General features: G+C 54.3%; 814 protein-coding genes, 25 tRNA genes, 9 rRNA genes, 1 other RNA gene, 10 pseudogenes, 3 riboswitches and 1 other annotated feature (2 of these 863 running past the window's edge). Of the genes and pseudogenes, 459 read left to right on the top strand and 400 right to left on the bottom strand.

Going from position 1 to position 922,746, the window contains the following annotated elements:
* From CKO_RS14280 to folA, 7 genes are all read left to right on the top strand, one after another.
* A protein-coding gene (locus tag CKO_RS14280) for an FAD-dependent oxidoreductase (protein ID WP_012134125.1) crosses the window boundary here: on the top strand, positions 1–276 show its end. The gene continues 1,011 nt to the left of window position 1, outside the view; only the last 276 of its 1,287 coding nucleotides appear in the window; its start codon lies beyond the left edge, outside the window; it ends in the stop codon at positions 274–276.
* A complete protein-coding gene (gene fixX, locus CKO_RS14275; RefSeq protein ID WP_012134124.1) occupies positions 273–560 on the top strand; it encodes a ferredoxin-like protein FixX in 288 nt (95 codons plus the stop codon). The genes CKO_RS14280 and fixX overlap by 4 nt, the downstream gene beginning before the upstream one ends.
* Positions 561–677: 117 nt before the next feature.
* A complete protein-coding gene (locus CKO_RS14270) occupies positions 678–2,009 on the top strand; it encodes an MFS transporter (RefSeq protein WP_024130715.1) in 1,332 nt (443 codons plus the stop codon).
* Between the two features lie 102 nt (positions 2,010–2,111).
* Positions 2,112–2,345 carry a YgdI/YgdR family lipoprotein gene (locus CKO_RS14265; protein WP_012134122.1) on the top strand — a complete coding sequence of 78 codons (234 nt, stop codon included), beginning with the start codon at positions 2,112–2,114 and terminating at the stop codon, positions 2,343–2,345.
* A 104-nt stretch (positions 2,346–2,449) separates the two neighbouring features.
* Complete coding sequence (kefF, locus tag CKO_RS14260) at positions 2,450–2,980, top strand: glutathione-regulated potassium-efflux system oxidoreductase KefF (protein ID WP_012134121.1); 531 nt, start codon at positions 2,450–2,452, stop codon at positions 2,978–2,980.
* Positions 2,973–4,835 (top strand): glutathione-regulated potassium-efflux system protein KefC, encoded by a 1,863-nt coding sequence (gene kefC / locus CKO_RS14255; RefSeq protein WP_012134120.1) that lies wholly within the window; start codon positions 2,973–2,975, stop codon positions 4,833–4,835. Before kefF ends, kefC begins: the two co-directional genes overlap by 8 nt.
* 238 nt (positions 4,836–5,073) lie before the next feature.
* A complete protein-coding gene (folA, locus tag CKO_RS14250) occupies positions 5,074–5,553 on the top strand; it encodes a type 3 dihydrofolate reductase (protein ID WP_012134119.1) in 480 nt (159 codons plus the stop codon).
* A 116-nt stretch (positions 5,554–5,669) separates the two neighbouring features.
* On the opposite strand, the gene apaH is transcribed toward folA, so the two are convergent.
* Genes apaH through lptD form a run of 6 tightly spaced genes read right to left on the bottom strand, consistent with a single transcriptional unit; the run spans position 5,670 to position 12,407 of the window.
* Positions 5,670–6,518, bottom strand: a complete 849-nt coding sequence (gene apaH, locus CKO_RS14245) for a bis(5'-nucleosyl)-tetraphosphatase (symmetrical) ApaH (protein WP_012134118.1) — start codon at positions 6,516–6,518, stop codon at positions 5,670–5,672.
* A 10-nt stretch (positions 6,519–6,528) separates the two neighbouring features.
* Complete coding sequence (apaG, locus tag CKO_RS14240; RefSeq protein ID WP_012134116.1) at positions 6,529–6,906, bottom strand: Co2+/Mg2+ efflux protein ApaG; 378 nt, start codon at positions 6,904–6,906, stop codon at positions 6,529–6,531.
* Between the two features lie 2 nt (positions 6,907–6,908).
* Positions 6,909–7,730 (bottom strand): 16S rRNA (adenine(1518)-N(6)/adenine(1519)-N(6))-dimethyltransferase RsmA, encoded by an 822-nt coding sequence (rsmA, locus tag CKO_RS14235; protein ID WP_012134115.1) that lies wholly within the window; start codon positions 7,728–7,730, stop codon positions 6,909–6,911.
* Positions 7,727–8,716: a 4-hydroxythreonine-4-phosphate dehydrogenase PdxA gene (gene pdxA, locus CKO_RS14230; protein ID WP_012134114.1), complete on the bottom strand. Its 990-nt coding sequence runs from the start codon at positions 8,714–8,716 to the stop codon at positions 7,727–7,729. Before pdxA ends, rsmA begins: the two co-directional genes overlap by 4 nt.
* Entirely contained in the window at positions 8,716–10,002 is a 1,287-nt protein-coding gene (gene surA, locus CKO_RS14225) for a peptidylprolyl isomerase SurA (protein WP_012134113.1), read from the bottom strand. Before surA ends, pdxA begins: the two co-directional genes overlap by 1 nt.
* A gap of 53 nt (positions 10,003–10,055) precedes the next feature.
* Positions 10,056–12,407 (bottom strand): LPS assembly protein LptD, encoded by a 2,352-nt coding sequence (lptD, locus tag CKO_RS14220; RefSeq protein ID WP_012134112.1) that lies wholly within the window; start codon positions 12,405–12,407, stop codon positions 10,056–10,058.
* A gap of 376 nt (positions 12,408–12,783) precedes the next feature.
* On the opposite strand from lptD, the gene djlA reads away from it, so the two are divergent.
* On the top strand, positions 12,784–13,599 hold the full coding sequence (djlA, locus tag CKO_RS14215) for a co-chaperone DjlA (RefSeq protein ID WP_012134111.1): 816 nt from the start codon (positions 12,784–12,786) through the stop codon (positions 13,597–13,599).
* A gap of 99 nt (positions 13,600–13,698) precedes the next feature.
* On the opposite strand, the gene rluA is transcribed toward djlA, so the two are convergent.
* The 6 genes from rluA to araB all read right to left on the bottom strand — a co-directional run bounded on the left by rluA (position 13,699) and on the right by araB (position 23,873).
* The gene (gene rluA / locus CKO_RS14210; RefSeq protein ID WP_012134110.1) at positions 13,699–14,358 is read right to left on the bottom strand and encodes a bifunctional tRNA pseudouridine(32) synthase/23S rRNA pseudouridine(746) synthase RluA; all 660 of its coding nucleotides are present in this window, start codon (positions 14,356–14,358) and stop codon (positions 13,699–13,701) included.
* Positions 14,359–14,369: 11 nt separating this feature from the next.
* Complete coding sequence (rapA, locus tag CKO_RS14205) at positions 14,370–17,276, bottom strand: RNA polymerase-associated protein RapA (protein ID WP_012134109.1); 2,907 nt, start codon at positions 17,274–17,276, stop codon at positions 14,370–14,372.
* 131 nt (positions 17,277–17,407) lie between these two features.
* Complete coding sequence (gene polB, locus CKO_RS14200; protein WP_012134108.1) at positions 17,408–19,759, bottom strand: DNA polymerase II; 2,352 nt, start codon at positions 19,757–19,759, stop codon at positions 17,408–17,410.
* Between the two features lie 97 nt (positions 19,760–19,856).
* Entirely contained in the window at positions 19,857–20,552 is a 696-nt protein-coding gene (gene araD / locus CKO_RS14195) for an L-ribulose-5-phosphate 4-epimerase (RefSeq protein WP_012134107.1), read from the bottom strand.
* A gap of 98 nt (positions 20,553–20,650) precedes the next feature.
* Positions 20,651–22,153: an L-arabinose isomerase gene (araA, locus tag CKO_RS14190; protein WP_012134106.1), complete on the bottom strand. Its 1,503-nt coding sequence runs from the start codon at positions 22,151–22,153 to the stop codon at positions 20,651–20,653.
* A gap of 10 nt (positions 22,154–22,163) precedes the next feature.
* The gene (gene araB / locus CKO_RS14185; RefSeq protein ID WP_012134105.1) at positions 22,164–23,873 is read right to left on the bottom strand and encodes a ribulokinase; all 1,710 of its coding nucleotides are present in this window, start codon (positions 23,871–23,873) and stop codon (positions 22,164–22,166) included.
* A 340-nt stretch (positions 23,874–24,213) separates the two neighbouring features.
* Between araB and araC the strand changes: the two genes are divergently transcribed.
* Complete coding sequence (gene araC, locus CKO_RS14180) at positions 24,214–25,059, top strand: arabinose operon transcriptional regulator AraC (RefSeq protein ID WP_012134104.1); 846 nt, start codon at positions 24,214–24,216, stop codon at positions 25,057–25,059.
* Between the two features lie 119 nt (positions 25,060–25,178).
* Positions 25,179–25,946, top strand: coding sequence for a DedA family protein (locus CKO_RS14175; RefSeq protein WP_012134103.1), 768 nt, complete (start codon positions 25,179–25,181; stop codon positions 25,944–25,946).
* Positions 25,947–26,038: 92 nt separating this feature from the next.
* Here the strand turns inward: CKO_RS14175 and thiQ are convergent, their stop codons facing one another.
* The 4 genes from thiQ to sgrR all read right to left on the bottom strand — a co-directional run bounded on the left by thiQ (position 26,039) and on the right by sgrR (position 31,132).
* Positions 26,039–26,737 carry a thiamine ABC transporter ATP-binding protein ThiQ gene (gene thiQ, locus CKO_RS14170; RefSeq protein ID WP_012134102.1) on the bottom strand — a complete coding sequence of 233 codons (699 nt, stop codon included), beginning with the start codon at positions 26,735–26,737 and terminating at the stop codon, positions 26,039–26,041.
* Entirely contained in the window at positions 26,721–28,331 is a 1,611-nt protein-coding gene (gene thiP, locus CKO_RS14165) for a thiamine/thiamine pyrophosphate ABC transporter permease ThiP (RefSeq protein ID WP_012134101.1), read from the bottom strand. Before thiP ends, thiQ begins: the two co-directional genes overlap by 17 nt.
* Positions 28,307–29,290, bottom strand: coding sequence for a thiamine ABC transporter substrate binding subunit (gene thiB / locus CKO_RS14160; protein WP_024130714.1), 984 nt, complete (start codon positions 29,288–29,290; stop codon positions 28,307–28,309). The genes thiP and thiB overlap by 25 nt, the downstream gene beginning before the upstream one ends.
* Positions 29,291–29,321: 31 nt before the next feature.
* Positions 29,322–29,443, bottom strand: a riboswitch (TPP riboswitch).
* Between the two features lie 33 nt (positions 29,444–29,476).
* Positions 29,477–31,132 carry an HTH-type transcriptional regulator SgrR gene (sgrR, locus tag CKO_RS14155; RefSeq protein ID WP_012134099.1) on the bottom strand — a complete coding sequence of 552 codons (1,656 nt, stop codon included), beginning with the start codon at positions 31,130–31,132 and terminating at the stop codon, positions 29,477–29,479.
* A 93-nt stretch (positions 31,133–31,225) separates the two neighbouring features.
* Here sgrR and sgrT point away from each other — a divergent pair, with 93 nt between their 5' ends.
* Both sgrT and CKO_RS14145 read left to right on the top strand, forming a co-directional pair.
* Entirely contained in the window at positions 31,226–31,348 is a 123-nt protein-coding gene (gene sgrT, locus CKO_RS14150) for a glucose uptake inhibitor SgrT (protein WP_024130713.1), read from the top strand.
* 122 nt (positions 31,349–31,470) lie between these two features.
* Complete coding sequence (locus tag CKO_RS14145) at positions 31,471–32,649, top strand: sugar efflux transporter (protein WP_012134096.1); 1,179 nt, start codon at positions 31,471–31,473, stop codon at positions 32,647–32,649.
* 89 nt (positions 32,650–32,738) lie between these two features.
* On the opposite strand, the gene leuD is transcribed toward CKO_RS14145, so the two are convergent.
* The 5 genes from leuD to leuL all read right to left on the bottom strand — a co-directional run bounded on the left by leuD (position 32,739) and on the right by leuL (position 37,597).
* Positions 32,739–33,344, bottom strand: a complete 606-nt coding sequence (leuD, locus tag CKO_RS14140) for a 3-isopropylmalate dehydratase small subunit (protein WP_012134094.1) — start codon at positions 33,342–33,344, stop codon at positions 32,739–32,741.
* A 10-nt stretch (positions 33,345–33,354) separates the two neighbouring features.
* On the bottom strand, positions 33,355–34,755 hold the full coding sequence (gene leuC / locus CKO_RS14135) for a 3-isopropylmalate dehydratase large subunit (protein WP_012134093.1): 1,401 nt from the start codon (positions 34,753–34,755) through the stop codon (positions 33,355–33,357).
* Between the two features lie 2 nt (positions 34,756–34,757).
* Positions 34,758–35,849 carry a 3-isopropylmalate dehydrogenase gene (leuB, locus tag CKO_RS14130; RefSeq protein ID WP_012134092.1) on the bottom strand — a complete coding sequence of 364 codons (1,092 nt, stop codon included), beginning with the start codon at positions 35,847–35,849 and terminating at the stop codon, positions 34,758–34,760.
* Positions 35,849–37,420 (bottom strand): 2-isopropylmalate synthase, encoded by a 1,572-nt coding sequence (gene leuA / locus CKO_RS14125; protein WP_012134091.1) that lies wholly within the window; start codon positions 37,418–37,420, stop codon positions 35,849–35,851. Before leuA ends, leuB begins: the two co-directional genes overlap by 1 nt.
* Before the next feature lie 90 nt (positions 37,421–37,510).
* On the bottom strand, positions 37,511–37,597 hold the full coding sequence (leuL, locus tag CKO_RS23370; RefSeq protein WP_047458945.1) for a leu operon leader peptide: 87 nt from the start codon (positions 37,595–37,597) through the stop codon (positions 37,511–37,513).
* 659 nt (positions 37,598–38,256) lie between these two features.
* Between leuL and leuO the strand changes: the two genes are divergently transcribed.
* The 23 genes from leuO to mutT all read left to right on the top strand — a co-directional run bounded on the left by leuO (position 38,257) and on the right by mutT (position 65,615).
* The gene (gene leuO / locus CKO_RS14115) at positions 38,257–39,201 is read left to right on the top strand and encodes a transcriptional regulator LeuO (protein ID WP_012134089.1); all 945 of its coding nucleotides are present in this window, start codon (positions 38,257–38,259) and stop codon (positions 39,199–39,201) included.
* Positions 39,202–39,519: 318 nt separating this feature from the next.
* Positions 39,520–41,244 (top strand): acetolactate synthase 3 large subunit, encoded by a 1,725-nt coding sequence (gene ilvI / locus CKO_RS14110; RefSeq protein ID WP_012134088.1) that lies wholly within the window; start codon positions 39,520–39,522, stop codon positions 41,242–41,244.
* Positions 41,245–41,246: 2 nt separating this feature from the next.
* Complete coding sequence (gene ilvN / locus CKO_RS14105; protein ID WP_003829566.1) at positions 41,247–41,738, top strand: acetolactate synthase small subunit; 492 nt, start codon at positions 41,247–41,249, stop codon at positions 41,736–41,738.
* A 265-nt stretch (positions 41,739–42,003) separates the two neighbouring features.
* Positions 42,004–43,008 (top strand): catabolite repressor/activator, encoded by a 1,005-nt coding sequence (gene cra, locus CKO_RS14100; protein WP_024130712.1) that lies wholly within the window; start codon positions 42,004–42,006, stop codon positions 43,006–43,008.
* A 642-nt stretch (positions 43,009–43,650) separates the two neighbouring features.
* Positions 43,651–44,109: a division/cell wall cluster transcriptional repressor MraZ gene (mraZ, locus tag CKO_RS14095; RefSeq protein WP_012134081.1), complete on the top strand. Its 459-nt coding sequence runs from the start codon at positions 43,651–43,653 to the stop codon at positions 44,107–44,109.
* A 2-nt stretch (positions 44,110–44,111) separates the two neighbouring features.
* Positions 44,112–45,053 (top strand): 16S rRNA (cytosine(1402)-N(4))-methyltransferase RsmH, encoded by a 942-nt coding sequence (gene rsmH / locus CKO_RS14090; protein WP_024130711.1) that lies wholly within the window; start codon positions 44,112–44,114, stop codon positions 45,051–45,053.
* Positions 45,050–45,415, top strand: coding sequence for a cell division protein FtsL (gene ftsL / locus CKO_RS14085; RefSeq protein ID WP_012134079.1), 366 nt, complete (start codon positions 45,050–45,052; stop codon positions 45,413–45,415). The genes rsmH and ftsL overlap by 4 nt, the downstream gene beginning before the upstream one ends.
* 15 nt (positions 45,416–45,430) lie before the next feature.
* A complete protein-coding gene (ftsI, locus tag CKO_RS14080) occupies positions 45,431–47,197 on the top strand; it encodes a peptidoglycan glycosyltransferase FtsI (RefSeq protein WP_012134078.1) in 1,767 nt (588 codons plus the stop codon).
* On the top strand, positions 47,184–48,671 hold the full coding sequence (murE, locus tag CKO_RS14075; RefSeq protein WP_012134077.1) for a UDP-N-acetylmuramoyl-L-alanyl-D-glutamate--2,6-diaminopimelate ligase: 1,488 nt from the start codon (positions 47,184–47,186) through the stop codon (positions 48,669–48,671). The genes ftsI and murE overlap by 14 nt, the downstream gene beginning before the upstream one ends.
* Positions 48,668–50,026, top strand: coding sequence for a UDP-N-acetylmuramoyl-tripeptide--D-alanyl-D-alanine ligase (gene murF, locus CKO_RS14070; RefSeq protein ID WP_012134076.1), 1,359 nt, complete (start codon positions 48,668–48,670; stop codon positions 50,024–50,026). Before murE ends, murF begins: the two co-directional genes overlap by 4 nt.
* The gene (gene mraY / locus CKO_RS14065) at positions 50,020–51,102 is read left to right on the top strand and encodes a phospho-N-acetylmuramoyl-pentapeptide-transferase (protein ID WP_012134075.1); all 1,083 of its coding nucleotides are present in this window, start codon (positions 50,020–50,022) and stop codon (positions 51,100–51,102) included. Before murF ends, mraY begins: the two co-directional genes overlap by 7 nt.
* Before the next feature lie 2 nt (positions 51,103–51,104).
* On the top strand, positions 51,105–52,421 hold the full coding sequence (gene murD, locus CKO_RS14060) for a UDP-N-acetylmuramoyl-L-alanine--D-glutamate ligase (RefSeq protein WP_012134074.1): 1,317 nt from the start codon (positions 51,105–51,107) through the stop codon (positions 52,419–52,421).
* Positions 52,421–53,665 (top strand): cell division protein FtsW, encoded by a 1,245-nt coding sequence (gene ftsW, locus CKO_RS14055; protein WP_024130710.1) that lies wholly within the window; start codon positions 52,421–52,423, stop codon positions 53,663–53,665. The genes murD and ftsW overlap by 1 nt, the downstream gene beginning before the upstream one ends.
* Positions 53,662–54,729 (top strand): undecaprenyldiphospho-muramoylpentapeptide beta-N-acetylglucosaminyltransferase, encoded by a 1,068-nt coding sequence (murG, locus tag CKO_RS14050; RefSeq protein ID WP_012134072.1) that lies wholly within the window; start codon positions 53,662–53,664, stop codon positions 54,727–54,729. The genes ftsW and murG overlap by 4 nt, the downstream gene beginning before the upstream one ends.
* 52 nt (positions 54,730–54,781) lie before the next feature.
* Positions 54,782–56,257 carry a UDP-N-acetylmuramate--L-alanine ligase gene (gene murC, locus CKO_RS14045; protein WP_012134071.1) on the top strand — a complete coding sequence of 492 codons (1,476 nt, stop codon included), beginning with the start codon at positions 54,782–54,784 and terminating at the stop codon, positions 56,255–56,257.
* The gene (locus tag CKO_RS14040; protein WP_012134070.1) at positions 56,250–57,170 is read left to right on the top strand and encodes a D-alanine--D-alanine ligase; all 921 of its coding nucleotides are present in this window, start codon (positions 56,250–56,252) and stop codon (positions 57,168–57,170) included. The genes murC and CKO_RS14040 overlap by 8 nt, the downstream gene beginning before the upstream one ends.
* Before the next feature lies 1 nt (position 57,171).
* Entirely contained in the window at positions 57,172–58,002 is an 831-nt protein-coding gene (ftsQ, locus tag CKO_RS14035) for a cell division protein FtsQ (protein ID WP_012134069.1), read from the top strand.
* Positions 57,999–59,261, top strand: coding sequence for a cell division protein FtsA (ftsA, locus tag CKO_RS14030; RefSeq protein ID WP_003018755.1), 1,263 nt, complete (start codon positions 57,999–58,001; stop codon positions 59,259–59,261). The genes ftsQ and ftsA overlap by 4 nt, the downstream gene beginning before the upstream one ends.
* A 61-nt stretch (positions 59,262–59,322) precedes the next feature.
* Positions 59,323–60,474, top strand: a complete 1,152-nt coding sequence (gene ftsZ, locus CKO_RS14025; RefSeq protein WP_004857884.1) for a cell division protein FtsZ — start codon at positions 59,323–59,325, stop codon at positions 60,472–60,474.
* 100 nt (positions 60,475–60,574) lie between these two features.
* Positions 60,575–61,492, top strand: a complete 918-nt coding sequence (gene lpxC, locus CKO_RS14020; protein WP_012134068.1) for a UDP-3-O-acyl-N-acetylglucosamine deacetylase — start codon at positions 60,575–60,577, stop codon at positions 61,490–61,492.
* Positions 61,493–61,893: 401 nt separating this feature from the next.
* Positions 61,894–62,400: a secA translation cis-regulator SecM gene (gene secM / locus CKO_RS14015; RefSeq protein WP_024130709.1), complete on the top strand. Its 507-nt coding sequence runs from the start codon at positions 61,894–61,896 to the stop codon at positions 62,398–62,400.
* A gap of 61 nt (positions 62,401–62,461) precedes the next feature.
* Complete coding sequence (secA, locus tag CKO_RS14010) at positions 62,462–65,167, top strand: preprotein translocase subunit SecA (RefSeq protein WP_012134066.1); 2,706 nt, start codon at positions 62,462–62,464, stop codon at positions 65,165–65,167.
* 58 nt (positions 65,168–65,225) lie between these two features.
* The gene (gene mutT, locus CKO_RS14005; RefSeq protein WP_012134065.1) at positions 65,226–65,615 is read left to right on the top strand and encodes an 8-oxo-dGTP diphosphatase MutT; all 390 of its coding nucleotides are present in this window, start codon (positions 65,226–65,228) and stop codon (positions 65,613–65,615) included.
* A 95-nt stretch (positions 65,616–65,710) separates the two neighbouring features.
* Here the strand turns inward: mutT and yacG are convergent, their stop codons facing one another.
* From yacG to coaE, 3 genes are read right to left on the bottom strand one after another with little or no spacing between them, the layout of a single operon-like run.
* A complete protein-coding gene (gene yacG / locus CKO_RS14000) occupies positions 65,711–65,905 on the bottom strand; it encodes a DNA gyrase inhibitor YacG (RefSeq protein WP_012134064.1) in 195 nt (64 codons plus the stop codon).
* A gap of 9 nt (positions 65,906–65,914) precedes the next feature.
* Positions 65,915–66,658 carry a cell division protein ZapD gene (gene zapD / locus CKO_RS13995; RefSeq protein WP_012134063.1) on the bottom strand — a complete coding sequence of 248 codons (744 nt, stop codon included), beginning with the start codon at positions 66,656–66,658 and terminating at the stop codon, positions 65,915–65,917.
* Positions 66,658–67,278, bottom strand: a complete 621-nt coding sequence (gene coaE / locus CKO_RS13990) for a dephospho-CoA kinase (RefSeq protein WP_012134062.1) — start codon at positions 67,276–67,278, stop codon at positions 66,658–66,660. Before coaE ends, zapD begins: the two co-directional genes overlap by 1 nt.
* A gap of 225 nt (positions 67,279–67,503) precedes the next feature.
* Here coaE and CKO_RS13985 point away from each other — a divergent pair, with 225 nt between their 5' ends.
* Positions 67,504–68,547: a GMP reductase gene (locus CKO_RS13985; protein WP_012134060.1), complete on the top strand. Its 1,044-nt coding sequence runs from the start codon at positions 67,504–67,506 to the stop codon at positions 68,545–68,547.
* 33 nt (positions 68,548–68,580) lie between these two features.
* Here CKO_RS13985 and hofC read toward each other — a convergent pair whose 3' ends face one another.
* From hofC to nadC, 4 genes are all read right to left on the bottom strand, one after another.
* Positions 68,581–69,783: a protein transport protein HofC gene (hofC, locus tag CKO_RS13980; protein WP_012134059.1), complete on the bottom strand. Its 1,203-nt coding sequence runs from the start codon at positions 69,781–69,783 to the stop codon at positions 68,581–68,583.
* Positions 69,773–71,158, bottom strand: coding sequence for a type II secretion system protein GspE (gspE, locus tag CKO_RS13975; protein ID WP_024130708.1), 1,386 nt, complete (start codon positions 71,156–71,158; stop codon positions 69,773–69,775). Before gspE ends, hofC begins: the two co-directional genes overlap by 11 nt.
* A 10-nt stretch (positions 71,159–71,168) precedes the next feature.
* A complete protein-coding gene (ppdD, locus tag CKO_RS13970) occupies positions 71,169–71,606 on the bottom strand; it encodes a prepilin peptidase-dependent pilin (protein WP_012134057.1) in 438 nt (145 codons plus the stop codon).
* 244 nt (positions 71,607–71,850) lie between these two features.
* Positions 71,851–72,744, bottom strand: a complete 894-nt coding sequence (nadC, locus tag CKO_RS13965; protein WP_012134056.1) for a carboxylating nicotinate-nucleotide diphosphorylase — start codon at positions 72,742–72,744, stop codon at positions 71,851–71,853.
* 87 nt (positions 72,745–72,831) lie between these two features.
* Here nadC and ampD point away from each other — a divergent pair, with 87 nt between their 5' ends.
* Both ampD and ampE read left to right on the top strand, forming a co-directional pair.
* A complete protein-coding gene (gene ampD / locus CKO_RS13960; RefSeq protein ID WP_012134055.1) occupies positions 72,832–73,395 on the top strand; it encodes a 1,6-anhydro-N-acetylmuramyl-L-alanine amidase AmpD in 564 nt (187 codons plus the stop codon).
* On the top strand, positions 73,392–74,246 hold the full coding sequence (gene ampE / locus CKO_RS13955) for a beta-lactamase regulator AmpE (protein WP_012134054.1): 855 nt from the start codon (positions 73,392–73,394) through the stop codon (positions 74,244–74,246). The genes ampD and ampE overlap by 4 nt, the downstream gene beginning before the upstream one ends.
* 98 nt (positions 74,247–74,344) lie before the next feature.
* Here the strand turns inward: ampE and CKO_RS13950 are convergent, their stop codons facing one another.
* The 3 genes from CKO_RS13950 to aroP all read right to left on the bottom strand — a co-directional run bounded on the left by CKO_RS13950 (position 74,345) and on the right by aroP (position 78,230).
* Entirely contained in the window at positions 74,345–75,295 is a 951-nt protein-coding gene (locus CKO_RS13950; protein ID WP_012134053.1) for a glycoside hydrolase family 43 protein, read from the bottom strand.
* On the bottom strand, positions 75,295–76,701 hold the full coding sequence (locus CKO_RS13945) for a glycoside-pentoside-hexuronide (GPH):cation symporter (protein ID WP_024130707.1): 1,407 nt from the start codon (positions 76,699–76,701) through the stop codon (positions 75,295–75,297). The genes CKO_RS13950 and CKO_RS13945 overlap by 1 nt, the downstream gene beginning before the upstream one ends.
* Before the next feature lie 155 nt (positions 76,702–76,856).
* On the bottom strand, positions 76,857–78,230 hold the full coding sequence (gene aroP, locus CKO_RS13940; protein ID WP_012134051.1) for an aromatic amino acid transporter AroP: 1,374 nt from the start codon (positions 78,228–78,230) through the stop codon (positions 76,857–76,859).
* A gap of 539 nt (positions 78,231–78,769) precedes the next feature.
* Here aroP and pdhR point away from each other — a divergent pair.
* From pdhR to lpdA, 4 genes are all read left to right on the top strand, one after another.
* Positions 78,770–79,534 carry a pyruvate dehydrogenase complex transcriptional repressor PdhR gene (pdhR, locus tag CKO_RS13935; protein ID WP_012134049.1) on the top strand — a complete coding sequence of 255 codons (765 nt, stop codon included), beginning with the start codon at positions 78,770–78,772 and terminating at the stop codon, positions 79,532–79,534.
* Positions 79,535–79,697: 163 nt separating this feature from the next.
* Positions 79,698–82,361: a pyruvate dehydrogenase (acetyl-transferring), homodimeric type gene (gene aceE / locus CKO_RS13930; RefSeq protein WP_012134048.1), complete on the top strand. Its 2,664-nt coding sequence runs from the start codon at positions 79,698–79,700 to the stop codon at positions 82,359–82,361.
* A gap of 14 nt (positions 82,362–82,375) precedes the next feature.
* Positions 82,376–84,268, top strand: a complete 1,893-nt coding sequence (gene aceF / locus CKO_RS13925; protein WP_012134046.1) for a pyruvate dehydrogenase complex dihydrolipoyllysine-residue acetyltransferase — start codon at positions 82,376–82,378, stop codon at positions 84,266–84,268.
* Positions 84,269–84,470: 202 nt separating this feature from the next.
* Positions 84,471–85,895 (top strand): dihydrolipoyl dehydrogenase, encoded by a 1,425-nt coding sequence (gene lpdA, locus CKO_RS13920; RefSeq protein ID WP_024130705.1) that lies wholly within the window; start codon positions 84,471–84,473, stop codon positions 85,893–85,895.
* A 125-nt stretch (positions 85,896–86,020) separates the two neighbouring features.
* Here lpdA and CKO_RS13915 read toward each other — a convergent pair whose 3' ends face one another.
* Together CKO_RS13915 and CKO_RS13910 are read right to left on the bottom strand one after the other, a co-directional pair.
* The gene (locus CKO_RS13915) at positions 86,021–86,812 is read right to left on the bottom strand and encodes a DUF2950 family protein (protein ID WP_024130704.1); all 792 of its coding nucleotides are present in this window, start codon (positions 86,810–86,812) and stop codon (positions 86,021–86,023) included.
* A 12-nt stretch (positions 86,813–86,824) separates the two neighbouring features.
* The gene (locus CKO_RS13910) at positions 86,825–88,381 is read right to left on the bottom strand and encodes a DUF3300 domain-containing protein (RefSeq protein ID WP_012134043.1); all 1,557 of its coding nucleotides are present in this window, start codon (positions 88,379–88,381) and stop codon (positions 86,825–86,827) included.
* 400 nt (positions 88,382–88,781) lie between these two features.
* Here CKO_RS13910 and acnB point away from each other — a divergent pair, with 400 nt between their 5' ends.
* Positions 88,782–91,379, top strand: a complete 2,598-nt coding sequence (gene acnB / locus CKO_RS13905) for a bifunctional aconitate hydratase 2/2-methylisocitrate dehydratase (RefSeq protein WP_047458888.1) — start codon at positions 88,782–88,784, stop codon at positions 91,377–91,379.
* A gap of 176 nt (positions 91,380–91,555) precedes the next feature.
* The gene (gene yacL, locus CKO_RS13900; RefSeq protein WP_012134038.1) at positions 91,556–91,918 is read left to right on the top strand and encodes a protein YacL; all 363 of its coding nucleotides are present in this window, start codon (positions 91,556–91,558) and stop codon (positions 91,916–91,918) included.
* A 33-nt stretch (positions 91,919–91,951) separates the two neighbouring features.
* Here yacL and speD read toward each other — a convergent pair whose 3' ends face one another.
* From speD to CKO_RS13885, 3 genes are all read right to left on the bottom strand, one after another.
* Positions 91,952–92,746: an adenosylmethionine decarboxylase gene (gene speD, locus CKO_RS13895; RefSeq protein ID WP_012134037.1), complete on the bottom strand. Its 795-nt coding sequence runs from the start codon at positions 92,744–92,746 to the stop codon at positions 91,952–91,954.
* Positions 92,747–92,761: 15 nt separating this feature from the next.
* The gene (speE, locus tag CKO_RS13890) at positions 92,762–93,628 is read right to left on the bottom strand and encodes a polyamine aminopropyltransferase (RefSeq protein ID WP_012134036.1); all 867 of its coding nucleotides are present in this window, start codon (positions 93,626–93,628) and stop codon (positions 92,762–92,764) included.
* 118 nt (positions 93,629–93,746) lie between these two features.
* Complete coding sequence (locus tag CKO_RS13885) at positions 93,747–94,094, bottom strand: YacC family pilotin-like protein (protein WP_012134034.1); 348 nt, start codon at positions 94,092–94,094, stop codon at positions 93,747–93,749.
* Positions 94,095–94,261: 167 nt separating this feature from the next.
* Here CKO_RS13885 and cueO point away from each other — a divergent pair, with 167 nt between their 5' ends.
* Complete coding sequence (cueO, locus tag CKO_RS13880) at positions 94,262–95,827, top strand: multicopper oxidase CueO (protein ID WP_012134033.1); 1,566 nt, start codon at positions 94,262–94,264, stop codon at positions 95,825–95,827.
* A gap of 91 nt (positions 95,828–95,918) precedes the next feature.
* On the opposite strand, the gene CKO_RS13875 is transcribed toward cueO, so the two are convergent.
* Positions 95,919–98,309 (bottom strand): glucose/quinate/shikimate family membrane-bound PQQ-dependent dehydrogenase, encoded by a 2,391-nt coding sequence (locus tag CKO_RS13875; protein ID WP_012134032.1) that lies wholly within the window; start codon positions 98,307–98,309, stop codon positions 95,919–95,921.
* A gap of 205 nt (positions 98,310–98,514) precedes the next feature.
* On the opposite strand from CKO_RS13875, the gene hpt reads away from it, so the two are divergent.
* Complete coding sequence (gene hpt, locus CKO_RS13870; protein ID WP_024130701.1) at positions 98,515–99,051, top strand: hypoxanthine phosphoribosyltransferase; 537 nt, start codon at positions 98,515–98,517, stop codon at positions 99,049–99,051.
* 86 nt (positions 99,052–99,137) lie between these two features.
* Here hpt and can read toward each other — a convergent pair whose 3' ends face one another.
* Complete coding sequence (can, locus tag CKO_RS13865; RefSeq protein ID WP_012134030.1) at positions 99,138–99,800, bottom strand: carbonate dehydratase; 663 nt, start codon at positions 99,798–99,800, stop codon at positions 99,138–99,140.
* 232 nt (positions 99,801–100,032) lie between these two features.
* On the opposite strand from can, the gene CKO_RS13855 reads away from it, so the two are divergent.
* The 3 genes from CKO_RS13855 (at position 100,033) to CKO_RS13845 (ending at position 102,270) form a co-directional block, all read left to right on the top strand.
* Positions 100,033–100,959, top strand: coding sequence for an ABC transporter ATP-binding protein (locus tag CKO_RS13855; protein ID WP_012134029.1), 927 nt, complete (start codon positions 100,033–100,035; stop codon positions 100,957–100,959).
* Positions 100,956–101,726, top strand: a complete 771-nt coding sequence (locus tag CKO_RS13850) for an ABC transporter permease (RefSeq protein ID WP_012134028.1) — start codon at positions 100,956–100,958, stop codon at positions 101,724–101,726. Before CKO_RS13855 ends, CKO_RS13850 begins: the two co-directional genes overlap by 4 nt.
* Before the next feature lie 103 nt (positions 101,727–101,829).
* The gene (locus tag CKO_RS13845; RefSeq protein ID WP_012134027.1) at positions 101,830–102,270 is read left to right on the top strand and encodes a PTS sugar transporter subunit IIA; all 441 of its coding nucleotides are present in this window, start codon (positions 101,830–101,832) and stop codon (positions 102,268–102,270) included.
* 55 nt (positions 102,271–102,325) lie between these two features.
* Here CKO_RS13845 and CKO_RS13840 read toward each other — a convergent pair whose 3' ends face one another.
* From CKO_RS13840 to thpR, 16 genes are all read right to left on the bottom strand, one after another.
* A complete protein-coding gene (locus tag CKO_RS13840; RefSeq protein WP_012134026.1) occupies positions 102,326–103,441 on the bottom strand; it encodes a fimbrial protein in 1,116 nt (371 codons plus the stop codon).
* 8 nt (positions 103,442–103,449) lie between these two features.
* Positions 103,450–104,058, bottom strand: coding sequence for a fimbrial-like protein (locus CKO_RS13835; RefSeq protein ID WP_012134025.1), 609 nt, complete (start codon positions 104,056–104,058; stop codon positions 103,450–103,452).
* 18 nt (positions 104,059–104,076) lie between these two features.
* The gene (locus CKO_RS13830; protein WP_012134024.1) at positions 104,077–104,643 is read right to left on the bottom strand and encodes a fimbrial protein; all 567 of its coding nucleotides are present in this window, start codon (positions 104,641–104,643) and stop codon (positions 104,077–104,079) included.
* Between the two features lie 26 nt (positions 104,644–104,669).
* On the bottom strand, positions 104,670–105,302 hold the full coding sequence (locus CKO_RS13825) for a fimbrial protein (protein WP_024130699.1): 633 nt from the start codon (positions 105,300–105,302) through the stop codon (positions 104,670–104,672).
* A gap of 27 nt (positions 105,303–105,329) precedes the next feature.
* Positions 105,330–107,930, bottom strand: a complete 2,601-nt coding sequence (locus tag CKO_RS13820; RefSeq protein WP_024130698.1) for an outer membrane usher protein — start codon at positions 107,928–107,930, stop codon at positions 105,330–105,332.
* A gap of 64 nt (positions 107,931–107,994) precedes the next feature.
* The gene (locus CKO_RS13815; protein WP_012134021.1) at positions 107,995–108,738 is read right to left on the bottom strand and encodes a fimbrial chaperone; all 744 of its coding nucleotides are present in this window, start codon (positions 108,736–108,738) and stop codon (positions 107,995–107,997) included.
* A gap of 80 nt (positions 108,739–108,818) precedes the next feature.
* A complete protein-coding gene (locus CKO_RS13810) occupies positions 108,819–109,409 on the bottom strand; it encodes a fimbrial protein (protein ID WP_024130696.1) in 591 nt (196 codons plus the stop codon).
* A gap of 421 nt (positions 109,410–109,830) precedes the next feature.
* Entirely contained in the window at positions 109,831–110,211 is a 381-nt protein-coding gene (gene panD, locus CKO_RS13805) for an aspartate 1-decarboxylase (protein WP_012134019.1), read from the bottom strand.
* A 92-nt stretch (positions 110,212–110,303) separates the two neighbouring features.
* Entirely contained in the window at positions 110,304–111,158 is an 855-nt protein-coding gene (gene panC / locus CKO_RS13800) for a pantoate--beta-alanine ligase (RefSeq protein WP_024130695.1), read from the bottom strand.
* Positions 111,159–111,276: 118 nt separating this feature from the next.
* A complete protein-coding gene (gene panB, locus CKO_RS13795) occupies positions 111,277–112,068 on the bottom strand; it encodes a 3-methyl-2-oxobutanoate hydroxymethyltransferase (protein WP_012134017.1) in 792 nt (263 codons plus the stop codon).
* Positions 112,069–112,188: 120 nt separating this feature from the next.
* Positions 112,189–112,668, bottom strand: coding sequence for a 2-amino-4-hydroxy-6-hydroxymethyldihydropteridine diphosphokinase (gene folK / locus CKO_RS13790; RefSeq protein WP_012134016.1), 480 nt, complete (start codon positions 112,666–112,668; stop codon positions 112,189–112,191).
* A complete protein-coding gene (pcnB, locus tag CKO_RS13785) occupies positions 112,665–114,062 on the bottom strand; it encodes a polynucleotide adenylyltransferase PcnB (RefSeq protein ID WP_204267647.1) in 1,398 nt (465 codons plus the stop codon). Before pcnB ends, folK begins: the two co-directional genes overlap by 4 nt.
* Positions 114,063–114,131: 69 nt before the next feature.
* On the bottom strand, positions 114,132–115,028 hold the full coding sequence (gene gluQRS, locus CKO_RS13780) for a tRNA glutamyl-Q(34) synthetase GluQRS (RefSeq protein WP_012134014.1): 897 nt from the start codon (positions 115,026–115,028) through the stop codon (positions 114,132–114,134).
* A gap of 145 nt (positions 115,029–115,173) precedes the next feature.
* Positions 115,174–115,629 (bottom strand): RNA polymerase-binding protein DksA, encoded by a 456-nt coding sequence (gene dksA, locus CKO_RS13775; protein ID WP_001155232.1) that lies wholly within the window; start codon positions 115,627–115,629, stop codon positions 115,174–115,176.
* Between the two features lie 177 nt (positions 115,630–115,806).
* Entirely contained in the window at positions 115,807–116,511 is a 705-nt protein-coding gene (sfsA, locus tag CKO_RS13770) for a DNA/RNA nuclease SfsA (RefSeq protein WP_012134013.1), read from the bottom strand.
* 33 nt (positions 116,512–116,544) lie between these two features.
* The gene (gene thpR, locus CKO_RS13765; RefSeq protein WP_012134012.1) at positions 116,545–117,075 is read right to left on the bottom strand and encodes an RNA 2',3'-cyclic phosphodiesterase; all 531 of its coding nucleotides are present in this window, start codon (positions 117,073–117,075) and stop codon (positions 116,545–116,547) included.
* A 73-nt stretch (positions 117,076–117,148) separates the two neighbouring features.
* Between thpR and hrpB the strand changes: the two genes are divergently transcribed.
* From hrpB to fhuB, 6 genes are all read left to right on the top strand, one after another.
* Positions 117,149–119,578 (top strand): ATP-dependent helicase HrpB, encoded by a 2,430-nt coding sequence (gene hrpB / locus CKO_RS13760; protein ID WP_024130693.1) that lies wholly within the window; start codon positions 117,149–117,151, stop codon positions 119,576–119,578.
* 170 nt (positions 119,579–119,748) lie between these two features.
* Complete coding sequence (gene mrcB / locus CKO_RS13755; RefSeq protein ID WP_012134009.1) at positions 119,749–122,289, top strand: bifunctional glycosyl transferase/transpeptidase; 2,541 nt, start codon at positions 119,749–119,751, stop codon at positions 122,287–122,289.
* Between the two features lie 288 nt (positions 122,290–122,577).
* Positions 122,578–124,827 (top strand): ferrichrome porin FhuA, encoded by a 2,250-nt coding sequence (fhuA, locus tag CKO_RS13750; protein WP_012134008.1) that lies wholly within the window; start codon positions 122,578–122,580, stop codon positions 124,825–124,827.
* A 48-nt stretch (positions 124,828–124,875) separates the two neighbouring features.
* Positions 124,876–125,673 (top strand): Fe3+-hydroxamate ABC transporter ATP-binding protein FhuC, encoded by a 798-nt coding sequence (gene fhuC, locus CKO_RS13745; protein WP_012134007.1) that lies wholly within the window; start codon positions 124,876–124,878, stop codon positions 125,671–125,673.
* A complete protein-coding gene (fhuD, locus tag CKO_RS13740) occupies positions 125,673–126,563 on the top strand; it encodes a Fe(3+)-hydroxamate ABC transporter substrate-binding protein FhuD (protein ID WP_024130692.1) in 891 nt (296 codons plus the stop codon). Before fhuC ends, fhuD begins: the two co-directional genes overlap by 1 nt.
* Positions 126,560–128,542 (top strand): Fe(3+)-hydroxamate ABC transporter permease FhuB, encoded by a 1,983-nt coding sequence (fhuB, locus tag CKO_RS13735; protein WP_012134005.1) that lies wholly within the window; start codon positions 126,560–126,562, stop codon positions 128,540–128,542. Before fhuD ends, fhuB begins: the two co-directional genes overlap by 4 nt.
* A gap of 70 nt (positions 128,543–128,612) precedes the next feature.
* On the opposite strand, the gene hemL is transcribed toward fhuB, so the two are convergent.
* On the bottom strand, positions 128,613–129,893 hold the full coding sequence (hemL, locus tag CKO_RS13730) for a glutamate-1-semialdehyde 2,1-aminomutase (protein ID WP_024130691.1): 1,281 nt from the start codon (positions 129,891–129,893) through the stop codon (positions 128,613–128,615).
* Positions 129,894–130,063: 170 nt separating this feature from the next.
* Here hemL and clcA point away from each other — a divergent pair, with 170 nt between their 5' ends.
* The 3 genes and pseudogenes from clcA to erpA all read left to right on the top strand — a co-directional run bounded on the left by clcA (position 130,064) and on the right by erpA (position 131,910).
* The gene (gene clcA, locus CKO_RS13725) at positions 130,064–131,485 is read left to right on the top strand and encodes a H(+)/Cl(-) exchange transporter ClcA (protein ID WP_012134002.1); all 1,422 of its coding nucleotides are present in this window, start codon (positions 130,064–130,066) and stop codon (positions 131,483–131,485) included.
* 28 nt (positions 131,486–131,513) lie between these two features.
* Positions 131,514–131,573: pseudogene (gene yadW, locus CKO_RS23525) on the top strand (small protein YadW).
* Positions 131,566–131,910, top strand: coding sequence for an iron-sulfur cluster insertion protein ErpA (gene erpA, locus CKO_RS13720; RefSeq protein WP_012134001.1), 345 nt, complete (start codon positions 131,566–131,568; stop codon positions 131,908–131,910). The pseudogene yadW and the gene erpA overlap by 8 nt, the downstream one beginning before the upstream one ends.
* 105 nt (positions 131,911–132,015) lie before the next feature.
* Here the strand turns inward: erpA and CKO_RS13715 are convergent, their stop codons facing one another.
* Genes CKO_RS13715 through mtnN form a run of 3 tightly spaced genes read right to left on the bottom strand, consistent with a single transcriptional unit; the run spans position 132,016 to position 134,167 of the window.
* A complete protein-coding gene (locus tag CKO_RS13715; protein ID WP_012134000.1) occupies positions 132,016–132,639 on the bottom strand; it encodes a TRIC cation channel family protein in 624 nt (207 codons plus the stop codon).
* Between the two features lie 36 nt (positions 132,640–132,675).
* Positions 132,676–133,476 (bottom strand): vitamin B12 ABC transporter substrate-binding protein BtuF, encoded by an 801-nt coding sequence (gene btuF / locus CKO_RS13710; protein ID WP_012133999.1) that lies wholly within the window; start codon positions 133,474–133,476, stop codon positions 132,676–132,678.
* The gene (mtnN, locus tag CKO_RS13705; RefSeq protein WP_012133998.1) at positions 133,469–134,167 is read right to left on the bottom strand and encodes a 5'-methylthioadenosine/S-adenosylhomocysteine nucleosidase; all 699 of its coding nucleotides are present in this window, start codon (positions 134,165–134,167) and stop codon (positions 133,469–133,471) included. Before mtnN ends, btuF begins: the two co-directional genes overlap by 8 nt.
* Positions 134,168–134,250: 83 nt before the next feature.
* On the opposite strand from mtnN, the gene dgt reads away from it, so the two are divergent.
* The 3 genes from dgt (at position 134,251) to cdaR (ending at position 138,635) form a co-directional block, all read left to right on the top strand.
* On the top strand, positions 134,251–135,765 hold the full coding sequence (gene dgt, locus CKO_RS13700; protein WP_012133997.1) for a dGTPase: 1,515 nt from the start codon (positions 134,251–134,253) through the stop codon (positions 135,763–135,765).
* Positions 135,766–135,897: 132 nt separating this feature from the next.
* Positions 135,898–137,319, top strand: coding sequence for a serine endoprotease DegP (degP, locus tag CKO_RS13695; RefSeq protein ID WP_012133996.1), 1,422 nt, complete (start codon positions 135,898–135,900; stop codon positions 137,317–137,319).
* 158 nt (positions 137,320–137,477) lie between these two features.
* Positions 137,478–138,635, top strand: coding sequence for a DNA-binding transcriptional regulator CdaR (gene cdaR / locus CKO_RS13690; protein WP_024130690.1), 1,158 nt, complete (start codon positions 137,478–137,480; stop codon positions 138,633–138,635).
* A gap of 90 nt (positions 138,636–138,725) precedes the next feature.
* Here cdaR and CKO_RS13685 read toward each other — a convergent pair whose 3' ends face one another.
* The 4 genes from CKO_RS13685 to map form a co-directional block, all read right to left on the bottom strand.
* A complete protein-coding gene (locus CKO_RS13685) occupies positions 138,726–139,112 on the bottom strand; it encodes a DUF3461 family protein (RefSeq protein WP_024130689.1) in 387 nt (128 codons plus the stop codon).
* A 109-nt stretch (positions 139,113–139,221) separates the two neighbouring features.
* The gene (dapD, locus tag CKO_RS13680; RefSeq protein ID WP_012133993.1) at positions 139,222–140,046 is read right to left on the bottom strand and encodes a 2,3,4,5-tetrahydropyridine-2,6-dicarboxylate N-succinyltransferase; all 825 of its coding nucleotides are present in this window, start codon (positions 140,044–140,046) and stop codon (positions 139,222–139,224) included.
* Positions 140,047–140,076: 30 nt separating this feature from the next.
* On the bottom strand, positions 140,077–142,749 hold the full coding sequence (glnD, locus tag CKO_RS13675; RefSeq protein ID WP_012133992.1) for a bifunctional uridylyltransferase/uridylyl-removing protein GlnD: 2,673 nt from the start codon (positions 142,747–142,749) through the stop codon (positions 140,077–140,079).
* 106 nt (positions 142,750–142,855) lie between these two features.
* The gene (gene map, locus CKO_RS13670; protein WP_012133991.1) at positions 142,856–143,650 is read right to left on the bottom strand and encodes a type I methionyl aminopeptidase; all 795 of its coding nucleotides are present in this window, start codon (positions 143,648–143,650) and stop codon (positions 142,856–142,858) included.
* Positions 143,651–143,974: 324 nt separating this feature from the next.
* On the opposite strand from map, the gene rpsB reads away from it, so the two are divergent.
* The 20 genes from rpsB to tilS all read left to right on the top strand — a co-directional run bounded on the left by rpsB (position 143,975) and on the right by tilS (position 167,706).
* The gene (rpsB, locus tag CKO_RS13665) at positions 143,975–144,700 is read left to right on the top strand and encodes a 30S ribosomal protein S2 (RefSeq protein WP_012133990.1); all 726 of its coding nucleotides are present in this window, start codon (positions 143,975–143,977) and stop codon (positions 144,698–144,700) included.
* Between the two features lie 134 nt (positions 144,701–144,834).
* Positions 144,835–145,686 (top strand): translation elongation factor Ts, encoded by an 852-nt coding sequence (tsf, locus tag CKO_RS13660; RefSeq protein ID WP_024130688.1) that lies wholly within the window; start codon positions 144,835–144,837, stop codon positions 145,684–145,686.
* 147 nt (positions 145,687–145,833) lie between these two features.
* Positions 145,834–146,559 (top strand): UMP kinase, encoded by a 726-nt coding sequence (gene pyrH / locus CKO_RS13655; RefSeq protein WP_012133987.1) that lies wholly within the window; start codon positions 145,834–145,836, stop codon positions 146,557–146,559.
* A gap of 272 nt (positions 146,560–146,831) precedes the next feature.
* Positions 146,832–147,389 (top strand): ribosome recycling factor, encoded by a 558-nt coding sequence (frr, locus tag CKO_RS13650; protein WP_024130687.1) that lies wholly within the window; start codon positions 146,832–146,834, stop codon positions 147,387–147,389.
* A gap of 95 nt (positions 147,390–147,484) precedes the next feature.
* Positions 147,485–148,681, top strand: a complete 1,197-nt coding sequence (gene ispC, locus CKO_RS13645) for a 1-deoxy-D-xylulose-5-phosphate reductoisomerase (RefSeq protein ID WP_012133985.1) — start codon at positions 147,485–147,487, stop codon at positions 148,679–148,681.
* A 255-nt stretch (positions 148,682–148,936) separates the two neighbouring features.
* Positions 148,937–149,695 carry a (2E,6E)-farnesyl-diphosphate-specific ditrans,polycis-undecaprenyl-diphosphate synthase gene (ispU, locus tag CKO_RS13640; protein WP_024130686.1) on the top strand — a complete coding sequence of 253 codons (759 nt, stop codon included), beginning with the start codon at positions 148,937–148,939 and terminating at the stop codon, positions 149,693–149,695.
* 12 nt (positions 149,696–149,707) lie between these two features.
* Positions 149,708–150,565 (top strand): phosphatidate cytidylyltransferase, encoded by an 858-nt coding sequence (gene cdsA, locus CKO_RS13635; RefSeq protein ID WP_012133982.1) that lies wholly within the window; start codon positions 149,708–149,710, stop codon positions 150,563–150,565.
* Positions 150,566–150,576: 11 nt separating this feature from the next.
* Positions 150,577–151,929 (top strand): sigma E protease regulator RseP, encoded by a 1,353-nt coding sequence (gene rseP, locus CKO_RS13630; RefSeq protein WP_012133981.1) that lies wholly within the window; start codon positions 150,577–150,579, stop codon positions 151,927–151,929.
* A 31-nt stretch (positions 151,930–151,960) separates the two neighbouring features.
* On the top strand, positions 151,961–154,390 hold the full coding sequence (bamA, locus tag CKO_RS13625; protein WP_012133980.1) for an outer membrane protein assembly factor BamA: 2,430 nt from the start codon (positions 151,961–151,963) through the stop codon (positions 154,388–154,390).
* 122 nt (positions 154,391–154,512) lie between these two features.
* Positions 154,513–154,998: a molecular chaperone Skp gene (gene skp / locus CKO_RS13620; protein WP_024130685.1), complete on the top strand. Its 486-nt coding sequence runs from the start codon at positions 154,513–154,515 to the stop codon at positions 154,996–154,998.
* A gap of 3 nt (positions 154,999–155,001) precedes the next feature.
* Positions 155,002–156,027, top strand: coding sequence for a UDP-3-O-(3-hydroxymyristoyl)glucosamine N-acyltransferase (gene lpxD / locus CKO_RS13615; RefSeq protein ID WP_012133978.1), 1,026 nt, complete (start codon positions 155,002–155,004; stop codon positions 156,025–156,027).
* A gap of 103 nt (positions 156,028–156,130) precedes the next feature.
* Positions 156,131–156,586, top strand: a complete 456-nt coding sequence (gene fabZ / locus CKO_RS13610; RefSeq protein ID WP_003018528.1) for a 3-hydroxyacyl-ACP dehydratase FabZ — start codon at positions 156,131–156,133, stop codon at positions 156,584–156,586.
* Between the two features lie 3 nt (positions 156,587–156,589).
* Positions 156,590–157,378: an acyl-ACP--UDP-N-acetylglucosamine O-acyltransferase gene (gene lpxA, locus CKO_RS13605; protein WP_024130684.1), complete on the top strand. Its 789-nt coding sequence runs from the start codon at positions 156,590–156,592 to the stop codon at positions 157,376–157,378.
* Positions 157,378–158,526, top strand: coding sequence for a lipid-A-disaccharide synthase (gene lpxB / locus CKO_RS13600; RefSeq protein ID WP_012133975.1), 1,149 nt, complete (start codon positions 157,378–157,380; stop codon positions 158,524–158,526). Before lpxA ends, lpxB begins: the two co-directional genes overlap by 1 nt.
* Positions 158,523–159,119: a ribonuclease HII gene (gene rnhB, locus CKO_RS13595; RefSeq protein ID WP_012133974.1), complete on the top strand. Its 597-nt coding sequence runs from the start codon at positions 158,523–158,525 to the stop codon at positions 159,117–159,119. The genes lpxB and rnhB overlap by 4 nt, the downstream gene beginning before the upstream one ends.
* A 36-nt stretch (positions 159,120–159,155) precedes the next feature.
* Positions 159,156–162,638: a DNA polymerase III subunit alpha gene (gene dnaE, locus CKO_RS13590; RefSeq protein ID WP_024130683.1), complete on the top strand. Its 3,483-nt coding sequence runs from the start codon at positions 159,156–159,158 to the stop codon at positions 162,636–162,638.
* A gap of 12 nt (positions 162,639–162,650) precedes the next feature.
* Complete coding sequence (gene accA, locus CKO_RS13585) at positions 162,651–163,610, top strand: acetyl-CoA carboxylase carboxyl transferase subunit alpha (RefSeq protein ID WP_012133972.1); 960 nt, start codon at positions 162,651–162,653, stop codon at positions 163,608–163,610.
* 129 nt (positions 163,611–163,739) lie between these two features.
* Positions 163,740–165,878 carry a lysine decarboxylase LdcC gene (gene ldcC / locus CKO_RS13580; protein WP_012133971.1) on the top strand — a complete coding sequence of 713 codons (2,139 nt, stop codon included), beginning with the start codon at positions 163,740–163,742 and terminating at the stop codon, positions 165,876–165,878.
* Between the two features lie 59 nt (positions 165,879–165,937).
* The gene (locus CKO_RS13575; RefSeq protein WP_012133970.1) at positions 165,938–166,327 is read left to right on the top strand and encodes a VOC family protein; all 390 of its coding nucleotides are present in this window, start codon (positions 165,938–165,940) and stop codon (positions 166,325–166,327) included.
* Positions 166,328–166,389: 62 nt separating this feature from the next.
* Complete coding sequence (tilS, locus tag CKO_RS13570) at positions 166,390–167,706, top strand: tRNA lysidine(34) synthetase TilS (protein WP_024130682.1); 1,317 nt, start codon at positions 166,390–166,392, stop codon at positions 167,704–167,706.
* A gap of 83 nt (positions 167,707–167,789) precedes the next feature.
* On the opposite strand, the gene rof is transcribed toward tilS, so the two are convergent.
* The gene (gene rof / locus CKO_RS13565) at positions 167,790–168,050 is read right to left on the bottom strand and encodes a Rho-binding antiterminator (RefSeq protein ID WP_024130681.1); all 261 of its coding nucleotides are present in this window, start codon (positions 168,048–168,050) and stop codon (positions 167,790–167,792) included.
* Positions 168,037–168,237, bottom strand: coding sequence for a YaeP family protein (locus CKO_RS13560; protein ID WP_012133967.1), 201 nt, complete (start codon positions 168,235–168,237; stop codon positions 168,037–168,039). The genes rof and CKO_RS13560 overlap by 14 nt, the downstream gene beginning before the upstream one ends.
* 199 nt (positions 168,238–168,436) lie before the next feature.
* On the opposite strand from CKO_RS13560, the gene CKO_RS13555 reads away from it, so the two are divergent.
* Genes CKO_RS13555 through nlpE form a run of 3 tightly spaced genes read left to right on the top strand, consistent with a single transcriptional unit; the run spans position 168,437 to position 170,136 of the window.
* Complete coding sequence (locus tag CKO_RS13555) at positions 168,437–168,982, top strand: YaeQ family protein (RefSeq protein WP_012133966.1); 546 nt, start codon at positions 168,437–168,439, stop codon at positions 168,980–168,982.
* Positions 168,979–169,401, top strand: a complete 423-nt coding sequence (gene arfB / locus CKO_RS13550) for an alternative ribosome rescue aminoacyl-tRNA hydrolase ArfB (RefSeq protein WP_012133965.1) — start codon at positions 168,979–168,981, stop codon at positions 169,399–169,401. The genes CKO_RS13555 and arfB overlap by 4 nt, the downstream gene beginning before the upstream one ends.
* 30 nt (positions 169,402–169,431) lie before the next feature.
* Positions 169,432–170,136: an envelope stress response activation lipoprotein NlpE gene (gene nlpE, locus CKO_RS13545; RefSeq protein ID WP_012133964.1), complete on the top strand. Its 705-nt coding sequence runs from the start codon at positions 169,432–169,434 to the stop codon at positions 170,134–170,136.
* Positions 170,137–170,194: 58 nt separating this feature from the next.
* Here nlpE and proS read toward each other — a convergent pair whose 3' ends face one another.
* The 6 genes from proS to metN form a co-directional block, all read right to left on the bottom strand.
* Positions 170,195–171,913 (bottom strand): proline--tRNA ligase, encoded by a 1,719-nt coding sequence (gene proS / locus CKO_RS13540; protein WP_012133963.1) that lies wholly within the window; start codon positions 171,911–171,913, stop codon positions 170,195–170,197.
* A 110-nt stretch (positions 171,914–172,023) separates the two neighbouring features.
* Positions 172,024–172,731 (bottom strand): tRNA (N6-threonylcarbamoyladenosine(37)-N6)-methyltransferase TrmO, encoded by a 708-nt coding sequence (tsaA, locus tag CKO_RS13535; protein WP_024130680.1) that lies wholly within the window; start codon positions 172,729–172,731, stop codon positions 172,024–172,026.
* Positions 172,728–173,132, bottom strand: a complete 405-nt coding sequence (gene rcsF / locus CKO_RS13530; RefSeq protein WP_012133960.1) for an Rcs stress response system protein RcsF — start codon at positions 173,130–173,132, stop codon at positions 172,728–172,730. The genes tsaA and rcsF overlap by 4 nt, the downstream gene beginning before the upstream one ends.
* A gap of 118 nt (positions 173,133–173,250) precedes the next feature.
* Positions 173,251–174,066 carry a methionine ABC transporter substrate-binding lipoprotein MetQ gene (gene metQ, locus CKO_RS13525; protein WP_012133959.1) on the bottom strand — a complete coding sequence of 272 codons (816 nt, stop codon included), beginning with the start codon at positions 174,064–174,066 and terminating at the stop codon, positions 173,251–173,253.
* A 39-nt stretch (positions 174,067–174,105) separates the two neighbouring features.
* Complete coding sequence (locus CKO_RS13520; RefSeq protein ID WP_012133958.1) at positions 174,106–174,759, bottom strand: methionine ABC transporter permease MetI; 654 nt, start codon at positions 174,757–174,759, stop codon at positions 174,106–174,108.
* Positions 174,752–175,783 (bottom strand): methionine ABC transporter ATP-binding protein MetN, encoded by a 1,032-nt coding sequence (gene metN / locus CKO_RS13515; RefSeq protein WP_012133957.1) that lies wholly within the window; start codon positions 175,781–175,783, stop codon positions 174,752–174,754. The genes CKO_RS13520 and metN overlap by 8 nt, the downstream gene beginning before the upstream one ends.
* Positions 175,784–175,972: 189 nt before the next feature.
* Here metN and gmhB point away from each other — a divergent pair, with 189 nt between their 5' ends.
* From gmhB to rrf (CKO_RS13485), 6 genes are all read left to right on the top strand, one after another.
* Positions 175,973–176,539, top strand: coding sequence for a D-glycero-beta-D-manno-heptose 1,7-bisphosphate 7-phosphatase (gene gmhB / locus CKO_RS13510; protein WP_012133956.1), 567 nt, complete (start codon positions 175,973–175,975; stop codon positions 176,537–176,539).
* A gap of 366 nt (positions 176,540–176,905) precedes the next feature.
* A 16S ribosomal RNA gene (locus CKO_RS13505) occupies positions 176,906–178,447 on the top strand.
* A gap of 70 nt (positions 178,448–178,517) precedes the next feature.
* Positions 178,518–178,594: transfer RNA gene (locus CKO_RS13500), tRNA-Ile, on the top strand.
* Positions 178,595–178,707: 113 nt separating this feature from the next.
* Positions 178,708–178,783, top strand: a tRNA-Ala gene (locus CKO_RS13495).
* Positions 178,784–178,958: 175 nt separating this feature from the next.
* A 23S ribosomal RNA gene (locus CKO_RS13490) occupies positions 178,959–181,863 on the top strand.
* Between the two features lie 94 nt (positions 181,864–181,957).
* Positions 181,958–182,073: ribosomal RNA gene (gene rrf / locus CKO_RS13485) — 5S ribosomal RNA — on the top strand.
* Together the 16S, 23S and 5S rRNA genes with 2 tRNA genes alongside form the textbook arrangement of a ribosomal RNA operon.
* 113 nt (positions 182,074–182,186) lie before the next feature.
* Here the strand turns inward: rrf (CKO_RS13485) and mobB are convergent.
* On the bottom strand, positions 182,187–182,690 hold the full coding sequence (gene mobB, locus CKO_RS13480; RefSeq protein WP_012133954.1) for a molybdopterin-guanine dinucleotide biosynthesis protein MobB: 504 nt from the start codon (positions 182,688–182,690) through the stop codon (positions 182,187–182,189).
* Entirely contained in the window at positions 182,687–183,271 is a 585-nt protein-coding gene (gene mobA / locus CKO_RS13475; protein ID WP_012133953.1) for a molybdenum cofactor guanylyltransferase MobA, read from the bottom strand. The genes mobB and mobA overlap by 4 nt, the downstream gene beginning before the upstream one ends.
* Positions 183,272–183,339: 68 nt before the next feature.
* Between mobA and CKO_RS13470 the strand changes: the two genes are divergently transcribed.
* The 3 genes from CKO_RS13470 (at position 183,340) to dsbA (ending at position 185,322) form a co-directional block, all read left to right on the top strand.
* The gene (locus tag CKO_RS13470; RefSeq protein ID WP_012133952.1) at positions 183,340–183,609 is read left to right on the top strand and encodes a YihD family protein; all 270 of its coding nucleotides are present in this window, start codon (positions 183,340–183,342) and stop codon (positions 183,607–183,609) included.
* 76 nt (positions 183,610–183,685) lie between these two features.
* Positions 183,686–184,672, top strand: a complete 987-nt coding sequence (locus CKO_RS13465; protein ID WP_012133951.1) for a serine/threonine protein kinase — start codon at positions 183,686–183,688, stop codon at positions 184,670–184,672.
* 26 nt (positions 184,673–184,698) lie between these two features.
* The gene (dsbA, locus tag CKO_RS13460; protein WP_012133950.1) at positions 184,699–185,322 is read left to right on the top strand and encodes a thiol:disulfide interchange protein DsbA; all 624 of its coding nucleotides are present in this window, start codon (positions 184,699–184,701) and stop codon (positions 185,320–185,322) included.
* Between the two features lie 12 nt (positions 185,323–185,334).
* Here the strand turns inward: dsbA and CKO_RS13455 are convergent, their stop codons facing one another.
* Complete coding sequence (locus CKO_RS13455; RefSeq protein ID WP_012133949.1) at positions 185,335–186,270, bottom strand: acyltransferase; 936 nt, start codon at positions 186,268–186,270, stop codon at positions 185,335–185,337.
* A 363-nt stretch (positions 186,271–186,633) separates the two neighbouring features.
* Here CKO_RS13455 and polA point away from each other — a divergent pair, with 363 nt between their 5' ends.
* Together polA and spfP are read left to right on the top strand one after the other, a co-directional pair.
* Positions 186,634–189,420: a DNA polymerase I gene (gene polA / locus CKO_RS13450; protein ID WP_012133947.1), complete on the top strand. Its 2,787-nt coding sequence runs from the start codon at positions 186,634–186,636 to the stop codon at positions 189,418–189,420.
* 167 nt (positions 189,421–189,587) lie between these two features.
* A complete protein-coding gene (gene spfP / locus CKO_RS23860; protein WP_071892919.1) occupies positions 189,588–189,635 on the top strand; it encodes a small protein SpfP in 48 nt (15 codons plus the stop codon).
* A gap of 287 nt (positions 189,636–189,922) precedes the next feature.
* On the opposite strand, the gene yihA is transcribed toward spfP, so the two are convergent.
* Entirely contained in the window at positions 189,923–190,555 is a 633-nt protein-coding gene (yihA, locus tag CKO_RS13445; RefSeq protein WP_024130677.1) for a ribosome biogenesis GTP-binding protein YihA/YsxC, read from the bottom strand.
* A 241-nt stretch (positions 190,556–190,796) separates the two neighbouring features.
* Between yihA and CKO_RS13440 the strand changes: the two are divergent.
* The 3 genes and pseudogenes from CKO_RS13440 to hemN all read left to right on the top strand — a co-directional run bounded on the left by CKO_RS13440 (position 190,797) and on the right by hemN (position 193,271).
* A pseudogene (locus CKO_RS13440) lies at positions 190,797–191,021 on the top strand (hypothetical protein).
* Between the two features lie 178 nt (positions 191,022–191,199).
* Positions 191,200–191,709 carry a Der GTPase-activating protein YihI gene (gene yihI / locus CKO_RS13435; RefSeq protein WP_012133944.1) on the top strand — a complete coding sequence of 170 codons (510 nt, stop codon included), beginning with the start codon at positions 191,200–191,202 and terminating at the stop codon, positions 191,707–191,709.
* A gap of 188 nt (positions 191,710–191,897) precedes the next feature.
* Positions 191,898–193,271 (top strand): oxygen-independent coproporphyrinogen III oxidase, encoded by a 1,374-nt coding sequence (gene hemN, locus CKO_RS13430; RefSeq protein ID WP_012133943.1) that lies wholly within the window; start codon positions 191,898–191,900, stop codon positions 193,269–193,271.
* A 90-nt stretch (positions 193,272–193,361) separates the two neighbouring features.
* Here hemN and CKO_RS23365 read toward each other — a convergent pair whose 3' ends face one another.
* From CKO_RS23365 to glnA, 4 genes are all read right to left on the bottom strand, one after another.
* Entirely contained in the window at positions 193,362–193,472 is a 111-nt protein-coding gene (locus CKO_RS23365) for a YshB family small membrane protein (protein WP_096753919.1), read from the bottom strand.
* Positions 193,473–193,583: 111 nt separating this feature from the next.
* Positions 193,584–194,993, bottom strand: coding sequence for a nitrogen regulation protein NR(I) (gene glnG / locus CKO_RS13425; protein ID WP_012133942.1), 1,410 nt, complete (start codon positions 194,991–194,993; stop codon positions 193,584–193,586).
* A gap of 11 nt (positions 194,994–195,004) precedes the next feature.
* A complete protein-coding gene (glnL, locus tag CKO_RS13420) occupies positions 195,005–196,054 on the bottom strand; it encodes a nitrogen regulation protein NR(II) (protein ID WP_012133941.1) in 1,050 nt (349 codons plus the stop codon).
* A 279-nt stretch (positions 196,055–196,333) separates the two neighbouring features.
* The gene (gene glnA, locus CKO_RS13415) at positions 196,334–197,743 is read right to left on the bottom strand and encodes a glutamate--ammonia ligase (RefSeq protein ID WP_024130676.1); all 1,410 of its coding nucleotides are present in this window, start codon (positions 197,741–197,743) and stop codon (positions 196,334–196,336) included.
* A gap of 377 nt (positions 197,744–198,120) precedes the next feature.
* Between glnA and typA the strand changes: the two genes are divergently transcribed.
* Entirely contained in the window at positions 198,121–199,944 is a 1,824-nt protein-coding gene (gene typA / locus CKO_RS13410; RefSeq protein ID WP_012133937.1) for a ribosome-dependent GTPase TypA, read from the top strand.
* Between the two features lie 111 nt (positions 199,945–200,055).
* Here the strand turns inward: typA and ompL are convergent, their stop codons facing one another.
* The 7 genes and pseudogenes from ompL to yihU form a co-directional block, all read right to left on the bottom strand.
* The gene (ompL, locus tag CKO_RS13405) at positions 200,056–200,748 is read right to left on the bottom strand and encodes a porin OmpL (RefSeq protein ID WP_024130675.1); all 693 of its coding nucleotides are present in this window, start codon (positions 200,746–200,748) and stop codon (positions 200,056–200,058) included.
* Between the two features lie 88 nt (positions 200,749–200,836).
* Entirely contained in the window at positions 200,837–202,231 is a 1,395-nt protein-coding gene (locus CKO_RS13400; protein WP_012133935.1) for an MFS transporter, read from the bottom strand.
* 45 nt (positions 202,232–202,276) lie between these two features.
* The gene (locus tag CKO_RS13395) at positions 202,277–203,659 is read right to left on the bottom strand and encodes an MFS transporter (protein WP_012133934.1); all 1,383 of its coding nucleotides are present in this window, start codon (positions 203,657–203,659) and stop codon (positions 202,277–202,279) included.
* A 45-nt stretch (positions 203,660–203,704) separates the two neighbouring features.
* Positions 203,705–205,729 (bottom strand): annotated as a pseudogene (locus CKO_RS13390) (alpha-glucosidase).
* Positions 205,730–205,839: 110 nt separating this feature from the next.
* Complete coding sequence (gene yihS, locus CKO_RS13385; protein ID WP_012133931.1) at positions 205,840–207,081, bottom strand: sulfoquinovose isomerase; 1,242 nt, start codon at positions 207,079–207,081, stop codon at positions 205,840–205,842.
* A 15-nt stretch (positions 207,082–207,096) separates the two neighbouring features.
* Complete coding sequence (gene yihT / locus CKO_RS13380) at positions 207,097–207,975, bottom strand: sulfofructosephosphate aldolase (RefSeq protein WP_012133930.1); 879 nt, start codon at positions 207,973–207,975, stop codon at positions 207,097–207,099.
* 22 nt (positions 207,976–207,997) lie between these two features.
* A complete protein-coding gene (gene yihU, locus CKO_RS13375; RefSeq protein WP_024130674.1) occupies positions 207,998–208,894 on the bottom strand; it encodes a sulfolactaldehyde 3-reductase in 897 nt (298 codons plus the stop codon).
* 166 nt (positions 208,895–209,060) lie between these two features.
* On the opposite strand from yihU, the gene CKO_RS13370 reads away from it, so the two are divergent.
* From CKO_RS13370 to CKO_RS13330, 9 genes are all read left to right on the top strand, one after another.
* A complete protein-coding gene (locus CKO_RS13370) occupies positions 209,061–209,957 on the top strand; it encodes a sugar kinase (protein WP_024130673.1) in 897 nt (298 codons plus the stop codon).
* A gap of 32 nt (positions 209,958–209,989) precedes the next feature.
* Complete coding sequence (locus CKO_RS13365; protein ID WP_012133927.1) at positions 209,990–210,793, top strand: DeoR/GlpR family DNA-binding transcription regulator; 804 nt, start codon at positions 209,990–209,992, stop codon at positions 210,791–210,793.
* A 436-nt stretch (positions 210,794–211,229) separates the two neighbouring features.
* The gene (locus CKO_RS13360; protein WP_012133926.1) at positions 211,230–213,956 is read left to right on the top strand and encodes an autotransporter outer membrane beta-barrel domain-containing protein; all 2,727 of its coding nucleotides are present in this window, start codon (positions 211,230–211,232) and stop codon (positions 213,954–213,956) included.
* Positions 213,957–214,318: 362 nt separating this feature from the next.
* Positions 214,319–214,918, top strand: coding sequence for a glucose-1-phosphatase (yihX, locus tag CKO_RS13355; RefSeq protein WP_024130671.1), 600 nt, complete (start codon positions 214,319–214,321; stop codon positions 214,916–214,918).
* The gene (locus CKO_RS13350; RefSeq protein ID WP_012133924.1) at positions 214,912–215,784 is read left to right on the top strand and encodes a virulence factor BrkB family protein; all 873 of its coding nucleotides are present in this window, start codon (positions 214,912–214,914) and stop codon (positions 215,782–215,784) included. Before yihX ends, CKO_RS13350 begins: the two co-directional genes overlap by 7 nt.
* Positions 215,781–216,218: a D-aminoacyl-tRNA deacylase gene (gene dtd, locus CKO_RS13345; RefSeq protein ID WP_012133923.1), complete on the top strand. Its 438-nt coding sequence runs from the start codon at positions 215,781–215,783 to the stop codon at positions 216,216–216,218. Before CKO_RS13350 ends, dtd begins: the two co-directional genes overlap by 4 nt.
* 44 nt (positions 216,219–216,262) lie before the next feature.
* Entirely contained in the window at positions 216,263–217,204 is a 942-nt protein-coding gene (gene fabY / locus CKO_RS13340; protein WP_024130670.1) for a fatty acid biosynthesis protein FabY, read from the top strand.
* Positions 217,205–217,439: 235 nt separating this feature from the next.
* Positions 217,440–217,682: a ribbon-helix-helix domain-containing protein gene (locus CKO_RS13335; RefSeq protein ID WP_160880417.1), complete on the top strand. Its 243-nt coding sequence runs from the start codon at positions 217,440–217,442 to the stop codon at positions 217,680–217,682.
* Positions 217,682–218,056, top strand: coding sequence for a type II toxin-antitoxin system VapC family toxin (locus tag CKO_RS13330; protein ID WP_012133919.1), 375 nt, complete (start codon positions 217,682–217,684; stop codon positions 218,054–218,056). Before CKO_RS13335 ends, CKO_RS13330 begins: the two co-directional genes overlap by 1 nt.
* A 36-nt stretch (positions 218,057–218,092) precedes the next feature.
* Here CKO_RS13330 and fdhE read toward each other — a convergent pair whose 3' ends face one another.
* Genes fdhE through fdnG form a run of 4 tightly spaced genes read right to left on the bottom strand, consistent with a single transcriptional unit; the run spans position 218,093 to position 223,616 of the window.
* On the bottom strand, positions 218,093–219,022 hold the full coding sequence (gene fdhE, locus CKO_RS13325; RefSeq protein ID WP_012133918.1) for a formate dehydrogenase accessory protein FdhE: 930 nt from the start codon (positions 219,020–219,022) through the stop codon (positions 218,093–218,095).
* Positions 219,019–219,654 (bottom strand): formate dehydrogenase cytochrome b556 subunit, encoded by a 636-nt coding sequence (gene fdoI, locus CKO_RS13320; protein WP_012133917.1) that lies wholly within the window; start codon positions 219,652–219,654, stop codon positions 219,019–219,021. The genes fdhE and fdoI overlap by 4 nt, the downstream gene beginning before the upstream one ends.
* Positions 219,651–220,553, bottom strand: coding sequence for a formate dehydrogenase O subunit beta (fdoH, locus tag CKO_RS13315; RefSeq protein ID WP_012133916.1), 903 nt, complete (start codon positions 220,551–220,553; stop codon positions 219,651–219,653). Before fdoH ends, fdoI begins: the two co-directional genes overlap by 4 nt.
* A gap of 12 nt (positions 220,554–220,565) precedes the next feature.
* On the bottom strand, positions 220,566–223,616 hold the full coding sequence (fdnG, locus tag CKO_RS13310; RefSeq protein ID WP_146751618.1) for a formate dehydrogenase-N subunit alpha: 3,051 nt from the start codon (positions 223,614–223,616) through the stop codon (positions 220,566–220,568).
* A gap of 643 nt (positions 223,617–224,259) precedes the next feature.
* Here fdnG and CKO_RS13300 point away from each other — a divergent pair.
* From CKO_RS13300 to CKO_RS13275, 6 genes are all read left to right on the top strand, one after another.
* Positions 224,260–224,967, top strand: a complete 708-nt coding sequence (locus CKO_RS13300; RefSeq protein ID WP_012133913.1) for a DUF1120 domain-containing protein — start codon at positions 224,260–224,262, stop codon at positions 224,965–224,967.
* A 73-nt stretch (positions 224,968–225,040) separates the two neighbouring features.
* Positions 225,041–225,724 carry a fimbria/pilus chaperone family protein gene (locus tag CKO_RS13295; RefSeq protein WP_012133912.1) on the top strand — a complete coding sequence of 228 codons (684 nt, stop codon included), beginning with the start codon at positions 225,041–225,043 and terminating at the stop codon, positions 225,722–225,724.
* Positions 225,725–225,760: 36 nt separating this feature from the next.
* Positions 225,761–228,112 (top strand): fimbrial biogenesis outer membrane usher protein, encoded by a 2,352-nt coding sequence (locus CKO_RS13290; protein ID WP_012133911.1) that lies wholly within the window; start codon positions 225,761–225,763, stop codon positions 228,110–228,112.
* A gap of 64 nt (positions 228,113–228,176) precedes the next feature.
* A complete protein-coding gene (locus CKO_RS13285; RefSeq protein ID WP_012133910.1) occupies positions 228,177–228,788 on the top strand; it encodes a DUF1120 domain-containing protein in 612 nt (203 codons plus the stop codon).
* Between the two features lie 216 nt (positions 228,789–229,004).
* Positions 229,005–229,757: a formate dehydrogenase accessory sulfurtransferase FdhD gene (gene fdhD / locus CKO_RS13280; RefSeq protein WP_313847731.1), complete on the top strand. Its 753-nt coding sequence runs from the start codon at positions 229,005–229,007 to the stop codon at positions 229,755–229,757.
* A 128-nt stretch (positions 229,758–229,885) separates the two neighbouring features.
* Positions 229,886–230,098 carry a YdgH/BhsA/McbA-like domain containing protein gene (locus CKO_RS13275; RefSeq protein WP_012133908.1) on the top strand — a complete coding sequence of 71 codons (213 nt, stop codon included), beginning with the start codon at positions 229,886–229,888 and terminating at the stop codon, positions 230,096–230,098.
* A gap of 88 nt (positions 230,099–230,186) precedes the next feature.
* Here the strand turns inward: CKO_RS13275 and CKO_RS13270 are convergent, their stop codons facing one another.
* Both CKO_RS13270 and CKO_RS13265 read right to left on the bottom strand, forming a co-directional pair.
* The gene (locus CKO_RS13270) at positions 230,187–230,510 is read right to left on the bottom strand and encodes an AzlD domain-containing protein (protein WP_012133907.1); all 324 of its coding nucleotides are present in this window, start codon (positions 230,508–230,510) and stop codon (positions 230,187–230,189) included.
* A complete protein-coding gene (locus tag CKO_RS13265; RefSeq protein WP_012133906.1) occupies positions 230,510–231,169 on the bottom strand; it encodes an AzlC family ABC transporter permease in 660 nt (219 codons plus the stop codon). The genes CKO_RS13270 and CKO_RS13265 overlap by 1 nt, the downstream gene beginning before the upstream one ends.
* Positions 231,170–231,270: 101 nt before the next feature.
* Here CKO_RS13265 and CKO_RS13260 point away from each other — a divergent pair, with 101 nt between their 5' ends.
* A complete protein-coding gene (locus tag CKO_RS13260; RefSeq protein ID WP_012133905.1) occupies positions 231,271–231,819 on the top strand; it encodes a helix-turn-helix domain-containing protein in 549 nt (182 codons plus the stop codon).
* A gap of 138 nt (positions 231,820–231,957) precedes the next feature.
* On the opposite strand, the gene rhaM is transcribed toward CKO_RS13260, so the two are convergent.
* The 5 genes from rhaM to rhaB all read right to left on the bottom strand — a co-directional run bounded on the left by rhaM (position 231,958) and on the right by rhaB (position 237,232).
* Positions 231,958–232,272 (bottom strand): L-rhamnose mutarotase, encoded by a 315-nt coding sequence (gene rhaM / locus CKO_RS13255; RefSeq protein WP_012133904.1) that lies wholly within the window; start codon positions 232,270–232,272, stop codon positions 231,958–231,960.
* On the bottom strand, positions 232,269–233,417 hold the full coding sequence (gene fucO / locus CKO_RS13250) for a lactaldehyde reductase (RefSeq protein WP_012133903.1): 1,149 nt from the start codon (positions 233,415–233,417) through the stop codon (positions 232,269–232,271). Before fucO ends, rhaM begins: the two co-directional genes overlap by 4 nt.
* A 118-nt stretch (positions 233,418–233,535) precedes the next feature.
* Positions 233,536–234,363, bottom strand: a complete 828-nt coding sequence (gene rhaD, locus CKO_RS13245; protein ID WP_012133901.1) for a rhamnulose-1-phosphate aldolase — start codon at positions 234,361–234,363, stop codon at positions 233,536–233,538.
* 143 nt (positions 234,364–234,506) lie between these two features.
* On the bottom strand, positions 234,507–235,766 hold the full coding sequence (rhaA, locus tag CKO_RS13240) for an L-rhamnose isomerase (protein WP_012133900.1): 1,260 nt from the start codon (positions 235,764–235,766) through the stop codon (positions 234,507–234,509).
* Positions 235,763–237,232 carry a rhamnulokinase gene (gene rhaB, locus CKO_RS13235; protein ID WP_024130666.1) on the bottom strand — a complete coding sequence of 490 codons (1,470 nt, stop codon included), beginning with the start codon at positions 237,230–237,232 and terminating at the stop codon, positions 235,763–235,765. The genes rhaA and rhaB overlap by 4 nt, the downstream gene beginning before the upstream one ends.
* A gap of 300 nt (positions 237,233–237,532) precedes the next feature.
* Between rhaB and rhaS the strand changes: the two genes are divergently transcribed.
* Positions 237,533–238,369, top strand: a complete 837-nt coding sequence (rhaS, locus tag CKO_RS13230; protein ID WP_012133897.1) for an HTH-type transcriptional activator RhaS — start codon at positions 237,533–237,535, stop codon at positions 238,367–238,369.
* Between the two features lie 153 nt (positions 238,370–238,522).
* Positions 238,523–239,371, top strand: a complete 849-nt coding sequence (gene rhaR / locus CKO_RS13225) for an HTH-type transcriptional activator RhaR (protein ID WP_024130665.1) — start codon at positions 238,523–238,525, stop codon at positions 239,369–239,371.
* Here the strand turns inward: rhaR and rhaT are convergent.
* Positions 239,368–240,402, bottom strand: coding sequence for an L-rhamnose/proton symporter RhaT (gene rhaT / locus CKO_RS13220; RefSeq protein WP_012133892.1), 1,035 nt, complete (start codon positions 240,400–240,402; stop codon positions 239,368–239,370). The genes rhaR and rhaT overlap by 4 nt on opposite strands.
* A 288-nt stretch (positions 240,403–240,690) precedes the next feature.
* On the opposite strand from rhaT, the gene sodA reads away from it, so the two are divergent.
* Both sodA and kdgT read left to right on the top strand, forming a co-directional pair.
* On the top strand, positions 240,691–241,311 hold the full coding sequence (gene sodA, locus CKO_RS13215) for a superoxide dismutase [Mn] (RefSeq protein ID WP_024130664.1): 621 nt from the start codon (positions 240,691–240,693) through the stop codon (positions 241,309–241,311).
* 389 nt (positions 241,312–241,700) lie between these two features.
* Positions 241,701–242,684, top strand: a complete 984-nt coding sequence (gene kdgT, locus CKO_RS13210; RefSeq protein ID WP_012133890.1) for a 2-keto-3-deoxygluconate transporter — start codon at positions 241,701–241,703, stop codon at positions 242,682–242,684.
* Positions 242,685–242,736: 52 nt separating this feature from the next.
* Here kdgT and CKO_RS13205 read toward each other — a convergent pair whose 3' ends face one another.
* Entirely contained in the window at positions 242,737–243,627 is an 891-nt protein-coding gene (locus CKO_RS13205) for a dihydrodipicolinate synthase family protein (protein ID WP_024130663.1), read from the bottom strand.
* Positions 243,628–243,780: 153 nt separating this feature from the next.
* Between CKO_RS13205 and yiiM the strand changes: the two genes are divergently transcribed.
* Positions 243,781–244,452, top strand: a complete 672-nt coding sequence (yiiM, locus tag CKO_RS13200) for a 6-hydroxyaminopurine reductase (protein WP_012133888.1) — start codon at positions 243,781–243,783, stop codon at positions 244,450–244,452.
* A 99-nt stretch (positions 244,453–244,551) separates the two neighbouring features.
* Here the strand turns inward: yiiM and cpxA are convergent, their stop codons facing one another.
* The gene (gene cpxA / locus CKO_RS13195; RefSeq protein WP_012133887.1) at positions 244,552–245,925 is read right to left on the bottom strand and encodes an envelope stress sensor histidine kinase CpxA; all 1,374 of its coding nucleotides are present in this window, start codon (positions 245,923–245,925) and stop codon (positions 244,552–244,554) included.
* Entirely contained in the window at positions 245,922–246,620 is a 699-nt protein-coding gene (gene cpxR / locus CKO_RS13190; protein ID WP_012133886.1) for an envelope stress response regulator transcription factor CpxR, read from the bottom strand. Before cpxR ends, cpxA begins: the two co-directional genes overlap by 4 nt.
* A gap of 150 nt (positions 246,621–246,770) precedes the next feature.
* Between cpxR and cpxP the strand changes: the two genes are divergently transcribed.
* The 6 genes from cpxP (at position 246,771) to CKO_RS13160 (ending at position 252,903) form a co-directional block, all read left to right on the top strand.
* Positions 246,771–247,271, top strand: coding sequence for a cell-envelope stress modulator CpxP (gene cpxP / locus CKO_RS13185; RefSeq protein WP_012133885.1), 501 nt, complete (start codon positions 246,771–246,773; stop codon positions 247,269–247,271).
* A gap of 148 nt (positions 247,272–247,419) precedes the next feature.
* Positions 247,420–248,322, top strand: a complete 903-nt coding sequence (gene fieF / locus CKO_RS13180; protein ID WP_012133884.1) for a CDF family cation-efflux transporter FieF — start codon at positions 247,420–247,422, stop codon at positions 248,320–248,322.
* A 190-nt stretch (positions 248,323–248,512) separates the two neighbouring features.
* Positions 248,513–249,475, top strand: coding sequence for a 6-phosphofructokinase (gene pfkA, locus CKO_RS13175; protein WP_012133883.1), 963 nt, complete (start codon positions 248,513–248,515; stop codon positions 249,473–249,475).
* Positions 249,476–249,682: 207 nt separating this feature from the next.
* Positions 249,683–250,672: a sulfate/thiosulfate ABC transporter substrate-binding protein Sbp gene (sbp, locus tag CKO_RS13170; RefSeq protein WP_012133881.1), complete on the top strand. Its 990-nt coding sequence runs from the start codon at positions 249,683–249,685 to the stop codon at positions 250,670–250,672.
* A gap of 103 nt (positions 250,673–250,775) precedes the next feature.
* Positions 250,776–251,525, top strand: a complete 750-nt coding sequence (locus tag CKO_RS13165; protein ID WP_012133879.1) for a CDP-diacylglycerol diphosphatase — start codon at positions 250,776–250,778, stop codon at positions 251,523–251,525.
* A 73-nt stretch (positions 251,526–251,598) separates the two neighbouring features.
* Positions 251,599–252,903 (top strand): SLC13 family permease, encoded by a 1,305-nt coding sequence (locus tag CKO_RS13160; RefSeq protein WP_012133878.1) that lies wholly within the window; start codon positions 251,599–251,601, stop codon positions 252,901–252,903.
* 82 nt (positions 252,904–252,985) lie between these two features.
* On the opposite strand, the gene tpiA is transcribed toward CKO_RS13160, so the two are convergent.
* Both tpiA and CKO_RS13150 read right to left on the bottom strand, forming a co-directional pair.
* Complete coding sequence (gene tpiA, locus CKO_RS13155) at positions 252,986–253,753, bottom strand: triose-phosphate isomerase (RefSeq protein ID WP_024130662.1); 768 nt, start codon at positions 253,751–253,753, stop codon at positions 252,986–252,988.
* Between the two features lie 114 nt (positions 253,754–253,867).
* Positions 253,868–254,464, bottom strand: a complete 597-nt coding sequence (locus CKO_RS13150) for a YiiQ family protein (RefSeq protein ID WP_012133876.1) — start codon at positions 254,462–254,464, stop codon at positions 253,868–253,870.
* A gap of 100 nt (positions 254,465–254,564) precedes the next feature.
* Between CKO_RS13150 and CKO_RS13145 the strand changes: the two genes are divergently transcribed.
* On the top strand, positions 254,565–255,011 hold the full coding sequence (locus tag CKO_RS13145) for a DUF805 domain-containing protein (protein ID WP_012133875.1): 447 nt from the start codon (positions 254,565–254,567) through the stop codon (positions 255,009–255,011).
* Between the two features lie 75 nt (positions 255,012–255,086).
* Here the strand turns inward: CKO_RS13145 and fpr are convergent, their stop codons facing one another.
* Positions 255,087–255,833: a ferredoxin--NADP(+) reductase gene (fpr, locus tag CKO_RS13140; RefSeq protein WP_012133874.1), complete on the bottom strand. Its 747-nt coding sequence runs from the start codon at positions 255,831–255,833 to the stop codon at positions 255,087–255,089.
* A 95-nt stretch (positions 255,834–255,928) separates the two neighbouring features.
* Positions 255,929–256,939 carry a class II fructose-bisphosphatase gene (gene glpX / locus CKO_RS13135; RefSeq protein WP_012133873.1) on the bottom strand — a complete coding sequence of 337 codons (1,011 nt, stop codon included), beginning with the start codon at positions 256,937–256,939 and terminating at the stop codon, positions 255,929–255,931.
* Positions 256,940–257,079: 140 nt separating this feature from the next.
* Between glpX and CKO_RS13130 the strand changes: the two genes are divergently transcribed.
* Positions 257,080–257,388, top strand: a complete 309-nt coding sequence (locus CKO_RS13130) for a type II toxin-antitoxin system HigB family toxin (protein ID WP_012133872.1) — start codon at positions 257,080–257,082, stop codon at positions 257,386–257,388.
* Positions 257,388–257,807, top strand: coding sequence for a helix-turn-helix domain-containing protein (locus CKO_RS13125; protein ID WP_012133871.1), 420 nt, complete (start codon positions 257,388–257,390; stop codon positions 257,805–257,807). Before CKO_RS13130 ends, CKO_RS13125 begins: the two co-directional genes overlap by 1 nt.
* A gap of 117 nt (positions 257,808–257,924) precedes the next feature.
* Here the strand turns inward: CKO_RS13125 and glpK are convergent, their stop codons facing one another.
* Both glpK and CKO_RS13115 read right to left on the bottom strand, forming a co-directional pair.
* On the bottom strand, positions 257,925–259,433 hold the full coding sequence (gene glpK / locus CKO_RS13120; RefSeq protein WP_012133870.1) for a glycerol kinase GlpK: 1,509 nt from the start codon (positions 259,431–259,433) through the stop codon (positions 257,925–257,927).
* A gap of 23 nt (positions 259,434–259,456) precedes the next feature.
* The gene (locus CKO_RS13115) at positions 259,457–260,302 is read right to left on the bottom strand and encodes an MIP/aquaporin family protein (protein ID WP_012133869.1); all 846 of its coding nucleotides are present in this window, start codon (positions 260,300–260,302) and stop codon (positions 259,457–259,459) included.
* A gap of 390 nt (positions 260,303–260,692) precedes the next feature.
* Between CKO_RS13115 and zapB the strand changes: the two genes are divergently transcribed.
* Positions 260,693–260,938, top strand: a complete 246-nt coding sequence (zapB, locus tag CKO_RS13110; RefSeq protein WP_012133867.1) for a septal ring assembly protein ZapB — start codon at positions 260,693–260,695, stop codon at positions 260,936–260,938.
* A gap of 165 nt (positions 260,939–261,103) precedes the next feature.
* Here zapB and rraA read toward each other — a convergent pair whose 3' ends face one another.
* The 7 genes from rraA to priA all read right to left on the bottom strand — a co-directional run bounded on the left by rraA (position 261,104) and on the right by priA (position 269,111).
* Positions 261,104–261,589, bottom strand: a complete 486-nt coding sequence (rraA, locus tag CKO_RS13105; RefSeq protein ID WP_012133864.1) for a ribonuclease E activity regulator RraA — start codon at positions 261,587–261,589, stop codon at positions 261,104–261,106.
* 92 nt (positions 261,590–261,681) lie between these two features.
* Positions 261,682–262,611: a 1,4-dihydroxy-2-naphthoate polyprenyltransferase gene (gene menA, locus CKO_RS13100; protein ID WP_012133862.1), complete on the bottom strand. Its 930-nt coding sequence runs from the start codon at positions 262,609–262,611 to the stop codon at positions 261,682–261,684.
* Between the two features lie 66 nt (positions 262,612–262,677).
* Positions 262,678–264,009: an HslU--HslV peptidase ATPase subunit gene (gene hslU / locus CKO_RS13095; protein ID WP_012133861.1), complete on the bottom strand. Its 1,332-nt coding sequence runs from the start codon at positions 264,007–264,009 to the stop codon at positions 262,678–262,680.
* Between the two features lie 9 nt (positions 264,010–264,018).
* The gene (gene hslV / locus CKO_RS13090; protein WP_012133860.1) at positions 264,019–264,549 is read right to left on the bottom strand and encodes an ATP-dependent protease subunit HslV; all 531 of its coding nucleotides are present in this window, start codon (positions 264,547–264,549) and stop codon (positions 264,019–264,021) included.
* A 91-nt stretch (positions 264,550–264,640) separates the two neighbouring features.
* Positions 264,641–265,645 carry a cell division protein FtsN gene (gene ftsN / locus CKO_RS13085; RefSeq protein ID WP_024130660.1) on the bottom strand — a complete coding sequence of 335 codons (1,005 nt, stop codon included), beginning with the start codon at positions 265,643–265,645 and terminating at the stop codon, positions 264,641–264,643.
* An 86-nt stretch (positions 265,646–265,731) separates the two neighbouring features.
* Positions 265,732–266,757, bottom strand: coding sequence for a DNA-binding transcriptional regulator CytR (gene cytR, locus CKO_RS13080; RefSeq protein WP_012133858.1), 1,026 nt, complete (start codon positions 266,755–266,757; stop codon positions 265,732–265,734).
* A gap of 155 nt (positions 266,758–266,912) precedes the next feature.
* The gene (priA, locus tag CKO_RS13075; protein ID WP_012133857.1) at positions 266,913–269,111 is read right to left on the bottom strand and encodes a primosomal protein N'; all 2,199 of its coding nucleotides are present in this window, start codon (positions 269,109–269,111) and stop codon (positions 266,913–266,915) included.
* 206 nt (positions 269,112–269,317) lie between these two features.
* On the opposite strand from priA, the gene rpmE reads away from it, so the two are divergent.
* Positions 269,318–269,530 (top strand): 50S ribosomal protein L31, encoded by a 213-nt coding sequence (gene rpmE / locus CKO_RS13070; protein WP_024130659.1) that lies wholly within the window; start codon positions 269,318–269,320, stop codon positions 269,528–269,530.
* 117 nt (positions 269,531–269,647) lie between these two features.
* On the opposite strand, the gene metJ is transcribed toward rpmE, so the two are convergent.
* Positions 269,648–269,965, bottom strand: coding sequence for a met regulon transcriptional regulator MetJ (gene metJ / locus CKO_RS13065; protein WP_012133855.1), 318 nt, complete (start codon positions 269,963–269,965; stop codon positions 269,648–269,650).
* Positions 269,966–270,232: 267 nt separating this feature from the next.
* Between metJ and metB the strand changes: the two genes are divergently transcribed.
* Both metB and metL read left to right on the top strand, forming a co-directional pair.
* A complete protein-coding gene (gene metB, locus CKO_RS13060; protein WP_012133853.1) occupies positions 270,233–271,393 on the top strand; it encodes a cystathionine gamma-synthase in 1,161 nt (386 codons plus the stop codon).
* A gap of 2 nt (positions 271,394–271,395) precedes the next feature.
* Positions 271,396–273,828 carry a bifunctional aspartate kinase/homoserine dehydrogenase II gene (gene metL, locus CKO_RS13055; protein WP_012133852.1) on the top strand — a complete coding sequence of 811 codons (2,433 nt, stop codon included), beginning with the start codon at positions 271,396–271,398 and terminating at the stop codon, positions 273,826–273,828.
* A gap of 80 nt (positions 273,829–273,908) precedes the next feature.
* Here metL and CKO_RS13050 read toward each other — a convergent pair whose 3' ends face one another.
* Positions 273,909–274,280, bottom strand: a complete 372-nt coding sequence (locus CKO_RS13050; protein ID WP_012133851.1) for a carboxymuconolactone decarboxylase family protein — start codon at positions 274,278–274,280, stop codon at positions 273,909–273,911.
* Positions 274,281–274,371: 91 nt separating this feature from the next.
* Here CKO_RS13050 and CKO_RS13045 point away from each other — a divergent pair, with 91 nt between their 5' ends.
* From CKO_RS13045 to katG, 3 genes are all read left to right on the top strand, one after another.
* Positions 274,372–275,280 carry a LysR family transcriptional regulator gene (locus tag CKO_RS13045; RefSeq protein ID WP_012133850.1) on the top strand — a complete coding sequence of 303 codons (909 nt, stop codon included), beginning with the start codon at positions 274,372–274,374 and terminating at the stop codon, positions 275,278–275,280.
* 157 nt (positions 275,281–275,437) lie between these two features.
* Positions 275,438–276,328, top strand: a complete 891-nt coding sequence (gene metF / locus CKO_RS13040) for a methylenetetrahydrofolate reductase (RefSeq protein ID WP_012133849.1) — start codon at positions 275,438–275,440, stop codon at positions 276,326–276,328.
* Positions 276,329–276,490: 162 nt separating this feature from the next.
* Positions 276,491–278,671, top strand: coding sequence for a catalase/peroxidase HPI (katG, locus tag CKO_RS13035; RefSeq protein WP_012133848.1), 2,181 nt, complete (start codon positions 276,491–276,493; stop codon positions 278,669–278,671).
* Positions 278,672–278,769: 98 nt separating this feature from the next.
* On the opposite strand, the gene gldA is transcribed toward katG, so the two are convergent.
* From gldA to ptsP, 3 genes are read right to left on the bottom strand one after another with little or no spacing between them, the layout of a single operon-like run.
* Positions 278,770–279,873, bottom strand: a complete 1,104-nt coding sequence (gene gldA / locus CKO_RS13030; RefSeq protein ID WP_012133847.1) for a bifunctional L-1,2-propanediol dehydrogenase/glycerol dehydrogenase — start codon at positions 279,871–279,873, stop codon at positions 278,770–278,772.
* Between the two features lie 12 nt (positions 279,874–279,885).
* Positions 279,886–280,548 (bottom strand): fructose-6-phosphate aldolase, encoded by a 663-nt coding sequence (gene fsa, locus CKO_RS13025; RefSeq protein ID WP_012133846.1) that lies wholly within the window; start codon positions 280,546–280,548, stop codon positions 279,886–279,888.
* An 11-nt stretch (positions 280,549–280,559) separates the two neighbouring features.
* On the bottom strand, positions 280,560–283,061 hold the full coding sequence (ptsP, locus tag CKO_RS13020) for a phosphoenolpyruvate--protein phosphotransferase (protein ID WP_012133845.1): 2,502 nt from the start codon (positions 283,059–283,061) through the stop codon (positions 280,560–280,562).
* Positions 283,062–283,369: 308 nt separating this feature from the next.
* On the opposite strand from ptsP, the gene CKO_RS13015 reads away from it, so the two are divergent.
* The 5 genes from CKO_RS13015 to CKO_RS12995 all read left to right on the top strand — a co-directional run bounded on the left by CKO_RS13015 (position 283,370) and on the right by CKO_RS12995 (position 288,396).
* Entirely contained in the window at positions 283,370–284,449 is a 1,080-nt protein-coding gene (locus CKO_RS13015) for a PTS fructose transporter subunit EIIC (protein ID WP_012133843.1), read from the top strand.
* 14 nt (positions 284,450–284,463) lie between these two features.
* Positions 284,464–284,784 (top strand): PTS fructose-like transporter subunit IIB, encoded by a 321-nt coding sequence (locus CKO_RS13010; RefSeq protein WP_024130658.1) that lies wholly within the window; start codon positions 284,464–284,466, stop codon positions 284,782–284,784.
* Positions 284,785–284,896: 112 nt separating this feature from the next.
* Complete coding sequence (locus CKO_RS13005; RefSeq protein ID WP_012133841.1) at positions 284,897–287,194, top strand: formate C-acetyltransferase; 2,298 nt, start codon at positions 284,897–284,899, stop codon at positions 287,192–287,194.
* On the top strand, positions 287,160–288,038 hold the full coding sequence (locus CKO_RS13000) for a [formate-C-acetyltransferase]-activating enzyme (protein ID WP_024130657.1): 879 nt from the start codon (positions 287,160–287,162) through the stop codon (positions 288,036–288,038). The genes CKO_RS13005 and CKO_RS13000 overlap by 35 nt, the downstream gene beginning before the upstream one ends.
* Before the next feature lies 1 nt (position 288,039).
* Entirely contained in the window at positions 288,040–288,396 is a 357-nt protein-coding gene (locus CKO_RS12995) for a PTS fructose-like transporter subunit IIB (RefSeq protein ID WP_012133839.1), read from the top strand.
* On the opposite strand, the gene CKO_RS12990 is transcribed toward CKO_RS12995, so the two are convergent.
* The 4 genes from CKO_RS12990 to argE all read right to left on the bottom strand — a co-directional run bounded on the left by CKO_RS12990 (position 288,383) and on the right by argE (position 295,424).
* Entirely contained in the window at positions 288,383–289,243 is an 861-nt protein-coding gene (locus CKO_RS12990) for an AraC family transcriptional regulator (protein WP_012133838.1), read from the bottom strand. The two genes, CKO_RS12995 and CKO_RS12990, sit on opposite strands and share 14 nt — an antisense overlap.
* A gap of 138 nt (positions 289,244–289,381) precedes the next feature.
* Complete coding sequence (locus CKO_RS12985; RefSeq protein WP_012133837.1) at positions 289,382–291,115, bottom strand: phosphoethanolamine transferase CptA; 1,734 nt, start codon at positions 291,113–291,115, stop codon at positions 289,382–289,384.
* A 218-nt stretch (positions 291,116–291,333) separates the two neighbouring features.
* Entirely contained in the window at positions 291,334–293,985 is a 2,652-nt protein-coding gene (gene ppc / locus CKO_RS12980) for a phosphoenolpyruvate carboxylase (RefSeq protein ID WP_012133836.1), read from the bottom strand.
* Between the two features lie 287 nt (positions 293,986–294,272).
* Entirely contained in the window at positions 294,273–295,424 is a 1,152-nt protein-coding gene (argE, locus tag CKO_RS12975) for an acetylornithine deacetylase (protein WP_024130656.1), read from the bottom strand.
* Positions 295,425–295,578: 154 nt separating this feature from the next.
* On the opposite strand from argE, the gene argC reads away from it, so the two are divergent.
* The 4 genes from argC to oxyR all read left to right on the top strand — a co-directional run bounded on the left by argC (position 295,579) and on the right by oxyR (position 300,106).
* Positions 295,579–296,583 (top strand): N-acetyl-gamma-glutamyl-phosphate reductase, encoded by a 1,005-nt coding sequence (argC, locus tag CKO_RS12970; protein WP_012133834.1) that lies wholly within the window; start codon positions 295,579–295,581, stop codon positions 296,581–296,583.
* 7 nt (positions 296,584–296,590) lie between these two features.
* The gene (gene argB, locus CKO_RS12965; RefSeq protein WP_012133833.1) at positions 296,591–297,367 is read left to right on the top strand and encodes an acetylglutamate kinase; all 777 of its coding nucleotides are present in this window, start codon (positions 296,591–296,593) and stop codon (positions 297,365–297,367) included.
* Positions 297,368–297,483: 116 nt separating this feature from the next.
* Positions 297,484–298,857 (top strand): argininosuccinate lyase, encoded by a 1,374-nt coding sequence (gene argH, locus CKO_RS12960; RefSeq protein WP_012133832.1) that lies wholly within the window; start codon positions 297,484–297,486, stop codon positions 298,855–298,857.
* Between the two features lie 331 nt (positions 298,858–299,188).
* Positions 299,189–300,106, top strand: a complete 918-nt coding sequence (gene oxyR, locus CKO_RS12955) for a DNA-binding transcriptional regulator OxyR (RefSeq protein ID WP_012133831.1) — start codon at positions 299,189–299,191, stop codon at positions 300,104–300,106.
* Here the strand turns inward: oxyR and sthA are convergent.
* Positions 300,089–301,489, bottom strand: coding sequence for a Si-specific NAD(P)(+) transhydrogenase (gene sthA, locus CKO_RS12950; RefSeq protein ID WP_012133830.1), 1,401 nt, complete (start codon positions 301,487–301,489; stop codon positions 300,089–300,091). The genes oxyR and sthA overlap by 18 nt on opposite strands.
* Before the next feature lie 198 nt (positions 301,490–301,687).
* On the opposite strand from sthA, the gene fabR reads away from it, so the two are divergent.
* Positions 301,688–302,323 carry an HTH-type transcriptional repressor FabR gene (fabR, locus tag CKO_RS12945; RefSeq protein WP_047459767.1) on the top strand — a complete coding sequence of 212 codons (636 nt, stop codon included), beginning with the start codon at positions 301,688–301,690 and terminating at the stop codon, positions 302,321–302,323.
* Positions 302,324–302,338: 15 nt separating this feature from the next.
* Complete coding sequence (locus CKO_RS12940; RefSeq protein ID WP_012133827.1) at positions 302,339–302,698, top strand: YijD family membrane protein; 360 nt, start codon at positions 302,339–302,341, stop codon at positions 302,696–302,698.
* Positions 302,699–302,971: 273 nt separating this feature from the next.
* Here the strand turns inward: CKO_RS12940 and trmA are convergent, their stop codons facing one another.
* Positions 302,972–304,072, bottom strand: a complete 1,101-nt coding sequence (gene trmA, locus CKO_RS12935) for a tRNA (uridine(54)-C5)-methyltransferase TrmA (RefSeq protein ID WP_012133825.1) — start codon at positions 304,070–304,072, stop codon at positions 302,972–302,974.
* 114 nt (positions 304,073–304,186) lie between these two features.
* Positions 304,187–304,376: riboswitch (cobalamin riboswitch) on the top strand.
* A 65-nt stretch (positions 304,377–304,441) separates the two neighbouring features.
* Between trmA and btuB the strand changes: the two genes are divergently transcribed.
* The 9 genes from btuB to birA all read left to right on the top strand — a co-directional run bounded on the left by btuB (position 304,442) and on the right by birA (position 314,908).
* Positions 304,442–306,310: a TonB-dependent vitamin B12 receptor BtuB gene (gene btuB / locus CKO_RS12930; protein ID WP_012133824.1), complete on the top strand. Its 1,869-nt coding sequence runs from the start codon at positions 304,442–304,444 to the stop codon at positions 306,308–306,310.
* Positions 306,255–307,106: a glutamate racemase gene (gene murI / locus CKO_RS12925; RefSeq protein ID WP_024130654.1), complete on the top strand. Its 852-nt coding sequence runs from the start codon at positions 306,255–306,257 to the stop codon at positions 307,104–307,106. The genes btuB and murI overlap by 56 nt, the downstream gene beginning before the upstream one ends.
* A gap of 378 nt (positions 307,107–307,484) precedes the next feature.
* A 16S ribosomal RNA gene (locus CKO_RS12915) occupies positions 307,485–309,026 on the top strand.
* Between the two features lie 70 nt (positions 309,027–309,096).
* Positions 309,097–309,173, top strand: a tRNA-Ile gene (locus tag CKO_RS12910).
* Positions 309,174–309,286: 113 nt separating this feature from the next.
* A tRNA-Ala gene (locus CKO_RS12905) sits at positions 309,287–309,362 on the top strand.
* A 175-nt stretch (positions 309,363–309,537) separates the two neighbouring features.
* Positions 309,538–312,443: ribosomal RNA gene (locus CKO_RS12900) — 23S ribosomal RNA — on the top strand.
* A gap of 201 nt (positions 312,444–312,644) precedes the next feature.
* A 5S ribosomal RNA gene (gene rrf / locus CKO_RS12895) occupies positions 312,645–312,760 on the top strand.
* Positions 312,761–312,920: 160 nt separating this feature from the next.
* On the top strand, positions 312,921–313,949 hold the full coding sequence (gene murB / locus CKO_RS12890) for a UDP-N-acetylmuramate dehydrogenase (RefSeq protein ID WP_012133822.1): 1,029 nt from the start codon (positions 312,921–312,923) through the stop codon (positions 313,947–313,949).
* Entirely contained in the window at positions 313,946–314,908 is a 963-nt protein-coding gene (gene birA, locus CKO_RS12885) for a bifunctional biotin--[acetyl-CoA-carboxylase] ligase/biotin operon repressor BirA (protein WP_012133821.1), read from the top strand. Before murB ends, birA begins: the two co-directional genes overlap by 4 nt.
* Positions 314,909–314,938: 30 nt before the next feature.
* On the opposite strand, the gene coaA is transcribed toward birA, so the two are convergent.
* A complete protein-coding gene (coaA, locus tag CKO_RS12880) occupies positions 314,939–315,892 on the bottom strand; it encodes a type I pantothenate kinase (protein ID WP_024130653.1) in 954 nt (317 codons plus the stop codon).
* Between the two features lie 399 nt (positions 315,893–316,291).
* Here coaA and CKO_RS12870 point away from each other — a divergent pair.
* From CKO_RS12870 to rpoC, 13 genes are all read left to right on the top strand, one after another.
* Positions 316,292–316,367, top strand: a tRNA-Thr gene (locus CKO_RS12870).
* An 8-nt stretch (positions 316,368–316,375) separates the two neighbouring features.
* Positions 316,376–316,460 (top strand) — tRNA-Tyr (locus tag CKO_RS12865).
* Positions 316,461–316,577: 117 nt separating this feature from the next.
* A tRNA-Gly gene (locus tag CKO_RS12860) sits at positions 316,578–316,652 on the top strand.
* 5 nt (positions 316,653–316,657) lie between these two features.
* Positions 316,658–316,733, top strand: a tRNA-Thr gene (locus CKO_RS12855).
* Positions 316,734–316,849: 116 nt separating this feature from the next.
* Positions 316,850–318,034 (top strand): elongation factor Tu, encoded by a 1,185-nt coding sequence (gene tuf / locus CKO_RS12850; RefSeq protein ID WP_012133818.1) that lies wholly within the window; start codon positions 316,850–316,852, stop codon positions 318,032–318,034.
* A 231-nt stretch (positions 318,035–318,265) separates the two neighbouring features.
* A complete protein-coding gene (secE, locus tag CKO_RS12845) occupies positions 318,266–318,649 on the top strand; it encodes a preprotein translocase subunit SecE (RefSeq protein WP_012133816.1) in 384 nt (127 codons plus the stop codon).
* A gap of 1 nt (position 318,650) precedes the next feature.
* Positions 318,651–319,196, top strand: coding sequence for a transcription termination/antitermination protein NusG (gene nusG, locus CKO_RS12840; protein ID WP_003862341.1), 546 nt, complete (start codon positions 318,651–318,653; stop codon positions 319,194–319,196).
* Between the two features lie 157 nt (positions 319,197–319,353).
* A complete protein-coding gene (rplK, locus tag CKO_RS12835) occupies positions 319,354–319,782 on the top strand; it encodes a 50S ribosomal protein L11 (protein ID WP_012133815.1) in 429 nt (142 codons plus the stop codon).
* 3 nt (positions 319,783–319,785) lie between these two features.
* Positions 319,786–320,493 carry a 50S ribosomal protein L1 gene (gene rplA, locus CKO_RS12830; RefSeq protein WP_012133813.1) on the top strand — a complete coding sequence of 236 codons (708 nt, stop codon included), beginning with the start codon at positions 319,786–319,788 and terminating at the stop codon, positions 320,491–320,493.
* 355 nt (positions 320,494–320,848) lie between these two features.
* Entirely contained in the window at positions 320,849–321,346 is a 498-nt protein-coding gene (gene rplJ, locus CKO_RS12825) for a 50S ribosomal protein L10 (protein ID WP_004097644.1), read from the top strand.
* Positions 321,347–321,412: 66 nt separating this feature from the next.
* Positions 321,413–321,778 carry a 50S ribosomal protein L7/L12 gene (gene rplL, locus CKO_RS12820; RefSeq protein WP_012133812.1) on the top strand — a complete coding sequence of 122 codons (366 nt, stop codon included), beginning with the start codon at positions 321,413–321,415 and terminating at the stop codon, positions 321,776–321,778.
* Between the two features lie 319 nt (positions 321,779–322,097).
* On the top strand, positions 322,098–326,126 hold the full coding sequence (rpoB, locus tag CKO_RS12815; protein ID WP_024130652.1) for a DNA-directed RNA polymerase subunit beta: 4,029 nt from the start codon (positions 322,098–322,100) through the stop codon (positions 326,124–326,126).
* Positions 326,127–326,202: 76 nt separating this feature from the next.
* Entirely contained in the window at positions 326,203–330,426 is a 4,224-nt protein-coding gene (rpoC, locus tag CKO_RS12810) for a DNA-directed RNA polymerase subunit beta' (RefSeq protein WP_012133810.1), read from the top strand.
* A gap of 187 nt (positions 330,427–330,613) precedes the next feature.
* On the opposite strand, the gene CKO_RS12805 is transcribed toward rpoC, so the two are convergent.
* The 9 genes from CKO_RS12805 to CKO_RS12765 form a co-directional block, all read right to left on the bottom strand.
* Positions 330,614–330,931, bottom strand: a complete 318-nt coding sequence (locus tag CKO_RS12805; protein ID WP_012133809.1) for a PTS lactose/cellobiose transporter subunit IIA — start codon at positions 330,929–330,931, stop codon at positions 330,614–330,616.
* A gap of 4 nt (positions 330,932–330,935) precedes the next feature.
* A complete protein-coding gene (locus CKO_RS12800) occupies positions 330,936–331,241 on the bottom strand; it encodes a PTS sugar transporter subunit IIB (RefSeq protein ID WP_012133808.1) in 306 nt (101 codons plus the stop codon).
* A gap of 308 nt (positions 331,242–331,549) precedes the next feature.
* Positions 331,550–332,680, bottom strand: coding sequence for a 2-iminoacetate synthase ThiH (gene thiH, locus CKO_RS12795; protein WP_012133806.1), 1,131 nt, complete (start codon positions 332,678–332,680; stop codon positions 331,550–331,552).
* On the bottom strand, positions 332,677–333,447 hold the full coding sequence (gene thiG / locus CKO_RS12790; protein ID WP_012133805.1) for a thiazole synthase: 771 nt from the start codon (positions 333,445–333,447) through the stop codon (positions 332,677–332,679). The genes thiH and thiG overlap by 4 nt, the downstream gene beginning before the upstream one ends.
* Before the next feature lies 1 nt (position 333,448).
* The gene (gene thiS / locus CKO_RS12785) at positions 333,449–333,649 is read right to left on the bottom strand and encodes a sulfur carrier protein ThiS (RefSeq protein ID WP_012133804.1); all 201 of its coding nucleotides are present in this window, start codon (positions 333,647–333,649) and stop codon (positions 333,449–333,451) included.
* On the bottom strand, positions 333,630–334,388 hold the full coding sequence (thiF, locus tag CKO_RS12780; RefSeq protein ID WP_012133803.1) for a thiazole biosynthesis adenylyltransferase ThiF: 759 nt from the start codon (positions 334,386–334,388) through the stop codon (positions 333,630–333,632). The genes thiS and thiF overlap by 20 nt, the downstream gene beginning before the upstream one ends.
* Positions 334,381–335,016, bottom strand: coding sequence for a thiamine phosphate synthase (thiE, locus tag CKO_RS12775; protein ID WP_012133802.1), 636 nt, complete (start codon positions 335,014–335,016; stop codon positions 334,381–334,383). The genes thiF and thiE overlap by 8 nt, the downstream gene beginning before the upstream one ends.
* A complete protein-coding gene (gene thiC / locus CKO_RS12770; protein WP_012133801.1) occupies positions 335,016–336,911 on the bottom strand; it encodes a phosphomethylpyrimidine synthase ThiC in 1,896 nt (631 codons plus the stop codon). The genes thiE and thiC overlap by 1 nt, the downstream gene beginning before the upstream one ends.
* Positions 336,912–336,996: 85 nt before the next feature.
* Positions 336,997–337,106, bottom strand: a riboswitch (TPP riboswitch).
* 50 nt (positions 337,107–337,156) lie between these two features.
* Positions 337,157–337,660 carry an Rsd/AlgQ family anti-sigma factor gene (locus CKO_RS12765; RefSeq protein WP_012133800.1) on the bottom strand — a complete coding sequence of 168 codons (504 nt, stop codon included), beginning with the start codon at positions 337,658–337,660 and terminating at the stop codon, positions 337,157–337,159.
* Between the two features lie 96 nt (positions 337,661–337,756).
* On the opposite strand from CKO_RS12765, the gene nudC reads away from it, so the two are divergent.
* The 6 genes from nudC (at position 337,757) to CKO_RS12735 (ending at position 342,111) form a co-directional block, all read left to right on the top strand.
* Positions 337,757–338,530 (top strand): NAD(+) diphosphatase, encoded by a 774-nt coding sequence (gene nudC, locus CKO_RS12760; protein ID WP_012133799.1) that lies wholly within the window; start codon positions 337,757–337,759, stop codon positions 338,528–338,530.
* 39 nt (positions 338,531–338,569) lie between these two features.
* Positions 338,570–339,634 (top strand): uroporphyrinogen decarboxylase, encoded by a 1,065-nt coding sequence (gene hemE, locus CKO_RS12755; RefSeq protein WP_012133798.1) that lies wholly within the window; start codon positions 338,570–338,572, stop codon positions 339,632–339,634.
* Positions 339,635–339,643: 9 nt separating this feature from the next.
* The gene (gene nfi / locus CKO_RS12750; RefSeq protein ID WP_012133797.1) at positions 339,644–340,315 is read left to right on the top strand and encodes a deoxyribonuclease V; all 672 of its coding nucleotides are present in this window, start codon (positions 339,644–339,646) and stop codon (positions 340,313–340,315) included.
* A gap of 42 nt (positions 340,316–340,357) precedes the next feature.
* Positions 340,358–340,948, top strand: a complete 591-nt coding sequence (locus CKO_RS12745) for a YjaG family protein (protein WP_012133796.1) — start codon at positions 340,358–340,360, stop codon at positions 340,946–340,948.
* 186 nt (positions 340,949–341,134) lie between these two features.
* Entirely contained in the window at positions 341,135–341,407 is a 273-nt protein-coding gene (gene hupA / locus CKO_RS12740) for a nucleoid-associated protein HU-alpha (protein ID WP_001044509.1), read from the top strand.
* Positions 341,408–341,418: 11 nt separating this feature from the next.
* Positions 341,419–342,111, top strand: coding sequence for a DUF1481 domain-containing protein (locus tag CKO_RS12735; RefSeq protein WP_024130651.1), 693 nt, complete (start codon positions 341,419–341,421; stop codon positions 342,109–342,111).
* A 74-nt stretch (positions 342,112–342,185) separates the two neighbouring features.
* Here the strand turns inward: CKO_RS12735 and purD are convergent, their stop codons facing one another.
* Positions 342,186–343,475, bottom strand: coding sequence for a phosphoribosylamine--glycine ligase (gene purD, locus CKO_RS12730; protein ID WP_012133794.1), 1,290 nt, complete (start codon positions 343,473–343,475; stop codon positions 342,186–342,188).
* A 15-nt stretch (positions 343,476–343,490) separates the two neighbouring features.
* On the bottom strand, positions 343,491–345,080 hold the full coding sequence (purH, locus tag CKO_RS12725; protein ID WP_012133793.1) for a bifunctional phosphoribosylaminoimidazolecarboxamide formyltransferase/IMP cyclohydrolase: 1,590 nt from the start codon (positions 345,078–345,080) through the stop codon (positions 343,491–343,493).
* 622 nt (positions 345,081–345,702) lie between these two features.
* Between purH and CKO_RS12720 the strand changes: the two genes are divergently transcribed.
* From CKO_RS12720 to dkgB, 6 genes are all read left to right on the top strand, one after another.
* Positions 345,703–347,244, top strand: a 16S ribosomal RNA gene (locus CKO_RS12720).
* A gap of 85 nt (positions 347,245–347,329) precedes the next feature.
* Positions 347,330–347,405, top strand: a tRNA-Glu gene (locus tag CKO_RS12715).
* 187 nt (positions 347,406–347,592) lie between these two features.
* Positions 347,593–350,497 (top strand): 23S ribosomal RNA (locus CKO_RS12710).
* A 94-nt stretch (positions 350,498–350,591) separates the two neighbouring features.
* Positions 350,592–350,707, top strand: a 5S ribosomal RNA gene (rrf, locus tag CKO_RS12705).
* 53 nt (positions 350,708–350,760) lie between these two features.
* Positions 350,761–350,837: transfer RNA gene (locus CKO_RS12700), tRNA-Asp, on the top strand.
* Between the two features lie 162 nt (positions 350,838–350,999).
* The gene (gene dkgB / locus CKO_RS12695; protein ID WP_012133791.1) at positions 351,000–351,803 is read left to right on the top strand and encodes a 2,5-didehydrogluconate reductase DkgB; all 804 of its coding nucleotides are present in this window, start codon (positions 351,000–351,002) and stop codon (positions 351,801–351,803) included.
* A gap of 24 nt (positions 351,804–351,827) precedes the next feature.
* Here the strand turns inward: dkgB and yafC are convergent, their stop codons facing one another.
* Positions 351,828–352,742, bottom strand: coding sequence for a DNA-binding transcriptional regulator YafC (gene yafC / locus CKO_RS12690; RefSeq protein ID WP_012133790.1), 915 nt, complete (start codon positions 352,740–352,742; stop codon positions 351,828–351,830).
* A 299-nt stretch (positions 352,743–353,041) separates the two neighbouring features.
* Between yafC and CKO_RS12685 the strand changes: the two genes are divergently transcribed.
* Entirely contained in the window at positions 353,042–353,842 is an 801-nt protein-coding gene (locus tag CKO_RS12685; protein WP_024130650.1) for an endonuclease/exonuclease/phosphatase family protein, read from the top strand.
* 76 nt (positions 353,843–353,918) lie between these two features.
* Complete coding sequence (locus tag CKO_RS12680; RefSeq protein WP_012133788.1) at positions 353,919–354,689, top strand: class I SAM-dependent methyltransferase; 771 nt, start codon at positions 353,919–353,921, stop codon at positions 354,687–354,689.
* A 48-nt stretch (positions 354,690–354,737) separates the two neighbouring features.
* Here the strand turns inward: CKO_RS12680 and mltD are convergent, their stop codons facing one another.
* Both mltD and gloB read right to left on the bottom strand, forming a co-directional pair.
* On the bottom strand, positions 354,738–356,105 hold the full coding sequence (mltD, locus tag CKO_RS12675; RefSeq protein WP_012133787.1) for a murein transglycosylase D: 1,368 nt from the start codon (positions 356,103–356,105) through the stop codon (positions 354,738–354,740).
* 71 nt (positions 356,106–356,176) lie between these two features.
* The gene (gloB, locus tag CKO_RS12670; RefSeq protein ID WP_012133786.1) at positions 356,177–356,932 is read right to left on the bottom strand and encodes a hydroxyacylglutathione hydrolase; all 756 of its coding nucleotides are present in this window, start codon (positions 356,930–356,932) and stop codon (positions 356,177–356,179) included.
* A gap of 33 nt (positions 356,933–356,965) precedes the next feature.
* Here gloB and CKO_RS12665 point away from each other — a divergent pair, with 33 nt between their 5' ends.
* Positions 356,966–357,688 carry a class I SAM-dependent methyltransferase gene (locus tag CKO_RS12665; RefSeq protein WP_012133785.1) on the top strand — a complete coding sequence of 241 codons (723 nt, stop codon included), beginning with the start codon at positions 356,966–356,968 and terminating at the stop codon, positions 357,686–357,688.
* On the opposite strand, the gene rnhA is transcribed toward CKO_RS12665, so the two are convergent.
* On the bottom strand, positions 357,685–358,152 hold the full coding sequence (gene rnhA / locus CKO_RS12660) for a ribonuclease HI (protein ID WP_012133784.1): 468 nt from the start codon (positions 358,150–358,152) through the stop codon (positions 357,685–357,687). The genes CKO_RS12665 and rnhA overlap by 4 nt on opposite strands.
* 64 nt (positions 358,153–358,216) lie before the next feature.
* Between rnhA and dnaQ the strand changes: the two genes are divergently transcribed.
* Together dnaQ and CKO_RS12650 are read left to right on the top strand one after the other, a co-directional pair.
* Positions 358,217–358,948: a DNA polymerase III subunit epsilon gene (dnaQ, locus tag CKO_RS12655; RefSeq protein WP_024130648.1), complete on the top strand. Its 732-nt coding sequence runs from the start codon at positions 358,217–358,219 to the stop codon at positions 358,946–358,948.
* 133 nt (positions 358,949–359,081) lie between these two features.
* Positions 359,082–359,158, top strand: a tRNA-Asp gene (locus CKO_RS12650).
* A 115-nt stretch (positions 359,159–359,273) separates the two neighbouring features.
* Here CKO_RS12650 and CKO_RS12645 read toward each other — a convergent pair.
* Positions 359,274–360,044 (bottom strand): amidohydrolase, encoded by a 771-nt coding sequence (locus tag CKO_RS12645; protein WP_024130647.1) that lies wholly within the window; start codon positions 360,042–360,044, stop codon positions 359,274–359,276.
* A 107-nt stretch (positions 360,045–360,151) separates the two neighbouring features.
* A complete protein-coding gene (gene fadE / locus CKO_RS12640; protein ID WP_012133781.1) occupies positions 360,152–362,599 on the bottom strand; it encodes an acyl-CoA dehydrogenase FadE in 2,448 nt (815 codons plus the stop codon).
* A 238-nt stretch (positions 362,600–362,837) separates the two neighbouring features.
* Between fadE and lpcA the strand changes: the two genes are divergently transcribed.
* Together lpcA and CKO_RS12630 are read left to right on the top strand one after the other, a co-directional pair.
* Positions 362,838–363,416 (top strand): D-sedoheptulose 7-phosphate isomerase, encoded by a 579-nt coding sequence (lpcA, locus tag CKO_RS12635; RefSeq protein ID WP_024130646.1) that lies wholly within the window; start codon positions 362,838–362,840, stop codon positions 363,414–363,416.
* A 130-nt stretch (positions 363,417–363,546) separates the two neighbouring features.
* Entirely contained in the window at positions 363,547–364,314 is a 768-nt protein-coding gene (locus tag CKO_RS12630; protein ID WP_012133779.1) for a class II glutamine amidotransferase, read from the top strand.
* On the opposite strand, the gene dpaA is transcribed toward CKO_RS12630, so the two are convergent.
* Positions 364,285–365,025 carry a peptidoglycan meso-diaminopimelic acid protein amidase gene (gene dpaA, locus CKO_RS12625; protein ID WP_012133778.1) on the bottom strand — a complete coding sequence of 247 codons (741 nt, stop codon included), beginning with the start codon at positions 365,023–365,025 and terminating at the stop codon, positions 364,285–364,287. The two genes, CKO_RS12630 and dpaA, sit on opposite strands and share 30 nt — an antisense overlap.
* Before the next feature lie 271 nt (positions 365,026–365,296).
* Between dpaA and dinB the strand changes: the two genes are divergently transcribed.
* Entirely contained in the window at positions 365,297–366,352 is a 1,056-nt protein-coding gene (gene dinB, locus CKO_RS12620; RefSeq protein ID WP_012133777.1) for a DNA polymerase IV, read from the top strand.
* On the opposite strand, the pseudogene CKO_RS23805 reads toward dinB, so the two are convergent.
* A pseudogene (locus CKO_RS23805) lies at positions 366,308–366,457 on the bottom strand (hypothetical protein); the annotation flags it as partial. The gene dinB and the pseudogene CKO_RS23805 sit on opposite strands and share 45 nt — an antisense overlap.
* Before the next feature lie 13 nt (positions 366,458–366,470).
* Positions 366,471–367,928: a cytosol nonspecific dipeptidase gene (gene pepD, locus CKO_RS12615; protein WP_024130645.1), complete on the bottom strand. Its 1,458-nt coding sequence runs from the start codon at positions 367,926–367,928 to the stop codon at positions 366,471–366,473.
* Between the two features lie 257 nt (positions 367,929–368,185).
* On the opposite strand from pepD, the gene gpt reads away from it, so the two are divergent.
* The 3 genes from gpt to crl all read left to right on the top strand — a co-directional run bounded on the left by gpt (position 368,186) and on the right by crl (position 370,444).
* Positions 368,186–368,644: a xanthine phosphoribosyltransferase gene (gene gpt, locus CKO_RS12610; protein ID WP_006685917.1), complete on the top strand. Its 459-nt coding sequence runs from the start codon at positions 368,186–368,188 to the stop codon at positions 368,642–368,644.
* A gap of 99 nt (positions 368,645–368,743) precedes the next feature.
* Entirely contained in the window at positions 368,744–369,988 is a 1,245-nt protein-coding gene (frsA, locus tag CKO_RS12605; protein WP_012133775.1) for an esterase FrsA, read from the top strand.
* Between the two features lie 57 nt (positions 369,989–370,045).
* Positions 370,046–370,444 (top strand): sigma factor-binding protein Crl, encoded by a 399-nt coding sequence (crl, locus tag CKO_RS12600; RefSeq protein ID WP_012133774.1) that lies wholly within the window; start codon positions 370,046–370,048, stop codon positions 370,442–370,444.
* Between the two features lie 104 nt (positions 370,445–370,548).
* Here the strand turns inward: crl and phoE are convergent, their stop codons facing one another.
* Entirely contained in the window at positions 370,549–371,601 is a 1,053-nt protein-coding gene (phoE, locus tag CKO_RS12595; RefSeq protein ID WP_024130644.1) for a phosphoporin PhoE, read from the bottom strand.
* A gap of 289 nt (positions 371,602–371,890) precedes the next feature.
* On the opposite strand from phoE, the gene proB reads away from it, so the two are divergent.
* From proB to CKO_RS12575, 4 genes and pseudogenes are all read left to right on the top strand, one after another.
* Entirely contained in the window at positions 371,891–372,994 is a 1,104-nt protein-coding gene (gene proB / locus CKO_RS12590; protein WP_012133771.1) for a glutamate 5-kinase, read from the top strand.
* An 11-nt stretch (positions 372,995–373,005) separates the two neighbouring features.
* Complete coding sequence (proA, locus tag CKO_RS12585) at positions 373,006–374,259, top strand: glutamate-5-semialdehyde dehydrogenase (RefSeq protein ID WP_012133770.1); 1,254 nt, start codon at positions 373,006–373,008, stop codon at positions 374,257–374,259.
* A gap of 115 nt (positions 374,260–374,374) precedes the next feature.
* Positions 374,375–374,450, top strand: a tRNA-Thr gene (locus CKO_RS12580).
* A 221-nt stretch (positions 374,451–374,671) separates the two neighbouring features.
* Positions 374,672–374,988: pseudogene (locus tag CKO_RS12575) on the top strand (Arm DNA-binding domain-containing protein); the annotation flags it as partial.
* 630 nt (positions 374,989–375,618) lie between these two features.
* Here CKO_RS12575 and CKO_RS23040 read toward each other — a convergent pair.
* Positions 375,619–375,975 (bottom strand): annotated as a pseudogene (locus CKO_RS23040) (DUF4113 domain-containing protein); the annotation flags it as partial.
* Positions 375,976–376,075: 100 nt separating this feature from the next.
* Between CKO_RS23040 and CKO_RS12565 the strand changes: the two are divergent.
* From CKO_RS12565 to CKO_RS12545, 5 genes are all read left to right on the top strand, one after another.
* Positions 376,076–376,981, top strand: a complete 906-nt coding sequence (locus tag CKO_RS12565; RefSeq protein WP_012133766.1) for an aminoimidazole riboside kinase — start codon at positions 376,076–376,078, stop codon at positions 376,979–376,981.
* Between the two features lie 171 nt (positions 376,982–377,152).
* Positions 377,153–378,670: a carbohydrate porin gene (locus CKO_RS12560; RefSeq protein ID WP_012133765.1), complete on the top strand. Its 1,518-nt coding sequence runs from the start codon at positions 377,153–377,155 to the stop codon at positions 378,668–378,670.
* A 67-nt stretch (positions 378,671–378,737) separates the two neighbouring features.
* The gene (locus CKO_RS12555; RefSeq protein WP_012133764.1) at positions 378,738–380,108 is read left to right on the top strand and encodes a sucrose-specific PTS transporter subunit IIBC; all 1,371 of its coding nucleotides are present in this window, start codon (positions 378,738–378,740) and stop codon (positions 380,106–380,108) included.
* Positions 380,108–381,514, top strand: a complete 1,407-nt coding sequence (locus CKO_RS12550) for a sucrose-6-phosphate hydrolase (RefSeq protein WP_012133763.1) — start codon at positions 380,108–380,110, stop codon at positions 381,512–381,514. The genes CKO_RS12555 and CKO_RS12550 overlap by 1 nt, the downstream gene beginning before the upstream one ends.
* A gap of 28 nt (positions 381,515–381,542) precedes the next feature.
* Positions 381,543–382,568, top strand: coding sequence for a LacI family DNA-binding transcriptional regulator (locus CKO_RS12545; protein ID WP_012133762.1), 1,026 nt, complete (start codon positions 381,543–381,545; stop codon positions 382,566–382,568).
* A gap of 518 nt (positions 382,569–383,086) precedes the next feature.
* Here CKO_RS12545 and CKO_RS23355 read toward each other — a convergent pair.
* Entirely contained in the window at positions 383,087–383,455 is a 369-nt protein-coding gene (locus CKO_RS23355; RefSeq protein WP_024130640.1) for an outer membrane protein, read from the bottom strand.
* Between CKO_RS23355 and CKO_RS23615 the strand changes: the two genes are divergently transcribed.
* The gene (locus tag CKO_RS23615) at positions 383,447–383,626 is read left to right on the top strand and encodes an Hpt domain-containing protein (protein WP_024130639.1); all 180 of its coding nucleotides are present in this window, start codon (positions 383,447–383,449) and stop codon (positions 383,624–383,626) included. The two genes, CKO_RS23355 and CKO_RS23615, sit on opposite strands and share 9 nt — an antisense overlap.
* Before the next feature lie 143 nt (positions 383,627–383,769).
* Here CKO_RS23615 and CKO_RS12530 read toward each other — a convergent pair whose 3' ends face one another.
* From CKO_RS12530 to CKO_RS12490, 9 genes are all read right to left on the bottom strand, one after another.
* Positions 383,770–384,801 carry a methionine synthase gene (locus tag CKO_RS12530; protein ID WP_012133760.1) on the bottom strand — a complete coding sequence of 344 codons (1,032 nt, stop codon included), beginning with the start codon at positions 384,799–384,801 and terminating at the stop codon, positions 383,770–383,772.
* A 27-nt stretch (positions 384,802–384,828) separates the two neighbouring features.
* Positions 384,829–385,812 (bottom strand): DUF1852 domain-containing protein, encoded by a 984-nt coding sequence (locus CKO_RS12525; RefSeq protein ID WP_012133759.1) that lies wholly within the window; start codon positions 385,810–385,812, stop codon positions 384,829–384,831.
* Between the two features lie 269 nt (positions 385,813–386,081).
* Positions 386,082–387,305, bottom strand: coding sequence for a Zn-dependent hydrolase (locus CKO_RS12520; protein WP_012133758.1), 1,224 nt, complete (start codon positions 387,303–387,305; stop codon positions 386,082–386,084).
* Complete coding sequence (locus tag CKO_RS12515) at positions 387,302–387,784, bottom strand: L-2-amino-thiazoline-4-carboxylic acid hydrolase (RefSeq protein ID WP_012133757.1); 483 nt, start codon at positions 387,782–387,784, stop codon at positions 387,302–387,304. Before CKO_RS12515 ends, CKO_RS12520 begins: the two co-directional genes overlap by 4 nt.
* Before the next feature lie 17 nt (positions 387,785–387,801).
* Positions 387,802–388,959 (bottom strand): branched-chain amino acid ABC transporter substrate-binding protein, encoded by a 1,158-nt coding sequence (locus CKO_RS12510; protein ID WP_012133756.1) that lies wholly within the window; start codon positions 388,957–388,959, stop codon positions 387,802–387,804.
* Between the two features lie 27 nt (positions 388,960–388,986).
* A complete protein-coding gene (locus CKO_RS12505) occupies positions 388,987–389,706 on the bottom strand; it encodes an ABC transporter ATP-binding protein (protein ID WP_012133755.1) in 720 nt (239 codons plus the stop codon).
* Entirely contained in the window at positions 389,699–390,466 is a 768-nt protein-coding gene (locus CKO_RS12500) for an ABC transporter ATP-binding protein (RefSeq protein WP_012133754.1), read from the bottom strand. The genes CKO_RS12505 and CKO_RS12500 overlap by 8 nt, the downstream gene beginning before the upstream one ends.
* Positions 390,463–391,569, bottom strand: a complete 1,107-nt coding sequence (locus CKO_RS12495; RefSeq protein ID WP_012133753.1) for a branched-chain amino acid ABC transporter permease — start codon at positions 391,567–391,569, stop codon at positions 390,463–390,465. The genes CKO_RS12500 and CKO_RS12495 overlap by 4 nt, the downstream gene beginning before the upstream one ends.
* Positions 391,570–391,579: 10 nt before the next feature.
* Complete coding sequence (locus CKO_RS12490) at positions 391,580–392,530, bottom strand: branched-chain amino acid ABC transporter permease (RefSeq protein ID WP_024130638.1); 951 nt, start codon at positions 392,528–392,530, stop codon at positions 391,580–391,582.
* 171 nt (positions 392,531–392,701) lie between these two features.
* On the opposite strand from CKO_RS12490, the gene CKO_RS12485 reads away from it, so the two are divergent.
* Positions 392,702–393,634: a LysR substrate-binding domain-containing protein gene (locus CKO_RS12485; protein ID WP_012133751.1), complete on the top strand. Its 933-nt coding sequence runs from the start codon at positions 392,702–392,704 to the stop codon at positions 393,632–393,634.
* Positions 393,635–393,686: 52 nt separating this feature from the next.
* Here CKO_RS12485 and CKO_RS12480 read toward each other — a convergent pair whose 3' ends face one another.
* From CKO_RS12480 to CKO_RS12410, 16 genes and pseudogenes are all read right to left on the bottom strand, one after another.
* A complete protein-coding gene (locus CKO_RS12480) occupies positions 393,687–394,493 on the bottom strand; it encodes a phosphate/phosphite/phosphonate ABC transporter substrate-binding protein (RefSeq protein ID WP_012133750.1) in 807 nt (268 codons plus the stop codon).
* Positions 394,490–395,494: an ornithine cyclodeaminase family protein gene (locus CKO_RS12475; RefSeq protein WP_012133749.1), complete on the bottom strand. Its 1,005-nt coding sequence runs from the start codon at positions 395,492–395,494 to the stop codon at positions 394,490–394,492. Before CKO_RS12475 ends, CKO_RS12480 begins: the two co-directional genes overlap by 4 nt.
* Positions 395,491–396,462 carry an ABC transporter ATP-binding protein gene (locus tag CKO_RS12470; RefSeq protein ID WP_012133748.1) on the bottom strand — a complete coding sequence of 324 codons (972 nt, stop codon included), beginning with the start codon at positions 396,460–396,462 and terminating at the stop codon, positions 395,491–395,493. Before CKO_RS12470 ends, CKO_RS12475 begins: the two co-directional genes overlap by 4 nt.
* Before the next feature lie 12 nt (positions 396,463–396,474).
* Positions 396,475–397,107, bottom strand: coding sequence for an ABC transporter permease (locus tag CKO_RS12465; RefSeq protein WP_012133747.1), 633 nt, complete (start codon positions 397,105–397,107; stop codon positions 396,475–396,477).
* Entirely contained in the window at positions 397,104–397,727 is a 624-nt protein-coding gene (locus tag CKO_RS12460) for an ABC transporter permease (RefSeq protein WP_012133746.1), read from the bottom strand. Before CKO_RS12460 ends, CKO_RS12465 begins: the two co-directional genes overlap by 4 nt.
* Entirely contained in the window at positions 397,727–399,271 is a 1,545-nt protein-coding gene (locus tag CKO_RS12455) for an HAL/PAL/TAL family ammonia-lyase (RefSeq protein ID WP_012133745.1), read from the bottom strand. Before CKO_RS12455 ends, CKO_RS12460 begins: the two co-directional genes overlap by 1 nt.
* A 9-nt stretch (positions 399,272–399,280) precedes the next feature.
* Complete coding sequence (locus CKO_RS12450) at positions 399,281–400,162, bottom strand: glycine betaine ABC transporter substrate-binding protein (RefSeq protein WP_012133744.1); 882 nt, start codon at positions 400,160–400,162, stop codon at positions 399,281–399,283.
* Between the two features lie 179 nt (positions 400,163–400,341).
* A complete protein-coding gene (locus CKO_RS12445) occupies positions 400,342–400,929 on the bottom strand; it encodes a LuxR C-terminal-related transcriptional regulator (protein WP_012133743.1) in 588 nt (195 codons plus the stop codon).
* 45 nt (positions 400,930–400,974) lie between these two features.
* On the bottom strand, positions 400,975–401,640 hold the full coding sequence (locus CKO_RS12440; RefSeq protein ID WP_012133742.1) for an EAL domain-containing protein: 666 nt from the start codon (positions 401,638–401,640) through the stop codon (positions 400,975–400,977).
* A gap of 52 nt (positions 401,641–401,692) precedes the next feature.
* Complete coding sequence (locus CKO_RS12435) at positions 401,693–402,475, bottom strand: hypothetical protein (RefSeq protein WP_130029234.1); 783 nt, start codon at positions 402,473–402,475, stop codon at positions 401,693–401,695.
* A 317-nt stretch (positions 402,476–402,792) separates the two neighbouring features.
* Positions 402,793–403,884 carry a fimbrial protein gene (locus CKO_RS12430; RefSeq protein WP_012133739.1) on the bottom strand — a complete coding sequence of 364 codons (1,092 nt, stop codon included), beginning with the start codon at positions 403,882–403,884 and terminating at the stop codon, positions 402,793–402,795.
* A 15-nt stretch (positions 403,885–403,899) separates the two neighbouring features.
* Positions 403,900–405,870, bottom strand: coding sequence for a fimbria/pilus outer membrane usher protein (locus tag CKO_RS12425; RefSeq protein WP_012133738.1), 1,971 nt, complete (start codon positions 405,868–405,870; stop codon positions 403,900–403,902).
* Positions 405,871–405,906: 36 nt separating this feature from the next.
* Positions 405,907–406,212: pseudogene (locus CKO_RS23610) on the bottom strand (FimD/PapC N-terminal domain-containing protein); the annotation flags it as partial.
* Between the two features lie 157 nt (positions 406,213–406,369).
* Complete coding sequence (locus CKO_RS12420; RefSeq protein ID WP_012133736.1) at positions 406,370–407,068, bottom strand: fimbrial biogenesis chaperone; 699 nt, start codon at positions 407,066–407,068, stop codon at positions 406,370–406,372.
* A 181-nt stretch (positions 407,069–407,249) separates the two neighbouring features.
* The gene (locus CKO_RS12415; RefSeq protein WP_024130637.1) at positions 407,250–407,828 is read right to left on the bottom strand and encodes a fimbrial protein; all 579 of its coding nucleotides are present in this window, start codon (positions 407,826–407,828) and stop codon (positions 407,250–407,252) included.
* 773 nt (positions 407,829–408,601) lie between these two features.
* Positions 408,602–408,985, bottom strand: a complete 384-nt coding sequence (locus CKO_RS12410) for a nuclear transport factor 2 family protein (RefSeq protein WP_230032352.1) — start codon at positions 408,983–408,985, stop codon at positions 408,602–408,604.
* 106 nt (positions 408,986–409,091) lie between these two features.
* Between CKO_RS12410 and CKO_RS12405 the strand changes: the two genes are divergently transcribed.
* Positions 409,092–409,847, top strand: a complete 756-nt coding sequence (locus tag CKO_RS12405) for a helix-turn-helix domain-containing protein (protein ID WP_012133732.1) — start codon at positions 409,092–409,094, stop codon at positions 409,845–409,847.
* 691 nt (positions 409,848–410,538) lie between these two features.
* Positions 410,539–411,087: a copper-binding periplasmic metallochaperone CueP gene (gene cueP / locus CKO_RS12395; RefSeq protein ID WP_012133730.1), complete on the top strand. Its 549-nt coding sequence runs from the start codon at positions 410,539–410,541 to the stop codon at positions 411,085–411,087.
* Between the two features lie 115 nt (positions 411,088–411,202).
* Here the strand turns inward: cueP and CKO_RS12390 are convergent, their stop codons facing one another.
* The gene (locus CKO_RS12390) at positions 411,203–411,733 is read right to left on the bottom strand and encodes a hypothetical protein (RefSeq protein ID WP_012133729.1); all 531 of its coding nucleotides are present in this window, start codon (positions 411,731–411,733) and stop codon (positions 411,203–411,205) included.
* A 311-nt stretch (positions 411,734–412,044) separates the two neighbouring features.
* On the opposite strand from CKO_RS12390, the gene CKO_RS12385 reads away from it, so the two are divergent.
* On the top strand, positions 412,045–412,389 hold the full coding sequence (locus CKO_RS12385; RefSeq protein ID WP_012133728.1) for an anti-adapter protein IraM: 345 nt from the start codon (positions 412,045–412,047) through the stop codon (positions 412,387–412,389).
* Positions 412,390–412,621: 232 nt separating this feature from the next.
* Complete coding sequence (locus tag CKO_RS22015) at positions 412,622–414,082, top strand: EAL domain-containing protein (protein ID WP_158661222.1); 1,461 nt, start codon at positions 412,622–412,624, stop codon at positions 414,080–414,082.
* Positions 414,083–414,208: 126 nt separating this feature from the next.
* On the opposite strand, the gene CKO_RS12375 is transcribed toward CKO_RS22015, so the two are convergent.
* A complete protein-coding gene (locus tag CKO_RS12375; protein ID WP_024130634.1) occupies positions 414,209–414,466 on the bottom strand; it encodes a hypothetical protein in 258 nt (85 codons plus the stop codon).
* Positions 414,467–414,633: 167 nt separating this feature from the next.
* Between CKO_RS12375 and CKO_RS12370 the strand changes: the two genes are divergently transcribed.
* Positions 414,634–415,623 (top strand): lysozyme inhibitor LprI family protein, encoded by a 990-nt coding sequence (locus tag CKO_RS12370; RefSeq protein ID WP_012133726.1) that lies wholly within the window; start codon positions 414,634–414,636, stop codon positions 415,621–415,623.
* 60 nt (positions 415,624–415,683) lie between these two features.
* Here CKO_RS12370 and CKO_RS12365 read toward each other — a convergent pair whose 3' ends face one another.
* The 7 genes from CKO_RS12365 to CKO_RS12335 are packed head-to-tail and all read right to left on the bottom strand — an operon-like array spanning position 415,684 to position 421,979.
* On the bottom strand, positions 415,684–417,780 hold the full coding sequence (locus tag CKO_RS12365; RefSeq protein WP_012133725.1) for a flagellar biosynthesis protein FlhA: 2,097 nt from the start codon (positions 417,778–417,780) through the stop codon (positions 415,684–415,686).
* Complete coding sequence (flhB, locus tag CKO_RS12360) at positions 417,767–418,900, bottom strand: flagellar biosynthesis protein FlhB (protein ID WP_012133724.1); 1,134 nt, start codon at positions 418,898–418,900, stop codon at positions 417,767–417,769. Before flhB ends, CKO_RS12365 begins: the two co-directional genes overlap by 14 nt.
* Positions 418,900–419,673, bottom strand: a complete 774-nt coding sequence (fliR, locus tag CKO_RS12355; protein WP_012133723.1) for a flagellar biosynthetic protein FliR — start codon at positions 419,671–419,673, stop codon at positions 418,900–418,902. Before fliR ends, flhB begins: the two co-directional genes overlap by 1 nt.
* A gap of 6 nt (positions 419,674–419,679) precedes the next feature.
* Positions 419,680–419,952, bottom strand: coding sequence for a flagellar biosynthesis protein FliQ (gene fliQ, locus CKO_RS12350; RefSeq protein ID WP_012133722.1), 273 nt, complete (start codon positions 419,950–419,952; stop codon positions 419,680–419,682).
* Between the two features lie 2 nt (positions 419,953–419,954).
* The gene (gene fliP / locus CKO_RS12345; protein WP_012133721.1) at positions 419,955–420,707 is read right to left on the bottom strand and encodes a flagellar type III secretion system pore protein FliP; all 753 of its coding nucleotides are present in this window, start codon (positions 420,705–420,707) and stop codon (positions 419,955–419,957) included.
* Complete coding sequence (fliN, locus tag CKO_RS12340; RefSeq protein WP_012133720.1) at positions 420,704–421,102, bottom strand: flagellar motor switch protein FliN; 399 nt, start codon at positions 421,100–421,102, stop codon at positions 420,704–420,706. The genes fliP and fliN overlap by 4 nt, the downstream gene beginning before the upstream one ends.
* Positions 421,095–421,979 carry a FliM/FliN family flagellar motor switch protein gene (locus CKO_RS12335; protein ID WP_012133719.1) on the bottom strand — a complete coding sequence of 295 codons (885 nt, stop codon included), beginning with the start codon at positions 421,977–421,979 and terminating at the stop codon, positions 421,095–421,097. The genes fliN and CKO_RS12335 overlap by 8 nt, the downstream gene beginning before the upstream one ends.
* A gap of 510 nt (positions 421,980–422,489) precedes the next feature.
* Between CKO_RS12335 and CKO_RS12330 the strand changes: the two genes are divergently transcribed.
* From CKO_RS12330 to CKO_RS12285, 10 genes are all read left to right on the top strand, one after another.
* Positions 422,490–423,521 (top strand): sigma-54 interaction domain-containing protein, encoded by a 1,032-nt coding sequence (locus CKO_RS12330; RefSeq protein WP_012133718.1) that lies wholly within the window; start codon positions 422,490–422,492, stop codon positions 423,519–423,521.
* A gap of 19 nt (positions 423,522–423,540) precedes the next feature.
* A complete protein-coding gene (gene fliE, locus CKO_RS12325) occupies positions 423,541–423,909 on the top strand; it encodes a flagellar hook-basal body complex protein FliE (protein ID WP_012133717.1) in 369 nt (122 codons plus the stop codon).
* A 10-nt stretch (positions 423,910–423,919) separates the two neighbouring features.
* Positions 423,920–425,611: a flagellar basal-body MS-ring/collar protein FliF gene (gene fliF / locus CKO_RS12320; protein ID WP_024130632.1), complete on the top strand. Its 1,692-nt coding sequence runs from the start codon at positions 423,920–423,922 to the stop codon at positions 425,609–425,611.
* Entirely contained in the window at positions 425,583–426,620 is a 1,038-nt protein-coding gene (locus CKO_RS12315; RefSeq protein ID WP_012133715.1) for a flagellar motor switch protein FliG, read from the top strand. Before fliF ends, CKO_RS12315 begins: the two co-directional genes overlap by 29 nt.
* Before the next feature lie 3 nt (positions 426,621–426,623).
* Positions 426,624–427,382, top strand: coding sequence for a flagellar assembly protein FliH (fliH, locus tag CKO_RS12310; RefSeq protein WP_012133714.1), 759 nt, complete (start codon positions 426,624–426,626; stop codon positions 427,380–427,382).
* Positions 427,369–428,688, top strand: coding sequence for a flagellar protein export ATPase FliI (gene fliI, locus CKO_RS12305; RefSeq protein WP_012133713.1), 1,320 nt, complete (start codon positions 427,369–427,371; stop codon positions 428,686–428,688). The genes fliH and fliI overlap by 14 nt, the downstream gene beginning before the upstream one ends.
* 6 nt (positions 428,689–428,694) lie before the next feature.
* On the top strand, positions 428,695–429,138 hold the full coding sequence (gene fliJ, locus CKO_RS12300; RefSeq protein WP_012133712.1) for a flagellar export protein FliJ: 444 nt from the start codon (positions 428,695–428,697) through the stop codon (positions 429,136–429,138).
* A gap of 5 nt (positions 429,139–429,143) precedes the next feature.
* Positions 429,144–430,577 carry a glycosyltransferase family 2 protein gene (locus CKO_RS12295; protein ID WP_024130631.1) on the top strand — a complete coding sequence of 478 codons (1,434 nt, stop codon included), beginning with the start codon at positions 429,144–429,146 and terminating at the stop codon, positions 430,575–430,577.
* Between the two features lie 33 nt (positions 430,578–430,610).
* Entirely contained in the window at positions 430,611–431,552 is a 942-nt protein-coding gene (locus tag CKO_RS12290; RefSeq protein WP_012133710.1) for a hypothetical protein, read from the top strand.
* 110 nt (positions 431,553–431,662) lie between these two features.
* Positions 431,663–432,550, top strand: coding sequence for a glycosyltransferase family 9 protein (locus CKO_RS12285; protein WP_167316295.1), 888 nt, complete (start codon positions 431,663–431,665; stop codon positions 432,548–432,550).
* 99 nt (positions 432,551–432,649) lie between these two features.
* Here the strand turns inward: CKO_RS12285 and CKO_RS12280 are convergent, their stop codons facing one another.
* The 5 genes from CKO_RS12280 to flgA form a co-directional block, all read right to left on the bottom strand.
* Entirely contained in the window at positions 432,650–433,723 is a 1,074-nt protein-coding gene (locus CKO_RS12280) for a glycosyltransferase family 2 protein (protein ID WP_012133708.1), read from the bottom strand.
* Between the two features lie 18 nt (positions 433,724–433,741).
* A complete protein-coding gene (locus CKO_RS23030) occupies positions 433,742–434,989 on the bottom strand; it encodes a class I SAM-dependent methyltransferase (protein WP_012133707.1) in 1,248 nt (415 codons plus the stop codon).
* Between the two features lie 73 nt (positions 434,990–435,062).
* A complete protein-coding gene (locus tag CKO_RS12270) occupies positions 435,063–435,500 on the bottom strand; it encodes a flagella synthesis protein FlgN (protein ID WP_012133706.1) in 438 nt (145 codons plus the stop codon).
* 2 nt (positions 435,501–435,502) lie between these two features.
* Positions 435,503–435,775, bottom strand: a complete 273-nt coding sequence (flgM, locus tag CKO_RS12265) for a flagellar biosynthesis anti-sigma factor FlgM (protein WP_012133704.1) — start codon at positions 435,773–435,775, stop codon at positions 435,503–435,505.
* A 131-nt stretch (positions 435,776–435,906) separates the two neighbouring features.
* Positions 435,907–436,698 carry a flagellar basal body P-ring formation chaperone FlgA gene (gene flgA / locus CKO_RS12260; protein ID WP_012133702.1) on the bottom strand — a complete coding sequence of 264 codons (792 nt, stop codon included), beginning with the start codon at positions 436,696–436,698 and terminating at the stop codon, positions 435,907–435,909.
* 78 nt (positions 436,699–436,776) lie between these two features.
* On the opposite strand from flgA, the gene flgB reads away from it, so the two are divergent.
* From flgB to CKO_RS12200, 12 genes are read left to right on the top strand one after another with little or no spacing between them, the layout of a single operon-like run.
* Positions 436,777–437,127, top strand: coding sequence for a flagellar basal body rod protein FlgB (gene flgB / locus CKO_RS12255; RefSeq protein ID WP_012133701.1), 351 nt, complete (start codon positions 436,777–436,779; stop codon positions 437,125–437,127).
* A 23-nt stretch (positions 437,128–437,150) separates the two neighbouring features.
* Complete coding sequence (gene flgC, locus CKO_RS12250) at positions 437,151–437,576, top strand: flagellar basal body rod protein FlgC (protein ID WP_012133700.1); 426 nt, start codon at positions 437,151–437,153, stop codon at positions 437,574–437,576.
* Between the two features lie 2 nt (positions 437,577–437,578).
* Positions 437,579–438,262, top strand: a complete 684-nt coding sequence (gene flgD / locus CKO_RS12245; protein WP_012133699.1) for a flagellar hook assembly protein FlgD — start codon at positions 437,579–437,581, stop codon at positions 438,260–438,262.
* Positions 438,263–438,296: 34 nt separating this feature from the next.
* The gene (gene flgE / locus CKO_RS12240) at positions 438,297–439,487 is read left to right on the top strand and encodes a flagellar hook protein FlgE (RefSeq protein WP_012133698.1); all 1,191 of its coding nucleotides are present in this window, start codon (positions 438,297–438,299) and stop codon (positions 439,485–439,487) included.
* Positions 439,487–440,218, top strand: coding sequence for a flagellar basal body rod protein FlgF (locus CKO_RS12235; RefSeq protein WP_012133697.1), 732 nt, complete (start codon positions 439,487–439,489; stop codon positions 440,216–440,218). The genes flgE and CKO_RS12235 overlap by 1 nt, the downstream gene beginning before the upstream one ends.
* Positions 440,219–440,239: 21 nt before the next feature.
* A complete protein-coding gene (gene flgG, locus CKO_RS12230; RefSeq protein WP_012133696.1) occupies positions 440,240–441,025 on the top strand; it encodes a flagellar basal-body rod protein FlgG in 786 nt (261 codons plus the stop codon).
* A gap of 26 nt (positions 441,026–441,051) precedes the next feature.
* Positions 441,052–441,717 carry a flagellar basal body L-ring protein FlgH gene (gene flgH / locus CKO_RS12225; RefSeq protein ID WP_012133695.1) on the top strand — a complete coding sequence of 222 codons (666 nt, stop codon included), beginning with the start codon at positions 441,052–441,054 and terminating at the stop codon, positions 441,715–441,717.
* Positions 441,717–442,820 carry a flagellar basal body P-ring protein FlgI gene (locus tag CKO_RS12220; protein WP_012133694.1) on the top strand — a complete coding sequence of 368 codons (1,104 nt, stop codon included), beginning with the start codon at positions 441,717–441,719 and terminating at the stop codon, positions 442,818–442,820. Before flgH ends, CKO_RS12220 begins: the two co-directional genes overlap by 1 nt.
* 9 nt (positions 442,821–442,829) lie before the next feature.
* The gene (locus tag CKO_RS12215) at positions 442,830–443,219 is read left to right on the top strand and encodes a rod-binding protein (protein ID WP_012133693.1); all 390 of its coding nucleotides are present in this window, start codon (positions 442,830–442,832) and stop codon (positions 443,217–443,219) included.
* A gap of 3 nt (positions 443,220–443,222) precedes the next feature.
* The gene (gene flgK / locus CKO_RS12210; protein ID WP_012133692.1) at positions 443,223–444,608 is read left to right on the top strand and encodes a flagellar hook-associated protein FlgK; all 1,386 of its coding nucleotides are present in this window, start codon (positions 443,223–443,225) and stop codon (positions 444,606–444,608) included.
* A 22-nt stretch (positions 444,609–444,630) separates the two neighbouring features.
* Positions 444,631–445,548: a flagellar hook-associated protein FlgL gene (gene flgL, locus CKO_RS12205; protein WP_071818870.1), complete on the top strand. Its 918-nt coding sequence runs from the start codon at positions 444,631–444,633 to the stop codon at positions 445,546–445,548.
* A gap of 5 nt (positions 445,549–445,553) precedes the next feature.
* On the top strand, positions 445,554–446,558 hold the full coding sequence (locus CKO_RS12200) for a hypothetical protein (protein WP_012133690.1): 1,005 nt from the start codon (positions 445,554–445,556) through the stop codon (positions 446,556–446,558).
* Between the two features lie 40 nt (positions 446,559–446,598).
* On the opposite strand, the gene CKO_RS12195 is transcribed toward CKO_RS12200, so the two are convergent.
* Both CKO_RS12195 and CKO_RS12190 read right to left on the bottom strand, forming a co-directional pair.
* Positions 446,599–447,069, bottom strand: a complete 471-nt coding sequence (locus CKO_RS12195; RefSeq protein WP_012133689.1) for a hypothetical protein — start codon at positions 447,067–447,069, stop codon at positions 446,599–446,601.
* Positions 447,041–447,994: a winged helix-turn-helix domain-containing protein gene (locus CKO_RS12190; protein ID WP_012133688.1), complete on the bottom strand. Its 954-nt coding sequence runs from the start codon at positions 447,992–447,994 to the stop codon at positions 447,041–447,043. Before CKO_RS12190 ends, CKO_RS12195 begins: the two co-directional genes overlap by 29 nt.
* Positions 447,995–448,737: 743 nt before the next feature.
* On the opposite strand from CKO_RS12190, the gene CKO_RS12185 reads away from it, so the two are divergent.
* The 13 genes from CKO_RS12185 (at position 448,738) to CKO_RS12125 (ending at position 459,647) form a co-directional block, all read left to right on the top strand.
* Positions 448,738–449,616 (top strand): flagellin N-terminal helical domain-containing protein, encoded by an 879-nt coding sequence (locus CKO_RS12185; protein ID WP_024130628.1) that lies wholly within the window; start codon positions 448,738–448,740, stop codon positions 449,614–449,616.
* Between the two features lie 247 nt (positions 449,617–449,863).
* Positions 449,864–450,757, top strand: coding sequence for a flagellin N-terminal helical domain-containing protein (locus tag CKO_RS12180; RefSeq protein ID WP_024130627.1), 894 nt, complete (start codon positions 449,864–449,866; stop codon positions 450,755–450,757).
* 204 nt (positions 450,758–450,961) lie between these two features.
* Positions 450,962–452,290, top strand: coding sequence for a flagellar filament capping protein FliD (gene fliD / locus CKO_RS12175; protein WP_012133682.1), 1,329 nt, complete (start codon positions 450,962–450,964; stop codon positions 452,288–452,290).
* A 22-nt stretch (positions 452,291–452,312) separates the two neighbouring features.
* Entirely contained in the window at positions 452,313–452,705 is a 393-nt protein-coding gene (gene fliS / locus CKO_RS12170; protein WP_012133681.1) for a flagellar export chaperone FliS, read from the top strand.
* On the top strand, positions 452,702–453,007 hold the full coding sequence (locus CKO_RS12165; RefSeq protein WP_012133679.1) for a hypothetical protein: 306 nt from the start codon (positions 452,702–452,704) through the stop codon (positions 453,005–453,007). The genes fliS and CKO_RS12165 overlap by 4 nt, the downstream gene beginning before the upstream one ends.
* Positions 453,007–454,080 carry a flagellar hook-length control protein FliK gene (locus CKO_RS22010; RefSeq protein WP_012133678.1) on the top strand — a complete coding sequence of 358 codons (1,074 nt, stop codon included), beginning with the start codon at positions 453,007–453,009 and terminating at the stop codon, positions 454,078–454,080. Before CKO_RS12165 ends, CKO_RS22010 begins: the two co-directional genes overlap by 1 nt.
* 13 nt (positions 454,081–454,093) lie before the next feature.
* Positions 454,094–454,564 carry a flagellar basal body-associated FliL family protein gene (locus CKO_RS12155; RefSeq protein WP_012133676.1) on the top strand — a complete coding sequence of 157 codons (471 nt, stop codon included), beginning with the start codon at positions 454,094–454,096 and terminating at the stop codon, positions 454,562–454,564.
* Positions 454,565–454,583: 19 nt separating this feature from the next.
* Complete coding sequence (locus CKO_RS12150; protein WP_012133675.1) at positions 454,584–455,279, top strand: FliA/WhiG family RNA polymerase sigma factor; 696 nt, start codon at positions 454,584–454,586, stop codon at positions 455,277–455,279.
* Between the two features lie 7 nt (positions 455,280–455,286).
* Positions 455,287–456,150, top strand: a complete 864-nt coding sequence (motA, locus tag CKO_RS12145) for a flagellar motor stator protein MotA (protein WP_012133674.1) — start codon at positions 455,287–455,289, stop codon at positions 456,148–456,150.
* Positions 456,150–457,097 (top strand): putative lateral flagellar export/assembly protein LafU, encoded by a 948-nt coding sequence (lafU, locus tag CKO_RS12140; protein WP_012133673.1) that lies wholly within the window; start codon positions 456,150–456,152, stop codon positions 457,095–457,097. Before motA ends, lafU begins: the two co-directional genes overlap by 1 nt.
* A 16-nt stretch (positions 457,098–457,113) precedes the next feature.
* Entirely contained in the window at positions 457,114–457,926 is an 813-nt protein-coding gene (locus CKO_RS12135) for a C40 family peptidase (protein ID WP_024130624.1), read from the top strand.
* 43 nt (positions 457,927–457,969) lie between these two features.
* Complete coding sequence (parM, locus tag CKO_RS12130; protein ID WP_012133671.1) at positions 457,970–459,004, top strand: plasmid segregation protein ParM domain-containing protein; 1,035 nt, start codon at positions 457,970–457,972, stop codon at positions 459,002–459,004.
* Complete coding sequence (locus CKO_RS12125; protein ID WP_012133670.1) at positions 458,997–459,647, top strand: hypothetical protein; 651 nt, start codon at positions 458,997–458,999, stop codon at positions 459,645–459,647. Before parM ends, CKO_RS12125 begins: the two co-directional genes overlap by 8 nt.
* Positions 459,648–459,727: 80 nt before the next feature.
* On the opposite strand, the gene mtr is transcribed toward CKO_RS12125, so the two are convergent.
* The 4 genes from mtr to CKO_RS12105 form a co-directional block, all read right to left on the bottom strand.
* The gene (mtr, locus tag CKO_RS12120; protein ID WP_024130622.1) at positions 459,728–460,972 is read right to left on the bottom strand and encodes a tryptophan permease; all 1,245 of its coding nucleotides are present in this window, start codon (positions 460,970–460,972) and stop codon (positions 459,728–459,730) included.
* Positions 460,973–461,108: 136 nt separating this feature from the next.
* Positions 461,109–462,497 (bottom strand): tryptophanase, encoded by a 1,389-nt coding sequence (gene tnaA, locus CKO_RS12115; RefSeq protein ID WP_012133668.1) that lies wholly within the window; start codon positions 462,495–462,497, stop codon positions 461,109–461,111.
* A gap of 125 nt (positions 462,498–462,622) precedes the next feature.
* Entirely contained in the window at positions 462,623–462,718 is a 96-nt protein-coding gene (tnaC, locus tag CKO_RS12110; protein WP_024130621.1) for a tryptophanase leader peptide, read from the bottom strand.
* A 221-nt stretch (positions 462,719–462,939) separates the two neighbouring features.
* Complete coding sequence (locus CKO_RS12105; RefSeq protein ID WP_024130620.1) at positions 462,940–465,102, bottom strand: TonB-dependent siderophore receptor; 2,163 nt, start codon at positions 465,100–465,102, stop codon at positions 462,940–462,942.
* Positions 465,103–465,551: 449 nt separating this feature from the next.
* Here CKO_RS12105 and CKO_RS12100 point away from each other — a divergent pair, with 449 nt between their 5' ends.
* From CKO_RS12100 to CKO_RS12055, 10 genes are all read left to right on the top strand, one after another.
* A complete protein-coding gene (locus CKO_RS12100) occupies positions 465,552–466,379 on the top strand; it encodes an ABC transporter ATP-binding protein (protein ID WP_012133664.1) in 828 nt (275 codons plus the stop codon).
* Positions 466,376–467,389: a FecCD family ABC transporter permease gene (locus CKO_RS12095; protein ID WP_012133663.1), complete on the top strand. Its 1,014-nt coding sequence runs from the start codon at positions 466,376–466,378 to the stop codon at positions 467,387–467,389. Before CKO_RS12100 ends, CKO_RS12095 begins: the two co-directional genes overlap by 4 nt.
* Positions 467,386–468,438: a FecCD family ABC transporter permease gene (locus tag CKO_RS12090; protein ID WP_012133662.1), complete on the top strand. Its 1,053-nt coding sequence runs from the start codon at positions 467,386–467,388 to the stop codon at positions 468,436–468,438. Before CKO_RS12095 ends, CKO_RS12090 begins: the two co-directional genes overlap by 4 nt.
* Before the next feature lie 15 nt (positions 468,439–468,453).
* On the top strand, positions 468,454–469,401 hold the full coding sequence (locus tag CKO_RS12085) for an iron-siderophore ABC transporter substrate-binding protein (protein ID WP_012133661.1): 948 nt from the start codon (positions 468,454–468,456) through the stop codon (positions 469,399–469,401).
* A 2-nt stretch (positions 469,402–469,403) separates the two neighbouring features.
* A complete protein-coding gene (locus tag CKO_RS12080) occupies positions 469,404–470,297 on the top strand; it encodes a MurR/RpiR family transcriptional regulator (RefSeq protein WP_012133660.1) in 894 nt (297 codons plus the stop codon).
* Between the two features lie 188 nt (positions 470,298–470,485).
* Complete coding sequence (locus CKO_RS12075) at positions 470,486–471,052, top strand: TetR/AcrR family transcriptional regulator (RefSeq protein WP_012133657.1); 567 nt, start codon at positions 470,486–470,488, stop codon at positions 471,050–471,052.
* 160 nt (positions 471,053–471,212) lie between these two features.
* Positions 471,213–472,334, top strand: a complete 1,122-nt coding sequence (locus tag CKO_RS12070) for an efflux RND transporter periplasmic adaptor subunit (protein ID WP_012133656.1) — start codon at positions 471,213–471,215, stop codon at positions 472,332–472,334.
* A complete protein-coding gene (locus CKO_RS12065; RefSeq protein ID WP_012133655.1) occupies positions 472,334–475,441 on the top strand; it encodes an efflux RND transporter permease subunit in 3,108 nt (1,035 codons plus the stop codon). Before CKO_RS12070 ends, CKO_RS12065 begins: the two co-directional genes overlap by 1 nt.
* Before the next feature lie 3 nt (positions 475,442–475,444).
* Positions 475,445–476,809, top strand: a complete 1,365-nt coding sequence (locus CKO_RS12060; RefSeq protein ID WP_012133654.1) for an efflux transporter outer membrane subunit — start codon at positions 475,445–475,447, stop codon at positions 476,807–476,809.
* 18 nt (positions 476,810–476,827) lie between these two features.
* Positions 476,828–477,997 (top strand): multidrug effflux MFS transporter, encoded by a 1,170-nt coding sequence (locus CKO_RS12055; RefSeq protein WP_012133653.1) that lies wholly within the window; start codon positions 476,828–476,830, stop codon positions 477,995–477,997.
* Here the strand turns inward: CKO_RS12055 and CKO_RS12050 are convergent.
* A complete protein-coding gene (locus tag CKO_RS12050) occupies positions 477,963–478,595 on the bottom strand; it encodes a LysE family transporter (RefSeq protein ID WP_012133652.1) in 633 nt (210 codons plus the stop codon). The two genes, CKO_RS12055 and CKO_RS12050, sit on opposite strands and share 35 nt — an antisense overlap.
* Before the next feature lie 198 nt (positions 478,596–478,793).
* Between CKO_RS12050 and yahO the strand changes: the two genes are divergently transcribed.
* Complete coding sequence (gene yahO, locus CKO_RS12045) at positions 478,794–479,069, top strand: DUF1471 family periplasmic protein YahO (protein ID WP_012133651.1); 276 nt, start codon at positions 478,794–478,796, stop codon at positions 479,067–479,069.
* A gap of 159 nt (positions 479,070–479,228) precedes the next feature.
* Here the strand turns inward: yahO and prpR are convergent, their stop codons facing one another.
* Positions 479,229–480,815, bottom strand: coding sequence for a propionate catabolism operon regulatory protein PrpR (gene prpR / locus CKO_RS12040; RefSeq protein WP_012133650.1), 1,587 nt, complete (start codon positions 480,813–480,815; stop codon positions 479,229–479,231).
* 265 nt (positions 480,816–481,080) lie between these two features.
* Here prpR and prpB point away from each other — a divergent pair, with 265 nt between their 5' ends.
* From prpB to prpE, 4 genes are all read left to right on the top strand, one after another.
* Complete coding sequence (gene prpB / locus CKO_RS12035) at positions 481,081–481,959, top strand: methylisocitrate lyase (RefSeq protein WP_024130618.1); 879 nt, start codon at positions 481,081–481,083, stop codon at positions 481,957–481,959.
* 138 nt (positions 481,960–482,097) lie between these two features.
* Positions 482,098–483,267 (top strand): bifunctional 2-methylcitrate synthase/citrate synthase, encoded by a 1,170-nt coding sequence (prpC, locus tag CKO_RS12030; protein WP_024130617.1) that lies wholly within the window; start codon positions 482,098–482,100, stop codon positions 483,265–483,267.
* Positions 483,268–483,306: 39 nt separating this feature from the next.
* A complete protein-coding gene (locus CKO_RS12025) occupies positions 483,307–484,758 on the top strand; it encodes a bifunctional 2-methylcitrate dehydratase/aconitate hydratase (RefSeq protein ID WP_024130616.1) in 1,452 nt (483 codons plus the stop codon).
* A gap of 33 nt (positions 484,759–484,791) precedes the next feature.
* Entirely contained in the window at positions 484,792–486,678 is a 1,887-nt protein-coding gene (prpE, locus tag CKO_RS12020) for a propionate--CoA ligase (RefSeq protein ID WP_012133646.1), read from the top strand.
* A gap of 96 nt (positions 486,679–486,774) precedes the next feature.
* On the opposite strand, the gene CKO_RS12015 is transcribed toward prpE, so the two are convergent.
* Together CKO_RS12015 and CKO_RS12010 are read right to left on the bottom strand one after the other, a co-directional pair.
* Positions 486,775–489,852, bottom strand: coding sequence for a beta-galactosidase (locus CKO_RS12015; protein WP_012133644.1), 3,078 nt, complete (start codon positions 489,850–489,852; stop codon positions 486,775–486,777).
* A gap of 121 nt (positions 489,853–489,973) precedes the next feature.
* A complete protein-coding gene (locus CKO_RS12010) occupies positions 489,974–491,056 on the bottom strand; it encodes a LacI family DNA-binding transcriptional regulator (protein ID WP_024130615.1) in 1,083 nt (360 codons plus the stop codon).
* 421 nt (positions 491,057–491,477) lie between these two features.
* Here CKO_RS12010 and mmuM point away from each other — a divergent pair, with 421 nt between their 5' ends.
* Positions 491,478–492,410, top strand: coding sequence for a homocysteine S-methyltransferase (mmuM, locus tag CKO_RS12005; RefSeq protein WP_012133641.1), 933 nt, complete (start codon positions 491,478–491,480; stop codon positions 492,408–492,410).
* Positions 492,411–492,497: 87 nt separating this feature from the next.
* Here mmuM and fbpC read toward each other — a convergent pair whose 3' ends face one another.
* The 6 genes from fbpC to CKO_RS11975 all read right to left on the bottom strand — a co-directional run bounded on the left by fbpC (position 492,498) and on the right by CKO_RS11975 (position 500,291).
* The gene (fbpC, locus tag CKO_RS12000) at positions 492,498–493,544 is read right to left on the bottom strand and encodes a ferric ABC transporter ATP-binding protein (protein WP_024130614.1); all 1,047 of its coding nucleotides are present in this window, start codon (positions 493,542–493,544) and stop codon (positions 492,498–492,500) included.
* A gap of 11 nt (positions 493,545–493,555) precedes the next feature.
* Entirely contained in the window at positions 493,556–495,634 is a 2,079-nt protein-coding gene (locus CKO_RS11995; protein WP_012133639.1) for an ABC transporter permease, read from the bottom strand.
* Between the two features lie 68 nt (positions 495,635–495,702).
* Positions 495,703–496,734, bottom strand: a complete 1,032-nt coding sequence (locus CKO_RS11990) for an ABC transporter substrate-binding protein (RefSeq protein WP_012133638.1) — start codon at positions 496,732–496,734, stop codon at positions 495,703–495,705.
* Positions 496,731–498,035 (bottom strand): MFS transporter family glucose-6-phosphate receptor UhpC, encoded by a 1,305-nt coding sequence (uhpC, locus tag CKO_RS11985; protein ID WP_024130613.1) that lies wholly within the window; start codon positions 498,033–498,035, stop codon positions 496,731–496,733. The genes CKO_RS11990 and uhpC overlap by 4 nt, the downstream gene beginning before the upstream one ends.
* 85 nt (positions 498,036–498,120) lie before the next feature.
* Complete coding sequence (locus tag CKO_RS11980; RefSeq protein ID WP_012133636.1) at positions 498,121–499,662, bottom strand: MASE1 domain-containing sensor histidine kinase; 1,542 nt, start codon at positions 499,660–499,662, stop codon at positions 498,121–498,123.
* On the bottom strand, positions 499,662–500,291 hold the full coding sequence (locus CKO_RS11975) for a response regulator transcription factor (RefSeq protein ID WP_012133635.1): 630 nt from the start codon (positions 500,289–500,291) through the stop codon (positions 499,662–499,664). Before CKO_RS11975 ends, CKO_RS11980 begins: the two co-directional genes overlap by 1 nt.
* Positions 500,292–500,634: 343 nt before the next feature.
* Between CKO_RS11975 and tauA the strand changes: the two genes are divergently transcribed.
* The 4 genes from tauA to tauD are packed head-to-tail and all read left to right on the top strand — an operon-like array spanning position 500,635 to position 504,047.
* Complete coding sequence (gene tauA, locus CKO_RS11970) at positions 500,635–501,597, top strand: taurine ABC transporter substrate-binding protein (protein ID WP_012133631.1); 963 nt, start codon at positions 500,635–500,637, stop codon at positions 501,595–501,597.
* 10 nt (positions 501,598–501,607) lie between these two features.
* On the top strand, positions 501,608–502,375 hold the full coding sequence (gene tauB, locus CKO_RS11965) for a taurine ABC transporter ATP-binding subunit (protein ID WP_012133630.1): 768 nt from the start codon (positions 501,608–501,610) through the stop codon (positions 502,373–502,375).
* On the top strand, positions 502,372–503,199 hold the full coding sequence (gene tauC, locus CKO_RS11960; RefSeq protein WP_012133629.1) for a taurine ABC transporter permease TauC: 828 nt from the start codon (positions 502,372–502,374) through the stop codon (positions 503,197–503,199). The genes tauB and tauC overlap by 4 nt, the downstream gene beginning before the upstream one ends.
* Positions 503,196–504,047 carry a taurine dioxygenase gene (tauD, locus tag CKO_RS11955; RefSeq protein WP_012133628.1) on the top strand — a complete coding sequence of 284 codons (852 nt, stop codon included), beginning with the start codon at positions 503,196–503,198 and terminating at the stop codon, positions 504,045–504,047. Before tauC ends, tauD begins: the two co-directional genes overlap by 4 nt.
* A gap of 108 nt (positions 504,048–504,155) precedes the next feature.
* Here the strand turns inward: tauD and olsF are convergent, their stop codons facing one another.
* Together olsF and hemB are read right to left on the bottom strand one after the other, a co-directional pair.
* The gene (olsF, locus tag CKO_RS11950; RefSeq protein WP_012133627.1) at positions 504,156–505,871 is read right to left on the bottom strand and encodes a bifunctional ornithine lipid synthase OlsF; all 1,716 of its coding nucleotides are present in this window, start codon (positions 505,869–505,871) and stop codon (positions 504,156–504,158) included.
* 168 nt (positions 505,872–506,039) lie between these two features.
* The gene (gene hemB, locus CKO_RS11945) at positions 506,040–507,014 is read right to left on the bottom strand and encodes a porphobilinogen synthase (protein ID WP_012133626.1); all 975 of its coding nucleotides are present in this window, start codon (positions 507,012–507,014) and stop codon (positions 506,040–506,042) included.
* A gap of 494 nt (positions 507,015–507,508) precedes the next feature.
* Between hemB and ehaB the strand changes: the two genes are divergently transcribed.
* Together ehaB and iprA are read left to right on the top strand one after the other, a co-directional pair.
* Positions 507,509–510,430, top strand: a complete 2,922-nt coding sequence (gene ehaB, locus CKO_RS11940) for an autotransporter adhesin EhaB (protein ID WP_012133624.1) — start codon at positions 507,509–507,511, stop codon at positions 510,428–510,430.
* An 86-nt stretch (positions 510,431–510,516) separates the two neighbouring features.
* The gene (gene iprA, locus CKO_RS11935) at positions 510,517–511,140 is read left to right on the top strand and encodes a hydrogen peroxide resistance inhibitor IprA (RefSeq protein WP_012133623.1); all 624 of its coding nucleotides are present in this window, start codon (positions 510,517–510,519) and stop codon (positions 511,138–511,140) included.
* On the opposite strand, the gene ampH is transcribed toward iprA, so the two are convergent.
* The gene (gene ampH, locus CKO_RS11930; RefSeq protein WP_024130612.1) at positions 511,141–512,298 is read right to left on the bottom strand and encodes a D-alanyl-D-alanine-carboxypeptidase/endopeptidase AmpH; all 1,158 of its coding nucleotides are present in this window, start codon (positions 512,296–512,298) and stop codon (positions 511,141–511,143) included.
* Between the two features lie 393 nt (positions 512,299–512,691).
* On the opposite strand from ampH, the gene sbmA reads away from it, so the two are divergent.
* Together sbmA and CKO_RS11920 are read left to right on the top strand one after the other, a co-directional pair.
* Positions 512,692–513,912, top strand: a complete 1,221-nt coding sequence (sbmA, locus tag CKO_RS11925) for a peptide antibiotic transporter SbmA (protein WP_012133620.1) — start codon at positions 512,692–512,694, stop codon at positions 513,910–513,912.
* A gap of 18 nt (positions 513,913–513,930) precedes the next feature.
* Complete coding sequence (locus CKO_RS11920) at positions 513,931–515,025, top strand: DUF1615 domain-containing protein (protein WP_012133619.1); 1,095 nt, start codon at positions 513,931–513,933, stop codon at positions 515,023–515,025.
* A gap of 36 nt (positions 515,026–515,061) precedes the next feature.
* Here the strand turns inward: CKO_RS11920 and CKO_RS11915 are convergent, their stop codons facing one another.
* Positions 515,062–515,370, bottom strand: coding sequence for a YaiY family protein (locus CKO_RS11915; protein ID WP_024130611.1), 309 nt, complete (start codon positions 515,368–515,370; stop codon positions 515,062–515,064).
* Between the two features lie 267 nt (positions 515,371–515,637).
* Between CKO_RS11915 and CKO_RS11910 the strand changes: the two genes are divergently transcribed.
* The gene (locus tag CKO_RS11910) at positions 515,638–515,850 is read left to right on the top strand and encodes a DUF2754 family protein (protein WP_024130610.1); all 213 of its coding nucleotides are present in this window, start codon (positions 515,638–515,640) and stop codon (positions 515,848–515,850) included.
* 105 nt (positions 515,851–515,955) lie between these two features.
* Here CKO_RS11910 and ddlA read toward each other — a convergent pair whose 3' ends face one another.
* The gene (ddlA, locus tag CKO_RS11905) at positions 515,956–517,053 is read right to left on the bottom strand and encodes a D-alanine--D-alanine ligase (protein ID WP_024130609.1); all 1,098 of its coding nucleotides are present in this window, start codon (positions 517,051–517,053) and stop codon (positions 515,956–515,958) included.
* A gap of 106 nt (positions 517,054–517,159) precedes the next feature.
* On the opposite strand from ddlA, the gene CKO_RS11900 reads away from it, so the two are divergent.
* From CKO_RS11900 to adrA, 9 genes are all read left to right on the top strand, one after another.
* A complete protein-coding gene (locus CKO_RS11900) occupies positions 517,160–517,843 on the top strand; it encodes an extensin-like domain-containing protein (RefSeq protein WP_012133615.1) in 684 nt (227 codons plus the stop codon).
* 169 nt (positions 517,844–518,012) lie between these two features.
* Positions 518,013–519,206, top strand: a complete 1,194-nt coding sequence (locus CKO_RS11895) for a multidrug efflux MFS transporter (RefSeq protein ID WP_012133614.1) — start codon at positions 518,013–518,015, stop codon at positions 519,204–519,206.
* A 172-nt stretch (positions 519,207–519,378) separates the two neighbouring features.
* Positions 519,379–520,143: a gluconate 5-dehydrogenase gene (gene idnO / locus CKO_RS11890; RefSeq protein WP_012133612.1), complete on the top strand. Its 765-nt coding sequence runs from the start codon at positions 519,379–519,381 to the stop codon at positions 520,141–520,143.
* Positions 520,144–520,166: 23 nt separating this feature from the next.
* Entirely contained in the window at positions 520,167–521,456 is a 1,290-nt protein-coding gene (locus CKO_RS11885; RefSeq protein ID WP_024130608.1) for an MFS transporter, read from the top strand.
* 83 nt (positions 521,457–521,539) lie between these two features.
* Positions 521,540–522,532, top strand: coding sequence for a DNA-binding transcriptional regulator IdnR (idnR, locus tag CKO_RS11880; RefSeq protein WP_024130607.1), 993 nt, complete (start codon positions 521,540–521,542; stop codon positions 522,530–522,532).
* A gap of 230 nt (positions 522,533–522,762) precedes the next feature.
* Positions 522,763–523,023, top strand: a complete 261-nt coding sequence (iraP, locus tag CKO_RS11875) for an anti-adapter protein IraP (protein ID WP_012133608.1) — start codon at positions 522,763–522,765, stop codon at positions 523,021–523,023.
* Positions 523,024–523,182: 159 nt separating this feature from the next.
* A complete protein-coding gene (gene phoA, locus CKO_RS11870; protein ID WP_012133607.1) occupies positions 523,183–524,598 on the top strand; it encodes an alkaline phosphatase in 1,416 nt (471 codons plus the stop codon).
* A gap of 142 nt (positions 524,599–524,740) precedes the next feature.
* A complete protein-coding gene (gene psiF, locus CKO_RS11865) occupies positions 524,741–525,061 on the top strand; it encodes a phosphate starvation-inducible protein PsiF (RefSeq protein ID WP_012133606.1) in 321 nt (106 codons plus the stop codon).
* Positions 525,062–525,168: 107 nt separating this feature from the next.
* Positions 525,169–526,266 (top strand): diguanylate cyclase AdrA, encoded by a 1,098-nt coding sequence (gene adrA / locus CKO_RS11860; protein WP_012133605.1) that lies wholly within the window; start codon positions 525,169–525,171, stop codon positions 526,264–526,266.
* Between the two features lie 15 nt (positions 526,267–526,281).
* On the opposite strand, the gene proC is transcribed toward adrA, so the two are convergent.
* Complete coding sequence (gene proC, locus CKO_RS11855; protein ID WP_012133604.1) at positions 526,282–527,091, bottom strand: pyrroline-5-carboxylate reductase; 810 nt, start codon at positions 527,089–527,091, stop codon at positions 526,282–526,284.
* A gap of 138 nt (positions 527,092–527,229) precedes the next feature.
* Here proC and CKO_RS11850 point away from each other — a divergent pair, with 138 nt between their 5' ends.
* From CKO_RS11850 to ppnP, 5 genes are all read left to right on the top strand, one after another.
* On the top strand, positions 527,230–527,688 hold the full coding sequence (locus tag CKO_RS11850; protein ID WP_012133603.1) for a YaiI/YqxD family protein: 459 nt from the start codon (positions 527,230–527,232) through the stop codon (positions 527,686–527,688).
* 181 nt (positions 527,689–527,869) lie between these two features.
* The gene (gene aroL, locus CKO_RS11845) at positions 527,870–528,415 is read left to right on the top strand and encodes a shikimate kinase AroL (RefSeq protein WP_024130606.1); all 546 of its coding nucleotides are present in this window, start codon (positions 527,870–527,872) and stop codon (positions 528,413–528,415) included.
* A 26-nt stretch (positions 528,416–528,441) separates the two neighbouring features.
* Positions 528,442–528,633: a protein YaiA gene (gene yaiA / locus CKO_RS11840; RefSeq protein WP_012133601.1), complete on the top strand. Its 192-nt coding sequence runs from the start codon at positions 528,442–528,444 to the stop codon at positions 528,631–528,633.
* A 261-nt stretch (positions 528,634–528,894) separates the two neighbouring features.
* Positions 528,895–529,572: an AroM family protein gene (locus CKO_RS11835; protein ID WP_012133600.1), complete on the top strand. Its 678-nt coding sequence runs from the start codon at positions 528,895–528,897 to the stop codon at positions 529,570–529,572.
* 70 nt (positions 529,573–529,642) lie between these two features.
* Positions 529,643–529,927, top strand: a complete 285-nt coding sequence (ppnP, locus tag CKO_RS11830; protein ID WP_024130605.1) for a pyrimidine/purine nucleoside phosphorylase — start codon at positions 529,643–529,645, stop codon at positions 529,925–529,927.
* A gap of 37 nt (positions 529,928–529,964) precedes the next feature.
* Here ppnP and rdgC read toward each other — a convergent pair whose 3' ends face one another.
* Complete coding sequence (rdgC, locus tag CKO_RS11825) at positions 529,965–530,876, bottom strand: recombination-associated protein RdgC (RefSeq protein ID WP_024130604.1); 912 nt, start codon at positions 530,874–530,876, stop codon at positions 529,965–529,967.
* A 125-nt stretch (positions 530,877–531,001) separates the two neighbouring features.
* On the opposite strand from rdgC, the gene mak reads away from it, so the two are divergent.
* A complete protein-coding gene (gene mak, locus CKO_RS11820) occupies positions 531,002–531,910 on the top strand; it encodes a fructokinase (RefSeq protein ID WP_012133596.1) in 909 nt (302 codons plus the stop codon).
* 278 nt (positions 531,911–532,188) lie between these two features.
* On the opposite strand, the gene sbcC is transcribed toward mak, so the two are convergent.
* Positions 532,189–535,332 (bottom strand): exonuclease subunit SbcC, encoded by a 3,144-nt coding sequence (gene sbcC / locus CKO_RS11815; protein ID WP_012133593.1) that lies wholly within the window; start codon positions 535,330–535,332, stop codon positions 532,189–532,191.
* Positions 535,329–536,537, bottom strand: a complete 1,209-nt coding sequence (gene sbcD / locus CKO_RS11810; protein ID WP_024130603.1) for an exonuclease subunit SbcD — start codon at positions 536,535–536,537, stop codon at positions 535,329–535,331. The genes sbcC and sbcD overlap by 4 nt, the downstream gene beginning before the upstream one ends.
* 187 nt (positions 536,538–536,724) lie before the next feature.
* Here sbcD and phoB point away from each other — a divergent pair, with 187 nt between their 5' ends.
* The 5 genes from phoB to malZ all read left to right on the top strand — a co-directional run bounded on the left by phoB (position 536,725) and on the right by malZ (position 543,963).
* Positions 536,725–537,414 (top strand): phosphate response regulator transcription factor PhoB, encoded by a 690-nt coding sequence (gene phoB, locus CKO_RS11800; RefSeq protein WP_012133591.1) that lies wholly within the window; start codon positions 536,725–536,727, stop codon positions 537,412–537,414.
* Positions 537,415–537,481: 67 nt separating this feature from the next.
* The gene (phoR, locus tag CKO_RS11795; RefSeq protein ID WP_012133590.1) at positions 537,482–538,777 is read left to right on the top strand and encodes a phosphate regulon sensor histidine kinase PhoR; all 1,296 of its coding nucleotides are present in this window, start codon (positions 537,482–537,484) and stop codon (positions 538,775–538,777) included.
* Between the two features lie 408 nt (positions 538,778–539,185).
* Positions 539,186–540,505, top strand: a complete 1,320-nt coding sequence (brnQ, locus tag CKO_RS11790) for a branched-chain amino acid transporter carrier protein BrnQ (protein WP_012133587.1) — start codon at positions 539,186–539,188, stop codon at positions 540,503–540,505.
* Positions 540,506–540,581: 76 nt separating this feature from the next.
* On the top strand, positions 540,582–541,955 hold the full coding sequence (gene proY / locus CKO_RS11785) for a proline-specific permease ProY (RefSeq protein WP_024130602.1): 1,374 nt from the start codon (positions 540,582–540,584) through the stop codon (positions 541,953–541,955).
* A 190-nt stretch (positions 541,956–542,145) separates the two neighbouring features.
* Entirely contained in the window at positions 542,146–543,963 is a 1,818-nt protein-coding gene (gene malZ, locus CKO_RS11780; protein ID WP_048902404.1) for a maltodextrin glucosidase, read from the top strand.
* On the opposite strand, the gene CKO_RS11775 is transcribed toward malZ, so the two are convergent.
* Entirely contained in the window at positions 543,957–544,859 is a 903-nt protein-coding gene (locus CKO_RS11775) for a LysR family transcriptional regulator (RefSeq protein ID WP_024130600.1), read from the bottom strand. The genes malZ and CKO_RS11775 overlap by 7 nt on opposite strands.
* A 304-nt stretch (positions 544,860–545,163) precedes the next feature.
* Between CKO_RS11775 and CKO_RS11770 the strand changes: the two genes are divergently transcribed.
* Together CKO_RS11770 and CKO_RS11765 are read left to right on the top strand one after the other, a co-directional pair.
* Complete coding sequence (locus tag CKO_RS11770; protein WP_012133579.1) at positions 545,164–547,794, top strand: DUF2339 domain-containing protein; 2,631 nt, start codon at positions 545,164–545,166, stop codon at positions 547,792–547,794.
* Positions 547,791–549,185 (top strand): DUF3999 domain-containing protein, encoded by a 1,395-nt coding sequence (locus tag CKO_RS11765; RefSeq protein ID WP_012133578.1) that lies wholly within the window; start codon positions 547,791–547,793, stop codon positions 549,183–549,185. Before CKO_RS11770 ends, CKO_RS11765 begins: the two co-directional genes overlap by 4 nt.
* A gap of 151 nt (positions 549,186–549,336) precedes the next feature.
* Here CKO_RS11765 and CKO_RS11760 read toward each other — a convergent pair whose 3' ends face one another.
* Together CKO_RS11760 and acpH are read right to left on the bottom strand one after the other, a co-directional pair.
* Positions 549,337–549,939 (bottom strand): peroxiredoxin, encoded by a 603-nt coding sequence (locus tag CKO_RS11760; RefSeq protein ID WP_012133577.1) that lies wholly within the window; start codon positions 549,937–549,939, stop codon positions 549,337–549,339.
* Between the two features lie 149 nt (positions 549,940–550,088).
* Positions 550,089–550,670, bottom strand: a complete 582-nt coding sequence (gene acpH, locus CKO_RS11755; RefSeq protein WP_024130599.1) for an ACP phosphodiesterase — start codon at positions 550,668–550,670, stop codon at positions 550,089–550,091.
* A 236-nt stretch (positions 550,671–550,906) separates the two neighbouring features.
* Between acpH and queA the strand changes: the two genes are divergently transcribed.
* The 6 genes from queA to yajD all read left to right on the top strand — a co-directional run bounded on the left by queA (position 550,907) and on the right by yajD (position 556,883).
* Positions 550,907–551,977, top strand: a complete 1,071-nt coding sequence (gene queA, locus CKO_RS11750) for a tRNA preQ1(34) S-adenosylmethionine ribosyltransferase-isomerase QueA (protein WP_012133575.1) — start codon at positions 550,907–550,909, stop codon at positions 551,975–551,977.
* Positions 551,978–552,030: 53 nt separating this feature from the next.
* Positions 552,031–553,158 carry a tRNA guanosine(34) transglycosylase Tgt gene (gene tgt / locus CKO_RS11745; protein ID WP_012133574.1) on the top strand — a complete coding sequence of 376 codons (1,128 nt, stop codon included), beginning with the start codon at positions 552,031–552,033 and terminating at the stop codon, positions 553,156–553,158.
* A 22-nt stretch (positions 553,159–553,180) separates the two neighbouring features.
* Positions 553,181–553,513, top strand: a complete 333-nt coding sequence (gene yajC / locus CKO_RS11740; RefSeq protein ID WP_012133573.1) for a preprotein translocase subunit YajC — start codon at positions 553,181–553,183, stop codon at positions 553,511–553,513.
* 27 nt (positions 553,514–553,540) lie between these two features.
* Positions 553,541–555,388, top strand: a complete 1,848-nt coding sequence (gene secD / locus CKO_RS11735; protein ID WP_048902403.1) for a protein translocase subunit SecD — start codon at positions 553,541–553,543, stop codon at positions 555,386–555,388.
* Positions 555,389–555,398: 10 nt separating this feature from the next.
* Complete coding sequence (secF, locus tag CKO_RS11730) at positions 555,399–556,370, top strand: protein translocase subunit SecF (RefSeq protein ID WP_024130598.1); 972 nt, start codon at positions 555,399–555,401, stop codon at positions 556,368–556,370.
* A gap of 165 nt (positions 556,371–556,535) precedes the next feature.
* The gene (gene yajD / locus CKO_RS11725; protein ID WP_012133570.1) at positions 556,536–556,883 is read left to right on the top strand and encodes an HNH nuclease YajD; all 348 of its coding nucleotides are present in this window, start codon (positions 556,536–556,538) and stop codon (positions 556,881–556,883) included.
* A 76-nt stretch (positions 556,884–556,959) separates the two neighbouring features.
* On the opposite strand, the gene CKO_RS11720 is transcribed toward yajD, so the two are convergent.
* On the bottom strand, positions 556,960–557,814 hold the full coding sequence (locus tag CKO_RS11720; protein WP_012133569.1) for a nucleoside-specific channel-forming protein Tsx: 855 nt from the start codon (positions 557,812–557,814) through the stop codon (positions 556,960–556,962).
* A 300-nt stretch (positions 557,815–558,114) separates the two neighbouring features.
* Complete coding sequence (locus tag CKO_RS11715; RefSeq protein ID WP_024130597.1) at positions 558,115–558,654, bottom strand: SadB/YajI family lipoprotein; 540 nt, start codon at positions 558,652–558,654, stop codon at positions 558,115–558,117.
* Positions 558,655–558,806: 152 nt separating this feature from the next.
* Here CKO_RS11715 and nrdR point away from each other — a divergent pair, with 152 nt between their 5' ends.
* From nrdR to pgpA, 6 genes are all read left to right on the top strand, one after another.
* Entirely contained in the window at positions 558,807–559,256 is a 450-nt protein-coding gene (nrdR, locus tag CKO_RS11710; RefSeq protein ID WP_012904816.1) for a transcriptional regulator NrdR, read from the top strand.
* Between the two features lie 3 nt (positions 559,257–559,259).
* Positions 559,260–560,363 (top strand): bifunctional diaminohydroxyphosphoribosylaminopyrimidine deaminase/5-amino-6-(5-phosphoribosylamino)uracil reductase RibD, encoded by a 1,104-nt coding sequence (gene ribD / locus CKO_RS11705; RefSeq protein ID WP_012133566.1) that lies wholly within the window; start codon positions 559,260–559,262, stop codon positions 560,361–560,363.
* A gap of 85 nt (positions 560,364–560,448) precedes the next feature.
* Positions 560,449–560,919 carry a 6,7-dimethyl-8-ribityllumazine synthase gene (gene ribH / locus CKO_RS11700; RefSeq protein ID WP_001021161.1) on the top strand — a complete coding sequence of 157 codons (471 nt, stop codon included), beginning with the start codon at positions 560,449–560,451 and terminating at the stop codon, positions 560,917–560,919.
* A 19-nt stretch (positions 560,920–560,938) separates the two neighbouring features.
* Entirely contained in the window at positions 560,939–561,358 is a 420-nt protein-coding gene (gene nusB, locus CKO_RS11695) for a transcription antitermination factor NusB (RefSeq protein ID WP_000801129.1), read from the top strand.
* 75 nt (positions 561,359–561,433) lie between these two features.
* The gene (gene thiL, locus CKO_RS11690; RefSeq protein WP_012133565.1) at positions 561,434–562,411 is read left to right on the top strand and encodes a thiamine-phosphate kinase; all 978 of its coding nucleotides are present in this window, start codon (positions 561,434–561,436) and stop codon (positions 562,409–562,411) included.
* The gene (gene pgpA / locus CKO_RS11685) at positions 562,389–562,904 is read left to right on the top strand and encodes a phosphatidylglycerophosphatase A (RefSeq protein WP_012133564.1); all 516 of its coding nucleotides are present in this window, start codon (positions 562,389–562,391) and stop codon (positions 562,902–562,904) included. Before thiL ends, pgpA begins: the two co-directional genes overlap by 23 nt.
* Positions 562,905–562,964: 60 nt before the next feature.
* On the opposite strand, the gene yajO is transcribed toward pgpA, so the two are convergent.
* The 4 genes from yajO to xseB are packed head-to-tail and all read right to left on the bottom strand — an operon-like array spanning position 562,965 to position 567,033.
* On the bottom strand, positions 562,965–563,939 hold the full coding sequence (gene yajO / locus CKO_RS11680; protein ID WP_024130596.1) for a 1-deoxyxylulose-5-phosphate synthase YajO: 975 nt from the start codon (positions 563,937–563,939) through the stop codon (positions 562,965–562,967).
* A 56-nt stretch (positions 563,940–563,995) separates the two neighbouring features.
* Positions 563,996–565,858, bottom strand: a complete 1,863-nt coding sequence (dxs, locus tag CKO_RS11675; protein ID WP_012133562.1) for a 1-deoxy-D-xylulose-5-phosphate synthase — start codon at positions 565,856–565,858, stop codon at positions 563,996–563,998.
* Positions 565,859–565,890: 32 nt separating this feature from the next.
* Positions 565,891–566,790 (bottom strand): (2E,6E)-farnesyl diphosphate synthase, encoded by a 900-nt coding sequence (gene ispA, locus CKO_RS11670; protein WP_012133561.1) that lies wholly within the window; start codon positions 566,788–566,790, stop codon positions 565,891–565,893.
* Positions 566,791–567,033: an exodeoxyribonuclease VII small subunit gene (gene xseB / locus CKO_RS11665; protein ID WP_012133560.1), complete on the bottom strand. Its 243-nt coding sequence runs from the start codon at positions 567,031–567,033 to the stop codon at positions 566,791–566,793.
* 195 nt (positions 567,034–567,228) lie between these two features.
* On the opposite strand from xseB, the gene thiI reads away from it, so the two are divergent.
* Entirely contained in the window at positions 567,229–568,677 is a 1,449-nt protein-coding gene (gene thiI, locus CKO_RS11660) for a tRNA uracil 4-sulfurtransferase ThiI (protein ID WP_012133559.1), read from the top strand.
* A gap of 105 nt (positions 568,678–568,782) precedes the next feature.
* On the opposite strand, the gene yajL is transcribed toward thiI, so the two are convergent.
* Positions 568,783–569,373 carry a protein deglycase YajL gene (gene yajL / locus CKO_RS11655; RefSeq protein WP_012133558.1) on the bottom strand — a complete coding sequence of 197 codons (591 nt, stop codon included), beginning with the start codon at positions 569,371–569,373 and terminating at the stop codon, positions 568,783–568,785.
* Positions 569,336–570,247 carry a 2-dehydropantoate 2-reductase gene (panE, locus tag CKO_RS11650; RefSeq protein ID WP_012133557.1) on the bottom strand — a complete coding sequence of 304 codons (912 nt, stop codon included), beginning with the start codon at positions 570,245–570,247 and terminating at the stop codon, positions 569,336–569,338. The genes yajL and panE overlap by 38 nt, the downstream gene beginning before the upstream one ends.
* A gap of 124 nt (positions 570,248–570,371) precedes the next feature.
* Here panE and CKO_RS11645 point away from each other — a divergent pair, with 124 nt between their 5' ends.
* Entirely contained in the window at positions 570,372–570,863 is a 492-nt protein-coding gene (locus tag CKO_RS11645) for a YajQ family cyclic di-GMP-binding protein (protein WP_012133556.1), read from the top strand.
* A gap of 91 nt (positions 570,864–570,954) precedes the next feature.
* On the opposite strand, the gene CKO_RS11640 is transcribed toward CKO_RS11645, so the two are convergent.
* From CKO_RS11640 to CKO_RS11605, 8 genes are all read right to left on the bottom strand, one after another.
* The gene (locus CKO_RS11640) at positions 570,955–572,319 is read right to left on the bottom strand and encodes an MFS transporter (RefSeq protein ID WP_012133555.1); all 1,365 of its coding nucleotides are present in this window, start codon (positions 572,317–572,319) and stop codon (positions 570,955–570,957) included.
* 167 nt (positions 572,320–572,486) lie between these two features.
* Positions 572,487–573,377: a heme o synthase gene (gene cyoE / locus CKO_RS11635; protein WP_012133554.1), complete on the bottom strand. Its 891-nt coding sequence runs from the start codon at positions 573,375–573,377 to the stop codon at positions 572,487–572,489.
* A gap of 11 nt (positions 573,378–573,388) precedes the next feature.
* Positions 573,389–573,718 carry a cytochrome o ubiquinol oxidase subunit IV gene (locus CKO_RS11630; RefSeq protein WP_012133553.1) on the bottom strand — a complete coding sequence of 110 codons (330 nt, stop codon included), beginning with the start codon at positions 573,716–573,718 and terminating at the stop codon, positions 573,389–573,391.
* Positions 573,718–574,338: a cytochrome o ubiquinol oxidase subunit III gene (locus tag CKO_RS11625; RefSeq protein ID WP_012133552.1), complete on the bottom strand. Its 621-nt coding sequence runs from the start codon at positions 574,336–574,338 to the stop codon at positions 573,718–573,720. The genes CKO_RS11630 and CKO_RS11625 overlap by 1 nt, the downstream gene beginning before the upstream one ends.
* Positions 574,328–576,319 (bottom strand): cytochrome o ubiquinol oxidase subunit I, encoded by a 1,992-nt coding sequence (gene cyoB / locus CKO_RS11620; protein WP_012133551.1) that lies wholly within the window; start codon positions 576,317–576,319, stop codon positions 574,328–574,330. The genes CKO_RS11625 and cyoB overlap by 11 nt, the downstream gene beginning before the upstream one ends.
* Before the next feature lie 19 nt (positions 576,320–576,338).
* The gene (gene cyoA / locus CKO_RS11615; protein ID WP_012133550.1) at positions 576,339–577,286 is read right to left on the bottom strand and encodes a cytochrome o ubiquinol oxidase subunit II; all 948 of its coding nucleotides are present in this window, start codon (positions 577,284–577,286) and stop codon (positions 576,339–576,341) included.
* A 458-nt stretch (positions 577,287–577,744) separates the two neighbouring features.
* Entirely contained in the window at positions 577,745–579,220 is a 1,476-nt protein-coding gene (gene ampG / locus CKO_RS11610; protein ID WP_024130594.1) for a muropeptide MFS transporter AmpG, read from the bottom strand.
* Positions 579,221–579,264: 44 nt separating this feature from the next.
* Positions 579,265–579,843, bottom strand: coding sequence for a lipoprotein (locus CKO_RS11605; RefSeq protein ID WP_012133548.1), 579 nt, complete (start codon positions 579,841–579,843; stop codon positions 579,265–579,267).
* A gap of 304 nt (positions 579,844–580,147) precedes the next feature.
* Between CKO_RS11605 and bolA the strand changes: the two genes are divergently transcribed.
* The 9 genes from bolA to fadM all read left to right on the top strand — a co-directional run bounded on the left by bolA (position 580,148) and on the right by fadM (position 590,515).
* The gene (gene bolA / locus CKO_RS11600; protein ID WP_012133546.1) at positions 580,148–580,465 is read left to right on the top strand and encodes a transcriptional regulator BolA; all 318 of its coding nucleotides are present in this window, start codon (positions 580,148–580,150) and stop codon (positions 580,463–580,465) included.
* 347 nt (positions 580,466–580,812) lie between these two features.
* The gene (tig, locus tag CKO_RS11595) at positions 580,813–582,111 is read left to right on the top strand and encodes a trigger factor (RefSeq protein WP_012133545.1); all 1,299 of its coding nucleotides are present in this window, start codon (positions 580,813–580,815) and stop codon (positions 582,109–582,111) included.
* Positions 582,112–582,357: 246 nt separating this feature from the next.
* Positions 582,358–582,981, top strand: coding sequence for an ATP-dependent Clp endopeptidase proteolytic subunit ClpP (clpP, locus tag CKO_RS11590; RefSeq protein ID WP_003021624.1), 624 nt, complete (start codon positions 582,358–582,360; stop codon positions 582,979–582,981).
* Between the two features lie 129 nt (positions 582,982–583,110).
* Positions 583,111–584,385, top strand: coding sequence for an ATP-dependent protease ATP-binding subunit ClpX (gene clpX, locus CKO_RS11585; protein ID WP_012133543.1), 1,275 nt, complete (start codon positions 583,111–583,113; stop codon positions 584,383–584,385).
* Positions 584,386–584,568: 183 nt separating this feature from the next.
* Complete coding sequence (gene lon, locus CKO_RS11580; protein WP_012133542.1) at positions 584,569–586,923, top strand: endopeptidase La; 2,355 nt, start codon at positions 584,569–584,571, stop codon at positions 586,921–586,923.
* Positions 586,924–587,132: 209 nt separating this feature from the next.
* Entirely contained in the window at positions 587,133–587,405 is a 273-nt protein-coding gene (gene hupB, locus CKO_RS11575) for a nucleoid-associated protein HU-beta (protein ID WP_003021629.1), read from the top strand.
* Positions 587,406–587,628: 223 nt separating this feature from the next.
* Positions 587,629–589,500 (top strand): peptidylprolyl isomerase, encoded by a 1,872-nt coding sequence (gene ppiD, locus CKO_RS11570; RefSeq protein WP_012133541.1) that lies wholly within the window; start codon positions 587,629–587,631, stop codon positions 589,498–589,500.
* Positions 589,501–589,649: 149 nt separating this feature from the next.
* On the top strand, positions 589,650–590,024 hold the full coding sequence (locus tag CKO_RS11565) for a helix-hairpin-helix domain-containing protein (protein WP_012133540.1): 375 nt from the start codon (positions 589,650–589,652) through the stop codon (positions 590,022–590,024).
* 92 nt (positions 590,025–590,116) lie between these two features.
* Complete coding sequence (gene fadM, locus CKO_RS11560; protein WP_012133539.1) at positions 590,117–590,515, top strand: long-chain acyl-CoA thioesterase FadM; 399 nt, start codon at positions 590,117–590,119, stop codon at positions 590,513–590,515.
* 108 nt (positions 590,516–590,623) lie between these two features.
* Here fadM and queC read toward each other — a convergent pair whose 3' ends face one another.
* Complete coding sequence (queC, locus tag CKO_RS11555; RefSeq protein ID WP_012133538.1) at positions 590,624–591,319, bottom strand: 7-cyano-7-deazaguanine synthase QueC; 696 nt, start codon at positions 591,317–591,319, stop codon at positions 590,624–590,626.
* Between the two features lie 27 nt (positions 591,320–591,346).
* A complete protein-coding gene (locus CKO_RS11550; RefSeq protein WP_012133537.1) occupies positions 591,347–593,083 on the bottom strand; it encodes an SgrR family transcriptional regulator in 1,737 nt (578 codons plus the stop codon).
* Positions 593,084–593,183: 100 nt separating this feature from the next.
* Between CKO_RS11550 and cof the strand changes: the two genes are divergently transcribed.
* Positions 593,184–594,002, top strand: a complete 819-nt coding sequence (cof, locus tag CKO_RS11545; protein ID WP_024130593.1) for an HMP-PP phosphatase — start codon at positions 593,184–593,186, stop codon at positions 594,000–594,002.
* A gap of 52 nt (positions 594,003–594,054) precedes the next feature.
* Here the strand turns inward: cof and CKO_RS11540 are convergent, their stop codons facing one another.
* A complete protein-coding gene (locus CKO_RS11540; RefSeq protein WP_012133535.1) occupies positions 594,055–595,110 on the bottom strand; it encodes a PLP-dependent cysteine synthase family protein in 1,056 nt (351 codons plus the stop codon).
* Between the two features lie 112 nt (positions 595,111–595,222).
* On the opposite strand from CKO_RS11540, the gene decR reads away from it, so the two are divergent.
* The 5 genes from decR (at position 595,223) to amtB (ending at position 601,182) form a co-directional block, all read left to right on the top strand.
* Positions 595,223–595,681 (top strand): DNA-binding transcriptional regulator DecR, encoded by a 459-nt coding sequence (gene decR / locus CKO_RS11535; protein ID WP_012133534.1) that lies wholly within the window; start codon positions 595,223–595,225, stop codon positions 595,679–595,681.
* A 44-nt stretch (positions 595,682–595,725) separates the two neighbouring features.
* The gene (locus CKO_RS11530; protein WP_024130591.1) at positions 595,726–597,498 is read left to right on the top strand and encodes a SmdA family multidrug ABC transporter permease/ATP-binding protein; all 1,773 of its coding nucleotides are present in this window, start codon (positions 595,726–595,728) and stop codon (positions 597,496–597,498) included.
* Entirely contained in the window at positions 597,491–599,269 is a 1,779-nt protein-coding gene (locus CKO_RS11525; protein WP_012133532.1) for a SmdB family multidrug efflux ABC transporter permease/ATP-binding protein, read from the top strand. The genes CKO_RS11530 and CKO_RS11525 overlap by 8 nt, the downstream gene beginning before the upstream one ends.
* Positions 599,270–599,525: 256 nt before the next feature.
* Positions 599,526–599,864, top strand: a complete 339-nt coding sequence (gene glnK, locus CKO_RS11520; protein WP_012133530.1) for a P-II family nitrogen regulator — start codon at positions 599,526–599,528, stop codon at positions 599,862–599,864.
* Positions 599,865–599,895: 31 nt separating this feature from the next.
* Complete coding sequence (gene amtB / locus CKO_RS11515; RefSeq protein ID WP_024130590.1) at positions 599,896–601,182, top strand: ammonium transporter AmtB; 1,287 nt, start codon at positions 599,896–599,898, stop codon at positions 601,180–601,182.
* A gap of 49 nt (positions 601,183–601,231) precedes the next feature.
* Here the strand turns inward: amtB and tesB are convergent, their stop codons facing one another.
* Complete coding sequence (tesB, locus tag CKO_RS11510) at positions 601,232–602,092, bottom strand: acyl-CoA thioesterase II (RefSeq protein WP_012133528.1); 861 nt, start codon at positions 602,090–602,092, stop codon at positions 601,232–601,234.
* A gap of 215 nt (positions 602,093–602,307) precedes the next feature.
* Between tesB and CKO_RS11505 the strand changes: the two genes are divergently transcribed.
* Positions 602,308–602,877, top strand: a complete 570-nt coding sequence (locus CKO_RS11505; protein WP_012133527.1) for a YbaY family lipoprotein — start codon at positions 602,308–602,310, stop codon at positions 602,875–602,877.
* Between the two features lie 35 nt (positions 602,878–602,912).
* Here the strand turns inward: CKO_RS11505 and CKO_RS11500 are convergent.
* A pseudogene (locus CKO_RS11500) lies at positions 602,913–603,302 on the bottom strand (MGMT family protein).
* A gap of 84 nt (positions 603,303–603,386) precedes the next feature.
* Here CKO_RS11500 and ffs point away from each other — a divergent pair.
* From ffs to CKO_RS11490, 3 genes are all read left to right on the top strand, one after another.
* Positions 603,387–603,483, top strand: an RNA gene (gene ffs / locus CKO_RS22525) — signal recognition particle sRNA small type.
* Positions 603,484–603,676: 193 nt separating this feature from the next.
* Positions 603,677–603,928 carry a hypothetical protein gene (locus CKO_RS11495; RefSeq protein WP_012133525.1) on the top strand — a complete coding sequence of 84 codons (252 nt, stop codon included), beginning with the start codon at positions 603,677–603,679 and terminating at the stop codon, positions 603,926–603,928.
* Positions 603,925–604,140: a hypothetical protein gene (locus CKO_RS11490; RefSeq protein WP_012133524.1), complete on the top strand. Its 216-nt coding sequence runs from the start codon at positions 603,925–603,927 to the stop codon at positions 604,138–604,140. The genes CKO_RS11495 and CKO_RS11490 overlap by 4 nt, the downstream gene beginning before the upstream one ends.
* A gap of 20 nt (positions 604,141–604,160) precedes the next feature.
* Here the strand turns inward: CKO_RS11490 and yczR are convergent, their stop codons facing one another.
* Positions 604,161–605,588 (bottom strand): MocR-like transcription factor YczR, encoded by a 1,428-nt coding sequence (gene yczR / locus CKO_RS11485; protein ID WP_012133523.1) that lies wholly within the window; start codon positions 605,586–605,588, stop codon positions 604,161–604,163.
* 86 nt (positions 605,589–605,674) lie between these two features.
* Here yczR and yczE point away from each other — a divergent pair, with 86 nt between their 5' ends.
* Both yczE and CKO_RS11475 read left to right on the top strand, forming a co-directional pair.
* Positions 605,675–606,289 (top strand): membrane protein YczE, encoded by a 615-nt coding sequence (gene yczE / locus CKO_RS11480; RefSeq protein WP_012133522.1) that lies wholly within the window; start codon positions 605,675–605,677, stop codon positions 606,287–606,289.
* A 79-nt stretch (positions 606,290–606,368) separates the two neighbouring features.
* On the top strand, positions 606,369–606,722 hold the full coding sequence (locus CKO_RS11475; RefSeq protein ID WP_012133521.1) for a DUF1428 domain-containing protein: 354 nt from the start codon (positions 606,369–606,371) through the stop codon (positions 606,720–606,722).
* Between the two features lie 39 nt (positions 606,723–606,761).
* On the opposite strand, the gene CKO_RS11470 is transcribed toward CKO_RS11475, so the two are convergent.
* On the bottom strand, positions 606,762–608,312 hold the full coding sequence (locus tag CKO_RS11470) for an EAL domain-containing protein (protein ID WP_024130588.1): 1,551 nt from the start codon (positions 608,310–608,312) through the stop codon (positions 606,762–606,764).
* 225 nt (positions 608,313–608,537) lie between these two features.
* On the opposite strand from CKO_RS11470, the gene CKO_RS11465 reads away from it, so the two are divergent.
* Together CKO_RS11465 and ykgO are read left to right on the top strand one after the other, a co-directional pair.
* On the top strand, positions 608,538–608,798 hold the full coding sequence (locus CKO_RS11465; protein WP_012133519.1) for a type B 50S ribosomal protein L31: 261 nt from the start codon (positions 608,538–608,540) through the stop codon (positions 608,796–608,798).
* Position 608,799: 1 nt separating this feature from the next.
* Positions 608,800–608,940, top strand: coding sequence for a type B 50S ribosomal protein L36 (gene ykgO, locus CKO_RS11460; protein ID WP_003859006.1), 141 nt, complete (start codon positions 608,800–608,802; stop codon positions 608,938–608,940).
* Positions 608,941–609,017: 77 nt separating this feature from the next.
* On the opposite strand, the gene CKO_RS11455 is transcribed toward ykgO, so the two are convergent.
* The 6 genes from CKO_RS11455 to acrA all read right to left on the bottom strand — a co-directional run bounded on the left by CKO_RS11455 (position 609,018) and on the right by acrA (position 615,821).
* Positions 609,018–609,488 carry a YlaC family protein gene (locus CKO_RS11455; RefSeq protein ID WP_024130587.1) on the bottom strand — a complete coding sequence of 157 codons (471 nt, stop codon included), beginning with the start codon at positions 609,486–609,488 and terminating at the stop codon, positions 609,018–609,020.
* 113 nt (positions 609,489–609,601) lie between these two features.
* A complete protein-coding gene (maa, locus tag CKO_RS11450; protein WP_012133515.1) occupies positions 609,602–610,153 on the bottom strand; it encodes a maltose O-acetyltransferase in 552 nt (183 codons plus the stop codon).
* Positions 610,154–610,336: 183 nt separating this feature from the next.
* Positions 610,337–610,555 (bottom strand): HHA domain-containing protein, encoded by a 219-nt coding sequence (locus CKO_RS11445; protein ID WP_002892050.1) that lies wholly within the window; start codon positions 610,553–610,555, stop codon positions 610,337–610,339.
* A 27-nt stretch (positions 610,556–610,582) separates the two neighbouring features.
* Positions 610,583–610,957 carry an Hha toxicity modulator TomB gene (gene tomB / locus CKO_RS11440; protein ID WP_012133514.1) on the bottom strand — a complete coding sequence of 125 codons (375 nt, stop codon included), beginning with the start codon at positions 610,955–610,957 and terminating at the stop codon, positions 610,583–610,585.
* Positions 610,958–611,458: 501 nt separating this feature from the next.
* Positions 611,459–614,605, bottom strand: a complete 3,147-nt coding sequence (gene acrB, locus CKO_RS11435; protein ID WP_012133513.1) for an efflux RND transporter permease AcrB — start codon at positions 614,603–614,605, stop codon at positions 611,459–611,461.
* A 22-nt stretch (positions 614,606–614,627) separates the two neighbouring features.
* The gene (gene acrA / locus CKO_RS11430) at positions 614,628–615,821 is read right to left on the bottom strand and encodes a multidrug efflux RND transporter periplasmic adaptor subunit AcrA (protein ID WP_012133512.1); all 1,194 of its coding nucleotides are present in this window, start codon (positions 615,819–615,821) and stop codon (positions 614,628–614,630) included.
* 141 nt (positions 615,822–615,962) lie between these two features.
* On the opposite strand from acrA, the gene acrR reads away from it, so the two are divergent.
* Both acrR and mscK read left to right on the top strand, forming a co-directional pair.
* A complete protein-coding gene (acrR, locus tag CKO_RS11425; protein WP_012133511.1) occupies positions 615,963–616,616 on the top strand; it encodes a multidrug efflux transporter transcriptional repressor AcrR in 654 nt (217 codons plus the stop codon).
* Between the two features lie 119 nt (positions 616,617–616,735).
* A complete protein-coding gene (gene mscK / locus CKO_RS11420; RefSeq protein WP_012133510.1) occupies positions 616,736–620,098 on the top strand; it encodes a mechanosensitive channel MscK in 3,363 nt (1,120 codons plus the stop codon).
* 36 nt (positions 620,099–620,134) lie between these two features.
* On the opposite strand, the gene CKO_RS11415 is transcribed toward mscK, so the two are convergent.
* The 3 genes from CKO_RS11415 to priC all read right to left on the bottom strand — a co-directional run bounded on the left by CKO_RS11415 (position 620,135) and on the right by priC (position 621,861).
* Positions 620,135–621,082, bottom strand: coding sequence for an Rpn family recombination-promoting nuclease/putative transposase (locus tag CKO_RS11415; RefSeq protein ID WP_024130586.1), 948 nt, complete (start codon positions 621,080–621,082; stop codon positions 620,135–620,137).
* Between the two features lie 69 nt (positions 621,083–621,151).
* Complete coding sequence (rsmS, locus tag CKO_RS11410; RefSeq protein ID WP_012133507.1) at positions 621,152–621,319, bottom strand: pleiotropic regulatory protein RsmS; 168 nt, start codon at positions 621,317–621,319, stop codon at positions 621,152–621,154.
* A gap of 14 nt (positions 621,320–621,333) precedes the next feature.
* Positions 621,334–621,861, bottom strand: coding sequence for a primosomal replication protein N'' (gene priC / locus CKO_RS11405; protein WP_024130585.1), 528 nt, complete (start codon positions 621,859–621,861; stop codon positions 621,334–621,336).
* 69 nt (positions 621,862–621,930) lie between these two features.
* Here priC and CKO_RS11400 point away from each other — a divergent pair, with 69 nt between their 5' ends.
* From CKO_RS11400 to hemH, 8 genes are all read left to right on the top strand, one after another.
* Positions 621,931–622,308 carry a DUF454 family protein gene (locus CKO_RS11400; protein ID WP_012133505.1) on the top strand — a complete coding sequence of 126 codons (378 nt, stop codon included), beginning with the start codon at positions 621,931–621,933 and terminating at the stop codon, positions 622,306–622,308.
* A 150-nt stretch (positions 622,309–622,458) separates the two neighbouring features.
* On the top strand, positions 622,459–623,010 hold the full coding sequence (gene apt / locus CKO_RS11395) for an adenine phosphoribosyltransferase (protein ID WP_012133504.1): 552 nt from the start codon (positions 622,459–622,461) through the stop codon (positions 623,008–623,010).
* Positions 623,011–623,199: 189 nt separating this feature from the next.
* Positions 623,200–625,125 (top strand): DNA polymerase III subunit gamma/tau, encoded by a 1,926-nt coding sequence (dnaX, locus tag CKO_RS11390; protein ID WP_012133503.1) that lies wholly within the window; start codon positions 623,200–623,202, stop codon positions 625,123–625,125.
* Positions 624,458–624,522, top strand: a sequence feature (DnaX frameshifting element). It overlaps the preceding gene by 65 nt.
* A gap of 45 nt (positions 625,126–625,170) precedes the next feature.
* Positions 625,171–625,500 (top strand): YbaB/EbfC family nucleoid-associated protein, encoded by a 330-nt coding sequence (locus tag CKO_RS11385; protein ID WP_001515903.1) that lies wholly within the window; start codon positions 625,171–625,173, stop codon positions 625,498–625,500.
* A complete protein-coding gene (gene recR, locus CKO_RS11380) occupies positions 625,500–626,105 on the top strand; it encodes a recombination mediator RecR (RefSeq protein ID WP_012133502.1) in 606 nt (201 codons plus the stop codon). The genes CKO_RS11385 and recR overlap by 1 nt, the downstream gene beginning before the upstream one ends.
* Positions 626,106–626,214: 109 nt before the next feature.
* Entirely contained in the window at positions 626,215–628,089 is a 1,875-nt protein-coding gene (htpG, locus tag CKO_RS11375; RefSeq protein WP_012133501.1) for a molecular chaperone HtpG, read from the top strand.
* A gap of 237 nt (positions 628,090–628,326) precedes the next feature.
* The gene (gene adk, locus CKO_RS11370) at positions 628,327–628,971 is read left to right on the top strand and encodes an adenylate kinase (protein ID WP_012133500.1); all 645 of its coding nucleotides are present in this window, start codon (positions 628,327–628,329) and stop codon (positions 628,969–628,971) included.
* Positions 628,972–629,097: 126 nt separating this feature from the next.
* Positions 629,098–630,060, top strand: coding sequence for a ferrochelatase (gene hemH, locus CKO_RS11365; protein ID WP_048902402.1), 963 nt, complete (start codon positions 629,098–629,100; stop codon positions 630,058–630,060).
* Positions 630,061–630,062: 2 nt separating this feature from the next.
* Here hemH and aes read toward each other — a convergent pair whose 3' ends face one another.
* Positions 630,063–631,022: an acetyl esterase gene (gene aes, locus CKO_RS11360; protein ID WP_024130584.1), complete on the bottom strand. Its 960-nt coding sequence runs from the start codon at positions 631,020–631,022 to the stop codon at positions 630,063–630,065.
* A gap of 152 nt (positions 631,023–631,174) precedes the next feature.
* On the opposite strand from aes, the gene gsk reads away from it, so the two are divergent.
* Entirely contained in the window at positions 631,175–632,479 is a 1,305-nt protein-coding gene (gsk, locus tag CKO_RS11355) for an inosine/guanosine kinase (protein WP_012133497.1), read from the top strand.
* Between the two features lie 90 nt (positions 632,480–632,569).
* On the opposite strand, the gene ybaL is transcribed toward gsk, so the two are convergent.
* A complete protein-coding gene (gene ybaL / locus CKO_RS11350) occupies positions 632,570–634,246 on the bottom strand; it encodes a YbaL family putative K(+) efflux transporter (protein ID WP_012133496.1) in 1,677 nt (558 codons plus the stop codon).
* 279 nt (positions 634,247–634,525) lie between these two features.
* The gene (fsr, locus tag CKO_RS11345) at positions 634,526–635,746 is read right to left on the bottom strand and encodes a fosmidomycin MFS transporter (RefSeq protein WP_012133495.1); all 1,221 of its coding nucleotides are present in this window, start codon (positions 635,744–635,746) and stop codon (positions 634,526–634,528) included.
* Between the two features lie 174 nt (positions 635,747–635,920).
* On the opposite strand from fsr, the gene ushA reads away from it, so the two are divergent.
* Positions 635,921–637,573, top strand: coding sequence for a bifunctional UDP-sugar hydrolase/5'-nucleotidase UshA (ushA, locus tag CKO_RS11340; RefSeq protein ID WP_012133494.1), 1,653 nt, complete (start codon positions 635,921–635,923; stop codon positions 637,571–637,573).
* Positions 637,574–637,654: 81 nt separating this feature from the next.
* Here ushA and ybaK read toward each other — a convergent pair whose 3' ends face one another.
* The 14 genes and pseudogenes from ybaK to CKO_RS11270 form a co-directional block, all read right to left on the bottom strand.
* Entirely contained in the window at positions 637,655–638,134 is a 480-nt protein-coding gene (gene ybaK / locus CKO_RS11335; RefSeq protein WP_012133493.1) for a Cys-tRNA(Pro)/Cys-tRNA(Cys) deacylase YbaK, read from the bottom strand.
* A gap of 200 nt (positions 638,135–638,334) precedes the next feature.
* Positions 638,335–639,128 (bottom strand): annotated as a pseudogene (locus CKO_RS11330) (TraB/GumN family protein).
* Positions 639,129–639,271: 143 nt separating this feature from the next.
* Positions 639,272–641,773, bottom strand: coding sequence for a copper-exporting P-type ATPase CopA (gene copA, locus CKO_RS11325; protein ID WP_012133491.1), 2,502 nt, complete (start codon positions 641,771–641,773; stop codon positions 639,272–639,274).
* Positions 641,774–641,868: 95 nt separating this feature from the next.
* Positions 641,869–642,582 (bottom strand): MgtC/SapB family protein, encoded by a 714-nt coding sequence (locus CKO_RS11320; protein WP_012133490.1) that lies wholly within the window; start codon positions 642,580–642,582, stop codon positions 641,869–641,871.
* A 64-nt stretch (positions 642,583–642,646) separates the two neighbouring features.
* Positions 642,647–643,630: a nucleoside hydrolase gene (locus CKO_RS11315; RefSeq protein ID WP_111925761.1), complete on the bottom strand. Its 984-nt coding sequence runs from the start codon at positions 643,628–643,630 to the stop codon at positions 642,647–642,649.
* Positions 643,631–643,640: 10 nt separating this feature from the next.
* Positions 643,641–644,672 carry a LacI family DNA-binding transcriptional regulator gene (locus CKO_RS11310; RefSeq protein WP_024130582.1) on the bottom strand — a complete coding sequence of 344 codons (1,032 nt, stop codon included), beginning with the start codon at positions 644,670–644,672 and terminating at the stop codon, positions 643,641–643,643.
* Between the two features lie 106 nt (positions 644,673–644,778).
* Complete coding sequence (locus CKO_RS11305) at positions 644,779–646,173, bottom strand: MFS transporter (protein WP_024130581.1); 1,395 nt, start codon at positions 646,171–646,173, stop codon at positions 644,779–644,781.
* 207 nt (positions 646,174–646,380) lie between these two features.
* Positions 646,381–647,151, bottom strand: a complete 771-nt coding sequence (locus CKO_RS11300) for a heme ABC transporter ATP-binding protein (RefSeq protein WP_012133486.1) — start codon at positions 647,149–647,151, stop codon at positions 646,381–646,383.
* Positions 647,148–648,140, bottom strand: a complete 993-nt coding sequence (locus tag CKO_RS11295; protein ID WP_024130580.1) for a FecCD family ABC transporter permease — start codon at positions 648,138–648,140, stop codon at positions 647,148–647,150. Before CKO_RS11295 ends, CKO_RS11300 begins: the two co-directional genes overlap by 4 nt.
* 50 nt (positions 648,141–648,190) lie before the next feature.
* Positions 648,191–648,814 (bottom strand): anaerobilin reductase, encoded by a 624-nt coding sequence (gene chuY, locus CKO_RS11290; RefSeq protein ID WP_012133484.1) that lies wholly within the window; start codon positions 648,812–648,814, stop codon positions 648,191–648,193.
* On the bottom strand, positions 648,814–649,308 hold the full coding sequence (hutX, locus tag CKO_RS11285; RefSeq protein ID WP_012133483.1) for a heme utilization cystosolic carrier protein HutX: 495 nt from the start codon (positions 649,306–649,308) through the stop codon (positions 648,814–648,816). The genes chuY and hutX overlap by 1 nt, the downstream gene beginning before the upstream one ends.
* A 12-nt stretch (positions 649,309–649,320) precedes the next feature.
* Positions 649,321–650,658: a heme anaerobic degradation radical SAM methyltransferase ChuW/HutW gene (hutW, locus tag CKO_RS11280; RefSeq protein ID WP_012133482.1), complete on the bottom strand. Its 1,338-nt coding sequence runs from the start codon at positions 650,656–650,658 to the stop codon at positions 649,321–649,323.
* 20 nt (positions 650,659–650,678) lie between these two features.
* Positions 650,679–651,503, bottom strand: a complete 825-nt coding sequence (locus CKO_RS11275; RefSeq protein ID WP_012133481.1) for a heme/hemin ABC transporter substrate-binding protein — start codon at positions 651,501–651,503, stop codon at positions 650,679–650,681.
* A 2-nt stretch (positions 651,504–651,505) separates the two neighbouring features.
* Positions 651,506–653,632, bottom strand: coding sequence for a TonB-dependent receptor (locus CKO_RS11270; RefSeq protein ID WP_012133480.1), 2,127 nt, complete (start codon positions 653,630–653,632; stop codon positions 651,506–651,508).
* 282 nt (positions 653,633–653,914) lie between these two features.
* Here CKO_RS11270 and cueR point away from each other — a divergent pair, with 282 nt between their 5' ends.
* Complete coding sequence (gene cueR, locus CKO_RS11265) at positions 653,915–654,331, top strand: Cu(I)-responsive transcriptional regulator (protein WP_012133479.1); 417 nt, start codon at positions 653,915–653,917, stop codon at positions 654,329–654,331.
* On the opposite strand, the gene CKO_RS11260 is transcribed toward cueR, so the two are convergent.
* Together CKO_RS11260 and CKO_RS11255 are read right to left on the bottom strand one after the other, a co-directional pair.
* Positions 654,332–654,784 (bottom strand): NfeD family protein, encoded by a 453-nt coding sequence (locus CKO_RS11260; protein WP_012133478.1) that lies wholly within the window; start codon positions 654,782–654,784, stop codon positions 654,332–654,334.
* Positions 654,781–655,698 carry an SPFH domain-containing protein gene (locus CKO_RS11255; protein ID WP_012133477.1) on the bottom strand — a complete coding sequence of 306 codons (918 nt, stop codon included), beginning with the start codon at positions 655,696–655,698 and terminating at the stop codon, positions 654,781–654,783. The genes CKO_RS11260 and CKO_RS11255 overlap by 4 nt, the downstream gene beginning before the upstream one ends.
* 149 nt (positions 655,699–655,847) lie before the next feature.
* Between CKO_RS11255 and fetA the strand changes: the two genes are divergently transcribed.
* Complete coding sequence (gene fetA, locus CKO_RS11250) at positions 655,848–656,525, top strand: iron efflux ABC transporter ATP-binding subunit FetA (RefSeq protein ID WP_012133476.1); 678 nt, start codon at positions 655,848–655,850, stop codon at positions 656,523–656,525.
* Positions 656,512–657,291, top strand: a complete 780-nt coding sequence (gene fetB, locus CKO_RS11245; protein ID WP_012133475.1) for an iron efflux ABC transporter permease subunit FetB — start codon at positions 656,512–656,514, stop codon at positions 657,289–657,291. The genes fetA and fetB overlap by 14 nt, the downstream gene beginning before the upstream one ends.
* A 72-nt stretch (positions 657,292–657,363) precedes the next feature.
* Here fetB and CKO_RS11240 read toward each other — a convergent pair whose 3' ends face one another.
* From CKO_RS11240 to tesA, 3 genes are read right to left on the bottom strand one after another with little or no spacing between them, the layout of a single operon-like run.
* The gene (locus CKO_RS11240; RefSeq protein ID WP_012133474.1) at positions 657,364–658,218 is read right to left on the bottom strand and encodes a co-chaperone YbbN; all 855 of its coding nucleotides are present in this window, start codon (positions 658,216–658,218) and stop codon (positions 657,364–657,366) included.
* 60 nt (positions 658,219–658,278) lie between these two features.
* On the bottom strand, positions 658,279–659,049 hold the full coding sequence (locus tag CKO_RS11235; protein WP_012133473.1) for an SDR family oxidoreductase: 771 nt from the start codon (positions 659,047–659,049) through the stop codon (positions 658,279–658,281).
* A gap of 28 nt (positions 659,050–659,077) precedes the next feature.
* Entirely contained in the window at positions 659,078–659,701 is a 624-nt protein-coding gene (tesA, locus tag CKO_RS11230; protein ID WP_024130579.1) for a multifunctional acyl-CoA thioesterase I/protease I/lysophospholipase L1, read from the bottom strand.
* On the opposite strand from tesA, the gene ybbA reads away from it, so the two are divergent.
* The 6 genes from ybbA to CKO_RS11200 all read left to right on the top strand — a co-directional run bounded on the left by ybbA (position 659,672) and on the right by CKO_RS11200 (position 667,070).
* Positions 659,672–660,358 (top strand): putative ABC transporter ATP-binding protein YbbA, encoded by a 687-nt coding sequence (gene ybbA, locus CKO_RS11225; RefSeq protein ID WP_012133471.1) that lies wholly within the window; start codon positions 659,672–659,674, stop codon positions 660,356–660,358. The genes tesA and ybbA overlap by 30 nt on opposite strands.
* Positions 660,355–662,769 (top strand): putative ABC transporter permease subunit YbbP, encoded by a 2,415-nt coding sequence (gene ybbP, locus CKO_RS11220; protein ID WP_012133470.1) that lies wholly within the window; start codon positions 660,355–660,357, stop codon positions 662,767–662,769. Before ybbA ends, ybbP begins: the two co-directional genes overlap by 4 nt.
* A gap of 302 nt (positions 662,770–663,071) precedes the next feature.
* Complete coding sequence (locus tag CKO_RS11215; RefSeq protein ID WP_024130578.1) at positions 663,072–664,214, top strand: porin; 1,143 nt, start codon at positions 663,072–663,074, stop codon at positions 664,212–664,214.
* A gap of 294 nt (positions 664,215–664,508) precedes the next feature.
* Entirely contained in the window at positions 664,509–665,339 is an 831-nt protein-coding gene (locus tag CKO_RS11210) for a MetQ/NlpA family ABC transporter substrate-binding protein (RefSeq protein WP_012133466.1), read from the top strand.
* A 62-nt stretch (positions 665,340–665,401) separates the two neighbouring features.
* A complete protein-coding gene (gene sfbB, locus CKO_RS11205) occupies positions 665,402–666,418 on the top strand; it encodes a virulence-associated ABC transporter ATP-binding protein SfbB (protein ID WP_012133465.1) in 1,017 nt (338 codons plus the stop codon).
* The gene (locus tag CKO_RS11200) at positions 666,411–667,070 is read left to right on the top strand and encodes a methionine ABC transporter permease (protein ID WP_012133464.1); all 660 of its coding nucleotides are present in this window, start codon (positions 666,411–666,413) and stop codon (positions 667,068–667,070) included. The genes sfbB and CKO_RS11200 overlap by 8 nt, the downstream gene beginning before the upstream one ends.
* 61 nt (positions 667,071–667,131) lie before the next feature.
* Here CKO_RS11200 and mnmH read toward each other — a convergent pair whose 3' ends face one another.
* From mnmH to ppiB, 5 genes are all read right to left on the bottom strand, one after another.
* Entirely contained in the window at positions 667,132–668,214 is a 1,083-nt protein-coding gene (mnmH, locus tag CKO_RS11195; protein WP_012133463.1) for a tRNA 2-selenouridine(34) synthase MnmH, read from the bottom strand.
* A 99-nt stretch (positions 668,215–668,313) separates the two neighbouring features.
* The gene (gene purK / locus CKO_RS11190) at positions 668,314–669,381 is read right to left on the bottom strand and encodes a 5-(carboxyamino)imidazole ribonucleotide synthase (RefSeq protein WP_012133462.1); all 1,068 of its coding nucleotides are present in this window, start codon (positions 669,379–669,381) and stop codon (positions 668,314–668,316) included.
* Complete coding sequence (gene purE, locus CKO_RS11185; protein ID WP_012133461.1) at positions 669,378–669,887, bottom strand: 5-(carboxyamino)imidazole ribonucleotide mutase; 510 nt, start codon at positions 669,885–669,887, stop codon at positions 669,378–669,380. Before purE ends, purK begins: the two co-directional genes overlap by 4 nt.
* Before the next feature lie 118 nt (positions 669,888–670,005).
* Positions 670,006–670,728 carry a UDP-2,3-diacylglucosamine diphosphatase gene (gene lpxH / locus CKO_RS11180; protein ID WP_012133460.1) on the bottom strand — a complete coding sequence of 241 codons (723 nt, stop codon included), beginning with the start codon at positions 670,726–670,728 and terminating at the stop codon, positions 670,006–670,008.
* Positions 670,729–670,730: 2 nt separating this feature from the next.
* The gene (gene ppiB, locus CKO_RS11175) at positions 670,731–671,225 is read right to left on the bottom strand and encodes a peptidylprolyl isomerase B (protein ID WP_003021875.1); all 495 of its coding nucleotides are present in this window, start codon (positions 671,223–671,225) and stop codon (positions 670,731–670,733) included.
* Between the two features lie 173 nt (positions 671,226–671,398).
* Here ppiB and cysS point away from each other — a divergent pair, with 173 nt between their 5' ends.
* Positions 671,399–672,784, top strand: a complete 1,386-nt coding sequence (cysS, locus tag CKO_RS11170; RefSeq protein ID WP_012133458.1) for a cysteine--tRNA ligase — start codon at positions 671,399–671,401, stop codon at positions 672,782–672,784.
* 98 nt (positions 672,785–672,882) lie between these two features.
* Here the strand turns inward: cysS and ybcJ are convergent, their stop codons facing one another.
* Together ybcJ and folD are read right to left on the bottom strand one after the other, a co-directional pair.
* Positions 672,883–673,095 carry a ribosome-associated protein YbcJ gene (gene ybcJ, locus CKO_RS11165; RefSeq protein WP_012133457.1) on the bottom strand — a complete coding sequence of 71 codons (213 nt, stop codon included), beginning with the start codon at positions 673,093–673,095 and terminating at the stop codon, positions 672,883–672,885.
* Between the two features lies 1 nt (position 673,096).
* Positions 673,097–673,963: a bifunctional methylenetetrahydrofolate dehydrogenase/methenyltetrahydrofolate cyclohydrolase FolD gene (gene folD, locus CKO_RS11160; RefSeq protein WP_012133456.1), complete on the bottom strand. Its 867-nt coding sequence runs from the start codon at positions 673,961–673,963 to the stop codon at positions 673,097–673,099.
* Between the two features lie 576 nt (positions 673,964–674,539).
* Between folD and fimA the strand changes: the two genes are divergently transcribed.
* The 6 genes from fimA (at position 674,540) to sfmF (ending at position 680,630) form a co-directional block, all read left to right on the top strand.
* Positions 674,540–675,091, top strand: a complete 552-nt coding sequence (gene fimA, locus CKO_RS11155) for a type 1 fimbrial major subunit FimA (RefSeq protein WP_024130577.1) — start codon at positions 674,540–674,542, stop codon at positions 675,089–675,091.
* 75 nt (positions 675,092–675,166) lie between these two features.
* Positions 675,167–675,700 (top strand): type 1 fimbrial protein subunit FimI, encoded by a 534-nt coding sequence (fimI, locus tag CKO_RS11150; RefSeq protein WP_012133454.1) that lies wholly within the window; start codon positions 675,167–675,169, stop codon positions 675,698–675,700.
* 44 nt (positions 675,701–675,744) lie between these two features.
* Positions 675,745–676,437, top strand: a complete 693-nt coding sequence (gene fimC, locus CKO_RS11145; RefSeq protein WP_012133453.1) for a type 1 fimbria chaperone FimC — start codon at positions 675,745–675,747, stop codon at positions 676,435–676,437.
* A gap of 31 nt (positions 676,438–676,468) precedes the next feature.
* Positions 676,469–679,081, top strand: a complete 2,613-nt coding sequence (locus tag CKO_RS11140; protein ID WP_012133452.1) for a fimbrial biogenesis usher protein — start codon at positions 676,469–676,471, stop codon at positions 679,079–679,081.
* A 13-nt stretch (positions 679,082–679,094) separates the two neighbouring features.
* A complete protein-coding gene (gene fimH, locus CKO_RS11135; protein WP_012133451.1) occupies positions 679,095–680,102 on the top strand; it encodes a type 1 fimbria D-mannose specific adhesin FimH in 1,008 nt (335 codons plus the stop codon).
* Between the two features lie 15 nt (positions 680,103–680,117).
* Positions 680,118–680,630 carry a fimbria assembly protein gene (gene sfmF / locus CKO_RS11130; RefSeq protein ID WP_012133450.1) on the top strand — a complete coding sequence of 171 codons (513 nt, stop codon included), beginning with the start codon at positions 680,118–680,120 and terminating at the stop codon, positions 680,628–680,630.
* Positions 680,631–680,685: 55 nt separating this feature from the next.
* Here the strand turns inward: sfmF and fimZ are convergent, their stop codons facing one another.
* The 4 genes from fimZ to fimW all read right to left on the bottom strand — a co-directional run bounded on the left by fimZ (position 680,686) and on the right by fimW (position 684,160).
* Entirely contained in the window at positions 680,686–681,318 is a 633-nt protein-coding gene (gene fimZ / locus CKO_RS11125; protein WP_012133449.1) for a fimbria biosynthesis transcriptional regulator FimZ, read from the bottom strand.
* A gap of 602 nt (positions 681,319–681,920) precedes the next feature.
* A complete protein-coding gene (gene fimY / locus CKO_RS11120; RefSeq protein WP_012133448.1) occupies positions 681,921–682,643 on the bottom strand; it encodes a fimbria biosynthesis regulator FimY in 723 nt (240 codons plus the stop codon).
* A gap of 19 nt (positions 682,644–682,662) precedes the next feature.
* Positions 682,663–683,388, bottom strand: a complete 726-nt coding sequence (locus tag CKO_RS11115) for an EAL domain-containing protein (protein WP_024130575.1) — start codon at positions 683,386–683,388, stop codon at positions 682,663–682,665.
* 178 nt (positions 683,389–683,566) lie between these two features.
* Positions 683,567–684,160: a fimbria biosynthesis transcriptional regulator FimW gene (fimW, locus tag CKO_RS11110; RefSeq protein WP_012133446.1), complete on the bottom strand. Its 594-nt coding sequence runs from the start codon at positions 684,158–684,160 to the stop codon at positions 683,567–683,569.
* Between the two features lie 257 nt (positions 684,161–684,417).
* Between fimW and CKO_RS11105 the strand changes: the two genes are divergently transcribed.
* A tRNA-Arg gene (locus CKO_RS11105) sits at positions 684,418–684,494 on the top strand.
* A 57-nt stretch (positions 684,495–684,551) separates the two neighbouring features.
* On the opposite strand, the gene CKO_RS11100 is transcribed toward CKO_RS11105, so the two are convergent.
* Both CKO_RS11100 and cusR read right to left on the bottom strand, forming a co-directional pair.
* Entirely contained in the window at positions 684,552–686,003 is a 1,452-nt protein-coding gene (locus CKO_RS11100; RefSeq protein ID WP_012133444.1) for a Cu(+)/Ag(+) sensor histidine kinase, read from the bottom strand.
* Positions 685,993–686,676: a copper response regulator transcription factor CusR gene (gene cusR / locus CKO_RS11095; RefSeq protein ID WP_024130574.1), complete on the bottom strand. Its 684-nt coding sequence runs from the start codon at positions 686,674–686,676 to the stop codon at positions 685,993–685,995. The genes CKO_RS11100 and cusR overlap by 11 nt, the downstream gene beginning before the upstream one ends.
* A gap of 194 nt (positions 686,677–686,870) precedes the next feature.
* Here cusR and CKO_RS11090 point away from each other — a divergent pair, with 194 nt between their 5' ends.
* The 5 genes from CKO_RS11090 to CKO_RS11070 all read left to right on the top strand — a co-directional run bounded on the left by CKO_RS11090 (position 686,871) and on the right by CKO_RS11070 (position 694,489).
* Positions 686,871–688,253, top strand: a complete 1,383-nt coding sequence (locus tag CKO_RS11090) for an efflux transporter outer membrane subunit (protein WP_024130572.1) — start codon at positions 686,871–686,873, stop codon at positions 688,251–688,253.
* Between the two features lie 31 nt (positions 688,254–688,284).
* Positions 688,285–688,632: a cation efflux system protein CusF gene (cusF, locus tag CKO_RS11085; RefSeq protein WP_024130571.1), complete on the top strand. Its 348-nt coding sequence runs from the start codon at positions 688,285–688,287 to the stop codon at positions 688,630–688,632.
* Positions 688,633–688,730: 98 nt separating this feature from the next.
* A complete protein-coding gene (locus CKO_RS11080; protein ID WP_024130570.1) occupies positions 688,731–690,008 on the top strand; it encodes an efflux RND transporter periplasmic adaptor subunit in 1,278 nt (425 codons plus the stop codon).
* Between the two features lie 11 nt (positions 690,009–690,019).
* Entirely contained in the window at positions 690,020–693,166 is a 3,147-nt protein-coding gene (locus CKO_RS11075; protein WP_012133439.1) for a CusA/CzcA family heavy metal efflux RND transporter, read from the top strand.
* Between the two features lie 627 nt (positions 693,167–693,793).
* On the top strand, positions 693,794–694,489 hold the full coding sequence (locus tag CKO_RS11070; protein WP_012133436.1) for a flagellar brake protein: 696 nt from the start codon (positions 693,794–693,796) through the stop codon (positions 694,487–694,489).
* A gap of 53 nt (positions 694,490–694,542) precedes the next feature.
* On the opposite strand, the gene CKO_RS11065 is transcribed toward CKO_RS11070, so the two are convergent.
* Positions 694,543–695,718, bottom strand: a complete 1,176-nt coding sequence (locus CKO_RS11065; RefSeq protein ID WP_012133435.1) for a coiled-coil domain-containing protein — start codon at positions 695,716–695,718, stop codon at positions 694,543–694,545.
* 407 nt (positions 695,719–696,125) lie between these two features.
* Here CKO_RS11065 and CKO_RS11060 point away from each other — a divergent pair, with 407 nt between their 5' ends.
* From CKO_RS11060 to CKO_RS11035, 6 genes are all read left to right on the top strand, one after another.
* A complete protein-coding gene (locus CKO_RS11060; RefSeq protein ID WP_024130569.1) occupies positions 696,126–697,211 on the top strand; it encodes a YncE family protein in 1,086 nt (361 codons plus the stop codon).
* Positions 697,212–697,336: 125 nt separating this feature from the next.
* Positions 697,337–698,731: a phenylalanine transporter gene (pheP, locus tag CKO_RS11055; RefSeq protein ID WP_024130568.1), complete on the top strand. Its 1,395-nt coding sequence runs from the start codon at positions 697,337–697,339 to the stop codon at positions 698,729–698,731.
* A 198-nt stretch (positions 698,732–698,929) separates the two neighbouring features.
* Positions 698,930–700,171: an MFS transporter gene (locus CKO_RS11050; protein ID WP_012133431.1), complete on the top strand. Its 1,242-nt coding sequence runs from the start codon at positions 698,930–698,932 to the stop codon at positions 700,169–700,171.
* A gap of 15 nt (positions 700,172–700,186) precedes the next feature.
* Entirely contained in the window at positions 700,187–701,215 is a 1,029-nt protein-coding gene (locus tag CKO_RS11045; RefSeq protein ID WP_012133430.1) for a sugar phosphate isomerase/epimerase family protein, read from the top strand.
* Entirely contained in the window at positions 701,212–702,363 is a 1,152-nt protein-coding gene (locus CKO_RS11040) for a Gfo/Idh/MocA family protein (protein ID WP_012133429.1), read from the top strand. Before CKO_RS11045 ends, CKO_RS11040 begins: the two co-directional genes overlap by 4 nt.
* 77 nt (positions 702,364–702,440) lie before the next feature.
* Entirely contained in the window at positions 702,441–703,421 is a 981-nt protein-coding gene (locus tag CKO_RS11035) for a LacI family DNA-binding transcriptional regulator (protein ID WP_012133428.1), read from the top strand.
* A 2-nt stretch (positions 703,422–703,423) separates the two neighbouring features.
* Here CKO_RS11035 and CKO_RS11030 read toward each other — a convergent pair whose 3' ends face one another.
* Both CKO_RS11030 and CKO_RS11025 read right to left on the bottom strand, forming a co-directional pair.
* Complete coding sequence (locus CKO_RS11030) at positions 703,424–704,668, bottom strand: mechanosensitive ion channel family protein (protein ID WP_012133427.1); 1,245 nt, start codon at positions 704,666–704,668, stop codon at positions 703,424–703,426.
* A gap of 74 nt (positions 704,669–704,742) precedes the next feature.
* On the bottom strand, positions 704,743–706,179 hold the full coding sequence (locus CKO_RS11025; RefSeq protein WP_024130567.1) for an MFS transporter: 1,437 nt from the start codon (positions 706,177–706,179) through the stop codon (positions 704,743–704,745).
* 107 nt (positions 706,180–706,286) lie between these two features.
* On the opposite strand from CKO_RS11025, the gene CKO_RS11020 reads away from it, so the two are divergent.
* On the top strand, positions 706,287–707,153 hold the full coding sequence (locus tag CKO_RS11020) for a helix-turn-helix transcriptional regulator (protein WP_012133425.1): 867 nt from the start codon (positions 706,287–706,289) through the stop codon (positions 707,151–707,153).
* 239 nt (positions 707,154–707,392) lie between these two features.
* Here the strand turns inward: CKO_RS11020 and nfsB are convergent, their stop codons facing one another.
* From nfsB to CKO_RS11005, 3 genes are all read right to left on the bottom strand, one after another.
* Positions 707,393–708,046, bottom strand: a complete 654-nt coding sequence (gene nfsB / locus CKO_RS11015; RefSeq protein WP_012133424.1) for an oxygen-insensitive NAD(P)H nitroreductase — start codon at positions 708,044–708,046, stop codon at positions 707,393–707,395.
* Between the two features lie 120 nt (positions 708,047–708,166).
* Positions 708,167–708,535: an MmcQ/YjbR family DNA-binding protein gene (locus CKO_RS11010; RefSeq protein WP_012133422.1), complete on the bottom strand. Its 369-nt coding sequence runs from the start codon at positions 708,533–708,535 to the stop codon at positions 708,167–708,169.
* A complete protein-coding gene (locus CKO_RS11005) occupies positions 708,535–709,116 on the bottom strand; it encodes a TetR/AcrR family transcriptional regulator (RefSeq protein WP_012133421.1) in 582 nt (193 codons plus the stop codon). The genes CKO_RS11010 and CKO_RS11005 overlap by 1 nt, the downstream gene beginning before the upstream one ends.
* 190 nt (positions 709,117–709,306) lie before the next feature.
* Here CKO_RS11005 and CKO_RS11000 point away from each other — a divergent pair, with 190 nt between their 5' ends.
* Positions 709,307–710,407 carry an MBL fold metallo-hydrolase gene (locus CKO_RS11000; RefSeq protein ID WP_012133420.1) on the top strand — a complete coding sequence of 367 codons (1,101 nt, stop codon included), beginning with the start codon at positions 709,307–709,309 and terminating at the stop codon, positions 710,405–710,407.
* A 29-nt stretch (positions 710,408–710,436) separates the two neighbouring features.
* On the top strand, positions 710,437–710,778 hold the full coding sequence (locus CKO_RS10995; RefSeq protein WP_024130566.1) for a RamA family antibiotic efflux transcriptional regulator: 342 nt from the start codon (positions 710,437–710,439) through the stop codon (positions 710,776–710,778).
* Between the two features lie 36 nt (positions 710,779–710,814).
* Here CKO_RS10995 and CKO_RS10990 read toward each other — a convergent pair whose 3' ends face one another.
* Positions 710,815–712,959, bottom strand: a complete 2,145-nt coding sequence (locus CKO_RS10990) for a TonB-dependent siderophore receptor (RefSeq protein ID WP_024130565.1) — start codon at positions 712,957–712,959, stop codon at positions 710,815–710,817.
* Positions 712,960–713,116: 157 nt separating this feature from the next.
* On the opposite strand from CKO_RS10990, the gene CKO_RS10985 reads away from it, so the two are divergent.
* Positions 713,117–714,742: an alpha/beta hydrolase-fold protein gene (locus CKO_RS10985; RefSeq protein WP_012133416.1), complete on the top strand. Its 1,626-nt coding sequence runs from the start codon at positions 713,117–713,119 to the stop codon at positions 714,740–714,742.
* Here the strand turns inward: CKO_RS10985 and CKO_RS10980 are convergent.
* The 5 genes from CKO_RS10980 to betI form a co-directional block, all read right to left on the bottom strand.
* Entirely contained in the window at positions 714,671–714,919 is a 249-nt protein-coding gene (locus CKO_RS10980) for a DUF1158 domain-containing protein (protein ID WP_012133415.1), read from the bottom strand. The two genes, CKO_RS10985 and CKO_RS10980, sit on opposite strands and share 72 nt — an antisense overlap.
* Before the next feature lie 65 nt (positions 714,920–714,984).
* Positions 714,985–716,103 (bottom strand): YbdK family carboxylate-amine ligase, encoded by a 1,119-nt coding sequence (locus CKO_RS10975; protein WP_012133413.1) that lies wholly within the window; start codon positions 716,101–716,103, stop codon positions 714,985–714,987.
* A 105-nt stretch (positions 716,104–716,208) separates the two neighbouring features.
* The gene (gene betA / locus CKO_RS10970) at positions 716,209–717,885 is read right to left on the bottom strand and encodes a choline dehydrogenase (RefSeq protein WP_012133412.1); all 1,677 of its coding nucleotides are present in this window, start codon (positions 717,883–717,885) and stop codon (positions 716,209–716,211) included.
* 13 nt (positions 717,886–717,898) lie between these two features.
* Entirely contained in the window at positions 717,899–719,371 is a 1,473-nt protein-coding gene (gene betB / locus CKO_RS10965) for a betaine-aldehyde dehydrogenase (protein ID WP_024130563.1), read from the bottom strand.
* Between the two features lie 13 nt (positions 719,372–719,384).
* Complete coding sequence (gene betI, locus CKO_RS10960; RefSeq protein ID WP_024130562.1) at positions 719,385–719,978, bottom strand: transcriptional regulator BetI; 594 nt, start codon at positions 719,976–719,978, stop codon at positions 719,385–719,387.
* 282 nt (positions 719,979–720,260) lie between these two features.
* Here betI and CKO_RS10955 point away from each other — a divergent pair, with 282 nt between their 5' ends.
* The gene (locus tag CKO_RS10955; protein ID WP_012133409.1) at positions 720,261–722,294 is read left to right on the top strand and encodes a choline transporter; all 2,034 of its coding nucleotides are present in this window, start codon (positions 720,261–720,263) and stop codon (positions 722,292–722,294) included.
* 169 nt (positions 722,295–722,463) lie between these two features.
* Here CKO_RS10955 and entD read toward each other — a convergent pair whose 3' ends face one another.
* Both entD and CKO_RS10945 read right to left on the bottom strand, forming a co-directional pair.
* Positions 722,464–723,126, bottom strand: coding sequence for an enterobactin synthase subunit EntD (entD, locus tag CKO_RS10950; protein WP_012133408.1), 663 nt, complete (start codon positions 723,124–723,126; stop codon positions 722,464–722,466).
* A gap of 38 nt (positions 723,127–723,164) precedes the next feature.
* The gene (locus CKO_RS10945) at positions 723,165–725,408 is read right to left on the bottom strand and encodes a TonB-dependent siderophore receptor (RefSeq protein ID WP_012133407.1); all 2,244 of its coding nucleotides are present in this window, start codon (positions 725,406–725,408) and stop codon (positions 723,165–723,167) included.
* Between the two features lie 305 nt (positions 725,409–725,713).
* Here CKO_RS10945 and fes point away from each other — a divergent pair, with 305 nt between their 5' ends.
* The 4 genes from fes to wzz(fepE) all read left to right on the top strand — a co-directional run bounded on the left by fes (position 725,714) and on the right by wzz(fepE) (position 732,445).
* Positions 725,714–726,928, top strand: a complete 1,215-nt coding sequence (fes, locus tag CKO_RS10940) for an enterochelin esterase (protein WP_012133405.1) — start codon at positions 725,714–725,716, stop codon at positions 726,926–726,928.
* A 29-nt stretch (positions 726,929–726,957) separates the two neighbouring features.
* Positions 726,958–727,176, top strand: a complete 219-nt coding sequence (locus CKO_RS10935) for an MbtH family protein (RefSeq protein WP_012133404.1) — start codon at positions 726,958–726,960, stop codon at positions 727,174–727,176.
* Positions 727,173–731,057 carry an enterobactin non-ribosomal peptide synthetase EntF gene (entF, locus tag CKO_RS10930; protein WP_012133403.1) on the top strand — a complete coding sequence of 1,295 codons (3,885 nt, stop codon included), beginning with the start codon at positions 727,173–727,175 and terminating at the stop codon, positions 731,055–731,057. Before CKO_RS10935 ends, entF begins: the two co-directional genes overlap by 4 nt.
* Before the next feature lie 251 nt (positions 731,058–731,308).
* A complete protein-coding gene (gene wzz(fepE), locus CKO_RS10925) occupies positions 731,309–732,445 on the top strand; it encodes an LPS O-antigen length regulator Wzz(fepE) (protein ID WP_024130560.1) in 1,137 nt (378 codons plus the stop codon).
* A gap of 72 nt (positions 732,446–732,517) precedes the next feature.
* Here wzz(fepE) and fepC read toward each other — a convergent pair whose 3' ends face one another.
* From fepC to fepD, 3 genes are read right to left on the bottom strand one after another with little or no spacing between them, the layout of a single operon-like run.
* Complete coding sequence (gene fepC / locus CKO_RS10920) at positions 732,518–733,315, bottom strand: iron-enterobactin ABC transporter ATP-binding protein (RefSeq protein WP_012133401.1); 798 nt, start codon at positions 733,313–733,315, stop codon at positions 732,518–732,520.
* The gene (fepG, locus tag CKO_RS10915; RefSeq protein WP_012133400.1) at positions 733,312–734,304 is read right to left on the bottom strand and encodes an iron-enterobactin ABC transporter permease; all 993 of its coding nucleotides are present in this window, start codon (positions 734,302–734,304) and stop codon (positions 733,312–733,314) included. The genes fepC and fepG overlap by 4 nt, the downstream gene beginning before the upstream one ends.
* Positions 734,301–735,308 (bottom strand): Fe(3+)-siderophore ABC transporter permease, encoded by a 1,008-nt coding sequence (gene fepD / locus CKO_RS10910; protein WP_012133399.1) that lies wholly within the window; start codon positions 735,306–735,308, stop codon positions 734,301–734,303. Before fepD ends, fepG begins: the two co-directional genes overlap by 4 nt.
* Before the next feature lie 111 nt (positions 735,309–735,419).
* Here fepD and entS point away from each other — a divergent pair, with 111 nt between their 5' ends.
* Complete coding sequence (entS, locus tag CKO_RS10905) at positions 735,420–736,670, top strand: enterobactin transporter EntS (RefSeq protein ID WP_012133398.1); 1,251 nt, start codon at positions 735,420–735,422, stop codon at positions 736,668–736,670.
* A gap of 43 nt (positions 736,671–736,713) precedes the next feature.
* On the opposite strand, the gene fepB is transcribed toward entS, so the two are convergent.
* Positions 736,714–737,670 (bottom strand): Fe2+-enterobactin ABC transporter substrate-binding protein, encoded by a 957-nt coding sequence (gene fepB, locus CKO_RS10900; protein WP_024130559.1) that lies wholly within the window; start codon positions 737,668–737,670, stop codon positions 736,714–736,716.
* A 187-nt stretch (positions 737,671–737,857) separates the two neighbouring features.
* On the opposite strand from fepB, the gene entC reads away from it, so the two are divergent.
* From entC to CKO_RS10865, 7 genes are all read left to right on the top strand, one after another.
* The gene (gene entC / locus CKO_RS10895) at positions 737,858–739,033 is read left to right on the top strand and encodes an isochorismate synthase EntC (protein ID WP_012133396.1); all 1,176 of its coding nucleotides are present in this window, start codon (positions 737,858–737,860) and stop codon (positions 739,031–739,033) included.
* Positions 739,034–739,042: 9 nt separating this feature from the next.
* Complete coding sequence (gene entE / locus CKO_RS10890) at positions 739,043–740,653, top strand: (2,3-dihydroxybenzoyl)adenylate synthase EntE (protein WP_024130558.1); 1,611 nt, start codon at positions 739,043–739,045, stop codon at positions 740,651–740,653.
* 13 nt (positions 740,654–740,666) lie between these two features.
* Positions 740,667–741,524 carry an isochorismatase gene (locus tag CKO_RS10885; RefSeq protein ID WP_012133394.1) on the top strand — a complete coding sequence of 286 codons (858 nt, stop codon included), beginning with the start codon at positions 740,667–740,669 and terminating at the stop codon, positions 741,522–741,524.
* Complete coding sequence (gene entA / locus CKO_RS10880; RefSeq protein WP_012133393.1) at positions 741,524–742,279, top strand: 2,3-dihydro-2,3-dihydroxybenzoate dehydrogenase EntA; 756 nt, start codon at positions 741,524–741,526, stop codon at positions 742,277–742,279. The genes CKO_RS10885 and entA overlap by 1 nt, the downstream gene beginning before the upstream one ends.
* A 2-nt stretch (positions 742,280–742,281) precedes the next feature.
* Complete coding sequence (gene entH, locus CKO_RS10875) at positions 742,282–742,695, top strand: proofreading thioesterase EntH (RefSeq protein ID WP_012133392.1); 414 nt, start codon at positions 742,282–742,284, stop codon at positions 742,693–742,695.
* A 175-nt stretch (positions 742,696–742,870) separates the two neighbouring features.
* Positions 742,871–744,976 (top strand): pyruvate/proton symporter CstA, encoded by a 2,106-nt coding sequence (cstA, locus tag CKO_RS10870; protein ID WP_012133391.1) that lies wholly within the window; start codon positions 742,871–742,873, stop codon positions 744,974–744,976.
* A gap of 60 nt (positions 744,977–745,036) precedes the next feature.
* On the top strand, positions 745,037–745,234 hold the full coding sequence (locus CKO_RS10865) for a YbdD/YjiX family protein (protein ID WP_012133390.1): 198 nt from the start codon (positions 745,037–745,039) through the stop codon (positions 745,232–745,234).
* 92 nt (positions 745,235–745,326) lie between these two features.
* On the opposite strand, the gene CKO_RS10860 is transcribed toward CKO_RS10865, so the two are convergent.
* Positions 745,327–746,415 carry an oxidoreductase gene (locus CKO_RS10860; protein WP_012133388.1) on the bottom strand — a complete coding sequence of 363 codons (1,089 nt, stop codon included), beginning with the start codon at positions 746,413–746,415 and terminating at the stop codon, positions 745,327–745,329.
* A 130-nt stretch (positions 746,416–746,545) separates the two neighbouring features.
* Between CKO_RS10860 and CKO_RS10855 the strand changes: the two genes are divergently transcribed.
* Entirely contained in the window at positions 746,546–747,706 is a 1,161-nt protein-coding gene (locus tag CKO_RS10855; protein WP_024130556.1) for a pyridoxal phosphate-dependent aminotransferase, read from the top strand.
* On the opposite strand, the gene CKO_RS10850 is transcribed toward CKO_RS10855, so the two are convergent.
* The 4 genes from CKO_RS10850 to dsbG all read right to left on the bottom strand — a co-directional run bounded on the left by CKO_RS10850 (position 747,707) and on the right by dsbG (position 751,578).
* Positions 747,707–748,324 carry an IbrB-like domain-containing protein gene (locus CKO_RS10850; protein WP_012133386.1) on the bottom strand — a complete coding sequence of 206 codons (618 nt, stop codon included), beginning with the start codon at positions 748,322–748,324 and terminating at the stop codon, positions 747,707–747,709.
* Entirely contained in the window at positions 748,297–749,532 is a 1,236-nt protein-coding gene (locus tag CKO_RS10845) for a phosphoadenosine phosphosulfate reductase (RefSeq protein ID WP_012133385.1), read from the bottom strand. The genes CKO_RS10850 and CKO_RS10845 overlap by 28 nt, the downstream gene beginning before the upstream one ends.
* A gap of 182 nt (positions 749,533–749,714) precedes the next feature.
* Positions 749,715–750,617 (bottom strand): DNA-binding transcriptional repressor CitR, encoded by a 903-nt coding sequence (gene citR, locus CKO_RS10840; RefSeq protein ID WP_024130554.1) that lies wholly within the window; start codon positions 750,615–750,617, stop codon positions 749,715–749,717.
* A gap of 214 nt (positions 750,618–750,831) precedes the next feature.
* The gene (gene dsbG / locus CKO_RS10835) at positions 750,832–751,578 is read right to left on the bottom strand and encodes a thiol:disulfide interchange protein DsbG (RefSeq protein WP_012133383.1); all 747 of its coding nucleotides are present in this window, start codon (positions 751,576–751,578) and stop codon (positions 750,832–750,834) included.
* A gap of 374 nt (positions 751,579–751,952) precedes the next feature.
* On the opposite strand from dsbG, the gene ahpC reads away from it, so the two are divergent.
* Together ahpC and ahpF are read left to right on the top strand one after the other, a co-directional pair.
* A complete protein-coding gene (ahpC, locus tag CKO_RS10830) occupies positions 751,953–752,516 on the top strand; it encodes an alkyl hydroperoxide reductase subunit C (protein WP_012133381.1) in 564 nt (187 codons plus the stop codon).
* Positions 752,517–752,755: 239 nt separating this feature from the next.
* On the top strand, positions 752,756–754,321 hold the full coding sequence (gene ahpF / locus CKO_RS10820) for an alkyl hydroperoxide reductase subunit F (protein ID WP_012133379.1): 1,566 nt from the start codon (positions 752,756–752,758) through the stop codon (positions 754,319–754,321).
* A gap of 76 nt (positions 754,322–754,397) precedes the next feature.
* Here the strand turns inward: ahpF and uspG are convergent, their stop codons facing one another.
* The 11 genes from uspG to citC all read right to left on the bottom strand — a co-directional run bounded on the left by uspG (position 754,398) and on the right by citC (position 763,485).
* Positions 754,398–754,826 carry a universal stress protein UspG gene (uspG, locus tag CKO_RS10815; RefSeq protein WP_024130553.1) on the bottom strand — a complete coding sequence of 143 codons (429 nt, stop codon included), beginning with the start codon at positions 754,824–754,826 and terminating at the stop codon, positions 754,398–754,400.
* Positions 754,827–754,954: 128 nt separating this feature from the next.
* Entirely contained in the window at positions 754,955–755,044 is a 90-nt protein-coding gene (gene yldA / locus CKO_RS23695; protein ID WP_275148965.1) for a small membrane protein YldA, read from the bottom strand.
* Between the two features lie 137 nt (positions 755,045–755,181).
* Positions 755,182–755,592, bottom strand: a complete 411-nt coding sequence (gene rnk, locus CKO_RS10810) for a nucleoside diphosphate kinase regulator (RefSeq protein ID WP_012133377.1) — start codon at positions 755,590–755,592, stop codon at positions 755,182–755,184.
* Positions 755,593–755,810: 218 nt separating this feature from the next.
* The gene (gene rna, locus CKO_RS10805) at positions 755,811–756,617 is read right to left on the bottom strand and encodes a ribonuclease I (protein ID WP_012133376.1); all 807 of its coding nucleotides are present in this window, start codon (positions 756,615–756,617) and stop codon (positions 755,811–755,813) included.
* A 128-nt stretch (positions 756,618–756,745) separates the two neighbouring features.
* Positions 756,746–758,209: a citrate/succinate antiporter CitT gene (citT, locus tag CKO_RS10800; protein WP_012133375.1), complete on the bottom strand. Its 1,464-nt coding sequence runs from the start codon at positions 758,207–758,209 to the stop codon at positions 756,746–756,748.
* Positions 758,210–758,233: 24 nt separating this feature from the next.
* The gene (citG, locus tag CKO_RS10795; protein ID WP_012133374.1) at positions 758,234–759,142 is read right to left on the bottom strand and encodes a triphosphoribosyl-dephospho-CoA synthase CitG; all 909 of its coding nucleotides are present in this window, start codon (positions 759,140–759,142) and stop codon (positions 758,234–758,236) included.
* A complete protein-coding gene (gene citX, locus CKO_RS10790) occupies positions 759,114–759,665 on the bottom strand; it encodes a citrate lyase holo-[acyl-carrier protein] synthase (RefSeq protein ID WP_012133373.1) in 552 nt (183 codons plus the stop codon). Before citX ends, citG begins: the two co-directional genes overlap by 29 nt.
* A gap of 3 nt (positions 759,666–759,668) precedes the next feature.
* Positions 759,669–761,201, bottom strand: coding sequence for a citrate lyase subunit alpha (gene citF / locus CKO_RS10785; protein WP_012133372.1), 1,533 nt, complete (start codon positions 761,199–761,201; stop codon positions 759,669–759,671).
* Between the two features lie 9 nt (positions 761,202–761,210).
* Positions 761,211–762,119 carry an aldolase/citrate lyase family protein gene (locus tag CKO_RS10780; protein ID WP_024130551.1) on the bottom strand — a complete coding sequence of 303 codons (909 nt, stop codon included), beginning with the start codon at positions 762,117–762,119 and terminating at the stop codon, positions 761,211–761,213.
* Positions 762,116–762,412: a citrate lyase acyl carrier protein gene (gene citD / locus CKO_RS10775; RefSeq protein ID WP_012133370.1), complete on the bottom strand. Its 297-nt coding sequence runs from the start codon at positions 762,410–762,412 to the stop codon at positions 762,116–762,118. Before citD ends, CKO_RS10780 begins: the two co-directional genes overlap by 4 nt.
* Positions 762,409–763,485 (bottom strand): [citrate (pro-3S)-lyase] ligase, encoded by a 1,077-nt coding sequence (gene citC / locus CKO_RS10770; RefSeq protein ID WP_012133369.1) that lies wholly within the window; start codon positions 763,483–763,485, stop codon positions 762,409–762,411. The genes citD and citC overlap by 4 nt, the downstream gene beginning before the upstream one ends.
* 386 nt (positions 763,486–763,871) lie before the next feature.
* Here citC and dpiB point away from each other — a divergent pair, with 386 nt between their 5' ends.
* Positions 763,872–765,533, top strand: a complete 1,662-nt coding sequence (gene dpiB / locus CKO_RS10765; protein ID WP_012133368.1) for a sensor histidine kinase DpiB — start codon at positions 763,872–763,874, stop codon at positions 765,531–765,533.
* On the top strand, positions 765,502–766,179 hold the full coding sequence (dpiA, locus tag CKO_RS10760; RefSeq protein WP_012133367.1) for a two-component response regulator DpiA: 678 nt from the start codon (positions 765,502–765,504) through the stop codon (positions 766,177–766,179). The genes dpiB and dpiA overlap by 32 nt, the downstream gene beginning before the upstream one ends.
* A 276-nt stretch (positions 766,180–766,455) precedes the next feature.
* Here the strand turns inward: dpiA and dcuC are convergent, their stop codons facing one another.
* Positions 766,456–767,841 carry an anaerobic C4-dicarboxylate transporter DcuC gene (dcuC, locus tag CKO_RS10755; protein WP_012133365.1) on the bottom strand — a complete coding sequence of 462 codons (1,386 nt, stop codon included), beginning with the start codon at positions 767,839–767,841 and terminating at the stop codon, positions 766,456–766,458.
* A 459-nt stretch (positions 767,842–768,300) separates the two neighbouring features.
* Between dcuC and pagP the strand changes: the two genes are divergently transcribed.
* Entirely contained in the window at positions 768,301–768,864 is a 564-nt protein-coding gene (gene pagP / locus CKO_RS10750; RefSeq protein WP_012133363.1) for a lipid IV(A) palmitoyltransferase PagP, read from the top strand.
* Positions 768,865–769,051: 187 nt separating this feature from the next.
* Positions 769,052–769,261 (top strand): transcription antiterminator/RNA stability regulator CspE, encoded by a 210-nt coding sequence (gene cspE, locus CKO_RS10745; RefSeq protein ID WP_000034825.1) that lies wholly within the window; start codon positions 769,052–769,054, stop codon positions 769,259–769,261.
* Positions 769,262–769,315: 54 nt separating this feature from the next.
* On the opposite strand, the gene crcB is transcribed toward cspE, so the two are convergent.
* Positions 769,316–769,699 carry a fluoride efflux transporter CrcB gene (gene crcB / locus CKO_RS10740; protein WP_024130549.1) on the bottom strand — a complete coding sequence of 128 codons (384 nt, stop codon included), beginning with the start codon at positions 769,697–769,699 and terminating at the stop codon, positions 769,316–769,318.
* Between the two features lie 91 nt (positions 769,700–769,790).
* On the opposite strand from crcB, the gene CKO_RS10735 reads away from it, so the two are divergent.
* Positions 769,791–770,579 carry a deaminated glutathione amidase gene (locus CKO_RS10735; protein WP_012133360.1) on the top strand — a complete coding sequence of 263 codons (789 nt, stop codon included), beginning with the start codon at positions 769,791–769,793 and terminating at the stop codon, positions 770,577–770,579.
* Positions 770,580–770,708: 129 nt separating this feature from the next.
* Positions 770,709–770,912 carry a twin-arginine translocase subunit TatE gene (tatE, locus tag CKO_RS10730; protein ID WP_012133359.1) on the top strand — a complete coding sequence of 68 codons (204 nt, stop codon included), beginning with the start codon at positions 770,709–770,711 and terminating at the stop codon, positions 770,910–770,912.
* A gap of 100 nt (positions 770,913–771,012) precedes the next feature.
* Here the strand turns inward: tatE and lipA are convergent, their stop codons facing one another.
* From lipA to CKO_RS10670, 11 genes are all read right to left on the bottom strand, one after another.
* Entirely contained in the window at positions 771,013–771,978 is a 966-nt protein-coding gene (gene lipA, locus CKO_RS10725) for a lipoyl synthase (protein WP_012133358.1), read from the bottom strand.
* Positions 771,979–772,165: 187 nt separating this feature from the next.
* Entirely contained in the window at positions 772,166–773,140 is a 975-nt protein-coding gene (locus CKO_RS10720; protein ID WP_012133357.1) for a YbeF family transcriptional regulator, read from the bottom strand.
* Between the two features lie 300 nt (positions 773,141–773,440).
* Entirely contained in the window at positions 773,441–774,082 is a 642-nt protein-coding gene (gene lipB / locus CKO_RS10715) for a lipoyl(octanoyl) transferase LipB (RefSeq protein ID WP_024130548.1), read from the bottom strand.
* 97 nt (positions 774,083–774,179) lie between these two features.
* Entirely contained in the window at positions 774,180–774,443 is a 264-nt protein-coding gene (gene ybeD, locus CKO_RS10710) for a DUF493 family protein YbeD (protein ID WP_000850547.1), read from the bottom strand.
* A gap of 106 nt (positions 774,444–774,549) precedes the next feature.
* Positions 774,550–775,761 carry a D-alanyl-D-alanine carboxypeptidase DacA gene (dacA, locus tag CKO_RS10705; RefSeq protein WP_012133355.1) on the bottom strand — a complete coding sequence of 404 codons (1,212 nt, stop codon included), beginning with the start codon at positions 775,759–775,761 and terminating at the stop codon, positions 774,550–774,552.
* A gap of 139 nt (positions 775,762–775,900) precedes the next feature.
* Positions 775,901–777,025, bottom strand: coding sequence for an endolytic peptidoglycan transglycosylase RlpA (gene rlpA, locus CKO_RS10700; RefSeq protein WP_012133353.1), 1,125 nt, complete (start codon positions 777,023–777,025; stop codon positions 775,901–775,903).
* Between the two features lie 10 nt (positions 777,026–777,035).
* Positions 777,036–778,148 carry a peptidoglycan glycosyltransferase MrdB gene (gene mrdB, locus CKO_RS10695; protein WP_012133352.1) on the bottom strand — a complete coding sequence of 371 codons (1,113 nt, stop codon included), beginning with the start codon at positions 778,146–778,148 and terminating at the stop codon, positions 777,036–777,038.
* Between the two features lie 2 nt (positions 778,149–778,150).
* On the bottom strand, positions 778,151–780,052 hold the full coding sequence (gene mrdA / locus CKO_RS10690) for a peptidoglycan DD-transpeptidase MrdA (protein WP_012133351.1): 1,902 nt from the start codon (positions 780,050–780,052) through the stop codon (positions 778,151–778,153).
* A gap of 30 nt (positions 780,053–780,082) precedes the next feature.
* Positions 780,083–780,550, bottom strand: coding sequence for a 23S rRNA (pseudouridine(1915)-N(3))-methyltransferase RlmH (gene rlmH, locus CKO_RS10685; RefSeq protein ID WP_003022725.1), 468 nt, complete (start codon positions 780,548–780,550; stop codon positions 780,083–780,085).
* Positions 780,551–780,553: 3 nt separating this feature from the next.
* Positions 780,554–780,871, bottom strand: a complete 318-nt coding sequence (gene rsfS, locus CKO_RS10680) for a ribosome silencing factor (protein ID WP_012133350.1) — start codon at positions 780,869–780,871, stop codon at positions 780,554–780,556.
* 258 nt (positions 780,872–781,129) lie between these two features.
* A complete protein-coding gene (locus CKO_RS10670; RefSeq protein ID WP_012133349.1) occupies positions 781,130–781,741 on the bottom strand; it encodes an adenosylcobalamin/alpha-ribazole phosphatase in 612 nt (203 codons plus the stop codon).
* Between the two features lie 94 nt (positions 781,742–781,835).
* Here CKO_RS10670 and cobD point away from each other — a divergent pair, with 94 nt between their 5' ends.
* On the top strand, positions 781,836–782,930 hold the full coding sequence (gene cobD / locus CKO_RS10665) for a threonine-phosphate decarboxylase CobD (protein ID WP_012133348.1): 1,095 nt from the start codon (positions 781,836–781,838) through the stop codon (positions 782,928–782,930).
* On the opposite strand, the gene nadD is transcribed toward cobD, so the two are convergent.
* The 4 genes from nadD to leuS are packed head-to-tail and all read right to left on the bottom strand — an operon-like array spanning position 782,905 to position 787,769.
* Positions 782,905–783,546, bottom strand: coding sequence for a nicotinate-nucleotide adenylyltransferase (gene nadD, locus CKO_RS10660; protein WP_024130547.1), 642 nt, complete (start codon positions 783,544–783,546; stop codon positions 782,905–782,907). The two genes, cobD and nadD, sit on opposite strands and share 26 nt — an antisense overlap.
* Position 783,547: 1 nt before the next feature.
* Positions 783,548–784,579, bottom strand: a complete 1,032-nt coding sequence (gene holA, locus CKO_RS10655) for a DNA polymerase III subunit delta (RefSeq protein WP_012133346.1) — start codon at positions 784,577–784,579, stop codon at positions 783,548–783,550.
* Positions 784,579–785,172: an LPS assembly lipoprotein LptE gene (lptE, locus tag CKO_RS10650; RefSeq protein ID WP_024130546.1), complete on the bottom strand. Its 594-nt coding sequence runs from the start codon at positions 785,170–785,172 to the stop codon at positions 784,579–784,581. The genes holA and lptE overlap by 1 nt, the downstream gene beginning before the upstream one ends.
* Positions 785,173–785,186: 14 nt before the next feature.
* Positions 785,187–787,769, bottom strand: a complete 2,583-nt coding sequence (leuS, locus tag CKO_RS10645; protein ID WP_024130545.1) for a leucine--tRNA ligase — start codon at positions 787,767–787,769, stop codon at positions 785,187–785,189.
* A 235-nt stretch (positions 787,770–788,004) separates the two neighbouring features.
* Between leuS and CKO_RS10640 the strand changes: the two genes are divergently transcribed.
* Complete coding sequence (locus CKO_RS10640; RefSeq protein WP_012133343.1) at positions 788,005–788,487, top strand: zinc ribbon-containing protein; 483 nt, start codon at positions 788,005–788,007, stop codon at positions 788,485–788,487.
* 93 nt (positions 788,488–788,580) lie between these two features.
* Here the strand turns inward: CKO_RS10640 and rihA are convergent, their stop codons facing one another.
* The 10 genes from rihA to miaB form a co-directional block, all read right to left on the bottom strand.
* Positions 788,581–789,519, bottom strand: a complete 939-nt coding sequence (gene rihA, locus CKO_RS10635) for a pyrimidine-specific ribonucleoside hydrolase RihA (RefSeq protein WP_012133342.1) — start codon at positions 789,517–789,519, stop codon at positions 788,581–788,583.
* Between the two features lie 116 nt (positions 789,520–789,635).
* Positions 789,636–790,361, bottom strand: a complete 726-nt coding sequence (gltL, locus tag CKO_RS10630) for a glutamate/aspartate ABC transporter ATP-binding protein GltL (RefSeq protein WP_012133341.1) — start codon at positions 790,359–790,361, stop codon at positions 789,636–789,638.
* The gene (gene gltK / locus CKO_RS10625; protein WP_012133340.1) at positions 790,361–791,035 is read right to left on the bottom strand and encodes a glutamate/aspartate ABC transporter permease GltK; all 675 of its coding nucleotides are present in this window, start codon (positions 791,033–791,035) and stop codon (positions 790,361–790,363) included. The genes gltL and gltK overlap by 1 nt, the downstream gene beginning before the upstream one ends.
* On the bottom strand, positions 791,035–791,775 hold the full coding sequence (gltJ, locus tag CKO_RS10620) for a glutamate/aspartate ABC transporter permease GltJ (RefSeq protein ID WP_012133339.1): 741 nt from the start codon (positions 791,773–791,775) through the stop codon (positions 791,035–791,037). The genes gltK and gltJ overlap by 1 nt, the downstream gene beginning before the upstream one ends.
* Positions 791,776–791,937: 162 nt before the next feature.
* Positions 791,938–792,846, bottom strand: a complete 909-nt coding sequence (locus CKO_RS10615; protein WP_024130543.1) for an amino acid ABC transporter substrate-binding protein — start codon at positions 792,844–792,846, stop codon at positions 791,938–791,940.
* Between the two features lie 360 nt (positions 792,847–793,206).
* On the bottom strand, positions 793,207–794,745 hold the full coding sequence (gene lnt, locus CKO_RS10610) for an apolipoprotein N-acyltransferase (protein WP_012133337.1): 1,539 nt from the start codon (positions 794,743–794,745) through the stop codon (positions 793,207–793,209).
* A gap of 24 nt (positions 794,746–794,769) precedes the next feature.
* The gene (corC, locus tag CKO_RS10605; protein ID WP_024130542.1) at positions 794,770–795,648 is read right to left on the bottom strand and encodes a CNNM family magnesium/cobalt transport protein CorC; all 879 of its coding nucleotides are present in this window, start codon (positions 795,646–795,648) and stop codon (positions 794,770–794,772) included.
* 84 nt (positions 795,649–795,732) lie between these two features.
* Positions 795,733–796,200 carry an rRNA maturation RNase YbeY gene (gene ybeY / locus CKO_RS10600; protein WP_012133335.1) on the bottom strand — a complete coding sequence of 156 codons (468 nt, stop codon included), beginning with the start codon at positions 796,198–796,200 and terminating at the stop codon, positions 795,733–795,735.
* Complete coding sequence (locus CKO_RS10595) at positions 796,197–797,243, bottom strand: PhoH family protein (RefSeq protein ID WP_012133334.1); 1,047 nt, start codon at positions 797,241–797,243, stop codon at positions 796,197–796,199. Before CKO_RS10595 ends, ybeY begins: the two co-directional genes overlap by 4 nt.
* A gap of 243 nt (positions 797,244–797,486) precedes the next feature.
* Positions 797,487–798,911: a tRNA (N6-isopentenyl adenosine(37)-C2)-methylthiotransferase MiaB gene (gene miaB / locus CKO_RS10590; RefSeq protein WP_024130541.1), complete on the bottom strand. Its 1,425-nt coding sequence runs from the start codon at positions 798,909–798,911 to the stop codon at positions 797,487–797,489.
* Positions 798,912–799,056: 145 nt separating this feature from the next.
* On the opposite strand from miaB, the gene ubiF reads away from it, so the two are divergent.
* Positions 799,057–800,232, top strand: a complete 1,176-nt coding sequence (gene ubiF / locus CKO_RS10585; protein ID WP_012133332.1) for a 3-demethoxyubiquinol 3-hydroxylase — start codon at positions 799,057–799,059, stop codon at positions 800,230–800,232.
* 101 nt (positions 800,233–800,333) lie between these two features.
* Here the strand turns inward: ubiF and CKO_RS10580 are convergent.
* The 12 genes from CKO_RS10580 to nagB all read right to left on the bottom strand — a co-directional run bounded on the left by CKO_RS10580 (position 800,334) and on the right by nagB (position 807,205).
* Positions 800,334–800,408: transfer RNA gene (locus tag CKO_RS10580), tRNA-Gln, on the bottom strand.
* 42 nt (positions 800,409–800,450) lie between these two features.
* Positions 800,451–800,525 (bottom strand) — tRNA-Gln (locus CKO_RS10575).
* A gap of 6 nt (positions 800,526–800,531) precedes the next feature.
* Positions 800,532–800,608: transfer RNA gene (locus CKO_RS10570), tRNA-Met, on the bottom strand.
* Between the two features lie 16 nt (positions 800,609–800,624).
* A tRNA-Gln gene (locus CKO_RS10565) sits at positions 800,625–800,699 on the bottom strand.
* 36 nt (positions 800,700–800,735) lie between these two features.
* A tRNA-Gln gene (locus tag CKO_RS10560) sits at positions 800,736–800,810 on the bottom strand.
* A 23-nt stretch (positions 800,811–800,833) separates the two neighbouring features.
* Positions 800,834–800,918: transfer RNA gene (locus CKO_RS10555), tRNA-Leu, on the bottom strand.
* Between the two features lie 8 nt (positions 800,919–800,926).
* Positions 800,927–801,003 (bottom strand) — tRNA-Met (locus tag CKO_RS10550).
* A gap of 222 nt (positions 801,004–801,225) precedes the next feature.
* Positions 801,226–802,890 carry an asparagine synthase B gene (gene asnB / locus CKO_RS10545; protein ID WP_024130540.1) on the bottom strand — a complete coding sequence of 555 codons (1,665 nt, stop codon included), beginning with the start codon at positions 802,888–802,890 and terminating at the stop codon, positions 801,226–801,228.
* A 279-nt stretch (positions 802,891–803,169) separates the two neighbouring features.
* Complete coding sequence (nagD, locus tag CKO_RS10540) at positions 803,170–803,922, bottom strand: ribonucleotide monophosphatase NagD (protein WP_012133329.1); 753 nt, start codon at positions 803,920–803,922, stop codon at positions 803,170–803,172.
* Between the two features lie 46 nt (positions 803,923–803,968).
* The gene (gene nagC, locus CKO_RS10535; protein ID WP_012133328.1) at positions 803,969–805,189 is read right to left on the bottom strand and encodes a DNA-binding transcriptional regulator NagC; all 1,221 of its coding nucleotides are present in this window, start codon (positions 805,187–805,189) and stop codon (positions 803,969–803,971) included.
* Positions 805,190–805,197: 8 nt separating this feature from the next.
* Entirely contained in the window at positions 805,198–806,346 is a 1,149-nt protein-coding gene (nagA, locus tag CKO_RS10530; RefSeq protein WP_012133327.1) for an N-acetylglucosamine-6-phosphate deacetylase, read from the bottom strand.
* A 58-nt stretch (positions 806,347–806,404) separates the two neighbouring features.
* The gene (gene nagB / locus CKO_RS10525; protein WP_012133326.1) at positions 806,405–807,205 is read right to left on the bottom strand and encodes a glucosamine-6-phosphate deaminase; all 801 of its coding nucleotides are present in this window, start codon (positions 807,203–807,205) and stop codon (positions 806,405–806,407) included.
* 343 nt (positions 807,206–807,548) lie between these two features.
* Here nagB and nagE point away from each other — a divergent pair, with 343 nt between their 5' ends.
* The 4 genes from nagE (at position 807,549) to chiQ (ending at position 813,731) form a co-directional block, all read left to right on the top strand.
* A complete protein-coding gene (gene nagE, locus CKO_RS10520) occupies positions 807,549–809,498 on the top strand; it encodes a PTS N-acetyl glucosamine transporter subunit IIABC (RefSeq protein ID WP_012133325.1) in 1,950 nt (649 codons plus the stop codon).
* A 333-nt stretch (positions 809,499–809,831) separates the two neighbouring features.
* On the top strand, positions 809,832–811,499 hold the full coding sequence (glnS, locus tag CKO_RS10515) for a glutamine--tRNA ligase (RefSeq protein WP_012133322.1): 1,668 nt from the start codon (positions 809,832–809,834) through the stop codon (positions 811,497–811,499).
* 443 nt (positions 811,500–811,942) lie between these two features.
* Complete coding sequence (gene chiP, locus CKO_RS10510) at positions 811,943–813,349, top strand: chitoporin ChiP (protein ID WP_012133319.1); 1,407 nt, start codon at positions 811,943–811,945, stop codon at positions 813,347–813,349.
* Between the two features lie 49 nt (positions 813,350–813,398).
* Positions 813,399–813,731 carry a ChiQ/YbfN family lipoprotein gene (chiQ, locus tag CKO_RS10505; RefSeq protein WP_012133318.1) on the top strand — a complete coding sequence of 111 codons (333 nt, stop codon included), beginning with the start codon at positions 813,399–813,401 and terminating at the stop codon, positions 813,729–813,731.
* A gap of 123 nt (positions 813,732–813,854) precedes the next feature.
* On the opposite strand, the gene fur is transcribed toward chiQ, so the two are convergent.
* The 4 genes from fur to ybfF all read right to left on the bottom strand — a co-directional run bounded on the left by fur (position 813,855) and on the right by ybfF (position 816,467).
* Positions 813,855–814,301, bottom strand: coding sequence for a ferric iron uptake transcriptional regulator (gene fur, locus CKO_RS10500; RefSeq protein WP_007373881.1), 447 nt, complete (start codon positions 814,299–814,301; stop codon positions 813,855–813,857).
* 289 nt (positions 814,302–814,590) lie between these two features.
* Positions 814,591–815,121 carry a flavodoxin FldA gene (gene fldA / locus CKO_RS10495; RefSeq protein ID WP_012133317.1) on the bottom strand — a complete coding sequence of 177 codons (531 nt, stop codon included), beginning with the start codon at positions 815,119–815,121 and terminating at the stop codon, positions 814,591–814,593.
* Positions 815,122–815,271: 150 nt separating this feature from the next.
* A complete protein-coding gene (gene ybfE / locus CKO_RS10490) occupies positions 815,272–815,565 on the bottom strand; it encodes a LexA regulated protein (protein WP_012133315.1) in 294 nt (97 codons plus the stop codon).
* 128 nt (positions 815,566–815,693) lie between these two features.
* Positions 815,694–816,467 (bottom strand): esterase, encoded by a 774-nt coding sequence (gene ybfF / locus CKO_RS10485; protein ID WP_012133314.1) that lies wholly within the window; start codon positions 816,465–816,467, stop codon positions 815,694–815,696.
* Positions 816,468–816,664: 197 nt separating this feature from the next.
* Here ybfF and seqA point away from each other — a divergent pair, with 197 nt between their 5' ends.
* Both seqA and pgm read left to right on the top strand, forming a co-directional pair.
* Positions 816,665–817,210 carry a replication initiation negative regulator SeqA gene (gene seqA / locus CKO_RS23340; protein WP_012133313.1) on the top strand — a complete coding sequence of 182 codons (546 nt, stop codon included), beginning with the start codon at positions 816,665–816,667 and terminating at the stop codon, positions 817,208–817,210.
* A gap of 24 nt (positions 817,211–817,234) precedes the next feature.
* A complete protein-coding gene (gene pgm / locus CKO_RS10475; RefSeq protein WP_012133312.1) occupies positions 817,235–818,875 on the top strand; it encodes a phosphoglucomutase (alpha-D-glucose-1,6-bisphosphate-dependent) in 1,641 nt (546 codons plus the stop codon).
* A gap of 89 nt (positions 818,876–818,964) precedes the next feature.
* On the opposite strand, the gene potE is transcribed toward pgm, so the two are convergent.
* The 9 genes from potE to kdpF form a co-directional block, all read right to left on the bottom strand.
* Positions 818,965–820,284, bottom strand: coding sequence for a putrescine-ornithine antiporter (gene potE / locus CKO_RS10470; protein WP_012133311.1), 1,320 nt, complete (start codon positions 820,282–820,284; stop codon positions 818,965–818,967).
* Positions 820,281–822,479: an ornithine decarboxylase SpeF gene (gene speF, locus CKO_RS10465; protein ID WP_024130539.1), complete on the bottom strand. Its 2,199-nt coding sequence runs from the start codon at positions 822,477–822,479 to the stop codon at positions 820,281–820,283. The genes potE and speF overlap by 4 nt, the downstream gene beginning before the upstream one ends.
* Before the next feature lie 256 nt (positions 822,480–822,735).
* Positions 822,736–822,840 (bottom strand): leader peptide SpeFL, encoded by a 105-nt coding sequence (speFL, locus tag CKO_RS23335; protein WP_114149115.1) that lies wholly within the window; start codon positions 822,838–822,840, stop codon positions 822,736–822,738.
* Positions 822,841–823,118: 278 nt separating this feature from the next.
* The gene (gene kdpE / locus CKO_RS10455) at positions 823,119–823,796 is read right to left on the bottom strand and encodes a two-component system response regulator KdpE (RefSeq protein ID WP_012133308.1); all 678 of its coding nucleotides are present in this window, start codon (positions 823,794–823,796) and stop codon (positions 823,119–823,121) included.
* Positions 823,793–826,480, bottom strand: coding sequence for a two-component system sensor histidine kinase KdpD (kdpD, locus tag CKO_RS10450; RefSeq protein WP_012133307.1), 2,688 nt, complete (start codon positions 826,478–826,480; stop codon positions 823,793–823,795). The genes kdpE and kdpD overlap by 4 nt, the downstream gene beginning before the upstream one ends.
* Positions 826,480–827,046 carry a potassium-transporting ATPase subunit KdpC gene (gene kdpC / locus CKO_RS10445; protein ID WP_024130537.1) on the bottom strand — a complete coding sequence of 189 codons (567 nt, stop codon included), beginning with the start codon at positions 827,044–827,046 and terminating at the stop codon, positions 826,480–826,482. The genes kdpD and kdpC overlap by 1 nt, the downstream gene beginning before the upstream one ends.
* Before the next feature lie 8 nt (positions 827,047–827,054).
* Positions 827,055–829,103, bottom strand: a complete 2,049-nt coding sequence (gene kdpB, locus CKO_RS10440; RefSeq protein WP_024130536.1) for a potassium-transporting ATPase subunit KdpB — start codon at positions 829,101–829,103, stop codon at positions 827,055–827,057.
* A gap of 20 nt (positions 829,104–829,123) precedes the next feature.
* Positions 829,124–830,803: a potassium-transporting ATPase subunit KdpA gene (gene kdpA / locus CKO_RS10435; protein ID WP_012133304.1), complete on the bottom strand. Its 1,680-nt coding sequence runs from the start codon at positions 830,801–830,803 to the stop codon at positions 829,124–829,126.
* Entirely contained in the window at positions 830,803–830,892 is a 90-nt protein-coding gene (gene kdpF, locus CKO_RS10430) for a K(+)-transporting ATPase subunit F (protein WP_048902400.1), read from the bottom strand. The genes kdpA and kdpF overlap by 1 nt, the downstream gene beginning before the upstream one ends.
* A gap of 309 nt (positions 830,893–831,201) precedes the next feature.
* Between kdpF and CKO_RS10425 the strand changes: the two genes are divergently transcribed.
* Positions 831,202–831,408, top strand: coding sequence for a YbfA family protein (locus CKO_RS10425; protein ID WP_024130535.1), 207 nt, complete (start codon positions 831,202–831,204; stop codon positions 831,406–831,408).
* Positions 831,409–831,555: 147 nt separating this feature from the next.
* On the opposite strand, the gene CKO_RS10420 is transcribed toward CKO_RS10425, so the two are convergent.
* A complete protein-coding gene (locus CKO_RS10420) occupies positions 831,556–833,037 on the bottom strand; it encodes an MFS transporter (RefSeq protein WP_012133300.1) in 1,482 nt (493 codons plus the stop codon).
* 266 nt (positions 833,038–833,303) lie between these two features.
* On the opposite strand from CKO_RS10420, the gene ybgI reads away from it, so the two are divergent.
* The 8 genes from ybgI (at position 833,304) to nei (ending at position 839,636) form a co-directional block, all read left to right on the top strand.
* Positions 833,304–834,047: a radiation resistance protein YbgI gene (gene ybgI / locus CKO_RS10415; RefSeq protein WP_024130534.1), complete on the top strand. Its 744-nt coding sequence runs from the start codon at positions 833,304–833,306 to the stop codon at positions 834,045–834,047.
* A gap of 25 nt (positions 834,048–834,072) precedes the next feature.
* Positions 834,073–834,729, top strand: a complete 657-nt coding sequence (gene pxpB / locus CKO_RS10410) for a 5-oxoprolinase subunit PxpB (protein WP_024130533.1) — start codon at positions 834,073–834,075, stop codon at positions 834,727–834,729.
* Positions 834,723–835,655 (top strand): 5-oxoprolinase subunit PxpC, encoded by a 933-nt coding sequence (pxpC, locus tag CKO_RS10405; RefSeq protein ID WP_012133297.1) that lies wholly within the window; start codon positions 834,723–834,725, stop codon positions 835,653–835,655. Before pxpB ends, pxpC begins: the two co-directional genes overlap by 7 nt.
* Positions 835,645–836,379, top strand: coding sequence for a 5-oxoprolinase subunit PxpA (pxpA, locus tag CKO_RS10400; protein ID WP_012133296.1), 735 nt, complete (start codon positions 835,645–835,647; stop codon positions 836,377–836,379). The genes pxpC and pxpA overlap by 11 nt, the downstream gene beginning before the upstream one ends.
* 79 nt (positions 836,380–836,458) lie before the next feature.
* Positions 836,459–837,184, top strand: a complete 726-nt coding sequence (locus CKO_RS10395) for a DUF969 domain-containing protein (protein ID WP_012133295.1) — start codon at positions 836,459–836,461, stop codon at positions 837,182–837,184.
* A complete protein-coding gene (locus CKO_RS10390) occupies positions 837,181–838,176 on the top strand; it encodes a DUF979 domain-containing protein (RefSeq protein ID WP_012133294.1) in 996 nt (331 codons plus the stop codon). Before CKO_RS10395 ends, CKO_RS10390 begins: the two co-directional genes overlap by 4 nt.
* 9 nt (positions 838,177–838,185) lie before the next feature.
* A complete protein-coding gene (gene pcp / locus CKO_RS10385; protein WP_012133293.1) occupies positions 838,186–838,830 on the top strand; it encodes a pyroglutamyl-peptidase I in 645 nt (214 codons plus the stop codon).
* A gap of 14 nt (positions 838,831–838,844) precedes the next feature.
* On the top strand, positions 838,845–839,636 hold the full coding sequence (nei, locus tag CKO_RS10380) for an endonuclease VIII (RefSeq protein ID WP_012133292.1): 792 nt from the start codon (positions 838,845–838,847) through the stop codon (positions 839,634–839,636).
* A gap of 67 nt (positions 839,637–839,703) precedes the next feature.
* On the opposite strand, the gene CKO_RS10375 is transcribed toward nei, so the two are convergent.
* A complete protein-coding gene (locus CKO_RS10375; RefSeq protein ID WP_012133291.1) occupies positions 839,704–840,552 on the bottom strand; it encodes an AraC family transcriptional regulator in 849 nt (282 codons plus the stop codon).
* A 193-nt stretch (positions 840,553–840,745) separates the two neighbouring features.
* Between CKO_RS10375 and CKO_RS10370 the strand changes: the two genes are divergently transcribed.
* From CKO_RS10370 to CKO_RS10355, 4 genes are all read left to right on the top strand, one after another.
* Positions 840,746–842,527, top strand: coding sequence for a DUF2264 domain-containing protein (locus CKO_RS10370; RefSeq protein ID WP_024130531.1), 1,782 nt, complete (start codon positions 840,746–840,748; stop codon positions 842,525–842,527).
* 23 nt (positions 842,528–842,550) lie between these two features.
* Positions 842,551–843,816: an oligosaccharide MFS transporter gene (locus tag CKO_RS10365; RefSeq protein ID WP_012133289.1), complete on the top strand. Its 1,266-nt coding sequence runs from the start codon at positions 842,551–842,553 to the stop codon at positions 843,814–843,816.
* A gap of 21 nt (positions 843,817–843,837) precedes the next feature.
* The gene (locus tag CKO_RS10360; RefSeq protein WP_012133288.1) at positions 843,838–845,028 is read left to right on the top strand and encodes a glycoside hydrolase family 88 protein; all 1,191 of its coding nucleotides are present in this window, start codon (positions 843,838–843,840) and stop codon (positions 845,026–845,028) included.
* 81 nt (positions 845,029–845,109) lie between these two features.
* The gene (locus tag CKO_RS10355; protein ID WP_012133287.1) at positions 845,110–845,901 is read left to right on the top strand and encodes an oligogalacturonate-specific porin KdgM family protein; all 792 of its coding nucleotides are present in this window, start codon (positions 845,110–845,112) and stop codon (positions 845,899–845,901) included.
* Positions 845,902–845,906: 5 nt separating this feature from the next.
* Here CKO_RS10355 and CKO_RS10350 read toward each other — a convergent pair whose 3' ends face one another.
* The 8 genes from CKO_RS10350 to CKO_RS23800 all read right to left on the bottom strand — a co-directional run bounded on the left by CKO_RS10350 (position 845,907) and on the right by CKO_RS23800 (position 852,370).
* Positions 845,907–846,956 carry an AbrB family transcriptional regulator gene (locus CKO_RS10350; protein ID WP_012133286.1) on the bottom strand — a complete coding sequence of 350 codons (1,050 nt, stop codon included), beginning with the start codon at positions 846,954–846,956 and terminating at the stop codon, positions 845,907–845,909.
* Positions 846,957–847,175: 219 nt separating this feature from the next.
* Positions 847,176–847,721 carry a hypothetical protein gene (locus CKO_RS10345; RefSeq protein ID WP_024130529.1) on the bottom strand — a complete coding sequence of 182 codons (546 nt, stop codon included), beginning with the start codon at positions 847,719–847,721 and terminating at the stop codon, positions 847,176–847,178.
* Positions 847,708–848,001 carry a bacteriocin immunity protein gene (locus CKO_RS10340; protein ID WP_012133284.1) on the bottom strand — a complete coding sequence of 98 codons (294 nt, stop codon included), beginning with the start codon at positions 847,999–848,001 and terminating at the stop codon, positions 847,708–847,710. Before CKO_RS10340 ends, CKO_RS10345 begins: the two co-directional genes overlap by 14 nt.
* Positions 848,002–848,062: 61 nt before the next feature.
* Positions 848,063–848,506 (bottom strand): bacteriocin immunity protein, encoded by a 444-nt coding sequence (locus CKO_RS10335; RefSeq protein WP_232626237.1) that lies wholly within the window; start codon positions 848,504–848,506, stop codon positions 848,063–848,065.
* Positions 848,507–848,529: 23 nt separating this feature from the next.
* Complete coding sequence (locus CKO_RS10330) at positions 848,530–848,814, bottom strand: bacteriocin immunity protein (RefSeq protein ID WP_012133282.1); 285 nt, start codon at positions 848,812–848,814, stop codon at positions 848,530–848,532.
* Entirely contained in the window at positions 848,801–850,543 is a 1,743-nt protein-coding gene (tssD, locus tag CKO_RS10325) for a type VI secretion system tube protein TssD (RefSeq protein ID WP_012133281.1), read from the bottom strand. The genes CKO_RS10330 and tssD overlap by 14 nt, the downstream gene beginning before the upstream one ends.
* Positions 850,544–850,773: 230 nt before the next feature.
* Entirely contained in the window at positions 850,774–852,057 is a 1,284-nt protein-coding gene (locus CKO_RS10320; protein ID WP_012133280.1) for a citrate synthase, read from the bottom strand.
* A gap of 205 nt (positions 852,058–852,262) precedes the next feature.
* Positions 852,263–852,370 (bottom strand): hypothetical protein, encoded by a 108-nt coding sequence (locus tag CKO_RS23800; RefSeq protein WP_418222314.1) that lies wholly within the window; start codon positions 852,368–852,370, stop codon positions 852,263–852,265.
* A gap of 383 nt (positions 852,371–852,753) precedes the next feature.
* Here CKO_RS23800 and sdhC point away from each other — a divergent pair, with 383 nt between their 5' ends.
* The 9 genes from sdhC to CKO_RS10265 all read left to right on the top strand — a co-directional run bounded on the left by sdhC (position 852,754) and on the right by CKO_RS10265 (position 863,990).
* Positions 852,754–853,158 carry a succinate dehydrogenase cytochrome b556 subunit gene (sdhC, locus tag CKO_RS10310; protein ID WP_012133279.1) on the top strand — a complete coding sequence of 135 codons (405 nt, stop codon included), beginning with the start codon at positions 852,754–852,756 and terminating at the stop codon, positions 853,156–853,158.
* Entirely contained in the window at positions 853,152–853,499 is a 348-nt protein-coding gene (sdhD, locus tag CKO_RS10305; protein WP_012133278.1) for a succinate dehydrogenase membrane anchor subunit, read from the top strand. Before sdhC ends, sdhD begins: the two co-directional genes overlap by 7 nt.
* Positions 853,499–855,265, top strand: coding sequence for a succinate dehydrogenase flavoprotein subunit (sdhA, locus tag CKO_RS10300; protein ID WP_012133277.1), 1,767 nt, complete (start codon positions 853,499–853,501; stop codon positions 855,263–855,265). The genes sdhD and sdhA overlap by 1 nt, the downstream gene beginning before the upstream one ends.
* Positions 855,266–855,280: 15 nt before the next feature.
* A complete protein-coding gene (gene sdhB, locus CKO_RS10295) occupies positions 855,281–855,997 on the top strand; it encodes a succinate dehydrogenase iron-sulfur subunit SdhB (RefSeq protein WP_012133276.1) in 717 nt (238 codons plus the stop codon).
* A gap of 293 nt (positions 855,998–856,290) precedes the next feature.
* On the top strand, positions 856,291–859,092 hold the full coding sequence (sucA, locus tag CKO_RS10290; protein ID WP_012133275.1) for a 2-oxoglutarate dehydrogenase E1 component: 2,802 nt from the start codon (positions 856,291–856,293) through the stop codon (positions 859,090–859,092).
* A 14-nt stretch (positions 859,093–859,106) separates the two neighbouring features.
* Entirely contained in the window at positions 859,107–860,327 is a 1,221-nt protein-coding gene (gene odhB, locus CKO_RS10285) for a 2-oxoglutarate dehydrogenase complex dihydrolipoyllysine-residue succinyltransferase (protein ID WP_012133274.1), read from the top strand.
* A 129-nt stretch (positions 860,328–860,456) separates the two neighbouring features.
* Positions 860,457–861,623: an ADP-forming succinate--CoA ligase subunit beta gene (sucC, locus tag CKO_RS10280; RefSeq protein ID WP_012133271.1), complete on the top strand. Its 1,167-nt coding sequence runs from the start codon at positions 860,457–860,459 to the stop codon at positions 861,621–861,623.
* Positions 861,623–862,492, top strand: a complete 870-nt coding sequence (gene sucD, locus CKO_RS10275; RefSeq protein ID WP_012133270.1) for a succinate--CoA ligase subunit alpha — start codon at positions 861,623–861,625, stop codon at positions 862,490–862,492. The genes sucC and sucD overlap by 1 nt, the downstream gene beginning before the upstream one ends.
* Before the next feature lie 589 nt (positions 862,493–863,081).
* Positions 863,082–863,990, top strand: a complete 909-nt coding sequence (locus tag CKO_RS10265; protein WP_024130527.1) for a LysR family transcriptional regulator — start codon at positions 863,082–863,084, stop codon at positions 863,988–863,990.
* 283 nt (positions 863,991–864,273) lie between these two features.
* Here CKO_RS10265 and cobO read toward each other — a convergent pair whose 3' ends face one another.
* The 10 genes from cobO to CKO_RS10215 form a co-directional block, all read right to left on the bottom strand.
* Positions 864,274–864,876 (bottom strand): cob(I)yrinic acid a,c-diamide adenosyltransferase, encoded by a 603-nt coding sequence (gene cobO / locus CKO_RS10260; RefSeq protein ID WP_012133266.1) that lies wholly within the window; start codon positions 864,874–864,876, stop codon positions 864,274–864,276.
* A gap of 9 nt (positions 864,877–864,885) precedes the next feature.
* A complete protein-coding gene (locus CKO_RS10255) occupies positions 864,886–866,538 on the bottom strand; it encodes a class I fumarate hydratase (RefSeq protein ID WP_012133265.1) in 1,653 nt (550 codons plus the stop codon).
* A gap of 108 nt (positions 866,539–866,646) precedes the next feature.
* A complete protein-coding gene (locus CKO_RS10250) occupies positions 866,647–867,954 on the bottom strand; it encodes a dicarboxylate/amino acid:cation symporter (protein WP_012133264.1) in 1,308 nt (435 codons plus the stop codon).
* Between the two features lie 167 nt (positions 867,955–868,121).
* Complete coding sequence (locus tag CKO_RS10245) at positions 868,122–868,439, bottom strand: DUF4387 domain-containing protein (protein WP_012133262.1); 318 nt, start codon at positions 868,437–868,439, stop codon at positions 868,122–868,124.
* Positions 868,436–869,806, bottom strand: a complete 1,371-nt coding sequence (locus CKO_RS10240) for an acyclic terpene utilization AtuA family protein (RefSeq protein ID WP_012133261.1) — start codon at positions 869,804–869,806, stop codon at positions 868,436–868,438. The genes CKO_RS10245 and CKO_RS10240 overlap by 4 nt, the downstream gene beginning before the upstream one ends.
* Positions 869,807–869,809: 3 nt before the next feature.
* The gene (locus CKO_RS10235) at positions 869,810–871,051 is read right to left on the bottom strand and encodes a methylaspartate ammonia-lyase (RefSeq protein WP_012133260.1); all 1,242 of its coding nucleotides are present in this window, start codon (positions 871,049–871,051) and stop codon (positions 869,810–869,812) included.
* Positions 871,051–872,496, bottom strand: a complete 1,446-nt coding sequence (locus tag CKO_RS10230; protein WP_012133259.1) for a methylaspartate mutase subunit E — start codon at positions 872,494–872,496, stop codon at positions 871,051–871,053. Before CKO_RS10230 ends, CKO_RS10235 begins: the two co-directional genes overlap by 1 nt.
* A gap of 18 nt (positions 872,497–872,514) precedes the next feature.
* Positions 872,515–873,903 (bottom strand): methylaspartate mutase accessory protein GlmL, encoded by a 1,389-nt coding sequence (gene glmL / locus CKO_RS10225; RefSeq protein WP_012133258.1) that lies wholly within the window; start codon positions 873,901–873,903, stop codon positions 872,515–872,517.
* Complete coding sequence (glmS, locus tag CKO_RS10220; RefSeq protein WP_012133257.1) at positions 873,903–874,352, bottom strand: methylaspartate mutase subunit S; 450 nt, start codon at positions 874,350–874,352, stop codon at positions 873,903–873,905. Before glmS ends, glmL begins: the two co-directional genes overlap by 1 nt.
* Before the next feature lie 490 nt (positions 874,353–874,842).
* Positions 874,843–875,562, bottom strand: a complete 720-nt coding sequence (locus CKO_RS10215) for a GntR family transcriptional regulator (RefSeq protein ID WP_012133256.1) — start codon at positions 875,560–875,562, stop codon at positions 874,843–874,845.
* A 177-nt stretch (positions 875,563–875,739) separates the two neighbouring features.
* On the opposite strand from CKO_RS10215, the gene mngA reads away from it, so the two are divergent.
* The 20 genes and pseudogenes from mngA (at position 875,740) to pnuC (ending at position 892,919) form a co-directional block, all read left to right on the top strand.
* Positions 875,740–877,656: a PTS 2-O-a-mannosyl-D-glycerate transporter subunit IIABC gene (gene mngA / locus CKO_RS10210; protein ID WP_024130526.1), complete on the top strand. Its 1,917-nt coding sequence runs from the start codon at positions 875,740–875,742 to the stop codon at positions 877,654–877,656.
* 21 nt (positions 877,657–877,677) lie between these two features.
* Positions 877,678–880,311, top strand: a complete 2,634-nt coding sequence (gene mngB, locus CKO_RS10205; RefSeq protein ID WP_048902398.1) for a mannosylglycerate hydrolase — start codon at positions 877,678–877,680, stop codon at positions 880,309–880,311.
* Positions 880,312–880,993: 682 nt separating this feature from the next.
* Positions 880,994–882,562, top strand: a complete 1,569-nt coding sequence (gene cydA / locus CKO_RS10200; RefSeq protein ID WP_024130525.1) for a cytochrome ubiquinol oxidase subunit I — start codon at positions 880,994–880,996, stop codon at positions 882,560–882,562.
* A 15-nt stretch (positions 882,563–882,577) separates the two neighbouring features.
* Complete coding sequence (gene cydB / locus CKO_RS10195) at positions 882,578–883,717, top strand: cytochrome d ubiquinol oxidase subunit II (protein ID WP_012133250.1); 1,140 nt, start codon at positions 882,578–882,580, stop codon at positions 883,715–883,717.
* Positions 883,718–883,731: 14 nt separating this feature from the next.
* Positions 883,732–883,845 carry a cytochrome bd-I oxidase subunit CydX gene (gene cydX / locus CKO_RS10190; protein WP_003022970.1) on the top strand — a complete coding sequence of 38 codons (114 nt, stop codon included), beginning with the start codon at positions 883,732–883,734 and terminating at the stop codon, positions 883,843–883,845.
* Entirely contained in the window at positions 883,845–884,138 is a 294-nt protein-coding gene (gene ybgE / locus CKO_RS10185; protein WP_012133248.1) for a cyd operon protein YbgE, read from the top strand. Before cydX ends, ybgE begins: the two co-directional genes overlap by 1 nt.
* Before the next feature lie 149 nt (positions 884,139–884,287).
* Entirely contained in the window at positions 884,288–884,686 is a 399-nt protein-coding gene (ybgC, locus tag CKO_RS10180; protein WP_012133247.1) for a tol-pal system-associated acyl-CoA thioesterase, read from the top strand.
* A complete protein-coding gene (gene tolQ / locus CKO_RS10175; RefSeq protein WP_024130524.1) occupies positions 884,683–885,375 on the top strand; it encodes a Tol-Pal system protein TolQ in 693 nt (230 codons plus the stop codon). Before ybgC ends, tolQ begins: the two co-directional genes overlap by 4 nt.
* 3 nt (positions 885,376–885,378) lie before the next feature.
* Positions 885,379–885,807: a colicin uptake protein TolR gene (gene tolR / locus CKO_RS10170; protein WP_012133245.1), complete on the top strand. Its 429-nt coding sequence runs from the start codon at positions 885,379–885,381 to the stop codon at positions 885,805–885,807.
* Between the two features lie 63 nt (positions 885,808–885,870).
* Positions 885,871–887,098 (top strand): annotated as a pseudogene (gene tolA, locus CKO_RS10165) (cell envelope integrity protein TolA).
* 132 nt (positions 887,099–887,230) lie between these two features.
* Positions 887,231–888,523 carry a Tol-Pal system beta propeller repeat protein TolB gene (tolB, locus tag CKO_RS10160; protein ID WP_024130523.1) on the top strand — a complete coding sequence of 431 codons (1,293 nt, stop codon included), beginning with the start codon at positions 887,231–887,233 and terminating at the stop codon, positions 888,521–888,523.
* Positions 888,524–888,557: 34 nt separating this feature from the next.
* Positions 888,558–889,076 carry a peptidoglycan-associated lipoprotein Pal gene (gene pal, locus CKO_RS10155; protein WP_003022983.1) on the top strand — a complete coding sequence of 173 codons (519 nt, stop codon included), beginning with the start codon at positions 888,558–888,560 and terminating at the stop codon, positions 889,074–889,076.
* Positions 889,077–889,085: 9 nt separating this feature from the next.
* Positions 889,086–889,874 carry a cell division protein CpoB gene (gene cpoB, locus CKO_RS10150; RefSeq protein WP_012133241.1) on the top strand — a complete coding sequence of 263 codons (789 nt, stop codon included), beginning with the start codon at positions 889,086–889,088 and terminating at the stop codon, positions 889,872–889,874.
* 164 nt (positions 889,875–890,038) lie between these two features.
* Positions 890,039–890,114: transfer RNA gene (locus CKO_RS10145), tRNA-Lys, on the top strand.
* A 36-nt stretch (positions 890,115–890,150) separates the two neighbouring features.
* Positions 890,151–890,226, top strand: a tRNA-Val gene (locus CKO_RS10140).
* 3 nt (positions 890,227–890,229) lie between these two features.
* Positions 890,230–890,305 (top strand) — tRNA-Lys (locus tag CKO_RS10135).
* 145 nt (positions 890,306–890,450) lie between these two features.
* A tRNA-Lys gene (locus CKO_RS10130) sits at positions 890,451–890,526 on the top strand.
* A 132-nt stretch (positions 890,527–890,658) separates the two neighbouring features.
* Positions 890,659–890,734: transfer RNA gene (locus CKO_RS10125), tRNA-Lys, on the top strand.
* A 397-nt stretch (positions 890,735–891,131) separates the two neighbouring features.
* Positions 891,132–892,175, top strand: a complete 1,044-nt coding sequence (nadA, locus tag CKO_RS10120) for a quinolinate synthase NadA (protein WP_024130522.1) — start codon at positions 891,132–891,134, stop codon at positions 892,173–892,175.
* Between the two features lie 24 nt (positions 892,176–892,199).
* Complete coding sequence (pnuC, locus tag CKO_RS10115) at positions 892,200–892,919, top strand: nicotinamide riboside transporter PnuC (protein WP_012133238.1); 720 nt, start codon at positions 892,200–892,202, stop codon at positions 892,917–892,919.
* On the opposite strand, the gene zitB is transcribed toward pnuC, so the two are convergent.
* Both zitB and CKO_RS10105 read right to left on the bottom strand, forming a co-directional pair.
* Entirely contained in the window at positions 892,916–893,857 is a 942-nt protein-coding gene (zitB, locus tag CKO_RS10110; protein WP_024130521.1) for a CDF family zinc transporter ZitB, read from the bottom strand. The two genes, pnuC and zitB, sit on opposite strands and share 4 nt — an antisense overlap.
* 112 nt (positions 893,858–893,969) lie before the next feature.
* The gene (locus CKO_RS10105) at positions 893,970–894,344 is read right to left on the bottom strand and encodes a YbgS-like family protein (RefSeq protein ID WP_012133236.1); all 375 of its coding nucleotides are present in this window, start codon (positions 894,342–894,344) and stop codon (positions 893,970–893,972) included.
* 315 nt (positions 894,345–894,659) lie between these two features.
* Between CKO_RS10105 and aroG the strand changes: the two genes are divergently transcribed.
* The 5 genes from aroG to CKO_RS10080 all read left to right on the top strand — a co-directional run bounded on the left by aroG (position 894,660) and on the right by CKO_RS10080 (position 900,914).
* Positions 894,660–895,712 carry a 3-deoxy-7-phosphoheptulonate synthase AroG gene (gene aroG, locus CKO_RS10100; protein WP_012133235.1) on the top strand — a complete coding sequence of 351 codons (1,053 nt, stop codon included), beginning with the start codon at positions 894,660–894,662 and terminating at the stop codon, positions 895,710–895,712.
* Between the two features lie 183 nt (positions 895,713–895,895).
* On the top strand, positions 895,896–898,064 hold the full coding sequence (locus CKO_RS10095) for a TonB-dependent receptor (protein WP_012133234.1): 2,169 nt from the start codon (positions 895,896–895,898) through the stop codon (positions 898,062–898,064).
* Positions 898,065–898,075: 11 nt separating this feature from the next.
* Positions 898,076–899,062, top strand: a complete 987-nt coding sequence (locus CKO_RS10090; RefSeq protein WP_012133233.1) for an ABC transporter substrate-binding protein — start codon at positions 898,076–898,078, stop codon at positions 899,060–899,062.
* Entirely contained in the window at positions 899,059–900,141 is a 1,083-nt protein-coding gene (locus CKO_RS10085) for a FecCD family ABC transporter permease (protein ID WP_012133232.1), read from the top strand. Before CKO_RS10090 ends, CKO_RS10085 begins: the two co-directional genes overlap by 4 nt.
* Complete coding sequence (locus tag CKO_RS10080) at positions 900,138–900,914, top strand: ABC transporter ATP-binding protein (RefSeq protein ID WP_012133231.1); 777 nt, start codon at positions 900,138–900,140, stop codon at positions 900,912–900,914. Before CKO_RS10085 ends, CKO_RS10080 begins: the two co-directional genes overlap by 4 nt.
* Before the next feature lie 102 nt (positions 900,915–901,016).
* Here CKO_RS10080 and gpmA read toward each other — a convergent pair whose 3' ends face one another.
* The 7 genes from gpmA to modE all read right to left on the bottom strand — a co-directional run bounded on the left by gpmA (position 901,017) and on the right by modE (position 908,796).
* Positions 901,017–901,769, bottom strand: a complete 753-nt coding sequence (gene gpmA, locus CKO_RS10075) for a 2,3-diphosphoglycerate-dependent phosphoglycerate mutase (protein ID WP_012133230.1) — start codon at positions 901,767–901,769, stop codon at positions 901,017–901,019.
* A gap of 221 nt (positions 901,770–901,990) precedes the next feature.
* A complete protein-coding gene (gene galM / locus CKO_RS10070) occupies positions 901,991–903,031 on the bottom strand; it encodes a galactose-1-epimerase (RefSeq protein WP_012133228.1) in 1,041 nt (346 codons plus the stop codon).
* Positions 903,025–904,173, bottom strand: coding sequence for a galactokinase (galK, locus tag CKO_RS10065; RefSeq protein ID WP_012133227.1), 1,149 nt, complete (start codon positions 904,171–904,173; stop codon positions 903,025–903,027). The genes galM and galK overlap by 7 nt, the downstream gene beginning before the upstream one ends.
* A 3-nt stretch (positions 904,174–904,176) precedes the next feature.
* Positions 904,177–905,223, bottom strand: a complete 1,047-nt coding sequence (gene galT, locus CKO_RS10060) for a galactose-1-phosphate uridylyltransferase (RefSeq protein WP_012133226.1) — start codon at positions 905,221–905,223, stop codon at positions 904,177–904,179.
* A 9-nt stretch (positions 905,224–905,232) separates the two neighbouring features.
* Positions 905,233–906,249 carry a UDP-glucose 4-epimerase GalE gene (galE, locus tag CKO_RS10055; protein WP_024130520.1) on the bottom strand — a complete coding sequence of 339 codons (1,017 nt, stop codon included), beginning with the start codon at positions 906,247–906,249 and terminating at the stop codon, positions 905,233–905,235.
* Positions 906,250–906,467: 218 nt separating this feature from the next.
* Positions 906,468–907,940 carry a molybdate ABC transporter ATP-binding protein ModF gene (gene modF / locus CKO_RS10050; RefSeq protein ID WP_024130519.1) on the bottom strand — a complete coding sequence of 491 codons (1,473 nt, stop codon included), beginning with the start codon at positions 907,938–907,940 and terminating at the stop codon, positions 906,468–906,470.
* A 67-nt stretch (positions 907,941–908,007) separates the two neighbouring features.
* Positions 908,008–908,796, bottom strand: coding sequence for a molybdenum-dependent transcriptional regulator (gene modE, locus CKO_RS10045; protein WP_012133223.1), 789 nt, complete (start codon positions 908,794–908,796; stop codon positions 908,008–908,010).
* A gap of 128 nt (positions 908,797–908,924) precedes the next feature.
* Here modE and CKO_RS10040 point away from each other — a divergent pair, with 128 nt between their 5' ends.
* From CKO_RS10040 to modC, 4 genes are all read left to right on the top strand, one after another.
* A complete protein-coding gene (locus CKO_RS10040) occupies positions 908,925–909,074 on the top strand; it encodes an AcrZ family multidrug efflux pump-associated protein (RefSeq protein ID WP_024130518.1) in 150 nt (49 codons plus the stop codon).
* Positions 909,075–909,314: 240 nt separating this feature from the next.
* Positions 909,315–910,088, top strand: a complete 774-nt coding sequence (gene modA, locus CKO_RS10035) for a molybdate ABC transporter substrate-binding protein (RefSeq protein WP_012133221.1) — start codon at positions 909,315–909,317, stop codon at positions 910,086–910,088.
* Complete coding sequence (gene modB, locus CKO_RS10030; protein ID WP_012133220.1) at positions 910,088–910,777, top strand: molybdate ABC transporter permease subunit; 690 nt, start codon at positions 910,088–910,090, stop codon at positions 910,775–910,777. Before modA ends, modB begins: the two co-directional genes overlap by 1 nt.
* 2 nt (positions 910,778–910,779) lie before the next feature.
* Entirely contained in the window at positions 910,780–911,838 is a 1,059-nt protein-coding gene (modC, locus tag CKO_RS10025; protein ID WP_012133219.1) for a molybdenum ABC transporter ATP-binding protein ModC, read from the top strand.
* Here the strand turns inward: modC and CKO_RS10020 are convergent, their stop codons facing one another.
* A complete protein-coding gene (locus tag CKO_RS10020) occupies positions 911,839–912,657 on the bottom strand; it encodes a pyridoxal phosphatase (protein WP_012133218.1) in 819 nt (272 codons plus the stop codon).
* Positions 912,658–912,820: 163 nt separating this feature from the next.
* Here CKO_RS10020 and pgl point away from each other — a divergent pair, with 163 nt between their 5' ends.
* Positions 912,821–913,816, top strand: coding sequence for a 6-phosphogluconolactonase (pgl, locus tag CKO_RS10015; protein ID WP_024130516.1), 996 nt, complete (start codon positions 912,821–912,823; stop codon positions 913,814–913,816).
* 58 nt (positions 913,817–913,874) lie between these two features.
* Here the strand turns inward: pgl and CKO_RS10010 are convergent, their stop codons facing one another.
* Positions 913,875–914,813, bottom strand: coding sequence for a LysR family transcriptional regulator (locus CKO_RS10010; RefSeq protein ID WP_024130515.1), 939 nt, complete (start codon positions 914,811–914,813; stop codon positions 913,875–913,877).
* A 198-nt stretch (positions 914,814–915,011) separates the two neighbouring features.
* On the opposite strand from CKO_RS10010, the gene CKO_RS10005 reads away from it, so the two are divergent.
* From CKO_RS10005 to CKO_RS09995, 3 genes are all read left to right on the top strand, one after another.
* Complete coding sequence (locus CKO_RS10005) at positions 915,012–916,067, top strand: 4-oxalomesaconate tautomerase (RefSeq protein WP_012133215.1); 1,056 nt, start codon at positions 915,012–915,014, stop codon at positions 916,065–916,067.
* 84 nt (positions 916,068–916,151) lie between these two features.
* Positions 916,152–917,585, top strand: a complete 1,434-nt coding sequence (locus tag CKO_RS10000; RefSeq protein ID WP_012133213.1) for an anion permease — start codon at positions 916,152–916,154, stop codon at positions 917,583–917,585.
* An 84-nt stretch (positions 917,586–917,669) separates the two neighbouring features.
* A complete protein-coding gene (locus CKO_RS09995; RefSeq protein WP_012133212.1) occupies positions 917,670–919,928 on the top strand; it encodes a hydratase in 2,259 nt (752 codons plus the stop codon).
* Between the two features lie 72 nt (positions 919,929–920,000).
* Here CKO_RS09995 and CKO_RS09990 read toward each other — a convergent pair whose 3' ends face one another.
* Positions 920,001–921,284: a putative acyl-CoA thioester hydrolase gene (locus tag CKO_RS09990; protein ID WP_012133211.1), complete on the bottom strand. Its 1,284-nt coding sequence runs from the start codon at positions 921,282–921,284 to the stop codon at positions 920,001–920,003.
* A gap of 231 nt (positions 921,285–921,515) precedes the next feature.
* Here CKO_RS09990 and hutI point away from each other — a divergent pair, with 231 nt between their 5' ends.
* The gene (gene hutI, locus CKO_RS09985) at positions 921,516–922,739 is read left to right on the top strand and encodes an imidazolonepropionase (RefSeq protein WP_024130514.1); all 1,224 of its coding nucleotides are present in this window, start codon (positions 921,516–921,518) and stop codon (positions 922,737–922,739) included.
* Positions 922,736–922,746, top strand: the beginning of a protein-coding gene (gene hutG / locus CKO_RS09980) for a formimidoylglutamase (protein WP_012133208.1). 931 nt of this gene lie beyond the right edge of the window; the window shows 11 of its 942 coding nt (coding positions 1–11); its start codon is at positions 922,736–922,738; the stop codon falls past the right edge of the window. Before hutI ends, hutG begins: the two co-directional genes overlap by 4 nt.

The following is a 922,746-nucleotide window of genomic DNA, read 5'->3' as shown; positions in this document are numbered from 1 at the left end:
AACGATTTCAGCCGACAGGGGCTGGCGGAATATCGACAGCATCTCGACAACGGGCCGATGCGGGATATGCGTATGTACCAGCGCTTACCGGCGTTTCTGGACAACCCGCGTATGTTCACGCGCTACCCTGAAATGGCGGTGGGCATTGCCCGCGATCTGTTTACCGTCGATGGCAGCGCGCCCGTCCCTGTGCGTAAAAAAATCCTGCGCCACGCGAAGAAAGTGGGCTTCATCAACCTGATGAAGGATGGCATCAAAGGAGTGACCGTATTATGACTTCTCCCGTCAATGTGGACGTCAAACTGGGCGTCAATAAATTCAATGTGGATGAAGACAATCCGCACATCATCCTGAAAACCGAACCGGATAAGCAGGCGCTGGAAGTGCTGATCAAGGCGTGCCCGGCCGGGTTGTATAAAAAGCAGGACGACGGCAGCGTGCGCTTTGATTACGCCGGGTGCCTGGAGTGCGGCACCTGTCGAATTCTCGGGTTGGGGACGGCGCTGGAGAAATGGGAATACCCGCGCGGCACCTTTGGCGTGGAATTTCGCTACGGCTGAGGTTGATGCCGGATGGCGTCGCTGACGCGTCTTATCCGGCCTACAAAATACGTGATTCGTAGGCCTGATAAGCGTAGCGCCATCAGGCATCAAGTGAAAACAAAACAGGACGCGGCTATGCAGCAGCCCAGGAACTTTGACGACATTAAATTCTCCTCTATTCACCGCAGAATTATGCTGTGGGGAAGCGGCGGGCCGTTCCTGGACGGTTACGTACTGGTCATGATTGGCGTGGCGCTGGAGCAGCTCACGCCTGCGCTGAAGCTGGATGCGCAGTGGCTGGGGTTACTGGGGGCAGGCACGCTGGCCGGGCTGTTTGTCGGTACGTCGCTGTTCGGCTATATCTCAGACAAAGTGGGGCGACGTAAAATGTTCCTCATCGATATCATCGCCATTGGGGTGATATCGGTAGCGACGATGTTTGTCTCATCGCCGATGGAGTTGCTCGTCATGCGCGTGCTGATTGGGGTGGTGATTGGCGCGGATTATCCTATCGCTACCTCGATGATCACCGAGTTTTCCAACACCCGCCAGCGCGCCTTCTCGATCAGTTTTATTGCCGCGATGTGGTACGTCGGCGCCACCTGCGCCGATCTGGTCGGCTACTGGTTGTACGATGTGGCGGGCGGATGGCGCTGGATGCTGGGGAGCGCGGCAATTCCCTGCATTATGATCCTGATCGGACGCTTCGATCTTCCCGAATCACCGCGCTGGCTGTTGCGTAAGGGGCGGGTGAAAGAGTGCGAGGAGATGATGATTAAACTGTTTGGCGAGCCGGTGGCGTTCGATGAAGAACCGCCCCAGGAGACGCGCTTCTTACAGCTGTTTAATCGCCGTCACTTCCCGTTTGTTTTGTTTGTCGCCGCCATCTGGACCTGCCAGGTCATCCCGATGTTCGCCATCTATACCTTTGGCCCGCAGATTGTCGGCCTGCTGGGGCTGGGCGTCGGGAAAAGCGCGGCGCTGGGCAATGTGGTGATCAGTTTGTTCTTTATGCTGGGCTGTATTCCGCCGATGTACTGGCTGAACAGCATAGGGCGACGGCCATTGCTGATCGGCAGCTTTGTCATGATGACGCTGGCGCTGGCTGTGCTGGGGTTGATCCCAGAAATGGGGATCTGGCTGGTGGTTGCGGCCTTTGCGGTGTACGCCTTTTTCTCCGGCGGCCCGGGGAACCTTCAGTGGCTCTACCCGAATGAGCTGTTCCCGACGGATATTCGCGCGTCTGCCGTGGGCGTCATTATGTCCCTGAGTCGAATTGGCACCATCCTTTCAACGTGGGCGCTGCCGATCTTCATCACCAGATATGGGATCAGCTACGTCATGCTGATGGGGGCGGGAATTTCACTTATCGGTCTGCTTATTTCCATCGCTTTTGCGCCGGAGACGCGTGGACTGACGCTTGCCCAGACGAGCAGTATGACGATTCGCAACAAGCCTCTGTGCTAGGGGATATCTTCAGAGTGTTCTGTATTTTCTTTTAAGGTCAGTCAGTTAGTCTATAGTTAATGGGTATACCACTGAAAATGACTGAAAAGCAGGGAGAACACCATGCAAAAACAACTTCTTATTGCGTCTCTTTTTGCCGCTGCGACGGTATTTACCGTAGCGGGCTGTTCATCAAACCAGGCCATAAAAACCACCGACGGCAAAACGATCGTCACCGATGGTAAACCACAGGTCGATGATGATACTGGACTGGTGTCCTACAAAAACGCAGAAACCGGTAAAACGGAACAGATCAACCGCGATCAGGTGAAGAACATGAGCGAACTGGATAATTAATTCAGTTTTATCCATTTAGCTGCTCAATAATATTCACTATTAGCCTGTTAAATTACTGACTACACTCTGTGATAAAACAGAGATGTAAAATAACAGGCTACTTCATGATCCTCATTATTTATGCCCATCCGTATCCGCAGCACTCGCATGCGAATAAACGGATGCTGGAACAGGCAAGGACGCTGGATGGCGTCGAAATTCGCTCGCTCTATCAGCTTTACCCTGACTTCAATATTGATGTTGCCGCCGAGCAGCAGGCGCTGGCGCGCGCGCGTCTTATCATCTGGCAGCATCCAATGCAGTGGTACAGCGTTCCCCCTTTACTCAAACTCTGGATGGACAAAGTCCTCGCGCATGGCTGGGCCTACGGGCATGGCGGCACGGCGCTCCGGGACAAAGATCTGATGTGGGCCGTGACGACTGGCGGAGGCGAAAGCCACTTCGCTATTGGCGCCTATCCGGGCTTTGACGTGCTCTCGCAGCCGTTACAGGCTACTGCGCTCTATTGTGGGCTCAACTGGCTGCCGCCTTTTGCGATGCACTGTACGTTTGTCTGTGATGACGAAACGCTCCAGGCGCAGGCGCGCCACTACAAGCAACGTTTGCTGGCGTGGCAGGAGGCAAATCATGGATAGCCATACGCTGATACAGGCGCTGATTTACCTGGGGTCGGCCGCGCTGATTGTGCCGATTGCCGTCCGGCTGGGCTTAGGGTCGGTGCTGGGCTACCTCATTGCCGGGTGTATTATCGGCCCGTGGGGGCTGCGTCTGGTGACGGACGCTGAAGCTATTCTCCATTTCGCCGAAATTGGCGTGGTGCTGATGCTGTTTGTGATTGGGCTGGAGCTGGACCCGCAGCGTTTGTGGAAACTGCGTGCGTCGGTTTTTGGCGGCGGCGCGTTGCAGATGGTGGTATGCGGTGGGTTGATTGGCCTGTTCTGTATGTTCCTCGGTCTGCGCTGGCAGGTGGCGGAGCTGATCGGCATGACGCTGGCGCTCTCTTCCACGGCGATTGCGATGCAGGCGATGGATGAGCGTAACCTGACCGTCTCGCAAATGGGCCGTAGCACATTCGCCGTGCTGCTGTTTCAGGATATTGCCGCTATTCCGCTGGTGGCGATGATCCCCTTGCTGGCCGCCAGCAGCGCCTCAACGACGCTGGGCGTCTTTGCGCTGTCTGCGTTAAAAGTGGCAGGGGCGCTGGCGCTGGTGGTGCTGTTAGGGCGCTATGTCACGCGCCCGGCGCTGCGTTTTGTCGCGCGTTCCGGTTTGCGTGAAGTGTTCAGCGCCGTGGCCCTGTTTCTGGTCTTTGGCTTCGGCTTGCTGCTGGAAGAAGTGGGGCTGTCGATGGCGATGGGGGCGTTTCTGGCGGGCGTGTTGCTGGCAAGCTCGGAATACCGGCATGCGCTGGAAAGCGACATAGAACCGTTTAAAGGGCTGCTGCTGGGGCTGTTCTTTATCGGCGTCGGCATGTCTATCGACTTTGGCACGCTGATCGATAATCCGTTACGCATTCTTATCCTGCTGGTCGGTTTCCTGGTAATTAAAACGGTAATGCTGTGGCTGGTCGCCAGGCCGCTACGGGTGCCGAATAAGCAACGTCTCTGGTTTGCCGTATTATTAGGACAGGGGAGTGAGTTTGCCTTTGTGGTATTCGGCGCGGCGCAAATGGCCAATGTACTCGACCCGGAATGGGCGAAGGCGCTGACGCTCACCGTTGCGCTCTCAATGGCGGCGACGCCCATTTTTCTGGTGCTCCTGAGCCGTCTGGAAAAATCCGCAACCGGCGAAGCGCGTGAAGCGGATGAGATCGATGCGGAGCAACCGCGCGTGATCATCGCCGGATTTGGCCGTTTTGGGCAGATTACGGGGCGTTTGCTGCTGTCGAGCGGGGTAAAAATGGTGGTTCTCGACCATGACCCGGATCATATTGAAACGCTGCGCAAATTTGGCATGAAGGTCTTTTACGGGGACGCGACGCGCATGGATCTGCTGGAGTCTGCCGGTGCGGCGAAAGCGGAAGTGCTGATCAACGTGATTGACGATCCGCAAACCAGTTTACAACTGACAGAAATGGTAAAAGCCCATTTCCCCGACCTGCAAATTATTGCCCGCGCCCGCGATGTCGATCACTACATCCGTCTGCGACAGGCCGGTGTTGAGATGCCGGAGCGTGAAACATTTGAAGGCGCGTTAAAAACAGGGCGTCAGGCGCTGGAAAAATTAGGGCTGGGACGCTACGAGGCGCGCGAGCGTGCCGATCTGTTCCGTCGTTTTAATACGCAGATGGTGGAAGAGATGGCGAAAGGGGAAAACGATCCAACGTCCCGCGCGGCTGTCTATAAACGCACCAGCGCTATGTTGAGCGAGATTATTACTGAAGACCGTGAACATTTATCGTTAATTCAACGCCACGGCTGGCAAGGCACGGATGAAGGTAAACATACGGGTGACGCAGCTGATGAGCCGGAAGTGAAACCGTCAACGTAGGCAGGATAAGGCATTTACGCCGCCATCCGGCAATTTGCCCGGTGGCGCTGCGCTTACCGGGCCTACAAACCATCGTAGGCCGGATGGCGCGTCTGATTGCTGCGAGCTGACACCGCTTTAAATAAGTCGGGTTGCCAGCAGAACGGAAAATTTTCGTGCTATTCCTCTTTTCGTTAGTCGACGAAAGATTGCTCTTTCCGTATAGTGGCGACAATTTTTTGTATCCAGGAAATATTCAATGATCAGTCTGATTGCGGCGTTAGCGGTAGATCGCGTTATCGGCATGGAAAACGCCATGCCGTGGAACCTGCCTGCCGATCTCGCCTGGTTTAAACGTAACACCTTAAACAAGCCTGTGGTTATGGGGCGCCATACCTGGGAATCCATCGGACGACCGCTGCCGGGGCGTAAAAACATCGTCATCAGCAGCCAGCCTGGCACTGACGATCGCGTGCAGTGGGTGAAATCGGTCGATGAAGCGATTGCCGCCTGCGGCGATGCGCCAGAGATTATGGTGATTGGCGGCGGACGCGTGTACGAACAGTTCTTGCCGAAAGCGCAGAAACTGTATTTGACGCATATTGATGCCGAAGTGGAAGGGGACACCCATTTCCCGGACTACGAACCGGATGACTGGGAATCGGTCTTCAGCGAGTTCCACGACGCCGATGAGCAGAATTCTCACAGCTACTGCTTCGAGATTCTGGAGCGTCGTTAATCCGGCATGTTGTAATGCGGATTTGTAGGCCTGATAAGCGAAGCGCCATCAGGCAATAATGTGGCGTGAATGCCGGATAGCGGCGTAAACGCCTTATCCGGCCTACAAAATAACGCTCAGGCGTTTACCGCCTCGCCTTTGCCTGAATCAAGATGACGATTCGACGGCTGCACGAAGTAGCGCTTATCTTCCCAACGCAGGCAGGTTAAATCCCCGCCCCAGCAGCAGCCTGTATCCAGACCATAAATGCCTTCCGGCGTCCCTTTACCTTCCAGCGACGCCCAGTGACCAAAGACAATGCTGTATGCTTCGCTAACCGGTCCCGGAATGGCGAACCAGGGTTTCAGCGGCGCAGGGGCGTTTTCCGGCGACTCTTTGCTGTACATATCCAGTTGGCCGTTCGGGAAACAGTAACGCATACGGGTGAAGGCATTCGTGATAAAACGCAGCCGCGCCAGACCCGTTAGCTCCGGCGTCCAGTTGTTCGGCATATCGCCGTACATCGCGTCGAGGAAGAAGGGATAGGAGTCGCTCGACAGCACGGCTTCAACATCGCGCGCGCAGTCTTTCGCTGTCTGTAAATCCCACTGCGGCGTAATGCCCGCATGCGCCATCACCAGCTTCTTCTCTTCGTCGACCTGCAACAGCGGCTGACGGCGCAGCCAGTTGAGCAGTTCGTCGGCGTCTGGCGCCTCCAGCAGCGGAGTCAGCCTGTCTTTCGGCTTATTGCGGCTAATGCCCGCAAAGACGGCCAACAGATGTAAATCGTGATTGCCAAGCACCAGACGCACGCAGTCGCCCAGTGATTTCACGTAGCGGAGCACTTCCAGAGAACCAGGGCCGCGAGCGACCAGATCGCCGGTAAGCCACAGGGTATCTGAACCGGGGGTAAATTCCACCTGGTGTAACAATGCGATCAGTTCGTCGTAGCAACCGTGAACGTCGCCAATGAGGTATGTTGCCATTGCTTTAGTTTTAATGAATAAGTGTTGGAACGGCGAGTCGGAACACGGGAATATCGATAGTAAAGGCGACGCCTTTTTCATCGATCATTTCGTAGTGACCCTGCATGGTGCCCAGCGGCGTTTCAATAACGGCGCCGCTGGTGTACTGGTACTCTTCTCCGGGCGCGATGTGCGGCTGTACGCCAACCACACCTTCGCCCTGTACTTCGGTTTCGCGGCCATGACCATTGGTTATCAGCCAATAACGCCCCAACAACTGCACTGGCGCTCGCCCCAAATTGCGGATGGTTACCGTGTATGCGAATACGTAACGTTCATCATCAGGTGAAGATTGCGCTTCAATGTAGACGCTCTGAACCTGAATACACACTCGGGGCGAATTGATCATGCTTAACTCTCCTTCGAAGGCGCGTTTTCTGACAGATAGTTCGCCATCTGGCAATATTGCGCGACAGAGATATTTTCCGCTCGCAATGCCGGGTCAATGCCCAGTTCCGTCAGCACCTCGACGCTGAACAGATTGCCGAGGCTGTTGCGAATCGTTTTACGACGCTGGTTAAACGCCTCGGTGGTGATGCGGCTCAACACGCGTATGTCTTTCACCGGATACGGCATCGTCGTGTGAGGCACCAGACGCACAACGGCGGAATCGACTTTAGGCGGCGGCGTGAAGGCGGATGGTGGCACTTCCAGCACCGGGATCACCTGGCAATAATATTGCGCCATGACGCTTAATCGACCATACGCCTTACTGTTTGGCCCTGCAACCAGACGATTGACCACTTCTTTTTGCAACATAAAGTGCATGTCGGCAATGGCATCAGTATAGCTAAAGAGGTGGAACATCAACGGGGTGGAGATGTTGTAGGGCAAGTTGCCGAATACGCGCAGCGGCTGACCTATCTTCTCAGACAGCTCGCCAAAGTTCATGGTCATGGCATCTTGCTGATAAATCGTCAGTTTCGGCCCCAAAAACGGGTGCGTTTGCAGACGCGCGGCCAGATCGCGGTCAAGTTCGATCACCGTGAGCTGGTCCAGACGTTCGCCGACAGGCTCCGTCAGCGCCGCCAGACCGGGGCCGATTTCGACCATTGCCTGACCCTTTTGCGGGTTAATGGCGGAGACAATACTGTCGATCACAAACTGATCGTTGAGAAAGTTTTGCCCGAAACGTTTACGGGCTAAGTGGCCCTGATGGACTCGATTATTCATTGGGTATTAACAATCATTTTGATGGCGAGATTAAGCGCCGTAATAAAACTGCCGACATCCGCTTGCCCCCGACCCGCCAGTTCAAGCGCGGTGCCGTGGTCTACGGATGTTCGAATAAAAGGCAGGCCCAGCGTGATATTCACGCCGCGACCAAATCCCTGGTATTTTAGCACGGGGAGACCCTGATCGTGGTACATCGCCAGCACGGCATCGGCATGATCGAGATATTTAGGCTGGAAAAGCGTGTCGGCGGGCAAAGGGCCGCTTAAGCGCATCCCCTGAGCGCGCAGATCATCCAGTACCGGAACGATCGTGTCGATCTCTTCGGTTCCCATATGGCCGCCTTCACCCGCATGCGGATTTAGCCCGCACACCAGAATATGCGGATCGGCAAGGCCGAATTTCGTGCGTAAATCATGATGCAGAATGCCGATCACCTCATGCAGCAAAGCGGGCGTAATGGCGTCGGCAACCGCTCTTAACGGCAGGTGCGTTGTCGCCAGCGCGACCCGCAGCTCCTCGGTGGCCAGCATCATCACCACTTTCTTCGCCTGCGAACGCGCTTCAAAAAACTCCGTGTGTCCGGTAAACGGTACGCCAGCGTCATTGATGACGCCTTTGTGAACCGGCCCGGTGATCAGCGCCGCAAATTCCCCTTGCAGACAACCGTCGCAGGCGCGCGCCAGCGTATCCACCACATACTGCCCATTCTCAACGCTGAGTTGACCTGGGGTGACAGGAGCGCGAAGCGCTGTCGGCAACAGGGTCAGCGTGCCGGCGGATTGCGGTTTTGCAGGGTGATTTGGCGAGTAGGGAAGAAGCGAGAGGGGCAAACCGAGCAACGCGGCCCGGTCGGTTAACAGACGGGCATCTGCACAGACGACGAGTTCGACCGGCCACTCACGCTGTGCGAGCTGAACGACTAAGTCAGGACCAATCCCGGCGGGTTCGCCGGGAGTGATAACAACGCGTTGAACAGTAGCCATTAATTGCTCAGGATTTTAACGTAAGCGCTGGCGCGTTGTTCCTGCATCCAGGTCGCCGCTTCCTCCGAGAACTTACGGTTCATCAGCATACGGTAAGCTCTGTCTTTCTGCGCCGCGTCGGTTTTATCAACGTTACGCGTATCCAGCAGTTCGATCAGGTGCCAGCCAAAGGAAGAGTGCACCGGGGCGCTCATCTGGCCTTTGTTGAGGCGGGTCAGCGCGTCGCGGAAGGCAGGATCGAAAATATCCGCTGCCGCCCAGCCCAGATCGCCGCCCTGGTTGGCAGAACCTGGGTCCTGTGAAAACTCTTTCGCTGCGGCAGCAAAGGTCGTTTTGCCGCTCTTAATGTCTGCTGCGATCTCTTCCAGTTTCAGGCGCGCCTGCTGATCGGTCATGATCGGCGAGGGTTTCAGCAGAATATGGCGAGCATGAACTTCAGTGACGGAGATGCTCTGGCTCTGGCCGCGCAGATCGTTCACTTTCAGAATGTGGAAGCCAACGCCGGAACGAATCGGGCCAACGATGTCGCCTTTTTTCGCCGTGCTCAGCGCCTGCGCGAAAATGCCCGGCAGCTCCTGAATACGTCCCCAGCCCATCTGGCCACCTTTCAGCGCCTGCTGGTCGGCGGAGTAGGTGATCGCCAGTTTGCCGAAATCACTGCCGTTACGCGCTTCATCAACAATCGAACGCGCCCGGGCTTCCGCTTCGCTTACCTGATCCGACGTCGGGTTTTCCGGCAGCGGGATCAGAATGTGGCTCAGGTTCAGCTCTGTGCTGGCATCGTTCTGGTTACCGACCTGTTGGGCCAGCGCATCCACTTCCTGCGGCAGGATGGTGACGCGACGACGCACTTCGTTGTTACGCACTTCGGAGATGATCATCTCTTTGCGGATCTGGCTACGGTAGGTTGAGTAGCTCAGACCATCGTAAGCCAGACGGCTGCGCATCTGGTCCAGCGTCATGTTGTTCTGTTTAGCGATATTGGCGATAGCCTGATCCAGCTGTTCATCAGAGATTTTCACCCCCATCTTCTGACCCATCTGGAGAACGATTTGATCCATGATCAAACGTTCCAGGATCTGATGACGTAGCGTGGCATCATCAGGAAGCTGCTGACCAGCCTGACCCGCATTAAGTTTTACTGATTGCATTAAGCCATCAACGTCGCTTTCCAGCACGACGCCGTTATTGACGACGGCTGCGACTTTATCGACCACCTGCGGGGCAGCGAAACTGGTATTCGCGATCATGGCGATACCGAGAAGCAGCGTTTTCCAGTTCTTCATACTTTTTCCATTTCAATTAACCGCAATGCGGATTACGTGGTAAATCAATCAAATCACAGAGAGCTTTGATACGGCAAAATGTTCGAACGCAACATCTCTTTGGTGCCGAGACCGTAGTTGGAGCTCAGACCACGCAATTCAATGTTAAAGCCGATCACGTTGTCATAAACAGCGTGTTCTTTATCGTTATCCCAACCGTTCAGCTTACGCTCATAACCGAAGCGAATCGCATAGCAGCAGGAGTTGTACTGCACGCCGAGCATCTGGTCGGCAGGCTTATTCACATTGGTATCAAAGTAGTAAGCGCCTACGATAGACCAACGATCGGCAATCGGCCAACTGGCAACGCCCCCGACCTGGGAAATCCCGTTTTTATACTGCTCCGCAGTGGAATAAGACGGCAGCGTAGCCTGAATATATTCCGCGCTGGCATAACGGTAGTTCAACTGTAAGAGACGATTTTCATCGCGACGGTATTCGATCGTACTGCTGCTGGTCGCGACGCTGTCCAGACGCGTGTCGTACTGAATACCGCTACGCAGTCCCCAGCGGTCGGAGATACGCCAGTAGGTGTCGCCCGCCCAAACCAGTGAGCCCGTTTTGTCGTCATTCTCCCAGGTTATGTTGTCATCGCCGGTGCGAGACTCCGTGAAATAGTAGATTTGACCCACGGAAACATTAAAACGTTCAATTGCGGCATCATCATAAATACGCGATGTGACGCCGGTCGTGACCTGGTTTGCGGAGGCGATACGGTCCAGACCGCCATATGTGCGGTCGCGGAACAGGCCGCTGTAGTCGGACTGCAATAATGAGGAGTCGTAGTTATAGATTTTGCTCTGGTCGCGGTATGGCACGTACAGATACTGCGCGCGCGGCTCCAGCGTCTGGGTGTAACCCGGCGCAAGCATATTCATATCGCGTTCAAATACCATCCTGCCGTCGACTTTGAACTGCGGCATCACGCGGTTGGCAGAATCATCCAGTTTGGTACTGTTTCGCGAGTTGTACCAGTCCAGATTGGTTTGCTGGTAGTGCGTCGCCAGCAGCTTCGCTTCAGTATTGATGCTGCCCCACTGATTCGATAACGGCAGGTTGATGGTCGGCTCCAGGTGAACGCGAGTCGCTTCCGGCATGTTGTCTCGGGTGTTCACAAACTTCACGGCCTGGCCGTAAATACGCGTATCGAATGGACCGACGTCATTCTGGTAGAAGTTAACGTCTAACTGCGGCTCAGCGGAGTAACTGCTGGTATTCTGATCGCTGAACACCTGGAACTGTTTGGTCGACACCGTGGCATCAAAGTTCTGCACGGCATAGCCGACGCTGAATTTCTGCGTGGCGTAACCGTCGGTACTGGAACCGTACTTATTGTCAAAGTCATTGAAGTAGCTGGAGTCGCTGACCTTGGTATAGTCGACATTAAAGCGCCATACCTGATCCATCACGCCACTATGGCGCCAGTAGAACAACCAGCGACGGGAGTTGCTGTCGTTCGGATGATCATCGTCGTAAACGCGATCGGAATTCAGATAGTCGAACTCCATTAAACCCGCGCCCGCCTGGCTGAGGTAGCGGAACTCATTCTCCCACATGACACCGCCACGACGGTGCATATAATGCGGCGTAATGGTGGCGTCCATATTGGGCGCGATGTTCCAGTAATACGGCAGGTAGAACTCAAAATAGTTCTTGGTGGTGTACTTCGCGTTCGGGATCAGGAAACCGGAGCGGCGTTTGTCACCGACCGGCAGCTGTAAATAAGGGCTGTAAAAGACGGGAAGCGGACCCAGTTTAAAACGGGCGTTCCAGATTTCCGCTACCTGTTCTTCACGATCGTGAATCACTTCGCTGCCCACAACGCTCCAGGTATCGGAGCCTGGCAGACAGGAGGTAAAGCTGCCATTTTCCAGAATGGTGTAGCGGTTTTCGCCACGCTGCTTCATCAGATCCGCTTTCCCGCGCCCCTGACGGCCGACCATCTGGTAGTCGCCTTCCCACACGTTTGTGTCTTTGGTGTTCAGGTTCGCCCAGCCTTTCGGCCCCTTCAGAATAACCTGATTGTCGTCATAATGGACGTTGCCGAGCGCATCGACGGTACGCACCGGTTCCGGCTGGCCTGGCGCCTCTTTTTGATGGAGTTGCACCTCGTCAGCTTGCAGGCGACTGTTACCCTGGTTGATATCGACATTACCGGTGAATACCGCGTCGTCCGGGTAGTTCCCTTTCGCGTGATCGGCGTTGATCGTCACGGGTAATTCGTTCGTCTCGCCTTTCACCAGAGGACGGTCGTAGCTTGGCACACCCAACATGCACTGCGAGGCAAGGTCGGCGGCCAGGCCCTGCTGACTATAAAGGGCGCTGGCGATCATGGTGGCCAGGAAAGTGGGAATACGTTTTTTCATACGTTGTATTTATTGTTCCATCATCAGTAGCGTTGCGCGTGACAAACGGTCAGAGACTAACGTACTCATCTTCACTACGCTAGTGTTAATCCTGTCCCTTTTCTACCCGTCGTCTTTCAGGTTGCGCTTTCGTGGACGTTATTCGCACGCCCCCGGCGACTTGCCTGGATAAGCGTCTGGCGGCTGTGCGGCGGTCTTGCTGCAACGTGAAATCCAATGGGTATGTGTCTGTGGTGTTAGGCACGGCATTGAATGACAGGTATGATAATGCAAATTATAGGCGATGTCCCACAATTGACCGCAGCCTTCATTCCAGGAAAAGCACTCTATATTGTGGGACATAGCCTCACTGTCAGCGTAAAGATTTGGGGAGTCTATGCAGTACTGGGGAAAGATTGTAGGTGTCGCAGTGGCGCTGATGATGGGAGGCGGCTTCTGGGGCGTGGTATTAGGTCTGCTGATAGGCCACATGTTCGACAAAGCCCGCAGCCGCAAAATGGCATGGTTCGCCAATCAGCGTGAACGGCAGGCACTGTTTTTCGCCACCACTTTTGAGGTCATGGGGCATTTAACCAAATCGAAAGGGCGCGTGACGGAAGCGGATATCCATATTGCCAGCCAGTTGATGGACCGGATGAACTTACACGGCGAATCACGTACCGCCGCCCAACACGCGTTTCGCGTGGGAAAATCGGATAATTACCCGTTACGTGAAAAAATGCGCCAGTTTCGCAGCGTCTGCTTTGGGCGGTTTGATCTGATACGGATGTTTCTGGAAATTCAGATTCAGGCGGCGTTTGCGGATGGAACGCTCCATCCGAACGAGCGGGAAGTGCTGTACGTTATCGCCGAGGAGCTGGGGATTTCCCGCGCTCAGTTCGATCAGTTCTTGCGCATGATGCAGGGCGGGGCGCAGTTTGGCGGCGGTTATCAGCAACAGCAGTCCGGCGGCGGCTGGCAGCAGGCGCAGCGTGGCCCTACGCTGGAAGATGCCTGCAACGTGCTGGGGGTTAAGCCGACAGATGATGCGACAACCATTAAACGCGCGTACCGCAGACTGATGAGCGAGCACCACCCGGACAAACTGGTCGCGAAAGGGTTGCCGCCGGAGATGATGGAGATGGCGAAGCAAAAAGCGCAGGAAATTCAGAAAGCGTATGAAATGATTAAAGAGCAGAAAGGTTTTAAATAATGGTTTTGCCGGATGGCGACGTAAAGCGTCTTATCCGGCCTACGTTGAGAACGGTAGGCCGGGCAAGCGAAGCGCCCCCGGCACAAATGGGCACAGAATTTAAAAATCTACCGGGGCTTTAAAGGTCATACTGTTGCCATACGCGGGATGGGTGATGGTTAGCGTTTCGGCATGCAGCAACAGACGCGGTGCCATCGCCAGCGCTTCTGGCGACGCGTAGAAGCGATCGCCGAGAATGGGGTGTCCCAACGCCAGCATATGCACACGCAGCTGATGAGAACGCCCGGTAATCGGTTTAAGCACCACCCGTGCGGTGTTATCCGCAGCGAAGTCCACCACCTCATACCCGGTTTGCGCAGGCTTACCTGTCTCATAGCACACTTTCTGTTTCGGCCTGTTCGGCCAGTCGCAGATCAGCGGTAAATCAACCAGCCCTTCGGCAGGGGCTGGATGCCCCCACACGCGCGCAACGTACTGTTTTTTCGGTTCACGCTCGCGGAACTGGCGTTTCAGTTCCCGTTCCGCCGCTTTGGTCAGCGCCACTACAATCACGCCGCTGGTCGCCATATCCAGACGATGCACCGACTCCGCCTGCGGATAATCGCGTTGAATACGCGTCATCACGCTATCTTTGTGCTCCTCAAGGCGACCCGGCACGGACAACAAGCCGCTGGGCTTGTTGACCACCATAATGTGCTCATCCTGATACAGGATAATCAGCCAGGGCTCCTGCGGCGGATTGTAGTTTTCCATCCCCATTTTTTGCTCCGTTACTGATGCGTGACGACGATAAGACGCAAGGCATCCAGACGCCAGTTGGCCTGATCCAGGCTTTCCATTACCTGCTGACGGTTGCTGTCGATCGCCGCAAGTTCATCATCACGGATGTTCGGGTTAACGGCGCGCAGCGCTTCCAGACGCGACAGTTCGGCAGACAGTTTTTCATCCGCTTCGCTACGCGCGGCGTCGATCAGCGCCCGGGCCGATTTCTCCGCCTGCGCTTCGCCCAGTTGCAGAATCGCGTGTACGTCCTGTTGCACCGCGTTGACCAGCTTGCTGCCGGTATGACGGTTAACGGCGCTCAGCTGGCGGTTGAAGGTTTCAAACTCCACCTGCGCGGCCAGGTTATTGCCGTTTTTATCCAGCAGCATGCGCACCGGCGTCGGCGGTAGGAAACGGTTAAGCTGTAAATGTTTCGGTGCCTGCGCTTCAACGACATACACCAGTTCCACCAGCAGCGTTCCCACCGGCAACGCTTTGTTTTTCAACAGCGAAATCGTGCTGCTGCCGGTATCGCCAGACAGAATCAGATCCAGGCCGTTGCGAATCAGCGGATGTTCCCAGGTAACAAACTGCGCATCTTCACGCGACAGCGCCACATCACGCTCGAACGTAATGGTGCAGCCATCTTCCGGCAGGCCAGGGAAGTCCGGCACCAGCATATGATCGGAAGGCGTCAGCACAATCAGGTTCTCACCACGGTCATCCTGGTTAATCCCGACGATATCAAACAGGTTCATGGCGAAGGCGATCAGGCTGGTGTCGTCATCCTGTTCTTCAATGCTCTCTGCCAGCGCCTGCGCTTTCTCGCCGCCGTTAGAGTGGATCTCCAGCAGACGGTCGCGCCCTTGCTCCAGCTGCGCCTTCAGCGCTTCGTGCTGCTCGCGGCAGGTTTTGATCAGCGCGTCAAAACCGTCGGTATTTTCAGGCGTCGCCAGGTAAGCGATCAGATCGTGATACACCGTATCGTAGATGGCGCGACCGGTCGGGCAGGTGTGCTCAAAGGCATCCAGCCCTTCGTGATACCAGCGAACCAGCACGGACTGCGCGGTTTTTTCCAGATACGGAACGTGGATCTGAATATCGTGCGCCTGACCGATACGGTCCAGACGGCCAATACGCTGCTCCAGCAAATCCGGGTTAAACGGCAGGTCAAACATCACCAGGTTGCTGGCGAACTGGAAGTTACGGCCTTCAGAACCGATTTCCGAGCACAGCAGAACCTGCGCGCCGCTGTCTTCTTCGCTAAACCACGCGGCGGCGCGGTCGCGTTCAATAATGGACATGCCTTCATGGAATACGGCGGCGCGGATGCCTTCGCGCTCGCGCAGCACCTGCTCCAGTTGCAGCGCGGTGGCGGCTTTCGCGCAGATCACCAGCACTTTCTGCGAGCGGTGGCTGGTCAGATGCCCCATCAGCCACTCCACGCGCGGGTCGAAGTTCCACCAGGTGCCGCTATCCCCTTCGAATTCCTGATAAATCTGCTCCGGGTAGAGCATATCGCGCGCTCTGTCCTCCGCGCTTTTACGCGCGCCCATAATGCCGGAGACTTTAATCGCCGTCTGATATTGCGTTGGCAGCGGCAGCTTGATGGTGTGCAGCTCGCGTTTCGGGAAGCCTTTGACGCCGTTACGGGTGTTGCGGAACAGTACGCGGCTGGTGCCGTGTCTGTCCATCAGCATGGAGACCAGCTCCTGGCGGGCATTCTGCGCGCCATCGCGGTCGCTGTTCGCCGTTTGCAGCAGCGGTTCGATGTCCTGCTCGCCAATCAGGTCGCCGAGCATGTTCAGCTCTTCGTTGCTCAGCTTGTTGCCTGCCAGCAGCATGGCGACGGCGTCGGCGACCGGGCGGTAATTTTTCTGCTCTTCGACAAATTGTTCGAAGTCGTGGAAACGGCTCGGGTCGAGCAGACGCAGACGGGCGAAGTGGCTTTCCATTCCCAGCTGTTCCGGCGTTGCGGTCAGCAGCAGGACGCCAGGCACGCGTTCCGCCAGTTGTTCAATCGCCATATATTCGCGGCTTGGCGCGTCTTCGCTCCACACCAGGTGGTGAGCTTCATCGACGACCAGCAGGTCCCATTGTGCATCGCACAGATGTTCCAGACGCTGTTTGTTGCGACGCGCGAAGTCCAGCGAGCAGATAACCAGTTGCTCGGTTTCAAACGGGTTGTAGGCATCGTGCTGGGCTTCGGTGTAACGCTCGTCGTCGAACAGCGCGAAGCGCAGGTTGAAGCGGCGCAGCATTTCAACCAGCCACTGATGCTGCAAAGTTTCCGGGACGATGATCAGCACGCGTTCCGCCGCGCCAGACAGCAGCTGTTGGTGCAGGATCATCCCGGCTTCGATGGTTTTTCCTAAGCCCACTTCATCCGCCAGCAGGACGCGCGGCGCGTGGCGGCGACCGACATCATGGGCAATGTTGAGCTGGTGGGGAATCAGGCTGGTGCGCTGACCGCGCAGGCCGCTCCACGGCATGCGGTACTGCTCGCTCTGAAATTTACGTGCGCGGTAGCGCAGAGCGAATCGGTCCATCCGGTCGATTTGCCCGGCGAACAGGCGATCCTGCGGTTTACTGAAAACCAGCTTGCTGTCGAGCAGGACTTCACGCAGCGTGACGGCGGTTTCTTCGGTATCAAGGCGGGTGCCAGTATAGGCAAGCAGACCGTTTTCTTCTTTTACTTCATCGATTTGTAGCTGCCAGCCTTCATGGCTTGTAATCGTATCACCAGGGTTAAACATCACGCGGGTCACGGGGGAGTCACTGCGCGCATACAGACGGTTTTCACCTGTCGCCGGGAAAAGTAAGGTGACAGTTCGCGCATCCATCGCGACGACGGTTCCAAGTCCCAGTTCGCTTTCTGTATCGCTGATCCAGCGTTGACCAAGTGTAAAAGGCATATATGTTCGGCTCTATATCTTTAATTGCAGGCAATAATCACCCGCTACCAAAATAGAATGGCAGCAGTGTTAATTGGGTCCAGGAATGGAAAGGGCGCTATGGTAATGGATGGCGGCGCATTCGTCACGCGTCAAAATAACCCCAGTTGTCCTGTGAGTAGTGTAGCAAAATTATCATCGATGAAGGGAAGTATTCCCTCTGCGACTGGCTGTAGCTGGCGGGTTAAATAGTGCTCGTAATCCAGCGGTGAATGCCGGTAATCCAGCGGCTCAGGGCCGTTAGTCGTCCACACGTATTTGATCGTGCCTCGGTTCTGATACTGCGCCGGGCGCCCCAGTTTGATGTTTTGTTCATCGGCGAGCCGGGCGGCGCGAACGTGCGGCGGAACGTTACGCTGATATTCGCTCAACGGGCGGCGCAGTCGCTTGCGGTAAACCAGCTGTTCATCCAGCTTGCCCGTCATCAGGTTATCGATGGTTTCCCGGACATACTCCTGATAGGGCTCCTGGCGGAAGATACGCAGGTAAAGCTCCTGCTGGAATCGTTGCGCCAGCGGCGTCCAGTCGGTGCGCACGGTCTCCAGCCCTTTAAATACCATTCGCTGCTTCTCGCCTTCCTGAATCAGCCCGGCATAGCGCTTTTTGCTGCCGGTGTCCGCCCCGCGAATGGTCGGCATCAGAAAGCGGCGGAAGTGGGTTTCAAACTCTAATTCCAGCGCGCTGGTCAGCTTTTGCTGTTGCAGGGATTGCGTCCACCAGTCATTCACATGACGCACCAGCTCGCGGCCAATCCTTGCCGCCTCGTCTTCAGAATGTGCGCCTTTCAGCCAGACGAAAGTGGAATCCGTATCGCCGTAGATCACGTCATAACCCTGCGCCTCGATCAGCGCTTTGGTCTGACGCATGATCGCGTGGCCGCGCATGGTGATCGACGAGGCCAGTCGGGGATCGAAAAAGCGGCAGGCCGTCGTCCCGAGCACGCCGTAAAACGCATTCATGATGATCTTCAGCGCCTGGGACAGCGGTTTATTGCCGTGGCGTTTGGCCTCATCGCGCCCGTGCCAGATCTGCGTGACGATCTCCGGGAGACAGTGCGTTTCTCGCGAGAACCAGGCGTCAAGAAAGCCTTCGGTGCTGTGTGTCGGGTCCGGTTGCGCCATCCCTTCCACCAGCCCAACCGGGTCGATCAGGAACGTGCGAATGATCGACGGGTACAGGCTCTTATAATCCAGCACCAGTACGGAGTCATACAGGCCAGGGCGCGAGTCCATCACGTAACCGCCAGGGCTGGCATGCGGCGGGACTTCACCGAGATTCGGCGCAACGTAACCGGCGCGATGCATACGGGGAAAATAGAGATGACCGAAGGCGGCGACAGAACCGCCGTGGCGGTCAGCGGGCAGACCGTTAACGGTGGCGCGCTCCAGTAAAAACGGCATGATCTCCGTCTTATGAAAAATCTGCGTCACCAGTTCGCAGTCCTTGAGGTTATACGTGGCGAGCGCGGGCTTATCTTCGGCGAAACGGCGGTCAATTTCGTCCATTCTGTCCCAGGGATTATCGATTGATTTCCCTTCGCCAAGCAGCTCCTGGGCCACGGTTTCCAGTGAAAATGATGAGAAATTCCAGAACGCGGATTTGAGCGCCTCAATGCCGTCAATAATCAACCGCCCTTTGGCCTGGGCGAAAAACACGCCGTTCTTGAAACCGTGCTCGCGCCATTCCAGCTCGGTGTTGTCGCGCCCCAGACGTAGAGGGATACGATAGCGCTCGGCATGTTTTTGCAGGACGCGTAAATCAAACTGCACCACGTTCCAGCCGATGATCACATCGGGATCGTGCCGGGCAAACCAGTCGTTGAGTTTTTCCAGCAGCAGCGGGCGGCTCGCCGCATACTCAAGCTGGAAATCCAGCGCCGAGGCATCGCCATTCGCCGGGCCGAGCATAAAAACGACGCGTTGCCCGCAGCCTTGCAGGCCAATGCAGTACAGCTCGCCGTGTCGGGTGGTTTCAATATCCAGCGATACCCATTTCAGCGGGGGACGGTAGTCTGGGTGCGGTTTCAGGCGGGCATTGACGATCGCGCCGTCTTTTGTGTCGCCCTCCAGCCAAACGGGAGCGGTGATAAACCGCTCCATCAGGTAACGTTCCGGTGGGCGCACATCGGCTTCATAGACCGTTACGCCCTGTTCTTTCAGCTGTTTTTCCAGACGCATCAGCTGTCGGTGAGAGCGGCAGTACAACCCCGAGACGGGCTGGCGATGAAAATCCTGCAAATTGAGCGGCGTCAGGCGATAGCCGTTTTCTGTGCGCAGCAGCGAGGTGACGCGGGCGGCCTGATGCGTAGGGATAAACGCGACCGACTCCTGCGGCGCGAGCGTGACCTGCAAAGGACCGGTGTCCGTTGCCAGCCAGAATGAGACCTCCGTTCCTTGCGGGGTATCCCGCCAGTGCCGGGTTAAAATAAAACCTGCCTGCGCCACGCTGCGTACTCATTAAAAAACCAGGCATGATTATAGCCTGGTTTGGAACGTTTTGCTGTGGTTTTATACAGGTGTGGTTGCGCCGTCGGGCTATCCATTACTGCCCGTAATAGGCCTTCGCCCCGTGTTTGCGCAGGTAGTGCTTATCCAGCAACGTTTGCTGCATATCCGGCAACTGTGGCGCAAGCTGGCGGCAGAAGATGCCCATACAGGCGACCTCCTCCAGCACAATGGCGTTATGCACCGCGTCTTCGGCGTTTTTGCCCCAGGTGAATGGACCGTGTGAATGCACCAGCACGCCCGGCATCTGCGCGGCATCGATACCCTGTTTTTCAAAGGTTTCGACGATGACGTTGCCCGTTTCCCATTCATATTCGCCGTTGATCTCCGCATCGGTCATTTTGCGCGTGCAGGGGATCGTGCCGTAAAAATAGTCCGCATGGGTCGTCCCCGTCGCCGGAATGGATTGCCCGGCCTGCGCCCAGATGGTCGCGTGGCGCGAATGGGTGTGGACGATGCCGCCAATCGACGGGAAAGACTGATACAACAGACGGTGGGTCGGCGTATCGGAGGAGGGTTTTTTCGTTCCTTCCACCACTTCACCCGTGGCAATGCTGACCACCACCATATCCTCTGCGCTCATCACGCTGTAGTCGACGCCGGAAGGTTTAATGATGAAGACGCCGCGCTCGCGATCGACGGCGCTGACGTTCCCCCAGGTGAGAGTCACCAGATTGTGTTTTGGCAGCGCCAGATTGGCTTCCAGTACCTGACGTTTGAGATCTTCTAACATAGCTGTCTCCACGCCGGATGGCGCTGCGCTTATCCGGCCTACAAGGTTGGTGCGACCTGTAGGCCGGATAAGGCATTTACGCCGCCATCCGGCAACTGTTAACGTTTGAAACCGTAATAAACTTCGTTCCAGCGCAGCGCGTCTTTAAAGGCGGGCAGGCGGGTATCGTTATCGATGACGGTGATTTCAATATCGTGCATCTCTGCGAACTGGCGCATATCGTTCAGATCCAGCGCATGGCTGAAGACGGTGTGGTGCGCGCCACCGGCGAGAATCCACGCTTCGGATGCGATGGTCAGATCCGGCTGGGCTTTCCACAGCGCGTTGGCGACCGGCAGCTTCGGCAGGTCATGCGGCGTTTTTACGGTGTCGATGCAGTTGACCAGCAGACGATAGCGATCGCCGAGGTCGATCAGGCTGGCGACGATCGCCGGGCCGGTTTGGGTGTTGAAGATCAGACGTGCGGGCGCGTCTTTACCTCCGATGCCGAGGTGCTGCACGTCGAGGATCGGTTTTTCTTCCACCGCGATAGACGGGCATACTTCCAGCATGTGCGAGCCGAGCACCAGATCGTTGCCCTTCTCAAAGTGGTAGGTGTAATCCTCCATAAATGAGGTGCCGCCCGGCAAACCGCCAGACATCACTTTCATGATGCGAAGCAGCGCGGCGGTTTTCCAGTCGCCTTCGCCAGCGAAACCGTAGCCCTGTTGCATCAGGCGCTGTACGGCCAGCCCTGGAAGCTGCTTCAGGCCGTGCAAATCTTCAAACGTCGTGGTGAACGCGTGGAAGCCGCCCTGTTCCAGAAAGCGCTTCATGCCCAGTTCAATACGCGCGGCTTCCAGCACGTTCTGCCGCTTGTCGCCGTGAATTTGCGTCGCGGGCGTCAGGGTATAGTGGCTTTCGTATTCATCCACCAGCGCGTTAATGTCGCCGTCGCTAACCGCATTCACGACCTGCACCAGGTCGCCCACTGCCCAGGTATTCACCGAGAAGCCGAACTTGATCTGCGCCGCCACTTTATCGCCGTCGGTCACGGCCACTTCACGCATGTTGTCGCCAAAGCGGCACACTTTCAGGTGGCGGGTGTCCTGTCTGGAGACCGCCTGGCGCATCCATGAGCCGATACGCGCGTGCGCGTGTTTATCCTGCCAGTGACCGGTCACTACCGCGTGCTGCTGGCGCATACGCGCGCCGATAAAACCAAACTCGCGTCCGCCATGTGCGGTCTGATTCAGGTTCATAAAGTCCATGTCGATGCTGTCCCACGGCAGGGCGGCATTGAACTGGGTGTGGAACTGCAACAGCGGCTTGTTGAGAATACTCAGCCCGTTAATCCACATTTTCGCGGGCGAGAAGGTGTGCAGCCAGACCACCAGGCCCGCACAGCGATCGTCATAACTGGCGTCACGACAAATCGCGGTGATCTCGTCAGGTGACGTCCCCAGCGGTTTCAGCACCAGTTTGCAGGGCAGTTTCGCTTCGGTATTCAGCGCCTTTACCACATGTTCGGCATGCTGAGTAACCTGGCGCAGCGTTTCAGAGCCATACAAATGCTGGCTGCCAATCACAAACCACACTTCATAGTTGTCAAAAATCGTCATTGTCGTGTCCTTAATGGGTCAGGGTTGCCTGGCTGACCGGGGTTTTTGGCGCCGGGGTGGCAGTCGGAAGATAGTGTTGTTCAGCGCTGACCGCCCACTGCCGGTAGCGCTGATAAAGCTGTTCGAAGCGTTGAGCCTGTTCCGGGCGCGGTTGCAGGGTGTTCTCTACGGCGCTGGCCATTTTTTGTTGTGCGGCAGGGATATCGACATGCGCTTTTGCGGCGACGGCGGCAAAAATGGCGGCGCCTAACGCGCAGCACTGGTCTGAGGCGACAATCTGTAGCGGGCGGTTGAGCACGTCGCAGCAGGCCTGCATGATCACCTGATTCTTACGGGCGATGCCGCCCAGCGCCATCACGTTGTTGACGGCAATGCCCTGTTCGGTAAAGCATTCCTGAATGGCGCGTGCGCCGAAGGCAGTGGCGGCGATCAGCCCGCCAAACAGCGCTGGCGCATCGGTGGCGAGATTCAGATCGCTAATCACCCCTTTCAGACGCTGATTAGCGTTCGGCGTGCGGCGACCGTTAAACCAGTCGAGCACCACGGGCAGATGATCCAGCGATGGATTCTTCGCCCACGCCTCGGTCAGCGTCGGGAGTAGCTGCTTTTGGCTGATGGCGATTTGGTCTTTCAGTTCAGGATGCTGCGCCGCAAGCTGCTCCAGCGGCCAGCCGAGAATGCGGCCAAACCAGGCATAGATATCGCCGAATGCCGACTGTCCCGCTTCCAGGCCAATAAAATCAGGCACGACGCTGCCGTCTACCTGGCCGCAAATGCCTTTCACCGCGCGGTCGCCGACGCTCTGCTTGTCGGCAATCAGAATGTCGCAGGTCGATGTGCCGATCACTTTCACCAGCGCATTCGGCTGCGCGCCCGCGCCAACCGCGCCCATATGGCAGTCAAACGCGCCGCCAGAGATGACCACGCTTTCCGGCAGGCCGAGGCGTTGCGCCCACTCCGCGCACAGCGTGCCAACTGGCAGATCGGCAGTGAAGGTATCGGTAAACAGCGGCCAGGCGAGGTGGCGGTTGATGATGGGATCGAGGTCATCGAAGAAACTGGCGGGCGGCAAACCGCCCCAGCTCTCATGCCACAGCGATTTATGTCCGGCGCTACAGCGACCACGGCGAATATCCTGCGGGCGCGTGGTGCCGGAGAGCAGGGCAGGCACCCAGTCGCACAGCTCAATCCAGGAGGCGGCGGCCTGCGCGACGGCGCTGTCCTGACGCGTAACGTGCAGAATTTTCGCCCAGAACCATTCGCTGGAGTAAATGCCGCCGATGTAGCGGGAATAATCGGTTTTGCCCGGCGTATGGCACAGGCGGGTGATGGCTTCCGCTTCTTCGACCGAGGTGTGATCTTTCCACAGGACGAACATCGCATTCGGGTTTTCGGCGAACTCAGGACGCAGCGCCAGTACGTGGCCGTCGACATCAATGGGGGCAGGGGTGGAGCCGGTGCTGTCGACGCCGATGCCGACCACCTCGCCACGCTGTGACGCACTCAGGGTCGTGAGGACGTTTTTCAACGCGGCTTCCATTGACTCTATGTAGTCGCGTGGATGATGGCGGAACTGGTTGTTCGGGGCGTCGCAATAGCACCCTTCCTGCCAGCGGGGATACCACTCTACGCAGGTGGCGATCTCTTCCCCGGTGGCGCAATCCACCGCCAGAGCACGAACTGAATCACTGCCAAAATCGAGGCCAATTGCAATCGCCATCGTCTTACTCCAATCGAAAAAAACAGGTATGGAGAAACAGTAGATAGCGGGGATAAAAACCGTCAGGCAGGATCCGCTAATCTTATGGATTAAAATGCTATGGCATTGCAAAGTGTGACGCCGTGCAAATATTCAATGTGGACATTTCTGTCGTAGTTATAGACACTTTTGTTACCCGTTTTTATCGCCTTCGCAATCGGCCTTTGTTACAAATCTCTTTTCGCAAGCGGGGTTGATGGTCCGTAACCGCAATGACGGCGGGGCGCAGAGGGGAAGGTGAAGATGTCTCACTCAATATGGACAATTGGTTTCTTCTCAGAACGCCGGGAGTATTGAATTTATGGCTGAAACGCAAAATGATCCCCTGCTGCCGGGTTATTCGTTTAATGCGCATCTGGTTGCCGGGCTGACGCCTATTGAGGCGAACGGCTATCTGGATTTTTTTATCGACCGCCCGCTGGGGATGAAGGGGTATATCCTTAATCTTACGATTCGCGGGGAAGGGGTGATCAATAACCACGGCAAACAGTTTGTCTGCCGTCCGGGGGATATTTTGCTGTTTCCGCCTGGTGAGGTACACCACTACGGTCGCCATCCCAATGCGAGCGAATGGTATCACCAGTGGGTGTACTTCCGACCGCGCGCCTACTGGCAGGAGTGGCTCACCTGGCCGACGATTTTTGCGCAGACCGGTTTTTTCCGCCCTGACGAAGCGCACCAGCCGCGCTTTAATGAGCTTTTTGGTCAAATCATCAATGCCGGGCAGGGGGAAGGGCGCTACTCTGAACTGCTGGCGATTAACCTGCTGGAGCAGCTTCTGCTGCGACGTATGGAGGCGATCAATGAATCGTTGCATCCGCCGATGGACAGCCGAGTGCGCGACGCCTGTCAGTACATCAGCGATCATCTGGCGGACAGCCAGTTTGATATTGCCAGCGTGGCGCAGCACGTCTGTCTGTCGCCGTCCCGCCTGTCGCACCTGTTCCGCCAACAGTTAGGCATTAGCGTACTGAGCTGGCGCGAGGATCAGCGTATCAGCCAGGCGAAGCTGCTGCTCAGCACGACGCGGATGCCGATAGCCACCGTCGGGCGCAATGTCGGGTTTGACGATCAGCTTTATTTCTCTCGCGTCTTTAAAAAATGTACCGGGGCCAGCCCGAGCGAGTTCCGCGCTGGTTGTGAATAAAAAGTGAATGATGTGTCTGCAAAGATGTCATAACGCGTAATCTATTCAGACAATTGGCGACTTGACGAAGCGAGTGAGGGTTAGCAGAATCGCTGCTTCGTAAATCTGACGGACACATTATGCAAGCATTGCTGGAACACTTTATTCTCCAATCCGCTCTGTACTCGCTAATTGCGGTGGCGCTGGTGGCCTTTCTGGAGTCGCTGGCGTTGGTCGGTCTGATTCTGCCCGGTACGGTGATGATGGCGGGGCTGGGGGCGCTTATCGGCAGCGGTGAGCTGAATTTCTGGCATGCGTGGCTGGCGGGCATTATCGGTTGCCTGCTGGGGGACTGGATCTCCTTCTGGTTGGGCTGGCGCTTCAAAAAGCCGCTGCATCGCTGGTCTTTTATGAAAAAGAACAAAGCGCTGCTGGACAAAACCGAACACGCGCTGCATCAACACAGCATGTTCACTATTCTGGTCGGGCGTTTTGTCGGCCCGACGCGGCCGCTGGTGCCGATGGTGGCGGGGATGCTGGATCTGCCCGTCGCGAAATTTATCGTGCCGAATATTATTGGCTGCGTGCTGTGGCCGCCGTTCTATTTCTTGCCGGGGATTCTGGCGGGCGCTGCGATCGACATTCCGGCCGATATGCAGAGCGGCTATTTCAAATGGCTGTTGTTGGCAACGGCGCTGCTGCTGTGGCTGGCGGCCTGGCTGTGCTGGCGGTTATGGCGTAGCGGTAAGGCTGCCGCCGATCGCTTAACGCCGTTTTTACCGCGAGGCCGCCTGTTATGGCTGGCGCCGGTGATGCTCGGCGCGGGCATTGTCGCGCTGGTGATGCTGCTTCGTCATCCGCTGATGCCGGTGTATATCGATATTCTGCGTAAAGTTGTGGGTTACTGAGGAATCTTTTGCCGGATGGCGCTGACGCTTATCCGGCCTACAACGGATGCCTGTCCGTAGGCCCGGTAAGCGCAGCGCCACCGGGCACCCCATTACGCTTTAATGCCCAGCAATGCTGAGGCGCTGGCCTGACCGCTTAATAACTCATCCGTTTTGCCCTGCCATGCGATACGCCCGTCGGCCACGACAATCGAGCGTGACGCAATGCGCGCGGCATCCTCCACGCTATGTGACACCATCAGCAGGGTTAATTGCTGGTCGCGGCAGACGTCGCTGACCAGCGTCAGCATCTCCTGACGCAGGGCGGGATCGAGAGCGGAAAACGGCTCGTCGAGCAGCAATACCGGTTGTTCGCGCACCAGGCAGCGCGCAAGCGCCACGCGTTGACGTTGCCCGCCGGAAAGCTCGCCCGGCAGGCGCTCCAGCAGATTTTCGATCCCCATCTGGCGTGCAATATGATGCAGCTTCTCCCGCTGAGCCGCGTTCAGCTTTAGCCCAGGGTTTAACCCCAGCCCGATGTTCTGCCGCACGTTGAGGTGGCTGAACAGATTATTTTCCTGAAACAGCATGGAAACGGGACGGCGGGAGGGCGGTGTCGTGGTGTGATCCTGACCTTCAATCATTATTGTGCCGCTGGCCGGTGTCAGAAACCCGGCGATTAAATTCAGCAACGTACTTTTCCCGGCGCCGCTTGGCCCGAGAACTGCCACCTGTTCACCGCGCGCTACCGACAGTGTAAAGCGCATGGGCAAATGGTGATAAAGCCAGGTGATATCAGTCAGTTTTAACATTTCGCCCCGGTAATTTTTCGATAACGGTAAACAGCATAAAGCAGAGCATCAGCAGTAATAATGCGGTAACCGCGCCGTCCTGGCTGCGATAGGAGCCAATTTGCTGATACAGATAAAACGGCAGCGTGCGGAAATCGTCGTTGCCAAACAGCGCCACCACGCCAAAATCACCGATGGAGAGCACGCAGGCAAAGGCCAGCGCCTGCGCCAGAGGGCGTTTCAGGGCGCGCAGTTCCACCACCTTCAGTCGCGACCATCCCTCAATGCCCAATGACTGACACAGCATACTGTAGCGTGCGGTCACGTCGCGCATGGGGTTTTCCAGCACTTTTAGCGCATAGGGAATCGCCATTAGCGCGTTGGTGAAAATCACAATACCGTCAGCCGACTCCGGTAGTCCAATGCTGTTGTTGAGCAGTAAAAAGAAGCCGGTCGCCAGCACGATGCCGGGCATAGCAAGGATCAACATCCCGCTCAGTTCCAGCGCCTGGCCTGCCAGTACCTGCTGGCGGGCGCGCAGTTCGCGGCTGCTCCATAAAAGCATCATCGTCAGGATGACGCACAGCACTCCCGCCGCCAGCGCAATGCGCAGAGAGGTCCACAGCGCCTGCCACAAAATGGGTTGCGCCAGCACGTCCAGCAGGCTGCGATTGACGCCATCAATAATAACCGCCAGCAGCGGCGGGAGAAGCAACAGCAGCGCCAGGGCGATCAGCAGGCTGTCCGTCAGGCGGCTGTGGAGCCGATCGTCAGGGTCGCGCCAGCCTTGCACCAGCGTGACGCCGGGGGCAATGGCTTTACTCAGCCGCTGGCTCAGCAGCACCAGCGCCAGACAACATATCATCTGGATCAGCGCCAGCATGGCCGCACGGGCAGGATCGTAGTCGTAGCTCAGCGCCTGATAGATGGCCAGCTCGATAGTGGTAGCCTGCGGGCCGCCGCCAAGTGACAACACGGTGGCGAAACTGGCGAAACAGAGCATAAAAATCAGCGCCGCCACCGGCGGGATTTGACGACGCATCCACGGCCATTCAACAAAGCGGAAGAAGTGCCAGCCGCGCATACCTAGCTGCGCGGCGAGCTGTCGCTGTTCGCCGGGAATGTTTTCCAGCGCCTGAAGCAGCAGGCGGCTTGCCATCGGCAGGTTAAAAAAGACGTGCGCCAGTAAAATCCCCTGCAAGCCGTAGGGCGAGAAATGCCACTCCAGCCCCAGCGTATGCCACAGCGAGGCCAGCCAGCCCTGACGACCGTAGACGCTGAGGATACCGAAAACGGCGACCAGCACCGGTAAAATCAGCGTCATGGCGCACAGGCGCAATAACGCAAGACGTCCGGGAAAACGGCGACGATAGAGCGCTCTGGCGAGGAAAATCGCCGGGATGACGGAGAGCAGCGCCGACAGGAACGCCTGCCAGAACGAGAAACGCACGACGTGCCACAGGTAGCTGTCCTGCCACAGCGACGACCATTCACCCTGCGGCGCGTTAAGCCATAGCGCCAGAAATGCCGCCAGAGCCACTGCCACCATCAGCGCGGCGGCAGAAAGCCCGGGTATCAGCCAGCCGGGAATTAGTGGCTGACGGCGCGTTGCCATTCGCTAATCCATGCCTGACGCTGGGATGCCACTTCCGCAGGCGTAAATTCCAGCGTGGTGGATGGCTTCGTCAGTTGTTCAAATCCTGCGGGCAGGGCGACGTCAGCGACCGGATACATCCAGTTGCCGGTGGGAATGGCGTTCTGGAATGCTGGTGAAACCATAAACTTGAGGAATTTTTCTGCCAGTTCCGGCTGTTTGCTGGCGGCAGTGCGCGCAGCTACTTCCACTTGCAGGTAATGACCTTCGCTGAAGCTGGCGGCGGCGTAGTTATCTTTCTTCTCTTCGATGATGTGATACGCCGGAGAGGTGGTGTAGCTCAGCACCAGATCGCTTTCGCCTTTCAGGAACAGGCCGTAGGATTCGCTCCAGCCTTTGGTAACGGTGACCGTTTTGGCCGCCAGTTTTTGCCAGGCTTCCGGCGCGTTATCGCCGTAGACTTTCTGCATCCACAGCAGCAGACCCAGCCCCGGTGTACTGGTACGCGGGTCCTGATAAATCACGCGCCATTTCCGATCGCTCTCTACCAGTTCTTTCAGGCTTTTCGGTGGGTTTTTCAGTTTGTTTTTGTCATAGATGAAGGCGAAGTAGCCATAATCAAACGGCACGAATGTGTCGTTATGCCAGCCGCCTGGCACGTTAACCGCATCAGGCGCAATGCCGCTTTTCGCGAACAGGCGGGTTTGCGTGGCGGCTTCCAGCAGGTTGTTGTCCAGGCCAAGCACCACGTCGGCTTTGCTGTTTTTCCCTTCCATTCGCAGGCGGTTGAGCAGCGACACGCCATCTTCCAGCGCCACCAGCTTCAGTTCGCAATCACAGTCAGCTTCAAAGGCTTTTTTGATTGTCGGGCCAGGCCCCCAGTCGGCCGCGAAGGAGTCATAGGTATAGACGGTCAGAACAGGTTTGGCGAAGGCAGGCGCTGCGCACAGGAGTAGCAAGGGAAGACATTTTTTTAACACTTTGCACCTCATAAAGTGGGTGGCAAAGGACTTGAGAAGCAGTCTCAAATCCCTTCGCCGGCGTTATCCGGATCAGGTTCGACGGGTATTTTCTCAGCCCATACACTTCACGAATGGTTTTGCGTATGTTTATCAGCACCCCGTTGAGGACGGCGTTAGTGTAGTGATTTTGTTGCTAAGCGGCAATCATGGGTCGGGTGGCGCAAACCATGCCGATTTAAAGTCAAACCAGCCAAGGGTGTTCATACGTAGCCCGCGCATACTGCGCTGCCCCTGGATAATCAGCCAGTGGTGGATCAGCGGGACGATCGCTTTACTGGCGAGCAATTGCTGGCACCACACTGCCAGGTTCATCTCGCCGTTTCGCCACTGCGCGGCGTCGCCCTCCCAGTCCAGCGGGATGCAATGCTGCAACAGCGGGACTTCGCACAGGTGCGCAAACAGGGAAAAATCGAGCGGTAGCGTAAAGTTGGCGCTGTTGAGCCAGATGTCGCTTGTGACCTCCCCCGCATGCCATTGATCGTAGTCGATCTCATGGATATCCAGATGTACCTGATGTTCAGCCAGCAGCTGGCTCATGATCTGCGCGATCACCCGATGTTCAATGTGGTCGTGGTAGTAGGTCAGCGTGATCGTCTCCAGCCCGGCGGGTTTTTCGCCGTGTCCCGGGCGGGCATGGTGCCAGCGGGGCAGTAATCCGTAAGCCGGGAACCAGTGGCGCTGGTATTGCTCGTCGGCATAGAAGAGCAAATTGCTGGGGGAGAGCACGCGGCTTATCCACTCTCTGACTTCCTGATTCGCGCCGCGATTCGTCCGGGCGTCGAACAGCATATAGTAGCAGCCCTCTTCCAGCCGGCTTTCGATGGCTTTTTCATCTTCGGTCGGCCCTTTTAACGTCAGACCGCCGTTCGGCTCGTCGCCAATGTCCGGCAATACCCAGACGTTCACTTCATCAATCAGCGCCCGATAGCCGAAGAAATCATCAAAGGCGTGGATTTTTAACTGGTTGCGCGTATTACGCATCACCGCGTAAGGGCCGGTGCCGATCGGATGGCTGGAGAAATTATTCAGCGTTTCCCACTCCCGCGGCAGGATCATCGCCGGAACCTGACCCAGCAGCCACGGCAGCCAGCGATCCGGCTGCGACAGGTGAATATCCAGCGTCCAGGCGGTGGGGGAGACTATCTCGGTAATGTGCGAGTAGAGCGGCAGGGCGTTGATGCGCGTCAGTGAGGCAATGACATCCTCCATCTCCAGCTCACGTCCGTGATGGAAGTGAATCCCCGGACGAAGAAAAAAACGCCACTGCAAAGGGGAAATCTGTTGCCAGTGGTGAGCAATATCGGCTTCCAGTTCCCCATTTTCCTCATTTACGCGCGTCAGTGCGCTGAAAATTTGCCGGGCGATATGGGTTTCTGAACGACGCAATGCGGTGCCAGGCAGCAGGTTGTGCATTGGACGATAGTAGAGCACGCGCAGAATATGCCGCCCCTGGCGAAAGCTGCGCCCCAGGTGGGACACCAGCATTTGCCGCACGGCGGTTTTGTCGCCCACCAGCTGTACCAGCTGGTCGATGCGATCTTGCTCCAGCAGGTCTTCCGCCCGCTGCTGCTGTAGCGCCAGCCCGGTATAGAGGAAGGTCAGACGGGAGCGTTTCCCGCGTCCGACCTCCGCCTCCCACGTCAACCAGCCACGTTCCTGCATGGTATTCAGCAGCGTACGCATATGGCGGCGGGAGCAGCTCAGCAGGTCCGCCAGCTCGTTGAGCGTGGTGTCTTGCGTTTTGCCGTCGCAGCATTGCCACAGACGGATGAACTGTTGTTGCAGACGACCTGAAGACATAAAAGGGGAACTCCTGCGCAAAACTCAGCAATTTTACTATCCCCATATTAGGTCAATAATGGATTCCGATGAAGCAATATGGAGAGGTCTTCGATGCGTCAGTTTTATTTGAAGTACTTTACCGCGACAGAAGGGTTGTCCTGGTTGGCTTGTCCGAGCGCGCCGCAGCGCTTAAAGATGCTTGAAGAACTGATGCAGTGGGAGGTGACTGCCTGACCTCGGATTTCCGAATTGCAGACATCATGTGTGACTGAGTATTGGTGTTTATCGCCGCGCCAGCAGATAATTCCTGCTGGCTTTTTTCGTTTCGGCTGCGTTTAGACATAAAAAGGGAAAGTATGCTCTGGTTAATGACGATGGGACGGCGCCTCAACGGTGTTTATGCCGCTTTTATGCTGGTTGCCTTTATGATGGGCGTGGCGGGAGCGTTGCAGGCACCGACGCTGAGCCTGTTTTTGAGTCGTGAAGTCGGTGCGCAGCCGTTCTGGGTCGGCCTTTTTTACACGGTCAACGCGATTGCCGGGATTCTGGTCAGCCTTGCATTAGCAAAACGCTCGGACAGTAAAGGCGATCGCCGTAAGCTGATTATGTTCTGCTGCCTGATGGCGATTGGCAACGCGCTACTGTTCGCCTTCAATCGCCATTATCTCACCCTGATCACCTGCGGCGTGTTATTCGCGTCGCTGGCCAATACCGCCATGCCGCAGCTATTTGCGTTGGCGCGGGAATATGCCGATAACTCCGCGCGTGAAGTGGTGATGTTCAGCTCGGTAATGCGTGCGCAGCTTTCACTGGCATGGGTGATTGGCCCGCCGCTGGCTTTTATGCTGGCGCTGAACTATGGCTTCACGGCGATGTTTTCCATTGCCGCCGGCATATTCGCCATCAGCCTGGCGTTGATTGCTTTTATTCTGCCCTCGGTGGCGCGCGTTGAGCAGCCTGCCGATGTTCCGGTCACGGAAGCGGGCGGCTGGCAGGATAAAAACGTCCGTATGCTGTTTATCGCCTCCACGCTGATGTGGACCTGCAACACCATGTACATCATTGATATGCCGCTATGGATAAGCCTTGAGCTGGGTTTACCGGATAAACTGGCCGGAATATTGATGGGAACCGCAGCAGGTCTGGAGATCCCGGCGATGATTCTGGCTGGCTACTCGGTGAAGCGCTTCGGTAAGCGGCGGATGATGGTTATCGCCGTGGCTGCGGGGGTACTGTTTTATCTCGGCCTGATTTTCTTTCACAGCCAGACGGCGTTGCTTATCCTGCAACTGTTTAACGCGGTGTTTATCGGCATTGTGGCGGGGATTGGTATGCTGTGGTTTCAGGATTTAATGCCTGGCCGCGCCGGTTCAGCTACCACGCTGTTTACCAACAGTATCTCCACGGGAGTGATTCTGGCGGGGGTGATTCAGGGCGCGGTCGCGCAAAGCTACGGGCATTTCGCTGTTTACTGGGTGATAGCGGCGATTTCGCTGGTGGCGCTGGTGATGACCGGGCGGGTGAAGGATGTGTAAAAAATGCCGGATGACGGCTTCGCCTTATCCGGCCTACACAGAGTGACAGGCCGGATAAACGAAGTGCTATCCGGCAGGTATGCTGAGAATCAGCGCATAAACGACGGTTGTTTCTCTTCGTATGCCGCAATTGCGCTTTCGTGTTGCAACGTCAGGCCGATGCTGTCCAGACCGTTCAACATGCAGTGGCGGCGGAAGTCGTCGATTTTAAAGCTGTAGGTCTTATCGCCCGCTTTTACTACCTGCGCTTCCAGATCCACTTCAAATTTAATCCCCGGATTGGCTTTCACCAGGGCGAACAGTTCATCGACCTCTTCATCGCTCAGTTTTACCGGCAGCAGCTGGTTGTTAAAGCTGTTGCCATAGAAGATATCCGCGAAGCTCGGCGCGATGACCACTTTAAAGCCGTAATCAGTCAGCGCCCACGGCGCGTGCTCGCGCGATGAACCGCAGCCGAAGTTTTCCCGCGCCAGCAGAATCGATGCGCCTTTATATTCCGGGAAGTTCAGCACGAACTCCGGGTTCGGCTGCTGACCCTTTTCATCCAGAAAACGCCAGTCATTGAACAGATGCGCGCCAAAACCGGTGCGGGTGACTTTCTGTAAAAACTGTTTCGGTATAATCGCGTCGGTATCGACGTTAGCAGCATCCAGCGGGACGACCAGGCCGGTGTGTTGGGTAAATTTCTCTGCCATGGTGTGCTCCTTATTTGATGCTGCGAATATCGGCGAAATGACCGGTGACGGCGGCAGCGGCAGCCATCGCCGGGCTAACCAGATGCGTGCGTCCGCCGCGCCCCTGACGACCTTCAAAGTTACGGTTGCTGGTGGAGGCGCAGCGCTCGCCCGGATTCAGACGGTCGTTGTTCATCGCCAGACACATGGAACAGCCTGGTAAACGCCATTCAAAACCGGCTTCGATAAAGATCTTATCCAGACCTTCCGCCTCTGCCTGCGCTTTTACCGGGCCGGAGCCGGGAACCACCAGAGCCTGAACGCCCGGTGCAACTTTACGCCCTTTGGCGATTTCCGCCGCCGCGCGTAAATCTTCAATACGCGAGTTGGTGCAGGAACCGATAAACACTTTGTCGATCGCCACGTCGGTTAACGGAATGCCCGGTTTCAGCCCCATATAGGCCAGCGCTTTTTCGGCGCTTGCGCGCTCGACAGGATCGGCAAACGAGGCCGGATCGGGGATATTGTCGTTGACGGAGATAACCTGACCCGGGTTGGTTCCCCAGGTAACCTGCGGCGCAATGTCTTCCGCTTGCAGGGTCACGACGGTATCGAACGTTGCGCCGTCGTCGGTTTTCAGGGTTTTCCAGTATGCGACGGCATCGTCAAAATCGCTGCCTTTCGGGGCGTGCAGACGCCCTTTTACGTAGTTGAAGGTGGTGTCATCCGGCGCGACCAGACCGGCTTTGGCGCCCATCTCGATCGCCATGTTGCACAGGGTCATACGACCTTCCATGCTCAGATTGCGAATTGCTTCGCCGCAGAACTCGACCACATGGCCCGTACCGCCCGCGCTGCCGGTTTTACCGATAATCGCCAGCACGATATCTTTCGCCGTAATGCCCGGCGCAGCCGTGCCTTTCACCTCAATCTTCATGGTTTTTGCGCGGCCCTGTTTCAGGGTCTGCGTCGCCAGAACGTGTTCAACTTCGGAGGTGCCGATGCCAAACGCCAGCGCGCCGAATGCGCCGTGCGTGGCGGTATGGGAATCGCCGCAAACAATGGTCATCCCCGGTAAGGTCACGCCCTGTTCCGGCCCCATTACGTGGACGATCCCCTGATACGGGTGGTTCAGGTCATACAGCTCCACGCCGAACGCTTTGCAGTTTTTGATCAACTCCTGCATCTGAATCCGCGCCATCTCGCCAGAGGCGTTGATGTCTTTGGTTTGCGTAGAGACGTTATGATCCATCGTCGCGAAGGTTTTACCGGGCTGGCGAACCGGGCGGCCGTGGGCGCGCAGGCCGTCAAACGCCTGCGGAGAGGTCACTTCATGCACCAGATGCCTGTCGATGTACAGCAGCGGGGTTTCGTTCTGCGCCTCATAAACCACATGCGCATCGAACAATTTTTCATACAACGTTTTAGCCATGATTACACCCCTTCGGCGACATAACGGGCAATGATGTCGCCCATCTCATCAGTACTGACAGCGGCAGCGCCACGGGCTAAATCACCGGTGCGAATACCTTCTTCTAATGCGCGGTTAATAGCGCTTTCAATGGCCGTTGCCGCATCGTCGGCATCCAGGCTGTAACGCAGCAGTAACGCCAGCGACAGGATCTGCGCGATCGGGTTGGCGATGTTTTTCCCGGCGATATCCGGCGCAGAACCGCCCGCAGGTTCATACAGGCCGAAACCCTGCTCGTTCAGGCTGGCGGAAGGCAACATCCCCATTGAGCCGGTGATCATCGCGCATTCGTCAGACAGAATGTCGCCAAACAGGTTGGAGCACAGCAGCACGTCAAACTGAGAGGGATCTTTAATCAACTGCATCGTGGCATTGTCGATGTACATGTGCGCCAGTTCGACATCCGGGTACGCTTTGGCGACCTCATTGACGATCTCGCGCCACAGAATGGATGTTTGCAGGACGTTGGCTTTGTCGATCGACGTAACCTTACGGCGACGTTTACGCGCCGATTCGAAGGCGATGCGCGCAATACGTTCGATTTCAAAACGGTGATACACCTCGGTATCGAAGGCTTTTTCATGTTGCCCGCTACCTTCGCGGCCTTTCGGCTGACCAAAATAGATCCCGCCGGTCAATTCACGCACGCACAGGATGTCGAAACCGTTGGCCGCGATGTCGGCGCGCAGCGGACAGAAGGCTTCCAGCCCCTGGTACAGCTTTGCCGGACGCAGGTTGCTAAACAATTTGAAGTGTTTACGCAGCGGCAGCAATGCGCCGCGTTCCGGTTGGCTGTCCGGCGGCAGATTTTCCCATTTCGGGCCGCCGACGGAGCCAAACAGAATGGCATCCGCCTGTTCACAGCCTTCAACGGTCGCCTTCGGCAGCGGTTGACCATGGTTGTCGATAGCGGCGCCGCCGACATCGTAATGGCTGGTGGTAATGCGCATGGCAAAACGACTGCGAACGGCTTCCAGGACTTTCAGGGCTTGCGCCATCACTTCCGGGCCAATACCGTCACCCGGCAAAACAGCAATATGGTAATTCTTCGACATCACACGGTTTCCTTATTGTTCTCTTTATTCTGAGCTTTGCGTTGCAATTCTTTTTCGACTTCGGCGGCGCGCCAGATGTTGTTCAGGACATGCACCATCGCTTTCGCGGAGGATTCGACGATATCGGTCGCCAGACCGACCCCGTGGAAGCGACGGCCGTTATAGTTGGCGACGATATCCACCTGGCCCAGCGCATCTTTGCCGTGGCCTTTCGCCGACAGGCTGTATTTCACCAGTTCGATGTTGTAATCGGTGATGCGGTTGATGGCCTGGTAAATGGCATCGACCGGGCCGTTGCCGTTCGCGGCTTCCGCTTTGATGTCGTCGCCGCAGGCCAGTTTGACGGAGGCCGTGGCGATATCGTTAGAGCCGGACTGCACGCTGAAATAGTCCAGACGGAAATGCTCTGGCTCTTCCTGTTGTTTATTGATGAAGGCCAGCGCCTCCAGGTCGTAATCGAATACCTGACCTTTTTTATCCGCCAGCTTCAGGAAAGCGTCGTACAGGTTATCCAGATTGTATTCACTCTCTTTATAGCCCATCTCGTCCATACGGTGTTTTACGGCCGCACGCCCGGAGCGAGAGGTCAGGTTCAACTGGATCTGGTTCAGGCCGATAGACTCTGGCGTCATGATTTCGTAGTTTTCACGGTTTTTCAGCACGCCGTCCTGGTGAATGCCGGAGGAGTGGGCGAATGCGCCGCTGCCGACAATCGCTTTGTTCGCCGGGATTGGCATGTTGCAGATCTGACTGACCAACTGGCTGGTGCGCCAGATCTCCTGGTGATTGATGCGGGTATGCACATTCAGAATGTCCTGGCGTACCTTGATCGCCATGATGACTTCTTCCAGCGAGCAGTTACCGGCACGTTCGCCGATACCGTTCATGGCGCCTTCAACCTGACGCGCGCCCGCGTGGACAGCCGCCAGCGCGTTGCCGACGCCCAGACCTAAATCATCATGGGTATGTACGGAGATGATGGCCTTGTCGATATTCGGTACGCGCTCATACAGCCCGGAAATAATACCGCCGAACTCGAAGGGCATGGTGTAGCCCACAGTATCGGGAATGTTGATTGTTTTCGCGCCCGCATTGATCGCCGCTTCCACGACGCGAGCGAGATCGTCAATCGGGGTACGGCCTGCGTCTTCACATGAGAACTCCACGTCATCAGTGTAATTACGTGCACGCTTAACCATATAGATAGCACGCTCAATCACTTCATCCAGCGTGCTGCGCAGCTTGGTGGCGATATGCATCGGCGAGGTGGCGATAAAGGTATGGATGCGGAAAGCGTCCGCGACCTTCAGTGATTCTGCCGCGACGTCGATATCTTTTTCCACGCAGCGGGCTAACGCGCAAACGCGGCTGTTTTTGACCTGGCGGGCGATAGTCTGTACCGACTCAAAATCGCCAGGTGAAGAGACGGGAAAACCCACTTCCATCACATCGACGCCCATACGTTCAAGGGCCAGGGCAATTTGCAGCTTTTCTTTCACACTCAGGCTAGCCTGTAACGCCTGTTCACCGTCGCGTAAAGTGGTATCGAAAATAATGACTTGCTGGCTCATGGTTTAGGTCCTTGTCTCTTTAGGGCGCCTTGCTTCGAGCATAAAAAAACCCGCGCAACGGCGCGGGTTTTTAATCTTACTGATGCTGACTTAATGCTGAATGTCGCTCACCAGTCTACCGCGCAACGAAGATGCGTTTAGTAGTAGTAGACCGTTAAAGCGAGCGATACGAATCATTAAATCAACTCCAGATGAATGCGATATGCTTTTAGTGGTACTGGATACGCTGCGCGATGTCAACCCTGTTGCAGATAAACCCTCCCATGCAGAGGGGATCTTGCGTTCTGTACTTTAGCTAATTGTGCTGAACTTTCAGGCGAATGCAAAATAAATCGACAGGAGGTGCGTACATACTTTTCACTGTTTGACATATTTGAGCATGTTTATTTGCAACTACAGCAAGCTGAAAGGGGGGTAAAGGTATTGCAAAGGTCGTACTTATCTTTTTGATTTTATTTATTTTTATATCTTTCGTGAATAAATTAATGAATCCGTTGCACTCGTTATTGATAAATTATTGTTAAGAGTAAAAGCACAACTAATATAAACAATTAATTAAAACTTAATTTATTATTCACCAAAAGCATGATTGTATATTCGCCACGCTTATGTTTATATTGCTTTTGTAATTTAAACATTATGAATCATCGTGCTGTGGCCTCTGCCGTATTGTACTGGCATGGGCTTTCGCCTTTTCCTGAACGATGCCTTTATGTTTTCCTAATTTTTATGTTTTCTCTTTTTCTTATTTTATATGCATGATAAATCATATTTCCTGAGATTATTTCTGCATTTCGTCAAGAAAAAGGGAGTTTAGTGTGACAGTGGAGTTAACTATGCCAGAGATAGAAATAGATAAACCGCATCCGATAGAAATGGTTAAGCCTCAGCTTCGTATGGTTGATCTGAATTTACTGACCGTCTTTGACGCCGTGATGCAAGAGCAGAATATCACGCGGGCGGCCCACTCCCTGGGGATGTCGCAGCCTGCCGTCAGTAATGCGGTGGCGCGTCTGAAAGTCATGTTTAATGACGAGCTGTTTGTCCGGTACGGACGCGGTATCCAGCCAACGGCGCGCGCTTATCAGCTATTTGGTTCCGTTCGCCAGGCGTTACAGTTGGTGCAAAATGAGTTGCCCGGTTCAGGTTTTGAACCCGCCAGCAGCGAGCGTGTATTCCATCTTTGCGTGTGCAGCCCGCTGGATAATATTCTGACGTCGCTTATTTATAATCGCGTTGAAAAGATTGCGCCGAATATTCATGTCGTTTTTAAATCATCGTTAAATCAAAATACGGAACATCAGCTGCGTTATCAGGAAACGGAATTTGTTATTGGGTATGAAGAGTTTCGCCGTCCTGAGTTTACCAGCGTATCGTTATTTAAAGATGAAATGGTGCTGGTCGCCAGCAGAAAACATCCGCGTATCAGCGGTCCGTTGCTGGAGAGCGATGTTTATAATGAACAACATGCGGTCGTTTCACTCGATCGTTATGCCTCGTTTAGCCAGCCGTGGTATGACACGCCAGACAGACAAAGCTGCATCGCTTATCAGGGAATGGCATTGATCAGCGTGCTTAATGTTGTCTCTCAAACGCAACTGGTGGCAGTTGCGCCGCGTTGGTTAGCCGATGAATTTGCCGAGTCATTAGCGTTACAGATATTACCGTTGCCTTTAAAACTGAATAGCCGGACCTGTTATCTTTCCTGGCATGATGCCGCGGGTCGGGATAAGGGTCATCAATGGATGGAAGAGTTATTGGTTTCTGTCTGTCAAAAGTGAATACGGGCGGAATAAATCAGAGTGAAATATCTGGTTTATTCTGCTTTTTCGTCTGTGTGTGAAATTTTATACTGAATTGTGCATTCAGGCGCTTTACGCATATCGCAAAAAATGGCGATATTGCTGTAAGTCCCCATTTTTAAGCGATTATTTATCATCACATCTGCTTATCCTGGTGTAATTCGCCGTTTCTTCTGCGCTTTCATCTCATTTATTCTTATTTATCTTCGAACGACGACATCAGCCTGAATTGCCTGCGTCATGGTGAGCAGTTAATGTGTTAGCAAAAGGTAAATCATCATAATAGTGGAGCAAGCCATGGAGATGTTGTCTGGAGCCGAGATGGTCGTCCGATCGCTCATCGATCAGGGCGTGAAGCAGGTATTCGGTTATCCCGGGGGCGCGGTCCTCGATATTTATGATGCGCTGCACACGGTCGGTGGTATCGATCATGTGCTTGTCCGTCATGAACAAGCGGCTGTGCATATGGCGGATGGCCTGGCACGGGCAACAGGTGAAGTCGGGGTCGTTCTGGTCACTTCCGGGCCAGGCGCCACGAATGCGATCACCGGTATTGCCACGGCCTATATGGACTCCATTCCTCTGGTCATCCTTTCCGGGCAAGTGGCGACGTCGTTGATTGGCTATGACGCCTTTCAGGAATGCGACATGGTGGGGATCTCACGTCCGGTGGTGAAACACAGCTTCCTCGTTAAACAGACGGAAGACATCCCGCAGGTGCTGAAAAAAGCGTTCTGGCTGGCGGCAAGCGGGCGTCCTGGACCCGTGGTCGTGGACCTCCCGAAAGATATTCTGAATCCGGCGAAAAAGTTGCCTTACGTCTGGCCGGAGTCGGTCAGTATGCGCTCTTATAACCCGACCACGACAGGGCATAAAGGGCAGATTAAGCGCGCGCTGCAAACGCTGGCGGCGGCAAAAAAACCGGTGGTCTACGTCGGCGGCGGTGCAGTGAATGCGGGTTGTCATGAACAACTGCGGCAAACCATTGAAGCGCTCAACCTGCCGGTCGTCTCGTCGCTGATGGGGCTGGGCGCATTCCCGGCCACGCATCGTCAGTCGTTAGGGATGCTGGGGATGCACGGCACCTATGAAGCCAACATGACCATGCATCATTCCGATGTGATTTTTGCCGTCGGGGTGCGTTTTGACGATCGCACGACCAATAATCTGGCGAAATACTGCCCGAATGCGACCGTGCTGCATATCGATATCGATCCGACCTCTATCTCTAAAACCGTGACGGCGGATATTCCCATTGTGGGCGATGCGCGCCTGGTTCTGGAGCAAATGCTGGAATTACTGCCGCAGGAAGTCGCGCAGCAGCCGCTGGATGATATTCGCGACTGGTGGCAACACATTGAACGCTGGCGCGCCCGTCAGTGCCTGAAATATGACACCCAAAGCGAGAGCATTAAACCGCAGGCGGTGATCGAGGCTATCTGGCGTCTGACGAAAGGCGATGCGTATGTCACTTCTGATGTCGGTCAGCACCAGATGTTCGCCGCGCTCTACTACCCCTTTGATAAGCCGCGTCGCTGGATTAACTCCGGCGGTCTCGGCACGATGGGCTTTGGCCTGCCAGCGGCCCTGGGCGTGAAGATGGCGCTGCCGGATGAAACGGTGGTGTGCGTCACGGGAGATGGCAGCATTCAGATGAACATTCAGGAGCTGTCGACGGCGCTGCAATATGAACTGCCGGTGCTGGTGCTCAACCTTAACAACCGCTATCTCGGCATGGTCAAACAGTGGCAGGACATGATCTACTCCGGGCGCCACTCCCAGTCTTACATGCAGTCGCTGCCCGATTTTGTACGCCTTGCCGAGGCTTATGGGCATATCGGTATCCAGATTAATCATCCAGATGAACTGGAGAGCAAGCTGGGCGAAGCGCTGGAACATGTGCGTAACCATCGTCTGGTGTTTGTCGATGTCACCGTCGATGGCAGTGAGCATGTCTACCCGATGCAGATTCGTGGGGGCGGGATGGATGAAATGTGGTTAAGCAAAACGGAGAGGACCTGATTATGCGCCGGATATTATCAGTATTGCTGGAAAACGAGTCGGGTGCATTGTCGCGTGTGATTGGCCTCTTCGCCCAGCGTGGATACAACATTGAAAGCCTTACCGTCGCGCCGACCGACGATCCGACGTTATCGCGTATGACCATCCAGACGGTTGGCGATGAGAAAGTTCTGGAGCAAATTGAAAAGCAACTGCACAAGCTGGTGGATGTTCTGCGCGTAAGCGAACTTGGGCAGGGCGCGCACGTTGAGCGAGAAATCATGCTGGTGAAGATTCAGGCCAGCGGATACGGAAGGGAAGAGGTGAAGCGCAACACGGAGATTTTCCGTGGGCAGATTATTGATGTCACGCCTTCTATTTATACCGTCCAGCTGGCAGGCACCAGCGATAAGCTGGACGCGTTTCTGGCGACGCTGCGTGAAGTGGCGAAAATTGTTGAAGTTGCTCGTTCCGGCGTCGTCGGGCTTTCGCGCGGCGACAAGATCATGCGTTAGTCATTGTGTTGTCTTTCAATTGTAGGCCTGATAAGCGAAGCGCCATCAGGCCATTATACCCTGCCGGATGGCGCTAATGCTTATCCGGCCTACAGGCGACGTCTCAACCTCCGCCGACGCTACCCGTTGGCTTTTTTTTGCGAAATCAGTGGTAACCCGGAATAAAAGCGGTTGCCGCAGTCACTATTCTGCGCTTAGATGTTAAGAAATTTAACCCATGCCGTCACAATGGTTATGGTTTGTACATTTTACGCAAGGGGCAATTGTGAAACTGGATGAAATCGCTCGGCTGGCCGGTGTATCGCGAACGACTGCAAGCTACGTTATTAACGGAAAAGCAAAGCAATACCGCGTGAGCGACAAGACCGTCGAGAAAGTCATGGCGGTGGTGCGTGAGCATAATTACCACCCGAATGCTGTGGCCGCCGGGCTGCGTGCTGGACGCACACGTTCTATCGGACTGGTCATTCCCGATCTGGAGAACACGAGTTATACCCGTATCGCAAACTACCTGGAGCGCCAGGCGCGCCAGCGAGGTTATCAACTGCTGATTGCCTGCTCAGAAGATCAGCCGGATAACGAAATGCGGTGTATCGAACATCTTCTACAACGCCAGGTGGATGCGATCATTGTATCGACCTCGTTACCGCCGGAGCATCCGTTCTACCAGCGCTGGGCCAATGGTTCCTTCCCCATCGTGGCGCTGGATCGCGCGCTGGATCGCGAACATTTCACCAGCGTTGTCGGGGCGGATCAGGATGATGCGGAAATGCTGGCGGCAGAGTTACGTAAATTCCCGGCGGAAACGGTGCTTTACCTGGGCGCGTTGCCGGAGCTGTCCGTCAGTTTCCTGCGCGAGCAGGGGTTCCGTACCGCATGGAAAGACGATCCGCGCGAAGTACACTATCTGTATGCCAACAGCTACGAGCGGGAAGCGGCGGCGCAGCTGTTCGAAAAATGGCTGGAAACTCACCCGATGCCGCAGGCGCTGTTTACCACGTCGTTTGCGCTCTTGCAGGGCGTGATGGATGTAACGTTACGTCGTGACGGGAAGCTGCCTTCCAACCTGGCGATCGCCACCTTTGGCGATAATGAGCTGCTCGACTTCTTGCAGTGTCCGGTTCTGGCGGTCGCACAGCGTCATCGTGATGTTGCTGAACGCGTCCTGGAGATCGTCCTGGCCAGCCTGGATGAGCCGCGTAAACCGAAGCCAGGTTTAACGCGAATCAAACGTAATTTGTACCGTCGCGGTATTCTTAGCCGCAGTTAGTCCATTTCTGTATGCCGGATAAGGCGGTTATGCCGCCATCTGGCAAATCGCCCGGCGCGTTGTCGCTGACCGGGCAAATATTCACCTGCCAACAATACTCACACCATAATTAAGATTATTCCTTAGAATTATCCGACTTATCTTTCAAATATGCTGATTTTAAACCTGTCGATACCGACTTCAGGTTTATTGAGACGTCGTATTGAACCCGTTTTGTATTATTTTGTTACATGCGGGCGACGAATTGCCGAATTAACAAACACTTTTTTTCGATGTGGCCTCTACGTCGCGGCTGGCTTGTCGGTGCGGGGCGTAGAGAGCGATAAACAGGTACTGTTATCTCGCTGCATATTGTCCTAAAATGCCGCTCGCGTCGCAAACTGACACTTTATATTTTTATCAGATGATATTGAGTCGTTTTAAACGGTGATGAGTTTTTGGATCTTTTTTCTTACAAATATTCATGACGTTAATTTGCTTCGCTCGTTGGACGGAATTTAATCAACGCTGATATTAGCCGTATACATTGGGTTTTTTACTCCGGTAAGCGTCCTGACTTGCTTGACAAGCTTTTCCTCCGCTCCGTAAACTCCTTTAAGTGGGAATTTGTGGGGCAAAGTGGTAATAAGGGGTGAGGCTGGCATGTTCCGGGGAGCAACGTTAGTCAATCTCGACAGTAAGGGGCGCTTATCTGTGCCCACCCGTTACCGGGATCAACTGATCGAGAACGCTACCGGTCAAATGGTTTGTACCATTGACATCCATCACCCGTGCCTGCTGCTTTACCCCCTGCCTGAATGGGAAATTATCGAGCAAAAATTATCGCGTCTGTCGAGCATGAACCCGGTTGAGCGCCGCGTGCAGCGTTTACTGTTGGGGCATGCCAGCGAATGTCAGATGGATAGCGCGGGTCGCTTATTGATCGCGCCGATTCTGCGGCAACATGCCGGGCTGACGAAAGAAGTGATGCTGGTTGGACAGTTCAATAAGTTTGAACTGTGGGATGAAACGACCTGGTATCAACAGGTCAAGGAAGATATCGACGCTGAGCAGTCAGTAACCGAAACCTTGTCGGAACGACTGCAGGACTTGTCTCTATAATGATGATGGAAAATTTTAAACACACTACGGTGCTGTTGGACGAGGCCGTAAACGGTCTGAACATTCGCCCTGACGGCATCTACATTGATGGGACATTTGGTCGCGGCGGCCACTCACGTCTGATCCTCTCCCGGCTTGGCGAAGAGGGACGTTTGCTGGCGATCGATCGCGATCCGCAGGCTATTGCCGAAGCCCAGGCCATCAATGATCCTCGCTTCTCCATCATTCATGGACCTTTCTCTGCGCTTGCTGATTATGTAAGTGAGCGCGAACTTATCGGCAAGATCGACGGGATTCTCCTTGATCTTGGCGTCTCTTCACCGCAACTCGATGATGCCGAACGTGGTTTTTCTTTTATGCGCGATGGCCCGCTGGATATGCGTATGGACCCAACGCGCGGTCAGTCTGCCGCAGAATGGCTGCAAACCGCGGAAGAAGCCGATATTGCCTGGGTGCTGAAAACCTTTGGCGAAGAGCGTTTTGCGAAACGTATTGCCCGCGCCATTGTGGAGCGCAACCGCGAACAGCCCATGACCCGCACCAAAGAACTGGCGGAAGTGGTCGCAGCGGCGACGCCGGTGAAGGACAAATTCAAACATCCCGCGACCCGTACCTTCCAGGCGGTGCGCATTTGGGTGAACAGTGAACTGGAGGAGATAGAGCAGGCGCTAAAAAGCTCGCTCAGCGTGCTGGCCCCGGGTGGGCGGCTTTCCATTATCAGTTTCCACTCGCTGGAAGACCGTATTGTGAAGCGCTTTATGCGTGAGCAAAGCCGCGGTCCACAGGTTCCAGCAGGGTTGCCGATGACGGAAGAGCAGCTCAAAAAACTGGGCGGTCGTGAGCTAAGAGCATTAGGCAAGTTGATGCCGGGCGAAGAAGAAGTGGCGGAAAATCCACGCGCCCGTAGTTCAGTTCTGCGTATTGCAGAGAGGACGAACGCATGATCAGCAGAGTGACAGAAGCCCTGAGCAAAGTGAAGGGATCGACGGGAATCACCAATCGCCATGCTTTGCCTGGCGTGATCGGTGACGATCTTTTGCGATTTGGGAAGCTGCCACTCTGCCTGTTCATTTGCATTATTTTAACGGCGGTCACCGTCGTGACAACGGCGCACCATACGCGCCTGTTAACCGCGCAGCGCGAGCAACTGGTGCTGGAGCGTGATGCGCTGGATATCGAATGGCGCAACCTGATTCTTGAAGAAAACGCGCTCGGCGATCATAGCCGGGTAGAACGGATCGCAACGGAAAAGTTGCAGATGCAGCATGTCGATCCCTCACAAGAAAATATCGTAGTGCAAAAATAAGGATAAACGCGACGCATGAAAGCAGCGGCAAAGACGCTCAAACCAAAACGCCAGGAAGAACAAGCCAACTTTGTCAGTTGGCGTTTTGCGTTGCTGTGCGGCTGCATTCTGCTGGCGCTGGGGTTCCTGCTGGGGCGCGTGGCCTGGCTGCAAATTATTGCGCCTGACATGTTAGTGCGTCAGGGCGACATGCGCTCCCTGCGTGTACAGGAAGTCTCCACCTCTCGCGGCATGATCACCGACCGCTCAGGTCGCCCACTGGCGGTGAGCGTGCCGGTAAAAGCCATCTGGGCGGACCCGAAAGAGCTGCATGATGCAGGCGGGATCACGCTGGACAACCGCTGGAAAGCGCTGGCGGACGCGCTGAAAATGCCGCTCGACCAACTGGCGGCTCGCGTTAATGCGAACCCGAAAGGCCGCTTTATCTATCTGGCGCGTCAGGTTAACCCGGATCTCGGCGACTACATCAAAAAACTGAAGCTGCCAGGCATTCATCTGCGCGAAGAGTCCCGCCGTTACTATCCTTCCGGGGAAGTGACCGCTCACCTTATCGGTTTTACCAACGTTGACAGCCAGGGGATCGAAGGGGTTGAGAAGAGCTTTGATAAATGGCTGACCGGCCAGCCTGGCGAACGTATTGTACGTAAAGACCGCTATGGCCGGGTTATTGAAGATATCTCTTCTACCGACAGCCAGGCCGCGCACAATCTGGCGCTGAGCATTGATGAGCGCCTGCAAGCGTTGGTCTATCGCGAACTGAACAACGCCGTGGCCTTCAACAAAGCGGAGTCAGGCAGCGCCGTGCTGGTGGATGTCAATACTGGCGAAGTGCTGGCAATGGCGAACAGCCCGTCCTACAACCCGAATAACCTGACCGGTACGCCGAAAGACGCCATGCGTAACCGCACCATCACGGACGTGTTTGAACCCGGTTCAACCGTCAAACCGATGGTGGTGATGACCGCGTTACAGCGCGGGGTTGTGCGTGAAAACACCGTGCTGAACACGGTGCCATATCGAATTAATGGTCACGAAATCAAAGACGTGGCGCGTTACAGCGAATTGACCCTGACCGGGGTTTTACAGAAGTCGAGTAACGTCGGCGTTTCTAAGCTGGCGTTAGCGATGCCGTCCTCAGCGTTAGTAGATACTTACTCACGTTTTGGGCTAGGAAAGGCGACCAATTTGGGGTTGGTCGGAGAACGCAGTGGCTTATATCCTCAAAAACAACGGTGGTCTGACATAGAGAGGGCCACCTTCTCTTTCGGCTATGGGCTAATGGTAACCCCGTTACAGTTAGCGCGAGTCTACGCAACGATTGGCAGCTACGGCGTTTATCGTCCGCTGTCGATTACCAAAGTTGATCCTCCTGTACCGGGCGAGCGCGTCTTCCCGGAAGCGACCGTTCGTACCGTCGTCCACATGATGGAAAGCGTGGCGCTGCCGGGCGGCGGCGGCGTGAAGGCGGCGATCAAAGGTTATCGCATCGCCATTAAAACCGGTACGGCGAAAAAAGTGGGGCCGGATGGCCGCTACATCAACAAATACATTGCTTATACCGCAGGCGTTGCGCCTGCGAGTCAGCCGCGCTTCGCGCTGGTGGTTGTTATCAACGATCCGCAGGCGGGTAAATACTACGGCGGCGCCGTTTCCGCGCCGGTATTCGGTGCCATTATGGGCGGCGTACTGCGCACCATGAACATCGAACCGGATGCGCTGGCAACGGGCGAAAAAAGTGAATTTGTAATTAACCAAGGCGAGGGAACAGGTGGCAGATCGTAATTTGCGCGACCTTCTCGCTCCGTGGGTGCCTGGCGCACCGGAGCGAGCACTGCGGGAGATGACACTTGACAGCCGTGTGGCTGCATCGGGCGATCTCTTTGTGGCAGTGGTGGGTCATCAGGCGGACGGGCGTCGATATATCCCGCAGGCGATAGCGCAAGGTGTGGCTGCCATTATTGCAGAGGCCAAAGATGAGGCGACCGACGGGGAAATCCGTGAAATGCACGGTGTGCCGGTTATCTATCTGAGCCAGCTCAACGAGCGTTTATCTGCACTGGCGGGCCGCTTCTACCACGAGCCATCTGAACATATGCGTCTGGTCGGCGTGACCGGAACGAACGGAAAAACCACCACCACGCAACTGCTGGCGCAGTGGAGCCAACTGCTTGGCGAAACCAGCGCGGTAATGGGAACGGTGGGTAATGGCCTGTTGGGCAAAGTGATCCCGACGGAGAACACAACCGGTTCCGCCGTTGACGTACAGCATGTGCTGGCCGGTCTGGTTGAGCAGGGCGCAACATTTGGCGCAATGGAAGTCTCTTCCCACGGCCTGGTGCAGCACCGGGTCGCCGCGCTGAAATTTGCCGCCTCTGTTTTCACGAATTTAAGCCGCGATCACCTTGATTATCACGGTGACATGGAACATTACGAAGCGGCGAAATGGACGCTCTATTCAACGCACCATTACGGCGAGGCTATCGTCAATGCCGATGATGAAGTCGGACGCCGATGGCTGGTGAGGTTGCCGGATGCCGTTGCGGTCTCGATGGAGGATCATATCAACCCGAACTGCCACGGACGTTGGCTGAAAGCGGTTGAGGTGAAGTACCACGATAGCGGCGCGACGATCCGTTTCGACTCCAGTTGGGGCGAAGGCGAGATTGAAAGCCGTCTGATGGGCGCGTTTAACGTCAGCAACCTGCTGCTGGCGCTGGCAACGTTGCTGGCGCTTGGCTACCCCCTGGCGGATCTGCTGAAAACCGCCCCTCGACTGCAACCGGTTTGCGGGCGGATGGAGGTGTTCAGCGCGCCGGGCAAAACCACGGTGGTGGTCGATTACGCCCACACGCCGGATGCGCTGGAAAAAGCGTTGCAGGCTGCGCGGTTGCACTGTACTGGTCAACTGTGGTGCGTCTTTGGCTGCGGCGGCGATCGCGATAAAGGTAAACGTCCGCTGATGGGGGCGATTGCCGAAGAGTTCGCGGACGTGGTGGTCGTGACAGACGATAACCCACGCACCGAAGAGCCGCGCGCGATCATTAACGACATTCTGGCGGGTATGCTGGATGCCGGGCACGCGAAAGTGATGGAAGGCCGCGCGGAGGCGGTGACCTGCGCCATTATGCAGGCGAAAGAAAACGACGTGGTTCTGGTCGCGGGTAAAGGGCATGAGGATTACCAGATTGTCGGTACTCAGCGCCTTGATTACTCCGACCGCGTGACGGCTGCGCGTCTGCTGGGGGTGATTGCATGATTAGCGTAACGCTCAGCCAACTGGCCGGTATTCTGCACGGCGAATTACAGGGCGCAGACCTGACGATTGACGCGGTCACGACTGATACGCGTAAAGTGACGCCGGGCTGCCTGTTTGTGGCGCTGAAAGGCGAGCGTTTCGACGCCCATGATTTTGCGGATAACGCGAAAGAGGGCGGCGCCGGTGCGCTGCTGGTGAGTCGCCCGCTGGATTGCGATCTGCCGCAGCTGATCGTCAAAGATACGCGGCTGGCCTTCGGCGAACTGGCCGCATGGGTTCGGGCGCAGGTTCCCGCTCGCGTCGTGGCGTTAACCGGCTCCTCCGGCAAAACATCCGTTAAAGAGATGACCGCCGCCATTCTGAGTCAGTGTGGCAACACCTTATACACCGCGGGCAACCTGAATAACGATATCGGCGTACCGATGACGTTGCTGCGGTTAAACAACGATTATGACTATGCCGTCATTGAGTTAGGCGCCAATCACCAGGGCGAAATTGCCTGGACCGTCGGCCTGACGCGTCCTGAAGCGGCACTGGTTAATAATCTGGCGGCAGCGCACCTGGAAGGATTCGGTTCGCTGGCGGGCGTGGCGAAAGCGAAAGGCGAAATCTATACCGGCTTGCCGGTGAATGGGATCGCCATTATGAACGCCGATAACAACGACTGGCTGAACTGGCAGGGCATTATTGGCGATCGCAAAGTGTGGCGTTTTTCACCGAATGCCGCCAACAGCGATTTTACCGCGACCAATATCCATGTGACCTCGCACGGTACGGAATTCACGCTGCAAACGCCGACGGGCGACATTGACGTCCTGCTGCCGCTTCCTGGTCGTCACAATATTGCAAACGCGCTGGCGGCGGCTGCGCTGTCGATGGCGGTAGGGGCGACCCTTGACGCCATTAAAACCGGTCTGGCGAACCTGAAAGCCGTGCCGGGGCGCCTGTTCCCCATCCAGTTGAATGACAACCAGCTGTTACTTGATGACTCCTATAACGCCAACGTCGGTTCGATGACCGCCGCTGTGCAGGTGCTGTCTGAAATGCCAGGCTACCGGGTGCTGGTGGTTGGCGATATGGCGGAGCTGGGCGCGGAAAGCGAAGCATGCCATGTTCAGGTCGGTGAAGCGGCAAAAGCGGCGGGTATCGACAGCGTGCTGAGTACAGGAAAACTGAGTCAGGCGATCGGCAATGCCAGCGGCGTTGGCGAACATTTTGCGGATAAATCGGCTCTGGTCGCGCGTCTTAACACGCTGATTGCGGAGCATCAGATTATTACCATTTTAGTGAAGGGTTCACGTAGTGCCGCCATGGAAGAGGTAGTACGCGCATTACAGGAGAATGGAACATGTTAGTTTGGCTGGCCGAACATTTGGTCAAATATTATTCCGGCTTTAACGTCTTTTCCTATCTGACGTTTCGCGCCATCGTCAGCCTGCTGACCGCGCTGTTCATCTCCTTGTGGATGGGCCCGCGTATGATTGCCCGCTTACAAAAATTGTCTTTTGGCCAGGTCGTGCGTAATGACGGCCCGGAATCGCACTTTAGCAAGCGCGGTACGCCAACAATGGGCGGGATTATGATTCTGACGGCGATTGTGGTCTCCGTCCTGCTGTGGGCTTACCCGTCTAACCCGTACGTCTGGTGCGTGCTGGTGGTGCTGGTGGGCTACGGCATTATTGGTTTTGTCGATGATTACCGCAAAGTGGTGCGTAAAGACACCAAAGGGCTGATCGCTCGCTGGAAATATTTCTGGATGTCGGTGATTGCGCTGGGCGTGGCGTTCGCGCTGTATCTGGCGGGGAAAGACACGCCGGCCACCGAACTGGTGGTGCCGTTCTTTAAAGACGTGATGCCGCAACTGGGTCTGTTCTACGTGCTGCTGGCGTACTTCGTGATCGTCGGAACGGGCAACGCGGTTAACCTGACCGATGGCCTGGACGGCCTGGCGATTATGCCGACCGTATTCGTCGCCGCCGGTTTTGCGCTGGTGGCGTGGGCAACCGGCAACATGAATTTCGCCAACTACCTGCATATTCCGTACTTACGTCATGCCGGTGAACTGGTGATTGTCTGTACGGCGATTGTCGGCGCGGGCTTAGGCTTCCTGTGGTTTAACACCTATCCGGCGCAGGTCTTTATGGGAGACGTCGGGTCGCTGGCGCTGGGCGGCGCGCTGGGCATCATCGCGGTGCTGCTGCGTCAGGAGTTTTTGCTGGTGATTATGGGCGGCGTGTTTGTCGTGGAAACCCTGTCAGTCATTTTGCAGGTCGGTTCCTTTAAATTGCGCGGGCAGCGCATCTTCCGCATGGCGCCGATTCACCATCACTATGAACTGAAAGGCTGGCCGGAACCGCGCGTTATCGTGCGCTTCTGGATTATTTCGCTGATGCTGGTCCTGATTGGCCTGGCAACGCTGAAGGTACGTTAATCATGGCTGATTACCAGGGTAAAAAAGTCGTCATTATTGGTCTGGGATTGACCGGACTTTCCTGCGTGGACTTTTTCCTGGCGCGCGGTGTAACGCCGCGCGTAATGGATACCCGTGCGACGCCGCCGGGTCTGGACAAATTACCGGAAGCGGTAGAGCGTCACGTCGGCAGCCTGAATGATGACTGGCTACTGGCGGCGGATCTGATTGTCGCCAGCCCTGGTATTGCTCTGGCGCATCCTTCACTGAGCGCTGCCGCCGATGCGGGTATTGAGATTGTCGGCGATATCGAACTGTTCTGTCGCGAAGCGCAGGCGCCGATCGTGGCGATCACCGGATCGAACGGTAAAAGCACCGTGACCACGCTGGTAGGCGAGATGGCGAAAGCGGCGGGCGTGAACGTGGGCGTTGGCGGTAACATTGGTCTGCCTGCGTTGATGCTGCTGGACGCCGCTCGCGAGCTGTACGTACTGGAGCTTTCCAGCTTCCAGCTGGAAACGACATCCAGCCTACAGGCCGTTGCCGCAACCATCCTGAACGTTACCGAAGACCATATGGACCGATATCCGTTTGGTCTGCAACAGTATCGCGCGGCAAAACTGCGCGTGTATGAGAATGCGAAAGTTTGTGTGGTGAATGCTGATGACGCGCTGACCATGCCGGTACGCGGCGCGGATGCGCGTTGCGTCAGTTTTGGCGTCAACATGGGGGATTATCACCTCAATCGCCAGCAGGGCGAGACCTGGCTGCGGGTGAAGGGGGAAAAAGTGTTGAACGTGAAAGAGATGAAGCTTTCCGGCCAGCACAACTACACCAATGCGCTGGCGGCGCTGGCGCTGGCCGATGCAGCGGGTTTACCGCGCGCCAGCAGCCTGAAAGCGTTGACGACCTTTACCGGCCTGGCGCATCGCTTCCAGCTGGCGCTGGAGCATAACGGCGTGCGCTGGATTAACGATTCCAAAGCCACCAACGTAGGCAGCACGGAAGCGGCGCTGAATGGCCTGCACGTAGACGGTACGCTGCACCTGCTGCTCGGCGGCGATGGTAAATCGGCGGATTTCTCTTCGCTCACCCGTTATTTGGGCGGCGATCGCGTTCGCCTGTACTGCTTTGGTCGTGATGGCGCGCAGCTGGCGGCGCTGCGCCCGGAAATCGCAGAACAAACTGAGACGATGGAAGAGGCGATGCGTCTGCTGGCGCCGCGTTTGCAACCGGGCGATATGGTTCTGTTGTCTCCGGCCTGCGCCAGCCTCGATCAGTTTAAGAATTTTGAGCAACGGGGCGATGTCTTTACCCGTCTGGCGAAGGAGTTAGGTTGATGCGTTTATCTCTCCCTCGCCTGAGAATGCCGCGCCTGCCGGGATTTGGAATCCTGGTATGGGTCTTTACGGCGCTTAAAGGCTGGGTGATGGCGTCGCGCGATAAAGACGACGATAGCCTGATCATGTACGACCGCACGTTGCTCTGGCTGACATTTGGCCTGGCGGCGATCGGTTTCATCATGGTGACGTCGGCGTCAATGCCTGTCGGACAACGTCTGGCGAACGATCCTTTCCTGTTTGCCAAGCGTGACGCGCTGTACATACTCCTGGCGTTTTGCCTGGCGATGATCACGCTGCGTTTACCGATGGAATTCTGGCAAAAGTACAGCACCACGATGCTGATCGCGTCGATCATCATGTTGTTGATCGTGCTGGTGGTGGGTAGCTCAGTTAACGGGGCATCGCGTTGGATTGCGCTGGGGCCGCTGCGTATTCAGCCTGCGGAATTTACCAAACTGTCGCTGTTTTGCTACCTCGCCAACTATCTGGTGCGCAAAGTTGATGAAGTGCGTAATAACCTGCGCGGCTTCTTAAAACCGATGGGCGTGATTCTGGTGCTGGCGATTTTGCTGCTGGCGCAGCCCGATCTCGGGACGGTGGTGGTGCTGTTCGTTACCACGCTGGCGATGCTGTTTCTCGCCGGGGCGAAGTTATGGCAGTTCATTGCCATCATCGGCATGGGGATATCGGCGGTGATCCTGCTGATCCTCGCCGAACCGTATCGTATTCGCCGTGTGACCTCTTTCTGGAACCCCTGGGAAGATCCGTTTGGCAGCGGCTACCAGCTGACGCAATCCCTGATGGCATTTGGCCGTGGTGAGATGTGGGGGCAGGGGCTGGGGAACTCGGTACAAAAACTGGAGTATCTGCCGGAAGCGCATACTGACTTCATCTTCGCCATTATTGGGGAAGAACTGGGTTATATCGGTGTGGTACTGGCGCTTTTAATGGTATTCTTCGTCGCTTTTCGCGCGATGTCGATTGGCCGTAAGGCGCTGGAGATTGATCACCGTTTTTCAGGGTTCCTGGCCTGCTCGATTGGAATCTGGTTCAGCTTCCAGGCGCTGGTCAACGTCGGCGCGGCGGCAGGCATGCTGCCAACGAAGGGGCTGACGCTGCCGCTGATCAGTTATGGTGGTTCCAGTTTGCTGATCATGTCGACGGCCATCATGTTTTTGTTACGTATTGATTATGAAACGCGTCTGGAAAAAGCGCAGGCGTTTACACGAGGTTCACGATGAGTGGTCAACCGAAGCGGTTAATGGTGATGGCGGGCGGTACTGGCGGACATGTGTTCCCGGGACTGGCCGTCGCGCACCATTTAATGGACCAGGGCTGGCAAGTACGCTGGCTCGGAACCGCCGATCGTATGGAAGCGGATTTAGTGCCGAAGCATGGCATTGAGATTGATTTTATTCGCATTTCCGGTTTGCGCGGAAAAGGCGTGAAAGCGCTGCTAGCGGCACCGCTGCGTATTTTTAACGCCTGGCGCCAGGCGCGGGCGATCATGAAGCAGTTTAAGCCTGATGTGGTGCTCGGCATGGGCGGCTATGTCTCTGGCCCCGGCGGTCTGGCGGCGTGGTCGCTGGGTATTCCGGTTGTGCTGCATGAGCAAAACGGCATTGCAGGGTTGACCAATAAGTGGCTGGCGAAAATCGCCACGACGGTGATGCAGGCTTTTCCCGGCGCGTTTCCGAAAGCGGACGTGGTCGGAAACCCGGTACGTACTGACGTACTGGCGCTCCCCTTGCCGCAAGAACGCCTGGCCGGACGTGAAGGGCCGATTCGCGTGCTGGTGGTGGGCGGCTCTCAGGGGGCGCGGGTATTGAACCAGACGCTGCCGCAGGTCGCGGCAAAACTGGGCGATACGGTCACTATCTGGCATCAAAGCGGTAAAGGCGCGCAGCAGACCGTAGAGCAGGCTTATGCCGGGGCGGGGCAACCGCAGCATAAGGTGACGGAATTTATTGATGACATGGCCGCAGCCTATGCGTGGGCGGATGTTGTCGTTTGCCGCTCTGGCGCGTTAACGGTGAGTGAAATCGCCGCCGCCGGTTTGCCCGCGCTGTTTGTGCCGTTTCAGCATAAAGACCGGCAGCAGTACTGGAATGCCCTGCCGCTGGAGAAAGCGGGGGCCGCCAAAATTTTTGAGCAGCCGCAGTTTACTGTGGATGCCGTCGCCAGCACCCTGTCCGGGTGGTCGCGAGAAACGTTATTAACCATGGCAGAACGTGCCCGCGCTGCATCTATTCCAGATGCCACCGAGCGTGTTGCAAATGAAGTGAGCCGGGCTGCCCGGGCGTAATTGTGGCGGTGCCTTTTGCACCGCATGAATTGAGAAGTGAATGGCGTAAAGAATGAATACACAACAACTGGCAAAACTGCGTTCCATCGTGCCCGAAATGCGTCGCGTTCGGCACATCCACTTTGTCGGCATCGGTGGTGCCGGTATGGGCGGTATTGCCGAAGTTCTGGCCAATGAAGGGTATCAGATCAGTGGTTCTGATTTAGCGCCGAATCCGGTTACGCAGCAACTGGCGAGCCTCGGCGCCACCATTTTCTTCAATCATCGCCCGGAAAACGTGCGCGATGCGAGCGTGGTGGTGGTTTCCAGCGCGATCTCTGCGGATAACCCGGAGATTGTCGCGGCGCATGAAGCGCGTATTCCGGTGATCCGCCGCGCGGAGATGCTGGCGGAATTAATGCGTTTTCGTCACGGCATCGCCATTGCCGGGACGCACGGTAAAACTACGACCACCGCGATGGTCTCCAGCATTTACGCGGAAGCGGGACTGGATCCGACCTTCGTCAACGGTGGGCTGGTGAAAGCGGCGGGCGTGCATGCGCGTTTAGGCCACAGCCGTTATCTGATTGCGGAAGCGGATGAGAGCGATGCGTCGTTCCTGCATCTGCAACCGATGGTGGCGATTGTCACCAATATTGAAGCCGACCATATGGATACTTACCAGGGCGACTTCGAAAATTTGAAGCAGACCTTTATTAATTTCCTGCACAATTTGCCGTTTTATGGTCGTGCAGTGATGTGTGTTGACGATCCGGTGATCCGCGAGCTGCTGCCGCGCGTGGGCCGTCAGACCACAACTTATGGTTTTAGCGACGACGCTGACGTGCGTGTGGAAGAGTACCAGCAGGTTGGGCCGCAGGGGCATTTTACGCTGCTGCGTCAGGATAAACCTGCAATGCAGGTGACGCTGAATGCGCCGGGCCGCCACAATGCGCTGAACGCGGCGGCAGCCGTGGCGGTGGCGACCGAAGAAGGGATTGACGACGAGGCGATTCTGCGCGCGCTGGAAAGCTTCCAGGGTACCGGGCGTCGCTTCGATTTCCTCGGCGAATTCCCGCTTGAGCCGGTAAACGGTAAAGCAGGGACGGCGATGCTGGTCGATGATTACGGCCATCATCCAACGGAAGTTGACGCCACCATTAAGGCCGCGCGTGCAGGCTGGCCGGATAAAAATCTGGTGATGGTTTTCCAGCCGCACCGCTTCACGCGTACGCGCGATCTGTACGACGATTTCGCCAACGTGCTGACGCAGGTTGACGCGCTGTTAATGCTGGATGTTTACGCCGCAGGCGAAGCGCCAATTCCGGGAGCGGACAGCCGTTCGCTGTGCCGTACGATTCGCGGTCGCGGTAAAATTGACCCGATTCTGGTCTCCGATCCGGCGCAGGTTGCGCAAATGCTGGCGCCGGTATTAACCGGTAATGATTTGATTTTGGTGCAAGGCGCGGGAAATATCGGCAAAATTGCGCGCACCTTAGCTGAAATTAAACTGAAGCCGCAAACCCAGGAGGAGGAGCAACATGGCTGATAAAATCGCGGTCCTGTTGGGTGGAACCTCCGCCGAACGTGATGTTTCGCTGAATTCCGGCGCGGCGGTGCTGGCCGGGTTACGCGAAGGCGGCGTGGATGCGCATCCGATCGACCCGAAAGAGGTTGATGTCACCCTGCTGAAATCAATGGGTTTTCAGAAGGTGTTTATTGCGTTGCATGGTCGCGGCGGCGAAGATGGCACGCTGCAAGGGATGCTGGATCTGATTGGCCTGCCCTATACCGGCAGCGGGGTGATGGCTTCAGCAATCTCAATGGATAAACTGCGCAGCAAATTGCTGTGGCAGGGCGCCGGATTACCGGTTGCGCCGTGGGTGGCATTGACGCGCGCTGAGTTTGAAAAAGGGCTTAGCGACGACGCGCTAACGCGAATTTCTGCGCTGGGTTTGCCGCTGATTGTGAAGCCGAGCCGTGAAGGTTCCAGCGTCGGCATGTCGAAAGTGGTAGAAGAAAATGCTTTGCAGGCAGCATTAGCATTGGCTTTTCAGCATGATGAAGAAGTACTGATTGAGAAATGGCTCAGTGGCCCGGAATTTACGGTTGCGATACTCGGTGAAGAAATTTTACCGTCAATTCGTATCCAACCCGCCGGAACCTTCTATGATTATGAGGCGAAGTATCTCTCTGATGAGACACAATATTTCTGCCCGGCAGGTCTGGAAGAGGAACAAGAGGCTATTTTGCAGACATTGGTCCTGAAAGCGTGGACCGCGTTGGGTTGCAAAGGATGGGGCCGCATCGACGTCATGCTGGACAGCGATGGCCAGTTTTATCTGCTGGAAGCGAATACCTCGCCGGGTATGACCAGCCACAGTCTGGTGCCGATGGCGGCGCGTCAGGCGGGCATGAGCTTCTCGCAGTTGGTGGTACGAATTCTGGAGTTGGCGGACTGATATGTCGCAGGCTGCGCTGAACACGCGAAACAGTGATGAAGAGGTGTCTTCTTCACGGCGCAATAATGGAACGCGTCTTGCAGGAATACTGTTCCTGCTGACGGTGCTCTGCACCGTGTTTGTCAGCGGCTGGGTTGTGTTGGGCTGGATGGAAGATGCGCAGCGTTTGCCGTTGTCGAAACTGGTGTTGACCGGCGAGCGGCATTACACGCGCAATGATGACATCCGCCAGTCGATTCTGGCGTTGGGCGCGCCGGGTACGTTTATGACTCAGGATGTGAACATTATCCAGAGCCAGATAGAGCGTTTACCGTGGATTAAACAGGCCAGCGTCAGAAAGCAATGGCCTGATGAATTGAAGATTCATCTGGTTGAATATGTGCCGATTGCGCGTTGGAATGATCAGCATATGGTTGATGCCGAAGGCAATACCTTCAGCGTACCGGCAGAGCGAACCAGTAAACAGGTATTACCCATGTTGTATGGCCCGGAAGGCAGCGCGAGTGAAGTGTTGCAGGGGTATCGCGATATGGGGCAGGTGCTGGCTAAGGACAGATTCACCCTGAAGGAAGCGGCAATGACCGCGCGTCGTTCCTGGCAGTTGACGCTGAATAACGATATTAAGCTCAACCTCGGCAGGGGCGATACGATGAAACGTTTGGCTCGCTTTGTAGAACTTTATCCGGTTTTACAGCAGCAGGCGCAAACCGATGGCAAACGGATAAGCTACGTTGATTTGCGTTATGACTCGGGGGCGGCAGTAGGGTGGGCACCCTTACCTCCAGAGGAATCTAATCAGCAACAGAATCAGGCACAGGCAGAACAACAATGATCAAGGCGACGGACAGAAAACTGGTAGTAGGACTGGAGATTGGCACCGCGAAGGTTGCCGCTTTAGTAGGGGAAGTTCTGCCCGACGGTATGGTCAATATCATTGGCGTGGGCAGTTGCCCGTCGCGAGGTATGGATAAAGGCGGGGTGAACGACCTCGAGTCAGTGGTGAAGTGCGTACAGCGCGCCATTGACCAGGCGGAGCTGATGGCGGATTGCCAGATCTCCTCGGTGTATCTGGCGCTTTCTGGCAAGCACATTAGCTGTCAGAATGAAATTGGTATGGTGCCGATCTCCGAAGAAGAAGTGACGCAGGAAGATGTGGAAAACGTCGTGCATACCGCGAAGTCGGTGCGCGTGCGTGATGAGCATCGTGTACTGCATGTCATTCCGCAGGAATATGCGATCGATTACCAGGAAGGCATTAAGAATCCGGTTGGCCTTTCCGGCGTGCGTATGCAGGCAAAAGTGCACTTGATCACATGCCACAACGACATGGCGAAAAACATCGTTAAAGCGGTGGAACGTTGTGGCCTGAAAGTTGACCAACTCATATTTGCCGGGTTAGCGGCCAGTTACTCCGTTTTAACGGAAGATGAACGTGAACTGGGCGTCTGCGTGGTTGATATCGGTGGTGGTACAATGGATATCGCCGTTTATACTGGCGGGGCGTTGCGCCATACCAAGGTAATCCCTTACGCAGGGAATGTCGTGACCAGCGATATCGCGTATGCCTTCGGTACGCCGCCGAGCGATGCTGAAGCCATCAAAGTGCGTCACGGCTGCGCGCTGGGCTCTATCGTCGGCAAAGACGAAAGCGTTGAAGTGCCGAGCGTGGGCGGTCGTCCGCCGCGTAGCCTGCAACGTCAGACGCTTGCGGAGGTGATTGAGCCGCGTTACACCGAGCTTCTCAACCTGGTCAACGAAGAGATTTTGCAATTACAGGAACAGCTTCGCCAGCAGGGTGTGAAACATCATCTGGCGGCGGGGATTGTATTAACCGGCGGCGCGGCGCAAATTGAAGGTCTTGCTGCCTGTGCTCAGCGCGTGTTCCATACGCAAGTGCGTATTGGCGCGCCGCTGAATATTACCGGACTGACGGATTATGCCCAGGAGCCGTACTACTCAACGGCGGTGGGGCTGCTTCACTACGGGAAAGAGTCCCACTTAAGTGGCGAAGCGGAAGTGGAAAAACGTGTTACGGCATCAGTTGGCTCGTGGATCAAGCGACTTAATAGCTGGCTGCGAAAAGAGTTTTAATTTTTATGAGACCGGCGACTATTAACGGTCTCAGGCGACAGGCACAAAACGGAGAGAAACTATGTTTGAACCTATGGAACTGACCAACGACGCGGTGATTAAAGTCATCGGCGTCGGTGGCGGCGGCGGTAATGCCGTTGAACACATGGTGCGCGAGCGCATCGAAGGTGTTGAATTCTTCGCGGTGAATACCGACGCTCAGGCGTTGCGTAAGACTGCGGTTGGGCAGACCATTCAGATTGGTAGCGGCATCACCAAAGGTCTGGGCGCGGGTGCAAACCCGGAAGTCGGTCGCAATGCGGCGGACGAAGATCGTGAAGCACTGCGTGCAGCGCTTGACGGCGCAGACATGGTGTTTATCGCAGCAGGCATGGGCGGCGGTACCGGTACCGGTGCAGCGCCAGTGGTTGCGGAAGTGGCAAAAGATTTAGGTATCCTGACCGTTGCCGTGGTGACGAAGCCTTTCAACTTCGAAGGCAAGAAGCGCATGGCATTTGCGGAGCAGGGTATTACTGAGCTGTCCAAACATGTGGACTCGCTGATCACCATCCCGAACGACAAACTGCTGAAAGTGCTGGGACGCGGTATCTCCCTGCTGGATGCGTTTGGCGCGGCGAACGACGTGCTGAAAGGCGCGGTGCAGGGTATCGCTGAGCTGATTACCCGCCCGGGTCTGATGAACGTCGACTTTGCAGACGTGCGCACCGTGATGTCCGAAATGGGCTACGCGATGATGGGCTCCGGCGTGGCAAGCGGTGAAGACCGTGCGGAAGAAGCGGCAGAAATGGCGATCTCTTCTCCGCTGCTGGAAGATATCGATCTGTCTGGCGCGCGCGGCGTGCTGGTTAACATCACTGCGGGCTTCGACCTGCGTCTGGATGAGTTCGAAACCGTCGGTAACACCATCCGTGCTTTTGCGTCGGATAACGCGACCGTGGTTATCGGTACTTCTCTGGACCCGGATATGAACGACGAACTGCGCGTCACCGTTGTGGCAACCGGTATTGGTATGGACAAGCGTCCTGAAATCACCCTGGTGACCAACAAACAGGTACAGCAGCCGGTGATGGATCGTTACCAGCAGCACGGCATGGCGCCGCTGACGCAAGAGCAGAAGCCGGTCGCAAAAGTGGTGAACGACAATACGCCGCAAACGGCAAAAGAACCGGATTATCTGGATATCCCTGCGTTCCTGCGTAAGCAAGCCGATTAAGAATTGGCTGGAATTTGGGATTCACGGCTCTTTGTGCTAAACTGGCCCACCGAATGTATAGTACACTTCGGTTGGATAGGTAATTTGGCGAGATTATACGATGATCAAACAAAGGACACTTAAACGTATCGTTCAGGCGACAGGTGTCGGTTTACATACCGGCAAGAAAGTCACCCTGACCTTACGCCCTGCGCCGGCCAACACCGGGGTCATCTATCGTCGCACCGACTTGAATCCACCGGTAGATTTCCCGGCCGATGCCAAATCTGTGCGTGATACCATGCTCTGTACGTGTCTGGTCAACGAGCATGATGTACGGATTTCAACCGTAGAGCACCTTAACGCTGCTCTGGCGGGTCTGGGTATCGATAATATCGTTATCGAAGTCGATGCGCCGGAAATCCCGATCATGGATGGCAGTGCTGCTCCGTTTGTCTACCTGCTGCTTGATGCGGGTATTGATGAGCTGAACTGCGCCAAAAAATTTGTACGCATCAAAGAGACGGTTCGCGTCGAAGATGGCGATAAGTGGGCTGAATTTAAGCCGTACAATGGTTTTACGTTGGATTTCACCATCGACTTTAACCATCCGGCGATTGATTCCAGCAGCCAGCGCTATGCGATGAACTTCTCTGCGGACGCGTTCATGCGCCAGATCAGCCGTGCGCGTACCTTCGGTTTCATGCGTGATATCGAATATTTGCAGTCCCGTGGCCTGTGCCTGGGCGGCAGCTTCGATTGTGCCATCGTTGTTGACGATTATCGCGTACTGAACGAAGACGGTCTGCGTTTTGAAGACGAATTTGTTCGTCACAAAATGCTCGACGCGATCGGTGACTTGTTCATGTGCGGTCACAACATTATTGGTGCGTTTACCGCGTATAAGTCCGGTCACGCATTGAATAACAAACTGTTGCAGGCTGTCCTGGCGAAACAGGAAGCCTGGGAATATGTGACCTTCCAGGACGACGCAGAACTGCCGTTGGCTTTCAAAGCGCCTTCGACTGTACTGGCATAATAGCTATACACAAAATCATTCAAGTTGCATCAAGACGGCAACTGAGCGAATTCCCAGGAGTGTACAACCAGTACGTGACTGGGGTGAGAGAAGGCAGCCAACAAAGAGGCAGCTTGAAGGATGAAGTGTATACCTGTCGCATAAATTCGACTGGTTAATCTGGCACCCTCTCCGGCCAGGTAAGCCAGTCGTTTTTTTATCTCTTCCGTCCGGCGTTTGCCTTCGCCTTTTTCTCTGCCTCTGAACCGAAATACAGTGCGTTCGCTGCTTTCTTAAGCATTTTTATCCTCAGCGCCATGTCATTACTGCTGTAGAGCGTACGCTTTAATGGTAAGATTTGTGCGCAAAAAACGTTTTGAATTCGTAAGCCCACATGCCGGGCATATCAGGGTGGCAATGACGTGAGTGGAATACTGACGCGCTGGCGACAGTTAGGTAGACGGTACTTCTGGCCGCATCTCTTATTGGGGATGGTCGCGGCTAGCTTTGGTCTGCCCGCTCTCAGTAACGCAGCCGAGCCTAATACGCCGGCGAAAGCGACCGCCAGTAATCACGATCAATCCGTTAAGGTTAACTTCAGCCAGCTCGCGCTGCTGGAGGCGAGTAACCGCCGCCCGAATTTTACCGTCGACTACTGGCATCAGCATGCGATTCGCACGGTTATCCGCCATCTCTCTTTTGCCATGGCGCCGCAAACGCTGCCGGTTGTTGAAGAGTCTTCGCCACTTCAGGCGCACCATATTGCGTTACTGAACACGCTCAGCGCGATGCTGACGCAGGAAGGCACACCGCCAACGATTGTACGTCGCGTCGCCCGTGCGCACTTTACGCCTCAGGCCTCATTTAGCGTTCCCGCCTGGATAAGTCAGGCGCAGGGAATCCGCGCTGGCCCTCAACGCCTCAGCTAAAAACAAAAAACCTTCAACTAATTATAGAGACTCCGCATCGCGGGGCGTTTGAGATTTTATTATGCTAATCAAATTGTTAACCAAAGTATTCGGTAGTCGTAACGATCGTACCTTGCGTCGTATGCGTAAAGCGGTCGGCATCATCAATGCCATGGAACCGGAGATGGAAAAACTCTCCGATGACGAACTGAAAGGGAAAACGGCAGAGTTTCGCGTGCGTCTGGAGAAAGGCGAAAGCGTTGAAAGCCTGATCCCGGAAGCGTTCGCCGTGGTTCGTGAAGCGAGTAAGCGCGTATTCGGCATGCGTCACTTTGACGTCCAGTTGCTGGGCGGTATGGTGCTGAACGATCGCTGTATCGCGGAAATGCGTACCGGTGAAGGTAAAACCCTGACCGCAACGCTGCCTGCTTACCTGAACGCGTTAAGCGGTAAGGGCGTACACGTCGTCACAGTGAACGACTATCTGGCGCAACGTGATGCTGAAAACAACCGCCCGCTGTTTGAATTCCTCGGGATGAGCGTCGGTATTAACCTGCCGGGCATGCCTGCCCCAGCAAAACGTGAAGCTTACGCCGCCGACATCACTTACGGCACCAACAACGAATACGGCTTTGACTACCTGCGCGATAACATGGCGTTCAGCCCGGAAGAGCGCGTACAGCGTAAACTGCACTATGCGCTGGTGGATGAGGTCGACTCCATCCTGATCGATGAAGCGCGTACGCCGCTGATCATTTCCGGCCCGGCTGAAGACAGCTCGGAAATGTACAAGAAAGTAAACAAGATCATCCCGCACCTGATTCGCCAGGAGAAAGAAGACTCTGATACTTTCCAGGGTGAAGGCCACTTCTCCGTTGATGAGAAAGCGCGTCAGGTCAACCTGACGGAACGCGGTCTGGTGCTGATCGAAGAACTGCTGGTGAAAGAAGGCATTATGGATGAAGGCGAGTCCCTGTACTCTCCGGGCAACATCATGCTGATGCACCACGTAACCGCCGCGCTGCGTGCGCACGCGCTGTTTACCCGCGATGTGGATTACATCGTTAAAGATGGCGAAGTGATCATCGTTGACGAACACACCGGTCGTACCATGCAGGGTCGCCGCTGGTCCGACGGTCTGCACCAGGCTGTGGAAGCGAAAGAAGGCGTGGAAATCCAGAACGAGAACCAGACGCTGGCGTCCATCACCTTCCAGAACTACTTCCGTCTGTATGAGAAACTGGCCGGTATGACCGGTACCGCAGATACCGAAGCGTTCGAATTCAGCTCCATCTATAAGCTGGATACCGTTGTGGTTCCGACCAACCGTCCGATGATCCGTAAGGATATGCCGGATCTGGTCTACATGACCGAAGCGGAAAAAATTCAGGCGATCATTGAAGACATCAAAGAGCGTACCGCGAACGGCCAGCCGGTACTGGTGGGTACGATCTCGATCGAAAAATCTGAAGTGGTCTCTAATGAGCTGACCAAAGCGGGCATCAAGCATAACGTTCTGAACGCCAAATTCCACGCCAACGAAGCGGCGATTGTTGCACAGGCGGGCTACCCGGCTGCGGTCACTATCGCCACCAACATGGCCGGTCGTGGTACGGACATCGTGCTGGGCGGTAGCTGGCAGGCTGAAGTGGCGGAGCTGGAAAACCCAACGCCAGAGCAGATCGCGCAGATCAAAGCGGACTGGCAGGTTCGTCATGAGGCGGTGCTGGCGTCTGGCGGTCTGCACATCATCGGTACTGAGCGCCACGAATCTCGCCGTATCGACAACCAGTTGCGTGGTCGTTCCGGTCGTCAGGGTGATGCGGGCTCTTCCCGTTTCTATCTGTCAATGGAAGATGCGCTGATGCGTATTTTTGCCTCTGACCGTGTGTCGGGCATGATGCGTAAACTGGGTATGAAACCAGGTGAAGCCATTGAGCACCCGTGGGTGACTAAAGCGATTGCCAATGCGCAGCGTAAAGTTGAAAGCCGCAACTTCGATATTCGTAAGCAACTGCTGGAATACGATGATGTCGCGAACGATCAGCGTCGCGCTATTTACACCCAGCGTAACGAACTGCTGGATGTCAGCGATGTCAGCGAAACCATCAACAGCATTCGTGAAGACGTCTTTAAAGTGACGATCGATGCGTACATTCCGCCGCAGTCGCTGGAAGAGATGTGGGATATTCCGGGTTTGCAGGAACGTCTGAAAAACGACTTCGATCTGGATATGCCAATTGCCGAGTGGCTGGATAAAGAGCCGGAGCTGCACGAAGAGACGCTGCGTGAGCGTATTCTGGCGCACTCAATCGAAGTGTATCAGCGTAAAGAAGAAGTGGTTGGCGCAGAGATGATGCGTCACTTCGAAAAAGGCGTCATGCTGCAAACTCTCGATTCGCTGTGGAAAGAGCACCTGGCGGCGATGGATTACCTGCGTCAGGGTATCCACCTACGTGGTTATGCGCAGAAAGATCCGAAGCAGGAATACAAACGCGAGTCCTTCTCCATGTTTGCAGCAATGCTGGAATCGCTGAAGTATGAAGTGGTCAGTACGCTGAGCAAAGTTCAGGTTCGTATGCCTGAAGAAGTGGAAGCGATGGAACAACAGCGCCGCGAAGAAGCCGAGCGTTTAGCGCAGATGCAGCAGCTCAGTCATCAGGATGACGACAGCGCAGCGGCGGCCGCTCTGGCAGCGCAAACGGGCGATCGTAAAGTGGGTCGTAACGATCCTTGCCCTTGCGGTTCCGGTAAAAAATACAAACAGTGCCACGGCCGTCTGAGCTAAGGTCTGAATAAAGACAATGAGGCGCAGGTGACTGCGCCTTTTTTATGGATGTAACCGTATGAAAAAACTGCAAATCGCTGTCGGGATTATTCGCAACCCGAACCACGAAGTTTTTATTACCCAACGTGCGGCCGATGCCCATATGGCCAACAAACTGGAGTTTCCCGGCGGGAAAATCGAAGCGGGCGAAACGCCGGAGCAGGCGCTGATCCGGGAGTTGCAGGAAGAAGTGGGGATTACCCCGCGTGAAGCGACGCTATTTGAAAAGCTGGAATATCAGTTCCCGGACAGGCACATCACACTGTGGTTCTGGTTAGTTGATCACTGGGAAGGGGAGCCGTGGGGAAAAGAGGGGCAACCGGGGCGGTGGATTGCGCAAGATGCTCTGAATGCGGAAGATTTCCCGCCCGCGAATGCGCCAGTAATTGAAAAGCTGATTGCTGGCTAATGGTGTTCGTAGTTCGTAGGCCGGATAAGGCAACGCCGCCATCCGGCAAATTATGGCGGGGGCGCTGCGCTTGCCCGCCCTACGTTTTAGTTGAATTACTTCTGCTCTTCACTCCAGTCGTCGCTTTCTGACAAGTCGCCAGAGCTTGGAATACGCTTCTCTTCAGCGGCCCACTCGCCGAGATCGATCAACTGGCAGCGTTTAGAACAAAATGGACGGAACGGACTCACTTCGCCCCAGACAACGGTTTTCCCGCAGGTTGGGCAGTTAACGGTGATAGTTTCTGACATCTTTACTCCTTAACAACATGCCAGTTCGAAATCGAGGCGCTCAGGCACCAGGCCATTTTCGCTATCCAGCGGCATAAAGCGAATCGCAAAGCGGCTCTTATGCCCGGAAATTTGCGGATAGAGCTGTGAATCAAGCGCCAGTTGCAAACGCAGCAGGTCGGCATCATCGCCATTGTCCTGATAAAAACCATTCAGGCTGGTTTGCTTACGGAACGGCGAGGAATTACGAATCAAATCCAGGATCAGCGTTAATGCCTGATTGAGCGGATTCAGGCTGGCGATCCAGGTTTCAACCTGCGCATCACGCTGTTCCTGCGGCAAATGCAGCCAGATATGCAGGGTCGGCAAATCAAAACTACAACAACCGCCCGGAATACTCAGGCGCTGACGAACCAGAGCAATCAGGCGATCTTCACGTAGCTGCTGTCCGATACGCGGAGCAGAAATCAGAATGCTGCCCGCCGTCTTCAATTGCTGGCGCAGAGCCTCAATTCGACTCTGGTCAACCCCCGGCACTTCAACCCAGGCCTGAAGTTTGCGCTGCTGACGCTCAAGCTCTTTTAGCAACTCGGTCCGCACTTCGCCACGTTCGAACACATCCAGCAAATCCCCAATGTTACGGAAAAAATGCAGGGCGTCCGCATGATCTGCGAGGGGCAAATTGACGGAGAGTTGCTGAATCAGAAACTCAATGCGCAGCCATGTACGCATCTTCTCATTGAGAGGGTGTTCAAAAAGGACCTGGGTGTGCATTACGGTTTTTCCTGTGAGACAAACTGCGACGCAAGCTGTAAATAGCGCGCGTGCAGGCGGGCGACATCCGACGCGATAGCGTCCGGTGCGCCATTATTATCAATAACATCATCTGCCACGGCAAGGCGTGCTTCACGCGTTGCCTGGGCAGCCAGAATTTGTTCAGCATGTTCACGCGTCACATCATCGCGCTGCATGGTTCGCAAGAGCTGCGTTTCGGGCGTCACGTCGACCACCAGAACGCGATTGGCTTGTTTATACAGCGCATTTTCGACGAGCAGGGGCACAACCCATAGCACGTAAGGGGACGTTGCCTGCTGAAACTGACGCCGGGTTTCCTGCTGAATTAACGGATGGAGCAGGGCATTCAGCCAGGATTTCTCTTCAGGACTGGCAAAGATACGTTCGCGCAACATCCGGCGTTGTAGCGAACCGTCTGGCGCGATAAGTGCAGAACCAAAATGTTCAGCGATCGCCATAAGGGCGGGTTGACCGGGTTCAACCACCTGACGCGCAATAATATCGGCGTCGATAACGTTTATTCCGAGGTCAGCGAATGCATTCGCAACGGTGCTTTTACCACTGCCAATGCCGCCGGTTAAGGCTACTGTATACCTCATAAGTCCAGATCCTGGGATTTAGGTTTGATAATCAAATGGTTAAAAGTTGAGCGCGCGAAGGCGATATTACTGTAGGCATTATCTACTATTCGCCAGGTAAATTTATGGGATTGTAGCGTAAAAAAAGAGAATTTCGCAGTCTTGCGCAAGCCTGATTAGTGCGTATGATAACGTCACTGGAGTTGTGAGTTTCGCTTTTTTGCCATTAACCCCAGGAATCCGCACATGCGTATCGAAGAAGATCTGAAATTAGGTTTCAAAGACGTTCTTATCCGCCCTAAACGCTCTACCCTCAAAAGTCGTTCTGATGTTGAACTGGAACGTCAATTCACCTTTAAACATTCAGGTCAGACCTGGTCCGGCGTGCCGATTATCGCGGCCAATATGGACACCGTCGGGACTTTCGAGATGGCAAGCGCTCTGGCATCGTTCGACATTCTGACTGCCGTACATAAGCACTATTCCGTTGAGGACTGGAACGCCTTCACCAGTACCGCCTCTGAGGATGTTCTCAGGCATGTGATGGTTTCAACAGGCACCTCCGATGCTGATTTCGAAAAAACCAAACAGATTCTGGCGCAGAGCCCGGCACTGAACTTTGTTTGTATTGATGTGGCAAATGGTTACTCCGAACACTTCGTGCAGTTTGTTTCAAAGGCGCGTGAAGCATGGCCGACAAAAACCATTTGTGCCGGTAACGTGGTGACCGGTGAAATGTGTGAAGAGTTGGTTCTCTCCGGCGCGGATATTGTAAAAGTCGGGATTGGTCCTGGATCCGTATGTACCACGCGTGTGAAAACCGGCGTGGGCTATCCGCAGCTTTCTGCGGTGATTGAATGCGCCGATGCCGCGCATGGTCTGGGCGGTATGATTGTCAGCGATGGCGGTTGCACCATGCCTGGCGATGTCGCAAAAGCGTTCGGCGGCGGCGCGGATTTCGTGATGCTGGGCGGTATGCTGGCAGGCCATGAAGAAAGCGGCGGTAAAATTGTTGAAGAGAATGGCGAGAAATTTATGCTGTTCTATGGCATGAGTTCTGAATCCGCTATGACCCGTCACGTTGGCGGCGTTGCGCAATATCGTGCAGCAGAAGGGAAAACCGTTAAGCTGCCGCTGCGTGGCCCGGTGGAATACACCGCGCGTGATATCCTCGGCGGCCTGCGTTCAGCCTGTACCTACGTTGGCGCCTCCCGTTTGAAAGAGCTGACGAAACGCACGACGTTTATTCGGGTACAGGAACAAGAAAACCGCGTTTTCAATAGCCTGTAATCCCCTGCGCTGGCGCAGCACAATGCGCCAGCATTATCCCATACCGCTCATTGCATCCCCCAGATGGAAAACGGGCAAATACATTGCCACGACCAACGTACCAATAATGACCCCTGTGATAACAAGCAAGGCGGGTTCCAGTAGCGCCGCCAGGTTATCCGCCAGCGATAGCGTATTCTCACCGTGGTGCCGGGCAAGGTTATGTAACATTGCATCCAGCGCGCCGGAAGTTTCACCGGTCATGACCAACTGTATGCACAATGGGCTGAACTCACCGGCATTTTTAAGCGCCTGCCAGACCGGCTTTCCGGCATGAATATCGCGATGAACCTGAGCTAAACGCTGAGACCAGTAAGGGCAATTCAGGGTTTCTGCGATACTTTCCAGCCCTTGTGAAAAGGGGATTCCGGCGCGTTGCGTTAATGCCAGGATGGTGAAAATCTGCGTGAGTTTTTGGCCTCTGACCAGGCGTGCAATAACGGGACAGCGCAGCAGCAGACGCTGGCGTTGAATCTGCCAGTACGGTTTTTTTATTATCAAACCGTAGATTACCCCCGTTGCGATACCGAGCAGCGCCATCAGCCAGCCCCATTGGGCACTCCACTGCGCCAGTGTGATGATGCCCTGCGTCAGTGCCGGTAACGGCGTATTGAATGTCCGGTAGATAGCGGCAAACTCTGGCAGGACAAAGTGCAGCATGGCGAAAACAACCATCACGGCCATCGTCAGAATTATGATGGGATAACGCAGCGCTTTTTTGACTTTGTCAGCAAGCTGTTTTTGGGCATTTTGCTGACGCGCCAGCTCAAAGCAGCATTCATCGAGTTTTCCGGTAAGTTCCCCGGTACGGATCATCGCCTGATAGAGTGGAGGAAAGACCTGCGGCCATTGCGCCAGCGCGGAAGAAAGCGGGGCGCCTTGCTCCAGGTTATGGGCCAGCGTTTGCAGCAGCGCCTGCCATTGTCGACTGGGATGCTGCCCGGCAAGCAATGTCAGTCCTTCGGAAAGCGTAAGCCCCGCTTTGAGAAGCGTCGCCAGTTGGTGGACGATCTCCGCGCTTTGCTCTGCGCGCCAGTGTGCCGCTTTAATGCTCAAGCGTTTTGCGCGTATCGGCATGATGTGCTGATGTTCCAGAGCAACGAGCAGTGCGGCACGATCGTCAGCCCATAAGGCCCCTTCTTCCGAATGGCCCGTGGCGTTAATCCCTTGCCAGCGCCAAAGCTGTTTAGCCGACATGGGGTAGCCCCAGAACGCGCAGGAGTTCTTCAAAGGTCGTCAATCCTTGTTCAACCGCATGACAGCCGTTCTCAAAAAGCGTACTCATCCCTTCCTGTCGGGCGCAGGACTCCAGCGCCTCAACGGTTGCATTGTTGATAAGCAACTGTCGCAATGCGGGCGTAACAGGTAAAACCTCGAAGAGTGCGGTACGCCCATAAAATCCGTGGTAGCAACGTTCGCAACCGGGTGCTTGCCAGCGGGGAAGCGTGGTAGGCCATAGCGCGGCGGGAAGTGAGACAGACTCTGCGGCAAGATGACGGCAGTACGGACATAATTTTCTGACCAGTCGCTGGGCGACGACCAGCGTCAGGGCGGATGAGATCATCCAACGCGCGACGCCCATCTGTTGTAAACGTATCAGCGTTTCACTGGTGGAGTTGGTGTGCAGCGTGGACAGCACCAGGTGGCCGGTTTGCGCGGCTTTAATCGCAATTTCTGCCGTTTCGCCATCACGGATTTCGCCCACCATTATAATGTCGGGGTCCTGACGCAGCAGCGCGCGTAATACGCTCTGAAAAGTAAGTCCGGCGCGCGGATGAATTTGTGTCTGATTAAGGCCCTCGACAGGGATTTCGACCGGGTCTTCTACGCTACAGAGATTCACATCCTGGGTGTTGCGCGCCTGTAGCGCGCTGTAGAGCGTTACGGTTTTTCCACTGCCGGTAGGGCCAGTTACCAGAACCAGTCCCTGCGGTTGCCGTAGTGCCTGCATGAACAGGGCGAGTTGCGTATCAGGCATGCCTAACGCGTTGAGATCAAGCGCCTGCTCGACCTGGTGAAGTAACCGCAGCACCACTTTCTCACCGTCCCGGCAGGGGAGGACCGCGACACGAAATGAAACCGCATTGCCCGCAAGCGTCACGGTAAATTGCCCGTCTTGCGGGAGTCGATGTTCGGCAATATCCAGATTGCCCAGTACCTTTAACCTTGCCGTCAGTGCCGCGCCGGTGACGGATGACACGCCGGGCAAGGCATGAAGTACGCCATCCACGCGCAGCCTGATTCGGTAGTGGTTTTCCGCAGGTTCAATGTGGATGTCGGAAGCGCGTTTTGCCAGAGCGGATTCCAGCGTCTGCTGCAAAAGTTCCGCCGCCGTGCGGCTATCGTCGGCGATGACGGCCGGGAGCATTTTTCGGGGCTTATGCATATGGCCTTCCATTTGTTGACGAGTCCAGCAGACAATGTCGATCCGCTTTGTTGTGGCAAAGTGCAGGGCGTCCAGCAGTTCATGGGACGGTGAATCCACGACAGCGACGTGAACCACCTCGTTATCGGCATCGAGCAATATTCCCTGATGACGCAGGCACAGCGCCGTAAGTTGCGTGATGTTCATCGCGTTCTCCTTAGCTGGCGTCAAAGCGGAAAACATCTTCACAAGCCTGTTGCAGCGCGCTGTCGCTCTGGATGTTGCAACTGCGCGTCCAGCCGGTGATGCCGTTGGCGTTATCCCAGTTGGGCGTCATGGTGATGCTCAGGCCGTTGAGACTCTCCTGCCCGGTGAGCATTACCACGCCTTTTTCTATGCTCATGCCAGAGACATAGCGGGTGGTGGTCGGAGAGGGGATGCCGTTGCTGCTGGCGTCGCAGGTTGTAATGCCGCCGTGTTCCAGCGCGCAGAGTTCGACGGCGGTGCGGTAAGGAACGAATGTCTGCAACATATCCGTCAGTGCGGCTTTGCGCAGGTAGTTCTGGTAGGCCGGAATGCCGATGGCGCTCAGGATGGCGATAATGCCGATCACCACCATCAGTTCGATAAGCGTAAATCCGCGTTGTTTGTCCATTGTCTGCTCCTTGAGTTAACAGGCGCTACTTTGACAAACGTAGGGGATAATTCGCGAGCGGCAAAAATCGAAACGGGAAAGAGGATTCAGAAGATTGTTAGCGGGTTGCATAGCAAGGCAACAGGTTTGCGAGGCCGCTCGAAAAAATGTGCCGGATGGCGGCGTAAACGCCTTATCCGGCCTACGGATTTACATCGTTTGTAGGCCCGATAAGCGGAGCGCCATCGGGCATAACCATCCGGCGTTAGCGAAAACGCATGGAGAGATCGAGCGCTCTCACATGTTTGGTCAGCGCGCCAACGGAGATAAAATCCACGCCGGTTTCGGCAAATTCGCGCAGGGTTTCATCAGTGACATTGCCGGAAACTTCCAGCCGCGCCTGTCCGTTGGTGCGTTTCACCGCTTCACGCATCTGATCCGTTTCGAAGTTATCCAGCATGATGATGTCTGCGCCCGCTTTCAGCGCGTCGTCCAGCTCATCCAGATTCTCAACTTCAACTTCAACCGGCACATCAGGATGCAGCCAGAAGGCTTTCTCGACCGCCTGGCGCACTGAGCCGGAAGCGATGATGTGGTTCTCTTTAATCAGAAAGGCGTCGGAAAGCCCCAGACGGTGATTCGCGCCGCCGCCGCACAATACGGCGTATTTTAATGCGGTTCGCAGACCCGGCAGGGTTTTGCGGGTGTCCAGCAGTTGCGTTTTTGTCCCCGCCAGTAAATCAACGTATTTACGGACTTCGCTTGCGACGCCGGAAAGCGTCTGAACAAAGTTCAACGCGGTGCGCTCGCCGGTCAGCAGGATGCGAGACGGTCCGTCCAGTTCAAACAGCGGCTGGTTGGCTTTAATGCTGTCGCCGTCCTGTACGCGCCAGGTGATGCTGACATCATCGCCGGCCAGTTGAATAAAGACCTCTTCTACCCAACGTTTTCCGCAGAATACGCCATCTTCACGGGTAATCACCGTGGCGTGAGAACGGGTGTTCTCCGGTAAAAGCTGCGCGGTAATATCGTTATTTGCGTCAACTTCTCCGCCTAAATCTTCACGCAGCGCCTGGGCGACAGCGGTGGGGATATCCAGATTTATGCGTTCCAACAGCGCGTCACGTCGGTAGTCAGGGTTGTAGCGGCGAGGCGGCATGATAAAACTCCAAATTGGTAACGAATCATAAGGTAGAAACATGCTACTCTGAACCGGATAACTGCACCATATAAAAGGAGGTTCTGTATGCTGTTAGACAAGGGCTGGCTGGCGGAGGCGCGACGCGTCCCCTCTCCCCATTTTGACTGCCGCCCGGATGACGAAACCCCTTCTTTGCTGGTGGTGCACAATATCAGCCTGCCGCCGGGCGAGTTTGGCGGTCCGTGGATTGATGCGCTATTCACCGGAACACTCGATCCCGCTGCCCATCCTTTTTTTGCCGAGATTGCCCATTTGCGCGTTTCGGCACATTGTCTGATTCGCCGTGATGGCGAAATTGTGCAGTATGTCCCTTTCGATAAACGTGCCTGGCATGCGGGCGTGTCGAACTATCAGGGGCGTGAGCGCTGTAATGATTTTTCCATTGGTATCGAGCTGGAGGGAACGGACACGCTGGCTTATACCGATGCGCAGTATCAGCAACTGGCCGCCGTGACGCGCACGCTGATTGCGCTTTACCCGGCGATAGCCGACAACATGACCGGACACTGCAATATTGCGCCTGAGCGTAAAACCGATCCCGGTCCGTCTTTCGACTGGGCGAAGTTTCGCGCGCTGGTCACCGCCTCGTCACACAAGGAGATGACATGACGCTGTTTACGACATTACTGGTGCTGATTGTTGAGCGCCTGTTCAAGCTGGGTGAGCACTGGCACCTCGACCACCGACTGGAGGTCCTGTTCCGCCGGACGACGCATTTTTCGATGGTGCGTACGCTGGGGATGACGATTGTTGCGATGGCGGTGACGTTCCTGCTGCTGCGTGCGCTGGAAGGTTTACTGTTTAACGCTCCCACGCTGGTGGTCTGGATACTGATTGGTGTGTTGTGTATTGGCGCAGGGAAGGTTCGTCTGCATTATCACGCGTACCTGAACGCGGCTTCCCGTAACGATGCCCATGCCCGTGAAGCGATGGCTAACGAACTGACGCTGATCCACGGCGTGCCGCCAGACTGCAATGAACGGGAGTTTTTGCGCGAGCTGCAAAATGCGCTGCTCTGGATAAATTTCCGCTTCTATCTGGCGCCGCTGTTCTGGTTTATTGTCGGCGGCCCGTGGGGGCCGGTGACGCTGGTCGGCTATGCGTTTCTGCGCGCCTGGCAGTCCTGGCTGGCGCGTTATCAAACGCCGCATCAACGTTTGCAGTCCGGCATCGACGCGATTCTTCATGTTCTGGACTGGATTCCGGTGCGTCTGGCTGGCGTGGTTTATGCGCTGCTGGGGCATGGCGAGAAGGCGCTGCCCGCCTGGTTTGTTTCGCTGGCGGATCTGCGCACGTCTCAGTACCAGGTGTTGACGCGTCTGGCACAGTTCTCGCTGGCCCGCGAGCCGCACACGGATAAGGTCGAAACGCCGAAAGCCGCTGTTTCAATGGCGAAGAAAACGTCTCTGGCGGTGGTGGTGGCGATCGCATTTCTGACCATTTACGGAGCGCTGGTGTAATGTCGTTTTGCCGGATGGCGCTGCGCTTATCCGGCCTACGGCATCACTCATTTATAGGTTTATAGGCCCGGTAAGCGCAGCGCCGCCGGGCAACGTGCTCAGACGGTATCCGCAGGCGGGATGCCAAAATCTGGCATTCCGTTTTCGTCCCAGCGAATCAGCTTCAGGCGGGTATGACGGTTCGGATCGTACAGCGGATCGCCTTCAATCTCCGTATAATTTCGCGCATGGTAGACCAGTACATCATCGCCTTCCGGCGTTTGGGTAAAGCTGTTGTGCCCTGGCCCATACTGGCAGTTTTCATTGCTGGTGGTAAAGACCGGACGCGGTGATTTGTGCCAGTTTGCCGGGTTTTGCGGATCGGCATGCATATCAATCCACAGCAGACCCATACAGTAGTTTTCGTCGGTGGCGCTGGCGGAATAGCTGATAAACAGCTTATCGCCGTGCGTTATAACCGCAGGCCCTTCATTGACGCGAAAACCCCGGCACTCCCAGTCGTATTCCGGCTTGCTGAGCATCACCGGCGCGCCTTTGATCGTCCACGGATTTTCCAGCCCGGCAAGATAGATATTGGAATTTCCGGCGATATCCGGCGCTTTCTGCGCCCACAAATACCACTGTTTTCCCTGATGGCTAAAAGTCGTGGCATCCAGCGCGAAGGTATCAAATGGTGTTTTGACCTGACCTTTTTCTTCCCAGACGCCGCTGAGTGGGTCGGCATCTGTACACTCCAGGACAAACATGCGGTGCTGGAACATTCCCAGTTTGTCGAGCGCCTGGGTATGCGCGGCGGCGAAATAGATGTACCACTTGCCGTCGATGCGGTGAATCTCTGGCGCCCAGATAAGCTCGCACATCGGGCCGCTTTCAGGTTTACGCCAGACGACGACAGGGGAGGCGGTGCGTAAGTTTTCCAGCGAGTTTGCCCGACGGATCTCCAGCCGGTCATACTCCGGTACCGAGGCGATAAAGTAATAATGGTTGCCGTCGCGAAGGATAAACGGATCGGCGCGTTGTTCAATAAACGGGTTGGGCCAGTTTTGCATCAGGCTTTCCTTACTGTTTCAGCGACGTTAAATTGCGGGTCATCGTTGAGCTCGCGGTAGTTGGCGCGGCGTTTTTCCAGGTCCTTCTGAATCTGTTTCATCAGTTCGCGATCCACTTTCAGCAGGCGAACCACGCCGGCGGTGATCAGATAGCCGACGCCGGGGATCACCGTGAAGAGCAGAACAATACCGCCGATTGCCGTGTCGCTCTGCGCTTTGGCGCCAGCGTCGTAGCCATACCAGGATAACAGGAAACCGACCATTGCTCCGGCAATCGCCAGACCCAGTTTCAGGAAGAACAGGTTGCCGGAAAAGCTGATGCCGGTGATGCGCTTGCCGGTTTTCCATTCGCCGTAGTCATCGACGTCTGCCATCAGCGACCAGTGCAGCGGGGAAGGGATCTGATGCAGGATGTTTAGCAGGAAGTAGAGCACCACGATAAGCGTAGTGGCTTTTGGATCGAAGAAGTAAAAGGCGCAGGAGAACAGCGCCAGCGCGATATTGGTCCAGAAGAAGACCTTCAGTTTGCACCAGCGGTCGGTCAGCACTTTCGCCAGCATACTGCCGATCATCATTCCCACCACGCCAAGGCTAATGAAAAGGGTGGCGAAGTGAGTGCTTTGCCCCATTACCCAGGTCACGTAATACATGGTTGCCGCCATGCGGATAAAACCCGGACAGACGTTGCACAATGTCAGCAGCAGGATGCGCACCCATTGATCGTTTTTCCATACGTCTTTGAAATCGTTCTTCATGTCATCATGGGTAGGAACGGCGGGACGAATGCGTTCACGAACGGTGGCAAAGCAGAACAGGAACATGCACATGCCGATAATCGCCAGTACGGTCATCGCCATCTGGTAGCCTTTGGCTTTATTATCGCCGCCAAGCCACTCCACCATCGGCAGCAGCGTTAATGACAACAGCAGAGTGGCAATCCCGACCAGCACAAAACGGTATGACTGGCAGGCCACGCGCTCTTGCGGATCGTTGGTGATGACGCCGCCTAATGAGCAGTAGGGAATATTGATGGCGGTGTAGGTAATCGACAGCAGAAAATAGGTGACAAACGCATAGATAACCTTGCTGTTATATGTCCATTCCGGGGTGGTGAACATCAGGATGCTGAACAGCGCATAAGGGAAGGCAATCCACAGCAGCCAGGGACGAAATCGCCCGTATTTGCTTTGGGTACGATCGGCGATTGCGCCCATAATCGGGTCGGTAACGGCATCAATCACGCGAACGGAGAGGAGTAATACACCGACCAGAGCGGGAGCCAGCCCAAAAATATCTGTATAAAAATAGTTAACAAACAGCATTATGGCGCCAAAGATGATGTTGCATCCGGCGTCACCCATGCCATAGCCGATTTTTTCTTTTATCGACAGCTTACCCTTTTCCATTGAAACGTCTCCCATCAGATGATATAGAGAATTATTCTGCGCAAGCGAAGTAATTGCGTTGTAGGATAACGCCGCTGATATGGATAAAATGGCTATACAGAGGAAAATGTGAGGCAGGTTGCAACCCTCACTCTTGCGAGTGAGGGCTGTGGGGATTAATGCGCTTTAACGGTTTTTGCGGTTTTCTGTTTACACAGATAGCCAACGCCCAGAATGACAATCCACACCGGAATCAGGTAGACCGAGATGGCCATGCCTGGCGTCATCAGCATAATGACCAGCACCGCCGCCATAAACAGCAGGCAGACCCAGTTACCCAGCGGGTAGAACAGCGCCGGGAAGCGAGTTTTCACTCCCTGCTGCTGTTTGGCGCGACGGAACTTTATGTGCGCGAGGCTGATCATTGCCCAGTTGATCACCAGAGCAGAGACCACCAGCGCCATCAGCAAGCCGAATGCCGAGTCCGGCGCCATATAGTTAATCAGCACGCAGAGCGCGGTAACCAGTGCGGAAACCAGAATGGTGTTCACCGGTACGCCGCGTTTATCCACGCTTAAAAACACTTTCGGCGCGTTGCCCTGCTGAGCCAGGCCGAACAGCATACGGCTGTTGCAGTATACGCAGCTGTTATAGACGGACAGCGCCGCAGTCAGTACCACGATATTCAGCGCGTTGGCTACGAGGGTATCGCCCAGTTCGTGGAAGATCAGGACGAACGGGCTGGTATCAGCCGTTACGCGCGTCCACGGCAGCAGAGAAAGCAGCACCGCCAGCGAACCAATATAGAAAATCAAAATACGGTAGATAACCTGGTTCGTCGCTTTCGGAATGCTTTGCTCCGGGTTGTCCGCTTCCGCCGCCGTGATCCCGACCAGCTCCAGTCCACCGAAGGAGAACATGATAATCGCCATCATCATGACCAGCCCGGTGAAACCATGCGGCAGAAAGCCGCCCTGTTCCCACAGGTTACGCACGGTTGCCTGCGGGCCGCCGTTGCCGCTAAACAACAGCCAGCCGCCGAAGAGGATCATCGCCACCACTGCGATAACTTTAATGATGGCAAACCAGAATTCCATCTCACCAAACACTTTCACGTTGGTCAGGTTGATGGCGTTGATGAGCACAAAGAAGGCCGCAGCGGAGACCCAGGTGGGGATTTCAGGCCACCAGAACTGAATGTATTTCCCGACCGCCGTCAGTTCCGCCATCGCAACCAGCACATACAGCACCCAATAGTTCCAGCCGGAAGCGAAGCCTGCAAATCCGCCCCAGTATTTATAGGCAAAGTGGCTGAACGAACCGGCAACCGGCTCTTCAACCACCATTTCACCTAACTGACGCATGATCAGAAAAGCGATAAAGCCCGCGATGGCATAACCCAGAATAATCCCTGGCCCTGCTGACTGGATAACGGATGCACTGCCCAGAAACAGCCCGGTACCGATTGCGCCCCCCAGGGCGATTAGCTGGATATGGCGGTTTTTAAGACCGCGCTTTAGCTGCTCGCCATGCTGTTGACCTTCCATCATGAAACCTCGTGTGTGGTTATTTTTGAACTACGCAGTGACGCGTGTGTAAGTTTGCAATTCCATTTGTTGTATTAATATGTTTACGCTGATGAAATCTTAATTGTTACCGAAAGTCTTTCGTCGGCTAAAGAATAATGGTATGCGGGCGTTAATGCACCTGCTTTATGAAGGGACGATGACGAGTTGAATAAAAAGAAACCATTTGTAAATACCACCTCTCCCACCTCAAATTTTAGCTGATAAATATTTATTCATTATTTGTGAATATAAAATCATTAAATAAGCGGTTGAATCGGTTCAGATAAAATTTTTCCTCGTTTCAATTACGTTAAATCTACTCCCAGGGGAGTAAATTTAACATTTGTGCATAGTTACATCTTTGAAACGTTATTTCTGTAATCTTGTTAAAATGTGCGTGGTTTACTGATTTCAATCAAAACCTGTATGGACAGAAGGTGAATACTTTGTTACTTTAGCGTCACGAACGTGAAATTGGTAAGACCAATTGACTCCGGGCAAATGGCTTAAGACAGGAAATCATGGCCTACAGCAAAATCCGCCAACCAAAACTATCCGATGTGATTGAGCAGCAGCTGGAGTTTTTAATTCTTGAGGGGACTTTGCGCCCCGGCGAAAAACTCCCACCGGAACGTGAACTGGCTAAACAGTTCGACGTCTCCCGCCCCTCTTTACGCGAGGCGATCCAACGTCTCGAAGCGAAGGGTTTGCTGCTTCGTCGCCAGGGCGGCGGAACTTTTGTGCAGAGCAGTCTGTGGCAGAGCTTTAGCGACCCACTGGTAGAACTGCTCTCCGATCATCCTGAATCCCAATTTGACCTGCTTGAGACGCGCCATGCGTTGGAAGGCATTGCCGCTTATTACGCGGCATTGCGTAGCACGGATGAAGACAAAACCCGCATTCGTGAACTCCATCATGCCATCGAGCTTGCACAACAGTCCGGCGATCTGGATGCCGAATCCGACGCGGTTCTCCAGTATCAAATCGCTGTCACCGAAGCGGCGCACAATGTGGTGCTGCTCCATCTGCTAAGGTGTATGGAGCCGATGCTGGCGCAAAACGTTCGTCAGAACTTTGAATTGCTGTATGCGCGCCGGGAGATGCTTCCGCTGGTGAGCAGTCATCGCACCCGTATTTTTGAAGCGATCATCGCCGGTAACCCGATCGATGCGCGTGAAGCGTCGCATCGTCACCTGGCGTTTATCGAAGAGATTCTCCTGGACAGAAGCCGTGAGGAAAGCCGTCGTGAACGCGCCTTACGCCGTCTGGAGCAACGAAAGAATTAGTGATTTTTCTGGCAGAACGTTAACCAGAAGATGTTGTAAATCAAGCGCAAATTATAGCGCGCGGCAACTAAACGCAGAACCTGTCTTATTGCGCTTTCTGGCGAAAGCTCAATGGGACAGGTTCCAGACAAATCAACGTATTAGATAGATAAGGAATACCCCCATGTCAGAACGTTTCCCAAATGACGTGGATCCGATCGAAACTCGCGACTGGCTACAGGCGATCGAATCGGTCATCCGTGAAGAAGGTGTTGAGCGTGCTCAGTATCTGATTGACCAGCTTCTTTCTGAAGCCCGCAAAGGCGGCGTGAAAGTAGCGGCAGGTGCAGGGGCTAGCAACTATGTAAACACTATTGCCGTTGAAGATGAACCGGAATACCCGGGCAATCTGGAACTGGAGCGTCGTATCCGTTCAGCTATCCGCTGGAACGCCATCATGACCGTACTGCGTGCGTCTAAAAAAGACCTCGAACTGGGTGGCCACATGGCTTCCTTCCAGTCTTCCGCAACTGTTTATGATGTTTGCTTCAACCACTTCTTCCGCGCACGCAATGAGCAGGATGGCGGCGACCTGGTATACTTCCAGGGCCACATCTCCCCGGGCGTGTATGCACGCGCATTCCTGGAAGGCCGTCTGACTGAAGAACAGATGGACAACTTCCGTCAGGAAGTTCATGGCAAAGGCCTCTCTTCCTACCCGCACCCGAAACTGATGCCGGAATTCTGGCAGTTCCCGACCGTATCTATGGGTCTGGGCCCAATCGGTGCGATCTACCAGGCTAAATTCCTGAAATATCTGGAACACCGTGGTCTGAAAGACACGTCCAAACAGACCGTTTACGCTTTCCTGGGCGACGGCGAGATGGACGAGCCGGAATCCAAAGGGGCTATCACCATCGCCACCCGTGAGAAACTGGACAACCTGGTCTTCATCATCAACTGTAACCTGCAACGTCTGGACGGCCCGGTAACCGGTAACGGCAAGATCGTTAACGAACTGGAAGGCATCTTTGACGGCGCTGGCTGGAACGTGATCAAAGTGATGTGGGGCGGTCGTTGGGATGAGCTGCTGCGTAAAGACACCAGCGGTAAACTGATCCAACTGATGAACGAAACCGTTGACGGCGACTACCAGACCTTCAAATCCAAAGATGGCGCTTACGTACGTGAGCACTTCTTCGGTAAATATCCAGAAACCGCAGCCCTGGTTGCTGACTGGACTGATGAGCAGATCTGGGCACTGAACCGTGGTGGTCACGATCCGAAGAAAGTCTACGCTGCACTGAAAAAAGCGCAGGAAACCAAAGGCAAAGCAACGGTAATCCTGGCCCATACCATCAAAGGTTATGGCATGGGTGACACTGCCGAAGGTAAAAACATCGCGCACCAGGTTAAGAAAATGAACATGGACGGCGTTCGTTACGTCCGCGATCGTTTCAATGTGCCGGTATCCGATGCTGACATCGAAAAACTGCCGTACATTACCTTCCCGGAAGGTTCTGAAGAGCACACTTATCTGCACGCACAGCGTCAGAAACTGCACGGCTACCTGCCGAGCCGCCAGCCGAACTTCACTGAGAAGCTGGAACTGCCGACCCTGGAAGACTTCGGCGCGCTGCTGGAAGAGCAGAACAAAGAGATCTCCACCACTATCGCTTTCGTTCGTGCCCTGAACGTGATGCTGAAGAACAAGTCGATCAAAGATCGTCTGGTTCCGATCATCGCTGACGAAGCGCGTACTTTCGGTATGGAAGGTCTGTTCCGTCAGATCGGTATTTACAGCCCGAACGGCCAGCAGTACACCCCGCAGGACCGTGAGCAGGTTGCTTACTACAAAGAAGACGAGAAAGGTCAGATTTTGCAGGAAGGCATCAACGAGCTGGGCGCAGGTTCTTCCTGGCTGGCCGCTGCGACCTCTTACAGCACCAACAACCTGCCGATGATCCCGTTCTACATCTACTACTCCATGTTCGGGTTCCAGCGTATCGGCGACCTGTGCTGGGCAGCAGGTGACCAACAGGCGCGCGGCTTCCTGATCGGTGGTACTTCCGGTCGTACGACGCTGAACGGCGAAGGTTTGCAGCACGAAGATGGCCACAGCCATATTCAGTCTCTGACTATCCCGAACTGTATCTCTTACGATCCGTCTTACGCGTACGAAGTTGCGGTCATCATGCACGATGGTCTGGAGCGTATGTACGGTGAGAAACAAGAGAACGTTTACTACTACATCACCACGCTGAACGAAAACTACCACATGCCAGCCATGCCGGAAGGTGCTGAGGAAGGTATCCGTAAAGGTATCTACAAACTCGAAACCCTCGAAGGTAAGAAAGGTAAAGTTCAGCTGCTGGGCTCCGGTTCTATCCTGCGTCACGTTCGTGAAGCAGCAGAGATCCTGGCGAAAGATTACGGCGTAGGTTCTGACGTTTACAGCGTCACCTCCTTCACTGAACTGGCGCGTGATGGCCAGGATTGTGAGCGCTGGAACATGCTGCACCCGCTGGAAACTCCACGCGTTCCGTACATTGCTCAGGTAATGAACGACGCGCCGGCAGTGGCATCGACTGACTATATGAAACTGTTCGCCGAGCAGGTTCGTACTTATGTACCGGCTGATGATTACCGCGTACTGGGTACTGACGGTTTCGGCCGCTCTGACAGCCGTGAGAACCTGCGTCACCACTTCGAAGTGGATGCATCTTATGTGGTTGTTGCGGCTCTGGGCGAGCTGGCTAAACGTGGCGAAATCGATAAGAAAGTGGTAGCGGAAGCCATCACCAAATTCAACATCGATGCAGATAAAGTTAACCCGCGTCTGGCGTAAGAGGTAAAAGAATAATGGCTATCGAAATCAACGTACCGGACATCGGGGCTGATGAAGTTGAAATCACCGAGATCCTGGTCAAAGTGGGCGACAAAGTTGAAGCTGAACAGTCGCTGATCACCGTAGAAGGCGACAAGGCCTCTATGGAAGTTCCATCGCCGCAGGCGGGCGTCGTTAAAGAGATTAAAGTCTCTGTTGGCGACAAAACCGCGACGGGCGCACTTATCATGATTTTCGATTCCGCCGACGGTGCAGCTGACGCTGCGCCTGCTCCGGCAGAAGAGAAGAAAGAAGCCGCTCCGGCAGCCGCTCCTGCTGCTGCGGCAGCGAAAGACGTACACGTACCAGATATCGGCGGCGACGAAGTTGAAGTCACCGAGATCCTGGTCAAAGTGGGCGACACCGTTGCGGCTGAGCAGTCGCTGATCACCGTAGAAGGCGACAAAGCTTCTATGGAAGTGCCGGCGCCGTTCGCGGGTACGGTTAAAGAGATCAAAGTCAACGCTGGCGATAAAGTGTCTACCGGCTCTCTGATCATGGTCTTCGAAGTGGCGGGCGCTGCGCCTGCTGCTGCGCCCGCTCAGGCGGCAGCACCAGCAGCGGCGGCTCCGGCAGCAGCGGCTGGCGCGAAAGACGTTAACGTACCGGACATCGGCGGCGACGAAGTTGAAGTCACCGAAGTGATGGTTAAAGTCGGCGATAAAGTTGAAGCCGAACAGTCGCTGATCACCGTAGAAGGCGACAAAGCCTCTATGGAAGTGCCGGCGCCGTTCGCGGGCGTGGTTAAAGAGCTGAAAGTTAACGTTGGCGACAAAGTGTCTACCGGCTCTCTGATTATGGTCTTCGAAGTGGAAGGCGCTGCCCCTGCCGCGGCTCCGGCTGCTGCTGCTCCGGCACCTGCCGCTGCACCTGCTCAGGCCGCTAAACCGGCTGCTGCGCCTGCGGCAAAAGCGGAAGGCAAATCTGAGTTTGCTGAAAATGACGCTTACGTTCACGCGACCCCGCTGATTCGCCGCCTGGCGCGCGAGTTCGGCGTTAACCTGGCGAAAGTGAAGGGTACTGGCCGTAAAGGTCGTATCCTGCGCGAAGACGTTCAGGCTTACGTGAAAGACGCTATCAAGCGCGCTGAATCCGCGCCAGCGGGCGCAACCGGCGGTTCTCTGCCAGGTCTTCTGCCGTGGCCGAAAGTGGACTTCAGCAAGTTTGGTGAAGTGGAAGAAGTTGAACTGGGCCGCATCCAGAAAATCTCTGGTGCTAACCTGAGCCGTAACTGGGTGATGATCCCGCACGTTACGCACTTCGACAAAACGGATATCACCGATCTGGAAGCGTTCCGTAAGCAGCAGAATGCGGAAGCTGAAAAACGTAAGCTGGACGTGAAATTCACGCCAGTGGTCTTCATCATGAAAGCCGTTGCCGCTGCTCTGGAACAGATGCCGCGCTTCAACAGCTCTCTGTCTGAAGACGGTCAGCGCCTGACGTTGAAGAAGTACATCAACATTGGTGTCGCGGTCGACACGCCGAACGGTCTGGTTGTTCCGGTGTTCAAAGATGTGAACAAGAAGAGCATTACTGAGCTGTCCCGTGAACTGACGACCATCTCTAAGAAAGCGCGTGATGGTAAGCTGACCGCTGGCGAAATGCAGGGCGGTTGCTTCACTATCTCCAGCATCGGCGGCCTGGGCACCACCCACTTCGCGCCGATTGTGAACGCGCCGGAAGTGGCTATCCTCGGCGTTTCTAAGTCCGCAATGGAACCGGTGTGGAATGGTAAAGAGTTTACTCCGCGTCTGATGATGCCGATTTCTCTCTCCTTCGACCACCGCGTGATTGACGGTGCTGATGGTGCTCGCTTTATCACCATCATCAACAACACGCTGTCTGACATTCGCCGTCTGGTGATGTAAGCAAGCAAAAAAGTCGGCCTGACGGCCGGCTTTTTTCTGGTAATCTCATGAAGTGAGTGAGGTTATCGTGCGAAAGACAAATCGGTTGCCGTTTGTTGTTTCAAAATTGTTAACAATTTTGTAAAATACGGGCGGATAGAACGACCCGGTGGATGATGGGCGACAAGACCAGGGATCGCCGGGAATAAATTAAGAGGTCATGATGAGTACTGAAATCAAAACTCAGGTCGTGGTACTTGGGGCAGGCCCGGCAGGTTACTCTGCTGCCTTCCGTTGCGCTGATTTAGGTCTGGAAACCGTAATCGTAGAACGTTACAACACCCTCGGCGGTGTTTGTCTGAACGTCGGCTGTATCCCTTCTAAAGCTCTTCTGCACGTAGCAAAAGTTATCGAAGAAGCCAAAGCACTGGCTGAACACGGTATCGTTTTTGGCGAGCCGAAAACCGATATCGACAAAATTCGTACCTGGAAAGAGAAAGTTATCACTCAGCTGACCGGCGGTCTGGCTGGTATGGCGAAAGGCCGTAAAGTGAAAGTGGTAAACGGTCTGGGTAAATTCACCGGGGCCAACACCCTGGAAGTGGAAGGCGAGAACGGCAAAACCGTGATCAACTTCGACAACGCGATTATCGCAGCAGGTTCCCGTCCGATCCAACTGCCGTTTATTCCGCACGAAGATCCGCGCGTCTGGGACTCCACCGACGCACTGGAACTGAAATCCGTACCGAAACGTCTGCTGGTTATGGGTGGCGGTATCATCGGTCTGGAAATGGGTACGGTGTACCATGCGCTGGGTTCAGAGATCGACGTGGTTGAAATGTTCGACCAGGTTATCCCGGCGGCTGACAAAGACATCGTTAAAGTCTTCACCAAACGCATCAGCAAGAAATTCAACCTGATGCTGGAAACCAAAGTGACTGCCGTTGAAGCGAAAGAAGACGGTATTTACGTTTCTATGGAAGGCAAAAAAGCACCAGCAGAAGCACAGCGTTACGATGCGGTGCTGGTGGCTATCGGCCGTGTGCCGAACGGTAAAAACCTCGATGCTGGCAAGGCTGGCGTAGAAGTTGACGACCGTGGCTTCATCCGCGTAGACAAACAGCTGCGCACTAACGTACCGCACATCTTTGCTATCGGCGATATCGTCGGTCAGCCGATGCTGGCGCACAAAGGTGTTCACGAAGGTCACGTTGCCGCTGAAGTTATCGCCGGTAAGAAACACTACTTCGATCCGAAAGTTATTCCGTCCATCGCCTACACTGAGCCAGAAGTTGCATGGGTAGGTCTGACGGAGAAAGAAGCGAAAGAGAAAGGCATCAGCTACGAAACCGCCACCTTCCCGTGGGCTGCATCTGGCCGTGCTATCGCTTCTGACTGCGCAGACGGTATGACCAAGCTGATTTTCGACAAAGAGTCTCACCGTGTTATCGGTGGTGCGATTGTCGGCACCAACGGCGGCGAGCTGCTGGGCGAAATCGGTCTGGCGATCGAGATGGGCTGTGATGCTGAAGACATCGCGCTGACTATCCACGCTCACCCGACTCTGCATGAGTCCGTTGGCCTGGCAGCCGAAGTGTTCGAAGGCAGCATCACCGACCTGCCGAACCCGAAAGCGAAGAAGAAATAATCTTCTGAGTGGATAAAGAAAAAGCGGCTTAGCGGCCGCTTTTTTATTGGGGTAAATCCTGACCCGGGTTTTGCCGGATGGCGGCATCAACGCCTTATCCGGCCTGTAATCTTTGATAACCGCTTTTACTCAACGGTCTGCCAGTGGGCATCGGCATTGAATTTATTGATTGTCGCGACGTTCTTTTCCGTCTCTCTTCCCAGGTTCGCCTGATACACCTTATCGTCCTGATTCACCATAAAGCTCATGACGCCCGTCTTCCCCCAAATTACCGGCCAGGCCAGCAGGGCGAAACCGTCCTTTTCGCTATCGGGAATAATGCGGAAATGGTAGCCGTGATAACCCTCACCGGGTGCCGAAGGACTGAATGCCGGGCCTAACGGGCTGGGCATCTCGCCGGGTTGTACCGGCCAGTACAGTCCATCCTGCTGACCTTTGCTACTGATGAGTTTTGTCGCGAACCTCTGTTTGCGTTGCCAGTAATCGTATTGGGCATCCACATAGGCGCGCATCGCTTCTATCGCCGACAGTTCATTGCGGCCAATGGCGCGGGTGAGGATCTCGTCCTGAGCGGCCGCCATATCAAAATGCCAGCCATCAGCATCTTTCATCATCGGTACAGGCAGTTGCCACTCGTCGCGCCCGACGTTCAGGTGCGCGGTATCGCCTTGCTGCACGATACGGTGGCTGATTTTCCAGTCGCGGTTAAAGCGAGCAACGGCTTCGGGGTCGGCGCCTTCCTGCGGCAGAAACTGTCGCCAGTTGTCGCCCAATAGCGCAGTCAACTGCGCCTCGTTTTGCGTGGCGACTGCGGTCGCGAACGCCGTTGCCGCGTCGTCAGGCGAAGGGAAGCGTTGTTGCGCGTAGCTCAACAACGGCAGCGACAGCAGCAGGGTGCTTAACAGGATTTTTTTCATCATCGACTCCGGTTAACGACGGCGAAATTCATGGCGCTCGGAAAGGTGTTCACGCGCAGCGGCACGCTGTTCAGTATTGAGATTGCCGACGTGACGACTCTGCTGGCCGCGCTGCTGCTGAGATTGCCAGGAGGGCGAACGGCTGTCGTTACCGCTGAACACATTGGCATGGTTCTGCCGGAAGGTCTGACGCTGCTGCGGCGTGGCGGATGCGACGCGCTGGTGAACGGTCTCCCGTTGCTGCTGTGACAGTGAATGTGACTGAACCGACTCCCTGTGAACGCTGTTTTGCCGGGTGTCGTAGCCGCGATAGTTATTCCGCTGGGCAATCTGGTTTAGCTGCTGCGAGGCCGCTTTGCGCTGGGCATCGCGGGACGTCGCGCCAGGTGGTTGGGTTCGCGTGGCGGGAGACGCGTGGCTGTGCTGCTGGAATTGCGCCATCGCCGCCTGACGCTGGCCGTCGCGGGAGGCTGGCGTCTGTTGAGTGGCGCTTAACCCGCCGCTGACATCGGTTTGATGAAAACGTTGGGACACCGCGTTGTTCTGATAGGGCACGCCGTTGCGATACGCCGGGTTGTGCTGCCAGGTCATTGTCTGCCCTTTGAGATTTTGCCCGGTAATGTGATTGAAGTTATTCACATTGATATTGATGTTATCCCCGTTGTGCTGGTAGCCATTGCCGCCGTGATGGTCGTTATCATCGTGGTGGTGATAGTCATCGTCGTGGTGATGATGATCGTCGTCCCAGTCGATGCTGCTGAACAACGCGTAGGTGGTGGCGACGCCGAGGCTATAACCAAAGCCTTTCACGAAACTGTCGGCGAATTGCTGTCCGGGAGGCGGCGGCAGATACACGGGCGGGTAAGCGGTGTTCGGCCAGGCGCCGTAAACGGTCGCGGGATTATAGTTGGGAACATAGACGACCTGTGGATCGGCGGGCTCAATTTTGATCACCGTCGGCGTCGTGCTTTGTACGTTAGCGGCGGCGGTCGCCTGCGTAGCTGCGGCGCTCTGCTTCGGCGTGCTGCTAACCGTTTGCTGCGGCGTGGATTTCAGCGAGCCGGTTTGCTGCGCCAGTAAACGCAACCGTTGCACCGCGTCCATGACGTCCTGCGGCTGGGCCAGAAAAGCGTCGCCAAGGTTTTGCACCCACGTTGGGTTTTCGCCCATCAGCGCCATCAACTGGGGAAACGCCAACAGTGATTTCACGCTCGGGTCCCAGGGCTGACCGGAGACGGCCTGTATTGCCGCATCGCCTTGCAGGGTTGGGTTGTCATGCGACCACTGCACTGCCTGAACCACGTTCGCCGGATAGGTGGCGGCCATCAGCACCTGAGAAAGCAGCGAGTCAGGGTAGAGCGCTATCGGGGCGACCCATTGATCGATTTGCGCTGCGGTAAACGCGGCTTTTGCTTCAGGTTCCGCGGCGGCGGTCGGCTGCACGGCGACGGGCGCGGGTTGAAGCGGGGCTTCGGGCGTGCGGCTTTTTACATACAACACACCCGAAGCGGCAAATAACCCTGCGCTGCATACCAGCGCAATTACATGGGGCTTAAAGGGCAACGTCATTTTATCTCTCCCGATTCCTGAAGAATCGTCATGGTCATTATGCCTGCCGCCAGCGGGTGCGGTGTTGCGTGAGTATAGGGCGGCGGGAGTTTAATTTTTGACTAATATTGGGATCGCTACCGTCAGGTGATGATTAGCGTTCGAAATAATGTGAGCAAACGTTGCAGGGGAAAATGTCTCTTTCCTGGAAAGGCGAAGGGCAATAGACCATGCGTAACGATTCAGCCACTTTTTTATGTTGCTTTTTTGTAAACAGATTAACACCCCACTAAAATCCTGCTATTCTGCCCGTTGCGGTATCGGGCATTTACCCTACAAACTGCTGTCTCACAGGAGCGTGAAGAGAATCGCCCATATACAAAAGCGCCGCACTATGACAATGAGAGCGAGGAGAACCGTCGTGCTAGAAGAATACCGTAAGCACGTAGCTGAGCGTGCCGCCCTTGGGATTGTGCCCAAACCCTTAGATGCAACCCAAATGGCCGCACTTGTCGAGCTGCTGAAGACCCCGCCTGTGGGCGAAGAAGAATTCCTGTTAGACCTGTTAATCAACCGTGTTCCCCCTGGCGTCGATGAAGCCGCCTATGTAAAAGCGGGCTTTCTCGCTGCCGTCGCGAAAGGCGACACCACCTCCCCGCTGGTTACTCCAGAAAAAGCCATTGAACTGCTGGGCACCATGCAGGGTGGTTACAACATTCATCCGCTGATTGACGCGCTGGACGATGCCAAACTGGCGCCGATTGCCGCCAAAGCGTTGTCTCATACCCTGCTGATGTTCGACAACTTCTACGATGTAGAAGAAAAAGCCAAAGCGGGCAACGAATATGCGAAGCAGGTGATGCAGTCCTGGGCCGATGCCGAATGGTTCCTGAACCGTCCTGCTCTGGCTGAAAAAATCACCGTTACCGTCTTTAAAGTGACCGGTGAAACCAACACCGACGACCTTTCTCCGGCGCCAGATGCCTGGTCCCGCCCGGACATTCCGCTGCACGCGCTGGCGATGCTGAAAAACGCCCGTGAAGGTATTGAGCCGGATCAGCCTGGCGTGGTGGGGCCGATCAAACAGATCGAAGCGTTGCAGCAAAAAGGCTATCCGTTAGCCTACGTGGGCGACGTTGTCGGCACCGGTTCTTCGCGTAAATCCGCCACCAACTCCGTGTTGTGGTTCATGGGCGATGACATCCCGAATGTGCCGAACAAACGCGGCGGCGGTCTGTGTCTTGGCGGCAAAATTGCGCCTATCTTCTTTAACACGATGGAAGATGCGGGCGCGCTGCCCATTGAAGTGGACGTGAATAACCTGAACATGGGTGATGTGATTGACGTTTACCCGTACAAAGGTGAAGTCCGCCATCACGAAACCGGCGAACTGCTGGCGAGCTTTGAACTGAAAACCGACGTGCTGATCGACGAAGTGCGCGCGGGCGGTCGTATTCCGTTGATCATCGGTCGCGGCCTGACCACCAAAGCGCGTGAAGCGCTGGGTCTGCCGCACAGCGATGTGTTCCGTCAGGCGAAAGACGTGGCGGAAAGCGCTCGCGGCTACTCGCTGGCGCAGAAGATGGTGGGCCGCGCCTGCGGCGTTGCCGGTATCCGTCCGGGCGCTTACTGCGAACCGAAAATGACCTCCGTAGGTTCTCAGGATACCACTGGCCCAATGACCCGTGACGAACTGAAAGACCTGGCGTGCCTGGGCTTCTCGTCTGACTTGGTGATGCAGTCTTTCTGCCATACCGCAGCGTATCCGAAACCGGTTGACGTAACTACGCACCACACGCTGCCGGATTTCATCATGAACCGTGGCGGCGTCTCTCTGCGTCCGGGCGATGGCGTAATCCACTCCTGGCTGAACCGTATGCTGCTGCCGGATACCGTTGGTACCGGCGGCGACTCCCATACCCGTTTCCCGATTGGCATCTCCTTCCCGGCGGGTTCTGGCCTGGTGGCGTTTGCGGCGGCGACCGGCGTCATGCCGCTGGATATGCCGGAATCAGTGCTGGTGCGCTTCAAAGGCAAAATGCAGCCGGGTATCACCCTGCGCGATCTGGTACACGCGATCCCGCTGTACGCGATCAAACAGGGTCTGCTGACCGTTGAGAAGAAAGGTAAGAAAAACATCTTCTCCGGCCGTATTCTGGAAATCGAAGGGTTGCCGGACCTGAAAGTGGAACAGGCGTTTGAGCTGACCGATGCCTCTGCGGAGCGTTCTGCGGCAGGCTGTACCATTAAGCTCAACAAAGAGCCGATTATCGAGTACCTGAACTCCAACATCGTTCTGCTGAAGTGGATGATTGCGGAAGGTTACGGCGATCGCCGCACCCTGGAGCGCCGTATTCAGGGCATGGAAAAATGGCTGGCGGACCCGCAGTTGCTGGAAGCGGACGCGGATGCCGATTATGCGGCGGTGATCGAGATCGATCTGGCTGATATCAAAGAGCCGATCCTCTGCGCGCCGAACGATCCTGACGATGCGCGTCTGCTGTCTGATGTGCAGGGCGAGAAGATTGACGAAGTCTTTATCGGTTCCTGTATGACCAACATCGGTCACTTCCGTGCGGCAGGTAAACTGCTGGATGCGCACAAAGGCCAGCTGCCGACCCGCCTGTGGGTGGCGCCGCCAACCCGTATGGATGCCGCGCAGTTGACCGAAGAGGGCTACTATAGCGTCTTTGGTAAGAGCGGCGCGCGGATTGAAATTCCAGGCTGTTCACTGTGCATGGGGAACCAGGCGCGTGTGGCTGACGGGGCGACGGTTGTTTCTACCTCAACCCGTAACTTCCCGAACCGTCTGGGAACCGGGGCGAACGTCTATCTGGCTTCTGCGGAACTGGCGGCGGTTGCGGCGCTGATCGGCAAACTGCCGACGCCGGAAGAGTACCAGACCTACGTTGCGCAGGTGGATAAAACCGCCGTGGATACCTACCGTTATCTGAACTTCGATCAGCTTTCCCAGTACACCGAGAAAGCCGACGGCGTGATTTTCCAGACCGCGGTGTAACGGCTCCGACCTGTTCTGCGTAAAAACGCATCAATGCCCGGTGAACCTTGCGTCACCGGGCATTTTTATTTCTATTCCTTCCGCCCGTTCCGCTTTTTTTCTTCCGTTGTGCTGCGATAATTACAGCATGGGCGCAATGCGGTAATGGCGCATTGCCGGGAGCAGAGGAACACATTATGGATTACGAATTTCTGCGCGATATTACCGGAGTGGTAAAAGTGCGAATGTCCATGGGCCACGAGGTGGTGGGGCACTGGTTTAACGAAGAAGTGAAAGAGAACCTGGCCTTGCTTGATGAAGTGGAACAAGCGGCGCGTGCGCTAAAGGGCAGTGAGCGTTCCTGGCAACGGGCGGGACATGAATATACGCTCTGGATGGATGGCGAAGAGGTGATGGTTCGCGCTAATCAACTGGAGTTTACCGGCGACGAAATGGAAGAGGGGATGAACTACTACGACGAAGAGAGCTTATCGCTCTGCGGCGTGGAGGACTTTCTTCAGGTTGTTGCGGCTTACCGTCATTTCATTCAACAACGCTAAATACGGTGGAGCCTCCGTGCTCCGCCGTTACGCTTATACCGCAGGGATATTGCGGCCGTAGTAAATCTCGCGCATCTCTTTCCACAGCGCAGCGGTAATCTCTTTGCGCTCGGTTTCCGTCAGATCTTCCGGTTTAGTGTGGAACATGTAGTGCTTAAGATCGAACTCTTTAAGCAGCATCTTGGTATGGAAGATATTTTCCTGATACACGTTCACATCCACCATGTCATACAGCGACTTCATGTCGTCGGACATAAAGTTCTGAATGGAATTAATCTCATGATCGATAAAGTGTTTCATGCCGTTGACGTCGCGGGTAAACCCACGCACGCGGTAGTCGATGGTGACGATATCGGACTCTAACTGGTGGATCAGGTAATTCAGCGCCTTCAGCGGGGAAATCACGCCGCAGGTCGAAACTTCAATGTCGGCGCGGAAGGTGCACAATCCGCCTTCCGGGTGGCTTTCCGGGTAGGTATGCACGCAGATATGGCTCTTATCCAGATGGGCGACGACGGCCTCGGGCAGCGGGCCGGGATGCTCTGTTTTGTCGATAAGCTGCGGGTCGACCGGCTCTTCGCTTACCAGAATAGTGACGCTGGCGCCCTGGGGTTCATAATCCTGGCGGGCGATATTCAGGATATTCGCGCCGATGATGGAGCACGTCTCTGACAGAATTTCCGTCAGGCGATTGGCGTTATAGAGTTCATCGATATAGGCAATGTAACCATCGCGCTCTTCTGCGGTTTTGGCGTAGCAGATATCGTAAATACAAAAACTCAGACTTTTGGTCAGATTATTAAAGCCATGCAGTTTCAGTTTTTTCAATTTCTTATCTTCTCCTTAGGACGACGGTGTTGCGAGCGCGTCTTGCAAATACTGAGGTAAGGCAAAAGCTGCCGTGTGAACAGACGGATTGTAGTAACGGCATTTCAGGCCGGAGGTATGGAAACGCGCCTGAATAATCTCGGTCGACAGGTGGCGCAGCGCGTCATTGTCCGTCGCCCACGCGAAGGTCATAATGCCGCCGTAGTAGGTCGGAATGGCTGCCTGGTAGAAGCTGACATCGCCAAAGTAATGGCTGAGCTTGCGGTGGCTGTCAATGGCTTCATCCTGTTGCAGGAAGCAGACGCCGTTCTGTGCGACAAAGATCCCGCCAGGATTCAGACAGCGCTTGCAACCTTCATAGAAGGTTGAGGTGAACAGACTCTCGCCGGGGCCGATCGGATCGGTACAGTCGGAGATGATCACATCAAAGGTCTGGCTGGTCTGATTCACGAAGTTAACGCCATCGTCGATCACCAGATTAAAACGCGGATCGTCATAGCTGCCTGCGTTGTGATTCGGCAGATACTGACGGCAGAAAGAGACCACGCCTGCGTCGATCTCCACCATCGTGATGGTTTCGACATTTTTATGCCGTGTCACTTCACGCAGCATTGCGCCGTCGCCGCCGCCGATGATCAGCACATGTTTCGCGTGGCCGTGTGCCAGCAGCGGAACGTGGGTCATCATCTCGTGATAGATAAACTCATCGCGCTCGGTGGTTTGCACCACGCCGTCCAGCGCCATTACGCGGCCAAACGCGGCGTTCTCGAAAATAATCAGATCCTGGTGATCGGTTTTCTCGTGATACAGCACGTTGTCCACGGCAAAGTACTGACCAAACTGGTCGTGTAGCGTTTCATGCCACTTCGTATTTTCGGCCATTGGCTGATACCTCCATTGTTAACACCCGTAAAAAATGGGCGCAACATAATAGCTAACAATGACCGATGATGCACGGTCATTATTTCAGCAATAAGGTATCCGTTGGGTATAACGCGAGTTATTTTACGTAGGCCAGCAAACTCAGGGAATCGCGCGCCAGCGCTTTGCATTTTTTGGCGACGGGAATACCGATGCCGCTCAGATCGCGGTAGCTGTCTTCACCGAGGGATTTCATGTCGAAGGAGTCGTAATTGCTGAGGTCCCACTGGTTTTGCTGAGCAAAAAAGACCAGTGCGCGACGAATCTGACCGTTCGGGAGATTCTGGTAGCCGCAGTCATTTTTCAGAAAGACGAACACCGCCGTTAAATCTGCCATATCTTCGGCTTCGGATTCACTGAGCGCATAGCTGTTTGCGCATACGGCCATCAGGCTGCCGAACAACACTGTTCTGAAAAACGTCTTCATTGCTTCTACCACTGCATCACGGAAATTAAACGTTAGCACACTGCGGGCGAGGCGACGACATTTATTATTGTATCCGACGGGCGTCTGTGACTTGACCTTCCCGTAAGGGGAGGGTCTATGCTCAAAGGTCAGACTGCGTCCCGCCGGTTGAAAATAAGGAAGTGATTATGCAACGTCGTGATTTCTTAAAATATTCTGTGGCGCTTGGGGTCGTATCGGCACTGCCGTTGTGGAGCCGCGCCGTGTTTGCTGCGGAACGTCCCGCGTTACCCATTCCCGATCTTTTAACCGCCGACGCGCGCAATCACATTTCGCTGATTGTCAAAGCCGGACAGTCGACCTTCGCGGGTAAAACGGCAACGACCTGGGGCTACAACGGCACGCTACTCGGGCCGGCGCTAAAACTGCGCAAAGGTCAGCGTATTACCGTGGATATTCATAACCAGCTTGCCGAGGAGACGACGCTGCACTGGCATGGGCTGGAAGTTCCCGGCGAGGTGGACGGCGGCCCGCAGGGGGTGATTGCGGCGGGCGGCAAGCGCTCCGTCACCTTCACGCCTGAACAGCGTGCGGCAACCTGCTGGTTCCACCCTCATCAGCATGGGAAAACCGGTCGTCAGGTGGCGATGGGACTGGCGGGCCTGGTACTGATTGAAGATGAAGACATTGGCAAACTGCTCCTGCCAAAACAGTGGGGGATAGACGATGTGCCGGTGATTATTCAGGACAAACAGTTTTCCCCTGACGGACAAATCAATTATCAGCTGGATATGATGACCGCCGCCGTCGGGTGGTTTGGCGACACGCTGCTGACTAACGGGGCGATTTATCCGCAACATGCTGCGCCAAAAGGCTGGCTGCGTCTGCGCCTGCTGAATGGCTGCAACGCGCGTTCACTGAACATCGCCACCAGCGACAACCGTCCGCTGTATGTTATCGCCAGCGATGGCGGCCTGCTGGCGGAGCCGGTGAAGGTAAACGCACTGCCCATGTTAATGGGGGAGCGTTTCGAAGTGCTTATCGACATCAGCGACGGCAAAGCGTTTGAGTTGATGACGCTGCCCGTCAGCCAGATGGGGATGACGATCGCGCCGTTTGATAAACCGCACCCGGTTATGCATATTCAGCCGCTGGCGGTCACGGCCTCCGGCACTTTGCCGGATACGCTGACCACGATGCCTGCATTGCCTTCTCTTGATGGCCTGACGCAGCGAAAACTGCAACTGTCGATGGACCCGATGCTCGACATGATGGGTATGCAGATGCTGATGCAAAAGTATGGCGACCGGGCGATGGCGGGAATGAATCATGGGCAGATGATGGGGCATATGAATCATGGCTCAATGAATCACGGTAGTGGTGGACATATGAACCACGGCGGGAAGTTCGATTTCCACAATGCCAATAAGATCAACGGCCAGGCGTTTGATATGACGACACCGATGTTTGCCGCCGCCAAAGGGCAGTATGAGCGCTGGGTTATTTCCGGCGAAGGCGACATGATGCTGCATCCGTTCCATATTCATGGTACGCAGTTCCGCATCCTGTCGGAAAACGGCAGCGCTCCGGCGGCGCATCGCGCAGGCTGGAAGGATACGGTGCGGGTTGAAGGCGGGATCAGCGAGGTGCTGGTGAAGTTTGATCACGATGCATCGCAAGAACATGCTTACATGGCGCACTGCCATCTGCTGGAGCATGAAGATACAGGCATGATGCTTGGCTTTACGGTATAAACATGCCGGATGGCGCTGGCGCTTATCCGGCCTACAGTAAAGTGAGCATCCTGTAGGCCGGATAAGGCGAAGCCGCCATCCGGCATAAACGTTACTGCGCGTCGTCAGGCAGAGCGTACGCGACAATATAGTCGCCCATCTTCGTCCCGAACGAACCGTGACCCCCGGCGGAAATCACGACGTACTGCTTACCGTTGACTTCATACGTCATCGGCGTTGCCTGACCGCCTGCGGGCAGACGGCCTTCCCACAGTTTTTCACCATTGCTCATGTTGTAAGCGCGCAGGTAGTTATCTGCGGTCGCGGCAATAAACAGCACGTTGCCAGCGGTAGAGATTGGGCCGCCCAGCATTGGCATCCCCATATTGAACGGCACTTTAAACGGCATCGGGAACGGCATGCTGTCCTGCGGCGTACCAATACGTTTTTTCCAGACAACTTCGTTGGTTTTCAGATCCAGCGCGGAGATGTAACCCCAGGCAGGCTGTTTACACGGTAGACCAAACGGCGACAGGAACGGGTTCAGCGTCACGCCATACGGTACGCCATACTGCGGCTGAATACCCGATTCCGAACCGGTGCCTTTGGCATCTTCCGGCGGCTCCATCGGATTACCCGGGCCGCGTGGGATCAGTTTAGAGACAAACGGCAGCGCCATCGGGTTGGCAATCGCCACCTGACGGTTCGGATCGACGGAAATGCCGCCCCATTCGAACATACCGAGGTTGCCCGGGAAGACCAACGTGCCTTTTTCTGATGGCGGGGTAAAGATCCCTTCATAACGCATCTGGTGGAACATCACGCGGCACACCAGCTGATCGAACATGGTGGCGCCCCACATATCCGCACCGGTCAAGTCTTTCGTCGGACGGAAGCTCAAATCAGAGAACGGCTGCGTTTTGGTGACGTAATCCCCTTTGGCCGCGCCCTGCGGCACCGGTTTTTCCGGGGCAGGCACCACAAGTTGACCATTGCGACGGTCCAGCACGAAAATATTGCCGGTTTTTGCCGGAGCGTAGATGACCGGAACGGTTTGCCCTTTCACGGTGATATCCGCCAGCGTCGGCTGGGACGGCATATCCATATCCCACAGATCGTGATGAACGGTCTGATAGCTCCAGGCCAGTTTACCGGTCGTTGCATTGAGCGCCAGGATCGAGCTGGCATAGCGCTCCTGCTCTGGCGTACGGTTGCCGCCCCAGATATCCGGGGTGGTGACGCCCATCGGCAGATAGACCAGATCCAGCTTTGCGTCATACGCGGCTGGCGCCCAGGAGTTTGGCGAGTTTGGCGTGAAGTGGTGCTCATCCGACGGGATCGCGTTCGGGTCTTTCGCACCGGGATCGAATGCCCACAGCAGTTTACCGCTGTTCACGTCAAAGCCGCGAATAACCCCGGACGGCTCGCGGGTAGAGAAGTTATCGGTGACGGCGCCTGCAATGACGATCACCTTGTCGGTCACGATCGGCGGTGACGTGGGTTCATACATGCCCGGCGTAGTGACCGGCATATTGGTTTGCAGGTTCAGAATGCCGTTGTTGGCAAAGGATTCGCACAGCTTGCCGTTGTCTGCGTTGAGGGCGAAAATACGGCCATCGTTCACCGGCAGAATAATGCGGCGTGGGCAGTCTGAAACGACATCCGGCGAGGCGTTATCGGCCGTGGCTTCATGATAGGAGACGCCACGACAGGTGACATGCTGGAAGCTGGGATCGGTATTGAGTTGCGGGTCGAAATGCCACTTCTCTTTCCCGCTCGCCGCGTCCAGCGCGAACAAACGCTGGTGGGCGGTACACAGATACAGCGTATTGCCGACTTTAATCGGGGTCACTTCGTTGGTGATTTCACCCGGATCGTTCGGCTGCTTCAGATCGCCGGTACGGAACACCCACGCCTCTTTCAGGTTGTGGACGTTATCAGCAGTGATCTGCTTCAGCGGAGAGTAGCGCTGCCCTTCCTGATTGCGGCCATAGGCAGGCCAGTCCTGGTCCGCAACCGGAGAGATCGGTTCGGCAGGCACCGCGTCCGCGCTTAGCGTACCGTTGATCTCTTGCGGGTCGTTGAAGCCAGCCCAGGTGAGGATGCCGCCGCTTATCAGCAGGGCAACCACCAGTGCGCTGACAGCGCCGCTGGAAGGGACGCTCAGGCGATGCCAGACAAACGGTAAAATCAGCCAGATGCCGAAGAAGACCAGAATGTCGCTACGCGGGGTTAGCGCCCAGAAGTCGAAGCCGACTTCCCACACGCCCCAGATCATAGTGGCGAGGAGCAGGGCGGCATACAGCCACAGCGCGGAACGCTTGCTGCGCCATAATAGCCCGGCGACGCCAAGCATGACGATGCCCGCAATCGGGTAGTACCAGGAGCCGCCGATGGCGACCAGCCAGCCGCCGCCGATCAGCAGATACAGCCCGCAGAGTGCAGCGAAGAGGGCTGTCAGCGTCACGAGAAGCCGTGGCGCTTTTGCGTTGTTATTTGCCATAAAAAGATACCATCTCAATTTGTTAATTTTTTAGTAGCAATTAATTATAGGATTTAACAAGTGTGATCGTCATCACAAAATGAGCTTTATTAACAGATGCCGCGAATAAATACTTTTGCTGGTATACTGCGTGCCTTGCGCTTCGATGCTGTCTTATCAAGAGCAGGCATGAAGTGATTTGTTTTTAAATCATATGGTTAGAGATATGAAACATACTGTAGAAGTAATGATCCCCGAAGCGGAGATCAAAGCGCGCATTGCCGAACTGGGTCGTCAAATTACTGAACGTTATAAAGACAGCGGCAGTGACATGGTGCTGGTAGGTCTGCTGCGTGGCTCATTTATGTTTATGGCGGATCTGTGCCGTGAGGTACAGGTGTCTCATGAAGTCGATTTTATGACCGCCTCCAGCTACGGTAGCGGCATGTCCACCACTCGCGATGTGAAAATTCTCAAAGACCTGGATGAAGATATCCGTGGCAAGGATGTGCTGATTGTCGAAGATATTATCGATTCCGGGAATACGCTGTCGAAAGTGCGGGAAATCCTGAGCCTGCGTGAGCCAAAGTCTCTGGCGATTTGTACGCTGCTGGATAAGCCGTCTCGCCGTGAGGTTGACGTCCCGGTTGAGTTTATCGGTTTCTCGATCCCGGATGAGTTCGTTGTGGGTTACGGCATTGACTATGCCCAGCGTTATCGCCATCTGCCGTATGTTGGTAAAGTGGTGCTGCTGGACGAGTAAGAACGTTGTGCCGGATGGCGCTACAGGTGCTATGTCCGTAGAAATGTAGGCCGGGTAAGGCGTAGCCGCCACCCGGCAATACACGTTTACTTGTGGTTAATATGCTTTTTGCTGAGGTTTGAAACCCCCCGACGATAGCGCTGTTCCAGCGTTTCACGGTTGGTCGCCGTGACTTCCAGATCGCGCAGCAGGCCGTCGTGAATACCGTAGGCCCAGCCGTGAATCGTCACTTTCTGACCGCGTTTCCACGCGGACTGCATGATGGTTGAGTGGCCCAGGTTGTATACCTGTTCCATCACGTTCAGCTCGCACAGGGTATCGATTCGACGCTCCTGCGGCATTTCTCCGAGTAATGAGCTATGTTTGAACCAGATATCGCGAATGTGCAGCAACCAGTTGTTAATTAACCCCAGTTCCGGGTTTTCAACAGCCGCCTGGACGCCGCCACAACCGTAGTGACCACAAATAATAATGTGTTCAACTTCCAGTACATCGACGGCATACTGCACCACGGAGAGGCAGTTGAGATCGGTGTGAATGACCAGGTTGGCAACATTGCGGTGAACAAATAATTCGCCCGGCTCAAGGCCGGTTAAACGTTCTGCGGGAACGCGGCTGTCGGAACATCCAATCCATAGAAAGCGCGGTTTTTGCGCTTGCGCCAGTTTCTCAAAAAATCCGGGATCCTCTTCCACCAGCATTTTTGACCATAGTGCATTGTTGCTGATGAGTGTATCTATGTCTTTCATGGAGGTTAACGACCTGTAACCAAATAAGTGCGTTGGGCTAATATAGGGCAACTCCGGGATTATTTAAACCATATACTCGTCATTCTTCACGTTGCAGGTGCGTTGGCTTCCTCGCTCACCCCGGTCACTTACTGGTGTAAGCTTCCGGGGATTCACTGCGTTGCCGCCTTCCTGCAACTCGAATTATTTAGAGTGTAAATAAAGTGTAAGAACGTAAGGTAAGTAAAAATTCATGACCATTGCACTGGAACTTCAGCAACTTAAAAAAACGTATCCGGGCGGCGTTCAGGCGCTCCGTGGGATCGATTTGCAGGTTGAGGCGGGTGATTTTTATGCGCTTCTGGGGCCAAACGGGGCGGGGAAATCAACCACCATTGGCATTATCAGCTCGCTGGTTAACAAAACCTCCGGGCGCGTCTGCGTCTTTGGTTACGACCTTGAAAAAGATGTGGTCAACGCCAAACGCCAGCTTGGCCTGGTGCCGCAGGAATTTAACTTCAACCCGTTTGAAACCGTCCAGCAGATCGTCGTCAATCAGGCGGGGTACTACGGCGTTGAGCGTAAAGAAGCCGTTGCGCGCAGCGAAAAGTACCTGAAACAACTCGATCTGTGGGAAAAACGTAACGAACGCGCGCGTATGCTCTCCGGCGGGATGAAGCGTCGTTTGATGATCGCCAGGGCGCTGATGCATGAGCCGAAACTGTTGATTCTGGATGAACCCACCGCAGGGGTGGATATTGAACTTCGCCGCTCAATGTGGGGCTTTTTGAAGGATTTAAACGACAAAGGCACCACGATTATCCTGACGACGCACTATCTTGAAGAAGCGGAAATGCTGTGTCGCAACATCGGTATCATTCAGCACGGCGCGCTGGTGGAAAACACCTCGATGAAAAATCTGCTCTCTAAGCTGAAATCCGAGACGTTTATTCTCGATCTGGCGGCGAAAAGCCCGCTGCCGAGGCTGGAAGGCTATCAGTACCGTCTGGTGGATACCTCGACGCTGGAGGTCGAAGTATTGCGGGAACAGGGCATCAATAGCGTCTTTTCGCAACTGAGCAGCCAGGGCGTTCAGGTTCTCAGTATGCGTAACAAGGCAAACCGCCTGGAAGAACTGTTTGTCTCTCTGGTGCATGATAAAAAAGGAGATCGCGGATGATGCAGCTGTATTGGGTCGCGCTGAAAAGCATCTGGGCGAAAGAGATTAACCGCTTTATGCGTATCTGGGTGCAGACGCTGGTGCCGCCGGTCATCACCATGACGCTCTATTTTATTATCTTCGGTAATCTGATCGGCTCACGCATTGGCGAGATGCACGGTTTTAGCTATATGCAATTTATCGTGCCGGGCTTAATCATGATGGCGGTGATCACCAACGCGTATGCCAATGTGGCCTCATCCTTCTTTAGCGCCAAATTCCAGCGCAACATTGAAGAACTGCTGGTGGCGCCTGTCCCGACGCACGTCATTATCGTCGGATATATTGGCGGCGGCGTGGCGCGCGGGCTGTGCGTAGGGGTTCTGGTTACGGTAATTTCGCTGTTCTTTGTGCCGTTCCAGGTACACTCCTGGGTGTTCGTGGCGTTAACGCTGGTGCTGACGGCGGTGCTGTTTTCGCTGGCAGGGCTGCTGAACTCGGTCTTTGCGAAGACCTTTGATGATATCAGCCTGATCCCGACGTTCGTGCTGACGCCGCTCACTTACCTGGGCGGGGTGTTTTATTCCCTGACGCTGCTACCGCCGTTCTGGCAAGGATTGTCGCATCTGAACCCGATTGTCTACATGATCAGCGGCTTCCGCTATGGTTTCCTGGGCATTCACGACGTACCGCTGGTCACTACGTTCGGCGTTCTGGCCGTGTTTATCCTGGCGTTTTACCTGCTGTGCTGGTACTTAATTCAGCGCGGACGCGGCTTGCGCACGTAATGTTTTTCCTCTCCTCCGCCGGGGGGAGGGGCAGACTTTGACGTTTATCACCCTTACTCATTTATCACACTGATAAACTACTTGCTTGCTAAGGAGGTAGGCTATGTTGGGTTGGGTGATTACCTGTCATGACGATCGCGCGCAGGAGCTACAGGATCGTCTGGAAGAAAAACATGGCCCGCTGGCGCAGTGCCGGGCGGTGAACTTCTGGCGCGGCCTGAGTACTAATATGCTCAGCCGTATGATGTGTGAAGCATTACACCAGGCGGATTCCGGCGATGGGGTGATCTTTTTAACGGACACATCCGGCGCCGCGCCTTATCGTGTGGCGTCGCTGATGAGCCATAAACATTCCGGCTGCGAAGTGATTGCCGGTGTGACGTATTCATTGCTTGAAGAAATGCTTGCCGCGCGGGAATCCATGAGCAGCGCGGCGTTCCGTGACACCATTGTTTCCCTCGGCGCGCCCGATGTCACCAGTCTCTGGCATCAACAGCAAAAAAATCCGCCTTTTGTGCTGAAGCATGATTTGTACGCGTACTGACGGTCAATTCGTGGAGGCGATGATGCGGCTGACAGGCAGTCAGCCGCAGGGAACGTTATTCGTAGCTGAGGGTGAAAGTACCGACGGTTTCAAAAGTGCCGGCTTTAATTGTACCGATTTTGATTAACTGCCCGGTGAAATCCAGACCAATAGATTCATGATACCACTCACGATTTCCGCTGTAGGTGATACCGACACGCTCCGAACCGTCTACCTTCATTGTTTGTGTGTTGTTATTGATAATGGAACGAATTTTTACGCCCACGCCCTCGGCGCTCCCTGAAAAGTTGGTGAGAATCGTATTGTCTGCGCCATGATTGCCGGTCAGGGTGACAGTAACGGTCGTCAATGAGCAGCGGAATAAGTTAAACGTAAACGGCTTTTCTACCGACTCGCCCGTTTTTTCGAAATCGGAACGGTAAAAGTCGCCAAAATCCACGTCCCGATCGTATTCGTCATTATTTATCCCCATTCCCTGGCAGGTCGGCTCCATGACGGAAAACGCCATCGATGCTCCACTCATCATAAGGTCGAGATCGTTTTGCCCGGCATCTCCTATGTGCAGAGTACCGATTTTCCCTGGCAGCGCGTTCCCGTCCGTCTGACCATTTCGGGGGTGGTAGTCTGGCGTCTGATACATCGTGACGAAGATATCCCAGTTGCGTGTTGCGCTCGGCCCCGTCCAGGGGGCATCGCCATGGCTTGGGAAGGTTGACGTTCCTCCGGGCAGCGGCAGGTTTAAATCCAGATCGTTAGTGTTGTTGCCGTTGTGGCAGTTCCCGATACACCTCACGGAATAGGTGTAAACAATGCCGGGAATCGAGGTTTTGAGCAGCCCGGTAGGGCCATCTGACCCCTGAGTGGTATATTGATCCCACAAATTGGCGTCGGTAGGGCCGGTCAACGTTACGGCATTGCTCCCATTACCTCCGCATGTGATGGGCGCCGCTCCCTGGAATAAAGGGAAATCACCCTCCATAGACTGAGGGTTCATAATGATGAGCGGCGTATCGATGCCTCCGATGGGGCCAATGAGCGTTCTGGCAGTCCAGAAAGCAGGGATACTGGCCTGCTGTGTCGTAAAATGACATGCGGTGTCTGCTAACGCTTGCCTGGCGAAAATGGAGAGCACGCAAAATAATAGCGGCAGTAAATAGCGTAATTTCATCATAAATCCCTTTACTGATAGGTTACATTGACCACCACATTGCTGGTCACCAGTCCGTTGCCGACATCGCCCGTGTTCTGATAGCGGGCGTAAAACACATAATCTGCTGGAAAGAGCGGTGCCGCTTGCCCGCTAAGGTCATACGCTACGTCGGAACTGCCATCGCTATTCAATACGTTCGTGTGGTGTGTGGCGGAAAAAACAACCACACCGACATTTCTGGCCTGATCGCTGACCGCGTTATTGATAAATACCTGGCTGTTGTCGGGGTTTATACCGAATTGCGGTTCAAATCGAAAATGAAGCTGCTGGCTTCCTTCGCTTCCTGCTGGCGGCACGTCGCAGTTGACAACCTGAATGGTAAACGTTGTACCGCCAGCGTCCGTTTCCGGCCGCAGGCGATCGCTGTTGTCCGTATTGTAAAACCAACTGCGCGTGACGGTTGGCAACTCGACATTACCGCCATTTTCCAGGCTTACTTGGCAGGTATTGGCCAGAATCTTCGCCTTAAAATTGACGTCCATTCCGCTGTCGTCAGCCTGACTGACGACAGGCCACAGTCCTGCCAGGCCCACCAGCAGGGCGAAAGTAAATCGCATAAAAAATAGTGTCTGTCGCATAGTTGCCCGCTGGCTACATTACTGGTAGGTGACTAAAAAGGTGATAAGCGACGTCGCTTCACCTGTTGTGATATCAGCGGCTGTTTTACCGTTCGCAACGACCCAGCGAGCCACCAGAGGATAGGTGTAGCTCTGGTTCATATTCTTCGAACCAAACGAATGCGTCAGTACATTCGAAGGGTTGCCCGTCTGGCAGGCTAACTGGGTGCCTGAGTCTGCGGCGGTTTCCCAAATCTCAACGGCGGTATTCGTGGCACCTGTTGTCGCGTAGGAGTCGCCGGAACAGGTATTGCCCGCCCCTGGCTGAGCCGCCACGGTTGTGGTCAACACGCCCGCGCATTCGGTCAGTGCGATATTAAAGGATTCGGTACGCGTACCGACTTCGTTCTTATACAGATCGCCGAAGTCAATCGTGCTGGTCGGGCCATCTGCATCCGTCACCTGGGTGTTACAGGTGCCGGGGAGGATCTCAGTGGTAAAGATAGCCTGCAACTGATTGGTGCCTGTCACCGGGGCGGCGTGGGTCAGGCCGCTGAATAATCCACCAGCTACCGCCAGCGCGAGAAAAAGAGAATTAGATTTCATTATGATGCTCCGTTATATCGCAGGAATTATTCATAGCTAAAGTTAAAGGTTGCTGTTGCCTGGAAGGCGCCAACCGCCGGGGTTGTACCGGAGATCCTTGTCGTCACCAGACGCGCCACAAGGTCGACCTGTTTGCTGTCTATTTCAGCAGGACTCCATTTAATCACCTCGGCATCGTTATCTGAGGTCTCCGTTTCGTTGGCAAAAATAGCAAAATAGCTGGTTGGCGCACTGACACGAGAGAATTTCAGGCCAATCCCGGTGGGGCCTGTCTCACCCGTACCGGGGAGGAGGATGGTTTTCGGCGTACCGCCGTCGTAACCGGAGGTCGTGCCGCTGATGGAGGCTTTCATTCCGGTTACGGATTCCGGGCAGTTTTTAATTTTCAGGGCGAATTGCGCCATCGTTGGTCCTGACGCTGCCTCGCTGGTCTGGTATTTAATGATATCGCCCAGCGACACTTTGCCGTCGGCGCCGATGATGATGGTGGAGCTACTGTCCGAGTCATTAATCGTCATATCACAGGTTGTGTCCCGGATATTGGCTCGGAAGGTAATGTCGATGCTGTCGCCGTTGTCTGCATGAACGGATGAACACACCGCCAGCGCTAACATAGCGACAGGTAAACTGCGGAGATATTTATTACTTTTTAAAGTCATTAAGGGAACTCCCTGTAGAAAAATAACTTATTGCATATGACAGAGTTGATTGTTCAGGATTGTGGTTAATCCTGCCTTTTGTGCGCTGTCGGTAATGTGATAATTCACCGTACAGGCGCTACCTGCTTCTTTACCCCAGACAACTCGCAGGGTGCCCTGATCTTCTACGCCGCGCACATAAGCCTGCCCGGCCTGACCGACGGCGCCGACCAGCTCACCTTTATCGGTCAGGACGTCTGCGCCGAGTGGAATAAAGCCTTTATCGTTGCGTAGAAGTTCAAGGATGAGAGAACGACCTTCGTCGGTTTCGAAGTTGACCAGCACCACGGCGCCATCACGCGGGACGATGGTTTCACTGGTGTTTTTGACCTCGACGTCGGCGTCCAGAGAACTGATATTCAGCCCAACGCGGTTCTCACGGTAAGCCGAGGCATACGGCATAATCGCGTATCCTGAACGACCTATTTCACCTTTGCCGTAACCGAGCTGCGCGCCTTTTGCGCCGCTGGCATGAACCAGAATGATGGGGCCGGTGTCACTTAATGTTCCTGGCGCCATCGTCAGGCCGCCAGTGTGAACCACCATGCCGCCGCTATAGTTGGCGGAATATTGTTTGCTGCTGTCATCGCTAAAAGAGGTAGAGACTGACAGGGGGCCATACGGACTGCTCCACGAGCCGTAACCGCTGATCTGATTCAAATCGCCATAATCACCGGTATTGCTTGCCGTACTGATGGAGTAGTTAATCTTACCGTCTTCAGTATTACCGCTGGCGGTGTTGTTAAAGTTGGCGCTGCCTTCCATATCCGTACGCGCGCTCATATTGACGTTGTTAAAACCGGCAATATTTTTACGTTCACTGGAGAACGTGCTTAACGGAATGCTGACGTTGAGATAAACGCTGTCATCTTTTTCGCCATCTTCATCATAGGTACGCTGGAGCGAGATGCTGTAGCTGCCATAGCGGAAGTCATTGCTGTAACCTGCGCTGTAGTTTGAGGTGGAGCCACTCTCATTCCAGTAGTCTTCCCAGGTGCCGGTGACATAGAGCGAGCCGTAGTTTTCACCATTGAACGCCAGCGGTTGACTGACGCTAATCTGAAACTGGTTTTTCATACGCTGATAGTCAGAATAGAGTTCGTCGCTGGACTCATATGACTGATTCTTATAGCTGCCGTATTTCACGTCGTCCTGTAGCGCGGCGGCGTCCCGCAAGCTGAGGTAGTCTTCCGTCGAGAAACGGTATGCCGCCACATTGAATGAGGTGTCGGTGGTTTCGATGACCTTGCTGTACGTCAGGCGATAGCTTTGGCCGGTCAGCGTCCCCAGCTCGTCAATTTGTGCATGTGACTGCGTGACGTCTAACGCGAAGGCGCCGATCGCGGTGTTCATCGCCACGCCAAGCAAACCGGCGTAAAAATCCATGTCGCTGTACTGCACGCCCGCGTAGCCGGTAAAGGTGTTGTTGAGACCGTAATACCAGGTGGCGTAACCAATGTTCGGTCTGTCATGCAGCGAATCGTCGTTCAGTTCGCCCGCGCCAAACTCCCAGCGTGAGGTTCCCGGACGCATCATCTGCGTAACCGAGGAAAAAGGAACCGTGAAGGTTCTCTTGCTGCCGTCAGACTCTTCTACAGTCACCTGTAGATCGTTACCGTAGCCGGTGGTGCTGAGATCGCTCAGTTCAAACGGGCCTGGCGGTACGGTGGTTTCATAAATTTTGCTGCCGCTTTGCATGACGGTGACTTTGGCGTTGCTGTTAGCGACGCCACGAATGACCGGTGAGTAGTTGGTACGGCCTTCCGGGCGCATGCGATCGTCGCTGTACAGGCGCATCCCGCGCAGGCTGACGGAGTCGAAGGTATCGCCGTTGGTGTAGGTTTCGCCCGCCACAACCTGCGCGGTTAACGCCGGAATGTCGCGCTGGAGGTAAATGTCCTGGCTGGAGTAATCCGAACCGTTGTCTTTATCCCAGTTGTAGGTGCCGCGGGAGCGCAGCCGCCATGCGCCCAAATTCAGCCCATATTGCAGACCGGCGTAAGCCGTGTCGGAATTATTGCCATCGCTTTCGCTATGCCAGGCGTTGAGGTTGTACGACAGCAACGCCGCCGGAATACCTGCATCCCATAATGATGGATCGACATATCCCGCCGGGCGTTTGAGAACGTAAAGCTGCGGCATCGTCAATTCCAGGGTGAGTTTTGAGGTATCGAAATTCACCGACGAGTGGGGGTAATATTTTTTGATATCAATACAGGTTGTATCATCGTCGGAAATAGTATTCCCCAGCACGCTACTATCAACGCCCGCTTGTTTCAGCAACAATGCGGTAATACACGGCGTGGCGCGTGGCGTTCCGTTATCTTTAAATTCGATGTTTTGCGTCGATTTATTTTCACCGTTCAGGCTTATTTTCGCCCGGTAGGTTCCCGGTAATATTGGATTACCCTGAGCATAACGGCTTACATCGACTGCACTCCCCATATTCAGCAGGAATTGATCGTTAAACTCTACCATTTCCTCTGAGTCGGGAGCAGAGGACTGTGCAGGCGTATTTCCCGTCGCATGAACAGAGAACGGCAATGCCGCACTAATGGCGAGACATAATAGAGATCGTCGAAAAATCATAACAAGTCCAGTCGATTAAAGCGGGTTGCCGTTATATAAGAAGAAAAAATATATTTTTAATTTATTAATTAACGTTGGCGGTGAGTTTTTCCGTTCCGCCAAAATCATTGATAGCGATATACACCACTTCTCCGCTGGCGCTATTCGTTAATCCTTTAACCGTCATGGTTTCGCTGGAGAATGGCTTAATCGACTTACTGTCAATTTCATACTCTTTGGCGCCGACCTTAAACGTTGCGCTGGAGAGTGAAACGTTATAGGGCGAGTCGTTACGGCCAACTAAAGACAGGGTGTTGCCCTGGCGCGTTTGCGACCATTTAACCTGCTTCATCGCCTCACCCGGGGTGCCTTTTAAGCCGTCCGGGCGGAAAAATAGCTTAATACGGGTACGGAAAGCGAGTTGCAGTTGGTTCTGGCTTTCGCCGTCTTTCGCCGTTGCTTTTTTGGGAATTTCCAGCACGTTAAACCAGAATAAGGATTCCCGATCCTGCGGCAGCGGCTGCTGTAAATATGTCACACGCACAGACTGGCCTTTCCCTGGATCGATGCGTGAAATGGGCGGGGTAATGACAAAAGGCAGTTTTAATTCCTGCGGGTTAACGTTCGGGCTCCCGTCATCCAGCCAGATCTGAAGTAACAGCGGGTTTTTGCCTCGGTTATCCAGGTTCACAATCACATCTTTCATGGATTGTTGATATACGATGCGTGTGCCGGAGATAACCACGTCGGCGCATGCCTGAAACGAGGCGACGCCGATCATGGCGGCGGTGAGGGTTTTTAATCCGGTTTTTAACGTCAGGCTGAACATAATGCTATCCACTCCCTGTTGGATGTAACGAAAACATCCTCTGGCTTAAGCCAGAGGATGAAGAACAACAGTCCTGTTGCTTATTGGTAGTTCATGGTGAAGGCAACCTGTGCCTGCACGGAACCGCTGGTTACGCCAGTAGCCGGGCCCATATAAGCGACGGTGTAGTTCAGTTCGCCTTTGCCATCAGTCAGCGTGGTTGACTGAGTGTTGTTAGGATGATCGATTTTGATCAGATCGGTCTTCGTGTTGCCATCGTTGTGCAGAACCAGGCTTACGTTGGTTGCTGAACCTTGCAGGCCAGTTGGTGGAACCAGTGCGCCTTCGTTGTTTGCGGAAGAACCGCCCCAGGAATCAAACTGCGCATCAGCAGACTGCAACTCAGTATCCGCACAGGAAATAGACAGCGCGAATTTAGCCTGGCCCAGGGTACTGTTAACGTCGGCAGCAGTACCTGGGGTGAAGTCTTCTACTGACACGGTCGGCAGAGTGACGTTGAAGTCTTTAGTTGTCTGGGAACTCAGTGGATCATCTTTCAGCGTGATGTTACAGGTATTCGGGGTGACCAGGCCGTGGAAGGTGATGGTGCCACGATCCGCGTCTGCTGCGAATGCTGAACTGGAAATAGTTGCCAGAACTGCCGCAGCTAATGCGTATTTTTTCAATGCCATTTTGATAAACATCCGTATTAGATAATAAGTGTACTTTACGTTTTTAGAAAAAGTACTTCGTCTGTTAAGCGTAAAGGCCGGCCGGGGAATTACATTAACTTTGCGGAGTATAGGAAAATATTTATTGATAATTGTAATTATCTTTACTTAAATGGTGTTTAAGTAAACTTAACTGATGGTTATTTTGTTGAAAGGTAAGTGTTTTTATTTTTGGTTATTCATCTGATGAATTTGTGAGGAAAAGAATTTAATGATATAAATAAATATAACGATGGATTGTTGAACGTTTGTTTAAATTTTCTGATAACGCCTCAACTAATAATATTAGTTGTCCTGATAAGAAAGGCTGGAATTATTTAAAATAAAAGGAGCTGAAGTTTTTCGGCTCCTTTTATTAATATAATAATATATTTTGGAAATATCAGGCAACCTGTACCGGGATCGCTTTCGCGGTGCGCTTCATTTCATTATCGCCTTCAAAATAGGCGACGTTGGGCTGCCAGCGACGCGCTTCTTCGTCTGACATGGTAACGAAACTTGCGATGATCACGATATCGCCCACCGCAGCGCAGTGCGCCGCTGCGCCGTTCACGGAGATGATTCTGGAACCACGCTCGGCGGCAATCGCATAGGTTGAGAAGCGCTTGCCGTTAGTCACGTTCCAGATATCAATGGCTTCGTTTTCAAGAATACCGGCTGCATCCAGAAAATCTTGATCAATGGCGCAGGAACCTTCGTAGTGCAGGTCCGCCTGAGTCACTTTCACGCGGTGGAGTTTGCCCTGCAGCATAGTGCGAATCATAACTTCTACCTTTAAATCTTAGCGATAACGAAGCAGGCGTCGCCTGCTTTGAGGAAATTCTCAGGCAGTATTGCCTGATTTTTAACCCCTGTCTACTGGGTTAATGTAACGGACTGATTGTCGATCAGGCGAGCCTGACCCAGCCATGCCGCCATCAGGATCACCGCGCGTTTGCTACTATCGGTGAGTTCCAGCAGCGTGTCCGCGTCGCGAATCTGAATGTCATCGGCGCGGAAGCCTTTCTCATTCAGCTCCTGCTCGGCGACGGCGATCATCTCTTCCAGATCGCGATTACCCGCCAGCAATTTCTCGGCGACGCTGTTCATCACCTTATTTAAGCCGGGAGCAATTTTGCGCTGTTCGGCGGTCAGGTAACCGTTACGCGAACTCAGCGCTAAACCATCTTTGGCGCGAATAATCGGTACGCCGACGATCTCGATGTCGTAGCCCATATCGGCCACCATCTTGCGGATTAAAGCCAGTTGCTGGAAGTCCTTTTCGCCAAAGCAGGCGATGTCCGGCTGGACGAGATTGAAGAGTTTGCTGACGATGGTGGAAACACCACGGAAATGGCCCGGACGGCTGGCGCCTTCCAGCATGGTGGACAGCCCGGGAACATCAACGTAAGTCTGGCCGTCGGTGCCTTGCGGGTAAATTTCCGCGGGTGCCGGCGCGAACACGAAATCCACTTTGCGTTTGTTCAGCTTTTCGCAATCTTCCTGCAACGTTCGTGGGTAGCGTACCAGATCGTCCGGGCGGTCAAACTGCATTGGGTTCACGAAAATACTGACCACCACGACGTCAGCGCGCGCTTTCGCTTCCTCTACCAGTTTCATATGACCATCGTGCAGGTTGCCCATCGTTGGCACCAGCGCAATGCGTTTACCGTCCTGGCGCAGGCGGCGAATATGCTGTCGCAGCAGCGGCAGGGTTTCAATAATTAGCACAACAAGACTCCTTAAGTTGCCTGATGGACCGTGGTTTGTAGGCCTGATAAGCGTAGCGCCATCAGGCATTTTGCCGGATGGCGACGCAGGGCGTTTTATCCGGCCTACAAGCACCCCATTAATGGAAGCTGTGTTCTTCGCCCGGATAGACGCTGGACTCAACCTCGGCAATATACTGCCGCACGGCGGCGCGCATGTCGCCTGCTTCCGCCAGGAAATTTTTAGCAAATTTCGGAATGTGGCCGCCGGTAATGCCGAAGGCGTCGTGCATCACCAGGATCTGACCGTCGGTTACGTTGCCTGCGCCAATGCCGATGACCGGAATAGAGAGCGCTTCGGTGACGCGTTTAGCAAGCTCAACCGGCACGCATTCCAGCACCAGCAACTGCGCGCCTGCCGCTTCCAGCGCCAGCGCATCATCCAGCAGTACCTGCCCCGCATCGCCGCGCCCCTGGATCTTATAGCCGCCAAAGATATTGACGGACTGCGGCGTCAGTCCCAGATGGCCGCACACCGGCACCGCGCGTTCGGTGAGCATTTTTACCGTATCGACCAGCCAGGCGCCGCCTTCGATTTTGACCATATTCGCCCCTGCGCGCATCACCACGGCGGCGTTTTCAAACGCCTGCTCCGGGGTGGCATAGGCCATAAACGGCAGGTCGGAGAGCAGGAGACAGTTAGGCGCGCCACGGCGCACCGCACGCGTGTGGTAAGCGATATCTTCTACGGTAACAGGCAGGGTGGAATCGTGTCCCTGAACCGTCATGCCCAGCGAGTCGCCTACCAGCATCACGTTGATACCCTCGTCAGCGAAGAGTCTGGCAAAGCTGTAATCGTAGGCGGTGATAGTCGCGAAGCGCTTTTTCTCTTGCTTACATTTTTGCAGCAAGGCGATAGTCGTCGGTTTCATAACGTTTCCTGATGGTGGAGGTCATATTAACCGGCATTTTAACAGCAGCATTGATGGGGGCAATGGATTTAAGCAATCGATTAACCCGAAAGCAGTAAACGCTAAAGAGGGGCGGGCAATTTACCAGTAGGCAGGTTTTTCTGCTGCGAGGCGTGTGAGGTAATGATGCAGCGTAACGCCGTCCGGGAACACCAGGTCGGGGGCGATTTCAAAGAGCGGCCACAGCATAAAACCGCGATTTTTCATGTCGTAGTGCGGTATCGTCAGGCGGGGCGTGTTTATTACGTCATCACCAAACAGCATGATGTCGAGATCGAGCGTGCGCGGCCCCCAGCGTTCGGCTTTGCGAACGCGGCCCTGTTGTAACTCAATACGCTGCGTGTGGTTGAGCAGTTCTTCCGGCGCCAGTTGGGTTTCCAGCGCAACGGCGGCGTTCAGGTAGTCCGGCTGATCCTGCGGGCCTAGCGGGGGAGTGCGGTAAAACGAGGAAACGGCAACAATACGGCTGTCCGGGATGTCGCCGATAGCCTTCACGGCAGCATTAACCTGCTCCAGCGGAGAGGCTAAGTTGCTGCCGAGCGCGATATAGGCAACCGTCACGCGGTTCCCTCGCGGCGTGGCGCGCGTTTGCGCGGACGACGATGGCGGCGGCGCGGCGCGGGGTCTTCATCCAGTTCATTCAGCATGCCTTTCTGATCGGGCGGCGCTGAAACCTGGAACTCGCCCCACCACTGCGCCAGACGTTGCAGTTCAGCGTTGTTTTCTACCTCGGCGCGCAACGCCAGCAGATCGTATGCGGCGCGGAATTTCGGATGCTCCAGCAGCTTCCAGGCGCGTTTGCCCTGGCGGCGGGACATCCGCAACTGGAGTTGCCAGATATCACGGGTTAACGTGGTGAGGCGTTTCGGGATCGCCAGCGAACGGCACGCTTCGTCCAGCACCTCGTTCATGGCCAGCGCAAAGGCGTCGTAATAGGCCAGGCCGCTCTCCTGAGCGATTTTCTGCGCCATTTCCAGCAACGGATACCAGAACATGGCGGCAAACAAGAACGCCGGGTTAACGCGCATGTCGTTATGGATGCGGTTATCGGTATTTTTCAGCACCTGCGCAATGATGCGCTCCATCGCGCTGTCGCCGTTTTCGGTGAAATAACGCGTAATGGTGGGGAACAGGGGCTGGAACAGGCTGTATTCCCGCAGCTTTTTGTAGGTTTCGAAACCATATCCCGCTTGCAGAAGTTTCAGGGACTCTTCAAACAGACGCGCGGGCGGAATATCGTTGAGTAAGGTCGCCAGGCGCGGAATCGGCTCTGCGGTTTCCGGGCTGATGCGCATATCGAGTTTTGCGGCGAAACGGACTGCACGCAGCATTCGCACCGGATCTTCGCGGTAACGCGTTTCAGGGTTGCCGATCAGGCGAATCACGCCATCTTTCAGATCCTGCATACCGCCGACATAGTCGCGCACGGTGAAATCCGCCACGCTGTAATAGAGGCTGTTAATGGTGAAGTCGCGACGCTGGGCGTCTTCTTCAATGGAGCCGAAGATGTTATCGCGCAACAGCATGCCGTTTTGCCCGCGCTGGGAGGTGGCGCGGTCGCTGTCGTTGCCTTCATGGTGACCACGGAATGTCGCCACTTCGATAATCTCCGGGCCGAACATGACGTGCGCCAGACGGAAACGGCGACCCACCAGACGACAGTTACGGAACAACTTCCGCACCTGATCCGGCGTTGCGTTGGTGGTGACATCGAAATCTTTCGGTTTTTTGCCGAGCAGAAGATCGCGCACGCCGCCGCCAACCAGCCAGGCCTCATATCCCGCTTTATTGAGCCTGTACATTACTTTCAGAGCATTTTCACTGATATCTTTGCGGGAAATAGCGTGCTGCTCACGCGGGATTACCGTCATATGTGGACGGGCGACGGCAAGCTCAGCCTCGCTCTCCTCGCGGTTTAGCACCTTGCGGCAAAAATTAGCGACTCGGGTAAAAATAGTGCACCTCGGTAGTGTCAAACATCAATCAGGACAAGTTACTGCGTAAAAATAGCGGCTAATCATAGCTCAGCAAGACGCATTTGAGAATGCTGGATTTACACTTGCCGATTCCGGCACCGTCGTAAGCGTCCAGTTATCCACCGCATACTGCAATAATTCGTCGGTATGCATATCCTGCCATTGCGCCGTGGCGTTCTGGCCCAGAAAGCGCAGCGCGGCAATGAGTACGGGGCGTGGATCGCCCTCCGGCAAGGCTGGGGCATGATTCTGTTTGGAAAGTTTAGCGCCTTGTTCGTTGAGCGCCAACGGCAGATGAATATAGTCCGGCGCGCGCCAGCCGAACTGCTGGTACAACGAAATTTGCCGTACCGTGGGTTCGATTAAATCCGCGCCGCGCACGATTTCCGTGACGCCCTGAAAATGATCGTCCACGACCACCGCCAGGTTATAGGCGAACAGACCATCGCGGCGATGAATAATAAAATCCTCGCGCGCCAGCAGCGGGTCGGCCTGGATATCACCGCGCAGCACGTCATGAAATTGCATCACCGGGCTGAACTGTTTAATCCGCACGGCGGCATTTTCCGGCCCATGCTGCAAGGTTCGGCAATGGCCGTCGTAAACGCCGCCGATGCGTTGAATACGCGCGCGCGGGCAGGTGCAGTAGTAGCTTAAATTCTGCTGGCGCAGCCAGGCGAGCGCGTCGCGGTAGGCGTCATGGCGTTGGGACTGCCACAATATATCGCCATCCCAGTGCAGGCCGTAATGTTCCAGCTGACGCAGAATTGTCTCTGCGGCACCGGGAACTTCACGAGGGGGATCGATATCTTCAATGCGTACTCGCCAGATCCCATGCTGAGAGCGGGCTCGCAGGTAACTACCGAGGGCGGCGATCAGTGAACCAAAGTGCAGCTCGCCAGAGGGGGACGGGGCGAAGCGGCCAATATAGTGTGCGTTGGTCATACCGGTGGACAATATAAAAGAATAAGGCGGGAGATAACCCCGCCCGGATTTTGCCGGATGGCGGCGCAAACCCTTCATCCGGCCTATGAATTGTTGCCAGGCAGGATAAGCGTAGCGCCATCCGGCGTTCTACGGTCTGACGGGATTAGCCCGCCATTTGTTTTTCGCGGATCTCAGCCAGCGTTTTGCAGTCGATGCACAGATCGGCTGTTGGACGCGCTTCCAGACGGCGAATACCAATTTCGACACCGCAGGATTCGCAGTAGCCAAAATCTTCGTCTTCCACTTTCTTCAGCGTTTTCTCGATCTTTTTGATCAGTTTGCGCTCACGGTCGCGGTTACGCAGCTCAAGGCTAAATTCTTCTTCCTGCGCGGCACGGTCAACCGGATCAGGGAAGTTAGCCGCTTCGTCCTGCATATGAGTCACAGTGCGATCGACTTCATCCCTGAGTTGATTACGCCATGCTTCAAGAATACGCTTGAAGTGCGACAGCTGGGCTTCGTTCATATACTCTTCGCCCGGTTTCTCCTGGTACGGCTCCACCCCAGCGATGGCGAGAATACTCAGGGACGATGTTTTACGGTTTTGCCCTTCTTGCATGTTGCTTCTCCTTAACACGCACTATCGATCCCCATTGTCGGGGGAAAAATCAGGTCGCTATAAATAGCAGATGCTTTTCAGGATAGCAATTATCTAAACGTAACACTTGACAACCCTGTGAGGAAAAGCGTATTTGCGTACGCGACCAGAATACTAATTAACCGATTGTTTACGCCATTATAAAGTCATGGGTAACGGTTCTTTTAGAGTCATACCTTCGGCAGAAAGTTCGGCTTTATAAACCAGAATTTCTACCCCCTTTAGCTGTGCTTCAATCAATAGTTGCGCATATTTTGCATCGATATGCCGCGCGGGTGAAAACCGTGTAATGGCTGAATGCAGCACCGCGAATAACACCACGGCGCGATGGCCTTCAGCCGCTACGCTCATCAGTTCCCGAAGGTGTTTTTGTCCCCGTAAGGTGACGGCATCGGGAAAATAACCATACTCTTGTTCCGCTAATGTGACCGATTTCACTTCAATATAGCAGTCGGGTCGGGAATCTGCCTGTAACATGAAATCAATACGGCTGCGTTCCGCGCCGTATTTTACTTCGCTTTTTAACAGGCTGTAGCCTGAAAGTTCTGAAAGCTGCTCATTCTGAATCGCTTCCTTCGTTAATCTGTTTGCCCACAGGGTGTTAACGCAGATAAGTGCGCCTGTCCGGGTTTGCGTTAATTCCCAGGTGTGCGGATATTTGCGTTTAGTATTTTCTGATGTCGAATACCAGACGGTATCGCCCGGCGTGGCGCATCCGGTCATCGCACCGGTATTTGGGCAGTGTAACGTTAATTCCGTGCCGTCCGGCGTAATGACATCGGCTAAAAAACGTTTGTAGCGCTGAATTAAGGTGGCGCGCTGCAATGGCGGAGAGAACTGCATGTGATTTCCTTAAAGCCTGCTTTGCAGACTATTTTATTCGGCAAGCGTCCAGCGCTGTAGTTGTGTGTAACGTGTGCGGCCGCGTTCGAACGACGAGGCATAAAGCGCAAATTCATTGACCGGAAACGACCAGCAAAAACCCGGCGCTGGAATGGCGACCGCATGGCTGGCGTCGCGCAGCAGCGTAATATGCGGATGAAAAGGCTGCGGGCTTTGATAACAACCGCTACGCGCCGCCTGGGCACGTAACATGTTCGCCAGTTGCAGCAGCCCGCGCGGCGGCTGTCGCATCCCCAGCCAGACGACCCGCGAACGTAGCCACTGGCCCGCGTCATCCAGCCTGAGCGTAAAGCTCGGCTGACGGATGCGTCCGGCAAGCTGTGATAACGCCTGTTGCTTGCTCGCGCTCACCTCGCCTAAAAACGCCAGCGTCAGGTGCAAATTCGCTGCGGCGACCGGCCTGCCGTCGTCCGGGGAAAAATGACCGGCGCGCCAGGCGATGATCTGCTCACGAACCTCGTCGGGCAATTCAATGGCAAAGAACAGCCTTTTCGGCTCAGACATGATGGGTACTCGGTTATGAATTAACGCGATGCTACAATGCAGCGCGAAGAATGTTAACCCTCTGGAGCCATTTGTGACGTCGTTGCCCGTTGCCGCCATACTGCCCGAATTACTTGCCGCGCTTGAAGGCGCGCCCCAGGTTTTGCTCACCGCCCCAACCGGCGCGGGGAAATCGACCTGGCTGCCGTTGCAGTTTCTGACGCATAAAGGCATTCAGGGGCGAATTATTCTGCTGGAGCCGCGCCGCCTGGCGGCACGTAATGTGGCGCAGCGGCTGGCGGAACTCCTGAACGAGAAGCCCGGCGAGACGGTTGGTTATCGGATGCGCGCGCAAAGCTGTGTTGGCCCGCAGACGCGGCTTGAAGTAGTGACGGAAGGGGTGCTGACAAGAATGATCCAGCGCGATCCCGAGCTGAACGGCATCGGGCTGGTGATCCTCGATGAATTTCATGAGCGTAGTTTGCAGGCGGATCTGGCGCTGGCCCTGCTGCTGGACGTGCAGCAAGGGCTGCGTGACGATCTGAAACTGCTGATCATGTCTGCGACGCTGGACAACGGGAAGCTGCAACAGCGCCTTCCTGATGCGCCACAGGTGGTGTCTGAGGGGCGTGCCTGGCCCGTTGAGCGTCGCTACCAGTCACTTCCGGCCCAACTGCGTTTTGATGAGGCGGTGGCCATCGCCACGGCAGATTTGCTGCGTCACGAAACCGGCTCTCTGCTGCTGTTTTTACCGGGCGTTGGGGAAATCCTGCGCGTACAGGAACACCTGGCCGCGCGCGTGGCGGATGATGTGCTGTTATGCCCGCTGTATGGCGCGTTGTCTCTGGAGGCGCAGCGTAAAGCGATACTGCCTGCGCCGCGCGGGATGCGCAAAGTCGTGCTGGCGACCAATATTGCCGAAACCAGTTTAACCATCGAGGGTATCCGTCTGGTGGTGGACAGCGCGCAGGAGCGCGTGGCGCGCTATGACGTGCGAACCGGCCTGACGCGGCTGATTACCCAGCGCGTCAGTCAGGCCTCCATGACGCAGCGAGCCGGACGCGCCGGGCGTCTGGAACCGGGCGTGTGTGTTCACCTGCTGGCGAAAGAGCAGGCGGAAAGGGCGGCGGCGCAAAGCGAGCCGGAGATTTTACAAAGCGATCTGTCCGGTTTATTGCTGGAGCTGCTGCAATGGGGATGCAGCGATCCCGCGCAGCTAAACTGGCTGGACCTTCCCCCGTCTGCCAACGTGCAGGCAGCCCGGCGGCTGTTGCAGATGCTGAATGCGCTGGATGGCGAGCGGCTGAGCGCGACGGGGCAGAAAATGGCGCGGCTTGGCAACGACCCTCGTCTGGCGGCGATGCTGGTCAGCGCCGGTAATGACAGCGAAAAGGCGACAGCGGCGAAACTGGCGGCGATTCTGGAGGAACCGCCGCGCGCGGGCAATACCGACCTCAGCGTGGCGCTTTCGCGCCAGCAACCGGGCTGGCAGCAGCGTAGCCAGCAGCTCCTGAAACGGCTCAACGGGCGAGGCGGCGAAGTGGACGGCACGATGCTGGCGCCGCTGCTTGCGCAGGCGTTTGCCGATCGTATCGCGCGTCGACGCGGTCAGGAAGGGCGCTATCAACTGGCGAATGGCATGGGCGCGGTGCTCGACGCCGATGACGCGCTGGGTCGCCATGAGTGGCTTATCGCACCGTTGCTGTTGCAGGGGAGCGCGTCGCCGGATGCCCGTATTCTGCTGGCTTTACCGCTGGATATTGAGGCGCTTATTCAGGCATGTCCGGCGCTGTTGCAGCAGTCCGACACGGTAGAGTGGGACGACGCGCAGGGAACGTTAAAGGCGCTGCGCCGAATGCGCATCGGGCAACTGACGGTAAAAGTTCAGCCGCTGGCTAAGCCTTCGGAAGAGGAACTGCACCAGGCGATGCTCAATGGCATTCGCGATAAAGGGCTAAGTGTGCTCAACTGGACGCCGGAGGCTGAACAGTTCCGCCTGCGTCTGCTGTGCGCGGCGCAATGGTTGCCGGAGTACGACTGGCCCGCCGTTGATGACGCTTCTCTTCTGGCGACGCTGGAAAGCTGGCTGCTGCCGCACATGACGGGCGTTCATACGCTGCGCGCCCTGAAAGCCCTGAATATTACCCAGGCGTTACGTGGCCTGCTGGACTGGTCTATGCTGCAACGTCTGGATAGTGAGCTGCCCGCGCATTACACTGTGCCGACGGGAAGCCGGATAGCCATTCGTTATCACGAAGATAACCCGCCAGCGCTGGCGGTCAGAATGCAGGAGATGTTTGGCGAAGCGAATACGCCTGCTATCGCGCAGGGGCGCGTGCCGCTGGTGCTGGAGTTGCTCTCACCAGCTCAACGCCCGCTACAGATTACGCGCGATTTAAGCGCGTTCTGGCAGGGAGCGTACCGCGAGGTACAAAAAGAGATGAAAGGGCGTTATCCCAAACATGTCTGGCCGGACGATCCGGCGAATACCGCGCCAACGCGGCGCACGAAGAAGTATTCATGACTGCCGGATGGCGCTGTGCTTATCAGGCCTGCTCGCTCAAATGTAGGCCGGATAAGGCGAAGCCGCCATCCGGCATAAACATGGCAGAAAATTGAGAGATTTCTTCTTCTGTCGACTGACGGAAGAACAGAGAATCGGGCCTTTGCGCCTGTATGTTGCGGAGAAAAAGCATGGCCGGGAATGACCGCGAGCCAATTGGACGCAAAGGGAAACCACCGCGTCCGGTGAAACAAAAGGTAAGCCGTCGTCGACTCAGAGATGAAGAGTACGACGACGATTATGATGATGACTATGAGGATGAAGAACCGATGCCGCGTAACGGTAAGGGCAAAGGGCGTAAGCCTCGTGGCAAACGTGGCTGGCTCTGGCTACTGCTAAAACTGTCGATTGTTTTTGTCGTGCTGATTGCGATCTACGGCGTCTATCTGGATCAAAAAATCCGTAGCCGTATTGATGGCAAAGTCTGGCAGCTTCCTGCGGCGGTATATGGCCGGATGGTTAACCTTGAGCCGGAAATGCCCGTCAGCAAGAATGAAATGGTGAAATTGCTGGAGGCCACCCAGTACCGTCAGGTGACGAAAATGACGCGTCCCGGCGAGTTTACCGTGCAGGCGAACAGCATCGAGATGATCCGCCGTCCGTTTGACTTCCCGGACAGCAAAGAAGGGCAGGTGCGTGCGCGTCTGACCTTTGACGGCGGCCACCTGGATACGATCGTGAATATGGATAACAACCGCCAGTTTGGTTTCTTCCGTCTCGATCCGCGCCTGATCACCATGCTCTCTTCGCCGAATGGCGAACAGCGCCTGTTCGTGCCGCGCAGCGGTTTCCCGGATCTGCTGGTGGATACGCTGCTGGCGACGGAAGACCGTCATTTCTATGAGCACGATGGCGTTAGCCTGTATTCCATCGGTCGTGCGGTGCTGGCGAACCTTACCGCCGGGCGCACGGTTCAGGGGGCGAGTACGCTGACGCAACAGCTGGTGAAAAACCTGTTCCTCACCAGCGAACGCTCCTACTGGCGTAAAGCGAACGAAGCTTACATGGCGCTGCTGATGGATGCGCGCTACAGCAAGGACAGGATCCTTGAGCTGTACATGAACGAAGTCTATCTCGGCCAGAGCGGCGATAACGAGATTCGCGGCTTCCCGTTGGCGAGCCTGTACTACTTTGGCCGCCCGGTTGAAGAGTTGAGTCTCGATCAGCAGGCGCTGCTGGTGGGGATGGTGAAAGGGGCGTCAATCTACAACCCGTGGCGTAACCCGAAACTGGCGCTGGAGCGTCGTAATCTGGTGCTACGTCTGCTGCAACAACAGCAGGTGATCGACCAGGAGCTGTACGACATGCTGAGTGCGCGTCCGCTGGGCGTGCAGCCGCGCGGCGGGGTGATCTCGCCACAGCCAGCCTTTATGCAGATGGTGCGTCAGGAGTTGCAGGCGAAGCTCGGCGACAAAGTGAAAGACCTTTCTGGCGTGAAGATCTTCACCACCTTCGATTCCGTGGCGCAGGATGCGGCTGAAAAAGCGGCCGTTGAGGGCATTCCGGCGCTGAAGAAACAGCGTAATCTGAGCGATCTGGAAACCGCGATTGTGGTGGTAGACCGCTTCAGCGGCGAGGTGCGTGCGATGGTCGGCGGGGCGGAGCCGCAGTTCGCCGGGTACAACCGTGCGATGCAGGCGCGCCGTTCTATCGGCTCTCTGGCAAAACCGGCGACCTATCTGACGGCGTTAAGCCAGCCGAAGCTGTATCGCCTGAACACCTGGATTGCCGACGCGCCGATCGCGCTTCGTCAGCCGAACGGGCAGGTCTGGTCTCCGCAGAACGATGACCGTCGTTACAGCGAAAGTGGCAAAGTGATGCTGGTGGACGCGCTGACGCGCTCCATGAACGTACCGACGGTGAATCTGGGGATGGCGCTGGGGCTTCCTGCCGTCACCGATACCTGGATGAAGCTGGGCGTGCCGAAAGATCAGCTGCATCCGGTTCCGGCCATGCTGCTGGGGGCGCTGAACCTGACGCCAATCGAAGTGGCGCAAGCGTTCCAGACTATCGCCAGCGGCGGCAACCGGGCGCCGTTGTCAGCATTGCGTTCGGTGATTGCGGAAGACGGTACGGTGCTGTATCAGAGCTTCCCGCAGGCTGAGCGCGCGGTTCCGGCGCAGGCGGCGTATATGACGTTGTGGACGATGCAGCAGGTTGTGCAGCGCGGCACCGGGCGTCAGCTGGGCGCGAAATATCCGGGCCTGCATCTGGCGGGTAAAACCGGGACTACCAACAACAATGTCGATACCTGGTTTGCAGGGATTGATGGCAGCCAGGTGACGATTACCTGGGTGGGTCGCGATAATAACCAGCCGACGAAACTGTACGGCGCCAGCGGCGCGATGTCGATTTATCAGCGTTATCTGGCGAACCAAACGCCAACGCCGCTGACGCTGACGCCGCCGGAAGATGTGGTGGATATGGGCGTCGATTACGACGGTAATTTCGTCTGTAGCGGTGGAATGCGTGCGCTGCCGGTCTGGACGACCGACCCGGACGCGCTGTGCCAGCAGGGCGAAATGATGCAACAGCAGCAGCCGACCGGGAATCCGTTCGATCAGTCTTCTTCGCAGCAACAGCAGCCTCAACAGCAGCAACCGGCGCAGCAGGAGAAGAAAGACAGCGACGGCGTGGCGGGGTGGATCAAGGATATGTTTGGTAGTAACTAACCGTTGCGCCTGATGGCGCTGTGCTTATCAGGCCTACAGAACCAATAAACGCATTGGATCTTGTAGGCCGGATAAGACGCGCCAGCGTCGCCATCCGGCAAATTTCCGCAGAATAACATTCCAGCCTAAATCATTAACCCTTCCTTTTCATCTGGTTATTTCTTAACCCCTTAGTTTTGATAGGGGCGCGTATTGCTTGCTATCGCGCCAACGTTTCGAATATTATGCTGCGGTCATAAGAATAATTCTCGTTTACGTTATCATTCACTTTTCATTAGAGATATACCAATGGCGCGTCTTAAAACTGCTCAGCCAAACTCTTCGCTGCGTAAAATCGCAGTCGTAGTAGCCACAGCGGTTAGCGGCATGTCTGTCTATGCACAGGCGGCGGTTGAACCGAAAGAAGAAACTATCACCGTAACCGCTGCACCTGCCCAGCAGGAAAGTGCCTGGGGGCCGGCGGCGACCATCGCGGCCAGACAATCCGCCACAGCGACCAAAACGGATACCCCCATTCAAAAGGTGCCACAGTCTATTTCTGTGGTAACTGCCGAGGAGATGGCGCTGCATCAGCCTAAATCTGTGAAAGAGGCGCTCAGCTACACTCCTGGTGTTGCCGTGGGCACCCGTGGCGCGTCTAACACTTATGATTACCTGATCATCCGCGGTTTCGCCGCTGACGGCCAAAGTCAGAACAACTATCTGAATGGCCTGAAGATGCAGGGTAACTTTTACAATGATGCGGTGATTGACCCTTATATGCTGGAGCGCGCTGAAGTCATGCGCGGCCCGGTTTCCGTTCTCTACGGAAAAAGCAACCCTGGTGGTTTGTTGAATATGGTCAGCAAGCGTCCAACCACGGAACCGCTGAAAGAAGTTCAGTTCAAGATGGGCACCGACAGCCTGTTCCAGACCGGTTTTGACTTTAGTGATGCTCTGGATGACGATGGTGTTTACTCTTATCGCTTAACCGGCCTTGCGCGTTCTGCGAATGCCCAGCAGCAAGGTGCAGAAGAACAGCGTTATGCCATTGCGCCATCTTTCAGCTGGCGTCCGAATGATAAAACCAACTTTACCTTCTTGTCTTATTTCCAGAATGAACCGGAAACAGGTTATTACGGCTGGCTGCCGAAAGAAGGGACAGTGACTAAGTTACCGAACGGTAAGCGTCTCTCTACCGATTTCAACGAAGGTGCGAACAACAATACCTATTCTCGTAACGAGAAGATGGTGGGCTACAGCTTCGACCACGAATTTAACGACACCTTTACCGTGCGTCAGAACCTGCGTTACGCGCAAAATAAAGTCTCGCAGAACAGCGTGTATGGCTACGGTATGTGCTCCGATCCGCTCTATACAAAGGATCCGGCTAATAGTCCTTGCGCCAGCGTTCCTCAGTCAGATTGGGGTCATACGCTGACTCGTCAGTACGTTATCGATAATGAGAAATTGCAGAACTTCGCTGTCGATACCCAACTGCAAAGCAAGTTTGCAACGGCCGATGTGGATCACACGCTGCTGACCGGCGTTGACTTTATGCGTATGCGTAACGATATTGACTCCTGGTTTGGCTATGCTGGTTCTGTAACGCCGTCCGACATCTATAACCTTGATCGCAGTGACTTCGATTTTGGCTCACACCCTGGCCCTTCAGGCCCTTACAAAGTGCTGAACAAGCAGAAGCAGACTGGCTTGTACGTGCAGGATCAGATGCAATGGGATAAGGTGCTGGTTACCCTGGGTGGTCGTTATGACTGGGCTGACCAGGAGTCCTTCAACCGTGTTTACGGTACTACCGATAAGCGCGATGACAAACAGTTCACCTGGCGTGGCGGTGTTAACTACCTGTTCGACAATGGCGTAACCCCGTATTTCAGCTATAGCGAGTCGTTTGAACCGGCTTCGCAGACGGGGGAAAGCGGTAATATCTTTGCTCCATCCAAAGGTAAGCAGTACGAAGCTGGCGTGAAATACGTGCCGAGCGATCGTCCGATCGTGATTACCGGTGCAGTGTATCAGCTCACCAAAACCAACAATCTGATGCCCGACCCGAATGGATCGTCCTGGTCAGTCGAAGGCGGTGAAATTCGTTCACGTGGTGTGGAAATTGAAGCGAAAGCCGCGCTGTCTGCAAGCGTCAACGTGGTTGGTTCTTATACCTATACCGATGCGGAATACACTACCGACACCAGCTACAAAGGCAACACGCCTGCTCAGGTGCCTAAACATATGGCATCATTGTGGGGTGATTACACCCTCTATGACGGCGCGCTTTCCGGGCTGACGTTGGGTACGGGTGTTCGTTATACTGGCTCCAGCTATGGCGATCCGGCAAACTCCTTCAAAGTGGGGAGCTATACGCTGGTGGATGCGTTAGTACGTTACGATCTGGCGCGCGTTGGTATGGCTGGGTCTAACGTGGCGCTGCATGTGAACAACTTGTTTGACCGTGAGTACGTCGCAAGCTGCTTTAACACCTATGGCTGCTTCTGGGGCGCGGAGCGTCAGGTCGTTGCAACCGCAACCTTCCGTTTCTAATTTCTCTTTGGGCACGGTTCGCCGTGCCCGCTTTACAAGTTGGCCGCTATGCAGGAAAACATAACCCGTCCCGACACGACTTTCGCCCTACGTAATGTCTCCTTTCGTGTGCCTGGCCGCACGCTTCTACATCCTCTTTCGCTGACCTTTCCGGTGGGTAAAGTTACCGGGCTTATTGGTCACAACGGTTCAGGTAAATCAACCTTACTGAAAATGCTGGGGCGGCATCAACCGCCGTCGGAAGGCGACGTGTTGCTCGACGATCAGCCGTTGAACAGCTGGAACAGTAAAGCGTTTGCCCGCAAGGTCGCCTATCTGCCGCAGCAGCTTCCGCAGGCGGAAGGGATGACGGTGCGCGAGCTGGTGGCGATTGGGCGTTATCCGTGGCACGGCGCGTTGGGTCGTTTTGGCGTAACCGACAGAGAAAAAGTGGAAGAGGCGATTACGCTGGTGGGACTAAAACCACTGGCGCACCGTCTGGTGGACAGCCTCTCCGGCGGGGAACGTCAGCGGGCGTGGATCGCCATGCTGGTGGCCCAGGATAGCCGCTGTTTGCTACTCGACGAACCCACCTCCGCGCTGGATATCGCGCATCAGGTTGATGTGCTGGCGCTGGTGCACCGCTTAAGCCAGCAGCGTGGGCTGACGGTGATTGCCGTTTTGCACGACATCAACATGGCGGCCCGCTACTGTGATTATCTGGTGGCGCTGCGCGGTGGCGAAATGATTGCCCAGGGAACGCCAGCAGAGTTGATGCGTGGTGAAACGCTGGAGCTGATTTATGGCATCCCGATGGGAATTTTGCCGCATCCGGCTGGCGCCGCACCCGTGAGTTTTGTCTATTAATGAGCGGTTTACATTCTATTACCCGACGTCGATTGTTAACGGCGATGGCGCTTTCTCCTCTGCTCTGGCAAATGGGGCAAGCCCGGGCCGCAACCGTCGATCCTCATCGTATTGTCGCCCTGGAGTGGTTGCCGGTAGAGCTGCTGTTAGCGCTCGGCATCATGCCTTACGGCGTGGCGGATATTCCCAATTATCGCCTGTGGGTTAACGAGCCGGCATTGCCGGAGTCGGTCATTGACGTTGGGCTGCGTACCGAACCTAATCTGGAACTGCTGACCGAAATGAAGCCCTCATTTATGGTCTGGTCGGCAGGCTATGGCCCTTCGCCTGAAAAGCTGGCGCGTATCGCGCCGGGGCGCGGTTTTAGCTTCAGCGACGGCAAAAAACCGTTAGCGGTAGCGCGTCAGTCGTTAATTGAAATGGCGCAACTGCTTAATCTTGAGTCTGCGGCCAGCCGCCATCTGGCGGAATACGATAGCTTTATCGACAGCCAGAAACCGCGCTTTGCCCGGCGTGGCGACCGGCCTCTGCTGCTGATGACGTTGCTCGATCCGCGCCATATGCTGGTTTTCGGCCCGAACTGCTTATTCCAGGAGACGCTGGACGCGTTCGGCATTCGCAATGCCTGGCAGGGGGAAACCAATTTCTGGGGCAGCACTGCGGTTGGTATCGACCGGCTGGCGGCCTATAAAGACGCTGACGTCCTCTGTTTTGATCACGGCAATAACCCGGATATGGCTGCGCTGATGGCGACGCCGCTGTGGCAGGCGATGCCGTTTGTGCGCGCCGGACGTTTTCAGCGCGTGCCTGCCGTCTGGTTTTATGGCGCGACGCTGTCGAGCATGCGTTTCGTGCGCATTCTGGATAATGCGCTGGGAGGTAAAGCGTGAGCCGACGTATTGCGCTATTTCCGGCGTTGCTGCTGGCGGTGTTATTTATCGCCGCTGCCTGGCTGACCTGGTTTAACTTCTCCATCGCATTGCCGCGCAGCCAGTGGCAGCAAGCGTTCTGGTCGCCGGATATCGACAGCATTGAGCAAATGATTTTCCACTATAGCCTATTGCCGCGTCTGGCGATCGCCTTGCTGGTCGGGGCCGGACTTGGGCTGGTGGGCGTATTGTTCCAGCAGGTGCTGCGTAACCCGCTGGCGGAGCCAACGACGCTCGGCGTGGCGACAGGGGCGCAGCTCGGGATTACTGTAACGACGCTATGGGCGATTCCCGGCGCGATGGCCACGCAATTTGCGGCGCTGGCAGGCGCGTGCGTGGTGGGGGCGCTGGTGTTTGGCGTCGCCTGGGGAAAACGCCTGTCACCGGTTACGCTGATTCTCGCCGGTCTGGTGGTGAGCCTGTATTGCGGGGCGATTAACCAGCTGATGGTGATTTTCCACCACGACCAGTTGCAAAGCATGTTCCTGTGGAGCACCGGAACGCTGACGCAAACCGACTGGAGCGGGGTGCAGAGGCTGTGGCCGCAGCTGCTGGGCGGCGTGATGCTCACCTTGCTATTGCTGCGTCCGATGACCCTGATGGGGCTGGATGACGGCGTGGCGCGCAATCTGGGGCTGGCCTTGTCGCTGGCGCGTCTGGCGGCTTTATCGCTGGCGATCGTGCTTAGCGCGATGCTGGTTAACGCTGTTGGGATTATCGGCTTTATCGGCCTGTTCGCCCCGCTGCTGGCGAAAATGCTTGGGGCGCGTCGCTTACTGGCGCGCCTGATGCTGGCGCCGCTGATTGGCGCGCTGATCCTCTGGCTTTCCGATCAGACCATTTTGTGGCTGACCCGCGTCTGGATGGAGGTCTCCACGGGTTCCGTGACGGCGCTGATTGGCGCGCCGCTGTTGCTGTGGCTGCTGCCGCGTCTGCGCAGCATGAGCGCGCCGGCAATGAACGCCAATGACCGCGTAGCGGCGGAACGCCAGCATGTGCTGAGTTTTGCGCTGGCAGGCGGTGTCGTGCTGCTGTTAGCGGTGTTCGTGGCGCTCTCTTTTGGCCGTGACGCGCACGGCTGGAACTGGGCGAGCGGCGCGCTGCTGGATGAACTGATGCCCTGGCGCTGGCCGCGTATTCTGGCGGCATTGATTGCGGGCGTGATGCTGGCGGTAGCGGGGTGCATTATTCAACGCCTGACCGGAAACCCGATGGCCAGCCCGGAAGTGCTGGGTATCAGCTCCGGCGCGGCGTTCGGCGTGGTGCTGATGCTGTTCCTGGTGCCGGGTAACGCTTTTGGCTGGCTGCTGCCTGCCGGGAGCATCGGCGCGGCGGCGACGTTGCTGATCATCATGGTCGCGGCAGGACGCGGGGGCTTTTCTCCGCACCGTATGCTGCTGGCGGGGATGGCGCTCAGTACGGCGTTTACGATGCTGTTGATGATGTTACAGGCGAGCGGCGATCCGCGCATGGCGGGAGTGCTGACCTGGATCTCCGGTTCGACCTACAACGCGTCGGAAGAACAGGTGGTACGCACCGGCATTGTGATGGTGATTCTGCTGGCGATTACGCCGCTGTGTCGTCGCTGGTTAACCATTTTACCGCTGGGCGGCGAGACGGCGCGGGCGGTGGGTATCGCGTTGACGCCATCGCGTGTTGGGCTGTTGTTGCTGGCGGCCTGTCTGACGGCGACCGCGACGATGACCATTGGGCCGCTGAGCTTCGTTGGGCTGATGGCGCCGCATATCGCGCGGATGCTCGGTTTTCGCCGCACGATGCCGCATATGATTATGTCGGCGCTGGCGGGGGGAATACTGCTGGTTTTTGCCGACTGGTGCGGCAGAATGGTGTTGTTCCCGTATCAGATCCCGGCGGGATTGCTCTCGACGTTTATCGGCGCGCCGTATTTTATTTATTTGTTACGCAAGCAGAGCCGGTAATGGTGCCTTACCCGGCCTACGGCGCCATATGTAGGCCGGGTAAGCGTAAGCGCCACCCGGCAATGACGATTTACAGCTTCGCAAATACCCGACGCGCGGCATCGATGGTGTTGTTGATATCGTCCATGCTGTGCGCCACGGACATAAAACCTGCCTCGAAGGCGGACGGCGCCAGGTAAACGCCTTCATCCAGCATCATGTGGAAGAAACGTTTGAAGCGCTCAACGTCGCATGCCATTACATCCTGATAGCAGTTTACGGATTCCGCATCGGTAAAGAAGATGCCGAACATACCGCCGACGTGATTCACCACCAGTGGAATATCGGCTTCCTGCGCGGCGTCCAGCAGGCCTTCTGCCAGTCGGGTCGTCAGTTCGTCCAGCGTCTCGTGAATCCCCGGCTGGGCGACTTCGGTCAGGCAGGCGAAACCCGCCGCCATGGCAATCGGGTTGCCGGAAAGCGTTCCCGCCTGGTAAACCGGGCCAGTCGGCGCCAGTGCGTCCATCACATCGCGGCGTCCGCCAAATGCGCCTACCGGCATGCCGCCGCCGATGATTTTGCCCAGACAGGTCAGATCCGGCACTACGCCGTAATAATCCTGTGCGCCCGCCAGCGCCACGCGGAAACCGGTCATCACTTCGTCGATGATCAGCAGCGCGCCGAATTCGTCGCACAGGGCGCGCAGGCCCGGCAGGAATTCCGGCTGCGGAGGGATGCAGTTCATATTGCCCGCCACCGGCTCGACGATAATACAGGCAATCTCTTGCGGATATTGTTCGAACGCCGCGCGTACAGAAGCCAGATCGTTATAGGTGCAGGTCAGGGTATGTCTGGCGAAATCAGCCGGAACGCCCGGTGAGTTCGGCTGGCCCAGCGTCAGTGCGCCGGAACCCGCTTTCACCAGCAGGCAGTCGGCGTGGCCGTGGTAGCAGCCTTCAAATTTGATGATCTTGTCGCGACCGGTGAAGCCGCGCGCCAGGCGAATCGCACTCATTGTGGCTTCGGTGCCGGAGTTCACCATCCGCACCATGTCCATAGTCGGCACCAGTTCGGTGACCAGCTCCGCCATTTTAACTTCCATCTCGGTCGGCGCGCCGAAGCTCAGCCCGCGCGCAGCGGCTTCAATCACTGCATTACGGATGGCGGGGTGGTTATGGCCCAGCACCATCGGACCCCAGGAGCCGACGTAATCGATGTACGCTTTGCCATCGACATCATACAGATACGCGCCGTCTGCTTTTTCGATAAACAGCGGGGTGCCGCCCACGCCAGTGAAGGCGCGAACAGGGGAGTTGACGCCGCCGGGGATAAGCTCGCGCGCTGCGCTGTAGAGGTTTTCAGACTTGCTCATGGATGGGGTTCCTGGTTCGTAGAAAAAGTGAATGCCCTTTATTCTAAGTTATTCACAGAAGGTTATGAACATTTTGCGCATTTGAAACATGACGATTTACAGGGGATTTTCCCGAAACAGGCGGGTACAATGCCGCTTCTGTATTTGTATTACCAATTAATGATCATCTGATGAACACAGACACTCCCACTTTCGAAGCACAGCAAGTTGTGCGCTTACGGCGCGGGGATCTGATCCGCAGACTACTTCAGCGGGATAAAACACCGCTGGCCATCTTATTAACGGCGGCGGTGGTCGGCACCGTCACGGGTCTTATTGGCGTTGCGTTTGAGAAAGCCGTGACCTGGGTGCAGAACTTACGCATCGGCGCGCTCGTTCAGACGGCCGATTACGCGATTCTGGTCTGGCCGCTGGCCTTTATCCTCTCTGCGCTGCTGGCGATGGTCGGTTATTTTCTGGTGCGTAAGTTTGCGCCGGAAGCCGGTGGGTCGGGCATCCCGGAAATAGAAGGCGCGCTGGAAGAGTTGCGTCCTGTTCGCTGGTGGCGCGTGCTGCCGGTGAAATTTGTGGGCGGTATGGGAACGCTGGGCGCTGGCATGGTGCTGGGGCGGGAAGGGCCGACGGTACAAATCGGGGGCAATATCGGGCGGATGGTGCTGGATCTCTTCCGTATGCGTAGCGCCGAGGCGCGTCACACCTTACTGGCAACCGGCGCGGCCGCAGGGTTATCGGCAGCCTTTAACGCGCCGCTGGCGGGGATCTTATTTATCATCGAAGAGATGCGCCCGCAGTTTCGCTACAATTTAATTTCGATCAAAGCCGTGTTTACGGGCGTGATCATGTCGAGCATTGTGTTTCGTATTTTTAACGGTGAAGCGCCGATTATTGAGGTCGGGAAGCTCTCAAACGCACCGGTTAATACGCTATGGTTATATTTAATCCTCGGCATGATTTTTGGCTGCGTCGGGCCGCTGTTCAATCACCTGGTATTGCGCACTCAGGATATGTTCCAGCGTTTTCACGGCGGCGAAATCAAAAAGTGGGTTCTGATGGGCGGCGCGATCGGCGGCCTGTGCGGTATTCTCGGCTTAATTGAGCCGGAAGCGGCGGGCGGTGGATTTAATTTGATCCCCATTGCGGCGGCGGGGAATTACAGCGTAGGCCTGCTGCTGTTTATTTTTATCGCCCGCGTCCTTACCACGCTGCTTTGTTTCTCATCCGGCGCGCCGGGCGGAATTTTTGCGCCAATGCTGGCGCTGGGGACGTTGCTCGGCACCGCATTTGGTATGGCGGCTGCGGCGTGTTTTCCGCAGTACCATCTGGAAGCCGGAACATTCGCGATTGCCGGAATGGGCGCGTTGCTGGCGGCGTCGGTGCGTGCGCCTTTAACGGGAATCGTGTTAGTGCTGGAGATGACCGATAACTATCAGCTCATTTTGCCAATGATTATTACCTGTCTTGGCGCAACACTATTAGCACAATTTATGGGCGGAAAACCGCTATACTCCACCATCCTTGCGCGCACGCTGGCGAAACAGGATGCGGAGCAGGCGGCAAAAAGCCAGCGGTCGGTCGCTGGTGAGAATACTTGAATGAAATACCAGGGTATTAGATAATGCCATAACGATTGGGTTATAATTTGCCCAATTGCCAATGTCGTTTGGAGCAAAAAATGAGTGATGACGTAGCGCTGCCACTGCAATTTACTGAAGCAGCAGCCAAGAAAGTAAAAAGCCTGATCGCTGACGAAGATAACCCGAATCTGAAACTGCGCGTGTATATCACCGGCGGTGGTTGCAGCGGTTTCCAGTACGGTTTTACCTTTGATGATCAGGTGAACGAAGGTGATATGACCATCGAGAAGCAGGGTGTTGGCCTGGTGGTTGACCCGATGAGCTTGCAATATCTGGTAGGCGGCGCTGTCGATTACACCGAAGGTCTGGAAGGTTCCCGCTTTGTGGTCACCAACCCGAATGCGAAAAGCACCTGCGGGTGTGGTTCGTCCTTTAGTATCTGATGTATTGCCGGATGGCGACGCAGGGCGTCTTATCCGGCCTACGGTGCGTGTTGCTGCGTTCCTGAATGTAGGCCCGATAAGCGTCAGCGCCATCGGGCAGTGAAATCAACGCCCGTTCTCATCCAGAGCAAACGTCGGTAATTTTAAATGCCAACGAATTGCGGCCAGACGAATCATTAACGTCACAACCATCCCCATCATACTGGCGCTTTCCAGCGGCACGGAAAAGGTATAAAACGCCGTCGCATGCACGATGCCGCCGATAATACAGGCCGTGGCATAAATCTCCGTGCGCAAGATCATCGGCACTTCACGCGCCAGCACGTCGCGGATAATCCCGCCGCCGACGCCGGTAATCACGCCCATACAGATGGCGACCAGCGGGCCTGTTTCAGCAAGGAACGCCTTATTGACGCCGATACCGACGAACACCGCGAGGCCGACGGCATCCAGCACGGGAAGCATCCATTTAGGCAATCGTCTCGGCTGGCGCACCAGCAAAATGGTGAGCATGCTGGTGACCATCGCCACTACCAGGTCGGTCGGATCTTTGACCCAAAAGACGGGCCCGTTATCCAGCGCCATATCGCGGATCGTCCCGCCGCCCACTGCGGTCACGACGCCCAACACCAGTACGCCAAACGGGTCCATACGCAACTTTCCGGCCAGCAATACGCCAGAGATAGCAAAGACAGCTGTGCCTACAATATCCAGCCAATAGACGAGCATTATCGAATCCCCACTGAGAACCTGACTGCGCAGGTTCTATTCTACTTGTGAAAGCGCATTACAGAGTTGTTTTGCGGCGAGGATGATACGCGGGCTCGCGCGTTCAAACCAGTCACCATTCAGCGGTATAACCGGGATTTTTAGCTGGTTTTGCCAGTATTGTTCGATTTTAGGAATTTCGCCCGCATCGCCGGTAACGACAATCGCCTGCGGATGTCGGGCCAGCACCTGCTCGCGGCTGACCTGCGGCCAGGGGACGCGACTGCCCGCAAAAATATTTTCTCCGCCGCAGACCTCAAGAACCTGGTGCTGGATGGAGCCTTTTCCGCTGGTGAATAACGGATTCGCGCCAAACTGGAGAAAAACGCGTTTTTTCGGTTTATCAGCGTACTGCGACTTTAGCGCGGCATACTCGTCCAGCAGCGTTTGCGCCGCGCGTCTGGCTTTTTCTGGCTCAGGACTCCATGCGGCAAGCTGGCGCAGTGCGTCGGCGACCTGCTCAATGGTTACAGCATCCACCCACATGATTTTAATGCCCAGGGACGCCAGCTGGTTAACCTGCCGTTCAGCATTGCCCCCTCGCCAGGCGATGACCAGGTCGGGTTTGAGCGCCACAATACGTTCCAGATTCATCCCTTGCCAGGTGGAGACTTCTTCGATGTTTTTCGCTTGCGGGGGATAGTCGGAATAACTGCTGACGCCAACGGGCGTGATCCCTGCGGCAAAGGCAAGTTCGGTGTTGGAAGGGGAGAGGGAAACGACGCGCGGTGCGGCGCAAAGCCACAGCGGAAGGGCTAAAAGCAGGGCGGCCAGCGCCCTGGAGAATAATTTAGCCATGCGCCAGTTTCTGCACCAGCGTTTCAACCATCAGACTGGACTGCTTCGCGGCTACGGCCAGGAATTCGTCAAAGCTGAGGTGGGATTGCTGATCGGCCACATCAGAGATGGCGCGAACCACCACGAAAGGCACGTTGAAGTTATGGCAGACATGCGCGATCGCGGTCGCTTCCATTTCTACGGCAATCGCCTGCGGGAAATTGTGGCGGATTTTCGCCAGGCCCACGGAACCGTTAATGAAAGCGTCGCCGCTGACGATCAGTCCGCGAACCGCATTCAGGTTGAGTTTTGCGATGCAGGATTCCGCCGCTGCGATCAGCGCATCGTCGGCTTTAAAACCTGCCGGGCAGCCAGGGAGCTGACCAAATTCATAACCAAACGCGGTAACGTCGGCATCGTGATAACGCGCTTCATCGGAAACGACGATATCGCCGACTGTCAGCGTCGGGGCCAGACCGCCAGCGGAACCGGTATTAATAATGACATCCGGCTTGCAACGTTCCAGCAGCAACGTTGCGCCCAGCGCCGCCGCGACTTTACCGATGCCGGATTTCAGCAGCGCAATCTCGGTCCCGTTCAGTTGGCCGGTGTAAATTTCACAACCGCCCAGGGTGATCGTCTGACGGTTTTCGATTTTGTCACGCAGCAGCGTAACTTCTTCTTCCATTGCACCAATGATGCCGATTTTCATAGATTTACTCGCGATAAGCCAGATTTGAGGGCATAGTCTATCATGCGCTTAAGGGGAAGCGCATTTCTCAGGCGGGAGAGGACATGGCACAGATCGATTTCCGAAATAAAATTAACTGGCATCGTCGTTATCGTTCACCGCAGGGTGTGAAGACCGAACATGAGATCCTGCGGATCTTTGAAAGCGATCGTGGACGCATCATCAATTCCCCGGCGATCCGTCGGCTTCAGCAAAAAACGCAGGTCTTTCCACTGGAGCGTAACGCCGCCGTTCGGACGCGGTTGACGCATTCTATGGAGGTGCAGCAGGTCGGACGTTATATCGCGAAAGAGATCCTGAGCCGGTTAAAAGAGTTAAAGCTGCTGGAACAATACGGTCTGGATGAACTGACCGGCCCCTTTGAGAGCATTGTGGAAATGTCCTGCCTGATGCATGACATTGGCAATCCGCCGTTTGGTCATTTCGGCGAGGCGGCGATCAATGACTGGTTTCGCCAGCGCCTGCACCCGGCGGATGCGGAAAGCCAGCCGCTTAGCGACGATCGCTGCGCGGTGGCGGCGCTGCGTCTGCGTGAAGGCGAGGAGTCTTTGAATGATATTCGTCGCAAGGTGCGTCAGGATTTATGTCATTTCGAGGGCAACGCGCAGGGCATCCGCCTGGTGCATACATTAATGCGCATGAATCTGACCTGGGCGCAGGTGGGCGGCATTTTAAAATACACTCGCCCGGCATGGTGGCGAGGAGAAACGCCCGCGACGCACCGTTATTTAATGAAAAAGCCGGGGTATTATCTCTCTGAAGCGCCGTATATTGAGAGGTTACGTAAAGAACTTGCGTTAGCGCCTTACAGCCGCTTCCCATTAACATGGATTATGGAGGCCGCCGATGATATCTCTTATTGCGTGGCCGATCTGGAAGATGCCGTCGAGAAAAGAATCTTCAGCGTTGAGCAGTTATATCACCATCTTTACGAAGCATGGGGCCACCATGAAAAAGGATCGCTGTTTACTCAGGTTGTTGAGAATGCCTGGGAAAAGTCTCGTTCAAATTCGCTAAGTCGCAGTACGGAAGATCAGTTCTTTATGTATTTGCGCGTGAATACGCTAAATAAACTGGTGCCCTACGCGGCTCAGCGTTTTATTGATAACCTGCCGCAAATCTTTGACGGCAGTTTCAATCATGCGCTGCTGGAAGACGCCAGCAGCTTCAGCCAGTTGCTTGAGTTATATAAAAATGTGGCGATAAAACATGTGTTTAGCCACCCGGATGTTGAACAACTGGAATTACAGGGCTACCGCGTCATCAGCGGGTTATTAGAAATTTATCAACCGTTATTACGTATGTCCCTGGTAGATTTCAGGGAACTGGTTGAAAAAGAGCGGGTGAAGCGTTTTCCAATAGAATCTCGTTTATTCCAGAAGCTCTCTACGCGCCATCGCCTGGCTTACGTGGAGGCCGTCAGTAAATTATCGCCGGAGGCGCCGGAGTATCCCACGCTGGAATATTATTATCGCTGCCGTTTGATCCAGGATTATATCAGTGGGATGACGGATCTGTACGCCTGGGATGAATACCGGCGTCTGATGGCGGTTGAATAATAAATACGCTTTTGTAAAGATGGACAATAAATTTTTACTTTTTCCAGAAACTTTATTCTGGAACTTCGCGCTATAAAACGAATCTGACGTACACAGCAATTTTGCGTTATCTGTTAATCGAGATTGAAACACATGAAAAAAACCACATTAGCAATGAGTGCACTGGCTCTGAGTTTAGGTTTGGCGCTGTCCCCCCTGTCTGCAACGGCGGCTGAGACGGCGTCTTCGGCAACGACTGCCCAGCAGATGCCAAGTCTGGCACCGATGCTCGAAAAAGTGATGCCATCGGTGGTGAGTATCAACGTGGAAGGTAGCACAACCGTCAACACGCCGCGTATGCCGCGTAATTTCCAGCAGTTCTTTGGCGATGATTCGCCATTCTGCCAGGACGGTTCGCCGTTCCAGAGTTCTCCGTTCTGCCAGGGCGGGGGTCAGGGCGGCGGTCAGCAACAGAAATTTATGGCGCTGGGCTCCGGCGTCATTATTGATGCCGCAAAAGGTTATGTCGTCACCAACAACCATGTGGTGGATAACGCGACGGTCATCAAAGTTCAACTGAGCGATGGCCGTAAATTTGACGCTAAGGTCGTCGGTAAAGATCCGCGCTCTGATATCGCGCTGGTTCAAATTCAGGACCCGAAAAATCTGACGGCCATTAAGCTGGCGGATTCCGACGCGCTGCGCGTGGGGGATTATACCGTCGCTATCGGCAACCCGTTTGGTCTGGGCGAAACGGTGACTTCCGGTATCGTCTCCGCACTGGGTCGTAGCGGTCTGAACGCGGAAAACTACGAAAACTTTATCCAGACGGATGCCGCCATCAACCGTGGTAACTCCGGTGGCGCGCTGGTGAACCTGAACGGCGAGCTGATCGGGATTAACACCGCGATTCTTGCGCCGGACGGCGGCAACATCGGTATTGGTTTTGCTATCCCCAGCAACATGGTGAAAAACCTGACCTCCCAGATGGTGGAGTATGGCCAGGTTAAACGCGGTGAGTTGGGTATCATGGGGACGGAGCTAAACTCTGAACTGGCGAAGGCGATGAAAGTTGATGCCCAGCGCGGCGCGTTTGTCAGCCAGGTGATGGCGAACTCTTCTGCGGCGAAAGCCGGTATTAAAGCCGGGGATGTGATCACGTCCCTGAACGGTAAGCCGATCAGCAGCTTTGCCGCGCTGCGCGCCCAGGTGGGTACGATGCCGGTAGGCAGCAAAATCAGCCTTGGTCTGCTGCGTGATGGCAAGCCGGTGACTGTCAACCTGGAACTGCAACAGAGCAGCCAGAATCAGGTTGATTCCAGCTCCATCTTCAATGGTATTGAAGGCGCGGAAATGAGCAACAAAGGCCAGGATAAAGGCGTTGTTGTCAGCAACGTGAAGCCGAATACGCCGGCTGCGCAGATTGGCCTGAAGAAAGGGGATGTGATTGTGGGGGCCAACCAGCAGGCGATTAAGAACATCGCTGAGCTGCGTAAAATCCTCGACAGCAAACCTTCTGTTCTGGCGCTGAATATTCAGCGCGGCGATAGCACCATCTATCTGCTGATGCAGTAATTTCCTCTCTTGCCCTTTTCCTGTCCGGGAAAAGGGCATTTCTCACATTCTGTGAGGCCTCCCACAACTCCATACTTCTCTGCTTTAGTTTGTGCAGATGCACAATGATGCAGGTTAGCATCTTCCCTATGCTTGAGCTCTGCTCACAGGAGGGGATTATGGCTGGCTGGCATCTTGATACCAAAATGGCACAGGATATTGTGGCGCGCACAATGCGCATCATCGATACCAATATCAACGTAATGGATGCCCGTGGGCGTATTATCGGTAGCGGCGATCGGGAGCGTATTGGTGAATTGCACGAAGGCGCGCTGTTGGTGCTGTCGCAGGGGCGCGTGGTCGATATTGATGATGCGGTGGCGCGGCATCTTCACGGCGTGCGCCAGGGGATCAATCTGCCGTTGCGCCTGGAAGGGGAGATCGTCGGCGTTATTGGTTTAACCGGTGAGCCGCAACACCTGCGAAAATACGGTGAGCTGGTCTGTATGACGGCCGAAATGATGCTGGAGCAGTCGCGGCTGATGCATCTGCTGGCCCAGGACAGTCGTCTGCGTGAAGAACTGGTGATGAACCTGATTCAGGCTGAGGAAAATACGCCAGCGTTGACGGAGTGGGCGCAGCGGCTGGGTATCGACCTGAACCAACCGCGTGTGGCTGCCGTGGTTGAAGTGGACAGCGGGCAGCTTGGCGTTGACAGCGCGATGGAGGAGTTGCAGCAGTTGCAAAATGCGTTAACGACGCCTGAACGCAACAATTTGATTGCTATCGTTTCTTTGACGGAAATGGTTGTGCTGAAACCGGCGCTGAATCAGTTTGGGCGCTGGGATGCGGACGACCATCGCAAGCGTATTGAGCAGTTGATTTCCCGGATGAAAGAGAACGGGCAATTGCGCTTTCGGGTCGCACTGGGGAACTATTTTACCGGCCCGGGCAGTATCGCCCGTTCCTGGCGCACTGCGCGTACCACCATGATGGTGGGCAAGCAGCGTATGCCGGAGCAACGCAGCTACTTTTACCAGGATTTGATGCTGCCAGTGCTGCTGGACAGCCTGCGTGGTGGCTGGCAGGCCAATGAGCTGGCGCGCCCGCTCTCAAAGCTGAAGGCGATGGATAATAATGGGCTGTTACGCCGGACGCTGGCCGCGTGGTTTCGCCATAACGTGCAGCCGTTGGCAACGTCGAAGGCGCTCTTTATTCACCGTAATACGCTGGAATACCGTCTGAACCGCATCTCTGAGTTGACGGGGCTGGATTTGGGCAATTTTGATGATCGGCTGTTGCTGTATGTCGCGTTGCAACTGGACGAGCAGCATTGATTGCCTGATGGCGCGACGCTTATCAGGCCTACCGGGAGTTACCTGTAGGCCGGATAAGGCGTAACACGCCGCCATCCGGCAACACACAGCTTACTTACGCGTTAGTTTTTCCAGATCCGCTTCAATTTCGTTGATCTTGTTGGCGACCACGCTTTCCAGATGACGTAAATCATCCAGGATCTTACGTTTGAGATCGACTTCCGTGCGATCGCGCTGGCAGATCTGATCCAGTTCATCGATCACATAGCGCAGGTTAGGACTGATCTCCTGCACCTCTTTGTAACCTTGCCCGATACCATCGGCGACGACGGTTTTACGCTGGCGGGGATATTTGAACTTTACGCTTTTGGCAAAGAACTCGCCTCTATCCTTCTGGAAATAGATTTTCAGGATATCGTTGTTGGCTTCTTGCCGCAGGCTGTAACGATCGATTTCTTCAGGATTGGTAATGCCCAGACTTTTCAAATTGTCATACATAGCGGTACCCTTCATCTCAACATAACCTATGAATAATTAACGAAAAGTTCTCTTTCCGCCAGCCACAGATGTAAAAAAAGCGGGCTCAGCCCGCTTTTTCAAATCATTGTTAGTCGATGGTACGTAACAGCTCGTTGATCCCGACTTTGCCGCGCGTCTTCGCGTCGACTTTTTTCACGATGACCGCACAGTACAGGCTGTACTTACCGTCTTTCGACGGCAGGTTGCCGGAAACCACAACGGAGCCTGCCGGTACGCGGCCATAATGGATTTCGCCCGTTTCGCGATCGTAAATACGGGTGCTTTGACCGATGTACACGCCCATAGAGATCACGGAACCTTCCTCAACGATCACCCCTTCAACCACTTCAGAACGCGCGCCGATGAAGCAGTTATCTTCGATGATTGTCGGGTTCGCCTGTAGCGGTTCCAGTACGCCGCCGATGCCGACGCCGCCGGACAGGTGTACGTTTTTACCAATCTGCGCGCAGGAACCTACGGTCGCCCAGGTATCTACCATCGTGCCTTCATCAACGAATGCGCCGATGTTTACGTAGGATGGCATCAGCACAGTGTTGCGTGCGATAAACGCGCCCTGACGCACAGCGGCAGGCGGCACTACGCGGAAGCCTTCTTTCTGGAAGCGCGCTTCGTCATAGTCGGCGAATTTCATCGGTACTTTATCGAAGTAGCGGCTTTCCGCACCGTCGATAACCTGGTTATCGTTAATACGGAAAGAGAGCAGAACCGCTTTCTTCAGCCACTGGTGAGTCACCCACTGGCCATCAATCTTTTCTGCCACACGCAGCGCACCGGAATCCAGCAGAGAAATGACCTGGTTAACCGCTTCGCGGGTCACGGTATCTACATTCGCCGGAGTGATGTCGGCACGGCGCTCGAAAGCGGACTCAATAACGTTCTGTAACTGCTGCATTGTTAAACTCTTTCCATATGAATAAACACACTACCCTTTATCGTTTGGATTGAGGGCCGCTGTCAACCGTTGATGCACTTCCTGCTGTAGCTCATTATTAAGGGCACGCCGGTCGGCTGTCGCGATTATGAATAAATCTTCTACTCGCTCGCCAATGGTTGTAATTCGGGCGCCATGAAGCGAAATTCCCAGATCGGCAAAAATTTGCCCGACCCGCGCCAGCAGGCCCGGCTGATCGAGAGCGATAAGTTCAAGGAACGATTTTCTGTCGGTGTGAGTAGGCAGAAAAGTGACCTCGGTATCGACGGTAAAGTGGCGCAGTTTGGCCGGCTGGCGACGCGGCTGCGGAGGCTGCCAGCTGCTCTGGGTAATCGCCTGCTCCAGTCCAAAACGGATGGCTTCGTGACGGTCGGCGGAGAGAGGGCTGCCGTCCGGCTCCAGCACAATAAAGGTATCCATCGCCATGCCGTCGCGGGTGGTGAAGATTTGCGCGTCATGAACGCTCAGATTGCGCCTGTCCAGCTCTGCGCAAACGGCGGCAAACAGATAAGGGCGGTCAGGACTCCAGATGAAGATCTCCGTTCCGCCGCGCGTGGCCTGCGGGCTGACCAGAATCAGCGGTCGGGTCAGATCGTGCTGTAACAGATGACGCGCATGCCAGGCCAGCTGATTCGGGCTATGGCGCACGAAATAGTTAGCGCGGCAGCGTGTCCAGATTTGATGCAGCGCCTCTTCGTTTATATTGTCCATTCGCAGCAGCGCCAGCGCCTGAAGCTGATGATGGCGCACGCGTTCGCGCATATCCGGCGTGTTTTGCATGCCGCGACGTAGCTGTTTTTCGGTGGCGAAGTACAGTTCGCGCAACAGGCTTTGCTTCCAGCTGTTCCACAGCGTTTCGTTAGTGGCGCAAATGTCAGCGACCGTCAGGCATACCAGGAAGCGCAGGCGGTGTTCCGTTTGCACCTCTTCGGCGAACTGTTTGATGACCTCAGGGTCCTGGATATCGCGCCGCTGGGCGGTAACCGACATCAGCAGGTGCTGGCGTACCAGCCAGGCGACCAGTTGCGTTTCGCGTGAGTTCAGGCCGTGCAGTTCGGCAAATTTGAGCACGTCCTGCGCGCCGAGTACCGAGTGATCGCCGCCGCGCCCTTTGGCGATATCATGGAACAGCGCCGCGATCAGGATCAGTTCCGGTTGCCGCAGGCGCGGCCAGAGATCGACGCACAGTGGATGGCGCTGGCGGGTCTCTTCTTTGGCGAAACTTTCCAGCTTCAGCATTACGCGAATGGTGTGCTCATCCACCGTATAGGCATGGAACAGGTCGAACTGCATTTGGCCGACGATATGCGACCATTGCGGCATGTAAGCCCAAAGCACGCTGTGGCGATGCATTGGCAGCAAACCGCGGCTGACGGCGCCCGGATGACGCAGCATACTGAGAAACAGAGAGCGCGCTTCCGGGATGTAGCACAGCGGCTGGGTCAGGTGGCGGCGGGCATGGCGCAGATGGCGCAGCGTGGTGGAATAGATGCCAGTGATGGTGCTATTGCGCACCATCATATAAAACATCCGCAGGATCGCTTCCGGTGAACGGATAAACAGATCGTCATCGCGCAGGTCGATCAGCGTGCCGCGCAGTTGAAAATCGTCATCAATCGGGCGAGGTTTTTCATCGGCGGGCAGGGCGAGGATTGCTTCATCAAACAGCTGTAATAGCATCTGGTTTAGTTCGCTGACCCGACGCGTGACCCGGAAATAGTCTTTCATCATGTGCTCAACCGGCTCGTTGCCTTCGCCTGTGTAGTTGAGCCGCTGGGCAACGCTGAGCTGCCTGTCGAACAACAGGCGGTTGTCGTAACGGCTGACCACCAGGTGCAGCGCGAAGCGAATGCGCCACAAAATATGCAGGCACTCGTTTAGCTCAGCGCGTTCTGCCTGGGTTAAGAAGCCGAAGCCGACCATCTCATTGAGAGACGTTGCGCCGAAGTGGCGGCGGGCCACCCATTGCAGGGTGTGGATATCACGCAGGCCGCCGGGGCTGCTTTTAATATCGGGTTCAAGGTTATAGCTGGTGCCGTGATAGCGCTGGTGGCGCTGGTTTTGCTCTTCGACTTTGGCGGCGAAAAATTTCTCCGACGGCCAGAAGCCTTCACTGAAAATATGCTTTTGCAGTTCCAGAAAAAGCGCCACGTCGCCGATCAGCAGACGTGTTTCAATCAGATTGGTGGCGACGGTTAAGTCCGACAGCCCTTCCAGCAGACACTCTTCCAGTGTGCGCACGCTATGCCCGACTTCCAGCTTCACATCCCACAGCAAGGTCAGCAGTTCCCCGACCTTTTGCGCCTGAGCGTCGGGCAGCTTTTTACGGCTCAGGATGAGCAGGTCAATGTCGGAAAGCGGATGCAGCTCGCCCCGGCCATAGCCGCCGACGGCCACCAGGGCCAGATCGGCAATTTGCCCGAATCCGGCGTCGATCCACAGTCGTTGCAGCAGCTGGTCGATAAATTCGGTGCGGGCTTCAATCAATTGCTCTGCGGAAATCCCGCTGTCAAAAGCGTCTCCCAGCCACTGCTGGAAAATATCAATGTGGGCTTTAATTCCGCTGACGGTAAGCTCGTCACGTGACCAGGCTCCCGGATTTTGCGGTTGGCCGGGTAGGGTGGGGAGAGCCGTATTCGCGTGCTGTTCAGGAAGAGTATTCATTATGCGCCACCCATTAAAAAGCCGGATGCGGCGTTAACGCCTTATCCGGCCTACGGGTAAACGCTGATTGTAGGCCTGATAAGCGGTAGCGCCATCAGGCAAAAGTTTATGCGTCGTGCGTGATAATCGCCGGGATGGTGTCATCCTTGCGTAACGTCAGAATTTCACAGCCGTTTTCGGTTACCACAATAGTATGCTCGTACTGCGCAGACAAGCTTCTGTCTTTGGTTTTTACCGTCCAGCCGTCTTTCATGGTGCGGATGCGGTAATCACCGGCGTTCAGCATCGGTTCAACGGTGAACGTCATTCCCGGTTGCAGAACCACGCCGCCGTCGTCCGCATCGTAGTGCAGAACCTGCGGTTCTTCATGGAAGCCGCGCCCAATCCCGTGACCGCAATATTCGCGAACGACAGAGAAGCCTTCGCCTTCCGCGTATTTCTGAATGGCCGCGCCCAGCGTGCGCAGACGGATGCCCGGTTTGACCATTCGCAGCGCCAGATACAGACTTTCCTGGGTTACACGGCACAGGCGCTCGCCCAGAATCGTCGGTTTGCCGACGATAAACATTTTTGACGTATCGCCGTGGTATTCATCTTTAATTACGGTTACGTCGATATTGACGATATCGCCGTCTTTCAGCAATTTGCCGTCGTCCGGGATACCGTGGCACACCACTTCATTAATGGAGATGCAAACGGATTTCGGATAACCGTGGTAGCCGAGGCAAGCGGAGATCGCGTGTTGTTCATTGACGATGTAGTCGTTGCAGATGCGATCCAGTTCCCCGGTGCTGACGCCCGGTTTGATATACGGTTCGATCATCTCCAGCACTTCAGCGGCCAGGCGGCCAGCGACGCGCATTTTTTCGATTTCTTCAGGGGTCTTGATTGAGATAGCCATGAATTCTGTCCATCGGTGTCGATTATTTCGACAATAATTGTGTAAGTGCTGTCAATGGTATCAGTCCAAAGCGTAGCCTGCCAAATTGAGAATCATTAACAGCACATCGAGCCAACAATTATTGGTGTCCGCGGCGTATTTGTGGTATAAAGCGCGCCGGACTTCCGTTCCATTCGAAGACTACACAAGATGGACTGAAGCGACAAATCTCACTTTGTGTAACAACACACACGTATCGGCACATATTCCGGGGTGCCCTTTGGGGTCGGTAATATGGGATACGTGGAGGCATAACCCCAACTTTTATATATAGAGGTTTTAATCATGGCAACTGTTTCCATGCGCGACATGCTCAAGGCTGGTGTTCACTTCGGTCACCAGACCCGTTACTGGAACCCGAAAATGAAGCCGTTCATCTTCGGTGCGCGTAACAAAGTTCACATCATCAACCTTGAGAAAACGGTACCGATGTTCAACGAAGCGCTGGCTGAACTGAACAAGATTGCTTCTCGCAAAGGTAAAATCCTTTTCGTTGGTACTAAACGTGCTGCAAGCGAAGCGGTGAAAGACGCTGCTAACAGCTGCGACCAGTTCTTCGTGAACCATCGCTGGCTGGGCGGTATGCTGACTAACTGGAAAACCGTTCGTCAGTCCATCAAACGTCTGAAAGACCTGGAAACTCAGTCTCAGGACGGTACTTTCGAAAAGCTGACCAAAAAAGAAGCGCTGATGCGCACTCGTGAGCTTGAGAAACTGGAAAACAGCCTGGGCGGTATCAAAGACATGGGCGGCCTGCCGGACGCACTGTTCGTTATCGATGCTGACCACGAGCACATTGCTATCAAAGAAGCAAACAACCTGGGTATCCCGGTATTTGCTATCGTTGATACCAACTCTGATCCGGACGGTGTTGACTTCGTTATCCCGGGTAACGACGACGCAATCCGTGCTGTTAGCCTGTACCTGGGCGCTGTAGCTGCAACCGTTCGTGAAGGCCGTTCTCAGGATCTGGCTTCTCAGGCGGAAGAAAGCTTCGTAGAAGCTGAATAATAAGGCACGCTCGTTCGAGCCCCCTTATAAACCAGGTAGTATCACGTTTGGTTAGGGGCCCTTTAGGCCCCTTTTTCACTTTTAAATCTGTGCGGTTTGATGCCGGGCAGATCAAATCTTCCGAGGATTTTAGAATGGCTGAAATTACCGCATCCCTGGTAAAAGAGCTGCGTGAGCGTACTGGCGCAGGCATGATGGATTGCAAAAAAGCACTGACTGAAGCGAATGGCGACATCGAGCTGGCAATCGAAAACATGCGTAAATCCGGTGCGATCAAAGCAGCGAAAAAAGCAGGCAACGTTGCTGCTGACGGCGTGATCAAAACCAAAATCGACGGCAACTACGGCATCATTCTGGAAGTTAACTGCCAGACTGACTTCGTTGCTAAAGATGCTGGTTTCCAGGCATTTGCTGACAAAGTGCTGGACGCCGCTGTTGCTGGCAAAATCACTGACGTTGACGTGCTGAAAGCACAGTTCGAAGAAGAGCGCGTTGCTCTGGTGGCAAAAATCGGTGAAAACATCAACATTCGCCGTGTTGCTTCCCTGGAAGGCGACGTTCTGGGTTCTTACCAGCACGGTGCGCGCATCGGTGTTCTGGTTGCGGCTAAAGGCGCTGACGAAGAGCTGGTTAAACAGCTGGCAATGCACGTTGCTGCAAGCAAGCCTGAGTTCGTTAAGCCGGAAGACGTGTCTGCTGAAGTGGTAGAGAAAGAATACCAGGTACAGTTGGACATCGCGATGCAGTCTGGTAAGCCGAAAGAAATCGCAGAGAAAATGGTTGAAGGCCGCATGAAGAAATTCACCGGCGAAGTTTCTCTGACCGGTCAGCCTTTCGTTATGGAACCGAGCAAATCTGTTGGTCAGCTGCTGAAAGAGCACAACGCCGACGTAACTGGCTTCATCCGCTTTGAAGTGGGCGAAGGCATCGAGAAAGTTGAGACTGACTTTGCAGCAGAAGTTGCTGCGATGTCCAAGCAGTCTTAATTGTCGAAAAGGAGCCGCCTGAGGGCGGCTTCTTTTTGCGTCCATCTTGTAAATTCAGCCAACCCCTATAGTGGCTGCGCTGAAAAGCGACATACAATGTCGCCGGAATTAACTCATCTCAATCGTTGACAGTCTCAGGAAAGAAACATGGCTACCAATGCAAAACCCGTCTATAAACGTATTCTGCTTAAATTGAGTGGCGAAGCTCTGCAGGGTTCGGAAGGCTTCGGTATTGATGCAAGCATACTGGATCGTATGGCTCAGGAAATCAAAGAACTGGTGGAACTGGGCATTCAGGTTGGTGTGGTGATTGGTGGCGGTAACCTGTTCCGTGGTGCTGGTCTGGCGAAAGCGGGTATGAACCGCGTTGTGGGCGACCACATGGGCATGCTGGCCACCGTGATGAACGGTCTGGCGATGCGCGATGCGCTCCACCGCGCCTATGTGAACGCCCGCCTGATGTCCGCTATTCCGCTGAATGGCGTGTGTGACAACTACAGCTGGGCAGAAGCCATTAGTCTGCTGCGTAATAACCGTGTGGTTATCCTGTCTGCGGGCACCGGCAACCCCTTCTTCACCACCGACTCTGCGGCTTGCCTGCGCGGTATCGAAATTGAAGCGGATGTGGTGCTGAAAGCCACGAAAGTCGATGGCGTATTTACTGCGGACCCGGCCAAAGATCCGTCCGCCACGATGTATGAGCAACTCACTTACGGCGAAGTGCTGGATAAAGAGCTGAAAGTGATGGATCTGGCCGCGTTCACGCTGGCTCGTGACCACAAATTGCCAATTCGTGTCTTCAATATGAACAAGCCGGGCGCGCTGCGTCGCGTCGTGATGGGCGAAAAAGAAGGGACTTTAATCACGGAATAATTCCCGTGATGGCCAATTCCGGGTAAGATTCGCCTTTACCCGGCAGGATTTATATATCCTGTGGCATGAATTAAACGAGACTATACTGAGCATACTCTGTATACACGAAATCATTCATGCTGCATCACGGCGGCAAGAGCGTGAATCCCGAGGCGCGTACACTGGTACGTGGCAGGGAAGAACGTTCGCAGCCAACGCAGAGGCAGCCTGAAGGATGAAGTGTATTGTGTGATTGTCTGGTCGACTGAGACTAGTTTTCAAGGATTCGTAACGTGATTAGCGATATCAGAAAAGATGCTGAAGTACGCATGGAAAAATGCGTTGAAGCGTTTAAAAACCAAATCAGCAAAATTCGCACGGGTCGTGCTTCTCCCAGCCTGCTGGATGGCATTGTCGTGGAATATTACGGCACGCCGACTCCGCTGCGTCAGCTGGCGAGCGTAACGGTAGAAGACTCCCGCACGCTGAAAATCAACGTGTTCGATCGCTCCATGAGCCCGGCGGTTGAGAAAGCGATTATGGCTTCTGACCTCGGCCTGAACCCGAGTTCTGCGGGTAGCGATATCCGTGTTCCGCTGCCGCCGCTGACTGAAGAACGTCGTAAAGACCTGACCAAAATCGTTCGTGGCGAAGCAGAGCAGGCGCGTGTTGCCGTGCGTAACGTACGCCGTGATGCGAACGACAAAGTAAAAGCGCTGCTGAAAGATAAAGAGATCAGCGAAGATGACGATCGCCGATCTCAGGACGAAGTACAGAAACTGACTGACGCTGCCATCAAGAAAGTTGATGCGGCGCTGACGGAAAAAGAAGCGGAACTGATGCAGTTCTGATTTTCCTGTACGACTAAAACGCCGCTGGTTGACCCTGACGGGTCTTCCGGGCGGCGTTTTGCTTTCTATCCTGTCTCAATTCTTCTGGACGTTTCATGAAGCAACTAACCATTCTGGGCTCGACCGGCTCTATTGGTTGCAGCACGCTGGATGTGGTGCGCCATAATCCTGAAAGCTTCCGTGTTGTCGCGCTGGTTGCGGGTAAAAATGTCACCCGTATGGTAGAGCAGTGCCTGGAGTTTTCGCCGCGTTATGCGGTGATGGACGATGAACAGAGCGCTCAACGGCTGAAAACTGCGCTTCTGGAACATGGAAGCCGCACTGACGTCCTGAGCGGACAACAGGCCGCCTGCGATATGGCTGCGCTGGATGAGGTCGATCAGGTGATGGCGGCTATCGTGGGCGCGGCAGGTCTGCTGCCTACGCTTGCGGCGATTCGCGCCGGTAAAACCATCCTGCTTGCCAATAAAGAGTCGCTGATTACCTGCGGGCGTCTGTTTATGGACGAGGTGAAACGCAGTAAAGCCCGGCTTTTACCGGTAGATAGCGAACATAACGCGATTTTTCAGAGTATGCCCCAACCTATTCAAAACGATCTGGGATACGCTGAGCTGGAGCAAAATGGCGTGATGTCGATTTTGCTTACCGGGTCTGGTGGCCCTTTTCGTGAAACGCCATTGTGCGATCTGGCGGCCATGACGCCCGATCAGGCATGTCGTCATCCGAACTGGTCTATGGGACGAAAAATTTCCGTCGATTCCGCCACCATGATGAATAAAGGTCTGGAATACATTGAAGCGCGTTGGTTGTTTAACGCCAGCGCAAGCCAGATGGACGTGTTGATTCACCCGCAGTCGGTTATTCACTCAATGGTGCGTTATCAGGACGGCAGCGTTCTGGCGCAACTGGGGGAGCCGGATATGCGTACGCCAATCGCGCATACGATGGCGTGGCCGAATCGCGTGAACTCTGGCGTGAAGCCGCTCGATTTTTGCAAGCTCAGTGCGTTGACGTTCTCTGCGCCGGACTATCAGCGCTATCCGTGCCTGAAACTGGCGATGGACGCGTTTGAGCAAGGTCAGGCCGCGACAACCGCGCTGAATGCGGCGAATGAAATCACCGTCGCCGCATTTCTGGCTGAAGAGATTCGCTTTACAGATATTGCTGAGCTCAATTTATCTGTGCTGGAGAAAATGGATTTGCAGGAACCGGGAAGCGTTGACGACGTTCTCAGGGTTGATGCCGTCGCGCGTGACGTCGCCAGAAAACAGGTGATGCGACTCGCAAGCTGATGATAATCCCTCTACACAGGATCGTGCTATTTGTTAGCGTTGGGCTTCAGTGATATAGTCTGCGCCACCCGATCGCAGATATTTGGCTTTATGCGGTCAGGTAAGCCGTGGTTTGACACGGCTTTTTTGTGGATGCACAAAATCATTCAGGTTGCATCATTCATAGCCAACGAAGAGGCAGCCTGAAGGATGAAGCGCAAAAGGCTTCAGTATTCCTGAGTACCGTTAAATCCTTTCAGGGACTAAAAACGCGTTATGTTGTCTGCAACTCAACCATTAAGCGAAAATTTGCCAGCACATGGCTGTCGCCATGTAGCAATCATTATGGATGGCAATGGCCGCTGGGCGAAAAAGCAAGGGAAGATTCGCGCCTTTGGGCATAAGGCCGGAGCAAAATCCGTCCGTCGGGCCGTATCTTTCGCTGCCAACAACGGTATTGATGCGTTAACGCTGTATGCCTTTAGCAGTGAGAACTGGAACCGACCAGCGCAGGAAGTGAGTGCGTTAATGGAGCTGTTCGTGTGGGCGCTGGATAGCGAAGTAAAAAGCCTGCATCGCCATAACGTTCGCCTGCGCATTATTGGCGACACCAGTCGATTTAACTCGCGTTTGCAAGACCGTATTCGCAAGTCTGAAGCGCTTACCGCCCAGAATACCGGGCTGACGCTGAATATCGCGGCGAATTATGGCGGACGTTGGGATATTGTCCAGGGAGTCAGGCAACTGGCAGAACAGGTGCAGGAAGGACTGCTGCGCCCTGATCAGATTGACGAAGAGATGCTAAACCAGAAAATCTGTATGCATGAACTGGCTCCTGTAGATTTAGTAATTAGGACTGGGGGAGAGCATCGCATTAGTAACTTTTTGCTTTGGCAAATTGCCTATGCCGAACTTTACTTTACTGATGTTCTTTGGCCCGATTTCGATGAACAAGACTTTGAAGGGGCGCTGCATGCCTTTGCCAATCGAGAGCGTCGTTTCGGCGGCACCGAGCCCGGTGATGAAAAAGCCTGATGGGGGTCGCTTTTGCTGAAGTATCGCCTGATTTCTGCTTTTGTTTTAATACCCGTTGTCATCGCGGCGCTTTTTTTACTTCCGCCGGTGGGGTTCGCCATTGTCACGCTGGTCGTTTGTATGCTGGCCGCCTGGGAATGGGGACAGTTAAGCGGTTTTACCACGCGTACTCAGCGGGTCTGGCTGGCGGTGCTGTGCGGGTTATTGCTGGCGCTGATGCTGTTTTTGCTGCCTGAATATCACCGCAACATTCATCAACCGCTTGTTGAGGTTTCGCTTTGGGCGTCGTTGGGCTGGTGGGTCGTTGCATTATTACTGGTGTTATTTTATCCCGGTTCGGCGGCGATCTGGCGTAATTCAAAGACATTACGCGTAATTTTCGGGGTGTTAACCATCATTCCTTTTTTTTGGGGAATGCTGGCGCTGCGCGCCTGGCACTATGATGAGAATCATTACAGTGGCGCCATATGGCTGCTCTATGTCATGATCCTCGTCTGGGGGGCAGACTCCGGGGCATATATGTTTGGCAAACTGTTCGGCAAACATAAACTTGCGCCAAAGGTTTCTCCTGGTAAAACCTGGCAGGGCTTTATTGGCGGACTCGCGACTGCCGCCGTGATTTCATGGGGTTACGGCATGTGGGCGAATCTGGATGTTGCGCCTTCAACCTTACTGATTTGTTCTGTCATCGCGGCCCTGGCGTCAGTGCTGGGCGATCTGACTGAGAGCATGTTTAAGCGTGAAGCAGGAATTAAGGACAGTGGTCACTTGATCCCAGGGCATGGTGGTATTCTGGATCGTATTGATAGCCTGACGGCGGCAGTACCGGTCTTTGCTTGCCTGTTGTTACTGGTATTCAGGACACTCTAACGGAAGGTTTTATGCTGAGTATTCTCTGGAATCTGGCTGCATTCATCGTCGCACTGGGTGTGCTTATCACCGTGCATGAATTTGGTCATTTCTGGGTTGCCCGGCGCTGCGGTGTTCGTGTCGAGCGCTTTTCTATCGGTTTTGGGAAAGCGCTTTGGCGGCGTACCGATCGATACGGTACGGAATATGTGATCGCCATGATTCCCCTCGGCGGTTACGTCAAAATGCTGGATGAGCGCGCTGAGCCGGTTGTGCCGGAACTGCGCCACCACGCTTTCAACAATAAAACCGTGGGACAGCGGGCGGCGATTATCGCCGCAGGTCCGATTGCAAATTTTCTTTTCGCTATTTTTGCCTACTGGCTGGTTTTTATCATCGGCGTCCCTGGCGTTCGTCCGGTGGTTGGTGAAATAACACCCAACTCGATTGCCGCTCAAGCGCAAATTCTTCCTGGTACGGAACTTAAAGCCATTGATGGCATCGAAACCCCTGATTGGGATGCGGTGCGCTTACAGCTGGTGTCCAAAATCGGCGATGAGCGTACGACAATCAGCGTGGCGCCGTTCGGCAGTAATCAGCGCCAGGATAAAACGTTAGATTTGCGCCACTGGGCATTTGAGCCAGATAAAGAAGATCCTGTATCTTCTTTAGGGATTCGGCCGCGTGGTCCACAGATCGAACCGGTGCTGTCAGAAGTGCAGGCGAACTCCGCTGCAAGTAAGGCGGGTTTGCAAGCAGGCGACAGGATCGTTAAAGTCGATGGTCAGTCGTTAACGCAATGGATGACGTTTGTGACGCTTGTGCGCAACAATCCAGATAAGCCGTTAGCGCTGGAAATTGAAAGGCAGGGGAGTTCCTTGTCTTTGACGTTAATCCCGGATACAAAGCCGGTTAACGGAAAGGCAGAAGGTTTTGCGGGTGTTGTGCCTAAAATTATTCCTCTGCCGGATGAGTACAAGACTGTACGCCAGTATGGGCCATTCAGCGCCATCCTCGAAGCCACGGACAAGACGTGGCAGTTGATGAAGCTGACGGTCAGTATGCTGGGAAAATTGATAACCGGTGATGTGAAACTGAACAACCTCAGTGGGCCGATTTCTATCGCTCAGGGGGCTGGGATGTCAGCGGAATTTGGGGGCATTTATTACCTGATGTTTCTTGCGCTTATCAGCGTGAACTTAGGGATAATCAACCTGTTTCCGCTGCCCGTTCTTGACGGGGGGCATCTGCTGTTCCTGGCGATTGAAAAGCTGAAGGGCGGGCCGGTATCCGAGCGGGTTCAAGACTTTAGTTACCGCATTGGCGCGATTTTGCTGGTGTTGTTAATGGGGCTTGCACTTTTCAATGATTTCTCTCGGTTGTAAGAGAGTTAGTTAGGAAGAACGCATAATAACGATGGCGATGAAAAAGTTGCTCATAGCGTCGCTGCTGTTTAGCAGCGCCACCGTATACGGTGCTGAAGGGTTCGTGGTGAAGGACATTCATTTCGAAGGCCTACAGCGAGTCGCCGTTGGTGCGGCCCTCCTCAGTATGCCGGTGCGCACAGGCGACACGGTTAATGATGAAGATATCAGTAATACCATTCGTGCTCTGTTCGCCACTGGCAACTTCGAGGATGTCCGCGTCCTGCGCGATGGTGATACGCTTCTGGTTCAGGTAAAAGAACGTCCGACGATTGCCAGCATCACTTTCTCCGGTAACAAATCGGTGAAAGATGACATGCTGAAGCAGAACCTTGAGGCGTCTGGCGTGCGTGTTGGCGAATCACTGGATCGCACCACGCTCTCTGATATCGAAAAAGGACTGGAAGACTTCTACTACAGCGTTGGTAAATACAGCGCCAGCGTAAAAGCGGTCGTCACGCCGTTGCCGCGTAACCGTGTGGACCTCAAACTGGTGTTCCAGGAGGGTGTATCGGCGAAGATCCAACAGATCAATATCGTCGGCAACCATGCCTTCAGCACTGACGAACTCATTTCTCACTTCCAGCTGCGCGATGAAGTGCCGTGGTGGAACGTCGTGGGCGATCGTAAATACCAGAAACAGAAACTGGCTGGCGACCTTGAGACGCTGCGCAGCTACTATCTGGATCGTGGTTATGCCCGTTTCAACATCGATTCGACGCAGGTCAGCCTGACGCCGGATAAGAAAGGCATCTACATCACCGTTAATATCACCGAAGGCGATCAGTACAAGCTTTCCGGTGTGCAGGTGAGCGGTAACCTGGCTGGACACTCCGCCGAGATTGAGAACCTGACGAAGATCGAACCAGGCGAACTCTATAACGGTACCAAAGTGACCAAAATGGAAGACGACATCAAGAAACTTCTTGGTCGTTATGGCTATGCCTACCCGCGCGTGCAGTCGCAGCCTGAAATCAATGATGCCGACAAAACCGTTAAATTACGTGTGAACGTTGATGCGGGTAACCGTTTCTACGTGCGTAAGATCCGTTTTGAAGGCAACGACACCTCGAAAGATTCCGTCCTGCGTCGCGAAATGCGCCAGATGGAAGGGGCATGGTTAGGCAGCGATCTGGTCGATCAGGGTAAAGAGCGTCTGAACCGTCTGGGTTACTTTGAAACCGTCGATACCGACACGCAGCGCGTTCCGGGCAGCCCGGACCAGGTTGACGTCGTCTATAAAGTGAAAGAGCGTAACACCGGTAGCTTTAACTTCGGTATTGGTTACGGCACAGAAAGCGGCGTGAGCTTCCAGGCGGGCGTTCAGCAGGACAACTGGTTAGGTACGGGTTATTCCGTGGGTATTAACGGAACCAAAAACGACTACCAGACCTATACTGAACTGTCTGTCACTAACCCATACTTCACCGTTGATGGCGTCAGCCTCGGCGGCCGTATCTTCTATAATGACTTCCAGGCAGATGATGCGGATCTGTCCGACTATACCAACAAAAGTTATGGTACGGACGTTACGCTGGGCTTCCCGATTAACGAGTACAACACGCTGCGTGCAGGTTTAGGTTATGTACATAACTCCTTGTCCAACATGCAGCCGCAGGTTGCCATGTGGCGTTACCTGAACTCGATGGGTGAATATCCGTCCAATACGAATGACCGCAACTCATTCAGTGCTAACGACTTCACCTTCAACTACGGTTGGACTTATAACAAGCTGGACCGTGGCTTCTTCCCGACGGAAGGTACGCGTGTCAACCTGAATGGTAAAGTGACCATCCCGGGCTCTGATAACGAATACTACAAAGCGACGCTGGATACCGCGACCTATGTGCCGATCGATGACGATCACAAATGGGTAGTTCTGGGTCGTACTCGTTGGGGTTATGGTGACGGTATTGGCGGCAAAGAGATGCCGTTCTATGAGAACTTCTATGCCGGTGGCTCAAGCACCGTGCGTGGCTTCCAGTCCAATACTATCGGTCCAAAAGCGGTGTACTACCCGGCGAGCAGCCGTCATGACGGTGATGACGACTACGATAACGATTGTAAGAGCACTGAAACTGCGCCATGTAAGTCTGATGACGCAGTAGGCGGTAACGCTATGGCTGTCGCCAGCCTCGAATTCATCACCCCGACGCCGTTTATTAGCGACAAGTACGCTAACTCGGTTCGTACCTCCTTCTTCTGGGACGTAGGTACTGTCTGGGATACGAACTGGGATTCGAACGCGTATGCCGGTTACCCGGACTACAGCGATCCGAGTAATATCCGTATGTCTGCTGGTATCGCATTACAATGGATGTCCCCATTGGGGCCGTTGGTCTTCTCCTACGCCCAGCCGTTCAAAAAGTACGATGGAGACAAATCGGAACAGTTCCAGTTTAACATTGGTAAGACCTGGTAATTGTTCTGTGCAAAGGAATGTAATGGTAGTGTAGCGATGACTTTTGGCGATCTCGTCTGAGATCGCCTGGCCACGCAAAGAACTGTGCCTGCGGGCACAAATGGGATGGTAAGGAGTTTATTGTGAAAAAGTGGTTATTAGCTGCAGGTCTCGGTTTAGCGATGGTAACGTCCGCACAGGCTGCTGACAAAATTGCGATCGTTAATATGGGTAGCCTGTTCCAACAGGTCGCACAGAAGACGGGTGTTTCTAACACGCTGGAAAACGAGTTCAAAGGCCGTGCCAGCGAATTGCAGCGTATGGAAACCGATCTGCAATCTAAAATGCAGCGTTTGCAGTCCATGAAAGCAGGTAGCGAACGTACTAAGCTGGAAAAAGACGTGATGGCTCAACGCCAGACTTTCTCTCAGAAAGCCCAGGCTTTTGAACAGGATCGCGCGCGTCGTTCCAACGAAGAGCGTGGCAAACTGGTTACCCGTATCCAGACTGCTGTGAAATCCGTTGCTAACAGCCAGAGCATCGATCTGGTCGTTGATGCCAACACCGTTGCTTATAACAGCAGCGACGTGAAAGACATCACTGCTGACGTACTGAAACAGGTTAAATAAGTAATGCCTTCAATTCGACTGGCTGATTTAGCAGAGCAGTTGGATGCAGAATTACACGGTGATGGCGATATCGTCATCACCGGCGTTGCGTCCATGCAATCTGCGCAAACAGGCCACATCACGTTCATGGTGAATCCTAAATACCGTGAACACTTAGGCGTATGCCAGGCTTCTGCCGTTGTCATGACGCAGGACGATCTTCCTTTTGCTAAGAGTGCTGCGTTGGTAGTGAAGAACCCCTACCTGACGTATGCGCGAATGGCGCAAATTTTAGATACCACGCCGCAGCCTGCGCAGAATATTGCACCGAGTGCAGCGATCGATGCGACAGCGACGCTGGGTAACAATGTTTCAGTTGGCGCGAATGCGGTCATTGAGTCTGGCGTAGAACTGGGCGATAACGTGATTATCGGCGCAGGTTGCTTCGTCGGGAAAAACACAAAAATCGGTGCAGGTTCGCGTCTGTGGGCGAATGTAACGATTTACCACGACATTCAGATCGGTGAGAATTGCCTGATCCAGTCGAGCACTGTCGTCGGCGCAGACGGTTTTGGTTACGCTAACGATCGGGGTAACTGGGTGAAGATCCCGCAGCTTGGTCGCGTCATTATTGGCGATCGTGTTGAGATCGGCGCCTGTACGACGATTGACCGTGGCGCGCTGGATGACACTGTGATCGGCAACGGCGTTATCATTGATAACCAGTGCCAGATTGCACATAACGTTGTGATTGGCGACAATACGGCGGTTGCCGGTGGCGTCATTATGGCGGGCAGCCTGAAGATTGGCCGTTACTGCATGATTGGCGGGGCCAGTGTGATTAACGGGCATATGGAAATATGCGATAAAGTCACGGTGACGGGTATGGGGATGGTCATGCGTCCTATCACTGAGCCTGGCGTCTATTCTTCAGGCATTCCGTTGCAGCCTAACAAAGTATGGCGTAAAACCGCTGCACTGGTGATGAACATTGATGATATGAGCAAGCGTCTCAAAGCGATTGAGCGCAAGGTTAATCAACAAGACTAGCGTTCCACCTGTAGTGCCATCCTTTTACGGCCTGTCACATTCATATGATTGCGGCAGGCCGTGTTATTATTGCCTTTTAGTATATTTGGACAGGAAGAGTATTTTGACTACTAACACTCATACTCTGCATATTGAAGAGATTTTAGAACTTCTGCCGCACCGTTTTCCGTTTTTGCTGGTTGACCGTGTGCTGGACTTTGAAGAAGGTCGTTTTCTGCGCGCAGTGAAGAATGTCTCCGTAAATGAGCCTTTCTTCCAGGGCCATTTCCCGGGTAAACCGATTTTTCCGGGTGTGCTGATTCTGGAAGCGATGGCGCAGGCAACAGGGATTCTGGCGTTTAAAAGCGTTGGAAAACTGGAGCCGGGTGAACTGTATTACTTCGCGGGTATTGACGAAGCGCGCTTTAAGCGTCCTGTCGTGCCTGGCGATCAGATGATCATGGAAGTGACTTTCGAGAAAACGCGCCGTGGCCTGACCCGCTTTAAAGGGGTTGCTCTGGTCGATGGCAAAGTCGTGTGCGAAGCAACCATGATGTGTGCTCGTAGCCGGGAGGCCTGATACGTGATTGATAAATCCGCCTTTATTCATCCAACCGCCATTGTGGAAGACGGCGCCTGTATTGGCGCTAATGTTCATATTGGTCCTTTTTGTATTGTTGGACCCCATGTCGAAATTGGTGAGGGTACCGTACTGAAGTCTCACGTTGTCGTGAATGGCCATACAAAAATTGGTCGCGATAACGAGATTTATCAGTTCGCCTCCATCGGTGAAGTAAACCAGGATCTGAAATATGCTGGCGAACCGACCCGTGTGGAAATTGGCGATCGTAACCGCATTCGCGAAAGCGTCACCATTCATCGTGGCACAGTGCAGGGTGGTGGGTTGACGAAGGTGGGCAGCGATAACTTACTGATGATCAATGCCCATGTGGCGCACGATTGTACAGTAGGCAACCGCTGTATTCTGGCCAATAACGCTACGCTTGCGGGCCACGTTTCGCTGGATGATTTTGTCATCATCGGCGGCATGACCGCAGTGCACCAGTTCTGCACCATTGGCGCACATGTGATGGTTGGCGGCTGTTCTGGCGTTGCTCAGGACGTTCCGCCGTACGTTATTGCTCAGGGCAATCACGCGACGCCGTTTGGCGTTAACATCGAAGGGCTGAAGCGTCGCGGTTTCACCCGCGAAGCGATCACCGCGATCCGCAACGCTTACAAAGCGTTGTACCGCAGCGGCAAAACGCTGGATGAAGCTAAACCGGAAATTGCCGAACTGGCGAAGCAGTACCCGGAAGTGCAACTCTTTAGCGATTTCTTTGCCCGCTCAACGCGCGGTCTGATTCGTTAATGGCGGAACAGCGTCCCTTAACGATAGCCCTGGTCGCCGGAGAAACCTCCGGCGATATTCTTGGTGCAGGCTTAATTCGCGCGCTGAAGGCGCGCGTGCCCAACGCGCGTTTCGTCGGCGTGGCGGGGCCGCGTATGCAGGCTGAGGGCTGCGAAGCCTGGTATGAGATGGAAGAGCTGGCGGTAATGGGCATTGTTGAAGTGCTTGGTCGCCTGCGTCGCTTATTGCATATTCGTGCCGATTTGACCCGCCGCTTTACCGAGCTTCAGCCGGATGTTTTTGTCGGCATTGATGCGCCGGACTTCAATATTACCCTTGAAGGCAACCTGAAAAAGCAGGGTATAAAAACCATCCATTATGTCAGTCCGTCCGTCTGGGCGTGGCGACAGAAACGCGTTTTCAAAATAGGCAGATCCACCAATATGGTGCTGGCTTTTCTGCCTTTCGAAAAAGCGTTTTACGACAAGTTTAACGTGCCATGCCGTTTTATCGGGCATACGATGGCGGACGCTATGCCGCTGGACCCGGATAAAAACGCCGCGCGTGATGTGCTGGGAATCTCGCATGATGCACACTGCCTGGCGCTACTGCCCGGTAGCCGTGGCGCGGAAGTGGAGATGCTGAGCGCGGACTTCCTGAAAACCGCGCAGCTGCTGCGTCAGACCTATCCTGACCTTGAAGTTGTCGTACCGCTGGTGAACGCCAAACGCCGCGAGCAGTTTGAGCGCATTAAAGCTGAGGTTGCGCCGGAGCTTTCCGTGCATCTGCTCGACGGAATGGGACGTGAAGCGATGGTGGCCAGCGACGCCGCATTGCTGGCGTCTGGTACGGCGGCGCTGGAGTGTATGCTGGCGAAATGCCCGATGGTGGTGGGGTATCGGATGAAACCCTTTACCTTCTGGCTGGCGAAGCGCCTGGTAAAGACCGATTATGTTTCGCTGCCTAATCTGCTGGCGGGAAGAGAATTAGTCAAAGAGCTGTTGCAGGAAGAGTGTGAGCCGCATGCGCTTGCAGAGGCCTTGCTGCCGCTGCTGGCGAATGGCAAAACCAGCCATGCGATGCATGACACCTTCCGCGAGTTGCACCAGCAAATCCGTTGCAATGCCGATGAGCAAGCGGCGGACGCTGTCCTGGAGTTAGCACAATGATCGAATTTGTTTATCCGCATACGCAGTTGGTCGCGGGTGTGGATGAGGTTGGACGCGGCCCGCTGGTCGGCGCGGTGGTGACGGCCGCTGTGATCCTCGATCCGGCTCGCCCAATCGTGGGTCTCAATGATTCCAAGAAGCTCTCAGAAAAGCGCCGTCTGGCGCTGTATGATGAAATCAAAGAAAAAGCGTTAAGCTGGAGTCTGGGACGCGCGGAACCTCATGAAATTGATGAACTAAATATTTTGCACGCCACGATGCTGGCGATGCAGCGCGCTGTTGCCGGTTTGCATATTGCGCCGGAATATGTGCTGATTGACGGCAACCGCTGTCCGGCACTGCCCGTGCCCTCTATGGCGGTGGTGAAAGGCGACAGCCGTGTGGCCGAGATCAGCGCGGCATCTATTATTGCGAAAGTGACGCGCGATGCCGAAATGGCGGCGCTGGACGGTATTTTCCCACAGTATGGTTTTGCCCAGCACAAAGGGTATCCGACCGCTTTTCATCTGGCGGCGCTTGCTGAACATGGTGCGACGGAGCATCATCGACGTAGTTTTGCTCCTGTCAAACGCGCCCTGGGACTCGCGTCCTGATTCTTGTGTCGAGATTAAGTAAACGGGAATCTGAAGATGTCTGAACCACGTTTCGTCCACCTGCGGGTGCACAGCGACTACTCCATGATCGATGGGCTGGCGAAAACCGGGCCGCTGGTAAAAAAGGCGGCCGCGTTAGGCATGCCTGCGCTGGCGATCACCGATTTTACCAACCTTTGCGGTCTGGTGAAGTTCTACGGAACGGGCCACGGCGCAGGGATTAAGCCCATTGTCGGCGCTGATTTCCATGTTCGCGGCACTCCGCTGGGAGATGAACTTTGCCAGTTGACCGTGCTGGCGGCAAATAATACGGGCTATCAGAATCTTACTCTGTTGATCTCAAAAGCCTATCAGCGTGGCTACGGCGCAGAAGGGCCGGTGATCGACAGGGAATGGCTGACTGAATTAAAAGACGGTCTGATTTTGCTTTCCGGTGGCCGGATGGGCGATGTGGGCCGCAGTTTGTTGCGCGGCAACAGTGCGCTGGTGGACGAATGCGTCGCCTTCTATGAAGAACATTTCTCCGACCGCTACTATCTGGAGCTGATCCGCACGGGTCGGCAGGATGAGGAAACGTATCTGCATGCGGCGGTTGAGCTGGCGGAAACGCGTGGCTTGCCGGTTGTCGCAACGAATGATGTCCGCTTTATTAACAGCGAGGACTTTGACGCGCACGAAATCCGCGTGGCTATTCACGATGGTTTTACGCTCGACGATCCTAAACGCCCGCGTAACTATTCGCCGCAGCAATATATGCGTAGCGAAGACGAGATGTGCGAACTGTTCTCCGACATCCCGGAAGCGCTGGAAAACAGCGTTGAGATAGCCAAACGCTGTAACGTGACCGTCCGTCTGGGCGAATACTTCCTGCCGCAGTTTCCGACGGGCGACATGACCACCGAAGACTTCCTGGTCAAGAAATCGAAAGAGGGTCTGGAAGAACGTCTCGAATTCCTGTTCCCTGACGAAGCGGTGCGTAAAGAGAAGCGTCCCCCCTATGACGAACGTCTGGACATTGAACTTCAGGTTATTAACCAGATGGGGTTCCCTGGCTACTTCCTCATCGTGATGGAGTTTATCCAGTGGTCGAAAGATAACGGCGTACCGGTAGGGCCGGGGCGCGGTTCCGGTGCGGGGTCGCTGGTGGCCTATGCGCTGAAAATTACCGACCTTGATCCGCTGGAATTCGACCTGCTGTTCGAACGTTTCCTTAACCCGGAACGTGTCTCCATGCCTGACTTCGACGTTGACTTCTGCATGGAGAAACGCGACCAGGTTATCGAACACGTAGCGGACATGTACGGCCGCGATGCGGTATCTCAGATTATTACCTTCGGTACGATGGCGGCGAAAGCGGTTATCCGCGATGTGGGGCGCGTGCTGGGGCACCCATATGGTTTCGTGGATCGTATCTCGAAACTGGTGCCGCCTGACCCGGGCATGACGCTGGCGAAAGCGTTTGAGGCGGAACCGCAACTGCCGGAAATTTACGAGGCGGATGAGGAAGTTAAAGCGCTGATCGATATGGCGCGCAAGCTGGAAGGCGTCACGCGTAACGCCGGTAAGCACGCCGGTGGCGTGGTTATCGCGCCGACTAAAATCACCGATTTTGCGCCGCTGTACTGTGATGAGGCCGGTCAGCACCCGGTAACGCAGTTTGATAAAAACGACGTGGAATACGCCGGGCTGGTCAAATTCGACTTCCTGGGGCTGCGCACGCTCACCATCATTAACTGGGCGCTGGAGATGATCAACGCCCGCCGCGAGAAGAATGGCGAACCGCCGTTGGATATCGCGGCGATCCCGCTGGATGACAAGAAAAGTTTCGACATGCTGCAACGCTCGGAAACCACGGCGGTCTTCCAGCTTGAATCCCGTGGCATGAAAGATCTGATTAAGCGTCTGCAACCTGACTGCTTCGAAGATATGATCGCGCTGGTGGCGTTGTTCCGCCCCGGCCCGTTGCAGTCGGGCATGGTGGATAACTTCATCGACCGTAAGCATGGCCGTGAAGAGATTTCCTATCCAGACGTGCAATGGCAGCATGAAAGCCTGAAACCCGTACTGGAGCCGACCTACGGCATCATCCTGTACCAGGAACAGGTTATGCAGATTGCCCAGGTGCTTTCCGGTTACACCCTTGGCGGCGCGGATATGCTGCGTCGTGCGATGGGTAAGAAAAAGCCGGAAGAGATGGCGAAACAACGTTCCGTCTTTGAAGAGGGCGCCAGAAAGAACGGCATCGACGGCGAGCTGGCGATAAAAATCTTCGACCTGGTGGAAAAGTTCGCCGGGTACGGGTTTAACAAATCGCACTCCGCCGCCTATGCGCTGGTGTCTTACCAGACGCTGTGGCTGAAAGCGCACTACCCGGCAGAGTTTATGGCGGCGGTAATGACCGCCGATATGGACAACACCGAAAAAGTGGTCGGTCTGGTGGATGAATGCTGGCGCATGGGGCTTAAAATCCTGCCGCCGGATATCAACTCAGGGCTGTATCACTTCCACGTTAACGACGACGGCGAAATTGTTTACGGCATCGGCGCGATCAAAGGCGTGGGTGAAGGCCCGATTGAAGCTATCATCGAGGCGCGCAATAAAGACGGTTACTTCCGCGAGCTGTTTGATTTATGCGCCCGCACGGACACGAAAAAGCTCAACCGCCGGGTACTGGAAAAACTGATCATGTCCGGGGCGTTTGACCGCCTTGGGCCGCACCGCGCCGCGCTGATGAACTCGCTGGGCGACGCGCTGAAAGCCGCCGATCAGCATGCCAAAGCGGAAGCGATTGGGCAGGCGGATATGTTTGGCGTACTGGCGGAAGAGCCGGAACAAATTGAACAATCCTATGCCAGCTGCCAGCCGTGGCCGGAACAGGTGGTGCTGGACGGGGAACGTGAAACGTTGGGGCTTTACCTGACGGGACACCCTATCAATCAGTATTTAAAAGAAATTGAGCGCTATGTCGGAGGCTACCGGCTGAAAGACATGCATCCGACAGAACGTGGTAAAGTCACCACGGCTGCGGGGCTCGTGATTGCTGCAAGGGTTATGGTCACCAAGCGCGGCAATCGTATCGGCATCTGTACGCTGGATGACCGCTCTGGACGTCTGGAGGTTATGCTGTTTACCGACGCTCTGGATAAATATCAGCAATTGCTGGAAAAAGACCGCATACTTATCGTCAGCGGACAGGTCAGCTTTGATGACTTCAGCGGCGGGCTTAAAATGATGGCCCGTGAAGTCATGGATATTGACGAAGCCCGGGAAAAATATGCTCGCGGGCTTGCTATCTCGCTGACGGACAGGCAAATTGATGACCAGCTTTTAAACCGACTCCGTCAGTCTCTGGAACCCCACCGCTCGGGGACAATTCCAGTACATCTCTACTATCAGAGGGCGGATGCACGCGCGCGGTTGCGTTTTGGCGCGACGTGGCGTGTCTCTCCGAGCGATCGTTTGCTAAACGATCTCCGTGGCCTCATTGGTTCGGAGCAGGTGGAACTGGAGTTTGACTAATACAGGAATACTATGAGTCTGAATTTCCTTGATTTTGAACAGCCGATTGCAGAGCTGGAAGCGAAAATCGATTCTCTGACAGCGGTAAGCCGCCAGGACGAGAAACTGGATATTAATATCGATGAAGAAGTGCATCGTCTGCGTGAAAAAAGCGTAGAACTGACGCGCAAAATCTTTGCCGATCTTGGCGCATGGCAGGTTGCTCAACTGGCGCGCCATCCGCAACGTCCATACACCCTGGATTATGTTCGCCTGGCGTTTGATGAATTTGACGAACTGGCGGGCGATCGCGCCTATGCGGATGATAAAGCTATCGTCGGCGGCATCGCGCGTCTGGATGGTCGTCCAGTGATGATTATTGGTCATCAGAAAGGCCGTGAAACGAAAGAGAAAATCCGTCGTAACTTCGGCATGCCGGCACCTGAAGGGTATCGCAAAGCGCTGCGTCTGATGGAAATGGCTGAGCGTTTCAACATGCCGATCATTACCTTTATCGACACCCCTGGCGCTTACCCTGGCGTGGGCGCGGAAGAACGCGGTCAGTCTGAAGCGATCGCCCGTAACCTGCGTGAAATGTCACGCCTGAGCGTACCGGTGATTTGTACCGTTATTGGCGAAGGGGGTTCCGGCGGCGCGCTGGCGATTGGCGTGGGCGATAAAGTGAATATGTTGCAGTACAGCACCTATTCCGTTATCTCCCCGGAAGGCTGTGCGTCCATTCTGTGGAAAAGCGCGGACAAAGCGCCGCTGGCCGCCGAAGCGATGGGTATTATCGCGCCGCGCCTGAAAGAGCTGAAGCTGATTGATTCCATCATTCAGGAACCGCTGGGTGGCGCGCACCGTAACCCGGAAGCGATGGCGGCTTCTCTGAAAGCGCAACTGCTGGCCGATCTCGCCGATCTCGACGTGTTGAGCAAAGACGATTTGAAAAACCGTCGTTATCAGCGCCTGATGAGCTACGGCTACGCGTAAATATCATCAATGCCCGATGGCGCTTGCGCTTATCGGACATGGAGTAAAAAGGGTCACATTTTGTGGCCCTTTTTTTTATCTGCGGTTTGACCAGGCTATGATTAGCTAAGGTTTTTCCAGGAGGAACGCATGAATATCATTGCCATCATGGGGCCGCATGGCGTTTTTTATAAAGACGAACCCATCAAGGAACTTGAGCTTGCCCTACAGTCTCAGGGGTTTCAGATTATCTGGCCGCAAAATAGCGTCGACCTGCTGAAATTCATTGAACACAATCCGCGAATCTGTGGCGTCATTTTTGACTGGGATGAGTACAGCCTCGATTTGTGTAGCGATATCAACCAGCTAAATGAATACCTGCCGTTGTATGCGTTTATCAATACGCATTCGACGATGGATGTCAGCGTGCATGATATGCGTATGGCACTGTGGTTTTTTGAATACGCGCTCGGCCAGTCAGAAGATATTGCAACCCGCATCCGCCAGTATACGAATGAATACCTTGATAACATCACGCCGCCGTTCACCCGGGCGCTGTTTACCTATGTGAAGGAAGGGAAGTATACCTTCTGTACGCCGGGACATATGGCGGGAACCGCTTACCAGAAAAGCCCGATTGGCTGTCTGTTTTATGACTTCTTCGGAGGGAATACGCTAAAAGCGGATGTGTCTATTTCCGTGACCGAACTGGGTTCGCTGCTGGACCATACCGGGCCGCACCTGGAGGCGGAAGAGTATATTGCCCGCACCTTCGGCGCCGAGCAGAGTTATATGGTGACCAACGGCACCTCCACATCGAACAAAATTGTCGGCATGTACGCGGCGCCGTCGGGCAGCACGCTGCTGATTGACCGTAACTGCCATAAATCTCTCGCGCACCTGTTGATGATGAGCGATGTGGTGCCCCTCTGGCTGAAACCCACGCGCAACGCACTCGGTATTCTGGGGGGCATTCCTAAGCGTGAATTTACGCGTGAGAGTATTGAACATAAGGTTTCGGAGACGGCGCAGGCGCAGTGGCCGGTACATGCGGTTATCACCAACTCGACCTATGACGGCCTGCTGTACAACACCAACTGGATTAAACAAACGCTGGATGTCCCTTCGATCCATTTCGACTCGGCCTGGGTGCCCTATACCCATTTTCACCCGATTTATCAGGGGAAAAGCGGGATGAGCGGCGAGCGGGTGCCGGGAAAAGTCATCTTCGAAACGCAGTCGACGCATAAAATGCTGGCGGCGCTGTCTCAGGCATCGCTTATTCACATTAAAGGGGATTACGATGAAGATACCTTTAATGAAGCGTTTATGATGCACACCTCAACATCGCCAAGCTACCCCATCGTGGCGTCGATTGAGACGGCTGCGGCAATGCTGCGTGGCAATCCGGGTAAACGATTGATCAATCGCTCCGTGGAGCGGGCGCTTCATTTTCGCAAAGAGGTACAGCGGCTGCGCGAAGAGTCGGAAGGCTGGTTCTTTGATATCTGGCAACCGGAAGAGGTGGATGAAGCGGAATGCTGGCCCGTTGCGCCCGGCGAGGAGTGGCACGGTTTTACCGATGCGGATGCCGACCATATGTTTCTCGATCCGGTGAAAGTCACCATTTTGACGCCCGGTATGGATGAGCAGGGTAACATGAGCGAGGAGGGGATCCCCGCCGCGCTGGTGGCGAAGTTCCTTGATGAGCGCGGCGTGGTGGTAGAAAAAACCGGGCCTTATAACCTGCTGTTCCTGTTCAGTATTGGTATTGATAAAACCCGGGCGATGGGATTGCTGCGCGGCCTGACGGAGTTTAAACGCGCTTACGATCTTAATCTGCGCGTTAAAAATATGCTGCCGGATCTGTACGCCGAAGATCCCGATTTTTATCGTAATATGCGGATTCAGGATCTGGCGCAGGGTATCCATAAACTGATCCGCCAGCACGATCTTTCCGGGTTGATGCTACGGGCGTTCGACACATTGCCCGAAATGAAAATGACGCCGCATCAGGCCTGGCAGAGGCAGATAAAAGGCGAAGTGGAGACTATCGCGATTGATCAACTGGTGGGGCGTATTTCCGCCAGTATGGTGCTGCCGTATCCGCCTGGCGTGCCGTTGCTGATGCCGGGGGAGATGATCACCGAAGCGAGCCGTGCGGTACTCGATTTTCTGCTGATGCTGTGTTCCATCGGCCACCATTACCCTGGCTTTGAGACCGATATTCATGGCGCAAAACAGGATGAGGATGGCGTTTACCGAGTGAGAGTCTTAAAAACGGCATGATGGCTTGCCCTCGCGACGGCAAGGCGGGTAACGTGCTGATAACACATTAAGGAGACGCTATGCTGGGATTAAAACAGGTTCACCATATTGCGATTATTGCGACGGATTATGCGGCGAGCAAAACGTTTTATTGTGACGTACTGGGCTTCACGCTGTTGAGTGAAGCGTACCGGGAAGAACGTGATTCCTGGAAAGGCGACCTGGCGTTAAACGGGCAATATGTGATTGAGCTTTTTTCTTTTCCCTTCCCGCCTGCGCGACCGAGCCGACCGGAGGCCTGCGGTCTGCGGCATCTGGCGTTCAGCGTGGAAGACGTAGACAAAGCGGTAGCGCATCTGGAGGCGAACAACGTTAAATGCGAGCCGGTTCGCGTTGACCCGTTTACGAATAAACGTTTTACCTTTTTCAACGATCCAGACGGACTGCCGCTCGAACTGTATGAGCAGTAAAGCTTGTCATCACGGTTTCTGCCCGGTAACGTGCCGGGCAGTGCCACAGTTAAGCAATGATCATGACAACACTCACCCTGAACGCGTCACTCCTGCCATACCGCCAGATTCTGGTGGCCTTTAGCGGCGGGCTGGATTCTACCGTACTGCTGCATCAACTGGTGCAATGGCGAGAACAGCAGCCTGATGTCACGCTGCGCGCCATCCATATTCATCATGGGTTAAGCTCCCATGCCGATAGTTGGGTGACGCATTGCGAGGCTGTGTGCCAGCAGTGGCAGGTGCCGCTGGTTGTCCGACGAGTGCAGCTTCAGGATGAGGGGTTGGGGATTGAGGCTCAGGCGCGCCAGGCGCGATACGCGGCCTTTGCGCAGGCGCTGCATCCCGGTGAAGTCCTGGTCACGGCCCAGCATCTTGACGATCAATGTGAAACGTTTCTGCTGGCGTTGAAGCGTGGCAGCGGCCCGGCGGGATTGTCCGCTATGGGGGAACGCTCGTCGTTTGCCGGAACGCAGCTGATCCGCCCGTTACTTGGGGAAACCCGTGCGGCGCTGGAGCAGTGGGCAAAACGCTATGCGCTGCGCTGGATTGAGGATGAAAGCAATCAGGATGATGTCTACGATCGTAATTTCCTGCGCCTTAGGGTGCTACCGCTGCTGCAACAACGCTGGCCGCATTTTGCTGAAGCGACTGCCCGTAGCGCCGCGCTTTGCGCAGAACAGGAGCGCCTGCTGGATGAGCTTCTGGCAGAGGATTTAGCGGGCTGTATCACCGCTGATGGAGCATTGCAGTTAGCGCCGTTAATGGCGATGAGCGGCCCGCGACGTGCTGCGCTATTGCGCCGCTGGCTGGCCGCGAAGCATGCGCCGATGCCTTCCCGAGACGGGCTGGAACGTATCTGGCAGGAGGTGGCGCTGGCGCGTGAGGACGCCGCTCCCTGTTTGCGCTTTGGCGAGTACGACATTCGCCGTTATCAGTCACAGCTATGGTGGATAAAATCCGTTACCGGCCAAAGCGCGACGGTGATCCCGTGGTCATCGTGGCAAACACCGTTATCGCTGCCCGTTGGACTTGGGACGGTGCGGCTCGTTCCAGGAGACGACCTGCGCATGCCGCGTGCCGACGAGCCGGTTAGCATACGCTTTAAGGCATCTGGGTTACTGCATATTATCGGGCGCAATGGCGGGCGTAAGCTAAAGAAAATCTGGCAGGAGCTGGGCGTACCGCCCTGGCGGCGGGATACCACGCCGCTGCTGTTTTATGGCGAGACGTTGATTGCTGCCGCAGGTATTTTTGTTACCTGTGATGGTCTGGCGGAGGAGAGAGCAGGCGTCAGGCTGGAATGGAAGGAAGAGACGTCGTCATCGCGTAATGCCTGATGGCGCTGCGCTTATCAGGCCTACGTATCGCATGGAAAGTAGGCCGGATAAGGTGCTTGCACCGCCATCCGGCAACAAAAGAATCAGGATTCGCTGACGATTACAGTACCGATTTGTGGATGACTGAAGCTGGTAATTTTGTCCAGACGCAGCTCGCGTGTTTCACCGGCGACATCCGCGATCAGATATTCCACGTTTTTGCGCGACACCAGATCGTTGGCTTTCGCCTGTAAAACTTCTCCATCCTTAAGTTCCAGCGTCAGTAACAGATGATGCTGGCAGGCGAGCTCAAGATTATCGTAATCATCGCAGTTGATGGGTTGATACGTTTCATTCATTGACATAATCGCTCACCAGTAAGTTCGCGGCAGCATATGCCGCCTTTTCCCTGACCGACTCTGAAAGGGCATCGTCTGCTGCCACTTCATTAAGCACTTTCAATACACAACCCAGCGCATCCGGGACATACCCTAAGTCTCCGCTGGCGATTTCCGCATACCGCTTGCGTATTAACTCACAATATTTTTCCACATGCCCTCCTGTCAGCACTCTGACTTAACCGTGGATGCAAGTCTAAGCCTACGAAGATAAACTCTGTTTAGCAAGGTGACTATAACATACCCATCCAGGCAATATCAGCAGGTTGACGGCGCAGGTATACGACATCCGTTAACAGCCTTTTGACGCAGATTTCGCTACAATGTGTCCCTGATTCGAAAGGAGTTCTCTCATGGCGCTTAAAGCGACGATTTATAAAGCCGTAGTCAATGTGGCGGATCTTGACCGCAACCAGTTTCTTGACGCGGCATTGACGCTGGCGCGTCACCCTTCTGAAACGCAGGAGCGCATGATGCTGCGCCTTCTGGCCTGGATTAAATATGCCGATGAGCGCCTACAGTTCACGCGTGGTCTGAGCGCAGAAGATGAGCCTGAGGCATGGCTGCGTAACGACCATCTGGGGATTGATTTATGGGTTGAGCTGGGGCTGCCGGATGAGCGCCGCATTAAGAAAGCCTGTACCCAGGCTGCGGAGGTTGCGCTGTTTGCCTATAATAGTCGTGCCGCGCAAATCTGGTGGCAGCAGAACCAGAGTAAATGCGCGCAGTACGCTAACCTGTCCGTGTGGTATCTGGATGATGAGCAACTGGCGAAACTGAGTGATTTTGCCGGCCGAACCATGACGTTGCAGGCAACGATTCAGGATGGCGCCATCTGGCTGTCGGATTCTCAGAATAATCTGGAAATTCATCTGGCTGCATGGCAACAGCCTTCATGATTGTCATCTCCCGAAATGTCTCGATTCCCGACAATGAGCTGGAAATCACAGCCATTCGTGCGCAGGGAGCGGGTGGACAGCACGTTAATAAGACCTCAACGGCTATCCATTTGCGCTTTGACATTCGGGCCTCTGGCCTGCCAGAGTATTATAAGGAACGTTTGTTGGCTGCCAGCCATCATCTTATTAGCAGCGATGGCGTCATTATTATCAAGGCGCAGGAGTATCGCAGCCAGGAGCTCAACCGGGAGGCGGCTATCGCCCGGCTGGTGGCAGTCATCAAAGAATTAACCGCAGTGCAAAAAAGCCGACGGGCAACCCGCCCTACGCGCGCGTCGAAAGAACGCAGGTTGTCATCGAAGGCACAAAAATCCACAGTGAAGGCGCTTCGCGGTAGAGTTCGTCGTCCTCAGGAGTGACGAGCGGGGATAACATTTCATAAGGAATTTATGGTGAAAACAGCGATATTGTCAGTAGCGGCAGCATGTACGCTCTTTGCCTTGATCGGATGTAATAATCGTACTGAAGTGGAGGCGCTACAGCCGACGCAGACGGCAGAATTAAAACCGATGCAGCAAAGCTGGCGTGGCGTATTGCCTTGCGCAGACTGTGAAGGGATCGAAACCTCTTTGTTCCTGGAAAAAGATGGAACATGGGTGATGAATGAACGTTATCAGGGCGTTCGTGAAGAACCCTCTTCGTTTGCCTCGTATGGCACCTGGGCGCGTACAGCCGATAAACTGGTATTGACCGACAGCAAAGGCGAGAAGTCTTACTATCGTGCGAAAGGCGACGCTCTGGAAATGCTTGATCGTGAAGGTAATCCGATTGAGTCGCAGTTTAATTACACGCTTGAGTCGGTGTCTGCCAGTTTGCCCGTAACGCCAATGCCGGTGCGCGGCATGTATTTCTATATGGCGGATGCGGCGACCTTTACCGATTGCGCTACCGGGAAACGCATGCCGGTGGCGAACAATGCTCAGCTGGAACGTGATTATCTGGCGGCACGAGGCGCTGCGGAAAAACCGGTATTATTAACGGTGGAAGGCCACTTTACGCAGGAAGCCAACCCGGATACGGGCGCGCAGGTAAAAACGCTGGTGGCCGATAAAGAGATTAAATTCGTTCCTGGACAGGATTGTTCCAGCAAGTAATTGCGGTATCGACCCCGTCTGGACATTAAAAAACCCCGCATCAGCGGGGTTTTTTTGTTTAGCCTTTGATGGCTTTCACCAGGAAATCGACGATCTCGCCAGTTTTAATCAACTGCTTCTCGCCGTTACGACGGTATTTGTATTCAATATCGTCGTTGTCCAGGTTACGGTCGCCCAGCACGATAGTGTGCGGGATGCCGATCAGTTCCATATCCGCGAACATGACGCCAGGACGCTCTTTACGGTCATCCATCAGCACTTCGATGCCTTGTGCGCGCAGTTCACCGTACAGTTTTTCCGCCAGTTCCTGCACCCGGAAGGACTTGTGCATGTTCATCGGCAGAATGGCAACCTGGAATGGCGCAATGGCGTCAGGCCATACAATACCGCGTTCGTCGTAGTTCTGCTCAATCGCCGCCGCCACCACGCGCGTTACCCCGATACCGTAGCAACCCATCGTCAGGATCTGGTTACGACCATCTTCACCCTGTACGGAGGCTTTCAGCGCTTCGGAATACTTGGTGCCCAGCTGGAAGATATGACCCACTTCGATGCCGCGTTTAATCAGCAGCGTGCCCTGGCCGTCCGGGCTTGGATCGCCTGCCACGACGTTACGGATATCGGCGACTTCTGGCGTCGCGACATCGCGATCCCAGTTGATGCCGAAGTAGTGCTTACCGTCGATGTTGGCGCCTGCCGCGAAATCGCTCATTACTGCAACGGTACGGTCGATCACCACCGGAACCGGCATATTCACCGGGCCGAGAGAACCCGGGCCGGCTTTCACCAGCGCACGAATCTCTTCTTCTGTGGCGAAGGTCAGCGGGCTGGCAACCTGCGGCAGTTTTTCCGCTTTCACTTCGTTCAGTTCGTGATCGCCACGTACCAGCAGAGCAACCAGCGGGTAGCTGCTTCCTTCAACCGCTTTCACCAGCAGCGTTTTGACGGTTTTCTCAATCGGCAGATTGAACTGCTCAACCAGCTCCGCGATGGTTTTCGCGTTTGGCGTATCAACCAGCGTCATCTCCTGGCTGGCAGCCGCGCGCGGCGCTTTCGGCGCAACGGCTTCGGCGAACTCAATGTTAGCCGCGTAGTCAGAAGAATCAGAGAAGATCACATCATCTTCACCGCTTTGCGCCAGTACCTGGAACTCGTGGGATGCGTTACCGCCGATAGACCCCGTGTCTGCCTGTACCGCGCGGAAATCCAGGCCCATACGGCTGAAGATTTTGCTGTAAGCGGCATACATCGCGTCGTAAGTTTCCTGTAGCGATTCCTGAGAGGTATGGAAAGAGTAGGCGTCTTTCATCAGGAACTCGCGGGAACGCATTACGCCGAAACGCGGACGTACTTCGTCACGGAATTTGGTCTGGATCTGGAAGAAGTTCAGCGGCAGCTGTTTGTAAGAGCTGAGTTCGTTACGAATCAGGTCGGTGATAACTTCTTCGTGAGTCGGGCCGAGTACGAACGGACGCTCGCCACGGTCAACAAAACGCAGCAGTTCCGGGCCGTACTGTTCCCAACGACCACTCTCTTGCCACAGGTCAGCAGGCTGAACCACTGGCATTGACACCTCGATGGCACCGGCGTTATTCATCTCTTCACGCACGATGTTTTCGACTTTTTTCAGGACGCGCAGGCCAGTCGGCAGCCAGGTATATAACCCGGAGGCGAGCTTGCGGATCATCCCGGCGCGCAGCATCAGCTGATGGCTGATAACCTCGGCGTCGGCAGGTGTCTCCTTCAGAGTGGAGAGCAGATATTGGCTAGTACGCATGTTGTTACGGTTCCAGTTGGACGATCGAACAGGCTCAACGCGAGCCTGACACAAAAAAAGTGATTTAGTTTACCAGCGAGAAAGGGATGTCAAAAGAGAAGGGCGTGAAATTAGCGGGGTTCCAGCGCAAAGACTTCAAAACCCTCTTCGGTGACGCGCCAGCGCACGTTGAAATCGTGCAGCCAGACGGCGTACGTTTTACCGGTCTCTTCACCTTTACGATAGGCAGGACGCGGATCTTGCGCCAGCACTTCGCCGATAAATGTTTTCAGTTGCGGGTAACGTTGTTCAAGCCGTGAAAGCTGTTGGTCAATGTCGGCCGTGAAGCTGACGTGCATCTCTGCCACAGGCGCCTGTTGCGCGTAGCTGGCCGTTGCGCCCGGTAATGACTCGGCAAACGGCAGGTAGGGTTTGATATCAATAACCGGCGTACCATCAACCAGATCCAGGCTGCCCAGCTTCAGGATGACTTTCTCTTTCTGACAGACAATCTCTTTCAACTCAACCAGCGACATGCCGACAGGGTTAGGGCGAAAGGTGGAGCGGGTCGCGAAGACGCCCATCCGGGCATTGCCGCCGAGACGGGGAGGGCGAACCGTCGGGCGCCATCCGCCAGCCATCGTCTGATGAAAGACGAAGATTACCCACAAATGGCTGAACGCTTCCAGACCGCGAACGGCATCGGCCTGATTATAGGGCGCAACAAGATGCAGTTCGCCGTCGGCGCTTTTTACCAGACCAGGCTGGCGCGGGACGGCGAACTTTTCTTTATAGGGGGAGCGAATAACGCCTATTTGCTCGAACTGAAAACTGCTCATTTAGCCGAGATGTTAAGGGCGGAACCGATGCAAACAGCCTGACGGTAGCAGCCTGGCGTTCCACTGGTGACTTCGCAGCTGTGCAGCAGTACAGCATTCGCCTTCATTTTAGAGGCGTTAATCTGCATGCGTTTACGTGCCGTCGGGATGCTCGGCGGGGAATCCTGATTAGATGCCTGGCAGGAGTCACCGCTGACTTCGCCAAGATCGCGGAACGGTTTACCCACTAACTCTTCGGCGTTGGTGTAAATTCGGACCGGTGCGGCACGCGGCGCTTTCGGTTTTTCCGACTCCGCTTTTGGCGGGGTTGCGGTGCTTTGAACGGGTTCAACAGGGGATCTGCTTAGCATGGAACAACCGCCCAGCATGAGTGCCAATAAACAGATCGGTAAAGCACGCATAATATTTCCTCAATGAATGATCTAATCGTCAGATATTGAATCAGGAGCTTGCATAAATGACAAGACGGGCAAGCGCCCGTCCTGAATGATATTACAGATTGTGGAAACCGCCTAAAAATTACCAGCCTTTAACAGCACCGCCGTTGAAGACTTTATTCGCGGCTTCGTAGACTTCGTCAGACTGATAAGCCTGAACGAATTTCTTCACGTTCTCTGCGTCTTTATTGTCTTCACGCGTTACGATCAGGTTAACGTACGGGGAATCTTTATCTTCCACGAAGATACCGTCTTTTGCCGGCGTCAGGTCAATCTGGCTGGCGTAAGTGGTGTTAATCACGGCCAGGGCAATTTGCGCATCGTCCAGAGAGCGCGGCAGTTGCGGTGCTTCCAGCTCAACAATTTTCAGGTTCTTCGGGTTTTCGGTCACGTCCAGAACGGTCGGCAGCAGGCCAACGCCATCTTTCAGTTTGATTAATCCTACTTTCTGCAACAGCAGCAGTGAACGACCAAGGTTAGTCGGATCGTTTGGTACGGCTACCTGAGAACCATCCTGTAGCTCATCAAGTGATTTGATTTTTTTGGAATAACCGGCAATCGGATAAACAAAGGTATTGCCAACGGCAACCAGCTTGTAACCGCGATCTTTGATTTGCTGATCCAGGTACGGCTTGTGCTGGAAAGCGTTCGCGTCGATATCGCCTTTGCTTAACGCTTCGTTCGGTAATACGTAGTCGTTGAACGTCACCAGCTCAACATCCAGACCGTATTTTTCTTTCGCTACTTTTTGCGCGACTTCCGCAACCTGCTGTTCAGCGCCGACAATCACGCCCACTTTGATGTGGTTCGGATCTTTTTCATCCTGGCCGCAACCCACAAGTGCCAGAGAACCAATCAGGGCTCCCACTGCCGCAAAGGTTTTAAATTTGAACGCCATGCTTATTTCCTTAATGAGTCATTTGTGTTGTGTTTAATGTTACTTGTGCGTCACTGCCCGAACGATGCGATCGCCGGATAACTGAATTAAATAAACCAGAACGACCAGTAATACCAGCACCGTATTCATCACGGTAGCATTGTAGCCAATGTAACCATACTGATAGCCAATCTGACCGAGTCCGCCAGCGCCAACGGCGCCGCCCATAGCAGAGTAGCCCACCAGAGTGATCAGGGTAATGGTTGCGGCATTGACCAGACCCGGTAATGCTTCCGGCAGCAGCACCTTACGCACGATTTGCAGCGGCGTGGCCCCCATCGCACGGGAGGCTTCGATCAATCCGGTTGGGATTTCCAGCAATGCGTTTTCCACCATGCGGGCGATAAACGGCGCGGCGCCGACGGTTAACGGCACAATCGCCGCCTGCAAACCGATGGAGGTGCCGACAATCACACGGGTAAACGGAATCATCCATACCAGTAAGATAATGAACGGGATGGAACGGAAGATATTGACGACCGCAGAGAGTGTGCGGTAGAGCTTCGCGTTTTCAATAATTTGCCCTGGACGCGTAACGTACAGCAGTACGCCAACCGGCAGACCAATAACAAAACCAAAAAAGCCGGATACAAAAGTCATCGCCAGCGTTTCCCAGACGCCGCGCGCCAGTAACCACATCATCGCCTCAGACATAACCCAGTACCTCTACTTTCACATGGTGTTCCTGCAACCAGGCAATTGCGGCTTGCGTCTCTTCTTGCGTGCCGTGCATTTCCGTCAGCATAATGCCGAACTTCACGCCGCCTGCGTAATCCATCTGCGCGCTAATAATGTTGTTGTTCACATTGAAGCGGCGGGCCGTCTCAGACAGCAGCGGGGCGTCTACGGATTGTCCGGTAAATTCCATACGCAGCATGGGGACGCTGTCCGCATACGGCTCCGCTTTTAAACGTTCCAGATAATCTTCCGGGATATCCAGATGCAACGTGGACTGGATAAACTTCTGCGCCAGCGGCGTCTTTGGATGGGAGAACACTTCGCTGACCGTATCCTGCTCAATCAGTTCTCCGTTACTGATAACTGCGACACAATCGCAAATGCGCTTAACCACATCCATCTCATGAGTAATAAGAAGAATGGTCAGGCCAAGGCGACGGTTAATATCTTTCAGCAGTTCCAGAATCGAACGGGTCGTTGCCGGATCGAGGGCGCTGGTGGCCTCGTCGCACAGCAGGACTTTGGGATTGCTGGCTAATGCGCGAGCAATCGCTACACGCTGTTTCTGGCCGCCGGAAAGGTTGGCCGGGTAGCTGTCGTGCTTATCGCCGAGCCCTACCAGATCCAACAGCTCTGTGACGCGGCGTTTTATCTCGTCTTTCGGCGTATTGTCCAGTTCCAGCGGCAACGCCACGTTGCCAAAAACGGTACGTGAAGCTAACAGGTTAAAATGCTGGAAAATCATGCCAATCTGGCGACGGGCTTTCGTCAACTCAGATTCAGAAAGGGTGGTCAGCTCCTGGCCGCCAACCAATACGCTCCCTTCCGTGGGACGTTCCAGCAGATTCACACAGCGAATGAGTGTGCTTTTACCGGCGCCGGAGGCGCCAATAACGCCATAAATTTGTCCGGCAGGGACATGCAGGCTGACGTTGTTCAGCGCCTGAATGGTGCGAGTCCCCTGTTGGAACACTTTGGTGATATTCGAAAGTTTAATCATTGATTATTTATTATCGTAATTAAGTTAGCCGTGGCATTTTCTTCTGCCTGATACGGTCGAAGCCGTCAACAAAATGGATGTTAAGGCATCCAGACGTCTAAATCAATCAGGCTTTCGATGATGAGCACTTTCTTGCTCGCTGAAACATGCGATACTAACGGCACATGCCTTATTCAGGAGCTATAAAAGGTGGCAAAGTCCGTACCCGCAATTTTCCTCGACCGTGATGGCACTATTAATGTGGATCATGGTTACGTACATGAAATCGATGAGTTCGAGTTTATTGAAGGCATCATTGACGCGATGCGTGAACTGAAAAAGATGGGCTTTGCGCTTGTCGTTGTTACCAATCAGTCTGGTATTGCGCGCGGTAAATTTACGGAAGCGCAGTTCGAGACACTGACCGAATGGATGGACTGGTCGCTGGCGGACCGCGATGTCGATCTGGATGGCATCTATTATTGTCCGCATCATCCGCAGGGCAGCGTAGAAGAGTTCCGTCAGGCGTGTGATTGTCGTAAACCGCATCCGGGGATGCTTATCTCTGCGCGTGATTTTCTGCACATTGATATGGCCGCGTCTTATATGGTGGGTGACAAAATAGAAGATATGCAGGCGGCGGCAGCGGCAAATGTTGGTACGAAAGTATTGGTACGCACTGGCAAGCCCGTTACGCCTGAAGCAGAAAATGCGGCAGATTGGGTGTTAAATAGCCTTGCTGACCTGCCATCGGCGATAAGAAAGCAGCAAAAATAAGCGTTATGATTAAAAGATGAGCGGTTGAGATAAAAATGCATTTTTCCGCTTGTCTTCCTGAGACGACCCCCTATAATGCGCCTCCATCGACACGGCGGATGTGAATCACTTCACACAAACAGCCGGTTGATTAAAGAGAAAAATCCTGAAATTCAGGATTGACTCTGAAAGAGGAAAGCGTAATATACGCCACCTCGCGACAGAGCGCTAAAGCGCGTCGCAACTGCTCTTTAACAATTTATCAGACAATCTGTGTGGGCACTCAAAGTGACATGGATTCTTAATGTCTTCGGACAATAAATGAATACCAAGTCTCTGAGTGAACACGTAATTCATTACGAAGTTTAATTCACGAGCATCAAACTTAAATTGAAGAGTTTGATCATGGCTCAGATTGAACGCTGGCGGCAGGCCTAACACATGCAAGTCGAACGGTAACAGGAAGCAGCTTGCTGCTTCGCTGACGAGTGGCGGACGGGTGAGTAATGTCTGGGAAACTGCCTGATGGAGGGGGATAACTACTGGAAACGGTAGCTAATACCGCATAACGTCGCAAGACCAAAGAGGGGGACCTTCGGGCCTCTTGCCATCAGATGTGCCCAGATGGGATTAGCTTGTTGGTGGGGTAACGGCTCACCAAGGCGACGATCCCTAGCTGGTCTGAGAGGATGACCAGCCACACTGGAACTGAGACACGGTCCAGACTCCTACGGGAGGCAGCAGTGGGGAATATTGCACAATGGGCGCAAGCCTGATGCAGCCATGCCGCGTGTATGAAGAAGGCCTTCGGGTTGTAAAGTACTTTCAGCGGGGAGGAAGGTGTTGTGGTTAATAACCGCAGCAATTGACGTTACCCGCAGAAGAAGCACCGGCTAACTCCGTGCCAGCAGCCGCGGTAATACGGAGGGTGCAAGCGTTAATCGGAATTACTGGGCGTAAAGCGCACGCAGGCGGTCTGTTAAGTCAGATGTGAAATCCCCGGGCTCAACCTGGGAACTGCATCTGATACTGGCAGGCTTGAGTCTCGTAGAGGGGGGTAGAATTCCAGGTGTAGCGGTGAAATGCGTAGAGATCTGGAGGAATACCGGTGGCGAAGGCGGCCCCCTGGACGAAGACTGACGCTCAGGTGCGAAAGCGTGGGGAGCAAACAGGATTAGATACCCTGGTAGTCCACGCCGTAAACGATGTCGACTTGGAGGTTGTGCCCTTGAGGCGTGGCTTCCGGAGCTAACGCGTTAAGTCGACCGCCTGGGGAGTACGGCCGCAAGGTTAAAACTCAAATGAATTGACGGGGGCCCGCACAAGCGGTGGAGCATGTGGTTTAATTCGATGCAACGCGAAGAACCTTACCTGGTCTTGACATCCACAGAACTTGGCAGAGATGCCTTGGTGCCTTCGGGAACTGTGAGACAGGTGCTGCATGGCTGTCGTCAGCTCGTGTTGTGAAATGTTGGGTTAAGTCCCGCAACGAGCGCAACCCTTATCCTTTGTTGCCAGCGGTTAGGCCGGGAACTCAAAGGAGACTGCCAGTGATAAACTGGAGGAAGGTGGGGATGACGTCAAGTCATCATGGCCCTTACGACCAGGGCTACACACGTGCTACAATGGCATATACAAAGAGAAGCGACCTCGCGAGAGCAAGCGGACCTCATAAAGTATGTCGTAGTCCGGATTGGAGTCTGCAACTCGACTCCATGAAGTCGGAATCGCTAGTAATCGTGGATCAGAATGCCACGGTGAATACGTTCCCGGGCCTTGTACACACCGCCCGTCACACCATGGGAGTGGGTTGCAAAAGAAGTAGGTAGCTTAACCTTCGGGAGGGCGCTTACCACTTTGTGATTCATGACTGGGGTGAAGTCGTAACAAGGTAACCGTAGGGGAACCTGCGGTTGGATCACCTCCTTACCTTAAAGAACCTGCCTTTGCAGTGCCCACACAGATTGTCTGATGAAAAACGAGCAGTAAAAACCTCTACAGGCTTGTAGCTCAGGTGGTTAGAGCGCACCCCTGATAAGGGTGAGGTCGGTGGTTCAAGTCCACTCAGGCCTACCAGATTTTCCCTGAATACTGCGTTGTGAAATGACTCACATACTTTAAGTATGCTTCGTCATTCCACGCCTTGTCTCAGGAAAAATCATCGGTAAGAGGTTCTGACTGTACTGTATGGGGCTATAGCTCAGCTGGGAGAGCGCCTGCTTTGCACGCAGGAGGTCTGCGGTTCGATCCCGCATAGCTCCACCATATTTTACTGCTCATATAAGAAAACTTCAGAGTGTACCTGAAAAGGTTCACTGCGAAGTTTTGCTCTTTAAAAATCTGGATCAAGCTGAAAATTGAAACGACACACGTAAAGTGTGTATGAGTCTCTCAAATTTTCGCAACGCGAAATGTTTCACGAAACATCTTCGGGTTGTGAGGTTAAGCGACCAAGCGTACACGGTGGATGCCCTGGCAGTCAGAGGCGATGAAGGACGTGCTAATCTGCGAAAAGCGCCGGCGAGGTGATATGAACCCTTGACCCGGCGATGTCCGAATGGGGAAACCCAGTGTGACCTGTCACACTATCGTTAGCTGAATACATAGGCTAACGAGGCGAACCGGGGGAACTGAAACATCTAAGTACCCCGAGGAAAAGAAATCAACCGAGATTCCCCCAGTAGCGGCGAGCGAACGGGGAGGAGCCCAGAGCCTGAATCAGCTTGTGTGTTAGTGGAAGCGTCTGGAAAGTCGCACGGTACAGGGTGAAAGTCCCGTACACGAAAACGCACAGGCTGTGAGCTCGATGAGTAGGGCGGGACACGTGGTATCCTGTCTGAATATGGGGGGACCATCCTCCAAGGCTAAATACTCCTGACTGACCGATAGTGAACCAGTACCGTGAGGGAAAGGCGAAAAGAACCCCGGCGAGGGGAGTGAAAAAGAACCTGAAACCGTGTACGTACAAGCAGTGGGAGCCTCTTTATGGGGTGACTGCGTACCTTTTGTATAATGGGTCAGCGACTTATATTCTGTAGCAAGGTTAACCGAATAGGGGAGCCGAAGGGAAACCGAGTCTTAACTGGGCGTTAAGTTGCAGGGTATAGACCCGAAACCCGGTGATCTAGCCATGGGCAGGTTGAAGGTTGGGTAACACTAACTGGAGGACCGAACCGACTAATGTTGAAAAATTAGCGGATGACCTGTGGCTGGGGGTGAAAGGCCAATCAAACCGGGAGATAGCTGGTTCTCCCCGAAAGCTATTTAGGTAGCGCCTCGTGAACTCATCTCCGGGGGTAGAGCACTGTTTCGGCTAGGGGGCCATCCCGGCTTACCAACCCGATGCAAACTGCGAATACCGGAGAATGTTATCACGGGAGACACACGGCGGGTGCTAACGTCCGTCGTGAAGAGGGAAACAACCCAGACCGCCAGCTAAGGTCCCAAAGTCATGGTTAAGTGGGAAACGATGTGGGAAGGCCCAGACAGCCAGGATGTTGGCTTAGAAGCAGCCATCATTTAAAGAAAGCGTAATAGCTCACTGGTCGAGTCGGCCTGCGCGGAAGATGTAACGGGGCTAAACCATGCACCGAAGCTGCGGCAGCGACACTATGTGTTGTTGGGTAGGGGAGCGTTCTGTAAGCCGTTGAAGGTGTGCTGTGAGGCATGCTGGAGGTATCAGAAGTGCGAATGCTGACATAAGTAACGATAAAGCGGGTGAAAAGCCCGCTCGCCGGAAGACCAAGGGTTCCTGTCCAACGTTAATCGGGGCAGGGTGAGTCGACCCCTAAGGCGAGGCCGAAAGGCGTAGTCGATGGGAAACAGGTTAATATTCCTGTACTTGGTGTTACTGCGAAGGGGGGACGGAGAAGGCTATGTCGGCCGGGCGACGGTTGTCCCGGTTTAAGCGTGTAGGTGTGTGCTCCAGGCAAATCCGGTGCACTTTAACACTGAGGCGTGATGACGAGGCACTACGGTGCTGAAGTGACAAATGCCCTGCTTCCAGGAAAAGCCTCTAAGCATCAGGTAACACGAAATCGTACCCCAAACCGACACAGGTGGTCAGGTAGAGAATACCAAGGCGCTTGAGAGAACTCGGGTGAAGGAACTAGGCAAAATGGTGCCGTAACTTCGGGAGAAGGCACGCTGATATGTAGGTGAAGTGGTTTACCCATGGAGCTGAAATCAGTCGAAGATACCAGCTGGCTGCAACTGTTTATTAAAAACACAGCACTGTGCAAACACGAAAGTGGACGTATACGGTGTGACGCCTGCCCGGTGCCGGAAGGTTAATTGATGGGGTTATCCTCGCGGAGAAGCTCTTGATCGAAGCCCCGGTAAACGGCGGCCGTAACTATAACGGTCCTAAGGTAGCGAAATTCCTTGTCGGGTAAGTTCCGACCTGCACGAATGGCGTAATGATGGCCAGGCTGTCTCCACCCGAGACTCAGTGAAATTGAACTCGCTGTGAAGATGCAGTGTACCCGCGGCAAGACGGAAAGACCCCGTGAACCTTTACTATAGCTTGACACTGAACACTGGTCCTTGATGTGTAGGATAGGTGGGAGGCTTTGAAGTGTGGACGCCAGTCTGCATGGAGCCGCCCTTGAAATACCACCCTTTAATGGCTGGTGTTCTAACGTGGGCCCGTAATCCGGGTTGCGGACAGTGTCTGGTGGGTAGTTTGACTGGGGCGGTCTCCTCCTAAAGAGTAACGGAGGAGCACGAAGGTCAGCTAATCCTGGTCGGACATCAGGAGGTTAGTGCAATGGCATAAGCTGGCTTGACTGCGAGCGTGACGGCGCGAGCAGGTGCGAAAGCAGGTCATAGTGATCCGGTGGTTCTGAATGGAAGGGCCATCGCTCAACGGATAAAAGGTACTCCGGGGATAACAGGCTGATACCGCCCAAGAGTTCATATCGACGGCGGTGTTTGGCACCTCGATGTCGGCTCATCACATCCTGGGGCTGAAGTAGGTCCCAAGGGTATGGCTGTTCGCCATTTAAAGTGGTACGCGAGCTGGGTTTAGAACGTCGTGAGACAGTTCGGTCCCTATCTGCCGTGGGCGCTGGAGAACTGAGGGGGGCTGCTCCTAGTACGAGAGGACCGGAGTGGACGCATCACTGGTGTTCGGGTTGTCATGCCAATGGCACTGCCCGGTAGCTAAATGCGGAAGAGATAAGTGCTGAAAGCATCTAAGCACGAAACTTGCCCCGAGATGAGTTCTCCCTGACTCCTTGAGAGTCCTGAAGGAACGTTGAAGACGACGACGTTGATAGGCCGGGTGTGTAAGCGCAGCGATGCGTTGAGCTAACCGGTACTAATGAACCGTGAGGCTTAACCTTACAACGCCGAAGATGTTTTGGCGATTTGAGAGACGATTTTCAGCCTGATACAGATTAGTGTTTAATGCGAGAGGCATTAGACGAACAGAATTTGCCTGGCGGCCGTAGCGCGGTGGTCCCACCTGACCCCATGCCGAACTCAGAAGTGAAACGCCGTAGCGCCGATGGTAGTGTGGGGTCTCCCCATGCGAGAGTAGGGAACTGCCAGGCATTAATTAAGTGAAGAGGCCATCCTGAGGGATGGCCTTTTTGCGTTCATGCGTCCGGGTGCAGCCGGATGGCGGTGTGAACACCTTATCCGGCAAACCTGTGCCGCCCGCGTACTATCGTCCCAGCCAACGCAAAACAAATGTAGCGATCTGTGGTATATCATTGATATCTAATAGCGGGACGTCCAGGGAAAGCGGAATGTCGCTGGCGACGGCGATCACATGTTCATCAATGGTCAGCTCATCCACTTCATGCCCACACCCCTGTCGGAATAATAAGATCTTCGCCACCGCTTCGTGTTTAAAACCTTCAACAAGCACTATATCCAGCTTAGAAACATCCATTCGACTCACCAGATACGTTAAATCCAGCTCAGGTTCTTCCGGTGTTTCTGTCATCAGCGCCCAACGTTGCCGACTTGCTACAAGCGTTTGTGCTGCGCCTGCCTTGCGTAACTCGTAACTGTCTTTGCCGGGCTTATCTACGTCCATATTGTGATGGGTATGCTTAATTAATCCTGGGCGAACCCCTCTGGCGCATAACGCTGGAATCAATTTCTTGAGCAGCGTAGTCTTACCGGTGCCGCTCCATGCGGCTATGCCGAGTAGTGGGATCATGATTTCTCCTGCCATCTGGCGAGTTCTTCCGGCGTATTCACATTCACAAATGCCTGCTTAAAATCACTGAAATCAACAGCATGACCACCGGCCTGGCGCATAAAGACCATGACCCGCCGTTCACCTGACCGGAGATATTCCTGTAAGAAAGGTGCTACGGAGCGATTAACCAGTGCAATTGTCGGGTGGTCCCGCTCGCCGTCGTGAACCCATACGACAGGCGCGTTATTACGCTGAGCTTTTAAACGTGCAACCAGATCGCGGGGAATGTAAGGCGTGTCGCAAGGGCAAAACAGAAACCAGTCTCCCTTCTCTTGCTGTAAAACAGACAACATACCCGCCAGAGGCCCCGGAAAATCGGCCAATGAATCGGGGATCACTTTCAGACCGCTTTGTTGATAAATATCCTGATGGCGATTCGCGTTAATCACGACGGTTTCAAGCTGAGATGCCAGCGTATCAGCAACATGCTTCCAGAGTGGTTTGCCATCCAGCTCAAGCAGACCCTTATCTGCCCCCCCCATTCGCCTGGCCTTACCGCCTGCCAGCACAACCCCCGTTATTGCACTCTCCAGATTCACTGATATCGCCTCTTTTATTGTGGGATTGACCCTGCTAACGTATCTACATCAAATTAAGGAGCACAGCCATGAAATGTAAACGCCTGAATGAAGTCATTGAACTCCTGCAACCAGCCTGGCAGAAAGAGCCCGATCTTAATCTGCTGCAATTTTTACAGAAACTGGCGAAAGAGTCAGGTTTTGACGGCGAACTGGCGGATTTAACCGACGACATTCTGATCTATCACCTGAAAATGCGTGACTCCGCAAAAGATGCGGTGATTCCTGGCATTCAGAAAGATTATGAAGAAGATTTCAAAACGGCGCTATTACGCGCACGCGGCGTGATTAAAGAGTAAAACCTTGTAAGCGGCGCCACCGAAATCGCCACAAAATGATATCCTGAATCATTCGTAGTATTTTCCGGATGATGGGATGAACGACAACGCTTTTACTTTCCAGACATTACACCCGGATACCATCATGGATGCGCTGTTTGAACAGGGAATCCGGGTGGATTCCGGTCTTACCCCGCTCAACAGCTATGAAAACCGCGTCTATCAGTTTCAGGACGAAGACCGTCGACGCTTTGTCGTTAAGTTTTATCGCCCTGAGCGTTGGTCTGCCGATCAAATACGGGAAGAGCATCAGTTTGCACTGGAACTGGTAAAAGATGAGGTGCCGGTCGCGGCGCCGCTTGTCCTCAATGGCCAGACGCTACTGAACCACCAGGGATTCCACTACGCGATTTTCCCAAGCGTCGGCGGGCGACAGTTCGAAGCGGATAATATCGATCAGATGGAGGCGGTAGGGCGCTATCTGGGTCGCCTGCATCAGACCGGGCGTAAACATTCTTTTGCCTTCCGGCCGACAATGGGCCTGGAAGAGTATCTCATTGAACCTCGCAAACTTTTCGAAGGCGCATCACTGATTCCCGCAGGGCAAAAAGCGGCTTTCCTGAACGCGACGGACACTCTTATTGCCGCCGTTACCGAACGTTGGCATACCCGTTTTGAGACGCTGCGTTTACACGGGGATTGCCATGCCGGAAATATCCTCTGGCGCGATGGCCCGCTGTTTGTCGATTTAGATGATGCCCGCAATGGCCCTGCCGTTCAGGATCTGTGGATGCTGCTGAATGGCGATAAAGCCGAGCAGCGGATGCAGCTTGAAACGATTATCGAGGCTTATGAAGAAGTTAGCGAGTTCGATACTGCTGAAATAGAACTTATTGAGCCTTTACGCGCGATGCGTTTGGTTTATTATCTTGCCTGGCTGATGCGTCGCTGGGCTGATCCTGCGTTTCCTAAAAATTTCCCGTGGTTAACCGGGGAAGATTACTGGCAACGGCAGACTGCGACATTTCTTGAGCAGGCAAAAGTGCTGCAAGAACCCCCTTTACAATTAACGCCAATGTATTAAACGGACACATCAGGAGAGAGTTGATCATGAAAAAGATTTGGCTGGCGCTGGCTGGTATGATTTTAGCTTTTAGCGCATCGGCAGCGCAGTTCAGTGATGGTAAGCAATACATCACACTGGATAAGCCCGTTGCTGGCGAGCCTCAGGTTCTGGAGTTTTTCTCCTTCTACTGCCCGCACTGCTATCAGTTTGAAGAAGTGCTGCACGTTTCTGATAACGTGAAGAAAAAGCTGCCTGAAGGCACCAAAATGACCAAATACCACGTTGAGTTCCTGGGCCCATTGGGTAAGGACCTGACGCAGGCATGGGCTGTGGCGATGGCACTGGGCGTAGAAGATAAAATCACTGCGCCGATGTTTGAAGCAGTACAGAAAAACCAGACCGTTCAGTCTGCTGCCGATATTCGCAAAGTATTCGTTGATGCGGGTGTGAAAGGTGAAGACTACGATGCGGCATGGAACAGCTTCGTGGTGAAATCACTGGTTGCGCAGCAAGAAAAAGCGGCCGCTGATCTCCAGCTTCAGGGTGTACCGGCGATGTTTGTAAACGGCAAATATCAGGTTAACCCGCAAGGGATGGATACCAGCAGCATGGATATCTTCGTACAACAGTACGCCGATACCGTGAAACATCTGGTTGAAAAGAAATAAAAAAATCGCCGGTCATTGACCGGCGATTTTGTTTTCCGCTTTAATCTTTTCTATCTGTTCGTCTTTTTCATTCCAGAGTGCATTCAACCAAAGTTGGAAACGGCGTTTGAATCCTTTGTCATTCACATAGTCACCGTGCAGCTCTTCTTTAATCGGCTCCAGATCGATACGTACCACGATGCGCGTCAGTTTACCGCTCAACATATCGTAGAATGGTTTCCGATCGTTTTCCGGGTAGCAGAGGGTAACGTTGAGCAGCTTATCGAACTGAGACCCTAATACGTTTAGCGCCATCGCGATCCCCGCCGCTTTTGGTGGGAGAAGGTTTTTATATGGCGAGCGAGTTTGCCGACGTTTCTCTTCGGTAAAACGCGAACCTTCGACAAAATTTACGATCGTTGTGGGATGCGCGCGAAATTTCTCGCAAGAACGGCGGGTTGTTTCTACATCTTTACCGCGTTGTTCGGGATGACGGAGCAAATAAGCGCGCGAGTAGCGTTTCATAAACGGCATATCCAGCGCCCAGCAGGCCAGGCCGATAAACGGCACCCAGGCCAGCTGCTGCTTAAGAAAGTATTTGTTCATTGGAATGTGCTTACGGAACAGAACGCAAAGCACCACGATATCGGCCCAACTGTGATGGTTACAAATAAGCAGATACCAGTTTTTCTTGTTCAGGCCTTCCAGCCCTTCCACGTCCCATTTAAGCCACGGATTGAGATGCAGCAGCAGCGCCAACCCTTCACACCAGCAGTACATCATGAAATTACAAAAAACGGATACCTTGCGCCAGACGACAGGAATGGGCAAAAGGAGCTTCACGATCCCGGCAAGGATGATCGGCACAGAACAAAAAATAGTGACCAAAATGGTCAATACGATACTCAGCAACAGCGTTATCGCAGCGAGTATTCTTGTCATAATTAAATTATTCAACGGGTTAGCCATAAATAGTGCGCGAAAGAGACGCAAGGGGCTGATTTTATCAGAAAACGCATCAAATGACGGGTCTTAGCGAAACAGAAAAAATATTGATATCTATCCACACACTGAGATGACGCTGAATAATGGGATAAAGTTCTGGTGATTTAATTAACATATTGAAAAATATGAGTAAGTTTAATGAAAATTAAATCATCAGGATGAAATTAAATGAAATGTAATAATTTATGCACAAAGTTATCCACAGCTCGCTTTGCGAGCGATCCAGAAGATCTACAAAACTTTTTCGACAAATGCGGCGAAAAACTCATGTTTTCATCCTGTCTGTGGCATCCTTTACCCATAATCTGATAAACAGGCACGGACATTATGGTTCAGATCCCAGAAAACCCACTTATCCTTGTAGATGGCTCATCTTATCTCTATCGCGCGTATCACGCCTTTCCTCCTCTGACGAACAGCGCAGGGGAGCCTACAGGGGCGATGTACGGTGTTCTCAACATGCTGCGCAGCCTGATTATGCAGTATCAGCCGACGCATGCCGCAGTGGTATTTGATGCCAAGGGTAAAACCTTCCGTGATGAGTTATTTGAACATTACAAATCGCATCGCCCGCCGATGCCTGATGACCTGCGTGCGCAGATTGAACCGCTGCATGCGATGGTAAAAGCGATGGGCCTGCCGCTGCTGGCCGTTTCGGGCGTGGAAGCGGACGACGTTATCGGTACGCTGGCGCGTGAAGCCGAGAAGGTGGGCCGTCCGGTGCTGATCAGCACCGGTGACAAAGATATGGCCCAGCTGGTGACGCCAAATATCACGCTGATTAATACCATGACCAATACGATTCTGGGCCCGGATGAAGTCGTGAACAAGTACGGTGTTCCACCCGAATTGATCATCGATTTCCTGGCGCTGATGGGCGACTCTTCCGATAACATTCCTGGCGTGCCGGGCGTGGGTGAAAAAACCGCCCAGGCGCTCCTTCAGGGGTTAGGCGGGCTGGATACCCTGTATGCCGAATCAGATAAAATTGCGGGCTTAACCTTCCGTGGCGCGAAAACCATGGCCGGGAAGCTTGAGCAGAATAAAGAGGTGGCTTACCTCTCTTATCAACTGGCTACCATCAAAACGGATGTCGAACTGGAGCTAAGCTGCGATCAGCTTGAAGTACAACAACCAGCGGCTGAAGAGTTGCTTGGCCTGTTTAAGAAATATGAATTTAAGCGCTGGACCACCGATGTGGAAGCGGGTAAATGGCTACAGGCGAAAGGTGCGAAGCCCGCAGCAAAACCGCAGGAATCCATTGTTATTGATGAAACGCCAGACGTGCCTGCGACCGCGCTTTCTTACGATAACTACGTCACTATCCTGGATGAAGAGACGCTGGAAAGCTGGATTGAGACGCTGAAAAAGGCGCCCGTTTTTGCATTTGATACCGAAACGGACAGCCTGGATAACCATGCGGCGAATCTGGTCGGTCTCTCTTTTGCTATTGAACCGGGCGTGGCGGCCTATGTTCCCGTGGCGCATGACTACCTGGATGCACCCGATCAGATTTCCCGCGAGCGAGCGCTGGAGCTATTGAAGCCGCTGCTGGAAGATGAGAAGGCGCGTAAGGTTGGGCAAAACCTGAAGTACGATCGCGGCGTATTGCAAAACTATGGCATTGAGCTGCGCGGTATTGCTTTTGACACTATGCTCGAATCCTACATCCTGAACAGCGTTGCTGGCCGCCATGATATGGACAGCCTGTCCGAACGCTGGTTGAAGCATAAGACCATCACTTTTGAAGAGATTGCCGGTAAAGGCAAAAATCAGCTGACCTTTAACCAGATTGCCCTGGAAGAGGCCGGACGTTATGCCGCAGAAGATGCGGACGTTACGTTACAGCTGCATTTGAAAATGTGGCCAGAGCTACAGCAGTACAAAGGGCCGCTGAATGTCTTCGAGAATATCGAAATGCCGCTGGTGCCGGTGCTTTCCCGCGTAGAGCGTAACGGTGTAAAAATCGACCCTGCCGTGCTGCACAAGCATTCAGAGGAGATCACGCTGCGTCTGGCGGAGCTGGAGAAGAAGGCGCATGAGATCGCCGGAGAAGAATTTAACCTCTCTTCTACCAAACAGTTGCAAACCATTCTGTTTGAAAAACAGGGTATTAAGCCGCTGAAGAAAACGCCGGGCGGTGCGCCGTCCACCTCGGAAGAGGTGCTGGAAGAGCTGGCGCTGGACTATCCGCTGCCGAAGGTGATTCTGGAATATCGCGGGCTGGCGAAGCTGAAATCAACCTACACCGATAAACTCCCGCTGATGATCAACCCGAAAACCGGGCGAGTGCATACCTCTTATCATCAGGCGGTAACCGCGACGGGGCGTTTATCGTCTACCGATCCTAACCTGCAAAATATTCCGGTACGTAACGAGGAAGGACGCCGTATCCGTCAGGCGTTTATCGCTCCGCAAGATTACGTCATCGCATCAGCGGACTACTCGCAGATTGAGCTGCGTATTATGGCGCACCTTTCCCGCGATAAAGGTTTGTTAACCGCCTTTGCCGAAGGAAAAGATATCCACCGGGCGACGGCTGCTGAAGTGTTTGGACTGCCGCTGGAGAGCGTTACGGCTGAACAGCGCCGCAGCGCCAAAGCGATTAACTTTGGTCTGATCTACGGCATGAGCGCATTCGGTCTGGCGCGTCAGCTCAATATTCCGCGCAAAGAGGCGCAGAAGTACATGGATCTCTACTTCGAACGCTACCCTGGCGTACTGGAATATATGGAACGCACGCGCGCTCAGGCAAAAGAGCGAGGTTATGTTGAAACGCTGGAAGGGCGTCGTCTCTACTTGCCGGATATTAAATCCAGCAATGCTGCGCGTCGTGCCGGTGCGGAACGTGCCGCCATCAACGCTCCGATGCAGGGGACGGCAGCAGACATCATCAAGCGCGCTATGATTGCCGTCGATAAATGGCTGCAAGATGAACAGCCGCGCGTGCGTATGATCATGCAGGTACACGATGAACTGGTGTTCGAAGTGCATAAAGATGATCTCGACGTGGTATCGAAAAAGATCCATCAACTGATGGAAAACTGCACGCGTATTGATGTGCCGTTGCTGGTGGAAGTGGGTAGCGGCGAAAACTGGGATCAGGCGCACTAAGGCTTTACTGAATAACGCGCTTTTTTCGTAACTAAGCAACATAAGATAGAACGTTTTGTGATGATCATTAGAATTCCCTATGTAAAGAATGAAAAAAAATTAACAAAAAGTGCTTTCTGAGCTGCTCAAAAAAGAGTAAAGTTATTCGCGTAGGGTACAGAGGTAAGATGTTCTATCTTTCAGACCTTTTACTTCACGTAATCGGATTTGGCTGAATATTTTAGCCGCCCCAGTCAGTAATGACTGGGGCGTTTTTTATTTTGCTCGTCATACTTCAAGCTGCATACGCGTTGGCTTCGAATTACTCGGCTCATCCATGAGCCTCACCCTTACGGGCCGCCGCTTCGCGGCGTTCAAATCTGTTCCAGACAGATTTGTCGCTCACCCCAGTCACTTACTTATGTAAGCTCCTGGGGATTTGCTGTGTTGCCGCCTTAGAGCAAGAATAAAGAACTGTAGGCCGGATAAGACGCGCAGCGGCGCCATCCGGCATATCGGTGGGTTATTCCCCGTCCTGCGTCTCTTCCACGGGAGCCAGATCGTTAAACCAGCTATCCAGTTTCTGACGTAATTTATCCACGCCTTGCTTCTTCAGGGAAGAAAACGTTTCTACCTGCACATCGCCGTTAAAGGCCAGTACCGCTTCACGCACCATATTCAACTGCGCTTTACGTGCGCCGCTGGCCAGTTTGTCCGCTTTGGTGAGTAAAACCAGAACCTGAATGTTGCTCTCTACGGCCCACTGGATCATCTGCTGGTCGAGATCTTTTAACGGGTGACGGATATCCATCAGTACCACCAGGCCTTGCAGGCTCTGACGTTTTTCCAGATATTCGCCCAGCGCGCGTTGCCACTTACGCTTCATCTCTTCCGGGACTTCTGCATAGCCATAGCCGGGCAGGTCAACCAGACGTTTGCCTTCAACCACCTCAAACAGGTTGATGAGCTGAGTACGGCCCGGTGTTTTGGATGTACGCGCCAGACTCTTCTGATTCGTAAGCGTGTTCAGCGCGCTGGATTTGCCTGCATTGGAACGGCCAGCAAAAGCCACTTCGATTCCGGTATCGGAAGGTAAATGGCGAATATCAGGCGCACTCATCACAAAGTGCGTCTGTTGATAATTCAAATTAGTCAAAGCGGTCGTCTCCGTCAGTCAAAGCTTTGCAGCGATTATACCTGAACAGCGGCAAAAGACGGATTTTTCAGCATGCGGGGTGTGTGTAAGCTAAAACCATGCTCTTTGTGAGACATTGCCGATTGTTCTTATGCGAAATTTCAGAGTAAGCGCAGACCGAAAATTAAGATAAAATAATAAAATCATAACGTTATGTTTCAGGCAATATTCTGAAAAGTGGACATTCGCGTTTCGATTACTTGTGCGTTTATGCCAGAAGAGTAAAGTAGCATCCATAGCGAGGAAGCTGTCAGGATTACGACTCAGGATGAGGGTCAGGAGCGCTAGGAGGCGAAGACGCAGGATTTGTCAGGAAGACAAACGTTCGGAGACGTTAGTAAAAGGAAATGGAAACAACACGGAATGTTTCAGGCTAAGGGAAAAACAGGGCGTGTTGGTAGCCAACAGGGATCGTAGAGCCCGTTAGGGTTGTTAGACAGCAAAAAAGGCGACAGATTACTCTGTCGCCTTTTTTCTTTATAGGGTTTCTGCTAGATTCCGCGGCAAATGAAACTCGTCATACTTCAGGTTGCATGTGCGTTGACTTCCTGCAACTCGAATTATTTAGAGTATATACTGACTAAAACAGCCAAAGACGAATCACTATGAAATCAACTTCTACACCACGCGGTAAAGGTCCCGCAAAAGCGCGTCGTAAAACACGCGAAGAGCTGAATCAGGAAGCGCGCGACCGTAAGCGTCAGAAAAAACACCGTGGTCATGCGGCGGGGAGCCGTGCGACAGGTGACAACGCGGCTTCAGGCGGTAAAAACCAGAACAAGCAGAAAGATCCACGAATTGGCAGTAAAACCCCCATTCCCCTGGGTGTGACCGAAAAAGTCACCAAACAGCACAAACCGAAGAGTGAGAAACCTATGCTTTCACCGCAGGCTGAGTTGGATTTACTGGAAACGGATGAGCGCCTGGATGCGCTGCTGGAACGTCTGGAAGCAGGCGAAACCCTGAGTGCGGAAGACCAAACCTGGGTAGATGCCAAACTGGATCGTATTGATGAGCTGATGCAGAAGTTGGGCCTCTCTTATGATGACGATGAAGAAGAGGAAGAGGACGAAAAGCAGGAAGATATGATGCGCCTGCTCCGGGGCGGCAACTAACGGGTTTACACCGTGGGCCTTCCCGTCCTGCTTATAACCCTTCCGGTTGTATGTTATCTGGTGTGGTTATTCGTTAAACTACAGCGGTTGTCGCGGCGACAGAAGTGGCTGCGCAACCGGTTTATTACCCGTAGTGGGGTAAAGCCGGTACGCCGTACCCGCCAGCGACGCCATCGGAAGGAGTGAGCATGTCTGAACAGTTGATAGACTGGGATCTGGCCCTGATCCAGAAATATAACTATTCCGGGCCACGATATACCTCGTATCCCACAGCGCTGGAGTTTTCGGAAGACTACGGCGAAGAGGCATTTCAGCACGCTGTGGCGCGTTACCCTGAACGTCCGCTGTCTCTGTACGTTCATATCCCGTTTTGCCATAAATTGTGCTACTTCTGCGGTTGCAACAAGATTGTGACCCGCCAGCAGCATAAGGCCGACCAATATCTCGATGCGCTTGAACAAGAAATTATTCATCGCGCGCCGCTGTTTGCCGGACGTCGCGTTAGTCAACTGCACTGGGGCGGCGGAACGCCAACGTACCTGAATAAAGCGCAAATCAGTCGGTTAATGACGCTTCTGCGTGGAAACTTTCATTTTAACGACGACGTCGAAATCTCGATCGAAGTCGATCCCCGTGAAATTGAGCTGGATGTGCTCGATCATTTACGTGCGCAAGGGTTTAACCGCCTGAGTATGGGGGTGCAGGATTTCAATAAAGACGTTCAGCGTCTGGTTAACCGCGAGCAGGATGAAGAGTTTATCTTCTCGCTGCTCAATCATGCGCGCGAGATAGGCTTCACCTCGACGAATATCGATCTGATTTACGGGTTGCCAAAGCAAACGCCGGAAAGCTTCGCCTTTACGCTCAGACGCGTGGCAGAGCTGAGCCCCGATCGCCTGAGTGTCTTTAACTACGCTCATTTGCCCACGTTATTCGCCGCTCAGCGCAAAATCAAAGAGGCCGACCTGCCCAGCGCGCAGCAAAAACTCGATATCCTGCAAGAGACCATCTCGTCGCTGACGGAGACGGGCTATCAGTTCATCGGGATGGATCACTTTGCCCGCCCGGATGACGAACTGGCCGTTGCCCAGCGTGAGGGCGTTCTGCATCGTAACTTCCAGGGCTATACCACTCAGGGCGATACGGACCTGCTGGGGTTGGGCGTTTCCGCCATCAGTATGATTGGCGACAGCTACGCGCAGAACCAGAAAGAGCTGAAGCACTACTATCAGCAGGTGGATGAGCTGGGGAATGCGTTATGGCGCGGCATTGTGCTGACCCGCGATGACTGCATTCGTCGGGATATTATTAAGTCGCTGATCTGCAACTTCCGTCTCGATTACGCAGCGGTTGAACAGCAGTGGGATCTCAACTTCGCGGCGTACTTTGCGGAAGATTTAGCGCTGCTGGCGCCGCTGGCGAAAGATGGGCTGGTGGATGTGGATGATAAGGGGATTCAGGTTACGCCGAAAGGCCGTCTGCTGATCCGTAACATCTGTATGTGCTTTGATGCTTATCTGCGCCAGAAAGCGCGGATGCAGCAGTTCTCACGGGTGATTTAGTGGCGTTGCCCGGTGGCGCTACCGCTTACCGGGCCTACAAGTTAACATCAACCGTAGGTCGGATAAGCGGTAGCGCCATCCGGCACGCATTTAGCTAAACAGCCCAACCAGCGCTGCACACAGTACTGCGGCAACCGCAGTTTGTGGCGTGTGGCTGTCGACCGCTCCGCTCGATACCAGATTGATTAATGATTCCAGCATGATGATTCCCCCTGTTTGCCGGGCATGATCATACTCAACTCATCGGAACAGTAAAGCGCAAAATAACGGCAATTTGCGCTTAAATATTAATCTTTACACAACGACGAATCGTCACTCCATACCCAGCTCTTTTAGCTTGCGAGTCAGGGTGTTACGACCCCATCCCAGCAGCCGTGCCGCTTCCTGTTTATGCCCCTGGGTATGACGCAGCGCGGTGGTTAACAGCGTACGCTCCAGCTCAGGCTGCGCTTCAGAAAGCAGGTTTTGATGACCGGAACGCAACGCGCGATCCGCCCACTGCGCCAGCAATGTGGCCCAACTGTCTGACTGTATGTGCGACTGGCTGTCTGGCACCGTGGCTTCAAACAGCTCGCCGGGTAAGTCCTGAATCAGAACCTCCTGTCCGGCGGCCATCACCGTTAACCAACGGCAGGTATTCTCCAGTTGACGCACGTTGCCAGGCCAGGCCAGACGCGTCAGCGCCGCTTCGGTTTCCGGGTGGAGCAATTTGGCTTCGACGCCCAGTTCGCGGGCAGCCACTTGCAGGAAATGCCGCGCCAGGCGTGGAATATCTTCCCGGCGCTCGCGCAGCGGCGGCAAATGTACGCGAATCACGTTCAGGCGGTGGAACAGATCTTCACGGAACTTACCTTCCTGTACGCGTAATTCCAGGTTCTGATGGGTGGCGGCGATAATCCGCACATCAACCTTCACCGGCGCATAGCCACCAACGCGGTAAAACTGCCCATCGGCTAAGACGCGTAGCAAACGCGTCTGCACATCCAGCGGCATATCGCCGATCTCATCGAGAAACAGCGTGCCGCCGTCGGCCTGCTCAAAGCGCCCCTGACGAATGGTATTCGCCCCGGTGAACGCCCCTTTTTCATGACCAAACAGTTCGGACTCGATCAAATCCTTCGGAATAGCCGCCATATTCAGGGCGATAAAGGGAGCTTTTACGCGTGGGCTATGGCGATGCAGCGCATGGGCGACCAGCTCTTTACCGGTCCCGGACTCGCCGTTGATCAGCACGCTGATAGACGAGCGTGAGAGGCGGCCAATAATGCGAAAGACATCCTGCATCGCGGGCGCTTCGCCGATGATATCGGTTGTCGGGCCGTTGATCTGGACATTGCGCGGCTGTTGCTGCTCCTGATAATGGCTGATCGCGCGTTCAACCAGCGCGACCGCTTCGTCAATATCAAAAGGCTTTGGCAGATAATCAAACGCGCCTTGTTGATAAGCGCTGACGGCGGCATCGAGATCGGAATGCGCCGTCATTATGATGACCGGAAGCATGGGGTGACGCTGTTTGATCTGTTTTAACAGCGCCAGTCCGTCCATTCCCGGCATACGGATATCCGACAGCAGGACATCCGGCGTTTTACTCGCCAGCGCGTCCAGCACTTCGTTGCCGCTTTCAAATGTGGTGCAATGTAATCCCGCCCCGGCGAGCGCACGTTCAAGCACCCAACGGATGGAACTATCGTCATCGACTACCCAGACTATCCCTCGTTGCATAAACGTCACCTTTATTTCCTGATAGGCAGGTAAACCGAGAACTCGGTATGACCCGGCCAACTGGTAAATTCAATTTTGCCGGAATGCTGATCAATCAAATTACGGGCAATGGATAAGCCCAGCCCGGTGCCGCCTTCGCGACCGCTGACCATCGGGTAAAACAGCGTGTCCTGTAAATGGGACGGAATACCCGGCCCGTTGTCCTCAACGTCGATGCGTGCCGCCAGGCGATAACGCACGCCATGCAGCGTCAGCTGGAATGCGGTACGGGTACGCAGAATGATTTCACCGCCTTCCGGCCCTAACGCCTGTAAGGCGTTACGCACGATGTTCAGCAGGACCTGTTCAATCTGGTCCGGGTCGTGAGGCAGTTCCGGCAGACTGGGGTCGTAATCACGAATCATCGTGACGTTCTCTGGCAGCTCCATCGACACCAGTGCGACGACGCGTTCTGCGACTTTGTGGATACTCTCCGTGACGTGCATACCCGGCTGTTGCGGTCCCAGCAGTCGGTCAACCAGATTACGCAGCCTGTCGGCCTGCTCAATAATGACTTTGGTGTACTCCAGCAACGCCGGGTCAGGCAGGGCTTTACTGAGCAGTTGGGCCGCGCCGCGTAAACCACCAAGCGGGTTTTTGATCTCATGCGCCAGACCGCGCACCAGGTCGCGGGCGGCGATTTGCTGGGCATGCTGAAGCTGTTCCTGGCTCAGGCGACGCTGGTTATCCATCGGCGCCATTTCCAGCAGGATGAAGTTATCCGGCAGGCGCTGGGCGGTTAGCGAGAGAATATGGGAGCGTCCGTCGATCACCAGCGTGACTTCGTTGTCCGTAAATCCCTGACCTGCTTCCAGGCTTTCGCGCATCAGCCCAATATTTAATGAAAAATAGCTCAACAGCTCAGGCAGCGGCGTACCAAACAGCTTGCGGGCGCTTTGGGCGAGCAGCTGTTGTGCGGCCGGGTTGGCGTAATGCACCGCCAGCTCGTCGTCGACCAGTAAAATGCTGTTGATTAAAGAATTGAGGATCTGCCCAGCATCGGGCTGCGTGCCTGTTGCCATTTAGCAGTCTCCTGGAATAGTTTGCACCAATTTAGTGCATTATAGCTTTTTACGTGTAAAAAGCGCGTGGGATCAGAACGTTGGTGGAGAAAAAAGCCCATCGTGTGATGGGCTACAGATGAGTGGCAAACGTTGTGCCGGATGGCGGCTTTGCCTTATCCGGCCTACAAGGTGATGTTACCGGTAGGCCTGATAAGCTTGCGCCATCAGGCGTCTTATCATTCGCCATCAATCTCAAACCTGCCTGAACAGGCTAAAAGTTCCACGGCAACTCAACGATTAAACGCTGTAGTACAGCTCAAACTCTACCGGGTGCGGCGTCATGCGCACGCGGTCATTTTCTTCAATGCGCAGGGCGATGTACGCGTCGATCGCTTCATCAGTGAACACGCCGCCTGCTTTCAGGAATTCGCGGTCAATATCCAGCTCGTTGAGCGCTTCTTCCAGAGAGCCTGCAACCTGTGGGATCTCTTTCGCTTCTTCCGGCGGCAGGTCATACAGGTTTTTGTCCATCGCTTCGCCTGGGTGGATCTTGTTCTTAATACCGTCAAGACCCGCCATCAGCAGAGCGGCAAAGCACAGGTACGGGTTCGCAGCCGGGTCCGGGAAGCGCACTTCGATACGACGCGCTTTCGGAGAGGCCACAACCGGAATACGGATAGAGGCAGAACGGTTACGGGCGGAGTAGGCCAGCATGACCGGTGCTTCATAACCCGGGACCAGACGCTTGTAGGAGTTGGTGGTCGGGTTCGCCAGGGCGTTGATCGCTTTTGCGTGTTTGATTACGCCGCCGATGTAGTACAGCGCCTGCTCAGACAGACCCGCATATTTGTCGCCGGAGAACAGGTTAGTCCCGTTTTTGGACAGGGACATGTGGCAGTGCATACCGGAACCGTTATCGCCGAACATCGGTTTTGGCATAAAGGTCGCAGTTTTACCGAAACGGTGAGCGACGTTGTGCACAACGTATTTGTAGATCTGAATTTCGTCCGCTTTTTTGGTCATGGTGTTGAAGCGGGTTGCCACTTCGTTCTGACCTGCGGTTGCCACTTCGTGGTGGTGTGCTTCTACAACCAGACCCATTTGCTCCATAACGGAACACATTTCAGAACGGATGTCCTGAGAAGAGTCTACCGGCGGAACCGGGAAGTAACCGCCTTTTACTGCCGGACGGTGACCTTTGTTGCCACCTTCGTACTGGGTGGAGGAGTTCCATGCGCCTTCGATATCGTCGATAGCGACGTGGGAACCGGAGATAGAAGAACCGAAGCGGATATCGTCAAACAGGAAGAACTCTGGCTCTGGCCCGAACAGAACGGTGTCTGCGATGCCGGTAGAGCGCAGGTACTCTTCCGCGCGCTTGGCGATGGAACGCGGGTCGCGATCGTAACCTTGCAGGGTGCCTGGCTCCAGGATGTCGCAACGAATAATCAGCGTAGAATCAGCGTAGAACGGGTCAATGACCGCAGTGGATGCGTCCGGCATCAGAACCATGTCGGATTCGTTGATACCTTTCCAGCCACCGATCGAGGAGCCGTCAAACATTTTGCCTTCTTCAAAGAATTCGGCATTCACCTGATGAGCAGGAATCGTGACGTGCTGTTCTTTACCTTTGGTATCGGTGAAGCGCAAATCAACAAACTTCACTTCATGCTCATTCAGCATCGTCAAAACGTGTTCAGCGGACATACTTAACTCTCCCGGATTGGTCATTGTCGTCGTGGTAACGAAGTCTTCAATTCTGCAAAAATTGGCCGTGTCGCCGTAAAAAATACAAAGCGAAATCTGTGCCAACTTTTAAATTGCCCCTAAAAGGCGTTATCATGCGCACCATCGTGCAAAAGGGCCGCACCATAGTGGATATGTTGCACCAATATAGTGCTTTAATGTGAACATTAAGCACCATGTTGGTGCAATGGACAGTGAGTGACCCTTTTAACGCTCCGTGAAAGCGATCACAAAGAAACTCTGCAATACTTGTTTGCGGAGGATCTCTGTGATCCTGTTTTGTAGTGCGATTAATCCGTGTACAATAACGCGCTATTTCTAATGCCTGAGGCAAAGTTGTGATCGAAAATTTGCGTAACATCGCCATCATCGCGCACGTTGACCACGGTAAAACTACCCTGGTCGATAAGCTGCTACAGCAATCCGGTACGTTTGATGCGCGTGCCGAAACTCAAGAGCGTGTGATGGACTCCAACGATTTGGAGAAAGAGCGTGGGATTACCATCCTCGCTAAAAACACTGCTATCAAATGGAATGATTACCGTATCAACATCGTTGATACCCCAGGACACGCCGACTTCGGTGGTGAAGTTGAACGTGTAATGTCCATGGTAGACTCCGTGCTGCTGGTGGTTGACGCATTTGACGGCCCGATGCCGCAGACGCGCTTCGTGACCAAAAAAGCCTTTGCTCATGGCCTGAAGCCGATTGTTGTTATCAACAAAGTTGACCGTCCTGGCGCGCGCCCTGACTGGGTTGTAGACCAGGTATTCGACCTGTTCGTTAACCTCGACGCGACCGACGAACAGCTGGACTTCCCGATCATCTACGCTTCGGCGCTGAACGGTATCGCAGGTCTGGATCACGAAGATATGGCGGAAGACATGACCCCGCTGTATCAGGCGATCGTTGACCACGTACCGGCACCGGACGTTGACCTGGACGGCCCGCTCCAGATGCAGATCTCTCAGCTGGACTACAACAACTATGTTGGCGTTATCGGCATTGGTCGTATCAAGCGCGGTAAAGTGAAGCCGAACCAGCAAATCACTATCATCGATAGCGAAGGCAAAACCCGTAACGGTAAAGTGGGCAAAGTGCTGACTCACCTGGGTCTGGAACGTATTGATAGCGACCTGGCGGAAGCGGGCGATATCATTGCAATCACCGGTCTGGGCGAGCTGAACATCTCCGACACCATCTGCGATCCGCAGAATGTTGAAGCGCTGCCAGCGCTGTCTGTTGATGAGCCGACCGTTTCTATGTTCTTCTGCGTAAACACCTCTCCGTTCTGCGGCAAAGAAGGTAAATACGTGACCTCTCGTCAGATCCTTGAGCGTCTGAACAAAGAACTGGTACACAACGTTGCGCTGCGCGTTGAAGAAACCGAAGATGCGGACGCGTTCCGTGTATCCGGTCGTGGTGAACTGCACCTGTCCGTTCTGATTGAAAACATGCGTCGTGAAGGTTTCGAGATGGCGGTTTCCCGTCCGAAAGTTATCTTCCGCGAAATCGACGGCCGTAAACAGGAGCCGTACGAAAACGTCACGCTGGACGTCGAAGAGCAGCACCAGGGTTCTGTGATGCAGGCGCTGGGCGAGCGTAAAGGCGACCTGAAAAACATGAATCCAGATGGCAAAGGCCGCGTACGTCTCGACTACGTGATCCCAAGCCGAGGTCTGATCGGTTTCCGTTCAGAGTTCATGACCATGACCTCCGGTACGGGTCTGCTGTACTCCACCTTCAGCCACTACGACGATATCCGTCCGGGCGAAGTGGGCCAGCGTCAGAACGGCGTACTGATCTCCAACGGTCAGGGTAAAGCGGTTGCGTTCGCACTGTTCGGTTTGCAGGATCGCGGTAAGCTGTTCCTGGGTCACGGCGCGGAAGTTTACGAAGGCCAGATCATCGGTATTCACAGCCGTTCTAACGACCTGACCGTAAACTGCCTGACCGGTAAGAAACTGACCAACATGCGTGCGTCTGGTACTGACGAAGCAACGGTTCTGGTTCCGCCAATCAAGATGACCCTGGAGCAGGCTCTGGAGTTCATCGATGACGACGAACTGGTAGAAGTGACTCCAACCTCTATCCGTATTCGTAAACGTCACCTGACGGAAAACGATCGTCGTCGTGCAATGCGTGGCGCGAAAGAAGAGTAATACGGGCTTACAAAATCGGCCTGATAACTCCGATTCGTAGGCCGGATAAGGCGTTAGCCGCCATCCGGCAACAAAAAGCCGCTGATTTCAGCGGCTTTTTTATTATCCTGTTCAGAAGAAATATTTTACCCCGACACGAATCTGGTTTTGCTCCCGATGGTAGGGCTCCACATTGCGATCCAACCAACGTAACTCTAAGTACGGCAGCCAGTTCTGGTTAATCCGGTATCTGAAAGTATTGGTAATTTCCCAGTGGTGTTTGGTTCCGTTGCTGCTGTTAAAATCATTCACATTATAAAAATAGTGTGGCTCAAAGGTATAAGAAAATTTATCAGTAATGATGAAATTCCAGTAGTTGCCGATTTCATAGCTATCGTTATTATCTAATTCACCATTTAAATCAGTAGAACTGTAGTTATTATGGTTGTAACGGTTACGAACCGTCAGATTAAACCACGGTGTGAATTTATAATTGACGTCCAGATAAACAGCGCCGCCAGAACCGATGCTTTTATCGTTTATCAGACCACCGGGTTGAATGGTTAACCGGTCCGTCGGTTTAAATAACGGATACCAACCCTCAATTTCATTATAACCATGCTTTAATTCATCATCACGCTGTAGCGTATAGGTGTTGGTCAACATAATTCCAGCCCCCATATCGGAGTTGTAGCCAACGCGCAGCATGAATTCCATTTGATCGGATGCCAGATTATAGGCCTCGCGGTTTTCCACATAAGCGCCCGCAAAAACAGAAGTGGAGATAACAGAGGATAACAGCATTATTGTGTTCAACGTTTTCATAGTAAATCCATTTTTTAAGCGTAGGGAGCCGCTATCCATCGAAATGGATAGAGCGGCAATTATTTTATTTAATTAGAACAGAGGTTTTTTAATGGCTTACAACGCCGGTTTGTATCGATTGTTTCTTTCGTTGGCTAATTTCCTCAATAATAAAAGCAAAACGTTTTTCATTGAGCTTATAAAAAAAGCCCATTGTGAGTGCGGCGATAATCGCCAGGCCGCATGGCCAGAGAAATATCAACTGACGTAGGCCAAGTAACGTCTCCGCGCTTTGCGCTATGTTCGGCACGTAGCCAATTTGCGTCAGCATAATGCCGGGCAAGAAACCCGCCAGCGCCGCAGAAATTTTTCGTGAGAAGGTATAACCGGTATAGACCGACCCTTCCGCACGAATGCCTGTTTTCCATTCGCCGTAATCGACCGTATCAGGAACCAGCGCCCAGTTCAGGCTGTTAACGAACGCGGTGCCGAAAAACGCCATGCAGGAGAAGATCACGAACAGGAAAGAGGTTCCACCCCAGAGAAAGTTCAGCACATCGCCGATAGCCCACAGCGTCAGGCCGCCGAGGTAGACCTGCTTTTTCCCAAACCGTTTTACGGTTACGGGCACCAGCAGTACGCCGACCAGAATGCACCCCATACTGAAAAATCCCATCCATGACAGCAAATGGATGTCGTTCAGCACGTACTGGGTGTAATAGACCTGAATCGCCAGTTTGATGTTAAACGCGGCCAGCGTACATAAGTTGGCCACGCAGAGCACCAGCAGCGGCGGATTGCGGAAAATCGCACAGAAGGATTTAAGAATGCTGGGCTTATGGTGGGCCGGAACGATATCGATATACCGTTCTTTCACCCCGCTGAAACACCACCACATACTGAACAGGCCGCAAACGGAGAAAATCAACGCGGCTACCAGATAACCCAGAGAAGATGACTGGGTGAAGAGCGCCTGAATCGGCATAAAGCCAACGGTACACAGCAACAGACCGAGCGTTGCGCCGCCCTGACGCCATGCTGCGAGTTGGGCGCGCTCATGCGGGTTTCTGGTGATAGCGGGCACCATCGCCCCGTATGAGCAATTCATCAGGCTGTAAAACAGGCCAAACAGCATGAACAGTACGGTTGCCAGCGCTGTTTTGACCGTCAGTGTAAAATCGGTGGCGAGAAACTGCGCGCTGGCAACCAGCGCGACAGGAAATGATGCATACAGAATGAAAGGGCGAAACTTACCTTTAGCGCCAATATGACGACGGGAATCCAGCAGCACCCCCGTCAACATATCGGTGAACGCGGTAAAGAACTTCGCCACCAGAAAGATAATCCCACCGTAATATGCGGGCATCCCCAGTTCATCGGTATAAAACTTAAGCAGATACAGCGTACCGATACACAGCATCAAATTTGAGCCGAAGTCACCCATGCCATAGGCATATTTTTCCCGTAGGCTCAGTTTTAGCGTCAGCGGATCATGGTCAGACATAATCGCTCCTCAATAACGCCCCGAAGGGCGCCTTTATTATCATTGTTAAGCCGTTTGTTTACGGGCTTCTATCTCTTCAACGATGCGGACATACATCTTCTCGTTGAGGTTGTAGAAACATCCCATTGCGATGATGGTTATCACCGCCAGCGCGCACGGATAAATAAAGATCAGCTGCCGCAAACCTTCGACAGTGCCTGCCGATTGCACCACATTGGGCACGTAGCCGATTTGGGTCAGCATCCAACCGGGGAAGAAGCCCGCCAGCGCCTGAGACACCTTACGGAAGAAGGTAAAACCGGTGTATACCGTTCCTTCTGAACGCACGCCGGTGCGCCATTCACCGTATTCCACCGTGTCGGAGACCAGCGCCCAGTTCAGGCTGTTCACAAACGCTGAACCGAAAAACGCCAGGCAGGAAAACGCGACAAAACTGACCGAGCCGCCGCCAAAGAAGTAGTTGAGAAGATCGCCGATAACCCAAACCAGCAGGCCGCCGATGTAGACCTTTTTCTTGCCGAAGCGTCTTACCGCGCCGGGCATTAAAAAGACGCCGATGAAAATGCAGCCCATGCTGAAAAAACCCATCCAGGAGAGGAGGATCGGGTCATTCAGTACGTACTGGGTGTAATACACCTGGATCGCCAGCTTAACGTTGAAAGCGCCCAGGGTGCAGAGATTCGCGATACATAAAATGAACAGCGGACGGTTCCCGGCAATGGCGCGAAACGACTGGAGCAGCCCCGGTTTTTCGGTCGCTTCAACCGGTTTTACCTCCACATAACGCTCTTTGACGCCTGCGTAGCAGAGCCACATAAACAGCAGGCCAAACAGTGAGAACAGCGTGGCGGCGAAAATATAGCTTAGCTGTGCGTTCCCTTCGATCAGATTCATCACCGGAACAAAACCGACGGTGCACAGCAGCAGGCCGAGCGTGGCGCCGCCCTGACGCCAGGCGGCAAGCGAGGCGCGCTCATCCGGGTTTTTGGTAATGGCGGGCACCATCGCGCCATACGAACAGTTCATCATGCTGAAGAACAGGCCGTACAGCATAAACAGCACCGTCGCCATCACCGTCTTACCGGTGATTTCAAACGGCGTGCCGACAAAGTTGGCGATGGCCAGCAGGGTCACCGGAAACGCGGCATAGAGCACGAACGGACGGAACTTGCCTTTCGGGCCGATTTTACGCCGCGAGTCGAGCATAATCCCGGTGCCCATATCGGTGAAGGCGGTAAAGAATTTGGCGATCAGGAAAATAATACCGCCATACGTGCCCGGTAGACCCAGCACATCGGTATAAAACTTAAGTAAATAAAGCGTACCAATATCCAGCAGGATATTGGAGCCTAAATCACCCATCCCATAGGCAAGTTTTTCTTTAAACGGCAAGCGTAGGGTCGCCGGATTTGATGACGTTTGACTCATTATTTTTCTCCATATGCCCGTGAGTTTCCCCACGGGCGAGCCGTATTAGATAGTGCGTAAAGAGGCAAACAGTGATGCCCACTCGCTCTCTGCACGGTAAAAGACCGGAGGCTTGCCGAGCGGCGCGTCCACGGTAATCTCGCCGCCGCGAAGCGTTTCGCCCGTCCACGCGTTGATCCAGTTATCCTCAGGCAGATATAGCGTCCAGTCGCGGCGTCCTTGTTCGTGGACCGGCGCAACCAGCAGGTCGCGACCCAGCAGATACTGGTATTTCAGGGTGTAGGTCTGCGCATCGTCCTCGTAGTGCAGGAACAGCGGGCGCATGACCGGCAGACCGGTTCTGGCGTTCTGCGCCACCGCCTGTTTGAGATACGGTTTCAGGGTGGTAAAAACGGTTGTCATACGGGCAAAGTGGGCGATGGTTTCCGCGTCGCCATCAAACTACCAGTTATCGCCGGGGCGGTTCCCTTCGTGGGTACGCATCATCGGGGTGAAGGCGCTGAAGTCACACCAGCGCAGCAGCAGCTCTTTACTGCGCTTCATGTCGAACAGGGTGGTATAACCGCCAATATCGCTGTGATGCAGACCGTGACCCGTCATCGCCAGCGACAATGCGGCAGGCACCACGGAGGCGAGACCGTCGTCCAGACTCCAGTCGACGTTCTGATCGCCCGCCCACATCATGGTGGAATATTTCTGGCTGCCGGTATAACCCGCACGCATAAAGAACAGGATCTCGCCCAGCTTGCCGGTCTCTTGTAGCGCTTCGTAGTTACATTTCGCCCACAGCGCCGGCCAGGCGTTATGCATAATTTCCGCGCTGACGCCGTTATGCAGGTAAGTGTCGGTTGGCAGGTATTCCCCGAAATCCGCCATCCAGCCGCCGCAACCCAGCTCAATCATGTTTTTCTTGATGACATTCTTGAACCAGTCATAGGCTTCAGGATTGGTCAAATCCACGACGCCGCCATAAAACTCGCCGAACTCAACCAGATAGTCATCGCCCGCAGCGTCTTTTGCCAGATAACCGTGTCTGGCTGCTTCGGCGCAAAGATCTTTATCGCTGGCGACGTAAGGATTGATGTAGGAGAGGAACTGCACGCCTTCTTCTTGCCACTGCTTGATACGGGTATCCAGCTGCGGATAGTTGTCGCTGTTCCACTTCCAGTTCCACATCACGCGTTTGCCGAAAGAGGTCATGCGGATGCCGGACCAGTCCTGCGCCCAGATGCCATTCACCTTCACGCCTGCGTTGCGCATGGTGTCCAGCTTCTGCTGGCAGACGTCGGTGCCGCCCTGAATGCCGAGCGTCACGCCGTCGTAAACCCAGTCCGGCAACACCGGCTGGCGGCCTAACAGCGCCGTCAATTTTTCCAGCAGGGCGATGTAGCTGTCGGCGCATTCAAAACGCAGGGTGGCGTTGTCTTCCCATAGCGCCAGCTCATGGTATTCCGGCGCGCTAAAGTCGAAATTCATGTAGCAGCTGTTATCGACGTGGCAGTAGTACTTTTGCGTGCTGACAAAAGTGGGCTGTGGGAAAAAGGTCCAGTAGTAATCCCCGCCCGCGTTTTCTTTGCAGTCCGCCTGCCAGGTGACATAGCTGTTTTTGTTGCGCCCGACGCCTTGTTCGCTGGTCCAGAGCGGGAAAGGCTTGCCGCGCAAATCGAAATAAGAGAATTGTTCGCCGCAGCCATAGATGTGATCTTCTGGCTGGGCGGCCAAGCGTAACCAGATGCGGTTATGGGTAAGATCGCTGTTTTGCAGTTTCAGCGTCAGGCGGCCCGCCTCATCGGTGGCGATGTGTAACGCTGCGCTGATGGCATCGCCGCGATTGAAATGGATCAACCAGCCATCCGGGGACTGGCTTATCGTTGCGTCAGTCAGCGCGATTTTCTCATTCAGCTTATCTTTTATGCTGAAATTACCGCGAAACATGTCGATATCGGCGACGCCGGTACCAATCCACAGGCAGGGATTTTCTGCGCTGTGGGATAGCAACAGACGATCTTGCCAGCTCAGGGTGAAGCCGTCATCGGTTGTTGTCAGGGTGATATTGTGTAGGGTATGCATAAGTTTTCTATCCTCAATGTTGCCGGACGGCAGCGCTCTTGCCTACGGTTAGCATGGCGCTCGTCGGCCGGATAAGACGCCTTAACGTCGCCATCCGGCATGTCATATTGTTATTTCGCGTTGCTATCCAGCAGGCCCGCAGCAACGGCGGGTGCCAGCCCCGGCGCCAGCGGCAGGCGCGGGATCACCAGGCAATGCAGCAGGTGGTAAATATCCTGCTTGCCGTCCCACACTTTGGTGGTCACCTGGTTATTGGTATCCAGCTCCTGCCACCACGAACCGTTCTCGTAGTCCATCAGATAAGTGATGCAGTAATCCCACCACTTCTGATACCAGGTTTCGTATTGGCTATCGCCGGTGAGGGTATACAGGGCGTAAGCGGTGCCCATTGCTTCCACAATCGGCCAGCGTACTCTTTCACGTACAATCGGTTTGCCGTCCCAGTCCACGGAGTAGACGAAGCCGTCTGCGCCATCGGGCGCCCAGGCGTCGCGAAGGGTGGCGTGGAATAACCCTTTGGCATCTTCCAGCAGCCAGGCGGGCGGAGTTTCAAAACGCGCTTCCAGGGCCGCATGCAGGTGCAGCATCAGGCGACCCCACTCGATCCAATGCCCCGGCGTGCCGCCGTAAGCGCGGAAACGGTGGGCAGGGTTATCTTTGTTGTAATCGCGGATGGGGTTCCACTGCGCATCGAAGTGCTCGTTGACGCGGTAGTCGCCGTTGCGGGCCACATCGTGAATAATGACGGAGGCGATGCGCAGCGCGCGGTCGAGCCATTTACGATCGTGGGTCACGTCGTACACGATCAAAAAAGCCTCTACGGCATGCATGTTGGCGTTGCCGCCACGGTAATCTTCGGTCTGGCTGAAGGCTTCGTCCCAGGACTCCAGGCACATCTGCTCCTCTTCGCTCCAGAAGTATTTTTCGATGACCTCGATCGCGTCATCCAGCAGTTTTCTGGCCTGTGGATGGCCCGTGGTGACGGCGCTTGCCGCCCCTAACAGGACGAAGAAATGCTGATATCCCTGTTTGGAGGCGTCCATCACGCCTTCATCGTTCACACAGGCATACCAGCCGCCGTAGCGCCGATCGCGTAACGCGCCGTTCAGCGCGTTAATACCATGGTCGACTAACTGATATGCGCCCGGACGGCCCATTGATGCAGCAACGGAATAAACGTGCAGCATACGGGCGGTAATCCACAGGTGCGTACCCATCTCCGCTCTGATCTGCCCCTGGTTTCCCAGCCAGCCGAAACCGGTAGGTACTGCGGATTTTTTCCCAAAGTCAAAAATGCGATCGGTTTCTTGCTCCAGCCAGCGGTTGTGGCTCAACGTGTTAAACCATTTCATGCTTTCATCCTCACATTAACGACGGCGGGCCATCATTTCGTCGACGATCTCACCCAAACGCTGCAACTTAGGCACAGAAATATCACGCAGCATCAGTTCGGTATCCGGCAGGCCAATCACCGATGACCAGACGGCGCGACCCGCCAGAAAACCGGATGCGCCCGCGGTCATTGCGACTCTGACCGCCCGAGGGAACAATTTTTCATCAATACCGGAGGAGAGGATGACCCACGGCATATTGATATGCTCGTTCAGGCGCTGTGACGCGGCGAGAAGGTCGTGCTGCGCGCCTTTGCCGTACAGCGGCATTTCAACTTTGTAGAGATCCGCGCCGCTGTCGCCCAACTCTTTCGCGGCATCAATGATGGCCTGTTCACGGTCGAACTTATCGCCACGGCGAGGTGGGCGCACAACCGGTTCGATAATGCTCACCAGACCATTGCTGTGGCACATCTCATTAAATTCTTTGACCATATCAAGACGCTGTTGGGCATCTTCATCGCTGCGCCAGAGCACCAGCAGTTTTAGCGCTTTACCGCCGTCTTGCTTTATCGCTTGTGGATTGATCTTTTTATCAATGACGACGCTATCGACAGGAATGCCATTGCCGGGAATGAACGCATCGGCGGCGACGATCATGGCGCAGTTTTTTGCAATCGCGTTTTGCTCCACCACCTGGCGGTAACAGAACTGTTGGTCAATCAGAATGGCGGAGGCATAAGGAGACAGCGCTTTTGCGGCATTCACTTTGAAATCCGTCAGTACGCTGTCGGCAATAGGAGACTTCGCACCAGCAGCTGCAAACATTAAGCGCATCGCTTCACGCTGATCGACCGCCAGCATGGCAAAGCCGCCGGATGCGCGCGTAATGTCTTTGATGGTGTAGTTGTTCATTCAGTTTTCCTTTATTCAGTCGTTACATTTTGAATTTGTTCGGTAATCCGGCGCTGTTACGCACCTGTTCGAGAATGGCTGTCCAGTCTTCCCGGCCACGACCGGCGGCGCGAGCCTGGTTATAAACTTCACGGGATGCGGCGCCGAGCGGCATCGGCACATGCAGTTGGTTGGCAACATCCAGCGCAATCCCCAGGTCTTTGTGCGCCAGATCGATCATGAAGGAGGGAGAAAGGTCGCCTTTCAGCACTTTGTTCGGCCAGGAGGTGGTGAAGTGGCCTTTGCCTGCCGGGGTTCCGCTCATCACTTTTAACGCGACGTCGAAGGAGAGGCCCAGCGCTTCGCATAACGCGGCGGCTTCGGCAGAAAGCGCATTCAGCGCGATGCTCATATAGTTATTGATAAGCTTTACGCGAATCCCCATGCCGGGGCCGCCAGCGTTAATCAACTCATTGCCCATCGCCATCAGTACCGGCGTTGCGCGCTCCACCTGTTCTGCGCTGCCGCCTGCCAGTAATAGCAACGTCCCCGCAATGGCGTGATCGGATGTTCGACCGACCGGGACATCCATCATGCTGAACCCTCTGGCGCGCATATCTGCGATAAGTTTGTCCGTCTGTAGCGGATGGATGGTGGACATATCGATCACCAGCGCGTCCTGTGACAAGCCTTCGCAAACGCCTTGATCGCCGAATAACACGCTGCGAACGAGATCGCCATTAGGCAGCATTGTGATGACAAACTCGGCCTCTTTCGCCGCCTGCGCCGGGCTGCTGGCAGGACGAGCGCCTTTTTCCACCAGGGTCTGTATGGCGTCGGGGTTCACATCAAAGACGCTGAGCTGATGGCCCTGCTTGAGCAAATTACTCGCCATGGGCGAACCCATCTGGCCTAATCCGACAAATGCAATCACTGCCATATCGTTCTCCTGAAACGTGAATGTCATTTTTTGTCACTTGCGTGACGCTGATTTTGTCTGTTTTTGATCGTATTTGTAATTTATGGTCAAAAAATTGACAGCCGTCACTTTTTAAACATTTTGCGAAATTAAAATAATCGCATCCCGAAATGCTTAAGGAATGACCATGATTCGTGTTGCTTGTGTGGGTATCACCGTGATGGATCGCATCTATTACGTTGAAGGTTTACCGACTGAAGGAGGTAAATATGTGGCGAAACGTTATACGGAAGTGGGCGGCGGGCCTGCTGCAACTGCCGCAGTGGCTGCGGCGAAACTGGGGGCGCAGGTGGACTTTATTGGGCGTGTGGGAGATGACGACACCGGAAACAGCCTGCTGGCGGAGCTGGAATCCCTGGGGGTAAATACCCGCTATACCCGGCGTTACGCGGGGGCGAAGTCCTCACAGTCTGCGGTCATCGTCGATGCGAAAGGGGAGCGGATTATCGTCAATTATCCCAGCCCGGATTTATTGCATGACGCTGACTGGCTTAATGAGATCGACTTTTCTCAATGGGATGTGGTGCTGGCGGATGTTCGCTGGCATGAAGGGGCGAAACGGGCGTTCACGCTGGCGCGCCGGGCCGGAGTCATGACGGTTCTGGATGGCGATGTGACGCCACAGGACATCAGCGAGCTGGTGGCGTTAAGCGATCATGCCGCCTTCTCTGAACCGGGTCTGACGCGCCTGACGGGAATACAGGATACCGTAAGCGCGTTAAAAAAATCACAAATGCTCACAAATGGACATGTCTATGTCACGCGCGGCAGTGAAGGATGCGACTGGTTAGACGATAATGTCTTTCGGCATCAACCCGGATTCCCGGTAGAGGTGGTCGACACCACCGGCGCGGGGGATGTTTTTCACGGTGCGCTCGCCTTTAGCCTGGCGGGTGGAACGCCGGTCGAAGAGGCCGTCAGGTTTGCCAGCGGCGTGGCCGCACTGAAATGCACCCGACCAGGCGGGCGTGCCGGAATCCCTGACTGTGATCAAACCCGATCTTTTCTGTCACTTTTTGTATAAAATGTAAGGCAATGGTTTTTCGAGGAATTTGCATGAGTCTTACTGAACTGACCGGTAACCCACGGCATGATCAGTTGCTGGCGCTGATTGGCGAGCGCGGTTACATGAATATTGACGAACTGGCTGGCCTGCTGGATGTGTCCACGCAGACCGTGCGTCGCGATATCCGCAAACTGAGCGATCAGGGATTGATTACGCGTCATCACGGTGGCGCGGGACGGGCTTCCAGCGTTGTGAATACCGCCTTTGAGCAGCGAGAAGTCTCCTGGACGGAAGAGAAAAAAGCCATCGCGGAAGCGGTGGCGGACTATATTCCAGACGGCTCCACGGTCTTTATCACCATTGGTACGACCGTTGAGCAGGTAGCGCGGGCGCTGTTAAACCACAATCATCTGCGCATTATCACTAACAGCCTGCGTGTGGCGCATATTCTGTACAATAATCCGCGTTTTGAAGTGATGGTGCCCGGCGGAACGCTTCGCCCGCATAACAGCGGCATTATCGGCCCTTCTGCGACGGCGTTTGTGGCGGGGTTTCGTGCGGACTATCTTGTCACCAGCGTCGGCGCGATAGAAAGCGATGGCGCGTTGCTGGAGTTTGACGTCAATGAAGCCAGCGTGGTGAAAACCATGATGGCTCACTCCCGGCATATCCTCCTTGCTGCCGATCATACGAAATACCATGCTTCCGCAGCGGTAGAGATTGGCAACGTGTCGCAGGTAACGGCGCTGTTTACTGATGAGTACCCTGGCCCGGCATTGCATAACCTGCTTCAGTCACAGCAGGTTGAGATTGTCCAGGTTAGCCCAGGCCAGGATGACGCAACGTCAGTCTGAAGGGGTTATAAACAGAACCGTCTTTTTAGACGGTTCTTTTTCACCTTTTTGCTAAATATATAATCATCCTGGTGGTGATATAAAAATCTTAAAATAAAAACCGCCTGCTTATTGTTACCCTGATAGCTGTTGTTTTATAAGGCGTTTATTCTCCTGCCGGAGATGCTTTTATTTTATAAAAATAGTTATTAAGAATAATGCAAATAAATAAGGTGCATTTTATTTACTGTTATCTCATGAGCCTCTGCCGTACATTGACAGATTAAATGAATACTTGTATTTATTCTGCTAAGGTGACAATTCATTACGCCTTTGAATTCTGACTCTTTAACTATTTAAAGATGAGCGGATGGATTTCGCCTTTTATAAATATCTTATGCACGCGTCTTTGATGCTTTTATCCGAATAAAAAAGCCTTACGGAAAAGGTGGCTCTCATGAAATCTTCTCGTCTTATTCAAAAAACGCCGATCCCGGCAAAGCTCGCGCTCTGTATTGCCAGTGCGCTGGCGTTGAGCGGGTTGAGCGGACACGTTCTGGCAGCAGGATGTAGCCAATCCTCCAGTACGCAATTTTTCTGCGATGATACGACGATCTATTATTTTGGTAATCCTCTGAATGGTGGTTCTCGTGATTACACCACGTTTGATGAAGTATTAATTAATACCAGCCAGAATGGTATAACCACACCGCTTCAGGGGTGGGGAGTCTATCTTGATTCAACGGGGTACAAATTTAAAGACCTGGTAATTAACACCACGGGATCTGAAGCTGACGGTATTCACTCCAAAAACGTAGGGGGGAGGCTGGAAGCGGAAAATATCAAGATTACCACGACCGGAACCAGTTCTGATGGGATTAATCTGGGACGCGAACTTAACAGCGCTTACTCTGTTGTTGAAGTCAGCGGTAATGTTTCTATCGATGCTTCTGACGGCATGGGACTACGCGCAAATATCTCCAGAGTAAATACGAGTGCGAAATCTTCTATTATTATTCATGGGAATGCTGATGTTGTAACCCGAGGTAATGGTGGTGCAAATTCTGGCTATGGTATTTATGCTGGTAAAGATCCTGGAGATTTATTTGGTAGCGCGGCAGGCGTTGCGGATGTCACGATCAATGGGACTGCAAAAATCACCACTTCTGGTTCGAATGCTCATGGGGTTTATGCGGGACGAAAAGGTGAGATTAACCTTAATAACACTGATATCACGACAACCGGGAACGGGGCGAATGGTATCTATGCTTACGCCAACAGTGACTTTTCCAGAGTAAATCTGGGTGGGAATACAACCATTAAAGTGACAGGCAATAATGCCTATGCGATGTATGCCTACCAAAGTAAAGGTTTAATCCGCTCCTGGGATGCCGCAACGGATACCGCAAGCTCTGGTATCTATGATATTGAGGGCAATTTGTATGCGCGTTCGAGTGGCATTATTGACCTTACAATGGATGATGGCAGCCAGTTTGTCGGTATAGCCAACTCATCACAATTGGAAAATACAACATCGCTTCGTGCCACAATAAATCTCAACATGAACGGTGCAAACAGCGAATGGACGATGACCGGGAACTCTGTGGTCTCTACTCTGACGCTGAACCAGGCCACATTGCGTTATAGCGCAGATGGCGTGTCCCGCGATGACGAAAGTACCTTTAAAACCCTGACCGTGATGGGCAACTACACCGGCACAGATGCGTTACTGGTGTTGAACACCGTGCTTGAAGGCGATGACTCTTTTACCGATAAACTGATCGTCAAAGGGGATACCTCCGGCAATACCAACGTAGGCATCAATAACATCGGCGGTGTGGGCGATCTGACCCTTAACGGCATTGAGATTGTGGACGTTGAGGGCGTTTCCGACGGAACGTTCACCAAAGCCGGACGTATTGTGGCGGGCGGCTATGACTATGACGTGGTGAAAAATGCCAGCAACTGGTATCTCACCAGCCAGCTAAGCCCGGTGGAGCCAGAACCAGAACCTGAGCCGGAACCGGAACCAGAAAACCCGGACCCGGTCGATCCACCAACACCGCCGGGACCGGTTGACCCGGTGGACCCGCCAGCACCACCAGGGCCGGTTGATCCCGTGGAACCACCAACGCCACCAGGACCGGTCGATCCTGTTGATCCCCCCGCGCCACCAGAGCCACCGCTGCCGCCAGCGCCTGAACCTGGTGAACATCAATACCGCCCTGAATTTGGTAGCTATCTGGCGAACAACTATGCCGCTAATACGCTGTTTATCACCCGTCTGCACGATCGCCTGGGTGAAACCCAGTACACCGACATATTAACGGGCGAGCAGAAAGTGACCAGCATGTGGATGCGTAACGTAGGTGGTCATATGCGCTTTACTGATGGCAGCAAGCAGCTGAAAACGCAGGCTAATCGCTATGTATTGCAGATTGGCGGCGACCTGGCGCAGTGGAGCAGCGATGGTCTCGACCGTTGGCATCTGGGGGTGATGGCGGGTTACGCCAATCAGAAAAGTAAAACGCATAACACCCATAATGGCTACGCTTCACGCGGTCATGTGAACGGCTACAGCGCGGGGGTGTATGCGACGTGGTATGCGAATGAAGCGGATAAAACCGGGACGTATCTGGATAGCTGGGTGCTCTATAACTGGTTTGATAACACCGTGCAGGGTGACCATCTTGCCAGTGAAAAATACAAATCTGACGGTATCACGGCGTCTATCGAAGGGGGATACACCTTCCTGATAGGCGAAAGCGAGCGTACGAGTTACTGGCTCCAGCCAAAAGCCCAGGTGACTTGGATGGACGTGCAGGCTGACTCGCACCGTGAAAGCAACGGCACTCAGGTGAAAGACAAAACTGACGGCAACCTGATGACCCGACTCGGTGTGCGCGCATACCTGAAAGGCCATAACGCCATTGATGATGGCAAAGACCGTGAGTTCCAGCCGTTTGTTGAAGCAAACTGGCTCCACAATACTCACAACCAGAGCGTCCAGATGGGGGCGATCCGGGATGAAATCAGCGGCACCAAAAATATTGGTGAGTTGAAAGTTGGTATGGAAGGGCAAATTAACCCGCGTTTGCAGGTGTGGGGGAATGTAGCTCAGCAGGTAGGCGACAACAGTTACAGCGATACCGCAGCGATGTTGGGGGTGAAATACAGCTTCTGAACCATAACGGCGGATAGCTTACCGGGCCTACGGACTATTTTGTAGGCCGGATAAGGCAAAGCCGCCATCCGGCAGGTCGCCCGGTGGCGCTACCGCTTACCGGGCCTACGGGCTATTTTGTAGGCCGGATGAGGCAAAGCCGCCATCCGGCAGGTCGCCCGGTGGCGCTACCGCTTACCGGGCCTACGGGCTATTTTGTAGGCCGGATAAGGCAAAGCCGCCATCCGGCAAAAAGTGTTAAGGCGATGCATTGCATCGCCTTTTTTCCGTTTGCGTTAGTCGATTTTTTCCCTGTCCGGCGCATAGTCAAACTCCTGCTTTCCCGCTACAGTTATTCATCCACGGCTTGCAAGGAGAGGATCATGCTCTATATCTTTGATTTAGGTAATGTGATTGTCGATATCGACTTCAACCGCGTGTTAGGTGCATGGAGTGACCTGAGCCGTGTCCCGCTGGCTTCGTTGAAGCAAAGTTTTACGATGGGAGAGGCGTTTCATCAGCATGAGCGGGGGGAGATCACTGATGAAGCCTTCGCAGAAGCATTGTGCCATGAGATGGCGTTGCCGCTGAGCTATGAGCAATTTTCCCACGGCTGGCAGGCGGTATTTGTCGCATTACGGCCCGAGGTTATCGACATCATGCATAAGCTTCGCGAGCAGGGGCATCGTGTCGTCGTATTGTCTAATACCAACCGTCTGCATACGACCTTCTGGCCGGATGAATACCCTGAAGTTCGCCAGGCTGCCAATCATATTTATCTGTCTCAGGAATTGGGCATGCGTAAACCTGAGGTGCGGATTTACCAGCATGTTTTGCAGACAGAAGGTTTTTCTGCCGCCGATACGGTCTTTTTTGACGACAACGCCGATAATATAGAAGGGGCTAACCAGTTGGGGATCACCAGTATTCTGGTGACGGATAAAACGACCATCCCGGACTATTTCGCGAAGTTGTTATGCTAAAAAACGTGCATCAAAAAGCCAGGCATCATACGCGTCCAGTCAGGGCCTGGCTTAAACTGTTGTGGCAGCGCATTGACGAGGACAATATGACCACCCTGGCGGGGAACCTGGCCTATGTCTCGTTGCTCTCGTTAGTGCCGTTGATCGCCGTCGTTTTTGCGCTTTTCGCCGCCTTTCCCATGTTTTCCGACGTCAGCCTCCAGTTACGCCATTTTATTTTTGCTAACTTCATCCCGGCGACGGGAGATGTTATTCAGCGTTATATTGAGCAGTTCGTCGCAAATTCCAACAAAATGACGGCGGTAGGCGCTTGTGGACTGATCGTCACGGCGCTGTTGCTGATGTATGCCATCGACAGCGCCCTGAACACCATCTGGCGTAGCAAACGCACGCGTCCAAAAGTGTATTCTTTCGCCGTTTACTGGATGATCCTGACCCTGGGGCCACTGCTGGCGGGCGCCAGCCTGGCGATCAGCTCCTATCTGCTTTCTCTGCGCTGGGCCAGCGAGCTCAACACGGTTATCGATAACGTCCTGAGGGTATTCCCTCTGATTCTCTCCTGGATTTCGTTCTGGCTGCTGTACAGCATTGTGCCGACCACGCGCGTACCAAACCGCGATGCCGTTGTCGGCGCTTTTGTCGCAGCGGTACTGTTCGAAGCAGGAAAGAAAGGATTCGCGCTTTATATCACCATGTTCCCGTCATATCAGTTGATTTACGGCGTGCTGGCGGTTATCCCCATTTTGTTTGTCTGGGTGTACTGGACATGGTGTATCGTCTTGCTTGGTGCCGAAATAACTGTCACTCTCGGGGAATACCGCAAACTCAAACAAGCCGCAGAACAAGAAGAAGCAGACCAATCATGATTGCATTAATTCAGCGCGTAACCCGTGCCAGCGTCACCGTGGAGGGCGAGGTGACGGGTGAAATCGGCCAGGGACTTTTAGTGTTATTAGGTGTCGAAAGGGATGATGACGAACAGAAAGCGAATCGCCTGTGCGAGCGCGTGCTCGGTTATCGAATTTTTAGCGATGCCGAAGGCAAAATGAATCTCAACGTGCAACAGGCGGGGGGAAGTGTGCTGGTGGTGTCGCAATTTACGCTGGCCGCCGATACCGAACGCGGTATGCGACCGGGCTTCTCAAGAGGCGCCGCGCCGGATCGCGCTGAAGCGCTATATGAATACTTTGTTGAGCGCTGTTGCCAACAGGAAATGAACACGCAAACCGGACGTTTCGCTGCCGATATGCAGGTCTCGCTGGTCAATGATGGCCCCGTAACGTTCTGGCTACAGGTATGAGCCAGCTTCCGGCGTGGCCGCGGGTAACAAGAGAGAGTACAGCTATGTATCACCTTCGAGTACCGCAAACAGAAGAAGAATTAGCACGTTACTACCAGTTTCGCTGGGAAATGCTGCGCAAACCGCTCCACCAGCCGAAAGGTTCCGAACGCGATGCCTGGGATGCGATGGCGCATCATCAAATGGTGGTGGATGAAGAGGGGAACCTGGTTGCGGTAGGGCGTTTGTATATCAATGCGGATAACGAAGCCTCTATTCGTTTCATGGCCGTTGAACCGTCTGTTCAGGATAAAGGGCTGGGAACGTTGATGGCGATGACCCTGGAGTCCGTGGCGCGCCAGGAAGGGGTAAAACGCGTCACCTGTAGCGCCCGTGAAGATGCGGTAGCGTTCTTCGCCAAACTTGGTTTTGTGAATCAAGGGGAAATCACGACCCCGCAAACCACGCCGGTTCGCCATTTTCTGATGATTAAACCGGTCGCGACGCTGGATGACATTCTGCACCGAGGCGACTGGTGTGGGCAGCTTCAGCAGGCCTGGTATGAGCACATCCCGTTAAGTGAAAAAATGGGGGTGCGCATTCAGCAGTACACTGGTCAGAAATTTATTACGACCATGCCTGAAACGGGCAATCAGAATCCGCACCACACGTTGTTTGCCGGGAGTTTGTTTTCACTGGCAACGCTTACCGGCTGGGGGCTGATCTGGCTCATGCTGCGCGAGCGTCATCTGGGCGGTACGATTATTCTCGCCGATGCGCATATTCGCTACAGCAGGCCCATCAGCGGCAAACCCAGCGCAATTGCCGATCTGGGGTCGTTGAGCGGCGATCTGGACAGGTTGGCGCGAGGCCGTAAAGCACGCGTGCAACTGCAAGTGGAGTTGTTTGGCGACGAGACGTCAGGCGCAGTTTTTGAAGGTATTTATATCGTATTGCCGGCAAAACCGTTTGGCCCCTATGAAGAGGGCGGCAACGAGGAAGAGTAGGATAAAGGGGGTAATCCTCCTTTATTCGATATTTTGCTCCCTTTGTCTGTATGGATATACAGCGTTGTAACCTGGTTTTTAGCGAAAAGAAACGGGGAGTGCTGACGAGGTTGCAATTCTGGAAAGCGGCTCGTAAAAGCAAAAATCGCGCTCATAGAGTCTTTTTTCTGGTCTTTCATCGGTGTATGTTGTTTGAAAATTAATCGCCAATGATATACTGGAGGTATATATGAGTATGATGGCTGGGATGGAAATGGGCAGAATATTACTTGATTTATCAGATGAAGTTATCAAGCGGCTTGATGACCTCAAACAACAGCGTAATCTTCCGCGAGCAGAGCTATTACGCGAAGCAGTTGAACAATACCTGGAAAGGCAGGGACAAGCCGAAACCACTATTTCCGATGCGCTGGGGCTCTGGCAAGGTTGCGAAGAAGATGGCGTTGAATACGAAAGGAAACTTCGCGAGGAGTGGTGATGATTAAAGGTCCGGTGTTGTTTGACACCAATATTCTCATTGATTTATTTAGCGGGCGTGGTGAAGCGAAGAAGGCTCTCGAAGCTTACTCACCCCAGAATGCCATTAGTCTCATTACCTGGATGGAAGTGATGGTAGGGGCAAAAAAGTACCATCAGGAATCCCGCACACGTATAGCATTGAGCGCTTTTAACGTTATCGGCGTTTCACAGGATATTGCTGAAAGAAGTGTCAGTCTCAGGCAGGAATACGGGATGAAGTTGCCGGATGCGGTCATTCTGGCTACAGCGCACATTCATCGTTTTGCGCTCGTGACGCGCAATACAAAGGACTTTGCGGGGATTCCGGGAGTCATTACGCCTTACCATTTATAAGCCGGGCGGCACGCACCACCCGACCTGACGTCAGAATTACTCCCCTTCGCCCGGGAACAGGAACGGGTTGATGGAGCTGCGGGCAAAGCCCTCTTGCTCCATGCGCGCGTCCAGCACCAGTGAGGCGAGATCGTCGGCGACGGCTTCCACTTTCGGGTCTTTTTCCTGATACAGAATCTTCAGGTAAGTACCGCAGTCGCCACAGCTTTCTGCTTTAATCGACGCCTGTTCGTTATCCAGCGACCAGTAGTGCAGATCGCGACTCTGCTCGCAGTTGCTGCATTTAACGCGCACCACATGCCACTCGGTTTCGCACAGGTTGCAGTGCAGGTAACGCAGACCCTGCGTGGTGCCGATTTGCACCATGCTGGAAACCGGCATTGAGCCGCACACCGGGCAATACTGACGCTGTTCGCCGTACTCCGCACGGGCTTTACCGGGGATCAGGCTGGCCATTTGCGCCCAATAGAGCGACAGCGCCGCCCAGATAAACGGGGCCTTATCACTGCTGACGGAGGCAAAATTGGATTCAAACAGCGCGCTCGCCATTTGCTCCAGTTCCTGTTCCGAAGCCTTCTCCAGATTTTCGATTACCGCCAGCGCGGGGCCGCTCATCTCCGGTTTCAGCTCAGCAATCAGCGAATGCAGCAGTTTCTGCCAGTGCTTATCGCGCGGTAAAACGTGAATATCCAGCGGCGGTTTGCCCTGCGCGTTCGCTTCTTTGATGCGCGCGGTCAGATCCATCTCCAGCGGATGGTCGTACAGCACCACTTCCTGGGCATGTGCGATCAGCGCGGCAAAGCGCAGGTAATCGCCCAACGGGTTATTTTCGGCCAGCTCGCGCAGACGCTCGGCGCGGCGGTTATACAAATTTTTGAGCCGGGGGAACAATAACGGCGGAATCATATCCGCCGTACGTTTCTCGCTCTTCTCCAGCTCATCTTGCGGGATTATGCGAATACTCATTCAGATGACTTTTCCTGTTTCTGGCGGACTTCACGGTACCAGCGCGGGTGATGTTTCTTCGCCCATGACCGGGTTACCCATCCCTCCACCATCGCGGTAATGGTGCCTTTCACCCAGAGGGCGGCGTAAATGTGCACCATGATAACCACAATTAACGCTACTGCGGCAAATGAATGCAGCATTAACGCGAATCGGATCACCGGGATTGAGAAAGCAGGCGCAAAATACGGACGCCAGATGATCACTCCGCTGACCAGCAACAGGACCAGGAAAATAATCGCCGCCCAGAATACGCATTTCTGGCCGAAGTTATAACGTCCGGTGTCGCCGACTTCCTCGTTGACGACGATCTTACGAATATTCTTCGCCCAAAAGATATCATCCCGATTGATTAGATTGTGGTGCCAGTAACGGAAAAACATGATGATGAATGAGGCGAACATGATCACGCCCACGAACGGGTGCACAATGCGCGCCAGCTGTGGGGTGCCCATGATATGCATCAGCCAGTTGAAGGACGGGAACAAAAAGCCCAGTCCGCTCACCGCCGCCAGTACGAAACAGAAGGCGGTGATCCAGTGGTTGATGCGTTCCGGCGCCGTATAGCGCACGATGGTGTCACGTCGTTTCATTTGCGCACCTCGTCTTTCTCTTCATGCAGATTGTCTTCTTCCTCATCTGCACGGTTCGGGCCGACACCGACATAGTGGAAGATGCTGGCCGCAAAGGTCGCAGCAAAGCCGACCGCTGCGAGAGGTTTCCAGATGCCTTTCCAGAATTTCACCGTCGCGCTGATTTCCGGGTTTTCCGGCAGACCGTGGTACAGATTCGGTTTGTCGGCATGGTGCAGCACGTACATGACGTGAGTACCGCCGACGCCTGCCGGATCGTACAGACCTGCATTGTCGTAACCACGGGTTTTCAGCTCAGCCACACGTTCGCCTGCCAGCGTTTTCATCGCCTCTTTGGAACCAAAGTGGATAGCGCCAGTCGGGCAAGTCTTCACGCAGGCCGGTTCTTGCCCCACCACCACGCGGTCAACGCACAGCGTACATTTATAAACGCGGTTGTCGTCCGGGTTGAGGCGCGGCACATCGAACGGACAACCGGCGATGCAGTAGCCGCAGCCGATGCACTGCTCAGACTGGAAGTCGACAATGCCGTTGGCATACTGAATAATAGCCCCTTCTGCCGGACATGCCTTCAGGCAGCCCGGATCGGCGCAGTGCATACAGCCATCCTTACGGATAAGCCATTCCAGTTTGTCGTCTTGCTCCACTTCCGAGAAGCGCATCACCGTCCAGGATTTTGCGGTCAGATCAGCCGGGTTGTCGTACACCCCGATGTTGCTGCCCACTTCATCACGGATGTCGTTCCATTCCGAACAGGCCACCTGACAGGCTTTACAGCCAATACAGGTGGTGACGTCGATAAGCTTCGCCACCTCTTGCTGGTGATCCCGCGCCTGTGGCGCGGGAGTGAAACCGTTAGTCGCGGAACGACGAATGATGTCTTGCGATTGATAAGCCATAGGTCGTCTCCGTTACACCTTTTCCACATTCACCAGGAAGGACTTGAACTCCGGCGTCTGCGTGTTCGCATCACCGACGAATGGCGTAAGCGTATTGGCGATAAAGCCTTTTTTCGCCACCCCTTCGTAGCCCCAATGAATAGGAATACCGATGGTATCGATATCCTTGCCGTCTGCTTTCAGCGTGCGAATGCGCTTGGTCACTACCGCCTTGGCTTTGATATAGCCACGGTTGGAGGAGACTTTTACGGTATCGCCATGCGCGATGCCGAGCTTGTTCGCCAGCTTCTCGCCGATCTCCACAAACTGTTCCGGCTGCGCGATAGCGTTAAGCAGCGCGTGTTTGGTCCAGTAGTGGAAGTGCTCGGTCAGACGGTAAGTTGTTCCGACGTAAGGGAACTTATCGGCTTTACCCAACGCCTCTGCGTCGCCTTTAAAGATACGGGCGGCAGGGTTGGAGATAACGTTCGGGTGCAGCGGGTTCGTCCCCAGCGGCGTTTCAAACGGCTCGTAGTGTTCCGGGAACGGCCCTTCCGCCATCTTGTCGAGCGCGAACAGGCGACCCATCCCTTCCGGCTGCATGATGAACGGCCCGACGTTGCTACCCGGCGCAGCGGCGCTGTAGTCCGGGATATCCATCCCGCCCCATTTCGCGCCGTCCCATTTCAGGATTTGGCGCTTCGGATCCCACGGGTTGCCCTGTGGGTCTGCGGAGGCGCGGTTATACAGAATGCGGCGGTTCAGCGGCCATGCCCACGCCCACCCCAGCGTATTGCCGAGGCCTGACGGATCGGAGTTATCGCGGCGCGCCATCTGATTGCCTTCCGGCGTCCAGCTACCGGCGAAAATCCAGCATCCGCTGGAGGTGGTGCCATCGTCACGTAGCTGGGCGAACGAGCTGAGCTGTTGGCCTTTCTTCACGATCACCGCACCCGTTGCCGGGTCGATAAGATCGGCCAGCGCTTTACCGTTACTTTCCATCGCCACTTCTTCCGAAGACGGTTCATGCGGCGTGGAGTAGTTCCAGGTCATATTCAGCACCTGTTCCGGGTTCGCGCCGCCTTGCTCGGCGTACATCTTACGCAGGCGTAAGAAGATACCGGCCAGGATCTCGCCGTCGGTTACGGCGTCGCCGGGGGCGTCCGCGCCTTTCCAGTGCCATTGCAGCCAGCGGCCGGAGTTGACGATAGAGCCGTTCTCTTCGGCGAAGCAGGTTGACGGCAGACGGAACACTTCGGTCTGGATTTTCGACGGATCAACATCGTTCGACTCACCGTGGTTTTGCCAGAAGGTGGACGTTTCGGTGTTGAGCGGGTCGATAGTCACCAGGAACTTCAGTTTAGAGAGTGACGCAACCACTTTGTTTTTGTTCGGGAATGAGGCGACCGGGTTAAAGCCCTGGCAGAGATAGCCATTGACCTTGCCTTCGTTCATCATCTCGAAGTATTGCAGGACGTCGTATCCTTTGTCCCACTTCGGCAGCCAGTCGAAGCCCCAGTCGTTTTCCTTCGTTGCGTTATCGCCAAAGAAGGCTTTCATCATAGAAACGAAGAATTTCGGGTAGTTGCTCCAGTAGTTGACCTGACCTTCCAGCAGCGGTTTTGGCGTGTTGGCGGCAAGGTAGGTTTGCAGGTCGGTCTGTTTTTCGCTGGGCAGCGTCATGTAACCCGTCAGGCTTTGCGACAGCAACCCTAAGTCAGTCAGCCCCTGAATGTTGGAGTGACCGCGCAGCGCGTTGACGCCGCCGCCAGCCATCCCCATGTTGCCGAGCAACAGTTGGATCATCGCCATCGTGCGGATGTTTTGCGCGCCGATGGAGTGCTGCGTCCAGCCGAGGGCATACAGGAACGACGCGGTTTTATCTTTGACGCTGGTTTCCGCAATGTATTCGCATACTTTCAGGAAATCGGCTTTCGGCGTGCCGCAGATATTTTCCACTACATCCGGCGTATAGCGGGAAACGTGCTGCTTGAGCAGGTTCCACACGCAGCGAGGATGTTGCAGCATGGTATCGCGTTTAGCGAAGCCATTTTCATCCAGTTCGTAGGCCCAACTGGTTTTGTCGTACTTGCGTTTATCCGCGTCATAGCCCGTAAACAGGCCATCTTCGAAGCCAAAATCTTCACGCACGATCAGGCTGGCGTTGGTATAGGCTTCGGTGTATTCGCGGTTGTATTTTTCGTTGTTCAGCAGGTACAGCAGTACGCCTGACAGGAAGGCAATGTCAGTACCGGAACGGATAGGGGCATAGAAATCGGCCACCGACGCCGTACGCGTGAAGCGAGGATCAATCACAATCAGCTTCGCGCCGTTGTGAATTTTAGCTTCCATCGCCCAACGGAACCCTACCGGGTGGGCTTCAGCGGCGTTACCGCCCATCACCACGATGAGGTTGGCGTTCTTCATGTCGACCCAGTGGTTGGTCATCGCACCGCGACCAAATGTTGGAGCAAGACTTGCTACCGTTGGTCCGTGTCAGACACGCGCCTGGTTGTCGACCGCGAGCATACCGAGCGCGCGGGAGAATTTTTGCGTTAAATAGCCGGTTTCGTTACTGGATGCGGAAGCGCACAGCATCCCGGTGGAGAGCCAGCGGTTAACGGTCACGCCTTCGGCGTTCTGCGCAACGTAGTTGGCGTCGCGGTCTTCTTTCATCAGTTTAGCGATGCGGTCGAATGCCTCATCCCAACTGATTTGCTGCCATTTATCTGAACCTGGCGCGCGGTATTCCGGGTATTTCAGGCGGCTTTCGGAGTGAATGAAGTCCACCAGACCGGCCCCTTTCGGGCAAAGCGCGCCACGGCTGACCGGATGATCCGGATCGCCCTCGATGTGGAAGATAGATGCTTTGGCGTTTTTTGCACCGTCGCCGAGGCTGTACATTAACAGCCCGCAACCAACGGAACAGTAAGTGCAGGTGTTACGGGTTTCGCGGGTGCGCAGCAATTTATATTGCCGTGTTTCCGCTAGCGCTACGCTGGGTGCGAAACCCAGTGCCGCCGCCGTGGTGCCTGCCATACCGCCAGCGCAGATCTTAAAGAACTGCCTTCTGCTGACCTGCATGGTTTGCTCCTTGTTTCGACATTGCTATGTAGTTTTACTTTGCGGATCACAATGAAACCGGCCGCAAAGGGAAGAATTTGCGCATTCCCTCAGTTCCGGGAGGGATATAACTCAGGATACCATAATGTTGGTAGGTGTGTTCTGTTGCGGTTAAATAAAAGTGAATGAGTTTTCATGATGGCAACATGAAAATGTGATGCTTATCACATTGATGCATAATAACTGACGAGCTTTGCAACCGAAAAAGCAGGAACTAATACTTTGGAGTTAATAAATTTCGCTGCGTAATCATCACTATGTTAAATAATTGTGTTGTTGTTCGAAATAGAGATGAGGTATCAGCATTCTTTATCGGTAGTTCTGGATAGATCGGCTTTTCTGGCGGTAGATAATATTTATTATTTATACAATAACGGGATTTAATCTTTTATATGAATCTTTATATATGTTTGGTGAATGTATATAAGGATTTCCTTTGAGGATTTTCCTGGAATAAATTCTTAAAAATAATCTTTCGATTGTATGGTTTTTTGACAAATGATAAATTTCGCCAACCAATATTGTATGTTGGTGTCATGTCAATTTTTTGAAATATGCAGAGGTCATCATTATATAAAGTGGCTTCTTTTATAAGGAAATAAAAATGAATGTTTTTTTTAAAAAAAGCCTGATGGTGTCTGTGCTGGCGCTGACGGCTTCTTCCGTTATGGCGGCACCGAGCGTTGATATTAAAGTATCAGGGAAAATTGTTCCTGCTTCCTGTATTCCGTCATTCCCAAGCGGCGGCGGTATCGCTGATTTTGGCACCATCAAAGTGGCGTCATTAAATTCAACTGCGCCAACCGCGCTGCCTGACATTAAAACCGTACCAGTCGCCATTACCTGTGAAGAAGATACGCGTGTCGGCGTTTCTTTTACTGATATGCATAGCGCTTCTGCACCGACCACCGGTTATGCCATTAATTTCGCATCGACTGATTTCATTTCTTCTGCTAATTATCTTTTTGGCCTGGGGCTGTACGGTAGCCAGAAAATTGGGGCATATGCGCTGGGTATTCAGATTGATTCAGGAACGCTGACTAACGGCAATGGCGATAACCTGGTTGCCTATTTCTCAGCAAATGACGGCACTAGCTGGGGAACAAAAGCAGGCAACAGCTATATGCAGATCATAAATAATAACAGCGAGGTTTACAGCTTTGGTAAAAGCTCGGCTGATGCGCCAGAACCGCAAACAAAAGTCAACTTTAACGTCGGTGTGTCCGCGATTATCAACCCGACAGACGATCTGCAAATTACCGATGAAGCGACGCTTGACGGCTTAACCACCGTAGAGCTGGTATACCTGTAATTACACTGCACGTATCGTAGATGCTCCCCATATTACTATGGGGAGCAGTTATGAATATTAATGGACTAATATTATGCTTTCCTTCAAGAAAACATTAATCTGCGCCTGTTTATTGGCGTCATTTAACTGTCTGGCTGCCGGGATGGTGCCCGACACGTCGCTGCTGCTGATTAATGAAGAAGAGCAAGGCGGCAGTATGGATGTTAAAAACACCGATGCTGATGCCCAGCTCTTGTATACCAAAATCGTCAATCTTCCAGACGATCCGCAGCCTGGCCTGATTGTCACGCAACCCGTTACGCGTGTTGATGCCGGTAAAACGCAACGTGTGCGATTCGTTCTTAAAAATAGCGCGGAGCCGTTAAAAGTTGAGCATTTGAAGCGCGTTATTTTTACGACTATCCCGCAACGGGATAAAAACAAAGTTAAAGTGGTCTTTAGCCAAAACCTTCCCGTCATTATTCATCCTTCGGGTTTAGACGTGAATATGGAGCCGTGGAAAGATCTCCAGTGGCATATGCGCGGCGGAAAACTCAGCGTGGAAAATAAAACGCCTTATGTTATCCGTCTGGAGCAGAAAGTAAAATTATTGCCATCAGGCGCGCACGCTGATTTACCAAAGGCTTATATTCTGCCGGGTGAAACAATAAGTGCCCATGCCTCGACCACATTATCCGCACTGGATAAAAATATCGAAATGTATCCTGCTACGCGCTATGGCTATAAGGCGAAGAGTTTTGTCGCAGAAATAAAATAATTAATCTCAGTTTATTGTAAAACACATGGAGTGGTTATGATTCGCGGTTCCGCTAAAAAAGGAATTATTGTGTTTTGTCTGACGGCAATCGCTTTCAGTATACGGGCGGAAATAATGCCGACCTCTACTGGAACGATGGAGTTGGCGAGAGCAGTATTTGATACTGATGCATTAGAATCTAATGGTCTCGATCCTGTGATTGCTGATTATTATTCCTTAGCGTCCCGGTTCACTCCTGGTGTCCATAATGTGACCGTTATTATTAATGGCAAGAAACACAGTGTCATGTCGGTTAAGTTTAATGAGGAAGGGCAGCCCTGTATTGATAAAGCATTTCTGGAAAACGCAGGACTCATCACGAAAATAAAAAGAGAAACCTGCCCGCTGATCCATCAATACTGGTCTACGGCAACCGTTAGCGCTACGCCTGAAACAGAAGAAATGTCGCTGGTTGTTCCGCAGGAAGCGATTGATCCAGATAATAACCGACAGGTCGCGGACGTTCGCGGTGGTCATGCCGCAATGCTGAATTACTCCATGTTTGGCACGCATTATAAATATGACGGCGATAATTCAGACCGCTTTCAGTCAACGTTTGAACTTGGTTTTAATGCGGGTGACTGGATTGTGCGCAGCACGCAATTCGTCAGCGACGGCAGCGACCAGGAATTAGAAACCGACTCGTATTATACCTACGCGCAACGCACTTTCGCCGACTATGGCGTGATGGTGCAGGGCGGGCAAATCAACGTTGCCAACAGCCGCTTTAGTATTCCATCGGTCTACGGTGTGCAAGCCATGCCGGATAATACCCTGCTGCCGAACGAGGGGAGCGGCGTCGAGGTGACGGGGATCGCCAGATATTCTCAGGCGCGCGTGGATATTCGCCAGGGTGGGCAGATCATCTATTCAACGCTTGTTCCCGCTGGCCCCTTTACCTTAACTGATGTACCCATTGCTAACCTCAACACCGACCTGAATGTCACGGTGACGGAGACCGATGGAAGCGAAAGCCATTTTACCGTATCGGCGAGCACGTTTCGTAGCAACCATGTCGGCAGGGCGCCGGGCTTTTCTCTGGCCGTGGGGCGTGCGGAAGATATGGACACGAATTTTGAGCAGCCCTGGATTGTGTCGGCGTCTGATGGCTGGTCAGTGAATAATCGTATGAATCTCATGGCCGGAATGGTGATGGCAGATAACCACTATTATGGTTTCTCTGCCAATGTGGATACCGTTCCCGTACAGAATTTATATGCCTCGCTCGGGTTTCTTGGGTCGATCGATAACCGTAGCCAGACTGATGGGCACAAAACCACGCTGGATCTTGGGTATTCCTTGCCCTGGGGGATGGGGATTTCGCTGGGCGGCAGCTACGGCACGGCGGACTATCGCGAAATGCAGGAACTGTATAGCGACGACGATGATTACTCCCCAACGAAATACGATACGAACGTCGCGGTCAGTTGGTCGGATACGCTTCTGGGGCGTTTTTCGCTCGGCTACTACCGTAATGAGGCCTGGGACAGCGACTATAATAGCCGCCGCATTATCTCTTCCTGGTCGCAAACCTATAAATATTTCAGCGTCAGCGTGAACTGGGAATCGGATATCAGTCGTGGGGATGAGAGCGATCGCGATATGTTCTACGTGAACGTTTCTGTTCCGTTAGGCCGTACCGGTGTTTCAACGAACTCGTGGTATCGCGAGAGTGAAGGAAGAAGCTCTTATGGCACGCGGTCGATGGGGTCGCTGAATGACGACAACCAATACACGGTCGGCGTGTCTCGCGATCAGGACGAAAGTGTTACCGACTGGGATAGCTCGCTCAACAGCAATCTTCACTATACCACGCTGTCCGTGGCGGCTGGCGGCGATAACGACAGCAATACGAACTACTCTGCCGCATTGAGTGGCGGCATTGTGGCGCATGACGATGGCGTGACCTTCTCACCGTATCCGGTGGCGGACACGTATGCCATTACCCAACTGGACAAGCCTGTTGCCGGTATCGAAATCGTGACGTCGCGCGGGCCCGTCTGGACCGATAAATGGGGTCAGGCCGTTGTCCCGTCATTGACGCCGTTCCATGAAAGTACGCTGGAACTTAATACCCAAAGTCTTCCGGGCAATCTTGACGTCAATAATGGCCGGACGGCGATTAAAGCATCGCACGGGGCGGTCGCGAAATGGCAATTCACCACGCTGAGTCAGCGGCGCGTGCTGCTCTCTGTCATGCGTGCAGACGGTACTCCGTTGCCGAAAGGCGTCTCCATTGTCAACGACGCCGGGGAATACATCACTTCCGCGCCAGAGGACGGTTTGATCTTCCTGAATGATATCTCAGCAAGCCATCAGCTGTATGCGAAGGTGGACGGTGCAAACTGAACTACACCCTGCCGGAAGCCGATCCGCAGAAATTCTACGAGGAGATAAAAGGGAAATGTCTCTAATGAAACAGGGAGCTGGCTCCATGAAACACCTTAGCGTTTTTATGCCTGTATTACTGGCGGGTTTCTTGTGTGGGAATGTGCCATCCGCACTGGCGGAAGAAGGCGACTGTCAGATTTTATCTTCGACAAAACAGGTCGACTATGGGCGGTTCCGCAGGGAGGATATGAGGGAGGGGAGCACCGAATACGCCGGGAATATGTATCACGGTTATGCCTCCGTCACCCGGGAGTTACAGGTCTCCGTCATCTGTACTGATGAACATAAAATTCGGCTCTTTGTGGATGGCCCCGCCCGGCAGGGGCAGGCCTGGCGGTTTTCTGACAACGGCGCGATGTCGATTAAAATGAAAAATGCCAGAGTCGATAACGCTCCCGTTCAGTTGGCTTCGGTTCCCCGGGGCGCGGCGCAGGTATCGGGTGGCGCTGCGGAAATGACGCTGTTGCCGGATATGTCCGCTGCTGCGGTAAACGGCCAGGAAGTGGCAGGAAAACAGTGGGTTGCAACACTGATGATCACCACTTATCTTGCCGATAAAGCTTTCCAGACCAGCAATACGCAGGATCTGGAAGAAACCTACACCGTGTCGTTTGACGCTCTCGCGGCTAACTAGCGTTCTCATCCTGCCGACCGGGGCGGTTTTGCCCCGGTTTTGACCTCACAAAAATAATGGAGGACAATAACCGCAGTTAAATGCGCAAAGGCGCTCTCATCCTGCCTGAACGCAATCTCTCTTATCGTGAGTCCATACCAGGAAGCTGCTTTGTCTGACCATCAAAATTTATCCCCGGAGGGCGCTGTTTCTCATGCCGTCTGGACGCGCGGGTGCCTGACGCAATCAAAACCGGATATGCTGGCGACGGAAGTTCCTGTCGCGCTGGTCTATAACGGCATTTCCCATGTGGTGATGATGACCACGCCGAAAGATCTGGAACAATTCGCGATCGGTTTTTCACTGTCGGAAGGCATTATTGAATGTCCGCAGGATATTTATGGCATGGACGTCGTTCCTTCCTGCAACGGCCTTGAAGTGCAGATTGAGCTTTCCAGCCGCCGCTTTATGGGGCTGAAAGAACGTCGTCGCGCCCTGGCCGGGCGTACCGGCTGCGGCGTTTGCGGCGTGGAGCAACTGAATGACATCGGCAAACCCATTACGCCGCTCCCGTTTACCCAAACCTTTGACCTGGCGAATCTTGATCGCGCGTTGAAGCATCTGTCTGATTTTCAACCGGTCGGTCAGCTTACCGGCTGTACTCACGCGGCGGCGTGGGCGATGCCGTCCGGTGAATTAGCGGGCGGGCATGAAGATGTCGGTCGCCATGTCGCGCTGGATAAACTGCTGGGGCGCCGGGCGACGGAAGGCGAAATCTGGCAGCAGGGCGCGGTGCTGGTCTCCAGTCGCGCCAGCTATGAAATGGTGCAGAAATCGGCGATGTGCGGCGTTGAAATCCTGTTTGCCGTCTCCGCTGCCACCACGTTAGCGGTTGACGTGGCTGAGCGCTGTAACCTGACGCTGGTGGGCTTTTGCAAGCCGGGCAAGGCGACAATTTATACGCATCCACGGCGTTTGATGACAGGTTGAGTTTTATTCAGTAAATTTGAAAAAGAATAGCAAATCCTTCCGCTTTTAGTTGTTCGAATACCGGCCTATTATTTATCACATCAAGGCACGGTGCCTTATTAAAACAACTAAGTTAAAGGGTTTATATCATGAAAAGCATCAAAACTTTTGTCGCAGTTATCGCTCTCGCTACTTCTTTCGGTTCTTTCGCCGCTCAGTCTGTTACCGCGACGGGCTCTACTCTGGAAAGCGCAGAAGCAAAAATCGCCGCTCAGGCTCAGCAGGCTGGCGCCAGTGATTACAAAATCACTTCCGCATACTCCGGTAACCGCGTGCATATGACCGCTGAACTGCTGAAATAAGTGATTCAAAACTGTCGAAAGAGCGCCTTCAGGGCGCTTTTTTCGTTTCTGCGTTTACTGTTTTACTATTCCGATAAATGCCTCATATTTAGTGCATACCCGCCAGCCTTAGCAGCGCTGTCACCACCGCCGCAGCGATAATCACCACAATCAGCGGCATTTTGCGCCACGCCAGGAAAACAGCGAACGCGACGCCCAGTACCCGCGCCATTCCGGCAAAATGTTCGCCTTCATAAAACGTGGTTGCCAGCGCCACTGAAAACAGCAATACCGTTGCCGCATCCGACAATAGCGCCTGAGAACGTTCGGAGAGCGCCAGCCGGTTGCCGAGCTTTGCTCCGCCAAGACGCATCAGATAGGTGCCTGCCGATAACACAGCAATACCGACGATAAACAGCGTCATGTTGCCCATTATTTTTTCCTCGTCAGTAAGCCAAGCAGAGAGAGCAGTACCGGCAACCCGACCGGTGCGAAGGGGGCAGCGGCAAGCGACAGCCCGGCGCCGCTACAGGCGCGGATCAGCGTGGTGCGATTCCTGAACGCCGGGATCACTAACGCCAATAAAATGGCGGGAAATACCGCATCCAGACCGATGGTTTCCGGTGCCGGGAGCAGTTTGCCGACCATCGCGCCAAGCAGTGCGCCCAGCGGCCAAAAAATTGCGACGCCCGCGCCGCACAGCCAGTAGGCGGCTTTGCGCTGTTGCCGTGTTTTTTGCGACAGACCAAAGACGACGCTTTCATCATTCATGATATGGCAGCCCAGAAAGCTGGCGGCGCGGGTGCCTACCAGTTCACGTACCGTTACGCCGAATGGAATATGGCGGGCATTCACCAGCAAACCGGCAGCGGCGGCGGCCAGTGGGTTCCCGCCGCTGGCGACAATGCCGATAAACATAAATTCGGACGCCCCCGCCAGGACAAAAATGGAGAGTACAAACGGCACCCAAATCGGGAAGCCGTAGGCCATCGCCAGCGATCCGTAGGACATCCCGACGACGCCAACGGCCAGACACACTAAAAATATCGCTTTTATCGTGTCTCCGCTGAGACATGAGAGGTGATGTTTCATACTATTTTAGCCATATCGAACGAATTTCCATTATAATGAACGCAATAGAATTGATTTACAAGTCGAACGATTCGTTCGATATAAAGAACGTGGAGTCGTGAATGACACAGCCCATTAGCGTGATCGCGAAAAGCCTGGTGCGCGAACGTCAGCGTACCGGCCTGTCGCTGGCGGAAATCGCCCGGCGTGCGGGGATTGCGAAATCTACCCTGTCGCAACTGGAAGCGGGCAATGGAAATCCTAGCCTGGAAACGCTCTGGGCGCTTTGCGTGGCCCTGGATATTCCCTTTGCACGTCTGCTGGAGCCGCAGGCGCAAAAAACGCAGGTGATTCGTCGCGGAGAAGGGACAAAAGTGGTGGCGGAACAGGCCCACTATCAGGCTATTTTACTGGCTGCCTGTCCGCCAGGGGCGCGGCGCGATATCTACCTGCTGCTGACGCAGCCGGGGGCGGATCGTATTTCACATCCACATCCGCCGGGATCGGTGGAGCATATTATTGTGACGCAGGGGAAAGCGCTTGTCGGGCTGACAGAGGCGCCGGAAGAGTTAGGCGAGGGCGATTATATTTGTTATCCCGCCGATCAGGAGCACATTTTTAAAGCGCTGGAAGCGGATACGCAGGCGATCCTGGTGGCCGAGCAAAATTAATTCCGCGCGATGAGGTTTATGATGCCGGATGGCGCTGACGCTTATCCGGCCTACAATTTCGTGCCGTTTGCTACCTGTAGGCCGGATAAGACGCGTTAGCGTCGCCATCCGGCGTTGAGTCATCCGGCTTCAGACAGCCTACGCCAGGTAAAACACTTCTTTCAGCTCTGCGCTCACCGGGCTGTTATCCGGGTTGGCAGGCATCACGTCGCGCATATGCTTCCACCAACGCTGGCACACGTCGGTACTGGCGATGGCATTCCAGCGCTCTTCCGATTCAATCTCGACGGTCGCGAACAACAGGTTGCGTTCTTTATCGAGGTAAATCGCATAGTGATGCGCGCCATGCGCTTTCAATACGCTTTCCAGCTCCGGCCAGATGGGATTATGGCGACGCTGATACTCCTCGTGTGCGTCGGCATTCACCTGCATCACAAACGCTTTGCGGATCATAGCGCCTCCAGATACAACTCGCGGACGTCATCGCGGCTGGCGGTGCGTGGATTACACGGCGCACACGGATCTGCCAGCGCTTTATCCAGCCAGCCTTCAATATCGTCTTTCGTGACGCCCAATGTGCTGAAACCTTCAGGAATGCCGACGCGTTTGCTCAATGCGCGGATTGCATTGATCGCTTCCATACTCGCCGCCTCAATGCTCATACCTTGAGTATCGACGCCCATCGCCTGGGCGACGTGGGCAAAACGCGCGACCGCGTTCGGGCGGTTAAAGTTCTCAATGATCGGCAGCAGGATGGCGTTACAGACGCCGTGCGGCAGGTTGTGCGTGGCGCCTGGCTGATGCGCCTGCGCGTGTACCAGACCAAGACCAGCGCTGTTGAACGCCATACCCGCCAGATACTGGCCAAACGCCATCTGCTCACGCGCTTCGAGGTTGTGGCCGTCATCAACCGCTTTCGGCAACCACAGGTTAATCAGCCGAATGGCTTCCAGCGCATTGGCGTCGGTAAGCGGATGCGCGCCAACCGAGACATAGGCCTCAATGGCGTGGGTCAGCGCATCCATGCCGGTGGCGGCAGTGACGGATGGCGGGATGTCCAGCATAACGCTGGCGTCGTCCACCGCGATATCAGGGATGATATTCGGGTCGATGATGACCTCTTTGACCTGGCGCGCGGAGTCGATAATGACGGCATTGCTGGTCATTTCCGCTGCCGTACCGGCGGTGGTATTAATCGCCACCAGCGGAACGCCCGCGTTTTTGACTTTGCCGACGCCTGAATAGGCGGTAGAGGGGCCAGGGTTCGCCGTCAGAATTTTGACCGCTTTGGCGGTATCGATCGGGCTGCCGCCGCCGAAGGCGATGATGTAATCACACTGCGCGTCCTGATATGCCGCATACCCTTTTTGCACCAGTTCTTCAGTGGGGTTCGGGAAAACCTCGTCGAAAAGGTGGTACGACATCTGATGCGCGTCAAGCGCGGCAAACAGGCTGTCCAGCAGGCCCAGTTTTACCAGTTGCCCGTCAGTGACGACCAGCGCTTTACCCCATTGCTTGTTCGCGACGAGGTTAACCATATCGCCGATTGCGCCTGCGCCATGCAGGCTAATTTTGGGAAGTGCCAACATGAAGCTCATGAATATTCTCCTTAAGATTGACGCGTTACCCTATTGCCCGATGACGTTGCGCTTATCGGGCCTACGGCGTAGGCCCGATAAGGCGAAGCCGCCATCCGGCATTGGATTGCGGGAAGAATCAGTACAACGCTAATGCACTGGCAAGCGGAGTCACGCCAAAGCGTTTGCCAAGCGCTACCAGTTCTTCACGCGTGATGGTTTGCTTCATACCGCCCATCGAATAGATTTTGACCAGCACCTCCGCAGACTTCTCGGCGGTATCGATCAGGCCGAATGTTTCATCCAGCGTCGGGCCGCTGCCGAACACGCCGTGGAAGGGCCACAGCACCAGCGAATGCTTCTGCATTTCCTGTGCGGTGGCCTGACCGATCTCATCGGTGCCCGGTACCATCCACGGCAGAATGCCGACGCCGTCCGGGAACACCACCAGGCACTCGGTGCTGCCTTCCCACAGTTTGCGGGTGAAAAGCGGCGTGTTGTTTTCCAGCACGTAGGTCAGCGCGATCAGGTTGGTGGCGTGGCAATGCATAATCACGCGGTCTTTGCCGTCGGTGGCGTTAATGCGCTCGCAGTGGGAGAGGAAGTGAGCCGGCAGCTCGGAGGTTGGAACCGCCTCATGATTCAGCCCCCACAGAATGTGGTAGCCCGCGCCGTCGCTGTCCACTTTCACCACGCCTAAATTCGCTGCCGGATCGAGCTGTACGTTGCGGAAGAATTTGCCGGAGCCGGTGACGATAAACGGCGTGTTCGCCAGCAGCGGCATTGGCTGACTCAGCGCGATATAGCGCGGCTCCTGGTGGAAATCGTCGGTAAACGGCGCGATATCCGCCTCATCCAGACGCAGCGTCAGGTTGCCGCCGTTGCGTTCGTCCCAGCCCTTCAGCCAGGCGTCGGAGGTGGCTTTGATCATTCCCTGGACAAACCAGGAGTGGGTAATGTTCTGCATGTTCGGTGTTCCCATTTATTGCCCGAACGTTATCGGGTCTTACGTAGGCCGGATAAGCGCAGCGCCATCCGGCAATCGTGTTTCATTTATTGCCGGATGGCGACGCGGAACGTCTTATCCGGCCTACAAGTCAGGCGTCGCGGTTAGCTACGTTTGCTCAGAATCTCTTTTTCATAGGCACGGACGCTTTCCAGCCACTGGCTGCCGGCTGGCGTGTCGTGACGCTGGCAATACATTTCCCAGACGGCTTGCCACGGCAGGGATTTCTGCTCTTCCAGCAGCGCCAGGCGGGCGGTGTAATCGCCGCTGGCTTCTAACTGACGCAGTTGCCCGGTTGGTTCCAGCAGCGCGCGCAGCAGCGCTTTTTTCATATTGCGCGTGCCGATAACCCACGCGGCGATACGGTTGATGGAGGCATCGAAGAAATCGAGGCCGATATGCACGCGGTCAAACAGGTTATGACGCACGATTTCGCTGGCAATTGCCTGGGTTTCATCATCCAGCAGCACGACGTGGTCGCTGTCCCAGCGCACCGGGCGGCTGACGTGCAGCAGCAGGCGCGGCACATACAGCATGGCGGCGGAAATCTTGTCGGAAATCACTTCGGTCGGATGGAAGTGGCCCGCGTCGAGGCACAGCGCGGTCTGGCGGCTGGTGGCGTAGCCCATGTAGAACTCGTTGGAGCCGACGGTATAGCTTTCCGCGCCAATACCGAACAGTTTGCTTTCCACGGCGTCGATGTGATGCGCCGGGTTCAGTTTTTCGCTGATCACCTCGTCCAGCGCCTCCAGCAGGCGTTGGCGCGGCGCTAAGCGGTCAACGGTGATGTCTTTCATGCCATCCGGGACCCAGATGTTCATCACCGACGGCGTGCCCAGTTGCTCACCGAAGTACGCAGATACGCGGCGGCTGGCCTTGCAGTGGTCAATCCAGAACTGGCGAATGTTGTCGTCCGCGTGCGCCAGGGTAAAGCCGTCAGCGCTCAGCGGGTGAGAAAAGCAGGAGGGGTTGAAGTCCAGCCCTAACTGGTTCGCTTTTGCCCATTCCACCCAGTTTTTGAAGTGCTCCGGTTTGATCTGGTCGCGGGACACCGGCGTGTCAGACTCCAGATAGATTGCGTGTAAGTTCAGGCGTTTTGGCCCCGGGATCAGGCTTAGCGCCTGTTCCAGGTCGGCGCGCAGCTCGCTGGCGCTGCGCGCTTTACCGGGATAGTTACCGGTGGCCTGAATACCGCCGGTGAGCGATCCTTCCGGGTTTTCGAATCCGGCGACGTCATCGCCCTGCCAGCAGTGCATCGATACCGGCAGACGATCGAGCTGGCGTAACGCCTCCTCGACATCAATACCTACCGCAGCAAAACGTTGTTTTGCCAGTTCCCAGGCTTGTTCAAGTTGAGTGGTCATGCGCAAAGCTCCTTTGTCTGTCGTTTTGATTGAAACTGCGCAACGTGGCGGGCAATTTCACTGTCAGGATTTGGGGTAAAGGTCGTCAGGTCGTAGTTGGTTCTTACCACCTGACGGAAGTCGTCAACGTTGTTCAGTTCGTCCAGCGTCATGAGCTGGATGCCGATATTGCCGAGGGTGGAAGCCTCAATCGGCCCGGCCATCACGCGAATGCCGCAGGCATCAGCGCACAGCTGGTTCAGCAGGGCGTTCTGGCAACCTCCGCCGACGATGTGCAGCTGGCTAAAGGCTTCACCGCGCAGGTTCGCCAGCTCCTGCAACACATCGGCATACAGCAGCGCCAGACTGTCGAAAATGCAGCGTGCCAGTTCGGCGTTACGGGTGGGTTCCGGCTGGCCGGATTCACGGCAGGCCGCCTGGATCTCCGCGCTCATATCGGCGGGGTTGATAAAGCGATCGTCATTCGGGTTTATCAGGAAACGGCAGGCCGGAAGCGACTGGGTCTCGGCGATCAGCGCGGGCAGGTCGGTAATCTGGCGCTCTTTCAGTACGCGCTGAAGCAGCCAAAGCCCCATGATGTTTTTCAGCACCCGGTAGCGGCCTTCTGCGCCGCCTTCATTGGTGATGTTCGCCGCCAGCGCCACGTCATCGGTGTAAGGTGTTCTGCTCTCGAAGCCCATCAACGACCAGGTGCCGGAAGAGAGATAAGCGCTGTTTTTATCGGCCAGCGGAGAGGCGATCACCGCGCTGGCGGTGTCGTGACTGGCGACGGCGACCACCGGAATCTGATTTTTCTGTGGGCAGATCCAGTAGCCGATCACGTTGCCCGGATGGGTAGGTCTGCCAAACCAGGCTTTGTTGGCGCCGGTCCAGTCCAGCAGGGCATCGTCCCAGTCATCGCTGTTGATATTGACGAGCTGCGTGGTGGTGGCGTTGGTGTATTCCCAGTTCATTTCGCCCGTCAGGCGGAAACTGAAATAGTCGGGGATCAGCAGGGCATGCGCCACCTGCGGGATAAGTTCAGGCTGTTGTTCAACCAGCGCGCGGAGCTGATACAGCGTATTGAACGGCAGAAACTGAATGCCGCTGCGGCGATAGATATCATGCTTACCGAGCTGCGCCAGCGCCTGCTGCATCACCCCCGTGGTACGGTTGTCGCGATAAGATACGGGCAGACCGACGCGCTGGCCGTGCTTGTCGAGCAGCACATAGTCCACGCCCCAGGTATCAATGCCGATGCTGTCAATACGGATACCTTCATCGCAGACTTTCTCCAGTCCAAGGCGAATTTCATTTTCCAGGCTGTCGATATCCCAGGCGTCGAACCCGTCTGTTTTTTGCAAACAGTTCGCGAAGCGGTGGATTTCACGCAGCGTCAGGGCGTGTTGTTCACTGTCGTAACGCGCCAGCATTACGCGCCCGCTGGATGCCCCGAGATCGACAGCGACACAATGGCGAAAAGTCATGGTGAAGTCCTTCTGAGTTTCATTGCACTCAGTCTAAGAACCCCCAGGAAGGCGTACCTTCCTGTTACTGACAGGTTAAATTGGCCGCTGGCAAGGAGGCAAAGGTGAACGTGATAGCGTTCACAATTTCCGTTTATCAGCGTGAATTGGCCGGATGTGACGGCGTCCGCATTTCCTGATCTTTCCCGTCCTTTCTTGAAAAAACGACCGGGTTTGCGCGCTTTGGCGTTAAAAATTTAAGGTGAGGGTAGTAACCCTTAATTACTATTTCTGACATGTTTCTCATATCAGGAAGCCATCATGACCGTACTGCATAGCGTGGATTTTTTTCCGTCAGGTAAAGCGCCCGTGGCCATTGAACCCCGGCTTCCTCAGTCCGCTTTTCCTGAACATCATCATGATTTTCACGAGATTGTGATTGTTGAACATGGCACCGGCATTCATGTGTTCAATGGGCAGCCCTACACCATTAGCGGCGGTACGGTCTGCTTTGTTCGCGATCATGACAGACATCTGTATGAACACACCGACAACCTGTGTCTGACGAATGTGCTCTATCGCTCGCCGGACGCGTTTCAGTTTCTGGCAGGGCTGAACCAGCTCTTGCCGCAGGAACAGGATGGGCAGTACCCGTCACACTGGCGCGTGAATCAGAGCGCGTTGCAGCAGGTGCGGCAACTGGTGGCGCAGATGGAAAACGCCGGAGACGAGATGGACACGCCTGCGGTCGCCAACCGTGAAATTCTGTTTATGCAGTTGCTGGTGCTGCTGCGTAAAAGCAGCCTGATGGAAGGGGCAGCCAATAACGATGCGCGGCTGAATCAGTTGCTGGCCTGGCTGGAGGATCATTTTGCTGAAGAGGTGTGCTGGGAGTCGATAGCCGACAAGTTTTCGCTCTCGCTGCGCACGCTGCACCGTCAGCTCAAACAACAGACCGGCCTGACGCCGCAGCGCTATCTTAACCGTCTGCGGCTTATCAAGGCTCGCCATCTGCTGCGTCACAGTGATGAAAGCGTCACAGATATCGCGTATCGCTGCGGTTTTGGCGACAGTAACCATTTTTCGACGCTGTTTCGCCGGGAATTTGACTGGTCGCCCAGGGATATTCGCCAGGGGCGGGACGCATTGCTACAGTAACGCGAAAGCTATCACCGTTTTTTGTCGCCAATTTGCTGATAATCGTCCCCTTCAATGCCGGATGGCGGCTTCACCTTATCCGGCCTACGGCGGCGATCTGTAGGCCAGATAAGCGTAGCGCCATCCGGCAAGCATTCAACGTGAGGTGCTGCGGTGGCAAATCAGTTAGTCCTTCTGAAAAAAGACTTTTTTGCGAATGACGGCCAGGCTGTCGCGGTTGCCGATCGCTATCCGCAAAATGTGTTCGCGGAACATACACACGAGTTTTGTGAACTGGTGTTGGTCTGGCGCGGCAACGGTTTGCATGTGCTCAACGATCGCCCTTACCGCATCACGCGTGGCGATCTGTTTTATATTCGCGCCGAGGACAGACACTCCTACACCTCCGTTAACGATTTGGTTTTGCAGAATATTATTTACTGCCCGGAGCGGTTGACCCTGAATCTTGGCTGGGAAAGCGCCATTCCGGGCTTTAACGGCAGTGAACGGAGCCCGCACTGGCGGCTGGGCAGCGTGGGGATGAATCAGGCGCGGCAGGTTATCAGCCAGCTTGAACATGAGAGCAATCAGGGCGATCCGCTGGCGAATGAGATGGCGGAACTGCTATTTGGTCAGCTGGTGATGACGCTGAAAAGACACCGCTATGCCACCGATGATCTCCCGACCAGAGCGAGCGAAACGTTGCTGGATAAATTGATTACCGCACTGGCCGGCAGCCTGGAGCGCCCCTTTGCGCTGGATGCGTTTTGCGACCAGGAGCAGTGCAGCGAGCGGGTGCTGCGACAGCAGTTTCGCTCACAGACCGGGATGACTATCAACCAGTATCTTCGCCAGATCCGCATCTGCCATGCACAGTATTTGCTTCAGCACAGCCGCCTGATGATCAGTGAGATTTCAATGCAGTGCGGCTTTGAGGACAGTAACTACTTTTCGGTGGTGTTTACGCGGGAAACCGGGATGACGCCCAGCCAGTGGCGTCATCACAGTACGCAAAACGATTAGCTTGCCATTCCCATGCCGACGATGTTGGCGGCGATAATAATGACCACGCAACCCAGACTGAGAACGCTGACAGGACGACGACCCGCGTTTTTCCACTCTTTCAGCACCAGACCCACAATCCCACCGCACAGCACGTAGAAGCTCATGTGCAGCATCCAGCTGATGTAGTCATACTGCGGCGGAATGCGAGCGTGGCCCCAGGCGTAGAAAAAGAACTGCAAATACCACATCAGGCCACCCAGCGCTGACAGCAGGATATTGGTGATGATCATCGATTTTGCCAGCGAGAAGTCGGCTTTTATCGACAAGTTTTTCACTTTTGCCAGACGAACGAAACAGAAACCCAGGTTGATCAGCGCGCCGCCGCCCATGATGACCACGTAGCTTGGCAGAGCGACATACAGCGGATCGACGCCGAGCGCGGCAGCGGCTTCATGCATCGGTTTGGCGGCGTTCATCGCAAAGGACATCCCGGCGGAGAAAATACCGCACATCACCGCCAGCAGCAGACCTTTTTTCAGGTTGAACTCCTCGGCGGTGATCCCCATTTTGCGCTCTTTTAACTGCCCGGCGCGGGTGACGATGCCAACGCCGATCAGCGCCACCAGGACGCCCAGCAGCGTCATTCGTCCGCCTTCGGTATTGATCAGCACATCAAAGTTTCCATTGATGATGGGGGTCATCAGGGTGCCGACGATCAGCGTAATACCAATCGCGATGCCGATCCCCATCGACATGCCGAGATAGCGCATGGTCAGGCCGTAGTTAATATTACCGATGCCCCACATTGCGCCGAACAGAAATACGGGCAACAGGGTGGATAGGTTGAAGGAACTGTAATAGGCCCAGAAATCCGGGAGCAGCAGGGCGCTGATGGTCCAGGGCAGGATAAGCCAGGAGACAATCCCACCGATTGACCACATGGTTTCCCAGGACCATTGTTTAACTTGTTTGAACGGGGCATAAAAACAGGCTGCACTGGCCGCACCTATCAAATGCCAAAAGATACCCATCGTAATCGCGTTACTCATGACTTAATCCTCATCGTTTTTATTGCCGGTGTGACCCTCCCGACCTGATGAGTGTAAAAATTGCGCAGTTGATTAACCTTTTGAGGATTGCCGACATTTCTTCCTTCCTGGCAACCAGCACGTTATACGGGTGATTTGGCTCACATATTCAAGAACATAATGAAAAGTTATATCCTTATTAAAACTACGGCATTGATAAGCATTTTCAATATCATTTAATTAACTATAATGAACCAACTGCTTACGCGGCATTAACACTTCAGCCGCTCGACAATAATGGAGATGATTATGAGTTATACACTGCCATCCCTGCCGTACGCTTATGATGCGCTGGAACCGCACTTCGATAAGCAGACGATGGAAATCCACCATACCAAACACCATCAAACTTATGTCAACAACGCTAACGCGGCGCTGGAAAACCTGCCTGAATTCGCGAACCTGCCGGTTGAAGAACTGATCACCAAACTGGATCAGCTTCCGGCGGACAAAAAAACCGTACTGCGCAACAACGCGGGCGGCCACGCTAACCACAGCCTGTTCTGGAAAGGCCTGAAAAAAGGCACTGCTTTGCAGGGCGACCTGAAAGCGGCTATCGAACGTGATTTCGGTTCCGTTGATAACTTCAAAGCGGAGTTTGAAAAAGCGGCGGCAACGCGTTTCGGTTCCGGTTGGGCCTGGCTGGTGTTGCAGGGCGACAAACTGGCGGTTGTCTCTACCGCTAACCAGGACTCCCCGCTGATGGGCGAGGCCATTTCCGGCGTTTCCGGTTTCCCAATCCTGGGTCTGGACGTATGGGAACACGCTTACTACCTGAAATTCCAGAACCGTCGCCCGGACTACATCAAAGAGTTCTGGAACGTGGTGAACTGGGACGAAGCTGCTGCGCGTTTCGCGGCGAAAAAATAAGTCTTTTTGCCTGATGGCGCTGCGCTTATCAGGCCTACGAAGAGGATTTGTCGATTTGTAGGCCGGATAAGGCGTTAGCCGCCATCCGGCACAGAGTTACAATTTGTAGGCCGGATAAGGCATTAGCCGCCATCCGGCATTGAATTCAGCCCCCGCAGGCATAACCTGCGGGGGCTTTCTTTTAGGCGCTTTTGGGCTTGCCTGGTGTGACTTACGTCAAATTAAAAACATCAATCCATAAAAAATGAAACATAGTTTTGTTATGTGGTTGGGATCACTTTTATTGTTCGAATGAATGTCTATCGTTTCTTCATCAACGCGGGTGTGCCTCAAAGTAAGGCGCATTCGCCCATAAAAATTGCCCGTTTTTATGTCTACAGGTGAAGGAAATGCAGATTAAACGCACGATAGAAAAAGTCCCGGGTGGCATGATGCTCGTTCCGTTGTTCCTCGGCGCGCTATGCCACACCTTCGCGCCCGGCGCAGGGAAATACTTCGGCTCATTCACAAACGGTATGATCACCGGTACGGTGCCGATTCTGGCGGTCTGGTTCTTTTGTATGGGCGCGTCGATCAAACTGAGCGCCACAGGCACCGTGCTGCGTAAATCCGGGACGCTGGTGGTGACCAAAATTGCGGTTGCCTGGGTGGTGGCCGCTATTGCGTCACGCGTTATCCCGGAACATGGGGTGGAAGCGGGCTTCTTCGCCGGGCTGTCGACGCTGGCGCTGGTGGCCTCTATGGACATGACCAACGGCGGGCTGTATGCCTCCATCATGCAGCAGTACGGCACCAAAGAAGAGGCCGGGGCATTTGTCCTGATGTCGCTGGAGTCAGGGCCGCTGATGACGATGGTTATTCTGGGAACCGCCGGGATTGCCTCGTTTGAACCGCATGTATTTGTGGGGGCGGTATTGCCGTTCCTGATTGGTTTCGCGCTGGGGAATCTCGACCCGGAACTGCGGGAATTCTTCAGCAAAGCGGTACAGACGCTGATCCCGTTCTTCGCCTTCGCGCTGGGCAACACCATTGATTTGAGCGTGATTGCACAGACGGGCGTGCTGGGGATTCTACTGGGTGTGGCGGTCATTATTATCACCGGCATCCCGTTAATCATCGCTGACAAGTTTATCGGCGGCGGTGACGGTACGGCAGGTATTGCCGCCTCAAGTTCTGCGGGCGCCGCAGTAGCCACGCCCGTGCTGATCGCAGAGATGGTTCCGGCGTTTAAACCGATGGCGCCCGCCGCGACCTCGCTGGTTGCCACATCGGTTATCGTGACTTCGATTCTGGTGCCGATCATTACCTCAGTCTGGTCGCGGAAGGTGAAGGCCAGAGCGGCGGAAATCGATATTCGCGGTACGGTGAAATAAACCCGTTTTGCCGGATGACGGCTTATGCCTCATCCGGCGCTTCCGGTCAGAATTAACGGCCAAACACCTCATCAATTGTGCGACGCTCGTGCTCGTTCAGTTCTCCTCCCGCATTACGCGACACGCCGGTACAATAGCCGAACTTACGCGATACCACGGTTTTAATCGTGGTTACAAAATCCTCGCCAATCGCGTAAATGGACATAAACGTGCCGATTTTCTCCTGGATATCGCGCAACGTTTGCAAATCACCCTGCTTAAACGCCTCCCGCGCGCTGACAAACAGCTCCGGCATCACGTTGTTTAAGCCGGAAATAATGCCTGCGCCGCCTGCCAGCAGGTTGGGAATGTAATACTCGTCATAGCCGGAGAGCACGGCAAAATCGTCGCGTACCGCGCGGGTGGTCTGAATCATGCTGCGGGTATGGGACTGGCAGTCGACGGTATCTTTAATCCCGGCAAAATTCGGGAATTCGGCGGCAAGGGTCGCCACCAGATCCGGCGTTAAATCGCAGCCGGTGCGTGCCGGGAAATTGTAGGCGAACCATTTGCCGCTCAGGGCGTTGCCAAGCTGGCGGAAGTAGCTCAGAAGCTGCTTCGACGTCTGCCCGTAGTAATACGGTGGCAGAATCATCACCGCATCGTACCCGACGCGGTACGCTTCCTGCGCCATAAGCAAGATGTCGCCGGTGCAGGTGGAGGAGACATTGGCAACCATCTTCAGCGAACTCATCGCGCGGGCCTCGCGGATCAGCATCAGCCGCTCTTCCAGCGTGAAAGACGCAAATTCGCCAATGCTGCCCATCAGCAAAATAACATCGATGTTGGCCTCGGTAAGGCGTTTGAGATGCTGGCTCAGGCCGTTGAGATCGACTTTTCCGTCATTGTCCATCGGCGTAATGGAAGGACACCAGACGCCAGCAAACTGCGATTGTACTGTCACGTTGTTGACTCCTTATTATGAAATGGTGTTTCAAAATCACTTTAATTGATAGCACGTCTGCTGGCGCATCATGTGAACCCGGCTCTCATTTTGAGCGGCTGAGACAAAATAAATATGCTCTAATGAGGATTATTTGTCGGGAGAGGGAAGCTGATGCGATATCCGGTCGAGGTGTTTACGGGCAAAATTCGGGACTATGCGGGAAGTCGTCCCAGCGCCATTGCGAAAATCCAGGTTGATGGCGAGCTGATGCTTAACGATCTGGGCCTTGCCGGTGATGAGCAGGCAGAGACAAAAATTCACGGCGGGCCCGATCGCGCGCTGTGCCATTATCCCCGTGAACACTATCTGCACTGGGCGCGTCAATTCCCGGCGCAGGCGGATCTGTTTGTCGCGCCCGCGTTTGGCGAAAACCTTTCGACCGACGGTCTGACCGAGCAAAATGTTTTTATCGGCGATATTTTTCAGTGGGGAGAGGCGCTGATTCAGGTGACTCAGCCACGTTCGCCGTGCTTTAAGCTCAACTTCCATTTCGGCATTAGCGATATGGCGACGCAAATGCAGAACGCCGGGAAAACCGGCTGGCTGTACAGCGTTATCGCGCCGGGGCAGGTATCGGCGGATGCGCCGTTAATTCTGGCGTCGCGCGTCAGCGATGTGAGCGTACAGGAGGCGATTGCGATAGCCTGGCATATGCCGTTCGACGACGACCAGTATCATCGGTTGCTGTCGGCAGCGGGGTTATCGAAAAGCTGGACCAGAACGATGCAGAAGCGCCGTTTGAGCGGCAAAATTGAAGATCAGTCACGACGTTTACGTGGATGATGTAACGCCCGATGGCGCTGCGCTTATCGGGCCTACAACGTGCGGTTTTTCGTAGGCCGGATAAGGCGTTCACGCCGCCATCCGGCACCACAGCGAGACTTAAGAACGCTTATACAACGGCAGCCAGATCACCAGCCGTAAGCCGCCCAGCGGGCTGTCTTCGGCTTTCACCCAACCGCGATGCTGCTGGATCGCGGTCTCAACGATGGCCAGCCCCAACCCTGTTCCGCCGGACTCCCGATCGCGCGCTTCATCGGTACGATAAAACGGGCGGAAGATCTGTTCGCGGTCTTCAGGGCTAACGCCCGGGCCATCGTCATCAACCGTTATCGTAATGCCGTCTTTATCCACCGCGAAGCCGACTTCAATCTTCGTGTGTGAATAGCGCAGGGCGTTACGGACAATGTTCTCCAGCGCGCTTTCCAGGGTGCTAGGGTTGCCGTATAACGGCCACGGCCCCGGCGGGAAGTTCACCGTTAACGATTTGCCCATCTGCTCGGCTTCGAAGGCGGCGTTATCCAGCACGTCTCCCCACAAATGATTGGCTTTCATCGTTTCGCTGACCAGCGCGTTTTTCTGTTGATTACGCGACATCACCAGCAGGTCGTTGATCATGCTGTCCAGCCGCTGCGCTTCGGTCTCGATGCGCTCCAGCTCTTTACTCTCGCCGCTACGACGACGCAGCAGCGCGGTGCCCAGTTGCAGACGCGTAAGCGGAGTGCGTAGCTCGTGCGAGATATCCGACAGCAGACGCTGCTGCGTGGTCATCATACGTTCCAGCGCAGTCACCATCTGGTTAAAGCTGGCGCCAGCCGCAAGAAATTCCTGCGGGCCTGCTTCCAGTTCTGGATGTTGTCGCAGATTACCCTGAGCCACTTCGTCCGCCGCATTTTTCAACTTACGCGCCGGTTTCGCCAGGCTCCAGGCCAGCCAAAGCAACAGAGGCGAACTGACCAGCATGGTGACGATCAGCAACAAGAGCGGGCGGTCAAACAGCAGATTAATAAAATCGGATTGGGAGCTGCTGGCCGGTCGAATCAGATAAAGCTGGTAGTTATCTTCCCCGTCTCTGACAGAGAACGGGCCTACCATCTCAACGCGGCCATATTTCTTCTTCTGCGGATGATCGGCGTTATCCGCCTGACCAATAAAGTTACGAATGATCTGCATTTCGCTGCGTTCTGCGCCGATCACGCGTCCTTCAGTGGTCACAAGCAATAACCGCTGTCCTGGCGGCGCCCACTTGTCGATCGCACGGAACAGGCGACGCCACCACATTAAATCGTTGGGTGGATCGTTCGCGAGTTCAGCTTCTACATGTTGCTCAATCATCAACCCCTGGCGCTGTTCGCTGTCCAGTAGCTCGGTCATCTGGCGTGAGTCGAGCTTGGGTAACATCAATACCAACATCAGCACCAGCGCCAGCGTCAACCAGAAGATGGCAAAGATGCGCGCGGTTAAACTGCCTATCATGAAGCGGAAACCATCAAATAACCGCGACCACGCAGGGTTTTAAACCACGGGTGCCCGTCTTTACGCTCCGGCAGCTTACGACGCAGGTTGGAGATATGCATGTCGATCGCGCGGTCGAACGGCGTCAGGCGTTTACCCAGCACTTCCTGGCTCAAATGTTCACGCGAAACCACCTGGCCGAGATGCTGCGCCAGCAGATAGAGCAGGGTAAATTCGGTGCCGGTTAACTCCAGGGTTTGACCATCGAAGCTGGCCTCCTGGCGACCCGGATTGAGGCTTAACGCATCCACTTCCAGCGTCGGTGAGCCGTTGTCGTTATTCTGCTGCTGTTCGCTCCAGTGCGAGCGGCGCAGAATCGCACGGATACGCGCGACCAGTTCGCGGTCGTTAAACGGTTTAGGTAAATAATCATCCGCGCCCAGCTCAAGGCCGAGTACGCGATCCAGTTCGCTGCCGCGCGCGGTCAGCATAATGACAGGGGTCTGGTGTGTCTGGCGAAGCGCTTTCAACGTATCAATACCGTTTTTCTTCGGCATCATGACATCGAGCAAAAGTAAATCAATGCTGTCGTCCAGAAGCTCAAGCGCCTGCTCCCCGTCATGGGCAACCAGCACATTGAAGCCTTCCATTTCGAGCAGCTCCTTTAACAGGGAAGTTAGCTCTCGGTCATCATCAACTAACAGGATTTTATTCATTGTTTAAGTACCTCCGAGGCAGAAATTACGTCATCAGGCGTCGCTAATCCATGACTTTACGTTGTTTTACACCCCCTGACGCATGTTTGCAGCCCGAATCGTAAACTGTCTCTCGTTGAATCGCGACAGAAAAGATTTTGGGAGCAAGTGATGCGCAAAGTTACCGCTGCCGTCATGGCCTCAACGCTGGCACTCAGTCCTTTAAGCCACGCTGCTGAAGTCGTTACAGGCGATAACTGGCATCAAGGTGAAGGACTTACGCAGCGCAGTACGCAGAGCCATATGTTTGACGGCATAAGTTTAACCGAACATCAGCGTCAACAGATGCGAGATCTGATGCAGCAGGCAAGACACGAACAGCCCCCTGTTAATGTTAGCGAAATGGAGACAATGCATCGCCTTGTCATCGCAGAAAAATTTGATGAAAACGCTGTGCGCGCTCAGGCAGAAAAAATGGCGCAAGAACAGGTTGCTCGCCAGGTCGAAATGGCCAGGGTTCGCAACCAGATGTATCGCCTGTTAACGCCGGAGCAGCAAGCGGTTTTAAATGAGAAGCATCAACAACGAATGGAGCAACTGCGCGATGTGGCGCAATGGCAAAACGGCTCCTCGTTGAAGTTATTGAGTAGTAGCAACTCACGTTCCCAGTAACAAACCCTGTTTTCCTTGCCATAGACACCATCCCTGTCTTCCCCTCCATGATGGAGGGGTTTTTTTTGTCCAAAATTTGTCATCCGGTTATTGCCTTACTGTTTTACTCCATCCGTTATACTACCGGCATGGAAAGGCAGGAGTGTTTATGAATCAAACCTATGGGCGACTGGTCAGCCGGGCGGCAATTGCCGCGACAGTGATGGCGTCACTGTTACTTTTGATCAAAATTTTTGCGTGGTGGTACACCGGGTCGGTGAGTATTCTGGCTGCGTTGGTTGACTCGCTGGTGGATATTGCCGCGTCGCTGACTAACCTGTTAGTGGTGCGCTATTCGCTGCAACCGGCGGATGATGAACACACCTTTGGACACGGCAAAGCAGAGTCGCTGGCGGCGCTGGCGCAGAGCATGTTTATTTCCGGCTCGGCGCTGTTTCTGTTTTTGACCGGTATTCAGCATCTGATTACCCCTACGCCAATGAACGAACCGGGCGTCGGGATCGTGGTGACGCTTATCGCCCTGGTTTGTACGATCATTCTGGTCACGTTTCAGCGTTGGGTTGTGCGCAAGACGCAAAGTCAGGCTGTACGGGCAGATATGCTTCATTATCAGTCTGATGTTATGATGAACGGAGCGATTCTCGTTGCGCTTGGGCTGGCCTGGTATGGCTGGCATCGCGCGGACGCCTTGTTTGCGTTGGGAATCGGCATCTATATTCTATACAGCGCACTACGTATGGGGTATGAGGCAGTGCAGTCGTTACTGGATCGCGCGCTGCCCGATGAGGAACGTCAGGAAATTATTGATATCGTGACATCGTGGCCTGGCGTCAACGGTGCTCACGATCTTCGCACGCGGCAGTCAGGGCCGACCCGCTTTATTCAGATTCATTTGGAAATGGAAGATAATCTGCCGCTCGTTCAGGCGCATCTGGTGGCTGAACAGGTAGAGCAGGCGATTTTGCGGCGTTTTCCGGGTTCGGATGTCATTATCCACCAGGACCCCTGTTCAGTCGTACCCAGGGAAGGCAAGAGGTTTGAGCTTTCGTAATTCGTTGTAAAAAAGTGAGCAAGGCCAGCATTTTGTGTATAAATTACCGCCGTTTGGCCTGACCTGAATCAATTCAGCAGGAAGCGGTTGTTATACTATCTGCATATTCGTTGGATCGTCCCGATGTGCAGTAACAGTATCGGCTTCCGGCAACAGATTTCATTTTGCATTCCAAAGTTCAGAGGTAGTCATGATTAAGAAAATCGGTGTGTTGACAAGCGGCGGTGATGCGCCTGGCATGAACGCAGCAATCCGTGGTGTTGTACGCGCAGCGTTGACGGAAGGACTGGAAGTAATGGGTATTTATGATGGCTACCTGGGTCTGTATGAAGACCGTATGGTTCAGCTCGACCGTTACAGCGTGTCCGACATGATCAACCGTGGCGGTACTTTCCTCGGCTCCGCGCGCTTCCCGGAATTCCGCGATGAAAATGTTCGCGCAGTGGCTATCGAAAACCTGAAAAAACGTGGCATCGACGCGCTGGTTGTTATCGGCGGTGACGGTTCCTATATGGGTGCAAAACGTCTGACTGAAATGGGCTTCCCGTGCATCGGTCTGCCGGGCACGATCGACAACGACATCAAAGGCACTGACTACACCATCGGTTATTTCACCGCGCTGGGTACGGTAGTGGAAGCGATTGACCGTCTGCGTGACACCTCTTCCTCTCACCAGCGTATCTCCATCGTTGAAGTGATGGGGCGTTACTGCGGCGACCTGACCCTGGCGGCGGCTATCGCTGGGGGCTGTGAGTTTGTTGTGGTGCCGGAAGTGGAATTCAGCCGTGACGATCTGGTTGCGGAAATCAAAGCGGGCATCGCGAAAGGTAAAAAACACGCGATTGTCGCGATCACCGAACATATGTGTGACGTTGATGAACTGGCGCACTACATCGAGAAAGAGACTGGCCGTGAAACGCGTGCGACCGTACTGGGTCACATCCAGCGTGGCGGCTCTCCGGTGCCTTACGACCGTATTCTGGCTTCCCGTATGGGCTCATATGCCATTGAACTGCTGCTGGAAGGTTTTGGCGGACGTTGTGTGGGCATCCAGAACGAACAACTGGTTCACCATGACATCATCGACGCTATCGAAAACATGAAGCGTCCGTTCAAAGGTGACTGGCTGGATTGCGCTAAAAAGCTGTACTGATCGTTGTGTGTATTGTGCCGGGTGGCGACTTCGCCTTACCCGGCCTACAACAGTACGGCCTGTAGGCCGGATAAGGCGCTAGCCAGCATCCGGCAATATCCTTCATTTATTCCCTCAAGTTATAGCCAATCTTTTTTTATTCTTTAATGTTTGGATTCCTTTCTGGCACGCTTTACTCATCACAACACTACATAAGAGAGCTGGGCGATGAATAAATGGGGCGTGGGGTTAACATTATTGCTGGCATCGACCAGCGTTCTGGCGAAGGATATTCAGTTACTTAACGTGTCTTACGATCCAACGCGCGAGCTGTACGATCAGTACAACAAAGCGTTTAGCGCGCACTGGAAACAAGAAACGGGCGACAACGTGGTGATCCGTCAGTCACATGGCGGTTCCGGTAAGCAGGCGACGTCAGTCATTAACGGTATTGAGGCCGATGTGGTGACGCTGGCGCTGGCTTATGACGTTGATGCCATTGCAGAGCGCGGCCGTATCGACAAAAACTGGATCAAACGTCTGCCGGACAACTCCGCGCCGTACACGTCCACCATCGTCTTCCTGGTGCGTAAAGGCAATCCGAAGCAAATCCATGACTGGAACGACCTGGTAAAACCGGGCGTGTCGGTGATTACGCCGAACCCGAAAAGCTCTGGCGGCGCACGCTGGAACTATCTGGCTGCGTGGGGATACGCCCTGCACCACAACAACAACGATCAGGCCAAAGCGCAGGACTTCGTAAAAGCGTTATTTAAGAACGTGGAAGTGCTGGATTCTGGCGCGCGCGGTTCAACCAACACCTTTGTTGAGCGTGGGATTGGCGACGTGCTGATCGCCTGGGAGAACGAAGCGCTGTTGGCGACGAACGAACTGGGCAAAGATAAATTTGAAATCGTGACGCCGAGCGAATCAATTCTTGCAGAACCGACCGTCTCCGTGGTGGATAAAGTCGTGGAGAAAAAAGGGACGCAAGCCGTGGCGGAAGCCTATCTGAAGTATCTCTACTCGCCGGAAGGGCAGGAAATTGCGGCGAAAAACTTCTATCGCCCACGCGACCCTGAAGTGGCGAAGAAATATGAAAATGCATTTCCGAAGCTGAAACTCTTCACCATTGACGAGGAGTTTGGCGGGTGGACGAAAGCGCAGAAAGAGCATTTCTCTAATGGCGGTACGTTCGACCAAATCAGCAAACGCTAATGTAAATTGCTTTTCCAGCCCGGTGGCATCGTGCGACCGGGCTTTTTTATTTGTCATCATTTTGCGTTACTCTTGCACGTCAATAAGAGACAGGGAATGAGTAATGAAAAAAACAGGTTATTTTTTGCTGGCGGTTGTGATTGTTGCCGCCGTCGCGGGCATTGGCTACTGGAAGCTGGCCGCTAATCCGAACGCATTGCGGGATATTGTTCTGCAACAATGCGTACCGAACCAACTGCAACAGCAAAATCCTGCGCCATGCGCTGAAGTGAAACCGGATGCCGGGTATGTCGTGTTTAAAGATCGTAATGGCCCGTTGCAGTATCTGTTGATGCCGACGTACCGCATCAACGGTACGGAAAGCCCGCTGCTGGTGGAGCCCTACACGCCGAACTTCTTCTGGCTAGCCTGGCAGGCGCGCAGCTTTATGAGCCAAAAGTACGGCAAAGATATTCCAGATAGCGCCATTTCGCTGGCGATTAACTCACGCTCCGGGCGGACGCAAAACCACTTTCATATCCACATCTCCTGCCTGCGCCCTGATGTGCGAGCGCAACTGGATGATAATCTGGCGAAAGTGAGTACCCGCTGGCTGCCGCTGCCGGGCGGATTGCGCGGGAATGAATATCTGGCGCGTCGGGTGACGGAAAGCGAGCTGGCGCAACGCAGCCCGTTCATGATGCTGGCGGAAGAGGTGCCGGATGCGCGTGAGCACATGGGCAGCTATGCACTGGCGGTGGTGCGCCAGAGCGACGACTCTTTTGTTTTGCTGGCGACGCAGCGCAACCTGCTGGCGTTTAACCTCGCTTCCGCTGAGGAAATTCAGGATCATCAATGTGAGATTTTGCAGTAACCCCACCTAATCTGGCGTTTACTCCACCTGCCTGTCTCCGTATTCTTGTTGAAAAAAACAACAGGAGACAGGCATGTCGCTCTGGCTTACACACCCTCTGTTCATTCCTTCGCTGGTGGTCGGCGTGACCATTCTGCTCTGGGCAACCTCGCTGTTGCCGGAGTTTATTACTGCGCTGCTGTTCTTTACCGTGGCGATGGTGGCGAAGATCGCGCCGCCGGACGTCATTTTTGGCGGTTTTGCCTCGTCGGCTTTCTGGCTGGTTTTTAGCGGTTTTGTGCTGGGGGTGGCGATTCGCAAAACAGGGCTGGCAGACAGGGCGGCGCGCGCCTTATCCGCCAGACTGACCGACTCATGGCCGCTGATGGTGGCAAGCGTGGTGCTGCTCAGTTATGCGCTGGCGTTTGTGATGCCGTCCAATATGGGGCGTATCGCGCTGCTGATGCCCATTGTCGCGGCGATGGCGAAACGTGCCGGGATTGCCGATGGCACGCGCGCCTGGTACGGACTGGCGCTTGCGGTGGGCTTTGGAACCTTCCAGCTCTCCGCGACCATCCTGCCTGCTAACGTACCTAACCTGGTGATGAGCGGGGCGGCGGAAGGCTCGTATGGCATCCACCTGAACTATCTGCCGTATCTTCTGCTGCATACGCCTGTTCTGGGCTGGTTGAAAGGCGCGCTGTTAATCGTCCTGATTTGTTGGCTGTTTCCCGGTAAACCGCATGCGCCTCGCGACCTGACGCCGCCTGCGCCGATGAGCCGTGCGGAGAAACGGCTGGCGTGGATGCTGGCGGTGGTGCTGGCGATGTGGGTCAGCGAAAGCTGGCACGGTATTGGCCCGGCGTGGACCGGGCTGGCGGCGGCGGTGATCACACTGTTGCCGCGCGTGGGGTTTATCAACGGGGAAGAGTTTTCCAGCGGCGTGAATATCCGCACCTGTATTTATGTGGCAGGCATTCTGGGGCTGGCGATCACCGTGACGCAAACCGGCATTGGCAATGCGGTGGGCGAGGCGCTGCTGCATGTCATGCCGCTGGACCCGGAAAAGCCCTTCACCAGTTTCCTGGCGCTGACCGGCATTACCACCGCGCTGAATTTTATTATGACGGCGAACGGCGTTCCGGCGCTGTATACCACGCTGGCGCAGAGTTTTTCCGACGCAACCGGTTTTCCGCTGCTGTCGGTGATTATGATTCAGGTATTGGGGTACTCCACGCCGCTGTTGCCCTATCAGGCGTCGCCGATTGTGGTGGCGATGGCATTAGGGAAAGTCCCGGCAAAACCAGGCATGACGCTGTGTCTGGCACTGGCGCTGGCAACGTATCTGGTGCTGTTGCCGCTGGATTACGTGTGGTTTAGTTTACTGGGGCGTTTGTAAAAAAAGCCCGGTGGCGTTAACGCTTACCGGGCCTGTGATTTTGTGTGGCGGGTAAGCGCAAGCGCCACCCGCCACAACAGCATTAAGCTTGTTTAGCCGCTTCCGCTGCTTTAACGATCACCGCGAACGCGTCAGCTTTCAGGGAAGCACCGCCAACCAGCGCGCCGTCGATGTCCGGCTGAGCGAACAGTTCTGCCGCGTTAGCTGCGTTTACGGAACCGCCGTACTGGATGATCACTTGCTCAGCGATTTTCGCGTCAGCTTTGGCGATGTGGTCACGGATGAATTTGTGAACAGCCTGCGCCTGCGCCGGAGTGGCGGATTTGCCAGTACCGATCGCCCATACAGGTTCGTAAGCGATAACCACGCCTTCAAACGCCGCAGCGCCCTGAGTTTTCAGTACCGCGTCGATCTGACGAGCACAGACTTCTTCGGTTTTGCCAGCTTCGTTTTCTGCTTCGGTTTCACCGATGCACAGAACCGGAGTCAGACCCTGCTCTTTCAGCACGGCGAATTTCTTCGCGATCAGCTCGTCAGACTCTTTGTGGTAAGTACGACGCTCAGAGTGGCCGATGATGATGTACTGCGCGCCGATATCCTTCAGCATTTCAGCAGAAGTTTCACCGGTGAATGCGCCAGACAGGTTCAGGTCAACGTTCTGCGCGCCCAGAATGATGTGGCTACCGGCAGCGGCGTGTTTCGCCATGTCGATATACATTTCCGGCGGTGCAATCGCAACTGCACAGCCAGCAACGCCAGCCAGTTCTTTACGCAGGTTAGCCACCAGCTCGTTTACCATGTGGCGGCTGCCGTTCAGTTTCCAGTTACCCATCACTAAAGGATGTCGCATTTCATTTCTCCACGCTTTGTCAGCGAATTAAGGAAGATGGCCGCCCTTCAGGGACGGCATGGTCTGTGAAACAGTATAGAGATCCCTCCCTCGAAAGGCTTTGCTTTTTGTCACTTAATTCAGCCCTTCCAGATTCTCCGATAGCGCTAGCTTAATCGGTTCAACAGCGAAGGTCAGCCCTTTTTCCCCGTTGTCTGCGACAACATAGCGAATCGCGCCTTCCGTTTCGGCGTAGTAGTGCTTATTCTTGCCCGCTGTGAGTAATTTTTGCAGTTTTTGCTGGCTTTGCTCTTTTGTCAGAAGCGGGGCGACGGTGCGGATCACCGCCGCCATGTATTCCTGCGCTTTGGCTTTGGCGGCTTTTTGCTCGGGCCCCTGAATGGGAAGCCAGGTAATCTGCATACTTTTGATTTTTAACGTACCGCGCTCCAGCGCCGTTGAGGCGTACAGATTTTCATTGATCTTGCTGGCGGCGCGGGTCAGGTTCGCCCTGTCGCGGCTGCTGTCGATAGCACGAAATTCGTTCAGTGGAAGCTGGGGATTTTGCTGATTAAAGTTTTCGCGAAACTGGCTGATGGAGAGATCAAACGTCGGCGCGCCAGCCAGCAGGTAGGGCGCGGTCGTCGCAGACGGCGATGCCTCCGCCAGCACCGTTGTGCTCGCAGTTATGGCGGAAAACAATAATAAAAACAGTGTACACCCTGGCTTCATCAATCTTACCTTTCGTTAGGACTGCTCACGATTAAAACGATAACTGTCGGGCTTGTCAAAAGGGTAAACTGACAGCGAAGGCAATAATAAAGGAACTTACATGACCATACAGCAGTGGTTATTCTCATTTAAAGGGCGTATTGGACGCCGTGATTTCTGGATCTGGCTCGGTCTCTGGTTTGTCGGCATGCTGGTGCTGTTTTCGCTGGCGAGCAAGAATTTACTCGATATCCAGACGGCGGCATTTTGTCTGGTGTGTCTGCTCTGGCCCACGGCGGCGGTCACGGTTAAGCGTCTGCATGACCGGGGGCGCTCCGGCCTGTGGGCGTTATTGATGATTCTGGCGTGGATGCTGCTGGCCGGAAATTGGGTGATGTTGCCGGGAATGTGGCAGTGGGTCGTGGGGCGCTTTGTCCCGACGCTCATTCTGGTCATGATGTTTATCGATCTGGGGGCGTTTGTCGGCACTCAGGGCGAGAATAAGTTCGGCAAAGAAACGCAGGATGTGAAGTTTAAAGCAGAGCCTCAGGCAGGCGATAAACCGTAGGCCGGATAAGGCATTTATGCCGCTATCCGGCAGAGCGCCCGGTGGCGCTGGCGCTTACCGGGCCTGCGACCGTGCTTACCAGTAGTGCTCAGCGGTCATGTGCCCAGGACGACGACGCAGGTGTTTGGTCATGTGCCGGGTCTCCTTCAGCAGCTGTTGCGTATCACGCACCATCTGCGGATTTCCGCACAGCATCACATGGCTGGTCTCGGTGTCCATCGGTAAACCGACCGCCGCTTCCAGCGCGCCGCTTTCAATCAGTGCGGGGACGCGCCCGGTAAGCGAGCCTGCGATGGTTTCCCGACTGACGACAGTTTGAATGCGCAGCTTGCCTTCGTAGCGCTTTTGCAATTCCAGCATTAACGGCAGGTAACTTAAATCAGCGGCGTAACGCGCGGCATGCACCAGTACCAGGTTGTTAAAGCGCTCCAGGTCTTTACCGAGTTGCAGAATCGACAAATAAGGGCCAATGGCCGTTCCGGTCGCCAGCATCCACAGGGTGTCGCAGTCAGGCACTTCATCCAGAACAAAGAACCCCGCCGCTTCACTCACCACCTGTACTTCATCGCCAGGTTTAAGCGCCGCCAGACGTGGGCTGAGTTTGCCTTCGGGAACCGTCACCAGGTAAAACTCTAAATCGGGATTATCGGGCGCATTCACATAGGAATAGGCGCGTTGTACGCGTTCGCCATCGATCTCCAGTCCGAGTTTGGTAAACTGGCCTGCGGTGAAGGGATGAACGGGGGCGTGAACGGTCAGACTAAACAGGGCGTCGGTCCAGTACTGTACCTTCGTGACTTTTCCTGTTACCCAATCTGCCATGATCTTCTCCTGTCTGCTGCAATACCCTTATCTTCGTTCGTTGAACGAAAGATTTCCAGCCCCGAAGGGCCGGAAGGCTCAATCGAACAAATCAGTTACAGGATATGCGCCTGCACATCCGGGTCTTTGCGATCCAGATAGTGGATGGACTGAATACGGCGGATAGTGCGCGATTTGCCGCGAATCAGCAGCGTTTCGGTGGTAGCGATATTGCCTTTGCGGCTAATCCCCTCCAGCAGATCGCCTTTGGTGATCCCGGTGGCGGAGAAGATGACGTTATCGCTGCGCGCCATTTCGTCCAGACGCAGCGCTTTACCGGCGTCAATGCCCATAGCTTTACAGCGTGCCAGCTCCTGCTCGCCAATGCGGCGGTTCTCTTCGCTGTCGCCTTTGACGTCGTGACGCGCCAGCAGACGGCCCTGCATGTCGCCATCCAGCGCACGAATCACCGCTGCGGAGACAACGCCTTCCGGCGCGCCGCCAATGCCGTACAGCACGTCCACTTCACTGTCCGGCATACAGGTCAGAATAGAGGCCGCCACGTCGCCATCAGGAATGGCGAATACGCGCACGCCAAGCTGCTGCATCTCTGCAATCACCGCGTCATGACGCGGTTTGGCCAGAATCGTAACCGTCAGTTCGCTGAGCGGTTTGCTGAGGGCGGCTGCGATGTTGCGCAGGTTGTCCGCCAGCGGCAGATTCAGGTCGATAGATCCTTTAGCGCCCGGCCCGACGATCAGTTTTTCCATGTACATATCCGGCGCGTTGAGGAAACAGCCTTTATCGCCGACCGCCAGAACCGCCAGCGCGTTCGCCTGGCCCATCGCCGTCATACGGGTGCCTTCGATAGGGTCGACGGCGATATCTACCGCATCGCCACGGCCGGTGCCGACTTTCTCACCGATAAACAGCATGGGCGCTTCATCAATCTCGCCTTCGCCGATGACAATGGTGCCGTCAATATTGACCTGGTTGAGCATAATACGCATGGCGTTTACCGCCGCGCCGTCAGCGGTATTTTTGTCGCCGCGTCCCAGCCATTTATAGCCAGCCAGCGCCGCCGCTTCCGTTACGCGGGAAAATTCGATGGCAAGTTCTCGTCTCATAGCAAACTCGTAGCAGAAAGGAATGGCGCGAAGTGTAGCACAGGGGAGGGGGCAATCTGAAGGAAGTGTTCACATATTGTAAACAGTAAAATACCATGTTATGGTGTTCACATAATGTAAACGGATGGAACGAACGCAAGATGCACGTCATTTCAAAAGAACCTTTTGAGGAAGCGGCAAAGCGATATCCCAACGATTCGTTAGCCATACGGTCGCTGTACCGCTTAATGCGTGAAACGGACTTCTCTTCTCCGACTGAGATGAGAACTCTGATACCGAGCCTGGACAATTTTAAGTACCGGAACAAATGGTGGGTTCTGGATGTGGGAGGCAACAACTTGAGGGTTATCGCCTACATCAATTTTGTGAATAAACGCTTCTATGTGAAGCACATCAGCACCCACGCTGAATATGACAAGTTGACCCGCTATTACAGGGAGAACAAATAATGAATACCGACACTGCAAAAGCCATTGAAGCAACCAAACAACTCGTCGCCGCTGTTCCTTTCCTGGGAGGCAGCTCTTCAGAGAGCGATTACCGTGAAGCGCTGTCTCTGGTGGATTATCTGATCGAGAACGACGATGAGAACCCGCTCATTGACTTCCTGGCGAGCAAAATTGCCGACTATGAGGATAACAGCGACCGTTTCGCTGAGTTCAATAAAGGTATCGCTGAAATGCCGGTTGGCGTGGCGCTGCTACGTACTCTGATTGACCAGTACAAGCTGTCCTACTCAGACCTGAAAGAGGAGATCGGTTCAAAGTCGCTGGTGAGTCAGATCTTATCTGGTCAGCGCTCTCTGACTATCGCTCACATTAAGGCACTCTCTACTCGCTTCGGTGTGAAGCCAGAGTGGTTTCTTTAAACCATGTCTTACATTCGAGTAATACCGCTCTTTTGGAGTGGTATTACTCTATGGTAATCAAATTATAATAAGTACCTGTAGGCCGGATAAGCGAAGCCGCCATCCGGCAGATCAGTATTACTCTTCGTGGTCTTCCCACGCCAGGGCGCGTTTGACCGCTTTTTTCCAGCCGCTGTAACGGAAGTTACGCTCGGTGGTTTCGATGCCTGGACGGAATTCACGCTCGATGACCGCTTTTTCCTGCAACTCATCCAGGTTCTGCCAGTAACCCACCGCCAGACCTGCCAGATACGCCGCACCCAGCGCCGTCACTTCGCGCACTTCCGGGCGCTCAACGCGCGTACCAAGAATGTCTGACTGGAACTGCATCAGGAAGTTGTTGGCAACCGCGCCGCCGTCAACGCGCAGGGCGTGCAGGCGAATACCGGAGTCCGCCTGCATCGCTTCCAGCACGTCGCGCGTCTGGTAAGCGATCGATTCCAGCGTTGCACGGATGATGTGGTTGGAGTTTACGCCACGGGTCAGACCGAAGATGGCGCCGCGCGCATACGGGTCCCAGTACGGCGCGCCCAGACCGGTAAAGGCCGGTACAACGTATACGCCGTTGGTGTCTTTCACTTTGGTGGCGAAATATTCAGAGTCGAATGCGTCGCTGATGAGTTTCATCTCATCACGCAGCCACTGAATGGATGCGCCAGCCATAAACACCGCCCCTTCCAGCGCATAGTTCACTTCGCCGGTCGGGCCACAGGCGATGGTGGTCAAAAGTCCGTTTTCGGACTTAACCGCTTTCTCGCCGGTGTTCATCAGCATAAAGCAGCCGGTGCCGTAAGTGTTTTTCGCCATCCCCTCTTTGACGCACAGCTGGCCGAACAGCGCCGCCTGCTGGTCACCGGCGATCCCGGCGATTGGAATACGCGTGCCGCCTTTACCCCCGATGTTCGTCTGGCCGTACACTTCTGAAGAACGACGCACTTCCGGCAGCATAGCGCGCGGGATATCCAGCGCATCCAGCATTTTGTCATCCCAGTCCAGGGTATGGATGTTGAACAGCATGGTACGTGAAGCGTTGGTGTAATCCGTGACGTGTACGCGTCCCTGCGTCATTTTCCAGATAAGCCAGGTATCCACCGTACCGAACAGCAGTTCACCGCGACGTGCGCGCTCACGGGAGCCTTCTACGTGATCGAGAATCCACTTCACTTTGGTGCCGGAGAAGTACGGGTCAATCACCAGACCGGTGTTGTTGCGGATGTAATCTTCCATGCCGTCACGCTTCAGGCGTTCGCAGATTTCGGCGGTACGGCGGCACTGCCAGACAATTGCGTTATAAATCGGTTTGCCGGTTTCACGTTCCCAGACGATGGTGGTTTCACGCTGGTTAGTAATACCGATTGCTGCGATCTGATCGGAACTGATGTCTGCTTTCGCCAGCACTTCAACCAGCGTTGAGCTTTGGGTGGCCCAGATTTCCATTGGGTCGTGTTCTACCCAGCCTGCTTTCGGGTAGATTTGCTCAAATTCACGTTGCGACACGCTAACGATATTCGCATCGTGATCCATCACGACGGCGCGGGAGCTGGTGGTGCCCTGGTCGAGCGCAACGATATATTTTTTCTCAGTCATAATTTTTTTGTCCCGTAGTCACATTACAGCGAAGCTTTTTGTTGTGCGGTAGTGGTGGTGTCCTTCTCTTCAACCACGCAAGTATCACACGGCAAATGGCGGCCAATCAGTTTACGATAGGCGAATGCGCCCAGAATGGCGCCCGCAATCGGGCCGAACATCGGTACCAGGAAGTAAGGAATATCCTTACCGCCAGTCAAGGCAACGTTCCCCCAGCCAGCGAGCCAGGCGAACAGTTTCGGGCCGAAGTCACGCGCCGGGTTCATCGCAAACCCGGTCAGCGGCCCCATAGAGGCGCCAATTACTGCGATCAGTAAACCAATGAGCAGAGGAGCCAGTGGGCCGCGCGGCACGCCGTTACCATCATCGGTCAGCGCCAGAATAAGCCCCATCAGAATAGCGGTAATTACCATCTCAACCGCGAAGGCTTGCACAAAATTGATATGTGGATTTGGATATGTTGAGAAAGTGCCAGCCAGATCAACACTTTCGATACTGCCACGGACGATGTGGTGCGTTTGTTCAAAATCAGCGAAAAGATTGTAGTAAAGCCCGTAAACTAATGCCGCTGCGCAAAACGCGCCGGCAACTTGAGAAATGATAAAAGGAACAACTTTGCGTTTGTCGAAACAGGCAAACAGCCACAGTGCGATTGTTACGGCTGGATTTAAATGTGCGCCGGAGACACCTGCTGTCAGGTAGATAGCCATCGCCACCCCCAGACCCCAGATGATACTGATTTCCCACTGACCGAAAGTAGCACCTGCTACTTTAAGAGCAGCGACACAACCCACACCGAAGAAAATCAACAACCCAGTACCGAGAAATTCAGCAATGCACTGGCCTTTTAAGGTTGATGTTTGACTCATAATCGGATCCTGAAGAGAGTTTAATGTTTATTGTTTGCGAAGAGGTCACTGACGCCTTCGATGCCTGTAGGCATACTGTTAATTTATCGTTAACGAGCAAAAACGAGAAATATCGAAATCAAAATGTGTGTACTGCGTCAATAAAATGAGCGTTATCGCGCCATGAAGCGCGTTTTACGACAAACCAGGAGTGTGAGCTGAATCATTTCATTAACCAATATGTTAACACTTTAGAGTTATGTGAGTTATGTCACCAGGACAAGGATGAAAAGTGTTGCAAACCGCAATCTACGCGGTATGTCGCTGGACAGGGATGGCGCGGCTTCATACAATCGGCACTATATATTGTGCGCGTTTACGTGAAGCGTCGCCTTGCAATTCAGGAGAGGTATGGCCATGTCATTAGAAGTGTTTGAGAAACTGGAAGCAAAAGTACAGCAGGCGATTGATACCATTACGCTTTTGCAGATGGAAATCGAAGAGCTGAAAGAAAAGAACAACAGCCTGGCGCAGGATGTACAGTCTGCTCAGCATCAGCGTGAAGAGCTGGAGCGTGAGAACAACCATCTGAAAGAACAGCAGAGCGGGTGGCAGGATCGTTTGCAGGCGCTGCTGGGTCGTATGGAAGAAGTCTGAGCCGTAGCGGTGTTGGCTGCGCTCAGCGTTGTAGGCCGGATAAGGCGTAAGCCGCCATCCGGCACTGCAATATCGCCTGATGGCGCTACGCTTATCAGGCCTACAGTCGGCATCGTTTATGAGCGGCAACGCAATAAAAAAGGCACCTTACGGTGCCTTTTTTGATCACTCGATATCAAGTGGGTCTTCGGAGAGGATTATCCCTGTATTGTCGGCGTAGAGATGATCGCCGGAGAAGAAGGTCACGCCGCCAAAATTGACGCGGACGTCGCTTTCCCCGATTCCTTCACCTGCGGCGCCTACCGGAATCGCGGCAAGCGCCTGGATGCCGATATCCAGCTCTTCCAGGTCGTCTACCTGACGCACCGCGCCGTAGATGACCAGCCCTTCCCATTCATTTTGCGTAGCCAGACGCGCCAGTTCGGCGTCGACCAGCGCGCGACGGACAGAACCACCGCCATCGACCAGCAGAATGCGACCACGGCCATTCTGTTCGAGCAGATCGTAGAGCAACCCGTTGTCCTCGAAACATTTTACCGTGATGATTTGTCCGCCAAACGACGACCGTCCTCCAAAGTTAGAGAACAGTGGTTCCACGACGTTGACATCTTCCTGGTAGATGTCACAAAGCTCGGAAGTATCGTATTTCATAGGCTTAACGTTCAGTTGCTGCGAGAATTTTTAGTATATCGCGCTATGCGTACTGTTTGCAAAATCATCAATTGTTCATTGATATTTGTCAGTTAAACCGCCCACTGGCTTAAGAAAATCCCGACGAAAAACAGCAGGTTAGTCAACAGCGCGGCTTTAACGGTACGTTCCAGCATCGGGCGCATCGCAGCGGGTTCCATTTCGCGCATCACATAACGCGCCTGTTTAATCAGTAACGGTGCGGCCAGGATGAACAGCCATCCCCACAGGCTTTGCAGCGAAATCAGGTTAAACAGCGCCAGGCAGACCAGTGAACCCATCAACAGGCAGGCGTGATAACGACGTGCGTTAACCGCGCCTAAACGTACCACCAGCGTGTTTTTACCGTTTTCTTTATCGCTGTTGATATCGCGCAGATTGTTGATGTTGAGCACGGCGGTCGCCAGCAGTCCGCAGGCGGTAGCAGGTAAGATAAGCGCAGGAATGAGCGTATGCGCCTGTAGATACCAGCTGCCCATTACGCTGAGCCAGCCAAAGAACACCAGCACGGAAATGTCGCCCAGACCAATATAGCCGTAAGGACGGTTCCCGACGGTGTAGGTAATCGCGGCGATAATCGACAGGCCGCCCAGCACCAGGAATCCGACAAAATCCGTCAGCGTATGACATGCGACAGCCACCAGCGCCAGACCGGAGAGGCAAATCAGCGCCACGGTAATGATCAGCGCCCGCTTCATCTCCTGCCGGGTGATCACCCCTTTTTGCATCCCGCGCAGCGGCCCGATGCGGTCAGGCTTATCACTGCCTTTGACGGCGTCGCCATAATCGTTGGCAAGGTTCGATAAGATTTGCAGCAGCCCGGCGGTGATCAACGCCAGCAGCGCAACCAGGGGATCGAAGTACCCTTGCCACCATGCCAGCGCTGTACCGACGATGATTGCCGCAAACGCGAGCGGCAGCGTTTTCGGTCGTAAACTTTCCAGCCAGGCCTGGGAGCGGCTAATTTGTTGTTGTTCAGTCATATTTAGCGCCAATAAAAATGGGGCTTTTCAGCCCCATCAACAGTGATGAAAATGCATTGAACGCGATTATAGGATAAAACGACTCAGATCTTCATCTGCGACCAGCGCATCCAGATGTTTGCTCACATATTCCGCATCAATTGTTATGCTCTGACCATTCAGATCGCTGGCGTCATAGGAGATATCTTCCATCAGACGTTCCAGAACGGTATGCAGACGACGCGCACCGATGTTTTCGGTGGTTTCGTTTACCTGCCATGCCGCTTCGGCAATGCGTTTGATGCCGGACTCGGTAAACTCGATGTCCACGCCTTCGGTCGCCATCAGCGCTTTGTACTGAACGGTAACGGACGCGTTCGGCTCGGTGAGAATGCGTTCGAAATCTTCCGTCGTCAGCGCTTTCAGCTCAACGCGAATCGGCAGACGCCCCTGCAACTCGGGGATCAGATCAGACGGTTTCGCCACCTGGAACGCGCCGGAGGCGATAAACAGGATGTGGTCGGTTTTCACCATACCGTGCTTGGTAGAGACGGTGCAGCCTTCTACCAGCGGCAGCAGGTCGCGCTGTACGCCTTCGCGGGAAACGTCCGGGCCAGAGGATTCGCCGCGTTTACAGATTTTGTCGATTTCGTCGATAAACACGATCCCGTGCTGTTCAACGGCGTCGATGGCTTCCTGTTTCAGCTCTTCCGGGTTCACCAGTTTGGCCGCTTCTTCTTCAATCAGCAGCTTCATCGCGTCTTTGATTTTCAGCTTACGCGGTTTTTGTTTCTGGCCGCCCAGGTTCTGGAACATGGACTGCAACTGGCTGGTCATCTCTTCCATTCCCGGAGGCGCCATAATTTCAACGCCCATCGGTGCGGCTGCGAGATTGATCTCAATTTCTTTATCGTCGAGCTGGCCTTCACGCAGTTTTTTGCGGAATGCCTGGCGCGCGGCGGACGGCTCTTGCTGTTGCTCAGCCTGACCCCAGTTATTTTTCGCCGGAGGGATCAGCGCGTCGAGAATACGCTCTTCCGCCATTTCTTCTGCGCGGTAGCGGTTTTTCTCAATAGACTGAACGCGCACCATTTTGATCGCGGAGTCGGTCAGGTCGCGGATAATGGAATCCACTTCTTTACCCACATAACCGACTTCGGTGAATTTTGTCGCTTCAACTTTGATGAACGGCGCGTTGGCCAGTTTTGCCAGGCGACGCGCGATTTCGGTTTTACCTACGCCGGTCGGGCCGATCATCAGAATATTTTTTGGCGTCACTTCATGGCGCAGCTCTTCGTTGAGCTGCATGCGGCGCCAGCGGTTACGCAGTGCAATCGCCACGGAACGCTTGGCGTTGTCCTGGCCAATGATGTGCTTGTTCAGTTCGCTGACGATTTCGCGTGGGGTCATTTCAGACATGGGAGATCCTTACGCTTTAGACGGTAATTCTTCAATGGTGTGGAAGTGGTTGGTGTAAATGCAGATATCGCCTGCAATATCCAACGCCTTTTCAGCAATTTCGCGGGCGCCCAGTTCGGTATTTTCTAACAGTGCGCGTGCCGCAGCCTGGGCGTAGGGACCACCGGAGCCGATAGCAATCAGATCATTTTCCGGCTGTATGACATCGCCATTACCCGTGATGATCAGTGAAGCGGTTTCATCTGCGACGGCCAGCAGCGCTTCGAGCTTGCGTAGCATACGGTCAGTACGCCAGTCTTTCGCCAGTTCAACGGCGGCTTTGACCAGGTGGCCCTGATGCATTTCCAGTTTACGCTCAAACAGTTCGAACAGCGTGAATGCGTCTGCCGTTCCCCCTGCAAAGCCCGCAATGACTTTATCGTTGTACAGACGGCGAACTTTCTTCACGTTGCCTTTCATTACGGTATTGCCCAGTGTGGCCTGACCATCACCGGCGATTACCACATGGCCGTTACGGCGTACGCTTACTATTGTTGTCACGAGCAGACCCCTTGGTTACAAATGCAGAATACAGGCCCCGCACGCGGTACGGGGCATAATGCAAATATAAATGGGGGGGATTTTGGGGGTTTCAACCCCCGGAGGCGAGTCGAATGCAGTTTGTGTGACCCGCCATCTTCAGGCGGTTAAGGGTGCTGTCTGCATTCTCTTTGCCTTTGACTGGACCGATGACCACACGATTCCACCCGTTGTTGGTGGTGATTTTGGAGTCAAAGCCTTCAAAAGCCAACTGGGCGCGCACGGTTTCCGCTTGCTCGGCGCCTTTGAAGGAGCCGCATTGCACCATCCAGCGACGTTCATCTTTCTTCTCTGCCGTCTGTTTTGGCGCTTCAGGTTCACGCGCGATCGGCGCGGCCTGCTGCGTTTTAGGCTGAGAAGTCGTGGTGTGCGCAGGCGTCTGCAACAGGTCCTGATAAGGCTGCTGGGATGTCGTCTGCTTCGGCTGCTGCGTCTGGCGTGGCTGCTGTGCAGGTGCAGTCTGCGCCGTACGCGGTTGCTGCTGTGGCTGTTGGTACGGTTGCTCCGTCACGCGTGGCTGCGTACGCGGCTGTTGAACCGGCTGGGTGTTAGCCCACTGCTGCTGTTGTACCTGCTGCTGTGCCTGACGCTGGCGCTGCAATGTCTGCTGACGCTGTTCAGGCGTCTGTTCGTTCCACGGCACTTCGTTAAGCTGGGTCGGCTGCTGGCGCATATCCGCCTGCATTTGCGCCAGTAGCTGACGCTGCTCGCTGGTGAGCTGCTCCGGGTTCATCACTTCGCCGCCCGCAGAAGGCTCGGTTGGCGCACGCACGCCCGGCTGGCGGCTTTCCAGCTCTTTAATGTAGCGCCAGCGCTCTTCCGGCTTCGGCGGCAGCCCGTTGCCGGTCACTTTCTGGCTTTGCAGCGTTTCGGACTCTTCTTTTTTGTGATGAGTAATGAAGTACAGACCCCCGATAAAGGCCACAAGGACAGCCGCCGCAATAGCGACCATTGCGGGTGAAACCGCAGGCGTGTTGCGTTGCTTTTTCCGTGAGGTGCTCTTTTTGCGCCGCGAAGGTGCCGGTTGACCGCGACGTACATAATCTCGTTGTGCCACTATCGTTTCGCTGTATTTATTCGTTCGTCAGCCCGCCATGTTACTTAAGCGGCGGGCTTTTGACCAGATAGGTGAGTCTTAAAGGTTTAAGTTAAGGCTCGCGTCGAACCACGAATAATTAACTCGCAGTCCAGCAAGCGCGAGCCGCTGCTGACATTTTGCCCCTGTAACTGGTCGAGCAAGAGCAGCATTGCTTCGCGCCCGATATCGAAGCGCGGCTGTGAAACCGTCGTCAGAGGCGGGTCGCAAAATTCCGCCAGCGCAATGTTATCAAAGCCAATGATGGACAGATCGTCAGGGACTTTCAGACCATGACGCTTGGCCCAGGAGAGCGCGCCGAGCGCCATAACGTCGCTGTGACAGAACACGGCGGTCGGAGGCTGCGGAAGCGCAAGTAGCTGTTGCAGCGCGTGGCCGCCCGCCTCGTAGGTGAAATCGCCCCGGGCGATATAATGCGGGTCGACGGTAATGCCGCAGCGACGCAGCGCCTGCACATAGCCTTGCAGACGGTAGTGGCACAGCGGCATCTCCTCCGGCCCGGCAATGCATCCGATACGCTGGTGCCCCTGTTCATGCAGATAATTCACGGCGTTAAAGGCCGCAGTCAGGTTATCAATATGAACGGTAGGCAGCTCCAGCTCCGGCGCGAATTCGTTGGCCATCACCATCGGCGGCAGATTCCGTTGCTCTTCAATGCTGGCGTCGAACGGCAGGCGTGAACCGAGCAATAACATGCCATCAATTTGTTTGGTGATGATCAAATTGATAAAGGTCTTTTCTTGCTGATTCTGGTGCGCGCAGTCACCAATCAACACCAGATATCCGTGGCTTGCGGCGGTAACCTCAATGCCCCGGATGATTTCACTGAAAAAGGGATCACAAATATCCGGGACGATCACCAGGATGGTGCGTGATTCATTCCGTTTGCTATTTCGCCCCATTGATTGCGGTAAATATCCCACCTCCATCGCCGCCTGTTCAACCCGGTTACGGGTCGACTGGGAGACTTTATCCGGGTTCATTAACGCACGGGACACGGTTGCTGTTGAGACTTTCGCCTTCATAGCAACATCTTTCATTGTAGCGGCAGCAACCTGTTTCTTCGGTTTCACACTCTCTCCTCGCCTGGGAAATCAGGCGCAGAACTATCCTTGTTTAACTCACATCGAAAACATTTTTATCAGATAGTTAATGGAAGCGGTTACAGAATTTTCATAAAAAGTGTGATGGATATTTAATTTTACGATCCGCCTCGCATCGTGACCCGTTATCCCTCAATGGGATCGACATCCAGCACCCATTTAACCTTGCGGGAATCGGGTAGCGTATTGATGAGCGCCAGCGTGCCGCTGACGATGTGTTGCAGACGAATTCGCGACGGATGCTGCAACAAAATTTGCCAACGGTAGCGGCCGCCGCGTTTTGGCGCGAGCGCAGGCACCGGGCCTAATACCCAGAGCTTGTCATCCGCAAGCGGGCTGGCCTGAATCAGATTACGCAACTGTTGCAGGAACACCGGCGCCTGCTGGTTGTTATGATCTTCCGCCCGCACAATCACATGGCTGGTCCACGGCGGAAGTTGCAGCGTTTGCCGCTCGGCCAGCGCCTGTTCAGCAAAAGCGTCATAGCCTTTGTGCAGCAAGGTTTGCAGCAAAGGGTGCTCTGGATGGTGGGTCTGCAATACCACCTCGCCCTGTTTTCCGGCGCGTCCGGCGCGGCCGGAAACCTGAGTGTAAAGCTGGGCAAAACGTTCCGCCGAACGGAAATCCGCCGAGAACAGCGCGCCGTCAACGTCCAGCAACGCCACCAGGGTGACGTCCGGGAAGTGGTGCCCTTTCGCCAGCATTTGCGTGCCGATCAAAATGCGCGCGCCGCCGCGATGGACTTCCGCCAGATGCTGCTCCAGCGCGCCTTTACGGCTGGTGGTGTCGCGGTCGATGCGCGAGACCGGCACGCCGGGAAAGAAGGGCGCCAACGCCTGCTCAAGCTGTTCTGTCCCTAACCCAACCGGCACCATATGCGTGGAGCCGCAGGAAGGGCACTGACGCGGTATCGGGCGCTGGCTGTCGCAATGGTGACAGCGCAGGTGGTGTTGCGCCTGGTGCAACGTGTAATAGTGATCGCAGCGCGGACATTCGGCAATCCAGCCGCAGTCGTGGCATAACAGCGCAGGAGCAAATCCCCGGCGGTTAAGGAAGAGAATGACCTGGTTATCTGCCTGCAGGTGCTGATGCATACGGGCGATAAGCGCGGGAGCCAGCCCGGCCTGGATCTTCTGGCCTTTTAAATCCAGCACATGCTGGAGGGCAGGGCGTGCGTTGCCTGCCCGGCGCGTCAGGCGCAGCATGCGGTACTTTTTTTGTCGCACGTTGCATAACGTCTCCAGCGCCGGTGTTGCCGAGCCGAGAATAATCGGGATTTGTTCGCTGTGAGCGCGGTATACCGCCAGGTCGCGGGCGTGGTAACGCCAGCCTTCCTGCTGCTTATAGGAGCTGTCATGCTCTTCGTCGATCACAATGACGCCGAGGTTTTTAAACGGCGTAAACAACGATGAGCGAGTGCCGATGACAATCGCCGCCTCGCCGTTTTTGGCTTTCAGCCAGGCTGAGAGACGTTCGCTGTCATTTAACCCGGAGTGCAGAACTTCGACGGGGGCGTTGAAGCGCTCGCGAAAGCGGGCGATGGTTTGCGGCGTCAGGCCAATTTCCGGCACCATCACCAGCGCCTGTTTGCCCTGAGCGAGGACGTTTTCCAGTACGCTGAGATAGACCTCTGTTTTACCGGAACCCGTAACGCCCGCCAGCAGCCAGGCAGAAAAGCTGTCCGACGCGCTGTGGATGGCGCCAACGGCGGTGGCCTGTTCGGTATTGAGACGCAGCCGATCGCCACAAACGGCGTAATGGGTGCGCCAGTCGCTAAAGCCGGGCGTTTCGCTCGCCAGCTCGCACAGTCCTTTTTTACGTAGCGCCTGGAGCGCCGCGTCATTAAATTCAAGATCCGCCACCTGGTCGCGCCAGATCTTCCCCTGCCGCAGCGCGGCCAGCGCCTGTTGCTGTTTAGGCGAACGCTTCAGGCTATTGAGATCGATAGCGTGGCCGTCTTCGGTGGCGAACCAGTACCACATCGGCGCGTTGCTGGCGGGTTTCCCCTGGCGCAGCAAAATCGGCAGAGCGTGAAACAGAACGTCACCCATTGGATGGTGGTAGTAATCCGCCGCCCAAAGCAGCAAACGCCAGACGGAGGGCGAAAAGACCGGCTCGCTGTCCAGTACCTCAACGACCGCTTTCAGTTCGTTAAGCGGCAGTTCGCTTTGTTCGCTGACCGACACCACAATCCCGACGCGTTCCTGCTGTTTGCCAAACGGCACGCGCACCCGACACCCGGCTTTGACGGTCATGCCTTCTGGCAAGAGATAGTCAAAGGTGCGGGGTAGCGGAACGGGCAAGGCAACGTGCGCGACGGGCATGTAATCATCCTGGCTGACTTGAATTCTGGCGGGTTAGTATACACATTGTGATGAGGGAGCGCGGATCAGTTTGCATACGCTGGTCAAATTCTGTATGATTCGCCGCCTTTGATACACATTTGTATCATCGACCTATATTATCAACATCGCGTGGTGTCTGGCGTTAGGGCTGGAAGAGCGACGCGGCCTTAAACCGAGGTTTCCCCATGAAAAAAGATATTCACCCGAAATACGAAGAAATTACTGCAAACTGCTCTTGCGGTAATGTCATCAAAATCCGCTCTACTGCAGGTCACGACCTGAACCTGGACGTGTGCGGTAAATGCCACCCGTTCTACACTGGCAAACAGCGTGATGTTGCTACCGGTGGCCGTGTTGACCGCTTCAACAAGCGTTTCAGCATCCCGGGCAGCAAATAACTTATTGCTGTCAAAGAAAAAAGCGCCGAAAGGCGCTTTTTTTGTCTTTGCCTGATGGCGTTGACGCTTATCAGTACCTGCGGTACTGAATCCTTCCGCTGCTATCCGGCAAAAAAATCAATACTCCCACGTATCCGGGTCGATCCCCAGTTCACGCATGATGATTTTGGCCTCTTCCGGTATTTCATCACTGCGCTCTTTACGCAAGTCTTCATCGTTCGGCAATGGTTGCCCGGTAAAGGCATGCAGAAACGCTTCACACAGCAGTTCGCTGTTGGTGGCGTGACGCAGGTTGTTCACCTGACGACGCGTGCGTTCATCGGTGAGGATTTTTAACACCTTCAGAGGAATGGAAACCGTAATCTTTTTGACTTGCTCACTCTTCTTACCGTGCTCAGCGTATGGGCTGATATATTCGCCGCTCCATTCAGCCATGAGATACCTTTAATCTTCTCGTCATTAGTTAAGGGCCAGAATCGTCGTGCCTGGCCGTAATCCCGCATAGTTTACCGTACAGGCGATATCGTGACACGGGTTAAGCGTTTGTAGATGTGCGCTAATGCATATAATTTTAACGGCTATTTCCAGTTTGCTCAATCTATACGCAAAGAAGTTTAGATGTCCAGATGTATTGACGTCTATTGTAACAATGTTTACTCTGGTGCCTGACTTTTCACCGATTCAGCCCAGGAACTTCTCAACATGACGCGTAAACAGGCCACCATCGCAGTGCGTAGCGGGTTAAATGACGACGAGCAGTACGGTTGCGTTGTCCCGCCGATTCACCTTTCCAGCACCTATAACTTCACCGGTTTTAATGAACCTCGCGCCCATGACTATTCGCGACGTGGAAATCCGACGCGTGATGTGGTTCAGCGCGCGCTGGCGGAGCTGGAGGGCGGTACGGGCGCGGTGCTGACCAATACCGGGATGTCGGCCATTCTGCTGGTGACGACCGTGTTCCTGAAGCCGGGCGATCTGCTGGTGGCGCCGCACGACTGCTACGGCGGCAGCTATCGCCTGTTTGACAGCCTGGCGAAGCGGGGCTGTTATCGCGTGCTGTTTGTCGATCAAGGCGATGAGCAGGCGCTGAAAGCGGCGCTGGCGGAAAAACCGAAGCTGGTGCTGGTGGAAAGCCCCAGTAATCCGTTGTTACGCGTGGTGGATATTGCGAAAATCTGCCAGCTGTCGCGAGAAGCGGGCGCGGTGAGCGTTGTGGACAACACGTTTTTAAGCCCTGCGCTGCAAAATCCGCTGGCGTTGGGCGCCGATCTGGTGTTGCATTCATGCACGAAATATTTAAACGGCCATTCGGATGTGGTGGCTGGCGTGGTGATTGCGAAAGATCCAGAGATTGTCACCGAACTGGCATGGTGGGCCAATAATATTGGCGTCACCGGCGGCGCGTTTGATAGCTATCTGCTGCTACGTGGGCTGCGTACTCTGGTGCCGCGAATGGACGTGGCTCAGCGCAATGCCCAGGCCATTGTGGACTATCTGCAAACCCAGCCGCTGGTGAAAAAACTGTATCATCCGTCGCTGCCGGATAATCAAGGGCACGAGATTGCCGCGCGCCAGCAAAAAGGCTTTGGCGCAATGTTGAGTTTTGAACTGGATGGCGATGAGCAGACGCTGCGTCGTTTCCTGGGCGGGCTGTCGTTGTTTACGCTGGCGGAATCCTTAGGGGGTGTTGAAAGCCTGATCTCCCACGCCGCAACGATGACACATGCAGGCATGGCGCCAGAAGCGCGTGCTGCCGCCGGAATTTCAGAGACGCTGCTGCGTATCTCCACCGGTATTGAAGATGGCGAAGATTTAATTGCCGACCTGGAAAATGGCTTCCGGGCTGCAAACAAGGGGTAAACATGAGTGTGATTGCGCAGGCAGGGGCGAAGGGTCGTCAACTGCATAAATTTGGTGGCAGTAGTCTGGCAGACGTGAAATGTTATCTGCGTGTCGCAGGCATTATGGCGGAGTACTCGCAGCCTGACGATATGATGGTTGTTTCCGCCGCCGGTAGTACCACCAACCAGTTGATTAGCTGGCTGAAGTTAAGCCAGACCGACCGCCTCTCCGCGCATCAGGTGCAACAGACGTTACGCCGCTATCAGAGCGATCTGATCAGCGGGCTGCTTCCCGCCGACGTTGCGGATGGTCTGATCTGCGCTTTCATTAGCGATCTGGAGCGTCTTGCCGCGCTGCTCGACAGCGGCGTGACCGATGCCGTTTATGCCGAAGTCGTCGGGCACGGCGAGATCTGGTCTGCGCGTCTGATGTCCGCAGTGCTGAATGAGCAAGGACTGGCGTCGGCATGGCTGGACGCGCGTGAGTTTTTACGCGCTGAACGCGCCGCGCAGCCGCAGGTAGATGAAGGTCTCTCTTACCCGTTACTGCAACAGTTGCTGGTGCAGCATCCGGGCAAGCGTCTGGTCGTTACCGGTTTTATCAGTCGCAGCAATGCGGGCGAGACGGTGCTGCTGGGCCGTAACGGTTCTGACTATTCCGCCACGCAAATTGGCGCGCTGGCGGGGGTTTCCCGTGTCACCATCTGGAGCGATGTGGCCGGGGTTTACAGCGCCGACCCGCGTAAAGTGAAAGATGCCTGTCTGCTGCCGCTGCTGCGTCTGGATGAAGCCAGCGAGCTGGCGCGTCTGGCCGCGCCGGTTCTGCACGCCCGTACCCTACAGCCGGTTTCCGGCAGCGATATCGATTTGCAGTTGCGCTGTAGCTACACGCCGGATCAGGGGTCCACGCGCATTGAACGCGTGCTGGCGTCCGGCACCGGGGCGCGTATCGTCACCAGCCATGATGACGTCTGCCTGATTGAATTTCAGGTGCCCGCCAGCCAGGACTTTAAACTGGCCTGGAGAGACGTCGACCAGATTCTGAAACGGGCGCAGGTGCGTCCGCTGGCGGTTGGCGTGCATAACGATCGCCATCTGCTGCAATTCTGCTACACCTCTGAAGTCGCTGATAGCGCATTAAAAATTCTTGATGAAGCGGGCCTGCCGGGCGAATTGCGCCTGCGTCAGGGGCTGGCGCTGGTCGCGATGGTTGGCGCTGGCGTCACCCGTAACCCGCTGCACTGCCACCGCTTCTGGCAACAGCTGAAAGGCCAGCCGGTTGAATTTACCTGGCAGTCGGAAGAGGGGATCAGCCTGGTGGCCGTACTGCGCACCGGCCCGACTGAAAGCCTGATTCAGGGGCTGCACCAGTCTATTTTTCGCGCGGAAAAACGCATCGGCCTGGTGCTGTTCGGCAAAGGCAACATCGGTTCCCGCTGGCTGGAACTGTTTGCCCGCGAGCAGAGCACGCTCTCCGCGCGTACCGGGTTTGAATTTGTCCTGGCGGGCGTGGTGGATAGCCGTCGCAGCCTGCTGAACTACGAAGGGCTGGATGCCAGCCGTGCGCTGGCGTTCTTCAACGACGAAGCGATTGAGCAGGATGAAGAGTCGCTGTTCCTGTGGATGCGCGCTCACCCGTATGACGATCTGGTGGTGCTGGATGTCACCGCCAGCGAGCAACTGGCCGATCAGTATCTTGATTTCGCCAGCCACGGCTTCCACGTCATCAGCGCCAATAAACTGGCGGGGGCGAGCACCAGCGATAAATATCGCCAGATCCACGACGCGTTCGAAAAAACCGGGCGTCACTGGTTGTATAACGCGACCGTTGGCGCGGGCCTGCCGATCAACTATACGGTGCGCGATCTGATTGACAGTGGCGATGCCATTCTGTCGATCAGCGGGATCTTCTCCGGCACGCTGTCGTGGCTGTTCCTGCAATTTGACGGTTCCATACCGTTTACCGATCTGGTGGATCAGGCCTGGCAGCAGGGGCTGACCGAGCCGGACCCGCGCGTTGACCTTTCTGGTAAAGATGTGATGCGCAAGCTGGTGATTCTGGCGCGTGAAGCGGGTTACGACATCGAGCCGGACCAGGTGCGCGTTGAATCGCTGGTGCCCGCACACTGCGAAGAGGGATCTGTCGATCACTTCTTTGAAAATGGCGATGAGCTGAATGAGCAGATGGTACAGCGTCTGGAAGCCGCTCGTGAAATGGGGCTGGTGCTGCGCTACGTGGCGCGTTTCGACGCCAACGGTAAAGCGCGCGTTGGCGTTGAAGCGGTGCGCCCGGAACATCCGCTGGCGGCGCTGCTGCCGTGCGATAACGTCTTTGCCATCGAAAGCCGCTGGTATCGCGACAATCCGCTGGTGATCCGTGGGCCGGGGGCCGGTCGTGACGTCACCGCCGGGGCGATTCAGTCGGATATCAACCGCCTGGCGCAGCTGCTGTAGTATTTGTTGCCGGATGGCGCTGCGCTTATCTGGTCTACGGAATATGTAGGCCGGATAAGGCAACGCCGCCACCCGGCGATTCACCGAGTCGCAAACACCTCTTTTGCGGCGAACAGACCGTTCAGCGCAGCCGGAAAACCGGCATAAACCGCCATCTGCATTATCACTTCGATAATTTCCTCCTGCGTTAACCCCACATGTCGCGCGGCGGCAATATGTACCTTCAACTGCGGCGTGGCGTTGCCCAGCGCGGTTAACGCGGCGACGGTTGCGATTTCCCGACTGCGTAAATCCAGCCCTGGCCGGGAATAGATATCGCCAAACGGAAATTCGATCAGATAGCGGGCAAAATCTGGCGCAATGTCTTGCAAACTTTCGATCACCGCATCGCCACCCTTGCCATCCACCTGTTGCAGCATTTTTTGACCGGTAATAAAGCGTTCTGAATGCATAGTGTATTCCTCGTTTGTCTGGAGTCTGTGGCGTGAGGATAGGGGGCGCGGAATGATTTGGATAATACCGTTTCCGTGATACCTTTTCGGTATGACAACATCCCCTTTGCACTCTCTGGATATCCGCCTGCTACGCTACTTTGCCGTGGTGGCGGAAGAGAACAATATGAGCCGCGCGGCACAGCGACTGTTTATGTCGCAACCGCCGCTGAGCCGCCATATTCGCCAGCTTGAAGAACGCCTGGGGGTGACGCTTTTTGTCCGTCATACTCGTGGACTCACGCTGACGGATGAGGGTCTGCGCGCGCTGGAAATCGTCCGCCCGCTGCTGGCGCAGCAGGACAAAACGTATGCTGCGCTGAATCAACTGGCGCAAACCGGCGCGCAATCGCTGCGTTTAGGGCTGAGCACCGCGTTTGAGCAGGGGATTTTTGCCCCCCTGGAGGCGCAACTGAATACGCGTGTGGAGAGGCTGCATATTGTGCGTCATGGTTCGCCTGAACTGGTACGCCAGGCGCGTCGGGGGAAACTGGATGCGGCGCTGGTGGCGCTGCCGCTTGAGGCCACAGGGTTAACCGTCACGCCGCTCGACTGGCAAGAACCGTTGATTGCCGCATTACCCTCCGTCTGGCCGGAAGCGAGCCTGACGTCGCTCTCCTTAGCTGCGCTTAACCACCGCCCGCTGTTCTGGTTCAAACGGGAACGTAATCCGGCCTTTTTTGACTACACCCGGCACATTTTCCGTCGCGCTGGTTACGCCCCCTCCTGCCTTGAAGAACCGCTGGAACATGATGTGCTGCTCGCGCGAATCGCCCACGGTGATGGCCTGAGTTTGCTCCCGGGCTCGTTTGCCGCTATTCAGCGCCAGGGCGTGATATTCCGCGCACTTAGCGACACTGAATTACGTATTCGTGCCGGGCTGGTGATGCTGCCTGAGAACGCTGTACGGTTGCGGTGGTTAAATACGCTTGTGATGCAATCCTTCATTATTTCGGACTGATTTGAATTTTTTTCACGTTGTCTGAGTATTCCTCACCTTTAACAGTGATTTTTCTGTTGACGGCATCCCACTTTTCGGTCATTTTTACATCCAGACGTCTAAACGGATAGATGTTCACAACACAACATATAATGACATGCGATTGATGAGGTAAGGTATGAGCTTTTTTCACGCCAACCAGCGGGAAGCCCTGAATCAGAGCCTGGCGGAAGTTCAGGGTCAGATTAATGTTTCGTTCGAGTTTTTCCCGCCGCGCACCAGTGAAATGGAGCAAACCCTGTGGAACTCTATCGATCGACTGAGCAGCCTGAAACCGAAGTTTGTCTCCGTAACCTACGGCGCCAACTCCGGTGAGCGCGACCGCACGCACAGCATCATCAAAGGCATTAAAGAGCGTACGGGCCTGGAAGCCGCGCCGCACCTGACCTGCATCGACGCCACCCGCGATGAACTGCGTACCATTGCCCAGGATTACTGGAATAACGGTATCCGTCATATTGTTGCCCTGCGCGGCGACCTGCCGCCGGGGAGCGGCAAGCCGGATATGTATGCCGCTGACCTGGTCAGCTTACTGAAAGAGGTTGCCGATTTTGATATCTCCGTCGCCGCTTACCCGGAAGTCCACCCGGAAGCGAAAAGCGCGCAGGCGGATCTGCTCAACCTGAAACGCAAAGTCGATGCTGGCGCTAACCGCGCAATTACCCAGTTTTTCTTCGATGTGGAAAGCTACCTGCGTTTTCGCGATCGCTGCGTCTCTGCGGGTATTGATGTCGAAATTATTCCGGGAATTCTGCCGGTCTCCAACTTTAAGCAGGCGAAGAAATTCGCTGATATGACTAACGTGCGCATTCCGGCGTGGATGTCACAGATGTTTGACGGCCTGGATGACGATGCGGAAACCCGCAAGCTGGTCGGGGCGAATATCGCGATGGACATGGTGAAGATCCTGAGCCGTGAAGGCGTGAAAGATTTCCACTTCTACACCCTGAACCGCGCTGAAATGAGTTACGCCATTTGCCACACGTTGGGTGTGCGGCCCGGCCTGTAACATGATTAGCCCTCTTCGGAGGGCTTTTTTATGCACATTTTGATCTGACGCCTGATACATAAATTTAAAAGATATTAGCTATCGAATCTGTGGGTTATTTCAACTATATCTTATCGTTGGTGATGTATATCGTAACGATAACACTGTAGAGGGAGCATATAGATGAGCATGTCTGACGATACCCATAATTCATTGTCTACCGGGAAGTGCCCTTTCCATCAGGGCAGCCACGACCGTAGCGCGGGTGCTGGCACCAGCAGCCACGACTGGTGGCCTAACCAACTCCGTGTAGATCTTTTGAATCAGCACTCCAACCGTTCGAACCCGCTGGGTGAGGACTTCGACTACCGCAAAGAATTTAGCAAACTCGACTATTCCGCCCTGAAAGGGGATCTTAAAGCTCTCCTGTCCGATTCTCAGCCGTGGTGGCCTGCGGACTGGGGCAGCTATGCCGGTCTGTTTATTCGTATGGCATGGCATGGCGCGGGCACTTATCGTTCCGTCGACGGGCGCGGCGGCGCCGGACGCGGGCAGCAGCGTTTTGCACCGCTGAACTCCTGGCCGGACAACGTCAGCCTGGATAAGGCGCGTCGTCTGCTGTGGCCTATCAAGCAGAAATATGGCCAGAAAATCTCTTGGGCCGACCTGTTTATTCTGGCGGGTAACGTGGCGCTGGAGAACTCCGGTTTCCGTACGTTCGGTTTTGGCGCCGGGCGTGAAGATGTGTGGGAACCGGATCTTGATGTGAACTGGGGGGATGAGAAAGCCTGGCTGACGCACCGTCATCCCGAAGCGCTGGCGAAAGCGCCGTTAGGCGCCACCGAAATGGGGCTTATCTACGTTAACCCGGAAGGGCCGGATCACAGTGGTGAACCGCTTTCCGCCGCTGCGGCTATCCGCGCGACGTTCGGCAATATGGGCATGAACGACGAAGAAACCGTGGCGCTGATTGGCGGCGGTCACACGCTGGGTAAAACCCACGGTGCGGCGGCGGCGTCCCATGTTGGCGTTGATCCAGAAGCCGCGCCGATTGAATTGCAGGGGCTGGGCTGGAGCAGTGACTACGGCAGCGGCGCAGGCGGCGATGCGATTACCTCGGGTCTGGAAGTGGTCTGGTCGCAGACGCCGACCCAGTGGAGTAATTACTTCTTCGAAAACCTGTTCAAATACGAGTGGGTGCAGACGCGCAGCCCGGCGGGCGCGATCCAGTTCGAAGCGGTTGATGCGCCAGAAATCATTCCCGATCCGTTCGATCCGTCGAAGAAACGTAAACCTACCATGCTGGTGACTGACCTGACGCTGCGTTTCGATCCAGAATTCGAGAAAATTTCCCGTCGTTTCCTCAACGATCCGCAGGCGTTTAACGAAGCATTCGCCCGCGCATGGTTCAAACTGACGCACAGGGATATGGGGCCAAAAGCGCGCTATATCGGACCGGAAGTACCGAAAGAAGATCTGATTTGGCAGGACCCGCTGCCGCAGCCGGTATTTAATCCGAGCCAGGAAGACATCGTCAACCTGAAGGCCGCGATTGCCGCGTCCGGGCTTTCCGTCAGCGAACTGGTGTCGGTTGCATGGGCATCTGCGTCAACCTTCCGTGGCGGCGATAAACGTGGCGGCGCTAACGGCGCTCGCCTGGCTTTAGCACCGCAGCGAGACTGGGATGTGAACGCCGCTGCGGCGCGCGTTCTGCCGGTTCTGGAAGAGATTCAGAAATCGTCCGGGAAGGCGTCTCTGGCCGATATCATCGTCCTTGCGGGCGTTGTCGGTGTGGAGCAGGCAGCAAGTGCGGCGGGCGTCAGCATCAGCGTGCCGTTCGCGCCGGGCCGTGTGGATGCTCGTCAGGATCAGACGGATATCGAGATGTTTGAGCTTCTCGAACCGATCGCAGACGGCTTCCGTAACTATCGCGCACGGCTTGATGTGTCGACCACCGAGTCACTGCTGATTGATAAAGCGCAGCAGCTGACGCTGACCGCGCCGGAGATGACGGCGCTGGTGGGTGGGATGCGCGTTCTGGGCGCTAACTTTGATGGCAGCCAGAATGGCGTGTTTACCGACCGCCCGGGCGTACTCAGCAATGATTTCTTTGTGAATCTGCTGGATATGCGTAACGAGTGGAAAGCGGCGGACGAATCGAAAGAGCTGTTCGAAGGCCGCGATCGCCTGAGCGGTGAGGTGAAATTCACGGCTACCCGCGCAGACCTGGTATTCGGTTCTAACTCGGTACTGCGTGCCCTGGCGGAAGTTTACGCCAGCAGCGATGCGCGTGAGAAATTCGTGAAGGATTTCGTCGCGGCATGGGTGAAAGTGATGAACCTGGATCGTTTCGATCTGCTGTAAGCCATCTCAGTAAAATGTGTAGGCCGGATGAGCGTCAGCGCCATCCGGCAAATAAAAAAAGCCCGCACGATCTGCGGGCTTTTTGTCTCTCCTGACCGTTATTCCCACTCTTGCAGGAAACGCTGACCGTACTGGTCGGCAACCAGCAGGGCGGCGTAAACCTGATCCGGCGTGGCGCCGCCAGGCATGTTGTGAATGGTTTCGCCTTCCGCGCAGGAGGCTTCCGCCACCGTGCGCATCTTCGCCGGAATATCCTGCTTAATATCCAGTTGCGCCAGCGTGATCGGCAGGCCAACGGAATGGCACAACGCCGCAGCGGTTTCGATCTCTTCAACCGGCGCGTTTTCCAGTACCAGTTGCGTCAGCGTGCCGAACGCCACTTTCTCACCGTGATAGTAGTGATGCGCGTCTGGAATCGCCGTCAGGCCGTTATGTATGGCATGCGCCGCCGCCAGACCGCCGCTTTCAAAACCGACGCCGCTCAGGTAAGTGTTGGCTTCAATCACGCGTTCCAGCGCCGGCGTGACGACATGCTGCTCAGCCGCCAGCATGGCCTTCTCACCCTCTTCGATCAGCGTGTTATAGCACAACTCCGCCAGCGCGAGCGCCGCCTGTGTACACTTGCCGCCCGCCATCGTGGTCGCGCCGCTGCGTGAACAGGCGCGCGCTTCAAACCAGGTCGCCAGCGCATCGCCGATACCGGCAGCCAGCAGACGTGCGGGCGCGCCCGCGACAATTTTGGTATCAACAATCACCATATTCGGGTTACGCGGCAGCATCAGATAGCGTTCAAACTCGCCTGCATCGGTGTAGATCACGGAAAGCGCGCTACAGGGGGCATCGGTAGAGGCGATGGTCGGCGCGATAGCGACCGGGACATCCATAAAGTGGGCCAGCGCTTTCGCGGTATCCAGCGTTTTGCCGCCGCCGATGCCGAGAACGGCGCCGCACTGCGCTTTATCTGCGACGATACGCAGACGATCGATTTCATTTTGCGAACATTCGCCGCCAAATGGCGCGATTTCCAGAGCCAGTCCGGCATCCTGGAAACTTTTCTCCAGCGCGGACTGGGCAAAATTTAAGACAAACTTGTCTCCGACCACCAGCCAGCGTTCGGCCAGGGGTTTGAGATATTCTCCAAGACGTGTGATGACATCTGCACCCTGGATGTATTTACCAGGAGATTGAATAATGTGGTCCATACTTTATTTCCCTCACAGGTTGATGTGGCCAAATGCGTTATTCCAGTCTTGCTCAAACTTCCCTATAGCTGACTCTATCGCAGGGGTATTGAGCATTTGTTGAGCTACATCTAAAGGAAGGGTGATTGCTTCGCATCCTGCGAGTAAGCAATCCAGCGCCTGACGCGGCGTTTTAAAGCTGGCGGCCAGTACCATGCTGCCCGGCGCATGCATCTCCAGTAAGGTTTGCAGTTCCTGCACCATACGGATGCCGTCGCCGCCCTGGGCATCAACCCGATTGACATACGGGGCGACGTATTTTGCGCCTGCCAGCGCCGCCAGCAAGCCCTGCGTTGCGCTGTAGACAGCCGTTCCCAGCGTCGTAATACCTTCTTTTTTGAGCTGTTTGATCGCCGCCAGACCTTCGGCAGTGACCGGAATCTTCACCACAATACCGGGAATGGCATTGCTCAGGCGTTTGGCTTCTTCCACCATTCCTTGCGCATCGCGGCTCATCGTCTGGGCAAATAGCGTTCCCTCTTCGCCGATGGCTTTTTGCAGGCGAGGCAGTACATCCCAGATGGATTCTTTACTCGCCGCCACAATGCTTGGGTTGGTGGTGACGCCAGCAACAGGGAAGATGCGCGCCAGACGTTCGACTTCCGCGACGTTCGCGGTATCCAGATAGAGTTCCATTTTGCTCCCTCTTAGAGTTCAAGTTCATGTTGCAACAGGCTGGCAATTGCCTCGGCAGATGCGGCGTTGACCAGCGCGTTGCGGAATTCTTCGTGCATAATGCGGCGGGCCAGGCGTGAGAAAATGCGCATATGCTGGTCGCCTGCGGCGTGTTTGTTGAGTGTCAGCATGATGATGAACTGCGCATCGTCATCGCCCCAGCGTACCGGCGCTTTCAGACGCGCCACGCTGATGGTGGACTGCTCAATGTGTTCAGATTTGCTGTGCGGAATGGCGAAGCTAAACCCTAACCCGGTGGAGAACACGGCTTCACGCGCCCACAGGTCGGCCTCCAGCTTGCGCGGGTAGCGACAGCGGCTTGCCAGCAGCAGGTTGTCGGTCATCCCCTTGATCACCTCTTCTTTGCTGCGCCAGTCGCTATCAAGCGTGATGCACTGGGCGGTGACCAGCGGCGCGTCCTGCTGGGCCATGCGGAATTGCGCCAGCAGATGCTCCACTTCCAGCGAGGTGCGACAGGCCATCGCCTGATTCAGCAACTGGCGACAGGCACGACTGTCGAGCTGCGCCATCCGCGCTTTAGCGGCAGGAATTGACGGCGCGCTCATGCTGATCTCGTCCAGCCCCAGTCCGACCAGCAGCGGCAACACTGACCCTTTCGCGCCGAGTTCACCGCACAGGCCAATCCATTTCCCCTGACGATGTACCGCCTGTACGGCGAAATCCAGCGCGCGCAGGAAGGCCGGATTCAGGCTGTTGTAGTGACGGGTGACTTTGGCGTTGTCGCGATCGACCGCCAGCAGATATTGCGTCAGGTCATTGCTGCCAATACTGAAGAAATCAATTTCTTCACAGCACTGGTCGATGATGAACATCACCGATGGCACTTCCAGCATGATGCCGAGGGGGATCTTCTCATCAAACGGGACGTGCTCGTTGCGTAACTGCTGTTTAGCCTCCGCCAGCTTCTCTTTGACCCACAGGATCTCTTCCATTGAGGAGATCATCGGGATCATGATTTTCAGGCTGCCGTGTGCGGAAGCGCGGAGGATCGATCGCAACTGCGTGGTAAACAGCGTGGCGTACTCTTCATATATACGTACGGCGCGATAGCCGAGGAACGGGTTGGCTTCCGCAGGAATGTTCAGATAATCAACGGGCTTGTCACCGCCGATATCCATCGTGCGCACAATAATGCTACGGCCCTGTGCGGACTCCAGCGCCTGGCAAAAAATGTTGTACAGCTCGTTCTCGCAAGGTGCACTGGTTCTGTCCATATACAGCATTTCTGTACGGAACAGACCAACCGCTTCCGCGCCGTTGCCGAATGCCGCTTGCGCTTCGACGGAGTGCGCAATGTTGGCGGCCACTTCCATACGGATACCGTCGGCAGTGCGCGCTTGTTGGGTCAGCCAGATACGCTGCTGCTCGCGTAAAGCGTCCTGCACGCGGGCTTCCTGTTGGTAGTAACGGGTGACGGGTTCATCTGGCGCAACGACAATCGCACCGGCGTTGCCGTCGATATAGACCGTCTGGTGCAGCCACGGCGTTAGCGCCTCAATATCCACGCCAACCAGCGTGGGAATGTTGAATGAGCGGGCAAGAATAACCGTGTGCGAAGTCGTACCGCCGCTTTTTAACAACAAGCCTTTGAGAAACGTTTTGTCCAGTTCGAGGAACTGGCTTGGGGTGAGTTCATCGGCCATACAGACGGTGGGTTGGGTCAGTTTGCCTGGCGCCGGGAAGCGTTGTTCGCCATAAATTTGTTGCAGGAGCTGGAAGCAGACGTCGCGTACGTCCAGCGCGCGTTCCTGTAAATAGCGGCTGCTGGAACGGGCAAACTCATCACAAAAGTGTCCGGCGCTTTCGACTATCGCCTGCGCACAGCTTAAACCGCGCGCAACGCCTGCCAGCAAATGTTGGCGCAGGGAGGTGTCGCCAGCCAGCGAACGGTGGGCTTCCAGAATAGCGCTGGTGGCGCCGTCGCTGTCGAGCTGGCGGAACGCAATATTCTTTATCAGCAGCGTTAAGCCGTTATCCAGCGCAGATTGCTCGGTCTCTATATCACTGGCAGCAGGGAGTTCGCCGAGCGTATTGAGATCCAGCGAGGAGAGCTGCGTCAGAACGCCGCCTGCGCTGCCGGTGCAGACGGCGCGGGCGCGAAAAAACAGCGGGTTCAGGTTTGTCAGCGATGCCGGAAGCGGCTCCAGCTCACTGTTTTTGATCTCCGCCAGAGGCGCATCGCAAAGGGGGAATTCATCGCGCAGCCATTGGCTCAGGCGCTGGTGGGCATCCTGTTCGTCCGTACCTGAAATTAATAACTGACAGGCGTCGCCTGCCAGCGTGTCGGTGCCAATCAGCGCCAGCGCGCTTTTGGCGTTGCCTTTACGGTCGGTGCGCAGGTTATGCCACTCAATGTGTGAGGTAAAGGTATTGCACAGCGTCTCAACGTGGCTTGCCGGGCGGGCGTGTACGCCATTGGGCAGCTCACAGGTAAATTCCACAATCAGGGCCATTGCCTTTCTCCCATAACGATTTTCTGGCTACAGGATAAAAGGGCGTTGCCGCATAGTGCCATGTGACAAAACTGCCAAACGCTGGACAAATGTAACATACACGTCAAATTGCGAGACACTTCACAAGTCGGAGTGCGGCATCTTATTTCTGAGGTTTGATAAGTTATGAGGCGGATCGCATTTTTGTACTGATATTACAAAAATCCAGTAAATGGCCTTTTTATCCACTGTCTGCGCCGCGTTGGATTGCCTATTGTTTGCCACAACAACGTTATGGATAGGGGCCTGAAGTGGCCCGGGAGCGACTTATGAAAGAGTTGGTGCAGATCCTGAAAAACACCCGTCAACATCTGATGACCGGTGTTTCGCATATGATCCCCTTCGTCGTAGCGGGTGGGATCTTGCTGGCGGTTTCCGTCATGCTGTATGGCAAAGGCGCTGTTCCCGATGCCGCGACCGATCCTAATCTCAAGAAGCTTTTTGATATTGGCGTCGCAGGGCTGACGCTGATGGTGCCTTTTCTCGCCGCCTATATCGGTTACTCCATTGCTGAACGTTCCGCGCTGGCGCCTTGCGCGATCGGCGCCTGGGTGGGCAACAGCTTTGGCGCCGGGTTCTTTGGCGCGCTCATTGCCGGGATTATCGGCGGTATCGTCGTGCATTATCTGAAGAAAATCCCGGTGCATAAGGTATTGCGCTCGGTGATGCCTATCTTCGTTATCCCTATCGTCGGCACCTTCATTACCGCAGGCATCATGATGTGGGGGCTGGGCGAACCGGTTGGCGCGTTAACCACCAGCCTGACCCAATGGCTGCAAGGAATGCAGCAGGGCAGCATCGTGCTGCTGGCGGTCATCATGGGGTTGATGCTGGCCTTCGATATGGGCGGCCCGATTAACAAAGTGGCCTACGCCTTCATGCTGATTTGCGTGGCGCAGGGCGTATACAGCGTGGTGGCGATTGCTGCGGTGGGTATCTGCGTTCCGCCGCTGGGTCTGGGCCTGGCAACGCTGGTTGGTCGTAAAAACTTCTCTTCTGAAGAACGTGAAGCCGGTAAAGCCGCGTTGGTAATGGGCTGCGTTGGGGTCACGGAAGGCGCGATTCCCTTCGCCGCCGCCGATCCGCTGCGCGTGATCCCATCCATTATGGTTGGCTCTGCCTGTGGTGCAGTAACGGCTGCGCTGTTTGGCGCGCAGTGTTATGCCGGCTGGGGTGGGCTGATTGTTCTGCCGGTTGTGGAAGGCAAGCTGGGTTATATCGCGGCAGTCGCTGTCGGGGCGGTAGTGACGGCAATCTGCGTTAACGTGCTGAAAAGTCTGGCGCGTAAGAAAGTGTCTCAGGTTGATGAGAAAGAAGACGACCTGGATTTAGAGTTTGAGATGAATTAAGTGAGGAATGAGCCATGACGAAGATTATCGCAGTAACAGCATGTCCTTCTGGTGTCGCACACACCTATATGGCGGCCGAAGCGCTGGAAAGCGCGGCCAAAGCGAAAGGCTGGGAAGTCAAAGTCGAGACCCAGGGCTCGATTGGTCTGGAAAACGAACTGACTGCGGCGGATGTGGCGGATGCGGATATGGTGATTCTGACCAAAGATATCGGCATCAAGTTTGAGGAACGCTTTGCGGGTAAAACCATTGTCCGCGTCAACATCAGCGATGCGGTAAAACGCGCCGATGCCATTATGAACAAAATTGACGCGCATCTTTCGCAAATTGCTTAACGTTAGAATGCCCGATGGCGCAAGCTTATCGGGCCTACGATGTTAATCCCCGTAGGCCGGATAAGGCGCTCACGCCGCCATCCGGCAACAAGCTTGCCTACAGGAGTTCCTCATGACGAATCGTACCCAGCGCCTTAAAGCCGCACTTTTCCAGAATAACCGTGAAATTTCGCTTGAGCGCGCGCAGCTGTATACCGCCAGCTATCAGCAGACAGAGGGAGAGCCGGTCATATTGCGTCGCGCTAAAGCGACGGCGTATATCCTTGAGCATGTTGAAATTTCGATTCGTGATGAGGAGTTGATTGCCGGGAACCGTACGGTGAAACCGCGGGCGGGGATTATGTCGCCGGAAATGGATCCGTACTGGTTACTTAACGAGTTAGATCAGTTCCCGACGCGTCCACAGGACCGTTTTGACATCAGCGAGGACGATAAGCGCCTCTACCGCGAGGTGCTGTTCCCGTACTGGGAAAAACGGTCGATGAAGGATTTCATCAACGGCCAGATGACCGATGACGTGAAAGCCGCCGTCAGCACGCAGATTTTTAGCGTTAACCAGACGGATAAAGGGCAGGGGCACATTATTATTGATTACCCGCGGCTGTTGAATCACGGTCTGGGTGAACTGGTGGCGCAAGTGCGGCAACACTGCCAGCAGCAGCCGGACAATCACTTTTACCAGGCGGCGTTGCTGCTGCTGGAGGCTTCGCAAGGCCACATTCTGCGTTACGCGACGCTGGCGGAGAAAATGGCGGAAAGTTGCCTGGATGCGCGTCGGCGTCAGGAGTTGCTCACCATTGCCGCGAACTCCCGACATAACATGCAGCACAAGCCGCAAACCTTCTGGCAGGCGTGCCAGCTGTTCTGGTACATGAACATCATTCTGCAATATGAGTCTAACGCCAGCTCGCTCTCGCTGGGGCGTTTTGACCAGTATATGCTGCCGTTTTATCAGGCATCGCTGAGCCAGGGCGAAGACCCGGCATTTTTAAAAGAACTCCTCGAATCGCTGTGGGTAAAATGTAACGACATCGTGCTGTTACGTTCGACCAGCAGCGCACGCTATTTCGCCGGATTCCCGACCGGTTACACCGCATTGCTTGGGGGATTGACGGAGAACGGACGCAGTGCGGTGAACGTGCTCTCTTTTCTCTGTCTTGACGCGTACCAGAATGTGCAGTTGCCGCAGCCGAACCTTGGCGTGCGTACCAATGCGCTGATTGACACGCCCTTCCTGATGAAAACGGCGGAGACGATTCGCCTCGGCACCGGTATTCCGCAGATCTTTAATGATGAAGTGGTTGTGCCCGCGTTCCTGAACCGGGGTGTTTCGCTGGAGGACGCCCGTGATTACGCGGTAGTGGGGTGTGTGGAGCTGTCGATTCCGGGCAGAACCTACGGCCTGCATGACATCGCCATGTTCAACCTGCTGAAAGTGATGGAAATCAGCCTGTATGAGAATGAAGGAAACCGCACGCTGACGTACGAAGATCTGTTGGCGCATATTCGCGCCAAAATCAGCCATTACATTACGCTGATGGTGGAAGGCAGTAATATTTGCGATATCGGCCACCGTGACTGGGCGCCGGTACCGCTGCTTTCCTCGTTTATCAGCGACTGCCTGGATAAAGGCCGTGATATTACCGATGGCGGCGCGCGTTATAACTTCTCTGGCGTACAGGGGATTGGCATTGCTAATCTGAGCGACTCCCTGCACGCGTTAAAAGGGCTGGTATTTGATCAGCAACGTTTACGTTTCGATGAACTGCTGGCGGTGTTAAAGGCGAACTTTGCGACGCCGGAAGGTGAGAGAATTCGTGCCCGGCTGATTAACCGCTTCGAGAAATACGGTAATGATATTGATGATGTGGATAACATCAGCGCTGAACTGCTGCGCCATTACTGTAAAGAGGTGGAGAAATACCAGAACCCGCGCGGTGGGCAATTTACACCGGGTTCATACACCGTCTCCGCGCATGTGCCGCTGGGTTCGGTGGTGGGGGCGACGCCGGATGGCCGTTTTTCCGGGGAACAGCTGGCAGACGGCGGGTTGTCGCCAATGCTCGGCCAGGATATGCAGGGGCCGACGGCGCTGCTGAAATCAGTAAGTAAACTGGATAACACGCTGCTTTCTAACGGTACGCTGCTCAACGTGAAGTTTACGCCCGCGACGCTGGAAGGTGAGGCCGGCTTGCGCAAACTGGCGGATTTTCTGCGCGCCTTTACCCAGCTTAAGCTACAGCATATTCAGTTTAACGTGTTGAATGCGGATACGTTGCGTGAAGCGCAATTGCGCCCGCAGGATTTCGCCGGGCTGGTGGTGCGCGTGGCGGGTTACAGTGCCTTCTTTGTCGAGCTGTCGAAGGAGATCCAGGATGACATCATTCGCCGCACCGCGCATCAGCTGTAAGAATCTGGAAACGAGCGCTGATGATGTCGCACGTATTTTCAACATTCAGCGTTATTCGTTGAATGACGGGCAGGGAATCCGTACGGTGGTCTTTTTTAAAGGCTGCCCGCATACCTGTCCGTGGTGCGCCAATCCAGAATCTATTTCTCCACGCATCGAAACGGTGCGGCGGGAGAGTAAATGTCTGCACTGCTCGCCCTGCTTGCGTGATGCGGATGAGTGTCCTTCCGGGGCGTTTGAACGTATCGGGCGCGATATTACGCTGGATGAACTGGAACGCGAGGTGATGAAAGACGAACTCTTTTTTCGCACCTCCGGCGGCGGCGTCACGCTTTCTGGCGGTGAAGTATTAATGCAGGCGGCGTTTGCCACGCGGTTTTTGCAACGTCTGCGACGTTTCGGCATTTCCTGCGCGATTGAAACCGCAGGCGACGCGCCTGCCAGTCGGTTGCTACCGCTGGCTAAAGCGTGTGATGAAGTGCTGTTTGATTTAAAGATTATGGAGCCGCGCCAGGCGCATGAGGTGGTCAAAATGAATTTACCACGCGTGCTGGATAACCTGCGTTTACTGGTAAACGAGGGGATTACGGTCATCCCCCGTTTGCCGTTGATTCCGGGCTACACGCTCAACGTTGAGAATATGCAGCGAGCGTTGGCGGTGTTGCTATCGTCAGGGATTAATCAGGTGCACCTGCTACCGTTTCATCAGTATGGTGAAGCGAAATACCGTCTGCTTGGGCAGCCGTGGGCAATGAAAGATGTGCCTGTACCCTCGCCGCAAGAGGTGGCGGAAATGCAGGCGTTGGCAGAGCGAGCCGGGTTTCTGGTTACTGTGGGAGGTTAATATGACAGTCTCAACTGTACGTTATCTGGTTGCCGTTACCGCCTGCGTCAGCGGCGTGGCGCATACCTATATGGCCGCCGAACGCCTGGAGAAGCTCTGCCAGCAGGAAAAATGGAACATTAAAATTGAAACCCAGGGGGCGCTGGGCACGGAAAATCGCTTAACGGAGGAGGATATCAACCGGGCGGATGTTGTGTTGCTGATTACGGATATTGAACTGGCGGGCGCGGAGCGTTTTATTCAGAGTCGGTATGTTCAGTCAGGAATTAACGCCTTTCTTCGCGAACCTCAGCGGGTGATGAGCGCCGTGCGTAAACTGCTCACCGCGCCGCAGCATACGCATCTTATTCTGGAGTAGCCTTCTTTTCCGTCAACTGGCTGTGGTACTGCCGACGATATTCTGACGGAGAACGCTCCGTATTTTTACGAAACAGGCGGCAGAAATAGTTGCTGTCGACAAATCCACAGGTGTGAGCCACTTCTTTGACTTTCAGATCGTAACCCTTCAGCAGCGTTTTCGCGTGTTCCAGCCGTGTGTGATTCAGATATTCGTTAAAGCCGATAGCGCCTGTTTTTTGAAACAGATGAGAAAGGTAGTTTGGCGAAATATAAAACGCCTGCGCCACCGATTCGCGGGTGAGCGGGGAAGCGTAACGCTCATCGATATAGTTGCGAATCGCTTCAAAAAGCGCCTGACTCCGTGACGCCGTCTGGATTTGGCTGCCCAGCAGATCGCGGCAGTGGCTCAACAGGCTGGCGACAATTAATCGGGCCGTCTGCTGTTCCTGCGGCTGCATCTGCATTTCATTGAGCGTTTGCAGCAGGAAGGAGCCAATACGTGGGCCTCGACGTGCGACATGCTGCTTCGCAAGATTCTGATATTGTTTGCCGTCCCAGTGAACAACGCTGAAACCTAATTGCTGCTTGCCAAACAGGATGCTGAGCGTGGTGACGGGCGTTTGCCACTGCGGGAAGTTCCAGCTGCCTGCCGGAACATACAGAACGTCGCCAGCGATGAGCGTCACGGGCGCGGCCGGGATGCCTGTATCGGTGAACTCCCCCTCCAGCACCATCTCCAGGCGTGGAAAATCAACCTGATACGCCAGTTCGGGCGCCGTACCGCTGGTATTGGCGAAAAAAACCTGCCGTAGCGCCATAGGGCCGTTAATCAGACGGGAGAGAAGGTGGCTGACGTCATGGTACATGTTGATCCCTTGCAGAGCGCAGACAGAGGAAACAGTAACGTTGAACGTAAACCGCCTCAAGCGATAATTGCCGGATGGCGGTACACGGGTTATGCATTTTGTAGGCCGGATAAGCGTCAGCGCCATCCGGCGATGCCGTTACTGATTCCCTACATGATCCCCGTAAGGCAGGGTATCGTAATCAATCAACGCGTTTTTCTTATACGGGTTGCCAATCCAGCGCGTGATCGCTTTGAACTGCGGGCTGGTGATGGAGCGCGTCGGGTCGAACCCGTCGTAGGTCAGCCCCGCTAAGTCGGACCAGGTATGGATAAGTTCAGAGCTGCTGTACTTGCGGTCAACATATGCCGAGAGATCGCGCGGGTGTGCGGCCTGCCACTTTTCTGACGTCCATAACAGGAACGGCACCGTATACATATGACGCGTAGGGTTGTCTTCGTTACGTCCCTGCGTTTTGTGCGGCGGCGTGTCATACACTTCTTCACCGTGATCGGAGAAGTAGAGCAGAAAACCGTTCGGGTCAGTCGTTTTATAGTCCTGAATCAGGCTGGCGACGACATGGTCGTTATACAGATTCGCGTTATCGTAATCGTTATAAATATCCTGTTCGTCTTCGCCCACGCCCGCAGGGATATGATCGGTTTGACCGTCAAATTTTCCCTGATTCTCTGGGTAGCGGAATTTGTATTTGATATGTGTTCCCAGCAGGTGAACGATAATAAATTTCTTCGGTGCCGGGTCGGCCATTACGTCTTTAAAGGGCGCCAGAACGTTGGTGTCATATTCCCGCGCGCTTTGAGTACGCTGCTGATTCATATAAAACTGCTTGTCGGTCTGTTTCGAGAATACGGTCAGCATCGTATTACGCGCGGTCATCGTCTGCTGATTGGTGATCCAGAACGTCTTATAACCTGCCTGTTTCATCATGTTCATCAGCGACGGTTTCGTTAGATACAGATCCGGGTTCTTTTCATTGGCGAAGGTCAGCGCCTGTTGCAGAATTTCAATCGTATATGGCCGGGAGGTGACGACGTTATTGAATACGGTCAGACCCGGATCGCTTTTATGCAACGCGTCCAGCTCTGGCGTGGTTTCTCGCGGATAACCGTACAGACTCATGCGACCACGCTGGGTTGACTCGCCGATAACCAGCACTAACGTACGCGGCGCATCACCGGAGTTATCTTTAAAATTCGTTAACGGAGGCAGCGCGTTGTTCTCGTTAAGCAGACTATTCAGCGACGTGAGTTGCTGATTATATTGATAATAGCCATTGATAAACTGCCACGGCGCAGCGGGTTCCATACGCGAGGCGAGGCCGCCTAATGTCTGCTCAAACGGCTTATGTTTGATAAACGTCCCGACGGCGATCGGATGCAGAATAAGGCCGTATAACAATGCAAAGGAGACTAACCAGCGCCACGGCGCGGGAATATATATTGGCTTTAAACGCGTCCACAGCAGGATTGCCACGGCGGTATAGGCCAGGGCGATAAGGATAATCTTCAGACTGAAATACTGGCTCAAGTACTCGCTGGCTTCGTTCGCGTTTGTTTCAAACATGACATACAGAACGCTTTGCGAGAATTCCTGCCCGTAAATGACATAATAACTGAGCGCCGCCAGCGAAGAGGCCCAGAGTACAACGCCAATAACGGCGGCAATCGCGCGGGTATGACGGGGAAATAAAAATACCGGGATCAGCCAGAGCGAACTGAAAAGCAGTGAGTCACGCAGCCCGTTGGTGCCGCTATAGCCGCTGATGCAAATAACGGCCTGAAGTAATGTAGAGAAGAACCAAAAATAGAGTAGCGCCCAGCCAAGGGCTTTCCAGCTAAACGAAGGTTTAGCAGATGTGTGTGTGAAGAACATATATGAAGCCTGTTTTTATTCGAGTCGCCAACGTAGCGACAAATCATTAAGAGAACCTTAAGTATGGCGATGCCAGTGACCTATTCTTGTTGATGGCGTATTCAGCAGAGTGAACAAAACGCAGGCAGGAATATATTGAAAAACAGGCGATTATTACAGAAATATTTCAAAGCCCTCTCGCCCGGGCGGGCGAGAGGGGATATGACGATGCGTGTGGGTTAGCCGGTATTACGCATCCCCGCAGCCACGCCCGCAATCGTGACCATCAGCGCCTGCTCGACGCGCGGGTCTGGATCTTTACCTTGCTCTTCTGCAAGACGGGAACGGTGTAAAAGCTCCGCCTGCAATACGTTCAGCGGGTCGGTATACACATTCCTTAACTGGATAGACTCGGCAATCCACGGCAGGTCGGCCATCAGATGGGAATCGTTGGCAATCGCCAGCACCACTTTGATGTCCTCTGCCAGCAGGTTGCGTAACTCTTCACCCAGTGGCCACAGCGCTTTTTTGACCAGGCGTTGATCGTAGTATTCCGCCAGCCACAGGTCGGCTTTAGAGAACACCATCTCCAGCATGCCGAGGCGCGTGGAGAAGAACGGCCAGTCGCGGCACATGGCCTCCAGTTCGCTTTGCTTGCCATCTTCAACGACTTTTTGCAGCGCGGTGCCCGCACCCAGCCAGGCCGGGAGCATCAGGCGGTTTTGCGTCCAGGCGAAGATCCAGGGAATGGCGCGCAGGGATTCAACCCCGCCTGTCGGGCGACGTTTTGCCGGGCGCGAACCGAGCGGCAGCTTGCCCAGTTCCTGTTCTGGCGTTGCGGAACGGAAGTACGGGACGAAGTCTTTATTCTCGCGGACATAGCCGCGATACAGGTCGCAGGAGATCACGGACAGCTCGTCCATGATATGACGCCACGAATTTTTCGGCTCCGGCGGCGGCAGCAGGTTGGCTTCCAGAATCGCGCCGGTGTACAGGGACAGGCTGCTGATGGTGACTTCAGGCAGGCCGTACTTAAAGCGGATCATCTCACCCTGTTCGGTCACGCGCAGGCCGCCTTTCAGGCTGCCCGGCGGTTGGGAAAGCAGCGCGGCATGAGCAGGCGCGCCGCCACGGCCAATGGAACCGCCGCGACCGTGGAACAGCGTCAGCTCAATTCCGGCTTTTTCACAGGTTTTGATCAGCGCGTCCTGAGCCTGATACTGCGCCCAGGAGGCGGCCATTACGCCTGCGTCTTTCGCCGAGTCAGAGTAGCCAATCATGACCATCTGTTTGCCCTGAATAAAGCCGCGATACCAGTCGATATTCAGCAACTGAGTCATTACCGCGTCGGCGTTGTTCAGGTCGTCCAGCGTTTCGAACAGCGGCGCAACCGGCATGGCAAAGCTAATCCCGGCTTCTTTCAACAACAGATGCACGGCCAGCACGTCGGACGGCGTTTTCGCCATAGAGATAACGTAAGCGGCGATGGAACCCAGCGGCGCTTCGGCAATCACTTGACAGGTCTCAAGCACTTCGCGGGTGTCGTCGCTCGGTTCCCACTGACGAGGCAGCAGCGGACGCTTGGAGTTGAGTTCGCGGATCAGGAAAGCCTGTTTATCGGCTTCGGACCAGCTTTCATAATCGCCGATGCCCAGATAACGCGTCAGCTCGCCCAGCGCTTCGGTATGGCGGGTGCTCTCCTGGCGAATATCAATGCGCACCAGCGGCACGCCAAAGCATTTCACCCGGCGCAGGGTATCAAGCAGTTCGCCATTGGCGATGATGCCCATGCCGCACGCTTGCAGAGACTGATAACAGGCGTACAGCGGCTCCCACAACTGCTCGTTTTGCGTCAGCAGGCCAGCGGGTTTCGGCAGTTTCTCGCCTTTCAGACGCGCTTCCAGCCAGGCTTGCGTTGCCATCAGGCGGGAACGCAGGCTTTTCATCAGGTAGCGGTAAGGTTCTGATGCGCCTTCTTCGCCGACCAGCGCCAGCAGTTCCGGCGTGGCGTCGACCATCGACAGCTCAGAAATCAGAACCTGAATATCTTTCAGGAACAGATCGGTGGCTTTCCAGCGGCTCAACAGGAGAACGTGGCGGGTGACATCAGCCGTTACGTTCGGGTTGCCGTCACGGTCGCCGCCCATCCAGGAGGTGAAACGCACCGGAACAAAATCCACCGGCAGTTTGTAGCCCAGATGCTCTTCCAGTTGTTCATTCAACTCACGTAGATAATTTGGCACCCCTTCCCACAGGCTGTTTTCAACCACCGCAAAGCCCCATTTGGCTTCGTCGACCGGACTTGGGCGGTTTTTACGGATTTCATCCGTATGCCAGGACTGGGCGATCAGCTGGCGCAGACGGCGCATGAGCTGATTACGTTCGTAATCCGCGATCTCTTTGTTATCGAGCTGCTTCAGACAGGCGTTGACTTCGCCCATTTTGTGAATCAGCGTGCGGCGAGTGATCTCGGTAGGGTGTGCGGTCAGTACCAGTTCCAGAGATAACGACTCCACCGCGTTTTTGATGGTGGCTTCGTCGAGATTGGGTTGATCTTTCAGTTTACGCAGGGTGCGGGCAATCACTTCCGGGTTGCTGGCAGCTTCGCCCTGCGGCGAAATGCTGTGGTACTGCTCGGCGGTATTGGCCAGGTTCAGGAACTGACTAAACGCGCGGGCAACAGGCAGCAGCTCGTCGTTGGACAGATTCTGTAGCGTGGTGAGCAACTCCTGGCGATTCGCTTCATTGCCAGCGCGAGATGATTTAGACAGCTTACGGATTGTTTCTACGCGATCAAGAATGTTCTCTCCCAGCGCATCCTTGATGGTTTCTCCCAGCACTTTGCCGAGCATACTGACATTACTACGCAACGCGGAATATTGTTCGTTCATATGATCCCAGACACCCCATCTGTTTTGAATATGTCCTGTATCTTTCGCGTCACAGCGGCGTTGGCTGCAACGTGAAATCTTTCGGACTTTAATTTTTTACATCACTTCTTATCTTTATAAAGCCACGTAAAACACCTGACGTCAATTGCTGCGAAATCGGTTCAGCAAACGAATAAATGACGGGAATTTACGTAATTTAATTCACATCGAATCAAATAAGCGTTGCTTATGGAAATGTTAATAAATCACCTCGCTTACCACTAAAGGGGTAGCGAGGTGATAAGCAGTTAATGCCAGCAGAAATGATGGACAACCTGCGTAATCAGCTCGCGGGTTGGCTTGATAAAACGCGTTTCCAGATATTCATCCGGCTGGTGCGCCTGATTAATCGAACCCGGGCCAAGCACCAGCGTCGGGCACAAGGTCTGGATAAACGGCGCTTCGGTGCAGTAGTTCACCACTTCGGTTTGCGCGCCCAGCAGTTTCTCGACCACTTCCACCAGTTGATGGTCAGGCGGACATTCGTAGCCGGGAATCGGCGGATGCAGTTCGGACACCGTCAGACGGCCCGGCCAGCGTTCGCTCACGGGCGCCAGCGCATCGTTGAGCAATCCGTTGAGATCGTTCAGCGTCATGCCCGGCAGCGGGCGAATATCCATATGCAACTCGCAACAGGCGCAGATACGGTTCGCGGCGTCGCCACCGTGAATGTGGCCCAGGTTTAATGTCGGATAAGGAACGGTAAACGCCGCGTAGTGATAACGTTCTTTCAGGTCATCGCGCAGCTGCATGATGCGGCCAATGGCGTCGTGCATCAGCTCAATGGCGTTAACCCCGCGCGCCGGATCGCTGGAGTGGCCCGATTGCCCCAGAATGCGGATGGCGTTTGAAATGTGGCCTTTGTGCGCGCGCACCGGTTGCAGGGACGTTGGTTCACCGATGATCGCGCAGTCCGGGCGCAGGGCGGTGGTTTCAGCAAAATAGCGCGCGCCCGCCATGCTGGTCTCTTCATCGGCGGTAGCCAGAATATACAGCGGTTTTTTCAGCGTCGTCACATCCACGTCACGCAGGGCATCGAGGATAAAAGCAAAGAAGCCTTTCATGTCCGCCGTACCCAGCCCGTAGAGCTTGTTATCGTGCTCGGTCAGCGTGAACGGATCGCGCGTCCAGCGTCCGTCGTCAAAGGGTACGGTATCGGTATGGCCCGCCAGCAACAAACCGCCAGCACCCTGTCCGGTGCTTGCCAGCATATTGAATTTATTGCGCGTACCGGGGACTGCCTGAACCTCAACCTTGAAGCCCAGATCTTTAAACCAGTCTGCCAGCAGAGTGATTAAAGACGCATTACTTTGATCGAGCGCTTCTTCGGTAGCGCTAATCGACGGTGTGGCAATCAGAGCGCGGTAAATCTCGATAAATGGCGGTAAAGTGTTTTTCATTGTTGACACACCTCGGGTCATGATAGTATCAATATTCATGCATTATTTGTGAATAAAAATACATTAACGTTGAGCGTAAGAAAACCCACCAACTGTAAGGTGAAGTTGTTACGGCTTAACCAGGCAACCAGACATAAGAAGGTGAACAGCCCCGATGTTGAATACGCTGATTGTGGGTGCCAGCGGTTACGCTGGCGCAGAGCTTGTGACCTATGTAAATCGTCATCCTGATATGACCATAACCGCTTTAACCGTCTCAGCGCAAAGCAATGATGCAGGAAAGCTAATCTCTGATTTACATCCGCAGTTAAAAGGCATTGTCGATCTGCCATTGCAGCCAATGTCTGATATTAGCGAGTTCAGCGGCGGGGTGGATGTGGTGTTTCTCGCCACCGCGCATGAAGTGAGCCATGACCTGGCCCCGCAGTTCCTGAATGCGGGCTGCGTTGTGTTTGATCTCTCCGGTGCGTTCCGGGTTAATGATAGCGCCTTCTACGAAAAATATTATGGCTTTACCCATCAGCACCCTGAGCTGCTGGAACAGGCGGTGTATGGCCTGGCGGAGTGGAGCGCGGACAAGCTAAAAGAAGCGAATCTGATTGCGGTGCCGGGATGCTATCCGACGGCGGCGCAATTGTCGTTAAAACCGCTGATTGACGCAGGCCTGCTGGATCTCAACCAGTGGCCGGTCATTAACGCAACCAGCGGCGTGAGCGGCGCCGGGCGTAAGGCGGCGCTTTCGAACAGTTTCTGTGAAGTCAGCCTGCAACCGTATGGCGTCTTTACCCATCGTCATCAGCCGGAAATCGCCACCCATCTGGGGGCAGAGGTTATTTTCACGCCGCATCTGGGGAACTTCCCGCGCGGAATTCTGGAAACGATCACCTGCCGCCTGAAAGCTGGCGTTACCCATACTCAGGTGGCGCAAGCGTTGCAGCAGGCGTATGGCGACAAGCCGCTGGTGCGGCTATATGACAAGGGCGTTCCGGCGCTGAAGAATGTGGTCGGGCTGCCGTTCTGCGATATTGGTTTTGCCGTTCAGGGCGAGCACCTGATCGTGGTGGCGACCGAAGATAACCTGTTGAAAGGCGCAGCGGCGCAGGCAGTGCAGTGCGCAAATATCCGTTTCGGCTTTGCTGAAACGCAGTCTCTTATTTAAGGGTGCAATGATGAATCCATTAATTATCAAGCTGGGCGGCGTATTACTGGATAGCGAAGAGGCGCTGGAGCGTCTGTTTACTGCGCTGGTCAATTACCGCGAGTCGCATCAGCGTCCGCTGATTATCGTGCACGGCGGCGGCTGCGTTGTGGATGAGCTGATGAAACAGTTAAATTTGCCGGTGAAAAAGAAAAATGGCCTGCGCGTGACGCCCGCCGATCAGATCGACATCATCACCGGCGCGCTGGCGGGAACCGCCAATAAAACCTTGCTGGCGTGGGCGAAAAAACACCATATCGCGTCCGTTGGCCTGTATCTCGGCGACGGCGATAGCGTAAAAGTGACTCAACTCGATGAAGAGCTGGGCCACGTTGGACTGGCGCAGCCGGGTTCGCCTAAGCTGATTAACACGCTGCTGGAAGGCGGCTTCTTGCCGGTGGTCAGTTCCATTGGCGTGACCGAAGAAGGGCAACTGATGAACGTCAATGCCGATCAGGCGGCGACGGCGCTGGCGGCAACGCTGGGGGCGGATCTGATCCTGCTTTCTGATGTAAGCGGTATTCTGGATGGCAAAGGTCAGCGCATTGCCGAGATGACGGCGGCCAAAGCGGAACAGCTGATCGATCAAGGTATCATTACCGACGGCATGATTGTGAAGGTGAACGCGGCGCTGGACGCCGCCCGCACGCTGGGGCGCCCGGTGGATATCGCCTCCTGGCGTCATGCCGAGCAGCTTCCGGCGTTGTTTAACGGTACGCCGATCGGTACGCGTATTCTGGCTTAAACTATTTTGTGCCCGATGGCGGCCACGCCTTATCGGGCCTGGGTGAACCGAACCTGTAGGCCGGATAAGCTAAGCGCCATCCGGCATTGAAATTCAAGATATTAAGGAAGCATGTTATGGCACTTTGGGGTGGGCGTTTTACACAGGCAGCGGATCAACGGTTCAAACAGTTTAATGACTCATTGCGCTTTGATTACCGCCTGGCCGAGCAGGATATCGTCGGCTCTGTGGCCTGGTCCAAAGCTCTGGTCACGGTTGGGGTGTTGACTGCGGATGAGCAACTGCAACTGGAAGAGGCGCTGAGCGCGCTGCTGGAAGAGGTTCGGGTGAATCCGCAGCAGATTCTGGAAAGCGACGCGGAAGATATTCACAGCTGGGTGGAAGGCAAACTGATCGATAAAGTCGGCCAGTTGGGGAAAAAGCTGCACACCGGGCGCAGTCGTAACGATCAGGTTGCGACCGACCTGAAGCTATGGTGCAAAGATACGGTCACCGAGCTGCTGTCTGCTAACCGTCAGTTACAAAGCGCGCTGGTAGAGACGGCGCAGAATAATCAGGATGCCGTCATGCCGGGGTACACCCATCTGCAACGCGCGCAGCCGGTGACGTTTGCCCACTGGTGCCTGGCGTATGTGGAAATGCTGGCGCGTGATGAGAGCCGCTTGCAGGATGCGCTCAAGCGTCTGGACGTCAGCCCGTTAGGCTGCGGCGCGCTGGCGGGTACGGCGTATGAAATCGACCGTGAACAGCTGGCAGGCTGGCTGGGCTTTGCCTCGGCGACGCGTAACAGTCTGGACAGCGTGTCCGATCGCGACCATGTGCTGGAACTGCTGTCCGACGCGTCTATCGGCATGGTTCACCTGTCGCGCTTTGCGGAAGATCTGATTTTCTTTAATACCGGTGAAGCGGGCTTTGTGGAACTCTCCGATCGCGTGACGTCGGGTTCATCGCTGATGCCGCAGAAGAAAAACCCGGATGCGCTGGAACTGATCCGTGGCAAGTGCGGCCGTGTGCAGGGGGCGTTAACGGCGATGATGATGACGCTGAAAGGCCTGCCGCTGGCGTACAACAAAGACATGCAGGAAGACAAAGAAGGGCTGTTTGATGCGCTCGACACCTGGCTGGACTGCCTGCACATGGCGGCGCTGGTGCTGGACGGCATTCAGGTAAAACGTCCGCGCTGCCAGGAAGCGGCGCAGCAGGGCTATGCGAATGCGACTGAGCTGGCGGATTATCTGGTTGCCAAAGGCGTGCCGTTCCGTGAAGCGCACCATATTGTGGGCGAAACGGTGGTGGAAGCGATTCGACAGGGAAAACCGCTGGAAGATCTGTCACTGGCTGACCTGCAAAAATTTAGCGCTGTGATTGGCGATGATGTGTATCCGATTCTGTCGCTGCAATCATGCCTGGATAAACGTGCGGCGAAAGGCGGTGTTTCACCGCAGCAGGTTGCGCAGGCGATCGACTACGCGAAGGCGCGTCTGGCGTAACTGGCGTTGTGCCGGATGGCGGCTGCCGCCTTATCCGGCCTACAAAAAATTGTGAACCGTCGCCATCCGGCAACAGTCATCAGAGCCTGGCATCACGTCGGGCTTATTTTATTTATGCAAAAAAAAGCGGACCATAGGGTCCGCAAAAGTTCACGTTGGCTTTAGTTATTTCGAGTTGAGAAAAACTCTTTGAACGGGCGGTGACTTCAAGGGTTAAAGAGGTACCGCTCCGTTTCTGTGATGTATTATTAGACAGAAAGCTTGATAGGGATAATCGTTCGTTGCTATGCTACCTATCGCCATGAACTATCGTGGCGACGGAGGATGAATAATGAATATTCGTGATCTTGAATACCTGGTGGCATTAGCCGAACACCGCCATTTCCGGCGTGCGGCGGACTCCTGTCACGTCAGCCAGCCGACGCTCAGTGGGCAAATCCGTAAGCTGGAAGATGAACTGGGCGTAATGCTGCTGGAGCGTACGAGTCGTAAAGTTCTGTTCACCCAGGCAGGTTTACTGCTGGTGGATCAGGCGCGCACCGTGCTGCGTGAGGTCAAAGTGCTCAAGGAGATGGCAAGCCAGCAAGGTGAGACGATGTCTGGCCCATTGCATATCGGCCTGATCCCAACGGTTGGCCCTTATCTGCTGCCGCATATTATTCCGATGCTGCATCAGACCTTCCCGAAGCTGGAAATGTATCTGCATGAAGCGCAGACGCACCAGCTGCTGGCGCAACTGGACAGCGGCAAGCTTGACTGCGTGATCCTGGCGCTGGTGAAAGAGAGCGAGGCGTTTATCGAAGTGCCGCTGTTTGATGAACCCATGATGCTGGCGATCTATGAGGATCACCCGTGGGCGAATCGCGATCGTGTGCCGATGTCCGATCTGGCGGGTGAAAAACTGCTGATGCTGGAAGACGGGCACTGCCTGCGCGATCAGGCGATGGGCTTCTGCTTTGAGGCGGGCGCGGATGAAGACACCCATTTCCGGGCGACCAGTCTGGAAACGCTGCGCAACATGGTTGCGGCGGGGAGCGGTATTACCTTACTGCCTGCGCTGGCGGTTCCGCAGGAGCGTAAGCGTGATGGCGTAGTCTACCTGCCGTGCATTAAGCCGGAGCCTAAGCGTACGGTTGGGTTGGTTTATCGTCCGGGATCGCCGCTGCGCAGTCGCTATGAGCAACTGGCGGAGGCCATCCGTGCGGAGATGGATGGCCATTTCGACAAAGCGTTAAAACAGGCGGTTTAAGCCGTTTAGCGCCGCTACCCGATAGGCTTCCGCCATTGTCGGGTAGTTAAAGGTGGTGTTAACGAAGTACTCAATGGTGTTACCGCCGCCTTTCTGTTCCATAATCGCCTGGCCGATGTGAATAATTTCGGCCGCGCGTTCGCCAAAGCAGTGAATCCCCAGAATCTCTTTTGTTTCCCGATGGAACAGGATCTTCAGCGTTCCCACGTTCATCCCGACGATTTGCGCGCGCGCCAGGTGCTTAAACTGCGCACGTCCGACTTCGTAAGGCACTTTCATCGCCGTCAATTGCTGCTCGGTTTTGCCGACAGAGCTGATTTCCGGGATGGTGTAAATCCCGGTAGGGATATCTTCAATAAGATGGGCGGTCGCTTCGCCTTTCACCAGCGCCTGCGCGGCAATTCGACCCTGGTCGTAAGCGGCGGAAGCCAGACTCGGATAGCCAATCACATCGCCCACCGCGTAAATGTGCGGCAGCGCGGTCTGGTACATGCTGTTGACTTTGAGTTGCCCACGGCTGTCGGTTTCCAGACCGATATTTCCCAGCGCCAGTGAATCGGTGTTACCAGTGCGTCCGTTGGCGTACAGCAGACAGTCGGCCTTCAGCTTTTTACCGGATTTCAGGTGCATAATGACGCCGTCGTCGCAGCCTTCAATCTTCTCGTACTCTTCGTTATGGCGAATAACCACGCCGCTGTTCCAGAAGTGGTAAGAGAGAGAGTCGGACATCTCCTGATCAAGAAACGCCAGCAGACGGTCGCGGGTGTTAATCAAATCAACTTTGACGTCCATTCCCCGGAAGATTGACGCATATTCGCAGCCGATCACCCCGGCGCCATAGATGATGACGTGACGAGGTTCGTGATGCAGGCTAAGGATTGAGTCGCTGTCGTAAATACGTGGATGCGCGAAATCAACGTCGGCCGGGTGATAAGGACGCGACCCGCAGGCAATCACGAATTTCTCCGCCGTCAGGGTTTCGACCGTGCCGTCGTGGCACTCCAGCGCGAGGGTGTTTTCGTCAACAAAATGCGCATTACCCTGCAATATTTCACAGTGGTTGCGCTCATAAAAGCCCTGCCGCATGCGCGTTTGTTGATTAATGACGTTATCGGCATGGTTGAGAATATCGGCAAAGGAAGAACGAAGTAGTCGGGAGTGGTCGCTGTAGAGGGGGTTCTGGTTGAATTCGATGATACGGCTGACGGCATGGCGGAGCGCTTTCGACGGGATGGTGCCCCAGTGGGTACAACCGCCACCAACGTTGTGATAACGCTCAATAACGGCGACGCGCGCTCCTTGCTTAACCAGACCCATTGCAGCGCCTTCGCCGCCGGGGCCTGAACCTATGACGATTGCATCATAATCCCAGGAATGTGGCATGGTATTACTCACCTGTTTTTATACATAAAATAAACACGATGATAACATTCGCGCGCCTTTAACCCAATTATCGTTGTGCTTTTTTGTGGGGCTGGAGCACAAACAGCCTGTAAACAATCATTCACAAAGCTGAACAAACAGATTAAGTTTGTTCTCTGGTATAGTGCCAGATAAGGCATATGGAAGGATTCAGACATCGTGATGGGCGTTAGAGCGCAACAAAAAGAAAAAACCCGGCGTTCGCTGGTAGAAGCCGCATTCAGTCAACTGAGCGCCGAACGGAGTTTCGCCAGTCTCAGTTTACGCGAAGTAGCGCGTGAAGCGGGCATTGCGCCAACCTCATTTTATCGCCATTTCCGCGATGTGGATGAGCTTGGCCTGACGATGGTGGATGAGAGCGGTTTAATGCTGCGCCAGCTGATGCGCCAGGCGCGTCAGCGTATTGCCAAAGGCGGCAGTGTGATCCGTACCTCGGTCTCCACATTTATGGAGTTCATCGGCAACAATCCTAACGCCTTCCGTTTATTATTGCGTGAACGTTCCGGCACCTCGGCCGCGTTTCGCGCCGCAGTCGCGCGTGAGATTCAGCATTTCATCGCGGAACTTGCGGACTATCTGGAACTCGAAAACCATATGCCGCGCGCGTTCACTGAAGCGCAAGCCGAAGCGATGGTGACGATTGTGTTTAGTGCAGGTGCCGAGGCGCTGGATGTTGGTGCGGAACAACGCCGACAGCTGGAAGAGCGGCTGGTACTGCAACTGCGCATGATTGCGAAAGGGGCATATTACTGGTACCGCCGTGAACAAGAGAAGATGGCACATCACTCCGAGTAACGTGAAGGACGAGCAATGAAACAGTCAGGTCAAGATAAAGGTACGCTGTTGCTGGCGCTGGTCGCTGGCTTATCGATCAATGGCACATTCGCGGCGCTGTTTAGCTCCATCGTGCCGTTTTCTGTATTCCCGATTATCGCGCTGGTGCTGGCGGTTTATTGCCTGCATCAACGTTATCAAAACCGCACCATGCCTGTCGGCTTGCCGGGGCTGGCTGCCGCCTGTTTTATCCTCGGCGTGCTGTTGTACAGCACCGTGGTACGTGCGGAATACCCGGATATCGGTTCTAACTTCTTCCCGGCGGTGCTGTCGGTGATTCTGGTATTCTGGATTGGCTTTAAGATGCGTAACCGCAAGCAGGAAGTCGCGGAATAATGCCGGATGGCGGCGTAACCGCCTTATCCGGCCTACGATGATTTGTAGGCCCGGTAAGCGCAGCGCCACCGGGCATATCGCCGGATGGCGGCGTAACCGCCTTATCTGGCCTACGATGATTTGTAGGCCCGGTAAGCGCAGCGCCACCGGGCATATCGCCGGATGGCGGCGTAACCGCCTTATCTGGCCTACGATGATTTGTAGGCCCGGTAAGCGCAGCGCCACCGGGCATATCGCCGGATGGCGGCGTAACCACTTTATCCGGCCTACGTTTTACCTGGCAGTGAGTAACACGCCGCATTCCATATGGTGCGTATACGGGAACTGATCGAACAGAGCCAGACGTGACACATTGTGCGTCTGGCTTAATGTTTCCAGGTTCTTACACAGCGTCTCCGGGTTGCAGGAAATGTACAAAATACGCGGATACGCCTGCACCATTTTCTCGGTTTCACTGTCCAGCCCGCTACGCGGCGGATCGACAAAAATCGTTTCACACTGATAGCTCTTCAGGTCGATACCCTGCAAACGGTTAAACTCACGTACTCCGTTCATCGCCTGCGTAAACTCTTCGGCGGCCATACGGATGATCTGCACGTTATCAATATGGTTAGCGGCAATGTTGTACTGCGCTGCGGCGACTGACGGTTTGGCGATTTCCGTTGCCAGCACCCGGTCGAAGTTACGCGCCAGAGCCAATGAGAAGTTGCCGTTGCCACAGTACAGTTCAAGCAGGTCGCCTTTCGACGCTTTGGTTGCATCCAGCGCCCACTCCAGCATCTGAATATTCATTGCGGCATTGGGCTGCGTGAAGCTGTTCTCCACCTGACGGTAGATCATCTCTTTTCCCGCCACGGGCAGACGTTCGTCAATGTAATCCTGATCCAGCTCGATTTTGGTTTTGGTCGCCCGGCCAATCAGATGCACATTCAGGTTCTGCGCTCGCAGCGCATCCCGCAGCGTTTCCGCTTCCTGGCGCCACTCATCATCCAGCTTTTTATGGTACAGCAGAGAAACCACCGCCTGATTGCTCATCGTGGTGAGGTAATCAATCTGGAACAGCTTATGGCGCAGGACGCGATTATGGCGCACGCCTTCAATCATCGCCGTCATCAGCTGGTTAATCAGCTCGCTGGCCGCCGGGAAGCTGTCGACGCGGATACGGCTTTTTGTCTGCTGCTCAAAAATGATGTGATACAGGTCGTCGCCGTCATGCCACAGGCGAAATTCGGCGCGCATCCGATAATGGCTGGCTGGCGAGCGAAACACTTCCGGGACCAGGTCAGAAAACGGCGCCATCATACTCTGCAAGCGCACCACTTTTTCGGCTAGCTGCGCGTCATACTGTTCTGTCGGAAGGTGTTCGGGGGTCATGATGCATCCTGAAAAATAAAAGTACGCGGGGATTGTAGGGATTGCTCATCAGATGTCCAGTCATTGATGATTTCCGATATTGTGATATGCGGTCTGGACGTAGATTGTTACAGAATGTAGCATCCGTGAGCCGGTCCTGTGAGTTAATAGGGAATCCAGTGCGAATCTGGAGCTGACGCGCAGCGGTAAGGAAAGGTGAGATGAGAGCATAAGCAGACACTGCCACCCGGCGGGAAGTCATCGTCTCTTGTATCCTGAGGATAACTTTCCAAGCCCGAAGACCTGCCGGCTAACGTCGCATCTGGTGTTCATCATCGCGTACTATCGATGAAGCCTGCGGCATCCTTCTTATATTGTGGATGCTTTACAATGATTAAAAAATCTTCGCTGCTGACGGCGCTCTCCGTCACGGCATTTTCTGGCTGGGCGCAGGATACTAACCCAGACACCCTGATCGTCACCGCAAATCGTTTTCAACAACCGGTTAATACCGTACTGGCGCCTGCTGATGTCGTGACGCGTGAGGATATCGACCGCTGGCAAGCGAAGAATTTGAATGATGTGATGCGCCGCCTGCCAGGCGTTGATATCAATCAAAACGGCGGCATGGGGCAGTCTTCTTCTTTATTTATTCGTGGTACGGAAGCCAAACAGGTATTGGTTCTGGTCGATGGTGTTCCCATGACCCGCCCCGGCATTACGAATAACCCCGATCTGAATCAGATTCCAATATCGCTGGTGCAACGCGTGGAATACATTCGTGGACCACGCTCGGCGATTTATGGTTCCGGCGCAATGGGTGGGGTCATTAACGTTATTACGCACTCCGATCAAGAACAGTCAAAAATTACCGCGGGCGTTGGTTCAAAAGGTTATCAGCAATATGACGGTACGTTGCGCCATCGCTTTGGCGACACTGTCGCCACGGTAGCGGGTTCTTATGAGGGCAATAAAGGCTTTAACGTACAGCCCGGCTCAACCTGGGATCACGATCGCGACCGCGATGGTTTTCGCAGCAAGGCATTCTGGGGCAGCCTCGAACATAAATTTAATGATAATTTCGATGGTTTTTTCCGTGGTCACAGTTATACCAACAACTCTGATTACGATCTGGGAAGCCCGCCGTCTATTCCGGCCTACAGTGCTGATGAATCGCAACTCTACAATCAGAGCTGGGACGCAGGTCTGAAATTCAACTCCGGGATTTACTCTTCACAACTTCTCGCCAGCTACCAGAAGGTGAAGGACTATAACTACAGCAGTATTTATGGTCGCTATCATGACGGTACGACGCTCGATCGCATGACCCAGCGTAACCTGCAATGGGGTAATAACCTTATCGTGGGGCACGGTTCCGTTAGCGCTGGCGTAGACTGGCAGCAGCAGCGTTTGACCTCATCCGATACCGTGATGTCGGACACATATAAACGCGATAACACCGGTTTATACCTGACCGGTCAGCAACAATTCGGTGATGTAACGCTGGAGGCTTCAGGGCGTGAAGATCATGATGAACAGTTTGGCTGGCATGGCACCTGGCAGACGACGGCTGGATGGGAGTTTATCGACAACTATCGAGTAACTATCGGCTATGGTACCGGGTTCCTGTCTCCATCTCTGGGGCAGCAGTTTGGTTCTACCCGTTTTGGCATCAACGCGAATCCTAACCTGAAACCGGAAGAGTCTAAACAGTGGGAGGCCGGGCTGGAAGGGCTCACTGGTCCGCTGGACTGGCGCCTGTCTGCCTACCATTACAAGATTACTAACCTGATCACCTACTACTTTGATCCAAACACCTACCAGGGTGAGTATGACAATATTGATGCGGCAACCATTAAAGGCGTGGAATGGACGGGCAGCTTTGATACCGGCATCTTTAGCCATCGTGTCACGTTGCAATATGTCGATCCGCGTAATGACGACAACGGTGAAGTGTTAGCCCGACGCTCGAAGCGCCAGGCGAAGTATCAACTGGACTGGACGATGTTTAACGTCGATATGGATGTATCGTGGCAGTATTACGGCAAGCGCTACGATAACAACACCTCCCAGTACAATAACACCCAGCAAATCTTGCCGAGCTATAGCACTGTTGATGTTTCTGCATCGTATCCGATCACCGATCGCCTGACAGTTCGTGGTAAAATCGCCAACCTGTTCGATAAAGATTACGAGACAGCTTATGGCTACCAAACTGCAGGACGAGAGTACTACTTGTCTGGCAGCTACACCTTCTGATCCACGTCCCACCGTGCTGGTGTTTGATTCCGGCGTTGGTGGGTTGTCGGTCTACGATGAGATTCGGCATCTCCTGCCGAATCTCCACTATATATATGCTTTCGATAACGTCGCGTTTCCTTACGGGGAAAAGAGCGAAGCGTTTATTGTCGAGCGCGTCGTCGAGATCGTTACCGCAGTGCAGCAGCGTTATCCTCTCTCACTTGCGGTAATCGCCTGTAATACGGCCAGTACGGTTTCTCTTCCTGCATTGCGTGAAAAATTCGCGTTCCCGGTTGTGGGCGTCGTTCCTGCGATTAAACCCGCTGCGAGGCTGACCGCCAACGGCATCGTCGGGTTGCTGGCAACGCGTGGCACGGTAAAACGCCCTTATACCCATGAGTTGATAGCGCGATTCGCGAATGAATGTCAGATAGCGATGTTGGGATCGGCAGAACTGGTGGAACTGGCGGAAGCCAAACTGCACGGTGAACCCGTATCGCTGGAAGAACTACGCCGTATCCTGAGACCCTGGCTGCGGATGCCGGAACCGCCCGACACGGTTGTTCTGGGATGTACCCATTTCCCTCTATTACAGGAAGAACTGTTGCAGGTCCTTCCTGAAGGGACAAGGCTGGTGGATTCCGGGGCGGCGATTGCGCGTCGCACGGCCTGGTTGTTAGAGCATGAAGCGCCGGATGCCAAATCAGCGGAGGCTAATATTGCTTTCTGCATGGCAATGACGCCAGAGACCGAGCAATTAATACCCGTTTTACAGCGTTACGGTTTCGAAACGCTCGAAAAACTGGCGGTTTGAGGTGGTTTTGCTTAAAAAGAAAGCAGTCGGAAAATAATTTTGAATTTCCCCTTGTCAGGCCGGAATAACTCCCTATAATGCGCCTCCACTGACACGGAACAACGGCACACAGGCCGCCGGGTCAGCGGGGTTCAGCGATGAACGCCGGCAGAGAAAAGCAAAAATAAATGCTTGACTCTCAAGCGGGAAAGCGTATTATGCACACCCCGCGCCGCTGAGAAAAAGCGAAGCGGCACTGCTCTTTAACAATTTATCAGACAATCTGTGTGGGCACTCAAAGTGACATGGATTCTTGACGTCGCAAGACGAAAAATGAATACCAAGTCTCTGAGTGAACACGTAATTCATTACGAAGTTTAATTCACGAGCATCAAACTTAAATTGAAGAGTTTGATCATGGCTCAGATTGAACGCTGGCGGCAGGCCTAACACATGCAAGTCGAACGGTAACAGGAAGCAGCTTGCTGCTTCGCTGACGAGTGGCGGACGGGTGAGTAATGTCTGGGAAACTGCCTGATGGAGGGGGATAACTACTGGAAACGGTAGCTAATACCGCATAACGTCGCAAGACCAAAGAGGGGGACCTTCGGGCCTCTTGCCATCAGATGTGCCCAGATGGGATTAGCTTGTTGGTGGGGTAACGGCTCACCAAGGCGACGATCCCTAGCTGGTCTGAGAGGATGACCAGCCACACTGGAACTGAGACACGGTCCAGACTCCTACGGGAGGCAGCAGTGGGGAATATTGCACAATGGGCGCAAGCCTGATGCAGCCATGCCGCGTGTATGAAGAAGGCCTTCGGGTTGTAAAGTACTTTCAGCGGGGAGGAAGGTGTTGTGGTTAATAACCGCAGCAATTGACGTTACCCGCAGAAGAAGCACCGGCTAACTCCGTGCCAGCAGCCGCGGTAATACGGAGGGTGCAAGCGTTAATCGGAATTACTGGGCGTAAAGCGCACGCAGGCGGTCTGTTAAGTCAGATGTGAAATCCCCGGGCTCAACCTGGGAACTGCATCTGATACTGGCAGGCTTGAGTCTCGTAGAGGGGGGTAGAATTCCAGGTGTAGCGGTGAAATGCGTAGAGATCTGGAGGAATACCGGTGGCGAAGGCGGCCCCCTGGACGAAGACTGACGCTCAGGTGCGAAAGCGTGGGGAGCAAACAGGATTAGATACCCTGGTAGTCCACGCCGTAAACGATGTCGACTTGGAGGTTGTGCCCTTGAGGCGTGGCTTCCGGAGCTAACGCGTTAAGTCGACCGCCTGGGGAGTACGGCCGCAAGGTTAAAACTCAAATGAATTGACGGGGGCCCGCACAAGCGGTGGAGCATGTGGTTTAATTCGATGCAACGCGAAGAACCTTACCTGGTCTTGACATCCACGGAAGTTTTCAGAGATGAGAATGTGCCTTCGGGAACCGTGAGACAGGTGCTGCATGGCTGTCGTCAGCTCGTGTTGTGAAATGTTGGGTTAAGTCCCGCAACGAGCGCAACCCTTATCCTTTGTTGCCAGCGGTTAGGCCGGGAACTCAAAGGAGACTGCCAGTGATAAACTGGAGGAAGGTGGGGATGACGTCAAGTCATCATGGCCCTTACGACCAGGGCTACACACGTGCTACAATGGCATATACAAAGAGAAGCGACCTCGCGAGAGCAAGCGGACCTCATAAAGTATGTCGTAGTCCGGATTGGAGTCTGCAACTCGACTCCATGAAGTCGGAATCGCTAGTAATCGTGGATCAGAATGCCACGGTGAATACGTTCCCGGGCCTTGTACACACCGCCCGTCACACCATGGGAGTGGGTTGCAAAAGAAGTAGGTAGCTTAACCTTCGGGAGGGCGCTTACCACTTTGTGATTCATGACTGGGGTGAAGTCGTAACAAGGTAACCGTAGGGGAACCTGCGGTTGGATCACCTCCTTACCTTAAAGAACCTGCCTTTGCAGTGCTCACACAGATTGTCTGATGAAAAACGAGCAGTAAAAACCTCTACAGGCTTGTAGCTCAGGTGGTTAGAGCGCACCCCTGATAAGGGTGAGGTCGGTGGTTCAAGTCCACTCAGGCCTACCAGATTTTCCCTGAATACTGCGTTGTGAAATGACTCACATACTTTAAGTATGCTTCGTCATTCCACGCCTTGTCTCAGGAAAAATCATCGGTAAGAGGTTCTGACTGTACTGTATGGGGCTATAGCTCAGCTGGGAGAGCGCCTGCTTTGCACGCAGGAGGTCTGCGGTTCGATCCCGCATAGCTCCACCATATTTTACTGCTCATATAAGAAAACTTCAGAGTGTACCTGAAAAGGTTCACTGCGAAGTTTTGCTCTTTAAAAATCTGGATCAAGCTGAAAATTGAAACGACACACGTAAAGTGTGTATGAGTCTCTCAAATTTTCGCAACGCGAAATGTTTCACGAAACATCTTCGGGTTGTGAGGTTAAGCGACCAAGCGTACACGGTGGATGCCCTGGCAGTCAGAGGCGATGAAGGACGTGCTAATCTGCGAAAAGCGCCGGCGAGGTGATATGAACCCTTGACCCGGCGATGTCCGAATGGGGAAACCCAGTGTGACTCGTCACACTATCGTTAGCTGAATACATAGGCTAACGAGGCGAACCGGGGGAACTGAAACATCTAAGTACCCCGAGGAAAAGAAATCAACCGAGATTCCCCCAGTAGCGGCGAGCGAACGGGGAGGAGCCCAGAGCCTGAATCAGCTTGTGTGTTAGTGGAAGCGTCTGGAAAGTCGCACGGTACAGGGTGAAAGTCCCGTACACGAAAACGCACAGGCTGTGAGCTCGATGAGTAGGGCGGGACACGTGGTATCCTGTCTGAATATGGGGGGACCATCCTCCAAGGCTAAATACTCCTGACTGACCGATAGTGAACCAGTACCGTGAGGGAAAGGCGAAAAGAACCCCGGCGAGGGGAGTGAAAAAGAACCTGAAACCGTGTACGTACAAGCAGTGGGAGCCTCTTTTATGGGGTGACTGCGTACCTTTTGTATAATGGGTCAGCGACTTATATTCTGTAGCAAGGTTAACCGTATAGGGGAGCCGAAGGGAAACCGAGTCTTAACTGGGCGTTAAGTTGCAGGGTATAGACCCGAAACCCGGTGATCTAGCCATGGGCAGGTTGAAGGTTGGGTAACACTAACTGGAGGACCGAACCGACTAATGTTGAAAAATTAGCGGATGACCTGTGGCTGGGGGTGAAAGGCCAATCAAACCGGGAGATAGCTGGTTCTCCCCGAAAGCTATTTAGGTAGCGCCTCGTGAATTCATCTCCGGGGGTAGAGCACTGTTTCGGCTAGGGGGCCATCCCGGCTTACCAACCCGATGCAAACTGCGAATACCGGAGAATGTTATCACGGGAGACACACGGCGGGTGCTAACGTCCGTCGTGAAGAGGGAAACAACCCAGACCGCCAGCTAAGGTCCCAAAGTCATGGTTAAGTGGGAAACGATGTGGGAAGGCCCAGACAGCCAGGATGTTGGCTTAGAAGCAGCCATCATTTAAAGAAAGCGTAATAGCTCACTGGTCGAGTCGGCCTGCGCGGAAGATGTAACGGGGCTAAACCATGCACCGAAGCTGCGGCAGCGACACTATGTGTTGTTGGGTAGGGGAGCGTTCTGTAAGCCGTTGAAGGTGTGCTGTGAGGCATGCTGGAGGTATCAGAAGTGCGAATGCTGACATAAGTAACGATAAAGCGGGTGAAAAGCCCGCTCGCCGGAAGACCAAGGGTTCCTGTCCAACGTTAATCGGGGCAGGGTGAGTCGACCCCTAAGGCGAGGCCGAAAGGCGTAGTCGATGGGAAACAGGTTAATATTCCTGTACTTGGTGTTACTGCGAAGGGGGGACGGAGAAGGCTATGTCGGCCGGGCGACGGTTGTCCCGGTTTAAGCGTGTAGGTGTGTGCTCCAGGCAAATCCGGTGCACTTTAACACTGAGGCGTGATGACGAGGCACTACGGTGCTGAAGTGACAAATGCCCTGCTTCCAGGAAAAGCCTCTAAGCATCAGGTAACACGAAATCGTACCCCAAACCGACACAGGTGGTCAGGTAGAGAATACCAAGGCGCTTGAGAGAACTCGGGTGAAGGAACTAGGCAAAATGGTGCCGTAACTTCGGGAGAAGGCACGCTGATATGTAGGTGAAGTGGTTTACCCATGGAGCTGAAATCAGTCGAAGATACCAGCTGGCTGCAACTGTTTATTAAAAACACAGCACTGTGCAAACACGAAAGTGGACGTATACGGTGTGACGCCTGCCCGGTGCCGGAAGGTTAATTGATGGGGTTATCCTCGCGGAGAAGCTCTTGATCGAAGCCCCGGTAAACGGCGGCCGTAACTATAACGGTCCTAAGGTAGCGAAATTCCTTGTCGGGTAAGTTCCGACCTGCACGAATGGCGTAATGATGGCCAGGCTGTCTCCACCCGAGACTCAGTGAAATTGAACTCGCTGTGAAGATGCAGTGTACCCGCGGCAAGACGGAAAGACCCCGTGAACCTTTACTATAGCTTGACACTGAACACTGGTCCTTGATGTGTAGGATAGGTGGGAGGCTTTGAAGTGTGGACGCCAGTCTGCATGGAGCCGCCCTTGAAATACCACCCTTTAATGGCTGGTGTTCTAACGTGGGCCCGTAATCCGGGTTGCGGACAGTGTCTGGTGGGTAGTTTGACTGGGGCGGTCTCCTCCTAAAGAGTAACGGAGGAGCACGAAGGTCAGCTAATCCTGGTCGGACATCAGGAGGTTAGTGCAATGGCATAAGCTGGCTTGACTGCGAGCGTGACGGCGCGAGCAGGTGCGAAAGCAGGTCATAGTGATCCGGTGGTTCTGAATGGAAGGGCCATCGCTCAACGGATAAAAGGTACTCCGGGGATAACAGGCTGATACCGCCCAAGAGTTCATATCGACGGCGGTGTTTGGCACCTCGATGTCGGCTCATCACATCCTGGGGCTGAAGTAGGTCCCAAGGGTATGGCTGTTCGCCATTTAAAGTGGTACGCGAGCTGGGTTTAGAACGTCGTGAGACAGTTCGGTCCCTATCTGCCGTGGGCGCTGGAGAACTGAGGGGGGCTGCTCCTAGTACGAGAGGACCGGAGTGGACGCACCACTGGTGTTCGGGTTGTCATGCCAATGGCACTGCCCGGTAGCTAAATGCGGAAGAGATAAGTGCTGAAAGCATCTAAGCACGAAACTTGCCCCGAGATGAGTTCTCCCTGACTCCTTGAGAGTCCTGAAGGAACGTTGAAGACGACGACGTTGATAGGCCGGGTGTGTAAGCGCAGCGATGCGTTGAGCTAACCGGTACTAATGAACCGTGAGGCTTAACCTTACAACGCCGAAGATGTTTTGGCGATTTGAGAGACGATTTTCAGCTTTGATTACAGATTTTGCGAAAACGAAAGATTTTACGCTGAGCCAAGGCGGCAAGCGAAGGAAAGGAAGGAGCATACACAGGTATGTGACTGAGTTTACGAGCGCAGCCAACGCAGTATCAGGGTAAAAGATTCGTTTTAAGGGCACAAAGAATTTGCCTGGCGGCCGTAGCGCGGTGGTCCCACCTGACCCCATGCCGAACTCAGAAGTGAAACGCCGTAGCGCCGATGGTAGTGTGGGGTCTCCCCATGCGAGAGTAGGGAACTGCCAGGCATTAATTAAAGTGAAGAGGCCATCCTGAGGGATGGCCTTTTTGCGTTCATGCGTCCGGGTCAGCCGGATGTCGGCTGCGCCTTATCCCACCTACATAACCACAAGCCATACTGTTACATATGCGGTAAACTAGACGCGATTTTGCATCAGGAAAGCGTCTATGAATCACTCCCTCAAACCCTGGAATACCTTCGGTATCGATCAACGCGCTAACGAGATTGTCTGTGCCGAAAATGAACAACAACTATTGGATGCCTGGCAATCGGCTAAAGCATCAAATCATCCGGTACTGATACTGGGCGAAGGGAGTAACGTTCTGTTTCTTGATACCTTTCATGGAACGGTGATTATCAACCGTATCAAAGGTATTGAGGTGACAGAGCAACCCGAGGCATGGCACTTGCACGTAGGGGCGGGGGAAAACTGGCATAACCTGGTACGATACACACTCCAGCAAGGTATGCCGGGGCTGGAAAATCTGGCGCTTATTCCGGGGTGCGTCGGTTCTTCTCCTATCCAGAACATTGGCGCCTATGGTGTAGAACTACAGCGGGTCTGTGACTATGTGGATTGTGTCGAGCTGGCAACCGGAAAGTCTCTACGGGTGAGTGCCACAGAGTGCCGCTTTGGTTATCGTGATAGTATCTTCAAGCATGAATATCAGGATCGTTACGCCATTGTGGCTGTCGGCCTGCGTTTACCAAAACAGTGGCAGCCCGTACTGACTTATGGCGACTTGGTTCGCCTTGAACCTGAAACGGTCACGCCGCAGCAGGTGTTTGATGCCGTATGCCATATGCGCACCACGAAACTGCCCGATCCAAAAGTAAATGGTAATGCAGGTAGCTTCTTTAAAAATCCTGTTGTTACAGCAGAGATTGCGCACACATTACTGGCGCAATTTCCCGGTGCGCCACATTACCCGCAGGCCGATGGTTCAGTGAAGCTGGCTGCCGGTTGGTTGATCGATCAGTGCCAGCTAAAAGGCGTCAGTATTGGGGGCGCTGCGGTACATCGTCAGCAGGCTCTGGTGCTGATTAACGTACATAATGCGACAAGCGAGGATGTGGTGAAACTCGCGCATCATGTGCGTCAGAACGTGGGTGAGAAATTTAATGTCTGGCTGGAACCGGAAGTTCGGTTTATCGGGCAGACCGGTGAAGTGAATGCTGTGGAGATCATTGCATGAAGGATAATACCGTTCCCCTGACGCTGATCTCTTTGCTGGCCGATGGTGAGTTTCATTCGGGTGAACAGCTGGGTGAAACGCTGGGAATGAGCCGCGCAGCCATCAACAAGCATGTCCAGACGTTGCGTGACTGGGGTGTTGATGTGTTTACCGTTCCTGGCAAAGGATATAGCCTGCCAGAACCTATCCAATTATTAGATGCTTCTGTCATCCATGCACAACTGGACAGCGGGAATGTCACGGTACTTCCGGTTATCGATTCGACGAACCAGTATCTGCTGGATCGTATCGGCCAGTTGACGTCGGGTGATGCCTGTGTAGCGGAATACCAGCAGGCTGGGCGTGGTCGTCGTGGGCGGAAATGGTTCTCTCCATTTGGTGCGAACCTGTATCTTTCTATGTACTGGCGTCTGGAGCAGGGGCCGGCAGCCGCGATCGGGCTGAGTCTGGTGATCGGCATTGTGATGGCTGAGGTTCTGCGCGATCTGGGTGCAGAGAAGGTTCGGGTTAAGTGGCCTAATGATCTCTATTTACTCGATCGCAAGCTGGCAGGCATTCTGGTTGAGCTTACGGGTAAAACGGGCGACGCTGCGCAAATCGTTATTGGCGCAGGCATCAATATGGCCATGCGCCGTGTGGAAGAAGGTGTTGTGAATCAGGGATGGATCAATCTCCAGGAAGCGGGCATTACGCTTGATCGCAACATGCTGGCGGCGACGTTAATCAAAGAGTTGCGTGCGGCGCTGGAACTCTTTGAGCAGGAAGGTCTGGCACCTTACCTGTCTCGCTGGGAAAAACTGGATAATTTTATTAACCGACCGGTTAAACTGATTATTGGTGATAAAGAAATATTTGGTATTTCCCGTGGGATAGATGCGCAAGGCGCGTTGTTGCTTGAACAGGATGGCGTAATTAAGCCGTGGATGGGCGGAGAAATATCTTTACGCAGCGCAGAATAATAAAAAGGGAGCTAAGGCTCCCTTTTTACATTATTTTCTCAACCTGACTTGTTCGACCGCATGATTGGCGCTTTTGGTCATAATCAGACTGGCCCGCTCACGAGTGGGTAAAATATTTTGCTTTAAGTTCAACCAGTTGATTTCTTTCCATAATGATGCGGCGGTATTGATCGCTTCATCTTTCGATAATTTTGCGTAATTATGGAAATAAGAATCTGGGTCGGTGAACGCCCCCTCACGGAATTTCAGGAAGCGGTTGATGTACCACGTCTGGAGTAAATCTTCAGGCGCATCAACATAAATAGAAAAATCAACGAAGTCAGAAACAAATACATGATGTGGATCGTGAGGATAATCCATTCCACTCTGTAGTACATTTAAGCCTTCAAGAATTAATATATCGGGCTGCGCGACGGTTTTATCTCCGTCTGGAATCACATCATAAATCAGGTGTGAATAGACTGGCGCGGTAACATTTGGCACCCCTGATTTGAGATCGGAAACGAACTTCACCAGACGGTGCATATCGTAAGACTCAGGAAAGCCTTTCTTCTTCATCAGCCCGCGATCTTTCAGCACCTGGTTAGGGTGTAGAAAACCGTCAGTGGTGATCAATTCGACGCGACGATGTTCCGGCCAGCGGCTCAGCAGCGCTTGCAGTACGCGCGCGGTGGTGCTTTTGCCCACGGCAACGCTACCGGCGATGCTGATGATATAAGGAATACGCTGGCCGTTAGTGCCTAAAAATTGCTCCAGAACAGCCTGACGGCGCAGGTTTGAACTGATATAGAAATTTAGCAAACGCGACAGGGGCAAATAAATCTCGGCAACTTCTTCCAGTGATAAATCTTCATTAATGCCTTTGAGTCGTGCGATTTCGCCCTCGGTCAGGGTCATCGGCACGGAATCACGAAGCGCAGCCCACTGGTTGCGATCAAATTGTAGGTAAGGCGTCATTAACGTTTGCTCTTTACTCATAAGCATGTTTCTGGCTGTCATTGCTACATCAGGTCAGCGATAAAAAAGCGAATCATCCCCGGCATGCAATGGCACGACACATTTCAGTTAATTTGGACAATGGGCAGGAGGGTAACACCAGATGGGAGGGAATAATAAGAAAAAATCTCTCCTGATAAGTTATCCCTGAAACGCAATGTGACGGATATACCATATGTAAAAGAAGAATTTTTCTCTTTTTCAAACACAGATATGATGATGCTCTCCGTTAAGCCGTTAGCATCCTGGTGTCGAAAAATCGCACTGACCTGACTAAAAATAGGCCATTTAGCGGTCTTGTCGTGCAAAATGTGAGCGATAGAACATTTTATGCAATTTTTTAGTTGCATGAGGTCGCAGGTCTCCATAGAATGCGCGCTACTTGATGCCGACTTAGCTCAGTAGGTAGAGCAACTGACTTGTAATCAGTAGGTCACCAGTTCGATTCCGGTAGTCGGCACCATCAAGTCCGGTGGGGTTCCCGAGCGGCCAAAGGGAGCAGACTGTAAATCTGCCGTCACAGACTTCGAAGGTTCGAATCCTTCCCCCACCACCACTTTCTGGCAGCGTGTTTGCTGTCTGAACTGGTTGAAAAAATTAACCGGTTCGAATAAGAAAAGAGACATGTCTCTTTTTTTGTTACAGAAAGAACTGGGTAGCCGAGTTCCAGGATGCGGGCATCGTATAATGGCTATTACCTCAGCCTTCCAAGCTGATGATGCGGGTTCGATTCCCGCTGCCCGCTCCAGACGTGCTGATATGGCTCAGTTGGTAGAGCGCACCCTTGGTAAGGGTGAGGTCCCCAGTTCGACTCTGGGTATCAGCACCACTTCACTTCTCCTTCCCGTTTCTCTCTGTATAAACTTAAATATTCAACAATTCAGGCATATCGCCTGGTTGATGTGGTGATATCACCGATTTATCCGTGTCTTAGAGGGACAATCGATGTCTAAAGAAAAGTTTGAACGTACAAAACCGCACGTCAACGTCGGTACTATCGGCCACGTTGACCATGGTAAAACAACGCTGACCGCTGCAATCACTACCGTACTGGCTAAAACCTACGGCGGTGCTGCTCGCGCATTCGACCAGATCGATAACGCGCCGGAAGAAAAAGCTCGTGGTATCACCATCAACACTTCTCACGTTGAATACGACACCCCGACTCGCCACTACGCGCACGTAGACTGCCCGGGCCACGCCGACTATGTTAAAAACATGATCACCGGTGCTGCGCAGATGGACGGCGCGATCCTGGTTGTTGCTGCGACTGACGGCCCGATGCCGCAGACCCGTGAGCACATCCTGCTGGGTCGTCAGGTAGGCGTTCCGTACATCATCGTGTTCCTGAACAAATGCGACATGGTTGATGACGAAGAGCTGCTGGAACTGGTTGAGATGGAAGTGCGTGAACTGCTGTCTCAGTACGATTTCCCGGGCGACGACACGCCGATCGTTCGTGGTTCTGCTCTGAAAGCGCTGGAAGGCGACGCTGAGTGGGAAGCGAAAATCATCGAACTGGCTGGCTACCTGGATTCTTACATCCCGGAACCAGAGCGTGCGATTGACAAGCCGTTCCTGCTGCCGATCGAAGACGTATTCTCCATCTCCGGTCGTGGTACCGTTGTTACCGGTCGTGTAGAGCGCGGTATCATCAAAGTGGGCGAAGAAGTTGAAATCGTTGGTATCAAAGAGACTGCGAAGTCTACCTGTACTGGCGTTGAAATGTTCCGCAAACTGCTGGACGAAGGCCGTGCTGGTGAGAACGTAGGTGTTCTGCTGCGTGGTATCAAACGTGAAGAAATCGAACGTGGTCAGGTACTGGCTAAGCCGGGCACCATCAAGCCGCACACCAAGTTCGAATCTGAAGTGTACATTCTGTCCAAAGATGAAGGCGGCCGTCATACTCCGTTCTTCAAAGGCTACCGTCCGCAGTTCTACTTCCGTACAACTGACGTGACTGGCACCATCGAACTGCCGGAAGGCGTAGAGATGGTAATGCCGGGCGACAACATCAAAATGGTTGTTACCCTGATCCACCCGATCGCGATGGACGACGGTCTGCGTTTCGCAATCCGTGAAGGCGGCCGTACTGTTGGCGCAGGCGTGGTTGCTAAAGTTCTCGGCTAATCGCTGATAACATTTGACGCAATGCGCAATAAAAGGGCATCATTTGATGCCCTTTTTGCACGCTTTCACATCAGAACCTGGCTCATCAGTGATTTTTTTTGTCATAATCATTGCTGAGACAGGCTCTGCTGAGGGCGTTTAGTCCGAAACGCAACACAGAGCATTTCGGTTTGGATTGCCTCGCATACGCGGGGTGAAAATGTTTGTAGAATACTTCTGACAGGTTGGTTTATGAGTGCGAATACCGAAGCTCAAGGAAGCGGGCGCGGCCTGGAAGCGATGAAGTGGGTCGTTGTTGTCGCATTGCTGCTTGTGGCTATTGTGGGCAACTACCTCTATCGCGACATGATGCTGCCGCTGCGTGCGCTGGCCGTAGTAATTCTGATTGCTGCAGCGGGTGGTGTCGCGCTGTTGACGACAAAAGGTAAAGCAACCGTTGCTTTTGCCCGTGAAGCGCGTACCGAAGTCCGTAAGGTCATTTGGCCGACTCGCCAGGAAACATTGCACACCACGCTGATTGTGGCTGCGGTTACCGCAGTAATGTCACTGATCCTGTGGGGACTGGATGGTATTCTGGTTCGCCTGGTATCCTTTATCACTGGCCTGAGGTTCTGAGATGTCTGAAGCTCCTAAAAAGCGCTGGTACGTCGTTCAGGCGTTTTCCGGTTTTGAAGGCCGCGTAGCAACATCGCTGCGTGAGCATATCAAATTACACAATATGGAAGAGTTGTTTGGTGAAGTCATGGTGCCGACCGAAGAAGTGGTCGAAATCCGTGGTGGCCAGCGTCGCAAAAGCGAGCGCAAATTCTTCCCGGGCTACGTCCTGGTTCAGATGGTGATGAACGACGCAAGCTGGCACCTGGTGCGCAGTGTTCCGCGTGTGATGGGCTTCATCGGCGGTACGTCTGACCGTCCGGCGCCAATCAGCGACAAAGAAGTTGATGCGATCATGAACCGCCTGCAACAGGTCGGTGATAAACCGCGTCCGAAAACGCTGTTTGAACCGGGTGAAATGGTTCGTGTTAACGACGGTCCGTTTGCTGACTTTAACGGCGTTGTTGAAGAAGTGGACTACGAGAAGTCCCGCCTGAAGGTGTCTGTTTCTATCTTTGGTCGTGCGACCCCGGTAGAACTGGACTTTGCCCAGGTTGAGAAAGCCTAAGCAGCGATCAAAAAAGCGGCGATTTAATCGTTGCACAAGGCGCGAGATTGGAATACAATTTCGCGCCTTTTGTTTTTATGGGCCTGGCCCGTAAAACGATTTTTTTATATCACGGGGAGCCTGTTTTCAGGCGTTATACCCAAACGAGGAAATTGCAATGGCTAAGAAAGTACAAGCCTACGTCAAGCTGCAAGTTGCAGCTGGTATGGCTAACCCGAGTCCGCCAGTAGGTCCGGCTCTGGGTCAGCAGGGCGTAAACATCATGGAATTCTGCAAAGCGTTCAACGCAAAAACTGATTCCATCGAAAAAGGTCTGCCGATTCCGGTTGTTATCACCGTTTACGCTGACCGTTCTTTCACCTTCATTACCAAAACGCCTCCGGCAGCAGTTCTGCTGAAGAAAGCGGCTGGTATTAAGTCTGGTTCCGGCAAGCCGAACAAAGACAAAGTAGGTAAAATTTCCCGCGCTCAGCTGCAGGAAATCGCGCAGACCAAAGCTGCCGACATGACTGGTGCCGACATTGAAGCGATGACTCGCTCCATCGAAGGTACTGCACGTTCCATGGGCCTGGTAGTGGAGGACTAAGAAATGGCTAAACTGACCAAGCGCATGCGTGTGATCCGTGAGAAAGTTGATGCGACCAAACAGTACGACATCAACGAAGCTATCTCTCTGCTGAAAGAACTGGCCACTGCTAAGTTCGTAGAAAGCGTAGACGTTGCCGTTAACCTCGGCATCGACGCGCGTAAATCTGACCAGAACGTACGTGGCGCAACTGTACTGCCGCACGGTACTGGCCGTTCCGTTCGCGTAGCCGTATTTACCCAGGGTGCAAACGCTGAAGCTGCTAAAGCTGCTGGCGCTGAACTGGTAGGTATGGAAGATCTGGCTGAACAGATCAAGAAAGGCGAAATGAACTTTGACGTTGTTATTGCTTCCCCGGATGCAATGCGCGTTGTTGGCCAGCTGGGCCAGGTTCTGGGTCCGCGTGGCCTGATGCCGAACCCGAAAGTGGGTACTGTAACGCCTAACGTTGCTGAAGCGGTTAAGAACGCTAAAGCTGGTCAGGTTCGTTACCGTAACGACAAAAACGGCATCATCCACACCACCATCGGTAAAGTGGATTTTGACGCTGACAAACTGAAAGAAAACCTGGAAGCTCTGCTGGTTGCGCTGAAAAAAGCAAAACCGACTCAGGCGAAAGGCGTGTACATCAAGAAAGTTAGCATCTCCACCACCATGGGTGCTGGCGTTGCCGTTGATCAGTCCGGTCTGACTGCGACTGTGGCGAACTAATATTCGCCTTTACGTGGGCGGTGATTTTGTCTACAATCTTACCCCCACGTTTCTGTTGAAATAAACAGAACTCTATGCGAGTCATTTGAATTGTAGCAGCTAACGCGGCTACGGTTCAAAGGGCGAAGTCATAGACAAGATTTGTTCGTTGGAGCCTGGCCTATCCAGGCCTCCGTCGAAGACCGCAGGTGTTTCGTAAGAAACTTAATGCCCTGCGTAGACGGTGACAGAACGCTAAGATTATTTTTTATACTCTGGCTTGTTTCTGCTCACCGTATTAAGACGCTCTTCTCGTTGAGGAGAGTGAAGTGAGTTCCAGAGCATGAGCTCTGGCAAACATCCAGGAGCAAAGCTAATGGCTTTAAATCTTCAAGACAAACAAGCGATTGTTGCTGAAGTCAGCGAAGTAGCCAAAGGCGCGCTGTCTGCAGTAGTTGCGGATTCCCGTGGCGTAACTGTAGATAAAATGACTGAACTGCGTAAAGCAGGTCGTGAAGCTGGCGTTTACATGCGTGTTGTTCGTAACACCCTGCTGCGCCGCGTCGTTGAAGGTACTCCGTTCGAGTGCCTGAAAGACACGTTTGTTGGTCCGACCCTGATTGCATACTCTATGGAACACCCGGGCGCTGCTGCTCGTCTGTTCAAAGAGTTCGCGAAAGCGAATGCAAAATTTGAGGTCAAAGCCGCTGCCTTTGAAGGTGAGCTGATCCCGGCGTCTCAGATCGACCGCCTGGCAACTCTGCCGACCTACGAAGAAGCAATTGCACGCCTGATGGCAACCATGAAAGAAGCTTCGGCTGGCAAACTGGTTCGTACTCTGGCTGCTGTACGCGATGCGAAAGAAGCTGCTTAATCGCAGTTATCTTTGTAACGCATCCGCTTACGTATAAACTTATTCTGATATTCAGGAACAATTTAAATGTCTATCACTAAAGATCAAATCATTGAAGCAGTATCCGCTATGTCCGTAATGGACGTTGTAGAACTGATCTCTGCAATGGAAGAAAAATTCGGTGTTTCCGCTGCTGCTGCTGTAGCTGTAGCTGCTGGCCCGGTTGAAGCTGCTGAAGAAAAAACTGAATTCGACGTAATTCTGAAAGCTGCTGGCGCTAACAAAGTTGCTGTTATCAAAGCAGTACGTGGCGCAACTGGCCTGGGTCTGAAAGAAGCTAAAGACCTGGTAGAATCTGCTCCGGCCGCTCTGAAAGAAGGCGTGAGCAAAGATGACGCTGAAGCTCTGAAAAAATCTCTGGAAGAAGCTGGCGCTGAAGTTGAAGTTAAATAAGCCAACCCTTCCGGTTGCAGCCTAAGAAATTAGGCTGATGGCTGGTGACTTTTTAGTCACCAGCCTTTTTGCGCTGTAAGGCGCCAGTAGCGTTTCACACTGTTTGACTACTGGTTGTCCTGACAATGCTTGTTTCTATCGACGACTTAATATACTGCGACAGAACGCCCGTTCTGTGTAAATCGCAATGAAATGGTTTAAGCGTGATAGCAACAGGCATTGCGGAAAGTATTCCATTTTCCGGTCAACAAAATAGTGTTGCACAAACTGTCCCTCCGCAGGACAGATGGGTCGACTTGTCAGCGAGCTGAGGAACCCTATGGTTTACTCCTATACCGAGAAAAAACGTATTCGTAAGGATTTTGGTAAACGTCCACAAGTTCTGGATGTACCTTATCTCCTTTCTATCCAGCTTGACTCGTTTCAGAAGTTTATCGAGCAAGATCCTGAAGGGCAGTACGGTCTGGAAGCTGCATTCCGTTCCGTGTTCCCGATTCAGAGCTACAGCGGTAATTCCGAGCTGCAATACGTCAGCTACCGCCTTGGCGAACCGGTGTTTGACGTTCAGGAATGTCAGATCCGTGGCGTGACCTATTCCGCACCGCTGCGCGTAAAACTGCGTCTGGTGATCTACGAGCGCGAAGCGCCGGAAGGCACCGTAAAAGACATTAAAGAACAAGAAGTCTACATGGGCGAAATTCCGCTCATGACCGACAACGGTACTTTCGTTATCAACGGTACTGAGCGTGTTATCGTTTCCCAGCTGCATCGTAGCCCGGGTGTCTTCTTCGACAGCGATAAAGGTAAAACTCACTCTTCCGGTAAAGTATTGTATAACGCACGCATCATTCCTTACCGTGGTTCATGGCTGGACTTCGAGTTCGATCCGAAAGACAACCTGTTTGTCCGTATCGACCGTCGTCGTAAACTGCCTGCGACTATCATTCTGCGTGCACTGCAATACACCACTGAGCAGATCCTGGACCTGTTCTTTGAGAAAGTGATCTTCGAGATCCGCGACAACAAGTTGCAGATGGAACTGGTGCCGGAACGCCTGCGTGGTGAAACCGCCTCCTTTGACATCGAAGCCAACGGCAAAGTGTACGTCGAAAAAGGTCGTCGCATTACTGCGCGCCACATTCGCCAGCTGGAAAAAGACGATATCAAACATATCGAAGTTCCGGTTGAGTACATCGCGGGTAAAGTGGCGTCTAAAGACTACGTTGACGAATCAACTGGCGAGCTGATCTGCGCAGCGAACATGGAGCTGAGCCTGGATCTGCTGGCGAAGCTGAGCCAGTCTGGCCACAAGCGTATCGAAACGCTGTTCACCAACGATCTGGATCACGGCCCGTACATTTCTGAAACGGTACGTATCGACCCGACTAACGATCGTCTGAGCGCGCTGGTAGAAATCTACCGCATGATGCGCCCGGGTGAGCCGCCGACTCGTGAAGCGGCTGAAAGCCTGTTTGAGAACCTGTTCTTCTCCGAAGACCGCTATGACCTGTCTGCGGTTGGTCGTATGAAGTTCAACCGTTCTCTGCTGCGCGACGAAATTGAAGGTTCCGGTATCCTGAGCAAAGACGACATCATTGACGTGATGAAGAAGCTCATTGATATCCGTAACGGTAAAGGCGAAGTCGATGATATCGACCACCTCGGCAACCGTCGTATCCGTTCCGTAGGCGAAATGGCGGAAAACCAATTCCGCGTTGGCCTGGTGCGTGTTGAGCGTGCGGTGAAAGAGCGTCTGTCTCTGGGCGATCTGGATACCCTGATGCCTCAGGACATGATCAACGCCAAACCGATTTCCGCGGCAGTGAAAGAGTTCTTCGGCTCCAGCCAGCTGTCTCAGTTTATGGACCAGAACAACCCGCTGTCTGAGATTACGCACAAACGTCGTATCTCCGCACTCGGCCCAGGCGGTCTGACCCGTGAACGCGCAGGCTTCGAAGTTCGAGACGTACACCCGACCCACTACGGTCGCGTATGTCCTATCGAAACGCCTGAAGGTCCGAACATCGGTCTGATCAACTCCCTGTCCGTGTATGCACAGACTAACGAATACGGTTTCCTTGAGACTCCGTATCGTAAAGTCACCGACGGCGTGGTGACTGACGAAATTCATTACCTGTCTGCTATCGAAGAAGGTAACTACGTTATCGCTCAGGCGAACTCCAACCTGGATGACGAAGGCCACTTTGTAGAAGATCTGGTTACCTGCCGTAGCAAAGGCGAATCCAGCTTGTTCAGCCGCGACCAGGTTGACTACATGGACGTTTCCACCCAGCAGGTGGTTTCCGTCGGTGCGTCCCTGATCCCGTTCCTGGAACACGATGACGCCAACCGTGCATTGATGGGTGCGAACATGCAACGTCAGGCGGTTCCGACTCTGCGCGCTGATAAGCCGCTGGTTGGTACCGGTATGGAACGTGCTGTTGCCGTTGACTCCGGTGTAACTGCGGTTGCTAAACGTGGCGGTACTGTTCAGTACGTGGATGCGTCCCGTATCGTTATCAAAGTTAACGAAGACGAGATGTACCCGGGCGAAGCAGGCATCGACATCTACAACCTGACCAAATACACCCGCTCTAACCAGAACACCTGTATCAACCAGATGCCGTGTGTTTCTCTGGGTGAGCCGGTTGAGCGCGGCGACGTGCTGGCTGACGGTCCGTCCACCGACCTCGGTGAACTGGCGCTGGGTCAGAACATGCGCGTAGCGTTCATGCCGTGGAACGGCTACAACTTCGAAGACTCCATCCTCGTTTCCGAGCGTGTTGTCCAGGAAGACCGTTTCACCACCATCCACATTCAGGAACTGGCCTGTGTGTCCCGTGACACCAAGCTGGGGCCGGAAGAGATTACCGCTGATATCCCGAACGTGGGTGAAGCTGCGCTCTCTAAACTGGATGAATCCGGTATCGTTTACATCGGTGCGGAAGTGACCGGCGGCGACATTCTGGTTGGTAAGGTAACGCCGAAAGGTGAAACCCAGCTGACGCCAGAAGAGAAACTGCTGCGTGCGATCTTCGGTGAGAAAGCGTCTGACGTTAAAGACTCTTCTCTGCGCGTACCAAACGGTGTTTCCGGTACGGTTATCGACGTTCAGGTCTTTACTCGCGATGGCGTAGAAAAAGACAAACGTGCGCTGGAAATCGAAGAGATGCAGCTGAAGCAGGCGAAGAAAGACCTGTCTGAAGAATTGCAGATCCTCGAAGCTGGCCTGTTTAGCCGTATCCACGCTGTGCTGGTTTCCGGTGGCGTTGAAGCTGAGAAGCTCGACAAACTGCCGCGCGATCGCTGGCTGGAACTGGGCCTGACCGACGAAGAGAAACAAAATCAGCTGGAGCAACTGGCTGAGCAGTACGACGAACTGAAACACGAGTTCGAGAAAAAACTCGAAGCGAAACGCCGCAAAATCACTCAGGGCGACGATCTGGCACCGGGCGTGCTGAAGATTGTTAAGGTATATCTGGCGGTTAAACGCCGTATCCAGCCTGGTGACAAGATGGCAGGTCGTCACGGTAACAAGGGTGTAATTTCTAAGATCAACCCGATCGAAGATATGCCTTACGATGAAAACGGCACGCCGGTAGACATCGTACTGAACCCGCTGGGCGTACCGTCTCGTATGAACATCGGTCAGATTCTGGAAACCCACCTGGGTATGGCTGCGAAAGGTATCGGCGATAAGATCAACGCCATGCTGAAACAGCAGCAGGAAGTCGCGAAACTGCGCGAATTCATCCAGCGTGCGTACGATCTGGGCGCTGATGTTCGTCAGAAAGTTGACCTGAATACCTTCAGCGATGAAGAAGTTCTGCGTCTGGCTGAAAACCTGCGCAAAGGTATGCCGATCGCAACGCCGGTGTTCGACGGTGCGAAAGAAGCGGAAATTAAAGAGCTGCTGAAACTGGGTGACCTGCCGACTTCCGGTCAGATCACGCTGTTTGACGGCCGTACCGGTGAACAGTTCGAGCGTTCGGTAACCGTAGGTTACATGTACATGCTGAAACTGAACCACCTGGTCGACGACAAAATGCACGCTCGTTCCACCGGTTCCTACAGCCTGGTTACTCAGCAGCCGCTGGGTGGTAAGGCGCAGTTCGGTGGTCAGCGCTTCGGGGAGATGGAAGTGTGGGCGCTGGAAGCATACGGCGCAGCATACACCTTGCAGGAAATGCTCACCGTTAAGTCTGATGACGTGAATGGCCGTACTAAGATGTATAAGAACATCGTGGACGGCAACCATCAGATGGAACCGGGCATGCCGGAATCCTTCAACGTATTGTTGAAAGAGATTCGTTCGCTGGGTATCAACATCGAACTGGAAGACGAGTAATTCTCGCTCAAACAGGTCACTGCTGCCGGGGTAATACCCGGCAGCGGAATGTGCTAACTCCGACGGGAGCAAATCCGTGAAAGACTTATTAAAGTTTCTGAAAGCGCAAACTAAAACCGAAGAGTTTGATGCGATCAAAATTGCTCTGGCTTCGCCAGACATGATCCGTTCATGGTCTTTCGGTGAAGTTAAAAAGCCGGAAACCATCAACTACCGTACGTTCAAGCCTGAGCGTGACGGCCTTTTCTGCGCCCGTATCTTCGGGCCAGTAAAAGATTACGAGTGCCTGTGCGGTAAGTACAAGCGCCTGAAACACCGTGGTGTGATCTGTGAGAAGTGCGGCGTTGAAGTGACCCAAACTAAAGTACGCCGTGAGCGTATGGGCCACATCGAGCTGGCGTCCCCGACTGCTCACATCTGGTTCCTGAAATCTCTGCCGTCTCGTATCGGCCTGCTGCTCGATATGCCGCTGCGCGATATCGAACGCGTGCTGTACTTCGAATCCTATGTGGTTATCGAAGGCGGTATGACTAACCTGGAACGCCAGCAGATCCTGACTGAAGAACAGTATCTGGACGCGCTGGAAGAGTTCGGTGACGAATTCGACGCGAAGATGGGTGCGGAAGCTATTCAGGCCCTGCTGAAGAGCATGGATCTGGAGCAAGAGTGTGAAACTCTGCGCGAAGAGCTGAACGAAACCAACTCCGAAACCAAGCGTAAAAAGCTGACCAAGCGTATCAAACTGCTGGAAGCGTTCGTTCAGTCTGGTAACAAACCAGAGTGGATGATCCTGACCGTTCTGCCGGTTCTGCCGCCAGATCTGCGTCCGCTGGTTCCGCTGGATGGTGGTCGTTTCGCAACGTCGGATCTGAACGATCTGTATCGTCGCGTGATCAACCGTAACAACCGTCTGAAACGTCTGCTGGATCTGGCTGCGCCGGACATCATCGTACGTAACGAAAAACGTATGTTGCAGGAAGCGGTTGACGCCCTGCTGGATAACGGTCGTCGCGGTCGTGCGATCACCGGTTCTAACAAACGTCCTCTGAAATCTTTGGCCGACATGATCAAAGGTAAACAGGGTCGTTTCCGTCAGAACCTGCTCGGTAAGCGTGTTGACTACTCCGGTCGTTCTGTCATTACCGTAGGTCCATACCTGCGTCTGCATCAGTGCGGTCTGCCGAAGAAAATGGCGCTGGAGCTGTTCAAACCGTTCATCTACGGCAAGCTGGAACTGCGTGGCCTCGCCACCACCATCAAAGCCGCGAAGAAAATGGTTGAGCGTGAAGAAGCTGTCGTTTGGGATATCCTGGACGAAGTTATCCGCGAACACCCGGTACTGCTGAACCGTGCGCCAACACTGCACCGTTTGGGTATCCAGGCATTTGAACCGGTACTGATCGAAGGTAAAGCTATCCAGCTGCACCCGCTGGTTTGTGCGGCATATAACGCCGACTTCGATGGTGACCAGATGGCTGTTCACGTACCGCTGACGCTGGAAGCCCAGCTGGAAGCGCGTGCGCTGATGATGTCTACCAACAACATCCTGTCCCCGGCGAACGGCGAACCTATCATCGTTCCGTCTCAGGACGTTGTATTGGGTCTGTACTACATGACCCGTGACTGTGTTAACGCCAAAGGCGAAGGCATGGTGCTGACTGGCCCGAAAGAAGCTGAGCGTATTTATCGCGCTGGCCTGGCCTCTCTGCATGCGCGCGTTAAAGTGCGTATCACCGAATACGAAAAAGATGCTAATGGCGAATTCGTAGCGAAAACCAGCCTGAAAGACACGACCATCGGCCGTGCCATTCTGTGGATGATCGTACCGAAAGGTCTGCCTTTCTCCATCGTCAACCAGGCGCTGGGTAAGAAAGCCATCTCTAAAATGCTGAACACCTGCTACCGTATTCTGGGCCTGAAACCGACCGTTATTTTTGCGGACCAGACGATGTACACCGGCTTTGCTTATGCAGCGCGTTCAGGTGCATCCGTTGGTATCGACGATATGGTTATCCCGGAGAAGAAACACGAGATCATCTCCGAAGCGGAAGCCGAAGTTGCTGAGATCCAGGAACAGTTCCAGTCTGGTCTGGTAACAGCGGGCGAACGCTATAACAAAGTTATCGATATCTGGGCTGCGGCGAACGATCGTGTATCCAAGGCGATGATGGACAACCTACAGACCGAAACCGTGATTAACCGTGACGGTCAGGAAGAGCAGCAGGTTTCCTTCAACAGCATCTACATGATGGCCGACTCCGGTGCGCGTGGTTCTGCGGCACAGATTCGTCAGCTTGCTGGTATGCGTGGTCTGATGGCGAAGCCGGATGGCTCCATCATCGAAACGCCAATCACCGCAAACTTCCGTGAAGGTCTGAACGTACTCCAGTACTTCATCTCCACTCACGGTGCGCGTAAAGGTCTGGCGGATACCGCACTGAAAACAGCGAACTCCGGTTACCTGACTCGTCGTCTGGTTGACGTTGCGCAGGATCTGGTGGTAACTGAAGACGACTGCGGCACTCACGAAGGTATCCTGATGACTCCGGTTATCGAGGGTGGCGACGTTAAAGAGCCGCTGCGCGATCGCGTACTGGGTCGTGTGACTGCTGAAGACGTACTGAAGCCGGGCACCGCAGATATTCTGGTTCCGCGCAACACGCTGCTGCACGAACAGTGGTGTGACCTGCTGGAAGAGAACTCTGTTGACGCCGTTAAAGTGCGTTCCGTTGTATCCTGTGACACCGACTTTGGTGTATGTGCGCACTGCTACGGTCGTGACCTGGCGCGTGGCCACATCATCAACAAAGGTGAAGCTATCGGCGTTATCGCGGCACAGTCCATCGGTGAGCCGGGTACACAGCTGACGATGCGTACGTTCCACATCGGTGGTGCGGCATCTCGTGCGGCTGCTGAATCCAGCATCCAGGTGAAAAACAAAGGTAGCATCCGTCTGAGCAATGCGAAGTCGGTTGTGAACTCCAGCGGTAAACTGGTTATCACCTCCCGTAACACCGAGCTGAAACTGATCGACGAATTCGGTCGTACCAAAGAGAGCTATAAAGTGCCTTACGGTTCTGTTATGGCGAAAGGTGATGGCGAGCAGGTTGCCGGCGGCGAAACCGTTGCAAACTGGGACCCGCACACCATGCCGGTTATCACCGAAGTAAGTGGTTTCGTCCGCTTCACTGACATGATCGACGGCCAGACCATTACTCGTCAGACTGACGAGCTGACCGGTCTGTCTTCTCTGGTGGTTCTGGATTCCGCTGAGCGTACTACGGGTGGTAAAGACCTGCGTCCGGCGCTGAAAATCGTTGATGCTCAGGGTAACGACGTTCTGATCCCTGGCACCGATATGCCTGCGCAGTACTTCCTGCCGGGTAAAGCGATTGTTCAACTGGAAGATGGCGTACAGATCAGCTCTGGTGACACTCTGGCGCGTGTTCCGCAGGAATCCGGCGGTACCAAGGATATTACCGGTGGTCTGCCGCGCGTTGCTGACCTGTTCGAAGCGCGTCGTCCGAAAGAGCCGGCAATCCTGGCTGAAATCAGCGGCATCATTTCCTTCGGTAAAGAAACCAAAGGTAAACGTCGTCTGGTTATCACCCCGGTAGACGGTAGCGAGCCGTACGAAGAGATGATTCCGAAATGGCGTCAGCTCAACGTGTTCGAAGGTGAACGTGTAGAACGTGGTGACGTGGTTTCCGATGGCCCGGAAGCGCCGCACGACATTCTGCGTCTGCGTGGTGTTCATGCTGTTACTCGTTACATCGTTAACGAAGTACAGGACGTATACCGTTTGCAGGGCGTTAAGATTAACGATAAACACATCGAAGTTATCGTTCGTCAGATGCTGCGTAAAGCCACCATCGAAAACGCAGGTAGCTCCGACTTCCTGGAAGGCGAGCAGGTTGAATACTCCCGCGTCAAGATCGCTAACCGCGACCTGGAAGCGAACGGCAAAGTGGGTGCAACGTTCTCCCGCGATCTGCTGGGTATCACCAAAGCGTCTCTGGCAACCGAGTCCTTCATCTCTGCGGCATCGTTCCAGGAGACCACGCGTGTCCTGACCGAAGCAGCCGTTGCGGGTAAACGCGACGAACTGCGTGGCCTGAAAGAGAACGTTATCGTGGGTCGTCTGATCCCGGCAGGTACCGGTTATGCGTACCACCAGGATCGTATGCGCCGCCGTGCTGCGGGTGAACTCCCGGCTGCACCGCAGGTGACTGCTGAAGATGCGTCTGCCAGCCTGGCAGAACTGCTGAACGCAGGCCTGGGCGGTTCTGATAACGATTAATCGTTGCTGACCATAATAAAAAACCCGCTTCGGCGGGTTTTTTTATGCCTGATGGCGCTTTGCTTATCAGGCCTACGGACACGGGGTGGATTTGTAGGCCGCCTGATGGCGCTTTGCTTATCAGGCCTACGGATACGGGGTGAACTTGTAGGCCGGATAAGGCGTAGCCGCCATCCGGCAACGGGTCTTAATTCACCAGCGGCAACCGACGATAAAGCTCAATCATATCCCCCGCCAAATCCTGAATAACCATCGCGTTCATCAGATGATCCTGGGAATGAACGGTGATCAGATTAACAGGCAGTTTTCCGGTTCCTTCATCAATCCCAATCAGCTTTGTCTGGATGCCGTGTGCCAGTTTGACAAACTCGCGCGACTCTTCCATCGCTTTCTCGGCGCCAGCAAAATCGCCTTTTCGCGCCAGTTGCAGTGCGGTCAGTGCCGAACTACGGGCTGCGCCTGCGTTGACCAGCAGCTCCATGATGATCGTCTCTAACTCTTCCATGCTATTACTCCATGAGCTTGAGGGCTTTTTCCAGCACGGCATCGCCTTTCATCATGCCGTAATCCATCATGTCGATAACCGCGACCTTTTTACCTAAGGGGTCGGCAAGCGCCTGCAATTTCGCCTGTTCATACTTGACCTGAGGGCCAAGCAAAACAATATCCGCAGTGGCGATGTTTTCTTTAAATTCAGCCACCGGAACAGCTTTGATACTGACTTCAACCCCTTTCTTCTGAGCGGCGTCTTTCATCCGTTGCACCAGCATGCTGGTGGACATCCCGGCGGCACAGCATAAAACGATATTCTTCATAATCGGCTCTCACGGTTCCCTTGGTTCTTCATCTTTAGCCTGTGGCCGGGGGGAGAACAACCGTCTTAAAGTGAATGTGTGTAAAGCATCACACAAAAACTGAAACCGGTTGCAGTAATCCGATGGGGTCTGCAAAGACCGTCTGACCAGATGTGAAGGCAGGGCGAAATGAGGAAGGAATTTTTCGCCCTGGTCAGCGTCCGCTGCCGACCACGACAACATAAAAAAACGGGAGCCTGACGACAATCTCCCGTTTTTTGTATTACGCACTGGCGCGCAAAAAAATTACGCCGTGTCACGTTCGTGCATTATGTTTGCGAAGCTCGCCCCAGATAACTATCCCAGTCTTTCCAGACGGGCTGTAACCCCTGTGCGGTCAGTGCATTAGCAACGGCTTCCGGTCGGCGATCGTCATGAGGAGAAAACTGCTCCAGCTCGGGATGATTATCGGCATAGCCGCCTGGCTGCGTTTTTGAAAATGCGCTGACGTTATTAATCGCCAAAGGAATAACGTGATCGCGAAACCACGGCGATTCGCGCGTTGAGAGCGACAGCTCAATCTCCGGCGCCAGCAGACGAAATGCGCAAATGGTTTGCACCAACTGGCGCTCATCCATGATGGAGGCGGGTTCGACGCCGCCAGTACACGGGCGCAGGCGAGGGAAGGAGATAGAGTAGCGGCTCTGCCAGTAATGCTTCTGCATCCAGAGCAGATGCTCGGCTACCATGTAGCAGTCCACACGCCAGCTATCAGACAGCCCAATCAACGCGCCGAGACCAATTTTGTCGATACCTGCCCGACCCAGCCTGTCCGGGGTTTCCAGCCGCCAGAAGAAATCCTGCTTTTTCCCTTTCAGATGGTGTTGTGCGTAAATCGCCTCATGGTAGGTCTCCTGGTAGACCATCACGCCGTCAAGCCCCAGCGTTTTTAACTCGCTATACTCTTCTTCCGCCAGCGGCTGCACTTCCATCTGGAGTGAAGAAAACTGGCGGCGGATAGCGGGCAAATGACGACGAAAATAGTCCATGCCGACTTTGGCCTGGTGCTCGCCAGTGACCAGCAGGAGATGCTCAAAACCCAGCTCGCGAATCGCCTCGCATTCACGGCCTATTTCTGTTTCATCCAGCGTCTTGCGCTTAATGCGGTTACTCATTGAAAAGCCGCAGTAAGTGCAGTCGTTGGCGCACAGATTGGAGAGATACAGCGGCACATAAAAGCTGACGGTATTGCCAAAGCGCTGACGGGTAAGGCGCTGCGCACGTTGGGCCAACGGCTCCAGATAGTCGCTGGCGGCGGGTGAAAGCAGCGCCATCATGTCGTCGCGACTAAGTTGCGTGGCGTTAAGCGCCCGTTCCACATCGGCGGCGGTTTTGCTGTTGATGCGCAGGCGAATATCGTCCCAGTCCAGCTGTTGCCAGCGGTCGGTGAACGTTTTCATGCCGAAGCCTCCAGAAATCCGGTGAGCGGGCTGGTGGCCTGAGCGTAGCTGCTGCGCGTTCCGGGTACGGCCCGACGCGCCATAACTCCGGCTTCAACCGCCAGGCGAAAAGCCTGCGCCATCATCACCGGATCATCCGCTACCGCAATCGCCGTATTCACCAGTACCGCGTCAGCGCCCATTTCCAGCGCCTGTGTGGCGTGGCTGGGAACGCCGATACCGGCATCGACCACCACCGGAACGGTGGCCTGTTGGATGATGATCTCCAGCATCGCGCGCGTCTCCAGCCCCTGATTTGAACCAATGGGCGCACCGAGCGGCATGACGGCGGCGCAGCCAACCTCCTCAAGACGTTTGCACAACACCGGGTCGGCGCCGCAGTAGGGCAGCACGACGAACCCCTGTTTTACCAGCGCTTCTGCGGCTTTCAGCGTTTCGACAGGGTCCGGCAGCAGCCAGCGCGCGTCGGGGTGAATCTCCAGTTTCAGCCAGTGTGTGCCCAAGGCTTCCCGCGCCAGTTGCGCGGCGAAGATGGCTTCTTCCGCTGTTTTCGCACCGGAGGTATTGGGAAGCAGCGTTACCCCGGCATCAATAAGCGGCGCCAGAATCGCGTCATTGTGCTGGCGTAAATCCACGCGTTTCATCGCCAGCGTGACCAACTGGCTGCCGGAAGCGCGAATCGCCTCGACCATCAGCTGTGAAGAGGCAAATTTCCCCGTGCCGGTGAACAGATGTGAATCAAACGTTTTATCTGCAATACGTAACATATCAACCCCCTGCAATAACCTGAAAAAGCAGGATCTGGTCGCCTTCCTGCACGATTTGCTGTTCCCACTGTTCACGCGGCAGGATCTGTTGATTCAGCGCCAGCGCCGCCCCTGGTTTCAGTTGATTAAGCTGAGTGAGCAGATCGATAACGGACAGGCCGTCAGCGCACTGCATAGGTTCATCATTGAACTGAATCTGCATGACGCCCTCCGCATACCGGGCAACCGCTGGCGCGATGCAATGCCAGACTGCGCCACTGGCTGGTTTTGGCATCGAATAACCGCAACTCGCCGCCGGGGATGTCCATCCCGCTCAGTAACTTGATGGCTTCCAGCGCCTGCAATGTTCCCATCACGCCGACAACGGGGCCGACGATCCCTGCCGTGCGGCAGTTGCGTTCCGGTTCTTCATCATCCGGCCACAGGCAGCGGTAGCAGCCCTGTTCCCAGGGCGGCGTCAGTACCATCAACTGGCCGCCAAAGCCGACGGCGCTGGCGGTAATGAGAGGAGTATCCAGCGCGACGCAGGCGGCGTTGATCTCCTGACGGGTCGCCATGTTGTCGGTACAATCGAGCACCACATCGGCGCGCTCAACCGCATGGCGGAGCGCATCGCCAGTGAGGCGCTGCTGTAACGCCAGCAGTTCAATATCCGGGTTCAGCCGAGCCAGCCGCTGCTTTGTCACCTGTGATTTAGGGCGGGCAATATCATCTGTGGTGAACAGGATTTGCCGTTGCAGATTGCTCAGATGCACTTCGTCATCGTCGGCTAAAACCAGCGTACCGATGCCAGCGCCCGCCAGATAGAGCGCCGCAGGGGAACCCAAACCGCCCAGACCGACAATCAGAACCCGGCTGGCGAGCAATTTTTGCTGCCCTTCAATGGCGATATCGCCGAGCAAAATTTGTCGGCTGTAGCGCATAAAGTCACGATCATTCATCGCCAGCCCCCGCGATTGCCAGTAACTGCGCCGTTGCTTCGCGCCAGTCTTCCGCCCGGGTAATGGCGCTGACGACGGCAATACTGCCCACGCCAGTTTTCAGCACCGGCGAGGCGCGTTCGAGGCTGATCCCGCCGATGGCAACGGTGGGGTAATCGCCAAGACGTTCAATATGGCGCGCCAGCTGCTCCAGTCCTTGCGGCGCGGACGGCATCTGTTTGGTTTGCGTCGGGAATACGTGGCCGAGTGCGATATAAGACGGTCTGGCCGCCAGCGCTATGTCGATTTCCATGTCATCGTGGGTGGAAACGCCTAAGCGCAGCCCGGCAGCCTGAATCGCCTTCAGGTCGGTGGTTTCCAGATCTTCCTGACCGAGATGCACCCCGTAAGCGTTGTGTTTGATCGCCAGTCGCCAGTAGTCATTGATGAACAGGCGGGCATTGTAGCGGCGACCCAGCGCGATAGCGGCTGATACGTCGTCCTCCACCTCTTCGTCGCGCTTGTCTTTGATACGTAGCTGGAGGGTGCGGACTCCCGCTTCCAGCAAGCGTTCGATCCATTGCACGCTATCAACGACCGGATAAAGCCCCAGGCGGAAAGGCACCGCCGGGAAATCGGGCTGATACATTATGCTTCCTCCTTCCTGAGATAGATTTCACCGCCTTTGGCGCGGAAGTTTTCTGACATATCCGCCATTCCTACCTCGATGGTCTGCGCCGCCGCGTAGTCGCGGACTTCCTGGCTGATCTTCATTGAACAGAATTTGGGGCCGCACATGGAGCAGAAGTGCGCCACTTTACCGGACTCCTGCGGCAGGGTTTCGTCGTGGTAGGCGCGGGCAGTGAACGGGTCAAGCGCCAGGTTAAACTGGTCTTCCCAGCGGAACTCAAAGCGGGCTTTCGACATGGCGTTATCGCGGATTTGCGCGCCAGGATGGCCTTTTGCCAGGTCGGCGGCATGCGCCGCGATTTTGTAGGTGATCAGCCCCTGTTTCACATCCTCTTTGTTCGGCAGGCCGAGGTGCTCTTTTGGCGTTACGTAGCAGAGCATGGCGCAGCCAAACCAGCCAATCATTGCCGCGCCAATGCCGGAGGTGAAGTGGTCGTAGCCCGGCGCAATATCGGTGGTCAGTGGCCCTAAGGTGTAGAACGGCGCTTCGTGGCAGTGTTCCAGCTCTTCGGTCATGTTACGGCGGATCATCTGCATCGGTACGTGGCCAGGGCCTTCAATCATCACCTGCACGTCGTACTCCCAGGCAATTTTGGTCAGCTCGCCCAGCGTGTGCAGCTCGGCAAACTGCGCTTCGTCGTTCGCATCCTGAATTGATCCCGGACGCAGGCCGTCGCCCAGCGACAGCGAGACATCGTAAGCGGCGCAGATTTCGCAGATTTCGCGGAAGTGCTCGTAGAGGAAGTTTTCTTGATGGTGAGAGAGGCACCATTTCGCCATGATCGAACCGCCGCGCGAGACGATACCGGTCAGACGTTTTGCGGTCATTGGCACATAGCGCAGCAGTACGCCCGCGTGGATGGTGAAGTAATCGACGCCCTGTTCCGCCTGCTCCAGCAGCGTGTCGCGGAAGGCTTCCCAGGTGAGATCTTCGGCGATCCCGTTTACTTTCTCCAGCGCCTGATAGATCGGCACGGTGCCGATCGGTACCGGGCTGTTACGCAGGATCCACTCGCGAGTTTCGTGAATATAGCGACCGGTTGAGAGGTCCATCACCGTATCTGCGCCCCAGCGCGTCGACCACACCAGTTTTTCCACCTCTTCTTCAATAGAGGAAGTGACCGCTGAGTTGCCGATATTGGCGTTGACCTTCACCAGGAAGTTGCGTCCGATGATCATCGGTTCGGATTCCGGGTGGTTGATGTTGGCCGGGATAATCGCGCGACCGGCGGCCACTTCGTCACGAACAAATTCCGGTGTGATGTTTTCCGGCAGGCGCGCGCCAAACCCAACGCCCGGATGCTGCTGGCGTAACACATCGCCGCGAATGCGCTCACGCCCCATGTTTTCACGAATAGCGATGAACTCCATTTCCGGGGTTACAATCCCCTGACGCGCATAATGCAGTTGCGTTACGCATTTGCCCGCTTTGGCGCGCTTCGGCGTGAGCAGCCCCGTAAAACGCAGCTCGTCCAGTCCATCATCTGCCAGACGTTCTTTGGTGTACGCCGAGCTACGGTCGGTCAATTCTTCGCTGTCTGCACGAGCCTCAATCCAGGGCTGACGCAGTTTTGCCAGCCCCTGCTGAACGTTAATGGCGACATCAGGATCGCCATAGGGGCCAGAGGTGTCATAGACCGGGATGGCTTCGTTCTCTTCGTATTGCGGATTATCTTTGCCGCCGCCGATGAGCGTGGGGCTTAGCTGGATTTCACGCATCGGAATTCGGATGTCCGGTTGTGAGCCGGTAATATAAATACGTTTTGAGTTCGGAAAGGCGGTGCCTTCCAGGGTGTCGATAAAGTGTTGGGCCTGGGCGCGTTGTTCGCGGCGAGTCAATTTTGTTGCAGACATAGCTCATTCCAAAAAGTGAAGGACGTGGCTTGTCAGACGACGGATGGAGTAATGGATGCGCGTTGCCCGTACAGGTTGACGCATAAAGCAGTTTACTCTTGTTCCCTTCGCAGGTATTAGCCTGATCAGGTTCCGCGGATCCCGAATTAACGGTCTCAGCCTGTGTTTTCACACACGGCACTCCGACAAGATGTAACCCCGGCGACGGGGCAATGGATGTAAATTACTCGTTACTGATTCATAACTCAAGCAGGCCGTGCAATTCCGCTTTCATCCTGGGCATTAAGCGTTAGATTATTGTCGAAGGCCAGCAGGATGAGTTTATCTTCCAGCGTAAACCGCGCTTCCAGCGCTTCGCCGATGTCGGAGAGCACTTGCTGAAATTCCGCATAATTATCGTGATCGATCGCGTTCTCCAGGCTGGAGTCGTAATATTCCATGATCTGTTGAGTATTGGCTTCCAGCAATGAATGGAGGCGCGTTGCGGTCGAACGCGGGTTTCCCTCTTCCATTTCTCGGATAATGTGTTCATAAATACTGAAGTGTCCGGCGGAAAGGTAGTCGACCAGGCCCTGACAAAAATCATCCAGCGCTTTTTCATTCAGCCGCATGTACGATTCTTTGCCAGGCTTAATGCCAACCAGATTGTAGTAAGCCACGAGCAGGTGCTTACGTACATGTAGCCAGCGATCAACCAGTTTATTACTTCCTTCGACGTGTTCCGTCAGGCTTTCCAGCTGGTTTAGCATGATTGACTCCGCAAGTTTAGATTTAAAACTGCTCACCTGAAAAATGTAAATATAATGTTAACAACATGCCAGTGAAGCAAAGGTAGTGCAAGAGCTATGGATCGTATTATTGAAAAATTAGATCACGGTTGGTGGATCGTCAGTCACGAGCAAAAATTATGGTTGCCTCGTGGAGAATTGCCATATGGCGAAGCGACAAATTTCGATCTTGTGGGGCAGCGCGCACTCCTGATTGGCGAGTGGGAAGGAGAGCCTGTCTGGCTGGTGTTACAGCATCGTCGGCATGATATGGGGTCGGTACGGCAGGTCATCGATCAGGACGTTGGCCTGTTTCAACTGGCGGGGCGGGGCGTGCAGCTGGCGGAATTTTATCGCTCGCACAAATTCTGCGGTTACTGCGGCCACCCCATGTACCCGAGCAAGACCGAATGGGCGATGCTGTGCAGCCACTGCCGCGAGCGTTACTATCCGCAGATTGCTCCCTGCATTATTGTCGCCATCCGGCGTGCCGATTCCATTTTACTGGCCCAGCATACGCGCCATCGTAACGGTGTTCATACGGTGCTGGCCGGGTTTGTGGAAGTGGGGGAGACCTTAGAGCAGGCGGTTGCGCGCGAAGTGATGGAAGAGAGCGGCATCAAAGTGAAAAATCTGCGTTACGTGACCTCACAGCCCTGGCCGTTCCCGCAATCGCTGATGACGGCGTTTATGGCGGAGTATGACAGCGGCGAGATTGTCATCGACCCGAAAGAGCTGCTGGAGGCGGGCTGGTATCGCTATGACGATCTTCCGTTATTGCCGCCGCCGGGCACGGTGGCGCGTCGTTTGATCGAAGATACTGTGGCAATGTGTCGGGCTGAGTATGAGTGATGGTACACTGGCACCCTGACGCAATGAAGGAACTGCAAAATGACCGAACTGAAGAACGATCGTTATCTGCGTGCGCTGCTGCGCCAGCCCGTTGATGTTACCCCGGTATGGATGATGCGCCAGGCAGGCCGCTATCTGCCGGAGTACAAAGCCACCCGCGCACAAGCAGGCGATTTTATGTCGCTGTGCAAAAATGCTGAGCTGGCGTGCGAAGTCACGCTACAACCGCTGCGGCGCTACCCGCTTGATGCGGCGATCCTCTTCTCGGACATTCTGACCATCCCGGATGCGATGGGGCTGGGACTCTATTTTGAGGCCGGGGAAGGCCCGCGCTTTACTTCGCCAGTCGCCTGTAAAGCGGATGTCGATAAGCTACCGATTCCTGACCCGGAAGACGAACTGGGCTACGTGATGAACGCGGTGCGTACGATTCGCCGCGAGTTGAAAGGTGACGTTCCGCTGATCGGTTTTTCCGGCAGCCCGTGGACGCTGGCGACTTACATGGTGGAAGGTGGCAGCAGCAAAGCCTTTACCGTCATCAAAAAAATGATGTATGCCGATCCGCAGGCGCTGCATGCGCTGCTCGATAAGCTGGCGAAAAGCGTCACTCTGTATCTCAACGCGCAGATTAAAGCGGGCGCGCAGTCGGTCATGATTTTCGACACCTGGGGCGGCGTGCTGACGGGGCGCGATTACCAGCAGTTCTCGCTGTATTACATGCATAAAATCGTTGATGGTTTACTACGGGAAAACGACGGTCGCCGTGTACCGGTCACGTTATTCACTAAAGGTGGCGGCCAGTGGCTGGAGGCGATGGCGGAAACCGGGTGTGATGCGTTAGGTCTCGACTGGACAACCGATATTGCCGACGCGCGCCGTCGCGTGGGCCATAAAGTGGCGCTACAGGGCAATATGGACCCGTCCATGCTCTATGCGCCACCGGCGCGCATTGAAGAGGAAGTGGCGACGATTCTCGCCGGATTCGGCCAGGGTGAAGGCCACGTCTTTAATCTTGGACACGGCATCCACCAGGATGTGCCGCCGGAGCACGCGGGCGCATTTGTTGATGCGGTACACCGCTTGTCTGAACAGTACCACCGCTAAGGAGTCATTATGGATCTCGCGTCGCTACGCGCTCAACAAATTGAACTCGCCTCGTCGGTGATCCGCGAGGATCGCCTTGATAACGATCCGCCGGATCTGATCGCCGGGGCGGATGTTGGGTTCGAGCAGGGCGGGGAAGTGACGCGAGCGGCGATGGTGCTGTTGACGTATCCAGCGCTTGAGCTGGTGGAATACAAAGTGGCGCGTATCGCCACTACCATGCCGTATATCCCCGGCTTCCTCTCCTTTCGCGAGTATCCTGCGCTGTTGGCGGCGTGGGAACAGCTGTCACAAAAACCGGATTTAGTCTTTGTCGATGGGCACGGTATTTCCCACCCGCGTCGTCTGGGGGTGGCAAGCCACTTTGGATTGATGATGGATGTACCCACCATCGGCGTAGCGAAAAAACGGCTGTGCGGCAAGTTTGAGCCGCTTTCCGCCGAACCTGGCGCGCTGGCCCCGCTGATGGACAAAGGCGAGCAGTTAGCCTGGGTCTGGCGCAGCAAAGCGCGCTGTAACCCGCTGTTTATCGCGACCGGACATCGCGTGAGTACCGACAGCGCGTTGGCGTGGGTGCAGCGCTGTATGCAAGGCTACCGTCTGCCGGAACCGACGCGCTGGGCGGATGCGGTGGCATCAGAGCGTCCGGCGTTTGTGCGCTGGCAAGCAAATCACCGCTGATTCAGGTACACTGCGGCTCATTTCTGATTTCGAGAATTCAACATGTTACAAAACCCGATTCATCTGCGTCTGGAACGCCTGGAAAGCTGGCAGCACGTCACCTTTATGGCTTGTTTGTGCGAGCGTATGTATCCGAACTATGCCATGTTCTGTCAGCAGACGGGTTTTGGCGATGGGCAGGTGTACCGCCGAATCCTGGATCTCATCTGGGAAACGCTGACGGTGAAAGATGCGAAGGTCAATTTTGACAGCCAGCTGGAAAAGTTTGAGGAAGCGATTCCGGCTGCTGACGATTTTGACCTGTACGGCGTTTACCCGGCGATTGATGCCTGCGTTGCATTAAGCGAGTTAATGCATTCTCGTCTTAGTGGCGAAACGCTGGAACATGCCATTGAGGTCAGTAAGACATCCATTACCACGGTTGCGATGCTGGAAATGACTCAGGCTGGTCGAGAAATGACCGATGAAGAGCTCAAAGAAAACCCGGCTGTTGAACAGGAATGGGACATTCAGTGGGAAATATTCCGACTTTTGGCCGACTGCGAAGAACGCGATATTGAGCTGATAAAAGGGCTTCGGGCAGACCTGCGCGAGGCCGGTGAGAGCAATATCGGTATAAATTTTGAGCAATGACACCAGAAAACGTGATTTAACGCCTGATTTGTCGTGCCTAGAGGCTTCCCTTCCGCCCCCCGTCTGGTCTACATTTGGGGGGCGAAAAAAAGTGGCTATCGGTGCGTGTATGCAGGAGAGTGCTTTTCTGGCATTTCCGTCGCACTCGATGCTTAGCAAGCGATAAACACATTGTAAGGATAACTTATGAACAAGACTCAACTGATTGATGTAATTGCAGACAAAGCAGAACTGTCCAAAACCCAGGCTAAAGCTGCTCTGGAATCCACTCTGGCTGCTATTACTGAGTCTCTGAAAGAAGGCGATGCTGTACAACTGGTTGGTTTCGGTACCTTCAAAGTGAACCACCGCGCTGAGCGTACTGGCCGCAACCCGCAGACCGGTAAAGAAATCAAAATCGCTGCAGCGAATGTACCGGCGTTTGTTTCTGGTAAAGCACTGAAAGACGCAGTTAAGTAATTCGCGTGGCAGTGAACAGTTTTAATGAAGGGGCGCTCTCGCCCCTTTTGTCTGTCTGGCGTCGTATGCTGACGTTGGCAGGCGCGCTGTTGCTGTCCGCTTGTAGCCATAACACGACGCTTCCACCGTTTACGGCCAGCGGTTATGTTGACGACCAGGGTGCGGTACGCATCTGGCGTAAAGATTCCAGCGATGGCGTCCATCTGCTCTCGGTCTTTAGCCCGTGGCGTAACGGCAGCACCACAACCAGCGAATACCGCTGGCAGGGCGACATGCTCTCCCTGATTGAACTCAATATTTACAGCAAACCTTCTGAACATATTCGCGCACGCTTCGACGATCATGGCGAGCTCAGTTTTATGCAGCATGAAGTCGACGGGCAGAAGCAGCAGCTTTCCAGCGACCAGATCGCCTTATACCGCTATCGCGCCAATCAGATCCGCCAGACCAGTGACGCATTGCGTCAGGGGCGCGTCGTACTGCGTCAGGGACGCTGGCATGCAGACCGTACGGTAACTACCTGCGAAGGCGAAACGTTGAAACCAGACCTGGATGCGTGGGCTATCAGCCACATAGAGCGACGTCAGCAGCGTTCATCAATAGAGGTGAGTGTGGCATGGCTGGAGGCGCCTGATGGCTCTCAACTGCTGCTGGTGGCCAATGAAGACTTCTGCCACTGGCAACCTATAGAGAAGACGTTCTGATGATTGCCGGATGGCGGCTTGCGTCTTATCCGGCCTACAGTTGCTCTCCATAGGCCGGATAAGAGGTGTCAGCGTTAGTTTTGCTCGCGTTCGATCGCGCGCCAGCCGATATCTTTGCGGCTAAAGCAGTTATCCCAGCGGATATCTGCCATCAGCGCGTAGGCACGCTGCTGTGCTTCGGCAACGGTATGGCCTAGCGCAGTGGCGCACAGTACGCGACCGCCGCTTGTTACGACCCGGTCATCTTCCGCCAGTTTGGTGCCGGCATGGAATACCTTACCGTCCGCCACCTCTTCCAGCGGCAGACCGTGGATCACATCGCCTGTGCGGTAGTCGCCCGGATAACCGCCAGCCGCCATCACCACGCCGAGCGATGCGCGCTCATCCCATTCAGACGTTTTCTCGTCCAGCTTACCGTCGCAGGCAGCCAGACAAAGTTCAACCAGATCGGATTTCATACGCAGCATGATTGGCTGGGTTTCCGGGTCGCCAAAGCGGCAGTTGAATTCGATAACTTTCGGGTTGCCCTGTTTATCGATCATCAGCCCAGCGTACAGGAAGCCGGTATAAGTATTGCCTTCCGCCGCCATGCCTTTTACGGTTGGCCAAATGATGCGCTCCATCGTGCGCTGATGAACCTCGTCGGTCACCACCGGTGCCGGGGAGTAAGCGCCCATACCGCCGGTATTCAACCCGGTATCGCCATCGCCGACGCGTTTGTGATCCTGGCTGGTGGCCATTGGCAGCACATGTTCGCCATCGACCATCACGATGAAGCTCGCTTCTTCACCGTCGAGGAACTCTTCGATCACGATACGGTGTCCCGCGTCGCCAAACGCGTTACCCGCCAGCATGTCATGAACTGCGGCTTCGGCCTCGATCAGCGTCATCGCCACAATCACGCCTTTCCCGGCAGCCAATCCGTCGGCTTTAATGACGATCGGCGCGCCTTTCTCACGCAGGTAAGCCAGCGCGGGTTCGATCTCCGTGAAGTTCTGGTACTCCGCCGTCGGAATCTGGTGACGGGCGAGGAAATCCTTGGTGAAGGCTTTGGAGCCTTCCAGCTGTGCGGCGCCTTCGGTTGGGCCAAAGATTTTCAGGCCAGCGGCGCGGAAAGTATCCACCACGCCTTTCACCAGCGGCGCTTCCGGGCCGACGATGGTCAGATCGATCTTCTCGTTCTGGGCAAAGCTCAGCAGTGCCGGAATATCCGTGACGCCAATAGCGACGTTTTGCAGCGCTGGTTCCAGCGCTGTTCCGGCGTTACCTGGCGCGACATACACGGTTTCAACCTGCGGTGATTGTGCCGCTTTCCACGCCAGGGCGTGTTCGCGCCCGCCGTTGCCGATTACTAATACTTTCATTGTCTGCTCCGTGAATTAATGGCGGAAGTGACGCATGTCGGTGAAGATCATCGCAATGCCGTGTTCATCAGCGGCGGCAATGACTTCATCATCACGGATGGAGCCACCGGGCTGGATCACGCAGCTCACGCCAACGGCAGCCGCAGCATCAATACCGTCGCGGAACGGGAAGAACGCGTCAGAGGCCATTGCGGAACCTTTTACTTCCAGTCCTTCATCGCCCGCTTTAATACCGGCGATCTTCGCGGAATAAACGCGGCTCATCTGGCCCGCGCCAATACCGATAGTCATATTCTCTTTCGCGTACACAATCGCGTTGGATTTCACAAACTTCGCTACTTTCCAGCAGAACAGCGCGTCACGCAGCTCTTGTTCGGTCGGCTGACGTTTGGACACTACGCGCAGTTCGCCTTCGGTCACCATACCCAGGTCACGATCCTGAACCAGCAGGCCGCCGTTAACGCGTTTGAAGTCCAGGCCCGGGACGCGCTCGGCCCACTGACCACAGGTCAGGACGCGCACGTTCTGTTTGGCGGCGGTAATCTTCAGGGCGTCTTCAGATGCGGAAGGCGCAATGATCACTTCGACAAACTGACGGGAGATGATGGCCTGTGCCGTTTCGGCATCCAGTTCGCGGTTAAACGCGATGATGCCGCCGAATGCGGAGGTCGGGTCAGTCTTGTATGCGCGATCGTAGGCGTCGAGAATAGAAGTGCTTACCGCCACACCGCACGGGTTAGCGTGCTTCACGATGACGCAGGCGGGCTCGCTGAACTCTTTCACACACTCCAGCGCCGCGTCGGTATCGGCGATGTTGTTGTAGGAGAGCGCTTTGCCCTGTACCTGCTGCGCGGTCGCAACAGATGCTTCTTGCACATTCTCTTCTATATAGAAGGCCGCCTGCTGGTGGCTGTTTTCGCCGTAGCGCATATCCTGCTTCTTAATGAAGTTCAGATTCAGGGTACGCGGGAAGCGGCCAGCAGCCTCTTTGCTTTCACCGTGATATGCCGGAACCATGCTGCCGAAGTAGTTGGCAATCATGCTGTCGTAGGCAGCGGTGTGTTCGAAGGCTTTAATGGCGAGATCGAAGCGGGTATCAAGGGTCAGTGAACCGTCGTTGCTATCCATCTCTTTAATAATGGCGTCGTAGTCGCTGCTCTTTACAACGATAGCGACATCTTTATGGTTCTTGGCAGCGGAGCGCACCATGGTCGGGCCGCCGATATCAATGTTCTCTACGGCATCTTCCAGCGAGCAACCTTCACGAGCGACAGTCTGGGCGAACGGGTACAGGTTAACAACAACCATATCGATTGGCGCGATACCGTGTTGTTCCATAATTCCGTCATCCTGACCACGGCGACCGAGAATACCGCCGTGTACTTTCGGATGCAGGGTCTTCACGCGTCCATCCATCATTTCCGGGAAACCGGTGTAATCGGAAACTTCGGTCACCGGCAGACCTTTATCTGCTAACAGACGGGCAGTGCCCCCTGTAGACAGCAGCTCCACACCGCGTGCGGAAAGTGCCTGGGCGAATTCGACGATACCGGCCTTGTCAGAAACACTGAGCAGAGCGCGGCGGACTGGACGACGTTGTTGCATGGTAAATCCCCTGGATTTGACTATTACAGAGAGCGTTAGCTGAATTTTTCGTGAAAAACTCAGCTAACGCCCCTTACGGGGCATCCTTGTTTTGCGGTGGCATTGTAACGAAAACGTTTGCGCAACGCTCGCGAATTTTTCTTTTTCCATTCGATACCCTTTTATTCCTGTATTGAGCGCGTCTTTATTAAGGAGAGATTCAGGAAATGATCGCCAGGATTGTGGATAACTCTGTGTGTAAAAGGGTATAAGGCGGGGTTTTGCTGGGGAATGCAGCAGTCAGTCATTTTTCTGTCATTTTTCTATTGCGGCCTGCGGAGAACTCCCTATAATGCGCCTCCATCGACACGGCGGATGTGAATCACTTCACACAAACAGCCGGTTGATTAAAGAGAAAAATCCTGAAATTCAGGGTTGACTCTGAAAGAGGAAAGCGTAATATACGCCACCTCGCGACAGAGCGCTAAAGCGCGTCGCAACTGCTCTTTAACAATTTATCAGACAATCTGTGTGGGCACTCAAAGTGACATGGATTCTTAATGTCTTCGGACAATAAATGAATACCAAGTCTCTGAGTGAACACGTAATTCATTACGAAGTTTAATTCACGAGCATCAAACTTAAATTGAAGAGTTTGATCATGGCTCAGATTGAACGCTGGCGGCAGGCCTAACACATGCAAGTCGAACGGTAACAGGAAGCAGCTTGCTGCTTTGCTGACGAGTGGCGGACGGGTGAGTAATGTCTGGGAAACTGCCTGATGGAGGGGGATAACTACTGGAAACGGTAGCTAATACCGCATAACGTCGCAAGACCAAAGAGGGGGACCTTCGGGCCTCTTGCCATCAGATGTGCCCAGATGGGATTAGCTAGTTGGTGGGGTAACGGCTCACCAAGGCGACGATCCCTAGCTGGTCTGAGAGGATGACCAGCCACACTGGAACTGAGACACGGTCCAGACTCCTACGGGAGGCAGCAGTGGGGAATATTGCACAATGGGCGCAAGCCTGATGCAGCCATGCCGCGTGTATGAAGAAGGCCTTCGGGTTGTAAAGTACTTTCAGCGGGGAGGAAGGTGTTGTGGTTAATAACCGCAGCAATTGACGTTACCCGCAGAAGAAGCACCGGCTAACTCCGTGCCAGCAGCCGCGGTAATACGGAGGGTGCAAGCGTTAATCGGAATTACTGGGCGTAAAGCGCACGCAGGCGGTCTGTTAAGTCAGATGTGAAATCCCCGGGCTCAACCTGGGAACTGCATCTGATACTGGCAGGCTTGAGTCTCGTAGAGGGGGGTAGAATTCCAGGTGTAGCGGTGAAATGCGTAGAGATCTGGAGGAATACCGGTGGCGAAGGCGGCCCCCTGGACGAAGACTGACGCTCAGGTGCGAAAGCGTGGGGAGCAAACAGGATTAGATACCCTGGTAGTCCACGCCGTAAACGATGTCGACTTGGAGGTTGTGCCCTTGAGGCGTGGCTTCCGGAGCTAACGCGTTAAGTCGACCGCCTGGGGAGTACGGCCGCAAGGTTAAAACTCAAATGAATTGACGGGGGCCCGCACAAGCGGTGGAGCATGTGGTTTAATTCGATGCAACGCGAAGAACCTTACCTGGTCTTGACATCCACGGAAGTTTTCAGAGATGAGAATGTGCCTTCGGGAGCCGTGAGACAGGTGCTGCATGGCTGTCGTCAGCTCGTGTTGTGAAATGTTGGGTTAAGTCCCGCAACGAGCGCAACCCTTATCCTTTGTTGCCAGCGGTTAGGCCGGGAACTCAAAGGAGACTGCCAGTGATAAACTGGAGGAAGGTGGGGATGACGTCAAGTCATCATGGCCCTTACGACCAGGGCTACACACGTGCTACAATGGCATATACAAAGAGAAGCGACCTCGCGAGAGCAAGCGGACCTCATAAAGTATGTCGTAGTCCGGATTGGAGTCTGCAACTCGACTCCATGAAGTCGGAATCGCTAGTAATCGTGGATCAGAATGCCACGGTGAATACGTTCCCGGGCCTTGTACACACCGCCCGTCACACCATGGGAGTGGGTTGCAAAAGAAGTAGGTAGCTTAACCTTCGGGAGGGCGCTTACCACTTTGTGATTCATGACTGGGGTGAAGTCGTAACAAGGTAACCGTAGGGGAACCTGCGGTTGGATCACCTCCTTACCTGAAAGAACCTGCCTTTGCAGTGCCCACACAGATTGTCTGATGAAAAGAAAGAAGCAAGGCGTCTTGCGATTGAGACTTCAGTGTCCCCTTCGTCTAGAGGCCCAGGACACCGCCCTTTCACGGCGGTAACAGGGGTTCGAATCCCCTAGGGGACGCCACTTGCTGGTTCGTGAGTGAAAGTCACCTGCCTTAATATCTCAAAACTCATCTTCGGGTGACGTTTGAGATATTTGCTCTTTAAAAATCTGGATCAAGCTGAAAATTGAAACGACACACGTAAAGTGTGTATGAGTCTCTCAAATTTTCGCAACACGAAGTGTTTCACGAAACATCTTCGGGTTGTGAGGTTAAGCGACCAAGCGTACACGGTGGATGCCCTGGCAGTCAGAGGCGATGAAGGACGTGCTAATCTGCGAAAAGCGCCGGCGAGGTGATATGAACCCTTGACCCGGCGATGTCCGAATGGGGAAACCCAGTGTGATTCGTCACACTATCGTTAGCTGAATACATAGGCTAACGAGGCGAACCGGGGGAACTGAAACATCTAAGTACCCCGAGGAAAAGAAATCAACCGAGATTCCCCCAGTAGCGGCGAGCGAACGGGGAGGAGCCCAGAGCCTGAATCAGCTTGTGTGTTAGTGGAAGCGTCTGGAAAGTCGCACGGTACAGGGTGAAAGTCCCGTACACGAAAACGCACAGGCTGTGAGCTCGATGAGTAGGGCGGGACACGTGGTATCCTGTCTGAATATGGGGGGACCATCCTCCAAGGCTAAATACTCCTGACTGACCGATAGTGAACCAGTACCGTGAGGGAAAGGCGAAAAGAACCCCGGCGAGGGGAGTGAAAAAGAACCTGAAACCGTGTACGTACAAGCAGTGGGAGCCTCTTTATGGGGTGACTGCGTACCTTTTGTATAATGGGTCAGCGACTTATATTCTGTAGCAAGGTTAACCGAATAGGGGAGCCGAAGGGAAACCGAGTCTTAACTGGGCGTTAAGTTGCAGGGTATAGACCCGAAACCCGGTGATCTAGCCATGGGCAGGTTGAAGGTTGGGTAACACTAACTGGAGGACCGAACCGACTAATGTTGAAAAATTAGCGGATGACCTGTGGCTGGGGGTGAAAGGCCAATCAAACCGGGAGATAGCTGGTTCTCCCCGAAAGCTATTTAGGTAGCGCCTCGTGAACTCATCTCCGGGGGTAGAGCACTGTTTCGGCTAGGGGGCCATCCCGGCTTACCAACCCGATGCAAACTGCGAATACCGGAGAATGTTATCACGGGAGACACACGGCGGGTGCTAACGTCCGTCGTGAAGAGGGAAACAACCCAGACCGCCAGCTAAGGTCCCAAAGTCATGGTTAAGTGGGAAACGATGTGGGAAGGCCCAGACAGCCAGGATGTTGGCTTAGAAGCAGCCATCATTTAAAGAAAGCGTAATAGCTCACTGGTCGAGTCGGCCTGCGCGGAAGATGTAACGGGGCTAAACCATGCACCGAAGCTGCGGCAGCGACACTATGTGTTGTTGGGTAGGGGAGCGTTCTGTAAGCCGTTGAAGGTGTGCTGTGAGGCATGCTGGAGGTATCAGAAGTGCGAATGCTGACATAAGTAACGATAAAGCGGGTGAAAAGCCCGCTCGCCGGAAGACCAAGGGTTCCTGTCCAACGTTAATCGGGGCAGGGTGAGTCGACCCCTAAGGCGAGGCCGAAAGGCGTAGTCGATGGGAAACAGGTTAATATTCCTGTACTTGGTGTTACTGCGAAGGGGGGACGGAGAAGGCTATGTCGGCCGGGCGACGGTTGTCCCGGTTTAAGCGTGTAGGTGTGTGCTCCAGGCAAATCCGGTGCACTTTAACACTGAGGCGTGATGACGAGGCACTACGGTGCTGAAGTGACAAATGCCCTGCTTCCAGGAAAAGCCTCTAAGCATCAGGTAACACGAAATCGTACCCCAAACCGACACAGGTGGTCAGGTAGAGAATACCAAGGCGCTTGAGAGAACTCGGGTGAAGGAACTAGGCAAAATGGTGCCGTAACTTCGGGAGAAGGCACGCTGATATGTAGGTGAAGTGGTTTACCCATGGAGCTGAAATCAGTCGAAGATACCAGCTGGCTGCAACTGTTTATTAAAAACACAGCACTGTGCAAACACGAAAGTGGACGTATACGGTGTGACGCCTGCCCGGTGCCGGAAGGTTAATTGATGGGGTTATCCTCGCGGAGAAGCTCTTGATCGAAGCCCCGGTAAACGGCGGCCGTAACTATAACGGTCCTAAGGTAGCGAAATTCCTTGTCGGGTAAGTTCCGACCTGCACGAATGGCGTAATGATGGCCAGGCTGTCTCCACCCGAGACTCAGTGAAATTGAACTCGCTGTGAAGATGCAGTGTACCCGCGGCAAGACGGAAAGACCCCGTGAACCTTTACTATAGCTTGACACTGAACACTGGTCCTTGATGTGTAGGATAGGTGGGAGGCTTTGAAGTGTGGACGCCAGTCTGCATGGAGCCGCCCTTGAAATACCACCCTTTAATGGCTGGTGTTCTAACGTGGGCCCGTAATCCGGGTTGCGGACAGTGTCTGGTGGGTAGTTTGACTGGGGCGGTCTCCTCCTAAAGAGTAACGGAGGAGCACGAAGGTCAGCTAATCCTGGTCGGACATCAGGAGGTTAGTGCAATGGCATAAGCTGGCTTGACTGCGAGCGTGACGGCGCGAGCAGGTGCGAAAGCAGGTCATAGTGATCCGGTGGTTCTGAATGGAAGGGCCATCGCTCAACGGATAAAAGGTACTCCGGGGATAACAGGCTGATACCGCCCAAGAGTTCATATCGACGGCGGTGTTTGGCACCTCGATGTCGGCTCATCACATCCTGGGGCTGAAGTAGGTCCCAAGGGTATGGCTGTTCGCCATTTAAAGTGGTACGCGAGCTGGGTTTAGAACGTCGTGAGACAGTTCGGTCCCTATCTGCCGTGGGCGCTGGAGAACTGAGGGGGGCTGCTCCTAGTACGAGAGGACCGGAGTGGACGCATCACTGGTGTTCGGGTTGTCATGCCAATGGCACTGCCCGGTAGCTAAATGCGGAAGAGATAAGTGCTGAAAGCATCTAAGCACGAAACTTGCCCCGAGATGAGTTCTCCCTGACTCCTTGAGAGTCCTGAAGGAACGTTGAAGACGACGACGTTGATAGGCCGGGTGTGTAAGCGCAGCGATGCGTTGAGCTAACCGGTACTAATGAACCGTGAGGCTTAACCTTACAACGCCGAAGATGTTTTGGCGATTTGAGAGACGATTTTCAGCCTGATACAGATTAGTGTTTAATGCGAGAGGCATTAGACGAACAGAATTTGCCTGGCGGCCGTAGCGCGGTGGTCCCACCTGACCCCATGCCGAACTCAGAAGTGAAACGCCGTAGCGCCGATGGTAGTGTGGGGTCTCCCCATGCGAGAGTAGGGAACTGCCAGGCATCAAATTAAGCAGTAAGCTGATGTGAAATCAGTGGATGTAGAAAAATTCGGTGGAGCGGTAGTTCAGTTGGTTAGAATACCTGCCTGTCACGCAGGGGGTCGCGGGTTCGAGTCCCGTCCGTTCCGCCACTTATTAAGAGCCCTGAGCTAACGCTCAGGGCTTTTTTCTTGCCTGCTGTTCCATTATTGCTTATTTCGCAAAAATCCTCTGCGTTCTACGATCTTTTTCCGCATAAAAACAACCGCGATAATCCTCCTCAGTTAACGACACAACAATTAATGAGGAATTCAATGACAATCCCTGCATTTGGTTTAGGTACTTTTCGCCTGAAAGACGATGTTGTTATCGCATCGGTCAAAACAGCGCTGGAACTGGGCTATCGTGCAATTGATACTGCACAAATCTATGATAATGAAGCGGCTGTTGGTCAGGCGATTGCCGAAAGTGGCATCCCGCGCGGCGAGCTGTACATCACCACCAAGATCTGGACTGAAAATCTCAGCAAAGAGAAGCTGATCCTGAGTCTGAAAGAAAGTCTGGAAAAACTGCGCACTGATTATGTGGATCTGGCATTGATCCACTGGCCGTCACCAAACGATGCGGTATCTGTCGAAGAGTTCATGCAGGCGCTGCTGGAAGCAAAAGAGCAGGGACTGACGCGCGAAATCGGTATTTCTAACTTTACTATCCCGTTGATGGAAAAAGCCATTGCCGCTGTCGGCGCAGAAAACATTGCGACTAACCAGATTGAACTGTCTCCGTATCTGCAAAACCGCAAGGTCGTGGATTGGGCAAAACAGCATGGAATTCACATCACCTCTTACATGACGTTGGCTTATGGTAAGGCACTGAAAGATGAAGTGATTGCCCGTATTGCCGCTAAGCACAATGCGACTTCGGCGCAGGTGATCCTTGCATGGGCAATGGGAGAAGGCTACTCCGTAATTCCTTCTTCCACTAAACGTGAAAACCTGGCAAGCAACCTGCTGGCGCTCGATCTGCATCTGGATGCCGAAGATAAAAAGGCGATTGCCGCACTGGACTGCAACGATCGCCTTGTCAGCCCGGAAGGTCTGGCGCCAGAGTGGGACTGATCGGCTAACATTCTCTCTGTATCCTTAACCCTCTTTTACAGCTCCTTCGGGGGCTGTTTTTACATGATCGCTGAGAAAATCGATAAATGCCCGAATGCGGGTACTGACCGCACGATCGCTGTAATAAACGGCACTGAAAGGCATCTCTACCGGTAGGCGCTTATCGGCCATCAGCTCCACAAGCTCTCCCCGCGCGATTTCTTTATCAATCATATAGTCAGACAGGCAGGCGATCCCGTTACCACTCAGACAAAGCTGCTTGAGCGTCTCACCGCTATTTGACGACAGACCGCTGCTGATTTCATGGAGTTGTCCGTCGCTGCATGCTACAGGCCATGTATTGAGCGAAGCCGGTTCAGTGAATCCGAGACATAGATGCTGTTTTAACTCTTCAATGGTTTCGGGTTTGCCAAAGCGGGCAATATAATCCGGCGACGCGATAATCTTTCGATAACTGGTAAAGAGCGGGCGGGCGCGCAGGCTTGAATCGGTCAGCGTCCCGGCACGTATGGCGACATCGACCTTTCGTTCAATCAGATTGATGAATGTTTCTGAGGAAACCAGTGATAGCGTCATTTCTGGATAACGCTCGCGAAAAGGCTTAACCAGCGGCATCAGAAAGTGCAGTATCACCGGCGTGGCGGCGTCGATACGCAACAGACCGCGTGGAGTGCTTCGCGTTTCCATCACCTCCGTTTCAGCGGCGGCCATGTCTTGTAGTATTGACTGCACGCGACGAAAATAACGTTCGCCTTCTTCCGTCAGACTCAACTGGCGTGTTGTGCGATTAAGCAGACTCACGCCCAGTTTCATTTCCAGCTTTTTGACCGCCCGGCTGACCGCAGAATTCGCCTGTCCAAGTTGCTCCGCAGCGCGGCTAAAGCTACCGCTTTCGACTACGGCAACAAATATCACGAGTTCTTCTGAAGTGGCTTTCATTTTTGCACCTGAAGCAAAATTACATTGATATTTTGGCTATTTTTTCATTAAAACATCCTGGGCTGTTGGTTTCAATCTGCGCGTGAGGTGTGGTGGCCGGAGCGCCTGTTCTGACGGCGTTAACCTGTGATCGGTTGGATAGGCCAGTTCGCGCTGTTCCTGGTTAAATTTACGGAGGTAAGCGCTTGCTTACAAAACAATATGTAACTGCTCGTTGAAAGTGTGAGCTAAAATCCCTATAACAGAATAACCAGTCCGTGCCCGGGCTGGTTGACGTTACAGAGGTTTTAAAGTCAAACGTGCGAAAAAATACTTATGCCATGCGCTATATTGCCGGACAACCCGCCGAGCGGATTTTACCGCCTGGGTCGTTTGCGAGTATTGGCCAGGCATTACCCGCCGGAGTGCCGTTAAGCAGTGAAGACCGCATTCGGATTCTGGTGTGGAATATCTTTAAACAGCAGCGGGCCGAATGGTTATCGGTGCTGAAAAACTTTGGCAAAGATGCGCACCTGGTTTTATTACAGGAAGCGCAAACCACGCCCGAATTGGTGCAGTTTGCGACCGCTAACTATCTTGCAGCCGATCAGGTTCCCGCTTTTGTGTTACCTCAGCATCCTTCGGGTGTTATGACGCTTTCTGCTGCTCATCCCGTCTACTGCTGCCCGCTGCGCGAACGTGAGCCCATCTTACGTCTGGCGAAGTCAGCGCTGGTGACCGTTTATCCTTTGCCTGATACGCGATTGTTGATGGTGGTAAACATTCACGCCGTTAACTTCAGTCTTGGGGTGGATGTGTATAGTAAGCAGTTACTTCCTATTGGCGATCAAATTGCGCATCACAGCGGCCCGGTGATTATGGCCGGTGATTTTAATGCCTGGAGCCGACCACGAATGAACGCGTTGTATCGCTTTGCGCGCGAGATGTCCCTGCGCCAGGTGCGTTTTACTGACGATCAGCGCCGACGGGCGTTTGGCCGTCCTCTTGATTTTGTGTTTTATCGAGGTTTGAACGTTAGCGAGGCTTCCGTACTGGTCACGCGCGCCTCCGATCATAACCCGCTACTCGTTGAATTCAGTCCCGGCAAACCTGAACAATAAGGTGTGTCAGGTCTGCCGTGGGGCAGGCCTGAAGTGGTGCTGCCCTTTATTTTGCAAACAACCAAAGGACAACACGATGACAACACACTCCCACCATGACAACGTCGAAAAGCAGTTTGGCTCTCAGGCAAATGCCTATTTAACCAGTACCGTTCATGCTTCTGGTCGTGACTTACAGCGACTGGCGGAACGGCTGTCCTCTTTTCCACATGCCAGCGTACTGGATATGGGATGTGGCGCCGGGCACGCCAGTTTTATTGCTGCGCAGAACGTAAAGCAGGTGGTGGCTTACGATTTGTCTTCGCAGATGCTTGAGGTCGTCGTACAGGCGGCGAAAGAGAAAGGTTTAGAAAATATCGCGACCCGACAGGGGTATGCTGAAAATCTGCCGTTTGAGGATCACGCCTTTGATGTTGTGATTAGCCGCTATTCTGCACATCACTGGCATGATGTTGGGCTGGCACTGCGTGAAGTCAACCGGGTTCTGAAAGCGGGTGGCGTGTTGATTATGATGGATGTGATGTCGCCTGGGCATCCGGTGCGCGATATCTGGTTACAGGCTGTAGAAGCGTTACGCGACACTTCTCATGTACGTAACTACTCCAGCGGTGAGTGGCTGTCTCTGGTTAATGATGCGAATATGATTGTCGATACGTTGTTAACGGACCGCTTACCGCTGGAGTTCAGTTCATGGGTAGCGAGAATGCGTACGCCTGCGGCGCTGGTTGAGGCTATTCGTTTGTATCAGGAGAGCGCATCCGCGGAGGTAAAAGCGTATTTCGCTTTGCAGGAGGACGGTTCGTTTACCAGCGATACGATTATGGTTGAGGCGCATAAAGCGGCATAAATAAAAAAGGCACTGGGGGGAAACCAGTGCCTTTTCTGAGTCATGCTATCAGGAGTCAGGTGTGCTGCTGTTCTTCACAAACAACGTTAGCTGATCGCCTGGTTGCAGATTTGCTGTATCGCTGTTCCAGCGCATCACATCTTTGATGTTCACCCCGTGACGTTTGGCGATGCTTGAAAGCGAATCACCTTTCCGCACACGATAGGTAATGCTATCGCTGTTGTTGGCCAGACGCTGTGCGCTACTGCCTGCGCCAATCGTCAGACTTTGGCCCACTTTCAGGTTAGATCCGCGCAGGCTATTCCACTGCTGCAAATCTTTCGTGCTCACGCCAAGGCGTGCCGCGATGCCGGAAAGCGTATCGCCAGAGCGAACTTTGTAGCTACGGCTGTTCAGCGGCATATTGTCTGCGACCAGCGTAGACTGTACGGCAGCAATTTCGCCTGAAGCCAGAGACTCACGCAGTTGTTCTGCATGCTTCTTTGGCACCATCACGTACTGTGGGCCGCTAACGCCTAGCGTAGAGCCTTTCACGCCAGCATTAAACGCCTTCAGCTTGGTGACGGACATGCCCGCCATATCTGCAACCTGTGCCATCTCAACCGGGCTGCTCAAACGAACGCGCGCCAGCGCACGACTTTCGTCTGTGGTTGGCAGACGCACGCCATAGCGTTTGCTGTTTTTGAGAATATCACTCAATGCCAGCATTTTTGGCACGTACAGCTTCGTTTCCTGAGGTAACGAAAGCGACCAGAAGTCGGTGGCTTTGCCACGCGCCTTATTCGCTTTGATTGCCTTCATCACGCGACCTTCGCCGCTATTATAAGCTGCAACGGTCAACAGCCAGTCGCCATCAAACATCTTATTCAGACGCTGCATCATATCTAACGCGGCCGTTGTGGAAGCCACAACGTCACGACGCGCATCATAATTGCGGGTCTGTTTCAAACCATAATTGCGCCCTGTGCTCGGAATGATCTGCCAGATGCCTGCGGCATTGGCGCCAGACGTTGCGTGTGGGTCAAAAGCGCTCTCCACTATGGGTAGTAGTACCAGTTCCATCGGCATGTTACGTTTCTTAACCTGCCCGGCTATCCAGTACATATACGGCTCTGCCCGTAAAGTTACATCGTGGAGATAGCTCTTATTGCGTAAATACTTCTGTTTCTGTTCGCGTATCCGGTTGTTCTCCGGAATTCCCATCTTTAGCTCGTCGCCAATGAAAGCCCACAAGTCTTGATCTGGCGCGAGAGACGTCCCATCGTCCATCCATCGTGCCTGACTCGTAAACTTTCCTGCTTCCCCTTGACCAGCTGCAGAAAGGCTCTGTGCGTGCTGTTGGACGTTGCCAGTGTTCTGAGACGACTGGCACCCCACAAGCAGGACAGAGGCGAGTAATATCGCTTTTGCCTTCATGTGTGTGTCAATAGTTGCTTAAAAGACGACCGATCATAACGGCGAAGTTCGCCAATGACAAGTAGGAATTGTCAGAAGCTGTCTTTCTTTGACCTTAACCAGGCAAAACGCTCTTCAGGTTGTTGCAACTTTGTTTCTTTGTTTATTTCATTAATTAAATCAGGATCTTCCGTTCTCAAAAAAATATTATTTTTCCGCTCATTTTTCAGAATTACGGGGAGTGTAATTTGGTTTTTTGCGCGTAACTCATTAACTTTACGATAATATTCATTTATGAACGAATCGTGCGGTAGGATGCTCAATGCAAACTTCATGTTTGCTAAAGTATACTCATGTGCGCAACAAATCAGTGTATCGTCAGGAAGGGCGCTGATTTTTTTAAGTGATTGATACATCTGTGATGCTGTACCTTCAAACAGGCGTCCACAACCTCCAGAGAAAAGGGTGTCGCCGCAGAAAAGGTAAGGATGGCTAAAGTAACAGATATGTCCTAAAGTGTGACCTGGTGTGGCAAATATACTAAATTCATGCCCTAAAACGAGGGCGCTATCGCCATCTTTGACTACGCGCGTGGTTCCCTTATCTTGTGTTTCTGCCGGTCCGTAAACCACTACGTGCGGAAAATGTTGAAGAAGTTCTTTCACGCCGCCAACATGGTCGTGGTGATGGTGAGTGAGGAAAATCGCTTCCGGCTGCCAGTTCTTCTCTTTGATGGCATTTAGCACGGGAGCCGCTTCGCCAGGATCAACGATCAGGCAACGTCCTTCATTATTACTCAGAACCCAGATGTAATTGTCCTGAAATGCGGGAATACTGTTAAGATTCATAAATTACCTCTTAGTGCGTAGCGGAAGGTTGTGATGAAACCGGCAAGGATCCCTCAAACAGTCATAGCTCCCCATCGCTGGGGCGATTTGCCCTGGGGTGAATACTATCGTGAGGCGCTGGAGCATCAGCTTAACCCGTGGTTCGCCAAAATGTATGGTTTTCATTTGCTTAAAATTGGTAATTTAAGCGCAGAAATCAACTCTGAAGCGTGCGCCGTTTCTCATCAAGTCAATATTTCCCTGCAAGGCGCGCCCGTCCAGGTTCAGGCCGATCCCTTACATCTTCCCTTTGCCGATAAGTCTGTTGATGTTTGTCTGTTGGCGCATACGCTACCGTGGTGCGTCGACCCACATCGGTTACTGCGTGAAGCCGACCGGGTGTTAATTGATGATGGCTGGCTGGTTTTGAGTGGTTTTAACCCGATTAGCCTGATGGGCCTGCGTAAGCTGGTGCCCGTCTTGCGTAAATCTTCACCTTATAACAGCCGGATGTTTACGCTGATGCGCCAACTGGACTGGCTCTCATTATTGAATTTTGAAGTGCTGCACTACAGCCGTTTTCATGTTTTACCCTGGTCAAAGCAAGGTGGAAAGCTGCTGAGCACGCATATTCCGGCGTTGGGCTGCCTGCAACTGATTGTGGCGCGTAAGCGAACCATTCCGCTTACGCTTAACCCGATGAAACAAAATAAAAGCAAAGCGCGGATTCGCCAGGCCGTGGGCGCGACCCGGCAATACCGTAAGCCAGACGCTTAAGCCTCTGCCTGATAGCCAACGTCTTCCTGCGTAGGATTCATCGCTGCCGCACGCGCCAGCTCATCGCAACGTTCGTTTTCAGGATGGCCGGCATGGCCTTTTACCCATTCCCATTTGATTTGATGTTGGCCCAGCGCGGCATCAAGGCGCTTCCAGAGATCGACATTCTTTACCGGCTTTTTCTCTGCTGTTTTCCAGCCGCGCTTTTTCCAGTTGTGGATCCATTGCGTAATTCCCTGGCGGACATACTGGCTGTCCGTGCTTAATGTGACTTCACAATGTTCTTTTAACGCTTCCAGCGCGACGATGGCCGCCATAAGCTCCATGCGATTGTTAGTTGTGAGGCTATATCCTTCACTAAAGGTTTTTTCATGGCCGCGATAGCGTAAAATAGCGCCATAACCACCTGGACCTGGATTTCCCAGGCAAGAGCCATCGGTGAAAATTTCTACCTGTTTAAGCATCTCTGGTAGACTTCCTGTAATTGAAATCGATCGTAAAACGACAAGTCTGACATAAATGACCGCTATGAGCACTGCAATTACACGACAGATCGTCCTCGATACCGAAACCACCGGTATGAACCAGATTGGCGCCCACTACGAAGGCCATAAGATCATTGAGATCGGTGCCGTCGAGGTCGTGAACCGCCGCCTTACCGGCAATAACTTCCACGTCTATCTAAAACCGGACCGACTGGTGGACCCGGAAGCGTTCGGCGTACACGGTATTGCAGATGAATTTCTGCTTGATAAACCCGTTTTTGCCGATGTGGTTGACGACTTCCTGGAGTATATCCGTGGCGCGGAACTGGTGATCCATAACGCATCGTTTGATATCGGCTTTATGGATTATGAGTTCGCCAAGCTCAGTCGTGGTATTCCGAAAACAAGCGAGTTCTGCAAAATCACCGATAGCCTGGCGCTGGCGAGGAGGATGTTCCCCGGCAAGCGTAACAGCCTTGATGCGCTTTGTTCACGCTATGAGATAGATAACAGCAAACGTACGCTGCACGGCGCATTGCTTGATGCCCAGATTCTGGCCGATGTCTATCTGGCGATGACCGGCGGGCAAACGTCGATGGCCTTCTCAATGGAAGGGGAAACGCAGCAACAGCAGGGTGAAGCGACAATCCAGCGTATTGTCCGCCAGGCCAGCAAGTTACGCGTTGTTTTAGCGACTGATGAAGAGCTGATGGCGCATGAGTCGCGTCTCGACCTGGTGCAGAAGAAAGGCGGAAGTTGCCTCTGGCGAGCGTAATTCGGGGTTTTACGACGTAAAAATAGCCGTCCGGGTGATTTTTACAGCAAACGATTCAAAACGTGAGAAAAACCGTTGACGAGGTGCGAGGCAATCCGTAATATGCGCTTCGTTCCCAAGAGGAACACAACGCGGAGCGGTAGTTCAGTTGGTTAGAATACCTGCCTGTCACGCAGGGGGTCGCGGGTTCGAGTCCCGTCCGTTCCGCCACTATTCAGAAAGCCTGAATCAGAAATGATTCAGGCTTTCGTCGTTTTAGCCTTCAACAAAAATTATCCTTCTCTGTAGAAATGCCAGAATCGTTGCAGAGAAGGATGAACAATCATCAGCGTAACGTGAACGGGTCGGCGTCCTGCCATGCCGGAAATTTCTCGCGGTATTCCCGTAACGCCGTGAGTGACAGATCTGCATCAATACGTGTCGCCTGATGTGGCTCGGCGGTGGCGATAATCTCTCCTTGCGGGTTAATCACCCGGCTGTCCCCACGGTAATGGTGCCCGTTGCCGTCAGTGCCAACACGGTTGCAGCCTGCTACATAGGCCTGGTTTTCAATCGCGCGTGCGGTGAGCAGCGCCTGCCAGTGTAGCGAACGTGGAGCAGGCCAGTTCGCTACATACAGCGCCAGGTCATAATCATTAAGATTGCGGGACCATACCGGAAAACGCAGGTCATAACACACTAACGGCAGAATACGCCAGCCGCGCCATTCAACGACAACACGTTTATCGCCCGCCTGGTAATGATGATGTTCATCCGCCATGCGGAACAGATGGCGTTTATCATAGCAATGAACGTTGCCGTCAGGTTCAACCAGTAAAAAGCGGTTTACCGGGCCACGTTCGGTTTGCAACGCAGCGCTGCCCGCAATCAGGGCATCAGTCTGTTGTGCTTTGGCCAGCATCCAGTCGATCGCATCTTCTTGCGGGAGTGACTGAAGTGCGGCTTCCATCGCAAAACCGGTGGTAAACATTTCAGGTAAAACAATGACGTCACGTCCGGTGATGGTTTCCAGCAGTCTGTCAAAATGACGTAAATTGGCCGGACCGTCCATCCAGACCAGCGGTTGTTGCAACAGAGTAATTTTCAAACCAGGCACGATCGGGGCTCCTCGTTGAACAGCATTTTTACACTGTAGCATGAGCATCAACGAAAATGTGGCAATAAAAAGCCCCGCAGAAGCGGGGCTTTCAGGGGAGGTGAGGATTAAGCGGCTTCTACTTTACGCACTTGCTTCTCTAGCAACTTTACCGGCTGAGTCGCCAGCGCGTCGGCATCAAAATCATCAACGTTAATGCTGCGCAGACGGCTTTCTTCCGCTTTCACCAGAATGGCGGCTTCATCGTTATCAATCAGCCCTTTTGCCAGCGCGTTATGCGCCAGTTCATCCAGACGGGTAAACGGCAGATTTTTACCCAGCTCTTTGCAGATCCGCTGGTGGATAGGATCTGCCGCTATTACGTCCAGCAGCGCTTCTTCCAGCAAGCCGACCGGGTTATGCTCGCTCGGCGTCAGGTATTGACCGCGACCGATACGTGAACGGGTTGCGCTCGGTACTTGTAGAATCTGCGCGACCTTATGATCCAGCTTGTCGGAAGGGGCAAGGTAGTGACGACCGGTTGGGAAGATCACCACGTTCAGCAGACCCGCAACAAAACGGTTCGGGAAGTTTTGCAGCAGTTCATCCATCGCTTGCTCCGCCTGATACAACGCATCCTGTACGCCCCAGTGCACCAGCGGCAGATCGGCTTCGTTACGGCCTTCATCGTCATAGCGTTTCAGCACGGCGGAGGCCAGATACAGCTGGCTTAAAATATCGCCCAGGCGTGCGGAGATACGTTCACGACGTTTCAGGCTACCGCCCAACACCGCCATTGAGACATCAGACAGCAGGGCCAGGTTGGCGCTCAGTCGGTTAAGGTGCTGGTAATAACGTTTCGTTGCGTCGCTGGTCGGGGTGTAGCTGGTCAGGCCGCGGGTCAGACCGAGCCAGAAGCTGCGTACTTTGTTGCTACCGACATGGCCGATATGTTTAAACAGCAGATTGTCGAACGCATTCACATCGTTGCTTTGCGCGGCGGCCATTTCTTCCAGAACATACGGATGACAGCGAATCGCCCCCTGACCGAAGATCATCATGCTGCGGGTCAGGATATTCGCACCTTCAACGGTGATGGCGATAGGCGCCCCCTGGTAAGAACGCGCCAGGAAGTTGCTTTCGCCGAGCATAATGCCTTTACCACCGGTAATGTCCATTGCGTCGATGATGGACTGCTGGCCGCGATGGGTACAGTGGTACTTGACGATAGCTGACAGCACCGCCGGTTTTTCACCCAGCATAATGCCGTAGGTAATCAGCGACGCTGCGGCGTCCATTACGTAGGCGTTACCGGCAATGCGCGCCAGCGCCTCTTCAATACCTTCCATCTTGCCGATAGAGATTTTGAACTGGCGACGAATATGGGCATATGCCCCGGTTGCCAGCGCGACGGATTTAACCCCGCCGGTCGAGTTGGATGGCAGCGTGATACCACGGCCTACCGACAGGCATTCCACCAGCATACGCCAGCCCTGTCCTGCCATCTTCGGCCCGCCAATGATGTAGTCGATCGGCACAAAGATATCTTTGCCGTGCGTAGGCCCGTTCTGGAATGGTACGTTCAGCGGAAAGTGACGGCGACCAATTTCGACGCCAGGCGTTGAGGTCGGGATCAGCGCACAGGTGATACCCAATTCTTCTTCACCACCCAGCAGTTTTTCCGGGTCAGAGAGTTTAAAGGCCAGGCCCAGCACGGTCGCGATAGGGGCCAGCGTAATGTAACGTTTGTTCCAGGTCAGGCGCATACCCAGTACCTGCTGGCCCTGCCATTCGCCCATGCAGACGACGCCGGTATCAGGAATTGCGCCCGCATCGGAGCCCGCTTCCGGGCTGGTCAGCGCGAAGCAAGGGATCTCCTGACCACGCGCCAGACGCGGCAGGTAATGGTTTTTCTGCTCTTCAGTACCGTAGTGTTGCAGCAGTTCGCCTGGGCCTAATGAGTTAGGCACGCCCACGGTAATCGCCAGAATCCCGGAAACGCCAGAGAGTTTTTGCAGCACGCGAGACTGCGCATACGCCGAAAACTCCAGGCCGCCATACTCTTTCTTGATGATCATCGCGAAGAAGCGATGCTCTTTCAGGTAGTCCCACAACTCCGGCGGCAGATCGGCTAATTCGTGCGTGATCTGGAAATCATTCGCCATACGGCAGGCTTCTTCTACCGGGCCATCCAGGAACGCCTGTTCTTCAGCAGTCAGATGCGGTTGCGGATAGTTGTGCAATTTTTTCCAGTCAGGTTTGCCCTGGAAGAGATCGCCTTCCCACCATGTTGTACCGGCATCAATGGCCTCTTTCTCCGTGCGCGACATCGGCGGCATCACTTTACGGAAGCTACGAAACGCTGGTGCAGAGATCATCGACTTACGCATCGGCGTAACGTTAAACGGTACGAGGATAATGGCCAGAGGAACCAGCACCCAGATAGACCACAGGCCAGCAACGCCCAGCGCGGCTGTCCATGCGAGTAAAATCAGGCTGCTGAGGAATAAGCTCACGCGGTGATAAAACAGCGCGCCGAGCAGAACAACCGTTGCGAGAATACTCAAAATCATCATAACGAAAAGCTCCCTTGCTTGTAGGAGGTCTGACCACTTGTGATGATATGGTTGTAGTGGATGTCATTTCTTTTAGCAATGTGTTTACAAAATAATTACAACGAAGCTCACATTGTTGCCGTTTTCACCGGCACAAAAAATCAAAAGCCAGCGGCATTCCTGTGGCTTGTGCTTCTCGCTTTCTGCGCTATCCGGTACACTGCATCTGTCAATTACATTCATGCTGAAGGATATCCTCATGTACCAGGATCTTATTCGTAACGAACTGAACGAAGCGGCGGAAACGCTGGCCAATTTTTTAAAAGATGAAGCCAATATTCACGCTATTCAGCGCGCGGCGGTCCTGCTGGCAGACAGTTTTAAAGCGGGTGGCAAGGTACTTTCCTGCGGTAACGGCGGCTCTCATTGCGACGCGATGCATTTTGCCGAAGAGCTGACCGGTCGCTACCGCGAAAACCGTCCAGGCTACCCGGCGATCGCTATTTCTGACGTCAGCCATATCTCCTGTGTCAGTAATGATTTTGGTTACGACTATGTTTTCTCCCGCTACGTTGAAGCGGTTGGCCGTGAAGGGGATGTGCTGTTAGGGATCTCAACTTCGGGCAACTCTGGTAACGTGATTAAAGCGATTGCCGCAGCACGCGAGAAGGGAATGAAAGTCATCACCCTGACCGGGAAAGACGGCGGTAAAATGGCAGGGACGGCGGATATTGAAATTCGCGTGCCGCATTTCGGTTATGCTGATCGTATTCAGGAAATCCATATCAAAGTGATTCATATCCTGATCCAATTGATCGAAAAAGAGATGGTTAAGTAAGCGGATAATTCTTTACTGTGTTTTTGCCGGATGACGACGTTAAAGCGTCTTATCCGGCCTACATTTGATTTGTCCAGGCCTGATAAGCGCAGCGCCATCAGGCGGTTCAGCGTTTTAAGGTAGGTGATGTATGTGCGAACTGCTCGGGATGAGCGCCAATGTGCCAACCGATATTTGCTTTAGTTTCACCGGGCTGGTTCAGCGTGGTGGAGGAACCGGGCCGCACAAAGACGGCTGGGGCATTACGTTTTATGAAGGTAAAGGGTGTCGCACGTTTAAAGATCCGCAACCCAGTTTTAATTCGCCCATCGCCAGACTGGTGCAAGACTATCCCATCAAATCCTGTTCCGTCGTTGCCCATATTCGCCAGGCGAATCGTGGGGAAGTGGCGCTGGAAAATACGCATCCGTTTACCCGTGAGCTTTGGGGGCGTAACTGGACGTATGCGCATAACGGGCAGCTCAACGGCTACAAATCGCTTGAAACCGGTAATTTTCGCCCGGTTGGTGAGACGGACAGCGAAAAAGCGTTCTGCTGGCTGCTGCATAAGCTGACGCAGCGTTATCCGCGCACGCCGGGCAATATGATGGCGGTATTTAAATATATTGCGACGCTGGCAGAAGAACTCCGTAAGAAAGGCGTCTTCAACATGCTGCTGTCAGACGGGCGCTATGTCATGGCCTATTGCTCGACCAATTTATTCTGGATCACCCGCCGCGCGCCGTTTGGCGTTGCCACGCTGTTGGACCAGGATGTGGAAATCGACTTCAGTTCACAAACCACACCGAATGATGTGGTTACCGTGATTGCAACGCAGCCGCTGACGGGAAATGAAACCTGGCAAAAGATTATGCCAGGCGAATGGCGATTATTTTGTCTCGGGGAGCGTATAGTTTGACGCCAGCTGTGGCTGAACCACTTCATGGCTCAACGGTTTGCTGACCACGTAACGGCCATCAACAACGGAAACTGTTGGTGGCTTACGGGTTTGCTCAAAGTAGTCGTAGCCCGGTTTTAGCTGCGTCCAGAAATCTTTGTAATACGAATACTTATGGCGCTGCATATTTGCATCGGTCATGCGGAAGGGATAGATGCTCACCTGTACGCTGGATTGCCCGAATACCAGGGCGCCGGTTACAAACTGGAAAATCTCATCAATGCCGCTGTCGGTCATGGCATAGCAACCGACGGAAACGCAGGCGCCGTGGATCATCAGATACTTACCTTCATAACCGTGTGCGCGGTCATAGGCGTTCGGAAAACCGATATTAATGGCCTTATAGAAACGGCTATCCGGTTTGAGCTGATTACGCTGGACGCTGTAAAAACCTTCCGGGCTTTTAAAGTCACCCTGGCGCTGTTTGGGGCCTAATCCACCGGAATAGTTGCAAATTTTGTAGCTGTCGAGCAATTGATATTGCTCACCCATCTTGACGTACAGATCGAGCGTACGCTCTTCTTTAAAGATCTGAATATAGACAGGCGACCCCATCAACTGCTGCTTATATTCTTTGCTGACTGGCGTGGTTGGGCTGCTACTGCTTAGCAAACCGGCAAATGAGACGCACGGGATCAGAAGCATCGCAAGAAAAAATGCGATTTTACGCATACTGCTTATTCCTTGATAAAACGGTTACACACGCCAGAACGGCAAACAGAGTCCCCAAATCAGACTAATCCGTATTTGGTGCGCTCACATTATCACCACGGCAGTTTTTCGCAAGCCCCAGGCGATGCGTTTACAATTTAGTTTCTCTTTATACTGAAATTTAGCCGTCAAGGCAGTCAGAACCCGGCGCATTCTGCCGCGGCTTAATTTCCACTCGCTTCTCACAATACAAAATATACTGTATACTTAAACAGTATTGCAGAGGTGAGCCATGCGCAAAATCATACATGTTGATATGGACTGTTTTTACGCGGCGGTTGAAATGCGCGATAACCCGGCCCTGCGTGATATTCCCATTGCTATCGGCGGCAGCCGCGAGCGCAGGGGCGTTATCAGTACGGCAAATTATCCCGCCCGCAAATTTGGCGTGCGCAGCGCGATGCCGACCGGTATGGCGCTTAAGCTTTGCCCGCACCTCACGCTATTGCCGGGGCGGTTTGAGGCGTATAAAGAAGCGTCGCAGCATATCCGTGAAATCTTCTCTCGTTATACCTCGCGTATAGAGCCGCTTTCGCTGGATGAAGCCTATCTGGACGTCACCGACAGCACTTATTGCCACGGCTCCGCCACGCTTATCGCTCAGGAAATCCGTCAGACGATTTTTAACGAACTCCAGCTCACCGCATCAGCAGGTATTGCTCCGGTTAAGTTTCTGGCAAAAATTGCTTCTGATCTTAATAAACCGAATGGGCAATATGTGATTACCCCCGCCGATGTTCCTGAGTTTCTCAAAACCTTACCGCTGGGGAAAATTCCGGGAGTGGGTAAAGTGTCTGCGGCCAGGCTGGAAACGATGGGGCTGCGTACCTGTGAAGACGTGCAAAAGTACGATCTGGCGATGTTACTCAAGCGCTTTGGTAAGTTTGGCCGCGTGTTATGGGAGCGTAGCCAGGGGATTGATGAGCGGGATGTGAACAATGAAAGACTGCGTAAATCGATAGGCGTTGAACGTACGCTGGCGGAGGATATTCACGAATGGGCGGAATGCGAGGCGATCATTGAGCGGTTATATCCAGAGCTGGAAAGGCGGCTGGCAAAAGTGAAGCCTGACCTGCTCATTGCCCGTCAGGGGGTTAAATTAAAATTTAACGATTTCCAACTGACCACTCAGGAGCACGTCTGGCCGCGTTTAAGCAAGGACGATTTAATCACGACGGCGCGTAAAACCTGGAATGAGCGGCGGGGAGGGCGGGGCGTGCGGCTGGTAGGGTTACACGTTACACTACTTGACCCGCAACTGGAAAGACAGCTTCTGCTGGGGCTGTGACTTTGATGTATTGCCGGATGGCGGAGTAAATGCCTTATCCGGCCTACAAATCAGCGTGTAGGCCGGGTTAGTTGTAGGCCGGATAAGCGCAGCGCCATCCGGCATTTAGCGCAGAATTTTACTTCGCCGGAATAGACTTCAGCAGTTCAGTCAGAAGCCGCCAGTAGTGACCGACGCTTTCGATATGAACCTGCTCATCTGGAGAGTGTGGGCCGGTAATGGTTGGCCCGATAGAGACCATGTCCATATCCGGGTACGGTTTTTTGAACAGACCGCATTCCAGACCCGCGTGAATAATCTGGATGTTCGGCGTCTTATTGAACAGACGCTGGTAAGTTTCACGCACCAGGTGCATTACCGGCGAGTTCGCATCTGGCTGCCAGCCCGGATAGCCGCCTTTTGCTTCGGTTTTCGCGCCAGCCAGTTTACCCAGCGAATCCAGCATGCTCACCACGTAGTCTTTACCGCTGTCGATCAGCGAGCGGATCAGGCAGTGGATTTCCACGTTGTTGTCGGTCATGGTCACAACGCCCACGTTCAGGGACGTCTCAACCACGCCTTTCGCTACGTCGGAATTGCGAATCACGCCGTTTGGCGTGGCGTTCAGCAGACGGATAAAGCCGTCGCGGGACGGGGCAGTCAGCGCCGCTTTGTCGTTAGCGGCAGCTTCCAGCAGAACCACCAGATTCTTCTCTTTCTCTGCCAGCTCGTTTTTCAGGATCTCCTGATAAGCGTTCACCCGCGTTTTCAGCGCATCGACGTTATCTGCCGCTACGGCAACGGTGGCGAAGGCTTCACGCGGGATAGCGTTACGCAGCGTACCGCCGTTGAAATCAACCAGACGCAGACCCAGTTCTTCAGCATGATCCGCCAGGAAGCGCACCAGCAGCTTGTTGGCATTGCCGAGACCGACGTGGATTTCGCCGCCGGAGTGGCCGCCTTTCAGGCCTTTCAGCGTCAGTTTAAAACTCTGGAAGTCCGCCGGAATGGCTTCACGGGACAGCGGCAGGTTAGAGGTAAAATCGATACCGCCTGCACAGCCCATGTAGATCTCACCTTCTTCTTCGGAGTCGGTATTGATCAGAATATCGGCCTGTAGCCAGCCAGACTGAAGGCCGAATGCGCCGTCCATACCGGCTTCTTCCGTCATGGTCAGCAGCACTTCCAGCGGGCCGTGCGCGACGTTGTCGTCAGCCAGAACGGCCAGCGCGGAAGCCATACCAATGCCGTTATCCGCGCCCAGCGTGGTGCCGCGGGCTTTTACCCACTCGCCGTCAATATAAGGCTGGATCGGATCTTTGGTGAAGTCGTGTACGGTGTCGTTGTTTTTCTGCGGAACCATATCCAGGTGCGCCTGCAAAACCACTGGCTTGCGGTTTTCCATACCTGCGGTGGCAGGTTTACGAATCAGGATATTACCGACCCGATCGCGCTCAGCGTGGAAACCTTTCTCTTTGGCCCAGCCCATAATGTGTTCAGCGAGCTGCTCTTCATGGTAGGACGGATGAGGAATAGAACAGATTTTTGCAAAAATATCCCACAGCGGTTGTGGAGATAATTGAGACAGTTCAGACACGATAAGTCTCCTTGACGATGTCCTGCAAAACTTTCTTGCAGGCCACAGGGTTAGCAGATTGATTGTCACCACAAGTCGGGCTTGCGAGATGCGATTGAGAATACCACTTTCCTGGTCTTCGGGTAGTATAAAGCACGTAAAAAGAGGGCTGGATTCCGCGAAACACTGGTTTTTAGCGCGTCAGGTCTCTATAATCTCGCGCAACCTGGTTCACCCTCAATTTTTAAGCCGTAGATAAACAGGCTGGGACACTTCACATGAGCGAAAAATACGTCGTCACCTGGGACATGTTGCAGATTCACGCACGCAAACTGGCAAGCCGCCTGATGCCTTCTGAACAATGGAAAGGCATTATTGCCGTCAGCCGTGGTGGTCTGGTACCGGGCGCATTGCTGGCGCGTGAGTTGGGTATTCGCCATGTCGATACCGTTTGCATCTCCAGCTACGACCACGACAACCAGCGCGAACTGAAAGTGCTGAAACGTGCGGAAGGCGATGGTGAAGGTTTCATCGTGATCGACGATCTGGTCGATACCGGCGGTACTGCTGTTGCTATCCGCGAAATGTACCCTAAAGCTCATTTCGTCACTATCTTCGCTAAACCGGCTGGCCGCCCGCTGGTGGATGATTATGTGATTGATATCCCGCAGGACACCTGGATTGAGCAGCCGTGGGATATGGGCGTGGTATTCGTCCCGCCAATCTCTGGTCGCTAATCACTGAAATTTTCAACGCCTGGCAATGCCGGGCGTTGTTTTTTTTAGCCGCACACACGTTACAATAGGCCTCAGTAAGTACCCTTGGAGGCTGCACGAATGTCACAGGCTAACCTCAGCGAAACCCTGTTTAAACCCCGCTTCAAACATCCTGAAACGTCGACGCTTGTCCGGCGCTTCAATCACGGAACGCAGCCGTCCGTGCAGTCCACTCTGGATGGTAAAAACGTGCCGCACTGGTATCGCATGATCAACCGTCTGATGTGGATCTGGCGCGGTATCGATCCGCGAGAAATCCTTGATGTGCAGGCGCGTATCGTAATGAGCGAAGCCGAGCGAACCGACAAAGAGCTGTATGACACGGTGATTGGCTACCGTGGCGGTAACTGGATCTTTGAATGGTCGAAACAGGCGATGGAATGGCAGCAGAAAGCCTGCCAGGAAACAGACCCACAGCGCAGCGGGCGTCATTGGCTGCACGCTTCCTCGCTCTACAACATTGCGGCTTACCCGCATCTTAAAGGGGATGAGCTGGCGGAGCAGGCGCAGGCGCTGGCGAACCGCGCGTATGAAGAGGCCGCGCAACGCTTGCCGGGCTCGCTGCGTGAAATGGCGTTTTCGATCCCCGGCGGCGCGCCTGTCACTGCGTTTTTGCATATGCCGAAAGGGGATGGCCCGTTCCCGACCGTACTGATGTGCGGCGGCCTGGACTCCATGCAAACGGACTATTACACCCTGTTCGAACGTTACTTCGCGCCGCGCGGTATGGCGATGCTGACGCTGGATATGCCGTCGGTTGGATTCTCGTCAAAATGGAAGCTCACCCAGGACTCCAGTCTGCTGCATCAGCATGTGTTGAAAGCGCTGCCTGGGGTGCCGTGGGTTGATCATACCCGGGTGGTGGCGTTTGGTTTTCGTTTTGGCGCTAACGTTGCGGTACGTCTGGCCTACCTGGAAGCGCCGCGACTGAAAGCGGTAGCCTGTCTGGGGCCGGTGGTCCATGCGTTGTTAAGCGATTCACAACGTCAGGGGACGGTGCCGGAAATGTATCTTGACGTGCTGGCAAGCCGTCTGGGGATGCATGATGCGTCAGATGAAGCGCTGCGCGTTGAGCTAAATCGTTATTCACTGAAGGTGCAGGGGTTGCTCGGCAGACGCTGCCCAACGCCGATGTTATCTGGCTTCTGGAAAAACGATCCGTTTAGCCCGGAAGAGGAGTCCCGGCTCATCACCTCGTCATCTTCCGACGGTAAGCTGATGGAGATTCCATTTAATCCGGTGTATCGCAATTTTGACACTGCGCTGAAAGAAATTACTGGTTGGATCAATCACAGATTGTGTTAATGGATTGCTAAATTTTATTGTTTTGGTAAAACAGTTGCTTCACCAAAGGAGATCGCAATGACGTTACCGAGTGGACACCCGAAAAGTAGATTGATCAAGAAATTCACTGCGCTTGGCCCGTATATACGCGAAGGGCAGTGCGAAGATAATCGTTTTTTTTTCGATTGCCTGGCTGTTTGCGTCAACGTGAAGCCAGCGCCTGAGAAACGTGAATTCTGGGGCTGGTGGATGGAACTGGAAGCGCAGGAAAAACGCTTTACCTACAGCTACCAGTTTGGCCTGTTTGACAAAGAAGGTAACTGGACCGCCGTGCCGATTAAAGAGACCGAAGTGATTGAACGCCTGGAGTACACCCTGCGCGAGTTTCATGAAAAATTGCGTGCACTGCTGACTTCGCTGAATCTGGCGCTGGAACCCGCCGATAACTTCAAAGAACCGGTGAAGTTAACGGCGTAACATAGAATAATGCCGGATGACGCTACGCTTATCCGGCCTGCAACAGTGCAAAAGAGTAGGCCGGATAAGACGCCTGAGCGTCGTCATCCGGCAAATTAAGACAATCAGAACTGGTACGTCATACCAATCGCGACGATATCATCGCTGCTTACGCCCAGCTTGTTATCATCGTCAATCTGGTTGATTTTATAATCAACGAACGCGGACATATTTTTATTGAAATAATATGTTGCGCCCACATCGATATATTTCACGATATCTTCATCACCGATACCTTCAATATCTTTGCCTTTAGACTGAACATAGCCCAGGGAAGGACGCAGACCGAAATCAAACTGATACTGGGCAACCGCTTCGAAGTTTTGCGCTTTATTGGCGAAACCACCGGAAATAGGCGCCATGTTGCGGGTTTCAGAATAGATAGTCGCCAGGTAAATGTTATTGGCGTCATATTTCAGACCCGTCGCCCAACCTTCCGCGTTTTTACCTTGTCCGCGAGATTGCAGGTTCTGCTCATTGGTGCGGTCTGAATTGGCGTATGCGCCGATGATGGCGAAGTCGCTGCCGCCGAAGTCATAGCTCAGAGATGTGCCGAAACCGTCGCCATTCTGCTTTTTGACGTCGCGGTTTTCGTTTTTACCCTGATATTGCAGGGTTAAGTTCAGACCATCGATAACGCCGAAGAAATCGGTGTTACGGTAAGTTGCCAGGCCACTGGCACGTTTGGTCATAAAGTTGTCGGTCTGTGCAAGGCCGTCGCCACCGAATTCAGGGAACATATCCGTCCACGCGGCAACGTCGTACAGGGCGCCCAGGTTACGACCATAATCTAACGAACCGAAATCGTTCAGCTTCAGACCCGCAAAAGCCAGACGGGTTTTCTGACCGCCTTCGCTTTCTGTTTTGTTACCGGCGAACTCAGCTTCCCAGCGACCGTAACCGGTCAGCTGATCGTTAATCTGCGTTTCGCCTTTAAAGCCAAAGCGGATATAAGTCTGGTCGCCATCTTTGCTGTCATCATCACTGATGTAGTGCATCGCTTTTACTTTGCCATACACGTCCAGTTTATTACTGTTTTTGTTATACACTTCTGCTGCCTGCACGGATGCCGATGCAACAATACCCATCACCACTAATGCCAGAGTGCTCTTTTTCATTTTCATTCCTGATTTAAAATTACGCGCTAATATTCGCTGGGAGTGATCCCCGTGAAAAACAGGATGGTTTTTAACGCTCTGCAATGAAGGTTTTATGACAAATTAAGAATATTTTTAAAAAAGGATGATTTATTATTGCGGTAATAAAATTGTCAGAAACTGCCGCTACGCTTGCTGATCCTGCGCAACAAAATTTCATGCTTTGTGCTCTGGTTGTTGGCAACCGGGGCCAGTCCTGCTAAAACGTTCGTTTGATATCATTTTCCCCTATTTTGAATGGCAGAGAATCATGAGTGACAGCCAGACGCTGGTGGTAAAACTCGGCACCAGTGTGCTAACGGGCGGATCGCGCCGCCTGAACCGTGCCCATATCGTAGAACTTGTTCGTCAATGCGCGCAGCTACATGCCGCAGGCCATCGTATTGTGATCGTCACGTCGGGTGCTATCGCCGCCGGGCGTGAGCATCTTGGCTACCCGGAACTCCCGGCGACCATAGCGTCTAAACAACTGTTGGCGGCGGTGGGGCAGAGTCGTCTGATTCAGCTTTGGGAACAGCTATTCTCTATCTACGGTATTCACATCGGGCAGATGCTGCTGACGCGTGCGGATATGGAAGACAGAGAGCGCTTCCTGAACGCGCGTGACACCCTGCGTGCGCTGCTGGACAACAATATTGTCCCTGTCATCAATGAAAACGATGCCGTGGCGACCGCTGAAATAAAAGTGGGCGATAACGACAATCTTTCCGCGCTGGCTGCCATTCTGGCGGGCGCCGACAAATTGTTGTTACTGACCGATCAGCAAGGGTTGTTTACCGCCGATCCGCGAACCAACCCGCAGGCTGAACTGATTAAAGACGTGTACGGCATTGATGATGCGTTGCGTGCGATTGCGGGCGACAGCGTCTCTGGCCTGGGAACCGGGGGAATGGGCACCAAATTGCAGGCTGCCGACGTTGCCTGTCGTGCCGGAATCGACACCATCATCGCGGCGGGCAGCAAGCCGGGCGTGATTGGCGATGTTATGGCAGGCATTTCTGCGGGAACCCGTTTCCATGCGCAAGCCTCCCCGCTGGAAAACCGCAAACGCTGGATCTTTGGCGCGCCGCCTGCCGGTGAAATCACGGTGGATGAAGGGGCGACATCTGCGATTCTGGAACGCGGTAGCTCATTATTGCCAAAAGGCATTAAAAGCGTGACAGGTAACTTCTCGCGTGGTGAAGTGATCCGCATCCGTAACCAGGAAGGGCGCGATATCGCCCACGGCGTCACCCGTTATAACAGCGACGCGCTGCGCCGTATTGCTGGTCACCACTCTCAGCAGATTGACGCGATTCTTGGCTATGAATATGGCCCGGTCGCTGTCCATCGCGATGACATGATTACCCGTTAAGGAGCCGACGTATGCTGGAACAAATGGGCATTGCTGCCAAAGCGGCGTCCTACAAACTGGCGCTACTCTCCAGTCGCGAGAAGAATCGCGTACTGGAAAAAATAGCGGACGAACTGGAAGCGCAAACTGAAAGCATCCTGAGCGCTAATGCTCAGGACGTTGCCGAGGCGCGCGAAAACGGCCTCAGCGAAGCGATGCTGGATCGTCTGGCATTGACGCCGGCGCGCCTGAAAGCGATTGCCGATGACGTCCGTCAGGTGTGTAACCTGGCCGACCCGGTCGGACAGGTGATTGATGGCGGTCTGCTGGACAGCGGGCTGCGTCTGGAACGTCGTCGTGTTCCGTTGGGCGTCATTGGCGTGATTTACGAAGCGCGTCCCAATGTGACCGTTGACGTCGCCTCGTTATGCCTGAAAACCGGCAACGCGGCGATTCTGCGCGGCGGTAAAGAGACGTATCGCACCAATGCGGCAACGGTTGCGGTGATTCAGCAAGCGCTGGAAGCCTGCGGCTTACCTGCTGGCGCAGTCCAGGCGATCGACAGCCCGGATCGCGCGCTGGTCAATGAAATGCTGCGTATGGATAAATACATCGACATGCTGATCCCTCGTGGCGGCGCGGGCCTGCACAAGCTGTGCCGTGAGCAGTCGACGATCCCGGTGATCACCGGCGGGATTGGCGTATGTCATATCTTTGTTGACGACAGCGCGGAGATCGAACCGGCGCTGAAGATCATCGTCAATGCGAAAACCCAGCGTCCGAGTACCTGCAACACGGTGGAAACGCTGCTGGTGCATCAGGATATCGCTGCGCGTTTTCTGCCTGCGCTGAGCAAGCAAATGGCGGAAAGCGGCGTCACGCTGCATGCTGACGATGCGGCGCTGGCCCAACTGAAATCAGGCCCGGCGAACGTGGTGGCGGTGAAAGCTGAAGAGTATGACGACGAGTTCCTGTCGTTGGATCTGAACGTGAAAATCGTGGCCGGCCTGGATGACGCTATCGCGCATATTCGTGAACACGGTACTCAACATTCCGATGCGATCCTGACGCGTACTCTGCGCAACGCCGATCGTTTTGTGAATGAAGTAGATTCGTCCGCCGTTTACGTCAATGCTTCAACCCGATTTACCGATGGCGGACAATTTGGCCTTGGCGCGGAAGTGGCTGTCAGCACGCAAAAATTACACGCACGCGGCCCAATGGGGCTGGAAGCGCTGACCACCTACAAGTGGATCGGCATCGGTGACGATACCATTCGTGCGTAATTAAAACCGGAGTGATGCAAAATCAGCCACTTGATTCACAAGGCTATTGACGCATCACCCGGTTAGTTTTAACCTTCTACCCCGTGATTCACACTCGTGGTCATGTCCTTTCAGGGCCGATATAGCTCAGTTGGTAGAGCAGCGCATTCGTAATGCGAAGGTCGTAGGTTCGACTCCTATTATCGGCACCATTTCAAACTCTTCTCAAGTCTACCGAAATCAACTCAAAGCCCGTATACTGCGCCTTCTGGCCCGTATCTTATCGCCTGTTATCAACTGGACTCAACCGGAATCAAGTTACAGTTGGGGGCATAAGTGGGGGTATTCTGTGCTCGGTCCAGGGAGATGCCCCCAATGAAGCTAAAATGCCCGACAGGTTGATGCCGCTAAACCCAGAGAGAAAGCCTGCAAGCTGGCAGATGGTGCTGGTTTGTATCTTGAAGTCGTTCCCTCTGGTTCTCGATACTGGCGGATGAAATATCGCTTCAATGGAAAAGAGAAGCGTATGGCTTTTGGTGTCTATCCGGCAGTCTCCCTTGCACAAGCTAGGGCACTACGTGATGAAGCCAAGAAAAAGCTGGCCGAAGGTATCGATCCATCATTTGCTAAGAAAGAAGAAAAGCTGGTTCGCGATGTGCAGCTCAACAACACGTTTCAGGCCGTGGCGCGACAGAGAAGGCAAAGAAGGTTCGCCAGCGTTGTAGTGAAGTCTTTCGCTACGCTATCGTTTAAACTTATAGTTCCGAAGGAACGATACCGCATCTGTGTGAACACGTTCACATACGTTATCTTCCTCATCACGCCATCGCTGTACTATATTGATATCAAGCTCAATACCTATATTTCTGTCGGCCGGTAATTTATTGCGCATGACAGCCCCACCACCTGGATGGGTTTCAATATAAGTATGGTGCTGCGGCATAATATTAATGAGCCGCTGAAAGCACTTGCTTTTTCCGCCTGGATATTTCATTACTCAATCATCGCCATAAATGATGATATAAAGTTATTGTCCCGTTCATTATATCTCTCATCATGTAGTTAAATTCATGACATTTACTCTGTCAGGTGTTGACATTGCACATGATGGGGTCCGTTTGGAAAAAGGAAAATATCTCAAGCTAAGACTTTTTTGTACTACCCGGTGTCAACTGTGCGTAATGACCGATGCCCAAATATTTGCAGCCTTTTACCGTCATTACTTTCAGTTTTTTGGGTTGTCTCTACGGAGGTGTTTGCACTCGATGTCACTGCGTATCATCGCGTTCAGTTTCATATGTCTGAAGAGGAAGCTGTAAAGTCGCTGAAGCAGATTACTCCGCCTGCAGGTTAATCAGCGTATATACCGGGTGGTCAGAATTAGCAAATGTAAGCGCGAGGAAGATCTGACCATTTTGTTGCATAAGATGGTGAGAGCATTTCACTATTCATTTGCCATTCCGGCGCTATCCCTCCGAGGTTGTAACTCGTCAAACAGGTTAAGCTGAGAAACGCCAGAAGGGGTAAAGTCATTCAGCATCACACCTGCCTTCGCGTAACAATGGCCCTCAAGAAAGATACGATCCAGAGCCTTTACAGCGGCGGTGATGATGTCACATGTATCGTGGGTGGGAAGACGCAACTTTTCGCTGGCCACGTTGCTGTAGTAAGTCTCTTTGACTGCAAATAGTGACGTTTTTTGACGTGCCGGCAATATTGTCGTTCTCCTCGCAGCTTAGCGGTCTTTCCGGGGATCTCTAACCCATGTATTTCCCAGTATCCTGGCTTGTGCTTAAATAGCTAAATCGGTTTAACGTTATTTAGCTATGAGGATTACATGGAAAAGATCTGGGTGCTTGGCGACGCGGTTGTGGATCTTCTGCCGGATGGTAAGGGCAGATTACTGCAATGCCCCGGGGGCGCACCGGCCAATGTCGCGGTTGGCATTGCCCGCCTCGGCGGCAAAAGCGCGTTTATCGGCAGAGTCGGTGATGACCCATTCGGCAGGTTTATGCAAAAGATGCTTGCGGACGAACAGGTCGACGTTCAGTGGATGCGGCGCGACCCGCAGCATCGCACATCAACGGTGGTGGTTGATCTGGACGAACAGGGTGAACGCTCGTTTACGTTTATGGTACGCCCGAGCGCCGATCTGTTCCTGACATCTGATGATCTCCCGCCATTTCAGGTTGGGGAGTGGCTGCATGTCTGTTCGATTGCCCTGAGCGCAGAACCCTCTCGTTCCGCTACACTTCAGGCAATGGAAACCATCAGAAAGACCGGTGGTTTTGTCAGCTTCGACCCCAACATCCGCCACGATCTCTGGCGTCATGATGCCGAGTTGCGCCAGTGCCTTGCGCAGGCATTGACCAAAGCCGATGTGGTGAAACTTTCCGTGGAAGAGTTGAGCTATTTAACGGGGGAGCATCAGGTACAGGACGGTCTGACGGCGTTAATGCAAAGCTGTCCTGCCAGTCTGGTGCTGGTAACTCGGGGTAAAGAGGGGGTGATTACCTGGCATGAGGGCACGATGACCCACTATCCCGCGACGTCAGTGGAATGCGTTGACACCACCGGCGCAGGGGATGCCTTCGTGGCGGGACTTCTCTACGGACTGGCGTCAGCAGGCTCTGCCATTCCCCATCATCTCCCCCCGATAATCGGACTCGCACAACGCTGCGGCGCACTCGCCACAACGGCCAAAGGGGCAATGACTGCACTGCCGTATCTCCACGAACTGTAATATCCCTCCGCAGGCTGCCTATCGGTGGCCTGAATTGTTGCCCTGATCACAATTGTTAAACCGGTTTAGCAAAAAGCATTGCCGATTCAGAATCCATCAGTTTAGTATCACTTGCCTAAACCGGTTTAGCTGATTAGCAATATTCAATAACTTCTTTCAGGATGCGACAAAATGTATAAAAAACGCAGAATTGCCGTGATGATAGGCATGCTGATCGGCAGTACCTCTGTTCTTGCCCAGACGGATATGACGAGTATCGAATCACGCCTTGCGGCGCTGGAGCAGCGTCTTCAGGAAGCAGAAACCCGCGCACAGGTGGCTGAGAAACGTGCCACAGCAGCAGAACAAAAAACGCAGCAGTTGGTTGCCGCCCAGCAACAGGCGCAAACCATCACCCGGGAGGTGGCGCAGCGGACTACCGCGCTGGAAAAGAAAGCCGATCAGAGTAGTGGATTTGAGTTTCACGGCTATGCTCGTTCCGGCCTGCTGATGAACGACGCAGCCTCGAGCAGCAAAAGTGGCCCGTACCTGACGCCAGCCGGGGAAACAGGCGGGGCGATTGGGCGTCTGGGGAATGAAGCAGATACCTACGTCGAGCTAAACGTGGAACACAAGCAGACCCTGGACAACGGCGCAATCACGCGCTTTAAGGCCATGCTGGCCGACGGGCAGAAAACCTATAACGACTGGTCAGCGGACAGCAGTGATCTCAATATTCGCCAGGCCTTTGCTGAACTGGGCAATTTGCCTGATTTTACTGGCGCGCTGAAAGGCAGTACCTTCTGGGCGGGAAAACGTTTTGACCGCGATAACTTTGACATTCACTGGCTGGATTCTGACGTGGTGTTCCTGGCCGGTACGGGCGGCGGTGTGTATGACGTGAAGTGGGACGACACGCTGCACAGTAACTTCTCTGTCTATGGGCGCAATTTTGGCAGCGAGGAGGAGATCGACAACAACGTTCAGAACTACATCCTCAGCATGAACCACTTTGCCGGACCGTTCCAGCTGATGGTGAGTGGTCTGCGGGCTAAAGACAACGATGACCGTAAAGACAGCAACGGTGACCTGATTAAAACTGATGCGGCGAATAACGGTGTTCACGCTATGGCTGGCCTGCACAACAAGAGTTTCTACGGCCTGCGGGAGGGATCTGCCAAAACGGCGCTGCTGTATGGCCACGGCCTGGGTGCGGAAGTAAAAAGTATTGGTTCCGATGGCGCACTGCTGTCTGAAGCTGATACCTGGCGCTTTGCCAGTTATGGTGTCACGCCTCTGGGCGGCGGCTGGCATATTGCACCTGCAGTCCTGGCGCAGAGCAGTAAAGACCGTTACGTCAAAGGCGACAGCTATGAATGGGTCACGCTCAACACTCGTCTGATTAAAGAGGTCACGCAGAATTTCGCCCTGGCGTTCGAAGGTAGCTATCAGTACATGGATTTGAATCCTGAAGGCTACAAAGACCGTAATGCGGTCAACGGGAGTTTCTACAAGCTGACTTTCGCCCCGACATTAAAAGCAGGCAAGATCGGCGATTTCTTCAGCCGTCCGGAGCTGCGTCTGTTCGCCACCTGGATGGACTGGAGCAGTAAACTGGATAACTACGCCAGCGATGACGCCTTTGGCAGCAGCGGCTTCAATGCTGGCGGGGAATGGAACTTTGGGGTTCAGATGGAAACCTGGTTCTAAGCCTTCACGCTCCTGCGTGGCGGGAGCGTTTTAAACACCATAAAAATGAAGTCAGGCAGAGGTATATATGGATTTTGATAATATCGCCCGCGAACTCATCCCGCTGCTCGGAGGCAAAGAGAACATCGCAAGCGCCGCTCACTGCGCAACGCGTCTGCGTCTGGTTCTGATTGACGACGCGCTTTCCGATCAGCAGGCCATTGGCAAGGTCGAAGGGGTGAAAGGCTGTTTTCGTAACTCCGGGCAGATGCAGGTGATTTTTGGTACCGGTGTGGTTAACAAGGTCTACGCCGCGTTTATTCAGGCTGCGGGGATTAGCGAATCCAGCAAGTCCGAAGCTGCAGATATCGCCGCACGTAAGCTGAACCCGTTCCAGCGTATTGCTCGTCTGCTGTCTAACATCTTCGTGCCAATCATTCCTGCCATTGTGGCGTCCGGTTTGCTGATGGGCCTGCTTGGGATGGTAAAAACCTACGGCTGGGTGAATGCGGATAACGCGCTTTACATCATGCTGGATATGTGCAGCTCGGCGGCGTTTATTATTCTGCCGATCCTGATTGGCTTTACCGCAGCCCGGGAATTTGGCGGTAACCCGTATCTGGGGGCGACGCTGGGTGGCATTCTGACGCACCCGGCGCTGACCAACGCCTGGGGCGTGGCGTCCGGCTTCCACACCATGAACTTTTTCGGTTTTGAAATCGCCATGATTGGCTATCAGGGAACCGTGTTCCCGGTACTGCTGGCGGTGTGGTTTATGAGCATAGTGGAGAAACAGCTGCGCCGGGCGATCCCGGATGCGTTAGATCTGATCCTGACCCCGTTCCTGACTGTTATTATCTCCGGCTTTATTGCGCTGTTGATCATTGGCCCTGCGGGCCGCGCGCTGGGAGACGGTATCTCCTTCATCCTGAGTACCCTGATTGCTCATGCAGGCTGGCTGGCCGGGCTGTTGTTTGGTGGTCTGTATTCGGTAATTGTTATTACCGGTATTCACCACAGCTTCCACGCCATCGAGGCCGGACTGCTGGGGAATCCGTCGATAGGCGTTAACTTCCTGCTGCCAATCTGGGCGATGGCGAATGTGGCGCAAGGCGGGGCGTGTCTGGCGGTGTGGTTCAAAACCAACGATGCCAAAATCAAAGCCATTACATTACCGTCGGCGTTCTCTGCGATGCTGGGCATCACCGAAGCGGCGATTTTTGGTATCAACCTGCGCTTCGTGAAGCCGTTTATCGCGGCGCTGATCGGTGGCGCGGCGGGCGGTGCTTGGGTGGTGTCGGTGCATGTCTACATGACCGCCGTGGGACTGACTGCTATTCCGGGCATGGCAATAGTACAGGCCAGCTCGCTGCTTAACTATATTATCGGCATGGTGATTGCTTTCGGTGTGGCGTTCACCGTCTCCCTGCTGCTGAAATATAAGACGGACTCTGAATAATGACTTTAGCTTCCCGCTGGCCTGCCGTGTTGCAGGCAGTAATGCAAGGCCAGCCGTGTGCACTGGCGGACAGCCATTATCCGCAGTGGCATCCCGCGCCGGTAACGGGGCTGATGAACGATCCGAACGGGTTTATCTGGTTTGCCGGGCGCTACCACCTGTTTTATCAATGGAACCCACTGGGCTGCGATCATCGCTATAAGTGCTGGGGACACTGGAGCTCCGTGGATCTGGTGCACTGGCAGCACGAGTCAATTGCCCTGATGCCCGACGAAGAGTATGACCGTAACGGCTGTTACTCCGGCAGCGCCGTGGATAACAACGGCGTGCTGACCCTGTGCTACACCGGTAACGTCAAGTTTGACGACGGCGGTCGCATCGCCTGGCAGTGTCTGGCGGTGCAAAATGATGATGGCAGTTTTACCAAGCAGGGGCCAGTGTTGCCCCTGCCGGAAGGGTACACCGGGCATGTACGGGACCCGAAGGTGTGGTGCCATGATGGGCAGTGGTACATGGTGCTCGGTGCGCAGGATCTGCAAAAGCAGGGCAAAGTGCTGCTGTTCACATCCGATGATTTACACCACTGGCAGCCCTGCGGTGAGATTGCTGGACAGGGCGTGAACGGTCTTACGGACTCCGGGTATATGTGGGAGTGTCCGGATCTGTTTGCGCTTGATGAAACACATGTGTTGATCTGCTGCCCGCAGGGGCTGGCGCGCGAACCGCATCGCTATCTCAATACCTATCCGTCAGTCTGGATGAGCGGGGCATTTGATTATGAAACGGCTTCGTTTGCCCACGGCGAGCTGCATGAGCTTGACGCCGGTTTTGAGTTTTATGCGCCACAAACCACGGTGGCGGAAGACGGAAGACGCATCCTGATCGGCTGGATGGGCGTGCCGGACGGTGAAGAGATGCTTCAGCCCACATGTGCGTACGGCTGGATCCACCAGATGACCTGCCCGCGGGAATTGAAGTATCGCGACGGCAGGCTCTGGCAAACGCCTGCCAGAGAACTTGAACAGCTTCGCGAAGCCGAACACCAGTGGCAGGGCCGCGCCAGCGATGCGCCAGAACTGGAGGCGACGCGTCTTGAGTTTGAACTGAGCACTTCGTACGTGAATGCCGATTTTGCCGGCGCGTTGCGTCTCACGGTCGATGACTACGGTGTGCGTCTGGAACGCGCCAGTCTGAAAAACGGTGAAATGTTGACCCGCTACTGGCAGGGCGACGTCAGCCATTTACGCGTTCTGTGCGACAGCTCCAGTATTGAAATTTTCATCAACCATGGCGAAGGGGTGATGAGCAGCCGCTATTTTCCTGACCATCCGGCCCGGGTACGCTTCGAAGGTGCGTCCGACATCACATTACGCTACTGGTCGCTGCGCCGCTGCATGATAGAATAGGAGTTTTGGCAGCCGGATCTAAGTCGTTGTGAGAAAAACAAAACGCGTCACAATAAAAGACATCGCGGAACTGGCGGGGGTCTCAAAAGCCACTGCCAGCCTGGTACTGAACGGACGCAGCAAAGAGCTACGGGTGGCGGAAGAAACACGGGATCGTGTACTGGCTATTGCAAAAGAGCATCACTACCAGCCCAGCATTCACGCCCGCTCGCTGCGTGATAACCGCAGCCACACCATTGGTCTGGTGGTTCCGGAAATCACCAACTACGGTTTTGCCGTCTTTTCTCACGAACTGGAAACCCTGTGCCGGGAGGCGGGCGTTCAGTTGCTGATTTCCTGTAGCGATGAAAACCCAGGCCAGGAGACCGTAGTGGTCAATAACATGGTGGCGCGCCAGGTGGACGGGTTGATTGTCGCCTCCAGTATGTTGAATGATGCGGATTACCAGAAACTGAGCGAGCAGATGCCCGTGGTTCTATTTGATCGCCACATGAACGACAGCTCTCTGCCGCTGGTCATCACCGATTCGATTACTCCCACGGCTGAACTGGTGGCGGATATCGCCCGCCAGCATCCTGACGAGTTCTACTTCCTCGGCGGTCAGCCGCGGCTTTCCCCGACGCGTGACCGTCTGGAGGGGTTTAAGCAGGGGTTACGTGAAGCCAACGTTGAACTGCGCCCGGAGTGGATCATCCACGGCAACTATCACCCTGGTTCCGGTTATGAGATGTTCGCTGAACTTTGCGCCCGACTGGGACGTCCACCTAAGGCGCTGTTCACCGCCGCCTGCGGGCTGCTGGAAGGGGTGCTGCGCTATATGGGCCAGCACAATCTGCTGCAAAGTAACATGCGGCTGGCCAGCTTTGACGATCACTATTTGTATGACTCACTCACTATTCCTGTCGATACCATCCGCCAGGATAATCATCAGCTGGCATGGCACTGCTTTGATCTTATTGGCAAATTGATTGAAGGGGAAAACCCGGAACCTCTCCAGCGTAAGCTGAAAGCAACACTGCAACGGCGATATAAAACAGAAAAACAGACGCAATAGTCTGTCCTGACACGTTAATAAAAAGAATCGGAGAACCACTGGCTAACGGTATTTTTTCAGACACGAAACTCAAATTTTAAACTCTTCGGGATAACGCTTACCGTCCATGGGCACCTCTTTTTAAGCCATCTTAAACGACTCTGAGGTGTCTGTTAAACCCGTGGCGATTCAGGATTCAAGCCATTCGGCACCTATATTGATAAGAAGTCTGCGTATCCGTGGCGATTCATATTGGTAAAACGGATAAAGTTAACTGTGCCCCCAGTTGAGTCCAGCATTCAGTCATGTTTTCATCGGATCAATACCAATTATTTTACTTGAATTTAATGGGGTTTTAGAGTGAATGCCAAAGAAGTATCGGTGAACCTACCAACATTATAAGATTTTTTTCGCCATTAGGGCTGTGGGTTAAAAGCCTTACCACCCGGCAGGAAGGCGGTAAGGTCAGGAAAAAAGTGGCATAAAAGATGAGAACAAATACCTGAAAGGAGGGGGATGAAACTCTCTGTCAAAGTGCCTTAAAGGACGTAACGAACGCCGAACACAAATTCATTGTTGACCAGGCGTCCACGCATATTTTCATCCTGTAGAGCACGGGCGTTTACAAAGGTGTTACGGCCGCTTTCGATATTGCCCATATCGACATAACGATAAGTGGCGTACAGGGTCAAATCGTTAATAACTTCATAAGAAGCACCCGCACCAACGGAGTACGTAAAGTTGGTTTGCGTGTTGCCGGCGAACTCGCGGGTGTCATTACCCTGCCAGCCACCTACTTTCACTTTCGCTACACCGGCGCCAGCCGTTGCGTACAGGGCGAATTTATCGGGAAACTTAAACTGCGACTTGAACAGCGAGACCGTGACAAGGTTGGCCGCATGGCACACCGGATTAACGGCGGTGCACGGATGATGAATTATACGCCGCTGAAAGAGACCTGTGAGGCGCTTGAAGTTGCCTGCAATAACGAGCAGGACTGGGAAACGATTGAACAGTTGGTCAAATGTGTGCTGGAAGATATGGTGCGCTTTAATAAGTGGCTGGCAGAAAAATCTTAACCCCCTCCGGGCATTCATGAACTGTTTGAAAGAGGACGATAAACAGCAGCTGTCTGGCTGACGCCTTCTGCGCCAGCATGCGGTTCTGCCGCTCAGGGATATATTACCTACTGCGGTTTATAGCCCGTATCTTATTAACAGAGTCATTTAGCCGAAAGTTCTCTTCGGATGATTTCTGCGCCTGCGCTTAGGGCATCGAGCTTACCTTTGGCTACCTGACGAGATAAGGGAGCCATACCACAGTTGGTAGAAGGATAGAGCTTGTCGGCATCGACAAACTGAAGCGCTTTGCGTAACGTACTGGCGACTTCCTCTGGTGTCTCAATGGTGTTGGTTGCCACGTCAATGGCCCCTACCATGACTTTTTTACCGCGAATCAGTTCAAGCAGATCCATTGGAACATGCGAGTTATGACATTCCAGTGAGATGATATCGATATTAGACGTTTGCAGTTTGGGGAAAGCTTCTTCATATTGTCTCCACTCTGACCCCAGCGTCTTTTTCCAGTCGGTATTGGCCTTGATGCCATATCCATAGCAGATATGCACAGCGGTTTCGCATTTTAGCCCTTCAATGGCTTTTTCTAACGCGGCGATCCCCCAGTCATTCACTTCATCAAAAAACACATTAAATGCGGGCTCATCAAACTGGATAATATCGACGCCGGCAGCTTCTAACTCTCTGGCTTCCTGATTGAGAATTTTTGCAAATTCCCAGGCCAGCTTTTCGCGGCTTTTATAGTGGGCATCGTAGAGCGTATCGATCATCGTCATAGGCCCTGGCAGCGCCCATTTAATCGGCTGACGAGTGAGCTGGCGTAAATACTTTGCATCTTCAACAAAAACGGGTTTTTGACGCGCTACCGCATCAACAACGGTCGGTACGCTCGCATCATAGCGATTACGAATTTTAACAATCTGACGTTTCTCAAAATCAACGCCGCTGAGGTGTTCAATAAACGTGGTGACAAAGTGTTGGCGCGTTTGCTCGCCATCACTAACAATATCAATACCTGCCCGTAGTTGATCATCCAGGGACAAACGTAGCGCATCTTGTTTTCCCTCGATTAATTCCTCATTTTGCAATTTCCAGGGCGACCAAAGCGTCTCAGGTTGAGCAAGCCAGGAAGGTTTAGGTAAACTGCCAGCCGTTGAAGTGGGTAGTAATATTTTCATAATTGATGACCTTTTATTTTCGGTTAATCAAAGAGCGTAGTGAGCAGACCATTTTTCAAGAATATCTTTGTATGGTTTGATGAAATGCTCTTCTGTAAACTTTCCCTGCTCAATAGCCAGCTGGCTGCGTTCTTCCCGATCATAAACAATTTTTGTTAATGAATGATCCTGGTGGTTCAGATTTGGTTGATAGCATTGACCTGCTGCGGCGTTGGCATTGTAAATTTCAGGTCGGTAAATCTTCTGGAACGTCTCCATCGTACTGATGGTGCTGATAAGCTCAAGATTCGTGTAATCACTAAGTAAATCACCAGAAAAATAAAAGGCTAAAGGTGCAACGCTATTTTGGGGCATAAAATAGCGAACCTGCAAATCCATTTTTTTGAAGTATTTCTCAGTTAACGAAGCGCCACCTGGCTGGTATTCGATACCCAATACAGGATGCTGATTTCCAGTCCGATGATAGATATCGTTACTTGACACGCTGAGACATATCACAGGTGGTTTTTTGAAATGCTCTTTGTATTCATTTGAGTTTATAAAATGTTTAAATATGTTCCCATGCAAATCACCAAAATTATCTGGAATGCTAAACTCAGGTTTGTTTTTGTTATGCTCTGGCAGTAATACGCTAAAATCATAATCTCGCACGTAAGAGGAAAAATTATTCCCGACAATACCTTCAAAACGTTCGTTGTTCTTTTTGTCAATAATATTGGTTTTTAATATTTCAATAGCGGGGAATGTATCGCTGCTGCTATCAACGTTAATATTCATCGCAACAGAAATGATATCAAGTTCCACAGAATAACGAGCGCTTTTGGGGTTATCCCAATACGCCAGTGTATTGAAGCGATTGTCAATCATCACTAACGTGTTGCGTAAGTTTTCCTGGCGGTTCTTTCCTCTGGCCAGATTCGCAAAGTTGGTAGTAATACGCGTATTTTCAGAAGGGTTATAATGCTCATCGAAGCGACTGCTTTTGATCGTAAATGTAAAATCGTTATTCATCGTGATCCTGCATCCTAAGTCATGATATGAAAACTGAATTAATTTATTGATTTTACAGAGTTACCTGACTTTATTATTTAGCAGTCTTCATGTTATCAATAAGTGAGTAAGGTCTCTTTTATGCCAGAGTCACTGGATGAGTGAAAGAGACTTAATTTCATTACAACATGAGTCATATTCATGGTCTGCTGTACGGTCAAATCCGGTCATGCTTGTAATCGATTAAGTTGAATAGTGATTCTTCTGACTGACCGGTTCACCAGGCTCTGTTATTCAAGCGCAGCCGGCAGGAGGCTGTGCAGCAGAACATTAGCGCCTTTTTCTGCCCATTCCGGCTGAATGTTTTCTGCCTCGTTATGGCTGATGCCTTTTTCGCAGGGGATAAAAATCATGCTGGCGGGCGCGATTTTGCTGATATAACAGGTATCGTGACCGGCGCCGGACACCATCCGTTTGCTGCTGTATCCCAGTGCCTGGGCCGCGTTTGCGCTGCGCTGTAGGCAGGTCTCGTCAAATGCGATGGGGGCGTAATCGAAGATACGTTCCACGTCGAGCTGAATGCCGCGCTGATTCAGATCGGCGGTTGCCTTGCGAAACGCCGTTTCCATTGCCTGGAGGGCGGCAGTTTGTGGATGACGAAACTCCACGCTGCAATGTACTTCCCCTGGCACTACGTTACGCGATCCCGGTGAAATCTGCGCCATGCCGATTGTCGCTCTGCCGTCAGGTTCGTGCTGATTGCCAATGTCTTCCACCGCCAGCGCCAGACGGGCGAAGGCGGTCAACGCATCGCGGCGGCTGGCCATTGGCGTGGTGCCGGCATGGGCGGCAAATCCGCGGATTACAACGTTGAACCAGCGCTGGCCCATAGCGGCATGCACCAGGCCGATATCAATACCTTCCTCTTCGAGAATCGGGCCTTGCTCGATATGTAGCTCGTAACAGGTGTAGACAGGGAAGGCGACGGTGGGCTGGTCGCCACGGTAACCGATGGCCTCAAGCGCTTCGCCGACGCTGATGCCATCCTGATCTTCACGCGCCCACGCGTATTGTTGTGTGAACTGCCCGCTCCAGACGCCGGAGGCCAGCATTGCTGGCGCGAAGCGCGCGCCTTCTTCATTGGTCCAGTTGACCAGTACAATATCGCGTTCGGTCTCTATGTTCTGATCGTTTAAAGTACGCAGCACTTCCAGCCCGGCCAGCACGCCGTAAATTCCATCATATCGCCCACCCAGCGGCTGAGAATCAACGTGTGAACCGGTCATCACCGGCGCAAGCTGTGGTTTTTTACCGGCGCGGCGAATAAACATGTTGCCCATGCTATCGATTTCGCAGCGAAATCCGGCTTCCTGCGCCCAGTCGCGCAGTAAATCACGGGCGAGGCGATCCTCATTGCTTAATGCCAGTCGGGTGACGCCACCGGCTGGCGTGCCGCCGATTTGTGCCATTATCTCAAGCGTCGACCATAAACGCTCTGCATTCACGCGGATCATACGTCTTCCTTTTTGGTGCGATAGCGAAAGTCACAGCATGCGCCACCCTGCATGATGGTGGTCGTACGGGTCAGCTCCACGTCGGGCGCGTAGCCGACGATAAATTTCTCATCGCGGGCGCAGGAGAGCAGATGGCCAATCTCACCGAGGCCCATCTCGTGGTACATCTCGGCATAACGGCAGCGGGTGACGTTATAGTTGTACTGCTTGTCGTCGGCGTCGATCACTTTGACATCCAGCGCGTTATCCTTCTCCCACAGGTATTGCAGGGCGATAAAACTCTTCACGTCTGTGCCATTCGGCTCCTTGCGCGCAAATTCTTTACCGGCATCGATCGCCGCCTGCTCAATGGCTTCGCCAATGACCGCCTGGGCGCGGGCTTTCCCTATCTCGCGCACCAGGATTTCATAGATTGGTTTAATAATCTCTGCTTCTATTTTGCGGCGGGCGAGAATGCCCAGCTCATTATTATCACTCATCACATTGCCTCACTGCGTTACTTCGTTTTGGTGCCGCCCAGTACCGTTTGCGGCTGCCATTTACCATCCACGACTTTGTAGACGGTGAAAGACGGCGATTTCAGGTTGCCTTCATTATCAAAAGCGATCTGCCCGGTAACGCCGGAATAGCTTATTGCGCGCAGAACCGGCAGATACTCAGCCGGATCGACAGAGTCGGCTTTTTCCATCGCAGCAACCAGAACGCGGGTGGCGTCATAGGCGAATGGGGCGTGGAGTTCAATATGGGTGTGGTAGCGAGACTGATACTCTTGCTCGAACGCCTTACCGCCCGGCATCTGCTCAACCGGCAGGCCCGGCTCCAGCGCCACGACGCCTTCGCCTTCTTTCTGGGCCAGTTGCAGGAAGGTCTGGCTGACGAAGCCGCCTGCGCCCATCAGCGTGGCGTTCATACCCAGCTGTTTGATACGACGCGCCAGCGGCGCGGCCTGGCTATCCACGCCGCCGAAGAAAATCAGGTCAGCATTTTTGCTACGAATGGCGGTCAGCACGGCGCTGAAATCCACGGTTTTGTCGTCAACGTACTGACGGTCAACAATCTTCACGCCCTGCGCTTCAAGTGATTTTATAAACTCGTCAGCCAGCCCCTGACCGAATGCGGTACGGTCGTCGATCACGGCAATACGTTTTGCCTTCAGGGTATTCACCGCGTACTGACCGGCAAACTGGCCGCCGTCGTCGTCATGCCCCATCACACGGAAGCTGGTATCAAAGCCTTGTCTGGTATAGGCATGGCCGGTGGCAACAGGCGCGACCTGGGCGATACCCGCATCGTGATAAACGCGTGCTGCCGGAATACTGGTGCCGGTATTCCAGTGGCCGACCACGCCCGCCACGCCGCTATCGACCAGACGCTGCGCCACAGCCACGGCAGTGCGCGGGTCGGACTGATCGTCTTCAGATTGCAGCCTGAAGGTCACCGCTTTACCACCGATGGTCGGGTGCTGCTTGTTGATATCGTCAATCGCCAGTTGGGCGCCGTTCTCCAGATCTTTACCAATACGGGCAGACGGGCCGGTAAGCGGGCCTGCAAGACCGATGGCCACGGTTTCGCTTTTAGCTGACCATGCACCTGTAGAGGCAAAACTACTGAGCAGAATAGCGGCGCTGAGCGCACTGATTTTTACTGTTTTCATTGTTTTTCCCTGCTGTTGGTGAGTGTGTTAAACAGGCATTTCGCCCAAATAAATCTGTGCAATTTGATCGTCATTAAGCATCGCTTTCGACTCGCCGTGATGCACAATGCTGCCGCTGTCCATCACCCAGGCGCTGTCGGTTACTTCCAGCGCCAGTCGGGCGTTTTGTTCAATGAGCAGCAGGGCGACGCCGCGTGCGCGCAGCCCGGCGATCACGGTAAAAATGTTTTCCACCATCCTGGGGGCTAACCCCATAGACGGCTCGTCGAGGATCAGCAAACGCGGGCGGCTCAGCAGGGCGCGGTTGAGCGCCAACAGCTGCTGTTCGCCGCCAGAGAGCAGTCCTGCAAGCTGGTGCTGGCGTTCGCCAAGACGCGGGAAACGCTCAAAAATCTCTGCCATTTCGCGCTTAACGCTGGTGGCGTCACGCCTTAACCATGCCCCCATCTGCAAATTTTCAAGCACCGTCATGCGGGCAAAGATGCCGCGACCTTCCGGCACCATCACCAGCCCGTTGCGCAGCAGCGTCTCCGGTTTCTGTTTGCGTACGGCTTTGCCATTGAACTCAATGTTGCCGTTAAAACTTTCCAGCCCGGTGATGGCGCGTACGGTGGAACTTTTACCCGCGCCGTTGGCGCCAATCAGCGTGGCTTGTTCACCCTCATGCAGGGTAAAGGAGATATCGCGAACGGCCTGAATACCGCCGTAATGCACATCCAGGCGTTCCACCTTCAGTAACTCAGACATGCTTATTGCCTCCAAGCCAGGCTGCGATAACTGCCGGGTCGCGACGCACGCTATCCGGCGTGCCGCAGGCCAGCGTTTTGCCGTAATCGAGCACCGTCAGGCGGTCGCAGATGTTCATCACTAGCTTGACGTCGTGCTCGATCATCAGCAGGGTTTTGCCATCTTCACGAATACGGATTAACAGCTCGCCAAGCGCGACCTTCTCGGCGGCGTTCATCCCCGCAGCAGGTTCGTCAAGCGCCAGAAGCAGCGGATCTGTAGCCAGCGCGCGGGCGATCTCAAGACGACGCTGGTGGCCATAGGCCAGATCGCAGGCGCGGTAATGGGCAAACTTTGCAATGCCGGTGTACTCCAGCCAGCGCCAGGCCTGTTCGCGGGTTTGCGCTTCTTCCTCACGGGCGCGTTTATGGCGGCTCAGTGCAGCCCATAGCCCATTACGGGTACGAACGTGGCGACCGACCATCACGTTTTCCAGCACCGACATCTCGTTGAACAGACGCACGTTTTGAAAAGTGCGTGCAATCCCGGCGGCGGTGACTTTCTCTATCTGTTTTGGGTAATAGGGTTGGTCTGCAATAAAAAACGCCCCCCTGTCTGCCGGGTAAAGCCCGGTAATCAGGTTAAAACAGGTGGTTTTTCCGGCTCCGTTGGGGCCGATCAGACCGTAGATCTCGCCTTTATTAATGGAAAGCGAAACATCGTCCACGGCGGTCAGGCCGCCAAAGCGTTTGGACATATTGCTCACGGTTAACAGGCTCATGCTTTCACCTCTTTGTGGCGAACCGGCCAGATACCGGATGGGCGAACCAGCATCACCAGCACCAGTGCAAGGCCGTAGAAGAGCTGACGCAAAATTTCCGGGTCAATCAGTACCGTGCCGAACAACATCTGTTGAACAGGGGCCGCCTGGCTACGGAGCAGTTCCGGCAGAGCGGTCAGGAGCACCGCACCGAGGATCACGCCGGGGATATGGCCCATACCGCCCAGCACCACCATCGCCAGCACGGCAATGGACTCTTGCAGGGTGAAGGATTCCGGGGAGACAAATCCCTGAAACGCGCCAAACAGTGCGCCAGCGACGCCGCCAAACGAGGCGCCCATAGCAAAAGCCAGCAGCTTATAGTTGCGCACGTTAATGCCCATCGCGCGGGCCACGTCTTCGTCCTCACGAATCGCGTGCCAGGCGCGGCCGATACGTGAGTGTTGCAGGCGCAGGCAGACAAAAATGATCGCCACAATGACCAGCATCAGCAGGTAGTACCACAGCCACAACGCGGGCACTTTAAAGCCGAGCCAGTGATAAACACCGCTGAACTTCAGGCCAAACAGGTTAAGCGTATCCACGCCGGTGATGCCTTTGGCGCCGTTGGTGATATTCACCGGGCGATCGAGGTTGCGCATCAGAATGCGGATAATTTCGCCAAAGCCCAGCGTAACAATAGCCAGATAATCCCCGCGCAGCTTCAGCGTCGGTGCGCCAAGCAAAATGCCGCATACGGCAGCGACCAGTGCCGCAGCCGGAACGATCAGCAGATACGAGGTATGTAGCCCGTCCGGGAACCAGACGGCGAGGATTGGGAACACCTCAGACAGATGGGGAGAGGCCAGCAGAGCGGCCAGATAAGCCCCAACGGCATAAAAGGCAATAAACCCCATATCCAGCAGGCCGGTATAGCCCACGACGATATTGAGCCCCAGCGCCAGCATGATGTAGAGCAGGGCGAAATCGATCACGCGGACCCAGTAGTTACCGCCAAGCTGACTGGCAACGACAGGAGCGATCAGCAATGCGATGCAGAACAAGGTCATGCCTGACCAAAATTTGCGCGTCGTGGCTGGAGCTTGCAGTTGTACGGTTGTCATTGGTTTTCCCTTACGCTCTGTGCGCCACGCGCTCGCCCAGCAAACCTGCCGGACGGAATACCAGCACCAGGATCAACACGATGAAGGCAAACACGTCCTGGTAATTACTGCCAAAGACGCCGTTAGTGAGTTCACCGAGATAGCCCGCACCCAGCGCTTCTATGACGCCCAGTAAAATCCCGCCGATCATCGCACCGCGAATATTGCCAATGCCGCCAAGCACGGCGGCGGTGAACGCTTTAATTCCGGGGAGAAAGCCCATTGAGAAGCTGGCGTTACCGTAGTTGCTCGCCATCATCACGCCGGCCAGCGCCGCAAAAATGCCGCCGATAGCAAACGTCAGGGTGATGATGGCGTTTGGGTTAACGCCCATCAGCGTGGCGACCCGCGGATTCTCTGCCACTGCGCGCATGCCTCGCCCGAGGCGAGTGTATTCAACCAGCAGCCACAGACCGGTCATGACCGCCAGCGCCAGCCCGACGGTGACAATGCCGGTGAGAGTGATAATCGCGGGTGGATGAGTTTCGCCGCCGGAGGTCACGGCGATCGGGGCCATCGACAGGATCTGCGGGAACATCAGCGGGTTGCGGGTCCAGACGATCATCGCCACGGTTTGCAGTAATACGGAAACGCCGATACCGGAGATCAGCGGAGCCAGCCGTGGAGCGTTACGCAGCCTGCGATAGGCGAAACGTTCTACCGCCATTGCCAGCAGGGCGCAGACGGCCATCGCAATGAGCAGCGCTACACCGAGTTGCAGTAACTGCGGCATAGCAGGGAAGGTATGATTCAGGACATTGATGGCGGAGAGCGTAGTAAGCGCGCCAACCATCAGGATATCGCCGTGAGCAAAGTTAATAATACGCAAAATACCATACACCATGGTATAGCCCAGCGCGATCAGCGCGTAGATGCTGCCCAGCATCACACCGTTTATCAGTTGTTGTATGAGTGTGTCCAACGTTTGTACCCGACAAATTGCTCTTTCAGTGGGTACCATCCAATAATTGAATAAAATTGTAAAATACACATATATTATTTCTTATGATAAACAGATATTTTTATATCTTAATGATTAATATGATTATTTTATTAATCACAAAACAAGGTTATAGCCTAAAGAAATCAATATATGAATAAAACAGAACAATTGATGACATTACCCTCCTTTGCGGAGAGTCGCCTTGCCAACGATCCTCCGTTGCGGGCGGTGCGCGCCTTTGAAGCCATTGCCCGGTTAGGAAGCGTGACGCAAGCCGCGAGGGAACTGGCGATTTCGCCATCTGCGGTTAGCCATCAGCTCAAATTGCTTGAGGGATATCTGCAAATCGCGCTCACCGAACGGCATGGGCGACGACTGGCGCTGAGCCAGCAAGGGCGTGAATATTATCGTTCGATCCGTGCGGCGTTTAACGTTTTGCGTCAGGCGACGGAGCATCTGGTGGAGCAGGAGCAGACCCGGCAGGTAACGATTAGCCTGATTCCGCTTTTTGGGATGGGCTGGTTTATTCCTCGCCTGCCGATGTTTATGCGCGCGAATCCGCATACCGAGATTAACGTGGTGTATGCCAATCACCGCAACTATCTGAGTGATGCTTCAGACATGTCGATCCGCTTCGGCAATGGCAACTGGGCGGGATACCAGAGTGAAAAACTGATTTCCGGGCGCATGGTGCCAGTATGCAGCCAGGCGTTTTTGCGACTGCATGGTCATATTGATACCCCGGAGCAACTGATGCAGATGCCGCTGCTGCATGATGAAGAACGAACCACCTGGCATCAATGGTTTATTCAGCAGGGCGTGAAGCGTTCCCCGCCGCGCAGCGGCCCCTTGTTTGAGGACGGTCTGCTGACGCTGGCGGGCGTACAGGCAGGACTGGGATGCGCCCTGATGCGCGAACCCCTCATTATGCCGTACCTGGACAAAGGCGAGCTGGTGAAGATTTTCGATCTGCCAATAGATGACGGGCGCGACTACTATTTGTGCGTCCGCCAGGATAGTGAAATGACGCAGGATGGCAAGCTATTACAGAACTGGTTAAGGCGCGAAGCGGCTACCGTATAACGATGTCACCGCATATGAAGCGAATAAGGGGCGACATAATGAAATGCCGTTTTCAGCGCAGCGTTGCATAGCCTCTGGAGAACGCAATTTCTTCCCGGTCGCAGACGACTTGCCAGGCGTCTGCTGACGGGGTGATAAATCCCCGCAGCCCCAGAGGCCGTAATAGCGTGGCGTCGCGCTCTGTATTCAGCGTCAGCAGCGCCGTTTGCAGCGCCGCAATGGCCTGTGGATTAACAGTATCGCTTGCCACCAGTAAAGGCATCGGCGCGGGAACGCTGCGCGTCAGTATGCGCACATGGCACGTTAGTTCCGGCTCATACCGGCACAGAAGCGACCAGGCATAGCTGTCCAACGGGCCGACATCCGCTTCGCCCGCTGCCAGCGTTTCCACCACGCGTCGCGGGGTGATTAGCGGCCCGACAAGCGTGCGATAGAGCGTCTTTCGCGTCTCGTTAATGTATGCCGACAGATGATAGCGTACCGCGTTATAGCCGGAGTGCGACTCCGGGTTGGTATACGCCAGCCGCCCGCCGAACGTCTCTTCCAGACATCTGGCGGTAGACGATGTCGGCACCATAAATAGGGTGCGGTAGTGCCCTGGAATCCCTTCCCTGGCGGCCTCTTCCGTAACCGGCGCGGCCACCGGGCGTACCGGAAAGCGCCGCTGCGCGAAGGGCCAGCCGCACATGAATACCGCCAGCAGATCGGAACGAGCCCATAGCCCCTCCAGTCTGGCCGGGGCCGGGTAGTCAACAATCTCTGCCGTCAGCCCGGCGCGGCGCACGGCTTCGGGCAGGAGTCTTTTCCACCCCTCCGCCGCTGCCGGAGTTACCGAGTACATTCTTGCGTTAACAATCATCGGTAACGTAGCTCCTGACCAATACCCAGCGCACGCGCTTTCTTCAGCATCGTATGCCCCAGCGCAATATCGCTTAGCGACAGCCCCCGGTGCCAGAAGAGGATGGTTTCATCATCATTTTCACGGCCTGGCTTCGTGCCCGCGACAATGTCACCCAGCTCGGCATGCAGGGTATGCTCACTTAATTTTCCCGCTTCTACGTGGGCTCGCAGTGAACCAAACATGCCGCCTTTGCACTGCCCCCAGTCGTCCACCACCAGCTTGTCCATCATGTCGGTGAGCGACAGCTCCACGGCGCTCATGGTGCCGTAGGGCACAACAAAGGCGCCGGGTTTTATCCATTCTGTTTTTAACAGCGGCGTCGGCGCATTAAGACGCGAGGCTTCGACCACAATATCCGCGCCGCGCACGCAGCTTTCCCAGTCATCGGTAACGATGATTTTTTTGCCGAGATCCTGCTCCAGACGGCGGGCAAATGCGGTACGGCTTTCCGGGCGACGCGAATGAATGCGGATTTCATCAAAATCATAAATGCTGTTGAGCAGACGAACGTTCCACCAGGCGGTTCCCCGCGCGCCGATATGCCCCAGCACTTTACTGTTGCGGCGGGCAAGGTGGCGTGCGCCCAGCGCGGTAAGCGCGCCGGTGCGCATATCGGTGATCGCTGACGCGTCCAGAATGGCGACCGGCATCCCGGTGCGCGGATCGAACAGGTTCAGCAGCGCCATTTCCGAGGGCAGCCCGAGCGTATAGTTATTGACGTAATCGCCGACGATTTTTACCCCGGCGAGTCCCAGCGGTTCGATATAACCGCGCAGCACGTTAAAGTGGCCGTTAAACGCTTTATCGGGAATTAAATGCATGCGCGGTTCAATGACTGTTTTTTTCTCTCCCTGTGCCCGCAGCCCGTCCTCCACCGCCGTGAGGATTTCTGTATCCGTGAGCTTCAGTTGGTCAACGTCGGGGCCGTTTAGCCAGGTTAAATGGATGGGTTGAGTCATAAATTTCTCTCACTGGTAGCATGGTTCGCATCGGGTCGTACGTGGGTGAAAAGCCGCTGGCGAGTTAATACGCCAACGGGCGCGCCGCATTTGGTGACGGTGATGCTGTCGGCGCGCCGGGAAAGCATCAGCGCCAGCGCATCTTTCAGGGTAGCGTTGACGTCAAGCCGTTGTGGGTGGTCAGCGCTCAGAGACGTTTCCATCGCCAGGGCTACCGGGGTAATAGCAAGAAGTTTCAGCGCCGCATCGCTGCCGACAAAAGCCGCGACGAACTCATCCGCCGGGGCCGAGAGCACTTCAGCGGGCGGGGCATACTGGCACAGGCGTCCTTCGCGCATAATGGCGATGCGATCGCCCATTTTGATAGCCTCATCAAGATCGTGAGTGACGATAATCACCGTCTTTTTCACGCGTTGCAGAATCTGCTTAAACTCGGTCTGTAATCGCCCGCGAACCAGCGGATCGATGGCGCCGAACGGTTCATCCATCAGCATGACCGGCGGGTCCGCCGCCAGTGCGCGGGCAACGCCGACCCGTTGCCGCTGACCACCGGAAAGCGCGGCAGGAAATCGGCTGGCGTATTGCCGGGCATCCAGCCCGACCAGTTCCAGTAATGTTTCCACTCGCGCCTGAATACGCGAGGCGCTCCAGCCCAGCAGGCGCGGCACCGTGGCAATGTTGTCCGCGACGGTCATATGCGGGAACAGTCCGACGTTCTGAATAACGTAGCCGATATGCCGACGCAGCATCACCGGATCTTCCGTTGCGACGTCGCGCCCGTTTACCCGGACACGCCCGGAAGTGGGTTGTTCCAGCCGGTTGATTAAGCGCATGGTGGTGGTTTTACCGCAGCCGGAAGGGCCAATCAGGGCCGTGGTGGTTCCCTCTTCAAATGTCATGGAGAGATCGTCAAGCGCTTTACGCGGCGAACCAGGATAAATTTTGCTAATATTTTCCAGTGTAATCATTGTATTAGCCTTTTACGTCGGCTGAGAAAACAGGCGCTCAAGCAGGGCGAAAAGCGCTTCGATAGCCACAGCGAGCAGAATAATCGGCACCGCGCCGACCAGCAGGCGCGACATGTCCATGATGGCAATGCCGGTGGTGACAAAATCCCCCAGACCGCCGCCACCGATAAATGACGCCAGAGCCGCGCCACCGACAACCTGTACGGCGGCGGTACGGCAGCCGGCGAGAATGCCGGGAGCCGCCAGTGGCAGTACGATTTTGCCTGTGACCTGCCAGGGCGTGAGCCCCATGCCGTGCGCCGCTGAGAGCGTATCCGGGTTCACGGACTGAATGCTGGTGCAGGTGTTGAGCAAAATCGGCGGCACGGCCAGCACCACCAGCGCGACGACTGAAGGCAGCAGGCCAATACCGAGAAACGGCATAACCGCCGCAAGGATCGCCAGACTTGGGATCGTCCGCAGCGTGCTGGCGCCGCTGGTGATGATAAAAGCGAGGCGAGGGATGTTCGCGATCAGCACACCCGTCGGGATAGCAATAATCAGGGCGATGCTGAGCGCCAGCCCGCACATCATCAGATGCTGCCACACTGCCTGCCAGAACAGCGGCTGGTTATCCAGCACCCATAGCCATGCCTGGATTATCATTGGTCTCTCCCCTGTAAAACGCGCCGCTGTAGCCGGACAAAAAACAGATCCGCGCCGATCGCCAGCAGCGACGTCAGGCCGCCGCCGATAAATATTTTCTCTGGATAGCGCTGATCCAGCCCGGCGAGAATAATCGCGCCAAGTCCACCGGCGTTGATATATGCCGCGACCGTAGCGATGCCGATAAGCGTGGTGGTGGCAATGCGCAGTCCGGTGATGATGAACGGTAGCGCCAGCGGCAGTTCCACTTCGCGCAGATTGCGCCAGGCGCCATATCCCATTCCGCGCGCCGCTTCGCGGACGTCCAGCGGAATGGCATGAAAACCGGTGGCAATATTGCGGGTCAGGATCATCAGCGCATAGGCTGTCAGCCCGACAATCGCCGGGAGCATTCCGATGCCGAGCCACGGGATGAGCAGTGCGAATAGCGCCAGCCCTGGAATGGAAAAAATCATGCCGGTGACCGCCATCACCAGCGCATACAGTCGCGGGCGGCGGGCGGTGGTAATGCCGAGAAACAGTGAAATAGCGAACGCCATCAGCATTGCGGCGCCGACCAGTACCAGATGCTGCCAGAGCGCCAGCAGAATGTCGTCATAGTGTCGCGTCGCCCAGCGCATCAGGAGGTCTCCAGCAATACGGTCTGGCCTGCAAGCCATTCCGGCTGCATTATCGCGTCGGCCAGAACGGAAATATCGCCAGCGCTGGCGCGATCTTCATCCAGCGGCGCCACCCGAGCGCGAATCTTGTCGTGTAATGCCGTTGCATAGCGTCCTGGCCGTGGCGACGCCTGAAGATCCAGCGCCTGCGCGGCGACCAACAGTTCAATGGCCACCAGATAGTGCAGGCTTTCCAGTAGTCGTGTGGTTTTGGCGACCACCCCCATTGCCTGCGAGGCGTAATCTTCAATCCGATCGGCTACCGGCATCGTCAGCGGGGAGAGCGGCTGGGCATGATGGGCGATATCGCTGACCAGCGCGGAAACCGTCTTTTGCAGCGTGGCGAAGCCTGTCTGCCCGGCGTGGCGGGTGAGAAAACGCGGCAGGCCGCTGGCGGCGGGTGACATCAGTTTCATGATGCGTTCGCCGCTGCATGCGGCATGGCGGGCGAGAGCCAGCCCGAGGCTTTCCAGTGCCAGTGCCAGATGCGTGGCATCAAAATTGGCATTTGCCAGGACCTGTTCAGACTCAGCCAGCAGGCCGGGATTGTCGTCGGCGCTGTTGAGTTCCAGTTCCACCGCCGCGCGGGCATTCAACCAGGCATGGCAAACGCAGGCCAGCACCGGCGCGACGCAGCGGAAGCTGAGCGGGTCCTGCAACGAACGCGCGCTGCCGGGCTGGAGTAGCGGGCTGCCTTCCAGCAGCGCCAGCAGATACGCGGCGGTCTTAGCCTGTTGTGGTGCGGGGCGCATCCGCGCCGCCCAGGGCGTCAGCGGCGAGATATTAGCGCGAAACGCTTCAAACGAGAGCGCGATAGCGCCCGCGTGGGCGTTCATAAGCCGGGCGGCGTCGTGCAGCAGCAGCGCGGCGAGGCCGACGCTGGCGGCGTTAGACGACACCAGCGCCAGCCCGTCTTTTCCACGCAGCGGCGCAGGCGTCAGACCCGTCTGGTTCAGCAGTGCGGAGACTGGCGCCACCGTACCCTGATATTCCGCTTCGCCATCGCCGATGAGCGCGCGTCCGATATGCGCCAGCGGCGCGAGATCCGCTTCGCCAATAGATCCGATAAGCGGAACGCGCGGATGGATGCCTTCGTTGATAAAGGCCAGCAGCGTCTGCGCCACGGGCAGAGAAATACCCGATGCGCCCTGCACGAAACCCGCAAGACGCGCCAGCATGATCGCGCGAACCTGTGCGGGCGTTGCCTGCTGGCCGACGCCGACCGCCCGCGCCAGCGGGATTCGTCGCTGAATCGCCTGTAGCAGATCCTCATCGTGACGGTCATTTTGCGTGTGCAGCAGCGTCGTATCGACATTAGCGCCAAGCCCGGTGGTGACGCCATAGATATGCTTTCCGGCGCTGATGCTGTGCAGCAGAAAATCAAAGGACGCGCTGATGGCCTGCTGCGCCTGCGCCCCCAGCGCGACAGTCTGGCCGCAGTCAGCGACAGCTCGCACGTCATCAAGTGTGAGCGGCGCGTCGCCCAGAAAAAGTGTCGTTGTCACGGTCGTACCCTATTTAATTACGCCTTTTGCGCGCAAAAAGTCTTCCGCCACATCGCGCGGTTCTTCTTTATTCTTTTCCACTTCCGCATTCAGTTTTTGCATCGTGGCGTTATCAAGCAACTGGCTGATGTTATTTAAAATGTCGCGAACCTGGGGATGTGCCTGTAGTGCTGTATCGCGCACGACCGGCGCAACTTCGTAGGGAGGAAAGAGGTGTTTATCGTCTTCCAGTGCGACATACTGGTTTTCCGCGATTTGCCAGTCGGTTGCGAAGCCGTTTGCGACGTCTATTTGCCCGGCAGCAAGGGCGTCGTAGCGCAGGCCGACTTTGGCAAACTGGCGGAAGGCTTTAAATTTAATGCCGTAGGTCTGCTCCAGCCCTTTCAGGCCGTCCTGACGGTCGCCAAACTCCGCACCTGCGCCGATGGTCAGTTCCGGCGCGGCTTTGGCGAGGTCGGAGAGCGTTTTCAGGTGGTATTTCTCTGCGGTTTGTTTGCTCACCAGCAGTGCGTAGCCGTTGTTCACGCGGGCTGGTTGCAGCCAGGTGAGATGATATTGCTGCTGGTAGGCGTCGCTGACCTGCTTAAACACCTGTGCGGCATCGGAGGAGGGCTTTCCTTTGACCACTGCGCTGAGCGCCGTACCTGTATATTCCGGGTACATATCAATTTCGCCTTTCAGCAGCGCGGCGTGGGCGATTAGCGTCCCGCCCAGGTTTGTTTTGCGTTCAACGGAAAGACCGGATTGCTCCAGTGCCTGGGCATAGATTTCCGCCAGAATATATTGTTCGGTAAAGTTTTTGCTGCCCACAACGAAATCCGCTGCCTGCGCCTGCGCTGCGAACAACCCCAGCGCCAGCCAGGAGGCTGCCAGTTTGTTTTTTATGCTCATCCCCGTTTCCCCGCAAAGAAATGCATGAATTTACTTGTATATACAAACCAGCGAAGCTAGCAGCATATTGACGGCGCATGAAATAGGGATTCGTTCTTTCTTATAACGAAACTTTAAATGTTTACTATTTGGCTGACTTCTCCTCGTACCAGCATCGCCAGACAAGTTTCAGACGGGGCTCAGTGCCGTTGAATGGTCTTAACGGCGGAGAGTGCCGGGTGGATACATAAGTAATTTTGGCTGCTCAGTAATCCCATCTTTTTTAATGCCGACCTCTTGTAGTAAGAGACCGTTTTTTCAGAGATGTTTATTGCGCTGTACATTCGTTTCACATTCCCGGCGCGGACTAACTCACTGAGAATAAAAAACTCTTTGTCAGTGATGGTGTTACTTTCCGTATTTTTTCTATTTGAAATAGCTATCAGAATATCGTTTAATTCTGATAATGTTTTGTTTTTATTGAAGTAATATACACCGTACTGGCAAAAGAAATGGCGACGGGAATGCAGGCCTGACGGTGATATGCACAGCGTAACCTTACTAAAGAAAAAGGTTATTAACCTGTCGAGTAAACCCGGTTCTCTGACGGAGAGTAACACAACGGTATCTTTTGATAGCGAAAAAGAGGTGGTTAGCGTGAAACGTTCAAACTCGCCAGCATCGCTTAAAAAAATGCTCTCAACACGCGTACCTGACTCTTTCATCCCTTTCGATATACCCGTCAGATAATAGACGTCATCAGACACTATCACTATTTTCAACTTCATTTGAATCCCTTTTTTATATTTGAAATATGCTGGTTTCCTTAATATTTAAATCGTTATTACGAATGATTCTCGCTCATCAACGGGCCAGAGAAATCCCTGGGCATAATGTACGTCGCTCTCCGAAATAAAGCGGTGCTGGTATTCGTTTTCAACGCCTTCCACCAGAACATGATCCGTCAGATATTCCACCTGTGTTACCAGCGTTGTCATTGCTGAGGTATCCTGTTCAGCGGATATTCTCCAGAGTTCATGTTTATCAATCTTAATCCCATCAAAGCGAAAGGGGAGTTGCGCAATTAACGGAATATGCCTGACATAGAGATCGTCCAGCCAAAGTTGAGTATTAAAAGCGCGCATTAGGGTCAGAATTGCATCAATATGCGGCACAAGTCGCGGAAAATAAGACTCGCTTTGCTGGCAATCAATTTCAATGACCTTTGGGCCGGGTAACATGGCAAGAATCGATCTGAGCCACACCAGATTCATAAGCAATGGAATCGTAATATTAAAAAATAAAATGCCATTGCGATCGTGCTGATTTGCTACTCCCGTGCATATCTGTTCCTGAACAATATGTGACAGGAGTTCTGGCGAAACAGAGCGGAAAAATAGCTCTGGATCTGCCCCTTCCGGCTGGCAGAGCACCTCACCGCCAATCCGTCTACCGGTCTGGACATGAATGATAGGTTCGATACGGCACATGAGTTTCATAATAATGGCATATCCTTTTTAATTATAAACGGTGCATCGGGTTTTTCTGGGATTAATTAAATCGGTCGCGATAAGATATGCTTGCACTTTTTAGTGGATTACTGTTTATCGCTTTCAGCATTTTTATGTGTTCATTTTTAGTGCTTAGATGCAGCTTTTTATTGATCTTTTTGATGTAGTAAAAAAGCGTGTGATAGCGTTTATTTATTATTTTTGCGATGTCATGGGTAGGCGTGCTGTGGGCCAGTTCGGTCAGCACGGTCCATTCAATGTCGTCAAAAGAATCCGGCTGTTCTATTTCAGCCATGAGATCGTTAATGTACTGGCTGTAAAAAGCCTCATCCAGCCAGCAGGCATGAACGGCATGATTAAGCTCGGACATGGGTTCATACTTAGAAACGATATTGATATAATGAAAACTTCGCAAAACCTGAAGCAGGTAACTGTTACGCGTAAAAGTAAACACCGTTAAGCGAATGCCAGGATAGTTTATCTGCATATCATAAATGAAATTAAGCGCCTCCAGCGCACTCTCCTCCAGCGTAAAAACTTCCATGACGACATTATCAATAATATGGTTTTCTATTTTGTATTTTGCTTCTCTGAATGTCGGGCTGGTGTGTAGTACCAAAGGGTTGATCAAGTGTTTGCAAAGAAAATTAATCATATAGTTATCGGTATCAATAATTAACGTTGAATGGAGCGGCTGCGTAACGCTATTTAATGACTTGACAGAGTTTTCTATCATGACTAAATCAAATCTTGCAGTGGAAGGATTACAGGATGAGTCCTCACTGCTGAGATAAAGAAATTGATCGTTCTGTAGTGTACGCATTATATTTTTCGATCCGCATATCGTTTACAATAATGACAAGATGTAAAATTTAACTGTAACTATTTATAAAATAAGAAAATAATAGTGATGCTATTAAAACACACCATGATAAGGCGTTGATATACACTTCATCCTTCAGGCTGCCTCTTTGTTGGCTGCGCTCATTCACCCCGGTCACGTACTACGTGTACGCTCCTGGGGCTCATTCACTTGCCGTCTCGATGCTTCTCAAATGATTTTGTGTATAAATATCTTTCTTTTTTTTGTTGAGGCTTCTGATTATTTCAGTGGATGACTATTCTGTTTCTCGCCTTTTATCATGGGTAAATGATGTTTACTTTCGCCGTGGTTTGTATTCTGCCTTCCGTCGGTTTTGCACCATAGATGTAATAATATGCTCTCAGTGGAATATCAAAATTGCTTCCCCACTGCGCAATCTTATAGAGTTCATACTCGCTGGTAATATTACCTGCGGTAAGCTCTGTCTGGCTGATGGCAATTTTTTTACTGGTATCGGCACGCATAATTCGCACCCCAATATTCCTTGCCGTTCCCTGGGTGTTTTTCAGGGTGTATTTATCCGTATCGACGCTGGCGCTACTGAGATAAAACTGAATGGTGCGTGTGCTCATGCCTTCTAACAGGTCGCTGCATTCGGCATGCAGAGTGAAGTTTTCATAAAACTGCGCTTCCTTTCCTGCGGATATCAGGCTGGTAAGATCGGTTTCCGGTAGCGTGACCGTCGTATCCGGGATGCTACAGGTGCTGACATGAGGACGATAATTGATCGTGATATTCTGGTAGAACAGGCGTTTCTCTTCGTCAGAACCGATAAGGCCTAATATCCATTTAATGAATTCAGCTAAATTAACGCCGGGAAACCAGAAATCGATACCTGAAGCATCAACAACGGATATAGCGTGAGCAAGAGTAATACTGGTTGCGTCCGGGCCAACGTTATAGACATAGGCCGGGTTGGCGCCGCTCGGTACGCTTTTGAGTAACTTAGCCTTATAGGTATAGACCACGTTATTCAGCGAAGTACCGGGAATATGACTTTCTCCAGAGCGACTATAGTCTTTTTTCGTGGGTACAATATTGCCGATGGTGAATTGCAATACATAGTTACCATAATTGATATAGGCCGTGCTGTTGGCCATTTCAGAGATAATGGCAACACGGTTAGCATAACCAATCCATTCGCCGGTACAGCTAAACGTACCGGATGACAGCGACAGGTTCTGCGAACCTGTGGTTTCGCTGCTGAGGGAAAGTGAATCCAGGTTGAGCACCAGATTGCTCTCTTTTTGCGCGTCGGAATCGCTTTTACAGGAGGCCTGTACGCCATAGCTTATCGATCCCAGTAGCCAGGCAAGAATTAACGTTATTGTACGGATAGTGATTTTCATCCTCTGCTCCTGCCATTAGCGGCAAATATTTATCTGACCATCGTGGGTCGGCTGGCTAATAACACAGCTTTGGCGGCCGTCACTGCTGGTTTTGATATGTAAACGTGACGGGAGCTGTTCCGTTTTCAGGTACAACATTCCTCCCTGGGCGACATATCCGACGCTGGCGCCAGCATCGTCAAAAATTTCGGTGCCGAAGGGGAGAGGGCGCCCGTTAACGGCCCGTGCTGGCAACATGAACTGCCGCCGTTGGTCGGTATCGAAGCGCACATAGGTGACGGAACCCGCATAAGGCACCACTTCCTGGATATTGCCTTTCAGCTCAACGCCTTCCTTCATATGGGTGGTATCTAACTGGATTCGGTTTTTACGGTACGGGGACAGGTAAGGAACCAACGCTTTCCCGGCGGTATTCGTGGTGCGTGTGCCGTCGCCGCCCAGCGTGGCCCCTTGAGCGCCTGGCGCGTCGATAATCGCGAAGGTATCGCCCAACTGGCTGGACGTCAGCAGGCCGCCCCGATAAGCCACCAGGCTACCGCTGGCCCCCGCGCCGATCTGACGATAGTCTCCTGACTCGCTATAGCTGCCGTTTAAGGTGGTAAACGCAGTGCGATAGCTCAGGCTGCTGCTGGCCGAGTTATTTCCACCGCGACGGTTGCTGCCGCTGACGCTATAGGTCGCCTGATTAAATTCGCCTGCGGTTCCGCTGATCCCCACGTTCGTGTCGGAATAGCCGTCACGATTAAATGTAACGCTGCTGTTGAGGAAAACGGGCCGTTCAAAGAGACTCAGGGGCACCGAGAATGTGAGGTAATAACGTCGCTCTTCGCGCTGATTATCGTTACGCATGCTGCTGGCTGAGAGGGTATAACTTACGGCGCCAACGTGGTTGGAATACCCCAGTTGATACTCTTTTGTTGTGCCATGACCATTCCAGTAGTCCCGCCAGGTTCCTGATAAGTAAAGGGAACCCAGTTCCTCACCCAGAGACTGGCTCAGGTTGATATTAAAGGTGTTTTTCTGGCGCATATATCTGGCATTAGGGCTGTCAGCGTTCTCTTTTTGCCAGTTATGCAAAGCGATTGCATCATTGAAGCTGTAATAGTTTTTCGTGGAATAGCGATACGCCGCCAGCGCAAAGTTCGTCCCGGTGACATTAAAGAAACGGCTAAAGGCGACTTTGTAACTTTGCCCGCGGACTTTTTTATCTGCCGGAATTTGCGTTTGTGACTGTGTGACGTCAAAAGACAGCGCGCCAAACGGGAGGTTGAGGCCGCTCCCGAGAAGAAACGCGTTATAGTCTTCGCTGTAAATTACCCCGGTATAACCGGTGATCAGGTTATTGATCCCGTATTGATAGCTGCCCTGGGCAAACTGGGGGCGATAGCGGCTTTCTTCCGTGCGCGCTTCCCCCAGCAACAGACCATATTTCCCAATCCCTTCTTGCAGCATGTTTGGCACCGAAGAAAAGGGGACGATGAAACTGCTGGTGCGCCCGTCTGCTTCAATGACTTCGACATTCAGATCGCCGCCTGAGCCGGTAGGAAGGATATCCGCAATTTCAAATGGGCCAGGCGACACGTTTTTCTGATAAATAACCTGCCCGTTCTGACTAATTTTAACCAGCGCGTTAGACTGTGCGACGCCGCGTACAATCGGGGAAAAGCCCTGCTGAGAATCGGGTAACATGCGCATATCCGTGCCCATGCTGACGCCGCGAAAACGCAAAGAGTCAAAAAGATCGTTGCTGGAATAGCTGTCACCCATGCGGATGATCGATTTAAGCGCAGCGATCCCGCGCTCAACGTAGCGTGTATTGTTTGTCCATGATCCTTCCACGCCCTTGCTTTTGTTATAGCTGGAGCTATCGCGAAATTGCCAGCCAAACGCATTCAGCCCGCTGTTTAACTGGAAATAGGCGTTTTCCTGATTGCGTCCTCCGCCTTTGGCTTCGTTGTAGTTATAGTTGGCATTGTATCCCAGCATCAGCGCCGGAATGCCTTCATCCCAAAAGACGGGATCGACATAACCGCGCAGCGTCTGGCGAATATACGCCTAGGGAATGGTCAGACGTAGCGACATATCGGCCGCATTGACTTTCATACTGCCTCCGTGCAGTAACGTATTCACATCCACTCGCTCGCTGGCGCTGTTTGCGGCAGGGACTATTGAGGGAAGAAGCCCAAGCTGGGCAATATTTTCATGCTGGAAAAACGTTCCTTCATCCGTGATATAAACGGGAAGGCGGCCTTTCCACTCCTCGTTAATAAAAACATCAAACGGGTATTCACCAGGAGGAAGCGCAGAGGCACGATAAAAACGCGACATATCGGCATTTTTAGAGTCACCGGCTAAAAAGTCAGTATTGAAAGCCACGGCATACGCCCGACTATAAATAGACATCATCGCCAGTATTGGCAATAAACATGCGTATTGACTCTTTTTACCAGCCATTGCCATCCCCATTCATTTGGACATTATTATATTATTTTGTGGTGAATGAATATTTTTGATATGAACCGTAATCATCAACTAACAGAATATCCAAAGCCTGCCCCGATAAAACCGCCCCTGTCGTGGGTATTGTCAGTGTTGACAATGGCGCAATCATTTTCGGTTCGCCAGTAAGAGATTTACCTCGTGAACTCATTGTGGCAATCGATGCGAAATAAGGAGCCCGGTTTGTGGCGACAAGTTGATTACCCTGCGCGGTAAACGATAAATACTTATGTAAATCGCTGGCCGGAATCGTGAGTTCGGTCGGGCGATAAAATAATTTGATGCGCGACTTAATGGCGATTTGCATCGTGTTTTTGCCATCAAGATTTTCCTGTTTTGGCGGAATATCCAGCACATTCAGGTAATAAACGGACTCCCTGTCCTGAGGCAGCGCGTTGGCTGAGCCGGTATAGCGAATGCGCAGCTGCTGGCCGCTACCGCCTTCAACTTTCACCACTGGCGGCGTCAGCAAAAAGGGAACCTGAGCGGTTTCTGGCGTAGAGTCTGGATTACCTTCGTCTATCCAGGCCTGAATTAACGCCGGACTGTTGCCACGGTTAATCAGCTGAACCGTTGTTTCTTTTTGTTCTTCAGGATAGATAACCCTGGTATTGCTAATAATAACATTCGCCAGACTGCTAAAGCTGAAGGCAATAAGCGTTAGAAAAATGAGAGAACGTTTCATATTAACCTGAAAAAAGAGAGCCTAATCTAATCAATATACCTGGTCGCGTTTATTTTCTCTCTTCCCTCCTGAATTGCAGGTATAAGAATACCTCACCAGAAGGTGAAAATAATTCGCGAATACAATAAGTCAATAATGACGGATCAGGCTCTTTATTTATATGAGTAAATTAACCCGTTGCTTATAAATACGCGACGGTATAAGTCAGCATGGTGTTAACGGCACCGGTATCGGCAGCGTCTGAACCGACTTTATAGTAGTTCGCATACAGATCGACAGTGGCGCTATCACCTTCAACATTCGTATCAAGGTTAGTATGCAGGTTCAGCGGCGTCTGGCTATTGGCCAGCGTGCTGAGTGCGATACCCACGTTTTTCTTCGTGCCGTCGGTTCTCAACTGTGTGTTGTTCAGATACAGACCATCGTTAGAAATACTGTCTGAACTCAGGATCAGATTCAGGGTATTTTTATTTCCCGCGCCATCGTCCTGCCCCAGGGAAGCAGAAGTACAGCCGGTAAATTCCAGAGTAAATTGTTTACGGTTTTTCTGGATCAGACCTGCGGTAGATGCATCGCTAACGGCGATGGGATCTAATGGAATCGTCAGGTCAGCAGAGTTTCCGCCGTTAATTGTACAGGTTGTATCAGTAACCTGGCCGGTAAAGGTGATAGTACCGCCAGAAGCCTCGGTTGCAGCGCTGACATTAAAGGCTGCGAAGGATGACGCGATAACGAAAGAAGAGATAGCGAGCTTTTTCATTGATATTAACTCCAGTATGTTTGCTCCCGTCCTGGGGACGAACATTTCATGTCACAAAACCGTCCTGGTCTTGCTGTCTACATCCGTAAAATCCCTGAAAACGGAAAAATGGAGCCTGCATCATTATTTCCATCAGGTTAGGTGATGATCCTAATTGATGTAACACAATCTTAAAATATCAGTTTAAGAATTTACTTAAATTAAGTGTATAAGTCTGCTGTTTTGGTTTTTTTTCTTGTTTATCAGCATATGGCACTGATCGTGTAACTGAGATGTAACTTTAAATTTTAAAATTCTTATAAAACGAAAGGTAAAATGGAAAAAATCTGATGCTTACATTCAGTAATATTGATTTACACAATCAGGTAACGACAAAAAAAGAGAATATTTTGCTCGCTAATGTTATATTTATAAAGAAAAGTAGTTAAATGTTCTTTATTTGTTTTGTTTTTGTTTCATTGTTCGGGGTGAATTATTTTAATTAATAAGATTTATTAAAATGAAAGTGGGTGAAGAGGATGAGCAAAAGGGATAAAAACGCTCTGGCATGCAATATAAAATGGCGTTTTAATAAAAAGGAGAGCAGAGGGGGATTGCTGCTTATTCTTGCAGGTACGCACTGACGCTAACTAAATAGCGCAATGGCAGGGGAGCAGAGTGTACGGCTTTGCCATATGGGGACTGTTATATACCGCAAACTCCGTATTTTTATAGGCGGGGCTGCGTTCTGTCGTTGCATTCCGGTCTTTATCTGTCCCTTAATTCGCTCCCGATCACCGCAGACTTCCCAGCATTTTATCTTCTTCGGCGCCGCTGATTAACCGGGTTAATTCCTGACAGGCAGCAATACGGCCATTTTCTAATGTGAAACAGGCAAAGACTTCGGTTTGTGCCTGTTCGCCGTTCGTTTTGATGACGGTCACCAGGTGATGGGTCAGAACGTGATTGCCCTGCTGAGCGATGGCCAGAATGTTCACCTTCATGGTACGAGTAACCTGTTTTAGTTTTGCCATGTGCGCGACGAAGTTATCGTAATCAAGGTCGATACCATTTACCGTCTGGCGATAATCGGGCGTGAAAAATAATTCGATAGTGTGTTCATCGTGCCCGGGCCGGGAAATAACGGCATCAAGCGCCTGAGCAATGCGTTGCATCATATTTTCCAATGTTCTCTTCCTCATCGTGATTGCGTACAGGGAAGATTACCCTCAGACTGAAGCGGCAAAGTAACCGTAGTAAGACAATAAATACGCTAAATCGGCCATGATGATAGAAAGCATTCAACCTTTACATCACTCCTCTAAGCATACGACTCAGTGGCACCATCACCCTGGCGGGCAGTTGTACTGGATCACGCGTGGCATGGTGATGGTCGAAACGGAACAAGGGCAGTGGGCGTTGACGCCCGGTTCGGTAGGGTGGCTTCCGCCGTCGTTACCCCATTGTGCGTGGATGCCGGTGAGTGCATATGGCGCCAGTCTGCACTTCAGCGTGGAATATTGCGGGGTCTTTCCCTCCTCACCGTGCGTTCGGGCAGCGTCGCCTTTTTTACTGCTGTTGCTTGAGAAAATTTGTGGGGAGGGAACCATCGGAGAGCCTTCAGAGCGGCTGGCCCACCTGTTGCAGGTTATGGTCGATGAGATTCGCTGTGCTGATGCGCTCTCTTCACAATTGATCCTTCCCGACGACAGAAGGGTCAGACAGATTGCGCAAAAAATACTGGCCGACAGGGCCTGTACGCGGAGTCAGGCAGAGCTGGCGAAACAGGCCGGGCTGAGCGTCAGGACGTTGAGCCGCCTTTTTATACAGCAGACGGGATTAACATTCGGTCAGTGGAAGCAAAAAGCGAAAGTCATTTCGTCGCTGGAATATTTACTGCGCGGAGAGCCTGTCAGCCTTGTCGCGCAATTAGCGGGTTATGAGAATGTGAGTGCATTTATTGCCGTGTTCAGGCGTTTTATGGGAATGACGCCAGGGCAGTTCTATCTGCGTTTCGGTCATGGTACGAATGTGGTTTAAAAAAAGGTCGCATAAATAGAGTTACTTATGCGACAAGGCACACGGAGTCAGACATCCCTGCCTGTATAATAGAATCTTATGATTTGTTCTTCGTTTTCTCCAGAATGACGCCTTCCAGAAAAATAATTCTGTTTTCCAGCAGATTAATATAATCCTTCATCAGGACATTTTCTTGTCGCAACGTTTTAAAGACATTAATTTTTAAGTTAAGGTCGTGGTCTATTTTATTTCTTCCTGTTTTTTTTATGTTTAACAGTTCCCTTTTCATAAATATTCCTTATGCTTATAAGGTTATGCCTTTATTTCTTATTGCCCATATTTATGCTGTGTAATTATATTGTCAAGATTATTATTTTTTCTCATTGGATTTAAGATGCAAGGACAATGTACCGGAGAGAATAAATGAGACTCTGGACTCAGGCGTGTTCTGTTTACATTGATGTATTACGCTTTTATCAGTGTTGACATGTTATCAGTTGGTTGTTCATATAACATATATTTTACAGGAAAAAGTTCATAATTGTGATATGGTCACTTGAACTCTTTTTTATTGGACTGCATGTCTTTCATTTTTTTGCTTATTTAGCACGCTCATACAGATCTTTTCTAAACTTTACCTGATGTGCGCCTGTCTTCTTCTTCCTGAAAAGACGTATAATTGTGAAACACAATTCGTACAAGGATAATAATTATGCCGAAAATCATTCAGTCTTTATTATTATTTATTGCACTAAGTAATATCTCAATGGCATCGACGCAGGAAACGGCGTTTTTGGCTGAACGCGGGCTGGCGGGAAAATCGGTTGAGCAAATGGTGGATGCTATCGATCAAAACCCTCAGGCGCGTCCTTTACCGTATACCGCTTCTGTGACCAGCACGGATCTGAAACTGTCGGCGAATGGCGAAACGTACACCTTTCCGCTGGGTGAGAAATTTTATCTCTCGCTGGCGCCTTATGAATATCAAACCCATCCCTGTTTTAACCACAGTCTTTCAGGTTGCCAGGGAGAAATGCCGGACACCTGGTTTGATGTGAACGTGACAGATCGGAACGGTACGGTGTTGATACATAAGAAAATGAAAAGTTATCAGAATGGCTTTATCGGGTTATGGCTACCGCGTAACACTGAGGGGATGATTGAAATCAGTCATGAGGGGAAAAAAGCGGCTTATTCGTTTAAAACCGCGAATGACAGTCAGACTTGCCTGACCGACCTGCAATTACGCGCTGCCTCGTAAAGGGATAAACAGCCTGAAGAGATGACTGACGATGTGCTGCATTCTTCGCCAGTCTCTATCTTCAGGGCGATTCCCTTGCCGGTGACTCAGCCCCGCATCGGGTGCGAATCACGTATCATGTAATGGTGACTTCTTTTCGGATTTTGTTTTGAAATTCCGTAGACAGCGATTTAAATTGCGCTCGCTTTTCTGTCAGTGTGGTAATGACTTTATTGCTGCTGGTACATCTGCCGTAGATAAAGTCAAAATAGATAGAGCAGTTTGAAACTTTACACAGCGTATTATAATCATCCTGTAGATGCGGAAAGTAAATAGATATTAATGCTTTTATTTTGGAGTAAAGTTTGCTGTCGCCGCTTATTGTCGGTTGTGTTATCGGCGTTTCTGTGGCGCTTTTACTCTTCACTTTTGTAATGAAAAACTCAATGGTGGATATTCGATACGTATGCCATTCGATTTCCATTGCTAACAGCTCCTCATATTTTTGCAGAATTTTATTATTCTGATCCTCTTTCCTTTTGAGTTCCAGCCCATCCATTATTTTTTGTTCTATTTTAGCTTCGGCTTTCAGAATGAGTATCCATCCTCCAGACAGCGCCAGGATGCAGCCAATTATGATTAAGGAGATAATAAATATTATGTCCATACATCAGACTCCTTCATTTGTTATTTTGCTCAAATTGCCTGAGTACCATTGCGACACAATCCGGCCTGTACTTAAATCTTATGTTGTATGATTGCTATAAATTCTGTTGATATTTTAAAAAATAGATGCAGGGTTAGCTGATATGTTTCATTAAGTCAAATCAGATCGCCTTGTCAATGTGTAAATAAAGTATTTGTTTTCTGTTCAAGCGTAAGGTTTTTGATTTTTCTTATTTCTGTTAGACATGAGGCAGAGTATTAGTAATTCTCTTAGGGCGTTAATGGACGAACATACAACAAAAGGAGTTTGTTATGGAGTGGAGCGTCGAAAATAACCTGGTGTGCCCGACAACGGGAACCGCCTTTGCGCTGACTAGCGGAGCGGAAAATCTTAAGTTCATTCTGTGGTATAAGGGCGATTATTTTTTACGCACAGGTTCCGTTATCTCCCCGGAGGATTCAGGCGTCCTGGCGAACGGGAAAAAAAGGAACATCAAAATCCTGCACGTTTTCCCCTACAGCAATGCGTTATGGGCCTCTTTTCATAACCGAATTGATTGCCCGGGAAATGGCGTTGTTACCATCAATCACTGTGCGCGACAGCAGCAGTGCGTATTCACGCTTTGTCCGTATGGCGCGAGGACTGTCACCGGATAAAATAATTTATGGCGTGACTATTCTGGCATCGCAGAACGTCGTCGTTACATGCAAATTGGGTATCCATCCTTTTTATTGCTGTCATTTAAGACGGGCCGGTTTTGTGTCGCCTGAATACAGAGTGCCCTGAGTAGAAAAGAAGCGACCTGATATGTCTTTAAGGTTTATAACAAAATCAGATAAAAGAATCCTTACAGCTTCTGTCTTTCTGTTTTTTCTGGTATTTGCCAGCGTGCTGTGGCTGGAGTTAACGAGCGTACAGCAAAGTAAGCAGGCGCTGCTGCAATCTGAGGTCAAAAGTCTGGCTTTTGTCGTCGATAAAGTATTAGGCGATGCCCGACTGGCGATTGCGCAGGCGCAACCGTTACTGGGTCAGCCCTGTAATACGACACTGGAAAAAAAGCTCAATATTATCCCCACACGCTACCCGCATCTTCAGTCGCTTAACTTTACGCAGGGCAATACGATTTATTGTTCCTCGCTACTCTACAACAAAGGGTACACCCTGAGTCCTGCTCTCTCTTTACAGCAGGGCATAAGGGTTGATCGGGTGATCACCTCTCCGCATGATTTCATCATGATGCTTTATGTTTCTTATCCGGCGGGAAGAATATTTGCGGCTTCTGATGTGCGCATTATTGTTGAGCGCATCAAAAATATGGCGTTCAGCGATCGTATTGTTTTACGCATGAACGATAAAATTTTAACCGCCTCTGGCGTTAAACCCGGGAGTTTGCAGGAGTCGCATTTTTCACACTATATAAAAGCGGAAAGTTATAACAAACTTTATACGATTGCCTGGCGAAAAACCGAACTGGGGGATGCGCTGGTCGTGATCGCCCACTCATGGCGCTATATTGCGATGATTATCGCCAGCGCGCTCGTATCATCCATATTGCTCTGGTTACTGTTATCGCATCGGGCATCATTACCTCATCACCTTGCGGTAGCCATCAGAAGAAATGAAATCCAGCCTTACTACCAGCCTATTGTATGCGCCAAAACAAACCGCGTGATTGGCGCGGAAGTTCTGGCCCGCTGGCAACATTGTGAAGCGGGTTCTGTTTCTCCCGATATCTTTATCCCGGTGGCAGAACGTGCCGGGTTGATTGCCGACCTGACGAAAGGATTACTGGATCTGGTGGTTATCGATATTCAACGCTCGGTCACGGTATTTAAACCGGGTTTTAAATTTAACCTGAACATCAGCCATGCTCATCTGGTGAAGGACTCTTTTTATTCATTCATCGGGACGTATTCAGGTGTGTTTCGCGAACAGAACCTGCAACTTGTTTTTGAAATCACCGAGCGTGGAGAGATCGAAGTGAATGATGATATCTCCAATAAAATTGATTATATGAAGATTCATAATGTCGGGCTGTCGCTGGATGACTTTGGCACGGGGTTTTCTAACCTGTCTTATATCACTGGCCTGCGGCCAGAGAATATTAAAATAGGTCGCATGTTTATTAATCTGATTTCGGAAGGGAAAAATACGCCGCTTGTTGATTGTGTGGTCGAGATGGCACAAAGAATGCGTATTCAAACGACTGCGGAAGGGGTGGAGCATAAGTACCAGGTTGATTATCTTCGATCTAAAAATGTTGATTTCTTTCAGGGCTATTTCTTCTCCCGGCCACTTTCATTCGCGAATTTTATCCGCTTTATCAGAGGTTATCAGGTTGTCACGTAACATACTGATTATAGGAATTATATCCTGAAGGACTCTGCGCGGGGGAGGGGGCGTGATATGAACGATAAGCTATCTCAAGTGCGTGACAGATTACCGCTCATAATAATTATGCTGTATAGCGATGATTCAGACTGGCGTCTCTTTACCTAAATCATACTGAATTAACTGCCATTGCACGGGCGAGCCCTGATAATAAGGCATCATTTCCCCTTTTTTTAGGTTCACTACAGCCGATACCGCGGTGCTGGACAATTGCCAGTAGCCGCTTTGTGGACTGGCCTGCCCGCTGTTACGCGTGATGCCGAGAGGTTTGCGACTGGCATCGTTTTGTGACGAACCTGAGGAGAGTGTCGAAAGCATGTAATTACTACTGTCTATCTTCATAACCTAACAATCCATGAGGAACACATATTGTTATCAAGCGACATTTACCGGCAACAACTTAAATCAGGGAGGTGATTATTCATAATGTGAATAAAATCTTGTGACTTATTGCAAATAAAACATAATTTAGCCAAAATAAGCCCCTGTATTGGTTAAAGATTATTCATATGATTGGTCGCCTGATTAACTGTCTGATACTCCTTGTGTCATTCTCCGCTGCCAGCGCTTATGCGGTTAACTGTCAGCGTGCTTCTATGCCTTTAGAAAACACCATTTGTAACAACGACAATCTTCATTGGCTGGACAGCACAATGACGGTTATCTATCACACGATGTTGGTTAGAAACCCTTCTCAACAGGTTCACAAGAAGTACCAGGAATGGGAAAAGTCGCTACAGGCGTGTACCTCCGACAGCTGCATTGAGCGTGCCTACTATCAGGGCATCAGTTCTATTTCAGACGTTGCCCCGGATTTTGACTGGGAAGGGCTGTGGTGGAACACCAGTGTGTCCAATTTAAGTGGCGGAATGATCCAGTTCAGCCGAAGCGCGGAATGGTCAGTCACGACGGATATTCGCGTCTGGTCGGGATTAAATAAAGATGAGTTTACGGCTGAAGCCCGAAAACTGTACGGCATGGCGCTGGTCGAACGTATTGCTGATACCAGTAATTGCAAACTGCTGTTTATCCCCCGTAAAAGCGGCGCGCTTCAGGTCTACAGCAACGCGGACTGGGGATGCCGGATTTCGATGCCGACGGGGGCATTTATTGATGGGCGTTATCTGCGCTCGGATCACGATCCTCGCCCGAAGGCGACGCTGTACTCGCTGGGAATTTTCTCCGACCCCAAAATGGATGAGCGCTTCCGCGCGCTGGTGGGGGATGATTACCAGAAGTTTGTGGATACCGCCAACGTTTACATTTATCAGGATGATATAGATAACATCGGCGCAACGGTCGTCTCTATGTGGGTGCGTGGCGCGGCGAACAACCATACGGCCATTATTATGTACACGCAAAGCAATATCTGGGCGGCGAGGGTAGAACGCGACAGCGCCGGAAAAATGCAGTTGTACTACTTCAGCACCAGAGGTAACGATATCAAGAAAATGCCGCGTACGCTCGCTGGCTGGAAACTGCGTTACCTGGATCAATAAAACCTGTCGTTATGGGAAAGGAGATCGTCATCGCGATCTCCTTTGTCGATCTCCTGCCGGTTATGCCAGCGTCCCTACGACGTTCAGATCCGCATCATCCGGCACTTCATTATAAGAAAGAATATGCAGCCCGCTGGCGAACAGTCGGCCATAGCGGGAGATCACCGGACGTAGCTGCGGCGTTACCAGCAGCAGCGGCGGCAGCCCTTTCGCCTTCATCTGCTCGTAAATCATCGGCATTGTCGTTTGCAACTGGGTCAGAATGTTCGGATCGACAGGGAAGCTATCCAGCGCCACTTTTCCGGCCTGCTGCGCCTGGTTGAGCGCGCCCAGCAGCATATTCTCCAGTTGGCTGTCGATGGTGTAGGCCGCGAGTTGTTGACGATCGCCGTTAATGGTGTGAACGATGGCGCGGCGCAGAGCATAGCGCACGTCGGAGGTCAGCAGCACGGGATCTTTCGTCACGGTGACGCTTTCCAGCAATGTGGACGCGATGGTGACGATATCCTTCAGTGAAATCTGCTCCAGCAATAACTGGCGATAAATGCGCAGCAGCAGACTGTAGTTAAACGCGGCATTTAAATCCTCCGCCAGCTTTGGCGCCTGGAGCGCCAGGCGCGCATGCAGGTGGGTAATATCGTCATAGTTAAACAGATCTGGCAGATGCTCGCGGGCGACCTTGTTGACGTGCGTCGCCACCACGCTCGCGCAGTCAACCACCTGATAACCAAGATTCAGCGCTTTCGCCTTTTGTTCCGGGTCGATCCAGACAATCGCCATGCCGTAAGCGGGGTCGGTATCCAGTATGCCGTTGATCTCCCCGTACAATTCAGTGCCGGGAATCGCCATCAGTTTTTCAGCCTGGACTTCGCCGAGTGCGGTACGAATGCCGTTGATATGAATCGCGTATTGCGCCGGTTTCAGGCGGAAGTTTTCCCGGATGCGGATCTCCGGCAGCAGTACGCCGCAGTGCTCGGAAATGACCTGGCGAACGCCGCGTATACGTTGTGACAACGGACTGCCCTTCGACTCATCCACCAGCGTGACCAGTTTATAGCCGAGATTCAGGCCAATGGGCTCCACCAATGGAATGCTTTCCCAGGAAACGCCTGGCGTCGCATCCGGCGCGATGGCTTCGGTGATGGCCTCCATATCCGTCTCTTCCTGGGCGGGCTGCACCGCTTTGCTCTGCCGCCAGGCGGCAAACAGCAGCAGGGCGGTGAAGCTCAGGAAGGCAATGTGCGGCATTCCCGGCACAATCGCGAGAATAAACATCACGAAAGCGGCGGTATAGAGCACCTTCGGGCGAGAGAGAAGCTGGATTTTAATCTCATCGCTGACGTCATTGCCTTCGCTGACGCGGGTCACGATAATCGCTGCGGCAGTCGCCAGCAGCAGCGACGGGATCTGGGCGACCAGACCGTCACCAATGGTCAGCAGTACGTACTGGCGGAACGCGTGGCTGGCATCGAGATCGTATTTAAAAATACCGATACAGATACCGCCGATCACGTTGATGATCAGCACCATGATCCCGGCGATGGCGTCACCGCGAACAAACTTCGACGCGCCGTCCATCGCACCGTAGAAGTCTGCTTCTTTCGATACTTCCTGTCGGCGGTTTCGGGCCTGCTGCTGGTTAATCAGACCCGCGTTCAGATCGGCGTCGATAGCCATCTGTTTGCCCGGCAACGCATCCAGGGTAAAGCGCGCGGAAACCTCGGAAATACGTTCCGCCCCTTTGGTGACTACCACGAAGTTGATGATCATCAGGATGATAAACACCACGAAACCGACGACGAAATCGCCGCCGATGACCACCTGACCAAAGGCTTCAATGACCTTACCCGCCGCGCCTTCGCCTTCATGACCGTGCAGCAACACCACGCGGGTAGAGGCGACGTTCAGCGTCAGACGCATTAACGTCGTGATCAGCAACAGCGTCGGGAAAATCGCAAAGTCCAGCGGACGCTGCATATTCACCGATACCAGCAGCACGATGACCGCCAGGACGATATTAAAGGTAAACAGAATATCCAGCATCAGCGGCGACAACGGCAGAATAACCATTGCCAGCACGCAGAGAAGCAGAATAGGCACGCCGACTTGCCCCTGACGGAGCACGCTCAGCGCGTTGCGCAATTTACTGTTCGCCATTGGCTTTCAGTACCTCTTGAGGAATGTTGATTTGCCTGTTCAGGCGGGGCTTTTGTTCCACGTTGCCTTCGCGCCAGGATTTTAATTGCATGACGTAGGTCAGTACGTGGGCAATAGCGCGGAAAAGCTGCGTGGGAATCTGTTGGTTAACGCGGGTGGTGTAATAAACTGCCCGCGCCAGCGGCGGAAATTCCACCACCTCGATATTGTGATTAGCGCCCACTTCACGGATCCAGAGCGCAACATCGTCGATTCCTTTAGCAACGATGTAAGGGGCTTCGGCACGCTGTGGATCATATTTCAGCGCAACGGCGTAATGCGTCGGGTTGGTGATGATAACGTCTGCCGTTGGTACGGTTCGTGCGATTTGCCCCATCGCCATCTGACGCTGAAGCTGGCGGATGCGTCCTTTAATCTGTGGATTACCGTCATTGTTTTTATACTCTTCTTTCACTTCCTGTTTGGTCATGCGCATTTTTTTGGTGAACATGAACTTACTGAGCGGTACATCCAGCAGGGCGAAAATGACGATAACGGCGATGAAGTAGCTGAAGACGTGACGAAAAATGGCAAACCCTTGTCCGATCGCCTGACGAAGATAAAGCTGTTGCAGGTGCAGCAGAGCGTGCATGGAGTCATGCACCATCATGTACAACACGGTAAGAATAATGCCGCACTTGAGCAGCATCTTGCCGACTTCCGTGTAGTGGCTGGCGGAAAACATCCGCTTGATGCCGCTAATGGGGCTGAGCTTTTTAAAATCCGGCTTCAGTTTTGTGGGGGTAAAAATCCAGCCGCCAGGCACCAGGCTTGCCACTATGCAGCACAGCGGAATCGGAATCAGCGTTGCGATAAAGCGCAGTACAACCCAGACGTTCAGCAGCATAAACTGATTCAGCGCCGTGGGATCGTCGAGCCTGCCCGCCATTTCACCGACAGCGGCAAACGATTCACGGATTAACTGCTGGTAATAGGGCAGAAATGCGGCAAGGGTGAAAAACGACGCCAGCAGTCCCGCCGCCATCGTCAGATCTTTTGAGCGCGGGAGGTCGCCTTTTTCACGCGCTTTGCGCAGTTTTCCGGGGGTGGGTTTTTCGCTTTTGTCGCCGCTGGAGGACATTACGACACCCTTATGGCGTCGAGCTTCGCCAGTATTTCATTGGTGAGATTGAGATAGTGATCAGGAATGTTGGTCACCATCATCGAGATACAGAGCAACCCAAACAGCATACTGATCGGAAAACCCAGCGAGAAAAGGTTCAGCGTTGGTGAAACGCGGTTTAGCAGGCCAAATCCGCCCTGCACAATCAGCATGACGAACGTCGTCGGCAGCGCGATAAGCGTCGCAGATGCCATAATCCAGCCCAGTCCCTGAACAATCAGCGTCAGCGTTGGCTGGTTAATCGCCTGACCAATAGGCCAGTAGCTAAAGCCTTTGAACAGAATCGTGACCAGCAGCAGGTGCCCATCCATGATGAAAAAGAGCAGTGCGCAGAAAACATAAATGATCTGCGAAATCACCGTAGTGGAGCTGCCGTTGACCGGGTCGTTCATCATCGCCATCCCCAGCCCCATGTTCATCGACAGAATATGCCCGGCGGTTTGCAGCGTGACAAAGACGAGCTGGAGCGCCATGCCGAACAGGAATCCCCACAGGAGCTGCTCGCCGATCAGCAAGACGGTGCGCATCGAAAGCAGTTCGCTGAGCACAACATTATTGGGCAGCATAGGGGTGATAATGATCGACAGCGCCAGCGCTGCGGCAATCTTAATGCGACGGGAAAAAGCCCGGTTGTCCAGCACGGGCGCGAACTGCAAAAACGCCAGGATGCGGAAAAAGGGCAGCACCAGAGCCATCAGCGGCGTGAACAGCGCCTGTATATCGATTCCCATCGCCGCTTAACCGACCAGCGCCGCCGCCTGGTGAAAGATCTGGATCGTAAAATCCACCAGTTGCGTCAGCATCCACTTACCGGCGAAGATCAGCACGCCCAGGGTGACGACCAGTCGCGGCAGAAAGCTCAGCGTCTGTTCGTTAATTTGCGTGGTGGCCTGAAAAATACTGACGCACAGCCCGACAATCAGGCTGGGAATAATGGCGACGGCGGAAATCAGCAGCACCAGATGGATGCCGGTCGCCATGATGTCGCCTGCCGTGTCCATGTTCATCATCGCTAAAGACCCTGAACGCTGGAGGCCAGCGTACCGACGATCAATGTCCAGCCATCGCACAGGACGAACAGCATCAGCTTAAAGGGCAGCGAGACAATCAGCGGCGAGAGCATCATCATCCCCATCGCCATCAGGATACTGGCGACAATCAGGTCGATCACCAGGAAGGGGATATAGATCATAAAGCCGATCTGGAAGGCGGTTTTCAGTTCGCTCAGCAGATAGGCCGGAGTCACGATCGTGAGATCCTGCTCGCGCGCATCGCCCTCGATCCCGGCGATGCTCATCATTTGCGCCATCGCTTTATTGTTCGTCTGGGCCAGCATGTAGTTCTTCAGCGGCACTTCCGCCTTCGCCAGCGCCTGTTTCAGCGTGATTTCATCTTTTTGAAAAGGGTCAATGGCGTCAGTATAAATCGTGGTCCAGACCGGGCGCATCACCAGCAATGTCAGCGCCAGCGCAATCCCGGTAAGAATTTTATTGGGTGGACTTTGTTGCAGCCCGAGCGCCTGGCGCAGAATCGCCAGAACGATAATGAAGCGGGTGAAACAGGTCATCATCAGCACCATGATCGGCAATAAGCCGAGCAGGGTCATCAGGATCAGGATCTCAATTTTAACGTTGTAATCCTGACCTGCGCCGTTGGCGGCGGTGCTAAAGAGGGTAATGTCGCCATTTGCAGCCAGTGCCGGTTGTGCGACAAGAAAACCCAGGAGCAGCAGAGCGATGCCGCTTCTGTTAAACAAGCGGTTCATCGCGTGAGCTCACCGAGTTCTTTGGCGTTGAATTCAATGATTCGCAGGCCGTATTTATCGTTGAGCACCACCACTTCTGCTTTACCAAACAGAATGCCGTTCACTTTAATGTCCAGCGGCTCGCCCGCCATCTTGTCCAGTTCGACCACCGAATCGCTGTTGACTGACATTAATTCAGCAAGCGAGATATTTACGGAAGCGACTTCCAGCGTCAGCGTCACGGGAATGCGGCTAAACAGCGCCATTTTACGGATATCCGTCATCGCGGTGTTGCGCGTTTCAGGCTGCAAATCCAGGCGGATATTCCCTTCGACGGTGTCTTCCTGCGTCATATCGCTAAGGTTCAGGTCATCCAGGTCAAGAGACTGGCTTAGCTCGTGTTGCAAATCACTCATATTGCTTCTCGGTTGTCTTATCATAGATATCGCACAAAAACAGCTTGCTACGATCTTCAACGATAGCAGCCTCAAAAATCTGTTCTTTGCCGATAAATACCGGTAAAGGTTCGTTAATGGCGATGGGGATGATATCCCCGGGTTTAATATCGGAAATCTGGGCGACGGTCAGGTTCAGGCTGGCCAGACGCCCGCTCAGTTTTAACGGCAGACTGTCGAACAACCGTTCTATCTGCGCAGGGTTCAGCGGCACGCTTTTCACGGCGCGGCTATCGGCCGCATCTGGCGAACGGAGTATCGCCAGCATCTGATCAACATGGTGGTGATCGAGCAGAATGGTAAAAGAGCCGTGATCGTACCCTTCGAGGGTAAAGGTAATGCACCAGGACCAGTGGCTAATGACCGTTGAATAATCGACCTTAATATCGAGATTTTCGCCAAAGGTTTCTTTGCAAATCACCAGTTGCGTGAGTTCCTGACCCAGTTTACTTCTCAGGCGCTCTTCTGTTTTTGTCACACGCAACGATTCATCTGGTGCAACATGGCTGCTGTCTTTACTTAAACCGTAATAATCATGAAGGATGTTCAGCAATAAGATGCGATCAATAACAAAGGCGACATTTCCGTAAGGCGTCGAAAAAACCTGCGCATTCTTATATTGCTGGTCGATTGCGAAGGTCATCGACTTCAACGCGGCATTAACACGGAGTTTCTTCAGAAAATAAATGCTCAGGCGTGCATCAAGTATGTCAAAACTGTCATTCATCAACTTGGGTAACTTGTGCCACGGCCGACCGAGTTTACTGGTGTCGAGCTTTACCAGAGAAGGTAAATCCTTTCTCTGATGAATTCTGACTCGCTGTGATGCAGGGTTCATGATTATTCCGGGTTACCAAAAGTTTAGATGAAAAATAACGCCACTTTTTGGTTGTTGTGTAGCGTGAACCGTAAAATTTCCTGGAGGTATTTGAGTTTTAAAAATTATGTGTCGCTCTTGAGCAACACAGAAGAAACGTCGCTGTCGAAAACTCTCACACATTACGTCAGGATGTAGATTAGACAATCTTAACCCTGCTATTGCAAGCATCAAGGGGTTATTAATCCATTATTTCTCTAGGGATTTTCTCATTAATAACTTTTTTAATTTATTGATTTTTATAGATTAATATTTTAATACCCATTAAAAACAAGACAATTCCTATTCGCTACGTATACTGCCTTTACTTTATGAAAGTTGCCTGATTCATGAGTTAAAAAAACTGTTTATTTTTATTAACATCTTATAAAAACCCATTAACAAACTGGGTTTGTGATGTTTTTAAAAGATGCTTTGAATAATGGCTGAACAGCATATTTCTTATTTTGTTTTTTCTGTTGGTACACCTAAATGAGTATTATCATTGAATGCGAAGATCGTAATAGAAATGGCTTTATCGCCGTTTCTCCTGCCAGCGTTAGCGTAATGTCGTTAGCGCGTCGCGTTGCTAAGTATAATGTATCAGTACTGATTACGGGCGAAACGGGAACAGGGAAAGAGTGTATCGCCAAATACATTCACGAGAATGCCTGCGGCAGTGACGCCCCGTATGTCGGCGTTAACTGTGCAGCTATTCCAGAGAGTATGCTGGAAGCCATTTTATTTGGTTACGAGAAAGGCGCGTTTACCGGCGCTGTTGCGAGTGTCGCCGGTAAATTTGAGCAGGCTAATGGCGGCACACTGCTGCTTGATGAGATTGGCGATATGCCGTTGGCGTTGCAGGCAAAATTACTGCGCGTATTGCAAGAGCAGGAAGTTGAACGTCTGGGAAGCCATAAGCGTATTCCGTTGGATATTCGCCTGATCGCTTCTACAAATAAAGATTTGCAGCAGGAAATTGCCGAAGGCCGTTTCCGCCAGGATCTTTTCTACCGTATTTCCGTCGTGCCTATTCATATTACGCCGCTGCGTGAACGCAGGCAGGACATCCTGCCGTTGGCCCAGCGTTTTATCACTAAATACCGCGCTTTTCATAAAGGCGATCTGCGTCTGAGCGATGAGGCGCGTACCGTCCTGCTCAGATACGACTGGCCGGGTAATGTCCGTGAACTGGAGAATGTGATTCAGCGCGGCATGATTTTGTGCAACGGCGAAGAGATTCACGCCGCCGACTTTGGCCTGGCCGTTCGCGTTTCCCAGCCTGAAGCGGCGGTTATCGAAATGATGCCTGCCTATCGCGAGCAGGAGACGGGCAACCCGTCGATCCGCGATGTCAAACTGCACGGACGGCTGGCGGAATACCAGTACATCATCGATCTGCTTAAACGCCATAAAGGCAACAAATCCAAAACCGCAGAGTTTTTAGGCATCACCCCACGCGCTCTACGTTATCGTCTCGCCTCCATGCGCGACGAGGGTATTGATATTGAATGTTATTCCTGAGGCCAGGAAGGATTGATGAATGGATAAGATTACTGCCGCAGGCATTAACACGACACACCAGGCGTTGCTGAACAGAATGCAGCAAACCGCTTCATTAGCGTCAGCCGGTTCGGTTGACGTCTCTTTAACTATCGCTCCCGCCAGCAACGCGTTTGGCGTCAGTGAACCGATTTCCTTTGCGGGCGCGCTGAATAACGCTATCGATAACGTCGATGCGATTCAACACAGCGCAGGCGCAAAGCAAAAAGCGATTGATATGGGGCTGAGCGACGACTTAGCCGGTGCGATGATCGAAAGTCAGAAAGCCAGCGTGGCTTTTTCGGCCATGATGCAGGTGCGTAATAAGCTCACCACGGCACTGGACGAAGTAATGAATATTCCGCTCTAAGGTTTTAACCGTGCTTACTAAGATTAAAAGTCGTCTCCCTTCCGTGTCGGTGCCATCCGGTCTGAATAAGCCCCAGCTCATGGCGATTGTGGGCGGCGTGGTGCTGGCGGCCGCGATTATTCTGTCGCTGTGGAACCGCAATCAGGGTTATGTCGCGCTCTATGGTTCGCAGGAACATCTGCCGGTGTCACAGGTGGTGGACGTTCTGGGGGCAGAAAACATCGCTTACCGCATTAACCCGGACAATGGCCAGATTCTGGTGAGCGAAAGCAAACTGCCGCAGGCGCGAATGGCGCTGGCGGCAAAAGGCATCAGCGCGGCGACGCCCGATGGCTACGAGTTGATGGACAAAGAAGAGATGCTCGGCAGCAGCCAGTTTATTCAGAATGTCCGTTACAAACGTAGCCTGGAAGGGGAACTGGCGAAGAGCATCATGGCGCTGGACCCCGTGGAAAACGCGCGCGTCCATCTTGGGCTTAACGAGTCCAGCTCCTTTGTATTGACCAATAAACCGACCAGCAGCGCATCGGTCATGGTGCAACTGCACTATGGCAGAAAACTGGATGAGCAGCAGGTCGCTTCTGTCATTCAACTGGTGGCCGGAAGCGTACCGGGTATGCAACCTGGCGCGGTGCGGGTGGTCGATCAGAGCGGTAATTTGTTGTCTGACGGCATCGAAGGCCCGGATGGCGGCATGACGAGCAAGCGCATGGGCGATGACGTCATGCAGCGCATTCGCGAGGATACCACGAAAAATATCACCAGCCTGCTGACGTCGTTAGTGGGGCCGGGCAACTTCCGTATCAGCGTCGCGCCGACCGTAGATTTAAGCCGTGTGGAAGAGACTCAGGAACGGCTGGGTAAAGATCCGCGCGTCAGCGATGAACAACTGAGCCAGGAAAACACCACCAATGAAATGGCGTTTGGCATTCCCGGCTCGCTGAGTAACCGTCCGGTCAACCCGACGCCGCAGACTCCCGCCAACCCGGCGGAGGGCAATCCGCCCGCTGAAAACGCTGCAAACGCCGCGAATAACACCGACCCGCGCTCGCTTTCCAGCCGCAGCCAGGAACAGCGTAAGTACGCGTTTGATCGTGATATTCGCCATATCCGCCACCCGGGTTACAAGCTGGAAAAACTGAGTGTCGCGGTGGTGCTGAACCAGGCCGCTCCTGCGCTGGCGAAAATTACGCCGGAACAACTGACGTCGATGACGCGCCTGGTGGAAAGCGCGGCGGGTATCGAAAAAGCGCGCGGCGATGCCTTAACGCTGGATGTTCTGACCTTCACGGCCCCGGCAGACGATGTCATGCCAGACCTGAAATGGTGGCAGGACCCTTCCATGCAGTACTGGGGACAGAATGGCGGAATTGGGCTGCTGGCCTTGCTGACATTGCTGTTTGGCGTTCGCCCGCTGGTACAGCGCTTTGGACGTCGCGACCCGATCACCCTGGATGGCGAGGCGACGAAGAAAGAGCTGGAAGCGCCTGACAATGGGGTGGTGATGAACGATGACGAGTTCGCCAGCCTGTCGAAAGCGGCGTTCAACAATAATGAAGATCTGCTGCCGCCGCAAAGCTCCGGCCTGGAAGCCAAAGTGGAATTCCTCCAGCTGTTGGCCCAGAGCGAAACCGAGCGCGTAGCAGAAGTACTGAAACAATGGATCAACAGCAATGACCGAAGCAACAGTAAGCCGGAATGATAAAAACCACTCAGCCTCAGCCGGGCGCAGCCGTCTGGAGCAGGCGGCGATCCTGCTGATGAGCGTAGGCGAAGAGGCCGCCGCGCAGGTGATGCAGAAGCTGAACCGCGAAGAGGTTATGTTGTTGAGCGAAACGATGGCGCGTCTCCATGATGTGAAGGTGCATCAGGCGCGTCTGGCAATGAACAATTTTTTCTCTGATTACCGCGAACAAAGCGGGATCAACGGCGCCTCACGCACGTATCTGCGCAGCATTCTGGAAAAAGCGTTGGGCGGTGAGATTGCCCGCAGCGTGATCAACGGTATCTACGGCGATGAAATTCGCTACCGTATGGCACGCCTGCAATGGGTCGATATCCCACAGCTGGCGGCATTGATTGAGCAGGAACATCTCCAGCTCCAGGCCGTTTTTCTCGCCTTCCTGCCACCGGATATTGCCGCCAGCGTGTTAAGCGTTCTGCCGCAAGAACGGCAGGATGAAATTATCTATCGCGTCGCGCGTCTGGACGACATCAACCGTGACGTTATCGACGAACTGGACAGACTGATCGATCGCGGCGTCGCAGTGCTTTCCGAGCATGGTTCAAAAGTGATTGGCCTCAAACATGCCGCCAACATCGTTAACCGTATCCCCAGCAATCAGCAACAGCTGCTGGATCAACTGCGCGAGCGCGATGAGAAAGTGGTCGAAGATCTGAAAGACGAGATGTACGAGTTCTACATTCTCAGTCGTCAGACGCCGGTGACGTTGCAGCGTCTGATGGATGAAATCCCGATCGAAGAGTGGGCGGTAGCCCTGAAAGGGACGGAGCCGGTTCTGCGTCAGGCCATCTTTAACGTGATGCCGAAACGCCAGGTCACGCTGCTGCAAAGCACCACGACCCGCCTGGGGCCAGTGCCGATCAGCCGTATAGAGCAGGTGCGCAAAGAGATCATGCAGGTTGTGCGCCAGCTGGCTGAAGAAGGTGAAATTCAGGTGCAACTGTTTGCCGAGCAGACGGTGGAGTAAACCATGTTCAAGAAACGGAGTTTACCGCTGGATGCCCTGACCGCCAGCCGCCAGGCGGTGGTTAAGCCGCGCTTATACCGCTTCCCGCCCCTGCGTAATCGCAGGATGCCTGCCGGTGTTGTCGCTGATGAAGACGCCGCACCGACGCTGGACCCCGCCGACTACCAGTTACAGGTAAAAGAGGGGTTCCAGGAAGGGATGAACCGGGGGTTTGCCCAGGGGATGGAAGAAGGCCGGGAAGAGGGCTACCAGGAAGGCATTCGTCTTGGTTTTGACGAAGGGATGCGCAAAGGGCTGATTGAAGGTAAACAGCAGGCGCGCCAACAGTTCCTGGACGCCGCCGCCCCGTTTGAACGCCTGACCGCAGAGGTGCGGAACTACCTGGATCGTTACGAGCAGCGTCGCCGCGAAGAGTTGCTGCAACTGGTGGAAAAAGTGACCCGCCAGGTGATCCGCTGTGAACTGGCGTTGCACCCGACGCAACTGCTGGCGCTGGTGGAAGAGGCGTTGACCAGCCTGCCGCATCAGCCGGAGCAGGTGCGTGTTCAGCTGAACAGCGAAGAATTTATGCGCATCAGCGAGGCCGAACCGGAGAAAGCGCGTGAGTGGGGACTGGTTGCCGATCCTTCTCTGGAGCCGGGAGAGTGCCGCGTTATCACCGATACCACGGAGATGGATGTGGGCTGTCAGCACCGTCTCGATCAGTGCGTAGATGTACTGAAAAACAGTTTGCTGCCGGAATCGCCGCATGAGCAGCCTTGATTTTGAAGAGGCGCTGCGCTCTATCGAGCAGATCGATCTGGCGCGCGTCGCCGGGCGGTTGGTCAGGGTCAACGGCATTCTGCTGGAGTGCGTCGGTTGTCGTCTGGCGGTAGGGCAGATGTGCCACGTTGAAAGCGTCGATCAGGAGATGATGGATGCGCAGGTGGTTGGCTTTGATCGTGACGTGACCTACCTGATGCCCTTCAAGCATCCCTCTGGCCTGATCGCTGGCGCCCGCGTGTTTCCCGCAGGCAAAACTGAAGGGGTTATGATCGGCGATCAGTGGCTGGGACGCGTGGTAAACGGTCTTGGCGAACCTCTTGATAATAAAGGAAAGCTCGGCGGAGATACGCTGTTAGCACAGCAGCTTCCGCAGGTGCATCCGCTTAAGCGTCAGCCTGTTCATGCGCCGCTGGACGTTGGCGTTCGCGCCATCAACGGCTTGCTGACTATTGGTAAAGGCCAGCGCGTCGGGCTGATGGCGGGCAGCGGCGTCGGTAAAAGCGTTCTGCTCGGCATGATCACGCGTTACACCCGGGCGGAAGTCGTGGTGGTAGGACTGATCGGTGAGCGAGGCCGTGAAGTCAAAGAGTTTATTGAAAATGCTTTGCAGGCTGAAGGGCTGGCGAAGTCGGTGATTGTCGCCGCGCCAGCGGATGAATCGCCGCTGATGCGCATTAAAGCCACCGAGTTATGCCACACCATTGCCAGCTATTACCGCGATAAAGGGAAAGACGTTCTGCTGCTGGTGGATTCCCTCACGCGTTACGCGATGGCGCAGCGCGAAATCGCCCTGTCGCTTGGCGAACCACCTGCGACCAAAGGCTATCCGCCGTCGGCGTTTGGGATGATCCCGCGGCTGGTTGAAAGCGCCGGAAACAGCGAAAGCGAGGGATCGATGACCGCGATCTATACGGTGCTGGCGGAAGGGGACGATCAGCAAGATCCGATTGTGGACTGCGCCCGCGCGGTGCTTGACGGGCATATCGTGCTTTCGCGCCACCTTGCCGAGGCCGGGCATTATCCGGCGATTGATGTCGGCCAGTCTATCAGCCGCTGTATGAGTCAGGTGACGGAGCGTGAGCACCAGCTCGCCGCCCGCACGCTGAAACAGCTGTATGCCGAATACCAAAGTATTAAACCGCTGATCCCGCTGGGGGGATACGTTGCAGGCGCCGATCCGCTGGCAGACAGAGCGGTACGCCTTTCGCCCGCGATCAATCAATTCTTACAACAGGAAGTCCAGGATGCCGCGCTGCTTGAGCCGACAATCAGCGATCTGTGCGCCCTGGCGCAGGCAGGGTAATGCACGATGAGCAAACTGATTTCTACGCTTGAGCAACTTCACCTGCTGCGCACCCGCGCGGTAGAAGACTTAAGCACGAAGCTGGCATCGCAAAACCAGCTGTGCCAACGGTTTGAGAAAAATATCGATACGCTGACGTCACTTGCTGCGGGTCTGGTGTCCCAGAGCGCCAACAGTGCGGCCATGATGATTAACCAGTCGAAATATAAACATAACATTCAACGCATTATCGACTGGCAAAAACAGGAGCAGGCGCTGGCGCACCTGGAAGCGCAAAAAATTCAGGGCAACCTGCTGGCGGAGGCGAAGCGGGAAAAAAGCATTGAGCTGGTTCTCGACGCTAAACGCGCTGACCGGCAGGCTGAAATCAACCGTCGGGAACAGAAAATGACCGATTCGCTCTCTGCCCAGTGCTGGCTGCGTCAACAACGTCTGATTCGTCAACGATAAGCGCTATGAAAAGAAACAAACCGGGTTTCCCGCAAACGTCTTCGCGTTCTCTGATGGGGACGCTGATTCACCGTCAGCAGACGGCGCGCGTTCACAGCACGCCGTTCGTTAGCGTCGTCTGCCCGACGTATAACCGACGCGAGTTCCTGCCGTATCTGCTGTATATCTGGCAGTACCAGGACTATCCGGCCGACAAACGCGAACTGATTATTCTGGATGATTCTCCGGTCAGCAATGCCGATCTGATTGAGATGATGACGGACCCGTCGCAGCCTAACGTGCGTTATGTCCACAGTGAAGCGCGTCTGGTATTGGGGCAAAAACGTAACATGCTCAATGCGATGGCGCAGGGAGAGTACATCCTGTGTTTTGACGATGACGATTATTACCCGCCGGATAAAATTTCCTGGCAGGTGGCGCAGATGCAGGCCAGCAACGCGCTGTTCTCCGGCAGCGATCAGATTTATATCTGGTACAGCCATCTGGACAAAATCTATATCACGCACCCTTTCGGGCCGAGACATGCGCTGAACGGCACTTTTGGGTATCACCGCAATTTGTTGAAAAAAAATCGTTATGACGACGATGCGACAAAAGCGGAAGAGACGGGATTCCTGAAAGGCTTTACCACGCCGGTTCACCAGATAGATCCGAAGCGCGCCATTCTCTGTATTTCGCACAGCAGCAATACCTATGACAAAGATTTCATCATGGGCAGCTCCACGCCGGTGGATCTGACGCTGGAAGACATTGTCGATGACGCGAACTTGCTGGCGCACTACCGTCGACTGAGTCATGCGCCGCTGAATGTTCAGGTGAACTGGCAGGCTTTTGAAAAGGTGGCGGTGCTCTACGACCCGGCAAAAGAGGCGGAGCTGGCCCGTCGCTGCGAGGCTTTACTGGATTTTGGCCTGCGCGGCGAACAGATCTGGCCGGTAGCGAAAAACGCGGAGGCGTCGGCGGAACGGGCGGAACTGGCAACGCACTGCCAGGTGCTTGAGCGGGCGCAGAAAGAAGGCTGGAAAAATGTGCTGCTGCTGGATGCCGACGTGCAGTTCGTCAAAAAAGAGAACGCCGTTAACGACATCAACAAGCTGCTGAATGGCCTGAACCAGCTTAACTGGCAGGTGCTTCTGCTCGGCGGGCGCTATGAAAACTTTACGCTCACCCAGTCATTGAAGGGCGTAGCGCGGATCTATAACGCGGGCTGCGGCTGCGCGTATGCCGTTAACGCAGGTTATTACGATGCCCTGCTGGACGCCTATCGCCAGGCGATGGACTATCCGGCAAGCCTGGATCGCTGCTGGGCGGCATTAATGAATAAGGGGGATTTGTGGCTGGGATTCAGCCCGAGCTTTGCCTTCCTGCAACATCACCCGGACCCTAAAAGTGGCGAAATCATCGATTGTACGCACTGGTTTTTCCGTAAACACCGCTAACCGCAGGCCAGAATACGCCTGGAGAGAGCAAACATGGAACTGATAGAACATTACCAACCTGAATTTGTGTCACGCTTTGATGCGCGAGAAACCCCGTGCCAGTGCCCGGCTTGCCAGCATGCGCAGCAAAACTGGCCGCGTATTAGCGTGAAGCTGAAAAACCAGCAGCGTGAAAGTCTGGATATCACCTGTGAAGCGGCGGCCAGAGAGATGCTGCTTAACCCGGAGGCCTTTATCCTGCACACCTCGCAAGGGGAGGCGCAGGGCGAAGATGAGTTATCCGCCTGGAGCGAAACCCTGAACCAGCAATGTATTAACCTGGCGGTACATCCTGCGCTGTCGCTGGAAGGCAGCCTGTATGCGATCGGCGTTTTGCTGAGTAAGGCGCAGCAGTATCTGGACGGCGGCGAGCACGATCCGGCCCTGCTGTCCTCTATGGGAGAGCAACTGGCAATGCTGGCAGAACAGGGCGTGCTGACACAGCAGTTTGCGCTGTTGCCTCCGATTGCTGAAAACCGCATTGCCGCGCTAAAAGAGATGGGCCGGGTACGCCTGAATCTGAATCTGCCGCTGACTGAAAAAATGAGCGTGGCGCTGAAAATGAGCGAGCTGTCGGTGATGCAGCCAGCGCGGTTGGCGGATCGTCTTCAGCAACTGGAATCGCTCTGGTCAACCATTCCGCTGTTTGATGAACAGCCACACATCCTGCGTAATGCGCTGATTTATCAACTGTATAACGATGTATTCCCCGGCATTCAATGCACCAACTACGGTGAGGCGCTACTGGGGCTGGCCAACCAGTTCTTCCAGATCAAAATGCTGTGCGCAATCCGCTGCGAACAGGGAGCGCTGACGCAGGATGATGTCGTGCTGCTGATTAACGCGCTGAAGGGGTGGCAGCAGCAGAATCCGTTCTCCGCGAATGCGGCGCATACCTCTGACTACAGCCTGCTGTGCGGGTTGTCGCTGTTGTAATAAATCATATGGATACTGTTTATTTACATCTTAATGCTGCAATGGGAGATACCCTGTATCTCCTGGCAGCGTGCAGAGCCATCAAAAATAAAACAGGCGCGAGCATCATTATGTTGAGCCAGCCGCACTTTAGCGCGCTGGCGCGGGCATGCCCGCATATCAGCGAGGTCTGGCCGGTGGACTCTCTTAGTGCGGAGCAGCATCAATGCATTCAGCGGGCGCAGGCGCAAGGGCGACTCTTTGACTTTACGCATTGGGCCCATGCGCTCAGACCGCGACATATGATCGATGCTTTTCTCGCGCAGGCAGGGCTTGAGGCGTCCGCAGCGGATAAACACCTCGATTTGGTCATTCCAGAATCTGCCCACAGTGCCGTTGACGCGTTCTGGCAGCAACATAAATTAGAGAACGCGCCGGTGTTATTAATGCACCCTAATATTGGGCACCCAAACCGGACCTGGCCGCAAAATAACTGGCATGAGCTGGCGCAAATGTGGCTGCAAACGGGGTGGCAAGTTGTGTTCATTGGGAGCAATAACAACTCTGAGGCGGGAAAATCGATGGCGGAAGCGTATCCGGCCGGGGTTATCAATGCCATTGACCGCTTTTCAGCGCTGGAAACGGTTGCGCTTATGCAGCGAGCGAACATGCTGGTTTCCTGTGATTCAGGGCCGGTCATGCTTGCGGCGGCAACAGATATCCCTGTGGTAGCCCTCTATTCAACCGTGGCTGCGGAACACCGGTTGCCGTTTCGTTATGGGGAAGCGGGCTGGCGTTGTATGGGAATTGATCTCGCCTGTAGCCATGGGCCATGTGCGCGTTTGCTGATGAACGATGTCATTTTCACCACCGTGCTTAAACGCCCTTTTGATGTGCCGACGACTCAGGAATTTGCAAACTGGTGCGTTCATAAAACCCCTTTCCGTTGTCTGCGACAATATGAACCGGCGATGCTGTATACCCAAATGGTCAGTTTTGTTTTATCGCTCCAGGAATAACGTTATTTCTTGTCGTGCCGGTTCCTGAAGGAATATCTGGTAAAAGCGATTGGCTATGCGGCATAGCCAATCGTATTGCTAAATAGCGTGGTATGAAGACTAAAAACCTTCGGCTAATATTCTTCTTTTGTTCTTTATCGCCAGTTCAATTCTGCCTGATAGCGCGATGAATTCGCTCTCATCAATAATATTGCTGTCGCGAGCAATTTGGTTAATCAAGGCATGCAGCAACACAAGCCCATTCTCTGTTGGCGTGTCTACATACAGTTCATGAAAAATGGATGCCAGATAGTGAATCATCTTCTGTGCGGAAAATAAAGGCAGCGTTTCGGGCAAATTACGGATTATCGCATCCTGATATAGCATACCCGTATATCGGTTTAAACATTGTACGGTTTGGGGATTGCTGATATTTCCGGCCCGGGGAAGCAGCAGTCGGAAGGTATCAAGGATAGCCAGCGCGCGTTTTGCTTTGCTGCTGGAAGTGGTGATTGAGCCGTTACGAATGGTATGGAAATACAGTCTGTCGGCAAGGCACCTTACTTTTGCGTCGGGCACGCTGAGCAGCAATTCGGTGGTGAAGTATTCATCCTCAAAAAACGGTGTCTTAAACCGCATATGAGCATATGTTTTTCGCCGCCAGGTATATCCCCAGACCACAACGGAGTAACCGTGTCCTGTTCGGGCGCGTTCGGTAATGCAGTGATTAAAGAACGTTTCGGCATGAAATGTTTTATTAATCAGATTACGCGGCCGTTGATAATACCCGGAAACCATATTGTTGCTGATATGGTGCAGGTGAAATTCCAGATGGGTGGAGAAAAACAGGACATCCAGGTGATGCTTTTCCATTTCGCGCACAATGGTTTCGATACCATCCGAAGCGATATGATCGTCAGAGTCCAGGCAATAAATATATTCACCTGATGCGCTTGCTAACGCGGCGTTGCGGGCCTCGGCAAGTCCTCTGTTTTCCTGGTCAACGATACGCATACCCGGCAGACGGCTCTGATAACGCGCCAGAATATCCCGGGAGTTATCTGTCGAACCGTCATTAACCGCGATAATTTCCAGATGCCGCCAGGTCTGCGCAACGAGTGAATCAAGGCAGCGCTCAAGGTATGCGCTGACATTGTAGACCGGCAAAATAATCGATACGACAGGGTGATTCATTGGCTACTCTCCCTGTTGCTATGATTTCAGCTTTTGGATGATTATCTCAATTGCGGATTCAGCAAACGCCGTCCGCGTTTGATCGAATCGAGGCATACCTTTTAAATGGCTATGATTCAGCCTCTCTATTTTCTCAATGCTGAAGTTCCCTGGCAGGGTTTGTAATAACGATAATACGTTGACGGAAACAGGCGACCAGCTCCGATGCTTAAAGGGCGTAAAAGTATGTTTATGATCGTCGTTGAAGGTTGATGGCCAAACGCCTTGCTCGTATAAATCTTCGTCTGGAATGGTTAAAACCAGATGACCGCCGGGTTTTACGACCCTTAACCAATGAGGCAGCGCGACGTAGGGGTCCATAACATGCTCCAGGCAATGCCCTGAATAAACGAAATCAAATTCGTTATCCGGTACTCTGGCTAAATACTGCGCGTCACCTTGTTGAAGATCGAATACGGTTATTGATTGGATTAAAGGAAACAGGCTTTGATACAACGCAATACTGTCATCGCCGCCGCCAATATCCAGACCTTTTCCTGACAGCCAGCGAGTACTGAAACGCGCATCAAGCAATCGCCTGTTAATTGACATACAGGTTGTTCCTGGTATCCCCGTTCGAAATACGGGGGCGGCAGTCCGGTCTCCTGCCAGAATATGGGTGTTAACGCCGAATTCTCGCCAGCTTTTAGGCCAAAGTACAACGTAGCCCTGGTCATCGGGATAATGTTTGATGATATGCGTCCCGCTATAGGCCTCAAGCGCTTCCAGAAACGCGTTCTCAGCGTCTTCTGTGGGAGGAGGGAGCGCTTTGCAGCCGGTGGCCTCATGCATAACGCGAAGATAGATACGGCTATCATCAATAATAATCAGCGCATTATCCGCAAATTCTTTTAGCTGGCGTAACTCATTGAGCAGAGGAAGGCGCGTTTCCTCATTGTATTTATTGCTCTGGTAGTCCTCGAATTTAAAATCCGCGCCGGGGAAGTGTGCATCCAGAAAAACAACGGCGCGCTTGATGAAAAGAGTGCGTTTAATTTCTTCATGGGACAAAAATGTCAGGCTGTCTTCATTGTACAGATGCAGATTGTCTATTTTTGGCGCGGCATCAAATAACGGTTTATAGATTTCACAGGAATAAACTTCTTCAGCACCTGAGCGTAAGGCATATACACTTGATGCACCTTTACCAAAACCTGTTTCAATTACATGAGTAACACGATAGTGACGAATCAGGTGGGGAAGGTTGAAGCGTCGTAATTGCCCCATAATATTGGCCTCGATGAAAATTACGGATAGAACGCAAACGGAACAAAGCTACAAATCAATAAATTACAGCGCATTACCCCTGCTGATACAGCCAGTTTTCGGGTTCGCTGATATTCAACAGATTGGTCAGAATCTCCTGCTGCATATTCATCAGCATGGCGTTGTATTCATTGGTGGCCTGACATTGCGCGACCTGTTGCTGGAGACTTTGCCAGAGAGCGGAAACGGAAGGCTGGTGGGCGGCAGGCAGGCGGGCAATGAGCGTTTGCATGCCCTGCGCGTTGGCGTTAATGCCTAACCGCTCAAGCAGGCGATAACGTTGCTGACTGTGCTGCGACAAGTGCTGGTAGCACGCCATGATTTGCGCGTTCAGCACGTCAAGCTCTGCGGCGCGGCGCGCAATAATGTGGTCGCGCTGCTGTATGAGTAAATCATTCAGGACATGGTAATGCTTACGGTCTTCGGCCATGTCCTGTATCAGTGTTTTAACGCTCTGAGCGGCGTTAGTCATAATTACCTCTGGAAATACTTCTGCATCGCATCCGTCAGCGAATCGAGGTTAACCGCGATTTTACCGCTGCTGATAGCGTCTTTCATTTCAGCTACGCGCGCCATATCCACTTCCGGCAGCGCAGAGAGTTGTGTTTGCGCATCGCCCAGTACCGGATCGATCGCGGCGCTGCGCTCAATTTTCGTGCCTTCCTGAGCGACAGTGCGGGTCTGTTCTGCGGCGCTGCTCTTGTTGATTGCGGTTGCCAGATTGTATTGATTCGCTACTACTTTCATCGCTTCGCCTCTTTTTCATCTTTTCGTTATGGTTGCGGATGAATCCTGCCCTGCGGAAGGAGGGCTTCCGATGCCCTCACCGTTAAAGAGCGGCCTGCTGCCGGTAAAACTTAAACCGCAAATGAATATTTTTAGTTTCCGCTGGCGTAGACCATTTTGACGACGCCAGCGTCCGCGACAATTGCGCTGACCACCCGCTCGCTGCTCTCATTTTTCACCTTAATCATTTCGCCTTTACGTCCCTTTTTCATGGCTTCCCCCATCGTACGGGCCTCTACGCCTCCCTGTTCGGCGATCATCAGAACGCGCTGACCGCGTTCAACCAGCACCGGAGATTCCAGTTGCGTCAGGGTGATCGGCTGTAGTTCACGAATGCGGCGCTTCACGGTCAGCCCAATGGCCTCATCCGGGTCGGTGAGGTAGTTGCCGCGCGTGCTGCTGATGTTGAGCTTTTTGATGGATACGTCGCTGGCGGATAACACCTGGCCGCGCTCCAGTGAATTTTTGGCGATCACCACCGGAAGATAGACATCCGGTTTGACGGTGACGGCGACATCCCAGCCTTGCGGCCCTTCACAGCGCACATCAAAACGCAGGCGGTTGAGATCGATGCGTTCGCCGCCGGGCAGCGACACGGTTAGCGCGTCAGGGCAGGGAGCGTACCGGGAGACGTCGGAAGGGATAAACAGGTTCATCTTCGCCTGGTACTCGGGCCACTTGCGGCGCCCGGCCTCCTGGCGAAGGGCTTGCGCTGCGTGATGTTGAACGGCGGCAGTGACCTGCTTACGCGCGCTCTGCACTTTTTCCGGGGCGGCGAAGGATGGCAGCGCTGTAAAAAGCATCAGCAGGAAGGATAACGTTCCAGGGCGGAAACAACGCTTCACCCGGGAAGAGATAAAACCAATAAAGCCATTAAAAATCATGATGTTAAAACCTTGGCATGAATATTGCTATACAGGGAAGCAGATCATTGCAGGTTTAGCATCACGAGGGTGTGAGTTGTGAGTATTACTTTTGACAAAGCATTGGGCGTTCATCCACAGGCTGTAGCGCTTCGACTTTCCCGAGCAGAGTTGCTGTCAGCCAATCTGGCAAACGTCGATACCCCCAATTTCCAGGCTAAAGATATTGATTTTGCCGCTGAGATGCAACGTTCATCGTGGAGTTTTTCGAATCCGTCAGCGCCGCAAGAGATGTACCGCGTGCCTTATCAGCCCTCTTCCGATGGCAACACCGTTGCGCTGAACGTCGAGCAGGCTGAGTTTGCGAAGAATACCCAGGATTATCAGATGAGCCTGGCATTTTTAAACATGAAATTCACGGGCCTGAAAAAGGCCATTGAAGGTAAGTAATCCTACGCAGGTGATAACGGAATATGGCTTTTACCGATATTTATCGCGTTTCGGGGTCGGCGATGACGGCGCAAACCGTTCGTCTGAATACCATCGCCAGTAACCTCGCTAATGCGGAAACCGCCTCCGCCACCGAAGACGGCGTCTATAAAGCCCGTCGTCCGGTGTTTGCTGCGGTTTATAAGAATGATGAGTTAATGAATAGCAGGGCGTTAACCGGCGCGCGCGTCCAGGTGATGGATGTTGTCGAAACCGGCAATGCCGTACAGCGTTATGAGCCGCATAACCCGATGGCAAATACGGATGGCTATGTCTACTACCCGGATGTCAACGTGGTGGAGGAGATGGCGGACATGATGTCGGCGTCGCGCGGTTTCGAAACTAATGTTGATGTTCTGAACAGTGTTAAAAGCATGCAGCAAAGTCTGCTGAGACTCGGAGAGGTATAAGGATGAATGTAGACGGCACGTCCACCAGAAGCCAGACAGGAACGTCGGATAGCAGCATTGCCAGTAACAACAATAACAGCAGCGCAGCCGGCATGAACACGCTGTTCATGCAGCTTCTGGTCGCGCAGATCCAGAATCAGGACCCGCTGAACCCTACCGATGGCACCGAGTATGTCAGCCAGCTGGCGCAACTGACGCAGGTTCAGTCGATGGAAACCATGTCGCAACTGATGGCGAACAGTTCCGTATTGATGGACAACCTGCAAACGCTCACCACCGGCAACCTGGTCGGGCAGCATGTGATGGTGCAGACCGACGCTATCAACTCTGACGGCGAAACGACGATTAACGGACGTCTGACGCTGGATCACGCTTCCGGTGTGACGACGGTCATCGTCAAAGACGCGGCCGGCACCGAGCACAAAATTGAGCTGGGGAAACAGGACGCCGGGCAGGTGGACTTCACCATTGATCCGCAGGAGCTGGGCCTGAGCGAAGGGAAATACACCCTTAGCGTTGTAACCGATACGGGCGAAGAAGGCATTCCTGTTGAAGTGGGCGGCATCGTCAACAATGTGCGCATCCCGCTTGATGGCAGCGCCATCCAACTGAATATCACCGGAATCGGTGAGATTGCTTACAACAATATTACCCAGTTTGGCAGCGACTCGCAGAAACGTGCGTAAGTCGGGTTAAGCGTTGAGTTAACAGGAATTTATTATGAGTTTTAATATTGCGACCTCTGGTCTGAATGCGATTACCGAGCAGTTGAACGCCATTTCCAACAACATTGCGAACTCCGGCACCGTAGGATTCAAATCCGGCCGTGCGGAATTTTCCTCACTGTATGCGGAAAGCCAGCCGCTGGGCGTAGGGGTTTCTGGTGTGACCCAGAGTATTACCCGAGGCGGAAACATTTCTACCACCGGAAATGCGCTCGATCTGGCGATCAGCGATAGCGGATTTTTCATGGTGCGCGACAGCACGGGGACCACGGCATATACGCGTGCGGGCTACTTCGGTACCGACAGCAGCGGCAACCTGATCAACAACCTGGGGATGTATCTTCAGGGCTACCCGGTTAATGCTAACGGCGAGATAGAAGTGGGGACGATCGGCAATCTGACGATCAGCAGCGGCTCTATTCCGGCGAAGGCGACCGACAGCCTCGACTTCACCGCCAACCTGGACGCGCGCGCTGCCGAGCCGGAGACGGCGCCTTTCAACCCAAAAGACAGCACTTCCTATAACAATACCTACACCACGCAGGTTTTTGATTCCCTGGGACGCGAGCACACGCTGAACCAGTATTTTGTGAAAACCGGCGAGAACACCTGGCAGGTTCACTATTACATGGACGACGTGGAAATCCCGGACAGCAGCCAGGCGATAGAATTTACCGAGCAGGGCGTCCTGAAAAGCCCGGTTGGCCTGACGAACCTGACCACATCGATCTCTGGCGCGGCGGATCTCTCTATCGATCTGAGCTACAACGGCACCAGCCAGTACGGTTCTGACTTCTCCGTCAGCAAAAACAACAGCAGCGGCTACGCGTCTGGCGAACGTACCGGTCAGGCGATTGATGAAGACGGCAGCGTTTACGCGACCTTCTCCAACGGCGAACGGATGTTGCAGGGGCAACTGGTGCTGGCGAACTTTGCGAACCCGAATGGTCTGGCGTCAAAAGACGGCACGACGTGGGTACAAACCGCCAGTTCCGGCGCGCCGCTGACTGGAACGCCGGGCACCGGTTTGCTGGGTTCTGTGAAATCCGGCGCGCTGGAATCCTCAAACGTGGATTTGACCTCTGAGCTGGTTGGTCTGATGACCGCGCAGCGTAATTACCAGGCGAACACGAAGGTTATCAGCACCAACGACAACATGATGAACGCTCTCTTCCAGGCGGTGTAATGGATCGTTTGATTTTTACCGCCATGAGCGGCGCATCGCGCAGTTTGTCGCAGCAGCAGATCCATGCAAACAACCTGGCGAATGTGAATACCCAGGGGTTTCGTAGCGATCTTGATAATGCGATTTCCCAGCAGGTTAACGGCGAGGGATATGCCTCGCGTTATATGGCGCTGCCTACTCAGGGCGGCGTGGATATGACGCCTGGCGCGGTACGTGAAACGGGGCGCAATCTGGATATCGCCATTAAAGGCGATGGGCTGATTGCGCTGGCCAGCGGCAACCGTGAGGTTTACACCCGCAACGGGCAGATCGACGTCAGCCCGGAGGGCGATCTGTCGATCAACGGTCTGCCGGTTGAAGGTGACAACGGCCCGATCGTTTTACCGCCGTTCTCGTCCGTCAGCATCGGTGAGGACGGTGTGATCACTATCGTGCCTGACGACGGCGATATTGCCGCGCCGGTTGATGTTGACCGCATCAAGCTGGTGAACATTCCGGTAAGCGATCTGAGCAAAAATGTGGATGGCTTTCTGGTGAGCAACACGGCGATTAACCCACGCGACGAAGAGGTGATGGTGGCGTCCGGGCATCTGGAAACCGCTAACGTCTCGGCCATTAATGAGATGGTCGCCAGCATCGCGCTGAATCGTCAGTTTGAAGCGCAAATCAAGATGATGAAAGCCGCTGAAGATCTCGCTAATTCAGGCAACCGTCTGATTCGTGGCACCTGATAACAATAAGAAGGAATAAAGATGAATCCCGCTTTATGGATCAGTAAAACCGGCCTGGCGGCGCAGGACGCCAAAATGACCGCGATTTCCAACAACCTGGCGAACGTCAACACCACCGGGTTTAAACGCGATCGCGCGATGTTCGCCGATCTGTTTTATCAGAATCAGCGCACGCCAGGCGGGCAGCTCGATCAGAACAATATCGCGCCGACCGGCATTCAGTACGGCACCGGGGTGAAGATCGTCGGGACGCAGAAAGAGTTTACCGTCGGCAGCATCCAGAACACCGGGCAAACCTTCGACGTGGCGATCACCGGGCAAGGGTTCTTCCAGGTGGAAACTGCGGATGGCGATATCGCGTATACCCGCGCCGGTAATTTCCAGAAAACGCCAGATGGCGTGCTGACGAATGCGCAGGGGCTGCCGCTGGTGCCGCAGATTGAATTGCCGGAGAACGTCAAAGATTTGCAGATTGGTAAAGACGGCACCATTACCGCGACGGTGGCAGGCGAAACCGATCCGGTGGAGCTGGGGCAGTTGACGCTGGTGAACTTCGTCAATCCGGCCGGTCTGGAGGCGATAGGCGGCAACTTATACCGTGAAACGGCGGCCAGCGGCGAAGCGGTTGAAGGCGTACCCGGCGAGGACGCGCTCGGACAACTGGAGCAGGGCTCTCTGGAAGGTTCTAACGTACAGGTCGTTGAAGAGATGGTCGACATGATCACCGTTCAGCGTGCCTACGAAATGAACGCCAAGATGGTCTCTGCCGCCGATGACATGTTGAAGTTTGTCACCCAGTCGATGTAACGACAGGGCTTTAAAGTGAAAGAGAAATGAAAAAGCAGTTAGTTATCAGTCTACTGGCGCTGTTTTTGTCGGGCTGCGAAAGCCCGGCGTTGCTGGTGAAAAAAGACGATGCGGCGTATGCGCCGCCGGAAGATATCGTGGTGCCTGAAACGCAGGTGCGCGGCGGTGGGTTATATAACGGCAACTACAACTGGTCGTTGACCCAGGATCGCCGGGCTTATCGCGTAGGCGACATCCTGACCGTTAAGCTGGATGAGTCTACTCAGGCCAGCAAGCAGGCGCGCACTAACTTTGGTAAGAAAAACGATGTTTCCCTGGGGATACCGGAAGCATTCGGCCATTCAATCGATAAGCTTTCCGGCTCGATTGACGGCAACCGAAACTTTAACGGTAATGCCACCTCGCAGCAGCAAAACAGTCTGCGCGGCGCGATCACCGTTGCGGTTTATAAAGTGTTGCCAAACGGCGTGCTGGCGATTCGCGGGGAGAAATGGCTTACCCTCAACCAGGGGGATGAGTATATGCGGGTGACGGGCCTGGTGCGCGCGGAAGATATCGAACGCGACAACTCCGTCTCTTCACAGCGAATCGCCAATGCCCGTATCTCCTATGCCGGACGCGGCGCGCTCAGCGACGCGAATGCGGCAGGCTGGCTGACCCGCTTCTTCAACCACCCGCTGTTCCCAATTTAATGGAGGCCATGATGCGTAAACTGGCACTCTTTTTCCTGCTGATTTGCAGCATGAACGCGGCGGCGCAGCGTCTTGGCGATGTGGTCGATATTCAGGGCGTGCGCGGCAACCAGCTGGTGGGCTACAGCCTGGTTGTGGGGCTTGACGGTACAGGGGATAAAAACCAGGTCAAATTCACCAGCCAGTCCGTTACCAACATGCTGCGCCAGTTTGGCGTGCAGTTGCCTGCGAAGATTGATCCGAAGGTGAAGAACGTCGCGGCCGTGGCGATTAGCGCCACGCTGCCGCCGGGCTATGCGCGTGGGCAAAGTATTGATGTAACCGTCTCCTCGATTGGCGATGCGAAAAGCCTGCGTGGCGGTACGCTGCTGCTGACTCAACTGCGCGGTGCTGATGGCGAAGTGTATGCGCTGGCACAGGGGAATGTGGTGGTAGGCGGCGTGAAAGCCGAGGGCAACAGCGGCTCCAGCGTGACCATCAACACCGCGACCGTTGGCCGAGTGCCAAACGGCGGCTCGGTGGAGCGCGAAGTGCCGAGCGATTTCCAGCAGGAGCCGGTGGTGATGCTGAACCTGAAACGTCCCAGCTTTAAGACTGCCAACAGCGTCGCAGTCGCGCTGAACAACGCCTTTGGTTCCGGCACGGCGACCGCGCAAAGCGCGACTAACGTGGCGGTACGTGCGCCGATGGGCGCGGGCGATCGGGTGGCCTTTATGTCCTCTCTGGAAGATGTGCAGATTAACGCCGGTAAACAGCCGCCACGCGTGGTGTTCAACGCCCGAACGGGAACGGTGGTCATTGGCGATGGCGTAGTGGTGCGCGCTGCGGCGGTATCACACGGCAACCTGACCGTCACCATCCGCGAATCGTCGAACGTCAGCCAGCCTGGCGCATTCAGCCAGGGAAGAACGGTTGTCACGCCGGAAAGCGACGTCAACGTTAACCGTGGCCGGGGTCAGATGGTGACCATTGCGGCAGGAACCAGCCTGCGCAGCATCGTGAATACCATTAACAGCCTTGGCGCGGCGCCGGACGACACGATGGCTATCTTACAGGCGCTGCATGAAGCCGGCGCGCTGGATGCTGAACTGGTCGTGATTTAAGGAAATACCATGCTGAATGCCATTAACCGACAAACCGCGATTCTGCCCGGCGATCTCTCCGGGCAGGTAAAGCCGCAGAATCTTGAACAGGCCGCCGAACAGTTTGAGGCGCTGATGCTGCGTTCCATGCTGTCGCAAATGCGCAAGGCGTCCGATGTGCTGGGGGAAGACAACCCTTTCAACAGCAAACAGCAGCGGATGATGCGTGATTTTTACGATGACCGACTGGCGTCTGACCTGGCGTCTCAGCGCAGCACCGGGATTACCCAGATGATCATCAACCAGCTTTCGCCGCAGGTGAATACGCCGCTTAAGAAAACGGATGAAATGACCGCTTTAGAAGAGCAACCGAAAGAACTTAAAACGCCTGTGGTTCCGGTAATGCGCGGGCAGGAGTAAGCCATGAGTATGATTAATATTGCCTTCAGCGGTTTGCAGGCAGCCCAGGTGGGCATGAATGTCACCTCGATGAACATCGCTAACCTGCTGACGCCGGGGTACAGCCGCCAGGGCATTATCCAAAGCTCCATCGGCCCAATGGGGGAAGCGGGTTTTACCGCCGGGAACGGGGTACAGGTCGACAGTATTCGCCGCATCTCCAGTCAGTATCTGGTTAATCAGGTGTGGCAGACCAACTCGAAAGCCAGCTATTTCGAAACCGGAAATCAATATATTGGCGCGCTGGAACAGGTGATCGGCACCGACTCTACCAGTCTTGGTAACGGGCTGGATGATTTTGTCAGCGCCCTGAGCGCATTGACCCAGACGCCGGAATCCCCGGCGCTGCGTCAGCAGCTTATTAACCAGGCGGGCGCGCTGGCGACCCGCTTCAATAACGTTAACAACTTCATCTCCAGCCAGAAAGAGTCGATCAACACCCAGCGCAACGCGATGGTTGACCAGATCAACACCCTGAGTACCAGTATTGCGGACTACAACAAAAAAATTACCGACATGGAGTCAACCGGCGGTAACAGCAGCGTACTGCGCGATCAGCGTGATGAACTGGTAAAACAGTTAAGTACGCTGGCGGACGTGAAGGTGACGGACGATGGTTCCAGCGGGTACACCGTCTCAATGGCGAACGGTCAGCCGCTGGTGAGCGGTAAGGTCGCCGGGCAGCTCAGCGCGGGGCAGGACGCCAACGGCAACTCCACGCTGACGCTGAAATTTTCCACCAGCGAGTTCACGCTGAACCCGTCGGCGGGCGGTCAACTTGGCGCGCTGTATGATTATGAAACCGGCACCCTCCAACAGATGAAAGATTCGGTGCAAGGGATGGCGGAATCGGTGGCAAAACTGTTTAACGATCAGCTGGCGAAGGGCTATGACCTGAATGGCAATTCAGGCAAGCCGCTGTTTACTTTCGATCCGAGCAATCCTGCGGGCATGTTGCAGGTGACGGATCTGAAGCCTGAAGAACTGGCGCTGTCCGGCATCCAGGCCGATGACGGCACGGGCGTACCGGGCAACGGTGATAACCTGAAGGCGCTGATCGAACTGAAAAACCAGAAGACGGATATTCCGGGTCTGGGAAATATGAGTCTGAGCGAAGGGGCTGCGGCGATCATTTCCACTATCGGTATTGCCAGTAAGCAGAGCAAAACAGAAATGGAAGCGGCGTCGACGGTGCGCGACCAGGCGCAGAATCAGCGCGATAACCTGAGCGCGGTAAACCAGGATGAAGAGGCGATTAATCTACAGATCTACATGCAGGCTTACCAGTCGAACATGAAGGTGATCTCCACCGGAAATCAGATCTTCAGCGACCTGCTGGGGATGTTTTAAGCGCCATCAGAGAATTTAAATTATGCGTATTAGTAGTCTTTACAACTCAAATGCCATGCTGGCGCAATTAGGCGTTAACGGCACGCGTATCAGTAAGTTGATGGAGCAGATGTCGACGCAAAAGCGCATTAATGTGCCGTCTGACGATCCTGTTTCCGCAAGCCGTCTGGTGCAACTGAACCGTGAGCAGTCTGCGATTAAACAGTATCAGAGCAATATTTCCAGCCTGAGCGGCGCGCTGTCGATTCAGGAGTCGAACATCACCGCGCTCAGTAACCAGATGCTGGCGGTCGGCGATAAGCTGAAGCTGGCGAATAACAGTACGCTCAGCCAGAAAGATATGGCGGGTTACGGCATGGAGCTTTCTTCAATGCTGGATTCGCTGGTCGCCACCCTGAACGCTAAAAATGAAAACGGCAGCTATCTGTTTTCCGGCACGCAGACCGACAGCCAGACGGTAACGTGGGACGAGGCGAAAGGGCAGTATGTGTATGGCGGCAATGACAGCAGCCGCGAAACGATTGTCGCGAACGGCGTCTCTATTACGGAAAACACCCAGGTCGCTCAGGCATTCTCCGGTTCAGGAAACGACCTTGAGATGCTGAATAAATTGAAAGCGCTCAGCGACAAAATGCAGGACCCGAACGCGAATTACGCTGACTATAAAGACGAACTGGAGGAGATGATCGGTGTCGCGCAAAATACCAGCGATAACATCTCCAGCCTCTTCACCGATCTTGGCGGCCGTCAGAACCGCCTGACGTTGCTCAGCGATGCGCACAGCGATGTCAGCCTTGCGAACGATCAGGTTGTACGGGACCTGTCCGAAACGGACTGGGCGACCACCAGTATCAACCTGCAACTGTATACGCAGTCGGTGCAGATCACTAATAAGGCTTACAGTATGGTGAGTCAGCTTAACTTGTTTAGTCTGTTGTAATTGTTATGCAGGTAGGTTTAAAAACAACGTCCCTTACGACTTCCGCGCCCGCAACCGGGCGCGGAAGCATTGATGCGCCGCAAACGGTCGGCCGCGTCAACGCGCCAGAAATCACCGCGACCCGCAATGCGTTCCCCGAATCGGCGCTGTTGTCCCGCCGTCCGATGCGCTACAACGTACAGCTAAATCAACAACTCACGGCAGTGCAGCAGGCTGACAGCTATCTGGCGCAGACGGAAACGCAATTGTTGCAGGTACGTCAGTCGTCGCTTCGCGGCGATGCGACGCAGCCGGCGAATACGCTGCAAAAGCATTTGATGCGTCGGACGCAGCTTTCCGGCGGCACTGTCGATCGCCATCTGACCGCGTCGCTGGAGCAAAAAAGCACGGTTAACTTTACGCTTCCCGGCAGTGAGAGGCTTCTCAGCCAGCCGGGGGGAGAAACGCTGGTATTTTCACTGGGCGGGCGGCAGCGTGAGATGACCGCCATTTCGTTGCCGGAAGAGGCGACGCCGCGTCAGACGTTGACCCAGTTGAATGTGGGGCTGGGCCGTCTGGGGATTCATGCGCGTCAGACGGCAAACGGGCAACTGATGTTCAGCGTGGATGAACGCCGTTGGGAGCGGGTCAGCCAACAGTTCACCGTGCGCGGAGAGGGCAGGCATTTCCCCGCCGATGCGTTTACGTTGCTCACGCCACAGGCGGAAACGGCAAGCAGTGATGAGGTTGTTTCGCTGGCGACGCGTCGGGAAAGGGAAAGCCAGGTAAAGCTGCAAAATACGCTGGAGCACATTACCACCCAGCGCAGCAGGCTTCGTCAACAGCAGGAGCGCGTGGCGTCGCGCATCAATGATATGGCGACGGTATACAGCCCGGCGCAGGCCCGGGAAACCGCGCGCGGCCTGGGGGAAGCGCTGGCGAGCAGCGCCAGCAGCTACAGCACCCTCTCCAGGGCGCTGGGCGCGCAGGCAAACGTCAGGCTGGCGACGGTAAAAAATTTGCTGGGGTGATTATCGTAACCGGAAGCGGGCCTCCGCCTCCGGTTTTGACTTACTGCTGGATGGGGTAGAGAAAAATCGACCCGCTTTGCCCTACTACCAACGGTTGCCCGTTAAATGCCAGCGGCTCCATCCAGAAATTGGTGTTCATCAGCATATCGACCAGGCCATCTATCATCAGCCCCTTGTGCGTGGTGGTGTAGTAGATGGGCGTCAGGTAAAAATAGAGTTTGCCGTTTTTCCCTGACGTCGGCGTAAATTTTTCCTTTAGTACGAAACGATTGTCATCAGGGCTGGTAATGGTCGCCAGAATGGTGCCTTTCGTTGTTTTCATCCGCGAATTATAAATTTCTTTCGTCTGCGACATCAGGTCATAGAAACCAAGCTGGAAAGTCCCTTCCACATCCGTATTGGGTCGCTCTGCGCCGCCTGTGAGGGTGCTGGTGCCGAATGCGATGGCGAGAAGCACGGAAATACTCAACAAAATCACAAGATTAACTTTCTTTGCATGTTGCCATTTCATTCAGTTTTCTCCGGGTTTCACGCATAATCAGGTTGTTCAGCCGTGTCGGATCGATACGCCAGTGATAAATCGTCATCGCTAACTGCTTTTTGTCGCACTGGCTGGTAAGGGCGAACGTGTAGTTCAGCGATGAATTGGTGATGCTAAAGTAGACGCTCATCCTGACTGACTGCATTTTGATCTGCTGATTAATGGTATAAAAAGTGTCTTTCAGCTTGGTGTACAAGTTATTGGCGTCATAAGACGGCTCGCTGCTCGTCCCAATGGAATACAGGTTGATGTTGCTGTAAACGTTAGGCTGTATCTCCTGGGCGACCAGATGCTCATGACCTTTCAGTTTCATGTACCAGCCGGTAAAGAGTATGCTGCCGATCGCCGTCAGCGCGAGCAGTAAAAACACGGTGGTCCAGTGGATGGATTTTTTCACTGGCCTGGTCGTTGCAGGCGGCGTGACGCGGACGATATCGTTCGCTTGTTCCGCGACAGGAAGTGACGTCTCGTCGACAACCTCATATTCCCCGGCTAAATCGGAGGGGGCGTTTTCTTCCAGCGGAAGATGATTTTCTTCGGGATCGCGAACCTCGCTCTCTTCTTTTTCGATAAAGCAGCAATAATCAGGCTCAAGCAAATACCCTTTTTTAGGGATGGTTTTGATGATTTTTTGCTTTTTGCCGTCGTCTTCCAGTGCCGTACGCAGCGCGTGGATGGCATTGGGCAGACTGTTATTACCGATGACGCGGCGTTCCCAGACCAGCGTGGTGAGTTCTTCACGCGTAAAGATCTTTCCCGCATCTTGCATGAGCGTTTCAAGGAGCTTGAGTTGATATTCTCCCAGACGTTTACGTTCCCCTGTTGTTAAATGGAGAATAGATCCCGAGGGGATATCAACCAGCCAGTTATTAACGGAGTAATAGCGTTTATTCATTTATTCATCGATGGATATACCACCCCAGTAAATGCAACGGCTAAATATCGCAAGAAAATATAGCCTGAACACGGATGTTGACTATCTGTTAATTCCATTTGAAATTCTTAATGAATGCCGCTTGCCTGCGGGAGGTGAGGAAACGAAAAGCGCTTTTGCCGATGGCTGAGTTTGTTTTTCAGCCTGAACAGCACTCAGAAACAAGACACCAGCGGCCTGCTGTTGTTCTGATTATCGCGGAATCATCTTTTCCTGGCGCTCTTTTTACGCGATAAAAATGTGATGTGCAACCTCATTTGCAGTGAAAGATTCGCCTTATTATTAATTCCTCTGATTAAAAGTTAATCGAAATAGTTAAAAGATCCTTATGTAAAATCAGGCCCTGCGAATGTGAAAAATTTGTGTTCATCAATCTCCTTTCATGGGGTGTGGGTATATTTTTTGGCAGATTAAAACAATAAACAAGAAAAAATAAAGGAGCGGAGTTAATTTTTTTATCGTTTGTGTCGCCTGATTGCATAATTATGGGGTTGGTTTTATTGCCGGGCTAAAGGTGGTTTATTGAGGATGGTATAATAAGAATAATTAATTGGATATTTTTCGTCTTGAAAAAAGAGGGTGACAAATCTTTAAATAAATTTTCATTAAATGAATTTAATTTTTCGTTGTGGTGGGTCGTTTTTATCAGTCAGCAACGACAAGAACCTGATAAAACAGACAGGTAATCCAAGGAGAAATATATTATGTCGCTTTCGATTTTCACCAGTGCTTCTTCTATGGCATCCACCAATGCCCTGAATAAATCCAACAATCTGCTGTCTACCGCAATGGAGCGTCTGGGCACCGGCAAACGCATCAACTCCGCAGCGGACGATGCGGCCGGCTTGCAGATTGCCACTCGCCTTCAGGGGCAGACCAACGGCATGGCCGTTGCGCAGCGTAACATCTCTGATGCCACCGCACTGCTGCAAACCGCAGAAGGCGCGTTCGACGAAGTGAGCAACATCATGTACCGCATGAAAGATCTCGCCACCCAGGCAGCGAACGACACCAACACCACCAAAGACCGTGATGCCATCAACGCTGAAATGAACGACCTGAATGCCGAACTGAAAAACATCATGGGCAACACGTCTTATGCAGGCGATAAATTATTCGGTACCGGCGGTAAATTTGCCGATTCCCTGAACTTCCAGATTGGTTCTTCCTCTGGAGAAACCATGACCGTGAGCCTGGGTGATGAACTGGGCGGTACAGCGAGTGGCCTGTTTAGCGCTTCTGGTTTCTCGGGTATCGGTGACTGGAACAACACCGCTTCCGGTATCAACATCGGGAGCGCCTCCGACGCTACGGCGATGATGAACTCTCTGGAAACGGCGCTGAATGACGTCGGCGCCGTGCGCTCCAAAATGGGTGCGAGCATTAACCGTCTGGGCCACACCGCGGCCAACCTGGCAAACATGAAAGACAACACCGATCTGGCGCTAAGCAATATTCAGGATGCGGACTTCGCCAGCGAAGCCTCCTCCATGACGCGTAACCAGATGCTGGCGCAGACCAGCATGTCCATGCTGAAACAGTCCAACAGCATGTCCAGCATGGTGATGTCTCTGCTGGGTTAACAGTAAGCCGCCGCTTGCCTGGAAAGGCAGGCGATGTGTTCTTATGACGCTGCATCCTGCACGGGGTGCGGCTTTTTTTGTGTCTGCTGTTGCAGTGCAGCTCCTTTTGCCGTCTTTCTTCGCCATTTTTTTCCCCGGGTTGCCTGAAAAATGGTCATTCGAACGTCGTCGGATTTAATTTTCGAAATGGATGTGTCGTTTTGAATCAGTACAACGAATGAATGACCTGAATGAATAAGGAATATCTATGTCGCTTTCTATTTTCACCAGCGCTTCTTCCATGGCATCCACCAATGCCCTGAATAAATCCAACAATCTGCTGTCCACCGCAATGGAACGTCTGGGTACTGGCAAGCGTATTAACTCCGCAGCGGACGATGCGGCGGGTCTACAGATTGCCACCCGTTTGCAGGGCCAGACCAACGGCATGGCCGTTGCACAGCGCAACATCTCTGATGCCACTGCGCTGCTACAGACCTCCGAAGGTGCGTTCGACGAAGTGAGCAACATCATGTACCGCATGAAAGACCTTGCCACCCAGGCAGCGAACGACACCAACACCACCAAAGACCGCGATGCCATCAACGCCGAGCTGAACGACCTGAACTCTGAGTTGCAGAACATCATGAACAACACCTCCTATGCAGGTGACAAACTGTTCGGCGCTTCCGGTAAGTTTGGCGAAGCGATGAACTTCCAGATTGGCTCTTCCACCGATGAAACCATGCAGGTTGATCTGTCTAAAGAGCTGAAAGGTTCTGGCACCGACTCGCTGATTGATGCCAGCGGCGGTTTTGGCACGATTAGCGATACAAGCAGCAGCTACTACTCGGCCAGCGGCATCAACATTACTGACGCTGCCGGCGCGAAAGATCTGATGAACAACCTGGAAACTACGCTGAATGACGTCGGCGCCGTGCGTTCCAAAATGGGTGCGAGCATTAACCGCCTGGGCCACACCGCGGCTAACCTGGCGAACATGAAAGACAACACCGATCTGGCGCTGAGCAACATTCAGGATGCGGACTTCGCCAGCGAAGCCTCCTCTATGACCCGTAACCAGATGCTGGCGCAAACCAGCATGTCCATGCTGAAACAGTCCAACAGCATGTCCAGCATGGTGATGTCTCTGCTGGGTTAATCCTTCGCGGATATCTGCCCCTAAAACACCGCTGTATGGCGGTGTTTTTGTATCCGGCAATGCGCTTCCTTCTGCCGGAAATTGCGGAAGGGGACATTCCTCCTCTTACGTAACTCATTGATAAATACTTATTAAAAAATTGGCACGATAGTTGCTTTATCTACTGTATGTTGAAAGCGGCGCGCGTGCCCGGAGAAACCCACTATGTCTGATTTTGATCCAACGACACTGGCCACACAGTTGGCAGGCTATGACATTCTTGCGCTGCAAACCTCGCTGAAATCACAGACTTCCACGCTGGAAGCGCAGAAAAAAGCGCTTTCCTCGCTGCGTACCGCCCTGTCGGATTTCCGTTCGGCAATCACCGGGCTGAATTCCTCCAGCACCAGCGTGCTGAAAAATACCGCGACCATGAACCAGGAAGGGATCGCGACCATCACCGCCAGCGCGTCTGCCCGTAAAGGGACATACAGCCTGAACGTCACCCAACTGGCTTCTGCGCAGCAGAAAGGGTTTGACGGGCTTGATGATGAGGCGATTAAAAACGCCAGCGGTACGCTGAAGATCAATCTCAACGGCGAGAGCCTTGAAATTGAGATGGATGATTTAGACAGCCTCGCTGATTTTGCCGACGCCATCAATAATGCGGATTTCCCGAGCGCGTCTGACACCGCGACTTCTGACGACGGTCAGAACGGCGTTACCGCTTCGCTGATGCGTATTGATGGCAAGGTGACGCTGATGATGAGCAGCGATCAGAGCGGCGAGAAATACGATATTCAGCTGGATACCAGCGGCATGACCAACGGTCAGGATATCTTTAATGGCGAGAATGTGATTACCGCCGGTAAAGATGCCAAATTCACCGTTGGCGATTCCAGCACCGTTTACTCCAGCAGCTCCAATACCCTGGATAACCTGGTAGACGGCGTTTCGATCAAACTGACCGGCACCACCGAAGCCAACAAGCCGCTGGTTATTTCAGTCGACACGGATGCCACGGGGACAAAGGAGCAAATCCAGGCCTTTATCGATGCCTATAACACGTTGCAGGACACCATCTCCGGGCTGACGGCGACCGGCAGCAGCTCTGATTCGCGCGGCGCGTTTGCCGGTGATGCCAGTATCTCCTCGTTAACCAACGATCTGAGCAACATACTGCGCGGCACCTTCGGCGATCAAAACATGACGAAGTTCGGCATTACTGCCGACAAAGACGGCAAGCTGTCGATCGACGCCGACACGCTCAATGAGCAACTGAAATCAAATCCGCAATCGGTCGCTGATTTCTTCAACGGGAATAACGGGCTGATTAAAGCGATGGATAAATCGCTGGATAAATACCTGAACACCAGCACCGGTTTATTAAAAGGTCGCCAGGAAACGCTCGACAGACAGCAGCGCGACATCGACACCAAAACCGAAAAAATGAACACGCGTTATGAGTCCTCCTATAACCGCTACCTGAAGCAGTTCACGCAGTTGCAGTCGATCATGACGCAGATGAATAACACCATGAGTATGTTTAGCTAATTCTTAGGGAATTTAACTTTCAATGTACGGTAACGAGCAGGAAGGCTTCGGCCTCTATCACCAATCTGACCTGGCGATTCAGGCCGCAGCAGCGAATCCGCATCAGTTAGTGCTGATGTTGTTCAATGGCCTGATGGACGAACTGGTACGCGCGAAAAGCCATATTGCGGCGCGTCGCTACGAACGTAAGGCGCAAAGCATTAATAAATGCATCGACATCCTGAACGCGCTGACCAGCGCGCTGGATTTTGAAAAAGGCGGCGAGCTGGCATTAAGTCTGGCGAATCTTTATGACTACTGCGTTTACCGCCTCTATGACGCCAGCCACAAGCTGTCTGTCGAAAATATTGAAGAGGTGGAAGTTATCCTCGGCAATATTCAGGACGGCTGGGAAAAAATGGGTCAGGGAACATGAGCTATGCGTTGACGATGCGAACGCTGATGCAGGCGTTACGCCAGGCCGCAGCCGACCATAACTGGTCTGCCGTACGGAATGTTGACCTGAAGATTGCTGAATTGCTTACCGCTGTCCGGGGTAAACCCCTGGACGCGGCAGACAGCAAAGCCCTGGACGAGCTGCGGGAGATTCACCGTCAGGTGCGCGATTACTGTCAGGGGCAGAGCGACATTATCGCGAACAAAATGGCGCTCGCTATGCGCAATCGTGAAGGCGCGACGGCGTATGCCGCGTTTATGGACGCAGAGGATATGGGGTAATGGATATTCTCAATCTTTCTCAAAATGCGGGGCACGCTTCCGGTTTGCCGATGCAGGCGGAGACGATCGCCGGGCAGAGCGGCGCTCAGTCATCTGCCGGGCAGACGCAGCCAGGATTCAACGATGCGTTGATGAATGTTGTCAGCACGCTGATGGGCGGGCAGGGCAAAAATGCCCTGGGGATTACCGTCAGCGCGCAGCCGGTGAGCGTGCAGGACGAGGACGATACGGGCGATCGGCATCAGAAGGATGCCTCTCCGTTGAAAGACGATGCGCAACAGCAGCTGTTGCAGGCGCTGTTGATGACCGGGCAGATGCCGGTTAAACCCGTCAGCTACGCGGGTCGTTCGCAAAACGAGATGAATGCGCTGACGTTGCAGACGCAGCCGTTACTGGCGGGACAGTTGCAGGAGAAGGGGGCGTTATCGCCAACGCTGCGCCCGACGCTGGCGGCAGGGGTTAACGTAACGCCTGCGACCGAGTCGCCGCAGACGCCAACCGCAGGGTTGCAGCACATTACGCCGCAGCTTATGACCGCAGTCGCTGTGGCGACGCCGACAGTGAATGCGCAGCCGGTCTCCGTTGTCTCCACGACGCCAACGGCGGCGGTGACGCCTGATGCAATGTCTGCGCATACCTCGACATTAAAACTTGATACGGAAACCTCCCGCTGGACGCAGCAGTTGCAAAGCGCGTTGGGCGATCGTCTGCAACTTCAGGTGAAGAACCAGATCCAGCACGCCACTATCCGTCTCGATCCGCCTGAAATGGGCAAGATCGACATCTCGTTGCAGCTTGATAACGGGCGCGTACAGGTACAAATCAACGCCAGCCATGCTGAGGTCTATCGTGCGCTTCAGCAAACGAGCAACGATCTGCGCCAGAGCCTGACCGAACAGAACTTTGTTCAGGTAAACGTGCAGGTCTCCTCTCAGTCAGGGCAGCAGCAGGGCAAAGAACAGCAGTTCGCACAACAACACGCCATCATTCAGGCGGGAGATGAGATCGCGGCAGGTCTGCCGGAATCAGAAAGCACCCGCCGCGAAGATGATTCGGTATTACTGACCGTTTAACAAAAAGACATTTATGAACGCAAAAACAATCTCCTTTGGGCTGGCGATCGCTTTGGTTACCGCTTTACTGACGGCATGTTTAACCGTTGCCGGCACCTGGCTACTTCGCGCGGACACGGCATCGGAGAGCAATCCGTTGACGAGCTTATTTAAATCCTCCACGCCGCAACAGGTGGAGTTCGTGGAAATTAAAAACATCCTCATCACCCTGAAAGGGAAAGGTAATGCGGAGCGTTATCTGATGCTGGAACTGAACCTGGCGACCATGAGCGCGGAAAACGCGCGGACGGCGCAAGACATGATCCCTGCGATTCGTGGAGCGACCGTCAATCTGTTTTCCGAAATGGACTATGACGCCGTGCGTGCGCTAAGCGTCAGCAACCTGCACGACAAACTCAAAGCCGCCTATGCCGCCAGATTCGACAGCCTGAAGATGGACGTCCCCTTTGATGACGTCATCATCAGCAAAATGGTCTTCCAGTGATTGATAAGCCGTATTGGACATGATGGATTTTATCGCAAGTGAAACGCTGACGCCTGCGGATGAAGCGCGCTATGTCAGCACGTATCTGCCGCTCGTCAACAAAGTGGTGAAGCAACTCGCTTACCAGACCAGTAGCGTTATTGATCGGGATGATATGGAACAGATCGCGCTAATGGGGTTATTAACCTCGTTGCGCCGTTACGGTCATCCTGATGAGCAGTTTGCCGCTTATGCCATACAACGCGTTCGCGGCGCGGTACTGGATGAGCTGCGGTTGCTTGACTGGCGTCCGCGTCGTTTGCGACAGAAAACGCATAAGCTCAATGATGCGATCCGCGAGATTGCGCGTCAGCTGGGGCGTACGCCCAGCTTTGAGGATATCAGCCACCATCTTTCCATTACGGCTGAAGAGTATCAGGAATATCTCTTACTCGATTGCGCCAAAACGCTGGAGAGTCTCGACGATCTTTTGGGTAATGACGTATATGCGGGGGCGCTGGATAGCCGTCCGCTTGAAGAAGAGATCATCGTCAGCAGAACGTTACGCAACGCGTTGGCGAGTCTTGATGAGCGTGAGCAACTTATTCTCACGCTCTATTACCAGCATGAAATGAGCCTGAAGGAAATTGCGCTGGTCCTCAATTTAACCGAGGCCAGGGTATGTCAGCTCAATAAAATCATTGCGCAAAAAATTCAGTCTTTTTTCCAGAAGTGAAAGGTTTATGCAGAAATTCTTAGGTATTCTTATCATCATGGGGTGTGTTGTCGGCGGCTTTATTTTGTCAGGCGGACACCTCGCCTCATTCTGGCAGCCGGGTGAAATCATCATTATTCTTGGCGCGGGACTGGGGGCGATGGTACTGGCGAACCCCAAAGCGGTGCTGAGCGAAATGTACCGTCAGTTTCGCGGCATTATGCGCAAAAACGAATATACCGATGAGTATCAGCGCCAGCTGCTGATGCTGCTGTATGAACTGCTGGAACTGGTGCAGGACGGCGGCCTGAAGGTGCTGGATGAGCATATCGAAGCACCGGAAAACAGCGCGTTATTCCAGAAATACCCCCTCATGCTGCACGACAAAGCGCTGGTGACGTTCATCTCCGATAACTTCCGCCTGATGGCGATGGGGAAAATCAACGAGCACGAGCTGGAAGGGATTCTCGAACAGGAACTGGTGGCAATGGAAGAGAACCTTCTGCAACCGTCCCGCTCTTTGCAACGTACTGCGGAAGCGATGCCTGGATTCGGCATCTGTGCGGCGGTACTTGGCATCATCATTACCATGCAATCCATTGACGGCTCGATTGCGGTCATCGGCGTGAAGGTTGCGGCCGCTCTGGTGGGAACCTTCCTCGGCGTATTCTTCTGTTACTGCCTGATGGACCCGGTGGCGAACGCCATGGAGCAACGCACCAAAAAGCAAATCTCGGTGCTGGAGTGCGTGCGTACCGTACTGGTGAACCACGTTGCCGGTAAGCCGACGCTGCTGGCGGTCGATGCCGGGCGCAAAATGCTGCCGATGGACACGAAACCGACATTCGCGACGCTGGACGGTTGGGTAAACCAGATGATGGGTGATGCCTGATGCGTAACCGCAGCAAAGAACATACCACGATCATCAAACGCTCCTCGCGTAAAAGCCATGATGAATTTCATGGCGGCGCCTGGAAAGTGGCCTTCGCAGACTTCACGCTGGCAATGATGGCGCTGTTTATGGTGCTGTGGATCATGGGCGCGGTAACGGAAGAAGAACGTAAAGAGATTGTCTCCATGCTTAATGGCGAGTCGGTCTTTGAAGGCAACTCATTAACGCCCATTACGCAAAAAGAGGGGCAGGGCGGGCAGCTTTCGCTGATTGACAGCCGTCATCCGAAAACGCCTAAACCGTCGAAAACGGCAGAGTCGTCAAAACCGTTGACCGATGCGGAGAAGCAGGTTGCTCAGCAGGCGAAACAGACGGAAAGCCTGGACGACGTGAACGCCCGCTCGCGTAATGAGATTGAAGATCTGGCGCGCATTATCATGAAAATCACCTCGACGTACGATGCGCAAGCCAACCTGAAAATGGAAATTGTGCCGCAGGGGCTGCGTATTCTGGTCTCGGACGATCAAAAACGCGAGATGTTCCAGCGCAGTAGCGCAATCCTGACGCCGTTTTTCAAACGCTTACTGACGGAGTTTGCGCCGGAACTGAACAAGATCGACAACAAGATCATCATCACCGGCCATACCGATGCCACGCGTTTTCGCGATCAGGTGCTTTATAACAACTGGAACTTGTCCGGTGAACGCGCCATGCAGGCGCGGGCGGTTCTGACCACCGGGGGGCTGGATCAAAGCAAAATTCTGCAAGTGAGCGGCATGGCGGATCAGATGTTGCTTGACCCGCAACATCCGCTGAGTTCCGCGAACCGCCGCATTGAAATTATGGTGCTGACGCATTCCGCCAGTGATTCTCTGTACCAGTTCTTTGGGCAGCATGGCGAAAAAGTCATTAAACCGCTGACCGATAAACTGACGAAAAACCATTAATCAGATCGTTATTGCTGTGAAACGTTTCATCCGTTCTGTCCGTTTTGTACCTGCCCGGCATGTTCTGTGCCGCCAGGTACCTTTTTTTTCTCTCATCCTGTTATTGCTGATGCCGACGGGCTACAGCATCGCAAAGCCGAAGCCTGTAGAAGCGGGTATGACGCAGCAGGAAAACGCGTTGCAGATGCGGAAAAAAAATCGCGAACGGCTGATGGCGAAAGTGAAAAAACGGACTGCCGTCGTACCGTTAACGCCGGAACAAAAGCAGCGGGAAACGGCGCAAAAACTGGCTGACCGCACTAAAAACCGCGAGATGCTGGCAATGCATGCCCGCTGGCAGCCCGGTAGCCTGGGCGGCTCCGACACGCTGTGGAGTCAGGCACGCAAAGGGAAAGACAAAACGGGGCGCATCAGCCCGAAACTGGCGTCCCGATTACATACCGTCATCAAGCGTCTGGAAGACCAGTTAGGTAAGCCCTATGTCTGGGGCGGTAAAAATCCGCTGGAAGGATTTGATTGCAGTGGCCTGGTTTTCTACGCCTTCAATCATGTGCTGGAGCGCAAGCTACCCCGCACGGCAAACGGCATGTATCAGGACCCCACTCTTAAACATATTCGCGTAGATAAACTCCGTCGCGGCGATCTGGTGTTTTTTAACATTAACCAGCGACCGGGCGCCGACCATGTTGGCGTCTACCTTGGAAACGATGAGTTTATTGAGGCCCCGCGTAGCGGGCTAAATATCCGCATTAGCCAGCTTTCAGATGATTTCTGGCAATCGCATTACCTCGGCGCTCGCCGCATTCTGACGGAAGAGGCGACGCTGTAAAAATGACCCTTAGATTGAGTTAAAACCCATGACCGCAACACGTATGAAATTCGCCATTGATGATGGCTCAACCAATGTGAAAATTAGCTGGATTGAAAACGGTACGCTGAAGACCGTTGTTTCGCCGAACTCCTTCCGTAAGGACTGGAAAAGCGCGGCGCTGCTGCGTGGTCAGTCGGTATACAACTACACCATCGGCACCACGAAATACACCTATGATGCGACCTCGGATAAAGCGCTTTCCACGACGCACATCGAATACCAGTATGACGATTTGAATCTGCTGGCGGTTCATCATGCGCTGCTGCAAACCGGCCTGACGCCGCGTGACGTTGAAGTTATCGTCACACTGCCGATTACGCAATTCTACAAGCCGGAAGATTGCCAGCGTAACGATGAGCGCATCGAAGCGAAACGTCGCAACCTGATGCGTGAGATCTCGCTGAATAAAGGCGAGCTGTTCCGTATCGTTGATGTGCATGTTATGCCGGAGAGCCTGCCTGCGGCGCTGTCGCATCTGCTTAACTCCAACGTGAATGAATTCACCAAGTCGCTGGTCATCGACTGCGGCGGGACAACGCTGGACATGGGGGTGATTGTCGGCGAGTTTGACGATGTTTCCGCAATTTACGGCAACAACGAAATCGGCGTGGCGATGGTGACGGACGCCACGCGTAAATTACTGGCGGCGGCGGACAGCGACTCCAGCTACCTGGTGGCGAACGAGCTGATCAAGCGTCGCAACGATCTGGATTTTGTCAGAAGCGTCATCAACGATGAATCGCGGATTGACGAGATCCTTGAACGGATCGAGATCAAGATTCAGGAGCTTGGCGATCAGGTGGCTTATGAAGCGAAGAAATTCGCTAAGAACCCTAACCGTGTTTATCTGGTCGGCGGCGGCGCGCATCTGATCGAATCCGCTCTGCGCCAGGCCTATTCGACGCTCGGCGATCGCGTGGTGACGCTCGACAACCCGCAAAGCGCGCTCTCTCGCGAGATCTGCCTGTACCATGCTGAGTCAGGCGTTGAGCAGATTGATTCGCCGCAAATGGTTGAGGTAGGCGACGATGAGTAACAGGCAGATCCGCCGTGTTAACCTCTCATTGCATTTGTCGCCAGAGCGATCGCGCGCGGATTTGCGCGCGATGCTGCAACTAAAAAAATGGTATGGCGCAGTGCAGCGGGACGGGAGCGACGTCAATGACGCCAACATGGAGATCCGCCAGTTTCATCGCAATATCTATCTGTCCGGCCTGCAATTGCATCTTCTCAACCCGCAATTGTGCAGCCATGTTGCAGAATCCCTGAGCCGGGAAGGTTTGAGCCTCGAATCCCTTTGCGCGGAATTGCAGGAGAGCAATTTGCTGCCCGTCGCCCTCATGACCGGCGATGGCGATGAAGAAAAAGAGAAAGACTTCAGCGAACAGCAGCTGGCGCAAATGCGTACGCTGATGGCGCAGGCCCTGCAAAAACAGCAGGTCGCCGCAGCGCCATCGGATAACACGCAGCATGAGGAGACGGCAAAACTGCGTGAAGAGGTCGCCCAGCTCAAAGTCTTGCTGGAACAGCAGCATCTGCTGTTGCAACAGTTGCGCGTAACGGGGCGCACGTCAGCGGCGGAACCGGCTAAATCCGTAAATGCTGAAGAAGTCGATCTCAGTACCGTAGACGCGCCGACGCAGAAGATGAGTAAAGTGCGTCAGAAAGGGATCTTTTAGACTTTCGCACAGCGCGTCACCAGTGTTGAAAAGGGAACCCGGCGGTTCCCTTTTTATTTTATGCCGCCGCGCATGGCGTACTACCGGTATACCGGCAGAAGGTTAATGCTGGATAGAATATGGATAAGCGCGTTAGCTGCCCCAAAGCATAAAATCAGGACAATCATCGCGTTGCCTCCCCATACCCGATAGTGCGGGCTGTTAAAGCGTTTGCGCGATGCGCGCGCCAGCAGCGCCGGGACAATCGCCGCCCAGACGGTGGCGGCCAGCCCGGCAAAACCGATGGCGTAGATAAACCCATTTGGCCAGATTAAGCCGCCGGTGATGGGCGGCAGAAACGTGACCAGCGCAGTTTTGAAACGTCCTTTTGGCGAGTCGTCGAACCTGAAGAGATCGGCGAGGTAATCAAATAATCCCAGCGTAACGCCGAGGAACGAACTGGCGACGGCAAAGTTGGAGAAGACGGTCAGCAGCAGATCGAGCGTTGAGCTGTTCAGCAAACCGCTCAGCGTCTGTACCAGCACGTCGATATTGCCGCCTTTTTCGGCGATCTCAATAAACGCCGGACGCGGAATATTCCCCATCGTACCGACCAGCCAGATGATATACAGCACCAGCGCCATCAACGTTCCCAGTAGCAGGCAGCGGCGGATGGTCAACGGATCTTTGCCGTAATATTTCATCAGACTGGGCACGTTGCCATGATAACCAAATGAGGCGAGACAGAACGGCAACGTCATCAGGACGTAGGGCAGGTAGCTGGGGCTGACTTCAGCGGTATTGAGTAAAATCGTCGGCTGGACGTGCCAGAGCAAACCGCCAAACGTCATAAAGAAGGTGAGAATTTTAGCGCCCAGCACAATGGTCGTCATACGGCTCACCGCCCGGGTGCTTAGCCAGACAATAAACGCCACCGCCAGGGCGAATAATAACCCGCCGAGCCTGGCTGGAAAGACGATCCCCATTTGTGCAAAGGTATGGTGAATAACCGAACCGCTGGCGGAAATATAGGCGTAAGTCAGAATATACAGCACGAACGCGACGGTCAGACCGTTAATAATATTCCAGCGATTTCCCAGCAGGTCTTTGGTAATAGTGTCGAAGCTGGCGCCAATATGATAATTCAGGTTTGCTTCCAGGATCATTAACCCGGAATGCAGCATACAAAACCAGGTAAAAATTAATGCCAGCAGTGACCAGAAAAACCAGGCGCCAGACATCACCACCGGGAGAGAAAACATGCCCGCGCCAATAATGGTTCCACCGATAATCATTGCCCCGCCGATCAGCGACGGCGCTTTATTTGCGACCGATAATGTAGCCATAGTGCGTTTTCCTCGCGTGGCTATGCCCGTCATTGTGCAGAGAAAAGGGCGATCCCGCTTTTCTCATGCCTGAATGCGTTGAATATCGTATTAAATAGCGGAATCGCGCTCCCGCAGGGGAGCGCGTATCAGAACGTTATTTCACCGGTTTCAGCCGGGCCACAAAGTGGCGCAGCACCGGCGGTTCATAGGTGAAAGTCAGCCCTTTGATCGATGCGGCGCGGGCTTTTACGGCGATTAACGCATCCGCGATATAGTCCATGTGATCGTTGGTGTAGACCCGACGTGGGATCGTCAGACGCAGTAATTCCATTGGCGACGGTTTTTGTTTGCCAGTGGCCGGATCGCGCCCAAGCAGCAGAGAGCCAATTTCCACGCTGCGAATCCCGGCTTCCAGGTACAGTTCGTTATTCAGCGCATGAGCCGGGAACTGTTCTGCCGGAATGTGCGGCAGCAGCAGCTTCGCATCGACAAATACCGCGTGGCCCCCGGTTGGATACTGGATTGGAATCCCCCCTTCGCGCAGCCGTTCGCCCAGGTATTCCACCTGGTTAATCCGATAGGCGAGGAAATCTTCATTCATCCCTTCTTCGAGGCCGATCGCCAGCGCTTCCATATCGCGCCCCGCCAGCCCGCCGTAAGTGACAAACCCTTCCATCGGCACGCAGCGAATGCGCACGTCGTTGAACAGATCTTCATCATCACGGAAGCAGCACAGCCCGCCGATATTGACCATCGGATCTTTCTTCGCCGACATGGTCAGCATATCCCCATACTGGTACATCTCACGGACGATCTCTTTCACCGTTTTATCCGCGTATCCCTCTTCGCGCTGTTTAATAAACCAGGCGTTTTCGCAGAAGCGGGCGGAGTCGATGACCACCGGAATATTGTGCCGCTTCGCTATTTGATACACCTCGCGCATATTGGCGATGGAAACCGGCTGGCCGCCTGAGCTGTTGCAGGTGACGGTGGTGATAATCGCCGCGACGTTTTCTGCGCCATGTTCCGCGATAGTGGCGTTGAGCAGGTCGATATCAAAGTTGCCTTTCCAGTCGTACCATGAGGTGGTGTCGAACGCTTTTGGCGTCACCACGTTGATGGCTTTCGCGCCGTTTAATTCGACATGGGCGGCGGTCGTATCAAAGTGGAAGTTGGAAATAAAGACCGGTTTTTCAGCGTTGCGGCGGGCAATCAGGCAGGGAAACAGAATTTGCTCGGCGCCGCGTCCCTGGTGCGTTGGGATCGTGAACGGGTAGCCGATCAGCTCTTTTACTTTGTCGCACAGATGGTAATAGTTGCGTGAGCCGGCGTAGGCTTCATCGCCCATCATCAGGCCTGACCATTGACGATCGCTCATTGCGCCAGTGCCGGAGTCGGTCAACAGGTCGATATATACATCATCGCTTCTGAGCAGAAAAGGGTTATATCCCGCTTCTTCAAGCGCTTTAACACGGTCGTCCCAGGTGGTCATACGAATGTTTTCTACCATTTTAATGCGGAACGGCTCAGGAATACGTTTCATATTATTTCTCCAATAGCATGTCGCGCTACGCGAACGTTATTTTTGTGCCTTTAACAGGCGCAAGAAATACCGACCAAACGTAGTGTTCAGTTAATTTTTTATTGATGTTGAACGGCTAAGGAGAATTAACGCGGAAAGTCGTTAGAAATACGCGGATCGAGGTTATACCAGAAGTGCAGACCGCCTGCGGCAATGAGGCGATAAAACGATTTGTGTTTCATTACATCGTCCTCCATGAGTGAAAGGGAATTTAAAAATAGCGGAAGATTAAAATTTATCCGCGATAAAAATCACAAAATGTTAAATCTGATACAGTTCAGTTAAGAAAGTTGATGAGGCGCGCATTTTTGCGTTCATTGGGCGGTGTGAGTTTATTCATCTTAATGTGAGGGAATAGCGGGAATACCCTGCCAGAATTGACAGGGTATTTGGATGAGAAGGATCAGAACTCCATTTTTACCGTGAACTGAACTTCACGCGGGTCGCCAATCTGATTACCCAGATTATTGGTGGCAATGGATGAGGTGTAATACGTTTTATCAAACACGTTTTTCACGTTGAGTTGCAGAGTCACCGGGTATTGCAGTTTCATCTTATAGGCTGCAAAGGCATCGGCCACAAAATAACCAGGCAGATAATAGTCCGCGCCGTTGGTGGCGGAACGACGGCTTACGCCATGTCCGCCGCCGCCAATGGTCAACGTATTGCCCATAAAGGCATTGTGAATGTCATAGGTCAGGAACAATGAGCCGGTATGACGCGGTACGTTAGGCAGCGGTTTCCCTTTGTAATCGGGATCTTCCGTGACTTTTGCTGCGGTATAACCGTAGCTGGCGATGATATTGGTATTGGGCGTCAGCGAGCCTGCGACATCCACTTCCACCCCCTGTGAGCGTACGCGCCCTGCGGTTTTCGCCACGGTTTCGCCATCCACGATTTCGTTGTACAGCACGTTGCGCTTATCAATATTGAACAGGGCGATATTGGCGGTGATGCCGTCAAAGAGATCGAATTTCGCCCCCACTTCATAGGCGGTAGAGGTTTCCGGCGGCAGATCGCCAATGTAGCTGGCAATAGAGTATTGCGGCATAAAGGCGCGCGATACGTTGCCGAACAGCGACACAGAAGGGGTCAGCTTATAGACCATGCCGAATTTCGGCACCCACTGCTGGTCCGTGCTGTCGGTGTTGACGTTGAACGGGCGGCCCTTCCCGGCATATTCGGTGTAGTACTGATAGCGCATCCCGGCGACGGCGATCCACTTATCGGTCAGATACAGCGCATCCTGTACGTAAGCGGAATAGCTCTCCTGCTTAATCGTCTGGTCGCTGTCGGAGGCCGAGACGCTGGTGCATTTGCCGAGCGTACCGTAGACCGGATTGTAAATATTAAAGCCTTTCACGTTCTTACAGCGAATCATATCCGTGCGCAGCAGATCGTAATTCTCATAAGAGACGCCGGTCAGGATCTCGTTATAGAAACCAGCGATATCCACGTTTCCTTGTAAATCGGCGCGGGTCGCGTGCATCCGTTGGGTGGAGCCTTGCGTTGCATCCACGCGGCGGGTCAGGTTCCCGGTAGCGGAATCATAAGCCATCACGCGAGCCTGGTTATCGCTGTATTTATCCTGGCTGAAGCTGTAATCAAATTTCGCCGTCCACGCGCTGTTGAAGCGATATTCGGCATTGAGCTGCGCCAGATCCGATTCGCCATCGGTGATATTGAATTTCTCATCAAAGCGGGTTTTCCGATCCACGTTAACCGGCTGTTTAGTATTGAGATCGAAAATGGTGCCGCGATCGAACGGGGCTTTGTAATTACGGTGCGAATAGAGCACGCTGACTGTTGCGTTGTCGCCAAACCAGGTCAGGGAAGGGGAGATGAAGCTGCTCTGGTTAGTACCATAGTTGCGCCAGTAGTCCTCGTGCTGATACTCACCGATCAGGCGATACGCCAGTTGGGTGCCTTCAATCGGCCCGGTGATGTCAAACTGGCCTGTGCCGCCGCCGAAGCTGGAGGAGGTGGCGGAAATCGAGCCGCCAAATTGCGTTTGCGGACGTTTGGTCACGACGTTAATCAGGCCGCCGGGATCGAGAATACCGTACAGCGTGGAGGCCGGGCCTTTCAGCACTTCCACCCGCGACGTGGCCGCGTTGAAACTGCGCGGCAATACGGTTTTAAGGCCGTTGGTCATCACGGAACCATCACGATTCGCGCCGAAACCACGGCGAACAAACGCATCCTGCGTTCCGCCCAGCGTGTTGGTTTGCACGACGTTGCTGACGTTATACAGCGCTTCATCGAGCGTTGTGGCGTGCTGATCTTCCAGCACTTTGTCGCTGACGGTATTGACCACCTGCGGGATATCCAGCAGCGGCATCGACGTCAGCGTGGCGGTGGACGAACTCAGCGGTTGATAACCTGACGTGACGGTCTGATCGGCAGAAGAGGCGTCAGCGCGTACGGTCATCGTCTCTTCATTTTTGAGCGGCGAGTTTTCTTTTTCCGCCGCCATGACCGCAGGAGCCGTCGTGATACCCAAAAATAGAGCGGAGCACAGCGCTCGCCCTTTCATCCCAGAAAAATAAGGAGTTAACTTAGCCATCTTTTATTTATTCCGCAAAATACCCTGCCAAAAACGGGAGGGTAAACAGGTTTATCCAGTTCATTGCCCGGCTTGCTAGCCATGCGTTTTATCCATCTTTTAACCAACGTAAACGGCGTCAGATGTGTAATTGAGAATCATTCAATCATGAGCGTTTGTAGTAGTAAACGTAAAAATGAAAAAGAAACTACAGCGGGGTTAACGTCATAAAACCGTAGTGTTATTGCGGGAAAATAATTTTTAATTTATTGATATATATTTATTTTTATAAGTTTGTTCGTCTTTTTCTGCGGCGTTTTTGTTGCGTGCGTACGGTGAGGTAACTACAGGGCGTAATTGCTTGACTACTACAGCGCAACCCAGCAAGATCTTAAAGAGAATGAGTTTTATTTTTATTTGAAAGGCTGCGCGCGCTGGCTTTGCCAGGCTGCGACGGCGCAGGAGTGAACATGCCACAGCATGTGGAAAACACCGCCCACAGAACGGGCATTGAGCTGAAACAGCTTTCTGCTGGCTATCGTCACCACGCTATCGTGCATGACGTCTGCCTCACTATCCCGCAAGGTAAAATGACGGTGCTGGCCGGGGCGAACGGCTCAGGCAAATCCACCTTATTAAGTACGATTGCCCGAATGCTGAAGCCGTTGGGCGGCAGCGTGCTGCTTGATGGTAAAGCGATTCATCAACAGCCGACCAAAGCGGTTTCGCGTCAGCTTGGCATCCTGCCGCAATCTCCGCTGGTGCCGGAGGGATTAACGGTTTTTGAACTGGTTTCGCGCGGGCGTTTTCCCTGGCAGAATTTTCTCCAGCAATGGACCGATGATGACGCACAGGCCGTAGAGCAGGCGTTGCAGCTCACCGGAACAACCGACTTCGCCCATTTGCCGGTAGAGAGTCTCTCCGGCGGGCAGCGGCAGCGGTGCTGGATTGCGATGGCGCTGGCGCAGCAAACGCCGTTTATTCTGCTGGATGAGCCTACAACCTTTCTCGATCTGCGTTATCAGGTAGAGATCCTTGAGCTTCTGCACTCCCTGACCCGCCATCATGGTCGTACCGTGGTGGTGGTGTTACATGATCTCAATTTCGCGGTGAATTACGGCGATATGCTGGTCTTTCTCAGACAGGGGCGGCTGGAGGGGATCGTACATGAAGGAGAACACTGTACGCCGGAGCTGATCAAATCGGTGTTTGACGTCGATGTGCAGATGTCGGTGAATCCGTTGACCGGAAAGCCGTTTTTCATGCCGTTTCGTGCCAGGGCAGGAGCGGAAGAATGACGGCTATGGTCATCGCATCAGGCCGCCGTCGTGGTCGATTTCTGCTGGCGCTTCCTGTCTTGCTACTGCTGCTGTTTATGCTGGCGGTGATTCATCTGGGCGTCGGGGCGCGTGCCGTCAGTCCGCAGACCGTCATTCAGGCGTTATTTCACTTCGATGCCAAAAACTTTGATCACCGAATCGTTATCTCTCTGCGTCTGTTGCGTATGGCTGCGGCCATGCTGGTTGGCGCGGCTTTGGGCGTAGCCGGCGTTCTGTTACAGGCATTGATTCGCAACCCGCTGGGCGAACCGCACATTCTGGGGCTGAATGCGGGGGCCGCGTTCTCCGTGGTGCTGTGTACCGCGCTGGGCGTCGCGGGGCTCAGTCAGTCACTGGTTGCGGCAGGGGGCGCAGCGGCACTCTTTTCGCTGGTGATGGCGCTCTCTTCCGCCGGGCGTGGCGGACTGACGCCGCTGAAGGTCACGCTCTGCGGCGTGGCGCTGTCGGCGATGGTGTCGTCGCTCACGGCGGCAATCCTTATTCTGGATGAGCAGACGTTGCTGGCGATGCGCACCTGGCTGGTGGGCGATCTCGCGGGGATGAGTTGGGAAAAAGTACGCCAGGCTCTCCTGCCGTCGCTGGTTGGCGTCGTACTGGCGGTAGCGATAGCGCCGGGGCTGAATATTCTGGCGCTAGGCGACCGGATGGCCTGTGGGTTGGGCGTTAATATTCTGCGCATTCGTCTGATGGCGATGATCGCCATTGCGCTGCTGTGCGGCGCGGCGGTATCCGTTGCCGGGCCGCTGGGTTTTATCGGGCTGTTGGTTCCGGGCGTCATCAGACGCCTGGTGACGGAAGACATTCGCCAGATGCTCCCGCTGGCGGCGCTGCTGGGGGCGGCAGTGCTGCTACTGGCGGATATCGTTGCCCGAACCCTGCTTGCCCCGCAGGAGCTGGCTACAGGAGTGATGACCGCGCTGGTCGGCGCGCCGGTGTTTATTTTCATTGCGTCGAGATTTCTTAAATGAGCGTTATTCTGGCGCGTGCCGGGCTGCGCGCATGGCGGGTGGGGAAATTCTCACGCCTTGTCCGGCTGAAAACGGTGTGGTGTGTGCTGGGGTTTGCCACGCTGGCCGCCGTACTGCTGGTTTCGGGCGTGTTGCAGGGGTCGCTTCCCGTTCCGGCTTCCGCCATCGGGCGTGCGTTGTTCTCTCCGCAGGCGTTAACGGAGCAGCAGCAGTATGTTGTCTGGGATGTCCGTCTTCCGCGTTTGCTGATGGCGCTGCTGTGTGGAGCAATGCTGGGGCTGGCTGGCGCGGCGATGCAGTCGATTACCCGTAACGGCCTGGCTGACCCCGGTCTTATCGGCGTGAAAGAGGGGAGTAGCGTGGTGGTACTGGCGTTAGTGCTGCTCTTCCCGTCGGTCAGCCTGGTCTGGCGACCGCTGGCGGGTATTGCTGGCGGATTACTGGTCGCCGCGCTGGTCATGCTGCTGGCCCGTGATTTCTCCCGCCCGCGATTTGTGCTGATCGGCATTGGCGTCTCATGGTTCTTTGCTGCGGGAATGGGCGTTTTTATGACGACAGCCGATGTCCGCGATGTGCAAACGGCGCTGGTCTGGCTGGCCGGAAGCCTGCACGCCGCCACCTGGCCGTTGCTGTGGGTGGCGCTGGGGTGGGCGTTGCCTGCGGCTGTTCTGCTGTTTGCGACGGCGAGAGCATCGGATGTGGCGCTGCTGGGTAATCACACCGCGACCGGGCTCGGGGTGCGTCTGTCTCATCTGGCGCTGCTGCGTTTTATGGCGCCGGTCTTTCTGACCGCCGCCAGCGTCTCCTGCGTGGGCAGCCTGGGGTTTGTCGGCCTGATGGCGCCGCATATGGCGCGTTTTTGCCTGCGCGGAGGGCAAATGGCGCTGCTGTGGGGCAGTGCGCTCATTGGCGCTCTGCTGGTGCTGCTCACGGATACCATCGGGCGTCTGGCCTTTGCGCCGCTGCAAATACCGGCGGGGATCGTGATTGCGCTGGTCGGCGGCCCTTTCTTTTTACTGTTGCTCTGGCGTCGCCGGGATCGTTTGTAATTTTTAAGAGGGTGTATGCGTTTACTTTTTTCGCTGTTGCTGCTGCTGGGGTGCTCTGTACAGGCAGAGGTTGCCACCCGGCCTTTTACCGACGATCTCGGACGCGTGGTGAACGTGCCGCTGCATCCGCAGCGCATTGTGTCGCTACACGATCTTGATATCACCATTCCGCTGATTGAGCTGGGCGTTCCGCCGGTCGCCAGCCACGGCAGAACGCGTCCTGACGGCAGTCATTTCCTGCGTTCGGGCGCGCTGCTGACCGGCGTCGATTTTGATCATTCGACAATAAAGTTTATTGGTACGGCGGACATTGATATTGAAGCGATTGTCGCCGCGAAACCCGATTTGATCATCACCGAGCCGAGTCGCCATACGCCCATCGAACAACTGGAGAAAATCGCCCCGACGGTGAGCATTGATCATCTCGACGGCGGCGCGCCGGAAATTTACCGCAAGCTCGCGCAGCTTACCGGAACTCAGGCGCGACTGGCTATCCTGGAGCGTCGCTACCGGGAAGAGATTGACCGGTTGAAACACACGGTGGATACCCAACACATTACGGTGTCAGTCATTCAGGCAAACCAGGGAAAAATCAATGCGTTGCACACCTATCATTCGTTAGGACGCGTCCTGCGCGATGCCGGGTTTTCCTTCCCGAAACTGATCGACAGCATTCCGCCTGGAGGGCGGATTGACGTGAGCGCGGAGCGTCTGCCGGAGATGGACGCGGATTTTGTTTTTGCCACCTGGCGCGGTGATACCGGTGGTAAGCCGCAGGATGAAATTGCCGCGATGGATGCTGTGTTGCCGGGCTGGTGCGAGTTTCTTACCGCTTGCCAGCGCGGGCATTACGTTTTGATCTCCCGTGAAGAGGCGATTTCGAACTCCTTTGCATCACTCAGCCTGATGGTTGCACAGGTACAGTCGCATATTGCCGGGCGCCACTTACCGGAGGGGAAATAACCATGCTGACGGCGAAGAAAGTGAAAAATCGTATTGATGTCTACGGCGATCGCTTCCGGGCGCGGGCGCATCTGCTTTCGCCGAGGATGCAGGCGGTGGCGCGTTATATCCATGAGAACCGGGAAGTGGTACTGGAATTTACGGCGATAGAAATTGCGGCCGCCACTCAAACTTCTGACGCGACGGTTGTCCGGGCGATTCAGGCATTGGGGTTTGCCGGGCTGCGCGATTTAAAACAGACCATCGAACACTGGTTTGGCCCGGGTATCACCTCGGAAGAGAAAATGACGACCACGGTGAATACGCTTTCCTGCGATGTAAATTCGAGCATTGATTTTGTTCTGCAAGGGCATCAGCGCACCTGCGACGTGCTGTCTACGCCGCAAAACCGTTACGCGATTGCGCAGGCGGTCGCACTGCTGGTGGAGGCGCGTCAGGTGGGGATATTTGGCATTGGCGCATCCGGGATACTTGCGGACTACACGGCGCGTCTGCTCAGCCGTATTGGCTTGCCGTCGGTGGCGTTTAATCGTACCGGGATTAACCTGGCGGAACAGCTGATTGCGCTACAGCGGGGGGATGTGCTGATTATGATGGCGCAGAAATCGCCGCATCGCGAAGGGTTGACGACCATCCGCGAGGCGAAGCGGTTGGGCGTGCCGGTGATTTTACTGACCAATGCGCTGGAATCACGTTTTAGCAAGGAGGCGGATGTGGTGATCAATGTGCCGCGCGGCGGTGAGAACGGGAAAATGCCGTTGCACGGTACGGTGCTGGTTTGCCTGGAAATGATCGTGTTGTCTGTCGCTTCGACAGCCCCGCAGCGTTCGATTAAGTCCGTTAAGCGCATCAATGAATTGTACCGGGGAATTGGAAAGTCAGGGGCAAAGAAATAAATTTAAATATTCTCTCCATTTGATTTTCAGATTTTTTTCATTAAATCTCCATAATCTCTCCATTATTTTCCTGGCAAATAATGCAGGAAAATAATAAGCAAAAAAATCCTTTTCAATGTGCGCAGGAGACGTATAATTAGCCAAAATGAGAACGATCATTCTCACTTTTGAGGTGACGAGGAGATGCGATGAGCAGCAAGCTGGAAATCCGCCAGAAACAACGACAGGATGAGATCATCAACGCCGCGCGCCAGTGCTTTCGCGCAAGCGGATTTCACGGTGCCAGCATGTCGCAGATCGCCGCTGAAGCCCGTCTCAGCGTGGGGCAAATCTATCGCTACTTCGCCAGTAAAGATGCCATTATCGAAGAGATGATCCGCCGTATTATCGACTATCGCATCACGCAGATAGAAGATAAAACCCAGACGGAGCGTATCCCCGGAATCCTGTCCTGGCGGCAAACGCTGAGCGAGGATGATGATGCGCTGATGCTGGAGATGGCGGCTGAATCGACCCGCAATCCTCATGTTGCCGCGATGCTCGAAGAGGCGGATGCGCGGATGTTCGACAACGCCTGCGCGCACCTGAGAAAAACGTGTCCGCAACTCAGCGAAGCCCGCATCCGTTGCTGTGTTGAAGTGATTGCAACCATGATGGAAGGGGCGGTTTACCGTCGCCTGACGCCGCAAAAAAGTGACCCTGATGCGTTACAGGAGATATATCGGGATATCGTTACCATGCTTGTGAATGGCTGAATAAAGAATTTAATAATCAAAGGGAAATAAATTATTTCCCTTATTGTCGTTGTGAGAAATAGCTCATGACGCGATACCGCTGTACCTGAAATAACGTTCAGTCGCCTGGTGCTACCTTGTTAATTTTAACGGGGCAGGCGTTTCTCACCCTGGAAAAAAGATGAAATACATAACAACATCAATTATCGCGCTATTGTTATTATCCGGCTGTGATAATACGCAAACCGACAATACCGCTTCTCCGTCTCAGGAAGTGGGCGTCGTGACCCTTAAAACAGAACCCGTTTCTGTCGTCAGTGAACTGACCGGACGCACCAGCGCAGCGCTCAGTGCCGAAGTTCGCCCGCAGGTGGGGGGCATTATTCAAAAACGCCTGTTTAATGAGGGCGATATCGTCAAAGCGGGGCAGGCGCTGTATCAGATCGATCCCGCCAGCTATCGCGCCGCATGGAACGAAGCGAATGCCTCGCTCAGACAGGCGCAGGCGCTGGTGAATGCCGACTGCCAGAAGGCGCAACGTTACGCGCGGCTGGTTAACGATGACGGTGTTTCCCGCCAGGATGCCGATGATGCGCAGGCCACCTGTGCTCAGGACAAAGCCAGCGTGGAGGCAAAGAAAGCCGCATTAGAAAGCGCGCGTATCAATCTGGACTGGACCACCATTACCGCCCCGGTTTCCGGGCGCATTGGTATCTCATCCGTCACGCCCGGCGCGCTGGTGACGGCTTCACAGGAGACGGCGCTGGCGACCATTCGTGGGCTCGACACCATGTATGTCGATCTTACCCGCTCCAGCGTGGATTTGCTGCGCCTGCGTAAGCAGTCTCTGGCGACCAACAGCGATACCCTGAACGTGACGCTGACGCTTGAAGATGGCACGACCTATAGCGAAAAAGGAAAGTTAGCGCTGACGGAAGTGGCGGTAGATGAGTCTACAGGCTCAGTCACGCTGCGGGCGATTTTCCCCAACCCTCAACAGCAGCTGTTACCCGGTATGTTCGTTCGCGCCCGCATTGATGAAGGGATCATGAACGATGCGATTCTCGCGCCGCAGCAGGGGATCACGCGCGATGCGAAAGGCAATGCGACAGCGCTGGTGGTCACTAAAGACAATAAAGTGGCGCAGCGTACCCTGGAAACAGGCGATACCTATGGGGATAAATGGCTGGTGCTGGACGGTTTACGTAGCGGCGACCGGTTGATCGTTGAGGGATCAAGTAAGGTCACGCCGGGTCAGCAGGTTAACGCCGTTGATGTACAACTGAACGGAGGCAAAGGCTGATGTTCTCCCGTTTCTTTGTGCGCAGGCCCGTTTTCGCCTGGGTTATCGCCATTCTGATCATGCTGGCCGGTATTCTGGCGATTAAAACGCTGCCGGTTGCGCAGTATCCTGACGTGGCGCCGCCGTCGGTGAAAATCTCGGCGACCTATACCGGCGCTTCCGCCGAAACGCTGGAAAACAGCGTGACTCAGGTGATTGAACAGCAGCTTACCGGGCTGGATAACCTGCTCTATTTTACCTCGACCAGCAGTTCCGATGGTTCGGTCAGTATTGATGTCACCTTTGAACAGGGCACCGACCCTGACACCGCGCAGGTGCAGGTACAGAACAAGGTGCAGCAGGCGGAATCCCGCTTGCCGAGCGAGGTTCAACAATCCGGCGTCACGGTGGTGAAATCGCAAAGTAACTTCCTGCTGATTGCCGCCGTGTATGATAAGTCCGACCGGGCGAGCAGCTCAGATATCGCTGACTGGCTGGTGAGTAACGTACAGGACCCGCTGGCACGCGTGGAAGGGGTCGGGAGCCTACAGGTGTTTGGTGCGGAATACGCCATGCGTATCTGGCTGGACCCGGCGAAACTGGCCTCCTATTCTTTGATGCCGTCGGATGTGCAGAGCGCCATTGAAGCGCAAAACGTCCAGGTTTCCGCCGGGAAAATCGGTGCGTTACCTTCCCCTGACACACAGCAATTGACCGCTACGGTTCGCGCGCAGTCGCGCTTGCAGACGGTAGAACAATTCAAAAAGATCATTATCAAAAGCCAGTCTGACGGGGCCGTGGTACGCATCCAGGATGTGGCGCGCGTGGAGATGGGCAGTGAAGACTACACCGCCATCGCTAAACTCAACGGCCATCCGGCTGCGGGGGTTGCGGTCATGCTTGCGCCGGGGGCGAACGCGCTGGATACCGCCACGCTGGTAAAAGATAAAGTCGCTGAATTTAAACGGGATATGCCGCAGGGCTATGACGTGGCGTATCCGAAAGACAGCACCGAATTTATTAAGATCTCCGTAGAGGATGTGGTTCAGACGCTGTTTGAAGCCATCATTCTGGTGGTCTGCGTGATGTACCTGTTCTTGCAGAATCTTCGCGCCACGCTGATTCCGGCGCTGGCGGTTCCGGTCGTGCTGCTCGGTACTTTTGGCGTGCTGGCGCTGTTTGGCTACTCCATCAATACGCTGACGCTGTTTGCAATGGTGCTGGCGATAGGCCTGCTGGTCGATGACGCCATTGTGGTGGTGGAAAACGTCGAGCGTATTATGCGCGATGAAGGGCTGCCCGCGCGCGAAGCTACCGAAAAATCGATGGGGGAAATCGCTGGCGCGCTGGTGGCTATCGCTCTTGTTTTGTCTGCGGTATTCCTGCCGATGGCGTTCTTTGGCGGCTCTACCGGCGTCATTTATCGCCAGTTCTCTGTGACGATTATCTCGGCAATGCTGCTCTCGGTCGTGGTGGCGTTGACCCTGACCCCAGCCCTGTGCGGTTCGATTCTTAGCCATACCGCGCCGCATAAAAAGGGCTTCTTCGGGATATTCAACCGATTCTATAGCCGAACTGAACAGGGTTATCAGCGCGGCGTCCTGCATGTGCTGCGTCGCAGCGTCAGCGTGATGGGCGTTTATGCGCTGTTATGCGGGGCGATGGCGCTGGCGATGTGGAAGCTACCCGGCAGCTTCTTACCGACCGAAGATCAGGGTGAAATTATGGTGCAGTACACCCTGCCCGCAGGGGCGACGGCGTCGCGAACCGCAGAGGTCAATCGTCAGGTGACAGACTGGTTTCTCAATAAAGAGAAAGCCAATACGGACGTTATTTTTACCGTCGATGGTTTTAGCTTCAGCGGCAGCGGGCAGAATGCCGGGATGGCGTTCGTTTCGCTGAAAAACTGGTCGGAGCGTAAAGGCGAAGAAAATACCGCACAGGCTATTGCGCTGCGTGCCAGTAAAGAACTGGGCGCTATTCGCGATGCGACGCTTTTTGCGATGACGCCGCCGTCGGTTGAGGGGCTGGGGCAAAGCAACGGCTTCTCTTTTGAGCTGATGGCGAATGGGGCGACCGATCGCGATACCCTGTTACAGATGCGTAATCAGCTGATCGCCCAGGCAAACCAGAGCGATATTCTGCACGCCGTGCGCGCAAATGACCTGCCGCAAATGCCGCAGCTTCAGGTGGATATCGACAGCAATAAGGCCGTCTCGCTGGGGCTTGGCTTAAGCGATGTGACCAGCACCTTATCCAGCGCCTGGGGGGGAACCTATGTCAATGACTTTATCGATCGCGGCCGCGTGAAGAAAGTCTACATTCAGGGCGACAGCGAGTTCCGTTCTTCGCCTGCGGACCTGGGCAAATGGTTCGTGCGCGGCAGCGATAACAGCATGACGCCCTTTTCCGCCTTCGCCACCACTCGTTGGGAGTACGGCCCGGAAAGTCTGGTGCGCTACAACGGCTCTGCCGCCTATGAGATTCAGGGAGAAAACGCCAGCGGTTTCAGCTCCGGCGCCGCGATGGACAAAATGGAAGCGCTGGCAAACAGCTTGCCTGCTGGCACCACATGGGCGTGGAGCGGGTTGTCATTGCAGGAAAAGCTGGCCAGCGGTCAGGCTATGAGCTTGTACGCCATCTCTATTCTGGTGGTTTTCCTCTGCCTGGCGGCGCTGTATGAAAGCTGGTCGGTACCGTTTTCGGTGATTCTGGTCATCCCTCTGGGGCTGTTAGGCGCAGCGCTGGCGGCCTGGATGCGTGATTTAAATAATGATGTTTACTTCCAGGTCGCGCTGCTGACCACCATCGGCCTGTCGTCGAAAAACGCCATTCTGATCGTCGAATTTGCCGAAGCTGCGGTTGCGGAAGGTTATTCCCTGAGCCGGGCTGCGCTGCGAGCGGCGCAGACCCGTTTGCGCCCAATCATTATGACCTCTCTGGCCTTTATTGCCGGGGTTACGCCGCTGGCTATCGCCACAGGGGCCGGGGCGAACAGCCGTGTGGCGATCGGGACCGGAATCATCGGTGGGACATTAACCGCCACGCTGTTGGCTATCTTCTTCGTCCCGCTGTTCTTCGTGCTGGTTAAGCATCTGTTTACCCGCAAGTCCCGTCGTCAGGAGTAAGTTATGTTGCGTATTTTTCTCTTTGTTTTCGCTCTCCTGAGCGCAGGGTGTGTGTCGCTTGATCCACACTACAGCACGCCCGATGCGCCGGTTCCGGCAAGTTTACCGGGCGCGCAGGGGCAGGGGAACGCTGTCAGCCGCGACTGGCAGCAGATTGTTAACGACGCGCGGCTGCAACAGGTGGTGAACACCGCCCTTAACAGTAACCGTGATGTACAAAAGGCGATTGCTGATATCGACTCCGCACGGGCGTTGTATGGCGAAGCGCGTGCCTCGTTGTTCCCGACGGTGAATGCTTCACTCAGTTCTACACGTAGCCGTACGCTGGCGAACGGAACCGGAACGAGCGCTGAAGCCGATGGCGCGGTGTCCAGCTTTGAGCTGGATCTGTTTGGCCGCAATCAGAGCCTGTCACGGGCGGCGCGAGAAACCTGGCTTGCCAGCGAATTTACCGCGCAGAACACCCGTTTGACGTTAATTGCCGAGATCAGCACCGCGTGGCTGACCCTGGCGGCAGATAACAGCAATCTGGCGCTGGCCAGGGAGACGATGGCCAGTGCGGAAAACTCGCTGAAAATTGTTCAACGTCAGCAGCAGGTCGGGACAGCCGCCGCAACGGATGTCAGTGAAGCGATGAGCGTTTACCAGCAGGCGCGCGCCAGCGTAGCCAGCTATCAGACTCAGGTGGCGCAGGATATCAACGCCCTGAACCTGCTGGCGGGCACAACGCTGCCGGAAAGCGTGCTGCCCGGTACGCTGGAAAGCCTTGATGCGCAGGTGATTACGCTGGTGCCCGCTGGCGTCTCTTCTTCCGTGCTGTTGCGTCGGCCGGATATTCAGGAAGCGGAACATAACCTGAAAAGCGCCAATGCCGATATTGGCGCGGCGCGAGCGAACTTCTTCCCGACTATCTCCCTGACGGCAAGCGCCGGTGTCGGCAGCGATGCGCTTTCGTCCTTGTTCAGTCATGGCATGAAGGTGTGGTCGTTTGCGCCTTCCATTACGCTGCCGCTGTTTACCGGCGGCAGCAACCTGGCGCAGCTCCGCTATGCCGAAGCGCAAAAACGGGGACTCATTGCTACCTATGAAAAAACGGTGCAAAGCGCGTTCAAAGATGTGGCTGATGCGCTTGCCCGGCGTGCGACGCTGGATGAACAGCTGGATGCCCAGCGCCAGTATGTCGCCGCAGAACAAAAAACGCTGGATGTCGGGATGCGTCGTTATCGCGCCGGGGTCGGGGATTATCTGACCGTACTGACGGCGCAACGCACGCTGTGGTCGGCGCAGCAGACGCTTATCGCCCTGCAACTGACGGACAATGAAAACCGCATAACGCTCTGGCAGTCGCTCGGCGGCGGGGCCCGGTAATCAGAGGGAGGTGTTTTTATGGCGCGCGTGTCGCTTTCGTGGGTGTTGATCCTCGGCTTGTTAACCGGGATCGGGCCGCTGTGTACCGATCTTTATCTGCCCGCTCTGCCGGAGATGTCCGAACAGCTGGCAACGACGACCACCCTGACGCAACTGACGCTGACGTCTTCGCTGATCGGCCTTGGGCTTGGGCAACTGCTGTTTGGCCCGCTCAGCGACCGGATTGGTCGTAAGGTTCCGTTGATCCTGTCGCTGTTGCTGTTTATTGCCTCTTCGGTACTGTGCGCGACAACTCAGGATATTCACTGGCTGATCGTCTGGCGTTTTGTGCAGGGCGCAGCGGGGGCCGGTGGTTCGGTGCTCTCGCGCTCTATTGCGCGGGACAAATATCAGGGCGTGACCCTGACCCAGTTCTTCGCGCTGCTCATGACGGTGAACGGCATCGCCCCGGTGCTTTCTCCGGTTCTGGGCGGCTACATTGCCACCGCGTTTGACTGGCGTATGTTGTTTTGGGTAATGGCGGGGATTGCGACACTGCTTTTGCTCTGCTGCATCCTGTTTATCAGTGAGACGCTGCCGCAGCGAACGCGCGGCGCATCGTTATTTTCGACCGGGCGCAGCGTGGTGAAAAATCGTCTCTTTATGCGCTTTTGCCTGATGCAGGCCTTCATGCTGGCGGGGTTGTTTGCTTATATCGGCTCTTCGTCATTTGTGCTGCAAAGCGAGTATGGCTTAAGCCCGATGCAGTTCAGCCTGCTGTTTGGCCTTAATGGGATCGGGCTGATCGTCGCCTCGCTGATTTTTTCCCGTCTTGCGCGTCGAATCACGGCAATGACGCTGCTGCGCGGCGGCTTGCTGTTGGCCGTCATCTGCGCGTTAACCACCTTGCTCTGCGCCTGGCTACAGCAGCCGGTTCTGGCGCTGGTGGCGCTCTTTTTTACCGTCGCCTTTTGCAGCGGAATTGGCACCGTGGCGGGCGCTGAGGCGATGAGCGTGGTGGAGGTTCAGGAGTCAGGAACCGCCTCCGCGCTGATGGGGATGAGCATGTTTGTTTTCGGTGGCATCGCCGCGCCGTTGTCGGGGCTGGGCGGCGAAACCATGCTGAAAATGAGTCTGGCGGTGGCACTCTGTTATGTGGCCGCTCTGCTACTGGCTAGCGGTGGTTCACGCCTTCGTAAATCAGCCTGAGGGCGAACACGCCGATGATCGCGCCAATCACCCTGCTGGCAATGCGCTGAATCCGCCCGTAAGCGCGGCGTACCGCCGGTAGGGAAAAGGCCTGGCTCAGGAAGATGCGCCAGATGACGGAAGAGAGCACGATGCCGGCCCAGGCCATCAGTCTTGCCCATGTCGGGGTTTCCGCGCTGAGCGTGACCGAGAAAATACTGATGAAAAACAGCACCGTCTGCGGATTTGACAGATCGGTTAATAGTCCCCGGCGGAAGAACACGCTCCAGGGAGCGGAAATGGGCTGTTGCAGAGTCGGCATTTGCGGGGTGGCCTGATGGCGGATGCTGTTCCAGGCAAACCATAACAAATATGCGCCGCCGACGATTTTGATCAGCGAGAAAATTTCTTCGCACTGGGTAATCAGGGTCGCCATGCCAAACAGTCCCAGCCCGGAATAAATCGCATCGCCAAGCGCCACGCCCAGCCCCGTTAATACACCGGCCCGACGCCCGGAGGCGAGGCTGGTTTGTACCACCACAAAGAGGTTTGCGCCGGGGTTAAAGAAGGTTAAGACGAACAGGCTGACGGTCAGGACAACCGCGTGCAGAGGTTCCATAGTGAGATTTCCAGAGCCTGATAGTTAACGCCATACTATTTATAGTAAAAGTGCAGGGGTGAGAGAAAGATCACAAATTATGATACATCCGGCTGACTGGATTTTTCCGCTAATCTCAACTAGTTATTTAATCACTCAGAACAGAGCATCCGTTCCGAGAAGGCGATGATAGCGTAATAACACAACCGGAGCTTTTATATGAAGACAGGATATAAAGTATTGATTGGTGCGTTAGCGTTTGTCGTAACCAACGTCTATGCCGCGGAGCTGTTGACAAAGGTCGAGTTTGAGAAAGTGGAGTCGCAATACACGAAGATAGGCACCATTAATACCAGCAATGAGACGTCAACTATGGAGGCAAAAGAGGATCTGCTTAAAAAGGCCGATGAAAAAGGGGCTGATGTGGTCGTACTGACCTCCGGGCAAACCGATAATAAAATTCATGGTACTGCGGATATCTACAAGAAAAAATAAGCTGTCATTGTGCCGGATGGCGACGTAAACGTCTTATCCGGCCTACGGTTCAGTGCTGCTCGTAGCTCGTAGGCCGGATAAGCGGCAGCGCCATCCGGCAATAAGTTCTCACTCTGCTCGTAGGCCGGATAAGCGTTAGCGCCATCCGGCGATAAACCTTCACTCTTTTAATCGTCGCCAGAATGTCGTCCGGCTAATACCCAGATATCGCGCCGCTGCGGTTTTATCGCCGTTAAACTGCGCCAGAACCTGCTGCGGCGTAAGCGCTGATGGCGCTTCGGGAATCGTCGCCAGCTCGGGTAAAAATTGCTGTAAAAACTGGCTATCCAGACTGGGCTGCGGCTCGACGCTTAAAAAAAGCGCCAGGCGCTCCATCATATTCCGCAGCTCGCGAATATTGCCGGGCCAGGCATAGCGCAGAAGAATGGTCTGGCTTTGCGCCAGCCCCTCGCGCACCGATTCGCCAAACGGCGCGTCTAATGCCGCCAGGGACTGTTTCAAAAATCCCTCCGCCAGCGGCACGATATCTGACGGGCGCTCCCGAAGGGGCGGAAGCGTCAGGCGCAGAATGCTGAGACGATAAAACAGATCGGTGCGAAATTGCCCCTGCTTTATCGCCTGTTCCAGATTGCAGTGCGTGGCGCTGATAACCCGTACATCCACCGGGACAGGCTGATGCCCGCCAACGCGCGTCACCTCTTTCTCTTCCAGTACGCGCAGCAGACGGGTCTGTAAGGGCAGGGGCATTTCCCCGATCTCATCCAGAAACAGCGTCCCGCCGTGGGCGATTTCAAACAGACCGGCGCGTCCGCCGCGTCGGGAACCGGTAAATGCCCCCTCTTCATAACCGAATAACTCTGCTTCAAGCAGCGATTCGGTAATTGCGCCGCAGTTAATGGCCACAAACGGAGGCGTTTTTTTACCGCTGCGCTGGCCCCGACGGGCAAAAAACTCGCGGTGAATCGCCTGCGCCGCCAGCTCTTTACCGGTGCCGGTCTCACCCTGGATCAACACCGCCGCGCTGGAGCGGGCGTACAGCATAATCGTATGGCGAACCTGCTCCATTTGCGCGGAATGGCCGCGCATATCTCCCAGATCGTAGCGGGTGCGCAGCCCGTTGCCGGAGGCATATTGGCCGCCATGTTGCAGCGTCAGCCGGGTCATATCCAGCGCATCGCTAAACGCCTGACGCACGGTGGCCGCAGAATAGATAAAAATGCCGGTCATCCCGGCTTCTTCCGCCAGATCGGTAATTAGCCCTGCGCCGACTACCGCCTCAATGCCGTTGGCTTTCAGTTCATTAATTTGCCCACGGGCATCCTCTTCGGTGATGTAGCTGCGCTGTTCCAGACGCAAATTAAACGTTTTTTGAAAGGCGATCAGCGCGGGGATCGTCTCCTGGTAGGTGATAACGCCAATGGACGAAGTCAGTTTGCCGGCTTTCGCCAGCGCCTGGAGCACGTCGAATCCGCTGGGTTTAATCAGGATCACCGGTATGGAGAGGCGGCTTTTTAAATAAGCGCCGTTGGAACCCGCTGCGATAATGGCGTCACAGCGCTCGGTCGCCAGTTTTTTACGGATATAGTTCACCGCTTTTTCAAACCCAAGCTGGATGGGGGTGATGGTCGCCAGATGGTCGAACTCCAGGCTGATGTCGCGAAACAACTCGAACAGACGCGTTACCGAGACCGTCCAGATCACCGGCTTGTCATGATTATCGCGAGCGGGAAGGTGCGTGTCAGCCATAGCAGTTGATGTTGTATTGAGGGACCGAGATTTTGTTTTAGTCGTGTTTCATAAATGTTGCAATGAAACAGCGCGAACCGTTTCATGAAACGTTAGCTGACACGCTTTTGTCCTGATGAAAGGTATGGTTAAGTTTGTATTTTTTGTTATTTGTTTGAATTATAAGAAAAAACAAAATTCTCTCTTTTTCAGCGACCGCTCTGGCATTCCCTTTGCTTTATGTGAATCAACATTAAATAACAAGTTGATAACAAGAGGACGGGATATGTCTCTACACTCTCCGGGCCAGGCGTTTCGCGCTGCGCTCACCAAAGAAAACCCCTTACAGATCGTCGGCGCCATCAATGCCAATCACGCATTGCTGGCCCAGCGCGCAGGCTATCAGGCGATTTACCTTTCCGGCGGCGGCGTGGCAGCGGGATCGCTGGGTCTGCCGGATCTGGGGATCTCCACGCTGGATGATGTGTTGACCGACATCCGCCGTATTACCGACGTCTGCCCGCTGCCGCTGCTGGTGGATGCCGACATCGGCTTTGGTTCCTCCGCCTTTAACGTGGCGCGCACGGTGAAGTCGATGATCAAAGCCGGCGCCGCTGCGCTGCATATCGAAGATCAGATCGGCGCGAAACGCTGCGGCCATCGCCCGAATAAGGCGATCGTGTCCAAAGAGGAGATGGTGGACAGGATTCGTGCGGCGGTGGATGCGCGTACCGATCCTGACTTCGTGATCATGGCGCGTACCGATGCGTTGGCGGTGGAAGGATTAGAGGCGGCGATCGATCGCGCGCGGGCTTATGTGGAAGCGGGGGCCGACATGCTATTCCCGGAAGCGATTACCGAGCTGTCAATGTATCGCCAGTTCGCCGATGCCGTACCGGTGCCGATCCTGGCGAATATCACGGAGTTTGGCGCGACGCCGCTGTTTACCACCGACGAACTGCGCAGCGCTAACGTGGCGATGGCGCTCTACCCGCTGTCGGCATTTCGCGCCATGAATCGCGCTGCCGAGCGTGTCTACAACGTGCTGCGCCAGGAAGGCACGCAAAAAAACGTTATCGATATTATGCAGACCCGCAACGAGCTGTACGAAAGCATCAATTATTACCAATACGAAGAGAAGCTGGATGCGCTGAACCTGAAGTAGAGCTGTAGGCCGGATAAACGAAGTGCCATCCGGCAATGCCTGATGGCGGCTGCGCCTTATCAGGCCTACGGCTTATCAGGCCTACGGCGACGAAACGTACACCCTCAATACCCTACATATAACAATGACGAGGACAACATGAGCGATACGACGATCCTGCAAAACAACACCCATGTCATTAAGCCCAAGAAATCTGTTGCATTATCGGGCGTTCCGGCCGGAAATACCGCGTTGTGTACCGTGGGAAAAAGCGGCAACGACTTACACTATCGCGGATACGATATTCTCGATCTCGCGGAGCATTGTGAATTTGAAGAAGTCGCGCATCTGTTAATTCACGGCAAATTGCCCAATAGCGATGAACTCCATGCCTATAAAAATAAGCTGAAAGCATTGCGTGGATTACCGGCCAATGTACGCACCGTGCTGGAAGCATTGCCTGCGGCGTCGCACCCGATGGACGTCATGCGCACCGGCGTGTCGGCGCTCGGCTGTACGCTGCCGGAAAAAGAGGGGCATACCGTTTCCGGCGCGCGCGATATCGCCGACAAACTGCTGGCCTCGCTCAGTTCCATCCTGCTCTACTGGTATCACTACAGCCATAACGGCGAACGTATTCAGCCGGAAACTGACGACGACTCCGTCGGTAGCCATTTCCTGCATCTGCTGCACGGCGAGAAGCCGTCGCAAAGCTGGGAAAAGGCGATGCACATCTCGCTGGTGCTGTATGCCGAGCATGAATTCAACGCGTCCACTTTCACCAGCCGGGTGATTGCAGGGACGGGCTCTGATGTCTACTCTGCCATCATCGGCGCGATTGGCGCGCTGCGCGGCCCGAAGCACGGCGGGGCGAATGAGGTATCGCTGGAAATTCAGCAGCGTTACGAAACGCCGGAGGAAGCCGAGGCGGATATCCGTAAACGCATTGAAAATAAAGAGGTGATCATTGGTTTCGGCCATCCGGTCTACACCATTGCCGATCCGCGCCATCAGGTGATCAAACGCGTGGCGAAACAGCTTTCGGAGGCCGGTGGTTCGCTGAAGATGTACAACATCGCCGACCGTCTGGAAAACGTGATGTGGGAATCGAAAAAGATGTTCCCCAACCTCGACTGGTTCTCGGCGGTCTCCTACAACATGATGGGCGTCCCCACCGAAATGTTCACCCCGCTGTTTGTGATCGCCCGCGTCACCGGCTGGGCGGCGCACATCATCGAACAGCGTCAGGACAACAAAATTATCCGACCTTCCGCCAATTATACCGGCCCGGACGATCGCGAATTTATTCCGCTGGATCAGCGCCAATAATTTTATTTCTCTAACGATAAAACGCAGGAAATGTACCCTATGTCCGCACAAATAATGAACATTTGCCCGGAATTTGACCGTGAAATCGTTGATATCGTCGATTACGTCATGAACTACGACATCACCTCTAAAGTGGCCTGGGACACCGCCCACTACTGCTTGCTCGACACGCTGGGCTGCGGTCTGGAAGCGCTGGAATATCCGGCCTGTAAAAAACTGCTGGGGCCGATCGTTCCGGGCACCGTCGTGCCGAACGGCGTACGCGTACCGGGCACCCAGTTTCAGCTCGATCCGGTGCAGGCGGCGTTTAATATCGGCGCGATGATCCGCTGGCTCGACTTCAACGATACCTGGCTGGCGGCAGAGTGGGGCCACCCCTCTGATAACCTCGGCGGGATTCTGGCAACCGCGGACTGGCTGTCGCGTAATGCGGTTGCCGCAGGCAAAGCGCCGCTGACCATGAAGCAGGTGCTGGCCGGGATGATCAAAGCCCATGAGATTCAGGGCTGCATCGCGCTGGAAAATTCCTTCAACCGCGTCGGCCTGGATCACGTACTGCTGGTCAAAGTGGCTTCGACAGCAGTTGTCGCCGAAATGCTGGGGCTGACGCGTGATGAGATCCTCAACGCGGTGTCGCTGGCGTGGGTGGATGGTCAGTCGCTGCGTACCTATCGCCATGCGCCAAACACCGGAACACGTAAGTCCTGGGCGGCGGGCGATGCCACCTCCCGCGCGGTGCGTCTGGCGCTGATGGCAAAAACCGGTGAGATGGGCTATCCGTCGGCGCTGACGGCGAAAACCTGGGGCTTTTATGACGTCTCTTTCAACGGCGAGCCGTTCCGCTTCCAGCGTCCGTATGGTTCTTACGTCATGGAAAACGTGCTGTTCAAAATCTCCTTCCCGGCGGAGTTCCACTCGCAGACGGCGGTTGAAGCCGCCATGACCCTCTTTGAACAGATGCAGGCGGCGGGCAAAACGGCGGCGGATATTGAGAAAGTGACGATTCGCACCCATGAAGCCTGCATTCGCATCATCGACAAAAAAGGGCCGTTGAATAACCCGGCCGACCGCGACCACTGCATTCAGTACATGGTGGCGATCCCGCTACTGTTCGGGCGCTTAACGGCGGCGGATTATGAGGACGGCGTAGCGCAGGACAAACGCATTGACGCCCTGCGCGAGAAGATAACCTGCTTTGAAGACCCGGCGTTTACCGCCGACTACCACGACCCGGAAAAACGCGCCATCGCCAACGCTATCACCCTTGAATTTACCGATGGTTCACAGTTTGCCGAGGTGGTCGTGGAGTACCCGATTGGCCACGCTCGCCGCCGTACCGACGGCATTCCGAAGCTTATCGATAAATTCAAAATCAACCTGGCGCGTCAGTTCCCGACTCGTCAGCAGCAGCGCATTCTGGATGTCTCCCTGGACAGAACTCGCCTGGAGCAGATGCCGGTCAATGAATACCTCGACTTATTTGTCATCTGAGCCAGCAGGCAGTAAGTTCAACAGGAGAGCTTCATGTCTTTTAGCGAGTTTTATCAGCATTCCATTACGCAGCCGGCGTCGTTCTGGGCCGAGCAGGCCCGACGTATCGACTGGCAGCAGCCGTTTACCCAAACGCTGGATTACAGCGATCCGCCGTTTGCCCGCTGGTTTTGCGGCGGAACCACTAATTTGTGCCATAACGCTATCGACCGCTGGCTGGATAAGCAGCCGGATGCGCTGGCGCTGATTGCCGTCTCTTCTGAAACGGAAGAGGAGCGCACGTTTACCTTCAGCCAGTTGTATGACGAAGTGAACGTGGTGGCGTCGATGCTGTTGTCGCTGGGCGTGCAGCGTGGCGACCGGGTGCTGGTTTACATGCCGATGATTGCCGAGGCGCACATTACGCTGCTGGCCTGCGCGCGGATTGGCGCGATTCATTCGGTGGTGTTCGGCGGTTTTGCCTCGCACAGCGTAGCGGCGCGAATCGACGACGCTAAGCCGGTGCTGATTGTCTCGGCAGACGCCGGGGCGCGCGGCGGTAAGACTCTGCCGTATAAAAAGCTGCTGGATGATGCCATCGCGCAGGCGCAGCATCAGCCGCGCCACGTTTTGCTGGTGGATCGCGGGCTGGCGAAAATGGCGCGAGTACCGGCGCGCGATCTCGATTTTGCGTCGCTGCGTCAGCAGCATCTCGGGGCGCGGGTGCCGGTGGCCTGGCTGGAATCCAATGAGATCTCCTGCATTCTCTATACCTCCGGCACGACCGGAAAACCGAAAGGCGTACAGCGCGACGTCGGCGGCTATGCGGTGGCGCTGGCAACCTCGATGGACACTATCTTCGGCGGCAAAGCGGGCGGCGTGTTCTTTTGCGCGTCGGATATCGGTTGGGTTGTGGGGCACTCCTATATTGTCTACGCGCCGTTGCTGGCAGGAATGGCAACCATCGTTTATGAAGGATTGCCGACGTACCCGGACTGCGGCGTCTGGTGGAAGATCGTAGAGAAATACCGCGTCAGCCGGATGTTCTCTGCGCCAACCGCCATCCGCGTGTTGAAAAAGTTCCCGACGGCGCAGATCCGCAATCACGATCTCTCCTCGCTGGAGGTGCTCTATCTGGCTGGTGAGCCGCTGGATGAGCCGACGGCCGCCTGGGTGACGGAGACGCTGGATGTGCCGGTTATCGACAACTACTGGCAGACCGAGTCCGGCTGGCCGATTATGGCGATCGCCCGCGCGCTGGACGACCGGCCTTCACGGCTGGGCAGCCCCGGCGTACCGATGTACGGCTATAACGTGCAGTTGCTCAACGAGGTCACTGGCGAACCTTGCGAGGTGAACGAGAAGGGGATGCTGGTCATTGAGGGGCCGCTGCCGCCTGGCTGCGTTCAGACTATCTGGGGGGACGATGCGCGTTTTGTGAATACCTACTGGTCGCTGTTCTCACGTCAGGTGTACGCCACTTTCGACTGGGGGATTCGCGACGCGGACGGCTATTATTTCATCCTCGGGCGCACCGATGATGTGATCAACGTCGCCGGGCACCGTCTGGGCACGCGCGAGATCGAGGAAAGCATTTCCAGTTACCCGAACGTGGCGGAAGTGGCGGTGGTGGGGGTGAAAGATACGCTGAAGGGACAGGTGGCGGTAGCGTTTGTGATCCCGAAACAGAGCGACACGCTGGAGGACAGGGACGTGGCGCAAACGGAAGAGAAGGCGATTATGTCGCTGGTGGACAGTCAGATCGGTAATTTTGGCCGCCCGGCGCACGTCTGGTTTGTTTCACAGTTGCCGAAAACACGCTCTGGCAAAATGCTGCGTCGTACGATCCAGGCGATTTGCGAAGGCCGCGATCCGGGCGATTTGTCCACGCTTGACGATCCCGCTTCGTTGCAACAAATCCGTCAGGTGATTGAGGAGTAACCGAGGTGCCCGATGGCGTTATCGCTTATCGGGCCAGGAAGAAAATGTATCGCAGGCCGGATACGGTGCTTGCACCGCCATCCGGCAATTTCCCTTTTACCGCCAGCTTATCTGGTAGTGGTAGCGCCCGGCGCTGAGCTGATATTCCGCTGAAACGGAGGGGCTCCAGGAGTCATCGCCGCCTACGCCCATATGGAAACCGTCAATATTGAGCCAGGTGCCCGCTTCCGGCTGGAGCAGATGGCGGTGGCTGGTTTCCATCAGCTGTTTCTGGCCGTAGCGGCTGATGTTGAACTGAAAATCGCCGCGCCACTGATGCGCACCATAGAGCAATTCACGCGTTCCGCAGCGCAGGCCGTTTTCGCTCGGGAAAACATACGGGGTGTACATCTCTTCCAGCGGCAGATCCCAGCGCTCAAAACAGGCGGCAGAGAGACGATCCGGGTAGTTCTCGTGCGGGCCTAACCCCAGCCAGTTGACCCGCTCCGCCACCTGCGCAAGCTGGCAGCTCAGTCCGATGCGCGCCGGATGCGGTGTCCCGCTGGCGACATCAACATCTACCGTTATCTGCATTTCACCGTTGCCGTCGATACGGTAGGTTTTCCGGCTGATGAACAGCGTCTCGCCCTGATACTGCCAGGCGTGGGCGGTGGTAATCAGTACCGCGCTGGCAAGCGTGTCGGCATCGCATTGCAGTAATACCGCTTTAGCCTGGTAATGGCCGGCGGCCTTCCAGCGTTCAACCCAGGCGTTAGGGTCGATACGGGTTGCCTCGCTCACGCCGATGTCGTTGTCCAGCGGCGCGCGGGTGAACTGATCGACAAGCGGAGTCAGCAACTGTGCCTCTTCGCCAATCCAGAACTGCGTTAATACGCCCTGCTGGCGGCTGAACTCCCAGCGTTTCTCGCCTGCGACAATACGGAATGCCGTCCCGCTGCTGGTGAGCTGTGGCGCGTTGCCAGCGTGCTGCGGCCACTGTGTAGCGAGTTTTTCGCCGAGTTTCCACTGTTGCCAGGCGCTGATATGTCCGGCTTGCGACCACGCGGTTGCCTGCGGTTGTTCAACGCGTACCGTCAGCCACAGCTGGCCTGCGGTTTCCGCTTCCGGGAGCGCTGGCAGCGCGATGATCTGGCGTCCCTGCGGCGGGATATCCAGCGTCACAACGCCTGCGGTCAGCGGGTTGCCATCCAGCGCCAGTGACCAGTGGAGCACTTCGTTATCGCTATGGCGGAACAGGTATTCGCTGGTCACTTCAATCTGGCATTCGGCTCCCGGCAGCAGCGCAAACTGGAAAAACTGCTGCGCGTGTTTGGCTTCATACAGTGACGGATGCGGTGTTCGGTCGGCGAACACCAGGCCGTTCATACAGAACTGACGGTCGTTAGGCGCGTCGCCAAAGTCGCCGCCGTAGGCTGACCACGGCCGACCGTCGTCGTCATATTTGATAAGCGACTGATCCACCCAGTCCCAGACAAAACCGCCTTGCAGGCGCGGATACTGGCGAAACGCCTGCCAGTATTTCGCGTAACCGCCGAGGCTGTTGCCCATCGCGTGGGCGTATTCACACAGGATCAGCGGGCGCTGCTCGCCCGGCATCGACAGCCATTTTTTGATCGACCATTTCGGTACGGCGGGGAAGGGCTGATCCTGATCGACGCGGGCGTACATCGGGCAAATGATGTCGGTTGCCGCCGTATTCGCGCCGCCGCCTTCATACTGCACGGGGCGGGAGGGATCTTCCGACTTAATCCAGCGGTACAGCGCGTCGTGGTTGGCGCCGTGCCCGGACTCGTTGCCCAGTGACCAGATAATAATGCTCGGATGGTTGCGGTCGCGCTGTACCATCCGCGTCACGCGCTGGCTCATGGCGGGCAGCCAGACCGGATCGTCGCTCAGGCGATTCATCGGCACCATGCCGTGGGTTTCGATATTGGCCTCATCCACCACGTACAGGCCGTAGCGATCGCACAGGGTGTACCACAGCGGGTGATTCGGATAATGGGAGCAGCGCACGGCGTTAAAATTGTTCTGCTTCATCAGCAGAATGTCTTTAATCATGGTCTCTTTGTCCATCACCTGGCCGTTTTCCGGGTGATGTTCATGGCGGTTGGCGCCGCGGATCAGCAGCGGCTTACCGTTTAACAGCAGCAGACCGTTTTCAATGCTGACCTGACGGAAACCGACGTCGCAGGCTTCGGCTTCAATCAGCGTGCCATCGGCGGCGTGTAGCTGTACAACGGCACGATACAGATGCGGGGTCTCCGCGCTCCACAGCGCCGGGTGTTCGACATTCAGACGAAGGGTTGTGCGATCAGGGTAAGCGCCGCGCTCATCAATGATCTCGCTGCCGAGCGGAGCGGTTTTTTCTCCGACGAATGTTTCGCTATCCCACAGCTGTACCGTCACGCGTAAATCATCGCGTCGTTCCCCCGTTGTTCTGACCTCCGCTTCCAGCACTGCGCGGCTGAAATCATCGTTGAAGCGGGTGTTGATGCGCAGGTCACGGATTTGCGTTGCCGGTTTATGCAGCAGCGAGACGTCGCGAAAGATGCCGCTCATCCGCCACATATCCTGATCTTCCAGATAGCTGCCGTCACTCCAGCGCAGCACCATTACCGCGAGGCGGTTTTCACCCTTAAGCAAAAAATGCGTGAGATCGAATTCAGACGGCAGACGGCTGTCCTGACCGTATCCGACCCAGCGACTGTTGCACCACAAATGGAAGGCGGAGTTCACGCCATCAAAAATGATCCGCGTCTGGCCTGCCTGTAGCCAGTCTGCGTCAATACTGAATGTGAGCGAGTAACATCCGGTTGGGTTATCTGCCGGAACGAACGGCGGGTTAACCGGAATGGGATAGGTGACGTTGGTATAAATGGGGGCGTCGTAACCGTCCATTTGCCAGTTAGACGGCACGCGCACGCTATCCGCCTGTTGCAGATCGCTTGTCCGCCAGCTCTCTGGTACTGCTTCAGGCGCTGAAAACCAGGCAAACGTCCATTCACCGTTCAGGCTGCGCTTTTGTGCGGAGTCACGGTTCACGCGGGCGTCATCGGCATTACGCCAGCTACAAAAAGGAGGGTGCGCCTCCAGGCGATTAAGTTGCGTTACGCCAGGGTTTTCCCAGTCGCGACATTTCAGAACGACGGCGAGTGAATCTGCATTCTGGGGCATAGCGGTATCCTGATTGGGTTTGTTATTCGCTCACAATTTCAGTCAAAATACGAAGAAGGGATTCCTGCTGTAAAGGACAGGAGGTTCAATGAGTGAACTGACTCACACAATTGTTATACGTTCACATTTTCGGCGCTAACAGCGAAACCTGCCGAGCCAGTTGGATCAGGGAGTCGGCCAACGCCTGCGGAGAAGTGGCCTGAGCATTGGGGGGCTGCACGGTTTTACGCTGAACCAATGAAACGGGGAGTTGCTGGTTACCGGTGGCGGGTTCGCCACGGGAGAGTTGCAGCAGTTTGTCGACGCTGGTTGCGCCAAGCAGGGGGAAATTCTGTCTGATGGTGGTCAGCGGTGGGATGTAGCAGGCGCTGTCTTCGGTGTCATCGTAGCCTATCACCGAGATATCCTGCGGGATGCGCAGGCCAAACTCAGCGATCGCCCGCATGGCGCCCAGCGCCATCTGATCGTTAGCCACCAGTATTGCGGTGGGCATCGTTCCGTCATTGAGCATCTGCATGGTTTGCTGGAAACCGGACATCGCGCTCCAGTCGCCTTCCGTTTCTGCCACCGGTCGCAGCTGATAGTGGGTCAGATATTTATGCCAGCCCGCCAGTCTTAGCCGTGCAGAGACGGACGAGCGCGGCCCTGTCAACAGCGCGATGCGCTGGTGCCCGTGTTCTACCAGATGCTCAACGCCCAGACGCGCGCCGTCGTCATGGGAAAAGATAATGCTGTTAACGGGGAACCGATCGGACACGTCGAGAAACAGTACCGGCACGTTGCCGCAGACGGCGGCAACGGCAATGGCATCGTTCTCATCAAGCGGGTAGTTGATGATCAACCCGCTTACCCGCTGCGCCAGCAGGTTATGTACCGCCGCTTTGCAGGCGTCTACTCCGTTGCGCTCTACCATCGCGATCACCACGCTGGCGCCTGACCTGTCGGCGCGGGATTTAATCGCCGCGACAATTTGCGACGGCGCGTGCAGCGCGAGGTTAGCGGTGGCGACGCCGATGAGCGGGGTTTGTTTACCCGCCAGCTGCTGCGCGACGCGATTGGGAATGTAATTCAGCTCCGCCATCGCGGCTTCGACTTTTTCACGGGTTTTGGCGGAAACGTGGCTGGCCTGATTCACCACGCGAGAGACGGTCTGATAAGAGACGCCTGCACGGTCTGCAACATCATAGAGCGTTACCGGTTTCACATTCATCACCCTGAATTTGTTGTTATCTGCGCGTTATGATGCCACACCCTGAAGGTTTTTCGCCATTCTGCCGGTCTGACGTCAGTTTGTCGGCTGATATCGACCCCGGCTCCTGACGTTGTCCTCATTCCGTCGTATGAGTGGGGACGGTATGTTCCCACTTCTGTCTGAGCGCCGGTGCGCCGCCTTGTTGCCAGAGTTGTAAGAGATTCTGGCAGCGGAGGCATTATGAGCTGGCGACCCTTTCTTTATCTCATTGTTACTCCTCACCCGGTGCTGAGCGCCCGGCGCGCGCGTTTGCGGCTGGTACAAGGCTGACGGGTCTTTAATAATTGCGTAGCGCTCCCGATTACCGCCCGGCGCGCTGTGTTATGGTGCTTGTTTCATTGCCGATTTCATAAGCAGAAACAGGAGCCAGACTATGTCGCAACATAATCCGTTGAGCGCCATCCTCGATAAACAGGATTTCCTGTTGCTGGACGGGGCGATGGCGACGGAACTGGAAGCGCGCGGCTGTGATTTAGCCGATAGCCTGTGGTCAGCGAAGGTGCTGGTAGAAAACCCGGCGCTGATCCGCGAAGTCCACCTTGATTACTACCGGGCGGGGGCGCAATGCGCGATTACCGCCAGCTACCAGGCAACGCCCGCAGGACTTGCCGCGCGTGGGTTTGATGAAGCGCAGTCGAAAGCGCTGATCGGCAAGAGCGTGGAACTGGCGCGCAAAGCGCGGGAAGCGTATCTGGCTGAGAACCCGCAGGCGGGCACGCTGCTGGTGGCGGGTTCCGTCGGGCCATATGGCGCGTATCTGGCCGACGGTGCGGAATATCGCGGGGATTACGTATGTACTCCCGAAACGTTCCAGGCTTTTCATCGCCCGCGTGTGGAAGCGCTGCTGGATGCGGGCGTTGACCTTCTGGCCTGCGAAACGCTGCCGAATTTTATTGAGATTAAAGCGCTGGCTGAGTTGTTAACCGAATATCCACGGGCGCGGGCATGGTTCTCGTTTACGCTGCGCGACAGTGAGCATCTGAGCGACGGTACGCCGCTGCGTGACGTGGCGGCGTTCCTCAACGCCTGCCCGCAGGTTGTGGCGACTGGCGTAAACTGTATCGCGCTGGAAAACGTCACCGCCGCATTGCAGCATTTGCACGGGCTGACCGCGCTGCCGCTGGTGGTTTATCCCAATTCGGGCGAGCGGTACGATGCGGTAAGCAAAACCTGGCATCATCACGGCGAAGCGTGCGCCACGCTGGCAGAGTATTTACCGCAGTGGCTGGCGGCGGGTGCGAAGCTGATTGGCGGCTGTTGCCGGACGACGCCGAAGGATATTGCTGAATTGAACGCGCAACGTTGAGTGTGCGCCGGGTGGCGGCTGATCCTTACCCGGCCTACAACGTGCGCGAACCGTAGGCCGGGTAAGCGTAGCGCCACCCGGCATCAATTACACTGCGTCTGCTAAAACAAACATCCCGTACGGGTGGATTTCGAGGTAATAATTTTCCCCCACGTCCGGCTGCAATCGGGTAGCGTTAACCTGCAATAAAATCTCCTGTCCGTGCCACGCCACCGTCACCTCATACTGCGGCCCCATATAGGCGACATGCTGAATCACACAGCGCTGGCTCTCTTCGCCGCGATCGCTCAAGGTAATCGCTTCCGGGCGTACGCCAACGGTGCCGGAACCCTGGGCGGCAAAGTGCGCCGGGCGCGGCAGCCGGTAGCCGTAGATATCCACATACTCCTGACTGAACGTCGCCGGGAACAGGTTGGCATCGCCCATAAAACTCGCCATAAAGCGTGACGCAGGTTGACGGTAGAGATCCTGCGGCGAACCGATCTGCATAATATGCCCCTTGTTCATCACCAGTACGGTATCGGAAACCGCAAAGGCTTCGCTCTGATCGTGGGTGACGTACAGCGAGGTGATATCAAACTGCTTTTGCAGTTCGCGGATCTTGTCGCGCATGCTGCGACGCAAGTTGGCGTCGAGGTTACTTAACGGCTCATCAAACAGCAGCACCTTCGGCTTGAGGATCAGCGCGCGCGCCAGCGCCACGCGCTGCTGCTGACCGCCGGAGATCTGATCAACATAGCGGTCTTCGAATCCTTCCAGATCCACCATCGCCAGCGCCTCTTGCACACGGGCTTTCACTTCGCTGCGCGACACGCCAAGCATCTTCAGACCGTAGCCGACGTTTTCCCCCAGCGACATGTGCGGGAACAGGGCATAAGACTGAAAGACCATACAGATATCACGCTGCTGAATAGAGCGATGGGTGACGTCTTCGCCATCAATGAAAATCTGTCCTTCGCTCGGTTTTTCCAGCCCGGCCACCAGACGCAAAATGGTCGTTTTGCCGCAGCCGGAAGGGCCGAGCAGCGTCACCATTTGCCCCTGCGGGATAGTGAGATTGATATTATCGATAACCGTGTTGCTGCCGAATCGTTTGGTGACGTTGCGCAGTTCAACAAAATTTTTCTGACTCATAGTGCGCTCCATTACGCCTGGTTTTTGGCTTTTGAACGGGAGATACGCGCTTCCCCGATCAGCCAGTCAAAGATGAAAATAATCGCCAGCATCACCACGATCAGAATTGAGCCGTAGGCGATCGCCACGCCGTATTCGCCGTCTTCCACGCGGTTGAGGATGTAGGCCGTCGCCACGCGGGTGTCTGGCGTGACGAGGAATACAATGGCGCTGACGGTGGTAATGGCGCGCACAAAGCTGTAGATCAGCGCTGAGAGGATCGCCGGGCGCAGCAGCGGCAGCAGGATGTGCGTGATGGTGCGCAAGCTCCCGGCGCGCAGGCTGAGCGACGCTTCATCCAGCGATTTATCGATCTGGCCTAATCCGGCGATCCCGGCGCGAATCCCAACCGGCACGTTACGCATCACCATCGAAATAATCACAATCGCCGCCGTTCCGGTGAGGTACACCGGGGCGCTGTTAAAGGCGAGGATGTACGACACGCCCGCCACGGTGCCCGGTACGGCGAAGCACAGCATGGTGGTGAACTCGATAGTCTTTTTGCCTTTGAACTGCTGGCGTACCACAATCCAGGCGATCAGCAGACCGAAGATGGCGGTGATCGGCGCGGCAATTCCGGCGTAGAGCAACGTATCAAGCAGGGAAGGCCACGCGCCGTCGCTCATTCCCTGGCCGAACAGCTTGATAAAGTTCGCCAGCGTCAGGGTGTAATCCACGCCCCAGTTGACGGTGAAGCTACCGTAGAAAATGCTGCCGTAGAGCAGGGCGTTGAAGGCTATCCACACGGCCAGAATGGCGATGACGCTCCACACCAGGGTGACAGGCAGCGGCTGGACGTCGCCACGGTACGATTTCCCGGAGACCGTGACGTAAGAGCGCTTACCGATCCACATATACTGCACACAGAACACCAGCAGCGAGAACAGCAGCAGGAACGCGCCCAGCGTACTGGCGGCCTGATAATCAAGCTGCGAACCGGTGATATAGAAATAGATCTGCGTCGCCAGCACGTCGAAGTTACCGCCGAGCACTAACGGGTTACTGAAGTCGGCCAGCGACTGCACCACCACGATCAGGAAGGCGTTCGCCAGCGCCGGTTTCAGCAGCGGGACAAACACACCGTTAAAGGTCTGCCAGCGGCTGGCGCGCAGGGTATATGACGCTTCTTCCAGCGATGGATGGATAGTTTTGATCGCCCCGTCGAGGATCATAAACGCCATCGGGGTAAAGGCCAGCACCTGCGCCAGCCAGATGCCGGTAAACCCGTACAGCCAGTTGGTGTTGGTCAGCCCGAACCACTCGACCATAAATTCGGTGACGTAGCCGGAGCGTCCCATCATCAGCGTAACGCCTAAACCCACGACGAACGGCGGCGTGACGATTGGCAAAATCGAGAAGATGCGGCCAATAATGGCGCTGCGTTTGGCAATGCGGGTGGTGTAAATCGCCAGCACCAGGCCGAAGAAGGTACAGCCCACGCCCACCGCAATCGACAGGGCGATGGAGTTGAGGATCACCTGGATGATATGCGCCTGCGACAGCACCGTCATAAACGCCAGCGGCGCGAACTCCCCGGCGTCGTTGGTGAACATCGGGATGAAAATCGCGATACTCGGCCAGACGATAAAGATGCCGATCAGCGCCACAATGGCGGTAAGTGAGCCGATCACGAAGCGGTCGCCGCCCAGCCATTCCAGACGGGTCAACGCCAGCGTCATGATCGCGCCCAGCGCGACGAACAGCACGATAGTGGCGTAGCCTAAACCACGGCCTTCAACGGTGGCGCTGATGACGATAAAGGCCATACACAACAGCGCCCAGCCCGCATCAAGGTAATGGCGGCTACGCTGTTCGCGCCTGGCTTCATGGAACGGGCGAATTAGCAGCAGGCTCGGCAGCAGATACCACAGCCAACTGATATTGCGCTGTGACCAGCCGTAGGATTCAAGGATTTCATCGCCCGTGGACTCCAGCAGGCCGTAATCCAGGCTCCAGCTCGGCAGCAGGGCAAACGCCAGCCAGCCCAGCAGAACCCAAAAGAATATCGCATCCCGTTTTTTCACGGGATGGTGTGCAAGTGTGTGTGACATAGCGGTTCCGGTATTGTGGGCCGGGTACGGCGTTACGCCGCCACCCGGCAAATGAACGCAATGTGGGCTTATTTACCCATCTTCACTTCGCTAACCCACTTATTGATAAGCTGCTTACGGACGTCGGTAGAACCGTATTTATCCATGTCGTAATTGATGAGCTTCAGGTCGTCGAGCTTCAGCGAGTTCGGTGACGTTTCTGCTGTGGTGTTGGTCAGGATCTGATAAGACTTGCCTTTCTTCCACGCCAGTTCTTGTGCTTCTTTTGACAGCACCCAGTCCACGAACAGTTTGGCGTTGTCGAGGTTGCGCGCGCCTTTCAGGATGCTGACGCCGCCAATTTCATAGCCGGTGCCTTCGCACGGAGAGATCAGCTCCAGCGGCGCGCCCTGTTCTTTTTCCAGCGAATAGTCGTGCAGGAAGCCGATGCCGATAGCGGTTTCGCCACGGGCGGCGTTACGTGCCGGGGCAATACCGGATTTGGTGTACTGAGACACGTTGGCGTTGAGCTGTTTCAGGTAATCAAAGGCCTGATCTTCTCCCCACAGCTGGGCGAAGGTTGCCAGTGCGGTATACGCGGTGCCTGAACTTTGCGGGTCGGCAATCTGGATCTCGCCTTTGTATTCCGGTTTGGTCAGATCCTTCCAGCATTTTGGCACCGGCAGATTTTTCTCTTTCAGGCGCTGGGTGTTGACGCCAAAACCGAGAATACCGACATACACCGCTGAAGAGAGGTTGCCTTTTACTTTCGCCGGATCGCGGAATTTCTCCATGACCTGCTCAAGATTGGGAGACTTGTAGGGTTGCAGCAGCCCCATTTCACCCGCCTGAGACTGAGGGTCCAGCGTCCCGCCGTACCAGACGTCCGCCTGCGGGTTTTTCTTCTCGGCATCGACTTTCGCCAGCGTACTGCCGGAGCCGTTGCGAATGAACGAGGTTTTGACGTCATATTTGTCGCCAAACGCTTTGGTTTCTGCTTCGCACATTTCATTGGTGGCGCTGCAATAAACCACCAGGCGGCCTTTGGCCTGCGCGGCGCCGGTTAAGGTTGCCAGCGCAATGCCGGATGCAATCAGGGTAGAGGTAAGCGTCAATTTCATTGTTTTATCCTTTGACTGAGCGAGGTGGTGATGCCCGCCATCAGCAGCGGCATCAGCAATAAACCCATAAGTACCGCGGCGACCGAGAGCAGACTGAACATGCCCGACCAGCCGTAGCGTTCAATGACCAGCGACAGAGGCCAGCCCGCCAGCGCTGCCCCCAGATAGGCGAACAGGCCGAGAAACCCGGTGATGGAACCGGCCGCCGCTTTGTGCCCGCACTCGACGGCGGCAAGGCCAATCAACATTTGCGGGCCAAAAACGAAAAAGCCCACCGTAAAGAAACAGACCGCCAGCAGTGCGTAATGGTGTACCGGCGCTAACCACAACGCGGCGACGGACACCATCAGCCCCAGCGTGAACAGCAAAATCATCGGCGCGCGCTGGCCGCTGAACAGCAAATCCGACCCCCAACCGGCGAACAACGCGCCGAGCAGACCGCCAACTTCAAACAGCATCACCGTGGCGTTGGCGCTGAGCAGATTAACGCCGTGGCTTTCCGTGAGCCAGATGTTGCCCCAGTCGTTGAGGGCGATGCGGATCAGATAGACCAGCACATATGAGACGCCCAGCAGCCAGATCATCGGGTTTTTCAGCATCGTGGTGCGCAACATCTGCCACAGTCCCATCGGCGGGCTTTGCTGCTCCTGTCGCAGCTCCAGCGGGTCATGACGCCATGCGCCGACCGTTGGCAATCCCTCTTCCTGCGGCGTGCCTTTCAGCTGTAGCGTGAGCCAGATACCTAATGCCATGCTGATGATCCCCGGCGCCAGCATCGCCGCCTGCCAGCCCCACCAGTGGGCGGCGAAAGCGCTAATCAGCGGGATAATCGCCCCGCCGATGTTGATCGACATATTCCAGCAGCCCCACCAGAAGCCGCGCTCGTTGCGCGAATACCAGTGGGTCAGCAGTCGGGCGCAGGGCGGCCATCCCCAGCCCTGAAAGAAACCGTTCAGCGTCCAGACCGCCAGCAGCAGCGTCAGCGACTCGCCAAAGGCGAACACCACATTCAGCAGGCCGGTGGCGAACAGGCCGACGCCCATAAACCAGCGCTGCCCGTGGCTGTCGTGCCACAGCCCGGCGGTAAACTTCGACAGGCCGTAGGTCAGGTAAAACAGTGAACCCAACAGGCCGATATCGCCTTTATCGAGTCCCAGATCCGTTTGCAGCGCCGGAAGCACGTAATTCACGCTTTTTCGCGTCAGGTAAAACGCGGCATACCCAATGACCATGCACATCAGCAACCGCAGGCGTAGCGCCCGGTATCGTTGGTCTGTTTCGTTTACTGGGCGTGGGTGCATGGCCGTCTCCGTTTGTGCTGACTATAGGAAAGTGAAAACCAAAGGGGATGAGAGAAAGTCCGCAGTGACTAAGACTTTTTCCTGGTCAGGACGTGGTTTGTTGCAAAATTGTGGGCAAGTTAACAATTACCCGCGTGCCGTGCAGCGATTCGAGCGTCAGTTCGCCGCCCAGCGCGCTGACCCGTTCGCGCATCCCCTGAATACCGAATCCCGGCATTTTTTCAGGCTGGATGCCGGTGCCGTTGTCCCGAACTTCCAGATGGAGGGTCTGTTTCTGCTGGCTTAACAGAATCGTGACCTCGCTGGCTTCGGCATGTTTACAGACGTTGTTCAGCAGTTCCTGCAACAGGCGGTAGAGAGTAAACCTGACGGTTTCATTTTCCGGGGTAAGCGTAAGGCGATACTCAAACTGGCAGCGAATCCCACGTTCGGGGAACGCGAATTCGTTGACCAGATGATGCAGCGCCTCTTTAAACGACAGCTCATCCAGCGCGGGGGGACGTAGCTGGCGTAACAACTGGCGGGTAGAGTGGTGAATACGGCGAGCGAGATCGTTTATCTGGCTGGCGGCGGCCTGCGTCTGCGCCGGATCGCGCGCGCGTTTCACGAGCTGTGACTGGATCTGAATGGCGGTGATGTTCTGCCCGATCTCGTCGTGCAGCTCGCGCGCCAGGTTTTTGCGCGTATCCTCTTCGGTATGGATCAGCTTTTCGGTCAGCGCCCGGCGCGCCGCCAGCTCCGCCTCCAGACGCTGGCGATAGTGGTGCAGGTTTTGCGCCAGATGCTGCTGGCGGCTGATGGCGATCCCAAGACCTATACCGAGTAGCGCCTGGGTGGCGAGGAAAATCTCCAGTTCGACCAGGTTGTTAAACCCGACGCCGACCTGGCGGGCGATGGTGATCATCATGCTGCCCAGCAGGCCGGAGAGCACGCCGCCCTGCCAGCCAAACTTCCACGCCATCACCACGTTAGGCAGGAACACCACGATCAGCAGCAGGCGTTCAATTTCCGGCGACAGCACCATTTGCGTGCCGATGCCGATAATAAAGAACAGGCTGCACCAGATGATCAGCGAGGTGCGCAGCGGCGGGTTGTTGGTATCCAGCCCCAACAGATGATAACGGTGCTGCTGGCGTAAAAATTCAAATACCAGATAAACAAAGGGGGTGAGCAGCACGCCGCCGGTAAACGACGCCAGGCCAGTCAGCATCGCCGGGCTTTTTATAAAGGGCGACAGCAGGGCGGTATTCAGCAGCGAGGCCAGCGTGACGGCGGCCAGCAGCAGCGTGAGACGCTGCCAGTACAGGGGAAAACGGTGCCAGAATTTTTGTCCGATGCTGGCCGGGATCAGGCAGATCAGCGGCGCCGCCAGCAGGACGTAGCCGCTGAGCAATTGCTCGCTATGGAGCCATAACGGCATCAGCACCGGCGGCAGTATCAGCGCGGGCCAGTAACGGCGGGAGAGTAAAATCAACAGCGCAAGATAAACGCCGTGCGGCAAGAAGAGCGCCGCCTGTTGGCCATTATGGGTCAGGTAAAAGCCCAGCGTCCATAGCATCAGCCAACCTGTTCCCCAGGCCAGCAGGATAAACAGTGAGATCACCCAGTAACGCACGCCGCGAGACATCAGTGCCCCGTCAGCAGCTGGTGGTCGAGGGCGAAATGCACCAGATCGATGGTACTGTGGCACTGCAATTTACCCAGTACGTTAGCACGGTGGACGTGAACGGTTTTATGGCTGAGGTCGAGCTTAAATGCGATCTCTTTGACGCTGTCGCCTTTGACCAGTAAATCAAAAACTTCTCGCTCACGGGGGGTTAACACCTCCAGAACCTGCGCCGGCTGTTCACCGCCGCGCAGCGCCCGCAACGCATCGGCGCACAGATAGTGGCCGCCCATACCAACGGAGCGCACCGCCTGAACCAGCTCTTCCGGCCCGCAGCGTTTGGTCAGATAGCCGCTGGCGCCTGCATCCAGCGCGCTTTGCACAAACGCTGGCGTGTCGTAAATGCTGAGGACGATGGCGCGAAACGTGGGTTTTTGCGCGCGTAGCCGCTTTAACAGACTCAGCCCGTTTTCGTCCGGCATCGCGATATCCAGCACCGCGACGTTAACGTCATCGCGCAATAATGCGGGCCAGGCTTCCGCCGCGCTGCTGTACTGGCCTGCTACGTCCAGATCGTCTTCAAGACTTAATAATTGCGCAAAGCCGGAACGCACCACCACATGGTCATCAACCAGCACCACACGAATCATATGCTTACTCTCTTGCCGAATAATGCCTCTATGATGCCTGCCCCCGCTGCGCTGGCAATCATCCGGGTGTGGTTATGGAATGAATGTAACAAAATCGCAATAATTTGCAGGGGGTTGTTGTCGTGGTAGGCCTGATAAGCGTAGTGCCATCAGGCATGGATTGCCGGATGGCGGCGCAAGCGCCTGATCCAGCCTACAACTCAATGCTAAATACATTTCCACACTAACCATTCCCGTTTTTTTTCTAAAAACGCTTTGCTATTAGCAAGAATTTTTAATTCCTTTATCAAACACGGCCGCAACGAAATACTGCCCCCATAACAAGACAGGGGAGCAGACAATAATGGGTATTTCATCGCGTAACACACTTCTCGCCGCACTGGCGTTTATTGCATTCCAGGCGCAGGCGGTTAACGTCACCGTCGCGTATCAGACATCCGCCGAACCGGCGAAAGTAGCGCAGGCGGATAACACCTTCGCCAAAGAGAGCGGGGCGACCGTTGACTGGCGTAAATTCGACAGCGGCGCGAGCATCGTGCGCGCGCTGGCTTCCGGTGATGTACAGATCGGCAACCTTGGTTCCAGCCCACTGGCGGTCGCCGCCAGCCAACAGGTGCCGATTGAGGTTTTCCTGCTGGCGTCAAAACTGGGGGAATCCGAAGCGCTGGTGGTGAAGAAAACGATCGCTAAGCCGGAGGATCTCATCGGCAAACGCATTGCGGTGCCGTTTATCTCCACCACCCATTACAGCCTGCTGGCGGCGCTGAAACACTGGGGCATTAAGCCCGGGCAGGTCGAAATCATCAATCTGCAACCACCGGCGATCATTGCCGCCTGGCAGCGTGGCGATATTGACGGCGCTTACGTCTGGGCACCCGCCGTTAACGCGCTGGAAAAAGACGGGAACGTGCTGACAGACTCAGGGAAAGTCGGCGAATGGGGCTCGCCGACGCTGGATGTGTGGGTAGTACGTAAAGACTTCGCGGAAAAACATCCAGAGGTAGTCAAAGCATTCGCGAAAAGCGCCATCGACGCGCAGCAACCCTATATCGCCAATCCTGAGGCGTGGCTTCAGCAGCCGGATAACATCAGCAAACTGTCGCGCTTAAGCGGCGTGCCGGAAACGGACGTGCCGGGGCTGGTGAAAGGCAATACCTACCTGACGGCGCAACAGCAGGCCGTTGAGCTGAACGGGCCGGTCAATAAAGCGATTATCGACACCGCGCAGTTCCTGAAAGAGCAGGGCAAAGTGCCCGCCGTCGCGACGGATTACAGCCAGTACGTCACCGATCGCTTTGTGCAATAAGGAGGCGCGGATGCTGCAAGTTTCCCATCTCTTTGCCGATTACGCCGGTAAACCGGCGCTGGAAGATATCAATCTGACGCTCGACAGCGGTGAGCTGTTAGTGGTGCTGGGCCCGTCAGGGTGTGGGAAAACCACGTTGCTGAATCTGATCGCCGGTTTTCTGCCTTATCAGCACGGCACGATCCAACTGGCGGGCAAACGGGTCGATGGGCCGGGTGCGGAGCGCGGCGTCGTCTTTCAGAACGAAGGGCTGCTGCCCTGGCGCAACGTGCAGGATAACGTCGGACTTGGCCTGCAACTGGCGGGAGCGGACAAAACCCGGCGTCAGCACGTTGCGCAGCAGATGCTGAAAAAAGTCGGGCTGGAAGGGGCGGGAAAACGCTTTATCTGGCAGCTTTCCGGCGGGCAGCGCCAGCGTGTCGGCATCGCCCGCGCGCTGGCGGCCAATCCTCAACTCCTGCTGTTGGATGAGCCTTTCGGCGCGCTGGACGCTTTCACCCGTGAGCAGATGCAAACGCTGTTGCTGAAACTCTGGCATGAGACCGGCAAGCAGGTATTGCTCATTACGCATGATATTGAAGAGGCTGTGTTTATGGCGACGGAGCTGGTGCTGCTTTCTCCTGGCCCCGGTCGCGTGCAGGAACGGCTGTCGCTTGATTTCGCCCGCCGCTTTGTGGGGGGCGAATCCTGCCGCAGCATTAAATCCGATCCGCAGTTTATCGAGACGCGGGAGTATGTGTTAAGCCGCGTCTTTGAACAACGGGAGGCCTTCTCATGAGCGTGGTCATCAACGATAAGCTGCGTCAACGCGGGTTGAAATGGCGCTGGCCGTTCTCTCGTCGCATTACCCTGAGTATCAGCACATTAGCGGTGATTCTGGCCGTGTGGTGGAGCGTAGCGGCGTTGCAGTTAATCAGCCCGCTGTTTCTGCCGCCGCCGGGGCAGGTGCTGCAAAAACTGATCGCCATCGCCGGGCCGCAAGGGTTTATGGACGCCACGCTGTGGCAGCATCTGGCGGCGAGCCTGACGCGCATTCTGCTGGCGCTGCTGGCCGCCGTGATTATCGGCATTCCGGTGGGCATTGCGATGGGGCTAAGCCCAACGATACGCGGCATTCTCGATCCGATCATTGAACTCTACCGACCTGTTCCGCCGCTTGCGTATTTACCGCTGATGGTGATCTGGTTCGGGATTGGCGAGACCTCCAAGATCCTGCTGATCTATCTGGCGATTTTCGCCCCGGTCGCCATGTCGGCGCTGGCGGGCGTCAAAAGCGCGCAGCAGGTTCGCATTCGTGCGGCGCAGTCGTTAGGCGCCGGACGAGTACAGGTATTGTGGTTTGTGATTCTGCCCGGCGCGCTGCCGGAGATCCTCACCGGATTACGCATTGGCCTGGGCGTGGGCTGGTCAACGCTGGTGGCGGCTGAGCTGATTGCCGCCACCCGGGGTTTAGGGTTTATGGTGCAGTCCGCCGGGGAATTTCTGGCAACCGACGTGGTGCTGGCGGGGATCGCGGTGATTGCGGTGATCGCGTTTATTTTAGAACTGGGTCTGCGTGCGCTTCAGCGCCGCCTGACGCCCTGGCATGGAGAAGTACAATGAGTGAACGTCTGAGCATTACCCCGCTGGGGCCGTATATTGGCGCGCTGGTTTCCGGCGCGGATCTGACCCGCCCGCTGAGCGATAATCAATTCGAACAGCTGTATCACGCGGTGCTGCGCCACCAGGTGGTTTTTCTGCGTGAACAAGCCATTACGCCGCAGCAACAGCGCGCGCTGGCACAGCGTTTTGGCGATCTGCATATTCATCCGGTCTATCCCCACGCCGAAGGCGTCGAAGAGATTATTGTGCTGGATACCCATAACGATAACCCGCCGGATAATGATAACTGGCACACCGATGTGACCTTTATTGAGACGCCGCCAGCAGGGGCGATTCTGGCGGCAAAGGAACTGCCCTCTAGCGGCGGGGATACGCTATGGGCCAGCGGTATTGCCGCATATGACGCGCTTTCCGAACCGTTTCGCCAGTTGCTGAGCGGTTTGCGGGCGGAGCATGATTTCCGTAAATCGTTCCCGGAATACAAATACCGCAAAACTGACGAGGAGCATCAGCGCTGGCTTGAGGCGGTAGCAAAACATCCACCTTTGCTGCATCCGGTGGTGCGTACCCATCCGGTGAGCGGCAAACTGGCGCTGTTTGTGAATGAAGGCTTTACCACACGGATTGTCGATGTGACGGAGAAAGAGAGTGAGGCGCTGCTTGGATTCTTGTTTGCGCACATCACAAAACCGGAGTTTCAGGTGCGCTGGCGCTGGCAGCCTGATGACGTAGCCATCTGGGATAACCGCGTCACCCAGCATTATGCCAACGCTGATTACCTGCCGCAGCGGCGCATTATGCACCGGGCGACGATTCTGGGAGATAAGCCGTTTTATCGCGCACCGTAATAGATAATTACACTATTCGGTTAGGGAATGGTTAGGGAAATGCAGGCCTGATAAGCGCAGCGCCATCAGGCACGATGTGGCACCGCGCCGGATGGCGGCGTAAACGCCTTATTCTGCCTGGAAACCCAAATGCGCGCCAATATAGCGCTGATACCTGTTTGCCTTCAGATAGGTTAAATCGACCAGCACCAGACCATCCACGCAGTTGCTGAATGCCGGATCGTTACCGAAATCAATAAACTGCACGCCGCCGGGGTCGCAAAGTTCGGAGTACTGTTTGTAGAGCGGGGGAATACCGCAGCCCAGATTGCCGAGCAACGATTTCAGCCGCGTCAGATCGTCGTTGTAGCTTTTGCCTTCAAACTGCGCCAGTACGTCCGGCAATGACGCGGGGTAGGGCTGGCGTGATATCGCCAGCGGGTGCGTCGGCGGGAACCACAGGCGATAAAAGGCCACCAGTAAATCCCGCGCATCCGCAGGCAGACCGCCGGAAATAGACACCGGGCCGAACAGGTATCGGTATTGCGGATAGCGCGCCAGATAAGCGCCAATGCCAGACCAGAGATAGTCCAGCCCGCGACGTCCCCAGTAACGCGGCTGGATAAAACTGCGACCCAGCTCAATGCCGTGCTGCATCACTTGCGCCATCTGCTCGTCGTAATGGAACAAACTGTAGCTGTAAAGCCCTTCTATGCCGCGTTTTTCCTGCTGCTGCGCGCAGGGAATGAACCGATAGGCGCCAACAATTTCCAGATCGTCTTCGTCCCATAAAATCAGGTGCAGATAGTCGTCATCATAGCGGTCGGTGTCCCGACGCTTTCCGCTGCCTTCGCCAACCGCGCGAAAGGCGATTTCACGCAGCCGCCCCAGTTCCCGCAGGATGGGGACATCCTCTTTGCCGTTGCGCTGCCAGAGGTAAATGTGCTTCCCGTCGGCGGTGTGCCCAAGGCATTCCGCCTGGGCGAGATCGCGTTTGAGGTGCGCTCTGTCTTCTGCGCGGGCTATCGTACTTTCGGTGGTGAATAACCCAGGGCGTCCTTTACCTAATGCCGCGACGTGCTGACGGCATTTTTCGGCCTGCTCGCGGACGTTGGTTTTCGTGGCGGACCACTGTGTCCAGGCGATTTGTTGGCCGATGCGGAGCGGCAGGCTGCTGCGACGCCGACGAAACATCTGCTGCATCAGGAGTAGCAATGCGAAGGTGGGGGACACCAGGCTGCTGGCGTAAAACAGCGAGCTGTTACGCGCGTTGATATGTACGGGAAGCAACGGCGTGCGGTATTTCTCCGCCACCCGGATAAACCCGGAATGCCATCGGCCTTCCCTGATTCCCTGCGTTGTGAAGCGCGCCACTTCGCCCGCCGGAAAGAAAATTAACGCTCCGCCAGCCTGTAAATGCGCATCTATCTGTTGTAGCGATGATTTTGGCGTGCGCCCGCCGATGTTGTCCACGGGAATGAAAAGTGAACTGAGCGGTTGCAGATGCGAGAGCAGGCGGTTGGTCACTACTTTCACGTCACGGCGCACACGCGAGATGGCATACAGCAGAGCCAGCCCATCAAGCGTGCCTGTCGGGTGGTTGGCAATGATGACCAGCGGGCCATGTGCGGGGATGTTTTCGAGGTCGTGTGCGGGGATATCGCAGCGTATTTCAAGGTGTTCGAGAACCTGTTCCACCATGTCCACCCCTTTCAGATGGGGATGGCGGGATGCAAATTGCTGAAATTCTTCTTCATACAGCAACCGCCTGAGCAGATTTTTTTGCCAGGGTGTCGGCCTCGCCTGAGGCCACAGGTCGTCGAGTACGTTATCGAGACTAAACATAGCGGCTCCTCCTCCCGTCCTGTGCTGACAGTAGAAGGTACAAATGTCGTTTGTATGACGATGAGGTGACGTTTTGTGACAGTGCCAGATGGCGGCACCCGGCCTACAGATGTCAATCCCGTAGGCCGGATAAGCGCAGTACCAGCAGGCACTGCATCTCAGAAAGGATTAACGCAGGATTTTTTTCTCCGCCAGATCCAGCGCGAAGTAGCTGAAGATCAGATCCGCGCCCGCGCGTTTGATCGAGCCTAAGCTTTCCAGCACCACTTTCTCTTCGTCGATCGCGCCCGCCATCGCGGCGAATTTGATCATGGCGTATTCGCCGCTGACCTGATACGCGCCGAGCGGTAATTCGGTACGATCGCGGATATCACGCAGAATATCCAGATAAGCGCCAGCGGGTTTCACCATCAGGCAGTCCGCGCCCTGCGCTTCGTCGAGCAACGACTCGCGAATCGCTTCACGGCGGTTCATCGGATTCATTTGATAGGTCTTACGATCGCCTTTCAGTGCCGTACCGGCCGCTTCACGGAACGGGCCGTAGAAAGAGGAGGCGAACTTGGTGGAGTAGGACATGATGGCCGTATCCGTAAAACCGGCGGCATCCAGCGCCTGGCGAATCGCCTGCACCTGACCGTCCATCGCGGCGGAAGGGGCAATAAAATCAGCGCCCGCAGCGGCGGCGACCACCGCTTGTTTACCGAGGTTCGCCAGGGTTGCATCGTTGTCGACGCCGTGTTCGCACAGCACGCCGCAGTGACCGTGGGAGGTGTACTCACAGAAACAGGTGTCAGACATCACGATCATTTCTGGCACGGTTTGCTTGCAGATGCGTGACATGCGCGCCACCAGGCCGTCTTCTTTCCAGGCATCGCTGCCGGTGTCGTCGGTATGGTGGGAAATGCCGAAGGTCATCACTGACCGAATGCCGGCGTTGGCGATGCGTTCAATCTCGCGCGCCAGGTGTTTTTCAGGAATGCGCATGACGCCAGGCATGGCGTCGATCGCTTTGTAGTCGTCGAGTTCTTCTTCAACAAAAATCGGCAACACCAGGTCGTTTAAACTGAGTGTTGTCTCTTCAAACATGGCGCGCAGCGCAGCGGATTTGCGCAGGCGACGGGGGCGTTGGATTAGGTCTGTCATGGTATGCCTGATGTTTGTGGAATCGAAACGTCGAGTATACCTGAACCTGCCGCGAGGTGTTTTACGAAAGTTGTCCTTATGTGAAGTATTGCGGGTTGCTGTTAATGAAGCGATTAAATATTCGCAATTAGTATTTCTATGAATAAGATTATTTTTGTTAGTGATACATTTATTTCTGGTTTTAATTTTATTAAATGTTGTTTTAAGCTCTTCTGTTCTTTATTTATTGGTGATTTCTTTATTTCTTCATCATATATCATTCAGTTAAATAAGTAACTTCTATTTTCCTTTCTAATTTATTGAAAAGTGGCGATTTAAAAAATATCTGTGATTTTGCTGGTGATTTTTTAATTGTCCGCTTTCGGACATTAAACAAAGAATAATTGAACCTTTCAATGCTGACGCCGCATAATCGACCTGCGAAACATAAAATGTTTTCTATGCATTGATAATTGATGGATCAACTATATTACGTCCCTGAGGAGGGATGACAAATGCACTCCTGGAAAAAGAAACTTGTAGTCTCACAATTAGCACTGGCCTGCACTCTGGCAATCACCTCTCAGGCAAATGCTTCTACGGATATTTCTGGAACCACCTACACAACATTCAACCACTATAACGACGCAACCTACGCTGATGGTGTTTATTATGATGGTTACGTAGGCTGGAACAACTACGCGACCGATAGCGTTTATAACGGTGATATTTATCCGGTTATCAACAACGCTACCGTTAACGGCGTAATCTCAACCTACTATCTGGATGATGGTCTTTCTACCAACACCAACAGTAATAGTCTGACAATCAAAAACAGCACCATTCACGGGATGATCACCTCTGAGTGCATGACCACCGATTGCGTGGGTCGCGATGCGACCGGTTATGTTTATGACCGTCTGGCGCTGACTGTTGATAACTCAACCATCGATGATAACTACGAGCATTATACCTATAATGGCACGTACACTGATGGTACGGCGGATACGCATGTTGTTGACGTTTACAACCTGGGTACTGCGATTACGCTGGATCAGGAAGTTGACCTGGTCATCAAAAATAATTCCCACGTTGCGGGTATTACGCTGACTCAGGGTTATGAGTGGGAAGACATTGACGATAATACCGTTAGCACCGGCGTCAACAGCGCTGAAGTGTTCAACAACACCGTCACGGTGACTGACTCTACGGTGACCTCTGGCTCATGGTCAGATGAAGGGACTTCCGGTTGGTTCGGTAACACCAACAACGCGAGCGATTACAGCGATTCTTATACTGCTGATGACGTGGCGATTGCGGCGATTGCGCATCCGAATGCGGATAACGCAATGCAGACCACTGTTAACCTCAGCAATTCTACCCTGATGGGCGACGTTGTTTTCTCCAGCAACTTTGACGAAAACTTCTTCCCGAACGGGGCGGATACTTATCGCGATACGGACGCTGACCTGGACACCAACGGCTGGGATGGCACTGACCGTATGGATGTTACGCTGAACAACGGTAGCAAGTGGGTTGGCGCGGCAATGTCCGTACATCAGGTTGATTCTGATGGTGACGGCGTGTACGACAGCTTTGCTGCGGGCACCGATGCCACTGCGACGCTGATCGACATTGCGGCTAACAGCCTGTGGCCTTCCTCTACTTACGGCATTGACAATAATGACACCGCGTATGGCGAAGATGGTCATGTTGTTGGTAACGAAGTCTATCAAAGCGGCCTGTTCAATGTGACGCTGAACGGTGGTTCACAGTGGGATACCACGAAAACCTCGCTGATTGATACGCTGAGCATCAACAGCGGTTCCGTCGTGAATGTGGCAGACTCTGATCTGGTTTCTGACAGCATCTCCCTGACCGGCGGCGCGGCCCTGAATATCAATGAAGATGGTCATGTTGCAACTGATGAACTGACAATCAACAACAGTACCGTCACGATTGCTGATGATGTGTCTGCTGGCTGGGGCGTGTACGATGCCGCACTGTATGCAAACACCATCAACGTCACCAACAACGGCGTTCTGGATGTGGGCAACAGCACCGCGTATGCGCTGCAAGCTGATACCCTGAATCTGACCAGCTACACCGATGCTAACGGTAACGTGAATGCCGGTGTCTTCAACGTTCACAGCAACAGCTTTGTGCTGGATGCCGATCTGACTAACGATCGTACTAACGACATCACTAAGTCTAACTACGGCTACGGTGTGATCGCGATGAACTCTGATGGCCACCTGACCATCAACGGTAATGGCGATGCCTGGACTGGCGATCAATCTGAAGTCGATAACGCGGGTGATAACGTTGCTGCGGCAACCGGTAACTACAAAGTGCGTATCGATAACGCGACCGGTGAAGGTTCTGTCGCTGATTACAAAGGCAAAGAGCTGATCTACGTTAACGACAAGAACAGCAAAGCCACCTTCTCCGCAGCGAACAAAGCTGACCTGGGGGCATACACCTATCAGGCTCAGCAGGAAGGCAACACTGTTGTTATGCAACAGATGGAACTGACCGACTACGCGAACATGGCGCTGAGCATCCCGTCTGCAAACACCAATATCTGGAACCTGGAACAAGACACCGTTGGTACTCGTCTGACCAACTCTCGTCATGGTCTGGCTGATAACGGCGGCGCATGGGTGAGCTACTTTGGCGGCAGCTTTGATGGCGACAACGGCACCATTAACTACGATCAGGATGTGAACGGCATCATGGTCGGTGTTGATACCAAAATTGACGGTAACAACGCTAAATGGATTGTCGGTGCGGCGGCTGGCTTTGCGAAAGGTGACATGAGCGACCGTACCGGTCAGGTGGATCAGGACAGCCAGTCTGCCTATATCTACTCTTCCGCTCGCTTTGCCAACAATGTCTTTGTTGATGGTAGCCTGAGCTATTCTCACTTCAACAACGATCTGTCTGCCAACATGAGCAACGGCCAGTACGTTGATGGCAACACCTCTGCGGATGCGTGGGGCTTTGGTCTGAAACTGGGTTATGACTGGAAACTGGGCGACGCTGGCTATGTCACGCCGTACGGTAGCGTATCCGGCCTGTTCCAGTCCGGCGACGATTATCAGCTCAGCAACGACATGAAAGTTGACGGTCAGTCTTATGACAGCATGCGTTATGAACTGGGTGTTGATGCAGGTTATACCTTCACCTACAGCGAAGATCAGGCGCTGACGCCTTACTTCAAGCTGGCCTATGTTTATGACGACGCGAATAACGACGCCGACGTAAATGGCGATTCCATCGATAACGGCGTAGAAGGTTCTGCGGTACGTGTTGGTCTGGGCACTCAGTTCAGCTTCACCAAAAACTTCAGCGCTTATACCGATGCCAACTACCTCGGTGGTGGTGATGTCGATCAAGACTGGTCCGCGAATGTGGGCGTTAAATATACCTGGTAATTGTTTTTCATGATGAAAACGCAGGTGATTTAATCAAAGGAAATGCCCGTCATGGATATGGCGGGCATTAATGCAAGGATGCGCATATGCTGTCTCTGAATAAACCACTTCAGGAATTTAGTAAGCTCGATAAGTGCCTGTCTAAATACGGCACGTACTTTGAATACGCCGATGAAAAGCAGGTTGTCTATTCGAATGATGCCAATCAAGGCGATACGTTTGTCATTTTAGACGGTCTCATCTCTTTGCGCAGAGGGGAGAACGTGCTTATGGGGATAACGCAGGCTCCCTTTATTATGGGGATTGCTGATGGCGTGATGAAAAATGATATCGAATATAAATTAGTCACGGAAAGTCGTGGTACCGGTTATTTTCTTCCTTCTTCCCACGCGATAAAAATCCTTGAGCAACACCAGTTATGGCGTGAAGCCTTTTGCTGGCTGGCATGGGAAAACAGAACTCTGGAACTGCGCGATCTGCAATTAATTGGCAATAACTCGTATGATCAAATTCGGGCGACGTTGATCGCGATGGTTGACTGGGATGAAGGCCTGCGAGCGCGTATTGGCGTGATGAACTACATTCATCAGAGAACGCGAATTTCCCGTTCCGTAGTGGCTGAAGTGCTCGCCGCGTTACGCAAAGGGAACTACATCGAAATGAAAAAAGGCAAACTGGTCAATATCAACCATTTGCCTTCAGAGTATTGATCAGGACGCAGGCACGATCAGCGGTTTATTTCCGCTCAATTCTGTTACCAGGTCGTTGATGCCATCGCTCATATTAGTAAATCGCGTAAGCGGTGAGCGAGTGACGACCACAAAAGCGCCAACGTTGTGTTGCGGAATCATCGCCATATAGGTGATGAAACCACCGCCGCCGCCGGTTTTTTGAATAATCCCCGGGCGTCCGTTTTTAGGCGCCATATAGACCCAGCCTAAGCCCAGCGCATCGGCTTTGCCCGGCACGTCCATACCTGTCACCCGTGTGAGCTGAGTTCGCTGATAAATCAGCGTCTGCATACGATCGGCCTGATTACTGCGATGATAAAAGTCGGATGAGAGATATTGCTGCATCCAGCGCATCATATCTCCCGGCGTGGAATAGACGCCGCCGCTGCCAATTGCTGCCAGCGTGTTGTTACAGGGACTGGCCCCTTTCTCCGCCACCATCAGGCGCTTGCACTGATCGGGGGAGGGGGTAAAGGTTGTGTCTTTCATCCCCAATGGGCGCGTAATCTGTTCTTCAAATAACTGCGTGTAGGGTTTGCCGGATGCGGTTGCCAGCGCGTCAGCCAACAGGTCAAACGCAAGGTTGGAATAAGACGCCTGCGAGCCAGGAGCCGCTTTTAGCGTTGCGGTAGAGAGGTAGCTCCAGCGCTGTTCGCGGGTTGGCCAGACAAATACCGGGCGATGCGGCGCGCCGCCGGGTTGCTCACGCGGCAGGGCGCTGGTATGGGTCGCCAGATTCACCAGGGTGATAGGCGTTCCGTTGTAGGTCGGTACGCGCGCCCCAGGCGGGGCATACTTGCTCAGCGGGTCGTGTAATTTCACCGTCCCCTGATCGAGCAGTTTGACCAGCATCTCGCTGGTCATGAGTTTCGTGATAGACGCAATGCGAATAACGGAGTCCAGTTGAGGATGTATGTTATTGCCGGGGCGAGTCTCCCCGAAACTGCGGAACACGCGTTGATTACCATCAATCACCACCAGCGCCATTCCCGTCGCGCCGCTGCCGTAAAAGATATGGTTGGCATAACGATCAACGATATCGGAAGCGAAAACCGGATCGGTGATTGGCTGTGCCGCCTGGACAGATGTCAATGACGCCGCGCACAGCACGGCAGAAAAAAGCAGACTACGTTTCAACGGTTGTGTCCATCAGTTAAATGAAAAAACTATGCGTATTTATACTACCTGGCGGCGCGTTGCAAAGCGCTAAAAAGACAATAATAGTGTGAAAAACGTAACGACGAGTAAACAGGGCATTTTTTCCCAATCGCGAATGTCCGCTTTTGTGATCCCGCGCTTGTGGTAACCTTGGTCGGTTTTTGGGTTTCGCCTTCCTGTTGTCGTTGAAGGGGAGCCGAAACTCGCTGAAACAATTCTGAAAAAATGATGTGCGAACTAAGCTGGCGAATACGGGTCACAATGCTCGGTTTCCGTCGCGGTTTTGTTGGGTCAGGCCCGTCTTGTCGCGCTCAGCGCTGCGGCAAAAGCACAGCAGTCGTCATAACGATAAGAAGTTAGCAGGAGAGCATCATGTTTAAGTCTTTTTTCCCAAAGCCGGGGCCGTTTTTTATCTCGGCGTTTTTTTGGGCGCTTATCGCCGTCATTTTCTGGCAAGCGGGCGGAGGCGCCTGGGTTGCGCATCTTACTGGCGCTTCCGGTGATGTTCCCATCAGTGCCGCACGCTTCTGGTCGCTGGACTACCTGATTTTCTACGCGTATTACGTCCTTTGCGTCGGATTGTTTGCGATGTTCTGGTTTATTTATAGCCCGCATCGCTGGCAATACTGGTCGATTCTGGGCACCTCGTTGATCATCTTTGTGACCTGGTTTTTGGTGGAGGTAGGCGTGGCGGTCAACGCCTGGTACGCGCCGTTTTACGACCTGATCCAGACGGCGCTGAGCTCGCCGCATAAGGTCACTATCGAACAGTTTTACCGTGAAGTCGGCGTGTTCCTCGGAATAGCGCTGATTGCCGTAGTGATTGGCGTGATGAATAATTTCTTCGTCAGCCATTATGTGTTTCGCTGGCGTACCGCGATGAACGAGCACTACATGGCGCACTGGCAGCATTTGCGCCATATTGAAGGCGCCGCGCAGCGTGTGCAGGAAGATACGATGCGTTTTGCCTCTACGCTGGAGAATATGGGCGTAAGCTTTATCAATGCCATCATGACGTTGATCGCCTTTTTACCCGTACTGGTTACGCTGTCTGCGCACGTACCGGATCTGCCGATCGTCGGGCATATTCCTTATGGGCTGGTTATCGCGGCTATCATCTGGTCGCTGATGGGAACAGGATTGCTGGCCGTGGTGGGGATCAAACTGCCGGGGCTGGAGTTTAAAAACCAGCGGGTTGAGGCCGCTTACCGTAAAGAGCTGGTCTATGGTGAAGACGACGCCAGCCGCGCTACGCCGCCCACCGTGCGTGAGTTGTTCAGCGCGGTGCGCCAGAACTATTTCCGCCTCTACTTCCACTATATGTACTTCAACATTGCGCGCATTCTCTATCTACAGGTGGATAACGTTTTCGGTCTGTTCCTGCTGTTTCCGTCGATTGTTGCCGGTACGATTACGCTGGGCCTGATGACGCAGATTACCAACGTGTTTGGTCAGGTGCGCGGTTCCTTCCAGTATCTGATTAACTCCTGGACCACGCTGGTGGAACTGATGTCCATCTATAAACGTCTGCGCAGCTTTGAGCGCGAACTGGATGGGCAGGATATCCAGGAAGTGACGAATACATTTAGCTAACAAACAAAAGGAAACGTTATGTCGGCGGCGTCCCGTCTTTACCCTTTATCATTCCTGGCTGCGTTGGTGCTGGCAGGGTGTAGTAGCCAGCCTTCGCAACCGCTGAAAAAAGGGGAAAAACCTGTCGATGTGGCAAGCGTGGTGCGCCAGAAAATGCCCGCCAGCGTAAAAGACAGGGACGCGTGGGCGCAGGACATTGCAAAGACCTTCGAAAGCCAGGGGCTGGCGCCAACGGTTGAGAATGTCTGCTCGGTGCTGGCGGTGGCGCAGCAGGAGTCTAACTATCAGGCGGACCCGGTGGTGCCGGGGTTGAGCAAAATCGCCTGGCAGGAGATCGACAGGCGTGCTGAGCGGATGCATATCCCTGTTTTTCTGGTGCATACCGCGCTGAAAATTAACTCCCCGAACGGAAAAAGCTACAGCGAACGTCTGGACGCGGTGAAAACGGAAAAACAGCTCAGCGCGATTTTTGATGATTTTATTAATATGGTGCCGATGGGGCAGACGCTGTTCGGTTCGCTTAATCCGGTGCATACCGGCGGGCCGATGCAGGTTAGCATCGCCTTTGCCGAACAGCACACAAAAGGTTATCCGTGGACCATGAACGGGACGGTTCGCCAGGAGGTCTTTAGCCGCCGTGGCGGACTGTGGTTTGGAACCTGGCATCTGTTGAACTATCCGGCGAATTACAGCGCGCCTGTATTCCGTTTTGCTGATTTTAATGCCGGTTGGTACGCCAGTCGTAATGCGGCATTTCAGAATGCGGTCAGTAAAGCCAGCGGCGTTAAGCTGGCGCTGGACGGCGACTTGATTCGTTATGACAGCAAAGAGGCCGGGAAAACGGAACAGGCAATCCGTAAGCTGGCGGGCAAACTGGACATGAGCGACAGCGCGATTCGACGTCAACTGGAAAAGGGAGACAGCCTCGCTTTTGAGGAGACGGCGTTGTACGAGAAAGTGTATAAGCTGGCGGAAGCCAAAACCGGTAAGGCATTACCGCGCGAGATGTTGCCAGGTATTCAGCTGGAAAGTCCGAAGATCACCCGTAATCTCACTACCGCGTGGTTTGCTAAACGTGTGGACGAGCGTCGGGCGCGTTGTATGAATTTGTAGGCCGGATAAACCTGGCGTCATCCGGCACAGGGAGGGTTACTGATGACGGTGACGCCAGCGCAAAATTACGGCAATGACGCCAAAAATCAGGCAACCTGTCAGGAAAGGCACCAGTCCGAAAATGGTGCCGACGCCTAATCCAATTTCCACGCGGGGGCGTCCGGTCTCTTGCATCTGCATCAGATGTTCATAAACGCCAGGCGCGTGAACCAGAAGGTTCAGGATCTGCGCCCCTGCCCAAAAGCAAAACAGCACAAACACGGCATAGGCGATATTACCTGGCGTGGAGGAGGTATCTCGATGTTTCCCGCTAAACAGGGATTTTGAGAGGGTAAAGTCAGCCATAAAGACCTCCGGGATAGTCTTCTGCACGAATCTGGCGTCATGCCAGCGGCTTATCGTGAAGTCTGACAGGTCATCGTGTTTGTCAATATCAGAATGATGGTAATTTCACTCAGGGATGACTCCTGGATTGCGGATTTTTTGTTTGATGTCACAATTTTGTTACCTTAATCTAAATTGATTAACATCTGAGAAATTCCGCACAGGCCACAGACGCTCAGGCAGAAATGTGCGAGGATGATTTTTTATTGTTTTAGCGTCGGAGCTGTCATGAACCTGCCTGTAAAAATTCGCCGTGACTGGCACTATTATGCTTTCGCCATTGGGCTGATCTTTATTTTGAATGGCGTGGTGGGGTTGTTGGGCTTTGAAGCAAAAGGATGGCAAACCTACGCGGTAGGCCTGGTGACGTGGGTATTCAGTTTCTGGCTTGCCGGGCTGATTATTCGTCGCCGTGAGGATGATAAAACCGAAGAAGCTTAATGCGGTAGTGTGCCGGATGGCGGCATCGGCCTACGGGCGCAAAACGTCGTAGGCCTGATAAGCCAAAGCGCCATCAGGCGATCAACACCAGATGGCGCATCGTCATCATAACATGCTGGTTTTCAGGGCGTTATCCGCCGCATGACGTTCCAGCGCCAGTTCAATTAGACGGGTAATCAAATCGGTATACCCTAAGCCACTTGCCTGCCAGAGTTTCGGGTACATGCTGATGTTGGTGAATCCCGGCAGCGTATTGATCTCGTTAATCACCACCTCGTTTTCCGCTGTTAAGAAGACGTCCACGCGCGCCATTCCCGCGCAACCTAACGTCTGGTACGCCTGAATGGCGATCTGGCGGATCTTGTCGTTCACCTCTTGCGGGATTTGGGCGGGAACCACGACCTGCGCCCCGTTGCCGTCGATATATTTGGTGTCGTAAGCGTAAAAATCGCTGTTCAGGACGATCTCGCCGCAGGTGCTGGCCTGCGGGTGATCGTTGCCCAGCACGGCGCACTCGATCTCACGGCCTTTGATCCCTTGCTCAACAACCACTTTGTGATCGAATTCGAACGCCAGCGCAACGGCCTGTTCATATTGCGCTTCGCTGGTGACTTTGCTGACGCCCACAGAGGAGCCCTGATTTGCGGGTTTCACAAACAGCGGCAGACCCAGACGGGACGCCACTTCCGCAAAACGGATCGCATCGCGATTCGCGCGAGTCAGCGTAATAAACGGCGCGATGTTCAGCCCGGCATCGCGCAGCAGACGTTTGGTGACGTCTTTATCCATACAGGCGGCGGAACCCAGCACATCGGAGCCGACAAACGGTAAATTCGCTACGCGCAGCATCCCTTGCAGCGACCCGTCTTCCCCCAGCGTGCCGTGTACGATCGGGAAAATGACGTCCACCGTCGGCAATGGCTGGCCGTTCTGTGCGTCAATTAACTGGTGTTCGTGTTTGCCCGGAACCTGCGCCAGGCTGGTAGAAGAGGGGCGCAGCGCAATGTGCGCGGGGTCGTTTGCATTCAGCAGATAGTTTTCGGCATCGCTGACATGCCATTGCCCTTGTTTATCAATGCCTAACAGCACAACGTCAAAGCGGGCTTTGTCGATGGCATCGACAATATTTTTTGCCGATTGCAAAGACACTTCATGTTCCGCTGATTTACCACCAAATACGATACCTACCCGCAATTTTGCCATCTTAAAAACCCATTCCATCGAACGCAAAGCGTATACATTACCACGACAAAACGTCGGATTCGCGGGCTTCTGCCATAATGTTTAAGGGAATCAGAGAGGAGGGGGCGTGAAAGGTAAGGGGTGGCTTGCGATTGTGCTGCTGGGGGCCGTGGGGGTGGTGGGTTACCGCTCTCTTCCGTCGCATTACAATCCTTTTGTTCCCCTGCAACTGTCCGATCCTCCGGGCTGGCTCACCAAATTCAAACTACAGCGTCTGACGCCGCAACAGTGCCAGGGATTACTTGAGCAGGCCAATCGCCAGGGAATGATCTCGTCGCAACCCGTTGCCGACAGCGCGGGCGAATGTCCGCTGTCAGACGTGGTACGGGTCAGGCATTTTGGCTCCGTGGCGTTGAGCAGCAGTTTCCTGGCCTCTTGCCCGCTGGCGCTGAGTTCTGCGCTGTTTGTGGCGCGCCAGGCGAAACCGCTAACCCAGTCGTTTATGGGCAGTCAACTGACCCGTATTGAGCACCTTGGCAGCTATGCCTGTCGCAATATCTATCACCGGGCGGATGCGCGTCGCAGTGAACATGCCAGCGCGCAGGCGTGGGATATCAGCGGTTTTCAACTGGCGGACGGTCGAAAAGTTACGGTTCTGCGGGGATGGAAGGATGAGAAAACCGCCCCCTGGCTGCGCGCGATGCTTAACGCCAGTTGCACTTATTATGGCAATGGACTGGGGCCGGAGTACAACGCCGCGCACGCCAACCATTTCCATCTCGGTATGCGCGGATACGGGCTTTGTCGTTGAAGCATAAATCCCTGTTCTGAGCGGGTATATAATGTGACATGTTTCACAAATCTGATGAACGGGGAGATAAAATAGCAAAATAGAGGTTACCGCATCTCTGGAACCGCTTCTGCTGGCGCAACTTGCTAAGCTGGTGAGCGTTTTCAGCTATTTATCGTTATGAGCACTTATGGAATCCTGGAAGGTTAATCTTATCTCCGTCTGGTTCGGCTGCTTTTTTACCGGGCTGGCGATCAGTCAGATCCTGCCATTTTTACCGCTGTATATCTCGCAAATGGGCGTCACTTCGCATGAAGCGCTCTCCATGTGGTCTGGCTTAACCTTCAGTATTACCTTTCTCATCTCCGCGATTGTTTCGCCCATGTGGGGCAGTCTGGCTGACCGTAAAGGCCGCAAACTGATGCTACTGCGCGCATCGCTCGGCATGGCGATCGCGATTTTACTTCAGGCGTTTGCGACCAATGTCTGGCAACTGTTTCTTTTGCGCGGCGTCATGGGGCTCACCTCCGGGTACATTCCTAACGCGATGGCGCTGGTGGCTTCGCAGGTGCCGAGAGAGCGTAGCGGTTGGGCGCTCAGCACGCTTTCCACCGCCCAGATCAGCGGGGTGATCGGCGGGCCGTTAATGGGCGGAGTTATTGCCGATCATATCGGGCTGCGGGCGGTCTTTTTTATTACCGCCACGCTGTTGATGGTGAGCTTTCTGGTAACGCTGTTTTTAATTAAAGAGGGCGTTCGTCCGACTCTCAAAAAGAGTGAACGACTGAGCGGCAAAGCGGTTTTTGCCTCATTGCCCTATCCGGGTCTGGTGATTAGCCTGTTTTTCACGACGATGGTGATACAGCTCTGTAACGGTTCGATCAGCCCCATCCTGGCGCTGTTTATCAAATCCATGCTGCCGGACAGCACGAACATTGCCTTTTTGAGCGGGTTAATTGCGTCGGTGCCTGGCGTTTCAGCGCTCATTTCCGCCCCCCGCCTTGGCAAACTTGGCGACAGGATCGGGACGGAAAGGATTTTGATGGCGACGCTGGTCTGTGCCGTGGTGCTGTTTTTCGCCATGTCGTGGGTGACGACGCCGTTCCAGTTGGGGGTTCTGCGTTTTCTGTTAGGTTTTGCCGATGGCGCGATGCTGCCTGCCGTACAGACCTTATTGGTGAAGTATTCCAGCGATCGAATAACCGGCCGTATCTTTGGTTATAACCAGTCGTTTATGTATCTCGGAAATGTGGCCGGGCCGTTGATGGGGGCGTCCGTATCGGCGATGGCGGGCTTTCGCTGGGTATTTGTCGCGACGGCGCTCATTGTGCTGGTGAATATCTGGCAACTGGCGATTGCGTTGCGCCGCCGTCACGCTGCCTGAGATCCGCTGTTAATCGTGATCATGTGCAGAAAGCATTCTGTACATGATCCTTTCTTTGCTGCCAAATCCAATGTAGATCACAAATTGACCATTAGTTGTGTAAGAGAACTTCTTTTTTCTACTGTTACGCGTATACAGTTACGCGTAACAGCTATCGAAAAAGAGGTTTTTGATGAAAAGTATTTTTAGTCTTGCAGGTAAACGCGCATTGATTACGGGGTCAGCGCAGGGAATCGGTAATTTGCTGGCAAGGGGACTGGCAGAGCATGGCGCCAGCCTGGTGATTAACGACATTACGCAGCAGCGGGCGGAACAGGCCGCGAGCACACTGACGGCTCTGGGTTATGACGCCGTGGGTTATGGGTTTGATGTCACTCACGCGGCGGAGGTGGAAAAAGCGATTGCGCATATTGAGCAGGAAATTGGGGCGATTGATATTCTCATCAATAATGCCGGTATCCAGCGTCGTTACCCCCTGACGGAATTTCCTGAAGCAGAGTGGGATCGCGTTATTGATGTCAATCAGAAATCCGTCTTCCTTGTTTCTCAACAGGTGGCCAAATATATGATGGCGCGCCGGGAAGGGAAGATTATTAATATTTGTTCCATGCAGAGTGAATTAGGCCGGAAAACAATTACACCCTACGCTGCTTCAAAAGGCGCGGTGAAAATGTTGACGCGAGGAATGTGCGTGGAACTGGCGGAATATAATATTCAGGTTAACGGTATTGCGCCGGGCTATTTTGCCACAGAGATGACGGAAGCGCTGGTGAACGACGACGCCTTTTCCGCCTGGCTGTACCAACGTACGCCCGCCGCGCGTTGGGGAAAGCCGGAGGAGTTGATTGGCGCGGCGGTTTATCTTGCGGCCCCGGCCTCGAATTTTGTTAACGGTCATATTCTCTTCGTCGACGGCGGAATGTTAGCTGCGGTATAGACTCATTATCAAAAGGAACGTGTATGAACGCTCTTGCTAAATTACCAGCCCGGCGCTGGTGGTATTTAATGCCGATTATTTTTATTACTTACAGCTTAGCGTATCTCGATCGCGCCAATTATGGTTTTGCCGCTGCGGCAGGTATTGAAACCGATCTGGGTATTACGAAAGGAACCGCATCCTTAATTGGCGCGCTTTTTTTCCTCGGGTATTTCTTCTTTCAGGTGCCGGGAGCTTTGTACGCCGTTAAACGCAGCGTACGGAAAATGATCTTTTTCAGCCTGATTCTGTGGGGAATATGTGCCGCCGCGACGGGGTTTGTCAGTAATATTCCCATGCTGATGGCGATCCGTTTTACTCTTGGCGTGGTTGAGGCGGCGGTGATGCCAGCCATGCTGATTTATATCAGCAACTGGTTTACGAAAACCGAGCGCTCGCGGGCGAATACCTTTTTGATTCTGGGTAATCCGGTCACCGTGTTGTGGATGTCGATTGTCTCCGGTTATCTGATTCAGGCCTGGGGATGGCGCGAGATGTTCATTATTGAGGGCATCCCGGCGGTACTGTGGGCATTTTGTTGGTGGGTGCTGGTTCGTGATAAACCGGCCGATGCCAGCTGGCTGACGGCGGAGGAAAAAGAGACGCTGCAACAGGCGATGGATCGTGAGCAAACCCATATTAAACCGGTACGTAACTACGGGGAAGCCATGCGCTCGCGTAACGTTGTCATGCTGTGCGCGGTACATGCTTTGTGGAGTATCGGCGTGTATGGATTCATGATGTGGATGCCATCCATCCTGAAATCAGCGGCCCAAATGGATATCGTATCCGTCGGCTGGCTGGCCGCCGTGCCTTATCTGGCGGCGATCTGTCTGATGCTTACCGTGTCGTGGTTATCGGATAAGTTTCAAAACCGTAAGCTGTTTATCTGGCCGTTGCTGCTGATTGCCGCCATCGCTTTCTTATGTTCCTGGCTGTTGGGGAGCAACGCTTTCTGGCTCTCTTATGGATTGCTGGTGGTTGCCGCAGCCTGCATGTATGCGCCTTACGGCCCGTTTTTTGCCTTAATTCCTGAACTGTTGCCGCGTAATGTGGCGGGCGTGTCGATGGGCTTAATCAACAGTTTCGGCGCGTTAGGGGCATTCCTCGGCGCATGGCTGGTGGGGTATCTCAATGGCCTGACGGGCGGGCCGGGCGTTTCGTACACCTTTATGGCGATTTCCCTGCTGGCCTCGGTGGTATTGATGTATAACGTGCGCGCTAATCAGGCGCCGTCGTCCACATCCTTACAAACCGGGAAAGCGGTGGGCTAATCCGGTCGGATAAGATGCAGTCCCTCGCTGGCTGTGTTAAGGTTCTCTGCGAATTGATCACGCTGTCTTTCGCAGAGAACTTCATGAAAAACAATCGGATGACCTTGCAGGATATCGCCACGCTGGCTGGGCTAAATAAGATGACGGTAAGCCGTTATCTTCGCGATCCCAATCAGGTCTCGCAGCGTAGCCGCGAGCTGATTTCGAAGATCATGGAGGAGAATAATTATATTCCCAATCGCGCCCCCGAGATTTTGCTTAATGCGCGCAGTAAAACGATCGGGGTGCTGATTCCCTCCTTTCGCAACCAGATTTTTGCCGATGTCCTGGCGGGGATTGAGTCGGTGACTTCCGCTCACCAATACCAGACGCTGATCGCTAACTATGAATATGACCCGGAGCGGGAAGAGCGCGAAGTGCTTAACCTGCTCTCCTACAACATTGATGCGCTGATTCTGACCGGAAAACAACATACTGAACGTATGGTGCAGTATGTGCGCGCCAGCGGTATCCCCGTGGCGGAGTTAATGGATATCACCGAGCATTGTCTGGATATGCAGGTTGGTATTGATAACGAAAAAGCCGCGTGGGATATGACTCAGGCGTTTCTGGAGGCGGGAAAACGCGCTGTGGCGTTTTTCGGCTCAATGGACGACCCGCGTGATGTCAGTCGCTATCGCGGCGTTGAGCGTGCGCTGAACGAACAGGGGTTACAGCCTTACCATGTGGTGCCAAAAGCCATTTCGTCACTGGCCTTAGGTCGTCAGTTGTTTTTGCAGACGATGCGCGACAGACCGGATATTAACGCGATTTTTTGCACCAATGACGACTTAGCCGTTGGCGCGCTGCTGGAGTGTCAGTCGCAGCAGATCCCCGTTCCGCAACAGGTTGCTATTGCCGGATTTCATGGCCTGGAAATCGGCCGCGCACGTTTGCAAAAAATAGCGAGCGTGATTACCCCCCGCTACGATATGGGAAGCGTAGCCGCAGATATGCTGATTAAACGTCTGGGCGGAAAAGAGACGCTGGACAGGGTCAATCTGGGATATCAAATATATTATGGCGATACGCTTTAAGTTAAATTCTGGCGTATTTACCATAACTTTAATTTATGTAATGGCGTGACTATTTATACCCTGATTTTTTACGGTTGAATTATTTTCTCGCGAGAAACGTTTCGCTCCATTTTGTCAGCGCATTATTTACAGAAAGTCTTTCCTTTATCATAAAAATACTACTTTTACCCTCTAGGCAGTCGTGAACCATAATGATAACGTCAGCATTCCTCGGATAAGGAAATACGGTCATGAAAAATCTCATTTCAGAGTTGTTGCTGAGGCTCGCCCAAAAAGAAGAAGAGTCGAAAGAACTGGTTGCTCAGGTAGAAGCGTTAGAGATTATTGTCACGGCGATGCTGCGTAATATGGCGCAAAATGAGCAGCAGAAGCTCATTCATCAGGTTGAGGATGCGCTCGACGGCGTAAAGCCGGATGCCAGCGTTCCAGATTACGATACGGAATTGCTGCGCCAGTATGTAAAAAAGTTACTGAGGCATCCTCGTAGCTGATCGTATTCAGAGTAAACACTGTCATAACCTTGTCACGTCAGTTACCTATAGTCGCTTTGTTTTTATTTTACTGTATTTATACCCGTTGTACTTCAGGTTGCATATGCATTGGCTTTCTGTAACCCGAATTATTTAGGGTAGGCACATGGAGAAAATAAAGTGAAACAAAGCGCTATTGCTATTGCCCTGTTACCTCTGCTGTTTACCCCCATTACGCATGCCAGGACGTCCACGATGACGGTGCTGGATAATCGTGCCGCACAGGGAGATATTACCACGCCGGGCGGGGCGCGCCGATTAGCGGGCGATCAAACGGCGGCGCTGCGAGATTCGCTGAGCGATAAACCGGCCAAAAATATTATCCTGCTGATTGGCGACGGTATGGGTGATTCTGAAATCACTGCGGCGCGAAATTATGCGCAAGGGGCCGGCGGCTTTTTTAAAGGAATTGATGCTTTACCGTTGACCGGGCAATACACCCATTACGCGCTGGATAAAGAAACGGGTAAACCGGATTACGTCACAGACTCCGCCGCGTCGGCAACGGCGTGGTCGACGGGAGTTAAAACCTATAACGGCGCGTTAGGCGTCGATATCCACGAAAAAGATCACACCACGATCCTGGAGATGGCCAAAGCGGCAGGTCTGGCGACGGGCAACGTCTCGACCGCAGAATTACAGGATGCGACACCCGCCGCGTTAGTCTCCCATGTAACCTCACGCAAATGCTACGGCCCCAACCTTACCAGCACTCTTTGCCCGACAAACGCGCTGGAGAAGGGTGGAAAAGGGTCGATCACCGAGCAACTGCTGAATACGCGGGCGGACGTTACGCTTGGTGGCGGCGCGGCCACCTTTGCTGAAATGGCGACAGCAGGCGAATGGCAGGGGAAAACGCTGCGTGAGCAGGCGCTGGCGCGGGGATATCAGCTGGTGAACGATGCCGACTCGCTGAAGGCGGTAACGGCGGCAAATCAGGATAAGCCGCTGCTGGGCTTGTTCTCCGACGGCAACATGCCGGTTCGCTGGGAAGGCCCGAAAGCCTCTTATCACGGCAACCTTGAACAACCTGCGGTGACCTGCAAGGCAAACCCGCAGCGCGATGATACCGTGCCTACGCTGGCGCAAATGACGGACAAAGCGATTGAGCTGTTGAGTAAGAATGAAAAAGGTTTCTTCTTGCAGGTTGAAGGCGCGTCTATCGATAAACAGGATCACGCCGCCAACCCATGCGGGCAGATTGGTGAAACGGTCGATCTGGACGAAGCCGTACAGCGTGCGCTCGCATTCGCTAAAAAAGAGGGCAATACCCTGGTTGTGGTGACTGCCGATCATGCGCATTCCAGCCAGATTATCGCGCCGGAAAGCAAAGCGCCGGGACTGACGCAGGCGTTAAATACCAAAGATGGCGCGGTGATGGTCATCAGCTACGGCAACTCGGAAGAGGAGTCGCAGGAACATACCGGCAGCCAGTTGCGCATTGCCGCATACGGCCCGCATGCGGCGAATGTCGTCGGATTAACGGACCAGACCGATCTGTTCTACACCATGAAAGCGGCGTTGGGACTGAAGTAAACGGACTCCTGACGGCAATACTTTTGCCGTCAGGTGGTATTTTCGTCGTCAGCAGCCAGACTTAGAGTTAGCCTCCTTCGGTTACGGCGCACGTAACCAGAAGGATGACGTGTAGTGTCAACACTCACAGAAGGATGGTGCTATGAAAATAACATTACTGGTTACCCTGCTGTTTGGGCTGGTTTTTTTAACCGCCGTCGGCGCTGCCGAGAAGACATTAACCCCGCAACAACAGCGTATGACGAGCTGCAATCAGCAGGCGACGGCGCAGGCGTTAAAAGGGGATGCGCGTAAGACCTACATGAGCGATTGCCTGAAAAACAGTAAATCCGCCCCTGGTGAGAAAAGCCTGACGCCGCAGCAACAGAGAATGCGTGAGTGCAACCAGCAGGCGACGGACCAGTCGCTGAAAGGCGACGATCGCAGCAAGTTTATGAGTGCCTGTCTGAAAAAATCCGCATAGTGCTAACGGGTGAGCTGAGAAAATCACTCACCCGAAATTTCATACTTCCTTCACAATCCCCCTCTCTATAATTTGGGAAAATTGTTTCAGAATGTTCCCAAAAAATAATGAATGATGAAAACTTTTACAAAAAAGCGGTCGCACAGAGTGAGCCACCTCACTCTCCTCAAAATGACCATCAACGCTCCGGGCTGCGATTCGCCAGGCGGGTGAGACTGCCGCGTGCGGTAGGACTGGGATGGATGTTTCTCCCGATCGCCGCCGTACTGGCTTCACAACCGATTGCGGGAGGATGGTGGTTGTTTCTGGTCGGCTGGTCTTTCGTCTGGCCGCACCTGGCGTGGCAACTGGCGAGTAAAGCCATCGATCCCTTAAGCCGGGAAATATACAACTTAAAGGCGGACGCCATTCTTGCTGGCGTCTGGGTTGGGGTGATGGGCGTCAACGTGCTGCCCTCCACGGCTCTGCTGATGATGATGTGTATGAATTTGATGGGCGCGGGAGGGCTGCGGCTCTTTATTGCCGGTATGGTGTTAATGGTTGTGTCATGTCTGGTGACGTTACAGCTGACCGGAATTACCGTGGCTTTTCGCAGCGCGCCGCTGGAGTGGTGGTTCTCCCTGCCGGTGATTGTGATTTATCCCTTGCTGTTTGCCTGGGTGAGTTACCAGACGGCGACTAAGCTGGCGGAACATAAACGCAGGCTACAGGTGATGAGCATGCGGGATGGCATGACCGGGGTCTATAACCGGCGTCACTGGGAAATATTGTTGCGTAATGAATTTGATAACTGTCGCCGCTACCACCGGGACGCCACGTTGCTCATCATCGATATCGATCACTTTAAGAGCATTAACGATACCTGGGGGCACGATGTCGGAGATGAGGCGATCATTGCCCTGACGCGCCAGTTGCAGATGACGCTGCGCGGCAGCGATGTGATAGGACGTTTTGGCGGCGACGAGTTTGCGGTGATCATGTGCGGTACGCCAGCGGATAACGCGATTGCCGCGATGTCGCGGGTTCATGAGCGATTAAACGCGTTACGCCTGCCGTGCGCGCCACAGGTTATTTTGCGCATCAGCGTGGGCGTTGCGCCATTGACCACGCAAATCGGACACTACCGGGAATGGCTGAAATCGGCGGATATGGCGCTTTATAAAGCAAAGAACGCCGGACGTAACCGTACCGAAGTGGCGGCCTGACGTCCGGCAACTGGCTCAGGACTTACTGAGTTTCTCTGATTTTTCCATACACTTCGCCATCGCTTCGATAATCGACGCCCGGAACCCTCGCTCCTCCAGCACCCGAACGGCTTCAATGGTCGTCCCGCCAGGCGAGCACACCATATCTTTCAGTTCACCCGGATGTTTACCCGTTTCGAGCACCATTTTGGCGGAGCCCATTACGGCCTGCGCGGCGAATTTATAGGCCTGCGCGCGAGGCATTCCGCCCAGCACTGCGGCATCGGCCATCGCCTCAATAAACATGAAGACATAAGCCGGAGCGGAACCGCTGACCCCAACGACGGGGTGGATCATCGACTCGGCAATCACTTCCGCTTCGCCAAAGCAGCGGAAAATGTTCAGCACGTCAGCGGTATCTTCCGGCGTGACCAGCGCATTTGGCGTTATGGAGGTCATGCCCGCGTTGACTAAAGACGGCGTGTTTGGCATCGCGCGAACAATTTTGCGATCGTGCCCCAGCGCGCGCGCCAGCTGATCGAGCGTGACCCCCGCAGCGATAGAGACGACTAATGAGTCCTTGTTCAGGCTGGAGCTGATTTCGCTCAGCACTTTAATCATGATGCCCGGCTTCACGGCGCCGAAAACGATATCCGCAACCTGCGCGACGTCCTGCGCACTCTGCGCCGCATTGATGCCGTACCGATCGTGCAGCGCGGCGACGTTATCCGGGGACGGGGTATAGACCCAGGTTTGCCCGGGGAGAACCTGACCGCTGGCAATCAGGCCGCCCAGAATGGCTTTTCCCATATTACCGCAACCGATAAAACCGATTTTCTTCTCCATTTCGTCACTCCCTATGCGTATTTTTAGTTGGGGTTATTAGCTTAACGTGGATTGAAAGTCTCATGAAGGAGAAACAGCACTTTGACGGAAGACAAAAGCACGAGACAATAGACGATTGCACATGAGCCTGGAGCGGTTATGACAATATGGGTGGATGCGGATGCGTGTCCGAATGTGATTAAAGAGATTCTGTACCGTGCGTCTGAACGTATGCAGATGCCGCTTATTCTGGTGGCAAACCAGAATTTACGCGTACCGCCTTCGCGTTTTATCCGCACACTGCGCGTACCCGCCGGATTTGATGTCGCTGACAACGAGATTGTGCGTCAGTGCGAAGCCGGAGATTTGGTCATTACGGCGGATATCCCGCTGGCCTCTGAAGTGCTGGAAAAAGGGGCGGCGGCGCTGAATCCACGCGGTGAACGCTATACGGAGTCAACGATCCGCGAACGCCTGACAATGCGTGATTTTATGGATACCCTGCGCGCCAGCGGGATTCAGACGGGCGGGCCGGACAGCCTTTCTCCGCGCGATCGCCAGCATTTCGCCGCCGAGCTGGATAAGTGGTGGCTGGAAGTCCAGCGCAGAACGCGCTAAATGTAATGTTATTTTTACACTTTGCTGCTGATGATTTCTTGTTATAGTAAGCGCGTACAATCTTTCACGGTTTTTGTGGAATGATTTATTTACATTTAACGATGTACTAGTTTGGTGGTATGATTATTACTTTGATGACATCAGATCCCGCACCTTTGCGGCTCTCTGGGGAAAGCCCGCTATGACGCAACCTCTCTTTCTTGTTGGCCCTCGCGGCTGTGGTAAAACAACAACCGGTATGGCGCTTGCGCAGGCAGTGGATTTCCAGTTTGTTGATACCGATCGGTGGTTGCAATCGCACGTCCAGATGACGGTTGCGGAAATTGTTGACCGGGAAGGGTGGGACAGCTTTCGCGCCAGAGAAACAGCAGCGCTGAAGGCGGTTACCGCGCCGTCAACGGTGGTTGCGACGGGGGGAGGGATCATCCTCACCGAATACAATCGTCGCTATATGCGCGAAAATGGCATTGTGATTTATTTAAGCGCGCCAGTGTCCACGCTGGTGAACCGGCTGGAGGCCGCGCCAGAAGAGGGACTGCGCCCGACGCTAACCGGCAAGCCCTTAAGTGAAGAGGTGCAGGAAGTGCTCGAACAGCGCGACGCGCTGTATCGTGAAGCCGCGCATTACATCATCGATGCGAGCCATGCCCCTGACCAGGTTGTTTCTGAAATTCTTGCGGCGTTGTCGCAGACGGCGCAACGATTGCAGGGCGGCGTCTATAATTAAAGTTCATCCAGTAAAAAGGAAGAACTATGCCAACAAAACCGCCTTATCCCCGGGAAGCGTATATCGTCACCGTTGAGAAAGGAACGCCAGGTCAGACGGTGACCTGGTACCAGCTTCGCGCCGACTATCCCGAACCCAACGCACTGATCAGCGAGCATCCTTCCGCGCAGGAAGCGATGGATGCCAAAACGCGCTATGAAGATCCCGATAAAAGCTGATAAATCCTGACGTGTGGAACGCCCGGCAAGGCGCCTGAGTCACGTCACAACGTACTTGCATCACACTTTTCACTCATTGCCGCATTCTGCTAAAACTGAAAATTAAACGATAACAATATACTACTGGAGTGATTTGGAATCTTTACACAATGCATTGCCGATCTCCTGCTACGCTTTTCTGCATTTGTAGCGCAGGGCAGGTAAGTGTTCAGGCATTTACCCGGGAATTAACGACGAAGTAAAAAGAAGGTGGAACAGAAAATGAGTGCGTCGTTGGCTATCCTCACGATCGGCGTTGTGCCAATGAGCGAAGTGCTGCCGCTTCTGACGGAGTATATCGATGAGCAACATATTACCCATCATAGTCTGTTGGGTGAGATCAGCCGTGAAGAGGTGTTGGCGGAGTACGCCGTCGAGGCCGGAGACGATCCGCTATTAACGTTGCTCAGTGATAACCAAATCGTCCATGTTTCGCGCCAGAAAGTGGAGCGCGACCTGCAAAGTATTATCGAAGTGCTGGATAACCAGGGCTACGATGTCATTTTATTGATGAATACCGCCGCGATTAACAGTATGACCGCGCGTAACACGATCCTGCTGGAGCCGTTGCGTATTATCCCGCCGTTAGTGGCGTCGATTGTTGATGGCCACCAGGTGGGCGTGATTGTGCCGGTTGAAGAGTTACTGGATGTGCAGGCGAGAAAATGGCAGGTCTTACAACGTCCTCCGGTCTTTTCTTTGGCGAATCCCGTGCAGGGATCGGAACAACAACTGATTGATGCCGGTAAAGATTTGCTGGAACAGGGCGCGGATGTGATCATGCTGGATTCCATTGGATTTAATCAGCGTCATCGTGATTTATTGCAAAGAGCGCTGGATGTTCCGGTCTTGCTCTCTAATGTATTGATTGCACGGCTGGCTTCGGAATTACTCGGTTAATTTTGCGTGACAGGCAGAAGGTCGCGACCCTATATTGGTGCTTAACGTAACCATGAGAAAGGGCCAGTTTATGCTACAAAGTAACGAATACTTTTCCGGCAAAGTGAAATCGATCGGCTTTACCAGCAGCAGTACTGGTCGCGCCAGTGTCGGCGTGATGGCGGAAGGCGAATATGCCTTTAGCACTGCCGCGCCGGAGGAGATGACGGTGGTCAGTGGCGCGTTGAACGTACTGCTTCCGGGGGAAACCGAGTGGAAAGTCTACGCAGCGGGCGAGGTGTTTAACGTCCCTGGCCAAAGTGAGTTCCATTTGCAGGTGGCTGAACCGACGTCCTATCTTTGCCGCTATTTATAATGGCGCTTCCCTCTCCCGGCGGAGAGGGAATATTCACTTAGCGTTGCGCTTCGCCGCCCAGACCTTCAACCAGGCTTTGAATTAACGCCGCCAACTCACCCGTCATCAGAATGAAATCGGCATCAAAACGCTGAGCGTAGTCTTCGCGATCGATATCTTCGTTTTGATCGCGCAGTTCATCGCTGAACTTCAGGCGTTTGATCGAACCGTCATCGCAGATCAAGAACTGAATGCGCTGCTGCCAGTCGAGCGCCAGTTTCGTGACCACTTTACCCGCTTCAATGTGCACGGCGATCTCGTCGCTGACCAGATCCTGTTTCTTCGCGCGGATCACGCCGCCGTCTTCCAGCATTGCTTTCAGCTCTGCTTCGTCCAGCAACTGGAATCCCTGCGCCACCGTACCGGAACGCACCCATTCGGTGAGCGTCAGCTCGATAGGATTTTCCAGCGCCAGCGGAACCACCGGCAGCGAGCCGAGGCTTTTACGCAGCAGCGCCAGCGTATCTTCCGCTTTTTTAGCGCTTGCGCAATCGACCATGATCAGACCATTAACGGTGTCGATCCACATCATTGTCTGACTAAAACGGCTAAAGGCGCGCGGCAGCAGTGAGTGCAGCACTTCATCTTTCAGTGAGTCTTTTTCCGTTTTTTTTAGCTTGCGCCCCTGGTCAGCTTCCAGTTTGGCGATTTTCGCTTCCAGCGCTTGCTTGATCACCGGCGACGGCAGAATCTTCTCTTCTTTGCGCGCGCAGATAATAATTTGGCCATTGGCGGTATGCGTTAACGCATCGCTGTGCGAGCCCATTGGCGGAACCCAGCCCATTTTTGCCATATCCTGGCTGCCGCAAGGGGTAAACGTCATCGAGGCTAGCTGTTTTTCCATCTCCTCGGCGCGCAACGAAATATCGCGGCTAAGACGGTAAACCATTAAATTTTTGAACCACAGCATGATAATTTCCACGGCCTTGTCGTTAAATCCAGCGGGTATAATAACGAATTGTCGGCGGGCTTGCATTGCCAACCAGAACACCCGCCTCTACTCTGTTGATATTCCCTAAAAATGAGGAGCGATGTGTGCGTATAGGTATCGATTTAGGCGGCACGAAAACGGAAGTGATTGCGCTCGGCGATGCGGGGGAACAGCTGTTTCGCCATCGTCTGCCTACGCCGCGGGATGATTATCGACAAACGATAGAGACCATCGCTTCGCTGGTCGGGATGGCGGAAAAGGCGACGGGCCAGACGGGTACGGTAGGGATGGGTATTCCCGGTTCGATCTCGCCCTATACCGGCGTGGTAAAGAACGCCAACTCAACCTGGCTTAACGGTCAGCCGTTCGATAAAGATTTGAGTGCGCGTTTGCAGCGGGAAGTGCGCCTGGCGAACGACGCCAACTGTCTGGCGGTGTCCGAAGCGGTGGATGGCGCGGCGGCCGGAGCGCAGACCGTTTTTGCGGTGATCATCGGCACCGGGTGCGGGGCTGGCGTGGCGCTGAACGGTCGGGCGCATACCGGCGGCAACGGTACGGCAGGCGAGTGGGGACACAATCCCTTGCCGTGGATGGATGAAGATGAACTGCGCTACCGTGAAGAAGTGCCCTGCTACTGTGGCAAACAAGGCTGCATTGAAACCTTTATCTCAGGAACCGGGTTTGCCACGGATTACCATCGTCTGAGTGGTCATCCGCTGAAAGGGAATGACATTATCCGTCTGGTTAACGAGCAGGACGCGCTGGCGGAACGGGCGCTTAGCCGTTATGAACTGCGCCTGGCGAAATCGTTAGCCCATGTGGTCAACATCCTCGACCCGGACGTTATCGTGTTAGGCGGCGGGATGAGCAATGTCGATCGGTTGTACAACACCGTGCCATCGTTGATTAAACCGTTTGTTTTTGGCGGCGAATGCGAAACGCCGGTTCGTAAGGCGTTACATGGCGATTCCAGCGGCGTTCGCGGCGCGGCATGGTTGTGGCCGCAGGAGTAAATCGTTTTTTGCCGGATAAGGCGTAATGCCCGGTGGCGCTACGCTTACCGGGCCTACAAAATGCTCCCTGTAGGCCGGATAAGGCGGTTACGCCGTCATCCGGCATAGTGCCCGGTGGCGCTACGCTTACCGGGCCTACAACGTGCTCCCTGTAGGCCGGACAAGGCGGTGACGCCGCCATCCGGCGTAATGCCCGGTGGCGCTATGCTTACCGGGCCTACAACGTGCTCCCTGTAGGCCGGATAAGGCGTTTACGCCGCCATCCGGCAAAACAACCGTCATTCCACAGCAAACATCTTATCCAGTTTGCTGTAACCCAGCCCGTTGATTTTCTTCACCTTAATTTGCACAGGAATGCGTTCTTTCATCGCTTCCACATGGCTTATTACGCCAATCGTCTTACCGGTGGCATTCAGCGCGTCCAGGGCATCCAGCGCGGTATCCAGCGTCTCGCTGTCCAGCGTGCCGAACCCTTCATCAAGGAACAGGGAGTCGATGCGCGTTTTGTGGCTGACCAGGTCGGACAACGCCAGCGCCAGCGCCAGACTGACCAGGAAACTTTCGCCGCCCGACAGCGTGCGGGTATCGCGAACGGCATCCGCTTGCCAGGTATCGACCACCTCCAGTTCCAGCGCTTCGCTGGCCTTGCGCTGGAGCAGGTAACGACCATGCAGGCGAGTCAGCTGATTGTTCGCCAGCCAGACCAGGTTATCCAGCGTCAGTCCCTGAGCAAATTTGCGGAATTTATCGCCCTCTTTAGAGCCGATTAACGCGTTCAGATAACCCCAGTCCTCCACCTGCTGCGAGGCGTTTTCAATCTCCAGCATCAGAGACTGCTGCTGTTGGCGGTTATTCGCATCCTGTTTGAGCTGCTGGCGGATCTCCCCCTGACGCGTCGTATTGTCCCGCAGTTGTCCGGTTAATTGCGCCACGGCCTGCTGAATGTGTTCAGGTGTGAGCGTGAGATCCAGCCCCTCGGGCGGATGTTGTTGATGTTCTGCCAGCGCCTGGTTCGCCTGAGCGGCTAAGGCCTGCGCCTGCTGTAACTGGTTTTCCAGCGCCTGGCGATGTTGTTCGAGGCGGGCGATGGTCTCATCGTCCAGCAGCGCGGCAAGGAAGGCGGCACGATCGTCAAATACGCTAGCCTTGAGCGCGGCGTCAAAGTGCGCCTGCGCCTGTGCTACCCGCTGCATTTCCTGCGCTTCCTGCTGCTGCAAGGTCTGCCACTGGCTCTGTAGCGAAACGCAATCATCATGTACCTGCCGCCAGTTATCCAGCGCCACGCGCTCGTCGCTCTCCGGGAGAATATCTGTTTCCGGTAGTGTCTCCAGCAGGGGAGTCAACTGCGCGATGCGCGTTTGTAGCTCACCCAGTTCCGTCTGGCGCTGTTGCCATGTTTGCGCGTCATCCGCGCGGGCGTTTAACCACGACGCTTCTTCTCCGTCGGCGGGCAGGGATAACCCGTAGCGGCGCAGTTCAGACAGCAACGTGGTTTGACGCTGGTCGATTTGCTGCTGAAACTGCGTAACCTGCCCGGTATGGGCGGCGATCTGCGCCTGCAACATATGGCGCTGGCTGAGCTGATACAGCTGTTGTTCATAGTCCTGCCGGGCGGTCAGCCACGGTGAAATATCGTCCTGAGGGTGCAGCGTAACGTTCAGCGCGTCACACAGCGTCTGCCATTCTTGAGTGAGCGCTTGCTCCTCTTTTACCAGTGCCTGCACTTCGCTTTCGTCGCGGTGTAGCTGCTGCGTTAATGTTTCCAGTTGCCCGCGTAAGGCGGCGCCTTCTTCAGCCAGCGTCTTGACCTCTTTTTCCAGTGCATCGCGCCGCGCCTGATTCACGCCGGGTTCGAGTGCCTGATAGGATGCAATCGCCGGATGCGAGGTCGAGCCGCAGAGCGGGCATGGCTGACCGGATTGCAGCAGCGCTCGCTGGCTTTCCAGATCTTTGATGCGCGCCTCCTGCTCGCAAATCGTTTTTACATCCATGAACTGCTGATTTTTTTCTTTATATTTCTGCCGCTTACCCTCCAGCGCCGCACTGCGTCGGGCCAACTCCTGCTGACTATTCTGGATCGCGGTTTGCAGTTGTTCCCGTCGTTTTTGCTTAGGCGCTATCTGCCCATGCAGGCTGGCGAGCCGCTGACGCAGCGGCTGCTGCTGCGTATGCTGCGCCAGCGCTGCCGTGGCCTCTTCTGGCGTAAGCGTCAGAGGATTCGGTGGAAGCGCGTCACGCTTGCGGATATCGCTTGCACACTGCTGCTGCCATTTAAGCAACTGCACTTTATCGCTGGACTGTTGAGCAAACAGCGCACGCCAGCCTGCCAGTTCACTGCTCCACAAGCGGAAGCGTTCATGCTCGGTGAGCCACCCGGTCAGCGTCTGCATGGTGGCGCGCAGTTCGGCGGATTGTTGTTGAGCGCTGTGTCGAATGCGGCTGCGCAGGTGTAATACGCTTTGTAAGCGAGCATTCACTTCCTGAATTTGCTGACGTGTGCGCCCGGCGGCAGCGGTTTGTTCCTCAATGCGTTCCCAGTGTGGGCGTAACTGCCGGGCAGGATGCGCCAGGTTCAGCGCGGCCAGCTGCGGCTGCGCGTTTTCCTGTTCTTCCTGGGAGACCCGCAGCGCCTGCTGGCGGCGATTCATTTCAGCCTGCAACTCATTCTGACGGGTCAGCCAGTGCAGATGTTGCTGGTGAAGCTGCTGGCGGGCGAGCAGCTGTTTTTCTTCGTCAGTGAGCGCCTGCAAACTTTCATTGAGGGAATGCTGCTGCTCCGGCGCTAACAGCGAGACGCCGCTGGCCTGCGCCTGAAGCTTTTCCAGGTCGGTGCGGGCGGTCTTGTGCTTTTCAAACACCAGCGCGGAGATCTGCCCGTAGATTTCGGTTCCGGTCAGCTCTTCCAGAAGCTCAGCGCGCTCTTTTGGCTTCGCATTGAGAAACGCAGCGAACTGCCCCTGCGACAGCAGCATGGAGCGGGTAAAGCGTCCGTAATCCAGCCCGGTAAGCGATGCCGTCATCTCCAGCTTATCTTTGACCTTATCGGCGAGGATTTTTCCGTCGGCGCAGCGCGCCAGCTCCACGCGCGGCACTTGCAGGTTTCCGTCCGGCTGATTGCGGGCGCGGTTCTGGCTCCAGAAAGCGCGGTAAGACTCGCCTTTAACCTCGAACTCCACTTCGGCAAGGCATTCGGCCGTATCGCGGGTCATCAGATCGTTTTGCGATTGCGAAACGGTGCTCAGGCGCGGCGTCTCGTGATAGAGCGCAAGACAGATGGCGTCGAGCAGCGTGGTTTTCCCCGCGCCGGTCGGCCCGGTGATGGCAAACAGCCCGTTGCTGGCAAAAGGTTCTGCCGTGAAATCGACTTTCCATTCTCCCTTCAGGGAGTTGAGGTTTTTCAGGCGCAGGCTGAGAATCTTCATGCGTCATGCTCCCCGGACAGCGAATGTAGGGTGGTGGTAAAAAGCTGCGTCAGACGTTCACGCTGGGGTTCATCCAGCTCTTCCAGCGCCAGACGGCGGGTAAAAACGTCTTCCACGCGCAGTTCGCTCAGGGTTTCACGTCGTTCGTTAGCCATAATGCGTTCGCGATTTTCCCGACTGCGGCGCACCAGTAAAACCTCAACGGGCAGCGACTCCGTTAATGCCTGAATTTTGCGCTGCATATCGTGAAGGTATTCGTCAGTGGTGATTTCAATATCCAGCCAGACGGGAGGCTCCTGGTGAGCATCGCGCCATTGCTCAAGTTGTTCGGTGATGGAGGCCAGATCGCCTTTCAGCACCGCTAGCGGTTGAGTGACGGGAACGGTGAGGTTCTCTACTTGATGTAATTTGCCGTTTGCAAAACTGACCAGATGGACGCATTTGCTTTTGCCGCACTCATCAAAACTCAGCGCGATCGGAGAGCCGCAGTAGCGGATGTGTTCCGTGCCGCCAATGATCTGCGCCCGGTGAATGTGTCCCAGCGCGATATAATCGGCAGGAGGGAAGTTTTGCGCCGGGAAGGCGTCCAGCGTGCCAATATAGATGTCACGTACCGCGTCACTTTTACTGGCGCCGACGGTGGTCAGGTGCCCGGTGGCGATAACCGGCAGAGTTTGATCGCCGTCGCCGCGCAGCTTACAGGCTTCCTGATACTGTTGTTGGTAATAATCCGTGATCGCCCCGAGCAGATGCTGCTGTTTTTCATTGCCTGAAAGCCCCGCCTGGCTGGTGATGATGTCGCGCGGGCGTAAAAACGGAATCGGGCAAAGCACGGCGCCCGGCGTGCCGTCGCAACGGTAAAGGTACTGCGGCGCGTGGCCTGCGCTGGCGACCACGGTGGTGTTGAGAAACGCCAGAATATCGCGGGATTCGTTGAGCGTGGCGACGGAGTCATGGTTTCCGGCCAGCACCACCAGATGACAGCCGGTTTGCTGTAAATTGACAACAAACCGGTTATACAACTCGCGGGCATAGCTTGGCGGCGATCCTGTATCAAAAATGTCACCCGCGACAATAATCGCATCCACCTGGTGAGATTGCGCGGTTTCCAGCAGCCAGTCGAGAAACGCCAGGTGCTCGGCGGCGCGGCTTTTGCTGTAGAAGTTTTGTCCCAGATGCCAGTCAGAGGTGTGAAGGATGCGCATAACGGTTCCATGACGAAAAAGCGTGGGCAGGATTATAACCCGTCGGGAACGGTAATATCTTGTTTCGTGACTGTCATAAATCAATAACCTGAGCCGAATGTCGACTATCTTTTTCATAAATCTGTCATAAATCTGACGCATAATGGCGCCGCATTGATGACAACGACTTATTTAAACAGGGCAAATCATGGCGAGACGTATTCTGGTCGTAGAAGATGAAGCTCCAATTCGTGAAATGGTCTGCTTCGTGCTCGAGCAAAATGGCTTTCAGCCAGTAGAAGCCGAAGATTATGACAGTGCTGTGAACCAACTGAATGAACCCTGGCCGGATTTAATCCTCCTTGACTGGATGTTGCCCGGCGGGTCGGGCCTTCAGTTTATTAAACACCTCAAGCGTGAAGCGATGACCCGGGATATCCCTGTGGTTATGCTGACGGCAAGAGGGGAAGAGGAAGACCGCGTGCGCGGGCTGGAAACCGGGGCGGATGACTATGTCACCAAGCCGTTTTCCCCTAAAGAGCTGGTGGCGCGTATCAAAGCTGTGATGCGCCGCATTTCGCCGATGGCGGTAGAAGAGGTGATTGAGATGCAGGGGCTTAGCCTCGATCCAACCTCACATCGCGTGATGACCGGGGAAAATCCGCTCGATATGGGGCCGACCGAATTTAAATTGTTACACTTCTTTATGACGCACCCTGAGCGCGTCTACAGTCGCGAGCAGCTCCTCAACCATGTCTGGGGAACGAATGTGTATGTTGAAGACCGTACGGTCGATGTACATATTCGTCGTTTGCGTAAAGCGCTGGAGCACAGCGGTCACGATCGTATGGTGCAAACGGTACGCGGAACCGGGTATCGCTTTTCGACCCGTTTTTAATACCTTGCCGCCAGACCGGCATCTCGGTGTGGCGGGCGGGTTTACTATTCTGAAGGGAGTGTGACGCGTGCTGGAACGGCTGTCATGGAAAAGGCTGGTGCTGGAGCTGATCCTCTGCTGCATCCCCGCTTTTATCCTCAGTGCTTTTTTTGGTTATCTGCCCTGGTTTTTACTGGCGTCGGTAACGGGATTGCTGATCTGGCATTTCTGGAATTTATTGCGCCTCTCCTGGTGGCTGTGGGTCGATATGAGTATGACGCCGCCGCCGGGACGCGGGAGCTGGGAGCCGCTGCTGTACGGTCTGCACCAGATGCAGTTGCGTAATAAAAAGCGGCGTCGCGAACTGGGAAACCTGATTAAACGCTTTCGCAGCGGGGCGGAATCCCTCCCCGACGCGGTGGTGCTGACAACCGAAGACGGCGGGATTTTCTGGTGTAACGGACTGGCGCAACAGGTGCTTGGGCTGCGCTGGCCGGACGACAACGGGCAAAACATTCTGAACCTGCTGCGCTACCCGGAATTTACGCAGTATCTCAAAACACGCGATTTTATCCGGCCGCTCAATCTGGTGCTCAACACCGGGCGGCATCTGGAGATCCGCGTGATGCCCTATACCGATCAGCAACTGTTGATGGTCGCGCGCGACGTGACGCAGATGCACCAGCTTGAAGGCGCGCGGCGCAATTTCTTCGCGAACGTCAGCCATGAACTACGCACGCCGCTCACCGTCTTGCAGGGCTATCTGGAGATGATGCAGGAGCAGCCTCTGGAAGGCGCGACGCGGGAGAAGGCGCTGCATACGATGCGTGAGCAAACGCACCGGATGGAAGGGCTGGTGAAACAACTGCTGACGCTGTCGAAAATTGAGGCGGCGCCCGCGCTGCTGTTGAACGAAAGGGTGGATGTGCCGATGATGCTGCGCGTTGTCGAGCGTGAGGCGCAGGCGCTCAGCCAGCAGAAACACACCTTTACGTTTGAAGTGGATGCCCGGCTGAGCGTATTGGGTAACGAAGAACAGTTGCGCAGTGCGATTTCGAACCTGGTCTATAACGCGGTGAATCACACGCCTGCGGGAACGCATATTACCGTGCGCTGGCAGCATGTGACCCACGGTGCGGAGTTCAGCGTGGAAGATAACGGGCCGGGGATTGCGCCTGAGCATATTCCGCGTCTGACGGAGCGTTTCTACCGTGTGGACAAAGCGCGGTCGCGGCAAACCGGGGGAAGCGGATTAGGTCTGGCGATTGTGAAACATGCGCTGAATCATCACGAGAGTCGATTGATTATCGACAGTTCGCCGGGTAAAGGGACGCGCTTCAGCTTTGTGCTGCCGGAACGATTAATTGCCAAAAATTGCGCTTAATTGTGGTTCGTAAGGTTAGCTTTCCATAAGCCAGCGGATGCTGGCTTATTTTCTTTGCAGTAAAGAAGACTCTGCTGAATTTTTCAACGTCTGATGCTTTTTTGTTCGCATGATTAGCCATGACTTTTTCTTATGGATAGCGTTTTGTACTGGTTGCTAATTTCATATCGCTATATTCTTCTGGTTTTTGGATCTCACCTTGCTTTAAAACGTTATAAGCGTTTAAATTGCGCTCCAGATGCTGTCATACCGACTGCATTTACGCGGTAAATCGAAAAACTATTCTTCGCCGCGCCAGCCCAGGAGCATATCCCGCTGGAATTGCTTAAAAATGCCGCTGTATCGTCCCGCAGGGAAGGGCAGAAAATTTAACGTTTTCAACACCACATCCACAGGCAGTAAAACTTTATGACCCATCAGTTAAAATCGCGCGATATTATCGCTCTGGGCTTTATGACATTTGCGCTGTTCGTTGGCGCAGGCAATATTATCTTTCCGCCGATGGTCGGTTTGCAGGCAGGCGAACACGTCTGGACTGCGGCGTTCGGCTTTCTGATTACTGCCGTTGGTCTTCCGGTACTTACCGTTGTGGCGCTGGCGAAAGTCGGCGGCGGCGTTGATAGCCTGAGCACCCCGATTGGTAAAGTGGCTGGCGTTCTGTTGGCGACCGTCTGTTATCTGGCGGTGGGGCCGTTATTCGCAACGCCTCGTACGGCGACCGTCTCCTTTGAAGTCGGGATTGCGCCGCTGACCGGCGATTCCGCACTGCCGCTGTTTATCTACAGCCTGGTGTATTTCGCCATTGTGATTCTGGTATCGCTCTATCCGGGCAAACTGCTGGACACGGTGGGTAATTTCCTGGCGCCGCTGAAAATCATCGCGCTGATTATTCTCTCCGTTGCGGCAATCATCTGGCCTGCCGGCCCGATTAGCGACGCGATGGACGCCTACCAGAACGCGGCGTTCTCTAATGGCTTTGTGAATGGCTATCTGACGATGGATACGCTGGGCGCAATGGTGTTTGGTATCGTTATCGTCAATGCGGCGCGCTCGCGCGGCGTTAAAGAAGCGCGTCTGCTGACCCGTTATACCGTCTGGGCGGGCCTGATGGCGGGTGTGGGTTTGACGCTGCTGTATCTTGCGCTGTTCCGTCTGGGATCGGATAGCGCGACGCTGGTCGATCAGTCTGCTAACGGCGCGGCAATTCTGCACGCTTACGTTCAGCATACCTTCGGCGGCGCGGGTAGCCTGCTGCTGGCGGCGCTGATTTTCATCGCCTGTCTGGTGACGGCGGTTGGCCTGACCTGTGCGTGTGCGGAGTTCTTTGCGCAGTACGTCCCACTCTCTTATCGCACACTGGTGTTTATTCTGGGCGGCTTCTCAATGGTGGTATCGAATCTGGGTCTGAGCCATCTGATTCAGATTTCTATTCCGGTGCTGACAGCCATCTATCCGCCGTGTATCGCACTGGTTGTATTAAGCTTTACCCGCTCATGGTGGCATAATTCTTCCCGCGTCATTGCTCCGGCGATGTTTATCAGCCTGGTTTTTGGTATCCTTGACGGGATTAAAGCCTCTGCGATTGGTGACATCTTACCGGCCTGGACCCAGCGTTTACCGCTGGCGGAACAGGGGCTGGCGTGGTTGATGCCAACAGTGGTGATGGTTGTTCTGGCAATTATCTGGGATCGCGCCGCAGGTCGACAAGTGACCTCCAGCGCTCACTAAGATCACTGACAGTATGTTTTAACCACGGGGCTACAGGCCCCGTGGTTTTTTTATTATTTTGATGGGTTCGGAATTGATGGAAAGCAATAACAAGCTAAAGCGTGGGCTGAGCACCCGGCACATTCGCTTTATGGCATTGGGATCGGCAATTGGCACCGGATTATTTTATGGCTCGGCAGACGCCATCAAAATGGCCGGGCCAAGCGTGTTGCTGGCCTACATTATCGGCGGGGTCGCGGCGTACATTATTATGCGCGCGCTGGGCGAAATGTCCGTGCATAACCCCGCCGCCAGCTCGTTCTCGCGCTATGCGCAGGAAAACCTCGGCCCGCTCGCCGGTTACATTACCGGCTGGACTTACTGTTTTGAAATTCTGATTGTCGCCATTGCCGACGTGACCGCCTTCGGTATCTATATGGGAGTCTGGTTCCCTACGGTGCCGCACTGGATCTGGGTGCTGAGCGTGGTGCTGCTTATCTGCGCCATCAACCTGATGAGCGTGAAGGTATTTGGCGAGCTGGAATTCTGGTTCTCGTTCTTTAAAGTCGCCACTATCATCATCATGATTGTCGCCGGCTTCGGCATCATTATCTGGGGGATTGGCAACGGCGGGCAGCCGACCGGGGTTCACAACCTGTGGAGCAACGGCGGGTTCTTCAGCAACGGCTGGCTGGGAATGGTGATGTCGCTGCAAATGGTGATGTTTGCTTACGGCGGGATTGAAATTATCGGCATCACCGCCGGAGAAGCGAAAGACCCGGAAAAATCTATTCCGCGCGCCATCAATTCTGTGCCGATGCGTATTCTGGTGTTCTACGTGGGCACGCTGTTCGTCATCATGTCTATCTACCCGTGGAACCAGGTTGGCACCAACGGCAGCCCGTTCGTCCTGACCTTCCAGCATCTTGGCATTACGTTTGCCGCCAGCATCCTGAACTTTGTGGTGCTGACCGCTTCGCTGTCGGCGATTAACTCCGACGTGTTCGGCGTGGGACGTATGCTGCACGGTATGGCGGAGCAGGGCAGTGCGCCGAAAGTGTTCGCTAAAACGTCGCGTCGCGGTATTCCGTGGGTGACGGTTATGGTGATGACCATTGCGCTGCTGTTCGCGGTTTACCTGAACTACATCATGCCGGAAAACGTCTTCCTGGTGATTGCTTCGCTGGCGACCTTCGCCACGGTATGGGTATGGATTATGATCCTGCTGTCGCAGATTGCGTTCCGCCGCCGTCTGCCGCCGGATGAGGTGAAGGCGCTGAAATTTAAAGTGCCGGGCGGCGTGGCGACAACCGTTACGGGCCTGATCTTCCTGGTCTTTATTATCGCGCTTATCGGCTACCATCCAGATACCCGTATTTCGCTGTACGTCGGTTTCGCCTGGATCGCACTGCTGCTGGTCGGCTGGATGTTTAAACGCCGCCGCGACCGCCAACTGGCTGAAGTGGGGTGATTCCCCGCCGGATGGCGCTAACGCTTATCCGGCCTACAGGCAACCGTAGGCCGGGTCAGGCGAAGTCGCCGCCCGGCAGTATCAAACAATATCCTCCCCCGGACTCCTCCCCCAATAAACATTAAGATGATGAGTTATCCTTGATGTCGCTATGGCAAGGTGGCTTCATTTTCATCAAAGGGGATACGTGATGTTGAACGCCTGGCACCTTCCGGTTGCCCCATTTGTTAAGCAAAACAAAGAACAACTGACCATTACGTTATGGCTGAGCGGGGAAAACCCGCCCCAGCGTGTGACGCTACGCGCTGAGAACGATAATGAAGAAATCTCGCTGGCGATGCATCGGCTGCGCAGTCAACCGCAACCGGGCGTCACGGCGTGGCGGGCGGCGATCGATCTCGCCAGCGGACAGCCGCGCCGTCGCTACAGCTTTAAGCTGCTCTGGCACGATCGCCAGCTGTGGTTCACGCCGCAGGGATTTAGCCGTTTCCCGCCCGCGCGGCTGGAGCAGTTTGCCGTCGATGTGCCGGACAATGGCCCGCAATGGGTCGCCGATCAGATTTTCTATCAAATCTTCCCGGATCGCTTTGCCCGCAGCCAGCCGCGCGAAGCGGAACAGGATAATGTCTATTACCATCATGCCGCCGGTCAGGATATCGTCTTGCATGACTGGGACGATCCGGTGACTGCGCAGGCCGGGGGATCGACGTTCTACGGCGGCGATCTGGACGGGATCAGCGAGAAACTGCCGTACCTGAAAAAACTGGGGGTGACGGCGCTGTACCTGAACCCGGTCTTTAGCGCGCCAAGCGTCCATAAATACGATACGGAAGATTATCGTCACGTTGATCCGCAGTTTGGCGGCGATCGGGCGCTGCTGCGCCTGCGGCAGCATACGCAGCAGCAGGGAATGCGCCTGGTGCTGGACGGCGTCTTTAACCATAGCGGCGACTCGCACGCCTGGTTTGACAGGCACAATCGGGGAAGCGGCGGCGCATGCCACAACCCGGATTCACCCTGGCGTGACTGGTACTCTTTCTCCCCGGAGGGCGTGGCGCTGGACTGGCTGGGGTATCCGAGTCTGCCCAAGCTGGATTTCCAGTCGGAAAGCCTGGTCAATGAAATCTACCGCGGTGAAGACAGCATTGTGCGTCACTGGCTGAAAGCGCCGTGGCATATGGACGGCTGGCGGCTTGATGTGGTGCATATGCTGGGCGAGGCCGGGGGCGCGCGCAATAACCTGCAACACGTTGCCGGCATTACGCAGGCGGCAAAAGAGACGCAGCCTGACGCCTATATCGTTGGCGAGCATTTTGGCGATGCGCGGCAATGGCTCCAGGCGGATGCGGAAGACGCCGCTATGAACTATCGCGGCTTCACTTTCCCGCTGTGGGGATTTCTCGCCAATACCGATATCTCTTACGATCCGCAGCACATTGACGCGCAAACCTGCATCGCCTGGATGGATAACTACCGCGCTGGCCTGTCGCATCAGCAGCAGTTACGGATGTTTAACCAACTGGACAGCCACGATACCGCCCGTTTCAAATCGCTGCTGGGCAAAGACGTGGCGCGTTTGCCGCTGGCGGTTGTCTGGCTGTTTACCTGGCCTGGCGTTCCCTGCATCTATTACGGCGATGAAGTGGGGCTGGATGGCAATAACGATCCGTTCTGTCGTAAGCCGTTCCCGTGGCAGGTTGAAAAACAGGATGCCACGCTGTTGGCGCTGTACCAGCGTCTGGGGAAACTTCGCCAGCGCACGCAGGCGCTACGTCACGGCGGTTGCCAGGTGATTTATGCTGAAGAAGATGTGGTGGTTTTTGTGCGAGTCTATCACCAGCAGCGCGTACTGGTGGCGATCAACCGGGGCGAGGCCTGTGAGGTCGTATTGCCTGCCTCACCGTTGCTTAACGTCAGCGAATGGCGAGGCAAAGAGGGGAAAGGCCAACTGGCTGAGGGCGTTCTCAGCCTGCCCGCCATTTCCGCTACGGTCTGGGTGAATCACTGATAGAGCTGCGCGACTTCCGGGCTGGCGAGCAGGGCTTCTCGCCACCAGCGCTGCGCCAGACCGTCGCTGTGGTTGCGCCATGCCATATAGGCGACATCTTTCTGCCGAAAAGAGATGACGGATTTCTCCACCAGCTCGCCGGTGGCAAGCCACGGTCTGACAATATGGCGGGGGAGGAATCCGCACCCTAAACCGGCGCGCAGCAGCGTCACTTTGCTGTCGAAGTCATCCACGCGAATTTGCGGCTGCTCATCCATTAAATTGGATTGCAAGGGATGGCAGAAGCGGGCGCTGTCGCTGATCACCACCGCCCGGTGCAGACAGAGTTGCTCATTGGTCAGACCGTCCGTGGCGGCGGCCAGCGGGTGCGAAGGCGCGACCACAAATACGTTGTCCAGGGTGCCGAGCATTTTATATGACCAGGCGGCGGAGGTCGGAGGCTCGTTAATTGCGCCGAGAATGATGTCCGCGCCGTTGTGCGTCAGCTCTTCCCACGATCCCGCCAGCGTATGGTGTGTAAAATTGAGGCGCGTTTGCTTATTCAGCGCATAAAACGCATCAATAACGGGCAGCAGCGTCTCGAAAGGGAAGGAATCATCCAGCGCTATCGCCAGCTCTTTTTCCCAGCCAGAGCTTAACTGCACGGCTTGTTTCTCCAGGTCTTTTGCGGCGTTGAGCAGCAGACGCCCTTTTTCCAGCATCATTCGTCCGGTATCGGTAAATTTCGCCCGGTGGCCAGAGCGATCGAGAAGCTCAATATCGAGATCGTTTTCCAGTTTCTGAATCATATAGCTAAGCGCCGCGGGGGTTTTAAACAGCGACCCGGCCGCAGCGGCAAACGAGCCGTGTTTGTCGATAGCATCAAGAATGAGCAGAACGTCCAGATTGATTCGCATGATCTGAAAATATCCTGAAAATGAAATAAGTACGTTGTACAGACTGTCGAAAAACAATGCCAGTGAATAATTTAGACCAAAGCATGGCATTTTTTTGAGGGTGTCTGTTATGCAAAATAAGATGAAATAACCACGTCATTAGCATGGTTCATTTCCTCAATAATGCATTAAAAATGGTCGGCTCTATTCGCCCCGAAGCCGCGTTCTGGTTTACGCCGCGATCCGGCATTTTCACCTTCAGGGATGGCAAAAATGTAATAATCTATGTCATTCTGGTCTGTCCTTGTACAGTGAAGGTGGAAACATGGATGAGCTTTTAATCCTTGGCTGCATTGTTTTATTCTTCGCGCTGGTGGTGGTTCCCATTCTCGCGATTGTCGCGCTCAACCGCAGCGCGTCGGTTCGCTTTGAGCTGGCGGTGTTGCGCCGACGGGTTGAGCAACTTGAACAGCAGCGTGCGGGAGAAGCGCCTGCGGTACAGGTGACGGCGGAACCTTCGCTATCTGCGAAAGAGCGTGTCGCGCCATCGCTGCCTGATGCCATCGAAGCGGCCATACCTGAGCCGGAAAATCCCTGGGCTGCGCAGGAAACCCTCGCAAAACCGCTTCCGGCGCCTGCGAAAACGGCGAAACCTTCCGCGTTCGGCGGCGTTTTCACCTCGCTGGCGCGCTGGTTTATGCAGGGGAATCCGCTGGCGAAGCTGGGCATCCTGCTCCTCTTTTTCGGTTTATCCTTTCTGTTGCGTTATACGGTTGAACACGCGCTGTTTCCGCTTGAACTGCGTCTTGTCACTGCGGCGCTGTGTGCTGTAGTGCTACTCGCGACAGGCTGGCGTTTGCGACACAAACAGCCGGTCTATGCGCTGATCCTGCAAGGCGGCGCGACAGGCGCGCTCTATCTGACCGTCTTTGGCGCATTCCGGCTGTGGCAAATGCTGCCGATGACGCTGGCGTTTGCGCTGCTGGTGCTGATTTGCGCCGCAAGCGTAGGGCTGGCTATTTTGCAAAAAGCGCTTAGCCTGGCGATGCTGGCCAGCCTGGGCGGCTATCTTGCGCCGCTGCTGCTGTCGACGGGCAGCGGGAACTATGTGGCGCTGTTCTCGTTCTATCTCCTGCTGTCGGCAGGCATTCTTGCCATAAGCGTCTGGCAGCACTGGCGTGAGCTTAATCTGCTGGGGTTATTATTCACTTTCGGGGTCGGCGGCCTGTGGGGCGTCAGTGACTACCGGCCTGAATACTGGCTCAACTGCCAGCTTTTCCTGATTGCCAATATCATTATTTTCGGCGTGCTGAGCGTGGCGCTGTCGCTGCGGGCGCAGGAAAAAGGCAAACATATTGTTGATGGCGTGCTGTTGTTTGCGCCGCCGCTGGTTGGGTTTGGCATGCAGTATTCCATTACCCAACATATGGATTATGGTCCGGCGCTCAGTGCGCTGGGCTACGGCGCGTTCTATATGGCGCTGGCGTGGCTGGCGCTGCGCCGCTACCCGTCGATGGGAAGGCCGCTGGTGCTGGCGGCGCTCGCGTTGGGCGGCGCGTTTACCACCCTCGCCATCCCGCTGGCGCTTTCGGCACGCTGGACGGCAATGGCCTGGGCGCTGGAGGGGCTTGGCGTATTGTGGCTGGGTATGCAGCAACAGCAGCGGCGGATGAGCTATAGCGGCACTGCGCTCATGCTACTGGCTGTGGGCAGCGCGCTGTGGGCGCTGGCCGATGACGCCGCGCCGCTGACGGTGATGATGATCTTCGCCGTGCTGAGTTTGTGCTGGCTGGGCGGCGCGTGGCTGTGGCGCAGCGAGAAGAAGGAGGTCGGTTGGGCGCTGCTGGCGGGCGGCATCGCCTTCTGGATCGTCGCGCTGACGGGCGCCTCGCAACTGGCGCTGGCGCGTTATGCTGCCGAATGGTCTGGCGTGCTGGCGCTACTCGCCGCGTCCGCCTGGCTCTGGCGTTATCTGAGCGGGCGGCTCGCCTGGCAGGCGTTAGGTTACAGCCCCTGGCTGCTGTGGCCTGCGATGCTGCTGGCATTACTGTACCAGATTGAAGAACGGCAGATTTTCGCCGCAGGCTGGCAAAATCTGGCGTGGTGCGTGGCGCTGCCTTGTGCGGTGCTCATGCTTTATCGTGATGATGCGCATCTGCCGCCGCGCATCTCCCGGACGCTGCATTTATCCTTGTTCTGGATGGTGCTTTTAGCGCTCGGGATGGAGCTGTTCTGGTTTGTGCAGTCGTTGCCGTGGGGAATGGACGCCTGGCGCAGCGGGTTGATGATGGCGGCGGGCGGAATCGTCATACTGCTGGTACACGCCGCGCTGCGCCGCGATTTGTGGCCGTTCAAATGCTGGCCTGCGTTGTACGGCGCGCTGGCGCTGGCGCCCGTGGCAGCGATCCTGCTGTTGCTTCTGGTGCTGGCGAATTTACAGGATGGCGTGGTTTTCCAACAGCGCTATCTGCCAGTGGTGAACCCGCTTGAGGAGGGAGCCGCTTTCGCCTTGCTGGGATTGTTCCTCCTTACGCGTTTCTCTCGTCGTTTTCTGCCGTCGCCGTTAGCGAAATATCGCGCATGGGCGCCTGTGGTGCTGGCGGCGCTCGCATTCTGGTGGTTGAACGGAGGGCTGATGCGGGCGCTGGCGTGGTATGGCGAGGTGGCGTGGAGCATGGAGACATTGTGGCATTCGCGGTTGATCCAGACCTGTTTCGCCCTGTTCTGGATGCTGACGGCATTAGTTATGATGTTGCTCGCGACCCGTCGCCGTTCGCGGCGGGAATGGTTATGCGGCGCGGTGCTTTTGGGGATCGTCATTGTTAAGCTGATGCTGGTGGATAGCGCGCGCGGCGGCGGGCTGGCGCGCGCCATCGCTTTTATCGGCGTGGCGATCCTGGTACTTATCGTCGGGTATTTCTCACCGTTACCGCCCAAAGCAGGAGAAGAAAAATGAAATGGATGAAAGCGGTAGTCTGGAGCGCGTTGCTGAGTGTGGCGTGGCCGGTGTTCAGCCGTGACGAAGCCCCGGAAACGCCGCAGGATTACGCCACCGGCATGATGCTGGAAGCGACGGGTTCATCGCCGTGGTATCGCGTTTCGCTGCCGCTGGCGCTTTACCAACAAAGCGCCTGGCCGGATTTACGCGATGTGCGGGTTTTTAACCGCCAGGGCGATACGGTGCCCTTTGCGCTGACGGCGCAGAAAACGCCGTCTGTCACGCCAGAGACGGTGGCGCTGCGGCTTTTTCCTCTGGATATGTCGCCAGTATCACCGCGGGAAGGGGAGCGCCGTGGAAGCGAATCCTTTGTCTTGCGTTCAAAGACCGGCGTGGAAATTCATCTGGAAAGCGATGACGTTAACGCGGTTGGGCAGAGCTATTTACTGACTCTGCCGGAAGAGATGACGGCGGCCTTTTCGCTGGCGCAACTGCGCCTGAACTGGAACACGCCTGCGGGCAACTGGCAGGGGAAGGCGTCCGTTTATGCCAGCCGTGATTTACGTTACTGGCAACCCGTGCAAGAAGACGCGCCGCTGATGGATCTGACGCGCGATAACGATCGGCTGAAAATGGACACCATCAGCGCCAGCCTGACGCTCTCTGCGGAAGGCCGTCGCTACCTGCTGGTGATTCTCGATTCGCAAAGTCCGCCGCTGACCTTAAACAGCGTAAGCGCCATTGCGGACAGCGGAGAACCGGCGTCGGAGCGTATTGCGCTGGAGGCCCACGCAAAGAAAGTGTCGGAAACAGAAGCCGTATGGCGCTGGAATCAGCCGCAGCCGCTGACGTCGCTCAGAATTGCGTTGGAAAACGAGGGCGTTTTACCGGTTGAGCTGGCATGGCGCGGCGGGGAAAAAGAGGCGTGGCGTCCACTGACGAAAACGATCCTGTACCGCCTCGACGGGAAGCGTTCGGAGGATATTCTTCTTTCAGGTCAACAGGTTGAAGCTATCCGTATGACCACCATCAACGCCCGATTGCCGGAAACGCTGCCTGCGCTGAGCGGCGCGCGGGACAGTTATCAACTGGTGTTCAATACGCAGGGGAAAGGCCCGTATATGCTGGCCTGGGGAAACCGGGCGGCGGAAAAAGCCGATGTTGAGCTGGATATGCTGATCCCGGCGTCGCTGCGCAAAACGCAGGATGTTAACGACCTGCCCTGGGCGATGACGCAGCAGCGCGTAACGCTGGGCGGTGAGGCGCGGCTGACGGCAACGTCGGCTGCGGAACAGCAAAGCCGCTGGAAAACGTTACTGGTGTGGGGGGCGTTGATTGCAGGCGTCGCGGTACTGTTGGTGATGGCGTGGCGAATCTGGCGCGAGGTGAAAAAGGACGGCGCGGCGTAAACGCTACGTGTTTGCAGGCCCGGTAAACGGCGAGCCACCGGGCACTACGCCGGATGGCGGCGGAACGCCTTATCCGGCCTACAAAAATCCATAGGCCTGATAAGCGCAATAAAAAAGCTCGCCATAGCGAGCTTTTTTCAATTCGAGCCGATTACAGGCTGGCGACGTTTTCAGTCAGGTATTTTGCCACGCCGTCTGGAGAGGCGTTCATCCCTTCTTTGCCTTTTTCCCACTGTGCCGGGCACACTTCGCCGTGCTCTTCGTGGAACTGCAACGCGTCAACCATACGCAGCATTTCGTCGATGTTACGGCCCAGCGGCAGGTCGTTAACCACCTGGTGACGAACCACGCCGTTGGCGTCGATCAGGAAAGAACCGCGCAGGGCAACGCCCGCTTCCGGGTGTTCGATACCGTAGGCTTTCTGGATTTCACGCTTCACGTCAGCAACCATTGCGTATTTCACTGCACCGATGCCGCCTTTATCGACAGGGGTGTTACGCCATGCGTTGTGGACGAATTCAGAGTCAAAAGAAACGCCGACAACTTCTACGCCACGCGCCTGGAACTCTTCATAACGTTTGTCGAAAGCAATCAGTTCAGACGGGCAAACGAAGGTGAAATCCATCGGCCAGAAGAACAGAACGGTTGCTTTGCCGTTGGTGTGCTGTTTGAAGTTGAAGTTTTCAACGATCTCACCGCTACCCAGTACGGCGGCTGCTGTGAAGTCCGGGGCCTGACGAGTAACCAGTACCATATAAATACTCCTGCAAAGTTAAGGGGTTTGGAACGCAACGCGGGCAAGTATAGGGAGGGGAAGAGGGCAACTCAACGCGGTGCTGACAATCAATGAGACAGGTTTCACCTATCAATTTTTTGCCTGATGGCGTTACGCTTATCAGGCAGCTAAAGCGACTTCTGACGCGCCTGCGCCATCATGCGCGGGTAGAAGCGCCAGAAGCGTGCTTCTAACGCATCGTAGTGCGCATCCAGATCGTACCAGGAATCGCGCAGGGCATCGAGGCGTGGGCGGCGATTCGCCATCCCGTTGAGGACATTCTGGATAAAATCCATATCGCGATAACGCTCCAGCCACTTTTCCGACCACAGATAATCGTTCAGATTCACAAAACGCGGCGGCGAGTCGGGCAAAATAGTGCTGACCTGCGCATGGGCGTAGCCCACGAATGCCTGCAACGGGAAATCGGGAGATATTGTCGACCAGTGGCGCGACAGGAAGTGGTCCCACATCACATCCAGAGTGATGGGGGCTACACGACGGGTTTCGCTGCGAAACCATTCCCGCGCTTCACGCACTTCCGGCAGATTATCGGTCATGACGTCAATCCGCCGATGCATATAAATCCCTTCCACCACGTCAGGGGGAAAATTAGCCTCCGGGTTTCCCCGAACAAAATCGGCTAGTAAATTGCCGGAAAGCGAGCTGTCGGCGAGATGCGCTAAGTGCAGGTGTGCAAGAAAATTCATATCCACTTCATCCTTCAAACTGCCTCTTTGTTGGCTGCGAGTTACTCGGCCCATCCCCGGGCCTCACCCCTGCGACTTACTTGAGTAAGCGCCTGGAGACTCATTCAGTTGCCGCCTCGATACATCCTGAATGATTTTGTCTATAGCTTATATCTCTTAACTTGAGGGGTAACGGTTGCAGGGAGCGCGCCCCGGCACTAGACTACCCGCCTCTTATTTTAGTCTGAGTCAGTGTCATGCGCGTTACCGATTTTTCCTTTGAATTACCCGAATCCCTGATTGCCCACTATCCGCAGCCTGAGCGCAGTCGTTGCCGCTTGCTGTCACTGGACGGGCCGACGGGCGCGCTGACGCACGGTACTTTCACCGATCTGCTCGATAAGCTCAACCCTGGCGATCTGCTGGTCTTTAATAATACCCGCGTCATCCCGGCGCGTCTGTTTGGCCGTAAAGCCAGCGGCGGCAAGATTGAAGTGCTGGTTGAGCGGATGCTGGATGACAAACGCATTCTGGCGCATATTCGCGCTTCCAAAGCGCCGAAACCGGGCGCGGAACTGCTGTTGGGCGATGACGAAAGCATTAACGCCACCATGACCGCACGTCATGGCGCGCTGTTTGAAGTTGAGTTCAACGACGCGCGCCCGGTTCTGGAGATCCTCAACGCGATCGGCCATATGCCGCTGCCGCCATACATCGACCGCCCGGATGAAGATGCCGACCGTGAGTTGTATCAGACGGTCTACAGTGAAAAACCGGGGGCCGTTGCCGCGCCAACCGCAGGTTTGCACTTTGACGATCCGCTGCTGGCCGCGCTGCGCGAAAAAGGCATTGAGATGGCGTTTGTGACGCTGCACGTCGGCGCGGGGACGTTCCAGCCGGTGCGTGTGGAGACCATTGAAGATCACATCATGCACTCGGAGTACGCCGAAGTCCCGCAGGAGGTGGTTGATGCGGTGCTGGCGGCAAAAGCGCGGGGCAATCGGATCATCGCGGTAGGCACCACCTCGGTACGCTCGCTGGAGAGTGCGGCGCAGGCGGCGAAAAACGACCTGATCGAACCGTTCTTCGGCGATACGCAAATCTTCATCTACCCAGGTTATCAATACAAAGTGATTGATGCGCTGGTGACCAATTTCCATCTGCCGGAATCGACGCTGATTATGCTGGTGTCCGCTTTTGCGGGTTATCAGCACACGATGAATGCGTACAAGGCTGCGGTAGAACAAAATTATCGCTTTTTTAGCTACGGGGACGCGATGTTTATCACGTACAATCCGCAGGCTTTGAATGAGCGTGTCGGGAAGTAGGTTCGCGGCACAGGTTTAAACGTCAGACTGTTTTTCTGGCGTATGGAGAGAAAATGAAATTCGAACTGGATACTACCGACGGACGCGCTCGCCGTGGCCGCCTGGTGTTTGATCGTGGCGTAGTGGAAACGCCTGCTTTTATGCCTGTCGGTACGTATGGCACCGTTAAAGGCATGACGCCGGAAGAAGTTGAAGCCACCGGCGCACAAATTATTCTCGGCAACACCTTCCACCTGTGGCTGCGCCCGGGTCAGGAAATCATGAAACTGCATGGCGATCTGCATGATTTCATGCAGTGGAAAGGCCCGATCCTGACGGACTCCGGCGGTTTCCAGGTGTTCAGCCTCGGCGATATTCGCAAGATCACCGAGCAGGGCGTGCATTTCCGCAACCCGATCAACGGCGATCCGATTTTCCTCGATCCTGAAAAATCCATGGAGATTCAGTACGATCTCGGTTCCGATATCGTCATGATTTTCGACGAATGTACGCCGTATCCGGCGGACTGGGACTATGCTAAACGCTCTATGGAGATGTCTTTACGCTGGGCGAAGCGCAGCCGCGACCGTTTTGATGGTTTGGGCAACAAAAATGCGCTTTTTGGCATCATTCAGGGCAGCGTTTACGAAGATTTACGCGATATCTCCGTCAAAGGTCTGGTAGAGATTGGCTTTGATGGCTACGCTGTCGGCGGTCTGGCTGTGGGTGAGCCGAAGGAAGACATGCACCGCATTCTGGAGCATGTCTGCCCGCAAATCCCGGCGGACAAACCTCGTTACCTGATGGGCGTCGGCAAACCGGAAGATCTGGTAGAAGGCGTGCGTCGCGGTATCGATATGTTTGACTGCGTTATGCCAACACGCAATGCCCGTAATGGTCACCTGTTCGTGACTGACGGCGTGGTGAAAATTCGTAATGCGAAGCATAAAAGCGACACCAGCCCGCTCGATGCCGAGTGTGATTGCTACACCTGTCGCAATTATTCGCGTGCCTACTTGCATCATCTCGACCGTTGCAACGAAATATTGGGCGCGCGACTCAACACGATTCATAACCTGCGTTACTACCAGCGTTTGATGGCGGGTTTACGCAAGGCTATTGAAGAGGGTAAATTAGAGAGCTTCGTGACCGATTTTTACCAACGTCAGGGTCGACCTGTTCCACCTTTGAACGTTGATTAATTTTAATAATGAGGGAAATTTAATGAGCTTTTTTATTTCTGATGCGGTAGCGGCAACAGGTGCTCCGGCGCAGGGCAGCCCGATGTCTCTGATTTTGATGCTGGTGGTGTTTGGTCTGATTTTCTACTTCATGATCCTGCGTCCACAGCAGAAGCGCACCAAAGAACACAAAAACCTGATGAGCTCCATCGCAAAAGGCGATGAAGTGCTGACTAACGGTGGCCTGGTGGGTCGTGTAACGAAAGTAGCGGAATCCGGCTACATCGTTATCGCGCTGAATGACACCACTGAAGTGGTTATCAAACGTGACTTCGTAGCTGCCGTTCTGCCGAAAGGCACTATGAAGGCGCTGTAATCTATTGTTTTCCCAAAGGGAACTGCCGTGTTAAACCGTTATCCTTTGTGGAAGTACATCATGCTGGTCGTCGTGATTGTCGTCGGCCTGCTTTACGCACTTCCCAACCTGTATGGTGAGGATCCGGCTGTTCAAATCACTGGCGCGCGCGGCGTCGCCGCCAGTGAGCAAACGCTGATCCAGGTCCAGAAAACGTTACAAGAAGAAAAAATTACCGCTAAGTCTGTGGCTCTGGAAGAGGGCGCTATTCTTGCGCGCTTCGACACCACCGACATCCAGCTGCGCGCCCGTGAAGCGCTGGTTGGCGTGCTGGGTGATAAATACGTCGTGGCGCTTAACCTTGCTCCGGCAACGCCTCGTTGGCTGGCGGCCATTAAAGCCGAGCCGATGAAACTTGGCCTTGACCTGCGTGGCGGCGTTCACTTCCTGATGGAAGTGGATATGGACACCGCGTTAGGTAAGCTTCAGGAGCAAAATATCGATAGCCTGCGCAGCGACCTGCGTGAAAAAGGCATTCCTTATACCACTGTTCGCAAAGAAGATAACTACGGTCTGAGCATCACGTTCCGCGATAACAAAGCGCGTGATGAAGCGATCTCTTATCTGAGCGGGCGTCACCGCGATCTGGTGATTACCAGCCAGGGCAATACGGTGCTGCGTGCGGTCATGTCTGATGCGCGTCTGAGCGAAGCGCGTGAATATGCCGTTCAGCAGAACATCAACATTCTGCGTAACCGTGTAAACCAATTGGGCGTGGCTGAGCCGGTTGTCCAGCGTCAGGGTGCGGATCGCATCGTCGTTGAGCTGCCGGGTATTCAGGATACCGCGCGTGCGAAAGAGATTCTGGGCGCTACCGCGACCCTCGAATTCCGTCTGGTAAACACCAATGTTGACCAGTCTGCGGCGGCATCCGGGCGCGTACCGGGTGACTCGGAAGTGAAACAGACGCGCGAAGGCCAGCCGGTTGTGCTGTACAAACGCGTGATCCTGACCGGTGACCATATCACCGACTCCACTTCCAGCCAGGACGAATACAACCAACCGCAGGTTAACATCTCGCTGGATAGCGCAGGTGGCAACATCATGTCTAACTTCACCAAAGACAATATCGGCAAGCCGATGGCGACCTTGTTTGTGGAGTACAAAGACAGCGGTAAGAAAGATGCCAACGGCCGTGCGGTACTGGTGAAGCAGGAAGAGGTGATTAACATCGCCAACATCCAGTCTCGCCTGGGCAACAGCTTCCGTATTACCGGTATCAACAACCCGAACGAAGCCCGCCAGCTCTCTCTGCTGCTGCGCGCCGGTGCGCTGATTGCGCCGATTCAGATTGTTGAAGAACGGACTATCGGCCCGACGCTGGGTATGCAGAACATCAAACAGGGCCTGGAAGCGTGTCTGGCCGGTCTGGTGGTCTCCATCCTGTTCATGATCTTCTTCTACAAGAAGTTCGGTCTGATTGCGACAAGCGCGCTGGTGGCCAACCTGGTATTGATTGTCGGTATCATGTCGCTGCTGCCGGGGGCCACGCTGAGTATGCCGGGGATTGCCGGTATCGTGCTAACCCTTGCGGTGGCGGTCGACGCCAACGTACTGATCAACGAACGTATTAAAGAAGAGTTGAGCAACGGGCGTACGGTTCAGCAGGCGATTGATGAAGGTTATAAAGGCGCGTTCAGTTCCATCTTCGATGCGAACATCACCACGCTGATTAAAGTCATCATCCTGTACGCAGTCGGCACCGGGGCAATTAAAGGGTTCGCGATTACTACCGGTATCGGTGTGGCGACGTCGATGTTTACCGCGATTGTCGGTACGCGTGCCATCGTAAACCTGTTGTATGGCGGCAAACGCATCAACAAGCTGTCAATCTGAGGAGTGCGATGTGGCACAGGAATATACTGTTGAACAATTGAACCACGGCCGTAAAGTCTATGACTTTATGCGCTGGGACTACTGGGCTTTCGGCATCTCTGGCTTCCTGCTGATTGCGGCCATCGTGGTGATGGGCGTGCGCGGTTTTAACTGGGGTCTCGATTTTACCGGTGGTACGGTTATCGAAATCACGCTGGAAAAACCGGCCGAAATGGACGTGATGCGCGATGCGCTGGAAAAAGCGGGCTTTGCTGAGCCGCTGTTGCAGAACTTCGGTAGCAGCCACGACATTATGGTGCGTATGCCGCCGACGGAAGGTGAAGACGGCGGTCAGGTGCTGGGTAGCAAGGTGCTGAGTGTCATTAACGAAGCCACCAGCCAGAACGCCGCCGTGAAGCGTATTGAGTTTGTCGGGCCGAGCGTGGGCGCCGATCTGGCGCAAACCGGTGCGATGGCGCTGATTGTTGCGCTGATCTCTATCCTCATTTATGTCGGTTTCCGCTTTGAGTGGCGACTGGCGGCGGGGGTGGTTATCGCGCTGGCGCACGACGTGATTATCACCTTAGGGATTCTGTCGTTGTTCCATATTGAGATCGACCTGACGATCGTTGCATCGTTGATGTCGGTTATCGGTTACTCGCTGAACGACAGTATCGTGGTATCTGACCGTATTCGTGAAAACTTCCGCAAAATTCGTCGCGGGACGCCTTACGAAATCTTTAACGTGTCGTTGACCCAGACGCTGCACCGTACGTTGATCACCTCCGGGACGACGTTAGTGGTGATTCTGATGCTGTACCTCTTCGGCGGGCCGGTACTGGAAGGCTTCTCTCTGACCATGCTGATCGGTGTTTCTATCGGTACGGCATCGTCGATCTACGTGGCCTCGGCGCTGGCGCTGAAGCTGGGCATGAAGCGCGAGCATATGTTGCAGCAGAAAGTTGAGAAAGAAGGGGCGGATCAGCCGTCTATTCTGCCTTAATCACGCAGTCACGTTATTACTGGAATCCCGGTCGCATGGCCGGGATTTTTTTATCGCTAAAAAAGCCTGTGGTTAAGCGGGCTTCTGCATCCTTCACGGGCAATGGGGTACGCAGAGTGTTAAACTTGCTCATAACCCTACATTCAACGCAGATACAGAGTCACTATGGCGATTATCCCTAAAAACTATACGCGGCTGGAAAACGGCTATCGTGAAAAGGCGCTCAAATTATTTCCGTGGGTATGCGGGCGATGCTCTCGCGAATTTGTTTACTCTAACCTGCGCGAATTAACCGTCCATCATATCGATCACGACCACACCAATAACCCGGAAGACGGCAGTAACTGGGAGTTGCTGTGTCTGTACTGTCACGATCATGAGCATTCGAAATATACCGAAGCCGATCAGTATGGCTCAACCGTTATTGCCGGGGAGGATGCGCAGAAATATGTCGGCGCTGCGATGCATAACCCTTTCGCTAATCTGAAAGCGATGATGGATCAGAAGAAATAAAAAAGCACCGGCGCGTTGCGCGTTCGGTGCTCTTTCTGTGCCCGGCGCTGTGCTGGCCGGGCGGCAAATAAACCGCTTAGAAGTTGTAACCGACAACCAGGTAGCCACCCCAACCGGTAGCTTTAACCGTTTCGGATTGCCATACCGGCTGAGCGCCGTTTTCCCACTGTCCGCCGTTATGGAAGTAACGAGCCACCACAGAGTAGTGCCAGTGATCGTAGTTCAGCGCCAGGATGTGGCTGGATGCGATAGAGTTGCTGGTACGGTACTGAGAGTCGCCCAGATCGGAGCCCCAGTCAAAGTTAGTGAAACCGATGTAGCTCAGGTTGCCGCCCCACAGCTCGGTGAGTGGCACGAAGTATTTCACTTTGAAACGGTAGCCGTCCCACTCGTTTTCGTTATCAGCCAGGTAGTTCTGCCACTGGTACTTCGCATAGACGTTCAGAGACAGGCTCATCGGCAGACCGGTTTCGATGTCAGTACCCAGACCCATGTACCAGGTGCTCTGACGGCCAGACTTGTTACGACCCATGTCATAGATGTAGTTGTTAGCGAAATACCACTCTTTGAACGGGCCAAAGCTCAGGTCGGCTCCGGTCAGTTTGTCGATAGAGAAACGCGGTTCAATTTCCATGAACAGCGGGGAACCGTGGTTCCAGATACCCTTCGCGTTGGTGTTACCGCCGAAGAATACCGGCGCATCCATATAGCCGTAGAAATCGAACCAGTCTTTTTTCGCGAATGCTTCATATTCCAGATAGGTATCGTTACGGAGCTGCGGTCCGAAACGGGTATGGTAGCTGCCTACGACGTTAACGCTCTGGTGCCACCAGTCTGAAAGGTATTGCGGTTTGTCATTTTCTGCTGCGTTAACAGTAAAGGACGATGAGAGCGCCAGCACTGCACCGGCTGCAAGTAATGTTTTTTTCATATTGTATGCCACTGTTTGAAATCCCTTGAAGGGAATGAAAAAGGCGCAATTTGCGTTTCTAAATATTTCGTGTTTCTGCGGAGCCTATTATAGAAATCATTGCTCACAAAAATATGTCTTGTTTCACAGATCTATCATCTACGTAATCGATTGCGTTCACGTTTGCGTACTTTAAGCGCGGCGATTGTACTGACTTTCATGAATGTTGCCAACTTTTAGCAAAAATTGCGGTGATGTCAGGGGAGTAACAAAAAGCCGGGGAGGGATGTTGCGGAACGCACAAAACGCTCCGCCGAAGGTTTATTGATTAACAGGCTGGATATCGTGAACGCGGACAAAACCTAACTGGTCGGGCGTCAATCCGTTTAATTGTAACGGGATGTCCACATCGCTCGGCGCCAGGATGCTGGCCGGGGCGTTAATCAGTTGATTCTGGACATTCACTTCCTGATAGTTATCCGTGGTGCCCTGAATCTGCCCGTATTCGACAGTACCGCTAAACGCCGGTAACGGATCGTTGGATTCTCCCTGAATGCGCAGCGTCACGCGTGTGCCGTCGGCATTGGGTGCGATATTCACCAGGGACATACGCAACGTACCGATCTGACTGTTCAGGCGGGCAGGCGTTTTTGAACCCGGCAGCAGATAGACCCCGCTGGTGGATTTCGCATTCAACATATTTTGCTGAGTAATCTTCACGGTTTCCTGGTTTAACTGCGCCATTTCCGTATTCAGCGTGCTGACGCTTTGGTTCATCTGGCGAACTTCGCTCTGCTGCGCGCAGGCGCTCAGGCTAAAGAGGCTTCCCACCAGGAGAATTCTTAGGTAACGTCTTGTCATGTAGATTATTTCCTTCATGGTCGCGGTACCCTAATGGTAGATCGCAAAGGGGCGTAAGGTATCGATCCTTTGTCTCAAAAGTGCTCCGCCTTTGTTGTCGCGCCAGTTCAGGGTAAAATAGATTTCTGTTAACCACCTGGTCAGGACGCCGTATGCATTGCCCATTCTGTTTCGCCGTAGACACTAAGGTTATTGACTCTCGTCTCGTGGGTGAGGGCTCTTCCGTACGCCGCCGTCGGCAGTGTCTGGTCTGTAATGAACGTTTCACTACCTTTGAAGTGGCAGAGCTTGTTATGCCGCGCGTAGTGAAAAGTAACGATGTGCGTGAACCTTTCAACGAAGAGAAGTTGCGCAGCGGTATGCTAAGAGCGCTGGAAAAACGCCCTGTCAGCTCTGATGACGTCGAAATGGCGTTGAATCACATCAAATCACAGCTGCGAGCCACCGGGGAACGCGAAGTTCCCAGCAAAATGATTGGCAACCTGGTGATGGAGCAACTGAAAAAGCTCGATAAAGTGGCTTACATCCGCTTTGCCTCCGTCTATCGGAGTTTCGAAGACATCAAAGAATTCGGCGAAGAGATTGCTCGCCTACAGGATTAAGCCATGCTGGATGAGTTTTACATGGCGCGTGCGCTGAAGCTGGCGCAGCGCGGGCGTTTCACCACGCACCCGAACCCGAATGTAGGCTGTGTGATCGTCAAAGATGGCGAAATCGTTGGCGAAGGCTACCATCATCGCGCGGGTGAACCGCATGCTGAAGTCCATGCGCTGCGTATGGCGGGAGACAAAGCCAAAGGCGCGACCGCGTATGTCACGCTTGAACCGTGTAGCCATCATGGCCGTACGCCGCCGTGCTGCGATGCGTTGATTGCCGCTGGCGTGGCACGGGTCGTTGCGGCGATGCAGGACCCCAATCCGCAGGTCGCGGGACGTGGGCTGTACCGTTTGCAGCAGGCGGGGATCGACGTCAGCCACGGGCTGATGATGAGCGAAACGGAACAGCTGAACAAAGGTTTCCTCAAGCGGATGCGCACTGGCTTCCCGTATGTGCAGCTCAAGCTCGGCGCATCGCTGGATGGCCGCACGGCGATGGCCAGCGGTGAAAGCCAGTGGATTACCTCCCCGCAGGCGCGGCGCGATGTGCAGCGTTTACGGGCGCAAAGCCATGCGATTCTGACCAGCAGCGCGACGGTGCTGGCCGACGACCCGGCGTTAACGGTTCGCTGGCCTGAACTGGATGCCTCAACCCAGACTCTCTATCCGCAGGAAAACCTGCGTCAGCCGATTCGCATTGTCCTCGACAGCCAAAACCGCGTGACGCCGGAGCACCGTATTGTGCAGCAGCCGGGAGATACCTGGTTTGCCCGTACACAGGACGATTCCCGCATCTGGCCTGAGACGGTTCGCAGCCTGCGGGTGCCGGAGCATAACGGTCATCTGGATCTGGTGGTGCTGATGATGCTGTTGGGTAAACAGCAGATTAACAGCATCTGGGTGGAGGCCGGGCCGGTGCTTGCGGGCGCGCTGTTGCAGGCGGGCGTGGTGGACGAGCTTATCGTCTATGTTGCGCCTAAACTGTTAGGAAGTGATGCGCGAGGATTATGTGTGCTGCCGGGGCTTGAGAAACTGAGCGAGGCACCCCATTTTAAATTCAACGAGATACGCCATGTAGGCCCGGATGTTTGCCTGCATTTGATTCCCGCGTAAAGGCTTCGAAATAGAGAAGCGGCGCGTCGAGTATTATGATAAAATCCGCCCCCCTGCGGGGCCATATCGAACCCGAAGGAAGAATATGAACATTATTGAAGCTAACGTTGCTACCCCGGACGCTCGCGTCGCCATCACCATTGCGCGTTTCAACAATTTTATCAATGACAGCCTGCTAGAAGGCGCGATTGACGCCCTGAAGCGTATTGGTCAGGTAAAAGATGAAAATATTACCGTGGTTTGGGTTCCTGGCGCGTATGAACTGCCGCTGGCGGCTGGCGCATTGGCAAAAACCGGTAAATATGACGCGGTGATTGCGCTGGGTACAGTGATTCGTGGCGGTACCGCGCACTTTGAATATGTGGCTGGCGGTGCAAGCAACGGCCTGGCGCACGTCGCCCAGGACAGCGAAATCCCGGTAGCCTTTGGTGTTCTGACCACTGAAAGTATTGAACAAGCCATTGAACGTGCTGGCACTAAAGCTGGCAACAAAGGTGCGGAAGCCGCACTGACCGCGCTTGAAATGATTAATGTATTGAAAGCCATCAAGGCCTGATTTTTGTAAGGGGAAATCCGTGAAACCTGCTGCTCGTCGCCGCGCTCGTGAGTGTGCCGTTCAGGCGCTCTACTCCTGGCAGTTGTCCCAGAACGACATCGCTGATGTTGAATACCAGTTCCTGGCGGAACAGGACGTAAAAGATGTCGACGTTCTGTATTTCCGTGAACTGCTGTCCGGGGTGGCGACTAACAGCGCGTACCTGGACGGATTGATGAAACCGTACCTATCTCGTCTGCTGGAAGAGCTGGGTCAGGTAGAAAAAGCTGTGCTGCGTATTGCGCTGTTTGAACTGTCTAAACGTAGCGATGTGCCATATAAAGTGGCCATCAACGAAGCGATTGAACTGGCGAAGACCTTCGGTGCCGAAGACAGCCACAAGTTCGTCAACGGCGTACTGGACAAAGCAGCACCTGTGATTCGCCCCAACAAAAAGTAATCTCCAGGTCGGCTGGTGGCGGGATGTATTCCCGCTATCTCCGGCCTTTTCTTTTTTTCTGCTGAGGCATAACGTATGGCATGCGGCGAGTTCTCCCTGATTGCCCGTTATTTTGACCGTGTTAGAAGCTCTCGTCTCGACGTCGAAACCGGTATCGGTGACGATTGCGCTCTCCTGAATATTCCTGAAAAACAGACGCTGGCGATCAGTACCGATACGCTGGTGGCGGGCAACCATTTCCTGACTGATATCGATCCTGCCGATCTGGCCTGGAAAGCGCTGGCGGTTAACTTAAGCGATCTGGCGGCGATGGGGGCCGATCCGGCCTGGCTGACGCTGGCCCTGACTCTGCCGGACGTTGACGAAGCGTGGCTGGAAGCGTTTAGCGACAGCCTGTTTGACCTGCTGAATTACTACGATATGCAGCTGATTGGCGGCGACACCACGCGTGGGCCGCTGTCGATGACGCTGGGTATTCATGGCTATGTGCCCGTGGGACGCGCGCTCAAGCGTTCCGGGGCAAAACCTGGCGACAGGATTTACATCACCGGCACGCCGGGGGACAGCGCCGCTGGGCTGGCGATTTTACAGCATCGCTTACAGGTGGCGGATGCGAAAGACGCAGACTACTTGATTAAGCGGCACCTGCGCCCGACGCCGCGTATTTTGCAGGGGCAAGCTCTGCGCGACCTGGCGAATGCGGCGATCGATCTTTCCGATGGCCTGATTTCTGATTTGCGGCATATCGTTAACGCCAGCGGCTGTGGTGCGCGGGTGGATGTGGATGCGCTGCGGTATTCTGAGGCGGTTACCCGTCATGTTGATCCCGGGCAGGCGCTGCGCTGGGCGCTTTCCGGCGGTGAAGATTATGAATTATGCTTCACTGTACCGGAGTTGAACCGTGGCGCGCTGGATGTGGCGCTGGGGAATCTTGGCGTACCGTTTACCTGCATCGGACAAATGAGTGCGGATGTGGAAGGCATCAGCTTCATGCGTGACGGAAAGCCTGTCACTTTTGACTGGAAAGGATATGACCATTTTGCCACGCCATAAAGATGTTGCCAAAAGTCGGCTGAGCCTGCGTAACCCGTGGCACTTGCTGGCTACCGGGTTTGGCAGCGGCCTCAGCCCGATTATTCCGGGAACAATGGGGTCGTTAGCGGCGATCCCATTCTGGTATCTGATGACATTTCTGCCCTGGCAGCTCTACTCGCTGGTGGTGATGTTGGGGATCTGTATTGGCGTTTATCTTTGCCACCGAACGGCGAAGGATATGGGCGTTCACGATCACGGTAGCATTGTCTGGGATGAGTTTATCGGGATGTGGATCACCCTGATGGCGCTCCCTACGATGGACTGGCAGTGGGTTGCCGCCGGATTTGTGATTTTCCGTATTCTGGATATGTGGAAACCCTGGCCGATTCGCTGGTTCGACCGTAACGTACACGGCGGAATGGGAATAATGGTTGACGATATCGTCGCAGGGGTTATTTCCGCCGGTCTGCTTTATTTCATTGGGCACCATTGGCCCATCGGGTTGTTTTAAACCTGTAGGCCGGATGGCGACATACATGCCTTATCCGGCCTACATGCTCATCGGGCAATATTATTTAAATCCGACCACCGGGTGCTGTTTATATGGCGTTTCCAGCTCGGCAATCTGCTCTGGCTTCAACGTCAAATCCACCGCTCCGAGCAACTCATCCAGCTGTTCTTCCCGCGATGTACCGATAATCGGCGCAGCGATGCCTGGTTTACTCAATAGCCATGCCAGCGCCACCTGCGCACGCGTTGCGCCAAGATCCTCACTGACGCCCGTCAGACGCTCTGCAATCCGTGCGTCATTCTCATCGCTCTCGCTGTACAGCGTCTTGCCGAACTCATCGGATACCGAACGTGCGGTGGTTTCTCCCCACGGGCGCGTCAGTCGTCCTCGTGCCAGCGGGCTCCACGGAATCACCGCGATCCCTTCGTGATAGCACAGCGGCAGCATTTCGCGCTCTTCTTCGCGATAGATGAGATTGTAATGATCCTGCATACTGACAAACTGCGCCCAGCCGTGCTGTTTTTGCAGCGCCAGCGCCTGGGCAAACTGCGCGGCGTGCATGGAGGAGGCGCCGATATAGCGCGCCTTACCGGCCTTCACCACATCATTCAGCGCTTCCAGCGTCTCTTCTATCGGCGTGTTGTAATCCCAGCGGTGAATTTGCAGGATATCCACATAGTCCATACCCAGACGTTTCAGGCTGTCATCAATGGAACGCAGGATTTGCGCGCGGGATAATCCTTCTGGCAGGTCGCCGACGCGATGAAAAACTTTGGTGGCGACCACCACCTCTTCGCGGCGGGCGAAATCACGCAGCGCGCGACCCACAATCTCTTCGCTGCTGCCTGCGGAATAGCTATTGGCGGTATCGAAAAAGTTAATACCGCCTTCAAGCGCGCGCTTAATGATGGGGCGGCTGCTTTCTTCCGGTAGCGTCCAGGCGTGATTGCCGCGATCCGGTTCACCGAACGTCATGCAGCCCAGACAAAGGCGAGAAACCCGTAGATCTGTTTTTCCTAAGGTGTTGTATTGCATTGTTCCGCTCCTGTTATACCCGTTATTGATTAAGCATAGCAGGAGCGAGGAGGGGATTATGCCAGCCAGTCCTTGATTTTGGCCTCAATTCCGGCGGCATCCAGACCGAGTTCCGCGCGAGCCTCGTCCTGTGTACCCTGCGGGATAAAGAAGTCCGGCAGGCCGATATTCAGTACCGGAACGACTTTACGATGCGCCATCAGCACTTCGTTAACGCCGCTGCCCGCGCCGCCCATAATGGCGTTCTCTTCAAGCGTGATCAGCACTTCGTGACGTTCAGCCATCTCCAGAATCAACGTTTCATCCAGCGGCTTCACAAAGCGCATGTCGACTAAGGTCGCGTTCAGGGACTCGGCGACTTTTGCCGCTTCCGGCAGTAGCGTACCGAAGTTCAGAATTGCCAGTTTTTCACCCTGACGTTTGACGAGTCCTTTGCCGATCGGCAGTTTTTCCAGCGGCGTCAGTTCCACGCCAACGGCGTTGCCACGCGGATAACGCACTGCCGTTGGGCCATCGTTATAGTGATAGCCGGTGTACAGCATCTGGCGGCACTCGTTTTCATCGCCCGGCGTCATAATGACCATTTCCGGGATGCAGCGCAGGTAAGAGAGATCGAACGCGCCCTGGTGCGTCTGCCCGTCAGCGCCGACGATACCGGCGCGGTCGATAGCAAACATTACCGGCAGTTTTTGGATCGCGACGTCATGCAGCACCTGATCGTAGGCGCGTTGCAGGAAGGTGGAGTAGATCGCCACGATCGGCTTATAACCACCGATCGCCAGACCGGCGGCAAAGGTCACTGCATGCTGCTCGGCAATCGCCACGTCAAAGTAGCGGTCGGGGAATTTACGTGAAAACTCCACCATGCCGGAACCTTCGCGCATTGCCGGGGTGATCGCCATCAGCTTGCTGTCTTTGGCGGCGGTTTCGCACAGCCAGTCGCCAAAGATCTTTGAATAGCTCGGCAGGCCGCCGCTGCTTTTTGGCAGGCAGCCGCTGGACGGGTCGAATTTTGGCACCGCGTGGAAGGTGATTGGATCTTTTTCCGCCGGTTCATAGCCACGACCTTTTTTGGTCATGATATGCAGGAACTGCGGGCCTTTCAGATCGCGCATGTTCTTCAGCGTGGTAATCAGCCCCAGCACGTCGTGACCATCGACCGGGCCGATATAATTAAAGCCCAGCTCTTCAAACAGCGTGCCTGGCACGACCATGCCTTTGATATGTTCTTCGGTGCGTTTGAGCAGCTCTTTGATTGGCGGCACGCCGGAGAACACTTTCTTCCCGCCTTCACGCAGGGACGAGTAGAGCTTGCCGGAAAGCAGCTGCGCCAGGTGGTTGTTCAGCGCGCCGACGTTTTCCGAGATCGACATTTCGTTGTCGTTGAGAATGACCAGCATGTCCGGCTTGATATCGCCCGCGTGGTTCATCGCTTCGAACGCCATCCCGGCGGTGATCGCCCCGTCGCCAATGACGCAAACGGTGCGACGGTCTTTGCCTTCTTTTTCTGCGGCGACCGCAATGCCAATACCTGCGCTAATGGAGGTAGAGGAGTGGCCGACGCTCAGTACGTCGTATTCGCTTTCACCGCGCCACGGGAAGGGGTGCAAACCGCCTTTCTGACGAATGGTGCCTATTTTATCCCGACGCCCGGTGAGAATTTTGTGCGGATAAGCCTGATGCCCCACGTCCCAGATTAACTGGTCAAACGGGGTGTTATAGACATAGTGCAGCGCCACGGTGAGCTCCACCGTGCCCAGCCCGGAGGCGAAATGTCCGCTGGAACGACTGACGCTGTCGAGTAAATAGCGGCGCAGTTCGTCGCAGAGTTTCGGCAGACTCTCTTTTGGTAGCAGGCGTAACTCCGAAGTGGAGTCGACCAGTGCCAGGGTCGGGTATTTGGCTATATCAAAACTCATCAGAGGCCTATTAAGTAAGACTTGTTGTTTGTTTATTTATCACGCTGGATTATGTAGTCCGCTAGCGCTTCCAGTGCCGAGGTATCGAGTGAGAGGTCTGCCAGCTGCGTTAACGACTGACGGGCGTCTTCGATCAGATCCCGGGCTTTATTCCGGGCTTGCTCAAGGCCCAGAAGTGCAGGGTAGGTACTTTTGCCAAGTTGCTGGTCAGCACCCTGACGTTTACCCAACGTTGCAGTATCGCCCACCACATCCAGAATGTCATCCTGGACCTGGAAGGCAAGGCCGATACTTTCTGCGTACTTATCGAGTATCGGCAAGGCGTTTCGTCCGTTTTCTCCGGCACTTAGCGCGCCAAGACGAACCGCAGCGCGAATCAGCGCGCCCGTTTTATGACGATGGATACGCTCCAGCGCCTCCAGCGGCACCTGTTTCCCTTCGGCAGCAAGATCCAACGCCTGGCCACCGCACATTCCGGCGATGCCGCTGGCGTTCGCCAGTTCAGAAATCATAGCAATGCGGTCGCGGTCGGCCACTTCCGGCATCGGGGCATCACTGATGATAGAAAACGCCAGCGTTTGCAGGGCATCTCCGGCCAGAATGGCATTCGCTTCGCCAAATTTGACGTGGCAGGTCGGCAGACCGCGACGCAGGTCGTCGTCGTCCATCGCGGGTAAATCGTCATGAATCAACGAATAAGCGTGAATGCATTCAACGGCGGCTGCCGGAGCATCCAGCGTGGACAGGCTTACGCCAAACATCCTGCCCGTTGCGTAAACCAGGAACGGGCGCAGACGTTTACCGCCTAATAATGCGCCATACTGCATGGTTTCGACCACGGGAGTGTTCTGAAAGGGCAGTGGTGCGATAAAACGGCTCAGCGCCTGGTTGGCCTGCTCGACGCAGGCCTGTAGCTGCTGCGAAAAATCCATTTACTCATTATCCGGTGTAAAAGGCTCAGGAGATGCATCTTCATTGTCAGACAGCAGAATCTGCACACGCTGCTCGGCCTGTTGCAACTTTGCCTGCCCCTGACGCGCCAGCTGCACGCCACGTTCAAATTCGTTCAGCGCCTCTTCCAGCGGCAGGTCGCCGCTTTCCAGACGGGTAACAATCTGTTCCAGCTCGCTCAGCGCTGTTTCAAAGCTGGCGGGCGCCTCATTTTTCTTCGGCATAATGAATATCTGACTCTCAATATTTTCAGCTCTGATATGGTAACGGACTCAGAGCAATTATCAAATAACGCGCAATGTGCACAGGACGACCATGATGGTGGTATACTTCCGCGCCTGGATGCAGCTCCATGTATGGGCTGCTGTACTCTTTTCTCCACGACAAGCCTTGATGCTTGCTTAAGAACCATTGCCGCCATGAAGTTTATCATTAAATTGTTCCCGGAAATCACTATCAAAAGCCAATCTGTGCGTTTGCGCTTTATAAAAATTCTGACCGGGAACATCCGTAACGTGTTAAAGCACTACGATGAGACCCTCGCCGTTGTTCGCCACTGGGATAACATTGAAGTTCGCGCCAGAGATGAAAATCAACGCCTGGCGATTCGCGACGCGCTGACCCGTATTCCGGGCATCCACCATATTCTCGAAGTCGAAGATGTGCCGTTCACTGATATGCACGATATCTTTGAGAAAGCGCTGGTGCAGTATCGCGATCGGCTTGAGGGCAAAACCTTCTGTGTGCGCGTTAAACGTCGTGGTAAGCATGAGTTTAGCTCCATTGAGGTGGAACGTTACGTCGGCGGCGGTTTAAATCAGCATATTGAATCGGCGCGCGTGAAGCTGACCAACCCGGATGTGACGGTACATCTGGAAGTGGAAGACGATCGTCTGCTGCTGATTAAAGGCCGTTACGAAGGTATCGGCGGTTTCCCGATCGGCACCCAGGAAGATGTCCTGTCGCTGATCTCCGGCGGTTTTGACTCCGGCGTTTCCAGCTATATGCTGATGCGTCGCGGCTGCCGCGTACACTACTGCTTCTTTAACCTCGGCGGCGCGGCGCATGAAATCGGCGTTCGTCAGGTGGCGCATTACCTGTGGAACCGCTTTGGCAGTTCGCATCGCGTGCGTTTTGTCGCCATCAACTTTGAACCGGTGGTCGGCGAGATCCTCGAAAAAGTCGATGACGGTCAGATGGGCGTGGTGCTGAAGCGCATGATGGTGCGCGCGGCGTCGAAAGTGGCGGAGCGCTACGGCGTACAGGCGCTGGTGACGGGTGAAGCGCTGGGGCAGGTTTCCAGCCAGACGCTGACTAACCTGCGTCTTATCGACAACGTTTCCGATACGCTGATCCTGCGCCCGCTGATCTCTTACGACAAAGAGCACATCATCAACCTGGCGCGCCAGATTGGTACGGAAGATTTTGCCCGCACGATGCCGGAATACTGCGGCGTTATCTCGAAAAGCCCGACGGTGAAAGCGATCAAGGCGAAGATTGAAGCGGAAGAAGAGCACTTCGACTTTAGCATTCTCGATAAAGTGGTTGAGGAAGCGAGCAATGTCGATATTCGCGAAATCGCCCAACAGACCGGGCAGGACGTGGTGGAAGTGGAAACCGTCAGCGGCTTTGGCCCGAACGACGTGATTCTGGATATTCGCTCCGTTGATGAGCAGGATGACAAACCGCTGAAAATCGAAGGCGTGGATGTGGTTTCTCTGCCGTTCTACAAGCTGAGCACGAAGTTTGGCGATCTCGACCAGAGCAAAACCTGGCTGCTGTGGTGTGAGCGCGGCGTGATGAGCCGTTTGCAGGCGCTCTATCTGCGTGAGCAGGGCTTCCAGAATGTGAAGGTGTATCGTCCGTAATTGTTAGCACGATTGCAGGCCTGATAAGCATCGCGCTATCAGGCGCAACGTATTGCCGGATGACGGCGTAACCGCCTTATCCGGCCTACGCACCGCCATCCGGCGCTATTCGTAGTAATTATAAATTCCCGCCGCCATCACCAGCTGTGACGCCACTTCATGGGCTTTTTCACGGCCAACCAGCAGATCGATAATTTTCAGTCCGAAGTCAATCGACGTCCCTGGCGCCTGGCTGGTCAGCAGCTTCACGCGCGGGTCCCACACCACACGTTTATCCTGCCACTGTTCGGCGGGAATGTTGTCTTTCAACGCCGGGAAGCCGGTCATGTTGCCGATGGGAAAGATATCGTGCGGAACGAGAACCGTGGCGGCCGCTGCGCAAATCGCGGCGACAATACGCCCGGAACGGTGGAACTGCTTAACGGTTTCGACCAGCAACGGGCTGTCGCGAAAACACTCCGCGCCCTTAATGCCGCCAGGCAATACAATGATGTCGTAATCGCCGTCGGCCACCTCGACCAGCGGCGCATCCGCCAGCAGTTTTACGCCACGCGAACAGACTATGGTGAGATTTCCGTCGCTGGCGACGCTCGCGGTCGTGACCTGAATACCGCCACGAACCAGCAGATCGATAGTGGTGACTGCTTCGGTCTCTTCACTACCAGGGGCGAGGCATACCAGTGCCGATGCGCTCATACTCACTCTCCTTTCGCTTTACCATTTCAAACAGACGGGCATTTTCCGGGACGGCGATGCCATGCGCGCGGGCGCGTTTTAATAAATAACCCGTAATATAGTCGATCTCGGTATGACGCAGGGCACGCATGTCCTGCAACATAGACGAGATATTTTCTGCCGTACTCTCAATCACTTGATCGACATAATAACGTAAATCGTCCGCCGACGTATGGTGTCCTTCGCGCTCGATAACCGCAGCGACCTCCTGGCATATCGCCATTACCGCTTCCGGGTGGTGGCGTAATTCGCCGTTGGGGCAGTCCCATAGCGCGGTAAGGGGATTAATCACACAGTTTACCGCCAGTTTGCGCCACATCTCTGCGCGAATGTTGTTGTGCCAGGCGACGTCAGGCAGCACTCCCTGCAAAATATCGGCCAGATAGCTGTAGTCCCCGTCCTGCTCACGCGCCGGGCCAATATGGGTAGTGCCGTTGGCGACATGAATGATGACATTCCCGTCGCGTCTGGCGGCATGCGTCGTGGTACCCATCAGTAACGGCTGCGGGATGTTTTGCAACTCTTCGATTGTGCCCATCCCGTTGTGAATCAGCAGGATCGGCGTGGTTTCAGGCAGAATGGCGACCAGACCTCTTACGGCATCGTAGACCTGCCAGGCTTTCAGCGTGACCAGCAGCAGATCGCTGTTGGCCAGAAAATCAGGATCGTTCGCCGTCAGGGATTCGTTAAATATTGAACCGTCCGTCTCTATCAGATTCACGCTGCAATAGGGTTGCGGTACGCGCAGCCAACCCTGTACTTCATGTCCATGTTTGCACAGCGCTGTAAGCCAAAGTTGCCCTAAGGCTCCGCATCCCAGTACGGTAATTTTCATTGTTCCTCCTCACCTGCAACAGCGCCAGGTGTTATGGCCTAAGTATAGCGCCATCAGCTAAGCTTCTCGTTATGTCTCGTTACGGGTATTATGCTTCGCATCAAAAACGAAGGGAGAGGAAAAGATGCCATCTTTCGATATTGTCTCTGAAGTCGATCTTCAGGAAGCGCGTAACGCAGTAGATAATGCGACTCGCGAAGTTGAATCACGCTTTGATTTTCGTGGCGTTGAGGCCACGTTTGAATTAAACGACGCGAACAAAACCATCAAAGTACTGAGCGAATCGGATTTCCAGGTGAATCAGCTGCTGGATATTCTGCGCGCGAAGCTGCTCAAGCGCGGCATTGAAGGCAGTTCGCTGGATGTGCCGGAAGCATTTGTCCACAGCGGTAAAACCTGGTTTGTGGAAGCAAAGCTGAAGCAGGGCATTGAAAGCGCGGTTCAGAAGAAGATCGTGAAGCTGATTAAAGACAGCAAGCTGAAAGTGCAGGCGCAAATTCAGGGGGAAGAGATCCGTGTGACCGGAAAATCCCGTGACGATCTGCAATCCGTCATGGCGCTGGTGCGCGGCGGGGATTTGGGACAGCCGTTCCAGTTCAAAAACTTCCGCGATTAAGTTGTGATGCCTGATGGCGCTGCGCTTATCCGGCCTACGGACAATGCGGTCTTGTAGGCCGGATAAGGCGGTAGCCGCCATCCGGCACTTCTCACGCCAGCCTGATCGCCTGCTCAACCTCAAAACGGTTGGTCACTTTGCTGTCGATCTTCACATAGGCGGAATGCTCTTTCTCTGCGATCAGTACCTCACTCACACCTTCAGTCGCCAGCAAACGCTGTTTCAGCGCGTCATCGGCGGCAATCTCCGGCGGAATTTCCACGCGTAAGCTGCTGACATACGGCGGTTCTTTCATCGTACTTGCTACCGCCAGCCAGACGACGGTCAGCAATGCGCCAGCCAGAAATACCGCCTGACCGCCGAACAGACCATTCACCCAGCCGCCCAGCGAGCCGCCAATCGCGACGCCGAGGAACTGGCTGGTGGAGTAAACGCCCATCGCGGTGCCCTTATAACCGGCAGGAGACTCTTTGCTGATCAGCGAGGGGAGGAGGGCTTCCATCAGGTTAAAAGCGAGGAAGAACAGCTGTACCCCGGCAATTAATCCCCAGAAGTGCACGCCTGCGCCCCACAGCACGACTTCGGCAATCAATATCAACGCGACGCACAGCAGAAAGACCCGCTTCATCCGGCGTTTGACTTCGGCGTAGATAATGAACGGGACTACGGAGCCAAATGAGATCAGCATTGTGACCAGATAAATTTTCCAGTGCTCGGCGGCGGGGAAACCGGCAGCGGCAAGCTGGCCGGGGAGGGCGACGAAGGTCGACATCAGCAGAATATGCAGACACATGATGCCGAAGTTAAGCTTCAACAGCTTAGGTTCGGCCAGCACTTTGCTGAAACTGCCTTTCACCATGCCGGATTCACGGTTCAATACGTGGGTTGTGCTGTTGGGGACAACCCAAACGGTCAGGGCGATGCCGAGCGCGGCGAGTGCGGCAATCATCCAGAACAGGGCGTTCAGCCCCAGTTTGTGGGTGACGATCGGCCCAAGCACCATCGCAATGGCGAAGGTAATACCAAAACTGACGCCGATAAACGCCATCGCTTTGGTTCGGTTTTGCTCGCGGGTTAAGTCAGACAGCAGCGCCATGACGGCGGCGGCGATTGCGCCGGAGCCTTGCAGCGCGCGGCCAAGAATAATCCCCCAGATGGAGTCAGACAGCGCGGCGATCACGCTACCCAGCACGAACACGGCCAGACCGCCGATAATCAACGGCTTACGCCCGACACGGTCTGAGAGTAACCCAAAGGGGATCTGGAAAACGGCTTGCGCCAGGCCGTAAATACCGATAGCAATTCCGATCAAGGCTTCGCTGGCGCCCTGAAGCGCCATACCATAGGTGGTCAGAACCGGCAGGACCATAAACATGCCAAGCATGCGCAAAGAAAATACAGTCCCTAAACCCCAGGTGGCGCGCAACTCACCCGGCGTCATTTTGTAATCGTTCATTCCCACCTCTGTATAAAATCCGCGACTAGTGTAAAGCGGTAAACGGGTGGGGTAAATACGTGCTTAATGAACAAATGTTGCGTTTGTGAGGGGGATTTTATCAGGCAATAAAATGCCGGATAAGGCGTAAGCCTCCATCCGGCAGAAGATTTGTTGCGGGGCGGGTGTTACCAGACCGAAGCCAGCAAGCTGTGTGAGTCCGGCACCATAAAGTCGACGGACATCATCACGCTTAACGCAGTGATGGCGATGATGGAAAAGCCGAACAGCTTACGCGCCCAGACTTTGTCATCTTCCACTTTGTAACCGCGCAGGGCCATACCGAGCCACCAGACGCTCACGGCTGCCGCGACCACCAGATATTTATATCCGGCATAGCCGCCCAGGGAGAGCATCAGCGTCGCAACGGCAAAGGCGATGATGTACAGCGTGATATGGTTCTTCGCCACCGAGATGCCTTTCACCACCGGCAGAACCGGAATGTTGGCAGCCTGATAATCCTTGAAGCGGAAAATCGCGATGGCGTAAGAGTGCGGCATCTGCCACAGGCTAAAGATCGCCAGCAGAATCAGCGCGCCGCTGTCGAACTCGCCCGTTACGGCGCAGTAGCCAATCACCGGCGGCGCAGCACCGGAGAGAGAACCAATCAGCGTGCCGTAAACGGAGTGGCGTTTCATGTACAGACTATAAATGCCGACATACACCACGAAGCCCATCACCCCCAGCCAGCAGGCCAGAGGATTCGCGCCAAACCATAGCAGCATAAAGCCAGCAATACCCAGCAAGGTGGCGTACACCAGCGAGACAGCAGGAGAAATCAGGCCTTTGACCAGCACCCGATTCTTGGTCCTTTCCATCTTCCTGTCGATATCCCTGTCGATGTAGTTGTTAAATACACAACCCGACGCCACAACCAGTGACACCCCGACCAGCGTATAGATAAACAGGGGATAGTTGATGCTGCCTTTAGAAGCCAGCAGGAATCCCCCAATCACCGAGATCAGGTTGCCAAAGATGATGCCTGGTTTCGTTACTTGCAGGTATTGCTTAAACATCATAACCGCCGCTCTTAGTGCATCATCATATTGTAGTTCAGGTTCCACATAATCCAGATGGAGCCCACCACCAGAATGGCAATGATCAGCACGGTAAAGACAAAGGCCGTCATGTTCCAGCCTTCGTCAGATTTCGTATTCATGTGCAGGAAGCACACCAGATGCACCAGAATCTGCACCACTGCCATCGCCAGGATAGTCCCCAGAATCACGGCCGGGGAACCTGTACCCGTCATCACCATCCAGAACGGAATGACCGTCAGGATGATCGACAGAATAAAACCTGTCATGTAGGTTTTTACGCTGCCGTGGGACGCGCCGCTGTGATCGGTAGAATGACTCATTACATCGCCCCCATCAGATAAACAACAGTGAACACACAGATCCACACCACATCCAGGAAGTGCCAGAACAGGCTCAGGCACATGATGCGGGTACGGTTAGTGCTGGTCAGGCCGCGACGGGCGATCTGCACCATCAGCACCGCCATCCAGATAAGACCGGAGGTGACGTGCAGACCGTGCGTACCGACCAGCGCGAAGAACGCAGACAGGAAGCCGCTGCGATCCGGGCCCATGCCTTCAACAATCAGGTGATGGAATTCGTAGATTTCCATCCCGATAAATCCGGCACCGAACAAGAAGGTCAACGCCAGCCAGGAGACAACCTGGCTCTTGTTATCCTTGTGCATGGCGATAGCCGCCATGCCGTAGGTGATGGAGCTGAACAACAGCAGGAAAGTTTCAACCAGAACGAACGGCAGTTCAAAAATGTCCTTACCTGTCGGGCCGCCTGCGGTGCCGTTCACCAGAACGGCATAGGTTGCGAACAGAATAGAGAACAGAATGCAGTCGCTCATCAGATAGATCCAAAATCCGAAGATTTTGGTCTGGCCTGCATCGTGGTGCCCGTGTTCGTGCGCGTGGGCAGTCGCGTGCGTTTGCGCTAAAGTATCAGTTGCCATTTTTCAGCCCTGCCTTAGAAATCTCATCGAAATGCTGGTTTTCCAGTTTTTCGACTTCCGGGACTGGTACGTAGTAGTCCACGTCCTCGTCAAAGCTCTTAACAATCCAGCTGATGATCATGCCTGCGAAGCTTGCAATCGCCAGCCACCAGATATGCCAGATCATGGCGAAACCAAAAATAGTGGAGAAGGCGGCGATAACGATGCCCGCACCGCTGTTTTTCGGCATATGAATTTCTTCATAATGCGCAGGCTGTTTGTACGCTTCGCCTTTTTCTTTCATTTCCCAGAAGGCATCACGTTCGTGAACGTGCGGCACAACGGCAAAGTTATAGAACGGAGGCGGAGAAGAGGTTGCCCACTCCAGCGTACGCGCGCCCCACGGGTCGCCGGTCAGGTCGCGGTTCTGCTCGCGGTCGCGAATAGAAACGAAGATCTGAATCAGCTGGCACAGGATGCCCAGTGCAATCAGCGCGGCGCCACAGGCGGCAATCAGCAGCATTGGATGGAACTGCGGGTCAATCTGCTGGCTGAGACGACGGGTCATCCCCATGAAGCCCAGCACGTACAGCGGCATAAACGCCACGAAGAAGCCGATGATCCAGAACCAGAATGCGCGTTTACCCCAGGTCTCGTTCAGCGTGAAGCCGAACGCTTTCGGCCACCAGTAGGTCATACCGGCGAAGCACCCGAAGACCACACCGCCGATGATAACGTTATGGAAGTGCGCAATCAGGAACAGGCTGTTGTGCAGAACGAAGTCCGCGCCCGGAACCGCCAGCAGAACGCCAGTCATACCGCCGACCGAGAAGGTCACGATAAAGCCGATCGTCCACAGCATCGCTGAGTGGAAGACGATACGCCCCTGGTACATGGTGAACAGCCAGTTGAAGATCTTAACCCCGGTCGGGATCGCGATAATCATCGTGGTAATACCGAAGAAGGCGTTTACGTTCGCGCCCGCACCCATGGTGAAGAAGTGGTGCAGCCAAACGATGAACGACAGAACGGTGATACACACGGTCGCCCAAACCAGCGAGGTGTAACCAAACAGGCGTTTACGCGAGAAGGTTGCGGCGATTTCGGAGAACACCCCGAAGACCGGCAGAACCAGGATGTACACTTCCGGGTGGCCCCAGGCCCAAATCAGGTTGATGTACATCATCATGTTGCCGCCCATATCGTTGGTAAAGAAATGGGTGCCCAGATAGCGATCCAGGGTCAGCAGCGCGATGGTGACAGTCAGAATTGGGAAGGAGGCGATAATCAGGATGTTCGCGCACAGCGATGCCCAGGTAAATACCGGCATCTTGAACATGGTCATGCCCGGCGCACGCATCTTCAGAATCGTCACGAAGAAGTTGATACCGGTCAGCGTCGTACCGATACCGGATAGCTGGAGACTCCAGATCCAGTAATCGACCCCGACACTCGGACTGTACTCTATTCCCGAGAGCGGTGGATAAGCCAGCCAGCCGGTCTGTGCGAACTCACCAACGCCCAGAGACAGGTTAACCAGGATAACGCCGACAACGGTGAACCAGAAGCTCAGGTTGTTCAGGAACGGGAACGCAACGTCACGCGCGCCGATCTGCAACGGAACCACCAGGTTCATCAGACCGATAACGAATGGCATTGCCACGAAGAAGATCATGATCACGCCGTGAGCGGTGAAGATCTGATCGTAGTGATGCGGCGGCAGGAAGCCCGCTTCACCCGCAGAAGCCAGCGCCTGCTGGCTACGCATCATGATGGCGTCGGCAAAGCCGCGTATCAACATAACAATTGCGACGATGACATACATGATGCCAAGACGCTTGTGGTCAACCGAAGTAAGCCACTCTTTCCATAGGTAGGTCCACTTACCGAAGTAAGTGATCAAGGCTAAAAGCGCCAGACCCCCGACGATAATGGCAGCGATCGTAACCATGACGATAGGTTCATGGAACGGGACTGCATCCAGTGTCAATTTTCCGAACATCGTTTTCTTCCTCGGCCCCTTAGTGAGCGGATTCCGCGTGGCTCATGTCCATGCCTTCCATGCCTTCATGCGAGCTGTGCTCACCTTCCGGTTGGGTCATGTCCATGCTCTTACCGTGAGCCATAAATTTGTTAATGACGTCTTTAAACAAATCCGGTTTCACGTTGGAGAAATATTCCACCTGGTTGTATTCGCTTGGCGCAGCCACTTTCTCGAACGCAGCCATGTCGCTCATGGTGTTCGGTGACTGTTTAGCTTTAGCAACCCACTGGTCGAATGTGGCGCGGTCCGGCGTGGCGATAGCTTTGAACTTCATACCGGAGAAACCAGGGCCGCTATAGCTTGCGGAAATACCATCATAGGTACCGGCTTCGTTGGCGATCAGATGCAGTCGAGTCTGCATACCGGCCATGGCATAAATCTGGCTACCCAGACGCGGGATAAAGAAGGAGTTCATCACGGAGTTGGAGGTCACTTTGAAATAAACCGGAGTGTTCGCCGGGAAGGCGATTTCATTCACGGTTGCAATGCCCTGTTCCGGGTAGATGAAGAACCATTTCCAGTCCATGGAAACCACTTCGATGGTAATGGGCTTCTCGTCATGCGCCAGCGGCTTGCTTGGCTCAAGAGCGTGAGTGGTTTTCCAGGTAAGTACAGCAAGGAAAATGATGATCAGAATCGGCACCGTCCAGACCACAGCTTCCACTTTATTGGAGTGTGACCAGTTCGGGCTGTACTTCGCATCTTTATTGCTCGCACGGTACTTCCAGGCGAAACCAACAGCCATCAAGATGGCGGGAATCACGACAATCAACATCAGGCCAAAAGCCGTCAGTATCAGTGAACGTTGTTCCAGTCCAATCTGTCCTTTGGGGTCAAGAAGTGCAGAATTACAGCCACTGAGTAATGCAGTGCCTGCAATTAATGACAACCATCCCAAACTTTTATTGTATTTCCTGAGTCTCATTTAACGACCTCAATTCCACGGGACCTGGTGGCGTTTAAAGTGTGTGGGCATTTTACGGGAAGGTTACATTACTGTAAACATGATTGGATCTGTGTTACTGGGTTCTGCCGGGCATGTCACATATGTTGCAGGATATGTCGCGTTGACTTTAAGAACCTGTTGCAACATCACGTTATAACGAAAGAGGGCAGGAAGGCAGGACTTGCAGGGTAATTGGTATAACCAATGTAAAATTAAAACAATTGTTTAACAATTAATTATCAACAAAGAGACAAATGAAAAACAAAAAATAAAACTATATTGGCTGAATCGAGTAAGGAAAATAAAATCTATAAAAGGCGTCAATAATTTCCAGATGCTATTGCGCACAAAACAACAAATATTATTTTTCGCAACTGCTGCTTATTTAGCCGTTATAATTTCGCTCTGTTATTACAACGGCAAATAACGTTGCCCGCTTACACAAGACGTGTTTTGCGTAGCGCCAGATAATCCAGCACCCCGCCGAACAAAATGCCGCATATCGCCACCATGACCCCCGCCTCAAGCAGTTCGGGCAGGAAGGAGAAGCGAGTGTAGTCCACGGCGTTCATCGTCAGCAGCAACAGCCATACCGCTAGCAGGCCGCAACCGATCATTAGCGTCAGCAGCGCCAGACCATACGCCCCGCGAAATTCCGTACGGGGGATGAAGCTTTCGCTTTCCCAACTGTGTTCAAGGGTTTGACGACAAACCAGCAGAAGCAGAAGGCCAGGCACGGCCGCTGCGACGGAGAAGAGATAAAACGTGGGCCAGCCATGCGCTTCGACAAACCATCCGGCAACGGGGCCGACATACACGCGTCCCACCGCAGAGAGCGCGGAGAGCAGGGCAAACTGGGTGGCGGAAAACGATTTGTTGCACAGCGTCATTAACAATGCGACAAAGGCCGCCGTTCCCATCCCGCCGCACAGGTTCTCGAAGAAGACCGCTGCGGCCATGCTGAACATATGTTTGTCCGTCACGGAAAGCAGCCAGTAACCGGCGTTGGAAACGCCTTGCAGAATGCCGAAAATCAGCAGCGCGCGGAAAAGGGAAAGGCGCTGCATCAGGATGCCGCCGTACAGCGCGCCGACAATCGTCGCCAGCAGTCCCAGCGTTTTATTGACCACGCCGACTTCACCGGCATCAAAACCAACGCCGCGAATCAAAAAGGTGGTGGTCAGACTCATGGCGAATGCATCGCCCAGCTTATACAGCACGATTAACAACAAGATCAGCCAGGCGTTGTTGCGGCCAAAAAAGTCGCGCAGCGGAGCGGCGACCGCCTGTTCCAGCGTTTTAGGCACTGGAATGGAATCTTCAGGTTCAGGGGCCAGGAGCGTGGCGATAATACAGGGCACAAGCAGCGCCGCCATCAGCCAGTACATCCCCTGCCAGCCGAGCCAGCGATCCGCCAGCCACAGCGCCAGCCCACCGGAGACCAGCATCCCTAGCCGATAGCCCAGTACGCTAATCGCCGCCCCGGTGCCGCGTTCTTCCGCAGGCAGAACATCCGTTTTCCACGCGTCAAAGACAATGTCCTGAGATGCGGAACAGAAGGCGATGATAACCGCCAGCGCCGCCATCCAGCGTAATTGTGTGCCGGGTTCCAGAAAACCCATCGCCGCAATGGCGAGCAGCAGCAGAATCTGCGTGGTAATCAGCCAGCCGCGACGACGACCTAAAAAAGGCGGCGTGTAACGATCCATGACCGGAGACCAGAGGAATTTAAAGACGTAGGCCTGGCCCACCAGAGAGAAGAAACCAATGGTTTTGAGATCGATATTCTCAACGGTCATCCAGGCCTGTAGCGTGCCGGAGGTGAGCGCGAGGGGTAAACCTGATGCAAACCCCAGAATCAACAGGATAGCTGAACGCGGTTGCTGAAAAATACGTAAATATTGGTTGGGCATGGGCATCTACAGGCCCGACAAGCGCCGGGCCATCTGGACAGAAATTAACGTGCGTTCTGCTTAATGAATTCGTGAATGCTGGTGTCCTGAGACATATCAGCGATGGTGTCGGTCAGGACGCTGTTAACCGCGTTGGCGATATTCTGGTTGGACGCCTGGAATGCGCCTTCAACAGAGTAGCTCGCACGGTAGTTTTTCGTCATCTTGTTGCCGTTTGCCGCCGTCGCGATGATGGCGATATCCGCTTTGGTGGCGATGTTGTAGCGAACGTTACCCTGAGATACATCGGCATACAGCTGATTTACGATGATTTGCAGGTTCACAGCGCCGTTCGGCCCTACCATATAACCGCGTGCGGTCATCTGTTTTTCCAGCACTTCTTGCAGCAGGAAGCGCAGATCGCGGGAGGCGGTCAGAGTAACCAGTTGGTTATTACGCGTAACTTTCGCCAGCGCCTGATCCTGACGCTGGTCGGCGCCGTTGATGCTCACAGTAACGCCCATCAGACTTGGATCTTGTTGCGGCAGTGTGATTTTCGGCGATACGTCAATGGTTGTCGGCGGTGTTGCGCACCCTGCCAGCATAACCAGAGCAATTAATGGAAAGAGGATTTTCTTTAACATGTTCGGGCTCTCAGTGACTCTTAAGCGTGATAGATAAAAATTCCCGCCATCATAACATTGCCAACGGCGAGGGGAAGTGGTCAACGCATGTAAATTCATCGCGTTGTCTGTTTTCTGACCCTCGGTACACCTTACTTCGGGTTTTCGCAACCAAATGAATGGATAAGTCAGTAAACTTCATACGTTTGAATGAAAATATCAGACGAACGCTAAATTTTTGTTGTCATGATGTAATGTAAACGGTAAAAGCGGCTAGTATTTAAAGGGATGGGTGACATCTCAGCGTTGTCGGAGGAGATATTTCATGATGATACGTGAGCAAATAGAAGAAAAATTAAGGGCAGCGTTCGAACCCGTGTTCCTCGAAGTTGTGGATGAAAGCTATCGTCACAATGTTCCGGCAGGCTCTGAGAGCCACTTTAAGGTTGTGCTGGTCAGCGATCGCTTCACTGGCGAACGTTTTCTTAATCGCCACCGGATGATTTACGGTACGTTAACGGCAGAACTCTCCACAACCGTACATGCGCTGGCCCTGCATACCTATACCATTAAGGAGTGGGAAGGATTGCAGGATACGATCTTCGCATCGCCTCCTTGCCGTGGCGCAGGAAGCATCGCGTAGAAAAACGCATTTGCAACTGTTGGCGCTTTTCCAGTATGTTGCTACAGATTATGTGAAAACGGCCTGCGGGCCGTTTTGTTTTGTCTGAATTTTGAGCGAGATGTACAGTATTCAGACCAAAATTAGCCGGGAATTGTGAAAAAAGCCGCAGCAACGCGCGATAACCGTTCTCGACTCATAAAAGTGATGCCGCTATAATGCGGCGTCTTATTTTTCGGAATGTCTTCGGGATGATTCTGACGACAGGGAATGTGATTGATGATGAGAACATCCCGGTTCCGCGAAGCCAACAACCTGTGCTTGCGGAGTAGAGTTGACCGAGCACTGTGATTTTTTGAGGTAACAAGATGCAAGTTTCAGTTGAAACCACTCAAGGCCTTGGCCGCCGTGTAACGATTACTATCGCTGCTGACAGCATCGAGACCGCTGTGAAAAGCGAGCTGGTCAACGTAGCGAAGAAAGTGCGTATTGACGGCTTCCGCAAGGGCAAAGTACCGATGAATGTTGTTGCTCAGCGTTATGGCGCTTCTGTTCGCCAGGACGTTCTGGGTGACCTGATGAGCCGTAACTTCGTTGACGCGATCATCAAAGAAAAAATCAACCCGGCTGGCGCACCGAACTATGTTCCGGGCGAATACAAACTGGGCGAAGACTTCACCTACGCTGTAGAATTTGAAGTCTACCCGGAAGTTGAACTGACCGGTCTGGAATCCATCGAAGTTGAAAAACCGGTTGTTGAAGTGACCGACGCCGATGTTGACGTGATGCTGGACACCCTGCGTAAACAGCAGGCAACCTGGAAAGACAAAGACGGCGCTGCTGATGCAGAAGACCGTGTAACCATCGACTTCACCGGTTCTGTTGACGGTGAAGAGTTCGAAGGCGGCAAAGCGTCTGACTTCGTACTGGCGATGGGCCAGGGTCGTATGATCCCGGGCTTTGAAGACGGTATCAAAGGTCACAAAGCAGGCGAAGAGTTCACTATCGACGTGACCTTCCCGGAAGAATATCACGCTGAAAACCTGAAAGGTAAAGCCGCTAAATTCGCTATCAACCTGAAGAAAGTTGAAGAGCGCGAGCTGCCGGAACTGACCGAAGAATTCATCAAGCGTTTCGGCGTTGAAGATGGTTCTGTTGCTGGTCTGCGTACTGAAGTGCGTAAAAACATGGAACGCGAGCTGAAAGGCGCGGTGCGTAACCGCGTGAAGTCTCAGGCGATTGAAGGCCTGGTGAAAGCGAACGACATCGACGTTCCATCTGCGCTGATCGACAGCGAAGTTGACGTTCTGCGTCGTCAGGCTGCACAGCGTTTCGGCGGCAACGAGAAACAAGCGCTGGAACTGCCGCGTGAACTGTTCGAAGAACAGGCTAAGCGTCGCGTTGTTGTCGGCCTGCTGCTGGGCGAAGTGATTCGCACTCAGGAGCTGAAAGCTGACGAAGAGCGCGTTAAAGGTCTGATCGAAGAGATGGCTTCTGCGTACGAAGATCCGAAAGAAGTTATCGAGTTCTACAGCAAAAACAAAGAGCTGATGGACAACATGCGTAACGTCGCTCTGGAAGAGCAGGCCGTTGAAGCCGTTCTGGCGAAAGCGAAAGTGACTGAAAAAGCCACTTCCTTCAACGAACTGATGAACCAGCAGGCGTAATTCGTCGCTTAATTAGCACGAAATTCGCACAAGAGCCCGTCACCTCCAGGTGGCGGGCTTTTTTTTGTCACGCATTTTGCATGGAAGAGTGCGAAAACAGCGTTTCAGTGTTAGCGTTACAACAAAAGATTGTTATGCTTGAATTATGGCGATGCCGTACCCATAACAGAGGGACTAGCTGATAATCCGTCCATAAGGTTACAATCGGTACAGCAGGTTTTTTCAATTTTTATCCAGGAGACGGAAATGTCATACAGCGGCGAACGAGATAACTTTGCACCCCATATGGCGCTGGTGCCGATGGTCATTGAACAGACCTCACGTGGTGAGCGCTCTTTTGATATCTATTCTCGTCTACTTAAGGAACGTGTCATTTTTCTGACTGGCCAGGTCGAAGACCATATGGCTAACCTGATTGTGGCGCAGATGCTGTTCCTGGAAGCGGAAAACCCGGAAAAAGATATCTACCTGTACATTAACTCCCCAGGCGGGGTTATCACCGCAGGGATGTCTATCTACGACACCATGCAGTTTATTAAGCCGGACGTTAGCACGATTTGTATGGGCCAGGCGGCTTCTATGGGCGCGTTCCTGCTGACTGCTGGCGCAAAAGGCAAACGTTTCTGCCTGCCTAACTCTCGCGTCATGATTCACCAGCCTCTCGGCGGTTATCAGGGCCAGGCGACAGATATTGAAATTCATGCCCGTGAAATCCTGAAGGTGAAAGGGCGCATGAATGAACTTATGGCGCACCATACGGGTCAGTCTCTTGAGCAGATTGAACGTGATACCGAGCGCGACCGCTTCCTCTCCGCGTCTGAAGCGGTGGAGTACGGTCTGGTCGACTCGATTTTGACCCATCGTAATTGATGCCCAGGGCGCAGGTGTGCCGCTATAATACTATCCAGGGGCGGCACAACGCTGACAAGCGACTTGCGCCTGAGAATGGCATTTGCGTCGTCGTGTGCGGCACAAAGAACAAAGAAGAGGTTTTGACTCATGACAGATAAACGCAAAGATGGCTCGGGCAAATTGTTGTACTGCTCTTTTTGCGGCAAAAGCCAGCATGAAGTGCGCAAGCTGATTGCCGGTCCATCCGTGTATATCTGCGACGAATGTGTTGATCTATGTAACGACATTATTCGCGAAGAGATTAAGGAAGTGGCACCGCACCGTGAACGCAGTGCGCTGCCGACGCCACATGAAATTCGCAACCATCTGGACGATTATGTTATCGGCCAGGAGCAGGCGAAAAAAGTGCTGGCGGTCGCGGTATACAACCACTACAAACGTCTGCGCAACGGCGACACCAGCAATGGCGTTGAGTTGGGCAAAAGTAACATTCTGCTGATCGGGCCGACCGGTTCCGGTAAAACGCTGCTGGCCGAAACGCTGGCGCGTCTGCTGGACGTACCGTTCACCATGGCGGATGCCACCACCCTGACCGAAGCCGGTTATGTGGGCGAAGATGTTGAGAACATCATTCAGAAGCTGTTGCAAAAATGCGATTACGATGTGCAGAAAGCGCAGCGCGGTATTGTCTACATCGATGAAATCGACAAGATTTCCCGTAAGTCTGACAACCCGTCCATCACCCGTGACGTTTCCGGTGAAGGCGTACAGCAGGCGCTGTTGAAACTGATCGAAGGGACAGTTGCCGCCGTTCCGCCGCAGGGAGGACGCAAGCATCCGCAGCAGGAGTTCTTGCAGGTTGATACCTCTAAGATCCTGTTTATCTGCGGCGGCGCGTTCGCCGGTCTGGATAAAGTGATTGCTAACCGTGTTGAAACCGGCTCCGGCATTGGTTTTGGCGCAACGGTTAAAGCGAAATCCGACAAGGCCAGCGAAGGCGAACTGCTGGCGCAGGTTGAGCCGGAAGATCTGATCAAATTTGGTCTGATTCCTGAGTTCATTGGTCGTCTGCCGGTTGTGGCGACGCTGAATGAGCTGAGTGAAGAAGCGCTGATCCAGATCCTGAAAGAGCCGAAAAACGCCCTGACCAAACAGTATCAGGCGCTGTTTAACCTGGAAGGCGTCGATCTGGAATTTCGTGACGAAGCGCTGGATGCTATCGCGAAGAAAGCGATGGCGCGTAAAACCGGCGCCCGTGGTCTGCGTTCCATCGTTGAAGCGGCGCTGCTTGATACCATGTACGATCTGCCTTCTATGGAAGACGTCGAAAAAGTGGTTATCGACGAGTCCGTCATCGGCGGCCAGAGCAAGCCGTTGCTGATTTACGGCAAGCCGGAAGCGCAGCAGGCATCTGGTGAATAATTAACCAACTCATACAATCAGTTAACGAAAAAGGGGGATTTTATCCCCCCTTTTATTTTTCCGTAAACATGGCGTTGAATGTGTGGGAAACATCCCCATATACTGACATACATGTTAATGGCTGCGTGAAGCACAGTCGCACAGTCTGATTACCTGGCGGACACTAAACTAAGAGAGAGCTCTATGAATCCTGAGCGTTCTGAACGCATTGAAATCCCCGTATTGCCGTTGCGCGATGTGGTGGTTTATCCGCACATGGTCATACCCTTATTTGTAGGGCGGGAAAAATCTATCCGTTGTCTGGAAGCGGCTATGGACCATGATAAAAAAATCATGCTGGTCGCCCAGAAAGAAGCATCAACGGATGAGCCGGGTGTAAACGATCTTTTCACCGTCGGGACCGTGGCCTCAATTTTGCAAATGCTGAAACTGCCTGACGGTACTGTCAAAGTGCTGGTTGAGGGGTTGCAGCGCGCGCGTATTTCTGCGCTGTCAGATAACGGCGAACACTTTTCCGCTAAGGCGGAATACCTTGAATCGCCAGCGATTGATGAGCGCGAGCAGGAAGTGCTGGTGCGCACTGCCATCAGTCAGTTCGAAGGCTACATCAAGCTGAACAAAAAAATCCCACCGGAAGTGCTGACGTCGCTCAATAGCATTGACGATCCTGCGCGTCTGGCGGACACCATCGCAGCCCATATGCCGCTGAAACTGGCGGATAAGCAGTCCGTGCTGGAGATGTCCGACGTTAACGAACGTCTGGAATATCTGATGGCGATGATGGAATCTGAAATCGATCTGTTGCAGGTTGAGAAGCGTATTCGCAACCGCGTTAAAAAGCAGATGGAGAAATCTCAGCGTGAGTACTATCTGAATGAGCAAATGAAAGCCATTCAGAAAGAACTGGGCGAGATGGACGACGCGCCGGATGAAAACGAAGCGCTGAAGCGTAAAATCGACGCGGCGAAAATGCCGAAAGAGGCAAAAGAGAAAGCGGAAGCAGAATTGCAGAAGCTGAAAATGATGTCTCCGATGTCGGCGGAAGCGACGGTTGTACGCGGCTACATCGACTGGATGGTGCAGGTGCCGTGGAACGCGCGTAGCAAGGTCAAAAAAGACCTGCGTCAGGCGCAGGAAATTCTCGACACAGACCATTACGGTCTGGAGCGTGTGAAAGATCGCATCCTTGAGTATCTCGCGGTACAAAGCCGTGTAAACAAAATCAAAGGGCCGATCCTGTGTCTGGTTGGGCCGCCGGGGGTAGGTAAAACGTCTCTGGGCCAGTCCATCGCCAAAGCGACCGGGCGTAAATATATCCGTATGGCGCTCGGCGGCGTGCGTGATGAAGCAGAAATCCGCGGCCACCGCCGGACATACATCGGCTCTATGCCGGGTAAACTGATCCAGAAAATGGCCAAAGTGGGCGTTAAAAACCCGCTGTTCCTGCTCGATGAGATCGACAAAATGTCTTCCGACATGCGTGGCGATCCGGCCTCTGCGCTGCTTGAGGTGCTGGACCCTGAGCAGAACGTGGCGTTCAGCGATCACTACCTGGAAGTGGATTACGATCTCAGCGACGTGATGTTTGTTGCCACCTCCAACTCCATGAACATTCCGGCGCCGCTGTTGGATCGTATGGAAGTGATTCGTCTGTCCGGTTATACCGAAGACGAGAAGCTGAACATTGCTAAACAGCACCTGCTGCCGAAACAGATCGAGCGTAACGCGCTGAAGAAAGGCGAGCTGACGGTTGAGGATAGCGCCATTATCGGCATTATCCGTTACTACACCCGTGAAGCGGGCGTGCGTAGCCTGGAGCGTGAAATCTCCAAACTGTGCCGCAAAGCCGTGAAACAGCTGCTGCTGGATAAGTCGCTGAAACACATTGTGATCGATGGCGATAACCTGCATGACTACCTCGGCGTACAGCGCTTTGACTATGGCCGCGCGGACAACGAAAACCGTGTGGGTCAGGTAACGGGTCTGGCATGGACGGAAGTGGGCGGCGACCTGCTGACCATCGAAACCGCCTGTGTGCCGGGTAAAGGCAAACTGACTTACACCGGTTCTCTCGGTGAGGTTATGCAGGAATCTATTCAGGCGGCGCTGACCGTGGTGCGTGCGCGTGCGGAAAAACTGGGTATTAATCCAGACTTTTACGAAAAACGTGACATCCACGTTCACGTACCGGAAGGGGCGACGCCGAAAGACGGCCCGAGCGCCGGTATTGCGATGTGTACCGCGCTGGTCTCCTGCCTGACGGGTAATCCTGTTCGCGCTGATGTGGCGATGACCGGGGAAATTACCCTGCGAGGCCAGGTACTGCCTATCGGCGGCCTGAAAGAGAAACTGCTGGCGGCGCACCGTGGTGGGATCAAAACCGTGTTAATTCCGTTTGAGAATAAACGCGATCTGGAAGAGATTCCAGACAACGTTATTGCCGATCTGGACATTCATCCGGTGAAACGCATTGAGGAAGTTCTGACTCTTGCGTTGCAAAATGAGCCGTCCGGCATACAGGTTGTCACCGCAAAATAGTGACCTCGCGCAAATAGCGCTAAGAAAAACAGGGCTGGCAGGGCATTTCGTGCTTGCCAGCCTTTTTTTGTATAGCTAATTTAGATGACGGATCGGGCTTGCCATCATTAACGGGTGTTGTAAGGGCATGGCAGGCCTGATATAACTGCTGCGCGGTCGCACTTTGAAGGATTCCGGTGCGATATAAATTATAAAAGAGGAAGAGAAGAGTGAATAAATCTCAACTGATCGACAAAATTGCTGCAGGGGCTGATATCTCTAAGGCTGCGGCTGGACGTGCGTTAGATGCAATTATTGCTTCTGTCACTGAATCACTGAAAGAAGGTGATGATGTAGCGCTGGTAGGTTTTGGTACTTTTGCTGTTAAAGAGCGTGCTGCCCGTACTGGTCGCAACCCGCAAACAGGTAAAGAGATCACCATCGCCGCCGCTAAAGTGCCGGGTTTCCGTGCAGGTAAAGCGCTGAAAGACGCGGTAAACTAAGAGCTTCTCCCCCTGGGGATGTGACAAAGTACAAGGGCGCATCATCTGATGTGCCTTTTTTATTTGTCCAGTACTACTTTATTTGAGTTTATGCTGGTTGTGGGCTGACAATTACCCCGGTTTCTTGTCACAATACAGCTTTCCGCGCAGCGTTCAGAAAACGCTATGCTGCGTGAAGTATGAATACGCAAAACAGTCACCTACAGCGGAGTGTGGTTACACCATGATGGACAGCTTACGCACGGCTGCTAACAGTCTCGTGCTCAAGATTATTTTCGGTATCATTATCGTGTCGTTCATTTTGACCGGCGTGAGTGGTTACCTGATTGGCGGAAGCAATAACTACGCCGCAAAAGTGAATGACCAGGAAATCAGCCGCTCGCAGTTTGAGAATGCGTTTAACAGCGAACGTAATCGTATGCAGCAGCAGCTGGGCGATCAGTATTCTGAACTGGCGGCGAATGAAGGCTACATGAAAACGCTGCGTCAGCAGGTACTGAATCGTCTTATCGATGAAGCCTTGCTGGATCAATACGCGCATGAGCTTAAACTCAGCATCAGCGACGAACAGGTTAAGCAGGCCATCTTTTCAACGGCGGCTTTCCAGGTTGACGGCAAATTTGATAACAACCGCTACAACGCGATTGTGAATCAGATGGGGATGACAGCCGATCAGTATGCTCAGGCATTGCGTAACCAGCTCACCACCCAACAACTGATTGCTGGCGTTGCCGGTACTGATTTCATGCTGAAAGGTGAAACGGACGAGCTGGCGGCGTTAGTCGCGCAGCAGCGTGTGGTGCGTGAAGCGACGATTGACGTGAACGCACTGGCTGCGAAGCAGCAGGCTACCGATCAGGAAGTGTCCAGCTACTACGAGCAGAACAAGAACCGCTTTATGACCCCGGAGCAGTTCCGCGTGAGCTACATCAAGCTGGATGCGGCTGCCATGCAGGAAACGGTCAACGATGCGGATATCCAGTCTTACTATGACCAGCATCAGGATCAGTTCACCCAGCCGCAGCGTAATCGTTACAGCGTCATTCAGACCAAAACGGAAGATGAAGCGAAAGCGGTGCTGGACGCGCTGAACAAAGGCGGTGATTTTGCCGCGCTGGCGAAAGAGAAATCCGCAGATATTATCTCTGCGCGCAACGGCGGCGATATGGGCTGGCTGGAAGACGCCACCACGCCGGACGAACTGAAAAATGCCGGTCTGAAAGAAAAAGGCCAGCTGTCTGGCGTGATTAAATCTTCTGTTGGCTTCCTGGTCGCGCGTCTGGATGATGTTCAGCCTGCGAAAGTGAAACCGCTGAGCGAAGCGCGTGATGACATTGCCGCGAAAGTGAAGCAGGAAAAAGCGCTGGATGCCTATTACGCGCTGCAACAAAAAGTCAGCGATGCGGCGAGCAACGATACCGAATCTCTGGCGGGCGCTGAACAGGCCGCTGGCGTGAAAGCGGTTGAAACCGGCTGGTTCAGCCATGACAACCTGCCAGAAGAGCTGAATTTTAAACCGGTTGCCGATGCTATCTTCAACGGCGGTCTGGTTGGCGAGAACGGTACGCCGGGCAGCAACTCCGATATCATCACCGTGGATGGCGACCGCGCATTCGTGCTGCGCATCAGCGAGCATAAACCTGAAGCGGTTAAGCCTCTGGCTGACGTGAAAGAGCAGGTGGCTGCGCTCGTTAAGCACAACAAAGCAGAGCAGCAGGCAAAACTGGATGCTGACAAACTGCTGGTTGAGCTGAAAGCGGGTAAAGGCGCAGAAGCGATGAAAGCGGCCGGTCTGAGCTTTGGCGAAGCGAAAACGCTGAGCCGTACCGGGCAGGACCCGGTAAGCCAGGCTGCGTTTGCGCTGGGTCTGCCAGAGAAAGATAAGCCGAGCTATGGCGTCGCTAACGATATGCAGGGCAACGTTGTGCTGCTGGCGCTGGACGACGTGAAAGCGGGCTCTATGCCGGAAGAGCAGAAAAAAGCGATGGTTCAGGGTATTACCCAGAATAACGCGCAGATTACCTTTGAAGCGCTGATGAGTAACCTGCGTAAAGCGGCGAAAATCAAAGTCGGCGATGCGTTGGAACAGCAGTAATCACCGAGACGCTTCGCAAAAAACTGCAAAAAGTTGTAACCCTCAAAGGCCGCCTTCGCGGCCTTTTCCATTTCTGATATTTGCTATTTGTTTGCCTTTCTCCGCCCCGCTATCGTGATGCCACTGTTAACACACAAGGAGAAAACAGTATGAAACATGGAATCAACGCACTGCTGGTCACGATGACTCTGGCCTGCGCAGGCATGACGCACAACGCGCTGGCTGCCGGAACGGTAGAGAAAAATCAGGTGGTACAAACAAAGGCGGATTCGTCTGCGTCCGCGCAGACTAAAGCCTCCGTACCTGCAAAGGCCAGTGATGATGAAGGCGCGAGGGTCAGTATCAACACGGCTTCAGCGGAAGATCTGGCGCGGGTGATGAATGGCGTCGGGCTGAAAAAAGCGCAGGCGATAGTCAACTATCGGGAAGAGTATGGGCCGTTTAAAACGGTGGATGATTTAAAGCAGGTTCCGGGGATGGGGAGTTCGCTGGTGGAACGCAATCTGGCGGTGTTGACGCTGTAATAACTTGCACTGTGGCAAAAGTTTGCCAGGATAATGAGGTCATACCAGTTATGGCCTCTGTTCCTATAACAACAACGTAAGGTTATTGCGCTATGCAAACACAAATCAAAGTCCGTGGTTATCACCTTGATGTTTATCAGCACGTTAATAATGCCCGCTATCTTGAGTTTCTTGAAGAAGCACGCTGGGATGGGCTGGAAAACAGTGACAGCTTTCAATGGATGACGGCCCGCAACATCGCTTTTGTGGTGGTGAATATTAATATTAACTACCGTCGCCCCGCCGTGCTGAGCGATCTGCTGACCGTCACCAGTCAGGTGCAGCAGTTAAACGGGAAGAGCGGCATTTTAAGCCAGGTCATTACGCTTGAGCCGGAAGGGCAGGTTGTGGTGGACGCGCAGATTACTTTTGTCTGTATTGATTTGAAAACGCAGAAAGCATTGCCGCTGGAAGGTGAATTACGCGAGAAACTGGAGCAGATGGTGAAGTAACGGAAAGTTGCCTGATGGCGCTTCGCTTATCAGGCCTGCGGGCGACATTGACCACGGTGAATGTCGCCAGGCCGGATAAGGTGCGTGCACCGCCATCCGGCAAAACGATCACTTTAACCCTGTTTTCTGCTTCATTGCCGCCATCACTGCCGGTTTATCCGCCAGATAATGGTTCAGGCCGTTGGCGCGCAGATTACAGGCGGCGCACTGCCCACAACCGTCACCTTTGATGCCGTTATAACAGGTCAGCGTCTCTTCACGCACCAGATCCAGCTTGCCCCAGTAATCAGCGAGTGCCCAGGTTTCGGCTTTATCAATCCACATCAGCGGGGTTTCAAAGCGAATATCCTTCGCCATACCCAGGGTGACGGCATGATTCAGCGCTTTGACAAACTCATCGCGGCAGTCCGGGTAGCCGGAGAAATCTGTCTCGCAAACGCCGGTGATCACCGCTTCGGCTTTCACCTGATAGGCGTAAATCGCCGCCAGAGTCAGAAACAGAATATTACGCCCAGGGACAAACGTATTCGGAATACCGTCGGCATCCGGTTCATAGTCCGGTACGGGAATGTTATCGCGCGTCAGGCTACTGACCGCCAGTTCGCTCAGCAGCGTTACGTCCAGCACCTTATGCGCACGCGCGCCGAGTTTTAAGGCTAGATCACGTGCAACATCAATCTCAGCGCGATGACGCTGACCATAATCAAAGGTGACGCAGTGCACTTCATCATACTGATGCAGCGCTTGCGCCAGACAGGTTGTGGAGTCCTGGCCTCCACTGAATACAACGACGGCACGTTTCATAACTTATCCTGACAAAAACGAAAAACGCTATGGTAGCGCCTGCGGATGGCCGCGACCAGCTTCTTCACCGCGCGGCGGCGGAAGCCATGCTTTCTCAAACTCAAACCAGCCGCGTGGATTGAGTTGAACGCCATTGACGCCCGGCGGCGCGCTAATACGGTAGTGATAGTTAAAAAGCGGCGTAAGCGTGGCGTCATTCATCAGACTCGTGAATACCTGTTGTAACGCAGTATAGCGGTCGTCTTCACCGGGCTGCGTTTGTAAGGCATCCAGCGTGGCCTGAAGATGGGCGAAAGCAGGGGCATCCAGCACATGCGGCCAGAGTTGATCGCAGCGTAGCCACTGCTCAAGCGTATATTCCGGCGCTTCGCCAATCAGCCTGTCGCCCATCATGAGATCCGCTTTTGCCAGCGAAGGGCAGTTATCCCAGTTTTTCGCGTTGTGGAAAATCAACGTTAATTCACAGCCGAGCGTTGCCAGATATTGCTGGAGTTGCTCCGCCATGGTGTGCAACTCAACGGGAAGGTGGTAAACCAGCGTCAGTTTTTTCGGTAATTCAACGGATTCCAGCCCCTTCCATTTCGGCATTACCCAGCCTGGCAGCAGCGCGTTGCTGGGCGTGATCAGATTTTCATCTACCGGCAGCGTCTGTAATAACGACGTATGATGAATGATGTCTACCAGGCGACGCGCCTGTTGCAGGCTGAGTTTCGAGCCTTTTTTAAGCGTCAGGTAGCAAAATCCCAGGCTAATACCGCTGCTCACCTGGCTAAGTGAGGCCAGCTCCTCAGGGTTGCCGATGGCGATCTGTACCGGATGGCGGCAGCTGGTGCCTAAATCCTGGTCAAAAAGCTGAGGCGTGATCCAGTATTCAATCGCCTTTAGCAGCGGGTGGCAAAGATGATAATTGTCGTGGCTTTCCAGGCGTACCAGCTCCGGCGTAAATAACGTCAGCCGAAAAGGTCCGGTGCCTGACAGCGGCTGATGCGGGTGCGCCAGGTGGCTACAGTAGCTTGCCAGACGGTGCGCCAGCCAGTAATCAGGGCGATGGAGAATGAACGTCAGGCATTGCAGATGGGTGACTTCAATCCGCTTGACGCTGATAAACAATTTATTGAGGGCTGGCAGGTCAAGCAGCATCAGCAGGCGTGCGTGCAGCTGCGCAGTTTCTACCGTATCGCCATTATGCCAGTGCAGGGTAGAGCGAATATAAAAATCCCAGCGCATACCGTCGGCGGAGATATCCCAGTGATGTGCTAAATCCCCGCAGGGGCGCTGGCTGGCGTTGTCAAAGCGGGTGAGGCCGGAGAAAATTTGTCCCGCAAGATGCTGTTCTGCGCGACCGGGCAGAAATCCCGGATGCAACGGGTCCAGCGGACGATAGTAGGGAATACGCAGGGTTGGCGTGTCGTTTTGCCACTGCCCGCCCATAAACGGTTGCAGCATGGTACGCAGTTCGCCTGGCGCCAGCTGTGCCAGCTCCAGCACATTAAGCTGCTGACCTTTTTCCAGCGCTTGTTCCATCATGGTATTGCGCAGTGACTCCGGCGTGACCAGAAATTGCAGTTTACCGCGCTTACCCCGCCCGGATTGCGCCTCCCATGTTAACCAACCGGCTTCCTGCGCCTGGCGTAGTAGCGTACGGATGTGGCGTTCGCTACAAAAACAGCGCTCCGCCAGTTCCCCAACGGTGACCGACTGAGGTTCTCCGGCTGAGGGCTGCCAGAGACGTTGATATTGTTTTAAACGGTTGAGAAGTCGCATTGAAACCCGGAACAATTCATTTTATCTATTCACTATTACTTCCGTATATCTCAGGTGATACTCAATCACAAGTTAATTGCGTCACAGTGTGGAGAAAGAGATGGCTCGTCTGGCTGCATTTGATATGGATGGCACGCTTTTGATGCCAAACCACCATCTGGGTCATGAGACCCTTGCAACGCTGGCGCGCCTGCGTGAACGCGATATCACTTTGACGTTTGCGACCGGTCGGCATGTGCTGGAAATGCGGCATATTCTGGGGGCCATCTCAATGGATGCGTTTTTGATAACCGGCAACGGGACGCGCATTCATTCGCAGGAAGGCGATATGCTGCATCGCCAGGATCTGGACCCCGCCATTGCGGATCGCGTATTGCACCAGGCGTGGGATACCCGGGCCAGTATGCACGTATTCAACGATAACGGCTGGTTTACGGGGAGCGCGATCCCCGCGCTATTACAGGCGCATGTCTACAGCGGGTTCCACTATCAGATCGTGGATGTCAAACGTATCCCGGCCCACCAGGTCACTAAGATCTGTTTCTGTGGCGATCACGACGATCTGATCCGGCTGCGTATTCAACTGAATGAGGCGCTGGGCGAGCGGGCGAATCTCTGCTTTTCCGCTGTGGATTGTCTGGAAGTGCTGCCGCTCGGCTGTAATAAAGGTTCCGCGCTGGCGGTATTAAGCGACCATTTGGGGCTGTCGCTGACGGAATGCATGGCGTTTGGCGATGCGATGAACGATCGCGAAATGCTGGAGAGCGTGGGACGTGGTTTGATTATGGGCAACGCGATGCCGCAACTGATCGCTGAACTGCCTCATCTTTCAGTGATTGGCCATTGTCGTAATCAGGCGGTCTCTCACTTTTTAACGCATTGGCTGGATAATCCGCATCTACCTTATTCCCCCGAATGAGCGATCCTTTCCAGCAAGCCAGGCCCGTAAAGCCTGGCTTTTTTTATGCCGCTTAACGGACGTTCAGCAGTTGGGCAATTTCCGCCTGCCACGGCGCTAAATCGCCAATGTGATCGTTAACCCACTGGGGATTGTAATAGGTGTCGAGATAGCGTTCGCCGCTGTCACACAGCAGCGTGACGAGAGAACCGGTCTCTCCGGCGTCGCGCATTCTGGCTGCGATCTGCAACGTTCCCCACATATTAGTGCCGGTGGAGGCGCCCACTTTACGGCCCAGCTGTGTTTCCAGCCAGTGCGCGGTCGCGACGCTGGCGGCGTCGGGTACGCGCAGCATTTCGTCCACCACATCCGGGATGAAGGAGGGTTCCACGCGCGGGCGGCCAATCCCCTCAATTTTGCTGCCCACCGGGCTGCGCAATGTGGCGTCGCGATCCTGCCAGTAGGGCAGGAAGACCGAGTTTTCCGGGTCAACCACCATCAGGCGCGTGTCATACCCATGACAGCGAATATAGCGGCCAATTGTCGCTGACGTGCCGCCCGTCCCCGCGCTCATCACGATATGCTTCGGCACCGGATTAGGCTCACGCTGCATCTGATGGAAAATACTGTCGGCGATATTATTGTTGCCGCGCCAGTCGGTGGCGCGTTCGGCATAGGTGAACTGATCCATATAGTGACCGTTCAGTTCGTGCGCCAGCTGCTCAGAGGCGGCGTAAATCTCGCAGGCGCTTTCGACAAAGTGGCAGCGACCGCCATAAAACGCAATTTGTTCGATTTTGCGTTTTGCCGTGCAGGAAGGCATTACCGCGATAAACGGCAGGCCGAGCAGTCGGGCGAACCAGGCTTCGGAAACCGCCGTTGAACCGGAGGAGGATTCAATAATGGTCGTGTTTTCTTTAATCCAGCCGTTACACAACCCATACAGGAACAATGAACGCGCCAGACGGTGCTTCAGGCTGCCGGTCGGATGGGTGCTTTCATCCTTCAGGTAGATCTGGATGCCCGGAAACGCTGGTAGCGACAACCGGATCAGATGCGTGTCGGCTGAACGCTGATAGTCAGCGTTAATTTCATTAATGGCGTTTTTAACCCAGGTGCTATTCATCATTAATTTCCATTTGTCATTTTGTGCCCAGATTAGCGAAAAGCACGGAAAAAATTGTTGCCATTTCACCTTTAAAATAGAATGTAGGGAGAAAAATCTTCTCTGTGGGGTGGGTATGTTAGATAAAATTGACCGTAAGCTGCTGCTTTTGTTGCAGCAGGACTGCACCCTCTCTTTGCAGGCGCTGGCCGATGCCGTTAATCTGACCACCACACCCTGCTGGAAACGGCTGAAACGTCTGGAAGACGACGGCATTCTCCTCGGTAAAGTCGCGCTGCTGGACCCGGAGAAATTGGGCCTGGGGTTAACGGCGTTCGTACTGATCAAAACCCAGCATCACAGCAGTGAATGGTACAGCCGCTTCGTGACGGTGGTCACCGAAATGCCGGAAGTGCTGGGGTTCTGGCGTATGGCCGGGGAATACGACTATCTGATGCGGGTTCAGGTAGCAGATATGAAGCGTTATGACGACTTCTACAAACGTCTGGTGAACAGTGTTCCGGGATTGTCAGACGTAACGTCGAGCTTTGCGATGGAACAGATTAAGTACACAACCGCTCTGCCTATTGAATAATTCTCCCGGAAAATATTGCTGGAAATCATGTCAGGATATAACGCGTGCGATTATTTGCTCAATTAAGCTGGTACTTCCGTCGGGAGTGGCGTCGCTATCTCGGCGCCGTGGCCTTGCTTATCATTATCGCTGTCCTTCAGCTGATCCCGCCCAAAGTGGTCGGGATCGTTGTGGATGGCGTCACTGCGCAACATTTCACTACCGGTCAGGTATTGATGTGGGTGGGCACGATGGCCATGATTGCGGTAATCGTCTATTTGTTGCGCTATGTCTGGCGCGTGCTGCTGTTCGGCGCCTCTTATCAACTGGCGGTTGAACTGCGTGAAGATTACTACCGCCAGCTCAGTCGTCAGCATCCTGAATTTTATCTGCGACACCGCACCGGCGACTTAATGGCGCGCGCGACTAACGACGTCGATCGTGTCGTCTTTGCCGCCGGGGAAGGAGTGCTCACGCTGGTGGATTCGCTGGTGATGGGCTGCGCTGTGCTGATCGTGATGTCAACGCAGCTCAGTTGGCAACTGACGCTGTTCGCGCTGCTGCCTATGCCGATTATGGCGCTGATGATCAAGCGCTACGGCGACCGTCTGCATAACCGCTTCAAACTGGCGCAGGCGGCGTTTTCCAGTCTGAACGATCGTACCCAGGAGAGCCTGACCAGCATTCGCATGATCAAAGCTTTTGGCCTTGAAGATCGACAGTCGTCGCTGTTTGCGGCGGACGCGGAAGATACCGGGAAGAAAAATATGCGGGTAGCACGTATCGACGCCCGTTTTGATCCCACGATTTATATTGCCATCGGCATGGCTAATCTGCTTGCCATCGGCGGCGGAAGCTGGATGGTAGTGCACGGTACGCTGACGCTTGGGGAACTGACCAGCTTTATGATGTACCTCGGGCTGATGATCTGGCCTATGTTAGCGCTGGCCTGGATGTTTAACATTGTGGAACGCGGTAGCGCAGCGTACAGCCGTATCCGCGCGATGCTGGCGGAAGCGCCGGTCGTCAACGACGGAACGGAGGCGGTGCCGGAAGGGCGGGGAGCGCTGACGGTCTCCATTCGTGAATTCAGCTACCCGCAAACCGCGCATCCGGCGCTGGAAAATGTGCAATTCCAGCTTGAGCCAGGGCAGATGCTGGGGATCTGCGGGCCGACGGGCGCGGGGAAAAGCACTCTTCTTTCGCTTATTCAGCGCCATTTCGATATTACGCAGGGGGATATCCGTTTTCATGATATTCCGCTGACGCGCTTGCAGCTTGATAGCTGGCGCAGTCGCCTGGCGGTCGTCAGCCAGACGCCGTTCCTGTTCTCCGACACGGTCGGCAATAACATCGCGCTGGGGCGCCCAAACGCGACGCAGGAAGAGATTGAACAGGTGGCGCGGCTGGCCAGCGTGCATGAGGATATTTTGCGTCTGCCTCAAGGATATGACACCGAAGTGGGCGAACGCGGCGTCATGCTATCTGGCGGGCAAAAACAGCGCATTTCTATTGCGCGCGCGTTACTGCTCAATGCGGAAATCCTGATTCTGGATGATGCGCTGTCGGCGGTGGATGGCCGTACCGAACACCAGATTCTGCATAATTTACGCCAGTGGGGAGAGGGGCGCACCGTGATTATTAGCGCGCACCGCTTATCCGCTCTGACGGAAGCCAACGAGATTATCGTGATGCAGCATGGCCATATCGCCCAGCGTGGCGATCACGATGAATTAGTGCTGCAAACGGGCTGGTATCGCGATATGTATCGCTATCAGCAACTGGAGGCGGCGCTGACTGACGCTCCTGAAATCAACGAGGAGACGGCAGATGCGTAGTTTTGGACAGTTATGGCCGACCCTGAAAAGGCTGCTGGCGTATGGTTCGCCGTGGCGTAAACCGCTTGCCATCGCCGTGGTGATGCTGTGGATCGCGGCAGCGGCGGAAGTCAGCGGCCCGTTACTTATCAGCTACTTTATCGACAATATGGTCGCGAAGAGCCACCTGCCTCTGGGCATGGTCGCGGGGCTGGTGGCGGCGTACATTGGCTTACAGTTTCTGGCGGCGGGGCTGCATTATGCGCAGTCGCTGTTGTTTAATCAGGCGGCCGTCGGCGTAGTGCAACAGCTGCGTACCGATGTGATGGATGCCGCTTTGCGCCAGCCACTGAGCGCCTTTGACACGCAGCCGGTGGGGCAACTGATCTCTCGCGTGACCAATGATACGGAAGTCATCCGCGACCTTTACGTTACGGTCGTGGCGACGGTGCTGCGTAGCGCGGCGTTAATTGGCGCGATGCTGGTCGCCATGTTCAGCCTCGACTGGCGGATGGCGCTGGTCGCGATGGCGATTTTCCCGGCGGTGCTGGTGGTGATGGTGATTTACCAGCGCTATAGCACGCCGATTGTGCGCCGCGTGCGGGCATATCTGGCGGACATCAATGATGGCTTCAATGAGGTCATTAACGGCATGAGCGTCATTCAGCAGTTCCGCCAGCAGGCGCGGTTCGGCGAGAGAATGGGGGAGGCCAGCCGCTCGCACTATATGGCGCGGATGCAGACCCTGCGACTGGACGGCTTTTTATTGCGCCCGCTGCTCAGCCTTTTTTCCGCGCTGATCCTCTGCGGATTACTGATGCTGTTTAGCTTTACCTCGCGCGGCACCATTGAAGTCGGGGTGTTGTACGCCTTTATCAGCTATCTGGGGCGTCTGAACGAGCCATTGATTGAACTGACGACCCAACAGTCGATGTTGCAGCAGGCTGCGGTGGCGGGGGAGCGCGTATTCGAACTGATGGACGGCCCACGCCAGGATTATGGTCGGGATGAGCGCCCGTTGCAGTCGGGCAGGATTGACGTTGATGATGTCTCCTTCGCCTACCGTGACGACAATCTGGTGCTGCAAAACATTACGCTCTCCGTTCCGTCGCGCAGCTTTGTGGCGCTGGTCGGGCATACCGGCAGCGGCAAGAGTACCCTCGCCAGCCTGCTGATGGGGTATTACCCGCTTACACAGGGAGACATTCGCCTTGACGACCGTTCGCTGTCAACGTTGAGCCACGGGGTTTTACGTCAGGGAGTCGCGATGGTGCAGCAGGACCCGGTGGTGATGGCGGATACGTTCCTGGCGAACGTTACGCTGGGGCGCGATATTTCGGAGGAACAGGTCTGGCAGGCGCTGGAAACCGTGCAACTGGTGGAGCTGGCGCGTAGTCTGAGCGAGGGTATCCACACCCGGCTGGGCGAGCAGGGCAATAATCTGTCCGTCGGGCAGAAACAGCTGCTGGCGCTGGCGCGGGTGCTGGTTGATACGCCGCAGGTTCTGATTCTGGATGAAGCCACCGCCAGCATTGACTCCGGTACTGAGCAGGCGATTCAGCAAGCGCTGGCGGCAGTGCGTGAACACACCACGCTGGTGGTGATTGCACATCGCCTGTCAACCATTGTTGATGCGGACACCATTCTGGTGCTGCATCGCGGGCAGGCGGTCGAGCGCGGTACGCATCAACAACTGCTCGAAGCGCAAGGGCGTTACTGGCAGATGTACCAACTACAGCTTGCCGGTGAAGAGCTGGCGGCCAGCGCGCGTGAGGAATCGCTCAGCGCCTGATGGTGCTGCGCTTATCAGGCCTACGGACAATGCGCTCTTGTAGGCCGAATAAGGTGCTTACGCCGCCATCCGGCAATCAACAATCTGGTGCAAAAATGTAACGTACCATGCACCGTTATAGTGCGTTTTTTCTTTTCCTTCCCCTGCCGTACCCTACAAGCCTGAATTATCCCGCGTTTTTCATTTCTGGCACACCCCTTGCAATATCCCTGTCGTGAAGCGGCAGACATTATCGAATTCTGACAGGAGGGGATCTATGAAGCTGGTTACCGTGGTAATCAAACCGTTCAAACTGGAAGACGTCCGTGAAGCACTGTCTTCGATTGGTATTCAAGGGCTGACAGTCACCGAAGTGAAAGGCTTCGGGCGTCAGAAAGGCCATGCCGAGCTGTACCGCGGTGCGGAATACAGCGTCAACTTCCTGCCCAAAGTGAAGATTGATGTGGCGATTGCCGACGACCAGCTTGATGAAGTCATTGAGGTCATCAGCAAGGCGGCCTACACCGGAAAAATTGGCGACGGCAAAATTTTTGTCGCTGAGCTGCAACGTGTCATTCGTATTCGTACCGGCGAAGCCGACGAAGCGGCACTGTAACTCCTGGCACACAGTGATAGGGAACGAAAAGATGAAGATAGCAACGATGAAAACTGGCCTTGCTTCACTGGCTTTGCTTCCAGGTCTGGCAATGGCGGCTCCGGCGGTTGTGGATAAAGCCGACAATGCCTTTATGATGATTTGCACCGCGCTGGTGCTGTTCATGACCATTCCGGGCATTGCTCTGTTCTATGGCGGATTGATCCGTGGAAAGAACGTGCTGTCGATGTTGACGCAGGTTGCCGTCACCTTCGCGCTGGTCTGTATTTTGTGGGTTGTTTACGGCTATTCGCTGGCCTTTGGCGAGGGGAACAACTTCTTTGGCGACTTCAACTGGGTGATGCTGAAAAATATTGAGCTCACGGCAGTGATGGGCAGTTTCTACCAGTATATTCACGTTGCTTTCCAGGGCTCTTTCGCCTGCATTACCGTCGGGCTGATCGTAGGGGCGCTGGCTGAACGTATCCGCTTCTCTGCGGTACTGATTTTCGTGGTGGTGTGGCTGACGCTCTCCTATATCCCGATTGCGCATATGGTCTGGGGCGGCGGTTTGCTGGCTTCTCACGGCGCGCTGGATTTTGCGGGCGGTACGGTCGTGCATATCAATGCGGCGATTGCTGGTCTGGTGGGCGCTTATCTGATTGGCAAACGTGTCGGCTTTGGTAAAGAGGCGTTCAAACCCCATAACCTGCCGATGGTTTTCACCGGCACCGCGATCCTCTATATCGGCTGGTTTGGCTTTAACGCCGGGTCGGCGGGCATGGCGAACGAGATTGCTGCACTGGCCTTTGTTAACACCGTGGTGGCAACGGCTGCCGCTATTCTGGGGTGGATTTTCGGCGAGTGGGCGCTGCGCGGTAAACCGTCTCTGCTGGGCGCCTGCTCCGGCGCTATCGCGGGACTGGTCGGCATAACGCCAGCCTGTGGTTACATTGGCGTCGGCGGCGCGTTGATTCTCGGTGTCGTTGCGGGGCTGGCGGGTCTGTGGGGCGTGACGATGCTTAAACGTCTGCTGCGTGTGGACGATCCTTGCGATGTGTTTGGCATCCACGGCGTTTGCGGCATCGTTGGGTGTATCCTGACCGGGATCTTTGCATCCACCACGCTCGGCGGTGTAGGGTTTGCCGAAGGCGTGACGATGGGGCATCAGCTGCTGGTGCAGCTGGAGAGTATCGCTATCACCATCGTCTGGTCTGGCGTAGTGGCGTTTATCGGCTACAAACTGGCGGATATCACCGTTGGGCTGCGCGTACCGGAAGAGCAGGAGCGCGAAGGTCTGGACGTCAACAGCCACGGCGAGAATGCGTATAACGCCTGATCATCAACAGGCCGAATGGCGACGCTTTTGCGTCGCCATTCGGCCATTTTCAATTGCGATTGCGCATCACGCCTTCCTGAACGGTCGACGCGACCATCACGCCATCCCGCGTGTAAAACTCCCCACGAACAAAACCACGGGCGCTGGAAGCCGAGGTGCTCTCTACGCTGTACAGCAACCATTCGTTCATGTTGAAAGGGCGATGGAACCACATTGAATGGTCGATCGTGGCAATTTGCAGACCTTTCTCCAGGAAGCCGATGCCGTAGGGTTGCAGCGCGACGGGCAGGAAATTCAGATCGGAAGCATAACCCAGCAGATACTGATGAATGCGGATATCATCCGGTATCGTACCGTTGGCGCGGATCCAGACCTGACGCGTCGGGTTCGCAACGTGGCCTTTTAACGGGTTGTGGAACTCCACCGGGCGGATCTCCAGCGGGCGGTCGCTGATAAATTTCTCTTTCAGCACGGGCGGCAGCAGATGCGCCAATGAACGGGCGATCTCCGTCTCCGATTGCAGCGTTTCCGGCGCAGGGGCGTCCGGCATGGTTTTCTGATGCTCAAATCCCTCTTCCGGCGCCTGGAAGGAGGCTGTCATATAGAAAATAGGCTTCCCGTTCTGGATGGCGGCGACGCGACGCGCGCTGAAACTGTTGCCGTCGCGCAGAACTTCCACATCGTAAATAATGGGCTTCAGGCTGTCGCCGGGGCGCAGAAAGTAGCTGTGAAAAGAGTGAACCAGACGTTGTTCAGGTACGGTCTCTTTGGCGGCATACAGCGCCTGACCGACCACCTGACCACCAAAAACCTGACGTAATCCTAAGTCTTCACTTTGGCCCCGAAAGAGTCCTTCTTCAATTTTTTCCAGATCTAACAATGACAGCAAATTATTCAGTGCCTGACTCATACGTGCTCTCCAGGTAACAACGGCGCCGAAGCGAGGTAGGCAGAGTATAACGCAATTTTGAAAGTGGTCCGATGGGTGCAATAGTCTGAATTACGGACTAATTCCAGGCAAAAATAAGTGAGATATGCCACACTTAGTCACGTTATGTCTTTGTTAACCACTCTTCCGGCGGGTAAAGCACCTCCCGCTGATGCATTGATGATAAGGAGAATTTAATGAAACTCGTGCACATGGTAAGTGGTTTAGCGGTTGCGGTTGCTCTGGCAGCCTGCGCAGACAGAAGCGCAGATATCCAGACGCCTGCGCCTGACCCAAATACTTCTGGCGTGGCTACACAGTCAACTATTCAGCAACCTAATGTCTCCGGTACCGTCTGGATCCGTCAGAAAGTGGCCCTGCCACCGGATGCCGTACTGACCGTGACGCTGTCTGATGCCTCACTGGCGGATGCGCCGTCGAAAGTGCTGTCGCAGAAAGCGGTGCGCACCGAGGGGAAACAGTCGCCATTTAGCTTTGTACTGCCGTTTAACCCGGCTGACATCCAGCCAAATGCGCGGATTCTGTTGAGCGCCGCCGTGACGATTAATGACAAACTGGTCTTTATCACCGATACCGTACAGCCAGTTATTAATCAGGGCGGCACGAAAGCGGATCTGACGCTGGTGCCGGTTCAGCAAACGGCAGTGCCTGTTCAGGCCAGCGGCGGCGCAGCGACAACCGTACCGTCAACGTCGCCGACGCAGGTGAACCCGTCTTCCGCCGTACCGGCGCCGACACAGTACTAAGCTCTCACAGGACAACCCTCTCCGGCCGGAGAGGGTTAATAAATCCAGCGATATCGTTGCATATCGATTTGCCCACTCCCCGAGACCACCACGCCTTCTGACAGTAACGCCTGACGTTGGCGTTGCAGGTCTGGTCCGGTCAGGGAGATGGCGCCATGACGATTCACGACCCGATGCCAGGGGAGGGTGCTGCCTTCCGGCAATCGTTTTAATACGCCGCCGACCTGACGCGCGGCACGAGGTGAACCGGCGAGGCGGGCGACGTCGCCATAAGTCGTGACAAACCCTTCGGGGATTGAGGCCACGATTTGCCAGACGCGTTGGGGGAAAGTGTCTTGTCTGTCCATCATTCATTCCTGCGATAATCTTTCAGCATAATCGTGAACCGCCGGGGAGTGAAGCCTCATTGCGCAAGAAAACAGCATCCGATGTTGGATGGGTTGCATTTACAGGGGCCAGCAGTGATAATGCGCCTGCGCGTTGGTTAACAACGCTCTCAATGGGGGCTCTGTTGGTTCTCCCGCAACGCTACTCTGTTTACCAGGTCAGGTCCGGAAGGAAGCAGCCAGAGCAGATGACGTGTGTGCCGGGATGTAGCTGGCAGGGCCCCCACCCAATTCTGCCGTCCGGCAACCTCTTCATTTTCCTCCTCTTGTCATATTAACGTCATTATTTTGTCATCAAATGCTGGCAGAGTGTTATCGGGACGTTATTAATCAGTTTGTGCCCTGATATTCACGCGGTGACGATAGCTGTGTCGCACACGACGTGTTTTGCCTGTTTACAAGGACTCTTTACGATGGCTACTGCTGTACTAAATGTCAAAATCGATGAGACGTTAAAAGAGAAGCTTCGCCATTATGCCGAAGCAAATAATGAGAACTTAAGTATCACCACAGAAAAACTGCTGCTGATTGCATTTGAGGCCGCAGAAGAGGCGGGAGTCTCGGCGAGTGATATCGACAGTCAGCATACGGAAGAATCCGTAGATGAGCCGCTTACTCCTAAAGAAATCAAAGCATTACGCAGATTACTCAAGAAGAAAAAATGAAACAACAACTCTCAATCGCCAGTAATTATGGCGAAGCCTGCGAATTACTGCGTTCCGGCTATGTGAAGCATGTTCGTCTTAACTGGAATGTTGGTAGTGATGAATTCTTTCGTATTGCCTCCGACTGGTGCGATGCCGGGGCAAAAATAAAGAAAGACGGCGAGAACTTCATTATTTCCCTGAAAGGTTTCCCCGTCCCACGCCAGCAATAAAACGACGATGACAGGCCATATTAGATAATTTTGCGTATTTTCCCTGCGCTGTTTTGTGAGCGCAGGTTGTCCCATATCGGCTGTAATGTCTGAAAAGCCGATCGCAGAGTTTCATCCGGCAGGGTGAACGGCATACGTAAGAAACGATCAAACGCACCCGCGAGACCAAAACGCGTACCGGTGCCCAGTTGAATCCCTTCGCTTTCGGCGCGCGTTGCAAAGAGCGTGGCCAGCGTGTCGGGTAACTCCACCCAAAAAGAGAGCCCGCCCTGCGGCTGCCTGAAGCGCCATTCAGGAAAATACGCGTGCATCAGTTCACAACACAGGTCGCGTCGTTGGGACAGCAACTGCCGTCTGTCAGGAAGAAAGCTGGCGGCATTATCAAGCAGCCAGCCGGTCGCTAACTGCTCCAGTACCGGCGATCCTAAATCAAACGTATCCCGGGTTTGTACCAGCGCGGCGATTGTCCGTGATGAGGCGCGAACCCACCCCAGACGTAACCCGCCCCAGAAACTTTTTCCTGCCGATCCCAGCATAATAATCGGCGCGTCGGCGTTGTAATGCGCGAGTGGGGGCGGCGGCGGGGCGTCGTACCACAAATTAACCATCGTCTCGTCCACAACCAGCGTGGTATGCGTTCTGGCGGCAATATCCGCGACCGCTTGCCGCGTGGCGGCATCCATACAGCGCCCGGTGGGATTATGGAAATCCGGCATCAGATAAGCCATTCTCGGCGCGGTCTGCGCAATGGTCGCCATCAGACCGGCGGTGTCCCAACCCTGTTCGGGCAATGAGACGCCAACGGGGCGACAGGAGGCTCCCTGAATCGCGGCGATTGCGAGCGGGTAGGTCGGGTGATCCACCACCACGCGATCGCCCGGGCCCGTCAGGAGTCGCAGGAGTAGCGCCAGCCCGCTCACGGCGCCATTGACCACCATGATTTCATCAGGGCGGGTTGGCAAGCCGCGCTCGCAATAGTGCCGGGCGATAGATTCACGTAAAGAGAGCAAGCCTTGCGGCAGATACCCGGAACTCAGCAGATGCTGCGGCATTGCGCAAAGCGCCTGCTGGTAAGCCTGGTGAATTTCAGGGCCTGCGCTGAGCGCGGCGGTAGAGAGATCCAATGCCATATTGGCTCCGCCGCGCGTGGGCACAGGGTGGATGGCATCCGGTAAGATCACCCGCGAGCCGCTACCCTGACGGCTTTCCAGATAGCCTTCTTCCCGAAGTTGCGCCATTGCGCTGGCGACGGTGGTTCGGCTGATCTTCAATACGGCGGCCAGTTCGCGTTCGCCGGGCAGTCGGCTATCGAGCGCCAGTCGGCCATCAAGAATCAGCAGACGCAGGGCCTCCGCCAGCTGACGCCAGACAGGAGTACGTGAGGGGGTCTCCTGCCAGTGCCCAAGCAGGCGCTGAAGAGACTGGCTTCCATAGCGGCGTGATGACATAGCAGTCCACTTTTTTAAAACTGGACATTAATCATAGTGCCAATTGCGGTGAAGATGAAAGGTATCTGAACGGGGAGAATGGAAGAATGCTGCGTCGTCTGATTCAACTGTATACCGGTCTGGCTCTTTATGGCGTATCGACCGCAATGTTTGTGCGTGCGGACTTAGGGGCCGATCCGTGGAACGTTTTCCACCTTGGCGTGGCGAATTTGCTGTCAATGAACATTGGCATGGTGATTATTGCCGTTGGCGTGCTGGTGTTATTACTGTGGATACCGCTGCGTCAACGCCCGGGCCTTGGCACCATCAGCAACGTGATCGTTATTGGGCTGGCGGCGGATGTTGCGCTGGCCGTACTGCCCGCTTTTGAGTCGTTGCTGGTCCGCAGTGTTCTGTTGATCTCCGCTGTAGTGGTCAACGCGCTGGCGACCAGCATGTATATTGGGGCCGGTTTCGGCGCAGGCCCGCGAGATGGCCTGATGACCGGGATTCACGCGCGCACCGGTTGGTCGATACGCGCCATCCGTACGGCGATTGAAGTTTCGGTATTGCTGAGCGGCTGGTTGCTGGGGGGGACGCTGGGCGTCGGTACGGTATTGTATGCGCTGGCTATCGGGCCGCTGATTCAGATCTGCTTGCCGTGGTTTCGCTATCAACCCCGGGCACGCATTCGGGTTCGTCATTCGCCCACAGCAGAGTAACGCGATGGCGACTAGACTTAACAACGACTGACGCGGCCAGAATTGGCTTGCCGCGCAGTACGCTTCGGAGGTTTTTCTCATGAAGTATGTTGATGGTTTTGTGGTTGCCGTACCTGCTGAAAACAAGGAGGCGTATCGGGAAATGGCGGCAAAAGCGGCTCCTCTCTTTAAAGAGTTTGGGGCGTTACGCGTCGTTGAGTGTTGGGCTGATGATGTGCCGGATGGCAAATTGACCGACTTTCGCATGGCGGTGAAAGCGGAAGATCACGAAGAAGTGGTGTTTAGCTGGATTGAATACCCTTCGAAAGAGGTTCGCGACGCGGCGAATCAGAAAATGATGTCAGATCCACGAATGAAAGAGTTTGGCGATGCCATGCCTTTTGATGGCAAGCGCATGATTTACGGCGGATTCTCTCCCATTCTGGATGACTGAAGCGACAGGCTGTGCGGCGTGCCGCCAGCCGTCCCCATTCTAAATCCGTTTCTCCGCCCACAAAATAAATTCTGCGGCGGGCAGCGCTTTGCTGTAAAGCCATCCCTGACCATACTGCACGCCGTGCTGGCGTAACCAGTCCTCCTGATGCGTCGTTTCAATACCTTCCGCCACCATTTTCAGCTTCAGCGTTTTCGCCATTTCAATAATATGCGGCGTCACATTTTTGTAGGCCAGCGCATCAACAAAGGACTTGTCGATTTTCAGAATATCCACGTCCAGATTCTGTAAGTAGCAAAGACTGGAATAGCCGGTGCCAAAGTCATCAAGATAAATCGCGTGACCGACTTTGCGGTATCTGGCAATGACTGGCGCGCTGGTTTTGGGATCGGCAAACTCACGCTCGGTCAGCTCCAGCGCGATTTGCGACGGTGAAATCTGACTCCGGTTAAGCAACTGGCTGAGATGTACCGGAAGTTTCTCTGACGCAAGGGTCGTTGCCTCAATATTGATAGAAATGTGCTGCTCAGGGTGTTGTCGCAGCCATGTTCCCATCTCCTCAAAAACGGTCTCTAAAATCAGGTGGGTGAGCGGTTCGGAAAGCCCCGTTTGTTCTGCGAGGGGAATAAATATTTCTGGTGAAAGGTAGCTGCCGTCGGTTTGCGGCCAGCGAGCCAGCGCTTCCGCGCCTGCTATCTTCCCGCTACTCAGCGAAATAATCGGCTGATAATGCACCTTAATATCACGGTTATGGATGGCGTCCAGCAAACGGTGGCGTGGTGATTGTAAGTGGCGAAGAATGCGCAGAATAAACGCCGCCGCCAGCAGGCTCGCCATCATCCCCAGCGGCAGCCAGGTAAAAGCCTGGCGATACCAGTTCTTTTGTAGCGGCAGCGTAGAGGCCCAGGTCACGATGGCGATGTTCATTTCGGGAGAGCGCTGAATCGTGTAGACACTGTTGCGATCTTCCCGGTATTGACCGGGCGACTGCTGCAATTGTCGAATAATGTCGGGATCGAGCCGATTGCTACTGGCGGCCACGATGTTATTTGCTTCGCCAATAATAGCGGCATCAATATGCCATGAACTAAATGGGATCACATCAATGAAGGAGGCGGGGTCCATCATGACCACATAGTGTCCTTTACCCACAGCGACCATAAAGCGCTTGAGCCCTAAATCATTTTGCGAGGTAAGCCATATGCGGTAGCCGTCCTGGGTGATCTTTTCCGGTTTGGGGAAAACGAAGGGGGCGCTTTTTTGCTCCAGCGATGAGCAAACAGGCATATTTTGGTCGAGGTATAGCACTTCCTGAATGTAGCGCAGACTGTAAGATATTCGGCGCATTGTCAGTAAATGCGCATTACTACAAGGCGTACCGCGAAAGGCGTTTAGCTGGTCTAACGCCAGTTTGCTCTGGGAGGCAACTTTGTCAGCGCGTAAGGCTACGCGTGATGAATAGACGTTAAGTTCCTCAATAAATTTCTTTTCAACCTGGCGATGAGCGAGCCAGAGGCTTAATCCCACAGGGGCAAGGACAGACAGAATGAGCACCCCTGTGACCAGGCTGACCAAATGTCGTGTTGTCACGGTGATATCCTTATTGATGCAGCATATGGCGAGTATATCTGAACGTAAAAAAGCCCTTCGTTTAATCACGTTATTCTAACTGCTTTTGCTCTTTCTGGCTCAATAAGGGCTTGTTTCGACTTAAAACGTACAATGTTGAAGGATAACCACATCATTATGAGGGTTGAAAAGCGGCAATTTGCGGCGTATTTTATTGTTACGTTATAACATAATGTTGAGGCTGTCATGAAACCGAATATCCATCCTGCCTATCGCACCGTGGTGTTCCACGATACCAGTGCGAATGAATACTTTAAGGTGGGGTCAACGATCAAAACCGAACGTGAGATTGAGCTTGAGGGCGTGACCTATCCGTATGTCACCATTGAGGTGTCTTCTAAATCACACCCTTATTACACCGGAAAACAAAAAACCTTTGATAACGAAGGCAGCGCAGCACGTTTCCAGAAACGTTTCGGAAATTTTATTGGCGCTAAGCGAGGATAAGATGCAGGTACTGAATTCATTGCGTAGCGCAAAGCAGCGGCACCCGGACTGCCAGATAGTTAAACGCAAAGGGCGTTTATATGTGATCTGCAAATCCAATCCACGTTTTAAAGCGGTGCAGGGTCGTAAAAAAAGACGTTAATGATTTGCCAACATTGCAGGGACTACAGTGCGTGCCAGGGACGGTACGCACTTTTTACATCTGCAACAGTGAGAAAACTAGTGGCTTGTTTCTGTGCGAGTGAGCGTGAAAACATCGTAGAAAGAGAGTTCGCCTTTACGCGTTATCATCTTCTGTAATTGTGCTTTCTGGTCGCTGCCAACATGCGGTGACTGAAGAATAGCGTGGATCAGCGCAGGGGGAACGAAGCGCGTGTTATACCATTCTCCGTTATAGCAAACCCTGAAATCCAGCACGTCGATATCCTCGTAGCGATAACGCGGGGCGACATCAAAAAAGAAAAAACCATTCAACAGGACGAATAATACGACCAGCAGCCACACTGAATCCACCAGCGTGTCTGATTGCAGCATGACGGCCAGCGTGGCAAACCAGGCGATATACATGCCAATAAACAGCCCCGGATGTTTGCGAATAAAACTAATACTGAAACGCGGTCTGTTGTCGCGTTTCTCGCGAGCATTGAGATCGTCAATCGTTTCCGTCAGCAGGCGCTGTATTTCTGTCATCATTTGCCTTTGTGATTTCTGTAACATTCAGGGAACAGCCCATTTTAGAAGGGCGAACTTCATGAAAAAAGTAACAGATTAACCACAATTTATCATAACAGTTACAATTCGCTTTACAGCGTTTTAATGATTCGCGCGGGATTTCCACCGACCACAACGTTGGCCGGAACGCTTTTGGTCACGACGGCGCCTGATGCGATAACGGCGTTATCGCCAATGGTGACGCCAGGGTTAATCACGGCGCGACCGCCGATCCAGACATTATTCCCGATGGTTACAGGTTTACCCAGTTCCTTACCGCTATTGCGTTCTGTGGCATCCAGCGGGTGCGTCGCCGTATAGATATGCACGCCAGGCGCGAGCATACAATTGTCGCCGATATGAATCGGGCAGACATCCAGCATCACACAGTCGAAGTTAGCGTAAAATGCTTTGCCGAGGTAAATATTGTAACCGTAATCACAGCGGAAGGAGGGCTCAATATACGCACCGTCGCTCTGGCCTAGCAGGTCGCTCAGAATAGCCTGTCGCGCATTCTTCTCGTCCGGTGCGGAGTGGTTGTATCGATGAAGCAACTGGCGCGCCCGCAGGCGGTCGTTGCGCAATGTCTCATCGGCCGGGCAATATAACTCACCGGCAATCATCTTCTGCTTTTCTTCGCTCATTATGCACTCTTCTGTTTGTGGATTAACTGCCGCAGTACAGTAAAGCGCAACGCCTTTTAAGGGAACGTTCCCGTTACCTTGATGTGATCTAAATCACGAGACGTAAAATAGGAATTAACGGTAAATACAGGGAAGCCCTCGGTCAGGCAGAACGAACGTATTCTCCATAGCGTTATGCAAAAATTAGCGAATGAATTTCCACACGGAGGTGGGAATCTTGTCGTAGAGCTTATTCATCGTCAATTCTGCAAGACGGTGATCTGCTGCTGAGTAAAATACAGCCAATTCATTGTCAGACAATTCATATTTATTTTTCTCTATTACACGTTCCAGCGTGTCTATTGTCTGGCAGCGTCGTAAACGCATCAAATAATCTGTTTTCGTTAATGGTTTATCGGACATAAATCTTACCTATGATTGTAATAATTTTTAACATGACAAGCTAACAGGATTCGCCCTGGTGGCATTGACGAAGCAGCGAAACAGGCGGTTTCCTGATTTTCGCCATTTTTGCAGATCCTGCGCATTAATGCCGTAACTGCTGAACAACATAAAGGTGTCATCCAGATATTCATCTATCTGTGCAATCAGCTTATTGTCCTCATTATACTTAATTTTATAATTAAGTGCGAAGGTTGCAATATGCTCTATCAGTTCATTGAGCTGAAGATTGATTGCCGAAGTAGGGTCATTAACCCAACCGTGGTTGCTTTCCTCAAGGTTTGCAAGACAGTCATGATACAGGGTTTCACAGAGAAATTTAAGCTGTGCGATATCATGTCTTTTGGGTGAGTACTCATCCATAACGCATCCCCTTCTTAGTGGCTTGAACTAACCGAACACCTTTCGGGATGGATACAACTAACTGACCTGGAACTTGCGCTCTTCTCCTGATGTTTTAACTATAATCCACTCTAAAAAAGATTTCATCGTCCTATTACGAAAAATTACAATTAGGTAAAAGTATGTTGCCCCAACGCAATTTTACATTTTAACCGTAAAAGACGATGCCTGAAATGAGGCGATCTTTTTATTGTTTTTGCAATCATTGAGTTATCGTCATTTGTGCTAACAACGATTGTTAAGAAGGCTGTTACACTCACGATATACCAGGAATAATCTTAATGATTTCTTAATTAACGGAAAAAATAAGAAATGACCAGACTCTCTAAGAATAGCCTTTAGCACGCTGGGGATTATATGTCTTATTTATTCTACGGTGAATAAACAAACTAACAATAAGCGCTTTTTATGATTTTTATCCAGAAAAAAGGCCGCTTGCGCGGCCTTTTCACAGGAGATGAATCAATGATGCTCTACCGAATGGCTGTGCTCAATGTCTTCGCTCTTGCGGCTAAAGCGGCGGCGTACCACCACAAAGAAGACCGGAACGAAGAAGATAGCCAGAACCGTTGCGGTGACCATCCCGCCCATTACGCCGGTGCCCACAGCGTTCTGCGCGCCGGAACCTGCGCCAGAGCTGATAACCAGCGGCATAACACCGAGGATAAACGCCAGAGACGTCATCAGGATCGGGCGTAAACGCATACGTACCGCTTCCAGCGTTGCTTCTATCAGACCTTTGCCTTCTTTATCCATTAAGTCTTTGGCGAATTCGACGATAAGTATCGCGTTCTTCGCCGACAACCCAATGGTTGTGAGCAGGCCCACCTGGAAGTAAACGTCATTGGTCAGGCCACGGAAGGTTGCCGCCAACAGCGCGCCGATAACCCCGAGCGGCACCACCAGCATAACGGAGAACGGAATAGACCAGCTCTCATACAGCGCCGCCAGACACAGGAAGACCACGATCAGTGAAATGGCGTACAGGGCAGGCGCCTGGTTGCCGGACAGTCGTTCCTGATAAGACATCCCGGTCCAGTCGTAGCCGATGCCGGATGGCAGTTTGCTTGCCAGCTCTTCCATCATCGCCATTGCTTCACCGGTACTCTTACCTGGTGCCGCCTGGCCGAGGATTTCCATTGAAGGTAGACCGTTATAGCGTTCCAGACGCGGTGAACCGTATTCCCAGCGCGAGGAGGAGAAGGCCGAGAATGGCACCATCTGACCATCGCTACCGCGCACATACCAGTTTCCGATATCTTCCGGCAACATACGGTATTTCGCTTCAGACATGACGTAAACTTTCTTCACACGACCACGGTCGATGAAGTCGTTCACATAGCTACCGCCCCATGCTGCGCCCAGCGTCGTGTTAATATCGCTAATGGAAACACCCAGCGCCTGCGCTTTTTCCTGATCGATATCGACCTTGAACTGCGGCGTATCTTCCAGACCGTTCGGACGAACGCCGACCAGCAGATCCGGGTGTTTTGCAACTTCGCCAAACAGCTGGTTACGCGCCTGCGTCAGTTTTTCATGACCGAGGCCGCCCTGGTCAATCAACTGGAAGTCGAAGCCCGTTGCCGTACCCAGTTCGACAATCGCTGGCAGGTTAAAGGCGAACACCATCGCATCTTTAATCTGGGAGAATGCGCCCATCGCGCGACCGGTGATCGCATCGACTTTATTCTCATCCCCCGGACGGTCGGCCCAGTCTTTCAACGAGACGAACGCGATACCGGTGTTCTGACCACGACCAGCAAAACCAAAGCCGTTAACCGCAAAGACGGATTCAACGTTATCTTTCTCTTTGGTGAGATAATAGTCGGTCATCTCATCGAGAACTTTCTGCGTACGCTCCTGGGTTGCGCCCGCTGGCAACTGCGCCATGCTCAGGAAAACCCCCTGGTCCTCGTCCGGCAAGAAGGAGCTTGGCAGACGAACGAACAGGTAAGCCATGCCGACAACGATGATCAGATAGAGCAGCAGATAACGACCGGTGCTGCGCAGGATGTTGCCTACGCTGTCGGTGTAGTGGTGCGTGCTCTTCTCGAACATGTTGTTGAACCAGCCAAAGAAACCTTTGGTTGACCCGTGGCTGCCTTTGGCAACCGGCTTAAGCATGGTGGCGCACAGGGCTGGCGTCAGGATCAATGCCACCAGCACTGACAGCGCCATTGCGGACACAATGGTGATGGAGAACTGACGATAAATAGCCCCTGTAGACCCGCCGAAGAAGGCCATCGGGATAAATACCGCTGACAGCACCATCGCGATACCCACCAGCGCGCCCTGAATCTGGCCCATTGATTTTCGCGTGGCTTCTTTCGGCGGCAATCCTTCTTCGGACATTACACGCTCAACGTTCTCTACCACCACGATGGCGTCATCCACCAACAGGCCGATGGCGAGCACCATCCCGAACATTGTTAGCGTGTTTATCGAGAAACCGAACGCCGAAAGCACGGCGAATGTCCCTAACAGCACCACCGGCACCGCGATTGTCGGAATCAACGTCGCACGGAAGTTTTGCAGGAACAGGTACATGACCAGGAACACGAGGATGATGGCTTCTACCAGCGTTTTCACCACTTCGTGAATGGAGATCGTCACGAACGGGGTGGTGTCATACGGGTAAACAATCTTCATCCCTGACGGGAAGAACGGTTCCATCTTCTTCAGTTCTGCACGGATGGCGTTTGCGGTATCCAGCGCGTTCGCACCGGTCGCCAGCTTGATCCCCAGACCAGACGCAGGCTGTCCGTTGAACTTCGCAATGATGTCGTAGTTCTCACCGCCCAGTTCAATTCTTGCTACATCGCGCAGGCGAACCTGGGAGCCGTCCTGGTTCACTTTCAGCAGAATTTTACCGAACTCTTCCGTAGAGGTCAGACGCGTTTGCGCGATGATGGAGGCGTTCAGTTGCTGGCCTTTCACCGGCGGCGTACCGCCAAGCTGACCGGCCGCAACCTGGGCGTTCTGCGCTTTGATCGCGTTAATCACATCCACTGGCGTGAGCTGGAAGTTGTTCAGCTTCGTTGGGTCCATCCAGATACGCATCGCGTACTGCGAACCAAACAGCTGCACGTCACCCACACCTGACGTACGGCTGATGGCGTCTTTCATGTTCGCCGCAACGTAGTCAGAGATATCCTCCTGTGTCATGGTGCCGTCGGTGTTAATGACGCCCACAACCATCAGGAAGCTGCTGGATGATTTCTCAACGCTCACACCCTGCTGTTGAACCTCCTGAGGAAGCAGCGGCATGGCCAGTTGCAGTTTGTTCTGCACCTGAACCTGCGCGATATCTGCATCCGTACCGGATTCGAAGGTCAGGGTGATCTGCACGGTACCCGTGGAGTCACTGTTTGAGGACATGTACATCAGGTTATCGATACCGTTCATGTTCTGTTCGATAACCTGCGTTACCGTGTCCTGCACGGTTTTCGCATCAGCGCCAGGGTAAGTCGCGGAGATCGTCACTGCGGGCGGCGCAATCGTTGGATATTGCGCTACCGGCAGTTTGAGGATCGCGAGGCCCCCTGCCAACATGATGATAATGGCGATCACCCACGCAAATATAGGGCGATCGATAAAGAAATTAGGCATGTCTTAACGGCTCCTGTTTAAGTTAAGACTTAGACTGTTCAGACGGGTTAGCGCTTGCGGCTTGCTGTTCATTATCCGCGGTGACTTCCTGCGCTTTAACCTGCGCGCCAGGACGCACTTTTTGCAGCCCGGTAACAATCACGCGATCGCCCGATTTGAGTCCATCAGTGACTAACCACTTATCGCCAATCGCCTGGTTTGCGACGATCTGACGGGTTTCCACTTTGTCATCGGCGCCGACAACCAACGCACTGGCATCACCGCGTGGCGTACGGGTAACGCCCTGCTGGGGAACCAGCAATGCATCAGGATTGGTGCCTTCTTCCAGACGTGCGCGAACAAACATACCAGGCAGTAAGGTATGGTCCGGGTTAGGGAAGATTGCGCGTAACGTAATAGAACCGGTGGTTTGGTCGACGGTGACGTCAGAAAACTCAAGCGTACCGGATTGCGGATAGGTAATGCCGTCGCTGGTGACCAGCTCGACTTTCGCTTTGCCGTTCTCTTGCTTCAGTTTGCCGCTCGCCAACTCCTGTTTCAGGCGCAGGAAGTCGTTGCTTGACTGCGTTACATCCACATAGATCGGGTCGAGTTGCTGTACTGTCGCGAGGGCGGTAGCCTGGCCGTTTTGTACCAGCGCGCCTTCCGTTACGGATGATTTACCGATCCGGCCGCTAATCGGGGAGGTCACTTTGGTATACGCCAGATTAATGCGTGCGGTTTCAACGGCCGCTTTTGCCGCCACAACGGATGCATTCGCCTGTTGCGCATCTGCCAGCGCGCTATCGTAGTCTTGTTGGCTGATGTATTTCGTACCCAACAGTTTCTGATAACGTTTAACCGTTAACTGAGCGATATTTGCAGCCGCCTGCGCTTTAGCGAGATCGCCTTTGGCGCTTTCGTAAGCCGCCTGGTAAGTCGCAGGATCAATCTGATAGAGAGACACACCCGCTTCAATGTCGCCGCCTTCCGTAAAGTTACGTTTCAGGATAATTCCGCTTACCTGAGGACGAACTTCCGCAATACGGTATGCATTGGTGCGACCCGGGAGTTCAGTAGTGATCTGTAGAGGTTCAGTTTTGAGCGTCACAACCCCAACTTCTGGCATCTGCTGACCACCTTGTTGGGCCTGTTTGTCGTCACATCCTGTTAGCGCTAAGCTGCCTGAGAGCATCAGAACGACCGCCAGAGGCGTAAACCCTCTGTTTTTGTTCATATGTAAACCTCGAGTGTCCGATTTCAAATTGATCAATGGTCAAAAGTCCACAAACCCATTGCTGCGTTTATATTATCGTCGTGCTATGGTACATACATCCACAAATGTATGTAAATCTAACGCCTGTAAATTCACCGACATATGGCACGAAAAACCAAACAACAAGCACAGGAAACTCGGCAACACATCCTGGATGTAGCTCTGCGTTTGTTCTCGCGACAAGGGGTATCATCCACTTCGCTCGCGGAGATTGCAAAAGCCGCTGGCGTCACACGCGGTGCAATCTATTGGCACTTCAAAAACAAGTCGGATTTATTCAGTGAAATCTGGGAGCTATCAGAATCCAATATTGGTGAGCTTGAGATTGAGTATCAGGCAAAATTCCCCGACGATCCACTATCAGTATTAAGAGAAATTTTAGTCCATCTTCTTGAAGCAACCGTGACGGAAGAGCGCCGACGTTTATTGATGGAAATTATATTCCACAAATGCGAATTCGTGGGTGAAATGGCGGTAGTGCAACAGGCGCAGCGAAGCATCTGCGTGGAAAGCTATGATCGCATTGAACAAACGCTAACACATTGTATTAAAGCAAAAATGCTCCCGGGAAACCTGATGACGCGTCGTGCGGCAATATTAATGCGCGGCTATATTTCCGGCATCATGGAAAACTGGCTTTTTGCGCCGCAATCCTTTGATCTGAAAAAAGAAGCGCGAGATTACGTCGCCATCTTGTTGGAAATGTATCTGCTTTGCCCGACGCTGAGAGCGGCGCCTGCCCTCGAAAGCCCCTGATATCATTCCAGGAATTATCCTGGACATTTTCCGTTCCGCTATTCTGTCCGTCACCGCCGTGATATTCTTGCGGCTTGACTATTTCCGGTCATTCTTCCGGTTCAGAAACCTTCACTCCCATGACTATGTTGCAGCTCTATAAACGTTCATCGCATCTTGTTTTTATCTCAATCATTTTCTTTGTGTTATTGCTGTGCGGTCAGTCGTTGGCGTTTGCCCGTGCGCAAACGAATGGCGATCTGCCGTCGAAAGCAGACGTGCAAAGCCAGCTGGATGCGCTGGGTAAACAGAAAGACCTCTCGGCGCTGGATAAACTGGTCCAGCAGGATCTCATCGATACGCTCGCCACGCTTGATAAAATCGATCGGGTAAAAGAGGAGACCACGCAATTACGCCAGAAAGTCGCGCAGGCGCCGGAAAAAATGCGTCAGGCGACGGACGCGCTGAATGCCCTCAGCGATGTGGATAATGACGACGAAACGCGAAAAACGTTGAGCACGCTTTCGCTGCGCCAGCTGGAACTTCGGGTTGCGCAGGTGCTGGATGATTTGCAGAACTCGCAAAACGATCTGGCGACTTACAATAGTCAGCTGGTTTCGCTCCAGACGCAGCCTGAGCGTGTGCAAAACGCGATGTATACCGCGTCGCAGCAAATGCAGCAAATCCGTAATCGACTGGACGGCACCAGTGTCGGGGATAGCGCATTGCGCCCGAGTCAACAGGCTCTGCTACAGGCGCAACAGGCGTTGCTTAACGCGCAAATCGATCAGCAGCGCAAAAGTCTGGAAGGCAATACGGTTTTGCAGGATACCCTGCAAAAGCAGCGCGATTACGTCACGGCGAACACCAATCGACTGGAACACCAGCTCCAGCTTTTGCAGGAAGCGGTCAACAGCAAACGTCTGACGCTAACCGAGAAGACGGCGCAGGAGGCGATCTCGCCGGATGAAACGGCGCGTATTCAGGCTAACCCTCTTGTGAAGCAGGAGCTGGATGTCAATCATCAACTGAGCCAGCGTTTGATCACGGCAACCGAAAACGGCAACGCGCTCATGCAGCAGAACATCAAAGTCAAAAACTGGCTTGATCGCGCGCTGCAATCAGAGCGCAATATCAAAGAGCAGATTGCGGTGCTGAGAGGCAGTTTGCTGTTGTCGCGTATCTTGTATCAGCAGCAGCAAACGCTGCCGTCGGCAGATGAACTTGTCGATATGACCAACCGGATTGCGGATTTGCGTCTGGAGCAGTTTGAAGTTAACCAGCAGCGTGACGCTTTGTTTCAGAACGATGCCTTTGTGGCCAAACTGGAAGAAGGGCACACTGACGAGGTTAATGACGAAGTGCATGATGCGCTGCTGCAAGTGGTTGATATGCGCAGGGAATTGCTGGATCAGTTGAATAAGCAACTGGGTAATCAGCTGATGATGGCCATTAACCTGCAAATCAATCAACAGCAGCTGATGAGCGTCTCGAAAAACCTTAAAGAGATCCTGACTCAGCAAATCTTTTGGGTTAACAGTAACCGCCCGATGGACTGGGACTGGATTAAAGCCTTCCCGCAAACGCTGAAAGATCAGTTCAGGTCGATGAAAATTACGGTGAACTGGGAAAAGGCCTGGCCTGCGGTATTCATCGCATTCCTCGCGGGGCTGCCTTTGCTGCTGATCGCTGGGGTGATTCGCTGGCGACTGAAATGGCTTAAAGCGTACCAGGAGAAGCTGGCGGCTGCTGTGGGATCATTGCGTAACGACAGCCAGCTCAATACGCCGAAAGCGATTTTCATCGATCTGATTCGCGCCTTGCCGGTTTGTCTGATAATCCTTGCGGTGGGGCTGATCCTCCTCACCATGCAGTTGAATATTAGCGACCTGTTATGGGCGTTCAGTAAAAAGCTGGCGTTGTTCTGGCTGGTATTCGGTCTGTGCTGGAAGGTGCTGGAGAAAGAGGGCGTTGCCATTCGGCACTTCGGCATGCCGGCGAAATTGACCAGCCACTGGCGCCGCCAGATTGTGCGCATCAGTCTGGCGCTACTGCCGCTGCATTTCTGGTCGGTGGTCGCTGAACTTTCTCCGCTGCATCTGATGGACGATGTGCTGGGGCAGGTGGTGATTTTCCTCAACCTTCTGCTTATTACTCTACTGGTGTGGCCAATGTGCCGCGATAGCTGGCGTGATAAGGAGTCGCATGGTTTACGTCTGATCACGATTACCGTGCTCTCCATCATTCCCGTCGCGTTGATGGTGTTGACCGCGACGGGCTATTTCTATACCACGCTACGCCTGTCCGGGCGCTGGATTGAAACCGTCTATCTGGTGATTATCTGGAACCTGCTGTATCAGACCGTGTTACGCGGCCTGAGCGTCGCGGCGCGTCGTATTGCCTGGCGCCGTGCGCTGGCGCGTCGTCAGAATCTGGTGAAAGAGGGGGCAGAAGGCGCGGAGCCGCAGGAAGAACCGACCATTGCGCTGGAACAGGTTAACCAGCAAACGCTGCGCATCACCATGCTGCTGATGATTGCCCTGTTCGGGGTGATGTTCTGGGCGATTTGGTCCGATCTGATCACCGTGTTCAGCTATCTCGACAGCATCACGCTCTGGCACTACAACGGCACGGAAGCGGGCGCCGCGGTGGTTAAAAACGTTACGATGGGCAGCCTGCTGTTTGCCATTATTGTGTCAATGGTGGCCTGGGCGCTGATCCGTAACTTACCTGGCCTGCTGGAAGTTCTGGTACTTTCCAGACTGAAAATGCGCCAGGGGGCTTCGTATGCGATCACCACGATCCTCAACTACATCATCATTGCCGTTGGCGCGATGACGGTATTCGGATCGCTTGGCGTATCGTGGGACAAACTACAGTGGCTGGCGGCGGCGTTATCGGTCGGTCTTGGTTTCGGCTTGCAGGAGATTTTCGGTAACTTCGTCTCTGGCATTATTATCCTGTTTGAACGCCCGGTACGCATTGGCGATACGGTGACTATCGGCACCTTCTCCGGGACGGTCAGCAAGATCCGTATTCGTGCGACCACCATTACCGACTTCGATCGTAAAGAGGTGATCATTCCGAACAAAGCCTTCGTGACCGAGCGATTGATCAACTGGTCGCTGTCCGACACCACCACCCGGCTGGTGATCCGCCTTGGCGTCGCCTATGGCTCGGATCTGGACAAAGTGAAAAAAGTGCTGTTGCAGGCGGCGACGGAGCACCCGAAAGTGATGCGTGAGCCAGAACCTGCGGTGTTCTTTACCACGTTTGGCGCCAGTACGCTCGATCATGAACTGCGTCTGTACGTGCGTGAACTGCGCGATCGCAGCCATACGGTGGATGAGCTGAACCGGACCATCGATCGTTTGTGTCGTGAAAATAACATCGACATCGCTTTTAACCAGCTTGAAGTGCATCTGCGCAATGAGAAAGGTGACGAAGTGACGGAAGTTAAACGCGAAATCAAAGGCGACGATCCGACGCCGTCGGTGGGCTAAGTTCTGTTCAGGGCGGCCAGGCCGCCCTGAGTGTCTCTAATGGGAGAGTGCAGACAGCTCTTCTGGCGAGAGTCCGGTTAGGTGGGTGATCAGATCGGGGGCCAGACCGCTGTCGAGCATTTTGAGAGCGATGCTGCGCGCTTCGGCCTGACGACCTTCTTCTAAGCCCTTTTGCCGTCCTTGCTGCATTCCCTGTTGCATTCCTTTTTGCAGGCCGTCTGCTCTGCCTTTCTCTTCCAGCCATTCGGCAATGCTCATCAGTTGCTCCTTATACTGGGGGGCGCTGCTGGCCAGTTTGCGGATCAACGCGCCGGGGTCCGTGGTATTCCCAACCTGCAACATATAGTGTATCAGCACGCTGATTTGGCTGCGGGTCAGGTGTTCCTGCGTTAATAGCGTGATTAATTGATCCTGTAATTCGGCCAGATCGCGTCGGCGTATATGCTTTTGCAGCAGCTCCAGCATCGCCATCCGCCGATGCCGCATGATCTGATTATCCGGCATTACGGTCAGGTCTACCAGCGCAAATTCATTGCTGTAAAGGCTATTGGCAAGCGTGGGCTCACAAAACATATTCTGCCAGTTCAGGCTGTAGGGCCACGGGCTAATTGACCCGTGGTAGAACAGTAAGGGAACCACTAACGGCAGCGTGTCGTGCCCGGCATCAAGATGCCGCTGCATGGCGGCGATGGCATAACGCATCAGGCGAAACGCCATGAATTTATCGGGTTTGCTTTGATGCTCAATCAGCGCATAAACGTAGCCTGGTCCATGCGTAGTTTGCAGGGAGTAGAGGATGTCTGAATAGCTGGCCCGTAAGTTGTCTTCGACAAAACTTCCTGACTCCAGCGTCAGGGAATCCAGATTGCAGATGCGAAGAAAGGTGTCAGGTAAATGGATCTGTAAAAAACCCCGCGCGATCGCTTTTTGCGTCAGCAGTTGCCGAAATACCGCATCATGCGGCGTGGTTGAAAGTCGTTCCATGAACTGTCCGTCGTCATTGTGTCCCGACGCAGACTCTGACATTGACGGTGAGGACGCACCAGCTCCCTTTTAATCGCTTTGCGAGGCGTCTTCCGCGTTTTTTAGTTTGTTTTCATAATCACGCTTCACAATTTCCAGCGCGCGTAGCACGGTTTGCGCGGGCAGCTGATTCTCTTCAAGCAGGACGATCAGATCGACGGCCAGTTTGACGTCGTCCGGGGCATTCTCAAGCGACATATTTTCTCCAGTGGTTAACGGGTCAGGCGCGCCAGTACGCGCTCTATTTTTTCCAGCGCATGGCGACAGCGCGCCAGACGGCCTTCAAACGCCTCGATTTCCCGGTGCAGCGCCTGCTGCTCGGTGAAGCCGGTGACCTGTGCCAGACGGGCTTTACGCTCCTCGGTCATTTCCAGCAGACGACGCTCAAACTCCTGATGTTTTACGCGTTTACGTTGCCAGCGCGCCAGCCCCGGGGAGGCGCTGTCCCACTCCCTGAGCGACCAGGTCGCGGTTTCCCGTGTTATCGCCTCAATCTGTGAAACCAGGCGTTCCGCCAGCCAGGCAATCTGCGGCAACGTCTGTTGTTCAACCGCATGGCGCAACGCGTCAAGGTTGGTTCCGGCTTCATCCAGATACGCCTTCAATAGCGTGCTGCGGGTGCGAAAAAGATGCCTGTCAAAGCGTGCGCTGAGCGTCGCATGCTGTGCCAGCGGCGCGCTCTGCTGGCGCAGACTGGCGAGCTGGCTTTCCAGCCTGTGTAACAGCATGGCGGTTTTCAATGTAACACTCCGATGAAAATGATAACTGTTATGCTACAGTAGCAGCCTTGTGTGCTACGTACTGTCATTATGAAACGTACTATTTTAATCATCATTGGCTGGCTGGCGGTAGTGTTAGGGACGCTGGGCGTCGTGTTGCCGCTATTGCCTACTACGCCGTTTATTTTACTGGCGGCCTGGTGTTTTGCCCGTTCGTCGCCGCGCTTTCATGACTGGCTGCTTTACCGCTCCTGGTTTGGCGGCTATTTGCGTCACTGGCAAAAGCATCGCGCGATGCCGCCGGGGGCGAAACCACGCGCTATTGCATTGATATTGATTACATTCGGTATCTCGCTTTGGCTGGTGCATATGATGTGGGTACGAATACTGCTGCTGGCGATCCTGGCCTGCCTGTTGATTTTTATGTGGCGGATACCGGTGATTGATGAAAAGCAACAAAAGCACTGAAGCGCAATAATCGCTGTTGCAATTGTCTTACGCAGCCAGTAAATTCGACCGTTTTCGAGCACAGGCGCAGACGGTTAAAGGTTAAACAATCGTTACTTTGACCCCCTTAATTCGCGCCGTGAGTAACACCGTAATAGCAGGCATATATCCATGACCGCGACTGCACAGCAGCTTGAGTTTCTCAAAAATAGCATTAAAAGCATTCACGATTACCCGAAACCGGGCATTCTTTTCCGTGATGTCACCAGCTTGCTGGAAGACCCGAAAGCCTATGCGCTCAGCATTGAATTGCTGGTTGAACGATACAAAAATGCAGGCATCACCAAAGTTGTCGGCACCGAAGCGCGTGGCTTCCTGTTTGGCGCGCCGGTCGCGCTGGGCCTGGGCGTCGGGTTTGTTCCGGTGCGTAAACCGCGCAAATTGCCGCGTGAAACGATCGCTGAAAGCTATGAGCTGGAGTACGGCACCGATCAGCTTGAAATCCACGTTGATGCCATCAAACCGGGCGATAAAGTGCTGGTGGTGGACGATCTCCTGGCGACCGGCGGCACAATCGAAGCGACTGTGAAGCTGATCCGTCGTCTGGGTGGGGAAGTGACCGATGCCGCTTTCATCATCAATCTGTTCGATCTGGGTGGTGAGCAGCGTCTGGCAAAACAGGGGATTACCTGTTATAGCCTGGTTCCCTTCCCGGGGCACTGATTCAGGCTAGCTTATTCGCCACTTTGGTTCCGGCCAGTGCCCGACAAAACGCATTTGCGTTTTGAACGCCGCTTGCGGCGGCTCAAAAGGGTGAGCGTCGCGAATAAAGCCTCACAACCTCGCTGTATTTGCGAGGTTGTGTTAGCATTCCCCCCATGAATCCACCTTCCAGCGTTTCAGAGCCAGCCAATGAGTTATCAGGTCTTAGCCCGAAAATGGCGCCCACAAACCTTTGCTGACGTCGTCGGCCAGGAACATGTGCTGACCGCACTGGCGAACGGCTTGTCGTTAGGGCGTATTCATCACGCATATCTTTTTTCCGGCACCCGTGGCGTCGGTAAAACCTCCATCGCCCGTCTGCTGGCGAAGGGACTGAACTGTGAAACCGGCATCACCGCCACGCCGTGCGGCGTATGTGACAACTGCCGGGAAATCGAGCAGGGGCGTTTTGTCGATCTGATTGAGATCGACGCCGCGTCGCGCACCAAAGTGGAAGATACCCGCGACCTGCTGGACAACGTCCAGTACGCGCCCGCGCGCGGCCGGTTTAAGGTCTATCTGATCGACGAAGTGCATATGCTCTCGCGGCACAGCTTCAACGCGTTGCTTAAAACGCTCGAAGAACCGCCCGCGCACGTTAAGTTTCTGCTGGCGACCACCGATCCGCAGAAGCTGCCGGTGACGATCTTGTCGCGCTGCCTGCAATTCCATCTCAAGGCGCTGGATGTCGAACAAATTCGCCATCAGCTTGAGCATATCCTTAACGAAGAACATATCGCGCATGAGCCGCGCGCGCTGCAACTGCTCTCCCGCGCAGCGGACGGCAGCCTGCGCGATGCGCTCAGCCTGACCGACCAGGCGATCGCCAGCGGTGACGGGCAGGTCTCCACCCTGGCGGTGAGCGCGATGCTCGGCACGCTGGATGATGACCAGGCGCTTTCGCTGGTCGAGGCGGTGGTTGCCGCCAATGGCGAGCGCGTGATGTCGCTGGTGAATGATGCCGCCGCGCGCGGTATTGAGTGGGAAGCGCTGCTGGTCGAAATGCTGGGGCTGTTGCACCGCATTGCGATGGTGCAGCTGTCGCCTGCTGCGCTGGGTAACGATATGGCGGCGATTGAGCAGCGCATGCGTGAACTGGCGCGAACCGTGCCGCCAGCGGACATACAGCTCTATTACCAGACGCTGTTGATTGGCCGCAAAGAATTGCCTTACGCGCCGGACAGACGGATGGGCGTTGAAATGACGCTATTACGCGCGCTGGCATTCCACCCACGTATGCCGCTGCCGGAACCGGAAAGACCGCAGCAATCTTTTGCGCCGGTCGCGCCAACGGCGGTGATGACGCCGACGCAGGTGCCTTCGCAACAATCCGCTCCGGTACGCCAGGAGGTGCCGTTGCCAGATGCCACCAGCCAGGTGCTGGCGGCGCGCAACCAGCTTCAGCGTGCTCAGGGAGCAACCAAAACAAAAAAGAGTGAACCGGCAGCCGCTTCCCGCGCGCGGCCGGTAAATAACGCTGCGCTGGAAAGATTAGCCTCTGTCTCTGAACGCGTTCAGGCGCGTCCGGCGCCGTCTGCGCTGGAACAGACGCCGACGAAGAAAGAAGCCTACCGCTGGAAGGCGACCAATCCGGTGGTGGAAGTAAAAGAGGTTGTGGCCACGCCGAAAGCGCTGAAAAAGGCGCTGGAGCATGAAAAAACACCGGAACTGGCGACCAAACTGGCCGCGGAAGCGACCGAACGCGATCCGTGGGCGGCACAAATTAGCCAGCTCTCCCTGCCGAAGCTGGTGGAACAGGTGGCGTTAAACGCCTGGAAAGAGGAGAACGGCAATACCATTTGCCTGCATCTGCGTTCCACGCAGCGACATCTTAACTCCACTGGCGCGCAGCAAAAGCTGGCAGAAGCATTGAGCGCCCTGACGGGAACGACAGTTGAACTGACCATCGTTGAAGATGATAATCCGGCGGTGCGAACGCCGCTGGAGTGGCGTCAGGCGATTTATGAAGAGAAACTTGCGCAGGCGCGTGAGTCGATTATTGCGGATAACAACATTCAGACGCTGCGTCGATTCTTTGACGCGGATCTGGATGAAGAGAGTATTCGCCCCATTTGATCGTAAGCCCGGCTTGCGATTGTAAACCATCAAGAGAGAGAGCTTATGTTTGGAAAAGGCGGTCTGGGCAACCTGATGAAGCAAGCCCAGCAGATGCAAGAAAAAATGCAGCAGATGCAGGAAGAAATCGCCAAACTGGAAGTCACCGGCGAGTCTGGCGCAGGTCTGGTGAAAGTGACCATTAACGGTGCGCACAACTGCCGTCGCGTGGAAATCGACCCAAGCCTGCTGGAAGACGACAAAGAGATGCTGGAAGATCTGGTCGCTGCGGCGTTCAACGATGCGGCGCGTCGCATTGAAGAGACCCAGAAAGAGAAGATGGCGTCTGTCTCCTCCGGTATGCAACTGCCGCCTGGCTTTAAGATGCCGTTCTGATGCAAACCAGCCCGCTGTTAACTCAGCTTATGGAAGCACTGCGCTGTCTGCCGGGCGTTGGCCCGAAGTCAGCGCAGCGCATGGCGTTTACGCTGCTTCAGCGTGACCGCAGCGGCGGGATGCGTCTGGCGCAAGCGCTCACCCGGGCGATGTCGGAAATCGGCCACTGCGCCGATTGCCGCACCTTCACTGAGCAGGACGTGTGCAATATCTGTTCGAATCCGCGTCGTCAGGAAAACGGTCAAATCTGCGTGGTGGAGAGTCCGGCGGACATCTACGCCATTGAGCAGACCGGGCAATTCTCTGGCCGCTACTTCGTACTGATGGGGCATCTGTCGCCGCTCGACGGCATCGGGCCGGACGATATCGGTCTCGATCGTCTGGAGCAGCGTCTGGCGTCAGAACAGCTCAGCGAAGTGATCCTCGCGACCAACCCGACGGTCGAAGGGGAGGCTACCGCGAACTATATTGCCGAACTTTGTGCGCAATATGGCGTTGAAGCCAGCCGTATCGCCCACGGCGTACCGGTGGGCGGCGAACTGGAAATGGTCGATGGCACCACGCTGTCCCACTCGCTTGCCGGGCGTCATAAGATTCGTTTTTAATCAAACGGGAGAACATTCGCGTTCTCCCGCTTGAAAACTCATTTCCCGTCCCCATTTCTCCCTCAACGCATTTTGACCTTGTAAATGGCATTGTTGAGGTATTTATCCAATGAAAGGACAAGAAACTCGTGGTTTTCAGTCAGAAGTAAAACAGCTTCTGCACCTGATGATCCATTCTCTGTACTCCAATAAAGAAATTTTCCTGCGTGAGCTTATCTCTAACGCCTCAGATGCGGCGGACAAGCTGCGTTTTCGCGCGCTGTCGAACCCGGATCTGTATGAAGGCGACGGCGAGCTGCGCGTGCGTGTCTCCTTTGATAAAGATAAGCGTACGCTGACCATCGCCGATAATGGCGTGGGGATGAACCGTGATGACGTTATCGATCATCTGGGAACCATTGCGAAATCCGGCACTAAATCTTTCCTCGAATCAATGGGTTCCGATCAGGCGAAAGACAGCCAGTTGATCGGCCAGTTCGGGGTCGGCTTCTACTCTGCGTTTATCGTCGCGGATAAAGTGACCGTGCGTACCCGCGCGGCGGGCGATAAGCCGGAAAATGGCGTGTTCTGGGAATCGGCGGGCGAAGGTGAGTACACCGTTGCGGATATCACTAAAGACGATCGCGGTACGGAAATCACCCTGCACCTGCGTGAAGGCGAAGACGAGTTCCTTGATGACTGGCGCGTACGCTCCATCATCAGCAAATATTCCGACCATATCGCATTGCCGGTAGAGATTGAAAAACAGGAAGAAAAAGACGGTGAAACGATCGTCTCCTGGGAGAAAATCAACAAGGCGCAGGCGCTGTGGACGCGTAACAAGTCAGAAATCAAAGACGACGAGTATAACGAGTTCTACAAGCACATTGCTCACGACTTCACCGACCCGCTGACCTGGAGCCACAACCGCGTGGAAGGTAAGCAGGAGTACACCAGCCTGCTGTACATCCCGTCTCAGGCGCCGTGGGATATGTGGAACCGCGATCACAAACATGGGCTGAAACTGTACGTACAGCGCGTCTTTATCATGGACGACGCCGAGCAGTTTATGCCGAACTACCTGCGCTTCGTGCGTGGTCTGATTGATTCCAACGATCTGCCGCTGAACGTTTCCCGCGAAATCCTTCAGGACAGCACCGTTACCCGCAACCTGCGCAGCGCGTTGACCAAACGTGTTCTGCAAATGCTGGAAAAACTGGCGAAAGACGATGCGGAAAAATACCAGACCTTCTGGAAACAGTTTGGTCTGGTGCTGAAAGAAGGCCCGGCGGAAGATCATGCCAACCAGGAAGCCATCGCGAAACTGATGCGCTTTGCCTCAACGCATACAGACTCTTCCGCACAAACCGTCTCTCTGGAAGATTATATCTCCCGCATGAAAGAAGGGCAGGAGAAGATCTACTACATCACGGCAGACAGCTACGCGGCGGCGAAGAGCAGCCCGCACCTGGAGCTGCTGCGTAAGAAAGGCATCGAAGTGCTGCTGCTTTCCGATCGCATTGATGAGTGGATGATGAATTACCTGACCGAGTTCGATGGTAAGGCGTTCCAGTCCGTGTCTAAAGTTGACGAATCGCTGGAAAAACTGGCGGATGAAGTCGATGAAAGCGCAAAAGAAGCGGAAAAAGCGCTGACGCCGTTCGTTGAGCGCGTGAAAACCCTGCTGGGCGATCGTGTGAAAGAGGTGCGTCTGACGCATCGTCTGACCGATACTCCGGCCATTGTCACCACCGACGCTGACGAGATGAGTACCCAGATGGCGAAGCTGTTTGCCGCTGCCGGTCAGGCCGTGCCGGAAGTGAAATACATCTTTGAACTCAACCCGGATCACGTACTGGTGAAACGCACGGCGGATACCCAGGACGAAGCGCAGTTTAACGAATGGGTAGAGCTGCTGTTGGATCAGGCGCTGTTTGCCGAACGCGGTACGCTGGAAGATCCGAACCAGTTTATCCGTCGTATGAACCAGTTGCTGGTGTCTTAATCGGCACCGCGTCATGCCGGATGGCGCTAATGCTTATCCGGCCTACGAGCAGGTTGCTTATGTAGGCCCGATAAGCGCAGCGCCATTGGGCATTTTTTATTTTATCCTCTCTTTTTCTTCATTTTCCCGCCGTTAACCGTTTCAGCGCAGGGCGCCTTCCTTGAGCGAATTGCGTGATGGTGGTATCGTTTAGCGCTTTTTTAAAAAATATCGACAACCTTTAAGGGGATTTTCGTAATGCGTATCATTCTGCTTGGCGCTCCGGGCGCGGGTAAAGGAACTCAGGCTCAGTTCATCATGGAGAAATATGGTATTGTGCAAATCTCCACTGGCGACATGCTGCGTGCCGCCGTGAAATCTGGCTCCGAGCTGGGTAAACAAGCGAAAGACATCATGGACGCCGGCAAGCTGGTGACCGATGAGCTGGTGATTGCGCTGGTAAAAGAGCGTATCGCGCAGGACGATTGCCGCAACGGTTTCCTGCTGGACGGCTTCCCGCGTACAATTCCGCAGGCTGACGCCATGAAAGAAGCGGGCATTGCGGTTGACTATGTTCTCGAATTCGACGTACCGGACGAGCTGATCGTTGACCGCATCGTGGGCCGTCGCGTGCACGCGGCGTCTGGCCGTGTTTATCACATCAAATTCAATCCGCCGAAAGTGGAAGGCAAGGACGATGTGACCGGCGAAGAGCTGACCACCCGTAAAGACGATCAGGAAGAGACCGTTCGTAAGCGTCTGGTGGAATACCATCAGATGACTGCGCCGCTGATTGGTTATTACCAGAAAGAAGCAGAAGCGGGTAACACTAAATACGCGAAAGTGGACGGTACTCAGGCCGTTGCCGATGTGCGTGCTGACCTTGAAAAAATCCTCGGTTAATCCGTAAATTGCCCGATGGCGCTGCGCTTATCGGGCAAATTCTCATCTTACCTCTCACAGCAATTAGTTCTTCTTCCTCGCTTTTCCGCTACAATTATCAACAATTTGAATCAACAAGAGGCGGTAATGCGTCAGACGAAAACCGGTATCCTGCTGGCTAACCTCGGCACTCCCGATGCCCCAACTCCTGAAGCGGTTAAACGCTATCTGAAGCAATTTTTAAGCGATGAGCGCGTGGTGGATACTTCCCGCCTGCTGTGGTGGCCGCTTTTGCGTGGTGTGATTTTGCCGCTGCGCGCGCCGCGTGTCGCAAAACTGTACCAGTCTATCTGGCAGGAAGGCGGATCGCCGTTGCTGGTTTACAGCAGGGAGCAACAGCAGGCGCTGGCAGAGCGTCTCCCGGATACGCCCGTTGCGCTGGGGATGAGCTACGGTTCGCCGTCGCTGGAAAGCGCGGTCGATGAACTGCTGGCGAACCACGTCGATCACATCGTGGTGCTGCCGCTCTACCCGCAATACTCCTGTTCGACGGTGGCGGCCGTCTGGGACGAACTGGCGCGTATTCTGGCGCGTAAACGCAGTATTCCAGGCGTCTCGTTTATTCGTGACTACGCTGATGACAATAGCTATATCACCGCCCTGGCAAATAGCGCCCGTGCCTCGTTTGCCCAACATGGCGAGCCGGACTTGCTGCTGCTCTCGTATCACGGCATCCCGCAGCGTTACGCTGACGAAGGCGACGACTACCCGCAACGCTGTCGCGATACTACCCGTGAACTGGTCTCCGCGCTTGGTCTGGCGCCAGAAAAAGTGATGATGACCTTCCAGTCGCGCTTTGGCCGCGAGCCGTGGCTGACGCCGTATACTGACGAAACGCTGAAAATGCTGGGCGAAAAAGGCATCGGGCATATTCAGGTGATGTGTCCGGGTTTTGCGGCGGATTGTCTGGAAACGCTGGAGGAGATCGCGTTGCAAAACCGGGAAATCTTCCTTGAGGCGGGCGGTAAAAAATACGAATACATTCCGGCGCTCAATGCCGCGCCGGAACACATCGATATGATGCTGAAGCTGACCGCGCCGTACCTCTGAGGCTATTTTAACTGCGCCATAAAGAAACGCGCGCCATCCTGTAGCGCATCGTCAGCGGTTTTCATCATGCGTGAATAGTGCAGGAAGGCGTGCAGCGTGCCGGGGTACATCCGGTACTCACTGGGCTGATTATGCGCCTGGAGCGTCTGGTGCAGCAGACGGCTGTCATCAAGTAACGGATCGAACTCCGCGCCGGCAATAAAGCAGGGCGGCACATTGCGGGTCAGATCGTTATTGAACAGGCAATACCAGGGGGATTCGCGATCCAGCTCGTCACGCAGATAGGCGTTTTCATACCTCTCCAGATCCTGACGGGTTAAGCCGTCCCATTCTCCGCCAAACAAACGGCGGCTGGGCGAATCCTGTAACCCGTAGAGACCATACCACAGCAGCGTGGCGACCACGCTCCCGCATACAATCTGCTTATCGCGCAGCCACAGCGCGCTGGCGAGCGCCAGCATAGCGCCTGCGGAATCCCCGGCAAAACCGATTTGCGCCATGTTCAATGCGTATTCATCGGCGCGTTGATGAAAGAACCGACATGCCGCGACGGTCTCCTCAATCGCCTGTGGGAAACGTGCTTCGGGAGAGAGCGTATAGTCGATGCCGACGACCGTACACCGCGTATAGCTCGCCAGCAGCCGCATAATGCGGTCGTGGGTATCCAGATTACCGAGAATAAATCCGCCGCCGTGCAGATAAAACAGCGTTGCCCTGCTGTTGTGCTGTGGATAATACAGACGCGTGGCGACCTCGCCGTAGGGTGTGGGAACCGCCGCCGCCCGCGTTGCCATCTGCGGCGCTCCGGCGTTCCAGAACTGGCGTTCGCGGGTGTAGTGCTGGCGCTGTGCCGCAATGTCATCCGCAGGCCACGGCGGCAGCTCCGCCTGATGAACGTTGATGACGGCCCTCATCTGCGCAGAAATAAGATCGATAACGGGAATTTTGTTTTCTGGCTTCATAACGCGCTCCTTGTGAAATGCCTCCATTGTAGAAAGCGATCGCCAATAAACTGCGATCTCACCGTCCGATATTGAAACTCCGCGCCTCGTCGCGCGGGCAGGGGGGAATGTGCTACCATGCACCGCTCAGTTATCCACCTGTAAACACAATCATGAAATTTCCCGGTAAACGTAAATCCAAACACTATTTCCCCGTTAATGCCCGTGACCCGCTGTTGCAACAAATTCAGGCTGAAAATGAAACCAGCGCGTCATGGGTGGTTGGTATCGATCAGACGCTGGTGGATATTGAAGCGAAAGTCGATGATGACTTTGTGACACGTTATGGATTGAGCGCCGGGCATTCTCTGGTGATTGAGGATGATGTCGCAGAAGCGTTGTATCAGGAGCTGGTGCGTGAAAACCTGATCACCCACCAGTTTGCTGGTGGCACCATTGGTAACACCATGCACAACTACTCGGTGCTGGCGGACGATCGCTCCGTTCTGCTGGGCGTGATGTGCAGCAACATTGAGATTGGCAGCTACGCCTATCGCTATTTATGTAACACATCGAGCCGTACCGACCTCAACCACCTGCAAGGGGTTGATGGTCCCATTGGCCGCTGCTTTACGCTGATTGGCGAATCCGGCGAGCGTACCTTCGCCATCAGTCCCGGCCACATGAACCAGCTTCGGGCGGAGAGCATCCCGGAATCGGTGATTGCGGGCGCATCTGCGCTGGTGCTGACCTCCTATCTGGTGCGCTGTAAACCGGGCGAGCCGATGCCGGAAGCGACCATGAAAGCCATTGAGTACGCGAAAAAGCATAATGTGCCGGTGGTGCTGACCCTGGGGACGAAGTTTGTTATCGCCGATAATCCGCAGTGGTGGCAGGCGTTCCTCAAAGAGCATGTCTCCATTCTGGCGATGAATGAAGAAGAGGCGGAAGCGTTAACCGGCGAGAACGATCCGCTGCTGGCGTCTGATAAGGCGCTGGACTGGGTGGATCTGGTGCTGTGTACCGCCGGGCCGATTGGGTTGTATATGGCGGGCTTTACCGAAGATGAAGCGAAACGCAAAACCCAGCACCCGCTGCTGCCGGGGGCGATTGCCGAGTTTAATCAGTATGAGTTCAGCCGTGCGATGCGGCATAAAGATTGTCTCCATCCGCTGCGGGTCTACTCGCACATCGCCCCGTACATGGGCGGGCCGGAAAAAATCATGAATACCAATGGCGCGGGAGACGGCGCGCTGGCGGCGCTGTTACATGATATTACCGCCAATAATTATCACCGCACCAATGTGCCTAACTCCAGCAAGCATAAATTCACCTGGCTGACCTATTCGTCTTTGGCGCAGGTGTGTAAGTATGCGAACCGTGTGAGTTATCAGGTATTGAACCAGCATTCCCCGCGGTTGACGCGCGGTCTGCCGGAACGGGAAGACAGCCTCGAAGAGTCTTACTGGGATCGATGAGTTATTGCCCGATGGCGTTGCGCTTATCGGGCCTACAAGAAAATCGTAGGCCGGATAAGGTGATTACACCGCCATCCGGCATCACGCCGTTTAACCCGTTACCACTTCGCCTGCGGGCGGGGTTTCCAGCAGCTCCAGCATGGTGCGGGCAATTTCACGCTCGCCCATCACCACCTGATTCGCTCCGCGCTCGGTGATGTATTCCACCTCATCGTCATAATGCGCGCGCGCGATAATCTCAATGTGCGGGCATTTCTCGCGGGCGGAGGCCACGATTTCACCGGCTTCGTAGCCGTTCGGAATGGTCAGCAGCAGCCAGCGAGCGCAGTCCAGATGCGCCAGGTTCATGATCTCTTCGTTAGCGGCATTCCCCAGTACGGCGCGAATACCGCGCTCACGCAGCTCATCCACGCGGGTACGTGAGGTTTCAATGACCACCAGCGGAATGCCTGCCGCCATCAGTTTTTCGCCCAGCAGACTACCGACGCGGCCAAAACCGACCAGCAGCGCGTGGTTGCATATATCCACCGGAATCTGCTTCTCTTCTTCGATCGCTTCTTCCAGCGTCTGCTCTTCCAGCGTTTCCGTTTTGGCGAGGTATTTCTCTAACAGCGCAAACAGCACCGGGTTGAGCATAATCGACAGAATCGCGCCCGCCAGCACCAGGTTCTGCCCTGCCTGCGGCAGCAGATCCAACGCCATGCCCAGACCTGCCAGAATAAAGGCAAATTCACCAATCTGCGCCAGGCTGGCGGCGATGGTCAGCGCGGTGCGCGGCGAGTGCCCGAACAGGCGAACCAGGAAGAAAGCGGCAACCGATTTACCAAAGATAATAATGGCCAGCGTAGCCAATACCGCCATCGGCTGTTGAATCAGGATTAACGGGTCAAACAGCATCCCGACGGAGACAAAGAACAGGACCGCAAAGGCGTCGCGAAGCGGCAGTGTATCGTGCGCGGCGCGGTGGCTCAATTCTGATTCGTTTAACACCATCCCGGCAAAGAAAGCGCCCAGCGCAAAGGAAACATCGAACAGCTCGACGGCGCCAAAGGCGATGCCCAGCGCCAGCGCCAGTACGGAAAGGGTAAACAGTTCACGGGAGCCGGTGGCGGCGCTGCGTGCCATAATCCACGGCACCAGACGGCGCCCAACCAGCATCATAATGGCGATAAACGCCACCACTTTACCGATGGTGATGCCCATATCAACTGCCAGCGACGCGAAGCCGACATCGCCTTTTTCCAGCATTCCCGCCACAGCGGGCAGAAGAACCAGCGTCAGAACCATCACCAGATCTTCCACAATCAGCCAGCCGATGGCGATTTGCCCGCGCTGACTGTCAATAAGCTGTCTCTCTTCAAGCGCGCGCAGCAGCACCACGGTACTGGCGGTTGAAAGACATAACCCGAAGACGATACCGGTCATGAGCGACCAGCCCAACACCGCTGAAAGCGCCATACCCAGCAACGTCGCCACGGCTATCTGGGCGATCGCGCCGGGAATGGCGATGGCCTTTACCGCCATCAGATCCTTCAATGAAAAGTGCAACCCGACGCCGAACATCAGCAGGATTACGCCAAGCTCCGCCAGTTCAGGCGCAAGTTTGGTATCCGCGACAAAACCCGGAGTAAATGGCCCCGCAAGAACGCCCGCTAACAGATATCCCACCAGAGGAGAAATACGCAGTTTATTGGCAAGCATGCCGAGTATAAAAGCGAGCACGAGGCCGCCAACAATGGTGGTAATAAGCGGGGTGGCGTGATGCATTCCGTCTCCTTTGGTCGTTATGTTGATCCATTTTTGGTCGCCCTGGCGTCATCGCTCGCACAGCCTCACAAACGATGGCGCCAGAGAAACCAAAATTCCAGGTAATAGTTTATGACAATTTCGATGTTTATGTTTATGAATAATTGTTGAAATTTGATGAAAAGTGGAATTTAGAATAAAAAAGGCACGGATTGGAAAACTGGCGGGGTGTCTGTGAGCTAAAGGCTTACGGTGACTGGAAGAGAGTGCGACCAAAGTTTACCTTTGGCCGCAGGAAAATCAGGCTTTATGTCGGTTGTCAGGCAAGAATATGGTCAGTATCCCCAGAAGTGGCAGGAAAGCACATATTTTGTAGACCAAATCAATACTGGTGTGGTCGGCGAGCAGGCCTAATACCGCAGCGCCAAGGCCTCCCATACCGAACGCGAAACCGAAAAAGAGCCCAGAAACCATACCGATACGCCCCGGAAGCAGTTCCTGCGCATACACCAGGATGGCAGAAAAGGCCGATGCGAGGATAAAACCAATTATCACGGTTAAAATCCCCGTCCAGTGCAGGGTTGCATAGGGTAAAACGAGAGTAAACGGCGCTACACCCAGAATTGAGCCCCAAATAACATATTTTCGGCCTATTTTATCACCCAGAGGCCCGCCGATTACCGTTCCAGCCGCAACGGCAAACAGGAAGGCAAACAGATGAAACTGTGCGTTTTGTACCGATAATCCGAATTTTTGCATCAGATAAAAGGTGTAATAGCTGCTGATGCTCGCCATATAGAAGTATTTGGAGAAAATCAGGACTAACAGCACGCTGACGGCAAGTATCACTTTATTGCGCGGCAGCGGATTGACGATGGTCGCCTTCGGTTTTCCTTTACTTATCCGGTGTTGCGCGGCATACCAGCGGCTGATCTGCGCCAGCACAATAATGGCCAGCAACGCGGCCAATACAAACCAGGCCACATTACCTTTGCCATATGGCGCGATGATGACAGCAGCCAGTAGCGGCCCCAGCGAACTGCCGAAGTTGCCGCCAACCTGGAAGATGGATTGCGCCAGCCCGTGGCGCCCGCCGGAGGCCATACGCGCCACGCGGGAAGATTCTGGATGAAATACCGAAGAACCGGTGCCGACCAGCGCCGCCGCCAGCAGCACGGCGCCAAAACTGCCCGCCAGCGCCAGCAGTACCAGACCGCTCAGCGTAAAGCACATCCCAATGGGGAGCGACCACGGCATGGGATATTTATCCGTCCAGTATCCGACGACCGGCTGGAGCAGGGAGGAGGCGAGCTGGAAGGTCAGGGTAATCATCCCTATCTGCATAAAGGTCAGGGAAAACTCTGATTGCAGCAGCGGGTAAATCGCTAAAATTAGCGACTGGATCATATCGTTCAACAAATGAGACAGGCTGATCGCGCCTAAGATGCCAAACGAGGTGCGTGCTTTAGTCGCCGCAGCAGAGGCGCCCGCTAACGGCTGGGTTGGTTCACTCATTGCCATAGAATGTCACTTCTGTTTTGTTTGCGATGTTGGGGATAATCGAATTTGTAATTATTACTCGACTAACATACCTGTGGACGGTGTTTGAAGGAAGTCTCAATTCTGAAAACATTTTCGACTATTATTTCAGATCATTGTAATTTCAGCGGTTGATATTGAGTCAGGGAGAGAAGCATGAAATTTTTGAAACGGGGTGTGGCGCTGGTATTGTTTGCCGCGTTTACGCTGGCAAGCCAGCCTGTTCAGGCTTATGAAAAAGATAAAACCTATAAAATCACCATCCTGCATACTAACGATCACCACGGCCATTTCTGGCGCAGCGAATACGGCGAGTACGGTTTATCGGCGCAAAAAACGCTGGTGGACGGCATTCGCAAAGAGGTTGCGGCTGAAGGCGGCAGCGTGCTGCTGCTTTCCGGTGGTGACATTAACACTGGCGTACCGGAATCCGACTTGCAGGACGCGGAACCTGACTTTCGTGGTATGAACCTGATTGGCTACGATGCGATGGCCGTCGGTAATCATGAGTTTGATAATCCGCTCAGCGTGCTGCGTCAGCAGGAAAAGTGGGCCAAATTCCCCTTCCTCTCCGCCAATATCTACCAAAAGAGTACCGGAGAACGCCTGTTCAAGCCCTGGGCTATTTTTAAACGCCAGGATCTGAAAATCGCCGTCCTCGGATTGACGACGGACGACACGGCGAAGATCGGTAACCCGGAATTCTTCACTGATATCGAGTTCCGTAAACCGGCCGAAGAGGCGAAGGTGGTGATTCAGGAACTGCAAGTGAATGAAAAGCCGGACATCATTATCGCCACTACCCACATGGGGCACTATGACAACGGCGATCACGGTTCGAACGCGCCGGGCGATGTTGAAATGGCGCGTAGTCTACCAAAAGGCTCGCTGGCGATGATTGTGGGTGGTCACTCACAGGACCCGGTGTGCATGGCGTCCGAAAACAAAAAGCAGGTTGATTATGTGCCGGGTACGCCTTGCGCGCCGGATAAGCAGAACGGCATCTGGATTGTGCAGGCGCATGAGTGGGGGAAATACGTTGGCCGCGCGGACTTTGAGTTCCGTAACGGCGAGATGAAAATGGTCAACTATCAGCTCATTCCGGTAAACCTGAAGAAGAAAGTCACCTGGGATAACGGGAAAAGTGAGCGCGTACTTTACACCCCGGAAATTTCAGAAAATCAGCAAATGCTCTCGCTTCTGACGCCATTCCAGAACAAAGGTAAAGCGCAGCTGGACGTGAAGATTGGTAGCGTCAATGGTCGTCTTGAAGGGGATCGCAACAAAGTTCGCTTTGTGCAGACTAATATGGGCCATCTGATTCTGGCCGCGCAAATCGCGCGCACCAGCGCCGATTTCGGCGTGATGAGCGGCGGGGGGATTCGCGACTCGATTGAAGGCGGCAACATTACCTATAAAAGCGTGCTCAAGGTGCAGCCGTTTGGCAACGTAGTGGTCTATGTCGACATGAGCGGTAAAGAGGTAATTGATTACCTGACCGCCGTCGCGCAGATGAAGCCGGATTCCGGGGCGTATCCGCAGTTTGCGAACGTCAGTTTTGTGGCGAAAGACGGCAAACTTCATGACCTGAAAATTAAAGGCGAGCCTGTTGACCCGGCGAAAACCTACCGGATGGCGACGCTGAGCTTCAATGCGACGGGCGGCGACGGGTATCCGCAAATTGATAATAAACCGGGATACGTGAATACCGGGTTTATTGATGCGGAAGTGCTGAAAGAGTACGTGCAGAAGAACTCACCGCTGGATGCCAGCGCGTATGAGCCGAAGGGCGAAGTCAGCTGGCAGTAACAGGGCGTAGTGCCGGTACGGGTCAATGCGGTTTGTAGGCCTGATAAGCGTAGCGCCATCAGGCAATCATTCTAAAATCGCTTAATCCCGGCGAGCGATATCGGCGAATTTCGCATCCAGAATTTTGGCTAAATCGCCCGCCGCCAGCTCGATGTCCAGCCCGCGTTTGCCGCCGGAAACATAAATGGTGGCGAACGTTTGGGCTGGCGCGTCAATCAGCGTCGGCAGCCGTTTTTTCTGCCCCAGCGGGCTGATGCCGCCGACCAGATAACCTGTCGTCCGTTGGGCGACCATCGGATCGGCCATATCGACCTTTTTAGCTCCCAGCGCTTTCGCTACTTTTTTCAGATCCAACTGTCCGGCAACGGGCGTTACCGCGACCGCCAGGTGCTTCATATCGCCGTTTACGGCAACCAGCAGCGTCTTGTAAACCTGATCAGGATTCAGGCCTAATTTGCGCACCACTTCATCGCCAAAATTGGTTTCTGACGGATCGTGATCGTAGGCGTGGATCTGAAAAGTAATGTTGTTTTTTTCGAGTAATTTTACGGCGGGTGTCATAGCAATTATTCCTGGCCCAGACAAAATACCCTTAAAGCATACGCCTGATGGTGGTCTAAAAAATAGTACCATCTTGCGCAATAGTATTGGCAGGATGGTGACTTTGAGCGACAATCGACATAACCAGGGCGCTACGTCCTGGCATAATAATAACGATGAAATTCCTCTTTGACGGGCCAATAGAAATATTGGCCATTTTTTTAACGCATTAGCGCAGGCAAATTGCCTTCCCCGTAAAGATGAAGCGCGCCGACCGCCACGACGTACCGACCCGGCGGCATGGCATGCAGACGCTCCCGCCAGGCGACATTTCGCTGATGCATCAGCACATCATACAGCGACTGACTGAAGGTATTCGGCAACGAAATAGCATTATTCTGCGGGGGCGATTTCAGCCACCAGCTCATCATCTGTTGCAGCAGTCTGGCGTTGGTATGCCAGTGCGTCAGGGTATCATCCAGTAGCGCCAGTCCGTTATCAGGGAGCTGGCACAGCAGATCGATCTGGCTGGAAGCGCCTTCCAGTTCGATGATCGGTTTTTGCGCCTGTTTTGCCGTTTTCAGCAACTGGTAATCAATACCGTATTCCGGTCGCAGCCCCAGTTGTTGCGCCTGAGTCGCCTGCAATATCATGGCGATTTGCCATAACGGCTGGGTCGAAAAGAGAGAAGGGGAAATGCCCAGTTCATGGGTGATTTTATGCAGGCGCTGACGTAACTCGTCGCTAATTCGCTCATCCAGGTCGGCAAAGGCAGGCAGGTCGGTAAAAGGCGAATCGTTGCCTGAAACATCGGCTTCAACAATCAGCGCGTCCGCCTGCCTGAGCTTTTTAAGCAGTTTTGCCGGAAGGGGGCCATATCGCGCGTTCCCATGTGAATACTGCCCACAAGATGAAAACAGCGATCGCCGGGTAACATGATGTCGATGGCAGGCCAGGTATAATGGTTGCCGCGCAGTGCAGCCCATAACGCTTTTACCCGGTATAACAGATCCATACGCCCTCCCTTAGTGGAAAACCATGCTAGCGTGTGGCTCTGGAAGGTGCAATGCGTGAAATGCCGGATGGCGACGCAAAAGCATCTTATCCGGCCTACGATGAGAGTGCTGCGTAGGCCGGATAAGCGTTAGCGCAGGCGCCTTATTCTTTTGGTTTAAAGCGCAACAACCGGTTGGCGTTGCTCACCACGGTAATTGAGGAAAGCGCCATTGCCGCGCCTGCCACAACCGGGTTAAGCAGTGTGCCGGTGAACGGCCACAGAATCCCGGCGGCAACGGGGATGCCGATGCTGTTATAGATAAACGCGCCGAGCAGGTTCTGCTTCATGTTTCGCAGAGTCGCCCGTGAGATGGCCAGCGCGTCAGCTACGCCCATCAGGCTATGGCGCATCAGGGTTATCGCCGCAGTTTCAATCGCCACGTCGCTGCCGCCGCCCATCGCGATGCCGACATCCGCCTGCGCCAGCGCCGGTGCGTCGTTGATGCCATCGCCGACCATTGCGACCTGACGCCCCTGACTTTGCAGACGTTTAATCGCATCGGCTTTACCGTCCGGCAGCACGCCCGCGATCACCTCATCAATCCCGGCTTCTTTGGCAATGGCGTTGGCGGTGGTCGGGTTATCCCCGGTTAACATCACCAGACGATACCCGGCGCGGTGCAGGCGCTGAAGCGCTGCGACGCTGTCGCTGCGCAGCGGATCGCGGATCGCCAGCAGCGCCGCGGCTTTTCCGTCAATCGCCAGCAATACGGGCGTTGCCCCCTGAGAAGCCTGTGCTGAAATTTCAGCGTCCATTGCGGTCGTGACAACCTGTTGTTCATTCAGCAGCGCCTGATTGCCTAACAGCAACGTATGCCCGTCCGCTTCGCCGCTAACGCCTAAGCCACGTAACGTCCGAAAGTTATTCACCTGAGGCAGGGTGGCGTCGGCGGCTTTTTCCAGGATAGCGTGCGCCAGCGGGTGGCTGGAGCCTTGTTCCAGCGCGGCCGCCAGACGTAAGGCGCTCGCCTCATCGGTATCGCCAAATGTCCTGATGGCGACGACCTGCGGTTTACCTTCCGTCAGCGTACCGGTTTTATCAAATATCACGGTGTCCAGCGTGCTGGCGCGTTGCAGCGCGTCGGCATCGCGTACCAGGACGCCAAATTCAGCGGCGCGTCCGACGCCCGAGATAATCGACATCGGTGTCGCCAGACCCAGCGCACACGGACAGGCGATAATCAGGACGGTGGTGGCGATCACCAGCGTGTAAACAATTTGCGGCGCTGGCCCAAAGATATACCAGATACCTGCGCTCACCAGGGCAATCACCACCACGACTGGCACGAACACCGAGGAGATTTTATCGGCAAGCTGGCCGATTTCCGGTTTGCTGCTCTGTGCCTGGCGTACCATGCGAATAATGCGCGACAGAGTGGTATGGCTGCCGACTGCGCTTGCGCGAAACAGCACGCTGCCGTCCTGCACCACGGTTCCGGCGTGAACGCTGTCGCCTTCGCCTTTCTGCTGCGGGATCGGTTCGCCAGTGAGCATCGCTTCATCCAGCCAGGCTTCACCCTGAGTGATTTCACCGTCTACCGGCACACGGTCGCCGGTGGTCAGACGCAGCAACATGCCCGGCTGTACATCCGCCAGAGGTACGCTTTTTTCACCGTCATCAGTGACCACGCGCGCTGTCGGCGGGGTTAAGTCGAGCAATTTTTCCAGCGCCTTAGAAGAGCGCTGACGCGCGCGGGCTTCCAGCATGTGTCCGAGGTTGATCAGACCGATGATCATCGCACTGGCTTCATAATAGAGATGGCGCGCTTCCATCGGGAACCACTGCGGCCACAGGTTGACGCTCATCGAGTAGAGCCAGGCCACCCCGGTGCCGAGCGCCACCAGCGTATCCATCGTGGCGGTGCCGTTCATCAGGCTTTTCCATGCGCTGCGGTAGAAGTGTCCGCCCGCAAAAACCATCACGGCAAGGGTCGCCAGGCCGATTGCCAGCCACAGGCTGCGGTTATCGGCGGTGACCATCATGTTGTCGCCGAGCATCCCCCAGACCATCACCGGCACGCCGACCAGCAGCGCGACAATCGCCTGCCAGCGGAAGCGCTTCATGGTAGCGAGTGCGGTTTCCTGCTGGCGTTCGCGGCGTTTAACGTCATCTTCGATCGCTTCTGCGCCGTAGCCTGCTTTCTCTACCGCCTGCACTAAATCTGCGGCGGACGCGCTGCCCATTACCAGCGCAGTGCGTTCCGCCAGGTTTACCCGTGCCTGTGTGACGCCCGGTACGCTTTGCAATGCGTTTTGCACCCGGGAAACACAGCTGGCGCAGCTCATGCCGCTTAACAGCAGCTGTTGGCTTTCATCATCGGCCGTCACTGCCGGAAGCTCAGGGGGAACCGCTGTCAGTGCTTCCGACGGGATTGATGACTCCGCCAGCGGTTTAGCCTTTGGGTGGCTTAACTCCGCGCCGTAACCGGCTTGTTTAATGGTTTCAATAAGCGCTTCGGCGCTGGCGCTGCCGGTAACGTGCGCTTCGGTTACCGTGACGTCCGCCTGTTCAACGTCAGGACGTTGTTCAAGACTTTCTTTCACGCGTTTGACGCAGTGACCACAGGACAGACCGTCCAGGGTCAGGTCGATAGTTTGAGACATAACACACTCCTTTATGACAGGATTAACTGACTGTGATAAAGGGTAAACCTTCCATCAAGGGGAAGGTCAAGAAGTTTGTTTTATACTCGTGTTTTTCAGTGTTCCAGCGCGATAGCGCAGACGTGTTCGAGCGTAGAAAGGTTGCTGTACAGTTCGGGCAAGGTTATTTTTTTTCTGATCACAACCTTAAGGTTGACCTCTATTTTTCCCTTTTTTACATCGCGGATAGTAATGGTCTCAATAATGCTTTTTTGCTGATTAATACTTTCTACCAGCGTGTGTAGCCCTGATTTTTCGTCAAGAATAATGCGGATTTTTACTTTGCCGGGGAGCTGGTTTTTTGTTTGTAAAAAGATCACAAAATAACTGAGCTTTATAGCCAGCAGAAATAACCCTGTGGCAAGCAGGGCATGAAGATAAAAACCGGCTCCGCTGGTAATTCCTATGCCAGCAGAAGCCCAGACGATAGCTGCGGTTGTTAGCCCGGATATCGCATCATCATGGCGATGGAGGATAACCCCGGCACCGAGAAAACCCACGCCACTGATGATTTGTGCGGCCAGGCGCATAGGATCGCTACGGATATTCATTGAAATCTCAGCGTAATACTCTGCAGATTGAATCGAAACAATGGTCAGGGCACAACTGGCTACTGAAATAATCACACATGTTTTAAACCCGACAGGCTTTCCCTTTGATTCTCTTTCAAGTCCGATGATTCCTCCCAGGAAAAAAGCGACGCAAATTTTGCATAATGTAATTAAAATTGGTTCTCCTTCACCAGAGAGGATGAGTGCTAACGTATTCATTTTTCCTCCAGAAAAACATAACCTTACACACTGCGCGACTACCTTCTTTTTCTGTGCAGCATCGCTATGCGCCGTAGCGATGGATGTAGTGTTCAATCAGCGAAAGAAGTTGATGGTTATCGATAGTCTGTAGAATTTTTATCATCGTGCCTTTGGGCTCGGGTATTCCCACATCCAGGCGTAATGTGTCACGTCCATAACGACAGGTCATACCACGAGTAAGGCCTTCAAGCGAGACGTCCAGAAAGTCTTCTGTCGTTGCGGCGAGCGAGGGATCAAGCAACCAGGCGATCGTCAGAACATCGTGGATCCAGCAGCCAGGCAGATTGCGGGTCTGCATAGAGTAGGTGATCCACGGGCGAATGGTTTTCTCCAGATAGCGACCAAGAACGTTTTCTGCCGCAGCCAGACGATCCAAATCGGTATGAAGCATTTGGGTTTTTGTCGTGACATCCATCGGAACCAATGTGACCGGCGCACCGCTGGTGAGTACGGCATGAGCTGCTTCTGGATCAAGGCCAAAATTAGTGTCTTTCAGGTAGCCAGGAACATTGAATACTCCGCCCATGATCACGATATTCTTCACCGCATGAACGAGCTGCGGATAGAGCTGTAGAGCAATGGCGACGTTGGTGAGTGGGCCTGTTGCAACCAGCGTTATCTCACCGGGGTTGTTGCATATCAGCTCACCTATCGCCTCAGGCGCAAGAGGCTTCGTGGCCTGGTATGCCTGCGGAACGGGGACATCAGCCCAGAGTTGGCGTAAGCCATATTGGTCTACACCATGATCAAGCTTTTCCCGCCAGGGCTGCGGATCTTCTCTGAGCGCGCGTGCGGCGCCACGGTAGACAGAAACGGGTACACCTAATTGTTGAACGAAATCTTTGGCTACTGCATATCCGATTTCTACCGGTGTATTACCAGCCACCGTTGTGATCATCTCCAGAGAGATTTGCGGCGCGGCAATGGCGAGTGCCAGCGCGAGGCCGTCATCGATATTGGCGCCGGGAATGCCATTACCCGGATCGCAGTCGATAATCACGCGCATAGATTTATTTTTATCTGGTTTCAGGTTGTACTTCATGTCCCTGGCAGCCACACGACTCTCCCACTCGTAAAAAAAACTCAAATTCAACGCGGCGAACTTCTCCATCCCAGTTTTTCAACATATCAATTGCCGCACGAGCCATTTTGTCGACAGGCTGTCGGACGGCGGTCAGGGAAGGTACGTTGTAAGCCGATTCTTGTGTTGCGTTAAAGCAGACCAGCGCCACATCCTGTGGAACGCGTAATCCTTGTTCTGCCAGAGCGCGTAAACAGCCAAGCGCCTGCTGTTCGTTGGTTGCGAACAGCGCGCGCGGTGGTTTACCTTGCAACATGCGTTTTGTCGCCTCGTAACCTCCGGCGCGGGTATAGTTAGTCGAAAAGATCCAGGAGGGGTTGATAATTAGCGATGACTCTTCCAGCGCTAGCTGCCATCCCCGGATACGATCCTGGGTGTTCAACATTTCACGCGGACCACAAATAATGCCAATATCGCGGTAACCGTGATCAATCAGATGCTTCGTCACCTGCCAGGCCGCCAGTTGTTCATCTACCTGAATAACACTGACATTCAACCCAGGGTCCACGCGATCCAGCATGACGCAGGGGGTTCCGCTCTCCTGAATCAGCTCAATATAGGGATGCCGGTCAACACTGGTATAGATAAGCCCGTCGACCTGACGGTGTAGCATATTGTTGATCAGTTCACGCTCACGTCCGCTGTTGTCGCCCGCATCGCCCAGCAGGAGCACTTTCCCATCAGAAAATGCTTCACGTTGCAGGGCATGCGCCATTGAGGCGATAAACGGGTTAGAGATGTCTGGCGCAATGAGTCCATAGGTTTGCGTGCTGCCTGAAGCGAGGGCGCGCGCTATACCATTAGGTCGATAACCGGTTTTTTTTATGGCCTGCAATACGCGCTGTCGGGTCGCTTCGGCGACGGGGCGCGGACCGTTATTAATAACGTAACTGACAACAGCGACAGATGTTCCCGCTTCTTTTGCAACATCAGAACGTGTTACGCGTTGTGAATGTGATTGGGTCACAAGGCACCTACCTGATTGAGTTCAGAGTGATCTTTTTTCCTGACAGCATAAGGCGTTATGACCCAAAAATCTTTGGTAAAGAACGCGCAACTCACGTTCTCTGGCCTCAAATTGCATCCTCGGGCAAGTTGAGATCCCGCCCACGAGTCTCTGGCGCGAAGAAAGTCGTCACCAGCCCAATTGCGGCCATCAGGGTGAAATAGACGGCGATAGGCCACCAGTGTCCGTAAAATGAGAGCAGCGCCGAGGCGACAAGTGGCGCCGTACCGCCAGACATAATGGACCCCAGCTCTTTTGCGAAAGCCATTTTAGTATAACGGTTGGTCACACCGAAAAGCTCAACGCCCCATGCAGCCTGAACACCGAAAATGCCCAGTGAAGCGAGCCCCATTCCGGTAATGATCGTCGGGATAACAATCCACGGTTCACGAGAATCCAGCAGCATGAATGCTGGAAATGCGTACAGAATCAGTAGCAGACAGAACCAACGGTAAGTGATACGTCTACCAAATCGGTCAGAAAGCCAACCCGCCAGCGGAATAATGGCAAATCCCAGAATAGAGGCGATAAATACCGCAACAGTGGGGACAGATTTATCAACCATCAGCACTTTGGCAACATAGCCAATGATGAATCCCTGGGCCAGATAGGAGGGGCCATTTTCGCCGATGCGTAATCCGACCATGGTCCAGAATGCTCTGGTGCGTTGCCAGAAGCTACGGGTGTCATACTGTTGCATCTCCTGACCCTGGCGAAGCGCGTTCTCTCGCTCGGCTTGCAGGAGTGCTTTTTGACGCTCAAAGACGGGCGTTTCACGCATATGGCGGCGAATAAACAGTGCGGCGGCGGCGATGAGGAAGCTGCAAAGAAAAGGGATGCGCCATCCCCAGCTTAGCAAGGCGTCTTTATCCATTTGCAGTACGATGAGCCAGACTAAAGAAGCCAGCAATGTTCCGCTATTTGAGCCCAGAGCGATAATCGAGGAGACCAGTCCGCGATGCTTAACTGGGGCATATTCACCGAGCATGACGGTGCCGCCTGAAAGCTCTGCCCCGGCGCCCAGCCCCTGGGAAAATCGTAAGATGACCAGGCATACCGGCGCCCAAACGCCAATCTGGGCGTAGCTGGGAATTAAACCGATCAACATGGTCGACATGCCCATTAACCCGATAGTGATAACCATGACAGTCTTCCGGCCATGACGGTCGCCTATCCAGCCGAACAACAGAGCGCCGATGGGGCGTGCTATAAACCCGACGGAATAGGCGGCGAAGCTGGAAAGTAGCGCCATAACTGGTGTGGCTTCAGGAAAAAAGACGTCGCCAAAGATAATGCCTGCGGCGAGGCCATACAGCGCAAAATCGGCATATTCCATTGTCGTGCCTAACCAGCAGGAAAATGTCGCTCGCCAGAATTCGCGGCGCCCCTCGGGGGTTTCCAGTCGTTCCTGAGCTGCCTGTTGGCCGTCCGTCAGGGGAACAGAGGATGAATGCGTGTTCATAAGAACTCCTTGAAGTTAGCTGTCGACATAAGTCGCAGGTTTATACTCTTCACGTTCTACTCGCGTAGATATTATATTTTTACCGCAGATTAATAAATCTACCCGCGTAGAATGACCAGTTGAAAGAGTCAGAATTGAGAAAGCGATCACTTATAACAGGCAATTGTTACAGAAAATGGAGCATCAGCATTCGATGCTCCGCAAGTTTTACCGATCGAGGACGATCAGCGGTGAGAGATTTGATGGATCGTTTAAAACCGTGATATCCGCGCCGTAAAGCGTTTTCAGCGCCTGTTGTTTCAGCACCTCCTGCGGCCTGCCGTTATCAATAAGGCGGCCATTTGCCATCAGCACCACCCGGTCGGCATAGCGTGCGGCAAGATTGAGATCGTGCAGCACGCAGCAGACGTTGAACTGCCGTTCACGCACCAGTTGGCGCAGCAGACGGAAAAGATGCTGCTGGTGGTGAATATCCAGCGCGGAGGTGGGTTCATCCAGAAACAGCCATTTGGGCGAGGGCTCGGGTTCCCAGAGCTGAACCAGCAGGCGCGCCAGCTGTACCCGCTGCTGTTCGCCGCCCGACAACTGCCGGTAATCACGCGAGGCCAGCTGGCTGCAATCGCACAACGCCATGATGTGCTCGGTTTCATCGCGTGGATTATGCGTCCGATGAGGATGCCTGCCCATGCGAATGACTTCCCGAACGCTGAACGGGAACGCCATGTGGCTGTTCTGGCGCATTACCGCGCGGGTCTTCGCCAGTTCCGTCAGCGGCCATTCGGTCAGCGGCTTGCCCAGAAGCGTACAGCGACCAGAGTCGGGTTTCAGATACCCGGTAAGCTGGCGCAGCAGCGTGGATTTCCCGGCGCCATTCGGCCCTAAAATAGCGACGATTTCACCACCAGGCAGAGTCAGCGAAACATTGTCCGTTAAACGGCGTCCATGAATGCTGTAAACCAGATTTTGGGCATCAATCATACCACCCTCCGGCTGTTCAGAATGAGCCACAGGAACCAGGGGCCGCCAATCAGGCTGGTCAGAAGGCCGACCGGCATCTCCGCAGGCTGTACCAGCGTGCGTGCCAGCGTGTCGGCAACCAGGAGCAAACATGCCCCTGCAAGTGTAGAGCAGGGAATGAGCCAGCGATGGTCTGCGCCGATGATCATGCGAATTAGATGGGGAACCACCAGACCGATAAAGCCAATCACGCCGCTTACCGAAACGGCAGCGCCCACCAGCAGGGAGCTGAGCAACAACAGCTGCTGACGTTTACGCTTTACGTTTACCCCCAAATAGTGCGCCTCTTCATCCCCTAATTGCAGCAGGTTCAGCGTCCCGGAAAGACAGGCGGTGGCGGCGATGGCGGGCAGCGCGAACGAACTGGCCACCAGTAGCGTCGGCCACTGCGCCTGACCGAGGCTGCCCATCATCCATAGCGTCAACTGACGTAATTGCTGTTCGTCGCCAACATAGCTCAGTATGCCGATAGCCGCCCCGCACAGCGCATTAATCGCAATCCCGGCCAGCAGCAGTTGCATCATACCGCCGTGAGCGTGGCGCAGGCTGATCAGAAAAATAACCGCGCAGACCACCACGCTGCCGGCGACGGCAAAGATCATCTGTTCATAGAGCGCCAGAACGACGGGCAACGAAAGAGGGAAAACGATCGCGACGCCGACCATTAACGCAGAGCCGCTGCTGACGCCGAGCAACCCCGGATCGGCCATCGGGTTGCGAAAAAGTCCCTGCATGATCACGCCCGCCGTCGCCAGCGCGCCGCCAACCAGCACGGCCAACAGAACGCGGGGCAAACGGATGTTCAGCCAGATATCCCGGTACTCTTGGTTAAACAGCGAGCTGAAGCTGATGTTCAGCGCCCCCTGGCTGGCGCCGAACAGCACCAGTGCGATCAGCAAGAGTGAAAGCCCCGTCAATACACTGAGGGAAGAGAGTGAATCCTTGAACACTCGAATCTCCATAACGTCATTGCGGCGCGGATGTCCGCGCCGCGAGGGGATCACACCGGCTTTAGTTCAGGCTCAACCAGACTGTAGATCTGATTGTTAAGCGCAGGCGCGCAGGCCAGTTCATGAATATGGGCGGCGACATCCGCACGCATCACAAACCCGTGGCACTCCTGTCCCTGGTAGCGCTGCGCTTTACCTGTCGCATCGCCATTCAGTAAACCGCCTGGCCGCAGGATGGCATAATCCAGTTGACTGGTTTGCAGCCAACTTTCCGCCAGCGTTTTTTCCCGCACGGCCTGGCCGAATGCGGCTTTCGCGCGAGGGGATAAAAATGCCCAACTGTCGCCGCATCCCAGCGACGTCACCAGAATCATGCGTTTGATGCCCACTTTTTCGGCTTCATCAATAACGGTTCTGTGCGCCAGATAATCCTGGTTTCCCCCCATTGATGAAATGACAAGCGCCTCCGGCCCTGCGGCATGGCAGGCGCAGGACACGACGCTTGCGTCGCAGGCATCGCCAATAAATACCTGAACGCCTTTGCTTTGCAAAAGGGCCGCGGTTTCCGGGTGACGAATCACGGCAACGACCGGGCGCTGTTGCGCCAGCGCGAGTTCAAGCGTTCTGGCACCCACGCCTGTACCGCCGGCACCGAAAAGTAACCACGGCGTCATCAGGCGTTTTCCTTCAGAGAGGAGGCCAGGGTGCGGAAGGCGTCAACCTGTTCGCCCAGTAGCTGACGATGCTCGTCGCGACCGAGGAAGACTTTAAACATGGCGCTGCCCGCCTGGTTGAGGAACAGAATAGACGCGGTGTCCATGCCCATAAATTTGCGTTCCACTAAGGCGATGTGCGTGCAGTTTTCCGCTTTGATATGGCCGGTCATGCCTTTTTTACCGCGCAGATTGAAATAACCGTGACGATGGAAGCCGGAGGGCAGTTCACCGGTAAATTCGAGAATGACATCGGCGGTGTGCACCAGGGTTGTGACTTTGCCCCATTCGCTGACGGTGTCCCAGACGGTATCGAATTTATCGCCGCTGACCAGAGTATGAGAGGGCAGGTTTTTGACCACGTCTAAAAGCGTGGTGTTGTACTGTGCGGCGATCGCTTCCAGCGTTCCGTCCGGCTCAGTGCGCAAAAAATCCTGTAAAGAGACATGGCTCATAAGTTACTCCTTTTATGGTTTATCTACCGCGATGCGCGGTGCGTTAAGTTCCTGAATCAGCTCGTCAAGAGACTGCAAAATATTGCTTGCCCAGAAGCGTCCTTCGTTGGTCAGACGCAGGCAGGTTGACGCATCGCGGGTCAGCCCCGCGTTGTGCCATTGGGTCAGTAACGGAATCAGTTGCTCCGCGTGAGGCGTCAGCTCATCAAGCGGTACGCGCGCTGTTTCAATCCCTGCCTGTAACGTATGGCGCCACTGAAAGCCGCGTTCGGCGGTACGCATCATCATCATTAACGGCTTTTTCCCGGCGGCGATAGTTTCATGCCAGGTGGAAAGGTTTCTCTCCACCATCCAGGAGTAGCCGTTGACCGAACCGCCTGCGCCGGAGCCGAAGGCGAGGCAGTCAGCGCCTTGCTTGATCAGCAGGTTGTACAGGTTGCGTTCTCGGGTGGTACGCGCCCAGTGGCTGTTGCTGATGCAGCGCCAGCCCGCGCTATCCATAAAATCGCAGCCCTGAAGGTAGAGGTCGCGACGCGCTGAGGGGGAAGGAACGGTCGTCCGGCCACTTTCAACCGCTTTACCGAGCGGCGTATTGGGAAGCAAATTCAGCGCATACAGATCGATCCCATCCAGCCCGATATCGCGAGCTATCGCCAGATCTTCGCCCCACAGGGCGGCATCCTGACCGGGCAGACCGAACAGCAGATCGCACACCACGGCGGCGCGATCCCGCCGCACCAGGCCGTTCATAAAGGCGATGGCGGTTGGGCCGTCCGAGGTGCGCGCCATTTTCTTGCGGATCTTGCTGTTGAAAGACTGAATACCGATAGAAAACCGATTGGCGCCCGCATCAAGACAGGCATCAACGCGGGCATCATCAAAGTTGAGCACCCGACCTTCGATAGTGATTTCGCAATCCGGCGCCAGCGGCAGTTTTTCACGCAGCGTGGTGATGATCTTGGCCAGATCCCTGGCCGACAGCGCAGACGGCGTTCCACCGCCGAAATACACCGCATGAATGGGCGCTGACTGGTGCAGCGTGCTGTCGGCTTCCATCTCTATTTCACGTAGCAGGGCGTCGGTATAGCGTGCGCAGTGATCCTCTTCAAAGCGGTTCTGATAAAAACCGCAGAAAGTACAGTGGGTTGCGCAAAAAGGGATATGTAAATACACCAGTCTTTTGCGCGGTGGAACGGTCTGACTGATGACGTTCTGCCAGGTTTGCGACAATTGCTCTTTTGCAACAGGAATCGCACCACGCCACGGCATCGTGGCCCGACGATCCTTAAAGGGCTGGTTCCCCTCCAGCGCGAAATGTGGAGTGAGATCCAGCGTGTGTTGAGTATTCATAATTGTAATGCCAAATCCATTTAATGAGGCCAGAGTTGCTGGTGCAGAGTTTCAACGGCGTCGGCGACGCGGGGACCCATCCCCAGAATCAACGCCTGATCAATGGCGACGATCCGCTGATTTTTCCAGGCGGAGGTATGGGTGATACCGGCAATGGCGCGCAGGCGATTGATATCGCCCTCGACCATCTGTGATGTCACAACAATCACCTGCGGGTTTGCCGCAATCAGCGATTCCGCGCTGTAACTTTTATATTGCGCATGCTGGGCGACATTCTGCGCGCCAGCGAGGGTCAGAATCGCGTCAGCGACGCTGCCCTTACCGGCGATCTGCGGGGCGCTGCCCCCCGCAGAAAGAATAAACATCGCCTTAACCGGCGCGCCTTTCGCCTTCACGCTGTCCTGCACACGATCCAGCCGCTGGCGAATGCGGTTAACCAGCGCGTCGCCCTGTTCAGGAACCTGGAGCGTGTTCGCCAGGGCATGAATATTGGCGTACATCTGGTCAACGGTGGCCGGAACGCGCGGCAGGGTGACAACGTTGACTTTTTGGGTGCGCAACTGCTCCAGCACAATATGCGGGCCCGCGTCCTGCCAGGTAATAAAGCTATCCGGGCGCAGCGATAAAATGCCTTCACTGTTCAGTTGCTTCCAGTAGCCAATATGCGGCAGTGCAGCGGTTTCGGGGGGATAAGAGGTGGTTTCATCCACCCCGACAACGCGATCGCCGATGCCCATTGCAAAAATAAGCTCGCTGAGAGAACCGCCCGCCACCACCAGTCGTTCGGCCGCCTGCACGCTGAAGGCGCTAACCAGCGCCAGTAAGCCAATGACAAGTCTCTTCATCGTCAGAAATTCCACGCAAAACCAATCGCCGCGTTAAAGCCCGCCGCTGGAATGGATTCATGAGCGGTCTGGTAACGTTTATCGGTCAGGTTGTTCAGCGCCAGATTGACCTGATACTGATCCTGCGGACCAAACTCAGTATTAAAGGCGAGGTTAAGCGTCGCCCAGCCCGGGTAGCGAATTTCAGTCTCTCCCGTGTTGTCTTTGGCGCTGGATGCCGCACGAATGAAGAGATCGGAAGTGATATTCGCGGCATTGAGCAGCAGCGTGTGTTTCAGACCTGCGCGGCCTGTCAGCATCGGTTCGCCGGTATCCCAGGTTTTCTGCACGTCGCCTTCATACTGACGACGAATCAGGTTGCCGCTCAGATAAGGCGATACGGCCCAGGCGTTGTATTCCGCCGTCAGCTCCATCCCCCAGGTTTTGGCGCGGTCGATGTTGTCGTAGTAGTAGGATGAGGTGCTGCTGCCATTACAAATCGCTTGCCCTGAACAGGCGAGACTGGCGATATAGTCTTTGGCTTCGGAGTAGTAAATCGCCCCGTCAATCAGCCACATATTGCCTTTGTAACGCGCACCCAGTTCATAGTTATTGGAGTGCTCAGCCTTCAGGTCAGGATTGCCATAGGTGATTCTGCCGCCCGCAGACGTTTGCATAAACAACTGAACCAGCGTCGGGAAGACATATCCCTGAGCATAGGCTGCGCGTAGCTCAAGATTATCAAAACCGGAGTAACGCAGGCTGGTTGAGGTGACTAACTCATCGTCATGCGCTGACTTTCCACCGGATGACTGCCAGGTTGTGCCGCTCAGACTGTCGCTACGGTTCAGTTTAGAAGAGAGCCAGTACTGACGTGCGCCGACGGTCCAGGTCCAGTCATCGGCAAAACGCCAGTCGTTTTGCGCAAATATTGAGGCGTTACCTTGTTCAGCCTCAATATGCGACAGGGTATTGGTCTGGATATCGAAGACGCCGGTTGCCGCTGTCTGACGCGTGCTGCTATTGGTGTCCTGCTTCACTTTGTCGTGCTGATACTGCGTCCCGATAACCAGCTCGTTGTTCGCTGGCAGTGAGAAGTTGCTCTGTAACGTCACACCCTGCGTGTACTGTTTATCATTGGTGTTGGTCTGATTGCTGACTGTCAGCGCCTGAATCATCGGGCTTGGGATGACCTGGGTGGTTTTTACCCGATTCTCAAATTTACGCTCAATGGTCTGGCTGTAAGCGTCGAGGTGGATTTTTTTCAGGTAATCGCCATCGGCATCATAGTCATAGAAAACGCCGACCTTTTCGCGTTCCAGTTTCGGAATACGGACGCTGAATTCGTCATACTGGTTATCCGCATCGCTAATCCAGGTTTGGGTGGACGTTTTGTAGCGATCGAGTGATAGTCCAAATTTATGGCGATCGAGATTGTAGCCAAGCCAGACGCCCTGGCTGTTGTTGCGGAAATTGGTGTTGGGCAATCTGCCGTCAGGCGTGTCGCGGTTGCCCTGATCGGAATAACTGCCGTTAATGCGGTAGTCGAAGTTGCCGATGCTGCCCCAGGCGGCGGCCGACTCCTCCCAGCCTGCGGTCGCGGAGTTGTAAACGGCTTTGACGCTTCCGCCAAGCGGCTTATCGCCGCCTTTTTTCGTAATAAAGTTCACCACGCCGCCAATGGCCTGCGAGCCATAGAGCACCGAGTAGGGGCCTTTAACGATTTCAATACGCTCAAGCGACGATTCATCAATGAGCAAGCCGGCGCCGTAGTTTTGCCCGGCGCGCTGATAGCTGACGACCTGGCCGTCAATCAAAATTAATACGCGTGAAGAGGCTTCGCCGCGAATGCGGATCTGTTTGCGTCCCGCCAGAGAGTTATCAGTAACCTCAACGCCGGGGATGTCCTGTAGATCGTCCGCAATCGACACGCTGGTGGAATTCTGTATGGCCTGGCGGTCGATAACCTGAATCGTGGCCGGGCTTTCCCAAAGGCTACTTTCTGAGCGGTTAGCGGTGACGATTAACGTGTCGTCATCCGATACTTTATGATGTTGTGCTGTAGTTGTCGTGGCTGCTGAAACAGCACCTGAAACGCATAATGTCAGGGCCGAAAGAATAAATGGCCGTTGGCTAATCCGTGGCAACATGTGAGAACCTTTATGAGTATGTAAATGATCATCATTATCATTCGCGTTTATATAGAAGATGTATCCACAAGTTCAAGGTTGAAAGGTGTATAATTAATGCACCTTTGATCTGTATCAATATGTTGCAAGCAAGACAGCCATAAGTGTGAGCGAGATCGCACATAACAGTAGGATTGCTAAGGATTTATTGCACAGGCGCCAGGGGCATTCCACCCCGTGATAGCATGGGGGCGATGTGGGTTATAATGAGCTTCGGCATCAACATGCTCTGCGGGGGGAGATGTGAATATTAGCGATGTTGCGAAAAAAACAGGCTTAACCAGCAAGGCTATTCGATTTTATGAAGAGAAAGGGCTGGTGACGCCGCCGCTGCGCAGTGAAAACGGATACCGCACTTACAGCCAGCAGCATTTAAACGAGTTAACGCTGTTGCGTCAGGCGCGTCAGGTCGGTTTTAACCTGGAAGAGTGCGGTGAACTGGTGAATTTGTTTAACGATCCGGGGCGCCATAGCGCAGATGTGAAAAAACGTACGCTGGAAAAGGTCGCTGAGATTGAACGCCACATCAGCGAATTGCAGGCTATGCGCACGCAATTACTGACCCTGGCGGAGTCATGCCCGGGTGATGACAGCGCCGATTGCCCGATCATTGATAATCTTTCCGGCTGCTGTCATCACAAGGGTAAAGCCCGCCGTTGATCACACGGCCCTAATGCGCAACGTTATCCCTTCGATGGCAATCACCTCCACCTGCGTTCCGGCGCTCAGATCCGCGTCGGCGCTGACGGGCCAGGAGCTGTCGCCGACGCGCATGTGGCCGCGTCCGTTGACCAGCGCGGTTTCCAGAATAAAGCGGTGGCCTACCAGCTGTTTCCCGCGTTGATTAAGGTGACTGTCAGCCGGTTTTTGCTCACGCACGCGCCGTGCCAGCCACTTCCACCACAGCCAGGCCGCCAGCAGCGTCAATACGGCGAACATAACGCCTTGCCACTCCCAGCCGAGCGGCACCAGCCAGACCACCAGGCCAGTAATCACGGCGGCGACACCGCTCCACAGCAGGTAGCCGTTCCCTCCCAGCATCTCGGCGGCCAGCAGTAGCCCACCAAGACTCAGCCAGAAAATATGCGGGTGAACCAGAATCATCGCTATCATGATTTGTTCCGTTCGCTGGTGCTGTCCTTGATAAGTTCGGTGATCCCGGCAATGGAGCCCATCAGACTGCTGGCGTCCAGCGGCATCATGACAACCTTACTGTTGCCCGACGAACCAATCTGCTGCAACGCTTCGGTGTATTTCTGCGCCACGAAGTAGTTCACCGCCTGAATATCCCCGGCGGCGATCGCTTCAGAGACCATCTGGGTGGCGCGGGCTTCCGCTTCGGCGGAACGTTCACGCGCTTCAGCCTGTAAGAAGGCAGACTGGCGTTCGCCTTCCGCTTTCAGGATCTGCGACTGTTTTTCACCCTCAGCTTTCAGAATTTCAGCCTGGCGCACCCCTTCCGCTTCCAGAATGTAGGCGCGTTTGGTACGTTCTGCTTTCATCTGGGCGTTCATGGATGAAATCAATTCCGCCGGTGGACGAACATCGCGGATCTCAATACGCGTAACCTTGACGCCCCAGGGATTGGTGGCCTCATCGACAATGTGCAGCAGGCGCGTGTTGATGCTGTCGCGCTGGGAAAGCATTTCATCCAGCTCCATTGACCCCAGTACGGTACGGATGTTGGTCATGGTGAGGTTGATAATGGCCAGCTCAAGATTGCTGACTTCATAGGCCGCGCGCGGAGCGTCGATAACCTGAATAAAGCACACTGCGTCAATGGTGACGTTGGCGTTATCTTTTGAGATAACCTCCTGCGACGGGATATCGAGTACCTGTTCCATCATATTGATCTTGCGACCAATTCTGTCCATAAACGGCACCACCAGGCTCAGGCCTGGTTGCAGGGTTTTGGTGTAACGGCCAAAACGCTCCACGGTCCACTGGTATCCCTGTGGGACAATTTTGACGCCTGCGCCGACTATCACCAACGCCACGAAAATGAGAATAGGGATAAAAATAAGCATTGATAAACCTCCTGTCGTGCTGTCCATGTAAAAAAACGGTCTTTGCGGTCTGTTTAATCAAATTATACCCGATTAATCAAAGTGAGTTCCCCTCTTATAAATTACAGGGATACACTGTTTACTTTAAAGATGTGAAAAATGGATGTGAGATGAAAGAGAGCAGCCCTTTGCTCCAGCTAAGAAAGGTGGGATACCAGGCTGGCGCCACGAAAATTCTCAATAACATCAGTTTCATGCTGAATGCCGGGGAATTTAAACTGATTACCGGCCCATCCGGGTGCGGTAAAAGCACATTGCTAAAGATTGTGGCGTCATTAATCAGCCCGGATACGGGGGATATCCTGTTCGAAGGCGAAGAGATTGCCACGCTTAAGCCCGAAACTTACCGCCAGCAGGTCTCTTATTGTGCCCAGACGCCAGTGCTGTTTGGCGATACGGTGTATGACAACCTGATTTTCCCCTGGCAGATCCGCAACAAAACGCCGGAACCGAAGGCTTTTCTCGCCGATCTGGCGCAGTTTGAGCTACCGGAAACCATTTTACAGAAAAACATTACGGCGCTTTCCGGCGGGGAAAAACAACGTATCTCATTGATCCGTAATTTACAGTTTCTGCCGCAGGTTCTGCTGCTGGATGAGATCACCAGTGCGCTGGATGAGCACAATAAAGAGAATGTGAATGACATTATTCATCGCTATGTTCGCGATAAAAATATTGCCGTGTTGTGGGTAACACACGATAAAGATGAAATTAATCATGCGGATAATGTGATTACGCTTCAGCCTCATGCCGGAGAAATGCAGGAAGCTACCTATGAACGAGCATAATATAACGAATGAGTCGCTGGCGTTATCGATGATGCTGGTGGTTGTGGCTATTCTGATTAGCCACAAAGAGAAACTGGCGCTGGAAAAAGATATTCTCTGGAGCGTTGCCCGTGCGGTAATCCAGCTTGTTATCGTCGGCTATGTTCTGAAATACATTTTTGGCGTCAATCACGTCATCCTGACATTATTGATGGTGCTGTTTATCTGTTTTAACGCGGCGTATAACGCGCAAAAACGCAGTAAATATATTGATAAAGCGTTTACCTCGTCGTTTATTGCGATTACGACCGGAGCGGGGCTGACGCTGGCGGTACTGGTATTGTCAGGATCTATCGAGTTTACGCCGATGCAGGTGATCCCGATTTCCGGCATGATTGCGGGTAACGCGATGGTGGCGGTAGGGCTGTGCTACAACAATCTGGGCCAGCGATTCAGCAGCGAGCAGCAGCAAATTCAGGAGAAGCTCAGTCTGGGCGCAACGCCGAAAACGGCGTCTGCGGGGCTTATTCGCGACAGTATTCGCGCGTCGCTGATCCCGACCATTGATTCGGCAAAAACGGTTGGGCTGGTGAGCTTACCGGGGATGATGTCCGGGTTGATTTTTGCCGGTATCGATCCGGTAAAAGCGATTAAGTATCAGATAATGGTGACTTTTATGCTGCTATCCACAGCAAGCCTGTCGACCATTATCGCCTGCTATTTAACCTACCGGAAATTCTATAATTCGCGCCACCAACTGGTGGTGACGCATTTAAAGAAGATGTGATGCCGGAGGGATCGGTATTTTTAGCGTTTGTAGGCCCGATAAGCGTAGCGCCATCGGGCAAAATGCAGCGGATTAGTACAACAGCGCGTACAGCTGGCGACGGAATTTCGACGCCAGCGCATCGCCGGTGCCTAACGCGGCGAGGATCTCCTGGAACGTTTTCCGCGCCTGACCGTCTGCGGCGGCGAGATCTTTCTTCAAATGGCTGAACAATAACTCCAGCGCCTCTTCGTTACGCCCGACCTGATGCAGTTGCAGCGCCAGTTGCGCCGCCAGCGCCGCATCTTCTGGATTGTCCGCAACCTGCTGTTGCAGTTGCTGGATTTCCGGGGTGTCGGCCGCCTGTTTCAGTAAATCAATCTGCGCGACCAGGCCCTGATAGCGGGTGTCCTGATCCTGTAACGGAATGGTTTTCAGCACGGCTTCGGCGTCTTCCGTACGGTTGAGGGCAATCTGGGTTTCCGCCAGCAGCAGGCCGAGCTCGCTGTTTTGATGAGAGAGCTGCCAGGCGTCTTTCAGCAGCGGCAGCGCTTCAATGTAGTTGCCTTCCTGCATCAGTTGCATCGCCTGCTGCGCTTTCAACTCTTCTTCACGCGGCAGCACTTTGTCGAGCAGCGCGCGAATCGCTTCTTCCGGCTGCGGCCCCTGGAAGCCGTCGACCGGCTGACCGTTCTGGAACAGATACACGGTAGGAATAGCGCGCAAGCCAAACTGGGAGGCGATCATCTGCTCGGCGTCGCAGTCGAGCTTCGCGAGGATAAACTGGCCGTTGTACTGTGCGGCAAGGCTTTCCAGCACCGGCGTCAGTTGCAGACAATGCTGGCTGCGTTCAGACCAAAAATAGAACAGAACCGGGGTGGTCATCGACTGTTCGAGGGTCTGTTGCAGGTTAGATTCGTTAATATTGACAATATTTTGTACGGACATGGAGTCACTCTCTTTATGTCTGGTTCTCTTTTACATGGGGGCTGACGCGCGCGCTTCAACTCAACCCTGCAAAATTTTGTCCATTGCGCGTCCCGGCAGCACGCGCTTCAGCAGCGTGACCGCCCACGTCACCATCGTAACCGGGTAGCGTAATTTCGGTTTGTCGCTCTCAAAAGCATGGCGGACTTTAGCGACAACGGCTTCTGGCCCGAGCGTAAAACGCGCGGCAATCCCCGGATTTTCTACCGGTTTGTCGCTCTGGGTCTGGCTGACGTTATCGGTAAACCGGGTACGAATCGGGCCGGGTTCGATCAGGCTGACCTTAATCCCCGTGTGGCGCAGCTCCATGCGCAGCGCATCAGACCAGGCTTCCAGCGCATATTTGCTGGCGGCATAGGCGCCGCGCCCTGGCGTGGAGATCAGCCCCATCACGGATGAGGTCATCACAATGCGCCCTTCGCCGTACGGCAGCATAGCGGGGAGCAGGCGCATAGTGAGCTGGTGCGCGCCAAAGAAATTGGCGGAAAACTGCTGCTCCATCTGCGTGCGGCTGATAGTGGTAAGCGGGCCATACACGCCGTATCCGGCATTGTTAAAGATCCCATATAAACGATTATCGGTCAGGGCGATCACGTCGTCTGCGGCGCGATCCACGCTTTCCGGCGAGTCGAGGTCGATCAGCACGCCGGTGAATCCCATGCTGTTCATCCGCGTGACGTCATCGGGTTTACGGCAACCTGCCAGAATTTGAAAACCCTGACGTTTCAGTTCAAGAGCGCTTTCCAGACCGATTCCGCTGGAACATCCTGTAATTAAGACCGATTTTTGCATAACTTTACCTGTCAGGATCTCCGTTGATTTACGAGTCGTGGTTAACTAATGGGGTTAGTTGTTGCGCCATCCAGTCGGCAATAAACGGCTGGGCGTCGCGATTAGGATGAATACCGTCGTCCTGCATCCATTGTGGTTTCAGATAAACCTCTTCCATAAAAAAGGGCAGAAGCGGAATATCAAACTCTTTGGCAAGCCGTGGGTAGATGGCGCTAAAGGTTTCATTATAACGGCGACCATAGTTTGCGGGCAGACGAATTTGCATGAGCAACGGCTCGGCGTTTGCGGCCTTCACATCCAGCAGGATTTTACGCAGGGTTTGCTCGGTTTGCTGAGGTTGAAAACCGCGCAGGCCGTCATTGCCGCCAAGCTCGACCAGAACCCAGCGGGGCTGATGCTGCTTCAGCAGCGCAGGCAGACGCGCCAGGCCTTGCTGCGAGGTGTCGCCGCTAATGCTGGCATTGATGACCGGCGTTTTGTCCTGCCATTTGTCGTTAAGCAGCGCAGGCCAGGCCGCGCTGGCGGACATGCGGTATCCGGCGCTCAGGCTGTCACCCAGAATTAATAACGTGTCCGCTGCGGCGGCGCGGAACGTTAACAGGACCAGAAACAGGAAGGGCAAATGCCAGCGGAAAACATTGTTGAAGTTCATCGTCTTAAGAAGTCCGTCGGTCAGGGTGAGCATGAGCTTTCCATCCTTACCGGAGTTGAACTGGTTGTCAAACGCGCCGAGACTATTGCGCTGATCGGCGAGTCAGGATCGGGGAAATCGACGCTGCTGGCGATTCTGGCCGGGCTGGATGATGGCAGCAGCGGCGAGGTGAATCTGGTCGGGCAGTCTCTGCACACGATGGATGAAGAGGCGCGGGCGCAGCTGCGCGCGCAGCATGTCGGCTTTGTTTTCCAGTCTTTTATGTTGATTCCCACGCTGAATGCCCTGGAAAACGTTGAACTGCCCGCCTTGCTGCGGGGAGAGAACAGCGGGAAAAGCCGCGATGGCGCGAAAGCGTTGCTGGAACAGTTAGGTCTGGGAAAACGTCTTGATCATCTTCCGGCTCAGCTTTCCGGCGGCGAGCAGCAGCGTGTGGCGCTGGCGAGAGCGTTCAACGGGCGGCCAGACGTGCTGTTTGCCGATGAACCGACGGGAAACCTTGACCGGCAGACCGGGGATAAAATCGCCGACCTGCTGTTTTCGCTTAATCGCGAACATGGCACCACCCTGATTCTGGTGACGCACGACCCGCAGCTGGCGGCGCGTTGCGACCGACGATTACGCCTGGTGGATGGGCAGTTGCAGGAGGAGGCATGATTGCACGCTGGTTCTGGCGCGAATGGCGCTCACCTTCCTTACTGATTGTCTGGCTGGCGCTGAGTCTGGCGGTGGCCTGCGTGCTGGCGCTGGGCAATATCAGCGACCGCATGGAAAAGGGTTTAAGTCAGCAAAGCCGTGATTTTATGGCCGGAGACCGGGCGCTGCGCAGTTCGCGCGAGGTGCCGCTGGCGTGGATCGATGAGGCGCGCAAACGCGGTCTGAAAGTGGGCGAACAGATGACTTTCGCCACCATGACCTTTGCAGACGATACGCCGCAGCTGGCCAGCGTCAAAGCGGTGGATGACGTTTATCCGATGTACGGTGAGCTGCAAACGAATCCGCCGGGGTTAAAACCGCAGCCGGGTTCCGTGTTGCTGGCGCCAAGACTGATGGCGCTCCTCAACCTGAAAACGGGTGACAGCATCGACGTCGGCGACGCCACGCTGCGTATTGCTGGCGAGGTGGTACAGGAGCCGGACTCCGGGTTTAACCCTTTCCAGATGGCGCCACGCCTGATGATGCACATTGCGGATGTTGAAAAAACGGGCGCAGTACAGCCGGGAAGTCGCGTGACGTGGCGCTATAAGTTTGGCGGTACGCCGCAGCAACTGGACGGCTATGAAAAGTGGCTATTGCCGCAGCTTAAGCCTGAACATCGCTGGTACGGGCTGGAACAAGATGAAGGCGCGCTGGGCAAATCGCTTGAACGCTCGCAGCAGTTCCTGCTGCTGTCGGCGCTGTTAACGTTGCTGTTAGCAGTCGCGGCGGTGGCGGTGGCGATGAGCCACTACTGCCGCAGCCGCTACGATCTGATTGCGATCCTCAAAACGCTGGGGGCGGGCAGGGCGCAACTGCGCAAGCTGATCGTCGGGCAGTGGGGGATGCTGCTGGCTCTTTCCGCCGTGACGGGAGGCGCCATTGGGTTACTGTTCGAGAACGTGCTGATGGTGCTGCTTAAACCGGTGTTACCCGCCGTTCTGCCGCCAGCCAGCCTCTGGCCGTGGCTGTGGGCGCTGGGAACGATGATCATCATTTCTTTGCTGGTTGGACTGCGTCCGTATCGTTTGCTGCTGGCGACGCAGCCGTTGCGTGTGCTGCGGCGTGATGTGGTTGCGCGTGTCTGGCCGCTGAAGGTGTATCTTCCGGTGGTCACGGTTGTTGTCGTCGCGCTGCTCGCGGGGTTGATGGGCGGCAGCATGTTGCTGTGGGCGGTGCTGGCCGGTGCGGTGGTGCTGGCGCTACTTTGCGGTGTGCTGGGCTGGATGCTGTTGAACGTGCTGCGCGGTATGACGTTGACATCGCTGCCTCTGCGCCTGGCCGTAAGCCGACTGCTGCGCCAGCCGTGGTCCACGCTAAGCCAGCTCTCGGCTTTTTCGCTCTCCTTTATGCTGCTGGCGCTTCTGCTGGTGCTGCGCGGCGATCTGCTGGATCGCTGGCAACAACAACTGCCGCCGGAAAGTCCGAACTATTTCCTCATCAATATCGCTTCTGAACAGGTGGTGCCGCTGAAAGCTTTCCTGTCTGAGCATCAGGTGATCCCGGAGGCATTCTTCCCGATCGTGCGGGCGCGACTGACGGAGATTAATGGTCTGCCGACCGAAGGAAATCAGGACGAAGCGCTTAACCGTGAGCTGAATCTGACGTGGCAGGATGCGCGCCCGGATCATAACCCGATTATCGCCGGAAGCTGGCCACCAAAAGCGGGAGAGGTCTCGATAGAGGAAGGGCTGGCGAAGCGGCTGAATATACAACTCGGCGATCGCGTGACCTTTATGGGCGATACCCAGGACTTTAGCGCGACGGTCAGCAGCCTGCGCAAAGTAGACTGGGAAAGTCTGCGGCCTAACTTCTTCTTTATCTTCCCCTCCGGCGCGCTGGACGGGCAGCCGCAGAGCTGGCTTACCAGCTTCCGTTGGGAAAATGGCAACGGTATGCTGACGCAGCTTAATCGCGAGTTCCCGACCATCAGCCTGCTGGATATCGGCGCGATCCTGAAACAGGTCGGTCAGGTGCTGGAGCAGGTCAGCCGGGCGCTGGAGGTGATGGTGGTGCTGGTCACGGCCTGCGGCATGCTGTTGTTACTGGCGCAGGTTCAGGTCGGAATGCGTCAACGTCATCAGGAACTGGTGGTCTGGCGCACCTTAGGCGCGGGTAAAAAACTGCTGCGCACCACGCTCTGGTGTGAATTTGCCATGCTGGGTATGGTCTCCGGGCTGGTGGCGGCGATCGGCGCGGAAACTGCGCTGGCGGTGCTGCAAAGTCAGGTGTTCGATTTTCCGTGGGAACCGGACTGGCGCGTGTGGATTATTTTGCCCGTCTGCGGCGCATTATTACTTTCATTATGCGGCGGATGGCTCGGCGCGCGTCTGTTAAAAGGCAAAGCGTTATTTCGCCAATTTAATAATTAATTTATAGATGTGATGATCACACACCGGTTTTTATACCGGTGTGTAGTTTTAATAATATAATTTATATACGTGATGATTACGCACCGGTGTTTATACTGGTGTGTACTCCCTATGTGGCACGAATTGTTAACCCCTCGATTTTTAGTAGCACAAAACATTAAAAACCCGCCAACACGACAGGATTAATACCAGTTAATATTTAATTGCTAAATAGTTAGCGGGCTATGCCCGTTGTTTTTTACGTTGCCGGTATTTTGCCGGCAGTGCGAATAATGACGGGTAAATCTATCAAGGAAAATATAATGACAATAAAAAAAACAGCGCTGGCGGCATCGATCGGCGCGGCAGTGGCATTAACGTCTTTCGCATCTCAGGCGGAAATCACTGTTCTGAAACAAGATCCACAGGCGGGTAATCCGCTGAGCCGTCTTAACTTCACCGTTGGCGGCAGTATTCGTCCTCAGTTCCAGAATATGGCTGGTGACGACGGTAAAAATGGTTACAAACGTAATGGCTTCGATGGCGGCACCCGTTTCCGTTTCGCGGCTGATTACTATCTGTTTGATGACATTAGCTGGGTCAGCTACTACGAGCTGGGCGTTAACTTCCCGGCGATGTTCAACTGGGATAATCACTACGCAGACGGCGCGAACGACACCACTCGTCGTATGCTGTACACCGGTCTGAAAAGCGATACCTGGGGTACGCTGACTTTCGGTCAACAGAACAGCGTTTATTATGATGTGGTTGGCGTGAAAACCGATATCTGGGACTATGACATGATTGGTCAGGCACCAGGCAACGGTATCAACGGCGACTATGATGGTTCTTACCGTACCCGTAAATCCCTGAAGTATAAGAAAACAGTTGGCGACGTCGATCTCTACGCGTCTTATCTGTTCAGCGATGATTACAACCCGAACAACGGCCTGCGCTACAAGCGTAAAGGCGGCGGTTCTCTGGGTGCGGATTACCACATCACGGACGATCTGACCTGGGGTACGGCGTGGAACTATACGCGTGCGGAAATGCGCCCAGGTAACGGCGGCGACGGTAAAGACTACGATCAAAATATCGTTGGTACTGCGCTTAGCTGGACGCCGGATAACTGGACCTTCGCGCTGGGCGGCGGCTGGTATCAGAACTTCATGACCACCAAACGCGTAGACGCGCATGACTACTTTGCGGGCGACGCATGGGGTATTGAATACTTTGCCGGTTATAAATTCCCGATCAACCAGTATGCGGTGAAATCTATTCAGCCGTACTTTATGGGTGACCGTATTGAATATGTGAACGGCCGTAACTACCAGCGTATTGATAATGGCGTCGGTATTAGCTTCCAGCTGGATTATGGTTTCCGCGTGGATTACGAACACGTATTCACCTCCAGCACCGACGATCTGGGTGATATGAACCTGGTTCGTCTGCGTTACGACTTCTAATCATTGACGCCTGCCAAACCGAATGCCCGATGGCGCTTGCGCTAATCGGGCCTACGAGTGCAGCGCAATAATAGAGCGTCCAGGCCGGATAAGGCATTTATGCCGCTATCCGGCTTTTTCATTTCTGCCCATCCCCTTCCAACGACATACTCTGCAACATCATGAAATAATTTCAAGGACAACAGGTTGTGAACTGTGTCATGTTAACAAATAGCCTTGTATTCAGGCTCAAATGAACAACGTCGCATCGCACGGCGTACTGCACTGCATCACAACATTTAAAAGGGAGAAGTTATGGGACTGCGTCAGAGTTTACGCGTTGCCGCCGGGGCGCTTTTGCTGGCCTGCGGCCTGCAATTTGCTCATGCTAATAGCGATCCACAGACTATTGTATTCGGCGTCGCGCCGGGTCCGTATGGCGATATGGTTAAACAGGCCATCGCGCCAACGCTGAAAGAGAAAGGCTACAAGGTCGTGGTGCGCGAATTTAGCGACTATGTTCAGCCAAACATGGCGTTATCCAACGGCAGCATTGACGCTAACCTGTTCCAGCATACGCTCTATTTTGAAAAATTCACCGCCGATAAAGGGCTGAAACTGACGAAGCTGATCGTCGTGCCGACGGCCGGAATGGGGTTCTATTCCCGTAAAATCAACAGCCTGGACGAGCTGAAGAAAGGGGACATTATTACCCTGTCGAATGACCCGACCAATCTGGCGCGCGGTCTGCGTTTCCTGCAATCAATCGGTCTCATCACCATTAAAGACAATATCGACCCGACGAAAGCCTCCGAGCGTGATATCGCCAGCAACCCGAAAGGGCTGGTGTTTAAACCGCTGGAAGCGGCACAGCTGCCGCGCACGCTGGATGGCGTGACCGGCGCGCTGGTTAACGGTAATTTCGCCGTTGCGGCGGGGCTGGATCTTTCCAGCGCGCTAAAACAAGAGCAACTGGATGAAAACCTGAAAAATATCATTGCCGTACGCAGTGAGGATGCCGACAAGCCGTTCGCGAAAGATATTGTCGATGCGGTGAAATCTCCGGCCTACCGTGCGGTCATTGACGATCCGAAGAATATTTACAGCGCCTTCCAGAAGCCGGAATGGATGACCGCAGACAAATAATCGCTGCGCAAGGGAATTAACGGGGCAGCGGCGACTGCCCTTTTCGCATTTCTGAGGTGAGCATGATTGAGATTGAAAAGGTCTGCGTGGATTTTACGGCAGGCCGTGGCGCATCGACCCGCGCGGTGGATGACGTCAGCCTGCGGATAGCGGCGGGCGAAATTTTTGGCATTGTCGGCACCAGCGGCGCGGGGAAAAGTACGCTGCTGCGTACCCTTAATGCCTTAACGCGCCCGAGTCAGGGAAGCGTGAAAGTGAACGGTGTGGCGATCTCTGCGCTGGAAGGGGCGAATCTACGTAAAGCCCGCCAGCGTATTGGGATGATTTTCCAGCACTTTAATCTGATGCATACCCGCACGGTGGCGCAAAACGTCGCTTTCAGCCTGAAATCCGCCGGATGGGAGCGCAGCAAGATCGCCCCGCGCGTCGCCGAAATTCTGGCGCTGGTCGGGCTGGCGGATAAGGCGAACCGCTTTCCGGTACAGCTTAGCGGCGGTCAAAAGCAGCGAGTGGGGATTGCCCGCGCGATCGCCAATCATCCAGATGTACTGCTCTGCGACGAACCGACTTCCGCGCTGGATCTGGAAACGTCAGCGACCATTCTGGCGCTGCTCAAACAGATTAACGAACAGCTGGGGATCACGATCGTGCTGATCACCCATGAGATGAATGTGATCAAGTCCATCTGCGATCGCGTGGCGGTGATGTCCGGCGGCAAAGTGGTGGAGTCGGGCGACGTGTTTGATGTTTTCGCGCATCCGCAGCACGCCTTCACACAGCAGCTGGTGTCGCACACCCTCAATCTGACGTTACCGGAACGTCTGCGCCAGCATCTGCCCGGTCAGTTACTGAAAATTCTGTTTATCGGTGATTCGGCGGAGCAGCCGGTGTTGTCTGATGTGGCGGTGAAGTTCGGCGTAGCGGTGAACATTCTGCACGGCAAAATTGAATATATCGGCGAACGCGCGCTGGGGATTTTAGTGGTGCAACTGACTGCGCCGCACAACCCGTCAGCGGTGGATGCCGCGGTAGCGCATATTCGGCAACGTACTGCGCAGGTGGAGGTGATTCGTGGATGATTTACTGCCGGATTTAACGCTGGCGTTCAATGAAACCTTTCAAATGCTGAGCATTTCAACGGTGCTGGCGGTTGTCGGCGGGCTGCCGCTCGGCTTCCTTATCTTTGTCACCGACCGGAATCTGTTCTGGCAGAATCGCTTCGTGTATCTGGTGAGTTCGGTTCTGGTGAACATTATCCGCTCGGTGCCGTTCGTGATTTTGCTGGTGCTGCTGTTGCCGCTCACGCAATTTTTGCTCGGCAATACCATCGGGCCGATTGCCGCCTCCGTCCCTCTCTCTGTTGCGGCGATAGCGTTCTATGCGCGTCTGGTTGATAGCGCGCTGCGTGAGGTTGATAAAGGGATTATCGAAGCGGCAGAAGCGTTCGGCGCCAGTCCTATGCGCATTATCTGCACCGTACTGCTGCCAGAGGCCAGCGCCGGTCTGCTACGCGGGCTGACCATCACGCTGGTGAGCCTGATTGGCTATTCCGCGATGGCCGGGATTGTCGGCGGCGGCGGGGTCGGCGACCTGGCGATTCGCTACGGTTATTACCGCTACGAAACCCAGGTGATGATTGTCACCGTGGTCGCGTTGATTATTCTGGTGCAGGTTGTACAGATGCTCGGCGACTGGCTGGCGAAACGCGCCGATAAACGCGACAGACATTAGGGCATAGTATTTGTAGGCCGGATAAGGCGTTAGCCGCCATCCGGCAAATCGCCTGCAATCGCTAGCTTTGAAGCCACTGTGCAACGTCCTGCCATATGCCGCGAAAGACGATTTTCGCGGCTTTCTTTTCCAGTTGATAGCGATACATCGGATCGTAGTATTCGTTGAGGAGCGGCGCCAGCCAGGCCAGATGCCCGTCGGTACTGCCGCTGGCCTGCTGCATGGCCAGCGCAGCGTCTAGTTTTACCGTCAGCTCTTTAAAACGCTGCAAACCAAGGCGGCGCTGAATGGCGGAAAGCCCATGATGCAGATAGTCGCTGTACGCCTGCCAGCCGTCTTCTTCCCCGCAGGCATGGGTGAAGTCGCGATGCATGCGGATAAAATACTCATCGCGCAGCCGCTCCAGACGCAGCTCGAACGGATCGTCCACAACCGCAATGGATGCCTGCGCCATGCGTTCGCGCAGACATTCGGGCAGATGATTTGCGCCAATCATCCGGCCTTCGTCTTCCAGCACCCACATCTGCAACTCCTGACGGGCGTCGGTTTTCAACATCTCCACGGCGAGATGATTTTCAAAACTGGCCTGACTCAGCTGCGGCTTCAGCGTGCGGCCGAATGACGAACCGCGATGATGCGCCAGCCCTTCCAGATCTACGCCGTTCGGCTGCTGTCGAACCAGCTGTGTTTTTCCGCTGCCGGTACAGCCGCCAATTAAGATCATGGGTTTTTGTACCAGCGTGTCGGTGATGTGCATGGCCGCCTGGCGGAGCGCTTTGTAGCCGCCCTGGATCAGCGGATAATCCACGCCGGACTCATGTAGCCATTGTTGTACGATATGCGAACGCTGACCGCCGCGCGCGCAGCAGAGATAACCCCGGGGATGTTGAATACAGGCTTTTCGCCAGGCCTCCAGCCGCCGTTGACGCTCGTCGCCGGCAACGAGTTTATGGCCCAACGCCAGTGCCGCTTCCGGCCCCTGGCGTTTGTAACAGGTGCCGACTGCCGCGCGTTCTTCATCATTCATTAAGGGCAGGTTAATCGCGGTGGGCATGGCGCCCTGCGTAAATTCTATCGGCGCGCGAACGTCGATTAAAGGCGTATCGGCCGCCAGAATGGCGCGATAGTCCGTCCCATCGTTCATTGTGGAATCCTGAAAAAAAACAAACGGCAATGACGGGGATTTTACGCGCTGAAGGAGGAGCCGGAAAAGGATAAGATTCCTTTCCCGGCATTTTATGTATTACTTAAGCTTACTTTGCGCCCAGATGATGCCGCTGGCGTATTCCGGCGGCAGCAAGGGAACTAAGGCTTCCAGCGTTGCGCTTAAGCGATCGGTATCGCTGTCGGTCAGGTTCAGGTGGCCCACTTTACGCCCCTCGCGAACCTCTTTGTCGTACCAGTGCAGATGCACCAGCGGCAGTTTCAGCCAGTCGTAATTCAGAGCGCTGCCAATCAGGTTCACCATCACGGACGGGCTGTCCACGACCGGTGACGGTAACGGCAGACCGGTAATCGCGCGCAGATGCAGCTCAAACTGGCTGATGCTGGCGCCGTTTTGCGTCCAGTGCCCGCTGTTGTGTACCCGCGGCGCCAGTTCGTTGATGAGCAACCCTTCCGGCGTGATAAAACACTCCATCGCCATGACGCCGACATAACCCAGTTCGTGCATGATGGCGGAGAGCATGGCCTCCGCCTGTTCCTGCTGTTTCGCGTTGGCCTGCGGGAACGCTACGCTGGTGCGCAGAATCCCATCCTGGTGCAGGTTGTGCGTCAGCGGGTAGAACACGGTGCTGCCGTCATGGGCGCGTGCGCCGACTAACGACACTTCGCCAGAGAAGTTAATGCCCTGTTCAACAATGCACTCGCCGTAACCGTCGTCCGGGAACTGAGCGGTTTCATCCGCGCGTAAACGCCATTGCCCACGGCCGTCGTAACCGCCGACGCGCCGTTTGACGATAGCCAGTTCGCCCAGACGCGCAAATACGGCGGGCCACTCGTCCCGGCTTGCCAGCAACTGCCAGGGCGCCGTCGCCAGCGAGAGTTTGTCAAAAAGCTGCTTTTGCGTCAGGCGGTCGGCAATAATCGGGAAAACGTCGCGGTTGACGAAAGCCGGGTGGCGCGCCAGTTCGCGGGTCAATGCGGTTTCCGGCCAGCGTTCGATTTCCGCTGTGATCACGCTTTGTTGAACCGGGACGGCGGTAGGTTCCGCGTCCAGCCCGACAGGCCAGACGGTGATGCCCAACGGTTCGCCCGCCTGACGCAGCATCCGTCCTAACTGGCCGTTACCCAGTACGCAGACCTGCTTCATGCCGCACCTCGTGGGTCGGGATTCTCAAGCACCTCATTGGTCTGGGCTTTACGCCAGTCCGCCAGACGTTGGCGCAGGTCTTTATCGTGTGTCGCCAGAATTTGCGCTGCCAGCAGCGCCGCGTTCGCCGCGCCCGCTTTGCCGATCGCCAGCGTGCCGACCGGAATGCCGCGCGGCATCTGGACGATAGAGTAGAGGCTGTCCACGCCGCTCAGCGCAGCGCTTTGCACCGGCACGCCCAGTACCGGCACCAGCGTTTTTGCCGCAATCATTCCCGGCAGATGCGCCGCGCCGCCAGCACCAGCAATAATCACCTGATAACCTTTCTCTTCGGCGCTTTCGGCGAAGCTGAACAGCTTATCGGGGGTGCGGTGTGCGGAAACCACTTCAACGTGGTGTGGAACGTTCAGGATATCGAAGATTTCGGCGGCAAACTGCATGGTAGCCCAGTCGCTTTTGGACCCCATCACGATGGCGACACGCGCCGGATTATTGCGGGAAGACATGCGTCTTAAAACTCCTGTGGTGCACAACTCTCGGCTTTTGAGGGCACAGAGAATAGCACGGAAATACGCCAAGGAAAACGGTTGCGTACCTTATGACGTCGTCAATTCACGGGAGAGGTTAAAACGGGAAATGGAGAAGCTCAACGTCATCCGGCGTGACTTTTACCATCGACCCTTCGCTATGCCAGGCGCCTAAAACAACGCGGAACGCGGGTTTGCCGTTAGCGCTCAGTTCGTGAACGTCCGGGCGATGGGTATGACCATGAATCAGCCATTGCACATGGTGTTTTTCCATTTCGACCACCACGGCCTGTGGATTAACGTCCATGATCTCCAGTGACTTGCTGCTGTTGGCGGCTTTGCTGCCTGCGCGCATTCTGGCGGCAATACGATTGCGGATAAACAGCGGCAGGGCGAGGAACAGCGTCTGTAGCCAGGGTTTGTGAACTTTGGCGCGAAACGCCTGGTAACCGGCATCGTCGGTGCAGAGCGTGTCGCCGTGCATAATCAATACGCGACGACCATAGAGGTCGAGCACCTTTTCCTGCGGCAATAGCGTCATTCCGCTTTCACGGGCAAAGCGTTTGCCGATCAAAAAATCACGGTTGCCGTGAATAAAGAAGCAGGGTACGCCGGAATCTACAACGGCTTTAATGGCTGCGGCCATTTCGCGGTGCAGCGGGTTGGGATCGTCGTCGCCTATCCAGGCTTCGAAAAGGTCGCCAAGAATGTACAGCGCATCGGCCTGGCGCGCGTCACCGGCTAAAAAACGCAGAAAACCGGCGGTGATCGCCGGTTCTTCCGTGCAGAGGTGAAGGTCTGCAATAAACAGTGTCGCCACGATTACTCGCTGACGGTCACGTTTTCGATGATAACGTCTTCTTTCGGCACGTCCTGATGCATACCGCTGCGGCCTGTTGATACGCCTTTGATTTTATCAACCACGTCCATGCCTTCCACGACTTCAGCGAATACGCAGTAGCCCCAGCCCTGCATGCTTTCGCCAGAGAAGTTCAGGAAGTCGTTGTCGGCCACGTTGATGAAGAACTGCGCCGTTGCGGAGTGTGGAGCCTGAGTACGCGCCATTGCCAGCGTGCCACGGGTGTTTTTCAGACCGTTGTTGGCTTCGTTTTTGATCGCTTCTTTGGTCGCTTTCTGCTTCATGCCAGGTTCAAAACCGCCGCCCTGAATCATGAAACCGTTAATAACACGGTGGAAAATGGTGTTGTTGTAAAAACCTTCGCGGCAGTAGTCCAGGAAGTTTTTAACTGTTTCAGGCGCTTTGTCATCAAACGTTTTGATTACGATATCGCCGTGATTAGTGTGGAAAGTAACCATTTTTGCATCCTGTTCCGATATAGTGGTGCTTCGACCCCGGTAAGGGTCACATATAGGGGGGTGTTATAGCATAACCGCACGCTGCGATCACCTCGCAAAGTGTGCTGCTTCGATTACGAATAATATGTATCATACGGATATTATTACCCACACACGTCTATACGGAATCTTCGATGTTAAAAATCTTTAATACACTGACGCGCCAAAAAGAGGAATTCAAACCTATTCATGCCGGGGAAGTCGGCATGTACGTGTGTGGTATTACCGTTTACGACCTCTGTCATATCGGTCACGGGCGTACGTTTGTCGCCTTCGACGTCGTCGCGCGCTATTTGCGTTTCCTCGGTTATACGCTGAAGTACGTGCGTAACATTACCGATATCGACGACAAGATCATTAAACGGGCGAACGAAAACGGTGAAAGCTTTGTCGCGCTGGTCGATCGTATGATTGCGGAGATGCACAAAGATTTCGACGCGCTGAATATTCTGCGCCCGGATCTGGAGCCGCGTGCAACGCACCATATCGCCGAAATTATTGAGATCACCGAACAGCTGATCGCCAAAGGTCACGCTTATGTGGCGGATAATGGCGACGTGATGTTCGACGTGCCGACCGACCCGAACTACGGTCAGCTGTCGCGCCAGGATCTGGAACAGCTACAGGCGGGCGCCCGCGTTGACGTCGTTGACGTAAAACACAACCCGATGGACTTCGTGCTGTGGAAGATGTCCAAAGAGGGCGAACCGAGCTGGCCGTCGCCGTGGGGCGCGGGTCGTCCGGGTTGGCACATTGAATGTTCCGCCATGAACTGCAAACAGCTGGGCAACCATTTTGATATTCATGGCGGCGGTTCCGACTTGATGTTCCCGCACCATGAGAACGAAATCGCCCAGTCTACCTGCGCGCACGACGGTGAGTATGTGAACTACTGGATGCACTCCGGCATGGTGATGGTGGATCGTGAGAAGATGTCGAAATCACTGGGCAACTTCTTTACCGTGCGCGATGTGCTGAAATACTACGACGCGGAAACCGTTCGCTACTTCCTGATGTCCGGCCACTATCGTAGCCAGCTCAACTACAGCGAAGAGAACCTCAAGCAGGCGCGTTCCGCCCTGGAGCGTCTGTACACCGCGCTGCGCGGAACGGACAAAACCGTTGCGCCTGCGGGCGGCGAAGCGTTTGAAGCGCGTTTTGTGGAGGCGATGAACGACGATTTCAACACGCCGGAAGCCTACTCTGTGCTGTTTGATATGGCGCGTGAGGTGAACCGTCTGAAGAGTGAGGATATGGCTGCCGCGAATGCGATGGCGTCACATCTGCGTAAAATTTCCGGCGTACTGGGGCTGCTGGAGCAGGAGCCGGAAGCGTTCCTGCAAAGCGGAGCGCAGGCGGATGACGGCGAATTGGCTGAAATCGAAGCGTTAATTCAACAGCGTCTGGATGCGCGTAAAGCCAAAGACTGGGCGGCGGCGGATGCGGCGCGTGACCGTCTGAATGAGATGGGCATCGTGCTGGAAGATGGTCCGCAAGGGACAACCTGGCGCCGTAAATAACGTCATTGCCGAATGGCGGCTAACGCCTTATCCGGCCTACACTGGCATAACCAGTAGGCCGGATAAGACGCGATAGCGTCGCCATCCGGCACTCTGAATCAGGCGACGACGTTAACGCTTTGCCCTGCGAAGCTGACGGTTTGCCCGACAACAATTTTGCAGCGTTTGCGGGTTTCAACCGCGCCATCAACCTTCACTAAACCTTCTGCAATGGCAATTTTCGCCTGGGCACCGCTTTCGCTCCAGCCTTCCAGTTTGAGCAGGTCGCACAACTCAACGTGCGGGTGCTTGCCTAAAGAGAATGTTGCCATGTTATTTACCTTGTGGATCGTGATATTCAACGCACGCCTGTAGCGTGTTTTCGATAAGTGTTGCGACCGTCATCGGACCGACGCCGCCCGGCACCGGGGTGATATAGGATGCGCGCGCGGCAGCGTCTTCAAAGACCACATCGCCGACCACTTTACCATTTTCCAGTCGGTTGATTCCGACATCAATCACGATGGCGCCTTCTTTAATCCACTCGCCGGGAATAAATCCGGGTTTGCCGACGGCGACAATCAGCAGATCGGCGTGTTCAACATGGCGACGCAGATCTTTGGTGAAGCGGTGAGTCACGGTCGTTGTGCAGCCTGCCAGCAGCAGTTCCATGCTCATCGGGCGACCGACGATATTCGAGGCGCCGATGACGACGGCATTCAGTCCGAAGGTATCGATGTTGTAACGCTCCAGCAGCGTGACGATGCCGCGCGGCGTACAGGGGCGCAGACGCGGCGCGCGCTGGCACAGACGGCCTACGTTATAGGGATGGAAACCATCTACGTCTTTGTCCGGCGCAATGCGTTCCAGCACTTTGACGTTATCGATGCCCGCCGGTAACGGCAACTGCACCAGAATACCGTCGATAGTGTTGTCGGCGTTAAGCGTATCAATCAGCTCCAGCAGTTCTGCTTCGCTGGTGGTTTCGGGCAGGTCATAGGAGCGGGAGACGAATCCCACCTCTTCACAGGCTTTGCGCTTACTCGCCACATAAATCTGCGAAGCCGGGTTGCTGCCTACCAATACAACGGCCAACCCTGGGGCGCGAAGTCCGGCCGCGACACGCGCCTGAACTTTTTGAGCAACCTCAGAGCGCACCTGCTGCGCAATCGTTTTACCGTCAATAATCTTTGCTGCCATCAGAGAGAGGATTCCGTCTGTTACATTAAGTCGAAGGGGATGTGGCTATTTTGTCAGAAGCGGGGCGCGCTGTCAGTTATCGTTTGCGTCTTTACGTGTGATCGGTGCAGTGACCGCTGCGATACGGGCTGCGGCGAGGGGCAAAATCCTGTGGGCAATTAATGAGCAACCTAATCAAAATTAACCTAAAAGAAACAATTCATCACCCTGCTAAAATTAGGGGGAATGCCGCGAAAAACGTGGCGTTAAGTGTGATATTGAACACTTTTATATAAAAAAGGCTTAGACCTGTCCTATATCCCAATAAGAATTTACCTGGGCTAATTAAAGAGATTGAAGGTATTTTTCACTTATTGAAATGTTTAATTTATCCCTGTGACGAATTGTCATATTCGTAAAGATTAATTAGTGAATCTAATGCTCAGGAGAGTTGGGGTAAAAAGGTTAGCTAATTCTCTTTCGATATATATCTTTACAGGATGCAGAGATAATTAGCCTGACATTATTATGTCGATTTTGATTCAAACGGTTCCCGCAGGAAACTGGAGCCGAATGTGCGTAATTCAAGGGAAATCCATGAAACTTAAATTAATGACCTCTTCCGTTATTGCTGGCCTGATGTTTGCTGCTGGTGCGGCTCATGCCGATCCGGTAAGCGTTAGCGGCGGTACGGTTCACTTCGAAGGTGAGCTGGTCAATGCAGCGTGTGCCGTTAGCACGAAATCTGCCGATCAGACCGTGACCCTGGGCCAGTATCGTACCGCCAGCTTTACCGCTGTTGGCGATACCAGCGCACAGATTCCGTTCACCATTGTACTGAATGACTGCGATCCGAGCGTAGCAGCGACCGCTGCCGTTGCGTTCTCTGGTCAGGCTGACGGTACAAACGACAGCCTGCTGGCAGTCGTGTCTGGTGACAATGGCACCACGGCAGGCGGCGTAGGGATCGAAATTCTTGATAACACCTCTTCTCCGCTGAAGCCAGACGGCGCGACCTTCTCTACGGCTCAGGCGCTGGTAGAAGGTAGCAACACGCTGCGTTTCACCGCGCGTTATAAAGCGACTGCTGCGGACACCACGCCGGGTCAGGCTAACGCCGACGCAACCTTCATCATGAAGTACGAATAAACCCACCAGGGATTCAGGGATGTGGCAAGCCTCAATGGATGAGGCGCTATCCGGGGACGATAAGTGATACAGCAGATGATTAGCAAAGGCGTGGCGCTGGTGGGGCTGATTTGCGCGATGCCCGCATTCGCGCATACGGTGATACTGGAGAGCGGTAATCTTCACCTGCGGGGCCAGTTGGTAAACGGCGCCTGCGCGGTGAATTCCGAAAGCCAGGATCTCCGTGTACAGATGGGGCAATACCGCACCAATGTCTTTTCTGGCACCGGGAGTTTCGCCCCGACCAGCATTCCTTTCGCGCTGCGATTAACCGATTGTAGTTCAGAGGTTTATAGCCATGTTGGGATCGCTTTTTCCGGTGTGACTCCCGCAGAAGATCCGCAGGTATTCCTGGCGCGCAGCGACACGGCGGCGACCTCCGGTATTGGTCTGGCATTATTTGATGAAGAACAACGGCAAATCATACCCAATTCCTTGCCGCTTCATTATGCCCCTATTTTAACGCAAGAAATGACATTTCATTTCACGGCTCGCTATCGGGCAATCTCGGAAAATATGACGCCGGGAAGTATTCATTCAGATGTGTGGTTTACGCTGGTTTACCCCTGATTTGTTTTCCGGGCGTTGATAAAACGCAAAAGGTATTTTTTGCCATGCTTAATTATATAAAATCAGGCCTTATTATTTTTATTGCCTTATGGACTTCAATGAGTGCGCAGGCGGCCGGGGGAATTGCATTAGGCGCCACCCGCGTTATTTATCCGGCGGACGCCAAACAGACTTCGCTGGCAATTAGCAACAGCGCATCGAAAGAGCGTTATCTGGTTAATTCATGGATTGAGAACAGCGCCGGCGTCAAAGAAAAATCGTTCGTTGTTACACCGCCGCTGTTTGTCAGCGAACCCAAAAGTGAAAACACGCTGCGTATTATTTATGCCGGACAGCCCCTGCCTGCCGATCGGGAGTCTTTGTTCTGGATGAACGTGAAAGCGATACCGTCGGTGGATAAAAACAGCCTTGAAGGCAAAAACGTCCTGCAACTGGCGATCCTGTCGCGCATTAAGCTGTTTGTTCGCCCTGCCAATCTGCCGCAGGTGCAGGAAGACGCGCCAGGAATGCTGCAATTCTCCCGTTCCGGGAACCACCTGAAAATCACCAATCCGTCTGCTTACTATCTCACGCTGGTCAATCTCAAAGTGGGAAATCAGAAGGTTGATAACGTCATGGTCGCGCCGAAGAACAATACCCAGATTCTGCTTCCGGCAGGCGCGCAGGGAAGTGTGACGTTCCAGACGGTAAATGATTACGGTGCGCTGACACCGGCGAAAACGGTTAGCTTGCGCTGATCGGAATGTGTGAAGCCACACTGAGAAAACGATGAAGAAGATAACGTATCTTCCCGGTTCACTGCCGGGGTATACGCCACATCTGACGGGGGGGGCGTTGTCCATATTGGCGGCGCTCTATCCGGCGATAAGTCATGGCGAAAGTTACTTTAACCCGGCTTTTTTGTCGGCAGATGCTGCGTCCGTGGCAGATTTGTCACGTTTTGAGAAAGGCAATCACCAGCCCCCGGGCATCTATCGGGTGGATATCTGGCGCAACGATGAGTTCGTCGCGACCCAGGATATTCGCTTTGAAACCTCGTCGACGAAAACCGGTGAAAAATCAGGCGGATTAATGCCCTGTTTTGATCTGGCGTGGATCAAAAGGCTGGGGGTAAATACCACCGCCTTTCCTGCGCTTGGGCAAAGCCAGGAGGAGACCTGCATCAATTTGCCAGAGGCGATTCCCGGCGCTGAAATCGCTTTTGATTTTTCCTCAATGCGTTTAAATATCAGTCTTCCGCAGGCGTCAATGCTGAACAGCGCGCGCGGGTATATCCCGCCGGAAGAGTGGGATGAGGGGATTCCCGCCGCGCTTATCAACTACAGTTTTACCGGCAGTCGCGGGACGAACAGCGACAGCTATTTTTTAAGCCTGATGAGCGGCCTGAACTATGGCTCGTGGCGGTTGCGTAACAACGGCGCGTGGAGCTATTCCAAAGGCGACGGATACCACTCGCAAAGCTGGAAAAACATCGGCACCTGGGTACAACGCGCCATTATCCCGTTGAAAAGCGAACTGGTGATGGGGGACAGCAACACCGGCAACGACGTGTTTGACAGCGTGGGCTTTCGCGGGGCGCGACTCTACTCTTCCGACAATATGTACCCTGATAGCCTGCAAGGCTATGCGCCGACCGTGCGTGGGATCGCCCGTACCGCCGCAAAACTGACTATCCGCCAGAACGGCTATGTGATCTATCAGAGCTATGTCTCACCGGGCGCTTTCGCGATCACCGACCTCAACCCAACGTCTTCAAGCGGCGACCTGGACGTGACGGTTGATGAGAAAGACGGCAGTCAGCAGCGCTATACGGTGCCGTACTCCACCGTTCCGCTGTTGCAGCGCGAAGGACGTATGAAGTTCGACCTGGTGGCGGGGGATTTTCGCAGCGGCAATAGCCAGCAATCCTCGCCATTCTTCTTCCAGGGAACGCTGATCGCCGGTCTGCCTGAAGGGTATACCGCTTATGGCGGCACGCAGCTGGCTTCGCGCTACAGCTCGGTGGTGCTGGGGGCCGGACGGAACCTGGGCGACTGGGGCGCGGTTTCGGTAGACGTCACCCACGCCCGCAGCCAACTGGCGGATGACAGCACCCACCAGGGGCAGTCGCTGCGTTTCCTGTACGCCAAGTCGTTGAACAACTACGGCACTAACTTCCAGTTACTGGGCTATCGCTATTCCACGCGCGGATTCTACACGCTTGACGATGTGGCGTACCGCAGTATGGAAGGGTACGAGTATGAATATGACAGCGAAGGTAAGCGTCATAAAGTGCCGGTAGTGCAGAGCTATCACAACCTGAACTACAGCAAAAAAGGCCGATTCCAGGTCAACATTTCACAGAATCTGGGGGATTACGGCTCGCTGTATATCTCCGGCAGTCAGCAAACATACTGGAACACGTCGGATGCCAATACCTGGTATCAACTGGGATATGCCAGCGGCTGGCAAGGGATCAGCTACTCCCTTTCCTGGTCGTGGAATGAATCCGTAGGGATTTCCGGCACCGATCGCATTCTGGCATTCAACATGTCGGTTCCGTTCAGCGTGCTCACCGGGCGACGCTACTCGCGCGACAATGCCCTGGATCGCACCTACGCCACCTTTAACGCGAACCGGAACAGCAATGGACAGAACAGCTGGCAGACCGGCATCGGCGGGACATTGTTAGACGGGCGTAACCTGAGCTACAGCGTGAACCAGGGACACAGCAGCACCAATGGCTACAGCGGCAGCGCCAGCGCGAACTGGCAGGCGGCTTACGGGACGCTCGGCGTGGGGTACAACTACGATCGAGACCAGCATGACTACAACTGGCAGCTGTCTGGCGGCGTGGTCGGTCATGCGGACGGCATCACGCTCAGTCAGCCTTTAGGCGATACCAATGTCCTGATTAAAGCGCCAGGCGCCGAAGGGGTGCATATAGAAAACCAGACCGGGGTGCAAACTGACTGGCGCGGATATGCGGTCATGCCTTATGCCACCGTATATCGCTATAACCGTGTCGCGCTGGATACCAACTCAATGGATAACCACACCGATGTGGAGAATAACGTCAGCAGCGTGGTGCCGACGCAAGGGGCGCTGGTACGCGCTGCCTTTGACACGCGAATCGGCGTGCGCGCAATTGTCACCGCAAAACAGGGCGATCGCCCGGTGCCGTTTGGCTCAATTGTGCGCGAAACCGCCAGCGGCGTCACCAGTATGGCGGGCGATGACGGGCAAATTTATCTGAGCGGACTGCCGCTGAAAGGGGAACTGCTGATTCAGTGGGGAGAGGGAGCGAACGCCCGCTGCGTGGCGCATTATTCCCTGCCTGAAGAGAGCCTGAAGCAGGCGGTGACGCTGCTTAATGCGACCTGTAAACGTCCGTCGTCATGAAAGGTAAGAAAAGATGAAAATGAAATCAGGGTTGTTGCCGGGCGCCATCGCATTATTGCTGGCGAATCCGGCATGGGCGACGATCTGCCATAACTCGAACGGTACGCCGACCGATGTGTTTTACGATCTGTCGAATGTTTTTACCAGCAGCAATAATCAGGTAGGACAGGTGGTGACGCTGCCGGAGAAATCGGGCTGGGTTGGCGTACAGGCGACGTGTCCTGCTGGTACGAATGTGGATTATACCTTTCGAAGCTATGTGACCGAACTTCCCGTGCAAAGTACGGAAGGGGGATTCCAGTATCTCAAGCTCAATGACTACCTGCTGGGGGCGATGAGTATCACCGACAGCGCTGCCGGATTATTTTATCCGCCCCGTAATTATATTCGCATGGGGACGCACCCCAATGTACCGAAACAAAAGCCCTTCGGCGTGATGGACTCTAAGCTGATCTTTAAACTCAAAGTGATACGGCCTTTTATCAACATGGTGCCGATTCCCCGCCAGACCATGTTCTCGGTGTATGTCACCACCAGCACCGGCGATGCCCTGAGCACGCCGGTTTATACCATCAGCTACAGCGGTAAAGTCGAGGTTCCGCAAAGCTGTGAAGTGAATGCCGGGCAGGTTGTGGAATTTGATTTTGGCGATATCGGCGCCGCGCTGTTCAGCAAAGCCGGGGCGGGAAATCGCCCGGAAGGGGTGACGCCGCAGACAAAAACGGTCGCCATAAAATGTACGAACGTCGCGGCGCAGGCCTATTTATCGATGCGTCTGGAGGCGGAGAAAATCTCCGGGCAGGCGATGGTCTCTGATAATCCCGACTTAGGCTTTATCGTTTCCGACAGCGGCGGCGTGCCGCTGACGCCTAACAATCTGGCCAGCAAAATTCCATTCCGTCTGGATGACAGCGCCGCCGCCAGCGTGGGGATACGCGCATGGCCGGTAAGCATCACGGGGAGTAAACCGACGGAAGGGCCTTTTACCGCTCGTGGGTATCTGCGTGTGGATTACGACTAAGGGGAGCGCACAGCCATGAGACTTTTGCTGGCTATTTTTTGCAGCGTGTTGCTAAGCCCGCTTTGCCGGGCTGACACCGCTCTGGGCGAGATTAATATTGAACTGCGCGGTAATGTTGTGGACTTCACCTGCACCGCAGTGACCGGTGACAGTAACAAAACGGTCGAGCTGGGCACCTGGCCCACGAAGCAGTTGAAAACCAGCGGCGATACCACCCAGCCCGTGCCTTTCAGCATCAAACTTGAGGGCTGCCCGCCGGGCGCGGCGTCGATGACCTTTTCAGGAACGCCAGCGGCGGGGACGTCGCTGCTGGCGCTGGATGATGCGGTCATGGCGCAAAAAGTGGCCATTGAGATCCGCGACAGCGATCGCAGCAGATTACCGCTTGAGCAAGCCAGCCAGTCGGTAAGCGTTGATGAAAACGGTAATGCTACGCTGACGTTTTATGCGAATTACATTGCGTTGGCCGATGGCGTTCAGCCAGGAGTCGCAAAGGCGGATGCGACTTTTATGATCAATTACAACTGAAGCCCGATCCCAATAACGTACTCCCGAACGATCTCTCGTCGGGAGTCAGCCACGATCACAGCAAGTCGTGTACCTTCGCGTAATCAATAAGCTCAACAATGGTATGCAGGCCGAGTTTCGAAAAGATGTTCGCTTTATGCGCGCTGATGGTTTTGTTACTCAGCAAGAGCTGCTCTGCGATTTCTTTATTCGATAAACCGTTGGCGAGATAGCGCAGTACCGTAACCTCCCTGTTTGAGAGCGGCATATCATTGTGCTCACCTTTTCGTGAACTGGTATTACTGATAAAATTTAGCGTCTCTGAAGGAAAAAAAGAATATCCTGATAAGATCATTTTCACTGCGTTATAAATATCATTGAGATCCTTTCTTTTACTGACAAATCCGTTTGCGCCTGCCCGGATAGCTCTCCCGGCATAAAAAGATTCAGATTTAGACGACAAGAAAAGAATTTTGGTATTTTCTTGTATTGATTTGATTCGTTTAAGCAGTGTAAATCCATCTGTACCCGGCAGCTCTATATCCAGGATGACCAGATCCACAGGATATGTGCGCAGATAATCTACCGCGGTACGATTGTCATCGGTTTTCAGGACAACCTGGATATTACTATTCTTTTCGAGAAGCACTTCTATCGACATTCTGACAATAGGGTGTTCGTCCATAATGATAACGGATGCAGGTTTCATTGTTGTATGCCTCAGACTGTTTGCGCGTCTTCCGTTTGCGGATAAGCGTCAGACACTATTAATTATCAAATAGCCAGAATATACCTCACGAACCTGGGAAGTGGTGAAGGTAATACCATCCTTGTTAACTGACTATTTTGCGTAAGAGCAATAAGCGTGGGGAATATCCATTTCGCACCAACAAAAAAGAAAATTCTGATTAACTAAGAATAGGGAGGATTATACCTGGTCTATTTTTTCGGAAAAGGCTTACGGTACACAAATCGGTGCTGGCTGTTAGGATGTTCTGCATGTTTTAGACTGTTTAATAGCGTTTGGTTTTATTCTCTATTGAATCAATGTTTCGTGGCTAAAAGTATTTTTTTTAAATATAAAAACAACACAAAAGACCAATTGTTTAGTTTCTGTTATGTGACTTTTGGGCAAATTTTCAACGATGAGGCCGTGAGAGCCCGTCAATTGAAGGATTATAGAGAAAGAGGGATTTTCCTATGATACCAGGAATAGTTGTAAATATTAATTTTATGTAAAAAATTTACATTTAGTCAGGCGTTAAAATAAGTAATTTCTTAAAAAATCTTATAGCTTAAGAGGTTAGCGTGTTAAATTAAGTGAAGAGAAGTGACGCTAAGGCGATGTATCAGATACAGCAAACTGTGTCGATGCGGCAGATCCAACTGAGTAATAAGTTGATTGAGTCGGTAGATCACCCGGTGATAAGGCGTATTGAGTAAAAGCGCGATTTCCTTTAAAGACATACCCTGAGATAACGCGGAAATGATCTTCCAGTCAGTATGGCTAAAGGTGCTATCAGTATTTTGAACGGAGGGGGGAGATAATAAGGCGTTACGTAATGATGAGAGATTCTGGCGACGTTGCAGAATATAAAACTTACCGGCTTTTTGCATAAAACGCGTCAGACTAACATCCTTATCCGGCACCAGTAAGTAAACCTGGATATCGCTTCGCTCTCGGATAAGCAGGCGTAATCGCTCAAGCGTTTCGTAGCAGGAGACCGCCAGTCCAGCCATATCAACAATCAATTGTCTGATGCCCGTCTCTTCCAGCCTGCGTGAGGGTGATTCCAGAGAGCTGAACACCGCCGTGCGTTTTCCAGAAAATAAATAGCGATTCAGTGTATATCCGAGATAGTTATCCGTCGTGATAATAACCTGAGAGATTGTATTGTCCGGTAGGGCATAATTGAGACGTTGGGTCAGATATTCCAGACGATCAAATACCTGTGGTTCAAGGTGATGGTAGTGGTGAGTGCAATCGGTATTTCTTAAACGGCGATGTCTTTCTTTGCGAAGTGCGCTGCGCATCCTTTCCCTTTCCGTTTTTCTACTCTTTGTTTTGCAAAAGCGCGGGCCATAAGTATCCCTGGCCTAATTGGGCGCCAGAATGAAAAGCAATTTCTTTTTGCGCATGATTTTCAATACCTTCAATGAGTATGACATCTGCAATGTTATACCCCATAAAAATCACCTGGCGCAGTTTCTGAGGATGCAGAATTAGATCCCAGAACGCATTTTTATCCAGTTTCAGACCACTAAAACGCCAGCGGGCGGCAGCCACTTCTTTGATCAAATTTTCATCGACATCATCCAGCCAGACGGGAATTCCGATAGACTCAACCTGTTTTATTTTTTCATAGAGTTGGGAACGCTGGCGGCTATTAAGTGAAAAAAGCGTTTCTGGGTCCTGGATTTCAAGGATCAGATTGGATGGGCAGGAGGTTACTCCTGAATTAAAAAAATCCAGGTGTAAAAATACCTTTAGCGGTAAATTAAGAAAATAATGTACGCCTTTGGGATAATGCGTAATAGTGGCGACTTGCTGATAAAAATTCGCCACTATTTTTTCTGACGAGAGGTGGTGAAAAAAATGCTCAGTATTGACATGAAAAGGAACCTGAGTCAGAACTTCATAGCCAAAGGTGCGGGCAGAAGATAAATGGACTATCGGCTCAAGCTTTAAAGGATATTCCCAACAAAAAGGACGTTCCTTTTGAGTGCGCAATGTTGCAGAGTCAAGAATATTTCCCTGTAATACCGGGCGAGTTGCCACAAAAACACTCCTGTAGGCATAAAAAATGCCGCCGAATATTTTCGGTTCCTGACGGTTGTGCAATCAGGAAATATGATAAGTGTCATTGTGGCAGTATGTGAAAAATCGCTGTAGATGACGTTACTTAATCATCTGTGAGATATTTCTCAACATGATGGATGGAAAATTGAGAATATGTCTATTCTTGCAGAAAACCCAGGTTAACTCTGATGTAATTTAAGAACTGCTGTTCATTTTTTACGTGCAGTTTCTTCATGATGCTGCGGCGAATTGATTTGGTTTGTTCTTCGCTCAGCGAAAGAAGTACAGCAATTTCGCTTAACCGGTGCCCGCGGGCGACCATCTTTAAAAACTGGCGTTCCAGAATGGAGAAATGGCGAGTCGTACAGTAATGGCAAACAGAAGGGGGAACGCTGCGGCGAAGTGCCCGTTTACGCAAGATAAGCACCATCTTTTTGGTTATCTCATCAACATCGTCCTCCCGGTAAATATGCGGCAGCATATAGAGACACGGCCTGAACATAAGTTTGTCTTTATCGTATTCATTACAAATAATGACTCTCTGCTGGTGCCGGGTATGTACCGGTATCTGATAACATCCGGCACTAAACCAGTCTTCATCCAGCGATAAAAATGCGATATCCGCTTTGTCTATATCATCAGCAGGTAGAAATTGAATTTTCTGATGCCACTGATGAGTCAGACGAGTCATGATGATTTTAAGACCGTGTTCGAAATGGCTATTTTGTTCTTTTATGGCGACACTCAGCATAAAAAATATCCTGAACAGCTGGGAAGTGGGGAGGAAATAGTAAGTAAACGCATTAATTTTCTAAATACATTTATCCTTAAAATGCCACTTTATGCAGGCCGAGTTCTTACCAGGTGATTTCCTGGATAGTTGCGTAGCGCCAGAAAAAAAGATATTCGTACACTTCCTCAGCAACCAGAACAAAAGCCATTGACTCAGCAGGCGCTCACCGTATAATTCACGCGTTTCATCCGCATGAAGCCATCGCTTCACACAGTGCGCCCTTAGCTCAGTTGGATAGAGCAACGGCCTTCTAAGCCGTGGGTCGCAGGTTCGAATCCTGCAGGGCGCGCCAGTCTTTATTCTCGCCTTTCTGTCAGACTCCATTTCGCTGCGTCGTTATCACTGCATTTCAATCGCCATGTTTCGGCAATGTCAGAATAAAGCGCGTTGCGCGCAGATCGGACGTTACGGACACGGTTCCCTGATGGGCGATGACGATTGATTTCACAATCGCCAGCCCAATTCCGCTGCCTTCGCCCTTACGCTGTCGGGAAGGGTCAACCCGGTAGAAGCGGTCAAACAGGCGCGGTAAATGTTCTGGCGCAATGGGGGCGCCGGGATTTTCAACGGTAATCTGCGCCTGTCTGTCCATTTCTTTGAGCCGCACGGTGACGGCTTCGCCTTTCGGGGTGTAGCGCATGGCGTTAGACAGCAAGTTGCTGAGCGCTCTGCGTAACATGATGGGATCGCCGGATACCCAACACGCGCGTCCTTCAAAATGCAAACGCACTTCGCGTTCTTCCGCCCAGGCTTCAAAAAAGTCGAACACTTTGTGGACTTCATCCGCCAGGTCGAGCGCCTTTTTCTCCGGGATGAGCTGGTTATTGTCGGCCTGAGCCAGAAACAGCATGTCGCTTACCATCTTCGACATACGGCCAAACTCTTCGAGGTTGGAGTAGAGTACGTCTTCCAGCTCTTTTTGGCTGCGGGTCTGGCTTAGCGCAATCTCTGTTTGCGTCACCAGGTTCGTAATCGGGGTGCGAATTTCATGGGCGATATCCGCAGAGAAATTCGACTGGCGGGTAAAAACATCCTCAATGCGTTCAAGCATATGGTTAAACGAGAGCACCAGCCGCTCCAGCTCAATCGGAACGGCCTGCGGGTCAAGACGCACATCGAGGTCTTTCGACGTAATATTTTGAATCCGGCGGCTGACGCTGCGAATCGGTTCATGGCCTTTGTAGACGGCGAACAGCACAATAAAAATGATCATCATGCTAATCAGCGAAGCCGTCATAATCAGCTTATTTTTCAGATCGTTAATATAGTGCAGATGGAAGTCGATCGATAACGCCATATAGAGCGTGTAGGCCGGTTGCCCGTCTGCGAGTTGCCCGACCGGCAGGCGAATCATGCGCCATGCGGAATGAGTACCGTGCCCGTTAGCGTGCCTCTTGCTTTGTAAGTCCGGGCTGGACAACAAAAAGACATCGCCGTTACGTGCGCTGCTATCCGGCGTGGCTTTGGCGATAAACTGGCGAAGATCAGGCGAACCGGGAGAGTGAAAAATCGCCCGCTGGTTGGCATCTTCCAGCGAAATGATGACGTTCGAGTAACCGGCGGCAACGTTTTTTAGGATTTCCAGCCGACGCGCTTCCGGTTCGTCGGGATGTGTGAGGATTCGCTCCAGCGTCGCGCTGATCTCTTTCAGGTCATTGATATCCTGCTCGGCAAAATGCACTTTCACGGAGTGAATCATGATCCAGGCAAACGCGAAAAAAGAGGCAATGGTGGCGAGGCTGATGAAAAATGTCAGGCGCGTCGCCAGCGAGAAAGGGCGCTGAAAGCGTTTAGTCACCATCCGGTACCTCAAGCACATAGCCCACGCCGCGCACGGTCTGGATGAGTTTCGGTTCGAACTCGTTATCGATTTTCGCGCGCAGCCGTTTAACGGCAACGTCAATCGCGTTGGTATCGCTGTCAAAGTTCATATCCCAGACCTGGGAAGCGATCAGCGAGCGGGGCAAGACTTCTCCCTGGTGGCGGACGAAAAACTCCAGTAGCGTAAACTCTTTACTGGTGAGCGTGATGCGCATGCCGTTGCGGGTCACTTTTCTGCTAACCAGATCGAGCGTCAAATCCGCGACCTGAAACTGACTTTCGACCATCACCGCCGCGCCGCGACGCAGCAGCGTTCTGACGCGGGCCAGTAATTCAGCGAAAGCGAACGGTTTAACCAGATAGTCGTCAGCCCCCAGCTCCAGACCTTTTACCCTGTGTTCAATGGTGCCCAGCGCGGTAAGAAGAAGGATTGGCATGCCTTTGTTGGCGGTGCGCAGCATACGGACAATATCCCAGCCATTCACATCCGGCAGCATGATGTCGAGGATCAGCAGATCGTAATCTCCCGTCATCGCCAGGTGATACCCGTTAAGCCCGTTATCCGCCAGGTCCACCACGAAGCCCGCTTCCGTCAGACCTTTGGTCAGGTATTCACCGGTTTTTTTCTCGTCTTCGACTATCAGAATCTTCATCACGTCTTCCTTCACGTAAAGGTTGGGCGGGTTTTCAATTCTAGAGGAGCAGGATCGGATAGCAATCGGTTATTGGGAAAATGACAAAGTTGTCATTTTCCTGTCACGGGCCGAACAGAGTCACTTCGTTAAGGTACAGGGCATAAATTCACATTCACTATATGGTTATCAGTCCCGTTGGGACGAGAAACGCTATGCGCAAATTTAAGCTTCTTACCCTCAGCGTGATGCTTGTTCTTACTGGCTGTTCGCTGGCGCCGGACTATCAGCGGCCCGCGTTGCCGGTGCCGCAACAATTCTCCCTGAGCCAGAATGCGCTGGTTTCTGCGCCTGCGGGGTATCAGGAGACCGGCTGGCGAACCTTTTTTGTTGATGAGCAAGTAAAGTCGCTGATCGGCGAGGCGCTACGCAATAACCGTGACTTGCGCATGGCGACGCTGAAAGTGCAGGAAGCCAGAGCGCAATACCGGGTGACGGATGCCGATCGTTATCCGCAGCTTAATTCCGATGCCAGCGGAAGCTGGGAAGGAAAATTAAAGGGTGACAGCAGCAGTACCCGCGAATATGAAGCCGGGCTGAATCTGAGTTTTGATCTGGACTTTTTTGGCCGGCTGAAAAACATGAGTGAGGCTGACCGACAGAACTATTTTGCCAGCGAAGAAGCGCGCCGGGCAGTGCATATCTTATTAATCTCAAACGTGGCGCAAAGTTATTTTAATCAACGGCTGGCGTACGCGCAGTTGCAAATCGCACAAGAAACGCTGGAAAACTATACACGCTCTTACGCATTTGTAGAAAAGCAGTTGCTGACCGGCAGCACGACCGTTCTGGCGCTGGAACAGGCGCGGGGCGTGATTGAAAGCACCCGCAGCGATATTGCGAAACGACAGGGCGAGCTGGCGCAGGCCAATAATGCGCTGCAATTGCTGTTGGGCACTTATTCTGTGCTGCCGGATGACAGGGCGCGCGATAGCGGAGATATTAAAAACGTGACGCTCCCGCCGTCGCTTTCCTCGCAAATCTTGTTGCAGCGCCCGGATATTATGGAAGCTGAACATACGTTGATGGCGGCGAATGCCAATATTGGCGCGGCGCGCGCGGCCTTTTTTCCCTCCATTACCCTGACCAGCGGGGTGTCCGGCAGCAGCAGCGATCTCTCCCGTTTATTTAATGCCGCGAGCGGGATGTGGAATTTTATCCCGAAAGTGGAACTGCCGATTTTTAACGCCGGACGTAATCAGGCCAACCTCGATCTGGCGGAAATTCGCCAGCAGCAATCGGTTGTGAATTATGAACAGAAGATCCAGACCGCGTTTAAAGAGGTGGCGGATGCGCTGGCTTTGCGCCAAAGCCTGACCGACCAGATAACCGCGCAACAGCGTTATCTGAGCTCGCTGCGTATTACGCTGCAACGCGCCAGAGCGCTCTATCAGCATGGCGCGGTCAGCTATATCGAAGTGCTGGATGCGGAGCGCTCTCTGTTTTCAACCCAGCAAACGTTACTCGATCTGAATTACGCCCGACAGGCTAATGAAATTACGCTGTTCACCGCGCTGGGCGGCGGTTGGGTGGAATAAAAATTTATCGTTATTTTCAGGAGAAAGCATGATGAACAATACAGTAAAAGCGGCGATTTTGGGTCTGTTCTCCGCCGTGGTATTTAACGTTCAGGCGAATGAACACCACCACGGCGAGATGATGAATAACGCATCAGCGGCGCAGCAGGAGCAGGTGATTCATTCAACCGGCGTGGTTAAAGCCATCGACAAAGACACGAAAAAAGTGACTATCGATCATGAACCTATTCCGGCGGTCAACTGGCCTGCGATGACGATGCGCTTTACCCTGACCCCGGAAACCCGTTCCGGTGACATTAAACCCGGCGACAAAGTGGCGTTTACTTTCGTTCAGCAGGGCAATCTCTCTTTATTACGCGATATTCAGGTCAGCCAGTAAAGCGTATTCGCTGTCTCTTTGTTCTTGCCCGGGTTTACAGAAGCGCGGGCATTTCTCCCGCGTAACTGATCCAGAAAATGGATCGAATGGAAGTCACTATGGCGTCTTTAAAAATAAAAACTACCGCGCTTATTCTCGGCAGTATGATCGTCGGAGGGATTATCTCGGTCGGCGTTTACGCTTATTTTTCGTCTGCGCATCAGCCTGTCGATACTGCGCCTGCCTCCGAAAAAGAGGCCCGTAAGGTTCTGTTCTGGTATGACCCCATGTATCCGAATACGCGCTTTGATAAGCCCGGTAAATCGCCGTTTATGGATATGGACCTGGTGGCGAAATACGCTGACGAAGAGTCAGACACGACCTCTGCGCCAGGCGTGCGTATCGATCCGGTACAGACGCAGAATTTAGGGTTAAAGACGGAGGCTGTCCGCCGTGGGCCGCTGCGCTACGCGCAAACTTTTCCGGCTAACGTCAGTTTCAATGAATACCAGTTTGTGATTGTGCAGGCGCGTTCCGCTGGCTTTATCGATAAAGTCTGGCCGCTGACGGTGGGGGATAAAATTAAGAAAGGAACGCCGCTGATCGACCTGACCATTCCTGACTGGGTTGAAGCCCAGAGTGAATATTTACTGCTGCGGGAAACGGGCGGTACGGCAACGCAGGTGGAAGGCATTCTTGAACGACTGCGTCTGGCCGGGATGCCGGAAGAGGATATCCGCCGCTTAGTCTCAACCCGTAAAATTCAGACCCGCTTTACCCTGAAAGCGCCTATTGATGGGGTGATCACCGCGTTCGATCTGCGCGCCGGGATGAATATCGCCAAAGATAACGTGGTGGCGAAAATCCAGGGGATGGACCCGGTGTGGATCAGTGCGGCCGTTCCTGAATCCATCGCATGGCTGATTAAAGATGCCTCGCAGTTCGATATTACCGTGCCCGCGTGGCCGGATAAACGCTTCACCATCAGTAAATGGGCGATTCTGCCAAGCGTGGACGCCACCACCCGTACCCTCCAGTTGCGCTTACAGGTTGATAACCCGGATGAAGCGCTCAAGCCTGGAATGAATGCGTACCTGAAGCTGAAAACGCAAAGCGAACCGATGCTGCTAATCCCGTCTAAGGCATTGATTGATAACGGAACGGAACAGCGGGTGATCGCCGTCGACAACGACGGTCGTTTTGTGCCGAAACAGGTCTCGGTGTTCCATGAGTCACAAGGTGTGACGGCGATTCGCGCCGGGCTTGCCGAAGGTGAAAAAGTGGTCTCCAGCGGACTGTTCCTGATTGACTCCGAAGCCAATATCTCCGGCGCGCTGGATCGTATGCGGGCGCAATCTTCCTCTGCTGCGCCCGATCATGCGGCCCATTCACATTGAGGGAATGACAAATGATTGAATGGATTATCCGCCGCTCCGTAGCGAACCGTTTTCTGGTTGTGATGGGGGCGCTGTTCCTCAGCATCTGGGGAACCTGGACCATCATTAACACGCCGGTTGATGCGCTGCCTGACCTGTCTGACGTGCAGGTAATTGTGAAAACCAGCTATCCGGGACAGGCGCCGCAGATTGTTGAAAATCAGGTGACCTATCCATTGACGACCACCATGCTGTCGGTGCCAGGCGCGAAGACGGTGCGCGGTTTCTCGCAGTTTGGCGATTCTTACGTGTACGTCATTTTTGAAGATGGTACCGATCCCTACTGGGCGCGTTCCCGCGTGCTGGAGTACCTCAATCAGGTGCAGGGGAAACTGCCTGCGGGCGTCAGCGCGGAAATGGGGCCAGACGCCACTGGTGTCGGTTGGATATTTGAATATGCGCTGGTGGATCGCAGCGGTAAACACGATCTGGCGGAACTGCGCTCTTTACAGGACTGGTTTTTAAAGTATGAGCTGAAAACCATTCCGAATGTGGCGGAAGTGGCCTCGGTCGGCGGCGTGGTGAAAGAGTACCAGGTCGTTATCGACCCGATGAAACTCACGCAGTATGGCATTAGCCTTGCGCAGGTGAAGTCGGCTCTGGATATGTCCAACCAGGAGGCGGGGGGCTCCTCCGTCGAACTGTCAGAAGCGGAATACATGGTTCGCGCCAGCGGCTATTTGCAGACCCTCGATGACTTCAACAACATTGTGCTGAAATCCGGTGAGAACGGCGTTCCGGTGTACCTTCGCGATGTCGCCCGCGTACAGATTGGCCCGGAAATGCGCCGGGGCATTGCTGAACTGAACGGCGAAGGCGAAGTAGCGGGCGGGGTGGTGATCCTGCGTTCCGGTAAAAACGCCCGGGACGTTATTTCCGCCGTGAAGACGAAGCTGGAAACGCTGAAAAGCAGCCTGCCGGAAGGCGTTGACGTCGTGACAACCTACGATCGCAGCCAGCTGATTGACCGCGCTATTGATAACCTCAGCTACAAATTGCTCGAAGAGTTTATTGTGGTTGCGCTGGTCTGCGCGCTGTTCCTGTGGCATGTCCGCTCTGCGCTGGTGGCGATCATTTCGTTGCCGCTGGGCCTCTGTATTGCCTTTATCGTGATGCATTTTCAGGGGCTGAACGCCAATATTATGTCGCTCGGCGGGATCGCCATTGCGGTAGGGGCAATGGTGGATGCCGCGATTGTGATGATCGAAAACGCGCATAAGCGGCTGGAGGAGTGGGCGCACCAGCATCCCGGCGACCCGCTGGATAACGAAACGCGCTGGAAGGTTATCACGAACGCCTCGGTGGAAGTGGGCCCGGCGCTGTTTATCAGCCTGCTGATTATTACCCTGTCGTTCATCCCGATTTTTACCCTCGAAGGGCAGGAAGGACGTCTGTTCGGCCCGTTGGCATTCACCAAAACCTATGCGATGGCAGGGGCGGCCTTCCTGGCGATCGTGGTGATCCCGATCCTGATGGGCTACTGGATTCGCGGCAAGATCCCGGCAGAGAGCAGTAATCCGCTTAACCGCTTTTTGATCCGCATTTATCACCCGCTGCTGTTGAAAGTGCTGCACTGGCCGAAGACCACGCTGCTGGTGGCGGTACTTTCGATCCTGACGGTCATCTGGCCGCTTAATAAAGTGGGCGGGGAGTTCTTACCGCAAATTAACGAGGGCGATCTGCTGTATATGCCTTCCACGCTACCGGGGATTTCGGCGGCGCAGGCGGCGGATATGCTGCAAAAAACCGATAAGCTGATCATGACGGTGCCGGAAGTGGCGCGCGTGTTCGGCAAAACCGGCAAGGCGGAAACGGCCACCGACTCTGCGCCGCTGGAGATGGTGGAAACGACGATCCAACTGAAACCGCAGGATCAGTGGCGACCGGGAATGACGATGGACAAAATCATCGAAGAACTGGATAAAACGGTGCGCTTACCGGGGCTGGCGAATCTGTGGGTGCCGCCAATCCGTAACCGAATCGACATGTTGTCTACCGGGATAAAAAGTCCGATTGGTATTAAAGTGTCCGGCACCGTGCTGGCTGATATTGATGCCACGGCGGAGCAGATCGAAGAGGTTGCCAGAACCGTACCGGGCGTTGCGTCGGCGCTGGCGGAACGGCTGGAAGGAGGCCGTTACCTCAATATCGACATTCATCGTGAAAAAGCCGCCCGTTACGGGATGACCGTCGGTGATGTACAACTGTTTATTACTTCCGCAGTCGGTGGGGCGATGGTAAGCGAAACCGTGGAGGGGATTGCGCGTTATCCCATTAACCTGCGCTACCCGCAACGCTATCGCGACAGCCCGGAAACCTTACGTCAACTGCCGATTCTGACGCCAATGCAGCAGCAAATTACCCTGGCGGATGTGGCGGACGTGAAGATCGCGCCAGGACCGTCGATGTTGAAAACCGAAAATGCCCGACCTGCAAGCTGGATCTATATTGATGCGCGCGATCGTGACATGGTGTCGGTAGTTAACGATCTGAAAAAAGCGATCGCGGAAAAGGTGCAGTTGAAACCGGGAACCAGCGTGGCGTTTTCCGGGCAGTTTGAGCTGCTTGAACGCGCCAGCCATAAGCTGAAGCTGATGGTGCCGATGACGCTGATGATTATTTTCGTTCTGCTGTATCTGGCGTTTCGTCGGGTGGGGGAAGCGCTGCTGATCATTACCAGCGTTCCTTTCGCCCTGGTCGGCGGGATCTGGTTCCTGTACTGGATGGGCTTTCATTTGTCCGTTGCCACCGGAACAGGATTCATCGCGCTGGCAGGCGTCGCCGCAGAGTTTGGCGTGGTCATGCTGATGTACTTGCGTCATGCGATTGAAGCGGAGCCGTCTCTGGATAATCCACAAACCTTTACGGCAGAGAAACTTGATGAGGCGCTGTACCACGGTGCGGTTCTCCGCGTGCGGCCAAAGGCCATGACCGTGGCGGTGATTATCGCCGGTCTGTTACCTATTTTATGGGGAACCGGGGCGGGTTCAGAAGTGATGAGCCGTATTGCCGCGCCGATGATTGGCGGTATGATCACCGCGCCGCTGCTGTCGCTATTTATCATTCCGGCGGCGTATAAACTGATGTGGTTGCGCACGCATCAACATAAGCGCTCATAACGTTATACCTGCTGCGCCAGTCGTCCGGCTCGTGGAGTACGCTTCATGGGCCGGATGAGATGCCATAGCGTATTGAACGGTGAATTATGTTTATCTTTTAAAATCAAGTTATTACTGTTGCGTGGTGAATATTTTGTCTTTATCGCCGCAAAGAAAGTAAGCCTTAACAGGTTAATTTATTTTAAGTGTTTCTGCTCAGGTTCATTATTATTTTTTCCCTCCTGACGTTACATTTTTGTTCTCCAGATCTTCTTCAATATTAAAGACGATGCCGCAGTGTAAATTCCACGCATAATGAAAAAATCCGACAGTCTACTCCTTTAGTTTATATTGCAATCCCTCTTTTTTTATTTCAGAATCGCGGCGCGAGCAGCGATGTTATTCCAAATTGTTATAATTTTGAGTTAAATTTGTATTGTGTAGCACATAAGTTACGCTAACTTTAATCATTTATGAATGTTTTTATGTATCAATAAAACGGCAAAAATAGTTAAAAACTTAATTTCTCACGAATTATTTGATCTGGAATCCATTATGGTAATCAAAAGCCAGGGATGGGGGACGATTTTGCGTTTTTCACATAAACGAGAATGAGATGTATCTCGAATAAAAAATAAGGACTTGCTGATGAGTTTTGGATTGATGAAGGATAACAAGTTTGAAATTATCGCTGTTTTCCGTGAAGAGCTACTAAAGAAGACTAAACTAGAGCTTAAATATGCCAACACTAGTGTGGTCACGCAGCTGGAAAAAGTTGATTTTGAACATTTTGTTATCCCTCACCATAAGGATATTGTCACCAAAAAGATCCAAACGTTTATTCTTCACAGTGAAAATGGAATTATAAAATTTAACGCCAGAATTGATCAGGAAATGTCAGACGGCATGGAGAATGCGCTGGCGTATTTCATTCCCGAGATGGTCTTTCTTATACAACGACGCCAGCATCAGCGCTTCTCCTTCCTGAAGGGACACAGTTTCAACTGCTTTGGACGATATAAAAATGGAGAGAATTATTCTTTCAAAATTAAAAATATGTCCAGGGGGGGATGCGCATTAATTGCGCAGGATGCGAATACGCGTTTTCTCTATAAAGATGCCGTCATAAAAGGCGCGTCTCTGGATTTTGAACAATTCGGCTATTTGCAACTCGACTTAAAAGTGGTGGATGTGGTGATGGTCAATGAATTTGATGCAGAGAATCAGCTGTATTCCTGTTATCAGGTCTCCTGTCGTTTTGATTTTAAAAATTCGCGTGAAGAAGCAGAGATCGAAAGAATCATCATTAGTTTTTTAATGGGCAATAAAGTTCGACGGCTATAAAGGGTAAAGGGTGGTCATGATGATGTTGTGAGCTGCCTCCCTGACGCTCCGCCTTACCCGGCGAGGATCTCTTGTTCCGCATGTTTTACCTGAACTTCCAGCGTATCGCGAATTTCCGCTAATGCGCGCTCCTGCTCAGCAAAGTACGCTTCTTTGTCGGTTACGGATGTGGCAAGACGCCAGGCGTTCTCCGTTTCCAGCTCGCTTATCTCTTTGAGCAGGGCGTTAATTTGCGTTCTGAGTTGCTCTATCTTACTGCGCAGATGGGCAAGATTGTTCAGCCTGTCGCTCGCCAGCATCGGCTCCAGACCGCTTTGCAACTGGGTAAGTAGCGAACGGATCGTGGCCAGGTCGGCATTCTGCCTGGCCTGGTTAAGTTGAACCATCATCTGGTGCGCTTTTTCTTTCAGCTCATCGGCGACCACGTCCGGGTGGCAGAGTCGGCTGGCCTGGCGCCACAGGCGTTTAAGCTCATTACGTTCATCAGCAGAGAGGCGCTGATCGCGCGCATAGCGGTGCTGCGCATCCTGATGCTGCTCCTGATATTCCTCATATTCGTGATCGGCCTCTTCACGCGCCTGTCGGGTTGCGCTGTCATCCTGACGCGAGAAATCATTCTCCAGCTCGCGAATTTCCGCCAGCAGGGAGGTGATAAGTTCCGTCTGCTGCTGAATACGCTCTCTGGTTTCCACCGCTTCCCGGGAGGTTGAGCTAAGGCTTACCCAGTGCTGTTTAAGCTTCACTAACTGATCGATAGCCTGAGAAATATACTGCTGGCAGGACTGATAGTCCTTTTCACGTCGTCTGAGTTCGGCCTCTTGCCTACGCTGCGCGCTGGCGGCCAGCTGTTTGCGTAGCTCCAGAATACGGCCCATGAGCGGGCCGAGGCGCAAGTGATACAAATCGTTGAAATCGTCGAGGATCTGGATGCGGGCATTGCGTTTGTCGATCAGCTCGCGTAGCTGCGTTTCGAGCGCCTTCAGTTCCAGCTTGCTGGCGGCGATGCCGGGGTCCTGCCACGTCGAGACGGCGCGCTGGGACTGTAACCAGGCGGCAATTTCACGCATCGCGTCGCCGAAACGTCGCTCCTCGATCGCCAGGGCAATGGTGCCGATGGCCGCATCCAGAGAGGCGTCTTTCAGGTGCGCAAGTTGCTGATGGATGATCTCCTCATCCTCAAGTTCGATGGCGCTTTTGACGATCTCTAACCGTTTAATGATTTTATTCATGACAGCCGATGCCCGACGTGACTCAAAAACGAGTGACAGATAGTAGATCCGACTCACGCGTTTGAAAATATAGAAAAAAAATTAAAACATATTCTGTGGTGTGTGAAGCCTTTTCGTCCAGAACAATTCACGAAAATTATACGACGTGCCCTGGTATGTCCATCTGGCTTGTACTTCAAACCACCGTTTTGAAATTTCGTCTTTCGGGTGAATTATTCTTGCTTCGCTAAAGAGAATAAGTATAGTTCTCATTCTCTTTATTATTTAATGGCCTGGCGGCGAATGCGCTTACGGTTCGTAAGACTTTCCCTCTCTACACGGATGGTTCATCACGTCACTGCCGCGTGCAAAGGACGTTATCAGGCTTTTTTCACATGGTTCACATTACCCAGGTAAGGATTTCCAAAATGAAAAAGACAACATCCGCGTTGGCCCTGCTGATTGCCGTTGCATTAAGTGGTTGTGCGGCCACTTCCGGTTCTTCAACCCCCGTTGCGCCGCAGGCAACGCCGACTGCGCCAGCCGTTGCGACCGATGTTCAGAAACGTGATTTAGCCGATGGACTGTATGAAATGGCGTTAAGCCCGTCAGGCGATGCGCTTTACGTTGCCAGCGCCGAAGGTTTTAAAGATGTGCAGGGCGGGGTGGTCTACAAACTGGATCCGAAGACGCTGAAAACCATTGGCGCCAGCCACACTGACCTGAAAAACTTCGGTATGGCGATTTCGCCGGACGGTAAAACCGTCTATGTCACCAATTCGCTGGATGGCGGCGTGAGCGCGCTGAATACCGCTGACGGCAAAGTGAAAAACCGTGTGCTCTTCCCGGAACGTAACCCGGAAGGATTCCCGTACGGCGCGCGTCAGGTTCTGCTGCATAACGGCCTGCTGTATATCGGCGCCGTTGCCGATCCGGCGGTGATCTGGGTCGTCGATGCCGACACCCTGAAGCTGAAAACCCGCATCAAAAATACCGGTAAATGGATGACCGGTCTGCACTACTCTGACAGCACGCAGCGTATCTATGCCGCGAATGGCGGCGGTGAAATTCTGGTTATCAATCCTCGCACGCAGCGCGTAGAAAAACGCTGGAAACCGCTGGGTGATAAACCGGCGCTGCTGCTGAATATGGCGGAAGATACGCAAACCGGTCGCCTGTTTGTTACCGACAACTCCAAAGCGAAAACCACGCTGGTGCTGGATATCCATACGGGCAAACTTATCAAACAGCTGGATGTGGGTGATTCCTTATCGGTGAAATTCAACCCGAAACGCAATGAGCTTTATATTTCTCAGCGTGAGTCCGGGAAGTTGCTCAGCCTCAACGCGACGGATTACAGCGTGAAGAAATCCTGGGATCTGCCGCCGAATCCAAACAGCCTGCTGCTGTCCGCCGATGGTCAGACGCTGTATGTCACGGTGAAACAGAAATTCAATAAAGATCACTCGACTGATGCGCCAGACAGCGTGGTGCGTATTGATCTGAACAAATAATAAATAGCGTCGCCTCGGGGCGTCAGGCAGGGATGCCTGGCGCATCCCTGAGGATTGTGCCTTGCGGCAACTATAGCGAAATGTTAAAAGGTGCCCCTTCAATAAAAACGATACAGGGGTAGGGCGTGAAAAACGCGTCAACTGCATCTGGCAACAGTTTGCCTGATGCTGCGTCGAACGGAGAGCCGACGCTTCAACGGGGGTTGCAAAACCGCCATATTCAATTGATTGCGCTGGGCGGCGCAATTGGTACAGGTCTGTTTCTGGGGATTGGCCCCGCCATTCAAATGGCTGGCCCGGCGGTTCTGCTGGGTTACGGCGTCGCCGGAATTATCGCTTTCCTCATCATGCGCCAGCTGGGTGAAATGGTGGTTGAAGAACCCGTTTCCGGCTCTTTCGCGCACTTTGCATACAAATACTGGGGCCCCTTCGCCGGTTTTCTTTCCGGCTGGAACTACTGGGTCATGTTCGTACTGGTCGGGATGGCGGAGCTGACTGCCGCCGGTATCTATATGCAATACTGGCTTCCCGATGTTCCAACCTGGATCTGGGCCGCCGCGTTCTTCATTATCATCAACGCCGTTAACCTCGTGAACGTGCGCCTGTACGGTGAAACGGAGTTCTGGTTTGCGCTAATCAAAGTGCTGGCGATTATCGGCATGATCGGCTTTGGCCTGTGGATGCTCTTTTCTGGTAACGGGGGAGAACATGCCAGTATCGAGAACCTCTGGCGCTACAACGGCTTTTTCGCTACCGGCTGGAACGGGCTGATCCTCTCTCTGGCGGTGATCATGTTCTCTTTCGGCGGGCTTGAGCTTATTGGGATCACCGCCGCTGAAGCGCGCGATCCGCATAAAAGCATTCCAAAAGCGGTGAATCAGGTGGTTTACCGTATTCTGCTGTTTTATATCGGTTCGCTGGTGGTGCTGTTAGCGCTTTATCCGTGGGTGGAAGTGCAATCCAACAGCAGCCCGTTCGTGATGATTTTCCATAATCTCGACAGTAACGTGGTGGCTTCTGCGCTGAACTTTGTCATTCTGGTGGCCTCGCTGTCGGTTTATAACAGTGGCGTCTATTCCAACAGCCGTATGCTGTTCGGTCTTTCCGTTCAGGGAAATGCGCCGAAGTTTTTAACCCGCGTCAGTCGCCGTGGCGTACCGGTGAACTCGTTGGTGCTCTCTGGCGCTATCACCTCGTTGGTGGTACTCATCAACTATCTGCTGCCGCAGAAAGCCTTTGGCTTACTGATGGCGCTGGTGGTCGCCACGCTGCTGCTGAACTGGATTATGATCTGCCTGGCGCACCTGCGTTTTCGCGCGGCGATGCGGCGCAAAGGTCGCGATACGCAGTTCAGGGCGTTGCTGTACCCTGCCGGGAACTACCTGTGCATTGCTTTTCTGGCGATGATTCTGGTTCTGATGTGTACCATTGACGATATGCGCCTGTCGGCGATATTGCTGCCGGTATGGATACTGTTCCTGTTCGTTGCCTTTAAATTACTGCGCCGTAAAACCCGTTAATCCTGCTGCCCGGTGGCGTTGCGCTTACCGGGCCTGCACAGCCGCCACCCGCAACATCGCGCGCCGCGCCACGCTTCACCTTTATCGTGACTCTCCTCGCAATTCTTATTTGATCCGCAGGATCTTTGTTTTGTAATCGATTACTTTTCATTTTGAGTTTATTTGTAATCGATTACTTTTTAAAGGTGAGGCAAAAAAATGGTGTCGACAACCGAAAGTAGTGGAAAACAGACCGTACAGTACCGGCTGCTGGTGCCGAGACTGTCGTTAATGATGTTCTTACAGTTCTTCATCTGGGGGAGCTGGTCGGTGACGCTGGGGCTGGTGATGACCCAGTACAACATGTCGCTGCTGATTGGCGATGCGTTTTCCGCCGGGCCGATCGCCTCCATCCTGTCGCCGTTTGTACTGGGGATGCTGGTGGATCGCTTCTTTGCGTCGCAAAAAGTGATGGCGGTGATGCATGTGGCGGGGGCGGCGATTCTGTGGTTTGTACCGCAGGCGCTGGTGGCGCAAAACGGGGCATTGCTCATCGGGCTGCTGTTTGGCTATACGCTGTGCTACATGCCAACGCTGGCGCTGACCAACAACATCGCCTTTCATAGCCTGTCAGATAAAGATAAAACCTTCCCGGTTGTACGCGTGTTCGGCACGATTGGCTGGATTGTGGCCGGTATTTTTATCGGCGTGACGGGGATTTCCGACACCACCGGGATCTTCACGCTTGCCGCGCTCTGCTCTGTGATTCTGGCGCTCTACAGCCTGACGCTGCCGCACACCCCTGCGCCAGCGAAGGGGTTGCCGGTGAAGATACGCGATCTTCTTTGCGCTGATGCGTTTGCATTACTCAAGACCCGCCACTTCTTTGTGTTCTCGCTTTGCGCGACGTTAATCTCCGTGCCGCTGGGGACTTACTACGCCTATACCGCCTCGTTCCTGGCGGATGCTGGCGTGGGCGATGTCAGCACCGCGATGTCATTCGGCCAGATGTCCGAAATCGTCTTTATGCTGGTGATCCCCTTCCTGTTCCGCCGTCTGGGGGTGAAATACATGCTGCTGATCGGGATGTGCGCCTGGTTTGTCCGTTATGCCTTCTTTGCGCTCGGCATCAGCGAAGAGGGGCGCTTCCTGCTCTATCTCGGTATTTTGCTTCATGGCGTGTGTTATGACTTTTTCTTTGTCGTGGGTTTTATCTATACCGACCGCATTGCCGGAGAAAAGGTGAAAGGGCAGGCGCAAAGTATGATCGTCATGTTTACCTATGGCATCGGTATGCTGCTCGGCTCGCAGATCTCCGGCGCGCTGTACAACCGCCTGGTTGCGGGGCAGGCGGTTCCCCAGGCCTGGGTGACGTTCTGGTGGCTCCCGGCAGTGGCCGCTGCGGTGATTGCCGCGATTTTCCTTTTCGCTTTCAAGTATGACGAGAAAGAGCTGGCGTAATTTTCAGGAGGGGTTATGAGAACCATTAAGGGACCGGGTATTTTTCTGGCGCAGTTTATCGGCAGGCAACCCCCGTTTAATACGCTGGAAGGGCTGGCCGGTTGGGCGGCAGGGCTGGGTTATAAGGCCTTGCAGATCCCCTGCAATCATAAAGCGTTGTTTGATGTTGAACAGGCCGCCGTGAGCCAGACCTACTGTGATGATATTCGCGGGATGCTGGCGGATCACGGCCTGGTCATCAGTGAATTATCGACCCATCTTGAAGGTCAACTGATTGCGGTACACCCGGCCTATGATGAGGCGTTTGCCGGTTTTGCGCCGCCGTCGATGCGCGGAAACCCGCAGGCGCGACAGGCATGGGCGACGCAGACGTTGCAACAGGCTGCCGCCGCTTCGCAAAAACTGGGGCTGACCGCACATGCCACCTTCTCCGGTTCGCTCGCCTGGCCCTATTTTTACCCCTGGCCGCCGCATAATCGTCAGCGTTTTGACGAGGCGTTCAGCGAACTGGCGCGCCGCTGGCGACCGATTCTCGACTGCTTTGATGAGCATGGCGTGGACGTGTGTTATGAGATTCACCCCAGCGAAGATTTGCACGATGGCGTTACGTTCGAGCGTTTTTTAGCGCTGGTCGACGATCATCCGCGTTGCCATATTCTGTACGATCCCAGCCACCTGCTGCTGCAACAGATGGATTATCTGGGCTTTGTGGATGTGTACCACTCGCGCATTAAAGCGTTTCATGTGAAAGATGCCGAGTATCGCGCCAGCAGCCGTAGCGGCGTATACGGCGGGTATCAACCCTGGATTGAACGGGCCGGGCGGTTTCGTTCGCCGGGTGACGGACAGGTGGATTTCAAAACGCTGTTCAGCAAGTTCGCCCAATATGATTACCCCGGCTGGGCGGTACTGGAGTGGGAGTGCTGCCTGAAAGAAGCCGCCACCGGCGCGCGTGAGGGCAGTGAATTTATTCGCCGTCATATTATTCCGGTTTCTGAGCATGCGTTTGATGATTTCGCTGCGGGTGATGAGGTACGTAAATGATTCAGGTTGGTATTATCGGAACCGGGTTTATTGGCCCTGCGCATATTGAAGCCTTGCGCCGACCGGGAAACGTATCGGTGGTTGCGCTTTGCGACAGTTCGCTGGAGAAGGCGCAGGAGAAAGCCCGGGCGCTAAACGTTCCGCACGCTTACGGCAGCGTGGAGGCATTACTGGCGCATCCGGGATTGCAGGTGGTACACAACTGCACGCCGAACCATCTTCATGCCGACATCAATCGCCAGGTGTTGCGGGCGGGGTTGTCTGTGTTCTCCGAAAAACCGCTCTGCATGACGCCGGATGAAGCGCGTGAACTGGCCGCGCTGGCGGAGCAGGCGGGGGTGGTGCATGGCGTGAGTTTTGTCTACCGGCAGTTTGCGATGGTGCAGCAGGCCGCCAGCATGGTACGCGCCGGGAGCGTCGGGCGGCAGTTTTCCGTGCAGGGCAGTTATTTGCAGGACTGGATGCTGCTGGAAACCGACTATAACTGGCGCGTAGACCCCGCGCTTGGCGGGAGCTCACGCGCGGTGGCGGATATCGGTTCACACTGGTGCGACACGGTGCAGTTTGTTACCGGAAAGCGGATTGTGGAGGTGATGGCGGATCTTGCCACGGTCTGGCCAACGCGTAAGGCCAGCGTGGAAAGGAACTCGACGTTTACTCAGCCGCTCACGGAGCGCCAGTGGGTAGATAAACCGGTCAGCACGGAAGACAGAGGAGCGGTGCTGGTGCGTTTTGATGACGGCAGCAAAGGCTGTTTCAGCGTTTCACAGGTGAGCGCCGGGCGGAAAAACCAGCTGACATTTGAGATTAACGGCAGTCACTGTTCGCTGGCCTGGGATCAGGAGGTGCCGCAGCAGTTGTGGATCGGCCACCGGCAGCAGGCGAATCAGATCCTGACGGACGATCCCGGATTAATGAACGCGGATGTGGCTGGCAGCGCGCACTTTCCCGGTGGACATATTGAGGGCTGGCCGGATGCCTTTAAAAACATGATGCAGCAGTTTTATCTTGCGGTGCAGGCAGGAAAAATGCCCGCGCCGGAGGTGCGTCGTTTTGCCTCGTTCGCGGACGGTGCTGACGTGATGTATATCATTGACGCCATTGTGAAAAGCCATCAACACCAGCGGTGGGTGAGCGTGATGCGGTAAACCTTCGCCCGGTTCGCCGGAGGGCGATTTTATGGTAGCCTCAACACAAAGCGCAAACCGCAGGATGTGTCGCCGTTATGTCTATTCAAAAAATCGCCCAGCTCGCCGGTGTGTCGGTGGCGACGGTATCACGCGTGCTCAATAACAGTGATACCGTCAAAGCCAAAAACCGCGAGCGCGTGCTGCAAGCCATCAAGGAAAGTAACTATCAGCCCAACCTGCTGGCGCGCCAGCTTCGCACCGCGCGCAGCTCAATGATTCTGGTGATGGTTTCAAATATTGCGAACCCTTTTTGCGCAGAAGTGGTGAAGGGCATTGAAGAAGAGGCGGAGAAAAACGGGTATCGCATTCTGCTGTGTAATTCAGGCTCGGATATGGCGCGTTCAAAATCGGCGCTGAAACTGCTCTCGGGGAAAATTGTCGATGGCATTATCACTATGGACGCGTTTTCAAAATTACCGGAGCTGACCACCATAATCGGCGATGCGCCGTGGGTGCAGTGCGCGGAATACGCCGATAAAGGCGCGGTCTCCTGTGTGGGGATCAATGACGTTGATGCCGCACAGTCGGTCATCTCCCATCTGGTCGAAAAGGGGTATCAGCGGATTGCGCTGATCAACCATGATTTAAGCTATAAATATGCGCGTCTGAGGGAGCGGGGGTATAAGGCGGCGCTTCATGCCTGGTCTCTGGATTATCAGGCGGTAGAGTATGCCAGCGAACTGAGTTCCAGCGCCGGAATGGCGGCGATGGACGTTTTGCTGGCGGCAGAAACGCGCCCGGATGCGGTTTTTGCGGTATCGGATACCCTGGCGGCAGGGGCCATGCGCGCCATTGCCAACGCCGGATTGCGCATCCCGCAGGATATCGCCGTCGTGGGTTTTGACGGTACGGAGCTGGCGGAGATGGTTTCCCCGCAGCTGACCACTATCGAGCAGCCTTCCCGCGATATTGGCCGTAAAGCGGTCGGGCTGCTGCTGAACCGGATTGAACACCCGGATGCGCCAACCGAAAGGGTGATGATGGACTGGCGCTATATTTCCCGCGCCAGTACCTGATATTAGCGCTGAAACGCCCCGGACAGCGCGCGAATATCGTTTCCTGTAGGGGACTGGTGAATCCGTAAGCCAAACTCTTCGACCACGGCAAAAATGTGGTCGAAAATATCGGCCTGAATACTTTCATATTCCAGCCACACCACGGTATTGGTAAACGCGTAAATCTCAATGGGTAAACCCTGATCGTCCGGCGCAAGCTGGCGTACCATCATGGTCATATCTTTGCGGATACGCGGATGGTGGCGTAAATATTCATTCAGGTAGGCGCGGAAAGTGCCAATATTGGTCATCCGACGATGATTGAGTACGGATTCCGGCGCAGTCTGCTGTTGGTTCCATTCCTGGATTTCCTGATGACGGGTGGTTAAATAGGGCTTTAACAAATGCGCTTTATATAAACGCTGCTGCTCATCCTCATCAAGAAAATGAATGCTGGTGGCGTCGATACTGATGCTGCGTTTAATTCGGCGACCGCCAGAGGCGGACATGCCGCTCCAGTTTTTGAAAGAGTCCGAAACCAGGGACCAGGTGGGGATGGTGGTAATGGTATTATCCCAGTTGCGCACTTTCACGGTGGTTAAGCCGATATCGATCACCGCGCCGTCCGCGCCGTATTTCGGCATTTCCAGCCAGTCGCCCAGCTTCAGCATATCGTTCGCTGAAAGCTGTATACCCGCGACCAGACCGAGAATGGGGTCTTTAAACACCAGCATTAAGACGGCGGCCATCGCGCCGAGACCGCTAATGAGAATAGCCGGAGACTGGCCTATCAGCAGGGAGATCATCAGAATACCGATGATAATGGCGCCGATGAGCTTGATGCCCTGGAATATTCCTTTCAGCGGAAGCTGAGACGCCGCCGGGAATTTTTGCGACAGGTTGAGAATAACATCCAGTAACGAAAAGACGGACAACAGGGCATACATCATGATCCACAGTTGTGCGCAGGTGGTTAATATCTCAGCCGCCTCAGTCCCCTTTTGTAGCCAGAGCACAGCCTGAATATTGACGATAATCCCCTGGAGCGTAAACGCCAGGCGGTGAAATAATTTATTCTGGGTAATGATTTGCAGCCACAGGCGTGAACTGGCGCTGGCGCGCTTTTCAAAGGCTCGCAGCACCACCCAATGCAAAATAATATGCACAATGATGGCAGTGAGAAAAATAATGCCAAAAATCATCACCAGCGAAGTGGTGTGATTCATTTCGATCCCGAGTTCTTCTACCTGAGATATTAATTCCTGCATAACGTCTCCTTTATAAACAGCGGTCTATGATGACCGCTGTGCGGATATTATGCAAATTGCACGATGCAGGTTTGTTATTTTGACACCATACAGGGGCGGGTTGCATTGATATTCAATGCGCGGCGAAACCATAATGTCGCCAGAACCAGACTGAGCATCATGGCAGCTTCGACGGCCAGAAAACCGATCACCGACTGCGTATAATCGCCGTGACTATTGTGTTGCAGATGCAAAAATAACGCCCCCAGCACCGCCGGGCCAAGCCCCAATGTGGCTTGCTGCAACGTGCTTAAAATGGCGCTTCCGGCTCCGGCATCCTGCGTGCTGATATCGCGCATGCCGATACGATAAAAGCTGTTCACGATCAGCGCCTGTCCATAACCTATCAGGGCCGTTGCCGGCGCCAGCGCGAAGGTGGATGTTTGCATACCCGAATGCCAGAAGGTCATCATTAACCCGGCTAAGCCGATTATCTGAATCGCCAGACCCATCAACAGAATACGCCCCATGCTGTAGCGCGCAATCAATCGCGGTGCGTAGCAGGCCGAGATGAAATAGGCCGCGCCGAGGGCGATAAAGCTGTTGCCGGATTCCCACGGCGCCATCCCCAGACCCATTTGCAGAGTCAGCGCCATACAGAACATAAAACCTGACCATGCGCTAAAAAACAGCAATGCGATCAGGATGCCGAAACGGATGCTGGTCAGCCGTAACAGGCGCGGCGGCAGAAGCGGGTGCTGGTGGCGCAGCTCCTGCCGGAGCGCATTTTTACGCATCCACCATCCCAGCGGGAGAATGGCAAATAGCGCCGCCTGAGCCTGCCAGGGCCAGCCGGTTTCTGGCCCCAGCGCCATAGGAAAAAGCAGGCAGCAGAGGATGGCGGCCAGACAGACGGTGCCCAACCAGTCGATGTCGGCGCGGGTTTCGCTGGCCGTTTCGGGAACGTGGCGGCGGCTGAATGCCAGTACCAGAAGGCAGACCGGGACATTAATAAAAAATGCGTTGCGCCAGCCAAGCCCGGCGATATCCGCCGAGACCAGCCAGCCGCCGCCCATTTGACCGACGATAAAGGCAATGCCGCCAATACCGCCATATAAACTGATGGCCTTTGCGTGCGCGCTTCCTTTTAGCGTGACGTGAAGCGTGGCGAGAATTTGCGGCACGATCAACGCCGCGCCAGCCCCCTGCAAAATACGGGCGCCCAGCAGCATGTGAATAGAGTTCGCCAGACCGCAGAACAGGGAGGCGACGCCAAAGAATGCGACTCCCCACATAAACAGGCGGCGGCGACCGTAGTTATCGCCGAGCTTGCTCCCCAGCGCCAGACAGACCGCGAACGTTATCCCATAGAGGGCGACAATTAACTCCAGTTGCGTCGTTGTCGCCTGTAAAGAGCGGGTAATGGACTCCAGGGCGACGTTGGTAATCGATGTATCAATAAGCGGCAGCATTTGGCCTGTCAGCAAGAGCGATAGCCCGGTGCGACTGAGTGAAACGGCTGACGTATTCATGGTAACTCCATTGCGTCATTCAACAGATGGACGTAGCATTACTGAAGAATTAAACGGGTACCAGTTCCTGGTTATACTGGTATTGGTACTACCATGCTGGAGGTAATATGACGGTGATGACGCGACGTGAGCCCACGGTGATGCAACCCGCAGACAACCGGAAGCAGCTCGGCGCATTTTTACGCGCCCGGCGGGAAAGCCTCGATCCGCAACGTATGGGGCTGCCGCGCGTCGGTCGGCGGCGAACGCCCGGTCTGCGCCGCGAAGAGGTGGCGATGCTGGCGGAAGTTGGCGTGACCTGGTACACCTGGCTGGAACAGGGGCGGGAGGTGAATCCCTCTGAGTCGGTACTGGTTGGCGTTGCGAATGCGCTGCAATGCAGCCCGCTGGAAACCCGACACCTGTTTGTTCTGGCCGGGCTGACGCCGCCGGAATCGACGCAGATCACCGTGTGCGAAGGGATCAGTGCGGGAACCCGCCGTATGCTTGACAGCCTGATGCCGCAGCCAGCTAGCATTCAGAAACCTAATTTTGATATTGTGGCGTGGAATGAGAGTTTTTGTCGGCTGATGGGCGTGGATTTTGCCACGATCCCGGATGACGATCGCAACTGTATTTACCTCTACCTCACCAACGAAACCTGGCGCAGCCGCATAGAAAACCGCGACGTGCTGCCGACGTTTGTCTCTTATTTCCGTGCGGCAATGGCGGAACACCGTGGCGATCCGAGGTGGGAAAATAAACTGGCGCGCTTTTTCGCCGCATCTTCCGAGTTTGAAGCGTTATGGCATCAGCGTTATGAGGTGCGTGGCGTGGAAAACCAGGTGAAGAATTTTCTCCATCCCCGGTTAGGGCGTTTTAGTTTGCAGCAGATGTACTGGTATTCCGCACCGCGTAACGGCTCCCGGTTGTTGGTGTATTTACCGATGGATGAGGCCGGAGAACAGGCGCTGGCGTGGCTGGATAAGCAGTAAAATGCCCGGTGGCGCTACGCTTACCGGGCCTACAATAACGTATGCTCCGTAGGCCGGATAAGGCGATATGCCCGGTGGCGCTACGCTTACCGAGCCTACAATAACGTGTGCTCCGTAGGCCGGATAAGGCGCAGCCGCCATCCGGCATAATGCCCGGTGGCGCGACGCTTACCGGGCCTACAATAACGTGTGCACCGTAGGCCGGATAAGGCGCAGCCGCCATCCGGCATAACAAGAAATCAGACTTCCGTCAGGGTGGTTTCCTGCGGCAGGCGGGATTTCGGCAGCGTAGCGTTAAAATCTTCTACGCTGTGATGGCCGACAGGCACCACGACCAGGCTGGTATAACCTTTCTCTTTCAGGCCAAATTCAGCGTCAAGAACCGCGGCGTCGAAGCCTTCAATCGGTACGGCGTCCAGACCCATCGCGGCGACGCCCAGCAGGAAGTTGCCAACATTCAGGTATACCTGTTTCGCCATCCACTGATCGTCATCTTTCAGGTCGCGGCGGTGCAGATCCGCGAAAAAGCGACGGCCTTTGTTATTTGCCGCTTTGGCTTCCGGCGTGGCAAAACGGCCATCGGCATCTTCCTGATCGACAACGCGATCCAGCCAGGCGTCGTCCATTGCGGTTTTTGCGCAAAACACGACGACATGGGAAGCATCCAGCATTTTGCGCTCGTTAAACACGAAATTACCGGCGGCGGATTTCGCAACGCGCGCTTTCCCTTCTTCGGTACTGGCGACGATGAAATGCCACGGCTGAGAGTTGGTGCTGGAAGGGCTATATTGCAGCAATGTTTTGAGTTTTTCCGCTTCGTCTGCGGTCAGTTGTTTGCTGGGATCGAACGCCTTAGTGGAGTAGCGTTTTAAGGCGACAGAAACGATATCCATAAATACTCCTGATGTTTTTTAATACCCTGCGGGTGCGTTTTCGTGCCAGCAGGGTACAGGGTTAGCACATAAAAGATAAGAGAGAAAAGTGCGAAAACACTTATCGATATCAACGATAAATCAGGCGGGGCGCAGACGCTTTTGATCTTTTTTAGCCAGACCATCCACCACCAGATTCCAGGAGTCGCCGATCAGGTCGGCAAGCAGCGACGGCGTGATATCGTCTCCTGCGTAAACGGAAATCCAGTGTTTTTTGTTCATGTGGTAACCGGGTTCAATACTGCGGTAAATCTGCTGATTTAACAGGGATTTCTGTGGATCGGACTTCAGGTTCACAAACCGACGGCCGCGTTGTTCAGAAACGATCATGAATATCTTGCCGCCGACTTTAAAGACATCAAACTCTGGGCCGAACGGCCAGCAGTGTTCGGTGAAAGGCAGTTCGAGCGCGATGCGTTTCGCACAATGATGCAGCGTCTGGCCGTCCATTATTTTTCCTCGCGGGTGAGGGCGCGCCACATCGCTTCAAAACCCAGCGAGATGTACTCATTTGCGTGGGCCGGATCGCGGGCGGCAAATTCCATCGTGGTTTCTGCCAGGGTGAGGAACAGGGCATCGCCAAAGGCGCGGTATTCGTCAGACATGAAAATGGGCAGAACCGAACGATGGCAGAGATCGCGCAGTTCCGGGAACATATCGTCCGCCAGTTGCTCGGTTTCTTTCGTGATTTTCTCACTAACCGCAAGCTGGCGGATGGTGCGGTGCCCGTTAGTGTTGTTCAGGCCCCAGTTGATGTAGCTGTTCCAGATGAAGTGCGTCATGGTTCTGGTGTCGGTGATTGAGCGGTCCAGATTCGCCATCATCGACTGGCAGAGATCCTGCTTCAAATGCAGATAAAGCTCGTTGATTAAGTCATCTTTTGTCGCGAAATAGCGAAACAATGTTCCCTCAGCAACACCTGCGTTGCGAGCAATGACGGCGGTGGAGGCGGCAATGCCGGATTGCGCGATCGCTTTTGTTGCGGCTTCCAGTAACGCCAGTTTTTTGTCTTCACTCTTCGGACGAGCCACTACACTTTACCCTTAATGATGTAAAAAACACGATTGAAACACGCTCTTTGCAGCGCCGCAACGGTGAATGTCAAAGATTGAAAATCATCTTGACGAGATTCCTTCGCTTTCTATAATGAGTGCTTACTCACTCATAATCAAGTGACAGTCGCGCAAACCAGCGGAAAGGGGCGCGTTTTCGGATCAGGATATGAAGCGTCTCACAATTTGTGTGGTTGTTATTATGCTTATTGCTTCTACAGCGAGTCTGCCGTTTGTCCTTAACGCCGGGTTTGGTCAGGTGCCGCAGGGCGCTCAACTGAGCCTGGTGGAACAGTCTCCACACTATCGTGATGGACAGTTTCATAATCAATTACCCACTCCCGGTTACACCGGGGATAAGGGGATGCTCGCCGCATGGTGGGAGTTTCTGGTCGCTAAACGTGAAAACGCGCGGCCTGCCCAACCGTTGCCGCTGGTAAACACCGATCTCGCCAGCGTACCGCGCGATCGGGACACGCTCATCTGGCTGGGCCATTCCTCCTGGTATCTGCAACTGGCGGGAAAACGCATTCTGATCGACCCGGTATTCAGCAGCTATGCCGCGCCGTTTTCGTTTCTGAATAAAGCCTTTGCCGGAGACTACCCCTGGACGGCGCAAAATATGCCGGAGATCGACCTGCTGATCATCTCGCACGATCACTATGACCATCTGGACTACGCCACCATCAAAGCGCTGATGCCGAAGATTAAGCGAGTCATTACGCCGCTGGGTGTGGGATCGCATTTGCGCTACTGGGGCATGAATGGCGGGATTATCGACGAGCGCGACTGGAACCAGTCCGTCAGGATCGATGATGCGCTGCTGATCCACGTCCTGCCCGCGCGCCATTTTTCTGGCCGGGGGCTCAAACGTAACCAGACGCTGTGGGCGAGTTTTATGTTTGAGACGCCTGAACAGAAGGTTTATTACAGCGGGGACTCCGGTTACGGGCCGCATTTTAAGGCGATTGGAGAACAGTTCGGCTCAGTCGATCTGGCCATCATGGAAAACGGTCAGTACGACCGGGACTGGCGATACATTCACATGATGCCGGAAGAGACCGCGCAGGCGGCGCAGGACCTGCGCGCAAAAGCGATTTTACCCGGTCATGCCGGGCGTTTTGTCCTGGCGAAACACAGCTGGGACGATCCGTATAAACGTCTGGCGCTGGCGAGTCGTCATAAACGCTACCGCCTGCTGACGCCGACGCTGGGAGAACCGGTGATGTTGGCCGATCCGACCCAGCAGTTTACGGCCTGGTGGGAATAAGCGACCATTTTTCGGAGGGGGAGAGCACGATGACCATTTCCGCTCAGGTAATCGACACTATTGTCGAGTGGATTGATGATAATTTAAATCAACCGTTGCGCATTGATGATATTGCCCGCCACGCCGGGTACTCCAAATGGCATCTGCAACGCCTGTTTATGCAGTACAAAGGGGAGAGTCTGGGGCGCTATATCCGGGAGCGTAAGCTGCGGCTGGCGGCGCGTGATTTACGCGATACCGACCAAAGGGTGTATGACATCTGCCTGAAGTACGGTTTTGATTCGCAGCAGACCTTTACGCGGATCTTCACCCGAACCTTTAATCAGCCGCCGGGCGCCTACCGTAAAGAGAATCACAGCCGTACGCACTGAGTTTCCCCGGCAGCGCCTGGCTGCCGGGAATCTTTCTTACCAGGAATAGCTCACTGTTGCCGTAACCGTGCGACCTACGCCATAGAAGCAGGCGGTGTCGCTGGCGCAAGAGGCCACGTATTTCGTATCGGCGATATTATTGACATTAAACTGTACGGCTGCGCCTTTCAGGCTGCTGTTCAGTTCTCCCAGTTCGTAGCTCACCATCGCGTCATACAGATCCACCGCCGGCACTTTAAAGGTGTTTTTCGCATCGCCGTAGCTGGTGCCGATGTAGCGTACGCCCACGCCGGTCGTCAGGCTTTTCAGCGGGCCGCCAGGGAAGGTATAACTGGCGAAGGCGGAAGCCATGTGGGCAGGAATACGGGCAGGCGTTTTCCCTTCCGTACCCGCTACCGTGGTGTTGACGGTTTCCGCATCCGTGTAGGTATACGAGCCAATCAGGTTGACGCTATCCCACAGTGAAGAGTGAATTTCCGCTTCCACGCCTTTGGAACGCACTTCCCCTGCATTTTCGAACCAGCCCAGCGTGCTGTTGTAAGTGGACACATTGCTCTGTTTGAGATCGTATAACGCCAGCGACATCAGCGTGTTATCCACCGGCTGATACTTCACGCCCACTTCGGTTTGTTTACCGGTAGTGGGTTTAAACGGCGCGCTGTCCGGCGCACGGTTGGTTTGCAGATTAGGCTCATACGAGGTGCTGTAGCTGATGTACGGCGAGAGGCCGAAATCAAAGGCATACAGCAAGCCGGTACGCCAGGTGAACTTGTTGTCGTTCTGCTGCGTTTTCTCACTGTTGATGTAATCGGTGGTGCGAACTTCCGTCCAGTCATAGCGCCCGGAGAGCAGCAGTTCCCAGTTGTTCCAGCTCATCTGATCCTGCAAATAGAGGCCCATCTGATCGAGGTTCTGCTGTTCGTGGCTGGCGGGGCTGAAGGTGCTTTCATCGACGTTTACGCCATAAACCGGGTGCGTCCAGTCCATATCGTACTGCGAGCCGGAACCGCGCATTAACAGTTGCTTGTCGTTGCTGGACTTGTAATCCAGCCCGCCGAGCAGCGTATGGTTCATCTGCGCGGTCGCAAACTGTGCTTCCAGTTGGTTATCAATGCCAAACTCATTGGTCGTGCGCTCCTCATGCTGGGCGCGACGGCTGAGCAGCGTGCTTTCCGGTTTGCTGTTGAAGTAAACCAGATAGCGGTATTTTTGCTTGATGCTGGCATAGCGGGCATTCTGGCGGAAGGTCATCATGTCATTGAACTGATGTTCAAACTCATAACCCACCATCGTCTGCTCACGCCATGACTGATCGTAATCAGGATCGCTGACGTTAAAATCGAGCGGAATATATTTTCCGTTAGCGCTGGTGACGGTGCCGTAAGCAGGCAGGAAGTTACGGTAGCCCGCATCGGGATCTTTCTGGTAGCTGGTCAGCAGCGTGAAACGGGTCTGATCGTTTGGATACCAGGTGATAGCCGGAGCAATTGCGACGCGCGAATCTTTATAGTCTTCAACCTGGTTATGCTGAGTGCGGGCGATCCCGTTCAGGCGATACAGTACCCGGCCGTCATCGCTCAGCGGGCCGCCGAAATCAAATGCGCCTTCCGCCAGATCGCGATTACCGGTGCTGAACTGAACCTTATGAATCGGTTCGCTGGTGGGGCGTTTGCTGGTCATGCTGATAAGCCCGCCGGGGTTCACCTGGCCAAACAGAACCGAAGCCGGGCCGCGTACCAGCTCTACCCGCTCCAGCAGCCACGGATCAACGGTGCCGGTTTGCGATGACGCCGTTGCGCCAAAGCTCAGACCATCAAGGAATTTAGGAACGTAGCTGAAGCCGCGTACAAACACTTCATCGTTACGGTTGGATGAGCCGCGATACTCCGTAAATGCCCCGGCGGTGTAGCGCAACGCCTGGGAGACGGAGGTGGCGTCCAGCGCGTCCATCTGGTCGCGGGTAACGACAGAGACGGACTGCGGCGTTTTCACCAGCTCCGCGGAGGTTTTGGTTGCCGACAGGGTTTTGGTCGCCACCATTCCCTTCACCGGCGCAGTGGGTTCCTGGCTGACGCCTTGCGTCACCAGAATGGTCTCCTCCTGCGTTTTGGCAAACGTCGTCGTACTGACGGTCGCCAGACTGAGAACCCAGAGCTGCATTATCTTGTTATTTTTAAATATCATTTAGCATCCTTTTCTATGCCATACCTGAAATTGTCCGGTCGTCCTGTCAGACAAATGCCGGACTGCCATCCTCATTAAACGCGACAGATGTTATTGCAAATCATTACCATTTGCATTAGCGTTGTTAACAAATTTCATCAGGAAAGCACCGTTAATGAAGATGGCATGGAGTGGTTTGGTGATTGGGCTGGGGACGATGTCGGCTCAGGCGATGCCGTGTTCGACGCCCTCCGTTCAGGGAGAGCAGCAGGGGAAATTTGATGCCAGCGGCGAGATCTGCTTTGTGCTTCCCGCGCTGAGTGAAAATTATGTTTCGGCCACCCTGTCGGGGATTACCGATGCTCGTTTGCTGGACGGCCAGAACCGTCGCATCCGTACTTTACTGGAAGGCGGCCCGGCCGATGGCGAGCATCAGCTGTTGTTTTCTTTGCCGGTACAACAGGCCACCTCGCTGGTGTTGCACGGTAATGAGGGCGCTCGCTGGCGGTTTACATGGCAGATGAAAGAGACCACACCGCTGCCGAAAATACAGCGCGTCGCTCCCGTCAGCCCAACCTTGCAGCAACTGGAAAAAGCGCTGGCGGCAGGCGCCGGAACCGCTCATTTCTGGCAGGATCTACAGCGCAACGGCACGCCGCTGGTGGAGCCGGTTGACGACAGCCATAAGCGGGTTACGTTTCTGTGGCGCGGTGCGAAGCAGAACGTTTTTATTCTCGGTTCTCCGGCAGGCGATCACGATCCTCTGTTCCGCCTGGGCGATTCCGACGTCTGGTTTCGCAGCTATGTGGTGCCTGCGGATACGGTAATGCAGTATAAACTGGCGCCGGATGTTCCGCTGGTGAACGGTTCGCCGCGCGATCAGCGGCGGGCGATTCTGGTCAGCGCGCAGAGAGATCCGCTTAACCCGCTGACGCTTGGCGAGAAGTATGCCGATCGCTGGAATCAGTTTTCCCTTCTCGATCTGAGTCCCGCGCGCTTTTGCTCTGCGCAAGCTACCGCGCAGCCTGTTCGTTACGGTTCGCTTACGCGCAAAACATTGTTCAGCGAACGTCTGGGCAACAGTCGTGAAATTGCGATTTATCGCCCACACAGCGCGCAACCGGCACGCTGGGCGCTGATGCTGTTTGACGGCAAAACGTATCTTGATGATTATCATATCGATCGCGTGCTGGATGGGCTGATCGCGCGCCATCAACTGCCGCCGATAAACGTGGTGTTTATTGATACGCTCGATCACGCCAGACGGGCGAAAGAGCTGCCGCCGAACCCTGATTTTGCCGACTTTATGGCGCATGAATTATTGCCCTGGCTGCGTCAGCAGGGGGTGACTACGCAACGACAAAAAACGGTGCTGGCGGGCTCCAGCTATGGCGGGCTGGCGTCATCCTGGGTCGCGTTGCGCTATCCGCGTCTGTTCGGCAACGTGCTGAGTTTATCCGGTTCGTACTGGTGGGCGCCAAAAGACGAGGAGGCCAGCTGGCTGACGCGTCAGTACCAGAATTCGCCGCGTTATCCTGTCCGCTTCTGGTTGCAGGCTGGCCGCTTTGAAACCAAAGGCCCGGACGGCGGTATTTATCGCAACACGCTGGAATTTGCGCAGGTACTACGTGAAAAAGGCTATCCGGTGAGTTTCCATCCGTGGTCAAGCGGACATGATTACGCCGCGTGGTGTGAAGCGCTGGTTCACGGTATGCGGGATTTCACCGGCTTAGTCAGCCAGCGAAAACCAGCGACGCCAGATAAAACGGATCACGAAATATTCGAGAGCGCCAAGCGTTAAAAACCACAGGCAAAACAGCAGGGTGTAAAGCTGGTTGAGATCCATTAAATGGAAGGTCGCAACCAGCTTTTGCGCCAGCACCATGCCAGGCGAGGGCACAGGCAGCAGCAGGCAGGAGAGAAAAGCCATCAGCAGGATGCCGGCAGCGGTCATCAACGATTCAAGCGGGTGTTTCATGGCATTGTTAAACTTGAGTTAAAAAGCCATTGTCCGGGATATCGCCGGGTAACGCAAATCGTCGCCTACTGACCCGCCCAGATCTCGCAATGTTTTTTCACCAGCCCAATCAGCGAACCGCCATCCGTCACAAACTCCCGCATCTGCCGCGCTTCATTCAGCCCGTTTTTCACCTGTAGGCGCAGAGCGTTAATGGCGCTGGCGGCGCCGACGTTATCTGCGGAGGAGGCAACATTCTCCAGCAGGCGCAGCGTGTCATCAGACAGCAGGTGATGGTTGCCGGTGTGGACATCGGTCAATGTTCCCTCCAGACCATACCGACAGGCCTGAAAGCGGTTGAATTTGTACAGCAGATAATCCCGCTCCTGATGCCTGAACGGGCGCTCGGTCAGCAGCCAGTGGGCCGTTGCCTGAATCAGCCCCGCGATATTGACCGCATGAGCAAGGGTCAGAGGCGTATCCATTACCCGAACTTCTACCGTGCCGAAGTGAGGGCTGGGACGGATATCCCAGTGCAGATCTTTGATGCTGTCGATCATGCTGGTGTACGTGAGGCGGCGGAACAGCCCTTCACATTCCTGCCAGTTGCTGGCCCACGGCATCGGGCCGTTATCAGGAAAGCTTGAGAAGATATTCAGCCGGGCGCTGGAAAAACGGGTATCTGACCCTTGCATATACGGCGATGCCGCCGCCAGCGCAATAAAGTGAGGAACAAAGCGCGACAGACCATGCAGGAGGTAGATAGCGTCATCACCGTTCGCGCATCCAATATGGACGTGCTGACCAAATACCGTCGCCTGCTGAATCAGATAACCGAAGTTTTCCAGCGTACGCTGGTAGCGCGCATTGTCGCACACCTCCTGGCGCTGCCACTTTTGAAAAGGGTGCGTGCCCCCGCCACAGATTTCAAGATGATGGTCTGCGGCAGCCTGCAAAATCACCTGCTGCATGGCGGAGAACTGCGCCGCCGCCTGGTCAATGTTGCGGCAGACTCCCGTCGCCATCTCAAGCATGCTTTCGGTGATATCGTGCTTCACTTCTCCGGCGGTGAGTTGGGATTTGACGGCGTCAATCAGGGGGGAAGAGTCCTGGCTTAAATCGTAACCCGGCGGATTGACCACCTGCATTTCCAGTTCAATTCCCAGCGTAAACGGTTCGGAAACGTGAAAATCGGGTAGCGGCATAACGTTCTCTTTTGTCAGGGCGTTGCGTTGAGTATAGATGTCAGGGAGGAGGAGGGGGGCGTGGTCTTTTCCCGCTCAGCAGCAGAGCGGGAAAAAGAGGCGGGATTAACGCAGCGGCGGCTGACGCACGGGCGCATCACCTGCGACGTAATAGCTCGCGGTGCTCTTTGCCAGCGGTTCGCGGCCACGAATCGCATCGGCCATCTTCTCGCCGATCATAATGGTGGTGGCGTTCAGGTTGCCGGTGATAATTTGCGGCATAATGGAGGCGTCCACCACGCGCAGATTTTCCACGCCGTGAACCCGGCCTTCGCCGTCGACTACCGCCATTTCGTCGTAACCCATTTTGCAGGTGCCGCAAGGATGAAACGCGGTCTCCGCGTGGTCTCGCACAAACGCATCCAGCTGTTCGTCGGTCTGGCACGTAATACCGGGGCTGATTTCGCGTCCACGGTATTTGTCCAGCGCAGGCTGGTTGATGATTTCACGCGTGATGCGTATGGCATCGCGGAACTCCTGCCAGTCCTGCCCGGTAGACATATAGTTAAACAGAATGGCCGGATGCTCGCGCGGATCGCGCGATTTAATGTGCACATGCCCACGGCTGGGTGAGCGCATCGAACCGACATGACACTGAAAACCGTGTTCTTTCACCGCATTCGAGCCGTTGTAATTAATCGCCACTGGCAGGAAGTGATACTGAATATTCGGCCAGCTAAACGCTTCGCTGCTGCGGATAAATCCACCTGCCTCAAAATGGTTGCTGGCGCCCACGCCGGTGCCGCCAAATAACCACTCAGCGCCAATTTTCGGCTGGTTCCACCATTGCAACGCCGGGTAGAGAGAGACGGGTTCTTTGCACTCATACTGTAGATACATCTCCAGATGGTCCTGCAAGTTTTCACCCACGCCCGGCAGGTGGTGCACCAACGGAATATCAAACGCTTTCAGCAGCGATGCGTCACCCACGCCGGAGCGTTGCAGGATTTGCGGCGACGCAATGGCGCCCGCGCACAGCAACACCTCTTTACGCGCCATCGCCCGGGTCGGGATGGTGCTGTCGCCTTCCAGCCACTCAACGCCTGACGCTTTTTTACCTTCGAATAGAATATGGTCGGTCAGCGCATGGGTGATGATGGTCAGATTCGGCCGACCTTTGGCCTGATCGAGATACCCGCGTGCCGTACTGGCGCGTCGTCCTTGCGGCGTCACGGTTCTGTCCATCGGCCCAAACCCCTCCTGCTGATAGCCGTTGAGGTCGTCGGTACGTGGATATCCCGCCTGGACGCCTGCTTCTATCATCGCATGGAACAGTGGGTTGTTATTGTGCTTTGGCGTGGCGACGCTTACCGGGCCGTCGCCGCCGTGGTAGTCGTTGGGGCCGATATCACGGGTTTCCGCCTTGCGGTAATAGGGCAGGCAGTTGAGGTAACTCCAGTGTTCGAGGCCTGGCTCCTGCGCCCAGTTGTCGAGATCCATCGCGTTGCCGCGAATGTAACACATGCCGTTAATCAGCGATGAGCCGCCCAGCCCTTTACCACGGCCGCACTCCATGCGGCGGTAGTTCATATGCGGCTCCGGTTCGGTCTCATACGCCCAGTTATAACGTTTACCCTGTAGCGGAAACGCCAACGCAGCAGGCATCTGGGTGCGGAAATCCGCACGGTAGTCCGGGCCGCCCGCTTCCAGCAGCAACACGGTGGTATCGCTGTCTTCGGTCAGCCGTGTTGCCAGTACGTTGCCCGCCGAACCAGCGCCAATAATGATGTAGTCAAAATGCAAACAAACCTCCTGGTTAAAATATGGATTGAAACTGACCCATCTCAACCTGGATGGACTTCACCTGGGTGTAGCTTTGCAGCGTCATGATGCCGTTCTCGCGACCAATACCGGAATGCTTGTAGCCGCCGACCGGCATTTCAGCAGGGGATTCCCCCCAGGTATTGATCCAGCAGATCCCCGCTTCAAGCTGGTGGATTGCGCGATGAGCGCGGTTGAGATCGGCTGTCACTACCCCGGCGGCCAGTCCGTAATCGGTGTTATTGGCGCGGCGGATCGCCTCTTCTTCGTTTTCGTAGGTCAGAATGGACATCACCGGGCCGAAAATTTCTTCACGTACGATGGTCATCTCATCCCGGCAGTCGGTGAATACGGTGGGGGCGACCCAGGCGCCGTTATCAAACGACTCGCCTTTTAATACATCGCCGCCGCAAAGCAGCGTTGCGCCTTCCGCTTTTCCGCTGGCGATATAACGCAGAACGTTGTCACGATGGGGGAAGCTCACCAGTGGGCCAAAATTGGTTGCCGGGTCAGACAGATCGCCTGCGCGAATGCGGCTTACGCGCGCCAGAATTTTTTGCTCGAAGGTGCTTTTCATGTGCGCCGGAATGAATACGCGCGTGCCGTTGGTGCAGACCTGGCCGGAGCTGAAGAAGTTCGCCATCATGGCGATATCCGCCGCGAGGTCGGGGTCCGCGTCGTCAAAGATAATCAGCGGTGATTTGCCGCCCAGCTCCATCGTCACCTCTTTCAGCGATGAAGCCGCTGAATTGGCCATCACTTTCTTGCCGCTGGCGACGCCGCCGGTGAAGGAGATTTTGGCGATATCAGGATGTTCCGTCAGGAACTGCCCTGTTTCCGCGCCGGTGCCTGGCAGCACGTTGAACACACCGTCCGGGAGACCGGCTTCGCTGTAGATTTCCGCCAGTTTTAACGCGGTTAGCGGCGTGACTTCACTGGGTTTGAAGATCATGGCATTGCCTGCCGCCAGCGCCGGAGCGGATTTCCACAGGGCGATTTGAATGGGATAGTTCCATGCGCCGATCCCGGCCACCACGCCCAGCGGCTCGCGACGGGTGTAGACGAATGACGTCTCGCGTAGCGGGATCTGGCTGCCTTCTAGGGCAGGGATCAGCCCTGCGTAATACTCAAGCACGTCAGCGCCGGTGGCGATGTCCACGCTGGCGGTTTCGCTCAGTGGTTTACCGGTATCGAGCGTTTCCAGTTGCGCCAGCTCGTCATTGCGTTCACGCAGAATATCAACTGCCCGACGCAGGATTCGCGAGCGTGCCATTGCGCTCATCGCGGCCCACATTTTTTGTCCGCGCTGCGCGCTTTTCACGGCGCGATCGACATCGTCGCGGCCTGCGGCCTGTACGGTAGCCAGTACCTCGCCGTTAGCGGGATTGATCGTCTCAAAGGTGCGACCGCTGGTGGCGGCAGTATATGCGCCGTCAATATAAAGCTGTTGTTCTGCCATTCGGGGCATGGGTTCTCCTCGGTTAGTCAGTGGCGTTCGGCAAATGCTGACTGATGAAATGGGTGGTCAGCGCCTGAGCGAGACTGAGATTAAACGGTTTTCCGCTCAGCGCGGCGCGTAGCCACAGTCCATCGATAAGCGCCGCCAGGCCATAACCGGCCTGTTGAGCCTGCTGGCGCGGAAGTTCGCGCCTGAATTCATACACAATGTTCGACAGCAGCCGCTTGCTGGCGACCTGTTGCAGGCGGTAGAGCATCGGCTGATGCATGCTGCTTGCCCAGAATGCGAGCCAGGCTTTCATCGCGGCCTGGCTTATCTGACTGTCGTCAAAGTTGCCCGCTACGATGGCGCGCAAACGCAATTCTGCGCTGGCCTCTGGAAGGGCATGCAACCGACGCAGGACGGCATAGCGAAGCTGGCTGGTGATGTCGCGCATCGTCGCTTCCAGCAATCCATTTTTATCCTTGAAATAGTGACTGATGATGCCGGTCGACACGCCTGCTCGTCGGGCTATTTGCGCAATGGTTGCGTCATGCATTCCGACTTCATTAATGGCCTCCAGGGTGGCGTCAATCAGTTGCCTGCGACGAAGGGTTTGCATCCCCACTTTGGGCATTTTTATCGCTCCAGTCATCAGTTATGGTTATGTATTAAACCGTTTTTTGATTGGACGTTCAATATAAAATGTGTCTTAATTGTTATCAATTTAGCGGTTAACAGGTAAGGAGAATGTAATGGGATATTAGATAAACTTAATAAAAACAATAAATTGAAAATATCATCATTTCTGTTAATAAGGCTATTTTTGCAAATCTGTTAAAAATGCCATCGCCTTACAGAATCTCAAAAAGTTAGCTGCTCGACAGAGTAGTCACCGTTACTTAATCAGAGGTAATCGATGACGAACCTTGCTCAGAACAGAGAAAAGGACAAAATCAATCCCGTTGTGTTTTATACGTCTGCCGGACTGATTTTGTTGTTTTCCCTGACGACCATTTTTTTTAGTGATTTCTCCGCAGTCTGGATCGGCCGCACGCTGAACTGGGTCTCCATAACGTTTGGCTGGTACTATCTGCTGGCCGCCACGCTCTATATCGTTTTTGTCATATTCATTGCCTGCTCGCGTTTCGGTTCCGTCAAGCTCGGGCCTGAGCAGTCAAAGCCGGAATTTAGTCTGCTAAGCTGGGCGGCAATGCTTTTCGCCGCCGGGATTGGCATCGACCTGATGTTCTTCTCGGTGGCTGAGCCCGTCACCCAATATATGCAGCCGCCGGAAGGGGCAGGGCAGACCATTGAAGCCGCCCGCCAGTCGATGGTCTGGACGCTGTTTCACTACGGCCTGACCGGTTGGTCGATGTATGCGTTAATGGGGATGGCGCTTGGCTACTTTAGCTATCGCTATAACCTGCCGCTGACCATTCGCTCAGCGCTCTATCCAATCTTCGGTAAGCGCATCAACGGGCCGATTGGGCATAGCGTGGATATTGCCGCAGTTATCGGCACCATCTTTGGTATCGCCACGACGCTGGGGATTGGTGTGGTGCAGCTCAATTACGGTCTGAGCGTGCTGTTTGATATCCCGGATTCAATGGCGGCCAAAGCGGCGCTGATTGTGCTGTCGGTGGTGATCGCCACGATCTCGGTGACTTCTGGCGTGGACAAAGGCATTCGGGTTCTGTCGGAGCTGAATGTGCTGCTGGCGCTGGGGTTGATCCTCTTTGTGCTGTTTATGGGGGACACCTCATTCCTGCTCAATGCGCTGGTGCTGAATGTGGGCGACTACGTTAACCGCTTTATGGGGATGACGTTGAACAGCTTTGCGTTCGACAGGCCGGTTGAGTGGATGAACAACTGGACGCTCTTTTTCTGGGCGTGGTGGGTTGCGTGGTCGCCGTTTGTCGGGCTGTTTCTGGCGCGTATTTCGCGTGGCCGCACCATTCGCCAGTTTGTCTTCGGTACGTTGATTATCCCGTTCACTTTCACTCTGCTGTGGCTGTCGGTGTTTGGCAATAGCGCGCTGTATGAAATCATTCATGGCGATGCCGGTTTTGCCGAGGAAGCGATGGCGCACCCTGAGCGCGGCTTTTATAGCCTGCTGGCGCAGTATCCGGCCTTCACCTTCAGCGCGTCTGTCGCCACAATCACCGGTCTGTTGTTCTACGTGACATCGGCGGACTCCGGTGCGCTGGTGCTGGGCAATTTCACCTCAAAACTGAAAGACATCAACAGCGATGCGCCAGCCTGGCTGCGTGTTTTCTGGTCGGTAGCGATTGGCCTGCTGACGCTGGGGATGCTGATGACCAATGGGATTTCAGCGCTGCAAAACACGACGGTGATCATGGGGCTGCCGTTTAGTTTTGTGATCTTCTTCATTATGGCGGGATTGTATAAGTCATTGAAAGTTGAAGATTATCGTCGGGAAAGCGCCAGTCGTCATACCGCACCGCGTCCGATGGGCGTGCAGGACCGGCTGAGCTGGAAAAAACGACTGTCGCGCCTGATGAACTACCCGGGAACGCGCTATACCCGCGAAATGATGGAGAAGGTATGTTTCCCGGCAATGGAAGAGGTCGCCCATGAGCTGCAACTGCGCGGCGCATCGGTGGAGCTGAAAAGTATGCCGCCGCAGGAAGGGGAAAACCTTGGTCATCTGGATCTGCGGGTTCACATGGGCGATGAGCGCAACTTTATCTATCAGATCTGGCCGCAGCAGTACGCAATCCCCGGCTTTACCTACCGGGCGCGCAGCGGCAAGTCGAGCTATTACCGGCTGGAAACGTTCCTGCTGGAAGGAAGCCAGGGAAATGACCTGATGGACTACAGCAAAGAGCAGGTGATTACGGACATTCTCGATCAGTATGAACGTCATCTGAACTTTATTCATCTGGATCGTGAAGCGCCTGGCAACGGGGTGTTGTTCCCGGGAATGTAAGCGGATCTCACGTTTTCTGAAAATAGTTCCGTCAACCTTGAGGCTAACAACCCGAACACGACAATTCGGCTTGTTAGTCTCTTCTTCGCATGGAGGCGATATATGCTGACGAAATACGCTTTTATGGCAATGCTTGTGCTCCGCAGTCAGCAATGGCTGCGGGCAAATTCTACAGAGCGGACGCGCAGAGCGTAATGACCTGACCGTCGTACTCACGCCACGAAATATCCACTGTGCAATCAGCAAGCTGCGGCGAAAACGCCGACGTCATTTGCATGGTTAGATGTGTTTTCGTCACTGAAACGATCCTGGCGCTGGCAAAACCCGGTAACGTTGCCGCGCGATCGGAGAACGCTTTATAGACGCTCTCTTTGGCGGAAAACGCCAGGGTTAACGCGAGCGGAAAAGGGAGAGGGCTGCGCTGTAAAACGCGTTGTTCATCGTTATCGACGATACTGCTGGTGAGTTCTGCCGCCGTTTGAGGCGTGAAGATTGCTTCGATATCAACCCCTACCGGAGTGAGGGAGACGACTGCCAGCGCCGTGGCGGCGCTGTGGCTGATACTGCCGAACAGACCTTCCGGCCACAAGGGCTGCCGTTTATCGCCGATAGCGGGTACGGTTTTGTGCCCATATTCAGTCAGAGCATGAAACGCGGCGAGACGTCCCGCTAAATGTTCAGCCTGACGTTTTCGCCCGGCGGGAAGCAGCTGCGCATGGTGCGGCAACCAGAGCAGATCGTGTTCGTGGAAGCTATCGATATCGAACCCGATAAGATGAAGTTTGTGGCGGGAAAAAGAGAGGGGGTGTAAGTGGTTCGCATGGTTTCTCATAAAAACCCTCTCCCCGTTCAGGGAGAGGGCGGTCGTTATCAGAAACGCGTGTTAACGCCCATGTACCATGTACGACCCGGCTCGTTGTAGGTGTAAGCACCTGCACCGTACATATAAGCGCCGGTCGCGTCGTTACCCGTGGTCTGGGCATTCCCCGCACGCCATTGACGCTTGTCGAAGACGTTATCCACGCCGCCGGTCAGGCTGACGTTTTTGGTTACGTCCCAGGTCGCGCTCAGGCCGACAATGCTGTACGGGCTGACTTCATCTTTCTCAGAGCCGGTAGCAGGCTGGCCCTTATAGTTGTATTTCTTCGGCTGCTGCTTGCCGTACCAGGTGAAGGTTGACTGCACTGACACATCCTGATGTACCTGCCAGCTCAGGGTTGAGTTCAGCGTGTACTCCGGGATGATCGACAGACGATCGCCGGTTGTTTTGTTCTTGCTCTGTAGCATGTAGGTAATGTTGTTGGTCCAGTTTATCGCATCGCTGACCGGAATATTCAACGATCCTTCCAGACCTTCTACCACGGCCTTCGGCACGTTTTCCCACTGGTAGATATCGGTTTGCACTTTACCTGAAGAGGTATGGCCGACTGGCGCATAGCCCGCTTCAATCTTATCGCGGTAGTCGTTACGGAACCAGGTCACACCGGCCTGCCAGCCGTCGTGTTTCCACTCAAGACCAATCTCTTTATTGACGCTGGTTTCCGCTTTCAGGTCATCGTTACCCATCATGTAGCAACCGACGCCATCGGAGCTTGCATAGCAACCCTGGCCTTTGCTGTACAGCAGGTAGTTCGGGTTGGTCTGATAGAGGCTCGGTGCTTTATAGGCACGGGCGATACCCATCTTCAGGGTGAAATCATCGCCCAGCGCCTGCGACAGGTTCAGGGACGGGCTCCAGTTGTTGCCGACGATAGTGTGGTGATCGAAGCGTAGCGCCGGGGTCAGCATGGTGCTGTCAGTTATCTCCATGTTGTTCTCGGCAAACAGGGAGAAGATTTCTGCGGATGAGTACGGACTGCGATCGTCGCTCATGCCTGGGATGGCTCCGCCCTGTTGAGCCTGAGTATTCGAGGCGGAATCCTTCATACGCTGCTGGTTCCACTCAGTACCCAGCGTCAGGTTTTGATTAACGATGAAATCAAGCGGCAGGTTAATTTCACTGTGCAACATCACGTCGGCCAGGTCGGTGTCGGTGAATTCGTCGCTGTTGAACAACCCTTCGAGACCGCCCGCCAGCCCTTCGCCCAGACGCGAGTTGCGGGTGTGTTCGTACTGTGCCCAGTTGCTGGTGGTGATACCGTTATCCCAGCCGCCGTTCCAGGTCACTGCGAAGTTCTGGCGATAAATACGGTTAGTCTCTTTACCGTAGTTTTTCTTCACCAGGGCATTGTCGTTATTGGTGTTTTGGGTGTCACCCGCGTAAAGGTTGTTCTGGCGGCTGTAGCCTGCTTCAAACTCCAGCGCCTGCATCGGCGCGAAATCCCAACGTACGACACCATTAATATCTTTGTTTTCAACCCCTTCACGACCTGCTGGCAGGGTGTTGGCGTAGGCGCCGGTACGCTCAGACTGGTGGCCCTGGTTGATGTCCCAGGCGTCGGCCTGAGTTTTATCCAGGTTGCCGTACATGCGGAAGCTGAATTCGCCGCCCAGCGGGCCGCTCAGGCTAAAGTTGGTGCGCTTGGTGGAACCTTCGTCTTTGTGTTCCGGCGCATTCAGATAGGTGTTCCACGAACCATGCCACTGATCGTCGAATTTCTTGGTGATGATGTTTACCACGCCGCCCGCTGCGCCGTTGCCGTAACGTGCTGCCGCAGGGCCACGAATCACATCAATGCGTTCGATCATCTCTGGCGGCACCCAACCGGTATCGCCACGGGTGTCACGCTCACCGCGCCAGCCCAGACGGATGGAGTTGCGGCTGGTCACCGGTTTGCCGTCGATCAGAATCAGGGTGTTCTCCGGGCCCATGCCGCGAATGTCGATCTGGCGGTTGTTGCCGCGCTGGCCGCTGGTTGAGTTACCGGTCAGGTTCACGCCCGGCATGGTGCGGATGATTTCGGCAACGTCGCGAGCGGGAGGATTTTTACGGATTTCGTCGGCGGTAATGGTCGATACGCCCGGTGCCTGGAGGTTCTGCTGGGCGGCGGTGACCACGATGGTGTCTTCATGAAGCGCTGCGCTATCAGTGGTCTCCTCCGCCATAACAGGCAGAGCGACCCCATAAATTCCCAGATTGACCAGTAAGGCCAGGGAATGAATCTTATTGTTCATTGTGTTTCCTGCTTATCTTTATTTAGCCACATGCGCCAAACTCTCGTGGTGAGGTGTTTAGCCTGATGTCGCCCACATCTGCGAAAGCCATACATTCCAGAAAAAGCACGCAGTGCAGGTTTCAGGTTGTGTTTCTCATTTGAACGTGGCGTCAATGCACGAATGAGAGACCCAGCCTGGGTGGTGAAATAATGTTCGCGCTTCCCACGGCGCGACAATACGCTATTGCAAATGAAAATAGTTATCAATAATATTATCAATATATTTCATCATTAAATAAAAAATTACACAATAAACATGAGGTTATGACGGTGACGGCGTTAACGACAGGAAGTGAGACCTGGTGGCAGTCAAAACACGGTCCCGAATGGGAGCGTGAAACAGACGAAAAATATCGGGTGACTTTCTGGTGGCGCGATCCGCAGGGAACGGAAAACCGCTCTTCAATTCGCCGCGTATGGGTCTACATTACGGGCGTCACCGACCATCACCAGAATGCGGTTCCGCAATCCATGCAGCGTATTGCGGGCACGGATGTCTGGCGATGGAGCACGACATTAAGCGCCGACTGGCGTGGTAGTTACTGTTTCATCCCTTCTGAACGCGATGATATTTTTGCTTCTCTGGCAGTAGATGAAACGCCTGACAGAACCACGCTGCGTGAAGGCTGGCGTCAGTTATTGCCGCAGGCGATTGCCGATCCTCTTAATCCGGTGAGCTGGAAGGGGGGGCGGGGCCATGCGGTTTCCGCGCTGGAAATGCCAGACGCGCCAGTGCAACCCGGCTGGGATAAGCCTGAAAATCCGTCAGCTCCCCCGGTTTGTTTGCAATGGCGCAGCGAGCGGTTGGGCAATACGCGTCGCGTGTGGGTGTTCACGACCGGCGACGCCCGACCTGAACGTCCGCTAGCGATTCTGCTCGACGGGCAGTTTTGGGCGGAAAGCATGCCCGTCTGGCCCGCGCTCACCTCACTGACCCGGCGGCGTCAGCTCCCTCCTGCGGTCTACCTGCTGATTGATGCCATTGATACCCCCCACCGTAGCCGTGAACTGCCCTGCAATGCCGATTTCTGGCTGGCGGTACAACAAGAACTCCTGCCGCTGGTGAAAACCGTTGCGCCATTCAGCGATTGTGCAAAAAGGACGGTCGTCGCCGGGCAGAGTTTTGGCGGGCTCTCCTCGCTGTATGCCGGTCTGAACTGGCCTGAGCGCTTTGGCTGCGTACTGAGCCAGTCTGGATCGTTCTGGTGGCCGCAGCGCGGCGCAGATCGGGAAGGCGAGATTATTGAACAACTGAAGGTGGGCACATTGACCGCCAGAGGATTGCGCATCGTGCTGGAGGCCGGTACCAGAGAGCCGCTTATTTTCCGGGCGAATCAGGCGCTTTACAGCCAACTACACACTACGCAGCAGTCGGTTTTCTGGCGTCAGGTTGACGGCGGACATGATGCGCTTTGCTGGCGTGGCGGATTAATGCAGGGGTTGATGACCCTCTGGCAACCGTTAACCGACACGCTGTAGCTGGCGATTTTCCACGACAGGAGTTGAGTATGGAATTCAGTAATCCCTTCGATAACCCGCAGGGACAATTTTACATTCTGCAAAACCCGCAGCGTCAATTTAGCCTCTGGCCACAGCTGTGTTCTCTCCCTGCGGGCTGGCAGGTGGTGTGTGAACCGCAATCGCAGGCGCTTTGCCAGCAGTGGCTGGATGCGCACTGGACCACGCTAACTCCCGCCCATTACGCCGCTGCGCAGGAGGCTCAATGACCACGCGTTTACCGTTAGTGGCCGCCCAGCCAGGGATCTGGATGGCGGAAAAACTCTCTACGCTGCCTTCCGCCTGGAGCGTGGCGCACTATGTGGAATTACACGGCACGCTGAATGCCCCTCTGCTGGCGCAGGCGGTTGTAACCGGTATGGCGCAAGCGGATACCCTCCGCATGCGATTTACCGAAGATAACGGAGAGGTCTGGCAGTGGGTGGACCCGGCATTCACGTTTGCACAACCCGAGCTTATCGATCTGCGTGACGAGCCCGATCCGCATGCGGCGGCGCTGGCGCGGATGCAGGCCGATCTGCGACAAAATCTACGCGTTGATGGCGGCAAACCGCTGGCGTTCCACCAGTTGATTCAGGTCGCTGATACCCGTTGGTACTGGTATCAGCGTTATCACCATCTACTGGTGGATGGCTTCAGTTTCCCGGCGATAACCCGTCAGATCGCGGCGATTTACCGCGCCTGGCAGTGTAACGCCCCGACGCCCGACTCGCCGTTTACGCCATTTGCTGACGTGGTGGAGGAGTATCAGCGTTACCGTGAGAGCGAGGTTTATCAACGCGATGGCGCCTTCTGGGCGGAGCAGCGTCGCCAGTTGCCGCCTCCCGCTTCGCTGTCGGCTGCGCCGCTTCCAGGGCGGGCGGCCAGCGCCGATATTTTGCGTATGAAACTGGATGTGCCCGACGGTGTTTTCCGTCAGCTGGCGGCACGTATGTCTGATATTCAGCGTGCGGATTTAGCGCTGGCGCTGGTGGCGCTATGGCTGGGCCGCCTGTGCGGTCGGATGGACTATGCCGCCGGATTTATATTCATGCGGCGTATGGGATCGGCGGCGTTAACGGCGACCGGCCCGGTACTGAACGTCCTGCCGTTAGGGGTAAGCATTAATGCGGCGGAAACGCTGCCGGAACTGGCGACGCGTCTTGCCGGGCAGATGAAAAAAATGCGTCGCCATCAGCGTTATGACGCCGAACAGATCGTTCGCGACAGCGGCCGCGCGGCGGGTGAAGAGCCGCTGTTTGGCCCGGTGCTGAACGTGAAGGTCTTTGATTATCAACTGGATATTCCCGGTGTACAGGCGCAAACCCATACGCTGGCGACCGGCCCGGTTAACGATCTTGAACTGGCGCTGTTCCCGGATGAAGAGGGCGGCCTGAGCATTGAAATCTTAGCCAACAAACAGCGCTATGATGAGGCGACGTTATCCTGCCATGCGTCGCGGCTGACGGCGCTGATACGCCAGTTTGCGGACAATCCGGCGCTGCGCTGCGGCGATGCCGAAATGCTCCTGCCTGCCGAATATGCGCAACTGGCGCAGATTAATGATACGGCGGTAAGCATACCGCTCACGACGCTCAGCGCGCTGGTTGACGAACAGACACGCAAAACGCCGGACGCGACCGCGCTGGCTGATGCGCGCCATCAGCTCAGTTATCAGGAGATGCGCGAGCAGGTGATCGCCCTGGCGCACCTGCTGCGTGAACGTGGCGTTAAACCGGGCGACAGCGTCGCGGTGGCGTTGCCGCGCTCGGTTTTCCTGACGCTGGCGCTGCACGGCATTGTGGAGGCCGGAGCCGCCTGGCTGCCGTTAGATACGGGGTATCCAGACGATCGTCTGCGAATGATGCTCGAAGACGCGCAGCCGAAATTACTGATCACAACCGCAGAACAACTGCCGCGATTTAACGATATCCCCGGCGTAGAAAGCCTGTGCTACAACGCGCTGCTGCCGACGAGCGGGGCTGAATCGCTGGCGTTGTCGTTGCCGCACCATACGGCATACATCATCTTTACATCCGGTTCGACCGGCAGGCCGAAAGGGGTAATGGTCGGGCAAACCGCGATCGTGAATCGCCTGCTGTGGATGCAGGATCACTATCCGTTAACGGCAGAGGATGTGGTCGCACAAAAAACGCCGTGCAGTTTCGATGTTTCGGTGTGGGAGTTCTTCTGGCCGTTTATTGCCGGGGCGAAGCTGGTGATGGCGGAGCCGGACGCGCACCGCGATCCGATTGCCATGCAGCATTTCTTTGCGAAGTATGGTGTGACCACCACCCACTTTGTCCCGTCAATGCTGGCGGCGTTCGTCGCCTCGCTCACCCCTGAATCCGCTCATGAAAGCTGCGCTACGCTACAGCGCGTATTTTGTAGCGGCGAGGCGCTGCCCACCGGGCTGTGCCGCGAGTGGGAACAGTTGACCGGCGCGCCGCTGCACAATCTGTACGGGCCGACGGAAGCGGCGGTGGATGTCAGCTGGTATCCCGCCTGCGGCAAAGAACTGGCGGATGTCACCGGAAACAGTGTGCCGATTGGCTATCCGGTCTGGAATACCGGGCTGCGCATTCTTGATGCGATGATGCGTCCGGTGCCGCCGGGCACCGCGGGTGATTTATACCTGACCGGCATCCAGCTGGCGCAGGGGTATCTGGGGCGCCCGGATCTGACGGCGAGTCGCTTTATTGCCGATCCGTTTATGCCGGGCGAACGCATGTATCGCACCGGAGACGTGGCGCGCTGGCTGGAAAATGGCGCGGTAGAGTACCTTGGCCGCAGCGACGATCAGCTAAAAATTCGTGGTCAGCGCATTGAACTGGGCGAGATTGATCGGGTTATGCAAACGCTGCCGGACGTCGAGCACGCCGTGGCTCACGCCTGCGTGTTTAACCAGGCGGCCGCGACAGGAGGCGATGCCCGCCAACTGGTAGGCTATCTGGTGTCACAATCCGGCTTACCGCTGGATATTCCGGCGCTTCAGGAACGGTTACGCGAGACATTACCGCCGCATATGGTGCCTGTGGTTCTGCTACAGCTTGCGGAACTGCCGCTCAGCGCAAACGGGAAACTGGATCGTAAAGCGCTGCCGATGCCGCAACTGACGCAACGTACGCCGGGGCGTGCGCCATTACCAGGGACGGAAAAAACGGTGGCTGACGCCTTTGCCGGCCTGCTGGGTTGCGAGGTCAATGATGTGGAGGCCGACTTCTTTGCGCTGGGCGGGCATTCGTTACTGGCGATGAAACTCGCCGCGCAGTTGAGTCGCGCGTCCCGGCGTCAGGTGACGCCGGGGCAGGTGATGGTGGCGTCAACCGTTGGTCAGCTTAGCGCGTTGCTGGATTCCGCCGATGACGAGCAGTCTCAGCGTCTGGGCTTTGAAACACTCCTGCCGCTGCGTGAAAGCAGTGGACCAACGTTATTCTGCTTCCATCCGGCGTCCGGTTTTGCCTGGCAGTTTAGCGTGCTGGCACGTTATCTCAGCCCACACTGGTCAATTACGGGGATTCAGTCGCCAAGGCCTGATGGACCGATGCAAACGGCCACGAATCTGGATGAGGTGTGCGAGCGTCATCTGGAAACGCTGCTGGCGCAGCAGCCGCACGGGCCTTACTACCTGCTGGGGTATTCGCTGGGCGGAACGCTGGCCCAGGGCATTGCGGCGCGCTTGCGTGCGCGTGGCGAAACGGTTGCCTTCCTCGGGCTGCTGGATACCTGGCCGCCGGAAACGCAAAACTGGCAGGAAAAAGAGGCCAATGGTCTGGACCCTGAAGTGTTAGCGGAGATCGCGCGTGAACGCGAAGCGTTCCTTGCTGCGCAACAGGGAAATGCTTCCGGGGAGTTATTCAGCACCATCGAAGGAAACTACGCCGATGCCGTGCGGCTTCTGACAACCGCGCATAGCGTACCGTTCGATGGACGCGCAACGCTGTTTGTCGCGGAGCGCACCCTGCCGGAAGGAATCAGTCCTGAACGCAGCTGGGCGCCGTGGATGGCTGAACTGGATATCTACCGCCAGGATTGCGCCCACGTCGATATTATTTCACCTGCCGCGTTTGAGAATATCGGGCCGATTATTCGCGCATTGCTCGACCAGTAAGCGAAGCGTTCTGACGCCTTTAAAAATCTAATTCTACTGATGCCCATAATAGCTACCAATTATTATGGGCTTTTTATTTGTCTTCAGCATTGATTTAACATAAGTGAAACATAATCAGACAGTTGGTAAAATTCTGAATATTGCATGCTACCTGTGGAACAAACAAAGATCGTTTCGGATAATTCTGAGATGCTGTTAGAATATTAGAAAGGATGTTTTTATTCATTGGACTCAATGTCAGGTTACACAACATGTCATCACTCAATGTTAAGCAGGAAAAAGATTCGGAATTTACTGGCTATCCGTTAGCGCCGTCAAACAGTAATGAAATTGATTTGTTAAGCCTTGTTGATGTTTTATGGCGGGCGAAAAATCGCATTATTGCGACTGTTTTTGCGTTTGCGCTGGCAGGTATTCTGCTGTCCTTTATTCTGCCGCAGAAATGGACCAGTCGGGCGATTGTCACCCCGGCAGAGGCCGTACAGTGGCAGGAACTGGAAAAAACGCTGACCACATTGCGTGTGCTGAACCTCGACATTAATTTGCAGCGAGACGCCGTCTTTACGCTTTTCATTAAGAAGTTCAGCTCAACATCGCTGCTGGATGAATATCTTCGCGCCTCCCCGTATGTGATGGATCAATTGAAAGGGGCGGATATTGATGAAATGGAACTGCATCGGGCGATTGTTGCGCTCAGTGAAAAGATGAACGCGGTGGATACCAACGCCGGTAAGAAAAACGAGACGTCGTTATTTACCTCGTGGACATTGAGTTTTACTGCGCCAACGAAAGAAGAGGCGCAGAAGGTGCTGACCGGCTATATCCAGTATGTGTCGGACATCGTCGTGAAAGAGACGCTGGAGAATATTCGTAACCAGCTGGACACCAGAACGCATTTCGAGAAAGAAAAACTGGCGATGGACCGGGTGAGATTGCGCAACCAGCTTGATGCGAACATTCAGCGACTTAATTATTCCCTGGAGATTGCCAACGCCGCCGGGATTAAGAAGCCGGTCTACAGTAATGGTCAGGCGGTAAAAGACGACCCGGATTTCTCTATTTCTCTGGGCGCCGACGGTATTGCGCAAAAATTGCAAATTGAAAAGTCCGTCACGGACGTTGCGGAAATTAACGCTGAAATACGCAATCGCCAGTATTACGTAGAGCAACTGACCGCGATGAATATCAATGATGTGAAATTTATGCCGTTTAAATATCAGCTATCGCCTTCGCTGCCAGTGAAAAAAGACGGCCCGGGCAAAGCGTTGATCGTGATTCTGGCTGCGTTGCTGGGCGGTATGATCGCGTGCGGCGGTGTTCTGCTGCGTCATGCCATGCTGTCCCGTAAACTGGATGATGCGATTCAACTGGAAAAACGGTTAGTCTAAGCGCCATCCGGCAAATCGCCCGGTGGCGCTGTCGCTGACCGGGCCTGCATGGTTAACCCTTCGCCATTGAGATTACTTCGGGCGACCCAGCGGCACAACCAGCGGCGTTCCGGCGATCGGATCGTCGATGATCGTGCAACGTAATCCATAAATTTTCTCAATAAGATCCGCTGTCACAATCTCCTTTGGCGCTCCCTCTGCGACGATCTTGCCTTCACGTAACGCGATTAAATGCGTGGCGTACCGGCAGGCCTGGTTAAGGTCGTGCAGAACCGCAGCGAGGGTGTAACCTTTCTCGCGATTCAGCTCGCTCAACAGCTCCAGCAGATCGATCTGGTGGCTGATATCCAGCCAGGTCGTCGGTTCATCCAGCAACATGATGGACGTTTCCTGCGCCAGCACCATGGCTATCCATGCTCGCTGCCGCTGCCCGCCGGAAAGCGTGTCCACGCTTTGCGTCGCCAGGTGGGTAATCCCCGTGGCGCGCATCGCACCAGCGACGGCGTCTTCGTCTTCTTTGCGCCAGCGGGTAAACAAAGGCTGATGCGGATAGCGGCCCCGGGCAACCAGCTCCTGTACGGTGATATCGCCCGGCGTGGTGGCGTTTTGCGCCAGCAGGCCGATTCGTCGCGCTACCTCTTTACTGGCGTAGTGCTGAATATGCTCGCCGTCGAGCCAGACGTGGCCATGTATGGGCGACATCAGACGGCTTAGCGTACGCAATAACGTTGATTTGCCGCAGCCATTCGGCCCAATAATGGCAGTGAAGTGACCATTCGGGATAGAAACGTTCAGATTCTCCGCGACGGTATACTTGCCATAACCCAGCGTTAACTGGTCGCCACGCAAACGGGCTACTGATTCGGTCATTTTTTGCGGGACTCCTGAATTAACAAGACGATAAGGTAAATACCGCCAAGGCTTACGGTGACAACGCCTACCGGAAGCTGGTAAGGCATAAACAGTTGTTGGGCGCACAGGTCGGCGGCCAGCAGCAGCAGCGCGCCGCACAATGCGGACTGGGTTAACCCCCAGCGTGCCGTGCCGCTAAGGCGCCGCGCGATGTGCGGCGCAACCAGCGCAATGAAAGAGATCGGGCCTGCGAGCGCCGTCGCGGCGGCGGTCAGCACCACGGCGACCAGCATCATCATTAACCGGGAACGTTCAACGCTGACGCCAAGCGCGCAGGCGCTGTCATCGCCCATTTCCAGCAAGCGCAGACGACGTACCAGCAATGCGGCACACGCCAGCATCAGAACGATCAGCGGTGCCGAGGGCCACGTTTTGGCCCAGGTCAGTCCGTTGAGCGACCCGGCGTTCCACAATCCGGCGGAGAGGGCCGTTTCTAACGACGCCTGCAACAGCAGCCAGGTGTTGAACGCCACCAGCATGGCGCGCACGCCGATGCCGATAATAATCAGCCGGAAGGTCTCAATGCCGTTGCGCCAGGCAAGCAGCCAGACGATCAGCGAGGTGAGAATCCCGCCAGCCATCGCCGCCATCGCGATCGCCGTCAGGTTCTGGCCAAACAGCACCATTGCCACCAGCACGCCGCTCCAGGCCCCGGTGTTAAAACCCATTACGTCCGGGCTACCCAGCGGGTTGCGCATCAACGACTGAAAAATCGCGCCGCTGACGCCCAGCGCGGCGCCAATCAGCAGCGCCATCAGCACGCGAGGCAGACGCCATTCGGTCACCACAAGGGTAATGCTGCGCGGGGCGTCTCCCAGCAACGCATTGATGATTTGCGAGACTTCCAGCGTAACGGCGCCGCTGCGCAGGCTCCACAAGCCGACAGCGATACAGCCGAGCACCAGCAGCAGACAACTTATGATCAGGCGGCGGGAAAGGTGCATCATACGGCACCTCCGCGCTGCTTGCGCCGCACGAGGAAAATAAGCACTGGCGCGCCGAGAAAGGCGCTGACAACCGAAACGCGCAATTCACCGGGAACGATGAGTCGCCCGATAATATCGGCAAACAGCAGCAGGGTCGGGGTCGCCAGCAACGTGACCGGCAGCGACCAGCGGTGATCCGCCCCCACCAGCCAGCGGGCCATGTGCGGCATCATCAGACCGATAAACGCGATGGGGCCAACAACCGCCGTCGCGCTGCCGCATAACACGGTAATCACCAGCAGGCCGATGAGCTGGGTACGCGCCACTTTGCTGCCCAGCGCGGTGGCAGTATCGCTACCGAGACTCAGGCTGTTCAGCGCGCGGCTGAGAAACAGCGCGGTAGCACCGGCAATCAGCACCGGCACGACAATAACCTTGAGCGTTTGCAGACTGCGAATGTCCAGCGAGCCGGCCTGCCAGAAACGGAGCTGATCGTACACATCCGGGTTCAGCAACGCGATACCGTTGGAAAGCCCCTCCAGCACTGCGCCGAGCGCGACACCCGCCAGCGTGAGGCGAACCGGGCTTAACTGCCCGGCGCCCTGACTGCCGGTAAAGGCGACAATCAGCGAGGCGACCAGCGCCCCGGCAAACGCCATCAGCAACTGTTCCTGCGGAGAGGAAAAACCAAATAGCGCCGCGCCGAGTACGATCGCGAAACTGGCACCGGAATTGACGCCGAGAATGCCCGGGTCGGCAAGCGGGTTGCGGGTGAGCGTTTGCATTAACGCCCCGGCGAGCCCCAGTGCGCCGCCAGCCAACAGGCCAGCCAGCGTGCGCGGCAATCGCGCATCCAGCACGATGGTGCAGTCAGCGCTTTGGCAGGTGCCGGTAATTGCTTCAAGTACGACGGACGCAGGCAGTGATTTTGCGCCGATAGCCAGACTTAATGCCGTGGCGAGAATAAGTAATAACAACAAGCCGGGCACGGCGATGGCGCGTGCCACGGAAACAGAGCATGACATATCAACTTCCCTGATAATGATAGTAATTATCGTTATCGATCTTATTCGGTTATGTTAGCATGTGCAGCCATTGAATGGATATTTAAAAAAAGTTCGCATTAAGGCGTTGTAATGAATCGACAATCCTGGCTGCTGAATCTCAGCCTGTTGAAGACGCACCCTGCATTTCGCGCTGTCTTCCTCGCCCGTTTTATCTCTATTGTCTCGCTGGGCCTGCTGGGCGTAGCGGTGCCGGTACAGATCCAGATGATGACCCACTCGACGTGGCAGGTTGGTCTGTCGGTGACGCTGACCGGCAGCGCGATGTTTGTTGGCCTGATGGTCGGCGGCGTGCTGGCGGATCGTTATGAACGTAAAAAGGTGATCCTGCTGGCGCGCGGCACCTGCGGTATTGGCTTTATTGGCCTGTGTCTGAACGCGCTGTTGCCGGAACCTTCGCTGCTGGCAATCTATCTGCTCGGTCTGTGGGATGGCTTTTTTGCCTCGCTGGGGGTCACGGCGCTACTGGCGGCGACGCCTGCGCTGGTAGGGCGAGAAAACCTTATGCAGGCTGGGGCGATTACGATGCTGACGGTGCGTCTGGGATCGGTGATTTCACCGATGCTGGGCGGCGTATTGCTGGCTACCGGCGGCGTGGCCTGGAACTACGGTCTGGCGGCGGCAGGAACATTTATCACGCTGCTGCCGTTGCTGAGCCTTCCGGCGCTCCCGCCGCCGCCGCAACCGCGTGAGCATCCGTTGAAATCGCTGTTGGCGGCGTTCCGTTTCTTGCTCTCCAGCCCGCTCATTGGCGGCATTGCGTTGCTTGGCGGACTTTTGACGATGGCAAGTGCGGTGCGCGTGCTTTATCCGGCGCTGGCGATTAACTGGCACATGTCCGCCGCGCAAATCGGTTTACTTTATGCCGCTATCCCATTGGGGGCGGCTGTTGGCGCGTTAACCAGCGGGCAACTGGCGCACAGCGTTCGCCCTGGACTGTTGATGCTGGTTTCCACCGTAGGGTCGTTCCTGGCGATTGGGGTGTTTGGGCTGATGCCTGTCTGGCTGCTCGGGGTGATCTGTCTGGCGCTGTTCGGCTGGCTCAGCGCGATTAGCTCGTTACTGCAATACACCCTGTTGCAGACGCAAACGCCGGAAGCCATGCTCGGGCGAATCAACGGCCTGTGGACGGCGCAAAACGTGACCGGCGACGCCATCGGCGCAGCGCTGTTGGGCGGGCTGGGCGCCATGATGACGCCGGTTGCGTCAGCGAGCGTGAGCGGGTTTGGGCTGGTGATCGTTGGGTTGTTGTTAATGCTGCTGCTGGGCGAGTTGCGTCGTTTTCGCCAGCCGCCGCCGGTGCCAGATGGCGCACCGCTTTAAAATGCAGGCCGGACAGGGCATTGGCCGCTATCCGGCAAATAAATTAAAACAGCGCGGCGAGACGGTTAAGCAGTAACGTTGCGCTGTAGTAGTCCAGACGGAACGTTTCGGTGCCCAGCGCATAAACGCGCTTATTTTGCACGGCAGGCAGGTGAGCAAGCAGTGGGTTGGCGTAAATAGCGTCGGCATCTTTGATGTCACCGGCAAACAGGAACAGCGCTTCGCCGTTCAGACCTGCTGCCAGGTTTTCCCCGCCAAGCTGGATGATGTCATGACGTTTGCCCTGGCTTTTACTGGTTTGCAGTCCGGCAGGGAGGGGCGCCAGCGTAAAGCCTAACTGCTCCATCAGCTTGCCCTGGGCTGAATCTTGCGTCCACAGGTTGGCGCTGTGTGCGGCAGCGGTGTAGACCAGCGCGCTGACCGGTTGCGGCGGTAATGTGAGCTGTTGTTTAACAGTCGCCAGTTGTTTATCAAATTCCGCGATGCGCGCAGCGGCCTGTTTTTCCTGACCGGTGATCTCGCCCAGTTGCGTCAGCAGAGACTGCCAGCTTTTATCGTCGTAATTGATGATAAGCGTAGGGGCAATAGTAGAAAGCTGATCGTACAGCGCCAGCGCAGAGTCGCCACCGGTTGCGCTAATCAGAATAAGGTCCGGCATTTGTGCGGCAACGGCTTCAGCGCTTGGTTCGCCGATGTACAGGCGCGCCAGCTTGCGCGCTTTCGCAACGTCGCTCCATTGACGCAGAAATCCCTGATCGTCGGCAAAGCGGTTGTTAGGGGTGGTCGCTCCGCTGGCGACAACGGGAGCATCAATCGCCAGCAGCGAGCCCGTCAGGGTCACGCTGGTAGAGACGATACGTTCAGGTTTATGGTCCAGCGTATGTGTGCCGCGGCTGTCGGTGATCTGGCGCGGCCAGTCAGCGGCATGACCTAAAGAAATTCCTGAAATGAAAAGCCCAACCAGTATCAGGGATGTTCTGCAAAGCAGGGGAAGTCTCACGAATCAGCGTCCTGTTATTAATGGAGTTAATGCTTCTCATTTTCATTGTTAGCGGGAAGGGATGCAAGTCTAAGTCGCACATTGTGCTACCCCAAGAGTTGACATGCTGTCTGTTTACTTTTAGGTTAGCGCCCGAAAATATAAATGATAATCATTATTAAAGCCTTTATCATTTTTGGAGGATGATATGGATACGTCACTGGCCGAGGAAGTTCAGCAGAAAATGGCAACGCTCACCCCCGATCGCTTTTTCTTTATGTCGCCGTATCGCAGCTTTACGACGTCAGGATGCTTCGCCCGTTTCGCTGAACCAGCGGTTGACGGGGATTCGTTAGACAGCCCCTTCCAACAAAAATTACAGCAAGCCTTTGCCGACGCCAGAGCACAGGGTATCGCAAATCCTGTTATGGTCGGCGCTATCCCCTTCGATACCCGCCAGCCATCCTCGCTGTTCATTCCTGAGTCCTGGCAGACCTTCTCCCGACCGGCAAAGCAACAATCCTCGCGTTACTTTACCGGGCATCAGGCACTGAATGTTGTTGATCGTAAAAGTATCCCTGAACAGGAAACGTTTGAAGCGATGGTGGCGCGCGCGGCAGCGCTGACGGCGACGCCTGAAGTCGACAAAGTGGTTCTGTCACGCCTGATTGATATTACGACCGATGCCACCATTGACAGCGGCGCGCTGCTGGAGCGGCTGGTGGCGCAGAATCCGGTGAGTTACAACTTCCATGTGCCTCTGGAGGATGGCGGCGTGCTGCTTGGCGCCAGCCCGGAATTGCTGCTGCGTAAAGAGGGCGATCTCTTTAGTTCGCTGCCGTTGGCCGGGTCGGCGCGTCGCCAGCCTGATGATGTGCTGGATCGTGAAGCGGGCAACCGACTGCTGGCTTCTGAAAAAGACAGACACGAACATGAGCTGGTCACTCAGGCCATGAAGACGGTGCTGCGCGACCGCAGCAGTGAATTACAGCTGCCCGCATCTCCACAATTAATCACCACCCCGACGTTATGGCATCTCGGTACGCCGTTCGAAGGTAAGGCGAATGCGGAAGAAAATGCCCTGACGCTGGCGTGTCTGCTGCATCCGACGCCTGCGTTGAGTGGTTTCCCGCATCAGGTGGCGAAAAAATTAATTGCTGAACTGGAGCCGTTCGATCGTGAACTGTTCGGCGGCATCGTCGGCTGGTGTGACGCCGAAGGAAATGGCGAGTGGGTCGTGACGATTCGTTGCGCGAAGCTGCGACAAAACCAGGTTCGCCTGTTCGCGGGCGCCGGGATTGTGCCTGCTTCGTCTCCGGTCGCGGAGTGGCGCGAGACCGGCGTGAAGCTTTCTACCATGTTGAACGTTTTTGGACTGCATTAAGGAGCGATGATGACCATTCCTTTCACCCGTTGGCCGGAGGAGTTTGCCCGCCGCTATCGTGAAAAAGGGTACTGGCAGGATCTGCCGCTGACCGATATTTTAACCCGCCACGCAGACGGCGATAAAACGGCGGTGATTGATGGCGATCGACACCTGAGCTATCGCGAACTGAACCAGGCGGCGGATAATCTGGCCTGTAGCCTGCGTCGTCAGGGGATCAAACCCGGCGAAACCGCGCTGGTGCAACTGGGCAATGTGGCGGAGTTGTATATCACTTTCTTCGCCCTGCTGAAGCTTGGCGTCGCACCGGTTCTGGCGCTGTTCAGCCATCAACGGACGGAACTTAACGCTTACGCGAAGCAAATTGAACCGGCGCTGGTGATTGCTGACCGCCAGCACGCGCTGTTCACCGGGGACGATTTCCTCAATACGTTTATTGCCGAACACAATTCCGTGCGTGTGGTGCTGTTGCTCAACGATACGGGTGAACACAACCTGCAAACGGCGATTGACCAGCCTGCGGTTGATTTTACCGCCACGCCATCACCTGCCGATGAGGTGGCTTATTTCCAGCTTTCCGGCGGTACAACCGGAACGCCGAAGCTGATCCCGCGCACCCATAATGATTATTACTACAGCGTGCGCCGCAGCAATGAAATTTGCCACTTTACCGAAGCCACGCGTTTCTTATGCGCGATTCCGGCTGCGCATAACTACGCCATGAGTTCGCCGGGATCGCTGGGTGTCTTTCTGGCCCAGGGAACGGTGGTGCTGGCGGCTGACCCGAGCGCTACGCTCTGTTTCCCGTTAATTGAAAAGCATCAGATTAATTCAACGGCGCTGGTGCCGCCTGCGGTGAGCCTGTGGTTACAGGCGATTCAGGAGTGGGGCAGCAACGCGCAACTGGCCTCGTTGAAACTGTTGCAGGTAGGCGGCGCGCGGCTTTCAGCGACGCTTGCCGCGCGTATTCCGGCGGAAATCGGCTGTCAGTTGCAGCAGGTATTCGGCATGGCGGAAGGACTGGTGAATTACACCCGTCTGGACGACAGCCCGGAGCGCATCATCAATACTCAGGGTTGCCCGATGTGCCCGGACGATGAGGTCTGGGTGGCTGACGCTGACGGCAATCCGCTGCCGCAGGGGGAAACGGGACGCCTGATGACGCGCGGGCCGTACACGTTTCGCGGCTATTTTAAAAGCCCGGAGCATAACGCCAGCGCGTTTGATGCCAACGGCTTTTACTGCTCCGGCGATCTGATCTCCATTGATCCAGATGGCTATATCACCGTGCAGGGACGTGAAAAAGATCAGATCAATCGCGGCGGGGAGAAGATCGCCGCTGAAGAGATTGAAAACCTGTTACTGCGCCACCCGGCCGTAATCCATGCCGCGCTGGTCAGCATGGAAGATGAGCTGATGGGGGAAAAAAGCTGCGCCTGGCTGGTGGTGAAAGAGCCGCTGCGCGCGGTACAGATACGCCGCTTCCTGCGTGAGCAGGGGGTCGCCGAATTCAAATTGCCGGATCGCGTGGAGTGCGTCGAGGCGTTGCCTCTGACCCCGGTCGGTAAAGTCGATAAAAAACAATTACGTCAGTGGCTGGCGTCACGTTCACTGACCTGAAGGAGAAAGAGAGATGGCAATTCCGAAATTGCAGGCGTACGCGCTGCCTGGCGCGCTCGATATTCCGCCCAATAAAGTGAACTGGGCCTTTGAACCTGAACGCGCAGCGCTGTTGATCCACGATATGCAGGATTATTTTGTCAGCTTCTGGGGCGACAACTGCCCAATGATGAAACAGGTGATCGCGAATATCGCCGCCCTGCGTCAGTACTGCAAAGAGCACAACATTCCGGTCTATTATACCGCTCAGCCGAAAGATCAGAGCGATGAAGATCGCGCCCTGTTGAACGATATGTGGGGGCCGGGCCTGACGCGTTCTCCCGAGCAGCAAAAGATTGTCGATGCGCTGGCACCGGACGAGGCGGACACCGTGCTGGTGAAATGGCGTTACAGCGCGTTTCACCGTTCGCCGCTGGAGCAGATGTTAAAAGAAACCGGGCGTAATCAGCTGATTATCACGGGTGTGTATGCGCACATTGGCTGTATGACCACGGCGACCGACGCTTTCATGCGCGATATCAAGCCGTTTATGGTGGCGGATGCGCTGGCCGATTTCAGCCGTGAAGAACATGTGATGTCGCTTAACTATGTTGCCGGTCGCTCCGGTCGCGTGGTGATGACGCAGGAACTGCTGCCGACGCCGGTTCCGGCGAGCAAAGCGGAGCTGCGGGCGCTGATCCTGCCGCTGCTGGATGAATCCGACGAGCCGCTGGATGATGAAAACCTGATTGATTATGGGCTGGACTCTGTACGTATGATGGCGCTGGCGGCTCGCTGGCGTAAAGTGCATGGCGATATCGACTTCGTGATGCTGGCGAAAAACCCGACAATCGATGCCTGGTGGACGCTGCTTTCCCGTGAGGTGAAGTGATGGCCGGATTGGATTTTAACGGCAAAACCGTCTGGGTGACCGGCGCGGGAAAAGGGATTGGTTATACCACGGCGTTGGCGTTTGTTGCGGCTGGCGCGCAGGTGACGGGATTCGATCGCGAGTTCACGCAGGATGCGTATCCCTTTGCGACCGAAGTGCTGGATGTCGCAGACGCCGCGCAGGTCGCGCAGGTTTGCCAGCGCGTGCTGGCGCAAACCGAACGGCTGGATGTGCTGGTGAATGCCGCCGGGATTTTACGGATGGGGGCGACCGATGCGCTAAGCGCCGAGGACTGGCAGCAGACGTTCGCCGTCAACGTCGGCGGCGCGTTTAACCTCTTCCAGCAGACGATGGCGCAATTTCGTCAGCAGCAGGGCGGGGCGATTGTTACCGTCGCGTCTGATGCGGCGCACACGCCGCGCATTGGCATGAGCGCCTATGGCGCGTCCAAAGCGGCGCTGAAAAGCCTGGCGCTGACCGTTGGGCTGGAGCTGGCGGGCAGCGGCGTTCGCTGTAACGTTGTCTCTCCGGGATCTACCGATACCGATATGCAGCGCACGCTGTGGGTGAGCGATGATGCGGAACAACAGCGTATTCGTGGCTTTGGCGAGCAGTTTAAGCTTGGCATTCCGCTGGGAAAAATCGCGCGTCCGCAGGAAATCGCGAATACCATTTTATTCCTCGCGTCCGATCTGGCCAGCCACATTACGCTACAGGACATTGTGGTTGACGGCGGCTCAACCCTGGGAGCGTAACGATGATCTGGAAACGCCATTTAACGCTTGATGAGCTGAACGCCACCAGTCTGAACACGATGGTGGCGCATCTGGCGATCGTCTATACCCGTCTGGGCGATGACGTGCTGGAGGCGGAAATGCCCGTCGATGCGCGAACGCATCAGCCTTTCGGCCTGTTACACGGCGGCGCTTCGGCGGCGCTGGCGGAGACCCTGGGGTCAATGGCCGGGTATCTGATGACCCGTGACGGCCAGTGCGTGGTGGGAACCGAGCTGAATGCCACGCATCATCGCGCCGTGTCGCAGGGGAAGGTGCGCGGCGTTTGCCAGCCGCTGCATCTGGGGCGGCAAAGCCAGAGCTGGGAAATTGTGATTTTTGACGAACAGGGACGACGTTGCTGTACCTGCCGCCTGGGGACGGCGGTGATGGGCTAGGCCCAACAAAATGCAATGATGTTGCAGCGTTGACCGGCCAATGAAGTGATCCAGTTAACAATGCAATGTAAATAATCAGTTTTATAGCGTTGTCAGGTTGTTAAAACCAGCAGAGGTGTTATAGAAACAAAATGTAACATCTCTCTGGAACACAACACGCAAACGGACAACAACTATGAACAAATCAGGGAAATACCTCGTCTGGACATTGCTCTCCGTTATGGGAGCATTTGCCCTGGGATATATTGCGTTAAACCGTGGGGAACAGATCAACGCGCTATGGATCGTCGTGGCGTCAGTTTGTGTCTACCTCATTGCCTACCGTTTTTATGGTCTGTATATCGCCAAAAATGTGCTGGCGGTTGACCCGACGCGCATGACGCCTGCGGTGCGTCATAACGATGGTCTGGACTACGTACCTACCGATAAGAAAGTGCTGTTCGGTCACCATTTTGCGGCGATTGCCGGGGCAGGGCCGTTGGTTGGGCCGGTGCTGGCGGCGCAGATGGGGTATCTGCCCGGTATGATCTGGCTGCTTGCCGGGGTTGTGCTGGCAGGCGCGGTGCAGGACTTTATGGTGCTGTTCGTTTCTACCCGTCGTGATGGTCGTTCGCTGGGTGAACTGGTTAAAGAAGAGATGGGCCCAACGGCTGGCGTGATCGCGCTGGTGGCCTGTTTCATGATCATGGTGATTATCCTTGCGGTACTGGCGATGATCGTCGTGAAAGCCCTGACCCACAGCCCGTGGGGGACGTACACCGTTGCGTTCACCATTCCGTTGGCCATTTTTATGGGTGTCTACCTGCGTTACCTGCGTCCGGGACGTATTGGCGAGGTGTCTGTTATTGGTCTGGTGTTCCTTGTCTTTGCCATCATCTCCGGTGGCTGGGTGGCGGAAAGTCCAACCTGGGCGCCGTATTTTGACTTTACCGGCGTACAGTTAACCTGGATGCTGGTGGGCTACGGCTTTGTGGCGGCGGTTCTGCCGGTATGGCTGCTGCTGGCGCCGCGTGATTACCTCTCAACCTTCCTGAAAATTGGTACGATTGTCGGTCTGGCCGTCGGCATTCTGATTATGCGTCCGACGCTGACGATGCCTGCGCTGACCAAATTTGTAGATGGCACCGGCCCGGTGTGGACCGGTAACCTGTTCCCGTTCTTGTTCATCACCATTGCCTGTGGCGCGGTGTCTGGCTTCCATGCGCTGATCTCTTCCGGCACCACGCCGAAGATGCTGGCGAACGAAGGGCAGGCCTGCTTTATCGGCTACGGCGGGATGTTGATGGAATCCTTCGTGGCGATTATGGCGCTGGTTTCCGCATGTATCATCGATCCGGGCGTTTACTTCGCCATGAACAGCCCAATGGCCGTACTGGCGCCAGCCGGAACCGCTGATGTGGTTGCTTCTGCTGCGCAGGTGGTCAGTAGCTGGGGCTTTGCGATTACGCCTGATACGCTGCATCAGATTGCCAACGAAGTGGGCGAACAATCCATTATTTCTCGTGCCGGTGGCGCGCCAACGCTGGCGGTGGGGATGGCTTACATCCTGCACGGCGCGCTGGGCGGTATGATGGATGTGGCGTTCTGGTATCACTTCGCGATTCTGTTTGAAGCCCTGTTCATTCTGACGGCGGTTGATGCCGGTACGCGTGCGGCGCGCTTTATGTTGCAGGATCTGCTGGGCGTGGTCTCTCCGGGTCTGAAACGTACGGATTCACTGCCTGCGAACCTGTTAGCGACGGCGCTGTGCGTGCTGGCGTGGGGATACTTCCTGCACCAGGGCGTGGTGGACCCGTTAGGAGGGATCAACACCCTGTGGCCGCTGTTTGGTATCGCGAACCAGATGCTGGCGGGTATGGCGCTGATGCTCTGCGCGGTTGTACTGTTCAAGATGAAACGTCAGCGTTACGCATGGGTGGCGCTGGTGCCTACCGCCTGGCTGCTGATTTGTACGCTGACCGCAGGCTGGCAGAAAGCGTTTAGCCCGGATACCAAAATTGGTTTCCTGGCGATCGCCAATAAATTCCAGGCGATGATCGACAGTGGCGATATTCCTGCGCAGTACACGCAGTCTCAGCTGGCGCAGCTGGTGTTCAACAACCGTCTGGATGCCGGTCTGACCATCTTCTTCATGGTTGTGGTGGTGGTTCTGGCCCTGTTCTCAATCAAAACTGCGCTGGCAGCGCTGAAAGAGGACAAACCGACGGCGAAAGAAACGCCGTATGAAGCCATGCCGGAAAACGTTGAAGAGATTGTGGCGCAGGCGAAAGGCGCGCACTAATTTTTAAATAAGCGGCCCTCTTCTTAACGGGAGAGGGCATTTGCGTCACAGGTGGTAACGATGTTTGATACGCTTTCTAAGGCCGGGAAATATCTGGGTCAGGCGGCAAAACTGATGATTGGCGTGCCGGACTATGACAACTACGTTGAGCATATGCGCGTGACGCACCCGGATCAGACGCCAATGACTTACGAAGAATTTTTTCGTGAGCGGCAGGATGCGCGTTATGGCGGGAAAGGCGGCGCACGTTGCTGCTGATGTTTTGTGTTGCCCGGTGGCGCTACGCTTACCGGGCCTACGGGGTATTTTACAGGCCGGATAAGGCGCAGCCGCCATCCGGCAAGCCGCCGCTAAACCGTAAACGACTCTACCTTTTCAAACGCGGCGCGTAATGTGGCTGGCGTTAACGTCACCGGCAGAAAGTGGATGGATTCAACCGGGCGCAGGGTGTGGGCAATCACGTTATCAATCTCCGCCTGGTTCTGGATATCGACATCCAGCGCCGCCAGTGTGGTGGGCAGACTAAAGCGCTGATAAGCAGCGATAAGCTGCGCCAGTACCTCATCCTGACCCAGCAATGCGCTTTGCACCAGAATGCCATAAGCCACTTTGGTGCCGTGCAGAAACTTCTCGGTTTGCGGCAATACGGTGAGCCCATTATGGACGGCGTGTGCCGCCGCCACACGGGTATAACGCTCGCCAAGACCGCCGACCATGCCGCCCCCGGCAATAATCGCATCCACCACATCGCGAAATGCCTGGGTGAGTTCTCCACGCTCTTTGTCCGCCAGCGCCTGTTCGCTGCTCTCCAGTAGCACATCACGGATCGCCAGCGCGCCGTTAATGCCCAGACGCACGGTAAGCGGTAAGGTTTCTGGCTGTGGCGCTAACACAACGGCTTCGTACCATTTTGCCAGCGTGTCGCCGATGCCGGCCAGCAGATAGGCCTCTGGCGCGCGGAGAATGATTTCCGGCTCTACCAGCACCAGATAATTGGCGTCGTCAAAAATTTCAAAGTGCAGCGCCTGACCAGCATCGTTGTACCAGACCGACAGCGGTGTCCAGGCCGCGCAGGTGGCCGCGATAGTCGGGATCGCCACGAAGGGGAGTTGTAGCCGACGGGCAAGGGCTTTGGCGGTATCAAGCAGCGTACCGCCGCCGATACCGATCACTACGCGGCGGTCGTCGCCTGCTTTCGCGGCCAGTTGTTTCACATCGCTTTCGCTGCAATGGCCGGTAAACGGCAGGTGTCTGGCTCCCGGAAGATCAAACGTATCCGGCAGGTAAGGGCGGGCGGCGGCAATCGCACGTTCGCCATACACCCATACTGCGGCGGAGAGTTGCCCGGCGCTGAAAAAATCCTTCAGTCGGGAGAGGCTGCCGGTATGGGAAAAGTAGTTAGCCGGGCCGGTAACGACGCGGATGTCAGTGTTACTCATGGTGTGTTGTCCTTGTGGCTGCGCTGTCCGGGAGTTGTTTTTATTTAGACGTCTAAGCGTCTTGATTGCCAAATGCTAACATCGTGTTATAGTGGTTTCAACATCGACATCACCCTCGGGTATGATAACTATGAGTAATAACCCACTGATTCCGCAAAGCAAACTGCCTAATTTAGGCACCACAATCTTTACACAAATGAGCGCCCTGGCGCAGGAGCATCAGGCGATTAACCTGTCGCAGGGATTTCCTGACTTCGATGGCCCGCGCTATCTACAGGAACGTCTGGCCTGGCATGTTGCACAAGGGGCGAATCAATATGCGCCGATGACCGGCGTGCCTGCATTACGCGAAGCCATTGCGGAAAAAACGGCGGCGTTATACGGCTATAAGGCTGATGCCGGGAGCGAGGTGACGGTAACGGCGGGGGCAACGGAAGCGTTGTATGCCGCCATCACCGCGTTGGTTCGTGCGGGAGATGAGGTGATCTGCTTCGATCCCAGCTATGACAGCTACGCGCCAGCCGTTGAACTGTCTGGCGGCGTGCTGAAACGTCTGGCGCTTCAGCCGCCGCAGTTTCGCGTTGACTGGCAGGCATTTGCTGCGTTACTGAGCGAACGTACCCGGCTGGTGATCCTCAATACGCCGCATAACCCGAGCGCGACCGTCTGGCGCAAAGCCGACTTTGAAGCGCTGTGGCAGGCGATTGGCGATCGCGAAATCTATGTATTAAGCGATGAAGTGTATGAGCATATCTGCTTTGCGCCAGAAGGCCATGCCAGCGTACTGGCGCATCCGCAGCTACGTGAGCGTGCTGTCGCGGTCTCGTCATTCGGTAAAACCTTTCATATGACTGGCTGGAAGGTGGGGTACTGCGTAGCGCCAGCGGCGATCAGCGCGGAATTGCGTAAAGTGCATCAGTATCTGACGTTCTGCGTCAACACACCGGCGCAACTGGCGCTGGCCGATATGCTGCGTGCTGAACCGGAACATTATCGCGATTTACCCGCATTTTACCGGAAGAAGCGTGACGTTCTGGTTAATGCTCTGCGTGACAGTCGTCTGGAAATCCTGCCCTGCGAAGGCACCTATTTTCTGCTGGTGGATTACAGCGCGGTATCAGACCTCAATGACGTGGATTTCTGCCAGTGGCTGACCCGGGAAATCGGCGTTGCGGCGATTCCGCTGTCGGTATTTTGCGCCGATCCTTTCCCACATAAACTCATCCGTTTATGTTTTGCCAAGCAGGAATCCACGCTGCTGGCGGCCGCAGAACGCTTGTGTAAATTGTAATTACTTTACGGTCCAGGCTTTGGAGAATCGACGGTCGGCAAAGAGTTCCTGTAGGCCGTTGATTTGTTTCAGACGCAGGACTTCATCTTTATCCATGCCCAGCTCTTTTCCGATTCGCGTCTCGTCCCAGCCCAACAGGGAGAGTTCTCGCACAATTTCCGACATCGCGTGAATCTGATGACGACCACGGGCGCGGTTGTGACGAATGGTCGCCGCAATTCGTTCATGGCGATTGCGTTCCAGACAGGTGACGGGAAGATAGCCTTTTAACTTTGAGCGTAATGTGGATTTCCCTTTACCGAGTTCGTGACGGTGAAAGCCATCCACGATTTCATATTTTTCTGCCGCCGTTTCTGCAACGACAATAGGCTGCGTGAAGCCATCTACCTCAATAGACTTTAGCAGGAGCCTTTTCTCCGGGGGCGCCACATTGTTTGGGTTGTAATCATTAGGTTCGATTTGTTCGTTTTTTACCCATTGCACGCAGTCTACCGGCTGATCACGAAAGGGGCTGACGCGGTGGATCGCCATCCTGAATTCGTTGATTGCCGCAATTCTCTCTTCTTCGTTCAGCGTGGAGAGAAAGTCGGTTATTTGTTGGGTGAGTCGCTGTTGCATAAAATCCCCCATTCTTTGCGCTTTGCTTTCATGCGTTCATTGTAGCGCTGGTAGTGTTTAGGCTTTGTCGGGCTGAATGAGAGCGCCCGACACCAGTAATCATTGTTCAATAGCACCTTGCAGATACGTCGCCATGAGGGGATATCTTTGGAGCCGATATCGCCTTCCTGCGTTTGTGGAATGTTCTCCATTCCTTTCTTTTTATACCATTGCAGGTAGACCGCGATTTTGTTGCGGTAATGCTCGGCGCTCTGTTCCGGCATGCTGTCCAACAGCAGCATGGCGTAGCTTTGCCAGCTATGGTGCTCGGGTTTCAGTATTTTTCGATGGCCGTAAAAATGGTTATCCTGGCCTGCATATATCCCTCCGCTGCGCACGCCGCTTACCCTGGCGCACATTGCTGCCCAGCGTTCGGGTTCAATGACATGATAGAGCCACAATCCCTGACGTTGCTCCGGGCCGAAAGGTTCGCAGATGCGCATATACCGGAGCGGCACGTTGGCCTGGTACATCAGGTTATAAAGCGGGTTGCAAGGCTGCTTCGTTTTTGCGAACCATGTCCAGATGTCTGCCGTTTTCCAGTCATACATCGGGTAAATATACCAGGTGTGCCCGCCCTGAGCGGCGGTCGTCCAGGGTTTGTCGTCCGCAAAACGCTGTTTGCTCAGGGAGGCGATAGCGACAAACCGATTGTAAGATTCGTCAGCGCGGATGCCGATCAGCATCGCCGCAGGACGCTTTTCTGAAAACCACTCGGCAAAGTCGCGAACAAATTGTTCGAAGGTCATGCCTGGCTGATAAAAAGGAAAGTAAGCCGGATCGGTAATGGCGTCGGCAGGCGGTTGACGCACCCATTCGGCATTCGGGTCCCAGCATTGCCATTCGGGTTGGTATTGCGACAGCGAATTTTGTGTGGTGAGCGGCAGAGCAACCCAGTAAAAATGTTCAATGACATCGGAATATTGTTCGCGTAATGACTGAACATAGTCAATTGTGCAGGAGAATTGCACTTCCCAGTCAATAAATAATACGCAGATCTTCTTCTTTAACTTACGCGCGATTCCGGCGGTAAGGTGCAGCATCAACCCTGAGTCTTTCCCCCCGGAAAATGACACGCAAATACGCGGTAAGGTGGTGAGTGTCCATGTAATGCGCTCTTCCGCAGCTTCCAAAACATTTTGGTCAAGTGGGATTTTATAAACAGACATAATGAGTTCATACCTGAACGGAAAATGGCTATGTGTAGAATACAGAAAAATAATTATATATTATATGATATAATCAACAGAATGTGCAAGGTTTAAAAAAGCATCCAAAACTTAAATTAATTTTATATTAATTATTTTAATTTTGAATGCTTGTGTCGGCGATGGCCCCATATGTTTTCGTTTCAGCTATTTTCCGTCATTTTGTTAATGATACTCGTAAAACCTTTGTTATTCAGTGACGTTCGATTATATACCAGGTATAACTGAACTGAAGGTAAATCCTGATCAATATTAACCCGTTGCAGTTTAAGGGTGGAGTGAAAGAAGTCATATATGACTTCAGGAACGATGCCAATTATGTTGGTTTCAGCAATAGTATTAATGATTGCAACCATCGAGTCACTGCGAAACCCAATTTTCCGGCTGGCAAGAAGGGAGTTGACCAGCGACTGGTATTCTTTAACGCCTGGCTCCTCTCCCTGGTATGAGGTAAACGGTTCTTCGAGTACTTGCGCTAATGTACTGGCGTCACTGATTCTGGGGTGATCGGCACGACACACCAGTACGCTTTTGATTGTTTTAAAAGGCGTACAGACAACCGAATGGTTGTTCAGCGGCGTGGTGGTGATCACCATGTCCGCCTTGCGGTATGCCAGCAGGTCTTCTGCTGATTCCGCAGACATCAGGATATCATGATGCTCAATTTCAACGGAAGAATCTTCCATAATAAAATTAATCAGCTTTATTACGTTCATTGCAGTAAGTAGCTGAGGGCTGTAAATGATAAATTTTTTCTTAAGGCTGGAACTATGCATAATATTAATTGTTTGTTCCAGACTATTGAGGTTTTCCTCAAGATGATGATGCAGATTTATACCGGTGACGGTTGGCGTGATGCCTTTTCCTGAACGAATAAATAAAGGATCGTTGAATTGAGTTCGTAATCGTTGCAGAGATTGACTCACGGCAGACGGGGTGATGTACAGCGTTTCCGCCGCTTTACTAATGCTTAAATTCTGGTAGATACACTCAAAAATAATCAGTAAGTTAAGATCGAATTTTTTGAGATCGTAGAGATTAGCCATGTTTTTTTCTTCCTGTTTTGTGACTATTGTCATAACTATATTTGCTATAGTTATGCAACACATCCAATGCTTTACAATAGTGATGTTTGCTAAGCTTAAATTCTCTTTCAATAATACTAAAATAGCATAGCTCAGAATATCTTTGCGAGCGATTTATAATGGAAAAGGAGATTGACAGAAAAACAATGACAATCCCCCCCCCTTTAATTTAGGTTTAATGTTCACCCATCATAATGTCCAGCTGCGCTTTTTCCGGTAACCCGACGACCTGCTGTAACATATTTTCTTTATTCATATAGTAAATGGCTGGCGTTGCATTCGCCCCCAGATCGTCCATGAGTTTCTGATGAATATTCAGCATTTTCATCTTATCTTCTGGCAGCGGTGAAGGGATCGCCAGATTGAGTTTACCGCCTGACGCTTCATAGTCATGCCAGGTTTTTGCCGGATCGCGGGTGGATAAGATAGCGGCAGCCGTTGCCGGGCTTTCGGGTTTGATCACGCCCACCAGTAGCGTCCGCAATTGTACTTTGCCGGATTCGACCCAGGGGCGCGCCTGCTGCCAGAACTGTTTGCAGTAAGGGCAGAAAGGGTCCGCAAAGACATAAAGAATCACCGGCGCCTCTTTTTTGCCGTCCAGAATCCACGACGCTTTTTCCATCCGCTGCCACATTTCTCTGCCGACCGGGGCGTAGATCTCTTTTTCTATCAGCGCATTACTGAGGTTTGCGCCTTTTTCGTCGTACATGTAGCCGGAAATCGCGTGTTTCCCGTCAGGCGTGAGGTAGATGGTCACGCCCATATCCTGGTATTTGCCCAGATAGCCTTTCATTCCGCCGGGGGCGTCAAAAGACTTCAGGATCGTAATTCCCTGTTTTTCTATCGCTTTAACCGGGGCAGGCAGTTCTTCAGCAAAGGCGATGAGCGGGAACAGCGTCAGCAGCAATGTTCGTTTTATCATTATATTTCCTTAAAAATCAGTGCAAAAGGAACATTGACGGCAAAACCTATCACAGTCATAGGTAAGGTCTGCCATCGGAAGATTGCCCTTTCTTTGGTAGGGTGATGTAATCCTTTCGCTGTTACAGCCTTTGTTAAGGTAATGTAGAGCGCAACACATAGCCAGTTTCACTGGCGCTGAAGTTACCTACGGGTAGTTCAGGTAATGGGGCCGCCTGTAAAGGGGGCCTTTTTACTTTTTGTCGCTAAACGTTCACAACGTTGTCTTGTGTGAGTTGTTAGGTATCGCTGATTGATTTGATAATGCAAACGCATTAGCCCAATCACGGAAAGTTGGTTACTTTACATCTCAACGAAAACACGGAGGAAGTATAGATGTCCTTGATTAATACCAAAATTAAACCTTTCAAAAACCAGGCGTTCAAAAACGGTGAATTCATCGAAGTAACCGAGAAAGATACCGAAGGCCGCTGGAGCGTCTTCTTCTTCTACCCGGCTGACTTCACTTTCGTATGCCCGACCGAACTGGGCGACGTAGCAGATCATTACGATGAATTGCAGAAACTGGGCGTAGACGTTTACTCTGTTTCTACCGACACCCACTTTACTCACAAAGCATGGCACAGCAGCTCTGAAACCATCGCAAAAATCAAATATGCGATGATCGGTGACCCGACTGGCGCCCTGACCCGTAACTTCGACAACATGCGTGAAGACGAAGGTCTGGCTGACCGTGCGACTTTTGTTGTTGACCCGCAGGGTATCATCCAGGCTATCGAAGTTACCGCTGAAGGTATCGGCCGTGACGCATCTGACCTGCTGCGTAAAATCAAAGCGGCTCAGTATGTTGCTGCTCACCCAGGTGAAGTTTGCCCGGCTAAATGGAAAGAAGGCGAAGCGACTCTGGCTCCATCCCTGGACCTGGTCGGCAAAATCTAAAATTCGCTGCGCCTTTCGCGCTACAGGTGCGTTGGCTGCGCTTTCTCACCCCGGTCACTTACTGATGTAAGCTCCCGGGGATTCATAAGCTTGCCGCCTTCCTGTAACACGAAATACTGGCGAATTAATCCTTAAGCGGGTGCGTCGCACCCGTTTTTTCCAGCACCATCATGCAAGTCGCATTCAGGCTGCCGGTATAAGGCAACTTGCATGATGATGTTTTTAGAGAGGGAAGAATAATGCTCGACACTAACATGAAAACTCAGCTCAAAGCGTATCTTGAGAAACTGACCAGGCCTGTTGAGCTGATTGCCACGCTGGACGACAGCGCTAAATCGGCAGAAATCAAGGAATTGCTGGCTGAAATCGCTGAACTGTCAGAGAAAGTCACATTTAAAGAAGATAACAGCCTGCCGGTGCGCAAGCCTTCTTTCTTGATAGCAAACCCGGGTTCTGACCAGGGGCCGCGCTTTGCGGGTTCTCCGCTGGGGCATGAATTTACCTCGCTGGTGCTGGCGCTGTTGTGGACTGGCGGCCATCCGTCGAAAGAGGCGCAGTCTCTGCTGGAGCAGATCCGCGATATCGACGGCGATTTCGAGTTTGAAACTTATTACTCGCTCTCCTGCCACAACTGCCCTGACGTCGTACAGGCGCTGAACCTGATGGCGGTGCTGAACCCGCGTATCAAACATACCGCGATTGACGGCGGCACATTCCAGAATGAAATCACCGATCGTAATGTGATGGGCGTTCCGGCTGTGTACCTGAACGGTAACGAATTCGGTCAGGGACGTATGACGCTGACGGAAATCGTCGCCAAAGTGGATACCGGCGCAGAAAAACGGGCGGCGGAAGAGCTGAATAAGCGTGACGCTTACGACGTACTGATTGTCGGTTCCGGCCCGGCGGGGGCGGCAGCGGCAGTTTACTCCGCACGTAAAGGCATTCGTACCGGTCTGATGGGCGAGCGTTTTGGCGGTCAGGTGCTGGATACCGTTGATATCGAGAACTATATTTCCGTGCCAAAAACGGAAGGGCAGAAGCTGGCTGGCGCGCTGAAAGCGCACGTTGATGATTACGATGTTGACGTGATCGACAGCCAGAGCGCGAGCAAACTGCTTCCGGCGGCAACGGAAGGGGGCCTGCATCAGATTGAGACCGCTTCCGGCGCGGTGCTGAAAGCCCGCAGCATTATCATTGCCACCGGTGCCAAATGGCGCAACATGAACGTGCCGGGCGAAGATCAGTACCGCACGAAAGGCGTAACCTATTGCCCGCACTGCGACGGCCCGCTGTTTAAAGGCAAACGCGTTGCGGTAATCGGCGGGGGGAACTCCGGCGTGGAAGCGGCGATTGACCTCGCGGGGATCGTTGAGCACGTTACGCTGCTGGAATTTGCGCCAGAAATGAAAGCCGACCAGGTTCTGCAAGATAAAGTGCGTAGCCTGAAAAACGTCGACATTATTCTGAACGCGCAGACAACGGAAGTGAAAGGCGACGGCAGTAAAGTGACGGGGCTGGAATATCGCGATCGCGTAAGCGGCGACATCCACAACGTTGCGCTGTCCGGGATCTTCGTACAGATTGGCTTGCTGCCAAACACCAACTGGCTGGAAGGCGCGATTGAGCGTAACCGTATGGGCGAAATCATCATTGATGGCCGGTGCGAAACCAGCGTGAAGGGCGTATTCGCCGCAGGCGACTGCACCACGGTTCCTTACAAACAGATCATCATCGCGACGGGCGAAGGCGCGAAAGCCTCTCTGAGCGCATTTGATTATCTGATCCGCAGTAAGACGGCATAAAAAGAAAGTAAGACTACACCTGCAATGCAAGAGGCTGCCAATGGCAGCCTCTTTTTTTACGCAACAACCGTGCGATTTACCGCACAACCAGCACCGGCAACGTAGCATGGCGGACAACGCTGGAGGCGTTAGAACCCAGCAAATGCGTGGTGATAGACGGATTGCGGGAGCCAATGACCACGACGTCCGCATTCAGCTCTTCGCCCAGTTCGTTCACCACATCCCGCACGTTACCAAAGCGGACGTGCTGCTTAATCCGGGAAGGGTCGATACTGAAATGACTCACCATCGTTTGCAGGCGAGTCTCCGCTTCGTGCTGCAAATGCTCCTCAAAACGACGAACGTCGGCGGCAAAGCGGTGCAGACTCAGGCTGGCGGAGCCCGGAAGAACATGCAACAGATGAATGACGCCATCCTGTTGCGCCAGAAACTCTGCATGGCGCACGGCCTTGTCGCTAAGTTCCATTTCGAAAACATCAACCGGCATAATGATTGTCTTATACATACCCGTTTCTCCCTGTTAACTAATACTGAATTCATTCAAACATATAATAATATTTCTTTCTGGTATCTGCCCGGCACTTTTCATATCACAACGTTTCTTTACGACTGATTGATGCTTATGACCAGAAGCTACCAGTGTCGCTCAAGGTAAAGCACGGCCACGACGATAATCGCCATCATAATAAGAAATGCCAGCGTGATGAAAAGAGCCTCATTCATGACCGTACTCGCGGCAATGAAACGGATTAATTCTGGATGACGGGGAACGGGGGTGAACCAGGAGGAATGGGTGATTTTCGGAAAGAGGATGCAGGGAGCATCCTCTGTGTAAACGGGTGAACGCTTATCCAGATGGTTTAGCGCAGGTAGTCGCCCGCTGCTTCAGGCTGATATTCAAGTTCCAGCACTTCAAGGTGAGTGGACGCCCCGCCAGGCAGGTCCCAGTGAATGGTATCGCCGACGCGCAGGCCCAGCAATGCCGCGCCCACCGGCGCCATTACGGAAAGCTGCGTATTACTGTCGGTCATATTCGCCGGATACACCAGCGTGCGCACGCGAATCTCGCCATCGCTGAGATTGCGGAATTTCACCCGACTGTTCATGGTGACGACGTCGTGCGGCATGGCTTCCGGCGAGCACATCTGGGCGCGATCCAGCTCCGCATTTAATGCGTCAGCAATGGGTAAACCAGCAAACGCAGGCTGCTCCAACAGGCGGTCGATGCGTTCGGCGTCGAGGTCGTTGATGATAATAGTTGGTCTGGACATTTGTTACTCCATGTCGTCGATGCTGCGAGTGCCGCAGGTAAATAATCCCAAAAGAAAACCCTCACCGTCAGGCGGCGAGGGTTTAGCTTTCATGATAATACTGAGACTTCCCCCTTCTTTGAAGTGATTTAGCTCACATTCGGGGAAATCCTCAATACAGTTGTCTTTGCGTAAATTTTAGTCGCAAGCCGTGATGGTTCTCAAGTTTGTATGCCGCCTCAGTAACCCGCTTTGTCAATCACAAACCGCTTCCCGCAATTGCCCGGATGGGGTTGCGATATAAACGAGGAAGCGGAAAGCGGATCGTTAATCCTGGCGGCGTTGAGCGAGAACTGTATTTCCGTCAGATAGGCCGGGTTCCCGTGGCAGCTCAGTTTTACCGCCTTCACGTTTTCTTTCCCCCAGCTTTGGGCGACGGCGGCGTCAAACGCGGCGCGGCTGACCCTTTTCCCGTAATTTGCGGCCAGAAAATCGCCCAGCGCGCTGTGTTTTATCTCATGGTTCAGCCGTACCATTGTGCCGAAATAAACGTCTGGATCAAATCCAAAGCAGGCACCGTGTTTGGCGTATTCATAACGTTCCAGGCAGGATTTTCCACCGGCTCCGGGCATGACCGCGCTGAGTTTTGCCGCGCTCTCCAGTGAAAGGCCGGTTTCAGGCGCGGCGCATTTACGGCTGGCGCGCGCTTCCGGCAGATTGGGGATCGGACGAGTCGCGCAGCCAAACCGCATCCAGCGGCGCTCGTCCACGCCACGCGCGGCAACCGATCCCGGCAGACCTGGCCACAGACCGTGGACAGTCAGAAAATCAGCTTTGTTGGGAATCTCTTTCTGCTGACGGCACTCTTCGGGTTCCCGATGATCGCGCTCATGCTGACTTTGACAAAAACCAGTTTGCCAGGAGAGCGCCAGCACATAGCGGTCAAAATCAGCGTACTGTTTTGCCTGAAGTGGCTCAGCGTTAACGTTGAAGAGGGGAAGCAGGAATACCGCCAGGAGAGAACCATAACGCCATGTTGATTTCATGATGGATGCTGAAACTCATACAAATATTGAATATCACCTATTTAACCATAAAAAAAGCCAGTCAGGTTTATCTGACTGGCATGAGAGGGATAACGCGTTAGCCGTCATCCGGCATTATGTGCCGATGTTTAGTTCCACAGCGCCAGAATCGGCCAGCCAACCACCAGCAGCATGGTGATGTAGATGACCCCAAAGATCGCGCCGAGACGCCAGTAATCTTTGGATTTTACATAGCCGCAACCGTAGATGATGACCCCCGGCCCTGTTGCATACGGCGTCAGGCAGCCCATGATACCGATGGACAGCACCAGCAGAATACAAAGTTGCTCCATCGGAACGCCTGGAATACCTTTACCTATCGCCAGAATGACCGGCAGCATGGTTGCGGTATGTGCGGACAGGCTGGCGAACAGGTAGTGAGCAAAGTAGAACACCAGTACCAGCACAATCACCGTTGCGTTAGGTGAGAAGCCTTCCAGATGGGCGCTCATTGTGGTAGCAAACCAGTCGATAAAGCCCGAACGGGTTAAACCGTTGGCCATGACAACCAGCGTCGCGAGGTTAACAAGGGTGTTCCACGCACTGTTATAACGCGTGATGTCTTTCCACGGCACAACGTGCAGCGCCAGCATCAGGGATACCGCCAGCAGACCGACAGCGGTGGCATCAATCACTTCACCGCCAAATACCCACAGTCCGAGGCTGAGCAACACCAGACCGATCAGCGTCATCTCTTTGCGGGTCAGCGTGCCCATCGTTTTTAACTCTTCACCAGCCCATGCCGCAACTTCGGCGCTGTGGGTCACTTCGGGTTTGTAGAGTACGTAAGAGAGCCACGGTGCGACGATCAGCAGAATGATCCCTACCGGTAAGAAGCCCAGGAACCACTGCAACCAGCTGATCTGAATACCAGCAATTTTGCTGACGAATTCCAGACCCAGAACGTTAGGCGCCGCGCCGGTCACGAACATGGAAGAACTGAGGCTGGTACTGATGACCATCATCCACATCAAATAACCGCCAATGCGGCGCGCGGAAGGATCGTTTGGAAACGACTTAAACAGCGGCGGCAGGTTCTTGATTACCGGGAATACCGTACCACCGGTACGCGCGGTGTTGGACGGCGTAAACGGCGCCAGCAGAATATCGATGATGACAATGGCATAACCCAGCGTCAGGGTGCGTTTACCCATGAATTTCACCAGGAAGAGCGCAATACGGCGGCCCAGACCGGTGACTTCATAGCCCAGCGCGAAAATGAATGCGCCGAACACCAGCCAGACGGTGGTGCTGGAGAAGCCCGCCAGACCCCATTTCAGCGCCTGCTTGCCCGCATTAAAGGCCGGGTCGGCCAGCTCTGAGGCATCAAATAACAGATAGTTGCTGCCGATAACGCAAATGGTCACCGCGATAAAACTGATCGCGGTGGCCGGAATCGGCTCCAGTATCATCCCGACGATCATCGCCACGAAAACGGCGAAGTAGTGCCATGCCTGAGGGGGCATGCCGTCCGGGACGGGGATCAAAAACATGATGCCCATAACGACTAATGGGGCCAATAACTTCCATATATTATCTTTAGATAAAGACATAAGTGATTCTCCGAAAAGGATCTTTCAATAATTATGTAAATGATTAACTTGCGAAATTTGTGCTAAAAACCAGGTGACGATCAGTAAGTCGGCGCTGCCGCCAGGACTGAGGTTGCGTGCAATGCACTGCTGATCGAACCGGTGGAGATGTTCAAGATCGGCAGGAGAACGAATGCCTCCTTGCCGTAATAATGTTGTCGCCTGCTGTTGTATCCAGCACAGACCTTCCGCGCCGCCGCGTGATGCGACGTTGGTGTCGCCGTTCATTGAGATCAGCAGCAGCAGGGTGTCGAGCAGCGCCAGCTCGGGGTCGCGCCCCTGCGCCAGCAATGCGCGGTAGTGTGGTAAAGCATGGCGGATCACTAACGGGTAACCCGCTTCGGCTTCGCCGCGCGCGCCAGTTAACCCCAGTTGTTGGTACAAGCGTTGACCTGCGGTGAGTTGTTGATTGTTCTGTCGCAGTTCACGCTCGGTCAGACCCCGGCAAAATGTTGCGGCGGTCGAGCAGATGTTTGCAGGTGTGATCGGGGAATGCTGCTGGTGCAGGCGTCCTATGGCGGCGCACAGCAGTCCCAGGGAAAATATGCTGCCTTTATGCGTGTTAACGCCGGCAGTGGCGCGAAACATGTCGGCTTCGCAGGCCATACCTAATGGACGTAGCCCTTTCAGTACATCGTCTGACGGCAGCTGCGCGCAGCTCGCGCCATATTCGATAAAACGCGGCAGCCAGCCCTGAATGGCCAGCGCGCTGCGATGGAAATCTTCCAGCGCCATGTCTTTGTGCGCGCCGCAGTTAATGCGATCGACCAGACCCGGCTTGGGAGATAAATTCACCTCAGTCAGCATGGCGCGCCACGCCAGCAGGGCGTACGCGTCAAGCAGCGTCTGAGGAATGGCGGCGGAGTCAGTTGATGTGGCTGGAATCGGCATCATGCAGCAGCGCCTCCATGCGAATAAGTAAGTCGGAAAGCGCGTGGGTTTTCCCCCGGGCGCATTCAGCGGCGCTTTGCTCGCACAACAGGCAGCGGCGGGCAGGAAGCGAAAAATGACGGCGGGACAGAATGTCGCCTTCCGGCGTCAGCACATCGATATCCCATAAACGTCCCAGCGGATGCTGATGCTCAAGCTCGATCGTGGCGAGCTTGAGATCGCGGGCCGGCGCCTCAATGGCGAGGAACCCTTCCGGCCCACTGGCTGAGGCCAGTGCAGCCTGTTCCCTGACAGACCAACCTGCTTTTTTCGCCACGGCGAGCAGGGCGGTTACGCCGTGATTGAAGATTCGGCGAGTAAGCTCGCTGTCTTTAATCGGGCCGGGCGCCACCACGGTAAAGGAGACCAGTGGAGTGAGATGGCGCGTCAGCCAGGCGTGTTGCCGCGCTTGTCTCTCATCACGGCTGACGAGCAGCTCGGGAATGGAAACCGCATGGCGAGTGGCCTGTTCAGGGAGCAGGTGCATGGCTTATTCCTTCACCTGATGAACAACGTCAATGACCGAACCGTCGCGGTAACGCACTACGGCGATGACGCGATCGGTATATTCAATGGCGCGAGGTTGACCGGTGAGCAACTGCGCACGTTCACGCAGCCATTCAATGGAGACCACTTTCATTCCCGCTTCTTTCAGGCGTTCCGCCAGTTCCGGGCGCGCCGGGTTGACGGCGATGCCGTGGTCGGTCACCAGAATGTCGACGCTGGAGCCAGGCGTTACGCAGGTGAGCACGTTATCGACCAGCGTCGGGATGCGGCCGCGAACCAGCGGTGCGACGATGATCGACAGCGCGGCGGCAACGGCGGTATCGCAGTGACCGCCTGAAGCGCCGCGCAGTACGCCATCGGAACCGGTCAGCACGTTCACGTTGAACTGGGTATCCACCTCTAGGGCGCTCAGTACCACGACATCCAGACGATCGACCGATGCGCCTTTTGAGCCCCAGTTGGCGTACTGGTTGGCGCTGATTTCGATGTGATTCGGGTTGCGGGCCAGCGATTCTGCGGCGTTACGGTCGAAGCTCTGTACGTCCAGCAATTTGCGGATCAGCCCTTTTTCATGCAGGTCGACAATCGTGGCGGTAATGCCGCCCAGCGCGAAATCCGCGTGAATATCGCGGCTGCGCATTTTGTCTTCCAGAAAACGGGTTACCGCCAGAGAGGCGCCGCCGGTTCCGGTTTGCAGAGAGAAGCCTTCCTGGAAATAGCCTGAGTTGGCAATCACGTCTGCCGCGCTGCGGGCAATTAACAGTTCACGCGGGTTGGTGGTCATACGGGTCGCATCTGCGCCAATTTTGTCGGCGTCGCCTACCCGTTCGATCTGCACGATGAGATCCACCTGGTCCTGGGCGATACTGGCTGGATTATGCGGATACGGCAGCAGCGCTTCCGTCAGCAGAACAACCTGGCGGGCGTTTTCGGCATCCACTTTCGCATAGCCCAGCGAACCGCAGCAGGCTTTACCGGTGTAGCCGTTGGCGTTGCCAAACGGATCGCAAGACGGCACGCCGAGGAAGGCCACATCGATATTGAGCTCACCGCTTTGCACCAGATGGACGCGACCGCCGTGGGAGTGGATTTGTACGGGCTCATCCAGCAATCCGCGGGAGATCTCTTCCGCCAGGGGGCCACGCAGACCAGACGTGTAAATTCGGCTCACGACGCCCTGGCGAATATGCCCGACCAGTGGCGCGTGGCAATCACTCAGCGAACTGGAGGCCAGCGTCAGGTTTTTAAAGCCCATGCTGGCGATGGTGTCCATCACCAGGTTGATCGTCAGGTCGCCGCCACGGAAAGCGTGGTGGAAAGAGATGGTCATTCCATCCTGTAAACCAGAACGGCGGATGGCTTCTTCAAGCGTGGCGCACAGTTTTTTATCGCGCGGTTTTTGCGCCTGTAAATTTAGTTTTGAAGTGCTCTGAAAAGCGGAAAATTCGCTTTCGGCATGGCGACTCCAGGCCGCTACCCGTTCTTGTCGTTGAAGTTGTTCGATTTTCTGCGTCATTTTTTTGCCTTATTCTTCGCGAATGCCGGAAAGTTCTGCACGGGAGAGCACCAGACGGGCGCGTTCAATCACCGGGCTGTCTACCATTTTGCCGTTCAGGGAGACGACGCCGCGGCCTTCACGGGCGGCGGCTTCTGCGGCTTCCACGACCAGACGCGCATGGGCGACTTCTTTAAGCGTCGGGGCATACAGGTTGTGCAGCAGTTCAATCTGGCGTGGGTTGATGAGGGACTTGCCGTCAAAACCCAGCTGTTTGATGTGTGACGCTTCGTGCAGGAAGCCCGCTTCGTTATTGGCATCGGAATAGACGGTATCGAACGCCTGAATGCCTGCGGAGCGTGCCGCCTGTAAAATGGAGCAACGGGCAAACAGCAGCTCGGTGCCTTCCGGGGAACGTTCGGTACGCAGATTGCGCACATAGTCTTCCGCCCCCAGCGCGATCCCGATGAGACGTTCGGAGGCGTGGGCGATTTCAACGGCGCGGGTAATGCCCAGCGGCGACTCGATTGCGGCCAGCAGCCCGGTGCTGCCGGGTTCACGACCGCAGGTTTGCTCAATGCGCAGGATCTCTTTCTCGATGTCGGTAACATCCTGAGCGGTGTCGGTTTTCGGCAAACGGACAACGTCAGCGCCGCCGCGAACCACCGCTTCAAGGTCGTTAATGCCCCATTCGGAATCCAGCGCATTAACGCGGACAATGGTTTCCACATCACGGTACAGCGGGTGTTGCAGGGCGTGATATACCAGACGGCGAGCGGTATCTTTTTCACGTAGTGCGACGGAATCTTCCAGGTCGAACATCAGCGCATCGGCCGGGTAGATAAACGAGTTGCTGACCATCGCGGCATTTGCGCCGGGGACGAACAGCATGCTGCGGCGGGTGCGGGATTTACGTTGTTGCAGAGAAGCGGAAATCATTGGCGATCCTCCCACGGCAGAGCGGGGATGCCGCTGGCGCGAGCCAGTAACGCTTCCAGCCGCGCGCGCAAAATGCAGTCCAGCGCGCCTTTGTCGTCAACATTTAGTTGCACGCCGCGGACGTTATAACGGGCAAGCACATCCAGAATGGTGGCGCGAATGGCGTCACCAAACTGTTTTTCAACGCTGCTGTTGATTTGCAGGTCAATATCCTGCGTGTCGAGTGGAGCAATGCGAATCATCACATCACCGGACTCAAGTGTGCCAGCGACGGCAGCCTGGTCTATTTTCATTTTTCACCTGTTTCTAATGCGGGGGTCTTTTGGCGGACTACCGCGCTGGACGGGTTACGTTCAACCATGCCTTGCAGATAGTGCAGAGTGGGGTTGGGAACCAGCGGTGCGATAGCCGTGAGATCTTTTTTAACCAGCAGCTTGCGCACCCAGGAGGCGGAAATCGGCATCTCCTGGAAACACAGCCGCTCAATTTCCACCAGCTCGATGGGTGGGGCGGGAAGCGTTGGCGTCTCCAGCCAGTAGCGCATATCGTGGTTGTACTGGGAGGTGACGGTGCAAAACGGTTCCGTGCCGACAAAACGGTGTGTTACACCCAATGCTGGCGCCAGGTACTGGCGGAAAATCTTCAGGTCGATTTCGGTGTAACAGTGGTTAATGACGCTTTGTTCTTTGATGAAGTAGCACGGAAAGGTCGCACGCGAGATGATGTACTCGGAACCGCGATGCACGGTCAGGCGTGGAATATCCGTTGTTCCTTTGATCACCAGATCAAACCTGTCCTCGTACGGAAAACGCGACGTATCCTCTTTTACCAGGAACAGATGCAGCCAGTCGCACTGTGCGGCGGCCTGCTGGATCAGATAGCGATGCCCGTTTGTGAAGGGGTTGGCGTTCATGACGATACAGCCGATTTTTTTCCCGTCATGACGCAGTTTCGTTAAGGATTCAGCGTAGCGTTTCAGGCGCGTATTGCTGTTTTCCATGAGCACCATCACGCCAGGCACATCAGCCAGCGTTGAGAAGCCACACTGTTTAAAGAGCGCTTCGTATTCTGTTTTGGTGTAGATGAAGAGGTGCGTACAGTGCCTTTCGTAGGCGAGGTTGATTAACTCTGTAGCCAGCGTCAGCGCCAGCCCTTCGCCGCGCACGGATTGGCAGATAGCAACGCATTTAATGATATTTCCGGCAATACCGCCGCAGGCAATAAGACGATCATCGCGCGTAACGGTAATAAAAACTTCGACGGTGGTATCTACGCTTAAATCATTCTCTTTCAGAAATTGCGTGATAACCGCCATCTTTTTATTTTCTGAGCGTTTCACTTGCGTGAATACATTATTACCGAACATAGTATTGAGCGTCCTGATGATATATTTTGTTGCCAGTTTTTTGCGTATGTTGTGTGTCGTTGCAACCTGATAACGTTTTGTTTTCAATTGGAGCGGTCGTTGTTTTTATTACGACGTATTTCTTTTTCTCTCTGTTGCCTACATCGTAAGGGGTATTTTGGTGGTAAATTTTGATTTATTTCACAAACACTTAGATGGTTTTTATGTGTTTAATGGTTTTAAGTTTTTTAATTAATTTAATAGCAAATTGCGCGGTGGGTTTTATTTGTTTAATTGATTTAAGGTGGGGAATCTGTAACGATCGCTATTAAATGCACAGCAGAAAGTTAAAACATTTTTATTACATATACGGGAAATGAGACGCTTACGCCAGCGAAGGAATAACAATGCCCGACCCAAAAAATAAAAAACGGTTTCTTTTTTTTCGTCAACTCGCGTTCCCGCTGCGGATTTTTCTGCTCATTCTGGTCGTTTCTGTTTTCATCATCGCCGCGTTAGCCCGCTATTTTTCCGCCAGCTTTGAAGACTATCTGGCATCGCATGTCAGGGATATGGCGATGAACCAGGCAAAAATTATCGCCTCTAACGACAGTATCATCACGGCCGTGAAACACCGGGATTACAGGCGGCTGGCGACCATCGCGGATAAACTACAAAGCGACACCGATTTTGATTATGTGGTCATCGGCGACAAAAACTCGATTCGCCTCTACCATCCTAACCCGGAAAAAATTGGTTATCCGATGCAGTTCACGAAACCCGGCGCGCTGGAGAACGGTGAGAGCTATTTCATCACCGGCAAGGGGTCTATTGGTATGGCGATGCGCGCTAAAACGCCGATATTTGACGACAATGGCAACGTGATCGGCGTGGTTTCCATCGGTTATCTGGTCAGTAAAATTGACAGCTGGCGACTGGATTTTTTACTGCCGATGGCGGGAGTATTCGTTCTGCTGCTGGTGGTGCTTATGCTGCTTTCCTGGTTTTTCGCCGCCCACATTCGCCGCCAGATGCTCGGGATGGAGCCAAAGCAGATTGCGCGCGTTGTGCGCCAGCAGGAGGCATTATTCAGTTCAGTGTATGAAGGATTAATTGCGGTCGACCCGGAAGGGCACATTACTGCCATTAACCGCAACGCGCGAAAAATGCTGGGGCTGCGTTCGCCGGGGCGGCAATGGCTGGGTAAGTCGATAGAGACGGTAGTTAATCCTGCGGACTTCTTCACACAGCAGATTGCGGAAAAACGCCAGGATGTGATGGCGAATTTCAATGGGTTGAGCGTTATTGCTAATCGTGAGGCCATTCGCTCCGGGGATGAATTACTGGGGGCGATCATCAGCTTTCGCAGCAAGGATGAAATTTCCACCCTGAACGCCCAACTGACGCAAATAAAACAGTATGTGGAGAGCCTGAGAACGCTGCGTCATGAACACCTGAACTGGATGTCGACGCTCAACGGTCTGCTCCAGATGAAAGAGTATGATCGGGTCAGGGAAATGGTGCAGGGCGAGTCGCAGGCGCAACAGCAACTGATCGATAGTCTACGCAGCGCATTTGCCGATCGCCAGGTCGCCGGTCTGCTGTTCGGCAAAGTCCAGCGGGCGCGGGAGCTGGGGCTAAAAATGACGATCGTGCCTGGCAGTCAGCTGCACCGACTCCCGGAAGGGCTTGATAGCACCGAATTTGCCGCGATTGTCGGCAATCTTCTCGATAACGCGTTTGAAGCCAGTTTGCGTACCCGGGAAGGGAATAACGTCGTTGAACTCTATTTGAGCGACGAAGGGGACGATGTGGTGATTGAAGTTGCCGATCAGGGATGCGGCGTTCCTGAATCTCTGCGCGAAAAAATATTTGAACAGGGTGTCAGCACCCGAACCGATGAACCAGGCGAACATGGCATCGGGCTGTATCTGATTGCAAGTTATGTGGGGCGCTGTGGCGGGGTGATTACGCTGGAAGATAATGATCCCTGTGGCACCTTGTTTTCTCTATTTCTTCCGAAAGTGAAAAAAAACGATGACGGAACCATTAACCCTATTGATCGTTGAGGATGAAACGCTGCTGGCGGAAATGCATGCGGAATATATCCGCCATATTCCCGGTTTCAGCCAGATATGGCTGGCGGGCAATCTGGCGCAGGCCCGTATGATGATCGAACGTTTTAAACCCGGGCTTATTCTGTTGGATAACTATCTGCCGGATGGGAAGGGCATCACGCTGCTGCATGAGCTGATGCAGGCGCGCTATCCCGGCGGAATTGTGTTTACCACGGCCGCCAGTGATATGGAAACCGTCTCCGAAGCGGTGCGCTGGGGGGCGTTTGATTATCTGGTGAAGCCGATTGCCTATGAGCGCCTGGGGCAGACGCTTACGCGGTATCAGCAACGCCGGCGTATGCTGGCGGGTAACGATAGCGCCAGCCAGCGGCAGATTGACGAGATGTTTAATGCCTATGCGCGAGGGGAGCCAAAAGGTGATTTGCCGACCGGGATTGATGCTCTGACGCTGAATGCCGTGCTGAAGCTGTTTAGCGACCCAGCGACGCGCCATACGGCTGAGACGGTGGCGCAGGCGTTGACGATCAGCCGTACCACATCCCGGCGGTATCTGGAGTATTGCGCCAGTCAGCATTTGATTATTGCCGAGATTATTCACGGAAAAGTGGGCAGACCGCAGCGTATTTACCACGGTTGAATTCGGGATTGACCAATCGCCCGGTGGCGCTGTGCTTACCGGGCCTACGGGTAAGATTTGTAGGCCGGATAAGGCGTTACGCCGCCATCCGGCCAATTGCCCGGTGGCGCTATGCTTACCGGGCCTACGGGGAGTTTTGTAGGCCGGATAAGGCGTTACCGCCGCCATCCGGCGAATCGCCCGGTGGCGCTATGCTTACCGGGCCTACGGGTAAGATTTGTCGGCCGGATAAGGCGTTACGCCGCCATCCGGCGAATTGTCTACAAATTAATTCGCTTAACCACCTGCCACAGCAGAAGAAGTGCCTGGCACCATCACTTCAGTTGCAATGATGACAACCAGCAGCCCGACCATAACCGGAACGGAAGTACGCTTCACCACTTCAAACGGCGAAATCTTCGCCATCCCTGCCACCGCAACGACGACGCCAGAGACCGGGGAGATCGTGCGCCCCAGATTTGAGGCCTGCAACATCGGAATGGACAGGTAAGCCGGATTAATACCGGAAGAGTGCGCCAGTTTGGGAATCATTTCGACAAAGGCATAGAAAGGCGCGTTACCGGAACCGGTGGTCATTGCCGCGAGCATGGTCAGGATCACCAGTACCAGCATGAGGATAATACTGGCGGAGCCAAACGAGGTGGCGATAGAGATCAGACTCTGGATGAAACCGATAGTGCTCAGCCCCTGAGCGAATACCCCGGCTGCGACCAGCAGCATCACCACGCCCGCAAATGCGTCAGCCATCCCGCGGTACGCGACTTCCAGACCGGAAAAGACTTTCTGTGTATTGAATCCGCGAATGAACTCCAGCACGGCAGCGAGCAGCATACAGATGACGAGAATAGTAATAATGTGCAGCTGCGGACCCCATTTACCATCAAAAACCAGAACGCCGATAATCGGTGTGAATGGCAGAATGGCGTAAAACGCCGGGGCGGTGGTGGTAATTTCGTTTACATCCAGCATTTCATGGGAGATGTTCTCTTTTTTATCCAGATAACGCTGCCAGAAAAAGTGGGCAATCGCCATACCGATAATGGCGGCAATGGAGATCGGCAGGGTCGTTTTAAAGGCAAAATCAATCAACGGCATCTCAGCCGCTTTTGCCGCCAGAACCACGTCGCCCGAGGTCGGAGAGAGGATGATCGCTGCGGGGGAAGCGCAGATGGCGGCGGCAGCGCCACGGCTGATCCCGACGTTAACCATCACCGGAAAGAGCGTTGCCATCAACAATACGCCAAGCCCTGTTGCCGAAGAGACCGCCAGCGACATCAGGCAGGCGACAAAATAGGCGGCGATCATCAGCAGGTAAGGTGAATTAATGTATTGCAGCGGTTTGGAGGCCAGTTTTACAACCATGTCGTTTGCGCCGATATGCGTCATGTAGGCGGCGAAACCGCACAGCATCATGATCATCATACCGAGGTCGCCACCACGGCTCATCAACAGAATCTTAATGTATTCAACGATGTCCGTCGCGGTATAGCCGGTACTGGTTTCACTGGCGGGCAGGACTTTATGCCCCATTAACGCGCTGATAATCAGCAGCACCAGGCCGCCCACAAAGAGCACGCCGGTTGCCGAATAACCTTTAATGATGTAGCGCGCTACACCCACAATAACCATAACCCCAATAAGGAGTTCAATAAACGTTAGCATTGTTTCCCCTGTCGCCTGGACGCCCAGAAAGTAAGAATAAAAAAGGAACAGAAAGTGGTGTGAAAATGTGCCGAATAAACCGTTTCCCCTTGCTGATTAAAATCAAGAAAAGGACGGATTAAACGTCCTGTGTTGTTATTTTTTCATGCAGGCAACGAATATGAAATCTCTCAGGCGAAAAATTTACGTAGAAACGTATTTGTTTTGTATTTGTTATTTTTATGGAAATGCAATGTTAACTGTGAGGTGGTGTACAGAATTATAACAGGCCAGATTCCCTTTCCTGATGATAAAAAGTTTCAGTAAACGGCGATGATCCGTATGAAATAAACGGGAAATAAGTGGGTTTGCTATTGCAAAGGGGAGTTTTCTGATTTTTCGTTACCTGTTTTTTGTTAAGATTCCATTCAGGTTCGTTTTGCTACGATCGGTATTGAACTCCAGGATGGTAATTAAGTTGTGATTGTCGCTAAAAAATATTTTCTTGTTCTTTCATTTCTCTTTGTGCAATTCGCCCTTCTGCCCCAGGCCTTTTCAGCAGATAAAGGCTGGTTTGATACGCTGAAAGATAATGTGTCGGAAACCTGGCAACAACCCGAGCATTATGATTTGTACGTGCCGGCCATTACCTGGCATGCGCGGTTTGCCTACGATAAAGAAAAAACGGATCGCTACAATGAGCGCCCGTGGGGGGCAGGGTTTGGTCAGTCTCGCTGGGATGATAAAGGCAACTGGCATGGGCTTTACATCATGGCGTTTAAAGACTCCTTCAATAAGTGGGAGCCTATCGGCGGTTACGGTTGGGAAAAAACCTGGCGACCTCTGGCAGATGAAAACTTCCACATGGGGCTGGGATTTACCGCTGGCGCAACGGCGCGTGATAACTGGAAGTACATTCCGGTGCCGGTTCTGTTGCCGTTAGCCTCGATAGGCTACGGTCCGGCAACGTTCCAGATGACCTACATCCCCGGTACGTATAACAACGGTAACGTCTACTTTGCCTGGATGCGTTTCCAGTTTTGATGAGTGATATGCCTTGTTAGTGGTATATAGAATAGCGTTATAAAACAATAGGTAATACAAAAAATCTAAAAAATAACGCGATATTTATCACTTTTTGGCAAAGTTGGACTGGACAAAATGCACCACAATTGATGTACTGGTACCCGACACAGCATTTGTGTCTATTTTTCATGTAAAGGTAATTTTGATGTCTAAGATTAAAGGTAACGTTAAGTGGTTTAATGAATCCAAAGGATTCGGTTTCATTACTCCGGAAGATGGCAGCAAAGACGTGTTCGTACACTTCTCTGCAATCCAGACTAATGGTTTTAAAACTCTGGCTGAAGGTCAGCGCGTAGAGTTCGAAATCACTAACGGTGCCAAAGGCCCTTCTGCTGCTAACGTAATCGCTCTGTAAGCATACGACAGCAAGAATTCCAAAACCCGCCAACTGGCGGGTTTTTTTATGCTCTTAATGCGCGGTGGATGCCGAAAACAGCCAAAACGCAAGCGCGGTCATGGCAAATGACCCGAGCAGGTTGACCAGTATATTCACCATCGCCCAGCCAAAACGCCCATCCTGGAGCAAAAAAACAACTTCCGCTGAGAAGGTGGAAAACGTGGTCAGGCCGCCGCAAAAACCGGTGGTAATCAACACCTTCCACATCGGATCAATATTCGTCATGCGACTAAATAAGGCGAAGCCCATACCGATGATGAAGGCGCCGATCAAATTCGCCGTCAGGGTGCCGAACGGAATGGACTGATGAAGCGGATTAAACCGCATACTCAACATCCATCTCGCTACGCTTCCTGTACCACCGCCAATAAAAACTGCTAAAAGGAGTTGTAACACTGAATATTCCTGCTATTTGATTGTATATGGGATGAGTGTAACGCCGAATAAACATCTTTGGCGAGTTTAACGAATCTGGTCGGAGGGGAGTATGCTCGTTGCAGCAGGACAATTCGCCGTGGCGTCGGTCTGGGAAAAGAACGCCGAAACATGCGTTTCGTTAATGTCTCAGGCGGCAGAAAATGGCGTTTCCTTACTGGTGTTGCCTGAGGCACTGCTGGCTCGTGACGATCGCGATCCCGATCTGTCGGTTAAGTCCGCGCAGCTACTGGAGGGCGGGTTTTTGCGCTGCTTACTGCGTGAGAGCGCGCGCAATACGATGACGACAATCCTGACGATTCATGTTCCTTCAACGCCGGGGCGGGCATTCAACATGCAGGTTGCGTTGTGCGAGGGAAAGATTGTTGCGCACTACGCCAAGCTGCATTTGTACGATGCCTTTTCGATTCAGGAGTCCCGCAGCGTTGATGCAGGCGACACCATTGCCCCGCTGCTGGATGTTGAGGGGATCAAAGTCGGGTTAATGACCTGCTATGACCTGCGCTTCCCGGAGCTGGCTCTGGCGCTGGCTTTGCAGGGGGCTGACATTCTGGTGCTGCCTGCCGCCTGGGTAAGAGGGGCGCTGAAAGAGCATCACTGGGCGACCTTGCTGGCGGCAAGAGCGCTGGATTCAACCTGCTATATCGTTGCCGCAGGGGAGTGCGGCAACAAAAATATCGGTCAGAGCCGAATCGTCGATCCGTTTGGCGTCACAGTAGCCGCTGCGGCAGAGACTCCGGCGCTGATTATGGCCGAGGTCTCCGCCGAGCGCGTCAGGCAAGTTCGGGCGCAACTTCCCGTTTTACGTAACCGTCGTTTTGCGCCACCGCAATTATTATGATGTTTTTTTAAACTAAGCTTGATTCACCTTGTTACAGATTGCTATTGTGTGCGCGCGTCGAATGACCGTTAATATTCTCAGGTTAATATGGCGCGTTAAGCCGCCTGATTTTAAGTCAAGAAGGTATCTATGGGTGAGATTAGTATTACCAAACTGCTGGTGGTTGCCGCACTGGTCGTTCTGCTGTTTGGTACCAGGAAGTTACGTACGCTGGGCGGAGACCTGGGCACGGCAATTAAAGGTTTCAAAAAGGCGATGAATGATGAAGACGCTGGCGCGAAAAAAGAAGCGGGCGGCGATATTCAGGCTGAGAAACTCTCTCATAAAGAGTGATCATGACGCGAGCAGGATGCTCCTTCATCTGACTCTGAAGAGAAAAAACCCGCGTTTAAGCGGGTTTTTTATGCGTTAAATGTAAGCGAGTATTACTCGATCACTTCACTTCCAGTCCTTTCGCCTGCATGTCTGCATGGTAAGAAGAACGAACAAACGGCCCGCAAGCGGCATGGGTAAAGCCCATCGCCATGGCTTCGGCTTTCATCTCATCGAACTCTTCCGGGCTAACATAACGCTGTACCGGCAGGTGATGGCGGCTTGGCTGTAAATACTGGCCCAGCGTCAGCATGGTGACGCCATGACGGCGCAAGTCGCGCATAACCTCAATGATTTCAGCGTTGGTTTCTCCCAGACCGACCATCAGACCCGATTTGGTTGGGATTTCCGGGTGGGCCTCTTTGAAACGCTCCAGCAGCTTCAGCGACCAGTTGTAATCGGCGCCTGGGCGTACCTGACGATAGACACGCGGTACGTTTTCAAGGTTATGGTTGAAGACATCTGGCGGAGTGGCGTTAAGGATCTCCAGTGCGCGATCCATACGGCCACGGAAGTCAGGCACCAGCGTTTCAATTTTAATTGCCGGGCTTTTTTCACGAATCGCGGTAATGCAGTCAGCAAAGTGCTGAGCGCCGCCATCGCGCAGATCATCGCGGTCAACGGAGGTGATAACTACATAGCGTAACGCCATATCCGCAATCGTCTGAGCCAGTTTTAATGGTTCGTTGGTATCCGGGGCGACAGGGCGACCGTGGGCAACGTCACAGAACGGGCAACGGCGGGTACAAATCGCGCCGAGGATCATAAAGGTGGCGGTTCCGTGATTGAAACATTCCGCCAGGTTAGGGCAAGAGGCTTCCTCGCAGACAGAATGCAGGCCATTTTTGCGCATTGCCGCTTTGATGCCCTGGATACGAGTGGAGTCCGCTGGAAGCTTTATTTTCATCCATTCCGGCTTACGCAGCAGGGCTTCGCGCTCTGTTGCCACATTTTTAACCGGGATAAGGGCCATCTTATCGGCATCGCGGTATTTGACACCGCGTTCCATCACAATGGGTTTACTCATAGCGTGCGTGTTCCAGTTGCGAATAACGAAGGAAAGCGTTTCAATTCAAGGGAATGTTGTATTTATCAACTATTTTTGAATTAACTACAGGCAGTATATCATTGAAACGGGCCATAAAGCAGCCTGAGTGGTCGGCAAAATGTAAAATAGTTGTTGTTTTGTGCCATTTGCCCAACATCTCCTGTGACTAAGCAGCAACATCTCCGGTTCGAAACGCATCGCGTATTACATCAATAACATTCTCCAGCACCGGGTCACGCAAGCTTAATTTGTTGTAATGCAGCGAAAAGTCGATTCTCTCATCGCTCAGTGGCGCATAGGGAATGCGCTTGAGCGGCCAGCAACGGCTAAATAAGGTGTAGAACCGGGTGGGCATCATCCCCAGCAGGTCGCTGCTGGCGATGAGTGAGGCAATGGTGAAGATGTTGTAGCTGCTAAAGTTGATTTGTCGTTCAGGGAAGAGGTCCTGGATACGCTGACGCACCAGGCTGAAATTCTGCCCTTCGAGCATCAGCAGAGTATGGTCGACCGCTTTCAGCTTCTCTTCGGTTAGCGGGGCGGAAAGTGAAGGGTGATCCTGGCGACAAACCAGCTCAACAGTATCGGCAAACAGCACATGGTGATGAATGGCCCGACTACTGTAGATATGGGTATCGATGACCAAATCGGTCTGAAACTGGCTGAGCTGGCATTCGGCGTCGCTTACCGGAATGTTGCGTAACAGAAGCTGCGGATACAGGGATTTGATCGCCTGATAGATGGTTGGCATGACTAACGCCCCGATAGAGGGAGGCGTGCCTATCGTGATGGTGCGCTGTTTGTCGTAACTGCCGGTCAGATCCAGCGCGCCCAGAATAGATTCCAGCCCCTGGCTAATATACTCATGCAGATGGGTGGCATAGGCCGTCGGGGTCACGCCCTGGCCTTTACGGATAAATAGCGGGTCGGGAAATATAGCGCGTAATTTTTGAATAGACTGGCTAATAGCGGATGGCGTTAAATTAAGAATTTTCGCAGCATTGACGATGCCTTTATGAACGTATACCGCTTCAAAAATAGTCAAGAGATTAAGGTCAATATTTCTCAGCGTTCTGAAAATTTGAGGTTTGTCTTCTGGCCGTTGCTCGATTAGACGTCGTCCCGGCAGATTATTATCATTCACGCTCTCGCTCCGAATTTATTCACGTTATAAATAATAGTAGGGTTTATATTTATTGCATTTTTGATTTGGCTTAAATATCGCCTGAATGTCAATATCAGTAACAATTTCAACAGGGTAACAAACAGTACATTCGGATTTTAGCCACGGCGAATCCCCTCATTCTGATGGCTGATGAGGTTGCGTCATTGACGGTTTTAGCTTAGGCATAACGAAAATATAGAAACCGGGCGGAGAAGTAAAGCATTCAAGCAATATATAGTTAATGACCCATGAATTGCGTGGGTCATTATATTTTATTGATTAAGCAGGAATATATTCATGAGGTGGATTGTTTAGCAGGGCTAAAATATTGGCCAACAGGCGAGGGGCAATATTATCCGTCGTTGCGTTATTATCCCATTGCGATATTTTCGCCATTTCCATCCCGGCATAACCGCAAGGATTGATGCGTAAGAACGGAGAGAGATCCATATTGACGTTTAATGCCAGACCATGAAAAGAGCAGCCGCGACGGATTCGTAAACCCAGTGAGCAGATCTTTTTTTCTCCCACATAAACTCCGGGCGCATCGGCTCGCGGATGCGCATCAATACCCCGTTCGGCAAGCGTATTGACGACGGTTTGTTCCAGCAGCGTCACCAGCTCCCGCACGCCCAGCTTACGGCGTTTAAGATTCAGCAGAACATACATTACCTGCTGGCCGGGGCCGTGATAGGTGACTTGCCCACCACGATCGCTCTGGATCACCGGAATATCGCCGGGCATTAATACATGCTCCGCTTTACCGGCCTGACCCTGGGTGAAAACAGGAAAGTGCTCAACTAACCAGATCTCATCGGGCGTGTTTTCATCGCGGGTATCGGTGAATTCGTGCATGGCCTGGGAAACGGGTTCGTAGGGCTGAAGACCGAGCTGGCGGACAAGAATTTTATCCTGATACAAAACGGCATCTCCGTAGAGAATGAACAAAAGAGGGAGAAAAGTATATCACAGCGGGGGAGGATGTTACCCGGGCAACGCCGGGTAACGAACGGATGTATTACAGCACCATACGAACGATATCGATATTACCCAGTTCTTCGTACAGTGTTTCAACCTGCTCGATATGGGTTGCGTTGATGGTGATAGAGACCGAGTGGTAGTTACCTTTGCTGCTCGGTTTTACCGTCGGGGAGTAATCACCTGGCGCATGGCGCTGTACCACTTCAACCACCTGATCAACCAGCTCAGGCAACGCCTGCCCCATTACTTTGTAAGTAAATGGCGTAGGGAATTCAAGCAGTTCGTTAAGTTTGGTTTTCATGTCAGCTCCGGCATTACATCAAAAAATAATAACTCCCACAGCGTGTGGGAGTTATCAGGATACTCAGTATATGGGGATGGAAATCACACTTTCAAGTGCTTAATTTTTAACCAAACCAGTGATGGAACATTAATTTAATGTAATCAATGATTTTGCCGAAGAAGTTACCTTCAGGAATTTCCTGTAGTACCACCAGCGGGCGCTGCTCAATGGTTTTGCCATCCAGCTGGAAGTTGATTGTGCCGACGACCTGGTTTTTCTGCAACGGGGCATGCAGTTCAGCCGTGTTCAGCACGTAGCTGGCTTTCAGATCTTTCATGCGGCCGCGAGGAATGGTCAGATAGACGTCTTTATCCACACCCAGCGAGGCGCGATCGGTATCGCCAAACCAGGCCGGTTCAGAGGCAAACTCTTTCCCGACTTTCAGCGGGTTTACGGTTTCAAAGAAGCGGAAGCCCCAGGTCAGCAGTTTTTTGCTTTCTGTTTCACGACCTTTGTAGGTACGTCCACCCATCACCGCAGAGATCAGGCGCATCTGGCCTTCAGTTGCCGACGCCACGAGGTTGTAGCCTGCTTTATCCGTGTGGCCGGTTTTGATCCCGTCAACGTTCAGGCTGTTGTCCCACAGCAGACCATTGCGGTTTAACTGGCGAATCCCGTTGAAGGTGAACTCTTTTTCTTTGTAGATAGAGTATTCGTTTGGCACATCGCGGATTAACGCCTGGCCGATCAGCGCCATGTCGCGCGCAGAGCTGTATTGTCCATCAGCATCCAGGCCATGAACGGTCTGGAAGTGGGTGTTTTTCAGACCCAGGGCATTCACATAGCTGTTCATCAGCCCGACGAAGGCATCCTGGCTACCGGCGGCAAAGTCGGCCATCGCCACGCAGGCGTCGTTGCCGGATTGCAGGTTAATACCACGGATTAACTGGGAAACAGGAACTTGCATACCCGGTTTCAGGAACATCAGGGACGAGCCTTTAAATACCGGGTTGCCGGTAGCCCAGGCGTCGTTGCCGATCGTCACTAGATCGGTCTCTTTAAATTTCCCTGCTTTCATCGCCTGGCCGATGACATAGCTGGTCATCATTTTGGTCAGGCTGGCGGGATCGCGGCGCGTATCCGCATTTTGTTCCGCCAGCACTTTGCCGGAGTTGTAGTCGATCAGGATATACGACTCCGCATCGATCTGCGGAACACCTGGGATCATGGTTTTGATATTCAGGTCATCGGCATGCGCGCTTGTGATAAAGGCGGCGCAAAGAGCCGTGGTGAGCGCCATGCGCTGCATGAAACGAGCGGAAAAAGTGGTCTTCATGGTCTGAACTACGACGTCCGTGATGGAATTAAAAAAAGTGCCCTACTATAGCAAAAGCATAACCGGCAGGCATCTGACTTTCCGCGTGACTTTGTTAATGTCATTTACAGAAATTGACAATTCAGATGCCCTTTGCAGGCTACTGCGCGCTGGCGATAAAGGACTGTAACTGGGCTTCAGATTGCAGACGCTGCTGCAACGCGCTGGCTTCAGTTTTGCTGGCGAATGGCCCAAGCTGAATGCGCCAGACCGCGCCGTTTTGCATCACACGCCCCGGTACGCCAAACTGCTGGCTTAAACGCTGCTGGTACTGCTGCGCGCGCGTTTGATCGCTGACCGCGCCAACCTGAACCACGAAACCGCTGCTTGCGGCGGCCGGAGCTGGAGCCGGCGTCGGGGCAGCGACTGCGCCCTGAGTCGAACCAGGAGCCGTTACCGGCGCGGCGGGTGTCGCTGCGGCGGGCTGTGGCGCGGGCGTTGGTTCGCTGCCTTCGAGCACCCCGGAGGCGAGCGTGGTCGGCGCGCCAAGGAAGCCGCTGCTGTTGACCGGTGCGCCGCTCGGGTCATCGCTTTTCAGCGTCGAATTGCTTATCGCCCGGACATCGCCTTGCGGCTGTACCGATTCCGGCGCGGAAGAGACGCTGCCCATGCCGCCGCTTAAATCAGGGCGCGCGGGCAGGGCGTAGGTCTGTTTCGCCACTGTCGTGCAGGCCATGCCTGGCCCTGACAGTGAACCATCCTGCGCAACGATAATGGGATCAACGCGGACTTTGGTGTTATTCGACGTATTCAGACGATCGGCCGCCGCGCGGGAGAGTGAAATCACCCGATCGTTACCGTAAGGGCCGCGATCGTTAATGCGTACCACGATCATCCGGCCATTCGCCAGATTCGTGATTCGCGCATAGCTCGGGATCGGCAGCGTTGGATGCGCAGCGGTGAGCTGCATCGGGTCAAACGCTTCGCCCGATGCGGTTAAATTGCTGCCGGGTTCCGCATCATAAATGGCGGCAAGCCCGGCCTGGCTAAAGCGAGACGGGTCCTGGACAATTTTGTAGCTTCTACCGTCTCGTTGATAATCCTGATTTGCTGTCGGGCTCAGAGGTTCATAACGTGGCTCCGCCCCGCCGATCTCAACAATCGGCCCGTTACACACCGCAGGCTGCGGCGCGACGGCAACCTGCTGCTGACCATCATCACTCGAACACGCCGCGAGTAACATTATTCCTGCCGCGACGCAGACTCCTGGCAACTGCTTACGCATTGCGCACCCCTTACACGCTTTTCGACAACATTTTTCTGTGGGTGTGGATCGACATAACAATCCCGAACCCGGCCATCAGCACTATCAGTGCGGAGCCTCCGTAACTGACCAGCGGGAGTGGAACCCCTACAACGGGCAGAATACCGCTCACCATACCAATATTTACGAAGACATAAACGAATAATATCAACATTAAACCACCGGCCATCACGCGACCAAAGGTGGTTTGCGCGCGGGCAGCGATCCACAGTCCGCGCATAATCAGCAGAATGTAGAGCGCCAGCAGGATTAATATTCCCACCAGGCCTAACTCTTCCGCCAGTACGGCGAAGATAAAGTCGGTGTGGCGTTCGGGTAAAAACTCAAGCTGCGACTGAGTGCCGTGCAGCCAGCCTTTACCGCGCAGGCCGCCGGAGCCAATCGCAATTTTAGACTGGATGATATGATAACCCGCGCCTAAAGGGTCGGTCTCCGGGTCGAGAAGCATCATGACGCGCTGGCGCTGATAATCATGCATCAGGAAGAACCACATGATCGGGATAAACGCGGCAATCAGCACCACCGCAATGCCGATTAAACGCCAGCTCAAACCAGACAAAAACAGCACGAACAGGCCGGAAAGGGCGACCAGAATCGAGGTGCCCAGGTCAGGCTGCGCGGCGACCAGCAGCGTCGGCATAAAAATCAATACCAGCGCGATAGCCGTGTTTTTCAGCGACGGCGGGCAGACATCACGGTTGATAAAGCGCGCCACCATTAGGGGGACGGCGATCTTGGCGATTTCAGAAGGCTGAAAACGGACGATCCCCAGATCCAGCCAGCGTTGCGCTCCTTTGGATATCGCCCCGAAGGCGTCTACCGCCACCAGCAGGATGATGCAGAAAATATAGAGATAGGGCGCCCATCCTTCGTAGACACGAGGCGGGATTTGCGCCATCACCACCATAATGACCAGACCCATCGCGATCTGACCGATTTTTCGCTCCATCATGCCAATATCCTGGCCGCTGGCGCTCCAGATGACTAATGAACTGTAAACCAGCAGCGCCAGCAGAATCAGTAACATCGTGGGATCGATATGGATTTTATCCCAGAATGTTTTTTTGTTCGGATTATCCGTCACGATTATTGGTCCTCCGCCGCTGCAACCGCCGGGTTTTCCGCAGGCAAATTGGTGTTGTTGTCGCCCAACATGATGTGGTCAAGAATCTGACGCATGATTGTACCGACAGCCGGGCCCGCACCGCCGTTTTCCAGGATTATGGCGACAGCAACCTGGGGATTGTTATACGGCGCGAATGCCGTCATCAGTTTATGGTCGCGTAGTCGTTCAGCAATTTTGTGCGCGTTGTAGGTTTCGTTGGCTTTCAGGCCAAAGACCTGCGCCGTACCAGACTTCGCGGCGATTTTATACGGCGCGCTGGCGAAATATTTATGCGCAGTGCCGTTAGCGCGGTTTGCGACGCCGTACATGCCGTCTTTGGCAATTTCCCAGTAACCGGAGTGAATATCGCCGACAGGCGGTTCGTGCGGCTGTACCCACGGCACCTGCTTGCCATTCTCCGCCGTGCTCATCAGCAGATGCGGCACTTTTACCACCCCGTCGTTAATCAGGATCATCAGCGCCTTGCTCATCTGGATCGGGGTCGCCGTCCAGTAACCCTGGCCGATGCCCACCGGGATGGTATCGCCCTGATACCACGGCTTTTTAAAGCGTTTTTGCTTCCATTCACGGGTTGGCATATTGCCGGAACGCTCTTCAGCCAGATCGATGCCGGTATATTCCCCGTATCCAAATTTGCTCATCCACTCGGAGAGTCGGTCTATCCCCATGTCATAGGCCACCTGGTAGAAGAAGGTATCCGCTGACTCTTCAAGGGATTTGGTGATATTCAGATGACCGTGCCCCCATTTTTTCCAGTCGCGGTAACGCTTCTCAGAACCCGGCAACTGCCACCATCCGGGGTCGAACAGGCTGGTATTGCGGGTGATCACCCCCGCGCTTAAAGCGGACACCGCGACATACGGTTTAACCGTTGAGGCCGGCGGGTAAACACCTTGCGTCGCCCGGTTTACCAGCGGCGTATTCGGGTCGTTGAGCAACCCTGAGTAATCTTTGCTGGAGATGCCATCCACAAACAGGTTCGGGTCGTAGCTCGGCATGGAAACCAGCGCCAGTACGCCGCCTGTCCGTGGGTCGGTTACGATCACAGCGGCGCGGCTGCCCGCCAGCAGCGTTTCAATATATTGCTGGAGTTTCAGGTCAATTGTGAGATGGATGTCATGCCCGGCCTGCGGCGGCACCTCTTTAAGCTGACGGATGACGCGGCCACGGTTGTTGACTTCAACCTCTTCATAACCCGTCTGGCCGTGCAGCACCTCTTCGTAATAGCGCTCAATCCCCAGCTTGCCGATATCGTGTGTGGCGGCGTAGTTGGCCAGCTTACCGTCTTTATCAAGGCGTTCGACGTCTTTATCGTTAATCTTCGAAACGTAGCCGATGACGTGGGTCAGCGCGGAGTTGTAAGGATAGTAGCGGCGCTTGTAGCCTTTCACTTCCACGCCAGGAAAACGGTACTGATTGACGGCAAAACGCGCGACCTGCACTTCGGTCAGGTTCGTTTTGACGGGAATAGAGGTAAAACGGTGTGAACGTGCGCGCTCTTTCTTGAACGCGGCAATGTCATCGTCGTTCAAATCGACCACGCTGCGTAACGCATCCAGCGTTTGCTGAACGTTATCGACCTTCTCCGGCATCATTTCTATCTGATAAATAGTGCGGTTGAGGGCGAGGGGGATGCCGTTACGGTCATAGATGATCCCACGGCTGGGGGCGATGGGGACCAGTTTGATGCGGTTTTCGTTTGAGCGGGTCTGGTAATCGGTAAAACGCACGATTTGCAGATTATAAAGGTTGGCGATGAGCACGCCGGTCAGCAGCAAAATACCCAAAAAAGCGACCAGCGCCCGGCGCACGAACAGCGCGGACTCAGCCGTATAGTCGCGAAAAGAATTCTGTAGTTTCATCCGCTGCTTAATCTACTCAAGGCTTAATAATCACTCACGGTGATAAGGGTGGTTGGTGGTAATGCTCCACGCCCGGTACAGACTCTCTGCCACCAGCACCCGAACCAGCGGGTGGGGGAGGGTTAACGCAGAAAGTGACCAGCTTTGTTCCGCCGCCGCTTTACAGGCCGGAGACAACCCCTCAGGGCCGCCAATCAGGAGACTGACGTCGCGACCATCCAGCTTCCAGCGCTCCAGCTCAGTCGCCAGCTGTGGCGTGTCCCAGGGTTTCCCTGGGATATCAAGGGTGACGATACGGTTTTTGCCTGCGGCCGCCAGCATCTGCTCACCCTCTTTATCGAGAATACGTTTAATATCCGCGTTCTTGCCGCGTTTGCCCGCTGGAATTTCGATCAGCTCAAACGGCATGTCTTTCGGAAAACGCCGGAGATACTCCGTAAAACCGGTTTGTACCCAGTCGGGCATTTTCGTACCGACAGCGACAAGTTGAAGCTTCACGCATTAACTCCAGAGTTTTTCCAGTTCATACAGGCGACGGCTCTCTTCCTGCATGACATGGACAATCACATCACCCAGGTCAACGACAATCCAGTCGGCTACGCTTTCACCTTCAACGCCAAGCGGCAACATGCCCGCCGCGCGAGATTCCTGTACAACGTGGTCAGCAATAGACATAACGTGACGGCTGGATGTACCGGTGCAGATAATCATGCAGTCGGTGATACTGGATTTACCCTGAACATCTAAGGTGATGATGTCCTGACCTTTCAGGTCATCAATTTTGTCGATTACAAAATCCTGGAGTGCTTTACCCTGCAAGTTTTCCCCCTGGGTATTACGGATGAATATAAATAAGCCTGTCAGTATACCTGAACCCGAGGCGATGTCGGGACTAATGTCATCAACGGGCGTTTAAAAGTGGGTTATCATCCCATCCCGCACAACAGATTGCATCGCCATTTTTGTAAAACAATTTCTGCAAAGCTCTGAAGGGCGGGAGAAGTCTGGCGCGGAGGATAGCAGCCTGTCAGGGGGTGTCAATGGCCTAAACGCCCCCGAGGAGAAAAAACAGAAATATCACTCGCCGTGATGCCAGACGGCCCGACTGTTTAACACCTTCAGCGTGGCGAAATCTTCACAAAAATCAATGGCGCTCCAGCATCCTTGCTCAACCCTGAAATGCCATAATGAGGCGGCGGGCATGGATAATAATCGCGCGATCATGAGACTCAGAACCCCCTGGTGGCTCACGACCAGCAGGTTTTTATTATCTTTATAATCAGCAAGTTGTGCAATAAAACGCTCTACTCGTTGTGAGAACGCCTGGAAGCCTTCCCCATTGGTCGGGACGGCGTTCTGCCAGTCGGTACACCAGGCCGTGTAGCTTGCCGCGTCTTCGCGGCTCAGATCGCGGTGATGACGCATCTCCCAGTCGCCAAAAAACATCTCGTTAAGCTCCGGGAACAGGCGCTGCGGTACGTCGCGGTCGTGAAGCACCAGCCGCGCCGTGTGGCGGGCGCGTTCCAGTTCGCTACAGAATACGTTGTCGAAGGGGACATTGCGCAGCAGGTTATTCAGCGTTTGCGCCTGGGCTATCCCTTTTTCTGTCAGCGGAGTGGGGGCGTGGCCGCTGTATAATCCGGCTACATTAGCTTCGGTTTCCCCATGACGAACTAACCAGAGTCGCATGTTTTTCCTCGTGATACGTATTCGCGCAAAATATGATATTCACCCTGATTGCGCAGCGCTTTTTCACTAAAATAGACTTTTTATCGGAGGCAAGATGCCTTTACTGAAGAGTGCGCATGGCGGTAACACCCGGGAAGCCGCCGCATTGTTGGGCATCTCGCCTGAACAGTTGCTGGATTTTAGCGCAAATATTAATCCTCTGGGTATGCCAGGGCGCTTAAAACGCGCGCTTATCGACAATCTTACCTGCGCGGAGCGGTATCCTGATGTGGATTATCAGCATCTGCACCAGGCGCTGGCGCAGCACCATCAGATCCCCGCGTCATGGCTCCTGGCCGGAAATGGCGAGACGGAATCCATCTTCACGCTGGTTCACGGGCTGAAGCCGCGTCATGCCATGATCGTCACGCCGGGCTTTGCCGAGTATCGCCGTGCGCTACAGTGGGGCGCGTGTGAGATACATGAATTTGCGCTTCGCGAAGCTGATGGCTGGCAACTCACGGACGCCATTCTGAATGCGCTGACCCCGGATCTGGACTGCCTGTTTCTCTGTACGCCAAATAATCCAACCGGACTCCTGCCTGCCCGCGAACTGTTACTGGCTATTGCGGAACGCTGTAAGACGCAGGGGATCGCGCTGATCCTGGATGAGGCGTTTATCGATTTTATTCCGGGTGAAGAGGGCTTTATTCCGCTGTTGCAGGGCAACCCGCATATCTGGGTGCTGCGTTCGCTCACCAAATTTTACGCCATTCCGGGGCTGCGGCTGGGCTATCTGGTGAACAGCGACGAGCAGGCGGTTGCGCAAATGAGAGCGCAACAGATGCCCTGGTCAATCAACGCGTTTGCGGCGCTGGCCGGAGAGGTTATCTTGCAGGATGCCGCCTATCACCAGGCGACCTGGCAGTGGCTGGCGGAGGAGGGACAACGCTTCCGTCAGCGGTTACATGCGTTTCCTGAGCTAACGGTTTATCCCGGTCGGGCGAATTATCTTTTATTGCGCTGTGAGCGGGAAGGTCTGGATTTGCAACGCGCCTTGCTGGAGAAGCACATTCTGATCCGCAGCTGTGCTAACTATCCGGGGCTTGACGCGCGTTATTACCGGGTGGCGATTCGCAGTCAGGAAGAGAACAGCCGCCTGCTGACGGCGCTGGCGGAAGTCTTTACCGATACAACCCTTGCTGGTTGATGTAGTTCAGGACGGATTCCGGCATGAGATCGTCGCACGGTTCGCCTTTCTCCAGTCGCTCGCGGATAAGGGTGGCGGAGATATTGAACCAGGGCGTTTCAGCCAGATAAATTTTACCCGCCGGGAGCGCGTGCAGATCGTCCGGCGTATGGGTTAAATGGCGCTCCAGCCACTGCTGATGTTGCTCTTTCACCATCTCAAGCGGGTAGCCGGGGCGTCGGCAAACGATCAGGTGAGTATTGTCCAGAATGGTTTCATAGTCGTGCCAGGTCGGGAACGTCAGTAAGGAGTCCTGGCCGATGATAAACGCCAGCGGCGCGTCCGGGCCTTGCTCTTCCCGCCACTCTTTCAGCGTTTGCGCGGTGTAAGAGGCGGTATCGCGTTTGAGTTCGCGCTCATCCAGGATAAACAGCGGTTTGTCGGCGATAGCCAGCTCAAGCATATATTTACGCTGTGCGCTGGACGCTTCAGGCTGTGGACGATGAGGCGGTACGTTATTGGGCATGATAATCACCCGCGACAGGCCAATCAGATTGGCCAGCGTTTCCACGGGCTTGAGATGACCATAATGCACGGGATCAAAGGTGCCGCCGAACAGAGCCTGTAACGATTTCATATCAACCATCAATAAAAACATCTGCCAGCGCTTTGTGGCAGAGAAGAAGAGAAAGCCCCTCCAGCTCAGCCCACACTGACTGTCCATAATCTTGTTTTAGCGTAATTTCCGTCCGCGTCAACAGTTGCACTGCCTGGCGAAGCTGGGTCTGCTGGAGCCGATTCAACGCATCGCCAATCATGCCGCGACGGTTTTGCCATACCCGATGTTTATCAAACAGCGTGCGCAGAGGCGTATGGGCGGATTGCCGTTTAAGGTTAACCAGCATCAGTAATTCGCGTTGCAGGGTGCGCAGCAGGATCACGGGCTCACTGCCCTCAAGGCGCAGTTGCTGCAAAATATGCAGGGCGCGTTTGCTTTTGCCCATCAATAACGCATCCACCCAATGGTATGGCGTGAAGTGCGCCGCGTCGTTGACGGCCTGCTCTACGCGTGGAAGCGTGAGCTTACCGTCAGGCCAGAGGAGTGAAAGCCGCTCCAGCGCCTGCGCCAGCGCCAGCAGGTTGCCTTCGTAGCAATAACACAGCAGCTGATTCGCGGCGTCATCCAGTTGCAAATTATTCTGCTTTGCTCTGGCGGCAACCCAGCGCGGTAGCTGCGCCTGCTCCGGCGTCTGACAGCTTACCTGCACACCAGTGCCCGCCAGCGAGGTATACCAGGCGGCGTTTTCCTGGGCTTTAGTGAGCTTATTTCCGCGCACGATCAGCAGCAGGTCGTCATGCAGCAAACCGCTGAGCGTTGCGAGCTGTTCATTGATCGCCGCATTCGGGCCATTTTCCGGTAGCAACAACAGCAGCGTTTGACGGCTGGCAAACAGGCTCATTGCCTGACACTGTGAGAACAGGGTTCCCCAGTCGGTGCTGGTGTCGATCGTAAAGGCGTGGTGTTCTTCGAACCCTTGCGCAGCGGCCGTCAGACGAATAGCGTCCTGGCTTTCCTGCAACAAGAGAGGGTCGTTGCCCAAGAGCAAGTACGCCGCGCGCAGCCCTTCATTGAGCTGTGCGCGGAGTTGTTCAGGGTACAACCGGATCATCAGTTACCCAGCGTGGTGGACACGCGTGCCGGGGAAGATGCTGGCGTCGCCGTGGTGTTTTCAGCGGCGTCCGCGTTTTCCTGGGATGACTGAGCATCAGCGACATGGATACTCGGCAGCTTGCGAATCAACTGTTCGGCCGCTTTGTCATACATCTCTTTGATGATCATATCCTGTTCATTATCCTTCGCCAGCGCGGTTTGCGGGTTATCAAAGAATGAACGGTACACTTTCGTGCTGATCGGATAAATATCATGACCCGGGATCAGAACGCTTGCACTGACGCTCATGACCATCTGGTATTCCGCCGTACGGCCATCCTGGAACACGGAGGCGGTATCTTTAGAGATACTGGTCCGGCCAAGGCGCAGTGACGGAACATCCTGGCGCGTTGTATCTTTCTCAAGCAATTCAATATTGTTAAGACGCAGTTGGTTACGTACCGCCCGGCTTAATGGTCCATTCGGATCGCTTGTATCAAGAATCATAGTTTTCATCGTGCTGGGCACCTGCGTAGTGCTACGCAGGTGCCAGCCGCACCCGGCGGTGACCAGCACCGCCAGGGATAACAACAATGTTGTCAGATGTCGCACGCTTCCTCCCGCGCTTAGCCAACGACCAAATTGAGGAGTTTACCCGGAACGTAAATCACTTTACGCACGGTAACGCCATCAAGATATTTTGCGACCAAATGTTCCTGGCCAGCACGTTCACGAACCTGTTCTTCAGTGGCGTTCACCGGTACGGTGATTTTGCCACGGACTTTACCGTTCACCTGAACCACAACCAACGTAGAGTCTTCTACCATTGCTTTGTCGTCAGCGACCGGCCACGGCGCGTTATCGATATCGCCTTCGCCTTTCAGCGCTTCCCACAGCGTGAAGCAGGCATGTGGGGTGAACGGGTTGAGCATACGCACGACAGCCAGCAGCGCTTCCTGCATCAGGGCGCGATCCTGCTCGCCTTCCTGCGGCGCTTTCGCCAGTTTGTTCATCAGCTCCATAATCGCGGCAATCGCGGTGTTGAAGGTCTGACGGCGGCCGATATCATCGGTCACTTTCGCGATGGTTTTGTGGACGTCGCGACGCAGCGCTTTCTGATCTTCGCTCAGCGCATCAACGTTCAGTGCCGCAACCTCGCCTTTCGCGGTGTGCTCATAGACCAGTTTCCAGACGCGCTTCAGGAAGCGGTTTGCCCCTTCCACGCCAGATTCCTGCCATTCCAGCGTCATATCGGCTGGAGAAGCAAACATCATGAACAGACGCACGGTGTCCGCGCCGTAACGCTCAACCATTACCTGCGGGTCGATGCCGTTGTTTTTGGACTTGGACATCTTGCTCATGCCGGTGTACACCAGCTCATGGCCCGCCGCGTCTTTCGCCTTAACGATGCGGCCTTTCTCGTCGCGCTCAACGATGGCATCAACCGGGGAAACCCAGTTACGCTCGCCGTTTTCGCCTACATAGTAGAATGCGTCTGCCAGCACCATACCCTGGCACAGTAGCTGTTTCGCCGGTTCGTCAGAGTTCACCATGCCCGCGTCGCGCATCAGCTTGTGGAAGAAGCGGAAGTAGAGCAGGTGCATGATCGCGTGTTCAATACCGCCGATGTAGATATCGACCGGCAGCCAGTAATTTGCTGCTTCCGGGTCCAGCATCCCTTCGTTGTACTGCGGGCAGGTGTAGCGCGCGTAGTACCAGGAGGACTCCATAAAGGTGTCAAAGGTGTCGGTTTCACGCAGCGCAGGCTGACCGTTAACGGTGGTTTTCGCCCACTCAGGATCGGCTTTGATCGGGCTGGTGATGCCGTCCATGACGACATCTTCCGGCAGGATGACCGGCAGTTGATCTTCCGGGGTCGGCAGAACGGTGCCGTCTTCCAGAGTCACCATCGGAATCGGCGCGCCCCAGTAACGCTGACGGGAAACGCCCCAATCGCGCAGACGGTAGTTGACTTTACGCTCGCCGACGCCTTTCGCCGCCAGTTTATCGGCAATCGCGTTGAAGGCGTCTTCAAAGCCCAGACCGTTAAATTCGCCGGAGTTAAACAGTACGCCTTTCTCGGTCAGCGCCTGCTCGGACAGATCCGGTTCAGAGCCGTCCGCCGCCAGGATAACCGGCTTGATGGTCAGGCCATATTTGGTGGCAAATTCGTAGTCGCGCTGATCGTGGCCCGGAACGGCCATGACCGCACCGGTACCGTACTCCATCAGCACGAAGTTGGCGGCCCATACCGGGATCGCTTCGCCGGTCAGCGGGTGAATGGCTTTAAAACCGGTGTCGACGCCTTTTTTCTCCATCGTCGCCATATCGGCTTCCGCCACTTTGGTGTTGCGGCATTCGTCGATAAAGGCAGCCAGTTCCGGGTTGTTGGCAGCCGCTTTCTGCGCCAGCGGGTGACCTGCGGCGACCGCCAGGTAAGTGGCGCCCATGAACGTGTCTGGACGCGTGGTGTACACCGTCAGCGTATTGTCGTAGCCGTTCACGTCAAAAGTGATCTCGACGCCTTCAGAACGGCCGATCCAGTTGCGCTGCATGGTTTTAACGGTGTCTGGCCAGTGATCCAGTTTATCCAGATCGTTCAGCAGTTCGTCGGCGTAGGCGGTGATCTTAATGAACCACTGCGGGATCTCTTTACGCTCAACTTTGGTGTCGCAGCGCCAGCAGCAGCCGTCGATAACCTGCTCGTTCGCCAGTACGGTCTGGTCGTTCGGGCACCAGTTCACCGCAGAGGTCTTTTTGTACACCAGGCCTTTTTTATACAGTTCGGTGAAGAATTTTTGCTCCCAGCGGTAGTATTCCGGGGTGCAGGTCGCCAGCTCGCGGCTCCAGTCATAGCCGAAGCCCAGCATTTTGAGCTGGTTTTTCATGTAGGCGATGTTGTCATAGGTCCACGGCGCCGGCGCCGTGTTGTTTTTCACCGCCGCGCCTTCAGCAGGCAGGCCGAAAGCATCCCAGCCGATGGGCTGTAAAACGTTTTTACCCAGCATGCGTTGGTAGCGGGCAATCACATCACCGATGGTGTAGTTACGCACATGGCCCATGTGTAGTCGACCAGAAGGATAGGGAAGCATCGACAGGCAGTAATACTTCTCTTTGCTCTCGTCTTCGGTTACTTCAAAGGTGCGCTTCTCGTCCCAGTGTTGCTGGACTTTTGATTCTATCTCTTCCGGGCGGTATTGCTCTTGCATGGCAGCCAGTGGTCCTGTTTTCATTACGGCTACAAACGTAGCGTTAGATGTGGTGTTTCAGATCCGCATAGCATAGCCCAAACGCCCGCGCCAAAACAGCCTTTCGCGCATTCTGCATTGAATTCCCGCCATGCTAATCCTTGCATGAATTTACACAGTCTGTGGGCGGTCTTGCAAAGCGCGGCGTAAATAACGTCTATTATTATAGACAGTTAACGACCCAGGAGGCGAAGCGATGAACAAGGTTGCTCAATATTACCGTGAACTGGTGACGTCATTAAGCGAACGCCTGCGTAATGGCGAACGCGATATTGACGCGCTGGTGGAACAGGCGCGTCAGAGCGTAATGAAAGCAGGGGAGTTAACGCGAATCGAGGTGGACGAACTGACGCGCGCCGTCAGACGCGACCTGGAAGAGTTCGCCATGAGCTACGAGGAGAGCCAGGAAGAGGAGAGCGACAGCGTCTTTATGCGGGTGATTAAAGAGAGCCTCTGGCAGGAGCTGGCGGACATCACCGACAAAACGCAACTGGAGTGGCGCGAAGTGTTCCAGGATCTCAATCACCACGGGGTCTACCACAGCGGCGAGGTGGTTGGCTTGGGCAACCTTGTGTGCGAGAAGTGTCATTACCATTTAGCGGTGTATACGCCGGATGTACTGCCGCTGTGCCCGAAATGCGGCCACGACCAGTTCCAGCGCAGACCGTTTGAGCCGTAATCGGCAGTGCCGGATGGCGACGCGAAGCGTCTTATCCGGCCTACAAATTGTACGCTGATGTAGGCCGGATAAGCGTTAGCGCCATCCGGCTGGTTATGATGCGTAGAACGCCAGCCTCTCCGCCAGCAAATCCACAAAGCCCTGCCGGTCGATATCGACCATCACCGTCGCATTCGGTTTATTGCCCGTCAGGAAGTAATAATCCACGACCGTCATTCCCTGGGTGTATTTCCCCTGAGTCTCCACGCCGACCCAACGTTCAACGGTGGTGAAAAGCTCGGGTTTTAGCAGCCAGGCGATGGTGCAAGGGTCATGCAACGGCGCGCCGGTAAAGCCCCACTTTTCGTCTTTGTGATATTCGAGGAAGAAATCCAGCAGCTCCGCCACGATCGTGGAAACAGGATTGCCTGTCGCCCGGAAACGCTCGGTATCTTCAGCGTGAATCTGCGCCTTGTGCGTTACGTCCAGCCCGGCCATCACCACGGGAATCCCTGACTGGAAAACAATCTCTGCCGCTTCGGGGTCGACGTAAATATTGAATTCTGCCGCTGGCGTCCAGTTACCTAATCCCATCGCGCCGCCCATGATCACAATGCGGGCGATTTTACGGTGCAATTCTGGATGGCTGTTCAGCAGCAAGGCGACGTTGGTTTGCGGCCCGGTGGCGACGATGGTTACCGGTTCCGGGCTTTCGCGCAGGGTTTTCGCCATCAGCTCAACGGCGGTGCAGGTCTGCGGCGCAAATGACGGCTCCGGTAGCGCCGGGCCGTCCAGTCCGCTTTCGCCGTGTACGTTATCGGCGATGATCAGATCGCGCATCAGCGGTTTTATCGCGCCACCCGCGACAGGAATATCGTTACGCCCCAGTAGCGTCAGCATACGCAATACGTTACGCAGCGTTTTGTCAGGCGTCTGGTTACCGGCGGAAGAGGTGATCGCTTTCACATCCAGTTCAGGCGATGCGAGGGCGAGAACAATTGCGATGGCGTCGTCATGACCTGGATCGCAATCAAAAAGGACTGGAAGTGCCATTGTTGCTCCTTGTAAGTGGTACTTTGTGACAAGGGTAACGCCGGGATGAGTGCGATTCGAGATATGAAGAGATAAAGCGTGATATGGCGCGCACTCTGTCGTGCGCGCCGGGAGGATTAATGCAGGATTTTCGCCAGGAAGTCTTTGGCGCGATCCGATTTCGGGTTGGCAAAGAACTCCTCTTTCGGCGAGTCTTCGACAATTTTCCCCTCGTCCATAAAGATCACCCGATTGGCCACCTTACGGGCAAAGCCCATTTCGTGGGTGACGACCATCATGGTCATCCCTTCGTTTGCCAGCTCGACCATAACGTCCAGCACTTCGTTGATCATTTCAGGATCGAGTGCGGATGTCGGTTCATCAAACAGCATAGCGATAGGGTCCATGCACAGCGCGCGCGCGATTGCCACACGCTGTTGCTGCCCGCCGGAAAGCTGCGCCGGGAACTTATTGGCATGGGCTGAGAGTCCTACGCGCTCAAGCAACTTCTGCGCTTTTTCACGGGCGGGCGCTTTGCCGCGTTTGAGCACTTTCACCTGCGCCAGCGTCAGGTTTTCAATGATCGACAGATGCGGGAACAGTTCAAAGTGCTGGAACACCATTCCGACCCGCGAGCGGAGCTTCGCCAGATCCGTTTTTTTGTCATTCACTTTGGTGCCGTCAACGGTGATTTCACCCTGTTGCACCGGTTCCAGTCCGTTCACCGTTTTGATCAGGGTCGATTTACCGGAACCCGACGGGCCGCAGACCACCACCACTTCACCTTTTTTCACTTCCGTGGAGCAGTCGGTCAGCACCTGAAAGTGACCATACCATTTAGAAACATTTTTCAGGGTAATCATTAAACTGTCCTTTTCTTCAAATAGCTGACCAACAACGACGCGCTCAGGCTGATAACAAAGTAGACGGCACCGGCAAACAGGATCATTTCGACCTGCGTACCATCACGCTCGCCAATGGTGGTGGCGGTGCGGAAGAAATCCGCGAGGCTTAACACGTAAACCAGGGAGGTATCCTGGAACAGTACGATACCCTGGGTAAGCAGCAGCGGCACCATCGCACGGAACGCCTGCGGCAGGATGATGAGCTTCATCGACTGCCAGTGGGTCATCCCCAGCGCCAGCGCAGCGCTGGACTGCCCGCGTGAAATGCTCTGAATACCCGCACGGATAATCTCCGAGTAATACGCCGCCTCAAACATGGAAAACGCGACCATCGCTGAAATCAGGCGAATATCCGTTTTGGGCGAAATACCCAGTACATCCTGCAACAGCCCCGGCACAATCAGGTAGAACCATAGCAGCACCATCACCAGCGGGATGGAGCGGAAAACGTTGACGTAAGCTTTCGCAAACCAGGCGACAGGGGCGAAACTTGAGAGACGCATTACCGCCAGAATGGTGCCCCAGAGAATCCCGATCACCACGGCGGTGACGGTAATTTTCAGGGTGATCACCAGCCCGGCCAGCAAATACGGCATGGAAGGAACGATCGAACTCCAGTCAAACTCGTACATTATTTGCCTCCCATATTGCCAGGCAGGCGGACTTTACGTTCCACCAGATTCATCACCAGCATAATGACGGCATTAATCAGCACGTAGGCCAGCGTAATCGCGGTGAACGACTCCCAGGCGTGGGCGGAGTAATCCAGCAGCTTGCCCGCCTGCGCCGCCATATCCACCAGACCAATGGTCGATGCGATGGCGGAGTTTTTCACCAGGTTCATCATTTCCGAGGTCATCGGCGGGACAATCACCCGATAGGCGTTCGGTAACAGAACATAGCGATAAGCCTGAGGCAGCGTCAGCCCCATCGCCAGCGCAGCGTTTTTCTGCCCGCGAGGCAGCGACTGAATCGCGGCGCGTACCTGCTCGCAGACGCGCGCAGCGGTAAACAGCCCCAGACAGATCATTGATGAGAGGAAAAATTGAATGTTCGGGTCCAGTTCCGCCTTGAACCACATGCCGATATTTTCCGGCAACAGCTCAGGCACGACCAGATACCAGGTAAAGAACTGAACAATCAGCGGGACGTTACGAAACAGTTCCACGTAAAGCGTCCCCATTCCTGAGAGGAAGCGGTTAGGTACAGTACGTAAAATGCCGAATAACGAGCCGACGAGGAAAGCAATAATCCAGGCGGTGATGGATAACGCGACGGTGACCTGGAAGCCGCTCCAGAGCCAGCCGAGATACGTGGTGTTGCCGAACGGGGCTTGTTGTAAAAAAATCCCCCAGTTCCAGTCTATTGACATAAATCTACTCCAGAAAAAAAAGGGTAGCAGCGCTACCCTCGAAGATTGTTATCCAGCGTTTTGCGGTTTTCAGGCCTGATGGGGAACGACCATCAGGCTTATAGTCTGTCCGTGCTGAATGACAATCGAGAGGGCAAGGAGATCCCGCCCCATTTATTTTAGTTAGTTAAGTGCTTTGTCATTCGGTTCTTTGAACAGCGCCTTCATCTCGTCGGACAGTTCGAAATTCATGTTCAGGTTTTTCGGCGGGATTGGGTTTTTAAACCACTTATCAAACCATTTTTCCGCTTCGCCTGAGGTCTGCACCTGGGCAATCGTGTCATCTACCAGCGTTTTAAACTCAGGATCGTTTTTACGCAGCATACAGCCGTAGGCTTCCTGAGATTGCGGCTTACCGACGATCTCCCAGTTGTCTGGTTTTTTGGCTTTCGCGCGTTCACCCGCCAGCAGGGCATCATCCATCATAAAGGCGACGGCGCGACCGCTTTCCAGCGTACGGAAGGAGTCGCCGTGGTCTTTCGCGCTGATAATGCGCATATTCATTTTTTGTTCTTCATTCAGCTTGTGCAGCAGAATTTCAGAGGTGGTACCGGAGGTGACCACGACCGCTTTCCCTTTCAGGTCCGGGAAGTCTTTAATATCGCTGTCTTTTTTCGCCAGCAGACGCGTACCGACGATGAAAATGGTGTCAGAGAACGCAGCTTGTTTCTGGCGTTCGACGTTGTTGGTGGTGGAGCCACACTCAAAGTCGAAGGTTCCGTTTTGCAACAGTGGAATACGGTTCTGGGAGGTAATTGGGATCAGCTTCACCTGTAGGTCAGGTTTGTTAAGCTTTTTCTTCACGGCTTCAACGATGGCGTTGGAGTAGTCCTGTGAATAACCGACCACTTTTTGCTGGTTGTCGTAGTAAGAGAACGGCACGGAGGACTCGCGGTGGCCGACGACGATAATGCCATTCTTCGCGATTTTATCCAGCGTACTGCCCGCCGCCGGCGCGGCGTCTTCCGCGTGTGCCAGACCGGCAGACATTCCCATGACCAGCATTGCTGTGGCTAGCTTACGTAATTGCATATCCAACTCCTTTATCGTCTGCGCCATCGACGCATTGATACCCATTGTGAGTGTTTGTGTTGTTATCGTCTGCAACTTGAGCGTGCAGTGTTATGCGTGTTTGTTAACATTTAGTTTGGCTGAATGTAAAGATTTTGCTGCTTTATTGTTTATTTTTGCGAAGTGCGCCGCACCGTTTAGAGGCAAAAATCTTTCATTGCACTGTTTGGGTGCTACCGATGATCGATATTGGTGCGACCAGGTTGCACATATAGCCAAAACAAGGTTTACCTTGTTTAACAAAGCAATAGGCGTGCCAGAATGGAGGGATATAGCCAGGCCGGGTAAGACGCATCGCGTCTTACCCGGTAATAAGGGAGATTATTTACGGCGCTGACGCAGGCTCATCACCACGGCGCCAAAGCCCATCAGCGCGGTGAGCAACCATAACGGCCAGTTGCCGGTACGGGCATAAGGCGTTAAACCACGGGTTGGCGTAACGTGGGTGGTCAATACGTCGCGGGTAAACTGCGGGATCATCGCCTGAATTTCACCCTGCGGACCAATGACTGCCGTAATGCCGTTGTTGGTGCTGCGCAACAGCGGGCGCGCCAGCTCCAGAGAACGCATTCTCGCCATCTGGAAGTGCTGCCACGGGCCGATAGATTTTCCGAACCAGGCGTCGTTAGAGATGGTCAGCAGATAGTCAGTGTCCGGGCGGAAATTGTCCCGAACCTGTTCACCCAGAATGATTTCGTAGCAAATCGCCGCCGTCAGTTTAAAGCCATGCGCATGCAGCTGTGGCTGTATGTACGGCCCACGGCTGAATGAGGACATCGGCAGGTCAAAGAACGGCGCTAACGGGCGCAGAATCGACTCCAGCGGCACGAACTCGCCAAACGGCACCAGGTGGTTTTTGTTGTAGCGATTGCTGGAATCGTAGCTGTACGGGCTGTCTTTACCCAGCGTGATAATCGTGTTGTAGGTGTCGTAGCGGTTCTGCTTGTTCAGACGCGCATCGACGATGCCGGTAATCAACGTGCTGTTTTTGGATTTCAGCAGATCGTCCATCATGCCCAGAAAACGCTGCTGATTAATCTCCAGATCGGGAATGGCGGACTCCGGCCAGATAATCAGTTGCGATTTACCCATTTCCGGCTGGGTGGCGTCGAGATAGATTTTCAGCGTATTGATAAGCTGACTCTCATCCCACTTCAGCGATTGGGGAATGTCGCCCTGAACCAGCGAGACCTGCGTGGTTTTTTCCGGCTCCAGCGTATACCACTGGATGTAACGCAGCGGGAAGGGCAGGGCAAATAACACCAGCGCGACGACCAGAGGACGCCAGTTGCGGGTAACTGCCGCCAGCACCAGCAGGCCGCTGACCATCATCAGCAGGAAGTTGATGGCCTCAACGCCCATCACCGGCGCCAGCCCTTTTAGCGGGCCGTCAATCTGGCTATAGCCGAACTGTAGCCACGGGAAGCCGGTCAGTACCCAGCCACGCAGAAACTCGGTGATTTGCCAGACTACGGGGGCGGCGATCGCCACGCGCAGCCAGGTGGTTTTCGGCCACAGACGCGACAGAATACCGGCGAACAGGCCCGTGTAGAGGGAAAGGTATGCGGCAAGCAGCACCACAAGGAAGACGTTTATCGGGCCGGGCATACCGCCGAACTGCGCGATACTGACGTAGACCCAGTTGATGCCGGAGCCAAAGAGTCCCAGCCCCCAGAAGTAGCCGATAGCAGCCGACTGGAGCGGGCGGCGGTGTAAGGTTAACGCCTGTAGGCCCATAAGCGAGATAAGCGCGGCGGGCCAGACGTCATACGGAGAAAAAGCCAGCGTTCCGCAGGCGCCGAATAATAACGCCAGCAGCAGGCGAATGCGCTGGCGTTCAATCAGTGAGGCAAATGCCATTTAGTCTTTAGTCCACTTTTGGTTTTATTCGTCCAGTTTAGGCTGGGGCGAGTCATCCGGTATTCTGACATGAACCTGAATAATACGACGGCTGTCGGCCATAGCGACTTTGAACTGGTAACCATCAATGTCAATGGTCTCACCGCGCGCAGGCAGATGACCGAACGCCTGCATCACCAGACCGCCAATGGTATCGACCTCTTCATCGCTGAAGCTGGTGCCGAAGGCTTCGTTGAAGTCTTCAATCGGTGCGAGAGCGCGAATGGTCCAGGTGTGGCGACTGAGCTGACGGAAGTCGATATCATCTTCTTCATCATACTCGTCTTCAATTTCACCCACGATCAGTTCGAGAATGTCTTCAATGGTCACCAGACCCGACACCCCGCCAAACTCGTCGATAACGATCGCCATATGGTAACGCTGGGAACGGAACTCTTTGAGCATGCGGTCAACGCGCTTACTCTCCGGGACAACAACGGCCTGGCGTAACACTTTTTCCATGCTGAAGGCTTCGGCATCGCTGCGCATAAACGGCAGCAGATCCTTCGCCATCAGAATCCCTTCAATGTGATCTTTGTCTTCGCTGATGACCGGGAAACGCGAGTGTGCTGACTCAATGATGACATCAAGGCATTCATCCAGCGTCTGGTTGCGTTTCAGGGTAATCATCTGGGAGCGGGGGATCATGATGTCGCGAACGCGCTGGTCCGCAATGTCCATCACCCCTTCGAGCATATCGCGCGTATCTTCATCGATAAGGTCGTTCTGCCCGGAATCACGGATCAGCGCCAGCAGTTCGTCACGGTTTTTGGGTTCACCGTGGAAAAGTTGGCTCAGTAACAGGGAAAAAAATCCCTTTTTGCTGTTTAACGTGTCACTACTGTGTGAATTGTCGTCGCTCATGGCGTCGTATGGGTTCTCATGTTGGTTAATAGGTCGCTCGTCATGCATATACTTAACGGCTGACGGCATGTTTGTTCATCGTACTTAGTCTTTCTCGGAAATGTACGGGTCCTCATAGCCCAGAGCAAGCATAATCTCTGTTTCGAGGGCTTCCATCTCTTCCGCTTCATCATCTTCGATATGGTCGTAACCCAGCAAATGCAGGCTGCCGTGCACGACCATATGCGCCCAGTGGGCCTCCAGCGGCTTATCTTGTTCTTTCGCTTCTTGCTCCACTACCTGGCGGCAGATGATCAGATCGCCCAGCAGCGGCATCTCCATACCTGGCGGCGCTTCAAACGGGAAAGAGAGCACGTTGGTTGGCTTATCTTTCCCGCGGTAGGTCAGGTTAAGATCGTGGCTTTCGGCTTCATCCACCAGGCGAATCGTCACTTCTGATTCTTCCTGAAACTGTGGGATCACCGCATTCAGCCACGTCTGAAACTGGCTCTCTTCCGGCAGGCCGGAATGGTCTTCACATGCCAGTTGTAAATCGAGGATCACCTGACTCATTTTTGTTCCTGCTCCTGCGCTTCACGCTTGCGTTCTGCCGCCAGCGCTGCCTTGCGTTTTTGCTCCGCTTCTTCCCAGGCTTCATAGGCGTTAACGATACGGGCAACCACCGGATGGCGCACCACGTCTTCGCTGTGGAAAAAGTTAAAGCTGATCTCTTCGACTTCCGCCAGCACTTCTATCGCATGGCGCAGGCCAGACTTCGTGTTGCGCGGCAGGTCAATCTGCGTGACGTCGCCGGTAATAACCGCTTTCGAATTAAAGCCGATACGCGTCAGGAACATCTTCATCTGTTCGATGGTGGTGTTCTGGCTCTCATCGAGAATAATAAAGGCGTCGTTCAGCGTACGACCGCGCATATAGGCCAGCGGCGCGACTTCAATGACGTTGCGCTCAATTAGCTTTTCTACTTTCTCGAAGCCGAGCATCTCAAACAGCGCGTCATACAGCGGGCGAAGATACGGGTCTACCTTCTGGCTCAGGTCGCCTGGCAGAAAGCCCAGTTTTTCCCCGGCTTCCACCGCCGGACGAGTCAGCAGAATACGACGAATTTCCTGACGCTCAAGAGCGTCCACGGCGGCGGCAACGGCGAGGTAGGTTTTCCCCGTACCGGCAGGGCCAACGCCGAAAGTAATGTCGTGATCGAGAATGTTGGCGATGTACTGCGCCTGATTCGGCGTGCGCGGCTTAATCACGCCACGCTTGGTTTTAATATTTATCGCCTTGCCATAGTCAGGAACGCTCTCCGCGCTCTGTTCCAGCACGCGCGCTTCTTTAATCGCAAGGTGGATTTGTTCCGGCTCGATGTCCTGAATCTGACCGCGCATCGGGGCGGTATCGACGTACAGGCTGCGCAGGATATCTACCGCGGCGGTGACGCAAATCGGGCGACCGGTCAGCTTAAAGTGATTGTCACGACGGTTGATCTCGATGCCGAGACGGCGTTCCAGTTGTTTGATGTTGTCGTCAAACGGGCCGCAAAGGCTCAACAGACGGGCGTTGTCTGCGGGCTCAAGGGTAATTTCGCGAGTGTCTATGTTCAAACTGTTCCTCTTATGCCTGAGTCGCCGGAAAATGAAAATTCACCGGCAGATAAGGAAATTATTCACGCCACAGGATAAAGGCGCAAGCATTGCAATGAAGATGGGGGCGTAGGGGGGAATTACAAGGCCTGTCTGTTATTTGCCGGATGGCGGCACAAGTGCCTTATCCGGCCTACGAACCATATTGTGCCGTAGGCCCGATAAGTGCAGCGCCATCGGGCATTTTTTCGCTTTTCAGCAGGATTAAGGCTGGTAAAAACCGACGCCAATCTCGTTTTCTTTACGGGTACGGGCAATGACTGACTCCGGCGTTTCAGCCACGCGCAGCCCCATCTCATCTTCGGTGCGTACAACCTTGCCGCGCAGAGAGTTGGTGTAGACATCGGTGATTTCCACATCCACAAACTTACCGATCATCTCCGGGGTGCCTTCAAAGTTCACCACGCGGTTATTTTCGGTACGGCCTGACAGTTCCATAATGCTCTTACGCGAGGTGCCTTCCACCAGAATACGCTGGACGGTGCCGAGCATCCGACGGCTCCAGGCCATCGCCTGCTGGTTAATACGCTCCTGTAGAATATACAGACGCTGCTTTTTCTCTTCTTCCGGCACATCGTCAACCATATCGGCGGCCGGTGTTCCCGGACGCGCCGAGAAAATAAAGCTGTAGCTCATGTCGAAATTGACGTCGGCAATCAGCTTCATGGTCTGTTCGAAGTCCTGAGTCGTTTCGCCAGGGAAGCCAACGATGAAGTCCGAGCTGATTTGAATATCCGGGCGCGCCGCGCGCAGTTTACGGATGATCGCTTTGTACTCCAGCGCCGTGTGGGTACGCCCCATCAGGTTCAGTACGCGATCCGCGCCGCTCTGTACCGGCAGGTGCAGGAAGCTCACCAGTTCCGGCGTATCACGGTAAACTTCGATGATGTCGTCGGTGAACTCGATCGGGTGGCTGGTGGTGAAGCGGATGCGATCGATCCCGTCGATGGCGGCAACCAGACGTAGCAGGTCGGCAAAGGAGCCGGTGGTACCGTCGTAGTTTTCACCGCGCCAGGCGTTAACGTTCTGACCGAGCAGGTTGACTTCACGCACGCCCTGAGCGGCAAGCTGGGCGATCTCAAACAGGATGTCGTCAGACGGACGGCTGACCTCTTCACCACGGGTATACGGCACCACACAGTACGTGCAGTATTTATTACACCCTTCCATGATGGAGACAAACGCGGTCGGGCCTTCCGCACGCGGTTCCGGCAGGCGGTCGAACTTCTCGATTTCCGGGAAGCTGATGTCCACCACCGGGCTGCGGTCGCCACGAACGGAGTTGATCATTTCCGGTAAGCGGTGCAGCGTTTGCGGGCCAAAAATAATATCGACATAGTGCGCACGCTGACGGATGTGGTCGCCTTCCTGGGAGGCCACGCAACCGCCGACGCCGATAATCAGATCCGGGTTCTTCTCTTTTAAGAGTTTCCAGCGGCCTAATTGATGGAAGACTTTTTCCTGAGCCTTCTCGCGGATTGAGCAGGTATTCAGCAGCAGCACATCCGCTTCTTCCGCGACCTCGGTCAGTTGATACCCGTGGGTAGCATCCAGCAGATCGGCCATCTTCGATGAATCGTACTCGTTCATCTGACAGCCCCAGGTTTTAATATGGAGTTTTTTGGTCATCGACTTGCTCTTGCGAAATAGTGGCTGAATTGCAGGGCGCATAGTGTAATGCTTTGGCGCGGTTGTGACCAGTATGACGCTTATCAGCCCTTAGAGGTAAAAAATCCTGTAAACTTGTCTTATCAACGTAACAGGATGAGTGACCATGACAAATCAACCAACGGAAATTGCCATTGTTGGCGGGGGGATGGTCGGTGGCGCGCTGGCGCTGGGACTGGCGCAGCATGGATTTACCGTCACGGTGATTGAACATGCTGAGCCTGCGCCGTTTGTGGCCGACAGCCAGCCTGATGTGCGTATTTCAGCGATCAGTGCGGCGTCGGTGTCGCTGCTTAAAGGCCTGGGCGTCTGGGATGCGGTGCAGGAGATGCGCAGCCATCCGTACCGTCGTCTGGAAACCTGGGAGTGGGAAAACGCCCATGTGGTGTTTGACGCCGCCGAGCTTAAGTTACCGCTGCTTGGCTATATGGTTGAGAATATCGTGCTGCAACAGGCGCTGTGGCAGGCGCTGGACGCGCACCCGAAAGTGACGCTGCGCGCGCCTGCTTCACTGATTGCGTTGCATCGCCACAATGATCGACATGAGCTGGAGCTGGCGGATGGCGAGCGTCTTACCGCAAAACTGGTGATCGGCGCTGACGGTGCGAACTCGCAGGTACGACAGCTGGCGGGGATTGGTATTCATGCCTGGCAGTATGCTCAGTCCTGTATGCTGATTACCGTACAGTGTGAGAGCGATCCCGGTGACAGCACCTGGCAGCAATTTACGCCAGACGGCCCACGGGCCTTTTTACCGTTGTTCGACAACTGGGCATCGCTGGTGTGGTATGACTCACCAGCGCGTATTCGCCAGTTGCAGAACCTGAGTATGCCGCAGTTGCAGGCGGAAATTATGCAACATTTTCCGTCGCGTCTGGGGGCGGTCACACCGGTTGCGGCAGGCGCTTTTCCGCTGACGCGCCGCCATGCGTTGCAATACGTACAGCCTGGCCTGGCGCTGGTGGGGGATGCGGCGCATACCATTCATCCATTAGCCGGGCAGGGGGTAAACCTGGGGTATCGTGATGTGGATGCGCTGCTGGATGTGTTGATCAGCGCCCGCAGTCATGGCGAAGTCTGGGCCAGTCACCAGGTGCTGAAACGCTATCAGACGCGCCGCATGGCGGATAACTTCATTATGCAAAGCGGGATGGATCTGTTCTATGCCGGTTTCAGCAATAATCTTCAGCCGCTGCGCATTATGCGTAATATCGGATTGATGGCGGCAGAGCGCGCAGGCGTGTTGAAACGTCAGGCCCTGAAGTATGCGTTAGGGTTGTAGGATGTTCTGTGCCTGATAGCGTTGCGCTTATCAGGCCTACACCGCCCCCCGGCGCGCCAGACAGAAAAGCAAAAAGCTCGCCGAAGCGAGCTTTTTTAATGTGGCTGGGGTACGAGGATTCGAACCTCGGAATGCCGGAATCAGAATCCGGTGCCTTACCGCTTGGCGATACCCCAATGGTTGGGTTTTGCGCTCGTCATCCGAACGTCTTTCAAATTTGGCTGGGGTACGAGGATTCGAACCTCGGAATGCCGGAATCAGAATCCGGTGCCTTACCGCTTGGCGATACCCCAAGAATTTGGTGGCTACGACGGGATTCGAACCTGTGACCCCATCATTATGAGTGATGTGCTCTAACCAACTGAGCTACGTAGCCAGATTATTTTCTTCGATGGCTGGGGTACCTGGATTCGAACCAGGGAATGCCGGTATCAAAAACCGGTGCCTTACCGCTTGGCGATACCCCAATGACCGTCGCGGCAATCCGCAAACTCGAAGAAATATGGCTGGGGTACCTGGATTCGAACCAGGGAATGCCGGTATCAAAAACCGGTGCCTTACCGCTTGGCGATACCCCATCCGTGCAACGCGTACTGGTGAATGGTGCGGGAGGCGAGACTTGAACTCGCACACCTTGCGGCGCCAGAACCTAAATCTGGTGCGTCTACCAATTTCGCCACTCCCGCAAAAAAGATGGTGGCTACGACGGGATTCGAACCTGTGACCCCATCATTATGAGTGATGTGCTCTAACCAACTGAGCTACGTAGCCATCTTTTTTCGCGTTACCTTATCGGCGTTGCGGGGCGCATTATGCGTATTGAGCCTTGAAGCGTCAACCTCTTTTTCATTGAAAATGGCCGGAATGTGACTGTTTGGTTAGGTTGCGAACAGCGTGACGCAATATTCGGCAATTATTGGTTATTAATCGTTTTTTGCGGTGAAAAAACGGCGTAAAAAAAGAGTCCCGCAGGACTCTTTTTATCACGATAACTTATTTATAAGCGGACTGGTGTACGCCGACGGCGCGGCCTGATGGATCGTCCATCGTTTTGAACGCCTCATCCCATTCGATGGCCTTCGCAGAAGAACAGGCGACGGACGGGCCGCCTGGCACACATTCTGCCGCGCTGGGTACCGGGAACAGCTCTTCGAAGATTTCACGGTACAGGTACGCTTCTTTAGAAGATGGCGTGTTGTACGGGAAACGGAAGCGGGCGGTTTCCAGTTGCTGGTCGGAAATTTGCTCCGCCGCGACCTCTTTCAGCGTGTCGATCCAGCTGTAGCCGACGCCGTCAGAGAACTGCTCTTTTTGACGCCATGCCACGCTTGCGGGCAGGTAGGATTCAAAACATTCACGCAGGATATGTTTCTCCATTTTGCCGTTGCCGCACATTTTGTCTTCCGGGTTGATGCGCATCGCCACATCGAGGAATTTCTTATCCAGGAACGGGACGCGGGCTTCGACGCCCCAGGCAGACATCGCTTTGTTGGCGCGAGCGCAGTCAAACATATGCAACGCCTGTAGCTTACGCACGGTCTCTTCGTGCAGTTCTTTGGTGTTTGGCGCTTTATGGAAGTAGAGGTAGCCGCCGAACACTTCATCGGAACCTTCGCCGGACAGCACCATTTTGATTCCCATCGCTTTGATTTTACGCGACATTAAATACATCGGCGTCGAGGCGCGAATGGTGGTGACATCGTAAGTTTCGATGTGGTAAATCACGTCGCGAATCGCATCCAGACCTTCCTGCACGGTGAAGTGAATTTCGTGATGCACGGTGCCGAGATGGTTTGCCACTTCCTGCGCGGCTTTCAGATCCGGGGAGCCTTCCAGACCGACAGCAAAGGAGTGCAACTGAGGCCACCAGGCTTCCGAACGTTCCTGATCTTCCACGCGGCGTGCGGCGAATTTCTTGGTGATGGCGGAAATGATGGAGGAATCCAGGCCGCCCGAGAGCAATACGCCGTATGGCACGTCTGACATCAGGTGGCTTTTGACGGACTCTTCCAGCGCCTGACGCAGCACGTTTTTGTCCGTTTCGTTGTCTTTCACTGCGTCGAACTCGAACCAGTCGCGCTGGTAATACTGACGAATCTCACCGTCTTTGCTCCACAGGTAGCTGCCTGCCGGGAACTCTTTAATCGTGCGGCAGACCGGCACCAGCGCCTTCATTTCAGAGGCGACATAAAAGTTGCCGTGCTCGTCATGACCCATATAAAGCGGGATGATCCCGATGTGGTCGCGACCAATCAGCCAGGCATCCTGTTCGCTGTCGTACAGCGCAAAGGCGAACATACCCTGTAGGTCGTCGAGAAATTCCACCCCTTTTTCCTGGTACAGCGCGAGGATCACTTCACAGTCAGACCCGGTCTGGAACTGATAGCGATCGCCATATTCCGCGCGTAATGCCTGGTGGTTATAAATTTCACCGTTAACGGCCAGCACATGTGTTTTCTTTTCGTTGTACAGCGGCTGCGCACCGGCGTTGACGTCGACAATAGACAGACGCTCGTGTGCCAGAATCGCGTTATCGCAGGCGTAAATACCGGACCAGTCTGGGCCGCGATGGCGCATCAAACGTGACAGCTCAAGGGCTTTTTTACGCAGTTCAACCGCGTCTGTTTTGATATCGAATACGCCAAAAATAGAACACATAACCTTCTCCATTAACCCGTTGCGTGGTGCTTTTTTGTGTTTGCTTGTTTATGAAAATGCCGCAAAGCCGCAGGGTTCGCAAGAGATTTGGCGTGATGAAAGCAAAAAATGCAATGGCAGTTGTTGAATGATGAAAAAAGATTACGTAATGAGCGTGTTTATTGATGAATCGATAATTTTATGGCGATTTTATTAAACGATGTTTTTTATCAGGCCTACGATTCGAACAGAACAATATTGTAGGCCTGATAAGCGCAGCGCCATCAGGCTGGGGGGCGTTTAGATAACGTCGATTTCGGCGACGGAAGGATAAATCCAGCTTGGTCTGAACGGCATGTCGTCGATATCGTTGAGCGTTGAGACGCCAGAGAGCACCAGAATGGTTTCCAGACCGGCCTGGAATCCCGCCAGAATATCGGTGCGCAGATTGTCGCCGACGATAACGGTCTCTTCCGAGTGCGCCTGCATTTTGTTTAACGCGGCGCGGATAATCCACGGGCTGGGTTTACCGACGTAAAAAGGTTTACGGCCAGAGATTTTTTCAATACCTGCACAGAGCGCGCCGCAGGCCGGATAGAAACCACGACCGTGGGTATCGGGGTTAGTGGCGATGAAACGGGCGCCGTTGGCGACGAAAAAGGCCGCTTTATGCATCATGTCCCAGTTATAGGAACGGGTCTCACCGACAATTACAAAATCGGGATTGACGTCGGTAATGGTAAAACCTGCTTTATACAATTCGTGAATTAGTGCGCCTTCACCGACCACATAGGCTTTCTTGCCTTCCTGACGACGCAGGAAATCGGCGGTGGCCATCGCGGAAGTATAAAAAACGCTGTCCGGTACGTTAACCCCTGCGGTAGCAAAGCGGTTCGCCAGATCCTGGCCGGTCTGCGAAGGGTAATTGGTCAGCAGCACCAGCGGCAGACCTTTTTCCATTACATCCGTCAGAAATTCTGCCGCACCGGGTACGGCAACATTGTCGTGCATCAGCACGCCGTCAATATCACAAATTACATTCTTGATGGTCATGAACTACCCAAAGGATTTAGTCATAATGCGCCACTATAAAAGCTCATTAATTTTCCAGCAAATGTTGCAACAAAATGCCGTTGAGCATGGCGCGTTTCACCAGCGCAAATGCGCCGATGGCGGAGCGGTGATCCAGCGTGGAACGGACAACCGGCAAATTTTTGCGAAACGCTTTCAGCGCCTGTGTGTTGATGCAGCTTTCAATCGCCGGCAGCAGCACTTTATCCGCTTCGGTAATTTCACCGGCAATCACGATTTTTTGCGGATTAAACAGGTTGATAGCGATAGCGATGGTTTTGCCCAGATGACGACCAACGTGTTCAATCACCTCTGCCGCTAAGCTGTCACCTTTATTAGCTGCCTTGCAGATGGTTTTAATCGTGCAGTCGTCCAGCGTAACGCGACTTTGGTAGCCCTGCTTGAGTAAGTGCTGTACGCGTTGTTCAATGGCCGCGTTGGCGGCGATGGTTTCCAGACAGCCAAAATTGCCGCAGTGACAGCGCTCGCCCAGCGGCTCGACCTGAATATGACCGATCTCCCCAACGTTGCCGTTACGACCAATAAAAATGCGGCCATTTGAGATAATCCCGGCGCCAGTCCCCCGGTGTACGCGCACCAGAATGGAATCTTCGCAATCCTGGCTTGCACCGAAATAGTGCTCGGCCAGCGCCAGACTGCGGATATCGTGACCGACAAAACAGGTTACGTGAAAACGTTTTTCCAGCGCTTCAACTAATCCCCAGTTTTCAACCTGAATATGCGGCATATAGCGGATTACGCCGCTTTCGGGATCGACAAGACCCGGCAGGATCACAGAAATCGCGATTAACTCGCGAAGTTTACGCTGATTACTGTCGACGAATGTGGTGATGGCATTGAGCAGGGCATGTTCCAGCGTCTCCTGAGTGCGCTCTGGCAGCGGGTAGTGCTCTTCAGCCAGCACTTTACTGCTCAGGTCAAACAGGGTAATGGTTGCGTCATGACGACCCAACCGCACGCCAATGGCATGGAAATTACGGGTTTCGGTAACGATGGAGATGGCGCGGCGGCCCCCGGTGGAGGCCTGCTGATCAACTTCTTTGATCAGCCCGCGTTCAATGAGTTGACGCGTAATTTTGGTTACGCTGGCGGGAGCAAGCTGGCTTTGCTCGGCAATCTGAATACGCGAGATTGGCCCGTGCTGGTCAATCAGGCGGTAAACGGCCGCGCTGTTAAGCTGTTTTACGAGATCAACATTACCTATTTGAGCTTGTCCGCCTGGTGTCATACTTTCTCTTACTCAGTAACGACCTCGTTACCATTAACGATGGTCTTGATGATTTTAAAGTCGTGGGTGAAGGCGGTCAGGTTCGCAACTTTACCCGGCGCGAGGCTGCCGAGCTGCTTATCGACGCCAATCGCGCGCGCAGGGTAGAGCGTCGCCATACGCAGCACTTCATCCAGCGCAATACCGCAATGTTCAACCAGATTACGCACGCCTTCGATCATGGTTAATGATGATCCGCTCAGCGTACCGTTCTCATCCACACACAGTCCATTACGGTAGTATATTGTTTTACCAGCAAAAATGAACTGTTCAATGTTTGCACCCGCCGGGGCGGTTGCATCGGTCACCAGGCAAAGTTTGTCACCTTTCAGACGTTTAGCGTTACGAATGTTGACGTAATCAACATGCAGACCATCCGCGATGATGCCGCAATAAATATCGGCATCGTCAAGAATGGCGCCCGCCAGACCCGGTTCACGGCCCGTAATATACGGCATCGCGTTGAACAGGTGGGTGGCAAAGGTGATCCCTGCGCGGAAACCGGCTTTCGCCTCTTTTAACGTCGCGTTGGAGTGACCGGCTGAAACCACAATGCCCGCCGCCGTCAGTTTGGCGATCACTTCCGCCGGCACCATTTCCGGCGCCAGCGTGACTTTGGTGATCACATCGGCATTATCGCACAGGAAGTCCACCAGCGCAGCGTCAGGTTGGCGGACAAAACTCGGATTATGGGTGCCTTTTTTGACCAGGTTCAGCCACGGACCTTCAAGATGAAGACCTAATGCCTGATTCGGGTATTTCGCCAGGTATTCACGCATGACGCGAATGCCCTGTTTCATCAGATCGTCGCTGGTGGTAATCAGCGTCGGCAGGTAGCTGGTGCAGCCTGATTTCTCATTGGCTTTCTGCATGATTTCCAGCGTTTCGACAGTCACCGCGTCAGCGGTATCGTTGAACTGGACGCCGCCGCAGCCGTTTAATTGCACATCAATAAAACCGGGGGAGAGAATGGCCCCATTCAACGCGCGTTGTTCTATCTCTGGCGGCAGTTCCGCCACTGGACAGATGCGATCAATCAGGCCATTGGCGACAACAATCGCATGGTCATCAAGAATTTCGTGACCGGTAAAAATCCGGCCCTGGGTTAAAGCATACATTCCGACCCCCGATTTCAAAAAATGCCGCCCTGCGTCTGCGTACAGGGCGGAGATAACATTACAGACCTTTAATATTTTCGGCTTCTAACTCGTTGAAATATTTCAGTGTCTTAACTTTCAGTTCCATAGTGGAAGGTTCGTCGCACACCACGACCGCTTTCGGATGCAGTTGCAGACAGCTAATGGTCCACATGTGGTTGACGTTGCCTTCGACAGCCGCCTGTAGCGCCTGCGCTTTCTGATGGCCCAGCACCAGGATCATCACTTCTTCTGCGTCCAGCAGCGTACCCACGCCTACGGTCAGCGCATATTTCGGCACCTGATTGACGTCGCCGTCAAAGAAGCGGGAGTTTGCCACGCGGGTGTCATGGGTCAGCGTTTTGATACGCGTACGGGAAGCCAGGGAAGAAGCCGGTTCGTTAAACGCGATATGGCCGTCGTTGCCTACGCCGCCCATAAACAGGTGAATTTTACCGTAAGAACGGATTTTTTCTTCATAATTACGGCATTCCGCATCGATATCCGGCGCGTTACCGTTGAGCAGGTTAATATTTTCTGCCGGAATATCAACGTGATCGAAGAAATTGCGGTGCATGAAGCTGTGGTAGCTTTCCGGGTGTTCTTTCGGAAGGCCAACATATTCATCCATGTTGAATGTCACCACATGCTTAAAGCTGACCTGGCCCGCTTTGTGCATTTCGACTAATGCTTTATACGCCGTCAGCGGCGTGCCGCCGGTCGGCAGGCCCAGGACAAACGGGCGATCGGCGGTAGGTTTGAAGGCGTTAATACGGTTAACGATATGGCGAGCAGCCCATTTGCCGACCTGTTCTGCGGACGTCAGGGGGATCAGTCTCATTCTTCACCTCAAAAGTAAAAGTAATAAATTGGCGGATTGAGCATCTGTACGTTAGTAAGCGTAACCTGGATTCGTATGGACAGGCGCTAATCCGTGTTGATTTTTTGAATGATAAAATAAGTTTTCGCAGTTAGCCAGTATAAGGGAGGGTGAATAACGATATTTGGTGATTCAAATCACAAAAAACACGCGTTTAATTTGCGATACGAATTAATTTTTCACACACTCTGAGCGTAGATGAATAATTCATACCGTTGTTGCCAAACATCACGCTTTAACGATTTGTCGCACAATAAAAAAATGGCTTCCAGAAGCCTAATCGGGGTCTCGTAGGGGGAATAAGATGAATATTTTAGGTTTTTTCCAGCGACTGGGTAGGGCGTTACAGCTCCCTATCGCAGTGCTGCCGGTGGCGGCACTGTTGCTGCGATTCGGTCAACCAGATTTACTGAATGTCGCCTTTATCGCGCAGGCGGGCGGGGCGATCTTCGATAACCTCGCACTGATCTTCGCCATCGGTGTGGCATCCAGTTGGTCTAAGGACAGCGCGGGTGCAGCAGCGCTGGCGGGTGCGGTCGGGTACTTCGTCCTGACCAAAGCGATGGTGACGATTAACCCGGAAATCAACATGGGCGTCCTGGCGGGTATCATTACCGGTCTGGTGGGCGGCGCCGTTTATAACCGTTGGTCCGGTATCAAACTTCCTGATTTCCTGAGCTTCTTTGGCGGCAAACGTTTTGTGCCGATCGCCACGGGCTTCTTCTGTCTGGTGCTGGCGGCGATTTTCGGTTACGTCTGGCCTCCGGTTCAGCACGCTATTCATGCGGGCGGTGAATGGATCGTCGGCGCGGGCGCGCTGGGCTCCGGTATCTTCGGTTTCATCAACCGTCTGTTGATCCCGACAGGTCTGCATCAGGTGCTGAACACCATCGCCTGGTTCCAGATTGGCGAGTTCACTAACACGGCAGGTACGGTATTCCACGGCGACATCAACCGCTTCTACGCGGGTGACGGCACGGCGGGGATGTTCATGTCCGGCTTCTTCCCGATCATGATGTTTGGTCTGCCGGGTGCGGCGCTGGCGATGTACTTCGCTGCGCCGAAAGCGCGTCGTCCAATGGTTGGCGGTATGCTGCTGTCCGTTGCGATCACCGCGTTCCTGACTGGTGTTACTGAGCCGCTGGAATTCCTGTTCATGTTCCTGGCGCCGTTGCTGTACCTCCTGCACGCAATATTGACCGGTATCAGCCTGTTCATCGCGACGCTGCTGGGTATTCATGCGGGCTTCTCCTTCTCCGCAGGCGCAATTGACTACGTGTTGATGTATAGCCTGCCTGCGGCCAGCAAAAACGTCTGGATGCTGCTGGTGATGGGCGCGGTATTCTTCGTCATCTACTTCCTGCTGTTCAGCGCGGTAATTCGCGTGTTCAACCTGAAAACGCCAGGTCGTGAAGATAAAGACGACGATATCGTGACTGACGAAGCGAACAGCAACACTGAAGAAGGTATGACCCAACTGGCGACCAACTACATTGCTGCGGTTGGCGGTACGGATAACCTGAAAGCGATCGATGCCTGCATCACCCGTCTGCGTCTGACCGTTGCCGACGCGGCTCGCGTGAGCGATGCGATGTGTAAACGTCTTGGTGCGTCCGGCGTGGTGAAACTGAACAAACAGACCATCCAGGTTATCGTCGGCGCGAAAGCGGAATCTATCGGCGACGAAATGAAGAAAGTGGTGGCGCGTGGCCCGGTTGCGGCAGCGTCTGCTGACAGCGCGCCAGTGACTGCGGCGCCGGCGGCAAAACCGCAGGCGGTTCCTAATGCGGTGACTATCGCGACGCTGGTTTCTCCAGTCACGGGTGACGTGGTTGCGCTGGAACAGGTTCCTGACGAAGCGTTCGCCAGCAAAGCGGTTGGCGACGGCGTGGCGGTGAAACCAACGGATAAAACCGTTGTTTCCCCGGCGGCAGGCACCATTGTGAAAATCTTCAACACCAATCATGCGTTCTGCCTGGAAACCGAAAAAGGCGCGGAAATCGTTGTCCACATGGGGATCGATACCGTTGCGCTGAACGGTCAGGGCTTCAAACGCCTGGTGGAAGAGGGTGCCGAAGTGGTTGCCGGTCAGCCGATCCTGGAAATGGATCTGGAGTTCCTGAACGCCAATGCGCGCTCGATGATTAGCCCGGTGGTTTGCAGCAACATTGACGATTTCAGCGGTCTGGTGATTAAAGCTGAAGGTCAGGTGGTTGCAGGTCAAACGCCACTGTATGAGATTAAAGGCAAATAATCGCTCCTGAGTAGAGTTTGTGCCTGAGCGGCGGGGGGAAACCTCCGCCGCTTTTTTTTTTGCCGCCTGTAGGCCGGATAAGGTATAGCCGCTATCCGGCAAATGCGCCTGATGGCGCTGCGCTTATCAGGCCTACGGTTCGACACAGTTGTAGCAGCTTGTAGGCCGGATAAGGCGTAGCCGTCATCCGGCAAAGCGCCATCGCTTTTTTTTACAGCAATCAGCCCCCATATTTTCTTCAAAGCCACTTTTTAAGTAACTAAAGGTTGTCAGTCTGTCCGGCTTATAAGATCATATGCCGTTATACGTTGTTTACGCTTTGAGGAATCCACGATGAGTGAGGCTGAAGCCCGCCCGACTAACTTTATTCGTCAGATCATCGATGAAGATCTGGCCAGTGGTAAGCACACCACAATCCACACCCGTTTTCCGCCGGAGCCGAATGGCTATCTGCACATCGGCCACGCGAAATCCATCTGTCTGAACTTTGGCATCGCGCAAGATTATCAGGGCCTGTGCAACCTGCGTTTCGATGATACCAACCCGGTAAAAGAAGATATCGAGTACGTTGATTCGATCAAAAACGACGTCGAGTGGTTAGGTTTTCACTGGGCTGGCAACGTTTGCTACTCCTCAGATTACTTCGATCAGCTGCATGCGTATGCGGTTGAGCTGATCACCAAAGGTCTGGCGTACGTCGATGAGCTGACGCCGGATCAGATCCGCGAATATCGCGGTACGCTGAAAGAGCCGGGTAAAAACAGCCCGTTCCGCGATCGCAGCGTGGAAGAGAACCTGGCGCTGTTTGAAAAAATGCGTACCGGTGGTTTTGAAGAAGGTAAAGCGTGCCTGCGCGCCAAAATTGATATGGCGTCGCCGTTTATCGTGATGCGCGATCCGGTGCTGTACCGCATTAAATTTGCCGAACACCACCAGACCGGCAACAAGTGGTGCATCTACCCGATGTACGACTTTACCCACTGCATCAGCGATGCGCTGGAAGGCATTACGCACTCTCTGTGTACGCTGGAATTCCAGGACAACCGTCGTCTGTACGACTGGGTGCTGGACAACATCACCATCCCGGTTCACCCGCGTCAGTACGAATTCTCGCGCCTGAATCTGGAATACACCGTGATGTCCAAGCGTAAGCTGAACCTGCTGGTGACGGACAAACACGTTGAAGGCTGGGACGATCCGCGTATGCCGACCATTTCTGGCCTGCGTCGTCGTGGCTATACCGCGGCCTCCATCCGTGAATTCTGCAAACGCATCGGCGTTACCAAGCAGGACAACACCATTGAGATGGCGTCGCTGGAGTCCTGCATTCGTGAAGATCTGAATGAAAACGCACCGCGCGCGATGGCGGTTATCGATCCGGTGAAACTGGTTATCGAAAACTACCCGCAGGGCGAAAGCGAAATGGTCACCATGCCGAACCATCCGAACAAACCGGAAATGGGCAGCCGTGAAGTACCGTTTAGCGGTGAGATCTGGATCGATCGTGCTGACTTCCGCGAAGAAGCGAACAAGCAGTACAAGCGTCTGGTGATGGGGAAAGAAGTGCGTCTGCGTAACGCCTATGTGGTGAAAGCTGAGCGCGTGGAGAAGGATGCGGAAGGCAATATCACCACCATCTTCTGTACCTATGATGCGGACACCCTGAGCAAAGATCCGGCTGATGGCCGTAAAGTGAAGGGCGTCATTCACTGGGTAAGCGCGGCACACGCGCTGCCGGTTGAAATTCGTCTGTACGATCGTCTGTTCAGCGTGCCGAACCCGGGCGCCGCAGAGGACTTCCTGTCCGTGATCAACCCTGAATCGCTGGTAATTAAGCAGGGTTACGCGGAACCGTCGTTGCAGAACGCCGTAGCGGGTAAAGCGTATCAGTTTGAGCGTGAAGGCTACTTCTGCCTGGACAGCCGCTACACAACGGCGGATAAACGCGTATTTAACCGTACCGTAGGTCTGCGCGATACGTGGGCTAAAGCGGGCGAGTAAAGCCACCACATCGCATCACCTTCCAACGCCGCATTTTGCGGCGTTTTTTTATCCTTTCCATTTTGTCATCCCGCTCTCTGTTTGCAGAGCGAATTAATGCCGTCGGGAAAATAATTTCGCAACAAAATAGTTTTGGCATAGTGAATTTATGGAATGAATATCATTTCATGTGAAACCGATTTCATGTGCATGGAAAACAAGACAATTTTAACTTTTGTTCATCTTTTTTAGCGCCTGATGAAAATGTAACAGAAAGCAATGAAATATGTGCGGTTGCTCATACTCTTACATTCTCGTTACAGAAAGAGATTGATAATTCGCGTCGCGAAAAATAGTCTATTCACTGTAGTCTGCGAGGTTTTTCTCAACGCTACTTTTACATTTTTATTTTTCGCTGTCCGCTTTTGTTCGGCAGCATTTTATACGTCAAAGAGGATTAACACATGCGTACGTTTAGTGGCAAACGTAGTACGCTGGCGCTGGCTATCGCCGGTATCACAGCAATGTCAGGTTTGGTCGTCGTTCCACAGGCTCAGGCCGAAGGCTTTATTGACGATTCCACGTTAACAGGCGGCATCTATTACTGGCAGCGTGAGCGTGACCGTAAAGATGTCACCGACGATGACAAATATAAAACCAACCTTTCACACGCGACCTGGAACGCCAATCTGGATTTCCAGTCTGGTTATGCGGCTGATATGTTCGGTCTGGATATCGCGGCATTTACCGCGATAGAAATGGCGGAAAACGGCGACAGCGGACACCCCAACGAAATCGCCTTCTCGAAAAAGAATAAAGGTTACGATGAAGATTATTCTGGCGATAAGAGCGGGATCAGCCTTTATAAAGCCGCGGCAAAATTTAAGTACGGGCCAACCTGGGCGCGTGCGGGGTATATCCAGCCGACCGGTCAGACGCTGTTAGCGCCGCACTGGAGCTTTATGCCGGGTACTTATCAGGGTGCGGAAGCCGGAGCGAATTTTGACTACGGTGATGCGGGCGCGCTGAGTTTCTCCTATATGTGGGCCAACCAATATAAAGCGCCGTGGCACACCGATGTTGATAAATTCTATCAGGCCGATAAAAAGACCAAAGTGGATTACCTCCATTCTATCGGTGCTAAATACGATTTCAAAAATGACCTCGTGCTGGAAGCGGCATTTGGTCAGTCAGAAGGGTATGTCGACCAGTATTTTGCTAAAGCCAGCTACAAATTTGATTTGGGCGGCAACCCGTTCACCACCAGCTATCAGTTCTATGGTGCGCGCGACAAAGTTGATGATCGCAGCGTAAACGATATTTATGACGGCACCGCCTGGTTGCAGGCGCTGACTTTCGGTTACAAAGTGGCCGAAGTCGTCGATTTGCGCCTGGAAGGGACCTGGGTTAAGGCGGACGGTCAACAAGGTTACTTCCTGCAACGTATGACGCCAACTTACGCATCCTCAAACGGTCGTCTGGATATCTGGTGGGATAACCGCTCAGACTTTAACGCCAACGGCGAAAAAGCCGTCTTCTTCGGTGCGATGTACGATCTGAAAAACTGGAACCTGCCGGGCTGGGCAGTGGGGGCGTCATACGTTTACGCCTGGGACGCGAAGCCATCAACCTGGCAGATTACCCCGGATGCGTACTATGACAAAAACCGTACCATTGAAGAGTCTTCTTACAGCCTTGATGCGGTCTACACCCTACAGGAAGGCCGTGCCAAAGGCACCATGTTTAAACTGCACTTCACGGAATATGACAACCACTCCAACATCCCAAGCTGGGGCGGCGGTTACGGCAACATCTTCCAGGATGAACGTGACGTGAAGTTCATGGTTATCGCTCCGTTCACTATTTTCTGATGCTCGTTGCGGCAGGCGATTTGTCTGCCGCAACGTTGAGGACACTGATATGAAAAAACTGTTACTCATCGCCATGATGGCATCGGGACTGGTGGCCTGCGCGCAGCCAACCGCGCCGAAAGAAGACAGTCAGTTAAAAGAGGCATATAGCGCCTGCATCAATACGGCGCAAGGTTCGCCAGAGAAAATTGAGGCCTGTCAGAGTGTACTGAACGTGCTGAAGAAAGATGACCAGCACAAGCAGTTTGCTACAGAAGAGAGCGTGCGCATACTGGATTACCAGCAGTGCATTCAGGCTACGCGTACGGGGAACGATCAGGCGGTGACCGCCGATTGCGACAAAATCTGGCAGGAAATTCGCAGCAAAAATAGCGCCAAATAAAAGCAGGGCGGGTTAATGGCGGGCGGAGAGTTCTCTCCGCCCGTTTGCGTTTTTTAAGGCCGCTACCGGGTCGGAGGCATAAAAAAAGCCAACCGGTCGGTTGGCTTTTTAGGAGGGTTCACATTACTTCGCGTCGTGCGCGTGCTCGTCTTCCCGGCAATCGCCTTCAGCGCAGTGGCCGTAGAGATAGAGGCTGTGGTTCGTCAAACGAATGCCATGCTTAGCCGCAATCTCACGCTGGCGCGCTTCGATAGAATCATCACTGAATTCGATCACTTTGCCACAATCGAGGCAAATAAGGTGATCGTGATGATGCTGTTGGGTCAGCTCAAAAACGGATTTACCGCCTTCAAAATTGTGGCGGGTTACGATACCGGCGTCATCAAACTGGTTCAGCACACGGTACACGGTCGCCAGCCCAATCTCTTCACCCATGTCGATCAGACGTTTATATAAATCTTCCGCACTGACGTGATGGTTATCCGGTTCCTGAAGAACTTCCAGAATTTTTAAACGAGGAAGCGTTACTTTCAGGCCAGCCTTCTTTAATGCGGTATTGTTGTCAGTCATGCGGAATCTGTCCTGTTGCTAAACGATTCACTTCAAACAAAGAAGTGACAGAAATTGCACTTGAGATCATGCGTTTCATTATAGAACTGCCACGCCTAAATGAAAACTGCAAGCCTCCGGCAAATATTGTTAATAAAAACGAGGTATCGCCAACAAACACACTGTGCAATACCAGAATAACACCCGGACATTGTACAGGGTCAGGCAAGAAAGTTACAAATTTGTAGCAATTATTTTAATTGGTTTTATCTATTGATGCGACGCAGATGCTTTTCTGCGCCGCACAAAATCAGGCGTTAATGATTTCGTCGAGGTGCAGTTCGCCGGAAATCTGTTTAACCCATTTTTCAACGCGATCTGCGGTCAGTTCAGGCTGACGGTCTTCGTCGATAGCCAGACCAACAAAGTGATCGTCGTCAGCCAGACCTTTGGACGCTTCAAAATGGTAGCCCGCCGTTGGCCAGTGACCGACGATGGTCGCGCCGCGCGGCTCAATGATGTCGCGGATGGTGCCTAACGCGTCGCAGAAATATTCTGCGTAATCTTCCTGGTCGCCGCAGCCGAACAGCGCCACCAGTTTACCGTTAAAATCAATCTCTTCGAGAGTCGGGAAGAAGTCATCCCAGTCACATTGCGCTTCACCGTAGTACCAGGTCGGGATGCCCAGCAGCAGGATGTCGTACCCTTCCAGGTCCTCTTTGCTGCTTTTCGCAATGTCATGCACATCGGCAACGTCTTTACCAAGCTGTTTTTGAATCATTTTTGCGATATTTTCGGTATTACCGGTGTCGCTGCCGAAAAAGATGCCAGTGATTGCCATGAGTAAAATAACCTCTTGAAACTTATTGAAATGGTGGTGGCGTATTGCCCGCAGATAAGGGCAATCATAGCAGAACAGTCAGGCATGCGGAAACAGCAATCACGCGGGACTGCACTCTGTGCTACATGATTTATGATATTGAGCAGTTTTTCAGACTACGCCCTGGCCGCGCAGCGCTGCCAGTTGAGTCATCAGCATCTCTTCGATGAGTTCGCTACGGCTCATATTGCGGGATTCGGCCAGCTCGTTCAGCGCATCGACAGCCTCAGCGTTGAGTTTCAGTTCGACACGCTTAAGGCCACGTACTTTGTCGCGTTTTAGCTGGTTACGCTTATTAATGCGCAGCTGTTCATCACGCGAAAGCGGATTGGTTTTGGGTCGTCCCGGGCGACGCTCGTGTGCGAACAGATCTAATGTCGTACGGTCCGTTTGTTCTTTGGCCATGATTTTGGTGACTTCGGGGAAACAATCAGCCAGGCGTCTGCCCGGATGGATAGCGCGCCATCATACATCAGCAAGGCAGACACGCCAACGCCCGCGGACGTAATCGCGCGCGGACGCTGAGTTTTTAATCAGTTGGCCTTATCTGCCAGATAGCGACGAATGGCGCGCAGCACCGCATCGGGTTTTTCCGCGTGAACCCAGTGGCCCGCTCCGGCGATGACGTGCGCCCGCGCCTGAGGGAACTGCGCCAGCAGATCGTGACGATATGCTTCGGTCACATAAGGCGAGTTGCCGCCGGGGATAAACAACACCGGGCGATCCCAGGCTGGAATGGTCTCCCAGCCCACAATATGTGGATACTGTTCCCACAACACCGGTACGTTAAAGCGCCATTCGCCGTCGATAAACGATTTCAGCAGAAACTGGATGACGCCTTCTTCTTGCAGATGTTGACGCATAACGGTGGCGGCCTGTTGACGGGTTTCGGCGCCCGCGTCGGTGACGGCATTGATGGCGGCGAAGATTTCATCGTGGCGGCGAACGTGGTAATCGACCGGCGCGATGTCGATCGCGACCAACTGGTCAATACGCTCCGGCGCCAGCGCGGTGAGCGCCATTACCGCTTTACCGCCCATGGAGTGGCCGATAAAGGTGGCTTTCTCAATGCCTTCGGCATCAATGGTATCCAGTAAGTCTTGCGCCATTGCCGGGTAGTCCATCACCGGATCGCGAGGGGAGAGACCGTGGTTGCGCATATCAACCTGAATGATATCGTGATCGGTCACCAGGTCGCGCGCCAGCACGCCGAGGTTGTCCAGGCTGCCAAACAAACCGTGAACGAGGACGATGGGAGAATTATTGTGCAGGTTTTGTGCAGTTTGCGCTCGGATATTCAATTTCATGGCAAAGTTCTTTTTTTCGCTCTGTCGGGTTAGGGTATTATGTTGACTATTCTGCCACAGGGCTGCAACAACTACGGTTTACTCCGAGTTTTTCCGTCAGCCAGGTTTGACGCTATCCGCTGTTGGAATTTGCCTTTACACTACGTGCAGGTAATCCCAACGACTTGTATTCAGATAAGACACCGCACTGGATTAAGATGAAAACGATTGAAGTTGATGATGAACTCTATAGCTATATTGCCAGCCACACCAAGCATATTGGCGAGAGCGCATCCGACATTTTACGGCGCATGTTGAAGTTTTCCGCCGTATCACAGCCTGTCACTCCGGCGGCGAAAGAGGTTCGCATCGCGCAACCTGCTATCGTGGAAGCGAAGCCCGTCAACCCCGTAAAAGATAAAGTCCGCGCCATGCGTGAACTGCTGCTTTCCGACGAGTACGCGGAGCAGAAGAAAGCGGTAAACCGCTTCATGCTGGTGCTGTCTACACTCTACTCACTGGATAATCGCGCGTTTGCCGAAGCGACGGAGTCGTTGCATGGCCGTACGCGCGTCTATTTTGCGGCTGATGAACACACGCTGCTGAAAAATGGTAATCAAACTAAACCGAAACATGTGCCCGGCACGCCGTATTGGGTGATTACCAACACCAACACCGGCCGTAAATGCAGCATGGTTGAACACATCATGCAGTCAATGCAATTCCCGGCGGAATTGATTGAGAAGGTTTGCGGAACAATTTAATCCTTGCATTAAAAGGACCAGGCAATGGCAATCCACAACCGTGCAGGTCAACCTGCGCAACAGAGTGATTTGATTAACGTCGCCCAACTGACGGCACAGTACTATGTACTGAAACCCGAAGCAGGGAATGCAGAGCACGCCGTGAAGTTCGGTACGTCCGGGCATCGCGGTAGCGCAGGTCGTCATAGTTTTAACGAGCCGCACATCCTGGCGATCGCCCAGGCGATTGCGGAAGAGCGTGCAAAAAACGGTATCACTGGTCCTTGTTATGTGGGCAAAGATACCCACGCGCTGTCTGAACCGGCATTTATCTCTGTACTGGAAGTGCTGGCGGCGAACGGTGTTGATGTCATCGTGCAGGAAAACAATGGCTTCACGCCAACGCCTGCCGTTTCCAACGCTATCCTGGTTCACAATAAAAAAGGCGGCCCGCTGGCTGATGGCATCGTGATCACGCCATCTCACAACCCACCGGAAGACGGCGGAATTAAGTACAACCCGCCAAACGGCGGCCCGGCGGATACCAACGTCACCAAAGTGGTGGAAGACAGGGCCAACGCGCTGCTGGCTGACGGCCTGAAGGGCGTGAAGCGTATCTCTCTGGATGCGGCGATGGCCTCAGGCCATGTTAAAGAGCAGGATCTGGTGCAGCCGTTCGTTGAAGGGCTGGCGGATATCGTCGATATGGCGGCGATTCAGAAAGCGGGCCTGACGCTGGGCGTCGATCCGCTGGGCGGTTCCGGTATCGAATACTGGAAGCGTATTGCTAAGCACTACAACCTGAACCTGACTATCGTTAACGATCACGTTGATCAGACGTTCCGCTTTATGCATCTCGACAAAGACGGCGCAATCCGTATGGACTGTTCCTCCGAGTGCGCGATGGCGGGTCTGCTGGCGCTGCGTGATAAGTTCGATCTGGCGTTCGCCAACGACCCGGACTATGACCGCCACGGCATCGTGACTCCGGCAGGGCTGATGAACCCGAACCACTATCTGGCGGTAGCGATCAACTATCTGTTCCAGCACCGCCCGCAGTGGGGCAAAGAGGTGGCGGTCGGTAAAACGCTGGTTTCCTCTGCGATGATCGATCGCGTGGTGAACGATTTGGGCCGTAAACTGGTGGAAGTGCCGGTCGGCTTTAAATGGTTCGTCGACGGTCTGTTCGACGGCAGCTTCGGCTTCGGCGGCGAAGAGAGCGCCGGGGCGTCTTTCCTGCGTTTCGACGGCACGCCGTGGTCTACCGATAAAGACGGCATCATCATGTGCCTGCTGGCGGCGGAAATCACGGCCGTCACCGGGAAGAACCCGCAGGAGCACTACAACGAGCTGGCGGCCCGCTTCGGCGCGCCGAGCTATAACCGTTTGCAGGCAAGCGCAACGTCTGCGCAGAAAGCCGCATTGTCTAAGCTCTCTCCAGAAATGGTGAGCGCCAGCACGCTGGCGGGCGATCCGATCACCGCGCGTCTGACGGCGGCGCCGGGTAACGGCGCGTCGATTGGCGGCCTGAAAGTGATGACCGACAACGGCTGGTTTGCCGCGCGGCCTTCTGGCACGGAAGACGCTTATAAGATTTATTGCGAAAGCTTCCTCGGCGAGGAACACCGCAAGCAGATCGAAAAAGAAGCGGTTGAGATTGTCAGCGAAGTGCTGAAAAACGCGTAAGTGCGGTTTGTGTGCCGGGCGGTACTGCGTTTGCCCGGCTACAACAACGATCGTAGGCCCGGTAAGCGTTAGCGCCACCGGGCTTTTTTTTAACCGTGTTTGTTTTTCAGCTCAAAGCGCGGCGATACCAGTCCATACAGCGTCCAGCCGAGGAAGGTCACGATGGAGCCGTACAGCATCGCTTCTTCACCGGAGGAATACAGCGCATAGAAGCTGTACAGCGCGCCGATGAATGCCACGAAGTTCGCCGTTTTGGCTTTTGACGACGGAACATTTGCCACTTTCTGAATGATCACCAGCGCGGCCATCGACAGAATGTACGGGATAATGTTTGTTACCACCGCCAGGTTAACCAACACGTTGAACTGGCTGTTCAGCGATGGGCTGATGGTCATCAGCGATAATCCGCTCTGGATAATCACGATGGTCAGCATCCCCTGAACCGGCGCATCCACTTTCGTTACGCGAGAGAAGATTTTCGGGAAATATCCTTCATCCGCCGAGGATTTGAAGACCTGGGCGATAGTGAACTGCCAGCCCAGCAGCGAACCGCAGCAGGACATCACCATCAACGCCATGATCACTTTACCGACTTCCGGGGTAAACATCTGTGCGAACGCCAGACCGAACGGCGCGGTGGAGTTGGCCAGATCCATGTTTGGTACGATCCCGGCAATCACGTTGGTGGAGATGATGTAAATCACCGCCGCGCCCAGCGTACCGCCTAATACCGCAATCGGTACGTTACGCTCCGGGTTTTCCACCACTTCGGCGTTGGCACAGGCAGATTCCAGACCGAGGAAGGCCCACAGCGTCATCGCAATAGAAGAACCGACGGCGGTGAAGAACGGTACGTGATGCGGGTTCCAGGAGTTGGCGTACAGCGTTGGGCTAAACCAGAACCAGCCGATAATGCACAGACCGACAACCGGAATAATCACGCCCCAGACGGTGATACTGCTGATTTGCCCGGTAATGCGCGCGCCGCCGAAGTTGGCGACGGTGCACAGCCACAGTACGCCGATGGTCGCCAGACCGATCTGCACCGGTGACAGCGTGGCGCCGAATAACTCGGTGCCGTAGCCGACGGCGGAGATGGCGATAGCGACGTTGGCAATCAGCAGCGAAACGCCATAGGTGTAGTTCGCCATAAAGTTGCCGGACTTACCAAAGGCATACTCCGCGTAGCCGCCCATACCGCCGGATTTACGGCTGAACATCCCGCATTTGGCGAAAGCCCATGCCAGCGCCATTGAACCAACGGCAGTCACCAGCCACGAGATGATCGAGATGGTGCCGACCTCCGCAAGTTTGGTGGGCAGCATGATAATCCCGGAGCCCATCATATTGACCATTGTCAGGATGGTGAGCTGAACGACGCCCATTTTATTGGATTTGGCTTTACTCATAATTTTTCCCCTTTCAGCAGGGTGTTCTGTGCTTCGCGCGGTTTAATGACGTAGCACCACACCTGTTTACGGCCGTCGTGTTCTTCGATGTAAACGCCCTGTAGTTCAGGCGCAAAGCCCGGCAGCAGGTTGATCCCTTCTTCCAGCGCGCTGAAATAACGCAGCACCGCACCGCCCCAGATTTCACCCGGAACAACGCACAAAACCCCTGGCGGATACGGAAGCGCGCCTTCTGCCGCGATCCGTCCTTCCGCGTCCGGCAGGCGAACCAGTTCGACTTCACCGCGCAGATAGGCGTAGTTGGCGTCCTGCGGGTTCATGCTGACGCGTGGGAAATGGGATTTACGGAACATCTCTTTTTGCAGCTGTTTCACGTTATGGCGTGCGTACAGATCGTGCATCTCCTGGCACAGCTGACGCAGGGTGTAGCCGGCATAACGCGCTTCATGCTGCTTATAAATTGACGGCAGAACGTCAGCCAGCGGCGCATCGGCTTCCAGCAGTTTCTCAAAGCGCACCAGCAGGGCGACGAGTTGCTGCAATTTCGCCATGTCTTCCGCTGGCGTCAGCAGGAACAGGATCGAGTTGAGATCGCATTTTTCCGGCACCACGCCGTTTTCACGCAGGAAGTTGGCAAGGATGGTCGCCGGAACGCCAAAGGTGTCGTATTCGCCGTTGCGCGCATTGATGCCCGGCGTCGTGAGCAGCAGTTTGCACGGATCAACAAAGTACTGGTGTTCGGCGTAGCCTTCGAAGGCATGCCAGTGTTCGCCCGGCACAAAGTGGAAGAAGCGCAGGTCGTTTGCGATCTCCGCCGTGGGGTAAGACTGCCACGGTTTACCGTCGATCAATTCCGGTACGAACGGACGGATGTGATGGCAGTTATCAAGGATCAGCTTACGAGCATTGATGCCGTTCGCCACGCAGTCCATCCACATGTTACGGCCACCGACGCCTTCGTGCATTTTGGCGTTGATGTCCAGGGCGGCGAACAGCGGGTAGAACGGGCTGGTGGAGGCGTGCATCATGAACGCGTTATTCATACGTTTATGCGGCACATAGCGAGACTGACCTTTGATATGGCTGTCTTTCTTGTGGATCTGCGAGGTCTGGGAGAAACCGGCCTGCTGTTTGTGAACAGACTGTGTGACCAGGATTCCCGGATCGTTCTCGTTCAGATCCAGCAGCAACGGCGAGCAATCGGCCATCATCGGAATAAACTGCTCGTAGCCGACCCATGCGGAGTCAAACAGGATGTAGTCGCACAGATGACCAATCTTATCCACCACCTGACGGGCGTTATAGATGGTGCCGTCGTAGGTGCCTAACTGGATCACCGCCAGGCGGAACGGACGGGCGTCTTGCGCGCGTTGCGGCGCCACTTCGCTGACCAGTTCACGCAGATAGTCTTCTTCAAAGCAGTGGGCGTCGATCCCGCCGATGAAGCCGTACGGGTTGCGCGCGGTTTCCAGATAAACCGGCGTCGCGCCCGCCTGCAACAGCGCGCCGTGGTGGTTCGATTTGTGGTTATTACGATCGAACAGCACCAGATCGCCTGGGGTCAGCAGCGCGTTAAGTACCACTTTGTTTGACGATGAGGTGCCGTTCAGCACAAAGTAGGTTTTATCGGCGTTGAACACTTTCGCGGCGTGTTGTTGCGCGATGCACGGCGCGCCTTCATGGATAAGCAGATCGCCCATCGCCACGTCGGCATTACACAAATCAGAGCGGAAAAGCGTTTCGCCAAAGTACTCAACAAACTGATTCCCTGCGGGGTGACGGCGGAAGAATTCACCGCCCTGATGCCCCGGACAGTCAAATGCGCTGTTGCCCTGGTTTACGTAGTCCACCAGCGCCCGGAAGAACGGCGGGCGCAGTTGCGTTTCATAGTGGCTGGCAGCGGTCTCCAGTTGGCGGCCATAGAAGGCGTTACGGGCTTCATTATGTTCGAATACGCCCGAGATCCGCGGCAGATATTCTGCCGGAACGCGCTCTTCATTTTGTGTCGCGATAAACACGGGAATACCGTAGCCCGTCGCATCAATCTCATCGAGTTTACCTCGTTCAATATCATTGATGGATAACACGATAGCGGCAACATCAATGAAATTACTTTCATCAACATTAACGATACTGCGCTGTGTAGAAAAACAATCAGGGCAGGAACGACTGACGGCAATTTTTAATTCAGACATTTTCATCTCTTTATTTTCAGGTAATAGCAGGTCCTCAATTTCTCGAATGAGAAACTGATAGCTCCGGAAAAAAAGCAATACGACGCCACTGATAAATAAATCAGTAAATTGCTTTTTAGAAGATGCAATAAACCCTAACCTTTCCGGTCACAGGTAAAACAGGGTTATGCAGTGTGAGCACCACGAGATACAGGCGTTAGCCTGCAATGCAAGGGGTCAGGAAGACCTGTATGCTGGAGTGCCCTTAGTCGAAAGACTAACGGGCATTAAAGAAATGAAAGTCGAAGCTGTTACGGTGAGCAAACATCATAATATGAGTTGTCCGCCTTATATGGGGCATTGTACGGCTATTATTTTCCATTTTGGTTACCTTTACTGGATAAGTGGAAGGTGAGGGTATTTTATCCAGGAAATGAGCCTGGTCTGTGAAGAAGATCAATAAAAAACGATCATTTCTAAAATATTTAGTCGTTGTTTATGCATATCACACGATAAGATATCGTATTGTTGTTTATATGTTATGGGTTTGTATTTTTATATTTTTTAAGGAATGAGCTTACACTGCAAAATACATTATTTGCAGTGTGGTTAATGATAAAAATGATATTTAGGAATTAATTAAAAAAAATGAATAACCATTCATGGCATAAAACGATAACCGATTCCGGTTTCGGTAATGAAATGGCGGGGGCGGGCGGGATCTTTCTCCAGTTTCTGTCGCAGGTGACCCATATAAATACGCAAATAGTGACTGTGCTCGACGGCGTTCGGTCCCCAGACCTGGTTCAACAGCTGCCGCTGGGTGAGCACTTTGCCCGCATTATTCAGCAACACGGCCAGTAAGCGAAACTCAATCGGCGTCAGGTGAATTTCTTCTTCATCACGGTGGACAAGGTGTGCTGCTAAGTCCACTTTTATGCTGGAAAACTGCACGATGGGGTCAGGAGAAGGGCCGCTGGCGTGACGGCGCAGCGCCACGCGTAAGCGCGCCTGTAGTTCGCCAATGCCGAAGGGTTTACTCAGATAGTCATCGGCGCCCGCATCCAGCGCAGTGATTTTATCGCTCTCCTCGCTGCGAGCAGAAAGCACAATCACCGGAATTGCGCTCCATTGTCGCAGGTCGCGAATAAAATCGATGCCGTCGCCGTCAGGCAGGCCAAGATCAAGAATGATGAGATCGGGTTTCCGCGTGGCGGCTTCCAGCAACCCACGGCTTAGCGTCTCTGCTTCGTACACGCGCAGCCCGTCGCTTTCCAGCGCGCTGCGCAGAAAGCGACGAATAGCCTGTTCGTCTTCAACAATCAGAACGTTGGTCACATATCCTCATGAAAATCTTCAAGTTCAGGTGCAGTTTCCTGCGGGAGTGTAACACGGAAACAGGCTCCGCCCTGCGGGCGATTGTGGGCGGAAATCGTTCCACCGTGCACTTCAACAATCGCCTGGCAAATAGCCAACCCCAGCCCAACGCCCGGTACGGCAGACTCTTTATTTCCCCGGGCAAATTTGTCGAAGATGCTTTTCTCCTGCCCGTCAGGAATGCCGGGGCCATTATCCCAGACGTCAAGCTGAAGATGTTCGTCTTCAACATGGGCATCAATGCCGATCTCCGCCTGTGAACCGGCGTATTTGACGGCGTTTTCCAGAAGGTTGATCAGTACCCGTTCAAACAGCGGGCCGTCAACGTGTACCAGCGTCATCGGCGCTGGCAGCGACAGGTTAATGGGGTGGGATAGCCCCGGCTCCAGCATTTGCAGGGCGCTGCCGACAACCTCTTCCAGCGTCAGCCACTCTTTTTTAAGATTAAATCCACCGGACTGAATGCGCGCCATATCCAGCAGGTTATTCACCAGCCGGGTGGTGTTGAGAATGTGCTGGCGGATTTCGCTGGCCTGGCGCGCATGTGGCGATCCTTCACTTGCCAAATCCAGGGTTAAAATCTCCGCCTGACCAAACAGCACCGTCAGCGGCGTGCGCAAGTCGTGGGAGAGGGCGGCGAGCAGGGCATTGCGAATGCTCTCGCGCTCGCTGGCGAGTCGGGCCAGCTCTTCACTGGCGGTAAGCGTCAGACGCTCCAGCGCGCTGGCGACCAGCAAGGTGAATGTTTCCAGTAGCCGCTGTTGCTCCGGGATCATCAACTGACGAAGATTCCCCGGTTCGACCACCACCAGTCCATGCGTTTTATCGGCGCTTTTTAACGGTAAAATTTGATACGGCACGCCGGGCAGGGTATCCGTGCCCGCCCCGGCCGGCTGGCCTTTGTCAAAGCTCCACCGGGCGATGGCGTCATCCCACGGCGTTATGCCCTGCTGGTGGGTCAGCGGCGTCAGCGTGCCGTTTTCATCCGGCAATAATACCTGGCTGCGGGCCTGAAACGTGGAGGCGATAAACTGTTCGCTGGTGGCGGCGATATCCTGCCTGCTTCGCCCCACCGCCAGCGCTTTGGACATCTCGTACAGATGGCGCGTGCGCTGTTCCCGATAGCGGGCAACCCGCGCCTGATAGCGCACACCCGCCGTCAGGTTACCGATCACCAGCCCCACCGTCAGCATCACGGCGAAGGTCAACAGATACTGCACATCGGAAACGGCAAGCGTGCCGCGAGGAGCAATAAAAAAGAGATCGAAGCTGGCGACGTTAATAAAGGTTGCCACTACCGAGGGCCAGCGCCCATAAAACAGAGCGATAATCACCACGCCCAGCAGATACAGCATCACCAGGTTAGCCGCGTCAAAGGCGACCATCCACTGTACGGCGATGACGGTGGTCACTGCGCAAAGGGCGATCGCGACCAGGCAGCCCTGTATCTGCACCCGCCACTTATCTTTGAAGGCACGGGTATCCGGTGTCTGATTCAACGGGCGAGTCGGGGGATCATCAAGGGCGACGACCACCTGATCGAGATCCGGCGCCTGTTTCGCCAGGCGATCGGCAAACGAATCTCTGCGCCACCAGCGTTGCGTTGCCGGGCGACCCAGCACAATTTTGCCGAGGTTATGTTCCCGGGCGTAACGCACAACCGCTTTTTCTTCGGCGGGATCGGAAAGCGTGGCGGTCTCCGCGCCCAGCTCCTGCGCCAGACGCAGGGCGCTCAAGATGGCGCGCCGCTGCTTTTCCGGCAGGCGATGCAGCGCCGGGGTTTCGACATACACCGCATGCCAGACGCTGCCGAGGCGGGCAGCCAGCCGCGCGGCGGCACGCACCAGTTTTTCACTGCCGGTGTTGTGCCCGATGCACAGCAGAATGGCGTCGCGGGTATGCCACACTTTCTCTTCGCCCGGATGGCTCCGCCAGGCGCGCATTTGATCGTCCACCCGGTCGGCCGTGCGGCGCAGCGCCAGTTCACGCAGGGCGATCAAATTGCCTTTGCGAAAGAAGTGCTCAATGGCGCGTTCAGCCTGACCGGCAATGTACACCTTGCCCTCTTTCAGACGCGCTCGCAGATCGTCAGGCGGCAGGTCGACCAGAACCACCTCGTCGGCGGCATCGAAGAAAGGGTCTGGCACGGTTTCACGAACCTGAATGCCGGTCACGCCGCTGACCACATCGTTGAGGCTTTCCAGGTGCTGGACGTTGACGGTGGTAAAGACGTCAATACCCGCTTCCAGCAGCTCTTCGATATCCTGCCAGCGTTTGGGATGGCGCGAGCCTGGCGCATTACTGTGCGCCAGTTCGTCCATGAGAATAAGCGCCGGGCGACGGGCCAGCGCCGCGTCGAGATCGAACTCGCTGAGATGGCGTCCGTGATGCGTCTGCCGTTTTAGCGGCAGGATGCTGAGGCCGTCCAGCAGCGCGGCGGTCTCTTTACGCCCGTGGGTTTCCACGACACCCGTCAAAATATCCAGCCCTTGCGCCCGCAGTCGCTGCGCCTCAGCCAGCATCGCCCAGGTTTTCCCGACGCCTGCGCAGGCGCCGAAGAAGATTTTCAGTTTTCCCCGGTGTGGTGCGGCGGTCTGTTCCAGCAGGCGATCGGGGTCAGGGCGTAGCGGTTCTTCATTAACCATCAGAGCTTATCCAGCGCTAAATTGAGTTCCACGATATTAACCACTGGCTGGCCGATAAAACTCACCAGCGGCTTTTGCGTATATTCTGCGACCAACTGCGTCACGGCTTCAACGCTGAGATTTCGCGCTTTGGCGATGCGCGGGATCTGCCACGCCGCCGCTGCTGGCGTCAGGTTATTGTCCAGCCCGCTGGCGGAGGCGGTGAGCAGTTCCACCGGAATCGTCGTGCTGGCGTCCGGGTTAGCGGCCCGCAGCGCCTTCACCCGCTGCTGCAACTGTTTATCCAGCACCGGGTTGCTGACCGCCAGATTACTGCCGCCGGAAGCCATGGGATTATAGGGCATTTCCGCCGTTGCTGACGGGCGTCCCTGAAAATAGCCGTCGGCGGTAAAATTCTGCCCGATAAGCGCAGAGCCGCGCACGAGACTGCCATCAACAATCAGTGAGCCGTTAGCCTGATGCGGGAACCACCATTGCCCCAGCGCGGTGGTAAGCAGCGGGTAAATGCCGCCGGTTAGCAGCGTCAGAAACACCAGCGTTGATAATGCAGGACGTAATCCACTCATTATAAACCTCACACCAGACCCAGCAGAGTCAGCAGTAAATCAATCACTTTAATGCCGATAAACGGCACAACCAGACCACCCAGGCCGTAAATCCACAGATTACGGCGCAGCATGGCAGAGGCCGAAAGCGGCTTATAGCTCACCCCTTTCAATGCCAGCGGGATCAGAAAAACGATAATCAACGCATTGAAGATCACCGCGCTGAGGATTGCGGAATCCGGCGAATGCAGACGCATAATGTTCAGCGTATTCAACTGCGGGTACGTCGCGGCAAACGCCGCCGGAATGATGGCGAAATATTTCGCCACGTCATTGGCGATACTGAACGTGGTGAGCGAACCGCGCGTCATCAACATCTGTTTACCGATATGCACCACTTCGATCAGCTTGGTCGGGTTGGAATCCAGATCCACCATGTTACCGGCTTCTTTCGCTGCCTGAGTACCGGAGTTCATTGCCACCGCCACATCAGCCTGCGCCAGCGCCGGTGCATCGTTGGTTCCATCGCCGGTCATCGCCACCAGGCGACCTTCAGCCTGGTACTGGCGGATCAACGCCAGCTTGGCTTCTGGTGTGGCTTCCGCCAGGAAATCATCCACTCCGGCTTCGGCGGCAATCGCCGCTGCCGTCAGGCGGTTGTCGCCGGTGATCATCACCGTTTTGATGCCCATTTTGCGCAACTGGGCAAAACGTTCCTTAATCCCGCCTTTGACAATATCTTTCAGCGCGATAACGCCCAGCACGCGGGAACCTTCCACCACCACCAGCGGCGTGGCGCCAAGACGGGCGACGCTATCCACTTTTTGCTCCACGTCAGCGGGGAAGTGACCGCCGCTGGCTTCAACGTGGCGGCGAATGGCATCCACGGAACCTTTACGGATCATTCGGTTATCAATGTTGATGCCGCTCATCCGGCTTTGCGCGGTAAAGGGAACAAAGGTGGCATGGCGCGACTGCACATCGCGCTCGCGCAGATTAAAACGCTGTTTGGCGAGAATGACGATGCTGCGGCCTTCCGGCGTCTCGTCGGCCAGCGAAGAGAGTTGCGCTGCGTCGGCCAGCGTCTTTTCATCCACGCCCTGAGCGGGCAGAAAGTCCGAGGCCTGACGGTTGCCGAGGGTGATGGTGCCGGTTTTATCCAGCAGCAGCACGTCCACGTCGCCTGCGGCTTCCACCGCCCGACCGCTGGTGGCGATGACGTTTGCTCCCAGCATTCGACTCATCCCGGCGACGCCGATCGCCGAAAGTAATCCGCCGATAGTGGTGGGGATCAGGCAAACCAGCAGGGCGACCAGCACCGTCACGCTGACGGCATGGCCGCCCCAGGCGGAAAAGGGCCAGAGCGTGGCGGTTGCCAGTAAAAAGACAATAGTCAGGGCAATCAGCAGAATGGTCAGCGCGATTTCGTTTGGCGTTTTACGGCGCTGCGCGCCTTCCACCATCGCGATCATCCGGTCAAGGAAGGTTTCGCCGGGATTCACGCTGCATTCGATGACCAGCCAGTCGGAGAGAATACGTGTTCCGCCGGTCACTGAGGCAAAGTCGCCGCCGGATTCACGAATCACCGGCGCGGACTCACCGGTAATGGCGCTTTCGTCCACCGATGCGCCGCCTTCAATGACCTCGCCGTCGCAGGGAATAATATCGCCCGCTTCAACCAGGACGATATCCCCTTTACGCAGCTCATCGGCAGGGAGGCGATCCGCCTGCGCGCCATACTTTGGTTCACGCAGTTTGCGGGCAAATGCCGTTTTCTTCACCCCTTTCAGACTGCTGGCCTGCGCTTTGCTGCGACCTTCCGCCAGCGCTTCGGCAACGTTAGCGAACAGGACGGTAACCCATAGCCAGAGGCTTATCGCGCCAGTAAACCGGGGATTACCTGGCATCTGCCCGGTTGCCATCGCCACCGTGATAAGGGTCGTCAGCAGACTGCCGATCCAGACAATAAACATGACCGGATTGCGCCACTGGGTATGTGGGCTTAATTTTTTCACGGCCTCGATCAGCGCCTGAGCGACCAGGGAGGGCTCGAACAGCGCCAGTTGTTTGCGACTCATCACCATGTACTCCGCTTCGCTCAATATAAAGAGAGGTGTTCAGCAACCGGCCCAAGCGCCAGCGCAGGAATAAAGGTCAGTGCGCCCACCAGCAACACCGTACCGATCAGCAGGCCGACAAACAGCGCGCCGTGCGTCGGCAGTGTGCCGGGGCTGGCCGGCTGGCGCTTTTTACCGACCAGCGATCCGGCAATTGCCATGACCGGGATAATCACCCCGAAGCGACCGACAAACATGCAGAAGGCCAGCAGGCAGTTCCAGAAGGGCGTGTTGGCGTTCAGACCGGCAAAGGCGCTGCCGTTGTTGTTGGCCGCCGAAGAGACGGCGTACAGCACTTCGCTAAAACCGTGTGGGCCGGGGTTGAGCATTCCGCTGCGGCCGGTTTCGGTCATCATCGCCAGCGCCGTACCGAGCAATACCAGCGTCGGGGTAATCAGAATCGCCAGGGCGGTCATTTTCATTTCGCGCACGTCGATTTTTTTACCCAGATATTCTGGCGTGCGGCCAATCATCAGCCCGGCGATAAATACGGCTAACAATACGAACAACAGCATGCCGTACAAACCCGAACCGACGCCGCCAAAAACCACTTCGCCGATTTGCATCAGCCACATTGGCACCATGCCGCCCAGTGCGGTAAAAGAGTCATGCATAGCGATAACCGCCCCGCAGGAGGCCGCCGTGGTCACGACGGCGAACAGGCTGCTGACCAGCACGCCAAAGCGACTCTCTTTGCCTTCCATATTGAGGCTGCTGTCGGTGCCAAACTTCAGCAGATGAGGATTGCCCTGGACTTCCGCCGACATCACCACGGCGACGCAGACCACGAAAATGATCGACATCGCCCACAGCAGCATCTGTCCCTGACGGCGATCGCCTGACGCATCGCCAAAGGCAAAGCAAAGCGCGGCGGGAATCAAAAAGATCGCCAGCATCTGTACCATGTTGGTTAATGCGCTCGGGTTTTCAAACGGATGCGATGAGTTGGCGTTGAAGAACCCGCCGCCGTTGGTGCCGAGCATCTTTATGGCTTCCTGTGAAGCTACCGGCCCCATCGGCAAAAGCTGTTTCACACCTTCAACGCTGGTGAACGATTGATAGGGCAGCAGGTTTTGCAGTGCGCCCTGCTGGATGAAAAGCAGAGCGATTAACAGGGCGAGCGGCAATAAGATCCACAGCGTAATGCGCACCAAATCCATCCAGGCGTTGCCCAGCGTATCTATGTTCTGGCGCGTAAAGGCGCGGATCAGGGCAAAGATCACTGCGATACCGGTAGCCGCCGACAGGAAATTCTGTACGGTCAGTCCCGCCATCTGGCTGAAGTAGCTTAAGGTGGTTTCCCCGCCGTAGGACTGCCAGTTGGTATTGGTGACAAAACTGATGGCCGTATTGAGCGCCAGATGCCAGGAAAGGCCAGGCAACTGCTGCGGGTTCAGCGGCAGCAGGTTTTGCCCCAGCAGCATCAGAAACAGCACTGTCAGACCCAACAGATTCAGGGTAAGAATGGCCAGCAGATACTGTTTCCAGTCCATTTCCTGCGTCGATATCCCCAACCCGCGCCATAGCAGACGCTCTACGCTGGCGGTGCCTGGCAGGGGAATGTCGTTGATAAGTCGCGCCAGACCCACGCCTAAAGGGCGGGCGAGCACGAACAGGATCAGTAAAAAACTGGCTGTCAGTAAAAATCCCTGGGCCGCCATCAGAATGCCTCCGCATTAATCAGGGCATACACCAGGTAACCAAAAAGTAAGAAAATCAGCATGATGCCGATGATTACGCCTGCACTCACGGTGCACCTCCAGTGGTTTTTCTTCTGATATGCGGAGGGTAATTTTTTGCCTGCAAAGATTTCGCAAAAATCGGCGCGTAGGGTGTAAAAAAAGTATAAAAATGGAAAAGACCATCATTTAACTAATGATTAGTATTAATTTAACTTTTATGTAACTTAATTACAGGGCGAATGTAAATAAACCTTAAATAGACAAAAATAAGTGGTCGGATGAGTAGTAAAATTACACGCAAAGCGGTACTATTTTCAGCAGATAACCAATTTGACTTTACCGGTGATGATTACCGGCCAGATAAAGGGGAGAAAAGTATGGAACTCTATAAAGAATATCCAGCTCATGTTGTTTTGTTACGCCGCACTCTCGCCGTTGTGGCTGGGGTTCTGGCGCTGCCGGTCATGTTGTTCTGGAAAGACCGTGCTCGTTTTTACAGCTATCTGCATCGCGTCTGGTCGAAAACCAGCGATAAACCGGTGTGGATGGAGCAGGCAGAAAAAGTGACCTGCGATTTCTACTGATATACAGCATCGTCCGAGAAAACCGCCAACAGAAATGTGGCGGTTTTTTTTTATACGTTATGCCGGATGGCGGCGATGCCTTATCCGGCCTACAGGACAGTCACACTGTAGGCCCGGTAAGCGCTGCGCCACCGGGCGTAATGTCATTCAGGACTCAACCGCCAGCGGGCGGTTTCTGAATTTAAGTGACTGATACAGCCAAATCAGCAGTACCAGCGCCACGCAGGCCAGCGCTCCCCAGGTTATCTGGTCGAACACATCGATATAGGCATTGATGGCGTAGTTGATCGCGCCGCTTGCATCAAACGCGCTCTGTGAGGTCTGATCGGCAATGACGCCAGCCAGATAGTTGGCGATCGCGCCGGAGAGCAACATATAGATACCGGTCAGGACGCCCGTCACGCCAGGGATCTCAATACGTGTAATCTGCGACATTGCGACCGGGTCGATGAACAACTCGGCAAAACCCATTACCGCCAACCCTAAGATCATCAGTGGCATAGAAGAGTGACCGTAGGCGGCAGATAACCGGGCGCTTACGGTCAGAATGCAGAATCCGGCGCTCATTAAACCGAGACCCAGGGCGAATTTCCCCCAGATCCGCACGGTACGGTTGCCGCCCATACTCTCCTTAATCAGCCAGGCCAGCACCACGCCGCACAGCATGACCGCGAAGGCATTCACTGACTGGAACATTGCCGTCGGTACTTCGTAACCCAGAATCGTACGGTTCACAAATCGGTCGATGTACAAACTGATGGAGCTGCCGCCCTGTTGGGCGAACGCCCAGAACAACATGCTGAAGAAGGTGAGAACCACAATCAGCCCCAGCTCTTTACGCTGTTTTTGCGTCTGTGCCTGACGGTAGATTTTTGTCAGCACCGCAAGACCAATAACGGTGGCGACAATCAGCGCATAGACCGACCATTCTTTCCAGAACAGCACCGTGATCAGCAGCGGCGCGGCGACCAACAGCACCAGCAGCCAACACCAGTTGGGCAGAACAAACGTTCTGGCGTGCAGCGCGGCTTTATTCACCCCAGTGGTGTGGGCGAAATGGCGATTGCCGCACAGGAAGATAATTAACCCGGCGATCATGCCGATAGCGGCCAGCGCAAAACCCATCGCCCAGCTGTACTCTTCCTGAACATAACCACAGGCGATAGGGGCAACGATCGAGCCGATATTGCCGGCGGCATACAGCAGTGAGAATCCCCCGTCGCGGCGTGGATCTTCCGGTTTATACAGCTCACCCAACAGGCAACTGATGTTGGATTTGAACAGACCGTAACCGCAGACGATGATCGCCAGCGACAAATAAAGGAAGGTCGGCGCGATTTCACTCGCCCCCAGCACCAGATGCCCAACGGCCATCAAAAATGCTCCCAGCATGACCGCCATGCGATTACCAAGCACTTTATCCGCCAGATACCCGCCGAGAATCGGGGTGACATAGACCAGCGAACAGTAAGCGCTGAACAGCGCATACGCATGGTTATCGTCGTATTTTAGCTGGTTGGTGAGGTAGAGAATCAGCAGGGCGCGCATGCCGTAAAAGCTGAAGTATTCCCAAATTTGCAGTGCGACGACGTAATAAATGGCGCGCGGTTGAGAAGATGGTTTATTCATTGTGATTCCGGGATGGATGTCACACCGCAAAAGAAATCCGCGGCGTGAGTGTGTTTCCTTAAAGTTATAACTTCGATACAGATCTGATTATTTTTGCAATATGCTGTCTGATTGCATAAATATACATGAATCAGATCGAGTAAGGGTAAGCATTTTGCGTCTTAAAACGGCGTGATTGTTTCTCAATGTGTCGAAGAAATGGCTATCGACGAAGTGACGGGAGAACGCTATTTTAACGTAGTGCACATATGAAGAAGGGAGCGATGATGAAAAACACCGAACTGGAACAACTGATCAATGAAAAGCTGAACAGCGCGGCCATCAGCGATTACGCGCCGAATGGCTTACAGGTTGAAGGCAAAGAGACGGTGCAAAAAATCGTGACCGGCGTGACGGCAAGCCAGGCCTTACTGGATGAAGCGGTACGCCAGCAAGCTGATGCGGTCATCGTTCATCATGGTTACTTCTGGAAAGGGGAATCTCCGGTCATTCGCGGTATGAAACGCAACCGGCTGAAAACGCTGCTGGCGAATGACATTAACCTCTATGGCTGGCATCTGCCGTTGGATGCGCACCCGGAACTGGGAAACAACGTGCAGCTGGCGGCGCTGCTTGGCATTACCGTGATGGGGGAAATCGAGCCGCTGGTGCCGTGGGGAGAGTTATCAATGCCGGTGCCGGGGCTGGAACTGGCCTCGTGGATTGAAGCGCGCCTGGGACGTAAACCGTTATGGTGCGGCGATACCGGGCCGGAAAAAGTGCAGCGTGTGGCCTGGTGTACCGGTGGCGGGCAAAGTTTTATCGACAGCGCCGCGCGCTTTGGCGTGGATGCGTTTATTACCGGCGAGGTCTCTGAACAGACGATTCACTCCGCCCGCGAACAGGGGCTGCATTTCTATGCCGCCGGACACCACGCCACCGAGCGCGGCGGTATTCGCGCGTTAAGCGAATGGCTGACTGAAAATACGAGTCTGGATGTGACCTTTATTGATATTCCTAATCCGGCATAACGCATAAAACACGAGAGGGACGAAAGTGCAACGAGCGCGTTGTTATCTGTTAGGTGAAACGGCGGTGGTGCTGGAGCTTGAGCCGCCGGTCACGCTGGCATCCCAGAAACGCATCTGGCGACTGGCGCAGCGTCTGGTCGATATGCCGAATGTTGTTGAAGCAATTCCGGGTATGAACAATATCACGGTGATCCTGCGCGAGCCGCAGACGCTGGCGCTGGATGCGATTGAACGTTTGCAGCGCTGGTGGGAAGAGAGCGAGGCGCTGGAGCCTGATTCACGCTTTATCGAAATTCCCGTGACCTACGGCGGCGAGGGCGGCCCGGATCTGGCGGAGGTGGCGCGACACAGCGGATTAAGCGAAAAGCAGGTGGTTGAACTGCACGCTTCAGTGGAGTACGTCGTCTGGTTTTTAGGTTTTCAGCCGGGCTTCCCGTATCTCGGGGGCTTACCGGAACAATTACACACGCCAAGACGGGCAGAACCGCGCCTGATTGTTCCGGCTGGTTCCGTGGGGATTGGCGGCCTGCAAACCGGGATTTACCCTCTGCCGACGCCGGGCGGCTGGCAACTAATCGGCCATACGCCGCTGAAGCTGTTCGACCCACAGCGGGATGAGCCCATCCTGTTACGTCCGGGCGACACCATACGCTTTGTCCCGCAGAAGGAGGGGGTATGCTGAACATTATTCGCGCGGGTATGTACACCTCAGTGCAGGATGGAGGACGACACGGCTATCGTCAGTCCGGTATTAGCCATTGCGGCGCGCTGGACAAACCGGCGCTGCATATCGCGAACCTGCTGGTGGGGAATGACGCCAGTGCTCCGGCGCTGGAGATTACGCTCGGCCAACTGGTGGTGGAATTTGAATCCGACGGCTGGTTTGCATTGACCGGCGCCGGGTGTGAGGCTCGTCTGGACGACCAACCGGTCTGGACCGGCTGGCGGCTGCCGGTGAAAGCGGGGCAGCGTCTGGCGCTGAAGCGCCCGCTCCACGGAATGCGCAGCTATCTGGCCGTGGCGGGCGGCATTGACGTGCCTGAAGTGATGGGGTCGTGCAGCACCGATCTGAAAGTCGGCATTGGCGGGCTGGAAGGGCGCTTATTAAAAGATGGCGATCGGCTGGCGACAGGAAGGTCAGAACGCCAGTTCAGCGGCCCGCAGGGCGTTAAACAGCTGCTGTGGGGGAACCGGATTCGCGCGTTGCCTGGCCCGGAATACCAGGAGTTTGAAGCGGCCTCGCAGGAGGCGTTCTGGCGCTCGCCGTGGCAGCTTAGCCCGCAAAGTAATCGTATGGGCTATCGTTTGCAGGGGCAACCGCTGAAACGGACCACTGAACGTGAGTTACTGTCGCACGGGCTGCTGCCGGGCGTTATTCAGGTGCCGCATAATGGTCAGCCGATCGTGCTGATGAACGATGCCCAGACCACCGGCGGCTACCCGCGTATCGCCTGCATCATTGAGGCGGATATGTATCATCTGGCGCAGATCCCTCTCGGGCAACCGATCCATTTTGTTCAGTGTACGCTGGAGGAGGCGCTTAAGGCGCGTCACGATCAGCAGCGTTATCTGGAACAGTTAACATGGCGACTCAACGATGAACATTGATCTTAACGCAGACTTAGGAGAAGGGTGCGCCAGCGATGCGGCGTTACTGCAACTGGTGTCATCCGCCAACATCGCCTGCGGATTTCACGCGGGCGATGCGCAAACCATGCTGGCGAGCGTGCGCGAAGCGCTGAAAAACGGCGTAGCGATTGGCGCGCATCCCAGTTTCCCTGACCGGGAAAACTTTGGCCGCACCGCCATGACGTTACTGCCGGAAACCGTCTACGCCCAGACGCTGTACCAGATCGGCGCGCTGGCGGCGATAGCCCGCGCGGAAGGCGGCGTTATGCGTCATGTCAAACCGCACGGTATGTTGTACAACCAGGCGGCGAAAGATCCACAGCTGGCGGATGCCATCGCCAGAGCGGTACATGCCTGCGATCCGTCGCTGATTCTGGTCGGGCTGGCGGGTAGCGAACTGATTCGCGCAGGCGAGCATTATGGCCTGACGACGCGTCAGGAAGTTTTTGCCGATCGGGGGTATCAGGCTGACGGCAGCCTGGTGCCGCGAACCCAGCCGGGCGCGCTGGTAGAAGACGAAGAACACGCGTTGGCGCAAACGCTGGGCATGGTGGAATCCGGTAGAGTGAAAAGCATTACCGGTGAATGGGCGAACGTTGTGGCGCAAACGGTATGTATTCACGGCGACGGCGAGCACGCACTCGCTTTTGCCCGTCGTTTGCGCGCGGCGTTTGAAGAACGCAGTATCAGGATTATGGCATAACCAATAACCAGGCTGACACAGTGCCCGAAGAGGCGCTGTGCAAATAAAAACAACGCAACACGACTGACAGGAACGGATCATGGGAGACGCAATTTCTCTCTGGCCACTGATGGGTATCGCCGTCATTGTGGCTGGATTTCTTTTACGCTTTAACCCGGTATTAGTGGTCATTATTGCCGGGATCGTCACGGGACTGGCGGCGCAGATGCCGATCGCCACGATCCTCGAAAAACTGGGTGAAGGGTTCCTCAATACCCGTAACCTGCCCTTTATTCTGCTGATTCCGCTGGCGGTTATCGGTCTGCTGGAACGTCACGGGCTCAAAGAGCGCGCGCAGGCGTGGATCGCGAAAATCCGCAGCGCCACGGCAGGACGTCTGCTGATTGTCTATCTGTTTGTCCGCGAAGCGACGGCAGCGCTGGGGCTGACCAGTCTCGGCGGCCATCCGCAAATGGTGCGTCCGTTGCTGGCGCCGATGGCGGAAGGGGCGGCAGAGAAAATACACGGGGAACTGCCAGGCACGGTTCGCTACCGGCTGCGGGCAATGTCAGCAGCCACCGATAACGTCGGGCTGTTTTTTGGCGAAGACATTTTCGTGGCTTTTGGCGCCATCATCTTTATGCACAACTTCATGCTGGAGTCCGGCGGGATTCAGACCGAGCCGCTGCATATTGCGCTGTGGGGGATTCCGACGGCGATCTGCGCTTTTCTGATTCACGGCGCGCGCCTGTGGCGTCTGGACAATTATCTGCAACGTGAAGTGGCGAAAGTCAGCGCGGCGATGAGCAAAGGAGAGGCGAAATGAATTTTCAACAAAGCTATCTCTATTGGCTGGCCGGTGTGGTGCTGTTGATTGTCGCCGTCATGTCGTGGCAGGACAAAGCCAACCCGCGTCGCCTGACGACGGGGTTATTCTGGGGCGTTTATGGCGTACTGTTCCTGCTCGGCGACTGGACTTATCAGCTGGTGGGCGACAAACGCATGGTTAACATCGCCGTCGGTGGGGCGGTGGTGGTGATGGCGCTGATTGCCGGTTTTGGCGGCGTGAAGCTCGGAAGCTATCACCAGCGAACTCGCGAACAGCGTGAGGAAAGCGCCAGTCGTCTGGGCAACCGCCTGTTTTATCCGGCGCTGGCAATCCCGGTGGTCACGGTGATCGGCGTGCTTATGTTCAACCATGTTCCCGGATTGCAGGAGGCGCTGTTCGGGCCGGGCAATCACGCCACGCTGGTGACGCTGTTTTCCATGACTGCGGGGTCATTGATTGGTCTGGGGATGGCGATAAAGATGACGCATGAGAAGGTGCACCAGCCGATTCAGGAAGCGCGTCGTCTGCTGGATTCCATCGGTTGGGCGTTCATTTTACCGCAGATCCTCGCCACGTTAGGGCTGTTATTTACCGCGGCAGGCGTCGGCAGTGGAATTTCGTATCTCACCCAGGAATATCTTGCCGTCGATAGCCGTTTTATCGCCGTGGCGGTCTACACCATCGGTATGGCGCTACTGACGATGGTGATGGGGAACGCCTTTGCCGCATTCCCGATTGTGACGGCGGGGATTGGGATTCCAATCCTGGTGCTGCAACATGGCGGGAACCCGGCGGTGATGGCGGCAATCGGCATGTTCTCCGGCTACTGCGGAACGCTGATGACGCCGATGGCGGCAAACTTTAATATCGTGCCTGCGGCGCTGCTGGAACTGCCGGATAAAAATGCGGTGATCAAAGCGCAGGTGCCGACCGGTATTGTGCTGCTGTTGGTTAACGTGTTTCTGATGTATTTCCTGATGTTTCTGTAAGGAGGAAGGATGAAGACGGTATTAATCACCGGGTTTGAACCCTTCGGCGGCGAGCAGGTTAACCCTTCCTGGGAAGTGGTCTCGCGTCTCGACAATGCTATTATCGCAGGGTGTCGCGTGGTGGCCCGCCAGCTCCCTTGCGTCTTTGGCGACTCTCTCACCGTGCTGAATGCGGCGATTGACGCGTTATCCCCGGTGCTGGTGCTGGCGATAGGGCAGGCCGGAGGGCGCACGGATATTACCGTGGAGCGCGTGGCGATTAATATTGACGATGCGCGTATCCCCGATAATCGCGGCAGGCAGCCAGTTGATGAGCCCATCGTGGCGGAAGGCCCGGCAGCCTGGTTTAGCACGCTGCCGATCAAAGCGATGGTCTCGGCGATGCGCGAAGCGGGGATTCCGGCATCGGTCTCTCAGACCGCAGGCACTTTTGTCTGCAACCACGTAATGTATGGACTGTTGCATAAATTGCGCGATATTCAGGACGTGAAGGGTGGATTTATCCATATTCCTTATCTGCCGGAACAGGCGGCGGCACATCCTGGTGCGCCCAGCATGGCGGCGGAAACGGTGCGTCAGGCGTTGGAAATCGCCATTGTCACAGCGCTTCATGTGGAAACTGACATTGCAGTAACAGGCGGAGCAACTCACTAACAAAGGACAGAACTATGCCTGAAGGCCCGGAGATCCGTCGTGCGGCGGATAACCTGGAGGCGGCGATAAAAGGCAAACCGTTGACGGACGTCTGGTTTGCCTTTTCGCAGTTAAAACCGTATGAATCGCCGCTGATTGGGCAGACGGTCACCCATATCGAAACGCGGGGGAAAGCGTTGCTGACCCACTTTTCGCAGGGGCTGACGCTCTACAGCCATAACCAGTTGTATGGCGTATGGCGAGTAGTGGAGACGGGGAACATCCCGGCAACCACCCGGGTATTACGCGTTAACCTGCAAACGGCGGATAAAACCATTCTGCTTTACAGCGCGTCCGACATTGAAATGTTGACGCCGGAACAGCTCGCCACCCACCCGTTTCTGCAACGCGTCGGGCCGGACGTGCTGGACCCGCGGCTGACGCCCAGTGATGTAAAAGCGCGTCTGCTCTCTGCGCGTTTTCGTAATCGTCAGTTTTCCGGGCTGTTGCTGGATCAGGCGTTTCTCGCCGGGCTGGGCAACTATCTGCGTGTGGAAATTCTCTGGCAGGTAGGGCTGACGGGGCAGCATAAGGCGAAAGATCTCAGTGACCAACAGCTGGAGGCGTTATCTCATGCGCTGCTCGATATCCCGCGCCTTTCTTATACCACGCGCGGTCAGGCGGATGAGAACACGCATCACGGCGCGCTGTTTCGCTTTAAGGTGTTCCACCGGGACGGCGAAGCCTGCGAGCGCTGCGGCGGCATTATTGAGAAAACGACGCTCTCCTCGCGCCCGTTCTACTGGTGTCCACACTGCCAGACGTAATTCGTCAACGCGCCGGATGGCGGCTTCGCCTTATCCGGCCTACAGGCCAGGCCATCCAGCGTGGGAACTAGGCGGGGGAATACGTTTTGCGATATTGCAACGGCGTTTTACCCATATTCTTGCGAAAACAGGTAATAAACCAGGCGTACTCGGAGAAACCGACCTGTTCGGCAATCTCACGCACTGAGCTGTTGGTGTGCAACAGCAATTCACATGCCTGACGGATACGGCGCATCATCAGATACTCCTGAATGGTGCCGCCCGTTTCCTCGTGAAAGCGGCGTGAGGCATGTCCGCGTGAGCAGCCCATCTCGTGGGCGATATCGTCCAGCGAGCAGCGCTGGTGAAAATGGGTTTCTATCCAACGGATAATACTGACCGAAAAGGTATTGTATCCCGTCGCCTGCTCCTGATGCGGCAGCAGGCTGATAATCTGCATCACCAGAAATGCGCTGTCGCTGACGCTGAACGTTTTGCTTTTTACCAGCGTTTCAAAACGGCTCAGCAGCGTTTCAATCACCGGCTGTACGTCGCCGACATCAAATACCCGCGCCTTTTCTCCCCGACCGCAGAGCTGACGCAGCAACATTTGCTGACGCGGAAAATCCCGCAGGTACTGTTCAATAATTGAGCCATTAAAATGCAGCGTTGTACGGTGATAAACATTACGATCGTCCTGCTCGACAAACACCTTATGCAGCTTTCCCGGCGGAAAAATAAAAATACGCCCCGGCTTAACGGTGTACTGCTGGTGCTCCATTAGCGCGATGCCAACTCCCTGAGAAACTGACAGGATCTCCACACACTGATGCCAGTGGTAGTAGTTGGCAGGCATATTCTTCATGCGGTTAAAGTAAATCGACTTATCGTTGAGGTTGATATTCTCAAGATAACTGCTGTCTTCCATTCGCTGCATTTCTGCCCGCCCCTCCCGCAATGTGAATAAACTTAAATTTTTATCACTCTAATCGAATTTTTGTCACTAAAAGAGGATGAATGTTGTTATTCATCACCGACGTTGTCCGAAAATACGACAATTATCACATTTGTCTGTCCGTCTGAATCCTTATTATGCGTCCAACATTTATCAAATGAAACGAGGTTTCATTATGCGAATAAGGCAAGAATACGTCGGACTGGCGCAACAATGGCTGGCGTCAGCCGTCCCCCATTTGAGGCGAGGAAACACGCGTCTGGACGCCGGAGAAACGTCTGCACACTATCCGGCGGATGTCGCCGGAATGGAGGGTTTCTCTCGTCTGTTGTGGCTGCTGGCGCCGTTACTGAGCGGTGGCGAAGCCGATGATTTTCGCGAGACGTTTATCGACGGTATTCGTCACGGCTGCGATCCCGAACATCCTGACTACTGGGGCTCCCTGGCGGATAACGATCAGCGATGCGTCGAAATGGCGGCGTTTGGCCTGGCGCTGGCGTTACCGGGAACGGGGCTTTGGTCAGCGCTCTCCATCGACGAGCAAAACAATCTGGAGCGCTGGTTACGCCAGAGCGCCGACATTCAGATCCCCGATAACAACTGGCATTTCTTCCCGGTGCTGGTGCAGGTGGGGCTTAAGTGCGTCGGGCGGCATTACGACATGATGGTGATTGATAAGCATCTGAATGCCATTGAACCGTTCTGGCTTGGCAACGGCTGGTACGCCGATGGCGCCGGTAAGCCGCGCGACTACTACATCTCCAGCGGGTTTCACTTTTACAGCCTGCTGTACAGCCACTTTATGCAGGATGCTGATCCCGAACGTTGCCTGCGCTATCGTCAGCGCGCGCGTCAGTTCGCGAAAGATTATATCCATTACTTTACCGGTGACGGCAATGCGATCCCCTTTGGCCGTAGCCTGACTTATCGCTTCGTACAGGTCGCATTCTGGAGCGCGGTGGCATATACCGGGCTGGATGTGTTTAGCGTACCGGTTATCAAAGGGCTGATCCTGCGGCATATCGACTGGTGGATGAGCCAACCGTTTATCGGCCCGGATGGTTTGTTCACGCTGGGGTACACATACCCGAATCTGGTGATGACCGAAGATTACAACAGCCCCGGTTCGCCGTACTGGGCATGTAAGGCATTGCTGATTCTGGCGCTGCCGCAAGAGAGTGCGTTCTGGCAGGCGGAACCCGCGCCATTGCCCGCGCTGGAGACGGTTCACCCGATAGCGGAAGCCGGGCAGTTTATTGTTCATGCGGAGGATAACCATCACGTCTGGATGCTGATGTCCGGGCAGTACGATCGCAATAACTTCGTCAATTTCGACGCCAAATACTGCAAGTTCGCCTATTCCAGCCACTTTGGTTTCACCCTTGAACGCGGCGTGTATGGTCTGAACCATGCTGCCTGTGACTCGATGCTGATGTTCAGCGAGCAGGACGGCTACTGGCGCGGGCGTCGCGAGTGTGATGCGGTGGAGATGACGCCAGCGTGGCTTCGAAGCGTCTGGCGCCCCTGGCCGGATGTCAGCGTCACCACCTGGCTTATTCCGCATGAGCAGGGGCATCTCCGGCTACATCGCGTTGTAACCCCACGCACGCTCGACTGCGTGGAAGGCGGATTCGCACTGAATCGCCATCATCTGACGACGACCCGAATGGCAAAAAACGGGCTGACTCTCAGTACCACTTCCGGCGTGTGTCAGATCGAGGATTTGCTGGCTGAACGCCAGCCGCTGGTCGTCACCACCCCGCCGAACAGCAACATTCTGTATGCCTCTCCTGGAGAGATCCCCTGTCTCGGCACGACGCTCACGCCGGGCACTCACTGGCTGGCCTGTAGCGTTAACGCCACGATGTCTCCGACGCTGCCGCCGCCGGTAATCATGGCATTCGATCGTGTCAATCAGGTGCTGACGCTGAACTCGAAAACGCTGGAAATAAAATAATTGACGCTGATGCGGAGAAAATAATGATGAACCCTGTTCAGTCGACACGTTCGGCTTACATCAAGCTGAGTCTGTTTGTATTTCTGTTTACCTTTACCTGGGCGGCCAGTTTTGGCCTGTATGCTATCTGGCTGGGGGATAAAGCCGGGCTGGATGGCGTGGAAATCGGCACGGTGTTTGCCGTTAACGGCGTTTTTGCGGTGATTATCAAACCCGTTTACGGCTACATCATGGACAAAATGGGCATGAAAAAACACCTGCTCTATTTTGTCTGTATTGTTTCGGCACTGATGGCGCCGTTTTACATCTGGTGCTATCTGCCGCTGCTGCAAACCCATTTTGTCAGCGGAATGATTGTCGGCGCGCTGTTTTTCAGCCTCGGCTGGTATGCGGGCGTGGCGGCAGAAGAGTCGTATGTTGACCGTTTCAGCCGTCTGTATGACATGGAGTTTGGCCGCATCCGCATGTGGGCGGCGCTGGGCTGGGCGACGGCGTCGTCGTTTTCCGGCTATCTCTACAATATCTCCCCCAAAATCAACTTTGTTATCAGCACCGTTTCCGCGCTGTGCATGTTTGCGGTGCTGCTGACGCTGAAGGTCGATCACTTTGGTCAGGAAGAAAACAACGTTCTGTCGAAAGAGAAGATTGTCATTGGCGATGTGTTCCAACTGCTGCGTAATAAAAAGTTCTGGACCTTCTCCCTGTATATCGCGGGTGTGGCATGGATGATGTTTATTGCCGAGCAGCAATTCTCTCGCTATTTCGTCACCTTCTTCAGTACCAAAGAGGAAGGAAACGCCATGTTTGGCTATATGAGCACCGCGCAGTCCGCCGCCGAGTTCTTCGGCATGATGCTGGTGCCCGCCATCATTAACCGCATCGGCGCCAAGCAGGGGATGCTCCTGACAGGGCTGGTGATCAGCCTGCGTTTGATTATCTCCGGGTTAACTAACGATCCGCTGATTATCTGCCTGGTGAAACCGCTGTATGGAATTGAAATTGCGCTGATTCTGGTCTCGGTTTTCAAATATATCGCCGAACACTTCGACAAGCGCGTCAACGCCACGATGTATCTGCTGGGTTATCAGGCCATGATTTACGTCGGCTCTATCGTGGTGGCGCCGCCTGCAGGGTATGCCTACCAGAAGATCGGTTTTGAACACACCTATCTGATTATGGGCATCATCGCGCTGATATTTACCGGGATCTCCGCCATCACGCTATCTCCCTGCTATCAGCATAAAAAAAACACCGCCATCCCTGCCCACGGGCAAGAAGCCATTCATTAAAGTAAAGAAAACGAGAGAATTATGTCTGCAACTATCCGTAAAGAAACGATTGTCCCTGTTGCGCTACAGCGCGGCGAGCGCGCTGCTATCGCGCAGAAAATTCGTCATGCGTTGCCGGTGATTTTGAAGGCTGTTGATCGTAACAGCGCTTATTTCGGCCAGCGTTTTCCCGACGCGGCATGTAAAAACGGTATCTATCCGATTATCGATAATCAGGAGTGGACGACCAGTTTCTGGACCGGGCAACTGTGGCTGGCATGGGAGTGGACAGGGAATGCCGCATATCGCGCGTTAGCCGGGCAGCATGTCCGCTCCTTTGGCGAACGTATCGCAAAGCGCGACCACACTAACCACCATGACCTCGGGTTTCTGTACAGCCTTTCCTGCGTGGCTGCCAGCAAATTGACCGATAACCGGGAGGCAATATATATCGCCCAGCAGGCGGCAGAAGTGTTGATGGAGCGCTATCACGACAAGTGCGGCATTATTCAGGCGTGGGGCGAGCTGGATAACCCGGAGCAGCAGGGGAGGATGATCATTGACTGCAATATGAATCTGCCGTTGTTGTATCAGGCCAGCGCGACAACGGGCGACCCGCACTATGCACAGGCGGCGAAAAGCCATATTGAGCAGGCGCGACGCTATATTGTGCGCGAGGACGGCTCGACGTTTCACACGTACTATATGGATGTTCACACCGGTGAGCCACGCTTTGGCAATACCCATCAGGGGTTCTCCGACGATTCCTGCTGGTCGCGTGGGCAGGCATGGGGCGTGTATGGCTTTCTGCTGAACTACCTCTATACCGGGGATGAGAAACTGCTGGAATTGAGCCAGACGCTGGCAAACTATTTTATTAACCGTTTGCCGGAAGACCTGGTCTGTTACTGGGATCTGGCGCTGACCGATCCCAACAGCGAAAGAGACAGTTCTGCCAGCGCGATTCTCGCCTGCGCCTTGCTGGAGCTGGTAAAACAGCTTCCGGCGACTCATCCCGATCGTGAAAGTTATGAGGCGCTGGCATTGCGAATGATTGAGCGGATGCTCGACGGCTATCTCAATCTGGAGCACAAAGAAGGCGAAGGATTATTAAAACATTCTGTTTATTATTTTAAAGGTAACGTCGGCGTGAATGAATGCTGTGCCTGGGGTGATTATTTCCTGATGGAGGCCATTACCCGCGCAACGTCATGCTGGAATAGTTACTGGTAATATCCCACTCCTCCTGTTAAATAATAATGCTATTCAGTTAGCAGGGGGAGATTTTATCTCTGTTTCTGCAAGGAAAATATAATGCAAAGTAAGAATATGAATACAGCCCTATTAGCGGCTGCACTGGTCATGCCTTCCGCCAGCGTTTTTGCGGACAATAACAGTCATTCAACGACGGCGCCACAGGCAAAAGAAAAACCGTTTACGACGGTTTATTTTGCGCCACGCACACAGTATCGCACGGCCAGCGAGCGTTTTTTACAACGACTGATGCTGACAGGCGTGGTGCAGGACCCGAACAGTATTTTCGCCCGAATGTACTGGAGTTTTGAGACGGACTCCGATCTCGGTAAAAATATGGAACAGTGGAAAAGCAGCTACGAAGAAGCGGAGTTTAACAAGCCGTTCCCGCTGGGCGAGAGCGACTTCTGGCTTGAACCTGGGGTTGTCTTTCATTGGGAGTCCGCCGGTTCGCGTATCGATCCTTACCTCGGCATTGGTTATCACTTTGACCCAACGCTGGGTGCCGTTTTACGCTATCGCTATAATCATCAAAATCACGACAGCCAGACGCTACAGGGCGACTGGGATGACTCTTCGGAACATCGCGTTGATATTTATCTGACCAAATATTTTACGCCAGATTTTTGGGTGCAATATAATCCGACATATTACAGTAAAACGCATGGCGATAAATTTGAATATGCGAATGGTAAAAACCATACGCTGCAACATAATTTTGTTTTTAACTTCCATGCAACGCCACGTTTTTATCCCTTCTTTGAATTAGGTTATCTGGATGAATATAAAGATGGCGATGACACCAAAAACGAATACCAGATCAGGGTTGGGTTTAAATATAATTTAAATTAAACATTTTATGCCTGCGGCTGTTTCGGCGCATAGGTTGAAATAAAACGGGCAACCGCAGGCCCGGTCAACAAAATGCTGAACAGCCGCAGGGTTTGCATCGCCATAATCAGCGCCATGTCGGCGTTGCTACCGGCGGCGATCACCGCCACGGTATCCAGCCCGCCGGGGCTGGTGGCAAGCCAGGCGGTGATAAAATCAATCTGCATGTAGTGGGCGAGTCCCCAGGCCATCGCCGCGCAAATCGCCATCAGGGCAAAGATGGAGGCCAGAATCTGCGGCAGCGGACGCAGCGCCATAAAAAAGACCTGCCTGTCGAACCCTAATCCGATGCGCCAGCCAATGGCCATATACGCAATCGCCAGCAGCCATTCCGGCAGTTCAATCACGATCATGCCGCCTGCATGAAGCCATGCGCCGACGATCATCGGCGCCAGCATAGTACCGGAAGGAATGCGCAATATGCGCCCGGCGAAGCCTGCAACCGCAGCCAGCAGCAGCGTGCTCCACAGATTGCCGCTCAGCGGCGGGAACCACTCAATCTGCTGGCTGACCGCTTCTGCGCTGTCGCCGAGGATCAGCCGCGTGACCAGCACGGCGGCGCCTGCGACAAACAGTACCCGCAGGTACTGCATAAACGCCACCAGGCGGATATCCGCGCCGTAGTCCTGCGCCATCGCCACCATTGCCGCCGCGCCGCCGGGGGAGGAACCCCATGCGCCGGTATTGCCCGGCAGTGAGCTGTAGCGCACCAGCAGCCAGCCGACCACCGCGCTGGAGAGCAGCGTCACCAGCAGAATGGCTAACACCACCGGCCAGTTCACCGCCAGCGTGGTGAGAATCGAACCAGTAAGGTTTTGCGCAATCATGCAGCCGAGAATGGCCTGCGCTGCGAGAAAAGTGGAGCGGGGGAGTTGCAGCGTAATGCCTTTCAGACTGAATGCGATACCGGCAATCATCGGGCCGAGCAGCAGCGCCGCCGGAAGGTGGATGCAGAGAAAAGCCAGCGAAAGAAGGAGTGATAGCAGGAACAACAAACCCCACTGCAAAACCGGCATCCTGTGCTCCCTGGCGATATCCAATCAAGTGTATCGATACAGCATAGAGAAAAAGTACGCTGAAAAAAATATCAGGCGTCAATAAAAGCGGGCTAAACCTATATCCGGGACAGGAGCCGTCAGGTGTACTGACGGTCTGCCACGAGCGAAGAACGGACTTTAAAGATGCCCACAGTTTAAACGTAACGTGTTAAGATCGTAAAGAAGATGGTTTCACTCTTATTGAGAGTCGGCTAATGGAATCGGATACTTTAGCTCTATTGTTGGTGCATCGGCTAAATGCCTACCGGATCGGGCCATTAAATATCCCGCGATCTCTTCAGTAGTCAACTCAACATGCAACATATCTGGATTCTGGAACCATTCATTCGGCCAAAAAATAAGATCGGATGGATGACCGTCAAAATTTTTTTCGAGCAACGAAAGAGCAAAATCTTGTTCGGACTCCTTATCTTTGGCATGACACACAGTGTCAATTGTTTGAATCAATTCATCCCATGTAAAATCTGCGTACTGTTGCACCTGGTTAAAAGCGATACGGGTAAATTCTATAGCGCTAGTCCAGGAGGAAAAGTCTCTGAAATCTGAAAATGTACAGGGACATACTACCTGACTATTCCATTCATCAATCATTACCTTTAACGCAGAGTCTTCTTCATTTACACCTTCATCGATTTTTGCAAGTATCTGCCAGGCTTTATTTGACAGTTCTTTGATCTTGTTGCTACTGACTTTAGCTGGTCTCATTCGTTCAGGTAGAGGCATTGTTAGAATCCTTAAATAGTGGAAGCCCCTGGGATTTACGCCATCTTTTAATTTCTTCAATGATGCCTTGTGGGCTGTCCTCCCTGTCATCCGGGGGATAAAAAATCAAACCATTCCCTTCAGGATGATCCACGATTTTATCGAAGTGTTTGACTAGCCTATTAGAGTGAGATTCAAATTCTCTTCCTTTCAGATTGCCAGGGTTTTCAAAAAATTCATTCAGGAATTTTATGAATTCGGATTCAGTGTAGTCTTCGAGTTTTTGTTTAAAATGAATCATATGTTCACCTTTATAATAAGATGCTTTGCAGAGTGATATTATTTGTTTTCTAAATGGTTATTCAACTTTTAAGAGAAAAAGGTAACTGTTCTAAAACTATGTTTAACTTTTCAATTAACTCATTCTTATCCCATCCTGAGGATGTTTTTATCATAGGGTGATCCCAATCGCCATCCGATATAACCTGGATAAGAAACTCACCTTTCTCGTCAAGTGAGGGATACCAGCCGATGTCTATGGCAATACCATTATTTTGGGTTAGTTGAAACAAATCTTCATCTAGTCGAATAGCCTCCTCTGATACTGTTTTGGTAAAATCTATAGTAGATAACTCATCGTAAATATTCTTCATATTTTCAATGTGATAGACTTCCTCAAAAATAATATAATTAGTTTCCATTTCGTTAGCTTCATTACCTTTAAGGTCCTTAGAGTTTTCAAAAAACTCATTTAAAAACGCCAAAATTTCAGACTCAGTGTAATCTTTCAGGCAGTTTTTGAACATTATAATATCTCTTGATATATATATCATTTAGAATCTTTAAATAACTCTAAGCCATGAGATGCTCTCCACTTTTTTATTTCCTTAAATATTCCCAAGGGTGAACATTCAATATCATTTGGTGTATTAAAAATCAGTCCATTACCAAGTGGGTGCTGGGTGACTTTGACTACATGTAGTTGTAGGTCATCGATAAATTTACCAAAATCCCTGGCATTTAACCCATGTTTATTCTCAAAAAAGTTAGATAGTAGAGCAATGAACTCTGACTCAGTGTAATCACTTATTTTTTTTCCATTATCTATTAGCATTTTTATGTATTCCTGTATGTAAGCGAGGAGTGGTAATGTTTATATTATCCATATTAAACACTTCTCCGCCATGCTGGATTTCTTCTAAGTGATGAAGTTCAAAAGTCGTTCTGCCGCCTACCTGCTCTGAAGGAATAGGATATGGTGCTAACCCCATTCTTATCAGGGTTTGGTTGGATGGTTTAAAATCCTTCATAAGCTCAGGGCATTCCGACACCGCAAGCCAGAATTCTTCTCTGAAATGGTCAAAGTTGCGAAACGTTCTTCCTCGCAGCTTATCTGCCACCTGTGCAGGTATCGGCGCTCCCAGCCCAGAACTGGCGGCCTCAAGCCAACGACTATTTTCGGGTAAAATTTCGCCGTAACCGGTTGCCGTGCCGGGTTGTTTGCGCGGATCTTCACGAAGATAAACATATATCGGCTGAATGCCTGAATCGGTCGGAAAGACCAGAATATAATCGTTAAAATCGGCGGCATCCGGCACCGGGAACGGGGGCGTGGTGTACTCATTTTTGCCATCCGGGATTGGTGTCACCAGAATGGTTGGCTGATCAAGCGGTGGAACATTGCTTCCGGTGTGATTAGGTAAATCACCAGTCACGGGGTTTTCCGGTGTCCAGGTGATTAACGGCCCGTCTATGTCGTGAGCAGGCGTAAATTCATAGAGATGATGTTCATCATTCCACACCATGTTCGCGACGCGGACGTTTTCATAAGGGGTACCTTCCCCTGTATGTACGCCATAGACCTGCGGTGCGCCGTGAGTGTCGGTACCCCAGAAAAAGCGTACCCGGGTGGTGGCGGTACTTCCGGTTAGCGCTTTCTGTCTGAGGGTCTCTTCGTACCAGTATTCATCACGCCCGGGAACGCGCGCGCTGCCTTCGCCAGCGGACGAAATATACAGAGCGGAAGCCAGGGCTCCCACATAAGGTATCGCTCTTGTCGCACTGAGCGTACCGCTAAGCGGCCACTCTCCCCACACCTGCGCCAGTCCGCCCAGAGCCAGCGGTATGGCTGAGGCTTCAGCGGACTGTGTATATCCGCAACAATCATCGACTGAAGATTGTGCAAAGATCGCCATCTGGCCGAAGTTTTTTGCCGGTTCTTCTGTGTTCCCGGCGTCCGTACATCCTTTCGCTTTCAGGCAGGATTTAGCATAGACCGGTGTGATTTTTGGGAGGTGTTGGCTGGGGGGCGTGATTTTTATTGCCGCTGGTCTGGGGGAACTTACCGGTTGAGGGCGCTGCGGCATAAACAAGTGGTTATATTCAGCGGGAAATGCCAGGTAGTCAAATTCGGTATTGGCGATGAGGTGTTTGCAAAGAATATAATCATATGATACCGCAATCTCTTCGGTATCCAGCTCATTAAGGGCCACATGCGTTTGAATACTTCTTACAGAAGCATTTCTTAGTTGAATATAATAATAGCGTTCCCATCGGCCCGTTCTGTTTATTCGCCAGAAATCAATTTCAATGAACAGTCTTTCATTATTAGTGATTGCATTACAAAATAGCGGGGTGCTTTTATCGATTAATTTGCTGAATCTGAGTCCCTGAAGGTTAATACCTCTTCCTGTATTACTCAATGCGCTGAATAGCGAAAATACGAAGATCTCGTCTTCATGCCCTTTTTGCCAGCGATTACCTGTTGACGAATATGTTCCACATCCCGCCGAAATGTTTCCTTGTTCCTCACCTGTGATTCTCAGGTAAATAATATCGCCCATTCCATTTAGCCTTTACCTGCATCCAATTGTGTCGGATTAAAGATCTAATGGTTTTAAAGGTCAAATAATGCATTAGCTATTGATGCTATGTGAAAGGAAATAGCTATTTTTTCGGCGGTAATATATTGGGAGTGACTGGAGTAATAAAGGTTATATTGGCAAGATGAATATTGTTGCCAGAGTTTCAGTAAATAATAAAGGCCACCGGTGTTACCCGATGGCCAGGATGATTAACGCTTAATATCAGACTTGAAATCGCGCTTTTCGTAGCCGGTGTACAGCTGACGCGGACGGGCGATTTTCATGCCTTCGCTGTGCATTTCGTTCCAGTGTGCAATCCAGCCCACGGTACGCGCCATCGCGAAGATCACGGTGAACATGGAGGACGGAATGCCCATCGCTTTCAGAATGATGCCGGAGTAGAAGTCTACGTTCGGGTAGAGTTTCTTCTCGATAAAGTACGGGTCGTTCAGCGCGATGTGTTCCAGCTCCATCGCGACTTCCAGCAGGTCATCTTTGGTGCCCAGCTCTTTCAGAACTTCGTGGCAGGTTTCACGCATGACGGTAGCGCGCGGGTCATAGTTTTTGTAAACACGGTGACCGAAGCCCATCAGGCGGAAAGAATCATTCTTGTCTTTTGCCCGGCGAATAAATTCCGGGATGTGTTTAACAGAGCTGATTTCTACCAGCATTTTCAGCGCCGCTTCGTTCGCGCCGCCATGCGCCGGTCCCCACAGGGAGGCAATGCCCGCCGCGATGCAGGCGAACGGGTTCGCGCCGGAGGAGCCTGCGGTACGGACGGTTGACGTCGATGCGTTCTGTTCGTGATCGGCGTGAAGAATCAGAATCCTGTCCATTGCGCGTTCCAGCACCGGGTTAACTTCATAGTTTTCGCACGGTGTGGAGAACATCATGTTCAGGAAGTTGCCGGAATAGGAGAGGTCGTTGCGCGGGTAGACGAACGGTTGACCGATAGAATACTTGTAACACATTGCCGCCATTGTCGGCATTTTGGACAGCAGGCGGAACGCGGCGATTTCACGATGACGCGGATTATTCACATCCATCGAGTCGTGGTAGAACGCAGCCAGCGCGCCGGTGACGCCGCACATAACGGCCATCGGATGCGAGTCGCGGCGAAAACCGTGGAACAGACGGGTAATCTGCTCATGGATCATGGTATGGCGTGTGACGGTGGTTTTGAACTCGTCGTACTCTGCCTGGGTCGGTTTCTCGCCGTACAGCAGGATGTAACATACTTCCAGATAGTTAGACTCGGTAGCCAGTTGGTCAATCGGGAAGCCGCGATGTAACAGAATGCCTTCGTCGCCGTCGATGAAGGTGATTTTGGATTCGCAGGATGCGGTAGAGGTGAAACCTGGATCAAAAGTGAACATCCCCTTTGAGCCGAGACTACGAATATCAATAACGTCTTGACCGAGTGTGCCCTTTAGCACATCCAGTTCAATAGCAGAGTCACCATTTAGGGTGAGTTTTGCTTTTGTATCAGCCATTTACGGTCTCCTTAGCGCCTTATTGCTTAAGACTACTCAGTGAGATTTGCTTCGTTACATAAATCAACCGTTACCAGTTTGTTATTTGGCTCGCCGCTCTGCGAAAGAGGAGAAAACCAGGGTACAGAGCAATGGGCGCTTGCAGGTAAAAACAGTTAACTTATGGCGAATTAGCAACAAATCAACAACTTAGCAATCCGAATTATTAAACCTGACTATCACTAATAACTGTCCTGAATAAATTGGTCAATACCGCCACACTGTTACATAACTTATTAGCAGGTGAAAGAGTGACCCCATAACTTTTGCGCATTATATGCCTTTTCTGGTGTTGTTTGTAACAACTTTGTTTAATGTTTGTCAAATCAGATGATTAAAAATTAAATAAATGTTGTTATCGTGACCTATGTCACTGTTCGGGATAAAACCCGACAAACTATATGTAGGTTAATTGTAATGATTTTGTGAACGTCCTATACTGCCGCCAGGTCTCCGGAATACCCTGCAATCCCGAGCCACCCAGCGTTGTAACGTGTCGTTTTAGCAACTGGAAGCAGTGTTTTACATGACGCGCAGTTATAGAAAGGACGCTGTCTGACCCGCAAGCAGACCGGAGGAAGGAAATCCCGTCGTCTTTCTGGCTACAGGTAGATTCACCCTCTGTACCCGAAGTCCAAAGGGAATAATAAGAACAGCATGTGGGCGTTATTCATGATAAGAAATGTGAAAAAACAAAGACCTGTCAATCTGGATCTGACAACGATCCGGTTCCCAATCACGGCGATAGCGTCCATTCTCCATCGCGTTTCTGGAGTGATCACCTTCGTGGCGGTCGGGATTCTGTTGTGGTTATTGGGCACCAGCCTCTCTTCCCCTGAAGGATTCCAGCAGGCATCCGCCATCATGGGGAGCTTCTTTATTAAATTTATTATGTGGGGCATCCTCACCGCGCTGGCGTATCACGTCGTGGTCGGTATTCGTCACATGATGATGGATTTTGGCTATCTGGAAGAAACATTCGAAGCGGGTAAACGCTCAGCCAAAATCTCTTTTGTTATCACTGTCGTGCTTTCACTTCTCGCAGGAGTCCTCGTATGGTAAGCAACGCCTCCGCATTAGGACGCAATGGCGTACATGACTTCATCCTGGTCCGTGCTACCGCTATCGTTCTGACCCTCTACATCGTTTATATGGTGGGCTTTTTCGCAATAAGCGGCGAGCTGACCTTTGATGTCTGGAGCGGTTTCTTCTCATCGGCATTCACCAAAGTCTTCACCCTGCTGGCACTTTTCTCCATCTTGATTCATGCCTGGATCGGCATGTGGCAGGTGTTGACCGACTACGTTAAACCTCTGGCCCTGCGCCTTGTGCTACAGCTGGCAATCGTTGTTGCGCTGGTGGTTTACGTCATTTATGGATTTGTTGTGGTGTGGGGTGTGTAATGAAACTGCCAGTCAGAGAATTTGATGCTGTTGTTATTGGCGCAGGCGGCGCAGGTATGCGCGCAGCGCTGCAAATTTCCCAGAGCGGCCAGACCTGTGCGCTGCTCTCCAAAGTCTTCCCAACCCGTTCCCATACCGTATCCGCACAAGGTGGCATCACCGTGGCGCTCGGTAATACCCATGAAGATAACTGGGAATGGCACATGTACGATACCGTAAAAGGGTCGGACTACATCGGCGACCAGGACGCGATTGAATATATGTGCAAAACCGGCCCGGAAGCGATTCTGGAACTGGAGCACATGGGGCTGCCTTTCTCCCGTCTTGACGATGGCCGTATCTATCAGCGTCCGTTCGGCGGCCAGTCGAAAAACTTCGGCGGCGAACAGGCGGCGCGTACCGCAGCAGCGGCTGACCGTACCGGTCACGCGCTGTTGCACACGCTGTACCAGCAGAATCTGAAAAACCACACCACCATTTTTTCTGAATGGTATGCGCTGGATCTGGTGAAAAACCAGGATGGCGCGGTAGTGGGGTGTACCGCGCTGTGTATCGAAACCGGCGAAGTGGTCTACTTCAAAGCGCGCGCAACCGTGCTGGCGACCGGCGGCGCAGGCCGTATTTACCAGTCCACCACTAACGCTCATATCAACACCGGCGACGGCGTGGGTATGGCGCTGCGTGCCGGTGTTCCGGTGCAGGATATGGAAATGTGGCAGTTCCACCCGACCGGCATTGCGGGCGCGGGCGTGCTGGTGACAGAAGGCTGCCGTGGTGAAGGCGGTTATCTGCTGAATAAACATGGCGAGCGCTTTATGGAGCGCTATGCCCCGAACGCGAAGGACCTGGCCGGTCGTGACGTGGTCGCGCGTTCTATTATGATCGAAATCCGTGAAGGTCGCGGCTGCGACGGCCCGTGGGGGCCGCACGCGAAACTGAAGCTCGACCATTTGGGTAAAGAAGTGCTCGAATCCCGTCTGCCGGGTATCCTCGAATTGTCCCGTACCTTTGCGCACGTTGACCCGGTTAAAGAGCCGATCCCGGTTATTCCAACCTGTCACTACATGATGGGCGGTATCCCGACCAAAGTGACCGGTCAGGCGCTGACCGTGAACGAGCAGGGTGAAGACGTGGTGATTCCTGGCCTGTTCGCGGTGGGTGAGATCGCCTGCGTATCCGTACATGGCGCTAACCGTCTGGGCGGCAACTCGCTGCTTGACCTGGTGGTCTTCGGACGTGCGGCCGGTCTGCATTTGCAGGAGTCCATCGCCGAGCAGGGCGCGCTGCGTGACGCCAGCGAGTCTGACATTGAGGCCTCTCTGGAACGTCTCAACCGCTGGAACAACAACCGTGACGGCGAAGATCCGGTGGTTATCCGTAAAGCGTTGCAGGAATGTATGCAGCACAACTTCTCGGTATTCCGTGAAGGCGACGCGATGGCGAAAGGGCTTGAGCAACTGAAGGTGATCCGCGAGCGTCTGAAAAACGCCCGTCTGGATGACACCTCCAGCGAGTTCAACACCCAGCGCGTCGAGTGTCTGGAGCTGGACAACCTGATGGAAACGGCTTACGCAACTGCGGTATCCGCCAACTTCCGTACCGAAAGCCGTGGCGCGCATAGCCGCTTCGACTTCCCGGACCGTGATGATGAAAACTGGCTGTGCCATTCCCTGTATCTGCCAGAGACGGAATCCATGACGCGTCGTAGCGTCAATATGGAACCGAAACTGCGCCCGGCATTCCCGCCGAAGATTCGTACTTACTAATGCGGAGACAGGAAAATGAAACTCGAGTTTTCGATTTATCGCTATAACCCGGATGTTGATGACGCTCCGCGCATGCAGGATTACACCCTGGAAGGCGAAGAAGGGCGTGACATGATGCTGCTGGATGCGCTGATGCAGCTGAAAGAGAAAGATCCCAGCCTCTCTTTCCGTCGCTCATGCCGTGAAGGCGTGTGCGGTTCAGATGGCCTGAACATGAACGGCAAAAACGGCCTGGCGTGTATTACGCCGGTTTCGGCGCTACACCAGCCGGGTAAGAAGATTGTTATCCGTCCGCTGCCCGGTTTACCGGTTATCCGCGATTTGGTGGTAGACATGGGGCAATTCTACGCACAATATGAGAAGATTAAGCCTTACTTATTGAATAATGGGCAAAATCCACCCGCTCGTGAGCATTTACAGATGCCCGAGCAGCGTGAAAAACTCGATGGGCTGTATGAGTGTATTCTTTGTGCGTGCTGTTCAACGTCGTGCCCGTCGTTCTGGTGGAACCCGGATAAGTTTATCGGCCCGGCAGGCCTGTTAGCGGCGTATCGTTTCCTGATCGATAGCCGTGATACCGAGACCGACAGCCGCCTGGAAGACCTGAGCGATGCATTCAGCGTATTCCGCTGTCATAGCATCATGAACTGCGTCAGTGTATGTCCTAAGGGGCTGAACCCGACGCGCGCCATCGGTCATATTAAGTCGATGTTGTTGCAACGCAGTGCGTAAATAATAACGCCGGTAAGCGCAGTAAATGACAGTCCCGTAGGCCGGATAAGACGTTGGCGTCGTCATCCGGCATATATTGCCCGATGGCGCTACGCTTATCAGGTCTACGGGGCCACCACCGGTTTGAAATGCAGGAAACCTTTAAAAACTGCCCTGATGGTTAGACAGTTTCTAAAGGTTCCTTCGCGAGCCGCTACACAGAGAAGAGCTCGCAAGTGAACCCCGGCACGCACAGCAATGTGCGTGGTAGTATCCACGGCGAAGTAAGCATACAGAATGCTTAAGGGATCACGATGCAGAACAGCGCTTTGAAAGCCTGGTTGGACTCTTCTTACCTCTCTGGCGCAAACCAGAGCTGGATAGAACAGCTCTATGAAGACTTCTTAACCGATCCTGACTCGGTAGACGCTAACTGGCGTTCGACGTTCCAGCAGTTACCTGGCACCGGAGTCAAACCGGATCAATTCCATTCAAAAACGCGTGATTATTTCCGTCGTCTGGCGAAGGATGCCTCACGTTACTCTTCTTCGATTTCCGACCCTGACACCAATACGAAGCAGGTCAAAGTCCTGCAACTTATCAACGCTTATCGTTTCCGTGGTCACCAGCATGCGAATCTCGATCCGCTGGGACTGTGGGAGCAAGAAAACGTGGCGGATCTGGACCCCTCTTTCCACGATCTGACAGAGGCCGATTTCCAGGAAAGCTTTAACGTAGGTTCTTTTGCGATTGGCAAAGAGACGATGAAGCTGGGCGAACTTATTTCCGCGCTCAAACAAACATACTGCGGCCCGATTGGCGCCGAGTATATGCACATCACCAGCACCGAAGAGAAACGCTGGATTCAGCAGCGTATCGAATCCGGCCGCGCTGCCTTCAGCGCGGAAGAGAAAAAACGCTTCCTCAACGAACTGACCGCCGCCGAAGGGCTGGAGCGTTATCTGGGGGCGAAATTCCCGGGGGCGAAACGCTTCTCGCTGGAAGGCGGCGATGCGTTAATCCCGATGCTCAAAGAGATGATCCGCCATGCGGGCAACAGCGGCACCCGCGAAGTGGTGCTGGGTATGGCGCACCGTGGCCGTCTGAACGTGCTGGTCAACGTGCTGGGTAAAAAACCGCAGGATCTGTTCGACGAATTTGCGGGTAAACATAAAGAACACCTCGGCACCGGCGACGTGAAGTACCACATGGGCTTCTCGTCTGATATCGAAACCGAAGGCGGTCTGGTTCACCTGGCGCTGGCGTTTAACCCGTCGCACCTGGAAATCGTCAGCCCGGTAGTGATCGGTTCCGTGCGCGCCCGTCTGGATCGTCTGGATGAGCCGAGCAGCAATAAAGTGCTGCCAATCACCATTCACGGCGACGCCGCAGTGACGGGCCAGGGCGTGGTTCAGGAAACCCTGAACATGTCCAAGGCGCGTGGTTACGAAGTGGGCGGTACGGTGCGTATCGTCATCAACAACCAGGTGGGCTTTACCACCTCCAACCCGCTGGATGCGCGTTCCACCCCATACTGCACCGACATCGGCAAGATGGTTCAGGCGCCGATTTTCCACGTTAACGCGGATGACCCGGAAGCGGTGGCTTTCGTTACCCGTCTGGCGCTGGACTTCCGTAATACCTTTAAACGCGATGTCTTCATCGATCTGGTGTGCTACCGCCGTCACGGCCATAACGAAGCCGACGAGCCGAGCGCAACCCAGCCGCTGATGTACCAGAAAATCAAAAAGCATCCGACGCCGCGTAAACTCTACGCCGACAAGCTGGAAGCGGACAAGGTCGCTACGCTGGAAGACGCCACTGAAATGGTCAACCTCTACCGCGATGCGCTGGATGCAGGCGAATGCGTGGTGAAAGAGTGGCGTCCGATGAACATGCACTCCTTCACCTGGTCGCCGTACCTCAACCATGAATGGGATGAGAGCTACCCGAACAAGGTGGAAATGAAGCGTTTGCAGGAACTGGCTAAACGCATCAGCACGGTGCCGGAAGCGGTAGAAATGCAGTCGCGCGTCGCCAAAATTTACGGCGATCGTCAGTCGATGGCTGCTGGCGAGAAGCTGTTCGACTGGGGCGGCGCGGAAACGCTGGCCTACGCCACGCTGGTTGATGAGGGGATTCCGGTGCGTCTGTCCGGCGAGGACTCCGGTCGCGGCACCTTCTTCCACCGTCATGCGGTGATTCATAACCAGGCAAATGGCTCCACGTATACGCCGTTGCAGCACATTCATAACGGTCAGGGCACCTTCCGCGTCTGGGACTCCGTCCTGTCTGAAGAAGCGGTGCTGGCGTTCGAATACGGTTATGCGACCGCTGAACCGCGCACCCTGACCATCTGGGAAGCGCAGTTCGGCGACTTCGCCAACGGCGCGCAGGTGGTGATCGATCAGTTCATCTCCTCCGGCGAGCAGAAATGGGGGCGGATGTGCGGCCTGGTGATGCTGCTGCCGCACGGCTACGAAGGGCAGGGGCCGGAGCACTCCTCCGCGCGTCTGGAACGTTATCTGCAACTTTGCGCTGAGCAGAACATGCAGGTTTGCGTCCCGTCCACCCCGGCGCAGGTTTACCACATGCTGCGTCGTCAGGCGCTGCGCGGTATGCGCCGTCCGCTGGTCGTTATGTCGCCGAAGTCGCTGCTGCGTCATCCGCTGGCGGTCTCCAGCCTGGACGAACTGGCCAACGGCGCCTTCCAGCCAGCGATTGGCGAGGTTGATGAGCTCGATCCGCAAGGCGTGAAGCGCGTGGTGATGTGTTCTGGTAAGGTTTATTACGACCTGCTGGAACAACGCCGTAAAAACGATCAGAAAGATGTCGCCATTGTGCGCATTGAACAGCTCTATCCGTTCCCGCACAAAGCGGTTCAGGAAGCGCTGAAACCGTACGCCCACGTACATGATTTTGTCTGGTGCCAGGAAGAGCCGCTCAACCAGGGCGCATGGTACTGTAGTCAGCATCATTTCCGTGAAGTGATTCCATTTGGGTCTGCTCTGCGTTACGCAGGTCGCCCGGCCTCCGCCTCTCCGGCGGTAGGGTATCTGTCCGTTCACCAGAAACAGCAACAAGATCTGGTTAATGACGCGCTGAACGTCGATTAATTAAAGGATAAATAATGAGTAGCGTAGATATTCTTGTTCCCGACCTGCCTGAGTCCGTAGCGGACGCAACCGTTGCGACCTGGCACAAAAAACCGGGCGATAGTGTCCAGCGTGATGAAGTGCTGGTAGAAATCGAAACTGACAAAGTGGTACTGGAAGTACCGGCATCGGCTGACGGCATTCTGGATGCGGTTCTGGAAGATGAAGGTACGACGGTAACGTCTCGCCAGATCCTGGGTCGCCTGCGTGAAGGCAACAGCTCCGGTAAAGAGACCAGCGCCAAATCCGAAGAGAAAGCGTCTACACCGGCGCAGCGCCAGCAGGCGTCGCTATCCGAGCAGAACAATGATGCCCTCAGCCCGGCGATTCGCCGTCTGTTGGGTGAACACAATCTCGACGCCAGCGCCATCAAAGGCACGGGCGTAGGCGGTCGCATCACGCGCGAAGATGTGGAAAAACATCTGGCGAAGGCACCGGCGAAAGCGGAAGCCAAGGCGCCGGAAGCTGTGCCTGCCGCACAGCCTGCGCTTGGCGCTCGCAGTGAAAAACGCGTCCCGATGACCCGTCTGCGCAAGCGTGTAGCCGAGCGTCTGCTGGAAGCGAAAAACTCCACCGCGATGCTGACCACGTTCAACGAAGTCAACATGAAGCCAATCATGGATCTGCGTAAGCAGTACGGCGACGCGTTTGAAAAACGTCACGGCATTCGTCTGGGCTTCATGTCCTTCTACGTGAAAGCGGTGGTTGAAGCGCTGAAACGCTACCCGGAAGTGAACGCCTCCATTGATGGCGACGACGTGGTGTATCACAACTACTTCGACGTCAGCATGGCGGTTTCCACGCCGCGTGGTCTGGTAACGCCGGTACTGCGTGATGTCGATACCCTCGGCATGGCGGATATCGAGAAGAAAATCAAAGAACTGGCCGTGAAAGGGCGTGACGGTAAGCTGACGGTGGACGATCTGACCGGCGGTAACTTCACCATCACCAACGGTGGCGTGTTCGGCTCGCTGATGTCTACCCCGATCATCAACCCGCCGCAGAGCGCAATCCTCGGCATGCATGCGATCAAAGATCGTCCGATGGCGGTGGATGGCAAGGTTGAGATCCTGCCGATGATGTACCTGGCGCTGTCTTACGATCACCGTCTGATCGATGGTCGTGAATCAGTGGGCTTCCTGGTCGCCATTAAAGAGCTGCTGGAAGATCCGACGCGTCTGCTGCTGGACGTGTAGTCACTTTTTAGTGTCACCTGCCCTGTAGGCCGGATAAGGCGCTGGTGAGATGCCTGATGGCGACGCAGCCGCGTCTTATCAGGCCTACAGGTTTAAAGATAACGATTACCTGAAGGATGGACAGAACACATGAACTTACATGAATATCAGGCAAAACAACTTTTTGCCCGCTATGGCTTACCGGCGCCGGTGGGTTATGCCTGTACTACTCCGCGTGAAGCAGAAGAAGCCGCTTCAAAAATCGGCGCGGGTCCGTGGGTAGTAAAATGTCAGGTTCACGCAGGCGGCCGTGGCAAAGCGGGCGGTGTGAAGGTTGTTAACAGCAAAGAAGAGATTCGCGCGTTTGCGGAACACTGGCTGGGTAAACGCCTCGTGACCTACCAGACAGACGCTAACGGTCAACCGGTCAACCAGATTCTGGTTGAAGCGGCGACTGATATCGATAAAGAGCTGTATCTTGGCGCGGTTGTTGACCGTAGTTCTCGCCGCGTGGTCTTTATGGCCTCCACCGAAGGCGGCGTGGAAATCGAAAAAGTGGCGGAAGAGACCCCGCACCTGATCCACAAAATCGCCCTCGATCCGCTGGCGGGTCCAATGCCGTATCAGGGCCGCGAACTGGCGTTCAAACTGGGTCTGGAAGGTAAGCAGGTTCAGCAATTTACGAAGATCTTTATGGGTCTGGCGACCATTTTCCTTGAGCGCGATCTGGCGCTGATCGAAATCAACCCGCTGGTGATCACTAAGCAGGGCGATCTGATCTGTCTCGACGGCAAACTGGGCGCTGACGGCAACGCGCTGTTCCGCCAGCCGGATCTGCGTGAAATGCGCGACCAGTCTCAGGAAGACCCGCGTGAAGCGCAGGCGGCGCAGTGGGAACTGAACTACGTGGCGCTGGACGGCAACATCGGCTGCATGGTTAACGGCGCAGGTCTGGCGATGGGCACGATGGACATCGTTAAACTGCACGGCGGCGAACCGGCTAACTTCCTCGACGTAGGCGGCGGCGCGACCAAAGAGCGCGTAACCGAAGCGTTCAAAATCATCCTCTCTGATGACAACGTGAAAGCGGTTCTGGTTAACATCTTCGGCGGCATCGTCCGTTGCGACCTGATTGCCGATGGTATCATCGGCGCGGTAGAAGAAGTGGGTGTTAGCGTACCGGTTGTCGTACGTCTGGAAGGCAACAACGCCGAACTCGGCGCGAAAAAACTGGCTGACAGCGGCCTGAATATTATTGCAGCGAAAAGTCTGACGGATGCAGCTCAGCAGGTTGTTGCCGCAGTGGAGGGGAAATAATGTCTGTTTTAATCGATAAAAACACCAAGGTTATCTGCCAGGGCTTTACCGGTAGCCAGGGGACTTTCCACTCTGAACAGGCGATTGCTTACGGCACGCAGATGGTGGGCGGCGTAACGCCAGGCAAAGGCGGCACCACGCATCTGGGTCTGCCGGTGTTCAATACCGTGCGTGAAGCGGTAGAAGCCACTGGCGCCACCGCAACGGTTATCTACGTTCCGGCGCCGTTCTGCAAAGACTCCATTCTGGAGGCTGTCGACGCGGGCATCAAACTGATCATCACCATCACTGAAGGCATCCCGACGCTGGATATGCTGACCGTGAAAGTCGCGCTTGACGAAGCGGGCGTGCGCATGATCGGGCCGAACTGCCCGGGCGTGATCACCCCTGGCGAGTGCAAAATCGGCATCATGCCGGGCCACATCCACAAGCCGGGCAAAGTGGGCATCGTGTCCCGCTCCGGTACGCTGACCTATGAAGCGGTTAAGCAGACCACTGACTACGGTTTCGGCCAGTCCACCTGTGTGGGCATCGGCGGCGACCCGATCCCGGGCTCTAACTTCATCGATATCCTGAAACTGTTCCAGGAAGATCCGCAGACTGAAGCGATCGTGATGATCGGTGAGATCGGCGGTAGCGCGGAAGAAGAGGCGGCGGCATACATCAAAGAACACGTAACCAAGCCGGTTGTCGGTTACATCGCGGGCGTCACCGCGCCGAAAGGCAAGCGTATGGGTCACGCGGGCGCGATTATCGCGGGTGGTAAAGGTACGGCGGATGAGAAATTCGCCGCGCTGGAAGCCGCAGGCGTGAAAACCGTTCGTAGCCTGGCGGATATCGGCGAAGCGCTGAAAGCCGTAATGAAGTAATTCTCAAAAAGCAGCAATAAGGCCCGACTCCTTCGTGCGACAGGGGAATACCTGAAGCGCGAAGGATGCAGGGCTGGTCCGTTTTCGACATGGTTGGTCACCTTCTGGTGACCTTTTTTTTGCCTGTTTTGCCGCTTAACCGTGTTGAAAATAAGCATCTTGCTGCGGTAAACGTTTACCCGCGCTTATTGTTATTAATATCATCCTGCCAGCAGGTGACGAACAGAAAATTATCAGACACATAAACAGTCGCTTTCTGTTATGCCGCGTGTTAAATCCTCCTTAAATAAACCACAAATAATATTGATTCACCTCGCAACATTTTTTCTCCATAAAACAAGTTAACATGAAAAATTATTAAGAACTTATTAGCACTATTTGCCTGTAATTAACCGCGTTTAAATTGTGTTTATTGTCGGGGTTGAGTATTATTGCTTAATATTTAAACACTGGCAGTGTGCGTAAATCATGGAGTGGATCAATGACATTAGCGGAGAAAATAAAATATAACTCTCGGGGATAATCTGGAGGGTTTGCATTAATTTTTTATAAATTAAACTATTTTTGTACGCTGCATATGGAAGACGTTATGAGAGGAAAGATACCCAAGACCGAATTACTGGTGACTTTTGAAGTGGTGGCGCGTCACGAAAGCTATACCCGGGCAGCAGAAGAGTTGGCGTTGACTCAGAGTGCCGTGTTCCGGCAGGTGAATGCGCTGGAGGATTTTTTACATACCTCGTTATTTAACCATGCTAAAAAGCGAATTTTTTTAAATGCAGCCGGTAAGCATTATCTGAGCATTGTTAAAGAAACACTTAACAAACTTGAACGCGATACCAATACGATAATGACCTGGCAACCCACCGTTCAGGTCATTGAGCTGGCGGTGAACCCAACGTTCAGTACCCACTGGCTGATTCCGAATTTACGTGAATTTAATAAAATAAATCCTGACATTATCGTTAATATTCATTCGCTGGCGAATATTGGCGATTTTCTTAACCGTGAGTATGACGCCGCCATTATGCGGGAAGATTTTTGCTCGCCCTGGTCAGAGGTGGAGTATTTATTTGAAGAGGAAATTTTACCCGTATGCAGTGGCAGCCTTTTACCTCAGCCGAATCAAAAACTGACCGTAGAAGAGTTGCTCAATGAATTTCCCCTTTTGCATCAAAGTACGCGCATCAAAGGCTGGCAGGAATGGTTCGCGCTGTCGGATATCAACAGTCCGCTGGTGAATAAAGGCCCGCGCTTTGATTTATTGTCGATGCTGATTGCCGCCGTGCGTTCTAATCTGGGCGTGGCGCTATTACCCCGGTTTGCGATCCAGCACGATCTGGATAACGGTGAGATGGTGATTCCCTGCGATGTGCCGATGCGTACAGGGAACCGGTTTATTATGACGTGGCGCGAAGAAAAAGCGGAATCCCGGTATTTACAGATCTTCCGTGACTGGCTGCTGCAAAAATCGGTAATCTCAGCGGTGGAGCGCTGATGCCGGATGGCGGCCGATGGCCTTATCCGGCCTACAAGCGGTGAGAACTGATGCCGGATGGCGGCCAATGACCTTATCCGGCCTACAAGCGGTGAGAACTGATGCCGGATGGCGGCCGATGGCCTTATCCGGCCTACAAACGGTGAGGACTGATGCCGGATGGCGGCCGGTGGGCCTTATCGGGCCTACAAGCGGTGAGGGCTGCGGCCAATGGCCTTATCGGGCCTACAAACGGTGAGGACTGTAGGCCTGATAAGCGCAGCGCCATCAGACAAAGGCGCTGCTACCAGTCTATCCCCGCCTGCGCCTGGATGCCGCTATCGAATGCATGCTTCACCGGGCGGACTTCGCTAACCGTATCGGCGAGTTCCAGTAATTGCGTATGACACCCGCGACCGGTAACGATCACGCTCTGCTGTTCGGGACGATTCACAATCGCGGCGATCACGTCCTGGGTGTCCAGGTAGTGATAAGCCAGCATGTACGTCAGTTCATCCAGCACCACCAGATCGTAACGCGGGTCGGCGAGCATACGCCTGCCTTCCTGCCAGACGGCTTCCGCCGCCTGTATATCGGCTTCCCGGTCCTGCGTCTCCCAGGTAAAACCGGTGCCCATAATGTGAAACTCAACGCCAAGCGGTTGCAGCGTGTTGTATTCACCGTTATCCCACTGACCTTTAATAAATTGCGCGACGCCAACGGTTTTGCCGTGACCGACCGCGCGGGTCGCGGTGCCAAAGGCCGCCGTCGATTTTCCTTTACCGTTCCCGGTGAAAACAATCAGGACTCCTTTCTGTTCCGTGGCCGCCGCCACGCGGGTGTCCACCTGTTCTTTCAGTTTTTGCTGCCGCTGGCGGTGCCTGTCAGTATTGGCTCGCGCTTCCATAAATGCTCCTTAATGCCCTGCCGGACAGGTCGCGCAGCGATGTTGCTGCTCAAACTGGCTGAAGAAGTTATTGCCTTTATCATCCACCAGCACAAAGGCGGGCAGGTTTTTGACCTCCATCATCCACACGGCTTCCATCCCCAGTTCGGGATACTCAAGGCAGCGTAAGCTTTTAACGTACTGCTGTGCCAGAAGCGCGGCGGCGCCGCCAATGCTGCCAAGATTGAAGCCGCCATGCTTGTGACAGGCTTCGGTCACTTGCTGGCTGCGGTTGCCTTTCGAAAGCATGATCAAACTGCCGCCCGCCGCCTGGAAGGCGTCAACATAGCCGTCCATGCGCCCGCCGGTGGTCGGGCCGAGCGATCCGCAGGCCTGTTTTTCCGGCGTTTTGGCTGGCCCCGCGTAATAAACAATGTGATTTTTCATGTAGTCCGGCATCGGTTCGCCGTTATCCAGACGCTCTTTAATTTTGGCGTGCGCGATATCGCGGGCGACGACAATCGGGCCGTTCAGCGACAGTCGGGTGCCGACAGGCAGCGTGGAAAGGTTATGCAGGATCTCGCGCAGCGGACGGTTGAGATCGAGCTGTACGGTCTGGGCGCTGTTTTCCACGCGCAGGGATTCAGGAATAAATTTTCCCGGATTGTGTTCGAGTTTTTCCAGCCAGATGCCGCGCTTGTTGATCTTCGCTTTAATATTGCGGTCGGCAGAGCAGGAGAGCGCCATTGCGATGGGGCAGGAGCCGCCGTGACGCGGCAGGCGGATAACGCGGATATCATGAGCGAAATATTTGCCGCCAAACTGTGCTCCGATGCCAAACTCGCGGCTGGCATTGAGCAGGGTTGTTTCCAGAGCCGTGTCGCGAAACGCCTGGCCCAGCTCGTTTCCGCTGGTCGGCAGGGTGTCGTAATATTTGGTTGAGGCCAGCTTCGCCACTTTCAGCGCCTGGTCGGCAGACAATCCGCCAACCACAAAAGCGATATGGTAGGGCGGGCAGGCTGCTGTTCCCAGCGAACGCATTTTTTCGATCAGGAAAGCGGTGAGTTTTTCGGGTTGCAGAATAGATTTGGTTTCCTGAAACAGCGCCGCTTTGTTGGCGGAACCGCCGCCTTTATTGACGAAGAGAAACCGGTATTCGTCACCCGGCGTCGCGCTGATATCAATCTGGGCGGGCAGGTTGGTTTGGGTATTTACCTCGGTGTACATGTCCAGCGGGGCGTTCTGGGAGTAGCGTAAGTTATTTTCCTGGAAAGTGATGTATACGCCTTTGCTCAGGGCTTCGGCATCGTCGCCGCCTGTCCAGACGTGCTGACCTTTGCTCGCCACAATGGTTGCCGTTCCCGTGTCCTGGCAGTTTGGCAGTACGCCTTTCGCCGAGACTTCGGCATTGCGTAACAGTTGCAGCGCGACGTACTTATCATTACTGCTGGCCTGCGGATCGTGCAGGATGCTGGCAATCTGTTTCAGATGCGCGGTGCGCAGGAAAAACGAGGCTTCATAAAATGCCTGTTGGGCCAGCAGAGTCAGCGCTTCAGGCGCGACTTTGATAACCTCTTCACCGTCTAACTCCGTTACCGTAATGTGCTTGTCGCTGAGTAATTCATATTCCGTCGTATCTTTGCTTTGAACAAACGGTTCCTGCCAGACAAATGGTTTAGACATATTAACTTCTCACCTTTAAGTTATTTTTGCCGGACGGCTGTCCGGCCTACAACAATGCGCAAACCGTAGGCCGGATAAGCGTTAGCGCCATCCGGCATCGCTGTGGTATCAGGACATCGCCACTTCTGAGTGTTCGGTTGCCGGGCGCTCCTGTTCCGGGGTTTTGACCGGCGCTTTGCCACGGCAGCCTGCGCCGAAGTGCTCGCCTTCCCAACGACCGACAATCGCCGCACCCATCGCATTACTCATCACGTTGGTGGCAGAACGGCCCATATCGAGGAACGGATCGACGCCCATCAGCAGGATCAGACCGGCTTCTGGAATGTTGAACTGGTTGAGGGTAGCGGCGATAACCACCATTGACGCACGCGGCACGCCTGCCATTCCTTTGGAGGTCAGCATCAGAATCAGCAGCATGGTGATCTGCTCGCCCATGCTCAGTTCAATGTTGCACGCCTGGGCGATAAACACGGTGGCAAACGAGCAGTAGGCCATTGAGCCGACGAGGTTAAAGGAGTAACCGATAGGCAGTACGAAGCTGGCAATCTTGGAAGAGACGCCAAACTTCTCCAGTTTGTCCAGCGTACCGGGGAAAGCCGCTTCCGAGCTGGACGTGGTAAAGGCCAGCAGCGCGGGTTCGAAGATTGCTTTGGTCAGACGACTGATGCACGGCCCGACAATCATTGTCGACAGGCCAATCAGGATCGCCCACAGCATCCCCAGCGTCAGGTAGAACTCGCCCATGAAGATCCCGGCGCTGACCATCACGCCCAGACCGCGTTCAGCAATCAGACCGGAGATGGCGGCAAAGACGGTCAGCGGCGCAAACAGCATCACGTAACCTGTCAGCTTCAGCATGACGTGCACCAGCGAGTCGAGCACTTTAACAATGGCGGCGCCTTTTTCACCAACAGCGGCCAGGCTGCAACCGAGGAAAATGGAGAACACCACAATTTGAAGGATCTCGTTGCGCGCCATCGCATCGATAATGCTGGTGGGCACGGCGTGCGAGATAAAGACTTTCAGCGTGAAGGGTTCAGACTGCACGGCGGCAACCGCGCCTGCGTCGTGTGCCACAAAGTTAATGCCTGCGCCTGGCTGGAACATATTGACGATGACCAGACCCAACGCAATAGACAACAATGAGGCGCAAATAAACAGGAAAAAGGTTTTAGAGAATATACGCCCCAGCGTTTTGGCATCGCCCATTTTGGCGATCCCCACCACTAATGTTGAAATAACCAGGGGGGCAATAATCATTTTTACCATGCGCAAAAATATGGTGGTAAAAATAGAGATGTCCTGGGCGTACGATTTTGCTGTTTCAGCCGATGCCATATTATTAATGGCCACCCCGGCAATCATGCCGAGTATCAGGCCTAATATGATCATTTTGGTTAAACTTATTTTTTTCATGTTTGCTCCATCGGATAATGGTTGGAGAATAATGTGTAGGGCAGCGCATACCCGAACGCAGACAACCGCTCAGGTACGCGCTTGTTATGACCAACCGCATGAATAATCAGGAAAACAGTGATACAGCAAAATCCTGTATCCTGATGGCTGTTGTTGTATTGTTATGACTACAAGTCGAAGGTAATACTTAATAGCGGCGCGTGTTGCTGCGCGCCATAAACATCATTGTCACCAACGTTGCCGGAAATAATATCGCGCGGCATGACAATTTTTACCGCATTTGCTGGATCAAACCAGACAATGCGATGAATAAAATCAGGCTCGACGTTATATAAACGGGCAATAAGCTGCGGCGTTAATTGTTCCGATGCTTTTACCCGCTGATAGTCTTCCCGGGTTTTAAACAAAATATCTAAAACCAGTTCGTACGGTCCGGCGTTTTTGGAACGAATCACCTGCGCCAGTGAGCAAATAGAGTGTTTCATGCCTGAACTCCTTCCGGCGTCACCTGTTCGAGGTGGAAATCAAATTGCAGCGCGTCGCTCGCTTCAATCAGGTGATAGATTGAAAACTCATACACTGGCCCGCTTTGAATATCGGAAGGCGAGAACGGGAAGGCGAGGTTGCCCGCCGTCGCAATCCGGTTTTCATAGCCGTAGTGCAGGAGGGTGGAACGCACCAGCGAACAGACGCTGTTGGCGATATCCTGCGTCGGCGCGACCACGTCGAGTAATATGCCCAGTTCGTGCCCGGCGCTCTGCATCGGTTCGTGATTGCCCATCACCCCGTTCTTACCGTACAGGTGGAACGTCATGCGGATGCTGTCATCATTCAGCGAGAGGTTACGCGCCACGCTGGTTTTCACCTCTTCGAGAATGGTGTCAATGCTGGCAATCATGATCGGGTCGCGCGTCCCGGCGATGGTCAGACAGCGGAAGCCCACCTGACGCGCGCCTTCCAGCTTCAGCGCGTACGGCGTCTCTTCGTGACGGGAACCGCTGACGTAGACCTCGCCCTCGTTGACCGCTTTGAAGCTGCACCCTTTCAGATTCAGCACGCCGCCCGGCCCCGGCAGGTAGTACGGATCGGATTTCTCATACAGGGTGTGCGCCGCCGCAGAGGTTTCGGTGAACTTGCGCTTTGGATTGAACGTTTTGAGCGTAAAGCCGTTATCGTCAATGATCCCCATCGCGCAGTCGGAACCGGAACCCGGCGTCGCGGCGATGGCCGCGCACTCAAGGATCTTGCCGCAGTGCAGCGCCAGACCTTCATCAAAGCCCTGCATGATCGGCAGCGCCGCGAAGCAGGCCGGATCGTAAGCGCGTCCGCCCAGCACCACCTGCGCACCGGCTTTCAGCGCCCGCTGGAAAGGTTCGATGCCCATTTGCGCGACGATATAGGTGCTTTGGTCGATCGCGTCGTGGGTCAGTTCCGGGACGAAATCCAGCGCGGTGATTTTGCCGTTATCCAGCGCCTGGTGAACGATCGCTTTATCAACATCTGACGGGATAAGCGCCATCGAGAACGACAGTTTCTCTTCCTGCGCAATCTCAAGGATTATCTGGCGACACCACTCCAGATGCGGCGCCGCGCCGGAACCTCCGGCAGTGCCGATCACCACCGGGATGTTGTTTTTCACGCCTGCGGTGATCATATAGCGCAGATCGCGTTTCACTCCCGCCCTGTCGGTAAAGGGTTTCCCTGCCCCCAGGTAGTGGGGGCCAGGATCGGAGGAACCGGCGTCAACGGCGATCAGATCCGGCGACTCCTCCATCGCTTTGCGAAAGCTCTCTTCCGGGAAGCCATAGCCCAGAATGGCCGTCGGCGATAAGATCTTAAATGTGCGTGCCATTTCTCAATCCTTTGTCTGCAACAGCGCGATGGTACGGTTCATCTCGTTAAACACGATGTTGAGACCTTCATCGAAGCCCATACCCGGTTTCACCAGCATCCGCATCGGGCGCGCGGCCAGCGCGACATGTACGCAGGTGCGGGCGCTGATCTCGGTTTCGTTACAGGTGCCGCCCTGATAGGCTTCCATCCCGTGTTTGTTGCAATAGAGCACGGCGTCAACGATGTTGTGAATGCCGCCGAGATCCGGGGTTTTGATCTGCACCATGTGGCAACTGCCCGCGTCAGTGAAATCGACGATGTCCTGATAGGTGTTACACCATTCGTCAGCGACAATTTTCACGCCGGAACCGAGGCGGGTCAGCTCTTTGGTGATCGCGGTCAGCAGACGGATCTGATCCGGTTTGTTACCGGCATCCACCGGGCCTTCAATGTACAACGGCAGACCCTGCGCTTCTTTCTCCAGGCTGGCGATGTACTCCGCGCAGCGTACCGGGTCCATATCGAAGATCAGGCCGATGGTGCCGTAGACATCAATATGCAGCGTCGGGTGATAGCGTGGGCTGGTGCGCAGGCTCAGGATGCGATCGGACAGCCAGCGTACATACTCACGCAGTTTCTCGCCCTGAAAGCCCAGTTTCTCTTCCACGTTGTTGATCAGCGCATGCGGCAGCACGTCAACGCCTTTGAGGATCATCTTATCGACGGCGATATAGCGATCGTCGCCGCTCTGACCAAATAACGGAATCGCTTCCGGGACGCACGGCAACTGCCATTCATCGCAAACCACTTCTGCTTTCAGACGACCGGACGCCAGCGCGGTGGCGTCGAGCAGCGCCTGCGACAGGCCGTAACGCACGGCGGTGTGCAGCAGATTGCCGTCAATGCGCAGCTTGTCGAAGAAGCGGGCGTTCGGCAGGAATGCATCGACATCACGACCTTCCAGCAGCGGTTTAATGTGATCGTTCAGGAACGGAATAAAGTGCTCCGCCAGGAACAGCGGGTCACGACCGCCAGCGCCGGAATACTGCACGGCGGCGCAGTCACCGACCGCTACCGCGCCATTTTCCAGAATCAGCTGTACCGAGATGCACTCGCCCGCCTGACGCACAGAGGTAAAGCCGGGCGTGACCGGCGCGCCGGTATAAATGAATCCATCATGACCCGCGCCGTTTTTAATCGCCTGCTGATCGTCGAAATAGAATGAGGAGTAGCCAGCGGTGAAAAGGGCCTGTTTAATTTTCATTATGGTCTTCCTATTAATTGACTGTGGGATACCGCGTTGATGTCATCAACAACCATCTGGAATGAGGGCTTGCGTCCTTCAAAATGGGCGCGCTCAGCGACGTAATCGTGGTGCAGGGCGAGGATATCTTTCGGCAGCGGAACCGCACCGGCTTCAAGGATGCGAATGGCGCCGGAGTTATCGCGAACCGGCAGGATTTTGCCTGCGTTACAGGAGGCCGGGGCGAAAGGTACGTCCAGCACGCCAGCTTCAAAAGCCAGCACCGTGCCGCGCGCCACATCGCCGTTACCCAGCTCAAAGACTTTTTTCAGCACCGCACGGACTTCGCACTTAATCAGTTCGACTTCCTGTTCCACGGCCGCGCACGGCGGGAATTTCTGGTCGCTGACCATATTGAGCATCTGGCGAGAGGCTTTAAGCCCCTGGGCGTTTGCGGCGGCCGTTGGGATACCGAAGGCTTCGTGCGGACTCTTGGTGATCACTTTGGTCGCGCCGGACATACCCGCCACCGCCGCGCCCCAGGAGATAATGGCGAACGCTTTGGATTCATCTTCCGGGAAGCCGCCCATCCACTGGTGGAAGACGGTGCTCAGTTCGTAATCATCAAAGCCGTAGTTCTGGAAATATTCGTGGGACAGTTCGCGCAGTGACTGAATGGCGGCGATATCCTGCGTCAGGCTGCCCACCTGGCCATAGCCGACGGTAATCGACTTCACGCCCTGTTCCAGCGCCAGCAGACCTTCGATGATGGCGACCGCGTGGGACATAAACGGCGGGATCAGCGTGCCGGTCAGCGGGCCGAACGGCTCGCGGTTAATGCGGATGCCGTGCTCTTCATACATTCCCATCAGACGGTCGCAGTACTGCCAGTCGCGGATTGATTTTTCCAGCGTGACGCGCTTGGCGTAAGGAATGTTGTAGGAGATGCCGCCGCCTTCGTAGCTGGTGAAGCCGCTGGCCATCGCGATTTCCGCCAGCAGTCGCGCATCCGGCGTACCGTGACGAACCTGAATGGGTTTTTCCAGCGCTTCCGTCATCCGGCGGCAGGCAGCAACGCCGTGGTTGACAACCGGCAGGCCGTTCAGCTTAGAGGTGCCTGCTTCGATGGATTTTTGAATACCGATCGCCGCTTCTTCGTAACGGTTCAGACGGGTATAGGCATCGATGGTGCTGGGAAGCAGATCGCACTCTTCCTGCAACGTTTTGAGCAGCGCGATGTGTTCATCCATCAGCGCCACGCCCGCGCGCGGCTGGCTGAGCGTTTTGCCTTCCTGATCGGCTTTTAACAGGGCGTGAGAAAAGCGTTTTTTCTCTGGAATGGTTTGCTGATACTTCACGCCATCTTCAAAATTCTCGACGTCCTTGCCGGTATGCCAGGTTTGCAATACCTGATGCCGCTCGGTCATGAATTCGTCATGGGTTAATTTTTTATTTCGGAGTTCCATTCGTAGCTGCCTTAGGTTTTATAGGGTTAAACATTGAATACTGGTGCGAGCGGCGAGCTGCGGGTACAGCCTGGCGACGTTCGCCAGCAGAGGAAGCAAGCCTTTTGAATCGCGGTAATAGTCAAACTGCCCGGGTAAGAGAATGCGTCTGCCGTCATCGTCCAGCTCGCGGTATTTCAACCAGCGATGGATGTCGAACTGACTGGCGCGGGAGAGCCATCCGCCGGAACCGACAACTTTGCGAACGGTGGTGAGGTCGCGCCCCATCTGTAAGTCGACGTTGCCCACGCAGGTGCAGACCTGCTTTTTGGTGCCCGCGTGACGTTCGCTGGCATAACCCACGCACAGCCCTGCCAGCAGGGCGTCGAAGAATTTCTCTTCGTCGCTGCGGGGAAGGTAATCGGGGTGGGAAACCAGGTGGCGCAGATAGCCGTAAAACGCCTCCTGACGCTCAGGCTGTTGGGCAAACACGACGTTTACCATCTCCTGGGTGCTTTCTCCGACCACAAGGGCAGAGACGCGCATCCCGAGATCGCCTTCAACGGTGCGTTTGACGAACGGTTCCGGCACGCCATGCAGCACGGTATCGGGAGAGAGCATATTGGCGCAGGCGGAGTACACGTCGGTGGTGGCGCCGCCCATATCGATCAGCATGAACTCTTTCCATGCGCTGTCGATGTCGCTGATGGCTTTAACCAGCTCGTAGACGGTCCACGGCGTTGGCATCGGCTCTTCGCCGGTTTCGCCAACAATCACGTCCAGCCCTTTGCCTTTCACGATGCGGGACAGGAACAGATCGCAAATGGCCTGGCGGGCGGCATACGGATTCGGGTGATCGAGGTCGGGCAGAATGTTGTCTACCGTGGTCAGATCTTTGTGCCCCAGAATGGCCTGTACCTCATCCTGAATGTCACGGTTTCCGGCATAAATAATCGCGCAATCCAGATTTGAGTTCGCCAGCGCGCGCGCATTCGCCAGGCCGTAGCTTTCTTCGCCGCCATCCGTACCGCCGGTAAACAGCAGGATGTCCGGCGGCGAGTTTTCTAACGCCTGGATGTCATGGCGGTTGAGCTTATACGCGTAATATTGCGCGATCTTCGCCCCCGCTGAGTGGGCAGTAACTTTTGCGGATTCCAGCGTGATAGACGGCACCAGCCCCATAGCGGCGACGGCGAGCCCGCCTTTTGCCGATGAGGAGTATTTCAACTGCACTTCGCCGCTTTTCAGCAACGGACGGGCATCGGCGACATTCAGCACCTGATTCAGACTGGCAAAAAAACCGTCTGCCAGATGGTATGTGGTGGTTGGCGTCAGGACATGGTTCACCAGGGTTAACGCATCCCCCTCCCTGGCGAAGAGGGCGGCTTTGGTCCATGTCGAGCCGATATCGACAGAGACGATTTGCATCAGATGGCCTCTTCAAGGCAGCGCTGTTCAACACCATGACGCGGGTTAATGTCCCCGGCCATTAACCGGCACACATCTTCCAGATCATGACTTGGCGCAAAGACGCGGTTAAAGCCCATCTCTTTAAACTTCGCTTCCACGTCGGCAAAGTCATGTTTACCCACCACCAGATTGCCGCCGACATAGAGCAGAATGTCACCAATACCGCGTTCGATGCAGCGTTCACGTAAACCGAGGCAGTCGATATCGCCGTGGCCGTAAATGGATGACACGACAATTGCATCGGCGCCGGTTTCGATTGCGGCATCAATATATTCATCCTGGCTTACCATGACCCCCAGATTGATTACGCGAAAATCATGGGCAGTAAAAACGCGATCCAAAACTTTATTGCCTACTGCATGGCAGTCAGCACCAATGACGCCAATAACAAGTGTTGATTTTTTCATGAGTAATCCTCTGTAGAGCTGATGAACAAAAGGTAAGAGTCTTCGTTTAATATTGCGCACTCAGGTTTCTGCAACCTTTTAATAGTCATGGAGTGTCTGTGCAGGCGGGAAGGGATGCAATTGATCTATTTTCAAAATATCTTTCTTAAAACTAATGTTCTTAATTAATCATTGGAAGGGTGTTTGTTATCAATGAGTTATTATTGATTGTCCAGCTCTGGTTAATTTAATTGGAACAGGGGGTTAATAAATAATATGCTGTGTTTGTGATCGCGGTCTTATTTATTTTTGCAAACGGTTATTGAGAGATAAATATAATACAAAGGCAAAACTGTGAGTTAAATAACGGAACAGAAATGGATGTTTCTATAGGAACACGGTTCATTGTTAATGAAAGGATAAATATGATAATAATTTGTTCTTTCTTACCGGGCGGATTATTTGTGAGCCCGGTAGCATATTGTCACAATACCGTGAACAGAAAACATGATCAGCGCTGTTTTCTGCGCGCGATCAACGTAAATTTATAATCATCGGTATTAAACGCATTACGGCTATATTCAAATACCTGACCGTCTTTCAGAAATCCGCGAGAAACCTTTTCCAGGATCGGTTTGTTTGCGCTGATCGCCAGCGTGCGGCTCATTTCTTCGGTTGGCATGATCGGGATCAGCTCCTGCTCGCTGCGATCAATGACCATCTGCTTCACCTCTTCAATAAAGTGATACTTGGAATTTTCCATCACCTGCCAGGTCAGGTCGGGAAAGAGCGCCAGCGGCATCCACGTCTCTTCGAGGGCGACGGGTTTTTGCTTAATGTAACGCACGCGTTTTACGTGCCAGACCCGGTTGTTCTCCGCCAGTTGTAACTGGTTGCGCAGAAAGTCGTCCGCCGGGATCACTTCAAAAACCAAAACGTCACTGTGGGTGTCAACATGGCGATCGGCGAGTTTTTCGTAAAAGCTGGTTAGCTGGTAGATATCGTAATTGACCCGCTCTTCTTTCACATAGGTCCCGCTGCCCTGAATGCTTTCGATGATCTGCTGTTCGGTCAGTTGCTTGAGCGCCTGACGTACCGTGACCCGGCTCACGCCAAACGCATGCTGCAATGTCTGCTCGGTGGGTAACGCGTCGCCTGCTTTCAGTTCGCCACGTTCAATCTGCTCGCGGATTCGGTCAGCAATCTGTCGGTATAACGGTTTTTGGCTCATCTTTTTACTTTTGTATGAATGAATTAATACGACTTCGTTGATTATGCCCGATCAATAGCTCTTGTAAATAATACAAATTAAATACAAATTATTTTGCGTAAGTGAAAATGATCACATAAATGTATTGTTTCATCTGGCACAATTTCTGAAACATACAATGACAGTGTGAGGACTATGATGAACCTGACGACGTTAACCCACCGCGATGCGTTATGCCTGAACGCCCGGTTTGGCAGTCGTGAAGAGGCTATTCACGCGTTAACCCAGCGGCTCGTGCAACTGGGGAAAATTTCAGATTCCGATGCTTACCTTGAAGAAGTCTTTTTGCGTGAAAGTCAGGGGCCAACGGCGTTGGGAGAAGGGCTGGCGGTGCCGCATGGTAAAACGTCGGCGGTTAAAGAAGCGGCATTTGCCGTGGCCATCCTGCGCGAACCCATGATGTGGGAAGGGGTTGACGGGCCGGAAGCGGTGACGCTGATTTTTCTGCTCGCCATTCCGCCAGGCGAAGCGGGAAGCACCCATATGCAGTTGCTGACCGCACTCACCACGCGACTGGCGGATGATGACACCCGCGCGAGGATTCTGGCAGCGACCACGGCGGATGAGCTACTGTCGGCGCTGGACGACCAATATCAGGAAAGCGCTTTTCAGCCCTTACAGGATGCGCCGACCATCGTCTGCGTAACGGCGTGCCCGGCGGGGATTGCGCACACCTATATGGCGGCGGAGTATCTGGAAAAAGCGGGACGCAAACTGGGCGTGAACGTGTATGTGGAAAAGCAGGGCGCTAACGGAATTGAAGGCCGTCTTACCGCACAGCAGCTGAACGCGGCAAAAGCCTGCATTTTCGCCGCAGAGGTGGCGATAAAAGAGAGTGAGCGCTTTGCGGGCATTCCTGCGCTGTCGGTGCCCGTCGCCGAACCTATCCGCCACGCCGAAGCATTGATCCAACAAGCGCTGGCGCTGGAACCCGCGCAGGGCGATCGCGCGGTTTACCAGGAAACGGCAGCGCCTAAGAGTCTAAAAACGGAGTTAAAACAGGCGCTGTTGAGCGGCATCTCGTTCGCCGTGCCGCTGATTGTCGCCGGGGGAACCGTACTGGCCGTGTCGGTGCTGCTGGCGCAAATGCTCGGCTTGCAGCATCTCTTCGATCAGGAGAACTCTTGGCTGTGGATGTACCGCAAGCTGGGCGGTGGGATGCTCGGCATCCTGATGGTGCCGGTGCTCGCCGCCTATACCGCCTATTCGCTGGCGGATAAACCCGCGCTGGCCCCCGGATTCGCCGCCGGCCTTGCCGCCAATATGATTGGCTCCGGCTTTCTCGGCGCGATCGCGGGTGGCTTGATCGCCGGATATCTGATGCGCTGGGTGAAAAACCATCTTCGCCTGAGCAGTAAATTCAACGGCTTCCTGACTTTCTATCTGTATCCGGTCATCGGCACCTTAGGCGCGGGCAGCCTGATGCTGTTTGTGGTGGGCGAGCCCGTTGCGTGGATCAACAACGCGCTGACCGCCTGGCTTAATGGGCTGAGCGGCGCCAATGCGCTGCTGCTTGGCGCGATTCTCGGCTTTATGTGTTCTTTCGATTTGGGCGGGCCGGTCAATAAAGCGTCTTACGCGTTCTGCCTTGGGGCGATGGCGAACGGCGTCTACGGCCCGTATGCCATTTTCGCCTCGGTCAAAATGGTGTCCGCCTTCACCGTAACGGCATCAACGATGCTGGCGCCGAGGCTGTTCAAAGAGTTTGAGATCGAAACAGGAAAGTCGACCTGGCTACTGGGGCTGGCGGGCATTACGGAAGGGGCAATCCCGATGGCGATTGAAGATCCGCTGCGGGTTATCGGTTCTTTTGTTCTGGGGTCAATGGTGACGGGCGCGATTGTCGGCGCGATGAACATTGGTCTTTCGACGCCGGGCGCAGGCATTTTTTCACTCTTTCTTTTGCATGACGCCGGATACGGCGGTTTCGCCGCCGCCGCAGGCTGGTTTGGCGCAGCGTTAGTGGGGACAGCGATATCGACCACTATCCTGCTGTTCTGGCGTCGTCATGCGGTAAAGCAGGGCAAGTATCTGACTAACAATGTGTTGCCATAAACGAACTAACAGGAAACGAAGATGAAAGCAGTATCTCGCGTTCACATTACGCCGCACATGCACTGGGATCGTGAATGGTATTTCACCACGGAAGCGTCACGTATTTTGCTGGTCAACAATATGGAGGAGATCCTGACCCGCCTGGAGCAGGATGCAGAGTATAAATACTATGTCCTTGACGGGCAGACGGCGGTGCTGGAGGACTATTTCGCCGTCAAAGCGGAAAATAAAGCGCGGGTAAGAAAACTGGTGCAGGCCGGAAAACTGATTATCGGCCCGTGGTATACCCAAACGGATACCACGCTGGTATCCGGGGAGTCGATCGTGCGTAATCTGATGTACGGTATGCGCGACTGCCAGGCGTTTGGCGAACCGATGAAAATTGGCTATCTGCCGGATTCGTTCGGCATGTCGGGGCAGCTTCCGCATATCTATAACGGTTTCGGTATTACCCGCGCCATGTTCTGGCGTGGTTGTTCGGAACGCCACGGCACCGATAAAACCGAGTTTTTATGGCAAAGCGCGGATGGCAGTGAAGTGACGGCGCAGGTGCTGCCGCTGGGCTACGCGATTGGTAAGTACTTACCGGAGGACGAGGCCGGGCTGCGTAAACGTCTCGACAGCTACTTCGATGTGCTGGAGCGCGCGTCGCTGACCAAAGAAATTTTGCTGCCGAATGGCCACGATCAGATGCCGTTGCAGCAAAATATCTTTGCGGTGATGGATAAACTGCGCGAAATCTACCCGCAGCGTAAGTTTGTGATGAGCCGCTTTGAAGAGGTGTTTGAACACATAGAAGCCCGCCGCGAGCAGCTTGCCACGCTGAAAGGCGAGTTTATTGATGGCAAATATATGCGCGTTCATCGCACCATTGGTTCGACGCGGATGGACATCAAAATCGCCCATGCGCGCATTGAGAACAAAATCGTCAACATTCTTGAGCCGCTGGCGACGCTGGCCTGGACGCTGGGGTTTGAGTATCACCACGGCCTGCTGGAGAAAATGTGGAAAGAGATTCTGAAGAATCACGCCCACGACAGCATCGGCTGCTGTTGCAGTGACAAAGTACACCGCGAAATTGCGTCCCGTTTCGAGCTGGCTGAGGATATGGCCGACAACCTGATCTGTTTTTATCAGCGCAAAATCGCCGACAACATGCCGCAGAGCGATGCCGACAAACTGGTGCTGTTTAACCTGATACCGTGGCCGCGTGAAGAGGTGATTAACACCACGGTACGCCTGCGCGCCAGCCAGTTCTCTCTGCGGGATGATCGGGGCAACGCCATTCCTTATTGCATTCGCCAGGCCCGGGAGATCGATCCCGGTTTAATCGACCGCCAGATTGTGCATTACGGTAACTACGAGCCGTTTATGGAATTTGATATCCAGATCCAGCAGATTATCCCTTCAATGGGCTATCGCACGCTTTATATCGAACCGAACGCAGCGGGCAATGTGGTGAGCCCGACGGTTTCATCAGACGCGCTGCTGGAGAACGCGTTCTGGCAGATTACGGCGAATGATGACGGTACGCTGAACCTGCGCGATAAAGACAGCGGCGTGCGTTATCAGCGCATACTGGCGCTGGAAGAGGGATCCGACGATGGCGATGAGTACGATTACTCCCCCGCCAGAGAAGAGTGGCTGCTTACTTCGACGACGGCAAAACCGGAATATGAAGTGATTCATGACGCGTGGCAGAGCAGGGTTGTCATTCGCTATGCCCTGGCGGTTCCGGCGAATCTTGCCGAACGCAGCGCGCGGCAGCGCAACGGAACGTTAGGCGTGGAGATCGCCGTTACCCTGAGCCATAACAGCAGACGCATTGATGTTGAGGTGGCGCTGGATAATCAGGCTGACGATCACCGCGTGCGGGTGTTAATCCCCACGCCGTTCACGACGGATGTTGTGCTGGCGGACACCCAGTTTGGCGCAGTGACGCGCCCGGTACAGGACAGCGCGATGGAAAACTGGCAGGAAGAGGGGTGGAAAGAGGCGCCGGTACCGGTCTGGAATATGCTGAACTATGCGGCGCTTCAGGAAGAGAGAAATGGCCTTGCGCTTTTCACGGAGGGATTACGTGAATTTGAAGTTATCGGCGAAGGGAAGAAAACGTTCGCCTTGACGCTCCTGCGTGGGGTGGGGCTGCTGGGGAAAGAGGATCTACTGCTGCGACCAGGGCGGCCTTCCGGCATCAAAATGGCGGTGCCGGATTCACAAATGCGCGGAATGCTACGCAGTCGGTTTAGCCTGTTCAGCTATAGCGGAACGCCTTTTAGCGCCGGTGTCGCGCAACAGGCGAAGGCGTGGCTGACGCCTGTTCAGTGCTATAACAAAATTCCCTGGGATGCGATGAAACTCAACAAGGCCGATGTTTGCGTACCGGAACATTACAGCCTGTTAACGATGTCGCCGGTGGGCTGCCTGTTAAGCGCGCTGAAAAAAGCAGAGGATCGCGATGATGTCATCCTGCGCCTGTACAATCCGTCCGAAACAACCTCATGTGATGCCACCGTTGCCTTCGGCAGAGCCGTTAGCGCATGTACAGAGACCATGATGGATGAACAGGCGTGCCCTGCGAAAGGAGAGGGCGCAAGTGGGGCTGGCCTCTTTCTGCCGGGGCAGTCCCGAACGTTTAGCTACACGCTTGCCTGAATCTCAGACAAACAGATTAAAGCCACGCTTAGCGTGGCTTTATTGTTAACGGAATAATAACAATCCGGTGTTAATTTCAATGGGCTCAAAAGTAAAATATTTGTGATTATTTTCATGGCGAATTGACCCTGTGGAAAATTACGCTGAAGCGTCTACGCTAAATAGTTGCAGACGGCAAAAGAATGTCGTCGATGATAACGTTAAATGAAATGCTGTTTTTTTATATATACCTTTCTATTAGATAACCGCCAACACCCTCAGAGATACATATGCGCAACATTGTTTTCACTGTGTTTACGCATTGTATACACCGTTAACGAATTTTGGTGTTTTTGATTTAAATCAATGTTTAATGCTTGGAAAAAGATGTCAAAACACGATAAATTGTCGCCGATCAAATTGGCCTGAAACCGGTAAATTAGCTATAAATTGATCAATGTCGAAAAATGCAAATTTGACTCAATAAAAACCTGTTTATTGTAGGGATTTTACGGCGTAATATATTTGCGGGATCAATTTAGGTTTTTTATTAACATGTTTGTAACTTTTTATCATTGCTGTTTCCTCTGATGATGAAACGGCAACGGTGAAGGGGAGCAAATAAATTTTATTGGGGCATGCGTGTGACCCTTTCTAACGGGGTTCACTCTCGGAGTCTTCATGCGATGAGCAAGGAGTCATGATGTTAGATATAGTCGAACTGTCGCGCTTACAGTTTGCCTTGACCGCGATGTACCACTTCCTGTTTGTGCCGCTGACGCTCGGTATGGCGTTCCTGCTGGCCATTATGGAAACGGTATACGTCCTTTCCGGCAAACAGATTTATAAAGATATGACCAAGTTCTGGGGCAAGTTGTTTGGTATCAACTTCGCTCTGGGTGTGGCTACCGGTCTGACCATGGAGTTCCAGTTCGGGACTAACTGGTCTTACTATTCCCACTATGTAGGGGATATCTTCGGTGCGCCGCTGGCAATCGAAGGTTTGATGGCCTTCTTCCTCGAATCCACCTTTGTAGGTCTGTTCTTCTTTGGCTGGGACCGTCTGGGCAAAGTCCAGCATATGTGTGTCACCTGGCTGGTGGCGTTGGGTTCCAACCTGTCTGCGCTGTGGATACTTGTGGCGAACGGCTGGATGCAGAACCCTATCGCATCGGATTTCAACTTCGAAACCATGCGTATGGAGATGGTGAGCTTCTCCGAACTGGTGCTTAACCCGGTTGCGCAGGTGAAATTCGTTCACACTGTGGCGTCTGGCTATGTGACCGGTGCAATGTTCATCCTCGGTATCAGTGCTTACTACCTGCTGAAAGGCCGCGACATCGCGTTCGCTAAACGCTCCTTTGCTATCGCCGCCAGCTTCGGGATGGCTGCTGTGCTGTCTGTTATCGTGCTGGGTGACGAATCCGGCTACGAAATGGGCGACGTGCAGAAAACCAAACTCGCCGCGATTGAAGCGGAATGGGAAACCCAGCCAGCGCCTGCTTCCTTCACCCTGTTCGGTATCCCGGATCAGGAGACGCAGGAAAACAAACTGGCTATCCAGATCCCTTACGCGCTGGGTATTATCGCGACTCGCTCCGTCGATACGCCAGTCATCGGTCTGAAAGACCTGATGGTGCAGCATGAAGAACGTATCCGTAGCGGGATGAAAGCCTACGCGCTGCTGGAAGAACTGCGTGCCGGTTCTACCGACCAGGCCGTTCGCGACCAGTTCAATAACGTGAAGAAAGATCTGGGCTACGGTCTGCTGCTTAAACGCTATACGCCGAACGTCACTGACGCGACCGAAGCGCAAATTGAGATGGCGACCAAAGACTCCATCCCACGCGTTGCGCCGCTGTACTTTGCGTTCCGTATCATGGTTGCGTGCGGCTTCCTGCTGCTGGCGATCATCGCGCTCTCCTTCTGGAGCGTCATTCGTAACCGCATCGGTGAGAAAAAATGGCTGCTGCGCGCGGCGCTGTACGGCATCCCGCTGCCGTGGATTGCTGTAGAAGCAGGCTGGTTCGTTGCCGAATATGGTCGTCAGCCGTGGGCGATCGGTGAGGTGCTGCCAACCGCCGTGGCGAACTCGTCACTGACGGTCGGTGACCTGCTGTTCTCCATGATCCTGATTTGCGGCCTGTATACCCTGTTCCTGGTGGCGGAGCTGTACTTAATGTTCAAGTTTGCACGCCGTGGCCCAAGCAGCCTGAAAACCGGTCGCTATCACTTTGAGCAGCCCAATGTGGCCTCTCAGCCGGCACGCTAAGACAGGAGTCGTCAAATGATCGATTATGAAGTATTGCGTTTTATCTGGTGGCTGCTGGTTGGCATTCTGCTGATCGGTTTTGCGGTTACCGATGGCTTCGACATGGGGGTGGGCATGCTCACCCGTTTCCTCGGTCGTAACGACACCGAGCGTCGAATTATGATCAACTCCATCGCCCCGCACTGGGACGGTAACCAGGTGTGGCTGATCACCGCCGGTGGCGCGCTGTTCGCCGCCTGGCCGATGGTTTACGCTGCGGCGTTTTCCGGTTTCTATGTGGCGATGATCCTCGTGCTGGCGTCCTTGTTCTTCCGTCCGGTCGGTTTTGACTACCGTTCCAAGATTGAAGACACCCGCTGGCGCAACATGTGGGACTGGGGCATCTTCGTGGGGAGCTTTGTGCCGCCGCTGGTTATCGGCGTGGCGTTTGGCAACCTGTTGCAGGGCGTACCGTTCCATATCGACGAGTATCTGCGTCTGTACTACACCGGTAACTTCTTCCAGCTGCTGAACCCGTTTGGCCTGCTGGCAGGTATCGTCAGCGTAGGGATGATCATTACCCAGGGCGCGACCTATCTGCAAATGCGTACCGTGGGTGAGCTGCACCTGCGTTCCCGCACGACGGCACAGGTAGCCGCGCTGGTTACGCTGGTGTGCTTCGCGCTGGCGGGCGTATGGGTGGTTTACGGTATTGATGGTTATGTCGTGACTTCCGCGATGGATCATCACGCCGCATCTAACCCGCTGACCAAAGAAGTCGCGCGTGAAGCCGGTGCGTGGATGGTGAACTTCAACAGTACGCCGATCCTGTGGCTGGTTCCGGCGCTGGGCGTGGTTCTGCCGCTGCTGACTATCCTGACCTCCCGTATGGAGAAAGGAGCATGGGCATTCCTGTTCTCTTCTCTGACCCTGGCCTGCATCATCCTGACTGCCGGTATCGCAATGTTCCCGTTTGTGATGCCTTCCAGCACCATGATGAATGCGAGCCTGACCATGTGGGATGCGACCTCCAGCCAGAGAACGCTGAACCTGATGACCTGGGTTGCGTTGGTGTTTGTACCGATCATTCTGATCTACACCAGCTGGTGTTACTGGAAAATGTTCGGCCGCATCACTAAAGAACATATTGAAAGCAACACCCACTCTCTGTACTAAGTAAGGAGCTAAAAATGTGGTATTTCGCATGGATTCTGGGAACGCTTCTTGCCTGTGCATTTGGGATAATCACTGCGCTGGCGCTTGAGCACGTAGAATCAGGTAAAGCCGGACAAGAAGACAGCTAATGACCAGTATTATCGCAACGTTGTATGCGGTAATGGATAAGCGCCCATTACGGGCGCTTTCCTTTATGCTGGCGTTAGTGTTAGCAGGCTGCATCTTCTGGGACCCGACGCGTTTCGCGGCGAAAACAAGCGAGCTGGAAATCTGGCATGGTTTTCTGCTGATGTGGGCCGTCTGTACGGGCGTGATTCATGGCGTAGGATTTCGTCCTCGCGCCGTTCACTGGCAGGGGATCTTTTGCCCGCTGCTCGCCGATATCGTGCTTATTGTTGGTCTGATTTTTTTCTTCTTTTGAATAAGAAGTATCCTTAAAAATTTATGGGTTTTCATAAGCCCATAAATTTTTACTCTCCCTTAACTTCCCCCCATTCCCAAGCCTCATCCGCGCGCGTATAGTAGCAACGTTTAAAAGCGTTAACTTTTTTTGCATTACCGGGATGTACAGTGAATATATTTCGATGGCCGGTTCGTGTCTATTATGAGGATACCGACGCCGGTGGTGTGGTTTACCACGCCAGTTACGTCGCTTTTTATGAAAGAGCACGCACAGAGATGCTGCGTCATCATCACTTCAGTCAGCAGGTGCTGTTGGCTGAACGGGTTGCCTTCGTGGTGCGTAAAATGACGCTGGAATATTATGCGCCTGCGCGACTCGACGATATGCTCGAAGTCCAAACTGAAATTACGTCAATGCGTGGCACCTCTTTGGTTTTCACGCAACGCATTGTCAACGCAGAGAACAACGTGCTCAACGAAGCGGAAGTTCTGATTGTTTGCGTTGATCCACTCAAAATGAAGCCTCGTGCGCTTCCCAAGTCTATTGTCGCGGAGTTTAAGCAGTGACTGACATGAATATCCTTGATTTGTTCCTGAAGGCAAGCCTTCTGGTTAAACTTATCATGTTGATTTTGATTGGTTTTTCAATCGCATCCTGGGCTATCATCATCCAGCGGACTCGTATTCTTAACGCTGCGGCGCGCGAAGCGGAAGCGTTCGAAGATAAATTCTGGTCTGGAATCGAGCTGTCTCGCCTGTATCAGGAGAGCCAGGGGCGTCGTGATAGCCTCGCGGGTTCGGAACAAATCTTCTATAGCGGGTTCAAAGAGTTTGTGCGTCTGCATCGTGCAAACAACCATGCGCCGGAAGCGGTTGTTGAGGGGGCGTCCCGTGCGATGCGTATCTCCATGAACCGTGAGCTGGAAACATTAGAGACGCACATTCCTTTCCTCGGCACCGTGGGTTCCATCAGTCCGTATATTGGTCTGTTTGGTACGGTATGGGGGATTATGCACGCGTTTATCGCCCTCGGTGCGGTGAAACAGGCGACGCTGCAAATGGTGGCGCCGGGTATCGCGGAAGCGCTGATTGCAACGGCTATCGGTCTGTTTGCGGCGATTCCAGCGGTTATGGCCTACAACCGCCTGAATCAGCGCGTGAACAAACTGGAACTGAATTACGACAACTTTATGGAAGAGTTCACCGCCATTCTGCACCGTCAGGCGTTTACCAGTAGCGAGAGCAACAAGGGGTAAGCCATGGCCAGAACGCGTGGACGAGGTCGTCGCGATCTCAAGTCCGAAATCAACATTGTACCGTTGCTCGACGTACTGTTGGTGCTGCTGCTGATCTTCATGGCGACGGCGCCGATCATTACCCAGAGTGTGGAAGTCGACCTGCCGGACGCGACCGAGTCGCAGGCCGTCAGCACCAATGACGATCCGCCGGTCATTATTGAAGTTTCCGGTATTGGGCAATACAGCGTGGTGGTTGAGAAAGACAGGATGGATCAGTTGCCGCCAGAGCAGGTTATTGCCGAAGCGAAAAGTCGCCTGGAGTCCAATCCGAAAACGGTCTTCTTAATCGGTGGCGCGAAAGACGTGCCTTACGATGAAATAATTAAAGCGCTGAACTTGTTACACAGTGCGGGCGTGAAATCGGTTGGCTTGATGACGCAGCCTATCTGATCTTCTGCGTCTCCGGGACGTAAAGATAGCAAGTAACAGGCGCACAGTTTTTGGGAACCGAGAGTGTCAAAGGCAACCGAACAAAACGACAAGCTCAAACGGGCGATAATTATTTCAGCGGTACTGCATGTTATCTTATTTGCAGTGCTGATCTGGAGTTCGTTCGATGAGCATATAGAGGCTTCAGCCGGGGGCGGCGGTGGTTCTTCCATCGACGCCGTCATGGTCGATCCCGGCGCAGTTGTTCAGCAGTACGATCGTCAGCAGCAGCAACAGGCGAGCGCGAAGCGTGCGGCGGAACAGCGTGAAAAACAGGCGCAGCAGCAAGCTGAAGAGCTTCGCGAGAAGCAGGCGGCTGAACAGGAACGACTGAAGCAACTTGAGAAAGAACGTTTAGCCGCGCAGGAACAGGCGCGCGAGCAGGCGGAACAGCAGAAACAAGCGGAAGCGGCCGCGAAGAAAGCGCAGGAGCAGCAGAAACAGGCTGAAGAAGCGGCGGCGAAAGCCGCAGCGGATGCGAAAGCGAAAGCGGACGCGCAGGCTAAAGCAGCGGCGGAAGCGCAGAAGAAAGCCGAAGCCGAAGCGGTAAAAGCGGCTGCTGATGCGAAGAAGAAAGCCGAAGCTGAAGCGGCAAAAGCCGCCGCCGACGCGAAGAAAAAAGCGGAAGCCGAGGCGGCTAAGCAGGCTCAGGCAGAGGCCGCGAAGAAAGCTGCGGCAGAAAAGGCTGCTGCTGAAAAAGCGGCCGCAGAGAAGAAAGCTGCCGCCGACAAAGCCGCCGCTGAGAAAGCGGCAGCAGACAAAAAAAGCTGCTGCTGAGAAGGCTGCTGCCGATAAGAAAGCTGCGGCAGATAAAGCGGCTGCTGCGAAGAAAGCCGCAGCCGAAAAAGCCGCTGCCGCATCTGGCGTCGACGACCTGTTGGGCGATTTAAGCTCCGGTAAGAATGCGCCGAAAACCGGCGGCGGAGCGGCAGGAAGCAATGCTTCTCCTGCGGGGAGTGGTAATACTAAAAACAATGGTGCATCAGGCGCGGATATCAGCAACTATGCCGGGCAGATTAAATCGGCCATTGAAAGTAAGTTTTACGACGCATCGTCCTATGCAGGTAAAACCTGTACGTTGCGTATAAAACTGGCTCCAGACGGCCTGTTGCTGGATATTCAGTCTGAAGGTGGCGATCCCGCGCTTTGTCAGGCAGCGCTTGCTGCGGCCCGACAGGCGAAGATTCCAAAACCACCAAGCCAGGCGGTATACGAAGTGTTTAAAAACGCACCTCTGGACTTTAAACCGTAAGCTAAACTTTCCCCGTCACGGCGGGGAAAGAAACGCTACGGGAGTCGCTGGGTTCTGGTAGTTTTGTGTATTTGAGTTTGTTAACATTCTGCTAAATTATCGTGGGCTTTCCGCCCGGATAAGGGAGATATGATGAAGCAGGCATTACGAGTAGCATTTGGTTTCTTAATGCTGTGGGCAGCGGTGCTGCACGCAGAAGTACGTATCGAGATCACCCAGGGGGTGGACTCGGCGCGCCCGATTGGCGTTGTGCCATTCCAGTGGGCAGGGCCGGGAGCTGCGCCTGAAGATATTGGCGGCATCGTTGGCGCTGACCTGCGCAACAGCGGTAAATTCAATCCGTTGGATCGTTCTCGTCTGCCGCAGCAGCCGGGTACGGCGCAAGAAGTTCAGCCGGCGGCATGGTCTGCGCTGGGTATTGATGCGGTTGTTGTCGGTCAGGTGACTCCGAATCCTGACGGTTCCTACAATGTTGCTTATCAGCTGGTTGACACTGGCGGCGCACCGGGTACTGTACTGGCGCAGAACTCTTACAAAGTGAACAAGCAGTGGCTGCGTTATGCTGGCCATACTGCAAGTGATGAAGTGTTTGAGAAGCTGACCGGCATCAAGGGCGCATTCCGCACCCGTATCGCTTACGTTGTGCAGACTAACGGCGGCCAGTTCCCGTATGAGTTGCGCGTGTCTGACTACGATGGCTACAACCAGTTCGTGGTTCACCGTTCTCCGCAGCCGCTGATGTCTCCGGCGTGGTCTCCTGACGGCTCTAAACTGGCCTACGTAACCTTCGAAAGCGGTCGTTCCGCGCTGGTTATCCAGACGCTGGCTAACGGGGCTGTGCGTCAGGTTGCGTCGTTCCCGCGTCACAACGGCGCGCCTGCGTTCTCGCCGGATGGCAGCAAACTGGCGTTTGCCCTGTCTAAAACCGGTAGCCTGAACCTGTATGTGATGGACATTGGTTCTGGTCAGATTCGTCAGGTGACGGATGGTCGCAGCAACAACACCGAACCAACGTGGTTCCCGGACAGCCAGAACCTGGCCTTTACCTCTGACCAGGCCGGTCGTCCGCAGGTGTATAAAGTTAACGTGAACGGCGGTGCTCCGCAGCGTATCACCTGGGAAGGTTCGCAAAACCAGGATGCGGATGTGAGCAGCGACGGTAAATTTATGGTAATGGTAAGCTCGGCGAATGGTCAGCAGCACATTGCCAAACAAGATCTGGTAGCGGGTGGCGTACAGGTTCTGTCGTCAACGTTCCTGGATGAAACGCCAAGTCTGGCACCTAACGGCACTATGGTAATCTACAGCTCTTCTCAGGGGATGGGATCCGTGCTGAATTTGGTTTCTACAGATGGGCGTTTCAAGGCGCGTCTTCCGGCAACCGATGGTCAGGTTAAATTCCCTGCCTGGTCGCCGTATCTGTGATAATAATTAATTGATTAGTAAAGGAATCATTGAAATGCAACTGAACAAAGTGCTGAAAGGGCTGATGATCGCTCTGCCTGTTATGGCAATTGCTGCATGTTCTTCCAACAAGAACGCCAGCAATGACGGCAGCGAAGGCATGCTGGGTGCAGGCACTGGTATGGATGCGAACGGCAGCGGCAACATGTCTTCTGAAGAGCAAGCGCGTTTGCAGATGCAGCAATTGCAGCAGAACAACATCGTTTACTTCGATCTGGACAAGTACGATATCCGTTCTGACTTCGCGGCAATGCTGGATGCGCACGCTAACTTCCTGCGTAGCAACCCGTCTTACAAAGTCACCGTAGAAGGTCATGCGGACGAACGTGGTACTCCTGAGTACAACATCTCCCTGGGCGAACGCCGTGCTAACGCTGTTAAGATGTACTTGCAGGGTAAAGGCGTTTCTGCTGACCAGATCTCCATCGTTTCTTACGGTAAAGAAAAACCCGCAGTACTGGGTCACGACGAAGCGGCTTACGCTAAAAACCGTCGCGCCGTACTGGTTTACTAAGAGAATTGCATGAGCAGTAACTTCAGACATCACCTGTTGAGTCTGTCGTTACTGGTTGGCATAGCGGCCCCCTGGGCCGCTTTTGCTCAGGCGCCAATCAGTAGTGTCGGCTCAGGCTCGGTCGAAGACCGCGTCACTCAACTCGAGCGTATTTCGAATGCTCACAGCCAGCTTTTAACCCAACTCCAGCAACAACTCTCTGATAATCAGTCCGATATTGATTCCCTGCGTGGTCAAATCCAGGAAAGCCAGTATCAGCTGAATCAGGTTGTTGAACGGCAGAAGCAGATCCTGCTACAGATGGACAGTCTGAGCAGCGGTAGCGCAGCGACGCCGTCGGCGGGCGGCGAGCAAAGCGGGGCGGCAACCGCAACACCTGCGCCTGGCGCGGGCGCGGCGACGTCAGGTGCGCCGGTACAAAGCGGCGACGCCAATACCGATTACAATGCGGCAATTGCTCTGGTGCAGGATAAGTCCCGCCAGGATGATGCGATTGTGGCGTTTCAGAACTTCATCAAAAAATACCCGGACTCAACTTATCAGCCGAATGCCAATTACTGGCTTGGCCAGTTGAATTACAACAAGGGTAAAAAAGATGATGCCGCATTTTATTTTGCCTCGGTAGTCAAAAACTACCCGAAGTCACCAAAAGCGGCTGACGCGATGTACAAAGTCGGCGTCATCATGCAGGACAAAGGCGACGCGGCAAAAGCCAAAGCGGTTTATCAGCAGGTTATCAGTAAATACCCTGGCACTGATGGCGCAAAACAAGCGCAAAAACGTCTTAACGCGATGTAATGCACACCACGCGACCAGAAATCGCGTTATTTCTGGTCTCGTCGTGCGATTCCTAAGCAGTTGAGTGATCTACATCGAAATTTTTGTTGCGCTGAAATCTGAAATCAGTAATATATGCCGCCGTTGCCAGGGGATATCAAACAAACCGAAAGCAGCGCAAAAGTGGGTCGTTAGCTCAGTTGGTAGAGCAGTTGACTTTTAATCAATTGGTCGCAGGTTCGAATCCTGCACGACCCACCACTAATTTAGTTAGTAAGCAGTATCCAGCGTAGTATCGGGTGATTAGCTCAGCTGGGAGAGCACCTCCCTTACAAGGAGGGGGTCGGCGGTTCGATCCCGTCATCACCCACCACTCGGGTCGTTAGCTCAGTTGGTAGAGCAGTTGACTTTTAATCAATTGGTCGCAGGTTCGAATCCTGCACGACCCACCAGTTTTAGCATCACACTCAGATGTTAAGCGTGAAGGATAACGTTGCATCAGCAACGGCCCGAAGGGCGAGGCGAAGCCGAGTCATCCTGCACGACCTACCAATTTTAAATTGGTGCCGAGTAAAATCTTTCAGGTAACACCCGTATGGGTCGTTAGCTCAGTTGGTAGAGCAGTTGACTTTTAATCAATTGGTCGCAGGTTCGAATCCTGCACGACCCACCAGTTTTAAAGGTGGTTACTGGTAGAGAACGTGAAGGATAACGTTGCGTCAGCAACGGCCCGAAGGGCGAGGCGAAGCCGAGTCATCCTGCACGACCCACCATCCTGAATGATTAAGCAGTAAAATCCCGCAAGGGGTCGTTAGCTCAGTTGGTAGAGCAGTTGACTTTTAATCAATTGGTCGCAGGTTCGAATCCTGCACGACCCACCAATTTTAACATCGCTCTCAGGTGTTAAACGTGAAGGATAACGTTGCGTCAGCAACGGCCCGAAGGGCGAGGCGAAGCCGAGTCATCCTGCACGACCCACCAATGCAAAAAGGCGCCCTAAAGGCGCCTTTTTGCTATGCGCAGAATTTGTGCCTGATGGCGCTGCGCTTATCAGGCCTACAGCGATGCACTCGTTCAGGTCGGATAAGACGTCAGTCGGCGACCCGTAGGCCGGATAAGGCGCTTGCGCCGCCATCCGGCATTATCAAGCGCAATTGTTGTGACTTTTGCCAACCAATCGGCTATCTTGTTTAGCATATAAAACAAATTTAACCGATTGTGGCGTGGGTTACGCTTTATATCGGTTATTTCGTTAAGCCAGTAAAACGAGAAAGCATGATGAGCGTAATGTTTGACCCGGAAGCCGCAATCTATCCGTTTCCGCCGAAACCGACTCCGCTAAGCGTGGATGAAAAGCAATTCTACCGCGAGAAAATCAAACGTCTGCTGAAAGCGCGCGATGCCGTCATGGTGGCGCACTATTACACCGATCCCGAAATCCAGCAACTGGCTGAAGAAACCGGAGGATGCATTTCCGACTCGCTGGAGATGGCGCGATTTGGCGCGAAACATCCTGCCTCCACGTTGCTGGTCGCTGGCGTCCGTTTTATGGGCGAGACGGCCAAAATTCTCAGCCCGGAAAAAACCATCCTGATGCCGACTCTACAGGCGGAATGCTCGCTGGATCTGGGCTGTCCGATTGACGAATTTAGCGCGTTTTGCGACGCCCACCCGGATCGCACGGTAGTGGTTTACGCCAACACGTCTGCTGCCGTCAAAGCCCGCGCTGACTGGGTTGTTACCTCCAGTATCGCTGTTGAACTGATTGAACATCTGGACAGTCTGGGCGAGAAAATTATCTGGGCGCCGGATCGTCACCTGGGACATTACGTGCAAAAGCAGACCGGCGCGGATGTGCTCTGCTGGCAGGGGGCCTGTATCGTTCATGATGAATTTAAAACCCAGGCGTTGACCCGGATGAAAGGTTTGTACCCGGATGCCGCCGTGCTGGTGCATCCTGAGTCGCCACAATCGATTGTCGATATGGCGGATGCCGTCGGGTCTACCAGCCAGCTGATTAATGCCGCCCGCACGCTGCCGCATAAGCAGCTTATTGTGGCGACCGACCGGGGCATTTTCTATAAAATGCAGCAGGCGGTGCCTGATAAAGAGTTGCTTGAAGCGCCGACAGCCGGAGAAGGGGCGACCTGCCGTAGCTGCGCGCATTGTCCGTGGATGGCGATGAACGGCCTTAAGGCGATTGCTGAGGGGTTAGAGCAGGGCGGGCAGGCCCATGAGATTCACGTTGACCAGGCGTTGCGAGAAGGGGCGCTGCTGCCGCTCAACCGTATGCTGGAATTTGCGGCTACACTACGAGCGTAAAACGTAAAACGCTCTGGGGGAAAGATGGATTTTTTTAGCACACAGAACATTCTGGTTCATATTCCAATTGGCGCTGGCGGTTACGACCTGTCATGGATTGAAGCTGTCGGCACCGTTGCGGGTTTGCTGTGTATCGGGCTTGCCAGCCTGGAAAAGATCAGCAACTATTTTTTCGGCCTGATTAACGTGACGCTATTCGCGATCATCTTTTTTCAGATCCAACTCTACGCCAGCCTGTTGCTTCAGGTATTTTTCTTTGCCGCCAATATTTACGGCTGGTATGCCTGGTCCCGCAAAACAAGCCAGCATGAGATTGAATTGAAAATTCGCTGGCTGCCGCTGCCAAAAGCGCTGGCCTGGCTGGCGGTATGCGTGGTGGCGATAGGTCTGATGACCGCGTATATCGATCCGGTATTTGCTTTCCTGACTCGCGTCGCCGTCAACCTGATGCAGGCGCTGGGATTGTCGGTCGCCGTACCGGAATTGCAGCCTGATGCCTTCCCGTTCTGGGACTCCTGCATGATGGTGCTGTCGATTGTGGCGATGATCCTGATGACGCGCAAGTACGTCGAAAACTGGCTGCTGTGGGGGATTATCAACGTGATAAGCGTGGTGATCTTCGCACTGCAAGGCGTCTATGCGATGTCGCTGGAGTATCTGATCCTGACCTTCATCGCCCTGAATGGCAGCCGGATGTGGATCAACAGCGCGCGCGAACGAGGCTCACACGCGCTTTCCAGTTAGTGGTGATGATGCGAATGGCCGGATAGCCCCTGATTCAGGTGGCAGTCCGGCCTGTTGCACGGCTGATATTCCATCTGAATGGTGGCGTGCTCAATCTGGTAATGGTGAATCAGGAAATGCTGGATGCGCGCCAGCAACGCGTCATGATCGTGCGGCGGGATCACCTGCACATGCAGCGTCATCACGGGTTTTTCTCCTATCATCCAGACATGGACGTGATGCACATTGCGTACTTCGGGAATACCCCGGCTGAGATGGCGACGCAACGCCGCGATATCCAGCGAAACCGGCGCGCCTTCCAGTAATTCATTCACGCTGTCTTTTAACAGACGCCAGGCGCTGCGTAACACCAGTATGGAAACCAGGATCGAGAGAATCGGATCCGCTGGCGTCCAGCCTGTCCAGATGATAATCAGTGCGGCAAAAATGGCGCCGACCGATCCCAGTAAATCCCCCATCACATGCAGCGCGGCGGCACGCACATTGAGGTTTTTTTCTTCATTCCCCCGGTGCAGGAGCCAGAACGCAAACACGTTGGCGAGCAAGCCTGCCACTGCGATAGTCATCATCATGCCGCCTGCGACAGGGCGTGGCGTATAGAAGCGCTGAATGGCTTCCCAGACGATTAAAAGAGTAATCACCACTAATGCGATGGCGTTAACAAACGCGGCCAGCGTTGTCAGTCTCAGCCAGCCGAAAGTGTGGCGAATGGTTGGAGGACGACGGGAAAACTGTACGGCCATCAGAGCGAACAACAGGGCTGCGGCATCGGTAAGCATATGCCCGGCATCGGCCAGCAGCGCCAGCGATCCTGAAAGAATGCCGCCCACCACTTCAACCAGCATAAATCCGGCGGTGACACAAAATGCGAACAGCAACCGACGCGCGTTCTTATCTTCCGGCAGATGCGAAGCAGTATGAGAGTGTGAATGTGCCATCGTGTCATCCCTTTGTTATTTTCATTATTACTGTATGACATCATACAAGTTTTGGGCTGACAAAATAAAAAGGAGAGCGTCAGCTCTCCCGTTACCTGGCCTTTTTTCAGGCTTACTGCGTGGTGCCATCGGTTTTAGTATCAACGTCGTTGTTGATGCCGTCGCCGGTCTCCACTTTCTTATTCACGTCCGGGCAGCGGCCGTCCTTACACATGGTGTTTTTATGCACTTCATCGGAGGTCATGTCGTCGTGGTTCATTGATGAGCCATCCGGGTGAAGCATGGTGCCGCCGGAATTAATCTGGCTGTTGTCCACATTGTTTGGCGCGATGTTTTCGCGGGCGTCAGGGGCGACCTGTCCGGCATCCGCCGAAGAGTTTGCCTGTCCGTTGTTGGACTGCGTATTCGCGTCGGTGGCCAACGCTGCGCCACTGGCAAGGCTGAGTATGGCAGTAAGAAAAAGTGTGGCCAGTTTTGTCATTTTCATAAGATGCTCCTGTTATGGTCGATATGTCGGATAACTCTTCCAACAGTGCATGTGCCAGTAAAATCTCAGAGAGGGGTTAAAGATCCCGCACTGGCGATTTAGCCCAGCAGAGAATCTTGAAAAAACTCACAAAAAGAGTGTTTGCAGTTAAAAATTGTAGGTTAGATCTCGTTTTTCGCTACTTTCTGGCGTTTTTTTTCCTAATTCCAGGATTAGTCCGTTCGAAGTGTAAAAGTCAGTTTACACTTTTTAGCCAAAGAGATAGATTGAAGGGATTGCATTTAATTAGATAAGTATGGCAACACTGGAATAATCATGAATTATCAGAACGACGATTTACGTATTAAAGAGATCAACGAGTTATTACCGCCAGTCGCACTCCTTGAAAAATTTCCCGCTACAGAGAATGCAGCAAACACCGTTGCCCATGCCCGCAAAGCGATTCATAAAATCCTGAAAGGGAATGACGATCGCCTGCTGGTGGTGATTGGGCCGTGCTCAATTCATGATCCGGTTGCCGCCAAAGAGTATGCCGCTCGTTTAATGACGCTGCGTGAAGAGCTAAAAGGCGAGCTTGAAATTGTCATGCGCGTCTATTTTGAAAAACCGCGCACCACGGTGGGCTGGAAAGGGCTGATCAACGATCCGCATATGGATAACAGCTTCCAGATTAACGATGGCCTGCGTATTGCCCGCAAGCTATTGCTCGACATTAACGACAGCGGATTACCTGCTGCGGGTGAGTTCCTTGATATGATCACCCCGCAATATCTGGCGGATCTGATGAGCTGGGGCGCGATTGGCGCACGTACCACGGAGTCTCAGGTACACCGCGAGCTGGCCTCCGGTCTTTCCTGCCCGGTCGGCTTTAAAAATGGCACCGACGGCACCATCAAAGTAGCGATTGACGCCATCAATGCCGCCGGTGCGCCTCACTGCTTCCTCTCCGTCACTAAGTGGGGGCACTCCGCCATTGTGAATACCAGCGGCAACGGCGACTGCCACATTATTCTGCGTGGAGGCAAAGAGCCAAACTACAGCGCGCAACATGTGGCAGAAGTAAAAGAAGGTCTTGCTAAAGCGGGGCTTGCGCCGCAGGTTATGATCGATTTCAGCCATGCGAACTCCTCCAAACAGTTTAAAAAGCAGATGGACGTTTGTGCGGATGTTTGCCAGCAGATTGCGCGTGGCGAAAACGCGATCATTGGCGTGATGGTGGAAAGCCATCTGGTGGAAGGTAATCAGAGCCTGGAAAGCGGCGAACCGCTGACCTACGGTAAGAGCGTTACCGACGCCTGCATCGGCTGGGAAGATACGGATGCGCTGCTGCGTCAGTTGTCGAATGCGGTGAAAGCCCGTCGCGGATAATTCCTCCTGCCAACGCACGTTGCGCAATTGAAAAACCGGCAAATCAGGCCGGTTTTTTTCTACTAACTGTTTGTAATCCAAAAGAGTTAGTTCTTTGTTTAAAAGTTTTGATGTGATCGTGATCAACTTTTTACACTTATATCGGTCGTAATATAAATTTTTACATAACGATTGATAATACAAATGAATAAGCCCACTCAACTGGCAACGCTGTTGCCTCTTCTCATTTCCCTGGCGCCGCACAGCGCACATGCGGCAAACACCTCTGAAGATGAAATTATCGTCACCAGCCAGCCTTCTGCCGATACCACGCATGCCGCTTCCGGCGCTGGATTCAAAACCAATGATATCGATGTCGGGCCGCTGGGCAATAAAGCCTGGGTTGATACACCGTATTCGACCACGACCGTCACCAAAGAGATGATTGAGAACCAGCAGGCGCAAAGCGTGAGCGAACTGCTGAAATACTCGCCCAGCACACAAATGCAGGCGCGCGGCGGCATGGATGTCGGCAGACCGCAGAGCCGGGGGATGCAGGGTAGCGTGGTTGCCAACAGCCGCCTGGATGGGTTGAACATCGTCTCAACCACCGCTTTCCCCGTTGAGATGCTGGAACGCCTGGATGTGCTCAACAGCCTGACCGGCGCGCTGTACGGCCCGGCAAGTCCGGCCGGACAGTTTAATTTTGTCGCCAAACGCCCAACGGAAGAGACGCTGCGCAAAGTCACTCTGGGTTATCAAAGCCGGAGCGCCTTCACCGGGCATGTCGATTTGGGCGGACACATTGATGATGACAACCGTTTTGGCTATCGCGTGAATGTGCTGGATCAGGAAGGTGAGGGGAATCTGGATGACAGTACGCTGCGCCGTAAGTTGCTTTCCGTGGCGCTGGACTGGAATATTCAGCCAGGCACGCAATTGCAGCTGGATGCCAGCCACTATGAGTTTATTCAAAAAGGCTATCCGGGTAGCTTCAGCTATGGCCCGAACATTAAATTACCTTCCGCACCCGATCCCAAAGATAAAAATCTGGCGCTCAGCACGGCCGGGAACGATCTGACAACCGACACGGTGAGCACGCGTCTTATTCATTATCTCAATGATGACTGGTCCGTAACGGCGGGCGTTGGCTGGCAGCAGGCGGATCGTGCGATGCGTAACGTATCCAGCAAAATTATCAATAACCAGGGCGATATCAGCCGTTCGCTGAAAGACTCTACTGCCGCAGGACGTTTTCGCGTACTGAGCAATACCGCCACGCTTAACGGTCATGTTGATACTGGTTCTGTCGGGCATGATATTGCGCTCTCGACCACCGGTTATGTCTGGTCGCTGTACAGTGCGAAAGGGACGGGGCCGTCTTATAGCTGGGACACCACCAATATGTACCACCCCTCTGAGATGTACGAAAAGGGCGATGGCAAAATCATAACCGGTGGGGATCGTTATAAATCCAGCGTCAACACGCAACAGAGCATTACCCTTGGGGATACCGTGACTTTCACGCCGAAATGGTCGGCGATGTTCTACTTGAGCCAGAGCTGGATTCAGTCGCAGAACTACAATAAAAGCGGTCATAAAACCGGCCAGATTGATGAGAACGGTTTAAGCCCGAATGCGGCGTTGATGTATAAAATCACCCCGAATGTGATGGCCTACGTCAGCTATGCGGAGTCGCTGGAACAGGGCGGGACGGCGCCAACCAATAGCGACGTGAAAAATGCCGGGCAAACCCTCGACCCGTATCGCAGCAAACAATATGAGATGGGGCTAAAAGCCGATGTCTCCGGGATGAATCTGGGGGCGGCGCTGTTCCGTCTTGAGCGTCCATTTGCCTATGTCGATCCCGGCGACAATGTCTATAAGGAACAGGGGAACCAGGTCAATAACGGTCTGGAATTGACGGCCTCCGGTAATGTCTGGCAAGGGCTGAATATCTACAGCGGCGTGACGCTCCTCGATCCGAAACTGAAAGATACGGTGAGCGATACCACCAGCGATAAACGGGTGGTAGGCGTACCGAAAGTGCAGGCGAACATGCTGGCGGAGTACAGTTTACCGTCGATGCCGGAATGGGTATACAGCGCTAACGTTCACTATACCGGCAAGCGTGCCGCCAACGATACCAACACCGCATGGGCCAGCAGCTACACCACCTGGGACCTGGGCACCCGCTACACCACGAAAATCAGCAGCGTGCCGACCACCTTCCGCGTGGTGGTTAACAACGTGTTCGATAAGCACTACTGGGCATCAATCTTCCCGTCAGGCACCGATGGCGATAACGGTTCACCCAGCGCCTTTATCGGCAGCGGGCGTGAAGTTCGCGCCTCCGTCACGTTTGATTTTTAAAGGATGGAGTCATGACGCTAACCCGCATTTTTCCCGCGCTGGCCTGGCTGGTGGCGGGGAGCCTGTTTGCCGCGCAGCCGCACAGCGATGTGCGCATCGCTTCACCGTGGCCGGCGCAAAACACCATCATCACCATGCTGGGGTATGGCGATAATATTGTTGGCACATCGATGATTGCAAAGACGATTCCGCTTTTTCGCCAGAGTCTGCCGCGTATTGAGAATGTCGCCGTTGTCAGCGTCAACAGCGGTCACGAACTGGACCCGGAGCAGATCATCTCGCTCGGTACGCAACTGCTGTTTGTGCCGAAATCGATGACGGTGCCGAGGGCGTCGCTGCTCCAGCAGGCGGGAGTGCGCGTACTGGCGTTTGAGGCGAACTCCATGCAGGCGCTGACCGCCCGGGTGCATAAAACAGCGGAGGTGCTGGGGCCGGATGCGCAGGATAAAGCGCAGCGGTATCAGCAGTATTTTGACCGCAATGTGGCGCGGGTAAAGGCGCGCTTAAGCGATCTTCCTGAAGATCAGCGAATGACCCTCTATCACAGCATGGGCAATCCGCTGACCACTTCCGGCAGGCCGTCGCTTAATCAGGACTGGATGGATCTGGCCGGTGCAAAAAACGTCGCCGAGCGCTGGTTTAGCCACAAGCAAAACCGGACGGGGGAAGTCGCTCTTGAGCAGATTGTTGCGGCAAATCCGGCGGTGATTGTCGCCATGAATAAGCGGGATGCGGATGCCATCCTGACTTCTCCCCAGTGGGCGCAGGTGGACGCCGTGATTCATCATCGCGTGTATGTGAACCCGAAAGGGATGTTCTGGTGGTGCCGGGAGACCAGCGAAGAGGCGTTACAATTCCTCTGGCTGGCAAAAACGCTCTACCCGCAGCGCTTTGCCGATGTGGATATGCGCAAGGAGACCCGCCGCTTTTACCAGGACTTCTTTGGCATTACACTCAGCGACGCGCAGATTAGCGATGTGCTCAATCCGCCGAAATGACTCTACAGGTAAGGAACGTTATGTCGCTATCCGCTAATGCTCCGTCGATCGACGATCGCTACCGTCTTGTGGTACGCAAGCGGTTGATGCTGGCGCTGCTGATTATTGCGGCGATAGTCGCCTCTCTGGTGCTGGACTCTACGCTTGGCCCGTCTGGTCTGTCGCTCGGCGAGCTCTGGCAAACGCTGCTGCACCCGGCAAGCGTTAATGCGGGGACGCGCGTTATTGTCTGGGATATCCGTTTACCCTATGCGCTGATGGCGTTACTGGTGGGAATGGCTTTGGGGCTGGCGGGCGCCGAAATGCAGACGATCCTGAACAACCCGCTGGCGAGTCCGTTCACGCTGGGCGTTTCTTCCGCAGCGGCCTTTGGCGCTGCGCTGGCGATCGTGTTGGGTATCGGCATTCCCGGCGTTCCTGCCGCCTGGTTTATTCCCGCGAATGCCTTTGCTTTTGCGCTGCTGTCTGCCCTGCTGCTGGACGGGATTACTCGCTGGACGCGCGTGGCGACCTCTGGCGTGGTGCTGTTCGGTATCGCGCTGGTGTTTACTTTTAATGCGCTGGTGTCGATGATGCAGTTCGTTGCCGATGAGGACACGCTACAGGGGCTGGTGTTCTGGACGATGGGCAGCCTGGCGCGCGCGTCGTGGGAAAAGCTCGGCGTGCTGGCGTTGGTGTTTGCCATTGTGTTGCCGTGGTCGATGCGTAGCGCCTGGCAATTGACGGCGCTGCGGTTGGGGGAAGATCGGGCGATGAGTTTTGGCATTGACGTGCGGCGCCTGCGCCTGTCATCGCTGCTGCGCATCAGCCTGCTATCGGCGCTGTCGGTGGCGTTTGTCGGGCCAATCGGTTTTATCGGTCTGGTCGCGCCGCACATTGCGCGAATGCTGTTTGGTGAAGATCACCGGTTCTATCTACCGGGCAGCGTGTTGATGGGGGGGCTGGTGCTGTCGCTGGCCTCGATCGCGTCGAAGAATATTGTTCCTGGTGTGATCATCCCGGTAGGCATCGTAACGTCGCTGGTGGGTGTGCCGTTCTTCCTGAGCATTATTTTGCGCCACCGGGGGAGCATGTCATGAGCGGGTTGATCCTCAAGGGAATAAGCGCCGGTTATCCGAAACACCCAGTTATTCGCGATCTCAGCGTGCCTGAGCTGCCGCGCGGTAAAATTACCGTTCTGCTGGGGCCGAACGGCTGCGGGAAATCAACGTTATTACGCGCGCTGGCCGGGCTGAATAAAGCCCGTGGCGAGGTCATGCTGGACGGTGAGAACCTGATGTCGCTGCCGTTTGCCCGGCGTGCGGAAAAGGTGGTGTTTTTACCTCAGTCGCTGCCGCAGGGCGTACATCTGCATGTGCTGGAGTCGATTATCGTAGCGCAGCGGGCGTCCGGCGGGCGAGATGGCGCGAACAGCCACTCGCAGGTGCTGGCAATCCTGGATCAACTCGGCATTGCGCATCTGGCGCTGCACTATCTTGACCAGCTTTCCGGCGGCCAGCGGCAACTGGTGGGGCTGGCGCAGTCGCTGATTCGCTACCCGGAACTTTTGTTGCTGGACGAGCCGCTTAGCGCGCTGGATCTGAACTATCAGTTTCACGTTATGGATCTGATCGCGCGGGAAACGCGGGCGCGCAATATGGTGACGGTTGTGGTGGTGCATGACATTAATATCGCGCTACGCCACAGCGAACATGTGCTGATGCTGAAGGAGGGCAAACTGGTGGCCAGCGGCGCGCCGGAAGCGGTTATTACCGCAGAAAGCCTGGCGGAAGTGTATAACGTTCGGGGTCGTGTGGAACGTTGTTCACAGGGCAGGGCGCAGGTGGTGCTCGACGGGGTTATCGGGGTTTAAGTGCATGTATTGCCGGATGGCGGCTTACGCCTTATCCGGCCTACAGGACGCATATTGCCAACCCGTAGGCCCGATAAGCGAAGCGCCATCAGGCAAATCGGATTACTTCGCTTTACCCTGGTTCGCTACGGCCGCCGCTTTTGCCGCGATCTCGTCAGCGTTACCCAGATAGTAATGTTTGATCGGTTTGAAGTTTTCGTCGAACTCGTACACCAGCGGTACACCGGTCGGGATGTTCAGTTCGAGAATCTCTTCTTCGCTCATGTTATCCAGGTATTTCACCAGCGCACGCAGAGAGTTACCGTGAGCGGCGATGATGATGCGCTCACCGCTTTTCATGCGCGGCAGAATGGTTTCGTTCCAGTAAGGGATCACGCGATCGATAGTCAGCGCCAGGCTTTCAGTCAGCGGTAGCTCTTTCTCGGTCAGTTGCGCATAACGCGGATCGTGGCCCGGGTAACGCTCGTCATCTTTGGTCAGCTCCGGCGGGGTTACGGCAAAACCGCGACGCCACTGTTTAACCTGCTCATCACCGTATTTTTCAGCGGTTTCCGCTTTGTTCAGACCCTGTAGTGCGCCGTAGTGACGTTCGTTCAGCTTCCAGGATTTTTCAACCGGCAGCCAGGCCTGATCCAGTTCGTCCAGGACGTTCCACAGCGTGTGGATGGCACGTTTCAGCACGGAGGTATAAGCAAAATCGAAGCTATAGCCTTCCTCTTTCAGCAGTTTACCTGCCGCTTTTGCTTCACCCACGCCTTTCTCGGACAGGTCAACATCGTACCAACCGGTGAAACGGTTTTCGTTGTTCCACTGACTTTCGCCGTGACGTACCAGAACCAGCTTAGTTACAGCCATACTCTCACTCCTCAAGCTTTATTGAATGATAATAATTCTCATTATATTGCCGTGACAGGTCAGCGGCAACGCTTACGCATAACCATAGCGAAAATAGTGACGCAGTGTAAGGTTCTTGTGAACCCGGAGTTGCGATTTTGTCTTTGAGTGGTGGGGATTTGAGCAAAGCGACGCGCCACAGGCCCGATAGCTGGCACCATCGGGCCTGTTATGGCTCATCGTCAGGCCGGAATAAACTGATATTCCGTCAGGCTGGCGTACTCGTCGCCGGGATGCAACACGCAGTCAGGTTGCGGCCATTCCGGGTGGTTCGGGCTGTCTGGCAGAAATTCGCTTTCCAGCGCCAGGCCTTGCCAGTCGGCATAAGGTTCAGGCCCGCGCGACGGCGTGCCGCCCAGATAGTTGCCGGAATAGAATTGCAGCGCCGGAGCGGAGGTATAAACCTTCATCTGCAATTTCTCATCCTGCGACCACAGATGCGCGGCTGGCTGGCAGGCATCTCCTTTGGTCTGCAATAAAAAGGCGTGATCGTAACCTTTTACCTTGCGCTGATCGTCATCGGCAAGAAACGCGCTGGCGATGGTTTTTGCGCTGCGGAAGTCGAACGAGGTTCCGGCAACGGATTTCAGCCCGTCGCGTGGAATACCGCTTTCATCAACCGGCAGGTACGTATCAGCCAGAATCTGTAGCTTGTGCTGGCGTACGTCCGACTGCTCGCCGTCCAGGTTAAAGTAGACGTGATTGGTCAGGTTCACCGGGCAGGGCTTATCTACCGTCGCACGATAGGTAATGGAGATTCGGTTATCGTTGGTGAGACGATACTGCGCGGTGGCGCAGAGATGGCCGGGGAAGCCCTGATCGCCATCGTCAGACGTCAGTGCAAACAGCACCTGACGATCGTTCTGGTTGACTATCTGCCAGCGACGTTTGTCAAAGCCGTCCGGCCCGCCGTGCAGTTGGTTTTCACCCTGGCTTGGCAGCAGACTGACGGTTTCACCCGCCCAGGTGTAACGGCTGTTGGCAATGCGATTGGCGTAGCGGCCAATCGATGCGCCAAGAAAGGCGGCCTGATCCTGATAATATTCCGGGCTGGCGCACCCCAGCAACGCTTCACGGACGCTGCCATCGGTTAGCGGGATACGGGCGGAAAGTAGTGTGGCGCCCCAGTCCATCAGCGTGACCACCATCCCTGCATCGTTGCGCAGGGTGAGCAGGCGGTACGGCTGACCATCGGGCGCCAGTGCGGGCGTTTCGTTTAGCACTGTCCGGCTCCTTGTGAGGGTTTGCATACGTAAAACGTTTCTTTGATTCCGGTTTTCGCTTCATACTGCGTGGCTACGGCCTGCTGTACGGCAGGAACCAGCGCTTCCGGGAGCAACGCGACGACGCAGCCGCCGAAGCCGCCGCCGGTCATGCGTACGCCGCCTTTATCGCCGATGGTCGCTTTCACAATTTCGACCAGCGTGTCGATCTGCGGGACGGTGATTTCGAAGTCATCGCGCATTGAGGCGTGAGATTCCGCCATCAATTCACCCATGCGTTTCAGGTCGCCTTTCTCCAGCGCGCTGGCGGCTTCAACGGTACGGGCGTTTTCGGTCAGTACGTGGCGAACACGTTTGGCGACAATCGGGTCCAGCTCGCTGGCCACCGCGTTGAACGCCGCAAGGCTGACATCGCGCAACGCCGGTTGCTGGAAGAAACGCGCGCCCGTTTCACACTGCTCGCGGCGGGTATTGTACTCGCTGCCCACCAGCGTACGTTTAAAGTTACTGTTGATGATCACCACCGCCACGCCTTCCGGCATGGAAACCGCTTTCGTACCCAGCGTGCGGCAGTCAATCAGCAGGGCATGATCTTTTTTACCCAGCGCGGAGATCAGCTGATCCATAATGCCGCAGTTACAGCCGACGAACTGATTCTCCGCTTCCTGGCCGTTGAGCGCGATTTGCGCGCCATCCAGCGGCAGGTGGTACAACTGTTGGAATACGGTGCCGACCGCGACTTCCAGCGACGCAGAAGAACTGAGTCCCGCGCCCTGCGGCACGTTGCCGCTGATAACCAGATCCGCGCCGCCAAATGCGTTATTTCGTTTTTGCAGATGCTTCACCACGCCGCGCACGTAGTTTGACCACTGCTGGCTGTCGTGGGTAACGATCGGCGCATCAAGGGAGAATTCATCAACCTGGTTGTCGTAGTCAGCCGCAATCACGCGCACTTTGCGATCGTCACGCGTGGCGCAGCTAATCACCGTCTGGTAGTCGATAGCGCAAGGCAGCACGAAGCCGTCGTTGTAATCGGTGTGCTCGCCGATCAGATTGACGCGACCAGGCGCCTGAATGGTGTGGGTAGCAGGGTAGCCGAAAATTTCTGCAAACAGAGATTGTGTTTTCTCTTTCAGACTCATTATTTAAACTCCTGATTCGCGAAAATGAATGTCGCTGACCGCGCGCAGACGCTCCGCCGCTTGTTCTGCCGTCAGATCGCGCTGGGTCTCCGCCAGCATTTCATAACCGACCATAAATTTACGGACGGTCGCGGAACGCAGCAGCGGTGGATAAAAGTGCGCGTGCAGCTGCCAGTGCCCGTTCTCTTCACCGTTAAACGGCGCGCCGTGCCAGCCCATGGAGTAGGGGAAGGAGCACTGGAACAGGTTGTCATAACGACTGGTCAGCTTTTTCAGCGCCAGCGCCAGGGAGTCGCGCTGATCGTCGGTCAAATCGGTAATGCGCAGCACATGCGCTTTGGGCAGCAGCAGCGTTTCAAACGGCCAGGCCGCCCAGTAAGGCACGATCGCCAGCCAGTGCTCGGTTTCAACCACCGTACGGCTGCCGTCTGCCAGTTCGCGCTGCGCATAATCCACCAGCATTGGGGAGTGCTGCTCGGCGAAGTAGGCTTTTTGCAAACGATCTTCACGCTCGGCTTCGTTCGGCAGGAAGCTGTTGGCCCAAATCTGGCCGTGCGGATGCGGGTTGGAGCAGCCCATCGCCGCGCCTTTATTCTCAAAAACCTGCACCCAGGGGTAGGTTTTTCCCAGATCGGCAGTCTGTTCTTGCCAGGTTTTGATGATGTCCGTCAGCGCGGGGAGGCTCAGTTCCGGCAGCGTCTTGCTGTGGTCGGGAGAAAAGCAGATCACGCGGCTGGTGCCGCGGGCGCTCTGGCAACGCATCAACGGGTCATGGCTGTCCGGCGCGTCCGGGGTGTCAGACATCAGCGCGGCAAAGTCATTTGTAAAGACATAGGTGCCGGTGTAATCCGGGTTTTTATCTCCGGTTACGCGCGTATTGCCCGCGCACAGGAAGCAGTCCGGGTCATGGGCGGGAAGCACCTGCTGAGATGGCGTTTCCTGCGCCCCCTGCCAGGGGCGCTTTGCGCGATGCGGTGAAACCAGAATCCACTGTCCGGTTAGCGGGTTAAAACGGCGATGTGGATGATCGACAGGATTAAATTGCGTCATGACATGTCCTTAGTCTGGATATCCCTGCGGATGGCGTGACTGCCAACGCCAGGTGTCCTGTGCCATTTCGTCAAGTGTGCGGGTTACGCGCCAGTCCAGTTCGCGGTCGGCTTTGCTGGCGTCCGCCCAGTAGGCCGGAAGGTCGCCTTCACGGCGTGGGGCAAAATGATAAGCAACGGGTTTACCGCAGGCTTTGCTGAAGGCGTTAACCACATCCAGCACGCTGTTGCCAACACCGGCGCCAAGGTTGTAAATATGCACGCCTTGTTTGCCAGCCAGTTTTTCCATCGCGGTTACGTGGCCGTCGGCAAGATCCATCACATGGATGTAATCACGCACGCCGGTGCCGTCTTCGGTAGGGTAGTCGTTGCCAAAGACCGCGAGTGATTCGCGACGGCCAACGGCGACCTGGGCGATGTACGGCATCAGGTTGTTAGGAATGCCTTGCGGATCTTCACCCATATCACCTGACGGATGCGCGCCGACCGGGTTGAAGTAGCGCAGCAGGGCGATGCTCCAGTCCGGCTGCGCTTTTTGCAGGTCGGTCAGGATCTGTTCGACCATCAGTTTACTTTTGCCATATGGGCTCTGCGGCGTGCCGGTCGGGAAGCTTTCGACATAAGGAATTTTGGGCTGATCGCCGTAGACGGTGGCGGAGGAGCTGAAGATGAAGTTTTTGACATTGGCGGCGCGCATGGCGCTGATTAAACGCAGCGTACCGTTGACGTTGTTGTCATAGTATTCCAGCGGTTTGGCGACGGATTCGCCCACGGCTTTCAGACCGGCAAAGTGAATGACGGCGTCAATCGCGTGGTCATGCAGAATTTCAGTCATCAGCGCTTCGTTACGAATATCGCCTTCAACGAAAGTTGGGTGCTTACCACTTAATCGCTCGATAACAGGCAGTACGCTGCGCTTACTGTTGCAGAGGTTATCAAGGATGATGACATCGTGACCGTTTTTCAGTAACTGTACACAAGTATGACTTCCAATGTAACCGCTACCACCGGTGACCAGTACTCTCATAATTCGCTCCGTTAAGCCTATGGTATGGAATAACCATAGCATAACAAAGATGCGAAAAGTGTGACATGGAATATATTAGTGGAATCGTTTACACTTCGGTTTTTTCATCCGCCGACGCCCGTTATTTAATGATAAATCATATGCTTTAAGAATGATTGCGCCTTTTATCTGAAAAAGCAGTGAAAAAAGGGGCGTGGCCGCACGCCCCCAGTGAACCGCTAACGCAGCGTCGTCTGTTGGTAGCGGTAACTCTCGCCTTCCGGTACAAACTCCAGCCGATGGGTAATGCAGCCTGGGGCGTCTTCCGCGTGATGGGAGACAAACAGCAACTGCGTTTCTCCCTCGCTAATCAGTACATCGACAAAGCGGCGAACAAGCTGACGATTCAGCGGGTCCAGGCCTTGTAAGGGCTCATCAAGAATCAGCAGCGTAGGGTGTTTGACCAGCGCACGGGCGATCAGCGCCAGCCGTTGTTGCCCCCAGGACAGGCTGTGGAAAGGCGCATCCGCAGTGCGTTTGTCCATTCCCAGAATATCCAGCCATTGCTGCGCCAGCTTGTGCTGCCTGTCGGAAACCGCCTGGTAGATGCCAATCGAGTCAAAGTAACCGGAGAGAATGACATTACGCACCGTGGTGCTGACGCGGTAATCCAGATGCAGGCTACTGCTGACATAGCCGATATGTTTTTTGATATCCCAGATTGTTTCACCACTCCCGCGACGGCGGCCAAACAGCGTCAGGTCGTTGCTGTATCCCTGCGGATGGTCGCCGGTGATTAAACTTAGCAGGGTGGATTTTCCCGCGCCGTTAGGCCCGACAATCTGCCAGTGTTCACCCGGATTCACCTGCCAACTCAGATGATTAAGAATAGGGCGGTCGTTATAGGAGACGACGCCATCGTTGAGAATAATGCGCGCCGCGCCGTCCGGCAGGGCGTGACGGGCAGAAGGTTCATCCGGCTCGGGCAACTTTACGCCTTCCAGTCGTTCGCTATGCGCGAGTTGGGCAATCAGCGCCCGCTGGAGCAAATCCGCTTTTTCCCCCGTTTCCGTTAACGTGCAGTCGGCAAGGACTCCCGCATACTGAACGAATTCGGGGATCTCATCGAAGCGGTTTAACACCAGCACCAGCGTGTAGCCCGACTGGTGCAGCGTGGCGAGAAGATTCGCCAGTTGCTGGCGGGAGGCGACATCCAGCCCGTCAAACGGCTCATCGAGGATTAATAAATCCGGTTCTGACATCAGCGCCTGACAAAGCAGCGTTTTGCGCGTTTCGCCCGTAGAAAGGTATTTAAAACGTCTGTCGAGCAGAGAAGAAATGCCAAACTGCTGCGCCAGTTCGGCACAGCGGGCGGGATCGCTCACCTCATCCTGAATGATTTCTGCCGTAGTACGTCCGGTGTCGTCTTCGCCAGGGCTGAGCAGGTCGGTGTTATTGCGCTGCCATTCATCGCTGACCAGTTTTTGCAACTGTTCGAATGAGAGGCGGGTGACGCGCGCGAACTGAGACTGGCGCTCGCCTTTCAGTAGCGTCAGTTCTCCCGCCAGCGCGCGGGCCAGCGCCGATTTCCCGCTTCCATTGGTGCCGACAAAAGCCCAGCTATCCCCCGCCTGCAACGTCAGCGCACTTAACTGAAGCGTTTTTGTGTCGCTCAGGCGAAACGTACCTTGCGAAATATGCAATGATGACATTTTGTATCCCATTTTTTGCAGCGATGAATGACAGGGATACGTGTTCAAAGAACAGATGTCAATGCACTTAGCACAACGTAGCGATAATCACTCTGTCAGCATTAAAATATGCCGTCACGTTAGCACCTTCTTCCAGCGTGGCGGTCTCTTCAACGGGCAGGGTGGCGCACAACGTCTGGCCGTCAGGTAATGTCATGAGAACTTCGCACTGCTCGGCGCCGCGTTCAATATGGCTGATGGTTCCCTGAAGCTGGTTGTCGGCAGCCCGGGCAATCGCCTCGTCCTGGGTAATGCCAACCCACGGCGCTTTCAGCAGGATCAGGACTTCTTTACCTTCATCAAGGCCAAGACGCTCGCCGCTTTGCGCAGTGATGGCGACCTTCAGTCGCGTTTCGCCGTCGGCCAGCAGCACATCGACATGCTGTTGAACCTGATCGTGATCGCGCGCGGTAATGGTGCCGAACCACTGGTTACGGGCGCTGGTTTGCAAAGAGAAACGGGAAATGGCGGCCAGCAGGCTGTCGAGCGGCAGGGCGTCGTCGTCGCTCAGCACGTCGAACGCTTTTTGCTGAATCTGGGCGAGCAAATCGTAAAGCTGGATCAGACGCTGACCGTAGCGAGTCAGTATCGCGCCGCCGCCGCCTTTGCCGCCTGTTGCGCGCTCGACGAGCGTCTGCTCGCTGAGTTGATTCATCTCGTTAATGGCATCCCAGGCGCTTTTGTAGCTGATGCCCGCATCTTTCGCCCCCTGGCTGATGGAGCCGGAAAGCGCGATATGCTTGAGCAGCGAAATGCGGCGGGGGTCCGCAAACAATTTTTGTTGAAGTTTGAGTGTAAGGAGGATTTCGGCCTGCATAACAAGATCCTGGCAAAAGGGTTATTGTGACGGAAAACCGCTTCCGCGCAAAGTCGACCGCACAAAAGGGGAGTGCTTTTCTCATTTATGCAGTTAGAATATCAAAAGAATCCTATCTGGAGTTGACCATGTTAGAGTTATTGAAAAGTCTGGTATTCGCCGTAGTCATGGTTCCGGTGGTCATGGCCATCATTCTGGGGCTGATTTACGGTCTGGGTGAAGTGTTCAACATTTTCTCCGGTATCGGTCAGAAAGACCAGTCCAGACAGAACCATTGATTTTTAAACGCCCGCTCAGTCGGGCGTTTTACTTTCTTCGACTTTCAGGCCGCATTTTTGTTGGCTGTGCCTGTGAGTCTCAGCGCAACCCGAAATCCATTGGGTAGCGCCCCTCAAGATCCTGCTTTTCCTGCCGATATTTTCTTTGCGTAACCTCAATTGGGTATCAATAACTTCTGGGAAAAACCTTATTTTCTCGCTATATTTGCGCCTACATAACGACACTCAAAGGAGTTACAGATGGCACGTACATGGTTACGCCTGTTTGCTGGGGCAACATTATCTCTGACTGTTGCCGGACATGCGCTGGCGGATGAAGGGAAAATCACCGTATTCGCGGCGGCTTCGCTGACCAACGCAATGCAGGATATTGCGGTTGAATACAAAAAAGAGAAGAACGTTGACGTTGTCTCTTCATTTGCCTCTTCTTCTACGCTGGCTCGCCAGATTGAAGCGGGAGCGCCAGCGGATCTGTTTATCTCTGCTGACCAGAAATGGATGGACTACGCGGTAGACAAAAAAGCGATTGATACCGCAACGCGTGAAACGCTGCTTGGCAACAGCCTGGTTGTGGTCGCGCCAAAAGCCAGTGAACAGAAAGACATCACCATCGACAGCAAAACCAACTGGACGACTCTGCTGAATGGCGGTCGTCTGGCGGTGGGCGACCCGGAACACGTTCCGGCTGGCATTTATGCAAAAGAAGCGCTGCAAAAACTGGGCGCATGGGATACCCTGGCGCCGAAACTGGCTCCTGCGGAAGACGTGCGTGGCGCACTGGCGCTGGTGGAGCGTAGCGAAGCGCCGCTGGGCATCGTTTACGGTTCTGATGCCGTTGCCAGCAAAGGCGTGAAAGTGGTTGGCACGTTCCCGGAAGATTCCCATAAGAAAGTGGAATACCCGATCGCGATTGTTGATGGACACAAAAACGCAACGGTCAGCGCGTTCTATGACTACCTGAAAGGACCGCAGGCTTCCGAAATCTTTAAACGTTATGGATTTACGACGAAGTAATGATACTGACTGATCCAGAATGGCAGGCCGTTCTACTGAGCCTGAAAGTTTCTTCCCTGGCCGTGTTGTTTAGTCTGCCGTTTGGGATCTTTTTTGCCTGGTTACTTGTGCGATGCAAGTTTCCAGGCAAAGCGTTGCTCGACAGCGTACTGCATCTGCCGCTGGTTTTACCGCCCGTGGTGGTCGGTTATCTGCTGCTTATCGCGATGGGCCGACGCGGATTTATTGGTCAGTGGCTTTATGACTGGTTCGGCATTACCTTTGCCTTTAGCTGGCGAGGCGCCGTGCTGGCGGCGGCGGTGATGTCTTTCCCGTTAATGGTTCGCGCTATTCGTCTGGCGCTTGAAGGGGTCGACATTAAGCTGGAGCAGGCCGCCAGAACGCTGGGCGCAGGACGCTGGCGTGTTTTCCTCACCATTACGCTACCGCTGACATTGCCTGGCATCATCGTCGGGACCGTGCTGGCGTTTGCCCGTTCGCTCGGCGAGTTCGGCGCTACCATCACTTTCGTGTCTAACATTCCGGGTGAAACCCGCACCATTCCCTCCGCGATGTATACCCTGATCCAGACCCCTGGCGGCGAAAGCGCGGCGGCGAGATTGTGCATTATTTCTATTGTGCTGGCGCTGATCTCATTGTTGATTTCGGAATGGCTGGCGCGTATCAGCCGTGAGCGCGCGGGGAGATAAACATGCTGGAACTCAATTTCTCCCAGACGCTGGGCACCCACTGTCTGACGCTCAACGAAACGCTACCTGCCAATGGGATCACCGCTATTTTTGGCGTTTCCGGCGCCGGGAAAACATCGCTGATCAATGCCATCAGCGGACTGACGCGCCCGCAAAAAGGGCGCATTGTGCTCAATGGTCGCGTGCTTAATGATGTTGAAAATGGCATCTGCCTGACGCCGGAAAAACGGCGCGTCGGTTATGTGTTCCAGGATGCCCGACTGTTTCCGCATTACAAAGTGCGTGGCAATCTGCGCTATGGCATGGCGAAAAGCATGGCCGGACAGTTCGACAAGCTGGTGGATTTGCTCGGTATCGAACCTTTGCTGGAGCGTTTGCCTGGCAGCCTTTCCGGCGGGGAAAAACAGCGTGTGGCGATTGGCCGCGCGTTGCTGACCGCGCCGGAGCTACTGTTGCTTGATGAGCCGCTGGCTTCGCTGGATATTCCGCGCAAACGCGAACTGCTGCCGTATCTGCAACGCCTGGCGCGCGAAATTAATATCCCCCTGCTGTACGTCAGCCACTCGCTGGACGAGATTTTACATCTGGCAGACAGAGTCATGGTGCTGGAAAACGGGCAGGTGAAAGCGTTTGGCGCGCTGGAAGAGGTCTGGGGCAGCAGTGTGATGCACCCGTGGCTGCCGAAAGAGCAGCAGAGCAGCATCCTGAAAGTGAGCGTGCTGGAGCATCATCCGCATTATGCAATGACCGCGCTGGCGCTGGGCGATCAGCACCTGTGGGTCAACAAACTGGAAGAGCCGCTGCAAACCGTGCTGCGTATTCGTATTCAGGCCTCGGACGTGTCGCTGGTATTACAGCCACCGATGCAAACCAGTATCCGTAATATCCTGCGGGCAAAAGTGGCAAACTGTTATGACGATAACGGGCAGGTGGAAGTCCAGCTTGAAGTCGGCGGGAAAACGCTGTGGGCGAGAATCAGCCCGTGGGCCAGGGATGAGCTGGGCATCAAACCTGGCCTGTGGCTGTACGCGCAAATCAAGAGTGTTTCAATTACCGCCTGATTACAGCAGGTGGGTATAAATAAACTTCGCAATGCTGTCCGTGGTGTTATCGCCGATCACGATATTCGCCCGCGTTTTCACCGCGTCGTCAGCATTGCCCATCGCAACGCCGGTGCCTGCCGCTTCCAGCATACTGATATCATTGTAGTTATCGCCAAACGCCACCACATTCTCCATCGACCAGCCCTGCGCTTCAATCCACTGGGTAAGGCGCTTCCCTTTGCTGTTCCCTTTACGCGCGATATCCACCTGATCGTGCCAGGACCATTCGCACTCCAGACCCAGCTGATGCTCAACCTGCTGCACGAACTGTTGCAGTTTTGGCAGATTTTCATCGGTCAGCGCGAATTTCCAGACGGCGTTGACGTCGCGTGCCGACTGCGCCAGCGACGGCACCTGAGTAAAGGTCGGGCGCTGTTCCGGCGGCAGCGTCTGCGCCCAGTTAGCGGTACGGATCACATGGCCGGTCGGGCGTTCATAAACCATCGCGTCATCAACGTACATCAGACCGTGAATCTGATGCGCATCCAGCAGATCAATCAATTGCAATGCCTGATCGACAGGCAGCGGATCGGCCTCAAGAACATTTTTTGCTTGATAATCATACAAGTAAGTGCCATTACAGCAAATTGCAGGTGTATCCAGCGCCAGTGCCTGATAAAAAGGATGAATCGCAACGTGATGACGGCCAGTGACGATGATAAGTTGGTAGCCTGCCTCTCTGGCGCGAGAAAGCGCCTCAAGCGAGGAGGGGAGCAATGTTTTTTTCGGCGTCAGTAAGGTGCCGTCTAAATCCAGGGCAATCACACGAGCGGTCATAGGGAGTTCCAGATTAAGGTTGAGAATTTTGCCTGTGGGAATGGTACACCGAGACGGTTGGCCGGACAAAATTCTGAGCGTTAATTCAGCATTCACCGTTAAAAGCGTCTACGTTAAGCTGTATTCCGCAATTGCAGACAGTTGCCATAAGGAAGGAGTAGTCATGAAGCAAACCGTTTATACCGCCAGCCCTGAGAGCCAGCAAATTCACGTCTGGAGCCTGAATCATGACGGCTCGCTGAAGCTGGTGCAGGTGGTTGATGTGCCGGGGCAGGTTCAGCCGATGGTGGTCAGCCCTGATAAGCGCTATCTCTATGTTGGCGTCCGTCCTGAGTTCCGCGTGCTGGCTTACCGTATTGCGCCGGATGACGGCGCGCTGACCTTCGCGGCGGAGTCCGCTCTGCCGGGTAGCCCAACCCATATCTCTACCGATCATCAGGGCCGTTTTGTTTTTGTTGGCTCGTACAATGCCGGTAACGTCAGCGTGACCCGTCTGGATGATGGCCTGCCGGCTGGCGTGGTGGATGTCGTTGAAGGGCTGGAAGGGTGCCACTCAGCGAATATCTCGCCGGATAACCGGACGCTGTGGGTGCCTGCGCTGAAGCAGGATCGCATTTGCCTGTTTACGCTCAGTGACGACGGCAAACTGGTCGCCCAGGAACCGGCGGAAGTCACCACCGTTGAGGGGGCCGGGCCGCGCCATATGGCGTTCCACCCGAACCAGCAATATGCCTACTGCGTGAATGAACTGAACAGCTCTGTTGATGTCTGGGAGCTGAAAGATCCGCACGGCAATATTGAATGCGTGCAGACGCTGGATATGATGCCTGCCGATTTTTCTGACACGCGTTGGGCGGCGGATATCCATATTACGCCGGATGGCCGTCATCTGTATGCCTGTGACCGTACCGCCAGCCTGATTACCGTTTTTAGCGTTTCTGAAGACGGCAGCGTACTGACGAAAGAGGGCTTCCAGCCGACCGAAACGCAGCCGCGCGGCTTTAACGTCGATCATAGCGGTAAGTACCTGATTGCCGCCGGGCAGAAGTCACATCATATTGCGGTGTATGCCATTGCCGGTGAGCAGGGGCTGCTGACGGAGAAAGGCCGTTATGCGGTAGGCCAGGGGCCAATGTGGGTCGTGGTTAACGCGTATTAATATTCCGTGAGTTGTGCCCGGTGGCGCTCGCTTACCGGGCCGTCGGCCGGATACTGCGTTATTGTTGCCGCTGTGGTTCAGCAAAGGGCGTCCACAGCGTGTCTTTATCATCGGCCCAGACATTCAAAAGCAGAGAGAAAAAACGCTCTGCCGGAGGAGAGAGAATGGCGTCTTTGCGCCGGATAATCCCTAACGTGCGTCTGATAACGGGTTCGATCAACGGGATTCCGATAAGCGTGGGATGCACTGTCTGAGGCATTGCCAGCCCCGGCAGTGCAGAAATACCCAGCCCGGCCTCAACCAGGCCAAGCGAGGTTGATAAATGACGAACCTCGTAAAACCAGTCCAGCTTCCAGGGTTTATCCGCCAGATTGTGCTCAATAAGCAGCCTGTTACCGCTGGATGACCGCACGCCAATCAATTTGTAGCCCACCAACTCCTGCCATTCGACCAGTTGCTTACTGGCTAAGGGATGGTTTCGTCGACAGGCCAGAACAAACGGTTCATTCACCAGCGGGGTGAAGTCAATAGCAGAATTTGTGATGCTGTTCATATTTATGCCGAAATCAGCTTCGTTACCCAACACCGATTCCATGCAGTTGTTCGTACCTTTTTCAAGAATTCGTATTTTGATATTGGGGTACAACTCATTAAATTTTCCGATAGCAAGGGGTAGAAAATAGAAAACAGCGGTCGGAATACAGGACAATGTGATCGTGCCGTGGTGATAAGCATTCATTTCGCGAACATTAAAAAGAGCTTCATCCAGTTTTCTTATTAATTCTCTGGCTTCCGGTAACAGCATCCTCCCCGCTTTTGTTAATTCTACTTTACGTGTTGTTCTCTCAAAAAGCAGGGTATGTAAATCATCTTCCATCTTTTTTATTCTGCGAGTTAATGCAGGTTGCGTAATGTTAAGTAATTTAGCGGCTTTGTTAAATGATCCTGCTTCTGCCAGTGTGACAAATGCCTTCATACTTGATAATTCGTGTTTCATCATAACTCCAGAAAATAGAATCCAGGGATTCCCTGATTTGCTGCCCCAGGAGAGAAAAACGTAGTTTATATGTAAATTATCCGTCTTGATTAATGCAAATAAATTATCAATCATAAATTTAAAGTCATTAGCCTCTCTATTCTGCGCGTGCAACCATGTCCTCATTAACGCTAATGTTTTTTAATTGAGGGCAATGTTATGAAAAAAATTCCCTGCACGTTGATGCGAGGGGGAACATCCAGAGGGGCGTTTTTATTAGCAGAACACCTTCCTGAGGAGAGACAGCGGCGCGATGCCATATTGATGGCAATTATGGGATCGGGGAATGAGCTGGAAATAGATGGCATTGGCGGCGGTAATCCGTTGACCAGTAAAGTGGCCATTATCCGTCGTTCGGATGACTCAAAAGCAGATATCGACTATTTATTTGCTCAGGTTCTGGTACATGAACACCGCGTTGATACCACGCCAAACTGTGGAAATATGCTTTCCGCGGTAGGCGCATTTGCGATTGAACATGGCTTAATTGAGACTACGCCGCCCGTCACGCGCGTGCGTATACGTAATGTAAATACAAATACGTATATCGAAGCGGACGTGCAGACGCCGGACGGCGCCGTTGAGTACGAAGGCCAGGCAAAAATCGATGGCGTACCGGGAACGGCCGCGCCCGTGGCACTCACGTTTTTGAACGCTGCTGGTGCCAAAACCGGGCAAATTTTTCCGACCGGTCATCGTGTCGATCATTTTGATTCCGTTGCCGTCACCTGTATTGATATGGCGATGCCGGTGGTTATTATCGCTGCCGAAGATGTCGGTAAAACGGGTTATGAATCCCCTGCGGAACTTGATGCCGATACTGAATTATTGCGCCGCATTGAATCCATCCGTTTGCAGGCGGGTAAAGCGATGGGGTTAGGCGACGTCAGCAATATGGTTATTCCTAAACCGATGCTTATTTCCCCGGCCAGACGGGGCGGGACGATCAATGTGCGCTATTTTATGCCGCACTCCTGCCATAAGGCGCTGGCGATTACTGGTGCTATCGCGCTTGCCAGTAGTTGTGCGACAGAAGGGACGGTCGCCCACCGGATGACGCAATTGACGGACTATGGCGATATAAATATCGAACACCCGGGCGGGTGCCTTGATATTCATTTAACAAATGAAGGTAATGAGCCTTCTTCAATACGTGCTTCTGTTATTCGCACAGCAAGAAAGATTTTTGCAGGTGAAGTTTATATTCCTGAATGATGTTGATCTCATTTCGCTGTGATTAAGGAAAATCAAACAATGCCTTTTCTGTATAACGAATACAGATAAATCAGGGTGCAAAAAATGAATAAAAAATCCATATGGAAGCTAATTATTATATTAGCGATCCCGTGTATTATTGGCTTAATTCCCGCGCCAGCCGGTCTGAGTGAACTCGCCTGGGTTCTCTTTGGCATCTATCTTGCGGCAATCGTGGGGCTGGTGATAAAACCGTTTCCCGAACCCGTTGTATTATTGATTGCCGTCGCGGCATCGATGGTCGTGGTCGGAAATTTAAGTGAAGGGGCGTTTAAAACGACCAGCGTGCTCAGCGGTTACGCCTCTGGAACGACGTGGCTGGTATTTTCTGCGTTTACGTTAAGCGCCGCGTTTGTCACTACTGGCCTTGGCAAACGCATTGCATATATTCTGATTGGTAAGATTGGGAATACCACGCTGGGGCTGGGCTACGTTACGGTTTTTCTCGATCTGGTTCTCTCTCCGGCAACGCCGTCAAACACGGCGCGCGCAGGCGGCATTGTTTTACCTATCATCAACAGTGTGGCCGTCGCGCTGGGTTCAGAGCCTGAAAAAAGCCCCCGTCGTGTCGGTCATTACTTAATGATGTCCGTGTATATGGTCACGAAAACGACCAGTTATATGTTTTTTACCGCAATGGCAGGGAACATACTGGCGCTGAAAATGATCAACGATATTTGCCATCTGCAATTAAGCTGGGGAGGATGGGCGCTGGCAGCAATGGTGCCGGGTATCATTATGTTACTGGTGACGCCGCTGGTGATTTATACCATGTACCCGCCGGAAATTAAAAAGGTTGATAATAAGACGATCGCGAAAGCTGGGCTTCAGGATCTCGGGCCAATGAAAGGCCGTGAGAAATTACTGCTGGGTATTTTTGTCCTCGCGCTGTCAGGCTGGATTTTCAGTAAACAACTTGGCGTGGATGAATCAACCGTTGCGATTGTGGTGATGGGCGCGATGTTGTTACTGGGCGTGGTGAGCTGGGATGATGTCGTTAAAAATAAGGGCGGCTGGAATACATTAATCTGGTACGGCGGTATCATTGGCTTAAGCTCTTTATTATCGAAAGTGAAGTTTTTTGACTGGCTGGCTGAACTGTTTAAAAACAATCTCTCTTTTGATAATCATGGTAACGTGGCGTTCTTCGTCATTTTGTTCCTGAGTATTATTGTCCGTTATTTCTTTGCCTCCGGTAGCGCTTATATTGTGGCGATGATGCCGGTATTCGCCATGCTGGCGAATGTCTCTGGCGCGCCATTAATGCTAACCGCGCTGGCCTTATTATTCTCCAACTCTTATGGCGGAATGGTCACGCACTATGGCGGTGCCGCTGGCCCGGTTATTTTCGGGGTCGGTTATAACGATATTAAGTCCTGGTGGCTCGTCGGCGCGGTTCTGACCATCTTAACGTTCCTGGTACATATCACGATTGGTATCTGGTGGTGGAACATGTTGATTGACTGGAACATGCTGTAATCAACCGTCAGCGTTCATTTTTATTATTAATGACATGGTCTGTTGTCCGTGCATGGAAACATGCACGGCAATGTGGAGTAATGAATGATTAAGTTATATGACAAAGGGATTTATCTCTCCGGTAACAATGAGATAATTGCAGAAGAACAGTATTGCGGTAATGTACAAAAAGAGGAAGCCAAAAAAGGCACCATAGCATGGTCCATTCTTGCGTCTCATAATACGTCAGGAAATATGGATAAACTTAAAATCAAGTTTGATTCGTTAACCTCCCACGATATTACCTATGTAGGCATAATTCAGACCGCGAAAGCGTCCGGGATGGCGCGTTTTCCATTACCTTATGTTCTCACAAACTGTCATAACTCATTATGCGCCGTTGGTGGAACCATTAATGGCGATGATCATCTTTTTGGACTCTCCGCCGCGCAGCGCTATGGCGGTATTTATGTGCCGCCCCATATTGCGGTCATCCACCAATATATGCGCGAGATGATGGCGGGTGGTGGAAAAATGATTTTAGGCTCAGACAGCCACACGCGCTACGGTGCGCTGGGGACGATGGCCGTAGGGGAGGGCGGAGGTGAACTCGTCAAACAACTGTTGAATGATAGCTGGGATATCGATTATCCAGGCGTCGTGGCGGTATATCTGACGGGAAAACCGGCGCCAGGCGTTGGCCCGCAGGATGTGGCGTTAGCCATCATTGGCGCCGTATTTAAAAATGGCTATGTCAAAAATAAGGTCATGGAATTTGTGGGGCCGGGCATTAGCGCAATGTCCACGGACTTCCGTAACAGTGTTGATGTCATGACCACGGAGACGACCTGCCTGAGTTCGGTGTGGCAAACGGATGATGAAACCCGTAGCTGGCTGGCGTTACATGGCCGTGAACCGGACTATCGACAGCTGAATCCGCAGCCAATGGCCTGGTACGATGGCTGTATTTATGTTGATTTGAACACAATTAAACCGATGATCGCGCTACCTTTCCATCCGAGCAATGTGTATGAAATCGACACATTAAATGAGAATTTGACGGATATTCTGCACCAGGTAGAAATTGAGTCTGCGTGCATTGCCCGTGGGAAAGCCAAAATCTCACTGCTGGATAAAGTTGAGAAGGGAAGATTAAAGGTTCAGCAGGGAATTATTGCCGGATGCTCAGGCGGTAACTATGAGAACGTCATTGCGGCGGCGAATGCGTTGCGCGGTAAATCGTGTGGTAATGAGACGTTCTCACTCGCGGTTTACCCCTCTTCACAGCCTGTATTTATGGATCTGGCGAAAAAAGGCGTGGTGGCCGATTTAACTGGCGCGGGCGCAATCATCAGAACCGCTTTCTGCGGCCCATGCTTTGGCGCTGGCGATACGCCCGTTAACAACGGGCTGAGCATTCGCCACACCACCCGTAACTTCCCGAACCGTGAAGGTTCGAAACCGGGTAATGGTCAAATGTCCGCGGTTGCGCTGATGGATGCGCGTTCTATTGCGGCGACGGCAATAAATGGGGGCTATCTGACCTCCGCCGCTGAACTGGACTGCTGGGAAAACGTTCCTGACTATGCGTTTGATCCCACTCCGTACAAAAACCGTGTCTATCAGGGTTTTGTTAAAGGGGCGACGCAGCAATCGCTCATCTATGGCCCGAATATTAAAGACTGGCCGGCGCTGGGGGCGCTGACGGAAAATATTCTGCTCAAGGTGGCGTCAAAAATTCTTGATGAAGTCACAACGACGGATGAGCTGATCCCGTCCGGGGAGACCTCGTCTTTCCGCTCAAACCCGGTTGGTCTGGCGGAGTTCACCCTGTCACGCCGCGATCCAGACTATGTTGGCCGAAGCAAAGCAACCGCGACGCTGGAAAAACAGCGTCTGGCAGGCGAGGTGAGTGAGCTGGAGCCGGTCTTTGCCCGTATTCGCACAATTGCGGGCCAGGAAACCACCGATCCGTTAGCCACCGGGATTGGCAGCATGATTTATGCCGTTAAGCCGGGAGACGGTTCCGCGCGTGAACAGGCGGCAAGCTGTCAGCGCGTGATTGGCGGTCTGGCGAATATAGCCCAGGAGTATGCGACGAAACGCTACCGTTCGAATGTGATCAACTGGGGAATGTTGCCGTTGCAAATGGCGGGTGATCCTGGGTTTGACGTCGGGGATTATATTTACATTCCTGGCGTCCGTACGGCGCTGGATCAATGCGCAACCACCTTAAAAGGCTATGTGATTCATGACGATGAAATCACGGAAATCAGTCTGTATCTGGAAAGCCTGACCGCCGAGGAACGTGAAATTATCAAAGCGGGAAGTCTGATTAATTTCAATAAAAACCGTCAGATGTAAAAAAAGGTCGTCACGCCCGGCGTGACGACCTTTTCTCTTTTATCTGGCCTGAAGAATAATCGTCAGCAGATATTATTGCTTCGGTTCGGCAACCACTTTACTGCCTAAACCCCGGTTGTTGTATTCCCACATCCGGTTAAAGTTCGTGTCGTTCAGGTTACGCTGTACCTCGTCTTTATCATCCTTCGCGCCAGTATTCCCGGCAAAAGGACGTTTGGAGATAACGGCGTCAGCCCACGGTTTCGCCATATTGAACCCTTCGTTAATCACGCTATCGCGGATAACGACCTGACCGTTGGTGTTGGCATCCACATCCAGCGAACGACCCAGTTGCGCGACGCCATCACCTGCGGCGGTAAAGCGGCTGTTGGTGGCGAGGAAACCGTAATAAATATTCGACAGCGTTGCCGGAGCGAAAACATACGCTTCCTGCTGGGTACGGGAGTTCACCACGCGGAAATCGGTGTTATCGAACACCACTGCGCCGCGACCGGAAACCATATCCACATCCCCTTCAATGTAACTGTTCGTCACCAGCGTGCGTGGTTGGCGATCGTTTTGCAGACGGTTCTGCACGCCGCTGTTGGTCACGAAGAAGGTATTCTGGCGACCCAGAATGTTCACTTTATTAATCTGCACTTTGTCGCCGTCAGTGCGTAAGGCCACTGCCGGATGGTTGCCGGCGTCAACGCTGTCACCGAGATTGTTTTCGATGGTCAGATTTTGTAACTGCAAGCCGTCATTCTGTGACCAGACCACCGCAGAACACATCACGCCAATGCTGGCGCCGCGTTTGCTCTGGCAGTTATCAAACATATACCACGCAGGTTTGCCCGGCATGTATTTACCGCCCGGGTTCACTGAACGACGCCAGTCGGTCGTGCTCATTTCGCCGTCAATCGCCTGGCCGATTTTCACATCAATCGCGTTCTCGCCCGTGCCGTACAGCGTCAGGCTGCCAGGCGCCGCCGGGATATACACGGTTCCCTGATACTCGCCCGGCATAATGGCGATGTACAGACGCTTGCTGCTGCGCTGCGTAATTGCTGCATCTACCGCCGCCTGAATGGTGGTGTGCGTCACGCCTGGCGTGCCAGCCGGGCCGACAACGAAGTCAGGTTGCGCAGGCAGCGTAATGGCGGAAGGCGTCCACGGCGCCGTATTCGGCGTCAGTGACGAGAAATAGTGTGCAGCAACGAAATTCTGCGCTTCGTTCGCCGACAGGATCGGACGCGAGGAGGTGCCTGGCGCGGTCTGATCGGATGGGATTTGATCGGGCGGCGTAGAGCTACAGGCGGTCAGCGTCACGCCAAAAGCCAGTGCCAGCGCCAGACGGGAAACCGAAAATGTGTTCACAGGTTGCTCCGGGCTTTGAAAGTTAAATTAATTCCATTGAAGCCTGCTTTTTTATACTAAGTTGAGCGAAACGGGAAGGTGAAAAGGTAAAAAGTTCTTTTTTAGACGCCGCGCACCTGATGTTCCAGGCAAGTACATCACAAATAAATAACATTCATGGCCTGTAAGATTGACAACCCCGGCAGAATAAAAAATAAATGTATAGACAACCCATGACAAGTGATGAACCCAATGGCGCAACTTTTACCTGATGACACGATCTGGCGGAATGGCCGACTGGCGACGATGGACCCTGAACGCGGTAGCCCTTATGGGATGGTGGACGATCATGCGCTTGTCGTCCGCCAGGGCCGGATACTGGATATTGTGCCTGCGTCGTCACTCAACGCCGCGCACCGCAATACCGTGGATCTGCAAGGCCGACTGGTCACGCCCGGATTGATTGACTGTCACACCCACCTGATTTTTGGCGGCACGCGCGCCGGGGAGTGGGAGCAGCGGCTTAACGGCGTGTCGTACCAGCAGATCAGCGCGCAGGGCGGCGGTATCAACGCGACCGTCGCTGCGACCCGGACGGCCTCTGAAGATGAACTTTTAGCCGTTGCACGCGCGCGGATGGCGCGATTGCTGCAAGAAGGCGTTACGTTGCTGGAGGTGAAATCCGGCTATGGCCTGAATTTCGCCACGGAAGAGAAAATGTTGCGCGTTGCCGCTGCGCTGGCGCATGAAAACAGGGTGGAAATCAGTCCTACCCTGCTGGCGGCACATGCGACGCCAGCAGAATACCGCGACGATCCCGACGGCTATATCACGCTGGTTTGCGAAAGTATTCTGCCCGGATTATGGGCAAAAGGGCTGTTTGAGTCGGTGGATCTTTTCTGTGAAAGCGTGGGGTTTAACCTGGCGCAGAGTGAGCGGGTATTTCAGGCCGCTCAGGCGTTGGGCATTCCGGTAAAAGGGCACGTTGAGCAACTCTCCTTGCTGGGGGGCGCGCAACTGGTGAGTCGTTATCAGGGGTTATCCGCCGACCATATTGAGTATCTGGATGAGGCTGGCGTGGCGGCGATGAGTCGCAGCGGCACCGTGGGCGTTCTGCTGCCGGGGGCGTTTTATTTCCTCAAAGAGACGCAGCGCCCGCCGGTGGCGTTGCTCCGCCACTATGGCGTGCCAATGGCGGTTGCAACGGACTTTAACCCCGGCACCAGTCCGTTTATCAGTTTGCATCTGGCGATGAACATGGCTTGCGTACAGTTTGGCTTAACGCCGGAAGAAGCGTGGGCGGGCGTGACGCGGCATGCTGCGCGCGCGTTGGGGCGGCAGACGACGCATGGGCAATTGAAAGCGGGATATGTCGCTGACTTTGCCGTATGGGACGCTGAGCTTCCGGTTGAAATCCTTTATGAACCGGGGCGTAACCCGCTCTGTCACCGTGTATTCAGAGGAGAAGTAACATGACGCAATG

Origin of the sequence: Citrobacter koseri ATCC BAA-895 (assembly GCF_000018045.1) — a bacterium.
GTDB lineage: Bacteria > Pseudomonadota > Gammaproteobacteria > Enterobacterales > Enterobacteriaceae > Citrobacter_B > Citrobacter_B koseri.
This window is presented reverse-complemented; position numbering and strand designations above follow the sequence as displayed.

Coding starts and splice junctions, on each gene's coding strand:
- CKO_RS11445 (WP_002892050.1), bottom strand. CDS start 610,555: ATGTCCGATAAACCATTAACGAAAACAGATTATTTGATGCGTTTACGA.
- thpR (WP_012134012.1), bottom strand. CDS start 117,075: ATGTCTGAGCCGAAAAGGCTGTTCTTTGCCATTGAATTGCCCGACGAG.
- CKO_RS12990 (WP_012133838.1), bottom strand. CDS start 289,243: ATGTACCATGACGTCAGCCACCTTCTCTCCCGTCTGATTAACGGCCCT.
- CKO_RS11140 (WP_012133452.1), top strand. CDS start 676,469: ATGAAGAAGATAACGTATCTTCCCGGTTCACTGCCGGGGTATACGCCA.
- prpR (WP_012133650.1), bottom strand. CDS start 480,815: ATGGCTGACACGCACCTTCCCGCTCGCGATAATCATGACAAGCCGGTG.
- bamA (WP_012133980.1), top strand. CDS start 151,961: ATGGCGATGAAAAAGTTGCTCATAGCGTCGCTGCTGTTTAGCAGCGCC.
- CKO_RS13165 (WP_012133879.1), top strand. CDS start 250,776: ATGAAAAAAACAGGTTATTTTTTGCTGGCGGTTGTGATTGTTGCCGCC.
- glnD (WP_012133992.1), bottom strand. CDS start 142,749: ATGAATACTCTTCCTGAACAGCACGCGAATACGGCTCTCCCCACCCTA.
- CKO_RS11020 (WP_012133425.1), top strand. CDS start 706,287: ATGACGGTGATGACGCGACGTGAGCCCACGGTGATGCAACCCGCAGAC.
- proC (WP_012133604.1), bottom strand. CDS start 527,091: ATGGAGAAGAAAATCGGTTTTATCGGTTGCGGTAATATGGGAAAAGCC.
- CKO_RS13145 (WP_012133875.1), top strand. CDS start 254,565: ATGACCATACAGCAGTGGTTATTCTCATTTAAAGGGCGTATTGGACGC.
- argE (WP_024130656.1), bottom strand. CDS start 295,424: ATGAAAAACACTTTACCGCCATTTATCGAGATTTACCGCGCTCTGATT.
- CKO_RS11415 (WP_024130586.1), bottom strand. CDS start 621,082: ATGGAACGACTTTCAACCACGCCGCATGATGCGGTATTTCGGCAACTG.
- dsbG (WP_012133383.1), bottom strand. CDS start 751,578: ATGATAAAACGAACATTGCTGCTGACGCTGTTCCCGCTCATCGCCTTT.
- CKO_RS11045 (WP_012133430.1), top strand. CDS start 700,187: ATGAGAACCATTAAGGGACCGGGTATTTTTCTGGCGCAGTTTATCGGC.
- CKO_RS11080 (WP_024130570.1), top strand. CDS start 688,731: ATGGCGTCTTTAAAAATAAAAACTACCGCGCTTATTCTCGGCAGTATG.
- cpxP (WP_012133885.1), top strand. CDS start 246,771: ATGCGCAAAGTTACCGCTGCCGTCATGGCCTCAACGCTGGCACTCAGT.
- purH (WP_012133793.1), bottom strand. CDS start 345,080: ATGCAACAACGTCGTCCAGTCCGCCGCGCTCTGCTCAGTGTTTCTGAC.
- galK (WP_012133227.1), bottom strand. CDS start 904,173: ATGAGTCTGAAAGAGAAAACACAATCTCTGTTTGCAGAAATTTTCGGC.
- CKO_RS10010 (WP_024130515.1), bottom strand. CDS start 914,813: ATGAAACACGAATTATCAAGTATGAAGGCATTTGTCACACTGGCAGAA.
- ftsL (WP_012134079.1), top strand. CDS start 45,050: ATGATCAGCAGAGTGACAGAAGCCCTGAGCAAAGTGAAGGGATCGACG.
- ybaL (WP_012133496.1), bottom strand. CDS start 634,246: ATGCATCACGCCACCCCGCTTATTACCACCATTGTTGGCGGCCTCGTG.
- rsmA (WP_012134115.1), bottom strand. CDS start 7,730: ATGAATAATCGAGTCCATCAGGGCCACTTAGCCCGTAAACGTTTCGGG.
- citX (WP_012133373.1), bottom strand. CDS start 759,665: ATGCACCTGCTCCCTGAACAGGCCACTCGCCATGCGGTTTCCATTCCC.
- CKO_RS12080 (WP_012133660.1), top strand. CDS start 469,404: ATGCTGACGGCGAAGAAAGTGAAAAATCGTATTGATGTCTACGGCGAT.
- CKO_RS10320 (WP_012133280.1), bottom strand. CDS start 852,057: ATGGCTGATACAAAAGCAAAACTCACCCTAAATGGTGACTCTGCTATT.
- CKO_RS11305 (WP_024130581.1), bottom strand. CDS start 646,173: ATGAACACGCATTCATCCTCTGTTCCCCTGACGGACGGCCAACAGGCA.
- tnaA (WP_012133668.1), bottom strand. CDS start 462,497: ATGAAACGTATTCCTGAGCCGTTCCGCATTAAAATGGTAGAAAACATT.
- CKO_RS14145 (WP_012134096.1), top strand. CDS start 31,471: ATGCTCTGGTTAATGACGATGGGACGGCGCCTCAACGGTGTTTATGCC.
- CKO_RS11915 (WP_024130611.1), bottom strand. CDS start 515,370: ATGGCTGACTTTACCCTCTCAAAATCCCTGTTTAGCGGGAAACATCGA.
- flgA (WP_012133702.1), bottom strand. CDS start 436,698: ATGATTTTTAATGGCTTTATTGGTTTTATCTCTTCCCGGGTGAAGCGT.
- fliE (WP_012133717.1), top strand. CDS start 423,541: ATGGATAAGATTACTGCCGCAGGCATTAACACGACACACCAGGCGTTG.
- apt (WP_012133504.1), top strand. CDS start 622,459: ATGACCGCGACTGCACAGCAGCTTGAGTTTCTCAAAAATAGCATTAAA.
- secE (WP_012133816.1), top strand. CDS start 318,266: ATGAGTGCGAATACCGAAGCTCAAGGAAGCGGGCGCGGCCTGGAAGCG.
- flgH (WP_012133695.1), top strand. CDS start 441,052: ATGAAAAAGCAGTTAGTTATCAGTCTACTGGCGCTGTTTTTGTCGGGC.
- gpt (WP_006685917.1), top strand. CDS start 368,186: ATGAGCGAAAAATACGTCGTCACCTGGGACATGTTGCAGATTCACGCA.
- nagA (WP_012133327.1), bottom strand. CDS start 806,346: ATGTATGCTTTAACCCAGGGCCGGATTTTTACCGGTCACGAAATTCTT.
- CKO_RS11400 (WP_012133505.1), top strand. CDS start 621,931: ATGAAACGTACTATTTTAATCATCATTGGCTGGCTGGCGGTAGTGTTA.
- chiP (WP_012133319.1), top strand. CDS start 811,943: ATGCGTACGTTTAGTGGCAAACGTAGTACGCTGGCGCTGGCTATCGCC.
- ybfE (WP_012133315.1), bottom strand. CDS start 815,565: ATGGCCAAAGAACAAACGGACCGTACGACATTAGATCTGTTCGCACAC.
- folD (WP_012133456.1), bottom strand. CDS start 673,963: ATGGCAGCAAAGATTATTGACGGTAAAACGATTGCGCAGCAGGTGCGC.
- dxs (WP_012133562.1), bottom strand. CDS start 565,858: ATGAGTTTTGATATAGCCAAATACCCGACCCTGGCACTGGTCGACTCC.
- dcuC (WP_012133365.1), bottom strand. CDS start 767,841: ATGCTAACGTTTATTGAACTCCTTATTGGGGTTATGGTTATTGTGGGT.
- CKO_RS11075 (WP_012133439.1), top strand. CDS start 690,020: ATGATTGAATGGATTATCCGCCGCTCCGTAGCGAACCGTTTTCTGGTT.
- rhaD (WP_012133901.1), bottom strand. CDS start 234,363: ATGCAGAACATTACCCACTCCTGGTTTGTCCAGGGAATGATCAAAGCC.
- ppnP (WP_024130605.1), top strand. CDS start 529,643: ATGCTACAAAGTAACGAATACTTTTCCGGCAAAGTGAAATCGATCGGC.
- pdxA (WP_012134114.1), bottom strand. CDS start 8,716: ATGGCTACTGTTCAACGCGTTGTTATCACTCCCGGCGAACCCGCCGGG.
- rplL (WP_012133812.1), top strand. CDS start 321,413: ATGTCTATCACTAAAGATCAAATCATTGAAGCAGTATCCGCTATGTCC.
- CKO_RS13810 (WP_024130696.1), bottom strand. CDS start 109,409: ATGGCATTGAAAAAATACGCATTAGCTGCGGCAGTTCTGGCAACTATT.
- ybgI (WP_024130534.1), top strand. CDS start 833,304: ATGAAAAACACCGAACTGGAACAACTGATCAATGAAAAGCTGAACAGC.
- ispC (WP_012133985.1), top strand. CDS start 147,485: ATGAAGCAACTAACCATTCTGGGCTCGACCGGCTCTATTGGTTGCAGC.
- CKO_RS12315 (WP_012133715.1), top strand. CDS start 425,583: ATGACCGAAGCAACAGTAAGCCGGAATGATAAAAACCACTCAGCCTCA.
- corC (WP_024130542.1), bottom strand. CDS start 795,648: ATGAGCGACGACAATTCACACAGTAGTGACACGTTAAACAGCAAAAAG.
- pxpA (WP_012133296.1), top strand. CDS start 835,645: ATGAACATTGATCTTAACGCAGACTTAGGAGAAGGGTGCGCCAGCGAT.
- CKO_RS11975 (WP_012133635.1), bottom strand. CDS start 500,291: ATGATTCGTGTGGTGCTGGTTGATGACCATGTGGTGGTGCGTTCCGGC.
- fepC (WP_012133401.1), bottom strand. CDS start 733,315: ATGACCGAATCAGTAGCCCGTTTGCGTGGCGACCAGTTAACGCTGGGT.
- fdhE (WP_012133918.1), bottom strand. CDS start 219,022: ATGAGTATTCGCATAATCCCGCAAGATGAGCTGGAGAAGAGCGAGAAA.
- motA (WP_012133674.1), top strand. CDS start 455,287: ATGCAGAAATTCTTAGGTATTCTTATCATCATGGGGTGTGTTGTCGGC.
- rsmS (WP_012133507.1), bottom strand. CDS start 621,319: ATGTCGCTTGAGAATGCCCCGGACGACGTCAAACTGGCCGTCGATCTG.
- CKO_RS11980 (WP_012133636.1), bottom strand. CDS start 499,662: ATGTCTCGCGGCGTGCGTTACTGGGTGATCTCACTGTTTATCCTGCTG.
- ubiF (WP_012133332.1), top strand. CDS start 799,057: ATGACAAATCAACCAACGGAAATTGCCATTGTTGGCGGGGGGATGGTC.
- yajO (WP_024130596.1), bottom strand. CDS start 563,939: ATGCAATACAACACCTTAGGAAAAACAGATCTACGGGTTTCTCGCCTT.
- CKO_RS12365 (WP_012133725.1), bottom strand. CDS start 417,780: ATGGCGAACAGTAAATTGCGCAACGCGCTGAGCGTGCTCCGTCAGGGG.
- galE (WP_024130520.1), bottom strand. CDS start 906,249: ATGAGAGTACTGGTCACCGGTGGTAGCGGTTACATTGGAAGTCATACT.
- kdgT (WP_012133890.1), top strand. CDS start 241,701: ATGCAGATTAAACGCACGATAGAAAAAGTCCCGGGTGGCATGATGCTC.
- zapB (WP_012133867.1), top strand. CDS start 260,693: ATGGCCATGTCATTAGAAGTGTTTGAGAAACTGGAAGCAAAAGTACAG.
- ybfF (WP_012133314.1), bottom strand. CDS start 816,467: ATGAAATTGAATATCCGAGCGCAAACTGCACAAAACCTGCACAATAAT.
- dgt (WP_012133997.1), top strand. CDS start 134,251: ATGGCACAGATCGATTTCCGAAATAAAATTAACTGGCATCGTCGTTAT.
- CKO_RS11465 (WP_012133519.1), top strand. CDS start 608,538: ATGAAACCGAATATCCATCCTGCCTATCGCACCGTGGTGTTCCACGAT.
- rluA (WP_012134110.1), bottom strand. CDS start 14,358: ATGGGGATGGAAAACTACAATCCGCCGCAGGAGCCCTGGCTGATTATC.
- aceF (WP_012134046.1), top strand. CDS start 82,376: ATGGCTATCGAAATCAACGTACCGGACATCGGGGCTGATGAAGTTGAA.
- rpmE (WP_024130659.1), top strand. CDS start 269,318: ATGAAAAAAGATATTCACCCGAAATACGAAGAAATTACTGCAAACTGC.
- CKO_RS11645 (WP_012133556.1), top strand. CDS start 570,372: ATGCCATCTTTCGATATTGTCTCTGAAGTCGATCTTCAGGAAGCGCGT.
- thiL (WP_012133565.1), top strand. CDS start 561,434: ATGGCATGCGGCGAGTTCTCCCTGATTGCCCGTTATTTTGACCGTGTT.
- gloB (WP_012133786.1), bottom strand. CDS start 356,932: ATGAATCTTAACAGTATTCCCGCATTTCAGGACAATTACATCTGGGTT.
- CKO_RS12805 (WP_012133809.1), bottom strand. CDS start 330,931: ATGGAAGAGTTAGAGACGATCATCATGGAGCTGCTGGTCAACGCAGGC.
- CKO_RS11065 (WP_012133435.1), bottom strand. CDS start 695,718: ATGAATAAAATCATTAAACGGTTAGAGATCGTCAAAAGCGCCATCGAA.
- CKO_RS14040 (WP_012134070.1), top strand. CDS start 56,250: ATGGCTGATAAAATCGCGGTCCTGTTGGGTGGAACCTCCGCCGAACGT.
- CKO_RS12530 (WP_012133760.1), bottom strand. CDS start 384,801: ATGAAAATATTACTACCCACTTCAACGGCTGGCAGTTTACCTAAACCT.
- secA (WP_012134066.1), top strand. CDS start 62,462: ATGCTAATCAAATTGTTAACCAAAGTATTCGGTAGTCGTAACGATCGT.
- CKO_RS13360 (WP_012133926.1), top strand. CDS start 211,230: ATGAAATCTTCTCGTCTTATTCAAAAAACGCCGATCCCGGCAAAGCTC.
- CKO_RS13395 (WP_012133934.1), bottom strand. CDS start 203,659: ATGAGTCAAACGTCATCAAATCCGGCGACCCTACGCTTGCCGTTTAAA.
- CKO_RS12410 (WP_230032352.1), bottom strand. CDS start 408,985: ATGATGCAACGCATTGCTCAGGCGCTTGATGCCGTTATTTCCCGGCCC.
- cyoB (WP_012133551.1), bottom strand. CDS start 576,319: ATGTTCGGAAAATTGACACTGGATGCAGTCCCGTTCCATGAACCTATC.
- uspG (WP_024130553.1), bottom strand. CDS start 754,826: ATGTATAAGACAATCATTATGCCGGTTGATGTTTTCGAAATGGAACTT.
- CKO_RS12375 (WP_024130634.1), bottom strand. CDS start 414,466: ATGAAGATAGACAGTAGTAATTACATGCTTTCGACACTCTCCTCAGGT.
- mnmH (WP_012133463.1), bottom strand. CDS start 668,214: ATGAACGATGGGACGGACTATCGCGCCATTCTGGCGGCCGATACGCCT.
- CKO_RS12430 (WP_012133739.1), bottom strand. CDS start 403,884: ATGAAAATCACTATCCGTACAATAACGTTAATTCTTGCCTGGCTACTG.
- fadE (WP_012133781.1), bottom strand. CDS start 362,599: ATGATGATTTTGAGTATTCTCGCAACGGTTGTTCTGCTCGGCGCGCTG.
- clcA (WP_012134002.1), top strand. CDS start 130,064: ATGAACACAGACACTCCCACTTTCGAAGCACAGCAAGTTGTGCGCTTA.
- malZ (WP_048902404.1), top strand. CDS start 542,146: ATGTTGAACGCCTGGCACCTTCCGGTTGCCCCATTTGTTAAGCAAAAC.
- CKO_RS10000 (WP_012133213.1), top strand. CDS start 916,152: ATGAATAAAAAATCCATATGGAAGCTAATTATTATATTAGCGATCCCG.
- bolA (WP_012133546.1), top strand. CDS start 580,148: ATGATGATACGTGAGCAAATAGAAGAAAAATTAAGGGCAGCGTTCGAA.
- CKO_RS11025 (WP_024130567.1), bottom strand. CDS start 706,179: ATGAATACGTCAGCCGTTTCACTCAGTCGCACCGGGCTATCGCTCTTG.
- miaB (WP_024130541.1), bottom strand. CDS start 798,911: ATGACCAAAAAACTCCATATTAAAACCTGGGGCTGTCAGATGAACGAG.
- glnL (WP_012133941.1), bottom strand. CDS start 196,054: ATGGCAACAGGCACGCAGCCCGATGCTGGGCAGATCCTCAATTCTTTA.
- lpxC (WP_012134068.1), top strand. CDS start 60,575: ATGATCAAACAAAGGACACTTAAACGTATCGTTCAGGCGACAGGTGTC.
- yajD (WP_012133570.1), top strand. CDS start 556,536: ATGGCGATTATCCCTAAAAACTATACGCGGCTGGAAAACGGCTATCGT.
- cysS (WP_012133458.1), top strand. CDS start 671,399: ATGTTAAAAATCTTTAATACACTGACGCGCCAAAAAGAGGAATTCAAA.
- ampE (WP_012134054.1), top strand. CDS start 73,392: ATGACGCTGTTTACGACATTACTGGTGCTGATTGTTGAGCGCCTGTTC.
- thiP (WP_012134101.1), bottom strand. CDS start 28,331: ATGGCAACGCGCCGTCAGCCACTAATTCCCGGCTGGCTGATACCCGGG.
- modE (WP_012133223.1), bottom strand. CDS start 908,796: ATGCAGGCCGAAATCCTCCTTACACTCAAACTTCAACAAAAATTGTTT.
- aceE (WP_012134048.1), top strand. CDS start 79,698: ATGTCAGAACGTTTCCCAAATGACGTGGATCCGATCGAAACTCGCGAC.
- birA (WP_012133821.1), top strand. CDS start 313,946: ATGAAGGATAATACCGTTCCCCTGACGCTGATCTCTTTGCTGGCCGAT.
- CKO_RS11760 (WP_012133577.1), bottom strand. CDS start 549,939: ATGGTACTGGTTACTCGTCAGGCCCCGGACTTCACAGCAGCCGCCGTA.
- CKO_RS12055 (WP_012133653.1), top strand. CDS start 476,828: ATGGCGCGCGTGTCGCTTTCGTGGGTGTTGATCCTCGGCTTGTTAACC.
- amtB (WP_024130590.1), top strand. CDS start 599,896: ATGAAGATAGCAACGATGAAAACTGGCCTTGCTTCACTGGCTTTGCTT.
- CKO_RS12435 (WP_130029234.1), bottom strand. CDS start 402,475: ATGCGTACACTACAGAACGATCAATTTCTTTATCTCAGCAGTGAGGAC.
- seqA (WP_012133313.1), top strand. CDS start 816,665: ATGAAAACGATTGAAGTTGATGATGAACTCTATAGCTATATTGCCAGC.
- lpcA (WP_024130646.1), top strand. CDS start 362,838: ATGTACCAGGATCTTATTCGTAACGAACTGAACGAAGCGGCGGAAACG.
- gltL (WP_012133341.1), bottom strand. CDS start 790,361: ATGATTACCCTGAAAAATGTTTCTAAATGGTATGGTCACTTTCAGGTG.
- CKO_RS10235 (WP_012133260.1), bottom strand. CDS start 871,051: ATGAAAATTAAACAGGCCCTTTTCACCGCTGGCTACTCCTCATTCTAT.
- flgK (WP_012133692.1), top strand. CDS start 443,223: ATGAGTATGATTAATATTGCCTTCAGCGGTTTGCAGGCAGCCCAGGTG.
- cueO (WP_012134033.1), top strand. CDS start 94,262: ATGCAACGTCGTGATTTCTTAAAATATTCTGTGGCGCTTGGGGTCGTA.
- rraA (WP_012133864.1), bottom strand. CDS start 261,589: ATGAAATACGATACTTCCGAGCTTTGTGACATCTACCAGGAAGATGTC.
- glnG (WP_012133942.1), bottom strand. CDS start 194,993: ATGCAACGAGGGATAGTCTGGGTAGTCGATGACGATAGTTCCATCCGT.
- thiH (WP_012133806.1), bottom strand. CDS start 332,680: ATGAAAACGTTCACCGACCGCTGGCAACAGCTGGACTGGGACGATATT.
- CKO_RS10365 (WP_012133289.1), top strand. CDS start 842,551: ATGATGAACCCTGTTCAGTCGACACGTTCGGCTTACATCAAGCTGAGT.
- nagC (WP_012133328.1), bottom strand. CDS start 805,189: ATGACACCAGGCGGACAAGCTCAAATAGGTAATGTTGATCTCGTAAAA.
- CKO_RS13840 (WP_012134026.1), bottom strand. CDS start 103,441: ATGATGAAATTACGCTATTTACTGCCGCTATTATTTTGCGTGCTCTCC.
- clpX (WP_012133543.1), top strand. CDS start 583,111: ATGACAGATAAACGCAAAGATGGCTCGGGCAAATTGTTGTACTGCTCT.
- CKO_RS11035 (WP_012133428.1), top strand. CDS start 702,441: ATGTCTATTCAAAAAATCGCCCAGCTCGCCGGTGTGTCGGTGGCGACG.
- fsa (WP_012133846.1), bottom strand. CDS start 280,548: ATGGAACTCTATCTGGATACCGCGAACGTCGCGGAAGTCGAACGTCTG.
- modA (WP_012133221.1), top strand. CDS start 909,315: ATGGCACGTACATGGTTACGCCTGTTTGCTGGGGCAACATTATCTCTG.
- CKO_RS12280 (WP_012133708.1), bottom strand. CDS start 433,723: ATGAATCACCCTGTCGTATCGATTATTTTGCCGGTCTACAATGTCAGC.
- CKO_RS12070 (WP_012133656.1), top strand. CDS start 471,213: ATGAAATACATAACAACATCAATTATCGCGCTATTGTTATTATCCGGC.
- proY (WP_024130602.1), top strand. CDS start 540,582: ATGGAAAGCAATAACAAGCTAAAGCGTGGGCTGAGCACCCGGCACATT.
- fimY (WP_012133448.1), bottom strand. CDS start 682,643: ATGCGCAGCGCACTTCGCAAAGAAAGACATCGCCGTTTAAGAAATACC.
- CKO_RS10850 (WP_012133386.1), bottom strand. CDS start 748,324: ATGCAACAGCGACTCACCCAACAAATAACCGACTTTCTCTCCACGCTG.
- nudC (WP_012133799.1), top strand. CDS start 337,757: ATGGATCGTATTATTGAAAAATTAGATCACGGTTGGTGGATCGTCAGT.
- map (WP_012133991.1), bottom strand. CDS start 143,650: ATGGCTATCTCAATCAAGACCCCTGAAGAAATCGAAAAAATGCGCGTC.
- hutX (WP_012133483.1), bottom strand. CDS start 649,308: ATGAGCCATGTCTCTTTACAGGATTTTTTGCGCACTGAGCCGGACGGA.
- CKO_RS10390 (WP_012133294.1), top strand. CDS start 837,181: ATGAATTTTCAACAAAGCTATCTCTATTGGCTGGCCGGTGTGGTGCTG.
- fimZ (WP_012133449.1), bottom strand. CDS start 681,318: ATGAAACCTGCATCCGTTATCATTATGGACGAACACCCTATTGTCAGA.
- fes (WP_012133405.1), top strand. CDS start 725,714: ATGACGGTGACGGCGTTAACGACAGGAAGTGAGACCTGGTGGCAGTCA.
- nagE (WP_012133325.1), top strand. CDS start 807,549: ATGAATATTTTAGGTTTTTTCCAGCGACTGGGTAGGGCGTTACAGCTC.
- fliN (WP_012133720.1), bottom strand. CDS start 421,102: ATGAGTGATTTGCAACACGAGCTAAGCCAGTCTCTTGACCTGGATGAC.
- hslU (WP_012133861.1), bottom strand. CDS start 264,009: ATGTCTGAAATGACCCCACGCGAAATCGTCAGCGAACTGAACAAGCAC.
- CKO_RS11030 (WP_012133427.1), bottom strand. CDS start 704,668: ATGCAGGAATTAATATCTCAGGTAGAAGAACTCGGGATCGAAATGAAT.
- CKO_RS12195 (WP_012133689.1), bottom strand. CDS start 447,069: ATGAAATGGCAACATGCAAAGAAAGTTAATCTTGTGATTTTGTTGAGT.
- xseB (WP_012133560.1), bottom strand. CDS start 567,033: ATGCCGAAGAAAAATGAGGCGCCCGCCAGCTTTGAAACAGCGCTGAGC.
- oxyR (WP_012133831.1), top strand. CDS start 299,189: ATGAATATTCGTGATCTTGAATACCTGGTGGCATTAGCCGAACACCGC.
- CKO_RS12200 (WP_012133690.1), top strand. CDS start 445,554: ATGCAGGTAGGTTTAAAAACAACGTCCCTTACGACTTCCGCGCCCGCA.
- CKO_RS13400 (WP_012133935.1), bottom strand. CDS start 202,231: ATGTCTGACCATGATCCGCTGACGCTAAAACTGAGCCTACGGGAAAAA.
- CKO_RS13465 (WP_012133951.1), top strand. CDS start 183,686: ATGAACGACAACGCTTTTACTTTCCAGACATTACACCCGGATACCATC.
- CKO_RS13270 (WP_012133907.1), bottom strand. CDS start 230,510: ATGGGCAACATGACGCTGTTTATCGTCGGTATTGCTGTGTTATCGGCA.
- potE (WP_012133311.1), bottom strand. CDS start 820,284: ATGAGTAAAGCCAAATCCAATAAAATGGGCGTCGTTCAGCTCACCATC.
- prpE (WP_012133646.1), top strand. CDS start 484,792: ATGTCTTTTAGCGAGTTTTATCAGCATTCCATTACGCAGCCGGCGTCG.
- leuD (WP_012134094.1), bottom strand. CDS start 33,344: ATGGCAGAGAAATTTACCCAACACACCGGCCTGGTCGTCCCGCTGGAT.
- gltJ (WP_012133339.1), bottom strand. CDS start 791,775: ATGTCAATAGACTGGAACTGGGGGATTTTTTTACAACAAGCCCCGTTC.
- sthA (WP_012133830.1), bottom strand. CDS start 301,489: ATGCCACATTCCTGGGATTATGATGCAATCGTCATAGGTTCAGGCCCC.
- gspE (WP_024130708.1), bottom strand. CDS start 71,158: ATGAACATCACGCAACTTACGGCGCTGTGCCTGCGTCATCAGGGAATA.
- maa (WP_012133515.1), bottom strand. CDS start 610,153: ATGAGCGAAGAAAAGCAGAAGATGATTGCCGGTGAGTTATATTGCCCG.
- fixX (WP_012134124.1), top strand. CDS start 273: ATGACTTCTCCCGTCAATGTGGACGTCAAACTGGGCGTCAATAAATTC.
- nadD (WP_024130547.1), bottom strand. CDS start 783,546: ATGAAATCGTTACAGGCTCTGTTCGGCGGCACCTTTGATCCCGTGCAT.
- sucA (WP_012133275.1), top strand. CDS start 856,291: ATGCAGAACAGCGCTTTGAAAGCCTGGTTGGACTCTTCTTACCTCTCT.
- panB (WP_012134017.1), bottom strand. CDS start 112,068: ATGAAACCGACGACTATCGCCTTGCTGCAAAAATGTAAGCAAGAGAAA.
- dtd (WP_012133923.1), top strand. CDS start 215,781: ATGATTGCATTAATTCAGCGCGTAACCCGTGCCAGCGTCACCGTGGAG.
- CKO_RS11275 (WP_012133481.1), bottom strand. CDS start 651,503: ATGAAGAGACTTGTCATTGGCTTACTGGCGCTGGTTAGCGCCTTCAGC.
- CKO_RS11320 (WP_012133490.1), bottom strand. CDS start 642,582: ATGAATACGTTAGCACTCATCCTCTCTGGTGAAGGAGAACCAATTTTA.
- nadA (WP_024130522.1), top strand. CDS start 891,132: ATGAGCGTAATGTTTGACCCGGAAGCCGCAATCTATCCGTTTCCGCCG.
- CKO_RS09995 (WP_012133212.1), top strand. CDS start 917,670: ATGATTAAGTTATATGACAAAGGGATTTATCTCTCCGGTAACAATGAG.
- CKO_RS11920 (WP_012133619.1), top strand. CDS start 513,931: ATGTCGGCGGCGTCCCGTCTTTACCCTTTATCATTCCTGGCTGCGTTG.
- dnaE (WP_024130683.1), top strand. CDS start 159,156: ATGTCTGAACCACGTTTCGTCCACCTGCGGGTGCACAGCGACTACTCC.
- CKO_RS13855 (WP_012134029.1), top strand. CDS start 100,033: ATGACCATTGCACTGGAACTTCAGCAACTTAAAAAAACGTATCCGGGC.
- dacA (WP_012133355.1), bottom strand. CDS start 775,761: ATGAAGACCACTTTTTCCGCTCGTTTCATGCAGCGCATGGCGCTCACC.
- CKO_RS12085 (WP_012133661.1), top strand. CDS start 468,454: ATGCGTTTACTTTTTTCGCTGTTGCTGCTGCTGGGGTGCTCTGTACAG.
- zitB (WP_024130521.1), bottom strand. CDS start 893,857: ATGGCACATTCACACTCTCATACTGCTTCGCATCTGCCGGAAGATAAG.
- rnhB (WP_012133974.1), top strand. CDS start 158,523: ATGATCGAATTTGTTTATCCGCATACGCAGTTGGTCGCGGGTGTGGAT.
- fieF (WP_012133884.1), top strand. CDS start 247,420: ATGAATCAAACCTATGGGCGACTGGTCAGCCGGGCGGCAATTGCCGCG.
- aroG (WP_012133235.1), top strand. CDS start 894,660: ATGAATTATCAGAACGACGATTTACGTATTAAAGAGATCAACGAGTTA.
- mtr (WP_024130622.1), bottom strand. CDS start 460,972: ATGGCTACATTATCGGTCGCAAATAAAGCGCCGTCGCTGATCGGCGGG.
- pgpA (WP_012133564.1), top strand. CDS start 562,389: ATGACCATTTTGCCACGCCATAAAGATGTTGCCAAAAGTCGGCTGAGC.
- rhaM (WP_012133904.1), bottom strand. CDS start 232,272: ATGATCCGCAAAGCGTTTGTGATGCAGGTGAATGCCGACGCACACGAG.
- kefF (WP_012134121.1), top strand. CDS start 2,450: ATGATCCTCATTATTTATGCCCATCCGTATCCGCAGCACTCGCATGCG.
- rna (WP_012133376.1), bottom strand. CDS start 756,617: ATGAAATCAACATGGCGTTATGGTTCTCTCCTGGCGGTATTCCTGCTT.
- CKO_RS12065 (WP_012133655.1), top strand. CDS start 472,334: ATGTTCTCCCGTTTCTTTGTGCGCAGGCCCGTTTTCGCCTGGGTTATC.
- CKO_RS12060 (WP_012133654.1), top strand. CDS start 475,445: ATGTTGCGTATTTTTCTCTTTGTTTTCGCTCTCCTGAGCGCAGGGTGT.
- betB (WP_024130563.1), bottom strand. CDS start 719,371: ATGCCCCGAATGGCAGAACAACAGCTTTATATTGACGGCGCATATACT.
- CKO_RS11215 (WP_024130578.1), top strand. CDS start 663,072: ATGACAATAAAAAAAACAGCGCTGGCGGCATCGATCGGCGCGGCAGTG.
- CKO_RS13950 (WP_012134053.1), bottom strand. CDS start 75,295: ATGCAAAACTGGCCCAACCCGTTTATTGAACAACGCGCCGATCCGTTT.
- CKO_RS12765 (WP_012133800.1), bottom strand. CDS start 337,660: ATGCTAAACCAGCTGGAAAGCCTGACGGAACACGTCGAAGGAAGTAAT.
- lpxD (WP_012133978.1), top strand. CDS start 155,002: ATGCCTTCAATTCGACTGGCTGATTTAGCAGAGCAGTTGGATGCAGAA.
- rnk (WP_012133377.1), bottom strand. CDS start 755,592: ATGTCCAGACCAACTATTATCATCAACGACCTCGACGCCGAACGCATC.
- CKO_RS13330 (WP_012133919.1), top strand. CDS start 217,682: ATGATTAAAGGTCCGGTGTTGTTTGACACCAATATTCTCATTGATTTA.
- purK (WP_012133462.1), bottom strand. CDS start 669,381: ATGAAGCAGGTCTGCGTACTGGGTAACGGCCAGTTAGGACGGATGCTG.
- hutW (WP_012133482.1), bottom strand. CDS start 650,658: ATGAATACTCAACACACGCTGGATCTCACTCCACATTTCGCGCTGGAG.
- prpB (WP_024130618.1), top strand. CDS start 481,081: ATGTCTCTACACTCTCCGGGCCAGGCGTTTCGCGCTGCGCTCACCAAA.
- CKO_RS10105 (WP_012133236.1), bottom strand. CDS start 894,344: ATGAAAATGACAAAACTGGCCACACTTTTTCTTACTGCCATACTCAGC.
- tolR (WP_012133245.1), top strand. CDS start 885,379: ATGGCCAGAACGCGTGGACGAGGTCGTCGCGATCTCAAGTCCGAAATC.
- fur (WP_007373881.1), bottom strand. CDS start 814,301: ATGACTGACAACAATACCGCATTAAAGAAGGCTGGCCTGAAAGTAACG.
- fhuA (WP_012134008.1), top strand. CDS start 122,578: ATGGCGCGTCTTAAAACTGCTCAGCCAAACTCTTCGCTGCGTAAAATC.
- acrR (WP_012133511.1), top strand. CDS start 615,963: ATGGCACGAAAAACCAAACAACAAGCACAGGAAACTCGGCAACACATC.
- panD (WP_012134019.1), bottom strand. CDS start 110,211: ATGATTCGCACTATGCTGCAGGGCAAACTCCACCGCGTGAAAGTGACT.
- CKO_RS13825 (WP_024130699.1), bottom strand. CDS start 105,302: ATGACTTTAAAAAGTAATAAATATCTCCGCAGTTTACCTGTCGCTATG.
- sdhA (WP_012133277.1), top strand. CDS start 853,499: ATGAAACTGCCAGTCAGAGAATTTGATGCTGTTGTTATTGGCGCAGGC.
- thiE (WP_012133802.1), bottom strand. CDS start 335,016: ATGTATCAGCCCGATTTCCCGGCGGTGCCTTTCCGCCTGGGGCTTTAT.
- coaA (WP_024130653.1), bottom strand. CDS start 315,892: ATGCTTATGAGTAAAGAGCAAACGTTAATGACGCCTTACCTACAATTT.
- CKO_RS12940 (WP_012133827.1), top strand. CDS start 302,339: ATGAAACAGTCAGGTCAAGATAAAGGTACGCTGTTGCTGGCGCTGGTC.
- CKO_RS12015 (WP_012133644.1), bottom strand. CDS start 489,852: ATGCCCCAGAATGCAGATTCACTCGCCGTCGTTCTGAAATGTCGCGAC.
- chuY (WP_012133484.1), bottom strand. CDS start 648,814: ATGACGCCGTGGTTACTTTTCGGTGCCGGCGGTACAGGCGTGGGTGCC.
- sodA (WP_024130664.1), top strand. CDS start 240,691: ATGAGTTATACACTGCCATCCCTGCCGTACGCTTATGATGCGCTGGAA.
- cpxA (WP_012133887.1), bottom strand. CDS start 245,925: ATGATAGGCAGTTTAACCGCGCGCATCTTTGCCATCTTCTGGTTGACG.
- accA (WP_012133972.1), top strand. CDS start 162,651: ATGAGTCTGAATTTCCTTGATTTTGAACAGCCGATTGCAGAGCTGGAA.
- CKO_RS12235 (WP_012133697.1), top strand. CDS start 439,487: ATGGATCGTTTGATTTTTACCGCCATGAGCGGCGCATCGCGCAGTTTG.
- CKO_RS13820 (WP_024130698.1), bottom strand. CDS start 107,930: ATGATTTTTCGACGATCTCTATTATGTCTCGCCATTAGTGCGGCATTG.
- CKO_RS12090 (WP_012133662.1), top strand. CDS start 467,386: ATGAGCGTTATTCTGGCGCGTGCCGGGCTGCGCGCATGGCGGGTGGGG.
- CKO_RS12075 (WP_012133657.1), top strand. CDS start 470,486: ATGAGCAGCAAGCTGGAAATCCGCCAGAAACAACGACAGGATGAGATC.
- rhaB (WP_024130666.1), bottom strand. CDS start 237,232: ATGACTTTTCGCCATTGTGTCGCTGTCGATCTCGGGGCATCCAGCGGG.
- CKO_RS10670 (WP_012133349.1), bottom strand. CDS start 781,741: ATGCGACTCTGGTTAGTTCGTCATGGGGAAACCGAAGCTAATGTAGCC.
- kdpA (WP_012133304.1), bottom strand. CDS start 830,803: ATGGCGGCCCAGGGATTTTTACTGACAGCCAGTTTTTTACTGATCCTG.
- argH (WP_012133832.1), top strand. CDS start 297,484: ATGGCACTTTGGGGTGGGCGTTTTACACAGGCAGCGGATCAACGGTTC.
- nei (WP_012133292.1), top strand. CDS start 838,845: ATGCCTGAAGGCCCGGAGATCCGTCGTGCGGCGGATAACCTGGAGGCG.
- CKO_RS12550 (WP_012133763.1), top strand. CDS start 380,108: ATGACTTTAGCTTCCCGCTGGCCTGCCGTGTTGCAGGCAGTAATGCAA.
- leuA (WP_012134091.1), bottom strand. CDS start 37,420: ATGAGCCAGCAAGTCATTATTTTCGATACCACTTTACGCGACGGTGAA.
- metJ (WP_012133855.1), bottom strand. CDS start 269,965: ATGGCTGAATGGAGCGGCGAATATATCAGCCCATACGCTGAGCACGGT.
- argC (WP_012133834.1), top strand. CDS start 295,579: ATGTTGAATACGCTGATTGTGGGTGCCAGCGGTTACGCTGGCGCAGAG.
- CKO_RS10980 (WP_012133415.1), bottom strand. CDS start 714,919: ATGAAACACCCGCTTGAATCGTTGATGACCGCTGCCGGCATCCTGCTG.
- CKO_RS11235 (WP_012133473.1), bottom strand. CDS start 659,049: ATGCAAAAATCGGTCTTAATTACAGGATGTTCCAGCGGAATCGGTCTG.
- CKO_RS23030 (WP_012133707.1), bottom strand. CDS start 434,989: ATGGGGCAATTACGACGCTTCAACCTTCCCCACCTGATTCGTCACTAT.
- CKO_RS13470 (WP_012133952.1), top strand. CDS start 183,340: ATGAAATGTAAACGCCTGAATGAAGTCATTGAACTCCTGCAACCAGCC.
- CKO_RS12565 (WP_012133766.1), top strand. CDS start 376,076: ATGGAAAAGATCTGGGTGCTTGGCGACGCGGTTGTGGATCTTCTGCCG.
- yihU (WP_024130674.1), bottom strand. CDS start 208,894: ATGGCAGTGATTGCATTTGTCGGATTAGGCCAGATGGGTTCGCCCATG.
- CKO_RS12555 (WP_012133764.1), top strand. CDS start 378,738: ATGGATTTTGATAATATCGCCCGCGAACTCATCCCGCTGCTCGGAGGC.
- kdpC (WP_024130537.1), bottom strand. CDS start 827,046: ATGAGTGGATTACGTCCTGCATTATCAACGCTGGTGTTTCTGACGCTG.
- CKO_RS12050 (WP_012133652.1), bottom strand. CDS start 478,595: ATGGAACCTCTGCACGCGGTTGTCCTGACCGTCAGCCTGTTCGTCTTA.
- CKO_RS13160 (WP_012133878.1), top strand. CDS start 251,599: ATGTCGCTCTGGCTTACACACCCTCTGTTCATTCCTTCGCTGGTGGTC.
- mscK (WP_012133510.1), top strand. CDS start 616,736: ATGACTATGTTGCAGCTCTATAAACGTTCATCGCATCTTGTTTTTATC.
- ddlA (WP_024130609.1), bottom strand. CDS start 517,053: ATGGCAAAATTGCGGGTAGGTATCGTATTTGGTGGTAAATCAGCGGAA.
- dpiB (WP_012133368.1), top strand. CDS start 763,872: ATGCCCGACCCAAAAAATAAAAAACGGTTTCTTTTTTTTCGTCAACTC.
- CKO_RS11090 (WP_024130572.1), top strand. CDS start 686,871: ATGCGCAAATTTAAGCTTCTTACCCTCAGCGTGATGCTTGTTCTTACT.
- betI (WP_024130562.1), bottom strand. CDS start 719,978: ATGCCCAAAGTGGGGATGCAAACCCTTCGTCGCAGGCAACTGATTGAC.
- flgC (WP_012133700.1), top strand. CDS start 437,151: ATGGCTTTTACCGATATTTATCGCGTTTCGGGGTCGGCGATGACGGCG.
- thiG (WP_012133805.1), bottom strand. CDS start 333,447: ATGTTACGTATTGCAGATAAAACGTTTGATTCACATCTGTTCACCGGC.
- CKO_RS12190 (WP_012133688.1), bottom strand. CDS start 447,994: ATGAATAAACGCTATTACTCCGTTAATAACTGGCTGGTTGATATCCCC.
- rseP (WP_012133981.1), top strand. CDS start 150,577: ATGCTGAGTATTCTCTGGAATCTGGCTGCATTCATCGTCGCACTGGGT.
- tomB (WP_012133514.1), bottom strand. CDS start 610,957: ATGGATGAGTACTCACCCAAAAGACATGATATCGCACAGCTTAAATTT.
- cspE (WP_000034825.1), top strand. CDS start 769,052: ATGTCTAAGATTAAAGGTAACGTTAAGTGGTTTAATGAATCCAAAGGA.
- CKO_RS12485 (WP_012133751.1), top strand. CDS start 392,702: ATGAATAAAACAGAACAATTGATGACATTACCCTCCTTTGCGGAGAGT.
- yihX (WP_024130671.1), top strand. CDS start 214,319: ATGCTCTATATCTTTGATTTAGGTAATGTGATTGTCGATATCGACTTC.
- flgL (WP_071818870.1), top strand. CDS start 444,631: ATGCGTATTAGTAGTCTTTACAACTCAAATGCCATGCTGGCGCAATTA.
- cof (WP_024130593.1), top strand. CDS start 593,184: ATGGCTCGTCTGGCTGCATTTGATATGGATGGCACGCTTTTGATGCCA.
- CKO_RS11850 (WP_012133603.1), top strand. CDS start 527,230: ATGACAATATGGGTGGATGCGGATGCGTGTCCGAATGTGATTAAAGAG.
- CKO_RS12295 (WP_024130631.1), top strand. CDS start 429,144: ATGAAAAGAAACAAACCGGGTTTCCCGCAAACGTCTTCGCGTTCTCTG.
- CKO_RS12510 (WP_012133756.1), bottom strand. CDS start 388,959: ATGAAAACAGTAAAAATCAGTGCGCTCAGCGCCGCTATTCTGCTCAGT.
- leuS (WP_024130545.1), bottom strand. CDS start 787,769: ATGCAAGAGCAATACCGCCCGGAAGAGATAGAATCAAAAGTCCAGCAA.
- lnt (WP_012133337.1), bottom strand. CDS start 794,745: ATGGCATTTGCCTCACTGATTGAACGCCAGCGCATTCGCCTGCTGCTG.
- CKO_RS10335 (WP_232626237.1), bottom strand. CDS start 848,506: ATGTTCAAAAACTGCCTGAAAGATTACACTGAGTCTGAAATTTTGGCG.
- CKO_RS12125 (WP_012133670.1), top strand. CDS start 458,997: ATGAGTAACAGGCAGATCCGCCGTGTTAACCTCTCATTGCATTTGTCG.
- tauA (WP_012133631.1), top strand. CDS start 500,635: ATGGGTATTTCATCGCGTAACACACTTCTCGCCGCACTGGCGTTTATT.
- CKO_RS11505 (WP_012133527.1), top strand. CDS start 602,308: ATGAAACTCGTGCACATGGTAAGTGGTTTAGCGGTTGCGGTTGCTCTG.
- fliH (WP_012133714.1), top strand. CDS start 426,624: ATGTTCAAGAAACGGAGTTTACCGCTGGATGCCCTGACCGCCAGCCGC.
- dinB (WP_012133777.1), top strand. CDS start 365,297: ATGCGCAAAATCATACATGTTGATATGGACTGTTTTTACGCGGCGGTT.
- cydX (WP_003022970.1), top strand. CDS start 883,732: ATGTGGTATTTCGCATGGATTCTGGGAACGCTTCTTGCCTGTGCATTT.
- araA (WP_012134106.1), bottom strand. CDS start 22,153: ATGACGATTTTTGACAACTATGAAGTGTGGTTTGTGATTGGCAGCCAG.
- CKO_RS12165 (WP_012133679.1), top strand. CDS start 452,702: ATGAGCTATGCGTTGACGATGCGAACGCTGATGCAGGCGTTACGCCAG.
- CKO_RS12155 (WP_012133676.1), top strand. CDS start 454,094: ATGAACGCAAAAACAATCTCCTTTGGGCTGGCGATCGCTTTGGTTACC.
- CKO_RS12420 (WP_012133736.1), bottom strand. CDS start 407,068: ATGAAACGTTCTCTCATTTTTCTAACGCTTATTGCCTTCAGCTTTAGC.
- sgrR (WP_012134099.1), bottom strand. CDS start 31,132: ATGTCTTCAGGTCGTCTGCAACAACAGTTCATCCGTCTGTGGCAATGC.
- hupA (WP_001044509.1), top strand. CDS start 341,135: ATGAACAAGACTCAACTGATTGATGTAATTGCAGACAAAGCAGAACTG.
- CKO_RS13910 (WP_012134043.1), bottom strand. CDS start 88,381: ATGACGTTGCCCTTTAAGCCCCATGTAATTGCGCTGGTATGCAGCGCA.
- CKO_RS13285 (WP_012133910.1), top strand. CDS start 228,177: ATGAAACAGGGAGCTGGCTCCATGAAACACCTTAGCGTTTTTATGCCT.
- glnK (WP_012133530.1), top strand. CDS start 599,526: ATGAAGCTGGTTACCGTGGTAATCAAACCGTTCAAACTGGAAGACGTC.
- CKO_RS11715 (WP_024130597.1), bottom strand. CDS start 558,654: ATGACAAGACGTTACCTAAGAATTCTCCTGGTGGGAAGCCTCTTTAGC.
- hpt (WP_024130701.1), top strand. CDS start 98,515: ATGAAACATACTGTAGAAGTAATGATCCCCGAAGCGGAGATCAAAGCG.
- ykgO (WP_003859006.1), top strand. CDS start 608,800: ATGCAGGTACTGAATTCATTGCGTAGCGCAAAGCAGCGGCACCCGGAC.
- ahpC (WP_012133381.1), top strand. CDS start 751,953: ATGTCCTTGATTAATACCAAAATTAAACCTTTCAAAAACCAGGCGTTC.
- tauC (WP_012133629.1), top strand. CDS start 502,372: ATGAGCGTGGTCATCAACGATAAGCTGCGTCAACGCGGGTTGAAATGG.
- CKO_RS11835 (WP_012133600.1), top strand. CDS start 528,895: ATGAGTGCGTCGTTGGCTATCCTCACGATCGGCGTTGTGCCAATGAGC.
- CKO_RS12500 (WP_012133754.1), bottom strand. CDS start 390,466: ATGAGCCTGTTAACCGTGAGCAATATGTCCAAACGCTTTGGCGGCCTG.
- fsr (WP_012133495.1), bottom strand. CDS start 635,746: ATGGCAATGAGTGAACCAACCCAGCCGTTAGCGGGCGCCTCTGCTGCG.
- thiC (WP_012133801.1), bottom strand. CDS start 336,911: ATGTCTGCAACAAAATTGACTCGCCGCGAACAACGCGCCCAGGCCCAA.
- aes (WP_024130584.1), bottom strand. CDS start 631,022: ATGAAGCCAGAAAACAAAATTCCCGTTATCGATCTTATTTCTGCGCAG.
- sbcC (WP_012133593.1), bottom strand. CDS start 535,332: ATGAAGATTCTCAGCCTGCGCCTGAAAAACCTCAACTCCCTGAAGGGA.
- dnaQ (WP_024130648.1), top strand. CDS start 358,217: ATGAGCACTGCAATTACACGACAGATCGTCCTCGATACCGAAACCACC.
- acrB (WP_012133513.1), bottom strand. CDS start 614,605: ATGCCTAATTTCTTTATCGATCGCCCTATATTTGCGTGGGTGATCGCC.
- tgt (WP_012133574.1), top strand. CDS start 552,031: ATGAAATTCGAACTGGATACTACCGACGGACGCGCTCGCCGTGGCCGC.
- rcsF (WP_012133960.1), bottom strand. CDS start 173,132: ATGCGTGCTTTACCGATCTGTTTATTGGCACTCATGCTGGGCGGTTGT.
- cobD (WP_012133348.1), top strand. CDS start 781,836: ATGCCTTTACTGAAGAGTGCGCATGGCGGTAACACCCGGGAAGCCGCC.
- fdoH (WP_012133916.1), bottom strand. CDS start 220,553: ATGGCTTATCAATCGCAAGACATCATTCGTCGTTCCGCGACTAACGGT.
- arfB (WP_012133965.1), top strand. CDS start 168,979: ATGATTGTCATCTCCCGAAATGTCTCGATTCCCGACAATGAGCTGGAA.
- CKO_RS13575 (WP_012133970.1), top strand. CDS start 165,938: ATGCTGGGATTAAAACAGGTTCACCATATTGCGATTATTGCGACGGAT.
- CKO_RS11605 (WP_012133548.1), bottom strand. CDS start 579,843: ATGTTAAAGAAAATCCTCTTTCCATTAATTGCTCTGGTTATGCTGGCA.
- murG (WP_012134072.1), top strand. CDS start 53,662: ATGAGTGGTCAACCGAAGCGGTTAATGGTGATGGCGGGCGGTACTGGC.
- apaG (WP_012134116.1), bottom strand. CDS start 6,906: ATGATCAATTCGCCCCGAGTGTGTATTCAGGTTCAGAGCGTCTACATT.
- CKO_RS11995 (WP_012133639.1), bottom strand. CDS start 495,634: ATGTCACACACACTTGCACACCATCCCGTGAAAAAACGGGATGCGATA.
- CKO_RS11630 (WP_012133553.1), bottom strand. CDS start 573,718: ATGAGTCATTCTACCGATCACAGCGGCGCGTCCCACGGCAGCGTAAAA.
- CKO_RS11255 (WP_012133477.1), bottom strand. CDS start 655,698: ATGCTTATTTTTATCCCTATTCTCATTTTCGTGGCGTTGGTGATAGTC.
- CKO_RS10080 (WP_012133231.1), top strand. CDS start 900,138: ATGAGCGGGTTGATCCTCAAGGGAATAAGCGCCGGTTATCCGAAACAC.
- can (WP_012134030.1), bottom strand. CDS start 99,800: ATGAAAGACATAGATACACTCATCAGCAACAATGCACTATGGTCAAAA.
- htpG (WP_012133501.1), top strand. CDS start 626,215: ATGAAAGGACAAGAAACTCGTGGTTTTCAGTCAGAAGTAAAACAGCTT.
- modB (WP_012133220.1), top strand. CDS start 910,088: ATGATACTGACTGATCCAGAATGGCAGGCCGTTCTACTGAGCCTGAAA.
- fhuD (WP_024130692.1), top strand. CDS start 125,673: ATGAGCGGTTTACATTCTATTACCCGACGTCGATTGTTAACGGCGATG.
- entH (WP_012133392.1), top strand. CDS start 742,282: ATGATCTGGAAACGCCATTTAACGCTTGATGAGCTGAACGCCACCAGT.
- CKO_RS13875 (WP_012134032.1), bottom strand. CDS start 98,309: ATGGCAAATAACAACGCAAAAGCGCCACGGCTTCTCGTGACGCTGACA.
- CKO_RS23615 (WP_024130639.1), top strand. CDS start 383,447: ATGGCACACCGGATTAACGGCGGTGCACGGATGATGAATTATACGCCG.
- metQ (WP_012133959.1), bottom strand. CDS start 174,066: ATGGCGTTCAAATTTAAAACCTTTGCGGCAGTGGGAGCCCTGATTGGT.
- metL (WP_012133852.1), top strand. CDS start 271,396: ATGAGTGTGATTGCGCAGGCAGGGGCGAAGGGTCGTCAACTGCATAAA.
- nrdR (WP_012904816.1), top strand. CDS start 558,807: ATGCATTGCCCATTCTGTTTCGCCGTAGACACTAAGGTTATTGACTCT.
- purE (WP_012133461.1), bottom strand. CDS start 669,887: ATGTCTTCCCGCAATAATCCGGCGCGTGTCGCCATCGTGATGGGGTCC.
- murB (WP_012133822.1), top strand. CDS start 312,921: ATGAATCACTCCCTCAAACCCTGGAATACCTTCGGTATCGATCAACGC.
- sgrT (WP_024130713.1), top strand. CDS start 31,226: ATGCGTCAGTTTTATTTGAAGTACTTTACCGCGACAGAAGGGTTGTCC.
- fepD (WP_012133399.1), bottom strand. CDS start 735,308: ATGTCATGCTCTGTTTCCGTGGCACGCGCCATCGCCGTGCCCGGCTTG.
- CKO_RS10425 (WP_024130535.1), top strand. CDS start 831,202: ATGGAACTCTATAAAGAATATCCAGCTCATGTTGTTTTGTTACGCCGC.
- CKO_RS12290 (WP_012133710.1), top strand. CDS start 430,611: ATGGAACTGATAGAACATTACCAACCTGAATTTGTGTCACGCTTTGAT.
- CKO_RS12185 (WP_024130628.1), top strand. CDS start 448,738: ATGTCGCTTTCGATTTTCACCAGTGCTTCTTCTATGGCATCCACCAAT.
- idnR (WP_024130607.1), top strand. CDS start 521,540: ATGAAAAACAATCGGATGACCTTGCAGGATATCGCCACGCTGGCTGGG.
- proA (WP_012133770.1), top strand. CDS start 373,006: ATGCTGGAACAAATGGGCATTGCTGCCAAAGCGGCGTCCTACAAACTG.
- sfsA (WP_012134013.1), bottom strand. CDS start 116,511: ATGCAGTTCTCTCCGCCATTGCAGCGCGCCACCTTAATTCAGCGCTAC.
- tilS (WP_024130682.1), top strand. CDS start 166,390: ATGACAACACTCACCCTGAACGCGTCACTCCTGCCATACCGCCAGATT.
- nusG (WP_003862341.1), top strand. CDS start 318,651: ATGTCTGAAGCTCCTAAAAAGCGCTGGTACGTCGTTCAGGCGTTTTCC.
- CKO_RS11260 (WP_012133478.1), bottom strand. CDS start 654,784: ATGATAGCGATGATTCTGGTTCACCCGCATATTTTCTGGCTGAGTCTT.
- tesB (WP_012133528.1), bottom strand. CDS start 602,092: ATGAGTCAGGCACTGAATAATTTGCTGTCATTGTTAGATCTGGAAAAA.
- ppc (WP_012133836.1), bottom strand. CDS start 293,985: ATGAACGAACAATATTCCGCGTTGCGTAGTAATGTCAGTATGCTCGGC.
- ptsP (WP_012133845.1), bottom strand. CDS start 283,061: ATGGCCCTGATTGTGGAATTTACCTGTGAGCTGCCCAATGGCGTACAC.
- btuF (WP_012133999.1), bottom strand. CDS start 133,476: ATGGCTAAATTATTCTCCAGGGCGCTGGCCGCCCTGCTTTTAGCCCTT.
- flgM (WP_012133704.1), bottom strand. CDS start 435,775: ATGAAAGTAGTAGCGAATCAATACAATCTGGCAACCGCAATCAACAAG.
- CKO_RS12330 (WP_012133718.1), top strand. CDS start 422,490: ATGAGTATTATCATTGAATGCGAAGATCGTAATAGAAATGGCTTTATC.
- pgm (WP_012133312.1), top strand. CDS start 817,235: ATGGCAATCCACAACCGTGCAGGTCAACCTGCGCAACAGAGTGATTTG.
- CKO_RS12665 (WP_012133785.1), top strand. CDS start 356,966: ATGAAACCGGCAAGGATCCCTCAAACAGTCATAGCTCCCCATCGCTGG.
- CKO_RS11765 (WP_012133578.1), top strand. CDS start 547,791: ATGAAATGGATGAAAGCGGTAGTCTGGAGCGCGTTGCTGAGTGTGGCG.
- lpxB (WP_012133975.1), top strand. CDS start 157,378: ATGGCGGAACAGCGTCCCTTAACGATAGCCCTGGTCGCCGGAGAAACC.
- btuB (WP_012133824.1), top strand. CDS start 304,442: ATGATTAAAAAATCTTCGCTGCTGACGGCGCTCTCCGTCACGGCATTT.
- rhaA (WP_012133900.1), bottom strand. CDS start 235,766: ATGACCACTCAACTTGAACAAGCCTGGGAACTGGCAAAACAACGTTTT.
- ftsW (WP_024130710.1), top strand. CDS start 52,421: ATGCGTTTATCTCTCCCTCGCCTGAGAATGCCGCGCCTGCCGGGATTT.
- ahpF (WP_012133379.1), top strand. CDS start 752,756: ATGCTCGACACTAACATGAAAACTCAGCTCAAAGCGTATCTTGAGAAA.
- glnA (WP_024130676.1), bottom strand. CDS start 197,743: ATGTCCGCTGAACACGTTTTGACGATGCTGAATGAGCATGAAGTGAAG.
- CKO_RS13290 (WP_012133911.1), top strand. CDS start 225,761: ATGATTCGCGGTTCCGCTAAAAAAGGAATTATTGTGTTTTGTCTGACG.
- CKO_RS12025 (WP_024130616.1), top strand. CDS start 483,307: ATGTCCGCACAAATAATGAACATTTGCCCGGAATTTGACCGTGAAATC.
- leuL (WP_047458945.1), bottom strand. CDS start 37,597: ATGATTCGTATCGCTCGCTTTAACGGTCTACTACTACTAAACGCATCT.
- CKO_RS12560 (WP_012133765.1), top strand. CDS start 377,153: ATGTATAAAAAACGCAGAATTGCCGTGATGATAGGCATGCTGATCGGC.
- CKO_RS11490 (WP_012133524.1), top strand. CDS start 603,925: ATGAAACAACAACTCTCAATCGCCAGTAATTATGGCGAAGCCTGCGAA.
- CKO_RS13685 (WP_024130689.1), bottom strand. CDS start 139,112: ATGTATGACAATTTGAAAAGTCTGGGCATTACCAATCCTGAAGAAATC.
- CKO_RS13945 (WP_024130707.1), bottom strand. CDS start 76,701: ATGGAAAAGGGTAAGCTGTCGATAAAAGAAAAAATCGGCTATGGCATG.
- ampD (WP_012134055.1), top strand. CDS start 72,832: ATGCTGTTAGACAAGGGCTGGCTGGCGGAGGCGCGACGCGTCCCCTCT.
- CKO_RS11910 (WP_024130610.1), top strand. CDS start 515,638: ATGAACCTGCCTGTAAAAATTCGCCGTGACTGGCACTATTATGCTTTC.
- ilvI (WP_012134088.1), top strand. CDS start 39,520: ATGGAGATGTTGTCTGGAGCCGAGATGGTCGTCCGATCGCTCATCGAT.
- CKO_RS13915 (WP_024130704.1), bottom strand. CDS start 86,812: ATGAAAAAAATCCTGTTAAGCACCCTGCTGCTGTCGCTGCCGTTGTTG.
- CKO_RS11070 (WP_012133436.1), top strand. CDS start 693,794: ATGAGTTTTGGATTGATGAAGGATAACAAGTTTGAAATTATCGCTGTT.
- CKO_RS11050 (WP_012133431.1), top strand. CDS start 698,930: ATGGTGTCGACAACCGAAAGTAGTGGAAAACAGACCGTACAGTACCGG.
- folA (WP_012134119.1), top strand. CDS start 5,074: ATGATCAGTCTGATTGCGGCGTTAGCGGTAGATCGCGTTATCGGCATG.
- CKO_RS11385 (WP_001515903.1), top strand. CDS start 625,171: ATGTTTGGAAAAGGCGGTCTGGGCAACCTGATGAAGCAAGCCCAGCAG.
- brnQ (WP_012133587.1), top strand. CDS start 539,186: ATGACCCATCAGTTAAAATCGCGCGATATTATCGCTCTGGGCTTTATG.
- CKO_RS13335 (WP_160880417.1), top strand. CDS start 217,440: ATGATGGCTGGGATGGAAATGGGCAGAATATTACTTGATTTATCAGAT.
- CKO_RS13455 (WP_012133949.1), bottom strand. CDS start 186,270: ATGGCTAACCCGTTGAATAATTTAATTATGACAAGAATACTCGCTGCG.
- gltK (WP_012133340.1), bottom strand. CDS start 791,035: ATGTACGAGTTTGACTGGAGTTCGATCGTTCCTTCCATGCCGTATTTG.
- CKO_RS12630 (WP_012133779.1), top strand. CDS start 363,547: ATGTGCGAACTGCTCGGGATGAGCGCCAATGTGCCAACCGATATTTGC.
- CKO_RS10995 (WP_024130566.1), top strand. CDS start 710,437: ATGACCATTTCCGCTCAGGTAATCGACACTATTGTCGAGTGGATTGAT.
- CKO_RS10885 (WP_012133394.1), top strand. CDS start 740,667: ATGGCAATTCCGAAATTGCAGGCGTACGCGCTGCCTGGCGCGCTCGAT.
- ribH (WP_001021161.1), top strand. CDS start 560,449: ATGAACATTATTGAAGCTAACGTTGCTACCCCGGACGCTCGCGTCGCC.
- pfkA (WP_012133883.1), top strand. CDS start 248,513: ATGATTAAGAAAATCGGTGTGTTGACAAGCGGCGGTGATGCGCCTGGC.
- CKO_RS10265 (WP_024130527.1), top strand. CDS start 863,082: ATGAGAGGAAAGATACCCAAGACCGAATTACTGGTGACTTTTGAAGTG.
- tsf (WP_024130688.1), top strand. CDS start 144,835: ATGGCTGAAATTACCGCATCCCTGGTAAAAGAGCTGCGTGAGCGTACT.
- CKO_RS12180 (WP_024130627.1), top strand. CDS start 449,864: ATGTCGCTTTCTATTTTCACCAGCGCTTCTTCCATGGCATCCACCAAT.
- ybcJ (WP_012133457.1), bottom strand. CDS start 673,095: ATGGCAACATTCTCTTTAGGCAAGCACCCGCACGTTGAGTTGTGCGAC.
- ispA (WP_012133561.1), bottom strand. CDS start 566,790: ATGGATTTTTCGCAGCAGCTACAGGCCTGCGTCGAGCAGGCCAACCAG.
- CKO_RS11770 (WP_012133579.1), top strand. CDS start 545,164: ATGGATGAGCTTTTAATCCTTGGCTGCATTGTTTTATTCTTCGCGCTG.
- CKO_RS14270 (WP_024130715.1), top strand. CDS start 678: ATGCAGCAGCCCAGGAACTTTGACGACATTAAATTCTCCTCTATTCAC.
- nadC (WP_012134056.1), bottom strand. CDS start 72,744: ATGCCGCCTCGCCGCTACAACCCTGACTACCGACGTGACGCGCTGTTG.
- ilvN (WP_003829566.1), top strand. CDS start 41,247: ATGCGCCGGATATTATCAGTATTGCTGGAAAACGAGTCGGGTGCATTG.
- fimW (WP_012133446.1), bottom strand. CDS start 684,160: ATGCTGAGTGTCGCCATAAAAGAACAAAATAGCCATTTCGAACACGGT.
- erpA (WP_012134001.1), top strand. CDS start 131,566: ATGAGTGATGACGTAGCGCTGCCACTGCAATTTACTGAAGCAGCAGCC.
- CKO_RS10090 (WP_012133233.1), top strand. CDS start 898,076: ATGACGCTAACCCGCATTTTTCCCGCGCTGGCCTGGCTGGTGGCGGGG.
- rof (WP_024130681.1), bottom strand. CDS start 168,050: ATGTCAATGAATGAAACGTATCAACCCATCAACTGCGATGATTACGAT.
- CKO_RS12215 (WP_012133693.1), top strand. CDS start 442,830: ATGCTGAATGCCATTAACCGACAAACCGCGATTCTGCCCGGCGATCTC.
- CKO_RS11475 (WP_012133521.1), top strand. CDS start 606,369: ATGAAGTATGTTGATGGTTTTGTGGTTGCCGTACCTGCTGAAAACAAG.
- CKO_RS11040 (WP_012133429.1), top strand. CDS start 701,212: ATGATTCAGGTTGGTATTATCGGAACCGGGTTTATTGGCCCTGCGCAT.
- CKO_RS14175 (WP_012134103.1), top strand. CDS start 25,179: ATGCAAGCATTGCTGGAACACTTTATTCTCCAATCCGCTCTGTACTCG.
- CKO_RS10230 (WP_012133259.1), bottom strand. CDS start 872,496: ATGGAACTCCGAAATAAAAAATTAACCCATGACGAATTCATGACCGAG.
- CKO_RS23365 (WP_096753919.1), bottom strand. CDS start 193,472: ATGCTGGAATCATTAATCAATCTGGTATCGAGCGGAGCGGTCGACAGC.
- CKO_RS13005 (WP_012133841.1), top strand. CDS start 284,897: ATGACGAATCGTACCCAGCGCCTTAAAGCCGCACTTTTCCAGAATAAC.
- murC (WP_012134071.1), top strand. CDS start 54,782: ATGAATACACAACAACTGGCAAAACTGCGTTCCATCGTGCCCGAAATG.
- sbmA (WP_012133620.1), top strand. CDS start 512,692: ATGTTTAAGTCTTTTTTCCCAAAGCCGGGGCCGTTTTTTATCTCGGCG.
- sdhC (WP_012133279.1), top strand. CDS start 852,754: ATGTGGGCGTTATTCATGATAAGAAATGTGAAAAAACAAAGACCTGTC.
- ftsI (WP_012134078.1), top strand. CDS start 45,431: ATGAAAGCAGCGGCAAAGACGCTCAAACCAAAACGCCAGGAAGAACAA.
- mutT (WP_012134065.1), top strand. CDS start 65,226: ATGAAAAAACTGCAAATCGCTGTCGGGATTATTCGCAACCCGAACCAC.
- CKO_RS13555 (WP_012133966.1), top strand. CDS start 168,437: ATGGCGCTTAAAGCGACGATTTATAAAGCCGTAGTCAATGTGGCGGAT.
- CKO_RS12440 (WP_012133742.1), bottom strand. CDS start 401,640: ATGAAACTCATGTGCCGTATCGAACCTATCATTCATGTCCAGACCGGT.
- ybbP (WP_012133470.1), top strand. CDS start 660,355: ATGATTGCACGCTGGTTCTGGCGCGAATGGCGCTCACCTTCCTTACTG.
- ribD (WP_012133566.1), top strand. CDS start 559,260: ATGCTGGATGAGTTTTACATGGCGCGTGCGCTGAAGCTGGCGCAGCGC.
- rpsB (WP_012133990.1), top strand. CDS start 143,975: ATGGCAACTGTTTCCATGCGCGACATGCTCAAGGCTGGTGTTCACTTC.
- hemE (WP_012133798.1), top strand. CDS start 338,570: ATGACCGAACTGAAGAACGATCGTTATCTGCGTGCGCTGCTGCGCCAG.
- ushA (WP_012133494.1), top strand. CDS start 635,921: ATGAAATTTTTGAAACGGGGTGTGGCGCTGGTATTGTTTGCCGCGTTT.
- nagB (WP_012133326.1), bottom strand. CDS start 807,205: ATGAGACTGATCCCCCTGACGTCCGCAGAACAGGTCGGCAAATGGGCT.
- CKO_RS10395 (WP_012133295.1), top strand. CDS start 836,459: ATGGGAGACGCAATTTCTCTCTGGCCACTGATGGGTATCGCCGTCATT.
- ppiD (WP_012133541.1), top strand. CDS start 587,629: ATGATGGACAGCTTACGCACGGCTGCTAACAGTCTCGTGCTCAAGATT.
- yajL (WP_012133558.1), bottom strand. CDS start 569,373: ATGAGCGCATCGGCACTGGTATGCCTCGCCCCTGGTAGTGAAGAGACC.
- fadM (WP_012133539.1), top strand. CDS start 590,117: ATGCAAACACAAATCAAAGTCCGTGGTTATCACCTTGATGTTTATCAG.
- apaH (WP_012134118.1), bottom strand. CDS start 6,518: ATGGCAACATACCTCATTGGCGACGTTCACGGTTGCTACGACGAACTG.
- CKO_RS12475 (WP_012133749.1), bottom strand. CDS start 395,494: ATGACTCAACCCATCCATTTAACCTGGCTAAACGGCCCCGACGTTGAC.
- phoE (WP_024130644.1), bottom strand. CDS start 371,601: ATGAAAAAGAGCACTCTGGCATTAGTGGTGATGGGTATTGTTGCATCG.
- proS (WP_012133963.1), bottom strand. CDS start 171,913: ATGCGTACTAGCCAATATCTGCTCTCCACTCTGAAGGAGACACCTGCC.
- mrdA (WP_012133351.1), bottom strand. CDS start 780,052: ATGAAACTACAGAATTCTTTTCGCGACTATACGGCTGAGTCCGCGCTG.
- cdaR (WP_024130690.1), top strand. CDS start 137,478: ATGGCTGGCTGGCATCTTGATACCAAAATGGCACAGGATATTGTGGCG.
- clpP (WP_003021624.1), top strand. CDS start 582,358: ATGTCATACAGCGGCGAACGAGATAACTTTGCACCCCATATGGCGCTG.
- CKO_RS12515 (WP_012133757.1), bottom strand. CDS start 387,784: ATGAGTGATAATAATGAGCTGGGCATTCTCGCCCGCCGCAAAATAGAA.
- rplA (WP_012133813.1), top strand. CDS start 319,786: ATGGCTAAACTGACCAAGCGCATGCGTGTGATCCGTGAGAAAGTTGAT.
- CKO_RS23800 (WP_418222314.1), bottom strand. CDS start 852,370: ATGCGCAAAAGTTATGGGGTCACTCTTTCACCTGCTAATAAGTTATGT.
- mltD (WP_012133787.1), bottom strand. CDS start 356,105: ATGAAGGCAAAAGCGATATTACTCGCCTCTGTCCTGCTTGTGGGGTGC.
- entS (WP_012133398.1), top strand. CDS start 735,420: ATGAATCGACAATCCTGGCTGCTGAATCTCAGCCTGTTGAAGACGCAC.
- rhaS (WP_012133897.1), top strand. CDS start 237,533: ATGACCGTACTGCATAGCGTGGATTTTTTTCCGTCAGGTAAAGCGCCC.
- yacL (WP_012134038.1), top strand. CDS start 91,556: ATGGATTACGAATTTCTGCGCGATATTACCGGAGTGGTAAAAGTGCGA.
- CKO_RS13275 (WP_012133908.1), top strand. CDS start 229,886: ATGAAAAGCATCAAAACTTTTGTCGCAGTTATCGCTCTCGCTACTTCT.
- yihI (WP_012133944.1), top strand. CDS start 191,200: ATGAAATCAACTTCTACACCACGCGGTAAAGGTCCCGCAAAAGCGCGT.
- ybgE (WP_012133248.1), top strand. CDS start 883,845: ATGACCAGTATTATCGCAACGTTGTATGCGGTAATGGATAAGCGCCCA.
- lpdA (WP_024130705.1), top strand. CDS start 84,471: ATGAGTACTGAAATCAAAACTCAGGTCGTGGTACTTGGGGCAGGCCCG.
- CKO_RS13830 (WP_012134024.1), bottom strand. CDS start 104,643: ATGAAATCTAATTCTCTTTTTCTCGCGCTGGCGGTAGCTGGTGGATTA.
- cpxR (WP_012133886.1), bottom strand. CDS start 246,620: ATGAATAAAATCCTGTTAGTTGATGATGACCGAGAGCTAACTTCCCTG.
- rihA (WP_012133342.1), bottom strand. CDS start 789,519: ATGGCACTTCCAGTCCTTTTTGATTGCGATCCAGGTCATGACGACGCC.
- rhaT (WP_012133892.1), bottom strand. CDS start 240,402: ATGAGTAACGCGATTACGATGGGTATCTTTTGGCATTTGATAGGTGCG.
- yihT (WP_012133930.1), bottom strand. CDS start 207,975: ATGAACAACTACACCATCAAAGACATTACGCGCGCATCCGGCGGCTTT.
- CKO_RS10255 (WP_012133265.1), bottom strand. CDS start 866,538: ATGTCTAAACCATTTGTCTGGCAGGAACCGTTTGTTCAAAGCAAAGAT.
- CKO_RS13010 (WP_024130658.1), top strand. CDS start 284,464: ATGACGAAGATTATCGCAGTAACAGCATGTCCTTCTGGTGTCGCACAC.
- yafC (WP_012133790.1), bottom strand. CDS start 352,742: ATGAAAGCCACTTCAGAAGAACTCGTGATATTTGTTGCCGTAGTCGAA.
- ybaK (WP_012133493.1), bottom strand. CDS start 638,134: ATGACACCCGCCGTAAAATTACTCGAAAAAAACAACATTACTTTTCAG.
- CKO_RS10345 (WP_024130529.1), bottom strand. CDS start 847,721: ATGCCTCTACCTGAACGAATGAGACCAGCTAAAGTCAGTAGCAACAAG.
- yahO (WP_012133651.1), top strand. CDS start 478,794: ATGAAGACAGGATATAAAGTATTGATTGGTGCGTTAGCGTTTGTCGTA.
- CKO_RS22010 (WP_012133678.1), top strand. CDS start 453,007: ATGGATATTCTCAATCTTTCTCAAAATGCGGGGCACGCTTCCGGTTTG.
- citF (WP_012133372.1), bottom strand. CDS start 761,201: ATGACGCAGAAAATCGAACAACTTCAACGACAAGAACGGGTAGCGGCC.
- CKO_RS11315 (WP_111925761.1), bottom strand. CDS start 643,630: ATGCGCGTGATTATCGACTGCGATCCGGGTAATGGCATTCCCGGCGCC.
- sucD (WP_012133270.1), top strand. CDS start 861,623: ATGTCTGTTTTAATCGATAAAAACACCAAGGTTATCTGCCAGGGCTTT.
- galT (WP_012133226.1), bottom strand. CDS start 905,223: ATGACGCAATTTAATCCTGTCGATCATCCACATCGCCGTTTTAACCCG.
- CKO_RS13350 (WP_012133924.1), top strand. CDS start 214,912: ATGCTAAAAAACGTGCATCAAAAAGCCAGGCATCATACGCGTCCAGTC.
- speFL (WP_114149115.1), bottom strand. CDS start 822,840: ATGGAAAATAATAGCCGTACAATGCCCCATATAAGGCGGACAACTCAT.
- CKO_RS10040 (WP_024130518.1), top strand. CDS start 908,925: ATGTTAGAGTTATTGAAAAGTCTGGTATTCGCCGTAGTCATGGTTCCG.
- rplK (WP_012133815.1), top strand. CDS start 319,354: ATGGCTAAGAAAGTACAAGCCTACGTCAAGCTGCAAGTTGCAGCTGGT.
- lptD (WP_012134112.1), bottom strand. CDS start 12,407: ATGAAAAAACGTATTCCCACTTTCCTGGCCACCATGATCGCCAGCGCC.
- CKO_RS13835 (WP_012134025.1), bottom strand. CDS start 104,058: ATGCGACAGACACTATTTTTTATGCGATTTACTTTCGCCCTGCTGGTG.
- fliI (WP_012133713.1), top strand. CDS start 427,369: ATGAGCAGCCTTGATTTTGAAGAGGCGCTGCGCTCTATCGAGCAGATC.
- CKO_RS12745 (WP_012133796.1), top strand. CDS start 340,358: ATGTTACAAAACCCGATTCATCTGCGTCTGGAACGCCTGGAAAGCTGG.
- queA (WP_012133575.1), top strand. CDS start 550,907: ATGCGCGTTACCGATTTTTCCTTTGAATTACCCGAATCCCTGATTGCC.
- CKO_RS13715 (WP_012134000.1), bottom strand. CDS start 132,639: ATGCTCGTCTATTGGCTGGATATTGTAGGCACAGCTGTCTTTGCTATC.
- CKO_RS10250 (WP_012133264.1), bottom strand. CDS start 867,954: ATGAAAAAAATAAGTTTAACCAAAATGATCATATTAGGCCTGATACTC.
- CKO_RS10845 (WP_012133385.1), bottom strand. CDS start 749,532: ATGTCTGTTTATAAAATCCCACTTGACCAAAATGTTTTGGAAGCTGCG.
- gsk (WP_012133497.1), top strand. CDS start 631,175: ATGAAATTTCCCGGTAAACGTAAATCCAAACACTATTTCCCCGTTAAT.
- CKO_RS10375 (WP_012133291.1), bottom strand. CDS start 840,552: ATGCAGCGAATGGAAGACAGCAGTTATCTTGAGAATATCAACCTCAAC.
- parM (WP_012133671.1), top strand. CDS start 457,970: ATGAAATTCGCCATTGATGATGGCTCAACCAATGTGAAAATTAGCTGG.
- fdoI (WP_012133917.1), bottom strand. CDS start 219,654: ATGAAACGACGTGACACCATCGTGCGCTATACGGCGCCGGAACGCATC.
- ftsA (WP_003018755.1), top strand. CDS start 57,999: ATGATCAAGGCGACGGACAGAAAACTGGTAGTAGGACTGGAGATTGGC.
- decR (WP_012133534.1), top strand. CDS start 595,223: ATGTTAGATAAAATTGACCGTAAGCTGCTGCTTTTGTTGCAGCAGGAC.
- pal (WP_003022983.1), top strand. CDS start 888,558: ATGCAACTGAACAAAGTGCTGAAAGGGCTGATGATCGCTCTGCCTGTT.
- CKO_RS14265 (WP_012134122.1), top strand. CDS start 2,112: ATGCAAAAACAACTTCTTATTGCGTCTCTTTTTGCCGCTGCGACGGTA.
- CKO_RS12495 (WP_012133753.1), bottom strand. CDS start 391,569: ATGACAACCGTACAACTGCAAGCTCCAGCCACGACGCGCAAATTTTGG.
- CKO_RS10370 (WP_024130531.1), top strand. CDS start 840,746: ATGCGAATAAGGCAAGAATACGTCGGACTGGCGCAACAATGGCTGGCG.
- ybbA (WP_012133471.1), top strand. CDS start 659,672: ATGCCAGCGGAAAACATTGTTGAAGTTCATCGTCTTAAGAAGTCCGTC.
- metB (WP_012133853.1), top strand. CDS start 270,233: ATGACGCGTAAACAGGCCACCATCGCAGTGCGTAGCGGGTTAAATGAC.
- cusR (WP_024130574.1), bottom strand. CDS start 686,676: ATGAAGATTCTGATAGTCGAAGACGAGAAAAAAACCGGTGAATACCTG.
- CKO_RS12415 (WP_024130637.1), bottom strand. CDS start 407,828: ATGAAAAAGCTCGCTATCTCTTCTTTCGTTATCGCGTCATCCTTCGCA.
- dnaX (WP_012133503.1), top strand. CDS start 623,200: ATGAGTTATCAGGTCTTAGCCCGAAAATGGCGCCCACAAACCTTTGCT.
- asnB (WP_024130540.1), bottom strand. CDS start 802,890: ATGTGTTCTATTTTTGGCGTATTCGATATCAAAACAGACGCGGTTGAA.
- frsA (WP_012133775.1), top strand. CDS start 368,744: ATGTCACAGGCTAACCTCAGCGAAACCCTGTTTAAACCCCGCTTCAAA.
- CKO_RS13845 (WP_012134027.1), top strand. CDS start 101,830: ATGTTGGGTTGGGTGATTACCTGTCATGACGATCGCGCGCAGGAGCTA.
- cyoE (WP_012133554.1), bottom strand. CDS start 573,377: ATGATGTTTAAGCAATACCTGCAAGTAACGAAACCAGGCATCATCTTT.
- mmuM (WP_012133641.1), top strand. CDS start 491,478: ATGTCGCAACATAATCCGTTGAGCGCCATCCTCGATAAACAGGATTTC.
- CKO_RS12370 (WP_012133726.1), top strand. CDS start 414,634: ATGATTGGTCGCCTGATTAACTGTCTGATACTCCTTGTGTCATTCTCC.
- CKO_RS13000 (WP_024130657.1), top strand. CDS start 287,160: ATGACATCATTCGCCGCACCGCGCATCAGCTGTAAGAATCTGGAAACG.
- CKO_RS11060 (WP_024130569.1), top strand. CDS start 696,126: ATGAAAAAGACAACATCCGCGTTGGCCCTGCTGATTGCCGTTGCATTA.
- fliD (WP_012133682.1), top strand. CDS start 450,962: ATGTCTGATTTTGATCCAACGACACTGGCCACACAGTTGGCAGGCTAT.
- fetA (WP_012133476.1), top strand. CDS start 655,848: ATGAAAGAGAGCAGCCCTTTGCTCCAGCTAAGAAAGGTGGGATACCAG.
- CKO_RS11540 (WP_012133535.1), bottom strand. CDS start 595,110: ATGATGAATAGCACCTGGGTTAAAAACGCCATTAATGAAATTAACGCT.
- CKO_RS12470 (WP_012133748.1), bottom strand. CDS start 396,462: ATGATTACACTGGAAAATATTAGCAAAATTTATCCTGGTTCGCCGCGT.
- CKO_RS10340 (WP_012133284.1), bottom strand. CDS start 848,001: ATGATTCATTTTAAACAAAAACTCGAAGACTACACTGAATCCGAATTC.
- acpH (WP_024130599.1), bottom strand. CDS start 550,670: ATGAATTTTCTTGCACACCTGCACTTAGCGCATCTCGCCGACAGCTCG.
- yacG (WP_012134064.1), bottom strand. CDS start 65,905: ATGTCAGAAACTATCACCGTTAACTGCCCAACCTGCGGGAAAACCGTT.
- yajC (WP_012133573.1), top strand. CDS start 553,181: ATGAGCTTTTTTATTTCTGATGCGGTAGCGGCAACAGGTGCTCCGGCG.
- gpmA (WP_012133230.1), bottom strand. CDS start 901,769: ATGGCTGTAACTAAGCTGGTTCTGGTACGTCACGGCGAAAGTCAGTGG.
- CKO_RS10240 (WP_012133261.1), bottom strand. CDS start 869,806: ATGGCACGCACATTTAAGATCTTATCGCCGACGGCCATTCTGGGCTAT.
- fepG (WP_012133400.1), bottom strand. CDS start 734,304: ATGATGCACCTTTCCCGCCGCCTGATCATAAGTTGTCTGCTGCTGGTG.
- CKO_RS10935 (WP_012133404.1), top strand. CDS start 726,958: ATGGAATTCAGTAATCCCTTCGATAACCCGCAGGGACAATTTTACATT.
- lipA (WP_012133358.1), bottom strand. CDS start 771,978: ATGAGTAAACCCATTGTGATGGAACGCGGTGTCAAATACCGCGATGCC.
- flgE (WP_012133698.1), top strand. CDS start 438,297: ATGAGTTTTAATATTGCGACCTCTGGTCTGAATGCGATTACCGAGCAG.
- cyoA (WP_012133550.1), bottom strand. CDS start 577,286: ATGAGACTCAGGAAATACAATAAAAGTTTGGGATGGTTGTCATTAATT.
- fimC (WP_012133453.1), top strand. CDS start 675,745: ATGCTTAATTATATAAAATCAGGCCTTATTATTTTTATTGCCTTATGG.
- glmS (WP_012133257.1), bottom strand. CDS start 874,352: ATGAAAAAATCAACACTTGTTATTGGCGTCATTGGTGCTGACTGCCAT.
- kefC (WP_012134120.1), top strand. CDS start 2,973: ATGGATAGCCATACGCTGATACAGGCGCTGATTTACCTGGGGTCGGCC.
- CKO_RS10945 (WP_012133407.1), bottom strand. CDS start 725,408: ATGAACAATAAGATTCATTCCCTGGCCTTACTGGTCAATCTGGGAATT.
- CKO_RS13520 (WP_012133958.1), bottom strand. CDS start 174,759: ATGTCTGAGGCGATGATGTGGTTACTGGCGCGCGGCGTCTGGGAAACG.
- chiQ (WP_012133318.1), top strand. CDS start 813,399: ATGAAAAAACTGTTACTCATCGCCATGATGGCATCGGGACTGGTGGCC.
- panE (WP_012133557.1), bottom strand. CDS start 570,247: ATGAAAATTACCGTACTGGGATGCGGAGCCTTAGGGCAACTTTGGCTT.
- iprA (WP_012133623.1), top strand. CDS start 510,517: ATGCTGTCTCTGAATAAACCACTTCAGGAATTTAGTAAGCTCGATAAG.
- CKO_RS11100 (WP_012133444.1), bottom strand. CDS start 686,003: ATGGTGACTAAACGCTTTCAGCGCCCTTTCTCGCTGGCGACGCGCCTG.
- CKO_RS10020 (WP_012133218.1), bottom strand. CDS start 912,657: ATGACCGCTCGTGTGATTGCCCTGGATTTAGACGGCACCTTACTGACG.
- gluQRS (WP_012134014.1), bottom strand. CDS start 115,028: ATGACCAACGCACACTATATTGGCCGCTTCGCCCCGTCCCCCTCTGGC.
- citT (WP_012133375.1), bottom strand. CDS start 758,209: ATGTCTTTATCTAAAGATAATATATGGAAGTTATTGGCCCCATTAGTC.
- CKO_RS10085 (WP_012133232.1), top strand. CDS start 899,059: ATGACTCTACAGGTAAGGAACGTTATGTCGCTATCCGCTAATGCTCCG.
- CKO_RS11625 (WP_012133552.1), bottom strand. CDS start 574,338: ATGGCAACTGATACTTTAGCGCAAACGCACGCGACTGCCCACGCGCAC.
- odhB (WP_012133274.1), top strand. CDS start 859,107: ATGAGTAGCGTAGATATTCTTGTTCCCGACCTGCCTGAGTCCGTAGCG.
- murI (WP_024130654.1), top strand. CDS start 306,255: ATGGCTACCAAACTGCAGGACGAGAGTACTACTTGTCTGGCAGCTACA.
- gldA (WP_012133847.1), bottom strand. CDS start 279,873: ATGGACCACATTATTCAATCTCCTGGTAAATACATCCAGGGTGCAGAT.
- CKO_RS12460 (WP_012133746.1), bottom strand. CDS start 397,727: ATGCGCTGGGCGACGCGACACTATGACGACATTCTGCTGGCGCTCTGG.
- psiF (WP_012133606.1), top strand. CDS start 524,741: ATGAAAATAACATTACTGGTTACCCTGCTGTTTGGGCTGGTTTTTTTA.
- mraZ (WP_012134081.1), top strand. CDS start 43,651: ATGTTCCGGGGAGCAACGTTAGTCAATCTCGACAGTAAGGGGCGCTTA.
- CKO_RS13365 (WP_012133927.1), top strand. CDS start 209,990: ATGAGTCTTACTGAACTGACCGGTAACCCACGGCATGATCAGTTGCTG.
- mrcB (WP_012134009.1), top strand. CDS start 119,749: ATGGCCGGGAATGACCGCGAGCCAATTGGACGCAAAGGGAAACCACCG.
- hofC (WP_012134059.1), bottom strand. CDS start 69,783: ATGTCGGCTAAACAGCTTTGGCGCTGGCAAGGGATTAACGCCACGGGC.
- yiiM (WP_012133888.1), top strand. CDS start 243,781: ATGCGATATCCGGTCGAGGTGTTTACGGGCAAAATTCGGGACTATGCG.
- CKO_RS12445 (WP_012133743.1), bottom strand. CDS start 400,929: ATGAAGTTGAAAATAGTGATAGTGTCTGATGACGTCTATTATCTGACG.
- cpoB (WP_012133241.1), top strand. CDS start 889,086: ATGAGCAGTAACTTCAGACATCACCTGTTGAGTCTGTCGTTACTGGTT.
- sfbB (WP_012133465.1), top strand. CDS start 665,402: ATGATTGAGATTGAAAAGGTCTGCGTGGATTTTACGGCAGGCCGTGGC.
- hemH (WP_048902402.1), top strand. CDS start 629,098: ATGCGTCAGACGAAAACCGGTATCCTGCTGGCTAACCTCGGCACTCCC.
- mngA (WP_024130526.1), top strand. CDS start 875,740: ATGAACCTGACGACGTTAACCCACCGCGATGCGTTATGCCTGAACGCC.
- fucO (WP_012133903.1), bottom strand. CDS start 233,417: ATGAGCTTCATGTTGGCACTTCCCAAAATTAGCCTGCATGGCGCAGGC.
- surA (WP_012134113.1), bottom strand. CDS start 10,002: ATGAAGAACTGGAAAACGCTGCTTCTCGGTATCGCCATGATCGCGAAT.
- CKO_RS12285 (WP_167316295.1), top strand. CDS start 431,663: ATGTTGAGCCAGCCGCACTTTAGCGCGCTGGCGCGGGCATGCCCGCAT.
- CKO_RS13300 (WP_012133913.1), top strand. CDS start 224,260: ATGAATGTTTTTTTTAAAAAAAGCCTGATGGTGTCTGTGCTGGCGCTG.
- menA (WP_012133862.1), bottom strand. CDS start 262,611: ATGACTGAACAACAACAAATTAGCCGCTCCCAGGCCTGGCTGGAAAGT.
- CKO_RS10350 (WP_012133286.1), bottom strand. CDS start 846,956: ATGCCGGTTTTGCAGTGGGGTTTGTTGTTCCTGCTATCACTCCTTCTT.
- sucC (WP_012133271.1), top strand. CDS start 860,457: ATGAACTTACATGAATATCAGGCAAAACAACTTTTTGCCCGCTATGGC.
- CKO_RS12105 (WP_024130620.1), bottom strand. CDS start 465,102: ATGGCTAAGTTAACTCCTTATTTTTCTGGGATGAAAGGGCGAGCGCTG.
- CKO_RS11495 (WP_012133525.1), top strand. CDS start 603,677: ATGGCTACTGCTGTACTAAATGTCAAAATCGATGAGACGTTAAAAGAG.
- mtnN (WP_012133998.1), bottom strand. CDS start 134,167: ATGAAAATCGGCATCATTGGTGCAATGGAAGAAGAAGTTACGCTGCTG.
- dpiA (WP_012133367.1), top strand. CDS start 765,502: ATGACGGAACCATTAACCCTATTGATCGTTGAGGATGAAACGCTGCTG.
- CKO_RS10735 (WP_012133360.1), top strand. CDS start 769,791: ATGCTCGTTGCAGCAGGACAATTCGCCGTGGCGTCGGTCTGGGAAAAG.
- CKO_RS12095 (WP_012133663.1), top strand. CDS start 466,376: ATGACGGCTATGGTCATCGCATCAGGCCGCCGTCGTGGTCGATTTCTG.
- glmL (WP_012133258.1), bottom strand. CDS start 873,903: ATGCAAATCGTCTCTGTCGATATCGGCTCGACATGGACCAAAGCCGCC.
- pcp (WP_012133293.1), top strand. CDS start 838,186: ATGAAGACGGTATTAATCACCGGGTTTGAACCCTTCGGCGGCGAGCAG.
- coaE (WP_012134062.1), bottom strand. CDS start 67,278: ATGAGGTATACAGTAGCCTTAACCGGCGGCATTGGCAGTGGTAAAAGC.
- crl (WP_012133774.1), top strand. CDS start 370,046: ATGACGTTACCGAGTGGACACCCGAAAAGTAGATTGATCAAGAAATTC.
- rdgC (WP_024130604.1), bottom strand. CDS start 530,876: ATGCTGTGGTTCAAAAATTTAATGGTTTACCGTCTTAGCCGCGATATT.
- nfi (WP_012133797.1), top strand. CDS start 339,644: ATGGATCTCGCGTCGCTACGCGCTCAACAAATTGAACTCGCCTCGTCG.
- CKO_RS12525 (WP_012133759.1), bottom strand. CDS start 385,812: ATGAATAACGATTTTACATTTACGATCAAAAGCAGTCGCTTCGATGAG.
- entF (WP_012133403.1), top strand. CDS start 727,173: ATGACCACGCGTTTACCGTTAGTGGCCGCCCAGCCAGGGATCTGGATG.
- kdpB (WP_024130536.1), bottom strand. CDS start 829,103: ATGAGTCGCAAACAACTGGCGCTGTTCGAGCCCTCCCTGGTCGCTCAG.
- CKO_RS11990 (WP_012133638.1), bottom strand. CDS start 496,734: ATGAAATTGACGCTTACCTCTACCCTGATTGCATCCGGCATTGCGCTG.
- mngB (WP_048902398.1), top strand. CDS start 877,678: ATGAAAGCAGTATCTCGCGTTCACATTACGCCGCACATGCACTGGGAT.
- ftsZ (WP_004857884.1), top strand. CDS start 59,323: ATGTTTGAACCTATGGAACTGACCAACGACGCGGTGATTAAAGTCATC.
- ispU (WP_024130686.1), top strand. CDS start 148,937: ATGTTGTCTGCAACTCAACCATTAAGCGAAAATTTGCCAGCACATGGC.
- sbcD (WP_024130603.1), bottom strand. CDS start 536,537: ATGCGCATCCTTCACACCTCTGACTGGCATCTGGGACAAAACTTCTAC.
- murF (WP_012134076.1), top strand. CDS start 48,668: ATGATTAGCGTAACGCTCAGCCAACTGGCCGGTATTCTGCACGGCGAA.
- hemL (WP_024130691.1), bottom strand. CDS start 129,893: ATGAGCAAGTCTGAAAACCTCTACAGCGCAGCGCGCGAGCTTATCCCC.
- CKO_RS11525 (WP_012133532.1), top strand. CDS start 597,491: ATGCGTAGTTTTGGACAGTTATGGCCGACCCTGAAAAGGCTGCTGGCG.
- tssD (WP_012133281.1), bottom strand. CDS start 850,543: ATGGGCGATATTATTTACCTGAGAATCACAGGTGAGGAACAAGGAAAC.
- adk (WP_012133500.1), top strand. CDS start 628,327: ATGCGTATCATTCTGCTTGGCGCTCCGGGCGCGGGTAAAGGAACTCAG.
- dksA (WP_001155232.1), bottom strand. CDS start 115,629: ATGCAAGAAGGGCAAAACCGTAAAACATCGTCCCTGAGTATTCTCGCC.
- cobO (WP_012133266.1), bottom strand. CDS start 864,876: ATGGAAGCGCGAGCCAATACTGACAGGCACCGCCAGCGGCAGCAAAAA.
- CKO_RS12800 (WP_012133808.1), bottom strand. CDS start 331,241: ATGAAGAATATCGTTTTATGCTGTGCCGCCGGGATGTCCACCAGCATG.
- rnhA (WP_012133784.1), bottom strand. CDS start 358,152: ATGCTTAAACAGGTAGAAATTTTCACCGATGGCTCTTGCCTGGGAAAT.
- CKO_RS13265 (WP_012133906.1), bottom strand. CDS start 231,169: ATGAAACATCACCTCTCATGTCTCAGCGGAGACACGATAAAAGCGATA.
- zapD (WP_012134063.1), bottom strand. CDS start 66,658: ATGCACACCCAGGTCCTTTTTGAACACCCTCTCAATGAGAAGATGCGT.
- holA (WP_012133346.1), bottom strand. CDS start 784,579: ATGATCCGGTTGTACCCTGAACAACTCCGCGCACAGCTCAATGAAGGG.
- CKO_RS12270 (WP_012133706.1), bottom strand. CDS start 435,500: ATGACTAACGCCGCTCAGAGCGTTAAAACACTGATACAGGACATGGCC.
- CKO_RS13045 (WP_012133850.1), top strand. CDS start 274,372: ATGACAACATCCCCTTTGCACTCTCTGGATATCCGCCTGCTACGCTAC.
- flhB (WP_012133724.1), bottom strand. CDS start 418,900: ATGTCCTCCAGCGGCGACAAAAGCGAAAAACCCACCCCCGGAAAACTG.
- nagD (WP_012133329.1), bottom strand. CDS start 803,922: ATGACCATCAAGAATGTAATTTGTGATATTGACGGCGTGCTGATGCAC.
- fliS (WP_012133681.1), top strand. CDS start 452,313: ATGTACGGTAACGAGCAGGAAGGCTTCGGCCTCTATCACCAATCTGAC.
- acrA (WP_012133512.1), bottom strand. CDS start 615,821: ATGAACAAAAACAGAGGGTTTACGCCTCTGGCGGTCGTTCTGATGCTC.
- tnaC (WP_024130621.1), bottom strand. CDS start 462,718: ATGAAACACAAATCGTTTTATCGCCTCATTGCCGCAGGCGGTCTGCAC.
- ppdD (WP_012134057.1), bottom strand. CDS start 71,606: ATGGACAAACAACGCGGATTTACGCTTATCGAACTGATGGTGGTGATC.
- fliQ (WP_012133722.1), bottom strand. CDS start 419,952: ATGATGAACATGGACACGGCAGGCGACATCATGGCGACCGGCATCCAT.
- CKO_RS12480 (WP_012133750.1), bottom strand. CDS start 394,493: ATGATTGTTAACGCAAGAATGTACTCGGTAACTCCGGCAGCGGCGGAG.
- CKO_RS12100 (WP_012133664.1), top strand. CDS start 465,552: ATGCCACAGCATGTGGAAAACACCGCCCACAGAACGGGCATTGAGCTG.
- yaiA (WP_012133601.1), top strand. CDS start 528,442: ATGCCAACAAAACCGCCTTATCCCCGGGAAGCGTATATCGTCACCGTT.
- sbp (WP_012133881.1), top strand. CDS start 249,683: ATGAATAAATGGGGCGTGGGGTTAACATTATTGCTGGCATCGACCAGC.
- fliJ (WP_012133712.1), top strand. CDS start 428,695: ATGAGCAAACTGATTTCTACGCTTGAGCAACTTCACCTGCTGCGCACC.
- proB (WP_012133771.1), top strand. CDS start 371,891: ATGAGTGACAGCCAGACGCTGGTGGTAAAACTCGGCACCAGTGTGCTA.
- CKO_RS12150 (WP_012133675.1), top strand. CDS start 454,584: ATGATGGATTTTATCGCAAGTGAAACGCTGACGCCTGCGGATGAAGCG.
- CKO_RS10215 (WP_012133256.1), bottom strand. CDS start 875,562: ATGAGCCAAAAACCGTTATACCGACAGATTGCTGACCGAATCCGCGAG.
- tesA (WP_024130579.1), bottom strand. CDS start 659,701: ATGAACTTCAACAATGTTTTCCGCTGGCATTTGCCCTTCCTGTTTCTG.
- citG (WP_012133374.1), bottom strand. CDS start 759,142: ATGATGCCGATTCCAGCCACATCAACTGACTCCGCCGCCATTCCTCAG.
- rpoB (WP_024130652.1), top strand. CDS start 322,098: ATGGTTTACTCCTATACCGAGAAAAAACGTATTCGTAAGGATTTTGGT.
- aroL (WP_024130606.1), top strand. CDS start 527,870: ATGACGCAACCTCTCTTTCTTGTTGGCCCTCGCGGCTGTGGTAAAACA.
- CKO_RS12520 (WP_012133758.1), bottom strand. CDS start 387,305: ATGATCCGCGTGAATGCAGAGCGTTTATGGTCGACGCTTGAGATAATG.
- cydB (WP_012133250.1), top strand. CDS start 882,578: ATGATCGATTATGAAGTATTGCGTTTTATCTGGTGGCTGCTGGTTGGC.
- tsaA (WP_024130680.1), bottom strand. CDS start 172,731: ATGAGCAGTTTTCAGTTCGAGCAAATAGGCGTTATTCGCTCCCCCTAT.
- CKO_RS10360 (WP_012133288.1), top strand. CDS start 843,838: ATGTCTGCAACTATCCGTAAAGAAACGATTGTCCCTGTTGCGCTACAG.
- fliP (WP_012133721.1), bottom strand. CDS start 420,707: ATGAACCGCTTGTTTAACAGAAGCGGCATCGCTCTGCTGCTCCTGGGT.
- CKO_RS13985 (WP_012134060.1), top strand. CDS start 67,504: ATGCGTATCGAAGAAGATCTGAAATTAGGTTTCAAAGACGTTCTTATC.
- CKO_RS11210 (WP_012133466.1), top strand. CDS start 664,509: ATGGGACTGCGTCAGAGTTTACGCGTTGCCGCCGGGGCGCTTTTGCTG.
- rplJ (WP_004097644.1), top strand. CDS start 320,849: ATGGCTTTAAATCTTCAAGACAAACAAGCGATTGTTGCTGAAGTCAGC.
- thiQ (WP_012134102.1), bottom strand. CDS start 26,737: ATGTTAAAACTGACTGATATCACCTGGCTTTATCACCATTTGCCCATG.
- hemB (WP_012133626.1), bottom strand. CDS start 507,014: ATGACAGACCTAATCCAACGCCCCCGTCGCCTGCGCAAATCCGCTGCG.
- CKO_RS11270 (WP_012133480.1), bottom strand. CDS start 653,632: ATGTTGCCACGGATTAGCCAACGGCCATTTATTCTTTCGGCCCTGACA.
- idnO (WP_012133612.1), top strand. CDS start 519,379: ATGAAAAGTATTTTTAGTCTTGCAGGTAAACGCGCATTGATTACGGGG.
- katG (WP_012133848.1), top strand. CDS start 276,491: ATGAGCATGTCTGACGATACCCATAATTCATTGTCTACCGGGAAGTGC.
- CKO_RS13885 (WP_012134034.1), bottom strand. CDS start 94,094: ATGAAGACGTTTTTCAGAACAGTGTTGTTCGGCAGCCTGATGGCCGTA.
- tuf (WP_012133818.1), top strand. CDS start 316,850: ATGTCTAAAGAAAAGTTTGAACGTACAAAACCGCACGTCAACGTCGGT.
- rsmH (WP_024130711.1), top strand. CDS start 44,112: ATGATGGAAAATTTTAAACACACTACGGTGCTGTTGGACGAGGCCGTA.
- fpr (WP_012133874.1), bottom strand. CDS start 255,833: ATGGCAGATTGGGTAACAGGAAAAGTCACGAAGGTACAGTACTGGACC.
- ompL (WP_024130675.1), bottom strand. CDS start 200,748: ATGAAAACGTTGAACACAATAATGCTGTTATCCTCTGTTATCTCCACT.
- cueP (WP_012133730.1), top strand. CDS start 410,539: ATGCCGAAAATCATTCAGTCTTTATTATTATTTATTGCACTAAGTAAT.
- leuC (WP_012134093.1), bottom strand. CDS start 34,755: ATGGCTAAAACGTTGTATGAAAAATTGTTCGATGCGCATGTGGTTTAT.
- pdhR (WP_012134049.1), top strand. CDS start 78,770: ATGGCCTACAGCAAAATCCGCCAACCAAAACTATCCGATGTGATTGAG.
- pxpC (WP_012133297.1), top strand. CDS start 834,723: ATGCTGAACATTATTCGCGCGGGTATGTACACCTCAGTGCAGGATGGA.
- cstA (WP_012133391.1), top strand. CDS start 742,871: ATGAACAAATCAGGGAAATACCTCGTCTGGACATTGCTCTCCGTTATG.
- CKO_RS10640 (WP_012133343.1), top strand. CDS start 788,005: ATGAACAAGGTTGCTCAATATTACCGTGAACTGGTGACGTCATTAAGC.
- fhuC (WP_012134007.1), top strand. CDS start 124,876: ATGCAGGAAAACATAACCCGTCCCGACACGACTTTCGCCCTACGTAAT.
- nfsB (WP_012133424.1), bottom strand. CDS start 708,046: ATGGATATCGTTTCTGTCGCCTTAAAACGCTACTCCACTAAGGCGTTC.
- CKO_RS12425 (WP_012133738.1), bottom strand. CDS start 405,870: ATGCTGGGATACAATGCCAACTATAACTACAACGAAGCCAAAGGCGGA.
- CKO_RS10855 (WP_024130556.1), top strand. CDS start 746,546: ATGAGTAATAACCCACTGATTCCGCAAAGCAAACTGCCTAATTTAGGC.
- mraY (WP_012134075.1), top strand. CDS start 50,020: ATGTTAGTTTGGCTGGCCGAACATTTGGTCAAATATTATTCCGGCTTT.
- CKO_RS13260 (WP_012133905.1), top strand. CDS start 231,271: ATGACACAGCCCATTAGCGTGATCGCGAAAAGCCTGGTGCGCGAACGT.
- CKO_RS12985 (WP_012133837.1), bottom strand. CDS start 291,115: ATGTTCTTCACACACACATCTGCTAAACCTTCGTTTAGCTGGAAAGCC.
- dkgB (WP_012133791.1), top strand. CDS start 351,000: ATGACAATCCCTGCATTTGGTTTAGGTACTTTTCGCCTGAAAGACGAT.
- queC (WP_012133538.1), bottom strand. CDS start 591,319: ATGAAACGTGCCGTCGTTGTATTCAGTGGAGGCCAGGACTCCACAACC.
- ampG (WP_024130594.1), bottom strand. CDS start 579,220: ATGCCCAACCAATATTTACGTATTTTTCAGCAACCGCGTTCAGCTATC.
- sdhD (WP_012133278.1), top strand. CDS start 853,152: ATGGTAAGCAACGCCTCCGCATTAGGACGCAATGGCGTACATGACTTC.
- pgl (WP_024130516.1), top strand. CDS start 912,821: ATGAAGCAAACCGTTTATACCGCCAGCCCTGAGAGCCAGCAAATTCAC.
- ybeY (WP_012133335.1), bottom strand. CDS start 796,200: ATGAGTCAGGTGATCCTCGATTTACAACTGGCATGTGAAGACCATTCC.
- tatE (WP_012133359.1), top strand. CDS start 770,709: ATGGGTGAGATTAGTATTACCAAACTGCTGGTGGTTGCCGCACTGGTC.
- araB (WP_012134105.1), bottom strand. CDS start 23,873: ATGGCGATTGCAATTGGCCTCGATTTTGGCAGTGATTCAGTTCGTGCT.
- CKO_RS10615 (WP_024130543.1), bottom strand. CDS start 792,846: ATGCAATTACGTAAGCTAGCCACAGCAATGCTGGTCATGGGAATGTCT.
- CKO_RS12220 (WP_012133694.1), top strand. CDS start 441,717: ATGGAGGCCATGATGCGTAAACTGGCACTCTTTTTCCTGCTGATTTGC.
- CKO_RS13050 (WP_012133851.1), bottom strand. CDS start 274,280: ATGCATTCAGAACGCTTTATTACCGGTCAAAAAATGCTGCAACAGGTG.
- murD (WP_012134074.1), top strand. CDS start 51,105: ATGGCTGATTACCAGGGTAAAAAAGTCGTCATTATTGGTCTGGGATTG.
- cydA (WP_024130525.1), top strand. CDS start 880,994: ATGTTAGATATAGTCGAACTGTCGCGCTTACAGTTTGCCTTGACCGCG.
- CKO_RS11000 (WP_012133420.1), top strand. CDS start 709,307: ATGAAGCGTCTCACAATTTGTGTGGTTGTTATTATGCTTATTGCTTCT.
- araD (WP_012134107.1), bottom strand. CDS start 20,552: ATGTTAGAAGATCTCAAACGTCAGGTACTGGAAGCCAATCTGGCGCTG.
- aroP (WP_012134051.1), bottom strand. CDS start 78,230: ATGATGGAAGGTCAACAGCATGGCGAGCAGCTAAAGCGCGGTCTTAAA.
- CKO_RS13015 (WP_012133843.1), top strand. CDS start 283,370: ATGAAAGAGTTGGTGCAGATCCTGAAAAACACCCGTCAACATCTGATG.
- rlpA (WP_012133353.1), bottom strand. CDS start 777,025: ATGCGTAAGCAGTTGCCAGGAGTCTGCGTCGCGGCAGGAATAATGTTA.
- flgD (WP_012133699.1), top strand. CDS start 437,579: ATGAATGTAGACGGCACGTCCACCAGAAGCCAGACAGGAACGTCGGAT.
- hutI (WP_024130514.1), top strand. CDS start 921,516: ATGGCGCAACTTTTACCTGATGACACGATCTGGCGGAATGGCCGACTG.
- recR (WP_012133502.1), top strand. CDS start 625,500: ATGCAAACCAGCCCGCTGTTAACTCAGCTTATGGAAGCACTGCGCTGT.
- tauB (WP_012133630.1), top strand. CDS start 501,608: ATGCTGCAAGTTTCCCATCTCTTTGCCGATTACGCCGGTAAACCGGCG.
- ppiB (WP_003021875.1), bottom strand. CDS start 671,225: ATGGTTACTTTCCACACTAATCACGGCGATATCGTAATCAAAACGTTT.
- CKO_RS13815 (WP_012134021.1), bottom strand. CDS start 108,738: ATGTTCAGCCTGACGTTAAAAACCGGATTAAAAACCCTCACCGCCGCC.
- speF (WP_024130539.1), bottom strand. CDS start 822,479: ATGTCTGAATTAAAAATTGCCGTCAGTCGTTCCTGCCCTGATTGTTTT.
- uhpC (WP_024130613.1), bottom strand. CDS start 498,035: ATGCACCCACGCCCAGTAAACGAAACAGACCAACGATACCGGGCGCTA.
- CKO_RS12450 (WP_012133744.1), bottom strand. CDS start 400,162: ATGAGCATAAAAAACAAACTGGCAGCCTCCTGGCTGGCGCTGGGGTTG.
- cusF (WP_024130571.1), top strand. CDS start 688,285: ATGAACAATACAGTAAAAGCGGCGATTTTGGGTCTGTTCTCCGCCGTG.
- mobB (WP_012133954.1), bottom strand. CDS start 182,690: ATGATCCCACTACTCGGCATAGCCGCATGGAGCGGCACCGGTAAGACT.
- CKO_RS11550 (WP_012133537.1), bottom strand. CDS start 593,083: ATGCGACTTCTCAACCGTTTAAAACAATATCAACGTCTCTGGCAGCCC.
- tpiA (WP_024130662.1), bottom strand. CDS start 253,753: ATGCGACATCCTTTAGTGATGGGTAACTGGAAACTGAACGGCAGCCGC.
- entA (WP_012133393.1), top strand. CDS start 741,524: ATGGCCGGATTGGATTTTAACGGCAAAACCGTCTGGGTGACCGGCGCG.
- CKO_RS13370 (WP_024130673.1), top strand. CDS start 209,061: ATGATTCGTGTTGCTTGTGTGGGTATCACCGTGATGGATCGCATCTAT.
- tolB (WP_024130523.1), top strand. CDS start 887,231: ATGAAGCAGGCATTACGAGTAGCATTTGGTTTCTTAATGCTGTGGGCA.
- pnuC (WP_012133238.1), top strand. CDS start 892,200: ATGGATTTTTTTAGCACACAGAACATTCTGGTTCATATTCCAATTGGC.
- polA (WP_012133947.1), top strand. CDS start 186,634: ATGGTTCAGATCCCAGAAAACCCACTTATCCTTGTAGATGGCTCATCT.
- citD (WP_012133370.1), bottom strand. CDS start 762,412: ATGAAAATAGACCAGGCTGCCGTCGCTGGCACACTTGAGTCCGGTGAT.
- CKO_RS13130 (WP_012133872.1), top strand. CDS start 257,080: ATGCACGTCATTTCAAAAGAACCTTTTGAGGAAGCGGCAAAGCGATAT.
- dapD (WP_012133993.1), bottom strand. CDS start 140,046: ATGCAGCAGTTACAGAACGTTATTGAGTCCGCTTTCGAGCGCCGTGCC.
- lafU (WP_012133673.1), top strand. CDS start 456,150: ATGCGTAACCGCAGCAAAGAACATACCACGATCATCAAACGCTCCTCG.
- CKO_RS12465 (WP_012133747.1), bottom strand. CDS start 397,107: ATGATAATCCAGGCATGGCTATGGGTGCTGGATAACCAGCCGCTGTTC.
- dpaA (WP_012133778.1), bottom strand. CDS start 365,025: ATGCGTAAAATCGCATTTTTTCTTGCGATGCTTCTGATCCCGTGCGTC.
- ybeD (WP_000850547.1), bottom strand. CDS start 774,443: ATGAAAACCAAACTTAACGAACTGCTTGAATTCCCTACGCCATTTACT.
- priA (WP_012133857.1), bottom strand. CDS start 269,111: ATGCCCGTCGCGCACGTTGCCTTGCCCGTTCCGCTACCCCGCACCTTT.
- CKO_RS12405 (WP_012133732.1), top strand. CDS start 409,092: ATGATGATAGAAAGCATTCAACCTTTACATCACTCCTCTAAGCATACG.
- CKO_RS11775 (WP_024130600.1), bottom strand. CDS start 544,859: ATGCGAATCAATCTGGACGTTCTGCTCATTCTTGATGCTATCGACAAA.
- CKO_RS10005 (WP_012133215.1), top strand. CDS start 915,012: ATGAAAAAAATTCCCTGCACGTTGATGCGAGGGGGAACATCCAGAGGG.
- flgG (WP_012133696.1), top strand. CDS start 440,240: ATGAATCCCGCTTTATGGATCAGTAAAACCGGCCTGGCGGCGCAGGAC.
- modC (WP_012133219.1), top strand. CDS start 910,780: ATGCTGGAACTCAATTTCTCCCAGACGCTGGGCACCCACTGTCTGACG.
- copA (WP_012133491.1), bottom strand. CDS start 641,773: ATGTCTCAAACTATCGACCTGACCCTGGACGGTCTGTCCTGTGGTCAC.
- yldA (WP_275148965.1), bottom strand. CDS start 755,044: ATGAATGAGGCTCTTTTCATCACGCTGGCATTTCTTATTATGATGGCG.
- CKO_RS10245 (WP_012133262.1), bottom strand. CDS start 868,439: ATGAAACACTCTATTTGCTCACTGGCGCAGGTGATTCGTTCCAAAAAC.
- tig (WP_012133545.1), top strand. CDS start 580,813: ATGCAAGTTTCAGTTGAAACCACTCAAGGCCTTGGCCGCCGTGTAACG.
- djlA (WP_012134111.1), top strand. CDS start 12,784: ATGCAGTACTGGGGAAAGATTGTAGGTGTCGCAGTGGCGCTGATGATG.
- phoB (WP_012133591.1), top strand. CDS start 536,725: ATGGCGAGACGTATTCTGGTCGTAGAAGATGAAGCTCCAATTCGTGAA.
- sfmF (WP_012133450.1), top strand. CDS start 680,118: ATGAGACTTTTGCTGGCTATTTTTTGCAGCGTGTTGCTAAGCCCGCTT.
- CKO_RS12335 (WP_012133719.1), bottom strand. CDS start 421,979: ATGAACCCTGCATCACAGCGAGTCAGAATTCATCAGAGAAAGGATTTA.
- fbpC (WP_024130614.1), bottom strand. CDS start 493,544: ATGAGTCAGAAAAATTTTGTTGAACTGCGCAACGTCACCAAACGATTC.
- iraP (WP_012133608.1), top strand. CDS start 522,763: ATGAAAAATCTCATTTCAGAGTTGTTGCTGAGGCTCGCCCAAAAAGAA.
- fldA (WP_012133317.1), bottom strand. CDS start 815,121: ATGGCAATCACTGGCATCTTTTTCGGCAGCGACACCGGTAATACCGAA.
- fliR (WP_012133723.1), bottom strand. CDS start 419,673: ATGGGAATCGATATACAGGCGCTGTTCACGCCGCTGATGGCTCTGGTG.
- citC (WP_012133369.1), bottom strand. CDS start 763,485: ATGTTCGGTAATAATGTATTCACGCAAGTGAAACGCTCAGAAAATAAA.
- CKO_RS11565 (WP_012133540.1), top strand. CDS start 589,650: ATGAAACATGGAATCAACGCACTGCTGGTCACGATGACTCTGGCCTGC.
- ftsQ (WP_012134069.1), top strand. CDS start 57,172: ATGTCGCAGGCTGCGCTGAACACGCGAAACAGTGATGAAGAGGTGTCT.
- CKO_RS10865 (WP_012133390.1), top strand. CDS start 745,037: ATGTTTGATACGCTTTCTAAGGCCGGGAAATATCTGGGTCAGGCGGCA.
- rapA (WP_012134109.1), bottom strand. CDS start 17,276: ATGCCTTTTACACTTGGTCAACGCTGGATCAGCGATACAGAAAGCGAA.
- CKO_RS10095 (WP_012133234.1), top strand. CDS start 895,896: ATGAATAAGCCCACTCAACTGGCAACGCTGTTGCCTCTTCTCATTTCC.
- CKO_RS10330 (WP_012133282.1), bottom strand. CDS start 848,814: ATGCTAATAGATAATGGAAAAAAAATAAGTGATTACACTGAGTCAGAG.
- CKO_RS11240 (WP_012133474.1), bottom strand. CDS start 658,218: ATGTCCGTACAAAATATTGTCAATATTAACGAATCTAACCTGCAACAG.
- leuO (WP_012134089.1), top strand. CDS start 38,257: ATGCCAGAGATAGAAATAGATAAACCGCATCCGATAGAAATGGTTAAG.
- yczE (WP_012133522.1), top strand. CDS start 605,675: ATGCTGCGTCGTCTGATTCAACTGTATACCGGTCTGGCTCTTTATGGC.
- CKO_RS12385 (WP_012133728.1), top strand. CDS start 412,045: ATGGAGTGGAGCGTCGAAAATAACCTGGTGTGCCCGACAACGGGAACC.
- CKO_RS12680 (WP_012133788.1), top strand. CDS start 353,919: ATGACAACACACTCCCACCATGACAACGTCGAAAAGCAGTTTGGCTCT.
- CKO_RS11885 (WP_024130608.1), top strand. CDS start 520,167: ATGAACGCTCTTGCTAAATTACCAGCCCGGCGCTGGTGGTATTTAATG.
- degP (WP_012133996.1), top strand. CDS start 135,898: ATGAAAAAAACCACATTAGCAATGAGTGCACTGGCTCTGAGTTTAGGT.
- glnS (WP_012133322.1), top strand. CDS start 809,832: ATGAGTGAGGCTGAAGCCCGCCCGACTAACTTTATTCGTCAGATCATC.
- thiS (WP_012133804.1), bottom strand. CDS start 333,649: ATGCAGATTCAGTTCAATGATGAACCTATGCAGTGCGCTGACGGCCTG.
- thiF (WP_012133803.1), bottom strand. CDS start 334,388: ATGAATGATCGTGACTTTATGCGCTACAGCCGACAAATTTTGCTCGGC.
- metN (WP_012133957.1), bottom strand. CDS start 175,783: ATGATTAAACTTTCGAATATCACCAAAGTGTTCCAACAGGGGACTCGC.
- adrA (WP_012133605.1), top strand. CDS start 525,169: ATGAATGATGAAAACTTTTACAAAAAAGCGGTCGCACAGAGTGAGCCA.
- fimH (WP_012133451.1), top strand. CDS start 679,095: ATGAAAATGAAATCAGGGTTGTTGCCGGGCGCCATCGCATTATTGCTG.
- glpK (WP_012133870.1), bottom strand. CDS start 259,433: ATGACTGAGAAAAAATATATCGTTGCGCTCGACCAGGGCACCACCAGC.
- CKO_RS11300 (WP_012133486.1), bottom strand. CDS start 647,151: ATGATTGATGCCCAAAATCTGGTTTACAGCATTCATGGACGCCGTTTA.
- CKO_RS11720 (WP_012133569.1), bottom strand. CDS start 557,814: ATGAAAAAAACATTACTTGCAGCCGGTGCAGTGCTGGCGCTCTCATCG.
- araC (WP_012134104.1), top strand. CDS start 24,214: ATGGCTGAAACGCAAAATGATCCCCTGCTGCCGGGTTATTCGTTTAAT.
- CKO_RS12995 (WP_012133839.1), top strand. CDS start 288,040: ATGACAGTCTCAACTGTACGTTATCTGGTTGCCGTTACCGCCTGCGTC.
- CKO_RS11640 (WP_012133555.1), bottom strand. CDS start 572,319: ATGAACGATTACAAAATGACGCCGGGTGAGTTGCGCGCCACCTGGGGT.
- pyrH (WP_012133987.1), top strand. CDS start 145,834: ATGGCTACCAATGCAAAACCCGTCTATAAACGTATTCTGCTTAAATTG.
- trmA (WP_012133825.1), bottom strand. CDS start 304,072: ATGACCCCCGAACACCTTCCGACAGAACAGTATGACGCGCAGCTAGCC.
- ehaB (WP_012133624.1), top strand. CDS start 507,509: ATGCACTCCTGGAAAAAGAAACTTGTAGTCTCACAATTAGCACTGGCC.
- leuB (WP_012134092.1), bottom strand. CDS start 35,849: ATGTCGAAGAATTACCATATTGCTGTTTTGCCGGGTGACGGTATTGGC.
- sdhB (WP_012133276.1), top strand. CDS start 855,281: ATGAAACTCGAGTTTTCGATTTATCGCTATAACCCGGATGTTGATGAC.
- metF (WP_012133849.1), top strand. CDS start 275,438: ATGAGCTTTTTTCACGCCAACCAGCGGGAAGCCCTGAATCAGAGCCTG.
- CKO_RS12390 (WP_012133729.1), bottom strand. CDS start 411,733: ATGGACATAATATTTATTATCTCCTTAATCATAATTGGCTGCATCCTG.
- citR (WP_024130554.1), bottom strand. CDS start 750,617: ATGGCTAATCTCTACGATCTCAAAAAATTCGATCTTAACTTACTGATT.
- nlpE (WP_012133964.1), top strand. CDS start 169,432: ATGGTGAAAACAGCGATATTGTCAGTAGCGGCAGCATGTACGCTCTTT.
- fetB (WP_012133475.1), top strand. CDS start 656,512: ATGAACGAGCATAATATAACGAATGAGTCGCTGGCGTTATCGATGATG.
- lon (WP_012133542.1), top strand. CDS start 584,569: ATGAATCCTGAGCGTTCTGAACGCATTGAAATCCCCGTATTGCCGTTG.
- purD (WP_012133794.1), bottom strand. CDS start 343,475: ATGAAAGTATTAGTAATCGGCAACGGCGGGCGCGAACACGCCCTGGCG.
- ldcC (WP_012133971.1), top strand. CDS start 163,740: ATGAATATCATTGCCATCATGGGGCCGCATGGCGTTTTTTATAAAGAC.
- CKO_RS10985 (WP_012133416.1), top strand. CDS start 713,117: ATGAAGATGGCATGGAGTGGTTTGGTGATTGGGCTGGGGACGATGTCG.
- kdpD (WP_012133307.1), bottom strand. CDS start 826,480: ATGGTTAATGAAGAACCGCTACGCCCTGACCCCGATCGCCTGCTGGAA.
- hemN (WP_012133943.1), top strand. CDS start 191,898: ATGTCTGAACAGTTGATAGACTGGGATCTGGCCCTGATCCAGAAATAT.
- CKO_RS10420 (WP_012133300.1), bottom strand. CDS start 833,037: ATGAATAAACCATCTTCTCAACCGCGCGCCATTTATTACGTCGTCGCA.
- CKO_RS13125 (WP_012133871.1), top strand. CDS start 257,388: ATGAATACCGACACTGCAAAAGCCATTGAAGCAACCAAACAACTCGTC.
- argB (WP_012133833.1), top strand. CDS start 296,591: ATGATGAATCCATTAATTATCAAGCTGGGCGGCGTATTACTGGATAGC.
- entE (WP_024130558.1), top strand. CDS start 739,043: ATGACCATTCCTTTCACCCGTTGGCCGGAGGAGTTTGCCCGCCGCTAT.
- CKO_RS10355 (WP_012133287.1), top strand. CDS start 845,110: ATGCAAAGTAAGAATATGAATACAGCCCTATTAGCGGCTGCACTGGTC.
- speE (WP_012134036.1), bottom strand. CDS start 93,628: ATGGCCGAAAATACGAAGTGGCATGAAACGCTACACGACCAGTTTGGT.
- fabY (WP_024130670.1), top strand. CDS start 216,263: ATGTATCACCTTCGAGTACCGCAAACAGAAGAAGAATTAGCACGTTAC.
- CKO_RS13150 (WP_012133876.1), bottom strand. CDS start 254,464: ATGAAGCCAGGGTGTACACTGTTTTTATTATTGTTTTCCGCCATAACT.
- dsbA (WP_012133950.1), top strand. CDS start 184,699: ATGAAAAAGATTTGGCTGGCGCTGGCTGGTATGATTTTAGCTTTTAGC.
- CKO_RS13850 (WP_012134028.1), top strand. CDS start 100,956: ATGATGCAGCTGTATTGGGTCGCGCTGAAAAGCATCTGGGCGAAAGAG.
- olsF (WP_012133627.1), bottom strand. CDS start 505,871: ATGTTTAGTCTCGATAACGTACTCGACGACCTGTGGCCTCAGGCGAGG.
- entD (WP_012133408.1), bottom strand. CDS start 723,126: ATGAGAAACCATGCGAACCACTTACACCCCCTCTCTTTTTCCCGCCAC.
- fimA (WP_024130577.1), top strand. CDS start 674,540: ATGAAACTTAAATTAATGACCTCTTCCGTTATTGCTGGCCTGATGTTT.
- CKO_RS10780 (WP_024130551.1), bottom strand. CDS start 762,119: ATGATTTCCGCTTCTCTGCAACAACGTAAATCCCGCACCCGCCGCAGC.
- CKO_RS13115 (WP_012133869.1), bottom strand. CDS start 260,302: ATGAGTCAAACATCAACCTTAAAAGGCCAGTGCATTGCTGAATTTCTC.
- yczR (WP_012133523.1), bottom strand. CDS start 605,588: ATGTCATCACGCCGCTATGGAAGCCAGTCTCTTCAGCGCCTGCTTGGG.
- CKO_RS11010 (WP_012133422.1), bottom strand. CDS start 708,535: ATGGACGGCCAGACGCTGCATCATTGTGCGAAACGCATCGCGCTCGAA.
- CKO_RS11455 (WP_024130587.1), bottom strand. CDS start 609,488: ATGACAGAAATACAGCGCCTGCTGACGGAAACGATTGACGATCTCAAT.
- CKO_RS13295 (WP_012133912.1), top strand. CDS start 225,041: ATGCTTTCCTTCAAGAAAACATTAATCTGCGCCTGTTTATTGGCGTCA.
- fimI (WP_012133454.1), top strand. CDS start 675,167: ATGATTAGCAAAGGCGTGGCGCTGGTGGGGCTGATTTGCGCGATGCCC.
- prpC (WP_024130617.1), top strand. CDS start 482,098: ATGAGCGATACGACGATCCTGCAAAACAACACCCATGTCATTAAGCCC.
- CKO_RS10955 (WP_012133409.1), top strand. CDS start 720,261: ATGACGAACCTTGCTCAGAACAGAGAAAAGGACAAAATCAATCCCGTT.
- thiI (WP_012133559.1), top strand. CDS start 567,229: ATGAAGTTTATCATTAAATTGTTCCCGGAAATCACTATCAAAAGCCAA.
- CKO_RS10975 (WP_012133413.1), bottom strand. CDS start 716,103: ATGCCGCTACCCGATTTTCACGTTTCCGAACCGTTTACGCTGGGAATT.
- glpX (WP_012133873.1), bottom strand. CDS start 256,939: ATGAGACGAGAACTTGCCATCGAATTTTCCCGCGTAACGGAAGCGGCG.
- CKO_RS12505 (WP_012133755.1), bottom strand. CDS start 389,706: ATGTCTGAGTTACTGAAGGTGGAACGCCTGGATGTGCATTACGGCGGT.
- tauD (WP_012133628.1), top strand. CDS start 503,196: ATGAGTGAACGTCTGAGCATTACCCCGCTGGGGCCGTATATTGGCGCG.
- CKO_RS10860 (WP_012133388.1), bottom strand. CDS start 746,415: ATGAGTAACACTGACATCCGCGTCGTTACCGGCCCGGCTAACTACTTT.
- modF (WP_024130519.1), bottom strand. CDS start 907,940: ATGTCATCATTGCATATTTCGCAAGGTACGTTTCGCCTGAGCGACACA.
- yihS (WP_012133931.1), bottom strand. CDS start 207,081: ATGAAATGGTTTAACACGTTGAGCCACAACCGCTGGCTGGAGCAAGAA.
- entC (WP_012133396.1), top strand. CDS start 737,858: ATGGATACGTCACTGGCCGAGGAAGTTCAGCAGAAAATGGCAACGCTC.
- CKO_RS11895 (WP_012133614.1), top strand. CDS start 518,013: ATGGAATCCTGGAAGGTTAATCTTATCTCCGTCTGGTTCGGCTGCTTT.